Below are 922,746 nucleotides of genomic sequence, written 5' to 3' on the forward strand. Positions count from 1 at the left end.
TGCGAAGTGCTGGGTTTTCCACCTCTTAATAAGGATATTTTAGAAAGAGAAATCTTTCAGCTCATCGAGACAAATCAATGTGGGGTTATAAAATTATTGATTTCAAGAGGTGTCGGTAAAAGAGGTTTTTTGCCGCCCAAAAACCCTAACGTAACACGGCTAGTGTCTTTTTCTGCAACTAAGGCAACGGTAAAAAATCCACTGCTTAGTTTAGACCTTGTTTTATGTCATACTCAGCTAAGCCGCCAACCCTTATTGGCTGGGCTTAAACACTTGAATCAATTAGAACGAGTGTTAGCACGTAGTGAATTTGGCGATACTGTTTCAACCGAAGGTTTAATGCTCGATGTTGAGGGCGTAGTGATTGAAGGAACAATGAGTAATATTTTTATTGTTAGCAAGGGTGTTTTAATGACGCCTACATTAGAAAATGCGGGAGTTAGAGGAATCATTCGTGATTACTTAATAGCTCAAGCGACTCAAGAAGGAATGGATTGTAGAGAAATGGAGCTGTCTGTGGAGAACGTAATAGATGCAGATGAGGTTTTTATGACAAATAGTTTAATGCCTATACGAGCTATTAAACAACTTAGAATTGATGACAAAGCCTTTATTAAAGAGGTGGGTCCATATGCACACTGGGCGTTAGATAGCGTACTGGCAGATATTCAGCATCAAGTCGATCAACACGCGGGAAAAAACTAATGCGGCGCTTATTAGCAATAACAATTATTGTTTGTAGTTTATTATTTGGTTGGTTTTGGATGATGTACAACTATGCAATGAATGAATCGTCTATTTCTAACGAGATGGGCTCTGTTGTTGTGAACATTGAAAAAGGTCAAAACCTAAATCAAATTATTTCAACGCTGGATAAGAAAGGCGTGGTAGATGGACCTTGGTTTAAATGGCATGTACGGTTTGAAGGAGCTGCCAATAAAATACAAGCAGGTGAGTACGAATTTTCTCCAGGTTTGACACCGGTGCAAATATTGAATTTTCTAGTCAAAGGCAAGGTTAATCAATATGCTATTTCAATTATTGAAGGCCAAACGTTTAAGGAAGTTTTAAGGGACATTAGAGAGCATCCAGCGATTAAAAAAACACTGCCTGAACAAGCGAGTATCAGTCAGTATTTAACGTTATTGAATATTCCGGAAAAACATTTAGAGGGGATGCTATTACCCGAAACATATTTTTTTATTAAAAATACATCTGATGTAGATATTCTTCGTCGTGCATACCGTTCGATGCAGGTTTTCGTTAATTCAGCATGGCCTAAAAGAGATGTAAGAACAGTGATACCAAGCGTTTATGATGCACTGATTCTAGCATCTATTGTAGAGAAGGAAACGGGGGCTGCTCACGAACGAAAGCAGATAGCGGGTGTTTTTATCCGTAGACTTGAAATAGGTATGAAACTACAAACAGACCCAACTGTTATTTACGGTATGGGAGATGGGTATGACGGTGATATAAGGTATAGAGATTTACGTAAGGACACTCCCTATAACACATATACACGTTATGGGCTTCCACCGACACCAATAGCAATGCCTAGTAAGGCGGCGATCGACGCAGTTCTACACCCAGAAGACACTAAAAACTTATATTTTGTATCGAATGGTGATGGCACGCATATATTTTCTGAAACGTTGAAGCAACATAATGCAGCGGTTAACAAATACCAACGGAAGCAATAATAATGAAAGTGGGAAAGTTTTTAACCCTTGAAGGCGTTGAAGGTGTTGGTAAAACAACAAATCTGGAGTTCATTGCTAACTATATAAAATTAGCCGGGCAAGAGGTTGTTACAACGAGAGAGCCTGGTGGCACAAAAATAGCCGAAAAAATTCGAGGCTTGTTATTAGACCATGATGATGAGTCATTATGTGATGAGTCTGAGCTTCTCTTAATGTTTGCGGCACGGGCTCAACACATTAAAAACGTCATTATGCCGGCCTTAGAATCTGGCAAGTGGGTTGTGTGTGATCGTTTTACGGACGCTACGTATGCGTATCAAGGGGGCGGGCGTCATTTTAAAGTTGCTGATATTAGCTGGCTAGAACAATTTGTTCAAAAGGGCTTGTTGCCCGACCTTACCATTTTGTTAGACTTGTCGGTGGATATTGGCTTACAACGAGCGGCGAATAGAAGTGATCCTGACCGTTTTGAATCTGAAAAAAAAGTATTTTTTGAAAATGTTCGGCAAGTATATTTGGATAGAGCAAAGGCAGAACCTAAACGCTTTGGTGTTGTTGATGCCTCTGACCCTTTGCAACAAGTACAGAAAAATATAGCCGTTTACTTAGACAAAATATTGCTAGATGAGTAATCAATTACAAGCAGTTTACCCTTGGTTACAAAACTATTGGGGGCCATTATCTCGTTACTTAAAGCAAGACCGCTTACCCAGTGCTTTGATCTTAGTTGGCAACGAAGGGTTAGGGGTGTCATCGTTGGCTATCGCATTTGCCCATCGAGCTGTTTGTTCTTCATCTCTTGATGAGCCGTTTGCTTGCGGCTTATGTGAAGCGTGTTTATTGTTTAAAGCTGATAATTACCCAGACTTCTTTCATGTAATACCTGAAGAGGGCAAAACGAGTATTAAAATTGAACCCATCCGGCAGTTAATGTCATCATTAGCATTAAGCAATCAATATACTAAACCAAGAATTGTTGTTATTGACCCAGCCGATGCGATGTCTCATTCAGCGGCTAATAGTTTACTGAAAACCTTAGAGGAACCTAGCGAAAATACCTGCCTGGTTTTGATAGTGAATCAACTGTCGAAAGTACCCGCAACAATAAGAAGTCGTTGTCAGCTTATAACCGTTAAGGGTATTGAGCTGACTGAGGCAAAGGATTGGTTAGTTGGTTTGGGCTGTAAGGAGCCAGAACAATATTTGAGTTTAGCTAACAACGCGCCTCTTTATGCTAAAGAATTATGGCAAAAAGAGGCCTTGAAGATCAGAAAGCTGTTACTGAATAACTTTATAGAGCTTTTGAAAGGGCGTTTAGATCCAGTCCTATTTGCTGAAAAATGTATTAGCCTAAAAGGCTTGCCTGTTTTAAAATGGCTGATGTCGTGGCTATCTGATGCAATCAAGTGCGCTCATGGTGCGTTAGATAATCAGCTAATGAACCCTGAACTGAGAGCTGACTTGAAAGTTTTTATAGAAACGCTACACTTAAAAGGAATGCATACTTTGTTAGAGCAGTTAAATTATTTAACATCGTTAGAGTCTAATCAAGTTAACCAACAGTTAATGCTAGAAGAGTTCGCGATACAAAGTTATTCACTAACACGTAAATAAAGGCTAGTTAAATGACCCCTACAGGAAAAGAGTCTCGCCAAGGAATTTTATCTTTAACGATTAAAGATAAAAATGCATTGTATGCGGCGTTTATGGATTATGTTGAGGGGGGCGGTTTGTTTATCCCAACCCATAAGAAATATAGCTTAGGTGATGAAGTATTTATGTTGTTAAGTCTAATGGGCGAGGCAGAAAGAATTCCGGTTGCTGGGCGAATTATTTGGATAACCCCAGTGGGCGCAGAAGGCTCCAGATCGAACGGTGTTGGTGTTCAATTTAATGAACAAGACGGTGGTGCAGCGCGAGCAAAAATAGAAACATATTTGGCAGGAACCTCTGCAACTGGGCGACCTACACACACCATGTAATGTTACTTGATGAATGTTCTTGAAACGGCCTTTAAGGCCGTTTTTTATTTATAGAGGATAATACCTATGTTTATAGATTCACATTGCCACCTAGATCGTGTTGATCTAAGCCCTTTCTCAAATAGTCTTAGTGAATATTTAGAAGCTACGAAAGCTGATTCATTAGAGCATATGTTATGTGTGTCAATTAATTGGGAAGATTACCCTGCAATGCGAGATTTGGTGAACGGTTTTGCAAATATTTCTACATCGGTCGGTGTACACCCTAATGAGATGGATGGCCATGATCCAAGTGTTGATGAATTAGTGGATATTGCCTTGAAAGATCAGGTTGTGGCCATTGGTGAAACCGGCTTAGATTACTCTAGAATTGAAAAAGAGACTGAGGTACTTACCCAGCAGCAACGTTTTCGTCATCACATCAGGGCGGCAAAGAAAATTGATAAGCCGATTATCATCCATACCCGTGATGCAAAGCAGGACACAATTAGAATTATGCAGGAAGAATCTGCTGGTGAGTGTGCTGGTGTGTTGCATTGTTTTACTGAAGATTGGGAGATGGCAAAACAAGCACTGGACTTAGGGTTTTATATCTCATTCTCAGGCATTGTTACATTTAAAAATGCTAAGCAAGTTCAAGAAGTGGCAAAAAAAGTGCCCAATGACCGTTTTTTAATAGAAACAGACTCTCCCTATTTGGCGCCTGTTCCGATGCGAGGAAAGCCAAATTACCCTAATTACGTAAAATATGTGGCAGAAAAAATGGCAGAATTAAGAGGTTTATCCTTAGACGCCACAGCACAAATGAGTGCTAAAAACTACTCTACTTTGTTTGATCGTTAATCTAGCGAGGCTTTGCGCCATCTTAAGAAATTAGGAAGAGGGTAGAAGTGCTTGGATCTTATTTAACAGCATTATTTTTTCGGTTAGCGTGTTGTTTGTGTCATTTAGTTCGTTATTAATGTCGCTTAATTGCTTTTGTAAAACTGAAATTTCTTCCCTTGCGGATTTGAGGTTTTCATCAGCCATGGTTTTATAAGCCTCATTAAATTTTTTCTGATAACTGGATAATAATTCACTTAACAGGTCGTCAAAGCTTTGCTGGCTAAAATTGTTTGAGCTGACTAAACTTTCAAGGTGCTCAAGAACATCATATAGCGGCTTCTTAAATTCGCGTTGGAAACATGAACTAAGTTGCTGATTGAGATAGTGTAAGTCGTCTTCATTTCCGCTGAACTGAGCAAATAATTTTAAGCTGCTCGATTCAAAACTATTAAGACTTTCCGCGTGTTTTTCAAAATATACTTGCTCAAGTGTTGTGACGATTTCTCGCAGTTCGTCTTTAGGAAAAGAGCGTTGTTCAAGGTAACTGTATAGTTCTCGGATAGATGACGAAGAGGGTGCTTGATCTGCTTGAGTCGTGGGCTCTTCGGGTACTTGTGGTTGAAACTGGGCAAGTTGCTCTAAAAAAGCGGCTGAATCTTCTTCTGTTACATCACCCGTTGATAATTGGGCAATGCAAAAATCGGCGGCTTGTTTAAAGCTAAGCGGTGTTTTTACACTAGCAGGCGGTGTAACAGTATTAGGTAAAGTGTCTTCTTTAAACGTAACGACTGGTGTTTCAGAAGGTGTTTGAGCACGTGAGTCAATGCCATCTTGCTGGCGCCAAAACTCACTGAATGAGTCGACAGTTTGTTCAGCAACCTCTTTGTCTAATTCTTGAGCCAATTTTTTAAAGCAGCCACTTGCATTAGAGTCTGGACTTAACAATACAGCAGGGCATTGAAGCCTGATGGATGAAATCATGGTTTCATCTACTTGAATATAGCCCAGGTAGTTAATGTCAACATCAATATATTTTTTTACAGCCGACTCAAAACGTTTATATATTGCTTGGCTATTCTCGGCATCTAAAGCCATATTCACGAGAATATATGAAGTTCGATTATAGTTTGAGCGTTTTAAAACTTTAAGTAATGAAAAGGAGTCAGTTAAAGAAGTGGGTTCGGGGGTAATAATAATAATTGAAAACTGTGAGGCTCTAATAAAATCAAGAACATCATCGCCAATGCCTGCAGCCGTATCTATAATGAGATAATCAAAATCTTGTTGGAGTTTATCTAAAGCCGCTAATAAGATCAGTTTTTGCTCATTTGTTAATTGCGCATATTCAGCAATTCCGGTCGCGCCGGGAACAACTTTTAAGCCGCGTGGCCCATCAATAATAATTTCTTTTAAGTTTTTTTCGCCGTTTAAAAGATGTTGTAAGGTATACGTTGGTTGAATACCTAATAGAATATTAATGTTGGCCAAACTAGCATCAGCATCAAATACACACACTTTTTTGTCTAACGCGGTAAGAGAAAGCGCTAGATTAGTGGCCGTGCTAGACTTACCAACGCCCCCTTTACCACTGGTGACTGTGATAACTTTTGCTTTTGGCTGGCTCATACTGTTTATACTTGTGTTAGTGTAAGCTAATTCCATTTGATCAATCGCTAGTCCGTTACTGTAAAACGTTAAGTTAAAGTAACTTTGATTTTATCAAAATACCTTCCCAATAAGTTAAAAATTTATATTCTATAAAATGAAAACAAACCTAACATCATTTTCTCATGGTATTGGTAGCTTTATTGCGGGCTTCCACTTAATCCGCCAGCCAGGATTAAGGCGTTTCGTTATTATTCCCCTAATGATTAATGTGGTGCTCTTTAGTGTGGCAAGTTGGCTGCTGTGGCACTATTTATCAACAATGGTCGATTCTATGTTGCCAAGTTGGTTATCTTGGTTAGCGTGGTTGATTTTGCCTATCTTTATGACCAGTATTTTAGCGATTGTTTATTATTGCTTTACCTTGGTTGCTAACATTATTGCGGCACCTTTTTATGGCCAGTTATCCAAAGGCGTAGAAGCGCATCTAAAGGGGCAGCCTTATGTTGAAGTAAATGCTGACACGTTTCTTAAAGAAGTGTTTCAGATGTTAGGGTTGGAATTACGTAAGATCACATACTATTTACTTCGTGCGGTTCCACTGTTAATACTGTCGGTGATACCTGGCATTAATGTAATTAGCCTGCCGCTATGGTTATTATTTAGTGCTTGGTTTTTAACATTTGAATATGCAGGCTATTCATTTGAAAACCACAAGATTTTATTTAATGATCAAAAACGTATGCTAAACAGGTCTCGTGTCAACACGATGACGTTTGGCAGTATAAGTTTGTTGGCAACCACTATTCCTGTCATCAATTTGTTTGCACCTGCAGTAGCAGTAGCAGGTGCCACTAAACTATTTTATGAACGAGGAGAGTTAGGCTAATTCGGCATTAAATACATTATTTTCAATTGAAGTCAGCTTGCAAGGAATGATTTGGTTACTGAGTTTTTCAGGCTCTGTGCTAGTGATTTTAACACGTAAATAATTTGGGCTATAACCGAATAATGTGCTGACACCGTCAGTCTCAACTTGGTGGCTATCCTCCCATAAAACATTAACAGTGTGACCGACTAGTTTATCCATTTGGGCGCGTTTTGCTGATGCCGCAAGGGTATGAAGAGCTTGGCTTCTGCTTTTTTTGATCTGCGTACTAATTTGGTTTGGCATAGAGGCTGCTTTGGTGCCTTCTCTAGTTGAGTAGGTAAAAATATGTAAGTCACCGAATTGCATTTCTTGTACAAAATCTAGCGTTTGTTGCCACTCGTCATCAGTTTCACCGGGAAACCCAACAATGATGTCGGATGTGATATTGATGTTCGGCATTATTTTACGTGCTTCTAATACAAGCGCACGAAACTCACTTGTTTTACAGCGCCGAGACATTCTTTTAAGTACCGTGTCTGAGCCGCTTTGTATTGGTAAATGCATATGTGGCATTAACCTTGGGTTTTTAAATAATTCAAGAAAGCCTTGCGGTAAATCCCATGGTTCTAAAGACCCCATACGGATTCTTGGAATACTTGTTTGTTGTAATAAGGCTGTTACTAAATTGTATAGATTACTACCTGTATCACTACCATAACCACCTAGGTGTACGCCTGTAATAACAATCTCTGAAATGCCTTGTTGGTGGAGGGCGTTGGCTTCGGCGACGATACTGTCAATAGATTTGCTTTTCTCATCACCTCTGGCAATGGTGACGATGCAGAAACTACAACGGTATCGGCAGCCATCTTGCACTTTGATAAAGGCTCGTTGGCGTCCCCTAGAAAATAACGCAACCTCATTAGGCTCAGTTGCAATGCTCGGCATTGTTTCTTCACTTAGTTCATTAAGTGTTAAGGTGACTAATTGGTCTTTTTGTTGGTTATTAACGAGTAGATCAACGCCATCTAAGGCAACAGTTTCTTGCTCATTTAAGGTGGCATAACAACCGCTCACAACAAGTTTTGCCCTCGGGTTTTTTTGATGTGTTTTTCGCACAAGTTGGCGAGATTTTCTTACGGCTCCTTGCGTGACCGCACAGGTGTTGAGTACCAAAATATCGGCCTCAGTTTCCTGATTAACAAGCTGGTGCCCTTCGGCAACAAAATCATTTGCCCAAGATTCTATTTCAGCTTCGTTTAATCGGCAGCCTAATGTTTTAAGGTGAACGCGCATTGGAAAGTACTAGTGGTTTAAAGAACGTTTATTTTACGCTATTTGTTTTGCTGACAGATAAAGTCAATGACCTTTTGTTGGCAGCCCTCTGTATTCTCGTACAAAATGCCATGCCGGTTAGAGCTAACCCATTGATAGTGTAATAGTTTAGTTGGTATGTGTTTGGCAAGTGTTTGGTAACTGGATGGGGCAACTACAGGGTCGTTATCACCTTGGATCAGGAAGACAGGGCAGTTAATTTTTTTTAATCTGGGGAGGGTTTTTTTAATTAAAATTAAGAGCTGATTAATGGCTGCAATTGGGGTGTGGTGGTAATTAAGGTGGGGGTGTTCGGGTAGATTGGCTTTAAATGGCAAAATACCATCCGAGTTACTGATTTTTTGTATAAATTTATTCGTGTAGTGAGTGATTTTTACCAGTTGAGATAAAGGGTCTTTAAAACTGACGGGGGCTGAACACGCGGTAACTGAACGTATATTAAGGTGATGACTCGCAGTAACCATCAGAGCCAACAGGCCACCACTTGAAAAACCAACGAGGTGTACATCTTTGCTGTAACAATGTGCTATTTTGATACTTTGTTGAAGAGATTGACGCCAATCTTGCCAGCTTCTTTTGTGTAGGTCCCATGGTGATGTTCCATGGCCTTTTAGGCGGCAACCGATGCTGATATATCCTTGGGCAACAAATTTTTCAGCCAATGTTTTAAGTTCAATAGGCGTTGAAAGCAAACCGTGAACAAACACGACGCACTGCCCATTATATGTTTTTGGCATTAACAGATAGGGAAGGGCGGACTTTTCGCTGATGTGTTGTTGTTGATTGATTACTTGGTGTTTTGGGTCTTTAAACTGTGAAATATCCCAATGGTATTCAAGTAACTCATCTTCAAATAGTAGGTGGGCAAACCGGTGGGATTGTTTGTCAAATTTAAAGGCTAAGCTGGTTTTAATAGCTATTCTGACCTGAGGAATGGATGCAGCCTCATTTGCATTTACAGCAATAGGGTTTTTATATCGAATGCTATCAAAATCTTGTTCGGCGGAAAGGTGTTCGGTAAATTTATAGTACACGCCCGACGATTCAAGCAAGTTTGCCTCGTAGGCACTTTTTAAAAACAGGTCAAAAGTCTCGCTTTTTGTCATTAACAAATTGCGATAAATAGAGGGGTTTTGCAGCGTTCGATGAAAGCTTAGCGTGTCGCTTTTTTGTAACGCCTTAATGCTGCCATAAATCAATTGATGAAGCTTTTTTTTATTAATATGGGTCTTTCCTTCGGCAACAAAATGCATGATCAGCGTTGCGGCAATATGAGCAATGTTAATAGTGACATTGTCATAAATAGCATGCATGTAATCATCACGAATTCTATTAGCGTTGCGTTGATAACTCAGACGAAACAATAGGTTGTTCAAATTACCGTTATGCTCAACTTTATTTAAAAGTTGTTTTAGCGCTAAATCTGAGTGGTTAACAAAGGTGGTTGTAATCGTTGATTCTAATCTGGTCCAGTAATCCTCTACAGCAATAGGCTTAGCTAAACGAATGTCCATATCGGTATCTTTAAATAAAAAGTTGCCTTCGATTAATAACTCTTCCGAGATGCGATGGTGTAAGTTATTAACAAAAAATCGTACCGTATTGCTTAATGCATTTTCACCAATTCGTAAGGGGTAAAAGGTAATATTGCAGGGGATGATAAGGGTGGGTTTTTTGCACAGTTCCAGCAATTGCTGTTTGTCTTCAAAGCCTAATTCTTTCGCCCATAAAGAGAGGGTCTCTGTGTTTTCTTGTTCACTAAGGTCACGAACAGTTTGTTTGAAAATAGCGATTGCTAAGGCAATAACTGCTGGCCCAGTATGTAGTTTTCGCCGCTCATTATGTGAACGTGAATAAATACTGTAGCGGCCTTCTTCATCAAGCACACGTCGGTCTTTTACGATACCGCCTTCGGGGAAGGCAACGAGCTTTTGTTGGTGTAAAATATCTTTTGCTATATGAAACAAAAGCCCATCAATGTTATTTGGTATACCACCTAAATCAATCAAATAACGACCGAAAACATTATCAGCGAATAACTCGTTTGCAGCAATTGACCTAGAGTAGTGTTTTGTTTTTTCGTAAATTAAATATTGTGGAATAAAGGTTTCAAATCGAGCAAAGTGATTGAATAAAAAGATATCGCCTTCTAACCAAGAGGATGGGTTGCCATGAGTGCGAACCGTCAGGCTAAGAACCTTAAATAAGGCTTTCATAGCATGATAAGTCCAGTGGTAAGTGCCTGGGTTTATCGTATATTGCTGCGTCTCTATTTTATTTTTTGAGTCGTCGCTCATGCCCGTGTTTTAATTAAAAACTTAACGTTTAAATGCATAGTAGTTCATTATGGTTAGTTTTACTCCAAAAAATAGGCAACAGTTACCTTACTTGAAGCAAGGAGAGGTACATGTATGGGTGTTTGACCTGATGGTGCCAATAACTAGCAAGGCACACACTATAGTGAGTGAAACTGAGTGGCTAAAAATAAATCGATTAAAGCATCAACAAAATAGAGCATTAGCATTGTCGATGAGAGTACAGCTTAAGCGATTGCTGTCATGTTATTTGGGTATCAGCCCAGTTGAGCTGCAATTTGATACAACTGAATTTGGTAAACCGTACCTAAAAAATCAAACACTATCGTTTAATGTTTCACATTCTGGCTCGCAGGCCCTGGTGGCAATGACCTTAGAAGAAGATATTGGTGTTGATCTTGAGCATTGGCGTTATTTAGATAATTTAGAGGGCTTAGTAAAGCGTAACTTTTCAAGTAGTGAACAAGCTCAATGGGGCAACATAAGCGCAGCACAACGCGAAGAGACTTTTTTTAACATTTGGACCTGTAAGGAAGCTTTTATCAAAGCAACGGGTAGAGGGCTGGGAATGGGGGTGTCTCGTTGTGGTTTTAGTTTGACACCACCAAACAGGCTCTTAGAGTGCCCAGTTGAGTATGGGAGTGCATCAGATTGGTCATGTGTATCTTTAAAGGTAGGTGAAAAAGTCAGTGCATCATTAATGCTACGGTCTAAGCATTGCGAACCAATTATCTCTACATTTGATCACGAAAATCCACCTCAATTTATTTAATCGCTATAAAATACGCGCTGCCATCAAATATACGTTATTAAATACGACCTTACATACGTTATGAATCAATTTCCAAAAACACTGGTTGAAGCACTTGATAACAACCAAGATGCCAGTAAAACCATTACCTATATCAGTAGTAAAGACAACGAACGCCAAGTGAGTTACCCCGCTTTAAAAAAACGGGCGCTAGGCTTGCTGCACCATATTCAGCAAAAAGGAGCATCTGAAGGGAACGAGTTAATCATTCACTTAGCTGAAAATGAACAATTTATTGATGCGTTTTGGGCGTGCCAATATGGCGGTATTGTCGCTGTGCCATTAGCGATTGGAACCAGTGATGGACACCGTGAAAAAGTATTTAATGTTTTTGAAAAACTTAAAACACCGTATATCGCAACGACTAGAAAGGCTTTGCAGCGGTTAAAAGTTTTTGCTGAAGAACACGGAAAAGAGTCTATTTACAAAGTGATTGAGCAAAAAGCACTGATGCTCGATAAAATTGAAACCTTTGATACTTTAGGAGCGCTGGCAGATATTAACCCTGAGCAAACAGCGTTTATTCAATTCTCCTCTGGTTCTACTGGCGACCCTAAAGGTGTCGTATTAACACATAAAAATTTAGTAACAAATTTATATGGCATTATTGAATGCAGTGCATTTGATTATAGGGACAGCTTTTTTAGCTGGATGCCATTGACTCATGATTTAGGCATTATTGGTTTTCATTTGACACCCTTATTCGTCAATATAAATCAATATATTATGCCAACCGACTTGTTTGTTCGTCGTCCGGCATTGTGGCTTGAAAAAGCCAGTGAGAAAAAAGCGACGATTTTATCGTCACCAAATTTTGGTTATAAACATGTTTTAAAACGCTTTAAACCAGAAAACCAAGTTAATCTTGATTTATCACATGTCCGCCTGCTTTTTAACGGAGCAGAACCTATCTCTGCAGACCTATGTAGAGAGTTTAGCGCGGTAATGAAACCGTTCGGTCTAGCAGAAACAGCGATGTTTACGGTTTATGGTTTAGCGGAAGCGTGTTTGGTAGTTAGCTTCCCTGAATTAGCCCAACCACTTTCTACTCTTCATGTGTTGCGCAGCTCTTTAGTAGAGGGGCAGCCAGCACAGGTCGTTAGCGAGGCATCCGATCAAAGTATAGAGTTGGTTCGCTTAGGAACTCCTATTATCGGGACGCAAATGATAATTGCAGATAGCAGTGGGCAAGCTGTTGCTGATAATGTAATCGGCCGAGTGTTAATTAAAGGCGAAAATGTAACAAAAGGTTACTATCACGCGCCTGAGTTAAATGAAAAACTGATTAATGATGAGGGTTGGTTAGATACAGGTGACCAAGGTTTGTTAAACGAGGGGCAGTTGGTTATTACAGGTAGAACCAAGGATCTAATCATTGTTAATGGGCAAAACTATTATGCCCCTGACCTTGAGTCTGTTTGTGAACATGTTGATGGTATTGAGTTAGGAAAAGTGGTCGTCTGTGGTATTCGTAACGTTGAAGATGCACTGGATGAATTGGTTGTTTTTGTTTTATATCGAGGTGAGCTAGAAAACTTTTACCAAACTACGATAGAAGTTAGACGCCAATTAAATGAAAAATCTGGCTTAGATGTGGCGCATGTTTTACCTATAAAAAAAGTACCTAAAACCACCAGTGGTAAGGTTCAACGTTTTGCATTAGCGGAACAATTTGAAGCGGGGGCGTTTAATGAGATTATAGCGGCTTTAACAGAGCTGTCTGAAACACAATCAACTGAGTTTATTGCAGCGGGTAGTTCCATAGAGCGAATATTATTAGATATTTGTCACTCTGTTGTAGCTGATCAGAAAATCAGCTTGAAAGACAATATTTTTGAAATGGGAACAAGCTCGTTAAAGTTGGCACAAATTCACGAGAAGATAGACGAGGAGTATCCAGAGGTTGTTGAGTTAACAGATTTTTTCGATTACCCAACAATTGAACAGTTAGCTGGGTTTATTGCGCATAAAACAACTCCCTAAACGATAGTGGTTTAATCGTAGACACCACGCTTTCTCTTCCATTTACGGTTAGACCACATCCAATCTTCAGGCGCATCGAGAATCATTCGCTCGGTTGCTCTAGCGTATTTCTCGGTGATTTCGTGACCCTCTTTTTCATAGGGGGCTTGTCCAAGTTCTTCAAAAAACACTTCGTAATGACCAAGACTTAGGCGCTTCATACCAACAAAAATAACAGGGTATTTGGTGAGCTTGGCAATCTTCTGAGCACCGACTGCAAATGAACTGTCTTGGTTAAGGAACTGAGTCCAGTATTTTTCTTCTTTTCTGACAGGCGATTGATCAGCAACCATCGCAAAGCCACGGACCTCTTTACGACGCTGCATAATTTCAATTAATGCATTTTTGTTAGGTATTGGGCGAGCGTTAAAACGTGACCTAGAGATTTTCATATAGTCATCAACAATTTTATCGTGCAAAGGTTTGTACACAGCATCGATAGGAAAAGAAAGCTGTAAGCTGCAACCAGCCAGCATCCATTCCCAGTTGCAATGGTGAGCGGCAAGCATCAAGACAGATTGGTCGTTTTTTGCAAACTTTTCTATCACTTCTGGGTTTTTTAAGGTAACACGCTGACGAATTTGTTCTTCCGTGAGGGTGCGGGTTTTACTGGCTTCCAATATTACATAGACCAAATGCTTAAAATTTAATTTAGCCAGTTTTTTAAGCTCATTGCTCGGGGTATCTGGAAAAGAGTTTTGCATGTTCGAATAAATAACATTGCGTTTGCGCTCAACAAGATAATAGCCAATTAAGTAAACGGGATATGCAAGTGCGTGCAGCATCGGCAATGGAAGTTTTCCAAGCAATGGGTAAAAGCGAGAGCTAAAGGGTTGCCGGTGTTTGGCCATAATCTAGGTAAAAATCAGTAGGGTTAAAAATTCTCTATTCTACCAAAGCTATTGCGCTTCTTAGGCAAAAAATACATAGCCAATACAGATGGCGGTAATAATACCTATCAAGTCTGCAAATAACCCGCAGGCAACCGCATGCCGAGCTTTTTTTATACCCACTGCGCCGAAATAAACGGCTAAGACGTAAAAGGTTGTCTCTGTGCTGCCTTGTACAATAGAGGCAAGCCTGCCGGCAAAAGAGTCTGCGCCGTGTGTTTGCATGGTGTCTATCATCATCGCCCGAGCGCCACTTCCGCTGAGCGGTTTTATCAGCGCTGTTGGTAACGCATCGAGGAATTGGCTATCCAGCGAATAATGGATTAACAACGAGCGTGCGTAATCCAGCGTTATTTCAAGTGCCCCTGATGCCCTAAAAACACCAATAGCAACCAACATTGCTACTAGGTAAGGAATAATCATTACAGCGGTTTGAAAGCCTTCTTTAGCGCCATCAATAAATGCATCATAAACATTAATACGTTGTTTGATAGCACCACTCATAAAAACAATAATCAAACTAAAAATAATAAAATTGCTCGCCAGCGATGACTGTTGTTGCATGCTGGCTTGGTCAAGGCTTGAAAAATAGAACAATATTAAGCCGATAACGGTGCTAAAAGCAGCTAAATAGCAAAGCACAACTGGCTCGTAAAGTTTTATACGTTGAATGCTAGCAACGGCTATAAGCCCAGCCATCGTCGAGGCATAGGTAGCAATTAAAATAGGGATAAAAACATCGGTTGGGTCAGCAGCGCCCATTTGTGCACGATATGTGAAAATGGTCAGAGGGAATAGGGTGACAGCTGAGGTGTTGATCACCAAAAATAAAATTTGAGCGTTACTGGCCGTGTCTTTTAATGGGTTTATGGTTTGCAAGTGCTGCATGGCTTTTATACCTAAGGGCGTTGCCGCATTATCAAGCCCTAACATATTGGCAGACAAGTTCATCACCATAGCGCCCAAGGCAGGGTGCTTATCTGGAATGTCGGGCATTAGGCGTTTTAAAAGAGGGTTTAAAAAGCGTGTTAAATGGTTAATAAAACCACTTTTTTCGCCAATTTTCATAATCCCCATCCAAAAACATAAAACGCCGGTCAGGCCGAGAGAAATTTCAAATGCTGTTTTGGATAAGGTAAATGTGGCGAGGGTAATATCATTAAAAATGTTCATATCGCCGAGTATAAAAAGGCGATAAAGGCCGGTTAGAAAGGCAATGAAAAAAAAGCCAAGCCAAATAATATTTAACATAAAATAAAGGGCAAACCTTGTCTAAACAATCAGCAATCAAAGGGTAGGGTATCTCCCTAAGTGATACGCTCACTTAGTCAATTAAACTGTAACATACCGATACAATGGCAGATAAGAATATTAACGTTAATGATAACTTGAATAAATTATTAACAATTATGGCTCAGTTAAGAGATGTTGATAACGGTTGTCCCTGGGATGTGGAGCAAAGTTTTGAGACGATTGCGCCATACACAATCGAAGAAGCCTATGAAGTTGCTGATGCAATTCAGCAAAAAAACCTGCCTGCTTTAAAGGATGAATTAGGCGACCTTTTATTCCAAGTGGTTTTTCATGCACAGTTAGCTAAAGAGCAGCAGAGTTTTGAGTTCTCCGATATTGTTGAAGCAATTTGCGATAAGTTAACCAGACGTCATCCGCATGTGTTTAATAATGAAATAACCTCGAAAGACGATTTAGCAAAAAAATGGGAAATACAAAAACGAGCAGAAAATAAAAATGAGACACGCAGCAGTGTGTTGTCCGGTGTCAGTTCCAATCAACCGGCAATTAATCAAGCCTACAAATTACAGAAAAAAGCAGCCTCGGTAGGGTTTGACTGGGATGAGGTTGGCGCTGTTGTCGATAAATTAGACGAAGAAATTGATGAGCTTAAAGATGAAATGGTGCTTGCAAATAATCGTAAAAGAATAGAGGAAGAACTAGGGGATGTATTTTTTAGCTGTATAAATTTAGCGCGTCATTTGGACATCAACCCCGAGTGGTCACTAAGGCTGGCTAATGAGCGTTTTACAAAACGATTTTCATATATTGAACAATCAGTAGAGCAAGCTGGAAAGGGTGTTGAAGAATGCCCCGCAAGTACACTGATGATGCTTTGGGAAGAAAGTAAAAGAAGTGGTTCTAGCGATTAAAAAAAATTAAATTACGCAACATAAGGAAAAGTTAGGACATTTCAAATGATTTTAGTATACTCAAGATTCAAGCTTGCTAGATAACTAATAACTATTATCATAAAGGATATGTTCTAACTGCTTGATTTTTTTGTTTATTTATAATGAGGAAAAGAGATGTCAGAAAGAGTACGCGGTATTGTTAAATGGTTTAATAATTCAAAAGGCTTTGGTTTTATTCAACCAGATGCTGGTGGTGAAGATGTGTTTGTTCATTTTAGAGCAATTCAAGGTGACGGTTTCCGTACATTAAAAGAAAATCAAGCCGTTGAATTTACAATTACTAAAGGCGACAAAGGGCTTCAAGCAGAAGAAGTTACTGGCTTAGAATAAGCGAAGTCTCGGCAGTTTTTTGCTGCCTTAGCGCTACATTAAGATTCCTGCTTTCAATAAAGATAGATTGTCTATTTTTATTGTTGGTAGGTCTTAGTGACATATTGCTCAACAATTTTCTGAAACTGTTCTGCGATATCGTTACCTTTTAAGGTGACATCTTTTTGTCCATCTATATAAACGGGTGCGACGGGTCTTTCGCCTGTGCCTGGTAAGCTAATGCCGATGTTTGCATTTTTACTTTCACCTGGGCCGTTCACAACGCAGCCCATGACGGCTACCTTCATGTTTTCTACACCAGCGTATTGAGTTTTCCATTCCGGCATTTTATGGCGCAAAAATGATTGAATATCTTGTGCTAACTGCTGGAAATAATCGCTGGTGGTTCTGCCGCATCCGGGGCATGAGATAACTGCTGGTGTAAAGGAACGTATGCCCATGGATTGTAATATTTCCTGTGCGACAACTACTTCTTGGCATCTATCTCCGCCGGGTTCAGGTGTTAAAGAAATACGAATAGTGTCGCCAATGCCTTGTTGAAGCAATACCGCAAGGGCAGCGGTGGATGAGACAATACCTTTGCTTCCCATTCCGGCTTCGGTTAAGCCTAAATGAAGCGGGAAGTCACACCGAGAGGCAAGGTCTTGGTACACAGATATTAAATCTTGAACGCCACTCATTTTGCAAGATAGTAAAATCTTATCTTTGGCTAAGCCTAATTCAATGGCTTTTTCTGCGCTTTCTAGCGCCGATGTAATAACCGCATCATGCATAACGGCAACAGAATCGCGAGGTGTGCTGGATCTGGAATTTTCATCCATCAAACGGGCCAACACAGATTGATCTAAACTGCCCCAATTAACACCAATACGTACAGGTTTATCATAGCGAATAGCGCATTCAATCATTTGAGCAAATTGAGGGTCACGCTTACTACCACGGCCAACATTGCCGGGGTTAATACGGTATTTAGCCAATGCTTGCGCGCAACACGGGTATTTTTCTAACAGTTTGTGCCCGTTAAAGTGAAAATCCCCCACCAAGGGTACATCGCAATCTAACGCGTCAAGTCGCTCTCTAATCGTGCTGACCGCAGCAGCGGCGGCCTCTGAGTTAACAGTAATACGCACTAACTCGGAGCCTGCTTTTGCTAACTGATAAACTTGCTCCACGGTTCGTTCAATATCAGCAGTATCTGTATTCGTCATAGATTGAACAACCACGGGGTGTTCATGACCTATTGAAACGGATCCGACCTTTACGGTTATAGCATTGCGTGTCATCGCTGTTTTTCTCATTTTATCTGTAAATATATCTGCTTCATTATATATGTTTGTATGGCTTATCCGTTAATGAAGAGCGCAAGAAGTTCAGATAGGGGGCGTAACAGTAATCGAGCGTACGAAATCAACAAAGTGGCTTAGAGCAATGTATTCAATACGGAGCTGTTCGTTTACTTAAATGTGCTGGCAAGATAATCTTGCTGAAGTAATTTAAAAACCGTTGGCGAACTGAAGGGGGTACGTGTGGTTATGTATCTGTTAAAAAACGATTAATTAAAGTAAAGGCACGATCAATAACACTAAACGGTGTGTAAAAGTGTGGTGAAAAACGAATCCCACCGCCACGCTTTGCACAAACCACTTGCTTTGAGGTTAAGTAGTCAAAAAGTTCATTTGTGTCATGCTTTGTGGGCTTAAAAACAATAATGTTATTGCCTTGTGCGTCTGGCTTGGTTAACAAGGTTAATGAGGGGCTTTGTTGTACCTTATCAATCACATACTGGCCACGCTCAATAAGGTTGTTGGCAACCGTATTCATACCAACTTCCAGTAGTAAACTAAGGCTTGCAGAAAGTGCATGTATGCTCAGCATGTTAGGGCTGCCACATTCAAATCGTCTTGCCGATTTTGCAGTACTCCATTCAAGGGCGTCATAATTGCCCATATCCTCAACCATATGCCAGCCATACTGAGTGAGTTTGAGTGTGTTAATACTAGATTGCCGACAATAAAAAAAGCCTAAGCCCTCAGGGCCAAGCATCCACTTGTGTCCATCGGCCATCACAAAATCGGCCTGATACTTCTTTACATCAATAGGGAATGCACCAACCGATTGAATAGCGTCTATACAGAATAGAACACCTCGTTGCTGGCAGGCTTCGCCTAAACGTTCAAGATCAACACGTAAGCCTGAGGCATATTGAACTGAGCTGATGGTTAGCAGTTTAGTTCGGCTATCAATATTTTTAATTAGCTCAGCAGTTGGGTCTTCTGTGTCTTTCAAGTGTGTTTTTATGACGCGAACACCCTGATTTTCAAGTGACTCCCACGGAATCATATTTGAGGGAAACTCTTCATCACTGGTAACAATAGTATCGCCATGAGCCCAATCCAGCCCATAAGCAACAAAAGAAAGGGCTTCAGAGGTGTTTTTAACTAAGGCAATTTCGTCGGCATTATCAGCTTGGATTAACTGAGCTAATTGGTTTTTTAAGTGGGCTTCAACGTTGAGCCAATTCGCATATTTCTTGGAGCCAATAGTAACGTTTTCGCGGCAAAAAGCATTGACGGCTTTTTCGGTACGAACGGGCCACGGAGCAACTGCGGCATGGTTAAGGTAGATTACATCATCGTCTAAATTAAATTCATTATTAAATTGATCAGTCATCTACATTACCCACTTAAGAAAATGAATATTCTATCCTTTTTTAAAAGTTCCTTATAGACTGACTTTATCTGCCAGATTAAATTTAAAAGAGGTGTGTTATGTTGATGATTGGACATAGAGGCGCAATGGGCTGTGCACCTGAAAATACACTCTTATCTATTCATAAAGCAATCGAGTTAGGCGCAGATTGGGTTGAAATTGATGTACATTGTGTCGCCGATAAACTGCTGGTTATTCACGATGAAACAGTTGATAGAACCACCAATGGACGTGGCAAATTAATTGATTATTCGTTTGAAGAACTTAGAGCCTTAGATGCAGGTCTTGGGCAAAGAATACCAACCTTACAAGAAGTGCTTGAGGTAACCGTAGGTAAAGTCGGCTTGAATATTGAACTGAAGGGCCTAGGCACAGGTAAAGTGTTAACCAGTTTGCTTAGAAATACACCGGAAACTTACAAAAATAAAATGCTTGTTTCATCATTTTTAATGCCTGAGCTTGAACAAGTAGTTAGGTTAAACCAACACGTTAAGGTAGGTGTCTTGGCTGGTAATAATATCAATGAGTCTATTGCCTGGGCGACTAAATTAAAGGCCTTTTCAATACACATAAGGTTACAAAAGGTAACGCCAAAATGGGTAGATAGGGCGCACGATTTGGGACTTAAGGTGTATGTTTATACTGTTAATAAAGTCGTGCAGATTAGGCGCATGAAGGAACTCGGGGTTGATGGGGTTTTTAGTGACTATCCAAATAGGTTAACTAGTTGATGTGCGGCAGTTTTTTTAATTGAGAACGTGTATAGATCAGCGTCACAATCATACTAATAAAAACAATACTGGCGACAGAGCCAAAAACCCATTCAATGCTATAGTCGAATTTTATGATGAGTAAATAATTGACGATAAAAGGTAATAATAATTGCCTGAAAAAACCCATGACAACGGGGAAGTCCGGTTGTTTTATAGCCTGAAGCGTTGCCACACTAATAAACAGAGAAACGTAGCAAAAAAAAGCCAATGCATCGATTCTTAAATAAGTGGTACCTATATCAATAATAGTATCTTGCTGACTAAAAAAACTCATCATCAGGGGTGAGAGAAAAATCATAACGGGAATACAAACAAGAGAAATAGATAAGCTAAGTATTAACCCCTTACGGTAAGTTTCAGCGATTCGTCGGTAATTTTTAGCGCCATAGTTCTGTCCTGAAATAGCTAAAACGGCGGCATTGAGGCCTAGGGCAGGGAGCAATAAAACTTGTTCAAGCCGTAAACCAACCGAATAACCGGCTATTGCATAATCACCAAAGCGGCTAACAAAACCAGTAATCATCAAGCTGCCAATAATCATAATGAAAAAATTAAAACTAGCCGGTAACACTTGTCTCAAAATAGCCAGTGAGACAAGTTTGTTCAAACACGGCAGGGGTCTGTAACCCAATTTCTTACATAAAATGTTGAGTAAATAAAGCGCCGATGCAAACTTAATAATTAATGTTGCCCAAGCGAGCCCGGCAACGCCCATATCTAGCCCAAAGGTTAATAATGGGTTTAAGCCCAAGTTAACAAAGAAACCTACAACTAACGCATTACGGTTAGACTTTGTGTCACCCAAGGCCATCAGCGCGCCAGCGCCAACAGCACTTAGAGAAAAAGCGACATTGCCGAGGATTAAGACTTCAATATAATCCCATGCTAGCCCAGTTATTATGTCGTTAGTGCTTAGCCAGTGGATGGCATCTTTTGCAAATAGAATCCCCGCAACTGTAATCACTAAAGAAAAAGCAAGGCCTAGGCCTAGACAGTTTCTAATAATGTTTTTTAATTGTTGAGGTTGCTTTAGGCCAAGTTCTGTTGAAACCATGACTGACGTGCCGTTTTGTAGGCCAGCCAAAAGTCCAATAAAAAGGTAAAAGACAATGCTTGAAATGGACAATCCAACCAAAGCGTCATCAGATACTTTACCGGCAAACCAGTTATCGGTAAGGTTATATAACGTGTTGAAAAACATCCCCATTGACGCGGGTATGGCAAGGCGAATTAAGTGCTGATAAATAGACCCTATGGTTAAATCTTGAGGCGGCTTAGAAGGAATCATAGGGTTTAATGAGTATTTTTTAATTATAGTTGGTAAAAAACAATGGCATCATAAAATACCAGAGTGGTTGTCATTAGTAGAAAAGTGAGTACAGCTTGTTTTAAGTCATCATTTATTAAGTATCTAACATAATGTGATTTGAGGCAGCAGTGTATAACGATACACTGGTTTGGTAACGTAGTTGTGATGACTATATGTGTAGTATAAATAAAAGGAGCGTAATGAGTATTCCCGTACCCAGCAACTGTATGAGTATTGATGATTTATCCATTGGTATGCGTAAAGAAAAAACCTATACGATTGAACACGAGGATGCGGTTCAATTTTCCAAAATGTCGGGTGACTGGAACCCTGCTCATCACGACGAGGATTACGCTGCACAAAGCATTTTTAAACAACGTGTCGCGCATGGCATGTTTTCGGTGATTCAATTTTCAGGTATTTTAGGCATGGACCTTCCAGGCTTGGGAACACTTTGGCTTAAGCAAAGTGTAGAATTTTTAAGGCCAGCTTTTTTTGGTAATCAATACCGAGCAGTTGTAGAGGTTTTGGCTATTCATAAAGAAAATAATACGGTAACGTTTAGTACAGAATGTTTTGATCAGGAAGGTAATAAAATCATTACAGGTGAGGCGGTTGTAAAACCTATTCCGGCTAAATTAAAAGCAAAAACTAATTAAAGAGGGTTTATGTCAACATCTAAGGAAGAAAAGTTTGTACGGGAAGATGGGCCTGTTTTTTTATCAGGTAACCAAGCTTATTTACGTTTAGCCTTTGAGCAACAACGTCGTGACCGTGAAGCGGGTCTAAAAACCGGTGGTTTTATTTCAGGTTATCGCGGCTCACCATTTGGTAATTTTGATACCGAGTGTAGAGGGGTGGAATCGTCATTAAATGAACGCGATATTCATTTTAACCCCGGTGTTAATGAAGCGATGGCCGCGACCGCTATTTGGGGTTCACAGCAGATAGATTTCTTTGAAGGCAATGAATTTGATGGCGCGTTTGGACTTTGGTATGGCAAAGGCCCGGGTGTAGACCAAGCAGCCGATGCGCTTCATCATGCAAATTTATGGGGAACGAGCAAACACGGTGGTGTTGTTATGGCCGTGGGTGATGACCCTATGAGTCGATCATCCAGTATTCAACAACAAAGTGAATACGTTTTATCGGGCTTATGTATTCCGATTATGCACTGTTCATCGGTGCAAGATATTTATGATTTTGGCTTAATTGCCTATCAAATGTCGCGTTATTCAGGCGTCTGGGTTGCGGTTAAATCAGTGTCTGATATTGCTGAGTCTTGGTATATGGTGGACATTGACCCTAAACGCACAGAAACCGTACTGCCTGATGCCAGTGAATTCGTTATTCCTGACAGTGGCGTACATACCCGTTGGCCAGATCGCTCGGTGGATCAAGACGAACGTATTGTGAATGCGCGTTTGCCCGCTGTTAAAGCGTTTACTAAAGCAAACAAACTAAACAAAGTAACGCTGGATGCAAAACAACGCCGTGTGGGTATTATTACTGCCGGGAAAAGTTACCTAGATACCCTAGAAGCCTTAGATGATTTGTCCATTGATGAATCAATGCGCGATGAGCTGGGTTTAGCGGTTTTTAAAATAGCCGTTATTTGGCCGATGGAAGAAAGCTTGGTGCGTGAATTTGCAGAATCGGTTGATGAGATTCTGGTAATTGAAGAGTCTCGCCCATTCCTTGAAACGCAAGTGAAAGATATTTTGTTTGATATGCCAATGGGTATTCGTCCGTTGGTGATGGGTAAAAAAGGCCGTGACCAACAAACACAGTTCCCATCTAATGGTGAATTAACACCAGCGCTTATCTCTAAAGCATTAGTTAATTGGTTGAAGCCGTATAAAACCACAGACTCCATGACCCAATGGATTGAGGTGTTGGAAAATACCGATAAACAATTGAGTGTGCCACGCAATACGGTAGAACGTACACCGTATTTTTGTTCAGGTTGCCCGCACAGTTCATCTACCAAATTACCAGATGACAGCACTGAGCAGCTGATTGGTATTGGTTGCCATTTCCTAGTGGGTTTAATGGATAGAAAAGGCACTACCTATACGCAAATGGGTGGTGAAGGGGCTACTTGGGCAGGTGCATCGCCGTTTTTGGGTAACCGCCACACCTTTGTTAATCTGGGGGATGGAACTTTCTATCATTCTGGTTCTACCGCGATTCGTCAGGCGATCGCTTCAAACATTAATATTACCTATAAAATTTTATTTAACGATGCTGTCGCGATGACAGGCGGCCAATCGTTTGATGGCCCGTTAACCGTGGAAGGTATTACGCAGCAAATGCACTCAGAAGGCGCGGCTCGTATTGTAGTGGTTTCTAAAGAGCCAAAAGCATTAAATAAAACCGCATTTGCGCCCGGTACTGATTTGTATCACCGCGATGATTTACAAATGGTGATGAAAGAATTGGCTGACACTAAAGGCGTCACCATTCTTATTTATGAACAAACGTGTGCTACAGAACTGCGTAGACGCCGGAAACGTAAATTGGTGGAAACACCGAAAAAATTAACCTTTATTAACTCACGTGTTTGTGAAGGCTGTGGTGATTGTGGTGTGCAATCGAACTGTCTTTCTGTGCAGCCGCTAGAAACAGAGTTAGGCCGTAAGCGTGTGATTGATCAATCTGGCTGTAATTTAGATTTTAGCTGCGTAAAAGGTTTCTGCCCAAGTTTTGTAACGATTGAAGGCGGGGAATTGGCAAAAGGCAGCTCCGTTAACTTATCTGATGATGTGTTCGCAACCTTGCCAGAACCAACACCTAAGCCACTCGATGGCGTGTTTGGCTCCCTAGTCTGCGGTATTGGTGGTACAGGTGTTGTTACTATTTCATCAATGATTGGTGAAGCAGCCAAAGCAGAAGGCTTTGCCTCACAAGTGCTGGATTTAACCGGTATGGCGCAAAAATTTGGCGCGGTATATTGCCACCTTAAAGTCGCTAATAATGTGGAAGAGCTTAATTCAACCCGTTTATCTATTGGTAAGGCAGACTTATTGATTGGTGCAGATATTGTCACCAGTGCGAGTGATGAAGGCATGTCGCGCTTGCGTGAAGGGCATACCAAAGGGGTGGTTAATTCGCACGGTATTGTGACGGGCGCATTTACTCGCGATGGTGACTTTAGTATTCCTGTAGATGATATGAAGCAAGCATTGGAGCGTTTCACAGGTAAAGGCAATTGTGATTTCTTCGATTCAACTAAAGTATCGGAAACATTAACGGGCAACACCATTGGCGCCAATATGATGTTATTAGGCTTTGCCTGTCAAAAAGGTTGGTTGCCGGTTAAACGTCAGTCGTTGGAAGATGCCATTACAGCAAACGGCGTAGCGGTTGCCTATAACCAGCGGGTATTTAAAATTGGCCGTTTAATGGCGCACGACCCAGATGCGGTTAAAACACTATTAGAACAAGGCGCGACAACGCCAGAGTGGGAAGTACTATCTGCCACTACCGATGAGTTGATTAGTCGCCGTGAGGCAGATTTGGTGGCTTATCAAAGCAAGTCATATGCTAAAAAATTCACAAAATTAATTGATAAAGTGCGTGAAGCAGAAGCAAAACTAGCGGGTGATAGCGATGAGATTACCCAAGCGGCAGCGCGGTACTTATATAAATTAATGGCCTATAAAGATGAGTTAGAAGTGGCCCGTTTATATACCGATGGCACCTGGGCGAATGAGGTAAAGGAAAACTTCTCGGGTGACTATAAAATTAAGTTCCACATGGCACCACCGCTTATTTCCAAACGCGACCCGATAACAGGGCAGTTGAAAAAACGAGAATTTGGTGGGTGGATGTTATCGGCTCTTAAAGTAGCGTCTAAATTTAAAGGCCTGAGACATACGCCGTTAAATCCATTTGGCTATTCTGCAGAGCGAAAAGAAGATAAAGCGCTGTTGAAACAGTATAAAGCGGTGTTAAACCAAATTATTACTGGCCTAACTGAGGAAAATAAAGAGGTTGCACTAGAAATGGCGCGCGTTCCTGAGTTTGTTCGTGGTTATGGTCATGTAAGAACAGAGAGTGTTGAAGTAGCAGAAGGCCGCTGGAAAACCTTAGACGATCATTTTAAAAACCCGATGAAAGTCATTAAAGTTAAAACAGGGACAACGGCTTAAATTTTAACGCAGGACACATTAAAAGGCCTTAGTGTTTTACTAAGGCCTTTTTTTATTCATCACAGCCGTGCCGATCATCATATCGTGCTTTATAATTTGTTTATGGAACCTTTAGCCTTCTTTAAATGCCTGTCCGACCAAACACGGTTAACCTGCCTGATGCTTATTCAGCAAGAAGGGGAGCTGTGCGTTTGTGAGCTAATGGAGGCCTTGCAGGAAAGCCAGCCTAAAATTTCAAGGCATTTGGCACAACTACGTAAATTTAATTTATTGTCCGATAGGCGACAAGGGCAATGGGTTTTTTATCGTATTAACCCATCTTTACCAAGCTGGGCGACAGATATTTTAAATACAGCGGGTGCGGCTCAATCACCTTTAATCAAAGAAAGCCTGAATAATTTATCCCTAATGCGATCACGCCCTGAGCGCGATCAAGCCTGCTGTTAATCGTTTAATCGATCTTCTGAATCAGTATTTTGCTTTTATTTTAATATTTTTATATATATGGATAATCATATATGTATAATTCCATATATACTCTTTCTAACACCGATAGTTAAAAAAAGGCTGAACAATTATGACGATAAAAGTAGGTATTAACGGCTTTGGCCGAATGGGGCGCTTATCATTAAGAGCAGGGTTTGGCACGGAGCAAATAGAGTTTGTGCACATTAATGACCCAGCGGGCGATGCTGCAACCTTGGCGCATTTATTAAACTTTGACTCTGTGCATGGCCGTTGGTCTTATGAGGCGAGTCATTTAGATGATTGCATAATAATTAATGGCCAACAGATCACTACAAGCCGACATACAACTATTAGCGATACAGACTGGTCAGGCTGTGATGTGGTTATTGAAGCGTCTGGAAAAATGAAAACCAAAGCATTGTTACAACCGTATCTTGAGCAGGGCGTTAAACGTGTTGTGGTAACAGCACCGGTTAAAGAAGAGGGCGTGCTAAACATAGTCATGGGGGTGAATGATAATCTGTTTAACCCTTTGGAACATAAAATTGTAACCGCTGCTTCTTGTACCACTAACTGTATAGCGCCGGTGGTTAAAGTTATTCATGAAAATTTGGCTATTAAACATGGCTCAATTACCACCATTCATGACCTAACCAATACACAAACCATACTGGATGCACCGCATAAAGATTTAAGGCGTGCCAGAGCCTGTGGTATGAGCCTTATTCCTACCTCAACGGGTTCAGCAACGGCCATTACACATATTTTCCCAGAGTTAAAAGGCCGTTTAGATGGCCATGCAGTGCGTGTGCCATTAGCCAATGCATCACTCACCGATTGTGTGTTTGAGGTGGAAAAAGGCACAACAGTGCAAGAGGTTAATCAGCTACTAAAAACAGCAGCAGAGAATGAATTAAACGGTATTTTGGGGTATGAAGAACGCCCCCTAGTGTCTATTGATTATAAAACAGACCCACGTTCTAGCATTATTGATGCGCTATCAACCATGGTGGTAAATGGCACACAGGTAAAACTATACGCTTGGTACGATAACGAATGGGGTTACGTTAACCGAACCATCGAGTTAGTTCGCAAGGTAGGTACAGCTGACGAACCAATAAACTAATATGCGTACCTTGCAATCACTGTCTAGTGATATTCAACAATACCTCATTATTACGGGTAATTATTGGGCCTTTACGCTAACCGACGGTGCATTAAGAATGCTGGTGGTTTTGCACTTTCACGAGCTGGGTTATACGCCATTAGAAATTGCCCTATTATTCATTTTTTACGAAGTATTTGGCATTATCACCAATTTAGTGGGTGGTTGGTTAGGCGCTATTATTGGTTTAAATACCACCATGAACATTGGCTTGGTCTTGCAAGTGCTAGCCTTGTCAATGTTATTGGTAGCGCCCGAAATGCTCACAATAGTTTGGGTAATGGCCGCGCAAGCCATATCCGGTGTGGCTAAAGACCTTAATAAAATGAGCGCTAAAAGCGCCATTAAATTACTGGTTCCCAAAGAGGCAAACAATACACTGTATAAGTGGGTGGCTTTATTAACCGGCTCAAAAAACACCTTAAAAGGGGTTGGCTTTTTTCTAGGTGGTTTACTGCTTAGCCAATTTGGTTTTCATAATGCGATACTCATTATGGTGGTTGGTCTATTAATAGTTTGGCTAACAAGCTGCGTTTTATTAAAAAAAGAACTCGGCAAAGCCAGCAGCAAACCTAAATTTAAACACCTGTTCTCGAAAAGTTCGGCCATTAACTACTTATCTGGCGCACGCCTTTTCTTATTTGCAGCAAGAGATGTGTGGTTTGTAGTGGCCTTACCGGTGTATTTAACGGCACAGTTTAATTGGGACTATTCACAGGTCGGTAGTGTTATGGCCTTATGGGTTATTGGCTATGGGGTTGTTCAGGCACTAGCACCTAGATTATCCGGCCAGCAACAAGCTACTAAAAAGGATGGCCAGCATTTGCATCAATGGGCGGTTATTCTGTTTATCATCCCTCTGTTAATGGCAATAGCACTGCATTACGAATTCCAAATAAGTACCACCTTATGGCTTGGTTTAGCCGCTTTTGGTGTGTTATTCGCCATTAACTCATCACTACATAGTTACCTAATAGTTAGCTATGCTAATAGCAATGGCGTATCGTTAGATGTTGGTTTTTACTATATGGCTAACGCGGCAGGTCGGTTGTTGGGTACTGTTTTATCTGGCTGGTTGTACCAATATTATAGTTTTGAAATATGCCTATGGGTTTCTGCGGGCTTTATATTATTCTCGGCGATTATTGCAAAAGCATTGCCGCAGCCCAAAGTAGTATTAGAAGGTAGCTAGTAGTTTTTTTTAAGAGAAAGAAGACGCCATGCCAATGCCTATTGTATGGCGTACTTAATACATGAATGCCCCGTAAGCCCCCTAGTTGATTTAATGGGCATACAAAAATATCAACCAAGGGCGCAAAAACACTTAAATATTGAAACAGTAAAATGGTCTACAGTGCGGCTGTTGGTCCAAAAATTTCATAATGTAAGTGCTCATCTGCAAAGCCGATGCTGTTTAATAATTTTTTCAGCTCTTTCATAAAAGGCATGGGTCCACAGAAATAAACATGTGCAGATTTATCATCTAGCCATTCATCCAATGCCTTAAGTGTTAAGCGGCCATTTAAATCACCACCTGGGCCATGTTCAAACACCTGCTTAAGTTGTACAGAGGCATTGTTTGCCAAACTAGTGAGTTGCTCTTTAAATATTTGGTACTCGGCACTGCGACAACATTCTATAAAGAGCAGTTCATCTTGCTGGTTATTAAGAGAAACAGCCTGTTTTAACATGGAAAATAGCGGGGTAATACCCACGCCGCCAGAGATAAAAACATGTTTTTTTGCATCTAAGTTTAAGGTAAATTCGCCAAAAGGAGGGCTAAGTAATAACTCACTACCTACCGTATGGCTGTGGATATTTGGTGATACCTCGCCTTTTGCTTCTTCTTTTACCGTTATTTGGTAATGACCTCCCCAGTCGGAGAGGGAGTATTGGCGAATTGCATCGTGCTGGCCATCACTTGCAGGCAATTTTATGCTGACATATTGCCCCGCTAAAAACCCCTTAACTTTTTTGTTATCTTTAGGCTGCAATATTAAGGTTTTAACATCGGGCGTTTCTTGACGAATGTCCGTAATGATAAACGGGCGATAACCTTGCCAGCCACCATCGCTTTCTTCGCTAGTTTTATATAAATTCGCTTCAGCATCGATAAAAATCTGTGCCAAAGCCTCATAGGCTTCTTTCCACGCAATTAATGCTGGGTGTTGGTCGGGTAGATCAAGAACTTTTTGAATGGCTGATAACAGACTAGCGCCCACTAAAGGGTAGTGTTCTTTTTCAATACCTATACTTGCATGCTTATTAGCAATATGGCTAACGGCAGGTAACAAAGCCTCTAAATTATCAATATTTGATGCATAGGCTAAGATGGCATCGGCCAATGCACTAGACTGAGAAGTATCGCGTTGATTCGAGCGATTAAATATATTCAGTAGTTGTGGATTTTCTTCAAACAATTGCTTGTAGAAAGTAGATGTAATTTCTAGGCCATGTTCTTGAAGTAATGGAACAGTGCTTTTTACAACGGATATGGTTTGGGTAGATAGCATTTTGAAACCTCGTATTCTAAACATTCATTTAAAGTGAATGTTTAGAATACGACCTTACTAAGCTATAGTCAACGGCATTAGGAGAAATATTTTGCAGCTCACACGACACACAGACTATGCGTTTCGCGCTTTGATTTATCTAGCGTCAATGCCCGAACAAACCGTAACAATAGGCACCATTTCGGATGTATTTAACATTCCAAAAAGCCATATGATGAAAGTTATCAGCCGACTAACATCCAAGGGTTATATCTGTTCTATTCGCGGAAAAATGGGTGGCATCTCGCTGGCAAAGCCTGCTCAAGATATTACGCTGAAAGAAATTGTCGTACTTATGGAAAAAACCTTAGTGCCATTTGATTGTGTTGGTCAAAATTGCCTAATTCTAAAGTCTTGTCGCTTAAATACCGCTTTTCAAGGAGCACAAAGTAAATATTTGGAATACCTTCAAGGCTATACAATTGCAGATATGCTAGATGAGGAAACAGCCCAACGTATTCATGGCTAGGCCAGTTATATTGCAACCTAGCTAACGAGTAGGTTGGATATACCAATAGCCACTTCTGTATCTAATAGAAATAGATGCTATATTTAACAAAAGGATTTAAACGCAAATTAACCAAGCCATATCCACTTTTGGCTATTAATATGCAAAAACATGGAAGTACTATCCATCTATATACAAATAATACATGGATAATGGGTTCCGCTTATTAATACTGTTAGGCGTAAGAAGAAGATGCGTACATGAAGATATTTTGGAGCTATGCTAAATTGGATAACAAAAAGCCTCATAAGCTCACGAAGCTTAGGGAGGCGCTTTCTGTTGTCCTTGATGAGACAACTGGCTCCATAAATCAAATTATTGTCGATGAAAATGATCTTCAATGGGGTGTGGAGTGGCAACAGAAAATTAAAGACTTAATTCAAGAGTCTGATGCATTGATTACAATTCTAACGCCATCTTATTTCAATAGCAGAATGTGTATCTATGAGTTTAAACTCGCGAGTGATTACGAAAAAAAAGTGTATCCATTATATTTTCGGGAAGCAAAGAACGGACTTCGAAGTACATTTAAAGAAGAAGGTAACGAAGAAAATGTTATCCTAAATCAAGCTTCACTAAAAATCAGCGATATCCAGTACCGAGATTTCAGGAAGTATAAGAATAAGGATCTCAGTAGTGAAGAAGTCCAAGATTTTCTTGATAGGTTGGCAAATGAAATCGCCTAACAAGCGCATGTTGTCGGACTGGTTTTCCAGCTGCGCTCCAAACCAGCCGCAAATACGGGCGTTAGAGGGCTAAATATGCTCGGAGACTCATACATTCCCTGGTTGTCACTATTCGCTGGAGTGGTTATATATAAAATTCAAGATGATGGAGCCTCGAATGATAACGGCGGCTTTATAAACATTGATGATTTTGCTAAACGCATTGAACTAGAAAGGCTCTCGCTTAGTGGCATTGCTTACGAGAAAGGGCAAGGAAGAGAGGAAGAATTAATGGAAGCTATAATCCATAATGCAGGAGTGCTCTGTGAGTTAGGGCTTATGGAAAGAAAAAGAGGAATGGTTCCTCCTCGTTTAGAATTTAGAGTGACCCCAAAAGGGCGAAAGTACGATAGTTTAGCTCATGGCAAAATTGGATTAATACGTTGTAAATTATTCTTTTTTAGCCATTGTATGTGGCAACGCATAAAAAAGTACAAAGCTATTATTACTGTGGCAGCATTCTGTATGGCTGTCGTTAATGCGGTTCGTTTTTATAACTTAGCTTTTACTTGGATTTCAGAATCCACATTAGCCTTAGCAAGCATTATCGGCTTATTTATAACTGTAGCATGGGCCGCTTATGCTAGTAGTTAACCACCCTCTAACAAGGCCATTAAAAACCGCGCTTTCAGCGCTGGACTCGCAACACGTTGCTCGCCTTTTATGGCAGCGTTATACAAATCCCACGAATATGCTATGTCAACAGGGCAGTGGAATTAGGAAATATATATGAACGACATCTACTTAAATCAAGAGCAATTTGAGAATATATTCAAGAATCACCTCAAAATTGAGACATATTCTAAGCCAATAGAAAGCCTTTTCAGCATAAGAAATCGACGAAAAATTGATTACAAGCCTTATTATCAAAGGAATTACGTATGGGACATTAATAAGGCGTCATACTTTATTGAAAGCATCATATTAGGAACGGAAATACCACCTCTTATATTCTTTAATAATGGCGAAAGTATCGAGATCATAGATGGAAGGCAGCGATTTGAAACTATACAGATATTTATGGATGACTCCATAAAACTAAAAAGGAAAGGGCTTTCAGCTTTAAAGCATCTAGATGGCTTTTCTTTTGAAAGTCTTCCCGGAAATATTCGAGATAATTTTTTGGATTCCACATTGCGAATTATTGAATTTGAAATAGTTAACGAACCAAAGCTCGATCCACTATTACAAGATAAAGTTAAAAAAGAAATATTTGGTCGTTATAACTCGGGAATAACCCCGCTGAAACGCTCAGAGATTGATAATGCAGTTTACGATAATGATGATTTATCGAATATTTTCAAAAGCAAAATAAAAAAAGGAACTGAACTTCACTCGATTATATCAACGCTATTTTTTAAGGATACTAAACAAACTAGATCTGATGGAAATGGCGTCCCGATTGAAACAATGATGCAGTTTATTAGGAAAAATCTAGTTCTTCACCTTATACCAATAACTTATTATGCTGCAGGTAGAAAAAACGAAATATTCGAAAGGCTTTATGATCAAGTAACAGATACACAAACTGACCACTTTGAAATTTACAATTATTTTTGTGAAAAACTATATATTTTATCTGATATAGAAAAATTCTCCAAAGATAGAGGAACGAATTTAAACAGACTTTTCTTGGAATGCTTGCTTTGGGTTCTTCAAGTCATAGATAACGAAGGACAGTCAATTACGTTGCTATCTCAAGAAAATATAAAATTAAAGATAGTCGAATATTACAATGAAAAACAAGAGGACTTTTCAGATGTTGATTACGCTTTCTATGCAAAAGTAATAACAAGGTACAACTCTGTCCTGGATTTTTATGAGGGGGAGTTTGACGTTGACCTTTCAATGTACAAGAGCGCGAATGAAGAATCCAAAGCGCAAATGAAAGAGTTAATGTCTGATAGTGAAGACGAAAATATTATTGGTCAGTTGGAGTCTCTTCGGCTCAACAAGCCTGAACCCTCTCGGACATCTATAGAGGATATATCAAGAGTAATGACGCGAAGAAAGTTTTTGGTCAGGCCATCCTACCAGAGATCTGAGGTCATAAATCTGCCAAAAGCATCCTCTATCATTGAAAGCATACTTCTCGGAATAGCTCTTCCTGCAATATTCGTATACAAAAGATTAAATGGAGTTTCTGAGGTTATTGATGGGCAGCAAAGAATACTGACCATACTGTCATATATTGGCGGTGAGTATGTTAATGAAGAAGGGGTTTCTGTAAAACCAAAAAACTCAGGATTCACATTGCGATCCCCAAAAATATTGCGAGAATACAAGGGAAAGAAATTCTATGAGTTACCTGAAGCAGCACAAGAAAAGATATTAGATTTTGAGCTTTTTGTCGTTTCCATTGAGCAAAAACTAAACCCAGAATTTGACCCAATAGACCTTTTTATTAGATTGAATGACAAACCATACCCAATAAAAGAACATTCTTTTGAGATGTGGAACTCATGGGCTGACAAAGAAATTATTACAGCTATAAAGTCAGAGGTGGAAAAGGAGAAAAGTTGGTTTTACGTCAGGTCGTCCGATAGGAAAAACTTCAGGGACAGAATGGAAAATGAAGAAATATATACATCCTTAGCTTATCTAGGCTACAAGGTCAAATATGAACCGAAATCCAAGTCCCTTGATATATTTCAGAAGGAAAATAGGCTTAATGCAAGAATCGGTTACAAAAAAGATATATCACATTTAATTAATGAGGCTTCTTCTAATGATGAGGTTAAGAGTAATTTCTTTGATGAAATTAAAAAAACCAAGTCCTTTGTAAAAAAAGTAAGAATATTACTAATAGATGATGATATACGGGCGGATAATGTCTCGTCTCATTTAAAGGAAGCTCTGGACAAGTTATTTAATTCACTAGAAAGAACGAATTTTAGAAGAACGTTTCAAGACTTTTATATTCTCTGGTTTATTGTTTCACCTTTATCTTTAGAAATATTGAAAAGCAATAGACATGATATAGCAAAATCTCTTGGCAGATTAATCGCATATTCAAAAAATATTCCTGAAGAAGATAGTGACGGTAAAGGGTATCTGAAATTCATTGATGGTGTGAAAGAGCTGCATGAAAAGTATGCCATTGAAAAGCGTAGAATTGTTCTGACTGACCAAGAAATCAAAGATATTATACTTAAGCAAGGTAATATCTGCCCTATATCAAAAACACCACTATATTGGGGTGACGAAGTTGAAGTTGATCATATAAAGCCACTAGCCCTGGGTGGAAAAGACGAACGGGGAAATCTTCAAGTTACGCACAAAGATAGTAATCGTAGCAAAGGCATTAAAACTGTATAACAAGTTGCTCAAACATCGTTACGGCCAAAAGCAGCCTCCACTGGACGCAGCAAGCTGCGCCGTTTAGCAAAGCGTTATGTTTACAAACATCGAGGAATCACCTAAATGCCTGAATGGCTAACCGACCTTAATAAAATTGGTTCAATAAGTTCTATTTTAGGTCTTATTGTTACTATATTTATATTTGTGGAGGCGAGAAAAATAAGGAATTCTTTTCTTCGTAGAGCAAGGCTTCCGGAGATAAATAAAGAGCTAGCTAAGGCCACCTCTAATGTTTCTGATCAACTTAAAAACTGGGGTGAAGATAAGACTCCCGCACTTGAGGCCTTTTCAAATGTTAAAGCTCTATTAGAAAACATAAAGCCTAAGCTGCCATCTGAGGAAAAAAACAAAGTGAAGGACTATCTTAGTCGGTTGCAGCCAAAGAAATATTTATTTGTAAATACATCTTTGGCTGAATTAGGTGAGGATTCTGCTTGGGAGCTATACACGGAACTTAGTGGTTTAGTAACTTCTCTTCAACAGCTAGCAAAAGATTCTAAATGGGACTGAGTATGAGTACAGAAAATAAAACAGCACAGTTGATCACAAAGTTAATTCGAGAAACTGCAAAAGGTAATGTGCAGTGGGAAGTCGAAGATGCCCCTAGGTCATTGAATAGCGAAACGGAGCAGTCGGTTCCACTTTATCTTCAAGCTGAATATAAAGGTAAATTATTAGGAGTATATGATCTTCGTTCAAAGCATTTCACTGACGTAGACGAATACTATTGGTCTGAAAGTATAGGGTTTTGTATTGTAGACTCAAGAGGTCGAGTTGTGTGGGAGTCAAATGACCCTTCTCCCGCTTTACTGGATTTATTTAATACAGCGAGAGAACAAGCGTCAGGAATTGATGATATTCTTGATGACTTGTTAGGCGACTAAAAACATAACAAACATGTCAACTGGACAATTTTTTGCTACGCGCTTTTGTGAATTTCGCTACGCTACATTTTTTCACAAAAGCGCTCCACAAAAAATCGCAGGTTACATGGGCGTTAGCTCTCAGGGCGGACGCAAAATTTTATGAAGAAGTTAAAGAATGAAAGTATTCCTTGATACAAATGTGTTTTATAAAAACTGGTATGCAGATAAGCCTAACTTTAAGCTGCTCTTTTATTTTCTGAACAACCAAAAATTTGATTTGCTTCTGTCAGACTTGGTCGTTCAAGAAACAAATAATATCCGGAACAGAGAAGCCAATGAAGTTCGGGCTGAAATCACTCGGTTAGTGAATAAAGCGAGCAAATTAAACGAGAATCCGCTCAACTTTCACGCAGAGCAACTGCACTTCAATGAATATGAACTTTCGGATGTACTAAAGTACAAAGTAGATTTGATTGAGAATATCAGTTACGAAAATATTTCTCAAAAGGTTGTAGTAGAACGAGCTATACAGTCAATTAAACCATTTACGAATCAGGAAAAAGGCTATCGAGACACTTTGATTTGGTTGTCTTTTTTGGCTTATCTACAAGAAAATGACATTGAAGGTGATGTTGCATTTATTACTAACAACAAACATGACTTCTTTGAAAGCAAAGGCAAGTTACTGACATTTAAAGAAGATCTCCAAAAAGACATAGATCAGCGCTCATTAAAAGCAAAAATTAAACCTTATCTAAATATATTTGACTTTGTAAACGAAAATGTAGACAAGATTGAGCACTCATTTGATCGCCAAGAAATTTTAGATGACTTAGAAGAATTCTTAATGGAGGAAACGGAAAGTTATCTGAACTCTATGAGTAATTATGACATTGGGCATATTCTCGACGCTCGAGTTTTCTCAGAAAAGATAACATCTGTAATGGATATAGAGTCTGATATCTTTGAAGGTCTTGAAGACCCAGAAGTGAAATCAGTCAAACGCTTACCTGAAAATAGTGTTTATATCAGTGCTTATTTTGAAATGAGAAGAGTTGATCTGGTCATAACTATAGATGTGATAGAGTTCAAACAGCATGTTGAAGAGATTGAAGCTATTAAGTCTCTTTACAATATTGAGTTGGATGGTGAACATACAAAGTTGTCTTTCATTTTAAGAACTTGTGTAGATGGCAGTTTTGAGTATGACGTAAAGGAAAAAAAACCTAGCAATCTATCCGTGGAGTATATCTTCAACAGATGAGTAGACGAGAGAACTAACAAAGCATTCAAGAGGGATTCACAACGCTTGGCAGTTTTGGTTTGAATTAGCTTAAGTGTTAACGGCACAATGCTTTAGGTCGGGTGGATTGCGTTGTTCACCCCTTAATGCGGCGTTAGCTTAGTATAACCAATTGATAGATAAAATTAATATGAAAAAGTTTTTTTTGATTATAGTTTCAGTTTTTGCCTTAATTTCACAGGCATTTGCTGAAAATCACATTAAGTATAATAAAGAGTTGGATGGCTTTGAATACCCATTTGAAGTCAAGACATTCGATCTTGATTCTCAAAATCAAAATTTAAAAATGCGATACATGGATATTGGGGATAAAGATGCACGAAAAGTTATTGTCTTATTGCATGGTAAAAATTTCTCAGGTTATTATTGGGAAAAAGTCGCAAAAGATCTTTTAAAGAAAAAGTACAGAGTGCTTATACCTGATCAAATTGGCTTTGGTAAATCCTCAAAACCAGATTACTACCAATATAGCTTTGGGCAGCTGGCATTAAACACTAAATCATTGTTGGATGATTTAAATATCAAAAAATTTGATCTTGTGGGTCATTCAATGGGGGGTATGTTAGCTACAACATTTGCTGTTAATTATCCTGCATCAGTTAATAAACTCATTCTGATTAACCCTATTGGCTTAGAGGATTATGGAAAGTATGTAGAGTTTAAAGATGTTAACTTCTTCTATAAAAGAGAGCTTGCTACAACACTAGATAAAGCTAGAAGCTATCAAAGTAAGAATTATTATGATGGGAAATGGTCAAGCGAATACGAGAAGCTTTTAATTCCTTTAAAAGGAATGCTTGCAGGGAAAGATTGGGAAGTTGTTGCTTGGAATAATGCTTTAACTTATGGCCCTATTTTCTCAGAAAATATAGTGAGTAGGTTTTCACAAATTAGGAGTGAAACTTTCTTAATCATTGGTACTAGAGATAAAACGGGCCCAGGTAGAGGTTGGTTAAAAGAAGGTGTCACTAGAAAGTTAGGCGAATATAAAGATCTCGGAAAAAGCACTAAAGCTATGATTAAAGACTCAGTGCTTATTGAGTTGGATGGGCTAGGTCATATGCCTCATTATGAAAACTATAACGTATTTATTAAAGCTTTCTATAAAGCGATTGATAAATAATAAAAATATCATCAAGTATAAAATGATTGAGCAAAGCAAACGAATGAGTTGTTGAGCATGAGCTGTATAAACGTTTAGGGAAAAGCAGTCAGCCCCGTGGTGAAGCCTTCCGTGCATTATTTGATGGTGAGGTTCTGCAAAAAAATCTTCAAGCAATATGCGAGGCAACGAACAAATCTTGGGTGTTAGGCAGTGATTCTTTTAAAGAAACGATAAAGGCTAAAGTCAACCGACCCATGCATCCAAAGAGCAAAGGGGGTGATAGGAAATCGAAAGCGTTTAAAAATAAAATCAATCGAGTCTGACCCTATTGATTTTTGGGTTTGAGCAACACAAATGTAGACGGCATATGAATAGGTTAAACAACAATGGGTAAGGGACGTACAGAGATGAAATATTTTGTGGCATTGTTAATGATTGGTTTGTCGAATTATTCTTACGCATTCGACAGAATCACGCTCATACCCGATGGACAGATTTCATTTCAGAACCCGATAAATTATAATGCCCCTTTCAAAAAAACGTATTTTTCTGAGCTTGAGGCTGGCGAGAATCTGTCTCAAGCAACGGTCATGCTTCATGGTAAAGATCGCGAAAACTATCGAGTTGCCCTGCAGCTTGAAACGAGTTTATCAGTCAATGCCGAAGGCCCACATCTTGACTTAACGGAGTGGAAACACTGCACGACCAAATGGCATCGGCTTAAGATCGCTGACAATCATACGGTGTTATTGCCGAATTTTGATGAGGTGAATGTGGACTGCTTTCCAGAAGTCACGCATGATGAAATAAATGCAGCGGTATTGGCGAAAGGCGGCGAGGAGTGGGTAAGGATACTTAATGGAGAAGGTTGGCCAGAAGGTTACAGTCCCGTCGATGTTTCGCTTAGCACGGCACGCATTAAAATAGAAAAATTAATTAATACACAATGGCAGGTCGTAACGGTAATTAATATCGCCATTCCAATGGGGTGTTAAATGAGTATGACAACACATGAAGCGGTTTGTTTTGAGCCCATATTACAGAGAGATTTTATATGATGAATTTTAAAATGATTGCCTTCGCTTTCATTGTCGTACTACTTCAAGGGTGTGCAAGCGCTCGAACGAGTTACGAATCCTTAATTGAAACGAGAGACGATGACTCGGCTATTTATTTAGCCGTCGGCGAAACCAAAGAAGTTTTAAGCATTAGCAATGGTTTTCCTGGCTGGTGGGGAGTCTACCCTGCAATCGTCTCATTCTCGCCTGAAATTGCCAGTGTGAACTGCGAAGCAAGTAAGTGGAGTGAAGTGTGTTATTTGACGGCGAATGAAGTTGGTGAAACCTGGTTGACCTATGGCAATCAATACACTATTGATATTAGTGCGCCTGAATCTCAAGCGAATAAAATAAAGGTTATTATCAGTCCAAAGTAACGGTTTGATATAAGGGCAATGTCGTATCGCTTGTATGGCAACACACCAAATGTGAGATAGGGTAGAGAAAGCATGAAGAGTATTCGCGGTATTGTCAGTCTTCTTTTATTAAGCAGCGCTAGCTATACGCAAGCAGCATTGCCACCTTCCGCCGTCAATTTGAGAGACTTGGATACGATGGTGCTGTTTATCAAGACACATCAACGCGTGGCTCAGTCGTTAAAACAGATTGACCTTATATCGCTGACTATCTTTTTTGATCGTGACTGCGAAGCACATTTTGAACGGCAAACACCCAGCTTTTTGACACGAGCTATGCCGGGGCCACAGCCTAAGATAAAATTCAAAAGCAGTAACTGTCCCATCGTTGAACGTGAATGATCGGTTTCTGCCTTGAACAATTGGGGTTAGAGTAAAATAAAATCTTCAAGGTCTTGAAAAATATAGTAATTTAAAAATAAATAGATCCTGACCCTATTGATTTCCGACCCTAGAGAGTCCGAGCGTTATGTGTTTTAGAGCTAACTGTAATCAACTGAACACTTGCATTTATAAATCTAACTGACAGTAAGATGAAAAAATTATTTAGTCTTATTTTTACAATATTACTAGTAACATTAGTTACTTTTAAAGCTGCCAACGCTTGGTTTAATCACAATGATGAGGTGGCTGAGAATAAGGAAATTATTGTTCTTCTTCACGGCCTAGGTCGAAGCAATACGTCAATGTGGTTGCTAGCTTCTCGACTTGAAGATGCCGGGTATTATGTTCAGCGTGTGGGGTACAGTTCTTTACATCAAAAGCCTGATGAAATCTTGCAAGATATCAGTTTACAAATTAACCAATGTTGCCAAAATCATACTCAAAACGTTAATTTCGTAGGGCATTCACTCGGAGGGTTGATGGTTAGAGCTTACCTACAAAATAATAAGGTAGATAAACTGGGAAGAGTCGTTTTATTGGGCACCCCAAATAAAGGCAGCAAAGCGGCTGACCACTTCAACAACAGTTGGTTAATGGATATTCTCGGCCCAACAGCTAAAGCCTTAGGTACCGATGATAAGAGTTTTCCACAATCACTAAAGCCTCCATACTATCCCGTGGGTATTATTGCAGGAGAGCTCAAGAGTAAATTGAATGACACGGTTATACCAGGAAAAGATGATGGACTTGTTTCGGTAGAAGCCACCAAGATTGATGGTATGACAGATTTTATCATTATAGAAACGGGTCATTCGATGATGCGTTATGACAGTGAAGTGGCAGATCAAACTATTGAATTTATAAAAAATGGTGTGTTTAAAGAGAAATAAAACACATAGCCAGTCGTTCAGGCGTGATCTGAGGCTTCCCACCAATTAATGGACCCTATTGGTTTTATGTTCTGGTCTACGTTCCGCTTTGGGGTGGCTTCGCCACTGTAGCCAAAACGCTACCACAGACCAAACACAACGGACAAAAGCACTGTATTTACAGGTGCCCGGTTTTTACGTAAATCAATGCGCCATTTTCTTTGGTAAGGGGGGTATGTCGACTCAGGTGTGGGCTGCGTAACCATGAGCCTTGAGGATAGCTGCCATGCTCATCATGAAAAGTACCCTCTAATACAAAAATCTCCTCTCCACCCCAGTGCTGGTGGGTGTTGAATTGCGTGTTCGGCGCCCATTTTACTAACGCTACGTGCTCACTTCCAAATTCATGTAGCGGCATGACGCTTAGACCTTCCACTAGCCCTGGGTGCCATGATTGTGTTTGGGTATCGATGACTTTTTGTTGTGTATCTGCTTCGTCAAACTGTTGTAGTTTGACGAAAATAGTTGCGCCTTCTTTACCTATTTTAGGTGTGTGTGCTGTGCCAATGGGGTTTCGTACATAACAGCCTTTACCATAGCTTTGATGCTCGTCAGAAAACACACCGTCGAGCACAAAGAACTCCTCGCCACCTGTATGAGTATGTGACGAGAACTCACTAAAGGGTTCGTAACGCACAATGGAGGTTGCACGTGCGATTTCATCACCGATTCTATCGAGCATCATGCGTTCCACGCCGGGCATGGGCGAGTCAACCCAGCGATAGTCATCGGGTTGAATTACAATTCGTTGTGAAAAATCGGTATTGATTTGTGTCGTCATTTTAAGCACCTAGTTAATCGTTTAGTTTCTACCTGCAGTCACTCCGCCATCCACATCCCAAATGGCACCTGTTACCCAGCTGGAGCAATCATTTAAAAGGAACAAGATGCTGTTGGCAATGTCATCCGGTTTGCCGATGCGGCCTATCGGATGAAAATCATCAACTCCCGCTAAGGCATTATCCATTTTCATGGTCAATAAATGTTTCATAAATGGGGTGGTTACTCCGGTTATTTTCAAGATACGGAAGGTCATTATTGGGAAGTAGCCTACAATCCGCATCAGGGTTTAACGTAATAAGGGATTAGTTCTTTCTTCTTTTTATAATCGTCAGTGGAATAAAGCGATACTTAAAAGTCTCGTATTATGCTTGCCATAAAGGGCGAAAGAACTTGGTTTTATGGTATTTGACTAAGCTTAAGAGTGTGGCTATTTAATTATTTTTGGAAATCAAATTGCCATATTTAGGGGGCTTGTTGTGGGCTACTTTAAGCTAGCATTCTGAGTAAGAAACACTACGCACAACAGCCTGTGTAGCCTGTTGTGCGTAGTGTGGTTAATGTTATCTATGAGGTTTTTTAGGCTTCATCTCTTTGAATTCTTCCAATTGCTCTTTTGTTAGAATGTTAGAGATTTTTTCATGCATGATGTCTCGGTTTTCTTTATGCGCTTTTCGAAGTGCTTTTTGTTTGGCTCGTTGCTCTTCAAATAGCACTTTAAGTGAATCGGCCTGCTTGTCGGTTAAATCAAGCTTTTCTTGCAAATGAGTAATTGATGGGCCTCTTTTTTGCATTTTGCCTTTAGAGCAGTCGTCAGATCTTTCTGCATAGGCACTGGTGGCTACTGTAAGGGCGATTGCTGATGTTAATAAAGCTGCTTTAATATTCATGGTTTTCTCCTAAATTTAATAAGCAGAACAGGGCGGTTAATGTCTCTGTTCTTGAGTTATAGAATAGGGGGCAATGTTGTAGCAATTACGAAGAGAATGTGAAGAAAATGTGGAGATATGGCCTAAGATGATTAAGTGATTAATCTTCATATTTAATCCATATTTAGTCGCTACAATTTTATTGTTGGTGGAATAATGAATAAAGAGTAGGGATAAGATGATAAACCTAAACGCAACAGCAAGCACAGAATTTATTACCGGCATATTTAAGGCGATCATATCTGCCTTTCAGCAAATAGGTGTACAGCCTAGAAGAGATTTAGCAGAGACTATGCAAACGGCTGCTTCAGGCTATGTATCCTTACTAAGGGCTGTTTAAAGCATGTTTTCTATACGAATTAGAATTTGGCACAAGCTGTTTTTCTCTATTCTATTGGTGATACTTCTGATTTTGCTCGTTAATATGGCGGTGACTCGTTATAGCTTCCAGCAGGGTTTTGGCCAGTATATTGAAGACGTTCGGTTAAAAAGGCTGAACAACGTTGAACGAACCTTAAGTGGGCTGTACCGACAATATGGCCATTGGGATTTTCTGAAAAATAAGCCTCTTTTGTGGCAACAATTGTTGTTTGAACATGAACTGGCATCGCAACCGCCAAGAAATGCTAAACAGCCAGAGCATCATAGACAAGAGCCTTCGGCTAGGCTTGGTTCAGCCCGTGTGTATTCTGAACGACGTCATCACGCAGCTGTTTTACCGCCCCATTTGCGCGGCCGAATAGGCTTGCAGGATAGTGCTCAAACGTCCATTTTTGGTCCGCCCGCTTCGAAAAATGATCGGAAACTGCCAATAATGCTGGATGATGAGGTGATTGGTTATTTGAGTATGCGACGTTTGAAAGGTATGCGTACGGGTATAGAGCAGCGGTTTGAACGTGATCAAGTTAAAAATTTACTATTAACAGGAATACTCTCGTTTGTGATTGCTGTTATTGTTTCTTTATTGCTGGCACGTGCATTTAATAAGCCCATTACTAGGTTAACAGGTATAGCACGGCAACTGACATCTGGTCAATTTGACAGCCGTGTGGAGAAAATTTCTAGAGATGAATTGGGAGACTTGGCCACTGATTTAAACACCCTTGCTGAGACACTTGATCAAAATCAGCAAAGTCGCCGTCAGTGGATTGCAGATATCTCTCACGAATTGCGCACACCGTTGACCATCCTTAAAGGTGAATTGGAAGCCATGGAAGATAATGTTAGGGAGCTGAATAGCGAGTCGATTCAATCCCTTTCTTTGGAGGTTAAGCATTTACAACGGCTGGTTGATGATTTGTACCAACTTTCTCTTTCCGATCAAGGCTCGCTGACCTATGAAAAGGTAGCAGTGAATCCATTTTTGTTGCTACAAAATGTAGCGGAAGGCTATGAGCTTCCAATGCAGCAGAAGAAGATTACTTTGAGCGTAGCATGCGATGAACCCTGCCCCATGGTATTGGCTGACCCTCAGCGACTTACTCAGCTGTTCACAAATTTATTAGAAAACAGCCTTCGTTATACCCATGAAGGAGGTCGCGTAAAGATACAATGTAAAAAGGAAGCTTCGTTAACGATCTGTTTTGAAGATAGCGAACCCGGTATTTCGCCAGAATTGATACCACGTTTATTTGAACGGTTGTTTCGAGTAGATAATTCTCGTAACCGAGATTCCGGTGGTTCTGGGCTCGGTTTATCTATTGCGCAGAGTATTGCAGAAGCACACGAGGGAAAATTGACAGCCGAGCCTTCATCACTGGGTGGGCTGAAAATCACCTTGGAGCTACCCATTTCATCAGGATAATCACGCTATGAATACTGCTGAACCAGAACGTACCATTCTAATTGTTGAAGATGAAACTAAGATAGCGCAATTACTGCAAGACTATCTCCATAAGGAGGGCTATAACACTCATTGGATTAACCATGGAGACGCTGTTATTGATTGGGTGCAGCAAGAGCAGCCGGACCTTATCTTATTAGACCTAATGCTGCCGGGTAAAGATGGCATTACTCTTTGTCAGGAAATACGACATTTTTCTGGCATCCCGATCATTATGATTACTGCACGGGTCGAAGAAATTGATAAAGTTTTGGGCTTAGAAATAGGTGCTAATGATTACATCTGCAAGCCTTTTAGCCCTCGTGAGGTGATGGCAAGAATAAAAGCTTTGTTTCGTACGTTGTCTTACCGGCAACAGATATCAACCGTTGAGAATCAATTGGTAACCTTGGATGAACAGCGAATATTAGCAACAGTAGCAGGGCAGGCGTTGGATTTAACCCCAGTTGAATTTCGTTTACTGAGCACATTGGTAAAACAACCGGGGCGAATATTTTCGCGATCGCAGTTAATGCATAAACTGTATGAAGATAACCGTGTAGTGACTGATCGGACCGTAGATAGCCATATTAAAAACCTGAGAAAAAAGATTTCTCATCACTATAAAGAGCAAGAGTTAATTAAATCTGTATACAGTGTTGGCTATAAGTATGAAGAATTGGGTGGAGATGGATTTAATGTGTAGCACGGTTGTGGCTGGCAAACCTATTGTGTTTTTGTAAGTGTGACAATGACGATAGGAAAAGGAGGCGTGCGTCTTATATTTAAAGTGTTAGGAAGGGAATTATGAAACCGAAAATCAGCATTATTACTCTTGGTGTAGATGACTTAGAAAGAGCGACTCGCTTTTATAGTGAGGGCCTTGGTTTGCCAACGCATAATGTTGAAGGTGACAATATATCGTTTTTTAGTTTGGAAGGAACGTGGTTGGCGCTCTATCCGCGCGAAGAGTTGGCTAAAGATATCGGGTTAACGGATTCGAATCAGGTTGGTTTCTCTGGCATAACGCTGGCCCACAATGTTGCAAGTAAGTCAGACGTGGATGCTGTGCTTGATCAAGCGGTCTCTGCTGGTGCTCGACTGATTAAACCTGCGCTGGAGGTTTTCTGGGGCGGTTACTCCGGTTATTTTCAAGATACGGAAGGCTATTACTGGGAGGTGGCCTACAACCCTTATCAGGATCTGACATAATAGCGAGGCAAAAAAGCATCCCTCATGATAACAATAAAGGTGGTGTTAAGGCGTGAATCGCCAGCCGATAATGCATAACAGTCAACAAACCGCCAGGTAATTAGCTATGAATCTTAACTTTAATAAAGAAGACGCCAGTCAGGTAGTTATTGGGTCCTTTGCTTTGGCAGTGCCTATTTCGTTTTCCGAAGAGGCCTGGAAACTAGGGGAAACTCTTCCTTTTGCAAACCTGTTTCTTGTTTTTATTTTGTCGATTGTATTTTTAAGCTTTTTTGCCTATCAAATTGTATTTCAAGGCGATATAAAATATAGAACATCAATATTTATAAGCAGAATATTTATTGCCTATTTTATAGCCGCTTGTGTGGTTGCTTTGGTGTTGTTGTCATTAAATAAGTTCCCTGTAATGCTAGATCCGGTGATAGCTTTGAAGCGACTAATTATTATTACGATGCCTGCTTCTATGGGAGCGATTATTGTTGATGGTTTTGATAAAGAATAGCAGTGAAGAAGATATTGGCTAGGAATGAAGATAGGCGCTTGGTTAGGTCGGATTAACTGTATACAAAGCAACCGTTTTTTTACGAATGTCGTAAATGAAAATCGAAAGTAGATAGTATCTTTAATAGCATGATTTTTCTAATGCTCGATTAATAGTAAGTTGCTTAGAAATTAAGACATTGAGCAATTGTTAATAAGTGGAGAAGTTTTATCAGTTGATGCCGATTAAACGGCCACAGTTGATGGGTGTTAAGCGAGAAAATAATGTTTATACTCACTCGGGTACGACACGTACTAATTTAAAAATAATCGAGAGAGGAGATTTCTTATGTTGACCGTTGTGATTTGTTTGACTTGTATTGCTTTTATGCCTTATTTGGCCTCATCAATTGGTGGTTATTACCGAATTTCACAAACAGGTAAATATGACCTTGTTAACCCACGTGTACAAGCCGCAACGCTAGTGGGTGCAGGGGCTCGTTCACAATATTTACATGCCAATTGCTGGGAAGCATTAGGCCTTTTTTCAGCTGCTGTATTGGCTGTTTTTATCACCAATGCGATAAATGAAACGGTTACCATGCTCTGCATTTCTTTCGTGGTTATACGCGGCGTTTACTTTATTGCCTATTTAACCAATATGGCAACCTTGCGTTTCAGTGCTTTTGGCTTGGGCTTTGCGTGTTGCGCGGGGCTTTTTTATACAGCAATAACAAGCATTCCTGCCTAATACCTAAAACAAGTTATGCAGATTTTTTCTGCATAACTTGTTGCTACACCTAATAAATTCTGCGTAAGACAATTTCTCTATTCAATATAATCATATTGTAAATTAGTATTTTCTAATGTATGTTATTTTTCTAGTAACACGATCATAAAAATTAGAATAAATAAACTAGGGGAGATAGGATTATGTCAGTAGAACGTGACTATGATGATTTGGCTCGAATAGATCGAACACATGTTAGCTTATATAACGATCAAGGGGTGTATAGCGATGAAATGGAACGGATTTTTTATCGCTCCTGGATATATGTCGCACACGAAAGTGAAATCCCGAATCCGGGTGATTACAAAACGACCTTTATGGGTGATGTTCCAGTTATTGTAACGCGTGGAGAAAATAATGAAATAAACGTTGTTATTAACCGTTGTACTCATCGCGGGGTAGCAGTGTGTCCTTTAGAAAAAGGTAATACACCTAGTTTTGTTTGCCAATATCATGGCTGGGAATATGGTATGGACGGTGAGTTATTAGCGGTGTCGATGCCGCGTGGTTATAACGAAGGTGAATTAGACTATAAAAGTTTAGGCTTAGTTTCGGCTAAAAAAGTTGAAAGTTATCGGGGTATTATCTTCGCGTCGTTACTATCTGTTCCTGATATTTCATTAGACGAGAAACTAAGAGGCGTGAAAGAGTACATCGACATGTACATGGATTTTTCTCCTGTTGGCGAAATCATCGTCGGTAATAGCGGGGTGAATAAACATTACTATCATGCTAACTGGAAAATCCAAACAGAAGGCAGTGTTGAGGGCTATCATGCGCCGGTTACCCATTCAACCGCCTTTGATGTGATGATCAGAAAAATGGGCATGCCACCTAATTATCAAGGCTATGACACTAAAGGTATGGATTGTGGTTATGGCAATAATTTACTGGAAGTGTACAGCTTGCCCGACGAAGCGGTTTATAAACGCTGGCCAGCTGAATATATAGACTTAATGATCGAGAAACACGGCAAAGAGCGCGCCATGCATGTGTTACGACATCGTTTTAATTTAGTGATTTTTCCCAACTTAGCCCTACTTGAATATCAATTCCGAGTTATTCGCCCTATGGGGGTTGATAAAACAGAAGTGCGTATGTATCACACGATGCTAAAAGATGCGCCTGATGAGATTAATACTCGACGGGTGCGTGAGCATGAGTTCTTTTATAGCCCTGCCGCCTTTGGTGGACCAGATGACTATGCGATGTTTGATAGAGCCGGTCAGGGGATGAAGGCAGAGATGGTACCGTGGATTTTATTTAATCGAGGTATTAAATCTGAAGAGGTCGATGAGCACGGGCGTCGTTATGGTGGGCATACGCAAGAAACACAGCAAAGAGCACCTTATTTTGAATACAGACGTTTAATGACGTTAGGGAGCCAATCATGAGTGCTAATAATTCAGAACAAATGACACGAGCTGAAGCAGAAGACTTTTTATTTGCTGAAGCATGTTTACTTGACGAAGGCGAGGTGAATGAGTGGAGAAAGCTATTCACTGCCGATGCATTATATTGGTTACCTTATAGCCGTGATGTAAATGTTGACCCAACAAAACATGTATCCATTATTTATGATGATATGGAGATGCTTGATGAGCGCATTAAACGGCTACAAAGCGGAGCTTGTCATGCACAAATACCTGGCTCAAGAACGCAACATTCAGTAAATAACGTACGGGTTAAAACAGTGGATGGAGTCGTCATCATTGACTCATACCTTACCTTGCATGAGTACCGTGCCAATCGGCAAGATCGGTTTTACCCATTGCAAACAATGGCAGCTAATTGCGAGCACAAATTAGTTAAGCGTGGCGGTGAATGGAAAATGACCAGCAAAAAAGTAGTACTGCTTAATTGTGATGGCGAAATATACGACTTAAGTTTTTTAATATAAATAGGGGGTAGTAATGACAGATATTGACAATAAATATGCTGATGGTTTTCCTTTTTCACGTGAAGGAGAGGACTTTAAGCAAGGCCTATCGTTGATGCGTGAAGTGTTGGGAGAAGAATCCTCTGAGCATATTGAATCTTTGCTGGATAACCCTCTGTTTGGTGATGAGCTGGGCTATGTTTTTTCTAAAACATGGGGAGCTTTATATGAGCGAGAAGGTTTAACGTTAAAAGAAAGGTCGTTGATCTTAATGGGCACTGATTTAGCATTAGGACGTGAAGGGCCGTTAAAAGACCATATGAAGGTCGCGTTGCATGCTGGGATGGAACCTAAGCAAATTATTGAGGTTTTATTCCAAACCGTGTTTTATTTAGGAGCACCTGCAATGGTATTGGGTTTGAAAGTGGCTAATGAGGTTTTGGGCCCAGAAATAAAAGAAATGCTCGAGCAAAAAGAACAACAAAATAGCAATCAATAGGAGCAAAGAATGAGTGATTTAGACATTAGTATGGGGCCTATCAACCATGTGGCAATGGCAGTAAAGGACTGGAGAGTAACCGCAAAAAGCTATGCCAAGTTAATGGGTATAAAAACATGGCGAGTGATGGAAATTTCATCAGATATGATGGAAACATCTGAATATTATGGTGAGCCAGCTGAATTTGTTTGGATATCAGCCTTTGCACGGATGGGCGATACCTTGGTCGAATTATGCGAGCCGGTTTCGGGTAAAACTGTGTTTGATGACTTTGTTAAAGAACACGGGGACGGCATGCAACATGTGGGTGATTTATCACACCCTAACCCTTTAGAGTTAGTTAAAGAATATACTCGCCAAGGGGTAAAGGTTGGAAATTATTGCAATATTGCAGGGGTTGCAGAACTTTATTACTTAGACACACGTGAGCAATTAGGCGGGATGTTCCTAGAGGTGGTTGCACCACCTACATACGCACGAATTGCCGACCTTGGTGAAGATGTTACGTTTGACTAATAACAATAATAATTTTAAGGGGAAATAAATGGCATTAAGCATACCTATAGACGGCTGGCATAGTACCTCCATAGTGGTTCGTGACTACCGCCAAGTGGTAACCAATTACGCACGATTTTTTGGTATTAGTCACTGGGAGGTTTTTCGTTATGACGGTAACCATTTAACAAATACACGCTTTGAAGGTGAATTGGTTGAGCACCGCTTTATACGAGTTATGGGGCGAAATAAAGATTTAGCGATAGAGTTAATACAGCCTATCGACGGGCCATCTAGCTTTCAACATATGTTAGACACAGTTGGCGAAGGCGTACACCATGTTAGCCTGACTCAATCAACGGCCTTTAACGTTGACGCGTTAAATAAAACACTCGATGAACTAGACATTAGTATTCGTCAAACTGGCACCATTTACGACGTGGCAGATGTTTATTTATTAGATACGCGCTCATTGGTGTCCAACGTGATGTTTGAAGTGGTTTGCCCAAAAACAGAAAATTGGCAAGCATCCATGACGCCTGATGAAGTGTTTGATATTGACCTGACGCTATTAGGTCCAAAATTATTACCAACAGCCAATATGTTACACCTTGGGGTGGTTTGTAAAGATAGGGATGTGGCCAAGGCAGGCTTAACGAAATTATTCTCAATGACAGATTGGATTGAATTTAAAATTGAATCGGGTGTCACCATGAGCGACACGACGTACTTTGGTGAACAGGTTTATCATAAATATAATAACCATGTTGGCCGTGTGGGTGAGTTTGCTTTAGAGCTCATTACCCCAGAGTCAGATAAATGCGTGTATCACGATTTTTTAAAAGAGCAGGGTGAAGGCGTGCATCATTTCTTTCCTTCAATGTGCTCAAAGGAAGAGTTTGAAGCTCTTTTGCCGGGTTTAGAAGCGCTAGGTATGCCTATAATCCAAGGCGGTACTATAGATGGGTTGATTGAGTATTATTATATTGATACGCGAGACTATTTATCAGGGGTAACCACCGAAATAGTGATTCCGTTATGTGATGATTGGAAAGAAAAAATGTTTAGCTCAGAGAAAGAAGCGTGGGTACTTTGTGGCTAATTTTAATTAATTACAAACGATCTCATAAAAAAGCCATGCGTTTAACTTAAGCATGGCTTTTTTGTTGCTATCGAGGTGTTCTTAAGTAAGTTATAAACTTTATCAGTGCGAATATTAAGGATGCTCATTAACACCACTTCTAGCCTTCTTGTTTGTGCTAATATGCGCGCTCTGTCCAATAGCTTGGAAGGATTCCTAACGAAGCATTTTGGGCAATACGGATCACACACTCTTATCTCGCATCTTAAATAAAGGCAATAAATATCATGGCTAAAGAAATAGGTCGCAGCAGACGTCTGCGCAAAAAATTATATGTAGGCGAATTCGCTATAATGGGTTTTGAGTTCACCTGTAAAGTTGATATCGACTCTGATACACAATTCGAGGAATTTCTTGAAGCATTCGCGGATGTAGCAGAAGACAAAAACTTGTTAATTAGCCTGGATAACGATGATGAGCAGTTTGAAGGCTTTGTTACCTCACATGACCGTTATGGTTCAGCAACTGAAGAAGACAAAGCAGCCATTGAAGCTGTATTGTTAGCTCACAGCATTGTTAGCGATGTTGAGGTTAGCAAGCTGGTTGACGTGTTTAACGAAAAGTAACATTGGTTACGATCGTGAGGTGCGTATTAATCTTAATAAGCACCTCACGGGTTTTGGCTTGTTCTATGTTGCTTTAGCAGCGCAATAGATGCAATAAACTCAGATGCCAATAAATGAATATTTAGCACAATACCCACCAGCGCTTATTAAGCAGATCAATAAGCTCATTCAGTACAACTACTACGCCTGAATTCAACTCGCCATTTACCATTAACTTTTCTTGGTTTAGCCATCAAAGCCCCCGTTAAAAATAACTTGGCGTAAATTGTGGCGTAAATTGTGGCGTAAATGAAAGGCAAAAGATGCCGTTTAATGCGGTTTATTGCGGAAAGTAAAGAGAGGGTTAAGAGCCTCAAAGCCCTTTAGTAATGGGCTTTGAGGTCTGATTCAGTCCATTGCTGAAAACTTAAGTGGTACCGAGGGCCGGAATCGAACCGGCACTTCCGAAGAAACCGGATTTTGAATCCGGCGCGTCTACCAGTTCCGCCACCCCGGCAAATAAGTGTGGGCATTATAGACAGTTTCAAATTCAAACTCTATTAAAATTTTAATTTAATAGCCTGTTTTGCGCTCGCTGATGAGGGTCGTTCCTGTTAAGATCCGTCGCCATGAAAAAAAGTGACTTTAATTACGACTTGCCCAATGAATTGATTGCTCGCTACCCATTAGAGAAGCGGGTTGATAGCCGTTTGCTGGTGGTGGGTGAGAATGACTTTTCCGACAAGGTTTTTGCTGATTTGCCGACGTTATTGAGAGAAGGGGATCTGTTAGTTTTTAATAATACCCGCGTTATTGCTGCGCGCCTGTTCGGCCATAAAGAAACAGGCGGTAAGTTAGAGATCCTTATTGAACGTGTTATGGGGGATAAGACGGCGTTGGCACATGTTCGTTGTAGTAAATCACCCAAAGCCGGTACCCACATTATTTTAAATGATGGTTATAAGTGTTTGGTTGATGGTCGTGAAGGCGATTTGTTTCAACTTACGTTTGATGACTCGATTGATACTGTGTTGAAGGCCATCGGGCATATGCCATTACCACCTTATATTGATAGGGACGATGAAACGCTGGATATTGAACGCTATCAAACGGTGTTTGGTCGTAAACCTGGGGCAGTTGCTGCGCCAACAGCAGGGCTGCACTTTGATGAGCGCCTGCTTGACGACATAAAATCACTTGGGGTGAACTTTGCTTATGTCACCTTGCACGTTGGTAGTGGTACTTTTCAGCCGGTTAGAGAAGAAAACCTTGCTGACCATATTATGCATAAAGAATGGCTAACGGTAGATGAGCAAACGGTTCAACAAATTGAAGCGACTAAAAAAAATGGTGGGCGTGTTATTGCTGTGGGTACAACGGCGATGCGTTCATTAGAGTCTGCAGCAAAAGAGGGGGCTATTAAGCCTTTTACAGGCGATACAGATTTATTTATTACGCCGGGTTACCACTTTAATGTGGTGGATGCGATGGTAACGAATTTTCATTTGCCTGAATCTACTTTATTAATGTTAGTGAGTGCATTTTCTGGTTATCAGCGAATGAAATTGGCGTATCAACATGCAATAGCCCAACGGTATCGGTTTTTTAGCTATGGTGATGCTATGTTTTTAACAAAAATGTCAGATACAACTGAATAATATGAAATTTAATTTATTAAATACCGATGCTAAGGCCCGCCGTGCACGTTTAACGTTTGACCGCGGTACTATTGAAACCCCCGCTTTTATGCCTGTAGGCACGTACGGTACGGTTAAAGCAATGGCACCAGAGGAGTTATTAGACACCGGTGCTGAAATAGTGCTCGGTAATACGTTTCACTTAATGTTGCGTCCGGGTGTGGAGGTTATTGAAGCGCATGGTGACTTGCATGACTTCATGAACTGGCAAAAACCTATTTTGACTGACTCCGGTGGCTTTCAGGTATTTAGCTTGGATGAAATGCGTAAAATTACAGAGAAGGGTGTTCATTTTCGTTCCCCGGTGGATGGCCGAAAAGTATTTATGGGGCCTGAAGAGTCAATGCAAGTGCAACGGCAATTAGGCTCGGATATTGTAATGATTTTTGACGAATGTACACCGTACCCAGCCACTGAAGAAGAAGCGCGTATATCTATGGAGTTATCGCTACGCTGGGCCAAGCGAAGTAAAGATGCTCATGGCGATAACCCTTCGGCTTTATTTGGTATTGTTCAAGGAGGTATGTATGAAAATTTACGTGACAGGTCATTAGAAGCGCTGAAGCAAATTGATTTTGATGGCTTTGCGATTGGCGGTTTGTCTGTTGGTGAGCCTAAAGACGACCGTGAGCGAGTTTTGGAACATATTGTTCCGGCTATGCCCAGTGATAAACCGCGCTATTTGATGGGCGTGGGTAAACCCGAAGATATTGTTGAAGCGGTGTTAAAAGGCATTGATATGTTTGATTGTGTTATGCCAACACGGAATGCACGTAATGGTTATTTGTTTACCCGTAAAGGCTTAGTGAAAATAAGAAATGAAAAGTATCAATTTGATACCAAGCCAGTTGATGAGGCATGTGAGTGTTATACCTGTAAGAATTATTCGCGTTCCTACTTGCGACATTTAGATAAGTGTAAAGAGATTTTAGGCTCGCGTTTAAATACGATTCATAACCTTCATTATTATCAAGACTTGATGCGTGGCTTACGTCAGGCTATTGAGCAAGAGCGCTTGTTAGAATTTGTGGATGATTTTTATGAGCAGCAAGGCAAAACACGAGATGCTGTGGCATAATGCGTGATTGAGTTAATTCATTAATAAGGAAAAAATATGTTAGATTTTTTAGTTTCAAACGCCATCGCAGCAGATACCGCAGCCGCAACTCAAGAAGCAGCAGCACCAGGGTTCGAAGGATTACTTTTTCCAATTGCGTTAATTGTTATTTTTTACTTTCTTTTAATTCGTCCTCAACAAAAGCGTAATAAGGAACACAAGCAACTTGTTGCAGGCGCTAAGAAAGGCGACGAAATTGTAACCAATGGTGGTTTGCTGGGTAAAATTACAGAAGTGGATGATCATTTTATTACACTTGAAATTGCGCCTAATACATCGGTTCAAGTGATGAAGACTTCAATTTCAACGGTAATGCCTAAAGGCACATACGCATCTGCTGGAAAAGCAAAAAAATAAACTGCCAAACGAGTTATTGTTATGACGAATCATTTTCCTGCTTGGAAGAACTTAATGATAATAATGGCGTTAGTTGTTGCTATTATTTACGCACTACCAAATCTTTACGGTGAAGACCCTTCTGTACAAATTTCGCCTTTGCGTGGTGCGGTCATCAACAGTTCTGTTTTAGCTGATGTAAAAGATCAGCTAGCACAAAATGGTGTTGCCTTATTAAAAGGTGAGTTGAATGACAGCCAAATTTTGTTGCGCTTCAAGCATTCGAATGATCAACTTAAGGCGGTTGATATTATTAAGTCGGTCTTAGGGAATAACTATGTTGTGGCTCTTAATTTGGCGCCAACAACCCCTCAATGGTTGCGTTCGTTAAATGCAGCGCCTATGTATTTAGGCTTGGATTTAAGAGGTGGTGTGCATTTCTTACTGGAAGTGGATATGCAAGCTGCTGAGAAGCAAGCAGTAGACCGTGGTGCGGCTGATTTTCGCCAATATTTGCGCGAAAATAAATTGCGTTATCTAAGCGTTATGGTCAATGGCCACAATGTTGGTATTAAATTTAGAAACCAACAGATTCATGACGAGGCGATCAGCAAATTGGAGTCTCAGTTCCGTACTTGGGACTTTAAGCCTGAAGTTAGCGAGTCCTCAACGCCCACCTTAACGGCAACGATGTCAGATGATGAGTTAATGGACGTAAGAAACTATGCTGTTCAGCAAAATATCATTACGTTAAAAAATCGTGTTAATGAGTTAGGTGTTGCAGAGCCTGTTATTCAAAGACAGGGTGAAAGCCGTATTGTTGTTGAATTACCTGGTGTCCAGGACACGGCTCGTGCAAAAGAGATTTTAGGTGCAACTGCCACACTTGAGTATCATCTGGTTGATACGCAAAATTCAGTGTCATCTGCATTAGCTGGAAGAGTGCCGATTGGTTCTAAGTTATATAACCGTCGAGATGGTGGCCAAATCCTGTTGAAAAAACAGGTTATTGTGACCGGTAATGAGATTGTAGATGCTTCATCAGGGATAGAAGGTGATACAGGCTCCGCGATGGTTTCTGTGTCATTAGATGGTCCGGGTGGTAAAAAAATGAGCAAAACCACACGAGAAAATATTGGTAAACCAATGGCGGTTGTATTTATTGAAAATAGAACCGATATAAAAATGGTTAATGGCGAGCCGGTACGCTACAAAACAGTCGTCGAGGAAGTGATTAATGTGGCGACCATTCGTGGGCACTTTAGTAACCGTTTTCAAACAACAGGCTTAGATAATTCAGCTGAAGCACGTGATCTAGCTTTATTATTAAGAGCAGGTGCCTTGGCTGCGCCGATTGATATTGTTGAAGAGCGCACGGTTGGGCCAAGCCTAGGGCAAGATAATATTGATAAAGGCTTCAATTCTGTGATGATTGGTTTTGTTTTAGTCTTAATTTTTATGGCTATTTATTACAAGACATTCGGCCTTTTTGCCGATGTGGCCTTGGCCTTTAATCTGGTTTTTATCGTTGCTGTATTGTCACTCTTGCAAGCCACGTTAACGCTGCCTGGAATTGCCGGCATTGTGCTAACAGTGGGGATGGCGGTAGATGCTAATGTGCTAATTTTTGAGCGCATTAAAGAGGAGATTAAAAATGGAAACTCACCTCAAGCCAGTATTGCGGCGGGCTACGATAAAGCCTTTTCTACCATTGCGGATGCAAATATCACGACATTGATTGCCGCGATTATCCTTTTCGGTTTTGGTACAGGGCCTATTAAAGGTTTCGCTATTACCTTAAGTATCGGTATTTTAACCTCTATGTTCACCGCTATTATTGGTACGCGTGCATTAGTTAATGTGACTTTTGGTAGTCGTCAAATAGAAAAACTGAAGATTTAAATTATGAGTAATCAACATACAATCAAGATTGATTTTCTAAGTAAACGTAAAATAGCGCTTATTTTTTCTACTCTATTAATTATTGTTTCTATCGCTTCTTTAGCGACCATGGGGTTAAAAAAAGGGATTGATTTTACTGGTGGAACGTTGGTAGAGCTTAGCTTTCCCGAAGCAGTTGAGCTGGAAAGTTTAAGGAATTTGTTAACAGAGGCTAATTTTAGTGGCGCTGTGGTACAACATTTTGGTTCATCAAAAGAAGTGCTTATCCGCTTATTACCGAATGATGCGTTAAATACTGCGGCGTTAAGTAATAAGGTGTTGGCTGCGGTGAATGAGAATTTCTCACAACAAGGTGAGTTAAGACGGGCAGAATTTGTTGGCCCGCAAGTTGGTGAAGAGTTACAAGAAGATGGCGGTTTGGCACTATTATATGCCTTAATCTGTATCCTGATTTATGTCGCTATTCGCTTTGAATATCGCTTTGGCTTAGGCTCTGTGGCGGCACTGGCGCACGACGTTATTATTACCCTTGGTTTCTTTTCTGTTTTTCAGTTTGAATTTGATTTAACAGTACTGGCGGCTATTTTAGCGATTATTGGTTATTCATTGAACGATACTATTGTTGTGTTTGATCGTGTAAGAGAAAACTTTAGAACATTGCGAAAAGGCTCACCGGTTGATGTTGTTAATATCTCGTTAAACCAGACGTTTACTCGAACCGTGATGACCTCGCTAACAACTTTGTTAGTGTTAATGGCATTGTTTGTTTTAGGTGGTGAAATTATTCATGACTTTGCACTTGCGCTGATTGTTGGCGTGTTAATTGGTACCTATTCTTCTATTTATGTTGCTAGCCCCATAACGCTTGCCTTGGGAGTGACGAAAGAAGACCTGATGGTTGTTAAGGTTGATCAAGATGAGTTAGATAAAATTCCTTGATGAGCTGATAATTTGTAATAAAAAAGCCGCTATAAAAGCGGCTTTTTTATTGATCAAGTTTTGTGTGTTGTTTAACTGTTAATTACTTTTTCTGCATGCGGTGTAATTTTGTTTAATAAGGCCTGATGCATTTTAGGGTTGCCACAAACAATGTTACCTGTTTTGTGGAAATCGTGATTATTAGAAAAATCACTAACAACACCACCAGCCTCTTGAATGAGTAAGACGCCAGCAGCAAAATCCCAAGGTTTTAGACCGATTTCAAAAAAACCATCTAGTTTTCCAGCGGCTACATAAGCTAAATCTAAAGAAGCAGCTCCTGCACGTCTAACACCAGACGTGGAAGAGAAAATATCACGAAAGATATCGAGGTAAGGTTCAATATCTTTATCGTTCTTAAAAGGGAAGCCAGTGCCTAGAAATGAACCTTCGATTTTTCGTTGTCGGCCAACACGTAGACGTCTGTTGTTCAGCATTGCTCCTTTACCACGTGTTGCAGTAAATAGGTCTTGACGAACAGGGTCGTAAATTACGGCTTGCTCTACGATATCGCCTCTTTTTAAAGCAATAGATACCGCATAATGCGGAAAACCGTGTATAAAATTCGTGGTTCCATCAAGAGGGTCTATAATCCAAATATATTCAGCGTCTTGATTTAGATAGCCAGATTCTTCGGCTAAAACACCGTGATCGGGATAAGCACTTAATAAGATATTAATAATTTCTTCTTCAGCACGCCGGTCAATTTCTGTGGCGTAATCATTTTGATTTTTAATAGTTATCTTAAGTGTGTCAATTGAGTCAGCTGAACGTATTATAATATCGCCTGCTTGCCTTGCTGCCCTAATGGCAATATTTAACATTGGGTGCATGATGATGCCTAACTATTTATGTGGCGCAAGGATAACAGATACAGCCGGAGGATGTCTTTTGAAAGTCGATGAAAATAACGAAATATTGTCAAATATAAGGATTGTGTTGGTACAAACTTCACATCCTGGGAATATAGGCGCAACAGCGCGGGCCATGAAAAATATGGGGCTTAGTGATTTAGCCTTAGTTAACCCTAAAATATTTCCGAGTTCTGAGGCCACCTCACGTGCGTCTGGTGCCGATGATATTTTGGCAACAGCAAATGTTTATAATAGTTTAAAAGAAGCCTTGGAGCCGTGTGAGTTAGTCTTGGGGGCTAGCGCTAGAATTAGGCATTTGGGTTGGTCAGAGGTTGGCCCTAAAAAAGGCAGTGAATTGGCCATTGCATCGGCAAAGAATGCAAAGGTTGCGTTGGTGTTTGGCCGAGAAAACTCCGGGCTCACGAATGAAGAGTTGGAATTGTGTCAGCACTTATTACATATTCCAACTAATCCAAATTTTAGTTCATTAAACGTTGCATCTGCTGTGCAAGTGTTATGTTATGAGGTGTATTCAGCAGTGATAGGTGAACAGGTAATTGAATCACCTGATGTTGAAGATAGGCCTGCAACCAGCCAAGAGTTTGAAGGTTTTTTTGAGCACCTTTTAAAGACGCTTGAGAAAACAGATTTTCTACAGCTCTATAAAACTAAAAGGCTGCAACAACGCATTAGGCGTATTTTTTACCGTTCTGAACTTAATCGAACAGAGGTGAATATCCTACGTGGCGTGTTAACGGCGATCAATAATAAGATAGATGGAATCAAAAAAGCCTAACGTTGTAAAAAAATGTGTTAATAAAATCACGCACGTTAGAATAGAGTCACTATTAAATAAAAAAGCATTATGTTTAACCAATTAAAAGAAGATATTAATATAGTTTTTGACAGGGATCCTGCGGCACGTAGCAAAATTGAAGTGATCATGACCTACCCCGGGTTTCATGCGCTCCTGCTTCATCGCTTAAATCATTGGCTGTGGGGAGTGAATTTAAAATTTATTTCTCGTTTTATCGCTTATTTTTCACGCTGGTTAACCGGTATAGAAATACACCCTGGTGCGGTGATAGGCAAACGTTTTTTTATTGACCACGGAATGGGCGTCGTGGTTGGCGAAACAGCTGTTATTGGTGATGATTGTACGCTCTATCATGGGGTGACCTTAGGTGGTACGAGTTGGAAAAAGGGTAAGCGACACCCTACGCTAGGTAATGGTGTGGTCGTAGGTGCTGGTGCTAAAGTGCTGGGGCCGATAGAGATAGGTGATAATGCCAGGATTGGCTCTAATGCGGTTGTTGTTAGATCGGTGTCTGCTGACACCACAATCGTCGGTATACCCGGTCGTGTTGCAACCACTGATTCTGTTAAACCAAGTCCTGAGCAAGAAGAGATGGCTAAAAAGATTGGTTTTGACGCATACGGCGCCTCTCAAGAACTACCTGACCCAGTGGCGGTAGCTATTAATAGTATGTTGGAGCATATCCACACAATGGATAAAGAAATGGAACGCATGTGCCATGAAATAAAATCATTGGGTGGTGGAATGGATGATCGGTCGGTCGAAGAAATTAACAGTGAACCAGTTGATGATGGAACAGGTTCTACTTGTCCAGAAGCGCGAGCTAAAGAAGGCTAGAATTTAGAACACTGATGATTTATTTTGATAATAATGCGACATCGCCGATAGATCCTCTTGTTTTTGAAGCGATGGAGCCATTCTTAACGACCTTTTATGGTAACCCTTCCAGTTTGCATCGACACGGGCGGGTGGTTAAAACAGCGATTGAACAAGCAAGGCAACAAGTGGCTAACCTTGTTAATGTGAGTGCTGAGCAAGTTATTTTTACCAGTGGTGGAACCGAGGCAAATAATCTTTGTATCTCAGCGGCTGTTTGTTCGAACAAACAACACCTTTTACTAGGCGCTACAGAGCACCCTTCTGTGGTTGAGCCAATACGCCAGTTGTCAAAAAAAGGTTTCTTTTTTGATCAATTAGCCGTTGATGATAATGGTCTGATCTCAATAGATACACTAAAACGTGGCCTTAGCGAGGACACTGGCCTAGTGAGTATTATGCAGGCTAATAATGAAACTGGTGTGCTTCAAAATATAGCGCCATTAGCTGCGTTGGCTAAAGAAAAGGGCGCTATTGTTCATACGGATGCGGTTCAATCAGTTGGTAAAATACCCGTTGATTTTAATGCATTGGGTGTCAATTTAATGTCTATATCAGGTCATAAAATTTATGGCCCAAAAGGTGTTGGCGCGGTTATTCACGATAAAAAAACGTCGTTAATGCCTATGCTTTATGGTGGTGGGCAAGAAATGAATATAAGGCCCGGTACTGAAAATGCTGCGGCTATTATTGGTTTTGGGCGAGCAGCTGAGTTAGCCCAACAAACGCTGGATAATCGCTCTAGGCACTTGTTAGCTCTTCAGCAAGCATTAGAAGCAGGGGTTAAAGGCATTGAAGGGGTGAGGGTAGTTGCTTCAGATGTTGACCGTCTACCCAATACAAGTCAATTGCTTATTGAATCGGTTGATGGGGAAATGCTTTTGATGCAGCTTGACCAAAAAGGCGTGGCAATCTCAAGTGGTTCAGCCTGTTCAAGCAATAGTAAAAGCCCAAGCGCCGTATTAACGGCGATGGGCGTGCCCGATAAGCGAGCCCTAAGTGCTATTCGTGTAAGTTTGGGGCAACAAAACACTCAACAAGAAGTAGCAGAGTTTGTTTCAATCTTAAAATCGGTTGTGACTCAGTCGGCTTGATGTGAAAAGCACTGGCCAGACTTCTCGCTAAGAATAACGTTAATCAAGTTATTGGCTAATTCAGTCGACGAGCTTAGGTTTTTTTCGTCTTCAGCTGGATGTGTCTTCTTTCTAATCGGTAACATACTGGGGCCTGGAATGAAGACATTACTGACCACAGTCGTCGCTTCTAGCTCATCTGCTAACATGGTGCAGAAAGATTCAAGTGCCACCTTGGAAACACCGTATGCGCCCCAGTAGGCTTTTCCTTGGCGAGCAGAGGAATCAGAAATAAAAGTGATAGATGGTTGTTTAGCCTGATGTAAAAGTGGCAAGCAAACTTTGCTTAGTAACACGGCTGAGTTTAAATTAACCTGTAGAACTTTCTGCCAGATCGAGCCTTCTTGGCTGCCAATGGGGCCAATGATTCCCATATCACAAGCTGCATGAACTATACCATCTAACCTTTTGAATTCATTATAAATAGATTTTATTAATTGCTGGTAAAGCTCTTCGTCTACTTGGCTTAAATCAAAGGGAACAATAGCAGGCGTTGGGTTGCCGGCCTGTTCTATTTCATCATACAAGGCTTCTAATTTCTTTTCATTTCTGCCGGTTAAAACCACTGTTGCACCGAGTTTAGCAAGTGCAAGGGCAGTTTCTCGCCCTAAGCCTCCGGTTGAGCCAGTTACTAAGTAAACGTGATCTTTGAGCGCCTGAGGCTGGAGGTTTATCGGGTTGATTATTATAGGTTTAGTCATCTTTTATATTGCTGATAGGTGTTGGTTTTCGGGTTGCTTTTTCAATGGGTTCTATTTCAGACATGGTTTTGCGTGTTTCTATACCAAGGTCTTTAAATTTACGTGCATTCGGGAAGACTTGCCGCTCTAAAGAGCCCACCGCTTTGTTGTAATGATCTACGCTTTTCTCTAAGGAGCTACCAATTTTACTGATGTGCTCTACAAAGGTTGTTAGTCTGGAGTACATTTCTTCACCGAGTTTTCGAATCGCTTCGGCGTTTTCGCTACTGGCTTGTTGGCGCCAACCAAATGCTATTGCTCTTAGTAAGGCGACCAAGCTGGTGGGCGTTGCTAAGATAACGTGTTGAGCGAGTGCATCTTCAAGTAGTGAGTGGTCTTGCTCTAAGGCGGCACTAAGAAATTGGTCGCCGGGTATAAATAGAACAACGAAGTCGGGTGTATTTTTAAACTGTGACCAGTAAGCCTTTTTCGATAGCTCTTTGACTCGATCCCTTACTTGCTTTGCGTGTCGGATAAGGTGTGCTTTTCGTTCGCCATCTTTGCTTTGTTCGGTAGCCGATAGATAGGCGTCAAGAGGTGTTTTAGCATCAACAACAATATCGCGTTGGTCTGGCATGCGAATGATCATATCAGGTCGCATAGCACCTTCTTGGGTGTTTAAGTTTTCTTGTTCAAAGAAGTCACAGTGCTCTACCAGCCCGGCTAATTCGGCAAGACGCTTTAAGGTTAGTTCGCCCCATTGGCCACGGACTTCAGGCCGTCTTAGGGCTTGAACAAGATTTCGTGTTTCACTGTGTAACTGGTGCTGGGTTTCAGTCATATTTTGTAAATATTGACTGATTGAGCCGTGAGTTTGTTGTCGATCGGCCTCTAGTTTTTTGAGTTGTTCATCGGTTTGTTTAAGTATCTCTTTAATCGGAGAGACCATCTCGCTAAAGGCTCTCTCTTTTTCATTTAAGCGCGTTTCGACGGTCATTTGTTGTTTGCTAAAGTTTTCTCTAGCAAGTTTTAGAAACTCTTCATTATTGTCTCGTAATGCTTGACTGGATAAGGCAGAAAAACTATCGCGAAAGTTTTGCATCATACTGTCTTCATCGGCCTTCGTTTTTTCTCTTAACTCCTTTTCAATGGCTTGGCGTGTTTCATGCGTCAGTAATTCTTTTTTAAGTGCTGTGTTAGTGCGTAACATGAGCAAATAACCGCCAATAAGGCCTATGACGATGCCACCTAAAAGGAAAAAAATATCGTTAATGCCAGCCATGATTAATTGATGCGCTTAGAGTAAGGGTTGTAGAGATGTTAATAAATCGGCGGGTTTATCAATATATCTATCAGCTTGCCAGTCATTAAAGTCAATACTGTCTGGAATGTAACCGAAGGTACAGGCTATTGTTTTTAGGCCAGCTAATCGACCTGCACGAATATCACGTTCTGCATCACCAAGATAGAGTGCGTTCATGGGTAAAACATCCAGCTGTTTACAGGCTAATAAAATAGATTCGGGGTGTGGTTTTGGGTGGTTGACCTGATCAGCGCAAACGATACAACTGGCTCTATTAATTAGCGCTAATTTCTCTAAGAGGGGCAGTGTTAAATAGGCTGGTTTATTCGTCACAATACCCCAAGGGATTTGATGTTTTTCAAGAAACAGTAAGCTGTCTTCAAATCCATCAAATAGTGTTGATTCATTAGCAATGTTTTGTTGGTAATGGCCAAGTAAGGATGCTTTAATTTTTTCATGCTGGTCACTGGATAGGGCAGACCCAAAGCCGAGCTCTATTAAACCATTAGCACCGTTTGAGACGATAGGCCGTATCGTTTCATAAGGTAACGCTGGCTGATTGTTTTGTACTAAGGCGACATTTAATGCGGCGGCAAGGTCTGGCGCGGTATCGACTAAGGTGCCATCAAGGTCAAATAAAACCGCATCGACTTGCCAATCATGCATTGCAATGGACATAATGGTTTAGACCGTCTTTTTAAAGACGCAAATGTAATTCACACTGATGTCATCGGACATAGAGAAGGACTTGTTAAAAGGGTTGTATTCAATACCTCGGCTATCTTCCAGTGTTAAACCTGCTTGTCGTGCCCATAAGGCTAGTTCGGAAGGTTTTATGAAGCTGGCATAATCATGTGTGCCTTTGGGCATCATGCCGAGGATGTATTCGGCACCGATAATGGATAATAGGTAGGCCTTTGGGTTTCTATTTAGGGTGGATAGGAAAACGTAGCCGCCCGGTTTAACGAGTGTTGAACACGCGTTAATAATTGCTACCGGGTCAGGAACATGTTCGAGCATTTCCATGCAGGTAACACAGTCAAATTGCTCCGGTTTTTGGCTGGCCAATGCTTCAACACTGATGTGCTGGTAATTGACGGAAACACCGCTGTCTAAACTATGAAGGTCAGCAACGTCTAGCAGTTCTTTGCCTAAATCAATACCCGTTACATTAGCGCCTTTAAGCGCCATTGATTCAGATAAAATACCGCCGCCACAGCCAACATCTAAAACATCTTTGCCGGACAACGAAACTGTTTTATCAACTAAGTTAAGACGCAACGGGTTAATTTGATGCAGTGTTTTAAAGTTGCCCTCGGTGTCCCACCACTGGGAAGCCATAGCGCTAAATTTTTCGATTTCACTTGGGTTTACATTGTCTTTAGTCTGCGTCATTTGATTATTTTACACCGCTTTATTGGGTTGATGATGAAACGGGTTAATTTTTCTTTGCCAGTGTTTTACTTTTTCAATTAGCTGGGCTTCATCCAGGGTGGTTAATTGCTGATCTTGCATTAAACGTTGGCCAGCTACCCATACATCAGTAATTTGAGAGCGGTTTGCAGAATAAATCAGTGTAGAAATGACATCATAAATAGGTTGAGTTTCAATGCTATTAAGATTTATTGCGAACATATCGGCTTGTTTTCCAATTTCAAGGGAGCCTATTTTTTTATCTAACCGTAGGGCCTTCGCGCCGTTTATGGTAGCCATACGCAAAGCAGTTTTTGCGGGTAATGCATCTGCTTGTTTAGTGCGGCCTTTGGTTAACAGCGCAGCCGTTTTGGTTTCACCCAACATATCAATATCATTGTTGCTAGCCGAACCGTCTGTTCCAATAGCAATATTAATATTTGACGTGATTAATTCATTAACAGGGCAAAAACCACTGGCAAGTTTTAAGTTTGATTCGGGGCAATGTATAACATTAACGCGGTGTTCGGCGATTAACTGAATATCGGTGGCGCTTAGGTGGGTCATATGTATGGCCATTAAGTCGGGGTTTAATAGGCCAAGATTGTTTAATCGTGCGATAGGGCTTACACCATGTTTGGCAATTGACTGTTCGACTTCATCTTCTGTTTCGTGTAAATGAATATGCATCGCCAAGCCCAGTTCATCCATGATGGGTTGAATGGTTTTTAAAGAATCATCACAAACGGTATAAGGGGCGTGCGGGGCAAAGGTAAAATGAATGAGTTCATTGCTACGGAAGTGATCATGAACTGCAAGGCCTTTACTGATATATTCATTTAAATCTTTAGCCCAACGCGTTGGGAAATCTATAACCGGAATACCAAGGCAGGCTCTTATACCCGTGTTCGAGACGGCAGTTGCAGTCTGGTCGATAAAGAAGTACATGTCATTAAAACAGGTTGTGCCGCCCCTAATCATTTCTGCAATGGCAAGCTCAGTACCATCTTTGACAAAATCACTATCGGCTAAAGCTGTTTCAGCAGGCCAGATGTGGTCGTTTAGCCATTCGTCTAGCGGTAAATCATCAGCAAGGCCCTTTAAGAGGCTCATAGCCGCATGGGTGTGCGCATTTATAAAACCGGGTGCTAAGGCGTGATCGTTACATTCTATTAGTTCAACGGGGCTGTATTTCTTCGCATCTTGTTGAGGTAAAACATCAATAATAATATCGTCTTGAATGATAACAGCGTGATTTTCTAAAACGTTATCGTCAGCATCTACGGTGATAACCCAGCGGGCATTAATTTGAAGACTTACTTGCATAATTAAGTGATGAAACCAGAAACGTTAATATAGGGCGCCATTCGCTCCGCTAGATGACGCGATAATAGTAAGTGTTAAATAGGGCCAGCAGTCATGACGTGACAATAAAGTATAGCCAGATCTAAACAGTACGCAAGCCCTAGCCATTTGATAAAAAAGTAGGCTCAAAAGTGTTGTTAGCGCCGGATAGTAGCTTTTTGGTTCAGCGGCGATTTTTGTATTAAAAGCTGGGTTTTTGGCGAGGCATTAGTGAAGACAGGGTGCTAACAATTGATAACGTGTCATGAGTTGAGCCAAATATTAACGATTGTGACCGAAAAAAAGGTGCTTGAAGCGCCAGATGACAGTAAAATGAAGGCTTTAATTAATTAGCATTAATGGTAAATTTAATGGCTCAACTTCTGGCAATAGCAGCAGGTGGATCAGTTGGCGCAGTGATGCGCTTTATTGTATCGACGGGCATATATAGCTGGCTTGGCCGTGGGTTCCCTTACGGAACCTTGGTTGTTAATGTTATTGGTTCGTTATTAATGGGGTTGTTGTACGAACTATTTTTGCAGCGTTTGTCGGTTTCACCTGAAGTAAGAGCAGTGTTATTGGTTGGCTTTTTGGGTGCGTTTACAACATTTTCTACCTTCTCAATAGAGACCATTAATTTAATTGAGCAAGGTTATGTAATAAAGGCCATTGTTAATGTTTTAGCCAGCGTCATTTTATGCGTGCTAGCTGCTTGGGTTGGCCTGCTAATCGCGAGGCAATTATGAAAACAGAATCAGTCAGAATCGCTCGAATTTATTTAACCGAAGCGGATCATCAGCTTAATAAAATTATGCAATACCTTCATGATCATGAAAGCATCTCTGGCGCAACGGCTTATAGAGGCGTTGAGGGCTATGGCTTATCGGGAAAGATGCATGACTCGTCGTTAATTGATTTGTCGTTTGATTTGCCTGTTACCATTGAATTTTTTGATCAATCAGAAAAAGTGTTGATGGCAATTAAACATGTAAAAGAAAACTTCAATGTCAGTCAAACCCTTAGTTGGTTAGCTGAACACCACCACTAAACTAAATTTAAAAAGGAAAGCTACATGCTTGACCCACAGCTTTTAAGAAACAACCCTGAAGAAGTGAAAACAGCCATGCAACGTCATGGTGCTGATTTGGATCTAGAGGTATTTAATGCGCTTGAAACACAGCGTAAAGATATTCAAGTGAAAACTCAAAACTTACAAAACGAACGTAATAAACGCTCCAAGTCGATAGGCATGGCGAAAGCCAAAGGCGAAGATATTCAGCCTTTATTAGACAGTGTTTCTCAATTAGGTGATGAGTTAAAAGCCGCTGAAACGGAATTACAGGGAATCCAATCTAAATTGCAGGCTATTCAGCTCTCATTACCCAATATTCTTGCTGATGATGTACCACTCGGTAAAGATGAAGAGAATAACGTTGAGCTTCGTAAATGGGGCGTGATACCGCAGTACGATTTTGACGTTAAAGACCATGTGGATTTGGGTCAATCATTGGCGGGAATAGATTTTGAAGCCGGTGCAAAAATAGCGGGTTCACGTTTTGTTACCCTATCGGGTCCATTAGCTAGGCTTCAACGTGCATTGACGCAGTTTATGTTAGATATGCATGTCGATCAGCATGGGTATAAAGAAACTTATGTGCCATACCTTGTTAATAAAGACAGTTTGTTAGGAACGGGGCAGTTACCTAAGTTTGAAGAAGATTTATTTAAAATTTCAGACGACTCGCCGTATTATTTAATTCCAACGGCAGAAGTGCCTGTTACGAATTTAGTGCGTGATGAGATTGTCGCTGCCGACCAAATGCCGCTAAAGTTTGTTGCCCATACGCCTTGTTTTAGAAGTGAGGCAGGCGCCTATGGTAGGGATGTAAGAGGCATGATTCGCCAACATCAGTTTGAAAAAGTTGAGTTGGTTCAAGTGGTCAAGGCGTCTGATTCTGAACAGGCTCATGAACAGTTAACTCAACATGCAGAGAGTATTTTGCAAGCGTTGAACTTGCCTTACCGCCTCATGTTGTTGTGCTCAGGTGATACTGGCTTTTCGGCAACAAAAACCTATGATCTTGAGGTTTGGTTACCTGGTCAAGAGGCGTATCGCGAAATTTCATCGTGTAGTAATTTTAATGATTTTCAAGCACGCCGGTTAAAAGCGCGCTGGCGTAACCCAGAAACAGGTAAACCAGAGTTAGTGCATACGATTAATGGTTCGGGTTTAGCGGTAGGTCGGACGTTAATTGCCGTGATGGAGAATTATCAGCAAGCCGATGGGTCCATTAAAGTCCCTGATGCTTTACAACCTTATATGGGAAAAGTCACCTCGATTACGTTGTAAATAATCGAAGCATAAAAAAAGCCCCTAAAAGGGGCTTTTTTTATGGGTAAAGCTAAAGACTACTCACGACCACTTACTGCACCGAGTATGTGTAAAAGGCTAGTGAATAAGTTGAATAAACTAATGTATAGCGACACGGTTGCCATAATATAGTTGGTTTCACCACCATGAATAATTTCGCTAGTTTGATAAAGAATCATGCCGGACATCAACATAATAAACATAGCAGAAACACCCAAAGATAAAGCAGGGATGTTAAAGATCATAGCGCCAATGCCTGCTAAGAAAGCCACTAAAATACCCACCATTAAAAAACCAGAAATAAAGCTAAAGTCTTTTTTAGTGGTTAGTGCGTAGCTAGATAAGCCTAGAAAAATAACACCTGTGCCGCCTAACGATGTCATGATCAGCTCATGACCGTTTGAAAAGGCACTGATATACATATTAAGGATAGGACCGAGTGTTATTCCCATAAAGCCGGTTAAAGCAAATACGCAAACAATACCCATAGAGCTATTTCTAAATTTTGTTGTTAGCCATAGTAAGCCAAAGTAGCCGACTAATGTAATGATCAACCCAGGGTGTGGAAGGTTTAAGCTCATTGATAATGCAGCAGTACCTGCACTAAAGAGTAATGTCATGGCAAGTAGCATATAGGTGTTTTTTAACACCTTATTGGTAGCTAAAATACTCTCTTCACTACGAGAAATAGATTGATTAAATTGGTTCACTTAAAATACCTCATTGATAATTAAAAAATGCTCAACAGATATGACTCTGTACCGCATAGAAGGTTCAATCTTACGTATTCAATAAAATACTTCAAGTCTTTTAACAATTCCGCTGGAAAAAATCCTCAGACTTAAGTAATATGCGCGGCTTGAAAGCAAAACATTTAATGATTGCTCTCAATATAATCGCTTAAAACTGGAGAGATGGCAGAGCGGTTGAATGCACCGGTCTTGAAAACCGGCAAGGGGTCAAACCCTTCCAGGGTTCGAATCCCTGTCTCTCCGCCATTCAATAGCCCTATGTATCTGATACGTAGGGCTTTTTTTATGCCTTAACAAAAAGTAAACCATTAGAAATACGGACAGTCAGTTTGTTTTTTTCTACTAAAAAAGCCTATCTACAAAACTAAAATCATCGTTGTGGCCGACTACAAAGCACATAGAGGTTCTGATACTATTAAATCGAACATCCTTTGGCCGCGCGCAAGAGGTAAACATAAAGGAGATTTAGAGTTTGGATATTGTCTGGGTAATAGTATCGACCATTTTGGTGTTTGTTATGCAAGCGGGCTTTTTGTGTTTAGAAAGCGGGCTTGTTAGAAGTAAAAACAGCATTAATGTCGCGGCCAAGAATATTAGTGACTTTATCGTGTCGAGTAGTCTGTACTGGTTGTTTGGATTCGGTTTAATGTTTGGAGATAGTCAATGGGGCTTGTTTGGATGGTCTGATTTTGCATTCGCTGAACCAGCAGATACAAAACTCATCGCAATATTCTTATTCCAAATGATGTTTTGTGGCACGGCTGCGACGTTAGTTTCTGGCGCCGTCGCTGAGCGCATGAGTTTTATGGGGTATATGGTAGTAACGGTGACAATAGCACTGTTTATTTACCCTTTTGTTGGTCATTGGGCTTGGGCAGGAATCATTACGGGTGAGCCGATAGGCTGGCTTGAAAAAATTGGCTTCGTTGATTTTGCGGGTTCAACCGTTGTGCATTCTGTAGGTGGTTGGGTAGCACTGGCGGCAGTATTAGTTATTGGGCCTCGTATAGGGCGATTTACCGGCAGTGCTAGCGCTATTCCAGGTAGTAGTATCCCAACAGCTATATTGGGTTGTTTATTAATTTGGCTGGGCTGGTTTGGTTTTAATGGCGGCAGTACATTAGCTTGGAATAACTCAGTTCCACTTATTTTATTAAATACATGCCTTGCTGCTTTGGCCGGTGGGGTGGTTGCGACGATGTTAAAGCTTCGTGCAGAACATTATATTGAGGTTGATCAAATAATTAATGGTGTTCTAGGTGGTTTAGTGTCTATTACCGCCAGTTGTCATATTGTGAGCACAGGAGGGGCTGTCATGATTGGCGCCGTTGCCGGCTCAGTTGTTTTTTTTGGTGAGAAGTACCTGGCCGATAAGAAAATCGATGATGCTATTGGCGTAGTGCCTGTTCATTTATTTGCTGGGGTTTGGGGAACAATCGCGTTACCTTTTTTTGCGCTGCCGGCTAAACTTCAAAATGATCTTTCAGTGTGGGAACAATTAGGGACCCAATTAATTGGGGTCGTCAGTGTTGGTTTTTATAGTTTTGGCCTTGCATATGTAGTATTTAGTTTGGTTAACAAGGTTTACTCGTTAAGAGTCAGTGAGCAAGATGAGTTAAGAGGCCTAAATGTTGCTGAACATAATATAAGCACCGAAGTTTTTGACTTGCTAAGCGCCATGCATAAACAGCAGGAAAAAGCAGATTTTTCAACTCAAGTAGCCGTTGAGCCCTATACCGAGGTGGGGCAAATAGCCGAAAAATATAATCACGTTATTGACCAGGTTAACGAAGAAATTAAACAGCGAGATGAGGCCTTCTTAGCATTTAAACAAAGTGAACGTAGAAAGGGTGCTATTTTAGATGCAGCAATGGATTGCATTATTGGCATTGATTCGAAAGGCAGGATTCAAAGCTTTAATCCTGCGGCAGAGCGTTGCTTTGGTCAAACAGCGGGTGCGATTATTAACCGTAGCTTTTTTAAGCTGTTTACAAGAGACCGGGTTCAGGAGTTAAATTCAGCGAGTTTAGACGAGGGCTTTTTGCTAACCAGTGGGTGGGTTCTGGAGCGTAGGAATATGACAGAATTACAACGTTATGACGGAGAGTCTTTTCCTGCCGAAGTAGTAGTGACTCGAACGGTTAGCATAGCGAGTGAACCATTGGAGTATACGCTACATATTCGCGATTTGAGCGAACAAACTAAGTTACAAAAACGTTTAGAAACCTTAGCGTTTAATGATTCGCTAACTGGTTTATATAATAGAGCCGCCTTTATTCGTGAGCTTGAAAGACGAATTAATTACCATAAATCTCATGCTGGAGTGGTGGCGTTAATGTTTTTAGATTTAGACCGCTTTAAAAAAGTCAATGATGTTTTTGGCCATAAGGTAGGCGATCAATTGCTTTGTGAGGTGGGTAAGAGACTCAGTGGAGTAGTACGTGGTAATGACTTGGTGGGTCGTTGGGGTGGCGATGAGTTTGTTGTGGCGATAAGTGGTGCCTTGGATGAGGAAGCTATTAATAGTAAAGCAACAGAAATTCTTCATGTAATGCGTGAAACGGTTGAACTGCCTGGGCATACGCTAAATGTGTTAACAAGCATTGGGGTCGCTTTTTCGGTTGATGGTGAACGATCAGCGGATCGTTTACTACAGTGCGCTGATGTTGCCATGTATCAGGCAAAAAAATTGGGTAGGGACAATTTTTGTTTTTATACCGAGGAAATGGGGCTGTTTGTACGCAAACGAATTCAAATTGAAGCTGACCTTCCTGATGCTATTTCTCAAAATCAATTACTATTAAATTACCAACCTAAAGTATCGTGTTTAACGAACGAAGTTGTAGGTTTTGAAGTGTTATTACGTTGGTTGCACCCAGAGTTTGGCTTGATTCCCCCAGGAGATTTTATTCCGGTTGTTGAATCATCTGGTTTGATTGTTGATGTTGGTGAGTGGGTGCTAACCGAAGTTGCACGTCAGTTAGTTGAATGGCGTAAGGCAGGTTATGAGTTATTGCCGGTCGCTGTCAATATTTCAGGTTTTCATTTACATGATGAGTCACTGTCGTTATTTATAAAAGCGTTGGCGCATCAGTATCAACTTAACCCAAGCCTATTAGAGGTGGAGATAACCGAAAATGCTTTAACTGGCGATACTGATAGTAGTATTGCAACGATGACCGAGTTAAAAAAGTTGGGTATTAAATTATCTGTGGATGACTTTGGTACGGGGTATTCATCGTTAAGTTATTTGAAGAAATTTCCAATTGATGTATTGAAAATTGACCGTTCATTTATTAATGAGTGCGCTTATAACCCTGATGATGCCGCTATTTGTATGGCGATTATTTCACTTGCTAAAAGTTTAGGGCTTAAAATAGTGGCTGAAGGTGTTGAATCGCTAGAGCAGTTAGAATTTATACAACAGCAAGGCTGTGATATTTATCAGGGCTACCTATACAGTAGGCCACTTCCTGCTAGTGATGTTGAGGTCCTTTTAAAAAGGCCTTAATGGCTGGTTAACAGTAGTAATGACTCGAAATATTTTGTTTCAAAGAAGTGTCACATAGGTGTTTAACCATTTAGGTCGAGGCTTAACGTTTTGACATTAATGTTGAGTCAATTATTTGTTTTTATAATATACAAAGTTATTGTATTATAACAAGCGTTAGATGGCGTTCAGTGCTATTTACCAACGAGGCTTTATGCCTCGTTTTTTTCAACCATACACTATGGTTTTTCAATACACACTAGGAACAAAATGTCGGATAAGCAAGAAATCGAACTGCCATTAAGTGGAGTTCGCGTATATGAAATTGGGACTAGCGTAGCCGCTCCCTTTGGTACATGGATTTTAGCCGCTTTAGGGGCAGAAGTGATTAAAGTTGAACCAGAAGGTCGTGGTGATGATTGTCGTCATTGGGGGCCTCCATTTTGGAATGGTACCTCTGCAATGTTTCAAGCATTGAATAGGGATAAGAAATCAGTCACTGTAGATTTGAAAGACCCTGCAGATAAAGCTTGGCTTCGAAATGAAATAGTCACTAAGGCGGATGTTGTGTTGCAAAACATGCGTCCGGGTAAAGTGACTAGCCTTGGGCTTGGAGCTGAAGAAATGCGCAAGGAAAACCCTAAGCTTGTATATTGTAATATTTGGGCATTTGGTGAAACTGGGCCAATGGCTGATAAACCGGGTTACGACCCATTAATGCAAGCATATAGCGGCTTAATGAGCTTAAATGGTGAAGAAGGCCGTCCCCCTGTACGAATAGGGACATCAGCCATCGATATGGGAACAGGTATGTGGTGTTCTATTGCTATTATTTCTGCCTTGTTTAACCGCCAAAAAACGGGGGAAGGTTGTGTCGTTGATACGGCTTTGTACGAAACAGCACTAAGTTGGATGACTTATCACATGGCTGGGTATCACGCGACAGGAAACCTGCCAACACCGCAAGGTTCTGGCGTGCAAGGTATTTCGCCTTATCAAGCCTATGAGTGTTCAGATGGTTATCTTGTGGTAGCTGCGCCAAATAATAAATTATTTGATTTGTTGAAAGGTGTTATGGGGAACCCGGCTTGGGCGGATGAAGCGCATTTTGAAACCAATCCTAAACGCTTTGAGAATAAGGTTGAATTGAATCGTCGAATGACAGAGATTTTAATAAAAGAACCTCGTTCTCATTGGCAGAAAAAATTAGATGATGTAGGCATTCCTAATTCGCCAATTCAATTGGTTGATGAGGTATTAAACGACCCGCAAACGCAATCATTAGGCATTGTTCAAGAATCAGTTGAACATGCAATGAAGCTAGTGGGTCTGCCAATGAAGTTTAACGGCCAGCGGCCACCACTACAAAATGAAGCGCCTGCCTTAGGTGCTGATAACGACACCTATAAAAATTAACGGAGAAAGATACATGAAAGAGATTTCCATTCCATTAGGCAATGACTACGCTGATATTCGTGATGCCGTTAGTAAGATTTGCGCTGACTTTCCGGGCGAATATTGGCGAAAACTAGATGCCGACAGTGCATACCCTGAAGAATTTGTTAATGCCTTGACCGAATCGGGCTTTTTATCAGCTTTGATTCCTGAGGAATACGGCGGTGTTGGGCTACCATTGCGCGCAGCGGCTGTCATTATGGAGACGATTCATGCATCGGGTGGCTCAGCCTCGGCTTGTCATGCTCAAATGTATATTATGGGCGCGGTTTTAAGGCATGGTAGCGAAGAACAAAAGCAAAAGTATTTACCAAAAATTGCAACAGGTGAATTAAGACTTCAAGCATTTGGTGTAACAGAACCTACATCAGGGTCTGATACGACAAAACTCAGAACGAAAGCGGTAAAGAAAGGCGATAAATATATCGTTAATGGCCAAAAAGTATGGACTAGCCGTGCCTTTCAATCAGATTTGATGTTATTACTCGCCAGAACTACGCCTTTAGAAGAGGTGTCAAAACCTACTGATGGGATGTCTATTTTCTTAGTCGATATGCGTGATGTTGTTGGTAATGGCATGGAAATTCGTGCGATTGACGCCATGATTAACCATAATACAACGGAAGTTTTTTTCGATAATATGGAAATTCCTGCTGATTCACTGATTGGTGAGGAAGGTAAGGGTTTTCGGTATGTCATGAGTGGTATGAATGCTGAGCGAGTGATCATAGCCGGAGAAAGTATAGGTGATGCACGATTTTTTATTGAACGAGCCAAAAACTATGCCAGCGAACGCAAAATATTTGGTGGGCCAATTGGTAAAAACCAAGGTGTTCAGTTTCCCATAGCTAGAGCCTATGCTGAAATTGAGGCCGCTGAGTTAATGGCAAGAAAAGCAGCAGCACTGTTTGAAGCGGGCGAACCCTGTGGAGCCGAGGCTAATATGGCAAAAATGCTATGTGCTGAGGCTGCTTGGAACGCCGGAGAGGCATGTATGCAAACTCACGGTGGTTTTGCTTTTGCTAAAGAATACGATATTGAAAGAAAGTGGCGTGAAGCGCGTTTGTATCTAATAGCACCTATTTCAACCAATATGATTTTAAGCTACATTGGCCAACATGTACTGGGCATGCCTAAATCTTACTAAAAATAGACAGCAAGTCTATAGGGTTTCAGCCTTTGAACCAAAATATTTATAGAGCCTAAGCCCTGTCTATAGCATATGAAAAAATTAAATTTTAAACCCCTTTTAACGGGTGAAAAGGAAGCAGCTTTAAGGAATGAAGTTCGTTCTTTTTTAAAAAACTATGGTGCTTTTAATGTTTCAAATATCATTGATTCATGGTCTATTTGTGACCCCGAACTTAGTCGCGCCCTAGCTGCAAAAGGATGGTTGGGTATGACCTGGCCCACTGAATACGGTGGTGGCGGTCGCAGTTATCTTGAGCGGTATGTAGTTATTGAAGAACTACTCGCAGCGGGCGCACCAGTTGGTGCCCATTGGGTGGCAGATCGTCAAAGCGGGCCACTTTTATTGCGTTTTGGTACCGAAGAGCAACGACAACACTTTTTGCCTAAAATTGTAAAAGGGGAGTGCTTTTTTGCCATTGGAATGAGTGAGCCTAATAGCGGCTCGGATCTGGCGTCGATTAAAACTCGTGCACAGAAAGTAGAGGGCGGTTGGCTTATCAATGGTTCCAAAATTTGGACCAGTTGGGCGCATGTTTGTCACCAAATGATCACGTTATGTAGAACGGCGCCAGTATCGGATGATCGCCACCATGGTATGAGTCAACTAATTGTTGACCTGAAGCATGAAGGTATTACGGTTCGGCCCATTGTTACGTTGGCCGGAGAGGCGCATTTTAATGAAATTTTCTTTGATGATGTATTTGTGCCAGATAATCGACTGGTAGGTAAGGTCAACGAAGGATGGAGTCAAGTAGTGGCCGAGCTAGCATTTGAGCGAAGCGGGCCAGAACGTTTTTTAAGCAGTTATCAACTACTTGAAGCGGCGATTAAAGAACTACGTGATGCGAATCTAACGCACCAAGCAGAACCCGTTATTGGTCAATTTGTAGCGCGCTTAATGGTGTTACGCCAAATGTCTTTATCGGTCGCGAATCAACTACAAGAAGGCAAATTACCGGTTAACGAAGCATCGGTAGTTAAAGATTTAGGGACCTCGTTCGAACAAGAGCTTCCTGAAGCCATGCGATTGATTTTAGCAACCGAAGCGCGCCCAACTGCAAACGGCGGCGTTGCGCGCTTATTATCTGAATCAATACTAAAAGCGCCATCTTTTTCATTACGTGGTGGTACGCGTGAAATTTTACGTGGCATTATTGCCAGAGGTTTGGGGTTACGATGAACGAAGTTGCTCAATTAATTGAAGAGTCAGCAACCCGTCTTTTTGACGACTTTTCAACAACTAACGGTCATGAGTTAATGGAAACAGGACAGTTTCCAGAAGTACTTTGGGCAGATTTCTTGGCAGATGGTTGGTTAACAACGTTGTTATCTGAAGAGGATGGTGGTGCGGGCCTTGGCCTTGAAGCTGGGTGTGTATTAATGAGGTTAGCTGGGTACTACAACGTGTCGTTGCCGGTTGCTGAAGCGTTAATGGGCGTTTATTTATCGCTTAAGTCAGGCGCAGAATTTAGCGATGAATTGATTATCCCTGTGATACTTGATGCACCGTTCAACGAGCAGCCTGATATCCATTTATATGGAATCCCTTGGGCGCGTCATGCAGCATCGATAGTGGTTATTTTTACTCAGAATAATAAAACACAGTTGAGCCTTGTTAAAGCTCAGGATATAACGATTAATGCTGGTCAGAATATGGCTGGTGAGCCACGTGATGATGTGACCTTTAAAGCTAGCTTGCTGGATAATGCGAGCGATGTACAGGCGATGAGTCTCAAACAGCTTGAATCATGGTTTGCACTTTGTCGCGCGGCCCAAATAACAGGTACGTTGCAACGGGTATTAGAAATGACCGTTGATTTTGCTAATGAGCGATCACAATTTGGCCGGCCTATTGGTAAATTTCAAGCAGTTCAGCAACAAATGGCCGTTTTAGCTGAAATGACCAGTGCCGCTATTTGCGCTGTTGATGCCGCTATAGATCACTTAAACACAGAACAAGAATGGGAGTTGATTGCTTGTGCAAAAATCACGGCGGGAGAAGCCGCCGGTTATGCAGCAAAAACTTCTCATGCAGTACATGCCGCGATTGGATTTACGCAAGAATACCCATTACAACTGAGTACACGTCGACTATGGTCTTGGCGTGATGAGTATGGCAATGAGGCCTATTGGTCTGCAAAATTAGGTCAGCAGTGCTTCGCGCTTGATACTGATAGTTTATGGAGTTGGTTAACAACGCAAACAGGTTAACAATTAAGGAAACAATAGTGATAACAGAAGTAATAACTGAAGTAACAGATGGCATTGCTGTTTGGCGTATGAACCGTGTTGATACACGTAATGCGATAACAGACAATAAAATGATTGATGACTTAGTATCATTGGCCGAACAAGCACAAAAAGACAGCCAAATAAGGGTGATCATTTTAACGGGTAACGGGCCTGCCTTTTCATCAGGTGGTAATGTTAAAAAGATTCGTGCCGAAATGACCGAATCAGATAAAACGCCCCACGAGTTAGCCACGTGGTACCGCGAAGGTATTCAGCGAATACCACGTGCATTTCAAGCGTTAGATGTTCCTATTATAGCGGCGGTTAATGGGCCAGCTATTGGTGCGGGTTGCGACCTTACCTGTATGTGCGATATGCGAATTGCTGCTGAAAGTGCTCGGTTTGCTGAAAGCTTTGTTAAATTAGGCATTATTCCAGGTGATGGTGGTTCGTGGTTATTACCACGAGCTGTTGGTTTGGCAAAAGCCTCTGAAATGGCTTTTACAGGTGACCCGATTGATGCCCAAGAAGCGTTGAAATTTGGACTTGTTTCAAAAGTCGTCGCAGATGATAAGTTGATCGATGAAGCAATGGCGCTGGCGAAACGAATTGCGGTTAATCCACCTGTTTCGGTTCGGATGACCAAGCAGTTAATACGCGAGGGGCAACAAACCGATTTGGATACGCACTTACAAACGGCTGCCGTTATGCAAGCGGTATCGCATCGTACCGATGACCACCGAGAGGCAATGAATGCAATATTTGATAAACGCCAGGGTGAATTTAAAGGCCGATAAGCTAGGTTAGAAAACAACAAAATTGGAGACAATAAAATGATAATGAAAGATAAGGTAGTACTAATTACTGGAGCAGGTCGAGGTATTGGCCGAGCAATGGCGATAATGATGGCGCAAGAAGGCGCAAAAGTGGTTGTTAATGACTTAGGTGCCGGCGTTGGTGGAGAAGAAACTAGCGAAAGCCCAGCAGAGGAAGTCGTTTCAACTATCCGTGCTGCGGGTGGTGAGGCGGTAATTAATGGTGATAATGTTGCAGAGCTTGATGGTGCAGAGGCTATGATCCAAGCGGCTATCGATAACTTTGGTCGGATTGACACCGTTGTTAATAATGCCGGTATCTTGCGCGATAGAATTTTTCATAAAATGTCACCTGAAGAATGGAACGCGGTGATTAATGTTCATTTGAATGGTAGTTTTAATACGGCTCATTTTGCTGCGAAACATTTCAAACAACAGGAAAGCGGTAGTTTTGTATTTATGACATCAACATCCGGTTTAATCGGTAATTTTGGTCAAGCAAATTATTCTGCCGCAAAAGCTGGTATTGCTGCGTTATCTAAAAGTATTGCATTAGACATGCAGCGTTATAACGTGCGTTCTAATTGTATTTCCCCCTTTGCTTGGAGCCGAATGATTGGAGCGATCCCTGTTGATACACCAGAACAACAAGCCCGAGTTGATAAATTAAAAGAAATGACACCCGATAAGGTGGCTCCAATGGCTGTTTACTTAGCCAGTGATGAGGCCAGTGAAGTGTCTGGGCAGATTTTTGCGGTGCGTAATAATGAAGTTTTCTTGATGGGACAGTCCAGACCATTACGCTCTACTCATCGATCAGAAGGTTGGACGCCACAAACCATTTCAGAGCATGCAATTCCTGCATTGAAAAGTAGTTTCTACCCTCTAGAGCGTTCGCCTGATGTGTTTTCTTGGGATCCGGTATAAAGAAAACACGGCTTTGACGTTAATGAACTGACAGCAACCCCATTAATCAAAACGCTTATGCTAACTATTTGCTTATACAAGCGTTTTTTAATGGGGGGATTTAAAGCCATAACTAGAATTACTTGGAAATTTAAGCAAAGGCTGTATTAATACTGAAAAGATTGAACAGGGTGCAATCTTTCAGTGATTAACAGTATTGCAGCTGACAAGTTATTCAGCAGATTGGCAAATTAGTTGATGCTAGAATTATTAAGATGAAAAGTTAAACGAAGGATTTAAGATGAAAATTGACCCAAAGACGCATGATAAATTTTTCAATATTTTAAAAGCAGTGGTGGCCCCTAGGCCAATTGCCTTTATATCATCACAATCTAAAGAGGGTATTTTAAACTTGGCGCCCTTTTCATTTTTTAATGGTGTTTGTTATGTGCCGCCGACTATTAGCGTATCGATTGCACGTTTTGCGGGCGAAAAGCCAAAAGATAGCTTGGTGAATATTGAAGAAACGGGTGAATTTGTTGTAAACCTTGTGAATAGCGATATTGCCGAAGCGATGAATAAAACAGCCGCTGAATACCCAACAGAAGTGAATGAGTTTGAACTGGCCGGTCTCACCACCATGCCTTCTGAGTTGATAACGCCGCCGTGTGTTGCTGAGTCTCCGGTTAGCCTTGAATGCCGTTTAAAGCAAGTGGTGCCGATTAACGAAGGAACACGACGAGAATGTGGATTAGTGATCGCAGAGGTGGTTTATTGCCATATTAACGATGAGCTCTATGATGGCCGTTACGTTGATATGAAAGGGCTTGATGTGGTGGGGCGTTTAGGTGGGCATAGTTACTGCCATGTCGATAATCTTTTTGAGATGAAGCAACCGGTTTATAAGGCGGATAAATAGGCTTTATTATTAAAGTAACGATTTGATCGCGCTATCTAGGCCACCAATCGTTAAGGGGAACATCTTATCGGCGTTTAGCTGCCGAATGAGGCGGTTAGATTGACGTCTATCCCAGTTTTGTTCGGCATCTGGGTTAAGCCAAGCATTGCTAGGGAAAGCGCTTAACAGTCGCTGGAACCAAACGGCGCCCGCTTCTTCGTTCCAATGTTCTACACTGCCGCCAGGGTAGGTAATTTCATACGGGCTCATACTGGCATCGCCAACAAAAATAAGCTTGTAGTCACTGGGGTAGCGGTTAATCACCTCAGCGGTAGGGGTGGCCTCATCAAATCGGCGTGTATTATCTTTCCAAAGGTATTCATAGGTGAAATTATGGAAATAATAATACTCTAAATGCTTGAATTCAGCTTTGCTGGCAGAAAAAAGCTCTTCGCAAATACGAATATGGTCATCCATTGAGCCGCCAATATCTAATAGTAATAACACTTTAATGGCGTTGTGGCGTTCAGGCACCATTTTAATGTCTAAATAACCGGCATTGGATGCAGTAGAACGAATGGTGTCGTCTAGATCCAACTCTTCAGCAGAGCCTTGGCGGGCAAACTTTCTAAGTTTTCGTAAGGCTACTTTTAAGTTTCTAGTGTTTAGTTCAACACTATCATCTAAATTTTTAAATTCTCGTTTATCCCATACTTTGCTGGCTCGACGATGGCGAGACTCATCTTGCCCTATACGTACACCTTCAGGGTTGTAGCCATAGGCACCAAAAGGTGATGTACCACCGGTTCCAATCCACTTATTGCCGCCATGGTGTTCTTCTTTTTGTTCTTCTAAACGCTTTTTAAGCGTTTCCATTAATTCTTCCCAGCCACCCAGCGATTGGATTTTTTGTTTTTCTTCTTCGCTGAGTAGTTTTTCGGCTTGTTTGCGAAGCCACTCTTCAGGAATTTGATTAAAGACGCCTTCTAATGCGTGGTCGTACTCAAGCCCATCAAATGTCTCGGCAAATACTTGGTCAAAACGGTCGTAATAACGCTCATCTTTTACTAAAGCAGTGCGCGATAAATAATAAAAAGCTTGAATGTTAAAGCTGGCAAGCCGCTTATCAAGGGCGCTCAGTAAACTAAGCAGTTCTGTAATGCTGACCGGTAAACCGGCCTTGCGCAGGTTGAAAAAGAAAGAAATAAACATATAAGCTATTACTGCTCTTGTTTACGCCTGTTAATAAACGCGATGCGTTCGAATAAGTGGACATCCTGCTCGTTTTTTAATAGTGCCCCGTGTAGCTTTGGCAGAATATTATTAGTATTTGCCTCGCGTAATGTATCGGCGGTTAGTTCTTCAGATAACAGTAGCTTTATCCAGTCGAGCAACTCAGAGGTAGACGGTTTCTTTTTTAAGCCAGCAATCTCTCGTACATCGAAAAATATACCGAGTGCTTCAGCCAGTAGATCTTTTTTCAGATTAGGGAAGTGAACATTAACAATTTGTTGCATTGTTTCTAGCTCGGGGAAACGAATGTAATGGAAGAAGCAACGCCTTAGGAAGGCATCAGGTAGTTCTTTTTCATTATTGCTGGTGATAATGATGAGAGGCCTATTTTTTGCCTTAACAAGCTCTTGCGTTTCGTACACGAAGAATTCCATACGATCGAGTTCTTGCAAAAGGTCATTTGGGAATTCAATATCCGCTTTATCAATTTCATCAATCAATAATACCGCACGCTTATCTGAGGCAAACGCTTCCCAGACCTTACCTTTAACAATGTAATTGCTAATATCGTGCACACGATCATCACCTAATTGAGAATCGCGAAGACGCGAGACCGCATCGTATTCATACAAGCCTTGGTGCGCTTTTGTGCTGGATTTTATATGCCATTCAATTAACGGTGCATCTAAGGATTTAGCTACTTCAAGAGCGAGTTGCGTTTTACCGGTACCCGGCTCGCCTTTTATTAATAAAGGGCGTTCCAGTGTGATAGCCGCGTTAACTGCCATACTCAGTTCTTCTGTGGCAATGTAGTTACTGGTACTTTCAAATTGTTTGTTGCTCATAAAATTACGTGTTAAATCTGAAAAATCTATATTGTAGAGAGTTGTAAGACAATTTAAAGCGGATTTTTCTCGATCAGTTGCTTAGCAATAATAATCCGTTGAAGCTCATTCGTGCCTTCGCCGATGGCGAGTAGTGGCGCATCCCGATAATATCGTTCTACATTAAATTCGGTTGAGTAGCCATACGCACCATGTATGCGTAATGCTTCGGCAGAGTTCTCCATCGCCGCTTCTGTGGCAAATAACTTAGCCATGCCAGCTTCCATATCGCAGCGCTCACCTCGGTCAAATGCGGTTGCGGCAGATTGTACGAGCAGACGAGCCGCTTCGACCCGTGTGGCCATATCAGCTAAATAGATTTGAATGGATTGATGCTGGCATATGGGTTTACCAAAGGTTTTACGTTGTTGTGAATATTTAATAGAGTCTTTTAGTGCGGCAGAGGCGACACCAATACCACGTGATGCGACGTTGATTCTGCCTAAGGCTAACGCACCTAAGGCATGCTGTAGGCCATGCCCTTCCTGCAGGCCAATCAGGTTTTCCTTTGGTAGTTGGTAGTTATCTAGAAAAAATTCAGCGGTATCTATGCCTTTATAACCGAGTTTTTTATGTTGACTACCCATTACAAAACCTTCACCTTTGGGGGCGATAAAAAGACTCATGCCTTTATGTGCAGGATTGGCTGCGGCATTGGTTTTTACCAACAGAGCAAAACAACTACCATGCAGGCTGTTGGTAATCCAAGCCTTAGAGCCATTAATCATGTAGTTATCACCTTCACGTTTTGCCACAGTATTAATGGCTTGAAGGTCGGTTCCGCAGTTCGGCTCGGTGAGCGCTAATGCGCCGCGTATCTCACCCGAAGCAAATAACGGTAACCATTTATTTTTTTGCTCTTCGGTTCCAAACCGTTGTACAGACATGGCCATAATCAGATGGGAATTAAACACACCCGTTAAAGACATCCATACGCAGGCAACGCGTTCTACAATTTTTGCATAAGTCGAGACGGGGAGACCAAGACCACCGTACTGTGGGTCAATAACAGCACCAAATAAGCCCATTTCTTTCATTCCTTCTACAATATCATCGGGGTATTCATCGCTTGCTTCTAATGAACGTACAGATGGTTTTATTTTTATTAAAAACTTATCAACTGCATCTAAGATTAACTGTTCATTTTCATTGTTCATACTCAATCCTGTGACCTATCTAACACTTGTTATAGTATGGTCTTTATGGCGTTATAAAGCGAATGATTAACCATTGGAAATAATAGGCTGAAATGATCAGAGAAGCTGCTGTACTAATCCTGTTAAGGGATACAAAAAAAGGCCCAGAAGTTTGTATGTTACGCCGGGTCGAAACAACAGGTTTTGCAGCAGGGGCTTATGTTTTTCCCGGCGGTGTCGTTGATGAGCAAGATAAACAGCTTAGGTTAAATAATAACCTTTGTTTTTATACAAATGACACTGATTTATCGATACACGCTTATAAAATAGCGGCTATTCGTGAAACCTTAGAGGAGGCGGGCATCCTTGCTGCTACGAGAGATGATGATATTCAGGTTAACGCAGCATTACGTCAAAAACTGCATAAAGGTGATGTGAGTTTTGAGAGCTTGTTAAGGGAGCAGTGTGCATCGCTAGATTTAGACAGGGTTATTTTTTATGACCATTGGATAGCTCCCGATGGTACACCTAAGCGTTTTGATACACGTTTTTTTATAGCCAAAGGCTCAATGGGTCACCAAGTTAGTCATGACAATATAGAAACTGACTCGTCTTGCTGGGCGTTGCCTGAAGAGATTTTATCGCTTTATGAGCAAGGCGAGGTTAAGTTAATGCCAGTAACACATGTTCAACTTAAGCGCTTATCGACCTTTGAAAAAGTAAGTGATATTTTAGCGTTTTCTAAAAAACAGAATAATGTTCCAATCATTGAGCCGCTTCTAAACATTGACGAAGCAGGCAAGCCAGTCTCCGTCACTATTCATTTGCCAGAAGGGGTTGTTGAATACTCTCTTTATAAGGCCAAAGCTTGAGGTTTAATTTGGAATAAAAATATATATTAGTTTTTGACTCGTCGTCACAAAACCTATATAGGGCATGGACCCAAACGATCATGCGCCGATAAGGAGTAGGCGAATAAGTGAAAAATTCTTAATAGAGTCTAACTAAGGCTTTGAAAATTTTGTCTTATGCTGAAAAACTAAAGCCCATAGGGAAGTATTACTGAAGAAGTGAGGGGGGTAATATTTTTTGTTTATCCATTTCGTTAGGATACAATCTCTAATCTTTAGAGTTCATAGTGGGGACAGCATGTTTCAAAGTTTTTTCGATAAGCCTTATTTTATGTTGCAGTATTTTGCTGTTTGGGCAGCCTTATTAGGGGTTGCGATTTTCATACTTCTACCTTCGTATTCGGGGGGCTGGTTGATGCCCTTACTGGTGATAGGCTTAACATTAACGATGCGCTTTGATACTATGTTATTGGCTATTGTTCCTGCTGTTTTATTATCTCCAGAGCCATTAGAAACAACAGTTTTTCTGATAAGTTTATTGCCAATTACAGTTTCAATTGGTATTGCGGCTGCGGCTTTAGTACATAATACTAGTCACTCAATTCTTAAACCACGTTGGTTAAATACTTGTATAGGCGAATTAGCTAGTTTACTAGTGAGAACGAATTTTTTTGGTTGGAAAATGGTGCATTATTATCATCATAAACATGCGGATGATGTTGAGAATGACCCGCATTGTCCTAAAGGTAGAGCTTTTTGGCCATACGCAAATACTATGCAAAAAGCTACAGTTGATTACCTTGATGCAAAACATCTTGAATTGCATCACTTACCCAAACCAATTTATATTTTAACGATGGTTCTTGGGGCTCTTATATTTGTAGGTACTCCATTGTTTTGGTTACTTGTATTTGGGCCAACGCTATTTGCAGCAATCTGGATGCCTGTTTTTATTTCAGGGTGGTGGTTGTTCTTTGTCATTAATTATTACAATCACCCGTTTGATGAAAAGGGCGTTAGCACGCCAGTAAATCTTAATACCAAGGTCTGGCACAAATTAACCAATGTTGTGAGTTTTGGCACCCTTTATCACAAGAACCATCATGAGGATGCTAGTTTTTTTAACCCAAGTAAAAAGCCTGCTTCTGAATCAAATTAAAAGACGGCTAATACCTTATTTATTAACCCTTTCTAAACTAGTGTCATGTGAATTGTTTTAACTATTTTGCAGCTGATGTTTCTTAAAATGACATCTCTGGAACATAAGCCGGCACGACTAATCTACCGGCAGTTTTTTGCTTAATTTCTTCAACGCTGATACCCGGTGCTCGTTCTATTAAGTGAAAAGCGCCTTCTTTAATATCCATGACTGCTAAATCGGTCACGACGCGCTTAACACAAGCAGCGCCTGTTAAGGGTAATGTACAGTTTTCCAATAATTTGGAATTATCGCGTTTGTCTGCATGGCTCATGGTAACGATAATATTCTCGGCACCAGCGACTAAATCCATCGCACCGCCCATTCCTTTAACGAGTTTGCCTGGAATCATATAAGAGGCAATATTACCTTGTTGATCAACTTCAAAAGCCCCCAGTACGGTTAGATCCACATGGCCGCCTCGAATCATTGCAAAACTTTCTGCCGATGAGAAAATTGAGGCGCCTAAAGCCGCTGTCACGGTTTCTTTACCGGCATTGATCATATCAGCATCCACTTGCTCTTCGGTCGGGTAGGGGCCAATTCCCAGCAAGCCGTTTTCTGATTGTAGCATCACTTCAATATCACTAGGCACATAGTTAGCCACTAGGGTTGGAATACCAATACCAAGATTAACGTAGTAGCCATCTTTTAACTCTTGAGCCACACGCATGGCAATTTGGTCACGATTTAATGACATTTGAGGCTCCTTAATTTTTAGCTAGAGTGATTTTTTCAATACGTTTTTCGAAACGTCCTTGGATGATTCGGTCAACGTAAATACCGGGAGTATGAATATGGTTTGGGTCAAGCTCACCCACCTCAACAATTTCCTCAACTTCAACAACGGATATTTTGCCTGCGGTAGCCGCCATTGGGTTGAAATTCATGGCGGTATTACGGTAAATGAGGTTCCCCGTTTTGTCTGCTTTCCATGCTTTTACAATGGCAAAATCACCGCTAATACTTTCTTCTAAAATATAGTCTCGGCCATTAAACTGCTTAAGCTCTTTGCCTTCAGCAACAAGGGTTCCAACACCAGTCGCCGTATAAAAAGCAGGTATGCCAGCACCACCGGCACGCATTTTTTCAGCTAAGGTGCCTTGTGGGGTGAGTTCCACCTCAAGTTCACCAGATAGATATTGGCGTTCAAATTCTGCATTTTCACCTACATACGAGGAAACCATTTTTTTAATCTGCTTGTCTTCTAATAACATGCCTAGGCCAAAGTGATCGGTACCGCAGTTATTAGAGACGATAGTTAAACCCTTAACGCCGCTATGTTTAATTTCGGTGATCAAGCCCTCAGGAATGCCACAAAGCCCAAAACCGCCGGCAATAATGGTCATATTATCTGCTAGTCCAGCCATTGCTTCTTGGTAGCTTGATACCACTTTGTTAAAACCACTCATGGCTTTACTCCTGTTTAATTATTTTATGTATAAGGCTTATTTGTAGACTGCGCCAACTTTACTATGATTAGGGCCAGCAATTTGTTCGCTAATGTAGTGCCCAACAGCGACTAATTTTTTTAAATCAATACCAGTTTCAATGCCCATGCCATGTAACATGTAAACAACATCTTCAGTTGAAACATTACCCGATGCGCCCGCGGCATAAGGGCAGCCACCTAGGCCAGCGACTGAGGCATCAATATTTGCCACTCCATACTCTAAACAGGCCAAAATGTTAGCTAATGCTTGCCCCCGCGTATCGTGGAAGTGCAGCGCTAGTTTTTTTGCTGGAACTTCTTTAATAACAGACGCAATCATTTCACGTGCTTTGATGGGTGTTCCAATGCCTATAGTGTCGCCTAACGATACTTCATAACAACCCATATCAATTAGTGCTTTGGATACTCGAACAACCTCAGTAACAGCTACATCACCTTCATAGGGACAGCCTAAAACGCAGGAGGTATAACCGCGAACGCGAACTCCCAAAGTAGCCGCTTTGAGCATGATGGGTTCGAAGCGTTCAAGCGATTGAGCAATACTACAATTCGTGTTTTTTTGGCTGAAGGTTTCTGAGGCGGCGGCAAAAATAGCGACCTCTTTAGCACCACTGTCTATTGCACGTTCAAAGCCACGAAGATTAGGAGTTAATACGATATATGAGGTATCTTCTCTAGGCGGTAATTGTTGCAGAACAGCTTCTGCATCTGCCATTTGTGGCACCCATTTAGGGCTAACAAAGCTGGCTACTTCTATATGCTGAATGCCAGCATCACACAGTTTTTTTATTAAAGTAGTTTTAACCTCAGTGGGGACGGTGGTTTTTATATTTTGCAGGCCATCACGTGGTGAGACGTCTACAATTCTTACTTGGCTTGGATAATTGTGAAGCATGCTTTACGCCTGTTCCTTAAAAGTAATTAAGGTGGCATCTGCTTCTACAAAATCGTCCTCGCTATAAAATACTTGATCAATCTCACCATCAAAGGGTGCGTTTAAGGTATGTTCCATTTTCATCGCTTCAATAATGGCTAAGGGCTGACCTTCAGAAACGGTATCAGCATTGTTCACCAGTATTTTTAGTAATTTACCGGGCATTGGCGCAATAATGTTTGAATCAGCGCTCATTGTTGACAGATCGGGTTCGAAAGGGTTGATTTCAGTTAAGGCGTACCAACGGTTTTTCCAAGAAATAAGCAGGCTTGTCTCGTGCCTTAAAACTATAAAACGCTCCCAGCTACCATTAATTTGTAATCGGATGACATTGTTAGCCAAGGACTCAGCGGTAACATCTAGATCATCGTCTAGATGAAAAATAAAGTGTTCATCATTCTCGGTCACTTTAACTTCTATCTCATCGGTTTCCTCATAGTTAAAAAATAGGCTGCGCTGGCTTTGCCCATTGGGCCGCCAACCAGTGGTATCAAACCAAGGCGAATTACCATCAACTGATATGGCTGCCATTTCCTTAACTAATTGCTTACCCTCAAGAAGACGCTTTACTGTTGCGGCAAGTAAGACATTGTCTGGTAGTTCCACCTCGCTATCTGCAAGAAGCCTGTTTAACTTTTTATCAATGTATTGAGTATCAATCTTGTTTTCAATAAAGTCTGGGTGTGTTGCCAATGTTCCTAAGAAGGCAATATTGTTTTCAACACCAATAATGCCGGTTTCGCCTAAGGCATTTAATAAACGTTTACGTGCTGTTTCGCGGTCTTCACCCCAAACCACTAATTTTGCGATCATTGGGTCATAAAACACACTGATGCTGTCGCCTTGTTCTACCCCGGTTTCAATGCGCAGATTTTTATCGCTTGTGGGGAAACGTAAATGCTGAAGTTTGCCGGTGGATGGTAGAAATTGATTGTTAGGGTTTTCAGCATAGAGGCGTGCCTCAAACGAATGGCCTGTACGCGGGATTTGCTCTTGTTTTAAGGGAAGGGCTTGACCAGCGGCAACACGAATTTGCCATTCAACCAAGTCTTGCCCACTGACCATTTCGGTCACAGGGTGTTCTACTTGAAGGCGTGTGTTCATTTCCATAAAGTAAAAAGAACGGTCTTCACCGACGATGAACTCGATAGTTCCAGCGCCCGAATAACGAATAGCACGTGCCGCATTAACAGCAGCAATACCCATGGCTTGACGTGTTTTTTCGTCTAAGAAGGGCGAGGGCGTTTCTTCAATAATTTTTTGATGACGACGTTGTAATGAACATTCGCGTTCGTGTAAATGTACGTAGTTTTCATGACAGTCACCAAATATTTGGAACTCTATATGACGAGGCTTGCTGATATAGCGTTCGAGTAAGACACGGTCATCAGCAAAGGCATTCATCGCTTCACGTTTTACTGAGTCTAGCAATTTAGCAAACTCAGCGGCTTTGTTAACAACACGCATGCCTTTACCACCACCGCCAGACACCGCTTTTATTAACAAGGGGAAGCCTACTTTTTCAGCTTGTTTTTGCAAGTGTTCAGGTGCTTGATTTTCACCATGGTAACCAGGCACAACCGGCACATTGGCAGCTTCCATAAGCACTTTTGCTGCATCTTTAGCGCCCATTTTTTCAATACAGTCAGCGGAGGGGCCAATAAAGGTAATTTTCGCCTCTAGGCAGGCACGTGCAAAGTGGCTGTTTTCAGATAAAAAACCATAGCCAGGATGAATCGCATCAATGTTTTTCTTTTTAGCGAGTGCCAGTAAGTCATCAGCTTTTAGGTAAGATTCATCTGGCCTTGAAGCACCAATATAATAAGCCTCATCAGCTAGTGAGACATGGCGTGCATGACGGTCGGCGTCTGAATAAACAGCCACACTGGTGATGCCCATTTTTTTAAGTGTGGAGATCACCCGACAAGCGATTTCACCACGGTTTGCTATGAGTATTTTTTTAAACATTCGATCAACTCTCTACATTCTAAAAACGCCGAAATTGGCTTTTTCTATTGGCGTTTTAGCGGCTACAGCGAGTGATAGGCCGAGAATTCGGCGAGTATCTCGTGGGTCGATTAAGCCATCGTCCCAAAGTCTAGCGGTAGCAAAATAGGGGTTACCTTGCTCTTCAAATTGAGCCAAGATAGGTGCTTTGAAGTTTTCTTCCTCTTCATCAGCCCAGCTCTCGCCAGCGGCTTCAAGTGCATCACGTTTAACCGTTGCTAGTACGGCGGCTGCTTGCTCGCCACCCATGGTTGAAATACGAGAATTTGGCCAACTCCAAAGCATACGTGCGCCAAACGCACGGCCACACATGCCGTAGTTACCGGCGCCATAGGAGCCACCAATTAACACGGTGAACTTTGGCACACTAGCGCAAGACACAGCGGTGACCATTTTGGCACCATTTTTTGCGATACCTTCTTCTTCGTATTTTTTACCGACCATAAAGCCAGTAATATTTTGTAAAAATAGAAGTGGAATGCCACGTTGATTGCACAACTCAATAAAATGCGTGCCTTTCAGTGCTGAGGGTGAAAATAAAATACCATTATTGGCGATAATGCCAACTGGGTAGCCGTGGATATGGGCAAAACCACACACTAGCGTTGGGCCATACAGCGGTTTAAATTCTTGGAATTCAGAACCATCTACTAAGCGGGCAATAATTTCGCGTATGTCGTACGGTTGTTTTGGGTCTTTAGGAATAATGCCTAAAATATCGTCGCTTGGATATAAGGGCTCGCGAGACTGACGAACTTTTACTTGAAGCTCTTTGGTTTCGTTGAGGTGTTCAATAACGTTACGTGCAATGGACAGGGCATGCGAGTCATCTTCAGCAATATGGTCGGTAACGCCCGATTGCTTACAGTGTAGCTCTGCGCCGCCTAGCTCTTCAGAAGAGACTTGTTCACCGGTAGCGGCTTTCACTAAAGGCGGGCCACCTAAAAAGATAGTGCCTTGTTCGCGAACAATAATAGACTCGTCACACAGTGATGGGATATAAGCGCCGCCAGCGGTACAGGAGCCCATCACTACGGCAATTTGTGGAATGCCATCAGCAGACATTCGTGTTTGGTTATAAAAGAAACGGCCAAAATGTTCTTTGCCGGGGAATACTTCGTGCTGTAGAGGTAAAAAGGCACCACCAGAGTCAACCAGGTAAATACAGGGTAGGCGGTTTTCAGCGGCAATTTCTTGTGCTCGTAGGTGCTTGGTGACGGTGAGTGGGTAATAGGTTCCGCCTTTAACGGTGGCGTCATTCGCAATAATCATCACTTCGCCACCGTGGATGCGGCCAATACCGGTAATGATGCCTGCTGCCGGTGCAGCATCATCATACATGCCATAAGCGGCTAACTGCGATAGCTCTAAAAAAGCACTGCCTGGGTCCAGTAAGGCTTTAATCCGATCTCTTGGCAGTAGTTTATTGCGAGCTAAATGTTTTTTACGTGCACGTTCGCCGCCACCTTTGGCAGCGCTAGTGATGCGTTCGTTAAGTTCATCAACAAGCGATTCCATTTGAATCGTGTTTGCTTTGAAATCAGCAGATGCTGGTTCAATTTTTGATTTAATGACCGGCATTGTTTACCTTAATAATTGTTAAGTGCTCAGCGTTAAATTATTTCAATCGCCATTGCAGTGGCTTCGCCGCCGCCAATACATAGCGTGGCGACCCCTTTAGTCAGTTGCCTAGCTTTTAATGCGTGAATTAATGTGACTAGAACGCGCGCGCCTGATGCACCAATCGGGTGACCTAAGGCACATGCACCACCATTAACATTCACTTTGTCAGGGTCTAAATTAAGCGTTTCAATGGCTGCCATGGTGACTACAGCAAAGGCTTCATTTATTTCAAATAAATCAACATCGTTAATAGCCCAGCCCGATTTTTCTAATACTTTTTGAATAGCAACAATAGGCGCGGTGCTGAACCAATCAGGATCTTGTGCATGTACTGCTTGCGCGGTGATGGTTGCAAGCGCTTGCAGGCCTTGTTTGCGCGCTTCATCTACATCCATTAATACCAAGGCAGCCGCACCATCAGAAATAGACGAGGCATTGGCGGCGGTAACCGTGCCATCTTTTTTAAAAGCAGGACGTAGTGTTTTGATTTTGTTAAGGTCGGCCTTGGCCGGTTGTTCATCAGTTGCATAGCGCGTTTCAGCTTTGCGATTTTTAACGACAACCGGTGTTATTTCAGACTCAAAAGCCGTTGATTGAGTCGCTGCATTAGCTCGCTGCAATGAGGTAATGGCAAAATCATCTTGTTGTTCACGCGTGAAGCCGTATTTTTCTGCGCACAGTTCAGCAAATGAACCCATTAATTTGCCATGTTTAACATCTTGCAGGCCATCGTGAAACATATGATCAATCATTTCGCTGTGGCCCATTTTAAGGCCCCCACGTAGATTGGCTGAAAGGTAGGGAGCATTAGTCATCGATTCCATACCACCTGCGACCACGCAGTTAGCATCACCCGCTAATATTTGGTTGTAGCCGTACATCACTGCTTGCATGCCAGATCCACACATTTTGTTAACAGTATTACAAGGCACCGATAGCGGTAGGCCTGCTTTTAATGAGGCTTGCCGTGCGGGTGCTTGGCCTTGTCCAGCAGGTAATACGCAGCCCATGTGCACGCTGTCCACTTGAGTGGGTTCAATATGGCTGTCTTCGATAGCGGCGCTTATTGCGTAACTGCCAAGGTCTGATGCGCTAAGCGAGGAAAATTGACCTTGAAAACTACCTAAAGCCGTTCGTTTGGCGGCAACAATAACAACGCTTTTTTTATTCATATCTATTTTGTATCTTCAAATAATTCACGGCCAATTAACATCCGACGAATTTCGTTGGTACCGGCGCCAATATCATAAAGTTTGGCGTCTCGTAGTAAACGGCCAGTAGGGAACTCATTGATATAGCCATTACCGCCTAACGTTTGGATGCCTTCTAATGCAACTTTTACGGCATTTTCTGAAGCAAATAGTAAAAGCCCAGCAGCATCTTTACGTGAATCATTGCCTTTGTCATATTGTTCAGCCACACGATAAGCAAAAGCTCGCGTTGATTGAAGAGCAACGTACATATCGGCCATTTTTCCTTGCATTAGCTCAAACAGGCCAATAGGTTTACCAAATTGTTTCCGTTCATGAATATACGGTAAGCAAATATCCATGGTGGCTTGCATAATGCCGATAGGGCCACCGGATAGCACCATGCGCTCGGTATTAAGGCCGCTCATAAGTACTTTAACCCCTTCGTTAACGTTGCCAAGTACATTTTCTTCAGGAATTTCGCAGTTTTCAAAAACCAATTCACAAGTATTAGAGCCACGCATACCAAGCTTATCTAGTTTTTGTGCGGTTGAAAAACCAGGCATGCTCTTTTCTACAATAAAAGCAGTCATGCAGCGTGAACCGGCTTCTGGTCCAGCAGTGCGCATATACACAATCAACACGTCAGCGTCGGGGCCATTGGTAATCCACATTTTGTTACCGTTGGCGACCCATTTATCACCCTTTTTTTCGGCTTTACAACTCATCGAACCGACGACATCTGAACCTGCCCCGGGTTCAGACATAGCCAAAGCGCCAATATATTCACCCGTACAGAGTTTAGGTAAATATTTATATCGTTGTTCCTCACTACCATTTAGGTAAAGGTTGTTTAAGCAAAGGTTTGAATTAGCGCCGTAAGATAAACCGATAGAGGCAGAGGCTCTTGATATTTCTTCCATGACGACAAGGTGTGATAGGTAATTTAGCCCAGTTCCACCGTATTCTTCAGGAATGGTCATGCCTAATAAACCCATGTCTCCAAAGGCACGCCAAAGTTGATTTGGAAATTCATTGTCTTTATCAACAGATTCAGCGAGTGGGGCGATTTCACCGTCTGCAAACTTACGTACAGCCTCACGTAACGCATCCACTTCATCATTAATTTGAACATTAAAAGTCATTGGATTTCCTTGTGTTTATTTGAGTTATTGTATATTGCGTTTGCCGGATCATATCACTATACTCATTCTAACGCTAATTAGAATCTAATCTGCATTAGATTTAAACTATGGCTTCATCAAAGGGTTAGGTTCAGTGACAAATACAATAAAAAAAAGCTCCGTTACCCGTCAGTTAATTTTAGATGCAGCGGCTAAAAAATTAAGTCAGCATGGCTATCATGGAACTTATTTAAAAGATATTGCAGAATCAATAAACATGCAGGCAGGGAGTTTGTATTATCACTTCAACTCAAAAGAAGCTTTAGTGCAGGAAGTACTTAATAAAAGTGTCCATCTGATCCGAGATATTGTTGAATACGAAGTAGAACAGTTGGCTAAGGCGCCTTCTTTTCCTGACTTGTTACGGGCTGCTATTCGGGGGCATTTAATCGCTATCTTGCGGCACTCGGACTATACCTTAGCCAGTATTAGAAATTATGGGCAAGTGCCAGAAGCCGTTCATAATGCGGCACAACCTGACCGTGATGCTTATGAGAATTTTTGGCGTGATTTATTCGAGCAAGCTGAAAAAGATGGTGTTATACGTACAGGGGTAGATAAGCATTTATTGCGTCTTGCCATTTTCGGGAGTATGAATTAGGCAAGTATTTGGTATGTTGATAGTGGTGCAAGCGTGGAAGCAATTGCACAATCACAAGCTGATTTGTTTCTTAATGGTTGTTATGTAGATGGAGAGCACCGTGCAGTATAAAAATATAATTATGGATATTGATGATAGAGGGGTGGCTTATGTGACCTTCAATCGACCAATCGTACACAATGCTATGAGTGCTGATTTTATCCAAGAGATGCAACATATTTGTGCCACTGTGGAATTGGATGCTGCTGTTCGTGTGGTTGTTTTAACGGGAGCAGGTAAAACATTTTGTGCCGGCGGTGATTTAAAGTGGATGGAAAGCAATATCAGTAAAACAAGAGCGCAACGTGTAGAAGAAACTAGCAAACTTGCAAAAATGTTAGCGGCTTTAAACAACTTAAGTAAACCTATAATAGGCCGTATTCAGGGCCCTGCTTATGGTGGTGGTGTTGGTATGGTGTCGGTGTGCGATATTAGTATCGGCGTTGAGACAGCAAAATTTGCCTTAACAGAAGTGAAATTGGGGCTGACCCCCGCGACTATTTCACCGTATGTCGTTAAACGAATTGGTGCAGCAAATGCACGCAGAAACTTTTTAAACGCAAGAGTGTTTGGTGCGACGGAAGCAAAAACAATCGGCCTTTTAACAGATGTTGTAACAGTTGGTGAACTAGATCAAGCGATAGAAACAGAAGTAAAAATGATTTTAAAGTGCGCGCCTGGAGCGATTGCCTCGACTAAAAAACTCATTGACTATGTAGATACCCATACGGCAGAAGAAAATGCTATTTACACGGCCGATAATTTGGCGGATGCCTGGGAAACAGAAGAAGGTAAAGAAGGCATAGAAGCCTTTTTAAATAAACGCAAAGCAAGCTGGGCTTAAGTTTTTAGTCTTAGGAGTGGTATTGAATGAATTCAATTTATTTTTCTGAAGAGCACACGATTTTACGCGATCAGATTCGACGATTTGTTGAACAAAAAGTGGTGCCTGTTGCTGATGAATGGGAAGAAAAAGGCTATATCCCGAGAGAAATTTTACAGCAAATGGGTGATTTAGGCTTTCTGGGTATTCGTTATTCAACTGACTATGGTGGTAGTGAAATGGATGCTTTGGGGTCTGTTATTTTGGCTGAAGAACTTGGCCGTTCAACCTTTGGCGGTTTAGCAGTGACGGTGTTAGTACATACAGATATGGCGTCCCCTCATTTAGATAATTTTGGTAATAAACAGCAATTAAATAAATACATGAGCGAGATTATCTCTGGACAAAAAATTACCGGTGTTGCGGTAACAGAACCGGATGTTGGCTCTGATGTTGCTGCGATGAAAACCCGTGCAGTAAAAGACGGTAATGACTATGTGATAAACGGTTCAAAAATGTTTATTACCAATGGCGTACACGGTGATTTGTTTTTTGTTGCTGCTAAAACAGATATGGATGCTAAACCGTCGCGCGGTATTACTATATTTGCGGTTGAAAAAGGCACCCCAGGGTTTAGTGTTGGTAAAAACCTTAAAAAAATGGGTTGGTTATCGTCAGATACTGCGGAGTTAATTTTTGATAATTGTCGCGTGCCAGCAGACAATATAATCGGCGAGCTTAATAAAGGCTTTTATTCCATTATGCGTAATTTCCAAAACGAACGCCTTGTGTTAGGTGCCCAGTCAATGGGTGAGGCTTCTAAAGCGCTTGAGCTAACAATGGAATATGTGACAACACGTAAAGCATTTGGTGGTGTGCTATTTGATAAACAAGCGATACGTCAGCGCTTAGCCGCATTGGCGGCGCGTGTTGAGGCGGGTAAGCAACTTGTTTATCATTCTGCTTGGTTAGATGCACAAGGGCTTGATTGCATAAAAGAAGTCTCTATGGTGAAAGCCTACTGTGGTGAACTGGTGAATGAAGTCATGTATGACTGTCTTCAATTTCATGGTGGCTTTGGCTATGTTCGTGAAAGTGCAATAGAAAGAATGTATCGTGATGCTCGTATTCAAGCCATTGCCGGCGGTGCTACTGAGGTAATGCTCGAAGAAGTTTCAAAAAGAATGATTAATTAAATAAAAGGAATAAAAATGTCAGAAGGGTTTAGTGTTGAAGAAATGAAGGTGGGGCAGTCTGCCTCTATGAGCAAAACAGTGACGGAAGCAGATATTATTTTATTTGCCGGTATTACGGGTGATTTTAACCCCGCTCATATTGATGAAGAATATGCCAAACAAAGCATGTTTAAAGGACGAATTGCTCATGGCATGCTGTCAGCAGGTTTTATTAGTGCAACATTAGCGATGAAATTGCCTGGGCCGGGCAGTATTTATTTGGGCCAAAATATGAAGTTTAAAGCACCGGTTAAAATTGGCGATACGGTTAAAACGACGGTCACTATTACTGATATTAATATCGATAAGAAAATTGTTAAATTAGATACGGTATGTATGGTTGGAGAGACAAAAGTAGTTATTGGTGATTGCGCAATGATGAAACCATAGTTTTTTGAGTACGAAGCGTACTCGGTAAAACATTATAAAAATAATATAGAGATCGTTAGGCTTGGGGGGGATACATGCCAGTACAACAAATGCTTCAGGAAAAAATGGTGAGCGTTAGCGAGGCGGTAGCGTTAGTTAACAGTGGCGACACCATTGATTATGGGTTTAGTGTTACGCAATCAGATATATTTGATACTGAGTTAGCCAAACAGAAAGATCGATTAAAAGATGTGATTGTTAGAGGTACATTGTCGGTCGCTGCTAGGCAAATTATTGAACAGGACCCAGATCAACAGCACTTTGAATATCAAAATTGGCATTTTTCTGGCTACGATAGAAAAAAATCGGAACAAGGAGTGGTTAGTTATATCCCCTTTAATTTTGGAGAAGGCCCTCATATCTATCGCGAATATTTAAAAACAGATGTGTTGGTATTAAAAACATCACCGATGGACCAGCATGGTTATTTTAATTTTGGTGTTTCCAACACATTTGCACGAGCGTGTTGTGATATAGCGAAAAAAATTATCATAGAAACATCCAGCGCCATTCCTGTTTGTTACGGTAATGAAAACACCGTTCATATCAGTGAGGTAGCGGCTGTTTTTCAAGGTGATAGTGCGCCATTATTTGAGTTACCAAGCGCACCTATTAGCGATATTGACCGGCAAGTCGCTGATTATATTGTGCCACTGATAAAGGATAGAAGTTGCTTGCAAATTGGCATTGGTGGAATGCCAAATGCGGTATGTTCTGCTTTAGCACATTCAACTATCAAAGACCTCGGGATTCATACGGAGATGTTTGTTGATGGGATGGTAGATCTGGTTGAAAAAGGAAAAGTAACAGGGAACTACAAGCAAACTTATCGTGGTCAAATTGTCTATACCTTTGCGTTGGGTTCCAAAAGAACGTATGACTTTATTCATAAAAATGCATTGTGTGTCAGCATTCCTGTGGATGAAACAAACCTGACGAACAAAATTGCACAAAATGACAATGTGATTTCTATTAACAACTGTTTGCAAGTGGATTTAACCGGTCAAGTGGCCTCAGAGAGTAATGGTCATCGGCAAATTTCAGGTACTGGGGGGCAGTTGCAATTTGTCCGAGGGGCAGTGGCTTCTAAAGGCGGGAAGTCGTTTATCTGCCTTTCATCTAGGTTTATGGATAAAGAAGGCCGACCTCGCTCTAGAATTGTGCCCGGGCTAGAAGAGGGGACCGTCGTGACGACACCTAGGTCGGATACGATGTATGTTGTGACCGAATTTGGTATTGTTAATTTGAAAGGTAAAAGCATTAGTGAAAGAGCATTAGCACTGATCAGCATTGCGCATCCCGATGACCGTGAAAGCTTGTTACAGCAAGCCCGTGACAGTGGCATTGTGTCACGTCGTTATTGCTAGCCTGCAGCCATTAAGTGGATAAAAAATTGAGCTATAAAACAGTTAAATTAGAAATAAATAATAAAATTGCAACGGTGACGTTAAGTGACCCTGCCTCACGTAACGCGATTACGGACCCTACGTTATTAGAAGAAGTTAAAACGGTTTTTATGGGTATTCAAGATAACCCAGCTGTATCGGTTTGTATTTTGACCGGTGAAGGTAAAGGGTTTTCCTCGGGTGGTAATGTTAAAGACATGCTCAATCGAGAAAAAATGTTTGCAGGTGATCAGTTGGCGGTGCAAAACAATTATCGCAAAGGCATTCATAGTTTATCTAAATTACTGTACTCCATTGAAATACCGATTATTGCAGCTGTTAATGGTGCGGCGGCCGGGGCAGGTTTTGATATGGCCTTATTATGCGACATTAGAATTGCCTCGGAACGAGCCAGTTTTTGCTCTTCATTTTTAAATTTAGCCGTTATTCCTGGCGATGGTGCCTGCTGGTTGTTACGTAAAACCGTAGGTGCACAAAAGGCAGCAGAATTAATTTTGACGGGCAAAACAGTGGCTGCCCAAGAGGCCTTGGAAATGGGGCTTTTATTAAAGCTAGTTGAACATGACCAACTGATGACAGCCGCAACAGAACTGGCAAGCAGTATTGCAGAAAAATCACGCGAAACACTCGTGGTCACTAAACGATTACTAAGATCAACCGATAGCTTAAGTTATGCCGATCACTTGGATCTTTGTTCAGCAAATCAAGCGATGTTTCACCATACCGCTGAGCACCAAGCAGCGTTAGAAAATTTTTTCAATAAAAAATCTAATAAATAACAATAAATAGTTGATTTAACTTACTGTTTATATTGGTTTAATTTAAATAAATTTTTGTCGTAATTTTTAAATGAGACGGTTAGTTTTTTTTAAAGAGCGCGCGATAAATTGTGGTGTTGAATACATAAAGGAGCAGGTTTATGAGTTTAAAAGCACTATTTGAACCGAAATCAGTTGCGGTTATTGGCGCCTCATCTAACCCTGCGCGAATCGGTGGGCGACCGCTAGACTATTATTTAAAGGCTGGTTTTAAAGGACGTATTTATCCTGTCAACCCGAAAAGAACGGAGATTCAAGGCTTAAAAGCATACCCTAATATCACATCGATTCCCGATCAGGTTGATTTAGCGGTACTAGCTATTTCAGCTAATTTGGTGGCTGAGGCTTTAACAGCGTGTGGCGATAAGGGCGTTAAGGCAGTTGTGCTTTTTTCCGCTGGCTTTTCTGAACAAGGTGAGGCGGGTGATTTATTACAAGTGCAACTGGACCACATTGTGCAGCGTTACGGTATGCGCATTCTTGGACCTAATTGTTTAGGTTTATACAATGGAGATGCCGGAAACTGTCCTACCTTTACCTCTGGTTTGGAAGGGGGCTTTCCAATCAACGGGCGCGTTGGCCTGATTACTCAATCGGGCGCATACGGCACACATTTGTTGACGATGGCCAAAACTCGGCGTTTAGGGGTTTCAAAATGGGTATCCACCGGTAATGAATCAGATTTGACGGTGGCCGAGTGTCTGGAATATTTGATCGATTCAGAGACAGTTGATGTCGTTGGTTGTTATATGGAAGGGGTTAAAAAGCCAAAAGTATTGATTCGCGCGCTTGAAAAAGCGCATGCTAAAGGTAAAGCGATTGTTATTATGAAGGTCGGCGTATCCGAGGTTGGTTCAAAGGCGGTTCAATCGCATACAGCATCGTTAACAGGCTCCGATGCAAGCTTCCAAGCACTAATTGATCAATACGGTGCGCAACGTGCGAAAACAACCGAGCAAATGTTTGATATCCTCTACGCCTTCAGTATTTCGCCACCTGCCAATGGCAATAAATTAGGTATTTTAACGGTATCAGGTGGTGCAGGGGTACTAATGGCAGATGCCGCCGAGGAAGTCGGTCTTCCTGTGCCGCCAATGCCTATAGAGGCACAAAAAAAGCTTATTGCGAGAAATCCGTTATGTGCACCGCGCAACCCAATTGATGTCACCGGTAGTGCGCTTAATGACTTTTCCTTAGTGGGTGAAAGTTTAGCGGCCATGTGCGAAGAAGGCCATTATGACTTGTTGGTTGCATTTTTTACCTCATGGGTCGGCTCACCAGCACATGGAGATAAGCTTTTTGATGCCCTAGATACGGGTATGAAAACGCATAAAAAACCATTTGCTGTGATTGGCCAGTCAAGCGAAAGTATTAAAGAAAAATATGAATCTGCGGGGATGATGTTCTTTGAAGACCCCTCAAGAGCAATTGCGGCCTTATCAGCATTAGCCAAGTTTAATACGGCCTTTCAAACAGTTAATGAAGATCAAAGTGTATTACCCTCTATTCCAACAACCGAGTGGCCGGCAGGAAAAATTAGTGAAGCGCAGGCCAAACGATTGATACAACAAGCGGGTATCCCTGTATTAAAAGAAAAGGTTGCTAGCACTGCAGAAGAGGCAGTTCTATGTGCTAAAGAGCTTGGCTTTCCTGTCGCCATTAAAATTGTTTCAGCCGATATTGCACATAAATCCGAAGCCGGAGGTGTCGCACTTGATCTGCTAAACGAGCAATCTGTGCGCACGGCTGCACATTCAATGTTTAAAACGGTGGCTGAACGTGAACCGACGGCCAATATCGAAGGACTTCTGGTGAGCCCAATGATTAAAGAGGGCGTTGATTTTATTGTTGGTACGCAACAGGATCCTACAATTGGGCCGATTATCATGGTTGGCCTCGGGGGTATTTATACAGAAGTTTTAAAAGACCTTAGTTTGTCGTTAGCACCGGTTACGCCAAACAAAGCTTTATCAATGTTGACATCATTACGTGGTGCGGGCATTTTTCAAGGAGCCCGTGGCGAAGCTGTGATCAATATACAAGCAGTTGCTGAGGTGGTGAGTCGATTGTCTGTATTGGCGGTGCAAAAAACTGAGACGGTCGCAAGTATTGAGATTAACCCCCTACGTGCGATGGCTGATAAAGTAGTCGCTTTAGATGCGCTCGTCCTTCGTATGGATGAGGCAAGGCATTATTAAAGTTATTGAACACTAAAATAATTATTTGGAGAACAAACATGCAAGACAATGACTATACACAACCTGCTTTGTTTATTGATGGTGAGTGGGTAACACAAACCAGTCGCTATGGTGAGGTACTAAACCCAGCGACAGATGAAGTATTAGCTAAATTTCCTATCGCAGATGAAGAGCAGATTGAGCGTGCACTTGCTTCGTCTGAAGCCGCTTTTGAACAATGGCGTAAAACAAGTTATGACGAACGAATTGAAATTATGCACCGTGCCGCAGCGATTCTTCGTGAAAATGCTGAGCACACCGCACGTTGTATGACGATGGAGCATGGAAAACCACTTGCAGATTCAAAAGGCGAGGTAGAAAATTGCGCATGTCTATTGGAGTGGTGTTCTACGGCAGCTGCGGACCATGTTGACCGCACCTTGCCTGAGTTAAAAGGTTTTGTAGACAGAACCGTGCGTAAAGAGCCAATAGGTCCTGTGGCGGCTTTTCCTGCATGGAATTTTCCAGCCTCATTAGCAACGCGTAAAATGGCCTCAGCGATAGCTGTCGGTTGTTCGGTTATTGTTAAACCCGCAAAAGAAACCCCAGTTTCATTTATGGCGGTAGTTGATGCACTTGATAAGGCAGGTTTACCGAAAGGTGTGGTTAACATACTTATGGGTGATTCTTCGCTGATTAGCAAAAAACTAATTGAATCACCGGTTATTAAAAAAATATCGTTCACCGGTTCAACACCTGTCGGTCAAAAACTGGCTGCGTTAGCCGGAGATCAGGCAAAACCCTGTGTGATGGAACTGGGTGGTCATGCGCCCGTATTGGTTTTTGATGATGCGAAGTTAGACAAAGCAATTGATTTATCAGTAACGACTAAAAGCCGTAACTCAGGACAAGTGTGCATTTCTCCGACACGTTTTTTTGTACAAGAGGCTGTATACGATAAATTTTTAACAGGTTTTACAGAAAAATTTTCAGCACTTCGGATTGGTAATGGTTTGGATAACGATACTCAAATGGGGCCTTTGGCAAACCCACGTAGAATTGCTGAAATAGATGATTTGGTTCAAGATGCCGTGAGTAAAGGTGCGCGCTTAATGACGGGTGGTAAACGTCTTGATCGTCCAGGAAATTTTTATGAAGCGACGGTATTGGCCGATGTGCCAGCAACAGCAAGAATAATGCAAGAAGAGCCTTTTGGCCCGATTGCAATTATTAATAAATTTAGCAGCTATGATGAAGCGATTGAAAAAGCCAACAATACTGATTTTGCACTGGCTTCATATGCATTTAGTGGCTCGCAAGAAACCATTGATAAGCTGGGTAACGATTTAGATTCGGGCAAAGTGGGTATTAATGGTTACCCAGTTGTTTTTCTAGACTCACCACTCGGCGGACGGCGTCAATCAGGCTATGGAAGTGAAGGTGGCTATGAGGGATTGGATGCCTATAGAATTGTAAAATTTGTTAGTCAAAGTGCTATTTAGCTGAATGTTGCTAAGCATACCGTTCGACGGCGTTTAAAACCTCTAGTGCTTGCGCGAGTCCCTGTGTTTTTACACAGGGACTCGCGCTTAATAAAAAACCGCTGTCATAAACGTCGATAATCTGTGTAATCATCAATGGATTAGTGGTGTGTTGCGCTATTAACTCATAACGTATATCTGCAAATTTAATTGTTTCGTTTGGCATCGAAGTCTTTCTGCAATAGAAGGTTATCCCTTCGACCCTGCCAAAAATAAGTATTGATCTAACTCACTAATATCTAAAATGTATTGCAGTATTTAACCTAACTGTTGTTAGTTTGATATTTTTCTGTTTATACTGAACAACCCAATAATAAAAATAATTAACTATGTTGTTTAACCATGAACATGCCATGTTACGTGACTCGGTATCAACTTTTGTTGAGCGTCAAATTGCCCCGTTTGTTGATGAATGGGAAGAAGCCGGTATTTTTCCTGCTCATGAGTTATTTAAAAAGATGGGAGACGCAGGACTTCTCGGCATTAATAAGGCAGAAAAATGGGGAGGCTTAGGATTAGATTATTCCTATTCCTTAGTGTTTGCCGAAGAAATAGGGCGAATTAACTGCTCGGGAATTTCAACAGCCATTGGTGTACAAACAGATATGAGCACACCTGCATTGGCAAATTATGGCAGTGATGAATTAAGACGTAATTTTCTGGTTCCAGCAATCAAAGGGGAATCAGTTGGCTGTATTGGTGTGAGTGAAGAAGGTGCGGGTTCAGATGTGGCCTCAATTAAAACGCAAGCACGCCGTATTGGTAACGAATACGTTATTAATGGCAGTAAGATGTGGATTACCACTTCAACGCAAGCTGATTGGGTCTGTTTGTTATGTAATACCGGTGGCGATAAGGGGCCCCATAAAAATAAATCGCTAATCATTGTGCCACTGGATGCTAAAGGCGTAACGCGTGGTAAACGCCTAAAAAAACTAGGTGCGCATAGCTCGGACACCGCACCATTATTCTTTGATGATGTACGAGTGCCGGTTACTAACCGTATCGGTGAGGAGGGGCGCGGCTTCATATATCAAATGAAACAGTTTCAAGAAGAGCGTTTTTTTGCGATGTCTAAATACCTGAGTCAAGTTCAAGATGCGGTAGATATTACGATTGAATATACAAAGCAGCGTAAAGCATTTGGTAAACCGTTAATTGCTAATCAAGATATTTATTTTAAATTAGCAGAAATGCAAACCGATATTCAGGCTGTTCGCGCGCTTATCTACCATGCTTGTGAAAAGTATATCAACGGCGAAGATGTCGATATGCTCACCTCAATGGCTAAATTTAAAGTTGGCCAATTAGGACAAACCATACCCTCGGCCTGCCTGCAATATTGGGGTGGGCAAGGTTTTATGTGGGATAACTTAATTAGCCGTATTTTTCGTGATACGCGCTTGTGTTCAATTGGTGGTGGGGCAAACGAAGTGATGCTTGAAATTGTTTCAAAGCGCATGGGTATTCACCCATCATCACTAAGCTAAGTAAACGTTATGGCTGTTATACAAAGTAAGGTAAATACCCAAAGCGATGCCTTTAAGAACAATAGGAAAGAGTTATTAAAGCTGATCGATCAGTTAAAGGAGCTCGAAAATAAGGTGCATCTAGCCTCAAAAAGAAAGCAAGCGGTCTTTGAGCAAAGAGGGCAGTTATTACCGAGAAGGCGTTTAGACATGTTGTTAGACCCAGGTGCCAGTTTTATTGAGCTTAGTACGCTAGCTGGCCTAGGCCAACATGACGATGATGGCGAAGAAAATGTTTATGGTGCGGGCATTATTGTTGGTATCGGTTTTGTAGAAAACACAAGGTGTATGGTTTATGTCAATGATGCGGCGATTAAGGGGGGGACAAACATGCCCCATGCGTATAAAAAGTTACGTCGCGCGCAAGAGATTGCCAGTACCTCTAGGTTGCCTTTTATTTGTTTAGTGCAAAGTGGGGGAGGAAATTTATTTCTACAACACCTTGGGTTTAACTTGGCCGGACACCGGTTTATGTCACAAGCACAGGCGTCTGCCGCGGGTATTCCGCAAATTACGGTAGTGCATGGCGCATCTACCGCAGGAGGTGCGTATATACCTGGCATGTCAGACTACGTGGTGATGGTCAAAAATAAAGCCCGAGCTTATCTTGCTGGCCCACCATTATTAAAAGCAGCAACCGGTGAAATAGCTGAGGAAGAAGAGCTTGGTGGCGCTGAGATGCATGCAAGTGAATCGGGGCTTGCCGAGTACCTAGCTGAAGATGATGCGCATGCGCTTGAAATGACCCGAGAAATTGTAAAAAGTTTAAATTGGAATAACCGCCTAACCACAACGGCAAGAAAAACTTATAAAGAACCGCGATACGATATTGATGAATTATGCGGCATAGTGCCGGCTGATTATCATAAACCCTACGACAGCCGTGAAGTGATTGCACGCTTGGTTGATGATTCTGACTTTGTTGAATTTAAGGCGAATTACGATCCGTTTACCATCTGCGGTTTTGCAGAAATCGAAGGTCAACATTGTGGCATTATTGCAAATAATGGCCCTATTACTAATAAGGGAGCCGGCAAGTCGACACAGTTTATTCAACTCTGTTGCCAAGCAAATAAACCGTTGATTTTTTTACAAAATACTACAGGTTTTATCGTTGGTATTGAGCATGAACAAAATGGCATGATAAAAAATGGTGCCAAGCTTATTCAAGCGGTGGCGAATGCCACTGTGCCTAAAATAACACTCAATATTGGTGGCGCCTTTGGTGCAGGAAATTATGCTATGTCGGGCCGCTCATTTGAGCCAGACTTTCTATTTGCCTGGCCCACTAATACCTTGGCAGTAATGGGGGGCGAGCAAGCCGCAACGGTGATGTCCATTGTTTATGAAAATAAACAAAAAGCGAATAATAAGCCGATTGATGAAGCGTTTTTAGCCAAGCAAACAGAAGATATTTTAGACTACTACTCAAGTGTTTCGTCTGCATTTTATTGCACCTCACAGGTTTGGGATGAAGGCATCATTGACCCACGTAAAAGTCGTCGTTTGCTTGCCGAGCTGATTGATATTGTTGTTCAAGGGCGTGAAACCAAATTAGATGCCAATACCTTTGGCGTGGCAAGGATTTAAAATGATTAATCTACCCAAGGTGGACACGTTATTACTAAAGCATGTGAACGGGCGTCTATACATTACGTTAAATAGGCCTGAACGGCGTAATGCAATGAACGATCAGATGAATGACGAGTTACATCAAATGGCCGATTTTTTAGCTAAGTCGGCAGCAATTCGTCTGGTTATATTGCAAGGTGCCGGTGGTCATTTTTGCGCCGGTGGCGATATTAAAGAACGTAAAAACCAAACCGATCAGGCGGCTCAACACCTAGACCCTGCGCGTGACAGAAATATTAGATCGGGGCAGCTATTTAAAAAATTTTTTGGCTTACCGCAAACCTTAATCGTAGTTGTGGAAGGCTCGGCAATGGGCGGCGGTTTTGGCTTGGCGTGTTTGGCAGACCTTACGTTGGTTCATCGTGATGCAACACTGGGCATGCCAGAAACAACATTAGGAATTGCACCTGCGCAAATTGCTCCCTATGTCGTTCAGCGAATAGGCTTAACACCTGCCAAGCAAATGGCATTAACCGGTGAAAGGATTAATGGCGACAAAGCATATCGCTTAGGCATAGCGCAATACCTTGCCGATTCTAACGAAGCCCTCAGAGACAAATTAGAGTCTGTGATTCAACAAGTAGAACGTTGTGGACCTAAGGCATGTGCCGCAACAAAAAACATTATGCATAAGGTGGCTCATCAAATTGATGATGAGATGATTGAGTTTTCGGCAGATGTTTTTTCCAGACTAAACAAGCAAGATGAAGGTCGCGAAGGACATCGCGCCTTTGTTGAAAAAAGAAAACCGCACTGGATGGCCTGATTAATGAATCATTTTGATACTATCTTGATTGCGAATCGTGGCGAGATAGCCGTTAGGGTCATTAAAACGGCTAAACAGATGGGCTATGAAACGGTTGCTGTTTTTAGCGAGGCAGATCGTGAAGCACTGCATGTTTCTCTTGCTGATAAAGCGATAGGTATTGGCGAGTCAGAGGTTGAAAAATCCTACCTAAACATTGACAAAATAATAGCCGCAGCGCTGAAAACTAATGCTCAGGCTATCCATCCGGGGTATGGTTTTTTATCCGAATCAGCTGAATTTGCACAGCGTTGTGAAGAAGCTAACTTAGTGTTTATTGGGCCGGATTCAAAGGCAATGGCCATTATGGGAAACAAAACGGTTGCCCGACATAAAATGCTTGAGGCAAATGTACCCCTAGTGCCAGGCTATGATGGACCTTCGCAAGACAACCCAACGTTACAAAAAGAAGCTAACCGTGTCGGTTACCCGGTGATGGTTAAAGCAGCTGCCGGTGGTGGTGGGCGTGGTATTCGCATTGTTAAAGACCCACAACGCTTAATAACAGAACTTGAAGCGGCTAGAGCAGAGGCACTTAGCAGTTTTGGCTCTGATGAATTACTGCTTGAAAAATATATTGAAAAGGCCCGACATATTGAAATTCAAGTATTTGCAGATCAACTTGGTAACACGGTTTATTTGGGTGAACGAGACTGCTCGATGCAGCGACGGCATCAAAAAGTTATTGAGGAAGCACCTGCGCCGAATATCGATGCCACCTTACGAAAAAAAATGGGTGATGCCGCAGTAAAAGCGGCTGAGGCGGTTAATTATGTTGGTGCCGGTACCGTTGAATTCTTATTATGTGAGGATCAATCATTTTACTTTTTGGAAATGAATACGCGCCTACAAGTTGAACACCCAGTAACAGAATTGATAACAGGCTTAGATTTAGTTGAATGGCAGTTATCAGTAGCGGCTGGTGAACCATTAGCGCTACAACAAGATGAGGTTGAGCTAAAGGGGCATGCCATTGAGGTGCGTTTATATGCTGAAGATTGTGAGTGCGATTTTATGCCGCAAACAGGGCGTATAAGGCAGTGGAAAATGCCAGTCGCTAAGGGTATTAGGGTTGATAATGGTATTGTCAATAAGCAAATTATTAGCCCTTATTATGACTCAATGCTGGCAAAAATTATTGCCTATGGTACTACGCGCGAACTAGCTATTAGGCGCTTAACACGGGCCTTAAAAGACACGGTTTTATTAGGTTTGCCTAGTAATAAAACTTTCTTACTGGGCTTGCTAGAAGATCATACTTTCATGAATGCTGAGGCAACCACGCGGTATATTGAAGAGCAATACCTACTCGCGCAACAAAAACAGGCGGCTCAGGTGCCGGGTGACTCAATGTGGGCAATAGCCGCCATTTTGTTATCGCGAATGCCCGGCACAACAGGTTGGCGAAGTACTGGCACCCTCAGCTGGCCGGTCAGGTTGAAATACCAGCAACAACAACGTGACGTTACGGTTTTCCAAGACGGTTCTGCATACCGTGTTGAATACGGCGATGATGAAATACAAAATATCCTTATTTTAGCGGAGTCTGATGGCGAGCTATTGCTTCAGATTAATGGTATTTGCTGCAAGCTTAATGTTGCGCTAGATGAGCGACACACTGTTTATATTGATAATCGTTCACAGGTCGCGATGTTTGAAAAAATATCATTTTCAGAAAAACAAAACCAAGACACTCTCGGTGCAAACCTTATCGCACCGATGAGTGGAAAAATTGCTGAGGTTAAGGTGATAAAAGGTGACACGGTTAACAAGGGTGATGTGCTGTTAGTGCTTGAGTCAATGAAAATGTACCAAGAGCTTATGGCCCAACAAGACGGCCTGGTAACGGGCGTTTATATAAAGCCTAATCAGCAAGTAGAAGTGAATATGCCGTTGATAGATATCGTCACCAGTGAGCAGGCTAACGATGAATAAAATCAAAATTGGCGGTGCTTCTGGCTATTGGGGTGATAGCGCCTATGCAACAGAACAATTACTGACAAAAGGTAATGTTGATTATTTGGTTTATGATTATTTGGCCGAGGTCACCATGTCACTGTTGGCGAATGCAAAGTCAAAATCTGAACAGCTTGGCTATGCAACTGATTTTGTGCAACAAATATTGAAACCTAATTTACAACAGATCGCCGAAGGTGGGGTAAAAGTCGTTGCCAATGCAGGGGGTGTCAATTTACCTGCGTGTAAAGAGGCGATCCAAGCCATTTTAGATGAGCAAGGCTTAGCACTGAAAATTGGCACCGTTGATGGTGATAATTTAATGCCAAAAGAAGCTGCATTACGCGCATCTGGCATAACTGAAATGGAAACTGGCGAACCGTTTCCCAACAAACTAGCCAGCATTAATGCCTATTTAGGCGCTTTCCCCATAGCGGCGGCACTCAATGCGGGTGCAGATATTGTCATTACCGGGCGAGTTGTTGATTCAGCCACCACATTAGGGGTCTTGATTCATGAATATAACTGGTCGGTTGATGACTTAGATAAACTATCGATGGGGGCATTAGCAGGGCATTTAATCGAATGTGGCTGTCAGGTAACAGGAGGTAACTTTACCGACTGGCATGACAGCTGTGATGGCTGGGCAGACATGGGCTACCCCATTATTGAATGTGATGAAAGTGGTGATTTTGTTGTTACAAAAGCTGCCGGAACGGGGGGCTTGGTTTCTAAGCTGACTGTTGCAGAACAATTGGTGTATGAAATAGGCGATCCGCAAACCTATTTCTTACCCGATGTTGTTTGTGATTTTTCGCAGGTTAAATTAACCGAACAAAGCACTGATCGGGTATTAGTTACAGGCGCTATTGGCTATCCGCCAAGCGGTCAATATAAAGTCTCGGCGACTTATTTAGATGGTTATCGCGCCGTTTATACGCAGCTATTAACGGGCTTTGATGTATTAAAAAAAGCCGAGCTAACGGCCAATGCAATTTTAGAGCGTTGCGAAAAACTGTTGGCTAACGCCGGTTACGCAAACTTTAAACAACATTCAATTAACTACTTAGGCGCTAATGCGTTATGGAATAAAGAACACTTTTCTATACCGCAAGAGATACAAGAAATAGTGTTAAGAATAGTGGTTCATCATGATAAGCGTGATGCGGTTGCTTTATTTTCAAGAGAAGTAATGGGCGTTATCTTAAATATGACGACGGGGCGTTGTGCAGCTGGTCAGGCAGGCCGGCCTAAGGTGTCGCCAGTGATTAGTTTATATTCATTTCTAATCGATAAAAACTTGGTAAACGCCGTGGTTGAGGTAGAGGGTAAGCCGTTAACCTACCCACAAGCGTCTGGTAATACGTTTAATGACAATATGGTTCATCGTAAGCCTGACCCAATAGTAAGGCAAAGTGATAAAAATGCCATACAAGTACCTTTGGTTAAACTGGCGGTCGCGCGAAGTGGTGATAAAGGGCGGTTTGCCAATATAGGGGTGATTGCACGTCGGCCTGAATATATGCCGTATATTGCTCAAGCCTTAACCGAGCAGACAGTATCTGATTGGTTTTCTCATGTAGTAAAAGGCCGTGTAGAACGTTTTTATTTGCCGGGTATCGATGCGTTTAATTTCCTCTTACAAGATGCGCTAGGGGGAGGAGGGGTCAGTTCCATGAATATAGATACACAGGGTAAAACTTACGCACAGCAAATTTTAAAAATGCCAGTTAAGGTCCCAGCTGGCTTGTTAAAAAATGAAAGGCGTTAAGGTGTCTAGAGTTCTTCTATGCTAGTCAATAGGGTATTCAAGCGCAGCATAAAAAAGGGTGTGTTTAATACACCCCCTTTTTAACTAAACGTTTTAAATAAACGTAGCGGAGCGCCCGTTAAGAACGTTCAATAACCATTGCTATCCCTTGCCCAACACCAATACACATTGTAATAAGAGCATAACGACCTTGTGTGCGTTGTAGTTGATGGCTAGCAGTTATCGCAAGCCTTGCACCAGACGCACCTAGTGGATGACCAACAGAAATAGCGCCACCGTTGGGATTAATACGGGGGTCATCTTCGGCAATACCCAGTTGTTTTAAACCACCAAGCACTTGCGCAGAAAACGCTTCATTCACTTCGATAATATCCATTTGTTGAAGTGTTAAACCCAGTCGTTTTAATAATTTTTGGCAGGCAGGCACGGGGCCTAATCCCATCATCGATGGTTCAACACCCGCTGATGCGCCGCCTAGAATACGGGCCATAGGTTTAAGCTCATGTTGTTCACCATAAGCACGTGAGCCAATAACTAAAGCCGCTGCGCCATCATTAATACCAGATGCATTGGCGGCAGTAACAACGCCATCTTCATAAAGCGTGCGCATGCTGGCCATTTTATCTAAGCTTGTATCGGCCCGTGGGTGCTCATCTTTATCGACAATAATGTCAGGTTTGCCACGTTTTTGTGGAATGTTAACGGGAATTATTTCTTTATCAAAATAGCCTTTCGCTGTTGCGTCAGCCCATTTTTGTTGTGATTGATAAGCAAAAACATCACATTGCTCACGCGTAATACCCAGAGCTTTAGCGACGTTATCAGCAGTTTCTGGCATGGCTTCGTGACCATATAGTTTTCCAATTATTGGGTTTGGAAAACGCACACCAATGGCGCTGTCGTAAACCGTAATGTCTTTACTAAATGCGGTGTTGCTTTTGTTAAAGGTTAAAGGGGCACGTGTCATGCTTTCAACACCACCTGCAATAAATAAACTACCCTCATCACAGGAGATAGCACGAGCGGCGTCAATAATTGCGGCTAAGCTACTGCCACAAAGCCTATTAACGGTTTGCCCGCTTACCTCGACAGGTAAGCCTGCGGCTAATGTCGCATAACGTGCTACGTTCCGGCTATCTTCACCGGATTGACAAGCGCAGCCCAAAATAACATCGTCAATTAATAATGGGTCAATATTGTTTCGTGTAACCAGCGCCTTAATAACGCTAGCGGCTAAATCGTCCGGTCGGACGTGTGCCAGTGAGCTGCAATATTTTCCAAAAGCAGTTCTTGCTCCATCGTAAATGTAGGCATCTAACATGGATGTCTCCTTAAGTTAAGTTGTGGTTGAATGTTGATTAAGTGCTTAATGTGTAGGCGAGTTTAATGCCATCGCTAATGGCTTGTGCTGCATCAAGTTCTCGTACTTCTTTAGCGCCGCCTATTTTGTATACATTGGGAGCTAAATCGCCAAGTTGTTGGGCAAGTTCATCGCGTGATTCTTGCCCTGCGCAAATAACAATGCTGTCAGCGTGTAATAACTGAGTGGTTCCTTCTTTTTCTATGTGTAAGCCTGTTTCATCAATTTTTATATAGTTAAGTTCACCAAGCAATTTAACACCACGTTTTTGCAATTCTGCTTGATGAATCCAGCCGGTTGTTTTTCCAAGCGTACGCCCAAACTTTCCAGCCTTACGTTGTAAAATCGTAACAGTACGTTTGCTTTTTATTATCGGTTTAACTGACGCGTTTAGCCCACCAGACTGAAGACCTGTTGGATCAATTCCCCAATGTTTGTTAAACGAGTCAATGGGCTCTAGGCCGTCATCTTGATGGGTTAAAAATTCAGCCATATCATAACCAATGCCACCGGCACCTATTATAAGCACGGTTTGACCTATTTTCTCTGGTGAATTAAAGGCCTCTTCGTAGCTAAAGACATTAGGGAGATGAATACCTGGAATATTTGGTTTGCGTGGCTTAATACCAGCAGCAATGACAATTGAGTCATACTTTGCATCGTTTAGCTGCGCTAAGGTGACCGTCGTATTTAGCTGAGTATTAACGTGGTATTTTTTAAGCATAACGTTGAAATACCGAAGTAATTCATCAAACTCTTCTTTACCCGGTACCTTACGTGCGTAAGCCATTTGTCCACCAATATCAGCAGAAGCGTCAAACAACGTAATGTTGTGACCAAGTTTTTTAGCTTCAATAGCAAAAGATAAACCAGCCGCCCCAGCACCAATAACGGCAATATTTTGTGGGTTAGGGGCTGGTGGTAATTTGGACATTTTTGTTTCGTGGCAGGCACGCGGGTTTACCAAACAGCTAACAGTTTTAAAATTAAATAAATTATCTAGGCAAGACTGATTGCAGGCAATGCAGCTATTTATTTCATCGCTTCGTTGTTGCTGGGCTTTTATAACAAAATCAGGGTCAGCCAAAAAAGGCCTAGATAAATAGACTAGGTCGGCATCTCCTTGTTGTATAAGCGTGTTGGCCACCTCGGTGGTGTTAATCCGGTTGGCAGCGGCAACAGGGATATTGACCACTTGTTTAATCATACGGGTAGCCCAGCTAAAGGCAGCTCGTGGAACTTGCATCGCAATGGTTGGTATAGATGACTCATGCCAACCAATACCCGTGTTGATCAAGTCGACACCGTTAGCCTCTATGAGCTGGGCAAATTGTTGCGCTTCATGAATAGTCCAACCATCTTCAACCAGATCAAGCATTGACATGCGATATTGAATAAAAAATTGAGAACCTACTTTTTCTCGAATCGATTGCAATACTGTTAATGGAAAACGAGCACGGTTTTCGAAACTGCCACCCCATTGATCGGTTCGTTTATTCGTACGCGAGGCGGTAAATTCATTAAGAAAATAACCCTCGGAACCCAATAATTCAATGCCGTCAAAACCAGCTTGTTGCGCAAGAGAGGCGCAATTTACGTAATCGTCAATGGTACTTAGAATGTCCTTCTCAGACATTTCTTTGGGTTCAAATTTATTAATAGGTGAACGAATAGGGCTGGGCGCAACTAGGTTCTTTTGCTTTGCGTAACGTCCAGCATGAAGAATTTGTAAAATAATATGACTACCTGATTCATGTACAGCCTCTGTAATGATTTTATAATCGGCAACTTGTTCAGGGTCTGTTAGTTTCATTGAACCTGGGCTGAGCAAGCCTTGCTCATTAGGCGAAACACCACCGGTAACAATAAGGCCAACGCCGCCGTCAGCACGTTCTTTATAAAAAGCAGCTAAGCGGCCAAAAGGGTCGTCACTATGATCTAGCCCAGTATGCATAGAGCCCATTATGAAACGGTTAGCTAAGCTTAAAGAACCAATTTTAATGGGTGAAAATAAGTGATTTGGCATACGTTTCCTTTTTTGCATAAGTGTATTGATGCGTCTTTGCCTTTAAGATTTTGAAGCAGATTAAAGCGCTTCACAAACTAACGATTGTTTGATAGATTGTTAAGCAATTATACCGCTCAAACAGAACAAATACAGCATAGCGCCACGATGATAACGGTGGGTTAATCTATCAATTTGGCAATGGTGTTGTGAATATTACGTTAAATGGACGAAAAGAAAAGTGAGTGACCCAGATGCCGGATGAAGAAATAATAAAGATTAACTTCAATAACAACGGTTAATGCTGCACGATGGTGTTTATAGGCTAATAGTTTATTAAAAGTGTTGATAGCAACGCTATGTATCAGCTAGCCAATTAAAAAACAAACCTAATGACTGATGAAATGCTATTAAACTATAGCGCTTGAAAAGCCTTGGTTTGCTGCGTTTTTAATAATAAATATATAAATAATATGATTAACACTATACAACTATGCCGCTCGATTTTATTTGTTCCAGGTGCGATTCAAAAGCGCATAGATAAAGCGGCGAACATTCCTGCAGATGCGATAGTTTTTGATCTGGAAGATGCCGTATCGCCCGATGATAAAGTGCGTGCAAGGCAACAGGTGGTAGAAGCCTTAAAGTCGTCCGCTTTTAAAGGCAAACAATTGATTGTGCGAATCAATGGCATTTCTACACCTTGGTTTGAAGAAGACATTAAGGCAGTTGTCGCGGCTGGTAATAGTGCAGTGATGTTGCCAAAATGCGAAACGCCAGAAGACGTTAATGCGGTAAAAAAATATTTTAATAAAGCCGATATTGCGCTGTTTGTTATTATTGAAACAGCAAAAGGCGTGTTGGATGTAGCGTCAATTTCAAAGGTATTAACACCGCAAGACTCTGTTTGTTTTGGTCATGTGGATTTTGCTGCCGATATGGCGCTTAATGAAGCCGATGCCAGTGAAGGGGTTATTTACCAGTCACGCTGTCAAGTTGCCTTAGCGGCAAGAGCGTTTGGCGCATCGCCTATTGATAATGTTTGCTTAGAAATTGCCGATGAAAAAGCAATACACGATGACACCTTAAAAGGCCTAAAACTCGGGTATGCTGGAAAGCTATGCATACACCCCAACCAAGTGCCCATTGTTAACAAAGTGTATACCCCAACACTGGATCAAGTAGACAAAGCAAAAGCTATTTTAGCGGCCTGGGATGTTGCTCAAAAAGAAGGCCACGGGGTATTTACCTTCCAAAATAAAATGATTGATCTGCCTGTTATTCGCGCCCAACAGAGTATTTTAAGGCGCTATCAAATGGCGCAATAATAAGAGACTTATACGCATGAAAGAGATTTTAATTGATGGCCCTTATTTTGAAGACTTTACAATTGGCGAGTTCCTAGAAGAACCGCCATCCATAACCATTACCGATGGCCATGCAACCTTGCATCAAATGTTGTTTGGTGATCGTTTAAGGCTGCCGTTAGATCGTCATTTAACGCACGAAATAACCGGTTCAGATCGTCCGTTAGCAAACGCTATTATGGCAATGGGTTTTGCGATAGGGCAAACAACCTATGCCACGCAAAATGTAATGGGTAATTTGTTTTATAGAGGCTTGGTTCTTAAAAAACCGGTTTATATCGGCGATACCTTAAGCACAACAACAAAAATTGTTGCCTTACGGCAAAATAAAGTTAAAGGCGGGCGTCCCTCAACAGGTATGGTAGGGCTTGAAATTACCACCACAAACCAAGGGGGTGAAGAAATTTTGCACTTTTGGCGCTGCCCAATGGTGCCGTGTCGTGACCCAAAAGTACAAACCAGCCATGCAGATGACTTAGATATTATGCCGTCTGATATTTCTACGCAAAGCTTGGTAGAAGCAGTACCAACAGACTGGGACTTGGCAATGTATAAAAAGCGTTTTGCGGGCATCCATTTTGACCAAGTAGAAACAGACGTTTTATTTAAAATTAAAGCAAGGGACACAGTAACCTCCGCGCCAGAACTAGCCAGAACAACGCTTAACCTAGCTATGACACATACAGACGCTGGCGCCAGCGTTTATGGCAAACGCTTGGTATATGGTGGGCATACTATCTCGATGGCAGCAGCCCAACTAATAAGAGCCCTGCCAAACACCTTGTCAATATTAGCTTGGAGGCACTGTAATCACCTAGCCCCCGTGTTTGAAGACGATATTTTACGTAGCGAAATATCAGTATTGAAAAAAACACCGTTAGCATCGGGTGGTGGGCTAGTAGATTTACAAATCAATGTATGGGCTGACCGCGGAGAAAACGCGCCTAAAGAATGCAAAAATGACCACGTACTAGACTGGGGATTAGTTATTTTTATGGCATAAGCCCACTGCTAAGGTACTACCGTTAAAGAAAGTAGGGCGGCTAAAAGGGTTTTATCCATGTTCGTTGTGCTAATATCAAAATACATGGAAGTACTATCCACCTATATACAACTAATACGTGGACATTGGCTTTCCGCTTATTAATACTGTTATATGGCTTTATGCCTACGCCTCTCTAGTAACCGGTATTATGTAAAAGGATTATTATGACACCTTCAGTTTTTGTATCTTATTCCCACGATGATCTAGACCATAAACGATGGGTTTTAGCTTTAGCCACCAGATTACGCAAAAGCGGCATTGATGTGACTCTAGACCAATGGGACTTAGATGCAGGTGATGATCTAGGCTCCTTTATGACGAATAATTTAGCGAATGCAGACAGGGTGTTGATGATTTGCACTCCAAATTACGTCGAAAAAGCTAATGAGGGAAAGGGTGGTGTTGGTGTGGAGCGGATGATTCTAACCGCTGAGTACTTATCTAATATTGATAGTAATAAAGTTATCCCCGTAATAAAGAAACATGGAGCAGAACCCGTACCAGCATTTTTTAGCACAAAGCTGTACATCGACTTCTCGCAACCTGGTGAATATGAAGCAGCCTTTGATGACCTGCTTCGAAACATACTCGGAAAACCTCTAGTAGAGAAACCAGAAATTGGTAATAGTCCGTTTGAAGAATCTGTCGATGCAATGCCACAACCATCCCATGATCCAGTAAAAGACTTAATGAAAATCGTAATCACAGCTTATGAACAGCGTGGCGATAGCTCTTTCGAAATTCGCAGACTCCAAACCTCTGGATTTGCCTCATCAAGGACTATGGCCGATGTGATCATCAGCAAAGCTGTAGAAAGAGGATATGTGAGCATGGACCACATGAATGGCTGTGTGTGGCTAGAAGACAAAGGTAAGCATTACGCTATTGAGAATGAGCTAGTTTAGGCATGACACATTGTACGTGTACGACATATAACAAGCGGCAGCAGTCGGAACGTTTTTTCGCTCCTTCGTCGCTACAAAACGTCCGCTGTGCCGGGCGTTATGTTTAAAAAGGAAGAATTATGACCGATAGATTTTTAGTGCCAGCATATGGGCCAGATGAAAAAGCATTGGGTATTGCACTTCAGTCTCTTGGCATTCTTGGGAATAAATACAATAGTGACATTGCACTTGTTGTACCCGCTCTTAAACATGCCGATGGCACCATTTTAAAAAGGCTAATTCCGGAACAACAATTAAAAGAACTTTCCAAAGGCAAAACTTTATTATTTGGCGAAGACAATATCCCGCTCTCTATGGTTTCTCCATTAACACTGAATAAAACAAGGGCACAAGTCATTCTTGGTGTTTTCGCCTCTAAGAAAATGATTAATAAAATTGAATCTAAAGCAGATTTAAAAGCAATAATTATTTTGCCTTGGGCAGGCGAGGCTGATATAAAAGAATGGAAAGATACTTACTCACCAACAATTTTAGAGTCAAATGAAAAAACATAACAAGCGGGTCAAATTCGCTTCGCTTGGGCGCGCAAACAGCGCGCGCCATTTACCCTAGTCGTTATCTCTTTAAATCATGAAGGTGGCTAGAATGTCTGTTTGGAAGCTTCAAGAATTACGAGATTTAGTGGAAAAGACTTATGGGGCAGAGCAACTTGCCAAGGCCGCGGATCATATAAATTCAGTAGATTGGAAAATTCGAGCTGCGGGTTACCATTCATATCTAGCAAAAAATTCTTTTGACGGGATCTTTTCTGGAATCGAAAATGAACCAATGCACGCTATCAAAATGATTCTTAGTTCAGGCAAAGGTGCATCCAATTTTAATGATGCTAGCTTTATATATGAATCTAATGTTATAGCCTGTGCTCAAACAATGCACTCTGTTAGCGACATAATAAGTCATGTAATCCACGATGCGCTTTTTATCGAAGGTATCGACGAAGACAGTATCGATTTAAAAACTATCCAGACGAAAATTCCACCTAGTGCACTTAAAAGCTCTGTTGTTCGCGTCCTTGGATTAAAGTCCTATCTCTATCTTAAAGATTTCGTAAATACCACTAAACACATTAGGCTTGTTGGAGCAGCTTATACCGTCGATGTAGCTGGTGTGGATAAATATCCAAACGGTATGAAATTTCGGAGCTTCACATGCAAAGATAGGAGGCATCCAGCCAAATGGGGAGAGGACCTTCTAAAGGAACTTAATCAGCTGTCAATCGAATTTGTAAACCTAGGGCAAGACATTAATGATTACCTTGCCAAATAATAGAGCTAACAAGTGGGTCAAAGGCGACGCGGGAAAATCCCCGCGCGCTTTACCCTAAGCGTTATATGGTAGCAGAAACATCACAAGCCTAAGGAGAAAAGTAAATGTTTGATTTTATGTTTGGTGGGAAAAGAAAGCTGGAGCTTATCCGTGAATTGCTTGAGCAACGAATGAGAGAAGAAGGTTTTGACGATATGGATTCACGACTGAAAGTTAAGGAACTGGGAAAACTACAACTTATCGGAACACCAGAAGGTGCCATTGTCACTATTGTTGAGACAGTTGTAAAAAGCCAAAGGCAAGGCGCCTTACTTAGTCAAATATTAGCCTCAATAGAAAACCATAGAAAATCGCTAGGCTCTGATCCTCAAGAGTTCTCCGAAATTATGAATATAGCAAGTGGACCTCAAGCAGGCGAATCGGTAGGCATTTATTGCCATTACCGGCTCAATCTTGAACACCCAGGTTTAATTTCCCTTGAACAGTGCATGAAAGCATTGGAACAATGTGCTCAAGAAATAGCTACATGGTAGTAGCTAGTTCCGGCGATCAATTTAGGGTCCCACATCACACCATCACGTACCATTGAATTTAAGATAATAACCAGCTTTCGAATACACGCAATTAATGCAACTTTTTTAGGTTTTCCGCTAGCCACTAAGCGTTGATAATAGGAATCAAGAGGCTCAGACTCGATTGATTTAGCATCTTAATATTTAACATTAGCTTTATATGGAAGGGCCCAACTATGCGTAGGCTTTTTGTGTTTTTGCTGCTTTTATCCGCCTCATCGTACGTTTATGCGTTTTGGAGCAGTTATGCTTATGTGTCTTCTGTAACAGAAAGTGAATTTGATCTAAGAGTTTATGTAGCGCCTGTAAGTGAAGGCAATGGGTCGTATTTGGTAAGGCTAAAAGCGGTTGCATACCCCTATAAACAAGCGTGGGTTATAACAACGCCACAGTCTATACCACCTAATGAACAGAATCAGCGAGTGCGTTTTTGGGGGAAAGAATTAAGCCTGTCTGGTGTTGAATTGATTATTCCACTGCGCCCAACAGAAAGGTCTTTTTTGAACCGGCTTCATGATACAGAAGAAGGAAAATTCTATGAATTGCTTATTCCAGCAGAGCAGGTTCACCGAACTTACATTTATATAGATTTCCCTGAGCCAGTAGAAGATGGTGGCTATTTTTATTCAATAGATATTGGTTCGTACGTTAAAGCCAGACAATAAAGCCGACCATTGCCGTATTTGAAAGCCTTAGTTTCTGCGCCTTTTTATACCTTTGCTGCGCTTATTCGGGCGTGCTTTTTTTTCCGGTGTAATACTCTGGGTGATAAGCAAGAACTTGTTCGCCATCGCTACTCCATGCATGGCAACCATCAATATAGAAGGGTTTTGATGTTTCGTTCTCAGTTTTGCCTTTTGCGATTCCCGCCATTGTTTGGTAAATCGTTGTCGTGGCAGGCCCTACAAGATCGGCTAGGTGCGTACAACCTTGAATACCGGCTACTAAAGACTTTACTAAACGTGTCCACCCCGGGGCTATTTGTTTACCAATTAGTTTGTTGAATATAGGCGTGATCTCACCACAACAACCGTAGGGTGAATGGTCTGTTACTGCAATGCAATCGTGAACCAACAGATTGGTATCGACTGTTAAGCGAATCCACATTTCATGAATGGGTTCACCCGGTTCAATGGTGCCACGGTAAGAGTTCTCAAGAGGGTAGGTTTTAATATCTGTAATCTGTGCATCGACATCCCATAAACCGTCAGGCCTTTTAAAGCCGTTACAAGTAATTTGGCGAGTATGTATGTTTTCTCGTGGATAGGTGCTTTCAGGTAAAGGCATAAGATTTTTTGCGTTTAGTTACAGTGGGGAGTTACTTCTTGCTTGAAATTATAATCGTTTCTAGTCGTTTGTTGTGCGAGCGAGTGCAATATTTGGATATGTTTTTTTGTATTTGCAAACGTAGCGAGGTTGCTGAGGTGTTGCCTGGCCTGTGTTTGGTTGTAGTCAGCTTGAATGGCTTATCGTTGCAGAACCAAGCGGTTGTAACGATAAGCTCGTTGCGCCTGACTGATGGCTTGGGTATAGTCATATTTTACCTAGCGCTAGTTTGAATTTAAGTATACGTTCGAGGAAATATGATGTCTATAAAAAGCACAATGATGGATTACCCATTAACATTAAGCACCTTAGTCGAGCGCTTAAAGACGTATTATCCGCGTGTGGAGGTGGTGTCAAGACTGCCAGATAAAACCCTGCATAGAACACACTATTTAGATATTCATAAACGAACTAAGCGCTTAGCTTCGGCGTTAACAAAGCGGGGTGTTAAAAAAGGAGAAGGCGTAGCGACCCTAATGTGGAATCATTACGGGCACCTTGAGGCTTACCTTGGGGTGCCTATTATGGGCGGTGTTCTCCATACTGTGAATTTACGATTATCGCCCAAAGATATTGCTTATATTATTAATCATGCTGGCGATAAGGTACTTATTATTGACGATATTTTGCTGCCTTTATATGAGCAGTTTAAAGATGATGTGGCGTTAGATGAAGTGATCGTTGTTCCGCTAACAGGCGAAAAGGTTAATAGCGAATATACTGATTACGAGGATTATTTAAAGCTTGGTGATGATGACTTTAGCTACCCTATTATTGATGAAAATGATGCAGCGGGGATGTGCTATACCTCGGGCACAACAGGCCGCCCTAAAGGGGTTGTGTATAGCCATCGCTCAACGGTTTTACATGCAATGGCAGAGGCTATGGTTGATACATTGGGTGTTAGTCAGTCTGATGTGGTGACGCCTGTGGTGCCAATGTTTCATGCCAACGCTTGGGGGCTAAGCTATACATCGGTGCTAGTCGGTGCAAAACAAGCGTTACCGGGCCCACATTTAGATGCTGAGAGTTTGATGGATTTATACCAAAGCGAACAAGTAACGTTGAGCGCTGGTGTGCCCACCATTTGGATGGCAATAAAAACAGCCAGAGAAGCAGAGCCGAATCGCTGGAAGACAGCGCCTAATATGCGAATGGTGGTTGGCGGAGCGGCTGTTCCAGAGTCTTTATTTCGGGCGTTTGATAAGTTTGATATGACTATTATTCAAGCGTGGGGAATGACAGAAACTGGGCCGTTAGCCACCGTAGGTATCGTTAAAGAAAGCCTATCTGACCTTGATGAAGATGCAAAATATGCCTGCCGAATTAAACAAGGGTTAACGTTGCCCTTTATTGATATACGTATTGTCGATGAAGAGGGTGTTGAATTACCTTGGGATGGTAAAACATCTGGTAATGCCGAGTTAAAAGGGCCGTGGGTAACCGCTGCATACCATAAGAATGAAGGTGCTGAGGATAGTTTTAGCGAAGATGGTTGGCTAAAAACTGGGGATGTTTGCCAGATAGATCAAGAGGGTTATGTCAAACTGACCGATAGAACAAAAGACCTTGTTAAATCTGGCGGCGAATGGATTAGTTCGGTGGATCTTGAAAACGCAATTATGGGGCACCCTGATGTATTAGAAGCAGCAGTCATTGCTGTTGCACACCCTAAATGGGATGAGCGGCCTCTAGCGGTTGTTGTGGTTAAGGAAGATAAGCAAATAACAACGGACGATATACGTCAATTTTTAGAAGGCAAGTTTACTAAAATGTGGTTGCCTGATGCGGTGGAGGTGATTGCTGAAATTCCTAAAACATCAACGGGTAAATTTATGAAAATGGCACTGCGAGAACAGTATAAACACTGGGTTTGGGAATAAATTAGAAACGTTAATTAACATTTAAATAGGACGAATAATATGAAAGATGCGGTCATTATCGAAGCAGTACGCACACCTTTTGCTAAATATAATGGCGCATTTAGAGACATACCTGCCAATAAATTACTAGCTAATGCGTTACAAAGCGTGGTGTCTAGGTCAGGTATTGATAAAGAAAAAATCGAAGATGTTATCGCAGGCTCTGTAACTCAAATTGGTGAACAAGCCGCAGATATTGCCAGACAATCCTCTTTAATGGCTGGGTTTCCGGTGGAAGTGGCCGGTGTTACGTTGAATCGTTTTTGTGGCTCGGGTCAGCAAGCGGTGCACTTTGGCTCACAAGTTATTGATGCTGGAGATGCCAATTATATTATTGCTTGTGGTGCGGAAAGCATGACGCGTGTTGCGATGTTAACAGATATGACTCTGGGAGAACCGTATAAAGACTTTGCGCCAATGGGGGCAGAATTACTTAAACAATACCCGCTAGTGCATCAGGGTGTTAGTGCTGAATTAATAGCGGATAAATGGGGTATTAGCCGTGCTGACGTGGATGCCTTTGCTATTGATAGCCATGCTAAAGCTCAAGCGGCTATTAATACCGGCGCGAACAAGGAAATAAGTCCAATGCAAGGGTTAGACAAGGAAGGAAATAGCATTATTTTAGAGGCCGATGAAGGTGTTCGCGCGGTTATAGATTCTAATAAATTAAGTACGCTAAAAACCATTTTTCGCCCGAAAGGCGACGGTGTAGTAACAGCAGGTAATGCCAGTCAAATTTCAGATGGTGCTGCCGCCGTTCTGATCGCCAATAAAAAGATAGCCGTGGCGGATGGTTTTAAGCCAAGGGCTAGGTTCCGTGCTCGTGTCGTTGTAGGTAGTGACCCTGTTTTACAATTAGACGGGCCAATTGCTGCCACTAAATTAGCGTTAAAAAAGGCTGGTTTAACGGTAGATGATATAGATTGGTTTGAAATAAACGAAGCCTTTGCAACGGTTTCATTGGCGTGGATGAAAGCAATAAACCCAGCGCCAGAAAAAGTTAATCCGTGGGGCGGCGCGATTGCACATGGGCACCCATTAGGCGCAACCGGCGCAGGCCTGATGGCAAAAATGCTGGCAGGTTTAGAAGCGACAGATGGACAGTTTGCGCTTCAGACCATGTGTATTGGTTTAGGTATGGCAACAGCCACAATTATTGAACGAATTTAAGGAGTTAGAGAGTGGATTATAAAGATAGAACATTTTTGGTAACCGGTGCAGGCTCTGGTTTAGGTGGTGCAACGGCGTCTATGCTAATTGAGCAAGGGGCTTATGTTGTTATATTGGATATTAATGAGCAAGCCGGTAAAGAGAAAGAAGCTGAATTAGGGGTAAATAGCCGGTTTATAAAAACAGATGTGACCAGTGAAGAAGAAGTGATGGCAGCGATAGAGCTGGCAAAGACTACATTTACAGGTGTGCATGGTGTCATTAATGCAGCGGGCGTAGCCATTGTTGGTAAGGTGCTAGATAGAGACGGTAACCCACACTCGTTAGAGCTATTTACTAAAGGGGTTACTATTAACCTTATTGGCACCTTTAATGTTATTCGCCTAGCGGCGCAGGTGATGGCTAAAAATGACCCAACAGAAGGCGGTGAGCGGGGAATTATTATCAACACAGCATCCATCGCTGCGTATGAGGGGCAAATTGGCCAAGCCAGTTATTCTGCATCTAAATCAGGCGTGGTAGGAATGACCTTACCCATTGCGCGTGAATTAGCTCGATATGGCATAAGAGTTTGTACTATTGCACCGGGCATTTTTGAAACGCCAATGTTGTCAGAACTTTCAGATGAAGCACGTGAATCTTTAGGTCAAATTGTTCCTTTCCCGCCACGTTTAGGGCAGCCGAATGAGTTTGCTTCACTTGCAGGGCATATTATTGAAAATGTCATGTTAAATGGTGAGGTGATTCGATTGGACGGAGCTGTTCGGTTAACAGCTAAGTAGGCGATATGATGCAATACGAAACATTATTAATAGAAACCCCGGCTAAAGGTGTTGCTTTAATTCGCCTAAATAGACCTCGTCAATATAATGCCCTTAATTCAACTTTATTGGTTGAGTTAGGTGATGCACTAAACCATTTTGAAACCGATGATGCGGTTGGCGCGGTGATTATTACCGGCTCTGATAAAGCCTTTGCTGCCGGAGCAGATATTGCAGAAATGGTCGGTATTAGTGGTCAACAGATGCTTGAAATGGTTGAAGCCTCAACCGGTTGGAGGGCTTTATCGACATTTACCAAACCGACTGTTTGTGCTGTTTCCGGTATGGCATTAGGAGGTGGTTTTGAACTCGCATTACAGTGCGATATTTTATTGGCGACGAAAGGGGCAAAATTTGCCTTACCTGAAGTGAATTTAGGCGTTATTCCTGGGGCGGGTGGTACCCAACGTGTTGCTCGAATTATTGGTAAATCGTTAGCAATGGAAATGATTATGAATGGGCGAGCCCTATTTGCTGAAGAAGCACACCAACGAGGTATTGTTAGCCGCGTAATCGAGCCTACTGAGATAGAAGCCGAAGCCGTTCAATTGGCTTCAGAACTGGCTTCCAGAGCACCCTTGGCAGTACGTGCAGGTAAAGCTTGTGTCAATAAGGCGATGAGTTCTACATTAGAAGAGGGCTTATTGTTTGAACGAAACGCATTTATTCCATTGTTTGATACAGAAGATGCTAAACAGATGATGACGGCATTTTTAAATAAATCGAACTAGTTTCTAATCATTGAAATAAGGGGTTAACAATGGGGTATCAATCAGATTTTCGTGCTGGCTTATTTAACAATAGAAATATTATTGTGACAGGGGCAGGCAGTGGTCTTGGGCGATGTAATGCGCATGAGTTAGCGTCTTTAGGTGCCCGTGTTTTGTTAGTGGGCCGTAAAATTGAAAAACTTGAAATGGTTCGCGATGAAATTATCGAAGATGGTGGGGTTTGTGACCTTGGCAGCTGTGATATACGTGATGAACAAGCGGTTACAGAACGGGTGGCAACATTCATTAAAAACCATGGGCAAATTTATGGTTTGGTGAATAATGCGGGCGGGCAATTTCCATCGCCATTGGAAAAAATCAGTAAGAACGGTTGGAATGCTGTGGTTAACACGAATTTAACGGGCGGTTTTTTAATGGCGCGTGAAGTTTATAAGCAGTCCATGTCAATTCATGGAGGGGCTATTGTTAATATCGTGGCAGACATGTGGGGCGGTATGCCAGGTATGGGGCATTCAGGGGCTGCACGTGCAGGCATGGCTAATTTTACACAGACAGCTGCTTATGAATGGGGGCATGCAAATGTACGAGTGAATGCGGTGGCTCCAGGCTGGATTATGTCGAGCGGAATGGATACCTATGACGCTGAATTTAAGGAGAGGCTTAAAACACTAAAAGATGCCGTGCCATTAGGCCGTTTAGGTAATGAAGCTGAAATTAGCGCAGCTATTTGTTTCTTGTTAAGCGATTCAGCCAGTTATATCAGTGGCACAACTATTCGAGTGGATGGTGCTGCATCACAGGGTAATACGGCTATTTACCCATTAGCTCAGGTGAAAAATTCAACCCCATTTAATGGTTTTCATCGTCAAATAACAGCGGACGTTTTTAAATAAATTGTTTCAAAAATAATGTTTAAACCATTAAAAAATATAACTATTGTTACAATAGCTTTAAACCTTCCTGGGCCTTTGGCAGCAAAACGTTTTTGCGAGCTAGGCGCAAACGTTGTAAAAGTTGAACCACCTCAAGGCGATCCGTTTGAGCAGTATTGCCCAGAATGGTATGCGCAACTAAATGAGGGGCAGCAACGTGAAGTTATCGATATAAAGTCAACTGAAGGGCGTGCACAATTAAATACATTGCTGTCGTCAGCCACCTTATTATTGACCGCTCAACGGCCTGCGGCATTAGAACGATTAGGGCTCGGTTGGAATGAATTGCACGAAAAATTTCCATTGTTAAACCATCTTGCGGTAGTGGGTTATCCGCCGCCGAATGATAATCACGCTGGTCATGACTTAACGTATCAAGCCGCACTGGGCTTATTGAATCCACCTCATATGCCTAAAACATTAACTGCCGATTTAGCCGGTGCAGAACGGGCTGCATTTGAAGGTTTGGCAATGATAATGGCTACTAGAGAAGGTGCAAAAGCTAGGCAGACTTTAGTCGCCTTGTCGGATGGAGCTGAGTACATGGCTCAACCGTTTAATTATGGTTTAACAAGCGACGGTGGTTTGTTAAGCGGTGCTTTAGCTGAGTATGATTTATACGAAACACTGGATGGTTGGGTTGCTGTGGCAGCTCTTGAGTCACATTTTAAAACTAAATTTAAACAGCAGTTAGCGCTTAAATCATTTAATAAACAAGAAGTTGCGATTAGGTTAAAACAAAAATCATCGAGTGAATGGGTGGCGTGGGCTAATCAGCAAGATATTCCGTTAGTGGCAGTAAAAAAAGATTAAAACGAGCATACTGTGTTTGCTGATTAGTGTGCGATATTTAAAATATTTTGTAGAAAATAATAAATAACTAAGGGGAGAACAACACATGCTAACTATTATCATTTGCTTAAGCTGCATCGCTTTTATGCCGTATGTGGCATCGACTATTGGTGGTTATTATCGCGTATCACAAAAGGGTACGTATGATCTTGTTAACCCTCGTGCGCAAGCTCTGCAATTAGTCGGCGCCGGCGCTCGATCACAATACCTTCAAGCCAACTGCTGGGAGGCATTAATACTTTTCTCTGTAGCGATATTGGCTGTGTTTCTTGCTGGTGCGAATATTGAAACTGTTGGTATGCTCTCGGTTGCTTTTGTGGTTATTCGGTGTGTTTATTTTTTTGCTTATTTAGCGAATATGGCTATGTTACGTTTCACGGCATTTACACTTGGTTTTTTTTGCTGTGCGGGTTTGTTTTATATGGCGGTTAACGCAGCTATTCTTTAGTTACTGTGAGATACCCATCGTTGTGAGTTTTTAAAGTGCTTGACTATGATGCAGGTCATATAAGCGGCAAAGGCATTTGTTATAGGTTTAGCATCTTTATATGATGCTAACTGTATGAATACGTTAAACGAAAATCCTTCGCAAGCAGAAATAAAATTCAATATATTTGTTTTAGGCTTTCGCCCATTTTTCCTTGCAGCCGGTGTGTTTTCAATAGTCAGTATGTCGGCCTGGATGGCGATATATGGTGCTGGGTTACAAATTCCTATGGCTGGTTTGCCTAGCTCGTACTGGCATGCGCATGAAATGTTGTACGGCTATACGATGGCGGTGGTGGCTGGTTTTTTATTAACGGCTATTAAGAACTGGACTGGCCAGCAAACTATTCAGTATACAGCTTTAATAATGCTGTGCTTAATGTGGCTGGGTGCTCGAGCTTGTATGTTGCTTGGGGCGAATTTTTTCATTCCTGCGGCGATGTTAGATTTAGGTTTTAACTTCTGTTTATTGTTGGCCGTGTTAGTGCCTGTTTTTAAGGTGAAACAGTGGCGGCAAGCAGGCATTGTGTTAGTGGTTTTTTTAATGGCGTTGTTCAATACGTTGTTTTATCTTGGCGTGTTTGGGGTCGTTGATGCCGGTACCTATTGGGGTATTTATGGCGCTTTATTTTTGTTGTTAGCGCTAGTGATGATAATGCTGAGACGTGTGATGCCTTTTTTTATTGAAAAAGGTCTCGATGAAACGGTTCAGTTGAAAAACTCCTTGTTTTTGGATAGCGCAAGCATTGTGCTGTTTTTGCTATTTGGGATAAATGAAGTATTTATTCTGGATGTGATGACAAGTAGTTATTTGGCGTTATTGTTATTTATTGTTTCTTCCGCCCGTTTATATAATTGGTATGCAAAGGGCATATGGCGTAAACCGCTTTTATGGGGAATTTATAGCGCTTTTATGGTTATAACCTTGGGCTTTTTATTGTTTGCTTTAGTGCCTTATGTGGATGTAGTAACACGTTCGCTTTCAATTCATGCTTTTACTTTAGGCGGGTTTGGCTTGTTGACGCTTTCTATGATGTCACGTGTTACCTTGGGTCACACAGGAAGAGGGGTTAAGCAACCTTCTTCGTGGATTACGGTGGCGCAATGGTTATTAGTAATGGGGGTTATTAGTCGAGTTGTCGTACCATTGTTTTTTCAGCGTTTTTATCTCGAGTCGGTTTTTATGTCGCAACTGCTTTGGATAATAGGTTTTGCCATTTTCCTTGTTGTTAATGTGCCTTTTTTAACAAAAGCAAGAGCCGATGCTGCTGAAGGTTAAACGTGTCCCTTAGCAGCATGGTTCTTTATAAAAACAATGGATAACACGATTAAGCGAGGTGTTAATCTGCCCATGTTGTGAAGCTGTCCACGTCTTCACGTTGTGTTCGATATTGATTTACAGCTTTATCATTATCGGGGTAACCGACAGATAAGCTACAGATGAAGGAGTATTGATCAGAGACGTTTAAACTCTCACGTACCAGATCAGGGTAATCACTGGTTGAGGCCTGCGGGCAACTTCCTAGACCATGGCCGCGGAGGGCTAACATAACACTTTGTACAAACATCCCCATGTCAAACCATGAACCTTGGGCCATTATTTTATCGATAAAGAAAAATATGCTGACGGGCGCATCAAAAAATCGATAATTAGCCAAGGCTGCCTCGGTTCTTTTTTCCTTGTCTTCACGGCCAATATCTAAGGCTTGGTAGAGATCCATTCCACATTGGAAGCGTCTGCCTTTGAACGGCTCGACCCATTCTTTTGGGTAGTATTGATAATCGGGGTTTGCTTTAACGCCATTTTTGGCGGCGTTTAATAAAGCATCTGAAGTAGTTTGTTTTGTTTTACCTTGGGCAACAACGACTTTCCAAGGTTGTGTGTTGGTACCAGATGGAGCCCAACGCGCAGTATCTAGTACATCATAAATTACTTCTTTCGCTACGGGTTTATCTTGAAAGGCACGTACCGAGATTCGTCCTTTAATTGCTTCTTTTATATCCATGGAATTAAGACCGATTCATTTTAAAAAATATATATTATCAGCTTTGTGAGCGTCTAATAAAATAAAACGGGGTTAAAGGTCGATGTGTCTTTACTCAGTTTTTAGAAAGATTAAAGCTTTCAATTTGTTGTACAATTTAAATTCAAATATCTATTAGATTTTATCGTAGGTCAACTCAATATTATCTTTAAAAGAAACCTAATGATTGTTAGAATGTCCTTTAAAGTAACGAAAATGAAGGTAAAGTAAATGAAAGTTTTAGTGGGTGTTAAACGAGTTGTTGATTACAACGTTCGGATACAGGTTAAGGCCGATGGTTCAGGCGTTGCCACTGATGGCGTTAAAATGAGCATGAATCCGTTTGATGAAATTGCTGTTGAAGAGGCGTTACGTCTCAAAGAATCAGGAACAGCAGAAGAAGTGATCGCTGTAACGATAGGCCCTAAAGTTTGTCAGGAGCAATTAAGAACTGCGCTAGCGATGGGTGCAGACCGTGCAATTCATGTTGAAACAGATGATGAAATTCAACCGTTAACAGGGGCACGTATTTTAAAAGCACTGGCTGATAAAGAGCAGCCTAAGATTGTGTTGTTAGGTAAACAAGCGATTGATGACGATAATAATCAAACAGCTCAAATGCTGGGTGCGTTATCACATTGGCCACAAGCAACATTCGCATCAGAAGTAAAAATTGAGGGTGACACAGCACAAGTGACTCGTGAAATTGATGCTGGGCTTGAAACGTTATCAGTTGATTTGCCAGCTGTTATTAGTGTGGATTTACGATTAAACGAGCCGCGCTATGTCAAACTTCCCGATATTATGAAAGCAAAGCGTAAACCGATTGAAACAGTAACCGTTGAGGAACTAAATGTTGAAGCAGCAGCACCAGTCAAGGTTTTAAAAACATCTGCACCGGCAAAACGCCAAGCAGGTATTAAAGTAGAGTCTGTTGATGAACTGGTTAGCGTATTAAAAGAAAAAGGGTTGGTCTAATGAGCAAAGTACTGGTTATTGCAGAACATAATGGTAGTGAATTAAATGGTTCTACAGCACGTGCTGTAGCTTGCGCAAGTGAACTTGGTTTAGAGGCTGTCGATGTGGCTGTGTTAGCTTCCGATGGACAATCGGTGGCAGAACAAGCGGCTAAGCTAACGGGTGTTGCAACAGTCATTTTGGTTCAAAACGAGGTTAATGAGCACGCTGTGGCAGCATTGCTAGCTCCGCAAATTGAGGTGTTAGCATCAGAGTATAGTCACGTGTTCGCGCCAAGCACAACATTTGGTAAAGATTTAATGCCGCGCGTTGCTGCACACTTGGGTGTGCCGCAAATCAGCGATATTATGCGTGTTGAAAGTGCAACTGTTTTTGATCGCCCAGTTTACGCTGGGAATGCGGTTGTAACGGTTGAAGCACCAGAAGGGTTAGTGGTTGGGACGGTTAGAACGGCATCATATTCAGCAGTCTCAACAGAAGGTTCTGCTGTGATCGAAACACGCGAAGTAGCGGCTAACTTGCCTTCACACACGCGTTATGTAGGCCTTACCACCAGTGGCGGCGGCGATCGCCCTGATCTTCAAGCGGCTACAAAAGTTGTTTCTGGTGGACGTGGTGTTGGTAGCGAAGAAAACTTCAGTGTTATTTATAGTTTGGCTGATAAGTTAGGGGCGGGTGTTGGTGCATCGAGAGCAGCCGTTGACGCGGGCTTTATTCCTAATGATCATCAAGTTGGTCAGACGGGTAAAATTATTGCACCGGAACTTTACATGGCCTTTGGTATCTCAGGCGCTATTCAACACCTAGCGGGTATTAAAGATGCTGGAACTATCGTTGCTGTTAACAAAGATGCGGATGCGCCCATTTTTGAAGTGGCTGACTATGGTTTGGTTGGTGATTTATTTGAAGTGATTGAAGAGCTTGAAAAAGCCTTATAAGTACTTTATAAAATAATGAAGGTGCCAGGGCTACTGATAAGCGCTGGCACCTTTTTTTCGTATTAATGTTAGGGGGTAATATGGAACGTGAGTCAATGGAGTTTGATGTAGTGATCGTTGGTGCTGGGCCTGCTGGCTTATCAGCGGCCTGCAAACTGATGCAGTTAGCGCAAGAAAAAAACCAAGAATTAATGGTTTGTGTTATTGAAAAGGGCTCGGAAGTTGGCGCACATATTCTATCGGGTGCGGTGATTGAACCCACAGCGATGGATGAGCTGTTTCCTGATTGGAAAGAAAAAGGCGCACCATTAAAAACAAAGGTCAAAGGAGATGATGTTTATTATTTAACTGGCCAAGAAAAAGGTATCAAAACCCCTAACTTTTTAATTCCTAAACCGATGCATAATGAAGGTAATTATATTGTTAGCATGGCTAATGTGTGTCGTTGGTTGGCTGAGCAGGCAGAAGGGATGGGTGTTGAAATTTTCCCTGGGTTCACGGCATCAGAGGTTTTATATAATGATGATGGCAGTGTTAAGGGTATTTTAACCGGCGACATGGGCGTTGCTGAAGATGGTTCAGAAAAAGATGGCTACATGCCAGGTATGGAATTGTTGGCTAAACAGACGATTTTTGCTGAAGGCTGCCGCGGTCACCTTGGTAAGCAGTTAATGGAAACCTTTAACCTGCGTGAAAATGTTGACCCCCAGCATTATGGCTTAGGAATTAAAGAAATTTGGACAATTGAGCCGGAAAAACACGAAGAAGGGCTTGTCGTGCACACGGCTGGCTGGCCGCTTGATAACCACACTGAAGGCGGCGGCTTTTTGTACCATATGGAAAATAATCAAGTCGCACTTGGGTTTATCGTTGCATTAAATTATGACAACCCACATTTGAGCCCGTTTGATGAAATGCAACGTTGGAAGCTTAACCCTAAAATTTCTCAGTTCCTTGAAGGTGGAAAACGGATCGCATACGGTGCACGTGCAGTTAACAAAGGAGGAATGCAGTCAGTTCCTAAGCTTAGTTTCCCTGGTGGGCTGTTAGTGGGTTGTGATGCTGGTTTCCTAAATGGTGCAAAAATTAAAGGCAATCATACGGCCATGAAAACCGGAATGTTAGCTGCTGAAGCAATTATGGAGTCGATGTTAGCCGGTGATATTGCAAATAAGGCATTAACCGTAATGGACGATAAATACAAATCATCTTGGGTATTTGATGAGTTGTATAAAACCCGTAATTTCGGCCCAGCGTTACATAAATTTGGTACGTTACTGGGTGGCTCATTTGCTTGGTTAGACCAAAATATTTTTGCAGGGAAGATGCCTTTTACTTGGCATAACACCACATCCGATCATGAAACTTTAAAACAAGCTTCACAGTGCGAGGCGCCAGACTATCCAAAACCTGATGGAAAGCTTACGTTTGATAAATTGTCATCTGTTTTTTTATCTAGCACGAATCATGAAGAAGATCAGCCTTGCCATTTAAAATTAATAGATCCTTCTGTTCCAATTAAACATAATTTGCCGCTGTATGATGAGCCAGCTCAACGTTATTGCCCAGCTGGGGTTTATGAAGTGATTGAAGATGCTGAGGGCCAGCCAACGTTTCAGATTAATGGCCAAAACTGTGTGCATTGCAAGACATGTGATATTAAAGACCCTACACAAAATATCACCTGGGTGACGCCTGAAGGGGGCGGTGGGCCGAACTATGCCAATATGTAGTTATGTTATAATCATTCAATTCAGTTAATCGTAAATTTAGCCATGTCGACAATACCAGCAGCTGCTCCAAAAAATAAAGTGAAGAAAACCAGAGAGAGAATTTTAGATGCTTCAGCAGCTTTGTTTAGTAAGCAAGGTTATAACGGTACAGCATTAAGAGATATAGCCAAGTCATTAGATATGAAGGCGGGTAGTCTTTATTATCATTTTGATTCGAAAGAACAGCTAGTTCTTGAGATTTTAAAGATTGGTCTTGAAAATATAATTAATACCGTGCTTGCTCGTGTTAATGCGTTGCCAGAAGACGCGTCGACTCAAGAGGTCTTGATGGAGGCTGCAAAGGGACATTTAACCGCCTTGCTTGAAAAAGGAGACTATACCTCAACGAGTATTCGTAACTATGGGCAAATGCCAACTGCAGTCCAAGAAGAAGGGCGTGTAGGACGAGATAGGTACGAAAATATTTGGCGAAAATGGCTAGTTGCCGCACAGGAAAAAGGTGACATTAAAGCCGATGTCGATTTAAAAATATTAAGGCTGTCTTTACTAGGCTCACTTAATAGAACACTCGCTTGGTATTCACCTGGTGGTAAAACAATTGATGAAATTGCAGAAATTCAAATTGGTTTTTTCTGGGATGGTATTAAAGGGTCATAGTATTAAAGTGAATAACGTCAGCCAACTGTTAAGTTATTCACTTTAAATTTAGTGGTCGTTATAAATGACTTGTTAATTCTGTCACGCTAGAAAATGAGGCCAAATTTAAAATAGCTTGTTGAATCTCAGTTGCTTTGTTTTTTGAGATTGCCAATTGGCAGTTAAGGAAAAATTTCTTAGCAATATCGTCAGCACTTAACGGCCTATCAAAACAACCTCGGTTTTTATGTTCGCGATGTTTCAGGACGCGCCCATCTTTTAAGGTGATATGTACTTCACCGGAGTAATAGGTTGGGAAACCAGAGTTTGGGTCTACCTGATAAATCACTTTTTTTGCTAATGCTGCAACGACAGGGTCTGCCAAGGGTGTAGGTTCTAGATCTGCTAAAGTAAAATCGTGGCGGACTAAAGCAACAGCAACTAAGTAAGGCACACTAAATTGAGCTTCATATGCACAGGTTGGTGCTTGTTTGTTCTCAAGCGGCTCGCACACTGTTTTAACAACTTCCTCGGGAACTAGTGCTGTAATGCTCTCAATTTGATCGACCGTTAATTGATGCTCTTTCGTTAAGTGTAAAGTAGCATCAATGCAAGCATGGGTGAAATGGCAAGAAGGGTAAGGCTTAACGCCTACATTCATAACCTCCCAAACAGAATTTAAGCCGGCGGTTGCTAAATCATAATCACAACCCGGTTCCAGCCCAATCAAGTGACTGTTGTATAAACCAAAACGCCCTTCATAAGGCAAACTCGGGCCAATATATCCGGCCTTAGCAAAGGTCGCTGCCATAATGCCAGATACGGCAGCCCAGCCTGGGTGATAACGCTTGGTCCATGCGCCATCTTCCAAAAATTCAAAATTACCTGAAGCCATACTTAAGGCAATACCTTGCGCCATCGTCATCTGTTCTACGGGCAGCTTCATTAACATGGCAGCGACAAGGGAACAGGCAAATGCTCCTGCGATTCCGGTGGGGTGATGACCGACTTGGTGAAAGGCTCCTTTTGCAACCATTCCAAGTCGAGCCCCGACTTCCATGCCTGCTATATAGGCGGCTAACATCTCTTCACCGGTTGAATTACATTTTTCAGCAACTGCTAAAACACAGGGCCAAACTGCTGAGGTCATATGCACTACACCTGCGACATGAGTATCATCAAAATCTAGTCCATGTATGAGTAAGCCATTGGCCAGCGCAGCATCTCGGTAGGGCATTTTTTCACCTGTTCCGAGTACAATATGCTCACCGGGCTCCTTAAAGAGACGTAGTGCTTCGAGCCCTTTTTTGCTGAAATCATATTGAGTTGAAGCATAGGCGATACCTGTTCCATCTAGAATTAGTTGTAAGGCATATTGCTGAACATCAAGGGGGACGTTATTGAGATTGAAACCATGAACAAATTGAGACAGTTTAGTTGAGATGGTTTGAGAAGCTTGTTTATTCATTTAGCGTTATCCAATGTGAGTAAATGTTATTTTATTGTGAAAAATAACATAAAAAAGCTTAAATTACTTGCAAAATCTAACGATTGTTAGTATTTTATATGGTTGTGCTTTATGCCCTAAGGGTGAGGAGCAAATTGCCTTGAAGGCATTTTGTTTATTGATGCCGAATTTTTTAATTGGTAGCCACTGCCTATGAAAGCTTAGTAATTTAGGCAAAGTAAAACAATTGAAGACTAGAAACGTGAGGGCGTAAATGAAGAGGTGTGCCTGTTTCTAGTGATCCAAAGCAAGATGATAACTAACAGTAGGTAAGACTAAGACACTAACAAGAGTTAGGCAGACGCACTATTAACCGCCCGGGTGTCTATAATGGCTTCACGAATTAGTTGAAGACTATAAAACGAGAGTTAAGCGGCTATAGATCAACAATAAAACTATCAACCCATACCGTTTAGGGTGTAGATAACCAATCAATAAAACTTATTTAAAAGATAAATTTAATAAACTAAGGCAATAAAGGAGTTATACGTGGATTTAAATTATACCCCCGAGGAAAAAGCCTTCCAGCAGGAAGTGCGTGAATTTATTAAGGAAAATTACCCTAAAGATATACAAGAAAAAGTAGCTAAAGGTATTGCCCTTAAAAAAGAAGACTACGTACGCTGGCAAAAAATTCTGGCGGCTAAAGATGGTTGGGTTGCTCCAGGTTGGCCTGCTGAATATGGTGGCCCAGGTTGGACGCCGGTGCAAAAATATATCTTCGAGGAAGAGTGCGGTGCAGCTAATTGCCTTAGGACAGTAGCTTTTGGTTTAGTGATGTTAGCACCGGTGTTGATGAAATATGGTACGCCTGAACAACGCGATAAATATCTAAATGATATTCTTCATAGTAATGTGTGGTGGTGCCAAGGTTATTCGGAACCTAATGCAGGTTCAGATTTGGCTTCATTGCAAACAAAAGCTGAAAGACAGGGCGACCATTACATTGTCAATGGCTCAAAAACATGGACAACACACGGCCATTACGCCGACATGATGTTTACACTGGTAAGGACCAGCCAAGAAGATCGAAAACAAAAAGGCATTAGCTTTTTATTAATTGATATGAAATCGCCAGGTGTTTCAACCTCGCCGATTATTACGGTTGATGGCATGCATGTGGTTAACCAAGTATTTCTAGAAAACGTGAAAGTGCCGGTAGAGAACCTAGTGGGCGAAGAAGGTGAAGGCTGGACAATTGCTAAATCATTATTGATGCATGAGCGAACATATATTGCGCAAGTACCTCGTTCAAAAAGACAAATTAAACGTCTTAAAGAGCTCGCTTCAAAAGAAAAATATAATGGTAAGCCACTGATTGAAGATGCGATGTTTAAAGCGAAAATATCAGCGGTTGAAATTGAATTAATGGCCTTAGAAATGACTAATATGCGCGTGTTGTCCAAACTTGCATTGGGCGATGCGCCGGGTGCTGAGTCCTCGCTTTTAAAAGTTAAAGGGACAGAGGTTCAACAAGCGATCACTGCTTTATTAATGGAAGCAGTTGGTTATTTTGCCTTGCCTTATGTAAAAGAGTCTATGACCGAAGGTTGGCAAGAAGAACCTATTGGGCCGGAAGAAGCATCAGTACTGACGCCTCACTATTTAGATTGGCGTAAATCATCCATTTATGGTGGATCAAATGAAATCCAAAAGAACATCATGGCGAAGGCCGTGTTGGGCCTTTAAGCAGTAGGAGTAGTTAAATGAATTTAGAATTTACTGAAGAAATGATCATGTTGCAAGATGGGATACATAAGTTCTTGCAAAATGAATATGACTTTGAGACTCGCCAATCACTTAGTCGTACAGGCATTGGTTACAGCGAAGAAAATTGGCAAAATTTTGCTGATATGGGTTTATTGGGCGTGCCATTTGATGAAGAGTTTGGCGGTTTTGGTTTTGGCCAAACAGGTTTGATTGTAATAATGGAGGCGATTGGTAAAGGTCTTGTTGTTGAACCGTATTTAGCCTCTATTGTATTGGGTGGTTTATTGATTCAACGAGCTGCAAATACTGAACAAAAAGAAGCCATTTTACCTGCTCTTATTGCAGGGGAAATGAAACTAGCATTTGCCTATGCTGAGCGTCAATCACGCTATAACTTAACTGACGTTGAATTTAGCGCACAGAAAAAAGCAGCTCAATACTGTTTGTCTGGTGCAAAATCGGTGGTATTTAATGCAGAAACGGCGGATAAAATAATCGTTTCAGCTAGAACCAGTGGTGATAATTTTACGCCAGAAGGGATTTCTTTATTCATTGTTGATAAAGATATAGAGGGCTTAACCTCGCGTGATTATGAAACAGTCGATGGCTTACGTGCTTCTGAATTAACATTTGATAATGTCATGGTAGATGAAAGCGCCCTTGTTGGTGACTTAGATGGTGCATTTTCCGACATTGAATATGTGATTGATGCTGCAACAGCTGCAGTTTGTGCCGAAGGGGTTGGTGTGGTGACTGAGTTGCGTGATAAAACTGTAGAATACCTTAAAACACGTAAACAATTTGATCAGCCCATTGGTAATTTTCAAGTACTTCAGCACCGCTGTGTTGATATGTTTATGACCGAAGAACAACTGCGTTCGTTGTCCTATCTGGCCGCTATCAAGGTGTCAGAAGATGATACGACTGAACGTGTAAAAAGTGTCTCTGCGGCTAAAGTTTATTTGGGAGACGCACGATCAATTGTTGGTGAGCAAGCCGCTCAATTACACGGTGGTATCGGCGTAACCGATGAATTAGATGTTGCACATTATGTAAAACGTTTAACCATGATGAATGCTGTGTTTGGAGACCGTGATTATCATCTACAGCGTTTTAGTCAGGCTTAAAGGACGTATTAATATATGGGGATGTTGACCTTTCCGATAGCCAGCAAACCGGAGTTTGGTCTTCCAATGAAGGTAGAAGAAGGCATTTTCTTACTGAAAATGCCTATTCCCTATGCGTTAGATCATATCAACCTTTGGTTGTTGAGGGATGGGGAAGGCTGGACGATTATTGATTCTGGGTTTTATAGTGAAGAGGCAACCTTACTATGGAATAAGGTATTGGTAGATTTTTGTCATAATGAACCGATTCAGAAAATAATCATTACTCATTTTCACCCTGATCATGTAGGCATGGCTCAATGGTTAGCGCATAAAACAAATGCGCCCGTGCATATGAGTCAAATTGAATTTTTGACTACCCAGATGGCATGTCAAGAGTATTCTAAGCAGCAAAAAGCTAGACGTAGGGAATATTTTGAGCGTTTTGGTTTAGCTCAAGAAGACATTCAACAGCTACAAGATAAAGTCGGCGGTTATGTTACCGGTGTTCCGGAGGCACCTACCTCATATCAGCGTTTGGTTGATGGGCAGTCACTGTTGATTAATGGCGAGCAATGGCATTTATTACAATTTAATGGCCACAGCCCCGGGCATATTTGTCTGCATAATAAGCAACGAGACCTTCTTGTCTCCGGAGATCAAATATTGCCTAATATTTCGCCGAATGTCAGTGTTAATTTCTATGAAAGTGATGCAGATCCACTGGCTGATTATTTATCCAGTTTAGACACCTTGGCAACCTTAGGTGCCGATACGGTGGTATTGCCATCACACGGTCGAATTTTTAAGGGCATTAAGGAACGTGCAACAATGCTTAAAGAAGGGCATCGTAAATCATTAGATCAAATTTTAGCATTTTGCCAACAAGCTCGGTCAGGGTTGGAGGTATTGCATATGCTCTATGGCAAACGATTAAGTCTATTCAATTTATCGTTGGCAACGGGTGAAGCGATGGCGCATTTAAATTATTTAATTGGAACAGGTGAGGTGACACGTAGTGGCGACCTGGTTTATCAATACAAAACAAATTAAACAGAGAATTGATGATGAGCACTTATGTGAAGTATAGCAGTATGTCGGAAGGTGATGATTTTCTCGACCCAGTACCATTTTTTGAGGTGACAGCGGAGCGTGTGGATAAATACATTGAATCGACACAGGATGAAACACCTCAGCTAAGAGAAGAGGATCAACAAGGGCGCCGTATTGCACCACCCATGTTGGCGGCGGTATATGTGATTGAAGCACTACGAACACGCGTAGGCCCACCGGGCGGAATTCATGCAAAACAACAATTTAAATTTCATCGGCCTGCCTATATTGGTGAAACGCTCTATACCTCGGCAAAGGTACTTAAGTTGTATGAAAGGAAAGGGCGTAACTATGTTGAAATGACAACGCAAACGCACAACCAAGAAGGAGAATTAGTGACCAGCGGAATGATTACACGGATCTGGGGGAAAGAGGCATGAGCGAACTAAAATCTTATGAAGGGTATTGTGTCGGTGCTTCGATAGGTGAATTGACTCAAGCTGTCGATCAAAGCATGATTGATGCTTATGCTGACGCGTCAGGCGATATCAATCCTTTACATATTGACCCTGAGTTTGCGAAAACCACTTTTTTTGGTCGGACGATTGCTCATGGTTTATTGACACTTGCATTTGTTTCTCGAGTTTTATCAGCTTGGAACTGGCAAGGATGGGCTTATGGTGGTGAATTGAATGTGTCATTTTTAGGCCCCGTTTACCCCGGTGATACTGTGTGCGTATCAGGTGATATTGAACAGATAGAGAAAAGAGAAGATGGCGTGTATGCTCGATGCCAACTGGCATGTTTCTGTGGTGAAAGAACCGTTTTAAAAGGCTTTGTCATTAGCAAAATATCAAAATAAGGATACAGGCAATCGATTAACTATTTAGCGGTAAAAAGGGGGTATGTATGGCAAAGCACTTAACACCTGAAACGAAAATATCGACCACAAATGAGCAACAGATTTTGGTTCGAAACAAAGATCTGGTCAATGAGTTGATGGGGCATGTTAGTTTTACCGAAATGTTCTTTTTACATTTGATGCAACGCATGCCTAGTAAGGGGGAAATAGCTATTTTCGATGCTGTTTTGGTCACCTTAATGGAGCATGGCTTAACGCCCAGTGCGATAGCCACTCGATTGACAATAATGGCAGCCCCAGAATCGGTTCAAGGTGCTATATCGGCAGGTTTACAAGGAATTGGTAGTGGATTAGTGGGCACAATGGAGGGCATGGCTAAGAATTTACAAGATATTATCACCGCAGAAGAAGGGTTAGAGGCCAGTTGTTTACGCATTGTGAACGGCTTCAAAGCAACACGCCAAGCAATCCCCGGGTTTGGTCACCCCTTTCACAAACCAGATGACCCGCGAACGCCGCGACTCTTTGAAATAGCTCGTCAAGCAGGTGTAGAGGGGCATTATATAGATATTGTTACTACACTATCTAAAACGGTTGATCAGGTATACGGCAAGCACTTAACCATTAATGCAACCGGTGCGATAGCGGTCGTGTTATCAGAAATTGGTGTGCCATGGGATGTGATGCGTGGTATAGCAGTAGTGACTCGCAGTGCTGGTCTGCTAGGCCATATAAGTGAAGAAAGGGAACACCCCATTGCACCATTTATTTACTCGCACATTGAAGACACAGTGCCGTATACCGGCAAACGTACATTAGATGACTAGGTTGATTACCTAATAATGGTTAATACGATTTAGCTAAACCTAATACGCGTTCTGCAATATAACATAAGGCAAGCTGAGGACTGACAGGGGCAATTCTTGGTATCATTGATTCACGAAGATAGCGTTCAACGTGATATTCTTTTGCGTAGCCAAAACCACCGTGAGTCATAACGGCTGTTTCACAAGCATGAAAACCTGCTTCTCCAGCCAAATATTTAGCTGCATTAGCCGCTGCACCACAGGGTTGATTATTATCATATTGCCAAGCAGCCGACATGGCCATCAGCCAAGCAGCTTCTAACTCAGACCAGCACACAGCTAATGGGTGTTGTATGCCTTGGTTTTGGCCAATGGGGCGATTAAAAACATTACGTTCTTTAGCGTAATCGGTTGCTTTTTTTAGCGCAACCCTTCCAAGGCCTATGGCTTCTCCTGCAATTAAAATACGTTCAGGGTTCATCCCATGAAGAATGTATTCAAAGCCTTTTCCTTCTTCGCCAATACGGTCTTCAAGCGGTATTTCTAGGCCATCAATAAATAATTCATTTGAATCAACCGCTTTGCGCCCCATTTTTTCAATTTCATGAACGCTAATTTTATTACGGTCGAAGTCGGTATAAAAAAGGCTTAAACCATGCGTAGGTTTTTTAACGTCTTCTAAAGGAGTTGTTCGTGCTAATAATAAGATTTTATCAGCCACTTGCGCAGTGGAAATCCATACTTTTTGCCCATTAACAATATAACGGTCGTCTTTACGGATAGCCAAGGTTTTAAGCTGCGTCGTATTCAATCCGGTGTTCGGTTCAGTAACAGCAAAACAAGCCTTTTCGCGACCTTCAGCCATGGGTCGTAGCATGCGATTTTTTTGCTCCTCGGTACCATACACGACAACGGGGTTTAAGCCAAAAATATTAATGTGAACGGCTGATGCGCCAGACATACCCGCTCCTGATTCAGCAATGGTACTCGCCATAATGGCAGCTTCGGTAATACCTAAACCTGAACCACCATAAGCTTCAGGAATACAAATTCCCATCCAGCCACCTTCTGCCATTGCTTGGTAAAAGTCATGCGGAAAACCACCTTGCTGATCGCGCTTTAACCAATAATCATCAGTAAATGGCTCGCAGACTTTTTTTATAGCGTCCCGAATGGCGTCTTGTTCATCAGTGTATGAGAAGTTCATGATCCATTATCTATTAAATAATTCCTGCTTCTAAGCTGGCAGCCATAAAAAGCCCGAGCTCCTCTGCCTGGTTTATAAACTCTTCTTTAAAATCACCACGACAAATAAGCGGTTGTTGAACAACTTTCCATCGTAGGCCGGTTAAAATAGATTCAATCGCTCGTTTTGTGCCAGTGCCATCATTGCCTGCACGAATAAGGACTGCACAGGGCATGGCTTCTGTCTTATCCATGCACGGATAATAGTTACGATCAAAAAAATCCTTTAAGCCACCACTCATATAACCTAAGTTTTCTGGGGTAGCTAAAATTAATGCATCTGCATTGATTACATCTTCTGCTTTTGCTTCTAGCGCGGGTATAAAAATAGCTTCGACGCCGTTTACCTCATCACTATTTGCACCCTTTAAGACGGCATTTATCATCCGTTTTATATTCGGCGAGGGTGCATGAGCAATAATAGCTAAGCGTTTCATTTTATATAAAAAAACAATTATTTATCAGTTATTTGCGTGGTTTTTCTAATGTTATTTGCATTTCTTTAAAGCGCTCTATTTCTTCTGGGCTGTAGCCGGCATCCGTTAATATTTCGGTATTGTTTTCACCATATTGGGGAGGGCGGCATTTAAATTTCCCCGGTGTTCGCGACAGTTTTATAGGAATGCCTGTGCCTCTGTACTCGCCCGACTCTATGACCATTTCTCTTGCTTTAGTTTGCGGGTGCTGTAAAGCATCTTCAACCGTTTGTACTGCGCCAGCAGGGATACCTTTGCTCATTAATTCTGCAGTCATCGCTTTGCCATCGCGGTCAGCCAGTAAATCTTCAAGAATAACGCGCAACTCAGCTTTATTTTTGGCGCGGTTAGCATTAATCGTAAACCGTGGGTCTTGTGCTATTTCAGGGTGACCTAATTCTTTACATAAGCCAGCAAACTGACGATCATTACCAATCCCTAGAAACAACATCCCATTAGCGGTAGGGAAGAGGTCATAAGGTGTGATATTTGGATGCGCGCTACCTAGGCGTTTTTGTGGTTTACCATCTAAAAACCAGTTGGCGGCATGCGGGTGAATTAAGCTCACCGCTGTATCATATAAACTGACTTCTATCGATTGGCCTAGCCCAGAAGTTTCTCGCTCATATAAGGCTAATAATATCGCAATAACTGCATTCATGCCGGTGGTCAAGTCAACGATAGGCACACCAATTCGAACAGGTGGGCGATCAGCGTCACCGTTAATACTCATTAAGCCGGATGTGGCTTGAGCAACGGCGTCATAACCAGGGAAACCAGCGTAGGGACCATTACTGCCAAAACCAGTTACACGGCAATGAATTAAGCGAGGGAATTTCTTTTGTAATACATCAGTAAAGCCTATACCCCATTTTTCGAGTGTGCCAACCTTAAAATTTTCAACAAGAACATCTGCTGTTTCAAGTAAGCGGAATAGAATTTGGTGTGCTTCAGGCTGACGCATATCTAAGGCAATGCCTTTTTTATTACGATTAACCCCATCGTAATAGGCACTTCCACGTTCATGATAAGGAGGGCCCCAGCCGCGGGTTTCATCACCTGCGGGAGGTTCAACTTTTAGAATTTCTGCGCCATGGTCGCCTAAAATTTGAGTACATAAGGGGCCGCCTAAAACGCGTGATAAATCAACGACTTTTATGCCGTTTAAAGAAGGGTTACTCATACTATAAAACTGCCTCTGTTCCTAGAATTGTTGTTACCTGACTGGATAGTACACCACCATTGCCGTTAACCAGAGCAACTTCTGGGTTATCAACTTGTCGTGCGCCACACCCACCACGTAGTTGTTGAATGGCTTCAATAAGAATGAAGATGCCGTACATACCTGGGTGGACACATGATAGACCGCCACCATTGGTGTTAACTGGTAGGCTACCGCCGGGTGCAATATTACCATTTTCGACAAAAGCACCACCTTCACCTTTAGCGCAGAAACCTAAGTCTTCAAGGAAAAGGATAGTGTTAATGGTGAACGCATCATAAAGCTCAACTACATCAACATCGTCTTTTGTTAAACTGGCCATTGCAAACGCACGCTTTCCAGCGTCTACGGCAGCGGTGGTTGTTAAGTCCGGCATTTGAGTGATTTGACGATGCCAGTGAGCGGTACCAGTGCCTAATACATAAACGGGTTTATTCGGAAAATCTTTTGCCCGTTCACTCGATACCATAATAACAGCACCACCACCATCGGTTACTAAGCAGCAATCTAGTAAGGAAAGAGGGTCGCTAATCATGCGTGAATTAAGCACATCGTCGCGAGTAAGTTCATCGCGAGCGAAGGCTGCCGGGTTTAATTGCGCCCATTGACGAGCTGCAACAGCTACATCAGCCATTTGTTCACGCGTTGTACCGTATTGATGCATATGACGAGCCGCAGCGAGTGCGTAGGAGCTTATTGGATAACGGGGTTTATAAGGTGCTTCATAAATTTGTTGTTCAGACATGGTGGCCAATTTGCCACCGGCTGTGCGTTGATTACTGCCATAACAAATTAAAGCAACATCGCATTGGCCTGTTTTAATGGCCATAGCAGCATTTAGTGTATGCGCTACAAATGATGAACCACCCACCATACTGCTGTCAGAAAAACGCGGTTTGATGCCTAAGTACTCTGCTGTACTCAATGCCGGCATAAAATGATAAGACGAACCGGTGAAAATACCGTCTACATCGGATAGTTTTAAGCCAGCGTCATCTAACGCGTTATGCGTAGCCTCGGCTAGGATATCTAATGGCATTCTCCCATGAGCTTCGCCGCAACCGGCCAAACCAACGCCAACAACCGCAGATGAACCTCTTAATTCATGTGACATCTTTTAAACTCCCTGTGCTGGTACGAAGACAATAAAAGAACTGTCTTCATCATTTTTGATAACGGCGCTGACTTGATCACCAATTTTTACATCTAATGGGTCAACACCTTCAACGCGGCTCATCAGGCGAGGGCCTTCTTCTAATGTGACGTGACATACATTGTAATTACCGCCGCGTTCGGGCTTACGTCGAACGGTTGTTGTTGAATAAACTTCACCTTTTCCGCTGACCGCTGTCCATTCAAGGTTAAAACTACCGCAATGAGGACAAACGACTCGAGGGAAGAAATGAAATTCTTGGCAGTCTTGACATTTTGGTAAGGAAAAAACACCTTTTTTTAAAAAATCATCGTAGATTTGATCAGGGCCTGGGCCGCTAAATCGCTCATTTTTGGTGCTCATTTATATTAACTCCTGTACAGGTTTTGTTGAGGCTAAATAGTCTTTTTATAAACCTGAAATTCTAACAATTGTTATGTTGTTTATCCAGTGAATTAATACAAATGGACGCGAGAATAATGATAGCTTGAGTGGTTACCAGTGAATATTAACAGGACGAGTTAAAGCTTTTCTTAATAACCACGCAGACAATAAAGAATTGATAAAAACTCTTTATGCAACGAATAAAAAAGTACCTAGGGATGCTGACAATAAAAATCGTTAGGTGACTTGGCAAGAGAAAAAAACGGATGTCAGTCGTTATGCTTGGGGTTTTTTATACAGGGCTTATATTCGGGCTCCTATTGCTTGTTCATGAACTTAGTTGAAATTATGGCGACAAAAGCTTGGGCTTTAAATTAGTCTAAGAAAAATAATAGACTTTGTTATTCTTATGATTCGCGGTATCTAGAAAAACAACAACTCGTTAGTTATTAATTGAAGCGCTTATATAAAGGGTGTTATGAAAAAAATATCAATACAAGAAAAAATGAGACCCAATGGATGTTTTGGTTGTGGGCAAGATAACCCTTATGGTTTGCAAATTGAAAGTCATTGGGAAGGTGACGAAGTAGTTTGCCAATGGACGCCTAAGGAATACATGATTGGGCCGCCAAATTATTTGTATGGCGGAATTTCTGCCAGTTTAATTGATTGTCACTCAGTCAATACAGCCTTGTCGTATGCTCATAAAAAGGTCGGAAATGATGATAAATACGACCGAAGCATTCAGATGGTGACCGGCTCAATGAACCTTCGCTATATAAAACCAGTTCCGATGAGGGAAGTTGAATTACGTGCCACAGTGGAAAAGGTTGAGGGTAGAAAATATTTTATTAAAACAGAGTTACAAAGTGATGGCATAACCTGTGTCAGAGGCGATGTAGTAGCGATTCAACTTAAAGCAGCACAGTGACTCTTAGTTTGTTCGGTTTATAAGATTAGAAGACCAATAAAGGCCCCAGTTTTTGCTGAGGCCTTTATTGGTTTATAACGTTTTAACTACTTTTTTTGACAGTGTGTAATTACTGTTGATCTTTGGTTAATGACTCAACAGGTTTAGGCTCCACAGGCTTAGCTTCTACAGGCTTAGCTTCTACAGGCTTAGCTTCTACAGGCTTAGCTTCTACAGGCTTAGCTTCTACAGGCTTAGCTTCTACAGGCTTAGCTTCTACAGGCTTAGCTTCTACAGGCTTAGCTTCTACAGGCTTAGCTTCTACAGGCTTAGCTTCTACAGGCTTAGCTTCTACAGGCTTAGACTCTACAGGCTTAGACTCTACAGGCTTAGACTCTACAGGCTTAGACTCTACAGGCTTAGACTCTACAGGCTTAGACTCTACAGGCTTAGACTCTACAGGCTTAGACTCTACAGGCTTAGACTCTACAGGCTTAGCCTCTACAGGCTTAGCTTCTACAGGCTTAGCCTCTACAGGCTTAGACTCTACAGGCTTAGACTCTACAGGCTTAGACTCTACAGGCTTAGACTCTACAGGCTTAGCTTCTACAGGCTTAGCCTCTACAGGCTTAGCCTCTACAGGCTTAGACTCTACAGGCTTAGCTTCTACAGGCTTAGCTTCTACAGGCTTAGACTCTACAGGCTTAGACTCTACAGGCTTAGACTCTACATCTACTGGCTTTGAAGTGGCTGCACCTTGATTGGCTTCTGGTGAGCCATTTGCCGTGTCGAGAGGCTTAGGTTTGTTGCTTGTTGTACGCCTTCTTCTGCGAGGGTGGCGAGTACCGTTTTTAACCTCTGTGTTACCAGTTTCAGTGGGCTTAGCTTCTACAGGTTTAGACTCTACAGGTTTAGACTCTACAGGTTTAGACTCTACAGGCTTAGACTCTACAGGCTTAGACTCTAGAGGCTTAGATTCGGCAATATTATTGTTTTGTGACTTAGGTGCATCGCTGTTAGGTGAACGTTTATTGGATCTACGTCGTCTTCTAGGTCGTGATGGTTGCTCAGCATCGTTTTGTTTGGTTTGAGCTGGTTTTGGGTTTGTTTTTTCGTTTGAACCATCAACATTAGCAGCCTGTGATGTATTTGGGTTCTGCTTACTCTGATCTTTGTTATTTCTATTTTTATTTCTGTTTTTATTACGGTTTCTATTTTTATTTTCGTTTGGGTTAGCGTTGCGTTGTTGGTTGCCTTGCTGATTATTGCTCGTTTTATTTGCTTTAGCCGGCTCTTTTTTAACAGGTTGTTTTTCTGATGACGGCACTATTTTGCTTAACAAACGCTTAAAGAAACCATCGTTGGCTACGTTTGATGGTGCTGTTGGGCGTTGTGTAGCAGGCATAACATTCTTAACGGCGGCCGTTTCTTGGCTGACGGCTTCACGTTGATATGGTTTAGCGTCTCGAGTCTTACTATTTTGTAGGCGCTCATGACTGGCAGCCGTATCTTGTTTTGCTTCTTTTGTACGAATTCGTTCTATTTCGTAATGAGGTGTTTCAAGATGTTTATCAGGAACGATAATCAACGATACTTTATGAGTCTCTTCAATTTGCTCAACTTCAGAACGTTTTTCGTTAAGAACAAAAGTCGCGCAATCAATGGGGACATGAACAACTACCCGCGCTGTATGCTCTTTCATCGCTTCTTCTTCCAGAATGCGAATAATGGATAAAGACAGCGACTCAACACTTCGAATAGTACCCTGACCATGACAGCGTGGGCAAACAGGCAAGCTAGACTCTGTTAACGATGAATGGATTCGTTGACGAGACATTTCCAATAAACCAAAGCGTGAAATTCTGCTGAATTGAATACGTGCTCTGTCATGCTTCATCGCTTCTTTAATGCGATTTTCTACCATCCGTTGATTTTTAGTAGGCCCCATATCAATGAAATCGATGACGAATAGGCCGCCCATATCACGAATACGAAGTTGTCTTGCAATCTCATCAGCAGCTTCAAGGTTGATATTGAGTGCGGTCGTTTCAAAGTCAGCACCTTTTGTAGCACGAGCTGAGTTGATGTCGATGGAGGTGAGCGCTTCAGTTGGGTCTATAACAATAGACCCACCAGATGGAAGAGGGACTTCACGTCCGTAAGCGGTTTCAATTTGGCTTTCGATTTGGTAACGCGTGAACAAAGGAACGGAGTCTTCGTAAAGTTTAACGCGCGATAAATATTGCGGCATAATTTGCTGCATAAAATCATGTGCTAAATTAAATGATGCTTCACTATCAATCAGAACTTCATCAATATCAGCACGTAAGTAATCACGAATAGAACGGATAACAAAGTTGCTTTCTTGGAAGATCAAATAGGGCGCTTTACGGTCTTTTGAAGCGAGACTAATGGCATCCCACAAATGTGTAAGATAGTTTAAGTCCCATTGGAGTTCTTCGACTGACTTACCAACACCGGCAGTACGAACGATGAGGCCAATATTTTCTGGAATTTCAAGTTGATCAAGTACTTCGCGTAAAGCTGTTCTATTATCACCGTCAATACGACGTGAAATACCGCCCGAACCCGGGTTGTTTGGCATTAATACTAAATAGCTACCTGCTAAGCTAATTTGTGTTGTCAGCGCTGCGCCTTTATTGCCACGCTCTTCTTTTTCAACTTGTACGACAATTTCCAAACCTTCTTTAATTTGGTTTTTGTCTTTTATATCTTGGGTGTCTAAGCCAATCGCTTGACCGGTAATTTCTTTAAATGGAAGGAAACCATGGCGGTTAGCACCATAGTCAACAAAAACGGCTTCTAAGCTACGTTCTACGCGGGTAATAAGTCCTTTATATATATTTGATTTTTTCTGTTCTCTTGCAGGTACCTCTATATCAAGGTCATAAAGTTTTTGTCCGTCGACAAGGGCCACTCGTAACTCTTCTGTGTGAGTGGCATTGATTAACATTCTTTTCATTTGTTTCTTTTCCTGATGCCGCATAGTGCACAGAAATTATTGGGAGGCGAGAAAGGTGGAGTAGTTTCATATACTAATTGTTATCTTTAAATTTTAGTGGTTTAAAAATAGTTTGTTTCTCACTTGGTTCAGACATAAAAGCTTAAACTTATTTTATTAATTGGCTTTATTGAAATGTCCGTATTAAATTTCTGTATTTATGGGCAATTAAAAATCGCTCATCATGGGTCGAGCAAATAAAACCCGTTTGAATGCCAGTTGTGTAACTGATGCATTCAGATCCTGTTGTAAAGCTGAATAAAGTAGCTGACCTACTTCAATGTAACCACCCCAAAGGGCGAGTTATAAAACGACAGATTAGCTTTGCTAACAGACAATCGTTATCATGTTCACTGAGTTTAATAATTCTTATCTAATACCTATTAAACTTTTCGGACTATAGCAAATTAAGCTAATAACATCAATCAGATATACACTAAAGTTAAAACTATATGAAAACAGAGGCGTATGACAAAGTTCGGTTTATTGAGGTCGACGAAAATTCAGTAGGTCAACGCTTGGATAATTTTTTAATGACGCAGTTAAAAGGCGTTCCTAAAAGCCATATATACAAGATTATTCGCCGTGGGGAAGTCAGGATTAATAAAGGGCGAGCAAAAAACATCTATCGTTTAAAGGTCAATGACCTGGTGAGGGTGCCACCAGTAAAAATGGAAGAAAAAAGCACGTCATCACCAGCAAAGTGGATGTTGTCGAGCCTTGAGGAAAGGGTGATATATGAAGACGAACACTTATTGGTGCTTAATAAGCCTTCTGGTATGGCTGTTCATGGCGGAACGGCAAACAGTCACGGGGTAATTGAAACATTACGGTTTTTACGCCCAGAGGAGCGTTATTTGGAATTAGTTCATCGTTTAGATAAGGCGACCTCTGGCTGTTTATTGATCGCAAAAAATAGAAAAATGTTAAATGGACTGCAATCATTATTACGCAATAGAACAATAAGCAAAACATACACAGCATTACTCTGTGGTGTTATCCATAAACAGTCCGTCAACGTGAATGCACCGTTGGAAAAGCGGACATTAGAAAGTGGCGAACACAGGGTGCGTGTTCACCCTGAGGGTAAAAAGTCGGAAACCTTGTTTGAGAAATTGGCGCAATATAAAGGGGCAACCTTAGTATCAGCGTCGCCTAAAACGGGTCGAACACACCAAATAAGGGTGCATGCTAAGCATTTTGGTCACCCTATTGCCGGAGATGAGCGCTATTCAACACCGGCACAGTATAAATCTTACCGCGAGAAAGGCTTAATGAGGCTTTTTTTACATGCAAGCAAGCTTGAGTTTATACACCCCTTAAGTGAAAAAAAGGTCATGTTTGAAGCGCCTCTAGATAACGAACTTGAAATGTTTTTAAAAACACTATGATTACTCAGTACGATTTAATAATTTTTGATTGGGATGGCACCCTAGTAGACTCTATCGATTGGATTGTTGAGTGCATTCAGACAATAGCTAAGCACCAAGGCATAGATCAACCTAGCCAACAAGCCTGTAAAGATATTATTGGCCTGAGCCTGTCAGAGGCAATGGTAACCTTATTTCCAGAGCTGTCTGATGATGAAAAAATAGCCATGGTTGCTGCCTATCGTGAGGTTTATTTAGCTAAAAAGATTTCAACAAAAGACTTGTTTGTTGATACATTACCGACCTTGGAAAAGTTAAAACAAATGGGTAAAACGTTAGCAGTAGCGACGGGTAAAGGGCAATCAGGTTTGGATAGAAGCCTTGATGGAACGGGGCTTCGCCCTTATTTCGACCACCTTCGGTGTGCTGAAAAAATGCAATCGAAACCTAGCCCACATATGTTATTTGATATTCTTGACGAAAGTGGTATCCAGCCAGACAAGGCGATAATGATTGGTGACTCAACATTAGATTTAAAGATGGCGAATAATGCAGGTGTATCCAGCATAGGCGTCACCACGGGTGCCCACTCACATGAAATATTATCAAAACAGATGCCGGTAGCGTGTATTAATAATTTAATGGAAATATTTGAGGGGTAAGAATGGCGTTTTTTAACAAAGATAAATCAATACCGAATGATCAACAATGGGAGAGATCTGTATTAGAGAAGGTCGCTCTGGCTTCTGTCATAGAACAACGACGGACACGACGATGGAATATTTTTTTCAAGCTTTTATTGTTAACCTACATCATTTTTATCAGTAGCTTGGCTATGTCACCGATGTCTGATGTAAGCACATTATCAAAAGGTCTACATACCGCGATGGTTGATGTTAAAGGAATCATTGTTTCGGGTGGCGAGGCAGATGCTGAGAGTATTATTAAAAGTCTAAAAAATGCAGTTAAGGACCCCAACACTAAAGGAATTGTTTTACGGGTGAATTCTCCTGGTGGAAGTCCCGTACAATCGAGTTATGTTTATGAGGCTATTCGAGAGCTCAAAAATACTCACCCAACACTACCAATCTATGCGGTGGTTGAGGATTTATGTGCCTCTGGCTGTTATTTTATCGCGTCAGCGGCGGATAAAATATTTGTCAACCAATCTAGCATTGTCGGCTCAATTGGCGTGGTGATGAATGGCTTTGGCTTTACGGACACGATGAAATCATTGGGTGTAGAGCGTCGTTTATATACTGCCGGAGAGCATAAAGGATTTTTAGACCCATTTTCCAACGTAAAACCTGCTGAAAAAGCACACGTTCAAAGGATGTTGAACGATATTCATACAGAATTTATCGAGTCTGTAAAAAGTGGCAGAGGAGAGCGTTTAGCAGAAAACCCAGATTTATTTAGTGGTCTAGTGTGGGCTGGCTCTGAGAGTATTGAATTAGGTTTGACTGATGCTATTGGTGATGTTCGATCTGTTGCGAAGAATGAAATTGGCGAAGAGAAAATTGTTGATTTTACAGCCCAGCAACCCTTTCTTGAGAAATTGGCAAAAAGTATGGGCGCTGCTACGGCATCGTTCATGGCTAACTTTACAACACTGAATAAAGTCTTTTTGTTTTAGAGGCGTATAGAAGATAAAATATTCAGCTAAAATTCATGCGAAATGAATAAACTGTTACCCACTCAATGAGCTTTTTATAATGATATGCGCACTTTAAAAGTAATTTTGTTCACTATTTTTTGCAATATGGCTATTTCAAGTCATGTTTTAGCGTGTGATGAGATGATTGTGTTAGCTGTTGCAGATATTATCAGTTTGGATGAAGCGATCAAGACAGTTAAAAAGAATAGTAAAGGGAAGGTTCTTGACGCTCAAACAAAGCAAATGAATGGGCAACCAGTTCACGTAATCAAGGTGTTGACTGATAAAGGACATGTTAAAAAAATTCGTGTTCAAGGTACACGAAAATAACGGAAAGGTTTTTTTATGCGAGTTCTTGTAGTTGAAGATGATCAATCCTTGCAGGAGCAACTGGTTGAGAATTTAACGAAGAGGGGGTTTGCTGTCGATGCGACAGATAATGGTACTGATGCTCTTTATTTTGGTACAGAGTACCCCATTGATATTGCGATTGTAGACCTTGGCTTGCCAGATATCCCAGGGATGGAAGTTATAAAGCAGCTTCGTGCTAAAGATATCAATTTCCCAATACTTATATTGACGGCTCGTGCACGTTGGGAAGAAAAGGTTGAGGGTTTAGAGGCAGGCGCAGATGACTATTTAGTTAAGCCATTTCATACCGAAGAGCTATTAGCGCGGATGAATGCGTTGATTCGTCGTTCTGCCGGTGTTGCATCTCCAATGCTTGTGTGTGGCCCAATATCATTGGATAGCAGTGCACAGCAGGTTTTGGTGGATGAAAAGCCTGTTGTATTAACCGCTTATGAATATAAAATGCTGGAATATATGATGATGCATTCTGGTAAGGTTATTTCAAAAACTGAAATTACGGAGCATATATATGATCAAGATTTTGACCGTGATAGTAATGTAATTGAAGTGTTTGTAGGCCGATTGCGCAAAAAATTAGACCCCAATGATCAACACAAGCCGATAGAAACGCTAAGAGGAAGAGGCTATCGCTTTTCCATTCCGCTTAATCACTAGTTAGTTTAAAGCTGTAGATGAATAACAGCATACAGTCTCGGTTAATTTTTTCTGCCAGTGTGGTGCTGTTTTGTTTTTTAGGCTTAGCAGGCGTAGTTTTAGATGCGGCCTATCAAAAAGGCGCACAAAATGCTTTAAACGACCGACTTCAAATTCACCTGTACTCTATTCTTGGAAAAGCCGAAATCAGCCGTGCCAATAAACTAGTGATGCCGACTAACTTATCAGAACCGAGGTTCTCACAGCTTAGTTCAGGCTTATATGCCTATATTTTTGACCTTAACGGTGAAATGGTTTGGCGAAGTACCTCATCGATAGGTAAATTAATAGAGCCCATTAAGCGTTTAAAGCTAGGTCAAAAAGCCTATATAAAAAACCACCCGGGCCGTCAAGAAAGTGTTGCTTTACACTATAAAGCAACGCTGGAAAACGAACACTCTCAGCAGAAGACTTTTGAATTTGTTGTTATTGAGTCTACCTCAAGTGTGGATTATCAGATAGCTGGATTCCGATCTGTTTTATGGCAATGGTTAGGTGGCATCGGGCTGATATTAATTATTTTACAGTTTTGGATTATAAGGGTTAGCTTAAGGCCGTTAAGGCATATAGTTGATGACCTAGAAAGCATTCAAACCGGCGATGCAAAGTATTTAGATAACGATTATAGTCATGAATTAAAAGAGGTTGCTAATACACTCAATAAGCTTATTGATAACGAGAGAACACATTTAAAACGCTACCGAAATACCTTGGCTGATTTGGCACATAGTTTAAAAACCCCTTTATCCGTTTTAACGGGGATTTATGAAAAAGAAAATTTATCGCAAGACGATAAAAAAGTTATTGAGAATCAAACCTTGCTAATGAGGCAAATGGTTGATTATCAGTTGCAAAAAGCTGCAGCTAAAGGACACCAGACGTTAGCAAAACCGTTAGATGTAGAGTTAATAGTGTCGCAAATTATCGATTCATTAAACAAAGTCTATGCTGATAAATCATTGAAGGTGATAAAAGATATTGAGCCGAATCTTTTGTTTAATGCAGAAAAAGGGGATGTTTTTGAGCTGTTTGGTAATTTATTAGATAATGCTTTTAAATGGGCGAACACGATTGTAGAAGTTAGTGTTAAAAAGGTAACGAATGATTCATCTTCAAGTATTGAAATTACCATTGAGGATGATGGGGTTGGGATTTGTGATGATGAAATTGAAAATGTTTTAAAAAGGGGGATTAGGGCTGATGAGTCTGTTCATGGTCATGGCATTGGCTTAGCGGTCGTGAATGAATTGGTATCACTGTATAAAGGAACGTTAACATCGGGCCAAAGTCGGTTAGGCGGGCAAAAATGGACAATAGTGTTTCCTAAAAACTGACATTTATTGAGTTGATTGTGCATCTAGGTCGACAATTTTTACCCAAATAGTATTATTTTTTATAGATGTTTTAGACTGACTGCCAAGAATTTTAGAGTTGGTTTGCTGAGTGATTTCATCAATGCCTGTTAATTTAATCCAGGTGTTTAGCCGCCCGCGAATAACACTTGAGGCGCGGGTAAAGTGGGCCGAGGTTCTATTTTCAGACAAGGCTTCTTCATACCAAGGAGCAATGTCTAGAATAACGGAATCATTCGATAACCGAGGCGTAACGTAAAACCCGTTTGAGGCTTCACGATAGTCTGTAGAGGCTGAGATATGATGATGGTTGTTATATTGTTGGATATGGACACTATTAACAGGTTCACTGACACCATCTGATATATAAGCGGTATGTCCTTCTAAAACTTGTATGCTCTGATTGTTCTTTTCATTTGATTGATCTTTTGTGCTATATATTTTTAGTTCGCCATCGATGGCACTTTTTGCATTATGACGGGTATCAATATTGATATGACTGTTGACGTTATACCCCTTTGTTTGCTGATTAAACTGACCATCGCGATTTACATGAATAACTAAGCGGTGAGCAGGTTGGTCTAATCGCTCAATGAGTCTTTTAATATCGGATAGGTTTTGAGGGTCAACGCGCAGAATTAATTCGTTGTAACCGGCTCCCACTGTCTCATGAGGTTGTAAAAAAGGTTTGATGCTACTGATAACATCGACAGGTTGTTTGTGCTTTAAAGGGTGAAAAATAAGTTCAGCAAGAACGGGTGTGGTAAACAGTAACAAAAGAAAAGCAGCAGTAAACTTATTAATCATAATGGCAGTGACCGAAGTTCGATGTCTGGCGAACTGATTTCCCAAGCACTTTTAAAATAGGATAAGAACTGTGCAGTACGGTCTGCGTCTGAAAAATTACAGAGGCCAACATAATGTTGATAGTTAGGTATTTGAAGGTAGGCACTTTTGTCGAAACAAACAAAATCATCCTCACGAGGAGGGCTAGCAGCGGCCACTTTCTTAAACGAAATGCTGCTAGAAAATCGATGTGATAAACCCAGTAAGCGATGAGAGATTCGGGTGATTGGACGTGTCTCATTCACTAATACATTGATATGAGTGCGATGATTTTTTAAACAAAACTGTTCACAAGCAAAAATAACTGCTTCGGTATCAAAAACTAAAGGGTTTAGCGTGTGACTGTAGATATTAATGTCAGTGTGGGCCTGATTAATCAAACAAACTAGGGCTAGTTTGTTTTCTTCAAAAGAGTTTAGGTTAAATGTTGTTTTTGTTTCTCTAAAGACGGCGTGTTCAAGCTCATAAATTGACATTGAAAACTCCAAGTAAAATGAATATTACTAATAGTTAACCAGTGCCGGTAATGAATAGCAAATAAAGCAAAAAAAAACCGAATCAATTGATTCGGTTAACGTACAAGATTTAAAGCCTATAAATGGGGAAAAAATAGACTTTAGGTGTCGTCTTGCAGGTGATTCATTATAATTATTTAAAATAATTTGAGTATGAGTTATGTCACATTTATGAGAGTTTACTAATATTATTTGCTAGTGTTTCTGCACAGCCGGTGTAGCTAGCAGGTGTCATTTCAAGCAGTAATTGTTTGGCATCGTTAGGAATCTCCAAAGTTTCGATAAAGGCTTTCATGGAGTTTTGATCTATGCCTTGCCCTCGAGTGAGTTCTTTTAATTTTTCATAGGGTTTTTCAATACCATAGCGACGCATCACCGTCTGGATAGGTTCAGCAAGAACTTCCCAGTTGGCATCTAAGTCAGCTAATAGTTTTGCTTCATTGATTTCTAGTTTTGAAATGCCTTTTTGTAATGATTTAAAGCCAATTAAGCTGTGTGCTAAACAAGTGCCTAGGTTTCTAAGCACAGTAGAATCAGTTAAATCACGTTGCCATCTTGAAATAGGTAATTTCTCAGAAAAGTGGTTCATTAAGGCATTAGCAATACCAAAATTACCTTCTGCGTTTTCGAAGTCAATGGGGTTAACTTTATGTGGCATAGTTGATGAGCCAACTTCTCCAGCAATGGTTTTTTGTTTGAAATAACCGACTGAGATATAACCCCAGACATCTCGTGAGAAATCAATCAGGATAGTATTGATTCTTGCTAGGACATGAAAGTATTCAGCAATATAGTCATGAGGCTCGATTTGGATAGTGTATGGGTTAAAGGTTAAACCCAATGATTCAACAAATGCTTCTGCAAACGCTGGCCAATCAACGGCTGGATAGGCTGAGTAATGTGCGTTGTAGTTACCCACGGCACCGTTTATTTTACCCATGATATCTACATCTTCCAGTTGCAATAATTGGCGCTCTAAGCGGGCAACAACGTTAGCAAACTCCTTCCCCATTGTGCTTGGCGAGGCAGTCTGCCCATGTGTTCTTGAGAGCAATGGCGCTGCCGCATAGTCAAGCGCTTTCTCTTTAATGTCATCAATAACATTTGCGATCGCAGTGCCTATTACTTCGTCGCGACCTTCTTTAAGCATTAAGGCGTAAGATAAGTTGTTAATGTCTTCAGAAGTGCATGCAAAGTGAATGAACTCACTAATGGTCAGTAATTCGGCATTGTCAGCGATTTTTTCTTTAAGAAAGTACTCAACTGCTTTTACATCGTGGTTTGTTGTGCTTTCAATGTCTTTTACACGTTGAGCATCGTCTAATGAAAACTGCTCGACGATACTATCAAGCAAGGCATGAGCAGTGTCCGAAAAGCGATTAACTTCAGAAATTTCATCGTGTTCTGATAAGGCTTGTAGCCAGCGGACTTCAACGGTCACACGTGCTTTAATTAAGCCAAATTCTGAGAAAATAGGGCGTAGTTCATCAACTTTGCTGGCATAACGGCCATCAACTGGCGAAAGGGCATTTAGTTTATTTAATGTCATGAAATTATAGTGAATTATGAGTTTATAGTGGAAGTGGTGTCTATTATACCGCCACCAAGGCAAACCTCATTGTTATAAAAAACAACAGATTGACCCGGGGTCACGGCACGTTGAGGGTCGTCAAATTGTACTAGGCAATGATCATCACCAATCAGGGTGACTTGACATGCTTGGTCTTTTTGACGGTAGCGTGTTTTAGCGGTGCAGCGAAAGCTATTTGATACAGCTTGACCGCTAACCCAGCTGAGCTGCGATGCGTTGAGTGTATTGCTTTGCATTAAGGTATGGTCATGGCCTTGAGCGACTACTAAAATATTATTTTTTAGGTTTTTTTCAACCACATACCAAGGTTCTTCGGCAGCGGATTTAATGCCGCCAATACCGAGCCCTTGACGCTGGCCCAAGGTGTAATACATTAAACCTTGGTGTTCGCCAATGGTTTCACCTTCTGGTGTGTTCATAAGGCCTGGTTGAGCGGGCAGGTAGCGTTGTAAGAAATCTTTAAATTTGCGTTCACCAATAAAACAAATACCGGTGCTATCTTTTTTCCGACTATTAATAAACCCCGCTTTTTGTGCAAGTTCTCTAACAGCCGGCTTTTCCATATTCCCAATAGGAAAGAGTGAGCGACTTAATTGCGTTTGCCCCAATGTATAAAGGAAGTAGCTTTGGTCTTTATTGTTATCCAAACCACGCAGGAGTTGGAATTGATTGTGTTGTTGAGCAATTTGTGTGTAATGTCCGGTTGCTATGTAATCAGCTCCGAGTTCAGTGGCATAATCTAAAAAGGCTTTAAACTTAATTTCACGGTTACATAAAATATCGGGGTTGGGTGTTCTACCAGCGGCATATTCGCTTAAAAAGTCTTCAAAAACGTTATCCCAGTACTCAGCTGCAAAATTGACGGTTTTAAGTTCAATACCCAATTTATCACTGACCTGTTGGGCATCGGCTAAATCTTCCTTCGCTGTACAATATTCGCTGCCATCATCCTCATCCCAGTTTTTCATAAATAAACCGGTTACCTCGTGACCTTGTTCAAGCAAGCGCAATGCGGCTACAGAAGAGTCTACCCCACCTGACATGCCGATCATTATTTTTTTATTGTCCATTTAAAACAGTAGGTTATAGGTTTTATTTAATGTAAGATTTAATGATTGAAAGCGGGTAACTAACCCCTGACAGGTAGTCATTAAGGCTTTCTAAAATAATAGGGCTACGTAAGCGATCGGTATTTGCTTTGATTTCATCGAGACTCATCCATAACGCACGAATAATGCCTTCATCAAGTTCTGTTGAGACTTCTTTATGACACACGCTGCCAGCATAAGTACTTCGATAATAGGTGGTTTCATTATCAGTGTTATGCCATAAATACGAGCCGATAATTACTTCCGGTGTAAAACGGTAACCCGTTTCTTCTAAAGTTTCCCTAATGACAGCGTTTTCCATACTTTCGTTTGGGTCTAAATGTCCAGCAGGCTGGTTAAGGACAGGGCCGACTGGGGACTCTTCCTCAACCATCAAAAATTTTCCGTCAAGTTCAACAATAGATGCGACGGTGACGTTTGGTTTCCAGATCATCGGGTGTAGTAAAAATTATTTAGAGTACGTATTTTAATTGAATTAATTGAAGAGTGCTTCAATTGAATTAAACTTATGGATTTAACAGTGCTAATGTTTTGAATTTAAAAATATTTATTGTTGAATAAAGCTATGCTGTATTTATCAACCTTGAAAAAAGCTGGGGTCTATTAACTCAAGAAAGTTTTTGGCTGGTAATGATAATGACCCTTGTCTTTTCATGGTGACACCGTAGTAATAATCAGGAAAGTATTTTGACAATGGTTTTGCGATGAGCTGTTCGTTGCCCGTTAATGACACGCTGGTAACGATTGATAAGCCTAAACCTAATTCGACGTATTTTTTGATGATTTCCCAACTCCAAGCTTCTAATGAAACCCGATAGCGTAATTTGTGTTTTTGTAATACGTCATCAACAATACGCCATGTATTTAAGTGTTTAGGTGGCAAAATAAGGTCATATTGAACAATCTCATGCAGGCTAACCTCGTCGACCGAGGCTAGCGGATGACCAAATGGCATAATCAGCACAGGGACAAAGCGATAAACTTGCTTGTATAGAATATCGGCGGGGACTTCTAACATCGGGCCAACAGCAAAGTCTACTTCATCATTTCTAATGGCGTCTATGCTGGTGTTTCCTGATACCTGATGCAACTTAATATGTACATGAGGGTATCGTTGTTTAAAGCGTTCTACGATATTCGGTAATAAATAAAGGATACTCGCCTCACCAGCAGCGATGTTAATTTCAGTTGTTTCTTCTGGGTTGTTGGCGGCAGTGAACCGTGTTGGCAGAGTATCCATTTGCTCAACAAGTGGTTTTGCCAGTTCCAGTAATTTTTTCCCCGCATCCGTTAAGGTTATTTTCGGACCATTTCGAGTAAATAACTTAGCGTTTAATTCTTTTTCTAAGCTTTGAATTTGCAGTGATACGGACGGTTGACTTAATTGTAATAAATCAGCGGCCTTTGAAAAGCCACCAACTTTGGCGGCCATACAAAATGACCTTAATTGCTTATGACGGTTAGACTTTATCGTATGTTCTTCCATTGGATTGCATTCTATCATTAATTTAATTAATGATAGAAATAGCTTTATTGGGATTGTACGGTGGTATAAAGTTAATATAATGCACTGCACAAACATTATTTTATAACCGACTTAGGAGGTTTAAATGAATGCATTAACGTTTAAAGGTGAACTGTTACCAAGTTATGCCAGTATTTATAACGATGAAGCAAATGCTTTTGTGTCAACATTAGCGGAAGAGTTTTCCCCTCGTGTTGCAGCATTACTCGAGGCGCGTAAAGTAAGGCAGGCCGAAATTGATGCGGGTCAATTGCCTGACTTTTTAGCGGAAACAAAACATATACGTGAGGGTGATTGGCGTATCTTAGGTATTCCAGATGACCTACAAGACAGACGAGTAGAGATTACCGGTCCTGTTGATCGTAAAATGATCATTAATGCTTTAAACGCCAATGTAAAAGTGTTTATGGCCGATTTTGAGGATTCATTGTCGCCGACGTGGGATAAAGTCGCTCAGGGCCAAGTTAATATGCGTGATGCAGTTAATGGGACTATCTCATTGGATGACCCTAAATCAGGCAAACACTATGAACTAAATGATGACCCTGCGGTACTTGTTTGCCGCGCACGAGGTTTGCATCTTCCTGAAAAGCACATTCATTTAAACGGACAGGAAATTCCTGGTGGTTTAATTGATTTTGCATACTATTTTTTCCATAACTATAAAACCTTATTAGCAAAAGGCTCAGGGCCATACTTTTATATTCCTAAATTGCAATCGCATAAAGAAGCTCGCTGGTGGGCTGACTTAATGGATAAAGCTGAAGATTTGGTAGGGTTAGAGCGGGGTACTATCAAAGCAACTGTTTTGATTGAAACACTACCGGCTGTCTTTGAAATGGAGGAGATTCTCTACGAATTTCGTGATCATATTGTGGCACTTAACTGTGGTCGTTGGGATTATATATTTAGCTACATCAAAACGCTTAAAAATTACCCAGATCGTGTGCTTCCAGACCGCCAAGTTGTGACCATGGATAAACCCTTTTTGAGTGCATATTCGAGGCTATTAATTAAAACTTGTCATAAACGCGGTGCTTTAGCAATGGGCGGAATGGCAGCGTTTATACCCGCAAAAGATACCGAGGCTAATGCCGCTGTCTTAAAAAAAGTCGTTGGCGATAAAACGCTAGAAGCAAAAAATGGCCATGATGGAACATGGGTCGCGCACCCAGGTCTGGCAGATACAGCAATGGCGGTCTTTAATGAATATATTGGTGAAGGTAAAGCAAACCAAATGGACGTATTGCGTACTGAAGATGCCGACGTGACAGCAGAGGATTTATTAGAGCCTTGTGAAGGCGATCGAACAGAAGAGGGGATGCGGGCTAATTTGCGAATAGCTGTTCAATATATTGAAGCATGGATCCAAGGTAATGGTTGTGTGCCGATCTATGGTTTGATGGAAGATGCGGCAACTGCTGAGATTTCACGCTCATCAATCTGGCAATGGATACATCACGGCAAAAACTTAAGCAACGGCAAAAAAGTAACCGTTGAATTGTTCCGCGAATTAATGCTTGAAGAAATGGAAACAATTAAGAGTGAGATTGGTGAAAAGCGCTTTAAAGAGGGCCGTTTCAGCGAGGCGGCAAAAATAATGGACCGCTTTACCACATCTGAAAAACTAGTGGATTTCTTAACGGTACCAGCTTACGAGTATTTGTAGTTGCTAGGAATCAGTTACGTTAGGTTGGGCAGTAAAATGTCCATATATTTTAACGCTATACATGTTTACTTTTTACGTCATTAATTGAAAGGAGATCTAAATGTCATCTTATACAAATGATATAAATGCTGTTTCAGAGTTAGTTCAAGCTAAGGGAAATTCTTGGGCTGCCATTAACCCAGAATCTGTTGCACGTATGCGTGCACAGAACAAATTTAAAACGGGCCTTGATATCGCGCAATATACCGCTGATATTATGAATGCAGACATGGCGGCCTTCGATGCAGACAACACGCTATACACACAATCATTAGGTTGCTGGCACGGTTTTATTGGCCAACAAAAAATGATTTCTATTAAGAAGCACTTTGGTGGCAAGACGGATCGCCGTTACCTTTACCTTTCTGGTTGGATGGTGGCGGCCTTACGCTCTGAGTTTGGTCCTTTACCCGATCAATCAATGCATGAAAAAACCGCGGTTGCTTCATTAGTCGAAGAGCTTTATACATTTCTTCGGCAGGCTGACGCGCGTGAATTAGGTGGCCTGTTTCGTCAATTAGATACGGCTCGCGAAGCAGGTGATGAGGCTACAGTCGAACAAATCCAAGATGAAATTGATAATCATGTGACCCACGTTGTGCCGATTGTTGCTGATATTGATGCGGGCTTTGGTAATGCGGAAGCGACTTATTTAATGGCCAAACAAATGATTGAAGCGGGGGCCTGTTGTTTACAAATTGAAAACCAGGTGGCGGATGAAAAACAATGTGGTCACCAAGATGGCAAAGTCACGGTTCCTCATGCTGATTTTCATGCCAAAATTCGTGCATTACGTCACGCATTTCTAGAATTGGGTATCGACAATGGGCTAATTGTTGCTCGTACAGATTCTGAAGGTGCTGGCCTAACCAAAGAAATCGCGGTGGTTAAAGAGCCTGGTGACCAAGGCGATCAATACAATTCTTTCTTAGATGTTGAAGAAATTGACGTAGCTGATATGGCTGAAGGTGACGTATGTTTTAATCGTGACGGTAAACTTGTTCGCCCTAAGCGCTTACCTTCTGGTCTATACCAATTTCGTCAAGGTACTGGTCCTGAACGTTGCGTATTTGACTCAATCGAAGCCATTAAAGCGGGTGCCGATCTTCTTTGGATTGAAACGGCAACACCAAGCGTTAAAGACATTGCAGACATGATGAACGAAGTACGTAAAGAGATTCCTAATGCGAAGTTAGTGTACAACAATAGCCCATCATTCAACTGGACGCTTAATTTCCGTCAACAGGCTTACGATCGATGGGTCGAAGAGGGTAAGGATGTATCGGCTTACGACCGAGAAGATCTGATGAATGCTAAATATGATGCAACGGAATTGGCTGCCGATGCAGACGATAAAATTCGCACGTTCCAAGCTGACTCGTCTCGAGAAGCAAATATCTTTCATCACTTGATTACACTGCCGACGTATCACACAGCCGCATTGTCTACAGATAATTTGGCTAAAGAGTATTTCGGTGAGGCTGGAATGCTAGGCTATGTAAGGGACGTACAGCGAAAAGAAATTCGTCAGGGTATTGCCTGTGTTAAACATCAAAATATGTCGGGATCAGACATGGGCGATGACCACAAAGAATATTTTGCGGGTGAAAATGCACTGAAAGCGGGTGGCGCGAAAAACACCTCCAATCAGTTTTCTTAAATACCTAGAGAGATGCGTTAGCTAAGCGTATTTGTTGAAACTTATGTACTTTAAAGGCGGCTTTTTCTACTGAAGTCGCCTTTTTATTTGGCTGAGTTTAAAATTCGACGTAAGGTTAGTATAGATAGAAAGGACCATTAAATGCGTGAGATACCCCATTATTTAAAAGATGCCAACATGCTTCTAAGCAGAAACGGTTTTATTACTAGTCATGTTTGGTATCACGGTACCTCCTCATCTTTAGTTGACTCTATTTTGTCTGCTGGCTTAAAACGTTCAGGTGATCACCTTATGAACGAAGCAGCAAAGAGCACCATGGCGACTATTGGAAATACTTATCGTGAAACGACTGAGCCAGTTTTTTTAACACCCAGTAAAGAACTGGCCTATTACTGGGCTCAGCAAACTGTACGCCGTAGACGTTTACGGGTTGGCGTTGAAGAATCGCCGGTTGTTTTTGCTATTGCATTAACGCAAGAACAACATCAAGCTGTTCGCCCTGATGTTGGCGCAGCCAGTTTGTTAATGATTAAGGACGGGCAGGACTACCTTGAGTATGTTGCCGCGCTTTATCAACACTGTCAGGCCGGAGAACTGCGTATAGATTTGAAGAACGCACCTCGTTTAGACTATTTAAATAAGCTCGGAATGGCCTATATTAATGAAGATATTAAGGCAGACTTTATTTCATTGGTGTCTGAGTGAAAAAAAGGGTTGAAGCGATTAATAGGCCTAAATAGTGTGCTGTAGGAGTTATCAGTACATGTGTTTATAAAATTAAGTTGAGCTGTTTTTTCTAAAGCATGAGGTGTTATAAACACAAGCAGTGCACTTATGTGAACGTGCGGATGATTTAAGTTAACTTGAAAAATCATTTCACAGGCACCATTTAGTAAGTTAACTGGAGTTTGTAGCAATAAAATATAGTGGTGTTAAAAGGCTGTTCAGATTTGAAGCAGATGGTATACCATTGCTCAACGGCCTGATGAAAAAGTCTATCTATTTAGTTCGACTATATAGAACAAGATGATGTTTTTTCTGTCAAAATGACATAACTTAATTTTAATTATTGAAACGTATGCCTGATTTACCTTTTGAAGATGACCAAGACGACGGCAATTTAGCTGTTCAAGAATCAAAACCGAAGTTGCAAAAGCCGCCGATGTATAAGGTGTTGTTGTTAAATGATGATTTCACGCCAATGGATTTTGTGGTGTCTATTTTGCAAACAATTTTTTATAAAGATAAAGAAGAGGCCGTTAGAATCACCATGAATGTGCATACTAGTGGTATTGGTGTATGTGGTATTTATACTAAAGATATAGCGGAAACAAAAGTGCAACAGGTCATAGCGCATTCTCAAGAGAACCAGCATCCTTTGCAGTGCACATTAGAAGAAGTGGAGTGAACAATGCTTAACAAAGAGTTAGAACAGTCATTAAACGATGCGTTTAAACAAGCGCATGAGAAACGTCACGAATTTATAACAGTAGAACACTTGCTGTTAGCGATGATGAGTAATAAGTCTGCGTGTGAAGTGTTTGAAGCATCTGGTGGCAATGTAGAGGCAATGACCAGTGATCTTGAGGCATATTTAGAAGAGTCTACACCGATCATTCCAAGTGATGTCGAACGTGAAACTCAACCGACACTAGGTTTTCAGCGGGTTCTTCAGCGAGCGGTATTTCATGTTCAGTCGTCCGGTAAAAAAGAAGTGACTGGTGCGAATGTACTGGTGGCTATATTTAGCGAACAAGATTCACAAGCGGTATATTTAATGAGCCGCCAAAATGTGACTCGGCTTGATGTGGTTAATTTTATATCTCATGGTATTGCAAGAATTGAAGAGGACGACATGTCTGACTTTGAGGAAGTTCCTGCATCAGAGGGGGAAGAGGCTTCAAATGATCCACTAACAAAGTATGCAGTTAATTTGAATGAACAAGCGAAACTTGGAAAAATTGATCCCTTAATTGGTCGTGAAAAAGAGTTAGAACGTACGATTCAAACCCTATGTCGGCGCCGTAAAAATAATCCTTTATTGGTTGGTGAGGCAGGCGTTGGTAAAACAGCAATTGCGGAAGGCTTAGCGTTAAAGATTGTTGAGGGTAATGTTCCTGAAGTACTTGAAGAGACCACTATTTATTCATTAGATATGGGCACATTAGTTGCCGGAACAAAATACCGAGGCGATTTTGAGAAACGACTAAAAGGTTTGGTCAATCAACTTAAAAAACAAGAAAAAAGCATACTATTTATTGACGAAATACATACTATCATTGGAGCAGGTTCTGCCTCAGGTAGTGTGATGGATGCTTCAAACATGATCAAACCAGCTTTGGCATCGGGTGAGTTGCGCTGTATTGGTTCTACTACCTATAAAGAATTCCGCGGTATTTTTGAAAAAGATCATGCCTTAGCAAGACGTTTTCAGAAAATTGATGTCAATGAGCCATCAGTTGACGATACTATTCGTATCTTAAAAGGCTTAAAACCACGTTATGAGGAACATCATAATATTGAATACAGCGCTGAAAGTATCGAAACGGCAGCTAAATTAGCAGACCGTTATCTCAATGATAGGTTTTTACCGGATAAAGCAATTGATGTTATTGATGAAGCTGGCGCAAAACAGCGTTTGTTGCCTGAAGCGGATCGGCCACCGGTGATCTTAACTAGTGATATCGAAAAAATCATTGCTCAAATTGCGAGAATTCCTGAGAAAAGCATTTCATCTCAAGATAAAGACAAGCTGAAGGACTTGGCGCGCCATCTTAAAATGGTTGTTTTCGGCCAAGATGAAGCGATTGAGAAACTGTCTGATGCTGTTATTTTAAGTCGAGCTGGGCTTGGCCAAGAAGAAAGAACCATAGGGTCATTTTTATTCGCTGGTCCTACGGGTGTAGGTAAAACAGAAGTGACCAATCAACTAGCCAAAATAATGGGTGTCGATTTAATTCGCTTTGATATGTCAGAGTACATGGAGCGTCATACGGTCTCTCGTTTGATCGGTTCACCCCCAGGTTATGTTGGCTATGACCAAGGTGGCTTACTAACAGAGGAAGTGAACAAGCACCCGTATGCAATTTTGTTGCTTGATGAAATTGAAAAAGCCCATCCTGATATCTTTAATTTATTACTGCAAATTATGGATCACGGCACGTTAACAGATAATAACGGCAGAAAAGCAGACTTTAGAAACATCATGTTAGTGATGACGACGAATGCTGGCGCGCAAGAAGCGAGTCGTGCCTCAATTGGTTTTACTGAACAAGAGCACTCATCAGATAGTATGCAAGTGATTGAAAAGTCATTTTCACCAGAGTTTAGAAATAGACTCGATGCGGTTGTTCAATTTAAATCACTAGACGAAGACACCATTATTCATGTGGTAGACAAGTTTATATTTGAACTAGAGTCTCAATTACATGATAAGAATGTATCGTTAACATTGGAGCCGGAAGCACGTAGTTGGTTAGCGAAAAAAGGCTACGATCCTAAAATGGGCGCAAGACCGATGGAACGTACTGTGCAAGAACATATCAAAAAACCATTGGCTAACGAACTGTTATTTGGTCGATTAACCAACGGCGGAACAGTGAAGGTTTACGTAAAGGATAATAAGATTGATTTTATTATCACAGAAGCAACGAAAGACTTAATTGAGCAGCGTTAATAACGCTTACCAAATGATAAGGTTCTGATCGGGTATGAGTTAACGGGGTGTGTCCCCGTTAAGTAATACGTATAGAGTGATGCTTATTTAACTCGGTAGGTGATTCGGCCTTTTGTTAAATCGTATGGTGTCATTTCTACTTTAACGCGGTCACCCGTTAAAATACGAATATAGTGCTTACGCATTTTTCCTGAGATATGCGCTGTGATAATGTGACCATTTTCCAACTCAACACGAAACATTGTATTTGGTAGCGTATCTTTTACTACGCCTTCCATTTCAATTTGATCTTCTTTTGCCATGATTTCCTTTAAAAAATAATAAACTAAACACTTGATTAACAAGCTAATGCGGCGCGATTTTACACTATTTGAGCGGTGTTAAGTACGAATTGGTTTAAAAAGTTATTGGGGAGTCCAAAGATGCGCTTTGATCGGGTAGCTCATCATCTTTAGTGTAACGACGCCATTTTCCTTCAATTAACATCTCAAGGGGCATGAAATTAGTTTTATAAGCCATTTTTACTGAATTTTTTATGTAATACCCAAGGTATAAATGCCTTTTCCCGCGGTTTTGAGTGGCCTTGATTTGCTGCAAAATTGAAAAGGTCCCCAGACTTCTAGCTGAGTATTCTGGGTCGAAGAAAGTATAGACTGCAGAGAGGGCATCACCAAAAATATCTGTTACTGAAACAGCTAATAGTTTTTCACCCAAACGGGTTTCAAACATCAAACTGTTACCAAATGATTGACATAAAAACTCTTCGTATTCATTTTCACCGAAACTTTCCATCGAGCCACCAGGGTGTTTAAAAGCTTGGTATCGGCAGTATAGCTCGTAGTGTTCTGTTGAGAAAATAGATTGCACAGAGCTAACGCTTAGGTCTTTATTTTTTGTTAACACTCTTCGTTGGCTTTTTGATGCGTTAAATGTTTGCACATCCACTCTAGAGGAAATGCAGGCACGACAACTAGGGCAGTGTGGGCGATACGTATGTTGTCCGCTTCGCCTAAAACCGATGCTAATAAGGTATTCGTAAATGCTAGGTGTTACTGTGACATCAGGCGAAATAAAAATATTTTGTGATTGTCGATCCGTTAAGTAATCACACGCTTGTGGTGTTGATATATAGAGTTGTAACTGTCTGCCAGCTGGGGAGGGTGAGCTCATGAAAGTAACCACGCGTTTGTCGACGGTTTTTTTAGACAATATACTGCAAGTTGTTCAGCAAATTCTTTTCTCGGTATGGTTGATGCGCCCAATCGCTCTAGATGGTCGGAGTGGACTTGGCAATCTATCAGCTGAAACTCCCATTGACTTAACTGTTTGCATAAAAAAGCAAACCCCACTTTGGATGCGTTATCTAACCGGCTGAACATTGATTCGCCAAAAAAAACCTGCCCAATGCTGACACCATAAAGACCACCAACTAGTTTTTCGTCCGCCCAAACTTCAACTGAATGAGCGTGACCTAAAGTAAACAGAGTTTGATAAGCATCAATCATTGAATCGGTAATCCAAGTGCCTTGTTGCTCCTTTCGACTCGTAGAGCAGGCCACGATGACCTCATTAAATGCCTTGTCAACGGTGCAGCTATATAAATTTTTATTGATACATTTTTTCAGGCTGCGAGAAATATGTAGATCATTCGGTTTTAAAACTAAACGAGGGTCAGGTGACCACCAAAGAATAGGCTGATCTTCTTCAAACCAAGGAAAGATACCGCAACGGTAGGCATTTAGTAAGCGCTGGGGGCTTAAAGTTCCCCCAGCTGCTAGTAAGCCATTTGGCTCCTCTAATGCATAATCTAGAGAAGGAAATGGTTCAGCATCATTTTCTATATCTAACCAGTGGAGCATGATAGATTACAGATCTTTATGCATCCTCTAAAGCATCAAGAAAACGCTCGGCGTCAAGCGCAGCCATACAACCAGAGCCTGCCGATGTAATGGCTTGCCTGTATATAGAGTCAGCGACATCCCCAGCGGCAAAAATACCTGGAATACTGGTTTGTGTTGCATTGCCTGAGCTGCCACGTTCAGTATGTAAGTATCCATGAGACATATCTAATTGGCCGTCAAAAATCTGAGTGTTAGGTGAATGACCGATGGCAATAAAAACACCTTCTAGGTCAATCTCTTTCGTACTATTATCTTGAGTGTTTTTAATGCGAATACCCGTGACACCCATATCGTCGCCGAGTACTTCATCCAATTGGTTAAACCATTCGACTGAGATATTACCATCGGCCACTTTTTTCATTAATTTATCGGATAAGATTTTTTCCGAACGAAATGAGTCACGTCGATGAATAACTGTAACGTGTTCTGCAATGTTAGATAAGTAAAGTGCTTCTTCAACGGCAGTATTGCCGCCGCCGATAACAGCAACACGTTGGTTCTTATAGAAAAAACCATCACAGGTGGCACATGCTGAAACACCTTTTCCTTTAAATGCTTCTTCAGACGCTAAGCCTAAATATTTTGCAGAAGCACCTGTGGCGATTATTAAGGCATCGCAGGTGTATGTGCCTGCATCGCCCTTTAAAGTGAATGGGCGTTGTTGTAATTCGGTAGTATGGATATGGTCAAACTGAATTTTTGTATCGAAGCGTTCAGCGTGTTGCTTCATTCTTTCCATCAAAGCTGGGCCTTGCAAGCCTTCTACATCACCAGGCCAATTATCAACTTCAGTAGTTGTCATCAGTTGGCCGCCTTGTTCAATACCGGTGATTAATAAGGGTTTTAGGTTGGCTCTAGCAGCATATACAGCAGCTGTGTAACCTGCAGGGCCTGACCCTAAAATAATTAATCGATGATGTGAGTTGTCGCTCATAAGTGGCTCCTAAATAACTGTGTTTAAACTATGCTTATACCCAAGGGGGTATGTTTGAAAATGAGCGCTGGCTCATTTAATTTAATTTTAAAGCGCTGTAGTATGGCGATAAGATCTAACTAGGTAAAGTATTATGCTGATGAATATTGGTATTCCAAAAGAGATTAAAACAGCTGAAGGGCGTGTTGCATTAACGCCAATGGCTTGTCAGGAACTCATTGCGAAGGGGCACCGCCTTTATATTGAACATCAGGCTGGTGTTTTAAGCGGCTTTGATGATGAGCAATATAGGCAAGTTGGTGTGATTGTTTGCCCTACAGCGCAAGCGCTTTATAAGGCAGGCGATTTAATTGTAAAGGTAAAAGAGCCGCAAGAGGGGGACCTTCAATATTTAACACCTAATCACCTTCTTTTTTGTTTTCTTCACCTTGCTGCGAACGAAGAACTAGCGAGTAAATTATCAAAAATAGGCCTGACGGCTGTTGGTTTTGAATCGGTGCGAGATAATAAACAGCTGCCAATCCTTAAACCCATGAGTGAAATAGCCGGAAAACTATCTGTTCAGATAGGTGCTACTTTATTACATCAATACCGCGGTGGTTCTGGTTTATTGTTAGGTGGTTTGCAAGACGATGGTGTCGAAAAAGGGCAAGTATTGGTACTTGGGGCTGGTTCTGCTGGAAGGCAAGCAGCCTTATTAGCAAGAAATATAGGCGCGAATGTGTCTGTTTATGATAAGTCACTTGAGGCACTTGCATCAGTCACTCAACTGGATCCTTTAATTAACCCTATAAATAATCAAGAGGAATGTTTGTCGTTAATGGCTACCACAAACTTGTTAGTGGCTGCTTTGCATGTTCCCGGGAAGAAAGCGCCGCATTTTATTAACCGTTCCCATTTAAAATTAATGATGGAAGGTTCTGTTATTGTGGATATTTCAGTGGATCAAGGGGGATGTGTTGAAACAACTCGTCCGACAACGTATAACGAACCGACTTTTGTAGAGGAGGGAGTTACTCATTTTTGTGTGGCAAATATGCCAGGAGCGGTACCTAGAACGGCTACGCAAGCTCTTTCAGAAGTGTTACCCGCCTATATCCATCGACTTGCACAAGAAGAGTGGTCTGAACGAGATGCGGTTATGAAATCGGCCATTAATGTCAAAGCAGGAAAAGTACTTATTGACCTGCTTTAGACATTAATGACGAGATCAATATTTTACTTAAAGTGTGCCTTCAAGTAATTTTTTATTTAACTCAGCCCAACCTGTACCAGATTTAGCAGCGCCTTCTAAGTAGTGTTCAGGTGCTGTCATGTAAGGAGGGCGGCATGGACCTGCTTTCATCCAACCAGCTGCATTAATACGCGCTTTTTCTAACTGAATGTTATATTTAGAAAATTCAGCAAAGCCTCCAGGAGGGAATAAGCTAGACAGTGCTAATGCCATTTGTGGGTAAAGCTCGTCTGGTCTACTCCAGTCACCTGTTTTAGCGGCTTCTCTAACACTGTCACGCCAATGCATGGTTAGCTCAGGGCCTGTACAAGCAAGTGGTGACCAAAAAGCAGTGTTGAATTCTGGATCCATTTTAGCAGCATCTGCGTGATCGATTTCTAGTGGCAAAAATCTAATTTGCTTTTTTGAAACCATCGTGTGCAAGTGTAGTTGAGCAATATTTATGTACTTGCAAGTGATGACTTGTGGAATGTTAGCAACTTGAGCCCAAAATGGAGCTGGGAAATCAAATTTAAATGCTTCTGGGTTAGCGTAAATAGCGATTGCCATTTCAGGCACAGCTTCAGCAACATCTTGATAGAAACGAACAGCTGCAGGTACATCAATTTGCTGCCACATTGGTAAGCCTAACATTGTTCCGTCAGCACCAATATCTCGTGCATGACGTAATTGACGAATAGTCTCGCGAGTATTCATTGTTGTAACACCAACAAAGATAGGTACTCGTCCGGCTGAAGTTTCAACCATGACTTCCATCATTTTTTTCTTTTCTTCCCAAGTAAGGGTAGCGCCTTCTCCAAAAGTTCCTTGGCTCATGATGGCGTCAACACCAGATTCAATAAGGCCGTCAACAGCTCTAGCGATTTCGTCATAATCAACGCTGTCTTCTGTTTGCCATTGATCACCAGTTTCAATCGCTGGTGTAGGAATGATTGCCCAAGCACCATTCACATCTTCTACTGTTAACCTGTCTTGTCTTCTAGCCATAATTATGTCCACCTATTTGTTATTTTTAAAATAAATATGAGAGGGAGAATTGTATATTGATAACATTTTATATACCAAGGACTTTTATCAGTTTTTTCTTATATATAACTTGAACCTGACAGTCGAGGTATTTAATACGCATTTTAATTTTATTCTAACCGTATAAAAATCTTAATATTATTTATTAAAGTGCGCAAAAAAATTAATAAATTGGGCCTAAGCGGTGACTCCATGGGATAAATTAACCGAATGTTTTATATTAAGCTTTAGCTATTTTATAGAACATGTTATTTAAAAAAGCCCCGCGTTGATCCACATATGTACATAAATACTGGCAGCGTAACCGAGAGCGATAATCGGTGCCCATTTAAGGTGTGAAGCAAATGTATAGATACCACGTGCTTGCCCCATTAGGGCAACACCTGCAGCAGAGCCGATTGATAATAAGCTTCCTCCAACTCCAGCGGTTAATGTAACCAGTAACCATTGACCTTGAGACATATCGGGCGACATGGTTAAAACGGCAAACATCACTGGAATGTTGTCGACAATGGCAGACATAAGGCCCAGTAATACATTTGCGGTAGTTGGCCCTAGGTCGCCATAGATGAATTCGGAAGCCAGACCTAGGTAGCCAAGAAAGCCTAACCCTCCTACCGCCATGATCACACCATAGAAGAAGAATAGGGTGTCCCATTCAGCGCCTGCAACCTTCTCGAAAACATCAAATTCACGAAAATCAGTCTGTGCGTTATCTTTACTGCCTTCTTGAAATCTTTCTTCAAAACCTGGTGAGTTTCGTGAATGCTCGCTAATTTTGAGGTAATAACTAAAAAATTTCAGGTAGGCTAAACCGGTCATCATGCCAATGGCAGGAGGTAGGTGCAGGAAGTTATGAAAGCAGACAGCGGTCAAAATGGTTAATGCAAAAAGCATAACAATAGTTAGACCGCCTCGTTTAATAAGCAATGTTTCATTATCATCGACAGAGTTAGGCATTCCAGCAGGGATGAAAGCACTCATAATGGCTGCGGGTACTAAATAATTTACCAGTGATGGTATAAAAAGGTTAAAGAATTCAGTAAATTGAAGTAAGCCTTTTTGCCACACCATTAACGTGGTGATGTCGCCGAACGGGCTGAACGCACCGCCTGCGTTTGCACCAACAACGATGCTGATGCAGGAAATAGACACAAATTTAGGAGCGTTTTTGCCAACGGTAAGCACAACAGTACACATGATAAGTGCCGTTGTTAGATTGTCTGCCACCGGTGATATAAAGAAGGCTAGGGTACCGGTTAACCAGAATAGGTTTTTATAACTGAAGCCTTTATCAATTAACCAGCCACGGAGCGCATCAAATACTTTGCGCTCTATCATCGCGTTTATATAGGTCATTGCTACCAATAAAAAGAAGAATAATTCGGCATATTCAAGAAAGTTATGGCGTAAGGCGATTTCTGCAGCATGATCATACCCATGGGTCTTGTATGCGATTGCGATCATGATCCAGATGAGCCCAGCAGCCAATAAGACCGGTTTGGATTTACGTAAGTGAAGTTGCTCTTCAAAGATCACTAGTGTGTAGGCGAGAGCAAAAACTAATAATGATAAATATCCAACTATAGTGGATGTAAGGTCCATCGGTTGGTAAGTAGCTGAGGAGGACCATGCAAGGCAGGGGGTTATTAGCAGCAGTAAAGCGGCTGGTATCATAAGTATTTTCATCTAAAGTGCTCCTTATTATTAGCACTGTGTTAAAAATGCTAAAAAAATTATCGAGTATGAAACGAAATGAACGTAGATATCTGTTCTATTAAGGTAAAGGTTCCCACGATTGATCGTGGGAACCCAGCCTCACCGTTATAAGGTTTAATTTAATGTTGAATGGCCTTAAAAATCCCAACAAAACTGGAGTCACTTTTAATGTTTATCTGTAATTGAAGTGATCTAGCAATGTCGCTGGCTGAAATGATTCCTCGAATTTTGTGATGCTTATGGTCCACAACCAGGCAGTGTCGGTAACCGCTGTTTTTAAGGCTACCAATAACATCTTTAATAGAGGCGTGTGCCAGATCCGAATAATCAAAAGATTTTAATTTATTTCTCGGTCTCATAAAGTCAGTAACAGACAGTTCTTCTCTGTTTTCACCTTTAGATACACGCTTAAGTATTTCCCGGCTATTTAAGTCCTCTAGGCTAACGACACCTAATAAATGATTGTTACTATTAACAACAAACTTTAAGCGAACATGTTCTGTTTGCATGAGTTTTTCAGCATCTATGGCAGACATAGAGGAGTTTATAACCATCGGTTGGGTTTTTTCAAAATCGGTGAAGATTTCGAGCGCTGGTGACTTCAAGCTAATTTGTTTGTTTAGCTCTGGCCAAGCTAATTCATCGAAGGGAGTAGTATCGTAAAATGCTAAGTCTTTCATCGTTGTGCTCTCCAGTTTTTAAATGATAATGATATGCCATGGGAAGGCAGAAAATGACTTTAAGGGAGGCGTGTTGTCTTACAGTATTGCATAGCTGATGACGGCTATTGCGAATGCGCAGCTATTAGGCAGCCCTTAAAAAATAGTTGTTTTTGACCAGAAAAGTCTAGTCTGTATAACGTTAGCCGATGAAGGAGGGAGGGGCGCGGATAGAAAATTTGCCAGCAATATTATGTGCTGAAACGTAAATAGGCTGTGAACGGTCGCTATGAGTAGCGTGTTTTTTGTTGTGATAGACGTGCGTTGATAAAAAATCATCAACGTTATCAAAAGGATTGTTTTCATCTGATAACTCAAACTCTACAAGCGAAGAGGCAGGCTTAAAAGAGCTGTCTGAATATAGGTGCTGTGTATCACCTAGAGCCGCCGATGAGACGGCGATCAGTGTTAAAGACAGAAAAAATAGACCTATCTTTGATTTCTTAATTAACATGAGGAATCTGATGAGGTTAGTCCAACTTAAATTAATGGCCAGTGCGTGTAGATTGCCTAATAAGGAATATTGCTGAAGGTTAATGATATTGTCAATGGAATTTGTATAAAAACCTTTGTCGTTCGTAGAGCCTGCTGTTTACATAAAGATAAAGAATAATTAGCTCTCAGTCGCCATTAAAATCGATTTATCGCATTCGGTTGATGACTGGATCGGCTTTCAGTTTATTGATGATGAACTGGTTACACCTGAAAATGAGTTTGTCACACTGGGTAAAATTCGCGCTCATTAATACCTTAATGTGACGATTGATTTTAGAGCTTACGAGAACACCAGGCTAAAAGAAGATATTGAACGTTTAACGTCGCCTAAAGCCTTTTTATATAACTGGAAAAATTTTCCATAGCATCTGAAGAGTACACGCTGTAATCCTTAGCTTTAATGATATTGCCGAATATCCTACTTCGTATAATGTATATTATGTTAAATTAATACCTAAACGACAGTTGAAAATTAAGAGGGTTAATGAATTTAGGACCTCACTTTATTAATTTTTAGTTAACGGGTTATTTATTTAAATAAAGCCATTTAACAGGGGCTACTCTATTTAATGTGTGAATTAGCGAGGTTATTTATTATCTGCTCGGCCAAGGTACAGGCTTAAGACAAAGTTATGTCGAAACCCTTTGGTCACGTTTTGGTTTTTGGCTTAAACGTGTAGCCTTTACGATATAAATGTTATGTTGTATCATAACTTTCATCGCATGGGATGCATGCTATCTCAATGATGTAATTGATACTAATAATATCAGGTATGTCGATATCTAAAGCGATATACCGCTTAACCATTCTGGCAGATTGAAGATTAAAAAAACTATTACCTAGAGGGTCACTAGAATGAAGAATACATTACTTAAGTTCGTTAGCTTTAATCTAGTTTTCCTAAGCGCTGCAATACAGGCTGAGGAAGCAAGGACGAACTTAGATGCACATGTTCATGGCGTATCTGAGCTAATGGTAGTGGCCGAAGAGAATGCGCTTGAAATTCAATTTAAATCACCCGCTATGAACCTCGTTGGTTTTGAGCATCAGGCGAAATCATCAAAAGACCTTAAGGCGGTTGATAAAGCTGCTTCAACGCTTCGTCAACCTGAGGCTCTTTTCTTAATGTCTGATGCCCATTGCAAGCTGATTAATATGTCTGTCGACCTATCCAAAATTATCGACATAGACCATCAGGATAATGATCATGACAGAAGTTCAAGTAACCATAAGCATGAACATAACGATAATGGGAAGCATCATGATGAGAACCACAGTGAAATAATGGTCACCTATAAATACCACTGCCAAGACAGCACTTCCCTGCCCTCAATAACCGTGAATTTATTTGAGTTTTTTACGGGTATTGAAGAAATAAACACCATGTGGATTAATCAAACAGGGCAAGGTGCGGTAACACTCCGACACAATAACCGTACTATTAACTTTTAGGTCACATTTATGGATAACACAGATAGCATCCTTCAATCTGCAGAACGTCATTGCAAAGATCACGGCACCCGATTGACGGAAAAAAGAAAGCTAGTTTTAACGGGGCTTATACAGTCTGAGATGGCTCTTTCCGCTTATGAATTAATTGCTGAGGTAAAGAAACAATACAATCAAGACCTTGCCGCCATGTCGGTTTATCGTATTTTAGATTTTCTAGAAAGTGAAAAACTGGTTCATAAGCTCAAATTAGCAAATAAGTACATCGCTTGCGAGCATATTAGCTGCGACCATGCTCATGGTGTGTCGCAATTTTTGATTTGCGGGCAATGTAATAAAGTTAAAGAAATCAACATTAAGCCAGCGACTATGGCGGAACTTCAAACGACCGTTAACAAAGCCGGATTTAAACTTATCAGCCCCCAATTTGAAATGAACTGCATTTGTGCTGATTGCCTAGCACATACAGCCTAACAACCTAGGACAGTATTAAATGAAAACAACACAAGTGATGACAGACAAACTAGCGATTGGTTTATCATTATTATGCACCCTCCACTGCCTAGCCCTACCGGTTTTATTGGTCTTACTGCCCAGTATGGCGGCACTGGGGTTAGATAACGAAAACTTCCATCTATGGATGGTTGTGGCTGTCATTCCAAGCAGTCTTTACGCTTTGACCTTGGGCTGCAAACAGCACAAACGCTATCAACTGTTCTATTTAGGCGCAATTGGAGTGGCACTACTCATCTTGGCCTTAGCTTTAGGAGAAGAGCGAATTGGTGAGTCAGGTGAAAAGACACTGACAGTTTTAGGCGCCTGCTTCGTTGCCATTGGCCATTGGTTTAATTACCGCCTTTGTCATGCACTAGACCATGAAGACTGCGCCTGCCCTAACGATAAAGATTCTGGTGTAAATTGAAACGCGACTACTTTATCGCCTTAGAGCAAAAAAACAATAACGCTTTATTAGCATTGTCTGAAGTTATAGAGCAACTTGCCTTTAACGAGCAAGGTTTAATTCCTGTTATTACTCAAGATGCAAAGACCCAGTCAGTATTAATGTTCGCTTGGATGAATAAAAAGGCACTTGAACAGACAATTGCAACTCAACGTATGACCTACTGGTCGAGAAGCCGTCAGCAGCTTTGGATTAAAGGTGAAACCAGTGGTAGCTGGCAAAAATTGCTAGCCATGTCGTTCGATTGTGATGGCGATGTTATTCTTTGTGAAGTCGAGCAACAAGGAGCTGCTTGCCATACCGGCCGCAAATCGTGTTTTTATTTGCACGTTGACGTTGATAGTCAGCACGTTAGGATCACTGACAGCAATGAGCTCTGAAAGCGGTAACGTTCAAGCCGTTCCCACCAACATCATTACAGGCTTTTTAGGTGTTGGAAAAACCTCTGCAATTTTGCATTTACTTAAATGCAAACCAAACGATGAACGCTGGGCGGTATTAATCAATGAATTTGGAGAAATTGGTGTCGACGGCAGTGTTGTAGCGGGTCAACATTCAACCGACGAGGGGATTTTCATTCGTGAAGTACCCGGGGGCTGCATGTGTTGTGCTGCCGGCTTACCCATGCAAACTGCCTTAAACCAACTCTTGTCGAAAACCAAACCAGATCGCTTACTGATTGAACCCACCGGGCTCGGACACCCTAAAGAAGTCTTGCAGGCGCTTTCTATGGAGTATTATCAGGAGGTCTTGTCCTTGCAGAAAACCATTACCTTGGTGGATGCAAGGAACTTGTCTGACTCACGCTATACCCAGCATGAAACGTTTAACCAGCAAATTGCAATTGCCGATACCGTTGTTGGCAATAAATTGGACTTATATCAAGACACTGATAAAGCCAACTTAATTGCATACGTGAAACAACGAGGACAGACGAACACGCGTGTTATTTTTACCCAGCATGGGGAAATACCCTTTTCAGCATTACAGGGCTCAACCTCTAGTTCACAGCAACCTTTCCCTATCCATCATCACGAATCGGGTTCAAAACCATTTGTTTCAGAGGCTGCCATACCGGCTTGCGGATTCTTAAAGGCCATCAATCAGGGTGAAGGATATAAAAGTATCGGCTGGCGCTTTTCTCCTCATAAGGTTTTTCAGCGCGAAAAATTACTGGTATTTTTAACCGGCCTGCAAGTCGAACGAATGAAAGCCGTTTTTATAACTGAGGCTGGTTTTTTTGCTTATAATCTTGCTAATGATACGTTAACAGAGATTGGACTGGACGAGTGCTTAGAAAGCCGTATTGAAATTATTTCTGACCGCCTCGATAACGCCATAGAGCCTCAGCTAATGGCTTGTATCGCCGATTGATTTTTAATGGTTTATTCTGAGTAAAGCTCAAATGATTGCATCTGCATGCTGTAAGCGGCTGTTGCCACCTCATTTTCAACAAGCGATGTTTTTACAATACCCGATACCCAGAAAGGGTCATACAAAGCCTCTACTTTTAAGCCTTTTGGGTAGTTTACAAAAATAATCTGATTAGGTGGTGGTGGCGGCACATGAATGCAGGCACCAAAAAAGGGTACTAGAAAAAACTGAGTGATGGTTTGTTCATCATCAAACTCTAAGGGCACAATAAAGCCTGGAATTCGAATCGCTTGCCCATCCATTTCCTGAACAATCCGTGTTGAAGAGAGTGCCTTTTGATAGGGGTCATCGCTGGCAGCAGCAAGAGCATTAGCAACTTGGCTACTAATCTGATCTTCAAATGAACCATCTTCAATATCATTTATGTAGCTAGGCGGATTAAGAAGTATTTCTAAGTCTTCTTTCGGCATCAACTCCGTCCATTCAATGGTTTTGAAGCTCGATCCTGACAATGTTGCCTGTTCAGACTTATCAGTTATTAACGGTTGCTTAGTTGGCGACTCTACTACTTCTGGCCTCAATACTGGATCTATTGCTTCGTTAACAACCTCACTATCTGGCATCTCACATGCTAAGAGCGTCAATGTGGCGAATATAAAAAACGTTACGTTTAACAGTCTAGGCATTATGTTAAGTATTCAAAAATTTTAAAAATTGATTTCATTCTGCAATGTTACATTATATCATTTATAGCACTTTAATTGATGCATTGTTGAGGCGTTTAATGGCCATTGAGCTCACCAATATCCGCTTTCACTACCCGGCACAGCCTGAGCAGAATATATTAAATATTCCCCATTGGTCTTTAGCTAGTGAAGAACGGATATTTTTACACGGCCCTTCAGGTAGTGGCAAATCAACTTTACTGAGCCTGTTGAGTGGTTTACTTCCGCCGAGCGATGGACAGTTGAACGTTCTTGGCCAACCTTTAGATAAAATGAGCGGCCGGCAGCGTGATCGCTTCCGTGCTGCGCATATCGGTTATGTATTCCAGCAGTTTAATTTGGTTCCCTACCTCAGTCCAGTCGACAATATCTTGTTGGCGACTCGGTTTGCAAAACGACAGTCCTCAATCGACCTAAACGAAGAAACTCAAGAGCTATTAAATGCATTGCACATCGCCAAGAAAGAATGGTACCGCCCTACCCGCGAGCTAAGTATTGGGCAACAGCAACGCGTTGCCATTGCCCGCGCTTTGATCAACAAACCGCGTTTACTGATGGCTGATGAACCTACCTCTTCGCTAGACATGAAAAATAGAGACGCCTTTATGGACTTGTTAATGACGATAGTGGCTGATAACAACATGACATTACTGTTCGTCAGCCATGACCTTAGCTTATCCAGTTATTTTGAGAATGTTGAATCTTTGCATGATATCAATCAATTAGGGGGTTCAGCCTCATGCTAGCCAAACTGGCCCTGCAAAGCTTACTCGACCGTAAAGGCTCAGTTATGCTCTCATTGATGGCGATGACAGTGAGTATTTTTGTGTTACTCGGTGTCGAGCAAATTCGTCAACAAACTAAAGAGAATTTCTCTAATACAGTGTCCGGTGTTGACCTGATTGTAGGCGCTAGAACAGGCAGTCTCAACTTACTGTTATATTCTGTTTTTAGAATCGGCTCGCCGACCAACAATATCCGTATGGAAACCTACGACAATATTGCCAGCAATGAAAAAGTGGAATGGGCGATCCCGATGTCTCTCGGTGATTCACACAAAGGCTATCGTGTGCTGGGCACCTCGACAGACTATTTTCGCTATTTCAGCTATGGCAAACAGCATCGTTTAGCATTTACTCAAGGACAGGCATTTGATCAGTTGTTTGATGTCGTATTGGGTTCCAATGTCGCACAACAACTCGGTTATCAATTGGGTGATAAAATCACCTTGGCTCATGGTCTTGCCGCCACTAGTTTTAGTATGCACGATGATCGACCCTTTACCGTGGTTGGGATTTTAGCAGCTACCGGAACGCCGGTTGATCAAACCTTGCATGTTAGCTTGCAAGGTATTGAAGCCATTCATACCGATTGGCAACAAGGCGTGAAAACACATAACAATACACTCACTCAAGCAGAACTAGAACAAACCAATTTAAAACCCAAAAGCCTTAATGCTTTTATGCTGGGTCTTAAATCAAAAATGACCACATTCCAGTTTCAAAGGATGATCAATCAATACAAACAAGAACCTTTACTGGCTATTTTGCCAGGGGTTGCTTTATCAGAACTCTGGCAAATGATGAGTGTTTTAGAAAATACGCTACTGTTAGTCTCTGCATTGGTTTTTATTGCTGCCTGCTTGGGGGTTAGCGCAATGCTACTGGCATCGATTCGCGAGCGCAGCCGTGAAATCCACTTACTGCGTGTTATTGGCGCACCGCCCTATATTTTGTTTTTACTCATTGAGCTAGAAGCCCTACTGATTACACTGCTAAGTTGTGTTTTAGCAATCGCTCTTTTGGCTCTTTGCCTATTTTTCTTACAGGATTATTTAATATCGCATTTCGGGCTACCTATTCAATTAAATTTATTGACCGAAAATAGCCTGTATTTGATGGCTGCGTTAATCATTACGTCTATTTTTGTCGCCATCATTCCTGCGTTGAGCAGTTACCGAAAAGCTAGATCGTAGCTGCCCTAGTAGGTAAGCAACACAAGCTAGTAGAGAACCGAGCTAATGACTCCTCAACCTCATCAGATAAATCATCGATTATTGATAATACTTTTCAATTTTAATGATAGAAGCTAGAAAAAAACGATGCTGGGAAACTGACTTTTTTCAAGATCAAAACGTATAAATAACTTGCTAATGGGCTAATGCATAGCAACCAAATATAGTAATAAATCAGATTACTTTTTAATCATAAACTATTGAAATATAATATTTTATTAAATCTATTTAACCCGCGCTATTTCTTTCCAGTTTGTTGTATAAAGGCTGGACCTATTAATGGGAACTGACTGCTGTAATGACTTATTACCTGCTGCAGCAAAACGAAGGCTGTTATTAAATCGTGAATTAATAGCATCCATCGTTTTCATAAGGGTTACGCTTTTTTCATTCTCTGTCGACTGACTGTTAAACATATCCTGCTGATGGATCACACTGCTCTGAGCCAGCTGTATATCTCCTAACGTTACACCCGCTTTTTGATATTGATAGCCTGGGAGAAAAATACCCGCTAATAGTTTTTTGGCGATTTTAATTAAATCCCGACTATCTTGTGTGCCCGATTTTAATTTATAAGTCGCTTTTTCAGAATAAAACGGTTTTTTATCGAATGGGCTGGTACGAATAAAAACACTCACTTGCAGCGCAACACCCTGCTGGGCTCTTAGTTTTTCGGCTGCTTTAAGACAAAAAACACTCAATACTTGTTCAAGTTCTTGCTGATCAGTCACTTTATCTTTAAAGCTTCTAGAGCAAATAATTTGTTGCTTTGGTTTTTGCTCTTCATTAAAAGACATAACTGGAGTCCCTTGCAATTCTTGCACTGTTTGAGCCAAGGTAATATTAAAATGCTTTTTTATTGAATTAATGGGTTGGGATTGCAAATCCCATACAGTTTCAATACCCAACGTATTAAGCTTTTCGTTTAATCGGCGGCCAACTCCCCACACTTCGCCAACCGGCGTTATTTGCATTATTTTCTGGCGCCTAATGGGTTCGTTAATATCTACTACCCCACCGCTACTTGGCCATTTCTTTGCCGCATAATTTGCCAGTTTAGCCAGCGTTTTTGTTGGGCCTATCCCTACCCCAACCGGTATACCAACCCAGCGTGCTAGGCTGTTTTTTATCTCTAAGCCTAAGTCAGTTGCGTTAACGTTATGTCGCTCCAAATCGATAAAAGCCTCATCTATCGAGTAAACATCTACCGAGGGCGAAAAAGCAGTCAGGCTATGCATGATGCGTGCGGATAAATCTGCATACAAAGGGTAATTAGAGGAAAACAGTTGTATATCGTGCTGTCTAACCAGCTGCCTGACTTGGTGGACAGGGACGGCCATTTTTATGCCTAGGTCTTTAACCTCTTGGCTACGAGAAACAATGCAACCATCATTATTACTGAGCACGGCCACCGGTTTATTCAATAAGTCGGGACGAAATAATCGCTCACAACTGACGTAGAAATTATTGCAATCAACCAGTGCAATGTTTGCGGGGTATTTCACGGTAAGTTAGCGTTTTTATAGGTTTTTATACATTGTGGATAACGCTCGTTACCACACCCCAAATAACCATGTCTACTTCCTCTTTTATGGGTATATCTGGGTAATCTGGGTTCTCGGGAGCAAGCACCAATTTACCTTCTTTTGAGCGCAGCCGTTTAACAGTTAACTCGCCATCTAGAGCACAAACAACTATTTTACCCACGCCCGCATGAACAGAGCGATCAACCACAAGGATATCATCGGGGTGAATACCAGCGCCCAGCATAGACTCCCCTTCTGCTCTAACAAAAAAAGTAGCCGCCGGCTTGTTAATAAGGAGTTCATTCAGGTCAAGTCTTTTTTCTATGTAATCATCGGCCGGTGACGGGAAACCAGCGGCAACACTCACACCATAGAGTGGGATAGATGGTACGGGGCTATCTAAATCGGGTAAAAAAATATTAGGAAAAGGTATTTTTTCAGCGTTAATTTTTTGCTTTTTGTGTTCCAGTAATTCGCTAACAGTCGCCATAAGGCTTTCTGGTATTCTAACGGCCTTGGTAGGTTCGCCATAGCTTGAAGAGCCTTTTTTGCGACCTGCTCCTGCACGCGCTCCTCCATGTTTTGTTACTTTTTCGACCATGATAAAACTCTTTTCTATAAGACACTTGAATAGTGTACGTAAATCAAGTTGGAATGAAAAGGGCTTTTAAAAGTTATCCACTAAAACTGTGGATAACTTTGTGAAGAAGTATCGTAAAGCGAAAAAAAGGTAGTGCTGGCGACTACTTATAAAAACTGGTCTAATTTTGACCAGCCATAATATTTTGCTAGTTTCTAAGCGCTATAATCAACAACGTTATGCTGTTGAGCACCGAGTCCTTCGACTTCGGCAACCACTTTGTCGCCTGCTTTAAGAAACTGTGGTGGGTTCATACCAAGCCCTACTCCTTCTGGCGTGCCGGTAAAAATTAAATCACCCGGTTGAAGGCTCATAAACTCATTAATATAGCTCACCAATTTTTTAACTGAATGAATCATCGTATCGGTGTTGCTGGCCTGCATCCGTTTACCATTAACATCTAAGCTCACAGCGCATGATTGGTACTGTTTAAACTCATCCAAGGTCACAAAGTATGGTCCAATGGGGGCAAAGGTATCTGCACTTTTACCTTTAAGCCACTGGCCACTTCGGCTTTTTTGAAAATATCGCTCAGATACATCAATGCCCGTACAGAAACCAGCAATATGCGCTTCTGCATCGTCTTCTGAAATATATCGAGCTGGCTTACCAATAATAACGACAAGCTCTATCTCCCAGTCCACTTGTGTCGCGCCTTTAGGTCGCTCAATAAGGTCAAAGGGGCCGCTTAAAGCACTAACTGCTTTGGTAAAGAGCACCGGCTCGTCTTGCTGCTTGCCCCCTGTTTCTTTAATGTGCTCATCATAATTTAAACCAACAGCAATAATCTTGCCTGGGTTTAATAACGGCGCGCCAATGCGGTCAGGCTTTTCTATAATGGGCAGACTATCAACATCGAGGTTTTTCAGTGCCTGTAAACCATCGTTGGCTAAAAAATCAGATGAAATAACATCACACACACCCTCTAAAGAGCGAATTCTATTGTTACTGTCTAACAGGCAAGGAGTTTCCTGACCAGGTAAACCAACATTGAGTAATTTCATAGAGGAGCCTTTTCATTAAGGGTTAATTAAATACTCTGATACTATATCTGAATCACTATGTTGGTGAACAGTGATACAAACTAATAATAAATTTGGGAGATATAAATATGAGTAATGCAGTTGTAGCCTTAGGCGGGTTCGCGTTTTGGACCTTAATTCTTGTTTTATCGATAGCCACATTTCGTGCGGTTAGTGACCTTGTTCTTAAGCGCGGTATTCCTATAAACGGCTTTAAACCGGATGGCTCAGATGTACCGGGTTTTGGTCAACGATTAACCCGTGCACACTTAAACAGCCTTGAACTGCTACCGGTTTTTGCTGCCGTCGTATTAACGGCCTCTTTGGCGGGTCAAATGGCTTTATTGGAACCAACCGTTATGTACATTCTGTATGCTAGAGTGGCTCAATCTATCGTACATCTGATTTCTACTTCAGCTATTGCTGTGCTGATTCGCGGTATCTTCTTTGTTGTTCAAGTTGCATTATTAATCTCTTATATCTGGCAGATTGTTATGTAAGAAAGGTTACATTTTTTAGTTAGTCAACAAAAAGGCTAAACCTTATCTTCAGGTTTAGCCTTTTTTATATCCCTTGTTTTTTGTTAAATAGCCGTATAATTACTGGCATGCAATTGAAACAAACACAGCGACTCATCGCCTTTTTTATCAGCTTATTGATCAGCGTTAACGTACTAGCAAAACCTCAACGGATTGTTTCGCTAAACCTATGTGCCGATCAGCTATTAATGGCGCTATTATTACCGCCCGAGCGATTAATTGCTATTACGCCATTAGCAGCGAACCCAGAAGCCTCTTATTTATACCAAAAAGCGGCTCAATATCATCAACATAGTAGCCGTATTGAAGAGATTATGGCACTTAAGCCAGACTTAATTGTTGCTGGTGAATTTACCGCCCAACCAACTAACCAGCTACTTGAAGAGTTAGGTTATAAGGTGATCAAGTTAGGCTTACCTATTAACAGTGACGGCATTTTTCAGCAAGTGCGCTTTTTAGGTCAGCAAATTGGTGAACCTGCTCGTGCCGAGGCGCTTATTCTGGCTATGCGCAAACAGTTAGCTAACATTATTGGGGCACAAGATAACAGGTCTCAACGAGCAGCTGTTTACTATGCCAACGGCTTTACCGCAGGCCAGCAGACGATCGTCAATGAAATTTTAACAATGACGGGGTTAAGAAATATTGCTGCGGAATTGAATTTAGATTTTGTTGCCCCTTTATCGCTAGAATCCCTATTAGCATCAAAGCCAGACATTCTTTTATTAGGACGCTCCAATAACAACACCAACAGCTTAGCGCACCAAATTTTACAGCACCAGGCCATCCAGCGATACGCAGCGCTCAAACAGGTAAAAAGAATAACCATTCCTGATAGATATTGGAGTTGTGCAGGACCGTCTAGTTTCGCTGCAGCGAGTTATCTACAGCAGCAATTATTAGCGCAACCTCTTTAATACGCCCATGCAAACTCGCTTAATGACTAACCATAACGAAACCCGCTTAACAGCGATCTTATTAATGAGCCTGTTAGTGTTAATGGCATTGTCATTAATAATAGGCGAATTAAATATAAGCATTATCAATAGCTTAAAAAGTATTGTTAATAACGAATCTACACTAGAATCTATTGTATTTGAAGAAATTCGTTTGCCTCGCACCCTACTCGCTGTGCTGATTGGCGCGTCATTAGGTTTATCCGGCGCGGCCTTACAAGGTATGGTTAGAAATCCATTAGCCGAACCCGGTGTTATCGGCGTATCAAGCAGTGCCGCCTTGGGCGCAGTGATTGTTTTTTACTTTGGTTTAAGCGCTATTTTTCCCATTGCATTACCGCTCGGGGGGATAGCCGGTGCTTTATTAGCGGTTGTTTTTCTGTACTTATTAACCGGTAAAAATAGCAGCATGCTCACCCTAATATTGGCGGGCGTCGCTGTTAGTAGCCTTACAGCGGCCTTAACAGCGTTAGCGCTCAATTTATCGCCTAACCCCTATGCTTCTCTTGAAATATTTTTTTGGTTAATGGGCTCCTTAGCCGATAGAAGCTTTACACACGTTTGGTTGATTCTACTGCCAACCCTATTAGGTTGGTGGTTAATGCTAAAAGGACGGCGCGATTTAGATGTACTCTCACTCGGTGAAGACACTGCCCAATCCTTGGGTGTTAACTTAGCAAAGCTTAATCGACGTATTATTTTAGGCGTTGCCTTAGCAGTTGGTTCTGCGGTATCGGTAAGCGGTGGTATTGGCTTTGTAGGCTTGGTAGTCCCGCACTTACTGCGGCCACATGTAGGCTACCAACCTGGGCGGCTATTAATATGCAGCGCACTGGGTGGTGCTATATTACTATTAGCAGCCGATATGATTGTTCGCTTAATACCGACGCAACAAGAACTTAAAATTGGCGTATTAACCGCCTTATTAGGCGCCCCTTTCTTTTTACATTTAATTTTAAAATCAAGACGAGAGTGGCTTTCATGAGTTTAGTGGCATCAAACATAGCCGTTAGTTTATCCGGCCACAGCATATTAAAAAATATGAGTATTCAGTTTCCAGCAGGAAAACTCACTGGATTAATTGGCCCTAATGGAGCCGGTAAATCCACGCTGATGCGTGCCTTAGCTGGTTTACTGCCGATTGAATCGGGTGTAATACGTTTGGCAGACAAAGACATTCAAGCCATGCAAGCGATTGAATTAGCAAAAGAAATAACCTATTTGCCGCAACTTGGTGAATGCCATTGGCCGCTAACCGTTGAACGGGTCGTTATGTTAGGCCGGCACCCGCATAATGATGGCCATCATGCAGATAGTTTAAGCTTACAAGCAGTAGAAAAGGCTATTAAAGAAGTGGATATAGAGCACCTAATAGGCCGCTCGGTTAATGAGCTATCTGGCGGTGAGCGAGCGAGAGTGATGCTAGCTCGAGCACTGGCCACTGAGAGCCCTATTTTACTGGCAGATGAGCCGATCGTATCACTCGACCCGCGGCATCAAATTGAGGTTATGGCGTTATTGCAAACGCTGGCGAAAAAAGGAAAAACAGTTATTATTGTTTTACATGAACTGCACTTAGCCATGAGGTATTGTGAGAATCTTGTTTTACTGAATAACGGGGTAAAAACATCTGAAGGTATCGCCAACGATGTACTATCGATTGAGAACATGCAGGCTGTTTATGGTGTTGATGCGATTTTTGGAGAACACCAAGGAAGCCAATGGGTTTTACCTTGGCAGCATAAAAAAAGGGAGAAGGCATAAGCCCTCCCCCTAGTCCATTTAGAAACGGCTAACGATGCTAATTAGCTGGTTGATAGCTCAATGAGAAAAACACATTGGCACCATCTGTGTTGTAACCCGCTACTGTTTCATATTCTTCATTAAATAAATTAGCAACTTTTACTTGTGCTGTTAAGTCCTTGTTTATTTTATAAGCACCTACTAAATCGACTGTGGTAAAACCGGCAAGACGGCGATTGTTTGCAACATCATCAAAGCGACGGCCCGACACAAACACCTTACTTGCAAGACTAAAATCACCAAATGCTTTATTAGCATTCAAGGTAAAGGTTTGTTCAGCACGTCTAGCCAACACATTACCATCGTTCACACCGCCGCTTTTATTTTCAGGATCAATCCAAGAAAACTGGCCATCGACATTTATTCCGGCAATATCAGTAGCTGCTTGCAGCTCAAGCCCTTTTATCAACGCCTCGGAGATATTTTGAGGAACCCATAAACTATCCAGTGCGATTAAGTCTTTAATTTTTGTACGGTAAGCACTGGCCGACCACGTAATATCTGCGTGTTTACCCACTAAACCTAGTTCAAAGGACTTAGAGCGCTCAGCATCTAGATTAGGATTTGCACCAAATGGAGAATAAAGATCAACAAGGGCTGGCGCAACAAAAGCTGTTCCAAACGATGCGTTTAAGCGTAAATTATTAGAAAGCGACGTACCCCAAGCAATGTTGCCCGTAGTATTGCTACCAAACTGCTCATTATCTTCATTTCTAACGGCTAATTGATAAGAATGCGCACCATATTCACCTAATAATTGAGCAAAAACGGCATTGCTATGACGATTGGTTTCTGTGAAGCCACCCGATTCTTTTATTTTGTCATCTTCGTAGTCATAACCTAACACCAACACGTGTTCATCATTAATTTGGAAGTCATTTTGCAGGCTAAAATGGTCTTGTTGATTATCAGCAAAACTGGCTGCAAATGCGCCTTCGTTATCAGCCTCAATTCTGCCTTGGCTTAAGGTTGCTTTTACAGTCCATGTGTCTGACACATCAGCCGTCAACTTAGCACCAAAGGTATGTTGCAAAAAGTCCGTTGTGTTGAAATAACCATCGTATTCACTTTGCCCCTCACTGTATAAGCTAAAAAACTCTAGCTCAGCAGAGTTTGCAAAGCGGTGCCCTGCTCGTATAGAGGCATTGCTGTTTCTATAAGCATCGTCGTCAGGCTCGGTAGCGAAACAACCAATGAATGATGTGCCGCTTCGACCATCACAGCTGTTAAAACCATTTGTTTCTGTATAGCCGCCGCTTAAGCTATACCAATTAGATGCATCTCCACCAGAAATTCCAAAGGTGGTTTCTTTCGTATCATGCGTACCAAAACCAACCGAAAGATGAGGTGTTAGCTCACCGCTTCCCTTTTTAGTAAAAATTTGAATAGTTCCACCAATAGAACCAGAGCCATATAAGCTTGATTGCGGCCCACGTACCAACTCAATACGCTCAATTTGGTTAAGTGGAATATGCTCAATTTGAGGCGCACCAAAGGCATTCGTTGCCAACTTAACGCCGTTCAATAAAACCTGGGTGTGGTTCGACTCTGTACCACGTAAAAATAATGACGTTTGCTTGCCCAAACCGCCAGTGTTGGCAATTGTTACGCCAGGAAGCCCTGAAATAGCCTCCGCAACCGTTTTATATTGATACTTTTCGATCTCTTCTTTGGTCACAACTGAGACAGAGGCTAATGTTTCATCAGCCGTTTGCGTCGTACGTGTAGCCGTCACAATAAGCGCATCATCACTGGCGAATACAATTGAAGGAGCAAAAGGTAGAACGGCGGCAACACTTGCAGCCAAAAGAGTTTTTTTCATGAGATTTCCTCGTTAGAAGGCGCAGCCCCGCGCCAGTTAAAAGACGCACGTGAGGAAATGTGATGAAGTTGAAATAGAGTAAACAACGTCAGCCCAGTTGCCCACCCGCAACGTACCGGTTTGCCTTTGGCAGGTCTCCGGGCTCATAAGTGGCTAATGTTCTGTTAACCGATGTATCGCCTTCCCATGTTTTGACACAGTGGCTGTTGATACATGTTACTTATATACCGTTGCGGGGGCAGCGTTGGGTTTGATTAAATCGTACCAACTTCCCTTTTAATTAGGCAAAGGCCTAATACCAAAAAGCGTGGGCATTATCTTTGATTTAGTCTATGCTAGTCAAGATGAGCGCTAGGTTAATTAATTGAAGAAAATCAATATCTAATGAATTCGAATAGTATTAAGGTTCTACTTGTTGACGATCATGAGTTAGTTAGAAGTGGTATAGAGCACATCTTGCAATCTGACCCGGATATTGAAGTTGTGGCGATTGGCTCATCGGGTGAAGAAGCCGTTAAATTAGCCGAACAACTCAAGCCAGACGTTATCCTAATGGACTTAAATATGCCGGGTATAGGTGGCGCCGAAGCGTTGAAACGAATATTAAGCGCGAACCCAGTTCTAAAATTATTGCCCTAAGTGTGTATGACGATGGCCCTATCCCGCATCAGGCTATAAAGTTAGGTGCTAAAGGTTATATCAATAAAGGCTGCGCGGTTAATGAAATGACAAGCGCGATTATGTCGGTTTACCAAGGTAAAAACTACCTGTCCTCTGCAGTGGCAACCAACTTAATCTTCAGTGGGCAAGAACCAGAAAAGAATGTTTTTAGCCAGTTAAGCAGTAGAGAGTTACAAATAGTAACAAAAATTGTTGATGGCCACAGAATTGCAGATATTGCCAATTCATTATCGATCAGCCCCAAAACAGTTAACACGCATCGCTATCGAGCACACGAAAAACTAGGCGTTTCTAACGATATCGAACTTGTTAAATTGGCCATTAATGAAGGTCTGCTAAAAAATTTATAAATTTATAATAATTTCCACTCGTCATTATCGTCATCATAGGGTAAAATTCGCGCTCAATTTGATTGCCTGGGTGGTGAAATTGGTAGACACACGGGACTTAAAATCCCGCGACTTTAACGGTCGTGCCGGTTCGATTCCGGCCCCAGGCACCATTGAATATCGAGGCTCCAGCAATTATTTGCTGGGGCTTTTTTATTGCCTATAGTTTTCGGGTCAATGCGGGGTCAATGCTGAATTGTTATTTGTTATCTTTTTAGCAATCGTTTCCCCATCGTAAGAATGGGACGAATATAAAGCGTCGATAGACTCGCGCTCAACATATTTCCCTAGATCACAAATAACCAAGAAAAACATAGAATACTTTGCTCCCAAAAGGTTTGCGGCAGTAATCAACTATATAAAACAACTGTTAATCATTGGAACACTGATTCGAATCCAGTCGGAGGAGCCATATATCAAAGTCTTAGTTACCCTTGCGGTGCTGGGGCTTTTTTATTTTCAGATATATCCTTGATGTACCGTCACCACCACGACGGGCTCATAGTTCATTTCCTCAGTCCATTTTCTATTTCTGTATTGCTAGCAACATTCACCTCAAAATAAACCCAACAAACCACTTAATTTAGAATAAACACTTATTTGACAAGCGACAGTTCAAAGGGTTAGAGTTCGCGCCAATGTTCCCGAAAAAACACATCGTGCTTAAACACCTAAGCATACTGCTTCTGATTCTTAGCACACTAAGCTATAGCAGTGTGTGGGCAATGAGCGGTCATGATGATATTGCCGGGGAACATCAGCAAACTATATCTCATATAGCTGATTTACACAGCACTGATCTAACTAGTGATCAAGACAACCACCTAGATGATGATCACTGCTGTCACGCCGGTGCTCATTTGTTAGGCTTGATTGGTCTCTATACAAAAGTATCACTTCACGTAGCTAAACGTGACACCTTGGCATATAACCTACTTTTTCAGTCACACCAAACCAGCCCGCTCCAGCGTCCCCCTCTTAGCTAATTCCTAATAATTTTGTCGGTTATAGCCGGCGATACCTACACGATTCATTAATTTAAATCGTCTATGTTTTATTTTATTTATAGGAATTTCCATGAGATTTTTAAATGTCATTAGCCTTTTTGCATGCGCCTTATTGTTACCTTCAACAGTTGGCGCTAACGAGCAACAGAAGCTCGAAAGTTGGCTAAACCAAGTTGTACAACATCATCCTAGATTACAAGCAGCTCAAGCTTCTGCTGATAAGGCATCAGCTGAGCTTCGTGCTGCCAATCAACCTTTGTTCAACCCAGAACTTGAATTTGAGTATGAACGAGCAGGTGTTGATACAAAAACAGCGGGCATCACTCAGACCATTGACTGGGGTGATAAACGATTAGCGCAAACACATCTTGCCGATTTCAAATTGCAGCTTAGCCTTACCGAATTAACTGTTGCACAGCAAAAATTAACTGCTGAAGTTTTATTAGCATTGGTTACATATCAAGCCAGTATTGATACGCTGAAAATAATTGAAAAACGTTCAAATTCGATGTCACAGTTTTTCAGTATTGCCAAACAGCGTTATCAAGCTGGAGACCTTACCGAAGTTGAACTGGCTCTAGCCCAACTAGCAAGCAGCGAAGCGAATTTTGAGTTAGCTGATGCTCGTTCTGAGTTAATTATCAATAAACAGAATCTTTACGTGGTATTAGGGAGCGGGAGTAACTCTTTACTAATGTCATTACCAGTAATGAGTGACATACCTACCAGCTCAGAATATCCGGTAAAGGATTCGAATCAAACACTCGATCGCTTACCAGAGATGCGTCTTGCCCTTACTCGAATGAACATTGCTCGTGCAGAAATTAAATTACGTCAGCGCGAACAACGCCCTAACCCAAGTATTGGAATAAAAGCAGGTAAGGAAGGCAACGATAATTTAACGAGCCTTAGTTTCTCAATGCCTCTGTTTGTACGAAATAATTTAAGCGCTGAAGTAGAAGCCGCCCAATTACTGCTTATACAGCGTGAATATGAAGCAACAAGTACGAGACAAGCATTACTCGCTCAACTGACTTCAGCAGAACAAACACTTCAGGTTAATCGTCAAGCATGGGCTCAGTGGAAAGCGACCGGAGGTCAGCATTTATTACGAAAAGAAAAACTGTTAGGCCGTCTATGGAAAGCAGGTGAATTAAGTACAGCCGACTATTTGGTGCAACTCAAACAATCACTTGATACCGAAGAAAGTGTCATTAGGCAGCGCGCTCAACTATGGCAGTCTTGGACGCAATGGCTCATTGCCTCTGGCGATATTGCTAAATGGATAAGCCCCCAAAGTAGCCTACAAACAAACAGCATCCCTAAGAAATTAGGCAGTGGAGAATAATAATGAATAAGTTTAATACCATTTTTTTGATCACTCTTTTAACTCTATCAAGTGCTCAAACCATCCATGCATCAGAAGATGACCATGACCACAAAACCGCACATACTGAAGAAGATCATGATACGCATGAAGAAGACGGTGATGCCCATGAAGAAGATCATGATACGCATGAAAATGACGGCAAAAAACATGAAAAAGGCGGTGATGCACATGAAGAAGAGGAAGGAATTCATTTAACAGCTGCTCAACAAAAAGCAGCAGGCATAACCACTACGCCCCTCCAGTTAACGAATATAGACCTCAGCATTAGTGCACCAGGCGAAATAACCCTAAATGCTTATGCAACCAGTCAGGCTGTATCACTCATTAATGCTCAGGTTGTTAAAAGACATGCAAAACTAGGTGATTTAGTGTCTACGGGGCAGCCATTAGTCACGTTATCTAGTGTTGAAATGGCACAGGCACAGGGCGACCTTTTAGTAGCTGCTCGAGAATGGACCCGTGTTCGAAAGTTAGGACAAAAAGTAGTTTCTGCGGCTCGATACATACAAGCCAAAGTAAACAATGAACAGGCTCGTGCAAAAGTGCAGGCATATGGCATGAACCAACAACAAGTTGAGGCCATTTTAAAAGCGGGTAATGCCAGACTGGCCAACGGTCGCTTCCAACTATTAGCGTTGCAAAGTGGCACCGTAATTCAGGATCAATTTACATTGGGTGAAGTAGTTAATGCAGGTCAAATGTTATTTAAAGTTAGTGATGAAACGAAACTTTGGGTAAATACTCGACTAACCGCAAAACAAGTTACAGACGTGCAAATAGGAGCTATGGCCAATGTCATTTTTGGTAAAAAAACATTAAAGGGAACCGTTATTCAACGTCATCATTCTTTGGATGAAAGCACACGTACTATTGGTATTCGTATCGAAGTAGCAAACCCTGATGACGTATTACACCCAGGTGTTTTTGTTGACGTAAACATTGCTGCAAATAACGCAGAAAAAGTACTGTCTGTTCCTGCCGATGCGGTTCTACGTAGCCCTGATGGCGATTGGATGGTATTTGTTGAGCACGAAGACAACCAATTCGAGCCTAAAGAAATCAATGTATTACGAACAAATAATGGAGTGACGGTAATTGATGGTATTGATGCAGGCACTCGCGTCGTAACTCATGGTGCATTCTTTTTACAATCAGAATTAGCAAAGTCTGGTTTTAACATTCATAACCATTGAGGCCACAACCATGTTTAATAAAATTATTGACCTCGGTATTAATAATCGTCTGCTGGTAGTGCTTTCACTGCTGGCGACTCTTGTTGGCGGAACATTAATATTACCTTCACTTAATCTTGATGCCTTTCCGGACGTAACCAATGTTCAAGTACAAATTAATACTGAAGCTCGTGGACTTGCTTCGGAGGAAGTCGAGCAACTAATCACCTTCCCTATCGAATCCGTGATGTACGCCTTGCCTGATGTTGAAGAAGTTCGCTCAATATCTAAAACAGGGCTATCTGTTATCACTGTCGTTTTCAAGGAAGGAACCGACATCTATTTTGCCCGGCAACTTATTTTTCAACGCCTGCAATCGGCACGTGAGCAAATTCCAGATGGTATTGGAACCCCTGAAATGGGGCCAAATACTTCAGGGCTTGGGCAAATATATCAATATATTTTGCGTGCTGACGATCCTGAAAAATTTGATGCTATTGCCTTGCGAAGTCTAAACGATTGGGTGGTCAAGCTGCTATTAATGCCTGTTAGTGGGGTAACCGAAGTCTTATCATTCGGCGGTGAAGTAAGGCAGTACCAAGTGCAAGTACATCCCAGTAAATTACTGTCTTATAAACTAACCATTAAAGATATTGCTGAAGCTATTGAAGAAAACAACCGTAATGCAGGTGGCTGGTATTTAGACAGAGGTGCGGAACAACTCATTATTCGTGGTGTAGGCTGGGTACGAAGCGACAAAGAGGGTTTACGTGACATCGGTAATATTCCGTTAAAAAATATTGACGGCGTATCAGTACGAGTCAGTGATGTGGCAATAGTCGATTTTGGCCCTGAAATTCGTCAAGGCGCTGTGACTATGTCGACTCGTGATGTTAAAGGAAACCCAGTTGCAATGGGCGAAGTAGTAGCAGGGATCGTAATGAAACGCTTAGGCGCTAATACAAAAGCGACTATCGATGGTATTAAGGCAAGGCTACCCGCGATACAAACGGCATTACCGGACGGTGTGACTATTGAACCTTTTTACGATCAAGCAGACTTAGTCAATCAAGCCGTTAAGACGGTAAGCTCAGCATTATTACAAGCATTCGTGTTGATTATCGTTGTCTTAATGCTGTTTTTAATGAACATCCGTGCCGCCTTTTTGGTGCTCATCTCAATGCCAATATCGGTTGGTTTAGCACTCATGTTTATGGCCTATTGGGGTATTTCAGCGAACCTGATGTCGTTAGGTGGTTTAGCCATAGCTATCGGTATGATGGTGGATGGTTCGGTTGTGATGATGGAAAATGTTTTCAGTCATTTAAGTAAGCCTGATAGGGAGCACGAGCAATACGCTCAAACAGTGCTAGCGGAAGGTGCACCCGATCCATATAACGTAGCTCAAGACCATCATGGGATTTCACTTCGAATTCTAATAGCTGCCCGTGAAGTCGGCAGGCCGGTGTTTTTTGCGGTGATGATTATTATCATCGTATTTGCACCGTTATTTACGTTGGAAGGAGTCGAAGGCAAGTTGTTCCAACCAATGGCTATTTCAATTGTATTGGCTATGTTAGCTTCGTTATTGGTTGCGCTTATTATTGTGCCCGCATTGGCAACATACATGTTCCGTCACGGGGTTAAAGAAAAAGACAATCCAATTGTTACCTTTTTTGACAATATGTACCGCCCGCTGTTATCACGGGCTTTAGGTGCACCTCGTAAAATTGTCTTCGGCGCCGTCATCTTGTTTATTGGTTCACTCGCTTTAGTGCCTTTTCTTGGAACAGAGTTTGTGCCTGAATTGGAAGAAGGCACCTTAAACATTCGTGTCACACTAGCGCCTTCATCTAGCTTAGAAACCTCATTAGAAGTATCTGGGAAGCTTGAAAAGAAATTGATGACCTTCCCAGAAGTTCTATACGTTTCCAGTCGAGCTGGACGTGCTGAAATTGGCGGTGATCCTGAACCTGTATCCAACGTTGAGATATTTGTTGGCTTGAAACCTGTAGATGAATGGACAAGCTCATCCAACCGTCAAGAATTACAAAAATTGATGGAGGAAAAGATGTCAGTTCATCCTGGTTTGCTATTCTCATTTTCACAGCCCATTGCTACTCGCGTAGATGAGTTACTGTCGGGTGTGAAAGCACAATTAGCTATAAAGCTGTTTGGCCCAGATTTAGCCACGCTTGCAAGCACCGGTAAAAAAATAGAAGGCTTGGTGCGCAAAATTGAGGGTACTCGCGGCGTTGAAATGGAACAAATTGCGGGTGAAGCTCAATTGGCTATTCGTCCTAATCGCGATTCATTAGCACGTTATGGCATTCCTGTTGCGCAAGTAATGGATCTAGTCGCCAATGCCATTGGTGGCATGGAAGCAGGTCAAGTCATTAACGGCAACGAACGATATGATATTACTGTTCGCTTGGATGCAGGTTATCGCAACAGCATAGAAGCCATTCAAAATATCACCTTACAAGCACCAAACGGTGCATGGGTTAAATTGGCTGATGTAGCTGAGGTAAAAATCGAATCCGGTCCACCACAAATCCGTCGAGATGATGTGCAACGACGAGTGGTCATTCAATCCAATGTTGAAGGCCGTGATATGGGTGGCCTTGTAGCTGAAATAAATCAGCGAATCAATGACGAGATTGATTTACCCGCTGGTTATACCGTTGTGTTTGGTGGGCAATTTGAAAACCAAAAACGAGCACAAGATAAGCTGATGATTGTCGTTCCCGTTTCACTGGGAATGATATTTTTAATGCTGTACTTTGCATTCAATTCTGTCGGGCAATCCTTATTAATTATGTTGAATGTGCCCCTAGCTATGATTGGCGGTATCGTTGCATTATTTATCTCTGGTCAGTACTTGTCTGTACCGGGTTCAATTGGCTTTATTGCCTTGTTTGGTGTTGCGGTATTGAATGGCGTGGTGATGATCAATGCCATTAATCAACGAATTGCAGATGGGCTATCTAGTCAACAGGCCGTGTTTGAAGGTGCTGTATCACGTTTACGTCCCGTGCTCATTACCGCCGCAACCACAGCTCTTGGGCTTATCCCTATGTTACTTGCGACAGGAATTGGCTCAGAAGTACAGAAGCCACTGGCAACGGTTGTCGTTGGCGGGCTTTTCTCAGCAACCTTGTTAACGTTGGTGGTAATACCTGCGTTATATGCGTATTTCTCAAAGCAACATAATGAAGGGTAGGAAATAGAAATGGCCGGATGTGATAGCTGTTCCAGCGATAAAATAGAAGCGGCAACGAAACAACAAAAACGCGTATTGATCTTAGTTTTATTAATAAATGCGGTGATGTTTGTCGTTGAATTTATTGCTGGCATGCTAAGCCACTCCACCGCATTAATGGCGGACTCATTAGATATGCTGGCCGATGCTTTGGTGTATGCTCTAGGGCTATTTGCCCTAGGGCGTGCAACTCATTGGAAGAGTCGCGCGGCATTAACTAGCGGTATATTTCAGATGATATTGGGCTTAGGAATTTTAATACAACCAATCTACCTACTAAGCACTAACAATATACCTGATGCCTTCAATATGGGGGTGTTTGGGGTGTTGGCGCTCATTGCCAATTCAATATCTTTCTTCTTGTTAATGGCGTATCGAGACGGGGACATCAATATGCGAGCCACATGGGTATGCACGCGCAACGATATGATTAACAACGTCGGTGTGCTCATTGCAGCCGGCTTGGTTTATTGGTTCTCATCGCCGTTACCTGACATTATTATTGGCTTGATCATTGCCATAATCGTTATGCATTCTGCTTGGGGTGTTATTCGTGAGGCTAAGAGCACTTTAAACATAGACTTAGAATAGCTTTAAAGTGAGTACGAAAAATAAGTCTAGAGGCTCATTAACCGCAATCTTTTCAGGTACTCATGGATGACATTGGGAAAATAATATATCTTCACCAGTAGTGATAACACTTAAAGTAAAAGGTGGTTACTTATTCCCCGCATTGAAAAAAAACACGTTGGGTAAGCCTATTTATAGGTACAAAAAAACAACTCATATAACAATTGAGTAATTCAAGAAGAGCATTAATATGCGAATTCAATCATTAATTTTTAGTCTAATTATCTTTCTTTTTCCATTAGTAGGTTTTTCTGAAAGCTCTCATGACCACGGTTACGGCACATTACTGTAATGATATAAATAAGAAACTTATAGAGGGTTTTAATTACAACAATTTTGTTGTAATTAAATAAACATTACTTGAAAGCTCATTTCATAATAACTGAAATTAGAAATATTCACGGCCAGAAAGTAATAAACTTAGACAGGTTGCCGAGATTAAAAAACAGCCTTCTTCATCTGTCCAGCTACTTCAATGTGTCGTACATTTCTATAGCGAAGAAGGCTGTTACTTTTAAGCCTCTCGATTACTAAATGCAAACGTTCTCTTTTCGATGCAGCCAGTGATACAAAACCGGTAATACCAATAATGTTAGTAATGTCGATGAAATAATGCCACCAATAACAACAGTGGCTAAGGGACGTTGTACTTCAGCGCCTATACCAGTATTCAATGCCATAGGCACAAAACCCAGGCTTGCAACCAATGCAGTCATCAGTACTGGTCGCAAGCGAATCATTGCACCTTCGGTAACAGCTAATAATAGGTCACCTTTTTCGTGCCAGAGATCGCGTATAAAAGCTAGCATGACTAAACCGTTTAATACCGCAACACCTGATAGGGCAATAAAACCAATACCTGCCGATATAGATAAAGGCATCTCTCTAAAATACAGAAATAATACGCCGCCCGTTAATGACAACGGCACACCACTGAAAATAATCAGTGCGTCTTTAAGAGAAGAAAATGCCATCACCAGAATAGCAATAATTACAATTAATGTAATTGGTACTACCATAGATAATCGCTTACTGGCCGACTCCAATTGCTCAAAAGTACCACCATACTCTAACCAATAGCCTGGCAGTATATCGGCTTGTGATTGTATTTTTTCTTGAACTTCTGCGACAAAACTCCCTAAATCACGCCCACGCACATTGGCCGTCACTACAACTCGTCGCTTACCATTTTCACGACTAATTTGAGCTGGGGAAGGTTTGATGCTGATTGTGGCAACCTCTTCAAGAGGCACATAATCACCATTAGGAAGCGGAACAGGCAATGATTTTAGTCCTTCTACATCTCGCCTAAGCAACTCAGGTAAACGGACAATCAGTTCAAAACGGCGATCGCCTTCATATAGAATGCCTGCAGATTCGCCACCGATAGCTGCAGCAACCCAATCTTGTAGTTGAACCACACTTAAACCGTAACGACCTAGTTTTTCTCGTTTAGGATTTACAGATAATGAAGGCAACCCCTCCACTTGTTCCATGCGGGTATCTGCAGCACCTTCAATTGAATTAACAATTTTTACAATATCACTAGCAGTCAACACCAATTGGTCTAAATCATCACCAAACACCTTGATCCCCAAATCGGCACGCACACCGGAAATAAGCTCGTTAAAACGCATTTGAATGGGTTGGGTGAATTCATAATTATTACCTGGTAGTTGTTTTAAAGCCTGTTCCATTTCCTCAAGTAATTCGTCTTTCGTTTTTGCAGCATCAACCCATAAGTTACGAGGTTTCAGAATGACGAAAATGTCTGCGATACTTGGCGGCATTGGGTCAGTGGCCACCTCAGGCGTCCCAATACGAGCAAATACTTTCTCTACCTCGGGAAAGTCTTTTATTCGCTGCTCCAATATCTCTTGCATTTCGACGGACTGCTCTAAGCCTGTGCCAGGTATCCGTAATGCTTGAACTGCTATATCGCCTTCATTCAGTTGTGGGACAAACTCAGAACCCATAGTTGTTGCAAGCCAGATACTGAATGCGACTAGAACCGTTGCACTTAACATAACCAGCCAACGAAATTTTAAGGCTAGGAGTAAGAGTGGGTGATAAAGTGATTTGGCAGCACTAATCACAACGCTTTCTTTCTCGCTTATTTTGCCATTTAAAATGACTGCAACGGCTGCTGGAACCAAGGTTAATGACAATACCATAGCTGAAAGTAACGCCACCACAACGGTAGCAGCCATAGGGTGAAACATCTTACCTTCAACACCACTTAAACTAAAGATAGGGATATAAACAATGGTGATGATAGCGACACCGAATAGACTTGGGCGTATTACTTCGGACGTTGCTTCAAATACAGTGTTTAGTCTTTCGCTGAGATCTTGTCGCCCACCCCGATGCTGCTCTTCAGCCAACCGGCGTACCGCATTTTCAACAATGATTACTGCGCCATCAACAATTAGGCCAAAGTCTAAAGCGCCTAAGCTCATTAAATTGGCCGATATACCAGCGTTGACCATACCCGTGATAGTCATCAGCATTGATAAAGGAATTACAGCTGCCGTAATGAGTGCCGCACGCATATTCCCCAAAAGTAAAAACAGCACAAAAATAACAAGCAGAGCCCCTTCCAATAGGTTTCTTGTCACCGTCGCTATGGCTTTATCAACAAGGCTTGTACGGTCATAAACAGCTTCTGCAATAATGCCATCTGGTAACGATGCCTGAATACCGTCAAGTTTGAGGGCGACATCCCTCGCCACAGTGCGAGAGTTTTCACCGATCAACATCATTGCCGTTCCCAATACGGTCTCTACACCATCACGTGTCGCAGCACCTGTGCGGAGTTCTTTGCCTATAGCAACCTCTGCAACATCATTAATTTTTACTGGCACCCCATCATTTTGCTTGATGATGACATTAAGAATTTCATCTGTCGTGGATAATTGCCCTTGAGAACGCACCAACAATTGTTGCCCGTTTGCCTCAATATAGCCTGCGCCGCGGTTATCATTATTTTGTCTTAATGCATTGGCAACATCTTCTAAGCTTACGCGATGGTAAAGAAGCTTTTCAGGGCTAGGCATTACGTGATACTGCTTATTGTATCCGCCTATGCTGTTGACCTCTATAACCCCTTTAACTAGCGCTAGTTGCGGCTTGATGATCCAATCCTGTATTTCCCGTAAGGCTGTTGCTGTGTATGGTTTTCCATTTACCATGCGCGCTGATGGCTCTGCCTCTACGGTATACATAAATATTTCACCAAGACCTGTTGAAATCGGTCCCATTTCTGGCTCCAATCCAGAGGGCAACACACTTTTAATTACAGCAAGGCGAGCATTAATCAAGTTTCTTGCGAAATAAATATCTGTCCCATCTTCAAACACAACCGTGACTTGAGATAAGCCATATCGGGACAAAGAGCGTGTATAGGAAAGCCTTGGCAATCCCGCCAACGCAGTTTCAACCGGATAAGTAATTCTTTGTTCTGCTTCCAGTGGTGAATAGCCTGGTGCCGCAGTATTAATTTGGACCTGAACATTGGTAATATCAGGTACAACATCGATGGGTAATTTTTGATAATTCCACATACCAATACCGATGATCACAAAAATAAAACTTAGAAATAAAAAGCGCCTTTCTATAGCAAGGCGTAAAATTGATTCAATCATCATGCGCCCTTAGTCGTTGTCTTCAGCTTCGGATTTCAAAATATCCGCTTTTATTAAGTAACTATTTTTTGATACATATTCAGATCCCTTCTCGATACCTGAAATCACTTCAATCAAATTATCATCAGACTTACCAAGGTTCAGCGGGGTAAATTCATAAGATTCATCTTCTTTAACAAACACACCAAGTCGTCCCCCTAGCTCTTGAATTGCTTCTTTCTCCACAGCTAGTGAAACCTCGAATTTACCAGTATAAATTTTTGCTTTGGCAAATTGACCGGGTGCTAGTTTTAGTTCCGTATTGTCAAGTTTTACACGTGCAAGCATATAAGGTTTGTATGCTGCCGATACTATGTGAGCAACTTGAGACTGTATCCTTTGCTCATTAACAAGGACCATTACAGAGTACCCAGAGCTAACTTTCCTTTGTTTTTCTGGGTAAATGCGAAACTCAGCCCATACAGTATCTAGATTGGCAATAGTTAATAATTGCCGTTCTTGTGTTAACTCCCCTGGATTAGCTTGACGTTGTAAAATGGTCCCTGAGATAGGTGCTCGAACGGAGTAGGTTTTTAGGCTTTCATTTGATTCAATGGTTATCAGTCGATCGCCCTTTTTTACTATATCGCCAATGGAAAAATTTACTGACTTGATAACACCCGGAAAACGAGCTTGAATTACATTCAAGTGTTCAGGTGCTTGTGTTACTTTGCCATAAACGGTGACGGTTTGATTAATAATAGCGGGTGACGCAACGGCTGTGACAATCTCAACTTGTGCAGCTAAATTATCATTGATTCGACTAATCTCCTCATATTCTTCCTCGTCATGACCTTCGTCTGCAAAACTAGTTTGAACAGGCAATGTAATGCTCATTAACAGCAATAGTGTAAGTGGGTATTTATTCATTATGATTTCCTATGTGATTCGCACGCGGCGGAATCAATTGACTATGTTTTTTTAATATTCTTTTTTGAGCGAACGCTTCGCTGGTTAGCTGTTCAATCAATGCCTGGCTAACCAAACCATTGGTTGCAGCATCAATCAGAGCTTGCTTGGTTGCCAACAACTCTTCTTGTGCGGTTATCAGATCTAGATAGCTATATCGCCCATTTTCATAACCTTGTCGCGTTAAGTTAAGCGCTTTTTCCAGAGCAGGAATTGAAGTGTTTTGAGTTTGATCAACTGCTTCAATATTTTGTTGTCGCAGGGAATAGGCTTCAAAGAGTTTTGTATGTAACTGCAGTAACGCATCTAACCTGGCATATTCGACTGCATTACGACGAGCCAGTGCCACCTTCACCTCTCCTTGGTTACGCTTATTTGAAAATAGCGGTATTGAAAACCCAGCAGTTAAAGCGGCATCATCGCTTTCTTTAAAGCGCCTAACTCCAGCTTGCCATGTAATATCACTCTTTTCGTTCGTCCGAGCCAATGTAACTTCGGCATCTTTAATTCGCTGTTCACTTGCAAACACCTCAATAGCCGGAGACTTTTTTATACGGGTATATAGTTGTTCAAAACTTTCGCTCGTACCGAATTCAAATAAGTTTCCAGTAAGTTTTATAAACTGAGGATTCATTTCTCCCCAGAAGCTGGCTAGAGATACTTTCTGTCGTTCAAACTTGCTAAGCAATGCAGCCAGTCGAATTTCTGCCTGAGTAACCGCAACCTGTGCACGCATGACTTCTGCTTCTGGCGTTACCCCTCGCTTTGCACTGCTTTTTATTGTCTGAAATAATGAACGGGATAAGTCTAAAGCTTCATTGGCAAGCGCTATGTTTTCTTGAGACGCTAATCCATTGATATATACTTGAGTTAATTTACCGAGCACGTCCAAGGTGGCTGCCTGTTGCAGCCATTGCACGCCAGCTAATCGCGCATCTACGAGTGACATACGAGCCTGCCGCTTGCCTCCCATTTCAATAACGGATGACAATGATAAAGTCGCCTCAGCGCTATCAAACCCTCGGAGTTCACCAGAACCAGCGAAGTTTTCTACTTCAAGCCCTAGTTCAATTACGGGACGTAACGATTGAGTTTGTCGTTGAGCGCTGTAATCATCCTTAACGAAAGAATATTGGTATAAGCGAGGGTTTTGTTCGAGTGTCTGAGCAATCGCTTTTTTTAATGTCAAATCAGTATTAGTGTCCGCATAAGCAAGGTGCGGAGATAATCCGCTTATCAAAAATACAGCGGACAGATAGAGTGTTCTACACCCATTAATTGAGGTAAATCGCATAAAAAGATCCTAATTTATTCAAAATTTCCCGCTTCAATCAGCGGATGAAGTTTGCTTTATTTAGGAATGTTCGATGGGGGGACGTATTAAAGGCTTTGTATTACCATTTGGCGCATCTTCACTGTAATAGGATATAACAGTGCGCGTTGTTTGAATTACAGCATTAGAGGAGTTAACGAACATTACAACACAACAATGCCCGTGACAACAGTCACAGCAGTCTCGTTCATGCTCTTCAAGCAAATCTACTAATTCAATACTCTTCGCTGACTCATCGGAAGTACCCAGAAAACCGTCAAGATAGACATGTTCTACATCTGACAGATGTAACTGGCCCGGATAACTCAACGCGGCACTAGACTGCAGTACAATCAGGCTAAGTATGAAATAGGTTAAGAGGTTTTTGAGCATTTTTTCAAAATGCCTCATTTTTTTCATCGTTGTCAGTAATTTTCAACGAAAGTATGCGGCGTGCTCCATATAAAACGATTAAACCAATAATTAATCCGATAACTAAATCGGGGATTTGAGATCCTGACAGTGCTACTAATGACCCTGCGACAATAACCCCAATATTGGCCAGTACATCGTTGGCCGAAAATATCCAGCTGGCTTTCATATGAGCCCCGTCATTGCGTGATTTGAAAATCAGTAATAAACACGCAATATTTGCTATTAAGGCTATAGCACCCATACCCATCATGAGAGTAGATACCGGCTCACTTCCATAGATAGCACGTCTCATAACTTCAAACAGAACACCCAGAGCAAGTGCTAGTTGTAGCCAGCCTGAAAAATGGGCTGATTTGAGTTTGAGCTGAGCCGATTTGCCTACTGCATATAATGAAACCCCGTAAACGGCTGCATCAGCAAACATATCTAATGAGTCTGCAATAAGCCCTGTGGATTGAGCCATAATTCCCACTATAATCTCTAGCAGAAACATAATGGCATTGATCACCAACAACCAGATCAAAACACGCGATTCTCTTTGTTCACTGTGTAAGCTGGCATCTTTGACTCTCTGTGATGTATCGCAATCCACTGACTCACGCGAGATCAATTTGGCTCCTAGCCCAACAGAATTAAGTGTTGCTTCGATTGTCTCCGTTATATTAGGGTGATGATATAAACGCACTGTCCGACTTGAAATGTCGAATTCAAACGTGACATCTTCGCCGAAATTTGCAAATGCTGTTCGAATTAGGTTCTCTTCAGAGGGACAATCCATCTTAGTAACATTGAACACACTCACACAGCTTATCCAAGTCTCTATATCGCCATTCAATAGAGATTCAGTTTTGTCGTTTAGATCGTTTGTCATCGTATTTACAGTAAGCATTCATTCCAGTTGCTATAACTTGTCCTTGATAAAAATATAAATAAGAGTATAAACTCTATAGCTACTATAGAGTCAAGTGGTGAGTTTATGAAGATTAGTGAAGTATCAAAACGTAGCGGCTGCTCAATTCAGGCGATTCGGTACTATGAAAAAGAAGGCTTGGTTTCGGCACCATCCAGAACAGAAGGGAATTTCCGTTTATATAGCTCTGAAGAGATCGAAAGACTGTCATTTATCAAAAATTGTCGCTCATTAGATCTCTCGTTAAGTGAAATCAAGCATCTCCTTGAACTACAGTATTTACCAAATACACCTTGTGAGGTAGTAAATGTCATGATCGATGATCACTTAAGTATTGTCGAAAAGCGTATTGCTGATCTTCAAAAACTTCAAAGCGACCTAAGAAAACTTCGGCGCCGGTGTAACAGTACAAGATCTATTGATCAATGTGGAATTTTAGAAGCTCTTTCACCAGACTCCAACCATTCGGTTAGTGATGGATAAAGTGACGCTATGTATAGTGTGGAGCTCGCTAGCGCGATTAAGGAAAGTGACCGTTCATATTCATCCATCCACTATTTCTGGAGTGTCAACTTTGTGCAGTGGATCCAACTGGTCGAAAGCTGACTTATAAGCAGTTCTTCCTTGACGGTAACTATAATAGAGTGGGGCACCTTCGATAAGTTTTTACTTCAAGAGCAGCATTAATTTTTTATTTCCTTAATTTACGCATCAAAGTATTGAGAAAACCTAAGTGAAGCAGTGTTATTGATCTGACTGTCCAAATAATCATGCACTTGCCTTCTTTAGGTGGTGATTACATAACCGAAAACTACACAGGCAAATAAAACAGAATTCAATTTAGGGTTATTCATTCTAGTAATAAAGGTTACAGCCATCTTAGATTACTTCAGTATGAACATATCCTGAGCCTTTCTAAAGTAAAATATTGACCTGTTTTATTGTCAAAAAATTGACCTTATCAAACTCCTCCGTTGCGATTCTTTTGATTATCCCTAATGATCATAATGCTAGCCAATATCAACATTAGACATTGGAGTGCCAGACCTTGGTAGTTCGGGTAAATCCCAAGTAACTCTACACTTGGCAAGTCAACAGGATCCAAGGGGATTTTTCCAGCTTCTTGCAATGCTGACATGCCTTTACCCGCAAAAACAATGGCCAGAATAAACATGAAGCCACCACTAACAGCAAAAAATTGTCGCAATGGTAAGCGTGTACTGTATTTCATAATAAGCCATGCCAATAGGCTTAAAATTGCTGTGGCAAGAAGAAGTCCGTATACAATCATACCTTGCCCATTTTGATCAGTTTGCACCCACAAAGCTTGATAAAACAACACACTCTCAAACACCTCTCGGTACACTGCAATAAAAGACAAAGCTGCGATTCCCCACAACGTTTCTTTATTCAGTGCCTTTTTAATACTACTCTCTATAAAGTGCTTCCATTGCATAGCACTGGTTTTATTATGCATCCAAAAACCTACATAAAAGAGTACTGATGCTGCGGTTATAGCAGCTATACCTTCAGTTAACTCACGACTTGCCCCACCTATTTGAATCAACGTCGTTGAAACAACCCAAGTAACTCCACCCATTAACAGAGCAACAACAAGTCCACCATAGAGATAAATCAAGCCTTCACGTTTACCTGTCTTTATCAAAAAGGCTGCTAGCGCGGCAATAACTAATAATGCTTCTAAACCTTCCCGTAGTAAAATAACCATTGCGCCCACAAATGCCGTTTTGCCCGACAGTCGCTTTTCACTTAGTGAAGATTGCGCCGCTTCTAATAACAACTTAATGCTGTTGTAGGCGCTGTTTACAGTAGCTTCTCCTTTATCTTTTCGAATCAAGTTCCTATATGCTGTCATCTCACTTTCTATCTGGCGACGTAATGTCGGGTCAATAGCATCAAGACTATTTTCGATCAACTCAAAACCTTCTAGATATGCATTTATAGCTAAATCATATGCACCAGCTCTATCACCAGAGGAATAAGCAGTCCTACTTTCTTCTAGAACCTGAATGCTAAACTCCAAAGGAGATTGCTTCGTCTTTTTCATTACTTCGTGTGGATTACGGCGTAAATAGGTTGTTATAGCAACTGCATCACCCCCTGAAGAAATTTCTACCTGCTTAGGAGAGGTAGTCGTTAACCGTTCTAAAGAAAAATCTGAATTACTCTTTTTAGTTTTCCAGAGGGCAGAACCGGCCTCAACTTCATTCGCTTGAACAGCCATTTGACCAACATAAAAAGCCAACGACCAGCGATCACGTTCTGACAACTGACTAAATGATGGCATTCCCGTACCTGAAACACCTTGCGTAATACTATTAAAAAGACCATAAAGTGTTCTTTCCTTGTAACGCTCTCTATCGAGAAAATTCGTCGGTAATGGCTCCATTGTTTTCGCCAACGGTCCACCTCCATTACCTTTCACGCCATGACAGGCTATACAGTTTTTCTCATAGAGTTGTTTTGCAATCAAAGTATTCGGTACTGCACGAGGCACAACTAAGATGTCATAGTCAGCAACCATTTGACTATGCATATCGGTAGTTAACTTAGCTACCTCGTCAGGGTCTGCTTTCGAATTAACTAGTGACTCTAGCATAGCGACTTGATTTATAAGCTTCTTATCAACACCTTCCAGCTGGAGAATATTTTCACGGACTGCTAATGCGAAATCTTTCATCTCACCGTATTCTTCTGTGTTAATCACCTGACCATCTTTTATGGCCTCACGATAATCAACGCCAATATAGTCAATTAACTGCAGAAGCCTTTGAATTGGCATTGATGCATAAGCTGAGTATGAAAAAAAGAATATGAATAAAAGAAAACCTATTTTTTTAACCATATTTTTAAAAAACCAAAGTGAGAATAGAATACAAATGATAATCATTCGCATCTAATAAATCAATTAACTTTTAATGTCTTTATTGTTGATACAATCAAACAACTAGATTTTGTCCCGCTTCCACAGACTTGGCACTTATCACCAATACTGTCTCTTTCTTCTTATTGATGGCCTATCGAGATGGCGATATAAATATGCGACAACATGTGTTTGTACGCGTAACGATATGACAAACAACGTCGGTATTCTCATTGCGGCCGGCTTGGTTTATTGGTTCTCCACACCGTTACCTGACATTATTATTGGCTTGATCATTGCCGTGATAGTTATGCGTTCTGCTTGGGGTGTTATTCGTGAGGCTAAGAGCACTTTAAACACAGACTTAGAGTAGTTCTCAAAATAGATACAAGTAATTCCCACTATGACTACCATTCGAAGCCACAACGGAGTCCAATGCAGGCGACCTCTCAGCGCGAAGCTCGTGACCTTCTGTGTCACTCATAAAAGGGAGCGACAACGCCAACTTAACACAAGAAAAAAGCCTCTGACGTAACCGAGGAAAAAGCCTTGGGTTCAGAAGCTCTGAAATCACCATTGTCTGATGATTTAAATATTAAGATACTCTCAATAACCAAGAAACTCAACGTGAATACTAGCCTTGAGGCTGTCGTAAAAGTCTAATCAGTCATTTGTTGTTACGCCTATCATCTGTAACGGTTGTACTAAGGGGTTGTATCAATCAGCAATTCCAACAAGATTACATAGAAACAAAAAGCTAAACCTAACCGCTGTCGCTAGAAAAACACGGGGGTTGTAATTACCCGTGATTCATAAAGCCCAGGGAGTACCTTAGCCTTTGCTCATTGCTTAAGAATCTAAAAACGCTCAACTGCCCGTGTGAAAATTAAGCTTGGCGTCGGTCTACGTTACTTGAGTCTGTGGAGATTTAATTCCCCCTTCCCCTGTACAAGTCTAATGCCCCTGCCAACGGTAAGGTTACGGTAAGGAATTGTTGACCTCACCGCGCTGATTGAGGATAGACAACGCTATAAAAAACTCATGTGTAGTGACTAGCTGCGCCTCATTGCACCCGCATGATTTGGATAAGCCTAGAGTCCCCTGCTTGAGGTTGAGAGGAAACAAAAAGCGAAACCTAACCGCTGTCGCTAGAAGAAAGCAGGGGTTGTAATTACCCGTAATTCAAGTAGCTCACCTAGTACCTTCTGCATGGATTAAATATGTCTACTTATGTCTACTTTAGCTAGAGAATAATAGTCTTTGATAAGATACATTATCATAAGTGATGCCCCTCTCTTGCCGTTGCCCCATGACTCAAGCCGCACTAATTTGCACGGCTCAAGGGTTGGGTTGCTGCAGGTTATTCTGGCAAGGGTTCGTGCGTATCAGCATCAAGCACAGCTTCTAAAACTAGAAACAATCTTGCCCTCGCGGCCTCTAGCAATTCCAGCTTTCCTTTTTCTGCCTCGATTGTGCCGCCTATGCATTCAACCATAGTCACAAACGCCTCTTTGTCTTTGTCACTATCCATGCTGCTTATTAGCTCGTCTGATGATCTGGTTAGTACGCCTAGTGCTATACGCCTATTCACAGCATCATCTTGCGCATTTGATTGCATATTGTTTTCAAGGCTTCTCATTTTGTCTTTATCAAAGGCCGCTTGAAATGGAAGAGGATTTCCGATGTGTTCGTTATTGGTATAATTGTTATCAGTCATTATTAAAGCTCCTTTTTAGCTTTGGTTTTGATTAGCTGGGGCTGGTGTTTGTAGCACCGCCCTCAGCGATTAATACTGCAAATGCAGTAATTCTTTATGGGCGTATCTCCCGCCCCTTTGTCCCCCCCCTCTTTTAGGGAGTGCATAAACTATTTACACCTCGCCTTTAGGGAGGGTAAAAACTACTCATTTCCTCGCGCGTGCGCGCGTATGTGTCCTGAAGCAAGCTGCCGCCTGCCACCCAAGGAGTAACGACTGCCTATTACACATGCCGCAACATTGAGATGCTAAAGATAAAACATTAGTGCAACCTTAGTGTTGCTTCCTTCGCGTGCGTACTACGCAATTCGTCGGTACTACCCGCAACCTCCCCGTGCTGTTCCTCGCGCGCCCGCGCGTACTTGTGAGGAAACTATTTAATCTTGCCGTAAACTTGCCGTTATCTGTCACCCCTCGCGTGCGTGCGCGTAGTTGCCACTAAACTATTTACCCTTACCGTGAAGTTACCGTTCTATGCTCGTTTAACCGTGTTGCGGTCTTGTTGCTACCCAGCATTACAAAGCGTACTCATTTAAGCAGTTCAAAGACCAAGGTTTATAAATTACTTAGGCAACCGGCGACCCATCAACCTTGTGGTAATCTTGTGGTCTACATGGGCTTCGTTTATGGCTGAATAATTACTTAGTACGAAAACGCACCAGAACCGCCCCCCAATACCCCCCCCTTATCATGGGCTTTGTTTCGTCACTAATGTCTACAATTGTGAACAACCTACAAATAGATGTGCGGTATAAATTAAAGTTAGGTTTTGTTAGGTTCGCATGGACTTAGTTTGCGCCATCCTTTTTTAAAACCATTCAGAGCAACCTTTTTCTTCCCTGCTGCTGTTCGTGCGCCTGTACTTAAACCCCCCTGAAATTTGCAGCGGCCGCTTGAATAAAGCGCACGTTGTTTGCATGGTGTACCGCTTCGAGTTTTTGCGCCACATTGCCAGTCATGCAAATGTTGCGGGAATGGTGTATTTGGATTACCTGCCTTCCAGTAGGCAATATACTCTTTGCGCTTTTCATCTTCTGTCATATCGTCCTCATCAATACCAACATTTACCAACACCTCTTGGGCTTTGTTTATTAACTCAAGTACTTTAGGTTCGTAATCAGCAAATCCTCTAGGTCTAGTACTCATGCGCTTTTCCTGTTTTGCATCCTAGCTCGACTCAATCTTTCTTTCGCAACAACAAGAGCTTCAGCACTTAATTGTCGTTTCAATCTCAGTCCTAGTAGGCGGCCGTTTGTGAGAATTAAATCCTTATCCCTTGTCTTGGTATAAGCTTCACCGTTTAATACCGTAAAATGGCGTTCTACAGTACCTTTTATGCCAGCAACGATGCTATTTAGCCTTCGCGCCCCCAATCCTTTAGCTAAATCCCTTGGATTGCATAGCCACAGGTCAATTACACCTTCATCTACACTCACCTTGCAGAATTTCCCAATCAACTGAAACTCATCACCTTCATTAACAATCGCAGTCTTAGATATTTTTTGATTGAAGAAATTGTATAGCTCTGATTTAGTCATCCTTTATCTCCTTAGTTACCTTCATGTTGAAATTAGTTTGTTGCGCTATCGCTTTCTCAAGCACGCTCACGTCTAAAACTTGATGGCTGTACACCGCGTCATGCACTTGCAGTGGGTAATCATCAAAGCAATCACTCATCGCATCCCTTGCCAGCCTTTCATCCATTGCTAACAGGTGAAATAAGACGGTGTTCTGCTCTTTTTCGTATGTACTACCTTCTCCCTGTTTTTGCTCCATTAAGCGTTTCGCATACTCATAATCTTTAGGACGGTGTAGCTTGGCTTGTGCAATAACTGATGCGCCAATCTGCTTTGCTTCTTTCGCATAAACATCAAGCTCAGGGATTGAATTCTTACCGCCAAACGCAATCGCATTCATGGCACGCTTGATGGTTGGATAAGTTTTGCCAGCGCTTGATGCCAAATCCTTTCGATACTGTTTTGGGTTGGCTATAAATTTGCGGTACTCGGCTGATTCGATAGATTGATCACATCGAGTAATGGCGATTGATTGAAAACAGGCGGTCACGTCATAGCCGATTAAACCGGCACATAGCCGTGTCTTGCTACCTAATGAAACAATCGTGCCGTAAACGCGACTTCTATTTTCAGTATCACTAGCTGAAGGCTTGCAATCGTCTTGCATAAGAATGTAGCCGTCACGGATTCCAATGCAACGACTAAGCAATAATTTAACGTCATGTGTCTTTATGTGTACTAGGTCGGCAACCGCAACCTTGTAGTCGTGTACCTCGTTACAGTCTGGATGTGATAGCTGGCCGAATAACCGAATGGCCTCGCCCCAAATTGCTGCACTGTGAAAAGTTGTGGTGTAACTAAAACACTTCTCTTCGCACTTATAGTTACCCGTGCGGGTAAACCACAGTCCAAAGTGCCCCTCTTCGCGTAACCTTCTTAATGGCACAAAACGACTGCTGATCCCCCTGCGCTTTTGATTGCTATTTTCAACACGAATCATCACATTAGTGAAGTCATGTCCAAAACTGAATGCGTTATTGCAACGATTGGACGAGTTGATTTCACCAAGACTGCGTACGATTGAGCCTATCAAGACGCATAAACAACTAAACAAGGTGCCGTCGCCAAACCGCCCCAACGACTCACTTCTCATGTTTGTAGATTCGGTATAAAGTGCCCGTCTTTTGGGTAACATAATAGTAGTGTTATATGCTTCCGAGAACGTGCGCACTTTCTGTCTGTTTTGTAGCGTTTTTAGAGAAAAAGCCGGATCTTTTTCCAATTTACGCTCTACAGTTCTTCGTGATATTCCTGTCATTTTGCTGATTGTTGTGTGAGTTATCGGCATACATAAGCCGGCAAGCGTTTCCACCGACTCAACGATTTGTTGCTGTTGGATTGCTGCTTTTTCTGCACGTTTACCCACCTTGATTGATTGTTATTCGGGGGTGGTGGGTTCGCAGCCATGCCTAGAACACTGATAAGTGACTAGGTATAATGGATGTGCGAATGCTCGGTTTATCCCCCCTTGTGCTGATGGGGCGGCTTTGAAAAACATAACTAAGCAGCGTTACGTTTATCTACCTCGATTAAATCAGCCAAGTCATACACCTTTGTACGACATCGCTGATAAATATTTTTGTACGCCAAACCCACATTCATGCCTTCTATCAGTGTTTTAGCGACCAGTAACTCAGCAGTTGCGACAAGGTGTAGTTGCTCTTCAGATACGGTCTCACGATCGTCTATTTGGAGTGCGTTGTTCACCATCTTTGTTAATATCGAATAACCGCGTAATGGGTAATTGCTTGAGCCTTGATTGCCCGCGTAATCCAGAAACGTTTGTATTGCATCTGTTTGAGTATGGCGTGTTAATTTACCCAGCTCTCTACGTTCCTGCCATTCAGCTTTCGCATGATTTTCGTCAACGATAGCTTGCTTGCGCCTGAGGTTAGAAAAAGCGGTGACAAGCTGGTGTTTAAACTCAACCACTTTCTCGGTGTTCTTGCTCAAGGTCATTAGAAAAATGGCTTGGTCTTCGTTCAAATAAGCAAGGTTTTTTCTCTCACCAAGTGCCTTTTTAAAAGGCAGTTCACCGAACACCTCAAGCCTAGATAAATACTTCCTGATCAAGTTGTTAGCTACCTTATGGGTTGTACCGATTGAATCAGCAATTAATGCCGAACTAATACGCTGTTCACCTTCGATACTAACTAAGAACGAGCCAGTTATTGGTAGCATGCTCATGACTCACCACCTTCAACGCTATTGAAGCTATGCTTTGCTAAATACTTTTCTAAGTCCGAACGACTGTATAAAACTTTCTTACCTAATTTTCGATAAGGTACGTTGTTCTCACCCGTTGATCGCCATTTTGCAAGTGATTTTACAGTGGTACATAGAAATATAGCCGCTGCTAAGGGTGGCATTAAATCTTGAATATCTTGTTTGTTTTCCATGAAAGTAATCTCTATAAGCCTGCGCCATACGGCAGGATTAAAGATTATTTTAGGGAGTGTTTTTGATAGATATAACTAACCCAACAGGGTAACCCTAGGGCTACCCTGTGCCATAAATACGGTCAGAATGGCGTAGGTAATAGGCTAAATTGGGTCAGGGTGTTTTTTCATTTATTTTTTGGCAAAACAACTGTCGTTATTCTTTTACTGAACGTCTTACTTTTCTTACACTCATCAGGGTAATTCTTTTTAAGCCACGCTTTAACTCTTCCGCCATTGCTATCCGCTGCATTGCCTTCATTATTGACAAATATAGCTGTATGCGCCTCGATAGCTATAGCCAGCTCTCTTGCGTAATGCTCGCTCTCAGTATCTAAGTAAGGCGGTGTTTCAGCAGTATTTATCCCGTGATTGATGCCTAAGTGCTTCTGTTCAAAGTTTTCAATTGAACCTTTAGTGATAGCAAGACACTTGTCTTTAAGCAAACGATGGACTAAGCCATATTTTATTCTAAAGCTTGGGTAAAAGCAGCTTCCACTTTTGAAAGAAACCTTGTATCGAACCATTTCATCGAAATAAGTACTATCCATGTCTTCACAAATATAATAAGCCTCATTGTTGAAATTAACAGCGGCATTGAAAGAAAAATTGATGTTATTGTTAATAAAATCTAATTCTTTAAGTTCGCCGTACATCTGTCGTTTCCAGTCGATCCCAGCGTCCATTAACTTAACTGGTATAGGAAACGACGTGGAAGAAAGGGAGAAAAAAGAGTCTAAGACCCCTGGTGTTTGTAAGACCGAAATATGGCTTTGAATATCAGATGAAATACAGTCTCCATCCTCATCAAAAACATATTCCAGCTCAACTTTATCAATTGCATCAACAATATCATCTTCAAACAAGTGCCTAGGTATCATCAAGGTTGGGTGATTAATCCGATGTAATTTAGTTTTTATTTCGTCCTTTGACATATTTAGGTGCTCAAGGGAAAAGTCAATAGCCTCCTGCCCAGGGTTGAAATTCAAGGCATCTTCAACTTTCAGATAGTGGGGCTTATAAAAACTGTCTTTTAGCAACGTAACAGAGCCATGTAGTAGCACATGTATTGATATATTATTTTCTGCGGCCAATAAATAAATATCATTTTCATTATCTAAATTAGCACCTGCTAAATTTAGGCGCTTAAATGCTGCTTCAATTGAATAATAGGGTTTAAGAAGTGGGGGCAAACCTTTCATACGCTCGTTCCTTCGCATCGTTCAAATAATAACCAAGTCAGCCTGGTGAACGTGTCCAGCTTTTCGGGAGCTATCCTAGGCTTGGTTTAGTCGGTTTACTCTTTTGGTTTTATGCTACTTTCCACTTCACTTAATGAGAATGCGCGCTGTTTTCCGCTCTTAACTTGCTTAAGCGTTTGCTCTGCTAGGTACACGTCTTCAAGATCGTCTAAGTGTGTTTCAATGGCTTCTCGCATATAAAATGTGGCGGTTCTGCCTGTTTTTGCGGCAAGTTCTTGTAACCTTGTATAGGTGTCATCTTCAAGCCTAATGACTGCTTGTTTACTCACGATATAGCCCTCTTGTTTACGCTATTGCCTGTATATCCTCAATATGCCGTGGGTGGCATTTGCTCAGGTCATAGCTGCTTTGTAGGCTTACCCAATAGTCAGGCGTGGTATTAAAGTATTTAGCCAGTCTGAGCGCAGTATCAGGCGTTATAGAGCGCCTTTGCTTTAGAATCTCGCTAACCCTTGTGGCTGGCATAAATGTGTCTTTAGCCAAGCGATAGGGGGTAATACTCATATCCTCAAGAAGTTCTTGCAGAAACACGGCAGGATGGAATGGATTGTTAATCATAATAGCTACTCCTAGTGGTAGTCGGTTGTCTCTACATTAAAAGCATCGCCATTCTTAAACTTAAAACACACGCGCCACTGTTTGTTTATGCGTATGCTGTGTTGCCCTTTTCTGTCACCGCCTAATTTCTCAAGCTGATTGGATGAGGGTAATCTTAAGTCATCAAGATCATGGGCATTATCTAACTGTACTAACCGCATTAAGGCACGTGTTCTTATACTGCTTGGGAGTTTCTTAGAAAACTCACCCACTGCTACCTTTTCCGTTAGCTTGTTAGCGTAGCTTTTAATCATATTTATATATTAACGCCTTTCGTTATTAATGCAAGACGTTATGCTGATTACTTCTTCCATCTTTAATGCACTTTTTGCTGTTCGTTATCCGTGTAACTTGATTAGGTTATCTTTTTTGGTCACTCTTGCCTGAATATAACCAGCCACTTTGTTAATGGCTTCTCTTAGTGTCGCTTCTTCTGTAACGATATATCCGCCTGTCACGTCATTGGTTGTAACATGGTTCATTAGTCGTTTAATCATTGTTAACGGAAGGTTTACGGCTTCGGCAATCGTTGCAAATGTGCGCCTGCAATCATGCGGGCTAAATTCCACACCGCTTGCTTTAGTAACCACCTTCATTGGTTCGCGGGGATGCCGCATGTGCATTGCGGGCTCCCTTCCAGAAAACACCCATTTATGATTACCTGTTTGCTTCTTTAAATTCTCAAGGTATTTAATTAACGGTGCTGGTATCGGTAGCCTGTGATTTGTGCCATTTTTAGTATCTAGTAGCCTGATGTTTTTTGACTTTAAATCAACCTGTGCCCACTCCAGCGTTAAGGCCTCGCCACTACGGAACCCCATATATAGAATCATTAAAAAAAAGACTTTCGCCTTTTGGTTTGCCAAAGCCTCAACTGCTTCATGCCATGCCTGTAACTTATCACTTGGGATAACCCTGTCTTTACGATTACTCTTATGCCATAAGCGCGCCTTACTCAATATATTGGCTGGGTTTTCATCTATCATGCCCACTGCATTGGCATAGTTAAGCGTAAGGCGAAGAACTCTCATAGTTGTATTAGCGGTGGTTTTACCAGCTCGACTAATTTTCTTGTGCCGTCTTAATATCATATCTTCGGTGATGCTGCTGACCGGCTTTGTTAACCAATCGCTAAAACCTCGCTTTAACTTATATCGGTAGTTTTCAATCGTGTAGGGCTTTAAGTCACGTTCTGATAAATACAGCTCAAGTACATCAGAAAGACTAGTCTTCTTTATTCTCTGTTTGCGTTTTTCAGCGGTTGGGTCAATGCCTGAATTAATAGCCGCTAATATGCTTTGAGCCTTCTTTCTTGCTTCAGTTACTGACATGTCGTTAGTGTTGGCTAGTGTTACACGTTGAGCATTACCCTTGACGTACTTGAGCACCACAAATGATTTATTGCCAGTGCAACTCACTCGACAGGATAGTTTTTTTACTTCGTTGTCATAATAATCAACACGACCTTTTTCGGGTATCGGTAACGCTTTGATTCGTGGCTGTGTGAACGTAATTCTTTTACTCATTGTAATCACCTTTTGATGGGGCCGGAGTATCTCGGGTCAATGCCGGGTCAATGATTTCCAGTGATTATGAGTATATCCTAGTTATCTAAAGAGACAAAGAAATAAGTCACCATCCCTTTACATACAAGGCTTTAGAGGTCTGATGCATTGATTTAAGCGGGGCTAGTAAAACCGTACTACATGTAACTTAAAATCCCGCGACCTTAACAGTCGTGCCGGTTCGATTCCGGCCCCAGGCACCATTTGATAGTTTCAAGAAGTCCCAGACAACCCCGAACACTAGATGTTACGGGGTTTTTTATTGCTTTCAATTCTCAAGGTGCTTTATAGTGTTTCAAGAAATACCCCCAACACACGGGGTATTAGTGGGGGTATGTCGAAATTCGTATCAAAAAATACCCCCAAATTATGACGCATTAGACAGGAGCAATTAACATGCCTCTTAACGCCTTAATTATCAAAAGTGCCAAGCCAAAAGATAAGAAATACCGCTTATCCGACAGCGGTGGTTTATACATGGAAGTAACGCCAAGTGGAGGTAAGTTATGGCGCATGAAATACCGCTTTTTAAAGAAAGAAAAGTTACTTTCTTTTGGAGCCTTTCCGATAGTAACGTTGAAAGAAGCTCGATTGTATAGAGATGAAGCCAAGAGCTTATTATCAAAAGGCATTGACCCTAGTGTCGTTAAGAAAGAATTAAAAGAAAGTAAGCTTGCAGCATCCAAAAATAGTTTTAAAGCCGTTACGCAAGAATGGATAAGTAAAAACAGCACGAAATGGTCAAGCAGCAATACGAACAACGTATCGAAGCGACTTGAGCAGCATGTTTTTCCCCATATTGGAAATAAGAGCATTTCAACTATTACGGCCCCTGACCTTTTAACGGTTATAAACCGTATAGAAAAAACAGGTACCATTTATACAGCCCATAAAACATTGCAAAATTGTGGGCAAGTGTTTCGCTATGCAATGGCAACGGCAAGATGCACCACCGACCCCACCACCGCATTAAAAGGAGCTTTACCACCCACTCAACCAAAACACCATGCCAGCATTACCGACCCAAAGAAAATTGGCGCATTGCTTAGGGCCATTAATGGGTATGAAGGAAACTTTATTACTCAATGTGCTTTAAAGCTTGCACCGCTTGTTTTTGTCCGCCCTGGTGAATTGCGCCATGCTGAATGGCAAGAAGTGGATATAGAAAAAGCAGAATGGCGAATTCCTGCCGAAAAAATGAAAATGAAGGCGGTACATATCGTGCCATTATCAAAACAAGCGATTGCCATATTAGAGGATATTTACACCGTAACAGGTCATGGGAAATATGTATTCCCTAGCGTCAGAACAAACACACGGCCCATGTCAGAAAACACTGTAAACGCAGGTCTAAGACGTTTAGGTTATACCAAAGAAGAAATAACAGGCCACGGTTTCAGAAGCATGGCCTCTACCCTGCTAAACGAACAAGGCTGGCATTGGGATGCCATAGAAAGGCAGTTAGCCCATGCAGAAAGAAACAGTATTAGAGCCGCTTATAACTATGCTGAACACCTACCCGAGCGAATCAAGATGATGCAGCACTATGCTGATTATTTAGATGGATTAGCTAATGGGGCTGATATCGTTTCAATAAATAAGAACCGAAAAACCTAGCGTTTCAATATTGTGAAAAAAACTCTAATAACTCGCAAAGTAGGCAAAAAGAAACAACATACTTCCATGTTTAATAAGGAAGAAGTTAAAACGGAAACTCTAGAAGAGTTTTTTTCTGGACTCAAATCCATAAAAACTGCAAAGGACCATATATTTGACTATATAGATTCATCGGTAACTTTTTTTGAAGACTATCTTAAAGAAAAAGAGTTACCGCATATTTACCCTAAGTGTTATGAATACGAAATTGAAGGGAGTAATGGAGGTGCGCATTTGCCTGAAATATTAAAATATATAACTCAAGATAAAGGAATTAAATTACAACCAGAATGGTATGCTGCTTCATTCATACAGCGCGCTCATGAACTACGCGAATGGATTGAAAAAGGCGATATTTTTGAAGCAGTTCAATGCGCTTTACATCTTGAAAAAGATAGATCGGATTTTAACCTCAGCAACCTTGAGCCAAAAATTTTAGCTGGGAAATCCAGAGTATCTGAGGCATCTAAAATGAAAATGAAAACGGCCACTAAGAACCAGTCTCTAGCAAAACCTATTTTTAATTCATTTATTGAGAAAGACTTTTCAAAATCGAGAGCTGCGCTACATACAGCAAAAAGATTGAAGAAAGACCACGGTATTAATGTTCCCAAAAGTACAATTTTAGACTGGAGAGGTAAAAAACTTATATAAAGCCAACGAGACCGTTCACGCCGTTGGAAAAGCATACGCCATTATTGCCTTGACTTATTACAAAGCCCTAAGGAGGCATAAGACATGGCAAACCAAATCATTAAATTATCTATTGTAATTGCAATAACCGGTTTAAGTGGTTCATCAATATACAGACTCGCTGCAAACAATCAATTCCCAAAACCTATAAAGTTATCTAGCCGTTCTAGTGGCTGGCTTAAAGCCGAAATTGATGACTGGTTAGAAGAGCGCATTAAAGATTCAAGAAAGGAGGCTTAATCATGTCTTCAACCACAAAGCGTATTTCATTACGCGCCTCTATAAATGCCCACTGTAAAGATTGCCTATACGACCCCAAAGAAAAAGGCACGTGGCGAAAGCAAGTTGAACGGTGCACGATAACGCAGTGCCATTTGCATCCCGTTAGACCAAAGCCAATTAAGTAATCATCATGGCTAAAAAAAACGCCCTACCTTTTGATAGTAGACGTGGAAGCATTACCAATTCAAGGTATTTGCTAGAGTCTGAAGCTTACATCGGCTTAACAGCTCAAGCCAAAACCCTAATGACGTTAATGCAACTACATTGGCGAAATGACAAGCCGGTAGATTACGGAATCAGGGAAGCACAAGCAAAAATACCTTGCTGCAACAAAACAGCCAGCAAGTGTTTTTATGAACTTGAGCGCAACGGTTTTATACGGTGTATTGAACAGTCTATATTCAGCACAAGAATCAAAAGCAAATCACGAACATGGCAACTTTTATGGATGCCCTACAAAGGCAACCCACCAGAAAACGATTGGGATACTATCAATGCCAATAAAAATGCCATTATCAAAAAGGCAGCCAAACACCGAGAGAAACTGGCCTCTAACTAGAACCAATTATGATAGAGTTTAGCGAATAAAATCATAAAAAGCCGATACAAGGACAGCATCAGTGCAACCATTAATTTCTGATTATTTAGAACGCATCAACACACGTTACCAAACCGGTATTTCACGTGAACACGCCTACCGAGGCGATTTACAGTATTTATTAGAACATCTATTAACCGATGTTCTAGTAACCAACGAACCAGCACGCATTGATTGCGGCTCACCTGATTACATTCTCACCAAAAATGATATTCCCGTTGGATTTATAGAAGCCAAAGACATTGGCAAACCGCTAGACAGCAAAGAGTATAAAGAGCAATTCGACCGTTACAAAAAATCACTCAGTAACCTAATCATCACTGATTACCTAGATTTCCAGTTTTACCTGGATGGTGAAAAAGTAACCAGCATAACCCTGGCAACAATAGACGAACACAACGTAATAAATCCCTGTGCGGAAAACTTCAAACATTTTGAAGACTTAATCAAAAGCTTTGCCACCCATGTAGGGCAAAACATAACATCGCCAACCAAGCTATCAAAAATGATGGCAGGCAAAGCCAAGCTATTAGCCAACATTATTGAACAAGCCCTAAAAAGCGATACCAACCATGAAGCAGACAGTACGCTTAAAGACCAAATGGAAGCCTTTAAATCCATTTTAATACACGACATCACCAACAAAGAATTTGCCGATGTATACGCGCAAACCATCGCTTATGGTATGTTTGCAGCAAGGCTACACGACAAAACACTCAACACCTTTAGCCGCCAAGAAGCAGCCGAGCTAATCCCCAAAAGTAACCCCTTTTTACGCAAGCTGTTTCAATACATAGCCGGTTATGACTTAGATGACCGTATCGTATGGATTATTGACTCATTAGCCGATATTTTTAGAGCCACTGATGTAAACAAAATACTCAGAAACTTTGGCAAAGCAACACGGCAGCAAGACCCCATTATTCACTTCTACGAAACGTTTCTTGCCGAATACGACCCAAAACTACGCAAAAGCCGTGGCGTTTGGTACACCCCTACCCCGGTGGTTAATTTTATCGTTAGAGCGGTCGATGACATATTAAAAACCGACTTCAACCTAAAAGATGGTCTAGCCGATACCAGTAAAACAACCATAGAAATTGATACCGTTTACGTAGCAGGCCGTGGCAAAAACAAAGCCACCAAACAAGCCAAACAAAAAAAGGACGTTCACAAAGTACAAATTTTAGACCCTGCAACAGGAACGGGAACCTTTTTAGCCGAAACCATAAAACATATTCACGACAGCCATTTTCAAGCCGTACAAGGCGCATGGAGCCAATACGTAGAACAAGACTTAATACCACGTATAAACGGCTTTGAAATACTCATGGCATCGTATGCAATGGCTCACCTAAAACTAGAGCTATTACTTGAAGAAACAGGCTATAAACCCGTTAAAAATCCACGCCTTAACGTCTATTTAACCAACTCGCTAGAAGAACACCATCCCGATACAGGCACGCTGTTTGCAAGCTGGCTATCTAACGAGGCCAGCGAAGCCAATTACATAAAACGCGACACCCCCGTCATGGTGGTTATGGGCAACCCGCCCTATTCTGTTAGTAGCAGCAATAAAGGCGATTGGATTAACGATTTATTAGTCGATTATAAAAGAGACCTAAACGAAAAGAACATACAGCCGCTATCAGACGATTACATAAAATTCATTCGTTATGGCCAGCACTACATAGAAAAAAATGGTGAAGGCGTACTGGCCTATATCAGCAACAACAGCTTTATAGATGGCGTAATACACCGCCAAATGCGTAAGCATATTTTAGAAACCTTCGATACCGTTTATATTTTAGATTTACACGGCAATAGTAAAAAACAAGAAACAGCCCCTGAAGGCAGTAAAGATGAAAATGTATTCGACATTATGCAAGGCGTGTCGATTAATATTTTTGTCAAAACAGGTAAAAAAGCTAAAGGTGAATTAGCAAAAGTGTTTCATTCAGACTTATTTGGCTTACGCCAAAGCAAGTACGACACATTGCAGGCTAATGATATACGCTCGATAAAGTGGCAACAAATTGAATATAGAACACCTGAGTATTTCTTTGTTCAAAAGGATTTGGAGTTACAAAAAAACTACGAAAACAATATTTCTGTTAACAAGTTAATGCCTCACTTTTCAAGTGGTATTAGTACGCATAGAGATAAGCTAGTAATTGATATTGAAAAAACGAGTTTGATTAGCCGAATCAAAAAATTTTACGATACTGAGTTAAGTGACCACGAAGTTTCAACACAACTAAAAATTAAAGATAACAGAGATTGGAAAATAATAGAGGCGAGAGCACAAGAAGAACTAAATACTTCTAAAATACAAACTATTGAATACCGCCCTTTTGACACAAGACACATTTACTACGAAGCCAGTCTTATAGACTTTTGTAGGAACGAAGTAATGCAACACTTCATTGATAAAAACAATTATTCGTTTAATTGTTTAAGGCAATCCAGAGGAAATGATGCAGGTACTTTTTTTGTATCCAATAAACTTATAGGTAAGGATACCGTTTCATTGCTAGACCGTTGCTCCTGCTTCCCTCTTTATATCTATCCAACTAACGACAAGCTAAAATCAAAACGAATCCCAAACATGGAAACCTCAATCATTGCGAAGGTAGCCCAAAAACTAAACCTTGAATTTACTGACGAAAAACAACCCAAAAAAGGCACCTTTGCACCCATAGACGTACTGGACTATATCTATGCGGTTTTACACAGCCCTAGCTATCGAAACACGTACAAAGAGTTCCTTAAAATGGACTTCCCACGCGTGCCTTATCCGAATATCAATACCTTTTGGGATTTAGTCGCTTTAGGGGGCGAATTACGTCAATTACATTTATTAGAAAGTTCTTTATTAAACAAGCCTATTGCCAGTTACCCCATAGCCGGTAATAACGAGATTACGCGCAAATTTACCAAAACAAGCATTGGTTACGAAGCAGTAAGCGATACAGCAGGTAAAGTATGGATTAATGACGAACAGTATTTTGATAACGTGCCACTACTCGCATGGGAATTTTATATAGGCGGCTATCAACCTGCACAAAAATGGTTAAAAGATCGCCACGGTAGAACGCTTAATCTTGATGATATTCGCCATTATTTAAACATTGTTACCGCTTTAGTAGAAACAGATCGTTTAATGAAAGAAATTGACCAAATAGGAGTGCATTAAAATTAACCCTACCGGTGTATATTTGCCTGTTCTAAGCCGTTAGAGGTGTAAATATGATGCCTCTAGTAAACCTAAACATGCCACAAGTGTATAAATGACACCTCAACAACAAAAAATCAACAACTTACACAAGCCTAGACAGGTCATATATACACCACACCTACATAACCATGAGTATGTCATTAATTAAAAGCGATAAAGAGATTTTCATATAGCTGGTAGGGGCGGTCTAAATCTCTATGCTTTAATAGATAAACGACCGACGGATTAATAATATTTTTACGTTGGCATTAAAGAGGTAGGGGGGTATAAATCTCTACAAATTGAAGCATAAGCGACCGACGTACTCTATCTATATTCAGACGCGGTAGTTTTGGATGGGGGGTATTAAAAAGGCACTCCTAGCCACTTGTTCAAGAAACGGGTAATTGGTGCCCTGTTTTTAATGAGTTTCTACGCTTTTATGGCTCTCGACAGCATGTTTTGATGAGCAAACATAAAGCTTTATATATCAGTATTTTAAAGATTATTTCGTATTTTCTGCTTGAGATAAAACTAGCAGGCCAACAAACATGCTCAACAAAGTTATTTAAGTATTACCAAAGTAGGGGTTTTGATGGAGACCTTAAAAAGGTACTGTGTGACACTTAAAACATTGCGGACAAAGAGGCGCACTTTTTTTACAGCCTTGTCAGGCTATAGGGGGTTCCGCTAAACATCTGTAGCTATGATTACGTTGTTACATCTTACATTTGCCATAATCAATCCTCCCCCATTCCAGTAATGTATCAACTAATTTGTCCAATACTTTGTAGCCCTCGAGTTCATCATCCCACCAACGATAAATAATGTGGCCCACCCCTCTTGCTAATTTAATTTCTTGAAAGGCACCATCACACCCAACAATTTCACTCGGTAGAACCGGAAGTTTAGAGTGCTCTAATTTTGTGATAACGGCCTGGACTTCATCCTCAGAAATAATACGATTGACTTCATTTTCGGAATACATGCCGTAAACACCCTTTAAAACCCAATTATTATTGTGCTTTTTTAATTCCAAACTTGTTGATGCTTGAGGAAAATCAGTCGGATTGATTTTGTAACTTATCGTGAAATTATTATTTTTCATTAAACGTCATCATGTTATTGAAAAAAAAGTTAATTTAAATAATAACTCATATATGAAAATATACTTATTTTCTATCAATAACCTTCATTAAACGGGGGTATTTCTGGGGGTATGTCGAAAATTAAAGAAATTAGATGCCTTTTGTATTATGGCTTGGAGAGATTTTCGCGGTTCCGGCCCCAGCACCATTTATATCAAGGCCTCAGCACTTAATCGTGCTGGGGCTTTTTTATTGCAGTTTCGGATAAACACTCTATTGAAAAAGATAGTCAACACCCTAGCAGGTGCGTAAATATATATTACTTAAAATTATTCTTTAGGCTAAGTAAGAAGACTATGATGACTTCAGCCCGTTTGATGAAAGCGTACTTCCTGAATTAAAACTTTTGCTGAGTACAAAAAGCTTAAGATGTTTAATTAATGACGGTATAAAGTTTTACAGCACTTTTTTGTTATTTAGTTGTAAATATTTCCGTTCAAACACATCAACTGGCAATGCTTTATCAAAAAAGTAGCCTTGAACTTTATCAACGCCTAAATTTATACATAAATCTAAATCATCCTGTGTTTCAACACCTTCGGCAACAATTTGAAGCTTTAAAGATTTAAGCATGACAATTAAACCTGATAATAATTTTTTTACTTTTTCTGTTGAGAAATAACTAGGCATTAAAGATTTGTCTATTTTTACAATATCAATAGGAAAGCTATGTAAGTGCGACAATGAAGAAAAGCCAGTACCAAAGTCATCCAGTGATATTTTGCAACCTAAATCACTGATTGCTTGTATTATTTTCACCGTTTTTTCTGGTTCAACAATTAAGGCTGTTTCTGTTATTTCAAATTCAATTAAATTGGCATCGACATTATATTGTTTTATACAGTCGTGAATGACGTCGATTACACTGTCATTTGTTAACTGTACGGCTGATAAGTTAATAGCCATAGTAATTGATTGCGAATGGTCTAGATTTAAGTTACTTAATTGCCTTATTGCTTGTTCAATGACCCATTGACCAATATCGAAAATTAACCTAGATTTTTCAGCAATAGGTATAAACTTATCTGGGCTTATTGCTACACCATCGACTTCCCAGCGAATTAATGCTTCTACCCCTGTTAACTGTTGAGTCTTTGGATCCATAACAGGTTGGTAATGCAGGTTAAAATGTTTATTTTTAAGCGCTTCTTTTAACTGATTTTCAATATGAAAATTCGATAAAAACTCTACTTGCATTGCTTCTTCGAAAAACGAAAATTGATTACGCCCTTTGCTTTTAGCTTTATACATTGCTATATCAGCGTATTTAAATAGTTCTTTTGGGTTAACGCTATCATCTGGAGAAATGGAAATACCAATACTCGCTGCTGAAGTGATGATGTGATTATCAATCGTAAATGGCTCACTTAATGCATCTATAATACGTTGTGCAACATGCGTGGCATTATTAGCTGAGTTTATATTGGTTAAGGTTATTGCAAATTCGTCACCACCAAGACGAGCAAATAATTCATTTCCTCTTAAGCAATGATGTATTCGGTTGACTACTTCTATTAATAAGCTGTCACCAATGTCATGTCCATAATTATCGTTAACGTATTTGAAATGGTCGAGGTCAATTAATAATAACGCGAGCGTTGTTTTATTTCTTTCGTTACTTTTTAAATCATTAATCAAAGATTCATCAAAATGATAGCGGCTGGATATACCAGTTAAACTATCTTGCTCTGCAAGTTCTTTGGTGTGTTGATAGCTTTGATAGAGACGTTTTTCTAGATCAGCTCTCGCATGTGAATTAACAATAGCTCTTTGTAATCGAAAAACGTTTATTTCAGTTTTTACAAGGAAATCTTGCGCGCCTGCGTTAATACAGTTAAGCGCTAGTTCGTCGTCTTTTGACGTGCTCATCATTATAACTGGGATGTCATGTCGTTCATGGACGCTTCTCAGTTCAACTAATAACTCAATACCATTACGTTTTGGTAAGTTATAATCGAGTAAAACGGCATCAAATTCCGTTTTTTTTAGTTGTTCAAGTGCTTCATCTACTGACTCTACACCCGAAATTTCACACGATATATTGCTGCGCTTTAAAGTCCTTGTAATAAGTTCTCTGTCAACAATATCATCATCAACTATTAGTATATTCATATCTTGACACGCTTTCCAAAGTTAACCAGCTATTAAAATCAGTATAGTTGCTAAGTTTTATATTATTTGGTTTTATTGTTTTTCATTTAGGTAATTGGACAATTTTCCAATAACTATCTAAAACATTCACAATGTCTAAAAACTTTTCGCCTGAATCGCCTTTTATAAAATATCCTGCGATATGTTGTTTGTAGCTTGATAACATATCTTCTTCAGATTTAGAGGTTGTTAATACAAAAACAACTAAATCAGACAAAGTTTCATCTGCACGTAACTGTTTTAAGAACTCAATACCGCCCATTCTTGGCATTTGTAAATCAAGTAAGATGATCAATGGGCGAGATACTTTATTGCTTCTTAATAACTCTAATGCCTCTATACCATCGTAAGCTCTAACGATTGGGTTGGCGATGCGTTGTTTAAGAAAGCTCCGCTCAATTGTCATGGCATCAATATCATCATCTTCAACTAATAATAAGGTTACGTCTTTTGGGTTAGTGTCCATAGTTTATACTCTAATAGTGTGAATATTTATGCATTTGATAATGGCCAATAAATAGATATTTTTGTTCCGTTTTTACCATCAGAAGTAATTAATATCTTGCCTTTATAATGTTCGACAATTCGTTTAATCATCGCTAATCCCATCCCACTACCTTCCACTTTATCTCTCGGCTTTAATGTTTGAAACATTTCCAGTGCTTTATCATGAAATTCTAATGGAATGCCCGGGCCATCATCCTCAACAATAATAATATGGTAATCTGGATTGCTTTCATACAAGACAGTAATAGCACCACTTTTACTTTTATGATGTTTTATTGCATTTGAAATTAAGTTTCTGAGCACTATTTCTATGGGTGTTTTGGGAATAGTTATTTCTATATCTGGCGCAGATAATGTAAATCCCTCTGTCTTATCCTGCATTGAAAACACATCTGTGCTGATATCTTTTAAGTTTACAGACTCATTTTTAAATTCACTTCGATTGATACGGGAGTATTCAAGAAGGTCATCCAGTAATTTCATCATGCGGTCACTTCGTTGAGTCAACAATGCTAAGTGCTTTTTTGACTCGTCGGGAATAATATCTTGACAGTCTTCAGTTATCCATTCTACGAGATTTTTGATCGCATTCAGAGGCGATTTGAGATCATGTGAGGCAACATATGAGAACTGTTCTAAATCGTTATTTGATTTTTCTAGATTGCTTTTTTTTTCTTCTAGATCCTGTGTCATTTCATCGGCATAAGCTAGCGCTTGGCGATTAGCTTTAGATAAGAATAAAAATAACCCTAATAATAGGCCATCTATTAATAAGCCGCCAATTAAAATGACTGACGACTGATTTGACGATGATTCATTCCTAAAACTTGAATTTGATTGAATTGAGAAAGTCCATACTTGGCCGTATAACTCGACATGTTCTTCTTTGGTAAATAGTGGATTCTGATCCACATCTTCTAGGCTTCTGCCAGCATGATCGTCAAACAACAATTCCCCGTTATCATGAATTTGAATACTGACATACCTATATTTTTCAGCCAAGGTGCCTTGCATAAGGTTTTTCATAATGAACGGGGCGTACGTCACACCCTCAATTAACGCTCTTCGTGTTTCAAGGCTGTCTGGCTTAGCACCATTTTCATAAAAGGGTGTGTAGAATAAAAATCCGGGCGTTTTTTTTGCGTCTTGTACTAGGGTAATTGGCCCTGTTAACTGCGCCTGCCCTGAATCACGTGCTTTTTGAATGGATACATAGCGGTTCTTCTCAAAAGCCATATCGAGGCCTATCGCTTTTTGATTCGGTAATGCGGGTTCAATATAGGTAATGGGCCAATATTCAGGTTCATCATGCTTAGGGTGTATGGTGAAATGTGGCCTAAGTTCTCGCTGTTTTAGCAGATAACTATCCAGTTGATGAGGTTGAATATTATAAATAATGCCAATCCCATTGACACCTGGATAGGTTGACTCTATTTTAAGGCTCTTTGAGTAAGATAACCATGTGTTTGATGTAATTGGAGTATTAACTGTGTCAATAAAGGCTACACTGCTCCACAGTGCATTTTCATAAAGTTTCATTCTTTCTTTAACTAAATTTACAACTTGCGCTGCATTACGTTCAAATTTAGCTTCAAGCTTCTGGTTTAATTGTGATCTCGAAAAATGCCATGCGGTAAGGGTTAGTACAATTGAAAGTAATACAATTAGCCAATGTACTATATGCATTTGTCCTGCCTGTATTAACTTTCTCCTTTGTACGAGAGTTTTTTGCTCTTCTACCATCTATTTACACTCCGTAATGGTTTAATATTAGTTATTTAATGGATGCTTCAATGTCATTACCTGTTGTTTTTAAATATTATAGTACAGGTTTAGGCGTTTCGTAGGGAGTCAGCAAACCATTGTTTTGCTAGCGCGATGCGCGCATCAACGCCATATGTCATAGCTAATATATGTTGATCGATATGTTGAAGTCGTTTGGTTAAACCGGTTTGGTTTGCAACCTGAATAGCGAGGCCTGGGCGAGCATTGAGTTCTAAGATCATAGGGCCTTTATTTTTATCCAATACAATATCAGCGCCAAAGTAACCTAAGCCGACCATTTCATAACAATGAGAGGCGAGCTGTAAAATATGGTCCCAGTTAGGAATGACTAGCTGATCAAAGCTAAAGCCAGTGTCTGGGTGCTTTTCAATTTTAATATTATTTTGCACTGCGAAAAGGCTTTTTCCTGTGTTTATATCAAGCCCTACCCCGACGGCACCTTGGTGTAAGTTCGCTTTGCCATCTGATGCATGGGTTGAGCAACGAAGCATGGCCATAACAGGGTATCCTTTATAAACGATAACTCTTATGTCTGGAACGCCTTCATAGCTGTACGGTGAAAAAATAGGGTCGAAAACAATCATGTCTTCGATCATGACAACATCGGGGCGGCCACCCAAACTATACAAACCGCTTAATATATTGGTGGCATGATGTTTTAAGTCCCTTAGTTTAAGCGAGGGGCCACTGGATTTGATGTATTGATCGTCTACACGTTCGGCTATGACTAAAATGCCTTTTCCACCACTGCCCTGCGCTGGTTTAATAACAAACTGGTCTCGCCCACTAAGTTGGTTTTCTAATGTTTGTATGTCATGTTGATTATTAATAACAGCAAAAAGTCGAGGCACAGACATGCCAAATTTTTCAGCGAGTCTTTTAGTTTTTAGCTTGTCATCTACTAATGGAAAAAGACGCCTGTCATTTGAACGGCCGATATAATCAATGTTTCGGCTGTTCATACCAAGGATGCCAAGTTCCCTTAGTTTTTTAGGCGATACCCACTTCATTCAGTGTGGCCAAAAGCACGAAAACGATACAGTTCAAACAAGCGATAACCAGTGTATTTACCTAATAATAAAACAATGCCCAGTAGGCTGATCATTAACTCGGGGAAATTAAAGGTAAGGTGCTCTACCATCGACATTGACATGGTTAAGTAAACCAAAATGGCCGCTAATAGGCTCCCGCCTCCTTGTACTAAGACTTCGTGCGCGCCCTCTTCTTCCCATAAAAGTGACATTCTTTCGATAGTCCAAGCAAGAATAATGGTTGGGAAAAAGGTGATTGTTAAAGCCTGGTGAAAGCCAAGTTTATAACTAATAATACTTAAACCTGCCATTAATAGAATAACCACGATGACCACAGCGGTTATTCGTGCTACTAATAATAAATTGAGGTAAGACAAATAATAGCGTATCCATAAGCCGAAGCCGACCACGGTAAGGAAAATACCCAATCCCACTAAGAGTGAGGTTTGAATAAAGGCGAGTGCAATCAGAATAGGCATAAAGGTGCCAGATGTTTTTAAGCCAACCAGTATTCGCAGTAAAACGATGATTAAAGCACCCACTGGTATCAGTAATAAGCCCTTAAAAATACCTTGTTGCTCTACAGGTAGAGCATAAATTGAAAAATCTAATAAGGGTTGTTCTTCAAGATGCCCTTCCATGAAAAGGATGGATTTAAGAGGTAATGTGTTTTTTACTAACGCAAACTCAATGGACGAGTTGCGCCCTCCAATGACGTCTAATATTGAGGTGGAACCGTGTTGCCAAACAAAAAAGTTATCCGGCAGCCCTTCAGCACCTGTTGTAGGGTCAAAAATTAACCAGCGATCGCCAGCGACTATTTCAACAAGGCTGCTGATACGTTGTCGACGTCGACCATCTTCCAAGAAAATGCCTTTAATGAGTTGTGCTGGAATGTTGGCATAAGCTAGAACATCCATAACCACATCTAGATGTACGCCACCATAGCTCGACAAAAGAAAGCTCATGTCTGGGTCGGGTTGCGGCAGGTTGATACTGTCGAATAATAAAGTGGAAAACTCTGCGGGCGTTGTCGATTTTGTCTTTAAGGATTCGACCACCTTTTCCATCACCTCTTCATTCGTGGTGGTTAAAATAGGCAGCTCAACATTAGGGACAACTCGGTCTGTGAGCGCCCTGTCTCGCATACGATAAACTTGTTTTTTATAAAACAAGGTCGTAGCCCGCTCCATTGTTTCGCGTGTCCAATGTGCTCGTCTATGACCGTTTTGTTCAGTCACTGAAAAATTAAAGCCAGATGAGGCAAAGTGGTCGTCTAAAGACACCCAACCAGCATCTTCTTCAGGTAAGGTTAGCGCTATTTGAACAGGCCCTTCATGTAGGGGTTTAAGGTTTATTTTGGATTCTATTGTCCAAACATCTTCTCTAATACCCGGTAAAAGCGGGAACCCTAACACTATATTTTTGTACAAGGTCAAGCCAAGACCGAGCAGGATCATAAATAGCGCGATGATGGTGATTTTATGTGTAGATGACAAGTTTTAAGGCCTTAAGGTATGACGTAAACTAACATCAACTATAGCTCGGTCAGTTAATAAATTACGCCCAACTAATAGCTGATAGTCAAAGGCAGATCGGTCGGTCAAGTTCACTTCAACCTCATCTTTATTCTTGCCAAGAGTTAACCATAATGTGACGACGTATCGCATTTCATTATTTCCATCTTGCTGTTTGATAATTACTCGCCTACGAAAACGACGTTCTACCTCAACGAGTGATTTGGTTTTACTATCGTATAATGAAAAGCGCACAAAGCGCTTGCCTTCACGTTCAATGAGCTGGATGTTTTCTGCATGTATCGAGGTGGATTTTGCTCCGGTATCTATACGTGCTTCAAATTTTAAATTTAGAGGCTCAACAACAACATTTTCAACGCCTCCTATCACGGGTAGATTTAACTCCCCTCTTGTTTTTTTAGCTACTTTTTTTATGGGTTCAGCAACTTTAGGGCAAGTCGTTGGTTTACACACAGGGCATACCGGTGCAGTTATTACTGGTTCCTTTTTATCGATCGGTGGTATTGTGCTACAACCGCTAATAAACAAAACACTTAATAGAAATAAGGTGTAAATAAAGCTTGTTGTAGAACGAAGAAGTTGGATGGGATAAAACAGTGTGCTCACAAACGTCACCGACAAAGTAGATTGAAAGTTTAGGTATAGCCGTGTCCATTATGGTATCACGCTATTTTTGTGCTGGTTAGAGCATAAAAAATGAATAAAGTAGTGGATTCCGAGTATTTACTGGAGCTTAATATAACACAGTATTTAATTTAACCTCTTGCTCAGCAGCGTACAGTGTAGACAGATACTACTTCGTAGTATTCGCTAATATGTTATGCCTGTCACTGCAGAAATGGATGCCAATAAATTTTAATTACTTAGACATGTACAAGCGCTTAATGCTAAAAGCAAAATAGTTTCAAAGTTAAAGGGATAAGCGTTTGTCGTTACTTTTTGACCCATTGGCCATCTGGAAATTGAATAAAATGCCCTTTGCTTGTTTTTTCAATAGCTTTTTTCCCAGCCAGTTGTTCAACGACGCTTAATGGCTTAGCAACTTTTGCTGCAACGTGGGCATATTTTTGTTTCCGTTTAGCATTAATATCACTGATGAGTGCTTTAATGTCAGCTGATGGAGCACTAACGGGGCTGGCTAAATACCCGTTCGGCGTTTCTCCTACTAAACCTTGATCTTTTGCACTATGTAGATCAATGGCTAAAGAAACTGTTGATAGTGTGAGCATAAAAACAGTTAATAAAATTTGTACGTATTTCATCATCGTTCCTCTTAAAATAAGCCTGAATCTTCAGACAGTATGGAGTCTAGCTCTTTATCAACCTTGACTCGAATTTCGTGTTCAATCTTTACATTTAAATTGATTGTAATGGGCTTGTCTGACGCTTCTACTTTGACGGTTGGCGTGCATCCAAATATTGAGCTTAGCAACAAGCCAATACATGTTATATATGCGATGGGGGCTATTTTTTTCATACAAAACCTCATGTTTTTATTGGCAATAATATTGATTATTTGAATGCTTTATTTTAGAGCGTATAAACGCTTCTATGTTTAAATCAATACCTGATTGAATGCGCATTGTTTCAAGAGCCCCTTTTAAGCCGACTTCAGTATTTAAGTTTAAGTTGATTAAACGGCCATTGGCAACAGTTGGATTACGCCCAGAAATAGCAGATTTAAATAATAGCGTATCATCATCGTAAATTATTTTGCTGTTTAACGTTGTGTAGTTAAAGTCTTCCAGTACATCGAAGGTTAATTTTAGTTGATCATTTATATTTGTGCTTTGGCTTAAAGGTGTGGTGTAACGGATTTTCCCGCCATCGATGCTACTCATACGGCCACCCGATACGTTGAATTGCCCGTTTATATAGTGCACAGGAATACGTCCTGATAATTTGCCACTGGTATATAAGCCATCCATGTTTTGCGTTCTGACCAATTCAGATAAATCCAAGCGATCTACGATCAACTCCAGTTGTAGAGCATCGTTAAAATTAATGTCTTCATTTTGAATTTCTACTAAACCTGAAAAAACGGTCGCTTTGCTTAACGGGGTTTTAAAATGCCACTCGTTTAGTTGATTATAAAGTACGCCATTAAGCTCGATATTGTTTGCCTTTATACCCATATTTAATTCATTAATGTGGCCGTTAAGTTCTGCGTAAAAGGTGTCAAACGTAACCGCCTGTTGTGTTTTATATGACCCCAATTGTTGCGAGGGTGAACTTAACTGAAGCTGAACCCCTTTAAATGTACCTGTCTGATAAACGCCTTGTGCGTCGTGTAATGAGACCTTGAATTGCTTAAATTCAGTTTCACCCTTAGTTAATTCAATAACCGCGTCTCCCGCAAAGCTCCCGCCAGTCATGTCAAATGGAAGTATTGGTGTGTTAAGCCATTTTCTGAATGTCTTATGTGTTGAAAAAGTCTGCTGCCAATGGATATCAATTAAATGCTCTGTACTGTTTTTAGGTTGCCAGTTTGCGAAAAGGATGGGGTCGTTACATATATTGGCGAGTTTAAGCGATGCTTTAGTTGCACTTAAGTCTTTAAACCAGAGTTGGTTTTTAATAATCATGGGTGGGATATAGTATGTCTGATCTAACAACGCCAGATTCATTGCGTCAATTGAAGAACGAATACTCATCTTATGCTGCTGGAGGTTTGCGTTTGCTGTAAGCCCCCATTTTTTAATGTTCAATTGATTGCTATCAAGGTTTTGACCACCTAATGCAAATTTCACAGCGGAAACATCTTGCGTGTTTAAATTAATAGAAAGCGTTTGGTTTGGAATGTTTACGAAAAGTGTTTTGGCTTTGTATTCATTAAAACGTAAAGAATGTATTTCAAAACGATTTTTCGACAACGGCTGAATCATCAAGTGATGATCTTGAATGCTTACTCGGCTGTTAACCTCACCTCTTAGTTTGCTAATAAAGAGGTTTTCTATATCGAGTGGACGATAAATATTAGCAAGGTGTAGATTACCTTTGAGCTGAAACTGATAATGGCTTCTTTGACTGTTTTCTGGGGTAATAACCTCCATGTTAGAAAACTGTACATCGATCAGTTTTTTGTTCTTTTCAATGTATTCTAGGGTGAAGCTGCCATCAATAATTGAGAAAGGGTTATTCAAATCAGCCAATAGATCATACTCGATGGTGAGAGGCTCCTTTAGATTGGCAAGCAAAGTGCCCAGTTCATCCATCATTTTGTAGTTGTTATCGGGCATAAGGAAACGTTTTAGATAGCCGTTTATTTCTACAATAGGTTGTTTAGGGTCTACGAGCGTTAAACGAAATTTTCCTTTGTCTAATGAAAACCTTAGCGTTGAGTCGGTGGTGACTTTAGTCGTTGCTGCTGTGTGTTGGTTAGAAAAATGACTGGTATTTTGTATCTTAGTAACGCCGGTAAGTTGTGTAATCTCATCTATAGAGAACCGTTGTGTGGCAGGTAATGTGAATTGGTTGCTACTGACCAATTGATTGCTATTAACACTTATCGCACTACCATTAATTGTTGGCCACTCGAAAGCATTTAATTCACTGTTAAGCTGCACGTCCCCTTTCAGTAGATCACCTTGTTTTGTTAACTTAAGGCTCAACGCTAGTAATGGATTAGCGGCGGTATCTGATATGTTTAATTCAAGTTCATTTTGCGTATTTATTTTTAATAAAATATTGGTGTCGATTAACTGCTTAAATACTTTGGAACCTTTGTTAAAAAAACCGTCACCTAATATGGTTTGGACGGTTAATAATCCATTTGATAAATCAATCCTGAACGCCTTGAGTTCTAAATGAGGTTGATGGACCGTTAACGAGTTAACAAGCATACGTACTTGAGGTAGATCATCGATTAAAGCACTTGGCAAAACATCAAATAAATTAATGTCAGTAACAGTGTTATTCGAAGAAGGTTTATTTATCCGTATATCAATAGAGTCGATGTTAACCAAAACCAAGTATGCGGAAGGTGTATTAAAGTTGATGAATGTATTTGCTATATCAACGTCTACCTGCTCTTCAAATCTTAATGATAATGACTTTAACTGAAATGAGCGTGAAGAAAGTTGTTTCCACGATGGGCGATCGAACTGAATGTTTGTAACTTCAATGTCGTACTTGCTTAATGAAGATGTCAGTGCTGTTTGTACAAGCCAAGGTAACGCGATGTATGAGAGAAGGAATAAGAAAACTATAGCGCTAAACGCTATAAGTACACCACGTATTTTGGGCATGAAAGACAATCTATCGTCCTGGGGAGGCAAACATACAATAGTTAGCAAGCGTGATTAAAGAGCTTTTAAATAATACGCCATTTTTCATTTAAAAACATTTTTCTACAGACGATAAAAATAGATGTTAATTCGCACTCGTCGACATTCGGGTTCTATCTAATTAATTCAAAAACAACCCTGTATTAGTCATTATAGAGCTTTATATAATATCTCAGAGGGCTCGATGATTATGTCCGACTATAATCATCCTCAAAACGAATAATGTCATCTTCACCTAAATAAGCCCCTGACTGTACCTCAATCATTTCGAGCAAAACTCGACCAGGGTTATGTAATCTATGTTTGGTACCAACTGGGATGTAAGTGGATTGGTTTTCTGAAACCAGCATAACTTTATCATCGCAGGTAACTTCTGCCGTGCCTGTCACTACAATCCAGTGTTCAGCACGATGGTGGTGCATTTGTAATGATAATGAAGCGCCTGGTTTAACCGTAATTCGTTTAACTTGGAACCGTTCACCAACATCAATAGCGTCATAATGTCCCCAAGGGCGATAACATAGACGGTGGTTTTCTGCCTCTTTACGGTCTTCATTTACCAGTCGGTTGACTATGCTTTTTACATTTTGTGCAGATTTTTTACTCGCGACCATGACGGCATCAGCGGTTTCAACAACAACAATATCATCTAACCCTATAACAGATACCAAACGGTGCTCACTATGAATATAAGCATTTTGCACATCTTCAACGATCACGTCGCCTTGTAAAACATTATTATCGGCGTCCTGCTGCGCGCATTCCCATAAGGAAGACCAGGAACCAACATCGCTCCAGGCGGCATCTAACGGTACAACAACGGCTTTGCTGGTATGTTCCATCACTGCATAATCTATTGAGTCTGAGTCACAAGCTTCAAATGAAGCAACATCCAAACGAGTAAAGTCGAGATCTTTCGTACCTTTAGCTAAAGCTTCACGGCAACTGGACAAAATCTCAGGTGAATATTTTTCTAATTCACAAATCAACGTGGATGCTTTGAACATAAACATCCCACTATTCCAATAGAAATTACCTGAGTCGGCATATTGCGTAGCAGTCTGTAAGTCTGGTTTTTCTACAAACGCTTTAACGGGGCTGATGGTGTTTTTTTGATCGGCCTGAATATAACCGTAACCGGTGTTTGGGGAAGTGGGCACGATACCAAACGTTACAATCTTGCCCTGTTCTGCTTGTATTTTTGCAGCTTCAATAGCTTGATGAAAAGCTGTAAGGTCATCAATAACATGGTCTGCGGCTAAGACTAATAAAACTGGATCATCGCCCATTTTTTGAGCTTCTAACGCTGATGTAGCGAGCGCTGGCGCAGTATTTCGCCCAACAGGTTCTAAAATAATATTAGCTGAGGTGATTCTTAATTCTTGCAATTGCTCTGCTACCATAAAGCGATGATCGTTATTGCAGACAACAATAGGTGATTGAATACCCTCAAGTCCACTAAGTCGATTTAGCGTTTCTTGAAACATGGTATTTTCGCCAAATAAAGCAATAAACTGCTTAGGTTTGTTCTTTCTAGACAGTGGCCACAGGCGTGTACCACTTCCACCCGACATAATAACTGGAATCATAAACTTCCTTATTTAATCCTACTCAGTAACTGCATAATGCCTAATAAAATACGTTAATCAATAGCAATCAACTCAACATCAAAAATAAGCGTTGAACCGCCTTTAATGGCCCCCATAGATTGGTTGCCATACGCTAATTTGCTGGGTATAAAAAAACGTGTTTTTTCACCTGTTACCATTAACTGCACACCTTCAGTCCAGCCTTTAATGACTTGGTTTAGGCCAAAGGCAATGGGCTCACCTCGATCTACAGAACTATCAAAGACCGTTCCATCTAACAAAGTACCATGGTAATGAACGGTCACTTTATCGGTCGAAGTTGGGTGCACTTCACCATCACCTGGTGAAAGCACTTTGTATTGTAAACCTGATGCGGTGGTTATAACGCCCTCTTGTTCAGCATTTTTTGCTAAGAACTCTTCACCAGCTTGAATATTTTCTTTAGCGTTTAACGTTGCTTTACCATTTAAAAAATACTGGACCAGATAAAAAACGGCTGCAATGACAACAATAATAAGTAAAATTTTCATAGCGGCTCTATTATTGAATGACCGTCAATTTTGAAATCACTTTACTAACCCCTTTTACCGAGCTTGTAAGACTTATGGCTCGATTTAATTGAGCTGAGCTCTTAACATGTCCATATAAGGTAACCACGGAACGGTAGGTATCAACATTAATATCAAAAGCATCAATCTGCTTATCTTTGATTAATGTAGTTTTGACTCGAGTGGTTATAGAAATATCCTCTGATATAACACCAACAGGTCGCTCGTCAGTACCAACTGCATAACCGCCAGCACCAGCGCCACCAATTAACACGGTTGTGCAAGCACTTAGGAAAAGCAGAAGGGGTAAAATAAGCAGAGTAATAAATTTATTCATTGCTAAATCAAATAATGTGTCAGTTAATGAGTGTTAATAATACCTTTTAATATAGCGGAATATTTTATTTTTTTGCTTGTTGGTTAAGTTCTCTTAAGTATCGAAGCTTTTCAGCAATCTTTATTTCAAGTCCACGATCAACTGGTTCGTAATAAGTCGAACCAATAAGCGCCTCTGGTAAATAATTTTCCCCTGCAGCAAAGGCATTGGGCTCATTATGTGCGTAACGATAACCTTCATGATAGCCCTCTTGTTTCATTAAGGCTGTTGGCGCATTTCTAAGGTGATAAGGAACATCCAAACTACCTGTTTTTTTTATAACGCTGTCAACTGCATTGAAAGCGCTATATACGGCGTTACTTTTTGCTGCACAGGCCAAGTAAATTACTGCTTGCGCAAGTGCTAACTCACCTTCAGGGCTGCCTAATTTTTCTTGTGTTTCCCAGGCATTTAAAGCTATTTGTAACGCACGTGGGTCTGCATTACCGATATCCTCAGAGGCAATACGGACAATACGTCGTGCGACATATAACGGATCGCATCCGCCATCAAGCATGCGTTTTAACCAATATAACGAGGCATCGGGGTTACTACCACGAACGGATTTATGTAACGCCGATATTTGATTGTAGAAGTCTTCACCGTGGTTATCAAAACGCCGCACTCCGTCTTGAACAACCTCATTAATTATATTGGCTGTAATGGTTTTATGTTCGTTTGCAGAAGCCAGTTGAGCGCTTAATTCAATAAAATTTAATAACCGTCTGGCATCTTTGTCTGAGGCATTCAGTAACAATTGAATGGCCTCATTGTCGATAGTAAACTGGCTATCGAGCCCTTTGTTTTTATCCGTTAAGGCATGATTAAGGATAGCGCGCAAATCGTCTTCTTCAAGTGATTTTAATGTGTAAACACGCGCTCTGGATAATAATGCATTATTGAGCGAAAAAGAGGGGTTTTCAGTGGTCGCGCCAATGAACGTAAAAACTCCGGCTTCTACATGTGGTAAAAAAGCATCTTGTTGTGATTTATTAAAACGGTGTACTTCATCAACAAAAAGAAGCGTGTTTTGTTGTTTATCTATACGATTTTTTTTTGCTTGCTCAACAACGGCTCGAATATCTTTAACGCCGGCTAAAACAGCTGAAAGTGAAATAAAGTCGGCCTCGGCTTGTTGCGCAATGATTCTTGCTAAGGTTGTTTTACCAACACCTGGAGGGCCCCATAAAACGAGCGAGTGTAATTGCCCTGATTGAATTGCTTCATAAAGGGGTTTACCCTCAGATAAAAGATGTTGTTGACCTGAAAATTCCTGTAACGAGGTGGGACGAAGGCGGTCGGCTAGCGGTTCACTGGGTTTCATTAGTTCGGTGTTTCTTCAAAAACATCAGCGCCATCGGGCACAATAAACTCGAAGGTTTCGTCTACAATAGGTTCGTTAATGGTCACATCAGTAAATAATAAATCGGTGGTTTGGCCAAAACTATCATGCAGACGCATTTTGTTGAGTAGACCATCTTTAAAACCCACCTTAATAAATTCAAAACCACTTGAGTCTTCTTTAGGCGTTAGCATTAACCATTCTAATTGCTCGCTGTTATCCAACTGAGTAATATTAAAAAGCGTATCAAGTTCAATAGAGCCAAGAATTACTGCTAAAGGCGAGGAACCAACCGATTGCGACGCATCTTTGATGGTAACTTGCTCAAGGTCTTCGTCGTAGACCCAAAGCTTATCCCCGTTTGAGATAATTTTTTGCACATAAGGCGTTGTGTAGTGCCAACGAAATTGATTGGGCTTTTTTATCCAGAACTCACCGGTTGATGATTGAATAAAAGAGCTTTGTTCACTGCTAATGACCTGAGTAAATTGACCGCTAAGATTTACATAGTGTTGCAAATGAAGCGCTAGATTATCTTCGCTGCTTTTTGCGACGCTTGGTAAAGTAAAAGCAAATAAGACAAAACAGCAAAAAACGCTACGAAGTGTATTCATAATTTATAACTCAGGTGGTGGTGGGGCCAATACTTCACGTGAACCATTCGATTGTAATGGACCGACAACGCCACAGCGTTCCATTTCTTCAATCATTCGTGCGGCTCGATTATAACCAACCCTTAATTGGCGCTGTACACCAGAAATGGATGCTCTGCGTGTCTCTGTTACAATTTTTAAGGCTTGATCATACAGCTCATCGGAATCTTCCGAGCCACCACCAGACCCTCCCCCGTCAAACTCAGCCGGGTCAGAGGCGGTCAAAATGCCATCTATATAATTTGTTTTGCCTGATTTTTTAAGTTGTTTAACAACTTTATGCACTTCATGATCATCCACAAATGCTCCATGAACACGTTGTGGCAAACCAGAACCTGGGGGTAGATACAACATATCACCATTACCTAGTAAGGATTCTGCACCGGACTGATCGAGTATCGTACGCGAGTCAATTTTTGATGACACTTGAAAGGCTATTCTTGAAGGAATATTGGCTTTAATTAGGCCAGTTAACACATCAACCGATGGGCGTTGTGTTGCCAACACTAAATGTAAGCCAGAGGCCCGTGCTTTTTGCGCAAGCCGGGCAATCAACTCTTCAACTTTTTTACCAACCACCATCATCATGTCGGCAAGCTCATCTATTATGATGACTATTTGAGGTAACTCAGTCAGTGTGCCAGCCTCATCCTCATCAATAAAGGGTGTTGGCTCCCATAATGGGTCAGCTAAAGGGCTCCCCTCTTTTATTGCATCTCTTACTTTTTTGTTATAGCCGCTTAAATTTCGCACACCCAATAAGGACATTAATTTATAACGCCTTTCCATTTCGGCAACAGACCAACGCAATGCATTGGATGCCTCTTTCATATCAGTTACAACAGGGGTTAATAAATGTGGAATACCTTCGTAGACTGATAGCTCAAGCATTTTTGGATCAATCATGATCATTCGAACTTGTTCCGGTGTTGCTTTATATAGCAAGCTTAAAATCATCGCGTTAATGGCAACAGATTTACCCGAACCGGTTGTGCCAGCAACCAATAAGTGCGGCATTTTAGCCAAGTCAGCAACCGTAGGTTGACCGGAAATGTCTTTACCTAACACCAATGTTAAAGGAGAGTTTGATTTTTCATACGCTTGAGAAGAGAGTATTTCACTAAGCCTCACCATTTCACGTGCTTCATTGGGTATTTCTAAGCCAATCACAGATTTGCCAGGAATAACTTCTACAACACGTACGCTATGTGTGGACATCGAGCGCGCCAAGTCTTGAGCAAGGCCGCTAATTCGACTGGCTTTTATGCCCGGCGCGGGTTGAATTTCAAACCGTGTAATAACAGGGCCCGGATTAACTGCGACTACATCGACCTCAACACCAAAATCTTGCAGTTTTAATTCAACCAATTTCGACAGTGCTTCAAGCGCTGCTTTAGAATACCCTTCAACCTGCTCGGTAGCCTTATCTAATAATGCCAAGCCTGGCAAGGCACCTGCAGGCTCATCAAATAACGCTACTTGTCGCTCTTTTTCAACACGCTCACTGCTTTTTATTTCTCTAATAACAGGCTCAATTCGTGCTTTCGGCTTGGCTGCAAATATTTTCGATTGCTTTTTGAATGAATCACTACGTTGTTTTTTGACGGTAACAGACGTTTTACGTTCTTTGCTATCTTCAATGTAGGCTTTTAACAGGCGAAATGCTTTTATTGATAAGGCACCAAGTTTATCCATCAGACCTAGCCATGAAAGCCCAGTAGAAAGTGTGATACCGATAAGGAAGAAGCTCAAGAGAATAAGTGTTGCGCCCTGAAAAGCAAACAGATGTGTTAGAAAATCTGTTAACTCTAAGCCAATAATGCCTCCCGGTGAACCAGGAATGGTGAGCCAACGTTGGTAATAATGCATGTCTAACAAGCCAGCTCCGGCAACTAAAAATACAATAAAGCTAACCCAACGAATGACTTGGTGCGTGAGTGTATCAACATGTTTGGAACGTGCTTCTGATAAGAACTTCCATGCGCTGCTCATTAACATAAAAGGAAGAGCAAACGCCATAAATCCCATGATAGATAACATGAAGTCTGCTATCCATGCGCCAACAACTCCGGTGATATTTAATACAGCCTGTCCCGTGCCACTATGCGTCCAACCAGGATCGTCCACGTGATAACTAAAAAGTGAGCCCAGCAAAAATAAGCTGACAGCAAGTAATACCAAAAAAGCCGACTCTTTTAACAGCTTTACAATCTGTAAATGTGCGGGCGAAGGCGTTGAAGTTGTCGTTTTTTGATTCACGTAATAATTTATTTAAACTGGTTAATTGTGTGCTTTTTTTCCGACTGATTAATTGCAATATACAGGCTACTTTAAGACTGATAGGCGACTATTCTCATGTTCTATCTTATCATTTTCATAACAAATGTTGAGCTTAAAGAAGGGATCTTCTCGACAGGCATAATCTATGAATTAACATACACATCGTATCGTGTATTCACACTATTAATAGTGTAACTCGGAAAGCACTCATTGAGTGGAGCTGCAGATTTTGGTCGCTTCACTACAACACGATGCATGGCAGTTTTCAGTGCCGTCTCTAAAAGCTCATTATTATTTGAATTATGTGCGACAAGATATTGTAATACTTGCATTTCTTTTTTTATTTTTGCCGATTTTTTTCTTTCGGGATACATGGGGTCTAAGTAAATTACATCCGGTAATTTACTATTAATATGTTGGTAAGTATTTAAGTGAGTTATTGAGTCTTGATAAATGCATTTCATCCTATCAGCAATATCTGCAACGCTACTATCATGAGTGGCTCGATCAAGGGCATCGGCTAATAAACCATATAAGGCGGGGTGTCTTTCACATAAAGTGACTTGCGCACCCAGGCTAGCTAAAACAAAGGCATCTTTTCCAAGTCCAGCAGTGGCATCTAAAATACTCCAATCTGGGTGTTTATTTAGCCCGCACGCTTTTGCCAGAGGCTGATTTTTACCTCCACCATATTGTCTACGGTGCTTAGCTTTACCATTGATGAAATCAATGCATAGCTGCAAAGGTTTATTAGTCGTTCGTAGTTGAAGGTTAAGGCGTCTATCGTTATAGATTAACAAACAAGCTTCAGAGGTATCGTCAGTGCCGATGAGTCGATAATCACCCTTATTAATAAGGTATTTGATCTCAGGAGGTGGTTCGCTTGGCTCAGTGAGCAAGATGGGAAATGGTTTAAATGGCAAAATATGGCCCGCTAAGAAAATAACACCGAATTTTAGTTTAAAAACTAAAACAGTGAAATGACTAGGCATATTTAACGGAAAGAATAATCGTAAAATGGGGTGGATGAAGGGACTCGAACCCTCGACAACCTGAGTCACAGTCAGGGGCTCTACCAACTGAGCTACACCCACCATCGACGATTTTAAACAGAACTTAAATTTACAATTTTTATCTCTTAAAGGGTATAACCAACTTAACCTAGCCTTAATGGCGCGCTTGACAGGACTCGAACCTGTTACCCTCGGCTTAGAAGGCCGATGCTCTATCCAGATGAGCTACAAGCGCTTCAGCATAAGTAAAAATTGGTCGGGGTGGAGAGATTCGAACTCCCGACCCACTGCTCCCAAAGCAGTTGCGCTACCAGGCTGCGCTACACCCCGACTTCCTTCAGAAAAAATGCATAAATAATGCAATAAGTCTGTAGGTGGGCGATAATACGGCACACGGTAATTTTGGTCAACGCTTCTTTAACAAATTTAACAAAGAACCTTAAAAAATTTAAAAAATATGACATTTCAAACGATTGATGGAAAAAAAATCTCAGCTGAACTAAGAGCTGCAATAAAAAAACAAACAGACGGTCGAATTTCTCGTGGTTTATCAAAACCCGGTTTAGCGGTCATTTTGGTAGGTGAAAACCCTGCTTCTGAAGTTTATGTACGTAATAAATGCAATGCCTGTGAAGAAGTCGGCTTCTATTCTTTATCAAAGACCTTTCCTTATGGTGTTACTGAGGAGGAGCTCCTTAATTTAATTGATGACCTAAATAATAATTCGGCTATTAACGGGATTCTTGTCCAGCTACCGTTACCAGAGCATATTAATGAGGAAAGAATCATCGAAGCGATTGACCCGCTTAAAGATGTAGATGGCTTCCATCCTTATAATATAGGTCGCTTAGCGCTTCGTATGCCGGTTTTAAGGTCTTGTACACCTAAAGGCATTATGACCTTACTTAAAAGCACTGGGCTTGCCCTTGAGGGCAAAGAAGCTGTTGTTATTGGCGCCTCTAATATTGTGGGTCGCCCTGTTTCATTGGAATTATTAATGGCTCGTTGTACCGTAACCACTTGTCACAGTCGTACAGTTGATCTTGAGGCGCATGTTAAACGTGCAGATATTATTATTGCCGCGGTTGGGATTCCAAGTTTTGTAAAGGGTGACTGGGTTAAACCAGGCGCTGTGGTTATTGATGTCGGTATTAACCGTCTAGAGTCAGGTAAGCTGGTTGGGGATGTTGATTATGAAACGGCTTCAAAAAAAGCAAGTTGGATAACACCCGTACCAGGTGGTGTTGGCCCAATGACCATCGCTTCTTTACTTGAAAACACCTTACAAGCAGCTGAGTTACAAAGCAGTTAACCCCTGCGCCAAGTTGTTTCAGGCCCCTTATCTTCTAAAATAACGCCTTGTTCTTTTAAGCTATCGCGAATTTGATCAGCTAAGCTCCAGTTCTTATTCGCTTTAGCTTCAAGACGCTGATTAATTTGAGCTTCTATCTCTTCATTACTGATACTGGCATCCTGTCCCGCCATTGATTTTAAAAACAGATCCGGGTCTTGGCTCAAAAGACCCAGCGGTTCGGCCATTATTAATAAGTCAGCTGCGGTTTTTGCCGCCTGCTCTGGTTGTGTATGTTTTAATTTATTTAATTCGTTTGCGCATTCGAACAGTACGGCAATGGCTTTTGCAGAATTAAAATCATCGTTCATCGCATTTTCAAATTGTTCGATATACGTTGATTTAACCTCATTTTTTACAGGCGTGACATCACGTAGCGCTGTATAAAGCCGTTCTAATGCGGAACGTGACTCATTTAACTGATCGTCTGAATAATTCAACGGGCTACGGTAATGGCTTGATAGCACGAAAAAGCGAATTTCTTCCCCGCGGTATTTTTTCAACACATCTCGCACGGTGAAAAAGTTACCCAGTGATTTGGACATTTTTTCATCATCAATGCGCACAAAACCATTGTGCATCCATGTGTTAACGTATTTTTCACCTGTTGCTGCTTCTGATTGAGCAATTTCATTTTCATGATGAGGAAACTGTAAATCCATTCCACCTCCATGAATATCAAAATGGTTTCCAAGGCAACACGTTGCCATTGCAGAGCACTCTATATGCCATCCAGGCCGACCATTGCCCCAAGGTGATGACCATGAAGGTTCGTCAGGCTTAGCAGACTTCCATAAAACAAAATCAAAGGGGTTACGTTTACTGCCATCAACATCTACCCGCTCTCCTGCATTCATATCATCTAGTTTTCGACCTGATAATTGGCCATAGTTCTCAAACGATTCAACGCAATAATACACATCATTATTTGGCCCAACATAGGCATTATCATTAGCAATCAACTGTTCGATCATAGTAATAATAGCCTCCATCGAGTCGGTTGCTAACGGTTCGATGTCGGGAGAAAGGACGTTTAATGAAGCTTCGTCTTGATGCATCTCATCGATAAAGCGCTTAGTTAATTGCTTGAAATCCTCACCCGATTCAATCGATCTAGTAATAATTTTATCATCAATATCAGTAATATTGCGCACATACTTAACGTTATACCCTAAGTACTTTAAGTACCTTGAAACAACATCAAAAACGACCATAACTCGCGCATGTCCGATATGGCAAAAATCATAAACGGTCATACCGCATACGTATAAATTAACCTCTCCTTTGTTGATTGGAACAAAAGTTTCTTTCTGCTTTGTTAAGGTATTGTGTATTTTTAGTGCGCTCATTTTTATAACCAACATTATTTAAGGGCGAATAATAACCGATTCATTGAATCTCGGCATGATTAGCATGCGATATTAATCATATTAAGCCGCCCTGTTTTGCTTAAAGCTCGAGTTTTTAAAATAACGAATGTGTGAGCTTTATCAAAACCAGCTAAGAAGATAAGATACACAGCTTAATTTATTGTAGGAGTTTTACTGATGACCAAAAAGTTAATCCAATTTTTAAAGGTATCTATTGCTAGCGCCCTACTTTTCGCAACTGCAACTTACGCAACGGATAAAAATATGAGCATGACAACTATTAAACTAACCACAAACCAAGGCGATATTACTCTAGAGTTGGATGCCGAAAAAGCACCTAATACTGTTAAAAACTTTGTCACTTACGTTGAAGAAGGTTTTTATGAAGGCGTTATTTTTCACCGAATCATTCCTAACTTTATGGCACAAGGCGGTGGTTTTACCGCTGATTTTGCACAGAAAGAAACCAACAGTGCTATACAAAATGAAGCCGATAATGGTTTAGCTAACGACCGTGGCACGATTGCAATGGCACGAACAGGTGACCCGCACTCAGCAACAGGACAATTTTTTATTAACTTGGCTGACAATGACTTTTTAAACCACAGTTCAAAAACACAACAAGGTTGGGGATATGCTGTTTTTGGCAAAGTAACTGACGGTATGGATGTTGTTGATAAAATGGCCGCTATTCCTACTGGCTCTGGTGGTATGTTCCCAACGGATGTTCCTCAAGAAACTGTCATTATTGAGAAAGCTGAGGTTATTAAGTAATTCGTGACTCAGCACATACATTTTATTTCTGACTTACACCTTACCCAAGATAGGCCTGAAAATACGCAGCGATTTTTAGCCTATCTTGAGTCCTTAAGTAGTGATGTGTCAGCTTTATATATTTTGGGCGACTTGTTTGACGTATGGGTTGGTGACGATGACCCAACCCCGCCTAGTGAAGCAGTTAAAACACACTTAGCCAAAGTTACTTCCAAGGGAGTTAAGGTGTACTTTTTGGCGGGCAATAGAGACTTCTTGGTCGGTAAAAAGTTTTTTGCTGATACTCAGGTGGTCAGCTTAGAAGACGAATATATTATTGATTTATTTGGCACGAGTACCTTATTAATGCACGGCGACCTGTTGTGTAGTGATGATGTCGAATACCAAAAATTTCGAGACTTAACGCACACGCCTGAATGGCAACAAAGCATTTTATCTAAACCTCTTCAAGAACGCTTGGCGATGGCTCAACACTACCGGCAAGAAAGTCATTTAAATAAAGCAAACAAGTCGATGGAGATTATGGATGTTAATGCCTCTACCGTTGTAAATTATGTTAAAAAACATCAGGTGAAACGTCTTATTCACGGGCATACACACAGGCCAGATATTCACTCGCATATTGCGGACGGGGAAGAGATTGAACGTTTTGTTTTAGCAGAGTGGGATCATAGCGGCAGTGTTCTCGACTGGAGTGAAGACGGTTATCAGCTCATCGAACTTTCTTAGTCTTAACGTAGCTAGTTCTGAATATTATGTTTGCTTTAATTTACGTTTATCAAGGCGTTCAAGCTCTAACAACTCACTGGGCGTAAAACCCGCCCGGAGCCGTAAAGGCTTATTAAATGGGCCGAGTATTTGACCTTTTAATAAGCGTTCAACATGTTCGAAAAACACATCTTCACGCTCGACTCCTTCGTTTTCACAAACAAAATCTAGCCATTTTGTACCAAATTCAACATGTGTTACTTCATCTTCTAAAATAATTTCTAAAATGGCCGCTGTGTCCATGTCTTTTTGGGTATATAGTTTTTCCAACATGGCTGGGGTAACATCAAGTCCACGAGCTTCTAGGTAACGTGGAACCAATGATAAACGAGCAAGTAAATTATCGTCTGTTTTAACGGCCATACTCCATAAACCATCATGCGATGGATTGTCACCATATTGACAATCATAGGTCGCTAAATGATTGCATAGTAATTGAAAGTGCTTACATTCATCATTAGCAACATAGACCCAGTCTTTATAAAACTGTGCCGGCATACCTTTAAAACGATAAGCAATATCTAGGGCTAATTTAATCGCATTAAACTCTATGTGTGCGATAGCGTGTATAAATGAGCGCTTGCCTGCTTCTGTTCCTAGCCGCCTTCGTGGTAAATCTCTGGGTGCAACACAGATGGGCTTGTCAGGAAAACGTACGAGGTCTATTGGTTTAATAATGCGGTTTACTGGCTCAATAAAAGAGCTATTTTGATGGCACAACTCAAAAGCTTGCCGTGTCATCTCAATCGTTTCGTTAACCGATGAGCTCAATAAGGCATTTTCGAGCGAATTAAAAAAATCAGGCATGAATAAATACTCTTGGCGAAAAGCAGATTTTATCGTATCTGTTGTATACTTGCTCAGACGTTTATAAATAATTATGAGAGCAATTAATGAGTACATATGACTATGATGTAATTGTTGTAGGCACAGGCCCAGGAGGTGAAGGCGCCGCAATGAAGGCTTGTAAAGAAGGTAAAAAAGTTGCCATCATAGAAAAATATAAAGAGGTTGGCGGTGGCTGTACTCATTGGGGAACAATTCCCTCAAAAGCATTACGTCAAGCGGTTCAGCGTGTTATTCAATTTAATCGCAATAGATGGTTTAAAGAAGCCTGCGGTGGCCGACTTCACTTAACGTTTCCTCAACTTTTAAGTTCTGCTACCGACGTAATAAAAAAACAGGTTGATATGCGAGATGGCTTTTATGAACGCAACAATCTTGACTTGCTATACGGCACAGCTAGTTTTGTTGATGAAAATACAATGCAGGTTAAACCTAATGCCGGTGGTAAAGTAAAAAAAATAACTGCCAAGGTGTTTGTGTTGGCGCCTGGCTCTCACCCCTATCGTCCTGATGATGTGGATTTTAATCATCATAATGTTTTTGATAGCGATACTATTTTAGATTTAGACTTCACACCACGCTCAATTACAATCTATGGAGCGGGCGTTATTGGTTCCGAATATGCTTCTATCTTTCAAGGGTTAGGGGTTAAAGTTAACCTTATTAATACGCACTCTACTTTGCTGGCCTTTTTAGATGAAGAAATCGTACATGCCTTAAGTCATGATATGCGAAACCAGGGTGTTGTTATCCGTTCTAGTGAAGAATACGATTCAATAATACCTGACGATAAAAGCGTTGTTACCCAATTGGTTTCAGGAAAAAAGATCAAAACTGATATTTTTCTATGGGCCAATGGTAGGACCGGTAACTTTGATGACCTAGCATTAGACAAAGTCGGCATCACCCCTAACTCTCGCGGTCAAATTAATGTTAACGAGAATTACCAAGTGGAAGGTAAAGAACATATTTATGCGGTTGGAGATTTTATTGGCTATCCAAGTTTAGCCAGCGCCGCTTATGATCAAGGCCGTTTTGCCGCAACCCATATCGTTGATGGGTTTTGTGACGCTACTCTGGTTAAAGACATTCCAACAGGTATTTATACTAATCCGGAAATTAGTTCAGTTGGCTACACAGAAAAAGAATTGACCGAGCAAAAAGTACCTTATGAAACCGGTTATTCACGTTTCGATTCACTGGCAAGAGCGCAAATTTCTGGTGAAACTCAGGGTTTATTAAAAATAATTTTTCACTCAGAAACATTACAAATATTAGGTGTGCACTGCTTTGGTGACCAAGCGGCTGAAATTATACATATTGGGCAGGCGATTATGTCGCAAAAAGGCGAAGCAAATACCCTGCTGTATTTTACTAATACAACCTTTAACTACCCAACAATGGCTGAGGCTTATCGAGTGGCTGCTTTAAATGGTTTAAACCGACTAGATAACCATTAAGATAGTATTCAGCTTAGGCCCGTATAGTAAGTTACACCCCAATAAAATAATGAGTTAAAGATGAATAAATGGATTTTGTTGTTTAATTTAATATTTTTAACCAGCCCTCTAATGGCTCATGATAAACCGTTTGATGGAGTTGTTAATTTACAAGCTTCTGCTAGTTTAGAGGTTGAAACCGATACGATGCTGGCCAGTATTGCTGTTGAAGCTGAACATTACGACCCCGCTGTTTTGGCTGAACAAATCAACCAAAAAATGTCTTGGGCTCTTAAAACAGCCGCCCCCTTTAAAACCGTTAAAGTTAAAGGTGGGCAATACACATCTCATCAACTTTATAACAAACGTATTTTTAAAGCTTGGCGTGGTATTCAAACTATAACGCTAGAAAGTAAAGACAGTGAGCACTTAGGCAAGCTGATTGGCTTATTACAAAAAGAATTACTAATTAAATCCTTGCGCTACCAAGTCTCAGAAGAAAAATTAAATGCCACTAAACAATTATTAACAAAACAAGCTATTGCAGACTTTAAGGCGCAAGCACAAACGATCACTAACGAGTTCGATAAAAATAAGTATATTGTTCATCAAATTAATATCCATTCGAACAATCAGCATCGCCCAGTGTATTACGCCAAATCAAGAATGCTTTCAAGCAGTGCAACTGATGAAGCTGCTCCTGCTAACTTACAACAGAACACGTCAACTATCCAAGTCAATGTTAATGGCTCAATTCGCCTAGTAGACTAAGGCTAACAAGCTTAATTCTCATTCGCACCATTTTAGTGCCTATCTATCATATCAGCACCTAAAGGATGCGACGCAGCATTTATTTGCCTCATAAGCCTCTACCAATCACTGTATTGCCAATAAATTAAACTTGGCATAACCATTGCACTACTTGTAGCTGTTATTTCTTTCGATTAAGTCATAACACACTGTAACGGCGCAGTCATGAACACCTTAATTTATAAAGCAAAGGCGCTAACTCGGTATATTCGTGTTGGTTGCTTTAGGTTTTATGTTTTTTTAAAAAAATTTAACGTAGAGAGTTAATATGAAAAGCAACAAAAAAAGTCACTCAAACCCTATCATAGTAGGCGCTATTGCTAGCACGATACTAATGACAACAGCTCCTTTAGCGCAGGCGGAGGAATCTATATTAAATGCCCTATCCAGTGGTAAAGCCAGTTACAGCGCTAGACTACGTTATGAAAATGTCGATCAAGAAAACTTATCTGAAGAAGCAAACGCTTATACCGCTAGATTAACGGCGGCCTATAAAACAGGAACGTATTATGGGTTTGGGCTTTTTGGTGAAGTAGAAAGTGTTCATAGCTTATTTAGTAACAATTATGCGCATCCATCTCAAGCCAAAGGTGCTAAATACCCTGTTATTGCTGATCCTAATGAAACAGAGCTTAATCAAGGTTACTTGTTTTACACAGGGCTTGAAGACATGTCTGTAAAATTGGGGCGACAAGCATTGACATATCGTGGTGCACCCTTTCATCGGCATATCGGTACGGTTGCTTGGCGTCAAAATTGGCAAACACTGGATGCATTCTCTATTTCTAATCAGTCGCTTAGTGATACAACCATTAATTATGCTTATGTATGGAATGTAAATCGTATCTTTGGTGAAGATGCGCCTGAACCACTTGATAATTTTGACAGTGATTCACATTTATTTAATATCCAATATAGTGGTTTTAAAGCTGCAAAAATTGAAGCTTATGCATATTTATATGACTTTGAAAATGCAGATGCTTTTTCAACCAATACATATGGTCTAAGACTTAGCGGTGCTAAGCCTATCAGTGATGCGACTAAGGTTATTTATACAGCTGAATACGCCACCCAATCAGATGCCGCTGATAACCCTAACTCAATAGATGCTGATTATATTTTGGCTGAACTCGGCACAAAAATATCATTTAATGGGCCTATCAACATGCTATTGTTAAAAGCCAGTTATGAATTACAAGAAGGTAATGGCGGCGCTGACCGTTTTGTAACAATTCTTGGAACAAATCACGCTTACCAAGGCTGGGCGGATAAATTCTTAGTAACCCCAGGTGATGGTGTTGAAGATATTTACTTAACAGCTGTGACGACTGCTTATGGCATAAAATTTGTAGCAGCTTATCATGACTTTAGTTCAGATAATAATAGCTACGATTACGGTACTGAGTTTGATTTGATGGCTACTAAAAAAGTAGGTAAAAACTACACCGTTGGTCTCAAGTATGCAGATTACAATGCTGACAATAATGCTTTAAATATCGGCCCAACAGCCGTTGATACGACTAAATTGTGGGCTTTTGTAAGCGCAAAATTCTAGTCATGGCATTGGTATAAGCCTTTTTTTAAAGAAGCATTAATCGACACTTAATGAAACCTAGAATCCTATTATTTAATACAACGGCTGATGACCTCCTAGATGTTCAGGGGCATTTATCTGACTCTATTTACGAGGTAACAGCCGTTACATCCCAGTTAAGCGACATTAGTCGTGCTGCTCTTACTGGCTCTATAGATATTGTGATGGCAGTAACGGAAAAACGTTTTGATCAATTATTTAGTTGTATACAACAAATTAACGTGCAAAACCCTATTCCGGTTATTGTCTTTACCTACGAAGACAGTAGAGATGTTATTCAAGCAGCCATTAAAGTAGGTGTAAGTGCTTATATTGTAGATGGCCTTCAGGCCAAACGTATTGTGTCTATTATTGATACCGCTTGTTTTCGTTTTAACGAGCAACAGCTTATTAAAGAAGAGTTAGAGCGAACGAAAAATACCTTAAGTGAACGTAAGATTATCGATAAAGCAAAAGGCATTATTATGCAACGCTCTAAAATTAGTGAAAATGAAGCTTATAAAGCAATGCGTAAAATGGCGATGAATAAAAATATCAAAATGGTAGATCTAGCAGAAAGCATAATCTCAGCAAGTGAAATATTGGCATAGGTATTGCTTTTTAATTTCTAACGAATAGTACCACCCCCGAACTTGGGGCTTAAAACTTAATAGACCTTTTAAGGTCACAAGACAAAGACGTCTGCTAGCTTGTTTTCTTTAAAACGAAAATAATTGGCGGGCGTTTTTTTGCATTTTATAAACGTAAACAGGAAAAAAAATGAAAAAAAATCGTAAGACTTTCAGTAAACGAAACATTGGAGGCATGTTTAAAAGCTGTCTGGCTGGTTTAGCGTTAACAATGGCAGGTAGTTTAACGGCTGCACATGCCGTTGAAGAACTTGAAAAAGATGAACTTAAGTTTGGTTTTATCAAATTAACAGATATGGCACCGTTAGCGGTTGCCTATGAAAAAGGTTTTTTTGAAGATGAAGGCCTGTATGTCACCATTGAACCGCAAGCGAATTGGAAGGTGTTACTTGACCGTGTGATTGATGGCGAGCTAGACGGTGCACATATGCTTGCCGGGCAACCACTTGGTGCAACCATAGGTTTTGGCACTAAAGCGGATATTATTACTGCCTTTAGTATGGATTTAAATGGTAATGCGATTACTGTTTCAAATGATATTTGGGCAGAAATGAAACCTAATATCCCCAAAGGTGCTGATGGTAAGCCAGTGCACCCTATTAGTGCGACCGCACTGAAGCCAGTTGTTGATCGATATAAATCTGAAGGTAAGCCTTTTAATATGGGCATGGTTTTCCCCGTATCAACACATAATTATGAGCTACGTTATTGGTTAGCTGCAGGCGGAATCCACCCGGGCTATTATTCAAAAACGGATATCACCGGTCAAATTGATGCGGATGCTTTATTATCGGTTACCCCTCCTCCTCAAATGCCTTCAACGCTTGAAGCCGGTACTATTTATGGCTATTGCGTTGGGGAACCTTGGAACCAGCAAGCCGTCTTTAAAGGTATTGGCGTTCCTGTTGTGACAGATTATGAAATTTGGAAAAATAACCCAGAAAAAGTATTTGGCGTTAGTGCAGAGTGGGCAGAAAAGAACCCCAATACACATAAAGCCGTTATTAAAGCATTAATTCGTGCAGCGCAATGGTTAGATGCTAACAACGATGCAAACCGTCCAGAAGCGGTAAAAATTCTGTCTCAATCTGAATATGTTGGTGCTGACTACGATGTGATCGCTAACAGCATGACAGGCACATTTGAGTATGAAAAAGGCGATAAACGTGACTTACCAGACTTCAACGTTTTCTACCGCTACTTTGCTACCTACCCTTATTATTCAGATGCTATTTGGTACTTAACCCAAATGCGTCGCTGGGGTCAAATTACCGACGAAAAATCAGATCAATGGTTCCACGACATTGCAAAAAAAGTCTACCGTCCAGACATTTATTTAGCAGCCGCTAAAGAGTTGTTAGAAGAAGGGAAAATTTCTAAAGCAGATATGCCTTGGGATACCGATGGTTACCGCGAACCACAAACTCACTTTATCGATAACATCACCTTTGATGGCCGCACACCCAATGCTTACCTAGAGAAGTTCAACATTGGTTTAAAAGGAAAAGACACTGTTAAGTAAATAACGGTATGACAATGATAGGTACCCGTGATGATGCGGGTACCTATTTAACAAAAAAACTAGAGGTAACACTATGCCTGTTGATACAGCATTAGAAGATAAAAATATGAAAAATCAAGAAGCGAGTAACACTACAAGTTCATCAGCAGACTCACCAGAGTCTGTTGCCAATAAGCCTGAAAAAAAGGTCGCCAATGAAGGCGTTAAAATTTCCGTAAAAATTAATAATTTTTTAGAACTAATTGGCTTTACTTGGTTTATACCCATCGTAAAAATGTTGGCTGGTGAAGACCCTGTTGTACAGCTAAAAGAAGCGATAAAAGTTATTGGTGTGCCAGTATTAGCCATGTTGATATTTATTGGGTTTTGGGACTGGGGCGCTGCGAAAATTCAAACGAGCCTAGGCGCTATTCCTGGCCCTGCTGCGGTATGGCAAGAAACAAAAAGCCTTGCCGCCGACCACTACAAAGAGAAAGAAAAAGAAGTCGCTTTTTACAAACGTCAGGAAGTTCGTAATGCTAAAAAGCTTGAAAAGAACCCAGATGCGGTTATTAAAATTCGTGATTACACTGGCAAAGCAACCTATCCGCAACAAATTATGACCAGTTTATGGACTGTTTTCGCAGGCTTTTTATTAGCCTCTGTTGTGGCTATTCCACTGGGTGTTATTTGCGGATTAAGCCCTGCTTTTAATGCTGCCATTAACCCGATTATTCAAATATTTAAACCTGTTTCTCCATTGGCTTGGTTACCTATAGTCACACTTATTGTTAGTGCACTGTATGTGGTTGAGGGGGACGCTACATTTAGCAAGTCCTTTCTTGTATCGGCCATCACAGTAACATTGTGCTCATTATGGCCAACTCTAATTAATACAGCCGTCGGCGTATCTACTATTGATAAAGACTTAATGAATGTCTCAAAGGTTTTACAACTCGGGTGGTGGAAAACAGTCACTAAAATTGTTTTACCTAGTTCGCTGCCATTAATTTTTACAGGCTTACGTCTATCACTTGGTGTCGGTTGGATGGTATTAATTGCTGCAGAAATGCTAGCGCAAAACCCAGGTTTAGGTAAATTTGTCTGGGATGAATTCCAAAATGGCAGTTCTCAATCGTTAGGAAAAATTATGGTTGCTGTGTTTACTATCGGTATTATCGGTTTTATGCTCGATCGTATCATGTTGACGCTGCAAAAATATTTTTCATACGGCGACGCAATGTAGGAGAAAAGATATGTCATTTTTAGCACTTAAAAATATTAGTAAATCCTACGGCAGTGGTCACAATAAAAGTGACGTTCTGAGCAATATTAACCTTGATATTAAAGAAGGTGAATTTGTTGCCATTGTTGGATTCTCGGGCACAGGTAAAACTACCCTTATCTCCACTATTGCAGGTTTAATTAAACCTGATAGTGGTGAAGTGACAATGGAAGGTAAAAAAGTTACTGGCCCCAGTTCAGAACGCGGTGTTGTCTTTCAGAGCTACTCCTTAATGCCTTGGTTAACTGTTTTTGGAAACGTTGCATTAGCTGTTGATTCTGTCTTTAGTGATCTTTCTGCTTCTGAACGAACAGAACGCATAGAAAAATACATCAATATGGTGGGATTGTCGCATGCGACGCATAGGCACCCTTCTGAACTATCTGGTGGTATGCGACAACGTGTTAATGTTGCACGAGCTTTGGCGGCAAGCCCACATGTTTTATTATTAGATGAGCCACTCAGCGCACTAGATGCATTGACGCGCGCGAACCTACAAGATGAAATCATTAGAATTTGGGAACAAGAGAAAAAAACCGTGGTACTCATCACGAATGATGTAGATGAAGGGTTGATAATGGCCGACCGGATTATTCCATTAAACCCGGGGCCAAATGCTACGTTTGGTCCCGAATTCATTGTTGATCTGCCAAGGCCGCGCGATAGAACAGCCATGAACCATGATGAAAATTTTAAAAAATTACGCAGTGATATTACTCAATATTTAATGAGTGTCGGCATCGGTGATAGTGCTGATTCAACAAGTAATGTTTATCAATTACCCAATGTCCAGCCTAATACAGCCAGTGACTTTGGTCTTAGTGACGACGAGAAGCCTGATGCACTGAAACCTTATTCAAATAATATGGGTGATAAAAAATACCTAGAGTATTTCAATTTAACCAAGGTCTACCCAACACCGAAAGGTCCCTTAACAGTAGTCGATAAATTTGAACTAAATATAGAAAAAGGCGAGTTTATTTCAATTATTGGCCATTCCGGTTGTGGCAAATCGACTGTATTGTCTATGACCGCTGGGTTAACCGACATTAGCGATGGCGGTATTGTTTTGGACAAGAAAGAAGTCAGTGCCGCGGGCCCTGACAGGGCAGTTGTTTTCCAAGCCCCTAGCCTTTTTCCTTGGCTAAGCGCGAAAGAAAATGTTGCTTTAGGCGTCGAGCGAGTTTATCCGCATTGCACCCCAGCAGAACGAAATAGCATTGTTGAGTACTATTTAAGTAAAGTGGGCTTAAGTGAAGCCTTCAATAAGAAAGCCGCTGAACTTTCAAATGGTATGAAACAGCGTGTCGGTATTTCACGTGCCTTCGCCCTCTCCCCTAAATTACTGTTACTCGATGAACCATTTGGTATGTTAGATTCTTTAACAAGGTGGGAGCTTCAAGAGGTGTTAATGGAAGTTTGGACACGGACTAAAGTCACTGCCATTATGGTGACACACGATGTTGATGAAGCTATTTTACTGGCTGATCGTGTTGTGATGATGACCAATGGACCTAATGCTAAGGTTGGTAAAATTATGAAAGTGGATTTACCACGTCCTCGAACACGTAAGGCACTGGTATCGCACCCTGATTATTATAAATACAGGGAAGAGCTGCTAACCTTCCTAGCAGAGTGTGATAATCACTAAGCTATGCAACGCTAAAGCCATAAAAAGGCGCTGTTTTAACAGCGCCTTTTTATCTAACAAACCAGCGGATTGGTCCATTTTTCAAAAATGCTCCTTCGTACAAATTTCTGCTAACCTCAAACCTTTTAAAGGCGCTTATTATTTACATTTTTAGTTAAACCTTATAGAGACTTTCTTTCGGTTTCATATCATTATGTTCGAATTGTTTTTGCTATCAAGCCGCTATACATGGTTCACACTAACTCTTGATATTAAACTCTGTCGTTAACCAATCACAACACGCTTTTAATGACATTGGTTTTGCGCGGTAGAAGCCTTGCGCAATGTCACAGCCTAGCTCCTTTAGTTTATTCCATATCTCCTCTGTTTCAACACCTTCAGCAACCGTTTCCATTTTTAATTCTTTAGCAAGGTAAATGCAAACTTTGACGATAGACATTGCTTCGTCATCGTCTAACATTTTCATCACAAAGCTACGGTCAATTTTCAGCTCTGTAAAGGGTGCTTGGTAAAGTTGCACAAGTGATGAGTGACCTGTTCCAAAATCATCAATTGATAAGGCAAAGCCTTTCATTCGGAGTCTATTCATAATATCTAGCGAGTCAGAAATAGATGTTAAAACTGCTGATTCTGTTAACTCAAAAGTAATGGCTCCTGTTGGGATACCAACATTAGCTAGCCTCGTACTTAATTGCTCTGGTAAAGATAAATCCAATAAATCTTGTGCAGAAATGTTAATTGAAATGTTTGGTTCAATACCTTTTTCACAAAATAAGCCGTAATCAGTGATGACCAAATCTATCACTTCATTGGTAATACTTGAAATCAGATTATTTTGTTCTGCTAGACCTATAAATTGATCCGGAAATATCATGCCACGCTCGGGGTGTTGCAAACGAACTAATGCTTCAAAACCAACTACTTTCCCTGACCTTAATTCAATCTGTGGTTGATAAAAAATAATCAAATAGTGAGACTCAATTGCGTGCTGTAAATCTGCCAGAGTAAATAATGATGTGCTAGATGTTGAGATTAATGGAGAAAGGTCAGTTTTATCAAGCATGATCTTCTTATGGGTATATATTTGCTTTATTTCATCAATAAAACTATATGGCTCCAGTGGTTTTGTTAATGTTCTAGCAACGACCACTTTTTTTGCATCAGCAAATTGTCTAGCGGAATGTAACACTTTCTCATCAAATCCACTAATCAGTACATAACTTGGCACGCTTCCTTTTGCATGAAGGTGCCTCATCACTTCGATACCATCCATTTCTGGCATATTTAAATCAAGCACAACAATATCATCACTACTAACAGGCTGATTGATAAACTCAACTGCCGATGTAAAACCTTTTGCAGAAAACCCAGCCACCTCAATCAATTCTTTAAGCATTTCAACTTGTTGCGGCTCATCATCTACCACATAAATAATAATTTCCTCTGGTAGCGTAAGAAACCCATCTACATTTAGAGCGTCTTCAATTTCTCGTTCATGCTCCTTGCTAAACCGCTTAATATGTTGATTCGTTTTATTTAGATACTCTATAAAACAGTCTTTTAGATACACAATGAACCCTGCAATGTCCCCATTTGCTTTAACGGTATTTTTGAATTTCTGGTGTAATTCTTGACTTATCATTTGGTGAAGAGCGACTTCACTATCAGCAAACGGGTAACTCAATGACTGCATAATAGCTTCTTTACGCGTAAAATATGATTCTCCATATAGGAGAAGGCCCATTGCTAATTTATTTAGCAGCGCCCTCTCACCCCCATTCTCGGCTATCACATGAGCTTCATAAAATAACTGAAATAAGCGTTTGTGATATTTATCAATAGCATCTATCCCTACACTCATCTCTGGAGCCCAATGCCATAGCTCATAACTTTTAACTTCAATCATCATCATTACCATAGATCAACGTTGAAACTCGCCTTAGCAATTCACCTGTACGATACGGTTTATACATCATGTTGTTCTGCAAACTTTTATCTTTCATTGCTGAGTGACGATTACTGCTAAAGCCCGTAGCCAATTGAACTTTAATACTCGGATAATTTTCTTTGATATGCTTCGCAAGCTGATAACCATCCATTTGAGGCATAATGACATCACTTAAAACCAAGTCAAATTTCGTTGTTGCTAACATCTCTATAGCCTCGTTACCATTTCTTGCTAGCAACACTTGATAGCCAGCCAACGTTAAAATTTCTAGAGCTAGCTTTCGTAAAGCAGGTTCGTCATCGACGACTAAAATTGCTTGCCCTTCACCTTGACGATATGGTTTTACTTCAATAGGGCCAGTATCATTCCTTTCCTCACCACGATACAGAGGGAAATATAAGGTAAACTCACTGCCTAGGCCTTTTTCTGAATATACTTTTATCGTACCGCCAGATCGTCCTGCAAAACCATATACTTGGCTTAAACCAAGCCCTGTTCCATCAATACCTTTCGTCGTAAAGAATGGGTCAAAGATGAAATCTACAATGTCTTTATCTATTCCGCAGCCATTATCTTTAACCGATAATGTTATATAATCATTTTCAGTTAATCCAAGCATCTCTGCCTCTATCTGAGAAAGGTGCACGGCACCTGTACTAACCGTTAGTTGCCCTCCATCTGGCATGGCATGTTTAGCATTGATCACTAAATTCAGCAACGTGTCTTCAAGTTCACTTTTATCAATCCATATAAGCCCTAGTGAGTCACACAGTTGGTAATGAACTGTGATCATTGCTGTTAGTGACTTGTTAATTAGATCTTTTTGATCATCCACTAGACTATTAACATCAACCGCTTCGGCTTCAGCCTCTGTGCTCTTTTGCTTAGAAAAAGCAAGCATCCGCTTAGTCAACTGTCTTGCTCGTTCCCCTGCCTGGCTTATATTTCCAATGTATTTTTGCAAACCTTTAACATTGGAAAATTTCATTTCCATGAGACTGGTATAACCTAAAATAACCCCCAACATATTATTGTAATCGTGCGCTATACCACCCACCAGTTTGCCTAAAGCATCCATTTTCTGTGCCCGTTGAATCTGAGCTTGCTGAGACTTTATTTCAGTTAAGTCTTGGCATGAACAGGCAAATCGGTGTTGTCCATTAGCTGAAACTGGCAACTCTGCAAGGGTAAGGCGCATAGGGAATGTGGTGTTTTTTTTGTATACACCAACAGCTTCACGAGAACCAGCTAAAAGACACATGGCGTTTGCTTGACTATAACCCTCAGGCTGACCTTCATCTTTTTCACGTACTAATATCGATATATTTTGACCAATTGCTTCTACGCTACTTACACCAAATAAATGCTCGGCAGCGCGGTTAAAGGACTGTATGACCCCCGTCTCACTAAGCGTAATAATGCCGTCCCTGAGTGTGTCCAGAATATCGCGTTGCTCTTGTTCACTTTTCATCAATGCTTGTTGCGAAGCATGTTCGTGTGTTATATCTCGAACCAGCGAGACTGCACCAATCACCTGACCTGACTCATTAATCAGCGGGTTGTTATACCACTCACATAAGATGATCTTGCCTTCTTTTGTAACATTCTCATTCCTACTGTTTTCACCACCCGTATTCGTCATCAAGCCTTGCCATATTTTATCGACATCTATCACTGCACTTTCTGGTAATATCATGTCGGAAAAGTTACGCCCTTCGACTTCTTTGAGTGTGTAACCAAACATTAACTCTGCCGCTTTATTCCAATTAACAACCTCAAAATCGATGCTCCATTCTATAGCTGCCAATGGCGTTTGTTCGCGATATAGCTGTAGGTGCTGCATTGATGCACGCATCTCAGTTTCCAGATGCTTACGTACACTGACATCAACACCTTCAGCGACTAATTGAATGACGCTATTATTCTCATCGCGTATAGGGTGAAAGCCTATCTGAAGAGCCAGTACACCGTTATTAGTCATTATCTCAATATCGCGTAGCGTCTTTCGCCCATTAAAGGCTTCGATACAATCACTCTGAATAGTCTTTTGAAGAGCAGAGTCATATGAAAACCACTCATTCATCCAAAATTCTTTTCCAATAACATCCTCTGCTTTAAGACTGAGAGATTCTAGCGGCGTATTATTGATAAAAGTAACTCTAAAATCAGTATCTAGGACAGCGACCATCGTCTGCATATCATTAAATGCTTTTTCAACTTGCTGTTGAGCTTGAAGCGCTGCTTGGCGTAACTCATACTGCTCAGTTACATCATTAAACACTAACACCATGCCCAAAATATTATTATTTACATCACGAATAGCTGCTGCTGAGTCTGCAATTTGATATTCATCACCTTCTTTTGATATTAAGGTCGTATGGTTACTCAAATAAACCGTCTCACCGGTTTCGAGTACCTTTTCCACAGGGTTTGGTATTGGCTCTTTTGTAGACGCATTGATAATAGGAAAAATTGTTTTGACTGTCTGCCCTTGCGCTTCTTCTATTGACCAGCCAGTTAACGTTTCTGCAACATGGTTCATTCGAGTCACATGTCCCTGTTCATCAGTAGTAATAACCGCATCTCCAATACTACTCAATGTCACCTCTAAGTCTTGTTCTCGTTGCTTTAAAAGGTTTTCATAGTAATCACGAGAATTGAAAGCTTCTTTTAACGAGTACTTAAGTGTTTGAATATCTAGGGCGTCTGATTGCTTAAATGAAAAGTCGATACTTCCCCCAGGTTGATAATTCTGTAACGTAGTGGAAATTTGTTCAATTGGACGAACTACATAGCGAGTAGCGAGCCATGCTAGCAATGTAAATAGCATAGATAACACCATACCGAAGAAGAGTGTTTTTTTACTAGCCGTATTAACAGCTACCTGAATTTTCGTTTGGTTTAATCCAAGGTGCATTTGCCCCGAAAGGCTGGGAGTTAGTGCAACAGCATATTCATAAATAAGCCCCCGATTTTCAATATTATATTGAGCAACGAGATTAATTGGTCTCGAACCATTCAGTGTTGATGGGTACTTAGCAATCTGTTTATTTAAAAATTTAGGGAAGTCTGTATCATATGAATGGGCAAAAAGATGACCCTCCCTATCTATAACATACAAATACTCAATCGAGTTATTCTTGTAGTTTTGAGCAACCTGCAGCATTTGTGTTAATTGCTCCTTATCTCCAGTAATAACATCATCGGCAACCACACTCGCCATGGTGCGAACTAACGTTTCAGCAAATATTCTGTGTGTGTGTGTTTGCTGTTGGAGGACCTCATGTCTTACAGCATATAAATTAAGTACAGTTATTGTTAAGCCAAGGCTAAAAACAATAATGGATAAACGGGTACTTAGTCTCATTAAGAACGCTCCAAGTTAATAAAATCGAAAATATTCCTTTTTTCTAAATCAACATAGTCCTTATCTACCATTCATATGGAGTTTCACTTTTACCAAAATAATAATATTTATTGGTATATTGCCCGAAACTTGAAACTAAGTAAAACAGCGGGAATTTATATATAACTGTATCATTAAATTATTGATAAACAACTTTATTCAGTTCATTCACCCATCTATGACTGGGGTACATTAAATAATAAGTTGATTTGAATATCCCCAGAGCCTTTCATACTGCAAAATTCACGCATCATTTTTTTAGATGAATTTAAAATCATTTGAAAAAACAATATCACAAAAAAAGGCGCTGTTAAAACAGCGCCTTTTTTCTTACCTAACTATCTAGCAATATCAAGCTTTAGCAGCAATCTTCACTGTATCCGCTGATTTTTGATACTCTTCAATTTGATCAAAGTTTAAGTATCGGTATGTTTCATCCGCCATGGTATCAATTTTATTGGCGTATTCCATATACTCTTCTTTAGTTGGAATCTTACCTAATATTGCCCCCACTGCTGCCAGTTCTGCCGACGCTAAGTAGACAAAAGCACCATTTCCTAAACGATTAGGGAAGTTACGTGTAGAGGTTGAAATAACTGTAGACTTCTCTGCAACACGTGCTTGGTTCCCCATGCAAAGCGAACACCCTGGCATTTCAGTACGTGCACCTGATGTTCCATAAATATTGTAATAACCTTCTGCTGTCAATTGCGCCTCATCCATTTTAGTTGGAGGTGCAATCCACAAACGAGTTGGGGTTACACCGCCATACTCTTGCAATAAGTTACCCGCTGCTCGAAAATGACCAATATTTGTCATACAAGAACCGATAAAAACTTCATCAATCTTAGTACCAGCAACATCTGATAATGTTTTGACATCATCAGGGTCATTAGGGCATGCAAGAATAGGCTCGTGAATATCGCTCATGTTAATTTCAATGATTTCTGCATATTCAGCATCGGCATCGGCTTCCATTAGTTCTGGATTAGCCAGCCATTCTTCCATTGAAGTAATACGACGTTCAATCGTTCTAACATCACCATAACCTTCAGCAATCATCCATTTCAACATGGTGATATTTGAATTCAGATATTCAATGATAGGTTCTTTGTTTAACTTAATAGTACAGCCGGCCGCTGAACGCTCCGCAGAAGCATCCGATAGTTCAAATGCTTGCTCAACTTTCAAATCAGGTAAGCCTTCAATTTCAAGAATACGACCAGAGAAAGCATTAATTTTGCCTTCTTTCGCTACCGTTAGTAAACCTTTGTCGATAGCCGCTAAAGGAATAGCATTGACCATATCACGTAGCGTAATACCTGGTTGCATTTCACCAGTAAAGCGAACCAAAACAGACTCTGGCATATCCAATGGCATAACACCTGTTGCTGCAGCAAAGGCTACTAGACCAGAACCAGCAGGGAATGAAATACCTAATGGGAAACGTGTATGAGAGTCACCACCAGTACCGACAGTATCTGGAAGCAACATACGGTTTAACCATGAATGGATAATTCCATCGCCCGGACGTAACGGCACGCCACCACGATTCATAATAAAGTCTGGTAAGGTGTGGTGAGTTGTAACATCAACTGGCTTAGGGTAAGCCGCAGTATGACAGAAAGATTGCATCACTAGGTCTGCTGAGAAACCTAAGCAAGCCAAATCTTTCAACTCGTCACGAGTCATCGGGCCTGTTGTATCTTGTGAACCAACAGTGGTCATATGTGGTTCGCAGTAAACGCCAGCTCTAATCCCTTTTACGCCACAGGCTTTACCAACCATTTTTTGCGCTAAGGTGAAGCCTTTACCACTATCTTCGTGAGCTTCTGGAGTTCTAAATATCTCTGATGCTTCCAAGCCAAGTGATTTACGTGCGCGTAATGTTAAACCACGTCCAATAATTAAAGGAATACGGCCACCAGCCTGAACTTCATCAAGAATCACGTTTGATTTTAATTTGAATTCAGCCAACACTTCATCGGTGCCACTTTTAGTGACTTTTCCTTCATATGGATAAATATCAATAACATCATTCATGTGTAATTTAGACACATCCATTTCAATCGGTAATGCGCCTGAATCTTCCATTGTGTTAAAGAAAATTGGCGCAATTTTGCCACCAATACAAACACCACCCGCACGTTTATTAGGGATGTAAGGAATATCATCACCCATAAACCACAACACTGAGTTAGTAGCAGATTTACGAGAGGAGCCTGTGCCGACAACATCACCTACATAGGCGAGAGGAATACCGTCTTTTTCCATTTCATCAATTTGAGCGATTGGTCCTCTTTCACCTGGGACATCTGGTTGAATGCCTTCACGTGGCATTTTAAGCATCGCAAGCGCGTGTAAAGGAATATCAGGACGAGACCATGCATCAGGGGCTGGTGATAAGTCATCAGTATTAGTTTCACCAGTGACTTCAAATACTTTAACGGTTAACTTTTCGGCAAGCGGTTTTTTATTGGTAAACCATTCGGCATCTGCCCATGATTGAATCACACGTTTAGCAGCAGCATTGCCAGCCTCTGCCTTTTCTTGAACATCATGAAAAGCATCAAACACGAGTAGAATCTGAGACAGCTGATCTGCAGCTGTTTCGGCAAGTTCTGCGTCATCAAGAAGTTCAACCAATGGCATAATATTGTAGCCACCTAACATGGTGCCTAACAACTCAGTGGCTCTAACTCGGTCGATTAATGGAGAAGATGCTTCGCCTTTTGCGATAGCCGCTAAAAAACCTGCTTTTACATAAGCAGCTTCATCTACTCCTGCTGGTACGCGATTAATGATCAAATCAAGCAAGAACTCTTCTTCTCCTGCTGGCGGCGCTTTTAATAACTCAACAAGGCCAGCAACTTGCTCGGCATCCAGTGGCTTTGGAACAATACCCAAAGCAGCTCGTTCATTTACATGGTTACGATATTCTTCTAACACAGATCACTCCTAGGTTTAAAATTTGGGGCTTTAAGCAAGCAATACTTACCAATCAGGGTGAATATTTTAGCATTTAGCACTCAAAATTGACAGGTTTAGCGATAAGGTGTTTTATATACACATGCGGTTATTTAAAACAAATATCACAATTCTCAATGTGCCTAATCATTTTTAAATACCAACCAAACGACCTCTATAAATTAGTGCTAGTTGCTAACCGTGACGAATATTATCAGCGTGCAACACAAGCCGCTGGTTATTGGCCAGATCAACCGCATATTTTCGGTGGCATAGACCATGTTGCTGGCGGTAGTTGGTTAAGTACCGATACCTCAGGCCGACTAGCAGCACTGACTAATGTGCGGAAACCTCCCTTTATAGAAAATACAAAACTATCTCGCGGCCATTTAGTGCGTGATTTCTTATCTCAACAATCCACAGCTCCAGACTTCATAGAAAAACTAAAAAAACGGCGTGCTGATTACGGTTTATTCAATTTATTATTAATGGATCACACTGGCTTGTGGTATTACTCTAATGACTCGTTACATGTTCAACAAGTACCTGCTGGTATTCATGGGCTTTGTAATGCCTCCTTAAATACCCCGTGGCCAAAATTATCTACCGCTACTGCGGCCGTAGAAAAATCGTTAGCAAGCAACAAAATCGACCCATTTGAGTTATTAAGTACGATGCAGTCGCAAACCCAAGCTAATGACCAAGATTTACCTAACACCGGGATTAGCCTCGAATTTGAGCGTTTCTTATCACCTATTTTTATTCAAGGGAAAGATTACGGTACACGATGCACCACATTACTAACTGTTGATGAACTAAGTGTTAAGTTTCTAGAAATAAGTTATGACTCGAGTGGAGAAATAACAGGTGATGTAAAAGAAGAAATTGAGCTAATAACTAGATAAACTAAAACTTTTTTATCAACCAACATAAACATGACAGCCGACTAATCAAGCACTAAACGATACGCGTAACCAACTTGGTACACAGCATTTAAATTTTGGGTTTTAATGCGGCCTTCATTAATTAGGCAGTTATTTTTGAGTGCTCAAATTGCTTATCCAAGCACCCTTCTGACTATCTCATCAATTGAGAACAATTTGCTGCATTCCCTTACTTAATAACTAGGCCATCCTTTCTAGTTGAACTCAACGTTGTGATACACCTGTTGCACATCATCTAAATCATCCAACATGGCAAGAAACTTTTCAAACAGTTCTACATCATCGCCTGTCATAGTAGTAAATGCCTGTGGAATAAACTGGATTTCATCTACTTCAAAATCAATTTCTCCTAGCTTATCAAGCAGTGCTTGTTTTGCCTTAAAGTAGTCGGTAGGTAACGCAAAAACGGAAATTTTACCATTTTCATTTTCAATATCTGTCACGTCTACGTCTGCATCCATTAGTATCTCTAAAACCGCTTCTTCATTATCGTGTTTAAACACTAGAATGGCAGAATGATCAAACATATGGCTTACGCTACCTTGCGTGCCAATTTTACATTTTGTTTTAGTAAACGCTTGGCGAACATCACCAAACGTACGATTTGGGTTATCAGTTAGACAATCAATGATGGCCATACTTCCACCAGGCCCATACCCTTCATAACGTGCGGGAGAATAATCTTCGCCACCACCGCCTTTTGCTTTATCAATCGCCTTTTCAATAACATGAGCAGGCACTTGGTCTTTTTTCGCGCGGTCAATTAAGCTACGAAGTGCCAGATTACCTTCAGGGTCAACACCACCTGACTTTGCGCTAACATAAATCTCACGCCCATAACGGCTATAAACCTTCGCCTTCATATCAGACGTTTTAGCCATAGACTCTTTGCGGTTTTGGTAGGCTCTACCCATGCGATTGATACTCCGAATTAATTTATTTACTGTTTATTTTAAAGCTAAGCACAATACATGTGAATGTTGAAAGTGCACTTACGTCGATTAATATCAACCGATCATTAGAATGTCTTGGTTAGTCTGCTTGCATTAAGACAACTTTTTTGTGATTTAAAGAAACCGATAAACTTCAACGTCTTTGGTTTTTTAGATGCCAATAGAAAACATTAAAAGGATGACAGACCTCGATGTAAATCTGCTGTTATATCGCCAGCATTTTCTAAGCCAACGCCTAAGCGTATTAAGGCGTCTGTTATACCAGCTTTGTTACGCTCCTCTTCGGTTAGACGTCCATGAGTTGTGGTCGATGGGTGAGTAATCATGCTTTTTACATCACCTAGGTTAGCGGTTATCGAAATCATCTGCGTCATATCAATAACTTTCCAAGCATTGTTTTTACCGCCCTTTACTTCAAAGCTAACAATGCCACCAAAACCGCTTTGTTGCTGCTTAGCAAGCTCATGTTGTGGATGATTAGCTAAGCCAGTGTAATAGACTTTTTCAACATTCGATTGCTGTTCTAACCATCTCGCAACAATCAGTGCATTGGAACAATGTTTTTCCATCCGTAACGATAGAGTCTCTAAGCCTTTATGAAATACCCATGCATTAAATGGGCTCATCGTATGACCTGCGGTACGTAAAATTGGATAAATTTTTTCTTCTATCAGTGCGTTATTGCCAACAACAGCACCACCAATACAGCGACCTTGACCATCTATATATTTAGTCGCCGAGTGAACAACCAAATCAGCGCCTAAGCTCAGTGGCTTTTGCAAGGCCGGCGTACAATAAACATTATCAACGATAAGCAACGCACCATTGGCATGTGCTAATTCGGCTAGTGCTTTTATATCTGCTACATTGCCAAGAGGGTTAGATGGTGTTTCTAAAAAAAGAAACCTTGTATTTGGCTTTATTGCTGACGCCCATGCGTTGATATCATCGAGATCTACAAAGGTGGTCTCTACGGCAAATTTTTGCATGATATTTTTAAACATCAATGCAGTATTTCCAAAAACGCTACGCGAACAAATGACGTGATCACCGGCGCTTAACAAGCCTAAACAAACAACATTAATCGCCGCCATGCCTGACGATGTTGCCATTGCACGTTCGGCGCCTTCCATTACAGCAAGGCGATTTTCGAAAGCTCTAACTGTAGGGTTTGTAAAACGCGAATAAATATTACCCGCAGCTTTTCCTGAAAATCTCTCAAAGGCCTCTTGTGCGCTACCAAAAACATAACTCGACGTTGGAAAAATTGCATCACTATGTTCATTTTCTGGCGTTCTTTGCTGACCTGCTCTAACACCCTGCGTTTCAATGGAGTAATCTTGCCAATCAATATCTGACATATATGCGCCTTTTATAATTAGTGAGAGTTATGCAGTTCAATCACTGTAGGATCCAAATCGTTGATCGCTTTTTGATCATCTGACCGACTTAACCCTTGCTCTCTAAGGTATTCATCGCTAACCGTTCCGGTAACATAATTTTGATTAAAGCAAGCCGCATCAAAATCAACAATTTCTGGGTTACGTTTTCTAACCGACTCAAATAAATCATCGAGCTCTTGATAGATCAACCAATCAGCGCCTATGGCTTGTTGTACTTCGTCCGTTGTTCTATCGTGCGCAACTAATTCTTCAACAGCCGGCATATCAATACCATAGACATTTGGGTAGCGAACGGCTGGGGCAGCCGATGCAAAATAAACTTTTTTAGCCCCGGCTTCACGCGCTAATTTAATAATTTGACCTGAAGTTGTCCCCCTAACGATGGAATCATCGACCAATAAAACGTTTTTACCTCTAAACTCTAGATCAATGGCATTAAGTTTGCGTCTAACCGATTTTTTACGTTCTAGTTGCCCCGGCATAATAAACGTGCGGCCAATATAGCGATTTTTAATAAACCCTTCTCTATATTTGACATCTAGCATATTAGCAAGCTGTAAAGCAGAGGTTCGACTAGTATCTGGGATAGGGATTACCACGTCGATATCATGATCAGGACGAGTTCTCATGATTTTTTCGGCTAATTTCTCACCCATTCTTAGACGTGATTTATACACTGAAACATTGTCCATAATTGAGTCTGGACGAGCTAAATATACGTACTCAAATATACAAGGTGTTAAACGAGGGTTTTCTGCGCACTGTTTGGTGTGTATTACCCCGCCTTTTTTAATAAAAACAGCTTCACCCGGTGCAATATCTCTAATTAATTTAAAATCTTGAGCATCCATGGCAACTGATTCCGAAGCAATCATATAATCGCTACCCTCATCAGTTTCACGCACACCATAACAAATGGGTCTAATGCCATTAGGGTCACGAAACCCAACAACGCCAAAACCTGTAATCATTGCTACGACTGCATAGGCTCCTTCACAACGTTTATGTAGGGCTTCTACCGCTTTAAAAACGTCATTTTCATTAAGTTTTAATTTGCCTAAAGATTGCAGCTCATGGGCTAATACATTTAATAAAATTTCCGAGTCCGAATTAGTATTGATATGGCGCTGATCTTCGATAAACAGTTCTTTTTTCAGCGCAGCGGCATTTGTTAAATTACCATTGTGCGCCAAGGTAATGCCAAAAGGTGAATTGACATAAAATGGCTGAGCCTCTGCAGAACTTGAGCAGCCTGCTGTTGGGTAACGAACATGAGCAATACCCATATTTCCTTTCAGTTCTAGCATATGACTGGTTCTAAAAACATCTCGAACTAAGCCGTTTGCTTTACGAAGATGCAGCTGACTGCCTTCACAAGTGACAATACCAGCGGCATCTTGACCGCGGTGCTGCAAAACAGTTAACGCTTCATATAACTCTTGATTAACGTTGTGATGAGCAACGATACCCGCAATTCCACACATTTTGATTCAACCTTTTAAAAACTTAATATGAAAAGTACTCACTAACACCATCGGGAATTTGTTCTCTTAACCAAAGAGATAATTCCTGAAAAGGCCCAATAAGCATTGACTCTACCCACCAAGGATCTTGAGGTAAAGGTGTTAAACCCGCCAATAAAACTAACACGGCCATAACGACCACGCCACGTGCTATACCAAAAAGCAGACCAGCAAATCGATCGGTACCCGTTAACCCTGTTTTATCAACTATTTGACTGATTAAATAGGACAACATAGCGCCTAATATCAGTGTTAATAACAATAAAATAATAAACGCCGCAGCGATTCTGACGGAGGGGACCTCAATATAGTCGGTTAGGTAAAATGAGAATGGTTGGCTAAACCTAATACCAACTATAATCGCAACCACCCATGTGCCTAACGAAAAGGCTTCTTTTACTAGACCTCTAAATAAACCAATGAGTGCCGAAATGAAGATAATGCCAAGGATGACATAATCTACCCAAATCATATTATTTAAAACATTCACCGACAAACCTATGGATATTGGATAACGATGGTATTTGAAAGCTTCTGTTCTTTTTGAAGCTTTACACTAATAGCTTCTGCCTTCTCTTTGTCTAATTCCGGCCCAACTCTTACGCGGAAAATATCACCAGTTTTAACAGATGACGGTTCAACGAATGCTGTAAAACCAGCACTTTTAAGTTTACTTGCTAGGCTGTTTGCATTTTTTGAGTCTGAAAAGCTACCAACTTGAACAACCCATGCAGAAATACCTTCAACCGTTTTAACCTCTGGTGGGCTGGGGATAGTTGGCGGGGCTTGTTCAGAAATTTTGACACCGGATTCTTTAGAGATTGAAACCTTAGCCACTATTTCTTCTTTTTGTTCGGGCAATGTCTGAATGTTCGGCGTTGGCTCGCTCGGTTCAGTAGGAATATCTATTGTAATAATATCTGTATCCGCTGGCTTTTGACCGATGAACATTGGTAAAAAAATAACAGCCAAAGAAATAACAATAGTGGCACCAATTAAACGCTGTTTTAAAGGTTGTTCCATATAAATTTAAGAGACTATTATTAGGGAGTATTTGAGCGCATTATAACGCTTCTAAACACGCTTCTACCACATAAAAAGAACCAAAACATATAACTAAATCATCTTGCTTTGCAGCAAGCTGCGCATTTTTCAATGCCTGCTGTATTGATGAATATTTAAAGCATTGTTGTGAATTATCATCTACCAAGCATTTATATAAATCAGCCACTGATAACGCTCTGGGAGACTGTAATGGCGCAATATGCCAATTATCAATTAGCCCAATAAAAGGTTTAAGCACTTCATTTAACTGTTTGTCCGCCAGTACAGAAAAGACGGCATGGATTTGCCCATTAGTCTTTTTACTTTTAAGAAAGTCCGATAACACCTGAGCTGATTCAGCATTATGTGCAACGTCTAAAAAAATATCAGGCGCTGAACTAACCTGTTGCAACCTACCTTTTAATGAGGTGTGTCGAAGGCCAATGTCAATATTATTTTTACTAACTGGTTTAATGTGCTGTATGTTTGCTAATAGGCTAACCACGGCAGCAGCATTTTTTATTTGGTGATAACCTTGTAAAACTGGCATTGGGTAATGCCCTGCAAACACATGATTCGCCACTAGAGACCAGTCGTTAGCGTTTTTATTAACATCAAAGTCTTTACCTGCTAACGATAATTGGGTGCCTAGTTTTTTTGCATAATCAATTAAGCTGTTAGGCACCGTCGAATCGCCACAAACAGCGATCTGGTTGGCTCTGAAAACACCTGCTTTTTCTAACGCAATTTGATTACGGTCATCACCTAACCAATCAATATGATCAATAGAGATACTCGTAATAAGTGCGGCATCAGCATCGACGATATTAACTGCATCAAGTCGCCCGCCTAAACCAACCTCGAGAATTTGAATATCCACTTTATAATGATCAAATACGTCTATGGCTGCCAGCGTGCCAAATTCAAAATAACTTAAGCTGGTTTCTTTTCGTGCGAGGTCTATTTTATAAAAAGATGAGGCTAGTGAGGAATCAAGCACGGGCGTGCCATTAATTCTAACCCGTTCATTATAGTGGTTAAGGTGCGGTGTACTATAAACGCCTACACGGTAGCCAGCGGCAATAAAAATTGCTTCTAGCATAGCAACACAAGAGCCTTTACCATTGGTGCCCGCCACCGTGATGGTATAAATAGACCGTGAATGTGTTGGCTTTAATGCTTTGTATACGCTTGCTACACGCTCCAGACCCAGATCAATATTTTTAACATGACACTGTTCCTGCCAAGCCAGCCACTCGTCAATAGAAGATAGCGCTGATAAACCAGATTGCACGCTAACTATTGATTATTGATCGTCGTCCAGTTCGTCATCGGGCACTACTTCAGCCACAGGCACATCGAGTGCTTTCAAGTTGTCATGGCCCGCATGCAATAAGGAAAGAATATCTGTGATCGTTTGACGTAGATCTCTGCGGTCAACAATCATATCTATTGCACCATGCTCTAATAAAAACTCACTGCGTTGAAAGCCCTCTGGTAGTTTTTCGCTAACCGTTTGCTCTATCACTCGCTGTCCTGCAAAGCCTACTAATGCATTGGGTTCTGCAATATGTACATCTCCTAGCATTGCTAAACTAGCCGACACACCACCCATAGTTGGGTCTGTTAAAACGGATATGAAGGGGATTTTTTTGTCAGCCAATTGTGCTAAGGCGGCACTGGTTTTAGCCATTTGGAATAAAGAAAACAAGGACTCTTGCATTCTCGCTCCACCACTTGCTGAAAAGCATACCAATGGAATATTGGATTCGATGGATTGATTCACAGCCCGCACAAAGCGCTCACCGACTACTGAACCCATAGACCCACCCATAAATGAAAAATCAAAGGCTGCTGCAACAAGCTCCATATCAAGAACGCTGCCTTTCATCACGATAAGTGCATCAGTTTCCCCTGTAGCTTTGACGGCAGAGGCATGGCGGTCTTTATATTTTTTACTGTCTTTAAACTTTAATGGGTCAAGCGATCTGACGTTCCCACCAATTTCTACACGGCCAGCTTCGTCTAAGAAAGACTCTAGGCGTGCTCGACCACTTAGACGCTGATGGTGATCACATTTTGGGCATACATGTAAATTGCTTTCCAAGTCCGTTTTATATAAAACGCTATGGCAACTATCACATTTACACCATAAACCTTCAGGCACAGAGCCTTTTTTCTTACCACTTAATTGGATGCCAGACGGTATTAATTTTTCAAACCAGCTCATAAATCACCTAACCTTTATAATTATTTTGTGACAGCGTCCATCGCCGTTCGCATTTCACTTAATAAACCAGAAATGGCTTGTTGCCCTTTCGATTGATTCTCAGAGTGATCGGTAATGCAGTTAATCAACGCACTCCCCACCACGACAGCATCACCTATTTTAGCAATATTCGCGGCGATATCGGCATTTTTAACACCAAAACCAATGGCTATAGGCAATGATGTGTATTGTTTGATATTTTGTATTTTTGTTTTAATGTCGTCTAGTTGAAGGTGCCCCGCACCGGTTACGCCTTTCAAAGACACATAATAAATATAACCTTGCGCAACAGCTGACACCTTTTTGATACGACTCTCATTACTGGTTGGTGATAAGAGGAATATAGGCGCTAAACCATGCTGTTTAAACGCTGCTATTAAATCGGAGCTTTCTTCAGGAGGAATATCAACAGTTAACACGCCGTCAACACCAGCTTTCGCAGCAGTACTGGCAAAGGTTTCATAACCCATAAATTCAATCGGATTTAAATAGCCCATTAAAATAACCGGTGTTACTTGATCAGTTTCTCGAAATGCCCGAACAATCTCTATAACCCCTTTTAAAGACATTCCTTTTGCCAACGCCCTTTCACTGGCTTGTTGAATAACAGGGCCATCGGCCATCGGGTCAGAAAAAGGAACGCCTAGTTCAATAATGCTGGCTCCAGCTTTAACCATGTTATGCATGCAAGATAGAGTAAAATCAGCATCTGGATCACCCGCAGTAATAAAGGGAATTAAAGCTTTTTGCTTGGCACCTTCGAGTCCTTTAAAGCACTTGTCTAAACGACTCATAGTTCAATACCTTCAAGTTTCGCAATAGTAAATATATCTTTGTCTCCTCGACCCGATAGGCACACTAAAATGGTTTCATCTTTGTTCATTTTTTTCGCTAGTTTGGTCGCATAAGCAACTGCATGGCTAGATTCCAGCGCAGGAATAATACCTTCTACTCGGGTTAATTGATGAAAAGCCGCTAACGCCTCATCATCTTTAATACTGACATATTCTGCACGCCCTATATCCTTTAACCAGGAATGCTCTGGCCCTACTCCAGGGTAATCAAGACCAGCAGAAATAGAATGCGTTTCAATAATTTCACCGTTGTCATCGGCCATCAAATACGTTCTGTTCCCATGCAGCACACCTGGTTTACCTGCACATAAAGGCGCTGAGTGCTGCCCTGTTTCAACACCTAAACCAGCCGCTTCTACGCCATAAATAGAGACTGATTGATCTTCTATAAATGGGTGAAAAAGCCCGATGGCATTAGAACCACCACCAACACAGGCCACTAGCGCATTGGGTAAGTGGCCCGTTTTAGCAATCATTTGCTCACGAGATTCACGCCCAATAACCGTTTGAAAGTCTCTGACCATTGCAGGATAAGGGTGCGGCCCGGCTACTGTGCCGATAATATAATACGTATCATCTATATTGGTTACCCAGTCCCTAAGCGCTTCGTTTAGAGCATCTTTAAGCGTTTGTGATCCAGAAGTAACTGGCACCACTTTGGCACCTAGCAATTTCATACGATATACATTAGGTGATTGACGCTGAATGTCTTCAGCGCCCATGTAAACAACACACTCAAGGCCTAGCCGTGCAGCTACAGTTGCCGTCGCAACACCATGTTGACCAGCACCTGTTTCTGCAATTATTCGTGTTTTACCCATGCGTTTAGCTAATAACGCTTGGCCAATTGTATTGTTTATTTTATGCGCGCCGGTGTGGTTTAAATCTTCTCGTTTAAGATAAATTTGCGCACCACCATTTTCTTCACTTAAGCGTTTTGCATGATAGATAGGAGATGGACGACCGACATAGTCATGCAAATCAGCATCCAATTCTGCAAGAAAATCGGGGTCTTGCATAAATTTAGCATATGCCTCATTCAACTCTTCAATCGATTCCATTAGTGTTTCACCAACAAACAGCCCCCCGTAAGGGCCAAAGTGACCACGTTCATCAGGTAAGTCATAATGTGTTACAGCTGCTTGCATTTTTTTGTCACTCGTTGGCACGTTTAACCTCTTGCATAAATTGTTTTATTAATTGGTGGTCTTTGACCCCTTTGCTTTTTTCAACCCCACTACTAACATCTACGGCAAATACGTTAGTATTCTGTATGGCTTTAGAGACATTACTCGGATTAAGCCCACCGGCTAATACGATAGGTAATTTACATTTTTTTGGTATTAGATCCCAATCGAATGTTTGTCCAGTACCACCGTATTGGCTGCTGTCAAAAGCGTCAAGCAATAACCCAGATGCTGAGTGATAAGTATCAGCTACCTCATCTAAATTTATGCTGTTACGCATTCTAATCGCTTTTAAATAGGGCTTGTTAAAAGATGAGCAGAATACTTCATCTTCATCACCATGAAATTGAAGAAGGTCAACCGGAAGTTTACTTAAGACGTGATTAACATAATCATAATCTGGGTTAACAAAAAGCACTACCTTATTGATAAATGGCGATATATTAGAAAATAGAATTTCAGCTTTTTGTATTTCTATACTTCTTGGACTTTTATCATAAAAGACAAAACCTAACGCATCTGCACCATTTTCTATCGCTGCATAGGCATCATCAGGCCGAGTAATTCCACAAATTTTCACACGTGTTCTAAATGGCATTTTTTTACTTAGCTCTGTTTTTTTTCAATGGCATCACTAAAAGGTGAAAACGCCTCAAGATTATCTAAACCGAACGCTTCAGGGTAGTACACGCCTTTAAAATACAAACCATTAGGCAAAGCAGTTACGCCTGCCTGTCGACGATCTTTAGCCTTCAGTGCATGATGTACGAATTCGGGAGGTCGCTCCCCTGTCCCAACAGGTAATAAGGTGCCAACTATATTTCGCACCATATGATGTAAAAAAGCATTGGCGATGATATCGATGATGATTTTATCATCGATACGTTTAATAACAATCGAATGAATATGTTTAACCGGAGATTTTGCTTGGCAAGCTTGTGCACGAAATGAAGTAAAATCATGAGTACCCAATAAATAATTAGCCCCTTTCTGCATTAAGTTTTCATCTAAGGGGTTAAAAATAGTGGTGACATGATGTCGACTTAAGGCAGATTTTACCCAACGATTTAAAATCTCGTACCGGTAGTAACGCGCAGCCGCTGAAAAACGAGCATGAAAATCTTCCGTAACCGGTTTAATCCACACAACACGAATATCGTCGGGTAAATTAGCATTTGTACCAAATACCCATTGATGTAATTCTCGTTGCTTACTGGTTTCAAAGTGTACAACTTGCTCTAAAGCATGCACGCCAGCATCGGTCCGCCCTGCACAAACAACAGATACAGGACTCGATGCAAGCACAGACAAGGCAGACTCTAGTTTCTCTTGAACCGTCTGAGGAGTGTTTTTTTGCCGTTGCCAACCATGGTAGCAACTTCCATCATACTCAACCCCAACAGCAAATTTCATCATTTAATACAGCCTAGTTAACACGTGCGTTATGCATCAATGTTTTCATATCACGTACGGCTAACTCAAGTCCCGTTATTAGCGCCCTTGAAATAATTGAGTGACCAATATTAAGCTCTACAATTTCTGGAATTTTAGCAATGGGTTCTACATTATGATAATGCAAACCATGGCCCGCATTAACTTGCAAACCCAAACTATCGGCATAATTAGCAGCCGTTACAATTCTGTTATATTCTGCTTCTTGCTCGGATAATGATTTTGCATCTGCGTAGCAACCGGTATGCAATTCAAGCATCGAGGCACCCGTTTCTTTTACAGCATCTATTTGTTCTTTATCTGGGTCGATAAAAGGGGAGATCAAAATGCCAGCTGATGATAGTGATAAACAAGCTTGTCTTAATCGCTCAAAGTTCCCAGAAACATCTAAGCCACCTTCCGTGGTTAATTCTTCACGTTTTTCAGGCACCAAACAACAAGACGCTGGCTTTGTTCTACAAGCAATATCAATCATCTCATCGGTAATAGCCAGCTCTAAATTTAACCGAGTGTGTATATTGGACGCGATGTCGTATACATCTTGATCTCTAATATGGCGGCGATCCTCTCGTAAATGAATAGTGATGCCATCGGCGCCAGCTCGCTCAGCGATAAAGGCGGCATCAAGTGGGGACGGGTAGTCTGTGCCTCGTGCATTTCTTAATGTGGCAACGTGGTCAATATTAACACCTAAAAAGAGAGAATTTTTATGCATAGTAATAAAGTAGAAAATTAAGCGAACAAATCGCGACTTTTAAGTATTTTACCATCCAACTGGTTATCGATTAACCGTCGCATAAGACGTTTTGCTTGCTTTAGCTCTGTTTTGCCTTGTAGGTTATTATTGTTAAGGTTAATTAGAGTACTACCAAGAACGGTATCAGGATGATTTTCATTATTAGTCAACCGAGGCCCCTGCCCTGGATGATAGATGTAATATTTACTAGGGTCTATCGGTCGTTGATATTCACTGTCATATTCCAGCATGAGCCCATAGCCGATTCCGTCAAATAACTTTTTTTCAAACTCTCTCAGGTGTACTTCCAGCGATAGGCCCTTTGACAGCAAAACAATAACGTCTCTATATGCATCAAATAAATAAGGGTGCGCATCGTGTTTATGAAGTAAACATAGAATTAATTCATTAACATAAAAGCCACAATACAAAGCAGCTCCTTTCAATTGAGGTATATTTTCAGGGTCCTCGATAGAGATAAGCGTTTTAAGATCACTCTTACCGATCCAAGACAGCGATAATGCTCGAAAGGCTTGCAACAAAGAACCGTATTTAGAATTATTTTTTTTTGAGCCTTTGGAAAGAATCGACAAAACACCATAATCGCGCGTAAACACTTGATGAATTGAACTGTTTTCCTTAAACCCCTGACTTTTTAAAATAAAGCCCGTCTGATGCTCCACTCTATTCATCGCATTTGTGTAAACGAATTAACGCTGTTCCTTATATAGTCAGTTATTCGATACCCCGATACCCTAAACTGATCAATTCTCGTTCATTGTCCGACCAGTTTTTCTTAACCTTTACCCATAAATTCAAATAAACCTTTGATTCGAGCATTTTCTCAATATCCAGACGGGCCTGCGTACCAACCTCTTTAAGCCCTACGCCTTTATCGCCTATGACTATATTCTTTTGCCCATCCCTTTCCACCCAAATAACAGCATGAATACGGGTTATTTTTTCTTCCACTTTGTATTGATCAATACTAATGCTTAATGAATGAGGAATTTCTTGCCCTAGACGACGTATAAGCTTTTCTCGAATAATTTCTGTTGCCATAAATCGTTCAGAGCTATCGGTTACTTGATCTTCCGGAAACATCAACTCACCCTCAGGAAGTAACGTTAGAAGCAACTGTTCAAACTCACCTAATTGTTTACCTGTTAAAGCAGAAATAGGGATAATCGACTGAAAATCGTGTTCGAGGCTAATTTTCTGAATAAATGGCAATAAGCTTTCTTTGTCAGCAACCTTATCAATTTTATTAATCGCTAAAACGACAGGTGCTCCTTCGTTTTTTAACTTCTCAAGAATAGAGATATCAATAGCATCCCATTGCATATCATCTTTAACCCAAACAATCACATCAACCCCCATTAGGCTGGTGTCTGCGGTTTTGTTTAAGTATTTATTTAACGCCCTTTTACCACCTAAATGCATACCTGGCGTATCAACATACACAACTTGCGATGCTTCCGTTGTTTTAATGCCTAATATCCGATGACGCGTCGTTTGTGGTCGTCTAGAAGTAATGCTGATCTTTTGCCCTAATATATTATTTAAAAGGGTTGATTTACCTGCATTTGGTGCACCTATAAGGGCAACAAAACCACTTTTGAATGATTTTTTTGTCATGATAATAAACCCTCTAAAATTTTTGATGCAGCCTTTTGCTCGGCTTTTTTCCGAGAGCTAGCTGTTGCGCATACCACTTCTTCCACACCGTCAACCTGGCACTCAACTTTAAATTGCTGATTATGATCCAGTCCTGTGGTTGAGATTACATTATAGCGAGGTACCGCTATACCACGCGCTTGTAGATATTCTTGTAATTGAGTTTTTGGATCTTTTGAAGCGGTATCTAAACTTAATGAATCTAATTGTGTTTTGAATATCGTCAACACCCAAGATCTCGTTTCGTTGAGCCCTTTATCTTTATACATGGCACCTATTAATGCTTCAACAGCATCAGAAAGAATCGAAGCTCGGTGTTTACCACCACTTTTCATCTCGCCCGGCCCCAGTACCAATTCATCGCTTAACTGCAGCATTTTAGCAATATTTGCTAACGATTCTCCATTAACCAAATGCGCACGAAGCCGACTCATCACGCCTTCATCAGCCGCAGGAAATTTCTCATAGATTGCATCGGCAATAATAAACCCTAAAATAGCATCGCCTAAAAACTCTAAACGCTCATTATTATTTTTACTAATACTTCGATGCGTTAATGCCTGTTCGAGTAAAGCATGATCATCAAATATTGTATTTATTTTTTTTTGCAGCCTGCTAGCATCAAAGCTCAACATATCATCTAATTTACTTTAAATAGGTACTTCAAACTCATCACTAAATGAGAGGATTAAATCAACATTGCCGATATAGTCTTTACGAACCTCATAGTCAACTTTCATCGTAATGTCGCTAAGAGAACGGTTGATTTTGGCGTTTTTGGCGTTAATACTGTTCACCTGATTCATATCCAGTTTTTTCTGAAACAAGCCCCTTATCTGCCCAACACTCATTTTACTTAAGTCTTGATCCATCTCGATCGCTTCCATTGCCTTTTTAACAGCAAGGTGTTCCATATAAACAGGGAATACCTTCAAAACACTTAATGTAATAATGCCTATTAAGCCGAAAACTAAAATTAACCCGACAAGAGTAAACCCTTTTTGCTTTGATGAATTCATACCATATTTCCTTTTTATAATTAATCCTACTGTATTATTGAACCTAATCTTGACCAATCGACACCTTTATTATCAGCATCCCAGTTCATCCAAATCATAAACGCTTTACCGACTATATTTTCTTCAGGGACCGTACCCCAGTATCGACTATCATTACTGTTATCACGGTTATCTCCCATCATGAAGTAATGTCCATCAGGCACTATTATTTCACCTTCAACTGACGGACGTTGTTGCATAATAAGTATCTCGTGTTCTTTCGCTTGTAGTTGCTCATGCTGCAATAAGGCACCTGTCATATTCTCCCCTTGGCCAACACCTTTGTACAGACCTAAGGGTTTTTGTATTATTTTCTCACCATTAATAAAAATATGTTTATCGAAATAGCCGACTTTATCACCAGGTAAGGCAATCACGCGTTTAATGTAATCTAATGAGGGGTTTTGGGGGTAACGAAAAACCATAATGTCACCTCGTTCTGGCTTTCCGATATCAATTATTTTTGTATCAACAACAGGCAACCGTATGCCGTAGGAAAACTTGTTAACCAAAATAAAGTCACCTATTAGTAATGTTGGCATCATCGAGCTGGAGGGGATTCTAAATGGCTCTACAATAAACGAGCGCAAAACCAAAACGAATAAAAGCACTGGGAAAAATGATTTTGAATACTCAACAATCAGTGGCTCTTTACGGGCGGTTTGGCTTTTTTTCAACCGTTTTATAAGCCAATAAATAGCGGCAATAAACCCAGTTATAAAGGTGGCGAGTGTTAGTGCGGCAGAAAAGTCAAAATGCATTAGTCACTTCCTAGTTTAAGCACCGCAAGAAAGGCATCTTGTGGAATATCAACATTACCAACTTGTTTCATACGTTTTTTCCCGGCTTTTTGCTTTTCTAATAGTTTACGTTTACGAGAAACATCACCACCATAGCATTTAGCCGTCACATTTTTTCTAAGTGCTTTGACTGAGGAGCGTGCAATAATTTTCGCACCAATAGCGGCTTGAATGGCAATTTCAAACATCTGCCTTGGAATAAGGTCTTTCATTTTTTCAACCAACTCGCGGCCACGCCCTTGGCTAATATCTCGATGTACAATTAGGGATAAGGCATCGACCCTGTCGCCATTAATAAGCACGTCCAATTTTACTAAGGGCTCAGCTTGAAAACGTCTAAACTCATATTCAAACGATGCATATCCGCGACTAACAGATTTTAAACGATCAAAAAAGTCTAATACCACTTCACTCATAGGCATCTCATAGCTTAATGACACTTGTTTGCCCATGTATTGCATTTTTGTTTGTACGCCACGTTTATCAATACATAACGTAATCACATTTCCTAAATACTCTTGAGGAACCAGTATATGGGCTTCAATTATCGGCTCACGAATTTCAGCAATTGTTGAAATATCAGGCAGCTTTGCTGGGTTATCTACCTCAATAATATCGCCGTTATGTAATAGCACTTCATAAACAACCGTTGGTGCGGTAGTTATTAGGTCCAAGTCATATTCACGTTCAAGACGTTCTTGAATGATTTCCATATGCAGCATACCTAAGAAACCACAGCGAAACCCAAAACCCAGTGCATCAGACGTTTCTGGTTCATAATTTAAAGAGGCATCATTAAGCTTTAATTTATTTAATGCTTCTCGAAGGTTCTCATAATCATTAGAACTTGAAGGGAACAAGCCGGCAAACACACGTGCTTGAACCTTTTTAAAACCCGGCAATGAGTTTTCCGCAGGCTGGCTCGAAAAGGTGATCGTGTCACCAACTGGAGCCCCATAAATATCTTTAATGCCAGCAACCATAAACCCCACATCACCAGGGTACAGTGCATCAAGCACCTCCCTTTTGGGCGTAAAAACACCAACTTGATCGACTAAATGAATATTATTTGAAGACATCATTTTGATTTTCTGTTTCTTTTTTATCGTGCCATTAACAACACGAATCAAAGAGACAACACCCAGGTAATTATCAAACCAAGAATCAATAATTAACGCTTGTAAAGGGGCATCAGGATCCCCCTTAGGCGCAGGCACATTCTTTACAATATCTTCTAAAACCAATTCAACACCCAATCCAGTTTTAGCACTAATTTGAGGCGCATCAATTGCTTCAATACCTATAATTTCTTCTACTTCTTCTGCAACACGTTCAGGCTCTGCAGAGGGTAAATCTATCTTATTTAGTACCGGTAGAACTTCTAGCCCTAAATCAATAGCGGTATAACAATTCGCTACACTTTGCGCCTCAACTCCTTGCGCGGCATCAACCACCAATAAAGCTCCTTCACAGGCTGCTAAAGAACGTGATACTTCATATGAAAAGTCTACATGACCAGGTGTATCAATAAAATTCAATCGATAGGTTATTCCATCGTTTGCTTTGTAATGCAAGGTAACACTTTGCGCTTTAATGGTAATACCACGTTCACGTTCAATATCCATTGAATCAAGGACTTGCTCCTCCATTTCACGTTCACTCAAACCTCCACATATATGGATTAAGCGATCTGCAAGAGTAGATTTCCCATGATCAATATGGGCAATGATAGAAAAATTTCTTGTTAAGCTAATATCAGGCACGTTTTTACTCGTCAATCGGGGTCATAGACCGTAAATGTAGGCTAAATCGTATATAAATCATCCGATTCACATAGTTAAAAACGCCTCAAAAGAGGCGTTTAATTTTATAGCGTGTATTGTACCTATTATTTTTTCAATGCGAGGAAAATTGGGTTCCCTTGTCGATTTATTAACACAGAAATAAACTTTCCTTCTTTTATTTTAGAAGCCAACTTTTTCATGTGCTGGGTATTTTTAACTGACTGGCCATCAAGTTGCATAATAATATCACCGGCACGAATACCCGCATTTGATGCATTCCCATTATCAACAGAGGCAACAAGAACACCGTATTGCTTAATTCCTAGCTCATCACGCATCTGTTTTGTTAAGTTTTTTATAGACATGCCAAGAATACTATTACCCTTTGACTCAATTACATCGGTAGCTGATGCTTGTTCATCTTCTGGTAAATTTTCTAGCGTGACCGTAAGCACTTTAGTTTTCTTATTGCGAATAACGGTTACTCGAGCCTTATTTTTGATATTAGCGGCACCTACTAAAGGAGGTAAAGAGGATGAGCGACTTATACTTTCACCGTTAAAACTTATGATAACGTCGCCGACTTGAATGCCTGCTTTTTCTGCTGGGCTATCAGGAACAATTTGAGCCACTAAGGCACCTTGAGGTTTATCCATCTCAAAGGATTCTGCTAGTTCACGAGTAACATCCTGAATACGAACACCTAGCCAGCCGCGAATAACATGACCAGATTCCTTCAATTGGTTACTTACATTTAGCGCAACATCAATCGGAATTGCAAATGATAAACCCATAAAGCCACCAGAGCGACTATAAATTTGTGAGTTGATACCAACCACTTCGCCCTCTAGATTAAATAAGGGGCCACCAGAATTGCCGGGGTTAATCGCGACATCCGTTTGAATAAAAGGCACGTAATTCTCTTTAGGTAAACTTCGACCCTTAGCACTAACAATTCCCGCCGTCACTGAGCTATCAAAACCAAAGGGTGAGCCTATCGCAAATACCCACTCCCCTACTTTAAGTGATTTAGATGAACCTAATTTCACAACAGGGAGGTCTTTAGCATCTACTTTTAGTAACGCAACGTCGGTACGCTCATCACTACCAATCAATTCGGCTTTAAGCTCTCTACGGTCCTGAAGCCTAACGAAAATCTCATCTGCATTTTTAACAACATGGTGATTGGTTAACAAAAACCCATCATTTGAAATAATAAACCCTGACCCTAATGAACGAGACTCGCGTTGGCGTGGCCTTTGCCCTTGGCCACCAAAAAAATGTTTTAACAAATCACTATAAGGCTGGTTTTCTGGAAACTCGAAACCTTCAGGCAAGACACTGTGCTGTTGCGCTTTTTGCGTTGTGCTGATATTTACAACGGCTTTATTATTTTTCTCTACTAGGTCCGTGAAGTCAGGCAAACCATTAGCTACAGCATTCGTAAACAACCCCGATAACATAACTATAAAAAAAATACTTCGGCTCAAACGTGTATACATAAGTTTTCCTTTTTATAACGATTCAAAATAAATGGGGAGCATTAAATTTTTTTCAAGATTACTGGGTTAATTTTCTGTACTTCAAAAAAGCTCTCAATTAATTTTTTAATAAATTGATAGCAACCAGCAAAACCAATAAGTGCTAGAACGATAGTTAATAATTCATTATTTAAATTGAATTGTTCGGTTAGGTATTGGCCTACTATTGCAAAGAGAAATAGCGCACATAAGGGTACAAAATATATTAAACCGGTTAATCCCAAAAACACTTTTTCGCTAATACCAATAACAACTTCATCACCCTCTTTTAGTGGTAACGTTGATTGCATTTTAAGTTGAATTTTTTTGGACCCAAAAAATTTTGATAACGTTGAAGTCGAGCAGGAAGACGCTTCTTTGCAACTTTGGCATGAAGAGCTTTGAGTGGTTTCAACACTAACCCATGAATGGTCTACCGATTGTACGACGGCTATTTCTTCAATCACATCTATTTCCACTTGGTTATATTAGTTTTAAGTGCTTTTACTAAAAATACTGAAACCTGTTATTAAACAGCAAATTATTCACCACGTTATTCCGATAAACCGGAGAGTTAATCAATTACCGTCCAAAGGTAACTAACTGAGGACGTAATGTATTTTCATTAACTATTAACTCATCATCAACGGGCTCTTCTAGGGCTAAATGTTCTTCCTTTTGAGGGTCAAGTGATGCAATAGATTGTTGTTGTGGGGACACGGAGGGCACATTATTTATATTAAAAACAATGACTGCGAAAATGGCCACTGAGGCCGCTATGGCTGCCGTTATATATGTTTTGCTGTCTGATTTATTACGTTGGGGGGCTAAAACTGTTGGCTCCGCAACAATTGCCGCCTGAACTTGCTTTAAAAATGATTGTTGATGAACATCTGGTTCTTCACTTAATACTTCTCTAATAAGTGCATAACGATCTAAGGTTTGATTGAGCTCGTGATCACTTTGTATTTCGGCTAATAACTCTTTCATCTCATAATTACTTAATTCATTATCAAGCAGCGATGAGAGTTGTTGTTTATGCGTGTCATTCATTTTTTTTCCTAATCAATAACCTAATTAGAGCAATGGTTTTAGTATTTTATCCACGGCTTCACGAGCCCTAAATATGCGTGACCTAACTGTACCAACCGGACACTTCATCTTTTGTGCAATTTCTTCATAACTCATTCCATCTAGTTCTCGGTAGCTGATCGCATTTCTCAATTCGTCTGGCAGGTCGTTAATGGCCTGTTGAATAGTGTTTCTAATCTCTTCACTAAGTAACAGGTGTTCAGGCGTGTCGCCTTCTTTAAGTTGAAAAGCGCCTTCAAAATTTTCTGCATCATTGACATCCACCGTATGATCAGAAGATTTTCGTGCTCTAGAAACAAGGTGATTTTTAGCTGTGTTAACGGCAATACGATATAACCATGTATAAAAAGCACTATCTCCCCTAAAATTCGGCAAGGCTTTATACGTTTTAATAAATGCTTCTTGCGCCACATCCTGAGCCTCACTTGCATCACTAATATACCTGCTCACCAATTGAATAATACGCTGCTGATATTTAATAACTAATCTATCAAACGCCTTCTTATCACCCTCTTTAACAAGCGCGATTAATTGCTGATCATCTTGGTCAGACATACCTGCTCACATAAACTTGTACAGATAACTCTAACGCTTGCCCTAAAGACAGTCGTATTAAGAAGGAGTTCAATTGTTTAGAAGAAAAAAGCAATTTATTAATTATTCCGTGTAAAGTAACAAAGTTTTTCCATTATGACCCTTAAGAGTAAGTCTAATCAAATAAATTAATATGCCTGATCATTCACTTTCTTATGACGTTATCATTATAGGTAGCGGTGCCGCTGGTCTAGGACTTGCCCTTTCATTACCTGACCACCTTCAAGTTGCTATTCTTTCAAAACTAAATATGTCTGAAGGCAGTACTTATTATGCCCAAGGTGGCATCTCAGCCGTTTTAGACAGCGCTGACTCATTAGAATCTCACCGCCTAGATACCATGCGTGCTGGTGCTGGCTTATGCCATGACGATGTTGTTGAATTAGTGGTATCAAACGGTAAAAGCAGTATTGATTGGCTCATGAAGAATAATGTCGCGTTTTCCACTCATAAGAGCACGCAATCAAACAGTCAATTGCACCTTACTAAAGAAGGTGGTCATTCCTATAGGCGTGTTGTTCACGCAGATGATTCAACGGGTAAAGCGGTGCAACTTGCACTAAACGAACAAGTGCTTAATAAGCCGAATATTAAGATTTTTGAACACCATAATGTTATTGATTTAGTCACAGAAACAGACACCCTAAGCGGTAAAAAAAGGGTCATCGGTTGTTATGTACTGGACGCTAAAAAAGATATCGTATTTAGCATGAAAGCACCTTGCATTACGCTCGCAACAGGCGGAGCGAGCAAGGTTTATTTGTATACCAGCAACCCCGATGTTTCAACTGGCGACGGCATTGCTATGGCATGGCGCGCTGGTTGTAGAGTCGCTAACATGGAATTTATGCAATTTCATCCGACTTGTTTATTTCACCCAGAAGCCAAGTCTTTTTTAATCAGCGAAGCGGTTAGAGGAGAAGGTGGACTTTTATTATTGCCAGACGGCACACGTTTTATGCCAAATTTTGACAAACGTGCAGAACTCGCCCCTCGTGATATTGTTGCCCGTGCGATTGATCATGAAATGAAGCGTTTAGGGGTTTCTTCTTTGTTCTTAGACATTAGCCATCGTACCGCTAAGTTTACAAAATCACATTTCCCCATGCTCCACGAGAGGTGCCTTGATTTCGGTTTTGATATGACCAAAGAACCGTTACCTGTTGTTCCTGCGGCGCATTACACTTGTGGCGGCGTAATGACTGACAAAAACGGACTAACCGACATTACCGGTTTATATGCTATTGGAGAGACTGCTTTCACTGGGTTACATGGTGCTAATAGAATGGCCAGCAACTCTATTCTTGAATGTTTAGTTTTCGCCAAACAGGCCAGTGTTGATATCACTCGTTTCTTAAAAAACACCAAAAAACAGCCCAACATCCCAGCCTGGGACGATTCAAAAGTCATTAATTCAGATGAAGCCATTGTCGTTTCACATAACTGGGCTGAATTGCGCCAGTTCATGTGGGATTACGTGGGTATTGTTCGAACAACCAAACGGTTACAGCGAGCTAAAAATCGTATTGAGCTATTAAAACGAGAGATACAAGAGTATTACGGTAAATTTCATGTAACCAGTGACTTTCTCGAATTAAGGAATCTCGTTACCGCCGCAGAACTTATTATCGATAGTGCGCTTCTACGTAAGGAAAGCCGTGGCTTACATTACACACGAGATTATCCTAACCTAGATGATAAGCACTTTAAAAAAGATACAATCCTTAAACCTTAGGGTTTAGCAGCTGGTTTTTATATACCCTTAACGCAACACGCAGTTTTCTATTCTTCTCGTTAGTCATAGAGTCACTGCTTAATGCCAAATATAAGGTCTTGGTGTCTGACTGGAAATGTAGAAAAATAAGCGGACCTAAGAGTCTTGTGGTTTCTTTAAGACGATACACATGAGGTTTAACATGATTTCTCTCTATCAGCCAATCAGCATTTTCCTTACAGCGTATTTTTTTGACTTGAGCAACATTTAAAGCACCAATGTGAACGGTATGGGAAATCATCAATATGACAAATACGCTCAACATAACTTGGGCTGGAAAAGCCAAGGCATTTAACCAACAAGCCATCAGTGCGAATATAAAGACGCTATAAGCAAACCACCTAATTCTATTCGATGGTTGTATATTTATTTCAAAGGTCGGTACAAATTTTTTCAACGATACGGGCTACGTTTTGATCCTTTGGAATATCACCATAGAGCATGAAACCTAATATTTCAGGGTCTTCAATTTCTAGTAGTTTATTAAAAGCCTCTTTTTCAGCTGCTGAGAGCGCATCATAAGAGGTATCTACAAAACGAGTAAAAAGAACATCAAGCTCCTTCACGCCACGTCGGCAGCGCCAAAGGAGCTTTGATTTATCAGACATTAAGCAATCTTTCGTTCAACCAATAGTTTTTTAATCTCAGCGATGGCTTTTGCTGGATTCAAACCTTTCGGACAGGTTTCAGTGCAATTCATAATGGTATGGCAACGATACAATTTGAAAGGATCTTCAAGCTCGTCCAAACGCTCACCTGCATTTTCATCACGCGAATCAGCTAACCAACGATAAGCTTGCAGCAAGATAGCTGGACCTAGGTAGCGATCACCATTCCACCAGTAACTTGGGCATGATGTTGAACAGCATGCACAAAGAATACATTCATATAAACCATCAAGTTGTGCGCGGTCTTCTTTTGACTGTAGGCGCTCTTTATCAGGTGGAGGTGGTGTTGTTGATTGAATCCAAGGTTTGATAGATGCGTATTGAGCATAGAAGTGCGTTAGATCAGGCACAATGTCTTTTACAACGGGCATATGCGGTAATGGGTAAATTTTAATAGGCCCATCAATATCACCAATATCTTTGGTACAGGCTAAGGTATTTCTACCATTAATATTCATCGAACAAGAGCCACAAATTCCTTCACGGCAAGAACGACGAAAAGTTAATGTTGAATCAACCTCATCTTTAATTTTGATAATTGCATCCAATACCATTGGGCCACAAGTATCTAGGTCAAGAAAGTATTTATCAACGCGTGGGTTTTCACCGCTATCTGGGTCCCAACGATAAATTTCAACTGCTTGAATATTGGTAGCACCTTCAGGTGCAGGGTAAGTTTTACCCTCTTGTACTACAGAGTTTTTTGGAAGTGTAAATTCAGCCATTTATTTATCCTCGTTAAATCTTAGTAGACACGCTTTTTAGGCGGAACAACATCCACATCATCCGACAATGTATACATATGTACAGGGCGGAACTTAATACTGACCTTATTTTGATCGTCAAACCACATAATTGAATGCTTATGCCATTTATCATCATCACGATCTGGGAAATCCTCACGTGCATGACCACCACGGCTTTCTTCTCTATTTAAAGCACCTTCAATCGTTACCGCTGCTTGAGACAATAAGTTATCAAGTTCCAGTGTTTCTATTAAATCAGTGTTCCAAATTAGTGAACGATCAGAGATCGACACGTCTTTAAATGATTCTTGAACTTCTCTAAGTTTTTCAACACCTTCTTGCATAGACTCACCTGTTCTAAACACAGCCGCATGCTTTTGCATGGTTCTTTGCATATCTAGGCGAACTTCTGAGGTTCTTTTAGAACCATTTGCATTTCTAAACTTATCTAGGCGAGTTAATGCTTTATCGCAGGCAGTTTTTGCCAAGTCTGGATGATCCGTACCAGGTTTAACCACTTCAGCGGCTCTAATAGCTGCAGAACGGCCAAACACTACTAAATCTAATAGTGAATTTGACCCTAATCTATTCGCACCATGAACAGACACACAAGCAGCCTCACCAATAGCCATCAACCCTTCTACAACTTTATCTGGGTTATCACCATCAAGAGTAACAACTTCACCTTTATAATTGGTTGGAATACCACCCATGTTGTAATGCACGGTTGGTAGAACAGGAATAGGTTCCTTGCTGACATCTACACCTGCAAATATTTTTGCACTTTCGGCAATACCCGGTAAACGTTCTTCAATAACTTCAGGACCTAAGTGTTCCAGATGAAGGTTAATATGATCCCCATCTGGACCAACGCCACGCCCTTCATTAATTTCAATCGTCATGGAGCGACTCACTACATCGCGAGAGGCCAAATCTTTAGCGTTCGGCGCATAACGCTCCATAAAGCGCTCACCCTTAGAATTAGTTAAATAGCCACCTTCACCACGCACACCTTCAGTAATCAAACAACCTGAGCCGTATATACCTGTGGGATGGAATTGAACAAATTCCATATCTTGTAGAGGCAAGCCAGCTCTTAACGCCATAGCATTACCATCACCAGTGCAGGTGTGCGCAGAGGTGCAAGAGAAGTATGAACGCCCGTACCCACCGGTTGCCATGACAGCCATGTGTGAACGGAACAGATGAAGCGTACCGTCGTCCATTTTAAGTGCTAATACACCACGACATACACCGTCGTCATCCATAATTAAATCAAGCGCAAAGTACTCAATGAAGAACTCTGCATCATGTTTTAAAGATTGTTGATATAGCGTATGAAGGATTGCATGACCTGTTCGGTCAGCCGCTGCACAAGTACGTTGTGCAGTCCCTTCACCATAATTAGTGGTCATCCCACCGAAAGGACGCTGATAGATTTTGCCTTCTTCTGTACGAGAAAATGGCACACCATAATGTTCAAGCTCAACAATTGCAGGAATCGCTTCACGACACATATACTCAATAGCATCTTGGTCACCCAACCAATCAGACCCTTTGACGGTGTCATACATATGCCAGCGCCAATCATCTTTACCCATATTACCTAACGCTGCACTAATACCACCTTGCGCAGCAACAGTATGACTACGCGTAGGAAAAACTTTAGTAATACACGCTGTTTTTAAGCCTTTTTGCGCCATCCCAAAGGTTGCACGTAAACCAGCACCGCCAGCACCGACCACCACAACATCGTACTTGTGTTCGGTTATTTTATAATCTTCAATACTCATACAGCTCTAGCCTCCCACAGCAATGCGTACCACAGCAATAATGCTTGCAGCGGCCAATAAAAATAATAATAAGTTAGTCCCCATAATGGCGGCAATTCGTACAGCCTTAGCACCAATATAGTCCTCGTAAATAACTTGCATACCCAATGCGGCATGATAGAAAGCAGCAACAACTAAACTAACAATCAAAGCAGCAGACCAAGGCGTGCCAATACAGTCTACAACGGTTGTGTAATCAGCCATGCTGAGTACAGCCACTTTAAACGCAAACCAAATTGTTAATGGAATAAGGGCAACGGCCGTTACACGTTGAGCCCACCAGTGGTGTAAGCCGTCTTTTGCTGAACCTAGGCCTTTAGCCTGGCCAAGTGGTGATCTTAAACTCATGTTATGCTCCCGCTCCAGATGAAAAGGCAACAATCCAAACAACAATTGTTAAGAAAACAGATACCCCTAAGACAATATAAGACGTTTTTTCAACGTCAGCTTTTTCAAAACAATAACCAGCATCCCAAACCAAGTGCCTAATGCCGTTTGATAAATGAAAAAACAAAGCAAATGTCCAACCAAACAAAACCAATCGCCCTATAAAACTCCCCATAAACTGTTGTGCAGAGATAAACGATTCTTCACCGCCGGCTAACGCCATTAACCACCAAACTAGAACAAGAGTCCCAAGCGTTAAAAAAGCCCCTGTACCGCGATGAACGATTGAAAGCAATGCTGATAATGGCAACCTGTAAACATCTAGGTGCGGTGATAGTGGTCTGTTATTACTACTCATGTAAACCCTCTTGATGATGTAAAAAATATATTAAAAATCAATGCATCTTCCGTTCTTTTCCCAATCCCCGTAGCGAGTTGGTTCTGGACCAGAACGACCATTGATTTCTTTTGTTAATTCCGGTGTAGGCTTATTGTCTTTTTCAGCATTATTTTTTTTTAATTGCTCTGCTGGTTCCAGTTCTTTGCGCATTAAAACACCTCAATTCAGAAGCTCGTTAGATTAAAACATCAGTCATTTATATTCAAGGATATACTGACGGTTTTTGTGCCGCAACATAATTTTTTAACGTTACAATATGTCTCTCATGAATTGTAAGTCTAAGCATATGAATACAACTACCCTATATGACCTTTCAAGTAGTAAGAAAATTATTTCTTTTTCAGGAGAGGATGCAGCTCATTTTTTACAAGGCCAAACAACTTGTGACGTATTGGCTTTAAAAAACTCTGACGCTGTTTTTGGAGCCGTATGTAACCCAAAAGGCAGAGTAATTACATTATTTCACCTAATAAAACACGACGAAACCTATTACATGGTTTTATCTAGTGGTATGGCCTCAATTATTATCAAACGTATGAAAATGTTTGTATTTCGATCAAAGGTTGAGATTACTGACGCATCAAATGACTACAAAGTATTTGGCATAAACCAGCCTCTCCCTCCAGCAATGAGCAGCTTATTAGCGCCTTTAAAAAGCATTAAATATCAATCTGATAGCGAGCTTTCCTTATTAATCGTTGCAACCCAACAATACACGACTGCTAAGACAGACCCATCAATAGCATTACAGAGCAACGAGACAGATTGGCAGCTACTATTGATTAATGAATGCATTCCAGAAATAACAACAGAGACAAGCGAGTTATTTATCCCACAAATGTTAAATATGGACCTTTTGAATGGAATTAATTTTCAAAAAGGCTGTTATACGGGGCAGGAAGTTGTCGCTAGAATGCATTATAAAGGCACCGTTAAAAGGCGGTTGGTTCAATTTCACACAGAAAAAGATCGCGCCGCAGGTGAAAGCATCCATTGTCCTGACGACCCTAACAGTGTTGGGACTATATTAAATTCACTTAATATAGGTGGTGAAACCAACACTGGACTAGTCGTCCTTAAAACATCGTTTATTAATGATGAAGCACTGCAGTTAGATGATAAAAGTGAGCTAATCCTACATAAACCAACTTACGGCTTAGGGGAATAAAGCTTGCAATAATGTAGTGCGTAACGATAAGAGGCTATATTTACAAGCTGCTTTTTTATCAACCCTGATACCAGACGATCAAAATCAGCCAGAGCATCGTGACTAAAAAACTCGTTAATTTATAAATTAACGAGTTTTTTCACATCATAAATCATGTCTTCTGTCGTTGATGACTGAGTTGCTAATAACTTTGCCTCACCCTTTGAATCAAAAACAAAAACCGCTCCACTGTGCGAAACCTCGTAATTGCCTTGGGCATCAGAGTCACCATAACCAAACGTCACACGGTATTTTTTTGTCATTTCTTTAACCGCTGATTCATCGCCACGAAGCCCAATAAACGCTGGGCCAAAAATATCCGTATATTTTTTAAGTTTTTCTACCGTGTCGCGCTTAGGGTCAACCGAGACAAATAAAACTTTCATCGAAGAGCCCTCAGGGTCAACGTCGGCTAACACCTGTGATAGTTGGTGCATGGTTGTTGGACAGATTCCTGGACAATTGGTGAAACCAAAAAATAACGCTACTGTATAACCATGGTAATCACTTGCTGTCACCACCTTATTATCTTCATCAATAAGTTCAAAACTAAGGTCTGGTATTAAACCACTGACATTGGTTAAACGTGTCGGCTCGTCTTCAGCACATGCTGATAATGTGATAAGGATAGCTATAACGGCAATGCACTTAATTTTTTTCATAATTTTCATTTTTTTGATAATTCAAACGGCGACGTAATACTAAAACAAGCCCTAAAACACTCATCATGCTAGCTGGAATCCAGGTAATAATACCACCATAAATTTGATCAGCTATAGGGCTAATGGGCCATGCACGGCCACACACATCATATACATCATAAATAACATCGGTACTAAAGGTTAAATAAGCCCCTAATAATTGTTGAGGAACAACAACGACGAACATCATGATGATACGCGTTTTAAACCCCTTCCCTTCCCCACGCCATTCGGGGCCTAATACCAACCACCAAAATAAAAAGCCATCAAGAAGCATCGACCAATTCATTACATAATACAACTTCTTACTGAGCATCGCTATAAAGTGAATGTCGGGTATTAGCCACAAATAAATTAAACCAACAAACAAAATAGGGGCTAACACAGGGTGTTGAATAAGGTGGTATAGACGCTCACAAGGCCACCTAATAAGTGTCGGCACAGACGACCAGCACGGCCAGTAATTCGGCAAGCCTTTACGCACAATTTCCACAGCACCCAGAACCATTAACATGGGTGCTAAATGATGCAAAACTAAATGCTGGAAACGATGTACCCAAAACATATACTGAGACAGGTAATCAATGTAGGTATGAGAAACAATATATATTGAGAACAAACCAATATAAAAACTGACTGCCTGCCAATACGTTTTAGCCGTTCTATCCACCCTCTTAATCGCCATAAAACCACGCGTATATAACCAAAAGAGCAATAAGAATGACACCATTAAGACAGGTGAAAACTCCCATGGTTTAAGGAAATCAAGTAAATGCATTGAAATGAATATTGTAAAAAAGCAAGATTATAACAAAGGTGTTACACGGTACTGCATTAGCTTCATAAATATTCATTGCACAACAATTAAATTAATAATGATCTAGATCAAGAAAGTATTAATATTTAGAGATAGATACTTAGATTAGTTCATACTTATTACTGAGATATCAGCTAATAATTTAAAAAGGAATTCAAATGATACTTAAACACCTTACCGGTAAATTCATACGATCAGATAAAGAATGGATTAAGATCCGTGATAGAAAAATCAGTATTGCTGAGTGCTTTTATAAATATATCCTTTTATTGACAGCAATCCCGGCAGTATCTGCTTTCATTGGTGCTGCAGTAATTGGCTGGGATATTGGCGACAGAAATTTTAGATTCACTTATCAAAGTACCATTCCACTAGCCGTCGCTTTCTATTTGGCTTGTATAATTGGCACCGCGATTATAGGTAAAGCAATCCATTGGATGGCAGCAACATATGGGGCAAGTAAAGATCTATCGACCTGTATGTTATTAAGCATTACGATACTATCACCTTTCTTCCTGAGTGGTATTTTTGCAAGCGCACCCATCCCTTGGCTTATTTTTATTATGGGGCTTATCGCCATTGCTTATGCCGTTTATCTTTTATACACCGGCATTCCCATTGTAATGGGCATTAATCAAGAAAGAGGTTTTCTATTTGCCAGTGCTGTCCTTACTATCGGTTTGGTAACCATCGTTGGAATTTTAGTTGCGACAGTTAGTCTTTGGGCAATGGGCCTAGCACCAATCCATGCCTAAGAAATACACCTTAGAAATCGAGTAAAACGGTTAGTTTTCTAATTTCATATGAGGGAATAAAATTACATCCCTGATTGAAGCCGAATCAGTTAAAAACATAACCAAACGGTCTATACCAATTCCTTCACCTGCGGTTGGGGGCATGCCCACTTCAAGTGCACGAATGTAATCTGCGTCATAATGCATAGCCTCATCATCACCTGCTTCCTTATCTTCTACTTGCTGTTTAAAACGTTCAGCTTGGTCTTCTGAATCATTAAGCTCTGAAAAGCCATTAGCTACTTCACGCCCGCCAACAAAAAACTCGAACCGATCGGTTACAAACGGGTCTTTGTCGCTTCTACGGGCTAGCGGTGACACTTCTGTTGGGTACTCAGTAATAAACGTTGGTTCATGAAGCTTCTCTTCAACCGTTTTTTCAAATATCTCAATTTGAATTTTCCCTAGTCCATAACTGTCTTCAACTGGAATTTTTAAGCGTTTAGTCACTTCTAATGCAGCTTCTTTTGTTGCCAAGTTTTCCCGAGTTATATCGTTGTTATAATGCAAAATAGACTCAATAACCGACATACGCCTAAAAGGCTTACCTAAGTCATAATCCTCACCTTGATAATGAACGATATTTGTTCCAAGAACACGTTCAGTCAGTGAACGAAGCATATCTTCAGTTAAATCCATCATATCTTTGTAATCTGAAAACGCCTGATAAAACTCAAGCATTGTAAACTCAGGATTATGACGTGTTGAAAGTCCCTCATTTCTGAAGCTACGATTAATCTCAAAAACTCGTTCAAAACCACCAACGACTAAGCGTTTTAGATACAATTCAGGGGCAATACGTAAAAACAACTCCATATCCAAGGCATTGTGATGTGTTGCAAATGGTTTAGCCGTTGCACCACCTGGAATGACATGCATCATTGGGGTTTCAACTTCCATAAAGTTATGATCAACGAGGTATTGACGAATATAGCTAACCACTTTACTACGTGTTTGAAATACCTTTCGTGACTCTTCGTTCATAATCAAGTCAACATACCGCTGGCGATAACGTTGTTCTTGATCTGTGAGCCCATGAAATTTTTCAGGTAAGGGCTGTAAAGACTTTGTTAGCAATCTAATTGATGCAACGCGAACTGATAACTCACCCGTTTTGGTTTTAAATAAAACGCCTTCAACAGCTAGAATGTCACCGATATCCCAACTTTTAAATGTTTGATAATGCCCTTCAGGCAGGCTGTCTCGTTGAACGAATAGTTGCATACGCCCAGTCATATCTTGTATGTGAGCAAAGCTCGCTTTACCCATAACGCGTTTACCCATTAAGCGGCCAGCTAAAGAAACGTTAACTGCTTTAGTTTCTAATGTTTCTTTATCAAATTGATCATAGTCGGCTTGTAAGCTTTCAGCATAGTGTTGGCGCTTAAAATCATTAGGGTAAGCATTGCCTGATTTTTTTATCTCAGCGAGTTTTTCACGACGAACCGCAATTAATTTATTCTCATCGTGCTCTGGGTTATTGTTCTTTTGTTCACTCATCACTTAAATTCCACTTTTTAGACTGGCTTCAATAAATTGGTCTAACGACCCATCGAGGACTGCTTGTGTATTGCCAGTTTCGACACCTGTACGTAAATCTTTAATTCTTGATTGGTCTAATACATAAGACCTAATCTGGCTTCCCCAGCCAATATCTGATTTGCTTTCTTCTTGCTCTTGTTGATCAGCCATTTTCTTTTGCATTTCTAGCTCATACAGCTTAGCTTTTAATTGCTTCATTGCTGTGGCTTTATTTTTATGCTGCGAGCGATCATTTTGACATTGAACAACCGTATTGGTCGGTTCATGTGTAATGCGCACAGCAGACTCTGTTTTGTTAACATGCTGCCCACCTGCCCCACTGGCCCTATACACATCAATTCTCAAATCAGCTGGATTGATATCAATATCAATATCATCATCAATTTCTGGTGATACAAAAACAGCAGCAAAAGATGTATGACGACGGTTACCTGAATCAAATGGTGATTTCCGCACTAATCGATGCACACCAATTTCAGTCTTTAACCAACCGAATACATAATCTCCTTGAATAGACACTGTTGCACTTTTAATACCGGCCACATCACCAGCTGAAATCTCGATGATATCTGTCTTAAAATCATGTTGCTCCGCCCACCGCAGGTACATACGCAAAATCATTTCAGCCCAATCTTGGGCCTCTGTGCCACCTGAGCCTGCTTGAATATCTAAGAAAGCATTATTTGCATCCATCTCACCTGCAAACATGCGTTGAAATTCAAGTGCCGCTACTTTTTTTTCAAAAGATAATAAGTCTTCTTCTATTGTCGCGACTGTCTCATCATCATCTTCGTCAACAGCCATTTCCAACAGATCACTTGCATCTGCTAACGCGCTAGTTAATTCATTAATAGTATTGACAACAAGTTCTAGTTGGCCACGTTCCTTACCCAATGTTTGTGCTCGATCAGGATCATTCCATACGTCAGGGTCTTCTAATTCGCGTAAAACCTCGGTTAAACGCTCGTCTTTTGTTTCGAAGTCAAAGGTACCCCCTAAGCGATAAAGTACGCTCTTTTAGGTCACTAATCTTATTAATGATTGGGTTAAGCTCACGCATGGCTAAAAGTTACTAAAGGTGGTTATTCGGTTGTTACCGGTTCTTCTGACCCTTGTAACAAAGCATCTAACGTATGCCATGGTAATGTTGCACATTTAACACGTGCAGGATATTCACAGACACCTGCTAATACGGCTAGTTTTCCAAGCTCGTCCATTTCAACATGCTCACCCGTTGCCATTTTATGGAACAATGAAAATAGGTGTTGAGCTTCTTCTTCGGTTTGCCCTTTAACGATATCTGTCATCAATGATGCGGAGGCTGTTGAAATTGCGCAACCTTGACCCTGAAAGCTAGCATCACTAATTTTACCGTCTGAAAATTTTATAAAAAGCGTTAATCGGTCTCCACATAATGGATTAAAGCCGTCTATTTGACGATCTGCATCGTCCATCGCGCGGAAATTTCTTGGGTTTCTATTATGATCAAAAATAACTTCTTGATATAGATCTCTTAAATCATCCAACATTAGCCAAACATCTCTATTAAGTTTTCAATTCCAGCCATCAAAGCATCGACTTCTTGGTGCGTATTATACATTGCAAATGAAGCTCTCGCAGTGGCAGGCACTCCAAAAAAATCCATCACAGGCATTGCACAATGATGCCCTGCTCTAACTGCAATACCTTGATGATCCATCATCGTACCAATATCATGCGGGTGGATACCGTCTAAAACGAACGACATAATCGCTCCTTTTTCTTTAGCCGTACCAATAACTCTTAATTTATCAATGCGTTTAGCTTGTGCTACAGCATAGTTTAATAATGCATTTTCATGTGCTGCTATCTCATCAACCCCAATGCTGTTTACATAGTCTATTGCTGCGCCTAAACCAATCGTTCCAGCAATGTTTGGTGTTCCCGCTTCAAACTTATACGGTACTTTGTTATAGACCGTCTTATCAAATGTAACAACACTGATCATGTCACCACCACCTTGATAAGGCGCCATTTGTTCAAGTTGCTCCATTTTTCCATACAGAGCACCAATACCGGTTGGTGCGTACAACTTATGCCCAGAAAACACATAAAATTCACAATCAAGCGCCTGCACATCAACTGAAATATGAGGAATTGCTTGAGCGCCATCCACAAGAACAGGAACATCATGCTGATGAAGCTGGTCGATTAGTTGCTTAATTGGGTTAATTGTTCCCAACGCATTGGACATGTGCGATATAGCCGCAAACTTAGTTTTGTTGCTTATCAATGCTTCAAACTCTTCCAGCATCAGCTCACCATGCTCATTAATTGGTGCCACCTTTAAGCTAGCCCCTGTTTTTTTGCATAACATCTGCCAAGGAACAATATTGGAATGGTGCTCCATCGCGGTGATCAATATTTCATCGCCTTGTTTAATTGTTTCTGCTAAGCCATTGGCGACTAAGTTAATAGCTTCTGTCGCCCCACGGGTGAAAACAATTTCTTTTTCTGATGCTGCATTCAAAAACTGTTGAACAGTTTTACGCACATTCTCATACGATAAAGTAGCCCGTTCACTTAATGTATGAACACCTCGATGGATATTAGCATTATCGTTTTCATAATAGTTAACGATACTCTCTATCACCTGCTTAGGTTTTTGGCTTGTCGCTGCATTATCAAGGTATACCAATGGTTTACCCCGAACTTGCTGATCTAAGACAGGAAAGTCCTGACGGATTTTATCAACATCATACGCGGCTAAATTTTCTACTGATTGATTCATAACCACTCTTTTTTCATACCGGCCTGTGGGAAGCGTTTAAGCAAGTTAGCTAACAAGGCCATTCTTAATGGTTCAAAACTAACTCGCTCAATCATTTCGTTGGCAAACGCGAAGGTCAACATATTTTTTGCAGTCTGGTTGTCAACGCCCCTAGACTGCAAATAGAAAACAGCTGCATCATCAAGCTGACCAACCGTTACACCATGAGCACATTTAACGTCATCAGCATAAATTTCCAATTGTGGCTTGGTGTCAACTTCGGCACGATCGGATAACAATAAATTTCTGTTATTCATTGCTGCATCAGTTTTTTGAGCATCTTGCGCAACAATAATACGCCCTTGGAAAACACCCGTTGAATGGTCGCCTAAAATTCCTTTATAGAACTCATTACTAACAGCGTGCGGCTGTGCATGATTTAAGCGCGTATGTTGATCCATATGCTGACGATCTTGTCCAACATATAAACCATCCATAGTACAGTCAGAGGCTTCTCCTAGGGTTGCATGAGCCTCCGTGCGCGAGATACTTGCACCAAAAGTGTAACTGTTCTGATTAAATATTGCATTTTTCTCAAGCCGTGAATAAACACCACCAATATGATAGGCGCTTGTAGATTCAGATTGTAAACGGTGGTGTGATAAGTTTGCATTCGGCTCAACAACCAATTCGCTGACAACGTTTGTAAGATAACAGCTGTCATCAACTGCATGATAGGTTTCAATGATTTGTGCTTTTGATGATGCTTGAGCAAGTATTAAGTTTCTTGTATTACTCAGTGTTAATGCGCCTTGTTTTGATGAGATAAACGCTACCTGAATCGGTTTATCGACCACCGTGTTTTCCTCAATACAAATCAACGCACCATCAGAAAAAAGAGCGGTATTAAAATTAATGAACCCTAACGCTGGTGTTTCTACTACAGAATCCAATAATGACTTAATAAGCGCTTCGTTATCGACTAGGCCATCACTCAAAGCGGAAACAATCACACCATTCGGTATATCCTTAAGCGAAGAAAGCTCAGCTTGATAAAAGCCGTCAACAAACACGATGTGATGGCAGTCATCTAACAAGACACTATCGACAAATGCAGAATCGACCTGTCCAGCGACATCAGGCAGTGTAAATTGATTCTTTTCAATCGGCGTAATATTCGTATATCGCCACTCTTCTTCACGAAACGTTGGAAAACCACTAGCAGAAAATTGCTCTGCCGCTTGTTTACGTAGATTAGCTAACCAATCAAACCCTTCACCAAGAAGCTGTTTTTTTTGATCTAGCACTAAGCCAGTGTAATGAGTATTTGGTAAATGCGTAACAGACATAATTAACTCGCTAATTTTTCGTCAACCCAAGCATAGCCTTGTTTTTCAAGTTCTAATGCTAGTTCTGGACCACCTGACTTAACGACTTGTCCATGAGCTAATACATGAACGTAATCAGGTTTAATATAATCTAGCAAACGCTGGTAATGAGTCACTAAAACAAATGAACGTTCAGGGTTACGTAGACGGTTAACGCCTTTAGCAACGACTTGAAGCGCATCAATATCTAAACCAGAATCTGTTTCATCTAACAAACATAATGAGGGCTCTAATACTGACATTTGAAGAATTTCATTACGCTTTTTCTCACCACCAGAGAACCCTTCATTAACTGCGCGGTATAGAAACTTTTCATCCATATCGAGCTCTTTCATTTTTCCCTTTACCATGGAAATAAAATCCATCGCATCAAGCTCTGGTAAGCCGTTAAATTTACGCACACCATTAAGTGCAGCCTTTAGGAAATAAATATTGCTCACGCCTGGGACTTCTACCGGGTATTGAAAAGCCAGAAATACGCCTGCCCAAGCACGCTCTTCTACACTCATTTCAAACAAGTCTTTACCGTTAAATAATACACGGCCTTCGGTTATTTCATAGCCTTCTCGACCAGAGAGCACGTATGACAAGGTACTTTTACCAGAGCCATTTGGACCCATAATCGCATGTACTTCACCAGCGCCAATTTCTAAATTAATACCTTTAAGAATTTCTTTTCCTTCTACACTGACGTGTAAATTTTCAACCTTTAACATATCTTTATTCCTTAACTATTTTATTTATTAACCAACACTGCCTTCAAGACTAATGCCAAGTAGGGCCTGCGCTTCAACCGCAAACTCCATCGGTAATTCTTTAAACACTTCTTTACAAAATCCGTTCACAATCATCGAGACAGCATCTTCGGCAGAAATGCCTCGTTGCATGCAATAAAATAATTGGTCTTCACTGATCTTAGAGGTCGACGCCTCATGTTCGATGGTCGCAGTAGGGTTTTTTGTTTCTATATACGGAAAGGTGTGCGCGCCACATTGGTCACCCATTAACAACGAGTCACATTGTGTATAGTTTCGAGCATTTTCAGCACCTCGACCTACTTTAACAAGACCGCGATACGTATTTTGCCCATGCCCCGCCGAAATACCTTTTGAGATAATTGTACTACTCGTATTCTTTCCTTGGTGGATCATTTTTGTGCCGGTATCTGCTTGTTGGTAATTATTTGTCAACGCAACTGAATAAAACTCGCCAACAGAATTATCACCCTTCAAGATAACACTGGGGTATTTCCACGTAATCGCGGAACCTGTTTCAACTTGTGTCCAAGACACTTTGGCATTGTCTTCACGACAATCAGCGCGTTTTGTTACAAAATTATAAATACCACCAAGGCCGTTCTCATCACCCGGATACCAATTTTGAACAGTTGAATATTTAATTTCAGCATCTTTCAAAACCACCAATTCAACCACTGCTGCGTGCAATTGGTTTTCATCTCGCATAGGCGCTGTACAACCTTCTAGGTAACTGACATGGCTACCTTCATCTGCGACAATTAAGGTTCGCTCAAACTGTCCGGTATTAGCCGCATTAATTCTAAAGTAAGTAGACAGTTCCATTGGACAGCGAACGCCCTTAGGAATGTATACAAATGAGCCATCACTAAACACCGCAGCATTCAACGCTGCATAAAAATTATCATACTGTGAAACCACAGTGCCTAAGTACTGTTTAATCAACTCTGGGTGGTCTTTAACCGCTTCTGAGAATGAACAAAATATAACACCCGCTTCAGCTAGTTTATCTTTAAACGTGGTCGCGACAGAAACACTATCGAACACAGCATCAACGGCCACACCGGCAAGACGCATTTGCTCTTCCAGTGGAATTCCTAATTTGTTATAGGTACTGATAAGTTCAGGGTCCACCTCATCTAAACTCTTAGGCCCATCTTCCATACTTTTTGGCGCTGAGTAATAGCTGATATCCTGAAAATCTATTTTAGGAAATTCAACAAACGCCCACTCGGGGTGTTCAATTGTTAGCCAATGCCGATATGCTTCTAATCGCCATTCCAGCAAAAACTCAGGCTCTTCTTTTTTTGCTGACAAGGCTCTGATAACATCTTCATTTAGGCCTGGCGGAAAAGAATCTGATTCAATATCCGTCACAAAACCATCTTTGTACGCTTGACCTATCCTATCTTTTAAATTTTCATTAGATGCTGACATCTAGCTCTCCACTTTTAAATCACTTGTTTTGACCATTTCTGGCACACTAAAATTAACTGTTTGCTGCCTAACCGGGGTAATCATATCTGCCAGACTAACCGCCTCAATAGCGGTATAGACGGCTCTGTTTATTAAATGCCAATTACCCTTAACTTCGCACGAGGCTTCCTGTTCACATAGACCTGAAATCGTACTGCATTCAGTCATACTAATTGGGCCTTCTATCGCGGTAATTATGTCAGCCACGTTTGTTTCACTGGGGGAGTTTACTAATGCGTAACCACCTTTAGATCCACGGTGAGAGACTAAAATGTTATTTTTTGTTAACAATTTAAGAATCTTACTCACGGTGGGTAACGCAACACCTGTTGCATTGGTTAAGTCAGAAGCAGCATGAAGCGCATCTGGATGATGAGCAATATGCGTCAAAATAACGCTCGCGTAATCTGTAAGTTTACTGACTCTTAACATAATAACCTCATATATAGGACTATTTTAGTACTATATAGGTTCAATGTACACCTAAAATCGTAAGTCTGAGCCAGTTATGCACCTAAAAACAACAAGCTAGCGCCCTGTTTTTTAATTATTGAAATCAGTTAAATTCTAAAACTAAACGTGCCAAATGATAAACCTTACGTTGCTGACCCTAATTTAATACGCAACGTTTCACCGGCAAACTCCACAACATCGCCTGAAACAATTTTTTTACGTTTCCTTGTTTCTATCTCACCATTTAACAAGACCAACCCTTCACTGATGACCAATTTTGCCTCGCCACCACTGGCAACCAGATTTTCAAACTTCAACACTTTATACAACTCTACTGGTTCCTTTGGAATTTCAACGTCAATCATAATTATTATTAACTCTTTATGGGCAAAATGTTTTTGCTTTTTCGTCTGGCAAATCATAATACTGATACAAACAAATCATGGCAGGTTCATTTGAAGCCTCGACGTTCATACTTTGAAGCAATTCTTGCCACAGCCCCACTCGATCACTGCTCCCTGCATAGCGTGCCGTTGCATTACGTTTTGTAAGCCATAGACCATTTGCATTAAAACTATACACCGGTAGTAAATCATTACGCTGAGATGCCGGAAGTATTTTTGGGTTTAAATTATCCAGCACTAACGGTTCAGCATTTGGCTTGTTAAAATAACTTACAACCATGTGCGCCCTATTAATATCTAAGGCTTTGACATAGGTTAGACGAAGTTTCTCTTCTTCGACGCCCATCGCTGTTAAAGTAAAATACTTTGCAATTGATAGATCTTCACAATCACCGGCCTTAGTCACCAGAGTTTGTAACGGTGTTGCCCAATAGTCTTGCTTTCCCCAATGATAAATATCATCAATAAACTCAACTTTGTTAACAAAATCATTAACTGCATTCAATTTATCAATATCTGGCTTTTTAGCCCCTTGCTCTATCAGCGTTTTCCATGCCTCAACACGCTGTCGAGTTTCAGGGTTGATCCCATCTATTAAATGAGGGTTTTTCGGTGCACCAGCACAAGCTATTAGTAAATTAATAACTACTATGACGAAGAAATGTTTAAAAATAGCTTTCATCATTTAATGACTGAGTATTTCCATAATTTTGGCCAACTCAAAATCTTTTTTTGATAGCCCGCCTACTTCATGTGTTATCAAATTCACATTAACTGTTTTATAAACATTAAACCACTCCGGATGATGACCTAGTTTCTCAGCATAAAGAGCCACCTTTGTCATAAAGCCAAACGCCTCGATAAAATTTGAGAAGGTAAATGTCTTAGCCAGCTTTCCACTCTTCAAGATCCAATGAACAGATGTAAGCTGATTTAAGAGGGCAAGCTCCCTGTCAATTTCTAACTTTGAATATTGTTCAACCATCTGATCCTCCGAATTTGTGATGCATCATTAGCAAAAGATCTAAATATGATTCAAATAATTAGAAGCTAAACAAAGGCCGTTAATCATTTTCTTCTCTACTGCTAAACGTATTTAAAATTGCTTCACTTCTTCTAGATGCCTAACTAATAATTGCACCCTTGAGCGCCCCATATAGGTGTTAACATCTAATTGATAAGCAACAACCACCTCATTTAAACCAATAATACTGTCTGGATTATCTACATTAAAATAAATCGCGTCTATCACTCTGCTGTTACTTAACATCTCAAAAGATAACTTCACGTGTTTTTGTGACAAAATTCGCGCTTGCTTTACCTTAAAACGACCAACAAAAACCGGTTCCGGAAAGTTTTGACCCCAAGGTCCAGCTTGTCGAAGTGTTTCAGCAAATGTTAAATTAATATCGTTATCAGGCACCTCACCGTCTACTAATAACACATCATCAGGCAATTCATTATTAAGACGTTTTTTAACGGCTACATTAAACGCCTCGATAAATAGGCTTAAATTATTTTCAGCAATCGTCATCCCTGCCGCCATTGCATGACCACCGAATTTTTTTAATAACCCAGGGTGTAAACTAGCCACATCGTCTAGCGTATCTCTTATGTGTAACCCGGGGATCGAACGTGCTGAGCCTTTTACATCTTCACCATCACCCTTTGCGAAAGCAATCACTGGTCGATTAAGTTTTTCTTTAATTCGCGATGCCAGTATACCTATCACACCTTGATGCCAGTATTCATCGAACAAACAAACACCCCATTGATCATGTTGATGCTGACTTGGTTTTAACGAAGCCAAAATCTTGTATGCATCTTGCTTCATATCCTCTTCAATTGAACGACGCTCTATATTCAACATGTCCAATTGCTCAGCCATATCGCGTGCCTCTTGTTCACTATCGGTGAGCAAGCATTGAATACCGAGAGACATATCATCAAGTCGCCCGGCGGCATTTAACCGTGGACCAATAGCAAAACCTAAATCACTAGAAACAACACGCTCTGGTTCACGCTTAGCAATATTAAGTAAGGCAATAATCCCTGGAACGCATTTTTTTGCTTGTATCCTAAGCAAGCCTTGATAGACCAATTTACGGTTAAGCTCATCTAGGGGTACCACATCTGCCACCGTACCAAGCGCTACAATATCGAGTAGGTTTGCAAGATTAGGCACTGGTTGCTTATCAAACACACCTTCAATTTTTAAGGCGGCTCTCAGTGCCAATAAAACATAAAAGATGACGCCAACACCCGCTAAGGATTTACTAGGAAACTCATCACCCTGTAGTTGTGGATTAACGATAGCATCTGCATTTGGTAGTGTTTTAGGTGGTAAATGATGATCGGTAACAATGACTTGGCAGCCTTTCTTGATAGCATGCGCAACCCCTTCCACACTAGAAATACCGTTATCTACCGTGATTAATAAATCTGGCTTTAACTCTAGTGCAACATCAACAATTTCAGGCGTTAGGCCATAACCAAATTTAAAGCGGTCTGGCACAACAAAGTCTAAATTAGTTGCACCCAACATCCGTAAACCTCTAATAGCTACCGCACACGAAGTGGCACCATCCGCATCAAAATCAGCCACAATGAGTATTTTTTGATCTGTTTTAATTGCCGTCTTAATAAGGCTGACAGCTTTATCAATACCTGAAAGGCGTTGATAATTCGGTAAGTTCTTTAATGTACGGTCAAGTTGTTGCTCATGGGTAACCCCACGATTTAAGTACACTTGCCGTAAAACAGGATGTAAATCTGGCAAAGCATCTGAATCATGGTCAGTTGATTCACGATGCTTTATAACAATAGATGAGCTTGCTAATTCGGTTTCGCCCGCCATTACGGCATTATAACTTGTCTAAAATAGCCGCTTTAACAGCATCCAACGACGCCTCAATGGCGTTAGGATTTACCGCGCACTGCGCGATGGCCGTATCAGGGTCTTTCAGCCCATGTCCAGTTAAGGTACAAACAACCGTACTGCCCTCAGGGATTTTGCCGTTTTTTATATCACGAATAGCACCGCCAACTGAAGCAGCAGACGCGGGTTCACAGAAAATCCCTTCTTTTTCAGTGAGTAACTTTTGTGTTGCAAGAATTTCTTCATCAGTCAGCAAGTCAAACCAACCACCTGATTCCTTTTGTGCCGCCCACGCTTGATCCCAAGATTGTGGTCGCCCAATACGAATTGCTGTTGCTACTGTTTCTGGTTCATCAATCATTTCACCTTTTAAGAAAGGAGCTGCGCCAGCTGCTTGATAGCCCACCATCACAGGGCGCTTAGCGGTTGCATATTGTGTACGATCATATTCGCAATCACCTTCACAAAATGCACATGAATCGGTTACGTGCTCACCGGCTGGTTGTGCCATTTCACTATACCCAATCCAGTGAGCTGTAATGTTTCCAGCGTTACCGACGGGTAAACAATGATAATCTGGCGCTTTACCTAAGGCCTCAACAATTTCGTAGGAGGCAGTTTTTTGGCCTTGCAAACGATAAGGGTTAATAGAGTTAACAATGGTTACAGGCGCGTGCTCTGCGACCTCTTTAACCAATTGCATCCCATGATCAAAGTTACCTTTAATTTGTATTATTTCTGCGCCATGAATCATTGCTTGTGCCAATTTACCTAACGCAATTTTTCCTTCAGGAATTAATACAAAGGCTTTAATACCTGCACGAGCAGCATAGGCCGCTGCTGATGCCGAGGTATTACCTGTAGATGCACAAATAATAGCCTTACTACCGTCTTCGACTGCTTTTGTTACCGCCATCGTCATGCCACGGTCTTTAAAAGAACCCGTTGGGTTCAAGCCTTCATACTTAACATAAATATCGACATTTTTACCAATCAACGCCGGAATATTCTGCAATTGAATAAGCGGCGTATTCCCTTCACCTAAACTAATCAAGCGTGTGCTGTCAGACACTGGCAACACAGTTTTAAATTTGTCTATTAGACCGATATAACGATTTCCTGTTGGCATAGTCATTCCTATTGTAACGATTCGACGCGAATACGAACCGCTGGTTGATTGATTGAATCAAGTGATTCAATTTCTGTTAACGCGTTGATCAGTGATTTTTCAACAACGCTATCTGTCAGTAAAATTACTTGAGCCTTATCACCATGTTGCTCTGGCTCTTTTTGCTGAACTGCTTCGATGCTAATACCATGGTCTGCTAAGATTTTCGTAATTGCTGCCATAACACCGGGTTTATCTTCGACAGACAAACGCAAATAAAATGCGGTTGTAATACTTTCAATCGGAAGAATCGGTAATTCTTCCAGCGCTGAGGTTGCAAAACCTAATGCAGGCACAGCATTTACTGTAGGCGTATCTAAGTCTCGACAAATATCGATAATATCTGCGATAACAGCTGACGCTGTTGCCTCTGCACCGGCCCCTGCTCCGTAATATAATGTTGGTCCAACTGCATTGCCTTTCACTACAACGGCATTCATCACACCATCCACATTGGCAATAAGCCTTTTTTCTGGAATTAACGTTGGGTGAACACGCATTTCCACACCCATCTTTGTTTTTCTCGCAACACCTAAATGTTTAACACGGTAGCCCAGCTCATCAGCATAGGCAATATCTAATGGGGTGACTGTTGAAATACCTTCTGTATAGACTCGCTCGAAATTAAGCGGCATACCAAAAGCTAATGAGGCCAAAATACACAGTTTATGTGCGGCATCGATGCCTTCAACATCATATTCTGGGTCTGCTTCAGCATATCCTAGCTCTTGCGCTTCTTTCAATACATCTGAAAACACACTGCCTTTTTCAAACATTTCGGTCAGTATAAAGTTACCCGTTCCGTTAATAATTCCGGCTAGCCACTCTATGCTATTTGCGCTGAGCCCCTCACGCATCGCTTTTACAATTGGAATACCACCAGCAATAGCAGCTTCATAAGCCAGCGTTACTTTGTTTTCAGCAGCAGCAACAAACAACTCATTACCATGGTTCGCAATAAGCGCCTTATTTGCTGTGACTACGTGCTTACCTTTAGATAAAGCCTCAAGAATTAAAGACTTCGCTGGTTCTATACCACCCATAAGCTCGACCACTATCTGAACATCAGGGTCGTTGATAATCTCTTGCGAATCTGTCGTTAGGTGCAGCGTATCGGTATTACAAATTCGTGGGCGCGTTATATCCCGTGCACTTGCTGAACTAACAACAATTTCACAACCACTGCGACGTGATATCTCTTGAGCATTTTTAGTTAAAACATTAACTGTACCGCCGCCTACCGTACCTAGACCTAATAGCCCAACCTTTACAACTTTCAAGCGATTCCCCTTCGTTCAATTAAGGGCGCGATTATACAGGATTTAACCTCGGACGAAAAAGCAGTTATGCCAGATTATCGTTTCGAAACATTTGTTTAATACCCCGAACAGCTTGACGTGTTCGGTGAGTATTTTCAATTAACCCGAAGCGCACATATTCATCACCAAAATCACCAAAACCAATACCCGGAGATACCGCCACCTTTGCATCTTTTAGCAACTTTTTAGAGAATTCTAAAGAACCAAGAGAGCGATATTGTTCAGGGATTTTTGCCCATACAAACATGGTTGCTTTAGGTTTTTCAACCGCCCAACCAATTGCATTAAGCCCGTCACACAATACATCCCTTCTCTCTCTGTATAAGGTACGTATCTCATCAACACAATCTTGCGGACCTTCTAGTGCAGCAATTGCCGCAACTTGAATAGGTGTAAACATCCCATAATCCAAATAAGACTTTATACGTGCTAATGCGCCCACCAATTCTTTGTTTCCACACATAAAGCCCACTCGCCAACCAGGCATATTGTACGTTTTTGACAACGAATAAAACTCAACAGCAATATCTTTAGCACCTGGAACCTCAAGAATAGACGGCGCCTTATAACCGTCGAATACAATTTCTGCATAGGCATTATCATGCACGACCCAAATGTCATGCTCTTTAGCCATCTTTACTACTTTCTCAAAAAACTCTAAATCAACACACTGCGTTGTTGGGTTACCCGGAAAGTTTAATACCAACATTTTGGGTTTTGGATACGACGTTTTTATTGCTTTTTCAAGTTCACTAAAAAAGTCTACTTCAGGGCTAATTGGAACATGTCGAATATCAGCCCCCGCTATAACAAAACCATAAGGGTGTATTGGATAAGCTGGGTTGGGAACCAGTACGGCATCACCGGGACCAAGAGTCGCCATTGCTAAATGCGCCAAACCTTCTTTAGAACCAATGGTAACAATGGCTTCTGAGTCAAAATCTAGGTCTACGTCATATTTTGTTTTATACCAGCCACAAATAGCTTTTCTTAAACGAGGGATACCTCGTGAAACGGAATATCGATGAGTATCACCACGTTGAGCGGCTTCGGTCATTTTATCAACGATATGTTGAGGAGTTGGCTGATCAGGGTTACCCATACCAAAATCGATGATATCTTCGCCTGCTGCACGCGCTTGTGCCTTTAAATCATTAACAATATTAAAAACATACGGTGGGAGACGTTGTATTCTAGCGAAATCATGCATATTGTATCAGGGCCATTATGTAAGACGAGATGAGCGCGATACAGTACTCATCTGCATTTTAACTGTCAACATTAATGTAATACAAAGGACCTAATCTAGGCCCTGCATCACTAATGTAGTAGAACAGATGCTGACATTCCTTCATTTTCAAGAATCGAGCGCAATGATTTAAGTGCATTCATTTGTATCTGCCTAACACGCTCTCGAGTTACCCCCATTTCATTAGCTACTTGCTCTAAAGTAGATGCATGGTAGCCACGAACACCAAAACGACGAGAGATCACCTCTCTTTGCTTATCGTTCAACAGTTCCAGCCAAACTGTCAGGTTCTCTCGGACTTCTTCAGACTGTAAAATATCAGTAGGTTCTTTAGCATCTTGATCAACAACCGTATCTAAGACTTGTTGGTCAGAGTCTTGCGAAAGAGACGCATCCAGTGATGAAACATTATCAGCGTGCATACGAAACATTTTTTCAATGACCTCTACAGGCTTACCTGTTACTTCAGCCACTTCTTCAGCACTGGCTTCACGATCGAGTTGTTGACTGAGTTCACGGGCTTTTTTGAGATAAATATTCATCTCTTTGATAATATGAATTGGCAAACGAATCGTTCTGGTTTGATTCATAATCGCTCTTTCAATTGTTTGTCTAATCCACCATGTTGCATAGGTTGAAAATCTAAAACCTTTTTCGGGGTCAAATTTTTCAACCGCACGAATCAACCCTAAGTTTCCTTCTTCTATTAGGTCCAGCATAGGAAGACCACGGTTCATATAACGTCGTGAGATTTTAACCACTAACCGCAAATTACTTTCAATCATTCGCTGTCTTGCTGGGTGATCCCCTTTTTGCACAAGACGACCATAAAATACCTCTTCTTCAGCGGTTAATAAGGTAGATTCACTTAATTGATTTAGATACAGCTGAGTTGGGTCGTTAGTAGTTGTTTTTGATTTTTTATTATCGTCCATAGTATTCTCTCAGTCTGATTTTTTATCAGATGATTTATTAGTTAGCATTTCCTTGCATTTACTTTCTTAATACTGGCATATACTCTAGTATCGAAACTGCCTTACCGTGACGCCTCATTTCGAAAAAAAGAACCCGACGGTTTTTATTGTCGACACCTATTTCTGCTATAACCTCACCTTTTTTAACAACGCTGCCTTCACTGACTAACACACGTTTGTTATAACCATAGGCCGTTAGGTACTCTTCATTATGCTTTACTATTATGAGGTTACCATAGCCCTTTAAACCACTGCCTGCATAAACAACCTTACCACTTTCACTTGCTTTAACCTGCTCACCGGTTTCTCCAAATAACACCAGACCAGATTTAACAAGGCCTTTCTCAAAGCTTGTAACGTTTATCGGCCACTGCCAATTTAACTTTAACCTTTTTTGATAATTATTTGAAGTACTCTTCGTTATCTTTTGTTTTTTAAGTGTTTTTTTGGCTGGTTTTAATGATTTATTCTTATCATTTGTTTTTAAATTGCTACCAATTAAGGTCAATTTCTGACCTTTATAAATTGTATAAGGCCATGAGATATTATTCCATTGAGCTAATGTTCGGTAATCTTTACCATTTTGCCAAGCAATTGAATACAAGGTATCGCCAGCACGAACGATATGTACTTTAGATGAAGTTGATTTCGTAGGTAAATGATTATTATAGACTGGCGCATGAACACTAGAGCCACCACAAGATATGAGCGTGCAGATTACGAGCAAAACACTTATTAAAGTAACAGTATCTTTAATGGCTTTTAAGCTAAACACGTTAATAAAATCTAGAGATTAACAACCCCATAACAATCATCGCTGTCACGATCCAACCAGTTACCTCTATGTAGTCATTGAGTTTGTTTTTCAAACTATTACCACCTAACGACACCAGGAAAGCCACTAAAAAGAACCGTGCCCCACGACCGACTAGAGAGGCAAGGACAAAGGGGATAAACATCATACCGAGCAAGCCTGCAGCAATCGTAAACAACTTATAAGGAATCGGTGAGAAGCCAGCTATTAAAATTGCCCAAAAGCCCCAATCTATAAACCACGCGTTTACATGTTCCAATTTCTCACGGTAGTGAAACATTTCAATAATCGGTTCTATCAACTCAAACGAAAACATTCCAATTAAATAACCAAATACTCCGCCAATAACTGAACCAATAGTGGTTATCATTGCAAAATAAAAACTTTTCGACGGTTTTGCTAAACACATTGGTGCCAACATAACATCTGGGGGAATGGGGAAAAATGAAGATTCTGCGAAACTTAAAGTAAAAAGGTACCAGTTAGCTTTTGGGTGCTCCGCCCAAAATAAAACCTGCTGATATAAACGTTTAAACAATCTAACGCCTCCTAGGCACGCCCTTTTAAAAAAGGTACGAAACTAACTTCTTCAATCGTTTCAACTTCATAAGCCGATTCTGTTCTAGTCACTCGCTGTAAAACTTGTTGCCCTTCTTTACCAACGGGAATAATCAGCCTAGCACCAATGGTTAGTTGCTCTAATAACTTCATAGGAATCTCAGCAGGTGCGGCGGCCGCCAAAATAGCCTGATAAGGCCCACATGCCTTCCACCCCCAACCGCCATCTGAATGTTTGAAACTTATATTTCTAACCCCTATATCAGCCAACACTCTCTTTGCTTGTTCTTGCAACGGCCTGATTCTTTCAACTGAAAATACTCTGGGTATTAAACTGGCCAAAATAGCAGATTGATAGCCCGAACCAGTTCCAACTTCTAAGACATTTTCAGGCAAACCATCTTCAATCAATAGTTCAGTCATACGCGCAACCATATACGGTTGCGAAATGGTTTGACCATGCCCAATTGGTAGCGAGGTATTCTCATAAGCCCGACTTGATAAGGCTTCAGCCATAAATAAGTGCCGCGGTACTTTTCTCATTACCGATAACACCCGCTCATCCTTAATACCTAGTTCTTTTAAATGAACAATAAGCCTGTCTCGGGTGCGCTGCGAAGTCATCCCAATGCCTGTTAAGTCTTTCATAAAACGAGCTCTTCAAGCCAATCATTTAATGTATTTAAACGCTGGTAGTTGGTTAAATCAATTTTTAACGGCGTAATCGAAACATAACCATTTTCAACAGCATAAAAATCTGTTTCTTCACCAGCATCTTGCTGCGCGCCAGGCGGCCCTACCCAGTATATTTTTTTATTCCTTGGGTCACGCCCCTCTATTACCGGCTCTGAACGATGTCGTTGACCAAGCCTTGTTGCTTTAAGACCCTTTATCTCTGTTAATGGCAAATCAGGGACATTAACATTTAAAATTGTATCGGCCGGAAGCTCTTTAACTATCAATTGATTGAGTAACAGCACAGCAATATTTGCCGCTGTTTCAAAGTATCTTGGCTTACTAGAGGTAATTGAAATAGCAATTGACGGTAAGCCTAAAAAGCGCCCTTCAGTTGCCGCAGCAACCGTACCGGAATACAAAACATCATCACCCATATTTTCTCCGTTATTAATGCCAGAGAATACAATACTGGGGTCTTCTTTTAACAAGCCTGTAATCGCTAAATGAACGCAATCTGTGGGGGTTCCATCAACACTAAAGTAACCATTATCCATTTGCTGTACTCGCAGCGGCATATCCAGTGTTAAAGAGTTACTCGCCGCGCTTCTGTTTCTATCCGGCGCGACCACAGTAACACGAGCTACTTCAGATAGTTTATTCGCCAATGCCGACAAACCAGGGGCTAAATACCCATCATCATTACTTACTAAAATATGCATTAAGTTTATCTAGATACCGTTACTTATAAAAAAATTAGCGCTCAAATTTGATAAACTCATATTATGCCTGAAGATAAAAAAAAACGCCTAAGTTCCGATAATGATTCTCAATTATTCCGTGAGTTTATTGGAGAGGTAAACATACTCTCGAACACAGAACGGCATTTCTATGATGATACGTCGAAACCAAAACCAATAAAAAAAAGCTTTCCACCTCTAAAAGCGGATCATGAATATATTGTTGATCACACAAATGACATTACATCAGAGCAATACGTTTTCTTTGCCCACAGCTCTGTTCAAGCTAAAACGATAAAAAAATTAAAACGAGGCGCGATAACAATTAATGAAACAATTGATTTACATGGTTTAGATAAACAACAAGCACAACATTACATTAGAGAGTGTATTAGAGAACAGCTTGAGCTTCAGCAGCGTTATCTATTGCTTATACATGGCAAGGGAACAAGATCACTCAATCAATCGCCTGTTTTAAAAAACCTTTGTGTTAATCTACTAAAAAATGACTCTGCCGTATTAGCTTTTGCCTCTGCCCAGCCTAAAGATGGTGGAACCGGGGCGTTATACGTTTTGTTACGACAAAAACGCTAAACTGCATATAAATACAATAAAAAACAACCCAGTATTAAACGGTAAATCACAAAAGGCAGCATCCCTACTTTTTCTAGCACCTTTAGGAAAATTGAAATACAGGCAAAGGCACTTAACGCTGAAATAAATACACCCATAATAATAGAGAACCAGTCAATTTGGCTTGGGCTACTCATCAACTCAACTGACTTTAAACTTCCTGCTAAAAAGATTAATGGGACGGATAGTAAAAAAGAAAACCTTGCGGCTGCCTCACGCGTCAACCCTAGCAGCAAGCCTCCAGTCATGGTAATTCCCGATCTTGATGTCCCAGGAATAAGTGCCAACACCTGATATAACCCAATAATAATGGCTGTCTTAATCGATATTGCATATTCATCTTTATGTCGCTGTGCCTTAGTATCCGAATACCAAAGAAGCAAGCCAAAAAAGAGCGTCGCTATTGCAATAACTATGGGCGAGCGAAGGTAAATTTCAATTAAATGACCCGCTAATAAACCAACCAAACCAACCGGAATTGTCGCTATGATTATCATCCAAGCTAAACGACTGTCTTGCGTATGATTTTTTTTGAAGACAGATGCAAACCAACCTTTAATAATTTGCCTCAAATCGTGTTGAAAATAGCTAACTACTGCTATTAATGTTCCCACATGCACAGCAACATCAAAAGCTAAACCTTGGTCTTTCCAACCTAAAAGAGTGGGCAATAAAATTAAGTGTGCTGAACTTGATATCGGCAGGAACTCTGTTAACCCTTGTAATAACCCTAAGCCTAAGATATGTTCAAAATCCATTAATAAACCCTAGTTAACATGACTTGTTGTGTTAATTAACTCACGAATAACAGCGGTTGCATAACTGCCGGAAGGGAGTTTAAACGATAATCGAAGTTTATCAGTGGATATCAACTCTGCCTTAAAATCTGTCGGCACAACCCTTAAAGCGCGTCTAGCAGAGTCAACTTTTTCCTTCAATAAACCCTTACAAAATACACTGTTAGCCGTAAACACTGTGTCTTCCAGCTGCTCAACTGAAGCAGAAACCACTTTATCATTTACTCCAAATAATGGACCACTTGGATGAATATCATGTTCCATTAAACGTGTATGAGTCGTTGTTGAGTTGGCTTCATCTGTAAAATACTGACGCGTTCCACTGAGCATAAATGCATCACCGGGTAGCGCCTTATCCCAATTTTCAGCCTTCACTCGCTCAGACAGCACTTGGTTGAACAGAAACGATCTGGCTGAAGATAACAATAGGCCTTTTAACTGCTTATTCTTAATTTTCTCGCCTCTAGAAAACAGTCCATACGCACGATCTAGATTTTGGCATAAGTAACCAAAACGTTGTTGCATAAAGTAATTAGGCACACCAAACATTTTTATTTGTTCAATACGTTGCTGCAGCAAGGCATGATCAACTGTTAACTGTGAAATAACAATCTCAAATTCATTAAACTGAATAACCCCTCTTTTTAATTTCTTAAGGTGACGAGTACTTCGTTCGATTTTAATTGAATCATCTTCTAATAACTGCCAATCCGGTGCTGCTCGGCCTGGCAAATGTACACTAAACCACTGTTTGGTAACCGCATGTTTATCTTTCATACCCGCATAAGAGACTGAACGCCGGGTTACACCTGCATGAACAGCAAGTTTTTTTAGCACCTCATCGGTATTGAGCCCTTTTTTTTGCACATACACAAATTCATGTTCTCCCTCGCCAGACGGGGTAAATGTTAAGCGCTCGTTTACGATAAAATCTTCTGCTTGTTGCTTTAGTTGGCCAGCCCCAACTGTGCCGCCATGGGCATAAGCCAGCTCATCAATATGTTTCTCAAACAGCATCTTAATTTAACGCGCAGAAACGACAATAACCACAGCATGCGCTTCAATACCTTCTTTTCTTCCGGGGAAGCCCATTCCTTCTGTAGTGGTTGCTTTTATATTTATTTGCGATGCGCCTGAATTTAAATCTTTGGCTATATATAACGCCATTTTATTTAAATAAGGAGATAACTTCGGGGCTTGCGCAATAATTGTTAAATCAGCATTTCCTAGCTTAAAACCTTTTTGTTGGACTAAAGCATATACATGCCGCAACAAAACACGGCTGTCGATATTGGCATAATCATCACTGCTGTCAGGGAAATGTTGCCCAATATCACCTTCACCTATTGAACCTAACAGCGCATCACACAACGCATGTAACAGCACATCACCATCTGAATGCGCTAATAAGCCATAGTCATGAGAAATTTTCACGCCGCCCAATACGAGAGGTTTCCCTGCTTCAAACCGATGTGCATCATAGCCGTGGCCTATGCGCATACTTGCCTCTCTTGTTGTTCTAAATAATAACGAGCCAAATCTAAATCTGATGGCGAAGTGATTTTGATATTATCAGCATGTCCTTTTACTATTTGTACAGCTTGATTCATCTGCTCAATAGCGCTGGCCTCATCCGTGATTACACGATTAGACTCGATCGCATTGATTAGGGCATTATTTAGCATGTCGAGTTTAAATATTTGTGGTGTCAGCGCTCTCCATAATATTGACCTATCGAGCGTTTGTGTGGATTTTTTATTGACTACTTTTTTAACCGTATCGTGTATTGGTGTCGCCAAAATAGCACCAACTTGCTGTTTTAATGCAGTGTTAATTAACACGTTTATATCACTACATCTAACACAGGGTCGTGCGGCATCATGAACAAGAACCCAATCATTTAAATCAGCATGCTCTTTGACTAAAGACACACTATTTAAAACAGAATCAGCTCGTTCACTTCCACCAAACGTTATGCTAATACGGTCATCCTGTGCAAATTTACTGTGTTGCCAGTAGTTATCATTCTGATGAATACAAACAACAATATGCTCAATCTTTTCGCATAACAGTAGTCGTTCCAATGTTGCATCTAAAACAGTTGATGAACCAAGTGGTAAATATTGTTTAGGAACTGCTGATTGCATTCTTGAACCAATGCCAGCGGCTGCCACTACACACCAAACTTTTTCTGGTTTATTTACCATCGCCAGCTTCAATATACTGAAAGAACGTTTCGTCTTTACCTACAAACCCTAATTCATTTCGAGCTTTTTCTTCGACGACCTCTAAACCACTTTTTAAATTGGAAACTTCGGCTTGTAATGCGTTATTGCGCTCGCTCAGAATTTTGTTTTCTGCTTCAAGGGTGTTTATTCGTTGCTCTAAAGACCATGAGTCTTGAACTCTGCCTTCAGCTATCCATAGTTTATACTGCAAATAACTGAAGACAATAACAAGAATGATCAAAAGCGCTTTCACAGATTAGCGAAGGTATTTAAATGCCTTTCTACCCGCATAAACAGCCTGCTCGCCTAACTCTTCTTCTATCCGCAGTAAACGGTTGTATTTAGCAACACGATCAGAACGACAAAGCGAGCCTGTTTTAATTTGGCCTGAGCAGGTTGCAACAGCTAAATCAGCGATTGTGGTATCTTCTGTTTCACCAGAACGATGAGATACGACTGATGTATAACCTGAATCATGCGCCATTTTAATGGCCGCTAATGTTTCTGTTAACGTGCCAATTTGATTAACTTTAATCAAAATCGAATTGGCGATATTTTTATCTATACCTTGTTTAAATATTTTAGGATTTGTAACAAATAAATCATCCCCAACCAATTGAACTTTATGACCCAATTGCTCGGTCATGTATTTCCAACCGTCCCAATCGTTTTCATCTAAACCATCTTCAATAGAAATAATTGGATATTGATTAACCCAGCCAGCTAAAAAGTCGGTCATTTCAGTAGAGTTAAAGCGTTTATTTTCCGACGCTAAGAAGTATTCTCCGTTTTCACAAAACTCAGAACTTGCCACATCAAGACCCAACGAAATATCATCACCAATCTTCAAACCAACTTGTTCAATGGCTTGTAAAATAACCTCAATTGCCTCAACATTTGATGACAAATCAGGTGCAAAGCCCCCTTCATCACCTACCGACGTACTTAAGCCTTTTTTTAGTAAAACCGATTTTAAGGCATGAAAAACTTCCGTGCCGTAACGCATCGCTTCACTAAAGTTAGGTGCGCCGACAGGTAAAATCATAAATTCTTGCAGATCAACACTGTTATCAGCATGTGAACCGCCATTGATGATATTCATCATCGGTACTGGTAACGTAAACTCGCTGTTACCTAAATAACGAAACAGTGGCAAACCACCTTCATTTGCTGCAGCATGTGCTGTAGCTAACGAAATACCAAGTGTTGCATTTGCACCTAACCGAGCCTTATTTTCAGTCCCATCAAGCTCAATCATTGTCTTATCAATCGCTGCCTGATTGCTTGCATCCATGCCCAATAAAGCATCTTTTAACTCGCCATTTACATGGCCGATAGCTTTCAGTACGCCTTTACCACCATAACGACTTTTATCGCCATCACGTAATTCGATCGCTTCACGTTCCCCGGTTGACGCACCTGAGGGCACCATTGCACTGCCAATAATGCCAGAGGCTAACGTCACATCCGCTTGCAAGGTTGGATTACCGCGTGAATCAAGAATCTCACGCGCTTTAATATCAACTATTTCTGCCATAACTTCCTCAAATAAATTATCTTAAAATTCGTTTTCAATAAACCCGGCTTGTTTAACCGCGTCATCGATTGTTTTCATAATGCTGAGTAATGCTTTCATTTTTTCTAATGGCACCGAATTAGGACCATCACTTAACGCTTTATCCGGATCAGGGTGTGTTTCCATAAATACGCCGGACACGCCAGCTGCCATTGCGGCTCTCGCTAATGTCGGCACAAATTCACGTTGCCCGCCAGAAGAACTTCCCTGCCCCCCGGGTAGTTGAACCGAGTGAGTTGCATCAAAAACCACTGGTGCATTTGTTTCGCGCATTACGGCTAATGAACGCATATCAGAGACTAAATTATTATAGCCAAAAGATGCCCCTCTTTCACACACCATGATATTTTGATTACCGGTCGAACGTGCTTTATCAACTACGTGCTTCATATCCCAAGGCGCTAAAAACTGCCCTTTTTTAATGTTAACCGGCAAGCCTGTTGCCGCCACTTTAGTAATGTAATTAGTTTGACGACATAAAAAAGCAGGCGTTTGTAACACATCAACAACAGAGGCCACTTCATCCATCGGCGTGTCTTCATGCACATCGGTAATAACAGGGAGATTTAATTGGTCTTTTACCAACTGCAAAACACGTAAGCCTTCTTCAATGCCAGGACCTCTAAAACCATCAATAGATGAGCGATTAGCCTTATCAAACGATGATTTATATATAAAAGGAATACCCAACTCATCAGTTATTTCTTTTAATTGACCGGCTGTATCAATCGTCATTTGCTCACTTTCTACAACACAGGTCCCTGCTATTAAAAAGAACGGCTGATCAATACCTACATTAAACCCGCATAATTTCATGATTTTTTTACTCTGTCGGTTGATCCTGAATACTCAATGGCTGCGGCAACAAAACTACTAAATAATGGATGTCCTGTTCTTGGTTTTGAGGTGAACTCTGGGTGAAATTGACAAGCCAAAAACCATCTATGCCCTGGCACTTCAACAATCTCAACTAAGCGCCCATCCATTGATTTACCAGAAATTTTAAGCCCTGCTGATTCAAACTGCTCTATAAAGGTGTTATTAAACTCGTACCGATGCCTGTGTCGTTCAGTAATAACATCTTTGCCATAAACCTTATGAGCTAATGAGCCAGGAGTTAATTGACATTTTTGACTACCTAAACGCATCGTCCCCCCCAAGTCTGAGCTTGCATCACGTGTCTCAATTTGCCCTTCCTCGGTTAACCATTCGGTAATTAAACCGATAACAGGGAAAGGTGAATCAGGCATAAATTCTGTACTATTTGCCCCTTCAAGGCCTATTTTATTGCGTGCATACTCAATAACAGCCGATTGCATTCCAAGACAAATACCTAAATACGGCACATCGTTTTCACGCGCATAACGGATGGTTGCAATTTTACCGTCAACACCTCTTTCACCAAAACCGCCAGGTACAAGAATAGCATCCACGTTATCTAATGCAGAGGTACCCTGATTTTCAATATCTTCGGAGTCAACCTTAACCACTTCCACCTGTGTTTTTGTATGTATACCAGCATGAATCAACGATTCCGTTAAAGATTTATATGCATCAGCATGATCAATATACTTACCCACTAACGCTATTTTCACGGTGTCGGTCGGTGCAAATAACCCATCAACAACAGCTTGCCAATCTGATAGATCAGCAGGAACCGTATCTAAATGTAATTTTTTAGCAACAATTTGATCCAGGCCTTGCTCATGCAACATCATTGGGATGCGGTAAATACTGTCTGCGTCTAACGCCGTAATAACCGCTTTTTCTTCAACATTGGTAAACAGTGCAATCTTTTTTCTCTCAGAGGATGGGATTGGGCGTTCTGATCGACAAATCAACACATCGGGTTGAATCCCAATAGTCCTTAACTCTTTAACAGAGTGCTGTGTTGGTTTTGTTTTAATTTCTTTTGCGGAAGCAATATAGGGCACCAGTGTTAAGTGCATGAACAGGCAGCGATCATCACCCAGCTCGACTCGCATTTGACGGATAGCTTCTAAAAAGGGTAATGATTCAATATCACCAACCGTTCCACCAATCTCAATCAGCGCGACATCAACGCCTTCTGCACTGTCTATAATATTCTTTTTAATTTGATCAGTAATATGAGGAATAACCTGAACTGTTCCCCCTAAGTAGTCGCCACGTCTTTCTTTTTTAATAACCGTTTCATAAATTTGGCCTGTCGTAAAGTTATTAGCCTTAGACATAATGCTGTTACTAAATCGCTCATAATGACCTAAATCTAGGTCTGTTTCAGCGCCATCATCTGTTACATACACTTCACCATGTTGAAATGGGCTCATTGTGCCAGGGTCGACATTGATATAAGGATCGAGCTTTGTCATGGTTATTTTTAAACCACGAGCTTCAAGAATAGTTGCTAATGAGGATGCACAAATGCCTTTCCCTAAAGAAGACACAACACCACCCGTAATAAAAATAAACTTAGCCATACAAACCTATGAAGTGAAAAATTGAATGCCAAGTATTATACGCGAATCAAATAATAAGAAAGCACTCGCAAGATATAATTAAGTAAAACTTAACGCTTATTTAATTCGCCAGTCAGGATGATCCCATTCAATAACATAACCTTGCTCGCCCTCTTTAGCTAAAAACCTTTCATCCAACCATAAATTAGCCACAGCTACTAAATGATCATCCAAATAAATCAACGGTATTGAATCTCTAACCCACGGAAAAATCTTTTCCTCATTAAGAAGTTTTTTTAATGCCTTGCTGCCAGATCTTTTTGCTAATTTAATCCGTTCACCACCTAGCCTATAACGAACCGAGGTAGTTGATGAGTCCCATAATACCTTATCTATCCCTTCTCCAACAGCCGTCGTTCTTGTGAGTATCCCTAGCAAATTAGGCAAGGTTAAGACTTCTCCACACCATTTAACTTTATGCAATATTAACTGTTCAGTTTTTGGTGTGTAAAAAAGACGGTTATCAAACAGTCTTACTTGATGATCTGCCCAAGCAATCAGCGTTGGTTTATTACTATCAATTTTTAGCATCGACTGTATTTGTTGCAAGATTTTCTTAGACGGTAGACGTACACCCTGTGTTTTAAGCCACTCCCGAATCATTAAACGCTGTGTTTCTTCTTTATTGCCTGCAAGTAACTGTATACTTAACTCATGTTCTACCGAATCACTCAACAGCTCCTTACTTAGTTCAGCAAGGACTTTAGACGCTTCGGCACAGTGGGAAGCAGATCGTGCAGTGGTTTTTGAAAAAGCAGGCCATCGGCTTTGTATTAAAGGGATGACTTCTTGGCGTAGAAAATTGCGGTCATAGGACACATCATAGTTGCTTGAGTCCTCAACCCATTTCAAACCTTTGTTTTTTGCATAGTGCAAAATGTGTTGTTTGCTCACCCTTAATAAGGGTCTTGAAATAAAACCTGCATTAAATTGATTAAACGAGGGCATGCTAGCCAAACCATCCACACCCGCACCTCTAAGTAATTGAAGCATTAGCGTTTCAGCTTGATCATCCTCATGCTGGGCGGTTAATAAAACACTGTGTTTATCTATAAACGTTGATAATGCAGCATACCTTGCCACTCTCGCCGCTTGTTCTGGGCCATCACCGTGCTTGTCCTGCGCATTCACCTGTATAGAATGAAAAGGAAAACCAAGCTCAGCCGTTATTTTTTTACAATGCTCAGACCAATGCACAGAATCATCGTGTAAACCATGATCAATATACACAGCCGAAAAAAATAGTGATTTTAACTGCTGCCTTAATATTGAACAGGCATGCAGCAAAACATGTGAGTCCACACCACCACTATAAGCAACAACGACCTTTGTAACACCCTCTATTGAATCAAGGTGCTGCTTAACAGTGTTAACAAGGTCATCCAATGTAGCACCTTAATTGATAAAGTTTAGCGTTGTTTAAGGCGATAAAGAAGCTAAATAGAATTAGGATTCTGTGAATTTTCCATAACTCATTAAACGATCGTAACGCTCAGCTAAAAGAGTTTCTATGGGTTTACTATTGAGCTCGGCGACCTCTTTGAGTAAAACCTCTTTGATTCTTTTTTTCATTAACGCTAAATCTTTATGCGCACCCCCTAACGGCTCTTCAATCACACCATCGATCAAGCCATTTGCTAATAACTTCGTTGAGGTGATTGCCATCGCTTCAGCAGCTTGAGATGCCTTTTCTGAGCTTTTCCAGAGTATCGATGCACAGCCTTCGGGAGATATTACCGAGTACGTACTATATTTTAATAAAAACAACTTATCACATACGCCCAATGCTAACGCACCGCCAGAACCACCTTCGCCAATTACAATACTGATAACAGGTGTTTTAAGTTTAGACATTTCAAAAAGGTTTCTTGCAATAGCTTCACTTTGCCCACGTTCTTCAGCACCAACGCCGGGGTAGGCACCGGGTGTATCAATAAACGTAATAATTGGTAAATTAAAACGTTCTGCCATATGCATTAAACGTAGCGCTTTCCGGTAGCCTTCAGGTCTTGGCATACCGAAATTACGTTTAAGTTTTTCCTTTGTATCTCGTCCTTTCTGGTGCCCAATCACCATAACAGGCATCCCATCTAGTTTTGCCAATCCACCTACAATAGCCGCATCATCAGCATAATGGCGATCACCGTGTAATTCGATGAAGTTATCAACAACACCATCAATATAATCTAAAGAGTATGGGCGTTTAGGATGACGCGAGAGTTTTGATATTTGCCAATCAGTTAATTTTGCAAACGTCGACTCCGTTAAAGACAGGCTTTTTTCTTGCAGCCTATCGATCTCTTTTTGGATATCAATTTCATTATCCGATCCAACTCGACGAAGCTCTTCAAGCTTTTCTTCAAGTTCAACAATCGGTTGTTCAAAATCTAAGTAATCTAAGTTCATAAGCTTATTTTATCTTGAGTCGATGAATTCAGCCAGCAAAATTCAATATCGAATAAAGCCTTGTTGTTCTGGCAATGCATTATGTAAATCTGTCAACAATGCATCTTCAGGTTTAATATTCCATTCATCCGGCAATAAAAGTGCGGATGATGCGCCGGGTAGCATCAATTTTATTTTAACCGGGCAATCACCACCACGGTATTTACTTAAAACAGTATGTAATTGATTAATTTTATTGTCTTGTTTTAGAACATCAGCGTCTAACTCTATCAATACATCTTTTATGAACCGTTTACGTGCTTGCTCAACTGTCATCACTGACTCAATACTAATTCTATTTTGCCCGGCAAAGTCATCAAAAGAGATGCTGCCTTCAATAACAACAATTTGCTCGACCTGTAATTGTTCGCTATAGGTCTCAAAAACCTCACTATAGGCCACAGCCTCCATGCGAGCGCTGCCATCATCTAACATAATGGTGGCAATTTTAGCACCACTTTTTGTTGGACGTGTACGGATATTTAACACCAAACCAGAGACGGTAATCGGTTTTCCTTTTGCACGCCGATACTGGCCTCCCCCTGGGGAGCTTAACTCCATATCATGTAAGGCTGCCAATTTTCCTGAAACAATATTGCTCATTTCATCTCGAACTGTATCAAATGGGTGCCCGGTTAAATACAGTCCAAGTATTGTCTTTTCATGTTTAAGGCGCTCATGCTCGCTCCAAGCTTTTACACGAACAGCATTAGATTTTTGAGTTGTTTCAACAAGGCTTACGCCGAACAAATCATTTTGCCCAGCCATCGCACTTTTCCCCTGCTGCTCAGCCACTTGAAGTACATTCGTTAATTGCTGCATCAGCTGTGCACGGTTTGTGTCAAAACAATCTAATGCACCCGCTCTGATAAGAGCTTCTTGCACACGACGATTTGCCTTTCTTAAATCTATACGATTGGCAAGGTCTTCATGACTAGAATAAGGGCCGTTAAGTTCTCTTTGTTGAATAATTGATTCAATAGCTCCTTCACCGACACCTTTAAGCGCCCCTAAGCCATAGATAATGTCGCCTTCTTCATTTGTCGTAAATCGATAGTAAGAGCTATTAACATCAGGCGGAAGAATATTGAGCCCCATATCACGACATTCATCGATGAACAAAACAACTTTATCGGTATTGTCCATATCTGAAGACAACACTGCGGCCATAAATTCTGATGGGTAGTGCGCTTTTAACCAAGCGGTTTGGTAGGCAATTAATGCATACGCAGCGGAGTGAGATTTATTGAACCCGTAGCCTGCAAATTTTTCCATTAAGTCAAAAATATAGGTCGCTACACTTTCTTCGACATTATTAGCAACCGCTCCTGTGGTAAACATCTCACGCTGCTTGGCCATTTCTTCGGGCTTTTTCTTGCCCATCGCTCGACGCAGCAAGTCAGCTGAGCCAAGACTATAGCCAGCTAAATCCTGAGCAATTTGCATCACTTGTTCTTGATATAAAATAACCCCATTAGTTGGCTCTAAAATTGGTATCAAGGTTGGGTGCGGATATTCTGCTTTTTTGCGACCATGCTTAACATTAATGTAATCATCCACCATGCCAGACTGCAATGGCCCTGGTCTAAAGAGAGCCACTAGAGCAATAATATCTTCAAAGGTGTCAGGGCGCAGACGACGAATCAAGTCTTTCATGCCCCTAGACTCAAGCTGAAAAACAGCTGTTGTTGCGTAATTTTTTAATAACTCGTACGTTAATTCATCATCGCGAGGTAACAGGTCAATATTAACGGCCTTTTCGCCCTTTGCGGCTAAGCGTTGATTTATATTTTGTAAGGCCCAGTCAATAATTGTTAATGTTCGTAACCCCAAAAAGTCGAACTTAACTAAACCAACAGCTTCGATATCGTCTTTATCAAACTGCGTCACCAGGTTTGCACCACCTTCCTCGCAATATAAGGGTGAAAAATCAGTTAACTTACTCGGAGCGATGACAACACCACCCGCATGTTTACCCGCGTTTCTTGCCACCCCTTCAAGCATTAGAGCTAAGTCTATTAGCTCACGAACCTCGTCTGATTCTTTATATGCGTTCAATAGATCAGGGCTTTCATCAAGTGCCTTTGTTAAGGTCATACCAATTTCAAAGGGGATTGCTTTTGCTAAGCGATCTACAAAACCATAAGGATGACCTAATACACGCCCCACATCACGTATAACAGCTTTTGCAGCCATACTGCCATAGGTAATAATTTGCGATACTTTATCTCGTCCGTATTTCTCACCGACATAATCGATCACCCGATCACGCCCATCCATACAAAAATCCACATCAAAGTCAGGCATTGACACACGTTCAGGATTTAAAAATCGCTCAAACAGTAAATCAAACTCTAGCGGGTCTAGGTCAGTAATTCTTAATGCATACGCAATAATAGATCCCGCACCAGAACCACGACCCGGGCCAACGGGTACGCCATTATCTTTTGCCCATTGAATAAAATCCGCAACAATTAAAAAATAGCCAGGAAAGCCCATCTGACAAATAACGTCTAATTCGCGCTTTAATCTGGCTTGATACTGGGCCCTTTTTTCATCATCAAACTTAATTCGATGAGAAGTTTCTTGAATTCGTTTCTCTAACCCTTTTTGTGATAAATCTGCGAAATATTCATCTATGGTCATACCTTTTGGAACGGGAAAGTCAGGTAAAAAGTTCTCCCCTAAACTAAGTTCAACATTGCAACGTTTTGCAATCTCTACTGTATTTTCAAGCGCTTCAGGTAAATCAGAAAAAAGCGCCAACATGTCTTCCTGACTTTTTAAATACTGCTGTTCGGTATGCGTTTTGACCCGCCTAGTATCAGATAATACACGCCCTTGATTAATGCAGACTCGCGCCTCATGCGCATCAAACTCCTCTGGTTTTAAAAAGCATGCACTATTAGTAGCCACTATAGGTGCATGATGCTTACTAGCTAAGGCTAATAACTGGTTATTTAACCCCTCTTCACCTGATCGACCAATACGTTGAAGCTCTATGTAAAAACGATCCTTAAAAACCTGCAACCAAGTAGATAACATAGTATCTGCTTGCTCTGTATCATTTGACTGAAGCGATGTTGAGAACAACCCGTCCAAACAGCCAGATAAGGCAATTAAACCTTCATTTTTCTCCAGTATTTTTTTACTGGTTAGATAGGCAACACCTTTATCTTGACCATTAAGATACGCCTCAGAAATTAATTCACACAGTGCTAAATAACCTTGTTGGTTTTGGGCCAGTAAGGTGATGATATATGGCTTTTTTTGCCCCACCGAATCTCTTATCTGTACATCCGCCCCAATAATAGGTTTGATGCCAGCAGCTAAGGCAGCACGATAAAACTTTACCGTGGCAAATAAATTAGACTGATCGGTCACCCCGATAGCTGGCATAGCTAGTTCAGCTACACGTTTGACCAATGGTTTTACACGAATAATGCCATCTACCAATGAATATTCGGTATGGTTCCTAAGGTGGATAAACTTGATGGCCTCACTCATGGTAATAATTTTCTCACTGGGGAAAATGATTGTCGGTAAATCGAAATAACACCCTGCTGGGCAAGTTTCATTTTATGATCAGGGGTCGGGTAACCGGCATGTTTTGATAGGCCATAACCGGGATATAACACATCAAGCAGGGCCATCTGCTCATCTCTATACACTTTTGCGATAATCGAAGCCGCGGAGATTTCAGCCACAAGGTTATCACCGCCTTTGATACATTCACCCGGCAGATCAATATCTGGATAGAATGTCCCATCAACTTTGGCATAACCTGCCTTAATATCCAAGCCATCAAATGCCCGTTTCATGGCTAACAAACTTGCCTGTAAAATATTAATTTCATCAATTTCAGCCACCTCTGCTCGACCAATTGACCATGCTTTAGCAGACTCGATGATCTGTTGTGCAAGCACCTCTCGTCTCTTTTTTGTCAACTTTTTTGAATCCATCAGGCCATCAATTGGTTTTTCATCATCCAGAATGACAGCCGCTGCAACAACAGGCCCTGCAATACAGCCTCTACCTACCTCATCTAAGCCAACAACCACCTTGTTCAAAATGAAACATCACCATTAATAACGCCTGACACAATGTTTGCAGCTTGAATATCAGCCTGACGTGTCAATTTTATTTTCATTTTATTAAATTCATTCACTATAGTTTGAGTCTTATCTTTATCTTGGTAAAAACTAACCAATTCTTCAGTTAACGTAGCGACTTTAATGTCATCTTGTAAATATTCTTTAACCAATTCTTTGCCTGCTATTAAGTTTGGCATCGATACGAAGGGTGCTTTTAGTAAATCGAATGTTTTAATGACCCATGCAGTTAGTGCTGATAATTTGTAGGCAACCACCATCGGTTTTTTAAACAACATCACCTCAAGCGTTGCTGTACCAGAAGCCACTAACACCATATTGGCAGCTGCAATCATTTCCGTAGTCGCCCTTACTTTTATCTCTAAATCGAGCGTCAACCCCGACGCTCTATAATATTCTTCAAATTTATCTGCAACCACTTGATCTGGCATTGGTACTAAAATTTTGAGTCCAGAAATATTATTTGAGCAATTATAGGCGGTCTGTAAAAATAAAAAACTATGTCGTTCAAGCTCACCAAGCCTGCTACCGGGCATTATTGTTAATACCGGTTGTTCACTGTGTAATCCTAAAGACTGTCTAGCCGCCTGTGTATTGATAGGATGTTGATGCTTATCGGCTAATGGGTGCCCTATAAAATAAGCTGGGACAGCAGTATCTTTAAAATAAGTTTCTTCAAAAGGAAAAATACATAACAAGGCATTTAACGAACCAATTAGTTTCTTAATTCGTTTTGGCCGCCATGCCCAAACGGTTGGGCTGACATAATGAACTGTTTTAATTCCTTTTTTATAGAGCTCGCGTTCTAGTTTTAGATTAAAATCGGGCGCATCTATCCCAATAAAAACATCTGGGTTCTCACTGATTATGATTTTTTTTAAGTGCTTTCTAATCCCCAGTAATTCCGGTAAATGTTTTATCACTTCAAATAAGCCAAAAACAGATAATTTAGACATCGGATAATACGATTGAAAACCTTCAGCTAACATTCTTGGTCCACCAATACCGGAAAACGTTGCATTAGGGTACCTTTCTTTCAATCGTTTTATTAGACCAGCACCCAAAATATCACCAGAGTGCTCACCGGCAACCAGCATAACTTTTATAGGTTTATCAATAATTGTGGGCATCATAGTAAACGCACGGTAATCCTTATGAAGCTTACCTGTCTAACTATCGTAAAATACTGCGGCTAGAATTCTCTAAAAAATCCAACATGATGGTTAACTCGGGGTGATCTTTTACAACATTGACTAATTCTGCTTTAGCATCAGCTAACTTTAAGCCTGATTTATAAAGCAATTTATAGGCTCGTTTAACCTGCAAAATAGTGTCCGCTGAAAAGCCACGCCTATCTAATCCAACCGTATTGATCCCATGAGGTTTGGTAGGTCGACCACCAACCATTACAAAAGGCGGCACATCTTTTGTAATCGCGCTACCCATAGCTGAAAAACAATGATCACCCAAATGACAAAACTGATGGACGATGGAGAAACCGCCCAAGATAGCATTATTGCCAATATGTACATGACCACCTAATGAAGCAGCATTAGCAAGAATAACATCGTCGGCAATCACACAGTCATGAGCAACATGTGTATAGGCCATGAATAAATTATTACTACCAATTTTCGTAATATTTTTATCCTGTGTTGTGCCTCTGTGAATTGTTGTGAATTCGCGGATTTCGTTATTATCACCAATTTCTAAGAATGACTCTTCACCAGCATACTTCTTATCTTGAGGGTCTTCACCAATAGACGAAAACTGATAAATTCGATTGTTTTTGCCTATTGTTGTTGTTCCATTAATCGTAACGTGAGAAGAAACAACCGTTCCAGTGCCTATCGAAACATTCGCTCCGATAACCGTATAAGGACCAATTTTTACATTCTCATCTATAGACGCTGTTGGGTCGATAATAGCCGTTTGGTGAATCATTTAGTCGACTCCTTTGAGGCACACATAATCTCAGCAGACACAACCAATTCTCCATCGACTGTTGCGGACGCTGAAAAGGACCAAATATTTCGTTTATTCTTTTTGAAAACCGCTTCTATCATTAATTGGTCGCCGGGTACAACAGACCGTTTAAAACGCGCTTTATCGATACCTACCAAGTAGTATTCGCCAAAATCTTCACCACGATCTGTTAATGTTTTCATCGACAACAGACCCGTTGCTTGTGCCAATGCTTCAATAACCAATACGCCTGGCATAATCGGGTTATGTGGGAAATGACCGGTAAACTGGGGTTCGTTGTAAGTGACATTCTTAACGGCTAACAACCTTTCGCCGGCCTCATACTCAACAACTCTATCAATCATTAAAAAAGGATAACGGTGTGGCAAGAATTCCATTACTTTTCTTACATCATCAAGCGACATTAATTTTCCTTTTTTAACTTTATTAAATAATTGATTTTTTTGGTTAATTTATCAAGTTGCTTAAAGCGAACTGCATTCTTAAGCCAATCTGTATTTTTTTGAAACGGTGTACCTGATGAATAAACACCGGCTTCATTAATTGAATGCGTAACCATTGTCATGCCGGTTACATGCACACCATCTGTTATCGATATATGCCCTACTAGGCCAACACCACCAGCAAATGTGCAATATTTTCCAATTTTCGTACTACCGGCTATACCAGTACAAGCGGCTATAGCTGTATGGTCACCAATCACAACGTTATGTGCTATCTGAACTTGGTTATCAATTTTAACGCCATCACCAATAACTGTATTATCTAAAGCACCGCAATCAATCGACGTATTAGACCCTATTTCAACATCATTACCAATAACAACATGTCCAAGTTGAGGTATTTTACACCAACCTTTTTTATCATTGTATGGTGCATAGCCAAAGCCATCACTACCTATCACAGTACTTGGGTGAATCGTAACGTTATCGCCTATTTTCGTCTCTTCTCCAAGACTTACATTGGCGACTAACTTAAGATTATTACCAATCACTACTTTATTGGCAATGACGCATCCAGGCCCTATATAACAACCTTTACCAATGGTGACATCATCACCAATGACAACATGAGGAGCCAGCACGCAATCCTCAGCAATATTTGCATTATCACCAATTACAACCGAAGCATGAATACTGCCCACTCTTGGAGGGGCGGCATGAATCACATTTGCTGCTTTTGCGTACGCTAAATATGGGTTTTTAACAATCAATGCATTGCCATCATATCCTGCTAAAAAAGCATCCGATAAGATAACAACGCCCGCATTGGTTGTCTGTAAATCTGTAATGTACTTTTTATTATAGATAAACGATAGCTGATCAGATCTAGCTGATTCAAGCGTAGCACAACTACTGATTTGATAGTTTGGGTCACCGATTAAATCAGCATCAATAGCGACCGCTAATTCTTGTAAAGTCAGCATTAATCAACAGCCATTTTGGTTAACGCTATTTACCAGTAGATAGACGGTTTTGAACTTTATTGGTTATATCAACTGCGCCACTCGCAAAAACAACACCATCATGAAGCACTAAATCATATTTTTCAGCTTCTGAAAGCCCTTTAATTGCTTCGAAAACCAATTTTTGTAACTTGGCTAACTCTTCGTTACGTCTTAAATTAAAGTCTTCTCTAAACTCTTCTTGGTCACGATTGAGTGCACGCTTCTTTTCTAGCACATCACGCTGTAAGCGTCGTGTTTCAGACTCACTCATTAATTTGGCATCACGAGCAAGTTTTTCATCTAATTTTTTGATTTCCTTTTGACTCGCTAATAAGCGTTTATTTCTTGGAGAAAATTCTTTTTCCAAAGCCACCTTTGCTTTTTCTGCCTGAGGTGCTTTTTCTAAAATCCTAGCTACGTTAACAAAGCCAATTTTGATGTCGGCAGCTTGCGCGGTACTTAGAAGTCCTACTGTTAATATGCTAGCAATTAAGATCTGGTTAAAAAGTTTCAATGTGTTCTCCTACTGTTTACATTACTATTATCAATACCCATCAAGGTATATTTCGTTAAGTTGAAGTGGTGCCTGTAGCCTCGGTTTTAGCCGATTTTATATCCCTGAGCCAAAGGCAAATTGGAATGTTTGCACCTCATCATCTTCTCCATCATTAATAGGCATTGCTAAACTGAAGGATAATGCGCCAAATGGAGACAACCATTTTGCTGACACACCAACAGAGTAACGTAACTCACCTACGTCTATCTCATCATCATAAACATTACCAGCATCAACAAAAGTACTCATTCTGACGCTTTTATTATCTGGCATAAAGGGTACAGGAAAGATGAATTCTGCATTACCCACTAATTTAACACTGCCGCCAATTGGATCGTCAAAAATATCCCGAGGACCTAGTGTATTATCTGTAAACCCCCTGACAGAGCCTTTACCGCCGGCATAATAATTTTCAAAGAACGGTAAGCTCTCAGCATCGCCATATGAATCACCATAACCAAAATCAGCATTCAAATAGAGTGTTGTATTAGTACTGATTGGGAAATATTGCTCTTGATTATATGACAACTTATAAAACTCAAGATCGGAACCCGGTACTGTAATGATGCCAGATAAACGTTTTGACCCACCTCGCGTTGCAAACACAGCACGATTCCTTGTATCAGTGCCCCATGAAGCAGAAGCTTTTAAGTTAGTAAAAGAATTACCATTTTCAACAATAAATTTATTTATTTCACCAAAAAACAGATTATTGTCTAACTGAATATCAGTGAACTCTAGATCCAAACCTAGACCAATCTTATCACTTTCATTTAATGGCAAGCCAAAATTAACGCCCATATTAAATGTTTCAGTTTCGTAATTTGAGCTGTTGGCTTCATCATAGTCGGTTGTTCTATAACTGATGTTATAGCCACGGCTCACGCCGTCAACTGTGTAATACGGATTGGTATAACCCAAACTATAAATAGTGTTAACTGAGCTATTATTAAAGCTAGCACTCATCCGCTTACCAGTGCCTAAGAAGTTGTTTTGACTAATACTCGCATTTAACACAATTCCTTGTGATTGAGAAAACCCAGCGCCGGCTAAAATATTGCCCGATGACTTTTCTTTAACCGTGTATTTAATATCAACCTGATCACTGGTACCAGCAACGGGTAAGGTTTCCACGTCCACTTCATCAAAGTGGCCTAATCGTGACAACCTAGCTTTAGAATGATCAACCGCTCTGGTTGAAATGGATGCCGCTTCCATTTGTCTAACTTCTCGCCTTAGAACCTCGTCACGTGTTTTAGTATTCCCTTCCATCAACACACGTCGAACATAGACACGTTTCCCAGGGTCAACAAAAAACGTTACTTTGACTGTTGATGATTCATTATCAATTTCAGGAATCATATTGACATTTGCAAACGAGTAGCCCGCCTGCCCAAGAATGGTAGTAATGTATTCTGATGTTTGCGTTGCTTTTTTCCTAGAAAAAACATCTGTTGGCTGAACAATCACGTAAGGGATTAACTTATCTGGATTAACAATCAACTCACCGGCCAGTTTTACTTCACTAACTGTGTGCACTTTCCCTTCATTGATATTGATAGTGATGAAAATTCCATTTTTATCAGGACTAATTGAAACCTGTGTGGATTCAACTTTAAAATTGATGTAACCACGATCTTGATAGAATGAGTTCAAACGTTCTAAATCAGCCGATAATTTCTGTTTTGAGTATTGATTACTATTCGTATAAAAACTAATCAGAGTTGGACCTGTTAACTCAAATACCGACAAAATCTCTTCATCTGAAAAAGACTTATTACCAACAATATTAATTTTCTTAATACTTGCTGCTGAACCTTCTACAACACTGATTAATACAGCCACTCGATTACGCTCAAGTGTTGTCACTTTACTGCTAACCTCTGCTGAATATTTACCGTTATTGTAATATTGCTGAAGTAATTCGTTTTTAACTTTATCGAGAACTAGTGGGTTAAATACACGTCCTACTTCCATACCAACATCACCAAATGCTTCAAGCAATGTTTCGTTTTCGATATCATCGTTGCCTTCAATTTCGATACTGGTAATCGCTGGACGTTCTTTTACATTAATAATGACTATGTCATCATTCAGGTCCACATTGATATCGCTAAAAAAGCCCATTTCAAAGAGTTCTCGGATAATCTCCCCAGATGTCTCCTCTTCAAATTGATCACCTACTTTCAGACTTAGCGCATTAAAAACAGCACCCGCCGTGATCCGCTGCAATCCATTAACCCGTATATCTTTAACCAGCACCGGTTCTTCTGCAAATGCCACATTTGAGCTGAATAGAACAAATAGTATAAAAACTGGAAGAAATAGTGTTCTGATTTTTTTTATCACAATGCGTTTTAATGTTATGTTCGTTTAAGGCGTATCGAGCAAGTATAGATAAAACAATCCATTGACTCAATACGTATTTTTATTTAACCAATTATTCGACCAATGTCGATAAAAATGGCCAACACCATCATACAAAGTAGGACAAATAAACCCACACGCATAAACAGACCTTGAGCCTTTTCAGAAACAGGCTTACCTTTAACCGCTTCAATGAGGTAAAAAAACAAATGACCGCCATCTAACATAGGAATCGGCAATAAATTCATAACACCTAAACTAACGCTGACAAATGCCAAAAATTTTAAGAATGGTATTAGACCTATTGTGGCCGTTTTACCTGCATATTGAGCCAAACTAATAGGCCCACTTAAATTCTGCACAGATGCCTCTCCAATCAGCATTCTGCCAATTAACTTAACAGTTAATATTGAATAATGAACCGTTTGAGTGGCCGCTTCCGCTATCGCTGAAAAACCATTCAATGAATACGTAGTATAAAAGTCATTTGACACCTCATCGACCCATGGGGACACACCAATTCTTCCAATCGGGCTATCATTTTCTATAATTTTTTGCGGAATAAGGCGTAATGCTAAGCGCTCATTATTTCTTAGCACTATTATAGAAATGCTTTTTTCTGGGTTTGCACGAATAACTGAGACCCATTGTTGCCAACTATCGACCTCTTCATTATTGGCAGACAGAATCAAATCACCCCTCTTTAACCCCGCTAAATCAGCTGGCTCAGCAGAAACAATATTGCCAATCATCGGTTTTAATGTCGGCAAAAAAGGCTCAATACCAAGCTTATTAACAATATCGTTTGGCTCAGGAATACCTCCCGATTGGACGTTAAATTGAATGTCTTTTGTTTGTCCACCAGGTGTCTCAACGGTGAGATCAACCGAGCCATTATCAATCATTTCACTGGCAATTAAGCCAATGGCCACACGCCATATAGTTGCTGGACGATCATTGACAGCAAGAATTTCATCACCAACTTCAATACCTGAATGAATAGCAACACCAGCCGGGTCTAGTTTACCAACCACAGGCTTCAAACCTCTTTCGCCAACTGTTAGAATTAGCCAAAAAACCAAGAAGGCAAACACCAAATTAAAAACAGGGCCCGCTAAAACGATAAGGAAACGACTTAGCAGAGGTTTATTATTAAAGGCTAGCTTTTTCTCACTCTCTTCGACGTTTCCTTCACGCTCATCGAGCATTTTCACATAACCGCCTAACGGTATGCTTGCAATGACATATTCTGTCTCGTCATTTTTCCTTTTAAATTTAATTAACGGTTTACCAAAACCGACAGAAAAACGTAATACTTTCACACCACATTTACGCGCCACCCAAAAATGACCGAATTCATGAACGGTAACCAAAATACCTAAGGCCAAGATAAAAGAGGCCATTGAAATAATAATGCTCATTAACCATTCTCCAAACAATTTTTTGCAACCTGACGTGCTTCTGCATCTGCGCTTAAAACGCTTTCAATTGAGTCAGCAGGGCTCACTGTTGTAATACTCAACACCTGCTCAATCAATGTGGAAATACCAGTGAACGCTAATTCTTTTGCCAAAAATGCTTCAACGGCGACTTCATTTGCTGCATTTAAGATCGCTGGTGCTGTTCCTTTAGCATCTAAAGCTTCATAAGCTAAACGTAAGCAAGGGAATTTTTCATATGAGGCTGATTCAAATGTTAATTGATTATTCACTAGAAAATCCAGCGCTGACACGCCACTCTCATGCCTTTTTGGCCATGCTAATGCATGTGCTATGGGTGTGCGCATATCGGGGTTTCCAAGTTGCGCTAAAACAGACCCATCCACATAATCAATCATCGAATGAACAATACTTTGAGGATGTATCAGCACATCTATTAATTCAGCGGGCATATCAAATAAATAACTCGCTTCAATTAACTCCAAACCTTTATTCATCATAGTCGCTGAGTCAACAGAGATTTTATGCCCCATTGACCAGTTTGGGTGTGCACAAGCCTGCTCGACCGTTACATTATCCAACTCACTGGCATTAAGATTCAAAAAAGGCCCACCAGAAGCCGTTAAAATTAATTTTCTAACACCCTCAGCACGTTGCCCAGCCTTGTATGCATCGGGCATACATTGAAATAAAGCATTATGTTCGCTGTCTAACGGTAGCAAGGTGGCACCATTTTGTTTCACTACAGACATCAATAAATCACCCGATACAACTAAAGATTCTTTATTCGCCAGTAAAATTGTTTTACCTGCCTTAGCACCCGCTAAAGTTGACAATAAACCAACCGCTCCAACAATGGCTGCCACCACAATATCAGTCATTGAATGTTTAGCAACAAACTCTAAAGAATCCATGCCAGATAACACTTGGGTTTCACATGCGTCAGAGCGTTCCAATTTCCCTCTAAACGCATCTGCAAGCTCAGCATCTGGAACCACTGCATAAGTTGGCTTAAATTCTATACATTGCTCTAATAACCGCCCAATGTTTTTATTAGCTGTCAGTGCAACTACTCTGTAAGCATTCTTATTGAGTCTTATAACATCAAGCGTACTAACTCCAATTGAGCCAGTTGAGCCAAGCAAGCAAACACTTTTCATGTGAACAGTCTTGTCATTAACAGACAAGCAACATAAACAGGAGCTGCCGCAATAAGGCTATCAATACGATCAAGAACACCACCATGACCCGGTAAAATTGCCCCACTATCTTTAACGTTTACACGCCGCTTCATAAGACTTTCAAATAGATCCCCAAAAACCGAGACAAAGGCAACAAACACTGACACACTTATAAATATGGCACTGTTGTTAATTTCAAAATATTGATCTGCAAAAAAAGCCAACAATAAACAAGCTAATGCACCACCAATGACGCCTTCTATAGATTTTCCAGGACTAATAAGAGGTGATAATTTATGATGCCCAAATGAACGGCCAGCAAAATAAGCCCCACTATCTGCAATCCACATCAACAATAATAGGTACATTAAAAGCTCAGGGCCTTGTTCAAAATTGAGCCTCAACTGGTAAAGCGATATGAATATTAAACCAAGCAATAAATAGCCAATTAAAAGCATCACAGGGCGCGCTACTTTATTTGCCAGTAAATCTTGCGCTTTAGTTATCAGCAACACGATCGCCAATAACCAAAATATTAAACTAGCGTAAAAAAAACCACTTAAAAAAGGTTCATTTAAAAGCGTTAAACCAAACGAAAACAGCAAGCCAGTTATCGCAAATATAGATTTATATAGCTTGCTTTTTACAGCACTTAAAGCAGCCCATTCATAGCCAGCTATCAAAACAATTAGACTTAGAACCCCTATAAAATATGGTTCAGAAGAATACATTACAACCCAGACCACAGCTGGAATCAATACTATGGCTGTTAGAAGCCTCTTAGCGAGACTAGTCATTCCTTAACCATCTTCATCAAGTTGCTCACCTGTCTGTCCGAACCGACGCTCACGAGAAGAGAAATACTGAATGGCCACATCAAGAGCATTCTTATCAAAATCTGGCCAAAGTGTGTCTGTAAAATAAAGTTCACTATAAGCTATTTGCCAAAGTAAAAAATTACTAATTCGCTGCTCACCACCTGTTCTTATGAATAAATCAGGGTCTGGTATAGCTGCGGTGGATAAAAAGTCTTCTATGTTCAGGTCTGTTAAAGGAATGTCTTGACTGACTGCATGTGCCATCATACATTGGCTTGCCTGCGTAATATCCCATTGGCCACCATAATTTGCTGCAATGACCAGCAATAAACCAGTATTTTCAGCTGTTAATAACTCAACATCTATAATTTTTTGTTGTAACGACTGGGACAGTTTGGTTTTATCACCAATTATTTTCAAACGAATATTATTGTTATGTAATCGTTTTGCTTGTGTTTTTAGCGTCAACATAAACAAGTCCATCAGTACATTAACTTCTTTCGCTGGACGACGCCAATTTTCGCTGCTAAATGCAAACACTGTTAACACTTCTACACCGTAGCTAGCGCACGTTTCGATAGTGGTTCTTAATGCATCAACGCCCGCTTTATGGCCTGCTGTACGAGGTTTACCCTGAGCGGTAGCCCAACGCCCATTGCCATCCATTATGATGGCAATGTGCTTAGGGCTTTTTTTTATATTTTTTTTAACTTGGTTGTCAGTCACAAGAATCCTATTTATCTCTTTTGACAACGTCGTAAAAACTTAGATCAAGGTTAAGCACGACAGCACACGATGTTAGGTTCATTGCCTACATTGACATCAAGTCAGCTTCTTTTACCTCAAGGTGCTTATCAATATCTTTTACATGCTGATCGGTGATTTTCTGAATTTTTTCTTCACCAGAGCGAAGTTCATCTTCAGTAATCATCTTTTCTTTTAACGCCTCTTTAAACTCAGAGTTTGCGTCACGACGAATGTTTCTAATCGCAACTTTCGCAGCTTCTGCCTCACCACGAACCACTTTAACAAGATCGCGACGCCTTTCTTCTGTTAATGGTGGCATTGGTACACGAATGACATTACCAGCAGTCACTGGATTAAGCCCGAGATCTGCCTTCATAATAGCCTTTTCAACTGGGCCAATCATACCTGCTTCCCACGGCATAATAGACAATGTTCTAGCGTCTTCAATATTAACTGTTGCTACTTGATTTAAGGGTGTATCAACATCGTAGTAAGACACAACAATATGCTCTAGCAAACTTGGGTGCGCACGACCTGTACGAATTTTTGTCAATGCTTTTTGAAAAGACTCAACGGATTTACCCATTCTTAGGTTTCCATCTTTAACAATATCTTCAATCATAATTATCTCTACCGTTATTCTACAAGTGTGCCAATATCATCACCCATCACAAGACGTTTAATAGCACCTTTATCAAAAATATTAACGACCCTTAATGGTAACTTATGATCCCTACAAAGTACCAATGCTGTTGCGTCCATAACATTTAAACGCTGATCAATGGCTTCATCAAAACTAATACGTGAATACAGCGTGGCATCAGGGTTTTTAACCGGATCCTCAGAGTAAATGCCATCCACTTTTGTTGCTTTAATCAGCAATTCAGCCTCAACCTCAATACCTCTGAGGCTCGCTGCCGAATCAGTGGTAAAAAATGGATTACCGGTCCCTGCTGCAAAAATAACCACGCGGCCTTTCTCAAAATGTCTAACTGCTCTTCTACGTTTAAAGCTTTCGCATACTTGGTTAATTTGAAGCGCTGACATAACGCGAACATCCTGACCAAGAGACTCTAATGAATCTTGCATCGCTAAGGCATTAATGACTGTCGCCAACATACCCATATGATCACTGGTCACACGATTCATAACATCTGAAGCTACTTCAGAACCACGTAAAATATTTCCACCACCTATAACAAGACCAACTTGAACACCAATGTCACATAGCTGCTTAACTTCTTCTGCTAGCCTTAAAACTGTATTACCATCAATACCACCAGCGGAGTCGCCCATAAAGGCTTCCCCGCTGAGTTTTAGCAATATTCGTTTATATGTCAACTCGCTCATTAAATTAATCGCCTCGTACTTGAGCCATTACTTCAGATGCAAAATCTTCTTCTTTCTTCTCGATACCTTCACCTACTTCAAAGCGTACGAAAGATACGACTTTAGCATTATTAGATTTTAATAATTGCTCAACCGTAACATCACCATCTTTAACGAATGGTTGACCCAATAAGGTGACTTCTTTTAAGAATTTTTTAACTTTACCAACGATCATTTTTTCAACAATCTCAGGTGGCTTACCACTTTCAGCAGCTTGCCCTTTAAAAATTTCTTTTTCCTTTTCAATAGCCTCTGCAGGTACTTCTGCTTCAGAAATACATAAAGGATTGGTCGCAGCAACATGCATAGCAATATCTTTTGCTAATTCAACAGACCCACCTTCCAATTCAACCAACACCCCAATACGGATACCGTGCAAATATGAACCGACAACGCCTGATTCAGGCTTAATGGTTTGAAAACGTCGAACATTAATGTTTTCACCAACTTTAGCAATCAATGCACGTCGTTTTTCATCAACTGTCACAGATTCACCGTCAATCGTTGCATTATTTAATGCTTCAACATCAGCGACGTCATTATTAACAATCGTGTTTGCAACCACTGTAGCAAACTCAACAAAATCATCACCTTTTGAAACAAAGTCAGTTTCACTGTTAATTTCAACAATCGTTGTTGCTGATCCATCACCGGACGTTGCAACCTTTAAAACACCTTCAGCAGCAATACGCCCTGCTTTTTTATCTGCTTTTGCCATGCCTGATTTACGCATGTTTTCAATCGCAACTTCTAAATCACCACCTGTTTCTACTAATGCTTTTTTGCACTCCATCATGCCAGAACCCGTTCTTTCACGTAATTCTTTGACCATTGCAGCTGTTACACTCATTCTAAACCTCTGTCTATATTAATTAATCATAAAAACGCCCCCAACAGGAGGCGTTCATTGTCTTCTAAGCTGTAGCGATTAACCTTCTTTGCTTACTTCTTCAGTTGCTGCTTTTTTTACCGCTGTTTTTTTCACAGCCGGTTTTTTAGAAACTGATTTAGCCACTTCTTTATTATCAACTAATTCTTTAATTACGCTGGCTTTACCTTCAAGAATCGCACCGGCAAAACTTTGGCAATATAGTGTTAAGGCTCTGATTGAGTCATCGTTACCTGGTATTACATAATCCACATCATTAGGTTTATTGTTTGAATCAACAATACCAATCACTGGAATACCTAATTTAGCCGCTTCTTTAACTGCGATTTTTTCATAGCCTACATCCATTACTACAATAGCATCGGGTGGGCCTTTAAGGTCTTTAATACCACCAACACTGCGCTCTAGTTTTTCCAGCTGGCGCATGAACTTTAAACCTTCTTTTTTGCTAAAACGATTCAAGCTACCGTCTTCACGCATCGTTTCAAGTTCTTTTAAACGATTAATTGATTTTTTGATGGTACCGAAGTTTGTCAACATACCACCTAACCAACGGTGATCAACATATGGCATGCTGCAACGTTTTGCTTCTTCTGCAACTGTTTTACGAGCGGCTTTTTTTGTTCCAACAAACATGATAGTGCCTTTGTTTGCTGCTAGTTTGTTGATGAAATTTAATGCATCATTAAAAAGAGGTAAGGTTTTCTCTAAGTTAATGATATGAATTTTGCCACGCTCACCAAAGATGTAAGGGGCCATTTTAGGGTTCCAGTACCTCGTTTGGTGACCAAAATGGACACCAGCTTCGAGCATTTCACGCATTGTGATTTTAGACATTTCTTTTAATTCCTTATGTTATAGCCAGCCAGATAATCTGACATGACTCGGGTTGATAACTACCACGCATCCCAAACGGTAACCTGATTTAATTCAAGCACCCTACCGGATGTGTTGATGCATGTGATCGTTGTTGCCAAAAGTGGCGACGCTTTATACCATATCTAGAGCCAAACAGCAATTTAAACCTAAAATATTAGTGTTATGCCTAAGCTGTAAAAAAACCTTAAATTCATCTATTAAGCGTTATAATCTGTCACTTGTTTGACATTCTGAAACCACTTTATTTATTAAAATATGAGTATTACTTTAAAAACACCCCCTGAAATTGAAAAAATGCGTGTCGCTGGCCGTTTAGCTGCTGAAGTTCTCGAGATGATCAGGGAATATGTTGTTCCAGGTGTCACTACAGAGGAGCTTAACCAACGTTGTCACGACTTCATGGTTAACACCCAAAAAACAATCCCCGCCCCGCTTAATTACCATGGCTTTCCAAAATCAATCTGCACCTCGGTTAACCAAACTGTTTGCCACGGTATCCCCAACCATAAAAAACTTAAAAAAGGAGATATCGTCAATATTGATATCACCGTTATTAAAGATGAGTTCCATGGTGATACCAGTGAAATGTTCGTTGTTGGTGAACCAAGCATTTTAGCCAAGCGTCTTATCGATACCACACAAAAAGCTTTATACCTAGGCATTAGCATGGTTATGCCCGGCGCAAGACTTGGTGATATTGGCCATGCTATTCAAAAATTTGCAGAAAGCAGGCGTTACTCTATTGTTCGAGAGTATTGTGGTCATGGTATTGGGCGCGTTTTTCATGAAGAGCCCCAAGTTTTACATTACGGCGAACCTAATACCGGTACCACACTAGAAGAGGGCATGACCTTTACTATAGAACCGATGATTAATGCTGGCAAAAGGAATGTAAAAACACTGGCAGATGATTGGACCGTGGTTACTAAAGACCGCAGCCTATCTGCACAGTTTGAACACACCTTAACGGTCACATCCACTGGGTTTGAAATTTTTACCGTTCGAGATAACGAGGCCATTGAAGCAACCCATATTCCACCAGAGTTATATAAATCATGACATCTCTTCCTACTGAAAATGAACCAGCCGCGCATAAAATTGCTGATATTAAAGCGCTAATTCAAGCCTTTAATAATGAATTACATACACGCGCTAAGTCTGGTGAAACGGTAGAAACACTTCTAAAAGCTCGTAGTGATTTTATCGATCAATTACTTACCAACTATTGGAATGAAATATTAGGTCCCTATTCTAACCAACTGGCCTTAATTGCCACCGGTGGTTATGGCCGCGCGGAACTGCACCCTTTTTCCGATATTGATTTACTCATTATCTTTGATGAATCCGAGCTCGACAATTACAAAACAGAACTCGAATCGTTCTCGACATTCCTATGGGATATTGGTCTTAAGCCGGGTCTAAGTGTACGAACAATTTCAGACTGCCTAGAGCAATCTAAGTTAGATATTACGGTTATTACAAACCTTATGGAAGCTCGCCTCATCACAGGTTCAGAGGCTTTCTTTTCTGACATGCAAGATCAGATCAGTATCGATAATCTTTGGTCGCCGGTTGCATTTTTTCGCGAAAAAGTAGCAGAACAACACAACAGACACTTGAAGTTTGGCAATACCGCTTACAACCTAGAACCTGATATGAAAGAAGGGCCAGGTGGGTTACGAGACATTCAAACGATTCAATGGATTACCCAGCGTTATTTTGGTTCCAATTCACTTGGTGAATTGGTAAATCATGCGTTTCTTACTAAAAATGAGTATCGCTCACTGGTAAAAGGGCAACGCTTTCTTTGGAAAGTCCGTTTCGAATTACACCTTTTAGCGAATCGACCTGAAAACCGCCTGCTATTTGATTATCAAAAAAACCTTGCCTTAGCCTTTGGTTTTGAAGATGGCGATAACAACCTTGCTGTCGAATCATTTATGCAGCTGTACTACCGTACTGTGATGGACCTTGAGCGCATTAATGAACTGGTCTTGCAAATATTTAATGAGGCGTTAGAAAATAAAGTCATGGATGTGACCCCTATCAATGAATCTTTTAGGATCATTAATGATTATATCGAGGTGACGCATCCAGATACCTTTAAAACAACACCTACTGCTCTACTCGATATTATCCTTCAATTACAAAAACATGAAGATGTAAAGGGGATCAGATCAGCAACTATCCGCTTAATACGCGAGTCTTTACACCTCGTTGATGATGAGTTCAGGGCAAACCCTCGAGCTAAACGTTTATTTTTAGATATTCTTCGCCAACCGCATGGCATCACCCATCAATTTCGTCGGATGAATCGCTACGGTTTATTAGCGGCTTATATTCCAGCCTTTGACGATATTATCGGGCGTATGCAGTATGACTTATTTCATGCCTATACCGTTGATCAGCACACCCTATTTATCGTTAGAAACCTAAGACGGTTTGCCTTAGAAAAGCACCGTGACGACCTGCCGCATTGTTTCGATGTCTTTCAAGAAATTCGCAAACCTGAGTTACTTTATTTAGCTGGCTTATTTCATGATATTGCTAAAGGCCGCGGCGGCAACCATGCAGAACTTGGCATGCATGATGCCATCGAATTTTGCCGCCAGCATGGCTACAATTCTTATGACACCAACCTTGTCGGTTGGCTGGTTCAAAACCACCTAATCATGTCAATGACCGCGCAGCGTAAGGATATTAATGACCCCGCTGTTATTCATAAATTTGCCTCTAAAATTGGCAGTCTTGAGTACCTTGATTACCTCTACCTACTAACCGTTGCAGATATTAGAGCAACAAACCCAACGCTGTGGAACGACTGGAAAGGCTCGTTATTAAAAGAACTCTACAACAACACTCAGCAACTTTTACGTCGCGGATTACAAACGGTCACTGATGAATTAAGTGACGAAATCAAAGACATGCAGTATCAGGCTAGACAAGGCCTTAATATCCGTGGCTTAAGTGATGATAAAATTGATCGAGTATGGCGAACGATCAGTAAGGATTATTTTTCACGGTTTTCTGTTGAAGATAGTATTTGGCACACATTGGCCATATCATCTTGTCGTCAAGAAGAGATGCCACTGGTCTTACTACGCCCACAAACACATCGCGGTGGCGCAGAAATTTTTATTTACGTAGATGATCGCGCTGGCACATTTGCTATCTGCACAGCAACGCTCGATCAGCTTGGCCTTAATATTTTAGATGCTCGAATCATTACCACTAATGAAGACCTCGCATTGATTAGTTTCCATGTTTTAGAAGATAACGGCAGCCCTATTCCCGACCTTACTCGTGAACAATCTATCGTCAACGTCTTACGTGCTAATTTAATAGCGCCAGACCAATCAGTTTTATCGGTTGATAGGCATAGGCCTCGCCAATCTCAACACTTCAACATTAAAACGACTATCAGCTTTAAAAGTGATTATCAAAAACGCTACACCATTTTAGAAATACGCACACAAGACCAACCCGGTGTTTTATCCACCATTGGGCAATGCTTTAGTGCCTGTAAAGTTAACGTGCGAAATGCAAAAATTACCACCTTAGGTTCAACCGCTGAAGATATTTTCTATATTACCGATAGCGATAACAAAATGATTGAAGATTCCGAGATCATCGATCAGCTAAAAGAAAGCTTAATTGAAAAACTGACTTCGTCGCAAAACAGTACTACTTGATTCTAATTTGGCGGTACTTCTGCGCCAATACTTTAGGTTCCGCATTAAAAAAATATGCCCACCTTAAAGACCACATTAACAGGACTGTTTTCACGACCCCATTAACCTGCCAACGCCGGCAGGATGTGGTAACAGTTTCTTTAAGGCATATCGGCTTTGAAACTTTTTTTAGTTTTTTGCTTATTGCAATATCTTCCATAAGCTCAATGCACGGGTAGCCGCCTACCTGTTCAAACAAGTGCTTTGAAACAAACATTGCATGGTCCCCTGTTACGATACCGGTCAAACAAGAGCGCCAATTCATCATCGTTTCAATTATTCGAAAAACAATTGCTGTGTCGTCCAACTTGACCTTAAAACGTCCCCAACAAAGAGTTGGCTGTTTCGGTTGCTTTAATAGTTTTTTAATGGCCCTGCCTGCTAGCAGGGTATCTGCATGTAAAAAAAGCAATACCTTTCCACGTGCTACTTGTGCACCTTTATTAAGTTGCACCGCACGTCCTGCTGAAGAGACCACCAGCTGTTCAACAAGGCCTTCTGTGCAGCAGACCGTCTTATCGGTGCTGCCGCCATCTACCACTATAATTTCGACACCTTCCCTTCTAAGCGATTGTAACGATGCCAGCGTTACCGGTAAGGCCGTCTCCTCATTCAGCGTGGGAATAATAATAGATAGCTCAGGCATTAATAACAGCCCCTTCTATAGGATATTTTTATAATCACTGCTTTAAGGCGCCACCACAGCTTGAACCACTACCCGCCGTGCAACCATAACAATGATCGGCTACCGTAATGGCTTGTGATTCAAAATCAAGCCCTAAACACTCGCTAATATGCCTCTTTGATTTAAGCTGGCCAGCAGGCAAGCCTAGCATTTGATTAAAATCGCAATCGTACACATAACCTGCCCAATCAACACTTAAAGTACTTTTACACATCACTTGATCAAGGTTAACCGCATGGTGCGCAGTTTTAAGTACGTTCATATATTCGTCAAACTGACTTGTTGAAATCAGCCAGCTACCAAACCGCTTAATGGGCATATTTGTTATCGTGAACAAACGCGTAAACACAATGCCGAAGTGTTCAAATAAATGGTCTTTATAATCCGCTTCAAGAGCCGACTGATCTGGCGGTAATTGAGTACCCTGTGGGTTATATACAAGGTTTAGCTCTAATGTTTCCCCATAACCGAGGGTATTTAGTTTTTTTAACGCAGTGATACTCTTTTCAAAGACACCCTTACCACGTTGTGCATCTACATTATCACTGGAGTAGCATGGTAAGGAGGCAACAATTTGTACTTTATTAGATGCTAAAAAATCAGCCAAATATTCATAACCCGGTTCTTCAAGAATCGTTAAATTGCAGCGATCAATGACCTCCACTCCTCTATTTCTCGCTTCTATAACAACATATTGAAAACAAGGGTTCATTTCTGGCGCACCGCCGGTCAAATCGAGTGTTTTAATAGCCTGCTGATCTATAAAATTAAAGACTTGATCGATAGTTTCTTTCGCCATTATTTCTTTACGTGTCGGACCAGCATTAACATGACAGTGTAAGCAGGACTGGTTACACAAATACCCCATGTTTACTTGTAACGTGTGAAGTTTAGTTCGTGTTATCGCAGGGAAGTTTGTATCCACTAGCTTAGCTAACGTTGGGTGCATAGTTAACTCCGCCTAGCTAAATGGTAGCGTTTTAAAATTTTTAGCAATTTTGTAGGCTGATGGTTCTTTTTCCAGACCCCCGCTGTATATTTACTTGCTTCAGCCCATGTTGGGTACACATGAATCGTTGCTAATATTTTATTTAAGCCCAACCCATGCTTCATGGCTAAAACAAACTCAGGCAGTATTTCACCAGCATGTTCTCCAACAATGGTAACGCCTAAAATATGATCTTTTCCTGCTGCAGTTAGCACTTTAACAAACCCTTCTGTTTTACCCTCTACAATGGCTCTATCAAGTTCATTAAACTCAAATTTTGTTGTCTCTATTTGCAAGCCCGCCGCTTTTGCTGATTGCTCGTTATAACCCACACTGGCTATTTCTGGCTCTGTAAAGGTCACCCTTGGGATCACCCTTCGGTCTGCTTTAAAACGCCAAAAATCACCAAATAAACTATTCACAACGCTATACCAAGCAAAATGTGCAGCGGTATGGGTAAATTGGTAAGGCCCAGCGACATCTCCACAAGCGTATATGGTGGGCACATGGGTTCTCATGTATTTATCGACCTTTATCGTACCCGATTGTGTTAATTGAACCCCAAGCTCTTGCAAACCTAAACCAGCAACATTGGCCTCTCGTCCAACAGCAAAGAGTACCGCATCAAAAATAAGTTTTAACGGCTTACCTTGTGCCGATTTAAGCGTGGCGACACATTGATTATTGTCCATTGCGAAGGAATCAACCGAATATTGTAGTTTTAATTCAACACCATCGTGTTCCAAATGAGTCATTAACACACCGACTGACTCTTCATCCTCAGACGGCATAATGCGATCGGCGTTATCAATAAGGGTTACCTTGCTGCCTAATCTACTAAAACTCTGACCCAATTCACAACCAATAGGCCCAGCCCCAACAACAAGAAGGTGTTTCGGTTGTTCACGCAATGACCAGATTGTGTCCGATGTGTAATAAGGAACTTGATCAACCCCTTCAATCGTTGGTATCCGTGGTTTAGCACCGGTCGCAACAATAATATGTCGGCTGCTAATGATTCGATCGCCAACGGCTATTTCCCAAGGTGATAACACACGCGCTTCAGCTTGCATACACTCAACACCCAATTGAGTGTAACGTTCTACAGAATCATGCGGTTCAATTTGCTTGATAACCGACGATACACGCTCCATAACCTCAGCAAAATCAAATTCTGCCGAAGCACTGTTTATACCATAGTGCTTACTTCTGCTTAATTCTGCTAAAAAACGGCTAGACTTAATCAGTGATTTTGAGGGCACACAACCACTATAGAGGCAATCGCCCCCCATTTTATTTTTTTCAATTAACAAGACTTTAGCGTTTACTGCTGCTGCAAGATAAGCGCTTACTAACCCCGCAGAACCACCACCGATTACAACTAAGTTATAATCAAAAACCTTAGGTTTTTTATAGGACGTTAAAATTTTATAACGTCGAATAATAGTCGGCACGGTTTTGGCGAATAAGGGAAATAGCCCCAGTAACGCAAATGAAATAGCGACTGCTGGCGATAAAACATCTGACACCTGTTCAACCTTAGTTAATTGCGTACCTGCATTAACAAACAATATTGTGGCTGGCAACATACCTATTTGACTAACCCAAAAATAGCTCCTTAATTTAATAGGTGTCAGCCCCATTAACAGGTTAACAAGCCAAAATGGAAACAGCACAATTAAACGTAATGTAAAAAGGTAAAAAGCCCCTTCTTTTTTGATCCCGGCATTTACATCGGTAAGTTTATCGGAAAATTTTAGCTGCACTGTCTCCTTCAAAATATAACGAGACAATAAAAAAGCTAAACTCGCCCCTATTGTTGATGCAAATGAAACTAATATAACGCCCCAAAACAAACCAAAAATTGCACCCGCCGCCAAGGTCAGAATACTAGCTCCCGGTATAGAAATAGCCGTTGAAATAATATAAAAAACAAAAAACCAAGCGGAAGTTTGCCAGGGGTTTGCAATGTAATAAGCGGCTAATTCATCGTTTTTTTCTTTTAAAACAGTTAAATCGATATATTGATCAAAACCTAACCAATAAAAACCTACAAACAACAACGCTAGAAGGCCTATTAAGCAAACTTTTCGCGATTTAAACATCCATATATTCCCAGCTTCGCCACCCAGCAAATTCTGGATAATAAAGCCCTAACATAATAGGTCGCGACTCCTTTTTGCTCATCAATTGGGCATAACGTTCAAGTTGAGCCTTATATCGTGTCACTTCAGCGTCCAAAAACTGCTCCTTATCATCGTCATCATGGCGGCTTGTTTTAAAATCAATAATCCAACGTTTACCCTCATCAACAAAGGTTCTGTCTAATCGGTAATGAATGATCGCTTCATCCACTACTCCTGACAGCGATAATTCAAACTGACTATCTTCATGCTGATTATTAAGAACCCATTGACCACGCGAATCTTTCACACAAACATCAAGAACGTGTAAAACACGCTTAGTAGCTTCATCAAGGTGCCGAGGTAAGACGCCAAGCTCTACAAGTTGCTGTTGAACCTTTACTCGCATCATTCCATCATCAACTTTTAAACAGCCTTGCTCACCCATTATTTGCATCCATTGATGACAAACAGTCCCGACCGATGCGGCTAAATCTGAGGCCCAATCATATTCAATGATATTTGTTTGTAGCCGTATCCTATTATCTAAACCATGCTGATAATCCAGCATTGAATAATCTTTTTTATCAATATCGTATATATTTATTTTCTTTAAATAACAATTTGTTAGAGCCTTATTATCATCTAGTTTGTTATCTGAAAATTTAATAACAACCTCATCTTTAATTGTCGGCCAAAGCAAACCAAGTAAGGTATTACTCGCAGGCGTTTTAGCCTCTTGTGTTTTTTCGTTAAGCGTTAAGCAAAAACTTAAATGTAATTGTTTTTTAGCACGGGTCGCCGCCACATATAACAATCGCTGACTTTCATGAATGGCCTTTTCCTGCTCTACCCTATTTAAATAATTAACAATGGCATCATCCTCGTTCGCCCCCACTTCCTTAAGGGGTGCAATCATTAACTCACTACCTCCCGCTATCTCCGAAGGGCGTTCTAGCCAAGACAATAAACGTGACTCATCTCGCCCTGAGCGTCTATCTAAGCCCGGCAAAATTACATGATCAAACTCCAAACCTTTAGCTTTATGTATCGTCATTATCTGTAATGTATCAGGCGCTTGTGTGTTTGGAGCTGCGTACAGTTTATCAATCTGCTCTTCAAGCTCTGTGATATCAACACTGCCTTTATCAAGCTCTAACATTTGCAAACACTCAAAAAACCGTTCGCAATCGGCTAAATCAGCAGCAGACGATAAACCCTCAGGGCCTAACAACTCAGACCATAAACCAAGTATTGAGTCGGTCACACTCATCTGTTCTCGATACGAGAGTGCAACCTTAAAATGTGATACCACATGGGCAATACTCCTTTGCCCGTCTTGCGATAATTCCTGTATCCGTTCACTGTGTTGTATTAACTGCCAGACCGTTTCATTCGTTTCGCCTTCTAGTAACAAATGCATATCTACCAAACTTAGAACACACCATGGCGCACGTAATACGGATAACCACGCCAACCGATCTGCCGGGTGTAAATAGGCTCGTGTCAGGGACATTAAATCAATCACTGTTTGTCGTGTATTAAGTGGGTCAATATCACTGGCTTGATAAGCCACAGATGCCTCATTTAACGCGATAACCAACTCACTTAAGCTCTTACGCCCTCGAACCAACACACCGATTGACTCATTAGGCGATGTTTGTTGAATCTGCTGAATTAAGGCTAATAAGCCTTTACCCTCTTGAACTCTGCTTTCATACGGGTAATATTGAACGCCATTAGTTGCAGCTTGTGCTGTTTTAAATGCTATTGAAACTTTATAAGAAATAGCACCACTGAATATATTATCACTTGGCGGCATAATCCGGCTAAACGCCTCATTTACCCAGTTAATAACCCCTTCTTGCGAGCGAAAATTAACCGCAATATTAACCGGTTTAATATTCTTAACTTCACCCAAACCATCTTGCTGAGTTTTTAAAAACAAGCCAACCTCAGCCTGACGAAACCGATAAATAGATTGCATCGGGTCACCCACCAAAAATAATGTTCGCCCATCGCCTTCTTGCCAACCTGCCACTAAATCTTTTAATAACATAAATTGAGTTTCAGACGTGTCTTGAAACTCATCAACAAGCATGTGTTGCAGTTGGTAATCTAGCTTTAAACCAACATCGGTCATTCCGCTCGCATCATGAATCGCTCGACTGGCACTTAATGACACTTCACAAAAATCAACACAACCCATCTGTTGAAACACCAATCGTAAATGAGCAACGGCTTGCGGCAAGATCAATAATAAAGCTTGAATAATTTGCCACTGTTGATCGCTATATCCTGGACTTGGCAGGTAACGCAACCAAGCCATCGCTTCGGTTAATTCATCATTTTCTTGTAAGGCCAACAACAACGCTTTGTAGTCATTCTTTTTATCTGTGTACAGAGCCTTTTGATCTTTATTACTGGCTTGACTGACGGGTGGAAAACCCATTTTTGCATCTGCTTGTTTACGCCAAGTTCCCGCACCGGTGAGCAAAAAGTCCCTCAAGATTAACCAATCATTTAATGAATCAGCCGAGGTGTCCAACTCATCAAGGTGTTCAGCCAAGTAACACACAGGTGACGCTTTATCACTTAAATTAGTTGCCGCAAACTGTAGTAAATCTTTTAGAACATCTGCTTGCTGTTGACTCAGATGCCGCACAATATCAGCCAGTGTTGACTCGACCGTTTGCGTTAAAACGTTTTCTAATGCTTCACGTTTAGCTGCATCAGAGTCACTCATTAAGACGTGGCGTAGCCATTGGTCTCTTGAAGCTAACATCGATGAAATTAAATCTTCAGCTCGTGACAAATGGTTATCCACATGAGTTAACAGTAACCTTATCGCTTCGCCAACACGGTCATTACTGTCAAGTTCTTTTAAACAGTTGCTAGCTGCTTGAGTGTATAGAGAACTGGCATCTTGTTGAATGTTGGGCAAAGAACCAAACTGTGCAGTAATTGGCATTTGCTTCACTAAGTGCGCACACAATGAATCAATGGTTTGCACTCGTAAACGGTTTGGGTTTTGTAACAGATGCCATTGTAAGGCTTCATCACGCTCGAGCACTTTTGCAGCAACTAACCATGTTTGTGCTTCAAACTCATTCTCAGGACAAGGCTTGGTCGCTAGCTTAATCGACTCTATGATACGCAGGTGCATTTCAGCCGCTGCTTTTTTCGTGAAGGTAATCGCTAAAATTTCTTCAGGGTTATTAACAATACTTAGTAAATGCAAAAACCTTAGCGTTAATAAACTGGTTTTTCCCGAACCGGCAGGCGCTTGAACGATAAACGATTGGTTAACATCCAGCACCTCTTGTCGTTGAGCAATATCATGCGGTTTACTCATCTTCAGCAGCCCTTTGCGTTATTTGTTCATTAATACGGCATAGACTAGTCAAATCACAATATTGGCAAGCCTTGGCCGTTGGGCTCACACGTGCATTAGCTGTAACAAACTCATCGGACAAACCACCCAACACTGTACGCCAATGACCCATTTGACTATTCCATTGATCATAGTCTGCTTTTACTTTTTTATCCGCTAAGTTTTTTAATGTAGAAAAGTGATCGTCACTATCCGTTAAACCTTGATACTGAGTTTGGCCTTTTTTAAGTTGTGCAAAACTGATGCTACCTACATTACCTTCACTAAATACACTATACAGTGGTAATTGTGGCTCTTCAGGCCGCAGACCAAACCAACTATTAATACTGCAATCACCTGTTTTATAATCAATAATCGCTAATGAACCATCTGGTAGCTTATCCACACGATCAATAATGGTGTTAAGTTGTAATTCTCCAACGCTTAACAACTGCTTTAATTCCGTTGCAATAACCTCAAACGGCTCTCGTTGGCGATCTATGTTCAGCCATGCCATTAATAATTGCGTGATTCTTTCGGTTTCTAGCTGACCCAGTGCTTTCTTTAAAATAGCGGTCCGTTTACTTTCAGTTTGAACGACAGCCGTCACAATCGCTTTGACCAGCTCATATTGTTCATCAACTGATAAATCACATAAGGCTTTATGCGTTTTAATCTTCGTCCATAGCTCTTCTAAACTTCGATGTACAAGACTACCGCGTAAGCGTGCATCTATTCCTGGCTCAGGCTCTTGTAAAGCGTTCGTTTGCAAACGAAAATGCACATAAGCTTTAAATGGACACGCGGCTTGATCTTTCAATATGCTGACACCACCGCGCACTGTTTCGCTTTTTTCTAGCAATGGCCCGGAAACATCTTCAATCCATTTAAAATTCTTATTACCTACTCGGTGTTCAATTGGATTCACGGGTAGTTGTTGTAATAACTGCTCCTTTGTTATCACAGGGTAACCTTCTATCAGTGAGCTCTTTGCTTGTAGTGTTTCATCCTTAACATGAGAAAAACTAAACACCACTGTTTTTGCTGAGCGAGCCCAGTTTTTTGTGATTATTTTCGCATGTTGATATTGGTGTTCAGCAGATGATTGAACCAAACCTTTATTGCGCTGTTCGGCAAGCGGTAAAAAAGGGCTAGGGTTTGGCGATTGTGGCCATGTTTTATCATCTAAACCACACACCCATAACGCATCAAACGTATGTCCTGATGCCTCCATTAAACCCATTATTTGAATCGCTGCTGTTGGGGTTTCAGGTTGAAAAACACGTTCAAGTAGTATTTTTCGTAATGCATTTAGTGCCGTTTCAAAGGTGATTACACTATACACCTCATCCAAGGTTGAAAAACTTTTCAACACATCGTCCCACACTTGGAATACTTGGTATTCTGTGGAGCTTAATACTCGATCGCCTTGCACCCCCATGGTGGCTAAAAAAGACCTAAACAGCTGTACCCAGTCTGACGGCAGCACACGGTTTGGCTTTGCCTCTAGTAGCTCTATTACCTCATTTAAACACTTAAGCAGTAACGGGCATAAAGACTCATCGTCTTTAGGTGCCTGAAGACTATTGCGTAACTGCTTGACCGAGCAGGACAAGATGCCTTTTTTACGTAGAACAACTTCCAATCGTGCGCGCTGACCCCATTCCTTTTGCCCCGCCGTAATAAAAGAAGAACGAAGCAATAGACACAGTTCACTAAAAGTTATTGGTTGGCTACAAAATTGTAACAACCGAAGGCTTTGTTGAATGGGAGAATAGCTTAATAAAGACTGGCCCAACGACACGTTATATGGTTTTTCAAAAGGTACATCTACTGGGTAAACAACACTGGGATAAAAAACCGTTTTAAAGGCTGACTCAATCGATTCTCGCATGACTTCTAAATCTGGCACGACTATACCGATCATATTGTCAGGGTTTTCATCCAAACGCTCTCTTGCCCATTGCGCCATTAGCTTCACTTCTTCTTTACGATCAATAGCTTTAAGCACATGCGTCTGGTTTGTAGCAGCCTCTGCAGAAAACTCGCTAAGTTGATGCCCTTTCTCTATTAACAATGCATGCAATGACTGTTGTGTCGGCGTATAAATTTCAAACCCTGAAAAAATAATCTGATTTGGCAATGGCAAACAATCTTGATCTACCAATTCACTTACCGTTTTTATTAACTGCGCACGATCTATCCAAGCTGATTTATTTAATTCATCTTTATACGCATCATGCCATTGGTTAAACGAGGCCATATCAACACCGGTAGAAATATCATTCACCGCGTTTTCAGCGATCATCCATTGCAGGCTTAGTTGTCTGGCTTTACTGGCTGCTTTGGCCGTTGCTGGTACGTTTAATAACTCAGCACCCAAGGTCTGTCGTATAACACGTTCCCAAATAACTAGCGCTTGTTCCTGTGTTAATAGAGTTTTATTCACTAACGAAGCCGATGCCTCATTGCTTTGCAGATCAAACCGTCGTTGCCAGCACTGTAATAACCAAACATCAAACGACATAATCATAGGCGAATCCCAGACAGCCGCACCTTCATCCACTAGCGCTTGTTCAACCCGACTTGTTAAGTGTCGTGATAAACGCTGATTCACGGTAATCACGACTGCGCCCTGTTTTATTGCTTTAAAAAAATCTGAAAAATTCATTTAACTAGCGTATCAAAATCCATCTATTAAATCAGAACAACAGCCTCATTATGAGGCTACTTAATGAGTCCATTATCATTGAATTCTAATTCTCCCTTAATACGCCTAAAAACTGCCTTAAAAATGATCCATATTAAAAAAACCACAAGTATTTATATTTTCTATTTGCAACCGTCTTAATCCTTGTAGTAGTGTGGGTTCTCAGCAGTATTGTGCCCCTTAAAGAAGCCCTTGGTTGATCTCTTATTTGATGTTTTCCATGATTATTTATTGGCAAGTTTAGGTTTGGCTATTGGACTCTATATCAGGTTATTCTTATAAAAGTCTCAATAAACACCAACACTTACAGTACACAACTGTTCAAAATAACTGACCTACAATACGCCACATCTCTTCGTTCTCTATTGTGGATCCACTATTTGCTAGCACTATCGCAATAGATTTTACTGAGGTAAATTATGAATGAACTTAAGTTAGACAATATGCAATCAATGATAGCTGCGGACGAAGTAAGTGCGATTTCATCAGCACTGCTTTCCGAAATATTCCATGGTTTTGAAGAAGCTATTTTAGTTGCCGATACCAATCGACGCCTAGTGTATATGAACTTGGCAGCAGAACGTTTATTTGGTTACTCGAAACAGCAGCTGTATGGAAAAGTGTCCCAAATACTGTATGCAGATGAAAACGATTTTTCAGAACAAGGCCGACATCGCTATAACCTAGCAAGCGAAAAGCCTACAGAAAACTATAGGATTTTATATCGCCGTTCGGACGGAGAAATTTTCCTTGGCGTAACAACAGGGACCATTATGCATTCTTCTGATGGAGCTGTCATTGGATTTTTAGGCCTTATCCGCCCTGCACGCTCAGCCGACCAATCTTTAGATGCCCTGCAAAAAATTCACAATGTAACCTCTGACCTTAGCTTAAGTTATGAGCAAAAAATAGAATCATTATTGACCATTGGCCTTAATCATTTTGGTCTGGAAACAGCCATAATGTCTCATATTGCAGGCAATGTGTATACGGTTGAAAACTGCGTCGATTTTAATGGTCAATTAAAGCCAAAAACACAATTTGACCTAGAGGGAACTTACTGTGTTCACACATTAAAAGAAAATAAAACTGTTGGCTTTCATTTTGTAGGTAAGAGTCAAATTCAAAACCACCCTTGCTACAAGAACTTCCAATTAGAATCATACATAGGCACGCCATTAAAACTGGATGGCAAACTCTATGGAACCGTAAATTTCACCAGCTCCTCTCCTGTAGACCCTTTTTGTAAGGACGACTACATCTTGATGCAGTTACTCTCTGATACCTTCAGCTACCTGTTATACAAAAAAGTATCAGAAGAAGAATTAGAAACCTTAGCAAGAATTGATGAGTTAACCAGCCTACCTAACCGACGAGCCACCTTTGAGCGTCTGCATCAACTCATTGATCAATCCAATAGATTTTTCAAAAAGCTTTGTGTATTGTCTATAGACCTTGATCATTTTAAAAGCATTAATGACAAATACGGACATGCCGCAGGCGATCAAGCATTGGTAGAATTTGCACAAATAGCGTCAGGTATAGGCCGAAAAACTGATTTTTGTGGACGAATCGGGGGAGAAGAATTTATCTTTGTGCTAACTGGTGCAAACATAGAACGTGCAGAGGAATTTGGTAACAAGCTAAGACACACTTTAGCTTTACACCCCGTCAAGCTAAACAGCGAAGAGTTTATTACGATAACTATCAGTGCCGGCGTTGCCATGTTTGACAACAACGAGTCCATTGAAAGCCTCTTAGCTCGCGCTGACGAGGCTATGTACAACGCCAAACAACAAGGTCGAGATCGCGTAATGATTGCACCACCCTCACCTTAGTATAAGGGTAACTAAGTTGAACCTGTGAGCCACAAAACTAATATGGACAAAAGTTATGAATAAACCAATCGCACAACTAGGGCCAAGCACAGATCGAACCGCTAAAACTATCTACATTCTGTATCTGGTAGGGCTTGTTTTTGGTATCACTAGCATCATTGGCATCGTCATGGCCTACCTTAACCAAAACGACTCACCGGAATGGTTAAAAAGCCATTATCGGTTCCAGATTAGGACCTTTTGGATTGGTATTCTCTTTATCCTAGTCGGCACTCTACTAGCCTCCGTTCTAATCGGTTACTTAGTACTAATGTTTTCTGTGGTATGGCTGATTATTCGCTGCATAAAAGGCCTAAAATTACTAGAGCAACAACAAGAGTACCCAAACCCAACAACATGGTTGTTTTAAACTCGTTCAAATAAATATAATGAACTTGCTAATTTTAAAAACGACATGGCCTAAAGAATGTCTACCTACCAAATAAAGCCGGTGACGGATTGATATTTTCATTCGCCAACTAATATCCCGTATGCTAGGGTAAACTTATATAAACGTTATATATTAAGAGATAAAACAATGGACATTTTAATTTTTTTAGCCATTGGTGGCATTGCTGGTTGGTTGGCGGGCACACTGATGAAAGGTAACGGTTTTGGTTTATTAGGCAATATTGTCGTTGGTGTTATTGGCGCTGTCTTTGGTGGGTTTGTCTTTGGTTTGTTAGGTATTTCTGCGGGTGGTTTGATTGGTTCAATCATCACCGCAACTGTGGGCGCGGTATTACTGCTTTTTATTGTCGGCTCAATCAAAAAAAGAGCATAAATAATACCGGTGACTTTATGCCCACACTCAATGTTCATAATTCAATTCTACCCATGACATTCGCTCTTTAAGGTAACCATATGGGATCATGTTGCGACAATAGCTGCACACTAGATGCAAAAGAAGGTAGACAGCGTAGCACGCTAATTAAGGTGCTCTGGATAAATGCCATTATGTTCGTGGTAATAGTAGCTGCTGCCTTTTATGGTCAATCTACAGCGTTAATGTCTGACAGTTTAGATAACCTAGGCGACGCACTAACCTATGCTCTAAGTTTATTTGCAGTATCTAAAGGACCCGAACTAAAAGCCCGCATTGCACTTTTCAAAGGTGGGCTAATCTTTATTGCCGCGAGTGTTGTTATCGCCCAGATAATATATCGACTAGTAACGCCCACCCTGCCAGTTTACGAAGTAATGAGTATTTTTAGTATTGCCGGCTTACTGGCCAATGGCTTATGCCTTTTACTACTTTGGCAACATCGGCACGAGGATATAAATATGAGCTCTGTGTTTGAGTGCTCACGAAATGATATCGCATCTAACTTATCTGTTCTTTTAGCAGCCCTTGGCGTGTGGTTTTTTAATTCTGGGATTCCCGATATTATCATTGCCTCTTTCTTGGCCATTATTTTATTAAGATCGTCTGCACATGTTATAAAAGGTGCCTTGGCTGAATTATCAAACCCCACATAAAGGTTGTTTTAAGTGGCTTATTTACACAAAAATAGCTCACCGTCCCTAAAGTCTAGCCCTCAAAAAAGAGCCTCATCTCAACGACTAAGGCTCAAAACAGTTTAACAAGTATTATTTAAGTATCGGCTAAAGGTTGTGAAACCTTATAGAACAGACAGCTGTCTCCACTTAATAGCTACGCTTTTTTCAAATGATAATTATTAAAGTCTGGTTGACTCATTTCTTTTGCATAACGTTGTGGTGACCACGGCCACAATAATGGCACACCGTTATCATCTAAATACCAACTTTGGCAACCTGTCGTCCAAATGGTGCCCGGGAGCGCTTCATGAACTGTTTTATAAAAATCATCAACAGCTTCTTGTTTAGGCTCAATATAATCAAAAACACCTTCCATATATTTTTGAATACATTTCATGATATAGCTGCTTTGCGTCTCGGCAATGGCAATTAATGAATAGTTCCCTATAGGGCTATTGGGGCCATTTAACATAAAAAAATTGGGGAAATTTGGAATAGTAATCGCACGAAAAGCACGCGGGCCGCTTTCCCATGCCTCGGATAATGTTGTGTTATTCGTGCCTTGCATGGTCATCGGGCGCATAAAAGCAAAACCATCAAACCCTGTCGCTTGTACGATAAGATCAAGCTCATGCAAGACGCCATCTTTAGTACGGATACCTTTTGCTTCAATTTTATCGATGCCTTCTGTCACTAAGTCAACGTTCGGTTTTTGAATGGCTGGATAAAAGCTGGTGGACATCACAAGGCGCTTACAGCCAGGTTCATAATTAGGCGTTAACTTAGCGCGCAACACAGGGTCTTTCACATGATTTAAATTCCATTCGCACAACTTATTGAGTATTGAACGATTCCAACCAGGCTTAACCGTTGCAACACCGACTGTTCTTTCTTGCATAAACTTATAAAGCCGGTAAAGAGACTTCCCAAGAACAGGAAACCGTTTAACCGAACGAATCCACAGTTTAGAATAAGCCTTATCAGGAATCGGGAAAATCCATTGCGGCGTACGTTGAAATAAAGTCAACTTTTTAGCAACCTTAGATAAAGGATCGATCATTTGGGTGCCTGTTGACCCCCCGCCAATCACACCAATCCTTTTACCTGATAACTCAACGTCATGATTCCAGCGTGCCGTATGAAAAACATCGCCTTCGAAGTTCTCAATACCTTCAAATTTAGGTTCGTTGATCTTATGTAACACCCCAGTTGCCGCCACAATAAAGTCAGCGGTATCTGTTTTTCCACTGGCCGTTTCAACATGCCATTGCCCATCTTTGTGCTGGGTATTGGTTATTTCTTCATTAAAGGTTGTGTAACTTGCCAATTGGTACTTTTCAAAAACTCGCTCAAAATAGGCTTGAATTTCTGACCCCGGGGGAAAACGCCGCGTCCAATGTGGGTTAGGCTCGAAGCTGTACGTATAAAAATAAGATGGTATATCACATGCAATTCCAGGATAGGTGTTTTCACGCCAGGTGCCACCTATAGTGCTACGTTTTTCATAAATACTAAAATTTGTTAGCCCCGCCTTTAGTAAGTTAATGCCCATTAAGATACCCGACATACCGGCACCCATAATAATCACCCGTGGTTCCTTAACGCCTCCATCCTTTAACGCTTTAATTGTTTTTATCGTTGACATGCCTAGCCCTTAGTTATTGTTTTAATTCTTATATTACAAATTCTAACACTCATTATAAAAACTTTTTTAGCTAATGATATTAAATATTAGCAAAAAGTTATACGCTTACTAAAATGATGAAGAATATCTGATGAATACTACGTAGTGGTTTATGGTTTACTATCAATAAATAAAGGAGGCAGTAATGGCAAGCATACGAAGTCAGTTATTAGCGAAGGTTTTGCGAATGACCATTAAAAGGAAATTCACAGCCAGTCGTAATTTGGTTCAAGAACGCGATAACATGGACAAGTTAGCAGTCATGAGCGTCAAACCGGAACGAGGGCGAGTGACTACCTTAGGGGGTGTTCCCGGCGAATGGCATGAAGCGCAATTAGGCAGTAAAGAAACGACTATTTTATATTTGCATGGTGGTGGCTACGTGGTTGGATCGCCTACCAGCCATAGAGGCTTGGCAGCCATGTTAGCTAATTTAGCTCAAGCAAGGGTATTTGTTTTAGATTACCGTTTAGCACCAGAAGCCCCCTTCCCAGCTGCACTGGACGATGCAGTGTCTGCATATAAAGCCTTGTTAGATGACGGCAAAGATCCGAAAAAAATTGTTATTGCAGGTGATTCAGCCGGTGGAGGGCTTACTATTTCACTGATGCTTGCCTTAAAAGAGCAGTCCATCCCATTACCGGCTACAGGTATCTGCCTGTCTCCTTGGGTCGACTTAAGCTTTTCTGGTGACTCGATGCAAACGAATGCCAAGGCAGATGCAATTTTATGTAAGGAATCCTTAACATGGTTAGCTGATCAATACCTTGGTGATGTAGCCGCGGATGACCGACGAGTTTCACCTCTTTTTGCCGAGCTAAACGGACTCCCTCCCCTATTAATTCAAGTTGGCAGTGATGAGGTATTACTGGACGATGCCGTCCGTTTGAACAAATTTGCAAAAAAAGCAGGTGTCGATACAACGCTTGAAGTTTGGCATGGCCAAGTTCATGTCTGGCAGTTAATGTCCAGATTGATTCCAGAAGCGCACCAAGCCATTCATTCGATAGGGACTTTTATCAAAACCCATATAGATGATTAAAGGGCTAATTATTAACGTAACGTCATTAATAAAACGACTCAACTATGTGCCATTTAAACGAGCTACGAGTAATTAATGACAGACATTTATATAGCTTTTGTATGGACTATTCCCACTTTTATGGTTTATATATAGGGCAGTTCAAACGTTAGATTCAACGCATATAAAAATATAATAACAATAAAAAATTTTCTCAGAACAGCAATAAAAGCTCGAAGTAGCTTAATTGGAAAGAACCTCCAAACCTAAAATAAAAACTTAATACTACAAAGAATGAGGCAACGATGAGTACAAAAAAACAGTTACACTTTGGGGCTTTTATGCGCCCAGCCAGCATCCATAGTTGCAGTTGGCGCTACCCTGATGCATTTTCAGATGCAAACTTTAACTTTAAACACCATATTCGTTTTGCGCAAACCTTAGAGAAAGGGCTTTTTGATGCCATCTTTATGGCGGACCACGTTTCATTGTTAAACATGCCCGATGAGGCATTAAAACGAAGTGCAACTGTTGTATCCCTTGAACCTCTAACCCTACTGCCTGCGCTTGCTGCCGTTACAGAACATATAGGCCTAATTGCTACCGCATCCACAACCTACAACCAGCCTTACCATATTGCACGAAAATTTGCCTCGCTAGACCACATCAGTGAAGGGCGAGCTGGCTGGAATGTTGTGACCTCTTCTAACCCGTTAGAAGCCCTTAATTTTGGTTTACCAGAAGCAGTAGAACACGACGAGCGCTATAAACGCGGACGAGAGTGTTATGAGGTGGTTACGAAACTATGGGATAGCTGGGAAGATGACGCTATTCTTAGAAACACTGAAACGGGCATATTTGCAGACCTTGATAAATTGCACCCACCTAAACATAAAGGTGAATTTTATGCTGTTGAAGGTGCTTTAAATGTTGCACGCCCGGTTCAGGGCTGGCCTCTTATAGTCCAAGCTGGCGCCTCTGAAGCAGGACGCCAGTTTGCCTCAGAAGTAGCAGAAATGGTCTTTTCAGCTGCTAGTACACTAAGTACCGCACAAGAATATTATGCCGATATAAAATCACGCGCTAAAGCCTACGGAAGAAACCCAGATCATCTTAAAGTTTTCCCTGGTTGCTTTGTTATTATTGGTGATACCTTAGAGGAAGCAAAAAATAAAAAACGTCAACTAGATAGCATGGTTGACCCTAGCACAGGCATGGGCTCTTTATCCATTTTGTTAGGATGTGATGCTAGCAAGTTTGATCTTGATGGCCCTCTTCCTGAAATACCCGAAACCAACGCAGTTAAATCTGGTCGTCAAAAACTTGTTGATATGGCAAAAGAAGACAATATGACTGTACGCGAATTAGCCCAATATGTAGGCGGCTCTTATGGCTGTTTAGAAATGTTAGGAACCGTCTCAATGATAGCGGACCAAATGGAAGAGTGGCTAAATTCTAATGCCTGTGATGGTTTTAATATCATGTTTCCTTACCTACCTCAGGGCATAGATGATTTTGTTGATAAACTAGTCCCAGAACTACAAAGACGTGGCGTCTATCGAACCAGCTACGAAGGTAATACCTTACGTGAAAACCTTGGCTTACCAAGACCAAAAAATCAGTACTGTGATTGAATCTTTCATCCAACGTTAATACCTTGTTAAGCCGTTAAATTTAGACTGATGAGTCAACAATATAAAGGCCCCGTCTGGGGCCTTTTTTATAGCAGATAATTTAATTAGAGCCGCAGTCTGGTTAAGCTGCAAAAGTGGTTAAGTTGTAAGTAATTTAACTTTATACACGCTCATTTAAACTTAGCCTTGCCTTAATTCAGTCAACAAATTTTCTAAATTTTAACAATAAATAAATATAATATAATACATTATAAAAATCTTTTAACTATATGATAAATATTTAATTTATTAGACCTGTAGTTTATGAAGCGGTTCTAAACCCTCGGCTTTTTTATCTCTTTTTTGCAAGCGCTGACTATGTTCATTAACCAAGCCTGCCAAATCCTCACCTTTCCATTCAATATCATTATTTGAATACAGCGCCTGATTAAGCTGTTCAATTTCTGCTTGTAATTCTTTGCTGCAATACCGGCTTATTTGATCAAGTTCTTTGCTGTTAAATTGTACAAAGCCCCAAGTTATTAACGCCTTTTTTGACTCTTTAGGATCATTCGCTTTACAGGCTTGTTGCAGGTCTTTAATCGCTTTTTTCACTGAGCTATTTTCTTCGTCTATTGAAGAGCTTGAAGAACGTCTAAACCGTCCCTTTATAACCACCCACACAAGAGTAATTAACCAAGCTATTGCAAATATAATAGCTAACCATTTCCAATAATGCTCTGTGGTATTAACCGTTGCTGCCTGATCAAGCCTGTCTATCTCAGTAACTAATTTTTGATTAGGCTCTGTGGCTATAACCTGCGGTATTTCGACCGATTCAAGCGCAACGGCAGTAATGGTCATTTCTGGAATAACGGCTGTTTCAATACGCCCTGTTATTGTATTGAACCAAGGCACCTCTATAGCGGGTAATGTATAGTCCCCAGCCTTAGCAGGAATAATAGCTGCTTTTTGTTCTCTCAACGCTATAACGCCGTCTTCTTCGCTTTGGATTCTTAACAAGGGCTGATCTGGATACACTTTAAGCTGGGAAGACGCTGTATCAGTATTTAACTCTGGTAGTTGACTGGCCGTTACACCTCTCGCCAACATTGTTAACGTTCTAGTTAACGGCTCCCCTACTGTTACGCTTAACTCGTCGTTTGACCAAGTTTGTTGTAAATGAACACTTTTGGCAGCCAACCAATGCTCACCTGTAAAGCTTGCTGGCGCAGGTTGCACATCAACATTAACTGCTTTTGATTGAACCCGTTTAGTTTTTGTACGTTGAGTATTAAACAGACTGCCATTCCATGACCGACCGGCACCGGTAACCACTTGTGCTGTTAATACCGTGGGTGGAATTGTTAATGGCCCGCTTTGTTGAGGAAAAATGGCATATTTACGTTCGAAAACCGAATAATTAACCCCATTTAACTGCTTGTTATACTGCTTATCTTCACCTATTTTTTCAACGATGGCATTGTCGATTGTTGGTTCAGAAAGTGATGCTTTTGAAATTTGCACACGCTGGAATAAACGTACGGTATACAATAATTGAGACTGAACATAAGGCTGCTCTGGCGAAACCTCTACTTGTAAATATAGGTCATCATCAATGTCCACTTTATCGCTTGTGCTGTTTGCTAAAACCATAATGCTCAGCGCTTTTGATACATCATCACCAAATGATATAGCCGGAATTTGTTGTGGACCGGTCTGTTTTGCCATGACATCTAAAGTCCAAGAAATAGACTTTGTTGATCGGCCATTAACCCAAGAAGATTGACTGCTTTTTTGTTGATTTAACACCTCAAACTTATCATCCAATGGGCTAAAGTCCGGATCATCATCAGGCGACTCCTCCATACTAAAAATTAACTTAAAAGATTCGTTAATACTGACTGGATTTCTATCAACAGAGACATTTATATCAAGCGCAATACTATGCGTGCTAACTAGAAAAACTGATATTAAAACAAAGTATTTCAACAGGTTATTTTTCATCATTGCTGCCTTTTTCTTAACGTTGTAGCTGTCGTTGACCATATTGATACTTAAATTTTCGTTTTAATAATGCCGCAGGGTCATCTTGAATACGTTTTAACCATTGCTCAGCCGCTTGTTGTTCTTCATCAGAAAGCTCTGCCGTTGCCGCTTGCTGCTGCTCACCCACCTCTTTACTGTCGTTCGGCCTGCTTTCCTCCTCGGTATTTTCTGCAGACGATTCCTGATTAGCTGACGTTGATGACTCAGCAGCCTGATCTTGCGCTGCCTCTTTAGACTCGTTGGACGAACCGTCCTTATTATCGGCTGGTTGTGTATTGGATGGCTGATCTGCTTGTTCGGCGTTTTTAGAGTTACCCTCTCCCTCTTGCTGATTGTCTTGCCCTTGATCACCTTTAGGCTGTGATTTGTTTTGAGCCTCTTCAATCAGTTTCAAATTATGTAGTGCATCTTCATTATCAAGGTTTAATTTTAACGATTGCTCATACGCCTGTTTTGCTTCATTTAATTGACCCGATTTTGCTAGGCTATTTCCTTTGTTATACAGACTCTCTGCTGTTTCAATCCCTTCAAGTTGCTCTACAGCTTGTTGGTACTCACCTGCTTTATATTGAGCCGCTGCTTTCCACTCTGGTGAGGTGAATTTTTCTGCTGCTTGCTGAAACTTTTTTTCTTCAAATAGCTGTTTTGCTTGCTGATTTTTATTCAACCAAAGCGCGTCCCATTCCACCGCATAACTGTTTTCGGCCAGTGGCATAATAATAAAAACCAACCCTATTAGTAGCCCTTTCCTAAAACCAAAGGCGGCCAATGGCAAGACCAACAATAGCAGCCAAACGCCCCTATCATTCCATTGCTCAATCAGTCCATTATTATCATTAGCAAGTTCATCTAACACCGGCCGTTCTAGGCTAGATAACATTGCTTTAATATCACTATCATCCGCCGTCATTGTGCCGTAGTGCCCGCCTGAACGGCTCGCTAACGATGCAAGTTCTTTAGCGTTTAATTTGGCAATAATAATATTCCCTTGATTATCTTTTAAGAAACCACCACCAGCCTGTTTAACCGGACCACCAGCAGCTGTTCCAACCCCCAAAATAGAGACAACATAATCGCCCAGCTCTTTTTCTAATGTTTTTGCCGGTTGCTTAATACCATCGGTTATAAGAAAAATATTACCCTGCTTTTGACCGGCTTGTTGTAAAAGATTAACGGCCAACGTTAAAGCCGCTTGTGTATCTTTACCTTGCCGTGGCATTAAACTGCTTTCTAAGGCATTCAGCTGGTTCTCAATCGTTGCCACATCGCTGGTTAATGGCGTAACGGTAAACGCATCTGCTGAATACACCACCAAGGCCGTCAGTCCGTCTTTTCTTTGTCTTAAAATATCTGCAATTTTATAGCGAGCACGCACTAAACGGCTGGGTTTTATATCAGTCGCATTCATGGTTTGCGAAAGGTCTAAGGCAATAACCAACGCCGCATCATTACGAAATGCAGGTGTTTCTAAGCGTTCCCATGTTGGGCCTGCCAGTGCAAAAATTGATAATAAAACGGCCATTGATAAAGCCCCGACTACCCAATAACTTTTAGACGATTGTTTATCTTCTAAAATAAACGGCAATAAGGCTGCATCACACACATCGGCCCATTCACCTTTAGCCAGTGTGTTTTTAACCGATACAAACATTAAAGCCAGCGCCGGAATCAGCGCCAATAAAAAATAAGGTCTTATAAAATGAAAGTCTGCCCAGTTCATATAAGCCTCAAACGAATCACAGTAATAATGCCCAATAACAATAAACTTAGCGCTAATGGCCAAGGGTATAGTTCACTCATGGGGCGATAAAATTGCTTATTTTTCTCAACAGGTTCTAGTTGATCTAATAGCTCATATATCTGCTCTAGCTCTTCTTTGCTGCGCGCACGAAAATATTGACCATTTGTTGCCTCTGCAATGGCCGTAAGGGTTTTTTCATCAAGATCACGTGATGGATTAACTTTACGGTTACCAAAAAAACTGCGTACCAACATTTCATCTGCACCAATCCCAATGGTATAAATTTTAAGTTGCTGGTCAGCTGCCAATTTTGCAGCTTGAAGGGGGCTAATTTCACCCGCTGTATTCGCTCCATCTGTTAGCAGAACTAGCACTCGACTGTTTGCTTGCTCATCCTTCAAATGTTTAACAGCTAAACCAATTGCATCCCCAATAGAGGTTGCCGGCTCATCATCAGTAATACCAATAAATGCTTCGTCTAATAACGTTGCAACCGTCTTACGGTCAAAGGTTAAAGGTGTTTGCAAATAGGCTGTAGTGCCAAACAATATCAGCCCTAACCGATCGCCGATGCGTCGCTCAATAAAATCTGTTGCCACATATTTAGTAGCCGTTAAGCGATCCACACGGGTGTTTTCAATAACAAAATCTTCCTCTTTCATACTGCCAGATACATCTACCGCCAGCATTAAGTCACGTCCACTTACTGCTTGTTCAATAGGCTCACCCAGCCATTGTGGTCGAGCAGACGCCAACACTAATAACACCCACGCAATAACAGCCAACCACAAAAGCCAAGGCTGTTTTGCTGAACTATGCCGTGCCTTTGCCTCACCAAAATCTTCTATAAAAGGGACTTTTAGGGCCGCTTGTGTATCTGCTGTATAAGCCGGCAAAAGCCAGCGGTATAGCAATGGCAACGGTAATAATAAAAATAATTGAGGCCACTCGATATGAATCATTGGTGTTGCCTCTTTAACCAACATTCACACAATTCAATTAAGTCATCTATTTCTATGTCTTCTGGCGCTGTTTGCCGATAAGGCGTTTCAGATAAATAACGTCCTATACCGGTACTAAATGGCGTACCGTCTACCGATTGATCTAGATACTCCAACCAGTCTTTACCCGTTAAACCTGCCGTCTTATTGCGCGGATTCACACTGATAGAAACACGACGCAGACACATAGATAATTGTTTAAGTGTGTTTAATTCATCGTTGTTTTTGGATTGCTTTATATCAACCAATAAGGCTGATGCTGCTTTAATCGCCGTACGACGTGTTAATTTTTTATACAACCACCAAGCACAAACCAAAACCACAACAACAACCAGTAAAACAAGCCACCAACCTAAAGCAGGTGGCCACCAGCTAACCTCAGCGGGTAAATGAATGTCTTTTAAGGGCAATGTTTCATTCATTAACTTAACACCTCATATGGATCATCAACCGTGCTACATTCAAGCAGTGAAATTCGCCATTTTTTACACAATGTTGTTAACTGTTGTTGCCTGTTTTTAAAATGTTGTTGATAGGCTAATACCCGCTGGTTATCGCCAGTATCCAGTACTGTTTCCTGTTTACCATTAGTAAAACGATAGCGCCCTCTGCTTGGCAAATGGCTTTCTAGCGGATCATAAATATGTACTAATTGAAGTTCGCAGTGTTTAGCTAATTTAGATAACTGTTTTTCAACATGATTATTTAAGCCACGAAAATCACTAACAATATATACCAAGCTACCAGGTCTGGCATGTTGCATTAAGCGGTTAAGAATTTGCTCTAACGAGAAAGACTCTGTTATCGATAACGTAGGTTTAACCAACGCATTTAAAAAATGTAAAACAGCTGAGCGACCATTGGCTGGTTTTAACTCTTGGCAACCGTGCTGATTAAAAACCTGCCCGCCTACTCTATCGCCATTAAGTTGTGCAGCCCACGCTACTAAGGCAGCCACTTTAGACGCTTGTACCGATTTAAACACACCGCGTGTTGCAAAGTTCATCGCTGGGCGTAAGTCTACAGAAATAAAAATAGGGCGCTCTCGTTCTTCACGAAATATTTTGCTGTGTGTTTTATTCGTACGAGCAGTCACCCGCCAGTCAATACTACGGATATCATCCCCTGCTTGATACAAACGAACTTCATCAAACTCCATTCCACGGCCTTTAAAACGTGACACATACCCGCCATTTTGGGCCGACTGTATGCGATGCCGACGAGTTTTTAACAGCCCCGCCTTTTTCGCTAAATCGACCATGGGTTTTAACTGAACAGAAACCCGTTCGTTTTGTAAAACAGCCTGCTTCATTTAAGGCACAGCAACTCTATTAATTAATTCTTTAATAAACCTATCGGCTGTAATACCCTCTGCTTCGGCTTCATAAGACATAATTAAACGATGTCGTAATACATCGTAGGCAATATTTTGAATATCTTCTGGGGTAACAAAATCACGTTGATTCAACCACGCTTTGGCTCTAGAACAACGGTCAAGCGCAATGCTCGCTCTTGGACTAGCCCCGTATTGAACCCAAGCAGCTAGATCATCACCATAAGCAGCCGGTTCACGTGTTGCTAATATCAATTGCAACAGATAATCTTCCAGTTCGTCACTCATATACACGTCTAATATTTCCTGACGTGCTGCAAATAACTGTTGCTGTGTTATCGGCTCGCTTGTTGCTTTTTTAGTATTACCGCCTTTTTCCTCGCGACGGGCTAAATGTAAAATCTCTTTTTCATGTGCTGCCTTAGGGTAATCTATTTTTACATGCAGTAAAAACCGGTCTAGTTGTGCCTCAGGCAAAGGATAAGTGCCTTCTTGTTCCAATGGGTTTTGCGTAGCCATTACCATAAATAAACTGGGCAACTGATAACTGGCACCACCAACAGTAATTTGTCGTTCTGCCATAGCTTCTAATAAAGCGGCTTGAACTTTTGCAGGCGCACGGTTTATTTCATCCGCTAATACTAGATTATGAAATAAAGGCCCTTTTTGAAACTCAAACGTACCCTGCTGTGGTCGATAAATATCCGTACCGGTTAAATCTGAGGGCAATAAATCTGGTGTAAACTGAACCCGGTGAAAGTCTGCCTCAATCCCTTTACTCAACACATTAATGGCACGCGTTTTAGCAAGCCCAGGAGCCCCTTCAACTAAAATATGGCCATCTGCTAACAAGGCAACTAACATTCTTTCTACTAATACGTCTTGGCCAATAATCTGCTTGCTGATCGTCTCTTTAAGTTGCTGAATAGCCGCTTTAGAATCGCGTAAACTACTTTCTACCATGGTTTATTTATCCTTTTTAATGCTGAGTTTTATACAATAGTGCGTTTACCGGACCCAATATTTATTTCTAATCCGTTATAAACATTGGGGGCAACCATCTCATGATTCAACCACCAACATTACAAATGTTCTCCATTCTAACTAAACCTTTCTATTCGCATCATGAATAAAACCGTCGATGTTCTTATTATTGGTGCTAGCGCTTCTGGTTTAATGTGTGCAATAGAAGCCGGCAAACGTGGCCGCAACGTGGTGGTATTAGACCATGCAAATAAGGCGGGTAAAAAAATACTCATGTCCGGTGGTGGGCGCTGTAACTTCACCAATATGGATATCAGTGCAGATAATTATATTTCCCATAACCCGCACTTTTGTAAATCAGCACTTAGTCGATACACACAATGGGATTTTATTGCGCTGGTGTGCGACTACAACATCCCCTATCACGAACGTAGCCACGGGCAATTATTTTGCGATGATAGCGCTAAAGACATTCTCAATATGTTGCTATCAGAATGTGCTCATGCAGGGGTAGACATTCGCCTTAATTGCAGTATAGAAAACATTCACAAAGAAAATGACCGCTATATCATCAACACATCCCTAGACGATTACAGTGCAGAATCGGTCGTGATTGCTAGCGGTGGCTTATCCATTCCTAAAATGGGCGCAACAGGCTTTGGTTATAACATAGCCAAACGTTTTGGGCATACCGTTCACCCAACAACCGCAGGGCTGGTACCGTTTACCCTACAACCGGACGATAAAGCATGGCTAGCCGAACTTTCTGGCATTGCCATAGAGTGCGTGGTGAGTAATAAGCGCAACAGTTTTAGAGAAAATATCCTACTAACCCACCGTGGTTTAAGCGGCCCAGCCATTTTACAAATATCATCGTACTGGCACGCTGGCGAAACGCTCAGCATTAACCTATTGCCCGATGTAGACATAGAAACACTTCTAAAAACAAAGCAACAAACACAAGCCAAAACACATTTAAAAACCATATTAGCTGAGCATTTACCCAAACGATTTATCGCCGCCTTACTTGATGAACAACTCCTAAACCAACCACTCCAGTCCATCTCGCACGATCGCTTTAAAACCATTAGCAAGCAACTACACCAATGGCAAATAAAACCCAACAGCACCGAAGGCTATAGAACCGCAGAGGTAACACTGGGCGGCGTTAATTGCGATGAGCTATCATCAAAAACCATGGAATCAAATTACTCAACAGGGTTATATTTTGTGGGCGAAGTAGTCGATGTTACCGGCTGGCTGGGTGGTTATAACTTTCAGTGGGCTTGGTCTTCAGGATGGTGTGCAGGGCAAGTGGTTTAAAACCACTTCTTATTTTGATTAGTTTATTTTTAAACATTGATCCCTTTGAGCAAACACTCTAAACTCTGAGTTAAGGGTATTTGGTGCGCATAGTAATACCCATATTTATGTCTTTAATATCAAAATACATGGAAGTACTATCCGCATAGAGCAAGTAATACGCGGATAATTGGTTTTGCTTATTAACACTGTTAGGTGAATCAAAAAGGAGAAAAGAATGGAACTTGAAGTAACTTGGAAGCGAGCAGCAAAAGTATGGTGGGCGTATCTCTGGAGAAATATCATTGCAATCATAGTTGCAATGATAATTGGGGGTGTCATCGGCTTTATTATTGGATTCATACTAGCAATTGTGGGAGTTTCTAGTCAAACCATACAATTTATTACAGCACCAATCGGCATGATAATAGGACTACTGATTTCTATCGTACCAGTCAAGATGATTTTGGCTAAAGATTATGGGGAGTTTAGGTTGGTGCTCTTACAAACCAACCCAGCAGAGCAATCACTTAACAAGGCAAATTAACTCGGGCTGCCAAAAGCTGCGCCGCTTCGCTCTGCATCTTTTGGTATCTGCTTATTGGCTTCGTTAGCTTTTCAGGAGAGTTATGAGTAACTTTAAATGTACTGTGGAAATATTAAGCTCTTTGCATCACTTATAGCTATAACTACAGTATTAATAAGTCAGATATAAACGTTTACAGACAAACCCCATCTAGCCTGATCCATTGATTTTAGAAAGGTATAAAAAAACCCGCCGTAGCGGGTTTTTTTTATCGTTAATATTACGTTGTTATTTTACAGATACACCTAACGCCTTTACTGTTTCAACATTCAAATACTTGTCGACGGGTAGTTTATTAGCTGATTGAAATGCATTAACTGCAGCGATTGTTTCTGCACCAATCACGCCATCAATTCTGCCAGGGTTGAAGCCTTTTGCTTTTAACGCAGATTGAATTTTTGAAATACGACCTTGAGTCATGTTGGTTTCACATAAGATAGAGCGCCATTGCATAAAGCCATCGCTAACTAACTCTTGGTGAGTAACTGTTTTATATGTCGCTGGAATGGCGATTCGTTTTTCAGTTGCTGGTGAAGCTAGTTTACGTACTTTAATCGTTTTAAACTGTGCAGGAATGGTAACTTCACGAGTTGTTGCAGGTGTTTTAACAACTTGTCTAGTTACTGTTTTAAACGTAGCAGGCGTTTTTGTTAAACATACCTTTTGTCCTGTTCGTGAAGAAGTAGGATGCTCTTTATTATGAATCTCATGCCAAGTAAACGTTGCAGCAGTCACTTGATTTGTTTTTGTTAACGTATCGTATTTTGCAGGTATTGCTGTGCGTAATTCTGATGCTGGTTTAACCACTTCTTGGACCGAGACAGTTTTATACTGAGCAGGAATCTCAACCGTTTTAGTGGTGGCTGGTGTTGCAAGTACACTCTTGCTTACTGTTTTATATTCTGCAGGTACTTCAACTAAGCACATAATCTCACCGGTGGCAGAATCAATACGCTGGATTGGGCCAGTGCCTTTCTTCCAGATGGTGTGTGCAGGCTTAACAAGTACTTTTTCTGATACAGTTTTAAAGGTAGCAGGTACTTGAATGATTTTGCTTGACGCTTCACTAACAAGAACGGTTTTTTCAACGGTACGGTAGGTTGTTGGAATTGTTTTAACTGTTTCAGATGCCTCAGCTGTTAAAACTTGCTCTGTTACATTTTCAAACTTAGCTGGAAGTGCGTGCTCATGAAAGCACATACCGGGCGTTGCGGAGTCAAGATCAGCACCGTATTTTTTTGCTAATGCTAAAAGCTCGCTACTAGCAGGCGTTGAATTTTTACTGCGGTCTAATCGCCAAACAAGCTGTTCATCGCTCATTTTTATTGTCTCAGACTCTGTACCGTATACGGCAGGTACAGCAACAAGTTTGCTTGAAGCTGGACTGACTTCAACGGTCTCTGTGGCCCACTCATATGTAGCAGGGATAATTTCAACACGTTCTGATGCTTCGGTTGCCAGCATTTGTTCACTGACTGTTTTGAATTTTTCAGGCACCCATACTCGGGCATAACACTCACCACTCTTTGCATTAGGTGGCAATAGGTCGCTTTTCATTGAAGATTGGCTAGAAGCTGAAGCAGCTAGTTCCGCTTCTCTTTGTACAATGGCTGATTCCCGACTATCTAATGCGGCTGCGCGACCCTTAAGTTGAGACTCTAAAACACTAGTACTTCCTTGTTCTGTACTAGCGCAACCGACTGCCATAACGATAGCGCTTGCCATGGCTATATTGGTAGTTATTTTCCGTATGCTCATATTGATTCCTTTATATATATGAAGTTGGATTATAACTTTATGGACTCCAAGCTGAACATATGATGAACGAACGCTTCGTTAGCATGTTATAGAGACTCATGAAAACGGGGGTAAAAGAATTATAAAAGAGCACCCTTGTAAATAATCAGTAGAGTCAGACTCGATTGATTAAAGGCTCTGTAAAGGACACCTGAAGAAATATACAAGACAACAAACAGGGCATAGAGTTTATTTTAAACAAACGATAAAGGTTTAAATTGCTCTAGTCTACCCTATTGATTCAAAGCATTGGACTTTCATCAGCAGCGTGCGCGTCATTCTAAGTGGGGTGAAATTACAGCTTAGCTAGAAAGAAGGCATCTAATTAGCCCTTCTAGTTAATATGCGGGAATCAACGTATAGCAAATTCTTCAATTATTCCCCCGTTCAAACCACCCTGCTTCTAATACCTATTGACAGTGTTGTGTAACACAGCACAATGTTAGCTCTCCTATGAGAATATAAATGAGGTGAAACCCCACCCCTTTTCAATATGGATGATAACTTTTCTGACAAACATATCATTAATTCGTGGTTACAAAATGCAAAACCATGGGTTGTTGCTATTCGTGATAATGAAATAGCAAGCAGAACGCTGCTTACAAATAAGGCAATCACCGACACTATTTTACAAAAAAAACCTCAAACCGTATTAGACATAGGCTGTGGCGAGGGTTGGTTAGCTAGAAAATTAAGCGATTCGGGTATTACTACATTTGGTATAGATGTTGTGCCCGACCTTGTTGATGAGGCTAACAGACTGGGCGGCGGTATCTTTAAGCTAATACCTTATGAGCAGTTAAGCCAACGTGTTATTAAACAAAAATTTGATGTGGCTGTTTGTAACTTTTCATTATTAGGTAATGAATCTGTTAATCATGTTTTTAACTGCATACCACATGTTCTAAATGAGCAAGGTTATTTTATTATTCAAACTATCCACCCTATTAACGGCTGCGGACATGTTAAATACCAGGATGGGTGGCGAAAAGGCACTTGGGCTGGCTTTAATCAGCAGTTTACAAACCCACCACCTTGGTACTTTAGAACATTAGAAACATGGAAAGCCCTGTTTAATCTTAATAAGCTTGAGCTTATTGAAATACTTGAGCCTGTAAACTCACACATAAAAGAAGCCGTTTCTATCATCTTTATTAGTCAGTTGGCGGCTAATAAATAACCAGCACAATCAATAGGCAAAAAGAATGAGCATTATTGAGATTATTACTCTATTCGGCATGATGGTTGCGCTGGCAGCTTTACCCAGTGCTAGTGTTGCTTTAGTTGTTACGCGCTCAGCCACATTTGGTGTAGCCAACGGTGTTGCTGTAACTGCCGGCATCATTCTGGGTGATTTGATATTTATTCTACTGGCTATTGTTGGTTTGTCGGTTGTGGCTGACACCTTGGGTAGCTTATTTATGGTTATTAAATACCTCGGAGCCGCTTACCTACTTAGGTTAGGTTATACGCTCATCACGTCCAACGGTGCTAGCTCAATATTAGTTGATAAAAGCGTTAAACAACAAAATTTATTCGCTAGTTTCGCTGCAGGCTTAATATTAACTTTGGGCGATATTAAAGCCATTATTTTTTACGCTAGTTTCTTACCTGTATTCGTTAATCTGTCTACCGTTCAAACCCCAGATATTCTAATTTTAATTTCTATTATGGTTATTAGCCTGGCTAGTGTAAAAATTCTATATGCGTTTTCAGCCGCTAAAATAGTTGCTGTTGCATCCGCTAATAAGTTTGATAACGTGGTTAGAAAAACAGCCGGTAGTTTTATGTTAGCCGCTGGGGGCTACCTAATTTTTAAAGATTAGTAAGCATCGGCAAGTTGATTTGTGACTTTAAAAAATCAGCGTAGACTAATCAGTCTCGGCTAATTTTCATCGCCTCTCGTTAAGAAAAATATGATTACTTTTTGGCTAACTCTAAACTGGCTGATCCAACTGCTACTAATTATGTTGTCGGTTTCAACGGCTTTACATGCACTGATGAATAAAAACGATCCTAGGTCATCACTACTTTGGATTATTACCTGCTTTTCTCTTCCATTTGTTGGCCCTATTCTCTACCTTGTTTTAGGAATAAACCGCGCTCACAATAAAGTTTTATCACTAGGCGCAGTTGCTGATACCTCACTTAGCACTATTCCCAAACCTATTACCTCTGTTGATAAAAAAAGCAGACCTTTATCACCTCATCAACGTCTTAGTTTGGCTGTTACCGGACTACCCTTAAGCGAAGGCAACCAAATACAGATACTTAGTCAGGGTGAGAATGCTTACCCAGCGATGTTAAAAAGTATTCATGAAGCAACTGAGTGGGTTTATTTATCCATGTACATTTTTGAGTCTAACGGTGTTGGTGAACAGTTTATCGATGCGCTGGCTGATGCTGTGGAACGTGGTGTTAATGTTCGTGTGTTACTTGATGGTGTAGGTTCTTGGTACAGTCTCGGTCAAACTAGAAAGGCTCTAGTTGCTCGTGGTGTAACGACACTTACCTTTTTACCCATAGGAAAAATGTTACCGCGCTTTACACTTAACCTGCGTAACCACCGCAAAATTTTATTATGTGACGGAAAACATGCGTTTACGGGCGGAATGAATATCCGCCAATGTCATTTAGTACAAACGTGTCAGCCTAACAGGGCAACTAAAGATTTTATGTTTAGCTTGAAAGGCCCTGTTGTACAACAAATCGGTCAAATATTTGAGAATGACTGGTTTTACGCCTGTGGTGAAAAGCTACCAAGCAAGTACTATGACATTAACACATACGGACAATCATCCTGTCGCGCTATCAGTGATGGTCCGGGCATTAATATAAATGTATTAACAAAAGTAATGATTAGCGCTCTTAACAGTGCTCAATCGAGTATTACACTGGTGACACCCTATTTTTTACCGCCTAATGGGCTGATTATTGCTTTACAGTCTGCTGCACTTAGAGGTGTAGATGTTTCAATATTATTGCCGGTCCATAATAACCAACCTTATATACATTGGGCGATGCGAAATAACATGCGCCATTTTCTAGCCTATGGCGTAAAAATTTATTATCAGCCCAGCCCTTTTGTGCATTCAAAACTGTTACTAATAGACGATCATTATTGCCAAATTGGATCGGCTAATATTGACTCTCGTAGTTTGCGATTAAATTTTGAACTTAATGTCGAAATATTTGATGCTGATTTTGCTCAATCAATGGCCAAAATTATAAACAACGATAAACAACAAGCCATTGAAATAACGCCCCAAAAACTCAATAAACGCTCTTTTGTAATAAAAGCTTGGGATTCCTTTTGGTGGCTTTTTACCCCTTATTTATAAACCCACAGCTTACCTACTCGGCAAGAACACCTTGCGACATTGCAATATAATGAGTAACAGCCAAATAAATATCTATACCCCTCGATATTATGATTCAGAGTATTAAAAATTTAAGTAAAAAATTACTATCCGATAACTGGTATACATTGAATAAATATACCTTCGATTTCCAAAAAGAAAACGGTCAATGGGAGCAACATCAGCGTGAGGTTTATGACCGAGGTAATGGTGCTACGGTACTGCTCTATAGTGCAGCAAAACAGAGCGTTATTCTTACTAGACAGTTTCGTTTACCCAGTTATTTAAATGGCAATAATGACGGCCTTCTCATTGAAACCTGTGCAGGTTTGTTAGACGGCGACGAACCAGAAATATGTATAAAAAAAGAAATTGAGGAAGAAACTGGATACAGTGTTAAAACGGTTAAGAAAATTTTTCAAGCCTATATGTCCCCAGGCGCAGTGACTGAAATACTGCATTTTTTTATTGCTGAATACACACCGCAAATGAAAATAAGTGAAGGCGGAGGACTCGCGCATGAACAAGAAAACATTGAAGTCTTAGAGCTTAATTTTGAAGCGGCATATCAAATGATCGCAACAGGCGATATCGTTGATGCCAAAACTATTATGCTTCTCCAATACGCAAAACTAAATCAACTTTGTTTATAATAATCGGTTTGCAATAAACACACGTGGCCATAGCGCCCCCTATCAAGCAAAACTATTCTTGTTTAACCTGTTTTTCTACCCTATCTAATTATTATTTTATGAAGCCTTTTATCTTTCTGCTGAGCTTAGCTTTTTTCCAATCCGCAATCGCTACTGAAATTAAATTACTCAATGGAGACACCTTGAACGGTGATGTTATTAAAACAGAAAATGGACAAGTCACCCTTTCTCACCCTATTTTAGGCTTAGTAACTATCCCTTCGTCCAACATTAAACCAGCTGTAGTGAGCGAAGAAAAAATAGTCGATAAAAAAGATAACGGCCTATTAGGTACCGGCTTTTTTAAAGACTGGAAAAGATCCGCTGAACTAGGGATTAATGGCAATGAAGGTAATACACAAGATATGGATATTCATATTGGTGTGAATGGGGATTTTTCAAACACAACAAGACGTTGGTCGGTATCCAGTGCATATAACAATGGTAGCGATGATAATGAAACGACAAAAAGTGATTTTTTTGCTCAATTTACAAGAGATTTTCTTAACCCATCAAACCCCCACTTTTCTTTTATAAAGGGTCGATATGACTGGGATGAGTTCGAAGATTGGGATCACCAAATTGACCTATCGGCCGGTGTAGGTAGCCAATTAATAAAAAAAGACGCTTGGTCACTTATTGGTAGAACAGGCCTAGGTGTGAGTAAAGAGTTTAGCGGTGACAATGATGACTGGACACCAGAAGCACTTTTGGGGCTTGAAAGTTTTTGGGCTATTAGTAAACATCATTCGGTAGAGTTTAAAAACAGCCTATACCCAAATTTGGATAAATTAGGCGAGTTTAGAAATTTAACAGAACTCAATTGGAAAATTGGCCTAGCAGATATTAATAATTTGAATCTAAAAGTAGGGTTTGTTAATGACTATGACTCATTAGCGAACGGTGAGAGTCAAGAAAATGATTTTCAATATCGTCTTTTATTAGCCTTTGATATCTAAACATACCACCTTACCTATAACGCCAATCAACGTGATATGAATCGCCTGCAACGTATGTATCTAACAAGATCATACAAGCTAAAAATGCTAATCTGTCACACATTATTTCAAACAACTAAAAATTATTTATGAAAATTTGTGGTGTAGAACTCTCTGCTAATGATGCTGTTATTTGTTTCCTTCAATTTGAACAGCAAACGTTTAATTTACCCGATTGTCGAGTCCGTAAAGTAAGTTTGCCAAAGGGGCATTCTACTGATGACTTACGACACTTCCAAAAAACTTTTGCTAAATTGATGGCCGACTATGGCATTAACAAGGTGGCCATTAAAGAGCGTGCTTTAAAAGGCAAATTTGCCGGTGGCCCCATTGGTTTTAAATTAGAAGCAACTATTCAGTTGATTGATACACTTGATGTAATAATGCTATCTCAAAAAGAAATTAAGTTAGCTCTATCTGAAAACCGTTTACCAATAAGTTTTTCTGATACTGGATTAAAAGTGTTTCAAGAAACCGCCTTTACCACCGCTTATGCCGCGCATGTTTTGGCATAAGGTGTAGAATTAAACTTTTCGACTAACTCGTTAAAAAAGGCCATCATTATGCAAGCTAGTCAAATAGGGTTTAACCCTCTATACGCTGAAGATAACCCGATTTTAGAAGACATTAGCCAACTGACCGGCTATGCCTTTTTAGAATTTGGAGCCCCATGGTGCGAGCATTGCAAAGCGGCACAATCTGCCATTGAGCAAACCTTAAAACCGCTTCAATTTGCGCACGTTAAGGTTTATGACGGTAAAGGTTTGGCTTTAGGCCGCGCCTTTAAAGTTAGACGCTGGCCTACGTTAATTTTATTAAAAGATGGTGTGGAATTAGCTCGCGTGGTTCGCCCAACGTCTACTGCGCAGGTGAATGCATTACTCTCATCAATGTCTGCTGGCTAAAGTTTTAATTTAAGCTATATATCTGTACTGCGTTAATCATTCAATTAAAACTGATAGCCAACTTCTTTTACATGATCTGCTCTTTTACCGTACACCTGTGTCCAATTAACGCCCATGTATGGCGCTAGGTGAGCATAAGGCAACAAATAAGCACAGCAGCACCTAATAGACGTGAATACATTGAAACTAACTATTTGCACGAATACGTGCATAAACTTGTGAGCCACCATCTTTTTTCAGCAATAAAACATCATAATCGTCACGTCGGTCACCCATTTCCATTCCCGGACTTCCAATCGGCATTCCAGGAACAGCAAGACCTAATGCATTAGCAGGTTTTTCAGCTAAAAAACGTTGTATTACCTGCGCTGGAATATGCCCTTCAAAAACATAACCTTCTTTTGATACCGCCGTATGACAAGACTGGTACTGCGGGGCAACTCCCCATTTTGATTTAAGTTCATTTAAATCTAGCGGATGATGCGTTGTCGATATAAAACCATGTTGCTTTGCGTGGCTTACCCAACCATCACAACATTGACAGGTGGGACTTTTAAAAACATCTAATTGAACCAAGGACGATAGCTCTTCATTGGCATTATTTTTTTGTGTTTGCTGCTCGGTTTCTAAGCAAGCTGTTAGCCCCAATAAAAATGCTAACGGCAAAAGTAGCCTTACTATATTAAACATATTTTCATTCCTTGTTCTAACCTGAAGTATTTTTGATGTGTGTGATAACCTTATTGTAAACAAATTGTTAATAGATAGAGATTAAAAGATAAGCAAGCTATATTATCAATTGCTAATAGATTAAGAGTGTGATGAAATTCACCGTCAAATTGTAAAACAGTATACTTTTATGCCTGAAGATTGTAAGGATTGCTCATTAGCAAACACCTGTATACCCAGCGCCTTTGCTGAGCATAATATTCATAAACTCGATAAAATTGTATCGCCCACTAAGCAATACCCTCGGCATCGAAATATATACCATCAAGGTAGCAACTTTCAGGCCTTATATATTGTTAAATCGGGTGCGTTAAAAACCTATATTACTAACTCTAAGGGGGATGAAAATATTACAGGTTTTTACATGCCTGGAGATATTGTGGGTCTTGAGAGTATTTCAAAAAGGCGCTACCTAAACACCGCCAAAACACTCACAGACAGTAGGCTTTGCAGGGTAAATTATCAGGAGCTGGCCGAATTAAGAAAATATACACCCGCTTTGTCTGACTGGGCTATCAACCTATTTAGTTTGTCGTTGGCTTCTGGCCAAGACTTTTTTAATTGTCTGTCTCAACACACTGCTGTTGCGAGATTAGCGACTTTTCTATTAACCTTATCCAAACGTACCAGCCGATCTGATCAGTACCAATTAGACTTTCAATTACCGATGTCTCGTCAAGATATTGGAAGCTACTTGGGACTTGCCAACGAAACAACCAGCCGTGCCTTTACTAAACTGGTTGATAAAAACTGTATTCATAAAATGAATAAAGAGATTCACATTGTGGATTTAGAGGCTTTGCAAGAATGTTCTAACCTTACTATGGAGCATTCCAAAAAAAGTTATTAAAAAAACCACCAGCCTATATTAACTAGGCTGGTGGTTGGTAAAGTTGAATTAAACGGGCGGCTTACTAAAAGAAACAGTGAATATTTTTGTCAAGCACAACACGTTGATCTAAGGTAATCACCCTTGATGCTAGTTTCCAGTTACCCTTTTCTTTTCTTAATTTATCCATCCGAATACCGTAATGTGTTGCTTGGTCCCTTTGCATACGACTACGAAATAAAATAAAGGCAGAACGCACATCAATTTCGTCGTCGGCCTCAGACCATTGAGCATCTATATTACTGATAATACGACGATTACGAACCCTAGGGTCCTCAGCCCATACAATGCCTGTCGCCATTCTTGCCACACGCATACTCAACATGCCGTAGTCATCATTATATAAATATGTTGTTTGGGAATTGCCCAATACCTTGTTGTCACGGCGATAGCGCACTTCTTGAGTTGGTAGCTGGTAGCTAATATCTTTACATAGCATATTTCCAAGCCAATCATCAAATCGCTCTTCATCCAAGGCTCTTGCTTCTTGTACTAAAAAACGCTCAACTTCAAAGTGAGTAGATTGATCAACGCTTTGTCCTGCTTGTTGTTTATTGCTCATTTTAGCCCCCTACTTTTTTTTGCTCTAATTGAGCCGTCGTTGACAATTCACTCCAAGGTTTACCTTCCATAAACTCTGCCCATCGACGATACATGCCTCGTTGAGGTGCTTCGTTAACCCATCCTTTACTAACCAAACCGGGTAACTCAGGATCAAGGTATTCATGCCCTTTCCCCATACCAAGATAAAGCGTCCCTTGACGTGTAGAATAGCCACGATTAGTTTGTGTGCATTGCTCCATATTCTCACCATCATCACTTTCAAGAATACCCGCGGTACCAAAGGTCAGCATATTATCGGTATGTATCATTTGTTTAAGCTGATCAGGCATTTCTTTTTCAACTAAGGTCCATGTCAGCACCTCAATACTATGCGGGCCACGTGGTTGCCACATTTTGAAAGTATTTGTGCCGTATAAAAATGAACAATTAGGAAAAATTGCAGCATCCCAGTGCCCACGGTAAAACTTCTCACGGTGCTCACCCATTTTTTCTCTAATCAGTGGCGATCTGTCATCCAACCATTTTTGATAGGCTTCAAAAACAGGGCCGCCATGAAGCGCAGCCGCGCCTTCCCAAATAACACCGAACCCATGACCTTCAGGTACGGTAACTTGCAACCCGGATGTTTCAGCATCATAAACGGCATTACCTTTGGCAATGGCTAATGGGCCACCTGCTATTTCTAACGCGGACGCATGTGCCCAACCGACATGGTAGCCATCCCCAATAAAGTTCTCTGTTGGGTTTTTCCAGTTGCAATCTAGAATAGATTTCATCGGAGGGCCGATTAGCTCACAGCCACCGGGCACGTCCATAAATGAATCCATATACCAAGCCATTCCACCTAAGTAATCTTTTAGTGATGGCGCTTCATCATCAAATGTACCAAAGACAAAGCCTTTATAACTCTCTACCCTTATTTTCTTAAGGTGTAAGGCATCCTTATCAATTTCATTATGATAGGCCTGTTTTTCTAAAGGTACATCAACAAGGTTACCATCCATACCAAACACCCAGCCATGGTATGGGCAGGTAAATGATTTAGCATTACCACCATCTGAAAAACAAACGGCATTACCACGATGTGTACATGAGTTTACAAATGCTTTAATACTGCCGTCTTTCTGGCGTGCAACAACAACAGAGTCCTCACCCATCATTGTCGACTGATAATCACCCTCATCGGGAATGATTGATTCATGTGTTAAAAACAACCAACATCGAGCAAAAATTTCTTCCATCTCTTTTTGGTAAATGTCCTCATCCCAAAATATCGCACGATCTTGAATCGCGCCGTCTTGTTGGATTAATTTATTAACTGGCTTCATCTTATCTCCTGTGAAATGATCTAACTTTTATTATCATGTCGAAAAACGTGACTCTATCTGCTACGCCTATTAATTAAACTGACCCTAATCAATTTTTTATTTTGGCTTTCTCGCCAAGCCTTGTTTTAGAGCACTATTTTCTTATTAAATGATCTAGATCAGATTCACCGCTGGTGATTTTTTCTTATACAAGCCATCTCGATTCATCAGTGACATCAATGGTTATTAATATAAAAAAGAGCGCTCTAGGCGCTCTTTTTTAATCAGAATGTTATTAGTTAAATATTAAGCGGCTTGTTGAGCCAATGCTTTTGCTAAATCTTCTGAGGCCACACCATTCGGTTTAATATCAAACGTTTCTACAAGAATATTAAGAAGATTGGGTGTGATAAAACCGGGCAATGTTGGCCCTAGGTGAATGCCTTTAATCCCCAAGGATAGTAGGCTCAGTAAAACGGCCACAGCTTTTTGTTCAAACCATGAAACCATATAAGATAGTGGTAAATCATTTACTCCACAGTCAAACTCTTTAGCCAGTGCTAAGGCAATTTGAATAGCTGAGTAGGTATCATTACATTGGCCAACATCTAATAACCTTGGGATGCCAGCAATATCACCTAAATCTTGATCATTGAAGCGGTATTTACCACAGCCCAAGGTTAAAACAACGGTATCATCGGGTGTTTGCTCAACCAGCTCTGTATAGTAATTACGGCCGGGTGCTGCACCATCACAACCACCCACTACAAAGAAATGACTAATATCGCCGCTTTTAACCGCTTCAACCACTTTGTCTGCAACACTCAATACGGTATGACGACCAAAGCCAACCATCACTGATTTTTCTTCTTCATCTTCGGTAAAACCTTCGGCTGCTTTAGCCCCTTCAATCGCCAAAGTAAAATCACCATGTTCTAGATGAGGAACTCCAGGCCAACCGACCGGTCCAGCAGTAAAAATTCTATCTTTATAAGAGTCTTGCGGCTCAATTAAACAGTTTGATGTCATGATGATGGCACCTGGAAAGGCAGCAAATTCCATATGTTGGTTTTGCCAAGCCGTGCCATAATTACCAATTAAGTGAGGATATGCTTTTAGCTTTGGATAGGCATGAGCAGGCAACATTTCTCCATGAGTGTAAATATTAATACCCGTATCTTTGGTTTGTTCAAGCAAGTCATAAAGGTCTTGCATATCATGCCCACTGACTAAAATGGCTTTCCCTTTAACCGCCGTTGTTCTTGCTGCACCCGCTTCTTGAGCACCAAATTGACCGGTATTAGCCGCATCCAGTAATTCCATTACTTTTAGGTTAATAGCCCCTACTTCTAGACAACCTCCGAGTAGAAGCTCTGCATCAGTTGGTTCGTTCGCTAACAAATCTAACGCTTTTTCAATGCGCTCAAAAACTTCTTCATTTTGGTAACCTAAAACATGCGCATGGTAGCAATATGCCGCTACACCTTTAAGGCCATAAAGCATCATGGCACGTAAACCAACAATATCTTCTCCAACAATGTCTAAGTCTTTATCAATCGCTGCGTGTTCAACCTGCAACAACAAACCTGCTTTAACCGTCGCTGGCTCCCACACTGCTGGCCCTTCTGGCGTTTCAATAGGTACATTTTGTTCTACGGCGGCATGTTCATACGCTTCCCTAAGACGATCTCGTATTTGCTTAGCTTCAGCAATGAGTTCAACAAAACGATCTGCATTAAAGTTAACATTGGTTAAGGTCGTAAATAACCCATATAAAATAAAAACATCTGCTTCATTGTCTGTGTGGCCTAACTCACGAGCCAACTTTGCATATTGCGCAATGCCTTTAACGCTATAAGTCATTAAATCCTGTAAATCAGCGGTGGTGGCATCTTTACCGCAAACCCCTTGCGCTGTTTGGCAGCCAATACCATTTTTCTTTGAATGTGCTGTTTGTTCGCATTGATAACAAAACATGTTAGTCTCCTTTGTCTTTTACATGTGTGGCGAATTCTAGGCAGCGCTCCTTCCGTTGTAATTGACCTACATCAAGAAACCTAAAAAACATGACTTCATTACGCCAACATTTATTATTTGCCAGCTTTAATGAGCAACAATTTAGTCAAATTGAAACGGCGACTAGCACGCTTTCACTCAACGATGGGAACCATTTATTTCACCAGCAAGACCCGGCCAAGTACTTTTATTATTTACAGGCCGGCGAGATTAAACTGTATCGCCTCTCTGCCAATGGTGAGGAAAAAGTGATCGAATTAATTCGTCCAGGACAAACATTTGCTGAAGCAGTAATGTTTATGAACTTTCAACATTATCCAGTGCATGCGCAAGCGATTAGTGACTGCCAACTGATACAAATTAAAATGAGTACGTTTCTTAAACTACTTGATCAGTCACCCGCCACTTGTTTAAAAATACTGGCTAAAATGAGTCAACGCTTACATGGAAGTATTCAGGAGATTGATCAGCTAACCCTACAAAATGCTACCATGCGTGTTGTTCAATTTATGCTCCAAGGCATCACTAACGATGCCCTATCCCCTTATAAAATACAATGGACAGCACCAAAGGCAACCCTAGCGTCACGCCTATCCGTACGGCCTGAAACCTTTTCTAGAATTTTAAAACAATTAACACGCGATGGCCTGATTGAGGTACAAGGCAAAACGATTACTATTCTAGATTTAGAGGCTTTACGTCAGCATATAAACATTTAACCTGTTTATCTAAAACAGGTCTTTTCTTAGCGGCTTTTCATCGTTGCATAAAACTCATCTCTTGCCATATCAACCAAAGCAAACAAGTCAGCATCTTGCCAACCCTCTTTCATTGCCTTATCCATATAACCCAACAGTTCTTCAGCGAGTGGTAGTTTTAAACTGACATCTTCGGCACTTTGCTTAACTGCTTGTAGGTCTTTATGGCCTAGTTTTAAGGTTCCACGCCCTTGGTCAAAACGCTCGTTTTCAGCCATCGGCAGCATAAAGTCAATAACATGCCTCGGCGCAACGCAATCTGCCAATACATCAAGAACCATTTTAGCCTTAAGCCCGTGCGCTTCGGCCAAAGCAATGGCTTCCGATATGCCTGTTATGGTAGAAACAAAGGTCAACTGGTGACACAATTTTAGTAATTGCCCATTACCCGACCCACCTAAATAGTGAATTTTATTTGCAAACGAGGAGAGGATCGGCCGCACTCGCTGATAGCTTTGCTCTTCTCCACCAACCATCATGGCCAAGGTACCAGCATCAGCCCAAGGCGTTGAACCACTAACAGGAGCATCTAAAAAAACTTTACCTTTAGCACTGGCCAGTTTTGCTAACTGCCGACACTGCCCGCTGGGCGTTGTGCCTAAATCAACAATAATGCCTCCCTCATCCATGCCATCTAACAAACCACCTTCTTCACAGATCAACTTTTCCATGATATCGGCATGAGACACACTGACAAACACGAGGTTTTTATCGCTGCCTAACGGCACACCTTGTTCAAGTGCTGTTGCTCCTTTCTCAACCGTCGCGTTAACAGCTTGAGCGGATAGGTCATGTACCGTAACGCTATGGCCAGCTTGTATAATTCTAGAAACAATAGCTTGCCCCATTGCACCAAGCCCGATAAAAGCAATTTTAAATGTCAATTCGTTAACCTCTTCACAGTCTTTAATAACGGAAAAAGAAGTCTAACATAACAAATAAATGTAACTGCTCAGCATCATTCTCAGGGATTTATCCCTTATGAACTTTTAATCAAGGAAGCAATTAAATAAAAGCATTATATTCGGCAAACTGTCAGTGCTTGCCTTGCCTTGCCTCATACAGATTAACCTAGCAGTTTGGCAAACTTAACATTAAGCGATAAAACCACCATCAATCACCAACTCAGAACCGGTCATATAACTAGATTCATCTGAAGAAAGGAAAAGAATGCCGTTCGCTACATCTAAAGGCCTCCCCATTCGCCCCATTGGAATTCCAGCTAAAATTCGTTCTCTAAATGCCTTCGCCATATCTTCGCTCATTTCCGCTACCGTGCTGGTTACAGCGGGTGTATCAATAAAACCTGGGTGTACAGAGTTTATCCGAATAGCGTAGCCTTCCCTGGCACAATGTAAGGCAGCTGCTTTCGTAAAAACTCTAATAGCCCCTTTACTCGTACTGTACGCAGCCATTGTAGGTTCACCAATAATACCTAAATCAGATGAAATATTAATGATTGAGCCACCTTTCTCTTTCATTGCTTTTACGGCTTCACGTGTACCCATAAAAACGCCTTCTACATTGACCTGCTGAACACTTCGCCAGTCGTCCAAAGAGGTGTCTTCTACCGACCCTGTTGGTGCAATAGCCGCGTTGTTTACTAATACATCTAAACCAGCAAATTGATCGATAACCTCATCGATCAAAGCTACCCAAGCTTTTTCCTTGGTTACATCGTGATACTTAGGACAGGCCTGCCCTCCTTCATTATTTATCGCATCTGCAACACGTTCGGCACTGTCTAAATTAATATCAGTCACGATAACCGTTGCACCTTCTTGCGCTAAACGCTGACAACTTGCTTCACCGATCCCTGAACCACCCCCCGTTATGAGGGCTACTTTTCCACTCATTCTCATAATATAACCATACCTATAATATTCATATTAACAAGCATTACTAATTATGCGATCTATTAACCAAAACATTACGCATCGGCCTTTAATAAATTTGGTTTAAACGTATGTATCGCCAAAGGAATCAAAATAAGTGCACCTAAGCAATTGATAATCATCACTAATGCAAGTAAAAGGCCCATATCAGCTTGGAAGCGTAAGTTAGACATGAAATACCAAATACCAACCGCAAAGACCATCGTAATAGCGGTAATAAAGATAGCTCGACCACTGGTTAAAATTGCATGATGCACAGCCTCGTTCAAGCTACTATGTACTCCGCGTTTACCCTCTTCTATTGAGCGACTTAGCAAATAAATACCATAGTCAATCCCGATACCCATGCCAACCGACAAAATGGGCAAGGTATTTACATTAATACTCATCCCGAGTTTCACCATAATGGCTGCGACAACCACATCAGTAAATAATAATGGGGTAATTAAAATCAATACCGCTGACAAGGATCGATAACCAAACCATATCGCAACAATAATAACCATTGTCGTTAAGATAAAGTTTAAACCTTGAGCTTTTGACACCTCACTATTTGTTGCTGATGCAATCCCAATACTGCCTGCGGCCATGCGTAATTTGCCGGGGCTACTATCATTGGCTTCTATTTCAGAGATAACTTTTTTAGTCTTTTCAATAACATTATTAACCGTTTCTGATTTATGGTCTGAAACAAAAAAGCGCACACTGGCATTTTTATATTCATTATCAAATAAGTAACTAAAATCGCCTGGTGAAGCATTTGCCTGCAGTAAATTGACCAACTGCCCCGATTCACGGCCGTCCACGGGAAGCGTTTCAAATTTAGGATAGTTACCCGATAAACTGCGTTTTACACTGGGCAATAAATCCACAAATGATAGACTCCCTTTGATATCAGGTGTGTTTTGCATCATATATTGAAAGGTTTGAATTTTCTTTATAACACTCAATTCACGGATATCCACACGGTCAGCCTTCTTAGCACCATTGTTTTCTTCTGCTGGTGTGGCTTCAACAACCACCAGCAATTGATCTGGACCAATAAATTTTTTGGTATGAAGTGACACCGCTTGGTTATACGGCGAATCAGGCCATAATAAACTGGTGCCAGGTTCAACCTCACCTACTTTTAGATCTTTTGAAATCCAAAATGAACTGGCTGATACCGTAATAAAAACAACCCAAACGATGACACGGCTTGTTTTATGATCTGACAGATAGAATATACCGCTTAATATTTTCTTTGTAAGACAATAACTCTCATCTTCGACTGACAGATTGACCTTACCAACTTGCTTTACACAGCTGAACATTAACGGTATTAAGATAAGTACTGTCACAATCACGCTAAGCGACCAAATACCTGCAAATGTGGCTAGTTTTTGCATCACAGGAATATCGGCGACCGCAATTAAGAAGATACCTGCTGCATCGGTTACGATCCCCAAAACACCTGGCTTAAATTGCTTTTTTAGTAAGATAACGCAGGCATCAATTTTACTTAACTGATCATGCGCTATTTCTAAATAACGCATCCCCATTTGTACCGAATGACTTAAGGTACGTGCCATAACTAGCATTGGAATCACTAGTATTAGGGGGTCTAAAGACCAACCTAATAAGCCTACAAAGCCCAAGCCCCATACCGCACTAATTAAAGAGGTAACACCTGCTAAAACAACCATTCTTGTGTTTTTAGAGAAGTAAAAAAGCATCACTAACATCACCAGAAAAGAAAGACATAAAATTTGTATGACTTCTGCGTTGTACATATAGATCCACCCTGTTAACACGGGTTGACCAAACATATGCAAGGTGAACGTCTCATTGCTATATTGCTCTGACAATGCGTTTAAATAATTAAATACCTTTGTATAATCTATTTCACCTGGAATTAAGCTGGCTTGAAAATAAGCAGAGCTTTTATCAAATGAGACATACGTTCCAAGAACCCCAGGCGTGCTATCAACCAGTTCTGAAAACGCTTTTAACTGCCCTTCAGTTTTTGGTAGTGGTTCATCACCCGGCAATAGCGGAATGCTGCTGGCACCAAACTCATCAATTTTTACCCGCCTTACTTTGCGAGAAGCGATTGAAAACACTTGATCATGATTGACATAAGGCGTTGCATCAAGTCCTTCGGTAATGGCTTTAATCTTTTTTAGCGCATCAGCCTGATAAATGGAGCCTTCTTTAGACTCGAAAATAAGCTTGATTGTTAAAGGACCACCATATTGCCCTTCGTAGGCAAGGTGTGTATCAATGTATGGATGGTGTTGAGGCAAAATCTCCTCGTACACCGTTTTAAATGAAATGGTGGATGCATAAAACCCAGCAATAACCGTAATGATGCCAGCTATTACCAATAATATGATCCGTAATGATAGTATTTTTTCAGCCCAATTATTCACAGCTAACAAGCTCCTTTGAGTTATTCAATTGATTTATTGCGGTTACAAATGACGCATAGCTTGTCACTTTAAAACCACCATTACTGCCGATAATGGCGATGTCTTCCCCTTGCACTGCCATATCAACAAACCAACCCAAAGGCCTGTCACCAATAAATCGCTGGCACACCCAGTCTGATGAAGTTAATGAGGTGTATATTTTCTTTTTATCGCCCAGAATAATGAAAAGGTCTTTGATCTTTTCCACCTTATATAGGTCACTTCCTTTTGAAATACTCTTTTCAACCCATGAATCGCCGCCATTACTGGTTTGGTAAACCATGCCTTGTTGCCCGACCAAAATGATATTTTTGCCGTTATTGGATAGCTGACAGCCATAAATAGCCGGTTCTATAGCCCCCCCATGTATTTTGCTCCACTGCCCGTCAGTATCACGTTTAAGTGCTAAGCCGAACTCACCAACTACCAGTAATTCATCGCGTTGGTTAGTGCAACCAGCATATAAATGAGGGGCTGCTTCGCCAAACTCATTCCACGCTTCTTTTAGAAAGTCTGCCCAAGGTATATTGACGGCTTCCCACTGCTGATAAGGTGGCCTACTTGACATCAGCAGCCCATAACTACCCGATAAAAGAACTTCAGCGGTGCTCAACTCAATAAAGTTAAAGATCGATTCATTGGGTGCTATTATTTGTTTTGACCAGTTAGTCAAATGATCTTTAGACTTATACAATGACCCATTTGCACCACCTAAAAACACGTCACCTTGCTTGGTGGCGTGCGTACTAAACAGGTCGTGGTTAATATTGGAATCTAGCCTTTCTGCCGCCTGCTTCTTTGATGCTTTGATGATCAAGCCATCATTTCCAACCATTAGGTAAGATTGATCAGCCAGTTGAGTGATATCAAATAAGCTATCTCTGGGCTTTAAGACTGGGTTTTCAAGATCATCCAATTGATTCGATTTTATATGGGCTAACCCCATGGAACCGTTTCTGATGTCCACTTTTTGTTGCGCTTCTACTGCCCACAAAACGCCTGATGCCTGGCTGAACCCAGCAAAAACCAATAGGCTAGCAATAACCCTTCTTGTACAAATACGTTTCTTCACTTAACCACTCCTTAAACGATATTTAAATGCCCATCAACTATTCATACCAACTGAATAATTTGATATTTAACTTGTTTAAAACTTATCGAATGAGGGATTGCCTAAACACTATGCAAACCCTAAAAAGATAAGTATCCGTATCCCCGACATTGGAGTGGTGTTCTTCATTAAACTGTTTTTCAATAAAGGTTAGAGTCTTCACCCTACTACTTAACCAGTGTTATCTATCAAACCGATTCGCAGTAAACTGCCATTCTCACCTCACTTACACAAACACAACTGTTTTCTAATCCCTCACAATAAAATTATTATCTGATTAAACCTATTTGGTTTTAATACCATTGCTTTTTCATTAAGGATTTTTCACCCTCAAATAACACTAAGCACTGCTTGCGTATTATCCATCGTACTTTTTAAAAACTTCCCGCTCATATAAACTTTTATCCAGTATTCGTGCAGACAATTACTCTCGCCGTTAAGAGTAATAAATCATTTCTCAAGTACTGGTTTTTCAATACACACGTATTCATCATTTATGACGACTGGAAAAGTCTCTAATGGAATATGACAGGGCATAGACACCACTTCCCCTGTGACAAAATTAAATGCACCACCATGAAAAGGGCACTCAATTTCATTTCCATCTTGTTCACCCTCTGTCATAAACGCCATTCCGTGTGTGCAAATATCACTGGTAACGTAATAACTTTTATTAAACTCATAAACCGCTAGTGGGGGCAAACCATCTACCACCACTTGAATTGGTGCATCTTCGGTCACCTCGGCTGTTTTACAAAGCATCATTAATTCAGACATAAGACTCCTTTTATCCCTTAGCTTTCAGGGCATCTATAATATGGTTAGTTAAAAAATTCATTAGCACTTCAACATACTAGTGCGATTTTATAAAAGCCGACACGGCACTAGAAAAGTCGTCGGGGTACTCAATCATCGCCCAATGACCACAGTGCGGCATGATATAACCCCATGAGTTATCCATTAACTCTAAAAATTTATGTGCACTCGATAAAGGAACCACTTGGTCGTCTTTACCATTCACAACCAGTGTTTTTTGTTGCACGCTGGCAATATAGTCTTCTTCATAAAACAAGCCCCCTGCTTTTCTAACCCAGTCCATAGTCGCCGCATAAGAGGCTTCATTTTTTGGGTCTACTGAGTTTGCGTGTCGGTAATCAATCATTTCTGAGGTAATTTGAAACGAATCATTAGTGAGAACCTTTATCAGCCTTATCATCCCTTCTTTTGTATAGTCATACCCTAAAACAGGCTTAAGCGCTGCTATATCCAACTCTGTATTTAGCCCAGCACTGCCCATTAAGATAAGCCTCTCACACAGTTCTGGGTACTCAACGGCAACCCCCATGGCTGTTGCTCCACCCATTGAATTACCAACAAGGTTGACTTTCTCTAACCCCATTTTTTTAATAAAGTTAGCAATATGTTCATAACGTGCTTTTTGTGAATATTCAAAATCACTGGGGTCAGGGCTATCTGTTAAACCAAAGCCCACCATATCAACAGCGATGGTTCTAAAGCTTTTGGCAAACAACGGCAAACAAGCAAACCAATTTCCGTAGCCATTTGCGCCAGCGCCACCACCATGTATTAACACTAATGGCTCACCCTCGCCGGCTTCTATATAACAAGTGTTAATACCATCCACATCAATATATTTCTTTTCATATAGTGATTCATTTTCTATATTCAAAATTATGCCCTCTCATATAAAATTTAAACGTTCTTAGCTTTTAAGTACGTTACTTAAAACCGTTACTCTTTTTTTGGTGCAACTACTCTAGCGGCCCCTGTTCGAGGTGCTCGTTGTATTCCACGGCAATGTTCACTTGCCAGTTTTCTCCAGGCGATTAAATTATGGTCCGGTTCAAAAAGCTGCTCTTCTAACCAACCATAATCATCATCATAAAATGCCTGAGATGCTTTTCTGGCCCAAATATCATCATCATTAAAACCACGTAGCGCTAACGGTTCATGCAATGACGTGAATTCCTCTTTATAACGGTGTATTTGCTCAGGCTCAGTGACCCCTTTTTTACTCAGAATTTGAAAATACATATGTCTTTTTTCATCAATAGGTACATAAAACTCAACCTGTGTTATATCGGGTTCAGGGTGATTTTCTACCGTCAGAATGCCTGGCATCCACAACGACACTTGATAAATAGTTGAATGCTCACCTTCAGGGCGAACACTTGATAAAACGGATTCACCTTTGATATTTGCATCAAATACAGGTCGGTAATTGCCCATTAATGGGTCAACGACCCCTTTAGGTGCTCCATCTTTGTCGTGAATGCCTAATTCTAATTTTTGCTCAGTTGCAAAACCAAGTGGAATAGGTGCATCGCGTGCTGTTAAATAAGATGAGTCTTTATGAATAAAAATATGTGTTGTGTCGAAACCGTTTTCAGCACCAAGGCGCCAGTTAGATTCAATTTCACGGCCTATCCCCATGACATATCGGTCTTCATCTAAAAACCAGGGTGGTAAATCTAAGCCTAACGCAGGCGGTTCATCGCCTTCTGCGACATCGCCTAGAAACACAAACATCATCCCTTTTGCTTCTTCTACAGGATAAGTTTGTAGTGCACGAGTCCCAATCATTTGACTATTTGGGTCGGTTAAAATATCGCAAAGTTTGCCATCATTAAAATTATAGGTCCATCCGTGATACCAGCACGTTACAGTGTCTTTACTGTAACATTCGATTTTTTCTGAGAAGGACACACCACGATGCAAGCAGGTATCGGCAATACAAAACACCTCTCCATCAATGCGGTTGATTAATAGTTTTTCGCCGCCTAATTGAATTGGCTTGGGCTTGTTTTCTTCTAAATCTTCACTAAACCCAACCGGATACCAATGATTACGGAAACCAAGTTTTGCTTGGATGTAATTGCCCCAACCTTTAAGTTTTTTGACAACCTCTTGATCTACAACTGTATCGTTTTCATTATCAAAATTTATCATTTGCTTTCCTTAATATTTAGTCAATATGGATAGAGCCACCTAATGCCCCTTGGCGATTCATCGCCCAAGGGGCATTTTGATTATCTCGCTAAGTTTTTCATTGATGATTTTTCTGTCACAGTGACCGATGGGTTTAAATTAAGCCCCATATCGTAATTACCAAATACGGTACCGCTTCCTGTTTGCAAGTTAAGTGCCACCATCCATGTTGGTATGGGGTGATTACCATCTGTTACACCAAAGTCTTGCTGAAAAGCTTTATAAAGTTTGCCGGCATTGTCATAAATAGCCACGTCACCCAATCGATAAACCTCAGCATCAAATACCATAATTTTCTTACCATAAACCGTGTCATACCTTGGAATCGCTTCTACTACATAGGCTTCACGCAATTCCATTTGACGTTGAGGTTGTGGGAAAAACTTATTATGCAGTGTAATAGGCTCTGGATAAGGAACCGTAGGCGTTATGCTCCTTGTGTTTACCAACATTAAACCTTTTTTAATAATTTTGAATTTCCACAGGCCCATTGGGTCTGAGAAGCCACTTAAATCTGCCTGTGTTAATTCTGAGCCTGCAAGCGAATCAGTTCTGTTCGCTGTAGCCACTTGGCGAACCCGTCTAAACGATGGTAAGTAAACATAAGATTCTGGTAACTTACTTTGGTCTCGGTATTGAATATCTAAGGAAATAATACCTTTCACATCATAGGGTTCAATAAACTTGATAATCCTTCTTGTGGTTTCATCTTCATAACCAGGAATGCTTGGTTTTGGTTCAGCGGCCACTCGACCTGTCATCATGATTTGCGTCATCCCCATGGTCGCTTCTTTATAAACATCACCATCGCTATTGATATAGGTTAATCGACTAATCGGAAAATCAGGACCATTCACATGACCAAAGTCATCACCCTCTAAAGCGAGGTTACCGACCTGATAATTAACCATCACCTCGATACCTTTTTCAGCAACCGGGAAGGGCAATCCACCGATCCATGGCGAGCCATCTTCAAGGCCCAATGTCCCGTATTCGTCCAGTATTCTGGCTTTACCTTTGTTTGCCTCAGTGATTTGCAAAAACTCCGGGTTACTTAATGAGCCTTTTTCAGAAGTCGGTGTGACTTTGAGTACCTGACCTTGTTTAACAAGTGCAATCGCTGATTCAATTAAGTATTCGCTGTATTGGTCTACATTGCTGGCATCAATCACATCGCCGACTTGCGGAACCTTGGCAAATGCCATTGTTGATGCACTGCTGATAATGAGTGCGCTCAAAGCATGTTTCATTATTTCATTTATATTCATTTTCATGACCTCTTAAATTTTTATGAATGATTGATTAGAACTGGTATGACACGGCTATATTCATTTCGTCAGCGTGGTCATACACGGCGATACTGCGTTCTTCTTCTCCGCCAAAGGCGTTGTAGTAAGCCCATACACGCCAGTTATTACCCGGCTGCCATCTGACTTGGGGCTGTAACCAATAACCGCCGTCTATGTCATACAAGCCAAAGAATTCAACGAAAAACTGATCATTGTCGAAGGGCTGACTTAAGTTCAGTGTGAGTTGTGTTTCATCTTTTCTTGCCGCTAATCCGTTAAGATCTGTATCAAGGGATATTTTTTCACGTTCGATATAGATCACCTGAGCGGAGATGTTCATCGTTCTAGTTTTTGAGAAAATAAAGGAAGGTCGATCAATACCTAACATTACTTTCATTTCATCTCGATGAGCGACCCCGAGTGCATCTTGCGGGTTCAGCGGGACAGGCCCAGCAAACTGTAGGTTTGAGGCAGATTTTGCAAACGGCTTATCAAAGGTGTAGGACATTTCGCCTCTAAACACCGCGGCAAGGCTATCGGCATACCAGTTAAATGAAGCCCCTGCTATATCTAAGCGCTCATGGGTGTTTTGTAGCACGGGCAGTACGGCTACTGGCGCACCTGGTGCTGTTGGCGGTGTTGGTGTGAAAACAGGGAGTGTGTTGGTCGCTGAAATCACCCCATCTTGATCAATTAAGCTTAAGTAATTTAAGGTGTAATTAAACCCACCTAGTGAGCCTAATAAGCGTATTCCCCATTGGTCTTCGCCGCGCCAATCATTGGTGTCGTCATCCACGATGAAGGTGGTGCCGGGTGCTAAGGTGGGTCCAAATGGGCTGCCTACGACTAAAAACCCATCAGCCGGATCGCCAACACCATCACGTGGTAAGGGGTTTACGTTCCAAGGTGAACCGATATCCGCCTGTACTGTGGGAACAAAGTCACCGGGATTATAGAAGAAGTCGACGCTCATATCATTGATGGGTAGTTGGTAGGTAAACCGTGCCATCCACAATGGAATACGACGGTGATCAAAGAGCTCACCGCCGCCTTCAAATGGGTGCCAGGCATTGTCCAGTGGGTTAACAATATCTAACAGTCTTACCCCATCAGATTCTCCCCAGACGATGTTTTGACGACCTAAGCGTGTCCATAATTTGCCTTTTTTAATGTCGACAAAGAGTTCCCAGATATCGGCTGATGCGGTGTCGTTGCTTGCATTCATCATCGTGCCGCGATCTTTAAGGTTATTGGAGGCAGAGAAGGCATCGTAGCTATCGACGCCGCCGCTTAAATCTTCGGTGAGGTCATACGCCAGTTTGACCCGTGAAAATAAGCGAACGCTATCAAACAAGCCGTTTCTTAAGCTTGATGGACGGTAGTCAAAGTCTGCAATCCCCCAGACGCGGTTTAAGTTAAAGTCGGGATTATCTTGTTGGCCTAATGCTGTGTTGGCCGCATTTTTATCACTGGTGGTGGAGATAGCGGTTTGTGCTCGAACGAATCCGGATACACGTAAATCCCCGTTTAGATAATCAATTGCCTGTGCCGATGGACTGACAACCAACGTTGTCAGGCCGATTGCTATCAGCTTTTTTATAGTCTGAGTTGTGCGCATTTTATGCTCCTATTTCCCATTTAAAGTATTTAAAACTATTTAAATCCTTATCCCCATATCTGCATATCCATTAACTGTCATTCACTAATTTCTAGCTTTTTATGGATAAAAGATATCTGTACAAAATCACTCGTTAATTTAATAAATATTTCTTTCGCCTTTTTGTTACCAAAACCTACTTCAATGCTTAAACACCTCTGTTGAACATCTATATATGGTATAAATCCAAGGTTGTTTGGACCTGATCATTCACAAGAACTGTCTGCCGTTGTTCGATCTTCCATAGACCATTGTCTAACGTCAGCATATATCGACTACGCCCAGCTATTTGGGTAAGCTCTCGGAACCTATACGAAGCAACTTGCCAATGGCTTTTTAATACGGCCTTTTCACCACTGAATTCAACAAGCTGTACATTTCCGATGAGGTGATTAGTCCTTGGTAGTGGCACTGAAGCAGGTGATGTACCACTGGTAAAACGCCATTTACGGTCTTCTAGCATGGATTTGTTATCCATATAGATCAGCGATACATCATTCTCAGGATTACATGACAACTCATGTTCACTATCCCAAGCTTGCACCCAATAAACGCAATTATCTGCATACAAGGACAACCAATCTTCCCAACGCTGTTCATCTAAAGCAGCCGCTTCTTCATATAAAACCCCGGACAATAAGTTCCACGTATCAAAATCTACAACTTGTGTTTTCATGATTTGTCTTCCTTCGTCATCAGCTCTATCCAACGGTCATATTGCGTCATTGTGCAACCCTCATAGCCGATGATCCCACTATGAGACAGCTCAATACCTAAGTTACTAGCAACTTCATCGGTACCTTCGTGGCGTGAATGTAGGCCAAAAGAAATATAGCTAGTGGCTAAATTACGCCCTTCAGAACCTGACTGACATTCTTCAAACTCAGCATTATCATCTGGGGTACCCATTCCGCTACCGGCAAAAAACTCTTCAAATTGACGCAGACGGTTTTTTCTATCTTCAACTGGCTCACCGACTGGTGCTATGCAGAAAAAAGTTATTTCTGTACGGTTTACATCTAAGGGTCTAAAGGTGCGAATAAGCGTCGCCATTTGGTCCAGCAAATGTAAATTAGGGTAGATAGATAGATTACGAAACACACCGGTCATCCAATGAGCTCTGTCTTCTCCGTACGCTTTACTTAGTTCAGCCAAATGCTTATAAGCCGGTCTGTCTTCAGGGTTTGGAAAATTAAACCAAATGCCAGTATGGCCATTACCAAAAGCCCACTGCCCACCAACTTGCTCATACATTTTTGAAACCTGCATGGTCTGAACTGCAGTGCTTCTTTGCAATTTTCGATCGGCTACTTTTAATAGCGAGCTGTGTGCATAATCTGGGTGTAATCCATCACCACCGCCATTTTCAAGCATCAGTTTCCAATTACCCTTATAAACACAACTCGAACTGCCCTTTAACACTTCTAGCCCGTTCGGCGCCTGGTCAACCAACATATCGATATAAGCCTTACCCCCCAATAAATGCTGATCTAAGGTAGGAACATCTGCAGATAGGCTTGCAAAGATAAAGCCACGATAACTTTCTACTTTCTCAACATGTTTTAGGCCGACGTCATTCTTATGGTCAAGCAGCTCGGGATAGCCCTCTTCTTCTCGCTGAATCCATTTTGCTTCACCATCACTAGCAAATGCCCAACCATGATAGGTGCATATAAAGCTTTTCGTATTACCCCGTTCTGTTCTACATAAACGTGCGCCCCGATGTGGGCAAGCATTGATGAAACCATTAATTTGCCCATTCATATCGCGGTTAATAATGACAGGCTGTCTACCCATGGTGACTGTAACAAAGTCCCCTTTATTCGGTAGTTGGCTTTCATGCGCGACATATATCCAAGACCCTTCAAAAATACTCTCCAACTCCCGCTCGTAAAGAGCGGGGTCGTTATATACACGTCGGTTAACCTTGTAGATACCGTCGTCGGGGCGCCTATCAAACAGTTCGTCTAAAGCATCATTATTGAGTGTGCTCATTTGATCACCCAGTTATAAATCTTCTAGTGTTTGGACACCGCGATTTGCTTCACTGGCTAACTGTCTCCACGCGACTATATTTCCATCTGGCTCAAATAACTGTTCTTTAATCCAACCCCAGTCATCCTTGTAAAACTCTTCCATCGCTTCACGGGCCCAAATATCATCATCATTAAAGCCACGTAGCCCCCAGTCTTCCCACTTTTCATTAAAATCTTTTTCAAACTCTTGCTCTTCAGCTTCATTAGCCACTTCTTTACCAAGCGTTTGAATATACCAATGTGAGTTTTCATCTCTTGGCACATACCATTCAAATTGAATCAATGAAGGGTCTGGAAAGGGGTCTACTTTAAGGGCGCCTGGCATCCATATTGAGATTTGGTTGGCTATGCGTTTATCACCACCAATAACCGGACGAAGAACTGTTTCACCATCTACTTTACCCTCAACGACGGGAACCGCATGCTGGCCGATATTATCGTAAACACCCTTAGGTCCGTCTTCGTTATTAACTACTTCCCATAAGGTGCCTTTTGCTTCTTCTTCACGATCTGTCGCAAACCCTAATGGAATAACGGTCTCATTGTTTGGTATTAACTTACTGTCTTTATGAATAAAAACATGTGTTGAATCAAAACCATTTTCAGCAGCGATTCTCCAGTTTGACCCAACTTCTCGTTTAATGCCTCTAATCGCACGCCCTTCATCTAAAAACCCAGGTGGTACGTCATTAATCAGAGGGGTAGGTTCAATATCGCCGAGAAAAATAAATACAAGCCCTTTTGCTTCTTGCGCGGTATACGTTTTAAGACGATGCTTACCAATCATATCGCTTTTAGGGTCCGTCATAATGTCGCATAACGAGCCATCGTCCCATCGATACGTCCAAGCATGATACCAACAGGTAATGGTCTCTTTTGTATAACACTCAGGCTTTTTAGAAAAGGCAACACCTCGGTGTAAACACCTATCTTTGATGGCATAAACTTTTCCATCAATTCGGTTGAGTAATAGGTTTTCACCACATAACATCGCCTTAACAGGCTTGCCCTCTTCTATTTCTTTACCGAACATGACGGGGTACCAATGGTTTCTAAACCCCAGCTTGGCCTTAATAAAGTTCGGCCATAACTTGTTCTTTTTCACGACCTCTTCGTTGACTAAAATTCTTTCACTTTGATCCATAACATTTTCCTTTTAAATTAAATTTAAATTACAAGTGATGCTTAGGTTTAAATTGGGATAACCATCAGAGTCGTAATTCGATGAGTGTCATAAATAGCAGAACGCTTTTTAAACTTAAGAACCCCTTCATCACGAACTATTTCATCGACATAACGACCCACGTTGTAAACGCTACTTTCACCGTCGTTACATGTTTTAAAGACCGCATAATTAGACTGCACATGAAAGGTCTCTCCGTCTTCTGTACTGATCATTGGGTTGCTAATAATGTGACGGTACCACTGCACTTGATATACATTTGCATGACGCAAAGCTGTAACACGGTCAGCTAACATTCCACGGCTATCGCACCAGATCACCGCTGTTGGCAAGCCTATTTCATGGTTTTCCCTAGGAATGATTTGGTACAAACAATCTTCCGTGAAAAAGTCTGGCCAATGTTCAAGGTCATCATCATCAATACACTGGACATAGCTATTAAGCAGTTGTTCTACTTCGCTTTTTAATTCTATGGTTAAGGGTATATTAGGCATCTAATTTTCCTTCGAATTAGTGAGATTCAATAAATTGGCTAACCGCTGATGCAAAATCTTCTGGATGCTCAATCATCGCCCAATGACCACAATGAGGGACTATATAACCCCATGAATCATTAATTAATTCTAAAAATTTGTGCGCGTGAGTTAAGGGAACAACCAGATCATTTTTGCCATTTACAACTAATGTTTTCTGGGTGATTTTCGCAATGTATTCATCCTCGTAAAAAAGCCCTCCCTGAGATTTAATCCACTCCATCACATTGCCATAAGCTTCTTTATTACTCGGGTCTATAGAGTTGGCAAAACGGTAATCGATCATCTCATCAGTAATAACAAAATCATCATTGGTTAACGCTTGAACCATTTTCACCATACCTTCTTTAGTGAAGTCATATTTCAAGATCGGCATCAATGCTTCTGAGATTTCTGTATTGAGACCAGCACTTCCCATCAACACCAATTTATCAACAAGCTCTGGGTACTCAATCGCAACACCCATAGCCGTTGCGCCACCCATAGAGTTTCCAACCAATGTTGCTTTTTCAAACCCCATGGCTTTAATAAAGCCAGCTAAATGGTCATAGCGGGTTTTTTGTGAGCAGTCCGCTCCAATGACAGCAGGGCCTTCAGATTTACCAAAGCCAATCATATCGATGGCAATCGCTCTAAACTTCTTACCGAAAAGAGGCAGGCTTGCAAACCAGTTACCGTAGCTATTGGCACCTGCTCCACCACCATGAATTAAAATGACCGGCTCACCTTGCCCTTCTTCTATATAACAAGTTTTAACACCGTTAACATCAATATATTTTGTTTCGAAATCTGCTTCGTTCATCTCTTTATCCTTATATTTAATTATTAATAAACCTTTACTGAGTCACACCCATAATTTGCTGATAACCTTTCCAATAGGCACGTAATATCGACTCGGTTAACAACGTACCTTCATCTCCGTCTTCACCCATTGCCATCAATGAATGATGACTTGGATCACCCTTAATGGCGTTTTGAACCAATTCAGTGGCTTCACCATCTTCCATAGAGATATAACCCGCTGGGCCTACTAAGTTCATCTGCCTAACTCTTTCAGCTCTTAATTCAGGGGTATCATCTTCATAGCCAAAAAAATGGAACACCAACTCAAATTCGTCGACACCTTTAGGAATAATTTGACGTACCGCCAAGGTGTTATGAATTTGCTGTAACACCATTGAAGGGAAAATAGATTGGATATGATTGGTAAAAACTGGGTCTAATTCTGGTGTAACTTCTAAAACAGAGGTATCAGCTAACTTAACACCTGTATCATAGGTTCTTAAATCACCTTTTTCGTACTCAGATTTATCTTCATTTTCAATAACATAGGCGCTAAGAAGGCTATGCATATTTAACGGCCCGCCTATTTCAGCACCACCACCCATAGTAGATCGGTAAACACCAAACGTGGCATGAAAAAGATGCAGTAAACTGGCGTGATAAGGGTCTTTAGTGTTCTCTGTATATAGCTTCCAATTAGCATTAACATATTGCCGAGTCACGCCGAGGTATTCGATCGGCTTGCATAACACCCTCAACATCATTTTGAGCATTTGAGGGCCTAGGTATTCCTCTAATGTTGGCCCTTGATCAGCAAAACTTGCAAAAATAAGCCCACCCAATCTTTCAACTTTTAACTTTTGTAAAGGTCGGTCACTCGGCTTAAAGTCCTTAGGAAAACCACCTTTTCCACCATGGCCTTTACGAAAAGGAACCCCAACACACTCGCCTGACGCATCAAAGGCCCACTGGTGGTAAACGCAAGTAAAAACGCCATCTTCAGACTTCCCATGTCGTTCTCTACAAACTTCTGCACCTCTATGAGAACAGCGGTTAACCCATACATAGAAGTTATCTTTATCATCACGGGTTGCGACAACAGGCACATCACCTACAAATGTCGACTTATAACTAAATGCTTCTGCTAATTCAGATTCCAGCGCAACGAAACTCCAGGTTTCACCACGAAAAATATTTTCTTGTTCAAGCTTATAAATACTTTCGTCTGTATAAACTTCAAATGGAATTTTTGTTGAGTCACTCCAATCCAAGCTATTAATTACTTTATTTTTTTCATTCACTTTATTCACCCTCATCATTATTTTCCAAAGAACTTAATACAAATTTGTTACCAAACTCACACACTTATGAACAGACGTTCATTTTTTGAAAAAATTTTTAGTTGTCATTTGATCTAGGTTCAACATGACCCCAATCACTTAATTGGGAATACGTCTTAACTTCCCAGTTATCTTCTTCAATGATTATTCCGCCCCAACCAATTTCTAAACCAAAACCATCGGGTGTTTGAACATAGAAAGAAAACATTTGATCATTTGGGTGATGACCAAGCTCCATAAAAAAAGGTGTATCAGCCTTTTTAAAGCGATCAAAAGCGAGACCAACGTCATTCATATTTTCATACTCGATCATAAAATGATGTAGCTTTTTAGGTATTGGGATACTTGCACAGGCGACAGAATGGTGTCTGCCAGTTTTTGTATGTAAAAAAGTAGCTTCTAATACTGGCCCACCAGGAAAAACCTCACCGGTGATATAATCGCTTAATCGAATACACAATACATTCCTATAAAAGTTAAGACTCATCTCAACATTTTCAGCATTAGCAACATAGTGACCAGCACCAAAACGATCAGCTAAAAATTGCCCAACCAAAACATCCGATTTAAAACTGTCATTCATCGGGATAATCGATGCGCCATAATATAGTTCATGATCAACCCCATCCGGGTCTGTGCAAATATAGGCTTTCTTAATCCCCCTACTTTCACAAAACTTCTGGTCTGCTTTTACAATCTCAACACCCTTTCCTTTGATATGTAGAACGACTTCATTCAGCGATTGATCATTATCATATTCCCAACCGACTGCTGATAAATCATTTGCTGACCCTTTTTCAATAATGATTCGTTGTTCTTGCTTATCCATACGAAAAGCAAGTTGATCGTCACTACTTTTGTCACTAAGCTGCAGACCAACTAGGTCCTTTAAAAAAGTGTTCCATTCCGCCAATTTATCCGATTTAAAAACAAAATATCCCAAACTGGATGGAGTTAATTGATCTAAATTCATACGTCCTCTGCTGATATAAATTAAATGTTTAACGTTAAAATTTTGAAACTTTTTTCGTTAACTATTCATTAATTAGTCTTAATACTTAACATCTACCTTTTCATTTCTGGTTCAAATGAACACTTGTTCACTAAATCCTACCACCTGTTTTTTTGCATCGCAACAATTATTTGAACTTTTGTTCATAACCCACGTTCTTTAGATTTAATGTTTTTTAAATCAATATGAACAATTGTTCACATAAATATTATCAGCGTGTTTTTATAACTTCAACATCAAAATGAACATTTGTTCATACATATTTAAAGTACTTTACATAAGGAGTGTGCACAGGGAAATAATTTAAGCCGATCTAACTCATCATTAATCAATAACTTAGGAAATAAATAACCATCCCCTTTTTAGAGTCACATTACATTTAAATGGATCTGATTATTAATGAGATTTCACTGATCAATTCCTTAAAACAATGAAGGTTATTACCACTCGTGGTGGTCAATACACTGAATGCGTTAGTAGGAATTATCAACGCAATAAGTCTGGAATTAGCTTGAGAATTTAAATAATTTAGATATTTAAACGAATTTGCTTACAGTTGTTAAGAACAATTCACATAAACATATTGAAGAATAACTAGGCGCTTACGTACTTTTAAGCCCCGCTATTGCCATATTAAATATTTGCTCTGCAATAAAATCTGGACTATTGATGGAATCATCATAACCAGGAAAGTATTTTCTAAATTCCATCGTTTCATAATAATTTAGTGCCATACCAAAAATCAAAACCGTCGTGACATCTGCATGACATGCAGGGTTAGCCTCTATCACTAGCTCTTTTAAATTATTATATTCCTCGGATAATACCTTCTCTGCAAGCTTCTTAATACGCTTAGGATCAGCATCCAGTTGTTCACGTTTAAAAAGCTTCGCCACTTCAACGTTATCATTCATAAAGTGGCAAAAGTTATTTATAAATCGGTACAGTTTACTTTCTAAAGTTTCATCAGGATCAGAGGTTACTCGCCATGCTTTAGCGTGCTCAAGGTAAGCACTGTCTAAAACCATGTCATATAACTCTGCCTTTGATTTATAGTGAATATATAAGGAACCGAGACTGGTCGATGATTTAGCAGCTATCTCTCTCATAGTAACTGCCTTAAAGCCATATTTTGAAAATAGCGTTAACGCAACATCAAATATTTTATTTTTCTTATCCAATCCTTTCGATAATTTCATTTCAAAAATTATTAAACTAAAAGAAATAGTATACAAGTAATATAAAAAAAAAGAACTTCAACCTTGATATAGAGCAGTTTATAAGTGCAAGAACCTATAACTTTCCTCAATACAGCAATACTTTTAAGACCGCTGCGATCAGAATAATCGTTATTAGTTTCTGCGCTCAGCCAGTATCCTTTACTGACTTTTAACCTTAAAAAACGCCACGTACATCGTTGGAAATACCAGCAATGTTAACAAGGTCGCAACTAACAGTCCCGACATCATAGTGATCGCCATTGGACCCCAAAAATAATCTGTAATCAACGGTATCATCGCGAAAATAGCTGCCAAGGCTGTCAAAATAATCGGCCGAGCACGTCGTACAGTTGACTCCAATACCGCATTCCAAGGTGATGAACCCGCCGCTAAATCTTGATCAATTTGATCCATTAAAATAATCGAATTTCGAATAATAATACCCACCAAGGCCAGTAAGCCAAGCCGTGCTACTAGACCAAATGACAAGTCCAATACTAATAAAATAAAGACAACACCAATCAGTCCTAATGGTACCGTCATTAAAACTAAGAACATTTTTTTTATACTATTTAGCTCAAACATTAATAAGGTAAGTATCGCAATCAACATAAAAGGCATTGTTTTCGCTAATTGTGTATCAACTTCTCTGGAGATATCCACTTCTCCAAACACTTCAACCCGATAACCACTAGGTAATGAATCACGTAACTCATCTATCTGTGGTTTTAACGCTTTAACCACATCAAAATTCAACACGCCCTCTTCCAATAATGACTGCACAATCACCGAACGATATCCGTTATAGCGCCAGATAACACCTTCTTCAAATTTCAAACTGATATCTGCCAGCTCAGACAACGCAACGGTTGTTCCGTTGCCTAAGGGCACTTGTAAATAATTAATTCGATCTAGGTTATAACGATTCTCCGATTCATTACGAAGCACAACATCAATATGGTCATTACCCTCGCGATATTGAGTCACCGGTAAGCCATTAAGCATAACACCGAGTGTTTTGCTCAACTGAGCCGGATCAGTCCCACTAGCTGCCACACGGGGCAAGTCAAGCTTAATATCTACCACCACCCGTTTTTCTCGACGATTATCATGCACATCTCTTGTTTGTGGATTATTTCTGAGTATGTCTTTTAATTGCTCAGAAATATCAGCCAATTTTTCAGCATCATTTCCAGTGATTAAATATTGAACGGGGTAGTTGAACGGTAAACCATATACAAGGTTATACACACGGGTTCGCACATTGGGTTGATGTGTTGCAAAATAGTCGCTTAACAAAGTTTTTATTTGTGCACGTGCCTCTAGGTTCTTTGCAATCACAATAATTTTGCTGTAGTTCGCATTAGGTTGCTCTATGTACATATCATTCTGTACACGCAAAGAATCCCCGCCGATATAAGTAAGGTAATTTTCAATATTATCTTGTGCGTCTAGCAACCGTTCAACATCGGCGATCTGACGCTCCATTTGATGGTAGCTAGTCCCCTCCGGGAACCAGACATCGACCAGTGCCTCAGGGCGATCATTGCCTGGAAAAAACTCCATTTTTACATGCTGCATTCCAAATATGGTCAAAACGAATGCGAGTGCCGTGACCCCTAGTACCGTTTTGTTATGACACATACACCAAGCGATTAAGCGGCGAAACCGATTATAAAAATCACTCTGATACATAGCCGAATTGTCGACATTAGCCGTTTGTATGTGCTGCTTACCCTGGTGTTCAACCTTTAGCAATTTAAAAGACAAATAAGGGGTTAACAATACAGCCACTATCCAAGAGGCAATTAACGCCACACCAATCACTACAAAAAGATTACCCAATATCTCATTCGGTGCTGCATCGACAATATAAACTGGTAAAAAACCTACGGCCGCAATTAAGGTACCACTTAACATCGGTTTCGATGTCGCAGTATATGCATAGGTAGCAGCTTTTAACCTATCCCAACCTTGCTCGAGTTTTACATGAACTAATTCCACCACGATCATCGCATCATCTACTAACAAGCCAAGTGCAATGACTAAGGCACCCAAAGAGGTACGGGTAAGGGGGATTCCTAATATAGACATCATGACAAATACCAAACCCAAAACCACAGGAATGGCTAGCGCTACGATAAAGCCGGTACGAAACCCAAGTGAGAAATAGCAAACCACCAATACAATAAAAACAGCTATTAATAATTTAAGCAAAAACCGATTGATTTGTGCTTGCACAGATTTAGGCTGATCGCTCACCAAAACGACCTCCACACCAGCGGGTAACTGTTCTGTAAACTCTGCCATGGTGGCCTTAACCTCATCTGACAAGGTCAGTAATTGATAGCCTTTACGCATCGTAATACCTAGCCCAATAGACGGGTTACCATTAACACGCATCCTGAATACAGGCGGATCGTCGTAACCTCGGCTAATAGTGGCGATATTTTCAAGATATATAACGCTATTATCCTGTAGCTTAATAGGCAGTTTTTTTATATCGTCAATGGATTGAAAACGATCATTAAGGCTAAGCCTATAATAGGACTGCTTACCTTCTATTCGGCCACTGGTTTGCACCTTATTATGTTGTTGCAACAACATACCAATTTGCAAAGGATCTAAACCCAGCGCCGACATACGCTTATCATCCATCTCTACAAATATTTTTTCATTTTGTACGCTGTATAAAATAGCTTTTTCCACTGACTCAATACGCACCAAAGCATTTCGCGCTTTCTCAGCATAATCTTTCAAATCCGCAAATGAGTAGTCGTCACTATTGAAGCTGTACACCATTGAAAAAATATCGCCAAACTCATCATTAATAAAAGGACCTTGAACACCTTCAGGCAATCGGTGTTGAATATCATTGATTTTTTTTCGTATGTCATACGCACGATCCTTCATCTCTATCGCGGCATTTGGCATAAAATCTTCAATATTAACGATTAACCACGCCTCACCCGGTTTACTAAACGAGCTGACTTCGCGAAGCCAAGGCACTTCTAGTAATTTTGTTTCAATGGGGTCTGTCACGAATTGCGACATTTCTTCTGCCGACGCCCCGGGCCATTTCACATTAACCACAATAGTTTTAATTGCAAAAACGGGTAAATCACGCTGCCCTAGCTTGAAAAAGGCAAACGTTCCGGCCACCAAAATAACAACCATAAAATAGATCAGCACCTGTGAGTGCTTTATTCCCCATCGTGCGAGGTTTATGCGCTCTTTATCACTCATTGGTTAAAACTCTAACCGTATTACCTTCTTCAATTTTATTAGCGCCAGCAATCACCACCCATTGGCCATCTTTTAAGCCATCAACAATACTCACATGGTCTGCTAGTGATTGACCCAGAGTAACCTGCTTAGCACGAACCTGTTTTGTCGTTGAATCAACGGTCATGACCATCATTTGACCATCATTCTTAACAATAGCAGACGTTGGCAACAAGCCTACACGATCCTCTTTTATTGAAAATAACGCATGCCCTGTCATACCCAGTTTTACCCCGTTGGGTTGCTCATTAAGACTCAGTTTTACTCTATACGAGGGGGCGTTAATGGTTGAAATAGGGCTAATTTCACGAACTGATGCAGCATATTCTTTATCGTCATAGGCCCAAAGTGTAACGCTGACTGACTGACCAATTGATAATTGATTAATCTCTTTTTCTGCTACCGCTGTAACAAATTCCCAACCATCTTTCCAGGCAAACATAGCAATGGCTGCGCCAGCTTTAACCACATCACCGACTTCTTTACTAAGTGAAATAACAACACCGTCTGCTGGGGCTAATAATTGCGTATACCCATGCTGATTCACACGTTGAGCATATTCCGCTTTCATCACGTTTAATTCAGCATAAGCGGCTCGTTCAATATTAATCGCTTTATCAAGCTCGGATTGCCCAATAAACTTCTTTTGACGTAATTCTTTAGCCCGAGCCAAATCACGCTGAGCTCTTTGTAAATCTGCTTCAGCAGCCTTTTTCTTATTGGAATAGCTTTCATTGCTCAACGCATAGTCTTTTGCATCAAGCAATGCAATAAGGTCACCTTTTTGCACTACATCACCAACTTCAACTAGGCGCTCAATCAAACGACCTTCTACCTGGAATGATAACTCAGTTTGATATCGAGCTTGAACACGACCCGGGTAATCCATAATACGAGTCGCCGGTTGATATGAAAAAGTAGTTACATCAACGAGCTTATTTAATGGTTGACTATTCGATACATCACCACAAGCACTAAGAGTGATGGCTAAAATAGCAATCAGAGCAACGGATAAAATATGCATAAATTTTTATTATTATTAAAGTTTGGGGCTGAAGGTCAGCCCCTATCGAGTATTAATACCTAGAAAAGGTATCATTTTTATTTATCTGAAGCTTCTTTAGCTCCAGTCTATTATTTTTTAATAACGCTTATATATCTAAGGCTGAAAGAAACTTAGAAGCCGGTGGCGCTGTTAACAGAGCACCCAGTTTTTTTAGATCTCCTCGTTCTCCACGCCAAGCAACATAGCTTTCATGATCTGCACGTGTTTCCCACTTTTCAAGTAGCACAATATTTAAAGGGTCATCATCATTGCAAGTTACAACAATACTCTGACAACCTTTAAAGGACCGTGTATCTGGCAAAATAGCTTCCAGTGTATTCAATAACGTTTCACGATTGTCTGCACTCACGTGCATATCCAGAGTTACATCTATAGACATTATTTTCTCCTATTTTAATTTTCATTATTGGTTTGCTATCAATGGTCAACAGTCAACATAACCTGACGCCAAAAATACTAACAGAAAAGTGAGCTATGTATGGCAGGTGCAAGCAAAACTTCTCGTAACTAGCCATCCGTAATCCGCCTAGCTGTTCACAGCCACTAAACCATGTTGACACCATCATGTATAGCTGAAAAATTAGTAAATCTATAATAAACGTACAGATAAACCACACAAGCCCTACGCCTATTTACTTAAACCGCAGATACATAATTAGCCACATAATAACGCGCCCGACGATTATAAAACTAATTTCACCTGCACCATAAAGCTAGATTTAATTTTTGCAGACACCGTCACTAAATGGCTCTGTTTCAATTTCCATTATTTTTTCTCTTTAGACACTTTCTCCATTCCGGGGGCCCTTTAATCGCAGTTCTATAACAGGCATCACTATCTTTATTGCTGGCTTATTTATTACAATGCGCCTTGCCTATCTTAAAATAAAGAAAACTCGGCATAATGTGAGTTAATGACCCCTTTGCAACGAAAAATTATCCATATCGACATGGATGCCTTCTTTGCCTCCGTTGAACAGCGTGACCAGCCTGAACTACAAGGCAAACCTGTTATTGTCGGTGGCCAGCCCAATAGTCGTGGTGTGGTAGCGGCTTGTAGCTACGAAGCACGCCAATTTGGCATTCATTCTGCCATGCCCTGCTCACGCGCTTACAGACTTTGTCCACAAGCTATATTTATTCCGCCTAGATTTGATGCCTATAAAGCCGTATCAAAAATAATCCATGAAATATTCTGGCGTTATGCCACAGACGTTGAACCCTTATCACTTGATGAAGCGTATCTTGATGTTAGCCATAGCAGCGAATATAAAGGCTCAGCAACGCGGATCGCTGAAGCCATTAAACATGACATTAAAGCCGAAACGCAGCTGATTGCATCAGCGGGTGTTTCATACAATAAATTTTTGGCAAAAATAGCCTCTGATATGGATAAGCCTGATGGCCTGTATGTTATAAGACCAGAACAAGGCGAAGCGTTTATAGCAACCCTACCTATTGGAAGTTTTTACGGTGTTGGCCCTGCCACAGAGATAAAAATGAATAAATTAGGCATTAAAACAGGCCGTGATTTACGCTCTAAAAGCTCTGTCGAATTAACTAAGCATTTTGGTAAATCAGCCGAGTACTTTTTCCAAATCGCGCGTGGTATCGACCATCGCCCTGTACGCAGCACACGTATTCGAAAATCATTAGGTAAAGAAACAACATTCAAAACGGATGTTTATGATAAAACCTTACTGCTTGAAAAACTCAATCAATTAGCGCAAAAGGTCTTCGATAATTTAGCAGCTCAGCAGTTCATGGCTAAAACAATCACCGTAAAAATAAAATACGCAAATTTTAAATCAGTGACTCGTTCGTACAGCAGTACTAAAATTTTTATTCAATTACCTGAAATACCCAACATACTCACAGAATTACTCTCTCGCACTGACGCTGGTCAACAAGGTGTTCGATTAGTCGGCATCAGTGCCAGTGGTTTACAAAGTATGAACGATAAAAAAGCAAAAAATGGGCCCGCTGATCAACTTGAGTTTAATTTAAACTAACCCCTCCTTTTAGGTCTGCTCCTTTCAGCATTTATTGTTGTTTCTCACAAATACTGCCTTATTAAAACCTTTCTACTAAAGCACTCTAGCCTGTTTAAATCTGAGAAATATCTACGCGCATAAAAAAAACCGCTTACATTTCTGTAAGCGGTTTTTTAAATGGCGTCCCCAAGGGGGTTCGAACCCCTGTTACCGCCGTGAAAGGGCGGTGTCCTAGGCCTCTAGACGATGGGGACTAAGTCTATATTTACTACAAAAGTGAATCGTCTAAATCACTTTATCACCAAAAAAATGGTGGAGCCAAGCGGGATCGAACCGCTGACCTCAACACTGCCAGTGTTGCGCTCTCCCAGCTGAGCTATGGCCCCTCTTGGCAGGACGCGAATTGTACTGAATGATTAACTAAGTGTCTAGCCTTCTTGCAGAAGAATTCTATTTTTTATGTAATCTATCCCTCTTTTGATGTTTTTTATACAGGTTTCTTTCCCCAGCAAGAAAAGCGTTGCATCTAATGCTGGTGAAACTGATGTACCTGATAATGCAACACGTAATGGCTGCGCAACTTTTCCAAGTTTTAAATCCAAAGTTTCAGCCGTTTTTATAATCACCTCATGCAGCTTTTCTTTAGACCAGTCATCTAACGCTTCAAATGTTGCTAGCATCATTTCTAAGGGTTCTAAACTAGCTGCCTTTAAATTCTTTTTAGCTGCTTTTTCATCAAACGCCTCATAGTTATTATAAAACATAAGACTTTTTTCGGCCATTTCTTTTAATGTTTTAGCGCGCTCTTGCTGTGTTTTTACAAGCTCTATAATGGATGGTCCCTTATCCACATCACAACCTTGCGCTACTAATTGTTCACTTAATGGCTCAACCAACCGCTCAGGGTCACTATTTATAATGTATTGTTGATTAATCCAAAGTAGTTTCTCTGTATTGAATGTTGAGGCGGTTCTATTGACATCTTTAATATCAAATAACTCAATCATTTCAGCTTGTGTAAACAACTCTTTGTCACCATGAGACCAGCCTAAACGAACCAAATAATTCAATAAGGCCTCGGGTAGAAAACCGTCATCGCGATATTGCATAACACTAACTGCACCATGTCGTTTGGATAATCGTGCGCCATCGTCGCCAAGAATCATCGGCACATGTGCAAATCGAGGTTCCTGAGCACCAAGTGCTTTCATAATGTTGATTTGTCGAGGTGTATTGTTGATATGATCATCGCCGCGTATCACATGCGTCATATTCATATCTAAGTCATCCACCACAACGGTTAAGTTATACGTTGGTGTGCCATCTGATCGGGCAATAACCAGATCATCTAACTCGTCATTAGCAATGGATATTTCGCCGCGTACCAAATCATCAAAAACAACCATACCCGTTTCTGGGTTTTTAAAGCGTACCACGGGTGACACGCCTTCAACAGCTTCTGTACGGTGTCGGCACTTCCCGTTATAACGTGGTTTTTGTTTATTAGCACGCTGCTGCTCACGCATTGCTTCTACTTCTTCAGCAGAACAATAACAATGATAAGCATCACCTTGTTCTAATAGCTGTTCAATAATTTCTTGATAACGGGGAAATCGCTCTGTTTGAAAAAAAGGCCCTTCATCATGGGATAGTCCAAGCCACTTCATACCATCAAAAATAGCTTGCACAGATTCGTCTGTAGACCGTTCACGGTCGGTGTCTTCTATTCTTAATACAAACTGCCCTTTTGTTTTTTTAGCATATAACCATGAAAATAAGGCTGTTCTTGCACCACCAACATGTAGGTAACCTGTGGGGCTAGGAGCAAATCGTGTACGGACTGTCATTTAAAATCACCAGATAAAATAAAAGCGATATTTTATACTCAACGAGGGTAAGTTTCATTGAAGTCAGCAAAAAACTGTTACTAAATGAAGCCTTCACAAAATAATAACTTTCGTTAAGGCTTTAGCAGCCCCGTAATGGCTCGTTACATCGCATTAAGTCATTTGCTCATGATCGACAAAATAGTCTCTATTTAAAACCAATGACTTTTCTTGATATTTACACGCCTTATATCTACTGAGCAGTTTGGTTAATTTTATCCCAAACACATTGGCCACCGGACGCTTTATTAATCATTTCCATTCGCTCAGCGTGCTTTTCTAACTCGTCACTGTTCGCCTTAATAACTGGTAAAAGCTGGCGATTCTTATCTAACATTTTAGGCTCAAATACAGTATCCGTTTGATGCTCATCAGCAAACAGAGAGTTCTGCCCACCGGTCATCATCAAATACACATCGGCTAGAATCTCAGCATCTAGCAAAGCGCCATGCAACGTTCGTTGGCTATTGTCTATCTCAAAGCGCTTGCAAAGCGCATCTAAGCTATTACGTTGGCCAGGAAACATCTTTCTAGCCATATGCAGAGAGTCTGTCACCTCACACCACGATGCCATATCTGTATGATCCGAACCCATCAAACTGTATTCATGATTAATAAAGCCAACGTCAAATGCCGCGTTGTGAATAATCACTTCGGCTCCTTTTAGATACTCGAAAAGTTCTTCTGCAATATTCTCATATAACGGTTTATCCGCTAAAAACTCAGCTGTTAAACCATGCACCTCAACAGCCCCTTCATCAATATCTCGCTGCGGATTCAAGTAATAATGGAAGTTGTTCCCTGTTAAACGTCTATTAACCAACTCAACGCATCCTACCTCGATAATACGGTGCCCCTGTTTTGGCTCAAGCCCAGTGGTTTCAGTATCTAAAATAATTTGTCTCATAATGAATCTATACCCATATTTGCCAGCTCATCGGCTCTATCATTACCTACATTACCACTATGCCCTTTAACCCAAACCCATTTAATAGTGTGCGGTTGAGCCAATGCATCTAATTGTTGCCAAAGATCCACATTTTTAACGGGCTTTCTACTCGCCGTTTTCCAGTTTCTTTTTTTCCAGTTGGGTAACCACTCATTAATGCCACTTAAAACATATTTAGAGTCACTATTGATGGTTAATTCCGCTGGTTCTTTTAATAGTTTCAACGCTTCAATTACCGCGGTTAGCTCCATACGGTTATTGGTCGTTTCTAGCTCTCCCCCGTAAATTTCTTTTTTAGTCCCGTTGTACTGCAAACTGGCGCCCCAACCGCCTATTCCTGGGTTTCCTCGGCATGCGCCGTCAGTGTATATTTGTACGCTCTTTTTTAACATGTATTATCTTTGTCGCTGGTTCAGTTAGAGGTGAAATAAATCGTTTTTTTAAATCTTTTAAATGAAAAATAGGCGTGCCACCTGAAACACGCTTAACACCCATTACAAAATATGCGGCTGGCAAAAAGGGCAAACAGGCCAGTACCTTTTCAATAAGTTTTTGTCGTGTCGTCGTCGCTTCTTTTTTATGAAATGGAAACAAACAGCAACCTTTGCTTTTTTCAATCTCGAAATTCAACAACCTTAACCAATCGACCACCCGATAACGACTAATAAAATGACCGTTCCAAGGTGTTTTTTTCATCACTTTTGGTAAAAATCGAGGTAAATGCCAAAAAGACCACGGATTAAACCCCATCAATAAGATAATGCCTTCAGGCCTTAATACTCGATCTACTTCGCGCAAAACTTGGTGAGGGTTTTCTTCAAACTCTAATGTATGAGGCATAATAACAACATCTACACTATGTGTTTCTATCGGTAAACTATCGGCCTCCCCGACGATGCATGGGTAGTTTGTCGTCTTGTTTAACTCATGGTCCAAAATAGTGTAATGAGCAAAACGCATTGCTTCATGAAGCTCGTCTTCCCAACCGATAAAATCAAGCTGTAATACTTCTGGGTGAAACCCCTCTTTGAGTTTTTCACTTAATAAAACAGATTCCGTTTGCCGAAAAATTTGCCCAATAGGCGACTCAAACCAATGACGAAGTTCGCTAGTGCTGCCTATAAATGAGTTTTTTCTGTCTACCATTAATTAAACAACCTATAATTAGAATATTAAACTAACCCGTCACAACTAGCCCAATTCAATGCGATATTTAATCACAAATAAAACGATCAGTTTTCTTTTATTTGCCAGCTTTACTATACTTATTTCTTGTACCCCGATACAGCTTAAACCGACGCCAACAGCTGAACTAAACCCTTCTACTGAAGCACAATCGCTAGCTAGTTCAAGCACTATAAAGGCTGTTCAAAAAACGCCTTCATCTAACGTCAATTTGTCGAAAAATCTCTGGTCTCGTTTGTTCTCATTGTATCAATTCCCGACCATTGAAAACGACCGCATCCAAGCTGAGATTGACTGGTACAGCAAACACCCTGACTATTTAATACGCGTTCAACAAAATGCAAAACCGTATCTTTTCCATATCGTTAATGAAATAGAAAAACGCGGACTTCCCGGTGAACTTGCCCTCTTACCCATTGTTGAAAGTGCTTATAAGCCCTTTGCTTATTCGCATGGCAGAGCTGCTGGTTTATGGCAGTTCATCCCCTCTACTGGTGTCGCATACGGCTTAAAACAAACTTGGTGGTATGATGGGCGACGTGATGTGTACGCTTCTACAAATGCTGCTTTAACTTACCTTACAAAACTATCTAAACGATTTGATGATGATTGGTTTCTTGCCTTAGCTGGCTATAATGCAGGCGGCGGTTCTGTGTCGTCAGCAATGAGAAAGAACAGGCGACTCGGTCACCCAACTGATTTTTGGGCACTTAGCCTTCGCAAAGAAACGCGACATTACGTCCCCAAATTAATTGCCATTGCAAGTATTCTTGCAAATGCCGACAAGTACAATGTAACACTCATCGATATCCCTAATGAGCCATTTTTTGAAAAAGTAAACATTACAAAACAACTTGACCTTGCTCGCGCCGCTGAGCTTGCCGAAATTAGCATTGAAGACTTATACATTCTTAACCCTTCATTTAACCAATGGGCAACCAGCCCTGAAGGGCCCCATTACCTACTACTTCCCGTGTCTAAATCTGCCGATTTTAAAACTAAATTGGCTGCTTTACCCGACTCACAACGCTTAAAGTGGGTTCGCCATAAAGTTAAAAACGGCGAAACTTTGGGACAAATTGCTAGACGTTACCGCACGACGGTTACACAAATAAAACAAGCTAACCCTATTAAAAACAACCTGATCAGAGCTGGCAAGCATCTACTTATACCTACGGCTAATTACAATAATCGTTTATACGCTAGTAGTGCGGATATGCGTAAAAGTGACATTATTAACACCTCGCGCCAGGGGCAAAAAGTAGAGTATTACGTTCAGTCAGGCGATTCATTCTGGAGTATTGCTAAACAATACGGAGTGGGCGTTCGCAGCTTAGCTAAATGGAATGCAATGGCCCCCAGAGATACCTTAAGAATTGGTCAAAAGCTGGTTATTTGGAGTCAGCACCCAACACATCCAAGCCCGCGTACGCAACTCGCCTCTAAACGTAAAAACCAGACTATTCGCTATACCGTAAAAAGCGGTGACTCTTTGTACCTTATTTCTAGGAAGTTCAACGTTAGCATTATAGATTTGAAACGTTGGAACACCTTAAATAAGAAATACCTGAAGCCAGGACAAAAACTAAAAATTATTGTTGATGTCACCAGGACATAACAAGCTACGTTTACCGATACAACAAACAGGCTACTTTATGGCTTTCACTCAATAACACATCAGTCGGTTTGATTTGGCTACAATCAGCCATCGCTTGATCACAACGTGTATGGAAATGGCAGCCAGTTGGCGGATTAGCGGGTGATGGCATATTATCTGGTAGTTTAATGACCTTTTTCCCCAAATCGTTATCCCAGCTAGGAACTGCTTCAATCAATGCCTTTGTATAAGGGTGAGCCGGGCGATTAAGTACCTCTTCAACCTTGCCATATTCAACAATTCGCCCTAAATACATAACGGCAACCTTATCAGCCAAATAAGCCACCACTGACAGATCATGAGTAATAAATAAATAACTAAGCCCTTGCTCATGTTGCAGTTGTTTCAACAAATTTAAAACTTGCGCTTGCACAGAAACATCTAACGCACTGGTTGGTTCATCACAAACAATTACTGACGGATTAACCGCCAAAGCACGGGCAATACAAAGACGTTGACGCTGCCCGCCTGAAAACTCGTGAGGATAACGTAATCTAACCTCTGTTGTTAAGCCAACTTTAAGCAGTAAGCTGTTGCACTCGCGCACAACATCGGCATCACTTAAATTAGATTTTAACGCCCTAATTCCTTCCTCCAAAATATCACCAACCAGCATTCTTGGGTTCATCGATGAGAATGGATCTTGGAAAATAATTTGCAGCTGCTGGCGGTATGCTTGAAAAGCTTTTTCTGAGAGCTTTGCGATATTCTGCCCCTTATATACAACATCACCCGATGTAATAGGCAACAACCGTAACAGTGCTTTTCCTAACGTGGTTTTGCCACAACCGGACTCCCCAACTAACGCAGTTGTACTGCCTGCTGTTAAGTCCAAACTAACCTCATCTACCGCCTTAACCTGCCCAACCGTGCGCTTTAGCAAGCCTTTCTTGATCGGAAAATGAACTTTTAATTGATTAACCGTTAACGATGAATGGTTTACCGCATCTTCATTTGAAGGAGCCAATGTAGTCCCTAGTTTCTCAACCAGTTCAAGCTCGCCTACCCTTATACACCTTACTTGATGTGTATTAGATACCTCGGTCCACTCAACCATAGTCGAATCTACACAAGACGACTGTTTAAAATCACAACGATCTGCAAACCGGCAGCCAACAAATGGCTGCGATAGCTTAGGAACTGTGCCTGGCAGGGTTACCAACGACTCCTTGCGCTTTTCCATTTTAGGAACAGCATCAAATAAACGCTGACTATAAGGATGTACTGGCTTTTTAAAAAAGTCATCTCGCGATGCCATTTCAACTAACTGCCCTGCATACATCACCGCAACTTTGTCAGCCATATCAGACACAATGCCCAAGTCATGCGTGATAATCCATAACGACATGCCCATTTCTCGCTGCAATTCTTTAAGCAACTGTAGAATTTGCGTTTGGATAGTTACATCTAGCGCTGTTGTCGGCTCATCGGCAATCAATAAATCAGGCTCATTTGCTAACGCAATGGCAATCATCACTCGCTGTCTCATTCCTCCGGATAATTGATGGGGGTAATCAGCATAACGTTCATCTGCATCCGGTATACCGACTTGTTTAATCAATCCTATGACACGTTTTCTCACATCCTCAGCGGCTTGTTTCTTATGCACTAAAACTGCTTCTGCAATCTGCTCCCCAATACTTAGCACTGGGTTCAACGATGTCATTGGATCTTGAAATATCATCGATATACGCGCTCCACGTACCTGACGCATATCTTTTTCTGCCATCCGTAATAGATCGACGCCCCGATATAGTACCTTTCCTGCTGTTATTTGCGCGTTATTAGACAACAGCCTCATTACTGATAAAGCAGTCACTGACTTGCCACAACCCGACTCACCAACCAGTGCAAAGGTCTCCCCTTCAGCAATGTCAAAACTTACACCATCAACCGCTTTAACCGTTTCAGACGGTTGATTAAATTGAGTCATCAGTCCGTCAACGGACAGTATCGGTGCGCGCATCTTAATTAAGCTTTCAGTAGATCAACCACAGCATCTAAACCACGATGGTTTAATTGAATATCTGTTTGAGCCTGAACGGTTGGTTTTGCATGATAAGCCACGCTTAAACCAGCACAATTCATCATCAACAAGTCATTGGCGCCATCACCCATTGCTATCACTTGATGCTGCGCTAACCCCAATTCCTTAGACAACGCTAATAACAAATCTGCTTTTGATTGTGCGCCAACAATATCACCCTCCACTGCACCGGTTAGGCAACCATCAGCAACTTCCAAGGTATTAGCTAGTGTGTAATCTAGGTTTAATCTGTTTTTTAATTTTTCAGTAAAAAAAGTAAAACCACCTGACACTAGGGCCAACTTTATCTTTGACTGCTTTAAATAATCATTAAGTTTCTCTGCACCCGGGTTTAGCTTTAACCGTTCATCATAGACACGTTGTAACTCCCCGACAGGTAACCCTTTCAATAACGCAACTCGTTGAGTCAACGACTCTTCAAAATTTAACTCACCACGCATCGCAGCTTCTGTAATACTCGACACCTTTGGCTTGATACCTAACATATCAGCAATTTCATCAATACATTCAATAGAAATTAATGTTGAGTCCATATCAGTGACTATTAAGCGTACTTGCTGTCCATCGAAATGATCTGGTAACCGACTTACATCGCAGTTTAATGCCTGGCGTACTGCTGAAAGCTCAACAAACTGTGGACTCGTTAAGCTATAAAACCCATCGTTAGGTTCAGCTTTTGTATCAAAAACCTTACTGATATAAGAAAGGTCTTGATCAGAAAAAAGAGCATCATGGAAAATATATTTATTCATTATTCAATACGTTACAAATTTAATTTAAGTTAATCTACGCTTTCAATTATATTGATCTTGGGTCAAAAGCATCCCGTACGACATCCGCAAATAAATTAGCCGCTAACACCAAGGTAAACATAAAAATAAACGCCGCGGTTAAAGACCACCAAACAATCGGCTCACGCGCCATTTCTAACCGCGATGTATTAATCATATTGCCCCAGCTGTGGGTTGATGGATCAACACCTATATTTATATAAGACAGAACCGCTTCGGCCAGCACTAATCCACTAAAATCGAGCACAATAGTAATCATCACTAAATGCATGACATTAGGCAGCACATGCCGCTTCAACAATTGAAACTTTCCAACACCTAATGCTCGGGCAGCAACAACATAGTCCATTTCGCGAATTTTCAAGGTTTCCGCACGTAATAGTCGACAAAGCCCTGTCCAACTCGTAATACCTAAAATCATACACAGCAGCAAGAGCCGCATATCCGCTCTGTCTTCAACTGTGGTAAATAATTCAGGGTTATTTGCCATATAGACCTGCGCCATTAAGATAGCTGCAGCTATCAGTAACACACTAGGAATGGAGCTTAGGGTGGTATAGAGGTATTGAATAACATCGTCTATCCAACCACGAAAAAACCCAGCGGTTAAGCCAAAAGTAATCGCTATAGGCAACATAACAATGGTTGTCAGTGCACCAATAACCAAGCCTGTACGAATACTTTTTATCGCTTGATAAAGCACATCTTCGCCCACCTTGTCTGTACCTAAAACATGGTAATGAGGTGCTAACATTGTTAAAACAGACACTAAGCAAAATATAACCAATAGCGTTAAGAGACAACTCCTGAGGCCATTAGAGCCAGTAAATAATGCACGTTTACTTATCAGCTTAAAAATAGCTATTAAGAAGAACCAGACCAAAGCCCCCGTTGCTAGTCCTTGTAAGATTTTAACCAGGATATCTTTTTGCTTATCAGATGGTTTAGCTAAATGCGCCCCTCCATGAAGCAACGGAGGATAAACCCAGCGAGTAACACCGCTTGCATCGACACGCATTTCTTTAGCATAGGCCAAATGTGCAAAAGGCTTAGAGTACGTTTTCTCTACCTTTGTGCGCAAAGGCGTCAATATGATATCCAACACACTGACGACTTCTGCATGTTCATTTATTTGTCCATTCGCTAATGTTTCATGATGCTCAAGCCGAATAGAATCTAACGTACCAATCAATAAAAACACCAATAAAACGGTTAGTGATATAACGCCAACCGAGTTGTTCATTACTTTTAACCAAGGCCGGCGTAAATGTTCTTTTTTTCGAGAATAGCAAACAGCCCATACCCCACTGATCACAAGGGCAAACACAGCCATATCTGTCCATAAAAGCGTCAGCATTAATCTAGCCTTACTCTTGGATCAACCAAGGTGTAAGAAATATCGGTCAAAAGCAGGCCAATAATGTATAAAAATGAACCAAGAAACACCATTGAACGAACAATAGCAAAGTCTTGACTACTGATCGCGTCAATGGTGTAACTGCCTAAACCCGGTATTCCAAAAAACGATTCGGTAATCAAGCTCCCCATAAAGAGCAAGGGTAATATCACAACAATGCCGGTTAGAATTGGAATCATGGCATTTTTAAGCACATGTTTAAATAATACTTCGATATCAGACAGCCCCTTTGCTTTTGCTGTTCTAACATAATCCTTTGCAGCCTCTTCTAAAAATAATGTACGGTACCAGCGAACACCAGAGCCTAAACCAGACACCACACCAATCAACACAGGTAGGATAATAAACTTAAGCGCATCGACACCCGGAGCATATCCAGAAATGGGGGTTAGCGCTAACAACTTGCCTACAAAATATTGACCAGCAATAATATAAAACAGCCCTGAAATAGACATTAAGGCTATACATAAAAACAAACCACCAAACTCTAAAATACTGCCTCGATAAAATATTAATAAGAGGGCAAATGTAATATTTGCTAATACCCCAAATATTAATGATGGAATAGCGATAGCTAAACTGGGCCACATCCGTTGCGAAATATCGGCAACAATATCACGACCACTATCAGAAACGCCTAAATCAAATACAAACAAACCCACTGATTTTTCAAAAAAAATTGTTTCCGAAAACTGTTTAACACCCGCTTCTTGCTTGTTCCACAGTAACGGTAAATTATAGCCACGTTGTTGCTTCCAGTTATCAACCGCAGCCTGAGTCACATGTTTATCACCCAGTTGCATTCGCGCCATATCATCGGGTGAGTTAACAATAAAAAATAGTACAAACGTTAATATATTGACCCCAAGCAACACAGGTAATACATAAAACAAACGTCTGATAATGTAATTAATCATAGGGCTGTGGAACGCTCAATTCGCCGATAGATAATGTAAGCAGGTAATAGTAAACAGGCTATCACCAATAAAACGAACACTAATGGCCAATAAACCGGCGCATTCCATTTCTTTTGATATTCATCCCTCACCTCAGGGTCAATATTGATGTATTTAGTTTTATTATTGGCCATTAAATTGGGGTATGCATTTTTATACCAAGCATGATGTAGTGAAAAAGCTTTTGGATGAAAGCCCCATAACCACGGTGCATCTTGTTGGCTGATTGCTACCATTTGTTTAATGATCGCTTGACGTTCAGGGGTATTTTCCATGGCGCTCATTTTCTCAAACAAACGATCAAACTGTTTATTTTGATAATTAGAAGCATTTTCACCACCATGAATTGATTTGGCATTTTTGCCATATAACAAAAATAAAAAATTCTCAGGATCTGGGTAATCTGCATTCCAACCCCACATAAACATTTGCGCATTACCATTACGCATTTTTTCTTGGAAGCGATTGTAATCTGTACTACGAATAACCAGTTGAATATTAAGTTTATCAAACTGTTTACGTAACCAATTTAGTCTAGCTTTACTATCTGGCCCACTGTCCATTGTGTCAAAATATAAAACCAACGGTTTCCCAGTTGCTGGGTCTAACCCATTCGGGTAGCCCGCCTCAGCCAGCAACTCCCTTGCTTCAGCCACAGTCCGTCTGCGTAAGCCATCACGCCAGTTATAAACAACAGGGTTCATCCCTTGCTTACCAGCAACATGACCAAAAATACCTGGAGGAATAATACTTTGTGCTGGAACACCACGACCATTTTGAAAAATTGAAATATATTCCTCATAATCCATAACTATAGAAATAGCATGACGTAGCTTTCTAGTCTTGTCAGAATCACCACCAACAACATTATCTAACATATTAAACGCGAAATAATAGGTCGATGTTGTCACCGCTGTTTGTAGGCCAATGCCACGTGCAATCATATTATCGGTTAAACCAACATCCCCTTGCGCCGAAAAACTAACCGCTTGGTCAAAACTATCTGAGCTAATACCGGAGACATCGTAATAACCTTGTAAAAATTTATTCCAATAAGGAATGCTCTCTTTTTCTAACGAGAAAATCACTTTATCTGTTAAGGGTAATGGTTTGCCTGCATCCATCAATAAGGTCTGAATATCTGCACTAGGGTATGCTTCTGAAGGGTAATACTCCGTATGAAAATTAGGGTTTTTTGCCAGAACCATTCGCCTATTAGGGTTATTTTCTTGCAAAAAATATGGTCCTGTTCCCACAGGGAACCAATCTAATGTTATGTTTTTTTCTACTAATAGAGGGTTTGAATAAAACTCATCTGCTTCCCAGGGCATTGGTGCAAAAAATGGCATTGCTAACCAATTTATAAACTGTGGGTATTTCCCTTTGATGCGAATCGTAAAGTGTTGACCCGTTAATTTTTTGATGCCAGTCATTTGCTCAGAGTGCAAACGTTGAGTTTTACTTAATCTAGGCGATTTATTTTGTAATGCCGTTTGTTTTTCTGAAAACTCTTTAAAACCCACTATATAGTTCGCCATTAAGCTGGCGATTGGTGATTGTGTTGCTGGGTCAGCCAAACGCTTTATTTGATAAATAAAATCATCTACCGTTAATGTACGTGTTGCCGTTGGTAAGTCGTATAAAGACCGAGTATCCCAACCCTCGGGCAATGTTTTATGTAATTCAAGATTAAAACTCGGGTGGGGCTGAAATTTAATATCATTTTTAATTGTTAAATGATATTCACTAAAAGCAATATTGGCCACATCCGCATCGTCTGGCAAATATTCACCTTTCGCATTTAAGTAGCTGACCGAAGGCATTTTAGCGGCCGATAGCGGTTCTAATTGATAAGGCCGTTTTAAATAATGATATTGAAATAATGGTTCGTAGACCTGCGCAATAATGGCATACTCATTTGAACTGTACGCTTTCGCAGGATCAAGATGCTTAGGCCGTTCAGAAAATGACGAATATATGACCTTGCCTTCTCCGTGATCCTCAACATAAGGGTTATTTAAAGCCTTATCTGTACAAGCAGACATTAATAGCACTAAAAAGAGAAAACCCGCTGCCCTACGCAGTTTAATTACTGGCTTATTCACGATGATTTATTTTGATTGTAAAACCTGATCTTCGCCTTCACTTCGAGCAATAATAACTGCACCACAAGAATCACTAAATACATTAACGCTGGTTCTACACATATCCAAAACACGATCGACAGCAAGAATAAGCCCAATGCCCTCTAATGGAAGCCCTATTGTTACCAAAATAATACTGATTGCAACAAGACTTGCCGCTGGAATACCCGCTACACCAATCGAGGTAACCAAGGCTGTTAGGACAATAAGAAACTGCTCAGTAAACCCTAAACTTAAGCCATAAGCTTGAGCAATAAACATAGCTGCCACGCATTCGTATAACGCCGTACCATCCATATTAATAGTTGCACCTAACGGCAAGACAAAGCTACTTGTACGATTTGAAACACCTGCGTTTTTTTCAACACACTCTAACGTAATGGGCAGTGTGGCTGACGACGAGCTTGTTGAGAAAGAGGTCAGCAATGCGGGGGTCATCGCTTTGTAATGGCGAAGTGGTTTAACGCCACCGAGGTATTTCAACACTAATGGCATAACACCAAACATATGAATAACTAAAGCACCTAATACCGTAAAGAAAAAATAGGCTAATGGTAAAAAAGCAGCTAAGCCTGTTGAAGCAACTACTTTAGCTACTAAGCCAAAAACACCGATCGGTGCAAACTTCATGACCCAATCGGTCATTTTCATCATTACATCCAATACTGCATTCCAAAATGTCAGCAAAACTGTTTTTCTTTGTTCGATTATTTGAGTCATAAAATAGCCAAATAATAGTCCAAAAAAGATCAGCCCTAACATTTGACCATTGGCTGCTGCTGCGACAATATTGGTTGGCACCATCCGTAAAAATATACCGGTGATATCAGCAGCTCCTTTTCCTTCTAGCTTTGAAGCAACCTCTGTAATATCTTCCGTTAAGCCAACACGATCACGAACTGGCTCGCCAGCAATGATGCCTGGCTCTACGATATTAACCAAAACCAAACCGATTAAAATAGCAACCAGACTGGTCGACAGATAATACGTAATTGTCTTCCCACCTAAACGACCTAAACCACCTAAGTTACCCATATTTGCAATTCCACAAATAATCGATGACAAGATCAATGGGACTATCAACATTTTTAGTGCATTAAGAAATAACGTACCTAAAAATACATACACATCATAAAAAGTGAATGAACCTATACCCGCTTCTTCTCCTGTTGCAATACCCGCAATAATCGCTAAGCCAATTGCAATAAAAATTTGCCAGTGTAGTTTCATTTCAACTTATTGTGCTTGATTAGCTAAAACCACGTCTGCCTCAACACTTAAATTTTCTATTGTTGCGGCCAACATTACTTCACCAGTTAAACGTGATAAAAACTGCTTAAATGTTTGGCGTGAAGTCTCTGTCATCTCTGTTGGGTCGCCATCAGTTACTTTACTCAACTCAATAATCGCAACATCGCCATTGTCTAGCGTACTTAATTTAAAAGAGGGTTTTCCCTGTGTTGGGTGAGACATACTAAACGCATCGTTTAATAATTTTACTGGAACCGATTTATCATGCCTTGTCACCGGTCCAATATCTTCAAGCAGGACATCATCTGACGTTGACAAGGTATTAATCGTTACCCCTGATGTTAGCTGAGACAGTAAATCAGCCGCTTTCTGTGTTAACAATTCATTAGCCTTATCTTTTTTAACAGACAATTCAACTCTATCTTTTACTGCAGTTAACGGCATTGTTGCCTCAGGAACATAGTCATTAATACGTAATACAACTAAATGCTCAGAGCCTATTTCAATTGCATCGCTATTATTACCCGCTAAAACATCTTCATTAAACACAGCCTGACGCACTTTAGTGCTGGCAGCAATGCCCTCATCACTAGTACGTGTAATACCCGTTTGTTGTTCAACCGTTAACCCTAATTCATCAGCGATAGGGTTTAATGAATCTGGATTTTCAAACGCTAACTCAGCAAAACGCTCTGCTAGTTGATAAAACCTTTCGCTAGCAACATTTAATTTAAACAGTTCTGTTACTGTCTCTTCTACTGCTTCGTATGGTTGCACCTTATCAGCCTCTTTTGAGACCAGCTTTATAATATGAAAGCCGTATTGAGTTTGAACTACGTTACTAACCTCGCCTTCTTCAAGAGAATCCAGCGTTTTTTCAAACTCTGCGCCCATCATACCGTCGGTGATGATGCCTAAGTCACCACCTGATTCAGCCGAACCAATATCTTCAGACAACTCTTTAGCCAAGCTTGCAAAATTTTCTCCCTTGTTAAGTCGGCTTAAAACCATGTCGGCTTTTGCTCTCTTTTCCTCTCTCTCTGCATCTGCGAGATCAGCAGTTGCTTCAATCAATATATGGCTCGCTCTTCGATGACCGGATACCGTAAATGACTGACGCTCACGTTCATAGAACGCTAACAATTCATCTTTCGACGGGGAAACCTCCGACATCAAGTCAGACAAGTTTAATGAAATATATTCAATAGATGCTTCTTCAGGTGATCTATAAAGAAGCTTATTTTGTGAATAATGTTCATTAAGCTCTTCATCTGTTACCACCACTTCATTAACCACTGAAGAAATAGGCAGCAACAAATACTTAATATCCCTAGTTTGATTCGTTAAACGATGAAATTCATCTATTTCACTCTCGTCTACTAAGGTCGTACCTATAATAGAGTTTATAAATTGTTCTCGTTCAATGCTTGCACGTACCGTTTCTACAAAATCAGTGGTTGTTAAGCCTCTTGCTTGTAATAATTGCTCATAGGTTGTTTTATCAAACCGTCCGTCTTTATGAAAGGCATCTATATTAGAAATTACATCAAGAACGGCCTTGTTTGATGCGACATAGCCATCTTTATTAACTGTTTGCAAAACAAGTTGTTCTTGAATTAATCGATTCAACGACTCTTGGCGTATTGCCTCTTGATTAAATAAGTCAGCAGAGTATTGATCACCATATTGCTCTTTTAATTGAGCCACGCGGTTTTGATAAGCCTGATTAACATCCGCTTGGTAAATTTTATAATCCCCTACTTCAGCGACAGCTTTTTCGGACCCACCATTGGTGTAGTTTTGTAAGCCAAACAAAGCAAATGGGATAGAGATCATTATAAGAATAACCATACCCAACCAGCCTTTAACGTGTACCCGCAATCTATCTAACATAAAAAATAATCCACATAAAAATTTAAAAAAATAGTGCTTAACAGTCGTCTCAAAAGACAATACTCTCAGTTTATATAAAACCACTGAATTAACAATTTAATGTTTATTGACAGTGGCCGCAGCATCCTAAAGGGGAATTCACTATTGCACTATATGTGAGGAAATTAAACCATATTTTAGGCTAGTGTGCGTTAGTTTGAACAAACTATCCTTTACAACAACAAGGACACTAGCCAAGAAAACGATATTAAGCGGCGTTACTGCTGGCAACTGCATTTATTAAACAACTGATAGCACTTTATAGGGGACATTTATAAACATCCTATTAATTGCATCGCGTTCTAAATTAACTCACATTTTCGATGAGCAAAAAAAAACCATTAATTTTTTCAAATTAATGGTTTTTTGTACCAATGGCGGAGTGGACGGGACTCGAACCCGCGACCCCCGGCGTGACAGGCCGGTATTCTAACCAACTGAACTACCACTCCTAAATGGTGGGTGCTGAGGGGATCGAACCCCCGACATTCGCCTTGTAAGGGCGACGCTCTCCCAGCTGAGCTAAGCACCCCAAGAACAGAAGAGGCGCTAGTTTACAGAGTCTTTTAAAGTTTTGCCAGCTTTAAATGAAGGAATTTTTGAAGCTTTAATTTGAATCGTTTCACCCGTTTGTGGATTGCGGCCTGTGCGTGCAGAACGCTCTTTTACAGAGAAGGTACCAAAGCCAATAAGTGAGATTGAGTCACCGCTTTTAAGTGCACTACTAACAGAAGAGATAGTGGCATCTAATGCGCGGCCTGCGTCAGCTTTAGTAAGTCCTGATTCTTCAGCGATTGCATTGATAAGGTCTGATTTGTTCATAAATTTTCCCCAATAGGATGATTAAATAATTTTTAAAGTTAATTTTTTTTGTTACTGGTGTTTAGAGCGGCTATATCTACCTCACTATTCACTCAACAGGAGATTTTATATCCTTCCCCCCCCACCAGTGTCAAGCTTCAGAAGGTTTTTATGACTATATTTTTTTAAAGCATACCTTCAATTAATTTACTTGCCTCAATTAAATCAAACACTTCAGCTTAATGTGCGGTCACCGTTTTATTTTTTGCAGGTTTACTTTTTTTGTCATCTTTTTTTGTTAACTTTTCACTTCCTTTCAATGGTGTCGGGGACCGTTCAAGCGCGACTTCCAGCACCTCATCAATCCAGCGGACAGGGATTATCGTTAAATTTTGTTTAATATTAGCCGGCATCTCTATTAAATCTTTTTCATTTTGGTGTGGGATTACAACCGTTGTGATTCCACCGCGAAGAGCTGCTAACAATTTTTCTTTAAGCCCACCGATCGGTAACACCTCACCTCGAAGCGTAATTTCCCCTGTCATAGCCACATCAGCTAACACAGGAATACCCGTTAAGGATGATACTAAGGCCGTACACATACCGATACCTGCACTTGGACCATCTTTAGGCGTTGCTCCTTCAGGAACATGTACATGTATATCGTTCTTTTGATAAAAATCAGCTGGAACACCTAACATTGCAGCACGACTTCTGACCACTGTTAAAGCAGCTTGAATAGATTCTTGCATAACATCACCTAACTTACCGGTAAGTGTTAACTTGCCTTTACCTTCGCTAATAGCTGATTCAATTGTTAGTAATTCACCACCAACCTCTGTCCAAGCCAAGCCAGTTACTTGCCCAATTTGATTAGTTTCTTCGGCTTTACCAAAGTCAAATCGCCTAACCCCTAAGTATTTACTAAGGTTACGCGATGTAACATTGATTCGCTTCTTAGGTTTGCTCAGTAAAATGTCTCTCACTACTTTTCGACAAATTTTAGACATTTCTCTGTCGATATTTCTAACTCCAGCCTCACGCGTATAATAACGCACCGTATCCCTAATCGCTGATTGGCTTACGTGCAATTCCGACTCTTTCAAACCATTATTTTTTAATTGTTTGGTGATGAGGTAGTTCTCCGTGATGTTAATTTTCTCATCTTCGGTATAACCAGCGAGGTTAATCACTTCCATACGGTCCAACAGAGGACCCGGTATATTCATACTGTTTGCAGTCGCGACAAACATGACATCAGACAAATCAAAATCCACTTCTAAGTAATGATCGTTAAACGTACTGTTTTGTTCTGGATCTAGCACCTCAAGTAAAGCAGAAGCAGGGTCGCCTCTGAAATCCATTGCCATTTTGTCTATTTCATCAAGCAAGAATAAAGGGTTTTTTGTTTCAACTTTTGACAAGTTTTGTAAAATTTTACCTGGCATTGAACCAATGTATGTACGACGATGCCCACGTATTTCAGCTTCATCTCGCACACCACCTAAAGACATTCTTACAAACTTACGGTTCGTCGCACGAGCAATAGATTGCCCCAAGGATGTTTTACCAACACCTGGAGGCCCAACCAAGCAAAGAATTGGCCCTTTCATGTTTTTAACCCGCTGTTGAACAGCCAAGTACTCTAAAATTCTTTCTTTTACTTTCTCTAGCCCATAATGGTCAGCATCAAGCACTTTTTGTGCAGCAGCGAGATCATGCCTAATACGCGTACGTTTTTTCCACGGCACATTAACCATACAATCAATGTAATTACGTATAACACTGGCTTCAGCTGACATCGGGGACATCATTTTTAACTTGCTCAGTTCTGATTCAGCTTTTTCTTTTGCTTCTTTTGACATCCCTGCATCAGCTATTTTCTTTTCGAGTTCATCTATCTCATTTGAACCTTCTTCCATGTCTCCCAATTCATTTTGAATGGCCTTCATTTGCTCACTCAAATAATACTCGCGCTGATTCTTTTCCATTTGTTGCTTAACCCGGCTACGGATTTGTTTTTCCATTTCCAGAATATCAACTTCACCCTCCATCAATAACAGCAAATGTTCTAAACGTTCGCGAAGGTTATATGTTTCCAGTATTTTTTGTTTTTCTTCAACTTTCAACACCATGTGCGCTGACATAGTATCTGCAAGACGGCCAGAGTCTTCAATACCAGATAATGAGGTTAATACTTCAGGTGGTACTTTTTTATTTAACTTCACATAGCTTTCAAAGGCGGAACTAACGGTCCTAATAAGCACATCCATTTCTTGCTCTTCAAGGTCTACGGCATCTTCCAGCAAACTGACATCTGCACCAAACAATTTTTCATTGGTATAAATCTTATCAATATTAACTCGCTGCTCACCTTCCACTAAAACCTTTACCGTTCCATCAGGTAACTTAAGGAGCTGCAAAATAGTGGCTAAGGTACCGACTTGATAAAGGTCATCCTCTTTGGGATCATCGTTATCTGGGTTTTTTTGCGCAACTAGAACAATTTTTTTATTATCTTCCATCGCAAAATCAATCGCCTGTATTGATCGATCCCGGCCAACGAAAAGCGGAATCACCATATGTGGGTAAACAACCACATCTCTCAGCGGAAGAATTGGTAAGTTTGTTAAATCTAGTTTTTCGTTCATTAGTTACCGCCTTAAAGAATTAAATTTAGTATTAGTAAGAATATCAGGGCACCGAACATTATTTTCAAGCCATAACTCATAAAAAAAGGCGCTTAAAGCGCCTTTTTTTCTCTTTGAAGTCTATTTTATTCCGATGATGCTACTTTTTTATCATTTTCATAAATAAACATAGGGTCAGACTCACCCCGAATAACCTTATCATCAATAACAACTTTACAAACATTATCTAGCGAAGGTAAGTCATACATTGTGTCTAGTAATACATGCTCTAAAATTGTCCTTAAACCACGAGCACCTGTTTTACGAGCCATCGCTTTCTTTGCGACCTCTCTTAAGGCTTCTTCTCTAAATTCAAGTTCAACCCCTTCCATTTCGAAAAGCCTTACATATTGTTTTGTTAATGCATTTTTAGGTTCACTGAGTATTTGAATTAATGCATCTTCATCTAGCTCTTCAAGCGTTGCTACAACAGGTAACCTGCCAACAAATTCTGGAATCAAACCATATTTAACAAGATCTTCCGGCTCAACATTTTGCAAAACATCACTGACATCTGGCGCTTCATTCTCGCTTACTACTTCAGCTGAGAAACCGATGCCGACATTTTTTTGAGAACGATCTTTAATAACCTTATCTAAACCAGCAAACGCACCACCAACAATAAACAAGATGTTACTGGTATCTACTTGTAAAAATTCTTGCTGTGGATGTTTTCTTCCACCTTGTGGAGGGACTGAAGCAATTGTTCCTTCAATCAATTTTAACAATGCTTGTTGGACACCTTCACCAGAAACATCACGTGTTAAAGATGGGTTGTCCGACTTCCGTGAGATCTTATCTATTTCATCAATGTACACGATGCCGTTTTGAGCTTTATCGACATCAAAATCACATTTTTGTAAGATTTTTTGAATAATGTTTTCGACATCCTCTCCAACATAACCCGCTTCAGTTAACGTCGTAGCATCTGCAATGGTAAAAGGAACATTTAACATTCTTGCTAATGTTTCAGCCAATAATGTTTTGCCTGAGCCGGTGGGGCCAATTAACAATACATTACTTTTTGCCAACTCAACATCATCAACACCTTTTGAGGCATTTAGACGCTTATAGTGGTTATAGACTGAAACTGATAAGATTTTTTTGGCCTGTTGCTGGCCTATCACATACTTATCTAAGGATTCTTTAATTTCAGAGGGTTTAGGTAATTTATCACCTGCGCCTGTCGCTTCATTCTCTTGAAGCTCCTCTTTAATAATATCGTTACAAAGCTCTACACACTCATCGCAAACAAAAACAGAAGGGCCTGCAATTAACTTTCTAACTTCATGCTGATTCTTTCCACAAAACGAGCAAATCAAAAGCTTACTATCATTCTCGCCATTGTCTTTATCATCACTCATACAAACCTCTTTTCTTTAACACTCATTATTAGGGTTGACTGTTTCATTACTCTTAATCTTTAGTTACATGCTATATACAGTATGCTAAAGATTATAAATCTGTCCAGTCCAAGCGCTAACTATTCTACTCTTCTATATTACGTGTTTTTAATACTTGGTCAATCAGGCCGTATTCAACGGCTTGTTGACTACCCATAAAGTTATCTCTATCGGTATCACCTTGAATAACATCTAACGGCTGGCCTGTATGTGAAGCCATAATTTTGTTTAAACGATCACGGATTAATAGAATTTCCTTCGCATGAATATCAATATCAGATGCTTGACCCTGAAAACCACCCAGCGGTTGGTGGATCATCATTCTTGAGTGTGGTAAAGCGAATCGTTTACCTTCAGCACCACCTGTCAACAATAATGCACCCATGCTGGCTGCTTGACCGATACACATAGTACTAACATCTGGTTTGATAAACTGCATCGTGTCATAGATAGACATACCTGCTGTGACAGAACCACCTGGTGAATTAATATATAGGTGGATATCTTTATCAGGGTTTTCAGACTCTAAAAATAGCATCTGAGCAACAATCAAATTAGCCATATGGTCTTCCACTTGGCCTACTAAGAAAATAACCCGTTCTTTAAGGAGTCTAGAGTAAATATCGTATGAACGTTCGCCACGTGCAGTCTGCTCAACCACCATCGGAACTAATCCAAGTGCCTGCGCCTCTAGTTTATTTTGCATCTTAACTCCCTTATTATCTGTCATTTATCCAGTTGCTTGAGTAGGTGCCATTAGCTCATCAAACGTTAACTGAGTTTCTGTTATTTTAGCCTTTTCTAACACCCAATCAACCAATTGGTCTTCTAATACAACGCTTTCAACTTTATTGCGCTCTTCTGGGTTAGAGTTATACCAATTGATAACTTCTTCAGGCGATTGATACGTTTGAGCAAACTCTTCAATTCGTGCTTGTACTTTTTCAGCATCCGCTTTGATATCATTTTGCTTGATCATTTCAGACAATAGCAAGCCTAATTTAACGCGTTTAGTTGCTTGATCTTTAAAAAGCTCTTTTGGTAAATCCGGCTGTGCTGGTTGACCTGCCTGAGCTGCTTTTTCATTTAGCGAAGCAAGCATTTGATTAATTTCATTATCAACAAGTGCTTCTGGCACAGACACTTCATTGTTTTCAACAATTGCATCCATGACAATTTCTTTACGTTTAGTTGCTAATGCACGAGTTAACTCACCGCCCATATTTTTAGCAAGGTCTGCTCTAAAGTCAGCCACATCACCACTTTCCACACCAAATTCCTTAATAAACTCTTCATTTATTTCAGGTAATTCGCTCTTTTCAACCTTATCCACTTCTACATCAAAAACCCCAACCTTGCCGGCAAAGTCAGCTTGTTGATAGTCTTCAGGAAAAGTCACTTCAAAACTTAATTTCTCACCAGTTTTCACGCCTTTTAAGTTTTCTTCAAACCCAGGTATCATGCTTTTTGAGCCAAGAACAACAGGGAAACCTTTAATAGGCTCTTCCGAGATAGGCTTATCACCTACTTTACCTTCAAAACTAACTGTTACTTGGTTACCGTCTTTAGCTTTGGTTTTAACTTCTTTCCAGCTTGCTTTTTGTTTTTGCAGCTTTTCAACCATATTATCTATATCAGACTCTGCAATTTCCACTACTGGGCTATTCAGTGATAAGTCTTCAACTGGGTTAACTGTAATCTCTGGATAGACTTCAAAGCTTGCTGAGAACTCATACCCTTCAACCTCAGCTTCGTTAGCTTTAATAACAGGCGCACTGGCTGGGTTTAGCTTTTCTTCCATGATTGCTTTATAAAAAAAGCTTTGTGTTAACTCTGATAACGCTTCAGCGCGCACACTTGCGCCAAATTTCTTTTTGATAACGCTCATAGGAACCTTACCAGGTCTAAATCCATCAATCCGTGCGTTTCGTTTCACATCGTCATAACGCTTATTGATCGCCGTATCGACCTCTTCTTGAGGGACAACGATTGTTAATGTTTTTTTAATATCAGAAATAGATTCAACAGAAACCTGCATAATTATTCTCTAGTGTAGTTTATTGATGATTGTTCAAAAAAATAGATGGTGCGAAAGGAGAGACTCGAACTCTCACATCTTACGATACTGGAACCTAAATCCAGCGCGTCTACCAATTCCGCCACTTTCGCATTTTGGTTGGAAATAATGTGCGGTATCATACCGACTCTTTCAACATTTTTGCACTCCTTTTTGAATACAATTTTACTTAAATGTAAAAAAACCATATGAAAGCTACCTTATTTTTTGTTTTTTACTTCTTAACAGCCTCTGTTTTGGCTGCTTTAATCGCCTATCCATTATTTTTAGCGTTTGGCACAAATGAATATCGTTTTGAAAAATGGGTTACGCGCGCCGCCCTTTTATTTTTAATCTTAGGACTGATTCCATGTTTTAAGTTTTTTAAATTGAGTTTAAACGCCATTGGACACAATAATACCTATGGCAACTTCTTTAAAAAAACATCATTCGGCTTTATTTCTGGTCTGTTAATTCTTGGCGTTGTTGTGTTTACTCTGATCGTTCTTGATATTAGAGTACTGTCAGAAGATTCTCAATTCACATGGAAACTTGTTTCTAAAGCATTATTAGCCGGAATCGTCGTTGCTTTAATAGAGGAAACCTTATTTAGAGGGCTATTCTTCAAGCTAAGCCAACAATGGCACAACGGTTTTACGGCGGTTGTTGTTAGTAGTTTTTTTTATGCCATTTTGCACTTTATTAAACCCATTGAACATATTGATCAAAACCTTTTATATATAGGCACTGGTTTTGAAGTTATCGTTAATGCATTTAAAGCAGTTGCATTTATGCCGCTTGATGACTTTCTAGCGCTTTTTGTTGTTGGCGCTTTCCTTGCCCTAGTTCGTCTTCAGACACGTACTCTTGCTTATTGCATTGGTCTACATGCTAGCTGGGTTTTCCTCATAAAAATAACTAAAGAACTCACTGACCATAACCCCGCATCAAGCTGGACTTACTTAACTGGGCAATACGATGGCATAATTGGTATTCTTAGTTTTATTTGGATTAGCGTAATCATTTTTGCTTACCTGATCTATGTCATTAAACCTAAGTATCAACCGCATTCTTAATTCCACATCCTTGACATGACTCAATCATAGATTAGAATGGGAATCATTATCATTAACGTTTGAGATCACATGTCAAATAACCAGGCATTAAACCAGTACGCTACTCTTGCTGATATTGAAATTGGCCAGGAAGTAATGCTGTGTAAAAATCAAATGGCTCATTCGTTAGAAAAAAAATTGCTAACGCTAGGCTTTTCTAAATTAATTCCCCTTCAGGTTACTCAAAGAAGCAAAGGTGGAATTATTGTCAGTATTGGAAATACTCGTATCGCTCTGAATGAAACCCTCGCAAAACAAGTAGTAATAGAAACATTATGACCAAGCAATGTTGCGAAGAAAATATGCCCGTACGCCCCTCTAATAAAAGCCCTGTCATTGCCGTTATTGGCAACCCTAACTGCGGAAAATCAACATTATTTAATGTTATTACAGGCATTAAACAAAAAACGGGGAACTGGCCTGGCGTTACAGTGGACCGTCGTGAAGGGCTTACTAAAGTTAACAACCAAGAGCTTGTTTTGGTCGACTTACCAGGTGTTTATGCGCTTGATAGTGACCGCGAGGCTCTTGATGAACAAATAGCTCGCCAATATATTTTATCCGAAGAGGCTGATGCACTTTTAATTGTTGCAGATGCAGCCAATCTAGAACGCAGCCTGTTCCTTACCAGTCAATTACTTGAAACCGGCATTCCAGCTGTACTTGCGTTAAACATGATGGATGTTGCCAAATCTCGTGGCATGAACATCGACCTAGAGGCTTTATCTAACGCTCTTGGCTGCCCTGTTTTTCCTATTGTTGCGCGTAAAAACCAAGGAATCACCTCACTTTTAGAAAGCATATTAACGGTAATTGATGAGCAGCCTAAGCATCACTTAAACATTGAATACCCGACTGCCGTTACCTCAGCTCTTGATGAAATTATTCCGACGTTAAATACGCAACGCAACTCCCCATTTATTCTACGATGGCATGCGCTTCAATGCTTAGAGGGGTACTTCTCCCCCACTACAACACAGCAAACCGAAGAAATTTGTGCTAGCCGACAGCTCTATATAAAAGATTCAACTGGAGAAGATGCAGATACTCTTATTGCTGCCAGCCGCTATGAATTTGCACACCAGCTAACCTTACAGGTAGTCAAGCAAGTCAAAAACATTCAACAAACATGGTCTGACCGAGTAGACAAAGTCATTCTTAGTGACTATCTCGGCTTACCTATCTTCTTTTTAGCCATCTACTTAATGTTCAGTATAACCATTAACTTTGGTGGCGCTTTTATTGATTTCTTTGACATTACCGCCAGCGCGCTGTTTGTTGATGGATTTAAAATTCAACTCCAGAATTTGGATTTTCCCAATTGGTTTCAAGTCTTACTCGCTGATGGTTTAGGCGGTGGTATCCAAGTTGTTGCTACCTTTATCCCCATCATCGCGACTCTCTATTTCTGTTTATCTATACTCGAAGACTCCGGCTATATGGCCAGAGCTGCCTTTGTTATGGATCGTTTTATGCGTAAGCTTGGACTACCCGGCAAAGCTTTCGTGCCATTAATTATTGGCTTTGGTTGCAACGTACCATCCATCATGGCTACACGTACCCTAGAAAAGCAACGTGACCGCATTATGACGGTGATGATGGCGCCGTTTATGTCGTGTGGTGCACGGTTATCTGTGTATGCCTTGTTTGCTGCAGCTTTTTTTCCTCAATCTGGGCAAAATATTGTTTTCTTACTATATCTATTAGGTATTGCAGCGGCTATTTTTACCGCACTGTTACTAAAAAGCAGCGTGCTTGAGGGTGAGTCTGATAGTTTTCTCATAGAACTCCCCCCTTACCACCGACCAGCCATCAAAAGCTTACTAATCCACACTTGGGAACGCCTAAAGGGTTTCGTATTAGAAGCTGGCAAATTTATCGTCATGATGGTCATGGTGATCAATATTCTTAATTCCGTTGGCACTGATGGCAGTTTTGGTAATGAAAACAGTTCAAAATCAGTCTTGAGTGAAGTCAGTAAAACATTCACACCTGCCTTTGAACCGATGGGAATCCAAGAAGAAAATTGGCCCGCTATCGTTGGTATTTTTAGTGGCTTACTCGCTAAAGAAGTGGTTGTTGGAACACTCGATGCAGTTTATTCAAATATTGAAGGCAACACCGACGATAACGACGAAAACTTTAGCCTTAAAAATAAGTTCTCAGAAGCTGTGACAACAACTAAAGATAATTTAAATGATGCGTTCCAAAACATGGGCGACCCGCTTGGTTTAAGGACACTTGATGCCAACGACAATCTTGATAAAGCCGCAACTGAGCAAGAAGTTAGCTCAGCTCTCTTTGGCACCTTGGTGAAATATTTTGATGGCAAAATTGGTGCCTTTAGTTATCTACTCTTTATTCTTTTATATGTCCCTTGTGTTGCTGCGATTGCCGCCGTTAAACGTGAAACAGGAACACGTTGGGCCTTATTTTCTATTTTCTGGAGCCTTTATTTGGCATACAGCATGGCGACTTCTTTCTATCAAATTGCGAACTTTTCAAGCCATCCAACACAAACACTGATTTGGTTATGTGTATTCATTGCTGGCTTTCTAGGAATATGGCTTACGCTTCGCCAACTTGGCCAGAAATTACTCGCTGTTGAACCAACACTGATTAAAGACGCATGATTTTATTAGAGGTCCGTGATTACTTACAAGCCGCACGAAGCGCTCCTGTTCGTGATTTAGCCTTACATTTCAAAATCTCTCAAGATGACGCCAAATCAATGCTCGAACACTGGGTAAAAAAAGGTTATGCAAAAAAACTTCCAGCTGGCTCACTTTGCCAAGGTGGTTGTAGAAGTTGTGACCCCGAGACAATAGATATCTATGAATGGACTGGCCCTCGCTAATCTTAATAAATACCTTTTATTTAATTATTTAAATACTCAGCAAAATTTTTCCTAACCTTAGCAATTGGAATCGAAACGCCAAACCCAGTCTTTAACGCAGACCCTTTTGCTACTTTGATGGTATTAACTGCCACCACATGACCATCATCGGTTATCAATGGCCCACCACTGTTACCCGGTAAAATCTGTGCGTCAGTGACTATTCGGTTTTGCAACACCTGCGTTACCGTCCCATCTGTTAACTGATCACGTAACCCCAAGGGGCTTCCAATTGCATGAACGGTTGTACCCTGTACGACTGAGCCAGGTGCCATTTCTAAGTAAGGCGCTTTACAGGCATTTACTTTCAGCAAAGCCAAGTCATCTGTCGACGCCACCTTAATTAGCTTGGCTCTTGCTTTAGTATTATCTTTTAAAACAATATCAAATGACTGAGCAACATTTGACACCGCGCTAGAGAAGTTAAAGTCAGATTTTTGTCGATTAAAGATGTCCTCATCCAAGCTCAGGCGCCTCTGCGTTTCATTCAGTTGTTGCAGGTCTTGCTGATATTGCTGCTCATAAAGCGCGTACTCGCGTAACGCGATTTGTTTTTCTTTTTCTGATCTCAAACCGTCTATATATATTCGAAAATCATCGAGTTTTTGCTTATTAATAAAGAGCCGCTCTTTTTGTTGATTAAGCCGTATTTTATTACTATTAAATATTAAACTATTTTTTTTGATCTTTGCCTGCGTCGCATCCCATTGCTTACCTTTAGCGGGGCGAACCACATGCTTATTCGTCACTAAATAACAATCCTCGGTTACAAAAAAGCCAGATCCAGAACCAAGTTTACTTTTAACAGTAACAACAGCCTTCGTTGCTTGCTGAACAGGATTAGTAAATGGGTATTTACTATTTAGCAGCGTTATAAAATCATTTGACCTCTCGACAGAGGCGGTTGAATTTTTATATGCGCGAACCTCGGTAGCCCCATCCTCATTGATAGGCGAATCAGAAAACTGCCAATGCCCATCTTTATCCTTATATTTAAATATTTCCGCCACACAAGTGCTTGGAATATAAAGTAAGCAGACTGTTGTTAAGGTGATTATAAAACGCATAATTTATATCAGTGTAAACACTGCCCTCATGGTCGTATCAGTGATCATTTGACCTTAAAAAAACCCCCTTGTCGATAAAGAAAGTCTAGCTCAAATTTTAAATTTATTATCGGTCTCAATGGTTAGCATCAATTATTCAAAGGCTTTCAGGCCCTTCTCATCCTGCTTTTTCAACAAGTTTTATTGTGTAAATACTTAATAGTAGAACTTGCTTTAGTAGGGTTTCCTTCTTTTTATTTTCCTGATCTACATCAGAGTAGTTATAGGCATTAAACATTAGAATTTGCGCCACAGTAAAAACAAATATTACTTGAAAGCAACTGTATTTTATAACTCGTCACTTAGGAGAACCTACTTTATGACTAATAATACCGACTACCATCAATTTATTGATAATGACGAAGGATGGGTCGATCGACGTATTTTTTGGGAAGAAGAAATTTATGAGCAAGAATTAAAACAAATTTTTGCTAAATCATGGCAATTCATCGCTCATGACTCAATGATTCCCAATGCTAATGATTTCTATACCACTTATATGGGCGAAGATGGTGTTATTGGGGCGCGACAAAAAGATGGTAACGTCAGAGTTTTTTTAAACTCATGCCCACACCGTGGAAACAAATTCTGTTTTGCAGACGAAGGCAATGCTCGCTCTTTTATATGTAATTACCATGGCTGGAGTTTTGGTATTGACGGCAAGCTAGGCGCTTTAGCGAACGAGCATGTTTATGATGAAGGCGATATTGATAAAGAAAAATGGAGCCCAAAACAAGCGCGTGTTGAAACCTATAAGGGCTTAATATTTGCGACATTTGACCAAGACGCACCTTCGTTGGATGAGTGGCTCGGTGATTTTCGTTGGTACTTAGATATGATGTTTGACAACGATGGAGAAACTGAATTCATTGATGGCGGCATCAAATCGTATGTCAACGCTAACTGGAAATTTGGCGTAGAAAACTTTGTTGGTGATGCTTACCATGCGCTTTGGAACCATGACTCTGGCCTTAAAGCCATGAATAAAGGTGAAGGCTTTGGCCCAGCAGTAACTGAAAACTCTTATCACGCAAGTATTAATGGGCATGGTTGGGAGTTTGGAACCGATGGCTACGCAGATGTAGTGATTGGTGGGTCTGAAAAGTGGCTTAATTATGTCAGAGACATCATTAAACCTAAAATTAAAGAGAAATATGGTGAGCTTCGCTCCAATATATTTGGTTCATTAGCCTCCGTTTCATTATTTCCCAATATTTCATTTTTACCTGGCATTCAAACATTTCGTGTTTGGTTACCTAGAGGGCCTAAAAAGTTAGAACTACGTGTTTTCACCATTGTTAATAAAAACATGCCCGAAGAGATCAAACAAGAAATTAATAATGCTTGCATGATGACCTTTAACCCAGCCGGTGTTCTTGAGATGGACGATGGGGAAAACTGGGAAGGCAATACACAGGTCAATAAGGGTTATTTAACTCGCCAAGAAAAACTTCATTATGGCTGCGGTATTACCCGAGAAATTGAGCACGAAGAGCTACCGGGCATCATTTACAAAGGCCAGTTTAACGACGCCAATCAACGACATTTCTATACCCGCTGGGCTGACTTGATGAATGCTGATTCATGGAATGACGTACCAACACGTTACAGACCCCGTCATACAAAAAACAACTAAATAGGAGCTAGGTCGATGACAAATTTATCAGAAAAAACAGCAGCAGTAGCAGCACCAGTACCGGCCTCTATGGAGCTTACTTTTGAGGTTGAGCAGTTTTTGTATAAAGAAGCTCGTTTACTAGATACCGAAGAATTTCATGCTTGGTTGGGTATCCTAACCGACGATATTCACTACTGGATGCCTTATCGTTATCAGCGCTATCGTAAAAACCATGTAGAACCAACCGTGAAGGGTATGGCTTATTACAATGATGATATGCATAACTTAAAAAGGCGAGTTCTACGAAATGATACCGGAACGTGTTGGTCTGAAGACCCAGCCACACGCTCTTCTCATGTTATCAGCAATATCGAGGTTGAACATACAAAGAATCCAGATGAGTACAAAGTGTATTCATTAACAACGGTCAACCGCAATATGAATGAAGATGAAGAACACCTAATGGTTGGTCATCGTACTGATATTTTACGTCGCGTTGATGGGCAATTAAAACTGGCCAAACGTAAAATTATTTTGGATCAAAACATCTTTATGAACAAAAGTTTAAACGTATTTTTATAAACATCTTTAAGCTTAACGAGGAGAGAAAATGGTAAAGGTAATAGAACTAGGTTACTTAGGTCTTAATGTCACTGACGCTGCTGCTTGGCGGAAATACGCGACAGAATGCATTGGTCTTCAAATTGTTGAAAGTGGTCAAGATGACCGCTTTCATCTAAGAATGGACCTTCAGCATCATCGTATTACTGTTCATGAAACAGCTGATTGTGATGATTTAGCTTATATGGGCTGGCGTGTCGCTGGGCAAGAAGAATTCAAAGCCATGCAAAAACAACTAACAGATGCTGGCGTTGATTTTCAAGTTGGAACGCCTGAAGAAGCGCGTGAACGTCATGTATTGGCGCTGATAAAACTTAAAGATCCATCAGGCACAGCGAATGAAATTTATTACAGCCCTCAAGTAGATGTTATGAAACCCTTTCACCCGGGACGCCCATTATTTGGCAACTTTATTGCTGGCGACCAAGGGTTAGGTCACGTTCTTGTGCGTTCAGATAACGATGAAGAAACGTATAACTTTTATAAATTATTAGGCTTAGTTGGCTCGGTAGAGTATAGAATTCCAATGCCCGATGGTAACTTTGCTGAGCCTTGCTTTATGCACTGTAACAGCCGTCAACATTCCATTGCTTTTGGTTTCCATGGCATGGTTGAGCGGCTAAACCACCTTCATATCCAATACAGTCACTTAGACGATTTTGGCCAATCTCACGATATTATTCGCGACCAAGGTATTGATGTTGCTATGCAGTTAGGTAAACATGCTAATGATCAACTGTATACCTTCTATTCAGCTACTCCTTCTGGTTGGTTGATGGAACTGGGTTGGGGTGATTATGTTAAACCAGAAACTCAAGAGCATTATGCTGGTGACATTTTTGGTCATGGTGTAGAAGCGTCTGGTTATGGTATGGATATTGATATATAACAAGGCACTATATTCAGGCCATCACTGATTAGCACTTACTGAACTTTGGTAGTTTCAGTGTAAAGAACGCCCACTGAAGTGGGCGTTCTTTTTAAATAGCATAGGCATTAAAAAACCACCTCTTTTAATCTATCGAATAGAAGTAGCCAATGCCAACCTCCTCGTACTAACTCGTTTAATCATTAGAAATGAGCTATTGTTTTCGCTTGATAAACCTATTACATAAATAAGCGCAAGCACGTTAATTTTCTGTGCAAAACATACCATTACAAAAAATCATTTTGTCACTTCAAAAAGATAACGATTAATACAAAAAAAGTATTCCCCTTTTTTCTCAAGTGACTCAATTCCTGCTAACCAAGCCTCAGAGTCCTTATTAGTCACACCATTACGGTCAATTGCAAACGAGGCAATAATTTTAGATAACCAATAACTAAAATTTTTATCATTATATTCAATGTTCATAATTGGCAACGCTTCCACCTTACTTAATTGCAGGCTTGCTGATTTAATGGCACCAGCCAAACGCATAGGAACAGACTCTTGCGCACAATGCTGCTTCCATGCATGAATAATACGGTCACGACAATCAACATCCGCTGCGTTCCAGTACGGGAACGCCCAATCTGTATCAACAATAACCCCTCGCCCACCTGGGCGAAGTACCCTTGCGAACTCTAATAAAGCAGCATTTAAGTCAGGAACATATTCATAGACCTGCGTTGAAACAACCGAGTCAAAACTGTTGTCGGCAAAGGGTAAGGACATTGCATCACCTTGCTCAAAGGTGACATTCACAGCATCAGCACAGAGTTGTTTAGCCGACTCAATCATATTGTCTGCCATATCAACACCAACCACTGACCCTGTAGGACCTATATGCTGGCTGATATCTTTAGCTAATAAGCCAGGACCAGAGCCAATATCAAGCACCTTTAAACCGTTTTGTAGTTTAAGTGAGGCAATCACTTGACCTCTCGCTGACACAATATCCGGCGTTTGATAAGCCATTTTTAATGCATGACTTACCTCATCATTAAATTTTAAACCCTCTGCCATTGTCTACCCTCTTATTATTATTTTTAGATACCAATATTTTTTTATTTACCCACAGTACATTGTATCTCTTGCATCATCCGCTCGACACAGTCCATCCCTTCATCTATTGCCTCTTGTGCCCTATAAAACTCCAACAAACCCATTTGTGATAACTTAGGCGTCAGGATAATATCTGGGGGGTCTCCTGCCATACGGCTTCGGGTAATTCGGTCTTGGGTAATATTAACTGAGCCAGCAATCGCCTCAAATAAACTAGGCGTCTGTTCTTGGTTTCTATCAAATGAAAAAATTGAATCGGTATATTCAGCGACTAAATTGGTGAGCTTATCGACCACTTTTCCGGATGGTTTAATGGTTTTCTCTTGTTTTCCTATATGCTTACCGACAATGTCTCCATTTAAATTTACTGCAATCACTACATCCGCGCCTAAGGCTCGACAAGTAGAAACAGGCACAGGGTTCACTAAGCCTCCATCGACCAGCCATTTATTGTCATGCTGTATCGCTGGGAACAAACCCGGTAACGAAATAGAAGCCCACACAGCCTCTAACACTGACCCTTCAGACAGCCATATTTCTCTCCCCGTCTTAAGGTCTGTCGCTACACTGGCATAGTCCTTGTCAAATTCTTCAATGAGTGCTTTATCTGAAGCAACATATTGACTTAGAAAATGATGCAACCGATCTTTATTAACAAACCCATTAAATGAACGATTAATCTCAAAGAATTTAACTGTATTAAGCTTAGATAACGAAAGCGCCCACTGCTCCAGATCATCTAAATGACCCGATACATAGGATGCGCCTACTAGTGAACCTATTGATGTTCCACAAACGATATCTGGTTCTATGCCCTGTTTAATCAGCGCTTTAATAACCCCAATATGTGACCAGCCACGAGAGGCCCCACTTCCTAATGCCAACCCTATTTTCATGTCTGCCACTTAACCTCTCCTGAGACGTTTAATTCAGCTCATTAAAGTCTTTTAATTAAAAACGCTTTACTACCAAAAAAACGCCTGTCGCCATAAATAACAAGCCTACAAAACGTTGCATAGTAATTGAATACTGAAGTGAGCTTAATAAACCAAAATGATCAATCACAGTCATTGAAATAAGCTGACCTAACAACACAAAACACACAGCATTACCAATGCCAAATTTAGGGCCTATATAGGTAATACCTAATGTGTAAAAAATAATAAATACACCGCCCAAATAATACTGTATTGGTATTGATGCATCAGGTAATCCACTAGGTAGGCCTTCTACAACAAACAAATAAACACCTGCAATCACAAAACCAACTACAAATAATATAACCGCTGCTAACGCTGGGCTTTGTAACCTTGCGCCTAAACCGCCACTTAGCGCACCCATGATAGGAATGCCTACCCCCGCCAAAAACATCACTGCAGCGTAGATAAAATTTTGACCAACTATATTCACTTCTTATTCCCCTTTATTATATTTATTGATACTGATAGTAATGTGCACCACGATCCCTGTTCACTAGGGTATGGCTAAAAACAATGAGGCTCCTGGGCCTAATGGAATACCCAACATTAACCATAGACTTAACAATAACCCCCAACTTAATAAAAAGGCTACTGAGTAAGGTAGCATCAGCGTCATGATTGTCCCCACACCAACCTTATCATCATAGCGTTTCATAAAAGCAAACACTAAAGCAAAATAAGGCATCAATGGTGTAATGATATTAGTAGAGCTATCCCCAACACGGTAAGCCGCCTGTACAACCTCTGGTGCTACTCCCATCAACATAAACATCGGAATAAAAACAGGTGCCATGATGGCCCATTTAGCTGATGCGCTACCAATAAATAAATTTGCAAATGTGCAAAAAAAGATAAAACCTAACATTAATGGAACAGCGCCCAAGCCACTGTTTTTTAGAGCATCAGCACCATTAATGGCAAGAATTAACCCCAAATTAGTCCAATTAAAATAATTAACAAATTGGGCTGCAAAAAACATCAAAACGATATAAGTAGCCATTATTTCCATGCTTTTTTCCATGCTCCTAATCACATCGACATGGGTTTTAAAACAGCCAGACAATTTGCCATATGTTATCCCCATAAGAGCGGCACTTAAAGCAATTAAGGCAATCAGACCAGACATAAATGGTGACTTAATAATACCGCCTGTTACAGGGTCTCTTAACAACCCTTGATCAGGGATTAGCCCCCATAAAATACCCACGACAATAACCAGCCCAACTACAAAGGCCCCTTTTAAACCTTTTTGTTCTTCGCTTGTTAACACCGTTTTTAAATCACCTTGTTCTGCACCACGGTATTCGCCTAACATCGGGCTAATAAAACGCTCGGTTACCCACGTCGCCACTACAGAGATCAGCAGCGTAGAAACAACGATAAAATAGTAGTTTGCAGTAGCGGTTACGTCATAATTCGAGTCGATCAAGCGCGCAGCTTCTGTGCTTATACCACCGAGAATAGCATCGAATGGGCCAACTAATAAGTTCGCACTAAATCCCCCAGAAACACCAGCAAAGCAGGCCGCAATGCCCGCTAATGGGTGCCGTCCTGCGGCTAAAAATATAACGCCCGCCATTGGTATCATCACTACATAACCAGAGTCCACTGCAATACTAGATAGCACCCCCGCCAACACAACAATAAACGTTAAAAACTTTGTCGGCGCCTTCATCACCATTAAACGCAAAGCGGTTTGAATTAAACCCGATCGTTCGGCGATACCTAATCCAAGCATTGCGACTAATACAGGACCAACGGGGGCAAAAGTCATAAAATTTGAAACCATTTTGCCCAGTATTTGATGCAAACCAGCCGCATTAAACAGGTTTACTACGCTAATTTGTTCACCGTTAACAGGGTGTATAGCCGACAAACCAAGATAATGGCCTATCCATGACACCCCTATCACTAAAAAACATAAGTAAATAAACAACATCGTTGGGTGAGGTAAGGTATTACCCCACGCCTCAACTCTACGTAACAATCGTTGCGATAATCGGCGTTTAGCTTGTTGCATAGCTGCTCGTTATTTTAGTGATGATAATCCTAATCTTCATTTATAAAAACCAGGTTCGCCCTTAGGCCGAGTTTTAAAGCGCTTATGCATCCATAAATAGTCTGCCGGATGTAAACGTATTTTTTCTTCTAACCAATCCGTCCAGCGCTGCGTATCCGCTACATCATCACCCGTCGGGTAATTCTCTAAAACAGGTTCAAACTCAATTACAGAACCTTTTTCACCATCTCGATATGCGCTAAGTAACATCACTTGCGCATTCGTCTGTTGGGCATATTGTGGAATAGTGGTAATCGTCGCTGTTGGAATACCAAAAAAAGAGACGAATGCGCCACGACTGACACCAAAATCTTGGTCTGGTGCAATAAAAACCGTCCCGTTATCAGCCAATTTTTCTAGCATTTTACGAATATCTTTACGATGGAATAAGGTTATCGGGTATTTCCCAGCACCCCTTTGATACAAATTTGCTTCCATTACTGGATTATTCATACGCCTATAAATCACGTCAAAGGGGGCCAAGGTACTCAGTTTACTAATGGCGTGAAAAAGTGGCGTAAAGTGCCCAATGACTAACAAAAGAGGTCTGTCTGCACGCAACGCCTGTTCTAGATATTCTTCACCAACAACCTTAATGTTAGCGGTCATATCAGCGGGTGGCCGCCAAATTATATTAAACAAATCAAATAACATTAAGGCTGATGACTTGATATTAGCGCGAACAAGTTCCTCTCGATAAGCATCTGTTTCATTAGCAAAACAGCGGTCAATATTTCGTCGAATAGTGCTAATGCGACGATTTTCTTTACTCGCCAGCCTATTCGCAATCCATTTTGACAAGCTAAACTGCCAAGACCTCGGAAGAATAGCCATACATCGGCTCACTCCAACCGCTAACCACGCTGGCCAATATTTAGGATGCAGGTAACTTAATTTAAATTTTTGAGTTGCCATGAGTGACCCTCTTTTTTTATTAAAACTATCAGCCAGTGCGATTTTTTTATTTCATATTAACCATCTGCAATAAAGATTCAAGCGGGCTTTGATCAATATTCCATTGCTCAAATAAACTAAACAACTGCTTAATAGAATCAAACTCTACAGTTTCATTGTCCAACTCTAATAAGAAGTGAGTATGCATATCATCAAGGTTTTTATATGACAAGACACCGCTCAATTGCGCCACCAGCTCAACATTTTTTCCCTCGCTCAACTGCTGAGGTTTACTAAATAATATTTTCATAATCTGACAGTTTTCTGATCATTAAGTCCGGTAAATGGTTTCAATAAGATGATAGCCAAACTTCGTTTTAACGGGGCCATGAACAGTTAACAATGCTTTTTTAAAAACAACATTATCAAATGCTTTTAGCATCTTACCTGGGCTAAACTCACCAAGATCCCCGCCTTTTTTTGCTGAAGGACACTGTGAGTGCTTTTTAGCTAAATTTGCAAAATCAGCGCCACCAGCCAACTGTTTTTTCAGTCTCTCGGCCTCTTCCTTAGTTTTAACCAATATATGTCGTGCACATGCTTTTGCCATTTATATTTCCTTAACTTTTTCTTTCCAAGTGAGATTGAGGTATGCGCCTATGATAATCAAACCCGCCCCCAATAAGGTATTTAGACTTGGATATTCTTGATAAAAAAGCATACCTAATAACATCGCAAAAACAACTTGTAAGTAACCAAAGCTTGTAGCACGGCCGGCAGATTCAGTGCGCATACTTTTCGTTAGACCTACCTGACCTACTTGGGTTGCAACCCCAATGGCTAGTAGGTAAAACCATTCAATACCTACTGGTATGACAAAGTCGCCCCATAGCAAAATCAGACTAGCCGGTAAGGAAATTAACGGAAAATACATCACGATCACTAAGGGGTGCTCTGTTTTCCCCAAGGCTCGAACTAAGGTATAGGCAACGGCACTGCCAAACGCACCGGCGATAGCAATCATCACCGTAAAAAAATCAAAATCAACCGTAGTTGAAGAGAACAGAACGTCCGGTTGCACTATAATCAATACGCCGAAAAAACTTAAAACAATACATACCAGCGTGCCAACTCTTAACGCCTCTTTTAAAAAAAACAGTGCTAATAACGCAGTAAACATAGGATGCAGATACTGTAAAACCATTGCTTCGGCTAAGGGCAAATGGGTAATTGCATAAAACACACAAATAAGGGCAGCAAAACCAATTAAGCCGCGTGCCGCCAACAAGCCTTTACGTGTACCCAATACTGCGATTCCTTCTCGCCTTAGCCCTAGGTAACTGATGACCAATGAAATGAGCGAGCGCGCAGCAACTATTTCTAAAACAGGAATCCCGTGATCACCAACTAATTTTACAAACAATGCCATGATGCTGAATGCAAAAGCACTGAGTATCATGTAGCGAATACCTAGAGGGATAGATAGAAAAGCGTTGATGGTTATCTCCGAAGTGCATATGTAAAAAAACTTGAATCCGCATTTTACAGTGTTTAACGCAGTCTTTTCTGATGCTGAGGTATTTATTAAACCTCATTAGATCAAAACTATGTGACACTCACAACTTGACGCTACAATCACCCTTATACTCAAGACATTTCCATTACATTCAAAACAACGACCTCTTTTATGCCCTCTTTACCAACGCTTTATTCATTACGTCAGTGCCCTTATGCGATGCGAGCACGAATGGGTTTATTAATGGCTCAACAAGTCGTTACTTTGCGTGAAGTGAACATGAAAAAAAAGCCTGAAGAGATGCTATCTGTTTCAGCAAAAGCAACCGTTCCCGTACTGGTCTTAAATGATGGCTTAGTCATCGATCAAAGTATCGATATTATGCTTTGGGCCTTAAATAAAAATGACCCTAGTAACTTACTTTATAAGCACCAAGCCAGCATGCTAGAGGATATGCTTAAGTTCATTGAACATAACGATATCACCTTCGTAGACTCACTTAAAAAATATAAAGCGGCCTCTCGATATCACGACAAAGAGAAAAACACTTACCGCGGGCACTGTGAAGAATACGTTAAACAACTTGAGCAGCGACTTAACCGACATGAGTTCATCATGGGCGATAACCCCAGCTTAGTCGACTATGCGATTTTACCCTTTATCAGGCAATTCTCTCGTGTTGAACGGCAATGGTATCTACAAGCGCCTTACCCCGCTCTACAGCGATGGTTAACAGCCCAATACCAACAAGCTGTTTTTACAAAGGCAATGGTCAAGCACGAACCTTGGACAGAAAATCAAGCAACCGTTGTATTCGGTAAAGTTTAAATTTCGCAAACCTCATCAGCGCATTCATATACCTCAACGGTAATATGAGAAAGTTGCTGAAAGCCCGCTAATAGATCTTTATAGTGTTCTGTCGGCTTCGGGTCATGTGTGACCAAAGAAATAATTGCGGCATAATGATTTGCACTGACTTTCCAGATATGAATATCTGAAACACGGTTATCGGCGTCTTTTTCAATGCTGTCTTTAATGGCAAGCCTATATTTCTCATCAACACTGCCATCCAGTAAAATAGGGCTCGTCTGCTTTAATAAGCCATAAGACCAGCGAGTAATAATTACTGCCCCTACTATACCCATCATTGGATCAAGCCAATTAAGACCAAAATACTTGCCAGATAGCAATGCTACAATAGCGAGTAATGATGTTAATGCATCGGCGAGAACATGCATATAAGCCGCTTCTAAATTGTGGTCATGACCATGGTCATGAGCGTCGCCATGATGATGGTCTTCTTTAAGTAAAAAAGCACTAATAAAATTTACCAGAAGGCCAATAACTGCCACACCAATCGCCGCATTAAATTGTATCACTTGAGGATCAATCAAGCGTTGAATAGAGTCAATCACCATCACAAATGCTACAACAGCCAAGGCAACGGCACTGGCAAAACCACCTAGCACACCGACTTTACCAGTACCAAACGTGTAAGCCTTATTTTTTGCATGCCTACGTGCATAACGATAGGCATATATAGTAATTAAAAAGGCTGCTACGTGAGTGGCCATATGCCAGCCATCAGCTAACAACGCCATTGAGCCAAACACAGTACCAGCCACTATTTCTGCGACCATGGTAATAGCGGTCAATATCAACACATATTGTGTGCGCCGTTCTCCACGTTCATTTTTCAACGAGAAATCATGACTGTGTTTTAAATGATCTAACGTGCGTTCGTGCATACAGTCCCTCATATTTTTGACTTAATCAATGGCGTATTAAAACAAAAATCAATGCCAGCCTTAAACCATTAAGACTAGCACCGACCTTCTCATATTTTAAACGTCCTATGTTTTTCAAACCATGACTATTTGTTCCGGCACAACCCGATTAGGTGATGTAACACACAAATCCTATGAAAACACTGCTCCCTTACTCAACCACTGTAACCGACTGCCTTAATTGCTTAGCGGCTGTGACCATATTGCGTAACGCTTGTTGCACTTCTGGCCAAGCACGTGTTTTTAAGCCACAATCTGGGTTCACCCACAGTCTCTCCAATGGAATCCGCCTTGCTGCCTGCTGCATTAAATATTCTATCTGCTCAATTTTTGGAACATTTGGCGAGTGGATATCATACACTCCAGGACCAATTTCATTTGGGTATTGAAACTGTTCAAAAGCATCTAATAATTTCATGTCTGATCGTGAGGTTTCAATGGTAATCACATCAGCATCCATGTCACTGACAGAACTCATAATGTCATTAAAGTTTGAATAACACATGTGAGTATGAATCTGTGTCTCATTTTTCACCCCTGAGGTGGTAATACAAAAAGCCTCAATAGCCCTGTTTAAGTATTCTGACCATTGTTTTTTTCGCAATGGTAAGCCTTCTCTTAAAGCCGCTTCATCTATTTGAATAATGCGAATACCTGCTTTTTCTAGATCCAGTACCTCATCTCTTATTGCTAAGGCTATTTGTTGGCATGTAGTCGCACGGTCTTGATCATCTCTAACAAACGACCAATTCAAAATAGTCACCGGCCCAGTCAACATGCCTTTAACCGGCTTATCGGTTAACGATTGTGCATAGCTAGCCCAATTCACAGTCATTGCTTGAGGTCTAGACACATCCCCATAAATAATCGGCGGTTTAACACAACGCGAGCCATATGATTGCACCCAACCGTTTTGTGTAAAGGCAAAACCCTGTAGTTGTTCGCCAAAATACTCCACCATGTCGTTTCTTTCTGGCTCACCATGCACCAACACATCCAAGCCTAGCGCTTCTTGCTTGGCAATGACATCAGCAATCTCTTGTTGCATGACTGATTGGTAGTCTGCCTGAGAAAGCTCACCCTGTTTGTAACGTCGCCTGTTTGATCTAATATCGGTGGTTTGTGGAAACGAGCCAATGGTCGTCGTTGGGAAATTAGGTAGGCGCAAATGCTGCTGTTGAAGTTTAATCCGCTCGTTAAAATCTAAGCCTCGCTTTAAGCTTAAGCTTTTCACATTCTCTAAACATCGCTGAACGTCTTTATTATGCACCAGCGAAGAATTTTCTCTATTGCTAATCGCTTCCCTATTACGTGAAAACTCATCGCTTGATAAACAGTTATTATCTAACACCGCGGCTTTTACCAACTGTAACTCGGTAAGTTTTTCTGTGGCAAAAGATAACCAAGATTTAATATCATCCGATAATGACGTTTCAAACGCCAAATTAACAGGCACATGCAGTAAAGAGCAAGAAGGTGCCAGCCATAACTCGCCAGCCCAATGTTGTTGAATAGCTTGTGTCACGCTGACTGTCGCGCCCAAATTGTTTTTCCAAACATTTCGGCCATCAATAATACCGACTGACAACACCTTATAACTGGGCAACCAGTCAATCAGTTGTTGGACTTGTTCGGGGCTTCTAATCGCATCGATGTGCAGCCCTGCCACGGGCAAATCGCAAACAAGCTTTAAATTGTCAGCTAACTCGCCAAAGTAGCTTGCCACCAATAACTTTAGATCGCCTCGTTGTAATTTATGGTAGGCCTGTTCAAAGGCTAACTTCCATTGATCAGGCAAATCGAGGACTAAAATAGGCTCATCAATTTGTACCCATTCGACACCCAGATCAGATAAACGATTTAATATCTCACCATAAGCTGCCAGCAGTTGATCGAGCACGTTTAACTTATCGAACTCCTCGCCCTCTGCCTTGCCAAGCCAAAGAAAACTCAGCGGGCCTAAAATAACGGGTTTAACACGATGGCCTAATTGAAGCGCTTCATTTACCTCATCAAACAACTTTTCAGTGGATAGCTTAAACGACTGCTCGGGCTGAAATTCGGGCACGATATAGTGATAATTCGTATCAAACCATTTAGTCATTTCGCAAGCGCTAACATCACCACCATCAACAGAACGGCCACGCGCCATCCGAAAGTACGTGTCAATATCCACTGCACCACCATCATGCTTAAATCGTTCAGGTATACAGCCTAGTAAGGCGCTCATATCTAGCACATGGTCATACCACGAAAAATCACCCACGGGTATAAGGTCTAAGCCCGAGTCAGCTTGAGTTTGCCAGTTGTTCTTTCTTAATTGTTGGCCATTATTAAACAAATCTTGCGAATCTATCTCTCCTTGCCAATACGACTCTAATGATTTTTTTAACTCTCTTTGCGCGCCAATACGTGGAAAACCTAAATTATGTGTACGAATCATCTTTAACCTCATTATTTTTATGTTGCGAGAAGTATCCAGCAAGCATAGAATTGAATCAATCTCATAATTTTCACCATTAAGTTGAAATAAATTCACCATGATCTTAGAAATTCGACACCTCAGGGCCATTTACACCATTGCCCGCAGTAAAAACCTTAATCAAGCCGCACAAAAGCTTCATCTGACACCATCGGCCTTATCACACCAAATAAAAACAATTGAGAACCACTTTGAAACGACGCTGTTTTTCCGCCAACACAAGCCCCTCGGGCTTACTGATGCGGGGCAACGCTTATTAGATCTAGCTGAGCGAGTATTACCGTTGGTTGAAAACACCGAGCATGAGCTTAAACAAATTGCTAATGGCAAAGCAGGAAGGCTTTTTATTACCATTGAATGTCATGCCTGTTTTGAATGGTTATTACCAACCTTAGAGCAATACCGCAAGCAATGGCCAGACATCCATATTGATATCAAACTCGGTATGAGTTTTAATCCGCTACCGGCGCTGAGTCGTGGTGAAATTGACTTAGTTATTAGTACCGACCCAGTTGATAAACCAGGTCTTTCATTCTTAACGCTGTTTCCGTATCAAGCCTTGTTAGTGATGAATGATCAGCATCCATTGAAAGATAAAGCCTTCATTAACGCAGAAGACTTAGCCGAGCAAACGCTTATTACCTACCCAGTTGAGCGTAGTCGCCTTGATGTATTTAGACACTACCTAGACCCTGCCAATGTAGAACCCGCGCAAGTTCGTCAGGTTGAGTTAACCACAATGATGATGCAATTAATTGCCGTTGGCCAAGGGGTGGCTGCCCTACCCGACTGGTTATTGGATGCGCCAACAACAGCACAGTCATTAATTGGAAAACCACTGGGCGCTAAGGGCATGCATGGGATGTTACATGCTGCTTGCCGTGACCAAGATATTGAAACACCTTATATCAGTGCCTTTATTGAATTAGCACGGGGGTTCAAAAATAAAAAATAACAAGCACTTGTAAATACATTAATTTTACATTATCTTGCTAGCCAAGAAACATTTAAGCACTATATATAGTATTTGAGGGGAATCTGGTTAGAATCCAGAACTGTCGCGCAACGGTGTTGTGAATCTTATATTCACTCAGTCCGATTACCTCTATTTTTTGCCAAGCCTCGCGTTAAGGATTGTAATCAGTGATGTATCAGCCCCGTATTGATATCACTTTTTCCCATTGTTGCCTCGAGGTTTGCCTAATAATCAACCTGAGGATTTAACAATGAACGATCTTTCTGTCGCTTTAACAACAGATCATCCAGCAGCTGCGCAAGCTGTCAACTATCAAGTTATTCGCCGCAACGGGCAACTAACCCAATTCGATGTTAATAAAATTTATATTGCCATCAGTAAAGCCTTATTGGCGGTAGAAGGTGAACATACACAACAATCTAGTCATATTCACGATCTTGCCACTCAACTAAGCAGCCAAGTACAACAGGCTATTGTTAGGCATCTATCGATAAGTGACACCATTCATATCGAAAGCATACAAGACCAAGTGGAATTAGCACTGATGCGCGCCGACTTACATAAGGTAGCCCGTGCCTATGTTTTGTATCGTGAACAACGATCCGCTGAACGCTCTGCCGAAGAAACAGCTGAACAATCCAGTTGGCAAATTCGCATCCAGCAAGTTGACCAGTCACTTCAGGCCTTTAATGAAGAATCGCTGAGCAACTTAATATCAGAGTGCGCAGAAGGGCTTAATGATATTTCAGTCGAACGAGTAATCAACGAAATTAAAAATAACCTTTTTGATGAAATGCCCGAGTCCGCCTTCCAACAAGCCATTGTTATGGGTGCCAGAGGCTTGATTGACACAGACCCCGACTATAGCCAATTGGCAGCAAGGTTGCTGCTTAATAATTTACGCACCGAGGCATTAAGTTTTACTCACCAACAAACCACCAGCCGAAGCCAAGCTGAGATGCTCGCCGACTATCCTGAGTATTTCAAAGCTTATATCAACAAAGCCGTTTCATTAAACTTATTAGATGAAGAATTATCAAGATTCGACCTAGATAAGCTAGCCGAGGCGCTACAAAGTGAGCGTGATTTTAATTTTAGTTACCTTGGTTTACAAACACTCTACGACCGTTATTTCATTCACACAAAAGACACCCGTTTTGAGTTACCACAAGCCTTTTTTATGCGCGTAGCAATGGGCTTAGCAATTAATGAGGTTGAGCGAGAAGAACGAGCGATTGAGTTTTATCAATTACTCTCATCTTTTGACTTTATGAGTTCGACACCAACCTTATTTAATGCGGGCACACCAAGGCCACAACTGTCCAGCTGCTACCTCACCACCGTTAAGGATGATTTGGCCGATATTTACTCATCTTTCAGAGATAACGCCTTACTCTCTAAATATGCCGGTGGGCTAGGCAATGATTGGACGCAAGTTCGTGCCTTAGGCGCTGAGATCAAAGGAACCAATGGCCAATCTCAAGGAGTGATTCCCTTTTTAAAAGTCGCCAATGACACCGCGGTTGCGGTTAATCAAGGTGGCAAACGTAAAGGGGCTGTTTGTGCCTACCTTGAAACATGGCATATTGATATTGAAGCCTTTTTAGAGCTTCGAAAAAACACCGGTGATGAGCGCCGCCGAACCCACGATATGAATACCGCCAACTGGATCCCTGATCTATTTATGCAACGCGTTATCGAACAAGATGATTGGACTCTTTTTTCACCCGACGAAGTGCCCCACCTTCATGCCTTAACTGGTGAAGCCTTTAAAAAGGCGTACCAGCTTTGCGAGCAGAAAGCTCAGCAAGGCGAGATAAAATTACATAAAACCATCAAAGCAGTAGATCTTTGGCGAAAAATGCTGGGCATGTTATTTGAAACCGGTCACCCTTGGATTACCTTTAAAGACCCTTGTAACATTCGCTATACCAATCAGCATGTCGGTGTTGTTAACAGCTCGAATCTTTGTACCGAAATCACCTTACATACCAGTGAGCAAGAAATTGCTGTTTGCAATTTGGGTTCTATCAATCTACCCGCCCATCTACAGGGTAACGAACTGGATCTTGTACATTTAGAAAAAACAATTACCACCGCCATGCGAATGCTCGATAACGTGATTGATTACAATTATTACAGTGTCCCGCAAGCGCGCAACTCAAACTTAAAGCATCGCCCAGTTGGCCTGGGCATAATGGGCTTTCAAGACAGTTTACAACAATTAAAAATACCCTACAGCAGTGAACAAGCGGTTGAGTTTGCTGATAAATCAATGGAGTTAATCAGCTATTACGCCATTAGCGCCTCCTGTAAGTTAGCCGCTGAACGGGGTTCCTACCCTAGTTTCAAAGGCTCTTTATGGAGCAAAGGCATTTTACCGATTGACTCATTAAAAACGCTGGCTGAGCTGCGTGGCCAGTATTTACAAGTTGACCAAAGTCAAACCCTAGACTGGGACAGCTTACGCCAGCAAGTAATGAACACAGGTATGCGAAATAGTAACTGTTTGGCGATTGCACCAACGGCCACGATCTCAAATATTTGCGGCGTTTCGCAATCTATCGAGCCAACCTATCAAAACATGTTTGTTAAATCTAATCTGTCTGGTGAGTTTACTGTTATCAATACTCATTTAGTGGCTGATCTCAAAGAGCTTGGCCTGTGGGATGAGGTCATGATTAATGACTTAAAGTACTACGACGGTTCTGTGCAACACATTGAACGTGTACCTGAAGCACTTAAAGCCCTTTATGCAACAGCATTTGAAATAGATTCGCGCTGGCTCATTGAAGCGGCTGGGCGGCGACAAAAATGGCTTGATCAATCACAAAGTCTCAACCTTTATATGGCTGAAGCATCAGGCCAAAAACTCGATAGTCTCTACATGCTCGCTTGGGCAAGAGGCCTAAAGTGTACCTATTATTTGCGCTCCATAGGGGCGACCCATATGGAACAAAATGATAATCATAACGACGCGACGTCCGAACAAGCACCGCAGGTCTGCTCTATCTTAGACCCTGATTGTGATGCCTGCCAGTAGGCCATCACCTAACATGTAAATTAAGAGGAATTATGATGCTAAATTGGAATGATCCATTTGCGAAAAACTCAAGCAAAGAAAACACATCAAGCAACAAACCCACTGTCAACCAAGCGCAAGCTGCTACGTCTTCACGGCCAGCTAACTCGCCAATTAACCCAGAAGATAAACGGGTAATTAATGGCATGGCTGACATTAACCAACTGGCCCCCTTTAAATATCACTGGGCATGGAATTACTTTATCAATGCGAATAAAAATCATTGGACACCGTTAGATGTCAATATGACTCAAGATATTCATGATTATCAACATAAACTAACGCCCGAAGAGCGCCATGTTTATGAAAATGTTTTAGCTTACCTGACCACCTCGGACATTCTCGCCATGAGAAATATCGGATTGGCGGTGATGGAAAAGATGAGTGCGCCCGAGCTACAAATTTATCAGGCTCGACAAGTGTATGAAGAAGCTATGCACACATGGACCTACCAACATTGCATAGAAACCATTGGGCTTGACCAATCGGAGATTTACAACCGCTATCGCGTTGTGCCGCAAATACATCATAAAATTCAATTGTGTAATCAACGGCTGGGCTCAATTATGCGCCCCGACATTGATTTAACGAATAAAGATGAACTGCAAAACTTTGTCATGGCGTATTTCTTTTTTGCTGCCATTTTTGAAGGAACTTGGTTTTATAACGGCTTTAGCCCCATTTTTGCCTTACAACGGCGTGGTTTAATGAAGGGAACTGCCGAGCAACTTCAATATATTATGCGCGATGAAGTCATGCACTGCTCTTTTGGTCTGCGCGTTATCAAACAAATTTTAATTGAAGAAAATATCCAGTTAGACCCACAGGCAGTACAAGCACTTTGGGAGGAAGCTGAAGCCGCCGAGCTTGACTATGCCAACTACCTGCTAGAGAAGCCCATTTTAGGCTACAACAAAGCTGACCATATTGAGCAGTTTCGCTTTATTGCCAACCGACGCTCACGCACCTTGGCATTAAAAGAGCCCTTTCCAGGCGCAAAAAACACCCTAGCATGGTTAGATGAGCAAGCTAATTTGCGTAAAGAAAAAAACTTCTTTGAAACACGCGTGACCGAATATCAAACTGGTGGTGCATTAAATTGGTAAATTAAAAATCGTCTTATAAAGGTGTTATCAATAAAAGGTTTGCCGACAATGATAGTTGCGGCAAACCTTCACCCTTAGATAAAAACACACTTGATTGATGCTTTTTATAAACTATGGAGCTGTTTTCTTTTTAGACAAGCCGGCTGTCAATACTTGGCGCATAGCATCTTCTACAGACATATCGATAAGCTGAATATTCTCTTTTGATATATACACAGTAAACCCGCCTATTTGGTAGCTCATGGGTAGATAGACGGCCACTTTATCATCAGGCATATCAACACCAGGAAGCTCACCTGCCTCACTGACCATAAACCCGATTAATTGCATATTATTAATGCTAACCATCACCACTTTTTTAAGCTCTTTTTGCTCGCCTGATGGTGAAAAATAGTGCATAAAGTCGCGAAGTGCGCCATACACTGACTTTATCAATGGAATTCTTTCTAACAGTTTCTCACCAAGTCCAAATACCCACTTAAAGATCCAAGCGTTAACCAATAAACCGACACAAAACAAAAAGCAAATACCGACTAACAAACCGATGCCGGGCACGTAATATTGCTCGGGGATAATGAACATAATTAAAGGACTCACCGTTTTTTCTATTGTCGTCACCAGCCAATAAAAAAAGTACAACGTTAACAATGCAGGAAAAACAGCAACACTGCCTTTCAGTAATATCGTCCATAATTTTTTCATAATTAAATTTTCAGTCAGCGATTGTCGAGTAAACTTGTTGGTCTTTAAGGTAATCAACATTATGTAGTAATTTTTCACTCATGCATACAAACACCATTCGTAACAAAAACCTGAACTTTATGGTTTTCTTTTCACTCGTTTTAGTTATTGCAGCCTGTGAAAAAGACAATAGAACGGCCCCAAGGGTTATCGGCAAACATCAAACCTTCGATTACCACAGCGACATTAAACCTATTCTTGAAAAGAAATGTATTGCTTGTCATGCTTGTTATGACGCTCCTTGTCAACTAAAAATGCAGTCACCTGATGGCCTTGAGCGTGGAGCAACAAAGCAATCGGTGTACGATGCTACCCGTTTAAATGATGCCAGCCCTACTCGATTATCAATCGATGCTCAAAGTGCAAAAGAATGGCGAGAAAAAGGCTTTTTTTCTGTGTTAGAAAAACGTCTACAACACGGGGGAGAGAATAATAATCAGCCCTTGTTTAAAAACATGATTGATTTAGCCTTACAAAACCCGCTAACACCTAATCAGCCGATCCCAAAAAATATTCAACTTGGCTTAAAACGAGAGAATACCTGCCCTGCTCCCGGAGAGTTTTCTGACTACGCAAAAAACAACCCACATGGAGGAATGCCCCTAGCTGTTGCCGGTCTAAATGAAAACGAGGCACAGACCTTAAGCACTTGGCTGAGTGAGGGCGCTAAAATCGTCACAAAGAACATCGATATTTCACCAGAACATCAGGCAATGATTGTCCAGTGGGAAACTTGGTTAAACAGTAACGATAAACGTACAGCATTGGTAGCACGCTATTTATATGAACACCTTTTCTTAGGCCATTTATATTTCGATCAAGTCAACCAATCTGCCGGTAACTCACCCAACGCAGGCATACAGTTTTATTCACTGGTGAGATCTTATACTCCCAGCGGTCAAAAAATTATGCCTGTTAATACAGCAAGGCCGTTTGACGATGTAAATCAGGCTTTTTATTATCGTTTAAAAGCTATCGAAGAAACCATTGTGCATAAAACCCATATTCCATATAGGTTTGATCAACAACGCTTAAAACACTTTAAACAATTATTCCTGACTCCTGGGTGGTCAGTCGACAAACTTCCCGGCTATTCTTATTTAGAAAGGTCAAACCCTTTTATCACTTATCAGGCTATTCCAGCAAAAGCCCGTTACCGTTTTCTACTAGATAACGCCGAATTTTTTATACGCAACTTTATTCGCGGCCCAGTCTGCCGAGGGCAAATAGCAACCAATGTTATCCGTGACCAATTTTGGGTTATGTTTGAAAACCCAAAACATGAGGTCTACACCAATAACCCTGATTACCAACATGCAATGAATCCTTACTTAGGGCTGCCAGGTGAAAAAACATCCTTACTGGATTTTGGTAGCCAATGGATGAAATATGAGACCAAACGAAACCAATACATAGGTCAGCGTCAACTCACCTATCAAAAAATATTTCCACAAGGTGCAACCAAGGAACATATATGGAATGGGGAACAGGTCAATGACAATGCTTTCCTTACCGTGTTTCGCCACCACGATAACGCTTCTGTTACAAAGGGATGGAAGGGAGAATTACCATTAACCACGTGGCTAATGGATTATCCCTTACTCGAAAGAACCTATTATGAATTAGTAGTCAGTTTTAATGTGTTTGGTAACGCTTCTCATCAAACACAAACTCGGCTCTATTTTGATTTAATTCGTAATAGTTCAGAAGTTAATTTCTTACGCTTAATGCCTGCTGATTACCGAGAACCACTGTATAAAAAATGGTACCCAACCTTCGCCAATATTAAAACCGAGTTTACCTATCATGATATAGATATAGATTCGCCGGTAGCCATTAACTACGAGACAAAAGAGCCTTACTCAGAATTACTTACGTCACAACTAAATGACTACCCAGCATTAACCAAAGCAAAAGATAGTATTAACCGCTGTGATGCTGAATGTCATGAAGCAGCCAGCCTTAAAAAAGAAACGTTCGAACATCAAGGTACTCAAATAAACCAGTTACTCTCTAAGCTTGCCAGCACCCCTGCTTCGCAATTAAAGGCAATCAACTGGTTACCAGAAATCAGCTTTATTAAAATTGAACAGCTAGACGGTCAGTTTTTGTCTTACAGCATGTTAAAAAACCGTCGTCACAGTAGTGTCTCCTTTATTTTAGGTGAATCTTTAAGGCACCAAGATCAGCAAGATACCTTAGCTATTTTCCCTGAATTAATTGGCAGCTACCCTAACCTAATGTTTGTTATTAGCATCAAAGAGCTAAATGATTTTGTTTTTGCCTTATCTCAAGCAGACACCCCTGAGGCATTTGATACCGTGATTAATAAATGGGGTATTCGACGCATGAATCCAAATTTCTGGAACGTTTTGCATGATTTCACCACATCACTTAATACTAAGCGGCCATTAGAATCAGGAATATATGACATAAATCGTTATGGTCGATGGTAGGTATTAAGAATGCCTACCTAAAAATAGCCTGGCGCTCTTTTTACCTGAAAAATAAAAACATATCATTGTTTTTAAAGAGCACCCAAGCTCACTATCTGCATACCGACTAGCTTCTTAGCCAAAGATAGAAAACTTTAATCTGCTTTAAAGTTTTTCATTTCAAGCCTTGTTATGGTTTAAACCGTAAGTCGAAAAGCACAATATTTTGTGTGTTAGTTTAACTATTAATGGAGTAACAAATGAATACCGATATTTTAAAAGGCAAATGGAAGCAACTCAAAGGTAAGGCGCAACAGCAATGGGGTGAATTAACTGATAAAGACGTAGATATTATTGAAGGCAATACTGAAATACTATCTGGAAAATTGCAAGAACGTTATGGTATTGAAAAAGATGAAGCAGATAGACAAGTTCAGGCCTGGTTTAAGAAATACAACTAACTAATCTAAAGGGTTAAGGTTTCTAGCAACTGATCCTTAAAGCTGGGCATTAAAGTTTACTTAAAAAAGGAAGCTAATATGTTTAATTGGGCTGTCATATTCTTGATTATAGCTATAGTAGCAGGCGTACTAGGACTTAGCGGTATTGCAGGCACTGCCAGCAATATAGCTTGGATATTATTCGTCGTTGGCATTGTTTTAGCCATTATTTTTATGATTACCGGGCGTAAACCAAAGATATAAATACCTTGGCTAATCATACAATTCGTGAGCCTAAAGGCTAATGAATAAAACTTAGGTGTCACAAAGATCCTAATTTTTGTTAGTATCTTTAGTGCACTACCATTATGAAATAAAAAATATAGGGAGTACGATGAAATTACTACATATGTTTACCATTATTATCACACTTGCATTTGCTATCACGGTGTCAGGTTGTGAACCAGACGGCCCTGCTGAAAATGCTGGTGAAAAAATCGACAACATGACAGAAGATGCTGCTGAAAGCATCGAAAATGCTGGAGAGAAACTACAAGAGAAAGTTAATTAAAACTGATTTACTCTATCAATAGATAGTGTATTAACCCCACAGTTTTAATTGTTTTTATTTCCAAATACTCTTTAGTATTGGTCTGATCGTTAGGCTTGCTGCGGTAAGCCTAACGATCTAGACACACTAAGTACTTATTTATTTCCACTTTTAAGTCGCTCAGCTTCTTCTAGCGCCGCAGTAATAAACCTCTTTTTTGCGTTATAAGCCATCGCTTCATAAAGCGCGTCATTATTGTCAGCTAACGCACTTGTTCCATTATCCATTCCCACACCTTCTTAAAAGACTTTAACCGGCATACTGATGAAAGGTGTAATATGATCAAGGCTTATCGTTTATGTCATTGGTTCTTAACATCATTGATATCATTAAACGTTAAACAACACCTCACTCAAAAACAAGCAGGCCATCATGAGTTGTTTAGTTTCACGACTACGTTACTACCTAGACATCAGTGAAGATGATGAAAATCTAGTTTTAGAACTTGAAAAACAAGAGGTTAATTACAAAGCCCGTAGAACGCTTAATTTACAACAACAAAAAAACAATTTGTTTATATTAAAGCGTGGCTGGCTCTATCGTTATGCTGACTTACAGGACGGCAGACGACAGGTACTACGTGTTCATTACCCTGGTGATATTATCGGGCTTACTGATATTGCCATGTGCGAAACACTCGGTGACATTGCAACTGCCACAGACGTTACCTTGTGCCCTTTTCAAAAAAAGCACCTTGATAAGGTCTTTATCCAGTCCCCAAGGTTAACCGCACTCATTTTTAGCTTAGGCATGTTAGAAGAAGCTATTTTACTAGACAGAATAACCATGATAGCCAGGAACAACGCCGTCAACCGCGTGGCAAACTACATGCTTGAGCTATACTCAAGACAAAAAATCCATACCAATAACACGGTATTTACAACCTTCAATATGCCGTTAACTCAAGATGTTATTGCAGACGCATTAGGCTTAACAAATGTCAGTGTCAGCAATGCATTTGCGCAATTAAAACAAGAAAATAAAATCCTTAACCATCGAAAAAAAATAACCATCTTAGATCCGGACAAGCTCAAGAAGGACTTGAATTTTATCGATCGTTTTTTTGAAATTGACACCAGCTGGTTTCCAAACGCATAAAGGGCAGGAAATATAGTGTAATAAGGTTAAGTTAGCAGTGTAGATTCTTTTGTATTCAACGACACATTAATCACATCGTATAACTCTTTAATATCTTCCTTATCTTTTAGAGCAATGACATCATCGGTATTAACTGAGGAAATGGCTTCAGCTTGAACCTTCAGCGCCTCCATATGCTCTTTGGTTTGAGATTGTAGAATTAACTTATTCAACATTTGTAATAAACAGATTACAACCGCAATGTCATTTTTACCATGCTGACGAATTTGGTCGAATGATGTATCGACAATCCCTCTAAATGTAAATGGCTTTAACTCTAACCTTAACTGCCCACTATCGTCTAAATGATATTGTGTTGGGAATTGGCGCTGCATTAAAAAAGCAATATTTTCACCCAATTTTTTAATACAGCTAATAGCTGTAAAAGGGTCATTAATGCCTGGCGATAAAGCCCTTACCGCAACCTCTACTAATTGCCGAACAGCAAATTCTGGGTCTTGCTCAGGCGTTCCTTCACTACCGATTAACAAATGAGTATTGATGTCTTTTTCTATCTCATCAATCTGGTCGCTTGCTAAGCAATGGGCAATAACGCTATTTGTCAGAATAAAATCACCAGGTTTGATGATAAATTTAATAACATAATCATTATCTGTCGCGCATTTGACTAAGTTGTCAGTATCAATTGCTTGTAAATAACCCGATGTCGTTGAATATATATCCTCACCTTTTTGTTCAAACTTTTTAGTTAAATCATCAGGTATATCGAGTTGAATCGACTGGCTATTTTTATCAGCCTTATTTGGAAATGTGCAATTCATCTGTGTCACCAATTCGTTATTAACTTCAGTAATAACGGTCTCGGCTTGTATAGCAACAGCAATGTGATGAATAAAAAATACTAATAACAATAAATTGAAAATGAGGATCGTTAACAAGCTCATCATGGAGAAAAATGGCGTTGTTTTATCAAGCTCCATAGAGCCCGTAAATTGCAACATCAAAATACAATAAAGAAAGGTACCTATAAAACAACCAAGAACTAATTGGTTAAACCTATCTGACATGAAATTCCTTAGTAACCTCGGCCCAAATTGTTGTGAGGCAAGTGTCAACGAGGCAATCGTTATTGAAAAAGAAACACCTGCAACACCGAGTATAGACGTAGCGGAAACACTCAATAAGGTTCTAATATTTGAAGCACTGTTAAAGTATAGATATAACTCAGGCAATTCGATATGCCTGGCATACAGTGTTTTATCTAAATAAACGTTAAGAAAAGCCAGCCCCGCTCCGCTTATTAGCAAGAGTAAAGGGATCACCCAAAAGTTCGAACTTAAAACCTCAAAAAAATGAATAATTCGTGTTTTCATCTCTCGCCACTGTTTATCTTTTTAGTATCTGTTTGTGGTGGAACATAACTCATTAAAATAGCTATATCTTCTGGTTCTATATTTTGATCCCACGGATAAAAATTGACAAAGCCCGCCTTCGTGATTAAACAAATTAATTTTGTAGATTCCGGGTTACTGTTTAAATAATCGTCTAGTGTGTATTCCTCCGTTAGTGGCGTACTTTTAAATGTCCACCCCTCAGCATACGTCTTTTTAAAATACTCATCATCCACCCCATCGATAAACAAACGATCCCCACCGATCGCCTCACTGGGCTTATTAACACTTTCATCGCTTAATTTATCAACATTAGACCAGCGCAGTTCGTACACATTTCGTTTCCCAAGTTCTGGCGCAAAAAGCGAACAGATTAACGTGTTGTAGGCTTCATTGGGTGTTACAGCAACTAATTTGGTAAAGTGCGCAAGCTCTAGAACCTCTTCTGTTCTTTCGGATAAAACCTCACCATAATGAATGGGAATGTTTTGCATCCTAGCAGATTCTAGCTGCGCCCATTGCGTGTCTATTAGCATTACTGGAATGTCATTTTTTTGTAATTCAACTGCTAAACGTGTACTCCAATCGGCGGCTCCGACAATCATAATTCCGTCTGGGTGAATAGATGCTAAATTTAACTTGCGAGCCAGCCAACCAATAGTCAACCCATGTAAGAGCACCGTCATAATAATCAAAGCAAAAACCATGGGAAGTAATAACTCTGCATCCGCATAGCCTATTTTGCTTAACTCTGAGCCAAACAAACCCGCAACTGACGCTGCAACAATGCCACGAGGAGCAATCCAAGCAAGTAACGCCCTTTCTTGTTTACTAATGTCAGTACCTATAGTTGAAAGATAAACAGCAAGCGGCCGGAAAATGAAAATTACCAGCGCTAACACTAACCAACTTTGCCACTGCAGATGCTTTATTATTTCGGGGTCAATATCCGCAGTCAGTACAATAAAAGTAGATGAAACCAATAAAATGGTGACATATTCTTTAAAACGTTTTAGCTCATGTAAAGTCTTTAGGTTTTGGTTAGCCAGCGTAATCCCCAAAATAGTCGTGGCTAATAAGCCCGCTTCACTTTGTACTTTATTGGCCAACGTATATACCAGTAATACCGCAACCAATATTAATGGAGATTTCAGATACTCAGGAACAAGACCTTTACGAAAAGAACGGGCAATAAACAACCCTAAGCTAACACTCAAAACCAGTGAGACAACAAGGCTAATGGCCAACCCAATAAAAACACCCAGCGCAAGCGTTTCATTTTCGGTTCGTACATAATAACCATAAATCAGCACCACCAATAATGCGCCAATCGGGTCATTTACTATACCTTCCCAACGCAATAAAGATGACGGGCCTTTTTTAAGATTAGCTTGTTTCAGCAAAGGCATTATTACCGTCGGCCCAGTGACTATAATAATAGCGCCAAATATTAATGAGACAGGCCAAGAGACACCAATTAAATAGTGAACTGACAAGCTACCAAATGCAAAGGTTAGTAAAACACTCCACGTTATAAGACGATAAATAACACGACTATTCTGCTTTAATTCATGCCAGCGTAGGCTTAAGCCACCTTCAAATAAAATAACCGCAACACTCAACGCGATCATCGGTTGTAATAACTCACCAAAATCCTCACTGGGGTTAAGCCAGCCGGTTACTGGGCCCATAATAAAACCAGCCGCAATAAGTAGAATCAACGCAGGGATTTTTAAACGCCAACCAATCCACTGTAATGCAATGCCAACAATAAGGATCGAGGCTAATAATTCTGCCATATGATGATTCATTAATAAGTAACCTTGTTTATTTATTGAAAGGAGCGTGCCTTAGGTATGATAAATTTTTTATTAACACCGCGTTTAAACCGCAGCCTATCATTTTAAGCTCTCCTTAGCTTGTATGTATAAAGTGCCTAGTCCAAATTCGTCGTAACAACGTTTAACTCTTCACTCAAAGACAACGTCCTATACGAGAATGGAATTTCAATATTAGCGTCATCAAGCGCACTTTTTATCAAGCGCACCACTTCATCAACGATTGGCTCACCTCTATAAAACTTTTATGCATTTTGCTTTGGCTCAAAATACGCCTAGCAATTATTTTAAATAGCTTTACAAAAAAGTAGGCAATAACAAGAAGAATAATTAATACCAACAACTGAGGAAGTAGCTCAAGACCTGGGTTGAGCATTCCATGCAAAGCTGTTTGTAATACTTTAAGTGCTTCCATTGCTCATATAGTGACGCTTCTTTGTTTCATCCTAAAAACTCGCTTGCCATGATTATCCCTACCGCTTTTTTAATAAAAAAGCTTAATAGATCAGTAACATAACATTATTCTTGCTTTATAGAACATTTTAACTAAATGCCCCGACACCTGATGCCTAAATACTAAAACTGAACAGCGTGTCACGTCTTCTGCTCTTGGTACTGCAATACAAAACTATAAATCACTGGCAATACCAATAAATTCAAAATTAAGACCGTTAACATACCGCCTAACATTGGGGCGGCAATACGATGGGTAACGTCCGAACCAGTACCGCTGCTAAGCATAATAGGAATTAATCCCGCCATGGTTGATACCGCGGTCATCACTACAGGGCGAACACGCTTTGAGGTGGCCTGCTGACACGCTTGTATAAGTTCACCTCGTGTTAGCGGTTGTGTGCTTTTTGTTCGCCGTGTAGCTATTTCCATATCAATAAAACTTAACACTAACACGCCTATTTCAGCCGCCATACCCGCTAACGCGATAAACCCCGCATACACCGCTACCGATAAGTTATAGTCATTAAAATACAACATCCAAATACCGCCGATAACGGCAAACGGCAAAGCAAGCATTACAATAATCGGCTCTAAAAGATTACGAAAGTTTAGATACAACAGGATAAAAATAATCATTAACGTGGCTGGCACAACAAGTTGCAATCGCTTCGCTGCTCGTTCCATATATTCAAATTGCCCTGACCAAACAATCGTATAACCTGCAGGTATGTCTACTTGCGCAGCCAACACTTTTTTGGCCTTATCAACAAAACCCCCAATATCAGAACTGCTGATATCTACATAGACCCATGCATTGGGACGTGAGTTTTCACTTTTTATAACCGGCGGGCCTCGTCTATACGTTAAATCGGCTATCTGCACTAAAGGAATTTGGCTGCCTGTTGGTGTTGAAATCAGAACTCGTTTCAAATTTTCCACATCATCACGCAACTCCCTTGGGTAACGCACATTAACGGGATACCGCTCTAAGCCTTCTACCGTTTCAGTAACATTCATACCACCAATAGCAGTTTGTATGACATCTTGCACATCACCGGTCGTTAAACCATAACGAGAAGCCGTCGCTCGATTGATATCAACGTCTAAATAATAGCCTCCAACAGCTCGATCACCAAACGCTGAAATAGTTTCTGGTAACGTTTTCATTGCACGCTCAATCTGCCCAGATAAGACCTGAAGTTTGTTTAAATCAGGACCAGAGACTTTTATTCCAACCGGTGTTTTAATCCCCGTCGATAACATATCAAGTCGTGTTTTAATCGGCATTGTCCAAGCGTTTGTTAGCCCCGGAAACTGGATTGCCCGGTCCATTTCGGCAGTTAACTGCTGAGTTGTTTTATTCGGGTCTGGCCAATCTTCTTTAGGTTTTAAACGAATAGTTGTTTCTATCATTGAGAGCGGCGCAGAATCGGTTGCCGTTTCGGCCCGTCCTACCTTGCCAAATACGTGGTGCACCTCTGGAAATGTTTTTAAGATTTTATCCGTTTGCTGAAGTACCTCTTTAGCCTTGGTAATAGATATGCCCGGAAAGGTAATCGGCATATATAAAAGGTCCCCCTCATCTAATGGCGGCATAAACTCACTGCCTAATTTTGAAAATGGGTATACAGTCAATAAGATTAAACACAAGGCTAATAAAACCGTTACCTTTCGCCACCGCATGGCTAATCTCAGTGCTGGTGTATGCATGGTGTGCATCACACGGTTAATAGGGTTTTCCTTTTCTGATATTACTTTACCGCGGATGAAATACCCCATCATTACGGGCACCAATGTCACTGCCAATATAGCGGCAGCTGCCATCGCGTAAGAGGCGGTAAAGGCTAACGGGCTAAACATACGGCCTTCTTGCGCTTGCATGGTAAAAATGGGTAAAAAAGATACGGTAATAATAAGCAGGGAGAAGAACAGCGCAGGCCCTACATCACGCGAAGCCGCTGCAATCGTCGTCCAGCGTTCATTATCACTTAGCTTAGCGCCTTTTTCTTTTGTTGCTTGCGCTAGGTGCTTATGTGCGTTTTCCACCATTACAATGGCACCATCAACCATCGTACCAATGGTAATGGCAATACCACCTAAGGACATAATATTAGCGTTTAAGCCTTGCCACTTCATCACGATAAACGCCATAAGAATTCCCATCGGCAGGGTAATAATAGCGACCAAGGCAGAGCGCACATGTAGTAAGAATAAAATAACCACTAAACTAACAACCGCCAATTCTTGGAGAAGAGCCTCATTAAGACTTGCTACTGCACGTTCGATAAGGTGACCACGGTCATATACAGGCACAATTTCTACCCCTTCAGGGAGCCCTTTTTTTAGCTCGTCTAATTTTTTTCTGACCCCTTCAATGGTTGATAATGCATTTTCACCATAGCGCATAATAACCACACCACCGACTACTTCACCCTCTCCGTTCAACTCAACCACGCCTCGCCTAAGTTCAGGCCCTGTTTGCACATTAGCAATATCTTTTAAACGTATCGGTGTGCCATTACTATCAACAGCAACAGGAATACTATTCAGGTCATCTAACGATCGAATGTAACCTAAACCACGAACCATATATTCTGTTTCTGCACGCTCAATTAAACGCCCACCCACATCATTATTAGAACGTTTAATGGCTTGTTTAACTTTATTTAACGAGATGCCATAGGCTTGCAATGCATTCGGATCAACTTCAACCTGATATTGTTTGACATAGCCACCCACCGAAGCAACTTCAGACACACCATCAACCGTTTGTAACGGGTAGCGTAAATACCAGTCTTGAATCGATCTTAATTGGGATAAATCATGTTGTCCGCTTTTATCCACCAAGGCATATTCATACACCCAGCCCACCCCGGTCGCATCTGGGCCCAGTGTCGGCGTTACACCATTAGGCAGTTTACTGTTAACAAAATTCAGCGATTCAAGCACTCGTGAACGCGCCCAATACATATCGGTGCCATCTTCAAAAATAATATAGACAAATGAAAAACCAAAAAAGGAATAGCCACGAACTGTTTTAGACCGAGGAACAGATAACATTGCTGTGGTTAATGGATAAGTCACCTGATCTTCAACCACTTGTGGCGCTTGACCGGGGTATTTGGTAAAAATAATTACTTGCACATCGGACAAGTCGGGGATCGCGTCCAAATAGGTATTTTGATAACTCCAAATGCCTGCCACAGCAACAATCAGCGTGGCCACTAACACCATGAATCGGTTTTTAATCGAGCCGTTGATAATTGCATTAATCATGCGTTATCTCCTGCGGCATCTGCATTTTTGAGCTGCTTGTTTGTTTATCGCTCGACATAGACTCAAGCATTTTTGCCGTGGCCTCACGTAATTTCGATTCAGAATCTATCAAAAACTGAGCCGACGTAACTACCTCTTCGCCCGCTTTTAGCCCCTCTAACACAGCAATTTTGCCATTAGATTCTAACCCTAAGGTTACTAGTCTAGGTTCAAACTTTCCTTTATCACGCACCACAAATACCTGGTTGCGTGAACCCGATCGAATCACGGCTTCAGTCGGAATTACCACTTCGTTGGACTGGGGGTTTGCATGGATAGTTAAATCAGCAAACATATTCGGCTTTAGTAATAACTCAGGGTTATCAAACACCAATCGTACTTTAATCGTTCTTGTTTCTGATTCTGCATATGGGTAAATGTAGGCTAAATGACCTTTAAAAATGCGCCCTGGAATACCCACTAATTGCATTTCCACAAGATCACCTTCATTAATCCACGGCAATTCATATTCATAAATATTCGCATACACCCAGACCGTCCTTAAGTCTGCAATCATATAAATTTCTGTTTGAGGGGTGACAAATTGACCGTTACGCGCACCTATTTTCATCACAATCCCTTCAGCTGGGCTATGAATATGAATATTTTTTTTCACCCGACCGGTTTTATCTAATTCCAACAGTTGATGAGCCGGAAAGTCGAAGAGCTTAAGTCGCTCACGTGAACTTTTAAGTAGCTGTTCAGCGCCTTTACGAATTGTGTCTATCGGACTTTTTTCCAAGGCTTTATTATTTTTAAGTGCCAATAAATACTCTTCTTGGCTAGCAACTAATTGTGGCGAATAAATATTAAGTAATTGAGTATCCTTTTTAACCCATTGTCCGGTTTTATCAACGTACATGTCTTCAACCCAGCCCTCAATTTTAGGGTGCAGCCTAACCATGTTCTGCTCGTCATAATCCACTCGGCCAACAGCCCTAACAGTATGTGACATCGCCTCTTCTTTAGCCTTAGTCGTTCTTACCCCAATATTTTGCGTTGTGACCCCATCAATTTTAACCGTGCCTATCGGTGCTTTATCCATTTGCTCATCGCCTGCATACACCGGTGTATAGTCCATTCCCATTTCACCTTTTGCAGGGACAGGTGAGGTAATCTCGGGGTTCATCGGGTGACGATAGAATAAAATATCACTTTTTTTCGGTGATATTGTGCTCGGGGCACTTGTCTGTGACGTACTTGCAAACCAAAACCCTAAACCCAGTCCCAATGCCAGCATTGCAGGCGCAGTTATCCATAATATCTTGTTACTCATAAATCTCTTCCTTGCCGACAACGGCAATTAATTGTGCCAACACTTGTTGGGCTTCTGTTAAAGCTTTCCAGTATTGGGTTTCATAGTTGTAAAGCGTAATCTGACTTCGCACTAAATTTAAAAAGTCCACCTTGTCCACCTGATAACCCGCCAGCATGGATGCAACCGTTTGTCTGGCTTGAGGAATAATGCCCGTTTTAAATAACAGTACTTGTTGCCTACTCTTTTGATATTGACTATAGGCCGTGGATATTTCGCTATGTACTCGATTCGTTGCATCACGTAAGGAAAACTTTTGTTGCAGCACTTCCTTGTTCCTTTGATCAACCGCTTTTTGCTGTTTATGATCCGTAAAAATTGGCACATTCATACTAAGCCGCACACTAAGCAAGTCAGCACGCTCTTGCCCATTGGGCATATCGTCGCGCACACTATAAAAAGCACCAACATTAAAATCGGGGTAAAAATCCTTTTCTGCTAAGTCTCGTTGTGATTTAGCGGCCTTAACAGATTCACGCTTTACTGCTAGTAAGGCGCGATGTCCATTAGCAAACGCGAATAGTTCAGCTTCTTTTTTTAGAGTCGGCAAATGCTCATCAGGCATAACTGTCAACACTATCGGCTGGTCTGAGGAACGATCAATTAAGCTATTTAAACGTGCCCTAACTGAATCACGCGCGGCTTGTAAGCTAAGTGTATTGTCTAGCAATTTAGACAATTCTAGCTGTGCTAACAACACGTCTTGCTGCAACCCTTGACCCACTTGATATTTAGATTGAGCAATATCCACAAACTGCTGTAATAAACGTTGATTAGCAGCCATTATTTTTAATGCATGATCAAGGTACAACAGACTCCACCACGCTTGTTTCACATCACGCAATAATAACCAACGTGCTTCTACAACCGTATGAGCAGCCGCTTGTGCTTCATGTGTCGCCGTCTGTTCACGTAATGCCAACTTACCAGGAAAAGGAATCTGTTGGGAGAACCCAGCCTGTAACTGAGTCATATTTTCTTGGCCTACGTCAAAACTATCCGTTGGTAAGTTCAGCGCATTAAAACTGATCACCGGATCAGGTAATGTTGCCACTTGAGATGGAATATAAGCCATCGCCTCAGACCGTGCCCTTATTTCCGCTAGGCTCGGGTTATTTCGTAATGCTAGATCAAGCGCTGTTTGTAATGATAGCGCATCAGAATTTTCAGCTTGGGCGTTGCTAAATATTGCTATCAATATAGTTAATTGTGCCCACCTTCTCAATAAATCCATATTATCCTCATCTCTTCAAACGTTGACTTTGTGTTATCAACAAAGGGTATTGAGGGTTCTTAACCGGTAAGATAAACAACTAAAACTAGACGTGTAGCTCTTCTACTGCGTTGCTTTTTGCTTAAACTACAGGCGCATTAACCCCCTGTCTTAAGCAGAGGGTCTGGGAGGTTTTATTTCAGGCGAGAGTGATTCATTAGGCCTTTCGATGGCGCTATAGGTTATAAAAATGGAAGACAAGCCCAACGAGTTAGGCACTACATTGTTTGTCGCCACATAGGCAGATGCATGACCGACACAATTTATATTATCAGGGCATTCACAACCCATATGAGTCTCGTTAACCATAGATGCTTGCTGGTGTTGCTGATGAGTCGCACCGCTATTTGCATGCTTAAAGGCCGTTGAAATATTATCAACATTGTCCATGTTAGAACACGCACCCGATATCGACACGGCCGGAGCGGCCATCAAACAAAATATCAGTAACGATGTAACAACTTTTTTCATCAACAGTTATGCCAAATAATAACGTTTAAATATAGTGCCAACTTTATTCGTTGTTTTCCAATTCTAGCACTAAATCACGTAAACAAACGCTTAAAATCTCTCGCCAAACACATCAAGCCTATAACGACCACAGCTTTTGTAGTGCAGAAGCAGCTAAACATAAAATACCGTCGTAGTACCTAATACTTCATCACCGAAGTCATATTGAGTTTACTTATTAGTAATACGTTATCTTTGGGCCGTTGAAGCTTATACCCCGCACCCTAGTGATGTGGGTTAGATCATAATACGCGACTAAGAAACCAAGAGCTTAGCGTTGTTACCACGAACGAAAGCGTGCTGGGGTTCACCCATTACAACACAACAAAGTAATTACGCCATGATAAAGCCCTTTTAATCATAACGTTTGGACTTAAACTGGCCCCCTTTTAAAATCAATCGAGTCTGACCCTATTGATTTGGTGGAGTTTTGGCAAAAAATGGCGAAGCTATGCCAAAACGGAGCGCAGTAAAAAGTGTCCCTATGATAGCCTTGTTAGGCAATTTATCGGAATTGTACCGATGTAAGTTCACCATAAGGCCCTCTCCATTTTTTAGATAAAAGTTGCTCAAGCTTTTTACTATAGAGCTCGAATACGTTGTTATAGCACTTCCAGAATTCCGGCGTTACTGTTCGTTCTTCCGTTTCTCGGTAAACAGCAGTAGCACAGGGATACCTTGCCCAAGAGTTGACTCCAACCTCCAATGTTTCAAAGACATGACGAGTTCTTTTTGGAGACGGTATTTTCTTACACTTTTTTTGGAGTTTGCTTAAGTTATGGCTGTTTAGCAATTGGTTAGATAATTTTCCACCTTCTATGTAACTAGGATTTTCGTAGATTAGAAAGGCTTTGATAAGGTTCTCAAGAGCAAACGCCGCAAGTAAAAAAACTGACCTATTCGGCGTCGGTCTAGTAATGGACTTAGCGCCATCATTGTATGTGACCATACCTTGAGGCATATCATGCAGCGCATGAGCATTCTCATGGATCAATTTTGCGACCTCATACCAATTGATTGGATGGGCCGCTTGGGCAAATAGTTTGTTTTCTTCGCTTTCCATTGCTCTAAGGTGCCTAACGACTGAGTTAAAGGGCGGCGCGTCTTTTTGCGCCGTCCATTTTGAACGACTTGTTATATGGCATTTATTTCTCTCCCAAAGTTGATGCCATTCCGCTCATTTAAACCAAGACTTTGAACTTCTACTAATTTTGGATTTTGACGCACATACATTTTGAAACCAGTAGCAACAATTGAAATAGCACCTTCTTGACACTCAAATCTATATGTATGTTGTGTAAATCTGCCATTAGGTGACAATCTAGGTTCTTCCATTACCAATTCAGCTATTTCTATATTTCCTTGTTGTGACTCTATGTCAATAACAACGTCATGTGCATTTTCGAATACCATAGTTACTGGTGATACCCAGAATTTATAATAGGTTTCATTTTCTTTTGGATCTACCCACTTAAAGATATAATCAAGATCAAGAAGAAATTCGAAGTCTTCAGAGTTTGCGGTCATTGACCACACAGTCCCGTCATGCCAACCCATTACCTGAAAGTCCTGCTCACTCCAAACGGCTTTTTCCAATTCGTAATTATCCATTCTTTCTATGCCATATAACGCCTTATATAAGGTGCGCGGCTTTATCGCGTCGCCTTGATATTTTTGTTATATGAGTTTCTAACACATAAGGAGGGTAAAACAACTATTTTTAAAAAATAAAAGGCGGAAGCGGCTATTACCTTCACTTGCGAGCTGAACTAGGGTGTCTCACTATAAGGTGAGGTCTGAGCAAAGCAAGGCTTAACCTATAATAGCCTGCCTTATTTCTAAGTACAAAAGAAACCACATATTACGGTAATAACCTGTGGTGTATCGTCCTCATTAGGCCATTAGCATAAATTGGATAGATACTTTGGCATTGCTTCCTTTTATTCCCATTTGGTTAAGCGTCAACGATTACCGTCGTTGAGCGAAGAAGGGAAATTCAAAAGTTTGGTCAAAGCGACCTCCTTTGGTTTCCGTGGGAAAATTGGATTATTTTTACATATAACGCTTAATTTAAAGGGCGCGCGGCTTTTTGCGCGTCCGCTTTGAAATGTTTGTTATGTATTAAAAGTTTTCGGGCACTTATGAATATCATAGCCGCTCCTGTGAACAGCAATAATGATGCTGGAGCCCAAGCACCATACTCAGCACCAAGTGTATTCAATAAAACTCTCACTGCATGAGTCTGGGACAACGTTCCTTTATAGAAATGGTTTCCAGTTATACCCATGTATATACCATGCAAGCATATACCCAGCCCTACATAAGCAATGAACAAGCACCGCGTTTTTATTTTGACTACGCTAGAGGTATTTTTCATCCAATAGATAACGCAAACTATATAGGTGCTGAGAAGAAGCCCTAAATCTATATACAAACAAGCTATGGTGCCCCAAAAAAGCGTTCCGGCAAGTAGGAAGCTATTCACAAGAATGCTAAACAATATAATTACTGTTGTTAAAAAGTACTTCATTTTAGACTATACATAACTAGTTATTAAGGGAATTAAAATTTCCCGGTAATTTCTTTACTTATAAGGACTACAATTCCCTGTAATACAATAATCAAGAAAAAACAGGGCTGTAATTTACGTTATGTCCTATTTCAGTAGTCCATCAGAAAATAGGTCATTTTTTCCAACCACAATCCCAGCGTTTAACAGTAACCATGTGGGTTACACCATAAGGTGCGACTTTATCCAAAAGACAACAGATTCCTTTAAAATAACTATAATTAGGACTTCAACTTCATCAGTTACACCCCTAACGGCATTAACTAGTTTAGGGATTTTCTCACTAATAATTTTAGGCGCATTCTTCAGCTGTTAAAGCGGTTAAGCAATTTATTGAACCTAGTTATTTAATTTAAGGAAGTGACAAAGCGATATCATCACACTCTCTAAACTAAATAAATTTACATTAGAAATAATATCCTAAATTAACAGCAAATTGCCTCGATTCATCTTCCTCGTATTTGAATCGTATATCAGAGTTTATCCCCAACCTTTGCCTGAGTTCTAGGACATACTTCTTTTTCTGTCCACCCGAACCGTCAATTTGCTTTGGCAATTCAACACCTAAGCGCATATTTAACCCATCAGTAAATTTAACATGTGAGAACGCTGAAGCTCTAATAAATGCATGACCACTTCCTTTACGATTACCCTGAATCCCACCACCAAGATAAGCGCTAACTAATACATGAGAATTTAAGTTTACGGCGTACCCATAATCCCCTTCTAAACGCGTCGTTAAACAGTCAAAGCATGATAAATCTTGTTGCTGAATACCAAGTTTTACTTTCCACGCCTTCCCTTTATCACCAGGTAAATTCGTGCTGGCTGTATTTACACTCTCAATTTTAAGAAAATCGAAATGGCTAATATGTAATCCGCCAGATTGGGTAAATAACTCAATCTCCCCCATCGTTAAAGCTGAATCTTGCACATGTCCAGATGCTGCATCTAGAACATCATAGTAAGCAGGTCTAATTCGTATCGAGTACCCATTACCAAGAGATTCATTGTATGTTACTCCAACCTGAGCATAACTAGATTTACGCCCTGTATGAGGTGGATTTAAGGAAAGCTCATTACCAGAATCCTTACTTAGCGGTAGTTGAAATCGCTTAACAAGGGCCTTACGATGCAAGTTATCTGCATCCTCTTTAGTCACAATCTCAGCAGACTTTGCGAATTGATAATAATCTAATATTGTATCTATCACCCTAATCTTTGAGTCATTCGTCAAAGCACCGTACGCCTCACTATCAACAGCCCCTCGAGTCTCAATAATCTTTCTAACTTCATTTCGCTCAGAAGAGATAAGTGAATCAAACTTTTTATAAAACCTAGATTGTCTTGATGGTCGAAAATCAACAGAACGCACCAATGGCTCTTCATGAATCTGACTGTGGTACATGTTTTGAAGAAGTGCTCGAGGTAATGTAAAAAATTGATTTGATGGCATGATAGACACCCCATCAATAATCTCAATAAGCTCAGCTAAACGGTAAGCACAATTCTTTCTAAAGAAATAATATGTATAGGGCTTACCAAGTACTTCCCACGCGTGAGCTACGATGAAGTTAACTTCTCTTTGCTCGAAATTTATTTCATATTCCCAAATATCCCGCAGCTCTAATTCACCATAATTACGGTTATGGAAGTAATAATCAGTCTGGCTAAACCCACCGTCATAGCCACCAAATATTCCTTTCAAAATATAAGTCACGGGGTCTTCATTAGGAGGAATAATCGCACCATAATTAACACTTGGATCAAACAAGCGCGCGGCTCCATTCGACCTATTTGAATTAAGCTTTAATAAAATATGTCCGTAGTACGATGCAGGATTTTCTAAAAAACCAGATGCATAGACAACACTTATCGTCTTTATTGAATTACTTAGTGTCCACTCATCATATTTTGGACAGAAAATTGTTTGGATGCCGGCTGCAACTTCACCTAACGAGCGCTGCAACCAAAGAAGACGAGCTGGAAACTTGCATTGCGCATGATTATCTACAAGCTCATCAACTAATGGCTTCTGAAAAGCTGTAATTGTTGCCTCAAGTTCAGCGTGCGGGTTGAACGCCCCATCTTCCGCATTAAAAAATGCATCATCGTGTATTGCACTAACAAAATTCACTGAACCACTGTAGCTTTGCTCATAATGCATGAGCTTTATCCATGTTGGATGCTGACTAAGTCTTAATTCATTCGCATGATTTATTATCTGTTCAACATCAGACTTACCAGTATTGGAAAATGAAGCTGCGGGGAAAAATACAATAAAAAAAAGTGCAAGTTTTGACAACATGCTTCTTGCTGAACACACGGCTTAATATATAAATTTAGTGACGGAGATAACCCGCCACTAAATTTTCAGAACTTTAAACTGAGCAACTAGATGATGCTGATGTAACTGCATGATAATAATCAGCAGCTTTATCGATTCTTGCTTTTTGTGAATACTCTGTTGATGCTACCTTACTACCCATATTGCTACGAATCATTGTTACAACATCGGCTTGTCGGCTTGAAGAACAGCCCTCTATATCTAAAACAGCAACTAAGTGTTCACCCTCTCCTTTAGCCACATCTTCGATTAGATTCTCGTAATTATCTATAATGAATTTAGCCGTTTTAGCATGCACATTTGAGCATGTCTCAGGACTCATTGTTGCTGACGTAACAGCCGTAGAACCTAAATCCCAAATAACGTTTGATGTTGCCGCTGCTATGTGGTGATTAGGAAATATAGCCGCACCAATACCACAATCTCTATATGGGTTAGGTCCGCTACCGACTTTAGCATGACCGTGTGCTGCTGCAAACACTATAGATGACATTGAGAACAGGTAGATACTAACTAATACAACGATTAATTTTTTTAGTTTAAACAATTTATAAAACTCCCTTTTTTTAATAGAATCGTTAGTAAAAGATATGCCACTAACCTACTAATTGTAGCACCGTAACTTGGCCAACATGACCTACATTGAGGGAAAAAAGTATTTTATTTTAGCCTTGCCAATGCCTGCTAACTAACGCCTATCATCCAATAAGATTGAGTTTATTTATCCAGCCAACTTACGCTTCTTAAAATCGTTTATTGTAATGATCACAGTAACCAAGCTGTTAACCAACTTGATTTCATCCTACCCACATTTGCTATCACCACAATTCAAACATGTCATACAGCCATCCATTTGGATGGAGGCGGTCACATTACACTTTGTACATAATTGTGAGCCTGCTGGAAATTCGCTAGTGGTTTCATGCTCGGGGGATTTAACCTGTTTTTCTGCTTCAAACTGAGCCCGTTTCTCATCCATGATTTTTTGTTGGTGCTCACTGATTTCTTCAGTTTTGATCATTCCAATCATTTTTAAATGCGATTCGACGACGTCTCCAATTTCTGCAACAAGTGATGGCATAAACTTACCGCCTTTTTTGAAGTAACCACCACTGGGGTCAAATACGGAACGTAGTTCTTCTACTAGGAAGGTGATATCGCCACCTTTTCTAAACACCGCAGACATAATTCTTGTTAGCGCAACAATCCACTGGAAGTGATCCATGTTTTTAGAATTGATGAACACCTCAAATGGACGCCGTTGCTCATGATCTGTATCTGGGTTTAATATCAAATCATTGATCGTTATATATAGCGAATGCTCTGATAACGGCGTTTTAATTTTATAGGTTGAACCCAATAGCATTTCTGGCCTTTTTAGGCTTTCATGCATTTGGATGATATTGCTTTTCTCTTCACTCTGAAGAGCGACTTCTTCAACTTTTGGTTCATCGTCTTTTACAACGTCGTAACCGGTGATGGCTTGTGTAATTTTGTGTGTCATTTTTTTCTCCTGTTCGCTGCCGTCAACCTTAAAACTTACCGTAATAACCTTCTTTTAAGGCATCGTATAAGTTCGCTGCGGTATGTGATTCACCTTCATATTCAACCATCTCGTTACCTTTTACCTCTAACGTCGAGCCGTCTTGAAGCTTAAAACGATATGTTGTGTTTTCTAGGTCTGAGTCTTTTACCAGTACACCTTGAAATACATCTGGATTAAAGCGGAACGTTGTACAGCCCTTTAACCCCTTTTCGTGAGCATAAAGATAGATATCTTTAAAGTCCTCAAAAGGAAATTCTGTCGGCACATTAGCGGTTTTTGAAATAGAAGAATCAATCCATTTTTGTGCTGCAGCTTGTATATCCACATGCTGTTTTGGAGTAATGGTTTCTGCCGTTACAAAATAGCTGGGTAGCTTTTCATCTGCCTGCTCTGAATACGGCATGGCTTTTTCATTAATTAATGTGCGGTACGCCAATAATTCAAATGAGAATACATCAACTTTTTCTTTCGCATTACGCCCCTCACGAATAACATTACGTGCATAGTGATGAGCAAAGCTTGGTTCAATGCCATTACTGGCATTATTGGCCAATGATAGAGAAATAGTTCCTGTTGGCGCGATAGAGCTATGGTGAGTAAAGCGCGCGCCCGTTTCAGCAAGTTGCTCCACGAGCTCAGGCGCAACAGAGGCTATTTGTTGCATATAACGACTGTACTTTGCATGTAAAACACGGCCTTTTACTGTATCGCCAACCTGATAACCATCGTCCAACATTTCTGGGCGTTTACGCAGCATATCTCCAGTTACTTCAAAGTCCTCATCCATGATGGGTGCAGGCCCTTTTTCTTTAGCCAGTTCTAAACCCGCTTCCCAACCGGTAACCGCTAGTTGCTTACTGACTTCTTCAGTAAATTCAACCGATGCATCTTCACCATATGGAATACCCATCATGGTTAAGGTTGAACCTAAGCCTAAAAAGCCCATACCATGGCGACGCTTGTGCTCAATTGCTTCACGTTGGCCTTCCAAAGGCAAGCCATTAATCTCTACTACGTTATCCAGCATTCGGGTGAAAATACCGACAGTTTTACGAAACTTCTCCCAGTCGAAAGACGCTTTTGAGGTGAAAGGGTTTAATACAAATTTAGTTAAATTAATGGACCCTAACAAGCAAGACCCATAGGCCGGTAATGGTTGTTCACCACATGGATTAGTTGCGCGAATATTTTCGCAAAACCAGTTATTATTCATTTCGTTCACTTTATCGATAAGAATAAACCCAGGTTCAGCATAATCATAAGTAGACGCCATAATAGTTTCCCATAGGCGTTGAGCTTTTACTCGATTATAAATTCGACAGGCAACTAAGCCTACATCATTTACTTGGTAGCCTTTGGTAATAGGCCATTCACGCCATAGCACCTTGTCTTTATCGTTTAAATCAATCTCGCCTGACGCCAATTCTTTTTCTGACAAAGGAAACACTAACGGCCAATCGGCATCGTCTTTAACTGCTTGTACAAAGTCGTCTGTAATCAACAACGATAAATTAAACTGACGCAAGCGGCCATCTTCACGCTTTACACGAACAAAGTCGCGCACATCCGGATGAGCAACATCAAAGGTTGCCATTTGAGCTCCACGTCGCCCCCCCGCTGATGATACGGTAAAGCACATTTTGTCAAAAATATCCATGAACGATAATGGACCCGAGGTATTAGCACCTGCACCGGATACATAGGCACCTTTAGGGCGTAGCGTTGAAAATTCGTAACCAATACCACAACCCGCTTTAAGGGTTAAACCAGCTTCGTGTGTTTTCCTTAAGATATCGTCCATAGAATCAGAAATAGAGCCTGATACAGTACAATTAATAGTCGATGTCGCTGGTTTATAATCGCTAGCACCTGCATTGGAAATAATACGCCCTGCTGGAATCGCACCATGTTTTAGAGCCCAGACAAATTGATCATGCCAATATTCTTTCTTATCTGCGTTTTCTTCCACCTCAGCAATTGCTGCTGCAACACGATCATAGGTTTCTTCAATATTGTTATCGACGGGCGAGCCATCCTGTTTTTTTAAACAGTATTTTTTATCCCAGATATCTAACGAGGCCGATTGGAACTCAATCTCAGCGTGATTTTCTTTAATAACTTTCAAGTTGACTGTGCTCATATTTCCCCTATCTATCTTAATGAAATGTTTTCGGGATGCGCTCCCTATTCCCTGTAGAGATAGATTATAAGAAAGCCCATAGAAACACAAGATAGTGTGTGAATAATTTTAATATTAACTATATATTGTATTCCAAACAAAATGAATTAACTGTAAAAATATTTTTATATATCAACCTGTTAGGCCCTATTTACAAATATTGCCTTAAAAAATGAAGGCATTAAAGCACCCATACTGAATCGGCAGGCACAAAAAAACCCTCCAAAAGGAGGGTTTCATGTATGGCGCGCCTGGAGCGATTCGAACGCCCGACCGCTCGGTTCGTAGCCGAGTACTCTATCCAGCTGAGCTACAGGCGCTTTGAGGTGGCTATTGTATTCGGACTGAACTAAAGGTCAAGCAAAAATCACTAAAGAAAGTTAATTTCTTAAATTAATTAAAGCAGCTCGATAAAAAACATTAACGTTTAATGAAAAATAAAACAAAGCCGTCAATCATTTATCCCAGCAGAATACTCAATAATAAAGCTCAGGAACCGCAGTCTCATTATTGCTTATACGTCAGATGGGGTTATCGCTGTTCCCTGACGGTCTAAAACACCAAGATCCAATACAGGGGAAGCGTCAATATCTTGTGCATCCATCATCTGAGCAACACGCTGCAAAGAAGAGATAATCATCGTTTGTTCCCATTCATGCAAATGATCAAACTGGCGCGCAAACTGTTCTTGCAGGGGAATTGGGGAGTCTTTTAAAATCTCAATAGCTTGCTCTGTAAGGTAAGCATGCGCTTTTCGCTTATCTGCTTTAGAGCGTTCACGATACACCAGCTGACGCTTTTCCAGTCGATCTAAAATCGTCGTCACCGTTGCTTGACTAAGACTTATTTCACTCGCAAGTTCGCCAATGGTCACTTCGCCTTTATCTCGAATAGTTTGCAGCAACAAAATTTGAGGTGCCGTTAAGCCGGTCGTTTTCGCTAAGTGTTTAGAGTGCAGGTCAGTTGCCCTAATTACACGCCTTAATGCCATCAATACTTCTTGACTGTTATTCAACTGGGCTCCTCTCGATTAATTAATACTCACGTCCATTATATCTTCGATAATTTTTAATGGTAAAAAAACCAAACCACTAGATAAACGCCTAACCCAAACCATCTACATACTGACCTGCGTATTGTTTTCCTTTCAACTGGTTGACACCCATGTTTTCAGCTCGCCCATTAGCAGTTAATTTGAATGAATAATTTAAGCCCTTCTGATCAGGATCTCCATTCTCTAAAACCTTATCGTCAAAATATTCTACTTAATTATCAAGCTCCTAGCCCATTCTTAATTTGATGCATAGGCTGTCAGGTGGAAATCAACTACGATCTCATGCTACAATGTTTAGTGTACTAATGATTAATTAAATAAAAAATTAAATTTACAAGGCTTTATAGCCCAAAAAAAACTAAATTTGCCTTTATTTTTAAATTTTATTAATTAGCACACTAACTAAATATATAGCGTAATAAAAAAATTTGTCATATTCCAAACCAATTTATTTGAGGGAACCGACCCTTGAAGACGGCATGGCCGTTTATCGATTTATCGAAAATTGCCCTCCCCTCGATACCAACTCTAGCTACTGTAATCTGCTTCAATGTGAGCATTTCGCAAGCACCTCTGTCGCAGCAGAAATGAACGATGAAATAGTCGGTTTCATTTCAGGCTACCTACTGCCTAAACGCCCAAACACTTTGTTTATCTGGCAGGTTGCTGTTAATGAACAGGCCCGTGGGCGGGGGCTTGCTTCACAGATGTTGCTACACATCTTAAACCGCCCTTTTTGTCAGGATGTGCATTACATAGAGACAACTATCACCGAAGATAACAAGCCCTCTTGGCATCTCTTTAAGGCCTTATCAAAAAGTCTAGAGACACAGTTGCAGCATGCCCCATGGATGGACAAGCAAACGCACTTTGACGGCCAACATGATTCTGAGAATTTAGTCCGAATCGGTCCTTTTAACCTTAACCAAACAAACAAATTACTATGAAAATTTTTGATGAAATAGAATCTGAAGTACAAAGCTATGCACGCTCTTTCCCGCGCGTTTTTAATCGCGCTAAAGGAGAGTTTATGTGGGACGAAGAAGGTCGCCAATATTTAGACTTTCTCGCTGGAGCTGGAACCCTTAACTATGGTCATAACAACTCTATATTCAAACACGCGCTGCTTAAATATATTAAAAGCAATGGTATTACCCATGGCTTAGATTTGCATACCAAAGCTAAAGGTGAGTTCCTACAAGCATTTAATGACCATATTTTAAAACCAAGAAACATGGAATACATGGTGCAATTTACCGGCCCTACCGGTACCAATGCTGTTGAAGCAGCAATGAAAATTGCACGTAATGTAACTGGCCAACAAAATATTGTGACTTTTACCAATGGATTTCATGGTGTCAGCTTGGGCTCACTAGCGGCAACAGGCAACTCACATCATAGAGATGCGGCTGGCGTTAGCTTAGTCGGTACCCACCGTATGCCTTATGACGGCTACTTAGGTGATAACATCGATACAACAGAATACCTTGATAAAGTGCTATCCGATTCAAGCAGTGGCATTAACTCCCCTGCTGCGGTAATTGTTGAAACTGTCCAAGGTGAAGGTGGTATTAACGCTGCCAGTATTAAATGGCTGCAAAACCTTCAGACTGTCTGCCGTAAACACAACATCCTGTTAATCGTTGATGATATACAAGCCGGTTGCGGTCGAACAGGCGACTATTTTAGTTTTGAAGAAGCCGGTATCGAACCTGACATTATCACCTTATCCAAATCGCTTGGTGGTTATGGTTTGCCATTTGCAGTAGCGCTGATAAAAGCCGAATTTGATTTCTGGAAACCCGGTGAACACAACGGTACTTTCAGAGGCAATAACCTTGCTTTTGTAACCGCTAAAGCAGCCATTGACCACTATTGGACAAATGATCAATTTTCGCAAGAGATTAAACGCAAAGGCCAGTATGTTTCCGAGCGACTTGAAAACATCGTCAGCCAATATGGTGAAGGTCAGTTTACCGCCAAAGGTCGCGGCATGTTTCAAGGCATTAACTGTGTTAATGGTGACATTGCTGGGAAAATTACACATCACGCTTTCCAAAAAGGGCTCATCATTGAAACCAGTGGTGCAGATGATCAAGTCGTCAAGTTTTTGTGCCCGTTAGTTATCTCTGATGAGAACCTTAAAAAAGGTATTGATATTATTGAAGAAGCTATTCGAGAGGTATGTGAAAAACAAGATATTCCAGAAAAGAATCTGTATTTCGAAGCCAGTTAAGGTTTAACCGCTTCACTGCTGACCTAGTGACGTTTAAACGTTCATTTAAACGATAAAAACACAGTAAAAGTGGGGCAATAAAGCCCTGCTTACTGAATCACTTATTTTTATCAATCATCGTAAAAAGAGCTTAACCAAAGGATAATCTAATGATCGTACGTAATTTATCTGACGCCAATCAAAGTAACCGAAGAATTATTTCCCCCGATGGAAACTGGGAAAGCACCCGACTGCTTCTTAAGGAAGACAACATGGGGTTCTCCTTTCACATCACGACTATTTACCAAGGCGCTGATTTTCAAATGCACTATCAAAATCACTTGGAATCGGTGTATTGCATTACCGGCGAGGGCGAAGTTGAAACCTTAGCCGACAATAAAAAGCACCCAATCAAACCCGGTACTATTTACGTTTTGGACAAGCATGATAAACACATCCTTCGTGCTTCAAAAGAAATGACTTTGGCTTGTGTATTCAACCCGCCACTTAATGGTAAGGAAGTGCATAACGCAGAAGGTGCTTATGAATTAAACGACCAAGGCATTGAGGACAATGGCACTGATGAATAACACAGCAAGTAGGCACTCTATTGATCAAAGCCACGCTGTTGAAGATACTTACCCATCACGCAAAGGGCTAAGCAGCATAACGGATCGGCAGGATCCAGTAATTTATGCTCCCCAAAACAGCACACCGCCTATCGACCTTTCACAAATTGAGCAGTTCGAGCAACAAGGGTTTATTGTGCTCGACAATATCTTTTCAAGTGCTGAAATCGAAGCCCTTCAAGATGAGTCCGCTCGACTCCGGTCTACAGCTAGCAACGACGAACAATCTGAAAAAGCATATACAGAGCCGGGGCATCACGAAGTTCGCTCAATATTTAGTTTACATGAAAACAGCACAATCTTTAAAAAGCTAATGATGGATGAACGTTTAGCAGGTCTCGCAAGGTACATTTTGAACGACCAAGTGTATATTCATCAATCACGCCTTAATTACAAACCCGGCTTTATCGGTAAAGAGTTTTTCTGGCATTCTGATTTTGAAACCTGGCATGTCGAAGACGGCATGCCTAATATGCGCGCCTTGAGTATGTCGGTCACGCTGACAGAAAACCATGCACATAACGGACCCTTGATGCTGATACCTGGTTCGCACAAGAAGTTTATTGCCTGCGAAGGTAAGACGCCTCGGCAACATCATCTAGCCTCACTAAAAAAACAAGAATATGGCGTACCTTCTAACGAGCACCTGAGCATGTTGGTAGAAAAACAGGGCATTACCACAGTGACCAGTAAACCTGGCAGCGTTATTGTATTTGACTGTAATACGCTACACGGCTCAAACGGTAATATTACCCCTCACCCTAGAGCCAATGTGTTTTTTGTATATAACGCATTAAGCAACAAAGTTGCCAAGCCATTTTGCGAGCAACCGCCTCGGCCTGAGTATCTTTGTGCACGCTCCAACATCAAACCATTAACACCTTCTCGTTCATTTTAGCCATTATGGAAACAGGCAAACATCAAAAGCCGATAGGCCAGCTAACACATCAAATTACAAATTAGATACTGCGAAGGAAAGGAGCTTAACCATGAAGAAACCCATTAATCATGAAAAAAGTAGCGTTCTGAACAATAACTAAACCATACATAGCTGAGCATAAGGGGAACTATTTATGTGTGACCTCAAAAGTCTATTAACCAGACTAATAACTAAACTGAGCTCACCATTATGCCCATCTTGCACTGAAAATCAGCGCTTTAAACATAATACATAGAGGATAAAATGCATACTGTAGAAAAGATCGGCGGCACATCAATGAGCGATTATGTGTCCGTTCGAGATAACATCATTCTTAATCAAAACCTAGACGGCGTTTACCGACGAATATTTGTAGTGTCAGCATATGGCGGTGTTACTGATGCCTTACTGGAACATAAAAAAAGTGGCCAACCGGGCATCTACGGCCTATTTGCCAACGGCATAGAAGATGACAGCTGGCTGACTAAATGTGACGAATTGCACCAACAATTACAAGCTATTAATCTAGAACTATTTGGCCAAACGACCTTGCTAGATAAGGCTAACACTTTCTTGGCCGAACGGATGGACGACGCAAAAAAATGCTTAGCTGACCTACAAAGCCTATGCCAACATGGCCATTTTGCCTTAGATGCGCATTTAGCAACCGTTCGAGAAATGTTAGCCAGCATTGGCGAAGCACATAGCGCTTGGAACACCGCCGAGCTACTTAACCGAGACGGTGTTGATGCTTGCTTTGTTGATTTAACCGGTTGGCGAGCTGACCACCATATCTCTTTAGACGAACGTATTCGTTTAAGCTTCCAACACATCAACCTTGAAAAACAACTCCCCATTGTGACCGGCTACGCACACAGTGATTCTGGCCTCATGTCATCTTTTGATAGAGGCTATAGCGAGATGACCTTCAGCCGTTTAGCTGTGTTAACTGGGGCGAGCGAAGCCATTATCCATAAGGAGTTTCACTTAAGCAGCGCTGACCCTCGATTAGTTGGTGAAGAAAACGCTGTTCCTATCGGCCGTACTAATTATGACGTGGCGGACCAACTGGCTAACCTAGGAATGGAGGCCATTCACCCAAAAGCAGCCAAAGGCTTACGACAAAATGACATTCCACTTCGTATAAAAAATACGTTTGAGCCAGTACATACGGGCACCTTAATTACTGGCGATTATGTTAGTGAGTCGCCTTGCGTTGAAATCATTGCTGGTTGTAAAGGAATCTATGCGCTTGAGGTGTTTGATCAAGATATGGCCGGAAATCTATCAAATTACGATAGCGAATTAGTCTCTATTATCAAACGATTTAATGCACATATCGTCTCTAAGGACACCAATGCCAATGCTATTACCCATTTCTTATCAACAAACTTAAAAACCGTAAAACGTATTCTTTACTTAATTAAAGAACGTTTTCCAGAAGCCGATGTAAATCATAAAAAAGTAGCCATTGTTTCTGCTATAGGCAGCGATATGCAAATTCCAGGGATATTAGCAAAAATGGTGCAGGCAGTGGCCAACGAAAATATTAGTGTTTTGGCTGTCCACCAGTCAATGCGCCAAGTAGATATGCAATTTATTGTCAACGAAGCAGACCATGACAATACAGTGAAAAGCTTACATGCCGCACTGGTAGAAGTTCATGATCACGGAAGGGCCATATGTCTCGCATCATAAAAAAGCTGATTCTATTAAGTTGCTTGTTTCCTATATTATTAGCGGCCGCCACCACTGTCGATGACCCTATACCGGAAAAAATTGATAATTTAGAGAAACCGCTCTACTCCCCATTTGTTGAACGCTATGTATTAGATGAAATTAAACAATTGCGTATCGATCAAGCCAAATCAAAACAAGAATTACTGCAACAAATTTTAGATCGTGAGCATAACTCCGTTGACCGTGCCGTGGCTTATGCAACCGACACCGTTACCTACTTCTTTTATTTGATAGCTGCAGCAACATCCGTTTTAGTATTGGTCGGCTGGACCTCAATAAGGGACATCAAAGAACGCGTACATTCTCTCGCCGATGAGGAAATATCAAAGCTGATTCATGAATATGAGGCTCGATTAGAAATGATTGAAGAGCAATTACAGCAAAAAACGCAACATATTGATGAAAACCGTGAAGAAATCGAATTAACACAAGAACTCCAATCACTTTGGTTACAGGCACAACAAGATGACTCCCCTTCCAACAAAATAACCATTTATGACGAAATTCTTAAAATACGCCGTGATGATTGCGAGGCAATAACCTATAAAGCCAATGCCGTACTTGAATTGAACGAACCTCAATGGGCAGCTAATTTATGTCACCAAGCACTTAAAATAGACCCTGAAAATAGTCGTGCATTTTATCAATTGGCCTGCGCATACACCGCTATGAGGCAATTTGATGAAGCACTTCACTTTCTAATCGAAGCACTTAATAGGCGAGAAAGTTACCTGGAGAGTATTCACGATGACCCAGCCTTGCAAGCATTAGTTAACCATGAGGTGTTTAGCGAACTACCTCGCCTAATGGGCAAAGAGACCAGCTAAAAGACCGATAAGTATCAATTTTTGGCAGTTAAAAATATTAAAAGGCGTTTTTAAAGGCGCCTTTTTTTATAACTGTCATAAAAAACCATGCTGATTTTTACAGCACCAGCAACACAAACGATATCGTTTACTTAAACGGTCAGATCTTATGCTGCTGAACTTGATGGAACAGCCTTCAGCTAATAAGCTGTAGGTAGATATACGACACACCTTAATTAAACTTAAAGCTTCTAATTTTATTTCATATAGCACTACCAAATAAGAATTCGGCACAAAAGCTTATCTCCAGTAACAACTGACGCTGCACTTTATAAGTTTTTATGGCATTCTTATCCACGATAAATTGGCCATTTCGAGCCTAAATACGTACGATTTTATTAACCATACAAAGGTAGTCGAAGAATGTTATCCGTACTCTTAATCTCCACAGTTTTTATTTTTTTGGTGACTTTCCTGCCTTTATTAAAAATTTCACATTGGTTAATTAGAGCGATGGATTTTCCTCGCTTACAGTTTGCCACGTTGGCGATTGTCCTTTTAGCAGCACATTTTCTTTTTCTTGACAGCCAATTGCTGATCACTCAATGCTTAATAAGCATAACGCTTATCTGTTTAATCTGGCAATTATGCTGGATATTACCCTACACCTTTTTTTGGCCTAAGGAGGTCCTTACTTCAACTGATGACAGTCCAGATAATCAACTGAGTGTTCTGACCTCTAATGTACTTAAATCGAACCATAATGCTGATGCGTTAATAGCGTTGGTCAACAAACATCAACCTGATGTCCTTGTTACGCTAGAGTCAGATCAGTGGTGGGAAGAAAAGCTTCAAGTGTTGGCAACGCAAATGCCTTATAGTGTTAAGTGCCCTCTCGACAACCTTTATGGCATGCACGTTTTTTCACGCTTAGCGTTAGCAGAAACAGAAATATGCTATTTAGTTGAAGAAGGTATTCCATCGATACATGCAACGCTAGAACTACGCACGGGTGACAAAATTCGCGCGCATTTTCTTCACCCCGCTCCTCCAAGTCCAACGGAAAACCCTGAGTCATCAGAACGGGATGCTGAACTAGTTATTGTAGCTAGAAGTGTGGCCGAAAGTGACCAGCCTGTCATCGTAGCTGGCGACCTTAATGACGTTGCCTGGTCTGCAACAACCCGACTTTTCCGAAAAATTAGCGGCTTATTAGACCCGCGAGTTGGACGAGGCGTGCTCAACACATTCCATGTGGATTACCCCTTTATGCGCTGGCCTTTAGACCATTTATTTCATAGTAAACATTTCACTTTACGGGCCATTCAGTGCTTACCTTCTATTGGTTCTGACCACTTTCCTTTACTAACTAGGCTCTCATTAACGCCATTAGAAAACAACAAACAAAGTAGTTTAGATTCCCGCGCCGCTGATCATCAATGGGCTAGTGAAATTTCTGCCGAACAACACGTTAATAAGGACGATGTACCAAAGCCTGGTGAAGTATCTCGTGAATGAAGAATAATGTTGCTGCTTTTAAGTAGTCATATAGAGAAAGTCAGCTCATTGCTTCACAAGCGATCTGCACCGTACGCTAACTACTAGGCTATTTTGCTTTGATGAACAAAGCTAATTAAGTCGATTTGAACGGGAATTCACACCAACAATGATGTATTAACTAAGAGAAACCAATAAATTGAACAATATTGATTGATCTCACAAATGGCGGAGAGAGAGGGATTCGAACCCTCGATGGGCTATAAAACCCATACTCCCTTAGCAGGGGAGCGCCTTCAGCCGCTCGGCCATCTCTCCGGAATTTATTACTGACTATTTGTTACCGTCTGTACCTTTTTCATCTTGAATTTTATTATAAATCTCTTCACGATGAACAGTAACGCTTTTAGGTGCGTCAACTCCAATTCTTACTTGGTTTCCTTTTACCCCTAAAACGATGATAGAGACATCATCTCCAATCACAAGGGACTCACCAACTTTACGCGTTAATATAAGCATATTAGCTCCTTATTGCTTCTTCTTTGAAGCGTTGCCAACCAATTTATATATTTATTATTATTTGGCGTATTCTACCATAGCTAATTAAACTCAAACAGCTCTCAAGTGATGATTATTCACCTGACAGACCAAAAGATTCATGCAACGTACGAACCGCTAATTCTAAGTATTTTTCATCGACCACAACTGAAATTTTAATTTCTGAGGTTGATATCATTCGAATATTAATCCCTTCGTCTGCTAACGCTGTAAACATTTGACTGGCAATGCCTGCGTGCGAACGCATACCAACGCCCACGATCGATACTTTAACTATTTTATTATCGCCGTCAACATTTTTAGCCCCTAGCTCAGCGCAAATATTTTGTAATATCTGCATCGTTTTTTCATAATCATTTCTGTGGACTGTAAAGGTAAAATCTGTGGTTTTATCTTCCGCAATATTTTGCACAATCATATCAATTTCAATATTAGCATCTGAAATTGGTTTTAGAATTGCTGAAGCAACGCCAGGCATATCTGGCACGCCAGCCAAGGTTACTTTTGCCTCATCACGATTAAACGCAATCCCAGAAATTAATGCTTTTTCCATTTCATCGTCCTCATAAGTAATTAGCGTGCCTTCCCCCTCAACAAAGGTCGATAAAACACGTAATGGAACATTGTATTTACCCGCAAACTCTACAGAACGAATTTGCAGAATTTTAGAACCCAAGCTGGCCATTTCAAGCATTTCTTCGAAAGTAATTCTGTCCAATCTTCTTGCTTTTGGTTCAACCCTTGGGTCGGTGGTATAAACACCATCTACATCAGTATAAATTCTACACTCATCAGCCTTTAACGCAGCAGCTAAGGCCACAGCTGTTGTATCTGAGCCCCCTCTCCCTAAGGTCGTTATTGCCCCACTAGCCGTTACACCTTGAAAGCCTGCTACGACAACAATTCTATTGTTATCTAAATCTGCTTGAATGTTCGTTGTTTGGATTTCCTCTATACGAGCTTTCCCATGGGCGTCATCAGTCACTATTTTGACTTGCCCACCCGTATAAGACGTTGCTTCTTGACCCAGTTCTTCAAGCGCCATACACAATAGGGCTATGGTTACTTGTTCTCCAGTAGATAGCAATACATCCATTTGTTTCGCAGAGGGGCGGTGCTGCATTTGCTTTGCAAGCTCCGTCATACGGTTTGTTTCACCACTCATCGCTGACACCACAACAACTAAATCATGCTGTGTCGATTTTTTTTCTTGGACTAACTTTTTGGCAACACCTTTTATTTTTTCAGCAGTGCCTACCGAAGTGCCACCATATTTATGTACATGTAAACTCATCGTTGCTTCATCATATCTTGCGTAATTTATCGTCTGAACGTTGCTAGGTTAGACCCTAATACTTATTAACTAGCATCCGTTAATTTTTTCTCAACCCAAGTTGGTACTGATTTTAAAGCACCCTCTAACGCAGCAAGATCATTACCACCCGCCTGTGCCATATCCGCTCTGCCACCACCTTTACCACCTACCTGTAAAGCGACGGAATTAACCAACTCACCCGCCTTTATACGGTCAGTTTGATTTTTAGAAACACCCGCTATTAACGTGATTTTTTCACCCTGTGTTGTTGATAGAACAACCGCTGCATTGCCTAATTTGTCTTTTAATTGGTCTACTAAATCACGTAACGTTTTATTGTCTGCACCCTCAATATTGGCAGCCAACACATTAAGCCCATCAATTTGTACTGCTTGGTTTTGCAAATCACCACTGGCTGCTGTTGCTAATTGACCTTTTAATTGTTCTAGTTCTTTTTCAAGTGCTTTATTTTTATCTTGAATTTGAACAACCTTCTCTAATGCAGATTCACGATTACCTTTAACCACTTTGGCAATTTTTTGCAGTAGCTCATCACTCTGCTCTACCCATGATAACGCGCCTTCTCCAGCGATAGCTTCTATACGACGTACGCCCGATGCAATCCCTGTTTCAGAGAGTATCTTAATTAAGCCAATATCACCTACCCGATTGACATGCGTACCACCACATAACTCTGTGGAAAACTCACCCATTTTCAAGACCCGGACTTTATCGCCATACTTTTCACCAAACAGTGCCATAGCACCGTTAGCGATGGCTGTTTCTTGATCGGTGACTTGTGTTTGTACCTCTTCATTAAAGCGAATCTGTGCATTAACTAAACGCTCAATTTCTTGAAGCTGAGCAGCTGTAATGGGCTCGAAGTGGCTAAAATCAAAACGTAGCCTGCTTGCTTCAACCAGCGAGCCTTTTTGTGTAACGTGTTCACCCAGCACTTTACGAAGGGCTGCGTGTAAAAGGTGTGTCGCCGAGTGATTAGAGGCCGTTGCTTGTCGATTATTCTTATCGACTACAGCGTGTACAAACTGCTCGCTTTTAAACTCACCCTTGCTGACTTGACCAATATGGAAATAGGCATCTGCCTTTTTTTGAACATCTACCACATCAAATATTGCCATTGATGTAGTAATCTGTCCATGATCGCCAGCTTGACCGCCTGACTCTGCATAAAAAGGCGTTTTATCTAACACTAAATAACCGCTTTCGCCCTCACAAATTGTCGAGCTTTGTTCACCATTTTTATAAATAGCTTCCAGTTTGGATTCTGCTTGCAGCGACTCATAGCCAATAAACTCAGTTGCTTGTGTTAAATGCGGCAAATCGGGGCCATCTGCTGAAAATGAACTGGCTGACCTTGCACGTTCACGTTGAGCGTCCATGGCCTTTTCAAAACCATCGAAGTCTACAGTTAAGCCATTCTCTCTTGCATAATCAGCGGTTAAATCAACGGGAAAACCATAGGTATCATAGAGTTTAAAAGCCGTTTCACCGGTAATCAGTTTATCTTTTAATGATTGCGTGCCATCTTGTAAAAGCTTCATTCCTTGCTCTAACGTTTCAGCAAAACGTTGCTCTTCTTTTAGCAAGATATTACTCACCATATCCGCTTTTTCAGTTAATTCAGGATACGCTGAGCCCATTTGCTCCACTAAGGGTTGCACGAGCTTATGAAAGAAGACCTCTTTCATATCCAATTTATAGCCGTGTCGAATGGCTCGGCGAATAATACGCCTTAACACATAACCGCGACCTTCATTAGAAGGTTGCACACCATCTACGATAAGAAATGCACATGAGCGAATATGGTCAACTAAAACACGTAAAGAAGTATGACTTGTATCTTTTGTGCCCGTTAATGTTGCTGCATTTTTAATGAGAGATTTAAACAGCTCAATATCATAATTATTGTGGACGCCTTGCAAAACAGCTGCCACACGCTCCAAACCCATACCTGTATCAACAGAGGGCTTTGGTAATGGTGTTAACTCGCCTTTATCATTACGATCGTACTGCATGAAAACTAAATTCCATATTTCGACGTAACGATCACCATCTTCTTCTGGTGTGCCGGGGGGGCCTCCGGCAACCTGCTCACCATGATCATAAAATATTTCAGAACATGGGCCACACGGACCTGTCTCGCCCATTGACCAGAAGTTGTCTTTTGCACCAATTCTTGACAAACGGTCCGCATCGACGCCGACTTCATTTAGCCAAATATCAGCAGCTTCTGTGTCTTCATCAAAAACGGTCACCCATAGTTTTTCAGCAGGAATACCAAGTTCCTCAACAAGAAAATCCCATGCATATTTAATAGCATCACGTTTAAAGTATTCACCAAAACTAAAATTGCCCAGCATTTCAAAAAAGGTGTGATGACGCGCCGTGTAACCAACATTTTCAAGGTCGTTATGCTTACCACCCGCTCTAACACAACGCTGCGAAGAGGTCGCCATCGTGTATGAACGCTTTTCTTCTCCTAGGAAAACGTTTTTAAACTGCACCATACCCGCATTAGTAAACAATAGCGTTGGGTCGTTTCCAGGCACCAACGAGCTAGACGGAACAATCTGATGTCCGCGTTTTTCAAAATATGTCAAAAAGGCTGATCTAATTTCAGCACTGCTTAAATTTTTCATCTCGTTTAAAACCTGCATTAAGACAATTGATTAAACAATTGCCGAATCATCTCGTTGGTATACCCTTTATGTTGAAAGAAGCGTGTACGTTTTGCCCGTTCTTTCATATCTTTTGGCGGTTGATGCCCGTATTTCTTAGTATGTAATTCGCTTAATAACGCTTGCCAATCAGGTGGTTCATCAAACACGGTGTCAATATTTACTTCAACGCCTCTTTGCTTTAATTCGTATTCTATTCGAGTTGGCCCAAAACCTTTATAAACCCTTGAACGACTGTAACTCTCTGCAAACCGTTGATCACTTTGCCAATTTAATTCAATAAACTCTTCTAATAAGCGCTCAATATCATTTTCAGCAAAACCTTTTCCTGTGAGCTTTTGAATAAGTTCTAGCTGACTATGTTCACGCCTAGCCAGCATAGCAAGGCAGCTCGCTCTTAGCTTTGATAGCTCTCTTTTCTTATCTTCACTCAGGCTTACTCACCTTCATCAATTAATTTTTCTTTCTGCTCTTTTTTAGGTAACAAAGCATCCCTAATGTTTGCCTCTAGTTCGGCTGATTTATCAGGGTTTTCCTTAAAGAAACTTTTGGCATTGTCCTTACCTTGGCCAATTTTAGCACCGCCATAGCTGTACCAAGAGCCTGCTTTTTCAACAAGGTCTAAGCTCACACCTAAGTCAACCAGTTCGCCCTCACGTGAAATCCCTTCACCATACAAAATTTCAAATAATGCCTGTTTAAATGGTGGCGCTACCTTATTTTTTACAACCTTTACACGTGTATCATTACCTAATATTTCATCACCTTTCTTAATCGCACCGATACGACGAATATCTAAACGAACTGATGAATAAAACTTCAATGCGTTACCGCCTGTTGTGGTCTCTGGGTTGCCAAACATTACGCCAATTTTCATTCGAATTTGGTTAATAAATACTACCAAGGTATTTGAGCGTTTGATATTACCTGTTAACTTTCTAAGCGCTTGAGACATTAAACGGGCTTGCAGGCCAACATGGTGATCTCCCATATCCCCTTCGATTTCAGCTTTTGGTGTTAAAGCCGCTACTGAGTCAACAACAACCATATCAACAGCGCCAGAACGTACTAACATATCTACAATTTCTAAGGCCTGTTCACCCGTATCAGGTTGCGAAACGAGCAATTCATCCATATTCACACCAATTTTATCGGCATAAATAGGATCTAGAGCATGCTCTGCATCAACAAAGGCCGCTGTACCACCTGCTTTTTGACATTGAGCAATGGTTTCTAAAGTTAACGTTGTTTTACCAGAGGATTCAGGACCGTAAATTTCAACAATACGCCCACGTGGCAAGCCACCAACACCTAAGGCAACATCCAATGCAATTGACCCAGTTGAATAGGTTCCAATATCAGGAATGGTTGAACCATCGCCCATTCGCATGACTGACCCTTTACCGAATTGTTTCTCGATTTGAAGTAATGCCGCACTCAGCGCCTTTTTCTTATTTTCATCCATTTTTTATCCCCTTAAAGGCTTCCACATCCTGTAAAAGCTAGTTATCGTCAATAATCTTGAATTATCACACATCCTTAAGATGAGCACATAATGAAATCACTATTTTATGGTGGCTTATTGACTTAGATGATCAACCAATAATGTTAATGCCGTTAGCAAGGCTTGTTGCCGGACTTGATCTCGAGTTCCTTCAAAATTTTTCTTTATTGAATATGTCTCATAAGGCGATGCTTTAAGCCCAAACCAGACCAAACCAACGGGTTTTTCTAGTGTGCCGCCTGATGGCCCAGCAACCCCAGTAATAGATACTGATATGGATGAGTTAAACGCCTCAATCACACCTTCAGCCATCTGTTCAGCTACCTCCTGACTAACCGCACCATATTGATCAAGGTTTTTTTTATTCACATGGATTAACCGCTGCTTTGAATCATTGCTATAGCTCACCACGCCGCCTAGAAACCATTCGCTACTACCTGCTAAGTCTGTCAGTATTTTTGAAAGCCAGCCACCTGTGCAGGATTCTGCAACAGCCAGTGTTTTATTCTTTTCAATGAGTAAGCCAGCCAATTTTTCCGCTAATAAGCCTGCTTCGTTTAATATCGAATCTGTCATTCACCACTACCTATTTTTTTTATTACAATTTACCGAATACCTGCAAGGTTGTTACACTATCACGATGCCTAAAAGTACCCCTACAAAAAAAGCCATCACTCCGATGATGCAACAATATTTGCGCATCAAAGAGGATCACCCCAATACTCTTTTATTTTACCGTATGGGGGATTTCTATGAACTGTTTCTTGATGATGCCATCAAGGCGTCTAATATACTGGGCATCACATTAACCAGTCGTGGGCAAATTGAAAACAAGCCTGTTCCTATGGCTGGCATCCCGCATCATGCTGCCGATGGTTACATCGCTAAACTATTAAAAGCCAGTGAATGCGTTGCAATTTGCGAGCAAATTGGTGACCCCGCCACGTCTAAAGGACCTGTTGAACGCAAGGTTGTTCGCGTTATTACCCCAGGCACCTTAACCGAAGACTCACTACTCGACTCTCATTGCGATAGTTTGCTTTGCGCCGTTTTCGAACAAAAAAAACAATACGGTTTAGCAACACTTGATCTAGCTAGTGGGCGTTTTTTATTACAAGAAATAGATCATGAAGCATCGTTAAAAACCGAATTAGCGCGAATTAATCCAGCTGAAATATTAATTAGTGAAGACAGCTCTTTATCAACACTGTTAGCAACGCATAAAGGCCTAAATTTAATGGCTGATTGGCACTTCGATCAGCAAACAGCTACTCGACTGTTAAATAAACAGTTTGGCACCCAGGACCTAAAAGGCTTTGGCTGCCATGCGATGACACTTGCTCTAAGTGCAGCCGGTGCATTACTACAGTACCTAAAAGATACGCATCAATCATCGCTACCGCATTTACAATCCATTAAGGTCATTCAACAAACAGATTTCATTACCCTTGATGCAGCAACGCGTCAGCACCTTGAGTTGGACTATCACCCAAGCGGTAATATGCATTTCACCTTATTTGGTTTACTTAACCGTTGCAAAACCACAATGGGAACACGTCTTTTACGGCGCTGGATTCATTTACCATTACGTGATCAGAGCACCATAAAGCACCGCTATTTAGCCGTTGAGCAATTACAAACCCAAACAATAATTGACCAGCTACAAGCAAGCCTTAAACAAACCGGTGATATTGAACGAATCACAAGCCGAATCGCATTATTAACGGCTAGACCTCGTGACCTTGTGGTTTTACGTGACACACTAAAGGCAGTTCCTGCTATCCAAAACACCTTAGCTAACCTCGATGCACCACGCCTAAAAACCTTACTTGATCAGACTGGCAACCACCAAACATTAGCTGAGCTCTTAGATAAGGCGATTGTTGACAACCCCCCAGTCTTAATACGTGATGGCGGTGTGATCGCCAATGGTTATGACGAGAAACTCGACGAACTTAAAAACATCAGTGCGAATGCTGATCAGTTTTTACTAGAGATCGAACTAAAGGAACGTGAATTTAGTCAAATTAGTACGCTAAAGCTTAACTATAACCGTGTGCATGGCTACTATATTGAAGTGCCTCGTTCTCAAGCCAACAAGGTACCTGATTACTTCATTCGAAAGCAAACCCTAAAAAATGTTGAGCGCTATATTACGCCTGAACTAAAAACATTTGAAGACAAAGTATTGCATGCAAAAGAACAAGCTTTATCTTATGAAAAAGAGCTATATAACGCCCTACTTTTAAGCATGGCCCCACAACTTAGCGCATTACAATCGTGTGCTGAAGCGCTTGCTGAGATAGACTTACTGACAAATTTCGCAGAACGTGCTGCCACTTTAAATTTTAATCAACCTTCTTTAAGTAATACTGCTGGCATATCAATCAAACAAGGCCGGCACCCTATTGTAGAAAGTGTTATCGACACGCCGTTTATTGCTAATGATATTGAACTAAATTCTAGCCAAAAAATGCTCATTATTACGGGGCCAAATATGGGCGGAAAATCAACTTATATGAGGCAAATAGCCTTATTAACGCTGATGGCACACATTGGGTGTTACATTCCGGCATCAGAGGCCCATTTTGGCCCTATTGATCAAATTTTTACGCGTATTGGAGCAACTGACGACCTTGCCAGTGGGCGCTCAACCTTTATGGTAGAGATGTCGGAAACAGCTAATATTTTGCATAACGCCAGTGACAAAAGCTTAGTTTTGATGGATGAAATTGGCCGAGGAACCAGTACTTTTGATGGCCTTTCACTGGCTTGGGCATGTGCTGATTATCTGGCTAATAAAACTCAACCGTTCACCTTATTTGCCACGCATTATTTTGAAATGACATCTCTGCCCGAATCAGCCCCCACAGCCAAAAATGTTCACTTAGATGCTATTGAGCACGGCGACCACATTGTCTTTTTACATGCCGTTAAAGACGGTGCAGCCAATCAAAGCTACGGACTACAAGTTGCCGCTTTAGCAGGCGTGCCTAAAACAGTTATCAGCAATGCTCGCCTAAAACTGGCAAGCCTTGAAAACCAGCAAAGCAACTTTGAAAAGCCCACACAAACGCATACGCAATTTGATATTTTCAACACGGCTAATAACCAAGCCACTACTGATTTTATTGAACAGCTGTCACCCGATGATTTAAGCCCCAAAGAAGCGCTAGAGGCCTTGTATCAGTTAAAGTCTTTAACGAATTAATTACCAGCCTAAGTGCTGAATCAAATCGTTAGCCGGAACAAAGCCTGGCACCATGGTGCCATCATCAGCAATGATAGCCGGTGTACCAGTAACACCGAAAACTTGCGCGATTCTCATGTGCTCATCAACTGGGTTTTCACACGTTTTATCAACCACTTTGTTGTTTAATTTTGCATCTGTTAACGCTTTATTTCTATCCTTTGCACACCAGACCGACACCGCTTTATGGTAAGACTCTGTATTTGGACCCGAACGTGGGAAAAACATATAGCGTACGGTCATTCCAGCATCCGTATAATCGTTGATTTCGGCATGTAGTTTTCGGCAATAACCACAGTCAATATCTGAAAAAATGGTAATAACATGTTTTTCATTTTTAGCCGGAAAAACAATCATCTTTTTTTCATCTATCTTTGCCATCTCTGATTGACGAGCAGTTTTTAACGCAGAATCTGTCATATTTTCACGACTGACTAAATCAACCATTTCACCTTGAAGAATATACCGTCCATCCTCAGATGCATAAACAACCCTAGCCCCTATCAATACCTGATACAGACCCTCTATAGGTGTTTTAGAAACATGGTTCTCCATAATATTTGGTATCACTTTAGATAAGCCTGTGACAACAGAAGCCTCATCTGCCAAAACCGGTGCACTACAACACGCTAATAAAAACCAACCAAGCAAAACCTTATTCATCTACAACACCTTCTTTATTCATCTGTGATGGTATTAAACACGTTTAAAGATAAAAAGCATACCAGCGGCGTTAACTTTTTAACCTCTAGGGTGAAACCGTTCGTGGATATCTTTTAAACGTTCTTTAGCAATATGGGTATAAATTTGTGTTGTTGACAAGTCACTGTGACCAAGCAATAACTGAACAACTCGCAAATCTGCTCCATGATTTAACAAATGTGTAGCAAAAGCATGACGCAACGTATGTGGCGAAATATCTTTATGAATATCTGCTTTCGCCGCATAACGTTTGATGATGTACCAAAAAGCCTGACGCGTCATCCCTCCGCCACGATTAGTTGGGAACACAACGTCCGCTTTTTTGTCACCCAAAATATCTAAACGCCATCGCTCAATAAACGTTTGCAACCAATCCAACGCTTCTTCACCGACTGGGACTAAACGTTCCTTATTGCCTTTACCAGTTACTCTAACTAGCCCCTGTCTAAAGTTTATTTCTGATAGCGTCAAGCCCACTAACTCAGTAACCCTCAAACCACTTGCATACAGTAATTCAAGCATTGCCCGATCTCTATACCCCAGCGCTGTAGAAGTATCTGGTGCGTTTAACAGGCCCTCTACATCTGCTTCAGATAATGTTGATGGCAAACTTCTAGCAAGCTTTGGCGCATCAATTATCGCAGTAGGGTCTTCGGTTATCACAGCCTCACGTATTAAGTAAGAATAGAAACGTTTTAAACTAGATAAAAAACGTGCTGAAGAGCGAGCCGAGACCCCCTGGGCTAATCGATCGGCTAGGTACGAAGATATATCCGATGACTCTATTGTCAAGAAGCTCTTACGCTGTTTAAGTAACCAACTAGAAAAAGATGTTAAATCAGTTTTATACGCCGCTAAAGTATTATCACTTAGGCCATATTCAACCCATATGTTATCAAGAAATGAAACAATATATTCTTTATCACTCAAGCAGCAGGCCTTTCAGCTATTAAAAAACATATCATATCAATAAAAACTCAGCTAATTCACATCAACCACATAAACCACATGCAAAAAAAAAGGCCAGTACATCGGCCTTTTTTTATGTGTCTGCTAACGATTAACTAATCGTCATTAAAGCAACTTAGTTACTTTAAATATAATGCTATAGCTTTTCTTTAATACGAGCCGCTTTACCACGTAACTCACGAAGATAATAAAGTTTCGCACGTCTAACTGAACCACGTCTTTTCACTTCAACACCAGCAATCAATTTACTATATGTTTGAAAAACACGCTCAACACCTTCGCCGTGTGAGATTTTACGAACTGTAAATGCTGAATTTACGCCACGATTACGTTTTGCAATCACAATCCCTTCAAACGCCTGAATACGCTCTGTGGTGCCTTCTTTAACTTTAACCTTCACAACGACCGTATCACCTGAACTAAATGCAGGCAATTCATTAGTCATTTGTTCTGCTTCAATTTGTGCAATTATATTACTCATTTTTTATTCCTTAGTTTTAACTCTTTGATTATTTGATTCTTTTATAAACTCGTCAAGTAACGACTGTTGGTGCTTATTTAAGACAATTTTGTCTAATAAGTCAGGTCGTTTTTGCCACGTTTTTCCTAACCGCTGTTTTTCTCGCCATTGAGCAATTTTTTCATGGTGCCCACTTAACAACACACTTGGTACTGACTTTCCTTCAAACTCATCTGGTCGCGTATAGTGAGGGTGATCTAACAAACCCTCAACAAACGAGTCTTCAACAGCCGAACATTCGTGCCCTAACACCGTTGGTAAGCTCCTAGACACTGCATCTATCAATACCAATGCAGGTAACTCACCACCACTCAGTACAAAATCACCAATCGACCATTCTTCATCGATATAATCTTCTAGCAGCCTTTCATCAACACCTTCATACCGACCCGCCAACAACACTAGATGTGAGAATTCAGCCAAATATTCAACACCTTGTTGATCTAGTTTTCGCCCCTGAGGACTTAAATAAATCACCTTTGATGGCTTATCAATCTGTCTTACCGCTGTTTGTATTGCTTTTTTCAACGGTTCGACCTTCATCACCATGCCAGGACCTCCCCCAAAAGGGCGATCATCTACCGTTCGGTGTACATCTTTCGTAAAATCCCTAGGATTCCACGTTTTTAACTGCACCTTACCAGCGTCTATCGCTTTACCAACAACACCCATAGATGCCGCTTGTTCAAACAACTCAGGAAATAACGTTATAACATCAAAACGCATGGACGTTAAAAGTCTAACTCCCAATCAACAACCATCTGTTGCGCTTCCAAATCAACAGACCTTACTACCTGGCCTGTAACATAAGGGATTAACCGCTCTTTATCTCCCTTAACAACAATAACGTCATTCGCTCCGGTTTCAAGCAAATGATCAATCATTCCAAAATCATCTCCTTTTGTTGAGACAACTTTCAAACCAATCAGGTCAGACCAGTAATACTCATCTTTCCCTAAGGTTGGCAACTGATCTGGCTTAATATAAATATCAGAACCAACCCACAATTCAGCCTCATTTCTATCATCAACACCTTCTAATTGGACGATGATTGTTTTTCCGTGTGGCTTACCTGCTTTTATTTTAACTTGCTTACGAACCTTATTTCGCTCTATATACCAAGGTTGGTAAGACAGTATATTTTCTTTTTTATCTGTGTTTGCGTAGACCTTTAACCAGCCTTTAACGCCAAACACACCAGAGATATTCCCTAGTTTTAGCCAGCTGTTTTCTTTCTGTATTTGTTCTGTTTTTGTTACTTGTGTCACCTTTAAGCGGCAGTTTCAGCAGCCTCTTTTACAAGCTTTGCAACACGCTCGCTTGTTTGGGCGCCTTGAGCAACCCAATGGTCTACACGATCAGTATCGAGTGTTAAACGAACTTCGCCACCAGTAGCTCTTGGGTTGTAATAACCCACTCTTTCGATGTATCGACCATCGCGACTTCTGCGACTATCTGCAACAACAACGTGATAGAAAGGACGTTTTTTCGCGCCAGTTCTTGAAAGACGTATCTTTACCATTTATTTTCCTTAAATTCTGTTTTATAAATCTTAATTAGGTTAACTCGTTAATTTTACGCGAATTATTTAATTTGGTGAAGTTTTTTTCATTATTCCACCTAATAATTACTAAAATTCGATGCCTTTTCAGTTATTGGAAAGGGAAACCTTGCCCTTGCCCCATCTGGCCTTTCAATCCACGCATCATTTTAGCCATGCCGCCTTTTGACATTTTTTTCATCATTTTTTGTGCCTGCTTGTACTGTTTCATAAGTTTATTAACATCTTGAACTTGTAAGCCTGCACCTGCCGCAATTCGCTTTCTTCTTGAACCATTAATCAAAGTTGGAAATATTTTTTCCTTTTTGGTCATGGAGTTAATTAATGCAATTTGTCTTGTAAACTCTTTATCATTGACTTGGCTTTTCACATTTTGGGGAACATTCGACATACCAGGAATTTTATCCATCATTGCACTCATACCACCCATTTCCATCATTTGACTTAATTGATCTTTATAATCGTCTAAATCAAACCCTTTACCTTTTTGAATTTTTTTAGCTAACTTCTCAGCTTTGTTTTTATCAACTTTGCGTTCAATCTCTTCAACTAAACTTAACGCATCGCCCATACCTAACAAGCGTGAAGCCACTCGATCAGGGTGGAAAGGCTCTAAAGCATCTATTTTTTCACCAACCCCTAAAAACTTAATCGGCTTACCTGTTATTTGACGAATAGATAAGGCCGCACCGCCTCTTGCATCACCATCTGTTTTAGTTAACACGACCCCCGTCAACGGCAACACATCATTAAATGCCTTTGCCGTATTTGCGGCATCTTGCCCGGTCATACTATCGACAACAAAAAGTGTTTCAGCGGGATTAGCAGCCATATGAACCTGACGAATTTCATTCATCATTTCATCATCCACATGTAAACGACCCGCCGTATCAACAATCAACACATCGCTAAATTCCTTTTTTGCTTGTGCAATTGCGTTATTGACAATATCAACTGGTTTTTGCTCGGCTGAACTTGGGTAAAAACCCGCCCCTACTTCTGTCGCTAATGTTTGTAGCTGATCAATTGCAGCAGGGCGATACACATCAGCACTAACTACCATTACTGATTTTTTGTGGCGCTCCATTAACAGACGAGACAATTTAGCAACCGTTGTGGTTTTACCTGACCCTTGCAAACCAGCCATCAAAATGACGACCGGTGGAGTAGCCGACAGGTTTAATGACTCATTGCCATCGCCCATCGTTTTAACTAATTCGTCATTAACAATTTTGAGCAACGCTTGACCAGGTGACAGACTTTGCATCACCTCTTGACCTAACGCTTTTTGCTTAACTGTATCAGTAAAGGCTTTAACGACTGGAAGAGCGACATCTGCTTCCAACAAGGCCATTCTAACCTCGCGCATTGTCTCTTGAATATTGTCTTCTGTTAAACGCCCTTGCCCCCGGATATTTTTAAAGGTGGCATTAAGACGGTCTGTTAAGTTATCAAACATGATTATTACCTTAAAAATGTATTAGTGGTATTTTCGCACGTCTTTACGTCCTGTGCAGTTGATTTTATAGCTTAAAAGTCAGATAAAGAGATAATTTTGAACATCAGTACTTCTACCAAACGGTGCTTTATGACACACTATCGTTTATGCTTTTTTCCCTTACGATTTTTAATACCTTAACCGTTGTTAGCGCCCTTTTATACATTATTGGCGCCTGCCTTATTGTTGTTAATCTAAACAGCACAGAGCCTACGTTTAAGAGCCAACGTCAATGGGTCTTAATCTCTGCTATTTTAGCCATTGTTATACATACATCACTGGTTGCCCATAGCTATAGCGTCAACCAAATTATTGCCAACGATTTATTTAGCATGCTTTCATTGGTTTTTTTGGTGATCGGTTTATTATTTATTATCTCAGCAGCAAATCAATCTATAGAGACTCTATCGATTATTATTTTTCCTTTTTCTGCGCTCGCTGTTTTACTAAACTTTAATAATGCATCACCACCCTTACCAACTAGCAACCTAGATGGCGGCTTACAAGCGCATATCATTTTATCCGTTTTATCGTACAGCTTATTAACCGTTGCCGCCTTTCAATCCATTCTGCTTTCGCTTCAAGAAAAACAATTGCATAACCGCCACCCAAGTCGATTAATCAATTGTTTGCCGCCTATGCAACTGATGGAAAGCCTACTGTTTAGAACCATCTTTTTAGGTATGCTTTTGTTAACCTTTGCTCTTGCAAGTGGTTTTATTTTTCTTGATGATATTTTTGCCCAACATTTAGTTCATAAAACCTTCCTATCAATTATTGCTTGGGTTTTATTTGCCGCATTATTAGGTGGCCGATATTTTTTTGGCTGGCGCGGACAAAAGGCAGTTAAGTGGACCTATGGTGGTTACTTTGCCTTGATGTTAGCTTATTTTGGTAGTAAGTTCGTCTTACAAATGCTCTTAGATCAAGGTTAACGCGTCAGCTTTTCTTCCAATTCCAGCATCAAACCTTCACAAGCATCCTCAATCAAATCTAATACTCGCTCAAAACCATTTCCTTGACCATAATATGGATCAGGCACTTCCTTAAGCGATGTGCGTGTTGCAAAGTCCAATATAAATTTAATCTTATGCCGGTGCTCTTTCGGGCACGATTCTAAAGTTAAATAGTAGTTATCTTTGTCTGCCACCAGCAAATAATCAAACTCTTCAAAATCATAATCATCTAATTGTCGTGCTTTTAAATCGTGCAAATCAATGCCACGTTCATGCGCCGCTTGTACTGACCTTGGATCAGGGCTTTTACCGATGTGATAAGCATGCGTCCCAGCCGAGTCCACATGAATTGAATGCTGAAACCCTTTTGCCTTGACCATTTCTCGAAAAACACCATGAGCAGTCGGGGACCTGCAAATATTACCCATGCAAATAAAGAGTACTTTTATTGCTTCCATATCACCTTGAAAACTAATTAATCGTTTAAATTTATACAAATAGCGAAAACACATTGCTAACTAGTTACAAATTCAATCATTCTAATAAGCATGCCATTCGCTTTATATTAGCACTGACATGGTCATCGACCAAAAGTCACGACAGTTCACTTCTCAACCAGCACATTGAGTTGCACATCAGCACGGTTTTGCGATTGATCTGGAACTACACGATAACATGCGTATACAGTTTATAAATTTGAACCTTTTTAGGCACTCAAGAGCTAGAAACAGCTCCACGTATAATATTATGCGTTGTTATTACACGCTCAATAATGCATTAATTCTATCTAAATCAGCCTGTGTATCCACTCCAGCTTCAGGCACTTTCTCTACCGCAGGCACGATAATTCTCTCGCCTTGGTACAAAATCCTCAGCTGTTCAAGCGATTCAATTTGTTCAAGTGCACATACAGGCCATGTAATATAACGCCTCAAAAAGCCGGCGGTATAACTATAAATACCGATGTGTCTAAAATGCTCACCTTGGCCACTGCCTGCTTTAACAGGAAATGCATCACGATCCCAGGGAATAGGGGCTCGGCTAAAATACAGTGCATACCCCTTTGCATCACGAACCACTTTTACCGCATTCGGGTTAAAAACTTCTGCCAATTCAAAGATAGGGGCGCATAAACTAGCTACTTGAGCCACCTCTTGCTCCATTAACGCTATTGCAGCTCGCTTGATTAATTCTGGTGGGATTAGCGGTTCATCACCTTGGCAATTTACCACTACCGTGTCATCCTTCCATTGCAGTGTATTCGCGACTTCGGCTAAACGTTCTGTGCCACTGGTATGTTTTGCAGATGTCATCACCGCATTAAAGCCGGCTTGTTTAACACAGTCGACAATACGCTCATCATCCGTTGCCACGACAACTTCTTGCGCTCCCGCTAAGGAGGCCTTCTCGCAAACATGTAAGATCATCTCTTTTCCAGCTATCTTTAATAGTGGTTTGCCGGGCAGCCGAGATGAACCATAACGGGCAGGAATTACAACTTTAAAGGTATTCACCATTTCATGACCTCAGCGCGTCTGCCTCATCAGCGCTCAGCTCCCTCGCCTCATTAATCAACATAATCGGAATATCATCGCGGACCGTATAAGCAAGCCGGCACGGTATACACACTAATTCTTGTTCCTCTTGTACGTACACCAAACTCGACTTACAAGAGGGGCACGCCAATATTTCCAGTAGTTTCTTATCCATTTATTTTCTCTTTTATCAATGATAATAACGTTAAGCCAAAATTCTGTGTCATTTGCGCTTTGATTGGCACATACCAGTGTTTTCTAGTCGCCATATGCGTACATTTCACAGCATCTTTTTCGGTCATCAGCACCTGCTTTTCATCATTAAAGTTTATATCTTTTTCGGTGTACTTATAGTGATCTGGAAAAATATGTGGTTCAAAAGAAAGGTTAAATTTCTTTAAATGTGAAAAGAATCGAGAGGGGTTACCTAAACCCGCTATCGCGTGACATTCTGCTGCTCTAAAGCTCTGCAAATCAAGTCGTTCAGACTCATCCACTAGCATTACCGCCTCACTGCCATCTACCCTCAATGGGTATTCATGCTTATTTGCAAGCCCATTACAGACAATAAAATCAACTGATTCTAATCGCTCGACAGGTTCACGCAATGGCCCAGCGGGCAGTAAATAACGATTACCATAGCGACGCTCCCCATCAACTACGGCAATTTCAATATCTCGTTGCAATGCATAATGCTGAAGCCCATCATCTGAGATAATAATATCGCAGTGATGGTGGTCTATTAACGCTTGTGCGCTATCCGCTCGGCTAGGCCCTACCGCCACCGGGCATTGCGTTCGTCTTGCTAATATTTTTGCCTCATCACCGACCACTCTTGAGTCGCTGTCCTCTCGTACTTGCTGGGGCCAACTAGATGCGATACCACCATAACCACGACTAATAACGCCCGGCTTATAGCCAGCAGACTTTAACAGTTCGGCTACCCAAATCACGATAGGCGTTTTACCAGTTCCACCGACGGTAATATTACCGACCACAATAACCGGTACACTTAAACAAGTTGACCTTAACCAGCCTTTTTTATAGAGCCAAGCACGTAGCTTAACAATGACCCCAAACAACCATGATAATGGAACGAACAATAGGGCAACAGGGCGTTGCCCATACCACATGCTATCAATAAACCGACTTATTTTATGACTCATAAAGCGTTAAACTACGTTATTGCTTTGGCACAGGCTGGTTCGCCGCAAAAGTAATATTTACAAAACCTAACTGACCAGCGGCATCTAATACCGTAATCACCGATTGATGTGTCGCTTGACCATCTGCACTAATCAACAACGGTGGGTTCTTTTGATCTCCCGCAGCCTGCTTTAATGCTTTCTTGATAGTCTCCAAGCCTGAATTGACGAGCTCTTTGTCGTTAATAAAAAAACGACTTTTTGAATCAATACTGACCTCTAAGGTTTTAGTCGCTTGCTTTTGCTCACCAGAGGCTTGCGGTAATTCAATTTTTAACTGTGTTTCACGGTCAAACGTTGTTGTGACCATGAAGAAGATCAATAATAAAAAAACGACATCTATTAGAGGGGTTAAATTAAGATCAAAACCTTCTCTGTTTTTACGCTTAAAATTCATCTGGTTTACTCACGTTCCCCGTGCATCATTTCAACCAACTTAAGCGCCTCACTTTCCATTTTTATCACCAACTCATCTACCTTACCCCTAAAATAGCGATAAAACATTAATGAAGGAATCGCCACAGACATCCCCGAAGCCGTTGTGATTAATGCTTGAGAAATACCCCCCGCCAATACAGTAGGGTCCCCCACACCATTTGCTGTAATAGCAGCAAAAACATTAATCATCCCGATAACGGTGCCTAATAGGCCTAATAAGGGTGTAATTGACGCAATTGTACCAAGAGAGTTTAAATACCTTTCAAGCTCGTGTGCTACTTGGCGCCCTACTTCTTCTATGCTTTCACGCATAATTTCGCGGCCATGAGATTGATTAATAATGCCCGCCGCTAAGACACGACCAAGGGGTGAGCTATTCGAGAGGCTTCTCACTTTGCTGTTATCCAACTGGTTAGCCTTATGTAAAGACCATACAGAAGAAACCAGTTCACGCGGGAGTATTTTCTCACTATTTAATGACCAGAAACGTTCACCAATTATCGCCAATGAAACAATTGAACACGCAATAATTGGAACCATTAACCAACCACCTGACATCAAAATTTCTAGCACAGCACCCTCAATTTTCAATAATTTAATTACGCTGTCATATTACTGTATTTTTAAACTCTATTCACCTTTACAACCCGTTAAAATTTTTTAATGTCTCCAATTCCAAAACTTAGCCGTTTGCTCCCTAACACTTTCTATTCGAGGACCTTGATGATTGTAGAAACGCACTATAATTGCACCATGACGAGCCGTATCTAATCGACGACTACCTTGTTTTTCATATCGCTCGATAACCTCCTGCTTTGGAAACCCAAACCGGTTTTTATAACCAACTGGAAACAAAACAACATCAGGATCAACAGCCTTTATAAATTTTTCACTAGAAGATGTAGTACTACCATGATGAGGGGCAATCATTACATCTGCTTTCAATTGATGCCCTTTATATTGCAACAATGAATATTCCGCGCTTTTTTCGATATCGCCAGTTAATAAAACGCTGCCATTTACTGAACTGACCTTTAACACGCAAGATGCATTATTCCCTTCAAATAAGTTATCCGCAGAAGGGTTTATAAATTCAAATAAAACACCATTCAAATGCCAACTGATAGTATTTTCACAATGCAAAGGGTTATACCCCTTAAATAGTTCAGGAACACTGGTATAAAGGCGATTAACATCAAAGGTATTTAAAACGGTTTGCGCGCCACCTGCGTGATCATTATCCCCATGGCTAATAATTAATTGTTTTATTTGTTTTGTTCTAACCGAATTCAAATATGGAACAAGAACTCGAGATGCCAAATCGCTCTTTTCGCTATATTTAGCGCCTGTGTCAAATACCAAGGTATTATCTGCGCTATGAACAACCGCCGATAAACCCTGACCCACATCCAGTAAAACCAGCTTAAACTCGCCATAAGCTAAACTTTTCTCATGTATTGGAAACAACACCGGCAAAAAAAGAACACATACTAAAGGCTTAGGAATAAAACCTTTAGGCATCAATAAAAACACAACACCCACCATTGCGGTAATACAGGCAAAAATGGATACCTCCGGCATCATTAAGGTTGAATAGTCTACTGAAGCGAGAGCCTCTAAAAACTGCCATAAAACATCTATTAACAACGCTGAAAACTTTAAGGCATAAGCACCTGCAGATGGGGCTATCAATGCGATTAACAACGCAATAATTAACATTGGAACAATAGCAAAACTTACAAACGGTATGGCAACAATATTAGCCAACGGCGCAACCAATGAAACTTCATGAAAAAAATACAGCACCAATGGCATCAAACCAATCGACACCCACCACTGGGCATACAATAACTGTTTTATAAAACCAACTTTTTCCATACGCCCTACCACAGCATGCAGAATGATAAAAACCGCGCAAAACGACAACCAAAAACCAACCGACATAGGCGCCAAAGGGTCGTAAATTAACACCGCCAGCAAAGCCATTGAAATCACATGGAAAGGATTGTAATGTCGTTGCCAAAAAACACCTCCCATTATCACCACCAACATAATGAGAGCTCTTTGCGTTGGAATAGAGAACCCCGCCAACGCTGCATACCCAGTTGCTGCTGCTATGCTTACAATAATCGCACAGCGAGTCGCGCTCCCACGTAGAGTTGGCAGTCTAAGTACAAACCAGCGAACAACGCCAAAAAATAAAGCACTTACCAAACCAATATGCAAACCCGAGATAGCCATCAAATGGGAAGTCCCAGTTTGCCGAAAAACGCGCCACTCACCAGGCGTAATAGATTGCCTATCGCCCAACACTAAGGCATTGATAATACCGGCCTGTTGTTGCTCATTAAGCGCCTCCTCTAAATATTTTTTTAACGATTCTCGCCAGTAACTAATAGCCCAACGAGAAGCTTCACCCATCCGTTGATTGTTAGTGCTTTTTCGAACATAACCGGTTGCTCCTATTTGTTGCTGAAATAGCCATTTTTCAAAATCAAACCCATGTGGATTTATCAACCCATGCGGTCTTTTTAGCTTTACTAATAACTGCCACCTTTCAGCAGAGCGCACTTGTTTATCTAGGTTATACCAATTGAGTCTAATTTTTGTTGGGAAGGCAACGATATTAGCAGGGCTTAGCACCTTATCCACCTTAAACAAAAAGCCAGTTGAGCGATCGGTTTGTATTGGCAGGCCAATGACTTGGCCACTTATCAGTACTTCTTTAGACTCTAAGTCTCTTGGCAAACCATTATTGTTTATCCAAGCAGCGTACCCAGTAGCCATAACAAAACCAAACAATAAAAAACTCAACCATTTGGCCCACTTATATACCCCTAATGCAACAAAAAAGGCTAAAATTAAAATGTATATTGGTGGTAAGGCGATTAACAATTGCACCGGTAAAATGCCTATGCAAAAAAACAACGTCATTTGTTGAAATTTATTCATTTAGCCGCATCCATGCTCTGCTACACTTGGCTTGCTTGGTCAACTCACAAGCACCCATCGTTATGACTTTTCCACCCTTGATTATTAAGCCCAATCAAACAAAGGTATCTTAAATTTAAGCTGTTTTTATCGTCACATGCCAAAAAGATTCATTAAAAAATACTTCCCCAACAATACATCGATAAAGCAACACAAACACCTAAAGGTCTTTGGTAGCTTATTACATAATCAAAACTTGTGGCACCTTAACCGCCGCTCTTTTGCAGGGGCGATTGCGACAGGTCTATTTATTGCTTTTATTCCCTTACCCACACAAATGTTAATTGCCGCAGCGGCAGCCATTTTTTTACAGGTTAACCTACCGGTTTCTGTTGCCACCGTTTGGGTCAGTAACCCGGTCACCATGCCCCCTCTTTTTTATGCCGCATACTCGGTTGGTGCGACCCTTATGGAAGTCCCAATAGAGGCCCATGAATTTTCATTTTCAGTAGCCTTTATTCTCGACACTTTGGGGGCTAGCTGGAAGCCTTTTTTACTTGGTTGTTTTATATTGGGTTCTGCAACATCTGCCGTCGGCTATGTTCTTGCTCGTATTATTTGGAGACTTGCTGTTATCAAAAAATGGTTAGCTCGTAAGCATTCCATCATCAAGCGTTAAAACCCTATCCATTTTATTTGCTAACTCATGATCATGTGTCACTAACAGCAAACTAATATTGAGGCGTTGATTCAACTCCAACATTAATTCATAAATTTGCTCGGCTGTTTTTTTATCCAAATTACCCGTTGGCTCATCTGCCAAGACACAAGCTGGTTGTGTAACTAACGCACGCGCAATAGCAACACGCTGCCGTTCACCACCAGACAATTCACCATAACGGTGCTTTATCCTACTTTCTAAGCCTACCTGCTTGAGCATCTCGTCTGCTTTTTCTTGGGCAAGTGCAACACTCTCGCCACCTATCAACAAAGGCATCGCCACATTTTCCAAGGCACTAAACTCTGCCAGCAAATGATGAAACTGATACACGAACCCTAAACATTTATTTCTTAATGATGAACGCTCCACTTCTGTGAGTGTGGTCAGGTTTACGCCATTCATCATCACTTCACCTGAGGTCGGTTGATCTAGCCCCCCTAACAAATGCAACAAGGTGCTTTTACCCGAACCGGACGACCCCATAATAGCAACTCGATCGCCCTGCTTTAGGCTTAAATCAATCCCTTTGAGCACAGGTACAATCAGGTCTTTTTCACCAAACGTTTTGGTCAGTCCTGAACAACTTAAAAAAACGTCATTATTCATACCGTAATGCCTCCGCAGGGTTCACTCGTGACGCCTGCCAAGCAGGGTAAAGCGTTGAAACAAAAGATAATAAAAATGAATACGTCGCTATAGTGGTCACATCCGACCAAACTAATTTTGACGGTAACTCACTAATGTAATAGATATCAGCGGGTAAGAACTGAACATGAAAGAATTGCTCAATGGTATGCACGATCATTTCAACATTTAACGCCAAACCAACACCTGCAGCCACGCCAACAAGGGTGCCAATCAGACCAATTAATGTACCTTGAACCATAAACACACCCATCACAGAGCGAGGTGTTAACCCCAGTGTTCTTAAAATGGCAATTTCAGACTGTTTATCCGTGACGACCATTACTAACGTCGACACAATATTAAATGCCGCAACAGCGACAATTAACATCAATATGATAAACATCACGCGCTTTTCAGTTTTAATCGCCTTAAAGAAATTACTGTGTTCCATCGTCCAATTAGAAATACTGTAATTCGGTGTCAGTGTTTGCGCAATTTTGCCGGTTACAACAGGCGCTTGAAACAGGTCATGCAACTTCACCCTAACCCCTGTCACGCCTTTGTTTAAACGTAACAGTTTTGAACCATCATCAAGATGAATAAAGGCTAAATTTCGATCGTACTCATACATGCCCACTTCAAACTCACCGACAACCGTAAAGCGACGCAATCTAGGCAATATACCTGCTGGCGTCGGCGTAACTTGTGGTGTGATGACAGTCACTTTATCACCCACACCCACACGTAAATAACGAGCTAATTCCGACCCAAGGACTATACCAAACTCCTTTGGTTTTAATAATTCCAAACGACCTTCAACCATTTTCTGGTTAATATCAGACACTTCATCTTCTTGCCCGGGTAACACCCCCCTTAACAAGCTGCCGCTGACTCGTTGATTAGCACTTAACATTACTTCCGCTCTTACAAACGGTGCCCAGCCAGCCACATCATCAGTTTCACTTAATGTATCACCTAAGACTTGCCAGTCTTGCAATGCATTGTAGTATTCAGAAATGGTGACATGGGACGCCATCCCTAAAATCTTTTCACGTAATTGCGCCTCAAACCCGTTCATCACAGATAGTACTGTAATTAGCGCCATCACACCTAGCGCGACACCCAGCATAGATGTCATGCTAATAAACGATATAAACCCCGAACGTTGTTTTGCTCGTGTATAACGCAGGCCAATAAAAATTTCGAGTGGTTTAAACATAGGTGCGAATTAGATCATATATTTAATTTGTAAACCTAACTTACTGTCTAGAGAATTATCAACATTTCATCAAGAGGTGATATATTAATGCTAGAAAACATATAGGGATATCAACATGACGTTTAAAAAAATCATTTTAGCCAGCATTTTTTGTTTCACACCATTGATCACTCATGCTGACGTTTTACTTATTGACGTGATTAACAAGGAACCAGCGAACACGCCAGCCGGCTTATTGAGACCCAAAAATGGGCAATCAATGGATACCGTGATCTCTCAATTTGGCAACCCCATAAGAATATACCCTACTGTTGGCGAACCACCGATTACCCGATGGCAATATGTCAAATTTTCTGTTTATTTTGAACACAACCTTGTTATTCATAGTGTTGTTAACAAGCCAAAAAAAGCACTTTAAAATAATCGGCAAAGGCTAAAGTCAGTTATAAATCAATTACCTATATTGTAATTTGACTTTATACCTGTACGAGAAAACCCTCATAAAGCATATAACCACTGTGGTCTCACCGTCTTTGCTTTAGATTAAGGTGCTCAATAACAACCCTTATTCTTATTGAACACACAGCCCTACTCTATACATTACACACGAGCTAATCATCCACTAACTGGCTGGCATGATCAAAAGGCACTGTCTCAACCAGTCAACCTAACTATTTCCACTTAGCGCTTTATTTAAGCCAAATGAAATACACCCCTTGTTTTGTTTATGAGAAAATAATTCTTTTATTTTTTCCATTTTTTACGTCTACTCAGCTATGCCAAACCTACCTACAAAATCCACACAATCCATTTCTTGGGGAAAATTCGAAGGATGCTCTGATGCCTTAACCATCGCAAACGCAGGAATGGAGTCGGAGCAATTACTGGTGGTTATTTGTTCAGATACCCAATCGGCACTGAGATTAGAACGAGAAGTTCCTTTTTTTCTAACCACGCCTTTGCCGGTTATTTATTTTCCAGACTGGGAAGTCTTACCTTATGATAGCTTTTCTCCTCTAGGCGAAATTATTTCTGAAAGGCTAGCGACTTTATACAAACTGCAAAGCCTAAATAAAGGCATACTCATTGTCACCACCGCTTGCTTACTACAACGGTTAGCGCCACGTGATCAACTTTTAAATGAGTGCTTTTCACTCTCAACAGGTCAACAATTCAATATTGAAAAAACCTGCCTAAATCTAGATAAATTAGGCTACCAGAATGTGCACTCTGTTCATGAATATGGTGAATACTCCGTTCGAGGGGCTATTTTAGACATGTTCCCAATGGGCAGCAAAAAGCCCTATAGAATTGATTTGTTTGATGATGAAGTAGAGTCCATCCGTACGTTTGACACCGAAACCCAACGCTCCATTGATAAAGTTGACTCCATTCAACTATTTCCCGCAAGAGAGTTCCCTATTAATGACAAAAGCATTCAACTTTTCCGCCAACAATTTAGAGACCAGTTCCCAAATGTATCTGATAAGAACACCTTATATCAACAAGTCTCTAAAGGTAATATCCCTAATGGTATAGAAAACTATTTGCCCTTATTTGTAGAACATACCGAATCATTTTTTGATTACATCCCGAAGGCCACTCTCATATTGCACGGTGATATCTTAGCTGCTGGAGAAACATTTGCCACACAGGTCATTGAGCGATTTCAACACAGGCAACGTGATATTGATCGCCCGGCATTACGCCCAGAATTACTGTTTCACGACTTAGAGAGCCTGCAACAAAGAATGGCCAACTACCCCTCTGCTTCATTACAAAGTGACATCCATGAAACAGAAAAAACAGCCTTAATCAATACCGATAAAAATGACCAGGCACACCCTTTATTAGACTTATTAAACAAACAAAAACATAAAACTTTGTTTGTTGCGGAATCTGCGGGGCATCGTGAATCAATGCGTCAGCAACTACAAAAACTAAATGTACGCCCTACCCTCGTTGAAGATTGGGCGACGTTTGTTCAAAACGATGTATCCCCCTGCATTGTCGTTGCACCGATAGATGAAGGCCTTAGCTCCTCTACCGTCAGCATCATTACGGAAAACAACCTATTAGGCACACGTGTTCAACAACGTAGACGCAGACGGTCCTCCTCTAACCAACGACTTGAAAATGTATTTAACAGCTTAGCCGACCTTGAAATCGGCTCCCCTGTTGTTCACCAAGAACATGGTGTTGGTCGATACATCGGCTTGAAGCACTTAGTTGTAGACGAGATTGAAACCGAATTTTTAACCTTAGAATATGCCAATAGCGATAAACTCTATGTGCCTGTTTCATCGCTTAATTTAATTGGTCGATACATGGGCACCCAAGGGGATAGCGCCCCATTACACCGATTGGGTAGTGATCAGTGGGAAAAAGCACGCAAAAAAGCACTGAAACGTGCACGCGATGTCGCCGCAGAATTATTAGACATCCATGCTCGACGCGCCGCCAAACCTGGCCGCCCAATGGTTACTGAATCAACCGAGTACGATAACTTTGCCCGTGCATTTCCGTTCGAAGAAACCGAAGATCAAGCAACCGCTATTGAACAAACACTACATGACATGAGCCTGGCTAAACCAATGGACCGTGTTGTTTGTGGTGATGTGGGGTTTGGTAAAACAGAAGTGGCTATGCGCGCGGCCTTCACCTGTGCCAATAATCACTACCAAACTGCCGTTTTAGTGCCAACCACCTTACTTGCTCAACAGCATTATCAGAATTTTTCCGACCGTTTTGCCGATTGGCCCATTCGCATTGAAGTACTTTCACGGTTTGTCAGCAGCAAAAAGCAAAATCAAATTATTGCTGATACCGCCGAAGGGAAAGTTGATATTCTTATTGGTACCCATAAATTATTACAAAAATCATTAACCTACAAAAACCTTGGTTTAGTGATTATTGATGAAGAACAACGCTTTGGCGTGCGCCATAAAGAATATTTAAAATCCATGCGCTCTGAAGTGGACATGCTTACACTCACCGCTACCCCAATACCCAGAACACTTAATCAAGCCATGTCTGGATTACGCGATATTTCCATCATTGCAACACCACCACCGAATAGACATGCTATCGAAACCTTTGTATCTGAATGGAATAGTGGACTGATTCAAGAGGCCTGCCAACGTGAGATAAGACGCGGCGGTCAACTGTTCGTTCTCCATAACGACATTGCTACAATGGATAGGGTTATTCGTGACATTGAAGAACTAGTACCCGACGCCAATATTCGAAAAGCACACGGGCAAATGCGTGAAAGCGAATTAGAGCATATCATGCTCGACTTTTATCACGCCCGATTTAACGTACTGGTGTCTACGACGATTATCGAAAATGGTATTGATTTACCCAATGCCAATACCATTATTATTAACCGCGCCGATAAACTCGGTTTATCTCAATTGCATCAATTAAGAGGTCGGGTTGGCCGCTCTCATCATCGTGCATACGCATACATGATCGTACCGCCCGAAGGTGTTATGACTAAAGATGCAAAAAAACGTATTGATGCAATCCAAAGCAGTGCCGACCTAGGTGCTGGCTTTACCTTATCAACGCACGATATGGAGATTCGTGGTGCGGGTGAGTTACTGGGCGACAACCAAAGTGGGGAAATCCAAGAAATTGGCTTTACCTTATATACCGAGTTACTGGATAACGCAGTAGCCGCAATAAAATCAGGTAAGCAACCAGAACTTGAAGAACGTATCGAAACAGGACCAGAAATAGACCTGTCTGCCAGCGCATTAATCCCCGATGATTATTTACCGGACGTTCACACACGTCTTGTGTTGTACAAACGAATTGCTAGTGCAGATGATGCAGAAGAACTAAGGGACTTACAAGTCGAGATGATAGATCGTTTTGGCCTTCTACCAGACAGCACAAAATGCCTCTTTGGTATCAGCGAGATAAAACAACAGGCTAAACGTATTGGTATTGATAAAATTGATTTTGCCAAATCCAATGGGCGATTAATATTTTCAAATGCCCCATCGATAGACCCTGCAAAAATAATTGAATTGATCCAAACACAACCACAAATTTTTAAATTGGATGGACCTCAAAAATTACGTTTTAGTAAAAAACTTAATACCACTGAAGAGAAAGTTGAGTTTATACTCGACCTCATTAACTCTATCGCATTGAGCAAGTAATAAACATGACAGCAACACGATTATTTTCATATGCTTTAATTCTTATTGTGCTTTCATACAACATTCAGGCGTTTGCCGACAATGAAAGCTCATCTCAGTCAAGCACTTGGTACAGTATTGAGTACCTCATTTTCGAAAACAAATCATTGAGTAACCAAACGTTAGAGCCTTGGACAAGCGCAGCCTTCAAAATACCTGACAATGCCATCAGGCTGAGCAATGTATCTAGCAATACAGCCTTTAAGCCTTTAGCACCCAACCAACAACAACTTTACGGCGTTTATAATCGGTTAGAAAAGCTATCCTCATATACACCCATCGCTCATGCGGGGTGGGTTCAACCACTTCAACAAAAAGGCGAGCGGAAGCCTGTACAAATTAGCCACCAAACTGGGCCTTTACAACTTGAGGGGACACTTACTTTTCACCGTGGACGGTTTTTACACCTAGACATTGATTTGCAGTTGAGTGAGATGAACTCGTTAGCGATAACTCAAACCAATCTTTCACAACGCTTTCATGAACCTGTTACCTTATACCGATTAACAGAAACTCGGCGAATAAAAACGGATGAGTCACACTATTTTGATCATCCGCGTTTTGGTGTTTTGGCTATTGTGAAAAAAATTGACTCGCCTAATTAACCCATTTCAACAAAAGTTAACTGATACAGCTAGCTCACATAGGCTAATTTAACCGCATTATATTCATCTACAATGCTGTCAATCGCCGATTGTTCAAAAGGCCTCAAACCGCTGACCACCATATCTTTTGTACCATGCCCTATGGCTTGACCATCCACAAACAAATTAAATTCAAGCTTCACACTGCCTTTTTTACCATCAACACGCATCGACGCACCAGAAAACTCGAGATCCAATGAGCCTTCTAGAAACGAATGAATTTCAATGACCATATCTTTATAAATAATTAATGGCCGAGCAGGGTTAATCATCACCCCTTTCTTTTGCATTAAATCGATGAGTATTTCCGGAAATGTTCGACCTGAGAATTGAACATATTTCTCAATCAAACTCGAAATAAACTTATCGTTGTTGCTCTGTTCCCCAGAACACTGAACCGTCATCATCGACTTATTATTTTGATCAGACAAAATAAACTGCTCACTCAGCTTCTCAGGCAAAGTAACAACCGTTTGCTCAGTCACCATGCTTTCAAAGCTAAAACGCATTGATTGGCTAACACCTAATTCCGTTAACGCTACCGCAAATAATAAATCCCCTGGTACACAAAATCGTTTTGTCTCAACATCATGCAATGGGTTAAAGTCACCAGCTACTGATTTAGCAAAAAGGCTGGCTTGCTGCCTTGTAAAACTAACTTTTTGATCGTCTATTTTATAAAACTTTTTTATATCCATGATTATGATTTTTCGTTAAGACCAACAGAATTATACGTTATTCATCCACTTTCATTTCATATACCAGCACTTTCAATAAATGCTCCACTTTGATCATGCCCGCTTCTGCATGGCCTTCTATGTCTCGCATACTAATTTCACCACCTTCTAAACCTGCCGCCCAATTAACCACCAAAGCACAGCAGGCATAATTTAGTGCCAACTCTCTAGCTAACGCTGCTTCAGGCATGCCTGTCATACCAACTAAATCACAACCATCGCGCTCTAATTTTATTATTTCGGCTGCCGTTTCTAACCTTGGGCCTTGCATACAAGCGTAAACAGCTTTGTCGAAAACAGCGATTTCCGCTTTATACATTGCGCGCTTTATTTTTTTTCTCAGCTCCACCGAATACGGGGTTGTAAAATCTATGTGAGTAACGTGCTCTAGATCATCCTCAAAGTACGTTGAGGCTCGCCCCCATGTATAGTCAATTAACTGATCTGGCAGAACAAGACTCGCAGGTGGCATTGATCGATTAATACCGCCAACAGCAGCGATTGCAACAACATCCGTTACACCCACTTCCTTCAAGGCCCACATATTTGCCCGGTAATTAATTCTGTGTGGTGGAATATTATGACCATACCCATGACGTGCCATAAACACAATATCAACGCCATTTAATTCACCAAAAGTGATCGGTGATGAAGGTTCACCATAGGGGGTTTTAACCACTCGTTTACGGACACGCTCCAAATTAACAAGTTTGCTTAAACCAGTGCCGCCAATAATCGCTAGCTTTGACATACTAGTTCCTCAATATTTTCTGGGCAGGCATATAAACCATTTATGTTTCTTAGGTAGCCTTTGTAATCCATGCCTAAACCAAACAAATATTGCTTACCACTGTGGTAGCCAACAAAATCAGCCCGCAAGGGCTTTTGCTTGTTTAAATCTTTATCCACTAAAACAGCTGTATAACAAGAGACAGCACCTTGTTCCTCGCAATACGCTTTTATATGCGCCATTGTGATACCTTCATCCAACACATCATCAACAATAATAACTGTTCGACCTTGTATCGGCGTGGCGGGAAGTTGTTTCCACTCAAGTTGCCCCCCAACCAGATCACGGTGGTAACGTGTCACATGGATATAATCAACTTCTAATGCGAAATCCAATTTAGGTATTAAGCTACCAACGGCTACAATTGCACCGGTCATAACGCAAAGAATAAGTGGATTCTTATCCCCACATTCTTCAGTAATTTCAACGGCCAGTGCATTGTACATCTGCTCTACAGCTGCGCCATCCAACAAACAGGTACTGTTTTTCTTTACCCACTCTATTTCTGTTAAAGGCATCATCAGCTTAGTTAAACCCATCAATGATCTTTCGGCATTGTTGCCACTTTAAAGAACCTTGAAGATGGCCTTCAGGAAGCCTTGTTGTCGGTCGCATTTTTTTTAACCTTTCGATAGAGTTAGTGTTTATTTCAACACCATTTAAGTGATCAATAACCTGTTCGGCTGCGGTTCGATCATTACAGATAAGTGCCATATCGCCACCCGCCTTTAACGCCTGCTGCGCTCGTTGCCCAATATCACCAACTACACTAGCACCCTGCATGGTCAGGTCATCACTGAATATAGCACCTTGAAAGCCTAATTGCTGACGCAAAATAGTTTGCAACCAAAACTCAGAAAAACCGGCTGGCATTTCATCAACCTGTTGATAAATCACATGCGCCGGCATAATCCCTTTCATTCCTGCTTGTATGAGCTGCCTAAAGGGGTACACATCATCTTGTAAAATGTCTTCTAATGATCGCTCATCAATTGGAATCGCAACATGAGAATCAGGTGCTACTGCACCATGCCCAGGAAAATGCTTACCGATGCTTGCCATGCCTGCCTCAGCCAGCCCTTGCTGGAATGCTTCAGCCAACTCAGCAACGATTTTTTTATCACTCGAAAACGCACGATCGCCTATAACATCGCTGCAAGCGTAATCAATATCCAGCACTGGTGCAAAACTAAAATCAACACCCACCTGCCTCAATTCCATTGCCATTAACCAAGCCACTTGCCGCGCATAATTGAGAGCATTTTCCTTATCTTCCTGATAGCACTCGCCTAACATTTGCATACAAGGGATGGGGGTAAACCCCTCTTTAAAGCGCTGCACTCGCCCACCTTCGTGATCAACAGCTAGCAACAACGGCTCTGCTCTTAAACGATGAATTTCATCACAAAGCACTGAGACTTGTTCAATACTGTCATAATTCCTTGAAAAAAGGATAACACCGCCCACTAGAGGGTGTTTAAGAACCTCTCGATCAACGGCCGATAATTCCACACTGTCAATATCAATCATTAAAGGCCCAAGGGGCATAGGCGATTTCATTTTTTTAGTCTATCCTTATCAATATAATTTTCTTAAATCAAACACATCGTTATTTGGAGCTGTTATGCGTTTTGTTGCTTTACTTTTAGGCCTTATGTTTATTTCCCCCTTCACTGTTGCCAATGAGGAAACTTCTGCAGAAGCCATCTATCTACCGCTGACACCTCAGTTCACTGTAAACCTATTGGGCGACAATCATTATTTGCGCACCAGTATTCAATTACAACTACGTAACGATGAAATAAAAGAGTCGATAGAGGCTCATAACCCTGCTATTCGCCACGCACTTATTGTATTGCTAAGCAATAATTATGTGGAAAATATTTCCAGCGGCAGCGATAAAATAGAATTACAAAACCGAGCAGTGCAAGTTCTAAACACCACACTAAAAAAATACGCTAAAAAAGAAGGCGTAGAAGCTGTCTTTTTTACTGAGTTTGTTTCTCAATAAACTATTCATTAATTAACACACTAGACCCAACTGATACCCGATCAAAAAGCTCAATAACATCTGTATTTAACATTCGAATACATCCATGTGACGAGGGTGTAGAGGTCACCAGTTCATCAGGTGCACCATGAATATAAATATAACGCCGCATCGTATCAACCTGACCTAAACGATTTTTGCCTTTTTCTAAACCAGACAGCCACAAAATTCTAGTCAATATCCAGTCTCTATTCGGCTGGCTTTTTGCAAAGCCATGTTGGTAAATTTCACCTGTAAAACGGCGACCTACAAACACACTGCCTGACAACTGACCAGCACCTATTTTTGCGCGAATGATATGTTTCCCTCGTGGGGTACACTCACTGCCAAACAGTTCACCGGCACCATTTTTTGCGGTGCATACCGGATAGGACTTAATCAATCGATCACTATCATATAACGCTAATAACTGATCGCTAATACTGATTATTATGTTCAGTTTAGGGCGATTCATTTATTTTTCAAATAACGCGATCGATTCGACATGCGAGGTATGCGGAAACATATCCATGACACCGGCCTTTTTTAATGTATAGCCTAATTCATTCACTAAAATAGCTGAATCACGTGCAAGCGTAGATGGGTTACAAGACACATAAAGCACCTGTTCAGCGCCCCACTTTGGCAAATAAGGTAGGATTTCTTTTGCGCCTAAACGAGGTGGGTCAATTAATACTTTATTGTATTTTTTCTTCGTCCAAGGTTCCTCAGCGACAGCTTCCATTAGATTAGCGGTATAAAAATCCACGTTGTCCAAGCCATTCTTATCGGCATTTTGTTTTGCCCGTATAATCAGCTCATCACTGCCTTCAACACCGGTTACATGACCTGCCACTCGAGCCATTGGTAGCGTAAAGTTTCCTAAACCACAAAATAGATCAAGCACGTTATCATTTTCATTTAACGCCAGTGTTTCTAGCGCTCTATTAATCATAGAGCGATTAATATCAACATTAACTTGAACAAAGTCGCTAGGGCCAAAGAACAAACTTACATTATTCGGCAATTGGTAACTGAGCGGTGCTTTTTCACCGCTTAATGGGATAATGGTATCTGGGCCTTTGGATTGGGTATAAATATCTACATCAGCAGACACTTCAAAACGTTTTAATACCGCTATATCCTCTTCACTTAACGACTCGAGAATTCTAAAAACTAATGCTGTTCGGCTATCGCAAATAGACACTTCGATCTGCGGAATTTTATCTTTAATCGATAAGTTACCAATCAACGATGACAAATCCATTAGGCGTTGCCCAACTGAGGGATGTAACACCTCACATTTTTCAATTTCAGCCAAAAAAGGGCTGGCTTTTTCTCTAAACCCTACCAGCACTCGGCCTTTTTTTACAACATCTTTCACGCCTAAACGCGCCCGGTGACGATAACCCCAAAAAGGCCCTGTTAACGCAGGCCATAACTCAACATCTTCGAGTTTAGCTATGCTTTTAAACTGATCAAGCAAAATGCCTTGCTTGGCAAGAATTTGTTTCTCAGGATCAAGGTGCTGAAAACTACAGCCACCACAAATACTGTAATGCTGGCAGCCCGGCTCAACACGGTCGTCAGATGCTTTTAACACCTCAGTAACACGGCCTTCGGCAAAATCTTTTTTCTTTTTACTGTATTCAAAAACAACGTCTTCGCCTGGTAGCGCACCTGCGATAAAAACCGCCTTATCATCTACATGTGCCACACCGCGACCATCGTGGGCTAACGATTCTATTGTTGCTGTTGCCGTTTCAGGCGGTAAGTTCTTTCTTCTATTTCTACGTCTAGCCATGTTGCTTTTAAAACCATCTTTCTATGTTAAATAAGCATTACATTTTAAACGTTAAACAAAATTTAATCCGGAAAAACTCCTGTCGAAATATACCGGTCACCTCTGTCACAAATAACAACAACAATTGTTGCATGGCTTAAACGCTTTGAAAGCTCTAAAGCAACATGAGTGGCCCCACCAGACGAGACACCACAAAAAATGCCTTCTCGCTGCGCTAAGGCTCGCATTGTCTGTTCGGCTTGCTGCTGATTAACTTCAAGAATGTCGTCAACACGTGAACGATCATAAATTTTTGGCAAATACTCTTCAGGCCAACGGCGGATTCCTGGAATTTTAGAATCACCTTCCGGCTGAACACCAATCACCTGAATATCATTATTTTTTTCTTTTAAGTACATTGAGGTACCCATAATCGTTCCGGTCGTCCCCATTGAACTAATAAAGTGGGTTACCTCTCCTGACGTGTCGCGCCAAATTTCAGGTCCCGTGCCGTTATAGTGCGATAAAGGGTTATCTGGGTTAGCAAATTGATCCAAAATCGTGCCTTTGCCCTGCTGCTCCATCTGCCTTGCTAGATCGATCGCCGCCTCCATACTGCCAGCGGCCGGTGTTAAAACAATATCGGCCCCGTAAGCCTTCATTGATGCACGCCGTTCTGCACTCATGTTATCTGGCATGATGAGTGTCATTTTGTAGCCTTTAATAGCCGCAGCCATTGCCAAAGCGATGCCTGTGTTTCCGCTAGTCGCTTCAATCAAACGGTCTCCAGGCTTAATATCACCACGTAACTCCGCTTGTTGAATCATGTTAATGGCAGGCCTATCTTTAACAGAGCCTGCTGGGTTATTACCCTCAAGCTTCAACAAAATAGTATTTGTTGTTGAGTCCATCCGCTGTAACCTGACGAGCGGCGTGTTTCCAACAAAATCTTCAATGGTTGGGTAAGTCATTTACTCTCTTTAAAACAAAAATTGGCACAGAAGACTATCATACCTTTACGACGTAGCTAATAATTTTGAGTTATGTCCTTAAGGCCATCGACTTATGCTAAAATTTTTTTAAAAATTACATAAAAAAATAGTTGCCTAATGAAGATAGTTAAAAGCCCCCTTTTTGCTAGAAAAAATCTCTTATTCGCTTTTTATATTGCCTTCATCACACCTTTTGCCGTTGCAAATGAGATAAACGATTTATCTTTTTTTAATACCGAGATTCCTATTGTCTTATCTGCCACTCGGTTAGCACAACCACAAACCGAAGCACCGGCAACGATCACCATCATTGACCGTCAACTGATCAAACTATCGGGGGCAAAAGCCATTCCCGAATTATTTAGATTAGTACCCGGCTTTCATGTTGCTCACTTTCGTGGCAATGAACCTGTTGTTGCTTATCAGGGGCTTAGTGGTGAATTCCCCCAAGGCGTTCAAGTATTAATTGATGGGCGCTCTGTTTATAGTCCCCTTTTTGGTGGTGTTGACTGGTCAAATCTTCCTATCATGATGGAAGATATTGAAAGAATTGAAGTTATCCGTGGTCCGAACGGCTCCTCCTTTGGTTCGAATGCATTCCAAGCAGTCATCAATATCACCACATCACATGCGGTGCAAACAAATGATTTTCAAGTTAAAAGCACGCTCGGTGAAAGGGGCTATCAACGCACGCTCCTAACTGGTAGCCATTCCTTTGGAGATATCGACGTTAGACTCTCCGCTTCACACATTGATGATAACGGCTACGCCAATAATGATGACGATAGCCGTCATGACTCGCTGACCGGGCGATTGGATTACCAAATTACTCATCTCGATAGCTTGCAATTGAATTTCGGTATCATCAATACCTTAAGGGAAACACATACACCTGGCACTTTATTAGATCCTTTTGACCCACCTAGAAACACTGATGACTCGCAGCATTCAATTCATGCTAAATGGGAACATTCAACACCTGATGATCAACTGTTTATTACTCAAGCTTCCTATACCAGACACCTACACAAAGACAAATTTACAACTTTCTTTGATGCCAACAATATAGGTTTAGGCTTTATGGGGAGCTCCGTTAGTCGTCTCGACTTCACCGAGTACTTTGATCGATATGATATGGAATTTGAGCATCAATTTCATTTTAATGATCAAGTTCGCGTTTCTTGGGGCCTTGGCAGTAGAATCGATCGTGTCTATTTACCTCTTTTACAAAACTCTACACAGAAACTTGATAATTCTATTCAGCGCATCTTTAGTAATGTTGAGTGGCGCCCCGAACATAATTTAATTATCAACATGGGCGCACTTTGGGAGCATTCTCAATTATCAGGTGATGATCTGTCACCACGGTTGGCAGTAAACTACCTGCTAACGCCTTCACAAAGTATTAGGTTTTCTGCCTCTCATTCCATTAGAGCTCCAGTCTTAGTTGAAAATAATTTAAATGCCGATGCGTCAATAGACTCTATTAGCATACCGGGGCTGGTATTGAATCAACCTTTATTACGAACCAAAGCTGGGCTTGACCCTGAAACAGTAGACTCACTCGAAGCAGGCTACCATGGTTTGTTTTTTAATAATGCACTCACCGTAGACCTTAAGTTATTTAGAAATGAGTACGACAACCTGATTGACGTAAAGGGCCTAGCAACTGACGCGACCCTGTCACTATTTGGCATCCCTATAGCTACCGCTGACCTTGGCACCAAAGTTCAAACAGTCGACAACCTGCATTATGCAAATATAAACGGCTATGAAATTGAACTGAACTATCGACCCGATGCAAATAACTTAGTTCACCTAGGGTATGCATACAACCATACCAATGTTGGGAGAATCACTCACAATGATATTGAAAATATTCGCAGCTCTGTACCAAAAGATGTTTTTAATATTTTGGCCTCCCATACGTTTGATAATAATTTATGGGCTAGCATTGCTTTCTACTACACTAGTAGCATGGAGTATTTAGACTCGGGTAACCCACAAGGTCCGTTAAGGCGCTTAGATATTAATACAGGTAAATCATTTAACCTATCACAACGCCAAGAAATAGACCTTAGCTTTAACCTACAACTGGCTCTTGATAAAAACAAAGACTTCCTGAATGAATTTGAACTCGATAACCGAGCATTTGTCGAACTAACCTATAGGTATGACTAAAAGGACGACAGTAATACAAGTTAAGACATGGAATGTTGCACAAAAAACTCTAGGTATTTACTAACCAGCTTATTACTGGTCGGCTTTATTTATGTGCCTTATGTTGAGAATCAATACCTATTTTCAATGTTCCCTCGATTACTCTTCTTCTACCTAATTTTGAATAGCCTCACACAGCAATGCTCCTTAGCTAAGCTATTAATAGCATGATGACTATAATTTTTAATGCTTTTTTGATAGCTAAAATTATCTGCCTAACTTTCGGCATTAAACTTAGTCATAGTCATAACATATTCTCCTATGTTGTTAAGCAACAATTATTCGCAGAACGTCTAAAAAGGAACCGACTCCTCACCAAAGGCAACTCCACGTATCAAACCATTGCTAATATTCGACTGTACTTTAAACTATCGAAAAAGCTAACTAATGGAATCCGTTTTAGCTCATCATTAGCATCCAATAAAAAGCAGCCTCTTCATCAATACGTAGTCACCAATAACCAAATGCATCAAAGGATAAAATAGCGTGCTGATTAACACCCATCAGCCCAGAAAATTTTATAGTGTCTATCTAGCAGTGGCTTTACTGCTGATGCCTATACCCTTACTTGCACAAAATTTGGTTATCATTTCTGATAACGCTAGCCATTATCAAACCACCTATAAAACACTTATTACGAACCAGCTATCTCAAGACCCCAGCATACAATTACGAAACATACCGACCAGCTCATTAAGCACCGAAACGCTAATAAAAGACTCACCCGACATCCTGATTAATCTCGATAATAAAGCCATAAAAAAACTCGTGGAATTGAATATACAAACCACAACATTTCACGCCTTAACAACATTATCACATGCTAAAAAGAACATCCCATGCTTACCGTCATGCCGAGAGCTTCGGCCTAATCACTTTTTCTTTGTCTTGGATCAGCCACCAGCTAGACAATTAAATTTAATACAACGTCTTAGCCCTTTATTTAAAAACATTGGTGTTATTGTCACTCATCAATCAAAAGATCAGCTAACACACTTAAAGAAAATTGCCGCGGATAAAAAATTAACCATTAACGAACACCTTAGTAATTCAAAAAATGTAAATTCCCAAATAGGTCGTGTTTCACAATCTTCGGACATCATTCTCGCAATAGCCGATACCGATATTTATAACGCCACGTCTCTTTCACAAATCCTACTAACCAGTTACCGTTATGGAACACCCATCATAGGTTTCTCTAAAGGCTTTATAAGAGCCGGGGCTATTGCAGGAACAGTCAGTAGCCTCGAGCAGTTGGCTAAGCATTTAACCGAAACAATCTTCGCCCTAGAGGACGCAAAGAAGCCTCTGGCAAACAGTATTGTTTACCCTAAATATTTCAGCGTTATTTCCAATAGAAATGTCGCAAAAAGTTTAAACCTACATTTCCCTAACGATAAAGCATTACAAGCGCAATTAATCAGCTATGAGTTTGATAAGTAGGTTTCAATTACAAGATAAGCTGCTTCTCCTAGGCGTTATGCCAGCAGCCATCGTAGCCATTATATTAGCCACCTACCTAACCTCAACGCGTTTAAATGACATGTACGATTTATTGCATAAAACGAATGAGAACTTATGTCTTTCAATAGCCAAGTCCAGTGTTAATGGTGTCTTTTCTGGGAATTTAGCGGCGCTCGATGCAGTTGTCCGTTCAGTAGTTAATGAGCCAGATATCCTCTCTATTAAAATTACAGACAGTGCGGGAACGGCTCTTTCCTATGCAAGCAGTGATATTGCAACACCCTCATTACTATCCAACCCATCAAAAGAAATTGTTCAACCAATCACACTTAAATCAATTGAAAACACGGATGAATTTGATAGCTTATTAGTTGGCCCACCGGTTGAAAAAAATGAAACCATTGGTTACGTCACACTCACGCTTTCATATGAGGCTATTCAACAACGGCAATATAATATTTTATCTAACACAATCTACATCACCTTATTTTTACTATTGGTAATCGCTCTTATTGCAAAATACTTCAGCGCAACAATTAGTCGCCCCATTCTAAAATTAACACGTGATGTAAAAAACATTACTAAAGGCAACTATACTCCACCACCTAACACCCCAAATATCAGTAGCAAAGATGAAATTGCCACACTCGAGAGCGGTGTTCATGAAATGGCTCAGCAAATTAATAATCACCAACGGATTCTGAAACAGAGGGTCCTTGAAGCGACGCAAGAGTTAAGGTCTCAAAACGACAAGCTTTTTTCTGCCCAAGAAGAAATCCTCAAATCCGCCGATGCAAAATCACGGTTTATTTCACATATAAGTCATGAAATACGAACTCCGTTAAATGGCATTATCGGCTTTCTTGAAATCATTCAACAAACCCCTCTTGATGATGAGCAACTGAAATTGGTCAATGCGTCTCATTTATCATCAAAAAATTTACAAACCATTATTAATGAAGTATTAGATTTTACCCAGCTTGAATCTGGCAAAGTACTTATTCATAAAACAAATTTTGAACTGAAAAAAGCAATACAAGATGCCATCTTGCTTTTATCTGCCCAAGCAAAGGAAAATCACGTCAGCATTAATTATCAGCACGATGCCAATGTCCCTGTGGTTATTAATCAAGACCACGTCAAGTTTGGTCAAATACTTATTAACCTACTTAGCAATGCTATCAAGTTCAGTCACCAATCATCTGTTATCGTTCGCTTAAAAATGAACCCTTACAAGCAGGATGTTATTGATATTAGCATCATTGATCACGGTATCGGCATCAGTGGACATAACCTCAAACAGCTTTTTCAAGAATACTCTCAACTTGATGGCGCTACTAGCGACCAGGGAACAGGTCTTGGCTTAGTAATTACTAAACGCCTGCTAAATGCACTTCACGGCAGCATTAAGGTAGAAAGCACCTTAGGCGAAGGCTCTAATTTCACCTTCAGTCTACCCTTTACACAGGTGAAAGATAGCTACCAAGCTATTAATAAACCCATAGCGATTGAACACCCTCTGCCCGACCTAAGTTCTTTAAATATATTAGTTGCAGACGACAACGAAATTAATCGATTATTGTTGAGTCATTTATTAGAAAAACAACACGCTAATGTCACCTGTGTTAACGATGGCCAACAAGCCATTGAACTAGCCTTCAAGCACCCCTATGACCTGATGCTATTTGATTTAAGAATGCCTTTAAAAATGGGCAATGAGGCACTTTTTGAAATACGTAACCACCCACAAAACCCTAACTATAAAACACCCGCCATTGCTATTACTGCACACATTACCTCAGGTGAAGAGAAGGCACACCACATCAGTTCATTTGATGGGTACCTAATAAAACCTATTGATCAAGTACACTTTTTCGCCTTAATTGAGCAATTACTTAGCGAACATGATTTTGATACGCAGCCTTTTATATCAACCACTACAAATGGCGACTCAGCCTCTAACAGTCAACCGTTTGATTATCATTTAGCTAAAAAAAGCATGAATGCGGACCATTCGTTTATGTTAATTATGCTTGAGAAGTTTTTATCTGAACTCCCCAAACAAAGCGAAGACATTTCAGAGCTGATTGGGCAAAACAACATAGTGGATGCAGCAGAAGCAGTCCATAAAATCCACGGTTCGGCAGCATATTGTGGAACACCTTTATTAAAATCAGCAGCGAAAAAACTTGAGCTTGTATTGAGGGAAAACGATAAAAATAATACTCAAAAGTTCCACAAGATTTTTTGTAATGAAATACAGACATTGCTTACATTAAAAAGCGACATTCTTACCTTGCTGCAAACCCTTACTAATAATCAAGAAACTTAAACAACTTTCTTATAACGTGCCCATAGCAACCATGACATGGCGCTTTAATCAATCAAGAAACCCTAATTACAGTTAAGTAGAAAACCTTAATCCCTCTGCATTAATACTCATACTCTATTAATACGCGCAACGTACTATCAGGGCCTTTATAACCTAAGCCAAATATGGAGCCTACTTCCCAATGCATTTTTTTCGCATGAGCTAAGCGAATATCACCCATTACAACAGGGCCTACCGCCTGGCCATTTTCATTACTATAAAACTCAATGGCAGGTTCTAACTTTTCTGAATACCGGTAGCGTGCCTGAAGAGCTAGCGACGATTCAAGCTCATTCTTTATTTCATTCCCCCACTCATACTCAATAATAAAATTGGCGGCACCCACCCATTTCCCCCACTCTTTTTCGATTAAAAGACCACTGGATAAGCCCCAAGTATCATCATGCTGCTGATGCTCAAGTTCAAACAAAACACCCCAGTCAGCATCGTACTCACCTTGTTCAGTTAACTGCCATTTTACTTCCAGCTCTAAGGCCTCTAAAGAAAAGTGCCGATCGTTATCTTCTGCAATAAGATAACCCTCAACGAACAAGCTATCCGATAATGATTTACCGATACCAAGCCGGTGAAGTTGCTGCCCATCTCCTGATAACATTCGCCATTCCAACTCCCTTTCTAACGGTTGAATATACGGGTGATAAACTTTATCTACCGAAAATTCCGATGCTGCTACACTAACGGATAACAATGCTAGGCAACACGTTAGTACGGTTACCTTTCTCACTCGTCCATTTCCCACTTAAAGGTTTTAAACGTCTTAAAAGCTAAGGCCGATGAAAGCATTAAACTTAAAAAATACCCACCTACTTGAATAGGCGTTGGCGTTGATTCATAGCCAAGCAAGGCATATAAAATTTGCCCTATAACAGAGCCCTCACTCACCCATGATGAGGTGTTCCATAATGGTGCTTGACTGATCAAAATATCCGCCTGAATTAACAATTGAAATGCTTGAGTGGTCATACTCGCGCTGATTAGAACCAGCGCAACTAAACTAACAGCAACCCCCTTCCTAGGACGCAAATTGATCATTAAATAATACATAAACACTCCCACACTGAAGCCAACTCCAGCTCCAATAAAGCTGCCTGCAAGCACTGTTTCTAATAGCTGCTCATTACCTATAAAACCTTGAATATAAATGATTATTTCTGACCCTTCGCCCACTAAAGTGGCCGATAAACACCCAGCAATCGCCCATACAGTTATTTTGTAATAAGGTCGCCTCCCCATTGAAAAAATTAAAAATAACAAACAAATAAACGTCATTAGGTGCATGCACGCATTCAAAATTTCTTGCCCAACACCATCAAAAAACATCGAAATAGATGCAATATGACGAGCATAAAAAATTGATAACACCCCACCTAAGCCCAAAGAAGAAAGAAAGTAACGACGCGGTAATTGCAGTTTCTGAGATAGCACTAACAGCACACTGACTATAAGCGCTGCTTCAAATACTTCCCGTAAGATAATAATGACTGAATTGATAAGCATAACGTTACTTTACAATGACCTTGCCCTGAGCTGTTTTAGGAAAAAACTCACCAAAAAAGGGGTATTCACCCGCTGGTAATGGACCTATAAAAACAACGCCTTTTGAATGTCCTGGAATAACTTTCTCACGGTTAAGCTCATAACTCTCAAACTCCTCTGCTGTCTGGTCTTGGTTATCAATTAACAGCTTTACTTTGGTATCGACGGGAATTTCAACCGTGGACGGGTAAAACAGGTGATGACGAATGACAATATTAACTGTAGGTGCCGCGAAAAGCGGGGTTATTGCCAACATTAAGCAGATGATGAGTAATATGCGCATAGGTGCCCTTAAATAGCTGGAAATTCTACCATCACGTTTAAACCACCTAATTCAGCTGACACTGCCAGTTCAACCTTAGCCCCATGAAAAGTAGAAATATGCTGCACAATGGCTAAGCCAAGTCCACACCCTAATATACCGGATGCATGTCTATCTCCACCCACCCGATAAAATCGTTCAAAAACACGTACCCGATCTTCTTCTGCGATGCCTGGCCCAGAGTCTTCTACGCAAAGCATCACAGCATTGTCTTTGGATTTAATATTTACCGAAATAACACCCTTTGCTGGCGTATATTTATTGGCATTAAGAATTAAGTTTTGCAATAAACTCTCTAGTGCAAATTCATTACCTTTGATAAGGCATACAGGCTCTGCATTCAAACTTATTCTTTGCTGCTTTGACTCAAACCGCATGTATTCGTTGGCAATCACCATCTTAGCAATATCAGTTAAGTTTAACGGTTCCATTTGCTGAGCAGCTTGATCGGCTGAATGTTGATATAAACTCAGTATCTGCTCAATCACATGCCCCATTCGTTCCACTCCCTCTTTCAAAGGTTCTAGATCGCCATCAGTTATGTCCTTAGTAGACATTAGGTTGTGTAACTGCACTTTTAAGGAGCTAATAGGGGTACGCAACTCATGCGCCGCATCCGCAGAAAATTGCTGCTCACGTACGAATGCATCATTTAAGCGATTGAATAAGTCATTGATTGTTATAAGTAATTGCTCTAATTCTTTGGGTTGTTGTTTAATCGAAATTGCAGACAGATCATCCGCTTTCTTATCACCGAGTTGCGTGGTTAATTCACGTAAAGGCTTTAAACCAAAACCCACCGTTAACCAAATAATAAAGGCGGCCAATGGGATAGCCATCACTGTTGGTTTGATGGCAGATAATACAATTTTATCGGCTATTTCATAACGTAAGTCGATACGTTCCCCTGTGATCACCCAGCGTTTAAAAAGCCTGTCTTGTAATATGTAAGTACGCCAACGAAAGTCTGCGTAGTTTTCATCATGAAAGCCTTCCGACAATTGACTGTTAAACATTTGGTGTTCAGGCGCATTACCGGAGCGCGCAATAAGTACGCCATCATGCGACCAAATTTGAAAAAAAACCGAAGGCTTAAGGTCGAGTGTTTTTTCAACCCTAGGCGTGAGATCATGATTAGCATGTACAATAATGCTGGCTAAGTTTTTAAGTCGCTCATCAAACAAAGCATCCGTTTTAGCAAGACTCGAGCGGTAGCCTAGCAATAACGATAAAAACGTCACCGCGGTAATAGTCGCTAACAGTGTTAACAATAAAAAGGTACGAATTGACCTCATGCTGGCTTCACTATATACCCAACACCTCGAAGTGTTTTGATAAAACCTTTAGGTAACTTTTTTCTAAGATGATGAATATGAACTTCTATCGTATTACTCGCCACCTCTTCATTCCAGCTATACAGTTTTGACTCCAGGCTTTCGCGTGTTAAAACACGCCCAGCATTTTCCATCAGTGCCTTTAACAAGGTAAACTCACGACGCGATATATCCACCGCTTCGTTGGCAACCGATAAACCATAACAAGCCGTGTCTAATTCAACGTCGCCGATCTGAAGGCCTGCATGTTTGGAGCTACTAGAACGGCGTTCAACAACTCTTAAACGCGCCAACAGCTCATCCACTTCAAATGGTTTTGCTAAATAGTCATCCGCCCCTAAATCCAAGCCCGACACCTTGTCATCAATCGATGATCTAGCCGTTAAAATAAGTACCGGCAACTGCGCTGTATGCTGCCTAATGGCCCGCAGTACATCCAAGCCATCTATATCAGGCAGACCCAAGTCTAAAATCACAATATCAGTCGGCTCAGTTTTAACGACGTTTATCGCTTGTTGGCCATGCTTCAAATGATTAACCACAAAACCTTCGTGTGTGAGCGTCTTTACCAAGGCGTTAGCCAATGCTACATCGTCTTCAACCAATAAAATATTCACTTGTTCAGTTTAAATGCTAATTAATTTCATGCAATGCTTCATTTATTTCATGCCGGCGGCCGCTATCTGCAAGCGCTCTGCCTGGCCTTGCTTTAGCATCGAGTGCTTTTATGAAGCTAGCTTGAGCTTGTTTTTTCTCACCTTGATCCAGCAAAAACAAAGCATAAAAATAATGACTATCAATGCCGTTTGGATCAAGGAGTATGCCCTTTTGAAGGTACCTTTTTGCTTGTTCGTCATTGCCAAAACTAATAGGCCAGCCTGGCGCTTTAAAATATAATGTTCCCAAGGTTGTATATGCTGAGCCAGACAACGCTTTATCATCTAATAAAATAGATTTTTCCAAATCTTTTTTTGCTTCTTTTATTAATGATAACGCACTCAGGCCACCCTTAACGCCTGCGAAACTTGATTTAATAATACCCCGCCAAATAAGCACTTCCGCCGATGCCGGATGCAACTTAACTGCCTCGTTAGATTGCTCTATTAAGCTGTCAAACGCTTCTTCTTGCTGCGCCCCATTCAATTGGTAGTTAGCTTTTGCCCAATCTTTTGCCAAAAGAGCCACATCCTGTTGAACATCTGCCAAGACGGTAGTTGATGATAAGAGCAAAACGTAACACATTATTTTCGCAATATTTTTCATCCTAAACTCCAATTTAGGTTACTCAGCAACCTTTAGTGTTTGCTCACTGTTTATCCGTAGATTGAACAGCCAGCGCTTAATAACATCATTGATAAGCCAATGCACCACTACTCGTCACGCTGTTTTATATATTTATAAGTACGCTTACCTTCTATGCTAATGTCTTTTCAGGCTGTTCAGTTAAACTACAAAAAATATCACCATAGAGTCGATAAAACTGTTTGGCACAACGAATAATAAGCTGCTGCTCAGCTGGCTCATTTATTTTATTCATTAAGCTTTCAAAAAATTGAACATGATCCTGATCGAGTGCGCCATGTGAGCGTAAATAACTAAACGCCTCATCAGGTAAACTCAATGCCTCTTGAATGCCATCTGCCGCTCTATCGGCTGTTGTGACACTGGTTCCCTCTAACACATGAACCATACCAAAAAAACCCAAGGGGTTAACACGGTTAATAACATCATAGGCATACGCAACCATTAATTCCGTTTCAAAGGCTGGCGCGTCATGCCGAACTCTTTCTTTATCAACCCCACACACAGCAAGGTCGTTTAAAATCCATTCTTGATGGCCTAACTCTTCTTCGATGTATTCTGCCAATGCATTACGTAGCCACTCTTTTTCCTCTGGAATTCTCGCACCTGCTGCCATTAATAATGGCACCGTATGTTTAACATGGTGATAAGCCTGTTCTAAAAAAGCGATATATTCCTCTTTTGAGATTGTTCCAGACACCGCTTTGTTAATAATCGGGGCCGCCAACAGTTGATGACGCTCCTGCTCGGTTTGTTGCTGCAATTGATGAAAAAAGGCCATTGTCCTTACTCCGAATATAATTGATGTATAGTTGATTGATACTGCCTCAAAATAGCCTCCCTAACGGGTCTGCCATTAGAGGTCATCGTGCCTGCTGAAAAACTCATCGGTTGTGGTAGTACCGTCCATTTTTTAACCCGCGCATAATTAGGCAGTGAGCGATTCGCTTTGATAATACTATCCTTTATTATTTCTTCAGGCATTGCTTCGTCCCTTAAGGATATTAGTGCGATGCAGTGTGGCCGTTGATCGCCAAACACGACACACTGTTTAAGCAAACCATCGCTTAATAAAACGCCTTCAACCCATTCAGGGCTAATATTCCGACCATAACTTGAAATAAGAAGGTTTTTTTTACGCCCATTGACATATAGATACCCTTGTTCGTCTAAAAACCCCAAATCGCCCGTTCCAATTTCTGCTTTTCCCCATGAAGCAGGCTCTCCTACGTAACCTAGGAACGGGTTTCCATAAACAATAATTTCATCGTCCACAATGCGTACTTCAAGGTGCGGCAAGGGCTTGCCAACCGACCCCGCTTTATTATTTTTAGCTGAATTTAAACTCACAACCGAAGCACACTCAGATAGCCCATATCCTTCATAAACGGGCAAGCCATACGATTGCGCTTGCTGAATGAGTTGTTGAGACACTTTGCTACCACCGACAGCCATAAACGCTATGGACGAGGGTAGCGTCCAACCTTTTTTTACAGCGCCAACGATAGCCAATAGTATTTCTGGTAATAAAATTAAACTAACGGGCTGATATTTTTCAATCGTTTCCAGCAAAGTTGATAACTTAAAGTCACTGCTGCCATTAAAGCCTAATTGATTGCTGGGTAAGGCAATAATAGTTCCACCATTTAACAAGGTGACGTACGAACCCGCTGTGTTTTCAAGTAAGGTACTAAACGGTAATACTGATAAATGCTTCCCGACTGGCAATTGTAATGAATCATGAGTAGCTTTCGCGACCGCAAACTGCTGCTTGTTCGATAAGCAAACACCTTTAGGCTCTCCTGTTGAACCCGATGTAAACGTTATTTTCGCAGTAGAAACGGGTAATTCGCTATCCGCTATATTTTGCAAATCACTACAGAGTAAATCCCCAATCAATACCTCTGTATTCAATAACTCCATAACGTTCGATAAACTATCATTGCGTTTATGAACCAGCGCACATGTGCCCGATTTTTCAATAGCAAAGGCTAATTGCTGCTGAGAAAAAAATGCCGGCAAGGGTAACAAGGCCACCCCTGATACATTAGCAGCAAGGTCAACTAACAACCACTCCGGCGAATTATCACAAAACAAGGCCAATACTTTATGCTGATAACGTACTAAAAACCTTGATATAACATTAACCCCATTCAGCAATTCTTTATAGGTGTATGCTTTTTTTTCGCCAACAATGGCTATATCACTTGGCCGCTGTTTGGCAAGCTCTTTAATTTCGTTCCAAAGCATTACCGGTCCAAAGATACTCGCAATACAAGCTGATCAATTGTGGACTGATAATTAGTCATCACAAAACCTGAAACCGGATGACTTTTCAATATTGCATAAGCTTTTTTTATATCGCCTGCAATAACTTTGGGTTGGTTTTTGTAATAACTGCCCCATGAACCACTATCAAACGCAAGACTTTCGGCTTGGGCATCACAAATATCAATACACCCAATATCCAGTTCCGAAATCATAGATTGAACTTGCTTAGTTGCGGTAAATAATGCCCAATCAATATCTAATTGATAGAGTGTTGACACTATTAAAACAAACAACATTTTACTGGTACTAGGATAACTCGATGTTAAGTTACCAATTTCCGCTATCTTCTGCCGGTCAACATTAAGGTTGATCAGCCGACTAATCACTAACTCAGCCTTATCATCTAAATATTGTTCTAAAAACATTGGGTTATCGATCTCAGCCGGATAGAACCCAAGCACTGATGTTATATTTTTTTTGGTTTCTGCAGATAATAAATAAGGTAAAAAACTCTTTATCTGCGCGGCATGGTTTTTATAAAATTGCTTTGTAATATATGCTTCTACATTAGCTCGTTGCGGTGATTCAAGGCCTGTTAAAACAACAGATAAGTGAGGTAAAAAAACTCGTTTGCTTGCTTCTGAATCAGCACGTTGTTTGCTACCCTCTGATTCACTTTGTAGTGCACTCATAACCAATCCTTATTCTCATAGACTGGTTACGAGTGTACTTGTTGAAAATTAAGCCAATCTTAAGAGAATTGGAATAAATGCAAAAACATAATAAAAACCTATATTCCCCTGAACATCGCCTTTAATACGTTACAGCTTATGCTGTAGGCCTAAGGTAGCCTACAAACAAGTATTAACGAATTGATAAATTTAAGGCACATTAGGATTTTCTAAAAAGTTACACCTTGTTAAATAACAAGGTCACGTGAGTTTCAAGCCGAGCTTCTATTTAACCTTTTTCCAATAAAATATTTCTTTCAATTGGTCAATCGCTTCTTTTGCGGTTGTGGTTTTAATAGTATCTATCAATTCACCTACTTTAAAGGTTCTATGCTCCTCATAACGCACACCCACTTGAGGCATATTTGCTAAACCAGTTTCTTTTGCATGTTCTTCAAAAGCTTTGTTTTTCCAAAAGAATGCACCCGGCATTGTGGTAGGAATAACCAATGCAAAGAATAAAGAACGCCTAATCACAGCTGTACTAAGTAATGACAGCCCTAATATCAACCAACCCAGCGTTGATGATGGAGAATCAAGCAATAAGCAAGACACAATAATTGAGGAGCCTAACAATACATTACTAATAATATAAGGCCATGCAAAACGGGTTGTTTGTAAGTACCATGAAGCACTACCTTCTCCCTCACTATTTTTAAGATCAGCGGCATGCGCGACGTGCCCTATGGCTTCAAGCAGCAAACCCAGCAATAGTAAAACTACCAAACTAATATATTGTGTAGTATTGAGAGCATCTGCTATTAACGCAACGAAAACAATCGTTAATGACCCAAGACTCAAACATGTTCCAACAAAAGAACTCGCTGTTTGCCAGTGATCCCAAAATGGGCGTGCCTTAATTCTATATAGCTTATACATATAAAACAGACCTACTGGACCACTGAGTACGCCCATAATGGCAAACAGTCCAATCAATGGCTTAATCTCAAAATAACTAAAAACACTAAACCCAAGCAAGCTGCTAAAAAACAAACTAACCCCAGCAATTTCACGGCTTACCGGTGAATGGCGTAAATTATAAAAACCACGGTAAAAACGATGTGGTTTGCCCAAATGCATATTGAGTTTATAGAAGCCAAACATCAGCAATACATTCATCAATACTAATAACGGCAGATACGCAGCAGACGACTGAATCGCTACTATCGCTTCAACACCCGTAAAGCTACCAAGCACAATGATTAAAAACGCGCCAAGGATGGCTTGTGTTGATAATGTAAAAATGACATGAGAACTTTCATGCGTCATCAGCAAAGCTTTCCAATTCCATTGCTTTTTGACTCCATGCTTTTCATCTACTACCGGTTTATACTTTCCAACCTCTTCATCTTTATGATATTTAAGCGGCATCGAGTCGGTACGCGTCATTTCACGCTTATTTTGTCGCGTTTGCTGAAAACGAATATTCGGATGCGTAATATCTGCTGTTGGAAAACCCGGTATTTCAGCTTGAGCCTGTTCCCTATTTTCTGGCACATTCTCAATGACTCCAAAATCCAACGCATTACCTAAACAGGCTGATACACATGACGGTTTTAACCCCACCTCTAATCGATCAACGCACATATTACATTTACTAACCTCACCTTTAACAGGGTCAAGTTGAGGGGCGTTATAAGGGCAAACCCATGTACAGTAACCACAGCCGAAACAAATATCTGGGTCTTGTAACACCGCACCATATTCAGCAAACTTTGTGTAAGCTCTTGTTGGGCAACCTTTTAAGCAAACAGGGTCATCACAATGGTTACAGGCCATCGAAATATTAAGGCGCTGATAATCTGGGTACGTTCCGCCTTCGACATAACCAACCGAACGGAATGAGATATGAGCAGGGTTATCATTTTTTTCACTGCATGCCGCTTCACAGGCATGACAACCGATACAGTTATCTGCATTTAAATAAAACCCATGCTGTTTATATCGATCTGGGTTTTCGCTAATACCTGTATCACCATTTATATTAAGGCTCACCTCCCTTAACGCATTACCCTCCTCGGCGAGCTCAATATTGTCTCCATATCGGTTTTTTTCTCGGCTTTCTTCTGTCCTTAAAAAAGCATATTTTTGTTCATCACTACGTGTTTCAATCATGGGACTTAAAATGTTCTTGCTTCTAAATTTAATCGTGCAGCAACTTCCTGATTTACATGCTCTATTCGTACTGCGCATTGTTTAAAGGCAGGTTGCCGTGAATGTGGGTCTAATAGTCCTAATGTAAGTCGGTTAACGCAATCAAAAAAGTGAAAGGGAATAAACACCATCGTCCTAGGTACTCGTTGTGTCAACATAACCATAACAACAGCATCACCACGACGTGAAATAACACGCACATAGGACTGATGCTCTATCCCCTGTTCAGCTGCTGTATCAGGGTTCATTTCCATAAATGGCGTTGGACTGTATTTATTGTTATTACCGACTTTTCCAGTTCGTGTACGAGAGTGAAAGTGCTCAACTAACCGGCCTGAATTCAACCAAAACGGGTATTGCTCGTCTGGTTTTTCATTATTATCGATAAACGGTAGCGGAATCAGTTTAGCCCGACCACCGGGATGGCGAAAAGTAGCTGGTTCGGTATACAAGCGCTTTCCACCTTTAAGCGGCTTTTCACCCTTATCCACCTGTTCTTGCGTATAAGGCCACTGAATGCCCTTATTCTGCTCAATCAAATCATGAGTCATACCCGATATATCAACCAGCCGTCCTTTGGATAGTTCGCGCATTTCATCAAACACTTCATGAAAATTATCAGGGAAGTTCATCTTTCTACCCTGTTCAAACTGTTTTGCTAGGCCGTTAAAAATATGTAAATCTGTTTTTGACTGGCCATAGGGTTCTTTTACTTTACGAATAATATTGACCCTCCTTTCTGTATTCGTAAACACGCCTTCCTTTTCAGCCCAAATAGCCGCTGGTAGAAAAATATGTGCATATTGCGTTGTTTCCACATCAAGGTAAGAATCCTGCACTACACAACATTCGAGCTTTTCTAATGTTTTACGAATACGCGCCGTATTAGGCATTGATGTCATTGGGTTTGTACCCACCAACCACAGCCCTTTAATTGCGCCGGTTTCAATGGCAGGAAATATATCTGTTTGTGCAAGCCCCCGTTTCTTTGGGAAAAACTCTGGATCTACACCCCAGTATTTTCCAATATCAATTCGGTCCTGTTCATTTTCTAATAAACGATAGCCAGGTAGACCAGAACACGATGACCACTCTCGTGTTCCCATCGCATTACACTGTCCAGTAATAGACAAGCTGGTCCCACCTTTTTTACCAATATTGCCAGTCAGCAAGCTAAGGTTATTAAGCCCCACCACTCCATCTGAGCCATGCGTGCTTTGATTAATACCCATCGTCCAAATATTCATTGCGGCGCCAGCTTTTGCGTACAAACGAGCAACATTACGAATCGTATCTTCATCAATACCGCATATTTTAGATGCCGTTATCGGGTCATAGTTTTTAACTTCTGCTGCTAATTCGTCAAAGCCAGTAGTATTCGCTTTTATATAGTCTTGATCTTCCAATCCTTCAGCCAGAATGACATGCATTAATGAATTCATTAACACAACGTCTGTACCGGGCGTAATTGCCAAATGCATATCTGCATTTTGCGCCAGCATGGTGACTCTTGGATCAATAACAATTAAAGGAAATTTTCGTTTTTCCTGCGCTTCTTTAAAACGCCAATAAATAATAGGGTGTTGTTCTGGTAAATTGGATCCCCAAGCAATCAGGCAATCGGTATGTTCAAAATCTTCATAACAACCTGGAGGGCCATCTGAACCAAAAGAGCGCTTATAGCCTGATACTGCCGAGGCCATACACAGCGTGGTATTGCCATCGTAGTTATTGGTTCCAATCACACCGCGGGCCAACTTGCCCAAGGTATAAAAACCTTCGGTTAAAATTTGCCCCGTTGATACAATGGCAAATGAGTCTGGCCCATAGGTATCTTGTATGCGTTTGATTTCAGAGGCCATTTTTTCAAAGCTTTCGTCCCAGCTCGCTTCTTGGTATTCATCATGAATATTTGAGCGCATCAGCGGTACGTCACCACGACCTGCTGACTCAAACAATTCGTGTTCAAAAAGGCCTTTTACACATAACTTGCCTCGATTAACATCTGCATCAGCCACTCCTCGACTTCCTACTGGCACACCATCTTTGTCCGTGCCAACTTCAATGGCACAGCCAGTTGAACAATAGCCACAAGTAGCATAGGTCCATTTTTCAATTTTTTTATCCGCGATCGCGATGGGATTTTTTTTATTCCGACCAAATAGCATCTTATTATCTCCCTCGTTTAACCTAGCAACAGTTCGCTTTTACTGACCAACAATGAATCGCCACCCACCCTTAAAGTTATTGGGCGGCCTTCTCGTTTATCCATTTCTACATGTAACAAACTTCGGCGAGTTTCTGCTGTGCCACGATCAATTGCAAAACTATAAGTACCCAGCCGTATATGCTCATGAGAAGCTAGGTAGCCAGCAAAGGTAGGCAAGACCGAACCAAGAGGTGGGTCCTCACGATCGCTGATATTTGGACCCATTAAACGCCCGTGGAAATTACAATCGTCTAGGTCCGTTTTTGCACTAAAAATTAAAATTTCTTGTGCTGCCATAGCGGGTGCTGACGACTCACCCCAAGCCTTCACATCAAAACATGCTTTACGTACATCCGCCTGTGATTTCAGTGGCACAATTAAATAAGGTAAGCCACTCGACACAAGGCGTGTGTAATAGCTTGAATGGTCTATATCTTTCTCATCAATCGATAATAGTTTTGCTAACTCTTGATCCGTGGGTGTAAATCGGTCAACAACAGGCATACTACTTAATGTAAATTGCACATACCGCTTACCATTCGCATCCTTAGAAATATTTGCGGTAACATCTTGGCTATTTTGCTTTACCATAATGCTTGTATAGTCGCCTTCCAAGCTAACTTTTCCAGTTTCCACTAAAACATTGGCAATCGCTAAAATAGGATGTCCTGCAAAATCCTTCTCGCCATCGGGCGAAAAAATTCGAGCTTTAAATGTACTACGGCCCTCATCTGCTTTATAAACGAATGCCGTTTCAGATAAATTTATTTCACGTGCTATACGACTAAGCTGCTCTTCTGGCAGATCCTCCGCATCTGGGAAAACAGCAACCTGTGCCCCTTGAAAAAGCGTATCGGTAAAAACATCGAGAGTGTAATAAGTTACTTTCATTATTTAGCCTTCATTAACTGTTTGTACCGACGACAACTCGGCCATTTATTATTTTTACTGGGTATGCATTAATACAAACACTCTCGTCTTCTAAGCATTGCCCTGTTTCTAGATTAAAGTGCTGTTTATAAATCGGCGATGCCACCACAAGTTCATCACCTATACTGCCAATTATCCCTCTGGATAAAACGTTCACCTCGCTAAAAGGGTCGTAATTACTAAGCGCATAAACTTGTTCGGTCTTTTTCACATAAAACAAAGCTATTTGTCTCTCATCTATCAAAGCAGCTGTACCTGCATTTTCATTTAGATCTGTTAACGCACAGACATCCACTTCACTACTTTTTAATTCATTAACCATTCGTGTATTCATCCGTTTGTTTAAACTTCTTCAAGTTGTGCTGGTATTTCCTCTTTTCGCGCAGGCCGTATTTGATCCCTTTCTGAAACAAATACAATTTGGCTATCGCCTTTGTCAGAATTTACAAACGCTTTAAAGGTTTTTGATTTTTCTTCGTTTTCAACTGTTGTCTTCCACTCACATTGATACGTATCAATAACATTTTGCATTTCTGTTTCAAACGTTTCAGCAAGCCCTAATGAGTCTTCAATGACCACTTCACGCAAATAATCAATGCCGCCTTCTAGGTTCATCATCCATGTAGATGTACGTTGTAATCGATCTGCTGTTTTTACATAAAACATAAGGAAACGATCAATATATTGAATCATTGTTTCGTAATCTAAGCCTGTTGCAAACAAGTCCGCATGTCTCGGCTTCATACCGCCGTTGCCGCACAAGTACAAGTTCCAACCATTTTCTGTGGCGATCACGCCAACATCTTTGCTTTGCGCTTCTGCACACTCACGAGTACAACCCGAAACAGCAAACTTTATTTTGTGTGGTGTGCGCAAACCCTTGTAACGATTCTCTAAATCAATCGCCGTTGTCACACTATCGGCAACGCCATATCGGCACCACGTACTACCGACGCAGGATTTAACTGTTCGTAAAGATTTACCGTAGGCGTGACCTGTTTCAAAGCCCGCATCAATTAATTCTTTCCAAATAACAGGTAGGTCCTCTTGGTGCGCACCAAATAAATCAACACGCTGCCCACCGGTAATTTTCGTATATAAATTATATTTTTTGCCAACCTCGCCCAGAGTAATCAGCTTGTCAGGTGTAATTTCACCACCTGGAATCCGAGGTACGATTGAATAAGTGCCATTTTTCTGAATATTGGCAAGATAACGGTCATTCGTGTCTTGCAGGCCAGTATGTGGAGTTTCTAATACATAATCATTCCAGCAAGAAGCAAAAATAGACGCTAGCGTTGGCTTACAAATATCACAGCCATACCCCTTACCATGTTTTTCGATCATTTCATCGAACGTTTTAATCTTGCCGACACGAACCAAGTGATAAAGGTCTTGGCGGGTATACGCAAAATGTTCACACAAATCTGTATTAACATCCATACCCAGTTTTTCTAACTCTTTATTCAGTACTTGACCAACAAGTGCCGTACAACCACCGCAGCCTGTTGTTGCACTGGTACACTCTTTAAGGCTTGCCATCGTTGTAGCGCCATCAGAGATGGCTTGGCAAAGCGCACCTTTGGATACATCAAAACAAGAACATATTTGCGCAGCATCCGGTAAAGCTTCAACACCTAAACCTGTTGCGCCTGAGCCATCTCGTTGTGGCAAAATTAATGCATCCGGATACTCTGGCAAAGCAATATCGTTCAGTTTAAGTTGTAACAAATTACCGTAATCAACCGTATCGCCAATTAACACCGCACCTAATAAGCGTTTATTATCTTCACTGACGACGATCTTTTTATACACGTCATCTGCACCATTGACATAAGTGTAAATCTTCGCCTTTTCAGTGGTTGCATGCGCATCACCAATACTCGCTACATCCACACCCATCAGTTTTAATTTCGTGCTCATATCTGCACCGGTAAAACTATTCTCCTTGAGTGATAACCGGTCTGCTACAACTTGGGCCATTTGATAACCCGGTGCCACCAAACCAAATATTTTGCCATCCCATAAAGCACACTCGCCTATCGCATAAATGTCTTTATCTGACGTTTGACAATGATCATCAATAACAATACCGCCTCGCTCACCAAGTGTCAGACCACAATCACGAGCAATATCATCACGCGGTCTAATACCAGCTGAAAATAAAATAACATCGGTTTCAATATGTGAGCCGTCAGCAAAGTTCATCCGATGCAGACACTGCTCACCATCAACAATGCCTTGTGTATTCTTTTGGGTATGTACGCTAACACCTAACTCTTCAATTTTCTTACGTAACACTGCGCCAGCGCCATCATCAATTTGTACGGCCATCAACCGTGGCGCAAACTCAACAACGTGTGTTTTCAACCCCAAGTCTTTTAACGCTTTTGCGGCCTCAAGACCCAACAAACCACCACCAATAACAACGCCTACCTTAGATTCTTTACCTGCTTTCGCAATATCAATTAAGTCATCAATAGTTCTGTAGACAAAACAATTTTCCCTTTCATGGCCTGGGATAGGTGGAACGAAGGGAAAGGACCCTGTCGCTAGAACAATTTTATCGTATGAAATACGTTGACCCTTATCGGAGGTAACGATTTTTTTGTCACGATCAATGTGGGCTGCACGATCACCGATATGAACGGTAATATTATTTTTTTCAAAGAAATCCGGCTCAACAAGTGACAGATCCTCTTCAGTTTTACCATTAAAGTATGACGATAGTTGAACACGGTCATAAGCAAACCTCGTTTCTTCACAAAACGTTGTTATATCGTAGTTTTGCATTTCATCGCTGTTTACCATGGACTGTAGGAATTTATGCCCAACCATACCGTTACCAATTACAACTAATTGTTTTTTATTACTCATGCTTTATGTATATCCAAAATTCTTTATAGTCACACATCCATAGCACGCAACATGCCAACATCAACTGCCACCTCTCTAACAATTGATTTTTAAGCAGAAAATTTTTAAAAACATATAAAAAAAGACTGTCAAAACAGTTTTTTGCTTTAGTGCTGTGCAATAAAAACCCCAATCGCATTAACTTGGTGCAAAAAAGCACATTACCCCAAACAAATAACTACAACGACCATTAAGAGTAAGTAAATACTTAGCTGGCATAGCTTTTGCTCTTACCCTCACAATCTATTGAAGGAGACACATTGCAATGTCGCAAAAACTAAATTTATTATCGTTCAAAGGCAATATTCGTATTTTACATACAACTTGGTTTGCCTTTTTTATCAGCTTTATGGTGTGGTTTAACCATGCCCCATTAATGTCTGTTATCAGAGATGTCTTTAACTTAACAGCTCAAGAAGTGTCTGTTTTACTCATCCTGAACGTTGCATTAACAATCCCTGCACGCATTATTGTAGGCATGATGGTGGATAGCTTTGGCCCTCGCCGCATGTTCTCAGGCATACTAATATTCTCTAGTTTTTTATGTTTATTTTTTGCTTGGGCACAAACTTTTGAACAACTTGCCTTAGCTCGTTTTTTACTGGGTTTTGTTGGCGCAGGTTTCGTTGTTGGTATCCGTATGATCGGCGAGTGGTTCCCCGCTAGACAAACTGGTATCGCACAAGGTATCTATGGTGGCTGGGGTAATTTTGGCTCGGCAGGTTCCGCCATGGCTTTACCCGCTTTAGCTTTATGGATAGGCGGTGAGGATGGCTGGCGCTATGCATTAACAGCTACCGCAGTGATCGCTTTTTTCTATGGTATTTTTTATTATTTAAGTGTCACAGATACACCAAAAGGTTCAACCTATTTCAAACCTAAAAAAGTAGGTGGAATGGAAGTCACCAGTAAGCTTGATTTGGCGCTTTACTTAATAATGAGCATGCCCATTTATGGTGCACTCGCATTGCTCACATGGAAACTCTCTCCAAATGGTATGGGCTGGTTAAATGAGCAAGTAGTCATTATCACCTATACATCCATTGCCATTGTCTACCTGTATCAAGCGATGCATATTATTAAAGTTAACAAAGATATTTTCAGCAAAGAAGTGCCTGATTTATTTCGCTATCAATTTAAACAAGTTGCCATTTTAGATCTTGCTTATATGGTGACATTTGGTTCTGAATTAGCCCTAGTCTCTATGTTGCCATTATTCTATATCGATATGTTTGACTTATCGCCTGTAACAGCTGGGCTACTAGCCGCCATTTACCCTGTGATGAACTTAATAGCTCGACCTGGCGGCGGTATGATGAGTGATAAAATTGGCCGCAAAAAATCGCTTGTTATTTTGTTTTCAGGTATTAGCGTTACCTTTTTATTACTCGGTCAAGTTAATGAAACATGGGCTGTACCGTTAGTTGTGGCATGTACTATTTTATGTGGGCTATTTTCTAAAGGCGGGTCTGGTGCAGTGTATGCCATGGTGCCTCTAATTCAACGTCGTATGACTGGCCAAGTCGCTGGTATGGTGGGCGCTTACGGCAATGTAGGTGGCCTTATATTTCTAACTGTTCTTTCTTTTGTTTCTCCGCAAGTCTTCTTTATGGTGATTGGTGGAACAGCCGCCACCGTTTTATTATTTATGTTTATTTTCTTAGAAGAGCCTAAAGGACAAACAGCCGAGGTGCTTGAAGATGGTACAGTAGAACTTATCGATGTGACATAACCCATCAACACCACTAACATGCAATCAGAATCGATTATAGACCTTGGTCAATCATCCGATAAAGGCCTTAAAACGGACAATGAAGACAGTTATGGTGTTTTACTGCCTGAATCACCTGTTTTAGAGCAAAAAGGGGTGGCTGCGGTTATAGCTGATGGTGTTAGTGGCTGTGATGCAGGTAAACTTGCCAGTGAATCTTGTGTAAAAAGCTTATTGGGTGATTATTACTGCACACCTGACACTTGGACGGTTAAAACCTCTGTTCAAAAGGTTTTAACCGCTACTAACCGTTGGATGTTGGGGATGGCACAGCAAGGTGGTGCTAACCAAAAAGGCTTAGCCACTACTATGAGCGCCTTGGTTGTTAAATCTTCCACCGTGCATTTATTCCATATTGGCGATACACGTATTTACCGAATACGCGATAAGCAATTGGAGCTACTCACGGACGATCATCGTTTCTGGGTATCCAAAGAAAAAAATTACCTCACTCGTGCAATAGGCATTGATCTACATTTAGAAATTGACTACAGCCATTTTCTATTGGAAGAAGGCGATACTTTTTTATTCACCACGGATGGTGTTCATGAGTTTGTCAGTGACAACACCATGCTGGCACAAGTAAATAATAATACCGACAATTTTGACCGTGCTGCTCGAAACATTACTGATCTTGCAATGAAAAATGGCAGCCATGACAATGTCACCTGCCAAATTGTCAGGTTTAATCAACGACCACACGTTAATGAACAGGAAATATACCGTAAATTAACTGAGCTACCTTTTCCTCCTGACTTAAGTGCCGGCATGACCTTAGATGGTTACCGAATTGAGCGAGAACTACATGCCAGTAATCGTACACAAGTGTATCTGGCAACAGATATTCAAACACAACAGCAAGTTGTTATTAAAACACCGTCTGTTAATTATGTAGATGACCCTACATTTTTAGATATGTTTGTGCAAGAAGAATGGATTGGCCGCCGAATTGATAACAATCATGTTCTAAAAATTATTGAACAAACAAGGACACGTCGCTTTCTTTATTACGTCACCGAATACATCGAAGGACAAACACTCAGGCATTGGATGAGTGACAACCCCCAACCCAGCTTGCACGATGTTAGAGGCATCGTTAGGCAAATTGCTCGAGGCCTCAGAGCTTTTCATAAAAAGGAAATGATTCACCAAGACCTGAAACCAGAAAACATCATTATCGATACCCAAGGCACCGTTAAAATAATAGACTTCGGCTCTACAAAAGTTGCCGGTGTAGAAGAAATAGCATCTCCCATTCAACGTTTAAATTTATTGGGAACTCAACACTACACAGCACCAGAATACCTATTAGGTCAGCCCGCTAGCTACCGTTCAGACGCTTTCTCTTTAGGCGTTATTACCTACGAAATGTTGACAGGAAATCTCCCTTTTGGGGAAAAATACGGTGAAAAAGCACTTAGTAAATTGCACTATATTCCAATATTAGAAATCGATACGGACATTCCACTTTGGATTGATGGTGCAATCAGAAAAATCGTCAACAAAAAACCTTCAAATCGATACGAGGAAATATCAGAATTTATTCACGACCTCTCACACCCGAATAAATTATTCACCACTGCCGTTCACACGCCATTAGTTGAACGTAACCCTCTCGCCTTCTGGAAGGCAGTCGCGCTATTAAGCTTATTCACCAATGCAGCCCTTTTGCTCATAAAGTAAATCCATGTTTTCATAACGATAACGCTTTTCGCTATCATCTTAGCGACCCTATATCACTAGCGTTTTCTTGATCTACATCCTCTCATGCCAAAAAAAACTAGCTTCTTGAATTAACAATTACATAAATACACGACGCTTCGCAAAATTTTAAGTATGCTTTATGCTAGTTCGAATAACAGCCCATAGCTAAAAAGGGCGCTAATAACTAGCTGGAGGAGCAACCCCATGAACTCACTAACCGCGGCTTGTCTTTTTTTTCTTGGCATGCACTGGATTATTTCTGGCAGCCCCTTGCGTGCTCACATTGTTAACATTCTTGGCGAAACCGTCTTTAAGGTCTTATTCTCGCTGAGTATATTTATTGCTTTAGCTTGGATGGGGTTCGCCTATCAAAGCGCTCCTTATATCGCCACTTGGGGAACAGCTGAAGCCTTAAAACCAGTCAGCATTGGGCTCACCTTCTTTGCCTTTTTGTTATTACCAATGAGTATTTTTGATAAAAACCCAACCTTAATGGGGCTTGTTCCACCCGACCAAGTCACAACCCGTGGCATGGTACGCATCACACGGCATGCAGGACTTATTGGGTTAGGATTATGGGGCTTCGCTCATTTTATTGTCAACGGCGATTGGGCCTCTCACCTTCTGTTTGGAACAATTGCATTTGAAGGGCTTATTGCGCCTATGAATTTAGACCGTAAATACAAGGCTCGGTATGGTGAGTCTTGGGTTAAATTTACCGAACAAACATCCTATATTCCTTTTGTAGCTATTTTAGACAAACGTAATAAACTTGTTTTGAGCGAACTTAATATCTGGGCAGCACTAGCAGGTACCGCCATATTCTTTGCCGTTATGTACTTTCATCAAACATGGTTCGGCGGCTCCCCTTTGATTTAGCCTATACCAATAAACATAAAACCCGTTATTGGCTAAGTAAATATAAAACCAAGATCGTTAACATTAACGTGGTGCTCTTCCAAAAAAGCACAGGGTCACGCTCCATCAAAGGTGGACGAGTTTTATTTATAAACTCTTTATTTGGTTGTCGCAGGTCAAAAATAAACTCTGATAGCTCCCCATATCGCTTATAAGGATCAGGATGCACTGCCTTTTTTAACACATCGTCAAACCATACTGGAATCTCTCTTTCATCATCGAGCACCGTTTTATAATTCAATTTATTTTGCGCCGACTTGCTTTTACACCTCGCCACATCCACGCCATAAGGTAATCGACCTGTTAACATCTGATACGTAATAACACCTAAAGAGAATAGGTCTGAACGGCTTGTACCGCTTTGTCCAAGGAAATATTCTGGGGCAGTATACTGAGCAGTGCCGAGTATGTCGTCTTGCTGCCTTGAACTTGATATGTCCATGATGCCAGCCACCCGTGTCGAACCAAAATCAATAATCTTCACCGTCCCTGTTGAATCGATCATGATGTTGTCAGGTCTTAAATCTTGATGCAGCATCTCCAATCGGTGAAAAGCCCGTAAGCCTTTAGCAACCTGCTCAATAATGCCGCGTACTGTTTCTAAATCAGGCGTAGGATTATCTATCATCCATTGTTTTAAAGTCTGCCCTTCAATAAACTCCATTGCTAGATACAAGTAGTTTCGTTTGCGACTCTGTTTACAGGGTTTCAGCACATGTGCATTATTGATACGTCTGGCAATCCACTCTTCCATTGTAAAGCGCTCTAGATAAGCAGAATCATCTCTTAGATCAACGGAGGGCGTTTTAATAACAACCTGCTCTCCAGTGTCGTCATCAAGCGCTAAATAAACGTGACTACGACTACTTTGATGAATAGCGCGAATAATTCTATACCCATCCATTGTCATGCGAGCATCTAATAACGGGGCAAATGGAAGCTCAGTAATGTGTTGGTAAAGCTCACTTGTCTCATGATCTGGTAGTGCATCAATACGAATAATTTGCGCCGTTAAATTATCATCGCTACCTTGTTCATATGCTGTATTAACAATAAGCTTTGCCGCCTCATCTAATTGATCGGCGTGCTCATTTATTGTATTAACGATAAACGCATCATTAACAAACTCATACACCCCGTCTGTTGCCAAAAAGAATATATCACCTTCTGCCACAGCCATGCTTTGATAATCAATATCGAGTTGTTGCTTAACCCCCATTGCTCGGCTAAGGTAACTTTTACCCTCTGCTACCCATAATCTATGATCGTTGGTAAGCTGTTCTAACGACTGATCATTCAGGCGATATACTCGGCTGTCTCCAACATGAAAAATGTGTGCTGTTCTTGACTTAATAACCATGGCACTGCACGTGCACACATAACCACGATCTTTATTAAACCGGTGTGTACTTTGTTGGCTTTGGGCGTATAGCCAAGAGTTGGTAGCCCTTAGCACCCGTTCAGCTGATTGTTTAACAGACCAAGTCTCAGAAGTGCAATAATAATCCGAGATAAAACCACTCACCGATGATTCACTGGCAATATGGCTTACATCACTACTACTGATACCATCGGATAAAACAACCGCTATGCCCTTAGATGTTAGCATCGGCTCATCAGGAATATAAACACCATGAAAGTCTTGGTTTATATCCTTTTTACCTTTATCTGAATATTGACCTACGGATATGTTTAATCGATTTGTCATTTTAAATAAAGGCCAGCCTAAGCTTAGGCTGGCCTTGGTCCATCAGTTGTTTAATGGAAATGATTATATAGAACGATTTGGACTGGTTCTAACATGAGTGAAGTATAGTGGAAGCCCTACCAAGCACAAACCACCAGCTAGGTTGCCAAGTACTGTTGGCAGCTCATTCCAAACTAAATAGTCAACAAACGTAAACTCCCCACCCATAATCATTGAAAATGGGAACAGGAACATATTAACAATTGAGTGTTCAAAACCCATAAAGAAGAACAGCATAACAGGCATCCACATCGCTAACATTTTACTGGTAGCAGAAGTCGAAATCATTGCACCAACCACACCCATTGAAACCATCCAGTTACATAACATGCCGCGAATAAAAATCGTAAACCAGCCATCAACACCGTGTGTTTTATAGCCTAACGTTCTAGACTCACCAATCGTACTGACTTTGGCAGCAATAGCGCCTCCATCGACACTGTAGCCGTAGGTTAAGATAAACGACATCATAAACGCTGTTGTGAGCGCTCCTGCAAAGTTACCAATAAACACAAGCCCCCAGTTTCTAAATACTTGACCGATGGTGACACCTGGCCTCTTATCAATTAATGCTAATGGCACTAAGGTAAATACCCCTGTTAATAGATCAAACTTCATTAAGTACAGCATGATAAAACCCACAGGGAACAAAATAGCACCAATTAATGGAGACCCCGTTTTCACAGCAACCGTAATGGCGAAAATGGCGGCAAGCCCAAGAATAGCACCGGCCATAAAAGCACGAATAAACGTATCTTTTGTCGACATATACACTTTGGATTCACCAGAATCCACCATTTTTGTAACGAATTCACTCGGCTCTAAATATGACATTTTATATACTCCAGTTTTACAAATTAATTAAATGATTAGTAACTTTTATACGGAAGAAACTTCCCACTCATTACAATATTCACACGATCACCCAATGGGTCTGGTTCACGTTTAAGATCCATGCTGAAATCAATAGCACTCATAATTCCATCACCAAACTCCTCATGTATCAGTTCTTTAAACGTCGTTCCGTACACATTAACTAGTTCATAAAAACGATAAATTAAAGGGTCTGTTGGAACGGCTGTAGGTAAGGAGCCCTTATAAGGAACTACTTGTAATTGGGTCGTCGCATCAACAGGCAAATTAAGCATCGTACCAAGTGTCTCGGCTTGCTCTTTCGTTAATGTCATTTGCCCTAATAAAGCCGCCGTTGTCCATTCTTTACTCTTATCTATCGCTTTTGCTAACTCAGACCAGGTGAAACCCATGGCAGATTTTTGTAAGATAATTAATTCAGTTACCTCATTACGTGTCATTGCAAACTCCTTTATAAATAGTCTAAATAATGATTACCAACCTCTAGTGCCGTAAAATTAGTTCTACCTCGTCGCACTTTAAGTTTACTTAAAGCAACTACAATGCCACCCTATTTTTTTTAACACCTTCTTATTAAAAAAGACTTTAGAATCAATCTATTAAAAATAAATATTTTTATACTTAACTCGAATAATAAATGTCTAAATAAATTTATTTTCAAATTTAAGAATCCATATACTCTACTGCACTATATATGCGCAACTTTCATCATGCAGCGCACCATAAATGTGCCTTATATACAGTCTTCCACTTTAAAATCTGTGTTTTATAAAGCGTCTTAAACGATATATTTAGGTAATTATTAGATACGGTAGGCGTAAAAAAATGGGCCAGCGTATAACAAACAGCCCTATTTATTAACGAAATGAGTGAACACTCATCTACGTTATTATTTTTATAATACGGAACCTTGGCCTGTTGTGCTCACGATGAGACGCAAGTCAAAACTGCTGGGAAAAGACAAAACGATTAGAGTACAGAGAAGGTTTTCTACTGTGGGTTAATACCCTATGCCAATAGCGAAAAGACTTTAAGTTCTTGTTATAAGCCTATTAGCTGTTATTTAAAATAAATATCAGCTAATAGGTATCCACCTAAAATAACGCCAATCCACAACACCATACTTCCGGTTGGCCAGCTACTCGCTAAATGATATTGAGATAAACGACTGGCTTGAAAAGCCGATTGAGCACCTTCCCAACTTTGACGAAGAGTGGCTACTACAACACGGTTAAGCTGATCCAATAATTTATAACTCGCCCTTGCTGTTGCAGGTAATAGTTTTCTATACGTCCACTCAACATCAATATTAACCGAGCGTAGCTCAGGTGGGTACAAGCCTTTTTTGTTTAACCAAACAAAGGCTAACGCAGAGAAAAAGAGTAACTGTAACTGGGTCAATACATGTGTCAAATCATACGGCCAATAATCAAATTTCCATGGCAATAACGCATAAAGGTATTGTGGCTGTGTACCAATAAATATACATAAGAAAGCCGCAACGCCCATTGCAATTAACATGTTAATCGGCGCCTCTTTAACCCTAATTCCCGAATCATGATGAAAAAAAGCAAAGTACGGTACCTTAATACCCGCGTGATGGAATACACCCGCCGCTGCAAACAATAACATCAACCAAACTACTTCATACCCTTCTTTCAGCACAGCAACCATGATTAATGATTTTGCAATAAAACCACTAAATAAGGGAAAAGCAGAAATTGAGGCGGCGCCAATAATACAAAATGTTGCTGTCCATGGCATGCTCTTATACAAGCCGCCAAGATCTGAGCCTCTAATGTTAGCAACACGATACATGACTGCACCCATTGACATAAACAACAGTGATTTATAAATGATATGTGCGAAGGCATGTGCAACTGTGCCATTTAGCGCTAGAGCAGTGCCAATACCAACACCTACCACCATAAAACCCAACTGGTTAATCATACTGTACGCTAGAACACGCCTGAGATCATTTTCAACGACCGCATAGAAGATTGGGAAACAGGCCATTACAGCGCCGATATAAATCAGAAGCTCTGTTCCAGGATACCCACGTGCTAAAGCATATACCGCAAGCTTAGTCGAAAATGCAGATAAAAAGACTGTTCCACTAGCGGTCGCTTCAGGGTAAGCGTCTGTTAACCAATTGTGTAAAAAAGGAAAGGCACACTTAATGCCAAATGCTAAAAATATTAACCAACTGCCGATACCATTAAGCCCAATATAATCAAAAGCCAATGAAGCATGTTCATTGTAATAGACCAAAGCACCCGCTAGTAATAACACACCAGAGGCTACCTGAAATATCAAATAACGCATGCCCGACTGAATGGCACGGTCAGTACGGTTAGCCCAAATCAAGAATACTGAACTTAATGCCAGGCATTCCCAAAAAATAAATAAACTTATTAAATCCCCTGCAAACACTGCCCCTAGCGCACTGCCTGCATAAAGTAACCCTGCCACCTGTTGCGTGGTATCCCGCACATGTAAGGCATACACGATGGCAATAAAGCTGGCAATATGAAATAAATAACCAAATAACAAACTCAACTTATCAACTCGCATAAACTCAAGTTGATACGTAAATACGGTTAATGGATATGATAATGCAGTTGCTTTGACTAGGGTATCACTTGCCTGCATTGGAACAAACGGTTGTACATCTAACCATAAATGTAAACCACCCAAAACCGGTGTTGCAAGTAGAATTATATTACGTACCTGACCACGCGTAACCAGCACCAATATCGCGGCAATAAAAAAAGGAATGAAGGGTGGTAAATTACTTATCCACATCATCTTTCTTTTCCTTCATTTCATAATAATCTTCATCCCTCATGAGTACCTTGCGCATTTCCTTGGAAATAAAAACTAGCAACACACAAGCCACAAAACCATATAGGGCATAAAAACCTGGAAAGCCTTCCCAGGGGTGAACGGTATGACGATGAACAAAGAAGTCTGCAATAAACAACCCTGCAGAAATGATATAAAAGCCTAATAACAGACGCGAAACATTGCGTGGGTTATCAAACAAGTAAGTTTTTTCATCTTCAATTTTGTTTGACATATTAAGTACTCTCTAACGACCCGTCGCTGCATCTACAGCGAGGTTATAAAATGGGTCAGAATAAAAAAACAAAACGATACAAGCGAGTGATGTAAACCCTATAGCCATTAACATACTGATGGGCGCCTCTTTTATCTGTGTATACACCACACCTTCTTTAGGTTTTGCAAAAAACGCACGCACTGATATTGGTAATAGATATGCGATGTTAAGTAATGAACTAAGCATTAAAACAGTTAACAATACCCATTGTTCAGTTTGCACCATACCTAATGCTAAATACCACTTACTCCACATGCCACCAAAAGGAGGTAAACCAATAATACTCAAACTGCCAATAGTAAATGCGGCAAAAGTGATCGGCATAACACGGCCTAAACCGTCCATATCACTAATATCCTTTTTATGCGCTGCTACTAAAATAGCCCCTGCAGCAAAAAACAAGGTGATTTTCGCAAATGCATGCATTGCAATATGCATAGATGCGCCGATTAAGCTCATCTCAACAGCCACCAGTGCGCCCAATACAATGTAACTGAGTTGGCTGATGGTTGAATACGCTAAACGTGCTTTAAGGTTATCCTTAGTCATTGCAATCAATGAGGACAATAAGATAGTTACTGCGGCAAACCAAATAAGCCAATCACCGGCTCCTGAGCTTGTAATAAAATCACTACCAAAAATATAAATCGTCACTTTAAGGATCGCAAATACACCCGTTTTCACAACGGCAACAGCATGTAACAAAGCACTGACTGGCGTAGGTGCAACCATCGCGGCAGGTAACCATTTATGGAATGGCATGATAGCCGCTTTACCAACACCGAAAACAAACAAGGCATACAGAATACCAGCATAGGCAGGATCTAGCTTACCAGCCAAAATACCGCCATCTTTAAAATCAAGCGTACCCGTTACTGACCAAGTCAGTAAAATAGCCAACAACTGAAAACCAATAGAGGTTCCCAAAAGAATACCCAAATAGATACGGCCACTGCGTCTTGCTTCTTTAGTACCCGCATGCGTGACAAGTGGATAGGTTGATAGCGTTAATATTTCATAGCAAAGAAATAAGGTAAACATATTGCCAGAAAATGCTGCCGCTAGCGTACTAGCAATGGCAATGGCAAATGCGGCATAAAAGCGTGTTTGGTTCTTTTCATGGTGACCTCGCATATAACCGATCGCATAAATGGAGGTTACTAGCCACAAAATACTCGCCACCAAGGCAAACAACATCCCTAACGGTTCTACTGAAAAACTAATATTGATGCCAGGAATCACTTCAAACACATCAAAACTTGGTCGCTCACCAGCGTTCACTTGGCCAGCAAGTATCATCACTAATAGAGCAACCATCACGGCTGTAATAAGTGTTATTGCTTCACGAAGATTAGGTTTTTTACCCGCTAACACAATTAAAACTGACGCCACTAGCGGCATTAAGATAGCTAATTGGATTATTTGCTCGCCTGCTAAGCCGATCATTTATTCAACCTCATTCGCTAGCACCTGGAAGCAATAATTTAACCGCCTGCTCTGCCGTACCCACGGTCAGCTCAGTATTAAAACCAAAATACACATTAGCCAATACCAATACCCACATGGGGATTAGCATCATTAATGGTGCCTCTGATGCACTTATTTGCCCTTGTTGTGGTTTATCAGCTACTTTGAAGTACAGTACTTCAACGAGCTTCCAAACATACACAACGGCCAACAACGAACCCGTTAAGATTACACCAACAATAAACCAATTCTGTTTTTCAATCGCCGCCAGTACTAAATACCATTTAGAAATAAAACCTGCCGTACCGGGCACGCCAATTAAACTAAGCCCGCCTATCACAATCGCCCCAAAGGTCCACGGCATTTGCTTACCTAACCCAGAAAAGTGCTCAAGGCGACTAGAACTGACTCTATAAACTAAGGCACCGATTGCCATAAATAAAGCTCCCTTCATTAAGGCGTGGTTAAATAAATGCACCATAGTTGCCGTAACACCTAGGACACTTCCTAAGCCTATACCCAGCATCATATAACCAATTTGAGCCACACTAGAGTATGCCAGTAAGCGTTTACTGTCTTTCTGGTAAATGGCATAAAATGACATCGATAAAATACCCATTACGCATAACAATATAAACAACTCATCCGCTGGTGTATTTTCAATAAACGAAAAGCCAAACACTGAAAATACCATACGTAACATGACATAAACTGCAACCTTTGTTGCCGTCGCTGCAAGAAAAATAGACACAACCGTCGGCGCATAAGTGTAAGCATTAGGTAACCAAAGGTGTAATGGAAACAAGGCTAACTTTAATGCAAAGCCCACCATAATAAATGCAAAAGCAGTATGAATAGTACGATGGTTATATAACTCTGGTAACCGTTGCGATAAATCCGCCATATTAAGCGTGCCAGTCATCGCATAGAGTAAACCCACCCCAATAATAAAGAATGTTGCTCCAATCGTCCCCATAATTAGATATTGATAAGCCGCCGTCAATGCCTGACGTTGCCTACCCAAACTTATTAATGCATATGATGATAAAGACGAAATTTCTAAAAAGACAAACAAATTAAATATATCGCCTGTTTGCGCAATACCCAATAAACCGGTCAAACACAACATAAACGCCGTATAAAAAAGCGCGTGCTGCTTCTCTGGAATCTCCTTAATAACGCTTTTTAATGCGTAGGGTAAGGTTAGCGCAGCAATACCAGAAACCACCAAGGCAACCAGTGCATTTGCCGCATCAATACGGTACTCAATACCCCAAGGAGGAGCCCAGCCACCAAGTTCATAACTGATCGTATGCCCTGTGCTGACATTGATTAATTGCCAAGCCGCCATATAAAAAACTGACCAGCTCACTATCGTACTAACGGCCCAAGGCAAACGGCCATTTGGTAGCACCGCTATAATAGGTGCTGCCATTAAAGGTAAAACAACTAACAGTAGACTTAGGTGGCTTTCTATCATAATGATTGATCCTGACGATGAATATCATCTTCTTCGATAGTGCCATACGCTTCTTTGATTCGAATGACAAGCGCTAAACCCAAGGCAGTTGTTGCCACACCGACCACAATAGCCGTCAGAATTAATACATGAGGCAAGGGATTAGAGTAAAGATCGACGCCCTTTTCTATAATCGGTACCGCACCGCCTTCTACATTACTAATGCTGATATAAAGCAAAAAAACTGAGACCTGAAAAATATTCAAGCCAACAATTTTTTTTATCAAATTGCCATGACTAATAACGGTATAAAACCCAGCCATCATAATAACAATGACCAACCAGTAATTATAATGCCCAAGAATCATCTCCATAAATAACTTATTCCAATCCTGACTCAGGCTCTGATTTTAAGTTTGGTCTGCCGCGTTCAGCAAACGTAAAAAACATTAGCAACATCACAGACATTACGGTGATACCCACACCCAACTCAATGACCAAGATACCAAGATGCTGACCCGCTATTTGCGTAGCCCCTAGCACGCTGTATTCTAAATAATTACCACCTAAGATTAATGCCGCTACACCCGTTCCTGCATAAATTAATACACCTAAACTGGCAAGAAGGCGAAGAACATACGGTGAAATCACTGCTTTTGCATTATCTACGCCAAAGACTAACGCATATAAAATAATTGCTGCGCTAAAAATCACCCCCGCTTGAAAACCACCACCAGGGCCAAAATCGCCATGGAACTGAACATAAAGTGCGAACAGCAAAATAAGGGGGATAAGGAATTTTGAAACAACCCGTAAAATTAAATTATGCTTCACCGTTATCGTCTCTTTTCTCTAATTGAGGTTTACGCCGACGGCCACCAATCAACAATAGTACTGCAATACCTGCAGTAAAAATAACAGTGACTTCACCCAAGGTATCAAACCCACGATAACTCGCTAGTATCGAAGTCACCACGTTGGGCACGCCTGTATCAGATAAACTGTTACCTAAGTAATAGGGTGCTACGTGCTGATTCGCCGGTGCTGCCAAATCACCAAATGCGGGTATATCCCATGTGCCATAAATTAATAACGCACCGGTAACTAACACCACCATGAAAGGGAGCCATGGGTTATGTGTTGCTCTTTTTTCTTCTTTATTAATATCTTTGGGTGAGTAGGTCAGCCCGAGCGTTGCCAACATCAACACCGTCGATATACCAGCACCCACTGCAGCCTCAGTAAAAGCCACATCAGCGGCATCCATAACCACAAACAAACCAGCTGATAGAAAACTAAATCCAGCAAATAGCATGATGACCGTAAATATACTTTTCAGACGAATAATCGCAATCGCATGGATGGCAATAAGGCTGAGCAATATAATATCAACAACATTATCTATCATTGATCACCCAACTTGCTTGAATCCGTTGTGTCGTCGTTTGAAAGTTTAGGTTTAAGCCCACCCAACATAGCCGCATTAGCGAGGGAATGTGAGGCAGTAGGACTAGTAAAAAAAATAAACACGAAAATTAGAAATAATTTAAAACTGGCTATTGTTAAGCCTGCCTGAAAAGCTAACCCTAATAAAAAAAGTCCTGCACATAAGGTGTCTGTAATACCAACGGCATGAAGTCTTGTATAAAAATCAGGGAAACGCAGTATACCGATACCACCAACAATACCCAGAAAACTACCCAATGCTAAACAGACCCAGCTGAGTATATCCATCATCATTTTTCTTTCATCTTCTGTTCGTTATTAACTACCGTCTTACCTTCAGTATAAAAATTACCCTGCTCAATTAATTTTAAAACAGCAACCACGCCAATAAAGTTAATCAGCGCGTAAACCAACGCAATATCAAGCAAGTCATGTCGATCAGTCAAAAAGGCATAGACAGCAATTAATAAAATTGTTTTAGTGCCCAACATATTCATTGCCGCAATACGGTCATAAACCGTTGGCCCCAGTAAAGCTCTTACCAAGGGCAATAAAATAACAACTAAAATGGCGAGTGTTGCGGCAGCGTACATCATAAAGTGTGTTCTGGCATATCAGGAACAGCCTTGGCCATCTCACCCGATTTTAAATGAGCAGCGCCTTCTTTACTTAACGCATGTACTTCAATTTCATCGTCTGATAACTTCAAGGTCACAGTACCTGGTGTCAGCGTAATCGCATTAGCATAAATAACTTTACTTAAGTCAGTTTCTTTACTGGCGCGAAGTGTAACAACTTGCGGACTAATATTAACAGGCCCAAGCGTCAGAATCCGTTTCGCCACATCAATATTAGATTTAATAATTTCCGCTCCCAAGTAAAAGTAATAATGTAACAAGCGTAAACTTAGATGAAAAGGGTAACTTTCATGATCAATAATATCCATTCGCCTTGCAAGATAGACACTGATCACCGTAGATAAAACACCTAACCCGATCAACAACGTTTCGGTATGCCCTGAGAGCATAAACCAGAATATAAAAATTGTACTCGCTACAACCACTGTTCTCATTATTTTAACTTTCCATGTACCTTAGTTTTAGAAACCTCAAGCTGAAAATAGTATAGCTGGGGTATTTCAAGAACAAAAGAAAATAGATTGAAATAATAGCGAATCCGATACGGTGTCTGAAAAACGATTAAATTAAACTTTGCCGGTCACTGCCACTTACCAGAACCGATTTTTTTCCAATAAGCAGTTTATACAAGATCTGTTAGGATGATAGTTAAGGTGCTTACCAACGTTGATATTTTTTTATACGCTAACAATGGGCAAATATGAAAAACACAGGTGCGTCGTCAAAAACTAATTGGCATGGAATTTCCTCCGACCTTACATTGGAGGCCCTAGGCTCCTCACAAAACGGCTTGACTAAAATCGACGCTGAAGCTCGTTTTTCCACCCATGGTCCCAACCGAATGCCACAGGCACCCCGTCGTAACTCCTTGGTACGCTTTCTTCTGCATTTTCATAATATCCTTATCTATGTACTACTCGGCGCTGCTCTAATTACCGCCCTTCTAGGTCATTGGGTCGATACTTGGGTTATTTTGACGGTGGTCGTTGTTAACGCCATTATCGGCTTTATGCAAGAAGGAAAAGCCGAACAGGCTATGGATGCCATCCGCCATATGCTAGCGCCTCAAGCCAATGTTATTCGTGCTGGAGAGCGCGCCAATATCGCTGGCGAGCAATTGGTTCCCGGCGATATCGTCATACTGGAGGCCGGTGATAAAGTGCCCGCTGACCTTCGAATAATTAACGCACATGGATTAACTGTGCAAGAAGCAATTTTAACCGGTGAATCTGTACCAGTGGATAAACACACACACTCAGTTGCCGAGAATGCCGCCTTAGGAGACCGTAGCTGTATGGCTTACTCCGGCACCCTCGTCACCAGTGGTCAGGGCAAAGGGGTGATAGTGGCGACAGGGTCAGACACTGAGATCGGTCGAATCAGTGGACTACTATCGCAAATCGAAACGCTGACAACACCGTTAGTGACACAGATGAATGTGTTTGCCAAATGGCTGACCATTTTGATTCTTGTCATCGCTGTGATCTTATTGGCATTCGGCTACTTTGTTGCACATTACGATTTTACTGAGATATTCATGGCTGTAGTGGGGCTTTCTGTGGCGGCGATTCCTGAAGGCCTACCAGCAGTCCTTACTATTACCTTGGCTATTGGTGTGCAAGCCATGGCTCAGCGCAACGCCATCGTACGACGCTTGCCTGCCATAGAAACGCTTGGGTCGGTATCAGTCATTTGCACAGATAAAACTGGCACCCTAACTCGCAATGAAATGATGGTTTCCTCTGTACTCACTCACCGCCATCTTTTTACCCTAGAAGGTAGTGGCTATGAACCCAAAGGTTCACTCATGCTGGAGGACGCTTTTGTGTCTCCAGCGGAACACGCCGTACTGGAAGAGTTGGCCCGCGCCTCAATACTCTGCAATGATGCCTCGCTGCGCGAACACAATGGGGCCTGGATTGTTGAAGGCGACCCAATGGAAGGCGCGCTACTAAGCTTCGCCGGAAAAATGGATTTGAATACCCGTCAAGAACAAGCTTCCTGGGCGCGAACCGATGCCATTCCTTTTGACGCTAAACATCAGTTTATGGCAACACTCAATCACGATCATGAGCATCACGCTTCTATACATGTAAAGGGTGCGCCAGAACGTATGCTCGCCATGTGCGCAAATCAACGAAGCGCCAATGGTGGCACTGAACCTTTAGATACCGTTTATTGGAGCGAGCAGGCAGACGCCATTGCCGTACTCGGTCAACGTGTACTGGCGATTGCGGTTAATCCCACTTCACCAGCACACACAGTATTAGAACATGCAGAGGTATCGGGTTCGTTAACGTTGATTGGCATGTTGGGCATGATTGACCCGCCCAGACAAGAGGCCATTACAGCGGTAGCAGAGTGTCATGATGCTGGCATCCAAGTAAAAATGATTACTGGTGATCACACGAAAACAGCTGCTGCCATCGGTAAGCAGGTTGGTCTACAAAACACGACTAAAGTCCTCAGCGGTAAAGAGCTTGATGAACTTGATGACACAGCACTGAGTCAAGCAATATTAGAATGCGATATATTTGCCCGCACCAACCCAGAGCATAAATTACGCTTGGTCATGGCCTTACAAGCCCACGGAAAGACCGTTGCGATGACTGGTGATGGTGTTAACGATGCACCCGCGCTAAAGAGAGCTGATGCCGGTATTGCCATGGGGTTAAAGGGCAGTGAAGCGGCAAAAGAAGCAGCAGACCTAGTATTAGCCGATGACAACTTTGCTTCCATTGTGGCCGCTGTACGCGAAGGCCGCACGGTATACGATAACTTAAAAAAAGTCCTCAGCTGGACGCTACCGACCAACGCCGGTGAAGCCATGACCATCGTATTAGCCTTGCTTTTGGGAATGACGCTACCGATCACCCCGATTCAAATTCTATGGGTTAACCTGATTACCGCCATAACACTGGGCATTGCTTTGGCGTTTGAACCCACCGAGAAAAACACCATGCGGCGACCACCGCGATCACGTCATGAACTACTATTAAATGGTGGTTTGCTTTGGCATATCGTACTAGTATCGTTTCTGTTTCTCTGTGGCGTCTTTGGCACTTACAGCTACGCCATAGATAATGGTTATTCAGTCAATTTAGCAAGAACCATCGCGCTAAACACCTTGGTCGTGATGGAAATCTTTCATCTGTTTTTTATTCGAAACATTTATAGTGCCTCATTAACTTGGCAGGGAGTACGCGGCACCAAAGTCGTCTGGGCTGTTGTTATCTCCATAACGATTGCACAATTTGCTATTACCTATTTGCCGTTACTACAAACAATTTTTTCCACTGAGTCTATCCCCTTCTTAGACGGTCTTATCATTATCGCGGTTGGTATCGCACTGTTTACTATTATTGAGGCAGAAAAACAGATGCGGCTCGCATTCCAAAAAATGAAAGGAGAGTGATGGAAAAATCCAACTTTATACATACTACAACCTTCTATAAGCCAACCACTGGAGAAAAAAGTGAACGGTTTTGTTGATGCTAAACAGATAACGCTTATGGGCATAGCGCTAGCTATAGGTCTTCTTATCGGTGCCGAACGTGGCTGGAAATCCCGTGAAGCAAAAGACGGTGAAAGGATAGCTGGCCTGCGAACATATGGTCTGACAGGGCTTCTGGGTGGCGGAGCTGGTTTGCTGTCACAGTACCTTGATGCAATAGTATTAGGTTTTATTTTTTTGGGATTCTCTATCACCGTAGCAACGGCCTATACAGTGCAGCGAAACAATAGCGAAGATGCCAGCATTACCAGCCTCATTACAATGCTGCTGACCTTTATATTGGGCGTATTTGCTACCCTAGAGCATGTAGATCTGGCAGCATCTATCGCTGTACTGACAGCAATATTATTACGATATAAAGAGGCATTACATGGCTGGTTAAAAAAACTAGAAAAAAAGGAACTGCATGCCGCTTTGCAACTTCTTCTTATTTCTGTCGTTCTTCTGCCTATCCTCCCCGACCGTGGTTATGGGCCTTGGCAAGCTTTAAATCCCTATGAAATATGGTGGATGGTTGTTCTCATCGCAAGCATTTCATTCAGCGGTTATTTTGCGATGAAGATAGCTGGGCCAAGCAGAGGGGTCATCTTAACTGCACTAGCAGCAGGTATGGCATCATCCACTGCCTTGACCTTGCATTATGCTCGGTTATCCCAAAAGCAAGAGACCATGAGGAACCTGCTAGCGGCAGGTATCTTACTTGCCTGTGGCACCATGTTTCCTCGTGTTCTATTGGTTTCTAGCCTTATCAATCCAGCGCTGTTCAGTAAACTACTGGTTCCCATGTCAGTTATGATGGCTGTGGTTTTATTATCATCACTTGTCATCTGGCATAAAAAAGCCGCTCAGACACCCGCTAAGATGACCCATTTGATTAATCCACTAGAGCTAAAATCTGCACTGTTTTTCGGCGCTTTATTGGTGCTCGTCATCTTGTTAAGTAAGGCAGCGATTGATTATTTTGGTGAAGCGGGTATTTATTTGATGGCAATGATATCGGGCATTGCCGATGTGGACCCGATTAATCTGGCACTGTCCAGAATGAGTACCAGCGATTTATCAGTCAACCTCGCCGCATTGGGCATTGTTATTGCTGCATCGTCAAACACGCTTGTTAAAGCATTATTAGCCAGCTTTATTGGCGGCCCGGGGCTGGGGATGCGCGTTCTACTGCCATTATTGGCTGCGTCTGCAGTTGGACTTACAACTGCTTGGCTAATGTGATGAGTTTTCTTGTGATTGGTGCTCTAGCCTCTTCTCCAACAGGTTCTGCTAAATAATATTAAAATTGATTGTTTTAATCATCTACTGTGGGTTATGCACAATGTTCGTTATAAATTTCAGTGACGCGCCTAAACAGCCTTTAATGTTAGTTGCGCCTTGATCCATTGCACCCACTCGCTTAAACCATCGCCCTTTGTCGCTGAGAGTTCAATAATTATTAAGTTCGGATTGATCTGCTTAGCGTATTCGACACATTTATCCATATTGAAATCAACATAGGGCAACAGATCAGTTTTATTAATGATCATCAAATCCGCTGCATAAAAAATATCTGGGTATTTAAGCGGTTTGTCTTCGCCTTCGGTTACTGACAGCATAACGACCTTGTAGGCCTCGCCAAGATCAAATGGTGCCGGACAGACCAGATTGCCTACATTTTCGATAAATAACACGCCTTTATCTGCTGGGTTTAAGTCCTCAATGGCATGCCCCACCTGATGAGCATCCAAGTGACAACCCTTACCGGTATTAATCTGAATAGCCTTCGCGCCAGAATTGCGAATGCGCTCAGCATCCAGTTGACTGCTCTGATCGCCTTCAATCACATTAATGTCCAGCTGATCTTTCAACGCATCAATCGTTGCCGTTAATAATGAAGTTTTACCAGAGCCTGGACTGGAGATAATATTCAATGCAAAAATCTCATGTTGCTGTAAATACTGTCTATTTTTTGCTGCATAGCGTTTGTTTTTTCCCAGCACATCCTTTTCTAATTGCACCAATCGAAGATCAGCCGTATCAGTTGCATTCTCTTTGCTAGTATGTTGATGGTTTACTGTTTCAGTCGAACCGCAGCCACAAGTGGTACACATAAATCTCTCCTAATTAACAATCAAGTCTCTCACTCGCATCTCCAGTCCAGACTGGATATCCAAGCTAAAGGATTGGCAGTCGGGACAAGGCGTATGTAGTTCAAAAACTTTTGTTTCGCAACCACATTGTTGGCATATTGCCTGCCCTGGCATGGTTACAATATCCAGAATCGCGCCGTCGGCTACGCTATTTTTCATCACTATATCAAAACCAAATCGCAATGCCTCTGGCTCAACACACGAAAGCGCTCCAATTTCTAAACACACTTTTTTTACTGATGTGTAGCCCTGAGTGTCTGCATTATCCTCAATAATGCTTAGTACACCCTCTAACAACGATAGTTCATGCATAAGCAGTACTAAGCTCCATCATTTCATGATCATCAAATAGCACGCTTTGCTCTGACCGTTGACAACAGTGCTCAACAAAGTCCTTTGCTAACCGTAGGTTATCAGTGGCTATCGACGACAATGGCTGACCTAACTCAAATGCATAACCAGCCATTTTCAATAAATAACAGGCTGGTGGTGCTGTTTTATACACCTGCTGGTAAACCGCTAATAACGCATCTGGTGTCAATGCGTGCGAGGTATAACTTTGCCCGACTTCAGGCTGGCAACGCGTTAGAAGATAGGGGCTATTGATTTGGCTATCTGCATCAATAAACAATACGGTTTGATAATCGACCAAGTCCATGACGTTTTCTATTTGTAATTGGTACGCCGTTAACACATCGATATGTTGCCAATGTCTTAGCGACTTAAGCGATTCAATATGCTCGGCAACTAAAGGCCCTAAGCCATCATCACCACGCGCTGGATTGCCATAACCAATAATCAGCAGCTTAGCCACTTACTTCACCCTGACTATTTTTAACCAGTTGCTGTAATAACTTTCCTTCAACATCGCGTAACTCCACCTGTAATGGCATTTTACCAAGAGCATGAGTGGCGCAAGACAAGCAAGGATCATAAGCACGAATGGCTACTTCGATATAATTTAACAGCCCTTCTGTCAGTTCCTGACCATCCAAATAACGAGCGGCAACCTGCCGCACAGATTCATTCATTGCTTGATTATTGCTTGTGGTTGAAACGATCAGATTGGCTTTTGTCACAATATCATCTTCGTTAATTTCATAATGATGAAACAAGGTGCCACGTGGCGCTTCAATCACCCCGATACCTTCCAATCGTTTTTCACCCGTAACAACCAAATCATTACCCTGCAGATCGGTGTCCTGCAACAGCCCTTTAATTGATTCGGCGCAATGAAGAATTTCAATCATTCTTGCCCAATGAAAAGCGAGTGAGCTTTGTACCATTCCCATCGCATCAGCGCCTGCTTGTGCTTTAAATGCCACACGCGCCTGCTCAGCAGCTGGCATAGTAATAACATCACACAGGTTAACTCGGGCTAAGGGCCCAACACGATACCAGCCATCATCCACCCCTAGCGACTCAAAGAAAGGAAACTTCATATAAGTCCACGGCTTCACTTCCTCGTGGATCACTTGATGATAATGACGGTAATCAAAATGGTCGAACACACTATGACCGTTACGATCTATACCGCGCAAACCGCCATGATAAAGCTCCAACTCACCAGAAGAGCCGGTCAAACCCATAAAGCCACTTTTGACGGTGGCAAATTCATTGTTAAAGGGGACATCTGCTAAATGAATATCAGCCGCTAACTTAACCGCTGCTTTACTCCACTCAATGACATCATCAATATCATTCAGTAAATAATTAACCTCATCAGGCGTTAATGATTTATTCATTCCACCTGCAATAGCCCCCGTTCCATGTATGCGTTTACCCGTAACAATCCGAATCACTTCTTGACCAAATTTTCGCAGTTTAATGCCCTGCATGCTAAGTTCAGGATAGTCAGCTAATAAACCGAGGATATTACGTTTACTCTTGTCACTGCTAAAACCAAACAACAAGTCAGGTGAGGCTAAATAAAAAAAGTGTAACGCATGTGACTGTAACACCTGACCGAAGTGTAGCAACTTACGCAGCTTTTCTGCCGAAGGCGTTAGTTGATCCACACCGACTAATTGATCAATGGCTTTTGCCGCAGCTAAATGATGGCTAACAGGGCAAATTCCACATAAACGTTGCACTAAAACCGGTAGCTCCCAGTAGGGGCGGCCTTGAATAAAACGCTCAAAACCCCTGAATTCAACAATATGTAAGCGCGCTTGCGCGACATGATTGTTTTCATCTAACAATAACGTAACCTTGCCATGCCCTTCTACACGGCTAACAGGATCAATAACAACTCGTCGTAGTGGCTCCGAATTCGATGCTTGCTGGTCTGTCGTGCTCATAAAGTCAACGTCTCATTAATCATAATGCATTAGCTCGTCAGGCAAGGTCGGTTCGCGCCCTGCAAGTAAATCGGTAATAAATGTCCATATCCCATCAGCTGACGGTGGGCAACCCGGTAGCGAATAATCAACCTTGACGATTTCATGAATCGGATAAACCTTATCTAATAACAAAGGCAGTTCTGGGTCATTGGGTATTTGCGGATTCACCACACCAAGCCCATCAATATAGGATTCTTCAAGACATTCTTTTAGCGATATCTTATTGCGCAATGCCGGCAGCCCGCCATTAATGGCGCAGGCTCCAACAGCAATCAAGGTCTTACAGTTTTTTCGAAATTCTCGTAATACATGCACATTTTCCGCATTGCAGACCCCACCTTCTATCAGGCCGATATCTGAGTGATGGCAATTTTTTATATCAGTCAATGGCGAACGATCAAACACCGCTACTTCCGCCAAATCGGTTATGCGCTCATCAATGTCCAACAAGGACATATGGCAACCGAAACAACCAGCCAGTGATGTTGTAGCGATACTAATTTTAGCGGTCATTTTTCCACCTTATTCAACTCGGTTCCATCAATGCTCTTTTTGTCATAAGTACGTTTACCGATGGGCACATCAAATGCTTTTCTTTTAATTAAAATCGCCCCTACTGGGCAAACGTGGGCCGCTTTATCGTTCATATCAAGGTCGCTGTCGTGTAATGTCCCTGATGGGGAATTAACAATCAATTCACTCTCCATACCCCGTCCACTGATCGCAAACACATTTTTTTGGTCAACATCGCGACTTGCTCGCACACACAATTCACAAAAAATACAGCGATCTCGATCCAACATAATATCGTCGTGTGAGGCATCTATTTCACGCTGGGGAAACAAATGAGGAAAATGAGCATCGAACATTTTTAAATGATAAGCCAGCGCTTGTAACTCACAATCGCCACTCTTTTCGCACGAAGGACATAAATGATTGCCCTCAACAAACAACATTTGTGTAATGCTGCGACGTGAAGCATTAATTTCATCGCTATTATTATCGACCACTTGGCCTTCACTCGCTGGCGTTGTACAGGCAGAGCAAACCCGACCATTCACCTTAACAGCACACACCTTACAGCTACCATGGGGTGCAAACTCGGGCTGGTAACACAGGTGAGGAATATAAATTCCGGCAGCTGACGCAGCCTCAATAATCGTCTGACCTTGCTGGAAAGGAACCTGTTGTCCATCAATCACTATCGACAGCGTTTTCATTCGTTAAATTGCTCCAGATGGGCATCCGCATCTGTTCTACCGGTCAGCGTACGTGCTTGTTGTAAAGCCTGTTCAAGATCAATAGCAGGGGTAAACGCCTGATCTTTAACCTTAGCCTGATAATGCTCGGGGAAATGAGTCAGTGAGTCCATTACTGGGTTGGTTGCCGTTTGTCCCAAGCCACAATGGCTGTAAGCTTTCACCAAATGACTTAGTTTTTTTAATTCCGCAAGGTCATTATCACTTCCCAAGCCGTTAACAACCTTATCGAGCGTGTTTTTCACCAGCGTTGTGCCCACTCGACACGGCGTACAAAAACCACAACTTTCATGGGCAAAGAAATGGGCAAAATTAGTCGCAATTGCTAAAGGATCCCGGCTCTCATCAAAGATCATAAATGAACCGCCCGTTGGCAAATCTTCAAAGCTAATCTGTCGCTGAAAATCGGTGTTCGGCACCAGTACTCCCGATGGCCCACCCACTTGCACACAACGTGTATGGCTAGCACCACAATCAATAAGGATCTGTTTAATCGTCGTGCCAAAAGGGTATTCATAAATACCTGGGCGAGCACAATCGCCAGAAATACTTAGCAAGCGGCTTCCGGGAGAGTCTTCCGTACCAACCTGGTTATAAGATGAAGCGCCTGCTAGCGCTATTTTCGCCGCTGCGGCAAATGTTTCTACATTATTGATGACCGTCGGTTTATCAAGATAACCATGCGTCACTGGAAAAGGCGGCCTTATCCGTGGGACACCTCGCTTACCTTCCAGCGACTCAAGCAAGGCGGATTCTTCACCACAAATATACGCCCCGACACCCATGCGAATCTCTATATCAAAATCAAAGCCTTCGACACCAGCAATGGCTTGCCCCAACCAGTGGTTTTGTCTACGTTGATCAATGATCTGTTGTAATTTTTGTCGCAGAAAAAGATATTCTCCACGCAAATAAATAAAGCCTTGAGAGGCACCAATAATGCGCCCGCACAGCGTCATCCCTTCGATCACTTGATCGGCATAATTATTCAGCAAAACACGGTCTTTGAAGGTACCTGGCTCACCTTCATCTGCATTACAAACCACATAATGTGCATCAGCTTCGATCTGTCGACAAAAACGCCATTTATTCACCGTAGGAAACCCTGCACCACCACAGCCACGTAAGCCAGACTGTTCTAACTCATTTAAGATATGTTCAATGCCACGATCTAACAAGGCCTCAATGGCCGACCCAGCTTCAACACCTTGTTTTAATAAAAAGCCGTGTTGCTGAATATTATCTTCATTGTGAAAAAAATCAGCTGGCCACTCACTGATTGGCACCCCCCTTTCGATAAAATTAACAATCCGCTCAACGCGATCGGCATCTAATGCGACCACTGCAATACCGTTGATAAGTGCTGCGGGACCCTGATCACAAAAGCCGGTGCACGAGGTGGTCGCAATGCTCACTTTGCCATCACTGCGAATGGTCTCTGGCTGAATATCAAGCTTCTGACAAAATGCATCCATTACTGTTTGGAAACCATGTAAGGTATCAATAATACAATCACTTAACAGAATGCGGTAAGTCCCAACGGGTTTTGAATGTAGGAAACTATAAAATTCGATAACGCTATGAATTTGGCTACGGGGAATATTCAGAAGATGCGCTGTTTGTTCAACGGTATCTGTCGAAAGAAAGCCAAAGTGGTTTTGCAAGGCCTGTAAAATATCAATCAGCCGTGCGGGGTCAGCCGCATGCTCATCAATAATTGTACTGATTTTGGTTTCCATCATCTCTTTCCAAAGCGATTAAACCTGCACAAATTTGATTTCATTCCAAGTCCATAGTTCGATAGTATGGAAACACCATGAGCATTCAGATTAACAGAAAAAAACTACAAGTCACAGGGATAATTCAAGGTGTTGGTTTTCGTCCCTTTATCTACCGGCAAGCCAGCCAATTAGCACTGAAGGGATGGGCCAGCAATACCGGTGATGGTGTAACGGTTGATATTGAAGGCTCACCAAGCGCGTTAGAGGCGTTTATTGAAACAGTTCAGAAAAACCCTCCTATCAACAGCAAAATAGAATCATTAACTATAACTAATCTACCTGTCTGCGGTTACCAACAATTCGAATTACGCAACAGTGCCGGTCAGCAACACTCGATGTTTATTTCACCCGATATTGCCACCTGCCCCACCTGCATCGATGAGCTGCTGGACCCAAGTAATCGTCGCTATCAATATGCATTTATCAGTTGCAGCCAATGTGGCCCTCGCTACAGCATTATTAACGCATTACCTTATGATCGTGAACGCACAGCAATGCACACGTTTCCCTTGTGTCAGGCATGCCAGAATGAATATGAGAACCCTAGCGATCGTCGTTTTCATGCGCAAACTATTGCTTGCCCAGATTGTGGCCCCACTGTTGAGTTATTAAGCCATCAAGGTAAATACCTTGCTGACAATATAACGGCTATCAAGCAAGCATCAGCGGCATTAACTAAGGGTAAAATTGTCGCGCTAAAAGGTATTGGTGGCTTTCAACTGTTAGCAAATGCGAGCCATCAGGCCAGTATTGAACAATTACGAATCCATAAATCACGTCCTGAGAAACCATTTGCGCTGATGTGCCGAGACATTGCCCAAGTCGACACCATCGCCACACCCTCAGCACTGGAAAAAAAGCTGCTACTTTCAGCAGCTGCTCCGATTGTGTTAATGGATAAATTAATCGCGTGTTCCACCTTGGCTGAAGGAGTCGCGCCTGACAATACCCGCATTGGCATCATGCTACCCTGCTCGCCTTTGCATCATTTACTGCTTAGACATTTACCTTTCCCTCTTGTTACTACTAGCGGCAACCTTAGTAACGAACCGATCTATATTGATAACCAACTAGCAATAGACCGGCTAGCTAATATCGCTGACCTTTTTCTTATTCATAATCGCCCTATTCTACGACCCGTTGATGATTCTGTTGTACAAACCATTCATAACGAAGCGACATTGCTACGTGCGGCTAGAGGCTACGCGCCTGTCACAATCAAATTGGCGGACAATCAATCTACTCAACACCCGCACAGGCCGACATTGGCCGTTGGTGGGCATTTAAAAAACACCTTTGCTATTAGCAAGGGTGATTACGCCATGATCAGTCAACACAATGGTGACCTTGAAAGCCTTGAAAGCATCACTGGTTTTAAACACAATATTGCTGATTTATCGCAATTGCTTGAATACCACCCCGAGCTGATTGCTCAGGATCAACACCCTGAGTATGCCAGCAGCCTTTATGCTAAATCGCTCCATTTGCCGACTGTTAGCGTACAACATCATCACGCCCACCTACTGTCATGTATGGCAGAGCATGCTATTAAACCACCGTTATTAGGCATCATTTGCGATGGCAATGGCCTCGGTGATAATAGCTCGCTGTGGGGCGGTGAGTTTTTCACATTGGACCCATCGTCAAACATTTCACGCATCGCCAGTCTGCGGCCATTTTCTTTGCTTGGTGGCGCTATCGCCCTTAAAGAACCTCGTCGATCAGCATTGGCAATGTTATGGGAATACATGGGTGACAAGGTATTTTCACACAACTCACTCGCTCCCATATCAGCCTTCACCGAGGAAGAAAAAGCACTGTTACAAGCTATGCTCAACAGACGAATCAACTCCCCGCGCAGTTCTAGTCTTGGGCGGCTATTTGATTGTGTCGCCAGTTTGCTCGATCTGTGTCAGGTTTCAAGCTATGAGGGTCAAGCTGCACAGCGTTTAGAACAATGTTTCGCCGCAACAGCAAGTGACGACTACTATCGCGTGTTATGGCAACAAGACAAAGAATTAGCCAGATTTGACTGGCAACCCCTACTGAGCGATATTATTGATGATTTAAACAACGCCGTGCCAAAACCACTGATTGCATGTAAATTTCATAACACGCTAGTAGAAATGATGGTTGATATGACACACAAATCAGGACAAAAAAGAGTAATATTAAGCGGAGGCAGTTTTCAAAACCGCTACCTAAGCGAAACGCTCATCCGCCGCTTATCAGCCCTTAATATTAAGGTCTACTGGCAACAAAAACTACCGTGTAATGATGGCGGCTTAGCGCTTGGTCAATTACTCGCCGCAGCTAATAGAGGAACACAGAATGTGCTTGGCAATTCCCGGTAAAATCATCTCCATTTCTGGTGAAAACCTCTACACCCGTACAGGGGATGTCAGTTTTTCAGGACTAGTGACCACTGTAAGCCTCGCTCTGGTGCCAGAAGCGAAAGAAAATGACTATGTGATTGTGCATGCAGGCTTTGCCATTAATCTGCTAGATGAAGAAGAAGCCCTTGCCACCTTGGCTAGCCTCGATGACCTGAAAAGCGCACAGGAATAAACCCAGTGAAATATATCGATGATTTTCGACATCAGCCACATGTTGAGTTATTGGCAACAGCGATAAGGAATACCTGCACACGCCCTTGGACCATTATGGAATTATGCGGTGGTCAAACACATGCGATCATGAAATACGGTATTGATCAACTACTGCCAAGCGATATTAACCTCATTCATGGCCCTGGCTGTCCTGTTTGCGTTACCCCCTTGCAAGCCATTGATAAGGCAATCGGCATAGCGGCCTTGAATGGCGTTATCTTTTGCACCTTTGGCGATATGCTTCGCGTCCCCGGTTCAACAAAAGATTTAATGACCGTCAAAGCCGAAGGTGGCGATGTCCGAACAGTCTACTCCCCATTAGAAGCGGTCACGATCGCTCAACAGCACCCTGATAAGCAGGTGGTGTTTTTTGCCATTGGTTTTGAAACCACTATTCCAACGACCGCCATGAGCGTATATCAGGCGCAACAAATGGGTTTAAAAAATTTCAAATTGCTGGTGTCACACGTTCGCGTTCCTCCGGCTATGGAAGCGATACTCTCATCAGCAGAAAATAAAGTGCAAGGGTTTCTCGCCGCAGGCAATGTCTGTGTGGTGATGGGCTATCAGGAATATTTACCCATTACTGAGAAATATCAGGTGCCGATTGTCGTTACTGGTTTTGAACCCGTCGATATTCTGCAAGGAATTTTGTTGTGTATTACCCAATTAGAACAAGGTCAGGTAACAGTTGAAAATCAATATGCTCGGGCCGTCCAAGCATCAGGTAATACCACCGCGCAACAGATAGTTAATCGAATTTTTAAACCGGTTACTCGTTCATGGCGAGGACTTGGTGATATCCCGATGAGTGGTTTTGAGCTCAGTGCAGATTACGCTGCTTTTGATGCAGAAAATTACTTTCAAATCGCACATATCAACACGCAAGAACACGAGCAATGTCTAAGCGGTAAGGTGTTACAAGGCATTATCAAACCATCACAATGCCCAGAGTTTGGTGCCCGCTGTACGCCAGAAACCCCTTTAGGTGCCACCATGGTTTCCACTGAAGGTGCCTGCGCCGCTTATTACGCCTACCGTCGTCAACAAAGTATTACGGAGAACATTAGCCAGTGAGTAAAACGGATAATTCAGAAGACGCCTGCCCTCTACCTATTGGCCTGTATGACAAAATAGTGATGGCGCATGGTGGTGGCGGTCAATTGACACAGTCACTCATCGACAAACTCATGCTGGCTGAATTCGACAACCCTGCACTCAATGAAAAAAATGATAGCGCTGTGCTGGCTATCAATAGTGAGCGTTTGTCTTTTACCACTGACTCCTACGTGGTTAACCCCCTATTTTTTCCCGGAGGTGACATCGGCAAACTGGCGGTTTGCGGCACATTAAATGATTTGGCAATGAGTGGCGCTCGACCGTTATTTTTAAGTTGTGGTTTAATCATTGAAGAAGGCTTTGCTATTGATTCCTTGCAAAAAATTATCCACTCCATGAGCCACCAAGCCAAAGCGGCTGGCGTTAACATTGTCACTGGCGACACCAAAGTCGTTGAGAAAGGAAAAGGCGACGGGCTGTACATCAATACCAGTGGCATCGGCGTGCTAGATACAGCCATGAGCCTCTCCCCAAGCATGCTACAGCATGATGATGTTGTTATTATTAATGGCGATATTGGTCGCCATGGCATCGCCATTATGGCGCAAAGAGAAGGTTTTAAACTCGAACAAACTCTGGAAAGTGATTGCGCTGACCTATCTGGACTGGTCAAATTATTGCTTGATAGCGGCATTGACATTCACTGTATGCGTGATTTAACTCGGGGAGGATTAGCCACTGCCTTAATTGAAATTAGCACTGCCGCTAACAAACAAATCATGCTTGACGAAACCGCTATCGCCATTGCCGATCCCGTGCGTAGTGTTTGTGAAGTACTTGGCCTAGACCCGTACTATGTTGCCAATGAAGGACGTTTTATTAGCATATTACCATCAGCCCAAGCTGCTCAAGCATTAGCCATAATGCACGCTCACCCTTTAGGAAAACAAGCCGCCGTTATCGGTAACGTACACAAGGGCTCTCAGGCCATGGTTACAATAAAAAACCGAATTGGTACAACACGTATTTTGCAACTGCTAAGTGGCTCGCAACTGCCTAGAATATGTTAATGATCAAGCTGTCGTTAACTTGAGGCTCACCATAAAAGCATTGCTCTGATAACCGCTTCTACTACCTTCTTGCATACCGGAACGGGCTTTCTTAAAGCTATTCAATATAAAGATTAATAAACCGATCTCGATACTCTTCGTACACCCACGACTTCTCCAGACAAGACAGGAAAAACACCTCGTTATTACAAGGCCCAACTGATCAGTTAAAGGCACTGCAAAAAAATCCCCACCAAAAAACCGGCCACTACAAAGTTTCACAAAGGGAGTAACGAGCATTGGGGGCATGCAAAACGCTGATTAGCTTTTTAGCATGTTACTTGCTCAGCTTGTCTTGGAAGCTTCCGTAGTAATGAATTAATGCTTTCTTACTTGTTCTCGTGTCTATGCCGACCATTTTCATCTTCAAATATTTTTGTATTCGAATTGAGAAAGGTCTTATGCAAATCCACAGAGTCATTAACGCCTATTGCATCGAAATTTTGTTCCAACCAAGAAGACATTTCTGCTCTACCTTTATCACGCAGAGAGGTTAGAAAGTCCCAATCTGAACTGTACTTACTGCTCAGTGACAAGTCTTTTAATGCCTCATCTGCCCGAATAGAATGTACGAGAATATCCTTAAAATTGCCTTTATGCTCATCTTTGAGCATATCGTGTTCGAGTAATTTTTTCACGAAGGCTATCGCACGCATTTCTGATAATAGTGATGAGTTAAAGCTAATTTCATTAATGCGGCTAACAATTTCCGCCGATGTTGTAGGCGTGCTAAAACGGTTGATGGGGTTAATATGCACAATCAACAAATCTCTGCTATCCGTTTTATAGAACAGAGGAAACAAGGCAGGGTTTCCAACATAACCACCGTCCCAATAGTCTTCATCGTCTATCGACACCGCTTTATATATCAATGGTAGACAAGCGGATGCCATAGCTACATCTAATGTGACATCTTTGGTATTGAATACCCGTACTCTGCCACTATGGACATGCGTTGTACTGATAAACAATTTAATGTCACTGCTATTATTTAGCGCTTCAAAATCGACCGTATCGGCCAATACATCACGCAGAGGGTTTATATCAAATGGGTTAAGTTGATGCGGTGAAAAGATCCGCGACATGAAGTCTGTAACCATAAAATTCAATGCATCAGGCACTTTCCATGGCATATATTTATCTAGAGCCCATTTTTTCATTGGCTTGAAGGCTTTACCTTCCTCTGAAATGCGCCACCAAAAATTATGCAAACTCTCACGCGCTTTCTCAGGACCGCCTTGCTGCATCCCTGACGCTAACACGCAGGCATTCATCGTTCCGGCACTGGTTGCACAGATGCCATCAATGCCAATACGACCATCTTCTAATAGTTTATCTAACACACCCCAAGTAAATGCACCGTGTGCTCCCCCGCCCTGAAGCGCAAGGTTGATTGTCTTTTCTACTTTACTGCTTTTTTCCGTCATGGAATTCCTCGGTTAATAGATTATTTAGAGCCCATGTAGTCATGTATTACACGTCCATATGGTAGTGTTAGATCTACATGCCCAATAACTTGTTTAACAGGCAGATCAGTTACGGGTGCCTTTACATGTGGAATGAGTTGCAAACAAGCAGGGCCTGACTCATACGTAATAATCAAATACTCGCGATCAATAAAACGATACGGCCCTTTGGGTAATTCGGCGATGCAAGCGGCATCGAAAGTAAACTTAAAATATCTCTAGTATTCACCTTATTACCTCAATAGAGTGACTTAGCCAGCCGTCCAACCACCATCGACGGATATATGTGTACCTGTAATATTCTCAGCGTGTTCCGAACACAAAAATAAAGACGTCCCTGCTAACTCCTCAACAGTCACAAATTTCTTAGTCCATTGTGCCGATAAAATAACGTCTCGTTTTACTTCTTCCTCACTAATACCACGAGCCTTAGCCGTATCCGGAATTTGTTTTTCAACTAATGGAGTTAATACGTAACCCGGGCAAATAGCATTACAAGTAATATTGTCTTCCGCCACTTCTAAGGCAATTGTTTTTGTAAACCCCAACACACCATGCTTAGCGGTAACGTATGCCGATTTAAAAGGCGATGCAATAAGTCCATGTGCCGATGCTATATTAATAATTCGCCCCCAACCTTGTCTTTTCATATGCGGAATAGCGGCACGTACGGTATGAAAACTTGAGGACATATTGATCGCTATAATGCTATCCCACTTCTCAGGCGAAAATTCTTCAACGGGTGCAACGTGCTGAATTCCCGCATTATTAACAACAATGTCAATAGAACCAAAAACCTTCACAGCCTCTTCGACCATGGCTGTTATTTCATCCGGTTGGGTCATATCAGCATCATTATAGATACACTTAACCCCTTGGTTTTCAATCGCCTGCCGTTCTTTTTCAATCTCAACCGAATCACCAAACCCATTCAACATAATATTAATGCCTTGCGCTGCAAACCCCTGCGCAATGCCTAAACCAATTCCCGATGTTGAACCGGTTATTATCGCTGCTTTTCCTTTCAAATCCATTTATCTACCCTACTGTTGTTTAGTGAACAGTCTCTATTGCCTAAGACCCACCTCTTTTTAACCAAAAAGACAATAAATCTAATAACATTGTGACACAACACAGTTCAAGTCCTGTATAAAATTTATTGCGCTACAACTAACCTATCCTCCTGCCTCTGTGGTGGGAATACTATTAATGGCCCTTGCAAATAGACTACCTGATATTCTTAATAAAGGCTTTCCTAGCCAAAAAGCCCAATAACGTAACTACAGAGGAATAACGAACCACTTAGAGCACCAGTCTTAATAACTAGCATCTTATAGCCATAATTATTTGAATTTGTTAAGTACCAACTAAAATGGTCTAACCACGTTCATGCTTAACTAAAAATCAGACCTACAATCGTAGATAACTTATTTAGCAGTTGATATTAAAAAGAATTTGGCTGTATCAAAAAACTTAAGCACATGATAAGACACTTCAACTACAACCCGCTTCCTCATTTGTACCGACAATTAGTTAGCTAGATATGCTAACACTGTTGCAGTGTCTATAAGTTGCTTAACGGGCTTTGCACACCCTCTGCCTCTTACGAAGTAATAATGTTATAAAAACCAAGAAAGCCAGTACAGGCACTTTGCTTGTAAGATTTTTCAAGAAACCATTTTGGCTCAGATCAATTTAGCAACCTTCTGGTCCTAGTGGTCTAGTGAGACAGAGCATTTAAAGAGTCTAAGTTAGATAGCGTTATATGCTCGTGTTCTGCGGGAATTGATTGATGAGCATGATGTGGTTTATCAATGCCATGCAAACGAAGCTTCATTCCTTGGCTACATAGTAATGCAATGGAAAGAAAAACTAACCACAGCAATTGCGTACGTTTATTTGTTTTATGAAAAAAGCATTTCAAATAGTGTAATTACATTGCGAATTGAACACAACGACTAAAAAATCTAACACGATTTTTTCACGTGGTTATCAATATTGATAACCACGTGAATATTTTAAATCTAAACGTTTTCCGTTAACGGTACATCTTTATGTAATAAGCGATAAAGCACCGGTAATACAAACAGAGTAAGTAAAGTCGAGGATATTATGCCACCGATAACAACCGTCGCTAAAGGTCGCTGCACCTCTGAACCAATCCCCGTATTTAACGCCATAGGAACAAAGCCAAGAGAAGCCACAAGTGCTGTGGTTATAACTGGTCGCAAACGTGTTAATGCACCTTCAATCACCGCTTTTTCTACAGTAAACCCTTCCTGTATTAACTCTCGAATGAATGACACCATGACCAAGCCATTGAGGATAGCAATACCAGACAAAGCAATAAAGCCTACTGCGGCCGAGATAGAAAATGGAATATCACGCATTACAAGAAATAAAACACCACCCGTTAGTGCTAAAGGTACGCCAGTAAAAATAATCATGGCATCTTTAAAGGAACCTAAAGCTAGAAACAACAAGCCAATAATCATGATCAATGTAATAGGTACAACCAATGTTAAACGTTTCGATGCAGACTGAAGCTTTTGATAAGTACCACCATACTCCACCCAATAACCTGAAGGCACTTCCACTGATTCATTAATGGCTGACTGGACATCTAAAACAAATGATCCCAAATCACGCCCCCGTACATTAGCTGTAACAACTATTCGTCGTTTTCCATTTTCACGATTTACCTGATTGAATCCCTCCACTAACTCTAATGTTGCAAGCTCCTGTAGGGGCACCGCTTCCGTACTGGACAGATGAATGGGTAAGTACCGTAAACGATCAATATCAGTACGACGCTGCTCAGGTAGACGTACAACAATATCGCTCCGCCGATCACCTTCATAAAACTGCCCGGCAACTTCACCGCCCAATGCAATGGCCAACTGATCTTGTAAATCACTTAGTGATACCCCGTATTGTGCAAGTACATCTAGCTTTGGTTGCATGGTCATGATAGGTAAGCCTGTAATTTTTTCCATTTGAATATCGGCAATACCCTCTACTTTCGCAATAGCCCTCTCAATCTCACCCCCCAAAGCCTGCAGCTGTTCAAAGTCATCACCATATACCTTAATGGCTAGCTCTGCCCGTACACCTGATAGCAATTCATTAAAGCGCATTTGAATAGGCTGAAGAAATTCGTAGCGATTACCAGGTATGGGCTCAACCAATGCAGCTAATTCTTCTACTACTTGTGATTTCATCTTATTCGGATCCGGCCATTCACCTCTCGGTTTTAGCATAATAAATGTATCGGCGACACTCGGCGGCATCGGGTCCGTGGCTACATCAGGCGTGCCTATTTTCGAAAAAATGCGAGCAACTTCGGGCAGTTCTGTAATCTTTTCTTCTAGCACTTTTTGTAATTCTATTGATTGAGTTAAAGAGGTACCTGGTATGCGTAACGCATGCATAGCAATATCGCCCTCATCTAGATTCGGAACAAACTCACTACCTAGCCGCGTTGCCTGTAAAGCAGAAGCCAACACTAAAACCACAGCACACCCAACAACTAACCAGCGAGCCTTTAGCGCTAGTGTTAATAAAGGCTCATATACTGATCGTGTAACTCGAATAATTGCACTGTCTTTCTCTTCAATAGGCTTGCGAAAAAATAATGCTACACAGGCGGGAACGAACGTAATTGAAAGCACAATTGCGCACCCCAGTGCAATCACCACCGTTAATGCCATAGGGTGAAACATTTTTCCCTCAACACCGCTTAGTGCGAATATTGGCAAATAAACTGCTGTAATAATAAACACACCAAATAAGGCAGGGCGAATAACTTCGCCAGTAGCATTAAATACAATATCAAAACGCTCCCCGATAGCCATCCTCTTATTATCAGATGAAGCATGACTTAATCGACGTAAGCAGTTTTCAACAATAATGATCGCACCGTCTACAAGCAACCCAAAATCCAATGCACCTAAGCTCATTAAATTTGCGCTTACACCTGCGTGTACCATACCTGTTATTGTCATTAACATAGCAATGGGGATAACAGCTGCAGTAAGTAAAGCAGCTCGAACATTACCCAGCAGAAAAAATAAAATAACAATAACTAGCAATGCCCCTTCAAGTAAGTTTGTTTGCACGGTTTTTAGTGTTTTATCAACTAACCCTGTACGGTCGTATACGGCTGTAGCCGAAATACCTTCCGGCAGGCCTTTCTTAATTTCCTCGAGTTTTTTAGCAACGGCTTCAGCCACTGTGCGACTGTTTTCACCCATCAACATAAACACTGTACTCATGACAACTTCTCTACCATTTTGCGTCGCGGCGCCTGTTCGCAGCTCCTTGCCTTCTTCGATGCTAGCTACATCTTTTATCCTAATAGGAATACCGTTATCACTGCGTATTAGTAATTCACCTAACTCCGCCACCTTTGCACGCTGACCAGGAACACGTAGCAACCACTGTGAACCGTTGTGCTCGACGAAACCAACACCGCGATTTTGATTGTTATTTTGAATTGCACCAATAACATCCGCTTGTGTAAGTTGAAACGCTAGAAGCTTTTCTGGCTCAATAGCGACCAATACCTCCCGCTTATAACCACCAATTGGGTTAACCTCAACAACACCAGGCACGCGCAACAATTGCGGACGGATAATCCAATCATGGACGGAACGTAAGTCTGTAGGTGAAACCAATGACCCATCTTGATTTAATGCACCTGGCTCAGCATCTACCGTAAACATAAAAATTTCACCTAAGCCTGTAGATAGAGGCCCAAGTTCTGGCTCAAGTAAACGAGGTAAATTAGATTTCACACTCGACAAACGTTCACCAACTAACTGGCGAGCGAAATAAATATCTGTCTCGTCGCTAAAAATAACTGTGACTTGTGATAACCCATAACGAGAGACTGAACGCGTATATTGGAGGTTCGGCAACCCAGCCATAGCCGTTTCGATAGGAAAGGTCACGCGCTGCTCAACCTCTAACGGCGTATAACCTGCAGCCTCAGTATTAATCATAACCTGAACGTTTGTTATATCAGGAACGGCATCAATAGGTAACTTCGTAAAGTTCCATAAACCAAGTGCGCTTAAAACAACAACGGCAACCATAATTAAGGCGCGCCGCTGAATAGAAAACTTAATAAGATATTCGAGCATGGGAATCCCCTAAATGTGGTTATCGTTAGTGGTCGTGAGACGCGCCGGACTTTTCAATATCAGCTTTAATGATAAAGCTGTTTTGTGTCACGTATTCAGTACCCACATCTAAGCCACCTAAAACCTCAACCCATTCCCCTGCTTCTCGCCCTAACTCGAGCATTCTCACTTCATACTGCTCGCCAACTTTGGCATAAACAACAGTAAAATCTCGAAAGGCCTGAAGCCCGGCTCGTTTAACCGCCAAAGGAACAGAGTATCGATCCACCTCTATACTCCCCGTCGCATATTGACCTGGTAAATAACGGCCAGAAGTATTATCTATTGAGACACGCACGATCGTGGATTGGTTGCTTTGAACAGTGCTACCAAAAGATACCACCTCTCCTATTAAGTTCTTTTCAACTCCGTTTACACTAATGGTCACAGGAGCACCAAGGAGAACTTTCCCACGATCCGATGAGAACACCGAAAATTCTGCCGTTAAATCTTGTAAATTAGTAACGGACAACAGGACACGCCCAGCAGTTTGTTCGCCAACATTCGCATTTTTTATCGCAACAACACCATCTATGGGCGACGTAATCGAGTAGGGTTTCAAACTCTCATTACTTTCAACTCTAACGAGCACATCGCCCGTTTTTACTGGTTGCCCAAGGCTCACAGGCATCGATTTTATCTGCCCATCAAAACGCGCCATAATTTGACGCTGAGCATTCTGTGCTGGCTCTATACGACCAAATACATGTATTACCTCAGAAAGCGTTGCTTGGCCTGCAACCTCTGTTTGTATATTCATGGCTTTTGCGACTTGTGCCTCAATTGACGTGCGTCCTTCAAAATTATCGTACTTCCATTGATAACTCTTGTCTTGATAGCTCGCATTAATCCTTACAACAAAAGAGTGGGGTTCGTAAATTTCCAGATCACCACGTAAAAAATCACCCTGTGGTTTAAAATTAATTACATCCACAACATCGCCTAAGCGAATGAGTTCCACGGTTAAGGAAACAGCCTCGGGGGGTACTGCTTTTTCGTTATTTGTTATCCAAACACGAAACTCTGGCGGCACACCTTTTTCAAAAATAGATAGTTCAATAACAAACCCCTCTTGTTTTAATAGACGCCCTCCATGTGGGCCTTTTTCTGGCTCCGCCTCTTCTACAGTATTTTTAGCGGCAACTGCCGATATTGAGGTCGTCACTAAGAGCATTACAACTGTCCACAATACAAGCCCAAAAGTTACAGGGCGCAATAGTGATTTCTTCTTCATTTCTTTCCTCTATTAATTAATGTTTTAAGTGCGTAGTACGGAAGAACCTGATTTATTACTGAGCTACTTTACGGCTTAAGAGCGACAACCCCGTTAAGCGCTCCAGCTCAACCATATTGTTATGCGCTTTCAAACGAGCATCAACAAGTGCTAGCTGCGTATCGAGTACTTCTTGCTGAACTACTGACCACTCCTGATAGCTGTATTTTCCAATTTGATAAGCCTTTTGGGTTTCTTTTAATGCCCGCTCAAGGCGTGGCATAATTTTGTTTTCAATAGACTCTATAATGTGATGCCCGTGTTTCAGCTCCTCATAGAGCACAAATATTTTAGTGAGAAGTTGAGTTTTGGTAGCATTAGCATCCGCTTGATAACTGTCTTTGTCCGCAGTTAATGCTGAAATTTTCCCTTGATTTCGACTAGGTTTTCCAATCGGTAACGACACCCCGAACGTTAGGCTGTAATCCTCTTCTCGCTCATAACGCCTGACCCCAGCATCGAAACGTAATCTATTTTTAGCCTCTTCTTTTGCCAAAATAATCTCACTATCAACAAGTCGTTGTTGCGTTAAGAAGTACCGCATTTTTGGTGTGGTTTTTATAGATTTTTCTAACTTTGCAAAATCAACTAATGCCCTTGAAGTATCCAATGAACCCACTGCTGATATGAAATCTATGTCAGTCTCTCCCCACTTAGATACCAAGATTTTTTTTGCAGATAATAATTCATGTGTGATGTCTTCGACCTCAAGCTCGCGGCGCTCCTGATCAACCTCCGCACGAAGTTGATCTGCAACAGGGGCTTTTCCTGCTTTAACACGTTTCACAATATCGAAAAGAATCACTTTTGTATGTTGCTGCGCTCTCTTAGCAATAGATAAATTTTCCTGAAGAGCAAGTACGGTTGAAAATTGGTGCGCAGTTTGTGCAGCAATATCAAATCGTTTGATATCCCTCTCTATCTCTATAAGCGTTTTTCTTACTTGGTATTTCCCAACTCGACTACCTGATAACCCCTCATCTAAAATCCAACCAATACTTAACGTAGATTGAGCATTATCTAAGCCTGAATAATCACCGGTACCTAAAGCATCTTCTACTGCCAGGGACAGTTCTGGTTTTTGACCAACGGCGGCGTACTTAATATCACCTTCTGCGCTTTTTATCCGATAACCAATGCTTGCAAGCTCTGGATGTAGGCTAAGACTTCGTGAAATCGCTTCTTGCATTGAAAGCGACTTTTCTAAATAATCAGCCGCATATACAGGAGTGGATACGGCTATATATATTGCAAACAATAGTCCTACATGGACAGATAACCGATGCCCAAAAAACCGATTAAAGGTCGGTTTTTTGGGCACATGTTTATATTGGATAAGAAGCATTATGTTTCCTTAATGGCTAAATAAGTGTTCGAAAGAATGATGAATATAATCAACTGAAAATGAGTTAATAGCTAAAACAGTTAGTGTTGATATAAATACAAATAGATATGGGAAAGAACGGCCTTTATTATCATTTAATAAATATTTAATTCTCAGCGCCGATGGGTGCGCAGTGAAGGCGCAATCTGCGATAAACTCTCTTTGATTAACACGGATCCCCCCTTGCAAGCGAACAACCCTTAGAATGGTTTTTGAAATTAAAGTGACATCAAGCGTCTGTTTTAACACAGTGTCATCAGCTAACTGTTCAAGCGAAAGTGCGTAAGAATCATTCAGTTTATTTTCGACACGCTGTGGGAAAAACAATGCAAAAAGTGAAAAGATATATTTTTTAAGGGGGTGCGCATACTTAGCATGCGCAAGCTCATGTTGTTGAACAATAAAACTCTCTTCTTTACTTAGGAGGTCGCACAGCCCACGTGTAATATAAGCCTGTGGCCTAAAAAACCCCGAGGTGAATGCACTAATTTCTTGAGATTCAATGAGTACACACCCATTAGGCAAAGTAGCCGGATTTAAAAAATCCTTGAGTTGATTTAAATGCGATGTAATCTTTAAGGCTTTAAGCAACTTCGTTAGCATCAAAAATAGACATAAAAAGCTAAATAGCACTAAAGTAGCTCCATGCCAGCTCACAAGAGGAAAGGTGTAAATATGATGCCAATGTAAAGGCGATGTGAATGGTAGAGTTTTCCATATAAATAATTCTGGAAATACTAATACAGCTACACAGGCACAACTTACAAACCAAGGCAAAATAACAATAAACCAAAGTAAAAGTGATCGACTTGAGGCATCAAACCGCAACAATAAACCTTCTAACCTATTAATAAATAATGACATTAAGAACACTGTAAAACAAACGCTTAGAATAGCAATCGTGAGTATATTAAGTGCTAGCCCCCAATCACCTAGTATCATATTTGTCTATCCGAATTTGCTTTTAAACGCCGCTCATCTATTAACCGCTCTAGCTCATCTAATTGTTTCTCATCCATCCCATTCGACAGCGAATTAAATGCCGCGAGCAACATATTCTCGCCACTTGAACCGAAGTCACTCGAAATATTAGTAATTAATCGCCCAATGAAAACGTCACGATCGACTGCCGCACGGTATTGAAATGCGTGCCCATGCTTCTCTCGCGCCAACAATCCTTTTTTAAACAGGCGATCTAGGGTGCTCTGAATTGTATTGAGTGTGCCACCACGACTTTTCTCAAAGTAGGCAAAGACCTGTTTCGCATCAGCAGATTCTATTTCCCATAGGTACTGAAGAACTAATTTTTCCAATTCGCCAAGAAACATTTTTTATTTAACCAAGCCTATGAAGATAATTTATAAAATTGTAGCACAAAAACCGATTAACAATCGGTTTTTTAAAAAGGTATTAAGAGATTTACTTCAAATAATTTTTTAAAACTGAGGTTACCTGCTCTACTTCTTCCGTTCGCTGCTCCTGTGACATATCTTCCCCACCCAAAAGTTATCACAAATCATCTTCCAGTACTTATTTCATTAGTCCATTAACTGCACCTTTTATAGCCTCAATCTGAAGCAAACTTTCATGCAGTCAGGCTCTCCCTCTAATCTGTTTTCTAGAGCTAATGCCAGTCCTTTAACCTTCTGGGCACGAGTTAGTAACTTTTTTACCAATGGTTGCATGAGACATATTATGCTTACTTTAGATAATATCCTGAGGGTACAGTGTATTAATACGCAATAAAATTATAGTTAGGAGCAACAGTTCAAGACGATAACAGTATTCAGTGGAATCATTCACATGATTTCGGTATTGATAATAATCATAGTGATAAAAAAGTAAAGATAGCATTTTGGCTTACTACCATCATTTGAAATTACCGTTGGTACTATATCTGGCTCAATGGCTCTACTTGCTGATGGATGGCACATGGGAACACATTCTGCCTCTTACGCTAAGAAACACGCTGATAATAAAAGCTTCAACGTTGGAACTGGAAAAGCTAATTACCTTAGTGGCTTAGTGGCTTTGCTAGTGCTGTTGCAAAAGTGACTTATTTTAGGTGAAAGGTTAGACAATCTTGTATTATCAAGGTTGTAGTATAGACGTAACTTATTGAATAAGTTAGTAAATTTGGTCGGGGCGAGAGGATTTGAACCTCCGACCACCAGTACCCCATACTGGTGCGCTACCAGGCTGCGCTACGCCCCGATGGAATTAAAATTACTTGAGTATGTCTAAAATTTCTTCTAATTCAGCTTTTATTTGCTGAATTTCTATTTTTGTCTGTGAGGTGTCTTTTTGTGAACTTTCACCTGAAAGGTGTGAACGAGCGCCACCAATAGTGTAACCATCCTCATAAAGCAGCCCACGAATTTGCCTTATCAGCACAACATCTTTACGTTGATAATAACGACGATTACCACGGCGTTTTACCGGCTCAAGTTGTGAGAACTCTTGCTCCCAATACCTTAGTACATGGGGTTTTACAGCACATAACTCACTCACTTCACCAATAGTGAAATAACGTTTCGCCGGTATCGCCGGCAACTCATTGTTATGACTGGGTTCCAGCATATGCTTCTACTCTGTCTTTAAGTTTTTGACCTGCTCTAAGAGTAACCACCCTTCTTGCAGAAATAGATACATCTTCGCCTGTTTTTGGATTTCGTCCAGGTCGAGCCTCTTTGTCTTTAAGTTCAAAATTTCCAAATCCTGAAATTTTAACTTGCTCACCTTTTTCTAACGATTCCTTTATTGCTTCAAACATTTGCTCAACGATCTCTTTAGCTTCTCGTTTATTGAGACCTAACTCGTCAAATAATTGCTCTGTTAAATCAGCTTTCGTTAATGACATTTTTTTATTCCCTTAGCTGAGCATTAAATAAATTATTAAGATTAGCGAGCAATTCATTAATGAGTTCCTCAACATCTTGCTCAACTAGTGTCTTAGATTTATCCTGTAAAATCAAGCCCAAAGCAACACTTTTTCTACCAGTTTCTACTCCCTTGCCTTGGTAAATATCAAACACAATAACCTCATTAACAAGCGTGTATTGCTTAGTAATATAGCCGACCATTTCATTTACGTGGAACTTTTCATCCACAATGAGTGCTAGGTCACGTCTTACCGCTGGATATTTTGACACTGCTTGAAATTCTGGTATTTGTTTTGTCTGAATCAGAGATTGTTTTAGTTCTACTAAATACACTGGTTTCTTAATATTAAACTCACCTTCCAAAGCTGGGTGTAATAAACCAATATAACCAACATGCTCCCCTGAATTATTAATCAGCTCTGCTGTTTGTCCCGGGTGTAAAGCTTCGTGCTTAGCCGGTTTAAACTGGTAGTCTGACAAACTGCCATTCAACGATAAAATAGCTTCTATATCGTGTTTAACATCATAAAAATCAATGCTTCTAGATGACTCACCCCACTGTTCTGGCTGAGCGAGTCCTGTCGCTAATATAGACAACATTTGCTCTTGCACTAGCTGCCCATCTTTAACCGTGAATTTTAAGCCTGTTTCAAAAAAACGTATTGTTTCTTCATTACGTTTAATGTTTGCATCCATTGCTTTTAATAAGCCAGCCCATAAGGTTGTACGCATAACAGACAAATCAGCCGATATTGGATTCTGTAATCGGTACACATCATCCTGAGGAGTCAACAGCTTGAGCGACGAGTCATCTGTAAAACTGTATGTAACCGCTTCTTGATAGCCTAAATCAACCAGTAAGTCTTTAATCCTGTCTAGGGGCTGCAACTGCTCTTCAATGGCTGTTAAAGTACCCGAAACGGTTAATTCATTTTGTGGCAGATTATCGTAGCCATATAAGCGTGCCACCTCTTCTATCAAGTCTGCTTCAATTGCAATATCAAATCGATAACTTGGTGCTGTAACGAACCACTCACTTGCCGTCTTATTAACAATCATTCCCAAGCTATCAAAATATGCTTCGACTGTATTTTCATCAAGTTCTATACCCAGCAAACGCTGCACTCTTTGAAACCTAAAAGGCACTGCTTTATTAACTGGAAGCGTTTTGGTTGACGATGCGTCCGTTAAGGGCCCTACTTGCCCGCCAGCAATATCGGTCAACAATTCAATCGCTCGATCTAATGCACGGTAACAAAGCTCTGGGTCTACACCACGCTCAAACCGGTGTGATGAATCTGTATGTAAGCCAAACTTTCTAGATTTACCCGCAATTGACAGAGGACTAAAAAATGCACATTCTAAGAATATATCTGTTGTCTCGTCATTAACTGCTGACGCTTCACCACCCATCACACCAGCAAAAGCCAAGGCTTTATGTTGGTCTGCAATAACCAGCACACTCTCATCTAACTCAACTTGTTGTTCGTTTAATAGCGTTAGAGATTCCTTTTCTCTCGCATGTCTAACAACAATGTCACCATCGATTTTAGCTAAATCAAATGCGTGAAGCGGTTGCCCTAATTCCAATAGAACATAATTTGTCACATCCACTAACGGACCTAAACTACGCTGACCACATCGACGCAATTTTTCCTGCATCCAGATAGGTGTTTGCGCTGAACGATCTAAGCCTTTAATCACACGACCTAGGTAACGAGGGCAATCTATAATAGCCTCAACGTTTACATTTTTATGGTCGTTTATTGAAGTTTCTATTTTTGGTGCTGGTTTGTTTTTGACAGGCTGTTTAGCAAAACAAGAAATTTCACGCGCAACACCTTCTACGCTTAAGCAATCGGCACGATTTGGCGTTAAATCTACTTCGATAATCGTGTCGTCAAGTTGTAAATAGTCCCGAATATCAGTTCCAATCGGCGCATCACTTGGTAGCTCCATCAACCCATCAGCTGAATCAGCGAGGCCAAGCTCTTCTTCGGAACATAACATGCCATTAGAAGGCTCACCACGTAACTTTGATGGTTTGATTTTGAAATTACCGGGTAAGACGGCACCAACAGTTGCCACAGGAATCCGTAACGAAGTTCTAACATTACTCGCACCACAAACAATATCTAAAGGCTCTTCTTGCCCAATAGAGACTTTACAAAGGCGTAATTTATCCGCATTTGGGTGTGCTTGAACTGATAATACTTCACCTACTAACACGCCGGTAAACTCAGCCGCAGCCGCTTCTACAGAGTCTACTTCTAAGCCAGCCATTGTTAATTTTTCTGTCAATTCATTCGTTGGAATTGAATAGTCAACAAACTCTTTAAGCCATGCTTCATTTACTAACATTTATGAGTCCTTATTTAAGCTTAATTAAACTGTTTTAAGAATTTAAGATCATTTTCAAAAAATAACCGTAAGTCATTGATTTTATACCGAAGCATGGTCAGTCTTTCTACACCCATACCAAAAGCAAAGCCGGTAAATTGGTCTGCATCAATATTGATATGACGAAATACTTCTGGGTGAATCATTCCACAGCCCAATACCTCTAACCAACCGGTATGCCCGCATACACGACAACCTTCACCTTCACACATCACACATTCAATATCTACTTCAGCAGAGGGTTCTGTAAATGGAAAATAGGAGGGTCTAAACCTTACTTTGACATCTTTTTCAAAAAAGGCCTTTAGAAACGCACTAATAACACCTTTTAAGTCGGCAAAGTTAATATCTTTATCTACAACAAAGCCTTCAACCTGGTGGAACATGGGTGTGTGCGTAATATCTGAATCACAACGATAAACACGACCCGGCGCTATCACTTTAAGTGGCGGTTGTTGATTTTCCATCACTCTAATTTGAACGGGTGATGTATGTGTTCTTAATAAGGTATGCTCATCAAAATAAAAAGTATCGTGCATGGCTCGTGCAGGATGATGAGAAGGAATATTCAATGCCTCAAAATTATGAAAATCATCTTCCACTTCAGGTCCAGTTGCCACATCAAAACCAACACGATTAAAAATTTGTTCAATACGGCGCATCGTTCTTGTCACAGGGTGAACACCACCCACTGATTGGCCACGGCCAGGCAAGGTCACATCAATAGTTTCTTCTATTAAACGCTTTGCTAATAATTCATTTTCAAGTTGTACCTTACGCTGTTCTAAGTGCGCTTGAAATTCTTGTTTAGCTTGGTTGATAACGGCACCAACCTTTGGCCTTTCTTCAGCAGATAGCTTGCCCAGCGTTTTCATTTGGCGCGTAAATACACCTTTTTTACCTAGGTAAGTAACTCGAATTTCTTCAACAACTGAAAGAGATGACGCATCAGCTAATTCTTTTTGCGCTTGCTTAACAATGTTTTCTAATGAATTTTCCACGTTGTTATCTTTTTATTTAATCCAAATAAATAAGGGAAAGGCCTCTAGACCTTTCCCTCACGACTCACTATCAGCTTGTAGTCAATACAGTATAAAAAATATGTGGGTAATGTTAATTACCCAAAAGCTGTTTCTACAGGTTAGATTTTGCAGTCGCTACTAATTGCGAAAACGCATCTTTATCAAACACTGCTAGATCAGCTAATACTTTTCTATCCAAACCGATGGATGCTTTTTTAAGGCCATTCATAAAACGGCTGTATGATAAACCACAGCTACGGGCACCAGCATTAATACGTGCAATCCATAAAGCACGGAATTGACGTTTTCTTTGACGACGATCTCGGTAGGCATATTGACCCGCTTTAATCACCGCTTGTTTAGCAACACGATAAATACGGCTACGTGCCCCATAGTATCCTTTTGCTTGTTTTAATACTTTTTTGTGTCTTGCTCTAGCAACAACACCGCGTTTTACTCTTGGCATTTCTTATCCTCGAAAATCTTAAAATTAACTATACGGCAACATACGAGTCACGCTTTTCATATCTGAAGCGTGAATCAATGATGCTTTACGTAGTTGACGTTTACGTTTAGTGGTTTTTTTGGTCAAAATGTGACGCAAGTGAGCTTGCTTACATTTAAAAGCGCCCGTACCCGTTTTCTTAAAACGTTTGGATGCTCCGCTATTTGACTTCATCTTTGGCATTACAATACTCCGTTAATTAATTTTTTTCGGCGCCATAACCATTACCATTTGGCGGCCTTCAAACTTTGGCCGCTGTTCGACCAAGGCTAATTCTTCTAAATCTTTTTCTACGCGATTTAACAACTCCATACCTAACTCTCTATGGGCCATTTCTCTACCGCGAAATCTTACTGTGATTTTGGTTTTATCACCGTTCTCTAAAAATGAACGCAGATTACGTAATTTTACGTTGTAATCACCAATATCGGTTCCAGGTCTAAACTTAATCTCTTTAACCTGAACATTTTTTTGTTTCTTTTTCGATGCCTGCAATTTCTTGCTAGCCTCGAATTTAAACTTACCATAGTCCATTATTTTACAGACAGGTGGTTTAGCTGTTGGAGAAACTTCAACCAAATCTAAATCGACTTCAGCAGCCAAGCTCATCGCTTGTTCTAGTGTAACAACACCTACTTTCTCACCCTCATGATCGATGAGTCTTACACTTGGTATTGTAATCTCTTCGTTTACTCTTACTCTTTTTGTTGCGATCTTAACAATCTCCGAAAATTTTTAACGCTAAATTAAGTCATTTATAATATTAGCAACGTACGCTAATGCACTTTGTGCAAAAACTTAAGACTCTAATGCATTTCGTTCAGTAACATTTTTGGTTACTAACGAAATAAAGTCCTCAGGATTGAAATGACCCAGGTTTTTTCCACTTAACGAACGCACTGCCAACTCGTTATTTTCTACTTCTTTGTCACCGATAACGATGAGATACGGAATGCGTTTTAAAGTATGCTCGCGAATTTTAAAGCCGATCTTCTCATTTCTCAAGTCTAATTTGACTCTGATGCCTTGTTTTTGAAGGATTTTTGCAATTGAGGTCGCATATTCGTCATTTTTATCCGTAATTGACATTAAAACGACTTGGGTCGGTGCCAACCACACAGGAAATTTACCCGCATATTCTTCTATTAAAATGCCAATAAAACGTTCCAAAGAACCCAAAATCGCTCTGTGCAACATAACCGGTGATTGTCTTGAACCATCCTCTGCAATAAATTGCGCATCTAAACGACCCGGCATTGAAAAATCCACTTGGATGGTGCCACATTGCCAAACACGATCTAAGCAGTCTTTCAGTGAGAACTCAATTTTAGGCCCATAGAAGGCACCCTCACCCGGTTGCAATTCCCAGTCTAAGCCTTTTGCATTTAAGGCCTCTTCCAAAGCTTTTTCAGACTTATCCCAAACCTCATCAGAGCCTACTCTTTTTTCAGGTCGTGTAGACAGCTTGATAAGAATGTCGGTAAAACCAAAATCTGCATACACTTCAAACAACAGGTCAATAAAATCAGACACCTCTGATTGAACCTGATCTTCTGTACAGAAGATATGCGCATCATCTTGAATAAAGTTACGCAAACGCATCAGCCCATGTAAGGTACCTGATGGCTCATTACGATGACACGAACCAAACTCGGCCATTCTTAAGGGCAAGTCACGGTAGCTTTTTAAGCCTTGATTATATATTTGCACATGACATGGGCAATTCATTGGTTTAACAGCATACTCGTGGTTATCCGAGTCTACGGTAAACATATCATCACGGAATTTTTCCCAGTGACCTGATTTTTCCCACAATGACTTATCCACTAATTGCGGTGTACGTACCTCTACATAATTATTATCTTGTAGTTTAGAACGAATATATTGCTCAATTGTTCTATAAACACTTAAGCCTGCATCGTGCCAAAAAATCATCCCTGGTGCTTCTTCTTGAATATGAAACAAATCCAGTGATTTAGAAATCTTACGATGATCACGCTTTTCAGCTTCTTCTATTCTATGCAGGTACTTTTTCAGCGCCTTTTTATCGCCCCAAGCTGTGCCATATACACGCTGAAGCATTTCATTATTAGAGTCACCACGCCAATATGCACCAGCCAGTTTAGTTAGTTTAAACGCTTTTAAACTACCTGTATTTGGTACATGCGGCCCTCTACATAAATCAGTGAAATCACCTTGTTTATAAAGTGACAACACTTCATCTTGTGGAATGCTTTCAATAATTTGTGCTTTGTATTCCTCGTTTTTGTCTCTAAAAAACGTTACCGCATCATCACGAGACAGCTCAAAACGCTCAACCGGTATAGATTGCTCTGCCAGTTCAGACATTTTCTTTTCAATTTTTTCAAGGTCATCTGGCGTAAACGAACGCTCAAATGCAAAATCATAGAAAAAACCATTATCAATAACCGGGCCTATGGTGACTTGAGCCGATGGGAACAGCTGCTTAACTGCTTGTGCTAATAAATGTGCGGTTGAATGGCGAATAACCTCAAGACCGTCTTCATCTCTTGCGGTCACAATCGCTAGCGTTGAGTCTTGCTCTATTAAATAAGAACCATCAACTAATACATCATTCACCTTCCCTGCTAAGGTTGCTTTTGCCAAGCCTGCGCCAATATCAGCGGCCACGTCCAGCACGCTAACTGCTTGTGAAAATTCGCGCTGACTTCCATCCGGTAATGTAATAACTGGCACGTTAGAACCTTTGTGTTTTGATGTTTGAATTTGGTGTTAAAAATTGGTAGGCACGAGTGGATTCGAACCACCGACCTCATCCATGTCAAGGATGCGCTCTAACCAACTGAGCTACGCGCCTGCAAGCCAATTTTCTTAAGACCGCGCATTGTACTGAATGTTGCCTCGTTAGTGAAGCTATCAGTTTATTTAATTTGCCAATGCTAGCTATTCAAAACCATCTGATTTTGTAACTCATTCACCTCATCCCGTACTTTAGCGGCTTCTTCAAACTCTAAATCTCGTGAATGTTGATACATTTTCGCTTCTAATTCTTTTATTTTTTTAGCCATTTGAGCTGGTGATAAGGCTTGATATTTTGCCGCTTCATCAGCTGCTTTTTTCATTGTACTTCGCTGAGATCGGGCCGTCCCTTCCATGATATCGGTGACCTTTTTAATGATTCCGGTTGGGCTAATTCCGTGCTTTTCATTGAACGCCTGCTGAGTTTCCCTACGGCGACTGGTCTCATCCATCGCCCGTTGCATTGACCCTGTTATTTTATCGGCATATAAAATACTTTTTCCTTTTACATTCCTTGCCGCACGCCCTATTGTTTGAATCATAGACACCTCAGATCGTAAAAACCCCTCTTTGTCTGCATCTAAAATAGCCACTAAGGACACTTCTGGAATATCCAAGCCTTCACGTAATAAGTTAATACCAATTAACACATCAAATATACCCAAACGAAGATCACGAATAATTTCTACCCGTTCAACCGTTTCAATATCAGAATGCAGATAGCGAACCTTTACCCCGTGCTCCATTAAGTAATCGGTTAAATCTTCAGACATTCGTTTTGTTAGCGTTGTAACCAACACACGCTCTTCAACTGCCACTCGTTTTTTAATTTCTGACAACAGATCATCCACTTGTGTTGTGGCCGGCCTTACTTCAATAATCGGGTCAAGTAAGCCTGTTGGCCTAACAACTTGCTCCACCACCGCCCCCGAGCGCTCGATTTCATACTTAGCAGGTGTCGCTGAAATATAAATCGTTTGAGGCGCTTTCGCTTCAAACTCTTCAAAGCGCATCGGCCGATTATCTAACGCAGATGGCAAACGGAAGCCATATTCAACCAACGTTTCTTTTCTTGAACGATCACCTTTATACATCGCCCCTACTTGCGGCACCGTCACATGTGACTCATCAATAAAGAGCAAGGCATTATCTGGCAAATAATCAAATAACGTGGGCGGCGCCTCATTAGGCTTTCTACCGGATAGATAACGTGAGTAATTTTCAATCCCTGAGCAATAGCCAATTTCACGCATCATTTCCAAATCAAACTTTGTACGTTCTTCTAACCGTTGCGCCTCAACCAGTTTATTTAACGAACGTAACTGTTCTAAGCGAATTGCCAATTCAGATTTTATTTTCTCTATCGCTTCTAAAATGGTTTCGCGCGGGGTTACATAATGAGAAATAGGGAAAATTGTGTAACGCGGTATCCGTTGGATAATTTCACCGGTTAATGGATCAAACAACGACAAACGCTCAATTTCATCATCAAACAATTCCACACGTAGCGCATCTTGGTCTGACTCGGCAGGAAATATATCAATCACATCCCCTCTTACTCGATACGTTGCACGAAGCAATTCAACATCATTACGCTTGTATTGCATGTCTGTTAACTGACGAATAATCTCGCGCTGACTCACCCGCTCACCACGAGATAAATGCAAAATCATACTAAAATATAGTTCCGGATCACCTAAGCCATATATACAAGAAACACTCGCAACAATCACCGCATCCTTGCGTTCCATCAGTGCTTTAGTCGCAGACAAGCGCATTTGCTGAATGTGCTCATTTAATGATGCATCTTTATCTATAAAGGTATCTGATGCCGGCATATAGGCTTCTGGCTGATAGTAATCGTAATACGACACAAAATATTCAACCGCATTATCGGGTAAAAACTCTTTAAGCTCGCCATACAACTGCGCGGCCAGCGTTTTATTATGCACCAACACCAAAGCAGGCCGTTGTAGCTCTGCGATGGTATGCACCATCGTAAAAGTTTTACCTGAGCCTGTTACCCCTAATAAGGTTTGATTCGCTTCGCCATGATTAACTCCCTCAACCAGCGCTTTAATCGCCTTTGGTTGATCGCCTGCTGGTTTAAAAGATGAGTGAATTTCGAATTTTTTATTCATAGGGATTATCTGGGAACGCAGCATCTAGTAGAATACTGTCTTTAGGGGACCAAATACTTAATTTTATTCTAAAAAAGCTGTCAACACCCCATTTAAGCTGAATTTTATTCATAGAGGCTATAACAAATGAGCATTAAACTGTCACAACGCGTACAACGCATAAAACCTTCTCCAACACTTGCTGTAACAGCAAGAGCGGCTTCCTTACGCGCAGCCGGACAAGACATCATCGGCCTAGGTGCAGGCGAGCCTGACTTTGATACGCCAGAGCACATCAAACAAGCGGCGAGAGACGCTATTAATGCAGGTAAAACCAAATACACAGCCGTTGATGGCACGGTTGAACTTAAAGATGCCATTATCAATAAATTAAAACGCGACAATGGCCTTGATTATCAAGCCGACCAAATTCTTGTCTCATGCGGCGGCAAGCAAAGTTTTTTCAACTTAGCTCAAGCCTTATTAGACGATGGCGATGAAGTTATTATTCCTGCACCGTATTGGGTGTCGTACCCTGATATGAGTTTATTGGCAGGTGGCGTACCGGTCATCGTTCAAGCAGGCCAAGATCAAGCTTTTAAAATTACCCCTGAACAGCTTGAGGCTGCCATCACCGAAAAAACCAAACTCGTTGTGATCAACAGCCCATCAAACCCAAGTGGTAAAGCCTATACCAATGACGAATTAGCAGCACTGGGCGATGTGTTGGTCAAACACCCACATATCCTCATTGCGACCGACGATATGTACGAACACATCCTTTGGGCTGACGAGCCTTTCAGCAACATCGTTATGGCGTGCCCAGCACTATACGACCAAACTATTGTGCTTAATGGTGTATCAAAAGCCTACTCCATGACTGGTTGGCGCATTGGTTACGCAGCAGGCCCTAGCGAGCTGATGAAAGCGATGAAGAAGATTCAGTCGCAAAGCACATCAAACCCAACATCTATTTCACAATACGCTGCGCAAGCCGCACTAGAAGGAGACCAATCTTGCATCGGTGAAATGCTCGTCGCCTTTAAAGAACGCCACGATTATGTTGTAGAACAACTGAACCAAATAAATGGCGTCAGCTGCATTCCATCTGACGGAACGTTTTACTGCTTCCCTGATTTCAACGCCATACTGAATCGCATGGACAGCATCGACAACGATGTAGACTTAGCTGAATATATTCTTGAAAAGGCAGGCGTCGCGCTTGTTCCCGGTTCAGCTTTTGGGCTTAATGGTCACATGCGTATATCCATTGCAACCAGCATGGATAACCTAGTAAACGCCATGGATCGAATAGCAAAGTTACTAAACGACAATTAAATGAGTTTTAAAGCTTATTAGCTATTGACCAAAACAGCCGCGTTTCGTAAGATACGCGACCTGAACAATTCCTCTGTAGCTCAGTTGGTAGAGCAAATGACTGTTAATCATTGGGTCACTGGTTCGAGTCCAGTCGGAGGAGCCATATATCAAAGCCTTAGCGTGAAAACGCTAGGGCTTTTTTTATTGGATGACCACCCAAAAACCGGCTTCCAAGCCCATCTAAAAATAACAACTATAACCCTACCCAAGCTTTAACAGGTTTAGATTTCCTATAAAGGTAATGTATATCACCCACGGATTAACTGGTTCATAGCCAATCTTTATAATTAAGCACTCCAGCTCTCACTCAATGCTTCCGCTTGCTTTAAGCACAAATCAATCGCTTCATCAGCCTTGTCAGGCGGGTATTTCCAGCGCCTTAACGCCCTACGCACCAAATTGCGCAATTTTGCACGAACACTGTCACGTACTTGCCAATCAACTGTGGTGCTTTTACGTAATTGTTCGGTCACGTATTTAGCTAATTCTTTAAGGTTATTGTCGCCCAGTTCCTTAACGGCTGATTCGTTTTGAATAAGGGCACGGTAGAAGGCGATTTCATCAAAATTCAACCCTAGCTTGTTAGCCTCTTCGGCATCATCAGCCATTTCCTTCGCCATGTTAATCAGCTCTTCTATTACCTGGGCGGTTTCTATCGCTCGGTTATGATACTTACGCAGGGTTTCCAGAATACGGTCGGAATATTTCTTCTCAGACACGACGTCGGTTTTCATTCGCGCCTTTACTTCATCGCGCAGTAGTTTTTCAAGCAATTCCACAGCAAGGTTCTTCTGCGGTAGGTTTTTAACATCGTCTAAAAACTCGGGGGAGAGCAAACCAATGTTGGGCTTATCCAAACCCACTAAATCAAACACATCCGAAACACCATCGGCCAAAATTGCATTATCAATAATTTGTTTTAACGCTGAGTTCTTTTGCTCATCTGTTAGCTTTTTATCAACGCTCGTGTATTTCGTAATGGCGCCTTTAATAGCGGCTAAGAATGCAATTTCTTTTTTCAGCGCTTCGGCTTCATCCATTGTGCCAGATAAGACAAAGGCCTTCCCGATTGCCGCCATCACATCTAAAAAGCGCTTCTTGCCGTCATCTAAGCCAAGAATATGGTTCATCGCACCGGGCAATAGCAATAAGGCATTGGTTTCATAGCCGCTGTAATCAAACCCATGCAGTAGCCCACGCGCAATATCCAATTTCTCCAGCAAAATGGCGAAGGCTTCACGTGTGTCTAGGGTCGGCGTTCCTTTGCCTTTCGAATCGGTATAGGTTTTTAAGGCATGCTTTAACTCATTGGCAATACCGATATAATCAACCACCAAGCCGCCGGGCTTATCTTTAAACACGCGGTTAACCCGTGCAATGGCTTGCATCAAGTTATGGCCTTTCATGGGTTTATCAACATACATGGTATGGCAATTAGGCGCATCAAAGCCTGTTAGCCACATATCACGCACAATCACCATTTGTAGAGGGTCGTTAACGTCTTTAAAACGTTTCTCGAACAGCTTTTTAGTCTCTTTATTATGAATATGCGCTTGCAGCTTTTCTTTGTCCGATGCGGAACCGGTCATCACCACTTTAATAGCGCCTTTTGCAGGGTCTACATCGTGCCACTGCGGGTTAATGGCCACAATGGCATTGTACATATCCACACAAATTTCACGGCTCATGCACACAATCATCGCTTTGCCTGGCATGGTTTCAATACGCTTTTCAAAGTGAGTTACCAAATCTTTACCCACTTGCTTCATTCGCGGCTCACTGCCCACCAATTTTTCCAGTGCTGCCCATTTGGATTTGGTGCTTTCACGTGAGGCTAAGTCCTCTTCGTCCTCAATCACCTCTTCTACTTCGTCATTCAGCAGGTCTAATTCAGCTTGCTTAATGTCTAGCTTTGCCAAACGTGACTCATAATAAATCGGCACGGTTGCGCCATCATCCACCGCATCTTGAATATCATAAATAGACACATAATCGCCAAACACTGCACGGGTATCTTTGTCTTCAGCTGAAATGGGTGTTCCGGTAAATCCGATGAATGAGGCTTTTGGTAGCGCATCACGTAAATGTTTGGAATAACCAAAGGTGTATTTAGACTTCTCAACACCTGCTTTATCGGTGTACGTTACCAATTTAGCTTTATCACCATAATGGCTACGGTGCGCCTCATCACTCACCACCACAATATTATGCCGCTCGCTTAATATCGGGTGTTTAGACTCATCGCCTAATAAGGCAAACTTTTGTACTGTAGTAAAGATAATGCCACCCGACTGGCTCGATGCCAAAATATCGCGTAAATCATCACGGTCACTCGCTTGAATGGGCGTTTGTTTAAGCACATCACTCGCCATACCAAAGGTATTAAATAGCTGACCATCTAAATCATTACGGTCTGTGACTACCACCAATGTTGGGTTATTCATTTCAGGCTGCGCCAATAATTTACCGGCATAACACACCATAGAGATTGACTTACCCGACCCTTGCGTGTGCCACACCACACCGGCTTTACCAGAGCCTGCCTCTACCGTATTTGCATAGTTTGCACGCGGTTCGGCAATCCCTTGTTGTTGCGAGGCAATCACCGTTGCTTTAACGGCCTCTCTTACCGCGTGGAATTGATGGTAGCCCGCAATCTTTTTAATCGTTGTGTCGCCATCTTGCTCAAACAACACAAAATAACGAATATAATCCAACAATAAATCGGGCCTAAAAAAGCCCTTCACCATCGTTTCAAGCTGATATTCAAACAACGGCTTATCGTCTTCATTTGTTAGCGTACGCCACGGCATAAAACGCTCTTTATTAGCCGTTAACGAACCAACACGGGCATTTAAACCATCGCTTACCACTAAGGCTTCATTAAAGATAAATAAATCCGTTATTTCATCTTTATAGGTTTGCAATTGTTGATAGGCCGACCAAATATCGGCTTTATCATCGGCTGGGTTTTTCAGCTCCAAAACCGCCAATGGCAAGCCGTTAATAAACACAATAACATCAGGTCGGCGATTACCTTTACTGCCAGTAATCGTGTACTGGCTGACCACTAAAAACTGATTATTACTAACGTTGCTAAAATCGACTAATTGCACATAATCGGTTTTAGATTTCTCACCGTCTTTAAAATCAACCTTTACCCCTTCCAATAAAAACTGGTGAAATACTTTATTGTTTTTAATCAGAATGGGCGTTTCAGGTTTGGCAATTTGTTGGGCAACAAGCTCAATTGTCGCAACAGGAATATGCGGGTTAATCAGCTGCAATTGTTTAATCAGTCGGCCAAATAAAATAATTTGACGGTAATCCGTGCGTTCTGGCGCAACACCATCTGGCGCTATGTCGTAACCGCACACATAGTCGTACCCAATGGATTTAAACCACTCAAGGCAAGCTAGTTCTAGTTGGTCTTCCGTAATCATTTTCAAGCGCCTCTAAATAGTCATCAAACAGTTTTTATTGACAAAGTAAAGCAAAGTGCTATATTTCAAAACAATATGCCCGGCGCCTCTTCACTTCTGTGTACGCGTCGGTTCTCATGTCTGCTCCCATAACGCCCACTCACCTTGCTTTTCTATTAAGCCAAAGTCAACCAGGCTCACAGCCCCAGACTCAATTACTGGGAACTCATCAAGCAAAGTACAGAACCGCGATGACCAATGCGAGTTAGGACAAATAACATCTAGCAATCTTTTCATTAAACAAAAGTAAAAGTAAGGACGAGCATTGTTTAACTGCTTCCAAAACGCATCATCTTCTATCTCTGCCGAGCGTTCTAAAACGTTGATATTCCATAAGCGGCTATGATGCGCCGAAACATTACGAATAAAGTTCAACCCTCTCAACCAACTGGCGAATGCCTTACCATTTTTAGCCCCATATTTAGAGGCAATAATTTCTCTATGTTCATGCTTCAAACCAGCAAAAACCTTAGATAATAAACCAAAATCCCATATCTCAATCGCAACCCAAATCGGTAGCTTTCCATACTTATCCAGATAATGTTTCACAAATGGTTCACGACGGGCACGATGAACGTGTGAATGGTATTTTTCTAACCAATCCTGATGAGCAGGCTGCTCGCCATTTCTTTTTATTTTTGTAAAATTCCCATGAAACATATCTGGGTTCTCGTGAGCATACGCATCTTGTTTGCCCAGTAAATAAGCAATATCCACTCGAACGGCCAATTCAATTCGCTCAAGGGCATCTAACGCCAATAATCGCAACTTTTTATCAAACACATACAGGTCAACCGCGTGCTTAAAGTGGCTGCCTTGCTGAAATGCATCTTGCCTTCGCTCACTTGCTTCAACAGCATCATCTAACCCGAGTTTAAGCGCTCTGAATGAGTACCAATACCCGCTTAAACGGTAATAGCCAATACGCTCAAGATAGTCCAGCGCTGCTGGCTCGTTATCAACAACAAGACCACGGCTTTTTAACACGTCTAACTGGTCTTTAAATGAAATCCATTTCTTATTTTTCTTCATGCTGCTCTATCTATTCCCTTACTCGCTATGCATCTGCCTTAACCGTTGGTTAACCTCAGCTAACGGTGCTTTTAACGCCTTCTCAAGCCGCAACATGTACTCAACCATCCATTCGATAATATCGCCCCAGTTATCTTGGTTATAGCCATCAAACTCTTTACTAAACTGAATGCGTGATGACTTTTTAGCATCTAGCCTTAACCATTCTAGTTCATCACCAAAAGCAGATTCGATACTCTGCTTTTTTTCTAGCAACGCATCAAAAATAAATTTATTTTCAGCCGTTACCGAGCGGGATATATTTAACTCTACGCGTGCTTCTTTAACACCAAATATCAACGAGAAAGGACATGAACTAACACCCGAGCCTGCGCTTAACCAATGGTCTTTTGAGCGATTAACATTTTTAAACAAATCACAGTCACTGGTTCTTATCGCTTCTAATGCTTGCTCCCAAAATGCCAATCGAACCGTATGGCGATTTTTAAGTTCTGTTTTAGTGTTTTTCTCATCGGCTTCTTTGGCCGTTATACCAATCATTAACTCCTTCACTTCTGGCGTAGGAATAATTTGGTCTACATTCAAAAACAGCGCCTCCCCCATCGCAAACGGCGTTACCTTAAAACATTGCAGTTGAATACCATTGCTCAACAACCACAACGCCGTATTCGTTACCTCTTTACGAAAATTAGCCGCCACAAACATCAAGCGTTGCTGGTGCCCACTGTTTAAAACCACCTCATCAATATCCGGTGAATTTAAAAAATCGCAAATCAACTCTTTAGCATTGCCGCCACCACAATACTTATCAAGGTATTGCTGATAAATACTAATCAGCTGAGGCTTGCTCAAATTAGAACAATACGAGGCATACTTTAACGCCTGCCACACCACATCGCGTCCTGTATCGTCTAGCTTGTTTTCAATAATAACCAACATGCCGTCTTTATCCAGCGCCAATAAATCCAAGCGTTCACGCGTGTCATCAAACCCATCAAACTCTTTTTGAATAATCAGCAGCTCTTCACCCAAGGCATCAGGCTCATTGGCCAACCACTCCTGCAAATGATGGCGCTCGGTAAAGCCCAATGAAGAAAAACTTTTCACCTCAAGCCGAGACAATCGATTATCAGCCGTATTAATTTTATACATGCTTGGCCTTTTTAGTGGTGGTGGTAGTGGTCAGTTCACCGGATAGGAGTTTTGGTAGCAAAGCATCTCTTAGTTCTTCTAGCACCTTATTACTCTCAATTGTTTTTCTGTTTTTTTCATAAAGTGGCGATATTAACTCATAGAATGCACCATTAATTTCTTCACCAGCATCTAAAAAAGGAATGCTATTCATGTTCCCTTGATTTAGCTTTAGCTGAACTGCTCCAGTTATATAAGCTGCTATATTTTTATTTTGAATAAAGGTCATTAGTTGTTCAGTAGAAACACCATTCCTTCCTTGCAACACATGTGCATGGTTATTCACCCATGCTTTACCCCAGATATATTGAACAAAAGGAGTACCGTCCTCTTTTATAACGGAACCATCTTCACCAAGAAGTAAATATATATCATCAAAAACCCACTCATTCACATAATCCATAATCGAAGTTGCACCATAGTAAGGAATATTCCCTGGCTTTTTCTCTTCGCGTTTTTTCTTCGATAGTGGAATTCGCTTTGAGTCAAAACATTGGGATACATCACCAAATGACCTAGTAACCCACCCCTCCGGCACCTCACCCAGCTCTGAATCAACCAGTGAATTAGGGAATAACGCGGCAATAGCGGCGAGTTGTTGGGGTTGCCATAAGTCCACACCGCCTTCGTTGGGAAAGCGTTTTGTGATAAGCGGGTGAAGCTCTTTTTCTATTCCACATAGCCCTTCTTCTAATTCAGCCAGTTTATGTAGGGTAATAGCGCCACAAATAACCGCTTGAGCGGCTAATTCTTGCGCTAATTCATTACCACCTTTTTGTTTAATGATAATTTTGGCGCGGGTGGGTTCAAAGTCCACAAACCAGCTTTTAAAAATGGCTTGGGCGATGTGTTCGAGGGTTTGGTTGGTTTGGCGGTTGAGTTGGATTTTTTTATTTATATCCAGCAATTTCAGTCCAATTTCTCTCTGCTTATCTATCCCTGGTAAGAGAAACTTGTACTGCATAATAGCGGCTTTATCACCACGAGGCATCTTTGCCCCCTTAGCCGTTAAAACCGTATAGTTTACGAAATCTTCATTACTTAAGAGGAAATATAAATAATATGGATCTAACACTTTATCATCATCTGTTCTAAAGATAAGAACGTCAGCCGATGCGCCTCCTTCAAAATCTGCTAACCAAACCTTTCTAAAATAAGTTCTAATATTTGAAAACAAAGTATCCCCAATCTTAAAATGGTTAAACCTATTCACAGATGGTAATTTTGAGGCTGGTTCTACACCACCCCGATCCACGAGCATATTATCTGTGGAGATATATGTATTAGTCGTAACCTGTTCAGCCTCTATTTTTTCACCTACAAATGAAACTAATTCAGATAACTCATATTCTCGATTGAAAATGATTTTAGACATCAAATCCCAACCCCGCCAAGTTCTTTTTAATCTCAGCTTCTAAGCGACTGGATTCTTCAAATTGTGTTTTCAAGGTGGCGGTTAAACGCGTCATTTTGTCGGCAAAGGGTTCGCCATCGTCTTCTTCGGCAGCGGCACCAACATAGCGGCCGGGGGTTAGAACGTAATCGTGTTTTTTAAGGTCATCGAGCGTTGCGGATTTACAGAAACCGGGAATATCTTGGTATAAAGAGTTTGGATTGGGGTCTACTGTTGCGTTTATGCCATCTTCACCCTCGCATTCGCCATAGTTCATGCGCCAACCATGGTAGGTTTTGGTGACTAAATCTAGGTCTTCTTGGGTGAAATCACGCAGTACACGGTCTTTCATATAGCCCAGATTACGCGCATCAATAAAAAGCACTTCTCCGCTTCTATCGCGCAAATAGTCTTCCATTGGTGTTTGACGCGCTTTTTTATTTTTAGTTAAAAACCAGATGCAGGCGGGTATTTGGGTGTTGGTGAACAGTTGGCCGGGTAAGGCGACCATGCATTCCACCAGATCGTTTTCTATTAGCGCTTTGCGTATATCGCCCTCGCCTTTGGTGTTGGAGCTCATGGAGCCGTTGGCGAGTAATAGCCCCATGCTGCCATTGGGTGCTAGGTGATAGAGCATGTGTTGTAACCAAGCAAAGTTGGCGTTGCCGCTGGGTGGGGTGCCGTATTGCCAGCGTGGGTCGTTATCGTCTACGCCGGTGTTCCATTCCTTCATGTTGAAGGGCGGATTTGCCATGACAAAGTCGGCACGCAGGTCTGGGTGTTGGTCGTTGGTGTAGCTGCTGGCGGGTTCTTTGCCAAAGTTAAAGTCGATACCGCGGATAACCATGTTCATGGCGGCCAGTTGCCAGGTGGTGTGGTTATATTCTTGCCCGTAGATGGATACATCGCCAATACGGCCTTGATGTTCGCGGATGAAGCTTTCTGATTGCACAAAAAAGCCACCGGAGCCCATGGCTGGGTCGTACACACGGCCTTTGAAGGGTTCTAGCATTTGTACGATGAGGCTTACGATGGATTTGGGGGTGTAGAACTGCCCGCCTTTTTTGCCTTCTGCCAGTGCAAATTGGCCTAGGAAGTATTCGTACACATGGCCCAGTATATCTTTGCTGCTGAGGGTGTTGTGGCTAAAGGGAATGGTGGCGACTAGATCAATTAACTCACCCAGTTTGGCTTGGTCTATTTGCAGTTGGGTGTAGCGTTTATTTAGCACGCCTTTGAGTTTTGGGTTGTCGTGCTCGATGCTTTCTAGGGCATTGTCAATAAGCTGGCCGATGGAACGTATTTTCTTTTTGGCGTTGCCTTCGCCTACTTCAATTTCACCGGTGATAACGACTTTGTTTTGGTTTTGTAGAAAGTCCCAACGGGCTTGTTGCGGCACCCAAAAAACGTTGGCTTCTGTGTAGTAGTCGCGCTGTTCGAGTTCTAGCGTTATTTCTGCTTGGTAGTCTTCGCTGTTTTCACCACCGAAATCGGCAGGGTCTAGGTAATACTCATGCTCAGGCGTTTTAAATTGCTGCGTGAGTTCCGCCGAACGTATGGCGAATGAATCGGATACGTATTTAAGGAATACCAAACCCAACATAACGTGCTTGTACTGACTGGCATCGAGCGATGGTAGGAGTTTATTGGCACTGGTCCATAGCTTTTTTTCTAGCTCGTTTAGGAATTGTTGCTCTTCCGTATTGGTCATTTATTTATTCCGTTGTGTTTTAGATTACGGGCAATATTTAAGCATGTAGAAAGCATAATCGTAGAGCATTTTTTTACAGCTTATCAAGCAACGTACATCAAGTGCGGCACTCAATATTAGGCTCCTTGCTTATCATTATTGCCAAAAAATACCTTACTCAACAACAACCAACTTAATTAGTAAATTACCCCTTACAATTAACTGTCAAACTGCAATTCAGCAAGCCTTGCGTACAGACCACCTTTTTTGCGTAATTCTGTCGCATCGCCTGTTTCTACTACTTCGCCATTTTCCATAACGACAATTTTATCGGCCTTTTGTACCGTGGCTAAGCGGTGGGCAATAATCAGGGTGGTTCTGTTTTGCATGGCGGCATTAAGCCCTTCTTGTACGAGTATTTCAGATTCTGCATCCAATGCGCTGGTGGCTTCGTCTAATAATAAAATAGGTGCATTTTTTAGTATCGCGCGGGCGATGGCAATGCGCTGCCGTTGCCCACCCGATAAACGTGTACCGCGTTCACCTAGGAAGGTGTTGTAACCATCGGGTAGTTGCGGAATAAATGGCGCAACTTGGGCGGCATTGGCTGCGGCGATTACTGCTTCATCGGTGGCATTGGGCTGCCCGTAACGAATGTTTTCTAATACATTGGCAGAAAAGATGACCGGATCTTGCGGGACAATGGCTATTAAGCGCCGTAAGTCATCTAAACTAATCTCATTAATCGCTTGGCCATTGATGGCAATGCTGCCACTTTTCGTTTCGTAAAATCTTAACAATAGTTGAAAAATGGTGGTTTTACCGGCTCCGGATGGCCCTACTAAGGCAAGGGTTTCCCCTGCGTTAATATGCAAGCTCACGTTGTTTAAAGCGGGGTTAGCAGGACGTGATGGGTAGTAAAATGTGACGTCAGTAAATTGAATATCGGCCTGGGATACACTGGCTAATGGAACTGGGGTTGGCGTATCGGTAATGGCTGTTTCTGCATGCAGCAATTCAAGTAATCGCTCGGTGGCGCCTGCTGCGCGCATAATATCACCCCATACTTGCGCTATGGTGCTAACGCTACCAGCTACCATGGCGGCATATAAAACGAATGAGGCCAGTTCGCCACCGGTCATTATGCCCTCACTCACTTGGCGCGCACCTAGCCACAATACAAAAATTATCGTACCCATCACGGCTGTAATAATCACCGCTGTTAATAAGGCTCTTACCTTTGTTCTGCGCATTGCGGCTAAAAAGCTCAACTGTGCGCTCTGCGTAAAACGATCAATTTCTCGCGTTTCTTGTGTATTCGATTGCACCGTGGGCATGGCGTTTAAAATTTCACCCGCCATGGCGGAGCTGTCGGCAATACGATCTTGCGACTCACGTGACAGCTTTTTGACTGAGCGACCAATTAAGATAATGGGAAAAATCAAACAGATCATTAATCCAATATTGATCGAAAACAAGTAAAAGCTGGTGACCGCTAGCATGATCATACCGCCCGTAAACTGAAACAAGCTGCGTAGGCCCATGGATGCCGAACTACCGACAACCGTTTGAATAAGCGTTGTATCGCCAGTTAAACGAGACAGTACTTCGCCGGTTTGTAGCGTTTCAAAAAACTGTGGCGATTGCCTTAGTACACGGGCATACACCCCGCTACGTAAGTCTACCGTTACTCGCTCACCTATCCATGAAACCACATAAAAGCGCGAAGCTACCATCAGCGCCCAAAAAGCAGCCAAGCCAAACAGTACACCAAACTTGGTATTAATATTAATAGCGGGGGTTGTAGCATCGTTATTACCAAAGCCTACATCAATTAAATCACGAAAGGCTAAGGGTACTAACAATAAGGTGGCAGACGCCAAGCTTAACAAGACAAAAGCAATAGCCAGCTGTAAGCGATAAGGCCTTAAAAAAGGCCATAAATCTTTTAATGAGATAACGCGTTTTGGTTTGGCGCTGTTTGGTTGATCGGAATTATTTGCTTGCGCCATTAGCTGAAACTTTCTCTCTTAAAATTATTTGGGGGTTTAAGGCATAACAAATACCCAGTTAGTGACCACCGGCCTTGTTAAGGCTTACCACTAATCAACCGCCCCATTAAGGTATGAAAATGGTGCTATCTTACCTTGCTGGTTATGAGCAATAAGCCTCTTTAAGCCAGACAGGAATTATTTAATGCCCACGGTGAAACTCTGTGGCGTGGCATTTTGGACAAGGAGGGATTTTGCCGGCTTTATGGAAATGTAGTTTCTCGCCGCATTTATCACACACCAGCGTACCTGCCCCTGTTACTTCACCCGTGTGTGGAGTCATGCGCCGGGCCAATTCCATTTTTAGCGCCAACATTTGTACCGTTGCCTTATCTGCCGTTTTAAGTAGCTTTTCTAAGGCTACACTTTGCAAGATATTGCTTTCAAAACCAAGCCAGTCTTCTAACTCTTGCCCTGTTTCTGTAAGGTAATGAGCCGCTTCATGAATATCTTGCTTTAACCATTGAGCTAACTTTTCGCCTTCATCCCTAGTAACCTTTTCGAGCTTAACGGCTTCTTCTTTTGCATCATCTATTAGTTGATGAAGCACCGGTGCAGAGGCTTTTTCCGCTTTATGAAAGCCCTCGACAACCTGTTCAAATAGCCTTTCGTAAACTGCACCGAGTACATCAATAAAATCACTGCTTTGTTGGTTTTTCATTTCATTCTCCGGTTTAGTTTTCAAAAAGTCGCCTATAGAAAGGCGACTCGCTTAACTAAAAAATAACACACAAAGAAACAAACGAAATGATTTATCGCAATTTTTTGCGATTATTACTTTAACCCCACCTCTATTAACACAGAGCGATAAAGTTGGATTATTCGAGCAAGAATTCTAAATGCAGTTTATTGAACTCTTCTGGTTCTTCCCATTGCGGCCAATGCGCGCTTTGTTCCAAAATAATCATCCGTGCATTAGGAATTTTCTTCATGCCTTCTTGCGCTAACTCAACAGGCTGACCTGGGTTGTGTCGTGTCCATAAAACCAATGTAGGGCATTGAATGTTGCGCATGGATTCAGGGTTAACCCATTTATCGCACCATTGATCATTAATAACACCCCCTAAAATACTATTGGCAATTTTCCCCATCACCGGCAACATACCGGGCTGATCATAGATTTGATAACGAACATCTATAATCTCGTCAGTTAATGTTTTTTCAGGCTCAGCCATCAACCAGCTCATTCTAGCTCGCACGATCTCTTTAGTTAATTGACCCGCTGCTTTTTTTGAACGTTCCAGCGCATCGGCCAATTCGGCTTTCCCTTCACCGTTCGGTGCCATTAGGATGCCCGTATTTTGTACTAGTTTAATAACTCTTTCAGGGTGTTTTATAGCTGTCCACGATGCCACCATTGCCCCTAACGACTCACCAGACAAATACACTTTATCCGCCCTTATTGTGTCTATAAAGTTAACCAAATGTTCAACAAAATCATCCATATCGTATTCACAGTCGGGGCTATCTGTATAGCCGTGACCAATCATGTCGTAGGCATAAACATGAAAGTGCTTGGCGTGTTCTTCAATATTTCTAACGTAGGCCTCAGCATGCCCGCCGGTTCCATGTAAAAAAATTAAAACCGGGCCACTACCTGCCTCTATAACACGGGTTTTAATACCCTTAACATCGTAATATTTCTGGCTGTACTCCACACCCATAAGATCTGTCCAAATACTGCTCATTGTGTTCTCCTTATTTTAAATTGTGTTTGCTGATTTGTTGTTGAACACCCAATATTAAGATATTCTTATAAAGTTAAAACTAATGATAGTTTGGTTTAAATTTAAATACAACACACTGGAGAATAAGACAAATGAGCCGGATTGAAGAACTTAAGTCGATGGTTGATCTACAAAATGGTCGCATCGACCGACGTATTTTTTGGGAAGATTGGATTTACCAGCTGGAGCTCGAAAAACTATTTGCTAAATCATGGTTATTTGTCGCTCATGAAAGTCAGGTAAAAAACACAGGTGATTTTGTTACTACTTATATGGGACAAGATAACGTGATTGTTTCTCGCCACAAAGATGGCAATATCCATGTGTTTACCAATTCATGCACTCATCGTGGCAACCGTATTTGCTTTGCAGACCGCGGGCAAGCTAGGCAGTTTACTTGTAATTATCATGGATGGGCTTTTGGCACCGATGGCGCCCTATTGGGGATGCATGAAGAAACGCATTACGAAGGGTATATTAATAAAGCTGAACACGGTTTACAAAATGCACGTGTTGAAACCTACAAAGGGTTGGTATTTGCTTGTTTTGATGATGAAGCACCCAGACTAGAAGACTTTTTGGGCGATTTTCGCTGGTATTTAGATGTTATTCTTGACCAAACCGAAGAAGGAACCGAGTTTATTGGTGGTTGCATCAAGAATATGTACAACGCTAACTGGAAGTTCGGTGCCGAAAACTTTGTTGGCGACTCACTTCATGTTGGTTGGACACATGCCTCAGGCACAAGAGCGGTTAGTAAAGGTGGCGAAGTACCTGAGTACATGCCAGTCGACCCTGAATCTTTTCATGCCAACGCAAATGGCCATGGCTGGGAAGGCGGCACCGATGGTGTGGGCACTTTAGCACTTATATCCAGTGGTGACCCAACGTTGGTCGAATACTTTGAGAATGAGCGTAAAAACATGGCTAAACGCCTTGGTGAGCTTCGTGCTCGTAAATTATATGGCTCGGTTATATCGGCAACGGTTTTCCCCAATTTTTCATTTTTACCCGGCATTAACACCATGAGAACTTGGTTACCAAAGGGCCCAAGACAATTTGAATTACGTGCTTGGACGATGGTTAACAAAAGCATGCCTGACCATATCAGGGAAATTGTTCAAAACGCCTGTGTAATGACCTTTTCACCCAGTGGTATTTTTGAAATGGACGATGGTGAAAACTGGGAAAATGCTACTCAAGCCAATGAAGGCGTTGTAACCCGAAAACAAAGCCTGCACTATGGATTAAGATCAGGAACCAGTCGCCGAGATGACCCCGAATTACCTGGCAACATCAGTAAACCAATGTACAGCGATGTTAATCAATTAGCGTTTTATCAACGCTGGATGGACTATTTAAGCGCCGATTCTTGGGACGATATTCCTAAGTTCCGTTAAGGGGTAATTCAGATGACTACAACAACAAACACACAAACTAAAATGACTGATACTGATCAAATGTTACTTTGGTATAAAGTAAACCAATTTTATAATCAAGAAGCACGCGCATTAGACGATGAAGACTATGAAACTTGGTTTTCGATGCTAGCGGAAGACTTACAGTACTGGATGCCCGCAAGAGAAAGCGTGTTTCGCAAGGATGAAAAACCCGATTCAACCAACAATATGAACCATTACAATGAAACCTTGCCCAGTTTACAATTACGTGTGGCAAGGCTTCATAGTGGCGCCGCTTGGGCAGAAGACCCGCGCACACGCTATCGACATATTGTTTCTAATGTTGAAGTGGAGCTAGGCGACGCCGCAGGTGAAATCAAGGTGCGATCTAATACATTAGTTTACAGAAGCAGATTAGAGCGTGAAGAGTATTGGTTACTTGCCAAACGGGATGATGTCTTACGCGAAGCCGATGGTTCTTTTAAGGTTGCTAAACGCAAAATAACACCTGACTTCACCTCGTTATTAAGCAAAAACCTTAACGTTTTCTTATAAAAACAACCCAATAGCCTGTTAAATTTTTACAGGTGGTTTTTCAGCCAATGCCTTAACAACGCAACCTTATGAATGATAACCACCTGTAAAAAATCAGGGCCATAAACCTTAACTATTAGAGCTTTAAGCACTAAGTTTTTGCCGTCATTTTTTTAAAAAAATTGACTCATCTCATTTTAATTAGCGTTCACCCCTCTGTAGAGATGCATTTCGCCGATCTCTGATATAGATCATAGAAGAAAACACAGCCTCTTTACTAAGATATTTGTCATTAGCCGCTTTGGCTTTTAACAATTCTTAACTATGGAGATGGATGAATGAAGCTTATCAAAAACACGACTGTTTTATGTGCGGCCTTAGGTTTAACTGTTATAGCAACACCTTCGTTATCTTATGAAACGGGTGACCTTATTGTTCGAGGTCGAATTATTAGTGTTGACCCTCAAGACGACAGTAGCAGTGTCAGTATAAATGGCGCATCGGTAGCTGGCAGTGGTGCGTCTGTTAATTCAGACATTATGCCAGAGCTAGACTTTACCTATATGCTCGATCCTCATTGGGGTTTAGAGCTGATTTTAGCGTACACCGAGCATAAAGTTGATGCTGGTGGTTCTTTAGGTGGCTTAAACCAAATTGGCGATACTAAAGTATTACCACCTACTCTAACCTTGCAATATCATTTTGCACCAACATCAAATATCCGCCCTTATGTAGGCGCCGGTATTAACTATACTCACTTCTTTGACTCCACTGTAAAAGGGGCTTTAGATGCACCCGGAGCAGACCTTGAGATAGATGATTCATGGGGACTTGCTGCACAAGCAGGTGTTGATATTGACCTGAATGACACTTGGTTTGTTAACTTTGATGTTAAGTACATTGATATCGAAGCGGATGCGCATATTAAAAATGGCGCCAATATCAAAGTAGATATTGATATAGACCCTATCGTTTGGGGTATTGGTATAGGCCGGACATTCTAAAAAAAATGTTGTCACCTTAAAAAGCCCAAGCGCCATCGGCGGTTGGGCTTTTTAAATACACTGTTTTTTCAGCCAAGCATTTATTCACCAGATGACTTGGTGATTAACACTGTTTCCTTGTTTAGTAATAATCCATTTACTTCTTTTTAGCCCAAGAATCTCTCAGCGTTACAATTCGATTAAACACAAGGTTTTCTGGTGTTGAGTCCACACTGTCTTGGCAAAAATACCCTTGACGCTCAAATTGATAAGCTGATGATCCCGCAGTGGATAACGATGCTTCTAGCTGGCAATTTTTTAGTACCTGTACTGACTCGTTATTAATAAACGTTTTATAGTCCTGATCACTTTCTGAGGCTGGCGCAGGAATGCTAAACAAACGATCGTATTGTCTGACTTCTGCGTTAACTGAGTGTTTTGCTGATACCCAATGAATGGTGCCTTTTACCTTACGACCATCTTCCGACTTTCCACCGCGCGTTTCAGGGTCGTAGGTACAGTGAACTTCTGTTACCTCACCGTTTGCATCTTTCACAACATGGGTGCACGTGACATAGTAAGCAAAGCGCAGCCTCACTTCACGGCCTTCGGTTAAGCGGAAAAATTTCTTTGGAGCACCTTCCATGTAGTCGCTTCGTTCAATATATAACACCTTGGAGAAAGGAATATCACGCTGCCCCTGCTCCGGCTTTTTGGGATGATTGACGCCACGTAATATTTCTTCTTGATCTTCTGGGTAGTTATCAATAACTAACTTAATGGGGTCTAAAACCGCCAATGCTCTGGGCGAGTTATCATCTAAATCTTCTCGTAATGAGTTTTCTAACACGCTCATCTCAACAATATTATCTTTTTTGGTGACCCCAATTCGTGAACAAAAATCACGTATAGCATTGGCCGTATAACCGCGTCGACGCATTCCGCTTAGCGTTGGTAACCGTGGGTCATCCCAGCCATTAACATAACCGCCCTCTACTAATTCGTGCAGTTTACGTTTGCTCATAACCGTGTAATCGAGGTTTAAACGAGAAAACTCAATCTGTTGTGGGTGTACCGGCGTTTGCAATTCATCTAAAAACCAATCATACAAAGGACGGTGATCTTCAAATTCAAGCGTACAAAGCGAGTGTGTAATGCCTTCAATGGCATCTGATACACAATGAGCAAAATCGTACATTGGGTAGATATGCCACTTATTACCCGTCATAGGGTGTGACATATTTTTAATGCGGTAAATGGCTGGGTCACGCATATTGATATTCGGTGCTGCCATATCAATTTTTGCACGTAATAAATGCTCACCTTCAGCAAACTCCCCATTTTTCATGCGTTCTAATAAATCGATGTTCTCATCAATAGACCGCTCCCTAAATGGGCTATTTTTACCGGGTTCCGTCAAATTACCTCGGTAAAGCCGAATGTCTTCTGCAGACAAGCTATCTACATATGCCTTGCCTTTTTTTATCAGCTGAACTGCATAGGCATACAGTTGATCAAAGTAGTCAGAGGTATGATGAAGGTTCTCTCCCCAATCGAAACCGAGCCATTGCACATCTTCTTTAATAGCATCAATATACTCCGACTTTTCTTTACCGGGATTTGTATCATCAAACCGTAAATGACAAACAGAATTGTTGTAGTCTTGTGAAATACCAAAATTAAGACAAATAGATTTTGCGTGCCCAATATGCAAATAGCCATTTGGCTCGGGCGGAAAACGTGTGATGACTTGCTGATGCTTGCCCGACGCTATATCGGCATCGATAATAGTACGTATAAAATTACTCGGGCTTGACTCAATCTTCTTATCATTCATCGACGGAACACCTAATTCTAAATTAAGCGCCGAATTTTAAAGCATCTTGCGGGTAACGTCTTTAAAAAGTCACTGCTGCTTACTATCAACAACCAAGTCACGCACTGTTTTATTGCCTAAAGAGGCACTAATGGCCTTATCAATTCCATTAACGAGCTCTAATGATTGGCTTTTTAATGTTAGTACATTAGCCGCCAAGAAGTGGTCTTCTTCTGCACATCGAACCGCTTGTATAACATCGCTTAATAGTAAAACATCCAATGATTTGGCCGGTAAATAAGCAACCGGTGTCTCATTCGTCCCTATCACTAGATGTTGCGCTATTAGTTTTTTAAGAACATAACGAACGACTGTATGTGGTGCAGAGATATCACCGGTTAAATCAGCCATTGTAGGCGGCTTCTCCCCTGCATAATGTTTTTCACCAATCAATTGCATTAACAATAGAGCAATGCGTTCCTTAACCCGATTACTTATTTCAAAACCGCCCCTATCGACCCTGAGAGACGATGGGTTTTGCACATAAAAGGCAAGGTTAGAGCCAAACAGTAAAATTAACCAACTGATATAGAGCCAAATCAACAGCATAATCACCACAGCAAAACTGGAGTAAATAGCTGTGTACTTCGTTGAATTAACAACAAATGTTGCAAATAAAAGGCCTGATGATTCCCATAAAAACCCTGCTACGATTGCCCCGATTAATGCCGCTGATAGGCGCACACGCGTATTGGGCACAAACATATAGATAAATGTAAAAGCGCCCATCACCATGAGATAAGGCAGCAATTTGGTGGCTAGCACAATCAAACTACCAAAAGGCTCGATGGTCGCAAAATAAGTCACAATAGAGGAACTCATGATGGTAGCGGTTACCCCTATCGCAGAAACCATCATGACTGGGCCAATTAAAATAACACTCAAGTAACTACTAAACCGCTCTCCAATGCTACGGGTCGTTTCAACATGCCAAATCATATTGAATGCATTTTCTATTTTTTGGACTAGCGACAAAACGGTGTAAATTAACAAACCTAAGCCAACCGAGCCGAGCACCCCGACTTTTATATTATCGATAAACCCAATTATATTTTCACCAATTTGGGTGCCTTGCTCACCAAGCGGTGCTAAAAATTGAAATAGGAAAGGCTCAATTTCATTATGCACACCCATTGCTTTTAACACCGAAAAGCTCAACGCCAATAAGGGCACAATGGATAACAGCGTGGTATAAACCAAACTCATCGCCCTTAGGCTTAGCTGCCCTTCCATTAAATCTGTGACAGACACGTATACCACACGTAATATTTTCAATAACAGTAGATGGAATGGTGACAGCCCTGTTTCATCTGGCCAGAGCAACGAGGTGACTTTATCTTGCAAGTTAAATTTATTTTTTTGCACGTATTAGCTCCCAGGCCTTTGTTATTGTCTGTTCTTTTTTTCCCTCAAATATCCTACAGGCTTCGCTTTTCGTAAACAACACAGGTATCATTTACGCAATCTCACTTTTCATTTTATTTTTTTATGTCAGAACAAGAATCCATCGAACTAAACAGAGACGTTAATGCCATCGTTATCCCTGCGGGGATCCATGTTCGGCTCAAAAAAGGTGATGTCGTTACCATCATGCAGTCACTGGGCGGCTCTTATACCGTATCAAGCGAAACAGGTATTATTGCTCGAATTTCAGCCATTGATGCTGATGTTTTAGGTAAGGAAGTTGAAGTTGTTCATGCTTATGAAACCGGCACAGACCCTGAATCAGTGCGTGAAGCTTGTTGGGCTTTTATGAAAACCGTCTACGACCCTGAAATACCGGTCAATGTCGTTGACCTTGGGCTAATTTATGATTGCACCGTTCGCGCCTTAACTGACGGCTTGAATCATGTACACGTTACAATGACCCTAACCGCACCGGGTTGTGGCATGGGCCCGGTTATTCAAGCTGATATTGAATCGGGTATTAAGCATATGGAAGGGGTTGAGACTGTTGAAGTAGAGGTTGTTTTAGACCCGCCTTGGAATCAAAACATGATGTCTGAAGCTGCAAAACTTCAACTAGGGATGCTTTAGACGCTGCGCTTATCTGCTAAAGCCGTTATTGCTACCCCTTGTTGACACAAAGCACTTACTTTATTGCATTTACCTTTGGTCTATTGGGGTCTACCCATTGTGTTCCAATGTGTGGAGGAATAGTCGGCATATTAAGCCAACAAACGAATTCGTCTAGTTATCAAACTGTTACAAAAACACTGTCCTATAATGCTGGGCGTATTCTTAGTTATAGTTTTATTGGTTTTTTAGCTGGTAGCATAAGCCATGTGGCTCTTTCGCCAATGGATACAGCCGCGTTGATGTTGTTTTCAAAGTACTTAACGTCTATTTTTATGCTTGCCTTCGGTTTTTACCTCTTAGGCTGGCTAAATTTTCTCAGTTACTTAGAGCGTTTTGGCCAACGCTTATGGAAACGCCTGTCGCCACTTAGTCGTCAACTATTACCCATCCAACATAAACGTGATGCGTTTCTCCTCGGTATTATCTGGGGCTGGCTGCCATGTGGACTGGTCTATTCTGCACTGGCATGGAGTCTTGCCAGCGCGCACCCTCTAAATGGCGCCTTAATTATGTTAAGTTTTGGCCTAGGCACCTTACCGATGTTAATGACCATGGGAATAGCGTCAGAAAAACTAACCCAATTTACACGCTCACTACTTATTCGACGCAGTGTTGGTGGCTTAATTATTATTTTTGCGGTGTTTAAATTAATTAACCCCATGGGTATGTCTATGCAGTAACGTTATTTGTCTGTTTTATTGTCAGCCTTGTTGTCATCAGCACCTAATTCTTCATTCTCTTCTTCATACAAAATACTGTGGCCCGGCCCCTCTAAATCATCAAACTGCCCAGACCGCACCGCCCATAAAAAAATAGCGGCTATTAGCACCAGCAAAACAACCGATACGGGAATTAAAAAATACAAGCTATCCAACGTGTAACCTCGATATTTTTTTGCTCTTACTGGCTGCTGGGAGCACAAAGCGCAAGAGAAAAGAGTTTAAAACAACCACCAAGGAACTAATCGACATGCCGAGTGCTGCTTGCCAAGGCTCTACATGCCCTGCCATTGCTAATGGTAAAGCACCAATGTTATATACCAGTGCCCAAGCCATATTTTGCTTAATAATTGCCTTGGTCTTTTTTGATAGCTTAAAGACGTGTTGAAGGTTTTGCATATCATTATTCATTAACAAGATATCCGATGATGCACGTGCCAATTGACTTGCACCAGAAACAGAAATAGAAACATCCGCCTTAGCCAAAATGGGCGCATCATTAACACCATCACCCACCATAGCCACTTGCTCGCCGCCCCTTTGCATGCGGTCGATTTCTTTTAGTTTATCACTCGGTGTGGCATCCGATTTAAAATCCTCAATAGCTACTTTTTTCGCTAACCATGCAACGGGACTGAGTTTATCACCACTTAATAAGCTCACTTTTTTTCCATCGCTTTTTAACCAATTAACAGCTGAAGAAGCCCCCTGCCTTATGTCATCATGTATTTCAAAAACAGCGAGGTATTGCACATCATCAGCCAAATACACCTGTGTTACATTTGAATTATGAGTCTCAAACATTAACCCAGATGACTGCTTAATATATTGCTGAGATCCAATATAATAGGTTTTACCCTCTATCGAGCCTTTTAAACCGGCGCCATTGATTTGCTCTACTGCGCTGGCTGGTTGAGGGTTTACCGTTTTTTCATGTTTAAAAGCACGCGCGATAGGGTGATCTGAAAAGCGTTCTAAACTAATGGCTATATCCATTATGCTTTGCTTATCACGCCCATCAAACACAGTGCAATCAGATACATTCATACTGCCTTCGGTGAGCGTGCCCGTTTTATCAAAAACAACCCGATTAATACTGGCTAATTTTTCTAACGCAGTCCCTTTTGTAATAATAATGCCGTGGTCAAATAACGCACTCATCGCAGCTGTATAAGCAGTTGGCGTCGCAAGGGATAACGCACACGGGCAGGTCACCACTAGCACCGACAAGGCCGTTGAAAACCAATCCACATGACCTTGCCAATAACCAAATATAGCGCTACCCAAGGTGACCAAAATAACCATTAAAACAAATACACTAGCAAAACGGTCTGCTGTTTCGACCCAAGCAGGCTTCTGTGCATGGGCTTGTTCGATTAAACGTGCAATGGTTGATAAGGTACTGTCTTTTCCAACGCAGCTCACCTTTGCTATTAAGGTGTTATCTAAATTATGGCTACCGCCTAATACACTGTCATTGAGGCGTTTACGAATCGGTTCACTTTCACCGGTTAAAATTGACTCATCTACCTGCGATTCACCGTCCACAACAACTGCATCTGCCGGCACCACTTCTCCTGGGTTAATTTGTATGTAATCGCCCAATGCTAACGAATTTGCTGCAACTTTATGGGTAACGTTGTTTTCAGCTATCCGTTTAGCCATCATTGGCACCGCCTGTGTAATACGCTCACTCGAACTCATCGCGTACCAACGGGTGAGAAACTCTACATATCGCGCTAACATAAGAAATAATACAAACATACAAACTGACTCGTAATACGTATCACCTTTACCTTGGTAGGTATTAAAAAGGCTGGCAAAAAAACCCAGGCTTATACCCAATGCAACAGGCACATCCATACCCGGCATTTTATTTTTAATATCTCGACAAGCCGCATATAAAAATGGCTTCGCTGAAAACAATAAGACCGGCAGTGTTAATAAGGCGCTAATCCATTTTAAAAACTGCAACATATTAGGGTCAATTTCACTTGGGTCCGCTACATAGATACCTAATGTGATCATCATCACCTGCATACCACAAAATACAGCCACACCAATTCTACTGAGAAAGTCTTTGCGTTCTTTTTGCAAGTTAAGGAACTGCTTATTCGCATCAAAGGTAACTGCCTGATACCCAATGGCTCTTATCGCCGTTAGTACATCGGCAATATTAACCTCGTGACCGATGGTTTTAAGTAACCCACGCCGAGTCGCATAATTAATCTTAAACGACACCACGCCGCGTAGTTTTTGAACTTGCCGCTCCAATAACCATATACAGGCAGAGCAAGTAATCCCCTCGATGATAAGTGAGGTCTCTATGACTTCTTCGTTAGAGCAATCGGTTTCTAACGATGCAGCCGTATTAAACTCAAGCTCTTCACTTAACGAATCCATTGAAACTGCATAAGCGGTACGTTTTTGGTAATAATCTGCCAAACCATTATTTATAATCGCTTGCGCCACGGCTTCACAGCCTGGACAACACATGGCTCTCCACTGCCCATCAAAATTAATACCCCACTTCGTTGTGCTTGGCACTTCAAGGCCACAGTGAAAGCAAACAACTTCTTTTTCTAATTTAGTGTCAATTGTCATCAGTTAGACAGTGGAATTCATGTTCAAATAAGGTAATATATTCATTTTCAATAGTTTAGATTGAATGAGCGTATCAGCTAAAAATTTATTTCGTGATTTAACTGTATCTTGTAGCAACTGCAGCCTAGGTGATTTATGTATACCTCATGGCTTAGCTCCACAAGATATTGATCGGCTAGATGACTCGGTCAGCCATACAAAATTGTTGCAAGCGGGTGATATTCTTTATCACCAAAACTCTCCTTTTAAGTCGTTATATGCACTCAAATCTGGTTCTGTCAAAATTATCAGCAAAAGTGATGAATCTGATGATGTAATGGGTGTTTATCTTCCCGGCGAAATTATTGGTTTTGATGGTGTCGCTACTGACAGATACCAATGTTCGATTCATGCACTTGAAACCAGCAATATTTGTGAAATAGACCTTGAGAGTTTACAAGAAAACATCCCAAGTATTTTTAAACAATTACTCAAGCATGCTAGCAAATCAATAAATCAAAGCAACAATACAAACGCTACTAGTAAAGTTAGTGCTGAAAAACGTATTGTTTCATTGCTATTAGACTTATCGGATCGCTATCGACTACGGGGCTACTTCTATACCGAATTCAATCTTTTCTTATCGCGTAGTGAAATCGGCAGCTTACTCAACCTCTCACCTGAAACCGTTAGCAGGGGCATACGCAAACTTGAACGTGACAACCTCATCACGCTTGAAAACAGACGCCGGATTAAAATCAATAACCTGGAAGGCCTGAAAAACATACTGACGGCTATCTAATTTATCACAAAAAACAAAGCATTTAGCCCGAGCTAAGCCCACAAAATAACTTGATTTAACGAAAAACTGATTCAGATCAGGTTTGCCCCAGCTGACCTTTCTTTGCTGCAATACAGCACCTATACTTTAGCCTCTTAAATGACAGAGGTTCTCGTATGAGTACACTTATCTACAACGATACTGTGGTTCGACAATTTTCGATCATGACCGTTGTTTGGGGTATTGTTGGTATGCTTGTCGGCGTCATCATTGCTGCACAATTAGTTTGGCCTGCTCTTAATTTTGACCTGCCTTGGTTAACCTATAGCCGACTTCGGCCGCTACATACAAATGCCGTTATTTTTGCATTTGGTGGCTCTGGTTTAATGGCCACCTCTTTATATGTGGTACAACGAACCTGTCAAGTTCGTTTATTTGCTAACGCCTTGGCTAGCTTTGTCTTTTGGGGTTGGACACTGATTATCGTACTGGCTGCGATTACGCTCCCATTAGGCTATACACAAAGCGGTGAATATGCCGAATTAATTTGGCCGATTGATATTCTATTAGCGGTTGTTTGGGTAGCCTATGGCATTGTCTTCTTCGGCACTATCGTGAAACGAAAAACACCACATATTTATGTAGCTAATTGGTTCTTTGGCGCTTTTATTCTTACTGTCGCTGTTTTGCATATTGTCCGTTCTTTAGCCATCCCTGTAAGCCTTACCGAGTCTTACCCGATCTACGCTGGCGCAACGGATGCCATGGTGCAATGGTGGTATGGGCATAATGCGGTTGGTTTTTTCCTAACCGCTGGCTTTTTAGGCATGATGTATTATTTTGTTCCTAAGCAAGCCGAACGGCCTATCTATTCATACCGTTTGTCTATTGTGCATTTTTGGGCACTTATTTCTATTTATATGTGGGCAGGACCACATCACCTTCATTACACCGCCCTACCTGACTGGATTCAATCCGTAGGTGCGGCCTTTTCGATCGTTTTATTGGCGCCATCATGGGGCGGTATGATCAACGGCATCATGACTTTATCAGGTGCCTGGCAGAAACTTCGCCATGACCCCATTTTAAAGTTTTTAATTGTTTCACTGTCTTTCTATGGCATGTCTACATTTGAAGGCCCGATGATGGCAATTAAATCTGTCAATGCTCTGTCTCACTATACAGAGTGGACGATCGGGCACGTTCATTCCGGTGCTTTAGGTTGGGTCGCCATGATCACTATAGGTTCTTTGTATTATTTAATCCCAAAGCTATTTGGTCAACAAGATATGTCTAGTATGGCACTTGTTGAAACACACTTTTGGGTCGCTACTATTGGCATTGTTCTTTACGTAGCATCCATGTGGATTGCTGGTGTTATGCAAGGGCTGATGTGGGGCGCAATCAATGATGACGGGACACTCACTTATAGTTTTGTAGAGTCTTTATTACGTATGCAGCCTTTTTACCTTATTCGCTTTCTGGGTGGCACCATGTTCCTAATTGGCATGCTTATCATGGCTTACAATGTGTACAAAACTATTAAGGGCTCTGAAGCTTCTAATATTCTTGTACCTCAACATGTTTAACTGGAGAGCATCAAGATGAGTCACGAAAAAGTTGAGACTAATATTGGGTTAATGGTTGTTTTAATCGTCCTCGTTATTTCAGTTGGCGGCTTGATTGAAATTGTCCCTTTATTCTTTATGAAGCAAACGACTGAACCTGTGTCTGGGTTACTGCCCTACAATTCTTTACAGTTAGCTGGCCGAGACGTTTATGTACGTGAAGGCTGCTATGGCTGTCATTCACAAATGATTCGCCCATTCCGTGCAGAAACAGAACGTTATGGCCATTACTCATTAGCCGGTGAGTTTACGTACGATAGACCTTTCCAGTGGGGTTCGAAAAGAACCGGGCCAGACTTACAACGTGTTGGCGGTCGATATAGTGATGATTGGCATCGTTTACACCTCACAAACCCACGCTTAGTAGTGCCCGAATCCAATATGCCCGGCTACCCTTGGCTTAAGGATAACAAGGTCGATGGTGAGCTCATTGCAAAGAAAATGCGCGCCCTTCGCATTCTTAACACGCCGTATACAGACGAAGACATTGCCAATGCAGCTGATTCTGTAAAAGGAAAAACTGAAATGGACGCAATCATTGCCTATTTGCAGGTTCTCGGGACCCACGTCAGCACAAGGAGATAACGTATGTTTGAACTTAATACACTACGCTCTATTTTGACACTAGCGCTATTTGTACTTTTTATTGCCATTTGGATATGGGCATGGAGCAAAGACCGTAAAAAAGAGTTTGAAGAAGCCGCTAATATCCCCTTTCAAGGTGAAGAGATCAGCGCAACTTTACAAGAGGATAAAAAATGAGTGATTTTTGGTCTATCGTTGTAACGGTTGTCATTCTATTAAATATTATTGGCTGCTATCTACTCATTAGATGGGTTGCCAAGCCCAATAAGGGCGAGGCCAAGCAAGGCGAAGCAACAGGCCATGTTTGGGATAGCGACCTAATGGAACTGAACAATCCAATGCCTCGCTGGTGGTTATACTTGTTCTACATCACCATTGTGTGGGGGTTAATCTACCTACTAATGTACCCCGGTTATGGTAATTACCCCGGCTTATTAGCTTGGACATCGGATAAAAAATACTCTGATGAAGTCCAAGCAGCCAATGAGACCTACGGTCCTATTTTCAGTCAATATGCTGAAACACCCATTATTGAGCTAAGTGAAAACAAAGATGCCAATGCAGTCGGCCAACGCTTATTTGTTAATTATTGCGCACAATGTCATGGTTCTGACGCTGCCGGCTCTAGAGGCTTCCCCAACCTCACGGATAATGAGTGGATCTGGGGCGGTCAACCCACTGATATCCAACACACAATAGCTCACGGACGCACCGGCGTTATGCCTGCTTGGGAGTCAGTCCTCAAACCCATACAAATTAGTTACCTTGCAGACTACCTGATGAGCTTAACTGGCAGACAACATAAAGCGACCGATGCTCAACGTGGTAAAAAAGTTTTTGCAAGTTATTGCGCCACCTGCCACCAAGCAGATGCAACCGGCAACCCTTTGCTTGGCGCACCCAACCTTGCTGATAAAATTTGGTTATATGGTGCCTCACGTAACAAAATAATTGAGTCCATTAGTAAAGGCCGTAACGGCCAAATGCCAGCTCATTTGGAGTTTTTGGGCGAGGACAAAATCCATATTCTCTCTGCTTACGTCTATAGCTTATCTAGCCACTAAATTAAGCATGAATTTAGATACTAAACGGATCATTATTGGAACACTGTGGCCATCTTTTTGGATGGCCTGCGTCCTCAGCGGCATTGTTTTTAGTGCCATTGATCCCATCATTATCGCATCACAGATTGGTTTTGATCATATTTCCTATCTCGCCGCTTACTCCTTAGGCTTTATTTTTTTCTGGCTAGCTTGTGCTTGGAGTGGCTTATTCTCAATCATATTTTCTCGTAGCGTAAACAGAAAAAAATGACGTCTCATAAAAATGACTCTATAGAGTCATCGCTTTTTGAAAAACGAAAAAAACTTTACCCTCGTGAAGTCCATGGCCTATTTGCTAACCTAAGAGTGCTCGGTGTAGTCACCCTTCTTGGTCTTTATTACCTCCTTCCCTGGGTTAATTTTAATGGTCACCAGATTGTACTGTTTGATCTACCAGAGCGTAAATTTTACATTTTTCATTGGATTTTCTGGCCTCAAGACTTTATTTATCTTGCCCTACTTTTAATTTGTGCTGCATTTGCACTATTCCTCTTTACTGCGCTAGCCGGTCGATTATGGTGTGGGTACGCTTGCCCACAAACAGTGTGGACCGAAGTTTTTTTATGGATTGAACGAAAAGTTGAAGGAACTCGCTCTCAGCAAATGAAGCTGGACAAACAAGCAAATAGTTTTACGAAATTTCGTATAAAGGCGACCAAACATGCCATTTGGCTGATCTTTTCGTTGTATACCGGCTTCACATTTGTCGGCTTCTTTACACCTATTAGGGATCTAGCACAGGGCATTGCCTCGTTTAACCTAGGTCCATGGGAAACGTTCTGGTTTCTATTTTATAGTTTTGCAACCTATGGCAATGCAGGCTGGTTAAGAGAACAGGTCTGTATGTATATGTGCCCCTATGCTCGCTTTCAAAGCGCCATGCTAGACAAAAACACCTTAGTGATCTCGTATGACGCCCTAAGAGGCGAACCTAGAGGGCGGAGAAAAAGAGGCGAGGATTTCAAAGAAAAACAGTTAGGCAGCTGTATAGACTGTAGTTTATGTGTTCAAGTCTGCCCAACAGGAATAGATATTCGTAACGGGCTGCAATATGAATGCATTGGCTGTGCCGCCTGCATTGATGTGTGCAACGACGTTATGGATAAAATGAATTACCCACGTGGGCTGATTAAATACACCACCGAGAACCATATGGAAGGCAAGAAAACTAACTTGCTAAGGCCACGAATTGTCATCTACAGTCTACTGCTCATCGGTATTTTATCTGGCGTTATCTATTCTATTGAAACACGGGATGCTGTTGAGCTAAATGTCCTAAGAGATCGAAATGCACTATACCGTGAAGATTATGAAGGAACCATCAGTAATACTTACACGATTAAAATCTTAAATATGGATACTGTTGACCACACCTACAGCTTAAAGGTCACCGGTATAGAAGGCATTAAAACCTCTATCAAAGATCCTATCCATGTTAGCGCCGGCCAAGTATTAGAAATGCCGCTACAATTATCCGCCGACCCAGATACGCTTCATACAACCTCAATCAACCTGACTTTATCGGTGCAAGCAACAGGTGATGCCAGCATTTCAACTGAATCAGAAGGCCGATTTATTGGCCCATTAGAACCTTAATGATGAATACTCTTCGTGAAGACAGCCTCCCTTGGTATAAACAATTTTGGCCCTGGTTTTTAATACTACTTCCGCTAAGCGTCGTTGTTGCCAGCATAATTACCTTCCTCATTGCTCAAGGGAACCCTCCTTCCTTGGTCCAAAGTGATTATTACAAAGAGGGGCTCGCCATAAACGCCAGCAAACAGCTTGAAGAAAAGGCTCTAAGACTTGGTGTCTCAGCAGTTGTCAGTGTTAATAGTACCGCTCTTACCGTCCATTTAAATGCCCCTAAGGTTCAACCGTCACACTTAATCGTTGCGCTACGACATCCCACGCTTGAGCAATATGACCAGACTCTCAACTTGGTTAAAATAGCCAACGGTATCTACCAAACTCCTTTTAAATTACCCAAACAAGGCAAATGGTATATATACATCACTCCACCTAATAACCATTGGAAGATCACAAAAACGTCTACTTTAACGACGCCATAGCACTGCCAAGCTCGGTTCTTATTACCATATAAGAACCACTAATCCCTACCTGCAAAACGACCCTCAATTAAAAGTCAAAATATTGTCGTTTTAAAAAATTACCTTTAAATAAATTATTAACGCATTGTTTTATATCGATTTAATTTTTTTGGCACAACTTTCGCTATAAAGTTTTAAAATCAACAATAACGGTTAACCTAGTTACCTGTACAGGCTGAATAACAATGGAATTAAAAAAAACAATAAACAGCAGATCAAACGACACATCAGTCTCGCAAAAACTTAAACAGCAAGACGCTATAAATCATCTAATCAGTGCGCTTCAGACCACTATTATTTTAGATGAATTAGTCCCCCTCTTTAGTAATGAATTACTAAAAGCTGTTGACCATAGTGGTGTCATTTTTGAAAACCCTGAACTAGGCATTGTTTTTCAACATGGTTCACGCACCAACCACAGTTGCGAATACAGCCTGACTATTGAAAACAATTCTCTTGGTAAGCTGACATTTATGCGTCGTCAACGGTTTACTGAAAGTGAACTTAACACCATAGAGCAATTTCTTAGTGTTTTGCTCTACCCTTTGAAAAATACCTTGTTATACAGCCAAGCAATTCAATTTGCACATACAGACCCATTAACCGGTGTTTTAAACCGTTCCACATTACGCTCTGTTTTTCAAAAAGAGGTTTCTTTAACCAAGCGCCACCACTCTGACTTATCTTTGATAATGCTAGACCTTGATTTTTTTAAAACAGTAAACGATAGATACGGTCATTGCGCGGGAGACACTGCCCTAAAAGACGTCACACAATGCATTGAAAAGACCCTGCGTGAAAGCGACTATATTTTTAGGCTTGGTGGTGAAGAGTTTGCCATACTACTAAACGATACTGATTTAAAAGGCGCTGAACTCATTGCTGAACGATTACGCACGGCTATTGAATCTTTAAGCATTCTACATGATGACACTCAGTTCCAGCTGACTGCTAGTATGGGTATTACACAATACAAAGAAAACGACTCACTGGGGGTCATAATGAGTCGCTCAGATAACGCATTGTACAAAGCAAAAGATAGCGGTCGAAATAAAGTCGTTTGCGCCTAATCGGCAATTAAATGTTTAAGCGCTTCAATTTCTTTTTTATCTAACATTTGGTGCTGTCCAGCTGGCAGTCCCGGCGGCAAAAACACACTGCCATAGCGAACCCTAATTAAACGGCTCACCTTACAGTCTTGGGATTCCCAGAGCCTTCTAACAACACGGTTACGCCCTTCAGCCACTACCACATGGAACCAACGGTTTATTCCCTCACCACCAGACTCTTGTACATCTTCAAAACGCGCTTTTCCATCTTCTAGTTCCACACCATTTACCAAACGTTCAAGCATGTCATGTGTCACAACCCCCATCACTCTCACTGCATATTCACGATCAATTTGCTTTGATGGGTGCATGAGCTTATTTGCCAAGTCACCATCATTAGTGAACATTAATAAGCCTTGCGTATTTAAGTCGAGCCTACCAATCGCAATCCAACGCCCAACCTTTAGTCGCGGCAGTCGTTTAAATACGCTAGGCCTACCTTCGGGGTCTTTTTTACTGACAATTTCACCCGTGGGTTTGTGATAAACCAACACTTGTGTATTTACATCAAGCTTGCCAGCTAATTTAACTGGCCGCCCTCTAAGTTTAACGATGTCATGCGTGGTAATTTTGTCGCCTAGCTTAGCAACATCACCATTAACATGAATAGAACCGTCTAAAATCCACTTTTCAACTTGCCTTCGTGAGCCAACACCGGCTTGCGCTAATAATTTTTGAATGCGCTCTGGCTGCTGACCCTTTTTTTTATTAGTCGCTTGCTGAGGGTTTTTACGTGGGTTGTTGTTTTTCATCTTGAGTAATATCTTTATTTATTGGGGTATCGTCACCCAGGTTAAGTTGAAGCTCATTGCTCGATAATAAGTCAGCTTCAAGGAGAGTTGCTAACGGTGGCAAATCAGCCAGTGTTTGTAAATTAAAATAATCTAAAAACGCTTTTGTGGTTGCGTAAAGGGCTGGTCTACCCGGCACTTCTTTACGCCCTATTACACGTACCCAGTTTCTGTCTTCTAGCGTACGTATAATATTAGTCCCAACAGCGACACCTCGAATGTCTTCTATTTCGCCACGAGTCGCTGGCTGTTGATAAGCAATAATAGCCAATGTTTCCAGTAAGGCACGGCTATATTTTACAGGTTTTTCTTCCCATAATCTTGCTACCCAAGGCGAATACTTTGATTTAACTTGAAAACGGTAGCCGTTGGCCACTTCAACCAACTCCACCGGTTTTGTCGAATATTCATCTTGCAGCTGGTTGACGACCTCTCGAAGCGAATGCTTATCTGGACGATCTTCGAGTGAAAACAAGTTTTGCAATTCCATTATCGACAAGGGTTCACTGGCGGCAAATAAAGATGCCTCAATAATATTCTTTATGTCCATCCTGGTTTCTCAATTATTCTCTAAGCGATTTAACCCATACTTCTGACAACGCCTCACCTTGCACGACCTCAACCAGCTCTTCTTTACAGAGCTCTAAAATAGCTAAAAATGTCACCACAGCGCCTTTTTTCCCTTCTTTTGCGGTAAAAAACTGATGAAAAGCTAAAAACATTTCCTCTGTTTTATCGAGTAGCGTCAAAACATTAGACATCCTTTCTCTAACCGACAATGCTTCGCGCTGAATTTGATGGTGAGTAAATTTTTCAGCACGTTTAAGCACCTGTTGAAACGCTATTAAGAGACTGTCCAAATCAACATCAGGAAGCGGTTTTTCCATTTTATCTACGATCAATTCAGCTGTGGCTAAATAATTATCGCGATACAGTCGTGGCATAGCATCAATATCATCTGCTGCTCTCTTAAACCGTTCATATTCTTGTAGGCGCCTAACCAGTTCTGAACGAGGGTCTTCCTCATCATCTAACTGTTCAACATTCTTTGGCAATAGCATATTAGATTTTATTTCTGCGAGCATTGCCGCCATGACTAAATATTCGGCAGCCAATTCCATACGCAAATTCTGCATCAACGTTATGTATTCAATGTACTGCTGAGTAATTTTTAGAATGGGAATATCAAGAATATCTAAGTTTTGATGCTTAATAAGGTAAAGCAGCAAATCTAAAGGGCCTTCAAATGTTTCTAAAAAAACCTCTAAGGCATCTGGGGGGATGTATAAGTCGTCGGGTAACTCTTTAAATGGTTTCCCATCAACCAAGGCTAACGTTTGCTGAATTGGCACCACATAGTCAGTCTGGTTGTTCATTAATTTAAAAGATGCTGGCTAATGATACTGAGTCTACCACAGCAAATGCTTGGCAATGAAACCCTATCAAGCTACTCTACCTTCTTTATTTTCATGGTATCTGTTCCACCATGCTGCCCTGTCAGCTCACCTGCTGTAATAATAACTAAGTCGCCCTTGGCCACTATTTCAAGCTGCTGCAATTTTGTTATTGCCGCTTCATTAACATCCTTAGCATGACCTAGTGGCGCTTTTAGCAAAATAGGCACCACACCTCGATACAGCGTCATACGGCGACAAACGTCACTATTTGGCGCCATTGCAAAAATAGGTATTCCTGAACTAATTCTAGACATCATTCTCGGCGTACCCCCCGACTCAGTGAAGGCAGCTATAGCGGTAATATCTGTATGATTAGCCACATACATCGCAGATAACGCAATGGCCTCATCAATTTGCCCAAACGCTTTACCCATACGGTGACGTGAACGAGTCGTTCTTGGCTGACGTTCGGTTTGTTCGCAAATACGCCCCATTGCCTCCACGGTTTGAACAGGGTACTGTCCAACTGATGTTTCAGCCGATAACATCACAGCATCTGTACCATCAGAAACGGCGTTTGCAACATCAAACACTTCTGCACGCGTAGGAATGGCGTTATTAATCATCGACTCCATCATTTGTGTAGCGGTAATAACTACAGTATCCCTATCTCGAGCCATCCTAATGATATGCTTTTGAACCGGCGGTAAGTTAGCATCACCAATTTCCACACCCAAATCACCTCGTGCGACCATAACCGCATCAGATGCATCTACTATTTCTTCCAGCACATCCAAGGCTTCGGCCCGTTCGATTTTAGCAATTAAATGCGCTTGGCTACCGGCCGCTTTAACCAACGCACGTGCTTGATGCATATCTTCTGCAGATCTTGGGAACGACACGGCGACAAAATCCACCCTCATCTCAGCAGCCGTCTTAATGTCTTGCTTATCTTTGTCGGTTAACGCATTGGCGGATAAGCCCCCACCTTGTAAGTTAATGCCTTTGTTATTTGACAGTATCCCGCCCACAACGACGGTACACTTGATTTTTGAACCATTAACAGCCTCGACATCCAGCACGATACGTCCGTCGTCTAATAATAGACGATCGCCCTCAGTCACATCATTGGCTAACGGTTTATAATCACAACCAACTTGGGTGATATCACCTGCTGTTGATGCTAACGCTACATCTATCGTAAATTTAGCCCCCTCTTGAAGGCTTACTTTTCCATCCTCAAAACGCGCTATACGAATTTTTGGTCCTTGCAAATCAGCCAAGATACCGACATGACGGCCGAGTTTTTCTGATAAGTCTCTTACCGCTTGAGCACGTTTTCTTTGTTCATCTGCATGGCCGTGAGAGAAATTCAAGCGAACGACATCTACGCCCGCTTTAATTAATTTCTCTAAAACATCGGGTTCATCGGTAGCTGGACCCAAGGTGGCAATAATTTTAGTCCGTCTAGGTTTTCTAAAAGGAGGCATACTCTACTCGTTCATTAAGAAATAGTGCTTAGAGTATAGCGTGTAGATGACAGTTTTATGGCAACAATAACCCACACGTTATTTAAAATATGAGCAACAATAATCTGTCGGCTCATGAACTTTTAATTGAAAATTAGCATTCGCCGGCACATCAAACGATTCGCCACCTTTAACAGCTACCCACTCTTGCGAATTTGGCAATAACACATCGAGTTGCCCAGCTAAAATCTCCATCACCTCAGCGGCAGCGGTATTAAACTCATAGTTACCCGGCATCATATAGCCCAATGTTTTTGTCGAACCATCCTCAAATTTAACCGTTCGACTAACCACTTTTCCATCAAAATACACATTTGCTTTTTTAACAATCGTGACATTTTTAAATTCTGACATGTTATTTCCTATTCTGTTTTTTTAACGTCGTTTAAACGTTATTAATACCCATTGCTGACTTTACTTCTTCAAGCGTCTCTTTTGCCAAATCTCTAGCTTTTTCAGTGCCTTCATTAATAATAGAGCGAACAAGCTCAGGTTGCTCCGTGTATTCTTTAGCCCTTTCTTGCATCGGTTTTAGTTCACGTAACACAGCATCAATAACGGGTTGTTTACAATCTATGCAACCAATACTCGCTGACTTACAGCCTTCTTGAACCCAATTACGCACACCCTCTTCTGAATACACCTCATGAAACTGCCATACTGGGCATTTTGCTGGGTCACCCGCGTCTGTTCTACGAACACGCGCTGGATCGGTTGGCATTGTTCTAAGTTTTTTCTCCACCTCTTCTGGTTCATCGCGCAATGCAATTGTGTTGTTATAAGACTTGGACATCTTTTGCCCATCTAAGCCAGGCATCTTCGATGCTTTAGTCAACAAGGCGATAGGCTCTGGCAAAATAACGCGGCCACTGCCTTCCAAATAACCAAATAAACGCTCTTTATCACCAACCGTTATATTTTGTTGTGCTTCTAATAAAGCTCTAGCTACACCCAGTGCTTCTTGATCACCATTTTCTTGGAAAGAACTTCGCAACTTGTTGAATATTTTGGCATTTTTCTTCCCCATTTTCTTAATCGCAGCTTCCGCTTTTTCTTCAAAGTCTAAGCCTCGACCATATAAATAATTGAAGCGCCTAGCCACCTCACGCGTCAACTCAACGTGTGCCACCTGATCGGCTCCAACGGGGACTAAACCGGCTTTGTATATAAGAATGTCTGCGCTTTGTAAAAGTGGATAGCCTAAAAACCCATACGTTGCTAAATCCATTTCTTTGAGTTTTTCTTGCTGGTCTTTATAGCTCGGAACCCTTTCTAACCAGCCCAGCGGCGTTATCATAGATAGCAACAAATGTAACTCTGCATGTTCAGGAATGCTCGATTGTATAAATAAATCAGCCAAACCATGATCAACACCAGCGGCCAACCAATCAACAACCATATCCCAAGTACTGTCTGCAATAATTGAAGGGTCTTCATAGTGCGTTGTGAGCGCATGCCAATCTGCCACAAAGAAATGACACTTATATTCTTGCTGTAAATCGACCCAATTTTTTAGTACTCCGTGATAGTGACCTAAATGCAATTTGCCGGTTGGCCTCATACCGGATAGTACACGACGATACTGCGCTGGAACTTCTGAACTCACATTTCCTCCTAAATACCCAATATTTTAAAAATACTGGTTTGTAAAAAATAAACGGGCGGACCTAAAATTTTAGATAACCATCCCATTACAATAATAAAGACCAAAATTGGAAAGCCTAAGCGTTCAAGTTTACTAAACTCAATACTGGCTCTCATTGGCAATAAACCGGCTAACACCCGACCACCATCAAGCGGTAAAATCGGTAATAAATTTAACATCATCAGCACCGAATTAATAAAAATACCTGCATAGCCCATGTATATCAATGGCATAGCAAAATACTCATTTTGCGCGCCCATCATATAGCCTATTTTCATGACAACACCCCAACCAATCGCCATTAAAAGATTAGCGAAGGGTCCCGCTAGGGCCACATAAATCATGTCACGTTTGGGGTTCTTTAAATTGTGCCAGTTAACCGGAACCGGTTTTGCCCAACCAAATATAAAACCACCCAATAATAACAAAACCCCAGGCACAATCACGGTTCCGACCAAATCCATATGACTAATGGGGTTTAAGGTTAAACGCCCAAGGCTCTTTGCCGTATTATCACCAAACTGGCTAGCCACCCAACCATGAGCGACTTCGTGAACAGTAATGGCAAAAATAACCGGTAATATCCACACCGCTATTCGACCGACCAAGGTCAATTCGTCCATTGACATTAATGCTCATCCTTACGTGCAATAAAATCAGCAATACCTTTACCTTCTCTAACCACTTCAGGAAAGTCATTATCCCAAACGATCATGGTTGTTGGTTCATACGGAATAACACCCGCATCAACCACAAGGTCCAATACTCGGGCTAACTGCTGATTAATCTCATAAGGGTCGGCTATGGCCTCGGTTTCACCCGGTAAGATCAAGGTACTGGTTAACATCGGCTCATTGAGCTCTTCAAGTATTTTTTGCGCAACCAAATTATTTGGAATACGAATACCAACGGTTTTTCGTTTCGGGTGCTGGAGGCGTCGAGGCACCTCTTTAGTTGCCTTTAACACAAAAGTAAACGCGCCCGGCGTTAATGATTTGAGCAGGCGGTACGTATCGTTATTCACTTGTGCGTACATTGAGATCTCAGTTAGATCCCGACACACTAAGGTGAAATTATGTTTATCGTCAATTCGACGAATCTGACGAATACGATCAAGCGCCTGCTTATCACCCAAATGACAAGCCAAGGCATAAGAAGAGTCAGTTGGGTAAGCGATAACACCGCCCCGACGTATAATATCGGCCGCTTGCTTAATTAACCGTGGCTGTGGATTATCGGGGTGAATATTCAAATATTGTGTCATGATTGCTGTTGTGCTTTTTTCTTTGCTACATTATCACGTAAATACACCGGTAATGCATTGTCGGCAGACACCGTTTGCCCATCCCTCACCATGCCGACCGCCAACTGAGCAACCTCTCTTGCTCTTGGCAGCGCGTTTGGTAAAAGCAACAACTCGCTAGCGTTAACTAACTGCGTTAACTCATTTTCATATGTGCCCCAACCGTGTCCAATACCAATCGCCTGTTTACCTTGCGTAACGCTTAACGCTGCTGGCGCAATAACAGACTCATTGGAAACCGCTTTGAGTTGGTCATCACTCCGTTCATATTCGCACCAATATACCTCACCCATTCGAGCATCTAAGGCTGCGTACACTGTCTGACCTTCTACGGGAGGACCCGCCTGATATGCCAACGCGGTAAGCGTAGACACCGGCGCGATCGGTAGCTCTGCCGCAAAGGCTAAGCCTTGAATAACGCCTGTCGCCATTCTAACGCCGGTAAAAGACCCGGGGCCACGGCCAAAAGCTAACGCATCGAGTTGTTGTAACGTCATACCAGCTTCGTTCAGTAGCTCATCGACCATTGGCAAAATCAAGTTACCGTGTTCTCGTGGTGCCACCTGAAAACGGTCTATTACCTCGCCGTTTATCAACAAGGCCGCAGAGCACCCTTCTGTTGCTGTTTCAATCGCTAAAATTTTCATGCTGATTTTATAACGTGTTTTTTATCACTAATTTTTTGACTATTGATACGATGAAAGAATCTCTTCACATCTTTTACATCTTGTGTAATAGGCATCGCTGGCAAGGATTTAATAAACACTTTACCATAGCCTTTGCTAGATAACCGTGGATCACACAGCACCAACACGCCTTTATCTTCAACATCACGAATCAACCTTCCCACCCCCTGTTTTAGCGTCAAGGCTGCTGAGGGCAATTGGAAATCTGAAAACGCTGACTGGCCATTAGCGGCCATATATTCTAACCGAGCTTTAGTCACCGGATCGCCAGGCGATGCGAACGGTAGTTTATCTATAATCACACAGGATAAGGCTTCCCCTCGCACATCAACGCCTTCCCAAAAACTCGCAGTACCGAGCAAAACCGCACGCTCAGAACGCCTAAAGGACTCTAACATTTGTTGCTTCGGCAAATCACCTTGCACTAATAATTTAAAGCTCGTTTCAGCCAATAAAATATTAGCGGCTTCTTTTAATGCCTTATGCGAGGTAAATAAAATAAATGCCCTACCTTCACTAGCCTCTAATACTGGAATGATTTTTTCAATCATCGTCGCCGTATAGTGATAATCGCGTGGCTCAGGCATGCCAGTTGGGACATACATCAATGACTGATGCACAAAATCAAAAGGGCTTTCCCAGCTACCCGTTTCAGCATCTTCCAAACCCAATCGTTTAGAAAAGAAATCAAATTTATTATTCACCGATAAAGTAGCCGAGGTAAACACCCAGCTGGCATCACTGGCAAAAGCAAAACTGGCAAATGCCTTAGAAATATCCAAAGGCGTTCGATAAAAAGTAAACGTCCGCTGATACGTTTCGAACCATTGGATCCAATCGTGCTGATCTTGCTTTGAAAAAAGTTTCAGTCGCAGTAGAACATCTTCGCAGCGTTTCCAACACGCTTCTAAACCTTTAGAACGAACAGCCACCTTAGTTAATACTTTAAATAACTGTTCGATACGTTCAATCAGGCAATCTAAGGCTTGCAAGAAGTCTGTACCTTGCTCAAGCTCATCCCAAGAGCCTTTAATAACCGGCTCAGGCAGCACCTTCCGCATTTCTCGTATGTCTTCACTAATTACATGTGTTAAATCAATCAATTCAGGCATATCTGATGCTAATTTTAATTGTTCTGCACTGACATCACCGATCAACGATAAAATTTGACGTGCGCTGACCGACACTCCTAAAAACCGAGACGCCGTGTCAATTAATTGGTGTGCCTCATCAACAATAATTAGCTCTGCATCTGGCAATAACTGCCCAAACCCATCATCTTTCAATGACCAGTCTGCACATAAAAGATGGTGGTTAACAATTAACACATCTACTTCTTGTGCTTTTTTTCTGGCTAATACTGGAAAACACTCACTGATCATTGGACATTCTTGGCCCAAACAATTATCTGCTGTTGACGTGACTTGTTGCCAAACGTAAGAATCTTCGGCAACCGAGGTTACCTCAGCAATATCTCCCTCTTTTGTTTGATTAGACCACCGTTCGACCTCTCTTAATTCAGCATCCGTCTGTTTGTCAAAGCTAGATGTTTGCATTTTTGCCTGATCAAGGCGATATAAACACAGGTAATTAGACCGTCCTTTCAGCACTGCACCCTGTACAGGTACGTTTAATACGTCACGGATTAACGGGAAGTCCTTTTCGAATATTTGGTCTTGAAGATTACGCGTCCCGGTTGAGATAATTGTTTTCTTACCAGATAAAATGGCAGGAATAAGATAGGCAAAGGTTTTTCCTGTTCCTGTTCCAGCTTCAGCTACTAGATGTGTATGCTGCTCAATAGCCCGCTCGATAGCCTGCGCCATCGACAACTGTCCATCTCGCGGTTGAAAGCCTTTAATATGTTTAACCAGCTCGCCATTAGAGCCAAATATGCTATCGAGGTCGTACAAAGGGTTATCCGTTTAAATTTATTAACTTGTTTCATCAGTCCACGCTGATGCGTCCAAACCACCTTCTTTTGTCCAAACCAAGGTAGCAATATTGCGAAACTTTGCAACCGACATAGCGCCTCGCTTCATACGGTTTGAGCTATCATTCAGGTTATCTAAAATATCGCTACGTGTGGCCTCAAAGATATCAAACGGCAGATAATTTTCATCCATAAGCACTAACACAACCGAGTCCCATTCTTTATCTAACTTTAATTGCCCAAGCCGTTGGCCTCGATAATTGTCATTGAATATAGTTCGCGCTTTAATTTGAATTCTTTTTGGCCCACGCCCTTTAACACGTAAGGCATCAAAACCTAGCGAGCGGTCGTCGCTTAACGCTAAGTCTAATAGTTTGCAGGCATCATGTTCAGCAATTTCGTTGCTGACCCCCGGCAAGGGCTTACCTGTCATTTTTTTATAATCTGTGGCCAACTGCCTTGCTTGCTCTATTAATTTATCAACAGAATAAACTTGCGTTGGCTCCGTCATTTTAAAACAACCTATTGGCAGCAACACGTGCTTTTCGGGCATCCTCAGTTCGACCTAAGGCATCATAACAGTCTGCCATCAATAACCAATTGCTACGCTGAAGGCTCGCCTGCCCAGCAGACAATAAGTTAGATTTTTCAGCCAAACTAATCGCTAAGGTATATTTCTTTTGTTGATAACGCACCTTCGCCAATGCATGCCAAACCTGCGGGTCTCTTGGAGAAATACGAACAGCTCGTTCCAATTTTGAAGCCGCCATATCAGGTTGGCCAGATTCACTTTGTTGGTACGCACTATCCAGTAAGGCAACTACAGCTGGGTTTTGTGTGGTTTTTGCCTCATCGATTGGTTGATCATAAGACTGCCCCATACCCTCTTGTATAGGCTGCTCATCAATAGGGTATGTTTGAGCCGTTTGTGGCAATGGTTGCGATGGATATGGCGAAGCTTCACCAGTGCGTCCAATCGGAGCAGGTACTTGATTATACATCGACAGATCTGCGCAACCCGATAAAGCTAGCAGCAACGCGATCAAGGTGGTTAATTTCATGATTATTTACATACCGTTCGTTAAGCGATCAAACCAATTCCCAGCTCGCTCTAATGTTCTATTAACCGCCCCAACACAGGGTGAATACTCAGTGGGTTCGGAGCCTTTTATAAACGGATATTGTACAGCATCTTCACAAAACTCATTAGCACGATAGCCGAGTGGGTCTACCCAAGTATACTCAACATTCTGTGGCTTTGTCAGCTCCACGGGCTCTTTTGAAATAGTACTCATAACACTTGACCATACTTGCAATGCGCCGCTAGCGCCAGTTAATTTAGAGGGCCTATTATCATCACGTCCTAGCCATACAACTGCTAAATAATCCCCGCTAAATCCGGCAAACCAACTATCTCTTAATTCGTCAGTAGTTCCGGTTTTCCCGGCCACCTTATAGTAATGAGGCATCTGTCGATAAACTGAGCGCCCTGTGCCCTTCGTCATCACTTCTTGTAAGGCTGTATTAACAAGGTAAACCGCTGATGGGTTTGCCACTTGTCGTACACTTAGCGCATAACGCTGCAAAGCGATATGATCACTAGATGTTACTGACTGGATAGATCGCAATTGGGTAAAAAAACCTTCGCCTGCTAAAGTTTGATACATTTGCGTTACCTCAAGAGGTGATAGCCGAAGTGCTCCCAGCAATAATGACGGGTAAGGCTTAATCGGTCGCCGAATACCTAGCTCTTCAATTGTTCGTTTTACATTTGGCACTTTAAGCGCCATACCCAAGCGAACAGTCGCTAAATTATATGAGTTCGACAAGGCTTCGTGTAATGGCACAGGTCCATGCTCAACCTTGTCATAATTCTCCGGCATCCAAAGTTCACCTGAACGTTGTTTTAAACTAACCGCCTTATCCTCAATCATTGTCGTGAGCGTATAGTCTGCTGGTTGCGATAATGCCGTCAAATAAACTGCTGGCTTCACCAAAGAGCCTATCGGCCTAATTGCATCTAGCGCCCTATTAAACCCACTAAACAATGGATTTCTGTCGCCAATAACGGCAACAATCTCACCGCCCTCACGGCGTGTAATAACCATTGCACCTTGGAGTTTATTTTTTTCGATACCGTACTGCCTATTTAGTGCTTCAAGCTTTTGCTTAAACAGTTTTTCGGCCGTCGTCTGAATATTGTAATCCAGCGTTGAAAAAATATTTAGGCCTTCCGAGCGTAGGTCTTCATCCTTATAATCTCGACTTAATTGACGCTTTACTAAATCTAAAAACGCCGGAAAGCGAGAACTTTTAACCTGCTTAAACGGCGAAATATCCACACCAAATTGTTTTGCAATACGCCTTTGCTCGTCCGGTAGCACTCCAAAGCGAGTCATTTCATCAAGTACTAAGTTCCTGCGTTTTAGCGCTCTTTCGGGGTGTCGCCTCGGATCATAATAAGAAGGGCCTTTGACCAACCCAACTAACAACGCCGTTTGATGTGGCTTTAATTCAATCAATGGTTTATTAAAATAAAACACACTGGCCATTCCAAAACCATTGATCGAACGCTCACCATCTTGGCCAACAAAAACCTCATTTAGATAGGCTTCTAAAATCTCATCTTTTTCGTAATGAAACTCAATAATCAACGCCATCATGGCTTCTTTAATCTTTCGCCACAAACTTCTTTCTGACGTTAAGTAAAAATTCTTAATTAATTGTTGCGTTAAGGTGCTGCCTCCTTGAACAACGCCTCCAGCTTTTATATTTGCCCACACCGCACGCAAAATAGATTTAATAGAAACGCCGTAATGTTGATAGAAATCGCGGTCTTCAACTGATATCAAGCCGTCAATTAATGTACGTGGCGCATCATCAAGCTTTATTAGAATCCTATCTTCTTTTTGACTAGGGTAAAAACTACCGACTCGAACTGGGTCTAAACGGAGTAAGGCTTCAGACTTACCTGTTTGTACGTTTTGAATCGCCGATATATGATCACTTCTAAAGTAAATTTTGACTGTCTTAGATACTTCACGGTCATCAAAGAATTTAAATGAACGTGTTTTTACCGTAAAAGTTGAGCCTGATTGATAGTATTGACCGCCCGAGGTGAATGTCGATGTTCGTTGGTAATGTAGGTCTTTCAATAACGATTCAAATTGCTGTGCTGATAAGGACAGCCCTTGATACAGTTCAACAGGGTTTGCAAACACATGAGCCGGTAACGCCCACCTTTTCCCTTCAAATTGAGTGCGAACAACATGATCTAAGTAAAAAACGTAGACAGCTATCACAACGATTAATAGCAACCCTACTTTCAGGATTAACCTCTTTAGAAAACCACTAGACTGTGGTTTTTTTTGAGGTTTCTTCGTTTTTTTTCTGCTCGATTTTGCTTTAGTTTTTGGCTTAGCCATAGTCAATTTAACAGATTTACAAGGTTACAAAATTTGCACCGCAGCACGGCTGCGTCATCATGTCATAGACTTGGCGTTAATGGGTCATTAATTTTTCGATATCTAACGATTTATTCAACAAACCGTCAATAGAAACATACTGATCCTCTAACAGTTCTAGGCTAGGCTTACCAAGCAGGTAACCTTGAACATAATCCACACCCAACTCTTTTAATACTCGTAATATTTCAGCATTTGAGACATATTCTGCAATAGCTTTCTTACCAAGACTATGCGCTACTTCTATCATTGATTTAACAAGAACTTGGTCAGCATGGTCCACAGCTAAATTATTAATGAATTGACCATCAATTTTTAGATAATCGACCGGAAAGTTTTTAATATAATTAAACGAGCTAAAGCCAGCACCAAAATCATCTAAGGCAAATCGACACCCTAGGGCACGAATTTTAGAAACCATTTCACGTGTTTTATTGAAATTTGAAACTGCTGCTGTCTCTGTTATTTCAAACGTTAGCCTTGACGGTGAAATCCATGTAGATTCAAGTTTCTGTTTAATAACCGGCAACAAATAATCACCTTGGAGTGCGTGACTGGATAAGTTAATGGTAAAACAAATATTCTCTTGTGTTTTTGGTAAACCAGCGATGTGATCTATCGCATGTGAAACCACCCATAGGTCAATGTGATGGATAAGCCCCATTCTCTCTGCCACCGGAATAAACTGGGCTGGTCTTAACAACTCGCTTTCATCCCCTATCATCCGAAGCAATGTTTCATAATGAGAAACGGACCCATTGGAGAGTTTTACGACAGGCTGAAAAACTATTTTAAATAAGTCTTCACTCAATGCATGACGAATTTTAGGCACCCATTTGGCATCCTCTCTAATGCTAATTAATTCGTCGTTATCACTCTCAAATAAATTAACCCTATTACGGCCCAAGGTCTTTGCAGAATAACAGGCATGATTCGCTCTAGACATCAATTCACTAGGGCGTTTAATTAATTTTAATGGTTCCAACATCGCGACACCGATGCTGGCTGAAATATTATAAATATTCTCACCCGATTTAAAATCAAACTCATCAATGGTTAGCCTTATTTTTTCAGCCAATTGCATGGCCTCTTTTTCGGCTGTTTTACTGATGAAGACTTGAAATAAATTTGAGCCAACTCGTGCAATAAACGCATTATTATCGAGGGTTGAGCGAATTAGGGTGGCTACTTCTACTAGAAGTCGATCACCAGCTTCGTGACCCTCAATATCATTTACGACTTTAAATTGGTCTAAATCAATGTCTAACAAAGCACCATGTTGTTTAAAGTTATTGCATCTTAAAATAGCAAAATCCAATGTTTTTTCTAAGCCACTTCGGTTAGATAACCCTGTCAATTCATCATGCGCTACTAAATATTGTAAACGGGCTTCCATAATTCGTCGTTCAGAAAGCTCTCTGACTAACTTTTCCTCACTTTGAATTCGATCATCTCGTTCACTTTTAAGTGCAAACGCCAGTTCAACTAAAGGCATGAGATGTTTGCCCTCTGTTGGGTAATGCGTCATCGTCGCGGCATTTGCTTTATGACATTGGGCCATCAACTCATCATTAATCGTAATTGCTTTATCTGCGAGTAAAATCAACGGAATGGCATCATGACCATCGAGAGTCGTTAAAACCTGGCTAAGTTTCAAGGGGTCACTTTGAGGCAAGCCATAACTTAAAAATATCATGCCAATCTCGTCTACCTTACCTTGATAAGGACGGATAAGCTCAAAAGCTTGTTCCTGGCTTGATGCACAAATTAAATTTCTATAACCACCGGCTGATAAAATATCCTGCAGCCTAGACAAGCGGCTCACCTCGTCTTCGATGATTAGAATAGCTTGTTGCTTTGGTATTTGTTCCGTCATTTCAGTCGCCTTTTCGAGCTGACTATCCGTTATTTTAAAACAACAAGCAACGAATAATTATCAAAATATATACATAATTTTCTTTTCTATCAACAACTTTACGCCTACTCTTAATACAGTGTCAACAATAATTTCATAACAGCTTGATATTCCAGACAAGGACCCCGTAGAATATATATCTGCTAGAAAAAATAATAATCAGTCATTCAACGTTAAGCATATCGCCTATTTTTACTAGACTTAGAGCCATTAACTTTTTAATCATGATTCGATATGACACAAACATACGCCAATATTTGTACCGTTGATGATTTTTTAACAGGAGACATTGACCTGTGCTCTGCTCCGCAGATTTTCTATCGTATTACACAAGCACTCGACGACCCCTTAAAAAACTCTCAAGATATTGCGGCCATTATCGAACAAGACCCTTCACTATCCGCTCGAATGCTAAAAATTGTTAATTCCGCTTTTTTTGGTTTCCCGGCCTCAATTAAAACGATTGAGCATGCCATTTCTATTCTGGGTAATCATGACGTTCGAATGCTAGTCATGACAACGAGCGTGGTTGAAAAATTTTCAACTTTACCTAACTCGATTCTTGATATGCGCCAATTTTGGATGCATAGTTTAAAAACTGCTTTATTTGCAAAGTACCTTGCTGACAATCACCCTAAAAAAAGGCAGCTTAGTTCTGCATTTATGAGTGGGCTTCTCCATGATATAGGGCGGTTAATTTTTTATATCAAAGCACCTGATCTAGCCCGCGCAGCCGCTTTGCTTGTTAAGACGGAAACTGTAAATGAAATTGAAGCCGAGGCCTCCTTTGTAGGTTTTAATCATGCCGAGCTAGGTGGTGCTTTGTTAAAACTATGGGAAATACCAGCCTCCATTCAAGATTCGGCAAGCTTCCATCATCAGCCTGATTTAGCTACTAATAATAAAGACGAAGTTTATATCGTTTACCTTGCGAATAAATTAACTCATGCTAACAGTACGTCTGAAGAAACCATCAACAAAACGATATCTACAGAAGATAATTTATGGAACCAGCTTGACCTCCCTTACGGCATTATTGCACCCGCTGCTAATCACGTAGACGAACAGTTTAGCCAAACCTATGCGTTATTTTTTGATTAAGAAACCTGCGTAAATGTTTTTACACCCAAGCGAAACACACTAAATTCATTGGTCTCCATTTTCGTCCACTGCTCATTCGATGTCAGCGGTTCAGTGGCGATCACCGTCACCACATCATCGGGTGACGCTTCTTGATTAAAATCTACACACAAGTCTGCATCCAATAATTGCGCCTCTACGAATGGTGTTTGACGTGTTAGCCAATATAATTTTGTATTACAGAACGTATACAAATGATCTACATCACTCATTAATACGTTAAACACTCCATGCTGCGATACCTTACGGAAAAGTTCTTCAACAGTCTTCCGCAACTTCACTTTACTTTTTGGTTTAACAGGGTACTTTTTACGAAGCTGGCCCAAAATCCAACAAAAAGCATACTCGCTGTCTGTTGTGCCGATAGGTGTGTAGCCATTAAGTACTTTTTTCTTGATGCCTTTTAATTGACCATTATGTGCAAATGACCATATTTGACCCCACAGTTCACGCGAAAATGGGTGTGTATTTTCCAAACAAACACGCCCTCGGTTTGCCTTTCTAATATGACAAATAACTTGCGTACTTTTTATTGAGTACTGTTGAATAAACTTTGCGACTTCCGAGTTAGCACTAGCAACTGGGTCGTGAAAAGCACGAAAACCTTTTCCTTCATAAAAAGCGATACCCCACCCGTCTTTATGTATACCAGTTTCCCCACCACGCTTAATTAAACCACTAAAGCTAAAGCAAATATCTGTCGGTACATTTGCACTCATCCCTAGTAATTCACACATATAGACTGTTAAATCTCTTCTATGATAGTCCGCTCGATAGGAACTTGGACGTATTTCTTTTTACCGTTCTCTTTAACCCAAAAGTAGTAATAACCTTTTTGTGATTCAGATGTCACTTTACTATCAAGAACTGTCCACGATTTTTTATGCTCACCCTCGTAAAAGCTTACCTTATAATCGCCTTCCATCCAGCTCACACCTAATCGTGAAAATTTATTTTGCTGTTCTTCTGAACAAGCCGAAAGAACAAAGGTTATGATTATCAATACGATATATCTCATGAATTTTCCAGTTTTCTTAAAACCAAAAAGACCATTACAAAAGCCCCGCCAATCGCACACATCCAAATATCAGATCGCTGCAGGCCTAGCAGGCTACCTATCCCCGCACCAATCGCAGCACCTAGGCCACTGAATGCCATACTTCTCATCATTCTACAAAAACTACAATCGGACCCTTCTCCAAAAAACTTTGGCATCTCGTTCCCTCCTTTTGTATTACCGTCTCACCTATGGCGTACTGTCAATCAACTTCTAAAAACACATAGGCCTGTGTTTTACTTTCACCTAAATGTGGGGATAGTCGCTGACTATCACTCCCTTTAAAACTCTGTGACCGTCTATTTGGCACATCATTCCCTAAACTAATAAAACAGTGCTATTAACAGCTTTTCTGTAATTTAACAGGCTGAATCACCACTAGCCCATTTTTAATAAGCTTAAAAATTCAGCCCGTGTTTCAGAATTTTTACGAAATTGCCCCAACATACTAGATGTAGTCATTTGTGAGTTTTGTTTCTCCACACCTCGCATCATCATGCACAAATGTTTTGCCTCCACAACCACTGCAACCCCTTTTGCACCCGTTACTTCGAGAATAGAATCTGCAATTTGTGTCGTCAATTGCTCTTGTATTTGTAATCGACGTGCATACATATCGACGATTCTAGCTACCTTTGATAAACCAAGTACTTTTCCATCTGGCAGATACGCCACATGGCACTTGCCAATAAAGGGTAGTAAATGGTGCTCACACATAGAATACAGTTCTATATTTTTAACAATCACCATATCATCAGCATCAGAGTCAAAAACGGCGCCATTCACAATATTCTCTAAACTTTGCTGATAGCCGCTTGTTAAGAAAGACATTGCTTTTGCCGCACGCTTTGGCGTATCAACCAAACCTTGGCGATTAACGTCTTCTCCAACCTGTGAAATTATTTGTTTATATAGTTTTTCCATCAATCTCAATCATCTTTAAAAGTATTTAAAGTATACCGTTTTCTTGTTTGCTTTAAATCAAATAGTTTTAGCGTATGGCGCCATAGCCTCTAGACCGGCTAATAATACCTCTGGCCCCGCATTTTTCTGTCGAGCATTCTCACTAAGGTACCTACGCCAATGTTTTCCACCAGGTTGACCTGCAAAAAGCCCCAATATATGCCGTGTTAAGTTTTGTAACGGAACACCTAACTCTAATTGTTTTTCAATATATGGAAGGTAGGCTTCGAGCACTTTTTTTCTTTCGGCCAAGGGCTGTTTGAACAGTTGGTGTTCAATTTCCGCCAAAAAAAAGGGATTATGATAAGCCTCACGACCAATCATCACACCGTCAAGGTGTTTCCAATGTTGTTGAATCTCACTGATTGCATTAATCCCACCATTAACAATAATTGATACCGATGGAAAAGCTCTTTTAATGTCGTACGCTCTATCGTAGTTTAACGGCGGAATGGTTCTGTTTTCTTTCGGGGACAGGCCGTTTAAGATGGCTTTACGGGCATGAATAATAACAGTTTCGCAACCCGCATCAGTAACTGCCTGAACAAAGCCTCTCAGGAATTCAAATGAATCTAACTCATCTATCCCAATTCGTGTTTTAACCGTGACTGGAATGTCCACAGCTTGTCGCATTAATGATACGCATTGTGCAACACGTTGCGGCTCGGCCATTAAACATGCGCCTATACGTCCATTTTGAACACGATCACTTGGGCAGCCGACATTGATATTTACTTCTTGGTAACCCGCTTCCTGTGCATATCCGGCACATTGCGCCATGGCTTTAGGGTTACTACCACCTAATTGTAATGCTACTGGCTGCTCATATTGATCAAATGCCAAAAAGCGCTGTTTATCGCCATGAAGTAATGCACCTGTCGTTACCATTTCTGTATAAAGCAGGGCATTAGGTGATAAAAGTCGATGGAAATATCGGCAGTGCCGGTCTGTCCAATCCATCATCGGTGCAATGGATAACAGTCTATTAATGCTTGGCATGAGAGTAATTGCTATTTCTGTTAGATGTTAGCCCAATTTGTTTACATTGCCCATCAGCATCAAAAATAATGCTGTTATAAACCTGTATTAATGTAAACAGCTAGATGGTTGGCCCTTTTAAAGCTTTCTAAGAAATCCAGTGTCAGTGATTGATAGATTGAATTAAAAGGCAGCGAAAAGAACCGTAAGATAACCCCACAAATTATTAAGGCTAATCACCCCAATATTTCTATTAAGGGTGATTTTTAACTTAATCAGTAACGTTATGGCTTTGGTTTAGATTACTCTCATCTAACCTTACTGTATGCAGGTCAGTGTTCAGGGTATATTTTTGAGCGCAATCAATGCTGCGTTCATTTCTTTACCTAGATAATAACCGATATTAATTAACTATTGCCAGCAAAACACCTGCCGCGACTGCAGAACCAATAACACCCGCTACGTTAGGCCCCATCGCATGCATTAATAAGTAATTATGAGGGTTAGACTCTAGCCCTACTTTATTAACCACACGGGCCGCCATAGGAACTGCCGACACACCTGCAGCACCAATGAGTGGATTAACTTTGCCGCCCGTTACCTTGTGCATTAACTTACCCATTAAAATACCACCTGCCGTACCAATGGAAAATGCCGCCATTCCTAACACTAAGATACCAAGTGTTTCAGCAGTTAAAAACTTATCCGCTGATAGTTTCGAGCCAACAGCTAAGCCTAGGAAAATAGTCACAATATTAATAAGTTCATTTTGTGCTGTAGAACTTAAACGATCAACCACACCACTTTCTCGCATTAAATTACCGAAGGCTAACATTCCAACCAAAGGTGCTGACGCTGGCAAAAATAGAATAACCGCCGTTAATATAGTTAATGGGAAGATTATCTTCTCTTTCTTACTCACATGCCGCAAGTGCTTCATTTCAACTTTTCGCTCAGACTCTGAGGTTAATGCACGCATGATAGGTGGTTGAATTAGCGGCACTAAAGCCATATATGAATATGCAGCCACTGCAATAGCGCCTAATAAATCAGGTGCTAATTTAGAGGCTAAGAAAATAGCTGTTGGGCCATCTGCGCCACCAATAATGGCAATCGCCGACGCATCCGACAAACTAAATTCCATACCCGGTATTAGGTTCATCGCCAAAGCGCCAAGAAGCGTTGCAAAGATACCAAATTGGGCTGCCGCACCGAGTACCAATAAACTTGGCATCGCTATAAGCGCTCCAAAATCTGTTAATGCACCAACCCCCATAAAAATAAGCAAAGGGAACAAGCCAGTATCAACGCCCATATGGTACAAAATACCTAGCATTCCATCTGGCCCACTAATGCCAGCAATTGGAATATTAGCTAAAATTCCACCAAAACCAATCGGCAGTAATAACAAGGGTTCAAAGTTTTTTGAAATGGCTAAATATATTAATAATAAGCCAATGGCTATCATTAATATATTGCCCCATTCAAAGTTTGCAATACCCGTCGACTGCCAAATTTGTAATACGCCACTATCCATATTATATAAACCTTAGCAAATAAGTACTAACGGCGCGCCAGCAGGAACTGACTCACCTTCTTTTACGAAAACATCTGAAATTTGACCTTCAATATGCGCCCTTACTTCAGTTTCCATCTTCATGGCTTCTAAAATAATCACTACATCACCTTCATACACATCATCTCCTGCCGCCATTGCTATGCGCACAATATTACCGGCCATTGGAGACAACAAGGGTTCATTTTGACAAACCGCGCCTGATGTTGTCTCTTGTGTTGGTTCAGCTGCTTTCGCAACTACTTTACTAGCAGCTGAAGAAGGTGTTAGATTTTCAATCGAGCCACTTGGACCCACTTCAACCTGATATGTTTTACCATTAACGGCCACATCATATACTTCACTACCGCCTTTTTCAGCTGTTGCTTGAGTAACAACGCCTGTTGGAACCGGCTCAAACGCATCAGGGTTATGTCTATTTTTAATAAAGTCCAAGCCTATCTGTGGAAATAACGCATATGTCAACACATCATCAATGACCTCATCGGCCAATGGCAAACTATCTTTTTCGGCTTTTTCTTTAAATTCTGATGAAATTTTCTCCAACTCATCATCAATCAAGTCAGCTGGGCGACAAGTAATCGCTTCAGCGCCATCCAATACACGCTCTTGAAGCTCTTTATTCACTGCTGCAGGTGTTGCACCATATTCGCCTTTTAATACACCTGATGTTTCTTTGCTGATAGATTTATAACGCTCACCCATCAAAACGTTCATCACTGCCTGAGTACCTACAATTTGTGATGTTGGGGTTACTAAAGGAAGATAGCCAAGGTCCTTACGTACACGTGGAATTTCTGCTAACACCTCATCAATTTTGTCACCTGCATTTTGCAGCTTCAATTGACTTTCTAGGTTTGTCAACATGCCACCAGGGACCTGTGCAATAAGAATTCTTGAATCGACACCTTTCAGCGACCCTTCAAACTCCGCATACTTTGGCCGTACTGATCTAAAATATGCCGCTACTTCTTCAACGCTCTCAATGTCTAGACCCGTCTCGCGATCAGTTCCTTCCAACATTGCAATAAAGGTTTCCGTTGGTGAATGACCGTATGTCATACTCATGGACGAAATAGCTGTGTCTAGCATGTCGAGCCCTGCATCGACTGCTTTAAGACAGGTTGCTACACTCATCCCAGTTGTTGCATGGCTGTGTAAAGCAATTGGTAGGTCACACTCGGCTTTTAAGCGCTTCACCAATATCTCAGCATCATAAGGTTTCAAAAGTCCTGCCATATCTTTAATCGCGATCGAATGGCAGCCGGCATCTTCTAACCGCTTACCCATATCGACCCAATTTTCTAGCGTGTGTACTGGGCTTTCTGTATATGAGATTGTACCTTGCGCATGTTTGCCTACTTCGACAGTTGCTTTAATGGCCGTCTCTAAGTTACGCACATCGTTCATCGCATCAAAAATACGGAAAACATCCATACCATTGTCTGCAGCACGCTCTACGAACTTTCTAACAACATCATCAGCATAATGACGATAGCCTAATAGGTTCTGCCCACGTAATAGCATTTGTTGTTGTGTATTAGGCATCGCCGCTTTTAGTAATCGCAAACGCTCCCAAGGGTCTTCACCTAAATAACGAATACAAGCATCAAATGTTGCTCCGCCCCAAGTTTCTAATGACCAATAGCCAATTTTGTCTAATTTTTCCGCAATCGGTAACATATCTTCAATACGTAACCTTGTTGCAAATAGGGATTGATGAGCATCGCGCAACACGACATCAGTAATTTTTAACGGATTTTTCATGATTTTTAAGTTTATTTAGAGCGAAAACGTTGAACAGCAATCGTAATCGCTGTAACGATATCTTCACTAATATCTGTGGAAACAGACGATTTACTACTGTGTTCAACAACGGGTTCGTATCGTTGAATAACAGCAGAAACCCCTTTGATAGCAAAAACTAACATACCCAAGATGAAGAATACCATCCCCATTCCAAGTAACATTAGTTCCACACCTTGTTCTAATAAGTTTGTGATATTCATAAGCTGTATTATAAAGCACCCCTTGCTGAAAAACACAATAAATATACAAACGCTTTGTTAAAAAAGGTATTTAAAAACAGCTCCTAATCCAGCTCAAACCCTTTTACCATACGGTCATCGGACTCATTTTGTTCCAGCCTGCCGGTTTCTCTTAATTCATGCTGTTTAGATTTTTCGATCAACTTTTCAACTACTTTTTTTCGACTATTCGTTTTTTTAAAGGCCTGTTGATGCTGGCCTAACTTTTCCTGTAATGACTGCACCGTTTTGGTATGTTCTTCAATGGCCTGATCGAGTTTTTGAACAAACTCCTGATATTCACGCAACCGTGACGCTGACATCCCCACTTGCCCCTTCGTTTTAAACTGAACGGTATAATCATTACGGTACTCTTTTAGTTTCTCCAGTTGCGCTAGAGATTCTTGCTGGGCTTGAAGCGATTGATTCATTTTCATCGCAGCTGCTGTTTCATTGTTTTCAGCAATTTGTTTAACCGGACCAAGCCTCTTTGACTTTTTCAACACTCCCCCCATTTATAATACCTTTGACATAGCTGCCGGCTTTCTATGTTGTAAAACACTTTCCAAACCTTCAATACTTTCATCAAAACTAACCGATTCGGTTATTCTCTGCTGAAGAAACTCTAACATTGATTCATGCATATCAATGGCCTCATCAACCGACGAATTACTACCGGGCTGATAGGCACCAACATTGATTAAATCTGCATTTTGTTGATAGGTCGAGTTTATTTTTCTAAATTCACGTGCCATCTCTTGATGGTCTTCTGGCACAATTTCTGTCATCAACCGGCTCACTGATGCCTCCATGTCTATCGCCGGAAAGTGCCCTGCTTCTGCTAAACGTCGTGACAAATGGATATGCCCATCTAAAATTGCTCGACTTGCATCTGCAATTGGATCATTTGTATCATCCCCTTCAGTCAATACTGTGTAAAAGGCTGTAATAGAGCCATTACCCTTGTCTGAATTACCTGCGCGCTCAACTAGACTGGGCAACTTACTAAAAACAGAGGGTGGATAACCCTTTGTTGCAGGTGGCTCATTGATCGCTAAGGCAATTTCTCTTTGAGCTTGTGCATAACGCGTTAGCGAATCCATCAACAATAATACATTCTTTCCTTGATCACGAAAGTATTCAGCAATACTGGTCGCCAACATAGCACCGTGCATTCGCATCAATGGTGGGTCATCCGCTGGTGACGCCACTACTACTGCTCGCGCCATTCCTTCGGCTCCCAAAGTTTTTCTAACAAACTCGTTCACCTCTCTACCACGCTCACCAATAAGGCCCACCACGACCACATCCGCTTTCGTATATTTCGTCATCATGCCAAGCAATACACTTTTACCTACGCCACTGCCAGCAAACAAGCCTATTCGCTGGCCCTGCCCAACCGTTAATAATGAATTAATAGTCCCAATACCAACATCCAAAGGCTCCGTTATAGCCCGTCTCCCCAAGGGATTCATGGCACGGCCGTGTAAAGGCATTGTGTCAGTCGTATGCACAGGGCCTTTGCCATCAATTGGTTTACCGCCGCCATCCACAACTCGACCTAATAAACCAGGTCCGACATGCGCCATACTACTCAAACCCATAGGAATAACTCGACAATCTTGCTCAAGACCTCTAATATCGCCCGTTGGCATTAAATATAAACGTTCGCCCGAAAAACCAACGACTTCCGCCTCGGTTTGATGGCCATCCGCCGTTTCTATCATACAGCGCCCTCCAATTGTCGAGCGACAACCAACCGCTTCCAATGTCAAACCGACCATTCGTGTTAATCGTCCCTCTACCAACATTGGCTGAGGCTCTTCAATTCGTTCTTGATATTCTTTAAGGCGCTTAAGCCATTTATCTGTACGTTGCGTTACAAATGATAAATCGTTCACGACACCGCTCTTTCATCACCCAAGGCTTTAGCAATAATGGCTAACAGGCGGTTTTCAATGGTTGCGTCAATTGTTGATGCGTCGGTAGCAACACGACAACCACCTCTGGTAATAACTGGGTCTTCAACAATTTTCCAACGGGCCTCATCATCAATTGAAAGCGCTGACTTTATTAACGCCGCATCATCAGGATGTAAAAATAATTGAATATTTTGTGAACTTGAAGGTAATGCGCTTAGTGCTTCTTTTACAACACCAACGACCTGCCCCGCATCGGCTTTTAATTCTCGTCGAATTAGCTGTTTTGAGATCTGAATCGCAAGCGAGGCAATTTCATTCTCTACACGCTCGTCAAATTCTTCATACGGGCTCACTAACGACTGAATAACAGACTCCAAGGATTTAACCTGTTGTGAAATTTGTGCTTCAGCCGCCCTTAATCCTTTTGCAAGCCCTTCTTCATAGCCTTTTTTAGAGGCTTCTTGCATTGCTTGTTCTTGCAGTTTTTCAAGATCACCAGCCGTCGGGGCTTTAACATGAGCTATATCCACATCAACAGAGTCACCCTCGACAAATGATGGAAAACGCCAAGAAGAAACAACCTCTTTTTTTGTTGATGAATTAGACAAACTCCTCGCCTCCAGAGCCACCTAACGCAATTTCACCTGAGTCTGCCAAACGTCTTGCAATCACTAACACTTCTTTTTGCGCCGCCTCTACATCACTCACCTTAGCAGGTGCAGCGGCTTCCATATCATCACGCAGCATTTCGGCGGCACGTTTAGACATATTTGCAAATATTTTTTCTTTCAACGCTTCTTCTGCTGCACGTAATGCCAGCGTTAATACATCAGTAGACACCTCTTTGAGTAAGCTTTGAATGCCACGATCGTCAACATCAATCAAATTATCAAAGACAAACATCTTATCTTGAATTAATTGTCCAATTTCATCATCTGATTCGACTACCGCATCAATAAGTTCGGCACTCATCGAACCTTCTAAGAAATTTAAAATATTGGCTGCCGTTTGAATACCACCCATTTGGGCAGTTTGAGCACCAGAGTTTCCAGCTAACTGATTTTCCATAATCGCATCGAGCTCTTGTAATGCATCTGGTTGTACACCATCCAGTACGGCAATACGCATGAGCACATCAGACCTCTGCGAGGCTGGCAGATAACCCAATGTTTCAGCGGCTTGATCACTGTCTAAATACGATAAGACGATGGCCATGATTTGTGGATGCTCTAAACGAATAAAGTCTGCAATCGACCGTGGATCCATCCATTTAAGTTGCTCTAACCCCTTAGAGTTTCTGCCCAACAAAATCCGGTCAATGACGCCACCCGCCTTATCCACTCCTAGCGCATTGGTCAGCACATTTTTAATGTATTTGTCCGAATCTATGCCTAACGCCGTTTGCCCGCCAATGGTGGTAATAAAGTGTCCTACAACTGAATCCAGCATTTCCGTCGTCACATTTTCAAGTGAGGCCATGGCTGTACCAACTTGTTGTACTTCTTTAGGCCCCATGTGTTTCATAACACCTGCCGCATAGTCTTCGCCTAAAGACAACAATAGTACTGCAGCCTTCGCTGTTCCACTTAATTCATGTGCACTTATTTGTTCTTCAGCCATTATTCTTTTATCCATGTTTTCATGACTTGGGCAACCCGCTTAGGATCTTCACCCGCTATCTTTTGGGCCATCTCTAAACGCTGTTCGTAACTTTTAGGTGCTTCTAACATCATCAGTTCCTCATCTGACTCAAGCTCCAAAGACCTTTCCCCCGCTGACTGAGAAGCACTCGCCTCTGTCGCCATTGCGCCACTAGGAGTCATCTGCGTGCCTTGACCGCCTGCTGGTAAACCCGTTGCAGTTGGTTTTTCTAATAACGTTTTAATAGTGGGCCTTAATACAAAAAATATCAAGATTAGCGCAAAAACCCCGCCGACAACCTGTTTAGCAGCATCTAGCACCCAGGCTTGTTCCCACAAGGGCACTTCAGGCAAGGCAACAGGAACATCTGGCTGCCTAAATGCCAAATTAGTAATGGTTACGCTATCTCCTCGCAATGCATTAAAACCAACAGCCTCTTTCACGAGCACAGTGAATTTAGCAACATCCTCATCGCTATAGGGTTCTGAAGCACTCGCTCCACCCTCAGCGGTCACCGCTCCTTGTTTATTATCTATTACAACGGCCACAGTTATTCGTTTTACACGGCCGCTAGACAATTTAGTGTGGCTGATTTTCTTATCCAATTCGTAGTTCTTAATGGACCGTTTATTAACATTCGTGGTCGCCGATGCAGTGCTTCCCAATTCACCTTCAGCAACTTCTGGTGCGACCCCAGCTGCAGGCGGTTGATTAGAGAGCGCACCCGGAACACCTTGCACACCTGCTAAATTGCTCTGCTCTTCGGTCACCTGCTCACTTCTTAAAGCGGCCAAGTCGGGGTTATATTGCTCTTGTGTCTGCTCTGTCGTCGTAAAATCAACATCCGCTGAGACCGATGCACGAATAGCACCTGCGCCAACAATCGGCAATAAAATACTTTCAACCCGGTTGATTAAATGCTCTTCAACACCTTGCTTAAACTCAAATTGGTTGCTTGTCAGAGACATAACATCATTTGATGTTTTAGCACTTAATAGAGCACCTTTTTGGTCAACAACGGTTACTTGCGATACATCAAGCTGTGGCACCGCTGATGACACCAAGTGCAAAATAGCGGCAACTTCAGGTTTATTCAGCTCTCGCCCTTGATGCATATCAACAACCACCGAAGCACTGGGTTTTTTACGATGCCGTAAAAACACGGACTGCTTTGGAATGGCTAATAAAACACGCGCAGAACGTACACTTTGTATAGTTACAATGGAGCGGGCTATTTCACCTTCTAATGCACGTTGAATACGCGCTTTTTCGATAGCTTGACTACCGCCAAAACCGGTTTCTTTTTCTAATAATTCAAACCCTTGTCCACCACCACGTGGCAGACCTAAACCGGCTAATTTTAAACGCAACTCATCAACTTGTGACGAAGGCACCAATATAGCGCCTGAACCCGCTTCTAACTTATACTCAACCCCTGATTGCTGCAAACCAGACATTACTTCGCTTAATTCCCTATCACCCAAATTACTATATAACAGGCTGTAGTTTGGCGTTTGTGACCACAACACCACCGCAACACCTAAGGCGACACTGATGGCCAGCGCGAGCATCACGCCCAGCTGTCGCACCATCATATTGTTTGGTGATAATTGAATAGTTGCTTGTTCGGCGGAAGTTGCCATATTAGTAAACCTGCTTTAAGTAATTTTTATGAGCATTAGCAAACACGCTTACATGCTCATCCGCATAACATCTTTATAGGCATCTACTAGCTTATTTCTAGTTTGCAGAACCGTCTGAAATGATAAGTTTGCTTTTTGCAAAGACACCATTACTTCAGCCAAACTGGCATCCGTTTCACCTTTCGTAAAAGCTTCTGATAGCGTACTGGCTTCTTGTTGTGTTTTATTCACCGCTTCAATTGACTGACTCAGCATTGTTGAGAAGTCTGATGAATTTGTTGGTTTTGCTTCTGCAACTGTATTTGAAGCTTGCGCCGACATTGCCCGCATTTGGGCCAATACATTATTTATTTCCATGTTACTCATAGTCTTTTTCCTTACCGTGTTTCTGAACAATTAATACCATCATGCAGGGATTTCAACGCCCGCCTCACGCATCCGTGCAATTTTGTAGCGCAGTGTTCTTGCACTGATACCAAGCCGTTCGGCAGTATTTTTACGACTGCCATTAGCACTAACTAGCGTATCGAGAATAAGCTTATCTTCGACCGCTCTAACACCTGCACTCAACTCATTTTCTGCCGTCTCAGACCTCTCAAGCGGCTCTGTGCTTATTGCTGATGGCGTCGATTCAAAAATCAAATCGTTCTCAGTAATCATTGAGCCATTTGCCATAATTAAAGCCCGCTGAATGACATTTTCTAACTCACGAACATTCCCTTTCCAATCATGCTTTTCAAGCAGCTTAATGGCGTTAGCTGATAGTGTTGGTGGCGATTGGTCGCCGTTATAATGTCGCGCAATCATCGTTTTCGACAAAGCCAGAACATCTGCTTTTCGCTCTCTTAGTGGTGGTATATTGATGGGGAACACATTGATCCTATACAACAGATCCTCTCTAAACTTACCCTCGTTCACCAGGGTTCTTAGGTCTTTATTGGTGGTCGCCAATACACGCACGTCAAGCGCTATGGTTTTTTTGCCGCCCAAGCGCTCCACTTCTTTTTCTTGTAAAACACGCAACAATTTAGCCTGTAATAAAATATTCATTTCAGAGATTTCATCCAGCAAAATAGTCCCGCCTTGCGCCTGCTCGAATTTTCCTGCTGACGACTGATATGCACCTGTAAACGCCCCTTTTTCATAGCCAAACAACATCGCTTCAAGCATGTTTTCAGGAATCGCCGCACAATTTATCGCCACAAATTCTTTTTTACTTCTAGGCGAGTTTTTGTGAATAAATCGCGATAACACTTCTTTACCCGTGCCACTTTCGCCCTGTATCAATACCGTCGCTTCACTTTTAGCGACACGCCCTGCTAACGCCACAATGTCTTTCATACAGCTGTCATTACTGGGTAGTTCACCAAACGCGGTTTCTCTTGGCGAGATCGTTTGCTCCACATGAACAATGAGTTGGTCCACCTCAAAGGGTTTTGTTAAATAGTCTGATGCACCTGCTTGTATCGCCTTGACGGCCTGCTCCACTGTGGCATGCGCAGTCATTAATAAAACCGGTAAGTTTGGAAACCGCACTTTGAGCATTTCAAGTAGTTCTTGACCACCCATTCCGTCCATTTGAACATCACTGATCACTAAACGAGCCTGATACTTCTCCAGCACTTTAAGTGCTTCAAGGCCGTTAGCAGCGCACTTTGTTTGATAACCGTAAGCCGTTAACGCATCTTGAATAGCTTCTTGCAACGGTTCATCATCTTCAACAATTAACACATCTATTTGTTTTATCACCTTACATACTCCCTTGTAGTTGCTTCATGGACGATGACATTACCACCGGTAATTGAACGTCCATCGTGGTCCCAACCCCTACCTTTGAGGCCCATTTAATGTCACCCGCGTGGGCGTTAACCACATTACTGACCACAGCCAAACCTAACCCTGTTCCATTGGCTTTATTGGTATAGAAGGGCTCGAATATTCGTTGTTGCTGCTTTTTGCTCAAGCCATGCCCTTGGTCTGCCACGGTGATTCTTAGGTTAGCGTCACCGTTCAAGCTTATTGAACATGTCACAGATTCACCCGACTTAATCGCATCTAAGGCGTTATCTAGCAAATTACCAATCGCGCCGAGCAAAGCATTTTTACTGATATAAAGCTGTATAGACTCTTCTGCATCACGACCCTCAAAAGCAACTGGTTTATCCTGATACAAATCGCTTAAGTCCTTAATAAACGTTGTTAATTTAACGGGCTGCTTCACAAACTCACCATGATGCGAATAATTCAGCATATCTGTTACTTGCGTGTTCAATAGCCTTAATCTATCAAGTAGTTTTGCGGCAAAAATTTGCTGCGCCTCATGACTTAATACACCTGTATTCAGTTGCGAGGCATACAATAATGCAGACGCTAAAGGCGTTCTGATTTGATGGGCCAAGCCTGCGGAAAACTCACCCATTTCAGCCAGTTTCTTTTTATGCTCAAGCTGTTGATGTAACTCTCGTTGCTGAGTGATATCGGTTAGTAAAACGACACTACCAGATTGCCCACCTAAGCTTGTGGTGGATAAGGCGACTATTTGCCCCGTCTTTAGACTAAATTGATCTGCAAGCTGCTCATCGGGAATCAAATAATTTGTCTGTACATTATCCCACGGTAACCCTAGTACATCTCCATCCACCCAGGATCTAGCGCAAGCATTTAGCTTGACAACTTTCTGCTGAACATCAAGAACAATAACTGCACCAGGAATAGCCTCAATCAACCCTTCCAATTGAGTCGCTAAGGCCTCTTTGTCTGATAAGTGCTGTATTTTTTCTGAGTTTGATTGAGCTAGCGCATCACTTAAAACAACCACCTGTTGTTCGAGTTGCTGGTATGACTCCGTTAGGTGTTGCGACACTTGATTAAACGCATGAAAAGCATCTTCAAGTGGTTGGCTCTGATGAACCTTATCTGATGTAGCAAGTAAACTCATTTTCTGCCATTGTAATTGTGGTACTCACAAACAATGCCAAAAACGTGCCATATTATTTAATGCTTAATAAACAATACGTTATTAAGTATTGATTTAACGAATGTCAAATATTGGTCACTTAATCCGCGCGGTTAATCTCATGTTTCCGCATCTTCTCAACAAGGGTCGTTCGACGCATACTTAACTTCTTAGCGGCATGCGCCACCACACCATCCGAATCATTTAACGCCTGTTGAATTAATGAATACTCAAGGTTATTCAAATGCTCTTTAAGATCCATCCCTTGCTCAGGCAAGATACCTACCGCATGATGGCCATTAGTCACCGAATGATGATTTAATAAACTTGTCTCGTCGAATATTGGCGACTCAAGCAGCAACTCCTCTTGTGTAACCACCGGTGCACTATCGTACTGCTGAAACTTATCAGGCAAGTCCTTAACATCTACAACCCCGTAAGCATGAATAATGGCGAGTCGCTCTACCATATTTGCCAACTCTCTAACATTACCAGGCCAGTCGTACTGACATAGCGCCATTAATGCACCCGAGGTAAAGCGCACAGAGCCTTTATTATCATTTTCAATACGTTGCACTAATTCACTCACCAGCATAGGAATATCTTCAGCGCGATTTCTTAATGGCGCAATACTAATAGGAAATACATCTAATCTATAAAATAAATCTTCCCTAAAGCTGCCCTTTTCAATCTCCTGCTTTAAATCTCGATGTGTCGCAGCTAGCACCCTAACATTACACTCAATAGACTTAGTACCCCCCACCCGCTCAAATACTTTTTCCTGTAACACTCGTAGTAACTTTACCTGCATTTGCATCGGCATATCACCAATTTCATCAAGAAATAGAGTCCCACCTTCTGCCAACTCAAAACGTCCCTGCCTTGCTGTTAATGCACCAGTAAAGGCTCCCTTTTCATGACCAAACAACTCACTTTCAATCAGCTCTGCTGGTATTGCTCCACAGTTGATAGGCACAAAAGACTTTTGACGGCGTGTCGAATGGTAATGAATATTTCTCGCAATAACTTCTTTTCCTGTTCCCGACTCACCAAGAATTAACACCGTTGCATCCGAAACGCATACCTGTTGAATTAGCTGCCTAACACGTTTAACCTCCTGACTATTACCTACCAAACTTCTAAATAGTTGAGTTGCTCGCTCTGAAGTCTCTTGTGTCAGTGAATGCCCTACAGACTGTAACTGACGAATACTGTTAATAAAGTGCTGATAGGTCGTTGGCCACTCTAAGGGGACGAGGTAGCTCGCTATGGTTTTAGACAATTTAGGCGCACGCCCTTTGTTATGTAAATACAAAAATGGTTGCTGGTGCTTAGGCTCTGAATAAAAAGAATGTATCTCATCGTCCTTAAAGCTCACATCATCACAAAGAATAACCAGTGGTGACTCATCATCGTTGACTTCACTTTGTAACTTATCCAAGGTTAATAATTTAACCTTATAGTCTAAAAAATTTAATACTGTTATTACTTCTGAGCAGCGATCTTTATCATCACCTATCAAAAAAACTTTTTGTAATGCCATAAAGCAATAAACCCATGTCATGAAATATAAATTTCAATTAGTATGTCAAAAAACCGACACCTCGTGCAATTTTTTGTGCGTTAACGTGCTGTTTTAGACTTCCGCTGTGTTTTAACTTGACAGCTATACAAACAAGTCTTAGAAAGTACATTATATTAATTTGAGCCACACGCCGTGACAGACCTTTCACTGGGATTTCTTTTTTCCACGTTATTCATCCTTATTTTATTATCCGCTTTTTTTTCCGGCTCTGAGACTGCCTTGATGCGCTTGAATAAGTACCGGCTTATACATCTTGTCAAAAGCGGCCATTTAGGCGCCAAGATGGCCCATACCCTGTTAAAAAAGCCAGACCGATTAATCGGCCTTATTTTATTAGGCAATAATTTTATTAACATTTTCGCCTCATCGATTGCAACCATCCTAGCCTTACGCCTATATGGCGAATCAGGTATCGCTATTGCCGCGGGGTTACTGACTTTCATTATTTTAATTTTTTCTGAAGTCGCACCAAAAACTTGGGCAGCTAGCCATCCTGAACGTTTAGCTTTTTTTGCATCCATTATATACACACCTTTATTAAAGCTCCTTTACCCACTCGTTTGGGTCATCAACACCTTATCAAACTTATTACTAAGAATGGTGGGCATCCATGTTCAACATGATACAGACACACATTTGCACCATGATGAATTACGTACTGTTGTGACCGAGGCTGGAAACCTAATTCCCGATGAGCATAAAGGCATGCTACTGGGTATTCTTGATCTTCAACAGGCCACCGTTGAAGATATTATGACCCCTATTAACGATATTCACGGTATTGATCTTGATGACGACATCGATGATATAAAAAAACAATTATTGAATGCGTCCTATTCTAATTTGCCGGTTTTTTCCACTAATATGGATTCTATTCAAGGCTTTTTAAGAACGAAAGATATCTTGCAGTTAGCTAACAGTGGAGACTTTAGTCATCAACAATTATTAGACATTAAGCAACCACCTTACTTTATTCCAAATAACACAAGCCTGTATAAACAACTGATTAACTTTCAACAGAACAAACAGCGCTTTGCTTTTGTTGTAAATGAATATGGCTCCATTTTGGGCTTAATAACTTTACAAGACCTGTTAGAAGAAGTGATCGGTGAATTCACCACCGACTTTTCAGATAGCTCTCCTGACATTCAGAAAAAAGCAGATGGCAGCATACTCGTTAGCGGCAACATTACCATTAGAGAACTTAATCGTTCTATGGGTTGGAAATTGCCAACCAACGGCCCTAAAACATTAAACGGGCTAATTATTGAATACCTTGAATCTATTCCAGAACAAGGAACCAGTTTAAAACTCTATAAACACTCTGTTGAAATCGTATTAACTGAAGACAATGCTGTAAAGCTGGCGAAATTTCAATCATCATAATCGTTATGAAAAATAACGATTATGGTGCCTCTAATTTAATATAAAAAAAATAATGGAATATGACTTATGGCTAAACTGACTCTTTTTTTTAACAGCAAGCCCATTGAGGTATTCCAACTCGAACAAAACACCTCAACCATCGGCAGGGACCCTGACAATACATTTATTATCGACAGCCTTGCTATCGCACCAACACACTTAAAAGTGACTTGGGTTGCTAACGAATACTTTATTGAAAGCGTATCTGAACAGTTCCCCACTTTTATTAATGGGCAGCCAATTCAAAAAGAGGCTATTAAGCAAGGCGACAAAATAAACATTGGAAAACACAGTCTTCTTTATTCTTTTTCTACCATCGATGATATCGACACCTCAGACACATCAACTGCGCAACCATCGTTACGCCCAGTAGGCAAAGCAAACCTTCAAGCTCTAAATGGTGCCAACATCGGCCTAGTTAGCGCGTTAAATAAGGCTGTTAATGAAGTCAATATTACTAACACCACACCCGCAATGATTGCTAAGAGAGCCGACGGGTATTATATTTCAAGGTTAATGGACGATATTAGCATTTCCATCGACGGCAACACGATATCCAGCGAGACCAAATTGGCTAATAACAATGTCTTAAACATTGCAGACAATAAATATCTTTTTTTTACTGAATAACCCTTAAATATAAGCAACAGAGTGGAAGGGCAGCTTCTACTTTAGTCATTACTCTTCAAAAAATGCTTCTAAAAAAACTGCAATGCATCCCTTAACACGCTCACCGGGTGTATTTTTAGACCATCGACACCTTCCTTAGGAATATTTCCTTTAGGCGCCAGTGCAAACTTAAAACCGTGTTTCGCGGCTTCCTTTAGACGCTCCTCACCATTAGGCACAGGGCGAACTTCCCCTGATAGGCCTAACTCACCAAACACCACCCAGTCTTTAGAGATATTTTTAGATTTAAAGCTAGATAATAACGCTGCAACGACCGCCAAATCACCACCTGTTTCCATAACACGTAGGCCACCAACGATATTTACAAATACATCTTGGTCAAGTAATGAGCATTGCCCATGCCTATGTAGAATAGCCAACAGCATAGCTAAACGGTTTTGGTCCATCCCGACAGTAACCCGTTTAGGGTTTCCTTGCCTACTTTCATCGACCAATGCTTGCACCTCAACCAGAAGTGGACGAGTCCCTTCGCGAGTCACCATTACAACACTACCAGGCACCTCTTGTTCGTGACGCGAAAGAAAAATAGCAGAGGGATTTGTCACTTCGCGAAGCCCTTTTTCTGTCATCGCAAAAACGCCCAACTCATTAACCGCACCAAAGCGGTTTTTAATCGCCCTTATCACGCGGAAACGGCTTCCCGAATCACCCTCAAAATATAAAACAGAATCCACCATATGTTCTAAAACACGTGGACCAGCAATCGCCCCTTCTTTGGTGACATGGCCCACTAAAAATATGGTGGTATTTGTGCGTTTAGCAAATCGTACCAGCCGTGCAGCACATTCACGTACCTGCCCAACCGAGCCGGGCGCAGACTGTAACTCATCACTAAAAACCGTTTGGATAGAGTCTACAACCAAAACATCTGCTGACATTTTTTCTGCTGTCGCCAATATGGTTTCGAGTGCAATTTCACATAAAATATTAACTTTATCGACTGATAAATGAAGTCGCGTCGCACGCATACTTACTTGTTGAGCAGACTCTTCACCCGTTACATAGAGCGTTTTAGTACGTTGACTCATACTCGCCAATGATTGCAGCAATAAGGTTGATTTACCAATCCCAGGATCACCACCAATAAGAATTGCTGAGCCGGGAACAATACCTCCACCGAGTACTCGATCCAACTCATCCATGCCACTTTGAGTACGCTCTAAACGCTGCGCTGTTACAGAAGATAAGATTTGCACTTCCGCCGAGCTGGCTTGGTCAGCATAACCACTAAAACGGTTTACTTTAGAGGAACCGCTCAGCGTTGATTCTTGCAGAGTATTCCAGCCACCACAGTCTTGGCATTGTCCAGCCCATTTAGTTGCACTCGCCCCACATTCTTGACAGCTATAAACAGTTTTAGGTTTACTCGACATTTAATGTTTCCCGTATAGATCGACTGACACGATGAGTAATCCCACACAATAACTCATAGGAAATCGTACCACTTTTTTCAGCCACTTCCTCAATGGGCAAACCACGTCCCCATAAAACAACTTCATCACCCACGCGAACATTATTGCATTGACTGATATCCACCGTAATCGAGTCCATTGAAACACAGCCTACTAATGGGGCTACTTGGCCCGCTACCAAAACGGGTGTTCCTGTCACAGCATGGCGCGGATAACCATCGCCGTAACCAATCGCAACAATTGCTATTAGGCTGGTTCTATTAGCTTGCCAAGTTGAACCATAACCGACGCAGCCCGATTTTCTAACCGTTCTTATTGATAGAACCCTGCTTTTTAGTGTCATCACAGGAAGCAAATGATCATCACTTGCTGTTGAGTCACAAAACGGGCTGGCACCATATAACATTATGCCAGGACGCACCCAGTGTCTTTGTGCATGCTTCCAACCTAACAACCCAGCTGAATTAGCAATACTTTGTTCACCATTCAAACCGAGCGTAGCCTCATCAAACACACTAATTTGAGAGGTGGTAGACGATGAATTCATATCGTCCGCACAGGCCAAGTGAGTCATTAACTTAACCGGCAAACGCAGCTTTCCAGATAGTTGCAAAGCGTCGTAAAGTCTCGGCACTGCGGACGCATCAACTCCTAGACGGTTCATCCCCGTATTTATTTTTAACCAAGCAGATATCGGTGTTGAAACATCAGCTGAATGGAGTAGCTCTACTTGGTACTCACTATGAATAACTGCATCTAGGTCATAGGCACAAAACTGCTCAAGGTCTGCTTGAGAAGAAAACCCAGTTAACACAAGAATTATTTTATCGATGCCTGCTTGTCTAAGTTTTATTGCTTCTTCTAGCCGTGCTACAGCAAAACCATCAACCGATGACAACGCCTGAGCAACCGCTAACATGCCATGCCCATAAGCATCTGCTTTTATTACCGCCATAAGTTTTGAGTTAGGAGCTGCTCGACGAGCAACATCAGCATTATGTGTTAATGCCGACAAATCAATAACCGCTTCGGGGTGAAAAGACATAATTATTCTAACGTCATAATGCGTTGATGGACCACTAATTAACCATCAGATCAATATTCATCATCAATGTAACTGTCATTGGCATAGTTCTCAAACCGCGTATATTGCCCTAAAAACGTCAACCGACAGGTGCCAATCGGCCCATTACGCTGTTTACCAATAATAATTTCTGCCACACCTTTTGCGTCAGAGTCTTCGTTATACACTTCATCCCTATAAATAAAAATAATAACATCGGCATCCTGCTCAATACTTCCCGACTCCCTCAAGTCAGACATCACTGGTCGTTTATTCGGCCGTTGCTCCAAATTACGATTCAACTGAGATAAAGCAATAACTGGTACATTTAACTCTTTGGCTAAAGCTTTCAATGAACGCGAAATATCTGAAATCTCTGCCACACGGCTTTCACTTTTCGATGGTGATTGCATCAACTGTAAGTAATCGAGAACAATCAAACCTAGCTGACCATGTTCTTTCATCAGTCGCCTTGCTCGGGCACGAACCTCAATTGGGCTCAGTGCTCCTGTGTCATCAATGAATATTTTAGCTTCTGCCAACAGATTAATTGAAGATTGCATTCGTGGCCACTCATCATCATCAAGCTGTCCGGTTCTAACTTTATGCTGATCAATACGGCCTAAAGAAGACATCATTCTCATCGCTAATGAATCACCCGGCATCTCCATACTAAATACGGCGATAGGCAAGCCACTTTGAATGCCTATGTTTTCTGCCAAGTTCATTGCAAAACTGGTTTTGCCCATTGAAGGTCGGCCAGCGACAATAATTAAATCAGCCGGTTGAAGACCGGATGTCATTTCATCTAAATCAGAAAACCCGGTACTCGCACCGGTAATAGCATTTTGGTTTTCATGTAATTCGGTAATCTTATCAACGGCTACGCCCAATAAGTTTTTAATCGATTCAAAACCCTTTTGCCCTTTTGCACCCTGTTCGGCAATTTTAAAAACTTTACTTTCAGCTTCGTCCAACAATTCATTTATATCTCGGCCTTCAGTATCAAACCCAGAATCTGATATTTCATTACCAATATGAATAAGCTGACGCCGAACAGATCGTTGCCGAACAATAGCTGCATAGCTAACAATGTTTGCCGCACTAGGCGTATCTTTTGCGAGCGCCCCTAAATACGCTAAACCACCGACACTTTCTAATTCCCCAGCTTGCCCGAGCACTTCGGAAATAGTAACAACATCGAAAGGCTCGTCTTTTTTTGCTAAGTCTGCAATCGATTCAAAAATTAGCCGGTGTTCTTTACGGTAAAAGTCCTCTGGTGAAACCTTATCAGCCACTGTATCCCAGCACTGATTATCTAACATTAAACCGCCTAAAACTGATTGTTCGGCTTGTAATGAGTGCGGTGGAACACGAAGAAACTCTGTCTCATCGGGCATTTCATAGTCAAATAATGGTTCTTCAGACATGAGCAGTTTTTGAAGATAAATTGAAAGTTTTTACGATTGTACAGGAAGGTGAAATCTTCTTTGCAAAAAAAAGCCGGTGTCAAATGACACCGGCTTTTTTTAAATGTGGTGTCCTAAGCTTCAGCAACAACCGCCAATTTTAGTGATGCAACAACATCAGTATGTAAGTGGATAGCCACTTCAAATTCACCTGTCTGTCTAATTGAGCCTTCAGGTAATTTAATTTCTTGCTTATCAACTTCAACACCTGCATCCGCACATGCTTTAATAATGTCCGGTAAGCCGACCGATCCAAATAACTTACCTTCTTCACCCGCCTGGTGAGTAATAGTTAAGTTTAACACTTCAATGGCTTCTGCTCTTGCTTGAGCTTTTGTTAGACGCTCAGCTTCTGCTTTTTCAAGGTCTGCTCTACGTGCTTCAAATTCTTTAATTCTGGCTGGCGTCGCAAGAACTGCTTTACCACCGGGGATTAAAAAATTACGTCCAAAACCGGGCCTTACTGTTACTTTGTCACCCAAGTTACCTAAATTTGCTACCTTTTCAAGAAGAATAATGTTCATCTTTACTAAATCCTATTTATTTTAAAATTTAACTCAGCGTGCGATTCAAACAAACCGCTGACGCCAATCCATCCAAACATCTGATAAGCCAATCAACACCAAAGGCAAGATCAAATGTGGCACAAAAAATATCGCCATGTAAAAAACAAAGAGCAAATAACGGCTACCACCTCTACCCTTGATTACTACATGTACCACTGACACACCAACTATAAAAAACAATAAAAGAACTTGTATATCCAAGTTCAATATATATTCGGCAAACTGTCCGTCTAATAACACGCCTAACACAACCAGTATTGCAAATACTAACCCATCACGTGGTAATAAACGAAGGTGGCTAAACTCTTTGTCGAAACCACCTTCATTAAATAACAAGCCTTGCCACCATCTGCCTAACAGCAAACTCATCAGTAAACTAATAAGCGTACCGGCCACTACAACACCAGTAATATACTGAGACCAGAACAGCAAACCTTCTTCAAGTTCTGCCTCGGTTACCGGCAACTCTTGTTGTTCTGCAAGGGCTTTAACAACCTCTTGAATGCCTGTTGCCCATAGCTGTGCAGGGTTATCTATTGTTAAATAAAGCCCCGTTACCGCTAACATCCCAAGTATGACTAAAAACTCAAGTGCTTTGTTTAGCTCCCCTGTCTCTCGTAATACCAGCGATATCAAAAAAGCAGGTAACCACATAATAAACAAATATGTAAAAGAAACTAACGATGTTCCTAATACTATATAGCCTATTAACGCAGTCGCGACCGTTGAGCCAATTACAACCCTAAGCCCATCAGCAGAGCCATTTCTTAATGTTACCAAGCAAACACAGGCAACGCTGATGATTAATAATGGCGGCATTAGCAATGACAAAATTGCCATCGTTGCTGAAACAATGGTGGCCTGCCGACCACCTTGCATAATAAATGTTGCTACTGCTTTCATCATACAAGGCTTAGCCCGCGATTACTCGCGACATAAATCTACCGTTCGTGCGCGTCGCAATATGGAATCAACGATAAGAAACGAGCTCGCTTAATTGCAGCCGTTAACTGACGTTGGTACTTTGCTTTAACACCCGTCACACGTGCAGGAATAATTTTCCCAGTTTCGGTCATATATTCTTTTAATGTATCTAAATCTTTGTAATCAATTTCTTTTACATTTTCTGCAGTGAATTTGCAGTAACGTGGGCGTCTAAAACCTTTATCAAATGCCATGTCTATTCCTTAAATTATACGTTGTACAGTGTCTATGCGTCTGTTGCTTTTTCAGCAGCAGGCTCAGACGTTTCTGTTGTTTCGGCTGATGATTCAGCTTTCTTTTCAACTGGCTTTACATAGGGTTTAGCCGCTTCTTTTTCGTTTGACTTGGCAAGTGGTGTAGTACCTGTCGTTGCTTCATCACGACGCATGATCATATTTCTAATCACAGCATCATTAAACTTGAAGGCTTTTTCTAATTCTTCTAGAGCCGCTTGATCACACTCGATGTTCATCAATGTGTAATGTGCTTTATGAATTTTGTTAATGGGGTATGCAAGCTGTCTTCTGCCCCAATCTTCTACTCGATGAATGTTTCCGCCACGCTCTGTTATTGATGCGCTATAACGCTCTACCATTGCAGGAACTTGCGCACTTTGATCCGGGTGAACCAAAAATACAACTTCGTAATGTCTCATTTTATTTCCTTTAGGATTATCAGCCTTCCTGACACACTCAGGTAAGGCAAGGATTGTAGTCTGATCATACAAGCTACAATTTCGAACGCGCGATTTTACAGGTATCAGTACTGCAAATCAAGTTAGCTCTAATAGTTAAACTGTTAACCATAGAAACGGCTCAGTTTTTACACAAGCCCTTTACTGCTTAAACGCCTTAAGCAAGCTTTGTCGGCTCATCAACAACCCAAAAACCAACCAAACAGACTTGTTTTATTCAACAGACTCTTTTGCTTATTCTGATGAACACTTATAAGGGTTGATGCCTGACTGATTTTTTATGAATTCAATGATCGTTGATTTTGTCTAAGCACTTCATACAAAATAATACCCGTAGCAACAGAAACATTTAGACTTTCCACTTTTTCGGACATTGGTATTTTAATTAATTGGTCGCATTGCTGTTGTGTTAAAGGCCTCAGACCTTTACCTTCTGCTCCCATCACAATCGCTACAGACCCGGTCAATTCAGCCTCAAAAACATCTTTTGTTGCTTCTCCAGCAGCCCCGCTAACCCAAACCCCTTCAGTCTTAAGGTATTTCAAGGTTCTCACTAAGTTGGTCACACGATAGACCGGAAGCAGTTCAGCGGCACCACTGGCTACTTTACAAACAGTCGCATTTAAGCGACAGGCATTATCTTTTGGCACAATAACCCCTTGCACCCCTGCGGCCAACGCTGTTCTTAAACAAGCCCCTAAATTATGCGGGTCGGTCACTTGGTCTAACACTAAATAAAATGCTTGATCTTGTTGTTCTTTAAGCGCCTTCTTAAGTTGCTCTTCTGTTCGTTCTTGTGGCAATTTAGCGGTTAACAAAACACCTTGATGGTTTGCATTGCTGGACAATTTCTCTAATGTTTTCTTATCAACATAGTCAATGCGAATACCAACCTCATCCAGGCTTTGTTTTATTGCTTGCAGCTTTGCATCTTTGCGCTGTCGATCCATCCATGCATTAACGATATGATCAGGCCTCGCTTTAATAAGCGCTTGAACAGCATGAATTCCATGAATTTTTTGCACTTCAGCCATTAGCGTTTCTTCTTCCTACGACGTTTAGTCACAATTTTTTTCTTTTGCTCTACACCCGCCAATGCCAAATCAATTTTTTTATCATCTAAGCTTACTTTAACCACCTTTACTTTTAGTCGATCGCCCAAACGAAATGATTTATTGGTACGCTCGCCTAACAAACGATGCTTGCTGGCATCAAAGTGGTAATAATCATCACCTAAGCCAGTAACGTGAACCAAACCATCTATAAAAATCTTATCTAGTTCTACAAACAAACCAAAGGAGGTCACTGAAGAGACAACACCACTAAATTCTTGGCCAATCTTGTCCATCATAAATTCACATTTCAGCCAACTCTCCACATCACGTGTTGCCTCGTCTGCTCGCCTACTACAAAAAGAACAATGCTCACCAAATAGCGTCATATCACTCTTTGAATAGGTAAAGCTCCCTGCCTTTTGTTTTGCGATAACGTGCTTAATGGCACGATGCGCTAATAAGTCAGGATAACGGCGAATAGGCGACGTGAAGTGCGCATACAGTTCTAACGCCAAGCCGAAATGCCCTTGTTGTTCTGGGCCATACATCGCTTGAGACATTGAGCGCAGCATCACCATTTCAATCAAATGGGCATCTGGCCTGTTTTGTATGCTCGCAATTAACTGTTTATAGTGTTGCGGTTTTGGTTCTTCTCCGCCATCTAGACTCAAACCCAACTCTGACAAGAACCCCCTCAATTTCAACAAACGATCAACACTGGGGCCTTCATGAATACGCAACAAATTAGGCATTTCGTGTTTCGCTAAAAAGTTAGCTGTTGATGCATTCGCTGCAATCATAAACACTTCTATAAGCCGATGGGCATCATGCCTAACAACCGGCTCAATTGCCTTGATTTTTCGACCTTTATCAAAAACAAAGCGTGTTTCAAATGTATCGAACTCAAGCGCACCACGTTCATCTGCAGCACCTTTCATTACTTCATAGAGCGCCCTTAATTCTTTTAAATGAGGCAGTAATTTTTTATGCTTAAGCAATAATTCAGGTGCTGCCTCGTCAAAAATCAACCCGACTTCATCATAGGTTAACCGTGCATGTGAATACATTACGGCATTATAAAACTTGGTTGATGTAACCGTTCCTTGCTCATCGATTCGCATTTCACAAACCACACATAAACGATCTACTTGTGGGTTTAGACTACACAAACCATTTGATAATACTTCGGGCAGCATTGGGATAACTTTTTCGGGAAAATATACGGATGTTCCACGCTCATACGCCTCTGTATCAATTGCACTTTGTGGCTTTACATAATGAGACACATCGGCAATCGCCACGCATAGCTTCCAACCTTTCGCCATTTTTTTACAAAACACCGCGTCATCAAAGTCGCGAGCATCTGCACCATCAATGGTTACAAAAGGTAATTTACGAATATCTTTACGGTCGGCCAAGTCGGCCTCAACAACACTGGTATCGAAACGCTGGGCCTCATCCAATACGGCCTGCGACCAACTGTTTGGCAATTCGTAAGAGCGAATGGCCATATCGATCTCCATGCCAGGCGCCATATGGTCACCCATCACTTCGATCACCTTGGCGATAGCTTGCGTACGTGAAGAAGGATAATGGGTCATCTGAGCCATCACTATCTGGCCGTCTTTAGCACCTAACGTCGCCTCGGGGGGAATGAAAATATGCTGGAAAATCCGTTTATTTTCTGCTTCAACATGAAAAATACCCATCACATCAAAAAATCGCCCAACGACTGTCTTAACTTTCCGCTCTAGCACCTCAACCACTCGCGCCTCAAGCTTTCCTTGACGGTTCAATTTTCCACGGCTAACTACCACACGGTCACCGTTTATTAACGCTCGCATCTCATGTGGAGGGATAAACATATCGTCACCACCCGCATCACGTTTTAAAAACCCAAAACCATCCGCATGACCTATGACTATGCCCGTTTCAAGATCACTTTGTTGCACCAAGCAATATTGCTCTTTTCGATTAAATAGCAACTGGCCGGATTTCAACATTTCAGATAAATGGCGCGACACTGTTTTCTTTTCGCGCTTTGATTGGACATTCAACCCACTAACAATATCTATCCAACTTTGCGGACGTTTTTGCTGAGTTAAATAATTGATAAGTTGGGTTTTATTGATAGGTTCTTTACTACCTAAAGACGTTGTCTCGTTGTTTGACAATTTATTGCTTCGCTTCTGTTTAGACACTAATGGGAAAGTTAATAATAGAGTTGACAAGCCTAAAGCCCACACGCTCAGTTTGCAAGCCATAGTTACCTTAAGCTACTTTTAATACCCCCCCTCGCCAATAAAGCGATGCAAGTACTGGCCACACATAACAGGCAAATTCAAATTAGTAACGTATTTTACTGATCAGCCTTAATGCGCGTCGAGAACACAAACATTCATTCCTGTTTGTTACAACCGCCCATCTGTCTCATTTGAAGCAAACAAATACTTGATGTCATACAACACGTGATTAGGCTTCCCAAAGGCTCTAACAGCATTCACACCCAGGGCTTTAAATTGATCGTGCGACACAGCAATAATAATGGCATCGTACGATCCTTTAGTCGGCTGCTTTATCACCTTAAGTTGTTGTTCATTTTTTAAGTCATCAACGTTTACCCAAGGGTCGTACACCTCGACGTTAGCATTGTATGATTCAAGCTCCTCAACCATGCCTATTACACGGGTATTTCGTAGGTCTGGGCAGTTTTCTTTAAACGATAAACCCATTATTAACACGTTAGCACCAACAATACTCAAACGCTTTTTGGCCATAAGTTTCAGCACTTCACTGACTACAAACGACCCCATATTGTCATTGATCCGTCGTCCAGCAGCAATCAATTGCGGGTGATACCCAAGTGTTTCTGCTTTATGCGCCAAATAATATGGATCAACTCCAATACAGTGCCCGCCAACTAAACCTGGCCTAAAGGGTAAGAAGTTCCACTTTGTCCCTGCAGCCTCAAGCACTTCTTCTGTATCTATACCAATACGGCTAAAAATATGCGCCAATTCGTTCATAAGGGCTATATTAATATCGCGTTGTGTATTCTCAATAACTTTGGATGCTTCAGCCACTTTGATGCTACTAACCTTGTAAGTGCCGGCTGAAATAATTGACTGATAAAGCTGATCCACTAACTCTGCGGTATCCGGCGTTGAGCCAGATGTTACTTTAACAATAGACGTTAAACTACGTGTTTTATCCCCCGGGTTAATGCGCTCGGGGCTATAACCACAAAAGAACTCTTCGTTATATGTCAGCCCTGATACCTGCCTAAGAATTGGCACACAAACCTCTTCTGTTGCCCCCGGGTACACTGTAGACTCATAGATAACAACATCCCCTTTGCCCAGGTAGTTAGCCACCACTGTTGTCGCTTCTTTAATCGGTGTTAAATTTGGGTTATTACCATTATCTATCGGCGTGGGAACCGTAATAATGTAGATATTCGCAGCCGATATTTCATCTGCCTTTGCTGTAAATCTCAATTGCTTCGCAGCACTGATCTCTTCAGCTGATATTTCCAAGGTAACATCAGAGCCTTTATGTAATGCAGAAATACGCTCATTATCAATATCAAAGCCAACCGTTGGAAACTGTTTACCCAACTCAACGGCTAATGGCAAACCAACATAACCAAGGCCTATCACGGCGACATTAAATGTCATTTTGCACTAACCCTCTATTTATTCTTTAAAAATTGCTGGGCGCTTTTCGCAAAATGAGGTAACCCCTTCGGCGAAATCCTCTTTTAACATACTCAAAAAAAAGTTATCCGCTTCTTCATTTAATCTATCTTTTAGACTGGTCTCATACGTCTGGTTAAATAACCGCTTGGTTCTTGCTAAAACATCTTTCGGCCCCTTACATAGTGACTCGGCAAGAGTCATTGACTCTGCCTCTAGCAACTCGACAGCGACAACTCGATTAACCATTCCCCAACGTTCAGCTTGCTCTGCGGAGAAACGTTGCCCAGTTAGTGATAATTCCAGCGCTCTTTTTTGACCAACTGCTCGCGGTAAGAAATAACTCATGCCACCATCAGGTGTAGTGCCAATTTTACAATATGCAACGGAGAACACTGAATTATCCGCCGCCACCACCATATCGCACGCTAACATTAAACTTAACCCAAACCCTGCAACAGCTCCCTTAACACAGGCAATAACGGGCTTTTCCATCATGACAAGATTCAATATTGCCTGATGCAAATTATCAAACATATCACCCGGTAATGCTGACTCACCCTCTATTGCATAAGCATCTATAAGTGATTTGAAGTAATCAATATCGCCCCCAGCCATAAAATGATCCCCCGCACCGGTGACAATGACACACTTAATGCTCTCATCATTTTTCAACTCCTCAGTACAGCGCAGTAAGTCAGCCGGCATTGTTGAACCAACCACATTTAGCTTTTCAGGTCGGTTCAAAATAAGCCAAGCAACACCGTCTTTCTTTTCTACTAAAACTGACGACATCTGTTCATTCCTAATAATTTTAATATTAAGCATGGTGTCCTTGATCTTATTCTTTTGCAACTAAATTTGACCTTTTCTAATAATTGGCATAAAAAAGGATTGCGTTACTTATAAAAATACTAATTACAAAAGTAAATGACTGGAGGATGTAACATGAATACTCGCTCTATTAAAGTTTTTGCTTTATCCACCCTGTTTACATTACCTTTTTTTTCTCCAATGTCTCACTCAGCCGCTTTCGGTGTCGCCGAACAAAGCGCACTTGGTTTGGGGAACGCCTTTGCAGGTGGCGCAGCTTCTGCTGAAGACGCCTCGACCATTTGGTTTAACCCAGCGGGCATGACGCGTATTAAAGGCAACCAAATGGTACTCGGCATGCACTTTATCGCGCCTTCATTTGATTTTGATGACGACGGAAGCACTAATTCTGCTGGCGCTAGCAACTTTGCAGATGGCTCAGAAGATGGCGGACGTTTTGCCTATGTACCCAATTTTTACTATGTCCATAGCCTAGATAATGATGTCAAAGTGGACGTAGGCATTAATTCACCGTTTGGACTTGCAACAAAATATGGCGCTGACTGGATTGGAAAGTATCAGGCGATTGAGTCTGAAATTGTTACCGTTAATATCAACCCCTCCGTAGCTTGGAAAGCCACAACGAACCTCTCACTTGGCTTTGGCATCAGCATTCAATACATTGAGGCCACTTTAAATAATAAGGTAGATTTTTCTGTTTTAGGAGCTATTCCTGACGGCTTTTCTCACTTAGAGGCCGATGACATATCGTATGGTTTTAACCTAGGAGCACTGTACAACATAACCAATAAAACACGCATTGGGCTTTCCTATCGATCAGAAATAAAGCATGACTTTGAAGGCGATGCCGATTTCCGTAATATTACATCCGCTTTAAATTTAGACCTTGTTTTAGCAGATACCCATTTAGACGTTCAACCTGATCTGCCCGCCAGTGCATCATTAAGCATCCACCACCAATGGAATGATAGTATTGATATTATGGCGGATGCCACTTGGGTCGGCTGGAGCTCTGTGCCTGCTCTAGTCATTATGTTTGATAACCCACTTAAAGCAGATAGCACCGATATCTTACGACTTAAAGACAATATTCGTCTGTCTCTTGGTGCTACCTATTCAACAGAGGGCCCTTGGACATACCGCATAGGCGCAGCTTACGATGAAGGCGCTGCAAGAAATGCATCTTCCCGTTCTTCACGCTTCCCTGATAATGACCGATATTGGTTAGCCATTGGCGCTAGTTACCAACTTGCCGATAATTTATCTCTTGACGCGGGCTATGCTCACCTCTTCGTACCGGACACAAAAATCAATAGATCTTCTGAAGTCACTGGACTTAACCCAGCAGAACTTAGCGCTGTTAGAGGAGACTATGAGTCTGATGCTGATATTATCAGCGTACAACTGCGCTGGGATATGTAGTCCAGTAGACGTTTATAGCCATTATAAAAACCGATATCAACATACTTAAACGCCTAATCGACAAAGGAGAACATCATGGATAGGCCTTGGTTAACCAGTTACCCCGATGGTGTAAATTCAGATATTGATATTCATCAATATAACTCACTCGTCGAGATCTTTGAACACAGTGTGGAGTTGTATGCAAACCTCCCAGCCTTTAGCAATTTCGGCACCACAATTAGCTATGCCGAGTTTAGCGATGCTACAGAATCAGTTGCCGCCTACTTACAAAATAAACTTGGGCTGGAAAAAGGTGAACGTGTTGCCATTATGATGCCAAACTTACTCCAAAACCCTGTTTCAATTTTTGGTGTTTTGCGAGCTGGCCTAACAGTCGTTAATACTAACCCGCTTTATACCGTTCGTGAATTACACCACCAACTAAAAGATTCTGGTGCCAAGGCGATTATTGTTGTTGAAAACTACGCCAGCACAGTTCAAGCAGCTGTAACTGATACCGATATTGAGCATATTATTGTTACCAAAATGGGCGACATGCTTAACTTCCCTAAATCTATTCTCATTAATTGGGCGGTTAAATATCTAAAAAAAATGGTCCCTCCTTACACTCTACCCAACGCCATTTCATTCAAAACCGTCTTATCTGAAGGATCAAACCAGGACTTTGTACCAACACCACTTAGCCATCATGATATTGCATTTCTGCAATACACAGGCGGCACAACCGGTGTTGCCAAAGGCGCCATGTTATCGCATAAAAACATGGTTGCTAACATGTTACAGGCATCCGAATGGATAAAAAATGACGTACTACCGGGTCGTGAAGTTATTATTACTGCTTTGCCGCTCTATCACATTTTTTCCCTTACTGCTAATTGCCTGGTCTTCATGGAAGCGGGCGCAAACAATATATTAATTACCAACCCAAGAGACTTCAAAGGCTTCGTTAAAGAACTTAGCAACACCCCATTTACCGCCATAACTGGAGTGAATACGCTTTTTAATGCTCTTATTAATACACCTGGCTTTGCAGATATAGACTTCACCCAACTTAAAATATCATTAGGTGGCGGCATGTCGGTACAACCAGCCGTCGCTGCTCAATGGAAGAAAATAACGGGATGCACGCTTGTAGAAGCATTTGGCTTAACCGAAACCTCACCCGCTGTCTGTATTAACCCTTTAAATTTGGAAGAATTTAACGGCAGTATTGGTCTCCCCATTCCGTCAACCTATTGCAAACTAATAAACGACCAGGGTGATACGCTTCCAGATGGTAAAGCGGGGGAACTCTGCGTTAAAGGCCCACAAGTTATGCAGGGTTATTGGAATCGCCCAGAAGATACCGCAGAAGTCCTATCCAACGATGGCTGGTTTAAAACCGGTGATGTTGCAAAAATGGATGGTAATGGCTTTTTCTACATTGTCGACCGTATAAAAGACATGATTTTAGTCTCTGGTTTTAACGTATACCCAAACGAGATAGAAAGCGTTATTGTTGAACATAAAGGCGTCTTAGAATGTGGCGTTATTGGCGTACCCGATGACCTACGTGGTGAAGCTGTTAAAGCGTTTGTTGTCAAAAAAGACCAATCATTAACAGAAAGCGAACTACTGGCACATTGCAGAAAGAGCCTTACCGCCTATAAAACACCCGATAAAATTGTTTTTATTCATGAACTACCTAAAACCAATGTCGGTAAGGTTTTAAGGCGTGAACTTCGGTCTTTATAGTCAATGCCAAGCTGCGTTTTTGTATCTACCCGCTTGTTCAATTGACGTTACTATAAGGCAGGCGCATATTGCATATTAGGCATAATATGAAACATGACACGTTATACATAGCAATAACGATAACTGGCATTGCAAATGTTAGAACTTATACGCTAGCACGCTATAAAACGAGCCGCTTTAAAAACTCTAAAAGTCCTATTTTTAACCTCACCTTTCCTTATAACGGTTACACACATAAGTGGCTAACGCTTTGCGCTAAACCTTTTCGCTATTCATTCATTAATATCAACGTTTTTACGGCGTCATATAACAGTCCTACAGAACAAACAACACATATAACCCCTCTACTTATCAGCTCAGCAGGCCACATTAGGCCGTTCACTGAGCGTCGACATAGGACTGAAAAAAACACGCAAAACGTAAACAAACTTAACCCACCGTCTCAAAGACTCTCAGCATTCAACCTGCCATCAGATGGAGCAAATCATGAAAAATGTTGTTATAGCAGCTTACGTACGATCACCCCAAACTTTTGCCCATAAGGGTGCTTTAGCAACCCTAAGGCCAGACACACTGGTCTCTCAAGTGATCGCCGGCCTAGTTAGCAAAACAGGCATCGACTCAGGCTCACTAGAAGACATTATAATGGGCTGTGCTTTCCCAGAGGGCGAACAAGGTCTTAATATCGCCAGACTGAGTGGTTTGATGGCAGGAATACCCAACAGTGTTGCCGGGGTCACAGTTAATCGTTTTTGTGGCTCTTCTATGCAAGCCATTCATATGGCTGCCGGTGCTATTCAAATGAATGCAGGAGAAGCCTTTATTTGTGCTGGCGTTGAATCAATGAGTCGCATTCCCATGGGCGGGTATAACCCTATGCCAAACCCAGCCTTATTCAACACCCTACCAGCAGCCTATATCAGCATGGGGGAAACAGCTGAAAACGTTGCGAAACAATACCAATTGTCACGCTCACAACAAGACGAGTTTGCCATTGCTAGCCAACAAAAAGCTGCCGCCGCTCAGCAACAAGGCCGCTTTAAAGATGAAATCATCCCCATAGACTGTGATTCAATCATTGTTGAGATGGATGGCTGCATCCGAGCAAATACCAGCATCGAAGAGATGGCAGGATTAAAGCCCGCTTTCTCTACTGACGGAACCGTAACGGCGGCCAACTCTTCCCCGCTGACTGATGGCGCTTCAGCAACATTAGTTTGCAGCGAAGAGTACGCCATACAAAATAAATTAACGCCTTTGGCTCGAATTAACAGCATTGCTGTATCCGGTTGCGCTCCCAAAACAATGGGCCTAGGACCAATTTTCGCGACCAAAAAGGCCTTACAAAGAGCATCCTTAACGATTACAGATATAGACATCATTGAAATTAATGAAGCCTTTGCCAGTCAGTCTATCGCTTGTATTCAAGAACTTAAGGTTGATATTAATCGAGTTAATATTGATGGTGGCGCCATTGCTCTCGGTCACCCTCTTGGTGCGACAGGCGCTAGAATCACAGGAAAAGCAGCCGCTTTATTAAAGCGCGAAAACAAACACTATGCATTAGCCACTCAATGTATTGGCGGCGGGCAAGGTATTGCAACTATCCTGGAGTCTCTCTAATGAAAATAGACAGCATCGCCGTCATTGGCGCAGGCGTAATGGGCAGCGGCATTGCAGCCCAGATTGCGAATGCCGGTAAAAAAGTTTTGTTATTAGACATCGTTCCTGAGGGTGCCGAAGATCGCAGCATCATTGCTCAAACTGCCCTGAAAAAATTATTGAATACAAAACCAGCTGCGTTAATGCATAAACGTAACGCCAAAAACATTACACCTGGAAACCTAGAGGACAATTTCAATGATTTAGCCACTGTAGATTGGATAATAGAGGTAATTGTTGAACGCTTAGATTTGAAACAAGATTTATACAAAAAAATTGACGCAATACGTAAACCAGACTGCATCATTTCATCTAATACCTCCACACTCCCTCTTAGCGATTTAACAGCTGGAACATCCAAAGACTTCTCACGTCATTTTCTCATCACGCATTTTTTCAACCCACCTCGTTATATGCGATTATTAGAAATGGTTGTCGGGCCAGATACACAGCCAAAAGTTGTGGAATGCTTAAGTCATTTTTGTGATTACAAACTAGGCAAAGGGGTCGTCAAGTGCCATGACACACCCGGCTTTATTGCTAATAGAATTGGTACATATTGGATACAAACTGCCTTACTAGATGCCATTCGCCTAAAGCTAACCGTAGATGAGGCCGACAGCCTAGCGGGCACACCAATGGGCGTTCCTAAAACAGGCATTTTTGGCTTAATGGACCTAGTGGGCATTGATATCATGCCCTATGTTTTAGAGTCCATGGTTCACTCCTTACCTAAGCACGACCCATTTCAAGAACAAGCGGTTATTCCAGACATCGTAAAAAAAATGATTACCGATGGCTATATAGGTCGCAAGGGAAAAGGTGGATTTTATAGACTCAGTACGTTAAACGGTAAAAAAACCAAAGAGTCTATTAACTTAATAACTGGAGAATATGCCCCACACAAGCAAACAACATTAGAGTCACTAAAACCTTCAGTTAAAAAGGATCTACGAAAACTGGTTTCATTCGATGACAAAGGTGGTCAATTTGCTTGGTCAGTTTTATCAAAAACCTTGTGTTACTCAGCTTCTTTAGTTCCAGAAATAAGCGACAATATTGAATCCATCGATCGAGCTATGAAGCTAGGCTATAACTGGAAGTATGGCCCGTTCGAACTGCTCGATAAAGTCGGGGTTGATTGGTTTATCAATAAACTAAACGATAACCAACAACCCATCCCACCGTTCTTGTTAGCAGCACAAGGAAAAACCTTTTACTCCTTTGAAAACGAGCAGGCGTTAAGCTTAAACCTTGCCGGTGAGTATCGTCCGGTAGAAAAACACGAGGGGGTTTTAACATTAACCGATATCAAGCAAAGCCAACGCCCTATCAAGTCGAATTCATCCGCAAGCCTATGGGATATTGGTGATGGTGTTCTCTGCTTAGAGTTTCACAGCAAAATGAATTCGATTGACCCTGATATTTTAGCTCTGATTGGTAGTACAGTTGAGATCATTCCAACTAACTACAAAGCCTTAGTTTTGTACAATGAAGCCGACAACTACTCTGTTGGCGCCAACATTGGTTTAGCCTTATTTGCTGCTAACACAGCCGCTTGGCCACAAATAAATCAGATGGTGAAATCAGGGCAAGATACCTACAAAGCCATGAAATACGCCCCCTTTCCTGTTGTTGGTGCGCCATCTGGAATGGCTCTTGGAGGCGGCTGCGAAAGCTTGCTTCATTGTGATGCCATTCAAGCACACGCAGAGTCTTACCTCGGCTTAGTTGAAGTAGGCGTTGGGCTTATTCCATCATGGGGGGGCTGTAAAGAACTATTAACCCGCTGGATGCTAAACCCAATACGGGCTAAAGGTCCCATGCCAGCGATCAGCAAAGCATTCGAATTAATCAGCACTGCCACCGTCTCCAGCTCAGCAGAAGAAGCGAAAAGCCACTTATTCATGCGCCCAACAGATGGCATCACGATGAATCGTGAACGCTTATTATTTGACGCAAAACACAAAGCCTTAGAACTGGTTGATGGCTACCTTGCTCCTGAAGAAGCTGAGGTATCACTACCCGGCAGCACCGCACGTATAGCGCTTAATTTAGCCGTTAACAATTTTGTTAATACAGGCAAGGCAACACCCTACGACAGCACCGTTGCCGACCAATTAGCTATGGTATTGAGTGGAGGTGACACAGATATTACTGAACTCCATTCTGAAGATGGTTTATACGCACTCGAACGCCAAGCCTTTGTAACACTGATCAAAAATACTAATACATTAGATCGTATGCAGCACACACTAGAAACTGGCAAACCGCTGAGGAACTAAACATGGCTACATTAAAAGCGCCGATTGACGACATTAAGTATCTAATAAATGAATTTTTAGAAACTGACGAACTCAGTAACATACCTACTTTCTCAGAGATGACGACAGACCTGACAGATGCTATTTTTGAACAGGCTGGAAAGGTGTCCGAAACATTATTATTTCCTTTAAATAAAGCGGGTGATGAACAAGGCTGCACATACCATGATGGCGTCGTTACAACGCCTGATGGTTTTAAAGAAGCCTATCAAGAAATGACAGCCTCTGGCTGGGGGAATTTAACCTGTGATCCTAAATACGGCGGACAGGGCTTACCTCATTATATTGCCAATGCCGTTGATGAAATGCTTATTTCAAGCAATATGTCATTCACCATGTACATGGGGTTAACTATTGGTGCCTATAACGCAATCGAAAAATTTGCCCACGAAGATTTAAAAGAAAAATTTCTATCTAATATGGTCTCCGGGCAATGGAGTGGCACAATGTGTTTAACAGAACCTCAATGTGGCACAGATTTAGGGCTTATTCGAACAAAAGCGGTTCCACAAAGTGAGGGTAATTATCACCTTTCCGGCAGTAAAATCTTTATTAGCGCTGGCGAGCATAACTTAACAGAAAACATAATACACCTAGTATTAGCAAGAACCCCAGATGCCCCTTCAGGAATCAAAGGAATTAGTTTGTTTTTAGTGCCCAAGTTCAACGTTCATGATGATGGAACCCTGGCAGAACTCAACGGTGTTTTTTGTAGCGGAATAGAACATAAAATGGGCATTAACGCCTCATCCACCTGCTCTATAGAGTTTGATAACGCGAAAGGTTTTCTTGTTGGCGAGCTAAACAAAGGGATGAAAGCGATGTTTGTTATGATGAACAGCGCTAGGCTCCATGTTGGTATTCAAGGCTTGGCCATTGCTCAAGCCTCTTATTGCAGTGCTAAAGATTACGCTAAAGAACGTCTTCAAGGCAGAGCTCTTAGTGGGGCAAAGTACCCCGAACAAGCTGCCGACCCACTGATCGTTCACCCTGACATTAGACGCATGCTGATGACAATGAAGGCTTACACAGAAGGTGCGCGAGCCTTAAGTAGCTGGTTATCTTACAAACTTGACCTATCCCAGCATGCTGATAACAAACAACAAAGGCAAGAAGCAGATGAGCTTGTTTCTTTATTAACACCGGTCTTTAAATCATTTCTTACTGATATTGGAGAAACAGTCACTAGCCTAGGTATACAAGTATACGGTGGCCATGGTTATATCCGTGAAAATGGAATGGAACAGTATTTACGAGATGCAAGAATTAGTAAAATTTATGAAGGTGCAAATGGCATTCAAGCGCTTGATTTAGTCGGTCGAAAATTACCCGAGCAAATGGGTAAATATTTACGGCATTTCTTTCACCCCATCTCTAACTTTCTTGAGCAATATGCTAACGATAAGCCGTTAACAGCCTATATATTACCCTTACAGAAATCATTTTCAAGATTACAACAAGCAACTCTCTTTATTGCACAAAAAGGGTTATCAGACCCAGATGAAGCTGCTACCGCTGCTAGCGATTACCTAAATATGTTTGGTTTAGTCGCTCTTGGTTATATGTGGGCAAAAATGGCTGAACAAATCACCTATCGTAAAGGCGAAATGAGTGCCGATTTTTACGATGCAAAACTCAAAACAGGCCTATTTTATATGCAACGCCTCTTGCCTCAAACAGGCTCTCTACTGTCTAACATCTTGGCTGGCTGTAATAGCACCATGAGCCTTAAGGAAGAGCAGTTTTAACCATCAAGGTATGAGCATAAAAAAGCCCTGAATTAACAGGGCTTTTTCACTCCATGAAAAGCTCTACATTACATCCAGTTGAATATTTTCACGATTTTTATCAACCGTAGACGCGCCTATACCTTTTATTTTAGTCAGTTCTTTCAGGCTTTTGAAGGCACCATTTTTTTCACGGTAATTAACAATCGCTTCTGCTTTAGCTGGGCCAACACCTTTAAGTTCTTTTGCAATATCATCGGCATCCGCTGTGTTTATATTTACTGCCAATGCCATGAAAGAAAAGCAAAAACAACTTAATGAAACCAATACTATAATAATCTTTTTCATAAATATCCTTATTCATTTACGTTGATTAAACATCCTTATTCCATACAACCGTATTTACTTTCGTCTATTTAGATAGCCTACGTCTATACGTAAAACCTTAAAGTGTTATCGGTAAAGACTTACAGAATACCTTTTATATTTCGATCGGTTCAATAACCCCCCAGTCTTGGCAACTTGGACAACACCAATTTAAATCAACTGAAGTAAACCCACACTGTTTACATTGAAAATTTTGTACGTCATTATCGAACTGTTTAATAATACTTTTTAAGAACTCAAGCTCGGTATTTTTATCCGGCCGTGTAATCCCTGCATACAATTTCAAATAACTTTTCGACGGATGTTGACGTAACTTTTTATGCATGAAAGCAGATGCTTCTTCCAAGCCTTTGTGTTCCAACAGCACATCTAAAAAGCGACTGACAACAATGGTTGATTCATTGCTCTCTTGAAGTTCAGACAAGAAATCAAATTTTTGTTTTGATTGGCCTAGTCGGTCATAGCAGTTAAGTATTAAATCAATAAATACAGGCACAAACTTTCTATCTTGATCCATTATTTTTAACAATAATTTCAATGCTTGCTTATACTCACCTTTAGCCACCTCAATTTCCGCACTAATAATATTGACCCTGACACACAATGGATCTATTTTAAGCGCTTTTCTCAAGTGGTTTTTGATAATATCCGCATCCTCTTCAAAACGATACAATAGTGCTGCTTCACAGTGTAAATGGGACAGTAGTAAAGGTTGCTTTTTGAATTCGATTGATTCAAGTCTTGTCGCATAATCTATCGCTTTTAACCATTCTTTTTCTTGTTGAAAAATAGACAATAATTGTCGAACCGCATTAACTTCATGAAGCTCCATTTTTTCTAATTCAAGAAAAATATTCTCGGCTCGATCAAGTAGTCCGGCACGCATATAATCCAAACCGAGTTCATTTAAAATATTGGCTCGCGTATCTAGGCTAATTTGAGGCCTCGCAATAAGATTTTGATGCAGACGGATGGATTTTTCTACTTCACCGCGCTGACGAAATAACGTACCCAATGCAAGGTGCGTTTCTATGGTTTCATCATCTACTTCTAATAAATCAATAAAAACATCAATCGCCTTATCAGGCTGCTCATTTAACAAATAGTTGATGCCTTTAAAAAAGCCTTCATATTCGTTAGAAGGCTTTTTTAACTTCGCATTATAATGTCTAAATGCTACGTACCATCCACTGGCTGCTGCTACCGGTAGCAGCATTATTGCAAATTCAAACATTCAATTAATTTATCTGTTTAGCGGGGTATGTTCTTAAACTAGAAACTTCTTTTTTGGTAACTGCCGCTTCTTTTGACAATTTCGAGTAACGTTGTCGTAACATCAAATTACTCCAAATTTTTGAGCTTAACCCCAGCACGGCACCTAATATAAACGCTGACAGTAACGCAAAAGAGAGTGGCATCTCAAGCCAGCCATAGTAATAGTTAATTTTGATAGGCGCGGAGTTTAAAACCGATAGTACAAAGCCCACGACTAGAACAATAACGAAAACTAATAAATATATGAATTTCATACGCACCTTCTTAGCCTTTATATGTAGCTTATCAAACAATGTGTACTTGATTATAACAAGCTAAAATTATATTTAGTTCTTTTCTTCGAGCAAAAAAAAGCCCCTTAAAAGGGGCTTTTTTTATTTAATTCTGTAACTTTCTTTTGCATTATCTACCCGAGACCTTAGTTCTTTCCCCGGTTTAAAGTGAGGAACATACTTCCCTGATAAGGCAACCGATTCGCCATTTTTCGGATTTCTACCAATTCTTGGTGGACGATAGTGCAACGAAAAACTACCAAACCCTCTAATTTCAATTCTTTCACCAGAGGATAGCGCCCTACTCATTCTTTCTAAGATGCATTTTACAGCCAACTCAACATCTTTATAGGGCAGATGTACTTGCTGATCTGCTAATTTTTCAATTAATTCTGATTTTGTCACGTTATCACCTTAAGTAGACATTAGGCGGAATACATTATCCCGCCTAATGTTCGACTCTTTTTACTTATCTTCCATGGAGTTCTTAAAGATATCACCCAATGTCGGTGTGCTAGCATTTTGAGCAGAGTAGTCGCTCAATACTGCTTTCTCTTCATCATCATCTTTAGCTTTTACAGATAAATTAATGGTTTTGTTCTTACGATCAACCCCAATAAATTTAGCTTCAACCTCATCCCCTTCGGTCAGTAAGTTTCTAGCATCATCCACTCGGTCTCTATTAAGCTCTGAAGCACGTAAGTAGCCTTCAATACCTTCTGCTAATTGAATAACCGCGCCTTTCGCATCAACTTCTTTTACCGTTCCTTTGACAAGACTATTTTTATCATTCGATGCCAAGAACTCTTGGAAAGGATCCTGTTCTAACTGCTTAATGCCTAATGAGATTCTCTCACGCTCAGAGTCAATCGCTAGAATAACAGTTTCAATTTCCATTCCTTTTTTGTAATTTTGCAGGTCTTCTTCAGCTTTCTCATCCCAAGAAATATCAGACAAATGTACCAAACCGTCAATATCACCATCCAATCCAATAAAGACACCAAAGTCAGTAATAGACTTAATAAGGCCTTTAATTTTGTCGCCTTTCTTATGAATCGCTGAGAAGTCTTCCCATGGGTTTCCTTTACATTGTTTCATACCCAATGAAATACGACGGCGAGTATCATCAATTTCAAGCACCATCACTTCAACTTCGTCACCTAATGATACGATTTTAGCTGGGTTAACATTTTTGTTAGTCCAATCCATTTCTGACACGTGAACAAGACCTTCGATGCCGTCTTCAATTTCAATAAAGCAACCGTAATCTGTTAAGTTTGTTACTTTACCACTCAGTTTAGAGTTAACTGGGTAACGGTCTAAAATATTAACCCAAGGATCTTCACCCAACTGTTTCATGCCAAGTGAAACACGTTTCTTCTCTTCGTCATAACGAAGCACAAGAACTTCAATATCCTGACCGATTTCGATCACTTCGGATGGGTGTTTAACACGCTTCCAAGCCATATCGGTAATATGTAACAAACCATCTACGCCGCCCAAATCGATAAATGCACCGTAATCGGTAAGATTTTTTACAACCCCTTTAAGGATAGCGCCTTCTTTCAAGTTTTCTAATAATGCTTCACGCTCTGCGCTGTATTCTGTTTCTAGAACTGCTCGACGAGAGACAACAACATTGTTACGTTTTTCATCTAATTTGATGACTTTAAACTCAAGGTCTTTGCCTTCTAAGAAGGTTGTATCTCTAAGTGGACGTACATCCACAAGTGATCCTGGTAAGAAGCCACTTAAGCCACCTACTTCAACAGTAAAGCCACCACGTACTTTGCCAGTGATAACACCTGTTACTGTTTCTTTTTCTTCTGCTGCTTTTTCTAGGAATTTCCAGGCTGCAGCTTTTTTCGCCTTATCTCTCGATAATAGTGTTGAGCCTAAGCCGTCTTCCACCATATCCAATACAACTTCAACTTCATCGCCAATCGCAACCTCTAGCTCACCAGAGGCGTTAACAAACTGCCAACGTGGCACATTGCCTTCTGATTTCAGGTTTGCGTTAACAATAACTGAGTCGTTAGTAATATCCACTACTAAACCGGTGATCAGTGTGCCCGGTGTTAGTTCAGCGGACTTAATGCTTTCTTCAAATAGTTCTGCGAAATTTTCGCTCATGATGTTCTCTTTATAAATTTTTTAACGTCCTAAGACCTTAAAAAAAGGGTTAAGTTAAAAAAAGGCTTGAGTCATTCGAGCTCAAACCACCTTTATTTCTCGGTAACGAGAGTACCCAAACTGTCGGATACGTTTTATTTGTTTTTCAGTAAATTTAGAACTTGCTGTACAACCTCTTCTATAGTGCAAAGAGATGAGTCTATGTAAACAGCATCTGTCGGCACTACCAACGGAGAAGCACGGCGATTTTTATCTCGCTCATCTCTTCGCTCAATATCTTGAATAACATCAGTCAGGTTAGCACTTATTCCTTTTTCAATCAACTGCTTATAACGCCTTTTTCCACGCTCGGCCGCGTTTGCTGTCAAATACACTTTGTGTGTCGCAGTTGGAAATACAACACTCCCCATATCTCTTCCATCGGCGACTAAGCCTGGCGGCTTCAAAAAAGATTGTTGCTTAGCTAACAAACCATCTCGCACTCTCTTAAATACGGCTATTTTTGAAGCAACATCCCCAACCTGTTCGGTTTGTAATTCATTCTGTACTTCTTGCCCGTTTAGCAAAACCGACCAGTTTCCCAGTTCTGTTCGCTTAAACTCTAATTCAATATCTCTAACCAAATCTGCAAGCGCGTCTTCATTCTTAAGATCCACTTTAGACCTGATCGCTGCTACACCCAGTGCGCGATATAGTGCACCACTATCCAAATAACGCCAGCCTAATTTTTCAGCAATACGCTTGGAAATAGACCCTTTTCCTGAACCACTTGGACCATCAATTGTTAAAACTGGAATTAAATTACTCATTTTGCCGCTAACTCAAAACCACTTTGAGTCGCTAACTCAACAAAATTAGGGAAGGACGTCGCTACATTTTCGCAATTATTAATTTTAATAGCTCCCCTTGACTGTAGACCAGCTACCGCAAACGCCATCGCGATTCGATGATCATCAAAACTCTCTACTTCTCCGCCTTGCACAGCCCCTCCATTAATAATCATACCATCGGCTGTAGCCTGGGCATCTACGCCTAATGTTTGTAAGCCATCAGCCATTGTTTGAATCCGATCACTTTCTTTTACACGCAACTCTTCGGCGCCCGTTACAATTGTTTGACCCTCAGCATAAGCAGCGGCAACAAAAATGACTGGAAACTCGTCTATGGCTAAAGCAACTAAATTTTCAGGTACGTCTATACCTTTTAATTGACAGCTTTTGACCCGTATGTCTGCTACTTTTTCTCCACCCACTACTTTTTCATTTAGTAGCTGAATATCGGCGCCCATCTTTAATAAAATATCGATAATGCCTGTCCGTGTTGCATTCACGCCAACATGTTGGAGTGTAATATCTGAATTGGGTGTAATCGAGGCCGCCACAAGAAAAAATGCTGCCGAAGAAATATCACCCGGCACATCAATTGACATACCTTTAAGTGTCCCTCCCCCCTCTATTGAAACCACATTGCCTTCCGTTTTTACCGAGTAACCGAAGCCCTTCAACATACGTTCTGTATGGTCCCTAGTAATTGCAGGCTCAATCACCTCTGTTGTCCCTTCTGCGTATAAACCCGCTAATAACAAACACGACTTCACTTGGGCGCTACCCATTGGCATCTTATATTGAATACCACGTAAGGGCGCGCCACCATGAACTTTTAAAGGTGATGTACCTGCATCAGTGCTTTCAACTGCTGCACCCATCAATAATAGTGGGTCTAAGACCCGACGCATTGGACGTTTGGTTAATGAATGATCACCTGTCAGCGTGCTGTCAAATTTTTGGCCAGCCAATATACCCGATAATAAGCGCATCGAGGTTCCTGAATTACCAACATATAAGTCCTCTTGCGGCGCTTTAAGCCCATGCAAACCGACTCCATTTATACGTAGCCGACCTTCACCTAATCGTTCAATATCAACACCCATAAGTTGAAATGTTTCTAAGGTTGCCAAGGCATCTTCGGCTTCTAAAAAACCACTGACTTGCGTGACACCCTCTGCCAAGCTACCTAACATAATAGCTCGATGTGAAATTGATTTATCGCCAGGGACACGAAATTGCCCCTTTAGTCCCTGACTGAGGCTTGATAACATTGTATTCATTGAATTTTACTTTTTTTGAAGGCTTAAAAAATATTTCCGCGCACTTTGTGCTGATTTAAATATCTCTAATAAACCTTGTTTATCTTTTGCATCGATTAACGATGATATCTTCTGGTTAAGTTGCTCTAACTCTTTCATTACATTAAGTAACTCAGGCCCATTTGCTAGGCAGATGTCCGCCCACATTTCTGGGTCACTTGATGCAATACGTGTAAAATCTTTAAATCCACCGGCAGCGTATTCAAATATCTCACGTTCATCTTGTTTATTTTTCAGCACTTCTACTAATGAGAACGCTAATACATGGGGTAAATGACTTGTCGCAGCAAACACCTCATCGTGATGCTGAGGGCTCATTATAGACACCTCTGCACCCATTTTCTCCCACCATGTTTGACATAGGTCAGTGAGCTGCTGATCTGTCGACTCAGTGGGCGTAAGGATACTACGTTTTCCTTCAAATAAACGATCACTGGACGCTTCTACACCGTTATTTTCCGAGCCTGCAATCGGATGCGCTGGCACAAAATTACTGGGCACCTCAGCAAAAACGCTTTCTAAAGCGTCTAAAACGCTAGCTTTTGTACTGCCAGCATCCGTATACAAGCACTCTTTTGACCATGTGGTTTTTAGTTGCTGGAAAATTGATTCAAAAGCCCCAACAGGTGAGCAAATAACGATAATATCAGCGTTTTTTGTCGCTAATGGAATGGACAGCTCATACCCATCAATAACACCTAATTCAACTGCTTTTTGTAAATGCTTCTCGCTTCGCCCTACGCCAATAACTTCTTCACATAAGTTGTTTTTCTTTGATGCCCTTGCAATAGAGCCGCCAATTAAGCCAACACCAATGATGCACATTTTCTTAAACATGCTAGATCACCTTCTTCAGCGCACTTAATAAAACCTCATTTTCTTCGGCTAAGCCAACTGATACTCTAAGATAGTCAGGCATGTTATACCCTGCTATAGGGCGTACAATGACCGCCTCATGCAGTAATTTCGTGTAAATATCTGCCGCTTTTTCACCGACATTTAGCGAGATAAAGTTTCCAGCAGAAGGGATATAGCTCAGCGCTAGTTTCTCAAAACCACTAGCGAGTTGTTGTAAGCCTTGTTTGTTTAATTCACGGCTTTTATCAATGTAGGCATCATCTTGTAACGCAGCCTCGGCAGCAACTAAGCCCAAAGAATTTACATTGAATGGGTGTCTCACCCTATTGAGCAAATCGGCAATATCCGGGTGACTGACCGCATAACCTATTCTCAGCCCAGCTAGCCCATATGCTTTTGAAAAAGTTCTGGTAATAATTAAATTTGGATAGCGCTGTAGCCAACGGGTTGTATCAACGACATTTTGTGGTTCCAAGTATTCGCAATATGCTTCATCAAGAACCACAATAATGTGTTTAGGTATTTTCTTTATGAACTGCTCCAATTGGTCTGGCTCTATCCACGTTCCTGTGGGGTTATTTGGGTTAGCAATAAAAATAACTGACGTTTTTTCACTAACTAACCTCCCCATCGTCTCAAGATCGTGCCCATAAGCGTCAAGCTCATCAGGCAAACGGGCTTTAGCGACTCGTGCAGTAGCACCTACAGATTGCGTAGCTATGGAGTACACAACAAACGCATATTCAGAGTAGATACATTCTCGCCCCATGCTTAAGAACACCCGAGCAATAACATCTAGAACATCGTTTGAACCATTACCCAGTGTAATCATATCAGCGTTTACACCGAGTTTTTCTGACAAGGCTTTTTTTAAATAAAAACCGTTGCCATCAGGGTACATTGAAATATCATTCAACGAGTTCTGTATCGCTTTTTTAACCCTCTCACTTGGGCCCAAGGGGTTTTCATTTGAGGCTAACTTAATAATATTATCAAGTCCCAGCTCACGCTGTAATTCATCAATAGGCTTCCCGGGCTGATAGGGGAACAGGCCATTAATAGGCTCAAACGCCAAATCACAAAAATTATTTTTTATAGACATTATTATTATTGCTTTCCGGCAACCCTTTGCTTTATTTTTAAATAACCGCTTTGGGATAAGAGCCCAATACTTTTAATAGATTCACATTAGGCAGCAATTCTTGTAATACTGTGGACACTTTTTCATCGTCTTGATGACCATCAATATCAACAAAGAATACATAGTCCCAAGCTGCTTGCCTTGACGGTCTAGATTCTATTTTATTTAGACTAATACCTGCATATGCAAACGGTGCTAATACACTTTGCAAAGCACCAGCAATGTTCTTTGTAGAAATCATCATGCTGGTCTTATCATCGCCACTTGGTGGTACTTCTTGCTGACCGATGACCAAGAACCGTGTTGTATTATTTGGCTCATCTTCAATATTGCTGGCCAACATATTTAATTGGTATAAATCAGATGCTATTTCACCCGCAATCGCCGCAGCCCCTTCTTCACTCGCAAGCCTTGCCGCTTCAGCATTACTGCTTACCGCTATAGTTTCTACGCCGGGTAAATGCGACATAAGCCACTGCCGGCATTGCGCTAAGGATTGTTGGTGCGAATAAACCACCTTAACTTGATCTAGTGCTTCAACATTGGTCAACAAATGATGATGAATCCTTAACGCTACTTCTCCGCAAATCTGTAAGGCTGAATTCATGAAAATGTCTAGCGTATGACTAATCACACCTTCTGTAGAATTTTCAACCGGCACCACACCATAGTGAGCCTCTCCATTTTCCACCTCATGAAAAATATCAGCAATGGTCGCCGTCTCAACAGTGTGTACAGCATGTCCAAAATGTTTTAAGGCAGCTTCTTGCGTAAAGGTGCCTGACGGACCAAGGTAAGCCACCGTCAGCGGCTTTTCCAGCGCCAAACACGATGACATTAATTCACGATAAATTCGTGCCACATGCTCATCTTTTAAAGGCCCTGGGTTTTGCTCCTTAACACGCCTTAAGACCGAAGCCTCACGGTCTGGACGATAAAAATCTACCGTTTCTCCTTCACGTAACTTTACAGCCGCAACCGCTTTTGCCAAATCAGCTCGCTGATTAAACAGGGTTAATAATTGACTATCTAGCTCATCGATAGCGCCTCTTAACTCAGATAATGAATCATTAACACCCATGCTCACCTCTTAAATCGTTCTAACAGATAGAACACCATCAATGGCTTTAATTTGATCAACGACGTCTTTTGTAATTTCTGTATCCACATCTAATAAGGTATACGCCAAGTCGCCTCTCGATTTATTCAATAAATCTAAGATGTTATGACCTGTTTCTGCAAGAATACTCGAAATTTGCCCAACCATATTAGGTACATTAGAATTTGCTATAGCCATACGGTAACCACTCACTCGTGGCATCTTGACTTGTGGAAAATTCACCGAGTTTTTGATATTTCCATTTTCTAGGAAATCCTTTAATTGATCAGCAATCATAATTGCACAATTTTCTTCAGCTTCCCCTGTAGAAGCCCCAAGGTGTGGCAAGGTAATGACACGCGGGTGATCTTTTAATAGGTTACTTGGAAAATCACAAATGTATGAATACAGCTTACCGGCATTTAACGCTTCAACAACGTCTTCATCATTTACAATTCCATTGCGAGAAAAATTCAAAATAATCGCATTATCATTCATCGTGTTAATACGACGTGCATTAATGAGGTTCTTTGTTCCCTCATTAAACGGCACGTGGATCGTCACAAAATCAGACTTTGCTAACAACTCATCGACTGTATTTGCAGACTCAATAGATGATGATAGCTGCCACGCACGCTCAACAGTCAACGCTGGGTCATATCCTACAACGTTCATGCCTAAATCTCGCGCCATATTCGCCACGGATGTGCCAATCGCACCTAAGCCAATAACGCCTAATGTACGACCTGGTAATTCAAAGCCTACAAATTTTTTCTTAACTTGCTCTACTTCTTTACTAATGGACTCGTCATCGCCTGTAAGGTTTTTTGCACATTCCCACGCCTGACATATATTTCGGCAACCTAAAAGCATACCTGTTAAAACTAATTCTTTTACCGCATTTGCATTAGCGCCTGGTGCATTAAACACAGGAACACCTCGTGCACTCATTTTCTCAATGGGTATATTATTAACACCGGCACCGGCCCGTCCAATTGCTAAAACACTTTCAGGTATATCTACATTATGCAGCTTTAAAGAACGCAGCATATAAGCATCTGGGTTTTGAATTTCAGAGGCCACTTCATAGGTCTCTCTTGGAAATTTCTCAAGGCCTTTTACAGAAATGTTGTTCAATGTTTGTATTTTGTACATGTTTACTAACCTATAAATTATTAACTGTTTGTCTATGCCTTTGTTCTTTCAAACTCAGCCATCATACTGATCAATGCATCAACCCCTTCTTCTGGCATTGCATTATAAATGCTGGCACGCATACCCCCTACTGATCGATGACCCTTTAAAGTGACTAGGCCAGCTGATTTAGCTTCACTTAAAAATAAGCCCTCTAATTCAGCATTTGCCAAGGTAAATGGAATATTCATTCTTGATCGTGAGGTCAACTCGACAGGGTTTGCATAAAAATCTGAGTTATCAATCGCAGCATAAAGTTTTTCAGCCTTACGAACATTTTGTGCTTCTATCGCTGACACACCGCCTTGCTCTTTTATCCACTCAAACACTAAGCCCATTAAGTACCAGCTGTAGGTGGCAGGTGTATTAAACATTGACCCTGCATCTGCATGATTTTTATAATCCATCATGGACGGCGAACCGGCCTTCACATTGCCAATCAAGTCTTCACGCACTATTGTAAGTGCTATACCCGATGGCCCCATATTCTTCTGACCGCCAGCATAAATGACACCAAACTTACTGACATCAAACTCTCTAGATAAAATATTTGATGACATGTCCGCAACCAAATCTATATCACCTACATCGGGTATAGAGTGAAATTCAACACCACCAATGGTTTCATTACTGGTGTAATGCAAGTAGGCCGCATTTTGATCAACATCCCAACTGTCTACTGCTGGGATTGTAGTGAAGTTAGTCGATTCTGAGCTGGCCGAAATGTGCACATTGCTATGAATTTTAGCTTCTTTAATGGCTTTTTTAGACCAAGCACCTGTATTGACATAACAGGTTTTATCTTTACCGCGAAGTAAATTCATCGGCACCATTGAAAATTGGGTTGTTGCACCACCTTGTAAAAATAGAACCTTATAGTTCTCAGGAACGTTCATTAGTTCTCGAACATCGGCTTCTGCTTTTTCTGCAATTGAAATGAAGTCTTTCCCACGGTGACTCATTTCCATAACAGACATACCCGAGTCATGCCACTCAAGCATTTCTTGTTGGGCTTTTTTCAATACGTCTACAGGTACTGCAGCCGGGCCGGCACTGAAATTATATACACGGGACATCTAACTCTCCTTAAAACAATTAATCTGTAATTTCTTCATCAAGGGCGACTTCTTCACCCTCTTCATCATCTAAGCTAGCAATACGATCTAAACCGATGACTTTTTCATTCTTAGCGGGACGAATAACACGAACACCTTGTGTATTTCTCCCTAAAATTGATATTTCACTGGTTCGCGTTCTAACCAATGTACCGCCATCGGTGATCAGCATTAGCTCGTCGCTTTCATCTACCAAGACAGCACCGACCAACGCACCATTACGTTCACTGGTTTGCATTGCTATAACCCCTTGCCCACCACGCTTATGAATCGGATACTCTTCAATTTTTGTGCGCTTACCGTAACCATTTTGGGTTAATGTTAAAACAGTGCCTGGTTCTGAAATAATCAATGAAATAATATGTTCTTCATCTTTTAAACGCATACCACGAACACCACTTGCTGTACGTCCCATCACCCGAACATCTGCCTCTTTAAAACTAGCTACCTTGCCTGAGCTAGCAAATAACATAACGTCTTTTTCGCCATCGGTGACTGCAACGCCAACTAAGGTATCGTCATCACGCAAATCAATAGCAATTTTGCCGTTCGCACGTGGTTTTTCAAACTCTTTAATATGGGTCTTTTTAACCGTGCCCGATTCAGTAGCCATGAAAATATATTCATCTTCATTGAACTCACGAATTGGCAAAATAGCGTTAATACGCTCGTCACTTTCTAGCGGCAGCAAATTGACAATCGGTTTACCTCTCGCAACCCTACTGGCCACCGGCAAATTGAACACGCGCAACCAATAGACTTTCCCTTTACTCGAGAAACATAAAACTGTGTCATGTGTGTTGGCAATAAACAGCTTATCAATAAAGTCTTCATTCTTTGTGTTTGCGGCTGTTTTACCCTTTCCACCACGACGTTGCGCAGTATATGAAGTAAGCGGCTGTGATTTCACATAACCCTCATGCGACAAAGTCACCACCATATCTTCTTCGGTAATTAAATCTTCTGCCGTGAGGTTTAAAAACTTATCAACAATTTCTGTTCTACGCTCTTCTTTATATTCTTCTATCAGTGCTTTCAGCTCTTCACTGATCACTGACATCAAGCGATCCCTGTTCGCCAAAATATCTAAAAGGTCATCAATTACAACAAGAAGATCTTTATATTCTTGAAGAATCTTATCTTGCTCAAGCCCTGTCAAACGGTGTAGACGCAACTCTAAAATAGCCTGCGCTTGCGCAGGAGACAAATGATAACGCCCATCAACAATGCCATATTGCTCTTCAAGCTTATCTGGGCGAGAACGGCTTGAGTCTGCTTTTGATAATAAGTCAGCTACTAAACCAGGCTCCCAAGCTGCTCCCAGCAAGCTCACCTTTGCTTCGGCCGGGGTCTTTGCTGCCTTAATCATCGCGATCATTTCATCAATGTTCGACAACGCAATCGCTAACCCTTCTAGGGTATGAGCACGCTCACGCGCTTTACGTAAGTCATAAATTGTTCTGCGCGTTACGACTTCACGTCGATGATCAATAAACGCATTAAGGATTTGCTTAAGATTCAAACATTTAGGGCGACCATCGATCAGCGCCACCATGTTAATACCGAACACATTCTGAAGTTGCGTGTGTTGATATAAATTATTGATAATCACTTCAGGCACTTCGCCACGTTTAAGCTCTATCACCATACGCATGCCGTCTTTATCTGACTCATCACGCAGGCCTGAAATACCTTCTAGCTTGCCATCTTTAACAAGATGAGCAATTTTCTCCATCAAGCGTGCTTTATTTACTTGATACGGCAATTCAGTGACGATAATAGACAACTTACTATTTGAGCTTTCTTCGCCTTCAACATGGTAACGCGCACGTAGGTAAATTTTACCGCGGCCTGTTTGGTAAGCTTCGCGAATACCGGTAGCACCATTGATAATACCTGCCGTTGGAAAATCAGGCCCTGGAATATATTCCAGCAATTGATCAATGGTTGTTTCAGGCTCCTCAATCAAACGCAGACATGCTGAGGTTACTTCCGCAAGATTATGTGGCGGAATATTCGTCGCCATGCCCACCGCTATACCAGACGAACCATTAATGAGCAGTAAAGGAGCTCGCGCAGGCAATACACTGGGTTCGTGCTCTGATTCATCGTAGTTAGCAGTAAAATCAACTGTTTCCTTATCTAGGTCAGTTAACATTTCATGCGACAACTTTGACATTCTGATTTCGGTATACCGCATCGCCGCTGCAGAATCACCATCAACTGAACCAAAGTTACCCTGACCATCCACCAACATATGACGCATAGAAAAAGGCTGTGCCATCCGAACGATGGTGTCATACACAGCGGTATCACCATGAGGGTGATATTTACCAATAACATCCCCAACAATACGGGCGGATTTCTTATAAGGTTTATTCCAATCGTTGTTCAACACATTCATTGCGTACAACACCCTACGGTGCACTGGCTTTAAGCCATCACGTACATCTGGCAAGGCTCTCCCAACAATAACACTCATCGCGTAGTCTAAATAAGACTGGCGCATCTCATCTTCAATATTGACGGGGATCGTTTCTTTTACAAGCTCAGACATGTATCGGTATCTCCTAGGATGCCAAATAATTCAAAAAAACATTAAGAAAGCGATAAAAATATACTTCACATCAGCTTTTTATCGCCAAAAAATTTATGCTAAATAAAGCCGAAATTATACCCGAAAAACGGTGCTCTTGATAACTTTGTTTGCCCGCACAAAACAATGCTTCTAAGCTTTCGCCATTACATCGCCATAAAATATGGCCTTAAGAAGCCGCTACGCCCTATACTGAACCATAGAAACAAACCCTGCGTGCTACTCGGCTCTTTTATCAACAACTGAGCACGACTTTACTTCTCCACCACTACGCACGAGATTACGCCCAGATTTTTTTGCCTGATACAAAGCCTTATCGGCAACATCTATTAACTGACTACCCCCCAAAGGCTTAGATACCCCTGGTTCTGCAACAACAAACGTTGAAACACCAATTGAAACGGTCAGCGCTAGTGAACTTTCGCCGGCCATTTCTATTGAGGCATTAGCAACCGACTGCCGCATCCTTTCTGCTACTTCAATACCCTTCTTCTCAGAGGCAGTTGGCAATATCGCCACAAACTCTTCACCACCATAACGCGCCAGAATGTCATTTGCTCGCAATTGACCACGTAATGTCTCCGCCACGTGTCGAAGCGCCAGATCACCTACTTGATGCCCAAAGTTATCGTTCACCGCCTTAAAAAAGTCTATATCAATAAACAAACACGACAGACTATCACCCGTTCTTAAGCAGCGAAGCATCTCTTCATCCATCCGTTGTTCAAAGAACCGCCTATTATTCACCCCTGTCAGCGTATCAAATAGGCTAGTGCGCCTGAGCTGTTCATAATTCAGCGTGTTTTCCATGCACACGCTCATCACCTTACCTAGACGCTCCAAAAAATATGTCGCCATTTCTACTTGAAAACGTCCCTCATCTTCACTACCAAACACCATACAGCCCAGATAAATACCACGCCGCACAAGAGGAATAATCGCTACTGTCTTTGGCGCTGTTTTATTAGCTGGCCAAAAAACCTGGGGTAGGACATCATTAGCAGCGCCTAGCAAAATTCGTTGAGACAAACCCAGCTCATCTTTAAACACCCCTCCCTTAGATAAAAAAATAATATTCGGGTATTCATCAAACCTAAAACCATCCTCGGTAAGAAACTGCTTTATCTCATCATCTTCATCTGCGAGCACCAACGATAAAGAGTCGAGATTAAAGGCTAACTGGGCATCGTCGTTAATATGCTCAATTAATTCACGTAAAGAATTCAGTGACAATAAACGCATTTCCAAGTCTTGAAAACGTTTCAACATTTCCTCATTCTTTTGCGCACGCGAAATCATGCCATCCATATGGCTTTGTAACACGCAAACTTGCGTTTCTAAATCGGCATCCATAGCGTTACAGTTATATTCAGTCCTTTGCTATTAGCTTTATTAAATCGTCTTCTGATAATACCGTCACCCCTAGCGACTGGGCTTTTTTCAACTTTGAACCAGCATCCTCCCCGGCAACAACATAATCGGTTTTTTTCGAGACGCTTCCAGTCACTTTTGCACCCAATAATTGCAAGGCTTCTTTCGCTTCAATACGCCCCATCGTCGACAATGTACCGGTCAACACAAAGACTTTACCTGATAAAGCCTGATCATCTTGGGGAACTGCTTCAACATTGGGCCAACTAACCCCTAAGTTTTTCAAGCTCGCTATTACCTCACGGTTATGCGCCAACTCAAAGAAAGCCACGATATGTTGTGCAACAATAGGCCCAACATCAGGCACCTTCTCCAACTCTTCAACAGTGGCACTCTGTATCACATCCAGCTGTCCAAAATAGCTCGATAAGCTTGCCGCAGTCACCTCGCCTACTTCTCGAATACCCAACGCATACAGAAACTTCGGCAGGGTCGTTACCTTGCTTTTTTCAAGTGCCGCGATAATATTACTGGCAGACTTATCGGCCATTCGCTCCAAACTCGACAACTGCTCGTGAGTTAATCGATACAAATCAGCCGGCGTTTTAACTAAATCCTGAGCGACTAATTGCTCAATAATCTTGTCACCCAACCCATCTATATCCATCGCCTTACGTGAGGCAAAATGCTTGATCGACTCTTTCACTTGAGCACGACAAAACAAGCCAGCTGGACAACGTGCGATCGCCTCTCCCTCGGCGCGCTCCACTGTTGACCCGCACACAGGACAAGACACTGGCATTTCAAAAAGCTGCGATGCAGGCTTTCTCTTTTCCAATACAACAGAAACAATTTCTGGAATCACATCGCCGGCACGCCTGACAATCACCGTATCACCCACACGAACATCTTTCCTGCGCATTTCACCTTCGTTATGTAACGTGACATTCGTAACGGTAACCCCACCAACAAAAACAGGTGCCAATCGAGCAACCGGCGTAATGGCTCCTGTTCTACCCACTTGCACATCAATCCCTATTACTTCGGTCATTTTTTCTTGTGCTGGAAATTTACGTGCTATTGCCCAACGCGGCGCTCTTGACACAAAACCAATGGCTTTCTGCAAGGCAAAATCGTTAACTTTATAAACGACCCCGTCAATCTCATAAGGTAATAGCGCTCTTTTTTGCGCCAACACTTGATAGGCTTGGTGACATTGCTGCATGCCCCTTGCTGTCGTCACCTGATCACTCACTGGCAAACCCCATGTAGCCAACAGCTGAAACAGCGCCTGTTGTGTCTGCGGTAGCTCGTAACCCTCTACCACCCCAATACCATAGCTATAAAAAGCCAGTGGACGGGTTGCTGTTATTTTTGAATCTAGCTGCCTCAAACTACCTGCAGCGGCATTTCTTGGATTAGCAAAAGGCTTTTCACCTAACGCCAATGCCTGTTGATTCAGCTGCTGAAAACCAGACAACGGCATAAACACTTCACCCCTGACCTCTAGCCTCAATGGTAGATTATCGCCTTTTAAACTGAGTGGAATGGCACCAATAGTTTTAACATTTTCGGTAACGTCTTCGCCTCGTTTACCATCCCCTCTTGTTGCAGCACGTACTAACACACCGTCCGCATACAACAAAGAAATAGCTAAGCCATCCAATTTCGGCTCGACAAGGTATTCGATATCTTCAAACCCGTCAGCTCGCTCTCGCACTCGCTTATCAAATGCCTCAAACTCATCATCGTCAAAGGCATTATCTAATGACAGCATCGGCACCGCATGCTCTACCTGCTGAAATGAGTCTAACGGAGCTGAACCGACGCGCTGCGTCGGCGAATCATCACTCATTAGCTCTGGGTTTTCAGCCTCTAATAACTGAAGCTCTCGCAATAAGGCATCGTAATCGGCATCAGGAATTTTTGGTGCGTCGTACTGATAATAATTCTGGTTATGTTGATTTATCTCTTCACGTAGCGTCTGCACACGTCGCTTAACATCGTCATGCATTGTCATAAATTAGAAAGCTGTGACTGAATATTCATAATGTTATCTGGTCTCAACTCGTTCATTTCAGCATCGACCAATCTCGCCTCTAGGCGCTGACTTAATTCACGCGCCACATTCAACATATTTTCAAACGCTTCACTTGGTTGCGCGACATCACTGACTTGAAAAAACAATATGATCCCTGTTGATTCAAACTCAGTCATATTACCCACAGGAAAAGTGCCTGGCTCTAATATATTTGCCACGTGAAACTGTTGCGCCTCAACACCATCATGTCGCTGGTAATAATGGAAAATCCCCATATCACCGAACTCAAGACCTAAGGCTGTAAACGCATCTATCAAAGCTGTACCCAATAACGAGCCGCCACTGTGAGGCAAAACAACCAGTTGAATGACCAATGCCTGCTCTGCCACTGGCACATCCTCCACTGGATCAACGGGTGAAGGGTCTGACTCTTGCGCTTCAGGCACGTCCACATGCTCATGAATGGTCGGGGCCTGCTGTTCGTCCAATACCGCAGAAAAGGACGGCTCACCACCTATCACCGGATCCACTCGCTCATCAAATGCCGAGTCATCTAGCTCTTCTTGTTGAACGGTCGCTTTCTTTTTTTCTAGCACGTCATAAAAATATATCCCCAACAATATGACCATACCCACTAAGAGCAATATTAACCTTAACGAGTTTTCTTCCATTTTCTATCCTTAAAAATTCGTTTATTTAGCGTTTAACCAGTTGCCATTTTAGCGGCTTCTTCCAAATCAACGGTAACCAATCTCGATACGCCCGGTTCTTTCATGGTGACCCCAGCTAGCTGCTGAGCCATTTCCATCGTTGATTTATTATGTGTAATCAAAATCATTTGAACATTATCTGACATTTCTTTAACCAGTTCAGCAAAACGACCAACATTTGCCTCATCTAATGGCGCATCCACTTCATCTAGCATACAAAAAGGCGATGGGTTTAAATCAAAGATTGAAAAGACTAAGGCCACGGCCGTCAGTGCCTTTTCGCCACCTGACAACAAATGGATTGAGCTATTACGTTTGCCCGGTGGCCTCGCCATTACCGTTACGCCGGTTTCCAACAAATCTTCGCCTGTTTGCTGCAAATACGCATGCCCACCACCAAATAGTTTTGGGAACCGTTTTTCAAAACCTGCATTTACTTTGTCAAACGTTTCTTTAAAAAGCGCTTTGCTTTCTCGGTCAATTTTATCAATCGCTTCTTCCAAAATCCTCAACGACTCGGTCAAATCAAGCTGCTGATCATTTAAGTACTGCTTTCTTTCCGACTGTGTTTCATACTCTTCAATTGCCGTCAGGTTGATTAGCCCCAAACCATTTATTTTTTCAGCAAGCGCATCCACCTGCTCTTGCCAATGAGTCTCATTTGCATCCTTGGGCATCTCATTCAATGTGTCAGCCAACTCAACGCCCGATGATTCAAGCTGCTCAATTAAGGTTTGTTTTCGCACCAAGATAGCCTGATGTTCTATTTTTGCGGCAGACATGTTGTCCCTTGCCTGTTGCACTAGTTGCTCAAATTCATGACGCGTTGTTTCCAAGCTTCTAATTGTTTGTTCTGTTGATTCAGCCGTAGTCCTGACTTCTACAAGACGGTTTTCAATAGCAACTCGATTTTTAAGTAGATTAGCCAAAGTCACTTCCTTTTCTTCTATTGGCTCATCGCTCATGGTTAATTGAGCCTGCAATTCAGCCACTTTTTCTTTTGCATGAAGCAAACGCTCGTTAACCCTCTCAGCATTTTGAACAATCAGCGCTTGTGATGAACGTTGCGCTTCGATCTTTAACATCAATGAATGCACTCGTTCACGCGAACTATGCACTTGTTGCTTTACCCTATCTAAGAGGTCTTTTTTAACTGAACGTTCTTTTTGTAATGCAGCACGCTGTGTTTCTATTTGTGCTGATTGACCAATGGCCTGCTCCAATACGCGTTTGCTTTCTGTTAAACGCTCTTGATCGGTCGCTTGGTCCTCAACGAGCTGATTAATATCAGCCTCTAGCTCTGCCAGCCTTTGCGTCGCCATCTCCAGTTTTGAACGCTGTTCATTTATCTGCATCCACAACTGCGACACTTGCCTCACCACACTGCCTTCTTGTTGGCGCAACTCAATACCTTGCTTCTCGAGCTCAGACACCTCGTCTCGAGCCTTTATTAACCAACCTTCTTTATCTAAAACATTAGTCGACACCACGTGCAATTGTTGCGTTAACTCTTTTTTCTCTTTTTCTAGCGCCAAGGCACTATCTTTTTGCGCATTATGCTGAAAATAAATACTATCCACATGCAGCCAAACACACTCTTTAGTGATAACTGATTCATGCTCTTTTAATTCATTCATTAAGGCTTTTGCCTGCTCCAGCGTTTCAGCAAAATGAACATTTTTCAGCAAAGCCATTGCGGGTAAATCAGAGGTAATCAGGTTCGCTAACGACGTTTTACAAGGTAATTGTTGAGACTTAACCGTTGTATCAAAGAATGTTAAGCCATCAACTGGGTATTGCATGCCAGCATCAACGACAGCATCCATACCCTCAGTACAAATTGCCTGTAACCTTACCCCCAAGACTGTTTCTATTGCTTTTTCCCAGCCAGTTACCACGTCTATTTTCTCAATTAACTTAGGTGCTTGCGCTAAGCCTAGGCCCTTTAACCACTGCCTTTCCGTTTCATCTGGCTCACCTAAACTAGAGCGCTGCAAGACAGTTATTGATTCAACCCTTGCCGTTAAACGTGACTTTTCAGCACGCAAGTCGGCTAAAAGCTCACTTTCTTGATGAATTAACGACTGCATGCTAGCCATTTTTTCGCGATTCTCTTGCACTGCCGATTGACTCTTTTGTTGCTGAGATTCGGACAGAGCATGTTGTTTTTCAAGGTCGCTTAAGTCAACACGTTCCAAAGCTTCCTGAAGTGTTTTTTGCTCGTTTGTAAACTTAGATAATTGTTTCGACGCTTGCAAAAGTTGTCTGTCAAGCTGAGCTATTTTAGCGTTTTCAACATCAATGCTTCTTTTAGGCTCGGCTACTCGATAAGTAAATTCATCCCATGATTGCTGCCAATCTGCCATTGCTTGTTCTTGATCAGCTAGCGTTTTATTCGCTGTTTCTAACCGTTGCTTTACCTCAACCAGTTCAGCTTCACTTTTCTTAATGGCATCATTTGTTTCTGCCAATTTTCTATCACCTTCGTCTTGCTCTTGTGTCGACAGCGTCAGCAATTTGCTAACATTTTCCAATTCTGACTCATGCTGTTTTTTTAAGCTTTGTTGGTGCTGCAGAGCTTGTTCAACCTTGGCGATCTCTGACCCGGTCGCATAAAACTCCGCCTGAACTTCGCCGAGCTGTTTCTGCTGCAGACTATGCTGCTCACGTTGCTGCTCTATATTTTTTTCCAGCTCTCGCTGTGCAGCTAGCGTCTGCTCCACTTTTAATTCAAGCAATTTAATGGCTTTAAGCTGCCCCTCATCTTGCTCATCAAGCCGCTGCCAACGTAATGCCAATAACTGTGCTTTAAATTGACGCTCTTCTGCTTTTAAGAGCTTGTAACGTTCGGCCGTAGTGGCCTGACGCTTTAAATGACGACATTGCTTTTCAATCTCATCACAAAGATCAGCGATACGCTCCAAATTTTCTCGGGTACGGCGCATTCTATTTTCAGTATCACGACGTCGCTCTTTATATTTCGAGATGCCGGCCGCTTCTTCAAGGAACACACGCAGTTCATCTGGTTTCGCTTCTACCAAGCGTGAAATGGTACCTTGTTCAATAATTGCGTAACTACGTGGCCCGAGCCCAGTACCCAGAAATAAATCTGTAATATCCTTACGCCGACAGCGCGTGCCATTTAAAAAGTATACCGATTGCCCTTCCCGATTCACTTGTCGCCGCAAGGCTATTTGTTGATAGCCAGCAAATTCACCTGTTATGGTGGCATCGGTATTATCAAAAATAAGTTCGACAAATGCTTGGCCAACCGGTTTACGCGTTGTTGAACCGTTAAAAACCACATCAGCCATTTGGTCACCACGCAGATGCTTTGCTGAACTTTCACCAAGCACCCACCTAACGGCATCAATCACATTTGATTTACCACAACCATTAGGCCCAACAATACCGACCAAATCACTAGAAAAAGGAATGGTCGTTGGATCAACAAATGATTTAAAACCGGATAGTTTTATTTTTTCCAAGCGCATCGAATAACAATACAGGAATGTACTTTTTTCACAAAGAATACTGGTAAATTTAGCCGATAAAAAAGCCGATTAACACCCTTCGCTTTATATTCAATGTAAAATGCGCTTTTAAAGACAACATCAATGATATTTTAATGAGCACACAACCTAATACCGACTTAGAAACCTTTCCTAACCCAAATACTGAGCGTGACTACACGATCCGCATAGACACCCCTGAGTTCACTTGCTTATGCCCAAAAACGGGACAACCTGATTTTGCAACACTGACGCTTGAGTATGTGCCTAACGAAAGCTGTATCGAACTAAAATCCTTTAAACTTTATATTTGGTCTTACCGAGACAAAGGCGCCTTCCATGAAGCGGTAACCAACTCCATTTTGGCAGACTTGGTTAAAGCCTGTGAGCCACGTTTTATGCGCCTTTCAGCCGAGTTTAATGTACGAGGTGGTGTTTATACCACGGTCGTCGCTGAACATAAGGATAGTAACTGGGAACCTAGCACGCCTGTGCAACTTCCGTAAAAAAACGAACGGACTTTTCTGCATCAAGGCCAGCATTCAGTTTCAATTCATCACTAAGTCTTATCCTTTAACTGCACATTAACAGAACTGCTTTTGCAGTTAAGGATAAGATGATGAAATCACTACATATTATTTCCGCTATTATTTTTTGTTCTTTGTTAACAATAAGCGCGGACACGTTAGCTGACAGAAGACATTCTGATCGCTCAGATCATACCGATCGTAACACTGGCTTTTCAAGCCACCATAACAAGCACTATTCACATAATAAACACCCAAACGGCTACTCGACAAAGCAACATTGGAAGGCAAGAAAACATTCGAATAAACATTCACAGCATAATTACCGCGACCGCCGTTATTCAAACTATAACAACCACCCTAAGTATTATAATTATAACAGTTACCGGCCAAAGCATTATCACTACAATAATTACCAATCAGGCCATCGGTTTAATAATGCCTTAAACCGTCTTAATTACTACAACCCAGGACTCAACCTGTATTTAAAATTTTAGCCCCTTCCCTTGTGAGATTTATATCTCACATACTTAAAAGGCGGCCATTTGGCCGCCTTCTTTTTAGCATTGAAAAAGAACTTTACTTTTTACAATAAAGATTGCAGTAATTTATTTAAGCGGTGTACAAATGTTGCCGGGTCTTCTAACTGACCACCCTCACTCAACAACGCTTGTTCAAATAACAAGTTCGATAAGTCAGCAAAGCGCTCATCATCCGCTTCATCCTTTAGGCGTTGAATAAGTGCATGGTCTGCATTGATTTCGAAGATTGGCAAACTGGTCGGCATGTCTTGGCCTGCCGCTTTCATAATGCGCTCCATGTGTGCGCCCATCTCATGTTCATCTGCAACCAGACAAGCAGGTGAATCGGTTAGCCTTGAACTAACACGCACATCCTTAACCTTACCATCTAACGTGCTTTTGATTTGCTCAAGCACGCTGTTTAGCGATTCATCCTCTTTCTTATCATCGGTCTTTTTATCCGCTTCATCCTTATCTGATGAATCCAGATCAAGATCACCCTTAGCGACTGATTGTAAAGACTTGCCGTCAAACTCTGGCATATGCTGAACTAACCATTCATCAACATGGTCGGTCAATAACAGCACCTCAATACCTTTCTTTTTAAACACTTCAAGGTGTGGGCTATTTTTAACAGTTGAGTAGGCACTTCCCGTTAGGTAATAAATTTTGTCTTGGCCTTCTTGCATATTTTCAATATAAGAAGCCAAGGTTACGGTTTGTTTACCCTCAGTTTTTGTGGAAGCAAAACGTAATAATTTAGCAATCCGGTCTTTATTTTTTACATCTTCGATAGGCCCTTCTTTCAAGACTGCGCCAAACTCTGCCCAGAAGGTATCAAATTTTTCAGGGTGGTTTTTAGACAATCCTTCAATCAACGATAATATTTTTTTAACCGCGCCGGCTTTTAATAGATCAATCTGCTTGCTTTGCTGTAGTAGTTCACGCGAAACGTTAAGCGGCAGACTGTCTGAATCAATAATACCTTTAACAAAACGCAAGTAACGTGGCATTAATTCGCCACCTTCCATAATAAAGGTACGCTTTACATATAGTTTTACACCACTGGTTGCTTCTCTATCCCACATATCAAATGGTGCTTTTGCAGGCACATACAACAGCAATGTATATTCATTTTTACCTTCTACCTTACTATGTGTATAGGCAAGTGGGTCTTGATAATCGTGAAGTGTTTGTTTGTAAAACTCATGGTAGTCTTCTTCGGTTAAATCATTTTTTGCTTTTGTCCATAACGCTTTAGCACTATTAACGGTAATATCGTCTGGCTCATCTTCTTTCTCTTCATCCTTGTTTTCATTTTTCATCACAATCGGAATATCCAAGTGCTCAGAAAACTTATGAATAATGGCCTGTAGACGGTATGACTCTAAAAACTCGTCTTCACCTTCTTTCAAATGCAAAATAACATCGGTGCCTCGTGCCGCTTTTTCTACGGTTTCAATAGTGTATTCACCTTCACCTGATGATTCCCATTGAACGCCCATGCTTTTATCTTCGCCTGCTTTGCGTGTTACCACTGTCACTTTATCAGCTACGATAAAACCAGAGTAAAAGCCGACACCAAACTGGCCAATCATTTGGCTATCTTTGCCTTCATCACCCGTTAATGACTCAAAAAACTTTTTAGTACCTGAATGCGCAATGGTGCCGATGTTTTTCTTTACTTCCTCTACCGTCATACCAATGCCGTTATCGGAAATTGTTAGCGTTCGCGCCTCTTTATCAACTGACAAACGAACTTTCAGCTCACCATCGCCTTCATATAATTCTTCATTAGACAGTGCAGAAAAACGTAATTTATCTGCAGCATCTGATGCATTTGAGACTAATTCACGTAAAAAAATCTCTTTGTTGCTATAAAGCGAATGGATCACTAAATCTAATACTTGTTTCGTTTCCGCCTCAAAGCCTAGCGTTTGTTTTTCATTCTTTTCTATTGTTTCACTCATTAAAGTTACCTTTTATCCATCAAGTTTATTTGCAAATCCAGATATGGGGTCTTGCGAAATATTTTTCAAGCCTTCTCATCAAGGCCTTAAAATTTCATAACGCGAAATCAATCAGTAAGCCTATTAACAGCCCAGGCGCTGAGCAAAAACTGGCTTGATTAGCATTGCTTTACATATAAGACTATACTGATAAAAGATAACTATAAAAAAAATATCATGATCAGCTACCTTGTTACTATTCTCTTAACTTTACTGATGTTTGGCATGGGCCTTGGACTCACTATCCAAGATTTTAGCCGAGTTTTTACCATTCCAAAGGCCGCTTTGGCAGGCTTAATAGGGCAATTAATTATGTTGCCACTGCTTGGATTTATACTGTGTTATACATTAAATCTAAGTGGCGCTATAGCCATTGGCATTATGTTATTAACCCTATGCCCTGGTGGTGTGTTATCTAATATGTTTACCCTGATCGCACGAGGCGATTTAGCACTATCTGTCACGATGACCAGCATTTCCAGCCTAATCACCGTCTTTACGTTACCGGTTATTCTTAACCTAAGCATGATCTACTTTAACGATGAAACCATTCAGCTGAGTTTACCTCTTCTGAAAACAGCCAGCCAAATCATGTTGATTACCGTCATTCCTGTCAGCTGCGGCATGTTGGTATTACAATATGCGCCGCGCTTTGCGAAAGCCTCTAAACAATGGGTGCGAAGAGGCTGTGGTGCTTTCTTGCCTTTCCTGATTGTTGGGATTTTTATGCAAAACGGTGGGTCTTGGTTTGAACACTTCGTACAAGTGGGTCTATTAACTATCTGCCTGAATATCCTGTCTATATTACTGGGCTACGGTATCGCTAAATTTGCAAAACTTGAAAGGCCCCAAACCAAAACGCTTTCCATTGAAGTAGGTGCGCAAAATGCAATGCTAGGTGTCACCATTGCTATCAGCCCTTTTTTACTCAACAATGCCGATGTGGCGATGGTCCCTTCTATTTATGGGGTCACCATGGTTATCATTTTATGGCTCTACGCCTTAACGACAAGCAGAGTTGATAGGCTGCAAAAAGCTAACATATAACAGAACATTATCTGACTATTGGCTCGCCCATTCGTCAAATAGCAGACCTAAGTACATGTATTGAAAAGTTTTTACCGTACGGTTTCATCAGAAGCCTTACACAATAATGTGTTTATAGTATGTTAACCCGACTTAACAAAACCTAGATAACACAAATACAACTCGGCTTCATTCAAATAATCACTCATCACCCAGTCAGCACAAAGAAATATCAGTCTTTCTTGCTAACAACCTTTTGCCTATTGGCATATAAGCTGCCACCAATAATTAATACCATACCTATTAACTGGTAATCGTGCAGTACTTCGTCCAATAAAAGCGACGACAAGACGATTACATAAATTGGAACCATATTAAGGAATAATGACGCACGAGCTGGACCAATAATCATCACTCCCTTATTCCAAAACAGCAAAGACAGCACCGTAGGACCAATACCTATGAACACAACTGCCATAATAACCTCAGCATTGATAACCGGCTTAATAAGGTAATTGGCTTCATACACCCCCAACGGGATCACAATGAAAGTTGATAATAAAATACCCAAGGCTGTTACTACTAAAGGGGTAACCTTCGCCATTGCCAGTTTCGCCGCAATACTATAAACGGCCCAAATAAAAATGGACCCTAAAATAAATAAGTCACCCTTATTAAATCTCAACGCATAAAGGCTCTCCATGCTCCCTTTACTCAAAATAAATACCAAGCCAATAACCGAAACAAACGCCGCTATCCAATGTTGACGGCCTAACTTTTCTTTTAAATAAAACGCTGCTGCAAAAGCCACAGCAATCGGCGCTAGCGAATTAATCAAACCCACATTAATGGCCGTTGTATAGCGCAAACCAAAATACACGGTTGCTTGATAGGCAACTGTTCCCGACAATGCAATTAAAAACACCTCTTTCCAGCCGAGTAAGCGGGTCACTCCTTTAAGGTGCCCTGCTTGGTGCAGTAAAAACAAAAATATAAAGCTACCAATCAGCATTCTCACGCTCATGATGCTCCATGGACCTAAAAAGTCTTTTAAGTAACTGCCAAAAAAAACATTACCCCCCCATAAAATACTGGCAACATTTAAATACAGTAATGCTTTTATTGTTTCTTTATCCATGACTATCAATTCTTAAGTTGGCTCGACACCTTACACGCTACTTGCCTTATAAGCACTAAACAAATGCACCTAAGCCCTGTAATTTTTTTACCTCTAGCGTAGGCTGTCGATAGTTTTAATAACACGATATGCACCAACGAAGGTAGGGATTGCCACGTTATTTTCCTTTGCTGCTTCAATTAAAGGTAAAAACAAAGCATCTACTTCTGTCAATTTGCCATTAATAACATCTTCATGCATTGATGTCCGGATACCCCGACGCAAGGTTTTCATATGCACACCTAAATCAAGGCAAACTTGAACAGCATCCTCAAACGTAGCGTCATCCAATACTTTAAGAAAAGAAAAAGGCGCATAAAAATCCTGTGGAACATATCCCATTGCTTTGTAGGCACCAATTAATTCTTTGGCAATCGTTACATAGTGCTCAGCCCCTTCGCGTACTGAAATACCATCAGCGTAATCTAGCGCTGGGATTGCACTTAATGTACTGGCAGCCCAGGCCGACGCGCCAGATACCTGAACCGCTTTTTCCCATAAAACGTGATTAATATCGTCAACAGATTCTGCTTTTAAATTTGCCCCACTAAAGGCCTCGGCTAATAGCTCGGTTCGCTCTGTAGTGCCGCCATCAAGTTCACCAAAAAAGGCTGTTATTGGCGCGCTGACATGATTATTAACCTTCCCTGGCGCAAGCAAAGTACCCCCTTCAATCGTTGAGCCACCAATCACTTTTTCAACACCAAAACGTTCAATCAACAAAGCCTCTTTACCAACACCATTTTGCATCGTTAACGCACAGTTAACTTGATTAACTAAAACTTCGGCATCATTTAAGGCGGCCCGTGCATCTTTGGCCTTGGTTAATAAAATATAGTAGTCAATAACGCCTTCTACTTGATCCGGCACGGTAACAGCACGTAAATTATCCTTAATTAACATGTCACCTAAGCGCCCAACCATTTGCAGGCCTTTTTGACTGATAGCATCTGCATGTGCTTGCCGACCAATTAATGTTACTTGATGCCCAGATTTAGCTAAGTACCCCCCTATTACAGAGCCCAAACCGCCTGCGCCATGTATGCAAATATGCAATTTTTTTTTCATTATATTTAACTCACGCCCAATTCTTTTAATGTTGACTGAATACGCGCCTTTAGTGCAGGCGTACATTGCTCGATAGGGGGACGAATAGGCCCTGCTTTTAAACCAATCTCTTCAAACCATGCCTTCATACTAGCTAAGGCACTGGCATAGGTGAATGTTTGCACTACATCCCAAATAAACACTTCATTATAAAATTCTCGAATATCGTTTAACTGTGCACTTGTTTGATAAGCTTCTTCCCACTTGCCTGCTGCCGACAAGGCCATATAATCTTTGACGATATGACGTTTTTTGCCATACAAAATATAAGACAGCTCACCAAATACTGTTTGCCCACCCTTTCGCAGGTCATCACAAAAAACAGATTCAAACGGGTCAGCTACAATAAAATCAGGGCGAATGATGCTGCGAATTTTTAACGTTTCCACGCGATTCATAACGCCCTGTTTTGTTCCTACAACAGTCTCCAGGTCTGCCAAACGTTGTAGTAAATCCCAGCCGAGTACTTTGCCGGAAACCGGCGTTCTGTATAGCACAACCGCCAAATCCGAGCTATCGGTGATAAATTTAAACCAATTATAAATTTCATCATCACTTTTGAGTTGAACAACGGGGTTTATCACTTCTACACCGTCATAGCCAAGTACTTCTAGGCGCTTCATCTTTTCAATTGTTTGATAAGCACTGGGGTCCAATAATATTGAAAATAAGGGAATCCGCCCATTAACTGCTTCGGCAACCACCTCATGATAACGGTACCATTCGTCTAGCGTTGCATTCCAGCACTCGGCGATGAAACCACCCACTACTAGACCATCCACACCCATTTCAATAAATGCTTCAATATTTTCACGAATCCCTTCTTCATCAAAAGTAAAGTCATCATTCATTGGTGAAATAGGACACATAAACAAACCCTTAATGTGTTCATTCGCCCACTGTTTCGCTGTTTCTCTGCTGTAATTCATGCTCTTCCCCTGTTTAGTCTTTATTATTTTTTTAGCACTTCACAATTACATCTACCACTGTTTTTATTACTGCTTCACCATTACTCCTTTATTTGATATTTGCAAGGTGTTCTAACATCATAACCCCAGCTCATATTTAATCAATCAGCTTGACACTCCCTTACTGCAAGATTGAGCATTAAGCCATGGCCTACCCTTAAATATTTGCAGTAGTAAGAATTAAAAACGCGATGCTAATAATATTTGCTTTAAGCTTTTAATCCTTTAAATTTATATTACTATGATCTTCTGTCTTATAAAGCCGCTATAAAATCATGCACATTGAAAATAGAAAGCTTTTCAAACAACACGCGTTTATCAACGGGCAATGGGTAGATAGTACTGACCACCAAAGGCTTGCTGTTTATAACCCAGCAAATAATGAGCTTATAGGCCATGTCCCTTTGCTTACTGCAAAACAAACTCAAGACGCTATCTTATGCGCTCAATCTGCATGGGAAAAATGGCAAAAACGCCCCGCCAAAGACCGCTCTAGTATTCTAAGAAAATGGTTTGAATTAATTATCGACAATCAAGAAGACCTTGCTAGCATAATGACAACAGAGCAAGGCAAGCCTATCAACGAAGCACGTGGAGAAATATTATACGGAGCTAGTTTTGTTGAGTGGTTTGCTGAAGAAGCAAAACGAGTATACGGCGACACCATTCCCGCCCCCAGTAATGATAAAAGAATCATCGTCATCAAGCAGGCTATTGGCGTTGTTGCAGCGATCACACCTTGGAATTTCCCAAATGCGATGATCACACGTAAATGCGCACCGGCTCTAGCAGCTGGTTGCCCCGTTATCATTAAACCAGCATCGGAAACGCCCTTTTCTGCACTCGCGCTGGCTGAATTAGCCGATCAAGCTGGAATACCACCTGGCGTGCTCAATGTCGTCACCGGACAAGCCAGCACCATCGGTGAAGAACTAACATCAAGCCCCATCGTACGTAAACTCTCATTCACTGGCTCTACAGAGGTTGGCAAAACCTTAATGCGCCAATGCGCAGATACGATCAAAAAAATAAGCCTTGAATTAGGTGGAAATGCGCCCTTTATTGTCTTTGATGATGCCGACCTAGATGCCGCTATTGAAGGCGTGATGGCCAGTAAATTTAGGAACACAGGGCAAACCTGTATCTGTGCAAATCGAATATTTGTTCAAGACAGTATTTATGATGAATTTGCCGAAAAGCTAACTGCAACAGTACGTCAACTCACCGTTGCAAATGGTATTGAGCCGACCGCAGAGCAAGGACCTCTGATTAACACCGCAGCACTTGATAAAGTTAAAGAACACGTTGATAACGCCGTTCAATTAGGCGCTTCTGTGCTAACCGGTGGAGCGTCGCATGAATTAGGCGGGCTCTTTTTTCAACCCACGGTATTAAGCAATGTCTCTCCGGCGATGAAAATCACTCATGAAGAAACATTTGGTCCCGTTGCCCCGCTCTATCGCTTTACAACAGACCAGCAAGCCATTGAGCTTGCTAACGATACACCTTTTGGCTTAGCCGCTTATTTTTACTCACAAAACATTAAGCGTGTGTGGCAAGTTGCTGAATCGCTTGAAGTAGGTATTATTGGCATCAATGCGGGCATTATTTCATCAGAAGTCGCGCCATTTGGAGGCGTTAAAGAGTCTGGTATTGGCCGCGAAGGCTCTAAATATGGTATCGATGAGTTTGTAGAAATCAAGTATTTATGCCTAGGCAACATGTAAACAATTCGGGGCCAAGGTTAAAGTATTAATGTCGCTTTTACTCAGTCACCCATTATTGAAACTGCGATTAAATACAAGGATATTGTTCCAAGCTTAAGCTTTTTATCCCTCCTTCGCTTCGCACCACGCCCCTAACGTATTAACCCATGCAGGGTGATCATTAAGACACGGAATTAACTGTAACTCGCCCCCCCCTGCTTCCTTAAACACCTCGTCTGCACGAATGGCTATTTCTTCGAGTGTTTCTAAACAGTCTGTTACAAAAGCGGGGCAAATCACCAATACTTTTTTAACGCCAGATTGGGCCAGTTCACGCAAGCGGTCCTCTGTATTAGGTGCTAACCATTTAGCGCGGCCAAGCCGAGATTGAAAACTAACCGAGTATTTTTCAGGTGCTATTTGCGCCTGTTCTACAAAACATTGCGTGGTGCGCATCACTTGGTGGCGATAACAGGTTTTATGCGCTTCGCTTGGGCGCTGGCAACAATCTGCACTTTGCAGGCAATGTTGTCCCGTTGGGTCACGTTTTGTAATATGCGATTCGGGTAGGCCGTGATAACTAAAAACGATGTGATCGTAGGCTTGCTCTAAATAAGGCTGGGCGCTGTTTACTAAGGCATTAATATAGTCAGGTTGGTCATAAAACGGTGCAACAACGTTAAGCTTGATATTTAGATTGTGTTCTTTAATAACCCGCTCGGCTTCTTCAATAGAGGTGGTGACGGTACTATCGGCAAAATGTGGATACAGTGGGATATACAAAACTTCTTCTATACCGGCTTGTTGACTGAGCGCTAATAATTCCGTCTCAATACTGGGCTTACCATAGCGCATGGCCATTGCAACAGGCATATCTAGTTGAGTTTGCAATGCGTTTTTAAGCCGCTCTGATAAAACAATCAACGGCGAACCTTCATCCATCCAGACACTTTTATAAGCTTCAGCAGAAGCTTTTGGCCGCGTTGGCAATACAAATAGGCTAACAATCATTCGGCGCAATAACCACGGTAATTGAATAACGTGGGGGTCCATTAGAAATTGGTTTAAATAGCGCCGAACTGAGGCTGTATCGGTATTGTCTGGTGATCCTAAGTTAGCCAATAATACTGCTTTGTTTGTCATTATGTCGTCCGCTGTTAGTGTTTGGTTTGTAAAATATCTGTTAACGCTGTTTGTAAATCAGAATAAGCAAAGTTAAAACCCATTGCATGAGCTTTCTCGGGAATGGCTCGTTGCCCTGTTAATAATAAGCCAGACATTTCACCTAATACGCCTTTAAGTAACCAAGCAGGGATTGGAATAAACGCATAACGATGTAGGGTCTGCGCTAAGGTTTTGGTAAATTCATCGTTACGTACTGGGTTAGTAGAGCACGCATTAAATGGCCCTTGGGCTTGCTCGTTATCAGCAAGGAACGCCAGCAAGCGTACCATATCGTTAATATGCACCCAAGGCATGTATTGTTGACCAGAGCCGAGCTTTCCCCCAAGGCCTAATTTGAAGGGCAACAGCATTTTATGTAAAAAGCCACCCGTTGATGCTAACACTAAGCCGGTTCGTATAGTGCACACGCGTACACCAAATTCTTTGGCGCGCAGTGCTTGTTGCTCCCATGCCTCACACAATTGGTGGGTGTATTCATCCACAAAATCACTGTGCTCTATTATTACCGTGTCTTTGCCATTGCCATACCAGCCGATGGCCGAACCACTGATTAAACAGTCTGGCGCGGTTTTGCGCTGGGCGATCCAGTCAACAAGCTGTTGTGTTAGCTCAATTCGGCTTGCTTCCAGCAAGGCTTTGCGTTTTTTTGTCCATGGCTTATCGGCAATGGGTTCGCCTGCTAAATTGAAAACCCAATCAATCGGTGTCTCATTACTAATATCGCTTAACGACTGAATACCTTTAACCTGTTGGCCGCATTTAGCGGGCACTGTGTCGGGCTGCCGACTAAGCACGGTGACCTGATGCTGCCGGCTTAGCAATAATTTACACAAAGCCGAGCCAATTAAGCCTGTACCACCAGTTATAAGAACATGTTTCATAGAAATGACCTTTAATTGATGGCTTTATAATGGCATATATTTGTACAAAATAACATCCTTGTACAACTTTTTATAAGCTGCTATTCTTGCTTACAGTTTATAAGGGATATTAACAATGAAAATAAAAGTAGGAATTAGCAGTTGCTTGCTGGGTAATGAGGTGCGTTTTGACGGCGGTCATAAGCACTCTCGTCTTTGTACCGATAGTCTCTCTCGCTATTTTGAGTTTGTACCTGAATGCCCTGAAGTGGCCAGCGGCATGTCTATTCCTAGAAAACCCATCCGCCTTATTGGCGAGGTACAGGCGCCTAAGGTGGTGGCTGTTCACGATAATAGCGTAGATTACACCGATCAGCTAAAGACATACAGTGAACATAAAGCGCAACAACTAGATGAATTATGCGGTTATGTATTTATGCAGAAGTCCCCAAGTTGCGGGGTGTTTCGGGTCAAAGTTTATCAAGAAGGTGGTTATCCTGCGGCTGAACCCGGTCGTGGGGTTTATGCTAAAGCCGTTATGCAGGCTAATCCATTATTACCCGTTGAAGAGTCTGGCCGATTAGAAGATGCAGTGCTAAGGGAAAGCTTTATCACGCGGGTTTATGCCTATCACAATTGGCAACAACTCAAGAAACAAGGGTTGAGCCATCACGCTATTCTAGAATTTCATGCGAGTTATAAGTATTGCTTAATGGCACGTACCCCTACGCATTATGTGGAGCTTGGGCAGCTGCTAGCTGATGCGGGCAGGTACGATATTGATGATTTGGCTGAGCGCTATTTTAGTTTGTTAATGGAAAATTTAAGCGTTCTTGCCACCCGTAAAACGCATACCAATGTGTTAATGCACTTACAGGGTTATTTGAAAAAAGTGTTATCCGCTAAAGAGAAACAAGAGCTAGGTAACCTTATTGAACAATACCGTACTCATCAGGTGCCGCTAATTGTGCCCATTACCTTGCTGAAGCATCATTTTAATAACCACCCCGACCCTTACATTGAAAAGCAGGCATATTTGCAACCTTACCCAGACGATTTGAGTTTACGTAATGCCATCTGAAAAAAACTATACGATTGGTCATGTTAGCCAACAAACCGGGGTAGCCTCGGTCACCTTGCGCGCATGGGAGCGGCGTTATGGCTTAATTAAGCCAGAAAGAACAGCGAAGGGCCATCGCGTGTATAACGAAGGCAATATTCAGGATATTCAACACATATTGTCGTGGCTAAACCGTGGTGTAGCGATCAGCAAGGTGGCTACTTTGCTTGCCAGCGGTAAGTCATATGCTGCGGCTGAGCCGGTTGCTGAACAATGGTTGGTCGCGCAAAATGAATTGCTGTCGAGCATCTCAGAGCTTAACAAGCCTGGTGTAAACCAGATGCTGGACCGATTAAACAAATCAGTGCCGTTTATTACACTCTGTGAATACGTCTACCACCCTTTGCAGGCAACATTAGCCCAGCGCTGGCAACGGCAACCACTGGGTTATCAGCTGGAACAACAGCTATGGCAACAAAGTTGGCAACGGCAAACGTTAATAATGACCTTGCGTACAGAAAAACAAAAGCCACAAGGGCATTGCTACCTAGCAAGCCTAGACCTTAATGGGCCATCATTGGGCTATTACTTGCTGCATAGCCTGCTTTTGCAAAGCGGCCTTCGTGTTAATGCCTTTGGTAAAGTTGAGGATTTAGCGGGTTTAACACGCTTACATAATAATGCTGAATGGCCATTAATAGTGTATGCAGATCAACGCCTAGAGCAAACAGCATTTAAGCCGTTAGCTAAACTTGGCGCGTTGTGGAAAGACGATATTATCTGCCTTGGCTTGGCATCGGATATTCACCATGAGCAATTAACTAGCCTGGGTATCGACTTTGTCGGCGGGCAAAGCAGTGATGCTTGGCGATCGGCTGTGATGAAAACTTGGCTAGAAAAAACAAAACGCTAATGTCGGCACAGCATGAATTAGTTTGGTTTCGTAATGATTTGCGCACCATTGATAACCCTGCGCTTTACCATGCTTGCCAATCGACACAGCCGGTTATTGCAATATATATTGCCACACCACAACAATGGCATCAGCATGATGATGCTGCGGTAAAACTGGACTTTTGGCACCGCAATCTCGTTCAACTTGAAAAAGAGTTAGCTGAGCTAAATATTGAATTGCACTTTTTTCAGCATGATAACTACCAGCAAATTCCTGATTTAATCGCCACTATTTGTCAGCAGTGGGCTGTAAATCAAGTGCACGTTAACGCGGAGCTGGCCGTTAACGAAAGTCAAAGAGATGCAAACGTTATTGAACGATGCCAAGACATTGGCGTGGCCTATCAAGAGCATCACGACCAATTGCTGCTTCCACCAGCAAGTATACGGACTAAAACCGGCACGCCGTATAAAGTATTTACAGCGTTTTCAACACAAGCTCGGCAGCGGCTTGCGACCCCGCCTAGCCTCTACCCTGTACCTAATCCTTGCAAAAAAATAAGCGACAACGCAACGAAGAGGTTGAGCGGACAGTGTCAGTTTGCAGACATACACTGGCCAACGGTTTCAAAAAAAATACAAACCTTTTGGCCTGCCGGTCAACAGCAAGCCTTAACTCGATTGACTGAATTTTGTCAGCAGCCTATTCAACACTACAAAACCGATAGGGATACGCCATCGTTAGCTGGCACCAGCCGACTTTCGCCGTATCTAGCCAGTGGAATACTCTCCGCTGCACAATGTTGGCACGCAACCTTGCATTGTGAAATGAGTGATGGCGTACATATTTGGCAAAACGAATTGCTGTGGCGTGAATTTTATAAACACACCCTGATTGATTTTCCGCAAGTGTCTAAACATAAGCCCTTGAAGCTGCAAACAGAGCAGATTGAATGGCGACATGATAAAGAGCAATTAGCGGCATGGCAGAACGGTAAAACGGGAATCCCCATTGTTGATGCAGCCATGCGGCAGCTATTAACAAGGGGGTGGATGCATAACCGTTTGCGGATGATAGTGGCTATGTTTTTAACGAAACATTTATTGATAGACTGGCGCTTAGGTGAGCGTTGGTTTATGCAACATTTAATTGATGGTGATCTGTCGGCAAACAATGGGGGCTGGCAATGGTGTGCCTCAACAGGCTCTGATTCGGTGCCTTACTTTAGAATTTTTAATCCGGTCACTCAATCACAACGGTTTGATCCAAAGGGTGCTTTTATTCGCCATTACCTGCCAGAGCTGGCACACTTATCAGATAAAGACATTCATTTACCCAGCGCCAAGAATAGACCGGAGAATTACCCTAGCCCGATTGTTGATTTAAAGCGGGGTCGCTTAAGAGCGCTGTCTGCTTTTAAAGGTGTATAGTCACTCTATGTTTAGAAAAAAAACCATAGCTTATCTTTTTTTCAGTGTTGTTTTTATCCTGTCCGGATGTGTTGGCATACCAGAGGGGGTAAAACCGGTTGAAAATTTTCAGCTTGAACGGTACTTAGGAACATGGCATGAAATTGCGCGGCTAGACCATTCTTTTGAAAGAGGGCTTAGCAAAGTTACCGCAGACTATAGCTTAAGAGAGGACGGTGGTATTAATGTTGTCAACCGTGGGTTTTCTGCCGAAAAAAGTGCCTGGCAAGAAGCCCAAGGTAAAGCTTATTTTGTGAATGACGCCGATGAAGGGCATTTAAAGGTATCATTTTTTGGCCCCTTCTATGGTTCGTATATTGTTTTTGAGTTGGATACCGTAGGCTATCAATATGCCTTCATATCGGGCCCAGATAAAGACTACTTATGGTTGTTAGCAAGAACGCCTACCGTTAAACCAGAGGTGATAGACCAGTTTATCTCAATGTCAAAATCTATTGGATTCGACACCTCAGCGTTAATTTTCGTTCACCAGTAATTACCTTATATATTTTAAAGAGACCTGACATGAGCCAGCATGATGAACTACCTACCGAGCACCACGACCCTTTAATTTCCATTTTGCATAAGGCAATAAAAGTGGCCATAAAAATACTGGCTGTATTAATGGTGCTGGTTATTTTTTGGGGAGTCGCCGATGTTTTTTATGTGATGTATAAGCAACTGCTAGCGCCTCCTTTCTTGTTGCTTAGCTTGTCAGATATATTTAAGACCTTCGCTGCTTTTTTAGCGGTTTTAATCGCGATAGAAATTTTCCAAAATATTGTGCTTTACTTAAGGACTGATGTATTTCCGCTAAGGTTAGTCGTCGCAACGGCTATGATGGCAATGGCTAGGAAAGTTATCATTATTGACTTTAAGTTTGTCGACCCTATGCATATGTTTGCTCTAGCGAGTATTATTCTGGCTTTAGGTATCACTTACTACTTGCTAGGAAAGAATCATGATGAGACTGTTACATCATGAATGCACTATTACTAGTTGCGCATGGTAGCCGACGCAAACAATCGAATGATGAGGTAGTCCATCTAGCTGAAAAGCTTAAAAAGAACTGCGGTGAACAATACGATATTGTTAAGCCGGCATTTTTGGAGCTAAGCGATATATTGATTCCTGAAGGTATTGAGCAGTGTATTGCAGAGGGTGCAACATCAATTACCGTTTTGCCTTACTTTCTTAATTCTGGTCGGCATGTGGTGGAAGATATACCTAATATTATTAATAGGTGTACAGCTCAGCATGCAAACATCAATATTAGCCTTTCGCCTCACTTAGGCGCTTCTGATTTAATGGTGGATTTATTGATTTCAACCGCGGTTAACTCGACATTAGTGAGCGCTTAAGTGGCCAGCGGTCTTTTTTTAATAAAAGCAACAAACAGCACGGCCCAAAAAACAGCACTTAATAGAGTAAATTCAACCGGCATCTGTATGCTGACAGCGGACAGTTTGCTGGCAGCCCAATATGAAGCTGGGCCAAATAAGCCTCCCAATAAAGCGGCAACCTTTAGCTTACCGCTTAACCAGCGGTAACACTGTTCAAACGTAATAGAAAAAAGCAGCCAAAGCAACACTAACCAAAAAGGTAGAGTCGGGCCATCAGCAGCAAACTGAATAAACTCAAGTTTGGCTAAACTCCAATCTGCCAGGCAACCGCTTATAAACATTAAAAGCTTCGGCAAGGCGTACGATAAATAGTCTTTTTGCTTTGTCTTATATAGGTCGAGCAGCAAATAAAGCAAAACCAAAGCGATTGAGACTAAGTAAAGCAAACTGTCGTGGCATGAAACGAGGACTAGCCAACCAGCCTGAAATAATAAAACTGTTTGCCACAGGTTGATTGTTATGTCTCCAGTGCTACTAACGACATTGGAACCCGCGCCATAGGTTTAACTAAATGCAACTGCGATACACTAATTACCTGTTCTTTAAATCCACCTTCGCAATAACTGAAATAATATTCCCACATCCTAATGAACTCATCACTAAAGCCTTGTGCCTTTACCTCTTGAATATTATTTTTAAACGATTTGTTCCATTCATTTAACGTTCTTGCGTAATGCATACCGAAGTCATCCATATTGGTCATTCGCAAATCACTCGATTTAGTTAGGCTGTGGCTAATCGCGTTAATAGACGGTATACAACTACCAGGAAAAATATAGCGCTTTATAAAGTCGACATCTTTTTTTGCGCTATTAAATCGCTGGTCACTAATAGTAATGGCTTGAATAAGCATCTCACCATCGTCTTTTAAAAGCGCACTACATTTTGAAAAGAAGGTGTCAAAGTATTGATGACCTACCGCTTCGATCATTTCTATTGACACTAACTTATCATACTGCCCTGTCAGCTCACGATAGTCTTGTTTTAATAGCGTAATCTTGTTGCTTAAACCCGCATTGTCAATTTGTTGTTGTGCATAGGCGTACTGTTCTTCAGAAATTGTAGTTGTGGTGACATGGCAGCCATAGTGTTTAGCCGCGTACATCGCAAAACCACCCCAGCCTGTGCCAATTTCAATCACTTGATCTTCTGGCCTTAACTTTAAACGAGTACAAATTCTTTCTAATTTATTGGCCGAGGCTTGCTCCATTGTGTTATCTGGTTGATAAAAAATACCCGATGAATACATCATCGTTGGATCCAGAAATAGCTTAAAGAAATCATTACCGAGGTCGTAGTGCGCAACGATATTACTTTTACTTCCCTTATGCGTGTTCTTGTTTAACCAGTGAAATGCTTTTTTAATGGGGCTTGTAAAGCTCGCCAAACCTGTCTCCATTGAGTCCATAACAGATTGGTTTAACGCAAATAGCTGAATAACCTTGGTTAGATCAGGTGTGCGCCAGTAATCATTTATATAAGATTCGGCAGCCCCTATGCTACCGCCTAAAGCGATATACCAATAAAATTCGTTATTTAAAACGTTTATTTCTACGACTAAATCACTGCTTTTATCACCCATAAAATGGTGTGTTTCCCCACTGTCGGTCAACGTTAGTTGCCCATACTGAAGGTGATTTAGCTGTTTAAATACAGCTTTTTTCAACACCTTGCTAAACAAAGTGCCTCTGCGATGAGAGGCTTTATTTTCTAAGTGTTGTGTTAGTTTTCTTACTGATGCTGATTTGCTCATGTCATCCTCAAATTATCATTGTTAGGTTACTATCGAGTCTATTCATTACTTAGTGTTATGCGTTTTGGGGTGATCATAAAAAGGTGTTTTTCTTAACCATAACTTTAATGATTGCCAGTAAATACCAACTATTACTTGCCACGTCATCAAAGGGAACGTTACGAGAGCAGCGCATAAATTTAACGAATTAATTTCTTTGTGTCTTAATGACAAATTAACATCAAAGAACGTCTCGTCATCCTGCGTGTTTTTCATATAAACAGCTAATTTTTCACTCGGCGTATTAAAACGCCAAAAATAGCGCATACCCATCGGCAAAAATGGCGATACATGAAATGTTTTTTCAAACTCACTTCTAACCACTTTAGAGGGGCTATTGCTTGCGTGGGACGACCTATTATCTAAAACATAACAGTGCCTTTCATTCCACGGCGTGTTATTAATTTGCGCGACTATAAAATCAAGCGTTTCACCATCTTCGTTAAAGCAATAATAAAAAGAAACTGGGTTGAAGCAATATCCAAAATAAGACAGATGTGTCAGTAACCTAATGGGCCCTTTCGGAACAACGCCTAACTGTGCTTTAACTTCATGTTTAACCGCCGTTTTTATACAGCCGTTTTCATCCGCTAAATATTGTTGAGTCTGGAAGCTAGCGACATTTGGTTTATTTAAGGACCAGAGCCAAAATCGATCAAACAACGTCGGTAATTCATCAAGGTCTAAATACAACATAAATATAGTGTATTGAAATTCGTTTTCTTTCGGCTTAAACCGCCGATGTCTCACTCGGCCAGTAAATATTTTACTGTTCACCGAGCACATCTCTATTGAAGTCTTTAAGTGCTTGCAAGGCACTAACAACGCCATCTTCATGAAACCCATATCGCCAATAGGCACCACAATAATAGGTACGATTTTGGCCGTTTAATTCGCTGTGTTTTTGTTGTGCTTTTACACCGTCTACACTAAAAAATGGGTGCGTGTATTGAAGTACTTTAATGATTTTTTTGGGGTCAATTGCTGCGGTATTATTAAGTGTGACATTAAAGGTGTAATCACTTTTAAGTGACTGCAAAATATTCATATTGTAGGTCAATGCGACGCGCTCTTTTTTCTCTTTCAACAAGTGATAATTCCAAGCACCCCAAGCTACTTTACGTTTTGGCAATAAGCTTTCGTCATAATGTAAAACAACTTCATTATTGATGTAAGGAATAGCACCCAACACCTCGTTTTCTAATGGGGTTGGTTCTGCTAAGGAACTTAGCGCTTGGTCACTATGTGAGGCTATAAAAACATAATCGAAACGCTCTTCTTCATAGCCGGTCGCTTTTACAAATACACCACCTGCTGTCCTGCGTACATTTTCAACAGGTGCTGACAAGCGGATCTTGTCTTTATGTCCAGCGATAAGGGGTTTTAAATATTCCGAAGAGCCGCCCTTAATAACAAACCATTCGGGACGAACATCGACCGATAACATGCCATGGTTATGAAAAAACTGCACAAAAAAACGTGCTGGAAAGGCAAACATACTATCGTGGTCGGTTGACCAAATTGCAGCTCCCATAGGTATAATATAGTCATGTATAAACTCCTTACCGTATTGATTATTATATAAATAATCACCTAGCGATATTGAGTCTGTATCGTCTGCTAGCAGGCTAAGGCTTTCTTTATTAAAACGTAATATTTGTTTTATCATCCGATAAAAACGGGGTCTAAATAGATTCCTACGTTGCGCGAATAGAGCATTCAGGTTAGTCCCATTATATTCAAGACCTGTACGCTGATTTTGAACGCTAAAACTCATCTTGCTTGATTGATAGGGCACCTCCAATTCTTTTAATAAGTTAATAAAATTAGGGTAGGTCTTTTTATTAAAGACGATAAACCCCGTATCAATGACTTGCTTCTCACCACCTAGCTCAACCGTGTGTGTATGTGTATGCCCACCGGCATAGTTTTCAGCTTCAAAAACGGTAATATCATGTTTTTTATTTAAGTGGTATGCCGCCAAATTACCTGATATACCTGTACCGACAACAGCAATTTTCATCAGCTTGACTCCGGCACGGTTTTACTTAATATTTTTGCTGCCAAGCCTGCGGGCAGGCACGATACAAATTTCAAGAAATAGGTAAACCGTTTAGGAAAATGGATTTCTGTTGTTTGTTTCATTAACTGTTTAACAATTGTATGTGCGGCTTCATCGGTGCTTACCCTAAATGGCATATCGAAGGTGTTTTTATCGGTTAAGGGTGTTTTAACAAAGCCAGGGCAGATCCAGCTGACCGCTATGTTTTTTGGAGCCAACTCTATTTTTAAGCCTTGAAATAAGTTTCTAATAGCCGCTTTACTCGCTGAATATGCTTGCCCTGAAGGCAGACCTTGCCACCCAACGCTAGAACTCATACCTACCAAATACGCATTTTCAGATTCTTTTAATAGCGGTAAGGCCGCTTCAATTCCCCTTATCATAGTGAAATAGTTGGCCTCTATCATTCGTTCAAACGGGGCTGCTGAGAAATGATAAGCATCAACATATTCAGCCGTCCCTGCATTAAAAATAACGCAGTCTAACCCTCCCGCTGATGCTTTAATGTCAGCCACGATGTTTTTATTAACATCTGCAGATGTTAAATCGCCGGGCAAAATGGTTATTCTTTCCTTGCCGGAAAAGTTTTCGCTTAATTTTTCGGTATTTCTCGCGCTGACAAATACATGAGCACCTTTTTCATGCAGTTGATCAGCTAAGCATCTCCCAATTCCGCTGGAAGCACCCGTCACCCATACTTTTTTACCGTTAAAATCGTAGGCCATTAGAGCCTCCGTTTAATGAGTCTGATGATGTTTCTAATCAGCGGTATTTGCTCGTACAGCATCTGACCAGCATCATAGTAATCTCGGTGATAGCTTATTTGCCCTTCCTCGTTGGTTTTTAAGTGTGTCATACCAGGCACAATATAGGGCTTTCCTCCGTTCATTTTTGAATGGGCCAAGGTCATATCCCAGGTTATGAAATGACTGTTTTTATCCGATGTGACTTCTTCGAAATCAAAAGAAATGGAAGAAACATTGTCATATAAACCTGCAAAATAAACCGTTAAATTATCGATCCCTTCAATTGTATGTAAGGGGTCGATAAAGGTAATATCTGCACTATAAAGGTCTGTTAATAACTCAAGATTATCTTTATTGAGCCGTTGGTAAATTTGAGTAAAGTCTTCAATTATCATCACTATTTCCTTTTAAATTCTTTTTGAACCTCAATCGGAATGGGTTTTAAATCCCAAACTAAGCCGCACCAACTCATTACTTTTAGCAGATAGAATGTCACATCAACTTCCCACCATTGGAAACCTTGCCGAGCGCTTCCTGGGTAAAAGTGATGGTTGTTATGCCAGCCTTCGCCGAGTGTGATAATTGCTAAGAGTGCGTTATTACGGCTGTCATCAGGTGTATCGAAACGTCGGCTACCGAAACAATGTGCCAGTGAATTTATCGTGTAAGTGCCGTGATATAAGGCAACTGTTGATATAAAGAAGCCCCATATAACCATTTGCGCGCCTGTTGTTTCTAGCTGAGGGTAATACGTTTCCATCAGAAAGCCGGCGCAATACAGGGTAACTATTAGTACCAAAGGTGCCGTTATATCGAATCGATCAAGCCACCTAAGTTCCGGGAACTTATTAAAGTCTTTCACCTTATCAGTTTTTGTTTGCAAGTTTTTGGGTGCTAAGAACCAAAGGCAATGACTCCAAATGAAGCCTTGTAACCGCGGTGAGTGTGGGTCACCTTCTTTATCAGAAGCCTGATGGTGAACTCTATGATGTGAGGCCCACCACAATGGGCCTCGTTGCGCCGCACTGGCTCCCATAAATGCAAAAAAGAATTGTATAAAACGTGACGTTTTAAACAATTTATGTGAAAAATATCGGTGGTAAAAACCAGTAATAGCAAACATTCTGACTAGATATAGAATGATTGCGCTCCAAAGAGCTACCCAACTGAACCCGACCCAGACGACAGCGAATACCATTAAATGCATAAAAACGAATGGGGTGACTTGAGCCCAGCCCAATTTATTCGAGTCTTTAGTGGCAACTGAATCCAAACCGGATTGGGTATCGAACCATACAAGCATCGGTTTTAAGCGGTTTAGCAAACGCATTTATAACACTCCAGCCTCAATACAGTTTTCTAGCTTACTTGCATTCTGCTGAAGACTCTCGGTTTTTTGAATAACGATATCAATTCGGCCCAAATTAACACCCCATTTAGTTATTTCTGTAGAGCCCATAAGCGTCGAATCATCAACTAACGTTAACCAATCATCCATTTCGACAATATATTCAGAGTTATCAATGTTAATTTTCAGCTGATACTTCAAATTCAGGCTATCGCCAAATACTTCACCGTTTGCAATACCAATGACATCACCGGCCGTACCGGACCAACCTTCAGCTGTTTTATCAAACACCCAGTTACGTTCTTGGCGTTCTCCATCATCAAATAGAAAAACTTCTTCTAAGATAACTTGATTGGCAGAATGAGAGGCAACAATATCAGCTGCAAATTTTCGATTAATTTGACCATTTCTTGATTTCACTAAGCCTTTTGCGCAGAGGTTTCCTTGAAAAAAAGATTCAAACTTAAAATCAGGTGTTTTATCGCGGTAACGCTCGGCATCTATTGCGCAACCATTGATTAAAAAAACACTAAAGATCAAACACAGTACTTTCATCGACACCTCAAATTTCTGGGACATATTTACTTGTACGTAAAAAATTGCCAATTAGATTAAATTTATTTTTTTGATCCAAAAAAGCATATTTTTCGTAAAACAGTAAATAGGGCAGTGTATCGCTGTTCTATTTATCGATGTTTATAACACTTAGAGTTTAAAAAATATGAATGGGCAGGCGCAAAGACAAATAACCGAAAACTTAGTATATTGGTCAGCTCAGAGCACGCTTCTGCAACCAGTTTATTACTCTATGAACGAGCCCATCATCAGCAAGACGGAACAAGCAAAGCTGTGTAAACAATACATGCAGGCTATTGCCGTTAAGCAAGACAAGAATGCATACAAAAAACTGTATCTTTACTTTGCTCCTAAGGTCAAAACATTCTTCAAGCAACACACTAGTACCAGTGATGCTGAAGAAATGACCCATGAAGTGTTCATGCGTGTTTGGCAAAAAGCCAAAACATACCAAGCAGAAAAAGCAAACGTTTCAACATGGATTTTCACCATCGCTAGGAATTTAAAAATTGATGTACTAAGGCAAAAGAGAATTTCTGAAGTTAGCCTTGATGACTCACACTCTCCGCTGCAAATAGCTGAAGATAACCTTCATAAAGGGCTTGTTAGCACTTCTGAAAAAATACAAGTAAGCAATAATCTCAAGCACTTAAGTGAGGAGCAAAAACGGGTAATATTAAAAGTCTATTACGAAGATAAAAGCCACCAATTGGCAGCTCAGGAGCTGGGTTTAACATTGGGTGTTATTAAATCTAGAATTAGAAGTTCATTGAAGGTTTTGCGCCACCATCTAGGAAATCAAAACGAATGAATAATCATATTGATACTGAATTATTATTAAATTATGTAGAGGGCAGTGTTGAACCTGCTTTGAGTTTGGCCATTGCTCTTCACCAAAAACACTGTCCAACATGTCGACAAAAAATTAAGGGTTTAGAGTCACACTACGGTGAAAACCTTGAATTATCTGAGAGTACTCATAACGAAGGTGCTGGCTTTGAACGTTTAATTACAGATATATCGAAGTTGACAACGGCTGACACTAACAAGGCAGTGCCTCAAGTATCGACAAACCATGATAGAGAAAATAATGGCGGCATCGGTTTTGTTGATGATTATGCCGTTGCTGAAATCAATAGGCCCTTATTAAAACAATTATTAAATTTCAATCAGGATGGTTTTGAATGGCAAAAACTAACACCAAACATTTCAACCGTTGAGCTTGAATTATACGATGCTAGTTTTAAGGTTAATGTATTACGTTTTTCAGCGAAGACTAAAATTCCCAAACACACGCATTTAGGTAAAGAATTTACGTTTGTGATTGAAGGGGACTTTAAAGATCACAAGGGAACACATACCGCTGGTGATTTTATTGCCTGTGATGGTTCTGATGAACACAGCCCTGTCGCTGGTGATACTGGCTGTGTTTGTTTAGCCATAACAGAAGCGCCTATAAAATTTACAGGTATCCTAGGTCCGCTTTTAAATCGGTACGCCAGTTATTAAGTAGCATATTAGAAATACTTTATTTTTAATAAACCGCTTACGACTTTTAGATTTTATGAAGAAAATATTCATCTTACTTTTGTTGCTACATACAGCTAATACAAGTGCTAATAAATTGCATTTAGATGATCTAAACCTTGTCGGTCGTTCAAACTTCAGCGTTTGGTTTTGGGATATTTATGATATTGAGTTAAAAACTCCAAGCGGAACGTACGAAGAAGGAAAAAGGCCGCTATCTCTAGAGCTAACTTACAAAAGAGTCATCTCTAATGTTGAGCTTGTAGATGAAACACTAACCCAATTGAAACGTTTCAATATTAGCGAAGAGCAGAAAAAAAACTGGGCAAAACAATTATTAAAAATATGGCCGAGTGTTAAACCCAACGATACCATTACGGTTTACATTGATAATGAAAAAATCACTTACTTTTATTTTAATGGACAATTTATAGGAAAAATAAATGAAGCTGGTTTTTCAGATACATTTCCTTCCATCTGGCTAAGTCTAAATGGCCCCTACCCTACAATGACAAAAAAATTAATTGGCTCAACTTATTAAAAACAAAACGAGAACAAATTTGAGCTAACCGATTTAACCTTTAGCGATATAAAGCTGTAGCTTCAATTATTAAGACTATACAATCACTTCTTAACGATAAAACCTAAGGGTGCTCTTATGAAACTTGCTATTTTATCCTGTGGACCTAATGCCTACAGCACACGACGTTTAAAAGAAGCGGCCCTTCAAAGAGGGCATGATGTAAAAGTCTTAAACACCCTTAAGTTTGCTATCGATTTACAACAAGGCATCCCCGACCTCTACTACCGGCAAAAAGTTTTAAGTAGCTATGATGCTGTGTTACCGAGAATTGGTGCATCAATTACTTACTATGGCACGGCTGTTGTCCGTCAATTTCAAGAAATGGGCGTTTTTTGTGCTAATACTGCACATGGCATTTCTAACTCGCGAGATAAGTTACGTAGCCTGCAAATCTTAAGTCGTCATCATATTGGTATTCCTAGAACTACCTTTGTCCGAGACCGAAAGGATGTGATTCCTGCGATCGAACGAGTTGGTGGTGCACCTGTCGTTATTAAATTGATTGAAGGCACCCAGGGCATTGGTGTGCTATTGGCTGAATCAATGAAAGCGGCTGAGTCGATTATTGAACTACTACAAAGCCAAAAACAAAATGTGCTCATTCAAAAGTTTGTGGCAGAAAGCAAAGGAAAGGATATTCGCGCTTTTGTCGTTGGCGATCGTGTTGTTGCCGCAATGCGCCGCGTCGCCCAAGGACAAGAATTTCGTAGCAATGTACACCGAGGCGGCATTGCTGAACCGGTAGAACTTGATGAACGGTATAGAGAAACAGCCGTACGAGCAACTCAGATTTTAGGCCTAGAAGTAGCTGGCGTTGATATGTTGGAAGGTAAAAACGGCCCTCAAATAATGGAGGTCAATTCTTCGCCAGGACTTGAAGGTATTGAAACGGCCACCGGTTTAGATATTGCCGGCGCTGTGATTGACTATGTATCTGCTCAAGTTGATTTTCCTGAAATTGATATACGCCAACGGTTAACCATTAGCAAAGGGTATGGCGTCAGTGAAATATATATTCCTGAAGGATCAGAGTTTCTTGGGAAGACCATCCAAGAAGTGATGGATGAAGAAAAAGACATTAACGTGCTCACCTTGTATCGAGGGGCCAAGGCAATCCCTAACCCACGTGCTGCACGCGAACTCGAAGCTGATGATAGGCTATTATGCTTTGGAAAATTAGACTCTTTACGTGGCATGATTCCAAAGAAAACAAAGGCTCGCCGAAGGCCAAAAGTTCAGGATTTACAATCAGATGAATTAAACCAACCTCATGAAGACGACGCAGACCAATAAGCAGATCGGTTTAATCTCTAGCTAATTAATAAAACCGACTGATAAGGTCTCTATTTAAGCTACATACAAGTGGATAATTAAAATGTCAGAACCCTTTATACTTGCAGGTCAAGAAGTCTTACCAGGAACAAACACCATCATTGATGTTCCCCTGCCAGATTTATATACACATTCTTCTTTATCAATGCCGGTACAGGTCATTCGAGGAAAGCAAGAAGGCCCCATTCTCTTTGTTTCTGCGGCCGTGCATGGTGATGAAATTAATGGCGTTGAAATTATTCGTCGACTGGTAAAAAGCAAATCACTCTCACGAATGAAAGGCACGTTGATTACTGTGCCTATTGTTAATGTTTATGGTTTTCTCAACCAAAGCCGTTACTTACCCGACCGCAGAGATTTAAACCGCTGTTTCCCAGGCTCGGTAAAAGGCTCCTTAGCTGCACGCTTAGCTAAATTATTTATGACCGAAGTGGTGCAGCAATGTACACATGGCATTGATTTGCATACAGCAGCCATTCATAGAGACAACTTGCCGCAAATACGCGCCGACTTAAGCAACCAGGTGACCGAACAGATGGCCTTAGCCTTTAATGCGCCTGTGGTGGTTAATTCTGGCCTAATAGAAGGCTCTTTACGGTATGCCTGTAGTACAGAAAAAAACTTACCAATCATTGTTTACGAAGCAGGAGAAGCGCTCCGTTTTGATGAGTTTTCGATTCGTGCGGGTGTTAAAGGCATTCTTGCTGTAATGCAATCAATCGACATGTTGACGGTCCCTAAACGTAAAACCAAAAAGAAAGCCGCAGAACCCTTTGTTGCGCGTTCTACTCTTTGGGTGCGCGCGCCTCAAAGTGGTATTTTTCGGATGACCGTTTCCATGGGCAAGCACGTTTTTGAGGGCGATTTGCTCGGTGCTGTCGCAACACCTTATGGTGAGGACGGCAAAGAAACCGACATTATCTCACCCATTTCAGGCATTATTATTGGCAGAACTAATCTGCCCCTCGTCAGTGAAGGTGAAGCCTTATTTCATATTGCCCGTTTTACACGACCTAAGGATGTTGTCGACAACCTGGAGGCTTTTCAGCTTGACTTAGATCCTGCCAGTGATGAAGCACCCCCTGACGACCTTCCAATCATCTAGTTTTGTACCCCTTTTACCCTTTAATTTGGACTAATAAATGACTTCTAGCAATAATAAAATCATTGTAGGTAGTGAAGAATGGTGTTCCTTCCCTGCCCTAGGCATTCCTGCTATCAAAGCGCGTGTAGACTCAGGTGCTAAAACATCCTCTATTCATGCCTTTAACATTCAAACCTTTAGACGCGAAGGCCTTTTATGGGTTAGCTTTGAAGTACACCCACTACAAAAGGATCGCCGCACTGTGTTGCGCTGTGAACGCCCTGTGGTTGACAAACGTTCCGTCAAAAGCTCGTCTGGAATTTCTGAAACACGCTACGTAATTTCCACCTTAATTAAGGTGGAAAGCGAAACATGGGAAGTAGAACTCACCTTAGCAAACCGTGATTCAATGGGCTATCGTATGTTGTTAGGTCGTGAAGCGATGAAAGGACGAATCTTGGTAGACCCTGAGCTAAGCCTATGCCTCAACGAGCCGTCAAAAGAACAGCTTTACGATTGGTATGGCCAGCCTCAAAAAAACAAAAGTGGGCTAAAAATAGGCTTACTTGCCAGTAACCCCGACCTTTATAGCAACATGCGCCTTATGGAAGCCGCTGAGGAACGTGGCCACGAAATGGTGTTTTTAAACATCAAATATTGCTATATGAAAGTCGATGAACAAGCACCTGAAGTCCATTATCGAGGCGGTAAAATCCTCAATGACTTAGATGCCGTTGTCACACGTATAAGACCTAGCATGACCTTTTATGGCTGCGCCTTGGCTCGCCAATTTGAAAGCATGGGCATTTATACCGTCAATTCATCATCCGCTATTAGCCAATCAAGAGATAAGTTATTTTCGCTTCAACTGATGTTAAAAAGTGGCATTGGTATCCCCACAACAGGTTTTGCACACTCGCCAATGGATACCAGCGACTTGATAGAAATGGTTGGCGGAGCGCCATTGATTGTAAAACTATTAGAAGGCACTCAAGGCCGAGGTGTTGTATTAGCTGAAACTAAAAAAGCCGCCGAAAGTGTTATCAATGCCTTCAAAGCACTACATGCAAACTTGCTAGTTCAAGAGTTTATTAAAGAAGCAGACGGGAAAGATTTACGCTGTTTTGTCATTGATGGCAAAGTAGTTGCCTCAATTCAACGAACTGCTGCTCCTGGCGAATTTAGAGCCAACATTCATCAAGGTGGTAGCGCTTCTGTGGTTAAAATAACACCCGAAGAACGTCGTTTAGCAACGCTTTCGGCAAAAGTATTAGGGCTTAAAGTTGCTGGCGTTGATATTATACGTTCGAGTAAAGGTCCTCTGCTTTTAGAAGTTAATTCATCTCCAGGTTTAGAAGGTATTGAGTCTGCCACCGGTAAAGATATAGCCGGGCATATTATTGCGTCTATTGAAAAGAGGCTTAAGTGGGAAAGACCCGTTAGTTCTAGCGTTTTAGAAACACTTTAACCACCTGCGCGCTATTAACTAAAAAGAGCAAAATTTAGCCATTGCATGCGCTCCCCCTGTCTAACGGTATGCAGAGATTATTTTTATAAACACTCAGAGGTTTTAGCCCCTTACCCCCTCTCTTATAAGACGCCATGAATGGTTTGCTGGTTCAGTTAAGGCCAGCAAACTATCCGCTAAACGCTTGGCCGATAGTCACTATCGCATACCTTTAAAAACCGCTTATTAAAACCATTTTAATTTTTTAAACAACCAGACCTGAGCTAAGATAATTAGCGCCAATATGCCCATAAAGATCCAAAAAGCAGCTTCATTATTTGCCCCTGGTATACCGCCAACATTAATCCCTAACAGCCCAGTCAAGAAACCTAGTGGCAAAAATATAGCCGCAACAACCGAGAGCATATACATATTTTTATTCAGCCGATCAGAAAGACCGGTGACCAGCTCATCTTTAACAATTTGAGCCCTCTCACGAATCGTATCCAAATCTTCAACATACCTTATTACGCGGTCTAATGACTCTTGCAAGCGGCGTTTATGCATTTGCTCCAACCACGACTGATCAGAGACACGAAGGCTTGAAATCACGTCTCTTTGAGGGGCAATATAACGTTTAAACATAATGGCGTCTTTACGAATAGAGGTGATTTCCTGTCGCTCATTTGTGTCAGGGTTTTCCATAACACTTTCTTCAACCTCGTCTAACTTCTCATCTATTTCAGAAAAAATAGGTTCCATTCGCTCAAATAAACCAGCGATTAGCATGGTCACAAAATCGCCACTATTTTTTGGCCCTTTCCCCGCTTTCAGTTTCCCTTGAATATCGATGGCAGCTCTTAGTTTTCGACGCCGTAGGCTGATAATATTATCTTTATCAACCCATAAACGTATCGACACCATATCATTCGGCTCAGCGCCAGGGTTTAAATTTACCCCGCGTAAAATAAGCAACGCGCCATAGTCAAATTCAAGAATTCTAGGTCTTGTTTCATCTGCACATAAGGCATCAACAACTAAGTGATCTAAATGCGGAAACTCTTTTTCAAGCAAACGGCGGCTTTCTGGGTGCTCTGCTTCTAAATGAATCCAAACCTTGGATTCACTACTAATGGTTTGTTGTATCTGTGACTCTTCGAGTAAGGTACTCGAGCCGTCGCCATTCAACTTACAAGCGTAAAGAATATGACTATTTTCCATCAAACACTCCCTCTAATCCAGGTGCTGTACGAATGTGTAAGTCTCTTTGTGGGAAAGAAATTTCCACCCCTGCCTCTTTAAACACTTCCCAAATATCAAAGCGCACTTGGCTTGAAATTGGAAAAATTTCTTGGATATTACTAATAAAGAAACGTATTTCAAATATCAATGCGCTATCTGCAAAGTCCTTAAAAAGAACTGTTGGTTTTGGGGTTTTTAAGACGTCTTTATTTTCCGTAATCATGTCCATTAGAAGATCTCGAACTTGTTGTGGGTCCGAGGAGTATGACACGCCAACATTCACAATCACACGACCTACTCTATCTGCATGCGTCCAATTTTTAACAGACGATGAAATGAGCTCAGCATTTGGCACAATAATCGATGTTCGGTCAAAGGTTTCAACAACTGTGGCACGCACGCTGATTTTCTTTACAATCCCTTCACCTGAATTGGTAATCAGCCAATCCCCTACTTTTATGGGCCGTTCAAACAGCAAAATAAGGCCTGAAACAAAGTTACTCACGATACTTTGCAAACCAAAACCAATGCCAACAGACAGCGCACCGGCTATCAACGCCAAATTCGTTAGATCAAATCCAACCGCTGATATACTCGCCATTAGCGCAATAATCAGCCCAACATAACCTAACACCTGTGTTATTGACTGACGAACACTCGTATCCATGTTCGTTTTAGGCAAAATCTTTTGATCCAAAATACGCTGAATAACACGTGTGATGAACAGCAAGGTTAGAAAGACAAGTAAACCAACCCCAATATTTGAAATTGAGATGGTCATATTGCCAACTTTAAAGCCAAAAAATGCCTGCTTTATCGTCTCTTGAATATATTGCCATTCGGTGCCAAAAATACCGGCAACAAAAGGTAAACAGATAAAGAACAAAATAAGATCCAATGATAGGCATAACCAGAAGTAAATAACCTGCTCTGAGTCTTCCCCTATGTTGTCTTGAGAAAAGCGTTTATCTAAGCGATAAAAGTATGGACGAATAACCGCTCTTATAACGAGAATAGACGCTAATAATGAAAAAATAAGAACAAAACCTTCGAAGATATAACGGCTAAGAGCTGCATAGCCAAATACATTAAATACAATGATGGAGAGGCTAATCGTTAGAAAAACAACAAATATCTTGCGTGGGAAAAAGTAGTCTTTAGTCTCTTTTGGCCCTATCAATACAAACAAAGAAAACAGGCCTAATATAAACGCAAAAGTTAAGCTCACAATATAACTTTGGACAACTGCCAGCTCTATGGGCACCCCGATAATTTTTCCACTTTCAAGAAGCAATGTATCGACAGCAAACAGCAGTGCCACCACACAGATTAAATAACGCAAATGTGAACGAATAAGAGCCGCTTTCAAAAACCGCCCTGTCATCAAATACACAGCGAACAAAAACCCCGTAAGCATTAATACCTTTTGTATTAACAAGTGATTAGCCTCGGTAACAATGCCTTGGCTAATAAATAGTTGATAAATGAAAAGCAGCCCTAGCCCTATCGCTAAAAATGGCAAAACTAACGACGCTGAAACCAATGGAAACACATGTTCCCGCCCAGCATTTTGTAATTTTATAGTTAACCTTTTTTTTGATACTAACGTGGCGAAAAGGAAAACGACCAAAAGAATACAGCCCGATATGACACTCAACGACCGCAGAGTTTTATCGTAAAAAATACCTTTGTAATTTGAAAATTGAGCATAAAAAGGCTCTTCTGCTGTTTTCCATAAAGTAGTATTAAATACTGCCATTTGCCGCTCAAAAAGCCCATCTAAAAATAATGTGCGTCTTAACGAAGTGATTTTTTCTAACAACCGCGATGATTTAGACGTCAGCGCTTCGGCTTGTGTCAGCAAACCTTCAATAATTAACGACTCATTCGTTAACTCAGCGCGCAACTTTTGAATATTATCGGGCTCTGGTGGCACATCTTCATCGGGGGCAGCGCCAAGGTCGGCCAAATCTGCTTGCACGCTATTATTAACCGGTTTAATAACGTCTACCTTATATTGTAATTCTGTTCGCGCTGAGCGAAGCGTTTGACGCAATTCCAACAAACGAGCTTTATCTATCGTATTGTCAGCTAGCTGTTGAGAAATAAGTTCTATCGTCTCTTGTTTTTCTTTAAGCCATAACTTAGTCGCTTCTTGGTTTATCAGTTCCTGCGCAGCAACAGCCGAGCTGTGAACATTAAAAACAACCAAACAAAGATAACTAAAACACCGCAATAACTTCATATTTTATTCCCCACACTATAAACACCCTAGACGCTTCGCATCATATATCGACTGTACAATGCTCACCTAGCATGTGAACATATGTTAAAACTAACCCTTCATTTACCCCATTACTATAACCGCTTATCTACTAAGCCACTGATAGCTATTAGGTTTATTGTTCACGAACGTATAGTAAATCCACCCCCGTATCTACACCCGATTCTGCTTTTAATGACCACAGCTTACTCAATTCGTACCTCAGGTTAACCGTGCTCACCGAATCAAAAATCCCAATGCCGTAACTTAAATATAAATTTGGCAGCAAATACTTACCAACATGCAAAGCCGTATCATCCCCACCATTACCATCAAATGTAACAGCATCCAACCCAAACGCATTGGCTATTTGTTCACCAATCATATTACCGCCTTTAATGCCTAAACCACTGGCAGCAGAGGCTAACAAAGCAGCATCCGATGCACTCGCGTTCGACAAAGAGCGACCCAATAACAAATGAGCCAGCACCTCGTCATCACTCATCGACGGTATAGAAAATAACGAGGTTTGAAGGTTATCGACCGGGCCTAACAAGTGCAGGCCCGCTGTAAATTTTTTCTCTTTTCTTACCGCCTTTATATCCAAATTTGGATTATCCAGCGCGCCTCCGGAGTATTGTATTTTGCCATTATCAACCGCTAATTGTTGGCCATATGCCCTATAGGTAGCTTTATTAATAACGATATCGCCAGTTCCAAGAAGCAGTTTATCTGTCTCACCGCTAACTAATAATCCGCCAGTTAGTGCTCCCTCAAAACCCAGCCCTTTAATCTGTACGTTATCACCCAAATTAACGTTTAATTTGACCCGGGTTGAAATAGGTTTTGTTTCTTTTGCTAGCGCCTTATCAATAACAACCACATCTTTACTAGCCGATACAGGAATATTAAGCTCTATCGGCGCTAAGTCTGCGGTCGGTATATTAATGCTACCTTCAAGGTAAGCAGAATCAGCCGTCATCTTAAAAAATAAATTCGGTGATGCGATCACATGCATTTCGGGTAAATTCAAAATTTCAACATTCTCGCCTATCAGGGTAGACGAGGCATGCCAGCCCTTATCGGCAAAAACAAGCTCGCCATCACCATAAAAATCACCTTCACCAGAGGTCGCCTTATATTTTAAGTGAATACCTGTATCCACCCCGCCTTCTAAACTCGCATTAAGTGCTGACAACACGGTTCCAGAACGAGCCAGCTCTACTCCCGCATTAGCAAGCAATACGCTTCCTGTAACAGCAGGGTTCGCCACCGTACCTGCTAATTTGAGATCAATATCCAACTGGCCTTTTAAGTGTTCATACTCAGAATGCAAGCCATCAAAAACAGATAAATCATTTACCGACCAGCTGAAATAGCCTGACAAACCAGCTTGCTGTGGCGTATCAATAACCGTTTTCAAATAAGGCACGCTAACTTGGCCTGTTAACGCTGAAACACCGGTTAAATCAGGCTCAAGCAACATATTCGCCACAGCTCCTTTCCCGCTGAGCTGAAAATCGATATTGACATTGCGCAAGCCGATCACTGTATTTTCAAGCGTTAAATCTTTTTCTAGCAAAACCCGACCATCCATCAAACTGAAAACACCTTGACCGCTTATTGGATACTGGTCTTTACCAGTCAGCTCAAACCGGCCCTTTAAATTCCCCTCGAATGAATCCAGTGACTGTGAAAAGCTCTGTAGCAGCGTTAGCGGTATAGCTGTCAACTCACCTTGAATATTCCAATCGCCACGGGTTGAATTATTTGCCTGTATACAGACTGAGCCAGTGGCTGATTGTAGGCAATGCTTATCAAATGAACCATACGTACTGGCGATACGTATTGCACCTTGCTCGCTAAGGCGCCACTGCCCTGCTAGAACATGTTCTAGCGTCAGTTGTGAAAACTCACCCTGCCAATTTGTCCCAGACAAGCCACCGGCCAGTTGAGCCGATACCTTTAACTCCCTGTTAGCCACATCAACAGAAACTTGATGCTTATCTGTCGTACCGTTGATATCCACCGTGACATCAAGTGGCGCTGAATTTTCAACACTTAAGCCGACAAGCGAGCCTTTACCACTCATAACGCCCTGTTGACTCATATCTAGGCTAAGCTTACTTTTCCATTGATTAATGCTCACAACGTTAGAATAGGCTAGTTTGTTTCCATCAATATCGGCAAATATTTGCGCTGTAGCAAGGTTCCCACTGACTGTTCCTAACGCCGTTAATGCTCCCGTTAGCTCGGGATGAAAATCTGCTAAATTAGACGAATTAACAACCCAATTTAGCGTTTTCCCTTCATTTATTTGCCCCGACGCTGTGATAACTGATTGGCCGGACTGTAGTTGGAATTTCTTGACCGTCAGCTGCTCAGCAAGGTATGAAAAATCGCTGCTAAAATGCACCGGTCGTTGCCTTAAGGTACCGCTAATATCCAGCCCCTTTATTGATACACCCACGGCCTTAGTATTAAGGTTTTCGGCCACCAGTTGCCAACCACCAGATAATTGCCCCTGCCATTGTGACGAAATAAATGCGGGGTTAACTTTATTGAGCCTCACTGAGCCTTTAAGCGCGAGCATATCTTGCCATTGCGCTTCGCCAATAAAGCTCATTTGGCCGGACTCAACAGCCAGCTTAATATTTAAATCTTTCGCACCTTGCTGGCTAATTTTTGCCTGTGCTTGTACTGACAAGGGTAGCGAATTGATTGATAAATCGCCGTCGATTTTAGCCGTAGCATCGGCAACCGTACCGGCAAACGATACCTGCCCTTCTTTAATTAATAAGGCCGTCTCACTCAGAATGTTTGGCAAGTCAATGTTTTCTATTGTGACATTAGCCTGAAAACTAGGTATTTGGTTCTGCCAATCTAACCAGCCCATTAAAGAAGCCTGACCGTCTAAACCGTTCAGTTGTAACTGTGTGATGTTTAACTTATTCGAGCGGCCCTCCATCGCCCCTTTAAAATTGAAGGCCTGTTGTTGCGCTTCAAGCACCCCATTTATTGCAAGCTTATACTCATCAAGCCCGCCTTGAATAGTCAATTCGCCGCTTCGACTTGCTATACCGCTAACTCCGTTAGACAACGGCCAAGCGAGCTGTTGCCACTGTCCAGTTAGCTCAAGTATTGGTAACGTCATCACGTTTTTAACAGCGCCGTACAGGGACAACCTTAGTCCGTTTTCATTGGCTAAAGTGCTGTTCAGCGTCCAGCTATCAAGGTCTTTACTCAGCAGCTGAGCGCTCCACGCCAACACGGGCCAGCCTTCTTGTTGATAGCCTGCATCAAACTTAATATCCGCTTGATTTATATCGCCTTGGGCTGTTACTTGAATGCTATTTAAATGCCCTGTTTGGCCGTCTACATAATCAGCCAGATTAAGCTGTGCAATGCGCGCATTCATTTGCCAACTCAGTTTACCGAGTAAATTTTTTATCGTCAGGACGCTGGTCGACTGCATCGGTTTAATAACCTTCAGCTCAACTCGTAATTCGCTCGCATTACCTTTAATATCGCCTTTCCCAGCCAGCCCTTTCAACGTCGGATCAATTGCAAACCACTCATACGCTAAGGTTGTAGGGTAATCACCGCTTAACTGTATCGATCCCTTCAGTTTTAAACCTGCTTTACCTGTACTGTCGAGGGATAAAGCATCAATCGTTAGGATGTCTCCCCAAAGACTCAACGCCGCCTGAAGGTTTCTGATCGGCTGCGTCACAGCCTGCCCTTGCTGCACTGTTAGCGTATTAACACGAACCTTCTTCAGCGATAATACTAACGGCGATGAAATAGCAGGCAAACTGATAGGCGTTGAGGTCTGTGCCCCATTTCCCTGCTGTGTCATCAACACATCATCAATCAGCAACTCGTTAATTGTTAACCGCCCTCTTATTAACTGAGCGGCCTGCCAACTTAGCGTTAAATTATTAATAGACACTTGGCTATGCTCGTCAACTTGATACTCTATTTGTTCAAATACAGCGCCATCAAGCAAGCGGCCAGACACTTTTTTTACCGTTAATTCGGGTACCAATTTTTGACTGAGCGATAGCACCGCCGAAAGACCAGATTCGGTCAACGCAAGCCAAGCCACCAGCACAACGATCAAAAGAAACGTGGCTAACAATACACGTAGACCAGCGCGATACATCATAAGTCAGGCCCAATGACCACATGGAAGCCGATTGAATCAGCTGAATCTGATAACCCTTTAGCTATATCAAATCGAATAAGGCCAATGGGCGATTTCCAGCGAATACCAAGGCCTGCACTGTATTCTAGGGGATCATGCAAACTGTTAACGGCATTACCAAAATCGCTGAACACGGCAACTCCCCAGTTGCCCACCAGCATGCGTTCGTATTCCACACTTCCAACCAATAAATAACGTCCACCAGTGACCTCACCATCGTCACCTTCAGACCCTAGTGATTCAAAATCAAAACCACGGATACTGCTGTCGCCACCGGCAAAAAACCGCAATGAGCTAGGCAGTTTTGTAAAATCGCTCACGTCTGTCGCCCCTAAAGCACCACGGGTAATAAACCGACCTTTTTCGCCAATCGATTGAATATATTTCCCTCTTAAAACCATTTGCGCAAACGTCGTATCCGATAATACCGCTTCACTGGCACCGGAAAATGACAAGGATAACCGACCACCTTGTCGGGTATAGATACTGTTATCTGCCCATGTTTTTGACCAAGCAATACTAGGAATCACCAAGGTCGAGGTATTATCATCTTCTGACACGTCAAAATTTTCATTTAGAAATTTTATTGAGCCGGTTTCATTCCAGCCCCATCGATCAGTTTTATAATAACTGCCGACTGCAAATGAACGACTTTCGCTGCTATCTGTATCTTTGTTTTTAAATTCGGCATTAAAACCAACATCAGAAATCTTAGGGCTCCAAAAGGGCATCTGGTAGTCCGCCGACAAGCTATTACCAATTTGTGAAAATTTAGTGCCCGCACTAAAGCGATGCCCGCGATTATTAACATATCTATTTTCCCAGCCGAGTGAAGCCCTCGCACCACTATCGGTTCCAAACCCCAACCCCGCAGAATAGCGATACTGCGTTTCCGGTTCCAAGGAAATAGCTAAGGGGACTACGCCATTTTGACGTTCATCAATCAGCGTCGTCACTGACACGGAATTAAAATAACCACTATTATTTAGATTACTTCTCAGCGCCAAGACCTTAGAGGCTAAATAAGGCGCGCCTTGCTTGATCGGCGATAGTTTTAACAATAGTTCATTGTTAATAACCGTTTTAGGAAAGACAGTCTTCGAAAAGACATACCGCACACCGGATTGATACACTAAATAAATAGTCGCTTTGTTGTTAGCTAAACTCACTTCAACCCGATGCTCAGTCAGCTCACCATCAAAATAACCTCGTTCAGCAGCTAATCGTCGTAGGTTTTTCTTGGCTGATTCATACTGCTCATGATTAAGCACCTCCCCTTCCTTTAATGGAAAATTTTCTAATAACCGCTGAAAACTCTCATCGTGCAAGCCTTCACCTTCGATTGTCACGTTGACCGCTTGAATAGTGACAGGCTCAGCTAAATTTAACTGATAACTCGCCAACCAGATATTGTCTTTTTTTTCTAATTTGCTAGTAACTTTGGCCTTGTAATAACCATACACGGGCAGCATTTCGGAAAGCTCATCAACTGCTTGTTCATGTAAGCGATGAATACGTTTAGACGATAACAATTGATTTTTTTGATGTTTAACAATACTCAGACCACTTAACAAGGTGTCCTTTTTGCCTTCAGGCGCGCCATCTAATTGCACCGAAATGATCAGATCTTCCGCCTGCACAAGGCCCGCCATAAAAAATAATGACAACAATACAGCGAATAGGCTCCCCCTTAATAACACTGTAAACAAAGCATAACCTCTAAATAATTTTTAAATTTGCACCATCACCTTATAACCACGCCACTAAACCTTGCGAAAGAGTAAAAGTAACGTCAATACCGCATTAAAGCAGAAATAAGGTTCCCAAACCTAAAAATGCAACAAAGCCCACCACATCAGTTACTGTTGTCAAGATAACTGAACCCGATAAGGCTGGGTCAATAGTCAATCGGTCAAGAATAATTGGAATCACCACGCCTGAAAAAGCTGCCGCAATAATGTTTAATACAATCGCTGCTGCTATGACTAAACCAATGTTGATACTAGCAAACCAGAAAGAGGCAATAACGCCAATTACAATAGCCCATAACACACCGTTAAGCGCACCGACACTGACCTCTTTGATTAACAAGGGTGGGATATTACCTTTTGCAATTTGCCCCAATGCAAGTCCCCTAATAATTAAGGTTAATGTTTGACTGCCGGCAATCCCGCCCATAGAGGCGACAATAGGCATTAAAACAGCTAGCGCAACAACTTGTTGCAATGTCGCTTCAAAAAGGCCAATCGCCCAAGATGCGAAAAATGCGGTTAACAAATTAATGCCCAGCCAAGTTGCCCTTCGTTTAGAACTGCGTAATACAGGCGCAAAAAGGTCTTCATCTTCATTTAAACCCGCTGTTGCCATTAATTGGCTTTCATAATTTTCACGCGTTATTTCAAGGGCTTGGCGCAAAGTAATACGCCCAGATAGTTTGTTATTCGCATCAACCACAGGCAGCGCCATCAAACCCGAATGTTCAACTTTATCGGAGGCTGTAGAACGACTCATTTCAGCAGGCACTGTCATTGGCTCGTCAATACTTAATGCCTGCAATGATTGCTCTGGCGGAGCAGAAAATAATGTTTGAATTAATACGGTCCCTGCAAAATCACCATTTCTTTTAATTAAATAAAGGCAATCTGCACACTCAAAAGACGATTTTTTAAGCCCCCGTAAGGCATCACGAACACGTGCTGTTCTGGGCAAAATATATAGCCCGTGATCGACATAACGCCCAATTTGATCAGTTTCATATTGAACCGATTGCTGATAATGTTCACGTTGCATTTCAGCCATATTTTGCAAGGCTTCGTCAACCACTGACTCAGGCAACGTATCGGCTAATTGAACAAGGTCTTCAGCATGAACATTATTCAATAGAGCGTGTAATTTCTCCTCATCAATACTGTCAAAAATTGCCTGGCGTGATTCCGAGCGCATTGTGACCAACACATTAATACGCTCTTCATCTGGCACTTGTTCCCATCGCTCTAAGCGCTCCGCCACAGGTAATGACTCGAGTAATAAAGCCAGCTCAGTGCCTTCGAGTTGATCAACAGCATCTTCAAAGACAACCCTTTGTTCATCATGATGAGCATCATTGAGCCGTTCGACTAACTGGCTTACTTCATCGGTCATTCTATTCCCCTTTCTTAATGTTTAAATACATTGTTTATGTGTAAAAATCAGCCAAACCCTTCTTATGAAATACACTCTCCACCTCTACCAGCCAGCGGATCTTTTAATCAACTATTAGCCCTTTCGTTTCTTTTAACATAAGACATAGTAAGGGTTTATGACAGTCTGATTTAGCGCTTTCTATATTATTAAATAAGGACTCAAAGCAATTCGTGTTATTGTCTATTTTATCGTTAATAGCACACGTCGAATGACGTGCTTAGGAGCAAATAATGTTCAGTACGTTTTTCAAAAAATTATATCGCCAGACCATTGATATTGTATTTGGGGTGATTCTCGCACTGATAATAATTGGCATTGCTATTGGGGCAGGCCAACTCGTTTTCTCTGTTTGGGATTTGCTTAAATTAGAAGGGGTAACCGGTCAGTATATTAACATTATTACTGATGTGCTCACCCTCTATGTGTTAATTGAATTATCGCGTTCGATAACCGACTACTTTATTTCTCACAAACTAAAAATTTCTTTAATTATTGACGCAGCGATTGTTTTCATTATTCGTGAAATTTTAATTGCCTTATTCAAGCATAAAATTGATCCCAGTATGCTTTATGCCCTTTCTGCTTTTTTGTTTGTACTAGGCGCACTACGAACCGCCGCCATTATTTTATACCAACGAGAAAAAGTAATTGCCGATGAAAACCATGACTAAAAGCGCAGATATCATAAAGCCCAATCAGTCAGCTTCAAACATTAGTTTTTGCGGCTAAGCCCAGTTGATAAAGCTCTCTAAGTAGCGTTATTCACTACGAATTAACGTCCAGCCTCATTTTCCTCTGTTACCACGCGTATAGGGAACGGCTCGGTAACACTACCCGCATAGATGGATTGGTGCGGAAAGGGTATTTCTATCCCTTCGGCATCAAAGGCTTCTTTAATTTCTTCATAAATAGCATTTTTTAGTTCGCTAAAATTTTCTCGCTTTACCCAAACCGAAAACTGCATATCCAACGAGGAATCGCCAAACCCTTTAAAAATAAAAGTCGGTTTAGGCTCATCCAAACATATCGGGTTAGCATCGGCGACCCGCTCCATCACTTTGCGCACATGCTTAATGCTTTCTTTATAGGCAACACCTATCGCCAAATCAATTCGCCTAATTGGAAAACGCGTCAATGTGGTGACTTCTGACTTGATCAATGTTTCATTGGGGATTCGTACAAATAAATTATCAAAGGTTCTTAGTTTGACCGATAATAAATCAATAGAAATAACCTCGCCAATGGTTGAACCTACACGAACCATGTCACCAATCGAAAAGGGCCGTTCAGACACCAAAAACAACCCACTAATAATGTTTGAGGCAGAGGTTTGCGAGGCGAAACCAATCGCAACCGATATAATTCCAGCTGCGCCTATCAACACCCCTAAATCAAACCCGAGTGCTTTTAAACCCATAAAAAAGAACATCAGCAGCACAAGGTAACTGGCCACTCTTGCGACCAATAACTGTTTATGCGCATCCAGCTTATGCGTTGACCAGCGGGTCACCACGTTATTAGCTGCTCGAGATAAAATAATACCGACTATAAAAAAAATCAGCGCACGTACAACGGCCATTGTTAACTCGGTATTTATGTTGGCGAATACATTATCCATCTGTTATGTCCTGGGGTATTATTGGCTAACCAAACAAAGCTGATAAGGCCTTTGTTATTTTATGTTGCCCCAGGTCGTCTCTTGCTGCACTCACTAGGGTCAGGTTTTGATGGGCTAAACCTGTACTCATTACTTTATCTATGGTCAGGGTCGCCTGTTCATCTTGTTCACGAACCATAGTAATACGGCGTGTCCAAAAGTGACCAACTTCATCTACATAAAGCGCAAGATGTGGTGCTGGCACACTCACTTTATCTAAATTTAGTTGTTCATTGGATTCATTTTTAATTCTAATCTCAATCGTCACTCGCATTCCGTGGTTGGTTGAAGGTTGTATATCTAATTGCTCGCTCATACGCAAAGCATAACTCATCACACCTTCTCGTGAATTTAAGCCAAACCATGTATCTGAAATACGCTCTGTTGAGACATCTAACAATGGTTTTTCCCCGCCCCTTATACTCAGTTGCAACCACAATGGAACAGCAACATAGAGCGATATTTGTTCTTTTGGCAACAAGACAACAGTCGTGGTCGCACGACAGACAATAGCCCTGTCAGACATAACAGGAGTCAATGAAAGCTTTTGCGGCATATTGTTTGACACAATACGTTGCTTGTTCGCCAAGCTCCAGCCCTCCTCACCCGTACCCATCAGTTGTATACACGGGTTGTGCACTGTGTCGCTTGTTTTCAACTCATACTGCATAAGCCAATCTTTCTCGCCAGACGCAATATCCAGCAAAAGGTCCCCACAGTTAAATTGCAACCTTGTGTTGGGTGTCAAATCAAACACCCCCCAGCACCTAGATTCTTGTTTTAAATCTTGTTGACCCATATAAACCCCGATCGTTGACAACTTGCTTATACCAATGAATGCCAGAGGGCGGGCTAAGCCACTGATTCATTAAATTTTTAACAACTTTACTGTCATGATGATACCCCATTAAGTAAACACAAAGGGCTTTATAACGGCCTAAAAAAACAACGGCTAGACGTCTACTGGTTTTACGAATAGCGATGAAAAATTTGATACCAAGCAAGGCTTAATAATGATGTAGCCACGGCTGCAAAATGCAATTTATCCTACTGACCACTTAAGATAAGTAGACCTTTTATTCGTCCAAAATAAGATATTTGTTTAGCCTTGCGAGCGAACGACTTGATCACACATGGTTTTTATCAACTTCATTACACTGAGTAGACGCGTTAACCCTTCTCCAAACCTTGGTTATAATGCATCAAGATTTTTCTAACTTGCTCAATACGCGTTATAAAACTTTGTTTATTCGCTCGTTCATGAATAGTATGGTCCCCATCTCCAAAGGGGCCAAACCCATCCAAGGTAATACAACCCTTCGCAGCAAAAATATTTGCGTCACTAACACCACCCCGTTGTTCTGTTAACAATCGATCACCGGTGATGGATTCTAATTGTCTTAAAAACCGCTGCTGTTTTTCATTAGGCTCCATGACATCTCGCTGAATATCCCCAGATAAGCTGGCATCAGTTCCCTCAACTTCATGCGTGTGGGTAATCACGTGTATTGCCTCAAGCACTCGATCTCTTTCTTTCATATTGGTATAACGCATTTCAACAATTAAACGAGCATGCGGAGAAATAGTATTGGCACCAATACCGCCCTCCAACTTACCAACATTCACTGTGGTCCCTCTTTCCAAGTCGGTCAATTCAGTTAATTGAATACATTTATGCGCCGCCTCTAAATTAGCATTAACTCCTTCGGAATAATGGTTTCCAGCATGTGCGGCCTTACCTTTAATATCAATAAAGAATGTGCCCACGCCTTTTCGCCCAGTCACCAATTCATTATTCTTTCCTGCAGCCTCAAACACCAACACATAATCATATTGTTCGGCTAATTGTTGGCTAATCAGTTTGGAATCATCACTGCCGGTTTCCTCGTCACTGACCAATAACATATCTATATTGCCAATTTGACCACAGGCAGCTTTAACAGCTCTCAAGGCACAAAGAGCAACATAGTTACCGCCTTTAATATCGCAAGCACCCGGACCATATATCCACTGCTCATCTTCACTAAAGGTTTCAAAACTCAAAGGCGGGAAAACGGTATCTAAATGGCCCAACAGCAGTAATTTTTTACCTGTTGATTGAGTTGAGGTAAACAATAAATGATTACCTATCATTTCTCGCTGGTAAACATAGGTCACGAAACCAATCTCTTCCATCCATAGTTGAAACAAGGCACCACTCTTATCGACACCCTGCTTATTCTTCGTATAAGAATTAATATTAATTAATTCTGCTAATTCAGAAAAATCCATTTCACCCTTCACCATGCTTTATTAACAGTCAAAAAAAGGCCTAACCAAATTCAGGGTAAATCCAAACAACATAGCCATAACCCTGTTCACCTAGTCTCAAGATATAAACACTATTATTCACCCCATACTTAGAAATATATCGCAGTTTTGAACAACAAATAAAAAAAACCAGCATTTATTTTTTGCACCGCACCATATAAAAGCAAAAAGCGCTGATATGGTGCGACTATTTGCACCTAAAACAGCTTTAAGCAAGCTCTAAACAAAGACTTACAGGCTTGGTACTAATATTGCTGTAATCTTATAGAGCGCTTCATCTGAGGATAAAAAAACATGTCTACCTATGAAATTGGGTTATGGATCTATCAAAATGGTGGTGGTGATGTTATTCAAAATTCGATCATTGCCCAATTACAAGAACGCGACATTTCTGCAATTACCGAGCTAAATTTAAGAAATGCAACAGCCACAAATGGCGCTATTTATTGTGATGGTATTAGAATGGAAGAGTTAGATTTGTTCTTTAGCTACAACGCTGGCCAACAAACACAGTACCAACTATATCTTTATGAGGCGTTGGATCAATATATACCGATCATTAATAACTATACGGCCTTTAGCCTAACCGAAGATAAATTCAAAACAGCTCATTTATTACAACGTAATGGCATCATCACGCCAGAATATGAGTTATGCCATCGTAATGATGTTCATACACTACGCAGAATCTTAAAAGAATGGGGTGGCAAGATTATATACAAACCTACTGAGGGCTGGGGAGGTATGGGGCTTGTTAAAATTGAAAACGACGCGGCCCTTGATATGCTGATACCCTTTATAAAACATACCGATCTTCGGCATTTTTACGTTGAACGCTTTATTGATTACGATAACACTGACTTCAGGGTTGATATTGTCGACGGTGAATACATCAGTTGCTATGGTCGTCAAGCCCCTGCTGGCGACTGGAAAACCAACATTACCAGTGGCGGCAAATTGTTACTACGTGAACCAACTGATGAGCTGGTCGCTTTAGCTAAAAAGGCCGCCAAATTAACCGGCCTGGATATTGCTGGCGTCGATATGATTTATGATCAAGAACGTGAACAATATGTGGTTTTAGAGGTCAACGGCATCCCTGCTTTTGCCACACCAGAACAAGAACAACTAGGCTTAGATTTTAATACTAAAAAAATTAACGCCATCGTCAACTTAATTGAAAAAAAACTACACGAGAAAAACAAATGAATAGCAGTCAAAAACGCCCAACATTAGGTTTACTGTACATGGACTTTGTACTGCAATTTTTTCACCCATCTAACTTTAAAGGTTGGCCGGATAAAATTGAAACCGTCACTTATCATTGGAAAAATGACCAGCAACGCCTTATTAACGACATTAAAAACAAAAAAATTGATGTTTTAATTGGTAATATTCCGGCAACAGCGTATGAAACGTTTCGTGAAATCTCCAAAGCACTGCCTAACGTCCGCTTTGTCCCCTCACTAGACACACAGTTTTCTAATAAATCCAAAGAAAACGTTACACGCTTTTGTAAAAAATATGACATCCCTATTCCGCCAACACATATTTTTTACGACCGTAAAAAAGGCTACCAGTTTCTTGAAAAAACTCGTTACCCAAAAATTATTAAAAAATCCTATGGGCCGTCAAATTATGGTGGCTATTTTGTTCATAAGGTCGATACTTTTGATGAAGCCAAACAACTACTAGAAAGCAAAAAGTACAACCCCATTTACGTTCAAGATTTTATCCCCATGTCAGCTGATATTCGCGTCATGTTAATCGGTCACGAACCGGTGTGTGCCTTTTGGCGCCGTCCACCAGAAGGTGAGTGGTTAACCAATACCAGTCAGGGTGGCAGCATTGATTACCAAAACGTGCCAAAGGAAGTGCTTGATTTAGCTGTACGCGTTTCTAAAGCCGCAAAAGCAGAATACTGGGCCTGTGACATCGCTGTTGGAAAAGATGGCAAGTACCGCATATTAGAGTGCGCAACGGCCTTTGCGGCCTTCCCTTATATTAGGGACTGGATAGGCCAATATTTGATGTGGTTATTTGGTTACGGTCAATTTAAAAAGCCCCATTTCCCCATTAATAACTGGGAGGAGCTTGGTAAGATATCGCCCTACTTATTAAGAACCATGCGCCAAATCACCTTTGGTCAATATACCCCTAGCTCAGATGCCGACTGCTTTACACCACTTGCCAAAACAAGCACTAACGAGCTCTTAGTAAAAGACCTTAGTCAAGAAGAGTGGCCCAGTGATATTTGGAATTTTCAAGATAATTTAGGTCGTCAAAAACAATCCGATTTAAAACCGGCTCCAGCCACATCAAAAAATTATGCTAAAACAGCTGAGTCCATTAGCTCAAATGCCGACAATGCGTTTGTCATACCACCCACCGATGAGACATACCGTTATTCACTGAGCCGAACATGGGATATTAAAAAACCGAGCTTATTTTTTATTGCTTTACACCCAACTTGCGAAGAAGACCATTATGATGATGCTTTAATAAAAAAATGTAGCGCTTATGCGAAACAACATGACTATGGCAGCATTATTATTGGCAGTCTTTTTGCGTACCGAGCGAAGAACATTTCAGGCCTAAAAAAGGCCTGCGACCCAATCGGCACATATAATGATGTCAGCTTATTAGAAAATCATCAACGCGCCGAAAAAACGATTGCGATATGGGGTAATGATGGCACATTCAAAGGAAGAGCCGATGAAGTTAAAGCATTACTACCGAATTTATTATGTTTTCAACTAACGGTAAAAAAACAACCACGTAGTATTAAAGGTTTGGCAAATGACATGACACCCGTTTTACTCTAAATAGAGGTAATAAACTTTGATACGCACACTCAACAATACCGATCGCAATAAAACCCACCGTTAACAAATTAGTATCACTGTTAACTTAATCAACATGTTAGCATCGCCTTAATAAGCGCCCTTGACCTAACGCATCCCTTTACTTAGAAAGAAACGACTGCAGTGAAAAAACAATATAAAACATACCAAGAAACAGAACAGTATTTACAACATGTTGTTTCTCAGCACCCCAATTTATTTAAACTTCAGAGTATCGGCACCACTCACGAACAACGTGAAATTATGCTAATCACCGCTTCTTTCGATGTAGAAAAGGCAGAGTCTAAACCCGCTCTTTTGTATACCGGCACCATTCATGCCAGAGAATGGATTGGTAACGAGCTGGCTGTTAAGTTTATTGAATATATCGTCGATAACCATGAGTACAACCCTGAGCTTATCAACATCTTAAGCCGTAACACGCTTTATATGGTGCCTTGTTTAAATCCGGATGGCTTCGAATACTCAATGAAGCATTTCTCATTTTGGCGAAAGAACCGTCGTCTCAATCACGATGGTACCTATGGTGTTGACCTTAATCGTAACTTTAGTGTCGGTTTCCCGGGCTCAAAAAACACTTCATCAAACGTCTATAGTGGCCCCCAATCCTTTAGTGAGCCAGAAACTCAGGCCATCAAACAATTTGTGGACAGTCACCAAAACATTACGATTGCTTTAGATTACCACTCTCAGGGAAATGTTTTTTTCCCTGCCCACAAGTTTAATCATGAAGCCGAACATGAAGGCACAGACCTGAATATGCTTTGCGCCAATATGGCCAGAAAAATCTACAAAGTAACAGGGCGTAAATACGGTATTCATCGTGGTAAACCGCCTACAAACTTGATCGGTGGAAGCGGACGAGAATACTATTATAGCCGAGGCATTCTTGCCACTGTTGTCGAAGTCGGTACCCGTAATATTCCAGACTATATGCAAAACATGACCCAGTCGATTAATGAAAATATACCGGCGGTACAATATGCATTAGGTGAGGCAATTAATTATTCCACACACGCTCCAAAACGCGTTACTGAACTTAATATCCTTAAGATTGAAAGTAAATCTGCCACGTTAACGTGGACGTATGAAGAAGATGAAGATATTTATTTTGAAATCTATCGCAATACAAAAAACAAACAAGCCTGCACCGAAAGTAATTTAGTTGGCATTACCCATGCACAAGAGTTTACAGATATAGAACTCGATAGTGGCACCATGTATTTTTACTATATTCGTGCCGTTCATCGCTTGAGTAATATTAAATCGCCTTTTGCTACAAAAATTAGATTAAAAACATTACTAGATCATAATGAATTTTCTAGGGTGCTATTCCCCGGTAAATCCAATGTCGGTTATGTTGGTCAATACACTGGCGAGCAAAATCGCCAACATTTTGGTCACAATTCACTCTTTATTGGCATCAACCAATCCAAAGGTATCTGTACCGGTGTTCTTGAGTTTAGCCTCGATAACATCCCTGAAAATGCTGTTATTAAGTTTGCCAGGGCTTCACTCTACCCAATGAATCGTGTCGCCGCAAAAATTGAGCAGTTTGGAGATTGGTCGATTTCATTTTTAGAGCAAGATAACGTAGCCGATATAACAAACTTTGAAGATATAGAGCAGGCCGAAAGCATTGAAACATTAGGCCAAACAGTTCCATCAGACGCCCTAACACAAGGTATCTGGAGTCATTGGACCTTTAGTGCTCATGAATGTCGAATTCTAGAATCAAACCTAGCAAAACGCTCGGTATTATTTCGCATAGATGGCCCCAAAACACTACCTCTTGGGCGTGATTCACAAATGATGCAATTCGACATTGGCTATGGAAAATTTGGTGGCGGGATTCATTATCGCCCACACCTTGAGGTCATTTATACTGTCCCTGAAACACAAGTGGTCTTATCACCCACGCGCCTTAGTAGTCTGTCAAAAGAAGGTATTGTTGAAAACGAGCTCCTGTCTGGTTTTAGCGAAAATGATGGTAAAACATACGGCTATATTGAGTTTAATCTGTACAGTTTACCGAACCCAGAAGAAACGGTTATTACCGAAGCCTTTATTTGCTTACAAAATAAAAACACACCCCCCAGTGATCGTGATATCTGCTTTAATCTTGAGTTTGTCGACATGAATGCCATCAGCTATTCTGATATCAGAAATCGAACTAATATCGAATATGTTGGTTATGAAGCAACCACGCAAGACCTTGTTCGCAAGCAAAAGCAGTACTTCATTTTCGACAAATATAGTCAATTAACATTAGAAGAAAAACACGAATCTAATGAGGCAGCTGCTTTTGTAATACGAGCCACCTCTGAGTCAGAATCTTATGCAAAATTGATTGACTGGCATGAGGCTGGCCATAAAAATGAAGTGAAATTAGTCGTTAAATATATCAAGCGTCGCAAAAAACCAACGGCAGCGGTTACTGAATTAAAAGCAAGCAATGAAAATGGTCGAATGAAATTAACATGGGCGAACCCACCTACCAAAGCATTTGTTGGCACTTATGTCGTACGCAATAGGTTCCGCCCACCTCGCTCACCCTATGATGGTGTAAAGCTCTATGCTGGTTCGGATAATTACACATACGACAGCTTTGGCTCTAGCAAAATCTCAAAATATTATGCTGCCTTTAGTTATGATGATGTTCCAAACTACTCTGAGCCTCAAGTAATACATTATGAAGCTCATCAAAGCACTGCAGAAAAGCCATCTAACTAGTTTTATATGAATGACACTGTATGGCTAATACGAATGAATAGCCGATAAACGCTTGGTTTATCGTTAATCTCGCCGGCAATTTGAAAAGCGTATAACGCTTTGTTTTTTGTCGCCTGCTCAGCCAGTTAAAAGCTGGCCAGCGTGTCATAAAAGCCTAATAACTTACTGTCTCGTCAGCGCCAAGTTCTCACTGGTCCTAACAGTGGCTGCGGATATAACGCTAGTCACCTCGCCCTCTCCTGAAATATTTAAACATGCTGTTTGATAAACCTCATACAGCACACTGAGCATAACCATGTTAGATGCTTGTCGATACTTTGAACTAGTTGACAAATCAACTATTGATTTATAACATATATAAAAACTTACATTTGAACTATACAAAATGTCTACTAAAAAACGCTCTCTAGACCAACATCTCTTTGATCTTACTAATGTTATTCAGCCTTCACGGAGAGTTTGGATGCAAACTGTTAGCACTCTTCCTTTTGATCATGGTATTTCCACGTCATTAGCCATTATCGTTTTACTAGCATCGCGTTTCGGGCCTCATGTTCAACAAAAAACGCTGGCTATCGAAGCTGGTATTGATGCAGCCGCGCTGGTTCGTATACTTGATCAAGGCGAAGAGGCCGGGCTACTCGTTCGTTGTGATGTTCCCAATGACCGTAGAAGCAAAGCCATTAAGCTGCTAGCGAAGGGAAAGCGCCACGCTAGCAAAATGGAAGCTACACTTAAGGACCTTCGTTTTAAGCTGATGGGTGATGTGCCAGAAGAAGATATTGAGACAACAACGCGCGTAATGCGTCTGTTGGAAGAGCGATGCCAAGCCTATTTACTAAATGGCAAAACTGATCAAAAATGATTTTTAAACCTGACCAGTGGCTATTCGCATTCAAGCTGTACCTAGCAGCGATGATGGCGTTTACAATCTCCGCGCATATTGGCCTCCCCGAAACATATTGGACCATTGTTACCTGCTGCGTGGTTATGAACCCCATGAGCGGTGCCGTAAGATCTAAAGCCGTTTATCGATTTACCGGTACATTTTGTGGCGGGCTTGTCTCGTTGATTTTAGTAAGTTTTTTTGCAAACACACCGATCTTAATGATTGCCTTTATAGGGCTAATTGGTGCAGTAGCATTTGGATGTTCTTTACTAGATCGCACACCGCGAAGCTACGGTTTTCAACTCTTTGGTCTGACCTTAATGATCGTCGCAATACCCTATATAGAACACCCAGCCACACTGTTTGACATAGCCATATTTCGTATCTGCGAAATTGGTCTGGGGATCATATGCTGCACCATGGTCGACAGCATTATTGCTCCACGTTCTTTAAAACCTGGCGTGCAGTTTAAATTGCAAGGTTGGCTGGCTGATATGGAGAAATGGATTGATGATGCCTTTGAAGGCCATATTACCGACGACGAAGCAGTACATGACCGCTTAAAAGCCCTCTCTGATATCAGCTCCTTATCTGCTCTGGCCGCTCAATTGCGTTATGACCCGCTTATTACACGACGGGAAAACCAACTTATATTTTCCATACAATTGCGTTTATTGCGCTTAGTGCCGTTGCTATCAGCCATCTCATCTCGCATTGCCGATGCCGAACCCGATATACGCAACAAGTTAACGGCCTCTTTAAAAACAGCGGCCGCCCATGCAAAAAATGGCGAGCCAGCGGACGAAGCCCTACTTACACAAATAACCCAAACGGCTCATAGTATGGATTCCATGTCTGAGTGGCGCCATTTAGTTCAAGAAAACATGGCCGAATTACTAAAAACTATACTGCATAACTGGTCTGAAATACGCCAATGCCAACAGTCACTAGAACAAGATTCGCCGTTACCGCCTCTTCTTGAAAAAGAAGTCAGCAATACACGTTCATTTAAGCTTTATCCGGATACCTATATTGCCAAAAAAATATTTATTGGCAGCCTTATCTCCTACAGCCTGCTCTGTGTATTATGGTATGCAACAGGCTGGCATCATGCTCCCGCTGCAGTTTTAATGGGGGTTGCTGCTCTCGCCTTCTTTGGTGGTTCAGACGAAGGTGGTCGCGCCATTACCTTATTTGGTAGGTTTACAATTATCGCCTTATTCGCCGCAAGTATATTAAGCTATGGCCTGCTTCCGCTTGCCAATGATTACCCCATGTTTCTGATCATAATGGCGATATTTATCTTACCAATAGGCGCTTGGGCAACGAAAAACCCGATGGCGATACTGCTATTGGCTATGGCTTTTAGCAGCATTAATTTTCAAAGCAGCTACCAACCCTATGATTTTGGTGTCTTTCTTGAAATTTGTATCGCCAACCTTTTAGGCATTTTTATTGCCTTTTGTTCGCTAGGCTTAGTGCGCACGTTGGGCGCCAAACACACCATGGAACGACTTATTCGTGAGGGTCGCGAAGAAGTATTAAACCTAACTTACCGCGCCACACCCCGCGATAGAGATGCTTTCCTCAATCGGTCTTTAGATAAAATTGGTTCCCTTGCAAGTAGGCTTGAACAAACCGGTCAAATAAATACTAGCTCTCGTGTTTTAAGTCGTTTGCGTGCAGCTGCAAGTATTGCCGAGCTACGACATACCAGTGCTTACCTGAATGAAGAAACTCGTCGCGTGCTGGAAGACCTATTCACCACAATCCGCCAAGACATTAACCATAAAGAACCGTCAGACAAGCTTTTGGCAATAATAGACAACGCCCTTTCAACCGCCTGGAAGCATGAGTCGAAATCGGCCAAACATCCACTCTTAAGGGGGCTCATTGGCCTTCGTCTTGCGTTGTTTGAATATGCACCTGCTTGGAGGTATGCCCCATGATCGGAGAAATTGATATAGCTGGAATATTTATCTCGCCGTTACTCTTATGCTTGCTAAGTGCATTTATTGGAAGAGTCATGATTTCAACTCTTTTTGAAAAAGCAAACATCTACAAAGTTGTCTGGCATCGCCCCTTATTCGATATGTCCCTATTTTTTATATTACTGGGGATCTCACTTAAAACTTTTTACCTTATAACCGGTTAAAATATGCAAAAAGAAAAAACAATTCACATCCTAAAAGTCATGATGACATGCACGCTGACCGTTCTTGCAGCGTTTGTGCTCTGGCATATCTATTCCTACTATACTTACACTCCGCAAACACGCGATGGCAAGATCAAGGCCGACATTGTTGCCTTATCTTCCGATGTATCCGGCCAAGTAGAGGCCGTCTTTGTTCAGGACAATCAGCAGGTTCAAAAGGGCGATGTATTATTTTCTATCGACACCGATCGCTTGGAAAATACTGTAGCGCAAAACGAAGCTGCATTAAGCAATGCTAGGGCAACACTTGCTGCAGCAAACAGGGAGGAAAAACGATATAAAACCCTAAAAAACACCATTGTCTCGGAACAAGAACGTGATAACCGTATCTCTGTTGCTGAGCAGGCCCAGGCGAAATATGAACAAGCATTGGCAGACCTGAAACTCGCCCGCCTTAATCTAGAGCGCTCGCAAGTGAAGTCCCCGATCAATGGAATCGTAACCAATTTTTCACTGCGCCCAGGAACCTATGCAACCGCCGGACAACCGGTAATGGCGTTGGTCGATATTGATAGCTTTTATGTCGCTGGATATTTTGAAGAAACAAAACTAAGCCATATTCGCACTGGCATGCCTGCAACAGTTCATATTATGGGAGAAGACCAAGCTATCAGCGGACATGTCGTCGGGATTTCATCCGCGATTGAAGACCGTGAACGTGCAACATCCTCTAATACACTGATCGCCAATGTCAATCCAACTTTTAACTGGATAAGGCTGGCACAACGCGTACCAGTCCGCATAGCGATTGATGAAATTCCTGATAACATAGCACTTATATCAGGGCGAACAGCCAGCATTACTATCAATAATCATGAAGGTTGATTATTACTTTTTACCGTTCAATAGGGCTAGTTGTAGAAGCCTTCAATATTGAGGCAGCACTGATTTTTTGGCTATGCCACCTGCGGCAGATGGCGCTTCGTTTGCAGTTAATGGTGGAGAGAGAGGGATTCGAACCCTCGGTACCTTGCGGTACACACGCTTTCCAAGCGTGCTCATTCGGCCACTCTGACATCTCTCCATAAAACTTATAAAACGCACTGTGCTTGCGTTTTAGGGCGCTGAATTATATCAGCAAACTTAAACCTTTTGTATTTATTGTAGTTGAGACTCTAACTCATCCCAACGTTGATACTTTTCTTGTAATTGTTCATCGATAGACGTTAATTCAGCCATTTTGCTTTTTATCTCTTCTCGGTCTCCTGCATGAAACTCCGCCGTACTCGTTAATTGCTGTAGCTTCGCTAACGTTTCTTCAAGCACCTCGATCTGCTTTGGTAAGTCATCTAATTCTTTTTTAACTTTGAAACTTAATTTCGGCTTTTTAACGATTTTAGGCTGTTTTTTTTCACTAACCGTTTTACTCGACTGCTCGGCCTGACTACTGTCTTTAATAATTTGACTCCAATTAGGCAACTCGCCTACATAATCAGTAATGACACCATCCCCTTCAAAAAACCAAAAATTAGTAACCACGTTTTCTAAGAACTTACGGTCGTGACTCACCAGTATTAAGGTACCTTCATAGTCAACCAGTAATTCTTCTAGTAACTCTAATGTTTCAACATCTAAATCATTAGTCGGTTCATCCATCACGATAAAGTTAGCCGGCTGACTAAATAACTTCGCCAGTAAAATTCGATTACGTTCACCACCAGATAATACTTTTGCTGGTGATCGTGCTCGTTCAGGGGCAAACAAAAAATCACCTAAGTAGCTGATAATATGCCTGTCACGCCCATTAATGGTAATGCTCTCTCGTCCGTCGGAGACTAGGTCAATAACCGTTTTCTCTAGATCCAGAACATCTCTGTGCTGATCAAAATAGGCGACTTTTAGTTTGGTTCCGTGTTTTACAGCACCGGAATCTAATTCAATTTCTTTTAGCAACGCTTTAATGAGCGTACTTTTGCCAATACCATTTGGTCCTACCAATCCTATGCGGTCACCTCGCATTAACCGACATGAAAACTGATCAACCATTTTACGCCCGCCATAGGCAATAGAAATATCCTCCGCCTCTATCACCAACTTGCCAGACTTTTCACCTGATTCAACCTCTAGTTTCGCAGGGCCGGCTAGGTTTCTTCGCTCTGCACGTTCCCGTCGTAACTGTTGTAAAGCCCTCACACGACCTTCATTTCGTGTTCTTCTCGCTTTAATGCCTTGTCTAATCCAGACTTCTTCACGCGCTAGCTTTTTATCAAATTCTGCATTTGTTTTTGCTTCAGACTCTAATGCGGCCGCTTTTCTTTCAAGGTATTGCTCATAGCTACACGACCAACTGGTTAGCTGTCCTCTATCTATCTCTATAATACGTTTCGCTATATTTTGTAAAAAAACTCGGTCATGTGTAATGCAAACCACGGCACCGCGAAAGGTTGCAAGTTGTTTTTCTAACCAAACAATTGTTTCCATATCTAGATGGTTAGTTGGCTCATCTAACAGTAAAACATCAGGCTCGACTACCAAGGCACGGGCTAGCCCTACACGTCGTTTCCAACCACCTGACATTTCATTTATTTTTTTATCGGCGGGTAAATTTAAACGACTTAACACTGAGTCAACACGTTGTTGTAATGACCAGCCATCTAATGCTTCAAATTGATGTTGTAATTTGCCCAGCGCTTCTAAGTCAACATCAGGGTCAAGCAACATGTCGTGATAACGAGCAATTAAGTGACCCACCTCACCCAAACTATCAGCAACAGCATCATAAACGGTGGAGGCATCGGGCAGTAACGGTGACTGCTCAAGTGTTGCTATGGTAATGCCCGCTTGTCGCCAGACCTGACCTGAGTCGGCCAACACTTGCCCAGCCAATACTTTTAACAAGGTCGACTTTCCTTCGCCATTGCGGCCAATTAAGCCCACTCGCTCTTGTTCATCGATTTGCAGGTCGGCATTATCTAGCACTGGTTTTAAACCGAACGCTACACTAACATTATCTAGCTTAAGTAATGGCATATTATTGATTTTGAATAAATTTTCTAATTAAATTGAACGCAAGTGCTGACGCTACTGTTTGTTGACGTAGCGCTCTCCCCCACACTTCCTTTGTGCTTGAAATGTGGCCGTGAGCATCTGCTACTGCGGTAAAAACAGCCACTGTTGTATCATTTACTTTCTTATGTAGTTGCACAAGGCTTAACGCTGTTTTATGCCGAGCACGATTTTCCTTTGCTATCTCAAGCGCCAACGCTTCACCAATGGGTTGCTGCACCGTGCTAAACGCAGTTTGTATGCCTGAAACTTTTGGATAAACAGCTGAAGTTAATAGCCAATCTGCTTGGCACTGGCGGGCGATATCACCCTGCGATAAGGTTTCAATAAGACTCAGTGTCAACTTTTTTTCGGTCATTAATTGATCGACACAATCCGGTAAATTACTGACTGATTGACCCCAGCCATCAATGGCAAAAAGGCTAGCACCCAATGCATCACTAACGTTATCAACCCAATATTGAACCTGCTCTTTAGTATGGCTTTGTGGAAAGAGTAGCTTTAATTCATTCTCTGGCATACCCGCTCTAAAACTCACACGAATATCATTGTCAATCTCTAAGCTATTAACGGCTTGCTGGATATCAGACTCTCCCATGCCCATGCTTCGAAATGTAATCAAACGGGGCTGTTCCAGCTTAAATTGGCGCTGTAAATCGGCCAACACAAACGTCTCCATCATCTGTTTCATTTCATACGGTACACCTGGCATAAAGTAAAACCGGCACTGCTGACCGACGGCACTAAACCCAGGCGCCGTTCCCCAACGATTATCAATTCGTGTCGAATTTGTGGGCAACAGTGCTTGCTTCTTATTTACATCGGCCATAGGAATTTTTAATTGCGCGAAAAACTCAGCAATCATCACTAAAGCCTCACTATCCATTTCAAGCTCTACTTGAAAGGCTTGAGCAAAGGCTTCGGCGGTTAAATCATCTTGTGTTGGCCCTAAACCACCAGTACACAAACAAACATCAGCCATCGCATCTACTTCTTTAAGCACCTGAACCAAGTCTGCCAAGTCATCCGAAACAGTAATATGCCTAATAACATCGAAGCCTAGCAGGCGACACTGATCAGCCAAAAAAGCAGCATTGGTGTCTACCAAAGCACCTGTAATCACTTCATCGCCTTGTGAAAAAATAATGACGCTAGGCGCCTTGTCTGTTTTATGCATCAAATTGAACCTTGTAACTGGTGAACTTTCTTATATTTAAGACCCCACTATCTAATATTAGATATTGTCCTTTTATGCCCATTAAGCGGCCTTCGACCCTAGCTGTTTTATCAAAATTAAAGGAGGTAACCTTTTGAGGATATTCAACAACGGGGTAATTAATCTCTACCTGCTTAGCATCTTTTATTAACTCTATATCCCCGTCTTTATTAGCCGCCTGAATATTGCTTAACTCAGAGGCTGCAGCCTCAATAAGGCGGTCTCTATGTTCATATAGGTTTTTATGGTCAGCTTGGCCCTTTAACATCTTCCGCCAGTCAGTTTTATCCGACACGTGTTGTTTTAAAGCCATCTCAACTTGACCAGACTGTAGACGTGTTCGCACCTTAAAAATGGGCAAGGCCTGTGTTGCTCCTTGGTCAACCCAACGCGTTGGCACCTGTGTATGGCGAGTAATGCCAACCTTTAAGCCCGATGAATTTGCTAAATAAACAAAGTGGTCTTGAAAACAAAACTCTTCGCCCCATTGAGGTTCTCGACACGTACCTAAGTGATAGTGACACGTTTCAGGTTTCATAATGCATAAATCACACTGAGCCAGCTTAGTCATACAATAATAACAAAAGCCTTGGCTATAGCTTTTCTTTGTTCGTTTTCCACAATTTAGACAATTGATCTCACCTTCATAGGTTAACGCGATGGTTTTACCCAAATATTGGTTCAAGCCAATACGCTCATCACCGATGGGCAATACATATTCAACAGGGTTACTCAAGGTGCTGAGCATTTTCTTTAAATGGCCTTCAATCATGTTCTCTATCCTAATTCAATTAATCCATGCCGATTTGAAACATGGTGGCTGTATAACAACCGATTTATGATGAAACTTAACCTTTTACGAAGTTAAGAAGTCGAATGTTTTCTCTAAATAATTTTCGTAATCAGCAAAGCCGTGATCACCGCCCTCAAGCACCACTTGCTCGCTACCTTGGTAGTAATCAACCCCTTTTTGAAAATCCAACACCTCATCACCCACTTTGGTGAGTAACAGTAAGTTTTGCGCTTGCTGAAGCTTTGGTAAGTGTAACTGCTGCAACTCCTGGAGATGCGTTAGAGTAAAATCAAAGCTCTCTCCGGTATGATAATTAGTATTCTTCCCCAAGGCTTTTTCAAGTATCAAATGCGCATCAACAGCGGGGTTAATTAACACTGCTTTCTTGGCATACTTTTGACTTAAATACGTTGCATAAAAGCCCCCTAAAGAACTACCAACAACACCCCAATATTGATCATCTAACGAAGCTATGTGCGCCTCAACCAAGGACATCGCTTGAGCTGGAGAAGGGGGTAAATCTTTTAAAAACAAGGTATGAACATTGTTTCGCTCAATATAGCTTTTAACTAACTGCGCTTTAAAGGAATCTACAGAACTGCAAAAACCATGTAAGTAAATAATATGCACGAAAAACTCTATTATTAAAAATAAACCATTAGGATAACCGACCCGTTGCAGGCCTGCCATCATTAACGATCAGTTGTTACTCTTCTTAAACGCGACCTACTTCTTTAGCTGAACGGGCATACTCTGCGATAAATTCGTCTTCCGACAGTGGTTTATTAATTAAATAGCCCTGAACTAGGTCACAACTATGCTCTGCTAGGAAATCATATTGATCTTGTGCTTCAACCCCTTCAGCCACAACCTTCATACCTAAATTATGTGCCAACACTATCATTCCATCAACAACAGCCATATCAGCTTCATTTTCTGGTATCTCTTTGATGAACTCCATGTCCAATTTTAAGGTGTTCGCTGGTAACTGCTTAAGATAATTAAATGACGAATACCCTGTACCAAAGTCATCAATAGAAATACTCACACCCATTGCTGCAATATCGTTTAATTTTTCCAACATCGCATCAATATTGTCCAACACCATACTTTCAGTTACTTCTAATTCTATGTATTTTGGTTCTAATTCATGTTTAGCCAAACACATACCAACCAATGATACAAAATTCTCCTCTGCCATCTGTACCGCGGATACATTAACTGCAACAGTGCCATAGTAGTCAAATTCTAGTTGCCACTTTTTTGCTGTTGCGCACGCGGTGTCTAGCACCCACAAACCAATTTCTTTAATCAGCCCCATTTCTTCTGCAACAGGTATAAACTCGGCTGGTGATACCATTCCTCTTAACCGGTGCTCCCACCTAACTAATGCTTCTGAGCCTATCACTTCCGCTGTTGATGTGTCTTGTTTCGGTTGGAAGTACAGCGATAACTCATTATCCGCCAACACTTTCCGTAGCTCAGTTTCAATACGCATTCTTTGCTCTAATACCTCACTCATTTCCTGCGTATAAGCACGGTAAGTATTTCTCCCAGCGGCTTTTGCTCTATACATCGCCGTATCTGCATTTTTCAACAACGTCTCTTTTGATAGACCATCATCCGGGTATATTGCCAAACCAATACTAACCCCTGCAAAAACCTCGTTCCCGGCGAGGCTAAATGGTTCTTTTAGCGCATTTAACATGGCCTTAGCAACCTGGTCAGGCGCTGTTTTACCGGTCATATCACTTAATACAACCACAAATTCATCACCACCGATTCGTGCCAACATATCTCCTGAGCGGATACAGTTTTTTAGCCGCCCAGATAGCGCTTTCAACAGAATATCACCAGCTTCATGGCCCATGCTGTCATTAACATCTTTAAACCGATCTAGATCAATAAAGAAAACCGCCACTTTTGAATCTTTTCTCTTGGCATGTTCAAGTTCTTGCTGAAACTGTTCAACAAAAGCAGTTCTATTGGGTAGACCCGTTAATGCATCTTTATAAGCTAATTTATGTACATGTTGATCAGCAAACTGCTTGTCTAACAAACGTCTCACTCGCTGTCTTAAAACTGACAAGTTTATCGGCTTGGGTACAAAATCAGCGGCGCCACTTTCATAGGCTAAATCCACAGATTTTTCACTTTCTAGGGCCGTGGTTATAAGCACTGGAACATCCGAACCACCCTGCATTGCCTTGATTTCTCGACAGGCCTCAAAACCATCTTTAATGGGCATCATTGCATCCATGATAATCACATTAGGCCTTAACACTTCAAACAACCTCACTGCATCACGACCATTAGCACCCAGTTCAACTTGATACCCTTCGCGCTCCAAAACACTTGCTACCGTCATTCGCGTACTTTGATCATCATCAACAATTAACACCACTTCTTTCGTTCGCTTTGTTTGTTCTGTATCAGAAAGTTCTAACGTCGCTAACTTGCTGTTCAAAGATGCTTCAACCAAGGTGAACTCTGTTTCTAACCGCTCAGCTAATGGCGCAATTATCGATTCATCAACAGTGTTACGAGACCAGGCCTCCTCTATTTCAACACAAACAGATACAAAATCTTCCGCCCCCAAGTTACGTGAACTGCCCTTAATTTTATGCGCCACATCCAAACACTTTGTTGTATCACCAGCCTCCATTGCGGCAATTAAGGTAACAATATAGATAGGTGTATCGAGTAGATAGGATTGAACAATTTGTTGAATACCACTGCCAGTATTAGCAACGAGCTCCTTGAATGCCGATTCAACAATTACTGAGCCTTCTGACACTTCAAGCTCTATACCTGATGATTCATCGTCTATTAGAGGGAAACCGAATAGTTTTTCAAGCTTGGCCAATAACGCTGACAATTGAAACGGCTTTAATAAATAGTCATCCATCCCGCTATTAATACAGTGTTCAAAGTCACCTGGTTGATCTTTCGCCGTTAAAGCAATAATAATCGGCTGCCGGTACTTAAGGTCTAACGCCCGGATTGCTTTAGTTGCTTCATACCCATCCATCACCGGCATATTGCAATCCATCAAAATCAGATCATAATTTTTTTCTTTAAAAGCATTCAGTGCTTCAAGACCATCATTGGCCACATCAGACGATATACCTATTTCCTTTAGTGTTGCCTCGGCTACCAGTTGGTTAGTCACATTATCATCGACAACTAGGGCCTTTATACTTTGCAAAACATCTGATGTCTTGATCTTGGGTTTTTTCCCAATCTCCGCTGACGTGCTCCCCTTACCTTCAGAGAATACATCTATTAATGTCATCCGTAACTTCTCATACCGTACAGGACGGTCAATTGATCCTACAAATAACGGCAAGCTTTCGTCTGCAGAGCTAATTTTGCTGCCAAACCGGACCATCGGAATTAACTTTGTACCAGAAAATTCCTCATTCGCCTTAAAACTCGCTAAAAACGCAGTCATATCCCCCAAACTATAATCAACATTAAACAGGCAGCTATCCAACCCTCTGCTCGACTTTAACTCGTCCTTTAGGATGAAAATGGCCTCATCTAAACTGTTAACTATTTGACATTCAACCCCCCACGCATCGAACATCCCTTCAAGATAATGTTGAGTTTCTTCAAACGGTTCAATTAACATCACCCGTTTTCCACTCAATAATTCAACCTCATCGGCAGGTTCTTCGAAGGAAATATTATGCGTTTGCATTGGAAGTAATACTCTGAAGCTTGACCCTTCATTGACTTCACTAGTAACCGATACAGAACCCCCCATTAACTTTGTCATTTGATTAACGATCGTCAATCCAAGTCCGGTTCCACCATATTGATTGGTTGTTTCTGCACTGACCTGACCAAAAGGCCTAAAAATTTCACTTAATGCGCCTTCCGGTATTCCAATACCCGTATCAGTCACTGCTATCTCAATCAAAGAACGCCCCTTTGAGGATGACACAATTTTTGCTGATAAAGTAATATGCCCCTGGCTTGTGAATTTGACCGCGTTATTTAATAAATTACTGATGACTTGTCGAATCCTTACCGCATCACCTCGAACAAACATTACATTGTCGGTGGGCAAATCCAAACAAAGCTCTAAATCTTTAACTTGTATTTTCTCTGCATATAACAACGCTAGCTGTTCAAGCAACAACCTTAAATCAATATCCTCCAGTGCCAGCTGAAAATTCCCCGATTCCATTTTACTAAAGTCCAACACATCATTGATCATTTGCAATAAGGAGTCACCTGATTTACTGGCTACCTCAAGGTATTCATGCTGATGCTGTGGCAAGCCCATTTCTTTGAGCAAATTAACCATGCCCAAAATGCCATTAAGAGGCGTTCTAATTTCATGGCTTAGGTTCGCTGCAAAATCTGATTTAATTTTAGCTGTTTGTACGGCTTGATCCCTCGACTGTTCAAGTTCACTACTTCGCGTTTCCAGCACCTTCATCATCTGGTTGAACGCTTCAGACATATGGCCAAGTTCCGCAGCAACCTCATGTTCGGCTCTAAGCCCGATCTCACCTGATGCTGCTTGAATCATGATCGATGAAAAGTCTTTTAACGGCCTTGTTAAACGCCGAACTAGCAAGCTCATCAGTACTAACAAAACCAACGCAACCGCAATAATAATGCCTACGTTGGCGACAAATAGTGTCTGGGCATACTGAATTAAGGACGGCTTATCAAGTATCAGCATTAAGTAAGCAGCAGGTATTTCCCCATTATTATTGAGCCGAGCGGTAAAGTAAAAGGCTTGTTCCGTCTCACGCTCTAGCCTCGCTTCCTCCAAGTCAACATCTTGCCAGCCGCTTATTAACTCATACTCTGTGTTCTTTTTGACTGATGATATTTCTTTGAAATCTGCATCAAAAATAATGATGCTTTGCACACCCTCAAGTTTAAAAAAAGGGGTCGCTAAATAGCCTAATAGTTCTTCAATACCGCCAGAAAAAGGAGTTGAAAGCTGATCGATTAAAGCTTCAGCTACTCTCTTACCGTGTTGAACATAATCGGCCCGCTCTTGCTCATAGGCTTTATATGAAATTAAAGCTGATGAGATGACTGATAAAAAAATAGCTCCTATCAACAAAGCAAGGTTTAATTGCTGGCCTAAACCCTTTTTATGTTTTTTTATGCCCATAATCCAAACCCTAATTTAACGGCTTCCTTATCTAGCTATAATGTTAGTTTAAATACTTCGCCATGCTAGCTATTGTCTTATCATTAATAACGTACATCATAACCAAAAAGCTGAATATTTGCTTAACCCATGCCATGACAAATTTCCATCGGCAAGCGGGCGACAGGGCGTTATAATATCCATCATACTTTAAACACTATGGAGCGGCGCCTCATGTCATGGCTTTCTAACAAACCTATTCCTGTTAATGAACGACTCATCGTTGCTTTGGATGTCCCTGATATTCCACAGGCTAAAGCGTTAGTCACGCTATTAGGCGACAGCGTTATTTTCTACAAAATTGGACTTGAGTTATTCATGTCTGGTGATTATTTTGAGCTAATCGACTGGCTCAATGAACAAAATAAACGCATCTTTGTTGATCTCAAATTTTTTGATGTGCCTGCAACAGTTGGTCGTGCTGTTAAACAGCTTAGCGATAAGAAAGTTGATTTTGTCACCATACACGGCAACAACGCCATTATGCAGGCTGCCGCCGAGCAAAAAAGCCAACTGAAAGTTCTTGCTGTTACCGTCTTAACCAGTTTAGATAGGGGCGACCTAGATGACTTAGGGTTTAAATGCGATGTTGAAGAACTCGTCACCTCACGCGCCAAACGAGCTATTGAACTGGGTTGTGATGGTGTTATTTCTTCTGGACTAGAAGCCCCTGGACTACGGGACTCATTAGGTCCAAACTTCTTGGTTGTTTCGCCTGGTATTCGACCCGTCGATAATAAGCCAGATGACGACCAAAAACGAGTCGTCAGCGTTGAACAAGCCTTTTATAATGGGGCCGACCATATTGTAGTTGGGCGACCTATTCGTGATGCTCGAGATCCCAAGCAGGCTGCCTTAGATATACAAAAAAGTATTCGTCATGTATTTAGTGAAAATTTATCAGGAGATCATAATGATTAAGGACTTAAACAGTTTCACTCAACCTATATCAAAACTTGTTGAATTAAATACTCATCACTTCGACACCCTCATGGACGCTCAAAAAAAAGCAGCCGAAGATTATAAAAAACTTGTTCAGCAACGCATGCAAACTGCAACAAAAATCAAAGACCCTATTGCATTAGCTAGTTTTGTCACCGATCAAATGGCACTCGCCCAAAGTAACTATGAAAAAATGGTAGATAACAGCCGTGTTATGTTTGAAACCATGACAGGCTATAACGCTGAAGTAATTAAACTTTTTCAGGAAAGCACCGTTCAGCTAAAAAAAGAAATTGATAAAGAAACAAAAAAATAGCCTGATTATTTTTTGTTTCTTTAATTAACTATTGTTAGCTACCTTTTATTAGGGTTGAAGCACTTCACAAAACAAATGTTGCGCCGCAATAAATTTTACTTTAAACTGGCCTTTCTAACCTTTGTTTTAAATTAGATTTACTCAACCTTATTTGGAGAAATTTCATGAACGACTTTAATGCTTTTGCAGCCCCTATCACTAAATTAATTGAATTAAACAAAACTCATTTTAAAAAAATGGCCGCAGCACAACAAGAAGCTGCTAAAAACTATGCCGAATTAGCTGAAGCCCGCATCAAAGCAGCAACCAACATTAATAACCCTGAGGCACTTAATGCTTTTGCCAAAGAGCAAGTCGAACTCGCTCAATCAAGCCTTGAAAAATTTGTTGCTGATAGCAAATCTTTATTCGAAGACACGAAAGCTTATAACGAGCAAGTACTTAACATTGTTAAAGAAAGCGCAGCGGCTCTAACACCAAAAAAATAAACATCAAATTAAGTCTATTTTGGAAACCACTACCACTCGGTAGTGGTTTTTTTATAGTTGATACATTATTAAAATAGAAACACGCTGCCATAAAAGTTAAACTAGCCTTATCAACGAATAACACTCATTCGTCACCAAACAACTTAATTCTATAAGGGGATTTCAAATGGCTTTAATTTCTCTACGCCAACTACTCGACCACGCTGCTGAAAACAACTACGGCGTACCAGCTTTTAATGCCAATAACATGGAACAGGTTCATGCTGTTATGCAAGCAGCAGACGCAACTAATAGTCCTGTTATTATTCAAGGTTCTGCCGGGGCAAGAAAATATGCTGGTTCAGCATTTCTAAAACACCTAATTCTCGCTGCGGTTGAACAGTACCCACACATTCCTGTGGTTTTTCACCAAGATCACGGCACCAGTCCTGCCATCTGCCAACGGTCTATTCAGTTAGGTTTTACCTCTGTCATGATGGATGGTTCTTTAGAAGCTGACGGCAAAACACCCAGTAGTTATGAATATAATGTTGAGGTTACTAAGAAAACAGTTGAAATGTCGCACGCTTGTGGTGTGTCTGTTGAAGGTGAGCTCGGTTGTCTCGGTTCGCTTGAAACAGGTGAAGCAGGTGAAGAAGATGGTGTTGGCGCCTCTGGCGTTTTAACACACGAACAAATGCTAACCGACCCTGAGGAAGCTGCTGATTTTGTTAAAAAAACGGGGGTTGATGCATTGGCTATCGCCATTGGCACCAGTCATGGTGCCTATAAGTTTACCAAACCCCCAACTGGCGATACTTTAGCTATTCAACGCATAAAAGAGATCCACGCAAGACTGCCTAATACTCACCTTGTAATGCATGGTTCTTCATCGGTTCCTCAAGATTGGCTAAAAATTGTCAATGATTTTGGCGGCGACCTTGGTGAAACCTATGGCGTACCAGTTAATGAAATCCAACAGGGCATCAAGTATGGTGTACGAAAAGTGAATATCGACACCGATTTACGCTTAGCTAGTACTGGTTCTATCAGGCGGCACTTAGCAGAAAACCCCAAAAACTTTGACCCTAGAAAGTTCCTAGCTGTATCAACCGACGCAATGCAACGTATATGCGAAGATCGTATGGACGCGTTTGGAACATCTGGACAGGCAAGCAGTATTAAACCCATTAACCTAGAAGAAATGGTACTTCGTTACGACTCTGGCGAACTCAACCAAGTAGTTAAGTAATTAAAGCCTTTCAACTCAGGAGGCAGGCTCTAATTATAAGTTTCACGTCGGCTTATTAAACAACCAGGTTAGCACCACGGCAGTGTTTGCTAATCTGGTTGTCGTAACTTTTTTAATTATTACTCACCAATAACCCAGTTATAGCATTCATTCAGAGCGCCCCTACTTTCAATTGGGTTATGTAAAATACCCTGCTTTTGCTAATATCTAGCTACCTAACACTAAAACTTTATCAGAATTTATTCATTACGTTTATGTACAACCCCCTTTAGCCTATCGGTTATGCTTAGCCCCTCACGCATAAAATACGTTTTTATTTTTCTTGCTGTGTCTGTACTTTCAGGCTGCACACCAGCGCCTTCATCATTAGAAAAAGTACTTAACCGTGGAGAGCTTGTTGTTCTGACGCGAATAGATCCATCAACGTATATCATTGACGAAGCCGGAACCCATGGTTTTGAGTATGAATTAACATCACTGTTTGCGGAAAAGCTCGGTGTTAATATACGCTTCATTATTGCAAAAGAATTTCAACAATTGGTGCAATTATCAACTGAGGATGAGGCTGATTTTGTAGCTGCTGGACTAAGTATCACCCCAGACAGAAAAAAACGCTTACATTTCACGCCGCCTTATTACGAAGTCACGCAACAGCTTGTATATCATTATCGAACGCGTCGCCCTAAGTCCGTGGCGAAACTGAGCGGTTCTTTTTTAGAAGTTATTGCCAACACCAGTCATGCCGAAAACTTACGTAGCATTCAAAAAACACATAAAAACCTGTCTTGGATAGAAAGCACCGATTCAACTGTTCTAGAGTTAGTTTCTCTAGTGAACGATCATATACTTGACTACACCGTCGTCGACTCCAATCAATTTCAACTCATTCGCGGTCAATTTCCCAACTTAAACGTTGCTTTTGATATTTCAAAACCTGAAAAAATAGCGTGGGCTTTTCCTCTTGGTGAAGACCACAGCTTATATAATGAAGCGGTTAAATTTCTCGCAGAACTTAAATCCACCGGTGTCTTAGAGCAGCTACAAGACAAGCACTTCGGCTATTCTAAACAATTAGATTACGTTGGAATTTGTACCTTCTGGCACCATGCTGACACTCGGCTCCCTAAGCTCATTAAGTCTTTTCATTTAGCTGCAAAAAAATACAATCTTGACTGGAAATTACTAGCGGCTGTTGCCTATCAAGAGTCTCACTGGAACAAACACGCTGTTTCGCCAACGGGTGTTCGCGGCATTATGATGCTGACGAAAGCCACTGCCAAACAAATGAACGTAACTAATCGATTAGACCCCAAGCAAAGCATTGAAGGCGGCGCACATTATTTATCAACTCGAATAAAAAAAATCCCTAAACGGATCGAAGAACCCGACAGAACATGGATGGCCTTGGCCGCTTATAATATTGGTTTTGGCCACTTAGAAGATGCGCGCATATTGACCCAACAACAAGGCGGCGACCCAGACAAATGGATTGATGTAAAACAGCGACTACCACTACTTGCTGAAAAGGAGTGGTATCAAAAAACAAAATACGGCTACGCACGTGGTAAAGAACCCGTCACCTATATTGATAATGTTCGCCAATATATCAAAATGCTTAAAAAGCTTGAGCCTAACTCATTAAGTGATGAACAAAACAAAATTGATACCGACGCCACACTAAATATCGAATTACAAGCGCTGTAATTCTCTTTTCATCCAATTTAAACCGTATTCAAAAACCTTTTCTTTCTCTGGTTCATGATGAAGCTCATGATAAAAACCTTGCCAGATCTTCAAGCAGCATTGCTGACCGACGCGCTCAGCAAATATGGTACTCGCTGTATGACTTGTGATCGCATCAGCATCACCGTGCATCAACAAGACTGGAAAGTCCACTTCTGAGGCTTTTCGTAACAGTTGCTCGCCCTCACTTAGCATTTGAATGCCTAATCTAGCTGAAATCCGGTGATGAATTAAAGAATCTTCCGCTCGGCTTTTCAATATCTCTTTATCCCGACATAAGGCGACTTCGTTTATCTCGTTCGATAACGATAAAGTTGGCCACCCTGTTTGCACAAGTCGACCCAATAGTAATTTCCATTTAGCTGGCTCAAATGCAGGTTTAAACAAGGGTGAACTCAACACGACGCCTTTGAAACCAATTGGATGTGACAGCGCATATTGAATGCTCAGTGTTGCACCCAAGCTGTGACCGTAGATAAACCAGGGCTTGGCAACGTCAATATTTGATACTTCATCTATAAAACACTTAATATCCCGTATCATTTGTTGAAAATCAGCACTATGACCACGTTGACCACCAGACTTTCCATGCCCTCGCAAATCAAACGAAACAATCTCAACACCACAGGATGTATAGTATTCAACCATGTCTTTGTAGCGACCACTATGCTCGCCCAAACCATGAATTAAACACACCGTCATTATCGGCTCAACATCAGGCTGCCACCTAACGGCATGCATAGGCATTCCATCGTTAGCAAGCCACCTCTTTTCACTGTATTTTGCCATTATTTTCCTTGCGCTATAATCAACACAGTTGAAATAACATAGTAAGCCATCCTGATTAAGCTGATAACTGCCTTAACATTTCCTATAGCCCTTTCATTTACGCCTTTTTTTAAAAAAAGCGCTTAATAACTCAGAACACTCCTTCGCCAGCACGCCCCCTGTCCATTCAACATGATGGTTTGCATAACTAGCTTTAGTGAGTGATAGCGCACTACAAACAGCCCCCCTTTTTTCATCTAACGCACCAAACACAATGCGTTTAATTCGCGCATGTTGAATAGCCCCCAAACACATCACGCAAGGTTCAAGAGTGACAAAAAGGGTTGTATCAACAAGGCGGTAATTATCAAGTTGCAGACCAGCGTCACGAATAGCCACTATTTCAGCATGTGCAGTTGGGTCATTATTCTTTATAGGCAGGTTATAACCTTCAGAAATACACTCATTATCTTTGACGATAATTGCACCGACAGGTACTTCACCAACTTCTTCTGCTTTATGCGCTAAATTGATCGCTCTGCGCATCCAAGCCTCATCATTCATAAGCATTATTTATTCAGCAAAGGCCACATTGTTTCGTCCTGAATGTTTCACTGTATACATCGCTTTATCTGCCTTTTGTGTTAACACATCAATATCTGCGCCATCGTCTGGATAAAATGCAACGCCAATACTGGCACCAATCTGACAACTATCACCGTTGACCATTATGCTGTTAGAAACTGATTGAATAATATTCTCGGCAAGACGCCTTACCCCCTCATCATCCACTTGCCCTTCAAGTAACACAATAAATTCATCGCCACCAATACGAAAAACACTGTCAGATTTCCTAATGCAAGCAGCAATTCGATTCGCCGTTGTTTGCAACACCGTATCGCCAACACCGTGCCCATAGGTATCGTTAATAGGTTTAAATTGATCTAAATCGATATACAGTATCGCCAGTCTCGTTTTATTTCTTTGCGCAATACTAAGCGCATGTTCCGCCAACTCATAAAACACAATACGATTGGGCAATCCCGTTAACTCGTCTTTATGTGCTTGCTCAATAAGAATGGCTTCAGCTGCTTTCCTTTCCGATATATCTCTAATGGCAGCCGTAACTTCTACATTTTTGCCGTTCTCACTCAACGCGGTTTGCATCACAATGTCTGCGACTAAAATACTATCATCACTTTTTAGCAATCGCACCTCACACCGACTAGTAGGTAAACGGCCTGTCTTATCAACTGCCTCCAATATTTCCGAAAAAACAGCTTTCGATTCTTTTACAAAAAACAAACTCGCTGGCTTTAAAAGGTAATGTTGTTGGTTGAAGCCAAGTAATTCAACCACAGACCCACTAACAAAAGTGGTCAGCGCTGTTTTAACATCAACCCCAATCACAATATCTGTCGTTTTTTCCATCAGATTATCGTAATAGTCTTCTCTACGAATAAGTCTTATTGTAGCAATACAAAAGCAAACAAAAATAAGTAAAACTGTCGCTGTTTGAATACTTCTTAAAAAAAATGTCTCAGCCTTAGCCTCTTCTTCTAAACTAATGGTTAGTTCATTCATCAAGCTCAATAGTTCTTCATCATGCTTAGCCAAGTCCTTCATCATCTGGTGGGAAAATGATGCTGAAACTGCTTGAGATGATAGAAAATAGCTTAATTCCTCATGCAATGGTCGCCAAATATACTGAGCGTCAAATAAGCGTTCTCTAGCATCTTCATCAACCAGCTTGTCAATAAATATGACCTCACCTGAAGCCGCTGTAGCCGTACCACCTTCACTAAAAGCATTTAATGTTTCATCAAATAAGGCAACTGCTTTAGCCAGTTTATCCATATCACCCAGAGGAACTGTCTGATGCTGCGATGAATTATGAATAAGGGACGCTAACTTTATAATTTTCTGCGATAACATCCGCTGTCGACCCGCGATATTGATGTTCTTAGCAGATACTTCAATTTGAGCAGTAACATAGTAGTTAATCGCCAACAACGCAAAATCTAATAGCATGACCAACACTAATGGAAGCAACACTAACTTGTACTTTAGGAGCGTTTGATTCATAAAACTAACCTACCACATCAATAACTTAACCACTATCAATACTGCCAATTTTCATAAGTCGAGCCGTTAGGGCTTTACTCGCATTCGCTCGATACCTAGAAACTATTCTTATGCCATGCTACTAATAGTGCGCCGAAAACGTGAGAGCGCAAGTGAGAACAGCACAACGCCGATCGCCGTAATGGCAAGAAATTGCGGCCAGACAGCGGCAAAACCAGCACCACGATAGAGAATCGCCTGAGCAAGCATCACAAAGTGTGTATTCGGTGCAGCAAACATGACCAATTGAACGAGCTCCGGCATGCTCTCGCGCGGCGTCGAGCCACCAGAGAGCATCTGCAACGGCAGTAACACCAACATCAATAGCAGAGCAAACTGTGGCATCGAACGGGCGACAGTGCCGAGGAAAATACCCATTGAGGTAGTCGCAAACAAATGCAACGCCGCGCCAACTAGGAATAACCCCAGTGAGCCTTGAATCGGCACCGACAGCCAGCCTTGCACAACCGCGGTTAATGCAAAGGCGGTAGCAACAAGTACAACCAGCCCCATTGCCCAGACCTTGCTGGTCATAATCTCAAAAGGCGTAACCGGCATTACCAGCAGGTGCTCGACGGTACCGTGCTCGCGTTCGCGAATCAGCGCCGCGCCAGTAAGAACAATAGACAACATCGTCACGTTGTTGATGACCTGCATAATCGCACCAAACCACGACTTATTAAGCTGGGGATTAAATCGCGCCCGTAGCGCCAAGTCAACCGGCAACTCCGGAACCTCACGGTAGCGCTGCGCAAAGGTCTGCACTTCGTCAGCAACGATAGTTTGTATATATCGGCTACCGGTAAAGGCTTGGCTCATCCGCGTGGCATCAACATTAAGCTGAATCGTTGGCCGCCGCCCCGCTAGCACATCACGTTGAAAGTTCGGCGGAATATCCAGTGCAAAGGTGTCAAGGCCAGCATCCATGCGAGCATCCATCTGTGCTTGATCAATCACGTCAGGCGGAACAAAATACGGTGGGTAAAAAGCACTAACAATACGCCATGACAGCGGAGAGCGATCCTCGTTTACAACCGCAATCGGCGCCTTGTTAAGGCTCTCTGGCATGGCCGTAGCGGCCGTATAAACTGAAACGGTAAAGGCATAAACGATCAACACAAGCATAATCGGATCACGCACGACACTGCGCAACTCCTTAACACCAATGTGGAAAATATTAGCAAGACGCATGGACTACCTCTCCTGCTTCTTAAGCATTATGGCAGACAAGCCGATCAACACCGGCACAGCCAATACCAACGGAAGGAAAGACGCATGCAGGTCGGAAAAGTTCAACGCCTTTGAGAAAGTACCCCGTGCGATTGTTAAAAAATGAGTCGTTGGATAAACCTCACCGATCATCCGCCCCATTCCTTCTAAAGACGACACTGGATCAATCATGCCCGAGAAATTGGCTGCTGGCAGGATCGTCAATACCGCAGTACCGAAGATTGCCGCAATCTGGCTACGCATGAAAGTAGAGATCAGCAAACCCACCGCAGTTGCGCAACCAACATAAAGCAATGCCCCTATTGCTAAGGTCAGAAAGCTACCCTTCAGCGGCACACCGAAAACAGTCACCGCAAGCAGTGTCAGCAACAAAAAGCTCAAAAAAGATAGCATCACATAAGGCAGTTGCTTACCCAGCAGAAATTCGAGCCGCGTCGTTGGGGTGACATAAAAATTGGTAATCGAGCCAAGCTCCTTCTCCCGGACCACACTGAGCGCCGCGAGCATCGCCGGAATCAACATCAACAAAAGCGGAATAACAGCCGGCACCATGGCAACTAGGCTTTTAACATCTGGGTTATAACGGAACCGAGTCTCAATATTAACGAGACCTGCCAAAGCCTCACCGTAACCGGCTTCACGCGCCTTGGTCCCAAGCCACTGGGCATGAATCCCTTGCACATAACCTCGAGTCGTTTCACCCCGTGATGGCATCGCGCCATCAATCCAGGCGCCTATCTCAACCCGCCGCCCCCTGGCGATGTCGCGCGCGAAGCCCTGCGGAATTTCAATGGCCAAACTGATATCGCCTTCGCGCATTCGCCGATCCAAATCGGCAACATTGGTAATGGGTGCTTGCTCAATGAAGTAGCGTGAGCCGGCAAGATTAAGTGTATAGTCGCGACTCATGGTCGTCTGGTCTCGATCTAGCACCGCAAACGTAAGGTCCTCCACGTCTAGGCTGATGCCGTAGCCCATCACAAACATTAATATCACGCTACCGACCAGTGCTAAGGTCAGCCGGATCGGGTCACGGCGCAACTCCAACCCTTCTCGTCGGGCATAACTGATCATCCGTCGAGAGTCGAACCAGCGCCGCCAACCCTTCGGCTCAACGTGAGCGGCTGAAGCATTTATTGCATCGAGCGACGCTCTCTCATCTGCTGGTTTTTCAGCAGTTTCTGTCTCCGATGCTTCTTCTAAATGCGCCACAAACGCCTCTTCCAATGTCTCCACTCCCCGCTGCCTGATCAAAGCATCAGGCGTGTCAGTCACCAGTATCTGACCTGCGTGCATCAGCGAAATTCGATCACAACGTTCAGCTTCGTTCATAAAATGGGTAGAAATAAAAATGGTCACACCATCATCACGCGACAGCTCAACCAACATACGCCAAAAAGCATCGCGCGCAACTGGGTCAACGCCCGAAGTTGGCTCATCGAGGATTAACATTTCTGGCTTGTGGATCATCGCCACCGCTAGCGATAAACGTTGCCTAAGACCAACAGGCAACCCACCCGGCAAATTATCCACTACGGTGGCTAGGTCAAAACGTTCAATCATGTCTTCCACTCGTCGCGAAATATCAGCGGCGGGCACATGAAACAGCCGGGCATGCAACGCTAAGTTCTGTCGTACCGTCAGCTCGGTGTACAGCGAAAAAAACTGTGACATATAACCAACGCGGCGGCGCGTTGCAAGATCGTGTGGGTCCACCTCTTGTCCAAACAGCCAAGCCCGGCCTTCGCTCGGCGGTAAAAGACCTGTCAACATCTTCATGGTCGTGGTCTTGCCGCAACCATTCGAACCTAGGAAGCCGAAAATCTCACCTCGTGGGACACGCAGGTTGACATGGTCTACCGCAGTAAAGTCACCAAATCGCATGGTCAAATCTTGCGCCTCAATCGCAGTATCCGCACCATCTTTCAGTCGCGGTGGTATGTCCACAGCACGATAGTTTCGTCGTTTGTCTTCTGGCAACAACTGGATAAATGCCGCCTCTAACGAATCCACTCCTTGACCCTGTAACAAGCCTTCGGGGCTATCACAAGCCAATACCTGGCCACCATACATCGCGGCTAACCAGTCGAAGCGAGCTGCCTCCTCCATATAGGCGGTTGCCACTAGCACACTCATGCCGGGGCGAGAGAAACGGATTCTGTCAATCAACTCCCAGAACTGGCGTCGTGAGAGCGGATCGACACCGGTAGTCGGCTCGTCAAGAATCAGGAGATCCGGGTCGTGAATCAATGCACAACAAAGGCCTAACTTCTGCTTCATTCCACCTGAAAGTTTACCTGCCGCTCTATCGAGAAACGACTTTAACCCTGTGGCTTCGGTTAACGCCTCGATTCGACGCGCCCTTTCGTCACCGTCATGCCCAAACAGACGACCAAAGAAGTCGAGGTTCTCACGTACTGACAGTGTCGCATAGAGGTTGCGCCCCAGGCCCTGTGGCATATAAGCAACCCGCGGCCCCACGCTTCGTCGGTGGCGCGCATTCGCCATATCACCGCTAAGTACCTCGACCTTACCATCTTGAACTGCGCGAGCGCCGGCAATCAGCGCCAACAAGCTCGATTTACCAACTCCATCTGGGCCAATCAACCCAGCCATACAACCGGCTGGAATATCAAGGTTAATGCCGTCAAGCGCATGCGCCTTCTTGTATCGTAAGGTGACGGCTTGCAAGCGGGCAACCGGCATAGCTAACTGATCGTGCTTATTCGTCTTTTCGCTGTTATTTTGATTCATTTTGGCAGCTTGACTTGCAGCTCAGGGGGCCAGCCTGCCTGCGAATCGAGCCGTACATAAGCCATACCGGGAAGGCCGGTTTTGACTTGGTAAAGATGTTTCCTGAGCAGTTGCGGGTCAATCTGCGCCTTAATTCTGAACATTAGCTTCTGACGCTCTTCTTCCGTTTCTACTGCCTTGGGAGTGAACTGCGCCACATCGGCAACAAAGGAAATCTTGGCTGGAACAACATATTGCAAAGCTGCATCTAGTACGAGCCTAGCCTCGGCACCTAAAGCGACACGTCCAGCTTGCTCGGTCGGTAAAAAGAAAGTCATATAAACATCTGCTAGATCGACCATGTTCAGCACCACGCCCCCCGGAGAAAGCACCTCGCCAGGCTGTGCAACACGGTATTGGATACGGCCATCACGCGGCGACTTCAGGACGCTGTCTTCGATATCTGCTTGAATGCGCTGGATGCCCGCTCGTACCGCTTCCACAGAAGCTTCTGCTCCAATAACATCAGATTTAGCTCGCCCTATAGCAGCTTGTGCGGCAGCCGCCTGAGCCTCAGCAGCACTTACGGCGGCCTTCGCGGCCTGAAAAGCGGCGCGGTCATCATCTTGCTGTGATACAGGCCCAGCCCCTTTCAATACTAACTCTTGCGAACGGATAAGGCGTTTCTTCGCGGCATCAAGCTCAGCCTTCCTCTGAGCAATCAATGCTTCGTTTGCCCGCTTCTCAGCTTCACGCTGGGTTACATGGCTTTGTGCGGTTTCAATGCCGATAAGTGCACGTCTCAGTTGCGCTTCTTCCTCGCGCAGTTGCGCCTCTAGAACCGCCACATCCATCCTTGCCAGTTGCTGCCCAGCTTGGACAAAATCACCTTCGTTAGCCAAAATATCCTTGACCCGACCTGCGGTCTTAGCCGCAACGTCTATCTCTACCGCTTCGATCCGCCCATTACCTGCAGCAAAACCTTCTGGCAAACCCTTTGCTTGTGCAAGCCACCACAGCCAAGCAGCTAGGCCAATAACAACCGTAACAACGAGGGCCTGCAAAATTCTTACTCTTACGGGCCATTTCAAGCTTGGTTTATGGCTGGACTTATTACTCATCTTTAAAACTCCTGCTGATCTTGTGGCATGTTGGCGTTACTTCACATAGCTTCCATAAAGGCCTGCATATATAAAGCTTTCTGCCAACCCTCGCTTATGTAGTGCTGTTCAATACAATGAGGGTGTAGCTATGGTCAAAATAGCATTTTTTTGCCACACGCTTTAAATAATATTAGGGAGTTGTCGATTTTTTGTGCCCTACATAGCACTTTTGACACGGCATAGGCATTATTCACCCCCTAACTTAAGGGCAAGAGTATCACGAATTATAGTGTTGAAAGAATTTGCCTAACACAGCTTAATAGCACAAGAAGTAAAGGTAACAAGCTGAATATTTTAAACTCATTCAGCCTGTTACCTGTTTTCTGGAGTTATTCCCACTCGATTGTGAACAAGCCATTTTTCTTCTTATTTTTCAGACAGTTAAAATCTATCATTTAGGCAATACCATGATAAATACCATGATTAAAAAAAAATTTAAAAAAGTTACATTTATTTCCAGAACGCACAAAAAACAACCAAAATTCATCAAGACAAGTAATAGCTTAGAGCTTTAAATTTGATCTGATCCAAGCGGTCTTTACGGATCATACCACTTCTTCTCCCCAAAGAGGCTCATTCATAGATGTGTAGAGTTGTTAGAGTAATGAAATTGGTAGACATGATGGATTCAAAATTCTCAAGCGATTTTGTATCCCAAATGAAAAATAAGCTTTTCTGTAGTGTACCTGTGAAAGGATTTGCGGGTAGTATAAAAAAGGACTGTCGGCAGACAATAAATGTATTTAGTGCCAGAGTGGTGAAATTGGTAGACACAGGGGATAAGCGAAAGCCAGTGTCTTTAAAAAACTGAGTCCCCCTGTAAATACCCCGTTATTAACACAACCTCAACGTAGAGAGTTAAGCCACATTTAAGTACTCAATGGGCGTCATGTCATTGAGCCCATCATGCGGCCGTTCATGGTTGTACAGCTGTATCCAGTCATCCGTGACTTGCCGTACCTCATCGAGATTGCTGAACAGATAAAGATCCAGCACATCTTCTCGATAGGTTCGATTGAGTCGTTCAACAAAACCATTTTGAAAAGGTTTGCCCGGCTTGATAAAGTCGATGTGTACTTGATGCTGCTCTGCCCACGTTGCCAGCTCGGTAGACGTAAACTCTGGCCCGTTGTCACAACGAATGCGTTCGGGATAACCTCGCCATGCTGCAATTTGATCGAGATAACGGGTGACTCGATCAGCGGTAATGCCTGAGTTAATATCGATGCCTAGCACCTCCCGATTAAAATCATCGACCACATTAAAAGTCCTAAACCGGTGGCCGTGTTGCAACACATCACTCATAAAATCCATTGACCAACACACATTCGTTGCCGGTGGTACATTCAATGGCAGCGGATGCCTGCTGGGTAAACGCCGCTTCGCTTTTCTGCGCATATTCAGTTTTAGCTGTAAATACACGCGATAAATACGCTTGTGGTTCCAGCGATGCCCAAGCGCCCTGAGTCGCTTACGGCACTTCGGAAAGCCCCAGCGTGGATGTTTATCGACTAAGGCCAGCAGTGCATCAATGAGCTCCGTGTCATCGCAACGTTTGGGTTGATAGTAATAGGCTGTGCGACTCAATACTGCTGCCTCGCAACACAGCACAATACTGGCAGTAAATTGCTCACGTAGCTGATCAACCCAAGCTCGACGATCCGCTGCTGGCCTTACAGCTTTTTTATGATTTCCTCTTGCATCTGACTCTTGAGGCTGAGATCAGCATACATTTGCTTTAAGCGGCGATTTTCGTCTTCTAGTTCCTTGAGGCGTTTAACATCCGATGCCTCCATCCCGCCATACTTGCTGCGCCATTTATAAAACGTGCTGTTACCCACACCGTATTTGCGGCATAACTCGGGCACTTGCGTACCTGCTTCAGCTTCTTTCAGTATCCCAACAATCTGGGTCTCATTCAGTCGTTTGCTCATCGTAAAAACTCCTTCGCTTCATCCGCGATTATAGAATTTTCTACGTTTGAGCTGTGCTAGTTTAGGGGGTACTTACACCCCCTCGTGAGCAATCGCGAGTGAGAAAAACTGGATGAATTGCTGGAAACTCTAAGTCTAGAAATAGATACGACAATCAGCAGCCAAGCCGTCTGAGACGGAAGGTTCAACGACTACCTGAGCTGTTGCGAGATGGCTTAATAACAGGAAGTAGCTTGGATTAGAACCCAAGTGAAACAGCGTCCAGCCCCTAAGTATATTAGGGTGATGATATAGTCTGGCTAGCATCGAAAGATGGTAGGTTAATGTCAAAATCCCCCGCCTTCACGGGTGTGCCGGTTCGAGTCCGGCCTCCGGTACCATCTTCCCCCACATAAACCCAACGGATTATTTCCTACCCTAGATCCAAGATAAAGCCTTGGGATACACCTGGGATACAAACGGGAGTAATCTCTTTCTCTCCTGCGAAACTTCATAACATATCAGGCAAAGAGGCTATTATTAGTTTTGACGAAGAACTGACTAGCCAGGATGCATCTGATCAATGCCACAACTAATGCCGGTTACCCATCCACAATTAAGCAGGCTGGCGAATCATGAGTAGAGATATTCAGTTAGACTCAGAAATCACTTGCCCTCACTGCAGCCATAAAAAGCTGGAAACCATGCCCACCGATGCTTGCCAATGGTTTTATGAATGCAGCGAATGTCATGCAGTACTAAAACCCAAACAGGGAGATTGTTGTGTCTACTGCTCTTACGGAACGGTACCTTGCCCGCCAATTCAGCAAAACAAACCCTGCCGCTAAACCTTCAACAATTGCGACATATTTTTATGAAACAACTAATTCTTATGCAGCTAGTTGTTATCATTTTAAAAAATACTTGGTTTTCAAATAGCACTGGATGAACCCCATTACCCTGAAGCAAAGTTTGACCGTAGAAGCTATTAGCTTCTCTGTTGCGGCAAAATCAACGTAAACTGTGTGCCTTCATGGTCGCTAGACACCAGCACCCGTCCCCCATGGGCTTCAATAATCGATTTCACAATTGCAAGGCCCAGCCCGGCACCCTCACTTTGACGAGCTCGCGAAGGATCAGCACGGTAGAATCGGTCGAATAGTTTTGTCCGTTGTTCGGCTGGGATTTTCGGGCCTGGGTTTTGTACCGACAGTGTGACTTCTTCATTGGCGGCTGTTGCAAGCTGCACTGTTATTTGTTGACCTGGAGCAGTGTAGCGAATTGCATTCGATAACAGATTGGATACCGCCCGACGCAGCATGGCGCGATCGCCCCGCACGCTGGGAGCGTCACCTTCAAGCAGTAACTGGATGTGCTTTTCTTCAGCCAGGGCCTCAAAGAACTCCAGTATTTCTCGGGCTTCGCCCGCCAAATCCAGCCACTCAATTTCTGGCTTTTGCAAACCGTGATCAGTCTTCGCTAACCAGAGCATATCATTGACCATCTTTGCCAGGCGTTCCTGCTCTTCCAAATTGGAATACAACAGCTCTCGGTACTCATCCTCGCAACGAGCCTTGCTCAGTCCCACCTGAGTCTGGGTAATAATATTGGTTAAGGGCGTGCGTAGTTCATGAGCGATATCTGCGGAGAAATGTGTAAGCCGCGTAAAACTGTCCTCCAAGCGGCCAAGCATTAAATTGAAAGATTCCACCAGATTTTGTAGTTCCCGTGGCACACTTGCCGGATCAAGCCGTTCGGACAAATGATCGGCCTGCACATTGCGCAGACTTTGGCTCAAATCTTGGACTGGCGCATGGCCTTGTCGTACTCCAAGCCAAGCTGCAAATATTGTAATACCCCCCGCCAACGTCATGATTAACCAGAGGCTGTGGCGAAAGCTCGCCAAAAAGCTCAGGTGAAACCCCATATCAATTGCCGTAGCCACTCGAAAATCATGGCCACGAACCGCGATGACATTGCTCATTCCGCGATAGGTTGCATCACCCACTTGCCAAATCTGTATGTTATCCGTCAGAGTGCCCTGCACTTGAAAGTAAACATCAACCTTTGCCGACAGGCCACTATTGAATGTTGAGTACAGTATTTCGCCCTGCTGATCCCGCACTTCAAAATACACCCCGTGATGACCTGAAATGGCGCGAGACAGTGCCTCTGAAAGCTCTGCCCGCTGTCCGATGTATTCACTGAGTACACTCTCTATTGCCTGCGTCATTACCTGCAGTTCCTCAGCATCTTGCTCAACGAAATGACGGTGAACCTCGCTTTGTACCAGGTAACCGATTGATAACAAACTAAGGCCAATGGCCAGCGCAACAAAAATAGTTACCCTTGCAGTCAGCGACAAGGGACGACGCCTATGGATAGCTTGGGTTGAGGTATTTTTACCTGATTCAATCATGCTTGCGCGACCCACGGGGCTGATCTAATCTTCACTTTCAGCCTCTAACGTGTAACCCATTCCACGCACGGTGTGAATCAGCTTGGGAGTAAAATCATCATCAATTTTTGCGCGCAGGCGCCGGATTGCCACATCAATCACATTGGTGTCGGAATCAAAATTCATGTCCCAGACTTGAGAGGCGATAAGGGAGCGCGGCAGCACCTCACCCTGACGCCGCGCCAGTAACTCCAGTAAACAAAACTCCTTATGGCTGAGATTGATTTTCTTGCCTGCTCGCTGCGCCCGCCGCCGAGGCAAATCAAGGACGAGATCAGCAACACGCAACTGATCCATCGCGGGTTGAACAGCCCCCCGTCGCAATAGAGTTCGCACTCTGGCCAACAATTCGGCGAAAGCAAAAGGCTTGGTCAGGTAATCATCAGCCCCCAGCTCTAGGCCCTTAACTCGGTCATCCACGCCATCTCGTGCAGTGAGAAACAGAACAGGAGTCTGGCGCTCCGCTTCACGTAAGGACTGCACGATACGCCAGCCATCAACATCCGGCAGCATCACATCCAGAACAATTAAATCAAACGTTTCCGTCATGGCGAGGTGATGGCCATCCAAACCATTGCGGGCCAGCTCTACTGTAAAGCCTGCTTCGCTGAGCCCCTGAGCCAGGTAGTCGCCAGTTTTCACCTCATCTTCCACAACCAGTATTCGCATCGCCTTCCTGCTCCAATCTATTTGGCTAAGTCTAGCGGGGGCTTCCCAACAACCAGATGACAGGTAGATTACACCTTTGTCATCTTACAGTCATCCTGATGACAGAACACAACCCCTATCGTGTACGACATAACGCGACAGGCAAGAATGCATAACATCGTACTCATGCTGAGGAGTTCTCATGGAAAAGAATCTGATTGTTCTAATGATGATATTCACCCTATTCGCCACATCAAGCAGGGCAAACGATCGGCATCAGATCGAGGTATCCAAGCAGCCGGACCAGAAATGGCGATTCCAACGCCTCACAACGTCTACCATTGATGGCTCTGTCAAAATATCGGGTCGTTTAACCGCCAACCTACCGACTTGGCTCACGAGAGGTCATGTAAACATTGCCGCTCATTCGCCCTCAGGTGAGTTGATCGCAGAAACCACGACTGATTATGTACCAGCAATTCTAACCCACAACATGAAGAAGAAAGGCGGTGTTCGATTCTCAGCAACCCGCGATAAAGCGTTGCCGCCCGGCTCAGTCTTCAAGGTTGCAATTCACCGTGAAGAGCCAATTGTCAAAACCAATCCAACCCATTCAGGAAATATTGCCCGATGAGTAAGATACCAGTATTGACACGACCCAATTTAAATCGGCGTCGATTTGTCCAAGGACTCGCAGCTGGTGGCGTGCTGGCCGCCACACCGGCCTGGTTACACGCCGCAGTAAAAGGCGCGACCGCGCTGGGCTCAGCGCCTGTGCTCAGCGGCCGTGAAATCGATTTGGTGATTGCCGAAAAACCCGTCAATTTCACTGGCGTCGCTCGCATGGCGACCACCATCAACGGTTCCATTCCGGCACCGACGCTACGGCTGCGCGAGGGCGATGACGTCACCATCCGCGTCACCAACCGATTACCTGTTTCTACCTCTATTCACTGGCACGGCATCTTGCTGCCCTATCAAATGGATGGTGTGCCGGGGATCAGCTACCCAGGCATCGCCCCGGGAGAAACCTTTGTTTACCGCTTTACCCTCCGCCAGAGCGGCACCTATTGGTACCACAGTCACTCCGGCTTTCAGGAGATGACCGGGATGTATGGCGCCCTGATTATTGAGCCGCGGGCAGGCGAAAGACACCGTGCCGACCAGGATTATGTGGTGCAGCTGTCCGACTGGACCGACGAAGATCCAATGCATACCTTCAGCAAGCTGAAAGTACAAAGCGATGTCTACAACTTCAATCAGCCCACCTTTTTCGATTTCACAGCCGATGTTTCAAAGATGGGCTTACAGGCAGCCCTGGAAAAGCGCCAGATGTGGAACCAGATGCGGATGAACCCGACCGATCTGGCGGACCTGTCGGCGGCCACCCTCACCTTCCTAATGAATGGCACCACCCCGGCGGGCAATTGGAGCGGGTTGTTCCAGCGCGGTGATCGCGTACGGCTTCGTTTTATTAATGCCGCCAGCAACAGCTTTTACGATATCCGCATTCCGGGTTTGAAGCTAACGGTGATCCAAGCGGATGGTCAGGATGTTGAACCTGTCACTGTGGATGAATTCCGTTTCGGCCCCGGAGAAACCTACGATGTCATGGTCGAACCGCGGGACGATGCTTACACCATCTTTGCCCAGAGCATGGAACGCAGCGGCTATGCCCGCGGCACCCTGACCGTGCGGCAAGGCTTAACCGCTCCAGTACCAGATCCTGACCCGGTTGAGTGGTTGACCATGGCTGACATGATGGGGGCTATGAGTCATGGCACTGGTCACGAAGGCATGAATCATAGCGGTATGGATCAGGGGTCCATGAGTATGGGTCCCATGGATCACAGCACCATGGATCATTCCCAGATGCACGGCGGCATGGCCATGGATCACAGTATGCACGGCGTGCAGCGGGCTTCTGATAACCCTCTTGCCAAACCCTCATCCACCATACGCCACGCCCGAACCGAATACGGCGCTTCGGTGGATATGCGAGTGGACATGCCACGCACCAATCTCGACGATCCGGGTATTGGCTTGCGCAACTTAAGCCAGCGTGGGTTGCGCCCACAGGGCCACCGAGTGCTGACGCTGGCCGACCTAAAATCCATCGATGGTGTGCTGGATGACCGCCGCCCGCCCGCGAGGGAGCTGGAACTACATCTTACCGGCAATATGGAACGCTATAGCTGGTCTTTCGACGGACTCGAATTCGGTAAAAGCACACCGGTCTCCCTGCGCCACAATGAACGCGTTAGAATTATTCTGCAAAACGACACCATGATGACCCACCCAATGCATTTACACGGCATGTGGAGCGAACTGGAAACCGATCAGGGTGAATTGCGGGCCCGCCGCCATACCATTCCCGTGCAACCAGCGCAGCGTATCAGTTACCTGACCACACCCCATGACTTGGGCCGCTGGGCCTGGCATTGCCATCTGCTGTTTCATATGGACGCGGGCATGTTCCGCGAAGTGGTAGTGTCATGAGGCTTAATACGGTGAAATATCTCACAACACTGGTTTTTATTGTCGGTGCCCTTCAAGTGAATACGGCCCTGGCGCAAATGGATCACGACGAGATGCAAATGCAGGGCGGCAGCGCTCCGGCCGATGCCCGCGATCCCCACGCTTATTCCGACGGTTACACCTTGACCGAAGGCCCCTATGCACAGCCGGGGCCGCGGCAACTGAAACTGGCGGACGAACACGCCTTCTGGTCCGTTCTGGGCGATCGCCTGGAGTATCACGAAGACAGCGAGAGCACGGTTTACGATATACAGGCCTGGTATGGCACCACCTACAACCGCTTTGTCATCAAAGCGGAAGGTGATATCGCAGACGGCACACTAGAGGAAAGTTCAACCGAGCTGTTGTGGGGCCATGCGCTCAACGCCTATTTCGACACCCAATTCGGCGTCCGACTCGACCAATATGACGAAGGCAAGAACCGTCAGTGGCTGGCAATTGGTATGCAAGGCCTGGCGCCCTACTGGTTTGAGCTGGATGTTACTGCGTATGTTGGCGACGACGGTCGGACCGCACTCTCTGCCGCGGCCGAGTACGAGTTGCTGCTGACACAGCGACTCATTTTACAGCCCCGTGCGGAACTGAATCTGTATGGCAAGGATGACCCTGATAATAGTTTGGGGGCGGGCCTCTCGGATCTCGCGCTGGGCTTGCGCCTGCGTTACGAATTCAGCCGTCAATTTGCGCCCTACATCGGTGTGGAATGGACAGACACCTATGGCGACACAGCTGATTACCGCCGTGCGGCAGGCGAAGATACGTCAGGCACCCAATTCGTCGCGGGACTGCGATTCTGGTTTTAACAATAACCAAGTTGATACGGAAACTTTTCAAACACCTATGAGGAACACCTTTATGAATATGAAAACACTAGCCACTGTCATCGTGCTCTCCACACTGGGCATCGCTTTATCTGCACAGGCCCATGATCCTAAAGAGCATATGAAAGACGCTGAAAAGCCGGATTGTGCAGCCATGAAAAATATGGATCACAGCAAGATGGATATGAATGATCCTGTGATGCAAGCCATGATGAAACAATGCATGAATGACACGCATCATAACGACTCTGAAAAGGATCAAGCGCAGGCTGATCATCAGGACAACGAAAAAAGCTCAGGCGAGCAACATTCAGAACACCAACACTGATCAACCCAAGGAGTTTTCATGTCGGCGCTCACCACCTTTATCAAAAGTCTGGTCATTACCGCTGTCATCGTGCTGGTGGGTGGTGGGCTGTTTCTCTATTCAGGTCTCTACCCCATGGGAGCCGATGTACCACACAATCGGCTGACCTACTGGCTACTGGAAACCTTGCGTGAACGTTCAGTTGCACGTGCTGCCAGTGACATTAAGGTTCCTGGCGACCTAAACGCACCGGAGCGGTTATTGGCGGGTGGCGCCGACTACAATGATATGTGTGCAGGGTGCCATTTGAAGCCGGGCAAAACCGAAAGTGATTTCACCCTGGGACTGTATCCCGCTCCCCCCAATCTAACTCTAGCCGGCGATGAACATGGGCACGAACATACCGGCGACACCGAAAATGACGACGAGGCCATTAAGCGACAATTCTGGATTATTAAACACGGCATCAAGGCTTCGGGCATGCCCGCCTGGGGACCGGGGCATGACGATGAACGTATCTGGAATATGGTGGCATTCCTGCAGCGATTGCCGGAACTGTCTCCCGACCAATACCAGATACTCACCGCACGTGGGCAAGACTCGGAAGGGCATGGTCACTGATATGGCACCTCATAATCCATCGGCTTACTGCAAGCGGTTGTAAATAGCCGCCAGCAACCACCCGGCGATACCCGCTGACACTGACCAAGCCACCAGTCCCACAACAACGCCAGTGAATGTCAAATGCCAACCCATCTCATTCAGTTGCATATGCACCATTTCCCCAGACATGGATAACATCATGGCGGGCATTAACATCACCAACAGACTGCAAGCCAGCCACAGTATCGCCGCGGTAATCGCGCTGGCTATCCCGAATTTGAACGCATTAAGTGTCATGACTATTCCTCCGTTTATGGTGGTGTATCTGTAATAAATTAGTGTCTCTACATATCCCCGAACCGGTTGGCAGACTGCACCATACGCATCATTTCGTGTTCCTCCAGCGACCGGAGTGATTCCATCAACTCCTTGGCAGAGGGGATATCCGCCCTTGAGGCGAGATAGCGATACAGCTCAATCACCTGCTGATGCTGATCGACAATCACCTCCATGATTTGCGCGGCATCAAGCTCGGCAAAAGGCGCGTCGCAATGTGCATGTCGGACGATAGGATGCTTTGCCACATATTCCATACACCAGGTGTTCAGCGCATGTTCATCGCCCGAGGTTTCGAAGCCATTGACAACTTTTGTGAGACTTTTTTCGTGATCGGACAGGTAAGCAAGAATCATCCGGGCCCGTTCATCCGTATTCTTGTCTGCGCAATGGGATAAGCACTGACTGAGATGTTGGTGAAATTCCCGGGTCCAGTGCAGCACATCTTTTAAGGTTTCAATTTGCATAATTTTTTCTCAGTTGTGGATTGACTCATCGATTAGAGTCTCAAAAAGTCACGATAGCTGCGCATACACACCACCAGTTCCTGGTGGGTGTCGATGCCCATATAGATCGCTTTAAGTGTGCTAACTTGATCCATTACCATTCTCCAAACAACAAAAGTTAACCACTAGAGTCCCGTTCTGTGCCTGGCAGGCTTCCTCCACATGATTTTTAATGATGATGTTCATGCGCCTGACTTTGGGACACAGCTTGCTTTCGTTTTTCAGATCCAAGGAATAGTTGCTCTCCGATCGCGATTAGCATCATTGTGACAACGGCCACACCCAACACAAATGGATCTGAATTCAACTTCACCCAAACGAACCCGCTTAGTGCAAGCGAATCTAATATAATCGCGGTAACGGGGACCCAGCTTTTGGCTTTAACATCGTCCAACAAGTAGCGCAGAACACCCCAGTGAATGGCGATATCCATCACCAGATAGAATATGATGCCAAGTGCTGCTATACGGGAAAGATCAAAGAACGCGGTGAGCACAAGTCCAAGAACCACGGTGTACACCAATGTATGTTTCTGAATGCTACCCGGCATACCGAAATGGCTATGGGGCACCAACTTCATTTCCGTTAGCATCGCCAGCATTCTGGAGACCGCAAAAATACTGGCAAGAATCCCTCCCGCCGTCGCCAGCATGGCAATCGCAACGGTGAACCACACGCCGTACTCACCGAGTGCAGGTCGAGCGGCCGCAGCCAGGGAATAATCTCGAGTTTGAATAATCTCCCTGAGTGAGAGGTTACTGGCCACCGCAAAACCAACCAATGTATAGATAACGACACAGGCAGCAATCGAAATAACAATGGCGCGACCAACATTGCGGTGTGGATCGATCACCTCGGAACCACTATTGGTAATAGTGGTAAAGCCTTTGAATGCCAGAATCCCCAGCGCTGTGGCGCCGAGGAAATTACTGGCTGAACCGGTCTCGCTTACATGGTCAAAGTCCACTGCCAGGCTATCAGCTAACCAGATGCCGACGAGACCAAAGATTAGAATTCCACCAATTTTCAGTAGGCCGATAAACCCTGCAACCCCTTGAATCAACCGATTACCCAACAGGTTCACAATGAACGCCGCCAGAATTAGGGAGACGCCGAGTATAGGAGTCATTTGCCCTGAAGGGTCACCGCCAAATAATTGCATGGTGTAAGAACCGAACGTACGCGCTAGAAAACTCTGCGCGATGACCATCGAAAAATACATAAGTAGTGCATTAAACGCAGTGGGCAACCGGTCGCCATAGGCCTTATGCAGATACATGCCGATCCCCCCTGCTGATGGGTAGGCATTGGATATTTTGATGTATGAGTAAGCACTGAAACCAACGATGATCGCGGCCGCGAGGAATGCCAATGGGAATAATGCACCAGTCATCTCTGCCATCTGCCCGGTTAGCGCAAATATTCCTGCGCCGATCATCACCCCAGTCCCGAGCATCACCGTACCTGACAGAGAGAGACTACCCTCGTCATAATGTGTCGAACGATCGTCTTTTTCCTCCATTCATGCCCCCTTAATATAATGGTCAGCCCTCTTCCTGGGCATTCGTTGCAAGGTATACAGGATGCTTAAAACTGCATTTCTCAACAGACTGCTAGTCATATCGACAGGTTCCAACGTCAATTGGCCCCTCACCAGATTAATTTCCGAGACACCTAATCGATGTTCTTTGTTGCTCATTTTCTCTTTCATCTAATGAGGCGGCATCTTGTTGCAGCAGTGCGCCTCATGTTTAGCGTTATCCCTGATATTCTCATCGGTCTGCCATTGCCAACTCAGCCTGGTTCGGGACCACCAGCTGTCTTTTATTGGCGCACCATGCTTTTCGACAATGGCGATCATTTCATCGATATTGTGATGAGAAGCGTCGTAGGCGATTTTTAAGGTTTTTCTACGTGCATCGAACTGAACGCTGTCAACACAGGGAAGTTCATCAATTTCCTCAACAATCGCTTTGGTATTGTTTTCATTGATCCCGCACACGCTCAAGGTATGCTTGGTTAAAAAACCTGGATTGATACCCGATCGATGCTCATTCATAGTGTTTTTCCTCCAATCGACAGGTTGAGTAAGCAACCCATCTATTTTTTGTGTTTGTGGACAGGTGTTTTTTGGGATTCAGACTCATGATCCATCATTTGCCCCATCATCATCTGCATCATGCCCATTCGTTCTTCCATCATGTCCATGCGCTTTATCATATCCATGTCGTCCATTTTTGATGACTCACCTACTGTCATTTCCATTCCCATGCCATCACCCATTAATCGCATACCCTTCTGCATGACTCGCATATGTTCCTGCATCAGTTGCTGGCGTTTTTCCGGATCGGTTTCGGCTTTGATCTTTCCCATCATGTCGTGCATCTTTTGCATGTGCTCATGCATAGCCATCATTTGCTCATGGCCCATCATCATTCCGCCCATCGGCTGATCTTTACTGTCGCCATGTTCGTGCCCTTTTTCCGCAAAGACGGGCGAAGAAATCGCGGCGGCTATTACCAAAGTGGAGATTAGTTTTTTCATCGGAGTACCCTCATCAGTTGGAAACAGTTTTATCGACGTTAAATTTCGGAATCCATGCCGGCGTGACTTCCATATAGCGGCGATAGTCATCACCGAATTCCTTCAATGCCATGCGCTCCTCACGCTTAGCGAGTCGCACGTAAACCACTACCAGAACCGGAAACATAATCACGGTAAGGATCGTCGGCCACTGCAACAGAAATCCAAACATGATCAGGATAAATGCGATGTACTGCGGGTGGCGGCAACGGGCATACCAGCCGGTAGTCGCTAGCGAACGGGTCTGCTGCGCCTTGTGCAGAACACTCCACGCCGAGGCCAGCAAAAAGAAACCCAAAATGATCAGGACATTACTGGCGATATGCAGCGGATCAAAATGAGGGTTGCCTTCAAAACCGAAAAGGGTATGCAGAAGATGGCCGTTTTCGTGGGACAGAAAATCAATGCCAGGATATTTTTCCGCCAACCAACCGGAGAGAAAATAAATGGTTAATGGAAAGCCATACATCTCGGTAAATAGGGCAATAATAAACGCGGAGAAAGCGCCAAAGCTTCGCCAGTCGGTTTTGGTTTGCGGCTTGGTAAAACTGAAGGCAAAGAAAATAAATATCGCTGAATTGAGTATCACCAGCGTCCAGAGGCCGTAAGCCGATTCACCGTGCATGCTTTTTCTCCTGTTATATTGTTGGATTAATGGTGATGACGGTGTTCGTTTTCCCGACGGCCTTCCTCCAGCCCCCGCTGATAGGCATCCTGCTCGGACCCACCCTCATGCTGCTCATGCCCACCGTGTCCGCCATGACCGCCGTGCATAAACAGATGCATAAAGGGGCAGGCCAGGAGAATCAGGAAGGGCAAAAACTGCCAGACGTGTTGCCGGTGCTCGACGAGCAGAAAATATGTGACCGCGCCGATAAGTCCCAGTGCCGCCAGTCCTTTGGGTGTTAACCAGAATGATGTTTTTTGAGTCGCCATGTCACACCTCACCTGTGTAATTGAAAATCGTTGTCTGTTGCGCCGCGTTTATTGTGTATCCATAGCAGATCGTTAACCGGCACAATGCAGACTAGTCCTTCGCTATCGGCATTGACATGCGCCGCATCCACAAGCAGCTGCGCAATTTCCTTCGCCTGCTCCGCCTTGGCATAAATCTCCATTTGAATATGCTTGATCAAGTGGTTTTCGTTAAAACTATCGAAGTAATAGCCGCGGCCGCGAACCGGGTGTAAGGTAAAGCCCTTAACACCATGTCGTTTCAAAGTTTCTTCCACGTTTTTCAGGCAAAACTCGTCAAAAATGGCCGTGACTTTATTGATGTTCATCGGGCCTCCTGCTTATTGCACCGTGATTTGTCCACGGTACATCTGCATCTGACAATGAAACGCATACTCGCCGGATGACATTGCTGGCAGCTGAATGGTCTTCAGTTTATTCAACGGCAAAGTGTCGCTGATTTGCAGTTCGGGGATCAATAAAGTCTCAGAACAGGGTGATTGATCTTTGCGCATAAATTTAATTTCTACCGGCTTTCCAACTGGCACCTTAATGCGCGAAGGCGAATAGGTACCGTTTTCCACAGTTATCACCAGATCGTTTTCACCCAACTCGGCTTCTTTCGGCTTGTAGAGCCAGAACCACCACACAATCAGTGCAATTAGCGCCAAACCCGCAATATTAATAATCATCATCGCAACGCCCTCTTCCCGACATTCTCATTAGTGCTCCTGCGCTTTAAAGAAGCGCAGCCTATTAGCATTGGTTACAACTGTCAGCGATGAAAACGCCATCGCCGCACCGGCAATCACCGGACTTAACAGCAAACCGAAAAATGGATACAACACCCCGGCTGCAAAAGGCACGCCGGCGACATTGTAAATAAAGGCGCCAAATAGATTTTGTTTGATATTTCGCAACGTAGCCTTGCTGACGGCAATGGCATCCGCCAGGCCATGTAACGAACCCCGCATCAGTGTTATGTCGGCACTCTCAATGGCCACATCCGTACCGGTGCCGATAGCAAAACCGACATTGGCGATGGCCAGGGCCGGCGCATCGTTGATGCCGTCACCCGTCATGCCCACCACTTCCCCCTCCATTTGCAGTTCCTGCACTTTTTTGGATTTTTCTTCCGGCAGCACTTCAGCAAAGAATTCCTTGATACCGGCTTTTTCCGCTACCGCTTTGGCTGTGGCGCGGTTGTCGCCGGTGAGCATCACCACCCGAATACCGTTATGTTGCAAACGCTTGATGGCCGCTATGGAGTCTTCCTTAATCGGATCGGCCACAGCGATAATCGCCGCAAGTTGATTATCAATAGCGAAATACATCGGTGTTTTAGCCTCGGCGGCCAACGCCTGGGCCTTTTCGACAAAATCACCGAGCTCAATGGTGCGCTCGCGCATGAGCTTTTCATTGCCGAATAACAGTGTTTTTCCGCCCACCTCCGCCTGCACACCGTGGCCGGCAATGGCGTTAAAATTGGAGACCTTGCCCATTTCGATCCCTCTTTCCTGAGCACTTTCAACAATAGCCATGGCCAACGGATGCTCAGAGCCGGATTCAAGCGTTGCAGCCAATCGCAACACCGCCTGCTCATCATACTCACCCGCCACCAGTACATCGGTGACCTTCGGTGCACCCAAGGTAATGGTGCCGGTTTTATCCAGAATCATCGCCGTTATCTTCGACGCGGTTTGCAGGGCTTCACCGTTGCGAATCAGGACACCCGCCTCTGCGGCCTTACCCACACCCACCATCACCGACATCGGCGTGGCCAGACCTAGCGCACAGGGACAGGCGATAATTAACACAGTCGTGGCCGATACTATGGCAAATGCCACCGCCGGTTCCGGTCCAAAATTAAGCCAGGTCAAGGCACTCACCACAGCAATAATCATCACCACCGGTACAAAATACGCCGAGATGACATCAGCCAAACGACCAATCGGCGGCTTGGAGTTTTGTGCGCGCTTGACCATATTGATGATTTGCGCCAGCGCCGTGTCTTTACCAACGCGGGTAGCTTTAAACAGAATTGAGCCGGATTTATTGATGGTGCCCGCCGCCACGGTATCGCCAGTGGCTTTTTCAACCGGCATCGGCTCGCCGGTGAGCATGGATTCGTCAATCGCAGTATGCCCTTCAACCACTTCACCATCGACGGGAATTTTTTCACCTGGGCGCACGCGGACCACATCGTTCAGTAGAACCTGTTCGATAGCGATATCCAGTTCTTTGTCATCGCGAATAACCCGCGCCGTTTTCGCCTGCAATCCAATCAGGCGCTTAATAGCCTCAGAGGTACGACCGCGGGCTTTCAATTCCAGGGCAAGACCGAGATCGATTAAACCAATAATCATCGCGGTCGCCTCGAAATAAACATGGCGCGCCATTTCCGGCACCAAGTGAGGAACAAACACCACCACCATCGAATACACCCACGCCGTACCTGTGCCTAAAGCAATCAAGGTATCCATATTGGCCGAGTGATTTTTAAAGGATTGCCAGGCACCGACATAAAAGTGTTTGCCGGAGAACACCATCACCCCAAGCGTCAGTAATCCAACAGCCAACCAGGCAATGCGCTCACCAGTGCTTGTTACCGTCATTTCGCCGACTACGATGCTGTAAATCATCAGCGGCACGCCCAGACTGAGGGCGATGGTCATTTCCCGCATCAGTCGTTTGTAGTAAGCCCAATCAGCTCTTTCTTTTTCCGCCAATGCATCGTCTTCATTGTCAGCAAGGCTGATTTTGGCGTTATAACCGGCGCCCTCAACGGCTTTGATCAATTGCTCGGCAGGCGCCGAACCGAACACGCTAACGGTTCGCTGAGCGAAATTCATTTCCGCGTTTTCCACACCCGGTATCGCTTTTAGGGCGGATTCGATTTTTCCCACACAGCTGGCACAACCAGCACCCTCGATCATCAGTTCCTGACTGACTGCACTGCCGCCAGGAACATGATGGTGATGATGCTGGCCAGTTTCCGTACCTTCATGACAGGATGGATTGCCAGATTCCGTGTTTGTTGAACTCATATCCATACTCCTGGTTTACTTGACAGCAACTAGCGAATGAGCGTTGCGGGAAAACCCACTCGATCCAATGCTTCGGTAAGGCTGTTTGGTTCGACCACGCCAATGACTGAAGCGATGCCCGTTGCCAGATCCATCGACACTTCGCTAACCCCTGCAACGGATTTCAACGTCTGCTCGATACTTTTCACGCAACCACCGCAGGTGGCACCCTGAACCTGTAAACGATGAAGAGGAAGAGACGTATCGCTAACACTGCGGATATCACGGGCTTCAGCAGAAACGGATGACTTGCCGGCGCAGCAACAACCCCCTCGGAGTTGACTCGCACTTGGCGTTTTGTGTGTATTCATAACCTATCCTCCGCAGTGAATTCTTCGATCAGATGGCAAAGCATATGGCCCGTTGGCGCCTTATCCGGCTTTTGACTCCACTCCAACAAAGCCTGTTGCATGCGATCCCGCAATTTCAACGTTTCCCTGAGCTGTCGCTCGGTTTCATGCAGGCGCTGATCAATCAGGCGTCGCACCGTTGGGCAAGGAGACTTTTTCTTGTCCGCATGGGCGAGAATCTCCTGAATATCCTCTACCGAAAATCCCAACTGTCTGGCACTCAGCACAAAGCGCAACCGGTGTACATCCGCTTCACTGTACTCCCGGTAGCCGTTCGCTTGGCTTTTTTTGGGGTTCAACACATTAATCCTGGTATAAAATCGCACAGTATCTGCCGTAACGCCCAGGTACTTGGCTATTTCACTTACCTTCATTTCCTTTCCTCCCAACACAGTCAAGTAATCCCGGCGCACAGCTAAGACTTAAGGGCGTGGTTGATGCCTATGCCTGATTGATCACTGGATTAAAACCAAAGTGTCAATCTGAGGAGTTAATCCGTATTTTTATGCCACCTTACACCTGTGTCCAAGACACAGGTCAAGCAACTTTTAACAGTCTTCCACTTTTGATTTTCAATATTTAAATCACCCTGAATCTGGCTGTATTTGTCTCAGTCGGTACCGATCAATTGTCTGTCCGCCAGCTTACGCATGAAAAAAAGCAAAGTGTCGATCATAGGAAAACATCAGGCCTATCCTAGGGCTGGGTACCTGACCGTAAGGTGACTCATTCATTACATTCATGTAATGCCGCGATCTTTTTTCTTCCGATTATTCATCTACCTTGCTCTGCTTCCAAAGCAAATAAACCGCCGGCAATACCAACAATGTCAATACCAAAGCACTGAGCATGCCCCCCACCATAGGTGCAGCAATTCTGCTGACCACTTCCGCCCCTGTACCGGTACTGAACATGATCGGCAGTAAGCCGACAATAGTAGAGACTGTCGTCATCATCACCGGTCTAACACGTAAGCCTGCACCGTGAAGAACAGCTTCCCGTAATCCTTTCATATTCGGTGTGATGCCCTGCTCCTCACACTGAAGCAAGAAAAGCCTATGTGCTTGGTTGAGATAGACCAGCATAATGACGCCAATTTCTACCGCCACGCCCGCCAACGCGATAAAACCCACACCCACTGCAACGGAAAAGTTGTAACCAAGCAAATACATCAACCAGATGGACCCAATCATTGCCAGTGGTAAGGTGCCCATAATGATGGCGACCTCGGCAACACTGCGGAAATTTAAATAGAGCAGCACGATGATAATTGCCAGAGTCAGAGGTACCACGTAGGAGAGCTTCTCTTTGGCCCGCAACATGTATTCATACTGTCCCGACCAATTCAGGGAGTAGCTTGTTGGTAGTTCGACCTGATCGGCCACCACTTTCATAGCGTCTTCCACATAGCTGCCGACATCCACTCCGTCTATATCGACAAAGGTCCAACCATTAAGACGGGCGTTTTCACTCTTGATGGCAGGCGGCCCGTCTTCAACATAAACACGAGCAACATCCCCCAATGCAATGCGCTGACCACTGGTCGTGACAATAGGCAGCAGAGCTAACTGCTCGGGAGAGTTGCGATAATCTTGTGGGTAACGCAGGTTGACGGGGTAACGTTCCAGCCCTTCGATAGTCTGCGCTACGTTCATACCGCCTATAGCGGTGGCAACCACTTGCTGCACATCGGCGATATTGAGGCCATAGCGTGCGGCTTTTTCTCGCTGAATATCCACCTTGATATAACGACCACCCGCCACACGCTCTGAATACACTGACGCCGTACCCGGTACATCCTTCAACACCTGTTCCAACCGCCGCCCGATTTTTTCAATTTCCTTGAGGTCGGGGCCAGCTACCTTGATACCTACCGGGGTTTTTATACCGGTAGCCAGCATGTCGATGCGGGTTTTGATGGGCATCACCCAGGCATTGGTCAAGCCGGGAAACTTCACCAGCGCATCAAGCTCCTTCTTGAGTTTGTCGGTGGTCATGCCATCGCGCCACGCCTCTCTGGGTTTCAACTGGATAAAGGTTTCAATCATGGTTAGCGGCGCCGGATCGGTGGCAGTTTCGGCCCGTCCGATTTTGCCAAATACGGTTTCTACTTCCGGAACTGTGGCAATCAGCTTGTCAGTCTGTTGCAGGATCTCCCGCGCCTTGCCGATGGACAGGCCCGGATAGGTAGTGGGCATGTACATCAGGTCGCCTTCATCCAGATCGGGTATGAATTCGCTGCCGATCTTGTTAAGCGGCCAGATCCCAACAAGAAACACAACACCAGCCATGACGAGTGTGATTTTTGGAAAGCGCAAAACGCCCTTGAGCAGCGGCATATAGCCTGCAATCAGTAACCTGTTGACGGGGTTTTTTCTCTCAGCGACCACCTTGCCCCTGATAAAATATCCCATCAACACCGGCACCACAGTTACTGCCAGCGCGGCGCTGGCGGCCATGGCATAGGTTTTAGTGAAGGCCAGTGGACTAAACATTCGGCCTTCCTGAGCCTCCAGGGTAAATACCGGCACGAAGCTGATGGTGATAATCAGAAGACTGAAAAACAATGCCGGGCCGACTTCGCTGGCGGACTCTGCCACCACGTTCCAACGGTTCTCTCGCGTCAACGGCGTACGTTCCATATGCTTATGCATATTTTCAATCATCACAATCGCACCATCTATCATGGCACCGATGGCAATCGCGATTCCTCCAAGGGACATAATGTTTGCATTAACGCCTTGCCAGTACATCACAATAAAAGCCGTCAGGATGCCCAGCGGCAGACTAACGACTGCCACCAGTGATGACCTGACATGAAACAAGAAGATGACACAGATCAACGCAACGATAGCAAGCTCTTCAATCAGGCTTTTCCATAAACTGTCAATGGCACTAGAGATCAATCGAGAGCGGTCGTAAACCGTGACAATTTCTACGCCTTCCGGCAAACCCGCCTTGAGTTTTTCCAACTTTGCTTTGACGCCATCAATGGTTTTCTGGGCATTCTCGCCAAAGCGCATCACCACAATGCCCCCCACTACTTCGCCCTCGCCATTGAGTTCAGCTATGCCACGACGCATTTGCGGGCCCAGTTCAATATCGGCCACATCCTTTAATAACAGCGGTGTGCCATTCATATCCAAACCCAGAGGAATGGTTCTCAGATCGTCAACACCCTGGATATAGCCACTGGCACGCACCATATATTCCGCTTCACTCATCTCCACAACAGAAGCACCAACTTCCTGATTACCCCGTTGGATGGCCATCTGGATATGAGAGATAGGAATGTTAAAAGCACGCAGCTTGTCCGGGTTCACCTTGACCTGATATTGCTTGACCATACCGCCAAGCGCAGAGACTTCAGATACACCCGGAACAGTTTGCAGTTCGTATTTCAAAAACCAATCCTGCAGGCTGCGCAACTGACTGATGTCGTGCTGACCAGTTCTATCTACCAACGCGTAGAGATAAACCCAACCCACGCCAGTGGCATCTGGTCCCAATTGTGGTCTGGCACTGGGTGGCAGCGTCGGCGCCACCTGCGACAGGTATTCCAATACCCGCGAGCGGGCCCAGTAAGCATCGGTATCTTCATCAAAAATGACATAGACATAGGAGTCGCCAAAAAACGAGTAGCCGCGTACGGTGACCGCACCCGGTACTGACAACATGGCAGTAGTCAGCGGATAGGTGACCTGATCTTCCACCACCTGCGGCGCCTGCCCCGGATAACTGGTTTTGATAATCACCTGCACGTCCGACAAATCGGGAATAGCATCTACCGGTGTATTTTTAAGGGACCAGCCACCAATTCCCACCAACATCAAAGTGGCCAACAGAACAAAAAAACGGTTATGAACGGACCAGCGAATAATGGATTCAATCATGCTTTACTCCCCGTCACCTGAGTGCTGTTGCTGATTGGAGTGATCCATCTCACCGTGATTCATCTGACTATGATCCACTTTCTCTTCGTCCTCCGAAGATATGTCCTCCTCACTCTCGCCATGCATAATATGTGTGCCAGTCATTTCATACTGCCCGTTATCGAGCTTGGTAATTTCCATGTGCAGCTGAGTACCGAGTGTTAACGCCTCAAAATTAACTTTTGGATTAACCTGAAAATCCATGGTCATTTCTGGCCATTCCCAAGCATCAATCGCTTCATGCTTGACTGTCACCATTCGATGATTCGGCATCACGCTCTTGATCGTGGCGGCAACCCAAACTGAGCTAGGCTGATCTTCGCCGTGGTGCATCCGCTTAAAGTCTGAGGTTTTGCTGGATTCGGAATCAATCAGGAACTGGGCAGACGTAACAATGCGCTCACCGTCTTTTAAACCAGAAAGGATTTCCACCTTATCTTCACCAATTCTGCCTACCTTCACTGCGATGGACTTAAAACGCCCTTCACCTTTTGCCAATACCACTCTTGATTGGCTACCGGTACGAATCAGTGCTTCACGGGGAATGAGTAAAGTCTCCCGCGAGGGCTTGGTCACTATTGTCATTTGCGCAAACATGCCCGGCCTCAGGAATCTATCCGAGCTGTCAAAATGCACCCTAACCTGAGCGGTACGCGTTTTGGCGTTCAGAGAGGGGTAAATATAATCAACATTTCCTTTCCACTCGCGACCGGGTAAATAATCCAGTCGCATGCGCACTGCATCACCCACTTGCACACTGGCCGCCTGCCGTTCAAATATTTCACCAATCACCCAGATATGCTCCAGTTGGCCTATGGCCATCATCTCCATACCCGGCTTAACAAACATCCCTTCCCGAGTGTTCAGATTATCCAATACCCCAGATTGAGGTGCGGTGATGGTAATGGTCTGACTAACCTTGCCGGATTTTTTTAGGCGATTGATTTCTGAATGAGGCACTTGCAAGGCCGATAGCCGCTCCATGGCAGCCGTGATTAGTGTTGGATTATTTCGTTTTAATGCCAGCAACAGTTCTTCCTGGGCATTGACCAAAGTCGGCGAATACAACGCATACAGCGGCTCACCCTGTATAACCGGATCACCCGCAGCTTTGACATGGAGCTTTTCGATCCAACCCTCCACCCGTGGATGAATGTGAACAAGGCGATCTTCATCGTATTGCACATAACCCACTGTACTGATGGTTAGATCCAAACGCCCCCGAGTGACAGGGGCTGTACGTACCCCCAGATTGTTAACTACATCCGGAGAGATGGTGACGGTACCTACTTCCTCGTCACCCCCCATTTGTTCGTAAACCGGAATCAGATCCATTCCCATGGGAGATTTTCCCGGTTCATCCCGTTTGTAATTAGGGTCCATTGGCGCAACCCAGTAGAGGGGTTCTTTGCTGCCCTCCGCTTCGCTGGTAGCGCGCTTTTCTTCGATGCGCCACAGGGCCGAATAGTGGGCAAGCGTTGCAGTAACAATCAGTAACGCAATGGTGATGAAGAATGATTTATTCAGTGGAATTTTCATGGGAGATGTCATTGGGTTAATCCTTCCGCATTGCCGTCGTTGGCTGCGGTTAAAAAGTAGTTCAGCTCGGCAATCGTTTTCAGCCTATCAATCCTGATGTTTAAAAAGTCAATCTTGGCGTTTAGTTCCGCGATGCGGGCTCGCACAGCTTCAGCAAAATCACCGTCGTCATTGTTATAGGCAGCCAAGGCTGCTTCTGCCTGTTCTGACATCTGCGGCAATAACTGCTGCCCATAGAGTGCACGGCGCTCATTCAGGCGCTGTAGCTGGACGATAGCCGTATCGAGTCCCGCCATCAGTTGCCGCGCCATAAGCAGCTTGTCAGTTTTGAGCGCCTCAGCCCTGGAGTTGGCCGCACTGACTTCTTTATCCTGTCGATTACCCGTGAAAAGTGGTAAGTCAAACGTCACGCCAACGGAAAACAAATCGGCACGATCACGACCTAATGGATCGTCGTCCCGGTAACCATACTGTGCCGAGAGGCCCCACTCGGGTTTGTATTTCTGACGCGCCAGTTCGACACCGGTCTGCATCGAGTTGATGCGTTGGTCAAAAGCCTGCAGAACAGGGTGCTGATTGATCCAGTTATAGCGCTGCCGATCACCACCTGATGTATTAAGTAAGCTCATCTCGTGAAAACCAAGTGCAGAAGGCTCCTGGTCAGGTGATACTTGCCTGACCGGAATGTGGGCTTGTGCACCAATCCACTCAGAAAGGCGCTGCTGGGCGGATTCTAATTGCTGGTGTAACACCGTCAGGCGATCATCGAGCCGAGTCAGCTCCAACTGGGCACGGATAATATCCTGCTGCCGTGCGCGCCCCAGTGCCGATGAATAACTGGCTCGCGTTGCGTCTACCAAATGTTCGAATAACGAACGGTCCCCTTCAATTAAGCGAATGCTCTCCTGGGCCTTGAACGCGTCCAGCCACAACTTGGCTACACTCGCGGTCACCTTGGCTTGACGATCCTGCCGAAGCAGTGGCTCCTGTGCCGCCAGCTCCTGCTTTTGGCGACTTGACAGTGCCAGACTATCGCCTCGCGGAAACATTTGACTGACACCCACAGTGAGCTGGGTCATAGCTTCCTGATTAATATCAAAAGTATCTGTTGGAAAATTTGCCGCCATCAGGCTGATCTTGGGGTCTGGTAGAGTGGAAGCAGATATCGATTCGTTATTTAAAGCATCTTCCCGGTAACGACTCCCGTTGAGCCATGGGTCCAACGCAACGGCCTGAGAAATGGCTGACTCCAGCGTCAATTCCGGCCCGGATTCCTGTGCGAAAACGATGGTTGCGCTACAAATCAAACAAAGTGCAGTCAACGTTTTCATGGGTGCTCCCCGCTTGAGCTGTCTCCGACACCAGGCAATCCACTTTGCGCATTTGCCATATGAATATAAACTTCGCTGCTGCCATCCGTCATTAGTAGCAACACATCGTAGGGATCGAAGCGATCACCCACCTCCATACCGGGGCTACCCACAGGCATACCAGGCACAGCCAGACCAATGGCATTTTTAGGGGGATCGGCAAGAAACTGCTGGATGATATGACCAGGGATATGGCCTTCAAATACATAACCATCACTTGAGACAGCGGTATGGCAGGACTGATAACGTGGCTCTATGCCTTTATCAGATTTTATCTTGTTCAGATTCGCGGGGTGATGCACTTCGGATTCAAAGCCGAAATCCTCAATATGCGAGATCCATTTTTTACAGCAACCGCAAGTTCGACTTTTATAGACATCCAGCGAGACTATTTCGCTGGCAATTGAACTCGATGCAGTGGTTAAACTTTCCTTATCGGAACACGCAACAACACTCATCAGTAACAGCGTGGTGGTGGCAAACCACCCCAAACTTCTAACAACCCATTTCATGGTAACTCCCACAGAGCACAAGGCCTTTTCAGACTTTCTATTCGGGAGTTTGGTGACTCCCGCCAACAACTATCGAGCAAGAAGCGCCGAATTTCAGGCGCACTTACCCTGTATTAGCGGGAAATGGGAGGGCGAAAGAGGGAGACAGCCAGTTGAAAGTCCGCAGACTCGTCATAGTGACCAGTTATCGATTTAAGACTAGAAGAAAAAATGGACTGGCATGCAGGCAATGCTACTGAGGAGCACCCACCCAAACTGCAATCGCAATCAGGACAGCAATCGGCGGTAGCCGCACCATCTAACGAGAACGCATTTGAGCCCATATGCTGAGAGTGATCCATCATACCCGAATCCATCATCAGCTCGTGGGCTTGTAAAGGGGCAGACATGCTTTGGCAAGACATGCTCGTAGACGCAACGACCTGACCGATGAATGCCATCATCAGTAGCGCAACGATCAACTGTCTGTATTTTGCTGTCCGCATGATTCGGTTTATTGCAAGTAGTGGGTCAATTTAGCTTCAGCTTACATAGAGCACATCGCGGCTAGAATAGTTCAATTATTTTCCTTCCGCAAGGGCTTACCACGCCCTATAACAAGTCACCCGACCTCAAAAACAGTCTTAACCAACTGTTTCCATACGATTTATTCCAAATCGTCGCTGACCGTATTTTGATTACCCATCAACTTCACCTGTCTATTCCGCGCTAGACCGTTTGTAGCTATTACGCGCGTCCTTATCAATCAGCCCTGCTAAATACAGATTCATCAGTACTTGTCTGATTTCATCAATATCAAGTTCATATTGCGCTGCCTTGATCTTCCGAATGACTGGCTGTATCCGGCCTTGAATAATATCGTTAGAAAGATTGACTATCTTCTCTCGCTGCTCGGAGTCATCGACGGATGCTTCCGGCTTGATAGCATCATCCGTCGCTTTATCAGCACACAAAGCATCGCGCCGCATCGAATTTGCTAAACTAATGGCACCTAATGTAATGACTTCCAACAACAACGCCAGTAGTCCATAGCCGAAGTTTCTAACGGTTTCTATACTCACACCAAAAATCCGCCCCAAGACCGCAAAAAAGCGTGTTATTGGCACTTCATTCAACGCCGTATTCTTGCCTGCATTTGAAGATAGCTCCATCAGCCTTACCAGTGAACCTTTTAGTTCACGTATTCTCTCAGCGTTTTTTTCCCCTTCGACCCACTGTCGATGAAACTCACTATTGAGGCGTTTCTCCAGCAAACGCTCATGGTGGTTTATCTCCTGCCTAATCGCATCTGCCCTTTCTTGCAATACCCTATATTCCGTGGATTCTAATTGAGAGTTGTTAATGGCGACGAATTCAGCGGAAAGGAAAAATGCGCAACTAGCCAATAACGAAAACCCTGTGAGAACTAAAGCCATAGCCCCATAATAATGACTACGGTGCCTTTCGGACCAAAATAAATATTTACCGAAATCTACACAGCATCCGATCAAGATAAACAAACCCGCCGCCAGCAAATTTTTACTTAGCCCATTCCCTATCACTACATCACTGAACGCCACGCTCGACAGAGAAAGAGCAAATAAGCTCGTTAAAATCATACTGACAAGGCAAAAGGTGTACTTAACAATCTGAATCAGGCGCATCACAAGGCGGCATATCTCACAGTGGATAAGCTTCTATCGTCCTACTCGCGCCAGTTCTAATCCATATTCTTTCTTACCGTTCAGAATAAAACTTTTTAGGAATCAACATAGTATCTGATAACAACAAGCCTTTCGTGCCCACGTTTTCATAGTAATAGCCGCCTGCTATTCATCAAACCTATGCCTCTAAACCTAGGTTCTAACACATTGTTTTACAGAAACTTTCTTCCATTTCTGAAAAGTTTCTCAACGTTATTTTTCTTCGTTGTCAATAGTATGGAATTGCTACCGAACAACATGGACTGACCAACCGTCAGGGAACGATGGAGTTACTATTTATGGCTAATTTTGAAGATAAGATGTGTCGCTCTGCGGCTAAAACATTGATGTCATCCCTAGAGTCTCTTCACTCTATTCATTTTGAAACGCATAAGCTTTCCGATGAACTACTCACCACGCTGTCCAAACTCAATCTCACCGAACAAAAATCGCTTGTAAACCGCGCTCGCTACTTTCTCAAAGTGGGCGTAGATGAAAAAGCACTGACAAGACAGCTAAAAGAGTTGGAAGACAAACGTGAAGCGCGTGAGTTAGAAGATATTTATCTTTTTCATGGCGCACCATTGGTTCTTATGCGTCGGTTATTTGGCATGCATGCTTCAGAGTTCTCCCGTCGCCGAAATGTTCTTAATATTCGTGGAGTAGGTAGTGGTAGGCCACCTCTATGTGACGAATCCTCCGATCATCGGATTTGGAAGCTTTGGCAGCACCATAAACAACTGGAGGAACGTGAACGTTTTCTCAAAATAGCCGACGAAACCAGTCTGGATCTTCACCTTATATGGAGCGCTTTACGCGAGCATATTGACAGTTGACTGCCTGAAATGTGACCTCGAAACCTCATTTTCTCATCCCAAATACAGTATAATTATTCATCCCTAAACGGACTCCAACCTTGAAGGAGAACAATGGATGTTTACTCAAAGCTCATTTCGCATCTCATGCATCTTGGCCATGCTACTTTTGTCCACGTCGGCAACAGCGGAGCAAAACTGGGAATATCTGGTCAAAACCTACCCCTTACTCGGCAATGACGGGGCATTAACCCAAACGTTGAATAAATTAGGTGAGCAGCAGTGGGAGCTTGTGAATTGCGCCAAAGGCAGTGCAAAGCTTACTTGTATTTTTAAGCGCCCTGCAAAAGGTGCCTAATCTGATGAAATGGCTCAAAGCATCTTATCTGTTCATTGCTGCATTAATTGTCGGTGTGCTCAGTTTATGCTGGCGCACCCTGCTATTTTTAATTGATCTAATCGATGGTGGTGATGACGAAAATGATCACGCCCCAACCGACAACATTATTCATTACAACCACCGAAGCGGTGAAATCGATCCGGTAAAACGTGTCGACGGCCTTTACGACAATAAGTTATAGAAAATGCCCGCAAAACCGAAGTTCTACGGGCATTGGGTTTGATCAACTAAAGCAACCCTCGCTCAGCAAACGATTCCACTGTCTCATCACCTACTATAAAGTGATCCAGTACCCGGATATCTATCAATGACAAAGCCTCTTTCAGCCGTTGTGTGATATTTCTATCACTCTGACTGGGCTCAGCCACTCCAGATGGATGATTGTGAGCAAAAATCACTGCAGCAGCATTCACCTGCAAAGCGGCCTTGACCACTTCACGGGGATAAACACTGCAACCATCAATGGTGCCCGCAAACATTTCCCGATACTCAATCAGTCTATATTGGCTATCAACAAACAGGCAGCTAAATACTTCTCGCTGCTGGCCTGCTAGCTGTAAGCGCAGATAGTCGCGTACTTCATGCGGGGAACTAAACACCTGGTCACGGGTTTTCAGTCGTGCATAGAGCAAGTGTTTGGCTTCAGCAATCAGTTGGTTTTCCTGCTCGAATGCCGTTTCGGTAGAATACATTTCATTCGAAGGTTTAACGGTTTTCATAATGTGCTCCCATAGGAATAGGGAACACACCAGGTCCTTATGGGAACGGTGGTTCCCATAAGGATGAAATGGACAGCATATTAACGCTAGGTCAATACTGCCCTGGTGGCGTGTTATCCATTTGCGACTTGAGGCGTGCCCTCATGATCATCAAAAGTACGTTGGTCTTCATAGACCAGTTCACCGTTGATTTTCATAGAGAGAATGCGCGTCAAGAAGCCACCTATCGCAGCCCCCAATTCACCGGCACGTTCACCTTGTTTATAGATGAATGCTTTGGCACGAGGGTTAGCCATATTGAAGCGAATCAGCACATTGGCATCCTCGGCTTCGATAGCTTCCCGGTGTTCTAACACAACACCGAGCACGGTTTCAGACGAAATAACGAGATCATGATATTCATAGTGCACGTTATCCGCTGGCCCCTGGATAACCGATACTTGAGCTGCATAGCGCTCAGGTTTACCTTCAGCACCGAATTCACGAATGCTGTTCAGATAACCGATGCCATTGGCATACTCGTTGAAGTACCGATTGTTTTCTGCAGTAGCAGAGGACGTTGTTGTATTTTCAGTTGGTTTACTCATAGCAGTGCTCCTGATTCAATGAGTTGATGTGATAAAAAGAGCCGCCGACCCAATGGGGCAACAAGCTCCCCGGTTGGGTGAGTGAACAAACAGATCATTCCGTACTCCCGTAGGAATTACTGCATACCACGCCGAAGCGTTGATCCGGGTATGTAAGGTGCTATTGAGACAGCAATAGCGACTGTTGGTAACTGTTAGGCTGGCTGACAACATCATTTACTTGCCCCTTTCTTCCCCTTAAAACGCCCTCCTAGTCTGGGATTAATACGCCCCGCCCCGGCTGTGCCACGGGTGATCGCCTGGGTAGCACCATCAAGCTGAGAGGCCGCTCGAATACCTGCCAAACCGAGGTAAACAGATAACAGTAACGGCAATACCAAATACAGCCCGCCAGTGAGAAAGTTAAGAATGATTCGTTTAAGCGTGAGATCAGTACTAAACAGCGTGGTCACACTGCCGGGGTCAGGATAAAACGCCTGAATCAGGTTTTGATCCACCCACCAGGCAAAGAACCACAATACTGTCCAGAACTTCACCGTAAACAAGATCAAGGCACCGATAATCAACAAAGAAAATTTATAGCGGCTAATCAAAATAAAGAATGGTAAAAGCGCGTAGAGTCCCATCAGGATCAGCGCTTGCACCATGGGTGCCGCTTCAAGGAAGACACGCAAATAGGCGGCAAACGACACACTGGTCTTTCCAAGGCCGTAAGCAGCCAGACCTTGTTGCGCGGCATTCTGCACCGATACCATTACCCCAGGTTCCCCAACGCTGAAGTCGACCAAGTTTCCATAGGCGAAGTCGTAGCCGCGAGTAGTCCAACGCGGCGGAGAATTAATCAGTGCAATTTGTATAACCGCATCGCGACGTGGTGCGGGGTCCCACCCCGGTTCAGCTGCGGCGGAGAGTAAATCGAGATCACCCAGCTCATTAAGAATCGCCTGCTGAATCCCCTGCCACCATTCCGAACAAAATGGTTTTCCATAAACAGGATTATTAGTCGCATCCCATTCCACGTCCCTGAGTGCCGACCAAGGGTACCCTTCCCTGACGGTATCAGCACGGATGCTATCATAATAACCCGGAATTTCCTGGTACACATGTGAGCCAATCCAATCGGGATCACTCTCCCCATAACGGTTAAGCAACGCAGTGATTGCTGCGCTACTGGGACGCTCGGCCAAGTATTTGGATCGCGCCTCAACAAAACAGTCTCGAAAGAAATCGTTAATTTCATGTTGCAAATTAGGGTCTTGAATGGATGCATCGCGCAATTCATCGATATACCCCCGAAAATCCAAAGTGGGCGGTACATTTTCCATCACTGCGCGATTAAAACCCGAACTAAAACTCATCACCGCATACCAGAACACGGGCACGCTCACAGTAACCGGTGCGGCATTAAACGAAATGCCTCCCCCATAGGTAGTGCGTGAGTTATTGACCGTCGCCACTGGCTGTGCAGGTGTTCCAATGACTGCGCGTGGAGTAAACGACAAATCGACAGCATTCAGCGGTGTCGCCGGTACAGCTGCAATCAAGATCACGAAGAAGGCCACAAAGAACTCCACCTCGACAATACGTAATGTGGTATTGCCCGCTTCCTCGGCATCTTCACCCGCATACGAACGAATAATAGTATCGAGAAGAATACCCAGAAACGGTAGAAACACGATGCCGGTAGCCACCAGCACGTCCCAAATACTGTTATAAAACAGCCAACCAAATAGCGTGGTGTAAAGTTCTAACGTACTATCAACAGCCATACTATTAAGCCACCCAACCCAGCAAAGCCGCTAAAGGATTCTGAACAATCAAACATTCGTAAAGGATGATCAAAATAACTAATGGGCGACGGCTTGCTGAGGATGAAGAGTCATGCCGACGATGACGGGTAAGATGGCAGACAAGCCGAGGCCAACACAGCACCAGCAGACTATAGATAACAGCGCGCCACCAACCCAACGGCAAGTTCGCGACCAGTGTACTTATCGCCTGAGGAGGCTGCGAACTCCCCCAGATACTGACCGCGACGCCCACTATGAGTAACAGTACCAACGCAACGGAGGTATACCCCCAGAACAAAAACTGCCTCTTTACAGAGTAAAATTTCATTGCTCCACACCACCATTTTTCAAGGGACGAGGGTCAGTCGGTACTGTGGCAGGCGTATTCACAGACGATTGGCGGATCGCATTGTCCCGCAGCAATAGCTCTACAACGGTCGAAGTGACAAATTTATCGCGGGCATCTTTCTCGAAAATCACATTACTGATTTCACTTTCCAGCTCATCCAGCGCCTGGATTACCTCTTGCTGCGCGATCTCATTCGCTGCGACATAGCCCTCCTTGCGACCAGCCAATAGCAAGCGTCGAATGATCATCGCCTCCTCCATGACCCTCGCTTCGGCAATTTCCTGGCCGAGCTTATTAATGACAATGGATATTTCGTCGGGAGATTGATTTCGAATCGCCAGAATGACTTGCAGCGTCACCGCAATACCCGGCGCTTCGACTTGCTCCAGATTTACCCGTGTAGGCTGTGTTGAACCTGAAACCAGATCCACTAACAGCTGCACGATATCGTCAGTAGTCTCCTCAATATAGGGAATCAGTCCTTTTCCAGGCCTTGTCCCTTTGGTACAGCTGTCACAGAGACCTACCTCAATCTCACCCAGTACATTATTGATCCACCGGTCAACCGCGTTAGGACCGGCAAAATGCTGAGCAAGAGGTGCGCTACCAGGCAAGTTACTACTTGTTTCTGGAGGCCGTTGCGACAATATATTCAATCCAGCTTTGGCAACATCTGACAGCACCCGAATCGGCGGCTGGTTAACTCCACCCGCCCTCAGGCCACCTACCCATTCAATTCCCTCGTTAGGCGCATCTTCTGCATCGTCGACCGCATCATGGATATTGGCTCCACCAATTCCCACCGACCGCTTCCAGGAGTCGCCCCAACTGACTGTAATCCACTCATCAAAAGGGTTTGTGTTATTGGCGATCTCGTACTGGATACGCTCACAGCTTTTAGTGGCCAGCGAAAAGGATTCGTTGGCGCGCAATAAGGCGTTTTGAAACAGGTCATACAGGCCAGGATTTGCCTTTTGAAGAATATAACCAGGCAAATTTGCTATCGCGGCTGTGGCTGCCAATTCAATGGCATTAACAGCGTTATCGACACCATTTCGCAAATTGTCCAGTGAACTTTCAATAGCCACCATTGGATCAAAACCGCTGCAACTGAGAGCAGAGGCCTGTCCGCTTAGTGATAAATCAATCGTAGTGATATTGAGGCTGGGGGGAATAGCAATATCCCGCCCCCCACCAATCTTGTAGTAAAACAGGCTATCGTCGCTTGGCGCTTCTGCGGCAATTAGCGAATGACACGTCATAACACTAACCGCCAGGATAACCAACCGGCGACAGAACCGCGTGGTTGTATGTTTGGCAATCATAAACAAACCCTCACCGGAACAGTGAATAAGTAAGCTCCCTTTGCCTCACAGCATTCGTAGGGGCGCCACAAGGTAAACGCGTATCGGTTATCTTCAGAATGACGCCCCTGGGACCACGAAGTACTCAACACATCGTTTTCACCAAAGGCATAACATTGCTCATCGACTTCAGGTGCCAGCATTTGCCATACCCCCGTATCCGGATCGTTCTCAACCAATTCACCGGGCAACCAGGTACGGTTATAGCCATTGCCATCAAGTGCGTTATAAATATGAGGTTGGCGGGTTTGGGTAACGATATTGCCAGCCCGCTGTGCAACAACCGCAGCCGCCTTGGCATCATCCTTTTGATTGATAAATCCTGTACGCGGCCAAACCGGCCCCCATTGTTGCTGGATTCCATCGCCCACGACACGCCGACCGGGTAGCAGGTTTTGCAAATACAGCATCTCGGGTAAACCAAGACGCCAGGTCAATGCATCGAGTGAAGAAAGCAGATAGGGATTAAAGGACTCGGCTTCAGAAGGACAGTAATACCCTGTGTTGCCGATAAAGTCAGAGACTGAAGAGAAAGGGTGACCAATCGCGGTCACTTCTTTAAATCGCAGACTCTGGTCTGTCGCTGGATTCCCGCCTTCGGTTCGATGCCCTCCTCCTACAAAGGCACCATGAAAGGTACTGACGATCCCGCTAGCTATGTCGGAATCTAATGAGCCAAATAAGGATTCCATTTCCTGCCATGGGTTATCACCGGGCTCGTCGTAGACACTCACCACCAGATCCGGATTGTAGTGTGCGACTCGGATACTGGTCTCGATAGAACATTCATAAATACTGCAACGCAGCCAGACACAGACGCCAGTAATGCAATAATTCAGGCAGGAACGATCCAGTGTAATTGCACCAACAATATCAGCAGTTGTTATCGTCGTTGGTTCTGCTTCAAAGGCCTGTAGCTTGTATCCTTGCAACAGCACAATTAACACGGCTACTTGTAAGACTCTGCTCATCAATTACGCCTCCCCTTTTTATCTTTAAGCCACTGACGGTAGCGATTGATGGCTAGAGAGAGATCGGTCATTCCATAGATCACCGCTTGCTTGTCGAAAATAATCACTGGATAACGGTCGAGGCCATACGCCATCATTGTGCCCAGAGGAAGATAAGCAGTGCGTAATTCGTCTTCCAATTTTGAACGTCCTATTTCAGCAATTTTCTGCTGAACCAAGGCGCGCGCCAACGTTTCATCATTGGGCAGCCCTTCGCTCAATTGATCCTGGATAGACTGGACTGCATCAAGACTTAAGATGGTAATTTCTGGGTTGTTTTTGGAAGGGCTCGCACTCTTCCAATTGACTGACTGAATGGGCCGCTGATTAGAGGTGATTGCAACAATTGATTGTGGCAAAGCGTCAGCGCCAGCTTCTAATATGCTCAGTGCCGCGAATACGATTGCAGCAGATACAACAAAAATCTTCAGTTTCGACACGCTCTAATCTCACACATAGGCTCAGTTGGCTCTATGGTTAATCAGCAGACGAAATAGAGCGATAGAAAAGCTTTCATGCTGAAAAGTAAGATATTTGGAGACTTAGTGGTGCTTTTCCGGGAATTAGATCAGGAAGCCGTCCAATGAGTACCACCTCGACAAATGACCGGCGGGAATAACTACGCCAAGTATCGTAACTATGAATATCGAATACAACTCAGCTTGACTCTATAGCTACTATAGACATTACAATTGCGAATAATTATCAGTTAGCCCAAGGAAAACCCATATGCCGCCGCTTGTAATGACCCTTTCATCTGAACGAAAGCATTCTATTAGGCGTATTTATGCGTTTTGCCTTTTATTTGTGTTCGTATCTTGGTCAATCGTGGGCCTTGCCGCATCCGAAGATCACCTGGTGGAACTACGGCAGATTGCACAACTAGCAGAATATATCGGTGTTGATTACTCCGAAGCTGTCAACGACGGTCAGATAACTGACAACGGTGAGTATCAGGAGATGCTGGAGTTCTCCAGCCTAATTACTACGAAAATCTCGCGTGTAGCTGAATCTTTTAGCAAGCTCCAACCTATTGTCCACCAAGCAAAGTCGCTTCAATCATCTATCCAGAACAAACAAAGCATCAATACCGTGCGAGTGTTAACCGCTGAATTGAGGTATTCAGTACTGACCCTGGCACCACAATCATCTCTGCCCACTGCGCTAATGGCGATAGCTAAAAGGCAACAGATGTATGAAAACAACTGTGCTAGCTGCCACGGTGTAACCGGACAGGGAGATGGAATTGCAGCTGCAAATTTAGAGCCATCCCCTACTGATTTCACTGACAAAGAACGCGCATTAAACCGATCCATCCTCGGCCTATATGATGCGATTGCCAACGGTATCGACGGCACGGCTATGCCTGCTTTTGCTCAATTAACCGACCAACAGAAGTGGTCGCTGGCGTTCTATGTGGGTAGCCTTGCTTTCCAGCCATCTGAGCAACTTCCCGCTCAAGCCGACCCCGCCATTTCTCTGCACCAGCTTGTAAACTATAGTCCCTCGTTGTTAGCCAAAGAGCTGCCCGACAAGCACACAAATGTCATTGAACAACTTCGAGCCAACCCAAACCCATTGTTTGTCGCAAAGAGTACACCATTAACTGTCACCCGAGAACGGCTTAAAGCAGCGCAATCTGCGTACCACATGGGCGAATATGATCGGGCACACAATCTCACTGTTAGCGCTTATCTGGATGGTTTTGAATTAGTTGAAAACAACCTGGATGCAAGAAATCAAGCATTGCGGAAAAGTATTGAAACCACCTTGATTAAACTTCGTCATGCTATCAGCCAGCCACAAAATGACCCCGAATTGGACAGCGTGATGTCCAATGCATTCAATCAATTGGATCAAGCCGAACGGCTTTTAACTGAATCGGCCCTATCGAATGGAACGCTTTTTTCAGCGAGTTTGGTGATTCTGCTACGCGAAGGCTTGGAAGCGCTGTTAGTCATTATTGCGTTAACGACAGTGCTGATACGAACGCAACGCCGGGATGCACTAAAGTATGTGCATGCTGGGTGGATTTCCGCGCTATTCGCTGGTGGTGCCACATGGCTGGTAGCCCAAACACTAATCAGTATAAGCGGTGCCAGTAGGGAAGTAATGGAGGGTGTCGCCGCGATGTTAGCCGCGGTGGTGTTATTTTATGTCGGCATCTGGATGCATGACAAAACTCATGCTGAGCAATGGCAAGCCTATATCCAGCAACATATTAACACCAAACTTAAGTCTGGAACCCTCTGGGGATTAACCGCCCTTGCATTTATCGCAGTGTACCGCGAAGTATTTGAAACGGTTCTCTTTTACCAATCGCTGCTGACACAATCTGTTGATGCTCAATTGTCTTATGTCGCAGGGGGGTTCTTTCTCGGCACAATTATACTCTTCGTGTTGGCGTGGGTATTGATCAAGTATTCAATCAAGCTCCCCATAGCTCGCTTCTTCGCGACAACCACCTATTTATTATTGACCCTCTCGTTCGTACTAATGGGCAAGGCTGTATCAGCTCTTCAAGAAGCTGCTTTTATCGATATTTCACCATTGCCGGTTAGTTTTTCAATTGAATGGATTGGCGTTAATTCAACATGGCAGGGAGTATTGTCCCAGGCACTGATACTACTCGCTTTCGCTGTGGTCATACTACGGTCGAAAGTTAGGAGGAATTCGATACGGCAGGCATAGCGTCCAATAACAAGGAATAGGCTTCACGGATTCTCCAGTTGCTTTGCCGACAAGTTTCTCAAAATACCGCACTCCTCGACAGTGCGGTTAGTTGAGCAGCTATCCCGTAGCGATGTTAGATGTCGCCGAAGCCCTTCCAGTTCCTTCATACGTTGCTCCACTTGCTCAATATGATTATCAATCATCTTGTTCACATCATCACAATGCATACCAGGCGATTGGTTTAATTCAATCAACTGACGAACCTCTGATAAAGCAAGGTCAAGGCTACGGCAATTTTTAATAAACATAAGTTGTCCAACAGCCGACTGGTCATACAGACGAAAATTCCCTTCACTGCGCCTTTTCGATGCAAGCAGTTTCTCTTTTTCGTAATAGCGTATTGTCTGCACGGAGCATCCGGTCAATTTGGCTAGCTCACCAATTTTCATCCTTCTTCCTCAAAGCTTGACTCTATAGTTACTATAGAGTTTAAACTATGCAGTAATGGTAAAACAAGGGCTCAAATATGACTGATTCGTGTGATGGGGGATGTGCTGACTCTGCTGATAAAAGCATAGCCATGCCGCTGCATAGAACGCGGGGCTCTGGAGGCTTCGCCAGCGTATTTACGATACCCAAGATGGACTGCCCCTCTGAAGAAAGCATGATCCGAATGGCTGTTAGCGCCATCGACCCTTCTGTCGCACTCGAATTTGATACACCGAATCGTAAGGCCACCGTGTTTCATGGCGACAATTTTGCACCCATTCAGGCCGCTATCGAAAATCTTGGACTGGGGGCAACCGTAGATGATACGCGACCCATTGATGGGGAGGACTTCTCAGCAGCGGTCACCTCCGCGCAGGCAACCAACAGCAAGGAAGCTGGCGTCCTCAAGTGGCTATTAGCGATCAATGCCCTCATGTTTGGGGTAGAAATCAGCATCGGTTGGGTTGCACAGTCGACTGGATTAATTGCCGATTCCTTGGACATGTTTGCTGATGCTGCCGTATACGGCCTAGCGCTCTATGCGGTAGGTCACAGTGCTCAAATGAAGCTACGAGCGGCACACTTTTCCGGTTGGTTACAAATGATTCTAGCACTTGGCGCGCTGAGTGAAGTCATCAGGCGATTTATATTTGGCAGTGAGCCCTTATCCATGCTTATGATGAGCTTTGGTTTACTCGCATTGATTGCCAACTCCCTGTGCCTGGTACTGATCAACAAGCAAAAAGACAGTGGCGTACATATGAAAGCGAGCTGGATTTTTTCGGCCAACGATGTGATCGCTAATTTAGGGGTTATTCTGGCCGGGCTATTGGTTGCACTCACGGGTTCACGCTACCCGGACCTAGTGATTGGTTTTGTGATTGGTTTAATCGTTTTAAATGGCGCACGACGTATTTTGCAATTGAAATCGTGAATACCATTAAAGAGGCACGTTAATCCGCTATGCACAATCACGATCATGAATCATCTAGCTCACGTATTGGTTGGGCATTTTTTCTCAACTTTGGGTTCACCATCGTTGAATTTATTGGCGGTTGGCTCACCAATAGCACAGCCATTATGGCAGATGCGGTACATGATCTTGGCGATAGTTTATCCATCGGACTCGCCTGGATTTTAAGCAAAATTGCGCATAAGCAAGCCAACGATACCTATAGCTATGGTTACCAGCGATTTTCGTTATTGGGTGCACTGGTTAACGGCGCGGTTCTCATCGGCGGGTCTATATGGGTATTAAGCGAAGCAATTCCCCGCTTATCCGATCCAGAAATGCCCCATGCACAGGGCATGATTGTTCTGGCCATATTTGGAATAGCCGTCAATGGATTCGCCGCTTATAAGCTTAGCCATGGAAAATCATTAAATGAGCGCGTTTTGAATTGGCACTTATTAGAAGACGTTTTAGGCTGGGTGGCAGTTTTACTCGTTGCTGTTGTGCTTAGCTTTGTCGATCTCCCTGTGCTCGATCCACTTTTATCCATCGGATTTACCTTGTTCATATTATTCAATGTCACCAAGACACTCATCGACACCATTAAGATTTTTCTTCAGGCAACGCCAGACACAAAAGTTCGGCAGGATATCATTAGCGACTTGAAATCTCTTGAGAAAATTAGGAGTGTACATCACGTCCATATCTGGTCGCTTGATGGTGCTAATGATGTATTAACCGCACACCTTGAACTCGAAAAGGCGATAAGCGATTTAGGCCAACAGGAGCTAAAACGAGAAATTTCAAGGACTCTACAACGCTACGACTTATCGCATACAACGATAGAATTAGAATTCCCCGATGAAGACTGCCGAGATAGCGAAGCAACTTCAACCAAAACAACATTGCCAACAAGTCCTTGAAGTCAACCATAAATGAAAACAGTCGAATTTTTAAACAATTCTACTAAGAATCTTGATCAGATAGACATATTTAGTATCAAACGCATTAACCGTATAGATTATACAAACCGAATGGTATAGAATTAATAGTATGTTGCGGCCATTCATCTCATACCTGTTTATCTTTTCGCTACTCTTTATGGGTATCGAAAGCGCTGTCGATATTACCGGTGGTGAACACCCCCACGGTGACGAATATGCGCATGTCCTGGACAGCGATGACTCGCATTCATCTGATTCAACTACTGACAACGACCACTGCTCACATTGCTGCCACGGTCATACCGGCAGCATTGCCGGTCATGCTCCAGTACTGAACTGTGACATGGCTAATCAACAGTTTTCTTTCTACCAGCCACACTTCCTCAACTTTACCCAAGCACCACCCACTCCGCCGCCCAACGTATAAATCATTTCTGATCTTTATCAGCATACCTACTGTTGTGGAGCGACATTCGCTTACAACAACTACGTGTGCACGAATGTTTATGGAATATCGGACTATGATTTATGCAAACACGAAACATTATTGCTGCCTTACTTTTAGGTAGCCTATCCTTGGTGAGCTGGGCGGATTCGATTAAATCGCCTATGCAAAACACCGAACAAGTGTCGCGGCGCGTCAATGCTTCCACAGCGCTAACGCTGGAAGATGCCATCACCCGCACCCTGAAAAACAACCCGCAGTTGTACCAATACCGTTTTCGTCAGCAGAGCCTTGTGGCACAGCGCGAAAGCAGCTCGCTCTCTCCAGCCCTGAATCTGGGACTGGAAGTCGAAAACATCGCGGGCAGCGGAGAGTTTAACGGGCTTGATAGCGCGGAAACTACCCTTGCACTGTCTTCTGTGATTGAGCTGGGAGCCAAGGCGCGTTCACGGGTTGCGGTGATTGATGCCAGAACCGACCGCTTGAATTTTGAGCGCCAGGCGACAACGCTGGATGTACTCGGTGAACTAACGACAACGTTTATTCGTTCTCTTTCCACCCAAGAGAGCATTGCTCTTGCAATGGAGGCTGTTGCGCTATCAGAGCAAATGCTAAAAACCGTTGAACAGCGAGCGTCTAAAGGTGCTGCCCCTGAGGCGGAGGTTATGCGCGCTAAAGCAGCACACACTCGTACATCTATTCGCCTACAGGCATTGCGCAGCAGTTTTAAGCGTCAGAAGGTAATGCTAAGCAGCTTCTGGGGGAGTACCAATCCCCACTTTACTGAACTCAGCGGTAGCCTATCTGCGCTTGGCTCTTCGGATGATTTTGCCAGTTTATTACAACGCGCCAAGCATTCCCCTGCCATTGCTATTTTTGCCAGCGAGGCTCGGCTAAAAGATGCCGAAGTCAATCTGGCTCAGGCACAAAGTCGCGTGGATATAGGCTGGCAATTGGGTGTCAGGCGTTTCGAAGCAACCGATGACACTGCGTTAACGGCGGGCATTTCGATTCCGTTGTTCAGTGGTAAACGTAACCGTGGGAGCGTCGCCTCGGCATTGGCCGAGCGCAATGCCGTGGACTACCAACAAGCTGATGCCCAGCTCAAGCTACACAACCGCTTGTTCGCTGCCTTCTCTCAGCGTGAAGAGAATAAGGCTGCTGTCGAGCAGTTCAGCACTCAGGTCTTACCCGCGCTGGAGCAGGCATTACTTTTGACACGACAAGCCTACGAAAACGGTCGCTATCGCTATCAAGACTGGATTGCCGCACAGGAAGAACTGCTCACTGCCAAGCAACAACATATTGAAGCCGCTACTGCAGCACAGCTCAATCAAACACTCATCGAGCAATTAATTGCAGAACCACTGGCAGCTAACGCTTTATCTTATTAACACAGCATTTTGGCAAATAAAACACTTTGCCAAGAGCGCAAGGAATTAACTATGAAAACTTTACCACTCTATTTAACCCTGACAATCGCAGTGATTATCGGCGTAACAAACCCTGCTTTTGCTCAGGCAGACTCTGATGATCACGACCACGATCATGAGGCTCATACCACTGACAGTGCCAAGCATCATGAAAGTGATGAGCATAAGCACAAGCATGATGATGGCGATACTAACGAAGACGATCATGCTCACGATAAAGAAGAAAATGCCAGCCGCATTAGTGGCGAAATGGCTGACCAAGTCGGTATTGGTACAACCCTCGCGTCAGAACAAATCCTCCACCAAACCATTACCAGTTACGGTGTGCTCTCAACCGGGCCGGAACAACTCAGTCATATGCGGGCACGTTTTTCTGGGTTGATTACCTCTGTTAAGGCCAGTATCGGCGATACGGTCAAAGCAGGCGACTTACTCGCCGAAGTGGAATCCGATGAAAGCCTGAAGAAATATTCGGTGCGCGCTCCCATTTCTGGGACGGTCGTACAACGTCACGCCAACACCGGCGAAGTCACCAAGGATCAGGTGTTATTTTCCATCGCCGATTTTGGCACTCTATGGGCCGAACTGCGTATCTACCCAGCGCAACGGGATAACGTCTCTACAGGGCAAACCGTTGAAATTGCCTCAGACAAACAAACCATTACTGGCAAGATCAGCCATATCATTCCTTCCCTAAACAAACCCTATCAACTCGCTCGCGTACAGCTGGATAACAGGCAGCTGGGGCTATCGCCCGGCTTGCTGGTCGAGGGGCATATCGTCATAGCCGAATTTAAGGTGCCGTTAGCTGTTGAAAAAGCGGCTGTGCAACAGTTAGGCGGACGTTCCGGTGTTTTTATTCAAGAGGAGGAGACTTACCGCTTCGCCCCCTTAACACTTGGCCGTGCCGATGAGCATTACGTCGAAGTACTGGGAGGTATTAACGCGAGCCAGCGCTATGTCAACCAAAACAGCTATCTGATCAAAGCAGATATCGAAAAATCCGAAGCCGAACACGAACACTAAGGGGCGCACCATGATTGATTCTATACTGCGCCTTGCCATTGAACGGCGCTATTTATTTCTCAGTTTAATATTTGTTGTGATCGGTATTGGCGTCTGGAGTTACCAAAAATTACCGATTGATGCCGTGCCTGATATTACCAATGTGCAGGTACAGATTAACACGGCAGCACCCGGTTATTCGCCTTTAGAAGCAGAACAACGCATTACCTATCCGGTAGAAACGGCGTTATACGGGCTGCCCAAATTGGCATACACCCGGTCGCTATCGCGTTATGGCCTCTCACAAGTCACCGTCGTCTTTGAGGAAGGCACAGACATCTATGCCGCGCGCAACCTGATTGATAATCGATTGGGGGCGATTCAAAGTGTGTTGCCACCCGGCATTGAACCAGAGATGGGGCCAATCTCAACCGGGCTGGGTGAAATCTTTATGTACACCGTGCAAGCATCGCCCGATGCCACCATGGCGAATGGTCAACCTTATGATGCGACCGCCTTGCGTGAAATTCAGGACTGGATCATCAAGCCCCAGTTGGCACAGGTCAAAGGTGTGATCGAAGTCAACAGCATTGGTGGTTTCAACAAGCAATACCACGTTACGCCCGACCCAAAAAAGCTGCTGTACTACCGCATCAGTGTCGAAGAACTGGTCAATGCCCTGCAAGCGAATAATGATAATCGCGGCGCGGGATACATCGAGCGCAACGGGCAGCAATTACTGGTGCGTTCTCCCGGTCAATTGGCGACCGTGGAGGACATCGGCAATGTGATCATTACCGAGCACGACAGCGTGCCGATAAAAATTCAGGATGTGGCCGACATTGGCATTGGCAAGGAGCTGCGCTCTGGCGCTGCGACGCAAGACGGCAAGGAAACCGTACTGGGCACGGCGATGATGCTGATCGGTGCTAACTCCCGCACCGTGGCGCGCGATGTTGCCAGCAAACTCGAAGCCATACAGGACTCATTACCCGACGGGGTAATCGCCGAGCCTGTGTATGATCGAACCCGTCTGGTGGACAAGGCCATTGCTACTGTTGCCAAAAACCTGCTTGAAGGCGCACTGCTGGTGATTGTCGTGCTGTTTACTCTACTTGGCAATTTTAGGGCGGCACTCATTACCGCTGCGGTCATTCCACTTTCCATGCTAGCCACCATGACCGGCATGGTACGCACAGGGGTTTCCGCTAACCTGATGAGTCTGGGTGCACTGGATTTCGGCCTCATTGTCGATGGCGCTGTCATCATTGTCGAAAATGCAGTGCGGCGTTTGGCAGAAGCACAACACAATGGCAACCAACAAACATTGCGCGAGCGTCTGGATACGGTATATGCAGCCACAGCTGAAGTCATCCGGCCCAGTTTATTCGGCGTGGCGATCATTACCGTTGTCTATATCCCCATTTTCTCTCTTACCGGTGTTGAAGGAAAAATGTTCCATCCGATGGCAGCCACGGTGGTGATGGCATTGCTGTCGGCGATGGTGTTTTCTCTGACGATTGTGCCTGCCGCTGTCGCTGTTTTCCTACGCGGCAAGATCAGCGAAAAAGAAAGCGTGGTGATAACCAAGACTAAATCCTTTTATAAACCACTCTTACTGCTGGCGCTTAAATTTCGCTGGGTAGTCGTCAGCTTTGCTGCGCTACTAATCGCGGGGTGTATCTGGTTGGCGACGACATTAGGTTCTGAATTTGTTCCGCAATTGAATGAGGGCGATATTGCGCTACACGCCATGCGAATTCCAGGCACAGGGTTAGAGCAGGCGGTAGAGATGCAGGAAATTCTTGAACAGCGCATCAAATCTTTCCCGGAAGTTGATAAGGTGTTTGCACGCATTGGCACGGCAGAAGTCGCCACCGACCCTATGCCACCCAATGTTGCCGATAACTTCGTGATATTAAAGCCGCGCAATGAATGGCCTAATCCTGATAAAACCAAGGATGAGCTGGTCACTGAAATGGAAACCGCACTCGAAGAACTGCCCGGTAATAACTACGAGTTTACCCAACCGATACAAATGCGCTTTAACGAGCTGATATCCGGTGTACGTGCAGATCTCGGCATTAAAGTCTTTGGCGACGACCTCGATCAACTGGTATTGACGGCTAACGATATACTCAAGGCAATCAACCAGGTGCCGGGAGCCGCAGATGCTCGTGTTGAGCAAGTCACTGGCCTACCGACCTTGTCGATAATTCCCAAACGTACCGCCCTGGGTCGATACGGGTTAAATGTGGTGGAACTGCAAGACTGGGTCTCTGCGGCAATTGGTGGTGAATCGGCAGGCTTATTGTACGAAGGTGACCGGCGCTTTGAGTTGATTGTTCGCTTACCTGAAACGCTACGCCGCGATATCGACCGTCTCTCGTTTTTGCCCGTACCTCTGCCCAATGGCGACTACATCCCTCTGGAGGAAGTCGCTACATTAGATATTTCACCGGGGCCAGCACAAATCAGCCGCGAAAACGGGAAACGTCGGGTAGTAGTGACTGCCAATGTTAGAGGTCGTGACCTCGGCAGCTTTGTTACCGAAGTCAAAGCACGCATTAACAACGACGTTGATATACCACCGGGTTACTGGATCAATTACGGCGGTACCTTTGAGCAATTGGAGTCTGCCAGCCAACGCTTAGCCCTCGTGGTACCCATCACCCTGCTTATTATTATTGGTTTATTGGTGATGGCCTTTGGCTCACTCAAAGATGCGCTAATTATTTTTACCGGCGTCCCTTTGGCGCTAACCGGTGGGGTTCTCTCTCTATGGTTGCGGGATATGCCACTGTCGATTTCGGCAGGCGTTGGTTTTATTGCCCTATCTGGAGTCGCCGTGCTCAACGGTTTAGTGATGCTGGCCTTTATTCGTGACCTCTGGCATGAAAAAGGTGATCTTCTAACATCAGTTGTTGATGGAGCGTTAATTCGATTGCGTCCAGTATTAATGACTGCACTGGTTGCCAGCCTCGGTTTCGTACCCATGGCACTCAATACGGGAACTGGCGCTGAAGTGCAGCGGCCTCTGGCAACTGTTGTGATTGGGGGCATTATTTCGTCGACGTTGCTAACACTTTTTGTATTGCCCGTGCTGTACCACTGGGTACATCGTCATAGCAAGCAAGGTGTCGAAGCCGGATAAACTTGAGAGCACACCCTCCTTTTTGAGGGTGTGCTAATTTTCTCGTTGGCCCAAAAATCTATAGGGAGCTGTAAATGCCTTCCCTACTTCGTCGACCCTAAACCATCAGCAACAGTAAACACCGCTTCCAACTCGGAGCAATGCTGGGACTTCATAATCTCAGCCCGTTGTTGTTTCTCGTGCTTTTCAGTCATGGCGAGTGCCAGGGCTAACGGTGGCGGCACGTTTCTGAACAAGCATTGTAGATTGTCCGATAGCACAACACCCTCGGTATAGTTTCCAGGCTCTTTTCTTGCTGCGCGAAGCATGCCCTTCTGCTCCTCGGTGAGGTCTTTAAAGCGTGAGATTTGTTCAATCTCTTCCTTGGGACAAACCATCGCTATCCACCACTCGAACATACTGAGTAGTTTTTTGGCAGCGTCGGGAAAGTCTTCCAGATTCTGGGTGGCCAACCATAACCAGGCACCCAACTTGCGCCACATTTTCACGATCTTAACCAGGAAAATGGCTAACAAGGGGTTCGTCGTAATCAAGTGCGCTTCATCGCCTAGCACGAAGGTCGGGCGATGATCATATTGCTCACGCTCCACGACACCGTTGATCTGATTCATCAACCCCATAAACCCTAAGGCCAGCTGGTCTTCATAGCCTTCATTAGCGAGTAGTCCCATTTCCATGATGGTGACATCGGCCTCAGGCCAGGCCTTGCCCACACGGTTAAAGAAGTGCCCGGCAGTGCCGGAACAATACAAGGCCATGGCATCAGCCATGTCTCTGGCACGCTCTTGGCGTTTCGGCGTACTGGAGTCATCCGCCGCCAACTTGATCAACGCATTGACCACATCCTCGGTTAATACGATTTCTCGACTGCCAGCCGCTTGCTTTTCCTCCGCAGCGAGGATGATCGCTCTACGAATCGTCAGGCGATCCGCCCGCGTCATCACAGCTTCTTCCTTACTATCCCCGCCGGTAATCATAATACGGGCCTTCAATTCCATCTCGCCAAGCAGATCCCGTTCTTCGTCATCATCACTGTTATCCGAAGCATCCAAAGATACGTCTTCATAAGCTGAAGGCTCTTCGTCAAACGAAGCCTGCTGCGCCCGTTCTCTTTTGAGCATTTCATAGGCGTCAGCAAAGGGCGGCAGGCTAACGTCTTCCTTGGGGTGAAGCGTCACCTGATTAACACTCAGCCCAAAATATCGACAATAGTCCCCCAACAATTTGAACGACCCGCCCTTCTCAATAATGTAAATTCGCGCACCGTAGATCGCTGCGACCTGCAACAGGATGTACACCATCAATGCCGACTTACCAGAACCAGGAGGCCCCAGAACCAAACCAAAGGCATTCTTAGCCCGGTCCAGTTTGTTCAGCGGATCGAAGGTCAAAGGCTCGCCGCCTCGATTAAAGAAAACCAGACCCGGATGTCCGGTTCCCCGACTGCGACCGTAGAATGGTAATAACCTGGCCAAGTCACTGGAAAACACCAAACGACTCTTCTTGTTCACCTTCTCCCGCTTCGGCTCATAGTTCATGGGCAACTGGCGAATATAGGTATCCAGCGGCAACAACTCATCTTTCTCTCGAATAGGATGCAAACCATTAGCCAGAAGCAACGCGTTGACTTCATTGGTCCTCTTTTGCAGATCAGCGAGGGAATCCCCACGGGTAAACAGCGTTATAACAGTGGGCAACAGGTAGTCCCCGTGGGACATCCATTTCAAGGCTTCCTTGGCATCCTGCTCAGCCGCCATCGCTTCGGCTGTTTCACCCTTTGCTGAATTGAGCACCTGCACCACATGATTCTCAACGAGGTCTTGAGGTTGAAGCGTCACGCATAGGGAAAGAATGCTGCCCTCTGGCAGCTTATCGAACAAGGCATACAGGTTATCGCCAACCTGTCGCTCACCGGTAAAGTGACCGGGCAATGGCTTCCTTCGCAGCGCATCCACAGTGATCGCTCTATGTGGAAAATCATCGAAGTACCAAACACCGTGCCCGCCATCGGATGAGGGCTGAGAAAGAAACAATAGGTCGGACAGATCGTGGCTAAATGCCCGTTCCTGCTTTTCGGGAAGTGACATTAGCTCAGTGAGCCTATCCAAATCCCCTTCCGTCACTTCAGCCTTGGGATTAAACCAACGCAATAGCCAAGCATAAAGATCGTGATCATCACATCGCCGAATACCAATGCCTGTGGCTGCCATCTGGGTGACAAAGCGTTCCGCGACCTGGTTGATCTCAGTAACGGGGTCGATATGTTCATTATCGTTTAACTCTCTCCGGCGATACAAAAATACTCGCACACGGCGCACCTTTCCTCGCCAGCTACCGCCCGTCACCGTGTTATCTTCGAACAGCCCGGCGCTCTGCGTCATTCGCTTGAAATGCCTTTGCATACGGGAAACAAAGTTACTTGCCAGCAAACGGTGCTCTGGGGTTTGCCTGCAATGGCTCTCTGTATAGGTATTTAAAGATCGTGATAATGCCGATAGCGAGTCTTCATCTGAGACAAAACACTGCAATACGAAAGGGTTATCGTGTGCCGGAATTGTGTGGTTGATGCAGGTTTGTATATTGTCCTGAACTTCTTGTAAGAATTTACTTGAACGTGCTTCAGTGGACACACCAGTAATTTCAAACATTGCCGCAGCACTAAAACCATCTTCGAGGGTAAACGTCTCGGACGCCTCATCGTAGTCTACCCACGGTAACCAATCGCTTAACGACGCGGGGTGACGATAGAGTTCACCCACATCAGCATCCGTAATCGATGAATCACGCTTTGGCTGCTTGCCTATTAATTGCTTATCTGCCATGTCTATTCCCACCCTGCTTGTTCACCCGGAGCCGCAATATGATCCTGAGTGTAAAGACGGAAAAAGGTGCTATATCCCGGTACCGGGTGACCTGCAGCGGTCAAGTGCCTGAAAACATACATTCGCAGTGTCGGATTAGGTAACCACTGAAACTCTTCTTGTTCAGCATTGGCCACATCGCCGATGGCACGTTGCGGCCTCACCAGCTGTTCATCGTTAGCATTGTGAAATTTTTCATCGTGAATGCTCTTCATAGAAGGCATATCAGTGCCAAATACTTTTGCCTTTCTGTCACCGTAAAAGGAAGTGGCGCAACCAGACAGTAACCCGGCATTAATCCAAATCGTGATTAATATCAGAATCATTTTTCGCATAGCGTAATCTCCTTGCAATCGAACTTTTATCCAGTGGCAAACTGCGGTCTAAATGGACGGATACCTCTACCCCCGGATTCACCACCACCGCATCAAAACTCTGTTTTTGTCGTGCCAGCAACCACCGGCTGACTTCATCCGTTGCGGATTGCACTGCCTCGCCAGCAACCAGTTTATTAATGTCACCCACGACCGTACTCGTTGTTGACCCGGTTAATGATGATGTTTGCCTCTGCTGCTGTGCTTCGGCGTAGGCGGAACCCGCCGCCCCCAGTCCTGCCAGCCCAATACGCTGGGAAATAAACGAGGGTGCGTTGGTGACAAAGCGCCCGGCCACACAGGGCACACCGCTAGGGTCAGAAATGTAGCCCAATGGTTGCCCCTGGCTACTGTGGTTTACGATAGAGCCGTCCTCAAAGATGAACGTTGCCGATGTTAGGCGAGCGCTGACACAGGAGAGATTCCAGTCACCAAAACCCAAACCACTGAAAATCATGCCCTCGACCTCTGGCATATCGTGACCATTGGCTAACAGATTTTCTTTGCCGATATAGATTTTTACCGGATAAGGATCGGGTGTCTGTCCCTCTACCGGAATACGGCCAATCAAAGCCGTTAGTGCCAGTCCGTCCGTCAATGTTGCATCTTTGGGTATCGTATAAATCGGCTCGACAATAATCTGATGTTTCTTCTCAGAATCTTGTACCTCGTTATTCGCTTCAGCCGTATTAGGTGAGCGAGGTAGCAATCCAGTAAAGCGGCCTTTATTACCTTCTGTTGTTTCTGGCTCAACATAATCAAGAGGGTTATACCAGGCACCCTGATCTGGATTGATCGGAATCACATTCTGACCATCAAAACCAAAACCAACGGGCAACCCGTCCTGATTTAATTGCCCAATGTCAGCTGAGCTTTTATCTTCTTTCAAATCCTTAATTTCACGTCTTAGCTGACTGAGATGCTGCTGAAGCGAACCTATGGTCGCCGTGGTTTCATTCAGTGCTTCCTGGGCCTGCTGATTTGCCGCTTCCAGCTTTGATACTTTTTGCTGATTCTCCAGCACTTTACCCATGTTCTCTTTAGTCGATGCATTCAGCGTATCCGCTTTTTTTACCGCTTCTCGGGCGTAGGCCTGCAATGCTTTGATAGTATCGGTCTGCGTATCACCGTCCTGAGGCTTGGCCGCAGGGTCATATCCAGGCATCTGTTCAACAGGCTGGTAACTTTCCTGTGGCTCCGAGCACATCACGAGTGACAGGCAGCCAATGGCCAGCGCAGCACCTCCAATCAGTAACGGATTCATGCGCTTTTCAGCCATCTTGCATTTCCTCTTTACCGGTTTGCCCACTTTGAAGAACCCGGCTGTCAATCGGCAAGGACAGGCTTTCCACGAAAGACCGGTTCGAGACCAGATACAAGGTGGTTGTATCGGTTTCATCGCCCATTGCCCCCAAACGATCATGTTGTAATGTCGCCGTCAGCCAATCTCCACGGACAAGATAACTTAGGTCTAGCGCCTGGTGAGAATCGGATCGATCAAACTGTAGCTGCAGTGACTGCCGCGACAAATTACGCACTCTAACCGCAGTCACTGTTAATCCATGGCCTTGCCACGAAGCTATAGGCACCGTTTCTATAAGACCACCGCGAATCAGTGGCACTGACGTTTTTGATTCAACCGGAATTCGTTTAATCGCGCTGTCACCATCGACTAACCGCTCCGGCGCATAGAGTTGTTGCGCAGCGTAACGGGTCAGCCGGATACGCCAGTCCTCCGTCGTTTTGTACGCAGTTACTTCCTTACTGCGATTCCGAGTGTTCTCCTTTGTCATCACAATCAGTTCATCGCTAACTGCCGCGACTTCACTGGCTGTTATATCTAACAGATAGACTTGCTGATCGTTCAGCCCCTGAATACGAAGACGGGTTGTCGGAAATGGTTCCATTGCCCTGATATACAAAACGCCGTTTGCCGCCAGCACTGACACATGACGTTTAATCGTATCAGGCAGCCAATAACGCACATCATCAGGGAAATGAATAATACGTTCATGGCCAACTTGTAAATGAACGCTAATGGGACGCTTGTCCCAAAGTACACGCTCTGGTGTATCGGCGATGACGGTAGCAGAGGCTAAAGTCAGCAAGATCACAAACAACCCTTGAATACAGCTTTTCATAATTTATCTCCAGGACGCCGGAACGGTTTTCCAAGCTGATCCTCTGATAACAGCACCGGGCGCATGGCTTCATTGCAGGCTAATGCCAATCCCCAGGGATTAACCTCTTTATCAACATCGAATCGAACAACACGCAGGGGGTAGCGCAACAAGACATCCTTAACTGGATGGCCTCCAATCGATTCCGTGACATTGACATCCAGCCAGATTTTCCACGCACTGTTGGTTTCAATCTGGACACGTTGACGGGTATAGGTTTGACCGAAAATTTCCTGTACTGAGCGAACCCGTTGCCGCAGCTCGCCCAGTTCCTGTTTGGTATTCATATCCGTTTCCAGCGCAACTCGACATCCCGGTGTAAGAAAACCCTGGAGTGTGTATATTTGCTTGGGATAGTCCTTCTCTCCGTCACTTGGCCAGCGGTTCAATTGCTGGAAAATGTAATAAGCGAAGGTATATACCGTCGGAGCAGGCACACTATCAAAATTGGTTACCAGCCCCTGGGTTAAATCGGGAGGAATATAGAGCCGTCGAGTTTCCTGCAATACGCCGTTACGCCACCAAAGCGCGACTACCGCAACAAGCAAACACACTACAATAATACGCAAAGTACGAATATGATCACTGGTAGCCAGCAGTCGCTGTCGCGCCTGGTTGTTTCTGATTGCCGTTGGTTTATTGAAGGGCTTCTTCATCATTTCACTCTCCGGCCAATATCCCAAACTCGGCTTTGTCGTATAAATGAGGAACGCAACAAGTGCAGGTCTTCAAGCCATAGGCGTAGTCGCAACTGGTAGTAACCCAGCGGCCTGCCCCGTTTAAGTTTTTGTAATACCGTTGCCCCAATGACGACCCAGGCGATCACCAATAGCAAACCGATGCCAACGCCCATCATGAGATAGCCAAACAGACCGCACACAATGACACTACCGGGTACCAGAGCGATACCGCCCACAGTGACCAGCAGCATCAATTCTGAGAGCGAACAACCTCTGAAAATCGATGGCTCGGCATTCAAGCGCACAGGTAACAGTTCGTTAGCTTGCTGCGATTCCATGCCTCAGATAATTCCAACGGCTTCGTTCAGGAAGAAAGACACGATGGCCAACAGCACACCGGCTATGACTGCGGTCAAGCCCACAGAACCCCAATCAGGGTCATTGGAACTGCGCGCTTCATTGAATTTGGAGAGCAGTATCCAGCCGATCCACAGGAAGCCAGCACCTGAGATAACCAGGGCGATATAGTCAATGGCATCTCCCGACCATCCCTGCATAAAGGCTAAGTAGTTGCCATTAGGCGCACCGCTCGACGGATCGACCGGTGTAGGCAGCTGTGCCTGAGCTGATATTGAAACCAGCCACATCCAAAACATCGACAAGGGAGCAATATTGCGCTTCTGTTTAATAGTAGTTTCATGCATTACGGGGTTCATAGTCTTCCTCATATTTCGTGGTAAAAGCTTCGTGCTAAAAACTTCGCGTTGAATGTTTTTCGTTAGCGCTATCGCAGTAGGAAGCCAAGAACGAGAGTTAAAAATATCGAGCGGACAGACCGAGTCAGGAAATCATAGAAATTTATTTTTCGATGTGACCAAGCTTTCCACTGAGTGACAATGACCCAGGCGACCCAGATATAAAGCACCGAATACAAAATCAAAAGAATCGTTAGGCTAAAGCTACCCATAGGCACGCCTAGCGTTGCCCCGGTGAAGGCTGCCTCCTGGGACGCAGAGACGGCCATCAGTGATAATCTCCTTTAATGGGAGGCAACGACCTAGGCTCACGTCGCATAGTGTTGGCGGCATCGACAATGCCTTGTTGGATTTTTTGCAGATCAGCTCTCAGGCGCTGGTAATCGACCAATTTCCGGTCATGAGGATTAGCTGCCTGCTGGGCTTCATCAATGATTTTGGTGATAGCTTCCAGCTCTGCATTCAGGCGCTGGAGTACAGACCGTTCCTGGTCAGTTACGGCATAGGCAGGTGCTGAGAGTACAGCAACCAATATGATGAGAGTTTTTGTCATTCGCATGATCATTGTCCTTTGTTGGAGCAATGATCATGGAAAGTGGTTTTCTAGAGAACGAGATACCTTTCAACTGCTCTAGAAAATTAAGTCCAGTAGTATTTACATCTTAAAATTCCAGGAAAATGCGCCTACCAATTGACTCTCTGTTGAGTGAAATGAGTTATGGGATCATAGGTACCACGTCCATAACTGCGAACAACCGCATTCACCCGTACGGCCTCACCGATAATTTTTCGAATCTTATCAATTGCCTCGTGTGAAGCAACGACAAGCCATCCATTCGAGCAGATGTCATCCATTTTTGGTGGTTGTCGAGAAATAGGGCCATCTTTCCAGTAGATGCTTTCAACCATTACGTCACCTTTCTCATCGACCCAGCGGAACACTCCATCGTTTGAAACAGACCAACCCAGAGAAAAACCTATAGATGGATTTAACGCTAACCACTCAAGGCCTCCGTGATCAATATATGAACCTGTACCATAAATTACCAACGATGGTTCATTAGTAGCAGTGATTTCAGGGTAATCAATTGCAGACCAGTGCATCATGCTTGGAAATAAAGTAGAGGGTGACTTAACATCTACATCGCTATTCCAGCCTGGATGACAGACCGTAGACATACGAATTTCAGTTGGCAAATCCCAATCCAACCAACTCCAGGTTGTTAGTTCACCAATAATTTGCTTCCCAGTTTCGATGCTATCAACAAATTGTGTAATACCCTGTTCAATATCTCCTAACCACTCATCATGATTGTGGGATATATCTCGATCTTTTGCCTTAGGTACAGCAATACACTCAGGTCGAATCGTGGGCTCAAGCGCCAACAACAATTCATCACTTCGTTTGAAAATAGCTTCGAGAAAATCTATTCCTTGGGGAGGTATTCGTCCTGCATCCCACAATTCGCATACCACATAAGAGAGTGCAAGCTTTGCCACTTTCGGTCGCAGCCTATGATACGTCAGCTTTAGCCCAAACCCTTCCATCCAGTTTCTATAAGCTTCTTCTGCCTGCTTATTCCATTCATTCTCTGGAACCAGGGTTTTCATAAAATCGGAAACTCTGTAGGCCAGATTCTCAAATGGTACGTTTGACATATCAGCCACAAGCTTCGCTTCAGTTAATAAAGGCCTAAGCAGCTCAATCGGATCATTTACATCAGGAAATGTTTCCCCTGGCCGGATGGCGGAAAAAGGAATAGCTTCCTTTCTATTGCTTATTTCGGGTAACTCCAGTTCGTATACCAAGGGTAGCTTTGATCGCTCTTCCGGAGGTAGCCTACCTTCGATTTCTAACCTACTAGACAAATCCAAGGCAACCATCCTCACACTAAAGTCTTCCGACGCACAGAGTGAAGATATTTCATCTTCGAACTGAAGAACAAACCCCTTGAAATCATTCGCCAAGCTACTTAACAAAGACACCATTTTTATCTGTGTTAGCCCAACTTTGCCTATTCTATTAGCCATTTGCCTACGAACTTCTGGCCAATTCTCTTCAATTTTAGACAAATCAACGATTGCTTGGTGAGCCATACTCCCTAACTCAGGGATGCCTACATCGAGCATTTCGAATGCGAACTCAATGAGTAATCTAGCGTGAGCCTTCTCTTCAATATCATCTAGTAGTATCGGTGGTTTTTCGGCACCTTGTTCAAAATCGTCTAGCTGGTATACGTGATCTTTGATTTCCTTCCAAATAGGCAGAACGTCTTTATCCTCAAAAAGGATGTCGACTATCTCTTCCAAATTCCAAACTAAACTGCTCGGGTATCGAAATTCACCAATATAATCATCCACTAAGCAAGCAATCGCTTTAGGTCGCCACTGTCTAGCATCTATTTCAACAAGAGCCTTAAATATCGACTGCCTAGAACCTCCATCCCAATGCAAATCCCAGCCTTTAGCGTCCGAGTTATCGAACAGACCTTCAAGCAAGCTGTTCGCCTTATCTGCCTCACCGAGTGAAGACAGAGCGCCAGCAATGCAAGAAATAGCATTATTATCAGGCTTGAATGGCTTTAATAAATTATGAAGCTCGTCCAATTGAGGGGCGCTCATACCCGCTAAAAATGGCTGAATCAAATTCACCCACCGAAAATAATCGACAGACTCAATAGATCGAAGAAGCTGAAATAGGCTTTCAGCAGAGTTTACTTTCAGCTGAGCTTCTTCATCTGTAAGTTTCTCCCCTGTATTTAATGTCAGAGAGGGTTCATGAGTAACATGTTTTTCTTGAGGTGTAGAAATCGCCAGAGATGCATAAGGACTATTGTCCAACCCAGCTTCCCTGACACCAAGCGCTACCCCCTCTAACCACGAGTATCGATTTGAAGGCAATAGATGTATTCTAATAGATGTGATTAGTTCTTCTATCCCCCCCATCACGCTATCATTAGATGACAGGCAACGTTGAGACACCAATTTTTTGGGCAGATCAGAAGGGTTGTACTCTTCGAAAGGAATCAGAAGCTTTCTCACCGTCACCGATATTTCTTCAAAGGGGGGATCAGAGCTATCAAGTATTCCAGAAAGCAGCCCTGTTAGCCCCGGAGCATAGTGAAGCCCTTTATGGTCGAATAACCATCTCAAAAGCTTTAAACCATATTGTGGATTCCAACTCGTGGCAATAGCGATGAGATCAAGCCCTGCCTCTTGAGTGCCGCGACCATTTCCCGACTGTTCCAAATTTACTAACGCCAAAGAGAATCGGCATATTTCATCGTAGGCCAAATCAGGGTATTGATTGACCAACCTACCCAGCCACAATACCCAATGAGAGAACTGCCTATCTTTCCTATGGTGTATTCCAAAAGACCCCATAAAGACCTTTGGCACCAGTCTGGTCGCTCGACCAGGCTCACCAATCTTTGACCAAATTATAGAAAGTTCATAGTACTCAGATATTTTTGAGTGAATTTCGTCGAATTCGGGTATCTCTTTTTCGATTTGATCGAGAATGTCAACCAAACCATCCCTGTCATACCCTTCTTTATACAAGGTGAAGGCGATTTCTCTTCGCCAGCTAGTCGGCCAATATCGTCTATCCCAATCTTTTCTGAAAGCATCAGCCAAAGCCAAAATACAATCATGCCCGTGCTGAGATGTAGCCCTTATTACGAAGTTGAAGTAATCTACCGCTGCTGATTCAAACTCATACCACCCAGTCCAACCTCTTGTTTGACTATACGGCTTTCGTAACAAATCAAATGATGGCTTTATTTCTTGAACGATAAAGCTGGGCAACAGCTTCTCTCCAGCCCAACCTCGTCCCCAAATGCTTGAAAATCTGACTAAAGCACGTTCAAATAAGACGTTTCCTGTGTATCTTTCGTCACTTTCTTTTGGAACCACCTTAACTGGGTCAACATCTTGGCCTAACGCTGCCAGTAATCTATTAAGCCGAATTCTATCTGCAAACGGACTTAGGTTCCTCCATTGACCGTGAAGGCCGTGTTTATAAAGTTTTGGCTGTTCTGGGTTTTCAAACCACTTTTTAGTTTTCTCTAATCTTCCATTGGTTCTGTAATCCAACTCAGCAACCAACAACCTTTCTGAAAACTCCAAATCATCGCTTTCATTTTCAGACCAATCAATAACCTTATTGAATGCGGTGTCTATCAACGCCGATGGATGTTGGCTAATACATATCGAGAAGCATAAATCTAAGAGACTATCAAAGTGCTCTTTTTCTCCTGACAAAAAAGAGAAAAGATCATCTATTTTTCCTTCGTCTTTTGTTTCGTAAACACCATTGATCAACCGTCTCATTAAGCGAGCGTGCAGGTCTTCATCATCCCTACTCCATGAATCCGCATCAGCTTCATACTTCGTTTGGTGTATAGTCGATACAATGTCGTCTAGCGGCATAAAATGATGAGCCACATCAGCCCATCGCTTCAAATCTTCAAGTCCACCATGATGAGGGTCAACTCTATCCCCACCCGACAAGTAACTTAATGGCTCGGCAGATTCAAACACCCTTTTAGCTTCACTAAAGAATCCGTTCTCAGCAAGAACTTTAGAAAATAAGAGTGCTTCAGAATCACTTACCCTGAGCAGTTCTCCATCGAACATATAATTAATCGCCGAACTTATCCCTTCAGATGAAAACAAGAGGTTAAGTACATCGACTTCATTGAGGGCGTCACTTCGTTCTCTGAGTTCACACTCAATTAAGATACACCTCACTACCGCAAGAGGATCGTTTAGCTCCTTCGCAGATAATAGAACAGCATCTATGTCATCTGTCACACTCGAAATATTCCGAAGACTAAAGAACTGCTCTCTAAAATAATCTTGCGTCCCTGTATCAATAACAGCTTCCATCTGCTGTGCATTAAAAAGATGGTAAACCGCCTCCCATCGCATTGGATCGCTATCAGACGACTGAAGACAGTGCTCAGCCAATGCCTTGTGATATTCTATATTTTTTGAATCATCAAAATTTCCAAAAAGATTTCGGCTAGTTCTATCCAAAATAAACTGCCTAAAACTGTTATGGAAAAACCGCCAACTTACATCATTATCCTTCTTGAAGTAGTGTGATGCGTTCGATATAAACTCGCGAATGGTTGAGTGATCGGACCATTTATCAAGAACCTGAGTGTTTATTGGCACTCTCAACCTTGACAACAACGCGAGCAAATCAACCAGATTCTGATTGCTCTCTATTTGCCGCCAATAAACTGAGTAGCTTTGCTCAATATGCCCTTGGTAAAGAGGAAACTCATCAATAACTTCATCAAAACTCCTACCTGAACTACCGGTGATAAATTGCAGCAAATAAACCAAAGACAGTGGGTGCCCCAACGATTTTTCGAAAATCTTCCTTCTATTATCATCTGTTAGTTCGGAACAACCTGGCCATTCATTTATGGCCGCATAGACGTTTGGCCGAGTCAGAGGGGATATAACAATAGTTCTGCCTTCATGTTTGACATGCTCTTTTATCATGTCAGAGAGATCGTCCAACTCTAACGTCTGACTCCCCAGAATAAATATCACACCTTCAGGCACAGTGTTAGGAGAGGGCAAATCTGACAATAAGCTCTGTAGAGGATTTTGCTCTCGCTGGATGTGGTCTAAACCATCAACCATAACAATGGTGACTACGTCATCTTTTTTCCATTTCTCGTGGGCTTGCTGAAGCTGCTCCCCTAACAGCGACAGATATTCTTCTCTTGATCCAGGCTGCCCAGAACTTTCACCACGAAAACCGTGATTTCTTAGTGACAAGGTGATATCGTGAAGAAACGTACTCGCTTCACCACGCCCTTGGTACGTGCTATCGGGAACATACGCGTAATATCTAACTAACTTATATCCTGCTTTATACTTTAAGGTATGAGTAAGCGTTGTTGACTTTCCCGAGCCAGGACTTCCAAGCAACGCAACATAGCCTTGCTTGGTTTGTGATAAAACATCAGATATAGAACTAACAGTTTCTTCAATTTCTTGATAGGTTCGATCGATAGGAAATTCGTGAACAAACTTGTGCTTGAATCTATGACTCCATGCCAATCTATCTAACATATCATCTTTAGATAGCTCAATAATCCGGCGTTCACCTCCCGCCATTTTCGTTAGGAGGTTGTATATTTTTCCAATATCCTCTTGTTTTCTTGCTTGCCCCTGATTGGTTACAGGAATCTCGGTTGGCCGTTTATAGTTGAATTCAAGCTCACAACAACGAATGAAATTCAAAAATTGATCATCGTTAAAATTTGACCGACGCTGTAGATCCAATAATGCCTCTTTCCAGCCCACGACCGCTTTATCAAGGCCTGTTTCGCACCATGATCTATCGAACCAACACTCTTTTAAGAATGATTGAAAATGAACATGTTGGGGCGGTGTTTCGCCAACAGGAATTTGGGCTTTAGGGTTTGAGCTAGGTACTAGTTTGTGAAGCAAATGGACCTTTACTGTTCTTTCTTTGTAATTATCATTTAGGTCTACCCACCCTTCTGTAAGCTGCCTAAAAAGGCTAAGTTTTTCGTCTCCCTTTTTTGTAGTTCCATCTCTTACAAAATCGGCATAACTTATTGCTTCAGTATATTCCGCCCACTTCACCTGATACGCATCAAGCTTCCCTGTAGTCGCTATAAGTATGTCATCCAAGCTTCCTGCATCTGGATCAGCTACTCGAAACCATTCTAGACTTCCATCAAGCAAAGCTTCATATATTAGACTTGCCGCTATTTCATACTGCGGCACATACCCTAACATTGCTGTACGCTCACCATCCCCGGAGTTAGTACTCATAACGGCTTATTAGCTCCTTTGGCTATTTATCTTTGCTATTCACGCTTATCTATTTGCAATCACCAATGCAGCTATTGCCGCAGCACCTAGTAGCAACAATCCAGTATTTGATTTCTTCTCGGTCTCTACAGCTATACCATTCTTTATCGCGTTGTCGAAGGTTTGTTCAATACTGGCCGTCACTTCTGCCATAGACACACGATAGCGCCTCGACAACTCAAAAAGCTGCTCCATGCTTAGCGAATAATCGCCTTTCTCCAACCTAGATAAGCTAGACGGCCCTAAGCTTAAGCCTTCCGTCGCTTCACTCTGATTTAAACCAGCAGCTTTACGATAGTGAGCTAATACGGCACCGACTACCTGATCAAAGACAATTCCAGATTGCATGTTGACAACACCATATGATTAGTGATTTACTCATATTTGCTAATTTAGCAATTTTAATATTTTATCAATTATGAGGAATTGTAATGTTACAAGTAGTTATTGTCTATATGGGGCTGTACAAGCACTGGGCTCTTATGTCCGATAGAGCGACGGATGGCAAGCCAATGCTAATATCCAACACTTGGCGAAATGGCACCGTTAAGGAAGAGTCGTGGGATCAAGTCGTAGGGAATAGGAAATTCGAAGTTCACAACATTGAGATAAGCACAGCACCGAGCTTAATACTTGCCAAAGCGAGAAGTTGTATTAACCGGGTGAAATACGACCTGCTTCAATACAACTGCGAACACTTTGTACACGAAGTTATTACCGGGGTAGCCAAAAGTACCCAAGTAAAGCAGGCTTTGGCAATAAGCAGTCTAACTGTTGGGGCTCTCTATCTGATGTCGAGGAATCGCTAAAAGTACTTCTTCAACCACTCAAACCCAATACGAACAGCTATCCCTAGCAGAAATGCAAATGGCAGAATGACGATCACCGGATTGATACTGAACGGCAGGCTGATATAGACCACACATGCAGCTACAAATGAAGGTACGACGGATCGCCTGGCCAGATTGAAGACATTACTGCTTTCACGCCCCCCGCCCCATCGCCTGAGGTCACGTTCCACCAGCCCGTCAACACCGCCCACGAGCGCCGCAACTAGGAAGATTGGCAGTGAAAACAGGATGAGCGCTAACCGGATAATGAAGGTTTGTGTGACGTAGGTAGACGCTTCAAGGTAGTCGTCGAAACGTTGGTATAAGTCATATCCCCACCCCTGCAGCGATGAAAAAAAGCTGCCGTCAGGAACATCAGGTGCGTTATATAGAAGCGTATTAAGCCAGGATTGACGGGCTATCCAGCTCGTCGCCTCATGCGTCATGGCAATAACATCATGCCTGATCGCTAACGATTGATCATAGAGTTGCTGATTGAGATATGACTGGTCAGCAGCCAGAACGGCTTTTGCGTGGTCTGCCCCTTGCTCTGGCCAGAACCAGATCATGCCTAGCCACTCAATGATGATAGACAGCATCAAACTGATCACCAACCAAACCACCAGTTGAACCAGTGCAGAAAACAGCTGGCCGATCAGGCCGGGTTCTTTTCTCCTGGGGGGCTGATACTGCTGTGACTTGGCCATGGGCTTATCACCCTTGCCTATCGACCATAATAGCTCGGCCAGTCCACGACTGACGTATAACTGCGCCGCATATGCTGAAGCATGTCACCCAAATCGTCGGGCAGTTCCTGATCATCCATTTTGGATGGCATGGGAATGCGGATTTTCCACAGCTCACTGCCTCTAAGCAGTACGAAAGCCTGCCCTTTGGGAAGCGCCACAATATCCGCCGGTGAGATCATCGGCACGCGACTAATACTCACCCGATCCTGATTATTTGAGGTGAAACCAATGCCAGCAGAGGTATCGACATTGTCGGTGACGCCGGAAACTGCCATGATTTCGCTGACACTCACCTCCGGTAGCTGCTTGGTGAACATTTCACAGGTCGCCACCTCTTTCACACCCATGATCAGCATAGTGCCAATATTGCCAGCCAACTGCCCGGCTTTCGCTTCGCTACCCAACTCGGCAATCGGGTCGCTCCAGGTTTGGGTATATAAATTAAGCTGGTAGCCAGCCCCACCACTTTTATTGATCAGCGTCTTAAACTGCGGCCCGATCAAGTCAGAGAACTCATCCCCGTGGATCACAATATCCGGTGGTTTACTGACCCGCTCGTTCGTATTACTTGGCGCTATGCCATGCTTATAGATATGGCCTGCCAGACTGGTCAGATCACTGAACATGGAAGCACCCACCGCACTGGCTACTTCTGGGTCGGTAAGCGCATCCAGCCCCACATAGACAACGGCGTTAGATCTTATCGCTTGCGCCCATTCCAATACCGGACGCTGATCGTCGGTATTCGCCTTATCGGGTGCCAGGATAGAAGCGATATTGCCTGTGGTTAGCTTTTCCAGGAACGGCTTAATGGACACCGTGATCTTCAAGAAATACTCACGGTCATACCGAAAAGCAGACATTAGCCCTTCTAATACCTGATCGAAAGTCGCATGAGTATTAAGATAGCGCACCATCGCCAGTGCTTCAGGATCTTTGCCCTGATCGATCCTTGGCAATGACTTTATGTTGATACTGTCTTGCAGCTCTCCCAGCTCATCCTGCCAATCCTCCGGGCCATGCTCAGCCAGCCAATGTCGGCCATACAGAATTAACAGGGCATCAATATCGGTGATATAGCGACGAATTTTAAGGTAATCCGGTGTTTCACCCATTGCCACCAACGCCACGGCAATGACGTTGATAAACTGCCAGGCAAATTCTTTAAACGCACTGGCCTCACCTTCGCCCGGTAGCTGGCTGGCGATTCGCGTCGCTACTTCTGTAATCCGCGAAAAAGAACCAATGGCATTGTAACGGGCGCTCAGCTCGGGGTAGCCCAGATGAAAGATAATGAGCTGACGCCCTTCTTTCTGGGCTTCAACATAGATACGCTTTAGATAATCGGCGTCTCCTTTCGGGTCTAACACAATGACACAGTTTTTGCCGCGTCTAATATCCTGGGTAGTCAGCACTTCGGCCAGCCGGGTTTTGCCATGGCGAGTTCGGGCAATAACCACCATATGCCCGACCCGGTCACTGAGCGGCATTGTGGCATTGGTTTCCCCTCTGATCCCGACGCCATGTATGACGGCATCGCCCCCGATTGCTGGCGGGGGACGGACGGGATTCAGAGGGGAATCTAGTGCGGTCCATCGCATGATCGTTCGCAATAGGGGCGTATGCTCCCATTCGATCTCTTTGCGACGAACCCATTGTTTGATGGCGCTGGGCTGCAGATAACGTTCAGCGCGTTTATCGCGGGCAGCGTAGAGTCGTTCGGTGTGTGTCTGGTTCCAGCGAAAGCCTCGCCCTAAGAACAACACCGACTGACTCACCGGCACTTGGGATGATGACATGACATAGCGCGGGCTGCGCTTGAGATGGCGCTGATATTGAATCACTCGCCAGGCCTGGCGACCACGCCACACACCGACCCCACCCAGACACCCGGCGCTGAACAGGGCAACCGATGGCGTCATCATCAAAGTGTGTGGTGCAGCTAATACGATCCCTGCACAACTCAGCGCCACTATCGCCGAAGACAGTTCCACAGGGGGACGTAATAACACCTCAACTTCATACCGATCAGTCACTGCTCCCAACCCTCCTTTGATAGCAAGATCGGGTAGTGACTCAGACCCAGCTTAGTGGCGAAACCCTCCGCTGATGCGGGCACCAGACGAAGCCCTTCCGCGATAGCCAAAACCGCCTCAACCTCCTGGCGATCCTTCGCCTCAACCAACAGGCCAACGGCTCCTATACGGATAAGCTGCTCGCGCTTTTCAGCCAACCAGTTTCGCGATTTCTGATCAGACCCCACCAAAAACAAAGGCCGCTGCAGGTAGCGCAATGCTTTTGGGGTGACTGTAACTTTACCCGGCTGCATTGAAGGTGTGGTGATCGGCAGCTTGAACGGCAATTGGCGATTCGCGTCCTGAGCAGTGGGCTTTTCTTGTGGCGCTCGTTTCGGCAGATAGGGCTCAAGCGATAAGGTGTCGCCTGAGTCATAAATTACGGTTAGTGGCTCTCTGGCGTGAGTGCCTAAACAAAGCAACAGGCACAGCAGTCCGAACAGCCCTCGCATTAAAACCACTCCCGCCAGAATTGTTTTACACGCTCACGATAACGCTGGGCGCTGTCGAGCGATTCCGCATCCTGACCGGGATCATGGTAACGCCCTACCGCCTCCCACCAGTCATTAGTCTGCTCAAACTGCTCGTACAGAATCGTGGCTCCGGCACTGAGGTTCTTAATGGGCACCAGCGATTCGTCAATCGTGGCAAACCGTTGCCCGTGCCAACGCCAGTTAACTTGCATCAACCCGATATCAACTGACTGCCTATTTCGGATAGCCTGGGAAACTCGGTGAATTGCATCTTGCTGGGATTCGCAAAAGACGCTTTGGCCATCGATATTCAACGCCCAGGGCCACGGTACCCGCTCACCGCGATAATGCGTACCACTTTCTGCCATTGCTATCGCATAGAGAATATCGACAGGGACTTGATGGACTCTTGGCAACTATCAAATAGGCCACTGGCACGTCCTCCAATGCGACCGCCGCCACTGATTGCATCAATGTCACCCCGGCGATCCATTTTTTCACTAAACAAGGTTTAACCAAACATGACCTCATCAAATAAGGATTCATAACCCTAAACTCTCCCTGCTCAACTGAAAGAAACGTCCATTACGTTTTAAGAAGATCGGCATAGCATCTGCCGTTGAAACCGTGGATTGACTCTTCAATCGCTGTAGTAACCCATCATCACGGTTCAAAGTGAGATGCCCCCCATCGAACCAGGCTGTTTTTATAGCGTGGGCATTCGCCCATGCTCTAACAGCCTCATCATCTTGAGCATCGCGAACGTACACATCGACACCGCTTTGTTGAGCACTCGACAGCAACCCCATTAATCGGTTAATAACCGGCAAACACTCACGGCAATTTGGCGGTACAAAAAGAAGCAGACGGTCACCATCAACAAAGCGTTTTTGCGCTAATCGCTTCGCGTCCTTCATTGCAGACTTCTGTTGTTGGTGCGCAAAGTAAGGAGCCAACAAGCGGTGATCTAACATCTTTGCATTGGGGAACAGACGTTCGAAGGCAGCGCGGTAGGCTTGTTGAAATCTCAACGTGCGCCCGGTTAAATCAAATTCCTGTTGCGCATACAGCTCGGCGTAACGCTGTTCTTCCTGCGGAGACTCTGCAAACATCCCAAGTGCTAACAATGGATCAAGGTCGGGATTCCATTTTCCTAATGGGCCACGCATTAAATCGAGATAACGCTGATACTCTTCTTGATCTAATCCCCACCGTTTCGCCAAGGTCTGTAATTCAATCGTTCGGCTGATCGGCGTTTCAGCACCAGGGGTTTGTGATGTGTGTGTTAAAACCTCATTCGTATCCGCAATCGCTGCGCCGGAAATAGACAAAAGTAAAATCAACCCTATTGCTAAAGTACGCTGGTGATTCACGGTGTCACCTCTCGCTGAATCCATAGACGCTTCTTCCATAGACGATAGTGCTCGTCAACGAGCTGACTGGCTTCAAATGCGGTTGGCAATGTTTCAGGATGAACCGGTGGGATTTTCAGCACTTTGCCTGCCAATAGATGATTCATGTTGCCATTGGCAAACGCATGGGGATTTGCACGAAAGAGGTAAACCAGCACCTGGTCGATTGTCATACCCGTGAGATTAAGCTGACTGGCGATGTGACTTAAACTATCGCCCCGCTGCACCGGCCCGTAGGTTTGATGTTCTTGCTGAGCGGCTGAAATTGGCTCCAGATCCCTCGGCGGCAATAAATTCATTTCCTTCTGATCAAGCCACTCTTGTTTGGCGACCTCCATATCTTCAGCAGTTGCGAATTGATCAAACCCTTCACGCAACTGATAGCGTACTGAGCGCTTGACTGGATTGATTAGAGGTAGAAAGCTTTTCCCGCCAAGGGTGGTCAGAGCATCCATTAACGTCATCGACTCCAAATTCCGGTGCGGTTCCGGAAGTGTCAAAACCAACAAAAGGTATTGTTCGTCTGCTTCTGGCTGTTCATCTACCTCATGAGAGTCGTCTAATTGAAACCCATAGGGTCTCAACAGGAAATCCAGCGCCCCTCCTACCGTGGTAATTTTCTCTGGTACTCGTAGATCGACAATGCTTTTCAGCAGGTCGGTTTTTGCAACCTCAGGCCCCACCTGAACAGTGAGATAGCGACTCTCAAGAATACGACTATCCGCCGTGCCCGTAGTGTTTGCCTGCACCGTTAATGGAAGAGCGAATATCATCGTCAGTATCGCCACCCACCTGTCAATCACTGTCTCTCGCATGAATACCACCATTCATCCAATCATTAAAATCGGTCACCAGATTAGTGATGGCAGCTTGCTAGTGGCAGCGAAAAGCTTTCATGGACAAAAGAAAGAATAGGATTGATCGATTTTCAAGGAGTGGCAGGGAAATAAAAATGATAAAGGTCTGACGGGAGTCAGGCCTTTATCGTGGGTTACTGGGCAAAAGCCAGTTGATCGTTAACTTCTAGTCGCATAGCCGGTGTTGGCTGCCAGTGCTTCAGTACTACGAGGGTTTCCCACCGTACACTTGAGACACCTATCATCGACGTTTCTGTCAACTGACCCTGCAGCTGTGTTAACAACGCGCGGGTACTGTAGCTTTCTGAGATAGTGCCTTCGGCACTGATGCTCAGGGTATTTTCCTCAATGCCTATATCGATATAGCCTGCATCGACAAACTCGGTTTCTCGCAACTTGCTGAGAACGGATCGCACGACGGCTTTATCGGCATCTGCTTTGAGTTTCACTGCACCTCGCATTTCCAGGTACTCCATCATCTTTCTCCTCATCGTTGAATGAACAAGAGAAAGATGTCCCTACGGGAATTCATTTCTCCCGTAGGGGTGGTATAACTGGCTAACGTATCAGCGGTTGCTTGTAACGATTTCGAGCCATACCGATTGATTGGCAGCGTAACTGCCGGGTGCTATTGAGACTGCAATAGCCACAGTGTGATTCGTTATGAGGTTTCAGCGTCAAGGAGGAACGCAGGCAATAGCCGAGTAGTCCTTGATGCGATTGATCATTCTCACCCTTTCAAAGGGGTTGCAGTGATGCTGCAACCCTTGCTACCGGCGAGGGCGGGAAGGCCTAGCGGCCAGGGCAGCGCCCGTTGAGCGTAATTCCCTAATCATTGCTTACCTTCCTAAATAGACCGCCGTGATTTGCTCACGCTCATGACCGAGCTCCTGAGAAATCGCCCAGCGAGCTACCTGATCATTCGCGCGTTCTTCTTCGGTGAGTTCACTGCTAGATGGGCCACCACAGGCCGGGGCCTGCTTTCCGGTGAGTTCGTAATATCGCTCTTGCGCATAGCGGTGACGCAAACCATGCAACTTGGATAGCCCTGCCTTTTGTGTCTCACGTTCATAGAGGCGCATTTGCTGAACATACATCAGGTGGGATGGAATCAATGAGCCTTTCCCTGCCACCAATCGCGCGCGTCTTAAAACATCCCGCTGCTCGTCGGTTCGAATAGGAATTTCCCGTGCCCGCCCTCCTTTACACCAGGTAGATTTCAGACGAATGTAGGTATTTCGGTCTGCGTAATCCGGACTGAACTTGATCGCTTCTTCCCGCCTCAGGCCAAAGGCTTTTTGCAGTTCCAGGCTGATTCTTAAATGCGGGTCGCTAATTTTTTCAAGCAGCTCCTGGTCTAGGTCACGCGCTTTCGACACGTTAGTAACAAAGACCCGAGAGTCAATGCCGTAATAGGCATTGTCCTTAGCCACGACATTTTGCTTACCGATCTTTTCAGCCCACCAACGCAATGCGGCGAGACGATTTTTGATCGTACCGGGAGTTAGCCCTTCTTCCAGATATTTGGCGACCAATGCATCAACATGCTTGGGCTTGAGAGATTTCGCCTCCATACGCCGATAGCCTAATTCATTAAGATGATTCGCCATCGTTTGTAACAACTGGAAACGTTCAGCCTGAGTACTGCGGCTGCCATCCTGATTGCGTTGACATAAATCCTTTAATTGGTAATTGAGATCTTTCACAGACAACTCCTCGTCGAGAATTAAAGCGTGTTCACATTCTCGAAAAAGAAGACGTACTGAGTCGTTAGTTAACCTTTCAAGGCTGAAGGAAATAATCTTCAAGGATTTATTAATGCATCTATCTGATGCCAATAGCCGACACTCAAGCAGAATAATTATTGAACCAACGGAATTCTGCGAAGGGCTGATAGGTCATGCGCTACAGATAGCTTCGTTTGTGTCTAATCGTTCCAGTCAGGTTTGTTGTCCGTTCCTTACCTGGGACGACTGTTCTGAACGGACAAGTTGCCCTATGGAACAGACGTGCGACCGTTCAGAACAGTCGTCTTCAAGCTGGAACAGTGCGGTGTTAAAGTTTCGGTCAGTGTTTATGACTGTCCAGCCACCACGGTGGATGGAGAAGCAATCTCAAAATCAGATTGCTAACGTCACGGGACACCACTCCCACAAAACCTGAATAGCGGCATAACCAACAATGCCAATTCCCGGATGGGTACGACAGGGTTTCGTTTTCACGCTTTAGACAGTACTACTACTTTCGTTCTTTCTTTTGCCAGGCATTTCTCCTTATTTACGTATAAAGCTAAGTGATAAGCCACTCATCGCGGTTGCGTGAGTCAACTTGAAAAGCCCTTTCGAGCCGGTTTGCTATTGAGGATGCAATAGCCACATATGGAATCTGTATTATCAGTGAGTAGGGTTAGAAGAACCCTGATAATGCTTTCGTCATGTTAGGAATATTTATAGGGATCAGTATTCATGGGGATTAGCGATGATTTGCGCCCCACGTCACTGCATTTATTTTGCAGTGACGTGGGGTAGCATCTTTGCACAATTATTCATTGTTTGAATTGTAACGGAATATTCTCGCCATTCGATTAACACATTGCTCAACCCACTCGTTGTAGCTACCTTCCGTCAAGGGCAGAAAGAGTCGATTGAAATCTACCTCTTCATCTTTCGAGAACATCCGCATGGTCATGGATGAACCGCCCGGTGAATTAGCGACATAGGTATTTTCCATATTATGCAAAGCAATATGCGCGAATCCTGAGTTAGCAGTGATCACATGTCTAAAGCCTTTCGTCAGATTAACAATGGTTTGTGGCGGTGCAAAGTGTCCCGAGAAAAACCCGTCATTGGCTTGTGTCGGATTAGCCGTAAGTACCGTCAAACCGTTTGCGCAAAAATAGACGTTGCACTTCCCGCTGCTTAAGCCTGTCCAATGCGCATGATCAATCAATTCATAGCCATCTCGGTATTGGGTAACGCCGCCCTGGCAAAGTCTCGCAAAGTAGTCATCCATCTTCTGCTCTAAAGCAATAATGTCCGTCACTCGCTCTGGCTGCGGTAGAAACGCAAGTATTAATTGGGGGTCATCCTGATAACCACGCCGCTCGTTTATCACTTGCTTGATAAGTATTTTGAAGGCGTCTTCCGAGACCGCCTGACTCATAGTGTCGACATGGCGCAAAGCTTTGACGATTTCATTGTTCAGCTCCAATTCTGTGCTGAAACTGGCACGAAATACCCCTCCCTGATACGCCTCTACTTCGCCAATAAAGGCCTTCTGACGTTCGTCATCAACCGGTGTTTGTTGAATAAAAGCCAATATCGATTTTCCGGTTGCCTTGGCAGCCTCGAATTCAGCTTGCGTAACGGATATACCCTCCGGCGTCTCATAGCCATAGGTTGATCCTAATATGAGCAAGTACACATCACATTGTTCAACTTCGTGGATACACGCTTTCTCTGACGAATATGGCCTTGCGGAAAATGCTTCACACATAATCGGTGTATAGTCCATTAATGTGATGGCCTGTTTTGCGGCATCTCGAAACGCCTCCATCCCTCCGACCACAGAACTTACAAATACCTTACTCAATTAACGACCCTCACTGAAATAAAATGATTATTCAACTACTTGATAGCGGTTTAGCTCACCGCTACTTCTAACCTATTTGCTCACATTATTGGTTAGCGACTAATCGATGTAGTGTTACGAATAGCTTACCGTACTACTGTTATACCAGCCATCACGTTTCCACTAGGTTTCACTATCAAGCCACTTACCATACTCAGTGTGCTGGGCATTTTAACGGGCTTTACCGGGTTCGCTGAACGCTCATTCCCCTGCGGGGAACTGCCGCCCTAACAATCCCTAACGCTTCATCCCTCCGGGCTGCTTAAATTCAGTAATAAACCCATGCTGATCAAACCCCGCTAGGGGCTTTGCCCCACGCGCATTGCAAGTGCAAGGCTTCGCGCTTCCTCACCCGTTCAGATCCCCCCGCTTCGCTCCTCCACTTAGCTGCGGCTTCCGGTGAGCCACCAGCAATTTGCTACCCCCACGCTTCGCCAGCGGTGCAGGAGCGCAGACGGGTGCTGCGCTCGTTAAACAACAAGTGAGGAAAAATCATGAGAAAGACAATTTATGAAACCAACTATGACCGGCTGATTAAGCTAGGTGTTATTACTAATGTGGGGGCTGTAACCGACCAATATCGCCGCAGCCAGGTAGCGGGGCTGATGGATTGGGTGGTCGAGCGATTACCACATCTCGACGGTGCTTCCGGCAATGATGAAGGCATTGCAGTGTCGTTAGCGCATTACTTTGAGCAGAACAGCGATATGTGCAAAGACCCCGAAATGGTAGTGCTTATCTACCCGTCGCAGCGGATGGTGGAAGCCTTTACCTTTGAAATGTCGATACCGCCGATCTACCAGCAAGTCTTTCCAGAGCCAAGGAAGTTATACCCTCACCTGCGTAAGGAACTGAATGCGTTTTTACGGCAGTGGCTGAATAATCTAATTGCACAACAGCATTTCGTATCAGAGTAATCTTTTTTGGCGCATTGAAAGATTTATGGCAGATCGGCGATAGAAGAGTTGTTAGTGTTCTCGCTCGATATATCCGTAAATTGAGTAGATGGAATAATAGCCGTGGGTAACACCAGAGAAACCAAGCATCGGGGTAATGGGAACACTTTAAATTCAGGGAAGACACTGATAAACCGCAGAACATTACTAACGATGATCCCCCTCTCGGATCGTACTATCTACAATATGGAAAAACGCGGCGAATTTCCTCGCCGCATCGTATTAACAAGCCGCAATGTCGCGTGGGATTTAGCAGAAGTAGAAAATTGGATTGAAGAGCGCAAACAGTCGGATGCTAAAGCCATCAGGCCTGGTATGCCTCTACTTCTTGGTTCACGCTAGTCCATTCATCAAGCATATTCGCCCAGTCTTGTAGCATTTCTGTTCGCTGTTCTCGGTATTCCGCTTTATTGTAAATTGCCCTAACCCCCTTCTGTTCATGAGCAAGGCTTTTCTCGATCCAATCCGTATTGTAACCAGCCTCATGCAGTAGCGTACTGGCTGTTCTGCGTAAATCGTGTGGGCCAAATTTAGCTAGAGGTTTTCCATCTTTCTGAGCCGCTTTGTACGTATACGTTAGAACCCGATTAAGTGTTGCATTGCTCATCGGTGTATCCGAATCATAACGCGACGGGAGCACATACTTTGAACCAGCAGCAAACGTCTTCAATGCAATAAAGATATCCATCGCTTGTTGAGATAAGAAAACTAAATGAGGCTTACGTCTTTTCATGCGTTCTTTCGGAATCGTCCAAAGGGCTTCACTAAAATTAATTTCATCCCAGGTTGCGTTGGAGAGCTCTGACTTTCTCACTAAGGTGAGTAGTAATAATTTAATCGCAGCTCTGTATTGAGGTGATGTCCCTATTCGGTTCATGTACGTGTACATCAGATCGATTTCAGCCGGTGTTAACGCTCTATCACGCGGTACAAACCGAGCGATGGTAGTTGGCCGTACCATTTCAGCAGGATTCTCAACATTCTGCCCTCGCTCAATCGCCCAACGGTAGACGTTTAAAACTACCTCGCGCGCATGAACAGCCGTTGCCGGGGCACCTCGTTCCACAATAGCGTCGGTCAAAGATCGTAGATCTTCATGGGTAATCTCAGCCAACTTTTGATTGCCAAAAGTCTTCTTCAACTCTCGGTTATAGACAGACTTGCGCATATCGCGGGTTGAATCCGCCATCTGATATCCACGTAACCATTTATCTGCCCATGCGCCAAATGTTTCGGCACCTTTCACTCGCGCCCTATCACGAGCCTTTTCTTTCGCAGGAGACTTACCAGAAGCAATCATTTTCTTTGCTTCGTTAAGACGCTCCCTGGCCTCAGCCAAGGTAATACCACCAACGCCATAGCGCCCGATGGTCAGCGTTTCCTGGCGACCATTTAATGAATAGTTGTACCTGAATGAAACGACACCGGTCTTGGATACAGCGACGTAAAGCCCGTCGCGGTCGACAACTTTGTACATTTTGTCTTGAGGTTTCAGGTTTCGAAGCTTGGTATCAGTCAACATAAAGGCACCCTCTCAAAACGCCCCTAATACCATGTTGAAAACTAGCGATTTTTAGGGTGTTTTTCTTTTAAATAACAAATACTTACCGGAATCCAATACCATGAAGGCCTTAAAAATCACTGCATGGTATTGTCTTTGGTCATCAACATTGAAAAAGACGATACCATGGAAAATGCCATGAACAAAGTTTGCTTGGCGGTGCTAGAAGGTGCTTGAAATTACCAAGCCCATAAAGAAAAAACCCATTGAGAACAATGGGTTATAGTAGGTTTACTGCTTGTAGATGCTTGGTGTTGCCAGACGTGGAATCATTCCCACTCTATCGTGGCAGGTGGCTTTCCTGAAATATCGTAGGTAACACGGGAAATACCTGATATTTCATTAATAATACGGTTCGACACATGTCCTAAAAAGTCATAAGGAAGCTGCGCCCAACGCGCTGTCATAAAGTCGATCGTTTCAACTGCACGTAATGCAATAACATATTCATAGCGCCGACCATCACCAGTAACACCCACTGATTTAACCGGTAAAAACACCGCAAATGCCTGACTAGTTTTATGATACAAGTCGTGTTTATATAATTCGCTAATAAAGATGTCATCGGCCAGACGCAATAAATCTGCGTATTCTTTTTTTACTTCACCTAATATTCTTACGCCAAGGCCTGGACCGGGAAACGGGTGACGATAGACCATATCCGATGGTAAGCCAAGCTCCACCCCAATTTGCCGAACTTCATCTTTAAAAAGCTCACGTAAAGGTTCAACCAGCTTTAACTTCATGTCTTTTGGTAAGCCACCTACATTATGGTGTGACTTGATAAGATGCGCCTTACCTGTTTTAGCCCCTGCTGACTCAATAACATCCGGGTAAATGGTGCCTTGGGCCAACCATTTTGCATTGGTTAACTTTGCTGATTCTTCATCAAAAATTTCAACAAATAGATTACCAATAATAATTCTTTTCTCTTCAGGGTCAGAAACACCTTTTAATTTATCAAGGTAGCGTTGTTCGGCATTAACACGTATAACATTAACCCCCATGTGTTCAGCAAACATGGCCATTACTTGATCCCCTTCGTTTAAACGAAGCAAACCCGTATCAACAAATACACAGATCAGCTGTTGACCAATCGCCTTATGCAATAACGCAGCAACAACAGAAGAGTCAACACCACCCGATAAACCTAACACCACTTGTTCGTTACCAACTTGTTCGCGAACAGATTCAATACTACTGTCAATAATGTTTTTTGACGTCCACAATGCCTCACACTGACAAATATCCAAAACAAAGCGACTTAAAATTCGCCCTCCTTGTTTTGTATGCGTTACTTCCGGGTGAAACTGTAGGCCGTAAAAATGTTTATCCTCATCAGCCATACCTGCGATAGGAGCGCTTTCGGTGCTTGCCATCAATTTGAAACCTTCAGGCAGCTCAACCACTTTGTCGCCGTGGCTCATCCACACATCCAACATGCCATAACCCTCTGGCGTGGTATGATCTTCAATATCTCTTAATAACTCTGTATGTCCACGTGCTCGAATACTGGCATAACCGAATTCTTTAACCTCAGATGCCTCAACACGACCACCCATTTGAGCCGCCATTGTCTGCATGCCATAACAAATACCTAAGACAGGCACAGATAATTCAAAAACAATGCTGGGCGCTTGGGGCGCATCACCATTTGTAACAGTTTCGGGGCCACCCGACAAAATGATGCCATTCGCCTTAAAATCGCTAATCGATTGCGATTCAACATCGTATGGATAAATTTCACAATACACACCTATTTCGCGTATGCGTCGAGCAATTAACTGTGTGTATTGCGAACCAAAATCTAAAATTAGTATTTTATGAGAATGGATATCTTCGTGTTGCTGTGTATTCAAACTAAACCTCTTTATTATCGTTCAACACGATAATTTGGTGCTTCTTTGGTAATCGTCACATCGTGGACATGGCTTTCACGCATGCCAGCACTGGTAACTCGAACAAATTTTGCTTTATGCCGCATCTCTTCAATGCTTTCACAGCCGGTATACCCCATACTAGAGCGTAAGCCGCCAATAAGCTGATGTACAATACTGACCATGCTGCCTTTATAAGCCACGCGACCTTCAATACCTTCTGGCACTAGCTTTTCAGTATCACTACTTTCTTGGAAATAACGATCACTTGACCCTTCTTGTTGAGACATCGCTCCTAATGAGCCCATACCGCGATAGCTTTTGTAGGAACGGCCTTGAAATAACTCCACTTCGCCCGGTGCTTCTTCTGTACCTGCAAGTAGGCTACCTAACATTACCGAGCTGGCGCCAGCAGCAATAATTTTTGCCACATCGCCAGAGTAGCGTACGCCTCCATCAGATATAACGGGAATACCCATTCCTTTCAATGCCTGAACAGCATTATCAACTGCTGTAATTTGTGGCACACCAACACCGGCAACGATACGTGTGGTACAAATAGACCCTGGACCAATACCTACTTTAACCGCATCGGCACCCGCATCTGCCAATGCTAAGGCTGCATCAGCGGTAGCAATGTTGCCACCAATAACTTGCAAATCGGGGTAATTCTTTTTTACCCACGAAACACGATCTAAAACGCCCTGAGAATGCCCATGGGCAGTATCAACAATAACCACATCAACCCCAGCATCAACTAGAGCTTCAATGCGTTCTTCTGTGCCATGCCCCGTTCCAACGGCTGCCCCAACGCGAAGACGTTCTTGGTTATCCTTACATGCTTTCGGATAGTCCTTAGCTTTTTGAATATCCTTAACGGTAATCATGCCGCAAAGTTTGAAGTTTTTATTCACCACCAACACTTTTTCAATACGGTGTTTATGCAACAGACCAATGACCTCTTCTTTACTCGCCCCTTCTTGAACAGTAACCAGCTTTTCTTTAGGCGTCATCGCTGATTCAATTAAGCCATCTAGGTGCGTTTCAAAACGTAAATCACGGCTGGTTACAATACCCACAAGGTCTGTGCCATTAACAACTGGAACACCTGAAATATTGTGTTGACGGGTTATTGCAATAACATCTCGAATGGTCGTATCGGACGTAACAGTAATCGGGTCTTTAACAACACCACTTTCAAAACGCTTCACCTTCATTACCTCTAGCGCTTGCTGCTTAACCGTCATGTTTTTATGAATAATGCCGATGCCGCCTTCTTGAGCCAACGCAATGGCTAAACGAGCCTCAGTTACTGTATCCATCGCGGCAGATAGAATAGGAATATTTAGAGAAATGCCACGTGTAAGCTGTGTTGTCAGGCTGACATCACGAGGAAGTACCGTAGAATGAGCTGGCACCAACAAAACATCATCAAATGTTAAAGCTTCTTGTTCGAATCGCATATTATCTCGGGCTTGTCGTAGAAAAAGCAGCTCATTATAAGGTATGCTCCGTTAATAATCATCTAATAGATAGCTTTCCGACATTATGCGCGACAATACACACATTTATACCGTCTCCGAGTTGTGTCGGGAAACACGAATTTTGCTTGAGGGAACATTTTTAACACTCTGCATCGAAGGTGAAATATCTAACTTATCTCGTCCTGTGTCCGGGCATATTTACTTCACCTTAAAAGATGATAAAGCCCAAGTGCAATGTGCCATGTTTCGCGCCCAACTTCGCAAAATAGGTTTCAAACCAGACAACGGCATGCGCATTACCTTAAAAGCTCGGGTTAGCCTTTATGAGGCTCGTGGAAATTTCCAGTTAATTGCTGAACACATGGAAGCTGCTGGCGAAGGCGCTCTTCGACAACAGTTTGAGATGTTAAAAAACAAACTGTCACTCGAAGGGCTTTATGATGAGCAACATAAAAAACCACTGCCTGAATTAGCCAAAAAAGTCGGCGTTATCACCTCATCCAGCGGGGCGGCTATTCATGATATTTTAACCGTATTAAATAACCGTTTCCCCGCCTTACCTGTGCTGATTTACCCCGTTACCGTGCAAGGCGATGGTGCTAAAAACGAAATTGTAAGTGCCATCAAGTTGGCTAATGAGCGTAAAGATTGTGACGTTCTTATTCTCGCTCGTGGCGGTGGTTCATTAGAGGATTTATGGGCCTTTAATGAAGAAATTGTTGCACGAGCAATTTATCACTCATCTATACCGATTATTAGCGCCATTGGTCATGAAGTAGACTTTACCATCGCTGACTTTGTTGCGGATCATCGCGCCGCCACACCCTCCGCAGCAGCCGAACGGGTCAGCCCTGACCAACACCAATGGCTGAGTCATTTTAATTATTTAGCTAAGCAGTTAACAAATACATTATCGAGTCATTTATCAGATAAAAAACAAACCTTAAATCACCTCCACCACCGATTAAAGCGTTCCCACCCAGGCGCACAATTGCAAGCTCATGCCCAGCGCTTAGATGATTACCATGCTCGTTTAATGCAAACACCTCAACGTGTTTTACAACAGCGAAAACTCCGCCTATCCGAACTACGCGCCCGCCTCTTAAACAATAACCCTAGTCATCAGGCACACGCTTTAGAACAACGGCTAATACGTCTTCAACAACGCTTACCTAAACCAATACAACTGAACTTACAACAAGCACGCTTACGTTTTACCGACTGTAACAAAGGGCTTGAGACACTCAGCCCCTTAGCTACTTTAGCGCGAGGCTATAGCATCAGCAAGCGTGAGGCTGATGGTACAATCGTGAAAAATATTCATCAGGTTGTTTTAGGTGAAAAAATCAATATTCAATTAACGAATGGGGTATTGAAAACCAATATAGAAAGTATCCATGAAAACACTTAACGCTTATGTACTCGCTATTAGCCTTTTGTTTATGCAAACGGCTCACGCTTTCCCTCAACATCATCCCGTACCCGGTGGTATTGCCGTTATTCCACTGAAGTCTCAAACACAGCCGGCCCTCTATTATCAAAATAATAAAGTGTTAACCCTACTTAAAAATAATCAATGGGTGGCTATTGTTGGAATTCCCTTGTCAGCAAAATCTGGCACTCATAAATTGCTAGATCAACAAACGGCTCAAGTCACGACATTTGAAGTTAGCGATAAAACCTACCCAGCTCAATACATTACTTTAAAAAAAACGCCTAAAAATAAACGCATGATCAACCCAAATAAAATGGATATGGAGCGTATCAATCGCGAGAAAAAAACACTCTCTAAAGCTTTATCTACTTGGTCTGACACGACCCCACAAGTTGAGTTTAGCTTACCAACGCATGGCCGACTCAGCAGTCCGTTTGGCTTAAAACGTTTTTTTAATAATCAACCGAGAAAACCACATAGCGGCTTAGATATCGCAGCGCCTACGGGCACCCCTGTTACCTCACCAGCTGCAGGCACTATTCTAGACGTCGGGGATTATTTTTTTAACGGCAACACAGTATTGGTTGATCATGGACAGGGGTTGATTAGCGGCTACTTCCATTTAAACAAAACCTTTGTCAGCACAGGAGACACTGTTAAACAAGGGCAAAAAATAGCCGAAATTGGCACCACCGGTCGAGTAACAGGTGCTCACTTGCATTGGAATATTTATCTTAATAAAAGCAAGGTTGACCCTGCATTTTTTATTAGCGACCATATACACAAACTTAGCAAAAACAAGTAATCATCACTATGCATATCAAAGACCTTTGCACTAAATGCGACCATTGGACAATCACCACTATTATCCATGATGGTGAAACAGCCACTTTTACCTGCACACACTGTAAAAATGAATTTGACTTACCTTGGGACACTAACACCAGGTACCTCATTCGTTCAATTCGGCACAGCTTAAAGAAACGTACTAAAAAATATCCTGAGCTTTTAAACCTCAAACACGAAGGCCAGGGTATTAAAATTCAGGAAAAAGCGAGTGACCCTACGGCCTAAGAAGGGTTTAGTTATCGATGTTTAGGTTTGCTTTTTCTTTTCTCTTTTAATTTACTGACTTTGCCTTTTTCGATATTTGTCGCCGACTTCCTTGTTTTTTTAGCATAAGGATTATCCGGCGATTTAAACTCTATCCTTACCGGTGTTCCCACTAACCCTAGCTTTTCTCTAAAGGCATTCATTAAATATCGCTTATAACTACCAGGAACCGACACCGTTTGGTTACCATGAATGATGATGACAGGTGGGTTTTGCCCACCTTGGTGGGCAAATTTCAGTTTAATCCGACGACCACCTACCAATGGGGGTTGGTGAGCTTTGATCGCATTTTCAAGAATTTCGGTTAACCGTGGTGTTGACATATCAATCATCGCAGATCGATATAACGCCCCAATTGATTCAAATAACTTACCGACACCACTGCCATGCAACGCAGAAATAAAGTAACGTTCCGCATACTCAAGAAAACTTAATTTCACATCAATTTGACGCTTCACTTTTTCTCGTTGATCTTCCGACAAGCCATCCCATTTATTTAAACCAATAACCAATGCTCGTCCTGATTCCAGTACCATTCCGAGCAAACTCGCATCCTGATCGGTCACCCCTTCACTCGCATCAATCATGTAAATGACCACGTGCGTGTCATCAATTGCACGTAGTGTTTGCACAATGCTAAATTTCTCAACGGCTTCTGATACTTTTGAACGACGACGAACACCAGCCGTATCAATCAATGTATATTGTTTGCCATCACGTTCAAAAGGGATAAAAACACTATCACGCGTAGTGCCGGGCTGATCAAAAACGACGACCCGCTCCTCACCCAGCAAGCGATTAATCAGTGTCGATTTGCCTACATTAGGTCGTCCAATGACAGCAACCCTGATTCCTTCTCCTGCCAATGTGTCATCAAATGACTCTATTTTCGGCAAAATGTTTGATACATGCCTTAAGAGCTCAACCACACCTCGCCCATGTGTTGCTGCAATCGGCCATGGTTTATCGAAGCCCATTTTATGAAATTCTGCGATATGTGTATTAGCATCTAAACCATCAGTTTTATTTGCAACAAGTACGATTTGTTTGCCAAGTTTTCGTAAATTTTGCCCTATTTCTTCATCAATAGGGTGAATACCATGGCGCGTATCAACCAAAAATAAAACCACATCAGCTTCTTCAAGTGCTCGCTCGACCTGCTCTACAGCAACGCCATCAATGCCGTCTGCAGTTGCCGTAATTCCACCCGTATCAACCACTAGAGATTTGATATCTGCACGTTTTACTAACCCATATTGTCGATCACGGGTAAGCCCTGGGTAATCAGCAACTAATGCATCACGTGTACGCGTTAAGTAATTAAATAATGTTGATTTACCGACATTAGGTCGGCCAACTAAGGCAATAACAGGTAGCATCGTTTACTCTTCCGTGACCGACAGAGTGTCCATTCGTAAGGCCGTTATAACACCTTCTATGTCTTGCACATAAATCAAGCCATCATCAATAATAGGCGCTGTAGAAATCGCGACATCACTCACTCTTAAACGTCCAACCAACGCGCCATCCGTGCTATTTATCACATGAAGATAGCCTTCGTAATCAGCCGTTAACAAATAATCTCCAGCTTGAGTAAGGGGTGTTAATTGGCGGTGCTCTAAACTATCCTGTAGCCAATTAATGCTGCCATCATTTTGGTCAGCAGACCATAGGTGGTTATTCACATCAACAACATAAATGGACACCCAGTCTGCAATCATTTTCTTATATGACGACATTTCTGAGCGACGCCACACAATTTGGCCAGACCTTACATCAACGGCTACAACCCCGCCATTGAAGGTGGCTGCATAAATATAACGCTCTCCTGCTAATGGATCTGAATCCACATCTACCATCCGTGATAGTGCACCACGACCTCTCGCTACGGCAACACTTGTTTCCCAGATCTGCAGACCATCTTTTAATCGCAACACCACCAATTTACCATTAGCATAGCCACAGATAACACCTCCACTTTTAACAACCGGAGAACTGGTACCACGTAAACTTAATGCTGGTACATCGCGAATATACGACCAACGCTCTTCACCGTTTGCAGCATCCAGTGTATTCACTGCGCCATCAACACTACGAACCACAAGAAGCCCATCTGAAAACCTCGGTGTTGACAATACTTCACTAGAGACTTGTGAAGTCCATGCTGTATCACCATCATTTAATTTTAGTGCAACAACATCAGCATCTGTGGTGCCAAAGAAGACATGTTCATAACCCACCTCTAAGCCACCTGAGATCGGAAGTTCAGTTTTGACTTCCCATATTAGTTCACCCGTCATTTGATCTATTGCAAGGACCTTGCCTTTTAAATCCGCTACGAAAAGCTTGCCATCTGACATGACCATTTCAAGCTTCAGGTATTTAGAGCCTTTGCCTTCACTTGCTTTTTGCTGCCAGACAGGTGTAAGGCTAACTTCCTCAACAATTTCAGCCAATTCACGTGGAGGTGCAGACTCATCTTCTTCGGATGTGCTCATCATATCGATAATGCCACTTTCCAAGCTCTTACCGGCCGATTTGGTTTTTTCTACGATTCCCGCACAACCTGCTAAAAAAAGCAGCAAAATAACTAGGCTTAACCGACTCATTTTTCTATCTCTTGTACAATTTCTGTACCGTCAACAATAGTCGGCGGTCCTAGATCATCCAGTTTTAACTGGATCAACTGGCTATCTAATGTTGCGTCTCTCAATGCTGCCATATAGCCAGATCTAGCTTTTTCTACATTACCCAACTGGCGATATGCATCACCTTTTAATGCCTCGTATTGGCCAATAAATTGTCCTGGGTTAATCCCGTTTTCTCCCGAAATCACTGATTCAAGATCACTAACAACGCCATTCGCATCACCATCAGCCAGTCTAATTCTAAACGCACGTATACGCGCAATATGTTGAAGGGCTTTATTGCCATCCAAATCAGCCACTTTTTCTAGTGATTCAACTGCCCCTTTACGATCACCAGTTTCAAGTTGTGCTTTGGCTTTTTGCAAGCCAGCCAACGCTGCATAAGGTGTATCGCTATAGGTTTTATCAATTTCTTCAGCCAAGACAATTGCCGCTTCAAACGTTGAGCTCTCCATTGATTGGGCCAATTGCTGGTAGGCATCTGAAGCTTCCAGCGCATGGTTTTTCTGCTGGCCCTGCCAACTTTGCCAACCAAAAAGACCTATTAAACCCAACACGACTCCAGCAATAAGTGAACGAGAGTTATCTGCCCACCATTTTTTGATCCGTTCAACTTGTTCTTCTTCTGTTTGATAAGTGTCCATCATCTTTTCCGTTTTAACTGTTATTTTTTAAAAATGCGTCTATTTGATTATTCGGCACTTGTTGTTGTTCTTGTCTGTCACGTAAAAACTTAATACTCACTTTATTTTCTTCAATTTCTGCTTCACCTAGAATGAGCGCGAACTTGGCACCAACCTTGTCTGCCTTTTTAAACTGACTTTTTAAGCTACCTCTGCCACAATGAAGAACAATACCTTCTTCTGGCAATTGATCCCGTAAACGTTCAGCCAATTGTATCGCTTCTTTTCTAGCCGGCTCACCTTGATAAACGATATAAGCCAAGGGTGTTGCTTCAGGCCATTCACGCTGCTCCAACAGCAGTACCAAACGTTCAACGCCCATTGCCAAACCAACAGCAGGGGTTTGCTTACCACCCAGTTGGTCGATCAAACCGTCGTAACGACCACCAGCACAAACAGTTCCTTGTGCACCTAGTGATGTAGTGGTCCATTCAAACACCGTGTGTGAATAATAATCTAAACCTCGAACCAACCGTGGGTTATGTTTAAATCGAATACCTGCATCCATCAAATAGCCTTGCAACGTTTCAAAATGTTGCGTGGACGGCTCACCTAAAGAATCTATTAATTGTGGCGCAGATTCGATTAATGTTTGCATGGCTGGGTTTTTGCTGTCCAATATGCGCAGTGGGTTCGTGGCTAATCGACGTGTGCTATCTTCATCTAATTGTTCTAAATGTTGCTTAAAGTACGTCACCAAAATATCTTTATAGGCTGTCCGCTCTTCGAGCGTACCCAATGTATTAATCTCTAAGGTTAATTCGCTTGCTAAACCAAGGTTTTTCCAGAGTCTATACGACATAAGAATGACTTCAGCTTCAATCTCTGCGCCCGACATACCAAAACATTCAATACCAATTTGATGAAACTGTCGATAACGCCCTTTTTGCGGACGTTCATGACGAAACATAGGGCCTTGATACCATAAACGTTGAACTTGGTTATAAAACAAACCATGCTCTAAACCAGCTCTTACGCAACTTGCTGTTCCTTCTGGCCGCAAGCTCAGTGAGTCTCCATTGCGATCATCGAATGTGTACATTTCTTTTTCAACGATATCGGTCACTTCACCGATCGAGCGACAAAACAAATCCGTACTTTCAACTAACGGCATGCGTATTTCTGAATAACCGTATTGTTGACACACTGTTGACATCGCTTTTTCTAATCGCTGCCACAATGGTGTTTTATCGGGCAAAATATCATGCATACCACGAATGGCTTGTAACTTTTTACTCATTGGCCTTGTGTTATTGTTAACGGTTGAACTTACTTTTTTCTAACAAGCCCATTTCGTGCGAGTCTGGATAAAGTCGTTTTAATTGAAGAATATAACTGGCAACACTATCGCTATCGCCCAGCTTATCTTCTGCTTGAATACCTAACCATAAAGAGGCTGGTGTATGCTTGCTTACTTCTTTAAAGCGCTGCAGATAAGCCCGTACGGATAAGTAGTTCTGCATTTCAAATTTTAAGTTGGCCATTTGTAATAATGTCACAGCCGAACGGTTATTTCGCTGTAAGGCCGTACGATAATAGCTTTCTGCTTTATCTAATTGCCCCGCTTTCCATGCACACGTTCCTGCGTTCGTTAACGCCGCCACCGCAGACCGATACAATGGGTTTTTAACTGCTATATTAAAGTGTTGATCTGCCAACTCAAATTCATTCATGCTACATAGATAGCGTGCATAATTATTTTGTGCACTTGAGTTCCTTGGGCTTAGAGTCACTGCTTTTTTATAATGTTCACCGGCTAATGATTTTTCGCCTAAGCGGTCGTAGAGTACGGCTAGAACGTTATGTGCGTTACTGGAAAAAGGGTCAACATCTATTGCCTTCTTTAGTTTTTCTAACGCCACTTCATTCATCCCTCTTTTCATATATTCCACACCAAGGGATACATAAACATCAGCAGGGCTTTTTTCTGTGCCTTGGATAGATGAGGCGCTATTTTCTTTAACGTGTTGCGGCTGGCAAGCTACAAGGGTAGCCAAAAAACACAGCATTATTATTTGAATAATCCATTTATTCATACCGCGGTTACCCTCTGGTTCTTTAGCTGTCGTTTTGTTTTATCTTTCACCTTGCCAACCAATTGCCCACAAGCAGCATCAATATCGTCTCCACGTGTTTTACGTGTTGTTGTTATCAGTCCAGCCTCCTTCAAGACATTGGTAAACCGGTGGATCGCATTATTACTAGAGCGTTTGTAGTGTGTATTAGGAAAGGGGTTAAAAGGAATCAAATTCACTTTGGACGGCACATCAGCCAATAAGCGCTTTAATTCATGCGCTTGCTCAACCGAATCATTTACGCCGCTTAACATCACGTATTCAAAGGTTATTTTTCGGCGTTTTTCGCCTTTAATATAATGCTTACAGGCTTCTAACAACTCAGCAATTGGATATTTTTTATTAATCGGTACTAATTCGTTTCTTAATTCGTCGTTCGGCGCATGAAGAGAAACTGCCAGGCTCGCATCACTCACTTCGGCCAAACGATACATCGCTGGCACAACACCAGAGGTACTGACTGTGACACGACGTTTGGCTAAGCCGTATGCAAAATCGTCCATCATTAAGTTTAAGGCCGTAACGGTATTGTTGAAGTTAAGTAGCGGCTCGCCCATTCCCATCATCACAACATTTGTTAGATTGGCTTTACCTTTTAGCGCCTTAACCGCCACCCATACCTGCCCAATAATTTCAGCAACAGATAAGTTACGATTGAAACCTTGTGTCGCCGTAGAACAAAAAGTGCACTCAAGCGCACAGCCTACTTGCGATGACACGCATAAGGTACCGCGACCTTCTTCAGGAATAAAAACTGTTTCGATACGGTTTTGCCCATCTAACTCAAGCACCCATTTATAGGTTCCATCATCAGATTTTTGTTCGAAGACTATCTCAGGTACGCGTACCTCAGCAATATCAGCAAGGCGTGTTCGCAACCCCTTGCTGATATTCGTCATTAGCTCAAAATCAGAAATGCCTTCTTGATGAATCCATTTCAAAACTTGTTTCGCACGAAATGGTTTTTCACCTATTTCAGTAAAAAATGTTTCCAGACCCTTACGATCTAAATTCAACAAGTTTTGTTTTGAGTTCATCAGTGTTTAACGAAGACGTTCGCACAGTTCATCATCATTAAAGAAGAACTTAATTTCTTCAGCCGCTGTTTCAGGCGCATCTGAGCCATGAACTGCATTTTCATCAATGCTATCTGCAAAGTCTTTACGAATAGTACCTGCCTCGGCTTCAGCTGGGTTTGTTGCACCCATCACTTCACGGTTTTTCAAAATAGCATTTTCACCCTCAAGCACTTGAACCATGACAGGGCCAGAGATCATAAATGAAACCAAGTCATTATAAAAAGGACGCTCTTTATGCACAGCATAGAAGCCTTCTGCTTGCTCACGAGAAAGTTGCAACATTTTAGACGCTACAATTTTTAATCCCGCTTCTTCAAAGCGAGCATAAATTTGTCCAATTACATTTTTTGCAACTGCATCCGGTTTTACAATAGAAAAAGTACGCTCAAGCGCCATAGTATTACTCCAACAATAAAAATTAATTTTAGAAAAACCCGTGTAAATTCACGGTATTAGGTTATCTGACAGCGAACTGTCACAATGTGTGTAGTCTACAGATTACGGCCCTTTCTAGCAATCAGCTAATAAGCCGTAAAAACTATCACGAAGACTAAATTATGCACAGGAAAAAAATTATGGCTCAACGGTAAAACTTTCACCGCAGCCACACGCATCTTTCACATTTGGGTTATTGAACTTGAAGGCAGAATTAATACCTTCTCTTGCAAAATCCAACTCCATCCCATCTAAAAAACTCAACGAGTCTTCATTGATGATGACTTTAACACCATGCATTTCGAAAACAGTATCCTTAGACTCAACTTCATCTGCAAAATCAATGACATAAGAGTAACCCGAGCAACCAGACTCACGAACACCCAATCGTAAGCCCAACCCTTTACCCCGTTTATTCAATTGATCCTGCACTTGCATTGCAGCGTTTTCAGTTAATGTAACAGACATATTTTCCTCAATATTAATAAATACTTACCACCCCTTTGAGTTTATAACTACAAATAGGTTCCTTTACCGACAACTCATAATAAGGCATTCAACGATACGGCTTACACTATATAGCAACCTATCAATAAGCCCATTAAAGCTAATTCTTTCATTAGACAGCATTCTACATGATCATTTTTTTAAGGGAAATCTATCACCTAAGATTGATGACTCTTGGTTAACCTCTGTTGTTTATCTTATACTGCCCCTATAACTCTTCTAATAAACAGCCACTCTTAACACTAAAAAGCATGTTTGATATCGGTTTTTTTGAAATCTGCCTCATTGGTATTATCGCACTACTGGTCATAGGCCCAGAGAAGCTTCCACGTGTAGCACGTACCACAGGCTTATGGCTCGGTAAGGCACGCGGTATGGTAAAAACAGTTAAATATGAAATTGACGAACAAATTCGTGTCGAAGAATTAAAACAATCCGTGGAACGTGCTAAAAACACCCTCGATAACAGTATTTCCGCCCCCATTAAAGAGGTTGAATCATCTCTGGATGAATTACAAAATCAACTCAAAGACCCTAGCGAAAAAAACCTACAGCACCACCAACCAAATCGGCAAAGTAATAAAAAATAATGCCGTACTTGCCACTAATACAGTAGACAATAGCTCCGTATTCAAACCATAACGCTCGCTTAAAATCATTGTTGCCATCATCGACGGCGTAGCAGCTACCAAGACCGTCGCATGTATCGTTTTAACATCTGTCATGGTTGCATTTGCTGTAAAGTAAACGACCGCTGGGACGACAAGTAGCTTTATTGCTGACGCCAAAATAGCAATGCCTTTGTGCTTCCTTAGGCTACCAAATGAGAGCGACATCCCCACGACCAACAACATACCCGACATCGTAATATTTCCCAGCATCGTGGTGCCCTTTTGAAGAAACAGCGGCAAACTAATGTCATAAATATTCATCAAAATTGCAACAACAAAGGCCCATATGGGCGGCAGGCTTAATAATGACTTAATAAACCTTAACGGAGTTTGCTTTTGCTCGTCATTATCACCCCATTCTATCGCTATCCACAAACCAACAATCCACAACATTGGTGTAATGGCCATAATATCGACATAAATAGCGAACCTTGCGGCCTCGTCACCTTGCATCGCCTGTAGTAACGGCACCCCCAGAGAAATAATATTCCCTAAACCACAAACCAACATTAACGCGCCCAGTTCAGGTTTACCCAAACCTTGACGTTTTAACCAAGGGTAGAAAACCCAACACGCAAGCATGCCAACAACAATACCTACATTTGATACCATCGGAGCACTAAAAATGTCTCCCGATAGGGTCACATTAGGAATAACAGAAAAAATAAGTGCCGGGTAAAACAGATTAATCACCAAGGTACTGATGACACGCCGAGTTTCATGTAATGTAAGACCCGCAGGCTCCCAATACCTCAGCAAAACACCCATTAATATAATAAATGCACTTGGTAGCAGTGCCGCATTAACTTGATCAAATATCTCAGCCATTACCTCTAACCCTTAAATATACCTCAAATCAATCATACCTTAAAAAACACCTACAAAGTGTGTAGACAAAAAAAAGCCCCGCATTAAGCGAGGCTTTTTCATACGAATAGAAACTTAAGCTGTTACGTTTACAGCTTGTGGGCCTTTAGGGCCATTCTCTACGTCGAAGTTCACTTGCTGACCTTCGTTTAATGTACGAAAACCTTCGCTAGCGATAGCTGAGAAATGTACGAATACATCTTTGCTGCCATCTTCTGGAGTAATAAAGCCGAAGCCTTTAGATTCGTTGAACCACTTAACTGTTCCTGTTGCCATGATAATACCTCAATAAAATTAAAATTAAAAAATGTTACAAATCTTACAAGGAAATTAACAAGAGCAGATCTTACAAAAACCAGTAGAGAATGTAGCGAGATTAATTCTAACGTACTTTCTTTAGAAAAACAGCTTTTTCTCAACCTTTACTGACATATATCACTATATTCTTTAGCGATCAGGTACAATAAGCCCCTCAAAATGGTTGTGCTGATCGGTCTGCACCCACCTCAAAACGTGGCAATATTAAAATACTGCCCGCCGTAACTAAACATTGCTTCCACCTCGACCGTGCCATTTATTAAATGGCGGATGGACTCACGGAGAAAACTATATGTCGTTCGACTCACTCGGCCTCAGAGCTGAATTAATCACCGCTGTATCTAAAAAAGGCTACACCGAACCCACCTCAATCCAAGCCCAATCCATTCCACTCATCCTAGAAGGACGAGACCTAATGGGCGGCGCACAAACTGGCACCGGAAAAACAGCCAGTTTCACGTTACCTGTTTTACAACGCCTTATGGAATCTGGCGACGCGAAACCAAAGGCGGGCAAAGTTCGCGCCTTAGTATTAACACCAACGCGCGAACTAGCGGCACAAGTTGCTGAGAGCGTCAGAGATTATGGTCAACATTTACCCTTATCATCGTTTGTTATATTTGGTGGTGTAAACATTAATCCACAAAAGCAAAAATTGCGTAAGGGTGTTGATATTTTAGTCGCAACGCCAGGCCGTCTTCTCGATCATGTCAGCCAAAATACTGTTGACCTATCATCCGTCGAAATCCTCGTACTCGATGAGGCCGATCGTATGCTTGATATGGGCTTTATTCGAGACATTAGAAAGGTTTTAGCTTTACTACCTCAGCAAAAACAAACACTACTGTTTTCAGCCACCTTCTCAAACGAAATTAAGAAACTAACGAGCAGCCTGTTACATAACCCTGCGTTAGTAGAAGTCGCCAAAGAGAATTCTGCATCGGAGCTGATCTCCCAAGTCGTTCACCCTGTTGATAAAAAACGCAAACGTGAATTATTATCTTTTCTTATTGGCTCAAATGACTGGAAACAAGTCCTAGTGTTTACACGCACTAAACATGGCGCCAACAAATTATCCGAGCAACTCAACAAAGATGGTATTACTGCAGCCGCTATTCATGGTAATAAAAGCCAAGGGGCTCGCACTAAAGCATTAGCAAACTTTAAATCCAACGATATTCGTGTATTGGTTGCCACAGACATCGCCGCTCGTGGCCTAGACATTGACCAGCTTCCCCATGTAGTTAATTTTGAACTGCCTAATGTGCCTGAAGATTATGTACACCGCATCGGTCGTACTGGCCGAGCAGGCAGCGAAGGTGAAGCCATGTCTCTAGTTTGTGTTGATGAATTAAAACTACTAAAAGGTATTGAGCGCCTGATTAAAACCGATATCAAAAAAGTTACTTTTGAAGGTTATGAACCTGATCTAAGCATCAAACCAGAACCGATTCAAAATGGCCGTAATAATCAACGCCCTAGAAAATCAACACCCAAAAACCATTCACCTGCCAAACCTAAAACAAACACCGGTGCTAAACCGAATGGCTCCACTCGTGCAAAAAAGCGCAATACTCAAAATAAACCTACCAACCGACCTGATAATTTTGGAAATCGGTAACCACACTTTTAAACAACACATTTATAACGAGCAATCACTATGTTAATTAGCGCAAACATCACCATGCAGTTTGGCTCTAAGCCACTTTTTGAAAACGTTTCAGCCAAGTTTGGCAACGGCAACCGTTACGGGCTTATCGGCGCAAACGGTTGTGGCAAATCAACCTATATGAAAATATTAGGAGGCGATTTAGAGCCTACATCCGGCAACGTATCAAAAGACCCAGGAGAACGTATCGGTAAATTAGGCCAAGACCAATTTGCCTTTGAAGAACACACCGTTGTTGATACCGTCATCATGGGACACGATGAACTCTGGAAGGTAAAACAAGAACGTGAACGTATCTATTCATTAGCTGAAATGACCGAAGAAGAAGGCATGCGGGTTGCCGAATTAGAAGTTGAGTTTGCTGAAATGGATGGCTACAGCGCTGAAAGTCGTGCAGAAGAACTACTCATGAGTGCGGGGATTGAACAAGAATTCCATTACGGCCTAATGAGTAACGTTGCTCCGGGCTGGAAACTGCGTGTTTTATTAGCCCAAGCACTCTTTTCAGAGCCTGACGTATTACTTCTCGATGAGCCCACCAACAACTTGGACATTAATACGATTCGCTGGCTTGAAGGGATTATCAATCAGTCAAAAAGCACCATGATCATCATCTCGCATGATCGACATTTCTTAAATGCCGTTTGCACGCACATGGCAGATATTGACTACGGCGAACTGCGTATATACCCGGGCAACTACGATGATTTCATGATCGCATCAACCCAAGCGCGCGAGTTACTACAATCAGAGAATGCCAAGAAGAAAACTCAAATGGCTGAACTGCAACAATTTGTTAGTCGCTTTTCTGCCAATGCGTCTAAAGCCAAACAAGCAACATCACGAGCTAAGAAATTAGAAAAAATTGAACTGGCCGATATTAAACCCTCATCACGTGTGAGCCCATTTATCCGCTTCAATCAAATTAAAAAACTTCATCGTGAAGCCGTCACCATTGAAAACCTTGAGCATGGTTTTGATGAAACTTTATTTACAAACACCAGCATGATTTTACAAGCCGGTACACGCTTAGCTGTTATTGGCGAAAATGGTGCCGGTAAAACGACTTTCTTGCGTTGCCTCATGAATGAAATAAGTCCTAACAAGGGTACTATTCAATGGGCAGAAAATGCCACTCTTGGCTATTGCCCGCAAGATGCTAGCGACGATTTTAATGTCGATATGACCTTATTCGACTGGATGAGTCAGTGGCGAAAACCAAGTCATAATGACCAAGTAGTCCGCATGACCTTGGGGCGTTTGCTCTTTTCATCCGATGATTTTAATAAAAAAGTTGCTGTGTGTTCCGGTGGTGAGAAAAACCGTCTACTGTTTGGCAAACTAACCTTGGGCGAAACCAATGTCATGTTAATGGACGAACCAACAAACCATTTAGATATGGAGTCTATCGAAGCCTTAAACTTAGCTTTGGATAATTATGATGGCACATTAATTTTTGTAAGTCATGACCGCGAATTCGTCTCTTCACTTGCCAACCGCATTGTTGAAATAACACCTAATGGCATTGTTGATTTCCATGGCACCTATGATGAATACCTTAAAAGCCAAGATATTGAAAACGTCAAAACGGGCACCCGTTAAAGACACCGTCATATCGTTACAAAAAAGCCCGCTTGAATACTAAAGCGGGCTTTTTTATGTTGATTGGCATGCCGTCAGCAACGCTTGCATGCCTTCCAAACCTTTTGCTCTGGCCAACTCAATATTTCTGCTTGGTATTTTATCGGGGCTTGATACACCCTCTAACGCTGCTTCTATGCTTGCTTCTCGTAAAATATGTAATATTGGATATGGCGAACGATTTGTATAATTAGATGCATCATCTTGCTGCTGGCCTTCAAAACAATAGTCTGGGTGAAACGTAGCTATTTGAAATACACCTTCATACCCCTCCTCAAGCAATAAATCATCGGCTATCGCAGCAAAATCAAGATAGTCATCGAATGATTCTAAGCCCTGTGGGTAAATCAATAAGCTCGTTTCGACATGATCGTTGTTTACAAGGTAACTGAGCTGATCACTAAGCGCCATTAAAGCTTGCTCAACACCGCGCTCATTAATCACCTTGTAGTCAACGCGCCCCGCATTAACAACAGGTTTTGCAAACGGGCAAAAATTCAACGCAACAATAACTGTCTCAACCCATTGGCGACAGCTCTCTATCACCCTTTCGTCAGCTGCCCTTACCACATCAAATCATCCGGCACAGCGTAATCAGCATAGGCATCATCCGATGAAATAGGCGAAACATCTTCTAAATAAATCACACGCTCTTTATCGCGCTGTGCAATTTTTTCAGCAACCCCAATAGGCACGACTTCGTAGGTTTTACCTAGCTGAACAATCACCGCCGCGCCTGCAACAATACGTTGTCGCAAAGCTTCATCTATATAAATGGCTTTTACTTTATTATCGTGAGTAAAATTAAACGGGGCACCCTCTTCGTCTTTATCTAATTTATTAAGCGAGATAAGTTGGTTAATTTGTCCGGCAATTTGTTTCTGCTCAGCTTGTTGATTGCGTTTCTCATTAAGCAAACGATCCTTTTCTTGCTGTTTTAGCTTAGCTTCCTCAGCCAACACGGCCGCTTGATCAACCACCTGAATTTTATTTTTTTGTTTCTGTTTAATTTGTTTATGCTTTTGCATTTTAGCTTTATGCGCTTTCGACTTACTGGTCAAGCCAGCCTTTAGCAATTGGTCTTGTAGGGAAATATTTTTCATAATATATATTTTAACCTCTATCGTTCATACAAATAATACACGTTGCTTACGTCCCTCGAAGCATATGCACAGGTGACTTATTAACCACATCTTTAACACCCCAGAAACCAGCCAAGACAACGCAGCCAGCACTAATAATGGGTACTACAAGACACAATACCCAATTAAAATAAAAATCCAAGTGAAGCACATAGCGATATAAACCAAACAACACCCAGTTGAAAATAAACACCGCAACTAACCCCGACATAACCCCAATTGCAGCAAACTCAATCAAATGGGCATTGCGTAATAGCCTGCGATGAGCACCCAATGTTCGCATCAAAGCACCTTCTGAAATTCGAGTATCCAATGTTGAATATATCGACGACAGCAGTACGGTAAAACCAGCTAACAAAGCAAAATATAATAAGTAATTAATCGCACTAGTGAGTTGCGATAAAATCAGTTTTATTTGTTTCAACATGGCATCCACTTCCAACAAGGTCATCGCTGGAAATTGCCTGACCAGATCATTTAAGAGCGTTTTATTATTTTCTGATAAATAAAAACTCGTGATGTATGTGGTTGGAAAGTTAGCCAAGGTTTCTTCAGAAAACACCATGTAAAAATTCGGTTTCATCGTGTCCCATTGCACGCTCCGCAGGTGCGTTATTTTGGCGTTAATTTGCTCACTACCAATACTAAAGGTCAGCTGATCGCCTAGCTTCACCTGCAAACTTTCAGCCAACTTACTTTCAATAGACACTTCGCCTTTTTTCGTCCCGCTCCACTGTCCGGCTAGAGTTTTATTATCTAGCGGCAGCTCCTTATTCCATGTCAGGCTTAAATCACGATGTGTTGCACGTTCTCCTTGGGAGTCTTTGCTAACAATTTTTTGCACCGGCGTTCTATTAATAGCCACTAATCGTCCACGAACAACTGGGTGAAAACTAGCAGCGGGAACACCCTGGCGACTCAATATATTATCGAAGTTAGCCACTTGGTCAGGAAAAATGTTAATCGCAAAATAATTCGGTGCCTCATCAGGTATTTGCTGTTGCCAATCGGTTAACAAATCATTCCTCACCGTAAAACTCAGTAACATAGCCAAAATCGTGATGCTAAACGCTAAGACTTGGGTCACACTGGCCTTGGGGTCTCTTAACACGCCTTGCAAACCCAAGCGTCCAGCTAAGCCAACATGCGGTAATAACTTGCGACCTTGCAATAAAAGCACGTACAACAAGCCTGCTGAAAAAATTACCGCCAATAAGCCGCCACCCATTATTGAAAACAACAGCATTAAATCATCGGTATATCGATAAATAAGCCCACTAATCAAAGTAAGCGCTAAACCATAAACCAACCAGGCGCTACTATTCAACGGTTCGAGCTCTCGGCGTAAAACCCTTAAGGGCGAAACCCGTTTGAGTCTTAGCAAAGGTGGCAAGGCAAAACCAATCAAAATGGCAAAGCCCGTCATAAAGCCAAACATCACAGCAATAAGGCTTGGATCTGACACCATAGCGGGTAATAAATTACGCAATAGATGAAACAGTGCTTCTTGTGTCAACCAGCCAAATAATAGTCCAGCCGAACAAGCCACGGTACCTATTAAAAAAAACTGATATAGGAATATCAACAAAATATCATTCTGCTTACACCCCAAGCAACGCAGCACCGCGGTAGAATTAAAATGCCGCTCACTATATCGGCGACTAGACATGGCAATAGCAACACCAGCAATTAAAATAACCAAAATACTCGAGAGCCCCAAATAACGCTCAGCTCGAGACAACGCATTTCCTAGTTCGGGCCGGTCATCTTGCACGTCCATTAATCTTTGTGAAGCCGATAACAAAGGTTTTACCCACGCATTAAAGCGTTTAATTGCATTAGCTTCTCCACTAAACTGAAAGAAATAATGGACACGACTACCCGGCTGTATAACATTGGTGGCCTGTAGGTCTAACTGATTCATCATAACCCTTGGTGATAAACTATAAATATCACCCCGCTTATCGGGCTCATAACTAAGCACATGACTGACCGTCAAAGACTGATCCCCAACGGTTAAAACATCACCCACTTGTAGTTTTAAGGTAGACAAAACACGGCTATCAACCCAAACATTACCAGCCTCTGGCCCTTGCTGATGAACGGTTTCTACCGCATCAAGCATTGCCCTTGTTTTTAAGTGCCCTCGTAACGGATAGGCGTTACTAACCGCCTTTACCCCCACCAACAGCAACTCATCATTTTCGATGACGACCGTCGAAAACTCAGTCGTTCTTGCTTGCTTTAATCCTAGCCGCTTTGCTTCATCTAACCATGTATTGGGGATGATATCAGAGCTACTGACCACCAAATCAGCCGCCAAAAATTCTGCTGCTTGCGAATTCATCGTACGATGTAAGCGATCAGCAAATAAACTGATGGCCGTAGAGCTTGTCACAGCAATCACCAAAGCCAACGCTAATAATGTTAATTCACCACTACGAAAATCTCGGCTTAACAAACGTAATGCTAAACTCAATCGGTTCATATAACTTGCCCCGCTTCAATATGCACACTACGCTGACATCGAGAAGCCAACGCCATATCATGAGTCACTAGCACCAGCGTTGTCTTTTGCTCTTGATTTAATTCAAACAACAGCTCAATAATCTGATCGCCCGTTTTACTGTCTAAATTTCCCGTAGGCTCATCAGCAAATAAAATTGCCGGCCTCGTCACAAAAGCACGTGCCAACGCCACTCGTTGCTGCTCTCCGCCTGATAGTTTCATTGGCGTATGCTCTAAACGATGACCTAACCCAACTCGTTTCAATAAAGCCGTTGCAGTTTTTTTTGCTTGTTTATCGCCACGTAATTCCAAAGGCAGCATGACGTTTTCTAAGGCACTCAAACGCGGCATCAATTGAAACGACTGAAAAACAAATCCCACCAACTTATTTCGTATACCCGCTCGACCATCCTCGTCTAACGCCGTTAATTCTTCGCCATTTAGTATGACAGTACCGCCAGTTGGGCTATCTAAACCTGCCAGCAATCCCAACAGCGTCGATTTACCTGAGCCAGATGCTCCTACAATCGCTATACTTTCTCCTTCATCAACAGTTAAGTTTACGGCTGATAAAATAGTCAAGTCACCATCGGCAACAGGTACAGTTTTATTTAGATTTTTTGTTTCAATAATAGGATTACTGGTTTTCAACATGATTAGAATATATTTACTGTTAGTTTTTGCATTGTTTTCGTCCGCACCTTTCGCTAAGACCATCGTGGTCCTGGGCGATAGCATAAGTGCAGGCTACGGAATGCCTATAGAAAAAGGCTGGGTTAACCTATTACAACAAACACTTAACGAACAAAACAAGCCCTACACACTTATAAATAAAAGTATTAGTGGTGACACCACCGCAGGCGGGCTTGCCCGAATTGACCAAGCCTTAGAACAACATACACCCGAAATAGTTCTATTAGAATTAGGTGCAAATGATGGCTTGCGTGGAATGCCTCCCACCTTAATCAAGAAAAATTTACGAGAACTCGTCAAACGAATCAAAGCCAACGGTGCGCAAACCCTCTTGCTTAGTATGCGTATTCCATCAAATTATGGGCAACGCTACACCGAAATGTTCTACAGCAACTACCCAGAGTTGGCCGAAGAAATGGACGTTCCTTTTGTGCCGTTTATTTTAGAGGATGTCGCACTCGAACCCGACATGATGCAAGCCGATCAATTACATCCAAATGAAAAAGCCCAGCCAATTATTGCACAAAAGATTTGGAACCACTTGGAACCCATTTTACAAACCAATTAGTCAACTCCACATTAGGCGATGAAGAACAAGGGCCACCATCACATTGCTTTTGTTTACTTTGTAGCATTATGCTACAATTTTAGCCAGTTTTCGAAATCACGAGGTTCACATGGCAAAAGCATCATCTCCCATTCGTCTGCAAGATGACTTAATGCAAGCCGCTAGCTTAACCGCCAAGCGTTTTCATCGCAGTGCCGCAGAACAAATTGAATATTGGGCCGAGCTAGGCCGCTCAGTATCATCCACACTTGACCCAGACGTTTTGTTATCCGTGGTTTCTGGGTTAACTAAAATTAAAACCGAACCAGTGTATAGCCCAAACATTAATCCCAATGATGTGTTTGACGCACTAGAACGCGAACGAACAGACAACACCTTAAGCAAGCATGTGACTGAAAGCACCATCCGCTATCAAGCATCAACAAACCACCCCGGTTATCTGGAGCAAATAGAGGCCAACGGCAACATCACCGTAGGTACATTTGAGAATGGGCAGTTCATCGCCAAATAAGCTTGAATACCCACAATAAAAAACAGCTTTGGCTACTGGCTGGGGGAAACGGCGCAGGTAAAAGTACCTTTTACAGAACTCGCCTAGAACCGCTAGGTATGGCCTTTATTAACGCCGATATTTTAGCCCAACAGCTCTACCCAAATAAAGCGGAGCAGCGCAGTTACGAGGCAGCAAAAATAGCAGAAAACATACGTTTAGAACTACTCAACGAAGGCCGCAGCTTTTGTTTTGAAACCGTTTTTTCACACCCCTCAAAAATAGACTTTATCGCCAAAGCAAAAGCCTTAGGTTACGAAATAGTCTTAGTATATATTCACCTAGAAACAGCCTCCCTTAACCAAGCGCGCGTATCCCAACGGGTCAGCGAAGGTGGTCACCACGTACCCAATAACAAGGTAATCAGCAGACTCCCAAGGGTAATGAAAAATATTAAACAAGTGCTCCCCTTGTGCGATTTCAGTTATCTCTTAGACAACTCTCGCTTAGATAACCCTTTTCAACAAATTGCTGAAATACGTAATGGGCAAATAAACCTTATTAAAGAGCCCGTGCCGACATGGGCTACGGAATTATTAGCTAACTATTTTAGATGATAGGTATCCGCTCAATCGTAAACCAATACAATAAACTTTCCTAACTATGGCAAGCATTCAGTTTCTTGTGTTCACCTACGTTTGCTTCTCTAATCTCTATGATAAATGATTCTAGCTATCGAACGCACTCTATGCACCAAAGTACAAATACTAAGCTCTAAAAACACCTAGTAGCGATAGGAAACTAACACCCCTAGCATTAACAAAACCTAAAAGGGAGAATTAAAGTTATCTCCATACCCTGTGGTATAAAAAGCTCACATATATTATACGTAACATTAATACCTTATAATTTAATCAAAGGACAACCCTTAAATAGGACTCACGTATGAGAACCAAAATAAGACCAGCTGCAAGACTACTACAAACTATTGGTCGAGATCTTATAAAAGACCAATATGCTGCTATAGTAGAACTTGTAAAAAATGCATATGATGCTGATTCAGATTCGGTTTCTGTCAAGCTTGAGTTCGATGAATTAAAAAAACTACTTTCCATTATAATTATTGACCATGGTGATGGAATGGATTACGACACTGTTGTCGGAAAATGGATGGTCCCGGCAACAGACGACAAGTTAAAGCGAAAAACCAGTCACCGGGGACGCACCCTTCAAGGCCGAAAAGGCATAGGTCGTTTTTCTGCTGCTATATTAGGCGATATAATTAACCTTGAAACCACAAAGAATGGAGAAACTACATCCCTAATCCTCGATATGGAGGCTCTAAATAAGGTTGATTTTTTAGATGAATATGAAATTGATATTGATCGAAACCCATCTAGTTCCTCAAATGGGACCATTATTGAAGTAGAAAAGAATAATATATCAAAAGAGGAGCTTCTTTCCCTTTGGGGAGTGGATACTCTTAAAAAGCTACAGCATGAATTACGTTCTTTAATCTCTCCAGAAGAGGTTTATCCTTCGACGCAAGGTGGTAAACACTCTTTTCAAAATGATCGTTTTGAAATTAAACTGAGTTTTAAGGATTTTCCTATAAATGATACTGAAACTCGTAATACAGAAATATCTTTATCACCTTATCCAATCTTGGAATTATATGACTATCGAATTTATGGTTCTGTTGATAGCTCAGGTAAAGCGACACTGAATTATGTTAACCAGAATATTCCCGAATTACCTGTAGAAAAATTTGATCTTAAAATTCTTACCGACGGGAAATACCCCGGTCCTTTATACATAGATTTAATGGGGTTTGACAGAGACCCTAGCAGTATAAACAACTTGATTAAAAGAGGTCTAAAAGATCCTGACACAGGTGAATATATTGGAAAAAGGGATGCGAGAGAGATCCTTAATGATATCTATGGTATTGGTATCTATAGGAGGCAATTCAGAATCAGACCTTATGGAGATCAAGCATTTGATTGGCTAGAACTAGATAAAAAACGTGTACAAAGCCCTTCATCAAAACTTGGCCATAACCAAGTAGTTGGTTTTATTTTCATACAGCCAGAAGAAGAATCTCATCTTACTGAAAAAAGCGCTCGGGATGGGCTGGTTGAAAACTCATATTACGACGGTCTAAAAGATATTGTTGATCATCTAATGATCCAACTTGAAGTCAGAAGAAAGCGTTATCGAGATAAAACTCTACAAGGTGGTCGTCATCGTACAATTGAGCAAGAAGTCGATCTACTTTTTGATTTTTCAGGAATGCAGTCCGAACTCTCAAGTGCACTTACCGGTTTAGACATACCACGAAATTCTATTTTAGATGTTGAAAAATCAATATCCCTTGTTATTGAGAAGGAACAGCGAAAAAAATCAGCTTACGCTGAGAAAATAAAAGAGACTTTAGCAACTTATCAAAATCATGCCGTGTTAGGTAGGTTAACGCATGTTCTAATTCATGAAGGACGAAAACATATAAAAGACCTTACTGAAACTGTCCCACGAATTATCAAATGGGCTAAGGAATTAAGCCTAAAGCCAAATGATGAGATGAGTGAAAGGCTTATGGACAGAAGTCAACAGGTAAAATCCAGCACGGGAGCTTTAAGCTATTTGTTCAAAAAAATTGAACCCTTAGCGCACCCCAAACGCACAAAACCAAAACAGATTAATTTAAAAAAACTCATTGAGTCTTCGTTGGATATTTTTCAAGCAGATTTAAAAGAGCACGACATTACCGCCACAATAACCTCGGCAGGTGATTTTAGCCTCCTTGCAAATGAAATTGATTTAATGACAATTTTTACAAATTTAGTCGAAAATAGTATTTTCTGGCTCACGATTAGTAATATTGTTTCGAAGGAGGTTAATATTGATTTATCAAATAATGACAATGATATTGTTGTCACTTATACCGATTCCGGGCCTGGTTTTCAGGGTGACAACCTAAACCTTATGTTTGAACCTGGATACAGTACAAAACCTAAAGGAACAGGACTTGGATTGGCTTTAGCTGGTGAGGCTGCTCTAAGATCTAATGGTGAAATTAGGGCAATAAGCACTAAGAAAGGTGCAGAATTTTTAATTACATTTGCTAAAGGAATGGTGGCTCATGGAAACGCTTAATATTTTAGTTGTTGAGGATGATGATACTGCATTTCATAGTTATGAAGATGCTGCTGATGAACTGTCAAGTGAGAGCTTCAGAATACAGCTAGAAAGAAGCACCTCGGCTGAAGCCGCGATTCAAAAATTAAACAACGCAGCCTTCCAAGGAGCAATCATTGACCTTAATTTATTAGGTGAACATGACTCAGAACACGCCTCTGGAAATGAAGTGATTTCAGAAATAAATCACAATTTTCGAATCCCGATCATTGTAGCATCTGGAAACATAAGTAATTTGGATCCAAAGTTTGAAATTAATGATAACCAATTTATTAAAATATTTAATCGAGATGAAAAAACAAATATCGAAATTTTTGAAGAGATAATAAAAATATATAAAACAGGCATATTAAGTATTATTGGAGGGATGGGATTAATCGAGAAAAAGCTGAATGAGGTTTTTTGGGATCATTTATCGAAAGATATAGATGCTTGGTTTACTACGGATAAGAATGTTGAACGAAGCCTTTTAAGATATACCTTGAACCATTTGTCAGCATACCTTGACGAAAATGATGATCCAATCGATTCTTATCGTGAAGCTGAGTTCTACTTGAAGCCACCAATTAAGAATATAATTGCATCTGGTGATATTTTGCGAAAGCCGGAGAGCAAAGAACGATTTATTTTACTTTCACCAGCTTGTGATGTTGCAATTAGAAATGCTGGAGCTGACGAGAAACCTATTATCAATGCCAAATCTTTAGTGCTCGGGAAGATATCTGATTCAGCTCCTCACTCGTTAGTTAACAATGAGCTTACCAAGAACGTTGGAAAGAGCTCTGCAGTAAGTTTTGTAACTAAAGTTGTGAGAGGGACCGAGCTAAAATGTGCTTTTCTTCCTGAATACAAGGAACTCGAAGAAGGTATTATAGATTTCCAGAATTTAATGACCATAAGCCTTACTGAATATATGAAACTTGAACGTCTAGCTACTGTTTCAGAAAGTTTTTTTAAGGATATTCAGTCTCGATTCTCTTCCTACTATGCCAGACAGGGAACACCTGATTTAAATAAAAAAAATATTATTGATTCTTATAAGACTCAACACTTTCCCTAGTTTTAAAGAGCAAGTACTTCCCTAATTTTTATTGCAATAGACTTAGCTAGGGTTACTGGAACAGCATTCCCAATCTGTTTAAATGCGGCAGTCCTAGATGGCTTGCCTGAAACACTCTCAAAATAAAAAGAATCAGGGAACGTTTGTATTCGTGCGGCCTCTCTAACAGATAAAGATCTATTTTGGTTGATATCAGGGTGAATATAATAATGTCCATCTTTAGAGATATGTGCTACGACTGTATGGCTTGGCTGTTTACTAGCAACAACTTTAAATCGATCTAAAAATGACTTCCTATTTTTATGCGTCATTAGGTGCTCGGGCAAATCATTATATTTTAGACGCTTATTTTCTTTGTTCCATAAACTTGTTGCGATCTTATAAACCTCTAAGTCTTTATCTGCATGCGGCCTTGTTAAATGCCAAGTCGCTTCATTTGTCTTTAGAGAGCGAATTCCAGATTTAGCCAAGTACGTATTGGATGAAATAGGTTTTAATTTTTGTGGATGGTGGGTTCCTTGACCGGCTTTTAATTTAGGCAGGTCTAAAAACACATCGTCAACGGATATAGTACTACTGATTTTTTCAGGGAAAGGGTTGAAATCTTCTTCATTATCAAGCCTTCCAATAAGAATGACTCGTTTTCTTGATTGAGGCACACCGTAATCACTCGCATTTAATACTTCATGTTTAGTTGTATAACCATGCTTTTCAAAAAGGGTTAACATTTTATCGAAATAGAGTTGGCCACTTTCATCCTTCGCAGATAATAAACCGAGTACATTCTCAAAAACAAAGTACCGAGGCTTATACTTCTCTAAGAATTGAGCATAATAAATATAGAGATAGTTTCTTTTATCTCCTTTCATTCCATTTGTATCTCTAGAGCGCCCAACTAGAGAGTAGGCTTGGCATGGAGGGCCACCAATAATTAAGTCAAGTTTATCTCCTGATAGTATGGAGTCTATTCTAGAGAAAATATTTGGAAGTGTTTCTTGGCTAATTTCTTCATTAAGTACGGAAGAAATTAGCTCCTTGGGTATTTGTGAATAAAGCTCTTCTCTAGATATTTGCCCTTTGGTATAGGCATCATAAATTTTTGTTTTTTTCTTAGAAATTAGCCAGTGGTAAGCAACTCTTGTTTTAATTGTGAAGCAGGCGGCTTCATCCATTTCAACATGAGCAATGGGGTAGAAACCAGATTGAATGAAACCTTCTGATAGGCCAGATGCACCGGCAAACAAATCTAAGAACCTCAACCCCACTTATAAAACCTCATCTATTTCACACGCTATTATCATTAATAATAGCCAGGCTACTCTGCAACTATTAATTAGTCAATATAATCAAAAGGTGCGACAAATATATATTACCTAAATAGCCCCCACCCTAAGGAAATATAACCGCCGTTTCTACTTAAAACACACGAAAAAAATTACCTATACAAAACCAACAGCCAGCACCTGCTATCGAACAAACCTATTTCTAAATATTTAGAATACCCCTCTACAGATGTTGCAATAAAAAACCCTATTCAAGCAAAAAGTTTTACTATCTTACATAAATCAATCACACGCTTTAACCACTGCATATGCTAGCCTAGCACCTTACCTTTCAAGCCTCATTAAAGCAGGCTTAATTCAGGCCATCGTATGGATAAAATCGCTCTTTTTGTTGATGTACAAAACATCTACTACACCACTCGGCAGGCCTATGGTCGCCAGTTTAATTACCGTAAGTTATGGCAAATTATTAGTCAGCAAGGCACGATTACCCAGGCTACTGCGTATGCCACCCAGCGTGATGACGATGGCCAGCATAAGTTTCAATCGGCACTTAAGCACATGGGCTTTCGCGTTAAGCTGAAGCCATTTATTCAACGTATTGATGGCAGCGCTAAAGGCGACTGGGACGTAGGCATTACAATTGACGTGCTAGACGCAGCCAAAGAGGTGGATCGTGTAATTTTGCTATCGGGCGATGGTGATTTTGATCTATTGCTGGAGAAAATAAACCTGCAGTATGGCGTCAACACAGAGGTCTACGGCGTGCCGGCGCTGACTGCAAAATCTCTGATTGATGCGGCTAGTGTATTTCATCCGATTAATGTGGATTTTTTGCTGTAGCGAGTTCATCATTCACCTAACACCAATACAAAGCTGCTCAACTTGCTTGCAGATGGTTACCCGCCTTATAAGCGGCCTTCGCAAGCTAAACGCCTATCAACCGTACGCCGGTAAAAATAGCTGAGTACGGGTTTGATACCCGGCAAGCAGATAAGCACACCCAGTGGCATTAATAGTGGCACTTGCTTCATCATAATGCTGTAGGCATCCATTTCTGAATGGATAACCCCATGAGTATCTTCTATGTGTAATTCACGCAAGGCTTTGAACGGGTCTATCCCACGTTGTCGCAAGGCTTGGTCTTGGCTGGTGATATCAAACCAACTAAATAAAGCCGACCTCTGACCGGCTAGCCGCTCAAATAACGCACGATCTTTAACGCAGCTGGGGCAAGATTGATCGTAAAAAACGGTGATTTGAGCGTGACCAGCGATCGATGCTTTAGTCATTTTGCCGCTTGCTCTAACTGCAATAGGCGTGATTTTAGGCTGTCAATTTCATCGAGTAAATCCAACGCCAAGGCAATACCGGATAGATTGATATCTAGGTCACGCTGCAAGCGCATGGCGGCGTGTGCTTTTTGCAGACAACGAGCACTAAACTGCCACTGCGTTTGCCGCTGCCCCTGAGGTTCCAATATACCCTCCTGCACCAATTCAATTACCCATTCATTACTGCTTGAACACGCTTGGCATAAGTCATCTAAAGACAGTACCGTTGCTTCATCTAGCAGGAGCCCTTTAAGTATTTTATCGTTCATCGTCATTACACTCCCAATTTACTACGTGGGTTATAACCTAAAGTTTGTTCCATTTGCTGGTACAACGCTTTTGCCTCTTCAGTATCCGCTGCTGGCAAGGTAATTTGTGGCACTACGTATAAATCACCCGGTGGTGTGCTAGGTATACCCCGCCCTTTTAATCGCATTTTACCGCCACCTTTTGTGCCCGCTGGTATTTTCATATCGACCGGCCCATCGGGCGTTGGTACTTTAATGCTCGCGCCTAAGGCTGCCTCCCATGGAGTAATAGGTAAATCCAGGTACACATCATGCCCATCGACACGGTAAAAAGGGTGTGCTTTAAAATCAATTTCTAGGTATAAATCACCTTTGCCGCCTTGGCCTATACCGGCCGACCCTTGACCCGCCAAACGAATCCGCTGGCCTTTTTTAACCCCTTTAGGGATTTTTACCTTTAAGGTTCGCTGTTTAGTGACTACTTGCCCGTTAGCGTCCAATTCAGCGGCGTTTAGGGTAATACTATGTATTGCACCATAGTAGGCATCCATGAGTTCTATGCTTACTTTGGCATGATGATCTTGCCCTCGTGCGTTAAAACCGGCTTGCTGACGACCTGCTTGCCCTTGGTTAAACTGCTGGCCAAATAAAGACTCGAAAAAGTCACTATAGTCCGCACCATCGCCATCGCTGTAACCACCACTAAATTCATAACCCTCGTCCCAATTTGGTGGTGGGTTAAAGTCTTGACCAGCTTTCCAATTAGCACCCAACTGGTCATAAGCCGCACGCTTTTCTGGGTCTTTTAATACATCGTAGGCTTCACCCACCTCTTTAAAACGGGCTTCTGCATCGTCAGCTTTATTTACATCAGGGTGGTATTTACGTGCTAACTTCTTATACGCGCGTTTTATCTCATCTTGTTTCGCATCGCGCTCAACACCCATAATGGTGTAATAATCTTTATAATCCATCTGCTACCCCGCTTTACTCCTTAGTCTTCTAACCGGAAGCCTATTTTAACGGTTACTTGCCAATGTTTAATTTGCCCTTGGGCTAGGTGACCGCGCGTTTCTATCACTTCAAACCAATCCATATTACGGGTTGTTTTAGCCGCAGCTTCAATGGCATTTTTTATTGCATCGTCCGAGCTGACTTCTGAACTACCCGTTAGCTCAATATATTTATAGGTATGATGACTCATCTTATCCTCCTATCATTTGTTGGTACTTTTAGCATATACCTTTAAGTCGGAACCGACAATTATTTAGCAATCGATTCATTTGACCTAAAGATCGGTGAGATAGTGACCCAAATTCATGTAAAATTTAATCACCATTAAAAATCATCGTGGCAAATGAATATGAAAAAGCTGGAACATCTTTTTAAACAAAATAAAGAGTGGGCTCAGTCCATTACAGACGAAGACCCAAACTTTTTTAAAAATTTATCTAAACTGCAATCACCCGAGTACCTTTGGATTGGCTGCTCTGATAGCCGAGTACCGTCCAATCAGCTACTGAATCTTGCCCCAGGTGAGGTCTTTGTTCATCGTAACATTGCTAATATGGTTATCCACAGTGATCTAAACTGCTTGTCGGTTATGCAGTTTGCCATTGAAGTACTTAAAGTTAAGCATATTATCGTTTGCGGCCATTATGGTTGCGGCGGTATCAAAGCCTCACTGGAGGACGTTGACCATGGGCTTATTGATAATTGGCTTGGGCACATTAAAGATGTACATCGCCTTCACGCAACTGAGTTAAATGCAATTACTGATCAGGAAGAAATGGAACACCGTTTATGTGAATTAAACGTGATTGAGCAAGTAGCTAATGTTTGTGACACCACTATCGTCAAGAATGCTTGGAAAAGTGGTGCTGACTTATCGGTACACGGCTGGGTTTACAATATTAAGAACGGTATTCTAAAAGATATTACTAATACGCCTATCACTCACGGGTAACAGTCGTATTACTGACTACCATTTATTGGCTAACAATCGATATCTTCAAGTTCTATATTAAGTGCATGGCCTGAAATAATCAGCTCGTATAGTGAAACAACCAGCGACAGCATCATGAGTACTAAACTGATAGTAAAAGCCCATTGACCGAAATCACCAGCCGCTAAAAATAATAGGAACATCGCAGCTACGCAAAAACTAATGCTTAGTACCCCCAAAATTTGCATCCAGATGATTAACTTTATACGCAACTGCAAACTGATAATCTGACGTGCAATAAGCTGCTTATTCGTCTCATTAATTTGCTGATGTAAACCGCGGATAACGTTTGCCAAGCCCAAAAAGCGATTCGTATAGGCAAGTAGTAACAATGAAATAGCGGGAAATAATAAGGCGGGGGTCGATAGTTCCATACTTGATTAAAATTCTTTATGTAAGTTGATAGAGCGCTTATAAATCACTGATAGCCCTTTTTAACCTAATGCTTGCTAAGACCGCATCATAAACAGCATTTGCATGGTTATTCTGGCTGTTTTTCCGTAGTGCTTCGGCACTAAGCACATCGGTATTGGTTGATAAGCCATGCTCATACCGATCACGATTAACCTTTAGGTTTTCTTCTGCCTGATCAATAGATTGCTCGGTTACGCCAAGACGTTTACGTGTTTCTTGTACGTCTAGCCAATATTGCCTTACTTGCAGTTTAACAAGGCTTAATACTTCATCATATTGTTTTTCAAGTGAACGCGCTTGACGAGCCATTGCTGACGATTGATGACGAATTAGGCCTGCATCGAACAACGTCCATTTCACACCGACACCTACTAACCATTGACCCTCATGTGCCTGATACTCGTTTTCTTGAAAATCATAACCGCCCGTTAAAGCAACTTGTGGCGCATTACCTGCTTGAACAGCCTTTGCTTTGGATTTAAGTGCGTCGGCCTGTTCTTTTAAAACACGCAATTCGTAACGTTGCTTAATCGCTTGAGCCAATAACATATCCAACGAAAGGTCTACTCTTTGCGGCTCTAATTCTTTCAATAAGACCGCTGTTTGAAAATCTCGCCCCAGTAAACGATTGTAGGCAGATTGACTAATATCAAGCCTATTTTCAACCTGCATAGATGACTGCACTGCATCGGCCAAAGCAACTTTCGCGGCTAATAAATCATTTCTTGATACCATCCCCTGCTGATATAGGTTTTCAACATCTGCCTTATGCGAGGATAGGCTGAGCACATGACTATTTGCCACCTCAAGTGCTTTACTTAATCGCAACACCGCGATGTAGGCTTCAGCCACTTTCAGCTTCAAGTCTAGCACTTTACCCGCCTCAAACTTTTTTGAAGCTTCTAACGAAGAGGTTGCCGCATCGATACCACGACTAATTTTTCCACCGGTGTAAATAGGTAATACCGTCATCGCTTTGTACGAATAACTTTCTCGTTCAGCCAATGGGAATTGTGTTGATACACCCGCAAAATCTACTTTTGCTTCTGGGTCATTCTCCATCATGCTATACCCTGCCCCAACAGTGACATTAGGCAAACGGGCTGCCTTTGCTGCCTCTAGCTGGTATTGACTAGCTTGTGTATTTTCACGCACCGCTTGAAGACTATGGTCATACTTGATGGCAATATCCCATGCCTGCTCGAGTGTTTCTGCTTCTAAAGCCATGGGAAGCACGCAGCCAAACAAAAGTACAAGAGCAAAAAGTTGGTTTTTTTTAAACAACATTAGTCTTCTCCTGTTGAGCCAGTATGAAGCGACTGACGTGTTAACATTGAATACAGCAACATCGGCACCACAACCAGTGTCAACGCCGTTGACACAATCGTACCGAAGATTAATGAGATCGCCAGCCCACCAAAAACAGGGTCAGATAACATCACCGCAGAGCCCAAAACAATCGCCAATGCTGTCAATAAAATTGGCCGTAACCGAACAGCCCCTGCCTCTCTAACCGCTTCATGTGCAGACATACCTTTTTTCATATAGTCCACTACAAAATCAATAATTAACAATGAGTTACGAACCACCACACCCGCTAATGCTATTACTCCAATCATCGACGTTGAGGTGAAAGGTTCACCAACTATCCAGTGCCCAGGAAACACACCAATCAGCCCAAGTGGAATAGCCGACATGGCTATCAGTGGTATTTTAAACGAGGCATAATAACCGACCAATAATAGATAGATAAAAACCAATGCAATACCAAGCGCACCTAACATGTCGCGAAAAACATCTAAGGTTAAACGAATCTCGCCATCCCATAGCAATTGGTATCCATCAATCGTGTCAGGGGTAACCGATTGTAATTGTAAATTACCCGTTGTTAACACCTCTCCTTCACCCAATGACAGATTGTCTAATCGTTGATCTATATCCATCACTGCATACACCGGTGTGGTATCGCTGAGTTCTGCACCTACAAATGTCACGCGCTCATAATCCTTATGCAAAATTGGCCGGTCTTGAATATCGTTAACCACTCGAGTCAATTCAGATAGCGGTATTCTTTGCCCTTGTCTGTTCGTTAAATAAATACTCGATAAAAGCGTTGGGTCTATCTGGTATTGATAAGGAATATGTAAGCGTATTGGCACAATCTTTTTTTCTGACGCAATATGTAAACGGCCCATCTCAGTCCCACTGACCATTTGCCTCAATGCTTGTACAACCTGCGCTACTGAAACACCCGATAAAGCGGCTTTTTCTTTATCTACAATCACTCTAAACTGTGGCACATCAGCCACTTCAGAATCATGCACCTCAACAACGCCGTAAGTCTCTTTAAACACCTTGCTCACCTTGGCTGATATTTCACGAAGCTTTTCAGGATCTTTACCATAAATTTCAGCTAAAACCGTCGCCCGTAAAGGCGGGCCGGGTAAGTCTTCTGCTAATTGAATAACACTGCCAGGGTAACGTTGCTGAATTTTTTCCATTGCAGGACGCAGCTGAGCAACTAAATCAATAGAACTCATATCTCGCGTTTTTTTATCCGTTAAATTCACTCTCACTTCAGCAACAAATGGACCTTTTTTATTACCCGCTCCCTTTAACAAGCCATTAAAATCAATAACGCCCGTTTGCCCAACCCAACTTTGATAATTAAGCACGTTATCACGCTCACGCAATAGAGCACCCACTTCGCGAGTGATCTGATCGGTCACTTCTATCGGCGTGAATTCAGGCATGTCGATCGTAATGTTAAAGGTGTTTTTATTATCCTTCGGCAAAAAGACTAAAGGAATACCGCCCGCTGACACTGGGCCACCCACACCCGCAGGGCGAATAAATTGCCAAGCTGGTTGCAACATGGATAACACAATAGCTAAGACAATAACGCCTATTGTAATGTAGCGATAACGCCGACGAGCTAATAAGGGCGTAATAATGTTGTAGTAAAACTGATGTAATTTATCATTGTCATGAGGCGTTTCTAAATCTTCCCCTTCACCCGGTTTGAGCCAACGGTTAGCAGCCCAAGGTGTAACAATATAAGCCACTAATAATGACGCAAACATGGCCATTGGCACATTAAATGCGATGGGGAAAAAATATTGCCCTGCCATGTCTGTCACCACCACCAACGAACCAAACACCAACATAACGGCAAACGTCGCTAAATTGGTTGGGTTCCCAATTTCGTTAGTGGCCTCAACGGTGACATCCACCTTATCCTTTAACCATAAGCTTTTATAATGCCTATGAATATTCTCAATCACCACAATTGAAGAATCCACTAATAACCCTAAAGAGAGAATTAAACCGAACAAAGTGACTCTATTGATGGTGATTCCAAATATATAGTCAGAACCCAGTGTTAAAGCCAAAATAAAAGGCACACTAATCCCAACGATGAGCGCTTCTTTAAACCCAAGAAAAAGCACAATAACAACAAAAACAGAAATGATAGCGATACCCAGATGCTCAATCAAATTATTAACCGCATCATCAGCCTTTTTGCCATCATTACGCGTAATAATGACCTCTACTCCGGCGGGAATAAAACTGTTTTTCATCCGCTCAATTCTATTTAGCACATCATCCGCTACGAAGACCGCATTGGTCCCGGTTTTTTTTGCAACGGCAATAGAAACCGCGGGGATTTCTACCGTAGCGGTGGAACCAAATCTTGGGTCTGCTGGGCCATAAGCAAATCGTGAAAGTTTGTCTCGTTCTTCTCGAGGACCATCAATGATGTCTGCAACATCTTCCATGTAAATAGCTTGTTGATTAAAGCTACCTATTATTAGTTTTTTGACTTGTTCAGCAGACGTTAAAAACCCATCTAAGTAGAGGTTACTGACCTTTCCTTGAATTGCTTGTGTGCCAACCGGGGCCGATACATTACCAGCTTGCAATGCTGCCTGCATTTGGTCTAGCGTAATACCAAAACCCAACAACCTTTCAGGATCAAGTTCGACCCGAACCTCCCTGTCTCGCCCTCCTTTAACGTAGGCAACCGACACTTCATTCAAACTACGTAAACGGTCTACCATATGGTCTGCTAGGCGTTTTAAAGCATAATCATCATATTTTTCTGAGGCCAGGGTAACCGTTAGAATTGGCACATCATCAACATCAACACTTCTAATTAAAGGAACTGAAGCATCAGCAGGTAATTGGTCTTGTTTTCCTAGAACTCGGTCGTAAAGCTTCACGAGCGATTCTTCCTTATCAAGCCCTACTTTAAACTGAACACTCACCACACCCATAGAGTTCAGTGCGGTTGCATAGGTATGATCAACACCAGGTATTTCTCGAATAATGCCTTCTAATGGATTGATCACCAGTTCTTCTATTTCGCTTGGTGTTGCACCCGGCATGCTGACAAAAATTTCGGCGCCCGGCACCACAATTTGCGGGTTTTCCTCACGAGGCGTTAACAAAATAGCGATAATACCCAGCAATACACAGCTGAGCATAAATAACACGGTTAACTTGGAGGTAACGAAAGCATGGGCAACCCATCCCGCCGGATTTAATCGCTTATTATTCACCCACTACATCCCTTGCTTGAATAGAGTCACCCTCTCGTAACCGCTCAGTCGGGGCTGATACAATTTGCTCGCCACCCGTTAAACCGACTAATACTTCAATTTTTCCGCGGGTTGTTTTCCCTAAGCGTAGCCAGCGAAAATGAATGCGCTGTTGTTCGTCAACTATATATACCCCGGTTAAGCCCGCCCTGCTTATCAAGGACTCAACACGAATAACCGGCGAGGACTTGACGCCTACTTTAAAATGAGCTCGCCCAAACATCCCTGGCCGTAGCTTACTGTTATCCGGTAACGAGGCTTTTACTTGTGATTTACGCGTTAACGGATCAGCCGATGGAACAACTCGAGCAATAACGCCATGAAGCGATTCATCAAGCGCATCAATAACCAGCTCAACAGTTTCTCCTCGACTGATATTTTTTAACTGTCCCTCGCCAATATACGTTTCAAATAACAAACCGTCAGCTGACTCAACTGTTAGTAAAGGTATAGCAGGTGCTGCCAAATCTCCTTCACGTTTATGCCGCCCCACTACCACACCACTAACTGGACTTGTAATTTGAGTATATTGACGCTGCGCCTGAGTTGTTTGTAGCGCTGCTTTAGCTTCGCGTAATGTGTCTTGCGCGATATCCCGCTGCAATCGTACTTTTCTGAGTTTGTTTTCAGACACGCTGCCACGCTCAAATAATGCTTGGAAGCTTTCCAGATCGGTTTGCGCATCTTTTAATGCCGATTTTGCTTTATCCACCAACGCGGTGACTTGCCGAATAGCACCTTCAACATCCGCACCATCCAATACCACTAATGTTTGTCCGGTCGTCACCGAATCACCTTCACGCACCAAGATTTTCTTAATATAGCCCGTGCGTCTAGAGGCAACATCAACACGATGATCTGAAACAATAGAGCCTGTTGTTCGATAAACTATTGGTAGACTCTCAACTTGCACCTGTGCTGTTTGCAGTGCCCAAGGTTCTTTCACTGCTTTTTCAGCCTTAGGCTGCTCAGAACACCCTAATAGGTTAACCAGCAAACCTATTGACAGCATAAGTGTTAATTGTTTTTTCAAAAAACTCATGTATTAGGGCCCCTCTCATCGGCCACTGTATTGATGGTATTAATATTGTTTTTCAATAGTTGTATAACGTGTGACGAAATAACACTTGGGTCACTATAAGATGTCTTCCATCCCGGTAAGTATTGACACATAGGTCTGGTAGCTGAGTGCGATAGCACCAACCAAATACTGGAGACGGTTAACATGTAATGGTCAGCCTCAGGGGCAATATCCTGAACCAAGGCTAGAACCATTTTAAAGGGCTCTAATAGCACTTCTTCAGCCACTAACTTCAACCTCGCCTCATCCCCATCCAGCAACTCCCACATGACTAACGCCCTAACGTTTTGATCGTCATTAACCATCAAGGCAAAGCGCTCGATAAAACTTTCAAGTCGCTCTAGCGGTGCCCCTGTGTTTGAAACAGAGCCTGCTATGGCAGTCGCCTTATCAACAAATGAGTGTTTCAGCACTTCAAAATATAGCGCGTGTTTATCGGGAAAGTGATGGTAAATTGCGGCGGTACTCAAGCCAACCAATTTAGATAATTCACGCATAGAAACGCCGTTATAGCCTTTAGCGGCAAACAGCGGTGTCGCTTTATCTAGTATATTAATGCGTGTATTTATTTCTTTGCTTTGTGCGTTCATCTACCAACTGGTTACTTAACGTTCGTTAAGGCGAATTTTACTGTATAAAATATCGCGACGCAACATAGGCCAAACAATGAAAAAACAATGCCTTTGGCACTTAAGCGAGCTGTTTTTAGGCGTTCGAATCGTTATAAAAGTAAGTGGAGTTGGCCGATAAGCCGGGTTCTGTCGTGGACAGTCATTCATCTGGGATGCATATCACTATGCACCTCGAGCGACCTACCCAGAAGCCGTGTGGGCCACACGTTGCAACTTACGTTGCTACTTCTCTATTTGGTCTTGCTTCAAGTGGGGTTTACCATCGCCGTGATACGTTACCGTACACGCGGTGCGCTCTTACCGCACCGTTTCACCCTTACCGGTCTACCAGTAGACTTAGGCGGTTTCCTTTCTGCTGCACTATCCGTAGGCTCACGCCCCCCAGGCGTTACCTGGCACTTTACCCTATGAAGCCCGGACTTTCCTCCCTGCTTGCGCAGAGCGACTGCCTGGCCAACTCCGCGTGCAGTGTACAAACTAATACCTCTTCGATCAATTTTATTAACAATAAAAATTAATTGCTATTGTTAATGTAAAAAGGCAACTGACACAGTTTTACTTAACACGGCAAGCATTCTACTCATGCAAGCTCAACACTACCTCCAGGCAACCTTATAAAAACATTCTGTTAAAGCAACAACGCAAATTAAGTTTTGAAGCCTGATTAAAGCAGACCAAACTCACCCTAGTTTTTGTCCTTTTTTTAATCATCAGCTTGTATTTCAAGTGCTCTTTTATACAGCGCTTTCTTTGGCTGACCGGTCAATTGAACTGCCAATTTAACAGCCGTTTTTAGTGAACACTCTTGCAATAAAGTTTCTAGGGTCTTAACGTCTTCATCGGACAGCTCATCCTTTTTATGCTGCTTTTTGTTGACGCCTTCTATCAATACGACAAACTCACCACGCTGCATATTACTATCTGCTTGAAGTAATTGATAAATATCTGCAACCGACCCTGTTGCAATTGTTTCATATGTTTTAGTCAATTCACGGGCAATCGATATCTTATGCGTTGGGTCATACGTAGCGAATATATCGTCCATGCATTTAATAATGCGATGGCTCGATTCATAAAATACGAGCGTACCTTGACGACCCTTATATATCTCAAAAATTGCTTTTCGCGCAGCCGATGTTCGCGGCAAGAAGCCTTCGAAACTAAACCTATCTGTTGCTAATCCAGATGCGCTAAGCGCCGCAATTAACGCACAAGCACCGGGAACTGGCACCACCTCAAAACCAGCCTGCTTGACCCCTTCAACTAAGGAATAACCCGGATCATTAATAAGTGGTGTACCCGCATCCGATATCAACGCGATTGATTCGCCAGCGCTCAACTTTTCTAATAAAAGCTGACGCTTATTGTTTTCGTTATGCTCATGGTAGGCCGTCATCGCTGTGTTTATCGAGTAGTGATTCAACAAGACTTTGCTATTACGCGTGTCCTCGGCGGCAATCACATCAACCGCCTTAAGCACTTCTAAAGCACGTAAACTGATATCTGATAAATTCCCAATAGGTGTGGCTACAATATAAAGTATGCCTTTATCGTTTGACATCGTTGACCCTGAAAAAGATACTAAGCACTGGTTTGATCATTTTTAATTTTGCGGTTTAAGTCGTTCGTTTATGAGTCCATACAAAAAGAGTTTAATTACGCCTTTCAAACTAGTAGTTATAGCGTTTATCGTACTGCTTTTAGCAAATTGTAGCGCTCTTGAACCGATAGAAACGCCCACGGTCGAACAGTCTAACCCATTGGCAATTCAAGCCCAAGAAGCTTTGTCTCAACAACAATTTTCTCGTGCGGCAATGCTGTTCAAACAACTGGCAAAAAACAGTCAGGCCCCTCTCAAAAACCAATATCTAATATCTGCTATTGAGGCCTATTTTAATGCTGGCGACCTAGCAAATGCTGACTCGCTCATTGACTCTTTACTGACACGTTCATCACAGCTTACCAGTGATAATAAATTATCCCTCGCAACACTCATACTTGAGCAAGGTAAAGCCGAAGACGCTATTAGCGTATTAATGAGCGTAAGTGAGCTTAATTTAAACAACGAACAACGCATTGATCTTCACACATTGACTAGCTCTGCTTTCTTCCAAGCTGGTAATTTAATCGAAAGTGCCCGCGAACGCATTATATTAGATGCACTCATAAATGAGCCCACTAGCAAGCTCAATAATCAATTGGACTTAGTGAATGTTTTATCTTTATTGTCCGAGCACGCTCTACGTGCTTTATTACCAACAGCTGACAACAATATGGCTGGCTGGGTAGACCTTGCCATTATAAAAAAACAACAAGTCACCTTTATTCCAAACAGTTCTGATGTTGAATCGTGGAAACAACAATACCCCACACACGCCGCGAATGGTTCATTTCTTCTAACCATGGCCAAACAGTCCCAAGAAAACTTCATAGCACCCAATAAAGTAGGCGTTTTCCTTCCAAGCCAAGGCCCTTTCTCACAGGCTGCTTTTAGTGTTCGTAAAGGCATCACCGCTGCTGCATACTCCATGGCCAACAAATGGCCGCTGAATATTCATTTTTACGACACCTCATCTGCACCCGTTGAAACGCTTTATCAACAAGCCATAAGCGATGGCGTTAACATCATTATTGGCCCACTGGACAAAATAAACCTTAGTAAAATAGCCTTATTACCTGATTTACCCATCCCTGTTATTGGGCTCAATAAAAATGGTAGTCATCATAGCCCTCATTACGTTGAGTTCTCGTTGTCACCCGAAGAAGATATTACGCAAATACTCAGTTTTGCTTGGCTAAAAGGGCACCAAAAAGCATTAATTTTAACGCCTCAATCAAACAGTGGCGAACGATTAGCCGGTCATTTTTCATCGCTTTGGCAAAAACTTGGTGGACAAGTTCTAGATGTACAAACATACGAAGCTAATCAAGCAGACTACTCCACTGCCATTAAAAGCCTGTTACAAATTGACGACAGTGTTTACCGCTTTAAACAACTTCGTCAGCGCCTTAACCTGAACATCAAATTCGAAGAAAGACGTCGTCACGATGCAGACTTTATCTTTTTATTGGCAAGCCCTCGTGAAGGCCGCTTAATCAAGCCACAATTACGTTTCCACCGCGCTGCCGACATTGCTGTTTTTAGTACTTCCAAAATTTACGAGGGTGAGCAAAACAAAGGGGCAAACCGTGATTTAGATGACGTTTTTTTCTGTGACATGCCCTGGCTTATCGAACCTAATAAGCAACAAAATGGCTCTCTCAACCAGGCACTAAAACAATGGCCCAATACTCGTGGGTTACACCGTCGATTAACTGCCTTTGGTTACGATGCGTATCAACTTATTCCACATTTAGAACACTTGAAATCCAACCATTTTGCTCGCCTTGATGGCAAAACCGGTATTCTTTCAATGAATAATAACGTCATTAACAGGCAATTGAGTTGCGGCCAATTCCAGCGCGGTCAAGTCAAATCATTAGGCCTGGCACCTCACCTTGAGCGCACGATGAATATGCAATCAGTAGTGCCTTCTCCTCAACACACCGAACAAGTTAATACTGCCCCCCCTTAATGGACTCATCTAATGCTCTTGGTCAACAAAACGAGGACTTAGCACTTACCTTTTTACGTCAAAAAGGTCTTGTTCTTATACAAAGAAACTATCGTACTCGCTTGGGTGAAATTGACTTAATTATGAAAGACAATGACTACACCGTTTTTATTGAGGTTCGTTACCGTTCCTCAACGAAATTTGGCGGCGCTTTACTGTCTGTCGATCGACGCAAACAAGCTAAACTTATAAAGTGTGCTCAACACTACATTGCCAACACATCAGGCCAGCAAAACTTTCGATTTGATGTAATCGCAATTTCACCCTCCTCTAGCCAGCATGAGATACAATGGGTTACCAACGCATTTGATGAGTTCTAACATGAGTTTACAAGAAAGAATCTATCAACACTTTACCGATAGCATTCAAACAAAACACGACGCTTTAGAGTCGCTTCCCAACTCCATTGAATTAGCCGGCCAAGCTATTGTCCAGAGCTTACTTAACAATGGCAAAGTTCTAACCTGCGGTAACGGTGGGTCGGCAGGGGACGCGCAACATTTTTCTTCTGAAATGCTTAATCGTTTTGAACGTGAGCGCCCTAGCCTACCAGCTATTGCACTTAGCACAGACACCTCAACGCTAACCTCCATTGCAAACGATTATTCGTACGACGAGGTGTTCTCTAAGCAAATACGTGCACTGGGGCAAGCGGGCGATATTTTATTAGCCTACACAACAAGCGGAAACTCCAAGAACATCGTATCAGCCATCAGTGCTGCGCATGACCGAGAAATGTTGGTGATCGTCATTACTGGTAAAGATGGCGGCACGATAGCCGCTAATGATTTATTACAAGATAGCGACATTGAATTAAGGGTACCGTCTAACTCAACGGCCCGTATTCAAGAAGTCCATCTTTTAATCACCCATTGTCTTTGTGACCTGATCGACTTTCAATTATTCGGATAAACAACATGTTTTTTAAAAAAGCTTTTATAGTACCCGCTTTACTGTCCATCGTTTTATTATCAGGCTGTGCAGCTGTTGCTGTTGGAACCGCCACTACAGGCGCTGCCGTTGTTCATGACAGACGCACCACTGGCACCGTCATTGATGATCAAACCATTGAACTTAAAGCGTTGGGTGTCTTATATGGCGTAGATAATATTCGTATAAACACACACGTTAATGCTATTTGCTATAACGGTATCTTATTGCTAACCGGTGAAGCACCAACAGAAAGCCTGCGCAACGATATTGCAAATAGATTGCGCAAAATACCAAAAGTCCGAAAAGTACATAATGAAATTCTAATCGCTGCGCCAAGTTCTTTAGTCTCTCGTAGCAGTGACGGCCTGATTACCAGCAAAGCTAAAGTTGCTTTATTTAGCCTTAATAAAATAAAAGGGTTTGATCCCACTCGCGTCAAAATTGTTTCTGAAAACGGTGTCGTTTATTTATTAGGTATTCTAAAACAGCACGAAGTAACCCCTGTCATTGAAACAGTTCGGCGGGTAGGCGGTGTTCAACGTGTAGTGAAGTTGTTTGAAATTACTGACTAATGAGAAAAAAAAATGACGACTTTTTACAGCAGTTAACCGGGCTTTATCACGAAAAATCACTTTTCTTAGACCCCGCTGACTGTTGGAGTTACGGCTATGATAACAGCCGACGACACAAAGAACCCCTTGCTGTTGTTTTCCCTAGCTCTCATCAACAAATAATTGATACCGTCCTATTATGTAACACACATAATATAGCCATCACTGCACGTGGCAGCGGAACCGGCACAACAGGTGCTAGCGTACCATCGAATGGTGCCATTATCTTATCCACCGAGAAAATGGATAATATCATCAGCATAGACCCTGATAACCGCATGATGATTGTTGAACCCGGTGTAACTAATCAGGCCATTCAACAAGCGGCGGCAGAACATGGTTTCTTTTGGCCTCCCGACCCAACCAGCGCAAGCATTTGCACCGTTGGTGGAAACCTTGCTTATAACTCAGCTGGCCCACGGGCTGTGAAATACGGCACACCACGCGAGAACACATTAGGGCTAACCTGTATTACCGGCAGTGGAGAAACCTTAAAAACCGGCGCAAACACCACAAAAAGCGTCGTCGGCTACGACTTAACTCGACTCATTATTGGCTCTGAAGGCACCTTAGCCATTATTAGCCAAGCAACCCTAAAACTAACACCTTTGGCTGAAAGCAAACGCACACTTCAAGCTACTTACGATTCTATTCAAGCCGCGGCTAATGCCATTGCACGCATCATGGCACAACCAATCACCCCTTGCGCCTTGGAGTTTATGGATGGAACCGCAATTTCACTGGTTAAAGAAGACGCCCAATTAGATTTACCTGATAATGCACAAGCCTTACTAATGATAGAGGTTGATGGTGATCAATTTGGGCTGGATGCCATTGCAGATAAAGTCGCAGCGAGTGCATCGGTCGATGGCCTCATCGACATTCATATTGCCCATACAGCTGAACAAGTTAAACAGCTTTGGTCTGCTAGAAAAGCCCTTTCTCCATCTCTTCGAAAAGTCGCTCCAAAAAAAATAAATGAAGACGTGGTTGTTCCCGTTAGCTATATTCCTAAGTTAATTAATGGCCTTCAGGCACTATCTAAACATTATCAAATCCCTATTGTTAATTTTGGTCATGCAGGAAATGGAAACATTCATGTTAATCTTCTCGTTCAGCTTGAGCAGCTAGATAGAGCAAAAGAATGTTTAGCCGAGGTATTTGAATTAGTCATACAACTTAATGGCAGCCTATCTGGCGAGCACGGTATCGGGCTTGAAAAACGTGATTATATTAATTTAGAACTAGAAGCCACGGCTATCGGCATTATGAAAAAAATTAAGGCTCAATTTGACCCCAAAAATCTATTAAATCCGGATAAGGTATTTCCAATAGACGCATAAAATGGCTTGCCAAACCAGATGACTAACCCTTATTCTTACAGTAAGGAAGCAAACAGTAAGGAATTACCATGACGACTTACCAACATATTTTAGTAGCCCTAGACCTCAGCGAACATTCCTTATTTGTTTTAAAAAAAGCGCACGAGCTTGCTCAACAAAACCACGCCAAATTATCAGCTATTCATGTTATTGAACCCCTTGTAGAGTCCTCACATTTGGCATTTGATGGGACTATCTCAACTGATTTATTACCGGTTCAAGATGAGATTGAAGCGTCAGCAAAAAAGAAACTCAGTAAACTCGCCGCTTCCATCGACCTAGCAGAAGAAAACCAATTAATCCAAATTGGCCGCCCCGCTGATACGATTCATCAGCTCAGCAAAGACCTGCCATGCGACCTTATTGTGGTGGGAAGTCATGGACGACGTGGACTTAGTTTATTACTCGGCTCTACCGCTAATGCCGTCCTACACGGTGCAACCTGTGATGTATTAGCCGCTAGGGTTAATGACTAGCTTAGGCTTCTAAGTCCACGCGCATTGATAAGTCGACAGCTTGAATATTTTTTGTTAACGCGCCTACCGAAATAAAATCCACACCTGTTTTAGCAATATCTCGGATAGTCGATAAATTAACATTACCCGACGCCTCTAGTTTCGCAACGCCTTTATTAAGCTCAACCGCTTCACGCAATTGCTCTAAAGTGAAGTTGTCTAATAACAAGATGTCCGCTTTCGCTTCAAGTGCTTGTTTCACCTCGTCTAAGTTTTCAACCTCTACCTCAACATCAACCAGCGAACTGCTTAGACGAGCAGCAGCGACCGCTTTTGCAATTGAACCAGCCGCCATAATATGATTTTCCTTTATCAACATACCATCGTACAAGCCAACCCTATGATTAGACGCTCCGCCACAGCGAACTGCATACTTTTGCGCCAACCGTAAGCCAGGGATTGTTTTACGCGTATCTAATACGGTCGCTGACGTACCTTCAACTGCTTTCGCAAATTGCTTAGCAAGTGACGCTGTTGCCGATAAGGTCTGCAACATATTTAACGCTGCGCGCTCTCCTGTTAATAAAGCCCGTGCAGAGCCTGATAGGTAACACAAGGTATCACCAGCATATGCCTGCTCGCCTTCTTTAAACTGCCAATCGATGACAACCTTTTCATCCAGCTTTTTAAAAACCGCATTCACCCATGCTTGGCCACATACCAACATGGCTTCACGCGTTAGAATAGTTGCTTTAGCTAATTTCTCTTCTGGAATGACCAGTGCGGTTAAATCACCACTACCAACATCTTCTGCTAAAAACCGACAAACATCTTCGTCTATTATTTTGGGGTCGAGCATAAAAATCCATTCACCTGAAAAATAAAAAAAGCCTCTTTGTTAGAGGCTCTTTATTATCACATAATTTAATGCTAATAAGAATCTCATGCCAAGCCAGGTTCAGCACTTTTTGATGTCATTAGGCTCTTCATTCCCGCTAACACCCTGTCTACTAGCGGCGCCCTTTCTTGACCAATAATAGTCATTCGTTTTTGCCTAAACGCTTCTGCTAAATCATCCAGACTAATATCCATTGCTTTAACGCCGCAATCATTCACAAAAAGACATTGCATAGTAACCGAACTTTTCCAAGACAATTTGGCACGTAAAACACCACCATCTTCCCCCGTATACTCAACCCAATCACCAACATCTATTTTAGATGCCAACTTGCTGAATTTATCGTTTGGCATTTGTGCTTTTTTGCTTTCAAGCTCTTGCAATAAATCCTCTTCGAGGTTGTCACATAAGTCTTCGTTAACCTCAACCATAACTACCTTCTCAGCCACTGGAATATTGTCTTGTTCGCCGACCCTCATAACCAATAACTGTTTATGCCAGGACTCCAGCTCTTTAAAAAATGGAACGGATTGATGAAAATCATATGAGATATTTTCCAGTCCAACTTTAATGTCTTTCAACAACCTAGCCAGCCCCTCTATAATCAATTCTCTAGCCGCGTCATCCGCTGGCTCAACAACACTGACCACTAGCCTATCAATTACCTCAATACATTTCTGCGTTTCTTGTGGCTCCCTTTCGCGCCTTAATAAGGCTAATACAAGCACGTCTTTCCATGCGTCGTCTAAAAATAACTGAATGAACTCAGGCACTGACTTACCATTTAGTCGCAAAGCAATTTCATAGGCAGCTTGACGCTTTGTTAACTCAAGCTGTTCGGTACTTTTAGTCACTTTGCGAGAGCGTTCCTCTATCACGTCTATTTGACGCTGCTGCTGCTCCATAAATACATCAAATTCTTCATTAAGTTCAGCAAATATCTCCACGTCATTACCGAACTCCATCAGTACTCGCTCGACTAACTCTTCCATTTTTTCAAACACAGCACTTCTAATTTGTCGGTTCTTTTCGCTCACACCCAAGCCTGCTTGTGACATGGCATTTAGAAATTTTCTTGCTGGGTGACTTTTTTTGGCGAAAAACTCCTTATCTATCATTGCCACTTTTAAAATAGGAATTTGCAATTGAGCAATCATCGCCCGAACCGTATCGGGCAATTGACGATCTTGCAAAATCACATCAAAAAACATCGCAACCACATCAATTAATGTGTCATCTTGTTCTGCATATGGTTGGCGCTGACCATCAACTTGAATTCTTTCCCCAATTTTTAGGCGAACGCTTTCAGCTATATCAATACCCTCCACTGCGCCTTCTTTTTGAAGATGAGTCAGTGTATCAACAAGCTCCGTTGTCGGTAGTTGCTGTCCAGACACTGTCAATCCATCGGACACCATGCTATCACCCTGCTGAGAACGATACACCTGCGCCATTTCAACCAAGCCCGTATATAGCGCAGGGTCAATTTCAGCCATCGATACTTTTGCTGTCGTGATAGGCTGCTCCGTGACCGGCGCCTGCTCGTGGTTCGTATGTGCTACTTTTTCATTAGCAAATGATTGTGCTGCCCGCTTAACGGCTGCATTAGTATTTTTGATTTTTGGTTTCGGTAATGTTGGCAGGATGCCTGCTTGAACAAATACCTCATTAATTTCCCCTAAAACATCACCCAAATTCGTAAGAACCTCTTGTGAAAATGATTCACACAAAATGTTATGAGCCTGTTTTGAAAACGACTCGCCTTTCAATAACTCAACATAAGTCTTCAATAAAATGGCTGGGCCAAATGGGTTTTTACTCGCTTTAAGTTCGTCTGTGCCCGACACAAATTCAATGCGACGAGCTAGCGCATACAAGACATCAGCCAACTCACTTTCACAGTTAGCAATATAGCCATCGATTAGTAACTGGCCTTCAATTTCGTCTGTTCCCAATAACTGTAAACCAGACCAATCTTCGGTTTCAACTGATGAGGCAAACGCTTCGCCAACCGTCGGATTAGACGACGCTGAAAAACTAGACAGGTTTTTAATCACACTATCAATGTATAGCGAAGGAATGTACAAAGAGGCCTTTTGAAGCACCTTAATATCGCCGGTTGCAGCGTCCATTTTTTTGCTATCGATCGCATCAAACAACTGCTGTTCACTCTTTTCCAAGTGGATAACCAGCATTTTTTGCAAATAACTTTTCAATAAATTAGCTGATGCATTAATCACCCTTTGCTTCTCTACCGACATAGTGTTCCTCGATGTTGAACGGTTGTTATTTTGGCGAATAGGAACTACCCTTGCCTGTGATTGTGCTTTTTCCATAAACTGAAATTTTTTTGTATTCTGGATACATAGAGTATAGTCAGCTCATGTATAAAGTTGTGCGCTAGAGCACATATTTAGATACCCTCATTTTATATGCCTGACACACCAACAAATATTCGCCTAGGTCTACTAGAAACTGCTGAATTTAAAGCCTCGCCGAATAAAAACGAGCGTCCAAACCCTTGTGATATTCGGTTAATTATTGTGCATGGAATCAGCCTGCCCCCTGATCAATTTGGAGCGGGTTGGATTGATGATTTTTTTCTTAATCAATTAGACCCTAAACAACACCCGTATTTTCAAGAGATTTGCACTCTTAAAGTGTCTTCACATTTATTAATCCGTCGTGATGGTAGCCTGACACAATATGTTCCGTTTCAAGAACGTGCATGGCATGCTGGTGTTTCACAGTATGCCGGCGAGGACAACTGTAATGATTTTTCTATCGGCATAGAATTAGAAGGTGCGGACCATATCCCTTATACAGAGAAACAATACCAAGCACTTAGTTGCTGCTGCCAAACTTTGATACAACATTACCCTGAGCTTTCTACAGAAACCATCGTTGGTCATTGTGACGTTTCTCCAGGCCGAAAAACTGACCCTGGCGAAAGCTTCGATTGGCAAAAATTTAGGACGCTACTGACTGGCCGTTGAGTCTTCGCCTCGGAACATATCTATCAACATCATTACAACGCCAATTGAAATGGCTGAATCAGCAATATTAAATACGGGCCAGTGGTAAGAATTATAATAAACGTCTATAAAATCAATAACATAACCATAGGCAACCCGATCATATAGATTACCTATTGCACCACCCAAAATCAATGACAGGCTCACGGCCATCCATTTTTCTTTCGGCTTCAAACGGCTTAACCAAATCACCAAAATCAGTGTTGCAATCGATGCGATTGCGACAAAGAACCAACGTTGCCAACCACCGGCGGTACTTAAAAAACTAAACGCCGCGCCTTTATTATGCACATACGTTAAATTCACGAACGGCATAACATCAATAGACTCGTATAAGCTAAAAGATGCAACCACCCAAAGTTTACTGACCTGATCCAGAACTATAACCAGCAGTGACAATCCTAACCACTTAAACATACGGCTTACTCTAAGCGAACAGTCTTTGCTCACCGCTGCCTTCTATATTTTCTACGCAACGCCCACATAGTTCAGGGTGCGTTTCAGATTCACCCACATCGTGACGGTGATGCCAACAACGAATACATTTTTCATGCTCACTGGCAGTAACGGTGATGAATAACTGAGCATTATCCGTTGCCTTTGCCTGCTCGAGTTTGTCTGCAAGAGGTTTTACTTCGGCATATGAGGTAATAAAGATAAAACGTAGTTCATCGTTCATCTTAGCCAGTGTTTCATATAATTCACCCTCACAATACAAGATGACGCTTGCATCTAAGCCAGAACCAATTAGACCTTCTTCTCTGACGCGTTCCAGCTCTTTACTAACCAATTCACGCGTCTCTATCACCGGCTTCCAAAACGCCAACTCATTACTTACTTCAGTATCCTCAATCGGGAAACCGTCATAAGCAGTGGCCAAAAACACTGACTCTTCACGTTCACCTGGCATTGCTGACCAAATTTCCTCGGCTGTATAACTGAGTATTGGTGCTACCCAACGCACTAATGCTTCGGCAATATGGAACATTGCCGTTTGCGATGAACGCCTTGCTAAGCTATTTTGTTGTAATGTGTATTGGCGGTCTTTAATGACATCTAAGTAAAAGCTGCCCATTTCAACAGAACAAAAGTGGTGGATACCTTGGTGAACTTGTAAAAACTGGTATTGATCATAGTGTTTCAATACGTCTTTTTGAACATCACGGGTTTTTTCAACCGCCCAACGATCTAATGGCAACATATCAGCAAACGCTACCATATCTTTTGCTGGATCAAAGTCATTTAAATTTGATAACAAATAACGTGCGGTATTTCTCAATCGACGATAAACATCAGATGCTCGTTTTAAAATCTCATCCGAGACAGTCATTTCGCCACTGTAATCATTAGCTGAAACCCAAAGGCGTAAAACATCCGCTCCAAGGGAGTTAATCACCTTTTGAGGCGCAATAACATTGCCTTTTGACTTAGACATTTTCATACCTTTCGCATCGACGGTAAAACCATGTGTCAAAACAGCCTTATAAGGTGCTTGGTCATTCATGGCAACCGATGTCAGCAAAGATGACTGAAACCAACCTCGATGTTGGTCTGACCCTTCAAGATACATATCCGCTGGAAACGTTAATGCTTCACGCCGCTCCAAAACACAGGCATGCGTTACACCAGAATCAAACCATACATCTAAAATATCATTAATTTTACTGTACTCATCCGCTTCATCACCTAGCAATGTCGAAGCATCTAAATCAAACCAGGCTTCAATACCCGACTCTTCTATAAGAACCGCCACTTGCTCAATCAAGCCAGCCGTATTGGGGTGTAATTCACCCGTTTCTTTATGCACAAACAAAGCAATCGGCACTCCCCAGTTGCGCTGACGAGAAATACACCAATCTGGCCGCCCCTCAACCATGCTATTAATACGCGCTTCACCCCATTCTGGCACCCACGAGGCTTGCTTAATCTCTGCCAGTGCCTTTTCTCGCAGATTATTTTTATCCATCGAGATAAACCACTGCGGTGTTGCTCTAAAAATGATTGGCGTTTTATGTCGCCAGCAATGTGGATAGCTGTGATTTAACACTTCTGAATGCACGAGCGTACCACGTTCTTTTAAAACGTCAATCACCTCATCATTCGCATTGAAAACATGTTTACCAGCAAACAAAGGAGTACTGACTAAAAACACGCCATTATCGCCAACAGGGTTGTCCACTGGTAACTTATATTGCTGACCAATAATATAATCGTCCTGCCCATGGCCCGGCGCAGTGTGCACTGCACCTGTGCCTGCCTCAGCCGTTACATGATGACCGACAATAATAGGAACAACACGATCATAAAACGGGTGACTCAGCGTCATATGTTCCAAATCTTTACCTTTGCAATACCCAAGCACACGGTAATCTTCAATGCCATAACGTAACATTGCATCTTTTAATAACTTTTCCGCCAAAACAAGGCGCTCATCACCGCTTTGAACCAACACATAATCAAACTCAGGATTTAATGAAACCGCTTGGTTCGCCGGTAAAGTCCACGGTGTAGTCGTCCAAATAACGACGGAGATAGGGCCCTGCCCAGGTGCATTATCACTGCTGTGGAGTTGTTGTAAAAACCTTGACTCATCATTGACCGTAAAACGCACATCAATGGCTGGTGAACGTTTATCTTCGTATTCCACTTCTGCTTCTGCTAACGCAGAGCCACAATCGGTACACCAATGCACAGGCTTTGATCCCTTATGCAAATGACCTTTTTCAATAATACGGCCTAGTGAGCGAACAATATCCGCCTCAAATTGAAAATCCATACTCAGATAAGGACGCTCCCAATCACCAAAAACACCCAGACGCACAAACTCTTCTTTCTGCATAGCTACTTGTTTGGTCGCATAGGCTCTACAGGCTTTACGAAACTCAGCTGCCGACACCTTCACGCCTGCTTTGCCGATTTTCTTTTCCACCATCAATTCAATAGGCAGGCCATGACAATCCCAACCTGGCACATAAGGCGAGTCAAAACCTTGCAGGGTTTTACTCTTTATAATCATATCCTTAAGTACTTTATTCACCGCATGACCAATATGAATAGGGCCATTTGCATATGGCGGTCCATCATGTAGGACAAATTGAGGACGACCAGCAAATTTTTCACGTATTTTCTGGTACAACCCCATTTCCTGCCAACGTTTCAACGCATTGGGTTCACGGTTAGCAAGGTTAGCCTTCATCGGAAAGCTGGTTTTTGGCAAGTTCAGTGTTGTTTTGTAATCCATGATGCTCTTAGGATGTTAATGTCTGATTAAAGTATGTTTTAGCTTGTTCAGAATCAATTAAAATTTGCTGCGTTAACTGTTCTAAATTTTCAAATTTTTTCTCTTCGCGTAATTTTTTTGCAAACGCAACGACAACGCGTTGACCATATAAGTCACCAGAAAATTCAAATAGGTGTGCTTCTAATAAAACCGCTGTTGCTTCTTCAATGGAAGGCCGCGTTCCAACGTTCGCAACCCCTTTATATACCACGCCCGATTCGAGTGTTATTGTAACGGCAAAAACACCTTTAAGCGGAGTTTTTCTATTTTTCACCCGGATGTTAGCCGTAGGAAAACCCAACTCTCGCCCTCGTTTGTGCCCATGCATAACACGACCGGACATACTAAAGCGCCTATTTAAATAAACCGCCACTTTATCTAGGCGCCCATTTTCCAACGCACGTCGAACTAATGTACTACTAACACGCTCATTTTCAATTTTAAAAGAATGGGAGCGCTGTACGGAAAAACCATATTTTTCTCCCGCGACTTTTAAATACTCAAAATTACCTTGGCGATTTTTGCCAAAACAAAAATCATCACCCACGATCAATAATTGAACATTAAGCCGTTGAACCAACATTTCTACAAACTGCTCTGCAGACATATTCGCCAACAAGTCATTAAAACGCACAAGATAAAGCGCATCTACGCCGGTTTCCGACAACTGCTCTATTTTATCTCTCGCAGTCGACACACGTGCAGGGGCTGCCTCAGCCCGAAAATATTCAATAGGTTGTGGCTCAAAACACATAACAACTGCTTGCAAGCCTAAGCTTTTCGCCTGTTCAATTAAGGCGCTCAACACCATCCGGTGTCCAACATGAACACCATCAAAATTGCCGATAGTTAACACGCTACCATTTGGAAAAGCCTGCCCATCTGGCAAGTACCTAATTAATCTCATAAATTATTTGCCCTTAAGTAACAAATGCCGAGGACGCACACCCACTAAGAACGCGGTCGTAACATACAACAAAACCACCATGAGTATTTCCAACGTTAAATGCAAAACTCGGTCAAACGCACCCCATTCATACCACTGAACTGGCGAATAATCATAGGCATAGATGACACCGACAACCAGGTTGGCAATCAACACTTTTATAACAAAACTCACCCACCCTTGTTGAGGTTTGAACGCTTCAGATTTTATCAAAATAGTAAATAACAAACCGGCATTAACAAAAGCCGCTAACGATGTTGCCAAAGCCAGGCCTGCATGTTGAAAAAAGAATACTAAGACAACACTCATTAACATATTTGAAACCACGGCAATAATACCAATTTTAACGGGCGTTTTCATATCTTGCCTCGCGGTAAAACCCGGCACCAATACCTTAACAAGGATAAAGGCAGGCAGGCCTATTGAGTAAGCCATAAGACTTAACGATGCATTATCGACATCAGTACTTGTAAACGCATCGTACTGAAACAGTGTTGCTAACATTGGCTGAGCTAGAAAAAACAAACCTGCTGCTGCTGGCAAACCAAGAAACACCACCCAACGTAAGCCTGTGTCCAGGCTTGCAGAAAAGTCTTTAGTCTTACCTGCCGCGTGGCTTTTAGATAAATTAGGTAAAATGACAGTTGCCAAGGCAATACCAAATATACCGAGCGGAAATTCCACTAAGCGATCAGAAAAATAAAGCCATGAAACACTGCCAGCCACTAAAAATGATGCCAGCAAAGTATCTACCAACAAGTTAATTTGCGTTACCGACACACCAAATAAGGCTGGTAACATTAACTTCATAATTTTCTTAACGCCTGCATGTCCACGATCAAATGACATTCTAGGCAATAAACCCAACTGTTTTAAGTAAGGAAATTGAAAGGCAAGTTGAGCGATTCCTGCCAACAAAACAGCCCACGCTAACGCCATAATTGGCCTTTCAAGCAAGGGAGACAACCAGCATATTGCCGCTAAAAATGATAAATTCAATAACACTGGCGTTACCGCAGGAATTGCAAACTTACCGTAGGTGTTTAAGACACCACCGGCCATGGCTGTCAGTGAAATAAAAAATAGATAAGGAAATGTTATCCTCAACATATCAACGGCCAACTCGTAGCGTGAGCCTGTTGAGTCAAAACCCGGGGCAAACATATAAATTAAAACTGGCGCTCCAATAACACCCAGTAACGTTATAAAAAACAACACTGTTGCCAGCGTACCTGCCGTTTTCCCAAGTAACTCTTTTAATGCCTCGGTTGATTGGGTTTCTTTATATTCCGACAGCACCGGCACAAAAGCTTGCGAAAAAGCGCCTTCAGCAAACAAGCGGCGCATAAAATTGGGGATTTTAAAGGCTACAAAAAAAGCATCTGTCCCTTCGCTTGCGCCAAAAAAACGTGCAATAACAATATCTCGTACAAAGCCTAAAACACGCGAAATCAATGTCATGCTACCAACAATCGCTGTCGATTTTATTAATGTTTTACTCAGCGTCTTTACCCTTATTTTATTAAAAAGCTTTGCCCACAGACAAAAAAACCTTCGTTTATGAAATTTGCCAGCCCCTATCTAGCGCTTAATTATAAGGGATGCATGGAGCTGGCACACCCCAGAGTGAACTTAACAGCACTTTATTATCAATAAAGCATACGTCAATTAACAAAAAACTAATTTAATATGGACATTAAGCAGAACACTCTCGACAAAGTAGACTCCAAATCCTTGCAATATCCATTGAAAGCGTGAACTCAAGCGCCAAACGAGCAAATTCATTCAAGGTTTAATCATGTATCTTGACCTCAGGCTTGACAAAGCTTGAATATTTAAGCAAAATGCGAAATCTTTTTTACATCACCAGAGGATTTACCTTGGCTAACAGTGCACAAGCGTTAAAACGCGCCAAACAATCAGAAAGAAACCGTCAAACTAACATGGCTGCGCGTACACGATTACGCACAAAAATTAAGCGTGTTGTGTATAGTGCGGAAGAAGGTAATGCTGAGGTAACAGAAGCCGCCTATCATGAAGCTGTTCCTTACATTGATGGCGCTGTCACTAAAGGCATTATCCATAAAAACAAAGCTGCTCGCCTAAAGAGCCGCCTTAATGCTCGCATTGTTAAACTTAAGCAAGCATAAGTAGTTATTAAGTTTTATAAAAAAAGCCGACCATATGGTCGGCTTTTTTATTGCCCGTAAATTGCCGGCCTATAGCAAGACCAAATTATCGCGATGAATAACTTCTGACTCACCAACATAACCAAGTAGCCGTTCAATTTCAGAACTATTGTTTTGCTTAATTTTATCTATATCAGTTGAGCTGTAATTCACTAAGCCACGGGCCAATTCTTCACCACTTTCATTAACACAAACAACTAATTCGCCCCTAGCAAACTCACCATTAACGGCAACAACTCCAATTGGCAGCAAACTCACCCCAGACCTTTTTATTGCTTGCGCAGCTCCAACATCTAGCACAACCCGACCTTTGACATCTAAATGTGCTGTTAACCACCGTTTACGCGCCGAAACAGGGGCTTCATTAGGTATTAGCAAGGTCCCTATCGCCCGACCATCAATAATACTTAAAATAACATTTTGCCTTAACCCTGGAGCAATAATAGTTGCCGTTCCAGAACGAGATGCGATTCGCGCTGCTGTTAACTTTGTTTGCATACCGCCACGCCCCAAAGTTCCAGAACCACCGCTAGCCGCTTGATCTAGAAACTCTTCATCAACACCTACTTCATTTAATAAGGCTGCAGCCGAATTGACTCTTGGATCGCTATCGAAAAAACCATCTTGGTCTGTGAGAATCATCAACAAATCTGCGCTCATTAAATTAGCAATAATAGCCGCCAGCGTATCGTTATCACCAACACGTAATTCCTCATTTGCAACCACATCATTTTCATTAATAATCGGTACGACCGAGAAATCTAACAAGGTCTTAATGGTTGCTCTGGCATTTAAATACCGCGTTCTATTTGCCAGATCATCATGTGTTAGCAAAACCTGCGCCGTTTTATAGCCTTCTGCTTGAAAGCTTTGTTCATATGCCTGAATAAGCCCCATTTGACCAACTGAAGCAGCCGCTTGAAGCTCCTGAAGCGCATGCGGGCGAGCGGACCAACCTAATCTCACCATTCCTTCTGCCACTGAACCTGATGAAACAATAATTACATCAATTCCGCGCGCTTTTAATTGGCTAATTTGCGCGACCCAATGATTAATAGCCGAACGATTTAAACCTTGACCATTATTTGTTAAAACGGCACTACCAATTTTTATAACGCAGCATTTAGCCCGTTTTAAATCGACTCTTGATTTCATTTGAATAAATTAACTATCGTCCTTTGGCTTGTCTGCTTGCTCAACTTCAAGCCTTTTTTGCTCTTCTAGGTAATCCATAATGGCATGAACCAACTGGTTTGTACCTTGCTTTCTAATGGCAGAAACATTGAAGACAGGTCCCTCCCACTTCAATTCATTAACAATCATTTGGCAATAGTTATCCACTTCATCTTCTGGTAACAAATCAATTTTATTCAAGACAAGCCAACGTGGTTTCTTTGCTAAATCACCACCCCACTTTTCAATTTCCTCTATCGCCGCTTTTGCTGCCTTTACTGGGTCAATATCTGATTCGTATGGCTCAACATCTACCACGTGCAACAATAAATTATTTCGCGCTAAATGGCGTAAAAATAAATTACCTAACCCCGCTCCTTCAGCCGCCCCTTCGATAATGCCTGGAATATCTGCAATCACAAAACTTCGTAGCTCATCTGCTCGCACTACACCTAAGCTTGGGTGCAATGTAGTAAAAGGGTAATTGGCTACCTTAGGCTGCGCCGATGAAATTGCCCGAATTAGGCTCGACTTACCTGCATTTGGCAAACCGAGTGTTCCAACATCTGCCAATACTTTTAACTCAAGCCGTAAAACACGTTGCTCACCTTCTGTCCCATTTGAAAACTGTCGAGGAGCTCTGTTTGTACTACTTTTATAACGCGTATTCCCAAGCCCATGAAAACCACCCGATGCAACAAGCAATTTTTGACCTTCTTCGGTGACATCCCCAATTAGCTCGTCTGTGCCATCGTCGTAAACAATAGTCCCCAGTGGAACCGGCACTATTAAGTCTTCGCCACCCTTTCCAGTACAGTTACGACTTTGACCTCGCTCACCATGTTCCGCCCTAATTAAGCGATTAAAGCGCATATCGATTAGCGTATTGAGTGCCTCGGTACCTTGCAAGTAAACACTTCCACCATCACCGCCATCACCACCATCTGGACCGCCAAATGGGATATATTTTTCACGTCGAAAACTGACATGGCCTTTACCGCCATTACCTGCTTCAACTCTAACGGTCGCTTCGTCTACGAATTTCATGGTTTATGTCTCAATGTTTTATCTTATTTGCCGCTTACTTTGACTTAATCTTTTAACGCAATAAAAAACCCTGTCTTAGACAGGGTTTTTTTAATACGTACCTGCCGCTATAACCGCAGCGCACTGTTTATACTAAACAGTTTCGATACGAATATATTTTTTACGCTTTGGGCCTTTAACTTCAAATACAACTTTACCTTCTTCTGTCGCAAATAATGTGTGATCTTTGCCCATGCCTACATTTTCACCTGCATGAAAACGTGTTCCTCTTTGACGAACTAAAATATTTCCCGCCAGAACACTTTGACCACCATACCGCTTAACGCCAAGTCGTTTCGACTCCGAATCGCGACCGTTTCTAGTACTACCGCCTGCTTTCTTATGTGCCATGAATCTGTCCTTTGTTTAATTAAGCCGAAATACCAGTAATGAGTACTTCAGTGTAATACTGACGATGACCCATCTTTTTCATATGGTGTTTTCTACGTTTGAATTTAATAATATTCACTTTTTTGTGACGACCTTGAGATTTGACTGTTGCCGTCACCGTTGCGCCATCAATATTTGGTGTGCCAATTTTCAGGCCTGCTTCACCATTTACTAATAAAACTGAATCGAACGTAACTTCGTTACCTTCTTCAACGTCTAACTTTTCGATCTTAAGGAAATCACCCTCGGCGACTTTATATTGTTTACCGCCTGTTTGAATTACCGCGTACATTGTCTAGAGACTCCCTAGTGTTGTGGGTGGTTTTAAAAAGAGGCGAATTTTATCCTTTAGTGGGCGGTTGGTCAATCCCAAATAAACAAGGAAAAGCATTTTCTTATCTGCTTTTAAGCGTCAATACTTGGTATTATACGCTATTGATTTAAATTACCTTACCTTAATTCTCAAAAATGAGCAGCACAAACGCATCCTCAGCAACGCCTAAAATAGACTTTAAAGCAATTCAACAGCTCATGGCCCCAGCCATGAATCAAGTCGACAAGCAAATTTTGCAAGAACTAAACTCGGATGTTGTTCTGATCAATCAAATTGGTTTTCATATTGTTAATAGTGGCGGCAAACGTTTAAGACCCATGCTCGTTGCACTATCAGCTTGTGCGTTAGGTTACGAAGGGAAAGATCATATTATACTGGCCGCCGTTATTGAGTTTATTCACACCGCCACCCTCTTGCATGACGATGTCGTTGATGAATCGGATAAACGCCGTGGTGACGATACCGCCAATGCTATTTGGGGTAATGCAGCCAGTGTTCTAGTTGGTGATTTTTTACATTCACGCTCATTCGAAATGATGGTCAGTGTCAGTAACATGCGCGTTATGGATATTTTATCTCACGCCACCAATGCCATTGCCGAAGGTGAAGTTTTACAATTACTTAATATTAATAACCCCGATACAAATGAGCTTCAATACCTTGAAGTTATTAGAAGAAAAACCGCCAAACTTTTTCAAGCCAGCACTCAACTAGGTGCTGTACTTGCAAACAAAGGTGAGGACACTGAAAAAGCGTTATCGGCATATGGCCTTCATTTGGGCAACGCTTTTCAAATTATGGATGACATGCTCGATTACACTGCCGACGCAGAGAAACTGGGTAAAAACCTGGGTGATGATTTAGCCGAAGGCAAACCAACATTACCGTTAATCCATGCCATGGCGACTGGAACAAAAGAACAAGCCGACTTTATTAAGAAAACAATTAAAGAAGGTAATCGCACCGCTCATATGGATATCCTCTCGATTATAAAATCTACAGGGTCGTTAGCCTACACTGCCGAGTTCGCAGACAAAGAGGCACAAAAAGCTATTGATGCATTACGCGATATTGCTGATAACGACTACAAACTCGCGATGGAGCAACTGGCCCTATTTTCTATTCAACGCTCCTACTAGCAGTAGACGCGCTGAGGTTAATTTAAAACGACAATTTAAAATATCGCAACGCCAGTTGCACCGCACTATTAGCCATTAATATTTGATATAATTTCCTTTCAACCCTAAAAAAAATACAGGTATCTTTTATATGAGTGTAGAGCAACACGATCAATATTTAGCTGAGTGGGAAAGCCGCCAAGAAATTGCTGAAAGCATGATCCCTATCATCGGTAAGATGTACCGTGCCAATGGCGTCGTTCTTAAGATTTACGGAAGAACGCTCATTAACGCTTCACCGGTCACCCTACTTAAATTGCACCGTTATGTTCGCCAATTTGAAAAAGTGGAGCTCTCCATCCACGATAGCTTCAAAGTACTAACCGCATTAGAAAAAATGAAATTAGGACCTGTCCGTATTGACCTAGGACTGTTAGCGGTTCAATTTAATAACGACACTAGTGGATTAGGCATTGAGGACTTCCTTGCTGAAAAACTAGGCGAAGGCATCCGTCAGGTCCACGAACAATCCACCTCTGAACCAAGAGACGTGGTTTTGTACGGCTTCGGTCGCATCGGTCGCTTGTTAGCACGCCTACTTATAGAACGCACCGGCTCTGGAAATAAAATGCGCCTACGTGCCATTGTTGTTCGCAAAGGCGGCGACAATGATTTACAAAAACGCGCCAGCTTGTTGCGCCGTGATTCTACACATGGCTCGTTCAAAGGCACCATTAAGGTCGATGAAGAAAAAAACACCATCATGGCCAATGGTAATTTAATTCAAGTCATCTATGCGAGCCATCCAAAAGAAATCGATTACACTCAATATGGCATCAATGATGCGCTGATTGTCGACAACACGGGCATTCGTCGCGATGAAGCAGAACTGAGTGAACACTTCTTATCAAAAGGCGCTAGTAAAGTGCTATTAACCGCTCCCGGTAAAGACGTTAAGAACATTGTTTTTGGTGTCAATACAACTGACATCAAGCCAGAAGACAAAATTATTTCTGCGGCCAGCTGTACCACTAATGCTATCACACCTACCTTGAAGGCAATCAATGATGAGTTTGGCATTATTAAAGGCCATGTTGAAACGGTTCATTCGTACACCAACGATCAAAATTTAATCGACAATTATCATAAAGGTGAAAGACGTGGGCGTGCTGCCGCCTTAAATATGGTGCTAACTGAAACAGGTGCCGCCAAGGCTGTTTCAAAAGCATTGCCTGAACTTGAAGGCAAATTAACCGGTAATGCGATTCGTGTCCCAACACCCAACGTTTCTATGGCTATTTTGAATCTTAATTTAGAAAAGGAAACCGATAAACGGACACTAAATAACTTCCTACGTGAAACGGCTCTTCACTCGCCTATGCGCGAGCAAATTGATTTCACTACGTCTACTGAAGTCGTTTCAACTGATTTAGTGGGCGCTCGAAAAGCCTGCACCATTGACTCAAAAGCAACCATTGCCACAGGTGATTCCTGCGTTCTTTACCTTTGGTATGACAATGAGTTTGGTTATAGCTGCCAAGTGGTTCGCGTGATGCAAAAAATGGTTGGCTTAGACTTTCCATCATTGCCACACTAAGTAAGTCGCTTTTAACCATATCGTATAAAAAAGCCCGCATTTTAGCGGGCTTTTTTATACCTAGAAATACCGATTATTGACTAGGGCGATTCGCGATAAGGTCATCGACGACTGATGGATCAGCCAAGGTCGATGTATCGCCTAATTCATCAATCAAGTTTTCAGAAATTTTACGTAAAATTCTACGCATAATTTTACCTGAGCGTGTTTTAGGTAAGCCTGGCGCCCATTGAATAACATCAGGCGAGGCTATTGGCCCTATCTCTTTACGCACATGGTTCACTAACTCTTGACGTAATTCATCCGTTGCTTCGACCCCATCCATCAAGGTCACAAAAGTATAAATACCTTGCCCCTTTATATCATGAGGATAACCAATAACCGCCGCCTCAGCCACTGCTGGATGAAGCACTAAGGCGCTCTCAACTTCTGCGGTACCCATCCTGTGACCAGACACATTAATCACATCATCAACCCTACCGGTAATCCAATAATCTCCATCTTTATCTCGTCGTGCACCATCACCAGGAAAATACATCCCAGGATAATTCGCAAAATAAGCATCAATATAACGCTGATGATCACCAAACAATGTTCTAAACATCCCAGGCCATGGTTTTTTAATCACTAAAATCCCTTCGGCAGGATTTCCCGTTACTTCATTACCTTCGTTATCTACCAAACCAAACTCTATACCAAAGAAAGGCTGCATCGCCGAACCGGCTTTCAGGTCAGTCGCTCCTGGAAGGGGTGTCATTAAAATCCCGCCCGTTTCTGTTTGCCACCAAGTATCCACAATCGGGCAACGACCACCGCCAATCACCTTGTGATACCACTCCCAAGCTTCTGGGTTAATCGGCTCACCCACACTACCCAGAACTCTTAGACTACTTAAGTCGCAAGTCTTTACATAATCATCACCTTTAGCCATCAAGGCACGAATAGCCGTAGGTGCCGTGTAAAAAATATTAACTTTATGCTTTTCCACCACTTTCCAAAAGCGCGAAGCATCAGGATAAGTTGGCACGCCTTCAAACATCAACGTTTGCGCACCATTCGCTAATGGCCCATAAACAATGTATGTATGCCCCGTTACCCAGCCTACATCCGCTGTACACCAGTAAACATCCCCATCGTGATAGTCAAAAACATATTTGTGCGACACCGCAGCATGTAGCAAATAGCCACCCGTCGTATGTAAAACACCTTTTGGTTTGCCTGTTGAGCCCGATGTATAAAGGATAAACAAGGGATCTTCAGAGTCCATTTCTTCAGCTGGGCAATCATCTGACGCATTCTCAAGTAAATCGTGATACCAAACATCTCGACCATCTGTCCAATCTATACTGCCACCTGTACGTTGAACCACCACCACTGATTTTACTGAAGGGCAACTTTTTAAGGCTTGATCCGCATTAGCCTTTAACGGTACTGCTTTACCTCCACGAACACTTTCATCGGCGACAATAATTACCGCCGCTTCTGAATCAAGAAGCCTATCTTTTAACGCATCAGGGGAAAAACCACCAAAAACAACTAGATGAACCGCACCAATTCTTGCGCACGCAAGCATTGCAATGGCAGCTTCAGCAACCATTGGCATATAAATACAAACACGGTCACCTTTTTTTACACCCTCGGCTTTTAAACCATTAGCAAAGCGACACACCTCCGCATGAAGCTCTTTATAAGTATATGTTTTGTCGACTGCCGGATCATCACTTTCCCAAATAATAGCTGGCTGATCGCCACGCGTTTCAAGATGCCGATCCAAGCAATTCACACTTACATTGAGCTTGCCTCCAGTAAACCATTTAACCTCACCTTTTGGAAAATCATGCTCTACTGTTACATCCCATGGCTTTGACCAAGTTAAAAACTCTCTCGCTTTTTCATCCCAAAAACCCTTAGTATCTTCAATTGAGCGTTGATACTCAGCTTCATATACTTCCTTATTAATATGCGCATGATCAGCTACCGCTTTGGGTACTTTGTGTATATGAACGTCCGACATTCCTTCTCCTCTAATTTGTCTAATCTAAATAAATAAAAGCCATCTAAAAGTGACTTTATCTAATCGTTTAATGCATAAATAAACCACCATTCATGCTCAAGTCTGAACCTGTTGTATAAGCCGCTAAGTCACTGGCCAAAAAGGATACTCCATGTGCGACCTCTTCCGGCTGACATAAACGGCCAGTCGGGATATTACTCTCAATCATCTTACGTACTTCATCATCAATGGCCATCACCATTGGCGTTGCCACATACCCTGGTGAAATAGTATTAACAGTAACGCCTTTACGCGCTGTTTCACGTGCTAACGCTTTAGTGAAGCCATGCACCCCAGCCTTAGCCGCTGAGTAATTCACTTGGCCTATTTGACCCAACTGACCATTTACCGAGGACACATTAATTATACGACCAAAACCACGTTCGACCATCCCTTCAAAAACTTGACGTGTCATATTGAATACACTATTCAAATCAGTATCAATCACTGCATCCCAGTTTTCTCTAGGCATTTTTTTAAACATGCCATCCTTAGTAATACCGGCATTATTAACTAAAATATCAATAGGGCCGACGTTATTTTCAACCCATTGAATGGCGTCACCACATGCTTCAAAATCAGTCACGGGACAATGAACAATT

At 41.9% G+C, this 922,746-nt stretch carries 838 protein-coding genes, 17 tRNA genes, 1 other RNA gene, 2 pseudogenes and 2 riboswitches (2 of these 860 cut by a window edge); of the genes and pseudogenes, 314 read left to right on the top strand and 544 right to left on the bottom strand.

Annotation, left to right across the window (positions count from 1 at the left end):
* The 6 genes from pabC to CPC19_RS06015 form a co-directional block, all read left to right on the top strand.
* Window positions 1-705, top strand: partial view of an aminodeoxychorismate lyase gene (gene pabC, locus CPC19_RS05990; protein ID WP_016390111.1) — the 3' portion only. 153 nt of this gene lie to the left of the window's left edge; only the last 705 of its 858 coding nucleotides appear in the window; its start codon lies beyond the left edge, outside the window; it ends in the stop codon at window positions 703-705.
* Window positions 705-1,703, top strand: coding sequence for an endolytic transglycosylase MltG (gene mltG, locus CPC19_RS05995; RefSeq protein WP_016390112.1), 999 nt, complete (start codon window positions 705-707; stop codon window positions 1,701-1,703). The genes pabC and mltG overlap by 1 nt, the downstream gene beginning before the upstream one ends.
* A 2-nt stretch (window positions 1,704-1,705) precedes the next feature.
* Entirely contained in the window at window positions 1,706-2,335 is a 630-nt protein-coding gene (gene tmk, locus CPC19_RS06000; protein WP_015006171.1) for a dTMP kinase, read from the top strand.
* A complete protein-coding gene (locus CPC19_RS06005; RefSeq protein WP_016390113.1) occupies window positions 2,328-3,317 on the top strand; it encodes a DNA polymerase III subunit delta' C-terminal domain-containing protein in 990 nt (329 codons plus the stop codon). The genes tmk and CPC19_RS06005 overlap by 8 nt, the downstream gene beginning before the upstream one ends.
* A gap of 11 nt (window positions 3,318-3,328) precedes the next feature.
* Window positions 3,329-3,685 (top strand): PilZ domain-containing protein, encoded by a 357-nt coding sequence (locus CPC19_RS06010; RefSeq protein WP_015006169.1) that lies wholly within the window; start codon window positions 3,329-3,331, stop codon window positions 3,683-3,685.
* 66 nt (window positions 3,686-3,751) lie between these two features.
* Window positions 3,752-4,528 carry a TatD family hydrolase gene (locus CPC19_RS06015; protein ID WP_016390114.1) on the top strand — a complete coding sequence of 259 codons (777 nt, stop codon included), beginning with the start codon at window positions 3,752-3,754 and terminating at the stop codon, window positions 4,526-4,528.
* 30 nt (window positions 4,529-4,558) lie between these two features.
* Here the strand turns inward: CPC19_RS06015 and CPC19_RS06020 are convergent, their stop codons facing one another.
* Window positions 4,559-6,136: a MinD/ParA family protein gene (locus tag CPC19_RS06020; RefSeq protein WP_016390115.1), complete on the bottom strand. Its 1,578-nt coding sequence runs from the start codon at window positions 6,134-6,136 to the stop codon at window positions 4,559-4,561.
* 136 nt (window positions 6,137-6,272) lie between these two features.
* Here CPC19_RS06020 and cysZ point away from each other — a divergent pair, with 136 nt between their 5' ends.
* The gene (gene cysZ / locus CPC19_RS06025; protein WP_035850530.1) at window positions 6,273-7,004 is read left to right on the top strand and encodes a sulfate transporter CysZ; all 732 of its coding nucleotides are present in this window, start codon (window positions 6,273-6,275) and stop codon (window positions 7,002-7,004) included.
* On the opposite strand, the gene mtaB is transcribed toward cysZ, so the two are convergent.
* Window positions 6,996-8,282: a tRNA (N(6)-L-threonylcarbamoyladenosine(37)-C(2))-methylthiotransferase MtaB gene (gene mtaB, locus CPC19_RS06030; protein ID WP_015006165.1), complete on the bottom strand. Its 1,287-nt coding sequence runs from the start codon at window positions 8,280-8,282 to the stop codon at window positions 6,996-6,998. The genes cysZ and mtaB overlap by 9 nt on opposite strands.
* A 38-nt stretch (window positions 8,283-8,320) precedes the next feature.
* Entirely contained in the window at window positions 8,321-10,618 is a 2,298-nt protein-coding gene (locus tag CPC19_RS06035; protein WP_016390117.1) for an alpha/beta fold hydrolase, read from the bottom strand.
* A gap of 49 nt (window positions 10,619-10,667) precedes the next feature.
* Here CPC19_RS06035 and CPC19_RS06040 point away from each other — a divergent pair, with 49 nt between their 5' ends.
* Window positions 10,668-11,408 (top strand): 4'-phosphopantetheinyl transferase superfamily protein, encoded by a 741-nt coding sequence (locus CPC19_RS06040; protein ID WP_016390118.1) that lies wholly within the window; start codon window positions 10,668-10,670, stop codon window positions 11,406-11,408.
* A gap of 60 nt (window positions 11,409-11,468) precedes the next feature.
* A complete protein-coding gene (locus tag CPC19_RS06045; protein ID WP_016390119.1) occupies window positions 11,469-13,430 on the top strand; it encodes a non-ribosomal peptide synthetase in 1,962 nt (653 codons plus the stop codon).
* An 11-nt stretch (window positions 13,431-13,441) separates the two neighbouring features.
* Here CPC19_RS06045 and CPC19_RS06050 read toward each other — a convergent pair whose 3' ends face one another.
* Both CPC19_RS06050 and CPC19_RS12045 read right to left on the bottom strand, forming a co-directional pair.
* Window positions 13,442-14,320 carry a lysophospholipid acyltransferase family protein gene (locus tag CPC19_RS06050; protein WP_015006161.1) on the bottom strand — a complete coding sequence of 293 codons (879 nt, stop codon included), beginning with the start codon at window positions 14,318-14,320 and terminating at the stop codon, window positions 13,442-13,444.
* Between the two features lie 60 nt (window positions 14,321-14,380).
* Window positions 14,381-15,610 (bottom strand): nucleoside recognition domain-containing protein, encoded by a 1,230-nt coding sequence (locus tag CPC19_RS12045; protein WP_015006160.1) that lies wholly within the window; start codon window positions 15,608-15,610, stop codon window positions 14,381-14,383.
* A 104-nt stretch (window positions 15,611-15,714) separates the two neighbouring features.
* Between CPC19_RS12045 and mazG the strand changes: the two genes are divergently transcribed.
* Window positions 15,715-16,524, top strand: a complete 810-nt coding sequence (mazG, locus tag CPC19_RS06060; RefSeq protein WP_016390121.1) for a nucleoside triphosphate pyrophosphohydrolase — start codon at window positions 15,715-15,717, stop codon at window positions 16,522-16,524.
* A 156-nt stretch (window positions 16,525-16,680) separates the two neighbouring features.
* Window positions 16,681-16,896: a cold-shock protein gene (locus CPC19_RS06065; protein WP_015006158.1), complete on the top strand. Its 216-nt coding sequence runs from the start codon at window positions 16,681-16,683 to the stop codon at window positions 16,894-16,896.
* A 77-nt stretch (window positions 16,897-16,973) separates the two neighbouring features.
* Here CPC19_RS06065 and ispG read toward each other — a convergent pair whose 3' ends face one another.
* On the bottom strand, window positions 16,974-18,194 hold the full coding sequence (ispG, locus tag CPC19_RS06070) for a flavodoxin-dependent (E)-4-hydroxy-3-methylbut-2-enyl-diphosphate synthase (protein WP_016390122.1): 1,221 nt from the start codon (window positions 18,192-18,194) through the stop codon (window positions 16,974-16,976).
* 232 nt (window positions 18,195-18,426) lie between these two features.
* Window positions 18,427-19,566, bottom strand: a complete 1,140-nt coding sequence (locus CPC19_RS06075) for an aminotransferase class V-fold PLP-dependent enzyme (RefSeq protein WP_016390123.1) — start codon at window positions 19,564-19,566, stop codon at window positions 18,427-18,429.
* Between the two features lie 98 nt (window positions 19,567-19,664).
* On the opposite strand from CPC19_RS06075, the gene CPC19_RS06080 reads away from it, so the two are divergent.
* Window positions 19,665-20,336, top strand: a complete 672-nt coding sequence (locus tag CPC19_RS06080) for a glycerophosphodiester phosphodiesterase family protein (RefSeq protein WP_016390124.1) — start codon at window positions 19,665-19,667, stop codon at window positions 20,334-20,336.
* Here the strand turns inward: CPC19_RS06080 and CPC19_RS06085 are convergent.
* Window positions 20,329-21,666, bottom strand: coding sequence for an MATE family efflux transporter (locus CPC19_RS06085; protein ID WP_015006154.1), 1,338 nt, complete (start codon window positions 21,664-21,666; stop codon window positions 20,329-20,331). The two genes, CPC19_RS06080 and CPC19_RS06085, sit on opposite strands and share 8 nt — an antisense overlap.
* Before the next feature lie 221 nt (window positions 21,667-21,887).
* On the opposite strand from CPC19_RS06085, the gene CPC19_RS06090 reads away from it, so the two are divergent.
* From CPC19_RS06090 to arsJ, 5 genes are all read left to right on the top strand, one after another.
* Complete coding sequence (locus CPC19_RS06090) at window positions 21,888-22,346, top strand: MaoC family dehydratase (protein ID WP_016390125.1); 459 nt, start codon at window positions 21,888-21,890, stop codon at window positions 22,344-22,346.
* 9 nt (window positions 22,347-22,355) lie between these two features.
* Window positions 22,356-25,841 carry an indolepyruvate ferredoxin oxidoreductase family protein gene (locus CPC19_RS06095; protein ID WP_016390126.1) on the top strand — a complete coding sequence of 1,162 codons (3,486 nt, stop codon included), beginning with the start codon at window positions 22,356-22,358 and terminating at the stop codon, window positions 25,839-25,841.
* 102 nt (window positions 25,842-25,943) lie between these two features.
* A complete protein-coding gene (locus CPC19_RS06100; protein WP_016390127.1) occupies window positions 25,944-26,288 on the top strand; it encodes a metalloregulator ArsR/SmtB family transcription factor in 345 nt (114 codons plus the stop codon).
* Between the two features lie 130 nt (window positions 26,289-26,418).
* Window positions 26,419-27,435 (top strand): ArsJ-associated glyceraldehyde-3-phosphate dehydrogenase, encoded by a 1,017-nt coding sequence (locus CPC19_RS06105; protein ID WP_016390128.1) that lies wholly within the window; start codon window positions 26,419-26,421, stop codon window positions 27,433-27,435.
* Window position 27,436: 1 nt separating this feature from the next.
* A complete protein-coding gene (gene arsJ / locus CPC19_RS06110) occupies window positions 27,437-28,666 on the top strand; it encodes an organoarsenical effux MFS transporter ArsJ (protein ID WP_016390129.1) in 1,230 nt (409 codons plus the stop codon).
* 157 nt (window positions 28,667-28,823) lie between these two features.
* On the opposite strand, the gene CPC19_RS06115 is transcribed toward arsJ, so the two are convergent.
* The gene (locus CPC19_RS06115) at window positions 28,824-29,987 is read right to left on the bottom strand and encodes a globin domain-containing protein (protein WP_016390130.1); all 1,164 of its coding nucleotides are present in this window, start codon (window positions 29,985-29,987) and stop codon (window positions 28,824-28,826) included.
* 91 nt (window positions 29,988-30,078) lie between these two features.
* Here CPC19_RS06115 and CPC19_RS06120 point away from each other — a divergent pair, with 91 nt between their 5' ends.
* The 12 genes from CPC19_RS06120 to CPC19_RS06175 all read left to right on the top strand — a co-directional run bounded on the left by CPC19_RS06120 (window position 30,079) and on the right by CPC19_RS06175 (window position 40,641).
* A complete protein-coding gene (locus CPC19_RS06120) occupies window positions 30,079-30,495 on the top strand; it encodes an Rrf2 family transcriptional regulator (RefSeq protein ID WP_016390131.1) in 417 nt (138 codons plus the stop codon).
* Between the two features lie 239 nt (window positions 30,496-30,734).
* Window positions 30,735-31,220, top strand: coding sequence for a toll/interleukin-1 receptor domain-containing protein (locus tag CPC19_RS06125; protein ID WP_016390132.1), 486 nt, complete (start codon window positions 30,735-30,737; stop codon window positions 31,218-31,220).
* Between the two features lie 75 nt (window positions 31,221-31,295).
* Window positions 31,296-31,853, top strand: a complete 558-nt coding sequence (locus CPC19_RS06130; RefSeq protein ID WP_016390133.1) for a hypothetical protein — start codon at window positions 31,296-31,298, stop codon at window positions 31,851-31,853.
* Between the two features lie 135 nt (window positions 31,854-31,988).
* Window positions 31,989-34,577 (top strand): DUF262 domain-containing protein, encoded by a 2,589-nt coding sequence (locus tag CPC19_RS06135; protein ID WP_016390134.1) that lies wholly within the window; start codon window positions 31,989-31,991, stop codon window positions 34,575-34,577.
* Between the two features lie 105 nt (window positions 34,578-34,682).
* Entirely contained in the window at window positions 34,683-35,129 is a 447-nt protein-coding gene (locus tag CPC19_RS06140; protein WP_016390135.1) for a hypothetical protein, read from the top strand.
* A 2-nt stretch (window positions 35,130-35,131) separates the two neighbouring features.
* Window positions 35,132-35,503 carry a hypothetical protein gene (locus tag CPC19_RS06145; protein ID WP_016390136.1) on the top strand — a complete coding sequence of 124 codons (372 nt, stop codon included), beginning with the start codon at window positions 35,132-35,134 and terminating at the stop codon, window positions 35,501-35,503.
* Window positions 35,504-35,660: 157 nt separating this feature from the next.
* Window positions 35,661-36,749 (top strand): PIN domain-containing protein, encoded by a 1,089-nt coding sequence (locus CPC19_RS06150; RefSeq protein ID WP_016390137.1) that lies wholly within the window; start codon window positions 35,661-35,663, stop codon window positions 36,747-36,749.
* A 151-nt stretch (window positions 36,750-36,900) separates the two neighbouring features.
* On the top strand, window positions 36,901-37,911 hold the full coding sequence (locus CPC19_RS06155) for an alpha/beta fold hydrolase (RefSeq protein WP_236610523.1): 1,011 nt from the start codon (window positions 36,901-36,903) through the stop codon (window positions 37,909-37,911).
* Between the two features lie 368 nt (window positions 37,912-38,279).
* Window positions 38,280-38,888, top strand: a complete 609-nt coding sequence (locus CPC19_RS06160; RefSeq protein WP_016390139.1) for a hypothetical protein — start codon at window positions 38,280-38,282, stop codon at window positions 38,886-38,888.
* Between the two features lie 59 nt (window positions 38,889-38,947).
* A complete protein-coding gene (locus CPC19_RS06165; protein ID WP_016390140.1) occupies window positions 38,948-39,328 on the top strand; it encodes a hypothetical protein in 381 nt (126 codons plus the stop codon).
* A gap of 72 nt (window positions 39,329-39,400) precedes the next feature.
* Entirely contained in the window at window positions 39,401-39,709 is a 309-nt protein-coding gene (locus CPC19_RS06170) for a hypothetical protein (RefSeq protein ID WP_016390141.1), read from the top strand.
* Window positions 39,710-39,900: 191 nt separating this feature from the next.
* Window positions 39,901-40,641 (top strand): alpha/beta fold hydrolase, encoded by a 741-nt coding sequence (locus tag CPC19_RS06175; protein ID WP_016390142.1) that lies wholly within the window; start codon window positions 39,901-39,903, stop codon window positions 40,639-40,641.
* 157 nt (window positions 40,642-40,798) lie between these two features.
* Here the strand turns inward: CPC19_RS06175 and CPC19_RS06180 are convergent, their stop codons facing one another.
* From CPC19_RS06180 to CPC19_RS06190, 3 genes are all read right to left on the bottom strand, one after another.
* Window positions 40,799-41,461 (bottom strand): cupin domain-containing protein, encoded by a 663-nt coding sequence (locus CPC19_RS06180; RefSeq protein ID WP_096910746.1) that lies wholly within the window; start codon window positions 41,459-41,461, stop codon window positions 40,799-40,801.
* Between the two features lie 21 nt (window positions 41,462-41,482).
* Entirely contained in the window at window positions 41,483-41,671 is a 189-nt protein-coding gene (locus CPC19_RS06185; protein WP_016390144.1) for an SDR family oxidoreductase, read from the bottom strand.
* A 352-nt stretch (window positions 41,672-42,023) separates the two neighbouring features.
* Window positions 42,024-42,350, bottom strand: coding sequence for a Spy/CpxP family protein refolding chaperone (locus CPC19_RS06190; RefSeq protein ID WP_016390145.1), 327 nt, complete (start codon window positions 42,348-42,350; stop codon window positions 42,024-42,026).
* Between the two features lie 217 nt (window positions 42,351-42,567).
* Between CPC19_RS06190 and CPC19_RS11885 the strand changes: the two genes are divergently transcribed.
* From CPC19_RS11885 to CPC19_RS06245, 12 genes are all read left to right on the top strand, one after another.
* Window positions 42,568-42,729 (top strand): hypothetical protein, encoded by a 162-nt coding sequence (locus tag CPC19_RS11885; protein ID WP_016390146.1) that lies wholly within the window; start codon window positions 42,568-42,570, stop codon window positions 42,727-42,729.
* Between the two features lie 3 nt (window positions 42,730-42,732).
* Complete coding sequence (locus tag CPC19_RS06195) at window positions 42,733-44,193, top strand: ATP-binding protein (RefSeq protein WP_016390147.1); 1,461 nt, start codon at window positions 42,733-42,735, stop codon at window positions 44,191-44,193.
* Window positions 44,194-44,200: 7 nt separating this feature from the next.
* Window positions 44,201-44,917: a response regulator gene (locus CPC19_RS06200; RefSeq protein WP_016390148.1), complete on the top strand. Its 717-nt coding sequence runs from the start codon at window positions 44,201-44,203 to the stop codon at window positions 44,915-44,917.
* 101 nt (window positions 44,918-45,018) lie between these two features.
* Window positions 45,019-45,423, top strand: a complete 405-nt coding sequence (locus CPC19_RS06205; RefSeq protein WP_015006128.1) for a VOC family protein — start codon at window positions 45,019-45,021, stop codon at window positions 45,421-45,423.
* 106 nt (window positions 45,424-45,529) lie between these two features.
* On the top strand, window positions 45,530-45,925 hold the full coding sequence (locus CPC19_RS06210) for a DUF2391 family protein (RefSeq protein WP_015006127.1): 396 nt from the start codon (window positions 45,530-45,532) through the stop codon (window positions 45,923-45,925).
* 327 nt (window positions 45,926-46,252) lie between these two features.
* Entirely contained in the window at window positions 46,253-46,654 is a 402-nt protein-coding gene (locus tag CPC19_RS06215) for an MAPEG family protein (RefSeq protein WP_016390150.1), read from the top strand.
* Between the two features lie 182 nt (window positions 46,655-46,836).
* Window positions 46,837-48,087, top strand: coding sequence for an aromatic ring-hydroxylating dioxygenase subunit alpha (locus tag CPC19_RS06220; RefSeq protein ID WP_016390151.1), 1,251 nt, complete (start codon window positions 46,837-46,839; stop codon window positions 48,085-48,087).
* On the top strand, window positions 48,084-48,593 hold the full coding sequence (locus CPC19_RS06225) for an aromatic-ring-hydroxylating dioxygenase subunit beta (RefSeq protein WP_016390152.1): 510 nt from the start codon (window positions 48,084-48,086) through the stop codon (window positions 48,591-48,593). Before CPC19_RS06220 ends, CPC19_RS06225 begins: the two co-directional genes overlap by 4 nt.
* A gap of 13 nt (window positions 48,594-48,606) precedes the next feature.
* A complete protein-coding gene (locus tag CPC19_RS06230) occupies window positions 48,607-49,071 on the top strand; it encodes a carboxymuconolactone decarboxylase family protein (RefSeq protein WP_016390153.1) in 465 nt (154 codons plus the stop codon).
* A 9-nt stretch (window positions 49,072-49,080) separates the two neighbouring features.
* Window positions 49,081-49,587, top strand: a complete 507-nt coding sequence (locus CPC19_RS06235) for a VOC family protein (protein WP_016390154.1) — start codon at window positions 49,081-49,083, stop codon at window positions 49,585-49,587.
* A gap of 28 nt (window positions 49,588-49,615) precedes the next feature.
* Window positions 49,616-50,668, top strand: coding sequence for a VOC family protein (locus CPC19_RS06240; protein ID WP_016390155.1), 1,053 nt, complete (start codon window positions 49,616-49,618; stop codon window positions 50,666-50,668).
* Window positions 50,669-50,934: 266 nt separating this feature from the next.
* On the top strand, window positions 50,935-51,273 hold the full coding sequence (locus tag CPC19_RS06245) for a YggL family protein (RefSeq protein WP_016390156.1): 339 nt from the start codon (window positions 50,935-50,937) through the stop codon (window positions 51,271-51,273).
* A gap of 411 nt (window positions 51,274-51,684) precedes the next feature.
* Here the strand turns inward: CPC19_RS06245 and CPC19_RS06250 are convergent.
* Window positions 51,685-51,769, bottom strand: a tRNA-Leu gene (locus tag CPC19_RS06250).
* 112 nt (window positions 51,770-51,881) lie between these two features.
* Here CPC19_RS06250 and queA point away from each other — a divergent pair.
* Genes queA through secF form a run of 5 tightly spaced genes read left to right on the top strand, consistent with a single transcriptional unit; the run spans window position 51,882 to window position 57,243 of the window.
* Window positions 51,882-52,910: a tRNA preQ1(34) S-adenosylmethionine ribosyltransferase-isomerase QueA gene (gene queA, locus CPC19_RS06255; RefSeq protein WP_016390157.1), complete on the top strand. Its 1,029-nt coding sequence runs from the start codon at window positions 51,882-51,884 to the stop codon at window positions 52,908-52,910.
* 1 nt (window position 52,911) lies between these two features.
* Complete coding sequence (gene tgt / locus CPC19_RS06260) at window positions 52,912-54,027, top strand: tRNA guanosine(34) transglycosylase Tgt (protein ID WP_015006074.1); 1,116 nt, start codon at window positions 52,912-52,914, stop codon at window positions 54,025-54,027.
* A 36-nt stretch (window positions 54,028-54,063) separates the two neighbouring features.
* Window positions 54,064-54,423: a preprotein translocase subunit YajC gene (gene yajC, locus CPC19_RS06265; protein WP_015006073.1), complete on the top strand. Its 360-nt coding sequence runs from the start codon at window positions 54,064-54,066 to the stop codon at window positions 54,421-54,423.
* A 21-nt stretch (window positions 54,424-54,444) separates the two neighbouring features.
* The gene (gene secD / locus CPC19_RS06270) at window positions 54,445-56,304 is read left to right on the top strand and encodes a protein translocase subunit SecD (RefSeq protein ID WP_015006072.1); all 1,860 of its coding nucleotides are present in this window, start codon (window positions 54,445-54,447) and stop codon (window positions 56,302-56,304) included.
* A 3-nt stretch (window positions 56,305-56,307) separates the two neighbouring features.
* Entirely contained in the window at window positions 56,308-57,243 is a 936-nt protein-coding gene (secF, locus tag CPC19_RS06275; RefSeq protein WP_016390159.1) for a protein translocase subunit SecF, read from the top strand.
* Window positions 57,244-57,314: 71 nt separating this feature from the next.
* Here the strand turns inward: secF and CPC19_RS06280 are convergent, their stop codons facing one another.
* Window positions 57,315-58,115 (bottom strand): inositol monophosphatase family protein, encoded by an 801-nt coding sequence (locus CPC19_RS06280; protein WP_016390160.1) that lies wholly within the window; start codon window positions 58,113-58,115, stop codon window positions 57,315-57,317.
* Window positions 58,116-58,173: 58 nt separating this feature from the next.
* On the opposite strand from CPC19_RS06280, the gene CPC19_RS06285 reads away from it, so the two are divergent.
* From CPC19_RS06285 to CPC19_RS06295, 3 genes are all read left to right on the top strand, one after another.
* Window positions 58,174-58,932, top strand: a complete 759-nt coding sequence (locus tag CPC19_RS06285) for an RNA methyltransferase (RefSeq protein ID WP_232228598.1) — start codon at window positions 58,174-58,176, stop codon at window positions 58,930-58,932.
* A gap of 69 nt (window positions 58,933-59,001) precedes the next feature.
* Window positions 59,002-59,790, top strand: coding sequence for a serine O-acetyltransferase (gene cysE / locus CPC19_RS06290; protein WP_015006068.1), 789 nt, complete (start codon window positions 59,002-59,004; stop codon window positions 59,788-59,790).
* Between the two features lie 14 nt (window positions 59,791-59,804).
* Entirely contained in the window at window positions 59,805-60,923 is a 1,119-nt protein-coding gene (locus tag CPC19_RS06295) for a cysteine desulfurase family protein (RefSeq protein ID WP_016390162.1), read from the top strand.
* On the opposite strand, the gene CPC19_RS06300 is transcribed toward CPC19_RS06295, so the two are convergent.
* Genes CPC19_RS06300 through CPC19_RS06320 form a run of 5 tightly spaced genes read right to left on the bottom strand, consistent with a single transcriptional unit; the run spans window position 60,911 to window position 65,684 of the window.
* Window positions 60,911-61,663: an SDR family NAD(P)-dependent oxidoreductase gene (locus CPC19_RS06300; protein ID WP_016390163.1), complete on the bottom strand. Its 753-nt coding sequence runs from the start codon at window positions 61,661-61,663 to the stop codon at window positions 60,911-60,913. The genes CPC19_RS06295 and CPC19_RS06300 overlap by 13 nt on opposite strands.
* On the bottom strand, window positions 61,656-62,924 hold the full coding sequence (locus CPC19_RS06305) for a DNA recombination protein RmuC (protein WP_016390164.1): 1,269 nt from the start codon (window positions 62,922-62,924) through the stop codon (window positions 61,656-61,658). The genes CPC19_RS06300 and CPC19_RS06305 overlap by 8 nt, the downstream gene beginning before the upstream one ends.
* 15 nt (window positions 62,925-62,939) lie before the next feature.
* Window positions 62,940-63,623, bottom strand: a complete 684-nt coding sequence (locus CPC19_RS06310; RefSeq protein ID WP_015006064.1) for an HAD-IA family hydrolase — start codon at window positions 63,621-63,623, stop codon at window positions 62,940-62,942.
* 6 nt (window positions 63,624-63,629) lie between these two features.
* Complete coding sequence (gene ubiG / locus CPC19_RS06315) at window positions 63,630-64,340, bottom strand: bifunctional 2-polyprenyl-6-hydroxyphenol methylase/3-demethylubiquinol 3-O-methyltransferase UbiG (RefSeq protein WP_015006063.1); 711 nt, start codon at window positions 64,338-64,340, stop codon at window positions 63,630-63,632.
* A gap of 9 nt (window positions 64,341-64,349) precedes the next feature.
* The gene (locus CPC19_RS06320) at window positions 64,350-65,684 is read right to left on the bottom strand and encodes a TRZ/ATZ family hydrolase (protein WP_016390165.1); all 1,335 of its coding nucleotides are present in this window, start codon (window positions 65,682-65,684) and stop codon (window positions 64,350-64,352) included.
* Between the two features lie 389 nt (window positions 65,685-66,073).
* On the opposite strand from CPC19_RS06320, the gene crcB reads away from it, so the two are divergent.
* From crcB to serS, 3 genes are read left to right on the top strand one after another with little or no spacing between them, the layout of a single operon-like run.
* Window positions 66,074-66,448 carry a fluoride efflux transporter CrcB gene (gene crcB, locus CPC19_RS06325; protein ID WP_015006061.1) on the top strand — a complete coding sequence of 125 codons (375 nt, stop codon included), beginning with the start codon at window positions 66,074-66,076 and terminating at the stop codon, window positions 66,446-66,448.
* Entirely contained in the window at window positions 66,445-66,750 is a 306-nt protein-coding gene (locus CPC19_RS06330) for a DUF190 domain-containing protein (protein ID WP_015006060.1), read from the top strand. The genes crcB and CPC19_RS06330 overlap by 4 nt, the downstream gene beginning before the upstream one ends.
* 24 nt (window positions 66,751-66,774) lie before the next feature.
* The gene (gene serS / locus CPC19_RS06335) at window positions 66,775-68,052 is read left to right on the top strand and encodes a serine--tRNA ligase (RefSeq protein ID WP_016390167.1); all 1,278 of its coding nucleotides are present in this window, start codon (window positions 66,775-66,777) and stop codon (window positions 68,050-68,052) included.
* Between the two features lie 59 nt (window positions 68,053-68,111).
* On the opposite strand, the gene CPC19_RS06340 is transcribed toward serS, so the two are convergent.
* A complete protein-coding gene (locus tag CPC19_RS06340) occupies window positions 68,112-68,783 on the bottom strand; it encodes a Bax inhibitor-1/YccA family protein (RefSeq protein ID WP_015006058.1) in 672 nt (223 codons plus the stop codon).
* 198 nt (window positions 68,784-68,981) lie between these two features.
* Here CPC19_RS06340 and CPC19_RS06345 point away from each other — a divergent pair.
* The 9 genes from CPC19_RS06345 to CPC19_RS06385 all read left to right on the top strand — a co-directional run bounded on the left by CPC19_RS06345 (window position 68,982) and on the right by CPC19_RS06385 (window position 79,833).
* A tRNA-Ser gene (locus tag CPC19_RS06345) sits at window positions 68,982-69,071 on the top strand.
* A gap of 226 nt (window positions 69,072-69,297) precedes the next feature.
* Window positions 69,298-72,336: an ammonium transporter gene (gene amt, locus CPC19_RS06350; RefSeq protein ID WP_016390168.1), complete on the top strand. Its 3,039-nt coding sequence runs from the start codon at window positions 69,298-69,300 to the stop codon at window positions 72,334-72,336.
* A gap of 249 nt (window positions 72,337-72,585) precedes the next feature.
* A complete protein-coding gene (locus CPC19_RS06355) occupies window positions 72,586-73,731 on the top strand; it encodes a CaiB/BaiF CoA-transferase family protein (protein WP_016390169.1) in 1,146 nt (381 codons plus the stop codon).
* 13 nt (window positions 73,732-73,744) lie between these two features.
* The gene (locus tag CPC19_RS06360; RefSeq protein WP_016390170.1) at window positions 73,745-74,917 is read left to right on the top strand and encodes an acyl-CoA dehydrogenase family protein; all 1,173 of its coding nucleotides are present in this window, start codon (window positions 73,745-73,747) and stop codon (window positions 74,915-74,917) included.
* A 75-nt stretch (window positions 74,918-74,992) separates the two neighbouring features.
* On the top strand, window positions 74,993-76,141 hold the full coding sequence (locus CPC19_RS06365) for an acyl-CoA dehydrogenase family protein (RefSeq protein ID WP_016390171.1): 1,149 nt from the start codon (window positions 74,993-74,995) through the stop codon (window positions 76,139-76,141).
* Window positions 76,138-77,172, top strand: coding sequence for an acyl-CoA dehydrogenase family protein (locus CPC19_RS06370; protein ID WP_015006053.1), 1,035 nt, complete (start codon window positions 76,138-76,140; stop codon window positions 77,170-77,172). The genes CPC19_RS06365 and CPC19_RS06370 overlap by 4 nt, the downstream gene beginning before the upstream one ends.
* Before the next feature lie 17 nt (window positions 77,173-77,189).
* Window positions 77,190-77,990: a crotonase/enoyl-CoA hydratase family protein gene (locus tag CPC19_RS06375; RefSeq protein WP_015006052.1), complete on the top strand. Its 801-nt coding sequence runs from the start codon at window positions 77,190-77,192 to the stop codon at window positions 77,988-77,990.
* 36 nt (window positions 77,991-78,026) lie between these two features.
* Window positions 78,027-78,935: an SDR family NAD(P)-dependent oxidoreductase gene (locus CPC19_RS06380; protein WP_016390172.1), complete on the top strand. Its 909-nt coding sequence runs from the start codon at window positions 78,027-78,029 to the stop codon at window positions 78,933-78,935.
* A gap of 280 nt (window positions 78,936-79,215) precedes the next feature.
* Entirely contained in the window at window positions 79,216-79,833 is a 618-nt protein-coding gene (locus tag CPC19_RS06385) for a flavin reductase family protein (RefSeq protein ID WP_016390173.1), read from the top strand.
* Window positions 79,834-79,842: 9 nt separating this feature from the next.
* On the opposite strand, the gene CPC19_RS06390 is transcribed toward CPC19_RS06385, so the two are convergent.
* The 3 genes from CPC19_RS06390 to CPC19_RS06400 are packed head-to-tail and all read right to left on the bottom strand — an operon-like array spanning window position 79,843 to window position 83,086.
* Entirely contained in the window at window positions 79,843-81,024 is a 1,182-nt protein-coding gene (locus CPC19_RS06390) for a VWA domain-containing protein (RefSeq protein WP_016390174.1), read from the bottom strand.
* 8 nt (window positions 81,025-81,032) lie between these two features.
* Window positions 81,033-81,890, bottom strand: coding sequence for a MoxR family ATPase (locus tag CPC19_RS06395; RefSeq protein WP_016390175.1), 858 nt, complete (start codon window positions 81,888-81,890; stop codon window positions 81,033-81,035).
* 53 nt (window positions 81,891-81,943) lie between these two features.
* Window positions 81,944-83,086 (bottom strand): acyl-CoA dehydrogenase family protein, encoded by a 1,143-nt coding sequence (locus CPC19_RS06400; RefSeq protein WP_016390176.1) that lies wholly within the window; start codon window positions 83,084-83,086, stop codon window positions 81,944-81,946.
* Between the two features lie 92 nt (window positions 83,087-83,178).
* Between CPC19_RS06400 and CPC19_RS06405 the strand changes: the two genes are divergently transcribed.
* Entirely contained in the window at window positions 83,179-83,937 is a 759-nt protein-coding gene (locus CPC19_RS06405) for an NUDIX domain-containing protein (RefSeq protein ID WP_016390177.1), read from the top strand.
* Window positions 83,938-84,364: 427 nt separating this feature from the next.
* Window positions 84,365-85,075, top strand: a complete 711-nt coding sequence (locus CPC19_RS06410) for a fatty acid desaturase (protein ID WP_162789637.1) — start codon at window positions 84,365-84,367, stop codon at window positions 85,073-85,075.
* A gap of 82 nt (window positions 85,076-85,157) precedes the next feature.
* Here the strand turns inward: CPC19_RS06410 and CPC19_RS06415 are convergent, their stop codons facing one another.
* Genes CPC19_RS06415 through CPC19_RS06445 form a run of 7 tightly spaced genes read right to left on the bottom strand, consistent with a single transcriptional unit; the run spans window position 85,158 to window position 93,466 of the window.
* The gene (locus CPC19_RS06415) at window positions 85,158-85,814 is read right to left on the bottom strand and encodes a 3-oxoacid CoA-transferase subunit B (protein WP_016390179.1); all 657 of its coding nucleotides are present in this window, start codon (window positions 85,812-85,814) and stop codon (window positions 85,158-85,160) included.
* 10 nt (window positions 85,815-85,824) lie between these two features.
* Complete coding sequence (locus tag CPC19_RS06420) at window positions 85,825-86,526, bottom strand: CoA transferase subunit A (RefSeq protein WP_016390180.1); 702 nt, start codon at window positions 86,524-86,526, stop codon at window positions 85,825-85,827.
* Window positions 86,527-86,562: 36 nt separating this feature from the next.
* Window positions 86,563-87,462 carry a hydroxymethylglutaryl-CoA lyase gene (locus CPC19_RS06425; RefSeq protein WP_016390181.1) on the bottom strand — a complete coding sequence of 300 codons (900 nt, stop codon included), beginning with the start codon at window positions 87,460-87,462 and terminating at the stop codon, window positions 86,563-86,565.
* 3 nt (window positions 87,463-87,465) lie between these two features.
* Window positions 87,466-89,469, bottom strand: a complete 2,004-nt coding sequence (locus CPC19_RS06430; RefSeq protein WP_016390182.1) for an acetyl/propionyl/methylcrotonyl-CoA carboxylase subunit alpha — start codon at window positions 89,467-89,469, stop codon at window positions 87,466-87,468.
* A gap of 12 nt (window positions 89,470-89,481) precedes the next feature.
* The gene (locus CPC19_RS06435; RefSeq protein WP_016390183.1) at window positions 89,482-91,089 is read right to left on the bottom strand and encodes a carboxyl transferase domain-containing protein; all 1,608 of its coding nucleotides are present in this window, start codon (window positions 91,087-91,089) and stop codon (window positions 89,482-89,484) included.
* A 32-nt stretch (window positions 91,090-91,121) separates the two neighbouring features.
* Entirely contained in the window at window positions 91,122-92,303 is a 1,182-nt protein-coding gene (locus CPC19_RS06440; protein ID WP_016390184.1) for a thiolase family protein, read from the bottom strand.
* Between the two features lie 2 nt (window positions 92,304-92,305).
* A complete protein-coding gene (locus CPC19_RS06445; RefSeq protein ID WP_016390185.1) occupies window positions 92,306-93,466 on the bottom strand; it encodes an isovaleryl-CoA dehydrogenase in 1,161 nt (386 codons plus the stop codon).
* A 133-nt stretch (window positions 93,467-93,599) separates the two neighbouring features.
* On the opposite strand from CPC19_RS06445, the gene CPC19_RS06450 reads away from it, so the two are divergent.
* From CPC19_RS06450 to CPC19_RS06485, 8 genes are all read left to right on the top strand, one after another.
* Entirely contained in the window at window positions 93,600-94,106 is a 507-nt protein-coding gene (locus tag CPC19_RS06450; RefSeq protein WP_016390186.1) for a TetR/AcrR family transcriptional regulator, read from the top strand.
* A 100-nt stretch (window positions 94,107-94,206) separates the two neighbouring features.
* A complete protein-coding gene (locus CPC19_RS06455) occupies window positions 94,207-94,989 on the top strand; it encodes a crotonase/enoyl-CoA hydratase family protein (protein WP_201765917.1) in 783 nt (260 codons plus the stop codon).
* A 26-nt stretch (window positions 94,990-95,015) separates the two neighbouring features.
* A complete protein-coding gene (locus CPC19_RS06460) occupies window positions 95,016-96,164 on the top strand; it encodes an acyl-CoA dehydrogenase family protein (protein ID WP_016390188.1) in 1,149 nt (382 codons plus the stop codon).
* 15 nt (window positions 96,165-96,179) lie between these two features.
* The gene (locus CPC19_RS06465) at window positions 96,180-96,593 is read left to right on the top strand and encodes a MaoC family dehydratase (RefSeq protein ID WP_015006035.1); all 414 of its coding nucleotides are present in this window, start codon (window positions 96,180-96,182) and stop codon (window positions 96,591-96,593) included.
* Between the two features lie 74 nt (window positions 96,594-96,667).
* The gene (locus CPC19_RS06470; RefSeq protein WP_016390189.1) at window positions 96,668-97,999 is read left to right on the top strand and encodes an acetyl-CoA hydrolase/transferase family protein; all 1,332 of its coding nucleotides are present in this window, start codon (window positions 96,668-96,670) and stop codon (window positions 97,997-97,999) included.
* A 26-nt stretch (window positions 98,000-98,025) separates the two neighbouring features.
* Complete coding sequence (locus CPC19_RS06475) at window positions 98,026-98,817, top strand: enoyl-CoA hydratase-related protein (RefSeq protein ID WP_035850594.1); 792 nt, start codon at window positions 98,026-98,028, stop codon at window positions 98,815-98,817.
* A 140-nt stretch (window positions 98,818-98,957) separates the two neighbouring features.
* Window positions 98,958-101,054 carry an acetate--CoA ligase family protein gene (locus CPC19_RS06480; RefSeq protein ID WP_016390190.1) on the top strand — a complete coding sequence of 699 codons (2,097 nt, stop codon included), beginning with the start codon at window positions 98,958-98,960 and terminating at the stop codon, window positions 101,052-101,054.
* 38 nt (window positions 101,055-101,092) lie between these two features.
* Window positions 101,093-102,535, top strand: coding sequence for an NAD-dependent succinate-semialdehyde dehydrogenase (locus tag CPC19_RS06485; RefSeq protein WP_016390191.1), 1,443 nt, complete (start codon window positions 101,093-101,095; stop codon window positions 102,533-102,535).
* A 10-nt stretch (window positions 102,536-102,545) separates the two neighbouring features.
* Here the strand turns inward: CPC19_RS06485 and CPC19_RS06490 are convergent, their stop codons facing one another.
* The gene (locus CPC19_RS06490; RefSeq protein WP_015006030.1) at window positions 102,546-102,740 is read right to left on the bottom strand and encodes a hypothetical protein; all 195 of its coding nucleotides are present in this window, start codon (window positions 102,738-102,740) and stop codon (window positions 102,546-102,548) included.
* A gap of 163 nt (window positions 102,741-102,903) precedes the next feature.
* Here CPC19_RS06490 and CPC19_RS06495 point away from each other — a divergent pair, with 163 nt between their 5' ends.
* The 5 genes from CPC19_RS06495 to CPC19_RS06515 are packed head-to-tail and all read left to right on the top strand — an operon-like array spanning window position 102,904 to window position 110,267.
* Window positions 102,904-104,064, top strand: a complete 1,161-nt coding sequence (locus CPC19_RS06495; RefSeq protein WP_015006029.1) for an acyl-CoA dehydrogenase family protein — start codon at window positions 102,904-102,906, stop codon at window positions 104,062-104,064.
* Between the two features lie 9 nt (window positions 104,065-104,073).
* Complete coding sequence (locus tag CPC19_RS06500) at window positions 104,074-105,693, top strand: acyl-CoA carboxylase subunit beta (RefSeq protein WP_016390192.1); 1,620 nt, start codon at window positions 104,074-104,076, stop codon at window positions 105,691-105,693.
* A 1-nt stretch (window position 105,694) separates the two neighbouring features.
* Window positions 105,695-106,501, top strand: a complete 807-nt coding sequence (locus CPC19_RS06505; RefSeq protein ID WP_016390193.1) for an enoyl-CoA hydratase/isomerase family protein — start codon at window positions 105,695-105,697, stop codon at window positions 106,499-106,501.
* A 3-nt stretch (window positions 106,502-106,504) separates the two neighbouring features.
* Window positions 106,505-108,475: an acetyl-CoA carboxylase biotin carboxylase subunit gene (locus tag CPC19_RS06510; protein ID WP_016390194.1), complete on the top strand. Its 1,971-nt coding sequence runs from the start codon at window positions 106,505-106,507 to the stop codon at window positions 108,473-108,475.
* Window positions 108,468-110,267: an acyclic terpene utilization AtuA family protein gene (locus CPC19_RS06515; RefSeq protein ID WP_016390195.1), complete on the top strand. Its 1,800-nt coding sequence runs from the start codon at window positions 108,468-108,470 to the stop codon at window positions 110,265-110,267. Before CPC19_RS06510 ends, CPC19_RS06515 begins: the two co-directional genes overlap by 8 nt.
* 118 nt (window positions 110,268-110,385) lie before the next feature.
* Here CPC19_RS06515 and CPC19_RS06520 read toward each other — a convergent pair whose 3' ends face one another.
* Both CPC19_RS06520 and CPC19_RS06525 read right to left on the bottom strand, forming a co-directional pair.
* Complete coding sequence (locus tag CPC19_RS06520) at window positions 110,386-111,588, bottom strand: acetyl-CoA C-acyltransferase (protein WP_015006024.1); 1,203 nt, start codon at window positions 111,586-111,588, stop codon at window positions 110,386-110,388.
* A 37-nt stretch (window positions 111,589-111,625) separates the two neighbouring features.
* Window positions 111,626-113,653, bottom strand: a complete 2,028-nt coding sequence (locus CPC19_RS06525; RefSeq protein ID WP_016390196.1) for an FAD-dependent oxidoreductase — start codon at window positions 113,651-113,653, stop codon at window positions 111,626-111,628.
* Window positions 113,654-114,105: 452 nt separating this feature from the next.
* Here CPC19_RS06525 and CPC19_RS06530 point away from each other — a divergent pair, with 452 nt between their 5' ends.
* The 7 genes from CPC19_RS06530 to CPC19_RS11940 all read left to right on the top strand — a co-directional run bounded on the left by CPC19_RS06530 (window position 114,106) and on the right by CPC19_RS11940 (window position 119,512).
* Window positions 114,106-114,960: a CoA ester lyase gene (locus CPC19_RS06530; RefSeq protein ID WP_016390197.1), complete on the top strand. Its 855-nt coding sequence runs from the start codon at window positions 114,106-114,108 to the stop codon at window positions 114,958-114,960.
* A 16-nt stretch (window positions 114,961-114,976) separates the two neighbouring features.
* Entirely contained in the window at window positions 114,977-116,002 is a 1,026-nt protein-coding gene (locus CPC19_RS06535; protein ID WP_016390198.1) for a MaoC family dehydratase, read from the top strand.
* Between the two features lie 206 nt (window positions 116,003-116,208).
* Window positions 116,209-116,949, top strand: a complete 741-nt coding sequence (locus tag CPC19_RS06540; protein ID WP_016390199.1) for a toll/interleukin-1 receptor domain-containing protein — start codon at window positions 116,209-116,211, stop codon at window positions 116,947-116,949.
* 119 nt (window positions 116,950-117,068) lie between these two features.
* Complete coding sequence (locus CPC19_RS06545) at window positions 117,069-117,503, top strand: hypothetical protein (protein WP_016390200.1); 435 nt, start codon at window positions 117,069-117,071, stop codon at window positions 117,501-117,503.
* A gap of 91 nt (window positions 117,504-117,594) precedes the next feature.
* Window positions 117,595-118,275, top strand: coding sequence for a hypothetical protein (locus CPC19_RS06550; RefSeq protein ID WP_016390201.1), 681 nt, complete (start codon window positions 117,595-117,597; stop codon window positions 118,273-118,275).
* Between the two features lie 104 nt (window positions 118,276-118,379).
* Window positions 118,380-118,808, top strand: a complete 429-nt coding sequence (locus tag CPC19_RS06555; protein ID WP_016390202.1) for a hypothetical protein — start codon at window positions 118,380-118,382, stop codon at window positions 118,806-118,808.
* A gap of 215 nt (window positions 118,809-119,023) precedes the next feature.
* Complete coding sequence (locus CPC19_RS11940) at window positions 119,024-119,512, top strand: hypothetical protein (protein ID WP_016390204.1); 489 nt, start codon at window positions 119,024-119,026, stop codon at window positions 119,510-119,512.
* A 61-nt stretch (window positions 119,513-119,573) separates the two neighbouring features.
* On the opposite strand, the gene CPC19_RS06565 is transcribed toward CPC19_RS11940, so the two are convergent.
* Window positions 119,574-120,134, bottom strand: coding sequence for a DUF2889 domain-containing protein (locus tag CPC19_RS06565; protein WP_016390205.1), 561 nt, complete (start codon window positions 120,132-120,134; stop codon window positions 119,574-119,576).
* Between the two features lie 38 nt (window positions 120,135-120,172).
* Here CPC19_RS06565 and CPC19_RS06570 point away from each other — a divergent pair, with 38 nt between their 5' ends.
* The 9 genes from CPC19_RS06570 to CPC19_RS06610 all read left to right on the top strand — a co-directional run bounded on the left by CPC19_RS06570 (window position 120,173) and on the right by CPC19_RS06610 (window position 128,369).
* Entirely contained in the window at window positions 120,173-120,406 is a 234-nt protein-coding gene (locus tag CPC19_RS06570; RefSeq protein WP_016390206.1) for a hypothetical protein, read from the top strand.
* 24 nt (window positions 120,407-120,430) lie between these two features.
* Window positions 120,431-122,056, top strand: a complete 1,626-nt coding sequence (locus CPC19_RS06575; RefSeq protein WP_240183323.1) for a long-chain fatty acid--CoA ligase — start codon at window positions 120,431-120,433, stop codon at window positions 122,054-122,056.
* Window positions 122,057-122,095: 39 nt separating this feature from the next.
* The gene (locus CPC19_RS06580) at window positions 122,096-123,268 is read left to right on the top strand and encodes a thiolase family protein (RefSeq protein WP_016390208.1); all 1,173 of its coding nucleotides are present in this window, start codon (window positions 122,096-122,098) and stop codon (window positions 123,266-123,268) included.
* Between the two features lie 11 nt (window positions 123,269-123,279).
* A complete protein-coding gene (locus CPC19_RS06585; protein ID WP_016390209.1) occupies window positions 123,280-124,050 on the top strand; it encodes a 3-hydroxyacyl-CoA dehydrogenase in 771 nt (256 codons plus the stop codon).
* 5 nt (window positions 124,051-124,055) lie between these two features.
* The gene (locus CPC19_RS06590) at window positions 124,056-124,820 is read left to right on the top strand and encodes an enoyl-CoA hydratase-related protein (RefSeq protein WP_236610524.1); all 765 of its coding nucleotides are present in this window, start codon (window positions 124,056-124,058) and stop codon (window positions 124,818-124,820) included.
* 29 nt (window positions 124,821-124,849) lie between these two features.
* Window positions 124,850-125,713 (top strand): SDR family oxidoreductase, encoded by an 864-nt coding sequence (locus CPC19_RS06595; RefSeq protein WP_016390211.1) that lies wholly within the window; start codon window positions 124,850-124,852, stop codon window positions 125,711-125,713.
* 15 nt (window positions 125,714-125,728) lie between these two features.
* Complete coding sequence (locus CPC19_RS06600; protein ID WP_016390212.1) at window positions 125,729-126,565, top strand: CoA transferase; 837 nt, start codon at window positions 125,729-125,731, stop codon at window positions 126,563-126,565.
* An 85-nt stretch (window positions 126,566-126,650) separates the two neighbouring features.
* Window positions 126,651-127,052, top strand: a complete 402-nt coding sequence (locus CPC19_RS06605; protein ID WP_016390213.1) for an MAPEG family protein — start codon at window positions 126,651-126,653, stop codon at window positions 127,050-127,052.
* Window positions 127,053-127,166: 114 nt separating this feature from the next.
* Window positions 127,167-128,369 carry an NnrS family protein gene (locus CPC19_RS06610; RefSeq protein WP_016390214.1) on the top strand — a complete coding sequence of 401 codons (1,203 nt, stop codon included), beginning with the start codon at window positions 127,167-127,169 and terminating at the stop codon, window positions 128,367-128,369.
* A gap of 61 nt (window positions 128,370-128,430) precedes the next feature.
* On the opposite strand, the gene CPC19_RS06615 is transcribed toward CPC19_RS06610, so the two are convergent.
* The gene (locus CPC19_RS06615) at window positions 128,431-129,096 is read right to left on the bottom strand and encodes a nitroreductase (RefSeq protein ID WP_016390215.1); all 666 of its coding nucleotides are present in this window, start codon (window positions 129,094-129,096) and stop codon (window positions 128,431-128,433) included.
* 249 nt (window positions 129,097-129,345) lie between these two features.
* Between CPC19_RS06615 and CPC19_RS06620 the strand changes: the two genes are divergently transcribed.
* The 4 genes from CPC19_RS06620 to CPC19_RS06635 all read left to right on the top strand — a co-directional run bounded on the left by CPC19_RS06620 (window position 129,346) and on the right by CPC19_RS06635 (window position 133,420).
* Entirely contained in the window at window positions 129,346-130,092 is a 747-nt protein-coding gene (locus CPC19_RS06620) for an electron transfer flavoprotein subunit beta/FixA family protein (RefSeq protein WP_016390216.1), read from the top strand.
* Window positions 130,092-131,030, top strand: a complete 939-nt coding sequence (locus CPC19_RS06625) for an electron transfer flavoprotein subunit alpha/FixB family protein (protein WP_015006003.1) — start codon at window positions 130,092-130,094, stop codon at window positions 131,028-131,030. The genes CPC19_RS06620 and CPC19_RS06625 overlap by 1 nt, the downstream gene beginning before the upstream one ends.
* Window positions 131,031-131,110: 80 nt before the next feature.
* Window positions 131,111-132,763, top strand: a complete 1,653-nt coding sequence (locus tag CPC19_RS06630; RefSeq protein WP_015006002.1) for an electron transfer flavoprotein-ubiquinone oxidoreductase — start codon at window positions 131,111-131,113, stop codon at window positions 132,761-132,763.
* A 42-nt stretch (window positions 132,764-132,805) separates the two neighbouring features.
* Window positions 132,806-133,420, top strand: coding sequence for a TetR/AcrR family transcriptional regulator (locus CPC19_RS06635; protein WP_015006001.1), 615 nt, complete (start codon window positions 132,806-132,808; stop codon window positions 133,418-133,420).
* A gap of 58 nt (window positions 133,421-133,478) precedes the next feature.
* Here the strand turns inward: CPC19_RS06635 and CPC19_RS06640 are convergent, their stop codons facing one another.
* Window positions 133,479-134,867, bottom strand: a complete 1,389-nt coding sequence (locus CPC19_RS06640) for an MmgE/PrpD family protein (protein WP_016390217.1) — start codon at window positions 134,865-134,867, stop codon at window positions 133,479-133,481.
* A 528-nt stretch (window positions 134,868-135,395) separates the two neighbouring features.
* Between CPC19_RS06640 and CPC19_RS06645 the strand changes: the two genes are divergently transcribed.
* From CPC19_RS06645 to CPC19_RS06670, 6 genes are read left to right on the top strand one after another with little or no spacing between them, the layout of a single operon-like run.
* Window positions 135,396-136,595, top strand: a complete 1,200-nt coding sequence (locus tag CPC19_RS06645; RefSeq protein WP_015005999.1) for an acyl-CoA dehydrogenase family protein — start codon at window positions 135,396-135,398, stop codon at window positions 136,593-136,595.
* A gap of 17 nt (window positions 136,596-136,612) precedes the next feature.
* Window positions 136,613-137,743 (top strand): acyl-CoA dehydrogenase family protein, encoded by a 1,131-nt coding sequence (locus tag CPC19_RS06650; protein WP_015005998.1) that lies wholly within the window; start codon window positions 136,613-136,615, stop codon window positions 137,741-137,743.
* 15 nt (window positions 137,744-137,758) lie between these two features.
* Window positions 137,759-138,775 (top strand): MBL fold metallo-hydrolase, encoded by a 1,017-nt coding sequence (locus tag CPC19_RS06655; RefSeq protein ID WP_015005997.1) that lies wholly within the window; start codon window positions 137,759-137,761, stop codon window positions 138,773-138,775.
* 11 nt (window positions 138,776-138,786) lie between these two features.
* Window positions 138,787-139,215, top strand: coding sequence for a MaoC family dehydratase (locus CPC19_RS06660; protein WP_035850548.1), 429 nt, complete (start codon window positions 138,787-138,789; stop codon window positions 139,213-139,215).
* Window positions 139,212-139,637 carry a MaoC family dehydratase gene (locus CPC19_RS06665; protein WP_016390219.1) on the top strand — a complete coding sequence of 142 codons (426 nt, stop codon included), beginning with the start codon at window positions 139,212-139,214 and terminating at the stop codon, window positions 139,635-139,637. Before CPC19_RS06660 ends, CPC19_RS06665 begins: the two co-directional genes overlap by 4 nt.
* 47 nt (window positions 139,638-139,684) lie before the next feature.
* On the top strand, window positions 139,685-140,464 hold the full coding sequence (locus CPC19_RS06670; protein WP_015005994.1) for a citryl-CoA lyase: 780 nt from the start codon (window positions 139,685-139,687) through the stop codon (window positions 140,462-140,464).
* A 19-nt stretch (window positions 140,465-140,483) separates the two neighbouring features.
* On the opposite strand, the gene CPC19_RS06675 is transcribed toward CPC19_RS06670, so the two are convergent.
* The 5 genes from CPC19_RS06675 to CPC19_RS06695 are packed head-to-tail and all read right to left on the bottom strand — an operon-like array spanning window position 140,484 to window position 144,902.
* Window positions 140,484-141,650, bottom strand: a complete 1,167-nt coding sequence (locus CPC19_RS06675) for an acyl-CoA dehydrogenase family protein (RefSeq protein ID WP_015005993.1) — start codon at window positions 141,648-141,650, stop codon at window positions 140,484-140,486.
* Between the two features lie 13 nt (window positions 141,651-141,663).
* Entirely contained in the window at window positions 141,664-142,125 is a 462-nt protein-coding gene (locus CPC19_RS06680; protein ID WP_016390220.1) for a flavodoxin family protein, read from the bottom strand.
* A gap of 28 nt (window positions 142,126-142,153) precedes the next feature.
* Complete coding sequence (locus tag CPC19_RS06685; RefSeq protein WP_015005991.1) at window positions 142,154-143,347, bottom strand: CaiB/BaiF CoA-transferase family protein; 1,194 nt, start codon at window positions 143,345-143,347, stop codon at window positions 142,154-142,156.
* Between the two features lies 1 nt (window position 143,348).
* Window positions 143,349-144,500: a thiolase gene (locus CPC19_RS06690; protein ID WP_016390221.1), complete on the bottom strand. Its 1,152-nt coding sequence runs from the start codon at window positions 144,498-144,500 to the stop codon at window positions 143,349-143,351.
* Window positions 144,501-144,503: 3 nt separating this feature from the next.
* Complete coding sequence (locus CPC19_RS06695; protein WP_015005989.1) at window positions 144,504-144,902, bottom strand: Zn-ribbon domain-containing OB-fold protein; 399 nt, start codon at window positions 144,900-144,902, stop codon at window positions 144,504-144,506.
* A gap of 499 nt (window positions 144,903-145,401) precedes the next feature.
* On the opposite strand from CPC19_RS06695, the gene CPC19_RS06700 reads away from it, so the two are divergent.
* Window positions 145,402-145,854, top strand: a complete 453-nt coding sequence (locus CPC19_RS06700) for a PaaI family thioesterase (protein ID WP_015005988.1) — start codon at window positions 145,402-145,404, stop codon at window positions 145,852-145,854.
* Between the two features lie 109 nt (window positions 145,855-145,963).
* On the opposite strand, the gene CPC19_RS06705 is transcribed toward CPC19_RS06700, so the two are convergent.
* Window positions 145,964-148,816 (bottom strand): Rne/Rng family ribonuclease, encoded by a 2,853-nt coding sequence (locus tag CPC19_RS06705; protein ID WP_240183324.1) that lies wholly within the window; start codon window positions 148,814-148,816, stop codon window positions 145,964-145,966.
* Window positions 148,817-149,307: 491 nt separating this feature from the next.
* On the opposite strand from CPC19_RS06705, the gene CPC19_RS06710 reads away from it, so the two are divergent.
* The 6 genes from CPC19_RS06710 (at window position 149,308) to CPC19_RS06735 (ending at window position 154,281) form a co-directional block, all read left to right on the top strand.
* Window positions 149,308-150,246 (top strand): RluA family pseudouridine synthase, encoded by a 939-nt coding sequence (locus CPC19_RS06710; protein ID WP_016390633.1) that lies wholly within the window; start codon window positions 149,308-149,310, stop codon window positions 150,244-150,246.
* Window positions 150,243-150,887, top strand: a complete 645-nt coding sequence (locus tag CPC19_RS06715) for an HAD family hydrolase (RefSeq protein WP_016390634.1) — start codon at window positions 150,243-150,245, stop codon at window positions 150,885-150,887. The genes CPC19_RS06710 and CPC19_RS06715 overlap by 4 nt, the downstream gene beginning before the upstream one ends.
* Window positions 150,888-150,889: 2 nt before the next feature.
* Entirely contained in the window at window positions 150,890-151,861 is a 972-nt protein-coding gene (locus tag CPC19_RS06720) for a S49 family peptidase (RefSeq protein ID WP_016390635.1), read from the top strand.
* A gap of 84 nt (window positions 151,862-151,945) precedes the next feature.
* Window positions 151,946-152,212: a PepSY domain-containing protein gene (locus tag CPC19_RS06725; RefSeq protein ID WP_016390636.1), complete on the top strand. Its 267-nt coding sequence runs from the start codon at window positions 151,946-151,948 to the stop codon at window positions 152,210-152,212.
* Between the two features lie 15 nt (window positions 152,213-152,227).
* Window positions 152,228-152,908 (top strand): response regulator transcription factor, encoded by a 681-nt coding sequence (locus CPC19_RS06730; protein WP_015005982.1) that lies wholly within the window; start codon window positions 152,228-152,230, stop codon window positions 152,906-152,908.
* A gap of 17 nt (window positions 152,909-152,925) precedes the next feature.
* Window positions 152,926-154,281: an ATP-binding protein gene (locus CPC19_RS06735; protein ID WP_016390637.1), complete on the top strand. Its 1,356-nt coding sequence runs from the start codon at window positions 152,926-152,928 to the stop codon at window positions 154,279-154,281.
* Between the two features lie 3 nt (window positions 154,282-154,284).
* On the opposite strand, the gene CPC19_RS06740 is transcribed toward CPC19_RS06735, so the two are convergent.
* From CPC19_RS06740 to CPC19_RS06765, 6 genes are all read right to left on the bottom strand, one after another.
* Window positions 154,285-155,106, bottom strand: coding sequence for a NolW-like protein (locus tag CPC19_RS06740; protein WP_016390638.1), 822 nt, complete (start codon window positions 155,104-155,106; stop codon window positions 154,285-154,287).
* Entirely contained in the window at window positions 155,103-155,621 is a 519-nt protein-coding gene (locus CPC19_RS06745) for a hypothetical protein (RefSeq protein ID WP_016390639.1), read from the bottom strand. The genes CPC19_RS06740 and CPC19_RS06745 overlap by 4 nt, the downstream gene beginning before the upstream one ends.
* Before the next feature lie 208 nt (window positions 155,622-155,829).
* Window positions 155,830-157,209, bottom strand: a complete 1,380-nt coding sequence (purB, locus tag CPC19_RS06750) for an adenylosuccinate lyase (protein ID WP_015005978.1) — start codon at window positions 157,207-157,209, stop codon at window positions 155,830-155,832.
* 14 nt (window positions 157,210-157,223) lie between these two features.
* On the bottom strand, window positions 157,224-158,321 hold the full coding sequence (gene mnmA / locus CPC19_RS06755) for a tRNA 2-thiouridine(34) synthase MnmA (RefSeq protein ID WP_035850931.1): 1,098 nt from the start codon (window positions 158,319-158,321) through the stop codon (window positions 157,224-157,226).
* Window positions 158,322-158,343: 22 nt separating this feature from the next.
* Window positions 158,344-158,793, bottom strand: a complete 450-nt coding sequence (locus CPC19_RS06760) for an NUDIX hydrolase (protein ID WP_015005976.1) — start codon at window positions 158,791-158,793, stop codon at window positions 158,344-158,346.
* Window positions 158,794-158,937: 144 nt separating this feature from the next.
* Window positions 158,938-159,846: a LysR family transcriptional regulator gene (locus tag CPC19_RS06765; RefSeq protein ID WP_081651238.1), complete on the bottom strand. Its 909-nt coding sequence runs from the start codon at window positions 159,844-159,846 to the stop codon at window positions 158,938-158,940.
* A 124-nt stretch (window positions 159,847-159,970) separates the two neighbouring features.
* On the opposite strand from CPC19_RS06765, the gene aceB reads away from it, so the two are divergent.
* The 5 genes from aceB to clpA all read left to right on the top strand — a co-directional run bounded on the left by aceB (window position 159,971) and on the right by clpA (window position 166,929).
* Window positions 159,971-161,554 carry a malate synthase A gene (gene aceB / locus CPC19_RS06770; protein WP_016390643.1) on the top strand — a complete coding sequence of 528 codons (1,584 nt, stop codon included), beginning with the start codon at window positions 159,971-159,973 and terminating at the stop codon, window positions 161,552-161,554.
* Between the two features lie 100 nt (window positions 161,555-161,654).
* Window positions 161,655-163,253 (top strand): isocitrate lyase, encoded by a 1,599-nt coding sequence (locus tag CPC19_RS06775; RefSeq protein ID WP_016390644.1) that lies wholly within the window; start codon window positions 161,655-161,657, stop codon window positions 163,251-163,253.
* A 141-nt stretch (window positions 163,254-163,394) separates the two neighbouring features.
* Window positions 163,395-163,958: a hypothetical protein gene (locus CPC19_RS06780; RefSeq protein ID WP_016390645.1), complete on the top strand. Its 564-nt coding sequence runs from the start codon at window positions 163,395-163,397 to the stop codon at window positions 163,956-163,958.
* Window positions 163,959-164,331: 373 nt separating this feature from the next.
* Window positions 164,332-164,661, top strand: coding sequence for an ATP-dependent Clp protease adapter ClpS (clpS, locus tag CPC19_RS06785; protein WP_015005971.1), 330 nt, complete (start codon window positions 164,332-164,334; stop codon window positions 164,659-164,661).
* Window positions 164,662-164,664: 3 nt separating this feature from the next.
* Entirely contained in the window at window positions 164,665-166,929 is a 2,265-nt protein-coding gene (gene clpA / locus CPC19_RS06790) for an ATP-dependent Clp protease ATP-binding subunit ClpA (RefSeq protein ID WP_015005970.1), read from the top strand.
* Between the two features lie 83 nt (window positions 166,930-167,012).
* On the opposite strand, the gene infA is transcribed toward clpA, so the two are convergent.
* The 4 genes from infA to trxB form a co-directional block, all read right to left on the bottom strand.
* A complete protein-coding gene (gene infA / locus CPC19_RS06795; RefSeq protein WP_015005969.1) occupies window positions 167,013-167,231 on the bottom strand; it encodes a translation initiation factor IF-1 in 219 nt (72 codons plus the stop codon).
* A 94-nt stretch (window positions 167,232-167,325) separates the two neighbouring features.
* Entirely contained in the window at window positions 167,326-168,099 is a 774-nt protein-coding gene (locus tag CPC19_RS06800) for an arginyltransferase (RefSeq protein ID WP_015005968.1), read from the bottom strand.
* Window positions 168,096-168,788 carry a leucyl/phenylalanyl-tRNA--protein transferase gene (gene aat / locus CPC19_RS06805; protein WP_016390646.1) on the bottom strand — a complete coding sequence of 231 codons (693 nt, stop codon included), beginning with the start codon at window positions 168,786-168,788 and terminating at the stop codon, window positions 168,096-168,098. The genes CPC19_RS06800 and aat overlap by 4 nt, the downstream gene beginning before the upstream one ends.
* Window positions 168,789-168,804: 16 nt before the next feature.
* Entirely contained in the window at window positions 168,805-169,764 is a 960-nt protein-coding gene (trxB, locus tag CPC19_RS06810; RefSeq protein ID WP_016390647.1) for a thioredoxin-disulfide reductase, read from the bottom strand.
* Between the two features lie 133 nt (window positions 169,765-169,897).
* Between trxB and CPC19_RS06815 the strand changes: the two genes are divergently transcribed.
* Entirely contained in the window at window positions 169,898-170,959 is a 1,062-nt protein-coding gene (locus CPC19_RS06815) for an alanine dehydrogenase (protein WP_016390648.1), read from the top strand.
* A gap of 27 nt (window positions 170,960-170,986) precedes the next feature.
* Here CPC19_RS06815 and CPC19_RS06820 read toward each other — a convergent pair whose 3' ends face one another.
* From CPC19_RS06820 to CPC19_RS06835, 4 genes are all read right to left on the bottom strand, one after another.
* Window positions 170,987-171,985, bottom strand: coding sequence for a dihydrodipicolinate synthase family protein (locus tag CPC19_RS06820; RefSeq protein WP_016390649.1), 999 nt, complete (start codon window positions 171,983-171,985; stop codon window positions 170,987-170,989).
* 291 nt (window positions 171,986-172,276) lie between these two features.
* The gene (gene nhaD, locus CPC19_RS06825) at window positions 172,277-173,713 is read right to left on the bottom strand and encodes a sodium:proton antiporter NhaD (RefSeq protein WP_016390650.1); all 1,437 of its coding nucleotides are present in this window, start codon (window positions 173,711-173,713) and stop codon (window positions 172,277-172,279) included.
* A gap of 149 nt (window positions 173,714-173,862) precedes the next feature.
* Window positions 173,863-174,423: a CBS domain-containing protein gene (locus CPC19_RS06830; RefSeq protein ID WP_016390651.1), complete on the bottom strand. Its 561-nt coding sequence runs from the start codon at window positions 174,421-174,423 to the stop codon at window positions 173,863-173,865.
* 181 nt (window positions 174,424-174,604) lie between these two features.
* Window positions 174,605-174,916, bottom strand: coding sequence for a hypothetical protein (locus CPC19_RS06835; protein WP_016390652.1), 312 nt, complete (start codon window positions 174,914-174,916; stop codon window positions 174,605-174,607).
* Window positions 174,917-175,813: 897 nt separating this feature from the next.
* On the opposite strand from CPC19_RS06835, the gene CPC19_RS06840 reads away from it, so the two are divergent.
* The 5 genes from CPC19_RS06840 to CPC19_RS06860 are packed head-to-tail and all read left to right on the top strand — an operon-like array spanning window position 175,814 to window position 178,742.
* Window positions 175,814-176,410: a DUF2796 domain-containing protein gene (locus tag CPC19_RS06840; RefSeq protein WP_016390653.1), complete on the top strand. Its 597-nt coding sequence runs from the start codon at window positions 175,814-175,816 to the stop codon at window positions 176,408-176,410.
* A 9-nt stretch (window positions 176,411-176,419) separates the two neighbouring features.
* The gene (locus CPC19_RS06845; RefSeq protein WP_016390654.1) at window positions 176,420-176,881 is read left to right on the top strand and encodes a Fur family transcriptional regulator; all 462 of its coding nucleotides are present in this window, start codon (window positions 176,420-176,422) and stop codon (window positions 176,879-176,881) included.
* Between the two features lie 19 nt (window positions 176,882-176,900).
* Window positions 176,901-177,329 (top strand): MerC domain-containing protein, encoded by a 429-nt coding sequence (locus CPC19_RS06850; RefSeq protein WP_016390655.1) that lies wholly within the window; start codon window positions 176,901-176,903, stop codon window positions 177,327-177,329.
* Window positions 177,326-177,748 (top strand): phosphoribosyl-AMP cyclohydrolase, encoded by a 423-nt coding sequence (hisI, locus tag CPC19_RS06855; RefSeq protein WP_016390656.1) that lies wholly within the window; start codon window positions 177,326-177,328, stop codon window positions 177,746-177,748. Before CPC19_RS06850 ends, hisI begins: the two co-directional genes overlap by 4 nt.
* Window positions 177,738-178,742, top strand: a complete 1,005-nt coding sequence (locus CPC19_RS06860; RefSeq protein ID WP_016390657.1) for a GTP-binding protein — start codon at window positions 177,738-177,740, stop codon at window positions 178,740-178,742. The genes hisI and CPC19_RS06860 overlap by 11 nt, the downstream gene beginning before the upstream one ends.
* An 11-nt stretch (window positions 178,743-178,753) precedes the next feature.
* On the opposite strand, the gene CPC19_RS06865 is transcribed toward CPC19_RS06860, so the two are convergent.
* Window positions 178,754-179,365 (bottom strand): DUF3299 domain-containing protein, encoded by a 612-nt coding sequence (locus CPC19_RS06865; protein WP_016390658.1) that lies wholly within the window; start codon window positions 179,363-179,365, stop codon window positions 178,754-178,756.
* 161 nt (window positions 179,366-179,526) lie between these two features.
* On the opposite strand from CPC19_RS06865, the gene CPC19_RS06870 reads away from it, so the two are divergent.
* Entirely contained in the window at window positions 179,527-180,213 is a 687-nt protein-coding gene (locus tag CPC19_RS06870; protein WP_033422337.1) for an ATP-binding cassette domain-containing protein, read from the top strand.
* Complete coding sequence (locus CPC19_RS06875) at window positions 180,207-181,442, top strand: ABC transporter permease (RefSeq protein ID WP_016390660.1); 1,236 nt, start codon at window positions 180,207-180,209, stop codon at window positions 181,440-181,442. Before CPC19_RS06870 ends, CPC19_RS06875 begins: the two co-directional genes overlap by 7 nt.
* A 263-nt stretch (window positions 181,443-181,705) precedes the next feature.
* On the opposite strand, the gene CPC19_RS06880 is transcribed toward CPC19_RS06875, so the two are convergent.
* From CPC19_RS06880 to CPC19_RS06890, 3 genes are all read right to left on the bottom strand, one after another.
* On the bottom strand, window positions 181,706-182,986 hold the full coding sequence (locus CPC19_RS06880; RefSeq protein WP_016390661.1) for a Y-family DNA polymerase: 1,281 nt from the start codon (window positions 182,984-182,986) through the stop codon (window positions 181,706-181,708).
* 25 nt (window positions 182,987-183,011) lie between these two features.
* On the bottom strand, window positions 183,012-183,608 hold the full coding sequence (locus CPC19_RS06885; RefSeq protein ID WP_016390662.1) for a LexA family transcriptional regulator: 597 nt from the start codon (window positions 183,606-183,608) through the stop codon (window positions 183,012-183,014).
* A gap of 194 nt (window positions 183,609-183,802) precedes the next feature.
* Window positions 183,803-184,651 (bottom strand): fumarylacetoacetate hydrolase family protein, encoded by an 849-nt coding sequence (locus tag CPC19_RS06890; protein ID WP_016390663.1) that lies wholly within the window; start codon window positions 184,649-184,651, stop codon window positions 183,803-183,805.
* 107 nt (window positions 184,652-184,758) lie between these two features.
* On the opposite strand from CPC19_RS06890, the gene CPC19_RS06895 reads away from it, so the two are divergent.
* The 4 genes from CPC19_RS06895 to CPC19_RS06910 all read left to right on the top strand — a co-directional run bounded on the left by CPC19_RS06895 (window position 184,759) and on the right by CPC19_RS06910 (window position 187,928).
* Entirely contained in the window at window positions 184,759-185,169 is a 411-nt protein-coding gene (locus CPC19_RS06895; protein ID WP_016390664.1) for an MAPEG family protein, read from the top strand.
* A 107-nt stretch (window positions 185,170-185,276) separates the two neighbouring features.
* A complete protein-coding gene (locus CPC19_RS06900; RefSeq protein WP_016390665.1) occupies window positions 185,277-186,125 on the top strand; it encodes an ABC transporter substrate-binding protein in 849 nt (282 codons plus the stop codon).
* Window positions 186,126-186,147: 22 nt separating this feature from the next.
* Window positions 186,148-187,149 (top strand): iron ABC transporter permease, encoded by a 1,002-nt coding sequence (locus CPC19_RS06905; protein ID WP_016390666.1) that lies wholly within the window; start codon window positions 186,148-186,150, stop codon window positions 187,147-187,149.
* Entirely contained in the window at window positions 187,146-187,928 is a 783-nt protein-coding gene (locus CPC19_RS06910) for an ABC transporter ATP-binding protein (protein ID WP_016390667.1), read from the top strand. The genes CPC19_RS06905 and CPC19_RS06910 overlap by 4 nt, the downstream gene beginning before the upstream one ends.
* A 37-nt stretch (window positions 187,929-187,965) precedes the next feature.
* Here CPC19_RS06910 and CPC19_RS06915 read toward each other — a convergent pair whose 3' ends face one another.
* Window positions 187,966-189,789, bottom strand: coding sequence for a TonB-dependent receptor domain-containing protein (locus CPC19_RS06915; protein ID WP_016390668.1), 1,824 nt, complete (start codon window positions 189,787-189,789; stop codon window positions 187,966-187,968).
* A gap of 110 nt (window positions 189,790-189,899) precedes the next feature.
* A riboswitch (cobalamin riboswitch) is annotated at window positions 189,900-190,107 on the bottom strand.
* A 66-nt stretch (window positions 190,108-190,173) separates the two neighbouring features.
* Between CPC19_RS06915 and CPC19_RS11945 the strand changes: the two genes are divergently transcribed.
* The 8 genes from CPC19_RS11945 (at window position 190,174) to CPC19_RS06950 (ending at window position 198,281) form a co-directional block, all read left to right on the top strand.
* Window positions 190,174-190,428, top strand: coding sequence for a response regulator transcription factor (locus CPC19_RS11945; protein WP_240183325.1), 255 nt, complete (start codon window positions 190,174-190,176; stop codon window positions 190,426-190,428).
* Between the two features lie 86 nt (window positions 190,429-190,514).
* Complete coding sequence (locus CPC19_RS11950; protein WP_240183326.1) at window positions 190,515-190,820, top strand: LuxR C-terminal-related transcriptional regulator; 306 nt, start codon at window positions 190,515-190,517, stop codon at window positions 190,818-190,820.
* A 64-nt stretch (window positions 190,821-190,884) separates the two neighbouring features.
* A tRNA-Leu gene (locus CPC19_RS06925) sits at window positions 190,885-190,972 on the top strand.
* A 612-nt stretch (window positions 190,973-191,584) separates the two neighbouring features.
* Complete coding sequence (locus tag CPC19_RS06930; protein WP_016390670.1) at window positions 191,585-191,845, top strand: hypothetical protein; 261 nt, start codon at window positions 191,585-191,587, stop codon at window positions 191,843-191,845.
* A 91-nt stretch (window positions 191,846-191,936) separates the two neighbouring features.
* Window positions 191,937-193,214 (top strand): TolC family protein, encoded by a 1,278-nt coding sequence (locus tag CPC19_RS06935; RefSeq protein ID WP_016390671.1) that lies wholly within the window; start codon window positions 191,937-191,939, stop codon window positions 193,212-193,214.
* Window positions 193,215-193,216: 2 nt separating this feature from the next.
* The gene (locus tag CPC19_RS06940) at window positions 193,217-194,449 is read left to right on the top strand and encodes an efflux RND transporter periplasmic adaptor subunit (RefSeq protein ID WP_016390672.1); all 1,233 of its coding nucleotides are present in this window, start codon (window positions 193,217-193,219) and stop codon (window positions 194,447-194,449) included.
* Window positions 194,450-194,459: 10 nt separating this feature from the next.
* A complete protein-coding gene (locus CPC19_RS06945) occupies window positions 194,460-197,651 on the top strand; it encodes an efflux RND transporter permease subunit (RefSeq protein WP_016390673.1) in 3,192 nt (1,063 codons plus the stop codon).
* Window positions 197,652-197,660: 9 nt separating this feature from the next.
* Window positions 197,661-198,281 carry a cation diffusion facilitator family transporter gene (locus CPC19_RS06950; protein WP_016390674.1) on the top strand — a complete coding sequence of 207 codons (621 nt, stop codon included), beginning with the start codon at window positions 197,661-197,663 and terminating at the stop codon, window positions 198,279-198,281.
* Between the two features lie 569 nt (window positions 198,282-198,850).
* On the opposite strand, the gene CPC19_RS06955 is transcribed toward CPC19_RS06950, so the two are convergent.
* The 5 genes from CPC19_RS06955 to CPC19_RS06975 are packed head-to-tail and all read right to left on the bottom strand — an operon-like array spanning window position 198,851 to window position 205,437.
* Entirely contained in the window at window positions 198,851-201,964 is a 3,114-nt protein-coding gene (locus CPC19_RS06955) for an efflux RND transporter permease subunit (protein ID WP_016390675.1), read from the bottom strand.
* Window positions 201,965-201,973: 9 nt separating this feature from the next.
* Window positions 201,974-202,873 carry an efflux RND transporter periplasmic adaptor subunit gene (locus tag CPC19_RS06960; protein ID WP_016390676.1) on the bottom strand — a complete coding sequence of 300 codons (900 nt, stop codon included), beginning with the start codon at window positions 202,871-202,873 and terminating at the stop codon, window positions 201,974-201,976.
* On the bottom strand, window positions 202,866-204,206 hold the full coding sequence (locus CPC19_RS06965; RefSeq protein WP_016390677.1) for a TolC family protein: 1,341 nt from the start codon (window positions 204,204-204,206) through the stop codon (window positions 202,866-202,868). Before CPC19_RS06965 ends, CPC19_RS06960 begins: the two co-directional genes overlap by 8 nt.
* A gap of 60 nt (window positions 204,207-204,266) precedes the next feature.
* Window positions 204,267-204,635, bottom strand: a complete 369-nt coding sequence (locus CPC19_RS06970) for a hypothetical protein (protein WP_016390678.1) — start codon at window positions 204,633-204,635, stop codon at window positions 204,267-204,269.
* Window positions 204,622-205,437 (bottom strand): cation transporter, encoded by an 816-nt coding sequence (locus tag CPC19_RS06975; protein WP_096910747.1) that lies wholly within the window; start codon window positions 205,435-205,437, stop codon window positions 204,622-204,624. The genes CPC19_RS06970 and CPC19_RS06975 overlap by 14 nt, the downstream gene beginning before the upstream one ends.
* Window positions 205,438-205,635: 198 nt before the next feature.
* On the opposite strand from CPC19_RS06975, the gene cadR (CPC19_RS06980) reads away from it, so the two are divergent.
* Window positions 205,636-206,052 (top strand): Cd(II)/Pb(II)-responsive transcriptional regulator, encoded by a 417-nt coding sequence (gene cadR / locus CPC19_RS06980; protein WP_016390680.1) that lies wholly within the window; start codon window positions 205,636-205,638, stop codon window positions 206,050-206,052.
* Window positions 206,053-206,530: 478 nt separating this feature from the next.
* On the opposite strand, the gene CPC19_RS06985 is transcribed toward cadR (CPC19_RS06980), so the two are convergent.
* Window positions 206,531-208,486, bottom strand: coding sequence for a cytochrome c/FTR1 family iron permease (locus CPC19_RS06985; protein ID WP_016390681.1), 1,956 nt, complete (start codon window positions 208,484-208,486; stop codon window positions 206,531-206,533).
* A 175-nt stretch (window positions 208,487-208,661) separates the two neighbouring features.
* Here CPC19_RS06985 and CPC19_RS11815 point away from each other — a divergent pair, with 175 nt between their 5' ends.
* A complete protein-coding gene (locus tag CPC19_RS11815; RefSeq protein WP_016390682.1) occupies window positions 208,662-208,826 on the top strand; it encodes a cation transporter in 165 nt (54 codons plus the stop codon).
* 987 nt (window positions 208,827-209,813) lie between these two features.
* On the opposite strand, the gene CPC19_RS06990 is transcribed toward CPC19_RS11815, so the two are convergent.
* The 11 genes from CPC19_RS06990 to CPC19_RS07040 all read right to left on the bottom strand — a co-directional run bounded on the left by CPC19_RS06990 (window position 209,814) and on the right by CPC19_RS07040 (window position 217,609).
* A complete protein-coding gene (locus CPC19_RS06990; RefSeq protein WP_016390683.1) occupies window positions 209,814-210,170 on the bottom strand; it encodes a hypothetical protein in 357 nt (118 codons plus the stop codon).
* Between the two features lie 801 nt (window positions 210,171-210,971).
* A complete protein-coding gene (locus CPC19_RS11890; protein WP_205245770.1) occupies window positions 210,972-211,355 on the bottom strand; it encodes an HGGxSTG domain-containing protein in 384 nt (127 codons plus the stop codon).
* The gene (locus tag CPC19_RS07000; protein ID WP_016390685.1) at window positions 211,352-211,747 is read right to left on the bottom strand and encodes a hypothetical protein; all 396 of its coding nucleotides are present in this window, start codon (window positions 211,745-211,747) and stop codon (window positions 211,352-211,354) included. Before CPC19_RS07000 ends, CPC19_RS11890 begins: the two co-directional genes overlap by 4 nt.
* Window positions 211,740-213,152, bottom strand: a complete 1,413-nt coding sequence (locus CPC19_RS07005; protein ID WP_016390686.1) for a hypothetical protein — start codon at window positions 213,150-213,152, stop codon at window positions 211,740-211,742. The genes CPC19_RS07000 and CPC19_RS07005 overlap by 8 nt, the downstream gene beginning before the upstream one ends.
* A gap of 134 nt (window positions 213,153-213,286) precedes the next feature.
* Window positions 213,287-213,973, bottom strand: coding sequence for a Rha family transcriptional regulator (locus CPC19_RS07010; protein WP_016390687.1), 687 nt, complete (start codon window positions 213,971-213,973; stop codon window positions 213,287-213,289).
* Window positions 213,970-214,185, bottom strand: a complete 216-nt coding sequence (locus tag CPC19_RS11820; protein WP_016390688.1) for a helix-turn-helix domain-containing protein — start codon at window positions 214,183-214,185, stop codon at window positions 213,970-213,972. The genes CPC19_RS07010 and CPC19_RS11820 overlap by 4 nt, the downstream gene beginning before the upstream one ends.
* Before the next feature lie 167 nt (window positions 214,186-214,352).
* A complete protein-coding gene (locus tag CPC19_RS07020) occupies window positions 214,353-215,426 on the bottom strand; it encodes a hypothetical protein (protein WP_016390689.1) in 1,074 nt (357 codons plus the stop codon).
* Window positions 215,427-215,521: 95 nt separating this feature from the next.
* A complete protein-coding gene (locus tag CPC19_RS07025; RefSeq protein ID WP_016390690.1) occupies window positions 215,522-215,755 on the bottom strand; it encodes a TraY domain-containing protein in 234 nt (77 codons plus the stop codon).
* 16 nt (window positions 215,756-215,771) lie between these two features.
* Window positions 215,772-216,044, bottom strand: a complete 273-nt coding sequence (locus CPC19_RS07030) for a HigA family addiction module antitoxin (protein ID WP_016390691.1) — start codon at window positions 216,042-216,044, stop codon at window positions 215,772-215,774.
* Window positions 216,045-216,055: 11 nt separating this feature from the next.
* A complete protein-coding gene (locus tag CPC19_RS07035; RefSeq protein WP_016390692.1) occupies window positions 216,056-216,337 on the bottom strand; it encodes a type II toxin-antitoxin system RelE/ParE family toxin in 282 nt (93 codons plus the stop codon).
* 84 nt (window positions 216,338-216,421) lie between these two features.
* A complete protein-coding gene (locus CPC19_RS07040) occupies window positions 216,422-217,609 on the bottom strand; it encodes a site-specific integrase (protein ID WP_016390693.1) in 1,188 nt (395 codons plus the stop codon).
* A gap of 435 nt (window positions 217,610-218,044) precedes the next feature.
* Between CPC19_RS07040 and CPC19_RS07050 the strand changes: the two genes are divergently transcribed.
* The 6 genes from CPC19_RS07050 (at window position 218,045) to CPC19_RS07070 (ending at window position 224,073) form a co-directional block, all read left to right on the top strand.
* On the top strand, window positions 218,045-219,265 hold the full coding sequence (locus CPC19_RS07050) for a tyrosine-type recombinase/integrase (RefSeq protein WP_016390694.1): 1,221 nt from the start codon (window positions 218,045-218,047) through the stop codon (window positions 219,263-219,265).
* A 66-nt stretch (window positions 219,266-219,331) separates the two neighbouring features.
* Window positions 219,332-219,958 carry a hypothetical protein gene (locus CPC19_RS07055; protein WP_016390695.1) on the top strand — a complete coding sequence of 209 codons (627 nt, stop codon included), beginning with the start codon at window positions 219,332-219,334 and terminating at the stop codon, window positions 219,956-219,958.
* An 84-nt stretch (window positions 219,959-220,042) separates the two neighbouring features.
* Window positions 220,043-220,237 carry an AlpA family transcriptional regulator gene (locus tag CPC19_RS07060; RefSeq protein ID WP_016390696.1) on the top strand — a complete coding sequence of 65 codons (195 nt, stop codon included), beginning with the start codon at window positions 220,043-220,045 and terminating at the stop codon, window positions 220,235-220,237.
* 2 nt (window positions 220,238-220,239) lie between these two features.
* On the top strand, window positions 220,240-220,404 hold the full coding sequence (locus CPC19_RS11845; protein ID WP_162789638.1) for a hypothetical protein: 165 nt from the start codon (window positions 220,240-220,242) through the stop codon (window positions 220,402-220,404).
* Window positions 220,405-220,409: 5 nt separating this feature from the next.
* Window positions 220,410-220,838 carry a hypothetical protein gene (locus tag CPC19_RS07065; RefSeq protein ID WP_016390697.1) on the top strand — a complete coding sequence of 143 codons (429 nt, stop codon included), beginning with the start codon at window positions 220,410-220,412 and terminating at the stop codon, window positions 220,836-220,838.
* Between the two features lie 61 nt (window positions 220,839-220,899).
* A complete protein-coding gene (locus CPC19_RS07070) occupies window positions 220,900-224,073 on the top strand; it encodes a type ISP restriction/modification enzyme (protein ID WP_016390698.1) in 3,174 nt (1,057 codons plus the stop codon).
* 739 nt (window positions 224,074-224,812) lie between these two features.
* Here the strand turns inward: CPC19_RS07070 and CPC19_RS07075 are convergent.
* From CPC19_RS07075 to CPC19_RS07170, 20 genes are all read right to left on the bottom strand, one after another.
* Window positions 224,813-225,202, bottom strand: a complete 390-nt coding sequence (locus tag CPC19_RS07075; RefSeq protein ID WP_016390699.1) for a hypothetical protein — start codon at window positions 225,200-225,202, stop codon at window positions 224,813-224,815.
* 436 nt (window positions 225,203-225,638) lie between these two features.
* On the bottom strand, window positions 225,639-227,354 hold the full coding sequence (locus CPC19_RS07080) for a GGDEF domain-containing response regulator (protein ID WP_016390700.1): 1,716 nt from the start codon (window positions 227,352-227,354) through the stop codon (window positions 225,639-225,641).
* An 82-nt stretch (window positions 227,355-227,436) separates the two neighbouring features.
* On the bottom strand, window positions 227,437-227,859 hold the full coding sequence (locus CPC19_RS07085) for a response regulator (RefSeq protein WP_016390701.1): 423 nt from the start codon (window positions 227,857-227,859) through the stop codon (window positions 227,437-227,439).
* A gap of 26 nt (window positions 227,860-227,885) precedes the next feature.
* Window positions 227,886-229,586: a CHASE domain-containing protein gene (locus tag CPC19_RS07090; RefSeq protein ID WP_236610539.1), complete on the bottom strand. Its 1,701-nt coding sequence runs from the start codon at window positions 229,584-229,586 to the stop codon at window positions 227,886-227,888.
* 146 nt (window positions 229,587-229,732) lie between these two features.
* The gene (locus tag CPC19_RS07095) at window positions 229,733-230,695 is read right to left on the bottom strand and encodes an alpha-L-glutamate ligase-like protein (RefSeq protein WP_016390703.1); all 963 of its coding nucleotides are present in this window, start codon (window positions 230,693-230,695) and stop codon (window positions 229,733-229,735) included.
* Window positions 230,692-232,215 (bottom strand): inactive transglutaminase family protein, encoded by a 1,524-nt coding sequence (locus CPC19_RS07100; protein WP_015005926.1) that lies wholly within the window; start codon window positions 232,213-232,215, stop codon window positions 230,692-230,694. Before CPC19_RS07100 ends, CPC19_RS07095 begins: the two co-directional genes overlap by 4 nt.
* Before the next feature lie 3 nt (window positions 232,216-232,218).
* Entirely contained in the window at window positions 232,219-232,860 is a 642-nt protein-coding gene (locus CPC19_RS07105; protein WP_159430355.1) for a RimK/LysX family protein, read from the bottom strand.
* Window positions 232,861-233,186: 326 nt separating this feature from the next.
* The gene (locus CPC19_RS07110; RefSeq protein ID WP_051176851.1) at window positions 233,187-233,519 is read right to left on the bottom strand and encodes a YdbL family protein; all 333 of its coding nucleotides are present in this window, start codon (window positions 233,517-233,519) and stop codon (window positions 233,187-233,189) included.
* 8 nt (window positions 233,520-233,527) lie between these two features.
* On the bottom strand, window positions 233,528-233,731 hold the full coding sequence (locus CPC19_RS07115) for a YnbE family lipoprotein (RefSeq protein ID WP_016390705.1): 204 nt from the start codon (window positions 233,729-233,731) through the stop codon (window positions 233,528-233,530).
* Window positions 233,732-233,747: 16 nt separating this feature from the next.
* Window positions 233,748-236,501, bottom strand: coding sequence for a YdbH domain-containing protein (locus CPC19_RS07120; RefSeq protein WP_016390706.1), 2,754 nt, complete (start codon window positions 236,499-236,501; stop codon window positions 233,748-233,750).
* 227 nt (window positions 236,502-236,728) lie between these two features.
* Window positions 236,729-238,129 (bottom strand): mannose-1-phosphate guanylyltransferase/mannose-6-phosphate isomerase, encoded by a 1,401-nt coding sequence (locus CPC19_RS07125; RefSeq protein ID WP_015005922.1) that lies wholly within the window; start codon window positions 238,127-238,129, stop codon window positions 236,729-236,731.
* A gap of 53 nt (window positions 238,130-238,182) precedes the next feature.
* Entirely contained in the window at window positions 238,183-238,659 is a 477-nt protein-coding gene (locus CPC19_RS07130; protein WP_016390707.1) for an FKBP-type peptidyl-prolyl cis-trans isomerase, read from the bottom strand.
* A gap of 10 nt (window positions 238,660-238,669) precedes the next feature.
* Complete coding sequence (locus tag CPC19_RS07135) at window positions 238,670-239,014, bottom strand: BON domain-containing protein (RefSeq protein WP_016390708.1); 345 nt, start codon at window positions 239,012-239,014, stop codon at window positions 238,670-238,672.
* A gap of 64 nt (window positions 239,015-239,078) precedes the next feature.
* Window positions 239,079-240,377 (bottom strand): replication-associated recombination protein A, encoded by a 1,299-nt coding sequence (locus tag CPC19_RS07140; protein ID WP_016390709.1) that lies wholly within the window; start codon window positions 240,375-240,377, stop codon window positions 239,079-239,081.
* A complete protein-coding gene (gene lolA / locus CPC19_RS07145) occupies window positions 240,377-241,009 on the bottom strand; it encodes an outer membrane lipoprotein chaperone LolA (RefSeq protein ID WP_016390710.1) in 633 nt (210 codons plus the stop codon). Before lolA ends, CPC19_RS07140 begins: the two co-directional genes overlap by 1 nt.
* A gap of 3 nt (window positions 241,010-241,012) precedes the next feature.
* The gene (locus CPC19_RS07150; protein ID WP_016390711.1) at window positions 241,013-243,307 is read right to left on the bottom strand and encodes a DNA translocase FtsK; all 2,295 of its coding nucleotides are present in this window, start codon (window positions 243,305-243,307) and stop codon (window positions 241,013-241,015) included.
* 164 nt (window positions 243,308-243,471) lie between these two features.
* Window positions 243,472-244,251 (bottom strand): class I SAM-dependent methyltransferase, encoded by a 780-nt coding sequence (locus CPC19_RS07155; protein ID WP_162789639.1) that lies wholly within the window; start codon window positions 244,249-244,251, stop codon window positions 243,472-243,474.
* Between the two features lie 95 nt (window positions 244,252-244,346).
* Window positions 244,347-244,422: transfer RNA gene (locus CPC19_RS07160), tRNA-His, on the bottom strand.
* A 77-nt stretch (window positions 244,423-244,499) separates the two neighbouring features.
* Window positions 244,500-244,576, bottom strand: a tRNA-Arg gene (locus CPC19_RS07165).
* 18 nt (window positions 244,577-244,594) lie between these two features.
* Window positions 244,595-244,671, bottom strand: a tRNA-Pro gene (locus tag CPC19_RS07170).
* A gap of 127 nt (window positions 244,672-244,798) precedes the next feature.
* On the opposite strand from CPC19_RS07170, the gene folD reads away from it, so the two are divergent.
* Window positions 244,799-245,653, top strand: a complete 855-nt coding sequence (gene folD / locus CPC19_RS07175) for a bifunctional methylenetetrahydrofolate dehydrogenase/methenyltetrahydrofolate cyclohydrolase FolD (RefSeq protein ID WP_016390713.1) — start codon at window positions 244,799-244,801, stop codon at window positions 245,651-245,653.
* Here the strand turns inward: folD and cysS are convergent.
* Complete coding sequence (gene cysS / locus CPC19_RS07180; RefSeq protein ID WP_016390714.1) at window positions 245,650-247,041, bottom strand: cysteine--tRNA ligase; 1,392 nt, start codon at window positions 247,039-247,041, stop codon at window positions 245,650-245,652. The genes folD and cysS overlap by 4 nt on opposite strands.
* 198 nt (window positions 247,042-247,239) lie before the next feature.
* Between cysS and CPC19_RS07185 the strand changes: the two genes are divergently transcribed.
* Together CPC19_RS07185 and CPC19_RS07190 are read left to right on the top strand one after the other, a co-directional pair.
* Window positions 247,240-247,836 carry a peptidylprolyl isomerase gene (locus CPC19_RS07185; protein ID WP_015005914.1) on the top strand — a complete coding sequence of 199 codons (597 nt, stop codon included), beginning with the start codon at window positions 247,240-247,242 and terminating at the stop codon, window positions 247,834-247,836.
* Between the two features lie 3 nt (window positions 247,837-247,839).
* On the top strand, window positions 247,840-248,565 hold the full coding sequence (locus CPC19_RS07190) for a UDP-2,3-diacylglucosamine diphosphatase (protein WP_016390716.1): 726 nt from the start codon (window positions 247,840-247,842) through the stop codon (window positions 248,563-248,565).
* Window positions 248,566-248,589: 24 nt separating this feature from the next.
* Here the strand turns inward: CPC19_RS07190 and CPC19_RS07195 are convergent, their stop codons facing one another.
* Window positions 248,590-249,411: a ferritin-like domain-containing protein gene (locus tag CPC19_RS07195; RefSeq protein ID WP_020162134.1), complete on the bottom strand. Its 822-nt coding sequence runs from the start codon at window positions 249,409-249,411 to the stop codon at window positions 248,590-248,592.
* Window positions 249,412-249,497: 86 nt separating this feature from the next.
* Between CPC19_RS07195 and sthA the strand changes: the two genes are divergently transcribed.
* From sthA to CPC19_RS07230, 7 genes are all read left to right on the top strand, one after another.
* Window positions 249,498-250,910, top strand: a complete 1,413-nt coding sequence (gene sthA / locus CPC19_RS07200) for a Si-specific NAD(P)(+) transhydrogenase (RefSeq protein WP_015005911.1) — start codon at window positions 249,498-249,500, stop codon at window positions 250,908-250,910.
* A gap of 60 nt (window positions 250,911-250,970) precedes the next feature.
* On the top strand, window positions 250,971-251,660 hold the full coding sequence (locus tag CPC19_RS07205) for an SIMPL domain-containing protein (protein ID WP_016390718.1): 690 nt from the start codon (window positions 250,971-250,973) through the stop codon (window positions 251,658-251,660).
* Window positions 251,661-252,033: 373 nt separating this feature from the next.
* Window positions 252,034-253,254: a hypothetical protein gene (locus CPC19_RS07210; protein ID WP_232228592.1), complete on the top strand. Its 1,221-nt coding sequence runs from the start codon at window positions 252,034-252,036 to the stop codon at window positions 253,252-253,254.
* Window positions 253,255-253,304: 50 nt separating this feature from the next.
* Window positions 253,305-253,883 carry an ANTAR domain-containing response regulator gene (locus CPC19_RS07215; protein ID WP_015005908.1) on the top strand — a complete coding sequence of 193 codons (579 nt, stop codon included), beginning with the start codon at window positions 253,305-253,307 and terminating at the stop codon, window positions 253,881-253,883.
* Between the two features lie 169 nt (window positions 253,884-254,052).
* Entirely contained in the window at window positions 254,053-255,444 is a 1,392-nt protein-coding gene (locus tag CPC19_RS07220) for a CmpA/NrtA family ABC transporter substrate-binding protein (protein WP_016390719.1), read from the top strand.
* Window positions 255,445-255,517: 73 nt separating this feature from the next.
* The gene (locus CPC19_RS07225) at window positions 255,518-256,669 is read left to right on the top strand and encodes an ABC transporter permease (protein WP_016390720.1); all 1,152 of its coding nucleotides are present in this window, start codon (window positions 255,518-255,520) and stop codon (window positions 256,667-256,669) included.
* A gap of 10 nt (window positions 256,670-256,679) precedes the next feature.
* A complete protein-coding gene (locus CPC19_RS07230) occupies window positions 256,680-258,359 on the top strand; it encodes an ABC transporter ATP-binding protein (protein WP_016390721.1) in 1,680 nt (559 codons plus the stop codon).
* A gap of 238 nt (window positions 258,360-258,597) precedes the next feature.
* On the opposite strand, the gene CPC19_RS07235 is transcribed toward CPC19_RS07230, so the two are convergent.
* The 3 genes from CPC19_RS07235 to acnB form a co-directional block, all read right to left on the bottom strand.
* Complete coding sequence (locus CPC19_RS07235) at window positions 258,598-260,271, bottom strand: EAL domain-containing protein (RefSeq protein ID WP_020162132.1); 1,674 nt, start codon at window positions 260,269-260,271, stop codon at window positions 258,598-258,600.
* A complete protein-coding gene (locus CPC19_RS07240) occupies window positions 260,258-263,674 on the bottom strand; it encodes a PAS domain S-box protein (RefSeq protein WP_016390723.1) in 3,417 nt (1,138 codons plus the stop codon). Before CPC19_RS07240 ends, CPC19_RS07235 begins: the two co-directional genes overlap by 14 nt.
* A 390-nt stretch (window positions 263,675-264,064) precedes the next feature.
* On the bottom strand, window positions 264,065-266,662 hold the full coding sequence (gene acnB / locus CPC19_RS07245) for a bifunctional aconitate hydratase 2/2-methylisocitrate dehydratase (protein WP_015005902.1): 2,598 nt from the start codon (window positions 266,660-266,662) through the stop codon (window positions 264,065-264,067).
* A 155-nt stretch (window positions 266,663-266,817) separates the two neighbouring features.
* Here acnB and CPC19_RS07250 point away from each other — a divergent pair, with 155 nt between their 5' ends.
* Entirely contained in the window at window positions 266,818-267,585 is a 768-nt protein-coding gene (locus tag CPC19_RS07250; RefSeq protein WP_015005901.1) for an NRDE family protein, read from the top strand.
* A gap of 233 nt (window positions 267,586-267,818) precedes the next feature.
* Here the strand turns inward: CPC19_RS07250 and CPC19_RS07255 are convergent, their stop codons facing one another.
* The 22 genes from CPC19_RS07255 to rpoE form a co-directional block, all read right to left on the bottom strand.
* Window positions 267,819-268,538 carry a YebC/PmpR family DNA-binding transcriptional regulator gene (locus CPC19_RS07255; RefSeq protein WP_015005900.1) on the bottom strand — a complete coding sequence of 240 codons (720 nt, stop codon included), beginning with the start codon at window positions 268,536-268,538 and terminating at the stop codon, window positions 267,819-267,821.
* Window positions 268,539-268,747: 209 nt separating this feature from the next.
* Window positions 268,748-269,938: an O-succinylhomoserine sulfhydrylase gene (locus CPC19_RS07260; protein ID WP_016390724.1), complete on the bottom strand. Its 1,191-nt coding sequence runs from the start codon at window positions 269,936-269,938 to the stop codon at window positions 268,748-268,750.
* A gap of 17 nt (window positions 269,939-269,955) precedes the next feature.
* Window positions 269,956-271,464: an amidophosphoribosyltransferase gene (gene purF / locus CPC19_RS07265; RefSeq protein ID WP_015005898.1), complete on the bottom strand. Its 1,509-nt coding sequence runs from the start codon at window positions 271,462-271,464 to the stop codon at window positions 269,956-269,958.
* A gap of 22 nt (window positions 271,465-271,486) precedes the next feature.
* Window positions 271,487-271,993 (bottom strand): CvpA family protein, encoded by a 507-nt coding sequence (locus CPC19_RS07270; protein WP_015005897.1) that lies wholly within the window; start codon window positions 271,991-271,993, stop codon window positions 271,487-271,489.
* A gap of 8 nt (window positions 271,994-272,001) precedes the next feature.
* Entirely contained in the window at window positions 272,002-272,526 is a 525-nt protein-coding gene (locus tag CPC19_RS07275) for an SPOR domain-containing protein (protein WP_016390725.1), read from the bottom strand.
* Between the two features lie 40 nt (window positions 272,527-272,566).
* Entirely contained in the window at window positions 272,567-273,841 is a 1,275-nt protein-coding gene (gene folC, locus CPC19_RS07280; RefSeq protein WP_016390726.1) for a bifunctional tetrahydrofolate synthase/dihydrofolate synthase, read from the bottom strand.
* 12 nt (window positions 273,842-273,853) lie between these two features.
* A complete protein-coding gene (accD, locus tag CPC19_RS07285) occupies window positions 273,854-274,777 on the bottom strand; it encodes an acetyl-CoA carboxylase, carboxyltransferase subunit beta (RefSeq protein ID WP_016390727.1) in 924 nt (307 codons plus the stop codon).
* 20 nt (window positions 274,778-274,797) lie between these two features.
* A complete protein-coding gene (gene trpA / locus CPC19_RS07290; protein WP_015005893.1) occupies window positions 274,798-275,610 on the bottom strand; it encodes a tryptophan synthase subunit alpha in 813 nt (270 codons plus the stop codon).
* Entirely contained in the window at window positions 275,607-276,818 is a 1,212-nt protein-coding gene (gene trpB, locus CPC19_RS07295; RefSeq protein ID WP_016390728.1) for a tryptophan synthase subunit beta, read from the bottom strand. Before trpB ends, trpA begins: the two co-directional genes overlap by 4 nt.
* 7 nt (window positions 276,819-276,825) lie before the next feature.
* Entirely contained in the window at window positions 276,826-277,455 is a 630-nt protein-coding gene (locus CPC19_RS07300; RefSeq protein WP_016390729.1) for a phosphoribosylanthranilate isomerase, read from the bottom strand.
* Between the two features lie 8 nt (window positions 277,456-277,463).
* Entirely contained in the window at window positions 277,464-278,273 is an 810-nt protein-coding gene (gene truA / locus CPC19_RS07305) for a tRNA pseudouridine(38-40) synthase TruA (protein ID WP_015005890.1), read from the bottom strand.
* Window positions 278,274-278,283: 10 nt separating this feature from the next.
* Window positions 278,284-279,024, bottom strand: coding sequence for a pyridoxine 5'-phosphate synthase (gene pdxJ / locus CPC19_RS07310; protein ID WP_016390730.1), 741 nt, complete (start codon window positions 279,022-279,024; stop codon window positions 278,284-278,286).
* Between the two features lie 17 nt (window positions 279,025-279,041).
* Window positions 279,042-279,737 (bottom strand): DNA repair protein RecO, encoded by a 696-nt coding sequence (gene recO / locus CPC19_RS07315; protein ID WP_020162130.1) that lies wholly within the window; start codon window positions 279,735-279,737, stop codon window positions 279,042-279,044.
* Window positions 279,738-279,780: 43 nt separating this feature from the next.
* Window positions 279,781-280,683 (bottom strand): GTPase Era, encoded by a 903-nt coding sequence (era, locus tag CPC19_RS07320; protein ID WP_015005887.1) that lies wholly within the window; start codon window positions 280,681-280,683, stop codon window positions 279,781-279,783.
* On the bottom strand, window positions 280,680-281,357 hold the full coding sequence (gene rnc, locus CPC19_RS07325; RefSeq protein ID WP_016390732.1) for a ribonuclease III: 678 nt from the start codon (window positions 281,355-281,357) through the stop codon (window positions 280,680-280,682). Before rnc ends, era begins: the two co-directional genes overlap by 4 nt.
* Before the next feature lie 15 nt (window positions 281,358-281,372).
* Window positions 281,373-281,741, bottom strand: a complete 369-nt coding sequence (locus tag CPC19_RS07330) for a DUF4845 domain-containing protein (RefSeq protein WP_015005885.1) — start codon at window positions 281,739-281,741, stop codon at window positions 281,373-281,375.
* A gap of 26 nt (window positions 281,742-281,767) precedes the next feature.
* Entirely contained in the window at window positions 281,768-282,541 is a 774-nt protein-coding gene (gene lepB / locus CPC19_RS07335; RefSeq protein WP_015005884.1) for a signal peptidase I, read from the bottom strand.
* Complete coding sequence (lepA, locus tag CPC19_RS07340) at window positions 282,541-284,343, bottom strand: translation elongation factor 4 (protein WP_015005883.1); 1,803 nt, start codon at window positions 284,341-284,343, stop codon at window positions 282,541-282,543. The genes lepB and lepA overlap by 1 nt, the downstream gene beginning before the upstream one ends.
* A gap of 125 nt (window positions 284,344-284,468) precedes the next feature.
* A complete protein-coding gene (locus CPC19_RS07345) occupies window positions 284,469-285,866 on the bottom strand; it encodes a DegQ family serine endoprotease (RefSeq protein WP_015005882.1) in 1,398 nt (465 codons plus the stop codon).
* A 41-nt stretch (window positions 285,867-285,907) separates the two neighbouring features.
* Window positions 285,908-286,351, bottom strand: coding sequence for a SoxR reducing system RseC family protein (locus tag CPC19_RS07350; protein WP_020162128.1), 444 nt, complete (start codon window positions 286,349-286,351; stop codon window positions 285,908-285,910).
* A 115-nt stretch (window positions 286,352-286,466) separates the two neighbouring features.
* Complete coding sequence (locus CPC19_RS07355; RefSeq protein ID WP_015005880.1) at window positions 286,467-286,937, bottom strand: sigma-E factor negative regulatory protein; 471 nt, start codon at window positions 286,935-286,937, stop codon at window positions 286,467-286,469.
* Between the two features lie 24 nt (window positions 286,938-286,961).
* The gene (gene rpoE, locus CPC19_RS07360; protein ID WP_016390734.1) at window positions 286,962-287,531 is read right to left on the bottom strand and encodes an RNA polymerase sigma factor RpoE; all 570 of its coding nucleotides are present in this window, start codon (window positions 287,529-287,531) and stop codon (window positions 286,962-286,964) included.
* A 172-nt stretch (window positions 287,532-287,703) separates the two neighbouring features.
* Between rpoE and nadB the strand changes: the two genes are divergently transcribed.
* The gene (gene nadB / locus CPC19_RS07365) at window positions 287,704-289,305 is read left to right on the top strand and encodes an L-aspartate oxidase (RefSeq protein WP_016390735.1); all 1,602 of its coding nucleotides are present in this window, start codon (window positions 287,704-287,706) and stop codon (window positions 289,303-289,305) included.
* On the opposite strand, the gene CPC19_RS07370 is transcribed toward nadB, so the two are convergent.
* From CPC19_RS07370 to CPC19_RS07400, 7 genes are read right to left on the bottom strand one after another with little or no spacing between them, the layout of a single operon-like run.
* Window positions 289,295-289,741, bottom strand: a complete 447-nt coding sequence (locus CPC19_RS07370) for a protein YgfX (RefSeq protein WP_016390736.1) — start codon at window positions 289,739-289,741, stop codon at window positions 289,295-289,297. The genes nadB and CPC19_RS07370 overlap by 11 nt on opposite strands.
* Window positions 289,716-289,952, bottom strand: a complete 237-nt coding sequence (locus tag CPC19_RS07375) for a succinate dehydrogenase assembly factor 2 (RefSeq protein WP_015005876.1) — start codon at window positions 289,950-289,952, stop codon at window positions 289,716-289,718. The genes CPC19_RS07370 and CPC19_RS07375 overlap by 26 nt, the downstream gene beginning before the upstream one ends.
* Window positions 289,952-290,737 (bottom strand): succinate dehydrogenase iron-sulfur subunit, encoded by a 786-nt coding sequence (locus CPC19_RS07380; protein ID WP_015005875.1) that lies wholly within the window; start codon window positions 290,735-290,737, stop codon window positions 289,952-289,954. Before CPC19_RS07380 ends, CPC19_RS07375 begins: the two co-directional genes overlap by 1 nt.
* A gap of 20 nt (window positions 290,738-290,757) precedes the next feature.
* Window positions 290,758-292,551: a succinate dehydrogenase flavoprotein subunit gene (gene sdhA, locus CPC19_RS07385; protein WP_015005874.1), complete on the bottom strand. Its 1,794-nt coding sequence runs from the start codon at window positions 292,549-292,551 to the stop codon at window positions 290,758-290,760.
* Between the two features lie 6 nt (window positions 292,552-292,557).
* Window positions 292,558-292,938, bottom strand: coding sequence for a succinate dehydrogenase, hydrophobic membrane anchor protein (gene sdhD, locus CPC19_RS07390; RefSeq protein WP_015005873.1), 381 nt, complete (start codon window positions 292,936-292,938; stop codon window positions 292,558-292,560).
* 1 nt (window position 292,939) lies between these two features.
* Window positions 292,940-293,335 carry a succinate dehydrogenase, cytochrome b556 subunit gene (gene sdhC, locus CPC19_RS07395; RefSeq protein ID WP_016390737.1) on the bottom strand — a complete coding sequence of 132 codons (396 nt, stop codon included), beginning with the start codon at window positions 293,333-293,335 and terminating at the stop codon, window positions 292,940-292,942.
* A gap of 30 nt (window positions 293,336-293,365) precedes the next feature.
* Window positions 293,366-293,527 (bottom strand): DUF1674 domain-containing protein, encoded by a 162-nt coding sequence (locus CPC19_RS07400; RefSeq protein WP_015005871.1) that lies wholly within the window; start codon window positions 293,525-293,527, stop codon window positions 293,366-293,368.
* A 136-nt stretch (window positions 293,528-293,663) separates the two neighbouring features.
* Between CPC19_RS07400 and CPC19_RS07405 the strand changes: the two genes are divergently transcribed.
* Entirely contained in the window at window positions 293,664-294,545 is an 882-nt protein-coding gene (locus CPC19_RS07405) for a folate-binding protein YgfZ (RefSeq protein WP_016390738.1), read from the top strand.
* A gap of 119 nt (window positions 294,546-294,664) precedes the next feature.
* Here the strand turns inward: CPC19_RS07405 and CPC19_RS07410 are convergent, their stop codons facing one another.
* Together CPC19_RS07410 and CPC19_RS07415 are read right to left on the bottom strand one after the other, a co-directional pair.
* A complete protein-coding gene (locus CPC19_RS07410) occupies window positions 294,665-295,246 on the bottom strand; it encodes an SCO family protein (protein ID WP_238538365.1) in 582 nt (193 codons plus the stop codon).
* The gene (locus CPC19_RS07415; RefSeq protein ID WP_015005868.1) at window positions 295,233-296,063 is read right to left on the bottom strand and encodes a cytochrome c oxidase assembly protein; all 831 of its coding nucleotides are present in this window, start codon (window positions 296,061-296,063) and stop codon (window positions 295,233-295,235) included. Before CPC19_RS07415 ends, CPC19_RS07410 begins: the two co-directional genes overlap by 14 nt.
* 197 nt (window positions 296,064-296,260) lie before the next feature.
* Between CPC19_RS07415 and CPC19_RS07420 the strand changes: the two genes are divergently transcribed.
* A complete protein-coding gene (locus CPC19_RS07420; RefSeq protein WP_016390741.1) occupies window positions 296,261-296,857 on the top strand; it encodes a Yip1 family protein in 597 nt (198 codons plus the stop codon).
* 30 nt (window positions 296,858-296,887) lie between these two features.
* Here CPC19_RS07420 and lysS read toward each other — a convergent pair whose 3' ends face one another.
* The 20 genes from lysS to surE all read right to left on the bottom strand — a co-directional run bounded on the left by lysS (window position 296,888) and on the right by surE (window position 316,020).
* A complete protein-coding gene (gene lysS / locus CPC19_RS07425) occupies window positions 296,888-298,396 on the bottom strand; it encodes a lysine--tRNA ligase (protein ID WP_015005866.1) in 1,509 nt (502 codons plus the stop codon).
* Between the two features lie 3 nt (window positions 298,397-298,399).
* Window positions 298,400-299,498, bottom strand: a protein-coding gene (gene prfB / locus CPC19_RS07430) for a peptide chain release factor 2 (protein WP_096910748.1) whose coding sequence is annotated in 2 segments (ribosomal slippage) — window positions 298,400-299,422 and window positions 299,424-299,498 — 1,098 coding nt in all. Because the reading frame shifts where the segments join, the coding sequence is not laid out codon by codon here.
* Between the two features lie 22 nt (window positions 299,499-299,520).
* A complete protein-coding gene (gene sufU / locus CPC19_RS07435) occupies window positions 299,521-299,967 on the bottom strand; it encodes a Fe-S cluster assembly sulfur transfer protein SufU (protein WP_015005864.1) in 447 nt (148 codons plus the stop codon).
* The gene (locus CPC19_RS07440) at window positions 299,967-301,208 is read right to left on the bottom strand and encodes an aminotransferase class V-fold PLP-dependent enzyme (RefSeq protein WP_016390743.1); all 1,242 of its coding nucleotides are present in this window, start codon (window positions 301,206-301,208) and stop codon (window positions 299,967-299,969) included. The genes sufU and CPC19_RS07440 overlap by 1 nt, the downstream gene beginning before the upstream one ends.
* Complete coding sequence (gene sufD, locus CPC19_RS07445; protein WP_016390744.1) at window positions 301,205-302,536, bottom strand: Fe-S cluster assembly protein SufD; 1,332 nt, start codon at window positions 302,534-302,536, stop codon at window positions 301,205-301,207. Before sufD ends, CPC19_RS07440 begins: the two co-directional genes overlap by 4 nt.
* 2 nt (window positions 302,537-302,538) lie before the next feature.
* A complete protein-coding gene (gene sufC / locus CPC19_RS07450; RefSeq protein ID WP_015005861.1) occupies window positions 302,539-303,291 on the bottom strand; it encodes a Fe-S cluster assembly ATPase SufC in 753 nt (250 codons plus the stop codon).
* 27 nt (window positions 303,292-303,318) lie between these two features.
* Window positions 303,319-304,767, bottom strand: coding sequence for a Fe-S cluster assembly protein SufB (sufB, locus tag CPC19_RS07455; protein ID WP_016390745.1), 1,449 nt, complete (start codon window positions 304,765-304,767; stop codon window positions 303,319-303,321).
* Window positions 304,768-305,238, bottom strand: a complete 471-nt coding sequence (locus CPC19_RS07460) for an SUF system Fe-S cluster assembly regulator (protein WP_015005859.1) — start codon at window positions 305,236-305,238, stop codon at window positions 304,768-304,770. It abuts the gene before it with no gap.
* Between the two features lie 164 nt (window positions 305,239-305,402).
* Window positions 305,403-305,624: an RNA-binding S4 domain-containing protein gene (locus tag CPC19_RS07465; RefSeq protein WP_015005858.1), complete on the bottom strand. Its 222-nt coding sequence runs from the start codon at window positions 305,622-305,624 to the stop codon at window positions 305,403-305,405.
* 16 nt (window positions 305,625-305,640) lie between these two features.
* A complete protein-coding gene (locus CPC19_RS07470) occupies window positions 305,641-306,348 on the bottom strand; it encodes a transglutaminase-like cysteine peptidase (protein WP_015005857.1) in 708 nt (235 codons plus the stop codon).
* Window positions 306,349-306,648: a 4a-hydroxytetrahydrobiopterin dehydratase gene (locus tag CPC19_RS07475; protein WP_016390746.1), complete on the bottom strand. Its 300-nt coding sequence runs from the start codon at window positions 306,646-306,648 to the stop codon at window positions 306,349-306,351.
* A 111-nt stretch (window positions 306,649-306,759) separates the two neighbouring features.
* On the bottom strand, window positions 306,760-308,520 hold the full coding sequence (gene recJ, locus CPC19_RS07480) for a single-stranded-DNA-specific exonuclease RecJ (RefSeq protein WP_016390747.1): 1,761 nt from the start codon (window positions 308,518-308,520) through the stop codon (window positions 306,760-306,762).
* 7 nt (window positions 308,521-308,527) lie between these two features.
* On the bottom strand, window positions 308,528-309,670 hold the full coding sequence (thrC, locus tag CPC19_RS07485; protein WP_016390748.1) for a threonine synthase: 1,143 nt from the start codon (window positions 309,668-309,670) through the stop codon (window positions 308,528-308,530).
* An 8-nt stretch (window positions 309,671-309,678) separates the two neighbouring features.
* Window positions 309,679-310,989, bottom strand: coding sequence for a homoserine dehydrogenase (locus tag CPC19_RS07490; protein WP_015005853.1), 1,311 nt, complete (start codon window positions 310,987-310,989; stop codon window positions 309,679-309,681).
* A gap of 64 nt (window positions 310,990-311,053) precedes the next feature.
* Window positions 311,054-312,238 (bottom strand): alanine transaminase, encoded by a 1,185-nt coding sequence (gene alaC / locus CPC19_RS07495; RefSeq protein ID WP_015005852.1) that lies wholly within the window; start codon window positions 312,236-312,238, stop codon window positions 311,054-311,056.
* A 110-nt stretch (window positions 312,239-312,348) separates the two neighbouring features.
* Complete coding sequence (rpoS, locus tag CPC19_RS07500) at window positions 312,349-313,212, bottom strand: RNA polymerase sigma factor RpoS (RefSeq protein WP_016390749.1); 864 nt, start codon at window positions 313,210-313,212, stop codon at window positions 312,349-312,351.
* Between the two features lie 58 nt (window positions 313,213-313,270).
* Entirely contained in the window at window positions 313,271-314,026 is a 756-nt protein-coding gene (locus CPC19_RS07505) for a peptidoglycan DD-metalloendopeptidase family protein (protein WP_016390750.1), read from the bottom strand.
* Between the two features lies 1 nt (window position 314,027).
* A complete protein-coding gene (locus CPC19_RS07510; RefSeq protein ID WP_016390751.1) occupies window positions 314,028-314,603 on the bottom strand; it encodes a YqaA family protein in 576 nt (191 codons plus the stop codon).
* Window positions 314,604-314,614: 11 nt separating this feature from the next.
* The gene (locus tag CPC19_RS07515; protein WP_016390752.1) at window positions 314,615-315,271 is read right to left on the bottom strand and encodes a protein-L-isoaspartate(D-aspartate) O-methyltransferase; all 657 of its coding nucleotides are present in this window, start codon (window positions 315,269-315,271) and stop codon (window positions 314,615-314,617) included.
* Window positions 315,268-316,020: a 5'/3'-nucleotidase SurE gene (surE, locus tag CPC19_RS07520; RefSeq protein WP_016390753.1), complete on the bottom strand. Its 753-nt coding sequence runs from the start codon at window positions 316,018-316,020 to the stop codon at window positions 315,268-315,270. Before surE ends, CPC19_RS07515 begins: the two co-directional genes overlap by 4 nt.
* Before the next feature lie 63 nt (window positions 316,021-316,083).
* On the opposite strand from surE, the gene CPC19_RS07525 reads away from it, so the two are divergent.
* A complete protein-coding gene (locus CPC19_RS07525; RefSeq protein WP_016390754.1) occupies window positions 316,084-316,632 on the top strand; it encodes a Smr/MutS family protein in 549 nt (182 codons plus the stop codon).
* On the opposite strand, the gene CPC19_RS07530 is transcribed toward CPC19_RS07525, so the two are convergent.
* From CPC19_RS07530 to rpsB, 26 genes are all read right to left on the bottom strand, one after another.
* A complete protein-coding gene (locus tag CPC19_RS07530) occupies window positions 316,629-317,429 on the bottom strand; it encodes an undecaprenyl-diphosphate phosphatase (RefSeq protein ID WP_015005845.1) in 801 nt (266 codons plus the stop codon). The genes CPC19_RS07525 and CPC19_RS07530 overlap by 4 nt on opposite strands.
* Window positions 317,430-317,438: 9 nt before the next feature.
* Complete coding sequence (gene truD, locus CPC19_RS07535; protein WP_016390755.1) at window positions 317,439-318,485, bottom strand: tRNA pseudouridine(13) synthase TruD; 1,047 nt, start codon at window positions 318,483-318,485, stop codon at window positions 317,439-317,441.
* Window positions 318,486-318,491: 6 nt separating this feature from the next.
* Window positions 318,492-318,968: a 2-C-methyl-D-erythritol 2,4-cyclodiphosphate synthase gene (gene ispF, locus CPC19_RS07540; RefSeq protein WP_016390756.1), complete on the bottom strand. Its 477-nt coding sequence runs from the start codon at window positions 318,966-318,968 to the stop codon at window positions 318,492-318,494.
* Window positions 318,959-319,675, bottom strand: a complete 717-nt coding sequence (ispD, locus tag CPC19_RS07545) for a 2-C-methyl-D-erythritol 4-phosphate cytidylyltransferase (RefSeq protein WP_016390757.1) — start codon at window positions 319,673-319,675, stop codon at window positions 318,959-318,961. The genes ispF and ispD overlap by 10 nt, the downstream gene beginning before the upstream one ends.
* Complete coding sequence (locus CPC19_RS07550) at window positions 319,665-319,949, bottom strand: septum formation initiator family protein (RefSeq protein WP_016390758.1); 285 nt, start codon at window positions 319,947-319,949, stop codon at window positions 319,665-319,667. The genes ispD and CPC19_RS07550 overlap by 11 nt, the downstream gene beginning before the upstream one ends.
* A 3-nt stretch (window positions 319,950-319,952) precedes the next feature.
* On the bottom strand, window positions 319,953-321,233 hold the full coding sequence (gene eno, locus CPC19_RS07555; protein ID WP_016390759.1) for a phosphopyruvate hydratase: 1,281 nt from the start codon (window positions 321,231-321,233) through the stop codon (window positions 319,953-319,955).
* A gap of 21 nt (window positions 321,234-321,254) precedes the next feature.
* A complete protein-coding gene (kdsA, locus tag CPC19_RS07560) occupies window positions 321,255-322,088 on the bottom strand; it encodes a 3-deoxy-8-phosphooctulonate synthase (RefSeq protein ID WP_016390760.1) in 834 nt (277 codons plus the stop codon).
* Window positions 322,085-323,731 (bottom strand): CTP synthase, encoded by a 1,647-nt coding sequence (locus CPC19_RS07565; protein ID WP_015005838.1) that lies wholly within the window; start codon window positions 323,729-323,731, stop codon window positions 322,085-322,087. The genes kdsA and CPC19_RS07565 overlap by 4 nt, the downstream gene beginning before the upstream one ends.
* A 96-nt stretch (window positions 323,732-323,827) precedes the next feature.
* The gene (gene tilS / locus CPC19_RS07570; RefSeq protein WP_016390761.1) at window positions 323,828-325,156 is read right to left on the bottom strand and encodes a tRNA lysidine(34) synthetase TilS; all 1,329 of its coding nucleotides are present in this window, start codon (window positions 325,154-325,156) and stop codon (window positions 323,828-323,830) included.
* Window positions 325,157-325,216: 60 nt separating this feature from the next.
* Entirely contained in the window at window positions 325,217-326,176 is a 960-nt protein-coding gene (accA, locus tag CPC19_RS07575) for an acetyl-CoA carboxylase carboxyl transferase subunit alpha (RefSeq protein WP_016390762.1), read from the bottom strand.
* Window positions 326,177-326,218: 42 nt separating this feature from the next.
* Window positions 326,219-329,722, bottom strand: a complete 3,504-nt coding sequence (dnaE, locus tag CPC19_RS07580) for a DNA polymerase III subunit alpha (protein WP_016390763.1) — start codon at window positions 329,720-329,722, stop codon at window positions 326,219-326,221.
* The gene (gene rnhB, locus CPC19_RS07585; RefSeq protein WP_016390764.1) at window positions 329,719-330,285 is read right to left on the bottom strand and encodes a ribonuclease HII; all 567 of its coding nucleotides are present in this window, start codon (window positions 330,283-330,285) and stop codon (window positions 329,719-329,721) included. The genes dnaE and rnhB overlap by 4 nt, the downstream gene beginning before the upstream one ends.
* Window positions 330,282-331,460, bottom strand: coding sequence for a lipid-A-disaccharide synthase (lpxB, locus tag CPC19_RS07590; RefSeq protein ID WP_016390765.1), 1,179 nt, complete (start codon window positions 331,458-331,460; stop codon window positions 330,282-330,284). Before lpxB ends, rnhB begins: the two co-directional genes overlap by 4 nt.
* Before the next feature lie 40 nt (window positions 331,461-331,500).
* Window positions 331,501-332,271, bottom strand: coding sequence for an acyl-ACP--UDP-N-acetylglucosamine O-acyltransferase (gene lpxA / locus CPC19_RS07595; RefSeq protein WP_015005832.1), 771 nt, complete (start codon window positions 332,269-332,271; stop codon window positions 331,501-331,503).
* Window positions 332,268-332,717 (bottom strand): 3-hydroxyacyl-ACP dehydratase FabZ, encoded by a 450-nt coding sequence (fabZ, locus tag CPC19_RS07600; RefSeq protein WP_015005831.1) that lies wholly within the window; start codon window positions 332,715-332,717, stop codon window positions 332,268-332,270. The genes lpxA and fabZ overlap by 4 nt, the downstream gene beginning before the upstream one ends.
* Complete coding sequence (gene lpxD / locus CPC19_RS07605; protein WP_016390766.1) at window positions 332,717-333,739, bottom strand: UDP-3-O-(3-hydroxymyristoyl)glucosamine N-acyltransferase; 1,023 nt, start codon at window positions 333,737-333,739, stop codon at window positions 332,717-332,719. The genes fabZ and lpxD overlap by 1 nt, the downstream gene beginning before the upstream one ends.
* Window positions 333,740-333,764: 25 nt before the next feature.
* A complete protein-coding gene (locus tag CPC19_RS07610) occupies window positions 333,765-334,274 on the bottom strand; it encodes an OmpH family outer membrane protein (RefSeq protein WP_015005829.1) in 510 nt (169 codons plus the stop codon).
* A 96-nt stretch (window positions 334,275-334,370) separates the two neighbouring features.
* Entirely contained in the window at window positions 334,371-336,599 is a 2,229-nt protein-coding gene (bamA, locus tag CPC19_RS07615; RefSeq protein ID WP_015005828.1) for an outer membrane protein assembly factor BamA, read from the bottom strand.
* Between the two features lie 149 nt (window positions 336,600-336,748).
* Window positions 336,749-338,104 (bottom strand): RIP metalloprotease RseP, encoded by a 1,356-nt coding sequence (gene rseP, locus CPC19_RS07620; protein ID WP_016390768.1) that lies wholly within the window; start codon window positions 338,102-338,104, stop codon window positions 336,749-336,751.
* Complete coding sequence (ispC, locus tag CPC19_RS07625) at window positions 338,104-339,282, bottom strand: 1-deoxy-D-xylulose-5-phosphate reductoisomerase (RefSeq protein WP_016390769.1); 1,179 nt, start codon at window positions 339,280-339,282, stop codon at window positions 338,104-338,106. The genes rseP and ispC overlap by 1 nt, the downstream gene beginning before the upstream one ends.
* Entirely contained in the window at window positions 339,279-340,100 is an 822-nt protein-coding gene (locus tag CPC19_RS07630) for a phosphatidate cytidylyltransferase (RefSeq protein WP_236610540.1), read from the bottom strand. Before CPC19_RS07630 ends, ispC begins: the two co-directional genes overlap by 4 nt.
* 3 nt (window positions 340,101-340,103) lie before the next feature.
* Entirely contained in the window at window positions 340,104-340,847 is a 744-nt protein-coding gene (gene uppS / locus CPC19_RS07635; RefSeq protein ID WP_015005824.1) for a polyprenyl diphosphate synthase, read from the bottom strand.
* Between the two features lie 85 nt (window positions 340,848-340,932).
* Complete coding sequence (gene frr, locus CPC19_RS07640) at window positions 340,933-341,490, bottom strand: ribosome recycling factor (protein ID WP_015005823.1); 558 nt, start codon at window positions 341,488-341,490, stop codon at window positions 340,933-340,935.
* Window positions 341,491-341,504: 14 nt separating this feature from the next.
* Entirely contained in the window at window positions 341,505-342,218 is a 714-nt protein-coding gene (gene pyrH / locus CPC19_RS07645; protein ID WP_016390771.1) for a UMP kinase, read from the bottom strand.
* Window positions 342,219-342,222: 4 nt separating this feature from the next.
* Window positions 342,223-343,107 (bottom strand): translation elongation factor Ts, encoded by an 885-nt coding sequence (tsf, locus tag CPC19_RS07650; protein WP_015005821.1) that lies wholly within the window; start codon window positions 343,105-343,107, stop codon window positions 342,223-342,225.
* Window positions 343,108-343,185: 78 nt separating this feature from the next.
* Entirely contained in the window at window positions 343,186-343,983 is a 798-nt protein-coding gene (gene rpsB / locus CPC19_RS07655; protein ID WP_015005820.1) for a 30S ribosomal protein S2, read from the bottom strand.
* Between the two features lie 297 nt (window positions 343,984-344,280).
* Between rpsB and map the strand changes: the two genes are divergently transcribed.
* Together map and glnD are read left to right on the top strand one after the other, a co-directional pair.
* The gene (gene map, locus CPC19_RS07660; RefSeq protein WP_016390772.1) at window positions 344,281-345,084 is read left to right on the top strand and encodes a type I methionyl aminopeptidase; all 804 of its coding nucleotides are present in this window, start codon (window positions 344,281-344,283) and stop codon (window positions 345,082-345,084) included.
* Window positions 345,081-347,717, top strand: coding sequence for a [protein-PII] uridylyltransferase (gene glnD, locus CPC19_RS07665; protein WP_015005818.1), 2,637 nt, complete (start codon window positions 345,081-345,083; stop codon window positions 347,715-347,717). The genes map and glnD overlap by 4 nt, the downstream gene beginning before the upstream one ends.
* Here glnD and CPC19_RS07670 read toward each other — a convergent pair.
* The 5 genes from CPC19_RS07670 to CPC19_RS07690 are packed head-to-tail and all read right to left on the bottom strand — an operon-like array spanning window position 347,710 to window position 357,596.
* Complete coding sequence (locus tag CPC19_RS07670) at window positions 347,710-348,402, bottom strand: TIGR04283 family arsenosugar biosynthesis glycosyltransferase (protein WP_016390773.1); 693 nt, start codon at window positions 348,400-348,402, stop codon at window positions 347,710-347,712. The two genes, glnD and CPC19_RS07670, sit on opposite strands and share 8 nt — an antisense overlap.
* Window positions 348,403-348,436: 34 nt before the next feature.
* Entirely contained in the window at window positions 348,437-349,390 is a 954-nt protein-coding gene (arsS, locus tag CPC19_RS07675; RefSeq protein ID WP_016390774.1) for an arsenosugar biosynthesis radical SAM (seleno)protein ArsS, read from the bottom strand.
* Between the two features lie 2 nt (window positions 349,391-349,392).
* Complete coding sequence (locus tag CPC19_RS07680) at window positions 349,393-351,534, bottom strand: FAD-dependent oxidoreductase (RefSeq protein WP_016390775.1); 2,142 nt, start codon at window positions 351,532-351,534, stop codon at window positions 349,393-349,395.
* On the bottom strand, window positions 351,527-354,907 hold the full coding sequence (locus tag CPC19_RS07685; protein ID WP_016390776.1) for an exodeoxyribonuclease V subunit beta: 3,381 nt from the start codon (window positions 354,905-354,907) through the stop codon (window positions 351,527-351,529). The genes CPC19_RS07680 and CPC19_RS07685 overlap by 8 nt, the downstream gene beginning before the upstream one ends.
* Window positions 354,900-357,596: a PD-(D/E)XK nuclease family protein gene (locus tag CPC19_RS07690; protein ID WP_016390777.1), complete on the bottom strand. Its 2,697-nt coding sequence runs from the start codon at window positions 357,594-357,596 to the stop codon at window positions 354,900-354,902. The genes CPC19_RS07685 and CPC19_RS07690 overlap by 8 nt, the downstream gene beginning before the upstream one ends.
* A 458-nt stretch (window positions 357,597-358,054) precedes the next feature.
* Between CPC19_RS07690 and CPC19_RS07695 the strand changes: the two genes are divergently transcribed.
* The 4 genes from CPC19_RS07695 (at window position 358,055) to CPC19_RS07710 (ending at window position 360,991) form a co-directional block, all read left to right on the top strand.
* Window positions 358,055-359,473, top strand: a complete 1,419-nt coding sequence (locus CPC19_RS07695; protein WP_016390778.1) for a diguanylate cyclase — start codon at window positions 358,055-358,057, stop codon at window positions 359,471-359,473.
* Window positions 359,474-359,528: 55 nt separating this feature from the next.
* Window positions 359,529-359,882 (top strand): membrane protein, encoded by a 354-nt coding sequence (locus CPC19_RS07700; protein WP_015005811.1) that lies wholly within the window; start codon window positions 359,529-359,531, stop codon window positions 359,880-359,882.
* Window positions 359,883-360,050: 168 nt separating this feature from the next.
* On the top strand, window positions 360,051-360,296 hold the full coding sequence (locus CPC19_RS07705; RefSeq protein WP_015005810.1) for a GlsB/YeaQ/YmgE family stress response membrane protein: 246 nt from the start codon (window positions 360,051-360,053) through the stop codon (window positions 360,294-360,296).
* Window positions 360,297-360,376: 80 nt separating this feature from the next.
* Window positions 360,377-360,991, top strand: coding sequence for a cation transporter (locus CPC19_RS07710; RefSeq protein ID WP_015005809.1), 615 nt, complete (start codon window positions 360,377-360,379; stop codon window positions 360,989-360,991).
* Window positions 360,992-361,166: 175 nt separating this feature from the next.
* Here CPC19_RS07710 and CPC19_RS07715 read toward each other — a convergent pair whose 3' ends face one another.
* Window positions 361,167-362,657: an NAD(P)/FAD-dependent oxidoreductase gene (locus CPC19_RS07715; protein ID WP_016390779.1), complete on the bottom strand. Its 1,491-nt coding sequence runs from the start codon at window positions 362,655-362,657 to the stop codon at window positions 361,167-361,169.
* Between the two features lie 184 nt (window positions 362,658-362,841).
* Here CPC19_RS07715 and CPC19_RS07720 point away from each other — a divergent pair, with 184 nt between their 5' ends.
* Both CPC19_RS07720 and CPC19_RS07725 read left to right on the top strand, forming a co-directional pair.
* Window positions 362,842-363,738 (top strand): alpha/beta hydrolase, encoded by an 897-nt coding sequence (locus CPC19_RS07720; protein WP_016390780.1) that lies wholly within the window; start codon window positions 362,842-362,844, stop codon window positions 363,736-363,738.
* A gap of 284 nt (window positions 363,739-364,022) precedes the next feature.
* Window positions 364,023-365,351, top strand: coding sequence for an LLM class flavin-dependent oxidoreductase (locus CPC19_RS07725; RefSeq protein ID WP_016390781.1), 1,329 nt, complete (start codon window positions 364,023-364,025; stop codon window positions 365,349-365,351).
* A 288-nt stretch (window positions 365,352-365,639) separates the two neighbouring features.
* Here CPC19_RS07725 and CPC19_RS07730 read toward each other — a convergent pair whose 3' ends face one another.
* The 6 genes from CPC19_RS07730 to CPC19_RS07755 are packed head-to-tail and all read right to left on the bottom strand — an operon-like array spanning window position 365,640 to window position 372,417.
* A complete protein-coding gene (locus tag CPC19_RS07730; protein ID WP_240183327.1) occupies window positions 365,640-367,340 on the bottom strand; it encodes a BatD family protein in 1,701 nt (566 codons plus the stop codon).
* Between the two features lie 13 nt (window positions 367,341-367,353).
* Window positions 367,354-369,099, bottom strand: a complete 1,746-nt coding sequence (locus tag CPC19_RS07735; protein WP_016389397.1) for a VWA domain-containing protein — start codon at window positions 369,097-369,099, stop codon at window positions 367,354-367,356.
* Window positions 369,096-370,082 carry a VWA domain-containing protein gene (locus tag CPC19_RS07740; RefSeq protein WP_016389398.1) on the bottom strand — a complete coding sequence of 329 codons (987 nt, stop codon included), beginning with the start codon at window positions 370,080-370,082 and terminating at the stop codon, window positions 369,096-369,098. The genes CPC19_RS07735 and CPC19_RS07740 overlap by 4 nt, the downstream gene beginning before the upstream one ends.
* On the bottom strand, window positions 370,079-370,543 hold the full coding sequence (locus tag CPC19_RS07745) for a DUF4381 domain-containing protein (RefSeq protein WP_016389401.1): 465 nt from the start codon (window positions 370,541-370,543) through the stop codon (window positions 370,079-370,081). Before CPC19_RS07745 ends, CPC19_RS07740 begins: the two co-directional genes overlap by 4 nt.
* Window positions 370,543-371,433 carry a DUF58 domain-containing protein gene (locus CPC19_RS07750; protein WP_016389403.1) on the bottom strand — a complete coding sequence of 297 codons (891 nt, stop codon included), beginning with the start codon at window positions 371,431-371,433 and terminating at the stop codon, window positions 370,543-370,545. Before CPC19_RS07750 ends, CPC19_RS07745 begins: the two co-directional genes overlap by 1 nt.
* Window positions 371,434-372,417, bottom strand: a complete 984-nt coding sequence (locus CPC19_RS07755; RefSeq protein WP_016389404.1) for a MoxR family ATPase — start codon at window positions 372,415-372,417, stop codon at window positions 371,434-371,436. It lies immediately after the preceding gene.
* A 162-nt stretch (window positions 372,418-372,579) separates the two neighbouring features.
* Between CPC19_RS07755 and CPC19_RS07760 the strand changes: the two genes are divergently transcribed.
* Together CPC19_RS07760 and CPC19_RS07765 are read left to right on the top strand one after the other, a co-directional pair.
* Window positions 372,580-373,761, top strand: coding sequence for an NAD(P)/FAD-dependent oxidoreductase (locus CPC19_RS07760; RefSeq protein WP_016389405.1), 1,182 nt, complete (start codon window positions 372,580-372,582; stop codon window positions 373,759-373,761).
* Between the two features lie 217 nt (window positions 373,762-373,978).
* Window positions 373,979-374,287, top strand: coding sequence for a hypothetical protein (locus CPC19_RS07765; protein WP_016389406.1), 309 nt, complete (start codon window positions 373,979-373,981; stop codon window positions 374,285-374,287).
* Window positions 374,288-374,554: 267 nt separating this feature from the next.
* Here the strand turns inward: CPC19_RS07765 and CPC19_RS07770 are convergent, their stop codons facing one another.
* Window positions 374,555-376,084 (bottom strand): peptidoglycan-binding protein, encoded by a 1,530-nt coding sequence (locus CPC19_RS07770; protein ID WP_016389408.1) that lies wholly within the window; start codon window positions 376,082-376,084, stop codon window positions 374,555-374,557.
* Between the two features lie 532 nt (window positions 376,085-376,616).
* On the opposite strand from CPC19_RS07770, the gene CPC19_RS07775 reads away from it, so the two are divergent.
* The 7 genes from CPC19_RS07775 (at window position 376,617) to CPC19_RS07805 (ending at window position 382,077) form a co-directional block, all read left to right on the top strand.
* Window positions 376,617-377,303: a bifunctional 2-polyprenyl-6-hydroxyphenol methylase/3-demethylubiquinol 3-O-methyltransferase UbiG gene (locus CPC19_RS07775; protein ID WP_016389409.1), complete on the top strand. Its 687-nt coding sequence runs from the start codon at window positions 376,617-376,619 to the stop codon at window positions 377,301-377,303.
* Between the two features lie 25 nt (window positions 377,304-377,328).
* Window positions 377,329-377,949 (top strand): LysE family translocator, encoded by a 621-nt coding sequence (locus CPC19_RS07780; protein ID WP_016389410.1) that lies wholly within the window; start codon window positions 377,329-377,331, stop codon window positions 377,947-377,949.
* A 90-nt stretch (window positions 377,950-378,039) separates the two neighbouring features.
* Complete coding sequence (cls, locus tag CPC19_RS07785) at window positions 378,040-379,464, top strand: cardiolipin synthase (protein ID WP_016389412.1); 1,425 nt, start codon at window positions 378,040-378,042, stop codon at window positions 379,462-379,464.
* 89 nt (window positions 379,465-379,553) lie between these two features.
* Complete coding sequence (nudK, locus tag CPC19_RS07790; protein ID WP_016389414.1) at window positions 379,554-380,135, top strand: GDP-mannose pyrophosphatase NudK; 582 nt, start codon at window positions 379,554-379,556, stop codon at window positions 380,133-380,135.
* 182 nt (window positions 380,136-380,317) lie between these two features.
* On the top strand, window positions 380,318-381,133 hold the full coding sequence (locus CPC19_RS07795) for a YdiY family protein (RefSeq protein ID WP_236610501.1): 816 nt from the start codon (window positions 380,318-380,320) through the stop codon (window positions 381,131-381,133).
* 128 nt (window positions 381,134-381,261) lie between these two features.
* Window positions 381,262-381,687 (top strand): DUF3010 family protein, encoded by a 426-nt coding sequence (locus tag CPC19_RS07800; protein ID WP_015005791.1) that lies wholly within the window; start codon window positions 381,262-381,264, stop codon window positions 381,685-381,687.
* Between the two features lie 48 nt (window positions 381,688-381,735).
* Window positions 381,736-382,077, top strand: a complete 342-nt coding sequence (locus CPC19_RS07805; protein WP_016389420.1) for a thioredoxin family protein — start codon at window positions 381,736-381,738, stop codon at window positions 382,075-382,077.
* Window positions 382,078-382,263: 186 nt separating this feature from the next.
* On the opposite strand, the gene CPC19_RS07810 is transcribed toward CPC19_RS07805, so the two are convergent.
* Window positions 382,264-382,767, bottom strand: a complete 504-nt coding sequence (locus tag CPC19_RS07810) for a DUF411 domain-containing protein (protein ID WP_016389422.1) — start codon at window positions 382,765-382,767, stop codon at window positions 382,264-382,266.
* Between the two features lie 169 nt (window positions 382,768-382,936).
* Between CPC19_RS07810 and CPC19_RS07815 the strand changes: the two genes are divergently transcribed.
* Entirely contained in the window at window positions 382,937-383,656 is a 720-nt protein-coding gene (locus CPC19_RS07815) for a Crp/Fnr family transcriptional regulator (protein ID WP_016389423.1), read from the top strand.
* A 64-nt stretch (window positions 383,657-383,720) separates the two neighbouring features.
* On the opposite strand, the gene CPC19_RS07820 is transcribed toward CPC19_RS07815, so the two are convergent.
* The 3 genes from CPC19_RS07820 to hcp all read right to left on the bottom strand — a co-directional run bounded on the left by CPC19_RS07820 (window position 383,721) and on the right by hcp (window position 387,543).
* A complete protein-coding gene (locus CPC19_RS07820; RefSeq protein ID WP_015005787.1) occupies window positions 383,721-384,257 on the bottom strand; it encodes a 3-phenylpropionate/cinnamic acid dioxygenase subunit beta in 537 nt (178 codons plus the stop codon).
* A 1-nt stretch (window position 384,258) separates the two neighbouring features.
* The gene (locus CPC19_RS07825; RefSeq protein WP_016389425.1) at window positions 384,259-385,587 is read right to left on the bottom strand and encodes an aromatic ring-hydroxylating dioxygenase subunit alpha; all 1,329 of its coding nucleotides are present in this window, start codon (window positions 385,585-385,587) and stop codon (window positions 384,259-384,261) included.
* A gap of 285 nt (window positions 385,588-385,872) precedes the next feature.
* Window positions 385,873-387,543 carry a hydroxylamine reductase gene (gene hcp / locus CPC19_RS07830; protein WP_016389426.1) on the bottom strand — a complete coding sequence of 557 codons (1,671 nt, stop codon included), beginning with the start codon at window positions 387,541-387,543 and terminating at the stop codon, window positions 385,873-385,875.
* Between the two features lie 89 nt (window positions 387,544-387,632).
* On the opposite strand from hcp, the gene CPC19_RS07835 reads away from it, so the two are divergent.
* Window positions 387,633-388,301, top strand: a complete 669-nt coding sequence (locus CPC19_RS07835; RefSeq protein ID WP_016389428.1) for a Crp/Fnr family transcriptional regulator — start codon at window positions 387,633-387,635, stop codon at window positions 388,299-388,301.
* A 26-nt stretch (window positions 388,302-388,327) separates the two neighbouring features.
* Here the strand turns inward: CPC19_RS07835 and CPC19_RS07840 are convergent, their stop codons facing one another.
* From CPC19_RS07840 to CPC19_RS07935, 20 genes are all read right to left on the bottom strand, one after another.
* Window positions 388,328-389,224, bottom strand: a complete 897-nt coding sequence (locus CPC19_RS07840) for an NAD(P)-dependent oxidoreductase (RefSeq protein ID WP_016389429.1) — start codon at window positions 389,222-389,224, stop codon at window positions 388,328-388,330.
* Window positions 389,225-389,434: 210 nt separating this feature from the next.
* Complete coding sequence (locus CPC19_RS07845) at window positions 389,435-390,196, bottom strand: SDR family NAD(P)-dependent oxidoreductase (RefSeq protein WP_016389430.1); 762 nt, start codon at window positions 390,194-390,196, stop codon at window positions 389,435-389,437.
* A 74-nt stretch (window positions 390,197-390,270) separates the two neighbouring features.
* Complete coding sequence (locus tag CPC19_RS07850; protein WP_016389431.1) at window positions 390,271-392,646, bottom strand: RND family transporter; 2,376 nt, start codon at window positions 392,644-392,646, stop codon at window positions 390,271-390,273.
* Window positions 392,639-393,757 (bottom strand): hypothetical protein, encoded by a 1,119-nt coding sequence (locus CPC19_RS07855; RefSeq protein ID WP_016389433.1) that lies wholly within the window; start codon window positions 393,755-393,757, stop codon window positions 392,639-392,641. The genes CPC19_RS07850 and CPC19_RS07855 overlap by 8 nt, the downstream gene beginning before the upstream one ends.
* A gap of 489 nt (window positions 393,758-394,246) precedes the next feature.
* Window positions 394,247-394,573 carry a non-heme iron oxygenase ferredoxin subunit gene (locus CPC19_RS07860; RefSeq protein WP_016389434.1) on the bottom strand — a complete coding sequence of 109 codons (327 nt, stop codon included), beginning with the start codon at window positions 394,571-394,573 and terminating at the stop codon, window positions 394,247-394,249.
* A 76-nt stretch (window positions 394,574-394,649) separates the two neighbouring features.
* Window positions 394,650-395,486, bottom strand: a complete 837-nt coding sequence (locus CPC19_RS07865) for an alpha/beta fold hydrolase (RefSeq protein WP_016389436.1) — start codon at window positions 395,484-395,486, stop codon at window positions 394,650-394,652.
* 62 nt (window positions 395,487-395,548) lie between these two features.
* A complete protein-coding gene (locus CPC19_RS07870) occupies window positions 395,549-396,766 on the bottom strand; it encodes a Rieske 2Fe-2S domain-containing protein (RefSeq protein WP_016389438.1) in 1,218 nt (405 codons plus the stop codon).
* 80 nt (window positions 396,767-396,846) lie between these two features.
* On the bottom strand, window positions 396,847-398,073 hold the full coding sequence (locus tag CPC19_RS07875) for a DUF1329 domain-containing protein (protein WP_016389439.1): 1,227 nt from the start codon (window positions 398,071-398,073) through the stop codon (window positions 396,847-396,849).
* A 34-nt stretch (window positions 398,074-398,107) separates the two neighbouring features.
* Complete coding sequence (locus tag CPC19_RS07880) at window positions 398,108-399,712, bottom strand: DUF1302 family protein (protein WP_016389441.1); 1,605 nt, start codon at window positions 399,710-399,712, stop codon at window positions 398,108-398,110.
* Between the two features lie 208 nt (window positions 399,713-399,920).
* Window positions 399,921-400,427: an aromatic-ring-hydroxylating dioxygenase subunit beta gene (locus CPC19_RS07885; protein WP_016389443.1), complete on the bottom strand. Its 507-nt coding sequence runs from the start codon at window positions 400,425-400,427 to the stop codon at window positions 399,921-399,923.
* On the bottom strand, window positions 400,424-401,746 hold the full coding sequence (locus CPC19_RS07890) for an aromatic ring-hydroxylating dioxygenase subunit alpha (RefSeq protein ID WP_016389445.1): 1,323 nt from the start codon (window positions 401,744-401,746) through the stop codon (window positions 400,424-400,426). Before CPC19_RS07890 ends, CPC19_RS07885 begins: the two co-directional genes overlap by 4 nt.
* Before the next feature lie 12 nt (window positions 401,747-401,758).
* Window positions 401,759-402,931, bottom strand: a complete 1,173-nt coding sequence (locus CPC19_RS07895; protein ID WP_015005777.1) for a Rieske 2Fe-2S domain-containing protein — start codon at window positions 402,929-402,931, stop codon at window positions 401,759-401,761.
* 47 nt (window positions 402,932-402,978) lie between these two features.
* A complete protein-coding gene (locus CPC19_RS07900) occupies window positions 402,979-403,464 on the bottom strand; it encodes an aromatic-ring-hydroxylating dioxygenase subunit beta (RefSeq protein ID WP_015005776.1) in 486 nt (161 codons plus the stop codon).
* A 16-nt stretch (window positions 403,465-403,480) separates the two neighbouring features.
* Entirely contained in the window at window positions 403,481-404,305 is an 825-nt protein-coding gene (locus CPC19_RS07905; RefSeq protein ID WP_015005775.1) for an alpha/beta fold hydrolase, read from the bottom strand.
* 34 nt (window positions 404,306-404,339) lie between these two features.
* The gene (locus CPC19_RS07910) at window positions 404,340-405,587 is read right to left on the bottom strand and encodes a Rieske 2Fe-2S domain-containing protein (RefSeq protein ID WP_232228588.1); all 1,248 of its coding nucleotides are present in this window, start codon (window positions 405,585-405,587) and stop codon (window positions 404,340-404,342) included.
* A 97-nt stretch (window positions 405,588-405,684) separates the two neighbouring features.
* Complete coding sequence (locus tag CPC19_RS07915) at window positions 405,685-406,599, bottom strand: VOC family protein (RefSeq protein WP_015005773.1); 915 nt, start codon at window positions 406,597-406,599, stop codon at window positions 405,685-405,687.
* A gap of 641 nt (window positions 406,600-407,240) precedes the next feature.
* Window positions 407,241-407,747, bottom strand: a complete 507-nt coding sequence (locus tag CPC19_RS07920; RefSeq protein ID WP_240183328.1) for a TetR/AcrR family transcriptional regulator — start codon at window positions 407,745-407,747, stop codon at window positions 407,241-407,243.
* Window positions 407,748-408,017: 270 nt separating this feature from the next.
* On the bottom strand, window positions 408,018-411,104 hold the full coding sequence (locus tag CPC19_RS07925) for an efflux RND transporter permease subunit (protein ID WP_016389449.1): 3,087 nt from the start codon (window positions 411,102-411,104) through the stop codon (window positions 408,018-408,020).
* Window positions 411,097-412,167 carry an efflux RND transporter periplasmic adaptor subunit gene (locus tag CPC19_RS07930; protein ID WP_016389450.1) on the bottom strand — a complete coding sequence of 357 codons (1,071 nt, stop codon included), beginning with the start codon at window positions 412,165-412,167 and terminating at the stop codon, window positions 411,097-411,099. Before CPC19_RS07930 ends, CPC19_RS07925 begins: the two co-directional genes overlap by 8 nt.
* Before the next feature lie 127 nt (window positions 412,168-412,294).
* A complete protein-coding gene (locus CPC19_RS07935; protein ID WP_015005769.1) occupies window positions 412,295-412,588 on the bottom strand; it encodes a putative quinol monooxygenase in 294 nt (97 codons plus the stop codon).
* Window positions 412,589-413,123: 535 nt separating this feature from the next.
* Between CPC19_RS07935 and dinB the strand changes: the two genes are divergently transcribed.
* Entirely contained in the window at window positions 413,124-414,221 is a 1,098-nt protein-coding gene (gene dinB / locus CPC19_RS07940) for a DNA polymerase IV (protein ID WP_016389451.1), read from the top strand.
* 160 nt (window positions 414,222-414,381) lie between these two features.
* Here the strand turns inward: dinB and CPC19_RS07945 are convergent.
* From CPC19_RS07945 to CPC19_RS07970, 6 genes are all read right to left on the bottom strand, one after another.
* Window positions 414,382-414,457 (bottom strand) — tRNA-Glu (locus CPC19_RS07945).
* A gap of 56 nt (window positions 414,458-414,513) precedes the next feature.
* Window positions 414,514-414,589: transfer RNA gene (locus CPC19_RS07950), tRNA-Ala, on the bottom strand.
* Window positions 414,590-414,631: 42 nt separating this feature from the next.
* On the bottom strand, window positions 414,632-416,050 hold the full coding sequence (gene gltX / locus CPC19_RS07955) for a glutamate--tRNA ligase (RefSeq protein WP_015005767.1): 1,419 nt from the start codon (window positions 416,048-416,050) through the stop codon (window positions 414,632-414,634).
* Window positions 416,051-416,282: 232 nt separating this feature from the next.
* Window positions 416,283-416,996, bottom strand: coding sequence for a DNA polymerase III subunit epsilon (dnaQ, locus tag CPC19_RS07960; protein WP_016389452.1), 714 nt, complete (start codon window positions 416,994-416,996; stop codon window positions 416,283-416,285).
* Window positions 416,993-417,430 (bottom strand): ribonuclease HI, encoded by a 438-nt coding sequence (rnhA, locus tag CPC19_RS07965; RefSeq protein ID WP_015005765.1) that lies wholly within the window; start codon window positions 417,428-417,430, stop codon window positions 416,993-416,995. The genes dnaQ and rnhA overlap by 4 nt, the downstream gene beginning before the upstream one ends.
* On the bottom strand, window positions 417,399-418,184 hold the full coding sequence (locus CPC19_RS07970) for a class I SAM-dependent methyltransferase (RefSeq protein WP_016389453.1): 786 nt from the start codon (window positions 418,182-418,184) through the stop codon (window positions 417,399-417,401). The genes rnhA and CPC19_RS07970 overlap by 32 nt, the downstream gene beginning before the upstream one ends.
* Window positions 418,185-418,242: 58 nt before the next feature.
* Here CPC19_RS07970 and CPC19_RS07975 point away from each other — a divergent pair, with 58 nt between their 5' ends.
* Complete coding sequence (locus CPC19_RS07975; RefSeq protein ID WP_016389455.1) at window positions 418,243-419,841, top strand: LysM peptidoglycan-binding domain-containing protein; 1,599 nt, start codon at window positions 418,243-418,245, stop codon at window positions 419,839-419,841.
* A gap of 10 nt (window positions 419,842-419,851) precedes the next feature.
* Here the strand turns inward: CPC19_RS07975 and CPC19_RS07980 are convergent, their stop codons facing one another.
* From CPC19_RS07980 to CPC19_RS08050, 15 genes are all read right to left on the bottom strand, one after another.
* A complete protein-coding gene (locus CPC19_RS07980) occupies window positions 419,852-421,846 on the bottom strand; it encodes a dipeptide ABC transporter ATP-binding protein (RefSeq protein ID WP_035850297.1) in 1,995 nt (664 codons plus the stop codon).
* A gap of 5 nt (window positions 421,847-421,851) precedes the next feature.
* A complete protein-coding gene (serB, locus tag CPC19_RS07985) occupies window positions 421,852-422,679 on the bottom strand; it encodes a phosphoserine phosphatase SerB (protein WP_016389457.1) in 828 nt (275 codons plus the stop codon).
* A 46-nt stretch (window positions 422,680-422,725) separates the two neighbouring features.
* Window positions 422,726-424,075 (bottom strand): ABC transporter permease, encoded by a 1,350-nt coding sequence (locus CPC19_RS07990; protein WP_016389458.1) that lies wholly within the window; start codon window positions 424,073-424,075, stop codon window positions 422,726-422,728.
* The gene (locus tag CPC19_RS07995) at window positions 424,075-425,052 is read right to left on the bottom strand and encodes an ABC transporter permease (RefSeq protein WP_015005759.1); all 978 of its coding nucleotides are present in this window, start codon (window positions 425,050-425,052) and stop codon (window positions 424,075-424,077) included. The genes CPC19_RS07990 and CPC19_RS07995 overlap by 1 nt, the downstream gene beginning before the upstream one ends.
* The gene (locus tag CPC19_RS08000; RefSeq protein WP_035850399.1) at window positions 425,049-427,136 is read right to left on the bottom strand and encodes an ABC transporter substrate-binding protein; all 2,088 of its coding nucleotides are present in this window, start codon (window positions 427,134-427,136) and stop codon (window positions 425,049-425,051) included. The genes CPC19_RS07995 and CPC19_RS08000 overlap by 4 nt, the downstream gene beginning before the upstream one ends.
* Window positions 427,137-427,202: 66 nt before the next feature.
* Window positions 427,203-428,465, bottom strand: coding sequence for a dicarboxylate/amino acid:cation symporter (locus CPC19_RS08005; protein WP_016389460.1), 1,263 nt, complete (start codon window positions 428,463-428,465; stop codon window positions 427,203-427,205).
* A 6-nt stretch (window positions 428,466-428,471) separates the two neighbouring features.
* Window positions 428,472-430,379, bottom strand: coding sequence for a SurA N-terminal domain-containing protein (locus tag CPC19_RS08010; RefSeq protein WP_015005756.1), 1,908 nt, complete (start codon window positions 430,377-430,379; stop codon window positions 428,472-428,474).
* Between the two features lie 414 nt (window positions 430,380-430,793).
* Window positions 430,794-430,870: transfer RNA gene (locus CPC19_RS08015), tRNA-Asp, on the bottom strand.
* 4 nt (window positions 430,871-430,874) lie between these two features.
* A tRNA-Val gene (locus CPC19_RS08020) sits at window positions 430,875-430,950 on the bottom strand.
* Between the two features lie 17 nt (window positions 430,951-430,967).
* Window positions 430,968-431,240: an HU family DNA-binding protein gene (locus CPC19_RS08025; protein WP_015005755.1), complete on the bottom strand. Its 273-nt coding sequence runs from the start codon at window positions 431,238-431,240 to the stop codon at window positions 430,968-430,970.
* Between the two features lie 218 nt (window positions 431,241-431,458).
* On the bottom strand, window positions 431,459-433,870 hold the full coding sequence (gene lon / locus CPC19_RS08030; protein ID WP_016389462.1) for an endopeptidase La: 2,412 nt from the start codon (window positions 433,868-433,870) through the stop codon (window positions 431,459-431,461).
* Between the two features lie 125 nt (window positions 433,871-433,995).
* Window positions 433,996-435,273, bottom strand: a complete 1,278-nt coding sequence (clpX, locus tag CPC19_RS08035; protein ID WP_016389463.1) for an ATP-dependent Clp protease ATP-binding subunit ClpX — start codon at window positions 435,271-435,273, stop codon at window positions 433,996-433,998.
* Window positions 435,274-435,397: 124 nt separating this feature from the next.
* Window positions 435,398-436,018 (bottom strand): ATP-dependent Clp endopeptidase proteolytic subunit ClpP, encoded by a 621-nt coding sequence (clpP, locus tag CPC19_RS08040; protein ID WP_015005752.1) that lies wholly within the window; start codon window positions 436,016-436,018, stop codon window positions 435,398-435,400.
* 24 nt (window positions 436,019-436,042) lie between these two features.
* Window positions 436,043-437,350, bottom strand: coding sequence for a trigger factor (tig, locus tag CPC19_RS08045; RefSeq protein WP_015005751.1), 1,308 nt, complete (start codon window positions 437,348-437,350; stop codon window positions 436,043-436,045).
* 46 nt (window positions 437,351-437,396) lie between these two features.
* Window positions 437,397-437,481, bottom strand: a tRNA-Leu gene (locus CPC19_RS08050).
* 96 nt (window positions 437,482-437,577) lie between these two features.
* On the opposite strand from CPC19_RS08050, the gene CPC19_RS08055 reads away from it, so the two are divergent.
* The 4 genes from CPC19_RS08055 (at window position 437,578) to CPC19_RS08070 (ending at window position 441,340) form a co-directional block, all read left to right on the top strand.
* Window positions 437,578-438,444 carry a CPBP family intramembrane glutamic endopeptidase gene (locus CPC19_RS08055; RefSeq protein ID WP_016389465.1) on the top strand — a complete coding sequence of 289 codons (867 nt, stop codon included), beginning with the start codon at window positions 437,578-437,580 and terminating at the stop codon, window positions 438,442-438,444.
* Window positions 438,445-438,513: 69 nt separating this feature from the next.
* The gene (locus tag CPC19_RS08060; RefSeq protein ID WP_016389466.1) at window positions 438,514-438,762 is read left to right on the top strand and encodes a FeoA family protein; all 249 of its coding nucleotides are present in this window, start codon (window positions 438,514-438,516) and stop codon (window positions 438,760-438,762) included.
* On the top strand, window positions 438,759-441,116 hold the full coding sequence (feoB, locus tag CPC19_RS08065; protein ID WP_016389467.1) for a Fe(2+) transporter permease subunit FeoB: 2,358 nt from the start codon (window positions 438,759-438,761) through the stop codon (window positions 441,114-441,116). Before CPC19_RS08060 ends, feoB begins: the two co-directional genes overlap by 4 nt.
* Window positions 441,113-441,340, top strand: coding sequence for a FeoC-like transcriptional regulator (locus tag CPC19_RS08070; RefSeq protein WP_015005747.1), 228 nt, complete (start codon window positions 441,113-441,115; stop codon window positions 441,338-441,340). Before feoB ends, CPC19_RS08070 begins: the two co-directional genes overlap by 4 nt.
* A gap of 20 nt (window positions 441,341-441,360) precedes the next feature.
* Here CPC19_RS08070 and CPC19_RS08075 read toward each other — a convergent pair whose 3' ends face one another.
* Window positions 441,361-442,446, bottom strand: a complete 1,086-nt coding sequence (locus CPC19_RS08075; RefSeq protein ID WP_016389468.1) for a S1C family serine protease — start codon at window positions 442,444-442,446, stop codon at window positions 441,361-441,363.
* A gap of 358 nt (window positions 442,447-442,804) precedes the next feature.
* On the opposite strand from CPC19_RS08075, the gene CPC19_RS08080 reads away from it, so the two are divergent.
* Genes CPC19_RS08080 through CPC19_RS08090 form a run of 3 tightly spaced genes read left to right on the top strand, consistent with a single transcriptional unit; the run spans window position 442,805 to window position 445,613 of the window.
* The gene (locus CPC19_RS08080) at window positions 442,805-444,121 is read left to right on the top strand and encodes an aromatic ring-hydroxylating dioxygenase subunit alpha (RefSeq protein ID WP_015005744.1); all 1,317 of its coding nucleotides are present in this window, start codon (window positions 442,805-442,807) and stop codon (window positions 444,119-444,121) included.
* A gap of 15 nt (window positions 444,122-444,136) precedes the next feature.
* Entirely contained in the window at window positions 444,137-444,685 is a 549-nt protein-coding gene (locus CPC19_RS08085; protein ID WP_016389470.1) for a 3-phenylpropionate/cinnamic acid dioxygenase subunit beta, read from the top strand.
* 28 nt (window positions 444,686-444,713) lie between these two features.
* A complete protein-coding gene (locus CPC19_RS08090) occupies window positions 444,714-445,613 on the top strand; it encodes a VOC family protein (RefSeq protein WP_016389471.1) in 900 nt (299 codons plus the stop codon).
* 276 nt (window positions 445,614-445,889) lie between these two features.
* On the opposite strand, the gene CPC19_RS08095 is transcribed toward CPC19_RS08090, so the two are convergent.
* The 8 genes from CPC19_RS08095 to CPC19_RS08130 form a co-directional block, all read right to left on the bottom strand.
* Window positions 445,890-446,672, bottom strand: coding sequence for a methyltransferase domain-containing protein (locus CPC19_RS08095; RefSeq protein ID WP_016389472.1), 783 nt, complete (start codon window positions 446,670-446,672; stop codon window positions 445,890-445,892).
* 41 nt (window positions 446,673-446,713) lie between these two features.
* Complete coding sequence (gene rssA, locus CPC19_RS08100) at window positions 446,714-447,616, bottom strand: patatin-like phospholipase RssA (RefSeq protein WP_020162062.1); 903 nt, start codon at window positions 447,614-447,616, stop codon at window positions 446,714-446,716.
* 46 nt (window positions 447,617-447,662) lie between these two features.
* Window positions 447,663-448,121 carry a DMT family transporter gene (locus tag CPC19_RS08105; protein ID WP_016389476.1) on the bottom strand — a complete coding sequence of 153 codons (459 nt, stop codon included), beginning with the start codon at window positions 448,119-448,121 and terminating at the stop codon, window positions 447,663-447,665.
* 63 nt (window positions 448,122-448,184) lie between these two features.
* Complete coding sequence (locus CPC19_RS08110) at window positions 448,185-449,711, bottom strand: AbgT family transporter (protein WP_016389478.1); 1,527 nt, start codon at window positions 449,709-449,711, stop codon at window positions 448,185-448,187.
* Between the two features lie 36 nt (window positions 449,712-449,747).
* On the bottom strand, window positions 449,748-450,665 hold the full coding sequence (locus CPC19_RS08115) for a lysophospholipid acyltransferase family protein (RefSeq protein WP_015005737.1): 918 nt from the start codon (window positions 450,663-450,665) through the stop codon (window positions 449,748-449,750).
* A 46-nt stretch (window positions 450,666-450,711) separates the two neighbouring features.
* Window positions 450,712-450,954 (bottom strand): hypothetical protein, encoded by a 243-nt coding sequence (locus tag CPC19_RS08120; protein WP_016389481.1) that lies wholly within the window; start codon window positions 450,952-450,954, stop codon window positions 450,712-450,714.
* A 21-nt stretch (window positions 450,955-450,975) separates the two neighbouring features.
* Window positions 450,976-451,254, bottom strand: a complete 279-nt coding sequence (locus CPC19_RS08125) for a peptidylprolyl isomerase (RefSeq protein ID WP_016389483.1) — start codon at window positions 451,252-451,254, stop codon at window positions 450,976-450,978.
* Entirely contained in the window at window positions 451,255-452,073 is an 819-nt protein-coding gene (locus CPC19_RS08130) for a DMT family transporter (RefSeq protein ID WP_240183329.1), read from the bottom strand.
* A gap of 258 nt (window positions 452,074-452,331) precedes the next feature.
* On the opposite strand from CPC19_RS08130, the gene CPC19_RS08135 reads away from it, so the two are divergent.
* Window positions 452,332-452,988 (top strand): glutathione S-transferase, encoded by a 657-nt coding sequence (locus CPC19_RS08135; protein WP_016389488.1) that lies wholly within the window; start codon window positions 452,332-452,334, stop codon window positions 452,986-452,988.
* Here the strand turns inward: CPC19_RS08135 and dmeF are convergent.
* Window positions 452,985-453,908 carry a CDF family Co(II)/Ni(II) efflux transporter DmeF gene (dmeF, locus tag CPC19_RS08140; protein WP_096910749.1) on the bottom strand — a complete coding sequence of 308 codons (924 nt, stop codon included), beginning with the start codon at window positions 453,906-453,908 and terminating at the stop codon, window positions 452,985-452,987. The two genes, CPC19_RS08135 and dmeF, sit on opposite strands and share 4 nt — an antisense overlap.
* 190 nt (window positions 453,909-454,098) lie before the next feature.
* Entirely contained in the window at window positions 454,099-456,390 is a 2,292-nt protein-coding gene (gene metE, locus CPC19_RS08145) for a 5-methyltetrahydropteroyltriglutamate--homocysteine S-methyltransferase (RefSeq protein ID WP_035850403.1), read from the bottom strand.
* 97 nt (window positions 456,391-456,487) lie between these two features.
* Between metE and CPC19_RS08150 the strand changes: the two genes are divergently transcribed.
* The 3 genes from CPC19_RS08150 to CPC19_RS08160 all read left to right on the top strand — a co-directional run bounded on the left by CPC19_RS08150 (window position 456,488) and on the right by CPC19_RS08160 (window position 461,593).
* Complete coding sequence (locus CPC19_RS08150) at window positions 456,488-457,384, top strand: LysR family transcriptional regulator (RefSeq protein WP_015005730.1); 897 nt, start codon at window positions 456,488-456,490, stop codon at window positions 457,382-457,384.
* A gap of 31 nt (window positions 457,385-457,415) precedes the next feature.
* A riboswitch (cobalamin riboswitch) is annotated at window positions 457,416-457,555 on the top strand.
* Window positions 457,556-457,655: 100 nt separating this feature from the next.
* On the top strand, window positions 457,656-460,448 hold the full coding sequence (locus tag CPC19_RS08155) for a ribonucleoside-diphosphate reductase subunit alpha (RefSeq protein ID WP_015005729.1): 2,793 nt from the start codon (window positions 457,656-457,658) through the stop codon (window positions 460,446-460,448).
* A 35-nt stretch (window positions 460,449-460,483) separates the two neighbouring features.
* Window positions 460,484-461,593 carry a ribonucleotide-diphosphate reductase subunit beta gene (locus tag CPC19_RS08160; RefSeq protein WP_015005728.1) on the top strand — a complete coding sequence of 370 codons (1,110 nt, stop codon included), beginning with the start codon at window positions 460,484-460,486 and terminating at the stop codon, window positions 461,591-461,593.
* Between the two features lie 111 nt (window positions 461,594-461,704).
* Here the strand turns inward: CPC19_RS08160 and CPC19_RS08165 are convergent, their stop codons facing one another.
* Entirely contained in the window at window positions 461,705-462,373 is a 669-nt protein-coding gene (locus CPC19_RS08165) for a DUF502 domain-containing protein (RefSeq protein ID WP_232228571.1), read from the bottom strand.
* 2 nt (window positions 462,374-462,375) lie between these two features.
* On the opposite strand from CPC19_RS08165, the gene CPC19_RS08170 reads away from it, so the two are divergent.
* The 4 genes from CPC19_RS08170 (at window position 462,376) to CPC19_RS11895 (ending at window position 465,780) form a co-directional block, all read left to right on the top strand.
* Window positions 462,376-464,790 carry a fatty acid cis/trans isomerase gene (locus tag CPC19_RS08170; protein ID WP_016389496.1) on the top strand — a complete coding sequence of 805 codons (2,415 nt, stop codon included), beginning with the start codon at window positions 462,376-462,378 and terminating at the stop codon, window positions 464,788-464,790.
* A gap of 239 nt (window positions 464,791-465,029) precedes the next feature.
* Complete coding sequence (locus CPC19_RS08175; RefSeq protein ID WP_015005725.1) at window positions 465,030-465,230, top strand: CsbD family protein; 201 nt, start codon at window positions 465,030-465,032, stop codon at window positions 465,228-465,230.
* A gap of 78 nt (window positions 465,231-465,308) precedes the next feature.
* Complete coding sequence (locus tag CPC19_RS08180) at window positions 465,309-465,473, top strand: DUF1328 domain-containing protein (protein WP_016389497.1); 165 nt, start codon at window positions 465,309-465,311, stop codon at window positions 465,471-465,473.
* A gap of 130 nt (window positions 465,474-465,603) precedes the next feature.
* Entirely contained in the window at window positions 465,604-465,780 is a 177-nt protein-coding gene (locus CPC19_RS11895; RefSeq protein ID WP_015005723.1) for a hypothetical protein, read from the top strand.
* A 134-nt stretch (window positions 465,781-465,914) separates the two neighbouring features.
* On the opposite strand, the gene CPC19_RS12005 is transcribed toward CPC19_RS11895, so the two are convergent.
* The gene (locus CPC19_RS12005; protein WP_256382246.1) at window positions 465,915-466,046 is read right to left on the bottom strand and encodes a hypothetical protein; all 132 of its coding nucleotides are present in this window, start codon (window positions 466,044-466,046) and stop codon (window positions 465,915-465,917) included.
* 145 nt (window positions 466,047-466,191) lie between these two features.
* Here CPC19_RS12005 and CPC19_RS08185 point away from each other — a divergent pair, with 145 nt between their 5' ends.
* A complete protein-coding gene (locus CPC19_RS08185; RefSeq protein WP_016389498.1) occupies window positions 466,192-466,917 on the top strand; it encodes a Crp/Fnr family transcriptional regulator in 726 nt (241 codons plus the stop codon).
* A 26-nt stretch (window positions 466,918-466,943) separates the two neighbouring features.
* Here CPC19_RS08185 and CPC19_RS08190 read toward each other — a convergent pair whose 3' ends face one another.
* The 15 genes from CPC19_RS08190 to CPC19_RS08265 all read right to left on the bottom strand — a co-directional run bounded on the left by CPC19_RS08190 (window position 466,944) and on the right by CPC19_RS08265 (window position 486,671).
* Complete coding sequence (locus CPC19_RS08190; protein ID WP_016389499.1) at window positions 466,944-468,290, bottom strand: DUF2254 domain-containing protein; 1,347 nt, start codon at window positions 468,288-468,290, stop codon at window positions 466,944-466,946.
* Complete coding sequence (locus CPC19_RS08195; RefSeq protein ID WP_016389500.1) at window positions 468,287-470,119, bottom strand: sodium:proton antiporter; 1,833 nt, start codon at window positions 470,117-470,119, stop codon at window positions 468,287-468,289. Before CPC19_RS08195 ends, CPC19_RS08190 begins: the two co-directional genes overlap by 4 nt.
* Before the next feature lie 226 nt (window positions 470,120-470,345).
* Window positions 470,346-470,561, bottom strand: coding sequence for a hypothetical protein (locus CPC19_RS08200; protein ID WP_016389502.1), 216 nt, complete (start codon window positions 470,559-470,561; stop codon window positions 470,346-470,348).
* A 179-nt stretch (window positions 470,562-470,740) separates the two neighbouring features.
* On the bottom strand, window positions 470,741-473,878 hold the full coding sequence (locus tag CPC19_RS08205) for an efflux RND transporter permease subunit (protein ID WP_016389504.1): 3,138 nt from the start codon (window positions 473,876-473,878) through the stop codon (window positions 470,741-470,743).
* Entirely contained in the window at window positions 473,871-475,193 is a 1,323-nt protein-coding gene (locus CPC19_RS08210) for an efflux RND transporter periplasmic adaptor subunit (RefSeq protein WP_016389506.1), read from the bottom strand. The genes CPC19_RS08205 and CPC19_RS08210 overlap by 8 nt, the downstream gene beginning before the upstream one ends.
* Complete coding sequence (locus CPC19_RS08215; RefSeq protein WP_015005716.1) at window positions 475,186-476,466, bottom strand: TolC family protein; 1,281 nt, start codon at window positions 476,464-476,466, stop codon at window positions 475,186-475,188. Before CPC19_RS08215 ends, CPC19_RS08210 begins: the two co-directional genes overlap by 8 nt.
* A gap of 150 nt (window positions 476,467-476,616) precedes the next feature.
* A complete protein-coding gene (locus tag CPC19_RS08220; protein WP_016389508.1) occupies window positions 476,617-476,976 on the bottom strand; it encodes a hypothetical protein in 360 nt (119 codons plus the stop codon).
* 544 nt (window positions 476,977-477,520) lie between these two features.
* Window positions 477,521-478,078, bottom strand: coding sequence for a hypothetical protein (locus CPC19_RS08225; RefSeq protein ID WP_016389510.1), 558 nt, complete (start codon window positions 478,076-478,078; stop codon window positions 477,521-477,523).
* 71 nt (window positions 478,079-478,149) lie between these two features.
* Window positions 478,150-478,626: a hypothetical protein gene (locus CPC19_RS08230; RefSeq protein WP_016389511.1), complete on the bottom strand. Its 477-nt coding sequence runs from the start codon at window positions 478,624-478,626 to the stop codon at window positions 478,150-478,152.
* A 1,364-nt stretch (window positions 478,627-479,990) separates the two neighbouring features.
* Window positions 479,991-481,892, bottom strand: a complete 1,902-nt coding sequence (locus tag CPC19_RS08240) for a DUF4105 domain-containing protein (RefSeq protein WP_016389514.1) — start codon at window positions 481,890-481,892, stop codon at window positions 479,991-479,993.
* 73 nt (window positions 481,893-481,965) lie between these two features.
* Window positions 481,966-482,478: a DUF3015 family protein gene (locus tag CPC19_RS08245; protein ID WP_016389515.1), complete on the bottom strand. Its 513-nt coding sequence runs from the start codon at window positions 482,476-482,478 to the stop codon at window positions 481,966-481,968.
* A gap of 255 nt (window positions 482,479-482,733) precedes the next feature.
* The gene (locus CPC19_RS08250) at window positions 482,734-483,435 is read right to left on the bottom strand and encodes a ribonucleotide reductase subunit alpha (RefSeq protein ID WP_015005706.1); all 702 of its coding nucleotides are present in this window, start codon (window positions 483,433-483,435) and stop codon (window positions 482,734-482,736) included.
* Between the two features lie 28 nt (window positions 483,436-483,463).
* Window positions 483,464-485,617: an adenosylcobalamin-dependent ribonucleoside-diphosphate reductase gene (locus tag CPC19_RS08255; protein ID WP_016389517.1), complete on the bottom strand. Its 2,154-nt coding sequence runs from the start codon at window positions 485,615-485,617 to the stop codon at window positions 483,464-483,466.
* 282 nt (window positions 485,618-485,899) lie between these two features.
* A tRNA-Arg gene (locus tag CPC19_RS08260) sits at window positions 485,900-485,976 on the bottom strand.
* A gap of 194 nt (window positions 485,977-486,170) precedes the next feature.
* Complete coding sequence (locus tag CPC19_RS08265; RefSeq protein WP_015005704.1) at window positions 486,171-486,671, bottom strand: MarR family winged helix-turn-helix transcriptional regulator; 501 nt, start codon at window positions 486,669-486,671, stop codon at window positions 486,171-486,173.
* A gap of 491 nt (window positions 486,672-487,162) precedes the next feature.
* Here CPC19_RS08265 and ectA point away from each other — a divergent pair, with 491 nt between their 5' ends.
* From ectA to CPC19_RS08300, 7 genes are all read left to right on the top strand, one after another.
* Window positions 487,163-487,657: a diaminobutyrate acetyltransferase gene (gene ectA / locus CPC19_RS08270; protein ID WP_240183330.1), complete on the top strand. Its 495-nt coding sequence runs from the start codon at window positions 487,163-487,165 to the stop codon at window positions 487,655-487,657.
* Window positions 487,654-488,946, top strand: a complete 1,293-nt coding sequence (gene ectB / locus CPC19_RS08275; RefSeq protein ID WP_015005702.1) for a diaminobutyrate--2-oxoglutarate transaminase — start codon at window positions 487,654-487,656, stop codon at window positions 488,944-488,946. The genes ectA and ectB overlap by 4 nt, the downstream gene beginning before the upstream one ends.
* Window positions 488,947-489,095: 149 nt before the next feature.
* Window positions 489,096-489,515 (top strand): ectoine synthase, encoded by a 420-nt coding sequence (locus tag CPC19_RS08280; RefSeq protein ID WP_020162038.1) that lies wholly within the window; start codon window positions 489,096-489,098, stop codon window positions 489,513-489,515.
* The gene (gene thpD / locus CPC19_RS08285) at window positions 489,508-490,452 is read left to right on the top strand and encodes an ectoine hydroxylase (RefSeq protein ID WP_051176838.1); all 945 of its coding nucleotides are present in this window, start codon (window positions 489,508-489,510) and stop codon (window positions 490,450-490,452) included. Before CPC19_RS08280 ends, thpD begins: the two co-directional genes overlap by 8 nt.
* A 285-nt stretch (window positions 490,453-490,737) precedes the next feature.
* The gene (locus tag CPC19_RS08290) at window positions 490,738-492,171 is read left to right on the top strand and encodes an aspartate kinase (protein WP_016389523.1); all 1,434 of its coding nucleotides are present in this window, start codon (window positions 490,738-490,740) and stop codon (window positions 492,169-492,171) included.
* Complete coding sequence (locus tag CPC19_RS08295; protein ID WP_015005698.1) at window positions 492,156-493,040, top strand: tetratricopeptide repeat protein; 885 nt, start codon at window positions 492,156-492,158, stop codon at window positions 493,038-493,040. Before CPC19_RS08290 ends, CPC19_RS08295 begins: the two co-directional genes overlap by 16 nt.
* Window positions 493,041-493,442: 402 nt before the next feature.
* Window positions 493,443-494,537: an endonuclease/exonuclease/phosphatase family protein gene (locus CPC19_RS08300; protein ID WP_016389524.1), complete on the top strand. Its 1,095-nt coding sequence runs from the start codon at window positions 493,443-493,445 to the stop codon at window positions 494,535-494,537.
* Window positions 494,538-494,742: 205 nt separating this feature from the next.
* Here the strand turns inward: CPC19_RS08300 and CPC19_RS08305 are convergent.
* The 7 genes from CPC19_RS08305 to CPC19_RS08335 form a co-directional block, all read right to left on the bottom strand.
* A tRNA-Ser gene (locus tag CPC19_RS08305) sits at window positions 494,743-494,834 on the bottom strand.
* A 15-nt stretch (window positions 494,835-494,849) separates the two neighbouring features.
* Window positions 494,850-495,035, bottom strand: a complete 186-nt coding sequence (gene csrA / locus CPC19_RS08310) for a carbon storage regulator CsrA (protein ID WP_015005673.1) — start codon at window positions 495,033-495,035, stop codon at window positions 494,850-494,852.
* A 112-nt stretch (window positions 495,036-495,147) separates the two neighbouring features.
* Window positions 495,148-496,368: an aspartate kinase gene (locus tag CPC19_RS08315; RefSeq protein ID WP_016389525.1), complete on the bottom strand. Its 1,221-nt coding sequence runs from the start codon at window positions 496,366-496,368 to the stop codon at window positions 495,148-495,150.
* Window positions 496,369-496,433: 65 nt separating this feature from the next.
* Window positions 496,434-499,049, bottom strand: a complete 2,616-nt coding sequence (gene alaS / locus CPC19_RS08320; RefSeq protein ID WP_035850419.1) for an alanine--tRNA ligase — start codon at window positions 499,047-499,049, stop codon at window positions 496,434-496,436.
* A gap of 17 nt (window positions 499,050-499,066) precedes the next feature.
* Complete coding sequence (locus CPC19_RS08325) at window positions 499,067-499,468, bottom strand: regulatory protein RecX (RefSeq protein WP_016389527.1); 402 nt, start codon at window positions 499,466-499,468, stop codon at window positions 499,067-499,069.
* A 56-nt stretch (window positions 499,469-499,524) separates the two neighbouring features.
* Complete coding sequence (gene recA, locus CPC19_RS08330; RefSeq protein ID WP_015005669.1) at window positions 499,525-500,553, bottom strand: recombinase RecA; 1,029 nt, start codon at window positions 500,551-500,553, stop codon at window positions 499,525-499,527.
* 114 nt (window positions 500,554-500,667) lie between these two features.
* A complete protein-coding gene (locus CPC19_RS08335; RefSeq protein WP_016389530.1) occupies window positions 500,668-501,168 on the bottom strand; it encodes a CinA family protein in 501 nt (166 codons plus the stop codon).
* Between the two features lie 64 nt (window positions 501,169-501,232).
* Here CPC19_RS08335 and mutS point away from each other — a divergent pair, with 64 nt between their 5' ends.
* Window positions 501,233-503,803, top strand: coding sequence for a DNA mismatch repair protein MutS (gene mutS, locus CPC19_RS08340; RefSeq protein ID WP_016389531.1), 2,571 nt, complete (start codon window positions 501,233-501,235; stop codon window positions 503,801-503,803).
* On the opposite strand, the gene CPC19_RS08345 is transcribed toward mutS, so the two are convergent.
* The 7 genes from CPC19_RS08345 to ffh all read right to left on the bottom strand — a co-directional run bounded on the left by CPC19_RS08345 (window position 503,804) and on the right by ffh (window position 509,053).
* A complete protein-coding gene (locus CPC19_RS08345; protein WP_015005666.1) occupies window positions 503,804-504,505 on the bottom strand; it encodes a DsbC family protein in 702 nt (233 codons plus the stop codon). It lies immediately after the preceding gene.
* Between the two features lie 78 nt (window positions 504,506-504,583).
* Entirely contained in the window at window positions 504,584-505,474 is an 891-nt protein-coding gene (gene xerD / locus CPC19_RS08350; protein ID WP_016389533.1) for a site-specific tyrosine recombinase XerD, read from the bottom strand.
* Between the two features lie 175 nt (window positions 505,475-505,649).
* Window positions 505,650-505,994 (bottom strand): 50S ribosomal protein L19, encoded by a 345-nt coding sequence (rplS, locus tag CPC19_RS08355; protein ID WP_015005664.1) that lies wholly within the window; start codon window positions 505,992-505,994, stop codon window positions 505,650-505,652.
* A gap of 3 nt (window positions 505,995-505,997) precedes the next feature.
* Window positions 505,998-506,759, bottom strand: coding sequence for a tRNA (guanosine(37)-N1)-methyltransferase TrmD (gene trmD / locus CPC19_RS08360; RefSeq protein ID WP_016389535.1), 762 nt, complete (start codon window positions 506,757-506,759; stop codon window positions 505,998-506,000).
* A gap of 5 nt (window positions 506,760-506,764) precedes the next feature.
* On the bottom strand, window positions 506,765-507,301 hold the full coding sequence (gene rimM / locus CPC19_RS08365) for a ribosome maturation factor RimM (protein WP_016389536.1): 537 nt from the start codon (window positions 507,299-507,301) through the stop codon (window positions 506,765-506,767).
* A 2-nt stretch (window positions 507,302-507,303) separates the two neighbouring features.
* On the bottom strand, window positions 507,304-507,555 hold the full coding sequence (gene rpsP, locus CPC19_RS08370) for a 30S ribosomal protein S16 (protein ID WP_015005661.1): 252 nt from the start codon (window positions 507,553-507,555) through the stop codon (window positions 507,304-507,306).
* A 130-nt stretch (window positions 507,556-507,685) separates the two neighbouring features.
* Window positions 507,686-509,053, bottom strand: a complete 1,368-nt coding sequence (gene ffh, locus CPC19_RS08375; protein ID WP_016389538.1) for a signal recognition particle protein — start codon at window positions 509,051-509,053, stop codon at window positions 507,686-507,688.
* A gap of 146 nt (window positions 509,054-509,199) precedes the next feature.
* Here ffh and CPC19_RS08380 point away from each other — a divergent pair, with 146 nt between their 5' ends.
* On the top strand, window positions 509,200-510,027 hold the full coding sequence (locus CPC19_RS08380) for an inner membrane protein YpjD (protein WP_016389539.1): 828 nt from the start codon (window positions 509,200-509,202) through the stop codon (window positions 510,025-510,027).
* Here the strand turns inward: CPC19_RS08380 and CPC19_RS08385 are convergent.
* The 7 genes from CPC19_RS08385 to CPC19_RS08415 all read right to left on the bottom strand — a co-directional run bounded on the left by CPC19_RS08385 (window position 510,024) and on the right by CPC19_RS08415 (window position 516,178).
* Window positions 510,024-510,560 carry a low molecular weight protein-tyrosine-phosphatase gene (locus tag CPC19_RS08385; protein ID WP_016389540.1) on the bottom strand — a complete coding sequence of 179 codons (537 nt, stop codon included), beginning with the start codon at window positions 510,558-510,560 and terminating at the stop codon, window positions 510,024-510,026. The two genes, CPC19_RS08380 and CPC19_RS08385, sit on opposite strands and share 4 nt — an antisense overlap.
* 246 nt (window positions 510,561-510,806) lie before the next feature.
* A complete protein-coding gene (kdsB, locus tag CPC19_RS08390) occupies window positions 510,807-511,565 on the bottom strand; it encodes a 3-deoxy-manno-octulosonate cytidylyltransferase (protein ID WP_015005657.1) in 759 nt (252 codons plus the stop codon).
* Window position 511,566: 1 nt separating this feature from the next.
* The gene (locus CPC19_RS08395) at window positions 511,567-511,758 is read right to left on the bottom strand and encodes a Trm112 family protein (protein WP_015005656.1); all 192 of its coding nucleotides are present in this window, start codon (window positions 511,756-511,758) and stop codon (window positions 511,567-511,569) included.
* The gene (lpxK, locus tag CPC19_RS08400) at window positions 511,751-512,749 is read right to left on the bottom strand and encodes a tetraacyldisaccharide 4'-kinase (RefSeq protein ID WP_016389542.1); all 999 of its coding nucleotides are present in this window, start codon (window positions 512,747-512,749) and stop codon (window positions 511,751-511,753) included. The genes CPC19_RS08395 and lpxK overlap by 8 nt, the downstream gene beginning before the upstream one ends.
* Before the next feature lie 16 nt (window positions 512,750-512,765).
* A complete protein-coding gene (locus tag CPC19_RS08405; protein WP_015005654.1) occupies window positions 512,766-513,185 on the bottom strand; it encodes a biopolymer transporter ExbD in 420 nt (139 codons plus the stop codon).
* 5 nt (window positions 513,186-513,190) lie between these two features.
* Window positions 513,191-513,799 (bottom strand): MotA/TolQ/ExbB proton channel family protein, encoded by a 609-nt coding sequence (locus CPC19_RS08410; RefSeq protein WP_026362587.1) that lies wholly within the window; start codon window positions 513,797-513,799, stop codon window positions 513,191-513,193.
* An 87-nt stretch (window positions 513,800-513,886) separates the two neighbouring features.
* Window positions 513,887-516,178 carry a DNA internalization-related competence protein ComEC/Rec2 gene (locus tag CPC19_RS08415; RefSeq protein ID WP_016389544.1) on the bottom strand — a complete coding sequence of 764 codons (2,292 nt, stop codon included), beginning with the start codon at window positions 516,176-516,178 and terminating at the stop codon, window positions 513,887-513,889.
* 136 nt (window positions 516,179-516,314) lie between these two features.
* Here CPC19_RS08415 and CPC19_RS08420 point away from each other — a divergent pair, with 136 nt between their 5' ends.
* Window positions 516,315-516,836, top strand: coding sequence for a DUF2062 domain-containing protein (locus CPC19_RS08420; protein WP_016389545.1), 522 nt, complete (start codon window positions 516,315-516,317; stop codon window positions 516,834-516,836).
* Here the strand turns inward: CPC19_RS08420 and lolD are convergent.
* Both lolD and CPC19_RS08430 read right to left on the bottom strand, forming a co-directional pair.
* Window positions 516,804-517,484, bottom strand: coding sequence for a lipoprotein-releasing ABC transporter ATP-binding protein LolD (gene lolD, locus CPC19_RS08425; RefSeq protein WP_015005650.1), 681 nt, complete (start codon window positions 517,482-517,484; stop codon window positions 516,804-516,806). The genes CPC19_RS08420 and lolD overlap by 33 nt on opposite strands.
* The gene (locus tag CPC19_RS08430) at window positions 517,477-518,724 is read right to left on the bottom strand and encodes a lipoprotein-releasing ABC transporter permease subunit (RefSeq protein ID WP_015005649.1); all 1,248 of its coding nucleotides are present in this window, start codon (window positions 518,722-518,724) and stop codon (window positions 517,477-517,479) included. The genes lolD and CPC19_RS08430 overlap by 8 nt, the downstream gene beginning before the upstream one ends.
* Before the next feature lie 115 nt (window positions 518,725-518,839).
* Between CPC19_RS08430 and CPC19_RS08435 the strand changes: the two genes are divergently transcribed.
* The 3 genes from CPC19_RS08435 to CPC19_RS08445 all read left to right on the top strand — a co-directional run bounded on the left by CPC19_RS08435 (window position 518,840) and on the right by CPC19_RS08445 (window position 523,540).
* Window positions 518,840-519,142, top strand: coding sequence for a hypothetical protein (locus CPC19_RS08435; protein WP_015005648.1), 303 nt, complete (start codon window positions 518,840-518,842; stop codon window positions 519,140-519,142).
* A gap of 358 nt (window positions 519,143-519,500) precedes the next feature.
* The gene (gene mfd / locus CPC19_RS08440; protein WP_084709545.1) at window positions 519,501-522,896 is read left to right on the top strand and encodes a transcription-repair coupling factor; all 3,396 of its coding nucleotides are present in this window, start codon (window positions 519,501-519,503) and stop codon (window positions 522,894-522,896) included.
* Between the two features lie 5 nt (window positions 522,897-522,901).
* On the top strand, window positions 522,902-523,540 hold the full coding sequence (locus CPC19_RS08445) for a CsiV family protein (protein ID WP_015005646.1): 639 nt from the start codon (window positions 522,902-522,904) through the stop codon (window positions 523,538-523,540).
* A gap of 29 nt (window positions 523,541-523,569) precedes the next feature.
* Here the strand turns inward: CPC19_RS08445 and CPC19_RS08450 are convergent, their stop codons facing one another.
* Genes CPC19_RS08450 through nagZ form a run of 4 tightly spaced genes read right to left on the bottom strand, consistent with a single transcriptional unit; the run spans window position 523,570 to window position 526,666 of the window.
* A complete protein-coding gene (locus tag CPC19_RS08450) occupies window positions 523,570-524,277 on the bottom strand; it encodes a DUF3581 family protein (RefSeq protein ID WP_015005645.1) in 708 nt (235 codons plus the stop codon).
* Window positions 524,278-524,314: 37 nt separating this feature from the next.
* Window positions 524,315-525,067 (bottom strand): S-methyl-5'-thioinosine phosphorylase, encoded by a 753-nt coding sequence (locus CPC19_RS08455; protein ID WP_015005644.1) that lies wholly within the window; start codon window positions 525,065-525,067, stop codon window positions 524,315-524,317.
* Entirely contained in the window at window positions 525,055-525,645 is a 591-nt protein-coding gene (locus CPC19_RS08460) for a hypoxanthine-guanine phosphoribosyltransferase (RefSeq protein ID WP_015005643.1), read from the bottom strand. The genes CPC19_RS08455 and CPC19_RS08460 overlap by 13 nt, the downstream gene beginning before the upstream one ends.
* Window positions 525,632-526,666, bottom strand: coding sequence for a beta-N-acetylhexosaminidase (gene nagZ / locus CPC19_RS08465; RefSeq protein WP_016389548.1), 1,035 nt, complete (start codon window positions 526,664-526,666; stop codon window positions 525,632-525,634). The genes CPC19_RS08460 and nagZ overlap by 14 nt, the downstream gene beginning before the upstream one ends.
* A gap of 64 nt (window positions 526,667-526,730) precedes the next feature.
* On the opposite strand from nagZ, the gene fliL reads away from it, so the two are divergent.
* On the top strand, window positions 526,731-527,117 hold the full coding sequence (gene fliL, locus CPC19_RS08470) for a flagellar basal body-associated protein FliL (protein ID WP_016389549.1): 387 nt from the start codon (window positions 526,731-526,733) through the stop codon (window positions 527,115-527,117).
* Between the two features lies 1 nt (window position 527,118).
* On the opposite strand, the gene CPC19_RS08475 is transcribed toward fliL, so the two are convergent.
* From CPC19_RS08475 to cysM, 3 genes are all read right to left on the bottom strand, one after another.
* Window positions 527,119-527,610, bottom strand: a complete 492-nt coding sequence (locus tag CPC19_RS08475) for a L,D-transpeptidase (protein ID WP_016389551.1) — start codon at window positions 527,608-527,610, stop codon at window positions 527,119-527,121.
* The gene (rlmD, locus tag CPC19_RS08480) at window positions 527,611-528,939 is read right to left on the bottom strand and encodes a 23S rRNA (uracil(1939)-C(5))-methyltransferase RlmD (protein WP_015005639.1); all 1,329 of its coding nucleotides are present in this window, start codon (window positions 528,937-528,939) and stop codon (window positions 527,611-527,613) included.
* 62 nt (window positions 528,940-529,001) lie between these two features.
* Window positions 529,002-529,889 carry a cysteine synthase CysM gene (gene cysM / locus CPC19_RS08485; RefSeq protein ID WP_015005638.1) on the bottom strand — a complete coding sequence of 296 codons (888 nt, stop codon included), beginning with the start codon at window positions 529,887-529,889 and terminating at the stop codon, window positions 529,002-529,004.
* A gap of 138 nt (window positions 529,890-530,027) precedes the next feature.
* Here cysM and CPC19_RS08490 point away from each other — a divergent pair, with 138 nt between their 5' ends.
* The 3 genes from CPC19_RS08490 (at window position 530,028) to CPC19_RS08505 (ending at window position 535,926) form a co-directional block, all read left to right on the top strand.
* Window positions 530,028-532,091: a TonB-dependent siderophore receptor gene (locus CPC19_RS08490; protein WP_016389553.1), complete on the top strand. Its 2,064-nt coding sequence runs from the start codon at window positions 530,028-530,030 to the stop codon at window positions 532,089-532,091.
* A gap of 591 nt (window positions 532,092-532,682) precedes the next feature.
* Window positions 532,683-533,573, top strand: coding sequence for an ABC transporter substrate-binding protein (locus CPC19_RS08500; protein WP_236610503.1), 891 nt, complete (start codon window positions 532,683-532,685; stop codon window positions 533,571-533,573).
* Window positions 533,557-535,926, top strand: a complete 2,370-nt coding sequence (locus tag CPC19_RS08505) for an ATP-binding protein (protein WP_016389558.1) — start codon at window positions 533,557-533,559, stop codon at window positions 535,924-535,926. The genes CPC19_RS08500 and CPC19_RS08505 overlap by 17 nt, the downstream gene beginning before the upstream one ends.
* Before the next feature lie 100 nt (window positions 535,927-536,026).
* Here CPC19_RS08505 and CPC19_RS08510 read toward each other — a convergent pair whose 3' ends face one another.
* The 14 genes from CPC19_RS08510 to nirB form a co-directional block, all read right to left on the bottom strand.
* Window positions 536,027-536,710, bottom strand: a complete 684-nt coding sequence (locus CPC19_RS08510) for a hypothetical protein (RefSeq protein ID WP_035850315.1) — start codon at window positions 536,708-536,710, stop codon at window positions 536,027-536,029.
* The gene (locus CPC19_RS08515; RefSeq protein WP_016389560.1) at window positions 536,707-537,483 is read right to left on the bottom strand and encodes an FTR1 family protein; all 777 of its coding nucleotides are present in this window, start codon (window positions 537,481-537,483) and stop codon (window positions 536,707-536,709) included. The genes CPC19_RS08510 and CPC19_RS08515 overlap by 4 nt, the downstream gene beginning before the upstream one ends.
* Window positions 537,484-537,487: 4 nt before the next feature.
* Window positions 537,488-537,805 carry a cupredoxin domain-containing protein gene (locus CPC19_RS08520; protein WP_016389561.1) on the bottom strand — a complete coding sequence of 106 codons (318 nt, stop codon included), beginning with the start codon at window positions 537,803-537,805 and terminating at the stop codon, window positions 537,488-537,490.
* Between the two features lie 8 nt (window positions 537,806-537,813).
* Entirely contained in the window at window positions 537,814-539,139 is a 1,326-nt protein-coding gene (locus tag CPC19_RS08525) for an ATP-binding protein (protein WP_016389562.1), read from the bottom strand.
* A complete protein-coding gene (locus CPC19_RS08530; RefSeq protein WP_016389564.1) occupies window positions 539,136-539,795 on the bottom strand; it encodes a response regulator in 660 nt (219 codons plus the stop codon). Before CPC19_RS08530 ends, CPC19_RS08525 begins: the two co-directional genes overlap by 4 nt.
* 16 nt (window positions 539,796-539,811) lie before the next feature.
* Window positions 539,812-540,441, bottom strand: coding sequence for a tetratricopeptide repeat protein (locus tag CPC19_RS08535; protein ID WP_016389565.1), 630 nt, complete (start codon window positions 540,439-540,441; stop codon window positions 539,812-539,814).
* A gap of 151 nt (window positions 540,442-540,592) precedes the next feature.
* Entirely contained in the window at window positions 540,593-541,261 is a 669-nt protein-coding gene (locus CPC19_RS08540) for a TenA family transcriptional regulator (RefSeq protein WP_016389567.1), read from the bottom strand.
* A gap of 5 nt (window positions 541,262-541,266) precedes the next feature.
* A complete protein-coding gene (locus CPC19_RS08545) occupies window positions 541,267-542,730 on the bottom strand; it encodes an AMP-binding protein (protein ID WP_016389569.1) in 1,464 nt (487 codons plus the stop codon).
* Window positions 542,730-543,443, bottom strand: coding sequence for a thermostable hemolysin (locus CPC19_RS08550; protein WP_016389570.1), 714 nt, complete (start codon window positions 543,441-543,443; stop codon window positions 542,730-542,732). Before CPC19_RS08550 ends, CPC19_RS08545 begins: the two co-directional genes overlap by 1 nt.
* Before the next feature lie 264 nt (window positions 543,444-543,707).
* Complete coding sequence (locus tag CPC19_RS08555; RefSeq protein WP_016389571.1) at window positions 543,708-545,597, bottom strand: DmsC/YnfH family molybdoenzyme membrane anchor subunit; 1,890 nt, start codon at window positions 545,595-545,597, stop codon at window positions 543,708-543,710.
* A 5-nt stretch (window positions 545,598-545,602) separates the two neighbouring features.
* Window positions 545,603-547,804 (bottom strand): molybdopterin oxidoreductase family protein, encoded by a 2,202-nt coding sequence (locus CPC19_RS08560; protein WP_015005624.1) that lies wholly within the window; start codon window positions 547,802-547,804, stop codon window positions 545,603-545,605.
* A gap of 17 nt (window positions 547,805-547,821) precedes the next feature.
* Entirely contained in the window at window positions 547,822-548,736 is a 915-nt protein-coding gene (locus tag CPC19_RS08565; protein ID WP_016389572.1) for a PhzF family phenazine biosynthesis protein, read from the bottom strand.
* A 13-nt stretch (window positions 548,737-548,749) separates the two neighbouring features.
* A complete protein-coding gene (nirD, locus tag CPC19_RS08570; protein WP_020162008.1) occupies window positions 548,750-549,109 on the bottom strand; it encodes a nitrite reductase small subunit NirD in 360 nt (119 codons plus the stop codon).
* An 8-nt stretch (window positions 549,110-549,117) separates the two neighbouring features.
* Complete coding sequence (nirB, locus tag CPC19_RS08575; RefSeq protein WP_016389573.1) at window positions 549,118-551,652, bottom strand: nitrite reductase large subunit NirB; 2,535 nt, start codon at window positions 551,650-551,652, stop codon at window positions 549,118-549,120.
* Between the two features lie 304 nt (window positions 551,653-551,956).
* Here nirB and CPC19_RS08580 point away from each other — a divergent pair, with 304 nt between their 5' ends.
* The 3 genes from CPC19_RS08580 (at window position 551,957) to CPC19_RS08590 (ending at window position 556,045) form a co-directional block, all read left to right on the top strand.
* A complete protein-coding gene (locus tag CPC19_RS08580; RefSeq protein WP_016389574.1) occupies window positions 551,957-553,423 on the top strand; it encodes a NarK family nitrate/nitrite MFS transporter in 1,467 nt (488 codons plus the stop codon).
* 18 nt (window positions 553,424-553,441) lie between these two features.
* The gene (locus CPC19_RS08585) at window positions 553,442-555,145 is read left to right on the top strand and encodes a bifunctional protein-serine/threonine kinase/phosphatase (protein ID WP_016389575.1); all 1,704 of its coding nucleotides are present in this window, start codon (window positions 553,442-553,444) and stop codon (window positions 555,143-555,145) included.
* Window positions 555,146-555,370: 225 nt separating this feature from the next.
* Window positions 555,371-556,045 (top strand): NnrU family protein, encoded by a 675-nt coding sequence (locus tag CPC19_RS08590; protein WP_016389576.1) that lies wholly within the window; start codon window positions 555,371-555,373, stop codon window positions 556,043-556,045.
* Between the two features lie 25 nt (window positions 556,046-556,070).
* Here CPC19_RS08590 and CPC19_RS08595 read toward each other — a convergent pair whose 3' ends face one another.
* The 13 genes from CPC19_RS08595 to CPC19_RS08655 all read right to left on the bottom strand — a co-directional run bounded on the left by CPC19_RS08595 (window position 556,071) and on the right by CPC19_RS08655 (window position 567,269).
* Window positions 556,071-557,792: a bifunctional protein-serine/threonine kinase/phosphatase gene (locus CPC19_RS08595; protein WP_016389577.1), complete on the bottom strand. Its 1,722-nt coding sequence runs from the start codon at window positions 557,790-557,792 to the stop codon at window positions 556,071-556,073.
* Window positions 557,793-557,855: 63 nt separating this feature from the next.
* Complete coding sequence (locus CPC19_RS08600; protein ID WP_015005616.1) at window positions 557,856-558,665, bottom strand: formate/nitrite transporter family protein; 810 nt, start codon at window positions 558,663-558,665, stop codon at window positions 557,856-557,858.
* A 35-nt stretch (window positions 558,666-558,700) separates the two neighbouring features.
* Window positions 558,701-559,144 carry a cyanase gene (gene cynS, locus CPC19_RS08605; protein ID WP_015005615.1) on the bottom strand — a complete coding sequence of 148 codons (444 nt, stop codon included), beginning with the start codon at window positions 559,142-559,144 and terminating at the stop codon, window positions 558,701-558,703.
* Window positions 559,145-559,763: 619 nt separating this feature from the next.
* The gene (locus CPC19_RS08610; protein ID WP_016389578.1) at window positions 559,764-561,512 is read right to left on the bottom strand and encodes a Na(+)/H(+) antiporter subunit D; all 1,749 of its coding nucleotides are present in this window, start codon (window positions 561,510-561,512) and stop codon (window positions 559,764-559,766) included.
* Window positions 561,496-561,783: a hypothetical protein gene (locus CPC19_RS08615; RefSeq protein WP_015005613.1), complete on the bottom strand. Its 288-nt coding sequence runs from the start codon at window positions 561,781-561,783 to the stop codon at window positions 561,496-561,498. Before CPC19_RS08615 ends, CPC19_RS08610 begins: the two co-directional genes overlap by 17 nt.
* 12 nt (window positions 561,784-561,795) lie before the next feature.
* A complete protein-coding gene (locus CPC19_RS08620) occupies window positions 561,796-563,271 on the bottom strand; it encodes a monovalent cation/H+ antiporter subunit D family protein (RefSeq protein ID WP_016389579.1) in 1,476 nt (491 codons plus the stop codon).
* A 10-nt stretch (window positions 563,272-563,281) separates the two neighbouring features.
* Window positions 563,282-564,772 carry a monovalent cation/H+ antiporter subunit D family protein gene (locus CPC19_RS08625; RefSeq protein ID WP_016389580.1) on the bottom strand — a complete coding sequence of 497 codons (1,491 nt, stop codon included), beginning with the start codon at window positions 564,770-564,772 and terminating at the stop codon, window positions 563,282-563,284.
* Window positions 564,769-565,125 (bottom strand): cation:proton antiporter subunit C, encoded by a 357-nt coding sequence (locus tag CPC19_RS08630; protein WP_015005610.1) that lies wholly within the window; start codon window positions 565,123-565,125, stop codon window positions 564,769-564,771. Before CPC19_RS08630 ends, CPC19_RS08625 begins: the two co-directional genes overlap by 4 nt.
* Before the next feature lie 7 nt (window positions 565,126-565,132).
* Window positions 565,133-565,585: a Na(+)/H(+) antiporter subunit B gene (locus CPC19_RS08635; RefSeq protein ID WP_015005609.1), complete on the bottom strand. Its 453-nt coding sequence runs from the start codon at window positions 565,583-565,585 to the stop codon at window positions 565,133-565,135.
* On the bottom strand, window positions 565,575-566,159 hold the full coding sequence (locus CPC19_RS08640; RefSeq protein WP_015005608.1) for a DUF4040 domain-containing protein: 585 nt from the start codon (window positions 566,157-566,159) through the stop codon (window positions 565,575-565,577). Before CPC19_RS08640 ends, CPC19_RS08635 begins: the two co-directional genes overlap by 11 nt.
* A complete protein-coding gene (mnhG, locus tag CPC19_RS08645) occupies window positions 566,156-566,491 on the bottom strand; it encodes a monovalent cation/H(+) antiporter subunit G (RefSeq protein WP_033422297.1) in 336 nt (111 codons plus the stop codon). The genes CPC19_RS08640 and mnhG overlap by 4 nt, the downstream gene beginning before the upstream one ends.
* A complete protein-coding gene (locus CPC19_RS08650) occupies window positions 566,488-566,793 on the bottom strand; it encodes a monovalent cation/H+ antiporter complex subunit F (protein WP_016389583.1) in 306 nt (101 codons plus the stop codon). Before CPC19_RS08650 ends, mnhG begins: the two co-directional genes overlap by 4 nt.
* Complete coding sequence (locus tag CPC19_RS08655; RefSeq protein WP_015005605.1) at window positions 566,790-567,269, bottom strand: Na+/H+ antiporter subunit E; 480 nt, start codon at window positions 567,267-567,269, stop codon at window positions 566,790-566,792. The genes CPC19_RS08650 and CPC19_RS08655 overlap by 4 nt, the downstream gene beginning before the upstream one ends.
* A 266-nt stretch (window positions 567,270-567,535) precedes the next feature.
* On the opposite strand from CPC19_RS08655, the gene CPC19_RS08660 reads away from it, so the two are divergent.
* The gene (locus tag CPC19_RS08660; RefSeq protein ID WP_016389585.1) at window positions 567,536-570,250 is read left to right on the top strand and encodes a cation-transporting P-type ATPase; all 2,715 of its coding nucleotides are present in this window, start codon (window positions 567,536-567,538) and stop codon (window positions 570,248-570,250) included.
* A gap of 60 nt (window positions 570,251-570,310) precedes the next feature.
* Window positions 570,311-571,573 (top strand): MgtC/SapB family protein, encoded by a 1,263-nt coding sequence (locus CPC19_RS08665; RefSeq protein WP_016389586.1) that lies wholly within the window; start codon window positions 570,311-570,313, stop codon window positions 571,571-571,573.
* A 128-nt stretch (window positions 571,574-571,701) separates the two neighbouring features.
* Here the strand turns inward: CPC19_RS08665 and hypB are convergent, their stop codons facing one another.
* From hypB to CPC19_RS08700, 7 genes are read right to left on the bottom strand one after another with little or no spacing between them, the layout of a single operon-like run.
* Window positions 571,702-572,445: a hydrogenase nickel incorporation protein HypB gene (gene hypB, locus CPC19_RS08670; protein ID WP_015005602.1), complete on the bottom strand. Its 744-nt coding sequence runs from the start codon at window positions 572,443-572,445 to the stop codon at window positions 571,702-571,704.
* A 9-nt stretch (window positions 572,446-572,454) separates the two neighbouring features.
* On the bottom strand, window positions 572,455-572,796 hold the full coding sequence (gene hypA / locus CPC19_RS08675; RefSeq protein WP_016389588.1) for a hydrogenase maturation nickel metallochaperone HypA: 342 nt from the start codon (window positions 572,794-572,796) through the stop codon (window positions 572,455-572,457).
* On the bottom strand, window positions 572,789-573,298 hold the full coding sequence (locus CPC19_RS08680; RefSeq protein ID WP_016389590.1) for a hydrogenase maturation protease: 510 nt from the start codon (window positions 573,296-573,298) through the stop codon (window positions 572,789-572,791). Before CPC19_RS08680 ends, hypA begins: the two co-directional genes overlap by 8 nt.
* Entirely contained in the window at window positions 573,291-574,784 is a 1,494-nt protein-coding gene (locus CPC19_RS08685) for a Ni/Fe hydrogenase subunit alpha (RefSeq protein ID WP_016389591.1), read from the bottom strand. The genes CPC19_RS08680 and CPC19_RS08685 overlap by 8 nt, the downstream gene beginning before the upstream one ends.
* 15 nt (window positions 574,785-574,799) lie before the next feature.
* Window positions 574,800-575,339 (bottom strand): NAD-reducing hydrogenase subunit delta, encoded by a 540-nt coding sequence (locus CPC19_RS08690; protein WP_016389592.1) that lies wholly within the window; start codon window positions 575,337-575,339, stop codon window positions 574,800-574,802.
* On the bottom strand, window positions 575,336-576,046 hold the full coding sequence (locus tag CPC19_RS08695) for a 2Fe-2S iron-sulfur cluster-binding protein (RefSeq protein ID WP_016389593.1): 711 nt from the start codon (window positions 576,044-576,046) through the stop codon (window positions 575,336-575,338). Before CPC19_RS08695 ends, CPC19_RS08690 begins: the two co-directional genes overlap by 4 nt.
* Window positions 576,043-577,827, bottom strand: coding sequence for an NAD(P)H-dependent oxidoreductase subunit E (locus tag CPC19_RS08700; protein WP_236610504.1), 1,785 nt, complete (start codon window positions 577,825-577,827; stop codon window positions 576,043-576,045). Before CPC19_RS08700 ends, CPC19_RS08695 begins: the two co-directional genes overlap by 4 nt.
* Before the next feature lie 74 nt (window positions 577,828-577,901).
* Between CPC19_RS08700 and hypF the strand changes: the two genes are divergently transcribed.
* Genes hypF through hypE form a run of 4 tightly spaced genes read left to right on the top strand, consistent with a single transcriptional unit; the run spans window position 577,902 to window position 582,604 of the window.
* On the top strand, window positions 577,902-580,220 hold the full coding sequence (gene hypF, locus CPC19_RS08705; RefSeq protein ID WP_016389596.1) for a carbamoyltransferase HypF: 2,319 nt from the start codon (window positions 577,902-577,904) through the stop codon (window positions 580,218-580,220).
* Window positions 580,198-580,434 (top strand): HypC/HybG/HupF family hydrogenase formation chaperone, encoded by a 237-nt coding sequence (locus tag CPC19_RS08710; RefSeq protein WP_016389597.1) that lies wholly within the window; start codon window positions 580,198-580,200, stop codon window positions 580,432-580,434. The genes hypF and CPC19_RS08710 overlap by 23 nt, the downstream gene beginning before the upstream one ends.
* A 5-nt stretch (window positions 580,435-580,439) precedes the next feature.
* Window positions 580,440-581,552, top strand: a complete 1,113-nt coding sequence (gene hypD / locus CPC19_RS08715) for a hydrogenase formation protein HypD (RefSeq protein WP_016389599.1) — start codon at window positions 580,440-580,442, stop codon at window positions 581,550-581,552.
* Window positions 581,549-582,604 (top strand): hydrogenase expression/formation protein HypE, encoded by a 1,056-nt coding sequence (gene hypE, locus CPC19_RS08720; protein ID WP_015005592.1) that lies wholly within the window; start codon window positions 581,549-581,551, stop codon window positions 582,602-582,604. The genes hypD and hypE overlap by 4 nt, the downstream gene beginning before the upstream one ends.
* 368 nt (window positions 582,605-582,972) lie before the next feature.
* Here the strand turns inward: hypE and CPC19_RS08730 are convergent, their stop codons facing one another.
* From CPC19_RS08730 to uvrB, 18 genes are all read right to left on the bottom strand, one after another.
* The gene (locus CPC19_RS08730) at window positions 582,973-584,070 is read right to left on the bottom strand and encodes a patatin-like phospholipase family protein (RefSeq protein ID WP_016389601.1); all 1,098 of its coding nucleotides are present in this window, start codon (window positions 584,068-584,070) and stop codon (window positions 582,973-582,975) included.
* A 290-nt stretch (window positions 584,071-584,360) separates the two neighbouring features.
* Window positions 584,361-585,143: a 3-hydroxybutyrate dehydrogenase gene (locus CPC19_RS08740; RefSeq protein WP_015005590.1), complete on the bottom strand. Its 783-nt coding sequence runs from the start codon at window positions 585,141-585,143 to the stop codon at window positions 584,361-584,363.
* A gap of 990 nt (window positions 585,144-586,133) precedes the next feature.
* Entirely contained in the window at window positions 586,134-589,253 is a 3,120-nt protein-coding gene (locus CPC19_RS08745) for an efflux RND transporter permease subunit (protein WP_016389602.1), read from the bottom strand.
* Between the two features lie 25 nt (window positions 589,254-589,278).
* Window positions 589,279-590,526, bottom strand: a complete 1,248-nt coding sequence (locus tag CPC19_RS08750; RefSeq protein WP_016389604.1) for an efflux RND transporter periplasmic adaptor subunit — start codon at window positions 590,524-590,526, stop codon at window positions 589,279-589,281.
* Window positions 590,527-590,581: 55 nt separating this feature from the next.
* Window positions 590,582-591,910: a TolC family protein gene (locus CPC19_RS08755; RefSeq protein ID WP_016389605.1), complete on the bottom strand. Its 1,329-nt coding sequence runs from the start codon at window positions 591,908-591,910 to the stop codon at window positions 590,582-590,584.
* Window positions 591,911-591,919: 9 nt separating this feature from the next.
* Window positions 591,920-592,813, bottom strand: coding sequence for a M56 family metallopeptidase (locus CPC19_RS08760; protein WP_162789640.1), 894 nt, complete (start codon window positions 592,811-592,813; stop codon window positions 591,920-591,922).
* A gap of 74 nt (window positions 592,814-592,887) precedes the next feature.
* Window positions 592,888-593,277: a BlaI/MecI/CopY family transcriptional regulator gene (locus CPC19_RS08765; RefSeq protein WP_016389607.1), complete on the bottom strand. Its 390-nt coding sequence runs from the start codon at window positions 593,275-593,277 to the stop codon at window positions 592,888-592,890.
* An 809-nt stretch (window positions 593,278-594,086) separates the two neighbouring features.
* Window positions 594,087-594,163: transfer RNA gene (locus CPC19_RS08780), tRNA-Pro, on the bottom strand.
* A 12-nt stretch (window positions 594,164-594,175) separates the two neighbouring features.
* Window positions 594,176-594,529 carry a MerR family transcriptional regulator gene (locus CPC19_RS08785; RefSeq protein WP_015005589.1) on the bottom strand — a complete coding sequence of 118 codons (354 nt, stop codon included), beginning with the start codon at window positions 594,527-594,529 and terminating at the stop codon, window positions 594,176-594,178.
* Window positions 594,510-594,809: an integration host factor subunit alpha gene (locus tag CPC19_RS08790; RefSeq protein ID WP_015005588.1), complete on the bottom strand. Its 300-nt coding sequence runs from the start codon at window positions 594,807-594,809 to the stop codon at window positions 594,510-594,512. Before CPC19_RS08790 ends, CPC19_RS08785 begins: the two co-directional genes overlap by 20 nt.
* Before the next feature lie 4 nt (window positions 594,810-594,813).
* Window positions 594,814-597,192, bottom strand: a complete 2,379-nt coding sequence (gene pheT / locus CPC19_RS08795) for a phenylalanine--tRNA ligase subunit beta (protein WP_016389609.1) — start codon at window positions 597,190-597,192, stop codon at window positions 594,814-594,816.
* A 20-nt stretch (window positions 597,193-597,212) separates the two neighbouring features.
* Window positions 597,213-598,232, bottom strand: coding sequence for a phenylalanine--tRNA ligase subunit alpha (gene pheS, locus CPC19_RS08800; protein WP_015005586.1), 1,020 nt, complete (start codon window positions 598,230-598,232; stop codon window positions 597,213-597,215).
* A gap of 133 nt (window positions 598,233-598,365) precedes the next feature.
* Window positions 598,366-598,719, bottom strand: a complete 354-nt coding sequence (gene rplT, locus CPC19_RS08805) for a 50S ribosomal protein L20 (RefSeq protein ID WP_015005585.1) — start codon at window positions 598,717-598,719, stop codon at window positions 598,366-598,368.
* A 24-nt stretch (window positions 598,720-598,743) separates the two neighbouring features.
* Window positions 598,744-598,941 carry a 50S ribosomal protein L35 gene (gene rpmI, locus CPC19_RS08810; RefSeq protein ID WP_015005584.1) on the bottom strand — a complete coding sequence of 66 codons (198 nt, stop codon included), beginning with the start codon at window positions 598,939-598,941 and terminating at the stop codon, window positions 598,744-598,746.
* Window positions 598,942-598,953: 12 nt separating this feature from the next.
* A complete protein-coding gene (gene infC, locus CPC19_RS08815) occupies window positions 598,954-599,481 on the bottom strand; it encodes a translation initiation factor IF-3 (protein WP_223253239.1) in 528 nt (175 codons plus the stop codon).
* 75 nt (window positions 599,482-599,556) lie between these two features.
* Window positions 599,557-601,476 carry a threonine--tRNA ligase gene (gene thrS, locus CPC19_RS08820; RefSeq protein ID WP_016389610.1) on the bottom strand — a complete coding sequence of 640 codons (1,920 nt, stop codon included), beginning with the start codon at window positions 601,474-601,476 and terminating at the stop codon, window positions 599,557-599,559.
* Window positions 601,477-601,520: 44 nt separating this feature from the next.
* Window positions 601,521-601,597: transfer RNA gene (locus tag CPC19_RS08825), tRNA-Val, on the bottom strand.
* Window positions 601,598-601,679: 82 nt separating this feature from the next.
* Window positions 601,680-603,680, bottom strand: coding sequence for an excinuclease ABC subunit UvrB (gene uvrB / locus CPC19_RS08830; protein ID WP_016389611.1), 2,001 nt, complete (start codon window positions 603,678-603,680; stop codon window positions 601,680-601,682).
* Between the two features lie 126 nt (window positions 603,681-603,806).
* Here uvrB and CPC19_RS08835 point away from each other — a divergent pair, with 126 nt between their 5' ends.
* The gene (locus CPC19_RS08835) at window positions 603,807-604,997 is read left to right on the top strand and encodes a pyridoxal phosphate-dependent aminotransferase (protein ID WP_016389612.1); all 1,191 of its coding nucleotides are present in this window, start codon (window positions 603,807-603,809) and stop codon (window positions 604,995-604,997) included.
* Between the two features lie 69 nt (window positions 604,998-605,066).
* Window positions 605,067-605,142: transfer RNA gene (locus CPC19_RS08840), tRNA-Asn, on the top strand.
* Window positions 605,143-605,326: 184 nt separating this feature from the next.
* Here the strand turns inward: CPC19_RS08840 and CPC19_RS08845 are convergent.
* The 8 genes from CPC19_RS08845 to CPC19_RS08880 all read right to left on the bottom strand — a co-directional run bounded on the left by CPC19_RS08845 (window position 605,327) and on the right by CPC19_RS08880 (window position 617,566).
* Complete coding sequence (locus CPC19_RS08845; RefSeq protein ID WP_016389613.1) at window positions 605,327-608,482, bottom strand: type I restriction endonuclease subunit R; 3,156 nt, start codon at window positions 608,480-608,482, stop codon at window positions 605,327-605,329.
* 114 nt (window positions 608,483-608,596) lie between these two features.
* Window positions 608,597-609,553 (bottom strand): Abi family protein, encoded by a 957-nt coding sequence (locus tag CPC19_RS08850; RefSeq protein ID WP_016389615.1) that lies wholly within the window; start codon window positions 609,551-609,553, stop codon window positions 608,597-608,599.
* Between the two features lie 18 nt (window positions 609,554-609,571).
* Window positions 609,572-610,705 (bottom strand): DUF4268 domain-containing protein, encoded by a 1,134-nt coding sequence (locus CPC19_RS08855; RefSeq protein ID WP_016389616.1) that lies wholly within the window; start codon window positions 610,703-610,705, stop codon window positions 609,572-609,574.
* Complete coding sequence (locus CPC19_RS08860) at window positions 610,698-612,119, bottom strand: restriction endonuclease subunit S (RefSeq protein ID WP_016389618.1); 1,422 nt, start codon at window positions 612,117-612,119, stop codon at window positions 610,698-610,700. The genes CPC19_RS08855 and CPC19_RS08860 overlap by 8 nt, the downstream gene beginning before the upstream one ends.
* The gene (locus CPC19_RS08865; RefSeq protein WP_016389620.1) at window positions 612,112-613,848 is read right to left on the bottom strand and encodes a class I SAM-dependent DNA methyltransferase; all 1,737 of its coding nucleotides are present in this window, start codon (window positions 613,846-613,848) and stop codon (window positions 612,112-612,114) included. The genes CPC19_RS08860 and CPC19_RS08865 overlap by 8 nt, the downstream gene beginning before the upstream one ends.
* A 197-nt stretch (window positions 613,849-614,045) precedes the next feature.
* On the bottom strand, window positions 614,046-615,839 hold the full coding sequence (locus tag CPC19_RS08870; RefSeq protein ID WP_016389622.1) for an ABC transporter transmembrane domain-containing protein: 1,794 nt from the start codon (window positions 615,837-615,839) through the stop codon (window positions 614,046-614,048).
* 181 nt (window positions 615,840-616,020) lie between these two features.
* Complete coding sequence (locus CPC19_RS08875) at window positions 616,021-616,539, bottom strand: zinc ribbon-containing protein (RefSeq protein ID WP_016389623.1); 519 nt, start codon at window positions 616,537-616,539, stop codon at window positions 616,021-616,023.
* 157 nt (window positions 616,540-616,696) lie between these two features.
* Window positions 616,697-617,566, bottom strand: a complete 870-nt coding sequence (locus CPC19_RS08880; RefSeq protein ID WP_016389625.1) for an alpha/beta fold hydrolase — start codon at window positions 617,564-617,566, stop codon at window positions 616,697-616,699.
* 131 nt (window positions 617,567-617,697) lie between these two features.
* On the opposite strand from CPC19_RS08880, the gene CPC19_RS08885 reads away from it, so the two are divergent.
* From CPC19_RS08885 to CPC19_RS08895, 3 genes are all read left to right on the top strand, one after another.
* A complete protein-coding gene (locus CPC19_RS08885) occupies window positions 617,698-619,005 on the top strand; it encodes an aromatic ring-hydroxylating dioxygenase subunit alpha (RefSeq protein WP_015005573.1) in 1,308 nt (435 codons plus the stop codon).
* Window positions 619,006-619,017: 12 nt separating this feature from the next.
* Entirely contained in the window at window positions 619,018-619,560 is a 543-nt protein-coding gene (locus CPC19_RS08890) for a 3-phenylpropionate/cinnamic acid dioxygenase subunit beta (protein WP_016389626.1), read from the top strand.
* Between the two features lie 317 nt (window positions 619,561-619,877).
* Window positions 619,878-620,543: an OmpW family protein gene (locus CPC19_RS08895; protein WP_016389628.1), complete on the top strand. Its 666-nt coding sequence runs from the start codon at window positions 619,878-619,880 to the stop codon at window positions 620,541-620,543.
* A 136-nt stretch (window positions 620,544-620,679) separates the two neighbouring features.
* Here the strand turns inward: CPC19_RS08895 and CPC19_RS08900 are convergent, their stop codons facing one another.
* Window positions 620,680-622,359 (bottom strand): glutamine--tRNA ligase/YqeY domain fusion protein, encoded by a 1,680-nt coding sequence (locus CPC19_RS08900; RefSeq protein ID WP_015005570.1) that lies wholly within the window; start codon window positions 622,357-622,359, stop codon window positions 620,680-620,682.
* Window positions 622,360-622,428: 69 nt separating this feature from the next.
* Window positions 622,429-623,763 (bottom strand): YihY/virulence factor BrkB family protein, encoded by a 1,335-nt coding sequence (locus CPC19_RS08905; protein ID WP_016389629.1) that lies wholly within the window; start codon window positions 623,761-623,763, stop codon window positions 622,429-622,431.
* A 123-nt stretch (window positions 623,764-623,886) separates the two neighbouring features.
* On the opposite strand from CPC19_RS08905, the gene sufT reads away from it, so the two are divergent.
* Both sufT and CPC19_RS08915 read left to right on the top strand, forming a co-directional pair.
* Window positions 623,887-624,435, top strand: coding sequence for a putative Fe-S cluster assembly protein SufT (sufT, locus tag CPC19_RS08910; protein WP_015005568.1), 549 nt, complete (start codon window positions 623,887-623,889; stop codon window positions 624,433-624,435).
* A 38-nt stretch (window positions 624,436-624,473) separates the two neighbouring features.
* On the top strand, window positions 624,474-625,157 hold the full coding sequence (locus CPC19_RS08915) for a sulfite exporter TauE/SafE family protein (protein WP_020932804.1): 684 nt from the start codon (window positions 624,474-624,476) through the stop codon (window positions 625,155-625,157).
* A gap of 2 nt (window positions 625,158-625,159) precedes the next feature.
* On the opposite strand, the gene ccoS is transcribed toward CPC19_RS08915, so the two are convergent.
* Both ccoS and CPC19_RS08925 read right to left on the bottom strand, forming a co-directional pair.
* Entirely contained in the window at window positions 625,160-625,351 is a 192-nt protein-coding gene (gene ccoS, locus CPC19_RS08920) for a cbb3-type cytochrome oxidase assembly protein CcoS (protein WP_015005566.1), read from the bottom strand.
* Window positions 625,344-627,800, bottom strand: a complete 2,457-nt coding sequence (locus CPC19_RS08925; protein WP_016389631.1) for a heavy metal translocating P-type ATPase — start codon at window positions 627,798-627,800, stop codon at window positions 625,344-625,346. Before CPC19_RS08925 ends, ccoS begins: the two co-directional genes overlap by 8 nt.
* Window positions 627,801-627,864: 64 nt before the next feature.
* Between CPC19_RS08925 and CPC19_RS08930 the strand changes: the two genes are divergently transcribed.
* The 9 genes from CPC19_RS08930 to CPC19_RS08970 all read left to right on the top strand — a co-directional run bounded on the left by CPC19_RS08930 (window position 627,865) and on the right by CPC19_RS08970 (window position 635,057).
* Window positions 627,865-628,581, top strand: a complete 717-nt coding sequence (locus CPC19_RS08930; protein ID WP_015005564.1) for a helix-turn-helix domain-containing protein — start codon at window positions 627,865-627,867, stop codon at window positions 628,579-628,581.
* A 155-nt stretch (window positions 628,582-628,736) separates the two neighbouring features.
* Window positions 628,737-630,149, top strand: coding sequence for a cytochrome-c oxidase, cbb3-type subunit I (gene ccoN, locus CPC19_RS08935; protein ID WP_016389632.1), 1,413 nt, complete (start codon window positions 628,737-628,739; stop codon window positions 630,147-630,149).
* Between the two features lie 15 nt (window positions 630,150-630,164).
* The gene (gene ccoO, locus CPC19_RS08940; protein ID WP_016389633.1) at window positions 630,165-630,773 is read left to right on the top strand and encodes a cytochrome-c oxidase, cbb3-type subunit II; all 609 of its coding nucleotides are present in this window, start codon (window positions 630,165-630,167) and stop codon (window positions 630,771-630,773) included.
* A 3-nt stretch (window positions 630,774-630,776) separates the two neighbouring features.
* Entirely contained in the window at window positions 630,777-630,950 is a 174-nt protein-coding gene (locus CPC19_RS08945) for a cbb3-type cytochrome c oxidase subunit 3 (protein ID WP_015005561.1), read from the top strand.
* Window positions 630,947-631,837, top strand: a complete 891-nt coding sequence (gene ccoP, locus CPC19_RS08950; protein WP_016389635.1) for a cytochrome-c oxidase, cbb3-type subunit III — start codon at window positions 630,947-630,949, stop codon at window positions 631,835-631,837. Before CPC19_RS08945 ends, ccoP begins: the two co-directional genes overlap by 4 nt.
* 7 nt (window positions 631,838-631,844) lie before the next feature.
* On the top strand, window positions 631,845-632,087 hold the full coding sequence (locus tag CPC19_RS08955; RefSeq protein WP_015005559.1) for a hypothetical protein: 243 nt from the start codon (window positions 631,845-631,847) through the stop codon (window positions 632,085-632,087).
* A complete protein-coding gene (ccoG, locus tag CPC19_RS08960) occupies window positions 632,084-633,472 on the top strand; it encodes a cytochrome c oxidase accessory protein CcoG (protein WP_016389637.1) in 1,389 nt (462 codons plus the stop codon). The genes CPC19_RS08955 and ccoG overlap by 4 nt, the downstream gene beginning before the upstream one ends.
* A complete protein-coding gene (locus CPC19_RS08965) occupies window positions 633,472-633,948 on the top strand; it encodes a FixH family protein (protein WP_016389638.1) in 477 nt (158 codons plus the stop codon). Before ccoG ends, CPC19_RS08965 begins: the two co-directional genes overlap by 1 nt.
* A 224-nt stretch (window positions 633,949-634,172) precedes the next feature.
* The gene (locus tag CPC19_RS08970; protein ID WP_016389639.1) at window positions 634,173-635,057 is read left to right on the top strand and encodes a GGDEF domain-containing protein; all 885 of its coding nucleotides are present in this window, start codon (window positions 634,173-634,175) and stop codon (window positions 635,055-635,057) included.
* Here the strand turns inward: CPC19_RS08970 and rluB are convergent.
* The 14 genes from rluB to CPC19_RS09040 form a co-directional block, all read right to left on the bottom strand.
* Window positions 635,054-635,848 carry a 23S rRNA pseudouridine(2605) synthase RluB gene (rluB, locus tag CPC19_RS08975; protein WP_015005555.1) on the bottom strand — a complete coding sequence of 265 codons (795 nt, stop codon included), beginning with the start codon at window positions 635,846-635,848 and terminating at the stop codon, window positions 635,054-635,056. The genes CPC19_RS08970 and rluB overlap by 4 nt on opposite strands.
* On the bottom strand, window positions 635,826-636,437 hold the full coding sequence (gene scpB / locus CPC19_RS08980) for an SMC-Scp complex subunit ScpB (protein ID WP_015005554.1): 612 nt from the start codon (window positions 636,435-636,437) through the stop codon (window positions 635,826-635,828). Before scpB ends, rluB begins: the two co-directional genes overlap by 23 nt.
* A 13-nt stretch (window positions 636,438-636,450) precedes the next feature.
* A complete protein-coding gene (locus CPC19_RS08985) occupies window positions 636,451-637,263 on the bottom strand; it encodes a ScpA family protein (protein ID WP_016389640.1) in 813 nt (270 codons plus the stop codon).
* Window positions 637,264-637,334: 71 nt separating this feature from the next.
* Window positions 637,335-638,774 carry a pyruvate kinase gene (gene pyk, locus CPC19_RS08990; protein WP_016389642.1) on the bottom strand — a complete coding sequence of 480 codons (1,440 nt, stop codon included), beginning with the start codon at window positions 638,772-638,774 and terminating at the stop codon, window positions 637,335-637,337.
* A 78-nt stretch (window positions 638,775-638,852) separates the two neighbouring features.
* Window positions 638,853-639,167 carry a pyrimidine/purine nucleoside phosphorylase gene (locus CPC19_RS08995; RefSeq protein WP_016389643.1) on the bottom strand — a complete coding sequence of 105 codons (315 nt, stop codon included), beginning with the start codon at window positions 639,165-639,167 and terminating at the stop codon, window positions 638,853-638,855.
* Between the two features lie 31 nt (window positions 639,168-639,198).
* Window positions 639,199-640,419, bottom strand: a complete 1,221-nt coding sequence (locus tag CPC19_RS09000; protein ID WP_015005550.1) for a tryptophan--tRNA ligase — start codon at window positions 640,417-640,419, stop codon at window positions 639,199-639,201.
* Between the two features lie 8 nt (window positions 640,420-640,427).
* The gene (locus tag CPC19_RS09005) at window positions 640,428-641,087 is read right to left on the bottom strand and encodes a site-2 protease family protein (protein ID WP_016389646.1); all 660 of its coding nucleotides are present in this window, start codon (window positions 641,085-641,087) and stop codon (window positions 640,428-640,430) included.
* Window positions 641,087-641,722, bottom strand: coding sequence for an L-threonylcarbamoyladenylate synthase (locus CPC19_RS09010; protein ID WP_015005548.1), 636 nt, complete (start codon window positions 641,720-641,722; stop codon window positions 641,087-641,089). The genes CPC19_RS09005 and CPC19_RS09010 overlap by 1 nt, the downstream gene beginning before the upstream one ends.
* Complete coding sequence (tsaB, locus tag CPC19_RS09015) at window positions 641,719-642,408, bottom strand: tRNA (adenosine(37)-N6)-threonylcarbamoyltransferase complex dimerization subunit type 1 TsaB (RefSeq protein ID WP_016389647.1); 690 nt, start codon at window positions 642,406-642,408, stop codon at window positions 641,719-641,721. The genes CPC19_RS09010 and tsaB overlap by 4 nt, the downstream gene beginning before the upstream one ends.
* A complete protein-coding gene (locus tag CPC19_RS09020) occupies window positions 642,405-644,360 on the bottom strand; it encodes an ATP-dependent DNA helicase (protein WP_016389648.1) in 1,956 nt (651 codons plus the stop codon). Before CPC19_RS09020 ends, tsaB begins: the two co-directional genes overlap by 4 nt.
* Before the next feature lie 21 nt (window positions 644,361-644,381).
* A complete protein-coding gene (locus tag CPC19_RS09025) occupies window positions 644,382-644,891 on the bottom strand; it encodes a hypothetical protein (protein WP_016389649.1) in 510 nt (169 codons plus the stop codon).
* 1 nt (window position 644,892) lies between these two features.
* A complete protein-coding gene (locus tag CPC19_RS09030) occupies window positions 644,893-645,441 on the bottom strand; it encodes a M48 family metallopeptidase (RefSeq protein WP_016389651.1) in 549 nt (182 codons plus the stop codon).
* 6 nt (window positions 645,442-645,447) lie between these two features.
* Window positions 645,448-647,682, bottom strand: a complete 2,235-nt coding sequence (gene mrcB, locus CPC19_RS09035) for a penicillin-binding protein 1B (RefSeq protein WP_236610505.1) — start codon at window positions 647,680-647,682, stop codon at window positions 645,448-645,450.
* Window positions 647,683-647,881: 199 nt separating this feature from the next.
* Window positions 647,882-649,720 (bottom strand): EAL domain-containing protein, encoded by a 1,839-nt coding sequence (locus CPC19_RS09040; protein WP_016389653.1) that lies wholly within the window; start codon window positions 649,718-649,720, stop codon window positions 647,882-647,884.
* 273 nt (window positions 649,721-649,993) lie between these two features.
* Here CPC19_RS09040 and CPC19_RS09045 point away from each other — a divergent pair, with 273 nt between their 5' ends.
* Entirely contained in the window at window positions 649,994-650,860 is an 867-nt protein-coding gene (locus CPC19_RS09045) for an HDOD domain-containing protein (protein ID WP_016389654.1), read from the top strand.
* Here CPC19_RS09045 and CPC19_RS09050 read toward each other — a convergent pair.
* The 17 genes from CPC19_RS09050 to CPC19_RS09130 form a co-directional block, all read right to left on the bottom strand.
* Window positions 650,857-651,636 carry a class II glutamine amidotransferase gene (locus CPC19_RS09050; protein ID WP_016389656.1) on the bottom strand — a complete coding sequence of 260 codons (780 nt, stop codon included), beginning with the start codon at window positions 651,634-651,636 and terminating at the stop codon, window positions 650,857-650,859. The genes CPC19_RS09045 and CPC19_RS09050 overlap by 4 nt on opposite strands.
* An 8-nt stretch (window positions 651,637-651,644) precedes the next feature.
* On the bottom strand, window positions 651,645-651,917 hold the full coding sequence (locus CPC19_RS09055) for a hypothetical protein (protein WP_016389657.1): 273 nt from the start codon (window positions 651,915-651,917) through the stop codon (window positions 651,645-651,647).
* Complete coding sequence (locus CPC19_RS09060) at window positions 651,914-652,114, bottom strand: hypothetical protein (protein WP_015005537.1); 201 nt, start codon at window positions 652,112-652,114, stop codon at window positions 651,914-651,916. The genes CPC19_RS09055 and CPC19_RS09060 overlap by 4 nt, the downstream gene beginning before the upstream one ends.
* 220 nt (window positions 652,115-652,334) lie before the next feature.
* A complete protein-coding gene (gene folE, locus CPC19_RS09065) occupies window positions 652,335-652,880 on the bottom strand; it encodes a GTP cyclohydrolase I FolE (protein WP_015005536.1) in 546 nt (181 codons plus the stop codon).
* Between the two features lie 57 nt (window positions 652,881-652,937).
* Window positions 652,938-653,918 carry a tRNA dihydrouridine(20/20a) synthase DusA gene (gene dusA, locus CPC19_RS09070; RefSeq protein WP_016389658.1) on the bottom strand — a complete coding sequence of 327 codons (981 nt, stop codon included), beginning with the start codon at window positions 653,916-653,918 and terminating at the stop codon, window positions 652,938-652,940.
* A gap of 382 nt (window positions 653,919-654,300) precedes the next feature.
* Window positions 654,301-655,434, bottom strand: a complete 1,134-nt coding sequence (locus CPC19_RS09075; RefSeq protein WP_015005534.1) for a sodium ion-translocating decarboxylase subunit beta — start codon at window positions 655,432-655,434, stop codon at window positions 654,301-654,303.
* A gap of 12 nt (window positions 655,435-655,446) precedes the next feature.
* Window positions 655,447-657,240: a sodium-extruding oxaloacetate decarboxylase subunit alpha gene (oadA, locus tag CPC19_RS09080; RefSeq protein WP_015005533.1), complete on the bottom strand. Its 1,794-nt coding sequence runs from the start codon at window positions 657,238-657,240 to the stop codon at window positions 655,447-655,449.
* An 11-nt stretch (window positions 657,241-657,251) separates the two neighbouring features.
* Window positions 657,252-657,482: an OadG family protein gene (locus CPC19_RS09085; protein ID WP_016389659.1), complete on the bottom strand. Its 231-nt coding sequence runs from the start codon at window positions 657,480-657,482 to the stop codon at window positions 657,252-657,254.
* 83 nt (window positions 657,483-657,565) lie between these two features.
* A complete protein-coding gene (gene fliJ, locus CPC19_RS09090; RefSeq protein ID WP_236610516.1) occupies window positions 657,566-658,006 on the bottom strand; it encodes a flagellar export protein FliJ in 441 nt (146 codons plus the stop codon).
* Window positions 658,007-658,015: 9 nt separating this feature from the next.
* Window positions 658,016-659,401, bottom strand: a complete 1,386-nt coding sequence (gene fliI / locus CPC19_RS09095; protein WP_015005530.1) for a flagellar protein export ATPase FliI — start codon at window positions 659,399-659,401, stop codon at window positions 658,016-658,018.
* Window positions 659,398-660,030, bottom strand: coding sequence for a flagellar assembly protein FliH (locus CPC19_RS09100; RefSeq protein ID WP_015005529.1), 633 nt, complete (start codon window positions 660,028-660,030; stop codon window positions 659,398-659,400). Before CPC19_RS09100 ends, fliI begins: the two co-directional genes overlap by 4 nt.
* Entirely contained in the window at window positions 660,023-661,042 is a 1,020-nt protein-coding gene (fliG, locus tag CPC19_RS09105) for a flagellar motor switch protein FliG (RefSeq protein ID WP_015005528.1), read from the bottom strand. Before fliG ends, CPC19_RS09100 begins: the two co-directional genes overlap by 8 nt.
* Window positions 661,042-662,706 (bottom strand): flagellar basal-body MS-ring/collar protein FliF, encoded by a 1,665-nt coding sequence (gene fliF / locus CPC19_RS09110; RefSeq protein WP_016389661.1) that lies wholly within the window; start codon window positions 662,704-662,706, stop codon window positions 661,042-661,044. Before fliF ends, fliG begins: the two co-directional genes overlap by 1 nt.
* Window positions 662,707-662,754: 48 nt before the next feature.
* The gene (gene fliE, locus CPC19_RS09115; protein WP_015005526.1) at window positions 662,755-663,072 is read right to left on the bottom strand and encodes a flagellar hook-basal body complex protein FliE; all 318 of its coding nucleotides are present in this window, start codon (window positions 663,070-663,072) and stop codon (window positions 662,755-662,757) included.
* A gap of 39 nt (window positions 663,073-663,111) precedes the next feature.
* A complete protein-coding gene (locus tag CPC19_RS09120; RefSeq protein WP_016389662.1) occupies window positions 663,112-664,455 on the bottom strand; it encodes a sigma-54 dependent transcriptional regulator in 1,344 nt (447 codons plus the stop codon).
* Between the two features lies 1 nt (window position 664,456).
* A complete protein-coding gene (locus CPC19_RS09125) occupies window positions 664,457-665,644 on the bottom strand; it encodes a PAS domain-containing sensor histidine kinase (RefSeq protein WP_016389663.1) in 1,188 nt (395 codons plus the stop codon).
* Window positions 665,645-665,762: 118 nt separating this feature from the next.
* Window positions 665,763-667,205, bottom strand: coding sequence for a sigma-54-dependent Fis family transcriptional regulator (locus CPC19_RS09130; RefSeq protein ID WP_016389664.1), 1,443 nt, complete (start codon window positions 667,203-667,205; stop codon window positions 665,763-665,765).
* Window positions 667,206-667,379: 174 nt separating this feature from the next.
* On the opposite strand from CPC19_RS09130, the gene CPC19_RS09135 reads away from it, so the two are divergent.
* Entirely contained in the window at window positions 667,380-668,633 is a 1,254-nt protein-coding gene (locus CPC19_RS09135) for an HlyC/CorC family transporter (RefSeq protein ID WP_083856985.1), read from the top strand.
* A gap of 66 nt (window positions 668,634-668,699) precedes the next feature.
* A complete protein-coding gene (locus CPC19_RS09140) occupies window positions 668,700-669,302 on the top strand; it encodes an FHA domain-containing protein (RefSeq protein ID WP_016389665.1) in 603 nt (200 codons plus the stop codon).
* A gap of 68 nt (window positions 669,303-669,370) precedes the next feature.
* On the opposite strand, the gene radA is transcribed toward CPC19_RS09140, so the two are convergent.
* From radA to CPC19_RS09195, 11 genes are all read right to left on the bottom strand, one after another.
* Complete coding sequence (radA, locus tag CPC19_RS09145; protein ID WP_015005520.1) at window positions 669,371-670,735, bottom strand: DNA repair protein RadA; 1,365 nt, start codon at window positions 670,733-670,735, stop codon at window positions 669,371-669,373.
* A complete protein-coding gene (gene alr, locus CPC19_RS09150) occupies window positions 670,725-671,819 on the bottom strand; it encodes an alanine racemase (protein ID WP_015005519.1) in 1,095 nt (364 codons plus the stop codon). The genes radA and alr overlap by 11 nt, the downstream gene beginning before the upstream one ends.
* 50 nt (window positions 671,820-671,869) lie before the next feature.
* Entirely contained in the window at window positions 671,870-673,267 is a 1,398-nt protein-coding gene (dnaB, locus tag CPC19_RS09155) for a replicative DNA helicase (RefSeq protein ID WP_015005518.1), read from the bottom strand.
* Window positions 673,268-673,380: 113 nt separating this feature from the next.
* A complete protein-coding gene (gene rplI, locus CPC19_RS09160) occupies window positions 673,381-673,830 on the bottom strand; it encodes a 50S ribosomal protein L9 (protein ID WP_015005517.1) in 450 nt (149 codons plus the stop codon).
* A gap of 45 nt (window positions 673,831-673,875) precedes the next feature.
* Complete coding sequence (locus CPC19_RS09165) at window positions 673,876-674,778, bottom strand: DUF2232 domain-containing protein (RefSeq protein ID WP_020932830.1); 903 nt, start codon at window positions 674,776-674,778, stop codon at window positions 673,876-673,878.
* Window positions 674,779-674,813: 35 nt separating this feature from the next.
* Window positions 674,814-675,050: a 30S ribosomal protein S18 gene (gene rpsR / locus CPC19_RS09170; RefSeq protein WP_015005515.1), complete on the bottom strand. Its 237-nt coding sequence runs from the start codon at window positions 675,048-675,050 to the stop codon at window positions 674,814-674,816.
* Window positions 675,051-675,082: 32 nt separating this feature from the next.
* Window positions 675,083-675,511 carry a 30S ribosomal protein S6 gene (gene rpsF, locus CPC19_RS09175; protein WP_016389668.1) on the bottom strand — a complete coding sequence of 143 codons (429 nt, stop codon included), beginning with the start codon at window positions 675,509-675,511 and terminating at the stop codon, window positions 675,083-675,085.
* A 317-nt stretch (window positions 675,512-675,828) separates the two neighbouring features.
* Complete coding sequence (gene rlmB, locus CPC19_RS09180) at window positions 675,829-676,584, bottom strand: 23S rRNA (guanosine(2251)-2'-O)-methyltransferase RlmB (protein WP_016389669.1); 756 nt, start codon at window positions 676,582-676,584, stop codon at window positions 675,829-675,831.
* Window positions 676,584-678,836: a ribonuclease R gene (rnr, locus tag CPC19_RS09185; RefSeq protein ID WP_236610506.1), complete on the bottom strand. Its 2,253-nt coding sequence runs from the start codon at window positions 678,834-678,836 to the stop codon at window positions 676,584-676,586. The genes rlmB and rnr overlap by 1 nt, the downstream gene beginning before the upstream one ends.
* A 180-nt stretch (window positions 678,837-679,016) precedes the next feature.
* On the bottom strand, window positions 679,017-680,282 hold the full coding sequence (locus CPC19_RS09190; protein WP_016389672.1) for a nucleotide sugar dehydrogenase: 1,266 nt from the start codon (window positions 680,280-680,282) through the stop codon (window positions 679,017-679,019).
* 18 nt (window positions 680,283-680,300) lie between these two features.
* On the bottom strand, window positions 680,301-681,095 hold the full coding sequence (locus CPC19_RS09195) for an enoyl-CoA hydratase/isomerase family protein (RefSeq protein WP_035850459.1): 795 nt from the start codon (window positions 681,093-681,095) through the stop codon (window positions 680,301-680,303).
* 153 nt (window positions 681,096-681,248) lie between these two features.
* Between CPC19_RS09195 and CPC19_RS09200 the strand changes: the two genes are divergently transcribed.
* From CPC19_RS09200 to CPC19_RS09220, 5 genes are all read left to right on the top strand, one after another.
* A complete protein-coding gene (locus CPC19_RS09200) occupies window positions 681,249-682,556 on the top strand; it encodes an OmpP1/FadL family transporter (protein WP_096910750.1) in 1,308 nt (435 codons plus the stop codon).
* A gap of 75 nt (window positions 682,557-682,631) precedes the next feature.
* Window positions 682,632-684,293, top strand: a complete 1,662-nt coding sequence (locus CPC19_RS09205; protein ID WP_016389676.1) for a long-chain-fatty-acid--CoA ligase — start codon at window positions 682,632-682,634, stop codon at window positions 684,291-684,293.
* A 486-nt stretch (window positions 684,294-684,779) separates the two neighbouring features.
* Window positions 684,780-685,916 (top strand): thiolase family protein, encoded by a 1,137-nt coding sequence (locus tag CPC19_RS09210; protein ID WP_016389677.1) that lies wholly within the window; start codon window positions 684,780-684,782, stop codon window positions 685,914-685,916.
* Window positions 685,916-688,240, top strand: a complete 2,325-nt coding sequence (locus CPC19_RS09215) for a 3-hydroxyacyl-CoA dehydrogenase/enoyl-CoA hydratase family protein (protein ID WP_016389678.1) — start codon at window positions 685,916-685,918, stop codon at window positions 688,238-688,240. The genes CPC19_RS09210 and CPC19_RS09215 overlap by 1 nt, the downstream gene beginning before the upstream one ends.
* Before the next feature lie 2 nt (window positions 688,241-688,242).
* Window positions 688,243-690,027, top strand: coding sequence for an acyl-CoA dehydrogenase C-terminal domain-containing protein (locus CPC19_RS09220; RefSeq protein WP_016389679.1), 1,785 nt, complete (start codon window positions 688,243-688,245; stop codon window positions 690,025-690,027).
* A 63-nt stretch (window positions 690,028-690,090) separates the two neighbouring features.
* On the opposite strand, the gene CPC19_RS09225 is transcribed toward CPC19_RS09220, so the two are convergent.
* From CPC19_RS09225 to smc, 17 genes are all read right to left on the bottom strand, one after another.
* Window positions 690,091-690,354, bottom strand: a complete 264-nt coding sequence (locus CPC19_RS09225) for a ComEA family DNA-binding protein (protein WP_016389680.1) — start codon at window positions 690,352-690,354, stop codon at window positions 690,091-690,093.
* Between the two features lie 133 nt (window positions 690,355-690,487).
* The gene (gene lapB, locus CPC19_RS09230; RefSeq protein WP_016389682.1) at window positions 690,488-691,627 is read right to left on the bottom strand and encodes a lipopolysaccharide assembly protein LapB; all 1,140 of its coding nucleotides are present in this window, start codon (window positions 691,625-691,627) and stop codon (window positions 690,488-690,490) included.
* Window positions 691,628-691,631: 4 nt separating this feature from the next.
* Window positions 691,632-691,922 (bottom strand): lipopolysaccharide assembly LapA domain-containing protein, encoded by a 291-nt coding sequence (locus CPC19_RS09235; RefSeq protein WP_015005502.1) that lies wholly within the window; start codon window positions 691,920-691,922, stop codon window positions 691,632-691,634.
* Window positions 691,923-692,042: 120 nt separating this feature from the next.
* Window positions 692,043-692,345 carry an integration host factor subunit beta gene (locus tag CPC19_RS09240; protein ID WP_015005501.1) on the bottom strand — a complete coding sequence of 101 codons (303 nt, stop codon included), beginning with the start codon at window positions 692,343-692,345 and terminating at the stop codon, window positions 692,043-692,045.
* Window positions 692,346-692,405: 60 nt separating this feature from the next.
* Complete coding sequence (gene rpsA, locus CPC19_RS09245; RefSeq protein ID WP_016389683.1) at window positions 692,406-694,073, bottom strand: 30S ribosomal protein S1; 1,668 nt, start codon at window positions 694,071-694,073, stop codon at window positions 692,406-692,408.
* A gap of 134 nt (window positions 694,074-694,207) precedes the next feature.
* Window positions 694,208-694,882 carry a (d)CMP kinase gene (cmk, locus tag CPC19_RS09250; protein ID WP_016389684.1) on the bottom strand — a complete coding sequence of 225 codons (675 nt, stop codon included), beginning with the start codon at window positions 694,880-694,882 and terminating at the stop codon, window positions 694,208-694,210.
* Window positions 694,879-696,180 (bottom strand): 3-phosphoshikimate 1-carboxyvinyltransferase, encoded by a 1,302-nt coding sequence (aroA, locus tag CPC19_RS11900; protein WP_016389685.1) that lies wholly within the window; start codon window positions 696,178-696,180, stop codon window positions 694,879-694,881. Before aroA ends, cmk begins: the two co-directional genes overlap by 4 nt.
* A 6-nt stretch (window positions 696,181-696,186) precedes the next feature.
* Window positions 696,187-697,056 carry a prephenate dehydrogenase/arogenate dehydrogenase family protein gene (locus CPC19_RS11905; protein ID WP_016389686.1) on the bottom strand — a complete coding sequence of 290 codons (870 nt, stop codon included), beginning with the start codon at window positions 697,054-697,056 and terminating at the stop codon, window positions 696,187-696,189.
* A gap of 1 nt (window position 697,057) precedes the next feature.
* A complete protein-coding gene (gene hisC / locus CPC19_RS09260; protein WP_015005496.1) occupies window positions 697,058-698,179 on the bottom strand; it encodes a histidinol-phosphate transaminase in 1,122 nt (373 codons plus the stop codon).
* Between the two features lie 37 nt (window positions 698,180-698,216).
* Window positions 698,217-699,299: a prephenate dehydratase gene (pheA, locus tag CPC19_RS09265; RefSeq protein ID WP_016389687.1), complete on the bottom strand. Its 1,083-nt coding sequence runs from the start codon at window positions 699,297-699,299 to the stop codon at window positions 698,217-698,219.
* Window positions 699,300-699,308: 9 nt separating this feature from the next.
* Window positions 699,309-700,472, bottom strand: coding sequence for a phosphoglycerate dehydrogenase (locus CPC19_RS09270; RefSeq protein WP_015005494.1), 1,164 nt, complete (start codon window positions 700,470-700,472; stop codon window positions 699,309-699,311).
* Window positions 700,473-700,504: 32 nt separating this feature from the next.
* Window positions 700,505-701,587: a 3-phosphoserine/phosphohydroxythreonine transaminase gene (gene serC / locus CPC19_RS09275; protein ID WP_016389688.1), complete on the bottom strand. Its 1,083-nt coding sequence runs from the start codon at window positions 701,585-701,587 to the stop codon at window positions 700,505-700,507.
* Window positions 701,588-701,606: 19 nt separating this feature from the next.
* Window positions 701,607-704,183, bottom strand: a complete 2,577-nt coding sequence (gene gyrA / locus CPC19_RS09280) for a DNA gyrase subunit A (protein WP_016389689.1) — start codon at window positions 704,181-704,183, stop codon at window positions 701,607-701,609.
* A 258-nt stretch (window positions 704,184-704,441) separates the two neighbouring features.
* Entirely contained in the window at window positions 704,442-705,575 is a 1,134-nt protein-coding gene (locus CPC19_RS09285; RefSeq protein WP_016389691.1) for a sensor domain-containing diguanylate cyclase, read from the bottom strand.
* 16 nt (window positions 705,576-705,591) lie between these two features.
* Window positions 705,592-707,613 carry an NAD-dependent DNA ligase LigA gene (gene ligA, locus CPC19_RS09290; protein ID WP_015005490.1) on the bottom strand — a complete coding sequence of 674 codons (2,022 nt, stop codon included), beginning with the start codon at window positions 707,611-707,613 and terminating at the stop codon, window positions 705,592-705,594.
* Window positions 707,610-708,305: a cell division protein ZipA C-terminal FtsZ-binding domain-containing protein gene (locus CPC19_RS09295; protein WP_015005489.1), complete on the bottom strand. Its 696-nt coding sequence runs from the start codon at window positions 708,303-708,305 to the stop codon at window positions 707,610-707,612. Before CPC19_RS09295 ends, ligA begins: the two co-directional genes overlap by 4 nt.
* Window positions 708,306-708,337: 32 nt before the next feature.
* Window positions 708,338-711,838, bottom strand: a complete 3,501-nt coding sequence (smc, locus tag CPC19_RS09300; RefSeq protein WP_016389692.1) for a chromosome segregation protein SMC — start codon at window positions 711,836-711,838, stop codon at window positions 708,338-708,340.
* Between the two features lie 134 nt (window positions 711,839-711,972).
* Here smc and queF point away from each other — a divergent pair, with 134 nt between their 5' ends.
* Window positions 711,973-712,362 (top strand): preQ(1) synthase, encoded by a 390-nt coding sequence (queF, locus tag CPC19_RS09305; protein ID WP_016389693.1) that lies wholly within the window; start codon window positions 711,973-711,975, stop codon window positions 712,360-712,362.
* A gap of 607 nt (window positions 712,363-712,969) precedes the next feature.
* On the opposite strand, the gene htpG is transcribed toward queF, so the two are convergent.
* Window positions 712,970-714,874 carry a molecular chaperone HtpG gene (gene htpG, locus CPC19_RS09315; RefSeq protein WP_015005485.1) on the bottom strand — a complete coding sequence of 635 codons (1,905 nt, stop codon included), beginning with the start codon at window positions 714,872-714,874 and terminating at the stop codon, window positions 712,970-712,972.
* Window positions 714,875-715,090: 216 nt separating this feature from the next.
* Between htpG and CPC19_RS09320 the strand changes: the two genes are divergently transcribed.
* Window positions 715,091-715,960 (top strand): bile acid:sodium symporter family protein, encoded by an 870-nt coding sequence (locus tag CPC19_RS09320; protein ID WP_016389696.1) that lies wholly within the window; start codon window positions 715,091-715,093, stop codon window positions 715,958-715,960.
* Between the two features lie 211 nt (window positions 715,961-716,171).
* Here CPC19_RS09320 and CPC19_RS09325 read toward each other — a convergent pair whose 3' ends face one another.
* From CPC19_RS09325 to CPC19_RS09335, 3 genes are all read right to left on the bottom strand, one after another.
* Window positions 716,172-717,077 carry a DMT family transporter gene (locus tag CPC19_RS09325; protein WP_016389697.1) on the bottom strand — a complete coding sequence of 302 codons (906 nt, stop codon included), beginning with the start codon at window positions 717,075-717,077 and terminating at the stop codon, window positions 716,172-716,174.
* Between the two features lie 93 nt (window positions 717,078-717,170).
* Window positions 717,171-718,184, bottom strand: coding sequence for a ketopantoate reductase family protein (locus CPC19_RS09330; protein ID WP_016389699.1), 1,014 nt, complete (start codon window positions 718,182-718,184; stop codon window positions 717,171-717,173).
* A 5-nt stretch (window positions 718,185-718,189) separates the two neighbouring features.
* On the bottom strand, window positions 718,190-719,152 hold the full coding sequence (locus CPC19_RS09335) for a dihydrodipicolinate synthase family protein (protein ID WP_016389700.1): 963 nt from the start codon (window positions 719,150-719,152) through the stop codon (window positions 718,190-718,192).
* A gap of 314 nt (window positions 719,153-719,466) precedes the next feature.
* On the opposite strand from CPC19_RS09335, the gene CPC19_RS09340 reads away from it, so the two are divergent.
* Window positions 719,467-720,918, top strand: a complete 1,452-nt coding sequence (locus tag CPC19_RS09340; RefSeq protein WP_016389701.1) for an NAD-dependent succinate-semialdehyde dehydrogenase — start codon at window positions 719,467-719,469, stop codon at window positions 720,916-720,918.
* 102 nt (window positions 720,919-721,020) lie between these two features.
* Here CPC19_RS09340 and hemH read toward each other — a convergent pair whose 3' ends face one another.
* Window positions 721,021-722,040 (bottom strand): ferrochelatase, encoded by a 1,020-nt coding sequence (hemH, locus tag CPC19_RS09345; protein WP_016389702.1) that lies wholly within the window; start codon window positions 722,038-722,040, stop codon window positions 721,021-721,023.
* Window positions 722,041-722,054: 14 nt separating this feature from the next.
* Window positions 722,055-722,963 carry a TIGR01777 family oxidoreductase gene (locus CPC19_RS09350; RefSeq protein WP_016389703.1) on the bottom strand — a complete coding sequence of 303 codons (909 nt, stop codon included), beginning with the start codon at window positions 722,961-722,963 and terminating at the stop codon, window positions 722,055-722,057.
* 115 nt (window positions 722,964-723,078) lie between these two features.
* On the opposite strand from CPC19_RS09350, the gene CPC19_RS09355 reads away from it, so the two are divergent.
* Genes CPC19_RS09355 through CPC19_RS09380 form a run of 6 tightly spaced genes read left to right on the top strand, consistent with a single transcriptional unit; the run spans window position 723,079 to window position 727,727 of the window.
* The gene (locus tag CPC19_RS09355; protein ID WP_016389704.1) at window positions 723,079-724,023 is read left to right on the top strand and encodes a DUF523 and DUF1722 domain-containing protein; all 945 of its coding nucleotides are present in this window, start codon (window positions 723,079-723,081) and stop codon (window positions 724,021-724,023) included.
* The gene (locus CPC19_RS09360; RefSeq protein WP_016389705.1) at window positions 724,013-724,915 is read left to right on the top strand and encodes a MerR family transcriptional regulator; all 903 of its coding nucleotides are present in this window, start codon (window positions 724,013-724,015) and stop codon (window positions 724,913-724,915) included. Before CPC19_RS09355 ends, CPC19_RS09360 begins: the two co-directional genes overlap by 11 nt.
* On the top strand, window positions 724,867-726,327 hold the full coding sequence (phrB, locus tag CPC19_RS09365) for a deoxyribodipyrimidine photo-lyase (RefSeq protein ID WP_236610507.1): 1,461 nt from the start codon (window positions 724,867-724,869) through the stop codon (window positions 726,325-726,327). The genes CPC19_RS09360 and phrB overlap by 49 nt, the downstream gene beginning before the upstream one ends.
* Window positions 726,328-726,334: 7 nt before the next feature.
* Complete coding sequence (locus tag CPC19_RS09370) at window positions 726,335-726,862, top strand: lipocalin family protein (RefSeq protein ID WP_015005474.1); 528 nt, start codon at window positions 726,335-726,337, stop codon at window positions 726,860-726,862.
* Between the two features lie 29 nt (window positions 726,863-726,891).
* Window positions 726,892-727,350 (top strand): phosphate-starvation-inducible PsiE family protein, encoded by a 459-nt coding sequence (locus CPC19_RS09375; RefSeq protein ID WP_015005473.1) that lies wholly within the window; start codon window positions 726,892-726,894, stop codon window positions 727,348-727,350.
* Complete coding sequence (locus CPC19_RS09380; protein ID WP_015005472.1) at window positions 727,347-727,727, top strand: sirohydrochlorin chelatase; 381 nt, start codon at window positions 727,347-727,349, stop codon at window positions 727,725-727,727. The genes CPC19_RS09375 and CPC19_RS09380 overlap by 4 nt, the downstream gene beginning before the upstream one ends.
* Here CPC19_RS09380 and CPC19_RS09385 read toward each other — a convergent pair.
* From CPC19_RS09385 to CPC19_RS09420, 8 genes are all read right to left on the bottom strand, one after another.
* Window positions 727,724-728,155 carry a DUF2878 family protein gene (locus tag CPC19_RS09385; RefSeq protein WP_096910751.1) on the bottom strand — a complete coding sequence of 144 codons (432 nt, stop codon included), beginning with the start codon at window positions 728,153-728,155 and terminating at the stop codon, window positions 727,724-727,726. The genes CPC19_RS09380 and CPC19_RS09385 overlap by 4 nt on opposite strands.
* A 71-nt stretch (window positions 728,156-728,226) precedes the next feature.
* Window positions 728,227-729,522 (bottom strand): cyclopropane-fatty-acyl-phospholipid synthase family protein, encoded by a 1,296-nt coding sequence (locus CPC19_RS09390; protein WP_016389711.1) that lies wholly within the window; start codon window positions 729,520-729,522, stop codon window positions 728,227-728,229.
* Between the two features lie 45 nt (window positions 729,523-729,567).
* Window positions 729,568-730,338 carry a DUF1365 domain-containing protein gene (locus tag CPC19_RS09395; protein WP_187290362.1) on the bottom strand — a complete coding sequence of 257 codons (771 nt, stop codon included), beginning with the start codon at window positions 730,336-730,338 and terminating at the stop codon, window positions 729,568-729,570.
* Window positions 730,328-731,584, bottom strand: a complete 1,257-nt coding sequence (locus tag CPC19_RS09400; protein ID WP_016389713.1) for an NAD(P)/FAD-dependent oxidoreductase — start codon at window positions 731,582-731,584, stop codon at window positions 730,328-730,330. Before CPC19_RS09400 ends, CPC19_RS09395 begins: the two co-directional genes overlap by 11 nt.
* Window positions 731,584-732,348 (bottom strand): SDR family oxidoreductase, encoded by a 765-nt coding sequence (locus tag CPC19_RS09405; RefSeq protein WP_016389714.1) that lies wholly within the window; start codon window positions 732,346-732,348, stop codon window positions 731,584-731,586. Before CPC19_RS09405 ends, CPC19_RS09400 begins: the two co-directional genes overlap by 1 nt.
* Window positions 732,348-732,764, bottom strand: a complete 417-nt coding sequence (locus CPC19_RS09410) for a nuclear transport factor 2 family protein (RefSeq protein WP_016389715.1) — start codon at window positions 732,762-732,764, stop codon at window positions 732,348-732,350. The genes CPC19_RS09405 and CPC19_RS09410 overlap by 1 nt, the downstream gene beginning before the upstream one ends.
* 2 nt (window positions 732,765-732,766) lie before the next feature.
* Entirely contained in the window at window positions 732,767-733,699 is a 933-nt protein-coding gene (locus CPC19_RS09415; RefSeq protein WP_016389717.1) for an acyl-CoA desaturase, read from the bottom strand.
* Window positions 733,700-734,296, bottom strand: coding sequence for a DUF3833 domain-containing protein (locus CPC19_RS09420; RefSeq protein ID WP_236610508.1), 597 nt, complete (start codon window positions 734,294-734,296; stop codon window positions 733,700-733,702). It abuts the gene before it with no gap.
* Between the two features lie 142 nt (window positions 734,297-734,438).
* Between CPC19_RS09420 and CPC19_RS09425 the strand changes: the two genes are divergently transcribed.
* The 8 genes and pseudogenes from CPC19_RS09425 to rimK (CPC19_RS11965) all read left to right on the top strand — a co-directional run bounded on the left by CPC19_RS09425 (window position 734,439) and on the right by rimK (CPC19_RS11965) (window position 740,287).
* The gene (locus CPC19_RS09425; protein ID WP_016389719.1) at window positions 734,439-735,104 is read left to right on the top strand and encodes an RNA polymerase sigma factor; all 666 of its coding nucleotides are present in this window, start codon (window positions 734,439-734,441) and stop codon (window positions 735,102-735,104) included.
* Window positions 735,101-735,802, top strand: coding sequence for a ChrR family anti-sigma-E factor (locus CPC19_RS09430; RefSeq protein WP_016389720.1), 702 nt, complete (start codon window positions 735,101-735,103; stop codon window positions 735,800-735,802). The genes CPC19_RS09425 and CPC19_RS09430 overlap by 4 nt, the downstream gene beginning before the upstream one ends.
* A gap of 55 nt (window positions 735,803-735,857) precedes the next feature.
* On the top strand, window positions 735,858-736,361 hold the full coding sequence (locus CPC19_RS09435; protein ID WP_015005461.1) for a chalcone isomerase family protein: 504 nt from the start codon (window positions 735,858-735,860) through the stop codon (window positions 736,359-736,361).
* Between the two features lie 117 nt (window positions 736,362-736,478).
* Window positions 736,479-737,402: pseudogene (gene rimK, locus CPC19_RS09440) on the top strand (30S ribosomal protein S6--L-glutamate ligase); the annotation flags it as partial.
* A 60-nt stretch (window positions 737,403-737,462) separates the two neighbouring features.
* Window positions 737,463-737,696 carry a hypothetical protein gene (locus CPC19_RS11955; protein ID WP_232228648.1) on the top strand — a complete coding sequence of 78 codons (234 nt, stop codon included), beginning with the start codon at window positions 737,463-737,465 and terminating at the stop codon, window positions 737,694-737,696.
* A gap of 82 nt (window positions 737,697-737,778) precedes the next feature.
* Complete coding sequence (locus CPC19_RS09445) at window positions 737,779-738,840, top strand: succinylglutamate desuccinylase/aspartoacylase family protein (RefSeq protein ID WP_016389721.1); 1,062 nt, start codon at window positions 737,779-737,781, stop codon at window positions 738,838-738,840.
* Window positions 738,841-738,877: 37 nt separating this feature from the next.
* Window positions 738,878-739,237 (top strand): annotated as a pseudogene (locus CPC19_RS11960) (ATP-dependent zinc protease); the annotation flags it as partial.
* A gap of 177 nt (window positions 739,238-739,414) precedes the next feature.
* Window positions 739,415-740,287, top strand: a complete 873-nt coding sequence (rimK, locus tag CPC19_RS11965) for a 30S ribosomal protein S6--L-glutamate ligase (protein ID WP_232228647.1) — start codon at window positions 739,415-739,417, stop codon at window positions 740,285-740,287.
* Window positions 740,288-740,512: 225 nt separating this feature from the next.
* Here the strand turns inward: rimK (CPC19_RS11965) and CPC19_RS09455 are convergent, their stop codons facing one another.
* The 5 genes from CPC19_RS09455 to mgtE form a co-directional block, all read right to left on the bottom strand.
* The gene (locus CPC19_RS09455; RefSeq protein WP_016389722.1) at window positions 740,513-741,487 is read right to left on the bottom strand and encodes a zinc transporter ZntB; all 975 of its coding nucleotides are present in this window, start codon (window positions 741,485-741,487) and stop codon (window positions 740,513-740,515) included.
* On the bottom strand, window positions 741,477-743,753 hold the full coding sequence (locus CPC19_RS09460) for a mechanosensitive ion channel domain-containing protein (RefSeq protein WP_016389724.1): 2,277 nt from the start codon (window positions 743,751-743,753) through the stop codon (window positions 741,477-741,479). Before CPC19_RS09460 ends, CPC19_RS09455 begins: the two co-directional genes overlap by 11 nt.
* Window positions 743,754-743,907: 154 nt before the next feature.
* A complete protein-coding gene (locus CPC19_RS09465) occupies window positions 743,908-747,939 on the bottom strand; it encodes a translocation/assembly module TamB domain-containing protein (protein ID WP_016389725.1) in 4,032 nt (1,343 codons plus the stop codon).
* Window positions 747,936-749,630 carry an autotransporter assembly complex family protein gene (locus CPC19_RS09470; protein WP_020161911.1) on the bottom strand — a complete coding sequence of 565 codons (1,695 nt, stop codon included), beginning with the start codon at window positions 749,628-749,630 and terminating at the stop codon, window positions 747,936-747,938. Before CPC19_RS09470 ends, CPC19_RS09465 begins: the two co-directional genes overlap by 4 nt.
* A gap of 151 nt (window positions 749,631-749,781) precedes the next feature.
* Window positions 749,782-751,119 (bottom strand): magnesium transporter, encoded by a 1,338-nt coding sequence (gene mgtE / locus CPC19_RS09475; RefSeq protein ID WP_015005453.1) that lies wholly within the window; start codon window positions 751,117-751,119, stop codon window positions 749,782-749,784.
* 272 nt (window positions 751,120-751,391) lie between these two features.
* On the opposite strand from mgtE, the gene CPC19_RS09480 reads away from it, so the two are divergent.
* Window positions 751,392-751,832: a phosphate-starvation-inducible PsiE family protein gene (locus CPC19_RS09480; protein ID WP_015005452.1), complete on the top strand. Its 441-nt coding sequence runs from the start codon at window positions 751,392-751,394 to the stop codon at window positions 751,830-751,832.
* Between the two features lie 101 nt (window positions 751,833-751,933).
* On the opposite strand, the gene CPC19_RS09485 is transcribed toward CPC19_RS09480, so the two are convergent.
* The 3 genes from CPC19_RS09485 to CPC19_RS09495 form a co-directional block, all read right to left on the bottom strand.
* The gene (locus CPC19_RS09485; RefSeq protein ID WP_015005451.1) at window positions 751,934-752,779 is read right to left on the bottom strand and encodes a mechanosensitive ion channel family protein; all 846 of its coding nucleotides are present in this window, start codon (window positions 752,777-752,779) and stop codon (window positions 751,934-751,936) included.
* A gap of 25 nt (window positions 752,780-752,804) precedes the next feature.
* Window positions 752,805-753,617 (bottom strand): hypothetical protein, encoded by an 813-nt coding sequence (locus CPC19_RS09490; protein ID WP_016389727.1) that lies wholly within the window; start codon window positions 753,615-753,617, stop codon window positions 752,805-752,807.
* Between the two features lie 371 nt (window positions 753,618-753,988).
* On the bottom strand, window positions 753,989-755,089 hold the full coding sequence (locus CPC19_RS09495) for a M20 family metallopeptidase (protein ID WP_015005449.1): 1,101 nt from the start codon (window positions 755,087-755,089) through the stop codon (window positions 753,989-753,991).
* Window positions 755,090-755,422: 333 nt separating this feature from the next.
* Between CPC19_RS09495 and CPC19_RS09500 the strand changes: the two genes are divergently transcribed.
* The 7 genes from CPC19_RS09500 (at window position 755,423) to CPC19_RS09530 (ending at window position 764,654) form a co-directional block, all read left to right on the top strand.
* The gene (locus CPC19_RS09500) at window positions 755,423-756,337 is read left to right on the top strand and encodes a RimK family alpha-L-glutamate ligase (protein ID WP_015005447.1); all 915 of its coding nucleotides are present in this window, start codon (window positions 755,423-755,425) and stop codon (window positions 756,335-756,337) included.
* The gene (locus CPC19_RS09505; protein WP_016389728.1) at window positions 756,334-757,953 is read left to right on the top strand and encodes a DUF1643 domain-containing protein; all 1,620 of its coding nucleotides are present in this window, start codon (window positions 756,334-756,336) and stop codon (window positions 757,951-757,953) included. Before CPC19_RS09500 ends, CPC19_RS09505 begins: the two co-directional genes overlap by 4 nt.
* A 162-nt stretch (window positions 757,954-758,115) precedes the next feature.
* Window positions 758,116-760,725 carry a M14 family metallopeptidase gene (locus CPC19_RS09510; RefSeq protein ID WP_016389729.1) on the top strand — a complete coding sequence of 870 codons (2,610 nt, stop codon included), beginning with the start codon at window positions 758,116-758,118 and terminating at the stop codon, window positions 760,723-760,725.
* 463 nt (window positions 760,726-761,188) lie between these two features.
* Window positions 761,189-761,590 (top strand): MarR family winged helix-turn-helix transcriptional regulator, encoded by a 402-nt coding sequence (locus CPC19_RS09515; protein ID WP_015005444.1) that lies wholly within the window; start codon window positions 761,189-761,191, stop codon window positions 761,588-761,590.
* Window positions 761,587-763,563, top strand: coding sequence for an FUSC family protein (locus CPC19_RS09520; RefSeq protein ID WP_016389730.1), 1,977 nt, complete (start codon window positions 761,587-761,589; stop codon window positions 763,561-763,563). The genes CPC19_RS09515 and CPC19_RS09520 overlap by 4 nt, the downstream gene beginning before the upstream one ends.
* Window positions 763,560-763,769: a DUF1656 domain-containing protein gene (locus CPC19_RS09525; protein ID WP_016389731.1), complete on the top strand. Its 210-nt coding sequence runs from the start codon at window positions 763,560-763,562 to the stop codon at window positions 763,767-763,769. Before CPC19_RS09520 ends, CPC19_RS09525 begins: the two co-directional genes overlap by 4 nt.
* A 3-nt stretch (window positions 763,770-763,772) precedes the next feature.
* The gene (locus tag CPC19_RS09530) at window positions 763,773-764,654 is read left to right on the top strand and encodes an HlyD family secretion protein (RefSeq protein ID WP_016389732.1); all 882 of its coding nucleotides are present in this window, start codon (window positions 763,773-763,775) and stop codon (window positions 764,652-764,654) included.
* Window positions 764,655-764,765: 111 nt separating this feature from the next.
* On the opposite strand, the gene CPC19_RS09535 is transcribed toward CPC19_RS09530, so the two are convergent.
* The 6 genes from CPC19_RS09535 to CPC19_RS09560 form a co-directional block, all read right to left on the bottom strand.
* Window positions 764,766-764,853 (bottom strand) — tRNA-Ser (locus tag CPC19_RS09535).
* Window positions 764,854-764,927: 74 nt separating this feature from the next.
* Window positions 764,928-766,799 (bottom strand): ATP-binding cassette domain-containing protein, encoded by a 1,872-nt coding sequence (locus tag CPC19_RS09540; RefSeq protein WP_016389733.1) that lies wholly within the window; start codon window positions 766,797-766,799, stop codon window positions 764,928-764,930.
* A 1-nt stretch (window position 766,800) separates the two neighbouring features.
* Complete coding sequence (locus CPC19_RS09545; protein ID WP_016389734.1) at window positions 766,801-768,012, bottom strand: competence/damage-inducible protein A; 1,212 nt, start codon at window positions 768,010-768,012, stop codon at window positions 766,801-766,803.
* Window positions 768,005-768,823: a DUF2797 domain-containing protein gene (locus tag CPC19_RS09550; RefSeq protein WP_016389735.1), complete on the bottom strand. Its 819-nt coding sequence runs from the start codon at window positions 768,821-768,823 to the stop codon at window positions 768,005-768,007. Before CPC19_RS09550 ends, CPC19_RS09545 begins: the two co-directional genes overlap by 8 nt.
* A gap of 84 nt (window positions 768,824-768,907) precedes the next feature.
* Window positions 768,908-769,537 carry a YqiA/YcfP family alpha/beta fold hydrolase gene (locus CPC19_RS09555; RefSeq protein WP_015005437.1) on the bottom strand — a complete coding sequence of 210 codons (630 nt, stop codon included), beginning with the start codon at window positions 769,535-769,537 and terminating at the stop codon, window positions 768,908-768,910.
* Window positions 769,538-769,559: 22 nt separating this feature from the next.
* Window positions 769,560-773,987, bottom strand: coding sequence for an EAL domain-containing protein (locus CPC19_RS09560; RefSeq protein ID WP_016389736.1), 4,428 nt, complete (start codon window positions 773,985-773,987; stop codon window positions 769,560-769,562).
* Between the two features lie 213 nt (window positions 773,988-774,200).
* On the opposite strand from CPC19_RS09560, the gene pyrF reads away from it, so the two are divergent.
* The 5 genes from pyrF to mltF all read left to right on the top strand — a co-directional run bounded on the left by pyrF (window position 774,201) and on the right by mltF (window position 778,707).
* A complete protein-coding gene (pyrF, locus tag CPC19_RS09565) occupies window positions 774,201-774,947 on the top strand; it encodes an orotidine-5'-phosphate decarboxylase (protein ID WP_016389737.1) in 747 nt (248 codons plus the stop codon).
* The gene (locus CPC19_RS09570; protein WP_015005434.1) at window positions 774,940-775,284 is read left to right on the top strand and encodes a phasin family protein; all 345 of its coding nucleotides are present in this window, start codon (window positions 774,940-774,942) and stop codon (window positions 775,282-775,284) included. Before pyrF ends, CPC19_RS09570 begins: the two co-directional genes overlap by 8 nt.
* 164 nt (window positions 775,285-775,448) lie before the next feature.
* Window positions 775,449-775,772 (top strand): phasin family protein, encoded by a 324-nt coding sequence (locus tag CPC19_RS09575; protein WP_016389738.1) that lies wholly within the window; start codon window positions 775,449-775,451, stop codon window positions 775,770-775,772.
* 166 nt (window positions 775,773-775,938) lie between these two features.
* Window positions 775,939-777,003: a class II fructose-bisphosphate aldolase gene (gene fba, locus CPC19_RS09580; protein ID WP_016389739.1), complete on the top strand. Its 1,065-nt coding sequence runs from the start codon at window positions 775,939-775,941 to the stop codon at window positions 777,001-777,003.
* A gap of 282 nt (window positions 777,004-777,285) precedes the next feature.
* Complete coding sequence (gene mltF, locus CPC19_RS09585) at window positions 777,286-778,707, top strand: membrane-bound lytic murein transglycosylase MltF (protein ID WP_016389740.1); 1,422 nt, start codon at window positions 777,286-777,288, stop codon at window positions 778,705-778,707.
* On the opposite strand, the gene CPC19_RS09590 is transcribed toward mltF, so the two are convergent.
* The 7 genes from CPC19_RS09590 to CPC19_RS09625 form a co-directional block, all read right to left on the bottom strand.
* Entirely contained in the window at window positions 778,693-779,535 is an 843-nt protein-coding gene (locus CPC19_RS09590; protein WP_016389741.1) for an alpha/beta hydrolase, read from the bottom strand. The two genes, mltF and CPC19_RS09590, sit on opposite strands and share 15 nt — an antisense overlap.
* A gap of 93 nt (window positions 779,536-779,628) precedes the next feature.
* Window positions 779,629-780,084 carry a tRNA adenosine(34) deaminase TadA gene (gene tadA / locus CPC19_RS09595; RefSeq protein ID WP_015005430.1) on the bottom strand — a complete coding sequence of 152 codons (456 nt, stop codon included), beginning with the start codon at window positions 780,082-780,084 and terminating at the stop codon, window positions 779,629-779,631.
* A gap of 3 nt (window positions 780,085-780,087) precedes the next feature.
* On the bottom strand, window positions 780,088-781,599 hold the full coding sequence (locus tag CPC19_RS09600) for a diguanylate cyclase domain-containing protein (RefSeq protein WP_015005429.1): 1,512 nt from the start codon (window positions 781,597-781,599) through the stop codon (window positions 780,088-780,090).
* Window positions 781,600-781,707: 108 nt separating this feature from the next.
* Complete coding sequence (locus CPC19_RS09605) at window positions 781,708-782,829, bottom strand: ABC transporter permease (RefSeq protein WP_015005428.1); 1,122 nt, start codon at window positions 782,827-782,829, stop codon at window positions 781,708-781,710.
* A 3-nt stretch (window positions 782,830-782,832) separates the two neighbouring features.
* Window positions 782,833-785,622: a ribosome-associated ATPase/putative transporter RbbA gene (gene rbbA, locus CPC19_RS09610; RefSeq protein ID WP_015005427.1), complete on the bottom strand. Its 2,790-nt coding sequence runs from the start codon at window positions 785,620-785,622 to the stop codon at window positions 782,833-782,835.
* Window positions 785,619-786,722, bottom strand: coding sequence for an HlyD family secretion protein (locus CPC19_RS09615; RefSeq protein WP_016389743.1), 1,104 nt, complete (start codon window positions 786,720-786,722; stop codon window positions 785,619-785,621). The genes rbbA and CPC19_RS09615 overlap by 4 nt, the downstream gene beginning before the upstream one ends.
* Before the next feature lie 900 nt (window positions 786,723-787,622).
* Window positions 787,623-788,698, bottom strand: a protein-coding gene (locus tag CPC19_RS09625) for an IS3 family transposase (protein WP_371595645.1) whose coding sequence is annotated in 2 segments (ribosomal slippage) — window positions 787,623-788,452 and window positions 788,452-788,698 — 1,077 coding nt in all. Because the reading frame shifts where the segments join, the coding sequence is not laid out codon by codon here.
* A gap of 614 nt (window positions 788,699-789,312) precedes the next feature.
* On the opposite strand from CPC19_RS09625, the gene CPC19_RS12050 reads away from it, so the two are divergent.
* Window positions 789,313-789,525, top strand: a complete 213-nt coding sequence (locus CPC19_RS12050) for a GDCCVxC domain-containing (seleno)protein (RefSeq protein WP_096910753.1) — start codon at window positions 789,313-789,315, stop codon at window positions 789,523-789,525.
* A gap of 140 nt (window positions 789,526-789,665) precedes the next feature.
* Here CPC19_RS12050 and CPC19_RS09635 read toward each other — a convergent pair whose 3' ends face one another.
* Both CPC19_RS09635 and CPC19_RS09640 read right to left on the bottom strand, forming a co-directional pair.
* A complete protein-coding gene (locus tag CPC19_RS09635; RefSeq protein ID WP_096910754.1) occupies window positions 789,666-791,096 on the bottom strand; it encodes a heavy metal sensor histidine kinase in 1,431 nt (476 codons plus the stop codon).
* A 24-nt stretch (window positions 791,097-791,120) separates the two neighbouring features.
* The gene (locus tag CPC19_RS09640) at window positions 791,121-791,804 is read right to left on the bottom strand and encodes a heavy metal response regulator transcription factor (protein ID WP_096910755.1); all 684 of its coding nucleotides are present in this window, start codon (window positions 791,802-791,804) and stop codon (window positions 791,121-791,123) included.
* Window positions 791,805-791,985: 181 nt separating this feature from the next.
* Between CPC19_RS09640 and CPC19_RS09645 the strand changes: the two genes are divergently transcribed.
* The 5 genes from CPC19_RS09645 to CPC19_RS09665 are packed head-to-tail and all read left to right on the top strand — an operon-like array spanning window position 791,986 to window position 796,070.
* Window positions 791,986-792,417 (top strand): hypothetical protein, encoded by a 432-nt coding sequence (locus tag CPC19_RS09645; protein WP_096910756.1) that lies wholly within the window; start codon window positions 791,986-791,988, stop codon window positions 792,415-792,417.
* Window positions 792,414-794,282 (top strand): copper resistance system multicopper oxidase, encoded by a 1,869-nt coding sequence (locus CPC19_RS09650; protein WP_096910757.1) that lies wholly within the window; start codon window positions 792,414-792,416, stop codon window positions 794,280-794,282. Before CPC19_RS09645 ends, CPC19_RS09650 begins: the two co-directional genes overlap by 4 nt.
* On the top strand, window positions 794,279-795,124 hold the full coding sequence (locus CPC19_RS09655; RefSeq protein WP_096910758.1) for a copper resistance protein B: 846 nt from the start codon (window positions 794,279-794,281) through the stop codon (window positions 795,122-795,124). Before CPC19_RS09650 ends, CPC19_RS09655 begins: the two co-directional genes overlap by 4 nt.
* 58 nt (window positions 795,125-795,182) lie before the next feature.
* Entirely contained in the window at window positions 795,183-795,470 is a 288-nt protein-coding gene (locus tag CPC19_RS09660; RefSeq protein WP_205245771.1) for a hypothetical protein, read from the top strand.
* 18 nt (window positions 795,471-795,488) lie between these two features.
* The gene (locus CPC19_RS09665; protein ID WP_096910760.1) at window positions 795,489-796,070 is read left to right on the top strand and encodes a cytochrome c; all 582 of its coding nucleotides are present in this window, start codon (window positions 795,489-795,491) and stop codon (window positions 796,068-796,070) included.
* Between the two features lie 24 nt (window positions 796,071-796,094).
* On the opposite strand, the gene CPC19_RS09670 is transcribed toward CPC19_RS09665, so the two are convergent.
* The 18 genes from CPC19_RS09670 to CPC19_RS09755 form a co-directional block, all read right to left on the bottom strand.
* Window positions 796,095-796,349, bottom strand: coding sequence for a DUF5676 family membrane protein (locus CPC19_RS09670; RefSeq protein WP_022960193.1), 255 nt, complete (start codon window positions 796,347-796,349; stop codon window positions 796,095-796,097).
* Window positions 796,350-796,396: 47 nt separating this feature from the next.
* Window positions 796,397-796,855, bottom strand: coding sequence for a hypothetical protein (locus tag CPC19_RS09675; RefSeq protein ID WP_022960192.1), 459 nt, complete (start codon window positions 796,853-796,855; stop codon window positions 796,397-796,399).
* A 208-nt stretch (window positions 796,856-797,063) separates the two neighbouring features.
* Complete coding sequence (locus CPC19_RS09680) at window positions 797,064-798,416, bottom strand: APC family permease (RefSeq protein WP_008284552.1); 1,353 nt, start codon at window positions 798,414-798,416, stop codon at window positions 797,064-797,066.
* A gap of 189 nt (window positions 798,417-798,605) precedes the next feature.
* Window positions 798,606-798,953, bottom strand: coding sequence for a hypothetical protein (locus CPC19_RS09690; RefSeq protein ID WP_096910761.1), 348 nt, complete (start codon window positions 798,951-798,953; stop codon window positions 798,606-798,608).
* A gap of 41 nt (window positions 798,954-798,994) precedes the next feature.
* On the bottom strand, window positions 798,995-799,438 hold the full coding sequence (locus CPC19_RS09695; RefSeq protein ID WP_022960190.1) for a hypothetical protein: 444 nt from the start codon (window positions 799,436-799,438) through the stop codon (window positions 798,995-798,997).
* Window positions 799,439-799,451: 13 nt separating this feature from the next.
* Complete coding sequence (locus tag CPC19_RS09700; RefSeq protein ID WP_008296010.1) at window positions 799,452-800,102, bottom strand: isoprenylcysteine carboxylmethyltransferase family protein; 651 nt, start codon at window positions 800,100-800,102, stop codon at window positions 799,452-799,454.
* 26 nt (window positions 800,103-800,128) lie between these two features.
* Complete coding sequence (locus CPC19_RS09705; protein WP_022960189.1) at window positions 800,129-800,413, bottom strand: DUF2933 domain-containing protein; 285 nt, start codon at window positions 800,411-800,413, stop codon at window positions 800,129-800,131.
* A gap of 8 nt (window positions 800,414-800,421) precedes the next feature.
* On the bottom strand, window positions 800,422-800,760 hold the full coding sequence (locus CPC19_RS09710) for a P-II family nitrogen regulator (protein ID WP_096910762.1): 339 nt from the start codon (window positions 800,758-800,760) through the stop codon (window positions 800,422-800,424).
* Window positions 800,761-800,772: 12 nt separating this feature from the next.
* Window positions 800,773-801,126 (bottom strand): cupredoxin domain-containing protein, encoded by a 354-nt coding sequence (locus tag CPC19_RS09715; RefSeq protein WP_096910763.1) that lies wholly within the window; start codon window positions 801,124-801,126, stop codon window positions 800,773-800,775.
* 27 nt (window positions 801,127-801,153) lie between these two features.
* Window positions 801,154-803,367, bottom strand: coding sequence for a heavy metal translocating P-type ATPase (locus CPC19_RS09720; RefSeq protein WP_096910813.1), 2,214 nt, complete (start codon window positions 803,365-803,367; stop codon window positions 801,154-801,156).
* A gap of 140 nt (window positions 803,368-803,507) precedes the next feature.
* Window positions 803,508-803,645, bottom strand: a complete 138-nt coding sequence (locus tag CPC19_RS11970; RefSeq protein WP_240183332.1) for a hypothetical protein — start codon at window positions 803,643-803,645, stop codon at window positions 803,508-803,510.
* Between the two features lie 179 nt (window positions 803,646-803,824).
* On the bottom strand, window positions 803,825-804,241 hold the full coding sequence (locus CPC19_RS09730) for a MerR family transcriptional regulator (protein WP_096910765.1): 417 nt from the start codon (window positions 804,239-804,241) through the stop codon (window positions 803,825-803,827).
* Window positions 804,242-804,637: 396 nt separating this feature from the next.
* Window positions 804,638-807,760, bottom strand: coding sequence for an efflux RND transporter permease subunit (locus tag CPC19_RS09735; RefSeq protein WP_096910766.1), 3,123 nt, complete (start codon window positions 807,758-807,760; stop codon window positions 804,638-804,640).
* A gap of 3 nt (window positions 807,761-807,763) precedes the next feature.
* Window positions 807,764-809,350 (bottom strand): efflux RND transporter periplasmic adaptor subunit, encoded by a 1,587-nt coding sequence (locus tag CPC19_RS09740; protein ID WP_240183333.1) that lies wholly within the window; start codon window positions 809,348-809,350, stop codon window positions 807,764-807,766.
* Entirely contained in the window at window positions 809,347-810,669 is a 1,323-nt protein-coding gene (locus tag CPC19_RS09745) for a TolC family protein (protein WP_096910767.1), read from the bottom strand. The genes CPC19_RS09740 and CPC19_RS09745 overlap by 4 nt, the downstream gene beginning before the upstream one ends.
* The gene (locus CPC19_RS09750; protein ID WP_240183346.1) at window positions 810,666-811,232 is read right to left on the bottom strand and encodes a DUF411 domain-containing protein; all 567 of its coding nucleotides are present in this window, start codon (window positions 811,230-811,232) and stop codon (window positions 810,666-810,668) included. Before CPC19_RS09750 ends, CPC19_RS09745 begins: the two co-directional genes overlap by 4 nt.
* A gap of 101 nt (window positions 811,233-811,333) precedes the next feature.
* Complete coding sequence (locus CPC19_RS11850) at window positions 811,334-811,705, bottom strand: hypothetical protein (protein WP_162789641.1); 372 nt, start codon at window positions 811,703-811,705, stop codon at window positions 811,334-811,336.
* Window positions 811,706-811,918: 213 nt separating this feature from the next.
* On the bottom strand, window positions 811,919-812,635 hold the full coding sequence (locus CPC19_RS09755; protein WP_162789642.1) for a hypothetical protein: 717 nt from the start codon (window positions 812,633-812,635) through the stop codon (window positions 811,919-811,921).
* A gap of 551 nt (window positions 812,636-813,186) precedes the next feature.
* On the opposite strand from CPC19_RS09755, the gene CPC19_RS09760 reads away from it, so the two are divergent.
* The 3 genes from CPC19_RS09760 (at window position 813,187) to CPC19_RS09770 (ending at window position 814,298) form a co-directional block, all read left to right on the top strand.
* Window positions 813,187-813,738 carry an STY4526/YPO1902 family pathogenicity island replication protein gene (locus CPC19_RS09760; RefSeq protein ID WP_020162262.1) on the top strand — a complete coding sequence of 184 codons (552 nt, stop codon included), beginning with the start codon at window positions 813,187-813,189 and terminating at the stop codon, window positions 813,736-813,738.
* Window positions 813,739-813,835: 97 nt separating this feature from the next.
* Entirely contained in the window at window positions 813,836-814,075 is a 240-nt protein-coding gene (locus CPC19_RS09765) for a hypothetical protein (RefSeq protein ID WP_020162263.1), read from the top strand.
* Window positions 814,076-814,079: 4 nt separating this feature from the next.
* On the top strand, window positions 814,080-814,298 hold the full coding sequence (locus CPC19_RS09770; protein ID WP_015006103.1) for a hypothetical protein: 219 nt from the start codon (window positions 814,080-814,082) through the stop codon (window positions 814,296-814,298).
* Between the two features lie 46 nt (window positions 814,299-814,344).
* On the opposite strand, the gene radC is transcribed toward CPC19_RS09770, so the two are convergent.
* The 6 genes from radC to CPC19_RS09800 form a co-directional block, all read right to left on the bottom strand.
* Complete coding sequence (radC, locus tag CPC19_RS09775) at window positions 814,345-814,836, bottom strand: DNA repair protein RadC (RefSeq protein ID WP_015006104.1); 492 nt, start codon at window positions 814,834-814,836, stop codon at window positions 814,345-814,347.
* 113 nt (window positions 814,837-814,949) lie between these two features.
* A complete protein-coding gene (locus CPC19_RS09780) occupies window positions 814,950-815,423 on the bottom strand; it encodes a DUF3577 domain-containing protein (protein WP_015006105.1) in 474 nt (157 codons plus the stop codon).
* Between the two features lie 212 nt (window positions 815,424-815,635).
* Entirely contained in the window at window positions 815,636-817,192 is a 1,557-nt protein-coding gene (locus CPC19_RS09785) for a conjugal transfer protein TraG N-terminal domain-containing protein (protein WP_096910770.1), read from the bottom strand.
* A gap of 345 nt (window positions 817,193-817,537) precedes the next feature.
* Window positions 817,538-818,887, bottom strand: coding sequence for an integrating conjugative element protein (locus CPC19_RS09790; protein WP_020162265.1), 1,350 nt, complete (start codon window positions 818,885-818,887; stop codon window positions 817,538-817,540).
* Entirely contained in the window at window positions 818,884-819,897 is a 1,014-nt protein-coding gene (locus CPC19_RS09795) for a TIGR03756 family integrating conjugative element protein (protein ID WP_096910771.1), read from the bottom strand. Before CPC19_RS09795 ends, CPC19_RS09790 begins: the two co-directional genes overlap by 4 nt.
* Entirely contained in the window at window positions 819,897-820,376 is a 480-nt protein-coding gene (locus CPC19_RS09800; RefSeq protein ID WP_096910772.1) for a TIGR03757 family integrating conjugative element protein, read from the bottom strand. Before CPC19_RS09800 ends, CPC19_RS09795 begins: the two co-directional genes overlap by 1 nt.
* A 289-nt stretch (window positions 820,377-820,665) precedes the next feature.
* Between CPC19_RS09800 and CPC19_RS09805 the strand changes: the two genes are divergently transcribed.
* The gene (locus CPC19_RS09805) at window positions 820,666-822,627 is read left to right on the top strand and encodes a cytochrome c/FTR1 family iron permease (RefSeq protein ID WP_015006110.1); all 1,962 of its coding nucleotides are present in this window, start codon (window positions 820,666-820,668) and stop codon (window positions 822,625-822,627) included.
* Between the two features lie 23 nt (window positions 822,628-822,650).
* On the opposite strand, the gene cadR (CPC19_RS09810) is transcribed toward CPC19_RS09805, so the two are convergent.
* On the bottom strand, window positions 822,651-823,058 hold the full coding sequence (gene cadR, locus CPC19_RS09810) for a Cd(II)/Pb(II)-responsive transcriptional regulator (RefSeq protein ID WP_015006111.1): 408 nt from the start codon (window positions 823,056-823,058) through the stop codon (window positions 822,651-822,653).
* Window positions 823,059-823,135: 77 nt separating this feature from the next.
* Here cadR (CPC19_RS09810) and CPC19_RS09815 point away from each other — a divergent pair, with 77 nt between their 5' ends.
* Complete coding sequence (locus CPC19_RS09815) at window positions 823,136-824,032, top strand: cation transporter (RefSeq protein WP_096910773.1); 897 nt, start codon at window positions 823,136-823,138, stop codon at window positions 824,030-824,032.
* A gap of 29 nt (window positions 824,033-824,061) precedes the next feature.
* Window positions 824,062-824,973 (top strand): cation diffusion facilitator family transporter, encoded by a 912-nt coding sequence (locus CPC19_RS09820; protein WP_096910774.1) that lies wholly within the window; start codon window positions 824,062-824,064, stop codon window positions 824,971-824,973.
* Between the two features lie 301 nt (window positions 824,974-825,274).
* Here CPC19_RS09820 and CPC19_RS11855 read toward each other — a convergent pair whose 3' ends face one another.
* Entirely contained in the window at window positions 825,275-825,445 is a 171-nt protein-coding gene (locus CPC19_RS11855) for a hypothetical protein (RefSeq protein WP_020162271.1), read from the bottom strand.
* 77 nt (window positions 825,446-825,522) lie between these two features.
* Here CPC19_RS11855 and CPC19_RS09825 point away from each other — a divergent pair, with 77 nt between their 5' ends.
* From CPC19_RS09825 to CPC19_RS09835, 3 genes are read left to right on the top strand one after another with little or no spacing between them, the layout of a single operon-like run.
* Window positions 825,523-826,833, top strand: a complete 1,311-nt coding sequence (locus CPC19_RS09825; protein ID WP_015006115.1) for a TolC family protein — start codon at window positions 825,523-825,525, stop codon at window positions 826,831-826,833.
* A 51-nt stretch (window positions 826,834-826,884) separates the two neighbouring features.
* Window positions 826,885-827,898, top strand: a complete 1,014-nt coding sequence (locus CPC19_RS09830; RefSeq protein WP_020162272.1) for an efflux RND transporter periplasmic adaptor subunit — start codon at window positions 826,885-826,887, stop codon at window positions 827,896-827,898.
* A 10-nt stretch (window positions 827,899-827,908) separates the two neighbouring features.
* The gene (locus CPC19_RS09835; RefSeq protein ID WP_096910775.1) at window positions 827,909-831,031 is read left to right on the top strand and encodes an efflux RND transporter permease subunit; all 3,123 of its coding nucleotides are present in this window, start codon (window positions 827,909-827,911) and stop codon (window positions 831,029-831,031) included.
* 83 nt (window positions 831,032-831,114) lie between these two features.
* Here the strand turns inward: CPC19_RS09835 and CPC19_RS09840 are convergent, their stop codons facing one another.
* The 11 genes from CPC19_RS09840 to CPC19_RS09890 form a co-directional block, all read right to left on the bottom strand.
* Window positions 831,115-833,853 (bottom strand): conjugative transfer ATPase, encoded by a 2,739-nt coding sequence (locus CPC19_RS09840; RefSeq protein WP_096910776.1) that lies wholly within the window; start codon window positions 833,851-833,853, stop codon window positions 831,115-831,117.
* Between the two features lie 2 nt (window positions 833,854-833,855).
* Window positions 833,856-834,116 (bottom strand): hypothetical protein, encoded by a 261-nt coding sequence (locus CPC19_RS09845; protein WP_240183335.1) that lies wholly within the window; start codon window positions 834,114-834,116, stop codon window positions 833,856-833,858.
* A gap of 70 nt (window positions 834,117-834,186) precedes the next feature.
* The gene (locus CPC19_RS09850; RefSeq protein WP_096910778.1) at window positions 834,187-835,545 is read right to left on the bottom strand and encodes a TIGR03752 family integrating conjugative element protein; all 1,359 of its coding nucleotides are present in this window, start codon (window positions 835,543-835,545) and stop codon (window positions 834,187-834,189) included.
* Window positions 835,538-836,407 carry a TIGR03749 family integrating conjugative element protein gene (locus CPC19_RS09855; RefSeq protein WP_096910779.1) on the bottom strand — a complete coding sequence of 290 codons (870 nt, stop codon included), beginning with the start codon at window positions 836,405-836,407 and terminating at the stop codon, window positions 835,538-835,540. The genes CPC19_RS09850 and CPC19_RS09855 overlap by 8 nt, the downstream gene beginning before the upstream one ends.
* Window positions 836,404-837,105, bottom strand: a complete 702-nt coding sequence (locus CPC19_RS09860) for a PFL_4703 family integrating conjugative element protein (RefSeq protein ID WP_240183336.1) — start codon at window positions 837,103-837,105, stop codon at window positions 836,404-836,406. Before CPC19_RS09860 ends, CPC19_RS09855 begins: the two co-directional genes overlap by 4 nt.
* On the bottom strand, window positions 837,102-837,464 hold the full coding sequence (locus CPC19_RS09865; protein ID WP_096910780.1) for a TIGR03750 family conjugal transfer protein: 363 nt from the start codon (window positions 837,462-837,464) through the stop codon (window positions 837,102-837,104). The genes CPC19_RS09860 and CPC19_RS09865 overlap by 4 nt, the downstream gene beginning before the upstream one ends.
* A 3-nt stretch (window positions 837,465-837,467) precedes the next feature.
* A complete protein-coding gene (locus CPC19_RS09870) occupies window positions 837,468-837,842 on the bottom strand; it encodes a TIGR03745 family integrating conjugative element membrane protein (protein WP_096910781.1) in 375 nt (124 codons plus the stop codon).
* Between the two features lie 68 nt (window positions 837,843-837,910).
* Window positions 837,911-838,150: a TIGR03758 family integrating conjugative element protein gene (locus CPC19_RS12085; protein ID WP_020162282.1), complete on the bottom strand. Its 240-nt coding sequence runs from the start codon at window positions 838,148-838,150 to the stop codon at window positions 837,911-837,913.
* Entirely contained in the window at window positions 838,150-838,440 is a 291-nt protein-coding gene (locus CPC19_RS09880) for an RAQPRD family integrative conjugative element protein (RefSeq protein WP_096910782.1), read from the bottom strand. Before CPC19_RS09880 ends, CPC19_RS12085 begins: the two co-directional genes overlap by 1 nt.
* A 125-nt stretch (window positions 838,441-838,565) precedes the next feature.
* On the bottom strand, window positions 838,566-844,709 hold the full coding sequence (locus CPC19_RS09885) for a hypothetical protein (protein WP_096910783.1): 6,144 nt from the start codon (window positions 844,707-844,709) through the stop codon (window positions 838,566-838,568).
* Between the two features lie 45 nt (window positions 844,710-844,754).
* On the bottom strand, window positions 844,755-845,096 hold the full coding sequence (locus tag CPC19_RS09890; protein ID WP_096910784.1) for a helix-turn-helix domain-containing protein: 342 nt from the start codon (window positions 845,094-845,096) through the stop codon (window positions 844,755-844,757).
* Between the two features lie 83 nt (window positions 845,097-845,179).
* Between CPC19_RS09890 and CPC19_RS09895 the strand changes: the two genes are divergently transcribed.
* Entirely contained in the window at window positions 845,180-845,557 is a 378-nt protein-coding gene (locus CPC19_RS09895) for a lecithin retinol acyltransferase family protein (protein WP_096910785.1), read from the top strand.
* Here the strand turns inward: CPC19_RS09895 and CPC19_RS09900 are convergent.
* The 10 genes from CPC19_RS09900 to CPC19_RS09940 form a co-directional block, all read right to left on the bottom strand.
* Window positions 845,554-846,285 carry a TIGR03747 family integrating conjugative element membrane protein gene (locus tag CPC19_RS09900; RefSeq protein WP_096910786.1) on the bottom strand — a complete coding sequence of 244 codons (732 nt, stop codon included), beginning with the start codon at window positions 846,283-846,285 and terminating at the stop codon, window positions 845,554-845,556. The two genes, CPC19_RS09895 and CPC19_RS09900, sit on opposite strands and share 4 nt — an antisense overlap.
* 17 nt (window positions 846,286-846,302) lie before the next feature.
* Window positions 846,303-848,363 carry a type IV conjugative transfer system coupling protein TraD gene (gene traD, locus CPC19_RS09905; protein ID WP_096910787.1) on the bottom strand — a complete coding sequence of 687 codons (2,061 nt, stop codon included), beginning with the start codon at window positions 848,361-848,363 and terminating at the stop codon, window positions 846,303-846,305.
* Complete coding sequence (locus CPC19_RS09910; RefSeq protein ID WP_096910788.1) at window positions 848,360-848,854, bottom strand: PFL_4695 family integrating conjugative element protein; 495 nt, start codon at window positions 848,852-848,854, stop codon at window positions 848,360-848,362. Before CPC19_RS09910 ends, traD begins: the two co-directional genes overlap by 4 nt.
* A complete protein-coding gene (locus CPC19_RS09915) occupies window positions 848,854-849,243 on the bottom strand; it encodes a transglycosylase SLT domain-containing protein (RefSeq protein WP_205245773.1) in 390 nt (129 codons plus the stop codon). Before CPC19_RS09915 ends, CPC19_RS09910 begins: the two co-directional genes overlap by 1 nt.
* A gap of 2 nt (window positions 849,244-849,245) precedes the next feature.
* Window positions 849,246-849,368 (bottom strand): hypothetical protein, encoded by a 123-nt coding sequence (locus CPC19_RS12010; protein ID WP_256382248.1) that lies wholly within the window; start codon window positions 849,366-849,368, stop codon window positions 849,246-849,248.
* Between the two features lie 49 nt (window positions 849,369-849,417).
* Window positions 849,418-850,272, bottom strand: a complete 855-nt coding sequence (locus CPC19_RS09920; protein WP_240183337.1) for a TIGR03759 family integrating conjugative element protein — start codon at window positions 850,270-850,272, stop codon at window positions 849,418-849,420.
* Window positions 850,245-851,102: a FimV/HubP family polar landmark protein gene (locus CPC19_RS09925; protein WP_162789643.1), complete on the bottom strand. Its 858-nt coding sequence runs from the start codon at window positions 851,100-851,102 to the stop codon at window positions 850,245-850,247. Before CPC19_RS09925 ends, CPC19_RS09920 begins: the two co-directional genes overlap by 28 nt.
* 176 nt (window positions 851,103-851,278) lie before the next feature.
* Window positions 851,279-851,623: a hypothetical protein gene (locus CPC19_RS09930; protein ID WP_240183338.1), complete on the bottom strand. Its 345-nt coding sequence runs from the start codon at window positions 851,621-851,623 to the stop codon at window positions 851,279-851,281.
* 360 nt (window positions 851,624-851,983) lie between these two features.
* Window positions 851,984-852,850, bottom strand: a complete 867-nt coding sequence (locus tag CPC19_RS09935) for a phage integrase N-terminal domain-containing protein (protein ID WP_096910791.1) — start codon at window positions 852,848-852,850, stop codon at window positions 851,984-851,986.
* Window positions 852,851-853,685: 835 nt separating this feature from the next.
* The gene (locus tag CPC19_RS09940) at window positions 853,686-854,735 is read right to left on the bottom strand and encodes a DUF4062 domain-containing protein (protein WP_162789644.1); all 1,050 of its coding nucleotides are present in this window, start codon (window positions 854,733-854,735) and stop codon (window positions 853,686-853,688) included.
* A gap of 533 nt (window positions 854,736-855,268) precedes the next feature.
* Between CPC19_RS09940 and CPC19_RS09945 the strand changes: the two genes are divergently transcribed.
* Entirely contained in the window at window positions 855,269-855,691 is a 423-nt protein-coding gene (locus CPC19_RS09945) for a hypothetical protein (RefSeq protein WP_096910793.1), read from the top strand.
* A gap of 192 nt (window positions 855,692-855,883) precedes the next feature.
* Entirely contained in the window at window positions 855,884-856,072 is a 189-nt protein-coding gene (locus tag CPC19_RS09950; protein ID WP_096910794.1) for an AlpA family transcriptional regulator, read from the top strand.
* Here the strand turns inward: CPC19_RS09950 and CPC19_RS09955 are convergent.
* From CPC19_RS09955 to guaB, 3 genes are all read right to left on the bottom strand, one after another.
* Window positions 856,035-857,252, bottom strand: coding sequence for a site-specific integrase (locus tag CPC19_RS09955; RefSeq protein ID WP_096910795.1), 1,218 nt, complete (start codon window positions 857,250-857,252; stop codon window positions 856,035-856,037). The two genes, CPC19_RS09950 and CPC19_RS09955, sit on opposite strands and share 38 nt — an antisense overlap.
* A 308-nt stretch (window positions 857,253-857,560) precedes the next feature.
* Window positions 857,561-859,150 (bottom strand): glutamine-hydrolyzing GMP synthase, encoded by a 1,590-nt coding sequence (guaA, locus tag CPC19_RS09960; protein WP_015005425.1) that lies wholly within the window; start codon window positions 859,148-859,150, stop codon window positions 857,561-857,563.
* Between the two features lie 14 nt (window positions 859,151-859,164).
* Window positions 859,165-860,631, bottom strand: a complete 1,467-nt coding sequence (gene guaB / locus CPC19_RS09965) for an IMP dehydrogenase (protein ID WP_015005424.1) — start codon at window positions 860,629-860,631, stop codon at window positions 859,165-859,167.
* Between the two features lie 85 nt (window positions 860,632-860,716).
* On the opposite strand from guaB, the gene xseA reads away from it, so the two are divergent.
* On the top strand, window positions 860,717-862,063 hold the full coding sequence (xseA, locus tag CPC19_RS09970) for an exodeoxyribonuclease VII large subunit (RefSeq protein ID WP_016389744.1): 1,347 nt from the start codon (window positions 860,717-860,719) through the stop codon (window positions 862,061-862,063).
* Complete coding sequence (locus CPC19_RS09975; RefSeq protein ID WP_016389745.1) at window positions 862,050-862,892, top strand: peptidoglycan DD-metalloendopeptidase family protein; 843 nt, start codon at window positions 862,050-862,052, stop codon at window positions 862,890-862,892. The genes xseA and CPC19_RS09975 overlap by 14 nt, the downstream gene beginning before the upstream one ends.
* Before the next feature lie 280 nt (window positions 862,893-863,172).
* Here the strand turns inward: CPC19_RS09975 and der are convergent, their stop codons facing one another.
* The 8 genes from der to iscA all read right to left on the bottom strand — a co-directional run bounded on the left by der (window position 863,173) and on the right by iscA (window position 870,588).
* Window positions 863,173-864,579 carry a ribosome biogenesis GTPase Der gene (gene der, locus CPC19_RS09985; protein WP_015005420.1) on the bottom strand — a complete coding sequence of 469 codons (1,407 nt, stop codon included), beginning with the start codon at window positions 864,577-864,579 and terminating at the stop codon, window positions 863,173-863,175.
* Window positions 864,580-864,582: 3 nt separating this feature from the next.
* On the bottom strand, window positions 864,583-865,809 hold the full coding sequence (gene bamB, locus CPC19_RS09990; RefSeq protein ID WP_016389747.1) for an outer membrane protein assembly factor BamB: 1,227 nt from the start codon (window positions 865,807-865,809) through the stop codon (window positions 864,583-864,585).
* On the bottom strand, window positions 865,806-866,495 hold the full coding sequence (locus CPC19_RS09995; RefSeq protein ID WP_236610510.1) for a tetratricopeptide repeat protein: 690 nt from the start codon (window positions 866,493-866,495) through the stop codon (window positions 865,806-865,808). The genes bamB and CPC19_RS09995 overlap by 4 nt, the downstream gene beginning before the upstream one ends.
* A gap of 10 nt (window positions 866,496-866,505) precedes the next feature.
* On the bottom strand, window positions 866,506-867,771 hold the full coding sequence (gene hisS / locus CPC19_RS10000) for a histidine--tRNA ligase (RefSeq protein ID WP_016389749.1): 1,266 nt from the start codon (window positions 867,769-867,771) through the stop codon (window positions 866,506-866,508).
* A 16-nt stretch (window positions 867,772-867,787) separates the two neighbouring features.
* Window positions 867,788-868,567, bottom strand: coding sequence for a type IV pilus biogenesis/stability protein PilW (pilW, locus tag CPC19_RS10005; protein WP_016389750.1), 780 nt, complete (start codon window positions 868,565-868,567; stop codon window positions 867,788-867,790).
* Window positions 868,564-869,643, bottom strand: a complete 1,080-nt coding sequence (rlmN, locus tag CPC19_RS10010; protein ID WP_016389751.1) for a 23S rRNA (adenine(2503)-C(2))-methyltransferase RlmN — start codon at window positions 869,641-869,643, stop codon at window positions 868,564-868,566. Before rlmN ends, pilW begins: the two co-directional genes overlap by 4 nt.
* 6 nt (window positions 869,644-869,649) lie before the next feature.
* The gene (ndk, locus tag CPC19_RS10015) at window positions 869,650-870,081 is read right to left on the bottom strand and encodes a nucleoside-diphosphate kinase (protein ID WP_015005414.1); all 432 of its coding nucleotides are present in this window, start codon (window positions 870,079-870,081) and stop codon (window positions 869,650-869,652) included.
* A gap of 177 nt (window positions 870,082-870,258) precedes the next feature.
* On the bottom strand, window positions 870,259-870,588 hold the full coding sequence (gene iscA, locus CPC19_RS10020; RefSeq protein WP_015005413.1) for an iron-sulfur cluster assembly protein IscA: 330 nt from the start codon (window positions 870,586-870,588) through the stop codon (window positions 870,259-870,261).
* A 290-nt stretch (window positions 870,589-870,878) separates the two neighbouring features.
* Here iscA and tatB point away from each other — a divergent pair, with 290 nt between their 5' ends.
* Window positions 870,879-871,217: a Sec-independent protein translocase protein TatB gene (gene tatB / locus CPC19_RS10025; protein ID WP_015005412.1), complete on the top strand. Its 339-nt coding sequence runs from the start codon at window positions 870,879-870,881 to the stop codon at window positions 871,215-871,217.
* Here tatB and CPC19_RS10030 read toward each other — a convergent pair.
* Window positions 871,176-872,126: an AEC family transporter gene (locus tag CPC19_RS10030; RefSeq protein WP_016389753.1), complete on the bottom strand. Its 951-nt coding sequence runs from the start codon at window positions 872,124-872,126 to the stop codon at window positions 871,176-871,178. The two genes, tatB and CPC19_RS10030, sit on opposite strands and share 42 nt — an antisense overlap.
* A 114-nt stretch (window positions 872,127-872,240) precedes the next feature.
* The gene (locus CPC19_RS10035) at window positions 872,241-872,441 is read right to left on the bottom strand and encodes a cold-shock protein (RefSeq protein ID WP_015005410.1); all 201 of its coding nucleotides are present in this window, start codon (window positions 872,439-872,441) and stop codon (window positions 872,241-872,243) included.
* A gap of 334 nt (window positions 872,442-872,775) precedes the next feature.
* Between CPC19_RS10035 and CPC19_RS10040 the strand changes: the two genes are divergently transcribed.
* Together CPC19_RS10040 and CPC19_RS10045 are read left to right on the top strand one after the other, a co-directional pair.
* Window positions 872,776-874,104 carry a DEAD/DEAH box helicase gene (locus tag CPC19_RS10040; protein ID WP_016389754.1) on the top strand — a complete coding sequence of 443 codons (1,329 nt, stop codon included), beginning with the start codon at window positions 872,776-872,778 and terminating at the stop codon, window positions 874,102-874,104.
* Between the two features lie 39 nt (window positions 874,105-874,143).
* The gene (locus tag CPC19_RS10045) at window positions 874,144-875,754 is read left to right on the top strand and encodes an ABC-F family ATPase (protein WP_015005408.1); all 1,611 of its coding nucleotides are present in this window, start codon (window positions 874,144-874,146) and stop codon (window positions 875,752-875,754) included.
* Window positions 875,755-875,808: 54 nt separating this feature from the next.
* Here the strand turns inward: CPC19_RS10045 and CPC19_RS10050 are convergent, their stop codons facing one another.
* The 4 genes from CPC19_RS10050 to CPC19_RS10065 are packed head-to-tail and all read right to left on the bottom strand — an operon-like array spanning window position 875,809 to window position 880,097.
* Complete coding sequence (locus CPC19_RS10050; RefSeq protein ID WP_016389755.1) at window positions 875,809-876,363, bottom strand: DUF1415 domain-containing protein; 555 nt, start codon at window positions 876,361-876,363, stop codon at window positions 875,809-875,811.
* The gene (locus CPC19_RS10055; RefSeq protein ID WP_016389756.1) at window positions 876,357-876,896 is read right to left on the bottom strand and encodes a DUF2058 domain-containing protein; all 540 of its coding nucleotides are present in this window, start codon (window positions 876,894-876,896) and stop codon (window positions 876,357-876,359) included. Before CPC19_RS10055 ends, CPC19_RS10050 begins: the two co-directional genes overlap by 7 nt.
* Window positions 876,897-876,942: 46 nt before the next feature.
* Window positions 876,943-879,423, bottom strand: coding sequence for an ABC transporter permease (locus CPC19_RS10060; RefSeq protein WP_016389758.1), 2,481 nt, complete (start codon window positions 879,421-879,423; stop codon window positions 876,943-876,945).
* The gene (locus CPC19_RS10065; RefSeq protein ID WP_016389760.1) at window positions 879,420-880,097 is read right to left on the bottom strand and encodes an ABC transporter ATP-binding protein; all 678 of its coding nucleotides are present in this window, start codon (window positions 880,095-880,097) and stop codon (window positions 879,420-879,422) included. Before CPC19_RS10065 ends, CPC19_RS10060 begins: the two co-directional genes overlap by 4 nt.
* 100 nt (window positions 880,098-880,197) lie before the next feature.
* Between CPC19_RS10065 and CPC19_RS10070 the strand changes: the two genes are divergently transcribed.
* From CPC19_RS10070 to CPC19_RS10090, 5 genes are all read left to right on the top strand, one after another.
* Window positions 880,198-880,704 (top strand): arylesterase, encoded by a 507-nt coding sequence (locus tag CPC19_RS10070; protein ID WP_016389761.1) that lies wholly within the window; start codon window positions 880,198-880,200, stop codon window positions 880,702-880,704.
* 109 nt (window positions 880,705-880,813) lie between these two features.
* Window positions 880,814-881,215 (top strand): hypothetical protein, encoded by a 402-nt coding sequence (locus CPC19_RS10075; protein ID WP_016389762.1) that lies wholly within the window; start codon window positions 880,814-880,816, stop codon window positions 881,213-881,215.
* Between the two features lie 2 nt (window positions 881,216-881,217).
* Window positions 881,218-881,811: an AAA family ATPase gene (locus CPC19_RS10080; RefSeq protein ID WP_016389763.1), complete on the top strand. Its 594-nt coding sequence runs from the start codon at window positions 881,218-881,220 to the stop codon at window positions 881,809-881,811.
* 328 nt (window positions 881,812-882,139) lie between these two features.
* Window positions 882,140-884,350 (top strand): sensor histidine kinase, encoded by a 2,211-nt coding sequence (locus CPC19_RS10085; protein WP_016389765.1) that lies wholly within the window; start codon window positions 882,140-882,142, stop codon window positions 884,348-884,350.
* Complete coding sequence (locus CPC19_RS10090) at window positions 884,337-885,452, top strand: response regulator (RefSeq protein WP_016389766.1); 1,116 nt, start codon at window positions 884,337-884,339, stop codon at window positions 885,450-885,452. The genes CPC19_RS10085 and CPC19_RS10090 overlap by 14 nt, the downstream gene beginning before the upstream one ends.
* A gap of 2 nt (window positions 885,453-885,454) precedes the next feature.
* Here CPC19_RS10090 and CPC19_RS10095 read toward each other — a convergent pair whose 3' ends face one another.
* The gene (locus CPC19_RS10095) at window positions 885,455-886,696 is read right to left on the bottom strand and encodes a DNA cytosine methyltransferase (protein WP_201765911.1); all 1,242 of its coding nucleotides are present in this window, start codon (window positions 886,694-886,696) and stop codon (window positions 885,455-885,457) included.
* A 408-nt stretch (window positions 886,697-887,104) separates the two neighbouring features.
* Here CPC19_RS10095 and CPC19_RS10100 point away from each other — a divergent pair, with 408 nt between their 5' ends.
* On the top strand, window positions 887,105-887,578 hold the full coding sequence (locus CPC19_RS10100) for an NYN domain-containing protein (RefSeq protein ID WP_016389768.1): 474 nt from the start codon (window positions 887,105-887,107) through the stop codon (window positions 887,576-887,578).
* 65 nt (window positions 887,579-887,643) lie between these two features.
* On the opposite strand, the gene CPC19_RS10105 is transcribed toward CPC19_RS10100, so the two are convergent.
* Genes CPC19_RS10105 through CPC19_RS10120 form a run of 4 tightly spaced genes read right to left on the bottom strand, consistent with a single transcriptional unit; the run spans window position 887,644 to window position 889,521 of the window.
* Window positions 887,644-888,027, bottom strand: coding sequence for a thiol-disulfide oxidoreductase DCC family protein (locus CPC19_RS10105; RefSeq protein ID WP_016389769.1), 384 nt, complete (start codon window positions 888,025-888,027; stop codon window positions 887,644-887,646).
* Window positions 888,024-888,338 carry a chaperone modulator CbpM gene (locus tag CPC19_RS10110; protein ID WP_020932907.1) on the bottom strand — a complete coding sequence of 105 codons (315 nt, stop codon included), beginning with the start codon at window positions 888,336-888,338 and terminating at the stop codon, window positions 888,024-888,026. Before CPC19_RS10110 ends, CPC19_RS10105 begins: the two co-directional genes overlap by 4 nt.
* Window positions 888,339-888,343: 5 nt before the next feature.
* On the bottom strand, window positions 888,344-889,291 hold the full coding sequence (locus tag CPC19_RS10115; RefSeq protein ID WP_016389770.1) for a DnaJ C-terminal domain-containing protein: 948 nt from the start codon (window positions 889,289-889,291) through the stop codon (window positions 888,344-888,346).
* 20 nt (window positions 889,292-889,311) lie between these two features.
* A complete protein-coding gene (locus CPC19_RS10120; RefSeq protein WP_015005398.1) occupies window positions 889,312-889,521 on the bottom strand; it encodes a dodecin in 210 nt (69 codons plus the stop codon).
* A 159-nt stretch (window positions 889,522-889,680) separates the two neighbouring features.
* Here CPC19_RS10120 and can point away from each other — a divergent pair, with 159 nt between their 5' ends.
* The gene (can, locus tag CPC19_RS10125; RefSeq protein ID WP_015005397.1) at window positions 889,681-890,283 is read left to right on the top strand and encodes a carbonate dehydratase; all 603 of its coding nucleotides are present in this window, start codon (window positions 889,681-889,683) and stop codon (window positions 890,281-890,283) included.
* Window positions 890,284-890,312: 29 nt separating this feature from the next.
* Here the strand turns inward: can and CPC19_RS10130 are convergent, their stop codons facing one another.
* The 7 genes from CPC19_RS10130 to rsmI form a co-directional block, all read right to left on the bottom strand.
* A complete protein-coding gene (locus CPC19_RS10130) occupies window positions 890,313-890,696 on the bottom strand; it encodes a DUF2721 domain-containing protein (RefSeq protein ID WP_015005396.1) in 384 nt (127 codons plus the stop codon).
* 37 nt (window positions 890,697-890,733) lie between these two features.
* Window positions 890,734-892,023 (bottom strand): TolC family protein, encoded by a 1,290-nt coding sequence (locus tag CPC19_RS10135; protein ID WP_016389771.1) that lies wholly within the window; start codon window positions 892,021-892,023, stop codon window positions 890,734-890,736.
* On the bottom strand, window positions 892,023-895,298 hold the full coding sequence (locus tag CPC19_RS10140) for an efflux RND transporter permease subunit (RefSeq protein ID WP_016389773.1): 3,276 nt from the start codon (window positions 895,296-895,298) through the stop codon (window positions 892,023-892,025). Before CPC19_RS10140 ends, CPC19_RS10135 begins: the two co-directional genes overlap by 1 nt.
* Window positions 895,291-896,379 carry an efflux RND transporter periplasmic adaptor subunit gene (locus CPC19_RS10145; RefSeq protein ID WP_016389775.1) on the bottom strand — a complete coding sequence of 363 codons (1,089 nt, stop codon included), beginning with the start codon at window positions 896,377-896,379 and terminating at the stop codon, window positions 895,291-895,293. Before CPC19_RS10145 ends, CPC19_RS10140 begins: the two co-directional genes overlap by 8 nt.
* Window positions 896,376-897,008, bottom strand: coding sequence for a TetR/AcrR family transcriptional regulator (locus CPC19_RS10150; protein ID WP_015005392.1), 633 nt, complete (start codon window positions 897,006-897,008; stop codon window positions 896,376-896,378). The genes CPC19_RS10145 and CPC19_RS10150 overlap by 4 nt, the downstream gene beginning before the upstream one ends.
* Window positions 897,009-897,149: 141 nt before the next feature.
* Window positions 897,150-897,511: RNase P RNA component class A (gene rnpB / locus CPC19_RS10155), an RNA gene on the bottom strand.
* 242 nt (window positions 897,512-897,753) lie between these two features.
* Window positions 897,754-898,611, bottom strand: a complete 858-nt coding sequence (rsmI, locus tag CPC19_RS10160; RefSeq protein ID WP_016389778.1) for a 16S rRNA (cytidine(1402)-2'-O)-methyltransferase — start codon at window positions 898,609-898,611, stop codon at window positions 897,754-897,756.
* Between the two features lie 70 nt (window positions 898,612-898,681).
* Here rsmI and CPC19_RS10165 point away from each other — a divergent pair, with 70 nt between their 5' ends.
* The 6 genes from CPC19_RS10165 to CPC19_RS10190 all read left to right on the top strand — a co-directional run bounded on the left by CPC19_RS10165 (window position 898,682) and on the right by CPC19_RS10190 (window position 904,066).
* The gene (locus CPC19_RS10165) at window positions 898,682-900,625 is read left to right on the top strand and encodes a penicillin-binding protein activator (RefSeq protein WP_096910796.1); all 1,944 of its coding nucleotides are present in this window, start codon (window positions 898,682-898,684) and stop codon (window positions 900,623-900,625) included.
* The gene (locus tag CPC19_RS10170; protein WP_016389780.1) at window positions 900,625-900,984 is read left to right on the top strand and encodes a YraN family protein; all 360 of its coding nucleotides are present in this window, start codon (window positions 900,625-900,627) and stop codon (window positions 900,982-900,984) included. Before CPC19_RS10165 ends, CPC19_RS10170 begins: the two co-directional genes overlap by 1 nt.
* Window position 900,985: 1 nt before the next feature.
* The gene (locus CPC19_RS10175) at window positions 900,986-901,576 is read left to right on the top strand and encodes a phosphoheptose isomerase (protein WP_015005387.1); all 591 of its coding nucleotides are present in this window, start codon (window positions 900,986-900,988) and stop codon (window positions 901,574-901,576) included.
* A gap of 5 nt (window positions 901,577-901,581) precedes the next feature.
* On the top strand, window positions 901,582-902,169 hold the full coding sequence (locus CPC19_RS10180) for a BON domain-containing protein (protein ID WP_016389782.1): 588 nt from the start codon (window positions 901,582-901,584) through the stop codon (window positions 902,167-902,169).
* On the top strand, window positions 902,169-903,551 hold the full coding sequence (locus CPC19_RS10185) for an FAD-binding oxidoreductase (protein ID WP_016389783.1): 1,383 nt from the start codon (window positions 902,169-902,171) through the stop codon (window positions 903,549-903,551). Before CPC19_RS10180 ends, CPC19_RS10185 begins: the two co-directional genes overlap by 1 nt.
* A 68-nt stretch (window positions 903,552-903,619) precedes the next feature.
* The gene (locus tag CPC19_RS10190; RefSeq protein WP_015005384.1) at window positions 903,620-904,066 is read left to right on the top strand and encodes a universal stress protein; all 447 of its coding nucleotides are present in this window, start codon (window positions 903,620-903,622) and stop codon (window positions 904,064-904,066) included.
* A 1-nt stretch (window position 904,067) separates the two neighbouring features.
* On the opposite strand, the gene nadC is transcribed toward CPC19_RS10190, so the two are convergent.
* The gene (gene nadC / locus CPC19_RS10195) at window positions 904,068-904,904 is read right to left on the bottom strand and encodes a carboxylating nicotinate-nucleotide diphosphorylase (protein WP_015005383.1); all 837 of its coding nucleotides are present in this window, start codon (window positions 904,902-904,904) and stop codon (window positions 904,068-904,070) included.
* Window positions 904,905-904,987: 83 nt separating this feature from the next.
* On the bottom strand, window positions 904,988-907,204 hold the full coding sequence (locus CPC19_RS10200) for a DUF1631 family protein (protein ID WP_016389785.1): 2,217 nt from the start codon (window positions 907,202-907,204) through the stop codon (window positions 904,988-904,990).
* Window positions 907,205-907,375: 171 nt separating this feature from the next.
* Here CPC19_RS10200 and ampD point away from each other — a divergent pair, with 171 nt between their 5' ends.
* Entirely contained in the window at window positions 907,376-907,939 is a 564-nt protein-coding gene (ampD, locus tag CPC19_RS10205; protein ID WP_016389786.1) for a 1,6-anhydro-N-acetylmuramyl-L-alanine amidase AmpD, read from the top strand.
* Here the strand turns inward: ampD and lspA are convergent.
* The 4 genes from lspA to murJ are packed head-to-tail and all read right to left on the bottom strand — an operon-like array spanning window position 907,922 to window position 913,665.
* Window positions 907,922-908,395 (bottom strand): signal peptidase II, encoded by a 474-nt coding sequence (lspA, locus tag CPC19_RS10210; protein WP_016389788.1) that lies wholly within the window; start codon window positions 908,393-908,395, stop codon window positions 907,922-907,924. The genes ampD and lspA overlap by 18 nt on opposite strands.
* 10 nt (window positions 908,396-908,405) lie before the next feature.
* Complete coding sequence (ileS, locus tag CPC19_RS10215; RefSeq protein ID WP_016389789.1) at window positions 908,406-911,219, bottom strand: isoleucine--tRNA ligase; 2,814 nt, start codon at window positions 911,217-911,219, stop codon at window positions 908,406-908,408.
* Window positions 911,220-911,226: 7 nt separating this feature from the next.
* Window positions 911,227-912,165 (bottom strand): bifunctional riboflavin kinase/FAD synthetase, encoded by a 939-nt coding sequence (gene ribF, locus CPC19_RS10220; protein ID WP_015005378.1) that lies wholly within the window; start codon window positions 912,163-912,165, stop codon window positions 911,227-911,229.
* 3 nt (window positions 912,166-912,168) lie between these two features.
* Entirely contained in the window at window positions 912,169-913,665 is a 1,497-nt protein-coding gene (murJ, locus tag CPC19_RS10225) for a murein biosynthesis integral membrane protein MurJ (RefSeq protein ID WP_016389791.1), read from the bottom strand.
* 419 nt (window positions 913,666-914,084) lie between these two features.
* Between murJ and rpsT the strand changes: the two genes are divergently transcribed.
* A complete protein-coding gene (gene rpsT / locus CPC19_RS10230; RefSeq protein ID WP_015005376.1) occupies window positions 914,085-914,354 on the top strand; it encodes a 30S ribosomal protein S20 in 270 nt (89 codons plus the stop codon).
* 69 nt (window positions 914,355-914,423) lie between these two features.
* On the opposite strand, the gene proB is transcribed toward rpsT, so the two are convergent.
* From proB to rplU, 4 genes are all read right to left on the bottom strand, one after another.
* Window positions 914,424-915,548: a glutamate 5-kinase gene (proB, locus tag CPC19_RS10235; protein ID WP_016389793.1), complete on the bottom strand. Its 1,125-nt coding sequence runs from the start codon at window positions 915,546-915,548 to the stop codon at window positions 914,424-914,426.
* A 9-nt stretch (window positions 915,549-915,557) separates the two neighbouring features.
* Complete coding sequence (cgtA, locus tag CPC19_RS10240; RefSeq protein ID WP_015005374.1) at window positions 915,558-916,613, bottom strand: Obg family GTPase CgtA; 1,056 nt, start codon at window positions 916,611-916,613, stop codon at window positions 915,558-915,560.
* Window positions 916,614-916,745: 132 nt separating this feature from the next.
* Window positions 916,746-917,003, bottom strand: a complete 258-nt coding sequence (gene rpmA / locus CPC19_RS10245; protein WP_015005373.1) for a 50S ribosomal protein L27 — start codon at window positions 917,001-917,003, stop codon at window positions 916,746-916,748.
* Window positions 917,004-917,022: 19 nt separating this feature from the next.
* On the bottom strand, window positions 917,023-917,334 hold the full coding sequence (gene rplU, locus CPC19_RS10250) for a 50S ribosomal protein L21 (protein ID WP_015005372.1): 312 nt from the start codon (window positions 917,332-917,334) through the stop codon (window positions 917,023-917,025).
* Between the two features lie 176 nt (window positions 917,335-917,510).
* On the opposite strand from rplU, the gene ispB reads away from it, so the two are divergent.
* Complete coding sequence (gene ispB, locus CPC19_RS10255; protein ID WP_015005371.1) at window positions 917,511-918,515, top strand: octaprenyl diphosphate synthase; 1,005 nt, start codon at window positions 917,511-917,513, stop codon at window positions 918,513-918,515.
* A 130-nt stretch (window positions 918,516-918,645) separates the two neighbouring features.
* Window positions 918,646-920,091 (top strand): glyceraldehyde-3-phosphate dehydrogenase, encoded by a 1,446-nt coding sequence (locus CPC19_RS10260; protein WP_096910797.1) that lies wholly within the window; start codon window positions 918,646-918,648, stop codon window positions 920,089-920,091.
* A gap of 73 nt (window positions 920,092-920,164) precedes the next feature.
* Here the strand turns inward: CPC19_RS10260 and acs are convergent, their stop codons facing one another.
* Window positions 920,165-922,105: an acetate--CoA ligase gene (acs, locus tag CPC19_RS10265; RefSeq protein ID WP_015005369.1), complete on the bottom strand. Its 1,941-nt coding sequence runs from the start codon at window positions 922,103-922,105 to the stop codon at window positions 920,165-920,167.
* Window positions 922,106-922,172: 67 nt separating this feature from the next.
* Window positions 922,173-922,746, bottom strand: the 3' portion of a protein-coding gene (phbB, locus tag CPC19_RS10270) for an acetoacetyl-CoA reductase (RefSeq protein WP_016389795.1). Its footprint extends 164 nt past the window's final position; 574 of the gene's 738 nt are visible here — the last part of the coding sequence; its start codon lies beyond the right edge, outside the window; its stop codon occupies window positions 922,173-922,175.

Origin of the sequence: Cycloclasticus sp. PY97N, assembly GCF_002443175.1 — a bacterium.
GTDB classification, from domain to species: domain Bacteria; phylum Pseudomonadota; class Gammaproteobacteria; order Methylococcales; family Cycloclasticaceae; genus Cycloclasticus; species Cycloclasticus pugetii.

Excerpts from the sequence above, each read along its gene's own strand:
- CPC19_RS09680 (WP_008284552.1), bottom strand. The coding sequence starts at position 798,416 with ATGGAGGAAAAAGACGATCGTTCGACACATTATGACGAGGGTAGTCTC.
- CPC19_RS07220 (WP_016390719.1), top strand. The coding sequence starts at position 254,053 with ATGAAAAAAAATCGTAAGACTTTCAGTAAACGAAACATTGGAGGCATG.
- CPC19_RS09765 (WP_020162263.1), top strand. The coding sequence starts at position 813,836 with ATGTTTACTCAAAGCTCATTTCGCATCTCATGCATCTTGGCCATGCTA.
- CPC19_RS06580 (WP_016390208.1), top strand. The coding sequence starts at position 122,096 with ATGAAAGATGCGGTCATTATCGAAGCAGTACGCACACCTTTTGCTAAA.
- CPC19_RS07975 (WP_016389455.1), top strand. The coding sequence starts at position 418,243 with ATGCGATATTTAATCACAAATAAAACGATCAGTTTTCTTTTATTTGCC.
- CPC19_RS09190 (WP_016389672.1), bottom strand. The coding sequence starts at position 680,282 with ATGACATTTAATGTCGCCGTGATAGGCCTTGGTTATGTTGGTTTGCCA.
- CPC19_RS07820 (WP_015005787.1), bottom strand. The coding sequence starts at position 384,257 with ATGAGCAATAAACAACAAGCAGGACAAAGCGTTGATCAATCTACTCAC.
- hypF (WP_016389596.1), top strand. The coding sequence starts at position 577,902 with ATGAGCATTCAGATTAACAGAAAAAAACTACAAGTCACAGGGATAATT.
- CPC19_RS06965 (WP_016390677.1), bottom strand. The coding sequence starts at position 204,206 with ATGCGATTTACCTCAATTAATGGGTGTAGAACACTCTATCTGTCCGCT.
- CPC19_RS09515 (WP_015005444.1), top strand. The coding sequence starts at position 761,189 with ATGCAAACTGTTAGCACTCTTCCTTTTGATCATGGTATTTCCACGTCA.
- CPC19_RS06360 (WP_016390170.1), top strand. The coding sequence starts at position 73,745 with ATGAAAGAGATTTCCATTCCATTAGGCAATGACTACGCTGATATTCGT.
- CPC19_RS06005 (WP_016390113.1), top strand. The coding sequence starts at position 2,328 with ATGAGTAATCAATTACAAGCAGTTTACCCTTGGTTACAAAACTATTGG.
- CPC19_RS07475 (WP_016390746.1), bottom strand. The coding sequence starts at position 306,648 with ATGGTTGAACAATATTCAAAGTTAGAAATTGACAGGGAGCTTGCCCTC.
- truD (WP_016390755.1), bottom strand. The coding sequence starts at position 318,485 with ATGCTGTTTGAGAAACATATTGATGAGCTGGCTTATGCCCATGGCGGC.
- rpmI (WP_015005584.1), bottom strand. The coding sequence starts at position 598,941 with ATGCCAAAGATGAAGTCAAATAGCGGAGCATCCAAACGTTTTAAGAAA.
- CPC19_RS07355 (WP_015005880.1), bottom strand. The coding sequence starts at position 286,937 with ATGAATGACACGCATAAACAACAACTCTCATCGCTGCTTGATAATGAA.
- CPC19_RS06200 (WP_016390148.1), top strand. The coding sequence starts at position 44,201 with ATGAATACTGCTGAACCAGAACGTACCATTCTAATTGTTGAAGATGAA.
- CPC19_RS08280 (WP_020162038.1), top strand. The coding sequence starts at position 489,096 with ATGATCGTACGTAATTTATCTGACGCCAATCAAAGTAACCGAAGAATT.
- CPC19_RS10260 (WP_096910797.1), top strand. The coding sequence starts at position 918,646 with ATGAGTGTAGAGCAACACGATCAATATTTAGCTGAGTGGGAAAGCCGC.
- CPC19_RS08110 (WP_016389478.1), bottom strand. The coding sequence starts at position 449,711 with ATGCAACAAGCTAAACGCCGATTATCGCAACGATTGTTACGTAGAGTT.
- rplI (WP_015005517.1), bottom strand. The coding sequence starts at position 673,830 with ATGAACATTATTCTTCTTGAAAAGGTAGCAAATTTAGGTAACTTGGGT.
- CPC19_RS10135 (WP_016389771.1), bottom strand. The coding sequence starts at position 892,023 with ATGTTGTTTAAAAAAAACCAACTTTTTGCTCTTGTACTTTTGTTTGGC.
- CPC19_RS06595 (WP_016390211.1), top strand. The coding sequence starts at position 124,850 with ATGGGGTATCAATCAGATTTTCGTGCTGGCTTATTTAACAATAGAAAT.
- CPC19_RS06135 (WP_016390134.1), top strand. The coding sequence starts at position 31,989 with ATGAACGACATCTACTTAAATCAAGAGCAATTTGAGAATATATTCAAG.
- clpA (WP_015005970.1), top strand. The coding sequence starts at position 164,665 with ATGCTTAACAAAGAGTTAGAACAGTCATTAAACGATGCGTTTAAACAA.
- CPC19_RS09085 (WP_016389659.1), bottom strand. The coding sequence starts at position 657,482 with ATGAATATCACAAACTTATTAGAACAAGGTGTGGAACTAATGTTACTT.
- CPC19_RS08890 (WP_016389626.1), top strand. The coding sequence starts at position 619,018 with ATGACTACAACAACAAACACACAAACTAAAATGACTGATACTGATCAA.
- CPC19_RS07765 (WP_016389406.1), top strand. The coding sequence starts at position 373,979 with ATGGAACTTGAAGTAACTTGGAAGCGAGCAGCAAAAGTATGGTGGGCG.
- CPC19_RS09820 (WP_096910774.1), top strand. The coding sequence starts at position 824,062 with ATGCACAATCACGATCATGAATCATCTAGCTCACGTATTGGTTGGGCA.
- CPC19_RS08090 (WP_016389471.1), top strand. The coding sequence starts at position 444,714 with ATGGTAAAGGTAATAGAACTAGGTTACTTAGGTCTTAATGTCACTGAC.
- CPC19_RS09550 (WP_016389735.1), bottom strand. The coding sequence starts at position 768,823 with ATGATTGAAGGCCATTTAAAGAAAATGCTCAGCACCTTGAGTAACCCT.
- CPC19_RS09225 (WP_016389680.1), bottom strand. The coding sequence starts at position 690,354 with ATGAAAAAGATTATTATAGTATTGGTTTCATTAAGTTGTTTTTGCTTT.
- CPC19_RS06245 (WP_016390156.1), top strand. The coding sequence starts at position 50,935 with ATGGCTAAAGAAATAGGTCGCAGCAGACGTCTGCGCAAAAAATTATAT.
- CPC19_RS09885 (WP_096910783.1), bottom strand. The coding sequence starts at position 844,709 with ATGAGTACTAACTCCGGGGATGGTGAGCGTACAGCAATGTTAGGGTAT.
- CPC19_RS08875 (WP_016389623.1), bottom strand. The coding sequence starts at position 616,539 with ATGAAAAACCAACAAAGCAGTGATTTTATTGATGTACTCGGTGCAGTT.
- CPC19_RS07010 (WP_016390687.1), bottom strand. The coding sequence starts at position 213,973 with ATGAGCATGCTACCAATAACTGGCTCGTTCTTAGTTAGTATCGAAGGT.
- CPC19_RS07110 (WP_051176851.1), bottom strand. The coding sequence starts at position 233,519 with ATGATGAAATACGTACAAATTTTATTAACTGTTTTTATGCTCACACTA.
- CPC19_RS09435 (WP_015005461.1), top strand. The coding sequence starts at position 735,858 with ATGAAGAAAATATTCATCTTACTTTTGTTGCTACATACAGCTAATACA.
- CPC19_RS10150 (WP_015005392.1), bottom strand. The coding sequence starts at position 897,008 with ATGAACGCACAAAGCAAAGAAATAAATACACGCATTAATATACTAGAT.
- ispB (WP_015005371.1), top strand. The coding sequence starts at position 917,511 with ATGAGCAGCACAAACGCATCCTCAGCAACGCCTAAAATAGACTTTAAA.
- CPC19_RS08685 (WP_016389591.1), bottom strand. The coding sequence starts at position 574,784 with ATGAGCACGACAGACCAGCAAGCATCGAATTCGGAGCCACTACGACGA.
- CPC19_RS09295 (WP_015005489.1), bottom strand. The coding sequence starts at position 708,305 with ATGGAAGAAAACTCGTTAAGGTTAATATTGCTCTTAGTGGGTATGGTC.
- CPC19_RS08610 (WP_016389578.1), bottom strand. The coding sequence starts at position 561,512 with ATGATGTGGATAAGTAATTTACCACCCTTCATTCCTTTTTTTATTGCC.
- CPC19_RS06295 (WP_016390162.1), top strand. The coding sequence starts at position 59,805 with ATGATTTATTTTGATAATAATGCGACATCGCCGATAGATCCTCTTGTT.
- cysE (WP_015006068.1), top strand. The coding sequence starts at position 59,002 with ATGTTTAACCAATTAAAAGAAGATATTAATATAGTTTTTGACAGGGAT.
- CPC19_RS08660 (WP_016389585.1), top strand. The coding sequence starts at position 567,536 with ATGAAAAACACAGGTGCGTCGTCAAAAACTAATTGGCATGGAATTTCC.
- CPC19_RS08005 (WP_016389460.1), bottom strand. The coding sequence starts at position 428,465 with ATGAAACTACACTGGCAAATTTTTATTGCAATTGGCTTAGCGATTATT.
- CPC19_RS06320 (WP_016390165.1), bottom strand. The coding sequence starts at position 65,684 with ATGCAAGTAAGTCTTCAAATTAATGCCCGCTGGGTTATCACCGTAGAT.
- mfd (WP_084709545.1), top strand. The coding sequence starts at position 519,501 with ATGCCAAACCTACCTACAAAATCCACACAATCCATTTCTTGGGGAAAA.
- alaC (WP_015005852.1), bottom strand. The coding sequence starts at position 312,238 with ATGCATGATTTCGCTAGAATACAACGTCTCCCACCGTATGTTTTTAAT.
- CPC19_RS06820 (WP_016390649.1), bottom strand. The coding sequence starts at position 171,985 with ATGGCTAGAAGACAAGACAGGTTAACAGTAGAAGATGTGAATGGTGCT.
- CPC19_RS10200 (WP_016389785.1), bottom strand. The coding sequence starts at position 907,204 with ATGTCGGTAGAGAAGCAAAGGGTGATTAATGCATCAGCTAATTTATTG.
- rplT (WP_015005585.1), bottom strand. The coding sequence starts at position 598,719 with ATGCCAAGAGTAAAACGCGGTGTTGTTGCTAGAGCAAGACACAAAAAA.
- CPC19_RS07255 (WP_015005900.1), bottom strand. The coding sequence starts at position 268,538 with ATGGGTAGAGCCTACCAAAACCGCAAAGAGTCTATGGCTAAAACGTCT.
- CPC19_RS06515 (WP_016390195.1), top strand. The coding sequence starts at position 108,468 with ATGAATAAAATCAAAATTGGCGGTGCTTCTGGCTATTGGGGTGATAGC.
- CPC19_RS06760 (WP_015005976.1), bottom strand. The coding sequence starts at position 158,793 with ATGATCTGGAAACCAAACGTCACCGTCGCATCTATTGTTGAACTTGAC.
- CPC19_RS07810 (WP_016389422.1), bottom strand. The coding sequence starts at position 382,767 with ATGTTTAATATAGTAAGGCTACTTTTGCCGTTAGCATTTTTATTGGGG.
- CPC19_RS08085 (WP_016389470.1), top strand. The coding sequence starts at position 444,137 with ATGACAAATTTATCAGAAAAAACAGCAGCAGTAGCAGCACCAGTACCG.
- CPC19_RS09795 (WP_096910771.1), bottom strand. The coding sequence starts at position 819,897 with ATGAGCAGAGTCTTACAAGTAGCCGTGTTAATTGTGCTGTTGCAAGGA.
- CPC19_RS10090 (WP_016389766.1), top strand. The coding sequence starts at position 884,337 with ATGGAAACGCTTAATATTTTAGTTGTTGAGGATGATGATACTGCATTT.
- CPC19_RS09815 (WP_096910773.1), top strand. The coding sequence starts at position 823,136 with ATGACTGATTCGTGTGATGGGGGATGTGCTGACTCTGCTGATAAAAGC.
- surE (WP_016390753.1), bottom strand. The coding sequence starts at position 316,020 with ATGCATATTTTAGTAAGTAATGATGATGGGTATTTAGCCCCTGGTTTG.
- CPC19_RS06860 (WP_016390657.1), top strand. The coding sequence starts at position 177,738 with ATGAGCTCTGAAAGCGGTAACGTTCAAGCCGTTCCCACCAACATCATT.
- CPC19_RS06890 (WP_016390663.1), bottom strand. The coding sequence starts at position 184,651 with ATGAAATTACTCAATGTTGGTTTACCTGGTCAGGAAACTCCTTGCCTG.
- pyrH (WP_016390771.1), bottom strand. The coding sequence starts at position 342,218 with ATGAGCGAGTTGACATATAAACGAATATTGCTAAAACTCAGCGGGGAA.
- CPC19_RS10190 (WP_015005384.1), top strand. The coding sequence starts at position 903,620 with ATGACGACTTACCAACATATTTTAGTAGCCCTAGACCTCAGCGAACAT.
- CPC19_RS06675 (WP_015005993.1), bottom strand. The coding sequence starts at position 141,650 with ATGAACTTCTCATACACTGATGAACAAGACGCCATTCGGGACGCTATA.
- hcp (WP_016389426.1), bottom strand. The coding sequence starts at position 387,543 with ATGTTTTGTTATCAATGCGAACAAACAGCACATTCAAAGAAAAATGGT.
- nhaD (WP_016390650.1), bottom strand. The coding sequence starts at position 173,713 with ATGAAAATACTTATGATACCAGCCGCTTTACTGCTGCTAATAACCCCC.
- CPC19_RS07275 (WP_016390725.1), bottom strand. The coding sequence starts at position 272,526 with ATGGAACAACCTTTAAAACAGCGTTTAATTGGTGCCACTATTGTTATT.
- lysS (WP_015005866.1), bottom strand. The coding sequence starts at position 298,396 with ATGAGTGAACAAAAGAACAATAACCCAGAGCACGATGAGAATAAATTA.
- CPC19_RS06405 (WP_016390177.1), top strand. The coding sequence starts at position 83,179 with ATGATCAGAGAAGCTGCTGTACTAATCCTGTTAAGGGATACAAAAAAA.
- CPC19_RS08125 (WP_016389483.1), bottom strand. The coding sequence starts at position 451,254 with ATGGCAAAAGCATGTGCACGACATATATTGGTTAAAACTAAGGAAGAG.
- CPC19_RS06080 (WP_016390124.1), top strand. The coding sequence starts at position 19,665 with ATGTTGATGATTGGACATAGAGGCGCAATGGGCTGTGCACCTGAAAAT.
- CPC19_RS06075 (WP_016390123.1), bottom strand. The coding sequence starts at position 19,566 with ATGACTGATCAATTTAATAATGAATTTAATTTAGACGATGATGTAATC.
- CPC19_RS08205 (WP_016389504.1), bottom strand. The coding sequence starts at position 473,878 with ATGATTAATGCAATTATCAACGGCTCGATTAAAAACCGATTCATGGTG.
- CPC19_RS10175 (WP_015005387.1), top strand. The coding sequence starts at position 900,986 with ATGAGTTTACAAGAAAGAATCTATCAACACTTTACCGATAGCATTCAA.
- CPC19_RS07030 (WP_016390691.1), bottom strand. The coding sequence starts at position 216,044 with ATGATTAACAATCCATTCCATCCTGCCGTGTTTCTGCAAGAACTTCTT.
- CPC19_RS08615 (WP_015005613.1), bottom strand. The coding sequence starts at position 561,783 with ATGTCAAACAAAATTGAAGATGAAAAAACTTACTTGTTTGATAACCCA.
- CPC19_RS06210 (WP_015006127.1), top strand. The coding sequence starts at position 45,530 with ATGAATCTTAACTTTAATAAAGAAGACGCCAGTCAGGTAGTTATTGGG.
- nirB (WP_016389573.1), bottom strand. The coding sequence starts at position 551,652 with ATGAGTAATAAAAAACAATTAGTTGTAATTGGTAACGGTATGGTTGGG.
- CPC19_RS08160 (WP_015005728.1), top strand. The coding sequence starts at position 460,484 with ATGCTAAATTGGAATGATCCATTTGCGAAAAACTCAAGCAAAGAAAAC.
- accA (WP_016390762.1), bottom strand. The coding sequence starts at position 326,176 with ATGAACTTAGATTACTTAGATTTTGAACAACCGATTGTTGAACTTGAA.
- CPC19_RS06150 (WP_016390137.1), top strand. The coding sequence starts at position 35,661 with ATGAAAGTATTCCTTGATACAAATGTGTTTTATAAAAACTGGTATGCA.
- CPC19_RS08625 (WP_016389580.1), bottom strand. The coding sequence starts at position 564,772 with ATGATAGAAAGCCACCTAAGTCTACTGTTAGTTGTTTTACCTTTAATG.
- CPC19_RS06525 (WP_016390196.1), bottom strand. The coding sequence starts at position 113,653 with ATGCCAAATCACTTATTTTCACCCATTAAAATTGGTTCTTTAAGCTTA.
- CPC19_RS09410 (WP_016389715.1), bottom strand. The coding sequence starts at position 732,764 with ATGATAATTGAAGACTTTACTCAAATTTACCAACGGCTCAATAAAGAT.
- CPC19_RS09575 (WP_016389738.1), top strand. The coding sequence starts at position 775,449 with ATGAACGACTTTAATGCTTTTGCAGCCCCTATCACTAAATTAATTGAA.
- CPC19_RS09650 (WP_096910757.1), top strand. The coding sequence starts at position 792,414 with ATGAGTAAGATACCAGTATTGACACGACCCAATTTAAATCGGCGTCGA.
- ndk (WP_015005414.1), bottom strand. The coding sequence starts at position 870,081 with ATGGCGCTTGAGCGTACTTTTTCTATTGTAAAACCGGATGCAGTTGCA.
- oadA (WP_015005533.1), bottom strand. The coding sequence starts at position 657,240 with ATGAAAAATCCGTTAAAAATTACTGATGTCGTGTTGCGCGATGCTCAT.
- CPC19_RS06775 (WP_016390644.1), top strand. The coding sequence starts at position 161,655 with ATGTCATCTTATACAAATGATATAAATGCTGTTTCAGAGTTAGTTCAA.
- CPC19_RS08880 (WP_016389625.1), bottom strand. The coding sequence starts at position 617,566 with ATGAGCAGTATTTGGACAGATCTTATGGGTGTGGAGTACAGCCAGAAA.
- CPC19_RS09005 (WP_016389646.1), bottom strand. The coding sequence starts at position 641,087 with ATGTCAATGGACGAATTGACCTTGGTCGGTCGAATAGCGGTGTGGATA.
- CPC19_RS07120 (WP_016390706.1), bottom strand. The coding sequence starts at position 236,501 with ATGCCCAAAATACGTGGTGTACTTATAGCGTTTAGCGCTATAGTTTTC.
- CPC19_RS07345 (WP_015005882.1), bottom strand. The coding sequence starts at position 285,866 with ATGTATACACGTTTGAGCCGAAGTATTTTTTTTATAGTTATGTTATCG.
- mnmA (WP_035850931.1), bottom strand. The coding sequence starts at position 158,321 with ATGGACAATAAAAAAATAATGATCGGCATGTCAGGTGGGGTAGACTCT.
- CPC19_RS09920 (WP_240183337.1), bottom strand. The coding sequence starts at position 850,272 with ATGGATTCAGCGAGAGGTGACACCGTGAATCACCAGCGTACTTTAGCA.
- CPC19_RS07440 (WP_016390743.1), bottom strand. The coding sequence starts at position 301,208 with ATGAATCAATCAGTAGAAAATTTAGCCGCGTATGATGTTGATAAAATC.
- CPC19_RS09445 (WP_016389721.1), top strand. The coding sequence starts at position 737,779 with ATGTCAGAACCCTTTATACTTGCAGGTCAAGAAGTCTTACCAGGAACA.
- CPC19_RS06195 (WP_016390147.1), top strand. The coding sequence starts at position 42,733 with ATGTTTTCTATACGAATTAGAATTTGGCACAAGCTGTTTTTCTCTATT.
- ubiG (WP_015006063.1), bottom strand. The coding sequence starts at position 64,340 with ATGACGCAGACTAAAGACAATGTAAACCCAAGTGAAATCGAAAAATTT.
- CPC19_RS06765 (WP_081651238.1), bottom strand. The coding sequence starts at position 159,846 with ATGGAAGAACATACGATAAAGTCTAACCGTCATAAGCAATTAAGGTCA.
- thpD (WP_051176838.1), top strand. The coding sequence starts at position 489,508 with ATGAATAACACAGCAAGTAGGCACTCTATTGATCAAAGCCACGCTGTT.
- sthA (WP_015005911.1), top strand. The coding sequence starts at position 249,498 with ATGAGTACATATGACTATGATGTAATTGTTGTAGGCACAGGCCCAGGA.
- CPC19_RS08900 (WP_015005570.1), bottom strand. The coding sequence starts at position 622,359 with ATGAATGATAAGAAGATTGAGTCAAGCCCGAGTAATTTTATACGTACT.
- CPC19_RS06235 (WP_016390154.1), top strand. The coding sequence starts at position 49,081 with ATGAGTGATTTAGACATTAGTATGGGGCCTATCAACCATGTGGCAATG.
- CPC19_RS07800 (WP_015005791.1), top strand. The coding sequence starts at position 381,262 with ATGAAAATTTGTGGTGTAGAACTCTCTGCTAATGATGCTGTTATTTGT.
- CPC19_RS06745 (WP_016390639.1), bottom strand. The coding sequence starts at position 155,621 with ATGTCAATTTATGAGCTTGAACACGCCGTCTTTAGAGAAACAAAAACA.
- CPC19_RS10045 (WP_015005408.1), top strand. The coding sequence starts at position 874,144 with ATGTTAATTAGCGCAAACATCACCATGCAGTTTGGCTCTAAGCCACTT.
- CPC19_RS06020 (WP_016390115.1), bottom strand. The coding sequence starts at position 6,136 with ATGAGCCAGCCAAAAGCAAAAGTTATCACAGTCACCAGTGGTAAAGGG.
- CPC19_RS10085 (WP_016389765.1), top strand. The coding sequence starts at position 882,140 with ATGAGAACCAAAATAAGACCAGCTGCAAGACTACTACAAACTATTGGT.
- CPC19_RS08315 (WP_016389525.1), bottom strand. The coding sequence starts at position 496,368 with ATGAGTTTACATGTACATAAATATGGTGGCACTTCGGTAGGCACTGCT.
- dnaQ (WP_016389452.1), bottom strand. The coding sequence starts at position 416,996 with ATGAGACAAATTATTTTAGATACTGAAACCACTGGGCTTGAGCCAAAA.
- CPC19_RS09870 (WP_096910781.1), bottom strand. The coding sequence starts at position 837,842 with ATGAACCCCGTAATGCATGAAACTACTATTAAACAGAAGCGCAATATT.
- CPC19_RS11815 (WP_016390682.1), top strand. The coding sequence starts at position 208,662 with ATGACAAACAACGTCGGTATTCTCATTGCGGCCGGCTTGGTTTATTGG.
- CPC19_RS06385 (WP_016390173.1), top strand. The coding sequence starts at position 79,216 with ATGAAAATTGACCCAAAGACGCATGATAAATTTTTCAATATTTTAAAA.
- CPC19_RS08835 (WP_016389612.1), top strand. The coding sequence starts at position 603,807 with ATGAGCATTAAACTGTCACAACGCGTACAACGCATAAAACCTTCTCCA.
- CPC19_RS11850 (WP_162789641.1), bottom strand. The coding sequence starts at position 811,705 with ATGCGGACAGCAAAATACAGACAGTTGATCGTTGCGCTACTGATGATG.
- CPC19_RS06730 (WP_015005982.1), top strand. The coding sequence starts at position 152,228 with ATGCGAGTTCTTGTAGTTGAAGATGATCAATCCTTGCAGGAGCAACTG.
- CPC19_RS08870 (WP_016389622.1), bottom strand. The coding sequence starts at position 615,839 with ATGGCGCAAGCAAATAATTCCGATCAACCAAACAGCGCCAAACCAAAA.
- CPC19_RS07405 (WP_016390738.1), top strand. The coding sequence starts at position 293,664 with ATGAATACAACTACCCTATATGACCTTTCAAGTAGTAAGAAAATTATT.
- CPC19_RS08490 (WP_016389553.1), top strand. The coding sequence starts at position 530,028 with ATGAAGATAGTTAAAAGCCCCCTTTTTGCTAGAAAAAATCTCTTATTC.
- CPC19_RS09370 (WP_015005474.1), top strand. The coding sequence starts at position 726,335 with ATGTTTAGAAAAAAAACCATAGCTTATCTTTTTTTCAGTGTTGTTTTT.
- CPC19_RS06945 (WP_016390673.1), top strand. The coding sequence starts at position 194,460 with ATGTTTAATAAAATTATTGACCTCGGTATTAATAATCGTCTGCTGGTA.
- CPC19_RS08945 (WP_015005561.1), top strand. The coding sequence starts at position 630,777 with ATGTTTGAACTTAATACACTACGCTCTATTTTGACACTAGCGCTATTT.
- CPC19_RS06100 (WP_016390127.1), top strand. The coding sequence starts at position 25,944 with ATGGAACCTTTAGCCTTCTTTAAATGCCTGTCCGACCAAACACGGTTA.
- CPC19_RS09375 (WP_015005473.1), top strand. The coding sequence starts at position 726,892 with ATGAGCCAGCATGATGAACTACCTACCGAGCACCACGACCCTTTAATT.
- CPC19_RS06095 (WP_016390126.1), top strand. The coding sequence starts at position 22,356 with ATGTCAACATCTAAGGAAGAAAAGTTTGTACGGGAAGATGGGCCTGTT.
- ccoO (WP_016389633.1), top strand. The coding sequence starts at position 630,165 with ATGAGTCACGAAAAAGTTGAGACTAATATTGGGTTAATGGTTGTTTTA.
- CPC19_RS08240 (WP_016389514.1), bottom strand. The coding sequence starts at position 481,892 with ATGTTGTCAAAACTTGCACTTTTTTTTATTGTATTTTTCCCCGCAGCT.
- CPC19_RS06660 (WP_035850548.1), top strand. The coding sequence starts at position 138,787 with ATGATGAGCACTTATGTGAAGTATAGCAGTATGTCGGAAGGTGATGAT.
- CPC19_RS09210 (WP_016389677.1), top strand. The coding sequence starts at position 684,780 with ATGAAAAATGTTGTTATAGCAGCTTACGTACGATCACCCCAAACTTTT.
- CPC19_RS08230 (WP_016389511.1), bottom strand. The coding sequence starts at position 478,626 with ATGGATAATTACGAATTGGAAAAAGCCGTTTGGAGTGAGCAGGACTTT.
- CPC19_RS06040 (WP_016390118.1), top strand. The coding sequence starts at position 10,668 with ATGGTTAGTTTTACTCCAAAAAATAGGCAACAGTTACCTTACTTGAAG.
- CPC19_RS11885 (WP_016390146.1), top strand. The coding sequence starts at position 42,568 with ATGATAAACCTAAACGCAACAGCAAGCACAGAATTTATTACCGGCATA.
- CPC19_RS09540 (WP_016389733.1), bottom strand. The coding sequence starts at position 766,799 with ATGCCATTACTTAAGCTAGATAATGTTAGTGTAGCGTTCGGTTTAAAA.
- CPC19_RS08395 (WP_015005656.1), bottom strand. The coding sequence starts at position 511,758 with ATGGATAAGAAACTACTGGAAATATTGGCGTGCCCCTCTTGTAAGTCG.
- CPC19_RS06460 (WP_016390188.1), top strand. The coding sequence starts at position 95,016 with ATGAATTCAATTTATTTTTCTGAAGAGCACACGATTTTACGCGATCAG.
- CPC19_RS07685 (WP_016390776.1), bottom strand. The coding sequence starts at position 354,907 with ATGAGTAAACCGCATGATATTGCTCAACGACAAGAGGTGCTGGATGTT.
- rbbA (WP_015005427.1), bottom strand. The coding sequence starts at position 785,622 with ATGAATCAAAATAACAGCGAAAAGACGAATAAGCACGATCAGTTAGCT.
- CPC19_RS06015 (WP_016390114.1), top strand. The coding sequence starts at position 3,752 with ATGTTTATAGATTCACATTGCCACCTAGATCGTGTTGATCTAAGCCCT.
- CPC19_RS06655 (WP_015005997.1), top strand. The coding sequence starts at position 137,759 with ATGGGGATGTTGACCTTTCCGATAGCCAGCAAACCGGAGTTTGGTCTT.
- CPC19_RS07095 (WP_016390703.1), bottom strand. The coding sequence starts at position 230,695 with ATGAAGTGGGTATCGCCTAAAAAACTAAGGGAACTTGGCATCCTTGGT.
- CPC19_RS08505 (WP_016389558.1), top strand. The coding sequence starts at position 533,557 with ATGAGTTTGATAAGTAGGTTTCAATTACAAGATAAGCTGCTTCTCCTA.
- CPC19_RS09785 (WP_096910770.1), bottom strand. The coding sequence starts at position 817,192 with ATGGCTGTTGATAGTACGTTAGAACTTTACACCACGCTATTTGGTTGG.
- CPC19_RS06740 (WP_016390638.1), bottom strand. The coding sequence starts at position 155,106 with ATGATTAATAAGTTTACTGCTGCTTTTCTTTTGTTACTGTTTACCACA.
- CPC19_RS06720 (WP_016390635.1), top strand. The coding sequence starts at position 150,890 with ATGGCGTTTTTTAACAAAGATAAATCAATACCGAATGATCAACAATGG.
- CPC19_RS06865 (WP_016390658.1), bottom strand. The coding sequence starts at position 179,365 with ATGCCAGATAGTGAGGTTGTTAACGAAGCAATAGATCCAGTATTGAGG.
- ispC (WP_016390769.1), bottom strand. The coding sequence starts at position 339,282 with ATGAAAAGTGTTTGCTTGCTTGGCTCAACTGGCTCAATTGGAGTTAGT.
- arsJ (WP_016390129.1), top strand. The coding sequence starts at position 27,437 with ATGCGTACCTTGCAATCACTGTCTAGTGATATTCAACAATACCTCATT.
- CPC19_RS07690 (WP_016390777.1), bottom strand. The coding sequence starts at position 357,596 with ATGAATTTTTCAGATTTTTTTAAAGCAATAAAACAGGGCGCAGTCGTG.
- sdhD (WP_015005873.1), bottom strand. The coding sequence starts at position 292,938 with ATGAGTTTAAGATCACCACTTGGCCAGGCTAAAGGCCTAGGTTCAGCA.
- CPC19_RS09525 (WP_016389731.1), top strand. The coding sequence starts at position 763,560 with ATGATCGGAGAAATTGATATAGCTGGAATATTTATCTCGCCGTTACTC.
- hypA (WP_016389588.1), bottom strand. The coding sequence starts at position 572,796 with ATGCATGAACTATCGTTGTTAGAGGGTGTACTAAGCATTATTGAGGAT.
- CPC19_RS09835 (WP_096910775.1), top strand. The coding sequence starts at position 827,909 with ATGATTGATTCTATACTGCGCCTTGCCATTGAACGGCGCTATTTATTT.
- CPC19_RS09485 (WP_015005451.1), bottom strand. The coding sequence starts at position 752,779 with ATGGATAATGTATTCGCCAACATAAATACCGAGTTAACAATGGCCGTT.
- CPC19_RS08750 (WP_016389604.1), bottom strand. The coding sequence starts at position 590,526 with ATGAAGAAGAAATCACTATTGCGCCCTGTAACTTTTGGGCTTGTATTG.
- recO (WP_020162130.1), bottom strand. The coding sequence starts at position 279,737 with ATGAATAGAGTGGAGCATCAGACGGGCTTTATTTTAAAAAGTCAGGGG.
- CPC19_RS09130 (WP_016389664.1), bottom strand. The coding sequence starts at position 667,205 with ATGGCATTACAAAAAGTTTTTTTGATAGGTGATGATAAAGATCGCTGC.
- CPC19_RS08460 (WP_015005643.1), bottom strand. The coding sequence starts at position 525,645 with ATGGGTTTAACTAAGCTGATGATGCCTTTAACAGAAATAGAGTGGGTA.
- CPC19_RS06640 (WP_016390217.1), bottom strand. The coding sequence starts at position 134,867 with ATGAATAAACAAGCTTCTCAAACCATCTCAACTAAACTGTCTCAATTT.
- CPC19_RS09590 (WP_016389741.1), bottom strand. The coding sequence starts at position 779,535 with ATGGCAAAATACAGTGAAAAGAGGTGGCTTGCTAACGATGGAATGCCT.
- serS (WP_016390167.1), top strand. The coding sequence starts at position 66,775 with ATGCTTGACCCACAGCTTTTAAGAAACAACCCTGAAGAAGTGAAAACA.
- fba (WP_016389739.1), top strand. The coding sequence starts at position 775,939 with ATGGCTTTAATTTCTCTACGCCAACTACTCGACCACGCTGCTGAAAAC.
- CPC19_RS08885 (WP_015005573.1), top strand. The coding sequence starts at position 617,698 with ATGAGCCGGATTGAAGAACTTAAGTCGATGGTTGATCTACAAAATGGT.
- hisS (WP_016389749.1), bottom strand. The coding sequence starts at position 867,771 with ATGAGTAAAAAGTTACAAGCCATTCGTGGTATGCATGATATTTTGCCC.
- CPC19_RS07060 (WP_016390696.1), top strand. The coding sequence starts at position 220,043 with ATGGCAAACCAAATCATTAAATTATCTATTGTAATTGCAATAACCGGT.
- CPC19_RS09380 (WP_015005472.1), top strand. The coding sequence starts at position 727,347 with ATGAATGCACTATTACTAGTTGCGCATGGTAGCCGACGCAAACAATCG.
- fliL (WP_016389549.1), top strand. The coding sequence starts at position 526,731 with ATGCGTTTTGTTGCTTTACTTTTAGGCCTTATGTTTATTTCCCCCTTC.
- CPC19_RS06975 (WP_096910747.1), bottom strand. The coding sequence starts at position 205,437 with ATGGATTGTCCCTCTGAAGAGAACCTAATTCGAACAGCATTTGCAAAT.
- rpmA (WP_015005373.1), bottom strand. The coding sequence starts at position 917,003 with ATGGCACATAAGAAAGCAGGCGGTAGTACTAGAAACGGTCGCGATTCG.
- pyrF (WP_016389737.1), top strand. The coding sequence starts at position 774,201 with ATGTCATGGCTTTCTAACAAACCTATTCCTGTTAATGAACGACTCATC.
- cysM (WP_015005638.1), bottom strand. The coding sequence starts at position 529,889 with ATGACTTACCCAACCATTGAAGATTTTGTTGGAAACACGCCGCTCGTC.
- CPC19_RS07185 (WP_015005914.1), top strand. The coding sequence starts at position 247,240 with ATGACCAAAAAGTTAATCCAATTTTTAAAGGTATCTATTGCTAGCGCC.
- CPC19_RS06915 (WP_016390668.1), bottom strand. The coding sequence starts at position 189,789 with ATGAAAAAAACTCTTTTGGCTGCAAGTGTTGCCGCCGTTCTACCTTTT.
- CPC19_RS06695 (WP_015005989.1), bottom strand. The coding sequence starts at position 144,902 with ATGAGCACCAAAAATGAGCGATTTAGCGGCCCAGGCCCTGATCAAATC.
- CPC19_RS06550 (WP_016390201.1), top strand. The coding sequence starts at position 117,595 with ATGTCTGTTTGGAAGCTTCAAGAATTACGAGATTTAGTGGAAAAGACT.
- CPC19_RS10040 (WP_016389754.1), top strand. The coding sequence starts at position 872,776 with ATGTCGTTCGACTCACTCGGCCTCAGAGCTGAATTAATCACCGCTGTA.
- folE (WP_015005536.1), bottom strand. The coding sequence starts at position 652,880 with ATGGAAAAACTATATAAACAAATAATTTCACAGGTTGGAGAAGACGTT.
- CPC19_RS06940 (WP_016390672.1), top strand. The coding sequence starts at position 193,217 with ATGAATAAGTTTAATACCATTTTTTTGATCACTCTTTTAACTCTATCA.
- dnaB (WP_015005518.1), bottom strand. The coding sequence starts at position 673,267 with ATGTCTGAAGAACCATTATTTGACTATGAAATGCCCGATGAGACAGAG.
- ampD (WP_016389786.1), top strand. The coding sequence starts at position 907,376 with ATGCCTGACACACCAACAAATATTCGCCTAGGTCTACTAGAAACTGCT.
- CPC19_RS09665 (WP_096910760.1), top strand. The coding sequence starts at position 795,489 with ATGTCGGCGCTCACCACCTTTATCAAAAGTCTGGTCATTACCGCTGTC.
- lolA (WP_016390710.1), bottom strand. The coding sequence starts at position 241,009 with ATGAATACACTTCGTAGCGTTTTTTGCTGTTTTGTCTTATTTGCTTTT.
- CPC19_RS08430 (WP_015005649.1), bottom strand. The coding sequence starts at position 518,724 with ATGTTTAAACCACTCGAAATTTTTATTGGCCTGCGTTATACACGAGCA.
- CPC19_RS08175 (WP_015005725.1), top strand. The coding sequence starts at position 465,030 with ATGAATACCGATATTTTAAAAGGCAAATGGAAGCAACTCAAAGGTAAG.
- trpB (WP_016390728.1), bottom strand. The coding sequence starts at position 276,818 with ATGCAAGCAGCTGTAACACATTATGACTTACCTGATGAACGTGGTCAC.
- CPC19_RS10115 (WP_016389770.1), bottom strand. The coding sequence starts at position 889,291 with ATGGATTATAAAGATTATTACACCATTATGGGTGTTGAGCGCGATGCG.
- lspA (WP_016389788.1), bottom strand. The coding sequence starts at position 908,395 with ATGTTTAAGTGGTTAGGATTGTCACTGCTGGTTATAGTTCTGGATCAG.
- CPC19_RS10145 (WP_016389775.1), bottom strand. The coding sequence starts at position 896,379 with ATGAGTTTTTTGAAAAAACAATTAACACTTATGCTGTCAATAGGTTTG.
- clpX (WP_016389463.1), bottom strand. The coding sequence starts at position 435,273 with ATGAGTGATGATAAAGACAATGGCGAGAATGATAGTAAGCTTTTGATT.
- CPC19_RS08555 (WP_016389571.1), bottom strand. The coding sequence starts at position 545,597 with ATGATTGAAACACGTAGTGATGAACAAAAATATGCTTTTTTAAGGACA.
- CPC19_RS08785 (WP_015005589.1), bottom strand. The coding sequence starts at position 594,529 with ATGCTGGAACCCAGTCATAACAATGAGTTGCCGGCGATACCGGCGAAA.
- CPC19_RS07750 (WP_016389403.1), bottom strand. The coding sequence starts at position 371,433 with ATGAAGCAGGCTGTTTTACAAAACGAACGGGTTTCTGTTCAGTTAAAA.
- lolD (WP_015005650.1), bottom strand. The coding sequence starts at position 517,484 with ATGAATAATGACGTTTTTTTAAGTTGTTCAGGACTGACCAAAACGTTT.
- serB (WP_016389457.1), bottom strand. The coding sequence starts at position 422,679 with ATGAATAAATATATTTTCCATGATGCTCTTTTTTCTGATCAAGACCTT.
- CPC19_RS07905 (WP_015005775.1), bottom strand. The coding sequence starts at position 404,305 with ATGAACGAAGCAGATTTCGAAACAAAATATATTGATGTTAACGGTGTT.
- CPC19_RS06090 (WP_016390125.1), top strand. The coding sequence starts at position 21,888 with ATGAGTATTCCCGTACCCAGCAACTGTATGAGTATTGATGATTTATCC.
- clpS (WP_015005971.1), top strand. The coding sequence starts at position 164,332 with ATGCCTGATTTACCTTTTGAAGATGACCAAGACGACGGCAATTTAGCT.
- CPC19_RS06190 (WP_016390145.1), bottom strand. The coding sequence starts at position 42,350 with ATGAATATTAAAGCAGCTTTATTAACATCAGCAATCGCCCTTACAGTA.
- CPC19_RS09690 (WP_096910761.1), bottom strand. The coding sequence starts at position 798,953 with ATGAATGAGCATCGATCGGGTATCAATCCAGGTTTTTTAACCAAGCAT.
- nadC (WP_015005383.1), bottom strand. The coding sequence starts at position 904,904 with ATGCTCGACCCCAAAATAATAGACGAAGATGTTTGTCGGTTTTTAGCA.
- tadA (WP_015005430.1), bottom strand. The coding sequence starts at position 780,084 with ATGCTTATGAATGATGAGGCTTGGATGCGCAGAGCGATCAATTTAGCG.
- xseA (WP_016389744.1), top strand. The coding sequence starts at position 860,717 with ATGCGCGACAATACACACATTTATACCGTCTCCGAGTTGTGTCGGGAA.
- hemH (WP_016389702.1), bottom strand. The coding sequence starts at position 722,040 with ATGACAAACAAAGCAGTATTATTGGCTAACTTAGGATCACCAGACAAT.
- CPC19_RS08225 (WP_016389510.1), bottom strand. The coding sequence starts at position 478,078 with ATGGAAAGCGAAGAAAACAAACTATTTGCCCAAGCGGCCCATCCAATC.
- CPC19_RS08845 (WP_016389613.1), bottom strand. The coding sequence starts at position 608,482 with ATGATTACGGAAGACCAACTAGAACTAGCTTGCCTTGAGTGGTTTAAA.
- CPC19_RS09670 (WP_022960193.1), bottom strand. The coding sequence starts at position 796,349 with ATGACACTTAATGCGTTCAAATTCGGGATAGCCAGCGCGATTACCGCG.
- CPC19_RS06300 (WP_016390163.1), bottom strand. The coding sequence starts at position 61,663 with ATGACTAAACCTATAATAATCAACCCGATAAACCTCCAGCCTCAGGCG.
- CPC19_RS11955 (WP_232228648.1), top strand. The coding sequence starts at position 737,463 with ATGGATGAAGAAAAAGACATTAACGTGCTCACCTTGTATCGAGGGGCC.
- CPC19_RS06505 (WP_016390193.1), top strand. The coding sequence starts at position 105,695 with ATGATTAATCTACCCAAGGTGGACACGTTATTACTAAAGCATGTGAAC.
- CPC19_RS09195 (WP_035850459.1), bottom strand. The coding sequence starts at position 681,095 with ATGTCGTCAGTTTTAGTAGAAAAGAAAGACGGTGTTGCTTGGCTTATT.
- CPC19_RS06215 (WP_016390150.1), top strand. The coding sequence starts at position 46,253 with ATGTTGACCGTTGTGATTTGTTTGACTTGTATTGCTTTTATGCCTTAT.
- CPC19_RS06620 (WP_016390216.1), top strand. The coding sequence starts at position 129,346 with ATGAAAGTTTTAGTGGGTGTTAAACGAGTTGTTGATTACAACGTTCGG.
- CPC19_RS07720 (WP_016390780.1), top strand. The coding sequence starts at position 362,842 with ATGGCAAGCATACGAAGTCAGTTATTAGCGAAGGTTTTGCGAATGACC.
- CPC19_RS06425 (WP_016390181.1), bottom strand. The coding sequence starts at position 87,462 with ATGCTTCACAATTATCCAAGCCAAGTAAGAATTGTAGACGTCTCACCA.
- CPC19_RS07925 (WP_016389449.1), bottom strand. The coding sequence starts at position 411,104 with ATGAGTGATAAAGAGCGCATAAACCTCGCACGATGGGGAATAAAGCAC.
- CPC19_RS10130 (WP_015005396.1), bottom strand. The coding sequence starts at position 890,696 with ATGGAACTATCGACCCCCGCCTTATTATTTCCCGCTATTTCATTGTTA.
- CPC19_RS06900 (WP_016390665.1), top strand. The coding sequence starts at position 185,277 with ATGCAATTGAAACAAACACAGCGACTCATCGCCTTTTTTATCAGCTTA.
- CPC19_RS09705 (WP_022960189.1), bottom strand. The coding sequence starts at position 800,413 with ATGGCGACTCAAAAAACATCATTCTGGTTAACACCCAAAGGACTGGCG.
- CPC19_RS09060 (WP_015005537.1), bottom strand. The coding sequence starts at position 652,114 with ATGCCAAAGTTTTTTGGAGAAGGGTCCGATTGTAGTTTTTGTAGAATG.
- CPC19_RS09335 (WP_016389700.1), bottom strand. The coding sequence starts at position 719,152 with ATGAATTACAGCAGAGAAACAGCGAAACAGTGGGCGAATGAACACATT.
- CPC19_RS06230 (WP_016390153.1), top strand. The coding sequence starts at position 48,607 with ATGACAGATATTGACAATAAATATGCTGATGGTTTTCCTTTTTCACGT.
- CPC19_RS08860 (WP_016389618.1), bottom strand. The coding sequence starts at position 612,119 with ATGTCTAAAATCATTTTCAATCGAGAATATGAGTTATCTGAATTAGTT.
- CPC19_RS09715 (WP_096910763.1), bottom strand. The coding sequence starts at position 801,126 with ATGATGATTATTAATATTGCGGGTTTGGCGCTAATTGCACTGATTGTG.
- CPC19_RS07210 (WP_232228592.1), top strand. The coding sequence starts at position 252,034 with ATGACAACAGCTCCTTTAGCGCAGGCGGAGGAATCTATATTAAATGCC.
- CPC19_RS07740 (WP_016389398.1), bottom strand. The coding sequence starts at position 370,082 with ATGATTCATATCGAGTGGCCTCAATTATTTTTATTATTACCGTTGCCA.
- CPC19_RS08180 (WP_016389497.1), top strand. The coding sequence starts at position 465,309 with ATGTTTAATTGGGCTGTCATATTCTTGATTATAGCTATAGTAGCAGGC.
- CPC19_RS08540 (WP_016389567.1), bottom strand. The coding sequence starts at position 541,261 with ATGGCCTTTTTTCATCAATTGCAGCAACAAACCGAGCAGGAGCGTCAT.
- CPC19_RS09695 (WP_022960190.1), bottom strand. The coding sequence starts at position 799,438 with ATGAAAAAACTAATCTCCACTTTGGTAATAGCCGCCGCGATTTCTTCG.
- CPC19_RS08965 (WP_016389638.1), top strand. The coding sequence starts at position 633,472 with ATGATGAATACTCTTCGTGAAGACAGCCTCCCTTGGTATAAACAATTT.
- CPC19_RS06910 (WP_016390667.1), top strand. The coding sequence starts at position 187,146 with ATGAGTTTAGTGGCATCAAACATAGCCGTTAGTTTATCCGGCCACAGC.
- CPC19_RS08650 (WP_016389583.1), bottom strand. The coding sequence starts at position 566,793 with ATGATGTACGCTGCCGCAACACTCGCCATTTTAGTTGTTATTTTATTG.
- CPC19_RS09930 (WP_240183338.1), bottom strand. The coding sequence starts at position 851,623 with ATGATGGAGTACCTGGAAATGCGAGGTGCAGTGAAACTCAAAGCAGAT.
- CPC19_RS10170 (WP_016389780.1), top strand. The coding sequence starts at position 900,625 with ATGGACTCATCTAATGCTCTTGGTCAACAAAACGAGGACTTAGCACTT.
- CPC19_RS08995 (WP_016389643.1), bottom strand. The coding sequence starts at position 639,167 with ATGTCAGAATTTAAAAATGTCACGATTGTTAAAAAAGCAAATGTGTAT.
- CPC19_RS06635 (WP_015006001.1), top strand. The coding sequence starts at position 132,806 with ATGTCGACAATACCAGCAGCTGCTCCAAAAAATAAAGTGAAGAAAACC.
- sdhC (WP_016390737.1), bottom strand. The coding sequence starts at position 293,335 with ATGAGTAGTAATAACAGACCACTATCACCGCACCTAGATGTTTACAGG.
- CPC19_RS08385 (WP_016389540.1), bottom strand. The coding sequence starts at position 510,560 with ATGTGTTTTCGCTATTTGTATAAATTTAAACGATTAATTAGTTTTCAA.
- CPC19_RS06105 (WP_016390128.1), top strand. The coding sequence starts at position 26,419 with ATGACGATAAAAGTAGGTATTAACGGCTTTGGCCGAATGGGGCGCTTA.
- CPC19_RS06615 (WP_016390215.1), bottom strand. The coding sequence starts at position 129,096 with ATGGATATAAAAGAAGCAATTAAAGGACGAATCTCGGTACGTGCCTTT.
- CPC19_RS07040 (WP_016390693.1), bottom strand. The coding sequence starts at position 217,609 with ATGAGTAAAAGAATTACGTTCACACAGCCACGAATCAAAGCGTTACCG.
- CPC19_RS06480 (WP_016390190.1), top strand. The coding sequence starts at position 98,958 with ATGAGTTTAAAAGCACTATTTGAACCGAAATCAGTTGCGGTTATTGGC.
- CPC19_RS07020 (WP_016390689.1), bottom strand. The coding sequence starts at position 215,426 with ATGAAAGGTTTGCCCCCACTTCTTAAACCCTATTATTCAATTGAAGCA.
- CPC19_RS08850 (WP_016389615.1), bottom strand. The coding sequence starts at position 609,553 with ATGAAGAAAAATAAGAAATGGATTTCATTTAAAGACCAGTTAGACGTG.
- CPC19_RS07705 (WP_015005810.1), top strand. The coding sequence starts at position 360,051 with ATGGACATTTTAATTTTTTTAGCCATTGGTGGCATTGCTGGTTGGTTG.
- ligA (WP_015005490.1), bottom strand. The coding sequence starts at position 707,613 with ATGACAATGCATGACGATGTTAAGCGACGTGTGCAGACGCTACGTGAA.
- CPC19_RS07755 (WP_016389404.1), bottom strand. The coding sequence starts at position 372,417 with ATGGTAGAAAGTAGTTTACGCGATTCTAAAGCGGCTATTCAGCAACTT.
- nudK (WP_016389414.1), top strand. The coding sequence starts at position 379,554 with ATGATTCAGAGTATTAAAAATTTAAGTAAAAAATTACTATCCGATAAC.
- CPC19_RS06175 (WP_016390142.1), top strand. The coding sequence starts at position 39,901 with ATGAAAAAATTATTTAGTCTTATTTTTACAATATTACTAGTAACATTA.
- sdhA (WP_015005874.1), bottom strand. The coding sequence starts at position 292,551 with ATGAGTATTGAAGATTATAAAATAACCGAACACAAGTACGATGTTGTG.
- CPC19_RS08985 (WP_016389640.1), bottom strand. The coding sequence starts at position 637,263 with ATGAACAACCAGACTGACTATGTGGTGCCAATTCAGCAAACGTTAGCC.
- CPC19_RS08640 (WP_015005608.1), bottom strand. The coding sequence starts at position 566,159 with ATGATAGATAATGTTGTTGATATTATATTGCTCAGCCTTATTGCCATC.
- CPC19_RS06495 (WP_015006029.1), top strand. The coding sequence starts at position 102,904 with ATGTTGTTTAACCATGAACATGCCATGTTACGTGACTCGGTATCAACT.
- CPC19_RS09490 (WP_016389727.1), bottom strand. The coding sequence starts at position 753,617 with ATGGGTCAACAAGATTTAAAACAAGAATCTAGGTGCTGGGGGGTGTTT.
- CPC19_RS09880 (WP_096910782.1), bottom strand. The coding sequence starts at position 838,440 with ATGCGAATGACAAAAACTCTCATCATATTGGTTGCTGTACTCTCAGCA.
- CPC19_RS09645 (WP_096910756.1), top strand. The coding sequence starts at position 791,986 with ATGGAAAAGAATCTGATTGTTCTAATGATGATATTCACCCTATTCGCC.
- ispF (WP_016390756.1), bottom strand. The coding sequence starts at position 318,968 with ATGCGCATAGGCCACGGCTATGATGCACATCGGTTTGAAGCAGGGAAA.
- metE (WP_035850403.1), bottom strand. The coding sequence starts at position 456,390 with ATGATTCGTACACATAATTTAGGTTTTCCACGTATTGGCGCGCAAAGA.
- CPC19_RS06690 (WP_016390221.1), bottom strand. The coding sequence starts at position 144,500 with ATGTCACATGAATTAAGAGGTTCATCTGCGGTTGTTGGCGTTGGTTTG.
- CPC19_RS08335 (WP_016389530.1), bottom strand. The coding sequence starts at position 501,168 with ATGACAGATTCGATATTAAACGAAGCAGGCTTATTAGCGGAAAAATTG.
- CPC19_RS09285 (WP_016389691.1), bottom strand. The coding sequence starts at position 705,575 with ATGGATGCCGATTTAGAAACGCAAGTTTGCGTGTTACAAAGCCATATG.
- truA (WP_015005890.1), bottom strand. The coding sequence starts at position 278,273 with ATGATGAAATTTGCTGTTGGGGTTGAGTATGATGGAAGTTGCTACCAT.
- proB (WP_016389793.1), bottom strand. The coding sequence starts at position 915,548 with ATGAAATCAAGAGTCGATTTAAAACGGGCTAAATGCTGCGTTATAAAA.
- CPC19_RS08595 (WP_016389577.1), bottom strand. The coding sequence starts at position 557,792 with ATGACAAATCGATTAAACATATCCGTAGGTCAATATTCAGATAAAGGT.
- secD (WP_015006072.1), top strand. The coding sequence starts at position 54,445 with ATGACGAATCATTTTCCTGCTTGGAAGAACTTAATGATAATAATGGCG.
- der (WP_015005420.1), bottom strand. The coding sequence starts at position 864,579 with ATGCTACCTGTTATTGCCTTAGTTGGCCGACCTAATGTCGGTAAATCA.
- CPC19_RS06625 (WP_015006003.1), top strand. The coding sequence starts at position 130,092 with ATGAGCAAAGTACTGGTTATTGCAGAACATAATGGTAGTGAATTAAAT.
- CPC19_RS07845 (WP_016389430.1), bottom strand. The coding sequence starts at position 390,196 with ATGAGTGGAAAAGTAGCCCTCATAACGGGGGGTGGTTCAGGGATCGGT.
- CPC19_RS09975 (WP_016389745.1), top strand. The coding sequence starts at position 862,050 with ATGAAAACACTTAACGCTTATGTACTCGCTATTAGCCTTTTGTTTATG.
- CPC19_RS06485 (WP_016390191.1), top strand. The coding sequence starts at position 101,093 with ATGCAAGACAATGACTATACACAACCTGCTTTGTTTATTGATGGTGAG.
- CPC19_RS09740 (WP_240183333.1), bottom strand. The coding sequence starts at position 809,350 with ATGACATCTCCCATGAAAATTCCACTGAATAAATCATTCTTCATCACC.
- pyk (WP_016389642.1), bottom strand. The coding sequence starts at position 638,774 with ATGCCTCCTTTTAGAAAACCTAGACGGACTAAAATTATTGCCACCTTG.
- CPC19_RS07415 (WP_015005868.1), bottom strand. The coding sequence starts at position 296,063 with ATGCATTTACTTGATTTCCTTAAACCATGGGAGTTTTCACCTGTCTTA.
- CPC19_RS07880 (WP_016389441.1), bottom strand. The coding sequence starts at position 399,712 with ATGCGCACAACTCAGACTATAAAAAAGCTGATAGCAATCGGCCTGACA.
- CPC19_RS07465 (WP_015005858.1), bottom strand. The coding sequence starts at position 305,624 with ATGATTGACGTTGAAATTCCAAAGGAACCAGTAGAGTTGTATAAAGTG.
- CPC19_RS06850 (WP_016390655.1), top strand. The coding sequence starts at position 176,901 with ATGAAAACAACACAAGTGATGACAGACAAACTAGCGATTGGTTTATCA.
- CPC19_RS07630 (WP_236610540.1), bottom strand. The coding sequence starts at position 340,100 with ATGACTAGTCTCGCTAAGAGGCTTCTAACAGCCATAGTATTGATTCCA.
- CPC19_RS06555 (WP_016390202.1), top strand. The coding sequence starts at position 118,380 with ATGTTTGATTTTATGTTTGGTGGGAAAAGAAAGCTGGAGCTTATCCGT.
- CPC19_RS08925 (WP_016389631.1), bottom strand. The coding sequence starts at position 627,800 with ATGACAATTGACACTAAATTAGAAAAAGAAGTTGTTTGCTTTCACTGT.
- CPC19_RS07230 (WP_016390721.1), top strand. The coding sequence starts at position 256,680 with ATGTCATTTTTAGCACTTAAAAATATTAGTAAATCCTACGGCAGTGGT.
- CPC19_RS08295 (WP_015005698.1), top strand. The coding sequence starts at position 492,156 with ATGTCTCGCATCATAAAAAAGCTGATTCTATTAAGTTGCTTGTTTCCT.
- CPC19_RS06680 (WP_016390220.1), bottom strand. The coding sequence starts at position 142,125 with ATGAAACGCTTAGCTATTATTGCTCATGCACCCTCGCCGAATATAAAA.
- CPC19_RS08520 (WP_016389561.1), bottom strand. The coding sequence starts at position 537,805 with ATGCGCATATTACTCATCATCTGCTTAATGTTGGCAATAACCCCGCTT.
- CPC19_RS06960 (WP_016390676.1), bottom strand. The coding sequence starts at position 202,873 with ATGAATAAATACCCACTTACACTATTGCTGTTAATGAGCATTACATTG.
- CPC19_RS07565 (WP_015005838.1), bottom strand. The coding sequence starts at position 323,731 with ATGGCTAAGTTTATTTTTATTACGGGTGGTGTTGTGTCTTCTTTAGGG.
- CPC19_RS08170 (WP_016389496.1), top strand. The coding sequence starts at position 462,376 with ATGCATACAAACACCATTCGTAACAAAAACCTGAACTTTATGGTTTTC.
- rpsP (WP_015005661.1), bottom strand. The coding sequence starts at position 507,555 with ATGGTAAAGATACGTCTTTCAAGAACTGGCGCGAAAAAACGTCCTTTC.
- rnc (WP_016390732.1), bottom strand. The coding sequence starts at position 281,357 with ATGTTGAGCTTTGATGCTAGCAGGCTGCAAAAAAAAATAAATACAATA.
- cysZ (WP_035850530.1), top strand. The coding sequence starts at position 6,273 with ATGAAAACAAACCTAACATCATTTTCTCATGGTATTGGTAGCTTTATT.
- sufB (WP_016390745.1), bottom strand. The coding sequence starts at position 304,767 with ATGTCAGCATCTAATGAAAATTTAAAAGATAGGATAGGTCAAGCGTAC.
- CPC19_RS07140 (WP_016390709.1), bottom strand. The coding sequence starts at position 240,377 with ATGAAACCCAGTGAACCGCTAGCCGACCGCCTTCGTCCCACCTCGTTA.
- CPC19_RS09205 (WP_016389676.1), top strand. The coding sequence starts at position 682,632 with ATGGATAGGCCTTGGTTAACCAGTTACCCCGATGGTGTAAATTCAGAT.
- kdsA (WP_016390760.1), bottom strand. The coding sequence starts at position 322,088 with ATGAAATTATGCGGGTTTAATGTAGGTATTGATCAGCCGTTCTTTTTA.
- CPC19_RS07730 (WP_240183327.1), bottom strand. The coding sequence starts at position 367,340 with ATGATGAAAAATAACCTGTTGAAATACTTTGTTTTAATATCAGTTTTT.
- cadR (WP_015006111.1), bottom strand. The coding sequence starts at position 823,058 with ATGAAAATTGGTGAGCTAGCCAAATTGACCGGATGCTCCGTGCAGACA.
- CPC19_RS08700 (WP_236610504.1), bottom strand. The coding sequence starts at position 577,827 with ATGATGGAAACCAAAATCAGTACAATTATTGATGAGCATGCGGCTGAC.
- CPC19_RS06165 (WP_016390140.1), top strand. The coding sequence starts at position 38,948 with ATGATGAATTTTAAAATGATTGCCTTCGCTTTCATTGTCGTACTACTT.
- rnhA (WP_015005765.1), bottom strand. The coding sequence starts at position 417,430 with ATGTTAAAAAAGAGCGTACAAATATACACTGACGGCGCATGCCGAGGA.
- CPC19_RS08325 (WP_016389527.1), bottom strand. The coding sequence starts at position 499,468 with ATGCTGGCTAGGCGTGAACATAGTCAGCTAGAACTTATTCAAAAGCTC.
- CPC19_RS09805 (WP_015006110.1), top strand. The coding sequence starts at position 820,666 with ATGCCGCCGCTTGTAATGACCCTTTCATCTGAACGAAAGCATTCTATT.
- CPC19_RS09140 (WP_016389665.1), top strand. The coding sequence starts at position 668,700 with ATGGCTAAACTGACTCTTTTTTTTAACAGCAAGCCCATTGAGGTATTC.
- CPC19_RS09560 (WP_016389736.1), bottom strand. The coding sequence starts at position 773,987 with ATGGGCATAAAAAAACATAAAAAGGGTTTAGGCCAGCAATTAAACCTT.
- CPC19_RS06390 (WP_016390174.1), bottom strand. The coding sequence starts at position 81,024 with ATGTTTATTTCTTTCTTTTTCAACCTGCGCAAGGCCGGTTTACCGGTC.
- CPC19_RS08420 (WP_016389545.1), top strand. The coding sequence starts at position 516,315 with ATGCCAAAAAGATTCATTAAAAAATACTTCCCCAACAATACATCGATA.
- CPC19_RS08080 (WP_015005744.1), top strand. The coding sequence starts at position 442,805 with ATGACTAATAATACCGACTACCATCAATTTATTGATAATGACGAAGGA.
- CPC19_RS07715 (WP_016390779.1), bottom strand. The coding sequence starts at position 362,657 with ATGTCAACGATAAAAACAATTAAAGCGTTAAAGGATGGAGGCGTTAAG.
- feoB (WP_016389467.1), top strand. The coding sequence starts at position 438,759 with ATGACCAAGCAATGTTGCGAAGAAAATATGCCCGTACGCCCCTCTAAT.
- CPC19_RS07725 (WP_016390781.1), top strand. The coding sequence starts at position 364,023 with ATGAGTACAAAAAAACAGTTACACTTTGGGGCTTTTATGCGCCCAGCC.
- CPC19_RS07920 (WP_240183328.1), bottom strand. The coding sequence starts at position 407,747 with ATGAGAGAGATAGCTGCTAAATCATCGACCAGTCTCGGTTCCTTATAT.
- CPC19_RS06840 (WP_016390653.1), top strand. The coding sequence starts at position 175,814 with ATGAAGAATACATTACTTAAGTTCGTTAGCTTTAATCTAGTTTTCCTA.
- CPC19_RS06490 (WP_015006030.1), bottom strand. The coding sequence starts at position 102,740 with ATGCCAAACGAAACAATTAAATTTGCAGATATACGTTATGAGTTAATA.
- CPC19_RS07680 (WP_016390775.1), bottom strand. The coding sequence starts at position 351,534 with ATGTTTAAATCGCGAAAAGTTTGCTTAATAGGCCTTCTAGCGTTGTTG.
- CPC19_RS06955 (WP_016390675.1), bottom strand. The coding sequence starts at position 201,964 with ATGATTGAATCAATTTTACGCCTTGCTATAGAAAGGCGCTTTTTATTT.
- CPC19_RS09710 (WP_096910762.1), bottom strand. The coding sequence starts at position 800,760 with ATGAACATCAATAAAGTCACGGCCATTTTTGACGAGTTTTGCCTGAAA.
- CPC19_RS06125 (WP_016390132.1), top strand. The coding sequence starts at position 30,735 with ATGAAGATATTTTGGAGCTATGCTAAATTGGATAACAAAAAGCCTCAT.
- CPC19_RS09495 (WP_015005449.1), bottom strand. The coding sequence starts at position 755,089 with ATGGATTTTTCTGAATTAGCAGAATTAATTAATATTAATTCTTATACG.
- cmk (WP_016389684.1), bottom strand. The coding sequence starts at position 694,882 with ATGAGTAATTTAATTCCAGTTTTAACAATTGATGGTCCAAGTGGTTCA.
- lpxK (WP_016389542.1), bottom strand. The coding sequence starts at position 512,749 with ATGAGTCATAAAATAAGTCGGTTTATTGATAGCATGTGGTATGGGCAA.
- murJ (WP_016389791.1), bottom strand. The coding sequence starts at position 913,665 with ATGACATTGATTTCGCGTGTTTTAGGCTTTGTACGAGATATTGTTATT.
- rlmN (WP_016389751.1), bottom strand. The coding sequence starts at position 869,643 with ATGAACTCAAAACAAAACTTGTTGAATTTAGATCGTAAGGGTCTGGAA.
- sufT (WP_015005568.1), top strand. The coding sequence starts at position 623,887 with ATGTCAGAACAAGAATCCATCGAACTAAACAGAGACGTTAATGCCATC.
- CPC19_RS06700 (WP_015005988.1), top strand. The coding sequence starts at position 145,402 with ATGAAAAAAATATCAATACAAGAAAAAATGAGACCCAATGGATGTTTT.
- tgt (WP_015006074.1), top strand. The coding sequence starts at position 52,912 with ATGAAATTTAATTTATTAAATACCGATGCTAAGGCCCGCCGTGCACGT.
- CPC19_RS08955 (WP_015005559.1), top strand. The coding sequence starts at position 631,845 with ATGAATTTAGATACTAAACGGATCATTATTGGAACACTGTGGCCATCT.
- CPC19_RS07330 (WP_015005885.1), bottom strand. The coding sequence starts at position 281,741 with ATGAATTCATCAAAGCAAAAAGGGTTTACTCTTGTCGGGTTAATTTTA.
- CPC19_RS07860 (WP_016389434.1), bottom strand. The coding sequence starts at position 394,573 with ATGTCTGAATTAATGATGCTTTGTAAAACAGCCGAGGTGACCGAAGAT.
- CPC19_RS08545 (WP_016389569.1), bottom strand. The coding sequence starts at position 542,730 with ATGCTTTGGAACGAAATTAAAGAGCTTGCCAAACAGCGGCCAAGTGAT.
- tatB (WP_015005412.1), top strand. The coding sequence starts at position 870,879 with ATGTTTGATATCGGTTTTTTTGAAATCTGCCTCATTGGTATTATCGCA.
- CPC19_RS07420 (WP_016390741.1), top strand. The coding sequence starts at position 296,261 with ATGATACTTAAACACCTTACCGGTAAATTCATACGATCAGATAAAGAA.
- CPC19_RS09760 (WP_020162262.1), top strand. The coding sequence starts at position 813,187 with ATGGAGTTACTATTTATGGCTAATTTTGAAGATAAGATGTGTCGCTCT.
- arsS (WP_016390774.1), bottom strand. The coding sequence starts at position 349,390 with ATGCACCCAACGTTAGCTAAGCTAGTGGATACAAACTTCCCTGCGATA.
- CPC19_RS09455 (WP_016389722.1), bottom strand. The coding sequence starts at position 741,487 with ATGGAAAATAGTCATATTCTTTACGCTTGTAAGTTGAATGGCGACGGC.
- CPC19_RS09030 (WP_016389651.1), bottom strand. The coding sequence starts at position 645,441 with ATGAAATTAACCACCTTGATCGCGTTGCTGCTAGCTTTATCGGGTTGC.
- CPC19_RS06180 (WP_096910746.1), bottom strand. The coding sequence starts at position 41,461 with ATGACGACACAAATCAATACCGATTTTTCACAACGAATTGTAATTCAA.
- CPC19_RS07080 (WP_016390700.1), bottom strand. The coding sequence starts at position 227,354 with ATGAATATACTAATAGTTGATGATGATATTGTTGACAGAGAACTTATT.
- CPC19_RS09420 (WP_236610508.1), bottom strand. The coding sequence starts at position 734,296 with ATGTCCCAGAAATTTGAGGTGTCGATGAAAGTACTGTGTTTGATCTTT.
- CPC19_RS08600 (WP_015005616.1), bottom strand. The coding sequence starts at position 558,665 with ATGTCATATTTAGAGCCGAGTGAATTCGTTACAAAAATGGTGGATTCT.
- CPC19_RS10110 (WP_020932907.1), bottom strand. The coding sequence starts at position 888,338 with ATGAACGATAAAATACTTAAAGGGCTCCTGCTAGATGAAGCAACGGTA.
- CPC19_RS08450 (WP_015005645.1), bottom strand. The coding sequence starts at position 524,277 with ATGGATATAAAAAAGTTTTATAAAATAGACGATCAAAAAGTTAGTTTT.
- CPC19_RS09415 (WP_016389717.1), bottom strand. The coding sequence starts at position 733,699 with ATGCGTTTGCTAAACCGCTTAAAACCGATGCTTGTATGGTTCGATACC.
- rplS (WP_015005664.1), bottom strand. The coding sequence starts at position 505,994 with ATGAGTAATATAATTGCACAAATTGAAGCAGAACAAATGACTAATGAA.
- kdsB (WP_015005657.1), bottom strand. The coding sequence starts at position 511,565 with ATGGTGAATACCTTTAAAGTTGTAATTCCTGCCCGTTATGGTTCATCT.
- pheT (WP_016389609.1), bottom strand. The coding sequence starts at position 597,192 with ATGTTAGTAAATGAAGCATGGCTTAAAGAGTTTGTTGACTATTCAATT.
- CPC19_RS09520 (WP_016389730.1), top strand. The coding sequence starts at position 761,587 with ATGATTTTTAAACCTGACCAGTGGCTATTCGCATTCAAGCTGTACCTA.
- CPC19_RS09320 (WP_016389696.1), top strand. The coding sequence starts at position 715,091 with ATGATCAGCTACCTTGTTACTATTCTCTTAACTTTACTGATGTTTGGC.
- cysS (WP_016390714.1), bottom strand. The coding sequence starts at position 247,041 with ATGAGCGCACTAAAAATACACAATACCTTAACAAAGCAGAAAGAAACT.
- CPC19_RS09660 (WP_205245771.1), top strand. The coding sequence starts at position 795,183 with ATGAAAACACTAGCCACTGTCATCGTGCTCTCCACACTGGGCATCGCT.
- CPC19_RS07930 (WP_016389450.1), bottom strand. The coding sequence starts at position 412,167 with ATGCATATTTTATCCGTTGCTCTGATTGCTATTTTAGCCATCACTCTT.
- CPC19_RS09900 (WP_096910786.1), bottom strand. The coding sequence starts at position 846,285 with ATGGCCAAGTCACAGCAGTATCAGCCCCCCAGGAGAAAAGAACCCGGC.
- CPC19_RS09925 (WP_162789643.1), bottom strand. The coding sequence starts at position 851,102 with ATGCGAGAGACAGTGATTGACAGGTGGGTGGCGATACTGACGATGATA.
- CPC19_RS08500 (WP_236610503.1), top strand. The coding sequence starts at position 532,683 with ATGCCTATACCCTTACTTGCACAAAATTTGGTTATCATTTCTGATAAC.
- rpoE (WP_016390734.1), bottom strand. The coding sequence starts at position 287,531 with ATGTCTGACCAAGATGATCAGCAATTAATCGCGCTTGTTAAAGAGGGT.
- CPC19_RS07085 (WP_016390701.1), bottom strand. The coding sequence starts at position 227,859 with ATGGACACTAACCCAAAAGACGTAACCTTATTATTAGTTGAAGATGAT.
- rluB (WP_015005555.1), bottom strand. The coding sequence starts at position 635,848 with ATGAAAAACAACAACCCACGTAAAAACCCTCAGCAAGCGACTAATAAA.
- rsmI (WP_016389778.1), bottom strand. The coding sequence starts at position 898,611 with ATGTCAAACGATAAAGGCATACTTTATATTGTAGCCACACCTATTGGG.
- CPC19_RS08380 (WP_016389539.1), top strand. The coding sequence starts at position 509,200 with ATGCTTTTTTCCCTTACGATTTTTAATACCTTAACCGTTGTTAGCGCC.
- CPC19_RS06445 (WP_016390185.1), bottom strand. The coding sequence starts at position 93,466 with ATGACTTTTAATGTTCAAATTAATGATGAAGTGGATGCGTTACGTGAG.
- CPC19_RS09570 (WP_015005434.1), top strand. The coding sequence starts at position 774,940 with ATGATTAAGGACTTAAACAGTTTCACTCAACCTATATCAAAACTTGTT.
- CPC19_RS06225 (WP_016390152.1), top strand. The coding sequence starts at position 48,084 with ATGAGTGCTAATAATTCAGAACAAATGACACGAGCTGAAGCAGAAGAC.
- CPC19_RS08525 (WP_016389562.1), bottom strand. The coding sequence starts at position 539,139 with ATGAGGTCAATTCGTACCTTTTTATTGTTAACACTGTTAGCGACTATT.
- CPC19_RS09895 (WP_096910785.1), top strand. The coding sequence starts at position 845,180 with ATGTTACAAGTAGTTATTGTCTATATGGGGCTGTACAAGCACTGGGCT.
- CPC19_RS06310 (WP_015006064.1), bottom strand. The coding sequence starts at position 63,623 with ATGTCCATTGCAATGCATGATTGGCAAGTCGATGCGGTTTTATTTGAC.
- CPC19_RS06835 (WP_016390652.1), bottom strand. The coding sequence starts at position 174,916 with ATGTTAATTAAGAAATCAAAGATAGGTCTATTTTTTCTGTCTTTAACA.
- crcB (WP_015006061.1), top strand. The coding sequence starts at position 66,074 with ATGGCTCAACTTCTGGCAATAGCAGCAGGTGGATCAGTTGGCGCAGTG.
- CPC19_RS06410 (WP_162789637.1), top strand. The coding sequence starts at position 84,365 with ATGCGCTTTGATACTATGTTATTGGCTATTGTTCCTGCTGTTTTATTA.
- ffh (WP_016389538.1), bottom strand. The coding sequence starts at position 509,053 with ATGTTTGATAACTTAACAGACCGTCTTAATGCCACCTTTAAAAATATC.
- mtaB (WP_015006165.1), bottom strand. The coding sequence starts at position 8,282 with ATGCGCGTTCACCTTAAAACATTAGGCTGCCGATTAAACGAAGCTGAA.
- cgtA (WP_015005374.1), bottom strand. The coding sequence starts at position 916,613 with ATGAAATTCGTAGACGAAGCGACCGTTAGAGTTGAAGCAGGTAATGGC.
- CPC19_RS08730 (WP_016389601.1), bottom strand. The coding sequence starts at position 584,070 with ATGACGGAAAAAAGCAGTAAAGTAGAAAAGACAATCAACCTTGCGCTT.
- CPC19_RS06530 (WP_016390197.1), top strand. The coding sequence starts at position 114,106 with ATGATTAACACTATACAACTATGCCGCTCGATTTTATTTGTTCCAGGT.
- yajC (WP_015006073.1), top strand. The coding sequence starts at position 54,064 with ATGTTAGATTTTTTAGTTTCAAACGCCATCGCAGCAGATACCGCAGCC.
- CPC19_RS09850 (WP_096910778.1), bottom strand. The coding sequence starts at position 835,545 with ATGGCTGAAAAGCGCATGAATCCGTTACTGATTGGAGGTGCTGCGCTG.
- radC (WP_015006104.1), bottom strand. The coding sequence starts at position 814,836 with ATGAAAACCGTTAAACCTTCGAATGAAATGTATTCTACCGAAACGGCA.
- sufD (WP_016390744.1), bottom strand. The coding sequence starts at position 302,536 with ATGTCTGTTACGCATTTACCAAATACTCATTACACTGGCTTAGTGCTA.
- CPC19_RS06050 (WP_015006161.1), bottom strand. The coding sequence starts at position 14,320 with ATGGCCAAACACCGGCAACCCTTTAGCTCTCGCTTTTACCCATTGCTT.
- CPC19_RS06800 (WP_015005968.1), bottom strand. The coding sequence starts at position 168,099 with ATGAGCTCACCCTCCCCAGCTGGCAGACAGTTACAACTCTATATATCA.
- CPC19_RS06130 (WP_016390133.1), top strand. The coding sequence starts at position 31,296 with ATGCTCGGAGACTCATACATTCCCTGGTTGTCACTATTCGCTGGAGTG.
- CPC19_RS07115 (WP_016390705.1), bottom strand. The coding sequence starts at position 233,731 with ATGAAAAAAATAGCCCCCATCGCATATATAACATGTATTGGCTTGTTG.
- CPC19_RS06830 (WP_016390651.1), bottom strand. The coding sequence starts at position 174,423 with ATGAAAGACTTAGCATTTTACGATACTACTCCCTTCGATGAATTAGCT.
- acs (WP_015005369.1), bottom strand. The coding sequence starts at position 922,105 with ATGTCGGACGTTCATATACACAAAGTACCCAAAGCGGTAGCTGATCAT.
- CPC19_RS06145 (WP_016390136.1), top strand. The coding sequence starts at position 35,132 with ATGAGTACAGAAAATAAAACAGCACAGTTGATCACAAAGTTAATTCGA.
- CPC19_RS11950 (WP_240183326.1), top strand. The coding sequence starts at position 190,515 with ATGACAAGCGCGATTATGTCGGTTTACCAAGGTAAAAACTACCTGTCC.
- CPC19_RS07990 (WP_016389458.1), bottom strand. The coding sequence starts at position 424,075 with ATGCTGACGCTTTTATGGACAGATATGGCTGTGTTTGCCCTTGTGATC.
- hypB (WP_015005602.1), bottom strand. The coding sequence starts at position 572,445 with ATGTGTACCACTTGTGGCTGCGGTTCGACTGAAACAGTAAACCATCAA.
- CPC19_RS07205 (WP_016390718.1), top strand. The coding sequence starts at position 250,971 with ATGAATAAATGGATTTTGTTGTTTAATTTAATATTTTTAACCAGCCCT.
- CPC19_RS09360 (WP_016389705.1), top strand. The coding sequence starts at position 724,013 with ATGCCATCTGAAAAAAACTATACGATTGGTCATGTTAGCCAACAAACC.
- CPC19_RS07035 (WP_016390692.1), bottom strand. The coding sequence starts at position 216,337 with ATGATTAAAAGCTACGCTAACAAGCTAACGGAAAAGGTAGCAGTGGGT.
- glnD (WP_015005818.1), top strand. The coding sequence starts at position 345,081 with ATGACATCTCTTCCTACTGAAAATGAACCAGCCGCGCATAAAATTGCT.
- mazG (WP_016390121.1), top strand. The coding sequence starts at position 15,715 with ATGGCAGATAAGAATATTAACGTTAATGATAACTTGAATAAATTATTA.
- CPC19_RS09465 (WP_016389725.1), bottom strand. The coding sequence starts at position 747,939 with ATGATGTATCGCGCTGGTCTACGTGTATTGTTAGCCACGTTTCTTTTG.
- CPC19_RS09430 (WP_016389720.1), top strand. The coding sequence starts at position 735,101 with ATGAATAATCATATTGATACTGAATTATTATTAAATTATGTAGAGGGC.
- CPC19_RS11940 (WP_016390204.1), top strand. The coding sequence starts at position 119,024 with ATGCGTAGGCTTTTTGTGTTTTTGCTGCTTTTATCCGCCTCATCGTAC.
- folD (WP_016390713.1), top strand. The coding sequence starts at position 244,799 with ATGACATTTCAAACGATTGATGGAAAAAAAATCTCAGCTGAACTAAGA.
- CPC19_RS09530 (WP_016389732.1), top strand. The coding sequence starts at position 763,773 with ATGCAAAAAGAAAAAACAATTCACATCCTAAAAGTCATGATGACATGC.
- CPC19_RS08345 (WP_015005666.1), bottom strand. The coding sequence starts at position 504,505 with ATGAATAAGGTTTTGCTTGGTTGGTTTTTATTAGCGTGTTGTAGTGCA.
- CPC19_RS08620 (WP_016389579.1), bottom strand. The coding sequence starts at position 563,271 with ATGATCGGCTTAGCAGGCGAGCAAATAATCCAATTAGCTATCTTAATG.
- lpxA (WP_015005832.1), bottom strand. The coding sequence starts at position 332,271 with ATGATTCACCAAACGGCTATTATCGACCCAACAGCGTCTATAGATGAG.
- rpsB (WP_015005820.1), bottom strand. The coding sequence starts at position 343,983 with ATGTCTAAAATCACAATGCGTGAAATGCTCGAAGCTGGTGTCCATTTT.
- CPC19_RS07710 (WP_015005809.1), top strand. The coding sequence starts at position 360,377 with ATGGGATCATGTTGCGACAATAGCTGCACACTAGATGCAAAAGAAGGT.
- CPC19_RS06280 (WP_016390160.1), bottom strand. The coding sequence starts at position 58,115 with ATGCACCCAATGTTAAATATTGCCATTAGGGCAGCAAGGCAAGCAGGC.
- CPC19_RS09635 (WP_096910754.1), bottom strand. The coding sequence starts at position 791,096 with ATGATTGAATCAGGTAAAAATACCTCAACCCAAGCTATCCATAGGCGT.
- CPC19_RS12010 (WP_256382248.1), bottom strand. The coding sequence starts at position 849,368 with ATGGATCGCCGGGGTGACATTGATGCAATCAGTGGCGGCGGTCGCATT.
- lpxB (WP_016390765.1), bottom strand. The coding sequence starts at position 331,460 with ATGATGCCCACAATTATTGATAAACCTATAAAAGTTATGCTGGTTGCC.
- aroA (WP_016389685.1), bottom strand. The coding sequence starts at position 696,180 with ATGAATACAATGTTATCAAGCCTCAGTCAGGGACTAAAGGGGCAATTT.
- CPC19_RS08745 (WP_016389602.1), bottom strand. The coding sequence starts at position 589,253 with ATGCTCGAATATCTTATTAAGTTTTCTATTCAGCGGCGCGCCTTAATT.
- trmD (WP_016389535.1), bottom strand. The coding sequence starts at position 506,759 with ATGCGTTTTGATGTTATAACGTTATTTCCTGAGTTGTTTGAACAAGCG.
- CPC19_RS08095 (WP_016389472.1), bottom strand. The coding sequence starts at position 446,672 with ATGGCAGAGGGTTTAAAATTTAATGATGAGGTAAGTCATGCATTAAAA.
- cadR (WP_016390680.1), top strand. The coding sequence starts at position 205,636 with ATGAAGATTAGTGAAGTATCAAAACGTAGCGGCTGCTCAATTCAGGCG.
- CPC19_RS07215 (WP_015005908.1), top strand. The coding sequence starts at position 253,305 with ATGAAACCTAGAATCCTATTATTTAATACAACGGCTGATGACCTCCTA.
- CPC19_RS09945 (WP_096910793.1), top strand. The coding sequence starts at position 855,269 with ATGAGAAAGACAATTTATGAAACCAACTATGACCGGCTGATTAAGCTA.
- CPC19_RS10060 (WP_016389758.1), bottom strand. The coding sequence starts at position 879,423 with ATGAACCGATTGAGTTTAGCATTACGTTTGTTAAGCCGAGATTTTCGT.
- CPC19_RS09075 (WP_015005534.1), bottom strand. The coding sequence starts at position 655,434 with ATGGATAGTGGCGTATTACAAATTTGGCAGTCGACGGGTATTGCAAAC.
- CPC19_RS06565 (WP_016390205.1), bottom strand. The coding sequence starts at position 120,134 with ATGCCTTTACCTGAAAGCACCTATCCACGAGAAAACATACATACTCGC.
- lon (WP_016389462.1), bottom strand. The coding sequence starts at position 433,870 with ATGAACGAAAAACTAGATTTAACAAACTTACCAATTCTTCCGCTGAGA.
- CPC19_RS06535 (WP_016390198.1), top strand. The coding sequence starts at position 114,977 with ATGAAAGAGATTTTAATTGATGGCCCTTATTTTGAAGACTTTACAATT.
- CPC19_RS09500 (WP_015005447.1), top strand. The coding sequence starts at position 755,423 with ATGTCTACCTATGAAATTGGGTTATGGATCTATCAAAATGGTGGTGGT.
- purB (WP_015005978.1), bottom strand. The coding sequence starts at position 157,209 with ATGACATTAAATAAACTAAATGCCCTTTCGCCAGTTGATGGCCGTTAT.
- CPC19_RS08025 (WP_015005755.1), bottom strand. The coding sequence starts at position 431,240 with ATGAACAAATCAGACCTTATCAATGCAATCGCTGAAGAATCAGGACTT.
- cls (WP_016389412.1), top strand. The coding sequence starts at position 378,040 with ATGATTACTTTTTGGCTAACTCTAAACTGGCTGATCCAACTGCTACTA.
- CPC19_RS07980 (WP_035850297.1), bottom strand. The coding sequence starts at position 421,846 with ATGCGCGCACCGATACTGTCCGTTGACGGACTGATGACTCAATTTAAT.
- nagZ (WP_016389548.1), bottom strand. The coding sequence starts at position 526,666 with ATGAAATCGCCTATGCCCCTTGGGCCTTTAATGATTGATATTGACAGT.
- CPC19_RS06725 (WP_016390636.1), top strand. The coding sequence starts at position 151,946 with ATGCGCACTTTAAAAGTAATTTTGTTCACTATTTTTTGCAATATGGCT.
- CPC19_RS08855 (WP_016389616.1), bottom strand. The coding sequence starts at position 610,705 with ATGTATAAAATTAATACGGCTGATAATCGATTGTCTCGGCTTGAGGTG.
- CPC19_RS09215 (WP_016389678.1), top strand. The coding sequence starts at position 685,916 with ATGAAAATAGACAGCATCGCCGTCATTGGCGCAGGCGTAATGGGCAGC.
- mutS (WP_016389531.1), top strand. The coding sequence starts at position 501,233 with ATGCCTAAAAGTACCCCTACAAAAAAAGCCATCACTCCGATGATGCAA.
- CPC19_RS09025 (WP_016389649.1), bottom strand. The coding sequence starts at position 644,891 with ATGACGGAGCCAACGCAAGTTTATTCTGTTGATAAATTAATAGAGCAA.
- fliG (WP_015005528.1), bottom strand. The coding sequence starts at position 661,042 with ATGGCTGAAGAACAAATAAGTGCACATGAATTAAGTGGAACAGCGAAG.
- fliE (WP_015005526.1), bottom strand. The coding sequence starts at position 663,072 with ATGAGTAACATGGAAATAAATAATGTATTGGCCCAAATGCGGGCAATG.
- CPC19_RS07400 (WP_015005871.1), bottom strand. The coding sequence starts at position 293,527 with ATGCGCAAAGAACTGGAACCAGCAGAGCAATTAAAAAAAAATAATGCT.
- CPC19_RS06905 (WP_016390666.1), top strand. The coding sequence starts at position 186,148 with ATGACTAACCATAACGAAACCCGCTTAACAGCGATCTTATTAATGAGC.
- CPC19_RS08075 (WP_016389468.1), bottom strand. The coding sequence starts at position 442,446 with ATGCGTTTTATAATCACCTTAACAACAGTCTGCTTACTTTATATTCCA.
- CPC19_RS06305 (WP_016390164.1), bottom strand. The coding sequence starts at position 62,924 with ATGGCTGGCATTAACGATATTTTTTTCCTTTTAGGTGGCATCGTCATA.
- CPC19_RS06365 (WP_016390171.1), top strand. The coding sequence starts at position 74,993 with ATGAAAAAATTAAATTTTAAACCCCTTTTAACGGGTGAAAAGGAAGCA.
- CPC19_RS06140 (WP_016390135.1), top strand. The coding sequence starts at position 34,683 with ATGCCTGAATGGCTAACCGACCTTAATAAAATTGGTTCAATAAGTTCT.
- smc (WP_016389692.1), bottom strand. The coding sequence starts at position 711,838 with ATGCGCTTGGAAAAAATAAAACTATCCGGTTTTAAATCATTTGTTGAT.
- CPC19_RS09855 (WP_096910779.1), bottom strand. The coding sequence starts at position 836,407 with ATGAAAAGCTGTATTCAAGGGTTGTTTGTGATCTTGCTGACTTTAGCC.
- CPC19_RS06780 (WP_016390645.1), top strand. The coding sequence starts at position 163,395 with ATGCGTGAGATACCCCATTATTTAAAAGATGCCAACATGCTTCTAAGC.
- CPC19_RS07745 (WP_016389401.1), bottom strand. The coding sequence starts at position 370,543 with ATGAATGAAACATTGCCCTTAAAAGACATTCATTTACCCGCTGAGGTT.
- CPC19_RS09615 (WP_016389743.1), bottom strand. The coding sequence starts at position 786,722 with ATGAGTAATAAGTCCAGCCATAAACCAAGCTTGAAATGGCCCGTAAGA.
- CPC19_RS06420 (WP_016390180.1), bottom strand. The coding sequence starts at position 86,526 with ATGAGTGGTTTTAACAAAGTGGTATCAAGCTACCAAGAAGCAATGGCT.
- CPC19_RS11845 (WP_162789638.1), top strand. The coding sequence starts at position 220,240 with ATGTCTTCAACCACAAAGCGTATTTCATTACGCGCCTCTATAAATGCC.
- CPC19_RS08215 (WP_015005716.1), bottom strand. The coding sequence starts at position 476,466 with ATGGATTTATTGAGAAGGTGGGCACAATTAACTATATTGATAGCAATA.
- CPC19_RS07410 (WP_238538365.1), bottom strand. The coding sequence starts at position 295,246 with ATGAAAAAAATTAAGTGCATTGCCGTTATAGCTATCCTTATCACATTA.
- tsf (WP_015005821.1), bottom strand. The coding sequence starts at position 343,107 with ATGAGTGTAACAGCTGCAATGGTCAAAGAATTACGTGAAAGAACGGGT.
- aceB (WP_016390643.1), top strand. The coding sequence starts at position 159,971 with ATGAATGCATTAACGTTTAAAGGTGAACTGTTACCAAGTTATGCCAGT.
- rseP (WP_016390768.1), bottom strand. The coding sequence starts at position 338,104 with ATGAGCATTATTATTTCAATGGCCTCTTTTATCTTGGCCTTAGGTATT.
- rlmB (WP_016389669.1), bottom strand. The coding sequence starts at position 676,584 with ATGGCTGAAGTGCAAAAAATTCATGGAATTCATGCTGTTCAAGCGCTT.
- recJ (WP_016390747.1), bottom strand. The coding sequence starts at position 308,520 with ATGGCGGGCGAAACCGAATTAGCAAGCTCATCTATTGTTATAAAGCAT.
- CPC19_RS09865 (WP_096910780.1), bottom strand. The coding sequence starts at position 837,464 with ATGGAATCGCAGCAAGCTAACGAACTGTTACCTGTGCGCTTGAATGCC.
- CPC19_RS07135 (WP_016390708.1), bottom strand. The coding sequence starts at position 239,014 with ATGAATAAATTTATTACTCTGCTTATTTTACCCCTTCTGCTTTTCCTA.
- CPC19_RS07935 (WP_015005769.1), bottom strand. The coding sequence starts at position 412,588 with ATGTCTATAGATGTAACTCTGGATATGCACGTGAGTGCAGACAATCGT.
- CPC19_RS07195 (WP_020162134.1), bottom strand. The coding sequence starts at position 249,411 with ATGCCTGATTTTTTTAATTCGCTCGAAAATGCCTTATTGAGCTCATCG.
- CPC19_RS06035 (WP_016390117.1), bottom strand. The coding sequence starts at position 10,618 with ATGAGCGACGACTCAAAAAATAAAATAGAGACGCAGCAATATACGATA.
- thrC (WP_016390748.1), bottom strand. The coding sequence starts at position 309,670 with ATGCCAACAGGAAATCGTTATATCGGTCTAATAGACAAATTTAAAACT.
- mnhG (WP_033422297.1), bottom strand. The coding sequence starts at position 566,491 with ATGATGATGGATATACTCAGCTGGGTCTGTTTAGCATTGGGTAGTTTT.
- CPC19_RS09480 (WP_015005452.1), top strand. The coding sequence starts at position 751,392 with ATGTTCAGTACGTTTTTCAAAAAATTATATCGCCAGACCATTGATATT.
- CPC19_RS07000 (WP_016390685.1), bottom strand. The coding sequence starts at position 211,747 with ATGACTAAATCAGAGCTATACAATTTCTTCAATCAAAAAATATCTAAG.
- ccoN (WP_016389632.1), top strand. The coding sequence starts at position 628,737 with ATGAGTACACTTATCTACAACGATACTGTGGTTCGACAATTTTCGATC.
- CPC19_RS09860 (WP_240183336.1), bottom strand. The coding sequence starts at position 837,105 with ATGATGAAGAAGCCCTTCAATAAACCAACGGCAATCAGAAACAACCAG.
- alr (WP_015005519.1), bottom strand. The coding sequence starts at position 671,819 with ATGTCTTTTCACCCCGAAGCGGTTATTGATTTGTCGGCATTAACACAT.
- CPC19_RS09010 (WP_015005548.1), bottom strand. The coding sequence starts at position 641,722 with ATGACACAATATTTGAATATTCACCCCGATAATCCACAGCCACGGTTA.
- CPC19_RS06220 (WP_016390151.1), top strand. The coding sequence starts at position 46,837 with ATGTCAGTAGAACGTGACTATGATGATTTGGCTCGAATAGATCGAACA.
- CPC19_RS07530 (WP_015005845.1), bottom strand. The coding sequence starts at position 317,429 with ATGGATTTTGAACATATCTTAGGCTTAGGGTTATTACAAGGGTTAACA.
- CPC19_RS10055 (WP_016389756.1), bottom strand. The coding sequence starts at position 876,896 with ATGAAAAATATTTCCCTACAAGACCAATTGCTAAAGGCTGGCTTGACC.
- CPC19_RS10065 (WP_016389760.1), bottom strand. The coding sequence starts at position 880,097 with ATGTTGAAAACCAGTAATCCTATTATTGAAACAAAAAATCTAAATAAA.
- cynS (WP_015005615.1), bottom strand. The coding sequence starts at position 559,144 with ATGACACGTAATGAGGTAACTGAATTAATTATCTTACAAAAATCTGCC.
- gyrA (WP_016389689.1), bottom strand. The coding sequence starts at position 704,183 with ATGTCTGAGCTTGTAAAAGAAACGATCCCCGTCAATATTGAAGATGAG.
- CPC19_RS06510 (WP_016390194.1), top strand. The coding sequence starts at position 106,505 with ATGAATCATTTTGATACTATCTTGATTGCGAATCGTGGCGAGATAGCC.
- CPC19_RS09325 (WP_016389697.1), bottom strand. The coding sequence starts at position 717,077 with ATGGATAAAGAAACAATAAAAGCATTACTGTATTTAAATGTTGCCAGT.
- rpsR (WP_015005515.1), bottom strand. The coding sequence starts at position 675,050 with ATGGCATTTGATAAAGGTTTTAGACGCCCACGTTACTGCAAATTCACT.
- CPC19_RS08190 (WP_016389499.1), bottom strand. The coding sequence starts at position 468,290 with ATGAAAACACGAATTATTCATTTTTTTGAGGTTTTAAGTTCGAACTTT.
- CPC19_RS07700 (WP_015005811.1), top strand. The coding sequence starts at position 359,529 with ATGAATAAACCAATCGCACAACTAGGGCCAAGCACAGATCGAACCGCT.
- CPC19_RS11905 (WP_016389686.1), bottom strand. The coding sequence starts at position 697,056 with ATGTTTAAGAAAATGTGCATCATTGGTGTTGGCTTAATTGGCGGCTCT.
- CPC19_RS06735 (WP_016390637.1), top strand. The coding sequence starts at position 152,926 with ATGAATAACAGCATACAGTCTCGGTTAATTTTTTCTGCCAGTGTGGTG.
- CPC19_RS09825 (WP_015006115.1), top strand. The coding sequence starts at position 825,523 with ATGCAAACACGAAACATTATTGCTGCCTTACTTTTAGGTAGCCTATCC.
- pilW (WP_016389750.1), bottom strand. The coding sequence starts at position 868,567 with ATGAATAAATGGATTATTCAAATAATAATGCTGTGTTTTTTGGCTACC.
- CPC19_RS07065 (WP_016390697.1), top strand. The coding sequence starts at position 220,410 with ATGGCTAAAAAAAACGCCCTACCTTTTGATAGTAGACGTGGAAGCATT.
- CPC19_RS06885 (WP_016390662.1), bottom strand. The coding sequence starts at position 183,608 with ATGGTCGAAAAAGTAACAAAACATGGAGGAGCGCGTGCAGGAGCAGGT.
- CPC19_RS08790 (WP_015005588.1), bottom strand. The coding sequence starts at position 594,809 with ATGTCATTAACGAAAGCTGATTTAACAGAGCAATTATTTGACGAGTTA.
- CPC19_RS06465 (WP_015006035.1), top strand. The coding sequence starts at position 96,180 with ATGTCAGAAGGGTTTAGTGTTGAAGAAATGAAGGTGGGGCAGTCTGCC.
- CPC19_RS09730 (WP_096910765.1), bottom strand. The coding sequence starts at position 804,241 with ATGAAGGTAAGTGAAATAGCCAAGTACCTGGGCGTTACGGCAGATACT.
- CPC19_RS06650 (WP_015005998.1), top strand. The coding sequence starts at position 136,613 with ATGAATTTAGAATTTACTGAAGAAATGATCATGTTGCAAGATGGGATA.
- CPC19_RS06435 (WP_016390183.1), bottom strand. The coding sequence starts at position 91,089 with ATGCCGGTCATTAAATCAAAAATTGAACCAGCATCTGCTGATTTCAAA.
- CPC19_RS10185 (WP_016389783.1), top strand. The coding sequence starts at position 902,169 with ATGAGAAAAAAAAATGACGACTTTTTACAGCAGTTAACCGGGCTTTAT.
- CPC19_RS07775 (WP_016389409.1), top strand. The coding sequence starts at position 376,617 with ATGGATGATAACTTTTCTGACAAACATATCATTAATTCGTGGTTACAA.
- mgtE (WP_015005453.1), bottom strand. The coding sequence starts at position 751,119 with ATGACCGATGAAGTAAGCCAGTTAGTCGAACGGCTCAATGATGCTCAT.
- nadB (WP_016390735.1), top strand. The coding sequence starts at position 287,704 with ATGCCTGATCATTCACTTTCTTATGACGTTATCATTATAGGTAGCGGT.
- CPC19_RS09400 (WP_016389713.1), bottom strand. The coding sequence starts at position 731,584 with ATGAAAATTGCTGTTGTCGGTACAGGTATATCAGGTAATTTGGCGGCA.
- CPC19_RS08130 (WP_240183329.1), bottom strand. The coding sequence starts at position 452,073 with ATGGCATTGTTTGTAAAATTAGTTGGTGATCACGGGATTCCTGTTTTA.
- CPC19_RS12045 (WP_015006160.1), bottom strand. The coding sequence starts at position 15,610 with ATGTTAAATATTATTTGGCTTGGCTTTTTTTTCATTGCCTTTCTAACC.
- CPC19_RS07995 (WP_015005759.1), bottom strand. The coding sequence starts at position 425,052 with ATGATTAATTACATTATCAGACGTTTGTTTTATGTATTACCTGTGTTG.
- CPC19_RS07875 (WP_016389439.1), bottom strand. The coding sequence starts at position 398,073 with ATGAATATAAATGAAATAATGAAACATGCTTTGAGCGCACTCATTATC.
- CPC19_RS08060 (WP_016389466.1), top strand. The coding sequence starts at position 438,514 with ATGTCAAATAACCAGGCATTAAACCAGTACGCTACTCTTGCTGATATT.
- CPC19_RS09220 (WP_016389679.1), top strand. The coding sequence starts at position 688,243 with ATGGCTACATTAAAAGCGCCGATTGACGACATTAAGTATCTAATAAAT.
- CPC19_RS09505 (WP_016389728.1), top strand. The coding sequence starts at position 756,334 with ATGAATAGCAGTCAAAAACGCCCAACATTAGGTTTACTGTACATGGAC.
- CPC19_RS09745 (WP_096910767.1), bottom strand. The coding sequence starts at position 810,669 with ATGAAAACGTTGACTGCACTTTGTTTGATTTGTAGCGCAACCATCGTT.
- alaS (WP_035850419.1), bottom strand. The coding sequence starts at position 499,049 with ATGAAAAATTTAAGCAGTGCTGAAATTAGATCAGCCTTTTTGACATAT.
- scpB (WP_015005554.1), bottom strand. The coding sequence starts at position 636,437 with ATGGACATAAAGAATATTATTGAGGCATCTTTATTTGCCGCCAGTGAA.
- CPC19_RS09910 (WP_096910788.1), bottom strand. The coding sequence starts at position 848,854 with ATGCGAGGGCTGTTCGGACTGCTGTGCCTGTTGCTTTGTTTAGGCACT.
- CPC19_RS07870 (WP_016389438.1), bottom strand. The coding sequence starts at position 396,766 with ATGATAAATTTTGATAATGAAAACGATACAGTTGTAGATCAAGAGGTT.
- CPC19_RS06545 (WP_016390200.1), top strand. The coding sequence starts at position 117,069 with ATGACCGATAGATTTTTAGTGCCAGCATATGGGCCAGATGAAAAAGCA.
- CPC19_RS08200 (WP_016389502.1), bottom strand. The coding sequence starts at position 470,561 with ATGGAAGCACTTAAAGTATTACAAACAGCTTTGCATGGAATGCTCAAC.
- CPC19_RS07885 (WP_016389443.1), bottom strand. The coding sequence starts at position 400,427 with ATGAAAACACAAGTTGTAGATTTTGATACGTGGAACTTATTGTCCGGG.
- CPC19_RS07915 (WP_015005773.1), bottom strand. The coding sequence starts at position 406,599 with ATGAATTTAGATCAATTAACTCCATCCAGTTTGGGATATTTTGTTTTT.
- CPC19_RS06685 (WP_015005991.1), bottom strand. The coding sequence starts at position 143,347 with ATGAGTAACCCTTCTTTAAACGGCATAAAAGTCGTTGATTTATCACGC.
- CPC19_RS09830 (WP_020162272.1), top strand. The coding sequence starts at position 826,885 with ATGAAAACTTTACCACTCTATTTAACCCTGACAATCGCAGTGATTATC.
- trpA (WP_015005893.1), bottom strand. The coding sequence starts at position 275,610 with ATGAGTCGTTTAGACAAGTGCTTTAAAGGACTCGAAGGTGCCAAGCAA.
- rpoS (WP_016390749.1), bottom strand. The coding sequence starts at position 313,212 with ATGGACGATAATAAAAAATCAAAAACAACTACTAACGACCCAACTCAG.
- CPC19_RS10030 (WP_016389753.1), bottom strand. The coding sequence starts at position 872,126 with ATGGCTGAGATATTTGATCAAGTTAATGCGGCACTGCTACCAAGTGCA.
- CPC19_RS09200 (WP_096910750.1), top strand. The coding sequence starts at position 681,249 with ATGAATACTCGCTCTATTAAAGTTTTTGCTTTATCCACCCTGTTTACA.
- CPC19_RS09955 (WP_096910795.1), bottom strand. The coding sequence starts at position 857,252 with ATGTTGACTGATACCAAGCTTCGAAACCTGAAACCTCAAGACAAAATG.
- rplU (WP_015005372.1), bottom strand. The coding sequence starts at position 917,334 with ATGTACGCGGTAATTCAAACAGGCGGTAAACAATATAAAGTCGCCGAG.
- CPC19_RS06045 (WP_016390119.1), top strand. The coding sequence starts at position 11,469 with ATGAATCAATTTCCAAAAACACTGGTTGAAGCACTTGATAACAACCAA.
- CPC19_RS08405 (WP_015005654.1), bottom strand. The coding sequence starts at position 513,185 with ATGAATTTTAAGCGTAAAAACAGAGAAGGTTTTGATCTTAATTTAACC.
- CPC19_RS12005 (WP_256382246.1), bottom strand. The coding sequence starts at position 466,046 with ATGGATAATGGAACAAGTGCGTTAGCTGACAATAATGACGCGCTTTAT.
- CPC19_RS07250 (WP_015005901.1), top strand. The coding sequence starts at position 266,818 with ATGTGCCTAATCATTTTTAAATACCAACCAAACGACCTCTATAAATTA.
- CPC19_RS10070 (WP_016389761.1), top strand. The coding sequence starts at position 880,198 with ATGCCTATAGAAAAAGGCTGGGTTAACCTATTACAACAAACACTTAAC.
- rpsA (WP_016389683.1), bottom strand. The coding sequence starts at position 694,073 with ATGAGCGAAAATTTCGCAGAACTATTTGAAGAAAGCATTAAGTCCGCT.
- ccoG (WP_016389637.1), top strand. The coding sequence starts at position 632,084 with ATGACGTCTCATAAAAATGACTCTATAGAGTCATCGCTTTTTGAAAAA.
- CPC19_RS07300 (WP_016390729.1), bottom strand. The coding sequence starts at position 277,455 with ATGCCATTTAGAACACGTGTGAAAATTTGTGGAATTACTCGGCCTGAT.
- CPC19_RS06630 (WP_015006002.1), top strand. The coding sequence starts at position 131,111 with ATGGAACGTGAGTCAATGGAGTTTGATGTAGTGATCGTTGGTGCTGGG.
- CPC19_RS06815 (WP_016390648.1), top strand. The coding sequence starts at position 169,898 with ATGCTGATGAATATTGGTATTCCAAAAGAGATTAAAACAGCTGAAGGG.
- CPC19_RS06400 (WP_016390176.1), bottom strand. The coding sequence starts at position 83,086 with ATGAACAATGAAAATGAACAGTTAATCTTAGATGCAGTTGATAAGTTT.
- CPC19_RS06875 (WP_016390660.1), top strand. The coding sequence starts at position 180,207 with ATGCTAGCCAAACTGGCCCTGCAAAGCTTACTCGACCGTAAAGGCTCA.
- CPC19_RS08150 (WP_015005730.1), top strand. The coding sequence starts at position 456,488 with ATGATCTTAGAAATTCGACACCTCAGGGCCATTTACACCATTGCCCGC.
- CPC19_RS06395 (WP_016390175.1), bottom strand. The coding sequence starts at position 81,890 with ATGAGCAACAAACAATTTGAAAGTACCAGTAACTACATTGCCACAGAA.
- CPC19_RS08000 (WP_035850399.1), bottom strand. The coding sequence starts at position 427,136 with ATGTCTGCTTGTACAGATAAGGCTTTAAATAACCCTTATGTTGAGGAT.
- CPC19_RS06930 (WP_016390670.1), top strand. The coding sequence starts at position 191,585 with ATGAGCGGTCATGATGATATTGCCGGGGAACATCAGCAAACTATATCT.
- CPC19_RS09040 (WP_016389653.1), bottom strand. The coding sequence starts at position 649,720 with ATGACGGAACAAATACCAAAGCAACAAGCTATTCTAATCATCGAAGAC.
- CPC19_RS08655 (WP_015005605.1), bottom strand. The coding sequence starts at position 567,269 with ATGAGAACAGTGGTTGTAGCGAGTACAATTTTTATATTCTGGTTTATG.
- CPC19_RS08690 (WP_016389592.1), bottom strand. The coding sequence starts at position 575,339 with ATGACCGCTAAAATTAGTATCGCTACAACATCACTGGCTGGTTGTTTC.
- CPC19_RS10105 (WP_016389769.1), bottom strand. The coding sequence starts at position 888,027 with ATGACTAAAGCATCGATCGCTGGTCACGCTCAAATCACCGTTTTTTAC.
- frr (WP_015005823.1), bottom strand. The coding sequence starts at position 341,490 with ATGATTGAAGATATTGTTAAAGATGGAAACCTAAGAATGGGTAAATCC.
- CPC19_RS11855 (WP_020162271.1), bottom strand. The coding sequence starts at position 825,445 with ATGCTGATAAAGATCAGAAATGATTTATACGTTGGGCGGCGGAGTGGG.
- CPC19_RS06935 (WP_016390671.1), top strand. The coding sequence starts at position 191,937 with ATGAGATTTTTAAATGTCATTAGCCTTTTTGCATGCGCCTTATTGTTA.
- CPC19_RS06170 (WP_016390141.1), top strand. The coding sequence starts at position 39,401 with ATGAAGAGTATTCGCGGTATTGTCAGTCTTCTTTTATTAAGCAGCGCT.
- CPC19_RS09700 (WP_008296010.1), bottom strand. The coding sequence starts at position 800,102 with ATGCACGGTGAATCGGCTTACGGCCTCTGGACGCTGGTGATACTCAAT.
- CPC19_RS07835 (WP_016389428.1), top strand. The coding sequence starts at position 387,633 with ATGACTTCATTACGCCAACATTTATTATTTGCCAGCTTTAATGAGCAA.
- CPC19_RS09390 (WP_016389711.1), bottom strand. The coding sequence starts at position 729,522 with ATGAGCAAATCAGCATCAGTAAGAAAACTAACACAACACTTAGAAAAT.
- CPC19_RS06705 (WP_240183324.1), bottom strand. The coding sequence starts at position 148,816 with ATGAAAAGAATGTTAATCAATGCCACTCACACAGAAGAGTTACGAGTG.
- CPC19_RS07050 (WP_016390694.1), top strand. The coding sequence starts at position 218,045 with ATGCCTCTTAACGCCTTAATTATCAAAAGTGCCAAGCCAAAAGATAAG.
- CPC19_RS09270 (WP_015005494.1), bottom strand. The coding sequence starts at position 700,472 with ATGTACAAAATACAAACATTGAACAACATTTCTGTAAAAGGCCTTGAG.
- CPC19_RS10180 (WP_016389782.1), top strand. The coding sequence starts at position 901,582 with ATGTTTTTTAAAAAAGCTTTTATAGTACCCGCTTTACTGTCCATCGTT.
- CPC19_RS09890 (WP_096910784.1), bottom strand. The coding sequence starts at position 845,096 with ATGCAATCTGGAATTGTCTTTGATCAGGTAGTCGGTGCCGTATTAGCT.
- CPC19_RS08475 (WP_016389551.1), bottom strand. The coding sequence starts at position 527,610 with ATGAATCGCCCTAAACTGAACATAATAATCAGTATTAGCGATCAGTTA.
- CPC19_RS06370 (WP_015006053.1), top strand. The coding sequence starts at position 76,138 with ATGAACGAAGTTGCTCAATTAATTGAAGAGTCAGCAACCCGTCTTTTT.
- CPC19_RS07815 (WP_016389423.1), top strand. The coding sequence starts at position 382,937 with ATGCCTGAAGATTGTAAGGATTGCTCATTAGCAAACACCTGTATACCC.
- CPC19_RS09840 (WP_096910776.1), bottom strand. The coding sequence starts at position 833,853 with ATGGCAGATAAGCAATTAATAGGCAAGCAGCCAAAGCGTGATTCATCG.
- clpP (WP_015005752.1), bottom strand. The coding sequence starts at position 436,018 with ATGCAAAATAAACTAGAGGCGCAGGCACTTGGATTAGTTCCGATGGTG.
- CPC19_RS09340 (WP_016389701.1), top strand. The coding sequence starts at position 719,467 with ATGCACATTGAAAATAGAAAGCTTTTCAAACAACACGCGTTTATCAAC.
- CPC19_RS06600 (WP_016390212.1), top strand. The coding sequence starts at position 125,729 with ATGTTTAAACCATTAAAAAATATAACTATTGTTACAATAGCTTTAAAC.
- CPC19_RS08195 (WP_016389500.1), bottom strand. The coding sequence starts at position 470,119 with ATGAATCATCATATGGCAGAATTATTAGCCTCGATCCTTATTGTTGGC.
- can (WP_015005397.1), top strand. The coding sequence starts at position 889,681 with ATGAAAAAGCTGGAACATCTTTTTAAACAAAATAAAGAGTGGGCTCAG.
- CPC19_RS06085 (WP_015006154.1), bottom strand. The coding sequence starts at position 21,666 with ATGATTCCTTCTAAGCCGCCTCAAGATTTAACCATAGGGTCTATTTAT.
- CPC19_RS06010 (WP_015006169.1), top strand. The coding sequence starts at position 3,329 with ATGACCCCTACAGGAAAAGAGTCTCGCCAAGGAATTTTATCTTTAACG.
- hisC (WP_015005496.1), bottom strand. The coding sequence starts at position 698,179 with ATGTCTATAAAAAATAATTTTTGTGATTTGGCGTTTGAGCCTATTAAT.
- CPC19_RS08590 (WP_016389576.1), top strand. The coding sequence starts at position 555,371 with ATGAACTCACTAACCGCGGCTTGTCTTTTTTTTCTTGGCATGCACTGG.
- ribF (WP_015005378.1), bottom strand. The coding sequence starts at position 912,165 with ATGAGATTAATTAGGTACTTGCCAGATGGGCAGGCTTTTCCAAATGGT.
- infA (WP_015005969.1), bottom strand. The coding sequence starts at position 167,231 with ATGGCAAAAGAAGATCAAATTGAAATGGAAGGCGTAGTAAAAGATACG.
- CPC19_RS09350 (WP_016389703.1), bottom strand. The coding sequence starts at position 722,963 with ATGAAACATGTTCTTATAACTGGTGGTACAGGCTTAATTGGCTCGGCT.
- pdxJ (WP_016390730.1), bottom strand. The coding sequence starts at position 279,024 with ATGCATAAAAATTCTCTCTTTTTAGGTGTTAATATTGACCACGTTGCC.
- CPC19_RS06355 (WP_016390169.1), top strand. The coding sequence starts at position 72,586 with ATGTCGGATAAGCAAGAAATCGAACTGCCATTAAGTGGAGTTCGCGTA.
- mltG (WP_016390112.1), top strand. The coding sequence starts at position 705 with ATGCGGCGCTTATTAGCAATAACAATTATTGTTTGTAGTTTATTATTT.
- CPC19_RS09950 (WP_096910794.1), top strand. The coding sequence starts at position 855,884 with ATGATCCCCCTCTCGGATCGTACTATCTACAATATGGAAAAACGCGGC.
- CPC19_RS11890 (WP_205245770.1), bottom strand. The coding sequence starts at position 211,355 with ATGAGTACTAGACCTAGAGGATTTGCTGATTACGAACCTAAAGTACTT.
- CPC19_RS06330 (WP_015006060.1), top strand. The coding sequence starts at position 66,445 with ATGAAAACAGAATCAGTCAGAATCGCTCGAATTTATTTAACCGAAGCG.
- CPC19_RS08220 (WP_016389508.1), bottom strand. The coding sequence starts at position 476,976 with ATGAAAAAAGTTGTTACATCGTTACTGATATTTTGTTTGATGGCCGCT.
- CPC19_RS06575 (WP_240183323.1), top strand. The coding sequence starts at position 120,431 with ATGATGTCTATAAAAAGCACAATGATGGATTACCCATTAACATTAAGC.
- CPC19_RS06665 (WP_016390219.1), top strand. The coding sequence starts at position 139,212 with ATGAGCGAACTAAAATCTTATGAAGGGTATTGTGTCGGTGCTTCGATA.
- CPC19_RS07670 (WP_016390773.1), bottom strand. The coding sequence starts at position 348,402 with ATGCCTGAGCTATCTATTATTATTCCCACGCTGAATGAGGAGACGGCC.
- CPC19_RS06440 (WP_016390184.1), bottom strand. The coding sequence starts at position 92,303 with ATGAATAAAAAAAGCGTTGTTATTGTTGCCGCCAAACGAACGGCTTTA.
- CPC19_RS06950 (WP_016390674.1), top strand. The coding sequence starts at position 197,661 with ATGGCCGGATGTGATAGCTGTTCCAGCGATAAAATAGAAGCGGCAACG.
- CPC19_RS07260 (WP_016390724.1), bottom strand. The coding sequence starts at position 269,938 with ATGTCAGATATTGATTGGCAAGATTACTCCATTGAAACGCAGGGTGTT.
- CPC19_RS08070 (WP_015005747.1), top strand. The coding sequence starts at position 441,113 with ATGATTTTATTAGAGGTCCGTGATTACTTACAAGCCGCACGAAGCGCT.
- CPC19_RS06415 (WP_016390179.1), bottom strand. The coding sequence starts at position 85,814 with ATGTCATTAAATCGTGACCAAATTGCCATGCGTGTGGCTCAAGAGTTA.
- CPC19_RS06500 (WP_016390192.1), top strand. The coding sequence starts at position 104,074 with ATGGCTGTTATACAAAGTAAGGTAAATACCCAAAGCGATGCCTTTAAG.
- CPC19_RS08115 (WP_015005737.1), bottom strand. The coding sequence starts at position 450,665 with ATGGCAACTCAAAAATTTAAATTAAGTTACCTGCATCCTAAATATTGG.
- CPC19_RS08630 (WP_015005610.1), bottom strand. The coding sequence starts at position 565,125 with ATGGAGATGATTCTTGGGCATTATAATTACTGGTTGGTCATTGTTATT.
- tig (WP_015005751.1), bottom strand. The coding sequence starts at position 437,350 with ATGCAGGTTTCTGTTGAATCTATTTCTGATATTAAAAAAACATTAACA.
- CPC19_RS08255 (WP_016389517.1), bottom strand. The coding sequence starts at position 485,617 with ATGAGCACAGTCAACTTGAAAGTTATTAAAGAAAATCACGCTGAGATT.
- CPC19_RS09045 (WP_016389654.1), top strand. The coding sequence starts at position 649,994 with ATGACACAAACATACGCCAATATTTGTACCGTTGATGATTTTTTAACA.
- htpG (WP_015005485.1), bottom strand. The coding sequence starts at position 714,874 with ATGAGTGAAACAATAGAAAAGAATGAAAAACAAACGCTAGGCTTTGAG.
- CPC19_RS07760 (WP_016389405.1), top strand. The coding sequence starts at position 372,580 with ATGAATAAAACCGTCGATGTTCTTATTATTGGTGCTAGCGCTTCTGGT.
- CPC19_RS07240 (WP_016390723.1), bottom strand. The coding sequence starts at position 263,674 with ATGAGACTAAGTACCCGTTTATCCATTATTGTTTTTAGCCTTGGCTTA.
- rlmD (WP_015005639.1), bottom strand. The coding sequence starts at position 528,939 with ATGGCTAGACGTAGAAATAGAAGAAAGAACTTACCGCCTGAAACGGCA.
- CPC19_RS09770 (WP_015006103.1), top strand. The coding sequence starts at position 814,080 with ATGAAATGGCTCAAAGCATCTTATCTGTTCATTGCTGCATTAATTGTC.
- CPC19_RS06605 (WP_016390213.1), top strand. The coding sequence starts at position 126,651 with ATGCTAACTATTATCATTTGCTTAAGCTGCATCGCTTTTATGCCGTAT.
- fabZ (WP_015005831.1), bottom strand. The coding sequence starts at position 332,717 with ATGTCGCTTGATGATGTAAGAAAAGTAATGGAATTCTTGCCACACCGT.
- CPC19_RS10075 (WP_016389762.1), top strand. The coding sequence starts at position 880,814 with ATGGCAAAAGCATCATCTCCCATTCGTCTGCAAGATGACTTAATGCAA.
- ccoP (WP_016389635.1), top strand. The coding sequence starts at position 630,947 with ATGAGTGATTTTTGGTCTATCGTTGTAACGGTTGTCATTCTATTAAAT.
- dinB (WP_016389451.1), top strand. The coding sequence starts at position 413,124 with ATGACCCCTTTGCAACGAAAAATTATCCATATCGACATGGATGCCTTC.
- CPC19_RS09640 (WP_096910755.1), bottom strand. The coding sequence starts at position 791,804 with ATGCGAATACTGGTTGTGGAAGATGAGGTGAAAACTGGCGACTACCTG.
- CPC19_RS06670 (WP_015005994.1), top strand. The coding sequence starts at position 139,685 with ATGGCAAAGCACTTAACACCTGAAACGAAAATATCGACCACAAATGAG.
- sufU (WP_015005864.1), bottom strand. The coding sequence starts at position 299,967 with ATGTTGGATGATTTAAGAGATCTATATCAAGAAGTTATTTTTGATCAT.
- CPC19_RS08445 (WP_015005646.1), top strand. The coding sequence starts at position 522,902 with ATGACAGCAACACGATTATTTTCATATGCTTTAATTCTTATTGTGCTT.
- CPC19_RS06115 (WP_016390130.1), bottom strand. The coding sequence starts at position 29,987 with ATGCTATCTACCCAAACCATATCCGTTGTAAAAAGCACTGTTCCATTA.
- trxB (WP_016390647.1), bottom strand. The coding sequence starts at position 169,764 with ATGAGCGACAACTCACATCATCGATTAATTATTTTAGGGTCAGGCCCT.
- CPC19_RS08930 (WP_015005564.1), top strand. The coding sequence starts at position 627,865 with ATGAGCGTATCAGCTAAAAATTTATTTCGTGATTTAACTGTATCTTGT.
- recA (WP_015005669.1), bottom strand. The coding sequence starts at position 500,553 with ATGGATGAAAATAAGAAAAAGGCGCTGAGTGCGGCATTACTTCAAATC.
- CPC19_RS06520 (WP_015006024.1), bottom strand. The coding sequence starts at position 111,588 with ATGTTAGATGCCTACATTTACGATGGAGCAAGAACTGCTTTTGGAAAA.
- CPC19_RS08580 (WP_016389574.1), top strand. The coding sequence starts at position 551,957 with ATGTCGCAAAAACTAAATTTATTATCGTTCAAAGGCAATATTCGTATT.
- CPC19_RS10100 (WP_016389768.1), top strand. The coding sequence starts at position 887,105 with ATGGATAAAATCGCTCTTTTTGTTGATGTACAAAACATCTACTACACC.
- radA (WP_015005520.1), bottom strand. The coding sequence starts at position 670,735 with ATGTCGAGTAAACCTAAAACTGTTTATAGCTGTCAAGAATGTGGGGCG.
- ileS (WP_016389789.1), bottom strand. The coding sequence starts at position 911,219 with ATGGATTACAAAACAACACTGAACTTGCCAAAAACCAGCTTTCCGATG.
- CPC19_RS07695 (WP_016390778.1), top strand. The coding sequence starts at position 358,055 with ATGAATGAACTTAAGTTAGACAATATGCAATCAATGATAGCTGCGGAC.
- CPC19_RS06590 (WP_236610524.1), top strand. The coding sequence starts at position 124,056 with ATGATGCAATACGAAACATTATTAATAGAAACCCCGGCTAAAGGTGTT.
- CPC19_RS06710 (WP_016390633.1), top strand. The coding sequence starts at position 149,308 with ATGAAAACAGAGGCGTATGACAAAGTTCGGTTTATTGAGGTCGACGAA.
- lapB (WP_016389682.1), bottom strand. The coding sequence starts at position 691,627 with ATGTTTGAATTTGCAATAATGCTGCTACCGGTAGCAGCAGCCAGTGGA.
- ispD (WP_016390757.1), bottom strand. The coding sequence starts at position 319,675 with ATGGTAAATAAACCAGAAAAAGTTTGGTGTGTAGTGGCAGCCGCTGGC.
- CPC19_RS09125 (WP_016389663.1), bottom strand. The coding sequence starts at position 665,644 with ATGAGTTTACTTGCTACATCAGATAAGGTTCATCAGAGCCAACCACTT.
- CPC19_RS06610 (WP_016390214.1), top strand. The coding sequence starts at position 127,167 with ATGAATACGTTAAACGAAAATCCTTCGCAAGCAGAAATAAAATTCAAT.
- aat (WP_016390646.1), bottom strand. The coding sequence starts at position 168,788 with ATGCTCCACTGGTTAGATATAGAAAATGATGCTGAACCATTTCCTTCT.
- fliF (WP_016389661.1), bottom strand. The coding sequence starts at position 662,706 with ATGGCAACTTCCGCCGAACAAGCAACTATTCAATTATCACCAAACAAT.
- CPC19_RS06430 (WP_016390182.1), bottom strand. The coding sequence starts at position 89,469 with ATGTTTAAAAAAATACTCATAGCAAACCGTGGTGAAATCGCTTGTCGG.
- CPC19_RS09755 (WP_162789642.1), bottom strand. The coding sequence starts at position 812,635 with ATGGCTTTAGTTCTCACAGGGTTTTCGTTATTGGCTAGTTGCGCATTT.
- CPC19_RS08740 (WP_015005590.1), bottom strand. The coding sequence starts at position 585,143 with ATGGATTTGAAAGGAAAAGCAGCGATAATAACCGGTTCAACATCGGGA.
- CPC19_RS07235 (WP_020162132.1), bottom strand. The coding sequence starts at position 260,271 with ATGATGATGATTGAAGTTAAAAGTTATGAGCTATGGCATTGGGCTCCA.
- CPC19_RS09605 (WP_015005428.1), bottom strand. The coding sequence starts at position 782,829 with ATGCGTCTTGCTAATATTTTCCACATTGGTGTTAAGGAGTTGCGCAGT.
- dmeF (WP_096910749.1), bottom strand. The coding sequence starts at position 453,908 with ATGCACGAACGCACGTTAGATCATTTAAAACACAGTCATGATTTCTCG.
- eno (WP_016390759.1), bottom strand. The coding sequence starts at position 321,233 with ATGGCAGAAATAGTTGATATTAAAGCGCGTGAGATTCTTGATTCACGC.
- purF (WP_015005898.1), bottom strand. The coding sequence starts at position 271,464 with ATGTGTGGAATTGCGGGTATCGTTGCTCATCACAACGTTAATCAAGAG.
- rpsF (WP_016389668.1), bottom strand. The coding sequence starts at position 675,511 with ATGAGACATTACGAAGTTGTATTTTTGGTTCACCCGGATCAAAGTGCG.
- CPC19_RS07375 (WP_015005876.1), bottom strand. The coding sequence starts at position 289,952 with ATGTCTGATAAATCAAAGCTCCTTTGGCGCTGCCGACGTGGCGTGAAG.
- CPC19_RS08710 (WP_016389597.1), top strand. The coding sequence starts at position 580,198 with ATGTGCTTGGCAATTCCCGGTAAAATCATCTCCATTTCTGGTGAAAAC.
- CPC19_RS09600 (WP_015005429.1), bottom strand. The coding sequence starts at position 781,599 with ATGAATCAAACGCTCCTAAAGTACAAGTTAGTGTTGCTTCCATTAGTG.
- CPC19_RS08755 (WP_016389605.1), bottom strand. The coding sequence starts at position 591,910 with ATGCTTCTTATCCAATATAAACATGTGCCCAAAAAACCGACCTTTAAT.
- mltF (WP_016389740.1), top strand. The coding sequence starts at position 777,286 with ATGCTTAGCCCCTCACGCATAAAATACGTTTTTATTTTTCTTGCTGTG.
- accD (WP_016390727.1), bottom strand. The coding sequence starts at position 274,777 with ATGAGCTGGTTTGAAAAATTAATACCGTCTGGCATCCAATTAAGTGGT.
- CPC19_RS06990 (WP_016390683.1), bottom strand. The coding sequence starts at position 210,170 with ATGACTGATAACAATTATACCAATAACGAACACATCGGAAATCCTCTT.
- CPC19_RS09330 (WP_016389699.1), bottom strand. The coding sequence starts at position 718,184 with ATGAAAAAAAAATTGCATATTTGCATACATGGCGCAGGCGGTTTGGGC.
- CPC19_RS08415 (WP_016389544.1), bottom strand. The coding sequence starts at position 516,178 with ATGAATAAATTTCAACAAATGACGTTGTTTTTTTGCATAGGCATTTTA.
- CPC19_RS07075 (WP_016390699.1), bottom strand. The coding sequence starts at position 225,202 with ATGAAAAATAATAATTTCACGATAAGTTACAAAATCAATCCGACTGAT.
- CPC19_RS08865 (WP_016389620.1), bottom strand. The coding sequence starts at position 613,848 with ATGACCAATACGGAAGAGCAACAATTCCTAAACGAGCTAGAAAAAAAG.
- CPC19_RS09235 (WP_015005502.1), bottom strand. The coding sequence starts at position 691,922 with ATGAAATTCATATATTTATTAGTTTTCGTTATTGTTCTAGTCGTGGGC.
- CPC19_RS10120 (WP_015005398.1), bottom strand. The coding sequence starts at position 889,521 with ATGAGTCATCATACCTATAAATATATTGAGCTAACGGGTAGTTCAGAA.
- CPC19_RS09845 (WP_240183335.1), bottom strand. The coding sequence starts at position 834,116 with ATGCCTTCTATGAAGAGCATTCACGATGAAAAATTTCACAATGCTAAC.
- CPC19_RS08055 (WP_016389465.1), top strand. The coding sequence starts at position 437,578 with ATGAAAGCTACCTTATTTTTTGTTTTTTACTTCTTAACAGCCTCTGTT.
- CPC19_RS07890 (WP_016389445.1), bottom strand. The coding sequence starts at position 401,746 with ATGAGCACACTCAATAATGATGCTTTAGACGAACTGTTTGATAGGCGC.
- CPC19_RS09720 (WP_096910813.1), bottom strand. The coding sequence starts at position 803,367 with ATGATCGAGGGTGCTGGTTGTGCCAGCTGTGTGGGAAAAATCGAATCC.
- CPC19_RS09460 (WP_016389724.1), bottom strand. The coding sequence starts at position 743,753 with ATGAAGTTATTGCGGTGTTTTAGTTATCTTTGTTTGGTTGTTTTTAAT.
- CPC19_RS08515 (WP_016389560.1), bottom strand. The coding sequence starts at position 537,483 with ATGCTTATCAATTCAGTCATTATTATCTTACGGGAAGTATTTGAAGCA.
- CPC19_RS06715 (WP_016390634.1), top strand. The coding sequence starts at position 150,243 with ATGATTACTCAGTACGATTTAATAATTTTTGATTGGGATGGCACCCTA.
- lpxD (WP_016390766.1), bottom strand. The coding sequence starts at position 333,739 with ATGCTGACTTTACAAGAATTAGCGGTCGCTATTGATGCTGATTTAATC.
- CPC19_RS09675 (WP_022960192.1), bottom strand. The coding sequence starts at position 796,855 with ATGCAAATTGAAACCTTAAAAGATGTGCTGCACTGGACCCGGGAATTT.
- CPC19_RS09165 (WP_020932830.1), bottom strand. The coding sequence starts at position 674,778 with ATGATGAAAGCAGTAGCAACATTTATTATGCAAGGTGGTCGGCAGGCC.
- CPC19_RS09355 (WP_016389704.1), top strand. The coding sequence starts at position 723,079 with ATGAAAATAAAAGTAGGAATTAGCAGTTGCTTGCTGGGTAATGAGGTG.
- CPC19_RS06160 (WP_016390139.1), top strand. The coding sequence starts at position 38,280 with ATGGGTAAGGGACGTACAGAGATGAAATATTTTGTGGCATTGTTAATG.
- CPC19_RS07090 (WP_236610539.1), bottom strand. The coding sequence starts at position 229,586 with ATGCATATAGTACATTGGCTAATTGTATTACTTTCAATTGTACTAACC.
- CPC19_RS08895 (WP_016389628.1), top strand. The coding sequence starts at position 619,878 with ATGAAGCTTATCAAAAACACGACTGTTTTATGTGCGGCCTTAGGTTTA.
- CPC19_RS06205 (WP_015006128.1), top strand. The coding sequence starts at position 45,019 with ATGAAACCGAAAATCAGCATTATTACTCTTGGTGTAGATGACTTAGAA.
- CPC19_RS07895 (WP_015005777.1), bottom strand. The coding sequence starts at position 402,931 with ATGGATCAAAGTGAAAGAATTTTAGTCAACGAAGAGGTCGTGAAAAAG.
- CPC19_RS06895 (WP_016390664.1), top strand. The coding sequence starts at position 184,759 with ATGAGTAATGCAGTTGTAGCCTTAGGCGGGTTCGCGTTTTGGACCTTA.
- CPC19_RS07470 (WP_015005857.1), bottom strand. The coding sequence starts at position 306,348 with ATGATGAAAGCTATTTTTAAACATTTCTTCGTCATAGTAGTTATTAAT.
- gltX (WP_015005767.1), bottom strand. The coding sequence starts at position 416,050 with ATGACAGTCCGTACACGATTTGCTCCTAGCCCCACAGGTTACCTACAT.
- tsaB (WP_016389647.1), bottom strand. The coding sequence starts at position 642,408 with ATGAAAATTTTAGCGATTGAAACAGCAACAGAAGGGTGCTCTGCGGCC.
- CPC19_RS07780 (WP_016389410.1), top strand. The coding sequence starts at position 377,329 with ATGAGCATTATTGAGATTATTACTCTATTCGGCATGATGGTTGCGCTG.
- dnaE (WP_016390763.1), bottom strand. The coding sequence starts at position 329,722 with ATGAGTGAGGCCATCAAGTTTATCCACCTTAGGAACCATACCGAATAT.
- CPC19_RS07225 (WP_016390720.1), top strand. The coding sequence starts at position 255,518 with ATGCCTGTTGATACAGCATTAGAAGATAAAAATATGAAAAATCAAGAA.
- CPC19_RS07735 (WP_016389397.1), bottom strand. The coding sequence starts at position 369,099 with ATGAACTGGGCAGACTTTCATTTTATAAGACCTTATTTTTTATTGGCG.
- ectB (WP_015005702.1), top strand. The coding sequence starts at position 487,654 with ATGAAAATTTTTGATGAAATAGAATCTGAAGTACAAAGCTATGCACGC.
- nirD (WP_020162008.1), bottom strand. The coding sequence starts at position 549,109 with ATGAATACACGAATGGTTAATGAATTAAAAAGTAGTGAAGTGGATGTC.
- CPC19_RS09780 (WP_015006105.1), bottom strand. The coding sequence starts at position 815,423 with ATGAGTAAACCAACTGAAAATACAACAACGTCCTCTGCTACTGCAGAA.
- CPC19_RS10165 (WP_096910796.1), top strand. The coding sequence starts at position 898,682 with ATGAGTCCATACAAAAAGAGTTTAATTACGCCTTTCAAACTAGTAGTT.
- CPC19_RS09555 (WP_015005437.1), bottom strand. The coding sequence starts at position 769,537 with ATGATGGCAGGCCTGCAACGGGTCGGTTATCCTAATGGTTTATTTTTA.
- CPC19_RS06240 (WP_016390155.1), top strand. The coding sequence starts at position 49,616 with ATGGCATTAAGCATACCTATAGACGGCTGGCATAGTACCTCCATAGTG.
- csrA (WP_015005673.1), bottom strand. The coding sequence starts at position 495,035 with ATGCTTATATTAACGCGTAAAGTTGGTGAGTCCCTTGTGATTGGAGAT.
- CPC19_RS07055 (WP_016390695.1), top strand. The coding sequence starts at position 219,332 with ATGTTTAATAAGGAAGAAGTTAAAACGGAAACTCTAGAAGAGTTTTTT.
- CPC19_RS09055 (WP_016389657.1), bottom strand. The coding sequence starts at position 651,917 with ATGAGATATATCGTATTGATAATCATAACCTTTGTTCTTTCGGCTTGT.
- CPC19_RS10035 (WP_015005410.1), bottom strand. The coding sequence starts at position 872,441 with ATGGCAACAGGAACAGTTAAGTGGTTCAACGAATCTAAAGGCTTCGGC.
- CPC19_RS07130 (WP_016390707.1), bottom strand. The coding sequence starts at position 238,659 with ATGAAAATTTTACTTATTATTGTTGTCATTGCAGCCGTTTTTTATCTG.
- lepB (WP_015005884.1), bottom strand. The coding sequence starts at position 282,541 with ATGCATTTTGACTTTTCTGCCGCACTAACACTCGCCACCTTTATAACT.
- rimK (WP_232228647.1), top strand. The coding sequence starts at position 739,415 with ATGCGCCTTATGGAAGCCGCTGAGGAACGTGGCCACGAAATGGTGTTT.
- CPC19_RS07805 (WP_016389420.1), top strand. The coding sequence starts at position 381,736 with ATGCAAGCTAGTCAAATAGGGTTTAACCCTCTATACGCTGAAGATAAC.
- CPC19_RS09735 (WP_096910766.1), bottom strand. The coding sequence starts at position 807,760 with ATGATTGAATCCATTATTCGCTGGTCCGTTCATAACCGTTTTTTTGTT.
- CPC19_RS07460 (WP_015005859.1), bottom strand. The coding sequence starts at position 305,238 with ATGTTAAGAGTCAGTAAACTTACAGATTACGCGAGCGTTATTTTGACG.
- CPC19_RS07525 (WP_016390754.1), top strand. The coding sequence starts at position 316,084 with ATGCCTGAAGATAAAAAAAAACGCCTAAGTTCCGATAATGATTCTCAA.
- CPC19_RS08585 (WP_016389575.1), top strand. The coding sequence starts at position 553,442 with ATGCAATCAGAATCGATTATAGACCTTGGTCAATCATCCGATAAAGGC.
- dusA (WP_016389658.1), bottom strand. The coding sequence starts at position 653,918 with ATGCCAAGCATTAATAGACTGTTATCCATTGCACCGATGATGGATTGG.
- CPC19_RS09545 (WP_016389734.1), bottom strand. The coding sequence starts at position 768,012 with ATGCATAAAACAGACAAGGCGCCTAGCGTCATTATTTTTTCACAAGGC.
- CPC19_RS06845 (WP_016390654.1), top strand. The coding sequence starts at position 176,420 with ATGGATAACACAGATAGCATCCTTCAATCTGCAGAACGTCATTGCAAA.
- CPC19_RS11945 (WP_240183325.1), top strand. The coding sequence starts at position 190,174 with ATGAATTCGAATAGTATTAAGGTTCTACTTGTTGACGATCATGAGTTA.
- CPC19_RS09995 (WP_236610510.1), bottom strand. The coding sequence starts at position 866,495 with ATGATGGACACTTATCAAACAGAAGAAGAACAAGTTGAACGGATCAAA.
- CPC19_RS09470 (WP_020161911.1), bottom strand. The coding sequence starts at position 749,630 with ATGGCGGGCCTTGTGCAGGCGGAAGATCTGATCATTTCGGTGCAATTA.
- sufC (WP_015005861.1), bottom strand. The coding sequence starts at position 303,291 with ATGTTAAAGGTTGAAAATTTACACGTCAGTGTAGAAGGAAAAGAAATT.
- CPC19_RS11895 (WP_015005723.1), top strand. The coding sequence starts at position 465,604 with ATGAAATTACTACATATGTTTACCATTATTATCACACTTGCATTTGCT.
- CPC19_RS08535 (WP_016389565.1), bottom strand. The coding sequence starts at position 540,441 with ATGAAAAATATTGCGAAAATAATGTGTTACGTTTTGCTCTTATCATCA.
- CPC19_RS11820 (WP_016390688.1), bottom strand. The coding sequence starts at position 214,185 with ATGGAAAACAAACAAGATATTCAAGATTTAATGCCACCCTTAGCAGCG.
- CPC19_RS06185 (WP_016390144.1), bottom strand. The coding sequence starts at position 41,671 with ATGAAACATTTATTGACCATGAAAATGGATAATGCCTTAGCGGGAGTT.
- CPC19_RS08435 (WP_015005648.1), top strand. The coding sequence starts at position 518,840 with ATGACGTTTAAAAAAATCATTTTAGCCAGCATTTTTTGTTTCACACCA.
- map (WP_016390772.1), top strand. The coding sequence starts at position 344,281 with ATGAGTATTACTTTAAAAACACCCCCTGAAATTGAAAAAATGCGTGTC.
- CPC19_RS08760 (WP_162789640.1), bottom strand. The coding sequence starts at position 592,813 with ATGTCATTATTTATTAATAGGTTAGAAGGTTTATTGTTGCGGTTTGAT.
- CPC19_RS09915 (WP_205245773.1), bottom strand. The coding sequence starts at position 849,243 with ATGGCAGAAAGTGGTACGCATTATCGCGGTGAGCGGGTACCGTGGCCC.
- pheA (WP_016389687.1), bottom strand. The coding sequence starts at position 699,299 with ATGGGTGTTAATGATTCATTATCTGAGTTAAGAGGCGCTATCGATGAG.
- CPC19_RS08560 (WP_015005624.1), bottom strand. The coding sequence starts at position 547,804 with ATGCTATTTGGTCGGAATAAAAAAAATCCCATCGCGATCGCGGATAAA.
- tmk (WP_015006171.1), top strand. The coding sequence starts at position 1,706 with ATGAAAGTGGGAAAGTTTTTAACCCTTGAAGGCGTTGAAGGTGTTGGT.
- CPC19_RS08185 (WP_016389498.1), top strand. The coding sequence starts at position 466,192 with ATGAGTTGTTTAGTTTCACGACTACGTTACTACCTAGACATCAGTGAA.
- CPC19_RS06380 (WP_016390172.1), top strand. The coding sequence starts at position 78,027 with ATGATAATGAAAGATAAGGTAGTACTAATTACTGGAGCAGGTCGAGGT.
- CPC19_RS08300 (WP_016389524.1), top strand. The coding sequence starts at position 493,443 with ATGTTATCCGTACTCTTAATCTCCACAGTTTTTATTTTTTTGGTGACT.
- CPC19_RS08970 (WP_016389639.1), top strand. The coding sequence starts at position 634,173 with ATGGAATTAAAAAAAACAATAAACAGCAGATCAAACGACACATCAGTC.
- CPC19_RS06970 (WP_016390678.1), bottom strand. The coding sequence starts at position 204,635 with ATGAGGCATTTTGAAAAAATGCTCAAAAACCTCTTAACCTATTTCATA.
- CPC19_RS09790 (WP_020162265.1), bottom strand. The coding sequence starts at position 818,887 with ATGATTGCCAAACATACAACCACGCGGTTCTGTCGCCGGTTGGTTATC.
- CPC19_RS08135 (WP_016389488.1), top strand. The coding sequence starts at position 452,332 with ATGCCCTCTTTACCAACGCTTTATTCATTACGTCAGTGCCCTTATGCG.
- CPC19_RS08120 (WP_016389481.1), bottom strand. The coding sequence starts at position 450,954 with ATGAAAATATTATTTAGTAAACCTCAGCAGTTGAGCGAGGGAAAAAAT.
- serC (WP_016389688.1), bottom strand. The coding sequence starts at position 701,587 with ATGTCCCGTGTATATAATTTCAGTGCCGGCCCGGCTGCAGTACCTGTA.
- queA (WP_016390157.1), top strand. The coding sequence starts at position 51,882 with ATGAAAAAAAGTGACTTTAATTACGACTTGCCCAATGAATTGATTGCT.
- CPC19_RS07125 (WP_015005922.1), bottom strand. The coding sequence starts at position 238,129 with ATGATTCCAGTTATTATGTCGGGTGGAAGTGGTACACGCCTGTGGCCA.
- CPC19_RS12050 (WP_096910753.1), top strand. The coding sequence starts at position 789,313 with ATGAGTAGAGATATTCAGTTAGACTCAGAAATCACTTGCCCTCACTGC.
- CPC19_RS08565 (WP_016389572.1), bottom strand. The coding sequence starts at position 548,736 with ATGAAAGTAACTTATTACACTCTCGATGTTTTTACCGATACGCTTTTT.
- CPC19_RS06065 (WP_015006158.1), top strand. The coding sequence starts at position 16,681 with ATGTCAGAAAGAGTACGCGGTATTGTTAAATGGTTTAATAATTCAAAA.
- CPC19_RS08550 (WP_016389570.1), bottom strand. The coding sequence starts at position 543,443 with ATGAGTGCACTACAAAGTGAATCAGAGGGTAGCAAACAACGTGCTGAT.
- uvrB (WP_016389611.1), bottom strand. The coding sequence starts at position 603,680 with ATGAATAAAAAATTCGAAATTCACTCATCTTTTAAACCAGCAGGCGAT.
- CPC19_RS07900 (WP_015005776.1), bottom strand. The coding sequence starts at position 403,464 with ATGCCTAATATACCCTTAACCATAGAATTAAAAAGCGAAGTAGAACAA.
- CPC19_RS09405 (WP_016389714.1), bottom strand. The coding sequence starts at position 732,348 with ATGGCCTACGATTTTAACGGTAAAAAAGTATGGGTGACGGGTGCTTCC.
- CPC19_RS06470 (WP_016390189.1), top strand. The coding sequence starts at position 96,668 with ATGCCAGTACAACAAATGCTTCAGGAAAAAATGGTGAGCGTTAGCGAG.
- CPC19_RS08290 (WP_016389523.1), top strand. The coding sequence starts at position 490,738 with ATGCATACTGTAGAAAAGATCGGCGGCACATCAATGAGCGATTATGTG.
- CPC19_RS08695 (WP_016389593.1), bottom strand. The coding sequence starts at position 576,046 with ATGAAAACGCTGTCGATAGTGATTGATGGACAACAGGTTCCTTTCCAG.
- CPC19_RS12085 (WP_020162282.1), bottom strand. The coding sequence starts at position 838,150 with ATGGCCGTCTCTGCGTCCCAGGAGGCAGCCTTCACCGGGGCAACGCTA.
- CPC19_RS08210 (WP_016389506.1), bottom strand. The coding sequence starts at position 475,193 with ATGAGTAACAAGATATTATGGATAACTGCGCCTGCAATGCTGGCATTG.
- CPC19_RS06870 (WP_033422337.1), top strand. The coding sequence starts at position 179,527 with ATGGCCATTGAGCTCACCAATATCCGCTTTCACTACCCGGCACAGCCT.
- CPC19_RS08155 (WP_015005729.1), top strand. The coding sequence starts at position 457,656 with ATGAACGATCTTTCTGTCGCTTTAACAACAGATCATCCAGCAGCTGCG.
- CPC19_RS07770 (WP_016389408.1), bottom strand. The coding sequence starts at position 376,084 with ATGAGCATACGGAAAATAACTACCAATATAGCCATGGCAAGCGCTATC.
- CPC19_RS08010 (WP_015005756.1), bottom strand. The coding sequence starts at position 430,379 with ATGTTAGATAGATTGCGGGTACACGTTAAAGGCTGGTTGGGTATGGTT.
- ispG (WP_016390122.1), bottom strand. The coding sequence starts at position 18,194 with ATGAGAAAAACAGCGATGACACGCAATGCTATAACCGTAAAGGTCGGA.
- CPC19_RS07515 (WP_016390752.1), bottom strand. The coding sequence starts at position 315,271 with ATGAAAGACTTAACAGGCATTGGGATGACTTCGCAGCGCACCCGAGAC.
- CPC19_RS07970 (WP_016389453.1), bottom strand. The coding sequence starts at position 418,184 with ATGGTAGACAGAAAAAACTCATTTATAGGCAGCACTAGCGAACTTCGT.
- queF (WP_016389693.1), top strand. The coding sequence starts at position 711,973 with ATGAGCACACAACCTAATACCGACTTAGAAACCTTTCCTAACCCAAAT.
- CPC19_RS09050 (WP_016389656.1), bottom strand. The coding sequence starts at position 651,636 with ATGTGTGAATTACTAGGGATGAGTGCAAATGTACCGACAGATATTTGC.
- CPC19_RS06985 (WP_016390681.1), bottom strand. The coding sequence starts at position 208,486 with ATGCGAATGATTATCATTTGTATTCTATTCTCACTTTGGTTTTTTAAA.
- CPC19_RS09655 (WP_096910758.1), top strand. The coding sequence starts at position 794,279 with ATGAGGCTTAATACGGTGAAATATCTCACAACACTGGTTTTTATTGTC.
- CPC19_RS07380 (WP_015005875.1), bottom strand. The coding sequence starts at position 290,737 with ATGGCTGAATTTACACTTCCAAAAAACTCTGTAGTACAAGAGGGTAAA.
- guaB (WP_015005424.1), bottom strand. The coding sequence starts at position 860,631 with ATGCGATTCGAACAAGAAGCTTTAACATTTGATGATGTTTTGTTGGTG.
- CPC19_RS07825 (WP_016389425.1), bottom strand. The coding sequence starts at position 385,587 with ATGAAGCCAGTTAATAAATTAATCCAACAAGACGGCGCGATTCAAGAT.
- secF (WP_016390159.1), top strand. The coding sequence starts at position 56,308 with ATGAGTAATCAACATACAATCAAGATTGATTTTCTAAGTAAACGTAAA.
- iscA (WP_015005413.1), bottom strand. The coding sequence starts at position 870,588 with ATGTCTGTTACATTAACTGAAAACGCTGCAATGCAAGTGCAGGATCAA.
- CPC19_RS08765 (WP_016389607.1), bottom strand. The coding sequence starts at position 593,277 with ATGTTTCTTGGCGAATTGGAAAAATTAGTTCTTCAGTACCTATGGGAA.
- CPC19_RS08455 (WP_015005644.1), bottom strand. The coding sequence starts at position 525,067 with ATGTCAAAGCTAGCGATTATTGGCGGCACTGGTTTAAGCAAACTTGTT.
- CPC19_RS08250 (WP_015005706.1), bottom strand. The coding sequence starts at position 483,435 with ATGACACACAAAATTACACAAGCCATCACCGGTTACGACGTTGTAAAA.
- era (WP_015005887.1), bottom strand. The coding sequence starts at position 280,683 with ATGACAAAAAAATCATTCAAAAGTGGTTTTGTTGCCCTTATAGGTGCA.
- CPC19_RS06540 (WP_016390199.1), top strand. The coding sequence starts at position 116,209 with ATGACACCTTCAGTTTTTGTATCTTATTCCCACGATGATCTAGACCAT.
- bamB (WP_016389747.1), bottom strand. The coding sequence starts at position 865,809 with ATGAGTCGGTTAAGCCTAGTTATTTTGCTGCTTTTTTTAGCAGGTTGT.
- CPC19_RS09425 (WP_016389719.1), top strand. The coding sequence starts at position 734,439 with ATGAATGGGCAGGCGCAAAGACAAATAACCGAAAACTTAGTATATTGG.